The sequence below is a fragment of the Lawsonella clevelandensis genome, assembly GCF_001293125.1.
Lineage (GTDB): Bacteria > Actinomycetota > Actinomycetes > Mycobacteriales > Mycobacteriaceae > Lawsonella > Lawsonella clevelandensis.
This window is the reverse complement of record NZ_CP009312.1, coordinates 344,978-1,267,723: the sequence shown is the minus strand read 5'-3', so window position 1 is coordinate 1,267,723 and position 922,746 is coordinate 344,978. Positions and strand designations below refer to the sequence as shown.

Here is a 922,746-nt window from a genome sequence, read left to right as displayed (position 1 = left end):
TTCACGGAAGGATGAGGGTAGGCCGCGGTCACCGAAGAGCCAGGCCACCTGGTGGGCGGATTCGGGCGAGAGGGTCCAGAAGTCCCAGCGCATGTGGAAGGACTGCAGATCGGTGTCCGAGGTGCGCTTCTGGGAGTGAATGAAGTCGGGGAACTTGATGGCGTCACGGATGAAGAACACCGGGGTGTTGTTGCCGACCATGTCGTAGTTGCCCTCTTCGGTGTAGAACTTGAGGGCGAAACCGCGGGGGTCACGCTGGGTGTCAGCGGCGCCCTTTTCACCGGCGACGGTGGAGAAGCGGGCCAGCACTGGGGTCTTCTTGCCAGGTTGCAGGAAGTCTGCGGCCGTGTAGGCGGAGACGTCTTCGGTGACGTCGAAGATACCGAAGGCACCGGACCCTTTGGCGTGGACGACGCGCTCGGGGGTGCGTTCACGGTCAAAGTGGGCGAGCTTGTCGATGAGGCCGACATCGTGGAGGCCGATGTAGCCCTGTTTACCCTGCTGGAGGGAGAAGTCGTCAGAGGCGACAGGGGCGCCGGCGGCGGTGGTGGTGGCGGAGTTGTGGGGGGCGGGGCGGAGGCCGCGCTCGATCGGGTCCTCGTTCGTCATAATAAGGGTTTGCCTTCCTGGAATCGGATTGCGGGGTGAGAGACGGGGAGGGTGTCTCACGAAGGGGAGCTGAGAAGCTCTGTATCTATAGTGTTCCTTATTAATTGTTGACTGTCAATAGTTTTTTTATATATATAGGTTGTTCCAATAACGCCGGATAGGTTCCTTCACAAATGCACTGCAACTTCACCCCCATAAATGCCAAAAAGAGCCGGAAACCGCAGATACTGCACGGTTCCCGGCTCTTCGTTAAACGCTACAAGCGACGCGCGAATTAGGCGCCGAGACGCTTAGCGACCAGCTCAGCGATCTGAATGGTGTTGAGAGCGGCACCCTTACGGAGGTTGTCACCAGACACGACCAAGTTGAGACCACGATTACCTTCCACGGAGGGATCCTGACGGATACGACCCACCAGGGAAGGATCGATGCCGGCAGCAGCCAGCGGAGTGGGGACATCCACCAGCTCAACGCCGGGGGCGTCAGCCAGTGCAGCCTTGGCCTCTTCGGGGGTAATGGCCTTGGAGAACTGGGCGTTGATCACCATCGTGTGGGCGGTGAGCACCGGCACACGCACGCAGGTGCCAGAAACCTGCAGATCCGGAATGCGGAGGATACGGCGGGACTCGTTGCGGAGCTTCTGCTCCTCGTCGGTCTCGTCGGAACCGTCATCAACAATGTTGCCGGCCAACGGCACCACATCGAAGGCGATGGGGGCAACGTAGGGCCCCAGGTCCTCAGCCTTCATGGCGGAACCATCGTGGGTGAACGTTTCCATGCCGTCGACATTGTCGCGTACCTGCTGGGCGAGGGTACGGACACCAGCCAGACCAGAGCCGGACACTGCCTGATAGGAGGCGACAAACATGCGCTCCAGGCCAGCAACATTGTGGAGAGCCTGCATGACGGGCATGCACGCCATGGTAGTGCAGTTAGGGTTAGCGATGATGCCCTTCTTGAGGTCATCAGCTTCATCTGGGTTGCACTCGGTCACGATCAGTGGCACGTCGATGTCCTTGCGCCACGCAGAGGAGTTGTCGACGACCACAGCGCCAGCAGCGGCGAAGCGGGGAGCCTGTGCCTTAGAGGTGGTGGCGCCGGCAGAGAAGACGGCGATGTCAATACCCTTGAGGTCCTCATCGGAGACGGCGTTGACGTCTTCCACGACAACATCTTCACCACGGAACTGCAGCACCTGGCCGGCAGAACGCTCAGAAGCAAAGAAACGGACCTTGGTGCAGGGGAAGTTGCGCTCTTCGAGAATGGAGCGCATAACGCGGCCCACCTGGCCGGTGGCGCCGACGACGGCGACAGTAAGATTAGTCATTGTGTGTCCTTTGCGGGGTTATAGGGAAGCCACTCCCCGGTGGTCGTTATTCTCACAACCGAGGAGTGGCTGAAAGAAGTTTTTAGCGGCCGGTACCGGCATAGACGGTGGCCTCTTCATCGGTGCCCAGGTTGAAGGCATCGTGGAGGGCACGCACGGCGGCCGAAACGTCCTCGGAGTCGATGAGGACAGAGATGCGGATCTCCGAGGTAGAGATGAGGTCAATGTTGACACCCGCCTCGGCGAGAGCTTCACAGAAGGTGGCGGTGACACCCGGATGGGACTTCATGCCGGCACCGACCAGGGATACCTTTCCCACGTGGTCGTCGAAGAGGACCTGGTCGAAGCCGATCTCGTCCTTCTTGTCGTTAAGGAGGGCGACAGCCTTGGGGGCGTTGGCGCCGGAACAGGTGAAGGTGATGTCGGTCTTACCGTTGTCCACATCAGAGAGGTTCTGCAGAACCATGTCGATGTCGATTTCGGCATCGGCGATGGTGCGGAACACGGAAGCAGCGAAACCGGGCTTATCCGGGATGCCAACGACGGTGATCTTGGACTCGGACACGTCATGGGCGACGCCGGTGAGAATTGCTTCTTCCACGGGAATATCCTCCATTGATCCGGAAACGATGGTTCCGGGCTTGTTGCTGTACGACGAACGCACGTGAATAGGAAGGTTGCCGCTGCGCGCGTATTCCACACAACGCAGCATCAGGATCTTGGAGCCAACAGCGGCCATCTCCAGCATTTCTTCGAAGGAGATCTGGTCCAGCTTGCGGGCGTTGGGAACGATGCGCGGGTCGGCAGTGTAGACGCCGTCCACGTCGGAGTAGATTTCGCAGACATCTGCGTTAAGGGCGACGGCAAGGGCGACGGCGGTGGTGTCAGAACCACCACGGCCGAGGGTGGTGACGTCCTTGGTGTCCTGTGAGACACCTTGGAAGCCAGCGACCAGGACGATCTTGCCTTCCGCGAGGGCAGCTTCCACACGCCCCGGGGTGACGTTAATAATGCGTGCGTTTCCATGCTTAGCAGTGGTGATAACACCAGCCTGCGAACCGGTCATAGAAACGGCCTCCGCACCCAGCGAGGCAATAGCCATAGCCACCAGAGCGTTGGACATACGCTCACCGGCAGTGAGGAGCATATCCATTTCGCGCTCCGGAGGAGCCGGGTTGACAGACGTTGCTAGGTCCACCAGTTCATCAGTGGTGTCACCCATTGCAGAGCACACAACGACAACGTCGTTTCCGGCCTTCTTAGTGGCCACGATCCGTTCCGCGACGCGACGGATGCGCTCGGCCGATTCCAAAGAAGAACCGCCATACTTCTGTACGACGAGTGCCACGGGTAAATACCTCCATGTGCTGTGAACAATTTCACGCGTAATCCTACCTGTAGACCTGCGATATTGCCTAGTAGCAGCCTCAAATACACTATGAGAGGACACCCCCACGTGAGGGTACCCTCTCATAGCTCCGAAACCGGCTAACGCCTGTTAGCTGGGATTCTTTACTCAGATTGTAGGATTTCGGACTACTTTAGTGCAGCAGCCTTGGCATTGCGGTCAACCTTCATGAAGGCAGCATCCTTGGCCAGGAAGTAGTTCGGGCCGACAAAAATCTGGCGCGCAGTCTGATCGTTCTTCACATACATGTTTGCGAAGGCCAGCACGGAAGCTGCGAAAGCAGAGTACTTCCAGTGGTCCATTGCCTGGCCGTGATAGGCACCCTTCACCATTCCGATCCATGCAGGAACCTTGGTGACTTCCTTGTAACGAGCACGAACAGCCGAGTCGAAGCAGATGGTATCCTTCTCACCAGTGACGTAGAAGGTCGGCACCTGGACGTACTTACCCATGACGAAGACGCCAGGGCCCGGCTGCAGTGGCACAGCAGCGACAACCTTGAGACCGGGGAACTGCTTCTCCACGGTGGGGAGGAGCCAGCCAGCACCAGACTCGGTAGAACCGCCACCAGCGGAGTGTCCGGTCAGTACCACCTTGGAAGAGTCAATGTGACCGAAGAGCGGAGACTTAGCATCCTTGGACTCAGTGAGAAGATGTGCAGCACCCAAGACATCGGTGTAGCCGGTCCAGTTAGCGTAGGTGTAAGCTACGGCAACGATGTAGCCATGGGAAGCCCACATCTTATAGTTGTGAATAACCTGACCAGGCTCAGCAGCAACGCCAGGGGTATAGATTATGACCGGCAGCTTGCCCATTTTTGCGATGTTTTTGGGGTACACAAACTGCACGTCAACAGGATTCTTAGTACCATCCGGGAAAGTGCCCCAGCAGGTGTGGTCCATCTTGTTGTTATGCTGGGTCTTCAAGATCCAGTTGTAGACGGAGTAGGCCGGCCCACAAGGCTGGCTTGTCCTAGTGGACGTGGTGGCATACCGACCCAGGTTGGAGTACTGGTTCTGAATGTAGCTGCCCGTCACCACACCCGCACTATCAACCTTGATGGGTTGTGGTGCTGCCTGCGCAGTTCCTGCGGCCAGCCCGAGGGTAAGAACAGACGCCGCCATCGTGGCGGTAAACTTCTTGAGCCGCATAACCGATCCCTTTCGTATGCGAGCAGTTGTATTGGAAGAAAGTGTCCCACAACGGAGAATTGTGTGAAAAAAGGGCATTCTCGGAAGGATCTCAATAGTATTGAGGGGAGAAAAACTCTTATCTTCTCCGATTCTAAGAGCTTCTTCGGAAATTCTCGCTCGCCAATGGCAACAAGAATGAGGCCCCATGACCTATCAGCTTATCGCCGCTGTTCTGGCACTTCTGTCAGCTCTAGTGGTCGCAACTGGTACCGTCATCCGCCACCTCGTTGCCGATGAACAACCCCTCCCCGAAGAGGGTGGCGGCAGCGCCAAAGCCACCCTCACTTCCGCCAAATGGTGGGCCGGCGCCGGCGTCAGCGTCGTCGGCTACCTACTCCAAGCCGCCGCACTCCGCTTCGCCTCCATCCTGCTGGTGCAGCCCATCACCATCCTCTCCCTTTTCTTCGCCCTCCCCCTCTCAGCACGGTTCACCGGCCGACGGGTGCGCCTCCAGGACTGGATCTGGGCTGTCGCACTCACCCTCGGCGTGGGCGTATTGCTCGTCGTGGGACGCCCTACCAACACCCACGCAAAGGCACACCCGGCGCTGTGGGTCGGATCACTCGCCATGGGCATCATTATTGTAGTGCTGCTCATGCGCCTCGCGAAGAAAGGGCTGCGGAAAGACCGCGCTCTCCTCGTCGGTCTCGCCTCCGGTATCACCTATGGGTACATGTCATTCCTCACCAAAGGCGTGGTCATGAACCTCTCCGCCGGCCGCATCCTCACTGTCCTCACACACCCGGCGCTCTACCTGCTCATCATTGCCGCCATCGTGGGTACCTGGCTACAACAAGCCGCATTTAATGCGGGCGCTATCCAACAGTCGCTCCCCGCTATGACAGTCGCCAGCCCGCTCACGTCATCGCTCTTGGGCGTCATCGTGTTCCAAGAACGCTTCACCACCCCCGCATCCCTCTACTGGCTCCTCATCGTGGCAGTTATCGTCACCGTAGTCTCGGTTGTGCAACTCTCCCGCGCCGAAGCACAGGACGACATCGAACAGGATTAGCCCTTCTCTGTCGTACTGGGCTGAAAATCGAAAGTTTGTGGATCGAACGGCTCGTCAAGCGGGCCCAAATCGTCGTAACTCAACGGATCTTCACGCGGCTCCACATGCGTCTGCACATGCAGATCCGGGATGACGAGCATCAGCTGCTCCTCAATATCGTGCACCAGGTCATGGCCCTGCTTGACGGTCCAGTCGCCCGGCACCAGCACATCAAACTCGATAAAGTTCGAGGACCCGCTCGCCCGGTTGCGTACAGCATGGAAACCCACATCCTGGCCACGGTACTTGTCCAGGACCAGCTCCATCGACGCCTGGTACTCCTCGCTCATCGCACCGTCCATCAGGCCGTCGAGGGACTCACGCATCACTTTCCAGCCAGTCCACAAAATGTTGATACCCACCGCAATAGCGATAACCGGGTCCATCCAATACCAGTGGGTGAGCGCAACAATGCCCACTGCCGCCAACACACCCACCGTAGTATAGACGTCGGTCATCAGATGCTTGCCGTCCGCCTTCAGAGTAATAGACCGATGCTTCTTCGCCCCCCGCAGCAGGATCAGCGCCACCCCGCCGTTCACCAGCGTCGCCACCACGGAAATGAGCAACGCAATGCCCACATCCTCCAGCGGCTGCGGGTGCAGGAGACGTTGCGCAGCGGAAACAATAATGACGCCGGCCGCTACGAAAATCATGGCGCCTTCCGTCACCGCCGAAAAATACTCAGCCTTCGTGTGGCCGAACTGGTGCTCCTTGTCTGCCGGACGCGCTGCGACAATCAGCACAATAAGGGCCACCACCGCAGCTACCAGATTGACGATAGATTCAGCAGCATCCGAGAAAAGGCCGACAGAACCGGTGATGCGCCATGCCGTCATCTTCAAAGCAATGGTAATGACGGCCGCAGCAATAGACAGCCAAGCATATTTGGTGAGAGTACGGCGACTAGACTGCTGATCCATCTCCCCGGAATGGGAAGCAACGAGCGAGGATATCATGCCCCAAACTGTACTCGTCACCAGCACAAACGACTATGACAGTGGGCACGGGAGAATAGCGTCGAGCTGTTCTCGACGCGCTAGAACACGCCGATAAGCTGCACGAATCACTGTGAATAGCACAATAGGGGTCGCCGAAAGTGGGCCGAACGGTATAAACTGGCTGTATGCGTTGGGCATTCCTGCTACTTGGTTGCCGCGACGGGGCCCGTTTTTAGAACTGGCTCCCCGCCGCGGGGTTTTGCGCGCCGGTTCACTCCCACCTTTCTCAAGACGTAGCAGTCTCCAGACCACACCGTCTGTGACACAACAGCGTCCCTTCCCCTCACATACGAGTTTTGACACGAGGTTTTTTCACCATGGCCCCCTCTGACACTTTCGTCGCCGCCGCATCCACCATCGTTCCCCCCTCCAAACCGGCCCCCACCGAGCAGCCCAGCTGGAACAAGCAGAAAAACTCTTCTATGCCTTCCTTCCGCTACCGCTCCTACGCAGAAGAAGTGGAAGCCGTTGAGCTGCCAGACCGCACCTGGCCTAACAAGGTCATCGACCGCGCCCCCCTCTGGTGCGCCGTCGACCTGCGCGACGGCAACCAGGCACTGGTTGACCCCATGAGCCCTGCCCGCAAACGCCGCATGTTCGACCTGCTGGTTCGCATGGGCTACAAGGAAATCGAAGTGGGCTTCCCCTCTGCCTCCCAAACCGACTACGACTTCCTCCGTGAAATCATTGATGACGGCGCCATCCCCGACGACGTCACCATCCAGGTGCTGGTACAGTGCCGCGAAGACTTGATCCGCCGCACCTTCGAAGCATGCGCCGGTGCCCCCAACGTTATCGTCCACTTCTACAACTCCACCAGCATCCTGCAGCGCCGCGTCGTCTTCCGTAAGGACAAGCCCGCCATCAAGAAGCTGGCCACCGATGCCGCCGAACTCGTCAGCACGATCGCCAAAGAATACCCGGACACCCACTGGCGCTGGGAATACAGTCCCGAATCCTTCACCGGCACCGAACTCGCCTTCGCCAAAGAAGTCTGCGACGCCGTCACCGAAACCGTTGGCGCCACCCCGGAATACCCCATCATCATCAACCTGCCGGCCACCGTCGAAATGACCACCCCCAATGTTTACGCCGACCAGGTGGAATGGATGAGCCGCAACCTCGCCCACCGCGACGCCACCATCCTCTCTCTCCACCCCCACAACGACCGCGGCACCGGTATCGCCACCGCCGAACTGGGCTACATGGCCGGCGCCGACCGCATCGAAGGCTGCCTCTTCGGCAACGGTGAACGCACCGGCAACGTCGACCTCGTCACCCTGGGCCTCAACATGCTGACCCGCGGCGTCGACCCGCAGATCAACTTCAGCGATATCCGCGAAATTCGCTCCACCGTCGAATACTGTAACCAGATGCCGGTTACCCCGCGCCAGCCCTACGGCGGCGACCTCGTCTTCACCGCCTTCTCTGGTTCCCACCAGGACGCCATCAATAAGGGCTTCGATGACCTCAATGCCGTCGCTGCCCGCGAAGACAAAAACGTCTCCGACGTCACCTGGGAGGTTCCCTATCTGCCCATCGACCCCAAGGACATCGGCCGCAACTACGAGGCCGTCATCCGCGTCAACTCGCAGTCCGGCAAGGGCGGCGTCGCCTACATCATGAAGACCGACCATGGCATGCGCCTGCCCCGCCGCATGCAAATCGAGTTCTCCAAGACCGTCCAGCGCGTCACCGACTCCGAAGGTGGCGAAATGAACTCCAAGCAGCTCTGGGACCTCTTCTCCGAGGAGTACCTGGACCGCATCGAGCCACTGGAACGCATGAGCCAGTCCCTGGAAGCCGCCAGTACCGACGACGGCAACGACCGCATCACCGTCAACGTGTTGTGGCACGGCGAAGAATGCGAAATCTCCGGCGTCGGCAACGGCCCGCTGGCCGCCTTCGTGGACGCCCTACAGCAGCTCGACATTGACGTCAGCATCGTCGACTACCAGGAGCACGCCATCACCGCCGGCTTCGACGCCGACGCCGCCGCCTACGTGGAATGCGAAGTGAACGGCACTCCCGTCCACGGTGCCGGCATCGCCTCCTCCATCAGCGTGGCCTCCCTCCGCGCAGTGGTGAGCGCCGTCAACCGCGCCCTCACCGGACGCTCTCCCGCCGCCAGCTAACTCCCCCTCTCCCAAGGAATTTATGAAATCAACCGCTCTTCCCGCAGTCGCCGCTGCGGCGCTCCTCACCGTGAGTGCCGCAGTAGGCACTGCTCCCAACGCCACTGCTATCAACACCAGCACCGTCGCCCCCAATCTGCCCTACGTCACCAAAGTGATCTCCCATGGAGCACTCTGCACCGGCACCCTCATCTCCCCCTCCTGGGTGCTCACCGCCGCCCATTGCGTCCGCAACGGAAATACGGTGACTGGCACCGTCAGCTTCGGAAATAAAGCCACCAACACTGTCGGCTTCACCGGCGCCTACCAGCACAGTAAATGGGACGTCGCCCTTATACATCTCCATGAACCACAGGTTGGACGTCCCTTCGCGCTCCTGTCCCCCGCCCCCGCCATCGAGAAAACCTTCGGACACACCTACGGATGGGGCAAAGGCCGCTTCCCACTGCGCGAAGGCAATGCCCAAGTAGTGGGCCACTACGACGGAGCGCACGGAAAAATGTTTATCACCTACACCGAACGGGGAAAACAAGAACCGGGCGATTCCGGCGGCCCCTTCATGCAAGGCCCATTCCTTGTAGGCGTACTGTCCTCCATCGGTGGAGCCACTACGAAAACAATCAGAGCGAACTATGTTGAAATCGTGCACCTCTGGCCGTGGATTACCGCCACTCTCGCCCGCTGGAGCCCCCTTTTCTGCAAGTACAGAACGCCCAGCTTCACCAGCTTCGTAGAAAGGACAGCACGATGTACTCTCAACACGCCCACCCCGCACTCGCCACAGCACTTACTCTCGTCCTCACCGGAACCTCCCTCATCAGCCTCCCCACTCCGGCCGATGGCGCACCACTCACCTAGCACTCCCAGAAACTTGGCCGCTCCTGCACCCGCTGGATAAAAGAACCACGCACCCAAACCTGCCGGATCTATAGCCCCAGCATGCGCACCACCCTCACCGTAGATCTCCAGCTACCCCTCCGCCCCACCGCTCCCATCCTGCACGTTTTCGGTGGCATGTGGCAGCACGAGCACCAGGGCATGCTCATGCCCCACGTCGGTGGCCTTGCCCACGCGCTCAGCAGCACCGATGTAGGATTTGTCGCACCTGTCGCCCCCACCAACGGATCTATGTGGACGGACTGGCGCAACCCCACCCTTATCTCCGACAAAAACCTATCAAGTGGGAAACGTTCTTCACCCAAGAACTCCCCAACTACCTGTGGCGCACCTTCGGTATTCCCCCACGTCCCCGTAACGCCATAGCACTCGGCGTCAGTATGGGTGGCGCAGGCGGGGCTAGCATGATGTACCGGCATCCTGAGGTGTACCGCGCTGGCTACTTTCTGAGCGGCTTTTACAATTTCACCTCACCGCTGGGGCGTACTGCCCTCGGGGTAATTAGCGGACTCAGCGGCAACACCGGACACGACATGTGGGCTTACGACGACTACTCCGCGCATTCCCCCACTGAACTTGCAGACCGGACATCCCTCTTCCACACACGTTTCGTCGCCAGCACAGGAGTACTCGACCTCTCGAATGGAGAGATCAACCACAAAGTTGGCGACAACCTGCTGCGCCTCTACGGTGGTACCTGGTTGGAAGCCGGAATGAGTGTCTCCCTGTCACAGTTCCGTATGGTGGTGAAGAAGAAGGACCCGCAGGCGCTGCGCGATGGAAAAGCCACATTCGTTATCTACCCCACCGGAGTGCACTTCTGGAACTTGTGGCGGCGGGACATGTATGACGAGGGCGGCCTGCAGGACATTCTGCGCCGCAGTGGGGTGCGGTTCGTGCCGATAGCCAACCCAGCACAGCTGCAGGACCCTTTCACCCGGTCGACCACGCCGAAGGCGAAAGACACACCCACATCCGTGGAGAAGCCCAACCCCGCGGCTTAGCTAGGCACCCAACCCCATCTTCACCATGAGGATAATAAGCACCTGCGCCACCACAATCTTGACGATCATCGACATCGGGTAGACCGTCGAGTAGCCAGTGTTCGGCAGATCATTATTCGTCTGGTCGTTGGCATAACCCAACGTTGCCGGCTGGGTAAAGAGGCCTGCCGCCACACCCATCGCCGTACCATAGGGCAACTTGAAGCCCTTGTAGACAATGACCAGCGTCAACGACGTCAGCAAGAAGGTAATAACACCACCCACGGCAATCACTGTCAGAGACGCCGGGTTCGTCACCGCTTTGAGGAAGTCGCCACCGGCGTTTGCGCCAATACCTGCCAGGAAGAGGGTAATGCCGAACTGTCGAATGGTGAGGTTAGAGGAGTAGGGAATACGCCACACAATGGGGCCAGTCCGACCCAGGGCACCCAGAATGAGGCCAACGATAAGCGGGCCACCCGCCGAACCCAGCTCCAGGACACCGCCACCGGGAATGGGGACAGGAATCTTGCCCACCAGCAGACCGAGGGTAATACCCACCGCAAAGGTGAGGACGTCGATCTCAGAGAGACTCTTGTAGGAATCGCCGAGGATACGAGCGGCCTGGGTGAGATTCTCTTTGCTGGTGACAACGCGTACACGATCGCCCAGCTCTAGGCGGGAATCATCCGTCGCCACCATGTCGATGTCGCCACGGCGAATACGGGTAATGAGGATGCCGTGCTTACGCTGCAGCCCCAACTTGCCCAGCTTCACACCCACCACATTGGGGTTGGAGACGAAGATGCGGCGCAGACCGGAAGTGACATCGTAGTAGGCCAGGTCCACGTGGGAGTCTTCGCCGAGGAATTCGGTGGCCGCGTCGAGGGCGTCCTGTGTACCGGTGACGCACACAATCATGCCCTTCTCGATAACATCACGCACCGAGGCGATACGCATCTTACCGGCGTCGATGCTTACTTCCTCCGGGTAGCCTTTCTCGTCCAGCAGGTGCGGGTCGATCTCGTAGGCGTCCGGAGTGAGCATGCGAGAGACGATGATGTGGTGGCCAATGCGAGAGTTGAGGTCCGCTATGCGGGTAGCATCATCGCGGGTGACCAGAATATTGCGGGTGAAGATGGGTACGGCCGCCACGCCCGCACGCACCGCTTCCTCCTGGTGGTTAATGTGGAACACCTTCTGGAAAAGGGCAAAGGCGGCAATGGAGGCCAGTACGCCCAGTGGATAGGACAGGGCGTAACCCACGGTGGGGAGGCTTTGTGCCGCATCCACACTGCCTGCGGCCTTCACCGCAGCGGAGTCCGCCAAGCTGGGAAGGGCGTTGGAGACGGCAGCCAGCGCGGGAGTGTTGGTAAGGGCACCCGTGTACATACCGGCGGAGATGATGGGTTCCATCTTGAAGAGCGCCACCATCCCGATGGTGAAGCCGGCACTGCTCAGCACGAGGACGATGATGAGCAGGTTAAGGCCGAGGCCTTTGGTGCGAAGGGCCCGGAAGAAGGCGGAGCCGGAGGCCAGGCCGATAGTGTAGACGAAGAGCGTGAGACCCATTACCCAGACGATGTGAAGCTGCTGGATGGGGTGCCCGTAGTTGGTAAAAATGGCGGAGATGATGAGGCCGACGAAGAGTACTGCGGCGACACCGAGGGAGAACGAACCAATGCGAATGCGGCCAACAAAAAACCCCAGTGCCATAATGATCATGAGCACAAGCAAGGGCTGTTCCGCGAACCACCCGATAACAGCGGACACGTCACGCTCCTAGAGAGTTCTTAGGGTAAATTCCTCACTCCTGTCATCCTACCGAGGCCTCTGTGAAAGGCACGCCCAGTTTCTATAAAGCAGCCGCGCCGCGAAAGAGTTCTACCACTCTTCTCTCGCCCTTTAGAATGAGTGCATGACGAACGCCTCTCTTGGTTTCCGCGGAACTCTCGCCCGCTGGTCGTGCTTCGCAGCACGCTGGGCGTCACGCACATTGGGACGCGGAAATGGCGGCATGATTGGCGGCCTGGTGGCCCTCCAAGTCGACCCCAACATTATGTCTAAACTTGCAGGTGAACGCATGTCTGTGGTGGTGACGGGGACGAACGGAAAGTCCACCACCACCCGCATGGCAGCCACCGCACTGCGCACCCAGTACACAGTGGCCACCAACGATGGTGGTGACAATATGGACGCCGGCATCGTGAGCGCGCTCAACCAGCATCTCGATGCCCAAACCATCTGTCTAGAAGTGGACGAAATGCACGTCCCCCATGTGATGGATGCCATATCCCCCACCGTGCTGGTGTTGCTGAATCTCTCCCGCGACCAGCTGGACCGGGTAGGCGAAATCAACACTATTGAGCGCCGCCTGCGGGCCGCCGTCGCCGCCCACCCCGAGACCATCGTCGTCGCCAACTGTGACGACATGATGATGACCTCCGTCGCCTACGACGCCAAGAATGTCGTGTGGGTCAGCACCGGAGGCAGCTGGTCAAACGATGCCACCACCAGCCCCCGCAACAATTCCGCTATTCTGCATGCGGATGGTGACTGGTGGGCGGCCGAACCTCTGGAGGACGGCCGCGAATTTCGCCGCCCCACCCCGGACTGGTGGGTGGATGACGATGGCTTGCACGGCCCCGACGGACTCTCCCTGCCCATGCATCTGCGGGTACCCGGCCGCGCTAATCGCGGAAATGCCGCCCAGGCGGTTGCGGCTGCCGTCAACATGCTGGTGAGCGCCGAGGATGCGGTGCGTGCCGCGGAGTCGGTGGATGATGTGGCCGGCCGCTACACTACCCTCCAGCTCGACGACCACGAGATCCACCTGTTGTTGGCGAAGAATCCGGCAGGCTGGCAGGAAGCTCTCAATATGGTGGACCGTACCGCCGACTCGCTGGTCATCTCCGTGAACGGGCAGGAGGCGGACGGCATTGATCTCAGCTGGCTGTGGGATGTGCGCTTCGAGAACTTCTCCGATACCGCCGTGTTCTGCTCCGGCGAACGTGGCACCGACCTGTCAGTGCGGTTGACCTATGCAGGTGTGGAGCATGAGCTGATCCACGACCCTTTGGAGGCGATCCGCGCTTGCCCGCCAGGCCGCGTGGAGGTATTGGCAAACTATACGTCGTTCCGCGATCTGTTCCGCGAACTCCGTCACCTAACGGGAGCTGGGGCAGGTACCGCCGACGATCCGACCTCACGGGACCACTAGGAGAACAACAGTGAGTACACTTTCTAACCCCACGCCTGGGCGGGATTCTGTTATTCACATTGGGGCGCTGCTGCCCGACATTATGAGCACCTACGGGGATGACGGCAACGCGCTGGTGCTGCGAGAGCGGTTGCGTCGGCGCGGCTACCAGGCGGAGATTGTTCGCATTACTTTGCAGGATGAGGTGCCGTCTAGCTGCGATATTTACACCATGGGAGGTGGTGAGGACGTCGCCCAGATCCTCGCATCGCAGCATCTACGAACGCACCGTGGGCTTTTTACGGCAGTCGAGGCGGGGCGCCCGCTGCTGGCAATTTGTGCTGGTGTGCAGCTGCTGGGCGAGTGGTTCCAGGTGGCTGACGGGTCCCATGCGGAGGGTGTGGGACTACTAGATGCGACCACTGTTCCACAGGCGACTCGCTCGATCGGCGAGCTGGTGGGTACGCCGGTGGTGGAGGGGCTGACGGAGCCACTCACCGGGTTTGAGAACCATATGGGTGCGACGGTGTTGGGCCCTGATGCGCGCCCGCTGTCCCGCGTGAAGTACGGGGTGGGTAATAGTGTGCCGGCGGGGTCTGCGGTGCCGGATACCGGACTGGTTGATGGCGTGGTGCAGGGCAGCATTGTGGCGACCTACATGCATGGCCCTTGTTTGGCCCGGAACCCCCAGTTGGCGGACTATCTGGTGGCGCAGGTGTTGGGGGTGCCGGCAGCTGAACTGGAGCCGTTGGAGATTCCGGCTATTACGCTGCTCCGTAAAGAGCGGCTGGCGGCGGCTAAGCACCCCTTCAAGCGCACTGCCTAGGGGTACTTTACGTACTCCGAGGGTAGTTAGTGCACGTGTCGTAGGTGCTTAGCGCGCCGCTCTCCTAGTGCGGGCTACGTTCGGATGCCCGCGTTACTGCGTGGCCAGCGTAATGGGTTACCCAGCGTCAGTGGGTGCCCAGCATTATTTTGCGTCGATAGACCGCAGTGCCGGGACCGCTACCAGGCACGGTACCTCGATAACTTTCTTGTCTGCCAGAGTGTTCAGCACGATGGCCCAGACACGCTTGTTGTAGGGCAGGGTGAGGTGGTCGGAGTGGTCCTTGTCGCAGCCGTCTTGCACGGTGATGTTGGTGACGGTGGCACCCGGCACAGCCTTCTGGAAGTTCGGGTTGTGGGTAGAGATGGCGGTGAACTGGTCGTACTTGGTGGATAGGTTCGTGTAGGTGATGCCGGGGAGGGTGTCAGGGTTGGTGATGGAATTGATGATGGGTGAGCCGGTCATCATCTGGGCAGCGGCGATAGTGCCGAATTCCAGAATGTTTCCTACCAGAGCCGGTTCAGCATTCTCGGCGTAGACGGCTCCCACGTCCTGTACACCGAGGGGGTTGATGCCGACATTGATACCGCCCAAAGTGATGATGTTGTCGATAAAGCTGGGGCCGTAGGTATGGGCGATGAGGTTAGCGACAGTACCGCCCTCGGAGTAGCCGATAATGTCGACTGTCTTGGCTCCGGTAGTCTTCATGACTTCGTTGATAAAGGCGGCGGTGAAGGTGGCGGAGGCTTCGATGTCGCCCAGGCCGCCGAAGTCAAGGCCACCGATGTCACGGACAACCTTGGACATGGCACCGTCCCGATCCTTGGCCATGTTTACGGCGTAGACACAGTAACCCCGGTCTTTGAGCACGGGACCGAACCCAGCCCAGGCGGTGTTGGCAGTCATAGACATACCGTGGATGAGAATGACCGGGTTGGGCTTCTTGGGGTTGGGCTTGCAGCTCCAATCATTGACACCCTTAGGCGCAACCGGATCAGTACCGTCTTTGAGGATGGCGTCGGCAATGCTGGTTGCAGGCTGGCTGTGACCTTGGGTGGTGGCACGCACAGTACTGGAGGGTAGTTCGGGCAGCTTCTGGTAGTTGGGAGCTGCTGCGGCAAGGGTGGTGGAGCTCGCCACGATGGCGGCGGAGGCTATGAGGGCAGCGAGCGTTTTGGTGGTCTGGAACACTGCCGATCCTTTCTTCGTTTAATTCCCGAATGCGCCACAAGCGCTGGGAAAGAGGGCGAAATAACGGTAAACAGAGGGAGTCTGCTGGGACTTATTCTTAAGTTTCTGGATACTGACTGCAACGCTCTAAACTGACAGTTTCCAAAGAACATAAGAATTTTGCCCACAATTTTAATTATTTATGTGTTCGAGTGACTTAATCACTGCATCAAAAAAGCCGTCGCCCCCTGTAGGTTCATAACCACAGGGGGCGACGGTAGATAGCTTGGGAAGTTGACAAATCCTGAGAAGATGTAATCCGTTACGCTGCTGCAAACTGACAACAAACCGTTGCTTAGTCCACCTCAACAGCGAGTTGTTACATACCCTTCAGTTCTTCCACGATGGCATCTACAGAGTCCTTCGCATCACCGAAGAGCATGGAGGTCTGCGGCAGGTAGAAGAGCGGGTTATCGATGCCGGCGTAGCCGGAGTTCATGGAACGCTTGGAGACAATCACAGAGTGAGAGTCAGCAACGTTAAGAACCGGCATACCGTAAATCGGGGAGCTCGGATCGTCCTTAGCAGCGGGGTTGGTGACATCGTTAGCGCCAATCACCAGGGCAACGTCGCAGCGGCTGAACTCACCGTTTATCTCGTCCATTTCCTTCATGGCGTCGTAGTCGATACCGGCTTCGGCCAATAGCACGTTCATATGGCCAGGCATACGACCAGCCACAGGGTGGATGGCGTACTTCACCGGAACGCCCTTTTCGGCCAGCAGGGCAGCCATTTCCTTGACGGCGTGCTGAGCCTGAGCGACGGCCATGCCGTAGCCGGGGACGACGATAACTTCATTAGCGTAGGCCATCTGGATGGCAACGTCAGCGGCAGAGGTGGACTTCACCGGGCCACGGTCAGCAGCGCCGCCGGCGACAGCAGCGCTGTCGCCACCGAATCCGCCGGCCACGATGTTGAGGACAGAGCGGTTCATGGCCTTCGCCATGAGGTTGGTGAGGATGGTACCGGACGCGCCGACGATCATACCCGCGACGATCATGGCGGTGTTGTTAATCGCCAGGCCGGCAGCTGCAGCGGAAAGACCCGTCATAGCGTTCAGCAAGGAGATAACCACCGGCATGTCAGCACCACCAATGGGCAGCACGAGCATGAGGCCGAGGGCAGCGGAGACGATAATGATGCCCAGCATCCACCAGACGTTGGCGAAGGTTCCCACGTTGACGCCGATAACAATGGCGAAGGCCACTGCGGCAAGGAACAGCACAGCATTAACAATCTGCTGCGCCTTACCGAGGCCGATCGGGCGACCGGGGATGAGGCCCTGCAGCTTAGCGAAGGCAACGATGGAACCCCAGAAGGAGATGGAACCGATGATGGCGGCGAGGATGGAGCCGACGATGACGGTGGTGGTGAGCACTGCGGAGGAGCTAGCGGCGCCAGCTTCTTCTGCGATGAGCGTGCCGTCGAAGCCGCGGTATTCCATGGCTTCGGTGAGGGCGATGAGGCCCACGGTTCCGCCACCGAGGCCGTTGAACATAGCAACGAGCTGCGGCATTTCGGTCATCTTGGTCTTGCGGGCAACCGGCACTGCAATGGCGGTACCAATGACGAGACCGACCACGATGAGGATCCAGTTGACAGTGTAGTTGCCGTCGTGGGCCATCTCTTTGCCGATGAGCTTGAGGATGGTACCGACGAAGGCTATCACCATACCGACAGCGGCGATCTTGTTACCGCGGACGGCGGTGGACGGTCCGGTGAGGCCGGAGAGACCGTAGATGAAGAGAATGAAGGCAACAATGTAGAGCAGGTTAGCTGCGATAGTCATTAGTCTTGAGCCTCCTCAATCGGCTGACGATCCTTCGGCTTGAACATTTCGAGCATGCGATCGGTAACGACGAAGCCGCCGACGACGTTCAAGGTACCGAAGATGACGGCCACGAAAAGGATGATGCCAAGAGCGACGTTCATGCCGGTGCTGTCAGAGGTAAGGTCCACGGAACCGAGGACCCACATGGCACCCAGCACGACGATGCCGTGGATGGCGTTCGTGCCGGACATGAGGGGGGTGTGTAGGGAATTGGGGACCTTGGAGATCACCGCAAAGCCGACGAAGCCGGCGAGCACGATGAGGGCTACAAGGAGCAACAGGTCATTAGCAGACATGGACTAGGCCTCCTTGTCACGGGTGACGCAGGCACCAGCAAGGATCTCGTCCTCGAAGTCGGGGGCAATAGCACCCTCGTCGTTGAGCATGAGTTCCAGGAGAGCCTGGATGTTCTTGGCGTAGAGCTCCGAGGAATGCTCCGGCATAGTGGCCGGAAGGTTCAGCGGGGAGCAGATGGTGACACTGTTCTTGACAACGGTCTCACCGGGTTCAGTGAGTTCACAGTTGCCCCCAGTCTCACCAGCTAGGTCGACGATGACGGAGCCGGGCTTCATGCGGGAAGCGGCATCTGCCGTGACCAGGATGGGGGCGCGACGGCCAGGGACGAGGGCGGTGGTGATGACCGCATCTGCATCGCCAATGGCAGCAGCTAGACGCTCCTGCTGGAGGGCCTTCTCTTCGTCGGTGAGCTCGCGGGCGTAGCCACCTTCACCAGCAGCTTCAATGCCGAGGTCGAGCCACTTGGCGCCAACGGACTTCACCTGCTCGGCAACCTCTGGGCGAACGTCGTAGCCAATGGTGCGGGCACCAAGGCGACGTGCAGTGGCGAGGGCCTGCAAGCCAGATACACCCACACCAAGCACCATTACGGTGGCCGGTTTCACGGTGCCAGCAGCGGTGGTGAGCATAGGGAAGAAGCGGGTGAGCTGGTCAGCTGCAACGAGCACGGCTTTGTATCCAGCGACGTTGTTCTGGGAGCTCAGTGCGTCCATCACCTGGGCGCGGGAGATACGCGGAATTGCTTCCATGGCGTAGGCTTCGACACCCTTGGCCTTGAGCTCGCCAATCTGGTTCTCCTGGGAACGGGGGTTCAGGAAGCCGATGAGCCGGGTGCCGGCAGCAAGCTTCGCAATTTCCTTACTGCTAGGTTCTGCCACCTTGACGACAACGTCGCAGTCCCAGGGGTTTCCAATAACAGCGCCAGCGGCTTCGAATGCACTATCCGGGAGAAGTGCCGCCTCACCGGCGCCGGACTCGACGACAATGTCCAGTCCCTTTCCAATAAGTTGAGTGATGACCTTGGGAACGAGCGCCACACGACGCTCTCCCGGTACGGTCTCACGGACCACACCGATGCGTGGCCGTTGTGCCGATACCATTCAATCCTCGCTTCCTGTTGTGATTTAGTAGCTAAGGCGTTGTGACAACTATAAGGAATTTTGCCTTGCTCGCGACGATAAAGAAACTGGGATGTCCTGTGAATTTCCAGCGAAATCTTGTGGCCTGCTGAACAGGGATGAGAGAAATTTCACACATCTTCACAAAAGACCTGCGAGACGCGGGTCACATTGCTGTTTTATGAGAGTACTAGACCACATACAGCGCGGCCCAGATGACACAAAAATGGAAACCGAGCCACTCCACTGGAGGGCTCGGCTGCCAGAAAACTGTGTGAAGTTAGGGGGAGAACACCCGGTTATTAGCGGACAACGCGAATTTTCTGGGCGGCAGATTGTGATTTATTCAGGGAGTCTTCCACATCCACACCCGTCGCCACCACGACACCCAAACGCCGGCCCACATGCACCTCCGGCTTACCAAACAGACGCACATCCGTCCCCGGCGTCGCCAATGCCGCATCGACACCCCAGAAGCCCAACCCTTCGCCATCATAGGGCGACTTAATGACGCTACTGGCCGCCGGATACAACAAGGTGGTGTCAATAGGCAGACCCAACACCGCCCGCGCATGCAGCTCAAACTCACTCAATCGCTGCGACCCGAGGGTGACGAGCCCTGTATCGTGCGGACGCGGCGACACCTCCGAGAACAGCACATCGTCACCCTTCACAAAGAGCTCCACACCAAAGACGCCGCGGCCACCCAATGCACTCGTCACCTTCGCGGCAATCTTTCGCGCCGCCGCCAACGCCGTCTCCGTCATCGGCTGCGGCTGCCACGACGCCACATAATCGCCATTCTCCTGATGGTGCCCAATCGGGGCGCAGAAACGGGTAACCGTCTCCCCCGTCTCCGGGTCAATCCCCCGCACCGTCAACAGCGTGATCTCATAGTCGAAGTCCACGAACCCCTCGACAATGACACGCCCCTGATCCACCCGAGAATCCTCGCACGCCCGCTCCCAGGCCACATCCATATCCTCCGCCCGGCGCACCACCGTTTGGCCGTGACCGGAAGAGGACACGATGGGCTTCACCACGCAGGGGAGCCCCAGGCGCACAATGGCATCCTTCATTTCTTCCCGCGAAGACGCGAACTGGTACGGGGAGGTAGGCAGACCTAGCCGCTCCGCCGCCAAGCGACGGATGCCCTCCCTGTTCATGGTGAGCTGTACTGCGAGAGGAGTGGGGATCACCGTCGCGGTACCCTCATCCTGGATGAGGGCCAGCGCATCAGTGGCAAGCGCTTCAATCTCCGGGATGACAAAGTCCGGCCGCTCCACCCGAATAAGGCGCAGCAGCTGGTCCGGGTCCGTCATGTCGATGGTGTAGCTGCGATGCGCCACCTGCTGGGCGGGTGCACCAAAGTACCGATCGACGGCAATCACTTCGACACCAAGCCGTTGGAAAGCAATAGCGACTTCCTTACCAAGCTCGCCAGAACCCAACAGCATCACCCGTGTTGCACCGGGAGTGTGTGCAGTACCGATGCGTCGCAGGACGCGTGGTGTCGTCATGAGGAGTCCCCTTCTCAACTCGTTACTAGCTCTCATGATAGAGCAGGTTTACCTGTTATCCCCACAGCACCAGCTGTGATTCGGTGAGGTTAGCCACTCCAGCAGCACAGACAAACACTGTGTGTTGGAGCGGATCATAGTAGTAGTAGCGGCCAGGCTGACGCCGCGCCTGCTCATACGTCCCCGCCTGAAGAGTGCGACCATTGAGCGTCACCTTCCGCGGATTATCGAAATACACCTGGAAGGCATAGTCGCGGGTCGCAGCCTGTCCACGGAACGAGCCGGTCGTCCGGCCCACCGTCACCGTCGCCACCTTGTCGCGCCCCTGCCGCACTGTCCGCACGGACACTGAGGTACGCGCCACCTTACCCTGCCAGTAGTCCAGCGACTGGCCGTCATCCTGGTAAATGGTGGTGCTATTGCGGGCACCTACCACATTCGCATTCACCTGCAGGCCGACGAGGTTCTTGCGGGACTGCTTCCAGTTCTTACCGTCCCGCATCGACTGTTCCGCCAGGGTAGTGATGATGCCACCCTCCCGCACGAACACCGGCATCGTCATCCAATTCGTCGTGATCGAATGGGTGGCGGGGCCGCGGTACACCTTGCCGGTAAAGTAGTCGCGCCAGGTGCCAGCCGGGAAGTACACCTCAGTAGTGGCGGTACGGCCCGGCTTCGCAACCGGGGCAACCAGCATATCGTCACCCAACAGGTACTGGGTGTTGTGCACGTAGGCCTGTGGGTCCTCCGGGTAGTTGAGGTAGAGAGCCCGTGCCATCGGCACACCCGTCATATGTGCCTCCCACGCCAGGTTGTAGAGGTAGGGCACCAGCTCGTCACGCAACTTGAGGAAGTGCACGCCGGCCTTCTCGGCAGCCGGGCTGTACTCCCAGGGCAGCCGCTTTGCTTGCAGACCATGCGGCCGGTTAATGGGTTGGAACACACCCAACTGCGCCCACCGCACATACATGTCATTGGTGAGGACATTGCCCAGCTTGAAGCCGCCAATATCGTGGGACACATAGGGCAGGCCCATGGCCGCACCCTCGGCGGCGGTGAACTCCGCCTCGAAAGCCATCGTCCCCCACGTGGTGAGGGTATCGCCGGTGAAGTGGACGTTATTACGCCGCTCCCCCAGCTGGCCACGATGGCGGGAGAGCGAGAAACCACGCTTACCTTGTTTCCGCAGACGGTCCGCATACAGGTAGGTTTGCCACTGCTCGGCGTTGAGACCCGGCATAGTGACGCCGTTGACGCCAGTGGAGGGCAGCGGATTCACCCAGCCTTTCTCCACGGCCCAGCCTTCTTCACGGGTTTGGGCAGAGCCGTAGTCGAACCAGAAGAAGTCAGTGCCGGCCTTCTCAAAGTCCTCATGCAGCCAGAGGAACCACTTGGCGTGGTCCGGCCGGCTCATGTCGAAGCCGTAGGAGAGAGAGAAAGGATCCCAGTACTTGGGGCCGTTGGGGGCGAGGGTATTGTGGACAGCCTTCTGCACAATGGCGTACTTGGGGTCATTATCGTTAATACCGTCGTGGGTATTGAAGGCGAGGGTAAGGCCCATACTCTTCAGCCAACGGATTTCGCCCTGCGGGTCGGGCCACAGTTTCTTGTTCCAATTCCACCCGTTCCACCGGTTGGGGGCCTTGTAGTCGGTGTCCACCACCAGCACATCCAGCGGCACCTTGCGGGTGTGGAAGTTCCGCATCAGTGTGGTGTAGTCGTCACGGGTGAAGGCATGGTAGTTGGAGTACCAGTTGCCGAAGGCCCACGCGGGCAGCACCGGGCTGGGTCCAGTGATGGTGGCTAGGTCGCGCAGCCCCTGCTTGTAGTTGTGGCCGTAGCCAAAGAAGTAGCCGTCTTGGTAGAACGTGGGGTCCTTGAGAATCTGGGGGGCACGCGGGACCGGCCAGCTGTCAGGCTTCCACAGGGCGGTGCGGGTATCGTTGACCAGTTGCCAGCCGTCGCGGGACAGGATGCCGGGGTTGAGTTTTACTTTGCCGCCCACGTCGCGGAGGTCACGGCGCCAGCCGCCCAACTGATTGTGGGGGACCACCAGATTGTCCCCTTGGACGTCCCAGCGGGGGTGTGCGGAGGTCGTCTGCCCCGCCACTTTCAACGTCACGCTCACGTTCTGTGGGGTAAAGTGCCCTGACCCCTGCTTGTAGCGGAGAGTGAGCTTGCTGGTCTTGATGTAGCGGTAGCCGTCCTTTGTCCACGTCTCGTAGGGGGTTTTCAGTGGACGGTACTGCACATTGATGGTGGTGCGATTTTCGAACTTCCGATCCTGCGCATATTCCATTCGCACCAGCGTGGGGCTGATGACCTGGAAGCGGGCACCCCCGTCGATAACGGGGCGGAAGGTGGCCGCCTGGGCGGGGCTGCTATTCGCCATACCAAAGGCCAGGGCGGTGACGGTAGCCAGAGAGAGAATACGGAGCGCGGGAGCAATGGAGCGGGGAGTGCGGGGGTGCACTTCTGGGTAGGGTGACGGTGCCAATGCGACCATGGGTCGTCCTCTCAGCTCAATCGACTGGCAGGCTGTGGGCGCCTAGCGGCGAGGCGAGGTGGGTATAGCGAATAGTCGCGGTGGTGGCCGCTGTCGTGGCGGCGGCTCACCCTACGCTACGGGGTCGCTGCACACCTCGTAACGGGCTAGACGGAAACAGGAAGCTAGCCAGGCAGAGGCCGGGTTTGACCTCTACTCTGACCCTAACTGTCTGTGGCCGCTGGTTTGTCGGTTTCCGCCGGGGAATTTTTCACAGGAACCCACACGGAATCTGGAACTGGCTTCGGGAAGAATCCGGGCGTCTCCACAAACACCGGCTCTGTACTACCCGCCTTACGCTGCGCATCGTAGTCACGCAGGCAGCGCACCACATAGCGCATAAGGAGCGCCACCGCCACCATATTGATAATGGTCATGAGTGCCAGCGCCAAGTCCGCCAGAGACCACGCTAACGGTAGGGCTGCAATGGCCCCCAGCCCGGTGGCGGCAATCATGAGGACATGGAGGATGGTGCTGCCGTGCTTCTTCCACCCCAAGTAGTTGACATTAATCTCGGCGAACACTGAATACCCCAGCGTGCTGGAGTAGGCGAAGAAGAAAATGACGATGGACATGAACCAGACGGTCCAGCCGGTGCCATAGTCCAGATGGTGAGTGAGGGCAGCCTGCGCCAGAATGTCATCCTCCAGTTTCTGGCCAGGTACATACACGCTAGGGCCGGCCAGCAGAATCATGAAGCCCGTCATGGAACACACAATGATGGTGTCCACGAACGTGCCCAGTGCCTGGATGAGACCCTGCACCACCGGGTGCGGAACGTCGGCGGTGGCTGCCCCGTTGGGCATGGAGCCCTGACCGGCCTCATTGGAGAAAAGGCCGCGTTTCGCCCCGTTGAATATGGTGGCCCACAGCCCACCACCGATACCAGCAAGGCCAGGGCGCAAACCAAAGGCGCCGGCAAAGATATCGGAGAGGACGCGCGGTAGTTCGGTGATGTTCATGACGATGATGACGAGCGCCACCACCAGGTAGGCGATGGCCATAATGGGGACCAGTCTCTCCGTCACCTTCGCAACACGCCGCAACCCACCCAGCATGATGGGGATGCTGATGGCGACGAGGATGAGCGCCGTCACCCACTTCGGCACCCCCGCAGTGGACCTGAACTGCTGGGCGATGGTGTTGGACTGCACCATCGGGAAAATGAGGCCATAGGAGAACACCAGTAAGCCGGCAAAGATACACCCCCACACGCGGGAGCCCAAACCTCGCTCAATATAGTAGGCGGGGCCGCCGCGGGACAGCCCGTCTTCCCCCTTAATCTTGAAGATTTGTGCCAGCGTACTCTCCATGAAACTGGTGGCCATGCCCAGCAGTGCCACCATCCACATCCAGAAGAGGGCGCCGGGACCGCCAATGATGAGCGCCAGGGAGACACCAGCGATATTGCCGGTGCCCACACGGGAAGCCAGACCCACCGTGAACGCCTGAAAACTGGAGAGCGACGTGCCCTTCTGTTTGCGGGAGTCCAGCATAAGATGCCACATATGGCCGAAGAGGCGGAATTGGACAGCTTTGGTGGCGACGGTAAACGCCACACCGAGGCCGACGAGCACAAAAATGAGGATGTGCGAGGAAATAAATCCCTCAACTTGGGCGACGAGGTCTGTGAGCACGGAAAAGACACTACCATTGAGAGCCCGCTTGACCGCTAAACTATTGCCCATGAAGAATGCCACCGAGCTGCTGGGCAGCATCAACAATACCTACGGCTATGTGCTGATGGCGCTGCTGGCTATCGCCGGTCTCTACTTTTCTATCCGCACCGTGGTGGTGCAGATCCGTCACCTCCCCGACATGATGCGCGCGCTGGTGGAGCAGCCGGAGAAGTCAGCGGACGGGAAGAAAGGCATCAGTGCATTCCGCGCCTTCACCGTGTCCGCGGCGAGCCGCGTGGGCACCGGCAATATTGTGGGGGTGGCGGTCGCCATCGCGTTGGGTGGGCCCGGTGCAATCTTCTGGATGTGGCTACTGGCCATTATTGGTGGGGCGACGGCTTTTGTGGAATCGACGTTGGGCCAACTGTATAAGGTGAGAGATAAAGCGACAGGCGCCTTTCGGGGTGGCCCCGCCTACTATATTGAGCGCGGTTTGGGGAAGCGCTGGCTGGCACTGCTCTTCGTGGTAGCCATAACCTTCACTTACGGCTTCGTCTTTAATATGGTGCAGTCCAACTCGATTACCAAAACCACCTCGCAGGCCCTCGCGCCGCTAGTGGACAACTCGGCCAACATGAAGTGGGTTAACCTGGGGCTGGCGCTGGCGCTGGCGGCTCTAACTGCCGCCGTCATCTTTGGTGGCATCTGGCGCATTAGCGCGGTATCCCAAGTGCTGGTTCCTATTATGGCCCTGGTCTATATTGGGCTGGGCCTCTTCGTGTGCGTAGTGAACTACGACAAGATCCCCGGCGTTATCTCCCTCATCTTCCAGTGCGCATTCGGCGCGAAGCAGGTTGCCGGCGCCGGTATTGGTACCGCCATGCTGATCGGTATCCGTCGCGGGCTCTTTTCCAACGAAGCCGGTATGGGTTCCGTCCCCAATGCATCGGCGACGGCTGCTGTCTCCCACCCGGTGAAGCAGGGCTACGTCCAGACACTGGGCGTCTACTTCGACACGCTTGTTATTTGTTCGGTGACGGCGTTCATCATCCTTCTCAATAACCCCGAGTATGGGCTGAAAGACGGGGCTGTGGCCACTCAGCATTCCCTCGCCCACCAGTTGGGCGACTGGGCTATACCGGTGCTGGCAGTGGTGTTGTTCTTCCTGGCCTACAGCTCCATTATTGGCAACTACTACTACGGGGAGTGCAACATCCAGTTCATTACCGAGTCCAAGAAGGTGCTTATGGCGTTCCGTGTGCTGGTGGTGCTTTGCGTGTTTGCGGGTTCGCTGGCGGCCGTGGAGTTGGTGTGGGGGCTGGCGGACGTCTTTATGGGAATTATGGCGACCATCAACCTGGTGGCGATTATCCCGTTGGGCGGCTTGGCTATTGAGCTGTTGCGGGACTACAACCGGCAGAAAGATGCTGGGGTGGATCCGGTGTTCCACCGGGATTCTCTTCCTCAGGCCCGCAATGTGGAGTGCTGGGATTAGGCGCACAGTTTTGTGTGCTAAGGGCGCACTTTGCCCGCTCTGAGGTCCCTCTCTCCCCTTCCTGACGGCGCACCCGCCTCTCCCACCCTGAAACCGCAGAAGGCCGGCTAGTTCTTACCAGCCGGCCTTCTGTGGCATGAGTGGGGGGTGTGTTGTGTGTGATGTCGGGTGCGAGAACTTAGCAGCCCTTGAGTTCGGCGACGAGGTCATTAATGACGACATTCTCGTCACGGCCGGGGCCGACACCAATGTAGGAGACGCGGGTGCCGCAGAGCTCTTCCAGACGCTTCATGTAGTTCTGGGCGTTCTCGGGCAGCTCGTCGAAAGTGCGGGCGCCGGTGATGTCTTCGGTCCAGCCGGGCAGCATCTCGTAGATTGGCTTGGCGTGGTGGAAGTCACTCTGGCTTTCTGGCATGTGGTCGAAACGCTTGCCGTCAACCTCATAGGCAACACACACCGGGATCTCTTTGATACCGGTGAGGACATCCAGCTTGGTGACGAACATATCGGTGAAGCCGTTGATGCGGGTGGCGTACTCGGCAACCACACCGTCGAACCAGCCGCAGCGGCGCGGACGTTTGGTAACGACACCGTACTCGTGGCCAGTTTCCCGCAGATATTCCCCGGACTCGTCGAAGAGTTCGGTGGGGAACGGGCCGGCACCCACACGGGTGGTGTAGGCCTTGATGATGCCGACGGCATGGCTGATGCGGGTGGGGCCGATACCGGAACCGACGCAGGCGCCACCGGCAGAGGGGTTGGAGGAGGTGACGAAGGGGTAGGTGCCGTGGTCGACGTCCAGCATGGTGGCCTGGCCGCCTTCCATGAGGACAGACTTGCCTTCGTCGAGGGCTTGGTTGAGGAGCAGGCTGGTGTCGCAGACCATGGGGGCGATGCGGTCGCGGTACTGCAGGAAGTAGTCCACCATTTCGTCCACATCGAAGGCAGGACGATTGTAGAGCTTCACCAGCAGTTCGTTCTTGGAGCGCAGGGTGCCTTCCACCTTCTGGCGAAGGATGGACTCGTCGAAGAGGTCCTGGACGCGGATGCCGATGCGGTTGACTTTGTCGGCGTAGCAGGGTCCGATACCGCGGCCGGTGGTGCCGATGGCACGCTTGCCGAGGAAACGTTCGGTGACCTTGTCAATGGTCTGGTGGTAGGGGCCAACGAGGTGGGCGTTGGAGCTGATGCGGAGACGGGAGCAGTCTGCGCCACGTGACTCGAGACCATCAATTTCCTGGAAGAGGGCTTCCAGGTTGACGACGACACCGTTGCCGATCACCGGAGTGACGTTGGGGGTGAGGATACCGGCGGGGAGCAGTTTCAGCTCGTACTTTTCACCGTTGACGACGACGGTGTGACCGGCGTTATTACCGCCATTGGGCTTGCAGACGAAGTCAACGTGGCCGCCCAGAATGTCGGTAGCCTTACCTTTGCCTTCGTCGCCCCACTGGGCTCCGTTGATGACGATCGCTGCCATATTCTCGTTCTTTCTTTCACCGAGTCGGCAGGGGTGGTGCATCGCGCGGCCTATGCTGTCGGCCTTTCCGGACAGTGGTGGCATAGGGGCAATGTGGGCACAAAATGAAAAACCCGGGCCTACCCTGCAGACCCGTTACCTAATTCTACCGCTTAAACGGGCAAGAAAGAAAATATATTTTACAGTTAAGCCGGATGGTGGCCGGTACTGCCAATAGCGGGGATGGACTGCACGGCTTCTTCTCGGCTCATGCCGCACACCTGCAGCAAATCGATGAGGGTGGAGCGGATTTGCGCATGGATGACGGGTCCGTGCATGCCGGAGGGGTCGCTGGGGTCCAGTTGGAAGGCAGTGCGGACTGCCACGGAGATGATGGCGCGGGCGGCTTCCTGTTCAGTGGTGTGGCGGTTATCGCCTTCGGTGAGCATGGAGTAGACGACGCCAGTGGCTTCACTCATGAGGGAGATGGAGTCAAGAATGCGAACGTCGAGGGGTACGTCATCTTCCAGAATGACGACAGCGCGGCGGGCCAGCACACGGGTGTTGCGGACCGCGTTGTCGAGTGGGTCGAGGAGTTTTTCGCACTTTTTCAGGTCTTTGCGGGCATACCACAACAGCGGGGAGACCCGTACCACTTCAGCACCGTTGTAGAGGGTGTCACGGATGTCGTTGAGAGCGGGCTGGGTGGCGCGGATGCGGACCAATGCAGTGGTGACGAGTTCTGGGTTGCGAGTGCGGAAGCCGGAGGCGATTTCGCCGAGGACTTCCCGTTCAATCTGCACGATGGAGGCGAGGCGGCGACGAATATCCCGGATAGGGCTGGCGGGAATGAGCGCCATGATGACGATGCCGATGACGGTGCCGATGATGGCGTGCCAGACGCGTTGGAGGCCCCCCGGCCCGTCGACGGGGATGAGAGTGGCGATGAGGATGGCGGAAGAGGCGGCTTGGACGGAGACGAGCATGCCGGAGCCTAGGAAGAGGGCGATGACCATCGCTAGGAATACGACAAAGCCAATTTGCCAGACGCCGGAGCCGATGCGGGCGATGATGAGTTCACCAATGAGAACGCCGGCGATGGTGCCGGCACCGATCTCGAGGGAACGCTTGATGCGGCGTCCGGGGACGGGAGCAAGGGCAATGATGGCAGAAATGGGGGCGAAGAAGGGTTTCGTCCCAGGGAAGATGAGGGTGGCAGCCCACCAAGCGAGGGAGGCGGCGATGGCCGCCTGTGTGATGGGGATGATGCTGTGGTAAACGCGGTGCAGCCGCCGGTTAATGCTGTCCGTGAAAGTGCGGGCTCGGGCCTTGACCCAATTACGCATACGCCTTTGCGTCCTCCTTATGCGAGAAGTCCAGGAGTTCGGAGCAGACCTGTTCCTTGATGGCGGCGGCTTCGCGGCCCTCGTGGCTTTGTTCCGTCTGGAAGGCGGCGACGAGACGTTTGCGGACGTCGGTATTCTTCTGGTCGGGGGTTCCAGCGAGGATTTGGTCGGCGGCATCTTCCGGATCGATGGATGCGGGGAGATCGCTCTTGCGGGCTTCGATAACGCCCTTTATGGCGGTGAAGATGGCGGGCAGGAGGGACAGGAAGATGACGAAGAGGAAGATCAGTTCGATGTTGTTCTGGACGAAGCTGAAGTTGCCGAGTGCGGCACCGAGGAGAGTGACGCCGCAGCCCCAGAGCAGGCCGCCGAGAATGTCGAAGGGAAGAAAGACGCGGTAGCGGAAACCGGACATGCCGGCAACGACCGGTGCGTAGGTACGCACGATAGGGACGAAACGGCAAATGATGACAGTGACGGCACCATATTTTTCAAAGAAGAGGTGCGCCTGGACGAGATGTTCTTTCTTGAAGACGGCGGTGTCCTTGCGCTTGCGGAGTACTGACCCACCTTTGCGGCCGATCCAGTAGGCGCATTGGTCGCCCAGTACCGCCACAATCCAGACGGAGAGGCAGACGAGCCAGATGGGGGCGAAGCCATTCGGCTGGATGGAGAGGAAGCCGGCGGTGAAGAGGAGGGAGTCGCCGGGGAGCAGTGGGAAGAGCAGACCAGTCTCGATGAAAACGATGAGCAGCATACCCGGCAGCACAAATGCGCCGAAGGGCCCGTTGCTACCCAATAGATAGGTAGGGTCGAGCCATTGCGGGCCGAGGGCGAGGGTGGTGGACACAGTCGCATGGGCTGCTGCCAGGGATGAAGTAGTGATCACTTGGTCAGTATATGTGAGAAATGTCTATTTACGCTTGTCAAAGAGGTGGTGCAGGCAGCTTGTTACTCCCAATGAGGGCTTTTTTCTATGGATATCCTAAATTCTGCCTGTTATAGCAGCATGAATCGGTTCAGAGCACCACTTTTCCACCTTTCATTCTCGTCATAAAGGTGCATAATGGTAGGTGAACCCGTATTAGGTGACGGCTGACACATCTCCAGTAGGAGGCCTACAGTACGTTCCAGTACGCCAGGTGACGTGAAGAAATGGCGCGACCCGCAGACAGTTTTCGCGCCTACGTACTTCGAAAACCCCTATCTCTGCGAAGGAAACCTATATGGCTATTGCGAATCCCGAGTCTTATGCCGAGATGCTGAAGAAGGCGAAGGAAGGCGGCTACGCTTTCCCGGCCATCAACTGCACCTCCACGGAGACCATCAACGCCACCCTCAAGGGCTTTGCTGACGCTGAGTCCGACGGCATTATCCAGTTCACCACCGGCGGTGCTAAGTTCGGCTCCGGCGTGAACGTTCAGAATATGGAAGCCGGCGCTGTGGCCCTGGCGGAGTACGTCACCCGTATGGCCAAGTACTACGGTGTCACCGTCGCCGTCCACACCGACCACTGCCCCAAGAACGCCCTCGATGAGTTCGTCCGCCCGCTACTGGCAGTCTCTGCCGAGCGTGTCAAGCGCGGCGAGGATCCGCTGTTCCAGTCCCACATGTGGGACGGTTCTGCCGTCCCCATGCCCGAGAACATGGAGATCGCCAAGGAGCTCTACGCCCAGACCACCGCTAACCACCAGCTGCTCGAGATTGAGATCGGCGTGGTGGGCGGCGAAGAGGACGGCGTGAAGGCTTCCCACGGCGCCAAGCTCTACACCGACGAAGATGACTTTGCCATGGTCATCGACACTCTCGGTGACGGCTCCGAGTCCCCCTATTTGCTGGCTGCTACCTTCGGCAACGTCCACGGCGTGTACAAGCCGGGCAACGTTGTGCTGAAGCCCGAAGTGCTCGACGCGGGCCAGAAGGTCGCCGCAGAGAAGCTTGGCCTTCCCACCGACAGCAAGTTCTTTAACTTCGTCTTCCACGGTGGCTCCGGTTCCGAAAAGGAAAAGATCGAAGAGGCCCTCGGCTACGGCGTCGTGAAGATGAACGTCGATACCGACACCCAGTACGCCTACACCCGCTGCATTGCAGACCACATGTTCTCCAACTACAGCGGTGTGCTGAAGATCGACGGTGAGGTGGGTAGCAAGGCTGTGTACGATCCCCGCTCCTACCTCAAGAAGGCGGAAGTTGCTATGTCTGAGCGCGTTGTGGAAGCCTGTCAGGACCTCCACTCCGTCGGCAAGAGTATCCTCAAGTAACACCTGATGGTAACGGCCACGGTGGCAGTTTAGCCCTGTGGCCGTTTCTTCTACCCCTGGCGCTTCTCCTGCGCACTAAGACTGTGCACTAAGACTGTGCAGTTGCCCCCGCCCGAAACACTCGGGCGGGGGCAACTGCTATCCTCACACACTGCACACAGGCAGTGTACGGATCTACTAGAGGATCATCGGAATCTTGCAGGACGGGATCTGCCTTACCCCGTTGAGCGAAAGCAGGGTCTGGACCACCATGCGGGGGAGAGAGACGACCGGAGTGGTGAAGTGCGTACCAAGCGGCACCTGCTGGTAGACGGTGTTGGTACCGGCCTTGCAGTAGCGCTGCCACAGGGCCTTATCCTGGTCCGCTTGGAAGAGAATTTCGTCCGTCGTTCCGTGGATGAGGAGGGTGGGTGCCTTCGGTGCCCCTGGATAGTAGAAGGATGAGGAGTCCTTCGCAATCTGCATCATGGTTTTGAAGGTCGTGGACTTGAAAAATCCGTCCTTCACCATGTACTTCAGCAGACCACCGCCACCAGCCACTGTGGAGAACGGCATGCATAAGTTACGGCTAGTCTTTACCACGGTCTTGCCGTAGGGTGTCAGCCAGTGCTCCATGTGTGGAACCATATCCCCGTATTCACGGATAGCGCCGACGATGAAACTCACTAGGAAGCCTGCCCACGGGCTGGGTACCTTCGAGAAGTCTCCATAGAGACCCAGGCTGTGGGCCAGCTTGATAAAGTCAGGGGCACCTTCGTTGACGATGAACTGCTCGATATAAGGGGTCAGTTCAGGGGCGTAGTGGGGTTGTTCGACCGCCGCGTAACCGGTCTGCAGCCCGCCATGGGAAATACCCATAGAGACAAAGTGGGATTGGCGCAGCGGGAAGTCTTTTTGCTTGTGAACCATCCGCATGGAGTCCAGCAGCACATGGGAGGCCAGGCGGTTGATGGCGTAGGAGTTACGAGGCCCTTCGGCATCCGTGAAGAGCACGGGGTGCCCCAGAATGAGTGCGGCGGACATGATCTGGATAGGGCTGTTAACGATGCCCCAGGAGTCCGGCTGGTTGAGCTGCGTAGTAACTTTACACTTAGGGCCAGAAGAGTTGATGAACTGGTTCCACTGCAGAATGTTGGCGTTTTCCTTGGCATGCGGCGGCAGCACCAAGGTGGCGGTGGCCGTCATCGGATAGCCGCGGGAATCGTAGGAGACGAACGCGTATTGGATGGCGCGGGAGCCCGGGAAGTAGGCCTTGGACCATATGGATTCCCGCTTGCGGATGATCTGGCCCTGCTTGTACCCCTTGCGGACGTAGCGCCAGGCGTCGTCCTTCATAAAGGGGTCATCGTCAAGGTCGCTGGCGACCCATTTCGGCATTGCCGGGCGGGGGCCCTTCTTCAGTTTCAGCTTCAGCGGTACCGGGCGAAGCTGATGGGCGATGAATTGGGATTGTTCAATTGTCATTCCGACTTCGGGGTTTCCGAGGTCAAGTGGTTTGTCGGCAACGTCGAAGTTGCTTGCCCCGGCTACCCCGTAGCCAAGTCCGGCGACCATGGTAGCGGTGAGGGACAGCGAGAGAATGATCTTGCTGACCCGCCTACGCGGCTGGGACATATTCGTAACCCTTCTTCCAAAATGTTCCATCACTACATGCGGAGAACATCATTAGTCACACAAGTAACATATGTAACATTAGTAACAATACGCTGCTTTGGGGCGAAAACGTGCAGCGGAATGCCAAGTCTCAGCAAAAAATCCTGGATTTCTCCGCAGAGGCAGGCTTCATCACACAGTCTTATCGCACCGACTAGTATCCGTAGGAACACCCCATACGCACCAAACGAGCAGCCGCCTCCACCGTCATCCACCCGGACAACTGCGTCGACATATCCTGCTCAGCAATAGCCGAGCTCCCAACTGCCCCATCAACTTTAGTCGCACGCCCCGCCTTCTTATCGAGCTGCACGACACGCAACGGCAACTGGGCAAGATCATTCCACTTCGCAGAGAACAACATCCCCTCCGGCAGCCACGCCGCCGTCTCCCACGCCGCCTGCGCGTTCCGCATCACCATCCGCGCCGCAGCCTGCTGGACCTGCTGCAACCGGCCACCCCACAAAGGCACACCCGGCGCAGCCTCCACCTCCGGCATCCGCCGAGCCACGTCCGCCAAGTAGCGCATCAAAATCCCCTTGAAGAGGCCGCCGTCACCGCCCCCACCGGCCAGTACAACTCCTGTAGGAGAGAGCAGCGACCGCTCACACGCCTCTACGATTTCACACACCCGCCGCAGATGCTCCTGCTGCTTCACCCCCTCCGAGCGCAACGCCAACTCCATCTCTGCCCCCATCGCCACCCCCTGGCAATAGGTGTAAATCTTGTCGATGCGCTGCTCTTTGCCCTCAACCAGGCGCAGACCATCCGCATACAGCCCCTGGTAAGGGCCATCTTTCAGTTGCAGCGAATGGTACATCCAGTCACAAATCCGCTCCGCCAGATCCTGCCCCTGTTTATCGCCGCAGCGAGCCAAGAATATTGCCGCCGGACCATTCGCCGGAGTATTCCAGAAGTCCTCCCCCACCCGCCACGGTATGGCGTACTGCGGGTTGTAAACCTTCTCAAACTTCTCCCGCACCCCCTGCAATGCCTTCTCGTAGCCCAGCACATAGCCACGCCGTTCCGCCCGCTGCACCGCCACAGCTACCCAGGCAAGGTCGTCATAGTACGGGTTGTGGCGCCAGCCACGGCCGTTCAACCGATAGTGGGTACGCGCCAACTGCCGCAGCAGCCGCCGGTTCCGCGGAGTCTCCGCCCTGTCCACCGCATCCACCATGCAGCCAATCAGGTGAGCCTGCCACCAGAAATTCCAGCTGCCAGTAAAACGCTCCCGAAAGAGAAATGGCCACGCACTCATGCCGGTGGCAGTAAACGGTAGGAAGAAGGACCGCACCAGGTGGCGACCCAGTACGCTTTGCTCCGCAATGGCAGCACGTTTCTGCCAATCCGAGGTGCGTGCCCAGGAAGGGGCTGTGTGAAGTTCGGAGGTGGCCATCGCGGCGCATCCTTTCAACAGCGATAGTGTTACCAGGCGGCAGCAAGATCTGCGTGCTGTGCTATCCAAGCATGCATCACAATACCCGCCGCAACGCCAACATTGATACTGCGGGTAGATCCAAATTGGGCGATAGAGACGAGTAGGTCAGCCTGCTGCCCCGACGCATCAGAAATACCTGGGCCTTCCTGGCCAAACAAGAGGAGAGCACGCTCCGGGAGAGGGGTAGTTTCTAGTGGGGTGGAGCCGGGCACATTGTCCACAGCTACTACGGTGAGCCCAGCATCGTGTGCCCAACGGATGAGCTCCTCCACCGTATCGTGGTGCTGCAGATGCTGGTAGCGATCCGTCACCATGGCTCCCCGCCGGTTCCAGCGGCGCTTGCCCACAATGTGTACCGTCTCCGCCAAGAAAGCGTTGGCAGTACGCACGACAGTACCAATGTTCGCATCATGCTCGAAGTTTTCGATGGCGACGTGGAACGGGTGGCGGTGGGTATCGAGGTCAGCAATGATGGCATCGCGCCGCCAATAACGGTAGGCATCCACCACATTGCGACGATCCCCTTCTGCCAGCAGGGTGGGATCGTAATGGGGGTCAGTAGGGAGAGGCTCCCCCGGGTGTTCGAGGGCCCAGGGGCCGACACCATGGCGCCCCTCTCCCCACTCGGTAGGGCCAGGGGCGGAATCGGTGCTCGAGGTGAGGGGTGCGCTGGGGTTAGGCGAGTCCGACATCTTCCAGGCTCAGCAGGTAGCGGTACTCCAGGCCTTCAGCGTTGATAGCATCCTCTGCGCCAGTTGCGCGGTCCACAATGGTGGCGACACCAACCACATCGGCACCCAGGTCGCGCAAGACGCGGACGGCAGTCAACGGCGAGTTACCGGTGGTGGTGGTGTCTTCGACGACCAGCACCTTCTTGCCCACCACATCCGGGCCTTCTACCTGCCGCTGCATGCCATGCTTCTTCTTTTCCTTGCGGACGGTGAAGGCGTTAATGTCACGCCCGTCGGCATGCATGATCGCGGTGCCCACGGGGTCGGCCCCCAGGGTGAGGCCTCCGGCAGCAACGTAGTCCCAGTCTGCGGTAAGTTCGCGGAGGAGGGAGCCGATGAGGAAGGAGGCGCGGCTGTGCATGGTGGCGCGACGCAGATCGACGTAGTAGTCGGCTTCTTTACCAGAGGAGAGAATGACGTTCCCGTGGACGACGGCGAGTTCTTTAACGAGTTCAGCAAGTTCGGCTTTTGCCTCGGCGTTAACGGGGTGATCAGCAGGGTTGAACACTGCAACCATGAAGGGCGCCTTTCTGGGGTGTGGGAACTCCCGCAGGTGAAACCCGCGGGAGTTGTGTCCTATGGCTAAGCCTAGTGGCTAGTTGTCGTCGTCAGAAACTTCCGGCTGGGCATGGTGACGCCCAGCGGGGGTATCGGTGTCGGCAGCGGAGGGACCGTTCTCCGGCTGCTCCCCGTCCTCATCGCGCAAGCGGGAGCGGCGGCTGGTTTTGCCCGGCATGAACCAGGAAGGGCGAGCCATGGCGCCGTCCTCGTCGTCTCCGCGGGCGTGGCGGCCGGGCTCACGCGCCCCATCGGGGTTAATGATGGGGAACTGGCCGGTCTGCATGGTGGAGGGTTCTCCGTCCCGGACAGCGTGGGAGCCGGTGGAGACAGATTCTTGCGGCTGCGGGATGGTGACGGCCGGGGTGGGGGTCGTCTGCGCGGGGGGCTTCTGCTCATCCCGCTCCGGGTAGTACGGCTGGGCAGGGTTGACAATAGGCAACGGGCCAGTTTCGGCCGGGGAGGCCGGCTTGACGAAGGAGATCCGTGGACGGATGTCCTCCGGAGAGGCAGCGAGCGGTGGGACGGCGGAGCGCCCACCTAGTCCGTCGGCAGCAGCTACGGCTCCTGCTGCGTCGGCATCGACTCCAACTTCTCGGCTGGGGAAACCGTCAGCGAACGGTTCAGCGGAGAAATCGGTGGGACGTTCCGGCGCGTCAATCGTGTCGTCTCCCTCAGCTGCGTCGCCTGCCTGCTCTACCACTTCTGGTGCGACCGGCTCGTCGAGCTCATCAATGGTGGCGCCAGCCTCGAAGGGGCCTTGCTCAAAGGCGTCTTCGCCGAAGTCCTCGTCGGTGTAGTCAGCGTCGTCGGGACCCTCGTAGGTGTCCTCGTCTGCCTGGTATTCTTCTTCGTCGTCTTCGGTGTCGTCGATGAGGTCTTCTTCAGCGAGCCCTTCTTCGGCGAGTTCTTCACTGGTGAAGTCTTCGGTGGCGACGTCCGCTTCGGTTTCCTCCGGCTCGTCGCCATCGATCGCGGCCAAGGTGGCAGCTTCTTCGTCGGTTTCGGGCACAATATCGAACTCGGCGGTGGTGGGGGTAATCCACTCGTCCGCGGCCGGTACGTCCTCTACCTGGGTTTCGCCCGGGAATTCGTCGACGGTGTCGACGGCTTCTGCCTCCGCGTAGGCGGCGAGGGCGTCCGCTTCGACTTCAATGTCCTCGATGTCGTCGGTGTCTTCAGTACCCACATCGCTGCCGTACAGATCCTCGCCCATCAGGCGGTCTGCTTCGGCAAAGTCTGCTTCGGTGACGAAGGTGTCGTCAGCATTGCGTTCGTCATCTGCGGAGAGGTCGGCGAAGGCGACGTGTTCCTGTGGCTCCCACGAGCCGTTGAGCAGCGCGCTTTCATCAACATGGTTGACGGCAAGTTCGCCAGTGGGTTCCTTGTCGGGGGCCCAGATGGGGGCGGGGGTGTCGTCGTCATCGGCAGGGAGGGTAACGAAGTCGTCTTCGGCCAGCCCTGCAGAGGTGTCGGCATCCAACTCATCGCCGTCGTCGCCGGGCAGGTCTGTGTTCTCGTCGCTGGGTAGGTCGGGGACGACTGTCAATCCGGCCAGGCCACCTGCCACCATGGCTCCGGTGGCAGCACCAGCGGCTGGGGTGAAGGGAATAACATTGTCCGGAAGCTCACTGCCCGGCTGCTGACTGCCCGGCAGGTTGAGCAGGTCGTCGGCGCCGTCAATGCCGTCATCCACCAGGTCGTTACCGTCCAACAGGTCATCGTCGGCGGCGTCGATCGCCACAGATTCATCGGCAGCTACTGCTGCGGCCAGCTCTTCCTCGGTGATGGGTTCATCGATGTCGGCAGCGGCGGCCAGGGCGGCAGACTCGCCCTCATCTGTGGGCTCACTCTTGTCGGCGGACTCATCCTCCTCCCAGATGGGGGCAACCGGCTGATCGCCCACCACGGTGAGAGCGGCAGTGTCGGAAATCACGTCACCCTCGGCTGGCTCGTCGCCAAAACTGCTACCCACGAAGGCGCCAGCGCCAGCAGCACCGACCCCACCGGCTACCAGACCGGCCAGGGAACCGTCAGAAACGGGAACATCACTGGGGAACCCAGGGTCGGCGGGCAACAGGCCAGCTTCTTCTGGCTCAAAGGAATCTGCGTCGATGGGGAGAGAGTCGGCATCAGTGCGGTCGGCGAGCGGGCGGGTGGGGCCCACACCCTGCAAGCTGAGGGACTCTTCCTCGCCTTCTTTGGGGGGTAGCACACGCAGTGCATCGTTGAGATTGGCCAACCAGTTGAGGACGTAAGGGAGCTCCTCGTTGATCTTGTCGTCCGGGTCAATCTCCACGTCCACGCCGTCATCGTCCAGCGGCAGCAGTGCAGCCGACCAGTAACCTTCGGACCAGGCCATGGCCAGGTCGGTGGGATGGTTATCGAGAATCTCCACCAGACGATCATCGGTGGCGCGGATCATGGCGTCCACATCGGAGGAGTACACCTGCAGATCGGTAGCTTTTCCGGACTCGTCCGCATCCTCGTTGGGCTGCGGGTGGATCTCCACCACCACAGAGGAGGCGGTATCGCGTTGTACTGCCACAATCCAGCCGTCATCCTGCACAAAGATCAGGGCGGGATGACCAGCGAACTCGCCGGTGGCCGGGTCTTTCGGCTCGCTCAGCCCACCGTCGGAGGCAGGGCCGTGTTCCCATTGGGAGACGGCGGCGTGCACACCTTCTGCGTCAGGCCGGAATCCCAGCTCATCGCCCCAGCGGGACTGCTCAGGCGCATCGGTTGAGGGCTGCCGACGGGAGCGGATGGCACCCACAATGGTAAGGACAATGCCAATTGTGCCTACCACGGCGGCCACGATCAATAAGATCACGGGAACTGAAAACATAGGTTTCCCCTATCTGCGGGCAGTACTCAGTATTAACGGTACTGTGTTTCTGCCCTGTTTCGGAGCTTTTTCACATGTTCGGCAGCGATTCTCACCGATAGTGAAACGTGCCCACTGCGGGAAAAGTGGGCACGTAGAAAGCTACGGACGGAAGCCTCGGGAGGCCGGACGCTCAGGATCCAAACACCATTGCGACCAACCGCCCTCATACAGCGAAGCACCAGGTAGACCAGCGACTTCCAGGGCAGCAATGGTATGGGTGGCCAGGTTGCCGGAACCACAGTAGACCGCAACTTCCGAGCCGCTGGTGATACCCAGGCCCTCAAAGCGATCAAGCAGGCTTTCGAAATCCAGGAACTTCTGATCGGGACCAAAGTTTCCGTAGGTCGGCAAGTTATGGGCACCCGGGATGTGGCCCAGGCGAGCATCGTTGTATTCGAAATGGCCCTGGTAGCGGCGTTCCGAGCGAGCATCCAGCAGAATGCCGTGCTGTGGCCAGCTCTTTACCTCATCCACGCTGATGGTGGGCATGCAGGGCGTATCGGATACCTCGAAGTTACCGCGCAGCGGAATGATGCCGGGACCCGTCAACGTGGGCATACCGGCGTGCTCCCAGCGCTGTAGGCCACCATCCAGGAAGAAGACATTCTCGACACCGGCGTTGCGGAGAATCCACCACGCGCGAGCCGCCGAGGTCCCGGCCACAGAGTCGTAGACCACTACATAGGATTTCTTGTCGATTCCCCATTTACGGGTGAGCTTCTGCACCTTCTTCTTCGAGGGGAAAGGACGGCGACCATTTCCGGGGTTGTGGACACCCGTGAGGTCCTGCTCGAGGTCCACATAGATGGCATTAGGGATATGGTGCTCCAGATAGTGGTCGTAGCCACCCACCTGATCGCGATACCACCGCACGTCCAGAATCACCGGTGCGTGGTTCGAACTGATACGCGCCTTCAGCCACTGCGGGTTAACGAGGATACTCATGCACCCTATTCTACTGGTCGAGGAGTCTTTATTCATCTCTCTACAAGTGAGCACGCCGGGCGAGCCCAACTTTGTAGGTTGCGGTTCGATTTCAGATTCACTCTTGGAACATCCGTAACAGCATGTATTGTTGTAAATAGCCATTCCCCAGGTGAATGGTTATTTTGTGTCCCTGCACTAGGGAACGCTAATCGCCTAGAGATACGAGAACGGAACGGAGAGCCCATTGAAATTCTCGTCAGCCATGAAAGCGGTCGCTGGAGCCGTGGCCGTCTCTCTCATTATGGTCACCGCTAATCCCGTTCAGGCAGATCCGGTTTCATCTCCCTACACGGAGAGTATTAAAGCGATCGCCGAACAGTCGGGCCCCTACGTGGACGCCCACCACCTGCTCCCCACTGATGCCGCCCGCACCGCGCAAGCTGCCCGCGCCGACGCCACCATCGCTGGCGTCACCGACAGCGGCAACACCCTCGTCCTGGGTAAAGGCCACTTCGTCAAGCGCGGCGACAAGCTCGCCATCGTCGGCGAATCCGGTAACACCGTCGTCACCGCCCCTCTCCAGGCCCTCTTTGGCGACCGCGTCATGGACCTCAACGTCCTTCTCAAGGACGGCGGCCGCAGCGCCACCTTCCTCCCCGCGGAGACCTCCTTCCGCCCTGCTCCTATCACCGTCATGCACGCGCGGGAAGGCTGGATCGGCAACGACACCCGCCTGCGTGAGTTCTACGATGCCTGGGGCAAATACCTCAACCGCGCTGAAGTAGAGAACTTCCCGGCCGTCATTGCCGGCGGTGTGTTCGGAGGCATCGCCGGCGCCGCCACTGGATGGGCCATCGGATTCCTGGCAGGCGCACTGGTGGTCACTGGCATGCTGCTGTTCACCCTGGTTCCGGTGGTCGGCTGGGTGGCCTCCCCCTTCGTCTGGCTGGCGATCATCCCCGTCTTCCTGGCTGTATTCTTCGCAGTGGGTACTTCGGCTTCGGCGGCCGGCACCCCCATCGGTTCCCTCCTAGGCACCATGGTGGTGGGGCTCTTCTCTCCCAACGACTCCACCCGCGAACTAGCATTGAAGGCCATCCGTGCCGGCCTTGCCCTCATCTTCCTTTGGTGGCTGCCGCCCTCGGCGGGGGATAAAGTCTCTACCGCGGCCGGCTCGGGAGTTGGGTCTACCGGCCCTGCCTCCGACAATAAAGGCGGCACCATCAATACCGAGAAGGGTGCCAAAGATGACGGCTCGCAGAACGAGAACACTGCCGCCCCGGCGCTATCACCGTCCCTCAACTCGGCGGGCGCTGTTCTCCGCGTCGCCTAGCCACCCCTGCTCTCCATAACAGTACCGCCCCTGCATACTGCAGGGGCGGTACTGTTATGACCAAGACACCAGCCGGCGCCAAGACGACAGCCGACCATCACTGAGTTATGAGCACTCGGCGCACTGCTTGCTGGCGGTATACTCTTAGCTTTCAGTGCGCTGGCCGGTAATCTGCAGGCTTTCCCCGTCGGCAGCCACCGTCACGTGGACCATGTCGCCGTCGAAGATTTCCCCCCTCAACAGCTCCTTCGCCAGCGCGTCCCCGATGGCCTGTTGGATCAGACGGCGCAGCGGGCGGGCACCGTAGGCGGGGTCGTAGCCACGTTCGGCCAGCCACATGCGGGCGGCATCATCCACATCCAGGGTGAGCCGGCGGGCGGACAGACGCTCGGCCAGCTCGCGCAGCTGAATGTCCACAATGCCCTTCAACTGCTCGGGGTGCAGGGCCGAGAAGACGATAATGTCGTCCAACCGGTTGACGAACTCGGGCTTGAAGTTGTGTTTCACCGCCTGCATGATCTGCTCCTGCGTACCACCCGCACCCAGGTTAGACGTGAGGATAAGGATGGTGTTGCGGAAGTCCACCGTGCGGCCTTGCCCGTCCGTAAGCCGGCCTTCGTCCAGCACCTGCAGCAACACGTCGAACACATCTGGGTGCGCCTTTTCTACCTCGTCAAAGAGGATGACGGAGTAGGGGCGGCGACGGATCGCTTCGGTGAGCTGACCACCGGATTCGTAGCCGACATATCCCGGAGGGGCACCGATGAGGCGGGCGACAGAATGCTTCTCCCCATACTCGGACATGTCGATGCGGATAATCGCATGCTTGTCGTCGAAGAGGAACTGGGCCAACGCCTTCGCCAGCTCCGTCTTACCCACACCGGTGGGGCCGAGGAAGAGGAAGGAGCCCAGCGGCCGGTTGGGGTCTGCCACCCCAGCGCGGGCACGGCGGACCGCATCGGACACTGCCTTCACAGCGTCTTCTTGGCCCACCACATTCTGCGCCAGTTCGTCTTCCATACGGAGCAGCTTCTGCCCTTCGCTTTCCAGCATGCGACCGGCGGGAATGCCGGTCCAGGCTTCGACAACCTCGGCGACGTCATCCGGGCCCACTTCCTCCTTCAGCATCATCTGCGAATACTCGCTGGTGGAGGCTTGGGAGTTTTCGGCTTCGGCGAGTTTCTTTTCCGCCTCGGGAATGCGCCCGTAGCGCAGCTCGGCAGCCTTACCCAGGTCGCCGTCGCGTTCAGCACGCTCGGCCTGCCCGCGCAGATCCTCCAGGGTTTCTTTGAGGTCGCGCACAGCCTCGATGGCGTTCTTCTCGTTCTGCCAGCGAGCCGTCAACTGCGCGAGTTTTTCCCGCTCGTCGGCGAGTTCCTGACGAAGTGCCACGAGGCGTTCGCGGGAGGCAGCGTCTTCTTCCTTGTCGAGGGCGAGTTCCTCCACCTCGAGGCGACGCACAATGCGCTCGGCGGTGTCGATTTCCTCCGGGGAGGAGTCGATTTCCATCCGCATCCGAGAGGCAGCTTCATCCATGAGGTCGATGGCCTTGTCCGGCAGGAAGCGGTTAGTGATGTAGCGATCGGAGAGAGTTGCAGCCGCCACCAGCGCGGAGTCCTTAATGCGAACACCGTGGTGCACTTCGTAGCGTTCCTTGAGGCCACGCAGAATACCGATGGTGTCTTCTACGGTCGGCTCTCCGACGTAGACCTGTTGGAAGCGCCGCTCCAGGGCGGCGTCCTTTTCGATGTACTTGCGGTACTCGTCCAGGGTGGTGGCGCCGACCAGGCGGAGTTCACCACGGGCCAGCATGGGCTTAATGATGTTGCCGGCATCCATGCCGGAGTCACCGGTGGCACCAGCCCCAACGATGGTGTGGATCTCGTCGATGAAGGTGACGATCTCGCCGTCCGCATCCTTGATCTCTTGCAGGACGCTCTTGAGGCGCTCCTCAAATTCGCCGCGGTACTTGGCGCCAGCGATCATGGAACCCAGATCGAGGGCAATGAGGCGCTTGCCGCGCAACGATTCTGGTACATCGCCAGAGACGATGCGGCGGGCCAGGCCTTCCACGATGGCGGTTTTGCCAACGCCGGGTTCGCCGATAAGTACCGGATTGTTCTTGGTACGGCGGCTGAGTACCTGCACCACCCGGCGAATTTCGGCGTCACGCCCGATGACGGGGTCGATCTTGCCTTCGCGGGCGCGTGCGGTGAGATCCGTGGAGTACTTTTCGAGGGCCTGGTAGTTGTCTTCCGGGTTTTCGGTGGTGATGCGTCCGGAGCCACGCACAGAGGTGAAGGCTGCCTTGAGGTTTTCCGGGGTGGCGCCCATGGCCTGCATTGCTGTGGCGACGGCATGCCCACCAGTGGCGAGGCCGACCACGAGATGCTCGGTGGAGGTGTAGTCGTCACCCATGGAGCTGGCGAGTTCCTGGGCAGTGTTGAGGACAGTCAGCCCGTCCCGAGAGAGGTTAGGGTTAGCCATGCCTCCGCCGCTGGCTGCGGGGAGGCCATCGACAAGGGACCGTGCTCGCTGAAGAAGGATGGCAGGGTCGACGCCGGCACTGTGGAGGAGCGGCCCGGCGATTCCGTCGTGCTGCTCGAGGAGTGCGACGAGCAGGTGGGCGGGTTCTACGCTGGGGTTTCCTTTAGCGACGGCGGATTGGAGAGCAGCAGAAATTGCCTCTTGGGATTTTGTGGTGAAGTTCTGGGTAGTCATGGGGTTTTTCCTTTTCTCTATGATGAAGTGTGATGATGGGATGCAGAAGCGTCAGATACGTGATGAACTGCGTCTTTAGCACTTCACTATCACTTAGTTGAGTCATTATGACTCATGTTTAATTACACTCTATCAAAGTTGAGCCACATTAGCTAAAGATTTTTTCATAAAACCGGCAGGTTTTTTCTCACACCAGCAGCTATGATGGGCGCATACAGGCAAAGTGGGCCCCCGGAGCGACTGAGAGGAAATGCGATGAGCCGCCACCGTGACGACGTTGCGACCGCATTCGGCCGCCATTCGCGCGGCACAGAACCTGTCACCACCCCCACCACGTACTACACCGTCCTCGGGCCCGCCATCGAACTTCTCCACGCGCAACCCGAGAGCTTTATGCGTGACTTCTACGCCACCGTCTTCGCGCACGACTTCCAGCTCCGCAAACGCTTCCCCACCTTCACCGACCGCCGCACCGTCCGCTACGCTCGCGGCCTCATCTACTTCCTTGAGACCATCGACCAGGCCACCCCCCACCCAGAGCAGCTCGACGGCGTGATGGAATTTCTCAGCCAACTGGGGCGGGACCAGCGCAAGCACCAATTCACCGATGCCGACTACCACATCATGGCCATCGCCCTGCGCGACACCTTCGCCCGGCTCATGCCCTTCCAGTGGAGCGCCGACCTGGACGCCGCCCTGTTGAGCTCCTTCGAGCACGCCATCGACGTCATGCAGACAGCCGCCTCCGCAGAGACCACTCCCCCGGTCTACCTCGGCAATGTCATGGAAGTGCAGCGGCTCACCCGCGACATCGCCGTCATTCGCCTACAAACCGATCCCCCCATCGACTATTTGCCCGGGCAGTACATGTCCGTGCAAATTCCGCAATGTCCCGGCACCTGGCGGTACCTCTCCGCCACCATCCCCGCCAACCCGGATGGCTATCTGGAATTCCACGTACGCGCGCTCGAGCACGGCTACTTCAGCACCCAGGTGGTACAAACCACCCGCCCCGGCGACCAGTGGATTCTCTCCAACCCGCACGGCAATTTGCAGGTGTCGGGAGAACGCCCCGTTTGCATGATCGCCCGTAACGTGGCCTTGGCCCCCATGCGCTGTATTCTGCTAGACCTAGTCCAGACGGGAAAGAACAACCCCCTCGTGGATGTCTACTATGGCACCCGCTATCCAGGCGAACTTTTCGACGCCGCCACCTTGGCCAATATTCAGGCTGCGAACCCTTGGCTCATCGCCCATATTTGCGCAGAGAAAGATAGCGACCCCTGGTGGCTACGCGATGCTCCCCCGCTGCCCCCGAATTTGCTACTGCGGCGAGGTAATCCGCTGGAGTTGGCAGTTGCCGACGGGTGTGTGCACGACCGCGAGATCCTCGTAGGTGGCGGCCCACAAATAGTCCAGCAGGCGGTGGCGAACCTGCCGCGCCTGGGCATTAACCTGGCCGATATTCACCACGACCCACTGGATTAGAGTTCGTACTGCGATCAGTGACGGCTCTTGCGCCAGTACCTCTCGCTACGTAGCACAGCCAGCTTTTCGGCGCGTAGCGTGGCTGACCTCACGTCGTGTAGCTAGACAGCCTTCTCGACGCAAAACTACGCCGACGTGTGCGCTGGCTTAGCTACGGCGACGCGCTTCAGGACTCCACACCACCACCGCTTGGCTGCGGGGAACGTGGACCAGCGCGCTCCCGGTGCGCTGTTGCTGCCGCACTGCCTCGAGTGCCCCCTCCAACTGGTCGACCTGCTCTTGCAGTTCCTTCACCCGCTGGGAGAGCTTCAAGATCCGCTTAATGCCTGCCAGGTTGATGCCTTCATCCTGGCTGAGGTGTTGAATCTCCCGCAGGAGTTCCACATCCTCATCCGAGTAGCGCCGTCCACCTCCCTGTGCACGGGCGGGGATCACCAGGCCGAGACGATCGTATTGGCGCAGTGTTTGCGCGTGCATGCCGGCACGCTCAGCTGCTACCGAGATGACGAAGAAGCTCTTTTCACGTTTGCTCATACTGCACCTGCCCATCCAGCCCGCGGATCAAACCCGGAGCTTTGTTCTGCTTGCGCATAGCTTTTGAGCGCTTCCCTGCTGGCGGCATCCAGGTGCGTGGGGATCTGCACCTTAAGGGTGGCCAACAGATCCCCGGCGGGTTCCTTGGCGGGGGCGATACCGCGCCCGCGGACTCGCATCACCTGGTCGGCAGCACTACCGGCGGGAATGCGGATAGAGACGGTGCCGTCCAGGGTGGGGACGGTGATGGTAGCACCCAGCGCCAGTTCCGAGAAGGACACGGGGACGTCCACCAGCAGGTTGTTGCCGTCGCGTTGGAAGACCTTGTCGGGGGTGATGTTGATCTTCACGAAGAGATCCCCAGGAGGTGCGCCGCGCAGGCCGGCTTCGCCTTTGCCGTTGAGTCGTACCTTCTGGCCGTCTTTAATGCCCGCGGGGACACGAACATTGAGGGTACGGGTGCGGGTAACGACTCCGCTGCCACCACAGTCGGGGCAGGGGTCGTCAATGATAGTGCCGGTACCGCCGCAGTTGGTGCAGGGTTGCGAGAATTGGAAGGCACCTTGGGTCGAGTGCCGGAAGCCTGACCCGTTGCATTCGGGGCAGGTGCGGGGGGCGGTGCCGGGGCGTGCCCCGGAGCCATGACAGGTGGTGCAGGCTGTCTTGGAAGTGATGCGGATTGGTACGGTGGCACCTTTTGCTGCATCCCGGAAGCTAATGGTGATGGAAGTGGTGATGTTGGCACCACCGTTGGATTGCTGCGATGACTCAGACCGGTGGCCACCACCACGGCGTTGGTTAAAGAGACCACCAAGAATATCGCCTATGCCGCCAGCTCCGCCTGTGGCGTTCTGGGTTGCGCCGCCAAAGATGTCGCCAAGATCGCCGATGTCGAAGCCGTCGGCGCCGTAGGTGTAGCTGTGACCGCCGCCGGGGGTGAATCCGGTGAAGCCACCGGCGCCCTGACCATATCCATTGCCGAATCCCCCGGGTGCGCCGAAACCGCCTTTTCCCCCGAACCCGCCGAATCCTGAGGACAGCATGGCACGGAGTTCGTCGTACTCTTTACGCTCTTTCGGGTCGGAGAGAACGGAGTTAGCTTCGCTGACTCGTTTGAAGCGTTCTTCTGCGGCTTTGTCGCCAGGGTTGGCATCGGGGTGGAGACTGCGGGCGAGTTTTCGATACGCCTTTTTGATCTCGTCTTGGGTAGCGTCTTTGCTGACGCCGAGTTCCTTGTAAAAGTCCTTATCGGCCCATTCTCGCTGCATGGCGTCCCCTCCTCTCTAGGCTAAAACTAGTGCTGTCGATAATATCTAAGCTTGAGTCTATACTACTCAACTTTATCTGTATGCTCATAACTGGGTCTCATGAGCCATGGTGGTCTGAGCTGTTCTCATAGTCGTGAGCTGGACTGTCCTCACATAACGTAGTGGCGACCCCACAGGGGAGGCCGCCACTACGTACGTTATGAGATGAGGTTACTTGTCTGCGCCAGCAGCGTCGGACTGTTCCGCCGCGCTTGTCTCGGTGGACTCGTCACCATCCGAAGCAACAGCTGTGCCCTCGTCACCACGGACAATCACCATGGCTTCGCGGAGTACGCGGTCGCCGAGGTTGAAGCCCTTGCGGAGGACCACGCTCAACACCTTCTCCCCGTCGCCGCCTTCATCTTGGATGGCAGAGTGGCGGTTAGCGTCGAACACATCCCCGACCTCGCCAAACTGAGACACGCCCTGCCCTTCCAGGATGGTCGTGAATTTATCGGTGAAGGCCTTCAGAGGGCTTCCCTCGGTGACATCACCGTGCTGGCGGGCCCGCTCAACATCGTCGGCGAGTGCCAGCATGGCGGTGACGACACCGGCTTTGCCGTTGTCTCGGGCGATGCTGAGGTCACGCTCGACACGCTTGCGGTAGTTGGCGAATTCGGCGGTGACACGCTGCAAGTCCTCGGTGAGTTCTTGCACCTTGGCCAGCAGTTTGTCTTCGACCGTGAGCTCCTCTTCTGCAGTAGCGGCGGCCTGGCCGGCTGCGTTGGAGTCACTCGCGGTGTCGGCACCATCCCCAGTAGCGACGGCAGTATCTGCGGCGTCGGCAGCTGGGTTGGCGTCGGCAGCGGTGGCGGAGGCGTGCAGATCCGAGGTGTCGTCAGCCTGCGGCTGACCCTCGGTGGGATTCTGAGATGCGTCCGTCATGTCTATCAGTCCTTACTTGTTGTCGTCTTCGACAACCTCGGCGTCCACCACGTCATCGTCGCCGCCAGCAGTGGAGGCGGTGGTGTCGGCTGCGCCAGCGTCAGCGGCGGTAGCGCCTTCCGCGGCAGCCTTCTCGTACATAGCCTGGCCCATGGCGGAGGATTCGGTCTTGACCTCGTCCATGGCACTACGTAGAGCGGCAACGTCGCTGCCCTTGAGGGCTTCCTTGGCCTTGTCAAGGGCGGCCTGGACCTTGTCCTTATTCTCGGACGGGACGGTCTCAGCGTTGTCGGCAAGGAACTTCTCGGTCTGGTAGACGAGGGTTTCTGCCTCGTTGCGGAGAGAAACCTCTTCGCGGCGCTTGCGATCTTCCTCGGCGTGCTCTTCCGCATCCTTAATCATGCGGTCGATCTCCTCCTGGGAGAGGCCGGAACCATCCTGGATGGTGACGGTGTTCTCCTTGCCGGTGCCCTTGTCCTTAGCGGTGACGTGGACAATGCCGTTGGCGTCGATGTCGAAGGTGACCTCGATCTGCGGAATACCACGCGGGGCGGGGGCAATGCCGGAAAGTTCGAAGGAGCCGAGCAGCTTGTTCTGCGAAGCCATCTCACGCTCGCCCTGATAGACCTGGATCTGTACGGAGGGCTGATTGTCCTCGGCAGTAGTGAAGGTCTCAGAGCGCTTGGTGGGGATGGTGGTGTTGCGCTCGATGAGCTTGGTCATCACACCACCCTTAGTTTCAATACCGAGAGACAGCGGGGTGACATCGAGGAGCAGCACGTCCTTAACTTCACCGCGCAGCACGCCGGCCTGCAGGGCAGCACCCACGGCGACGACCTCGTCCGGGTTCACGCCCTTGTTGGGCTCGCGGCCACCGGTAAGTTCCTTCACCAGGTCGGTGACGGCGGGCATACGGGTGGATCCACCGACGAGCACTACGTGGTCGATCTCGGAGACGGAGATTCCGGCGTCCTTGATGACCGACTGGAACGGAGTACGGCAGCGGTCGAGGAGGTCCTGGGTGATGCGCTGGAATTCGGCGCGGGACAGGGTCTCGTCGAGGAACAGCGGGTTCTTGTCGGCGTCGACCGTAATGTAAGGAAGGTTAATGGCGGCACTCTGCGAGGCAGACAGCTCAATCTTGGCCTTCTCTGCGGCTTCACGAAGGCGCTGCATGGCCATACGGTCTTTGGACAGGTCCACGCCAGATGCGCTCTTAAACTTGTCAACGAGCCACTCGACGACGCGGTTGTCCCAGTCGTCGCCACCGAGGTGGTTGTCACCGGAAGTGGCGCGAACTTCCACGACACCGTCACCGATCTCCAGCAGGGACACGTCAAAGGTGCCGCCGCCGAGGTCGAAGACAAGAATGGTCTGTTCTTTGTCAGCCTTTTCGAGGCCGTAGGCGAGAGCGGCCGCAGTGGGCTCGTTCACGATGCGGAGCACGTCGAGGCCGGCGATCTGGCCAGCATCCTTGGTGGCCTGGCGCTGGGCGTCATTGAAGTAGGCCGGAACGGTGATGACGGCGTCGGTGATGGACTCACCCAGGTAGGCTTCCGCATCACGCTTCAGCTTCATGAGCACGTGGGCAGAGATCTCCTGGGGGGTGTACTGCTTGCCGTCAATGTCATTGGACTTCCAATCAGAACCCATGTGGCGCTTGACGGAGCGGATGGTGCGGTCAACGTTGGTGACTGCTTGGTTCTTGGCAGGCTGCCCGACGAGGACTTCACCGTTTTTGGCGAAAGCCACGACGGACGGGGTGGTGCGGGATCCCTCTGCGTTGGGGATAACCTTTGCTTCTCCGCCTTCCAGGACGGAGACGCAGGAGTTGGTGGTGCCGAGGTCAATACCTACTGCGCGTCCCATGATGTGTACCTCCATATGTTGTGTTCGTTAGTAAGGTCATTTCACGCTCTATTGAGCGGTACGCACTCAAGTATGACATAAGCATACTGAGTGCGCAATATTTCTTGAGCGCATTTGACTCAACTATTTTTCAGGAAGGTTCACTACCTGTATAAACAACGAAAAAACTCTTGTCATACCCCCTATAGATCACGGGTGAGCAGCGCCACTGACTGCTCCGCCAGCCGCTACTCACCCGTGATCTGCCAACTTCTTCCATCAGTAAACGTCGTTCTCTCTACTCTCACCTTCCTTCTCTTCCACCGGGGACACATCAGCCCCATAGAGAACATCCGCACTCATCCCCAACCGGCCAGCAATAAGCTGCTGATCCTCCCGCGAGGCCGTCTCCTTCACTAACTGCAAATAACTGGCAGTATCGGAGTACACTTCCTGCTTCCACACCTTCTTCCGGTGCATCACAATCCGCCCAAAGTGATAGACCACCAACGCCACATTCGCCAGCAACGCCAGCAACGACATCACAAACAAGGCTGTCGTATTCTCCGACGGACGATGCTCAATCGGCAGCGTCCAGAACGTCGGCCACGTCAATGTAAACGCGCACCACAAATACAAGGTGTACGCCCGGTACTGAATCCACGCCCCGCGTCCCCACTTCATGAACGCCGGAATGGTACATCCCAACAACAAACCGAAGCCGTTATACCAGGCATGCCCCGACATACAGTTATACAAGTAGGCGAAATTCCACAGGTCATAGGCGATAATCCACCACACCGTCAGGTCGCCCCAAATAATGGCCTTACTCTTCTTCCGGGAAATATAGATCCCCATCCAGCCCGAGATCGCCAAAATATTGAGGATCCCCGCAATGCCATTCATGATGTTCCACGGGCCACCCACACACCAGAAACCCTGCGTGGGATCAACACCTGTCATACTGAAACACTGAAAATCCCGGATGACGGCCTCCGTAATGTTGACGGCCAACAGGAGCGGCGGCAACAGCAAGTAGTACTTGTTATGTCGCAGCTTCGGGACATACTGCAACGCCACCAGCGACAAACTCCCCAGCAACGCCGAGTAGAGCTTCACCATCGGGAACCAGCCTGCCGAACTCGTCCCCTCGGTGGAATGCGGCCACCAGAAAATGGACAAGAGCACCGGAATGACGATGAAAAAGGCGATGACGAACCACTTGTAGCGCTGAGCTAACCAGGCAGCGACCGCCAAACACACCACCACCAGCACCAAGCCCGCGTAGTCGTACCACTGGCCAACCTCAAAGAGGAAGAGGGTGGGATAGCCGGGGCCACTCATTGCTCAGCAGCTTTCTTCTTTCCCCAATCCGGCAGATAGGTCTTCTCCTGCTTCTGCCGAATCTGTTCCTCCCACGAGAAAGCAGGCTCTTCCCAATCGACGAAGTACTCCTTGTCCATGATGCTGTCCCAGGGGCTCTCCGGTCCGGTCGGCGGCCAAGTGGAATCCTCGGTGTGCGGTTCCCGAATAGCTCGACAAGCTGGGTCCTGCCGGCCAAAACGCATCCACTGCGTATACGTCTCTTCGAACAGTGGAGTACCATCGTGACGGCCCGCTGGAGTAGCACTCCTGAAGAACCGTCCCCCCAACATGCCGCGCATGAAGCGACCCGTCAACTGTTGCTTCTTACGGAACTCGCACACTCGCTTGAGGTAGATGTTCTGCAGATGCGCCATACAACCCCCTACCAGTTCAATCTGGCACCAATTAATAAACCACGTCCAGAGATTGTCAGGCTCGTAGGCCACCCGCCAATGGTTGAGGAGCCGGCAACGGTTACCGGGCAGCGGAATGAGGTAGTAGCACCAAGCTGCCGCATAGTGGTCCATCCCCGGATAGCGGAAAGCATACGATCCCGGCGCCTTCGGAGGTTCCTTGGTATCTGTCCAATGCACAAGGTACTTGCCAGGAACGACGTCTACCCACTCCATGCTCATGCCGTGGAAGTCGAAGGGCCCGATATCGCCGGCAACAAGGGAATCTGGTTGTTGCCATTCTTCTTGGATCTCGTACTGGTTATAGAACGGCAGACGGGCAAAAATACGCTCCAAGAATTCGGAGCTGTAGGACCCGGCCTTGTTACACCCCAGTTGTTTGATGGTGCGCCAGACAGCGTAGGCCGGGGCATCAATGTCAATGGCATAGGTAGATGAGCGACCATTGCGATAGTTCGCATCAATGAGGTCGTCACCTGGATAAACGAAGGCGTTTTCGGCGCGAGATGCCTTTCCTGTGAATTGGCTAAATACCGTCATGAACGAGAGAATGGCTCCCCCTGCAACGCCGCCAGTTACTCCCAAACCTCCCCAAAATGTGTTCTGGAACATAGAATTACCCTTCATAGTGAGGTGAAATGGGCCACAACCTCTCCCTGGTAGGACCTCATTGTCAGACTCTACTAGGCCGCCCTAAACTAGGAGATCGTTTTATAACACTTCTATTTTTCACACAAAAGTCCACCCGCCATGTCCATAATGTTGTCTAGATGCTGGGAGCAATGACACAGTAGCGCTATTGACGGAAAAGGACGGCTCATGGACTCACTGTTCCTCTGGGAGATCGGATCCCCCCGGGTATATCTCATCTGGCTCTTCGTCTTCCTCACCCAAATGGCGATCGCCGAAATCAACCGCCGCTGGACCTGGACCATCTTCCTCATCTGGACCGTCGGTGGACTCGCCATGATTCCCTACGCCATCAACTACGCCATCCCCATCCTCGGCTGGTTCCCCTTCGGCAAATACTGCCTCATGATCTTCGCCGCCACCGTCAACGGCTGTATCGTCGTCCTCGGCAAATACCGGCCCGACCTCGCCCACCGCTACGTCGTGTGGATCGGCGTCTTCTGCCTCATCTGCCTGGGCGGCAACATCCTCGAAGCCAACATCCGCGACATCGCCATCTTCCGACAGGCCGGCGACTACTACGCCTGCGCCGCTGACTGGCACTGCCTGGCCCAGATCGACCACACGCACTCCAACGTAGATCTCTTAAGTAAACTCCCCGAAGCCAGAGGCATCACCGCTGAACCAAAAACAGACGCCTGGTACATGGCACTCGCTGCCAACTTTGACGCCCGCCATATCGGCATCGACCCCGCCACCGGCTTCCGCACCATTGGAGGCTACTGGAACCTTCTCAGCGCAGCCGCCGGATTCCTCAACATCCTCACCATCACCGGACTCACCCGCATCATCGTTGCCGGCCGCAAAAACTCCAAGGTCAAGAGCATCGTCTGGCTCGACCAAATCTGGCCCTGGATTATCGCCTACGACCTGTGGAACCACGCTTTCCTCTACAACTCCCTGGGCGACTACACCTGGTACTGCACCCTGGCACTGCTCCTCGCCTGCACCATCCCCGCCTTCACCTGGGCTCGCGGCCAATGGATCTGGTTCCGCTGCTACACCCTCATGTACTGGATCGCCTTCTACAACTGGCTCCCCACCATCGCCACCCCACCCAATGCCATGACAAACTTCGCCACCATGGATCCCACCGCCAACAAGGTGTGCTCCTGGATCGCGCTGCTCTTCAACATCGGCGTCTTCCTTTACTGGCTATACCGGTCCATTAAGCTGCGCCGCAACCCCTTCACCGAAGCACTCTTCCTCGAAACCAAGGCCTTCCGCCGCGTCGTCACCGAAACCTGCGACGACAAAGAGAAATACTTCATCACCGACTGTGTGAAAGCCACCCCCACCGAACTCGGCTTCGCACCCGACAAGCCCGTACCTCCCGTTGACGGCTACCTCACCCACTACTTCTGGTGGGGCAAGAAGGACAAACGCTACCCCAAGCTCCGCACACCACTGAGCGCCCAACCAGCACTCGTCAAGAAGGGAATCCAGTCCGACCCACAGTGGGACGTGACGACATCCACCACCGAAAAGGAATAGCCTCCCACTCCCCTCCACCGGGGAGCTCCACCACCCGAGCTCACTTACTTTAGCCAATCTGCGCTGCTGTATATGATGGGAAAGGTGACTAGTGACGACCTGTACGCGCTCGTGAATGCCCCTCTCACGCACGCCAGCGCACCCACCACTCCCTGGGATCTCACCATCCCCATCGGGATCGTCGCCACCCTCATCAGCATCGTCTGCTGGAGCATCTTCATCCACGGCGTCGTCCGCCTCGTCACCATGCTGCAGCTGGCCGAACCCGACCACACCCGCACCAATCACCCCTGGCACCGGCTCTGGAACCTCCTCAAAGAATTCATCGCCCACACACGTCTCATCCGCAAACGCCGCACCGTCTCCATCTCCCACTGGTTCGTCATGGTCGGCTTCCTACTGGGCGCCTTCATCCTTTTCGAGGCCTACATCCAAATGTTCGACCCAGCCAGTGGCTGGCCCTGGTTCCACGAACAACGCTGGTTCCGCGCCCTGGTCGAACTCGTCGGCATCACCACCGTCCTCGGCGGCCTCTACCTCACCCTCACCCGCATAAAAAACAACCCCCACCTGGGCCGCAACAAACGCTCCTCCCGCTTCTACAAGTCCAACATGGGGGCCGCCTACTTCGTTGACGCCGTCGTCATCCTGGAAGGCCTCGGCATGCTCGCTGTCAAGGCCGGCCAACTCGCCACCTTCCCCACCTACGGCGGCGGGGACCCCACCATCGACTGGGTCACCTACTGGGTAGCCCAAACCCTGCCCGCCAACCCCCTTATGGTGAGCCTTTTCGCCGTAGCGAAACTCCTTATTGCGATGCTGTGGCTCCTCCTCGTCGGCCTTAACCTCAAGTGGGGTGTCGCCTGGCACCGCATCGGCGCCTTCTTCAACATTTTTTTCAAGCGTGAATGGGACGGCAGGACCTCCCTCCGCGCTATCCGCCCCATGCGCAGCGGCGACAAAACCCTCACCATGGACAACGTCGACCCCGACAAAGACCTCCTCGGCATTGGCCACATCCAAGACTTCACCTGGAAAGACTGGCTCGACTTCTCCGTCTGCACCGAATGCGGCCGCTGCCAGGACCTCTGCCCCGCCTGGAATACCAGCAAACCCCTCAACCCCAAGCTCATCGTCACCGGGCTGCGCGACGTCGCCCAAGATAGCGCCCCCTACCTCTCGGCTGCCCGTACCGCCGGCTTCGTCGACCCCGACACCGGCCGCGTCGACCACGACGCCTTCCCCCGCCTCCTCGACCTCCTCCCCGCCACATCCGCCGGGAAACGCACCCACCAGCACGCCGAACTTCAACGCCTCTCCCAGCCACTCATCGGCCTCGACCCCCAACACCAGGACGCCCAACAGCACCCCGAACGCATCGGCCTCCTCAACGAAGATGCCCTCTGGGCCTGCACCACCTGTGGCGCCTGCGTCGACCAATGCCCACTCGACCTGGAACTCGTCGACCACGTTGTCAACCTGCGCCGCCACCAGGTACTCGCCGCCAACCAGTACCCGCCAGAACTCGCCAGCCTTTTCAAGAACCTAGAAAGCAAAGGCAACCCCTGGGGGCAATCCCCCACCGCCCGCGAAACCTGGATTGACGAACTCGAACGAGAAACCGGCTGGCGCGTCCCCGTATGGGGCAAAGACGTCCACAACTTTGCTGGCGAAGGCATGGAATACCTCTTCTGGGTGGGCTGTGCCGGCGCCTACGAGGACCGCGCCAAAGAAGCCACCAAAGCCACCGCCCTCCTCCTGCACCTGGGCGGCGTGAAATTCTGTGTGCTAGGAAACCAAGAAACCTGCACCGGCGACTCCGCCCGTCGCGCCGGCAACGAGTTCCTCTTCCAAGAGATGGCAGCCCGCAACACCGAACTCCTGGAATCTGTCTTTGGGGAAAGCCCGAACCGGAAGATCATTGCCACCTGCGCCCACTGCTTCAACACGCTCGGTAACGAGTACCCACAGCCCTATACCGTCATCCACCACTCGGTCGTCCTCAACCAGCTGGTGAACCGCCGCCGCCTCGTCCCCACCACCCCGGTGGAGGGCATTACTACCTACCACGACCCGTGCTACCTGGGCCGTCATAACCACTTCTACAGCCAACCGCGCGAACTGGTGGAATCCTCCGGCACCCAGGTGAAGGAAATGGGACACACACGCGAGCAGGCCTTCTGCTGTGGCGCCGGCGGTGCCCACTTCTGGATGGAAGAAAAGCACGGCACCCGCATCAACCTCATGCGCGTAGACGAGGCGTTACAGACCGGTGCCACCACCATCGCCACCGCCTGCCCCTTCTGCACCGTCATGCTGTCTGACGGTGTGAAGCAGCGAATGACAGAATCCGACAGCCGCCTGGTAGCCGGCCAAGCCAAACGCACCCGCGTCGCCGACATCTCCGTGCTGCTGCTGGAGTCTGTGCGCCGCGGAGACAAACTGCCCCAGGCACTCGTCCCCATTCCGGTGGGCGACCTTGACGTCGAGCAGGAAATGGACGGCCTCGATCTGCCCAACGCCGTGCCCGCCGAAGAAACGGCAACGGTGGACGACTACACCACTACCCTCCACGAGACCGATCGGGAAGCCATTCGAGCTGCTGCCGCCGAGCAAGAAGCAGTCGAAGACGTGCTGGCCGAGCTAGAGGAAGAAGCCGTCATCGACGATGCTTCCCTCCTCGATGCGGGCGTGGTGACGGTCTCCCTGCACACCGTTGGTCTGCCACTTCTGGGCCTTATCGAACGCCCGGATGGTGTCCCCTCCGCCCAGGCCCCTGGCCCCGAACCCGTTGCGGTACTGCCCAGTTCCTTGGCAACCTACCAGGCGGAGGCACAGCAGCTGGAGAAGGAGCGGAAAGCCGAAAAGGAGAAAGCCGCCCGACGAAAGGAACGAGTGGAACGGGCTGGCCAGTCCGCCCCCGTCACCGGTAAACCGCTGGAAGAGGCGAGCGACAGCACCATCTCTGTGAAGGCTGCCGAGGTAGCCAGGGATGGTGCCGACAATGAGCTGAACCTGGATGTGCCAGGGCTGCCATTGGTGGGCATGATCGCCCGCACCAATGGTGTGCCCACGCCACTGCCACCGCTGTTGGCAGTTACTGAGGAGGCGGCTGCTAGGGCCAAACAGGCTATTGTGTATATCGCTCCCGGTGCCCCACTGGTCTACGAGGACGGCGTGGATGCTGGTATTGGTACGGGAACTGCCGTAGCCGCTGATTCTACTGGCGACGGCACTGGCGACGGAGCTGATACGAATGCGGCAGATACTGCTGCCGCGCTAGCTGCCGCCGAAGAAAAGCGGCTGTCCGTACCAGGGTTGCCGCTGCGTCCGGGAGTGGCGGCTCCCGGAGCTATCTCTGCAGTGGTCAGCCCGCGTGCCCTTCCTCCAGAGACAGCTGTCCCCGCTACACCAGTGAATAAAGCACAGCAGGCGGGTGTCAGCATCCGTCCCGGACTTGCTGCTCCACAGGACTTTTCAGCTTCCTCCTAAAAACCCCTCAGGACCCGTCACCCACCAGCACAAACCGGTAATGAGCTCCGAGGCCAACAGGTGTAACCTTGCTTCTGTACCAGTACGCTAAATACTTCACAGAAGAGAGCACAATGAGTCTTCGCCCTCTCTACCAGTCCAAGAAACTGAAAAACGTCGTCTACGACATCCGCGGCCCGGTGCTAGACCGCGCCAATGAACTCGAAGCACAGGGTGCCGAGATCCTGAAGCTCAACATTGGCAACCCCGGTAAGTTCGGCTTTCTGGCCCCCCAGAACATCACCACCTATATGAAGGACAAGCTCGACACTGCCGTCGGCTACTCCGACTCCCGCGGTATCGCCGAAGCCCGTCAGGCCGTCATCAACCGCTACGCCAACACCCCGGGCTTCCCCGAGGTAGACATGAACAGCGTCTACATTGGCAACGGCGCCTCTGAACTCATTACCATGTCCTTGCAGTCCCTCTGCAACCCCGGTGACGAAATCCTCGTCCCCGCTCCGGACTACCCGCTATGGACCGCCTCCACTGCCCTCGCTGGCGGCACCCCCGTCCACTACCTGCTGGACGAGGCCAACGACTGGAACCCCAGCCTCGAGGACATCGAGTCCAAGATCACCGACAAGACCAAAGCCATTGTCGTCATCAACCCCAATAACCCTACCGGCGCTGTCTTCTCCAAGGAGACTTTGGAGGGCATTGTTGACATCGCTCGTCGCCACAGCCTGCTGATCTTTGCCGACGAAATCTACGACCTCATCCTCTACACCGAGGCCCCCCACCACAACCTCGCTGCCCTGGCACCCGACTTGCTGGTATTCACCTTCAACGGTCTCTCCAAGAGCTACCGTGCCTGTGGTTACCGTGCCGGATGGGTTGTTATTACCGGCCCCAAGGACCACGCCCGCGACTTCCTCGCCGGCTTCCACCTGATGGCCTCCATGCGCCTCTGCTCCAACGTTCCCGCCCAGTACGCCATCGTGGCAGCCTTGGAAGGCGAGCAGGACATTCAGATCCAGACCGCTCCCGGCGGCCGCCTCTACGAACAGTGGAAGGCCACCGTGGACACCCTCGACACCATCCCCGGTGTGTCTGTCGTAGTGCCGAAGGGGTCCCTGTACGCCTTCCCGCGTTTCGACCCGGAGGTGTATCCCATCTCGGATGACGAGAAGTTCGCCATGTCCCTGGTGGAGAATGAGCACATCCTCATGACCCACGGCACCGCCTTCAACTACCCCACCACCGACCACCTGCGCATTGTGATGCTGCCGGAGGCAGCGGTGCTGAAGGAAGCCATTGAGCGCCTGGGCAACTTCCTCTCCAGCTACAAGGGTTAGGTCCGAGAACCTAGGCTGACGCACCCACTTACCTCTCACAGAGCACACTAACTCCCTCCCCTCACTTCCACGTAGCGGGGAGGGAGTTAGTGTGTGAGCGGCACCTGTGCTGTGCACAGGTGGGGTAAAAATAGTAAGAAGTGGGCTACCGGGAGACCCGGCAGCCCACTTTGTGAATTATACGGAGCTTTATAGCGTGCTGTTACCAGCGGCTAATTAGGCTTCGCCCTTCTTCTTGCGGGCGCGGTAGACACCGTAACCAATGCCACCTGCTACTGCGAGGCAGAGGATGACGATGCCAGCAATGGCACCGCCAGAAAGGCCGCCGTCATCAGTGGGGGTGTCCTTGTAGGGATCCTCGTCAAGAACTTCCATGCCGGAGGCGTCCGTAGAAGGAGCAGCCTTGGAGGACTCAGTGCCCTTCTTGTCGGCCTTCTTATCGCCGTCCTTCTTGTCGGCCTTCTTGTCATCAGCCTTACCGGAATCGGCGGGGCCACCCACAGCGTTCACAGCGAGGAGGGTACCCGGGCCGGAGAGAGCCTGGCAGTTCAGGCTAATGTGCTGGGTGCCGATGACCTGAGTGTCAACGACGTTGCGCATGGTGACGAAGTTCTGGGGGTTGTTGAACTGGCCTGCGGCACCTTCCACTGCGGGGTGAACGGTACCGATCTTGCCAGCCTTGGAGGCCTTCATCTTCAGGACGATGGTCGGGACAGCCCAGTTGGCGTCCTTGCCTTCGACGGCAACGCCGAAGCCGGAGACCACGAGGGTCTTGCCGCCAACGAGGGAGATCTTCGGGGTGCCCTTAAGCACGGCGCCGGAGCCTTCCAGGCTTGCAGTCACGAAGGAAGAGGGATCATCGATGGTGAGACGCATAACAACATCGTCAGCGCTCTTAATAACGGCGATGGATTCCTTGCCGGGGATCATTTCCGGCTTGTAATTCACCCGGACCTCGTACTCCTCGCCAACCTTCACCTCGTCGGGAGCAGACACGTCGATGACGTCAGTCTTCTCACGAGTCTCGTTGAAGTTCAGCGGAGCACCGTTGGTACGGCAACTGGACTTAATGGTCTTTGAAGCGGTGGCAGCGGAAGCGGTACCGACCATGAGAGGGGACAAACTGAGGCTCAGGCCCGCAGCAGCAGCGAGGGCGAAAACCTTTTTGGTGATCGTTGAAGTTGACATGTGCCCAATTTTACGTAGAAAAAGGCCTCCTGTCCTCAGTATTTCACTTCATATAGCAACAAAAATGAGATCTTGGCCACGTAGTGGGACACTTTGGCCAAAATTCCAAAATAAACGGGCAGAAACTGCCCATTATCAATTCACTCTCTACAATTAATAATAATTTCGTTTTACGGCATTGAGCTGTACAAACTCGTCATATGGTTACAGAATTCCATATTCTGTTACGTCACGATGTTTAGTAATTCGAAGATAGATTTCTATGTCTCTCCAGTTGTCAAGACCTTTGTGAGATGTGCGACATTTCTTGACTTTTTGGGGATTATTGCAACGCGCCGTCACTCCTAGCTCAGAAATATCGGAACACGTGAGATCCTTCGCAACATCCCTAGGCGCTTGTATTATGGAAGTATCCGCGAGCGCGACACCCCTCCACGCTCGCTGCTGACGCCGCAGAGACTGTCCTGCTGCCACGTGGCTCAGTGGAGACGACCATTACGGAAAGGACGCATGCGACATGCCGTTTGAGGTTCTCACCCCCGCTCAAATTGCTGCTGGCCACAAAGCCGACCGCATCCTCAACACCATTAAAGCCAGCCCCGTTGACTGGAACAACATCGAGGATCCGAAAGACAAGGAAGTATGGGACAAGCTCACCGAAAACTTCTGGCTACCAGAGAAGGTACCGCTGTCCAACGACGTCAAGTCTTACAATGACCTCTCCGAGGCGGAAAAGAAGGTCATGCAGAACACCTACGGCATGCTCACTCTGCTGGATACTATCCAGTCCACTGTGGGCGCCACCGCCATGGTGGGCGACGCCCTCACTCCGCATGAAGAAGCCGTTTATTCCAACATCGTGTTCATGGAGTCCGTACACGCCAAGTCCTACTCCTCCATTTTCGCCACCCTCTGCTCGAAGGAAGAAAACGATGCTATCTTCCGCTGGACAGAGAACAACGAGCTGGTGCAGAACCTGGCCCGCATCCAGATGAACTTCTACACCGATATGGACCCGATTAAGCGCAAGATTGCCGGCACCATGCTGGAGGGCTACCTCTTCTACACTGGCTTCTTTACCCCCTTCTACATGGGTTCCCGCAACAAGCTACCTAACACCGCCGACCTGCTGGGCCTCATCTTCCGCGATGAGCGAGTCCACTGCTACTACACTGGCTACAAATACCAGAAGATGCTAGAACCGCTGTCCCCAGAGGAGCAGGAACGCTATAAGGAGATGACATTCGACTACCTCATGGAGCTAACCGCCACTGAAGAAGCCTTCCTCCACGAGCTCTACGATGAAGTCGGATGGTCTGAGCTGGCTATCTCTTACAGTCACTTCAATGCCAACACAACTCTAAAGTACCTAGGTTACGAGCCTCTTTACCCTGCTGACGTATGCCATGTTGATCCAGGTGTAATGGGCTACATCGCCTCCGACAATATGGAGAACCACGACTTCTTCTCCGGCTCCGGTTCCACTTACGTCATTGGCGAGGTAGAAAATACTACTGATGACGACTGGGCCTTCTAGGATTCCTGGGGCTCTCCACGGGGTTAAGGATCTTCTTCCCCTTCACGTGTGATCACGAGCGGCGCAACTCCTGCGGCAGGAGTTGCGCCGCTCGCTCTCTCCACAAAAAGTTGCAGATGCAGTACTAGTGCGAAATAGGACAGGGGAAGGACTCGTGGATAGAACGCGGGGCAAGGCCTTTTGTCCCCTCCGGGAAAGTAGCGTCGAGGGTCGTGTATATGGTGACCCCATAGCCGCAGGATTCCCTATTCGAGAGTTTCACAATGACGGGAACCTCATGCTTCTTCCCTTCTGCGCAGGAAGGCTCACAATCATTGATGACAGCGGTGCCACGGCCGGTGGCAGTGGGGCTCGCCCACTCTCGCCACGACACATTAGTGAGCATAAAAGCACCCGTGGCGCAGCCGAGATAAATATTCTTCGGCCCCCGCGGCCCCTCCGTGTCCACACAGTTCAAGAAACCGGTCGCCTCCACCAACACCAGCGTATCCTGCGGAGTAGCACCTTCCACTGCGTACACCTGGCCACTCTTCGGATCGAAGGTGAGGGTGGCGGTAGTTGTGGACACCTTGTTGGGGGCAAAACGTACCGTCACCGCACCATCTGGAACAACTCCCACAAGACGCTGCGGGACAGGAACCACCGTACTGCCAGCCTCACGTGCGATAACCTGATAAAGGCCATGGTAGAGGGGGCCGTCAAGTCCTGGGATCGTGAGCAGCAGCAACGCCGAGCGAGACGGCTGCACACCAGGGATGGCCTGGGAAAGAACATTTTCTAGACCATTGGGCTCGGTAGGCCATGACGACAATGCCGCCACATTAAGAGTGGCGCCACCTATCTGCACCTGTTGGGTACCACGCTTGGTGTATCCCTTACCTACGCCAAAGAGCGTAGGACTACCGGCTTTCTTCCACTTCGCTTGAGCGGCGGGACTATCGAAACTCAGTTCACCTTGAGACACCTGAGTTTCTACCCTGCTGGCGTCCATAATGATGCGCTGGTTGGTTGTGACATTGTAGATAATGCCGTCATTGTTGAAGTGGCGTACCACTTCACGGCGGTGCAGCAGAAGTGCTGCGTTAGGCAGCTGCTGGACATTGACAGCAGTATGGCGCGCTTCCGCACCGGCGTTACGAAGCAACGTTTGAGCCTCTGCGCGCGGCACGGTAGGAGTGTTGGGAACAACCTGGCCGACCCCGACAAGGACGGCGACAGCAGCGGCAGCAGCAGCGATGCCTCCGAAGAAGGGGCCACGGGAGCGGCGCTGCTTATCACGCTTTTCCCGCTCAGCAGCCATGCTGATGATAATGTGCTGCGAGGTGGTGGCATCGGGGGCGTTAGCTTCATCGTCCAAGACGCGCTGCACTTCGGGCGCTTCCACGGGAGTAGGGGTGGGCGGTTTGGCCACACCGGCCAGATTCCCGGTATCACGCACCATCGCGTAGCTGTCACTACTGCCGAGGGTGAGCACACCATCGTGGACGCTGGTGGGACGGATGGGGGTGACCGCCCTGGGGGTAGTGGCGGTGCCTTCTGCTGCCCAGCTGGTGGGTAGTTCAGCAGAGGTCCGCCCAGCAATAATGTTGTCGAGTAGATCCATGTTGGGCTGCTCGAGGGGCCCATCACCTCCCGCATGACGAAAGACGGAGTCAGCGGCCTGTAGTCGGCGCCAAGCTTCGGGATCCGCTTCACCAAGAGGTTGGAAGCGGAGCGGCGACTTTGGTTTCTCGGGGTGAGACACGATTACTGCTCCTCTACAGTGTGTAGTGCTTCCGCGAACCGGATACGGGCACGATGTAAGCGAACACGGGCGGCAGCAGGCTTCACCTGCAGCGTGGACGCCAACTCTACAGTAGTGAGACCGTCCCACGCGGCCAGCAGAAGAATCTCCCGGTCAGCGTCGGACAGGAGGGCTAGGGCTGCTTTGACCCGAAAACTCTCGACCACCCCCTCGGCCACATCGGTGGAGCTACCACCACCCGCCACGTCGCCGGGATCCATGATGGTTTCATGGTCGCTACGGCGGGTTGACGAACGGAAATACTCGCTCACAACGTTGTGGGCGATTCCGAAAAACCACGGAAGTGGACTTTCCAGAAGATTGGGCGGAATTGTGTCTCGGGTTTGCCAGACTCGCGTCATCACCACGGACAGCACGTCCTCAACATCGTTGCTGGGAATGCGGCGCCGTAGGTATGCCACGACAGGCTGGTAGGACTGCTGATACGCAGCTCTAAACCACTCCTCTTGTAGCGCGTCAGTCATATGTCTAGTTTACGATCGAACCTTGTGGGTTGCGGATACCTTCGCCCCATTCGTGCCTTCCGCTCGGGAATTGTTACACCTTAGGCCGAAATACTCACTGATAGGGTCGCAGCGATGGGGGAGACGGGGAGCTACCGATGACAGTTCCGTACCTACGCAGGGGCCTCCCGGGGGCACAATAGGAACTCGCGGACCGTGCTGAGGTTAGAGGGGGGTGACGGTGCCGTCGCCATCAGTGCGGAAATTCTTCCACGCCTGCGACGGAGTGGGACCCCGCTGCCCCTGATACTTCGAACCCAACACCGACGAGCCGTACGGCTGCGACGTGGGGGAACTCAGCCGGAATACACACAGCTGGCCCACCTTCATCTGCGGATACAACTTGATGGGCAGGTTGGACACATTCGACAGCTCTAAGGTGATGTGTCCCGAAAAACCGGGGTCAATAAACCCTGCGGTGGAGTGCGTCATCAGGCCAAGGCGCCCCAGGGAACTCTTCCCCTCCAGGCGGCCTGCCAGACCATCACTGAGGCTCACTACTTCCAGTGTGGACCCCAGCACAAACTCGCCCGGGTGCAGAATGAACGCCTCCCCCTCCGGAACCTCCACTAAAGTGGTGAGGTCGGGCTGGGGGACAGCGGGGTCGATATGGGTGTAGCGAGTGGAGTTGAAGATACGGAACAACCTGTCCAGGCGCACGTCAATACTGGAAGGCTGCACGAGGGTAGCATCATAAGGCTCCAGAGCGAGATCCCCAGAGGTGATGACAGCACGCAAATCGACATCTGAAAGTAGCACGACCCTAGCCTAACCTGTTTACCGCCCCATCAGAACTATTCCGCCGCGCCATCTCGCCACCCGACTGCCACCGAACCCGTCACCGGGTGAGAAAAAGAACAATACAGCGCAATATGGGCCGTGTGGGTTTAGCGGGAGAAGCTCAGGCTGCTAGTCTGGGAAAGGCGGCACTTCCCGCAACTATGTTTCTCGTCGTGAAACAGCGTGAAACGTGGTGTTGTGGAACCGTAGCCAGCCTCCGCCGATGTAGTTCAATGGCAGAACATCAGCTTCCCAAGCTGAATACGCGGGTTCGATTCCCGTCATCGGCTCCACTCCACGCTTCTGTAGACACCCTCAGCACTCAAAACATCACAGCGACTCCGTACACACAGATGGGACAGGCTGCATGCGGCGCGAAAAATGGCTCGGTCAGAACGGCAAATATGCGGCAGGCACCCTCCCACTCATGCTCATCGCCGCACTCCTCATGGTAGCTCTCCCCGCCAAAGGACAATTCCCCAGCTACCACATCGACTTTGACGTCTACTGGACCGGCGCCCGCTACTTCCTTGACGGAGGCTACCTCTACGGCGAGATCCCCACCCTGCACCAAGGCGCCCACCTCCCCTTCACCTACCCACCCGTCGCCGTCCTTGTCTTCATCCCCTTCGCCCTCCTCCCCTACCAGGCCAGCTCCGTCCTCTTCACCCTGCTCTCCCTGGTAGCCCTTTACGTCGTCGCCCGCTACACCCTCAACGCCCTCCGCACCTACGGCTTTGCCGTCACCGAAAAGCCCTGGCACGAGATCGTCCTCTGGGGCGTCATCATCGCTAGTCTCTTCACCGCCCCCATCGGGGACACCTTCGGGTTCGGGCAGATCAACCTGCTGCTCATGGCACTTATCGTCCTCGACTGCCTCACCCCCCAACGCCGCTGGTGGACCGGCGCACTAGTAGGACTCACCATCGCCATCAAACTCACCCCGATGGTGTTCCTCCTCTACTTCTTCTGGCGCCGCGACTGGAAATCCATGGGCATGACCGTCGGCTCCCTCGTCGCCTACAACCTCATCGCTTTCCTCGTGATGCCCAGCACCGCCAAGCTCTACTGGACCGAGATCATCACCAACGGGGAACGCATCGGCAACTACGACTATGCCGGCAACCAATCCATCAACGGCCTCCTCGCCCGCTTCGGCTTGGAAGACACCACCCTCTCCGTCGCCTGGCTCATCGTCGCCCTCATCGCCGGGCTGGCCGTCGCCGTCATCGTCTGGCAGCTCGTGAAAACACGCCAGCACTTCGCCGCACTCATGGTCAACGGCCTGGCCGCCAACCTCTGCTCCCCCGTCTCCTGGGAACACCACTGGACCTGGGCCATCCCGCTAGTCGCTCTCTTCGCCGTGTGGGCCTGCAAACAAACCCCCGCCCGCTGGGTATGGGGCGTCCTCAGCGGGCTGGGCATCATTATTTTCTACGCCAACCCCTACGCCCACCTACCCAGCGACCAGCACCGGGAACTCGCCTGGTCCCCCTGGCAACACATCGTGGGCGAATCCTATGTGCTGTGGACACTCCTGGTGCTCATTGCACTGCTAGCACTGCGACCATTCTCCCGTGCCAGCGAAATGCGTGATGCGGTAGTGAAAGTCACCGCACTAAAGAAGCCTGTGCCAGAACGCGACTAACCTCACAGTCCAACGAGACTATATCTTTACAGTTTTTGCTACTAGTGAGATATGGCTCGTTTCACAAGATGGTCCCATCACAGGGGTTAGCAGCGTAGCCTCCCTTTTTGACCTCACCGACAAGCGCGGAATCTACGTCCTCGAATTTGATAATGGGGAGCAATATGTCGGGCAAACAGTTAACATCGCCCACCGTTTCACCTCTCACGTCCATGGGTCCAAACACCACAAAGCTTGGCAGGATATTGTCGCGCTCTCCTTCAAGGCCCTCCCCAATGAGGATCTGGACACCGCCGAATACCAGGAGATCCAACGACGACGGGCAAAAGGCATCAAACTCCGCAATAAGATCTTCAACAGTGGTCACACTGAGCCCACCCCACTCGACGAGGTCGTGACAGTCGAACAACAGCGCCATTGGGCCCTCGGAGACGCCGACTACGGCTGGGATAAGGAGCTCTTGGCCATGGCAACACCTCGCTTCAGGCTCTATCAAAATACCTACGCCAAAGGTGACAGAAAACTCTACAACCTAGTTTTGGATGATCTCGCCTACGTGGTGGCAAACGTCATTCCTTCCCCCGCACAAACCGTCGGACGCTTTTGGACTCTTTCGGCTTATCCCTCCACAGCTGGTGGTAGGTTTGCAACGCTCAATGTAGGCACAACAGAACTCGAGTACTTTCCTCGTCATGCCATAGAGACTGACCAGGAAGCAGAACTGTGTAGCTTTCTTAATTTCATGCCGACAACTGAGAAATGGATTGAAGAGAATGAGAATTTCGAGGCTGGACCTTTGGCTTACCTCATTGGCCCCCTTAACTATGCAGTCCCCGCAAGCTCAATGGTTATTCCCATTGGTGAAGTAGAGTACGTTCTCGAAAACAACCCAGACTATCTTCAATCAACCCGCGAATATGCCATTCGCATCATGCGAGAAGGCCGCCCTGGCATGTTCAAGCGTTGGCACAGTCAGGAACTTGTACAAGAGGTAGTGAACCGTATCGCCAAGAATTACGGCTAAATTGAATCGTTTGCTGCGCGATCTCGGCAACTGCTTACCAATTAAGCCCCACGCAATGCGGGGGGAGCGATTGGGGTGAACATCGGTCTCCTTTCACTAGTTGTGTGGAAGGAGACCGATGTTCATGGGAGTGATTTTCTTTCCCCTAACAGTAGAGAAAAACAATCTATATTAATAATTACCTATTTTTAATAGTATTGAAACTTCTTATTTTCACAGTTTTTACACTATAACTATCTCTATTGATGTTATTTTCGAAACTATAGAGGCATAATGTGGTCGCATGACTAGTTGTCATTTTTCTATTTAAAAATAAGGAGCCTACCGAGTTGGCCCGGTAGGCTCCTTGTGAAAAGAACTCGATTCTAGACAGTGAAAATACGGTTTCCGTCACCCACTAGATAGTTATAGACGGTTCCAAAAACTTGACACACTTACCAAAGGCACACGTCTAGCAGCCAAAAACATCCTTTGAACTGCAGCGATGTTACTTCCCTTGGACCTAGAGGCTGTCTCCGAAGTCTGCGCGGTACTTCGCCACCAACGCCTCCTGCCAATCGGAGGTTGGCTCCAGACGACCATAGAAGAAGCGCAGCACTTCCGGCTCTTCCGTGAAGCGCAGACCACCAATAAGATGACGGTTCTCGTACAGCCACACCAGACGGTCCACTGCGTACTTCACCTGGGAAAGGGTGAAGACGCGGCGCGGCAGCGCCAGGCGCAACAGCTCCATATTGGAGAACTCCTCCGACCCATCCGGATTACGCTGCTCGGACATGGTGCCACGCTCCATACCGCGGCAGCCGGACGCCAGATAGAAAGCCACCGCCAGCGCACCTGCCGGGTACTCCTCCTGCGGGATATGGTCGCAGAACCGCATGGCGTCCACGTGGCAGCCCAAACCGCCACCAGGAGTAATCACCGGCACGCCCGCCTTCTTCAGCTCATCCACCATGTAGCCAATGTAGATCGGCCCCTGGTTGATCATCTCCTCATCCATGGTCTCTTCCAGACCCACAGTGAGCGCTTCCATCTCACGTACCGACATACCGCCGTAGGTGAGGAAGCCCTCAAAGAACGGCACCAGCGGACGCATCTGACGGAAGTAGGTTTCGTTCGTGGTACAAATGCCGCCACCGCGGGCAGAACCGAGCTTGCGGGCGGAAAAGTAGATAATGTCGCAGCAGGCGGCAATACGACGGGTAATCTCGCGGATAGAGAGGTACTTGCAGGACTCCTCACGAGTCTTAATGAAGTACAGGTTGTCGGAGAGCAGCGAAGCATCCAGCACCAGCATCCGGCCGTACTCGCGGCAGACATCCCGCACCTGCTCCAGGTTCTCCAGGGAGAACGGTTGGCCACCGATGAGGTTGGTGCCGGCCTCCATACGAACGAACGGAACCCGCTCCGGGTCCTCGGCAATAAAGGAACGCAGCGCGTCAATATCCATATTGCCCTTGAAGAGCAGGTCGGACTCCACCTCCAGGCCCTCTTCACGAATGAGCTCAAGCACCTCTCCACCCATTTCGGTAATGTGCGCCTTCGTAGTGGTGAAGTGATAGTTCATGGGAACCACATGGCCCGGCTTCACATAGGTGCGGGCGATGATATTCTCACAGGCACGGCCCTGGTGAGCAGGCAAAAAGTAGGGGGTTCCGAAAATTTCTTCAACGCGAGCAGAGAGACGCTTGAAGGTTTGGGAGCCAGCGTAGGCGTCGTCAGCCAGCATCATGGCAGCCTGCTGACGGTCGGACATGGCGTTCACACCAGAGTCCGTGAGCATATCGAGGAAGACATGCTCGGTACCCAGAAGGAAGGTGTTATTCCCGGCCTCGGTGATAGCGGTGTGGCGTTGTTCCACATCCGGCAGGTTGAGGCGCTGAATAATGCGCACCTTGTGCATTTCGAGAGGGATTTGTTCGCCAGCGTAGAACTTTACGTTCGCCATAGATACTCCAAAAGGCGTGGCACCAGATCGTATGACTTGAGAATGTAAACCAGGTATACACAGTGCACTAGGCATTTAAAATTGACTGCCCTCATGCTACAAAGCGATCACCTCCCCTATCGACCATTGAGGAAACCTATGGCAACAGCAGTATTTAATCCGTATAATTTCCAGAACAAGCAGATACCAGGCATCGAGGTCAGCCACCCTATAACACTGTTGCCCTATGCACCCATAAATTCTTGACGACATTTGATCTTCCGAACTACATACATAGTCAATCAGGACACTCCCTCTCCTTAACAGGACGCGTCTCAAACTCCCCACTTCCTACACCTCAAGTGAGTTCTCCCCTATGTTCAAAAAAAACATCGCACTGCAGTACTAGCTGTAGCAGTTGCCACTGCCCTTCTGACTTCATCGTCTGTAGTTAACGCTTCCCCCAACCCACGTCATTTCACCACTCGTAACACCTCAGCACTTCCTGTCGTGTACTTGGGTGGAGCTAACGACGCGACCTTCCTTAACAGTGATATTAAAAAGAACATCACCACTGCAGGCATGCAATTTTTCGAGTGGGACCCACTGATGGCCTCCATCAAAGAATCCCCGAAGCTCTACGACCACATGGTCCCCCACGCACAATCCACCAAAGCCCTCACCCTCCTCATGCTTAAGGGCCACACCCTCGCACCCCAAAACAAGTAACTCACAGCTAGTAATACCGGTAATGGCCACTAGCCCCTCAAGCGGGGAAGCGGCCTACATCGGTTGTAGCGAGACTGTACGCCCGCTAGCGCCAACGCCACTCATGAAAACCTTAGGACGGCAGTCGGCTTTCATCGATGCCGGCCCGTAGACTGGTTACAAACTCCTTCACCGGCTCCACCGCATTCTCGCCATGTTCGGCGATCAACCGCACAATAGCCGAGCCCACAATGGCCCCATCGGATGCGTGCGCCATCGCATGCGCCTGCTGCGGCGAACCAATCCCGAAACCAACGGCCACAGGAATGTCCGTCACCTCGCGGATCTTCTCCACAATCGCAGGAATGTCGGTGGTGATCTCGCTGCGCATACCCGTCACACCCAGCGAGGACACCAGGTAGAGGAAACCACGGGCACCCGTCGCCACCCGCTCAATACGCTCATCGGAGGTGGGCGCCAGCATAGAGATGACGTCCACCCCATAGCGGGCCGCCACATCGGCCACCTCGTCGCGCTCCTCGTAAGGGACGTCGGCCACAATAATGCCCGCAACTCCCAACTCCCGGCAGCGAGCGAAGAAGCGGTCCATTCCGTAGTGCAGCACCGGGTTCATGTAGCCCATGAACACCAGCGGGATACTGCAGGTCTCACGCAGCTGCGCCACCATCCCGAAAATGCCATCCAAAGTGGTGCCGCCCTGCAAAGAACGCAGCGATGCTTCCTGGATGACGGGACCTTCCGCGACCGGGTCGGAGAAGGGGATACCTAGCTCAACCAGGTCGCAGCCCGCTTCGGCCATGCCGATAACCAGCTGGCGAGTGGTGTCCAGGGTAGGGTCGCCGACGGTGACGAAGCCGATGAGAGCCTTGCGATCGGCAAAGGCGGAGGCGATGGTCGGCTGTACCGGCTCCACGGCATGTGCAGCAGCGTCGGTCTGGGTGGATGCTGTGGCGGAGGTTGCAGGGTTACTCATGAATATCCACTCCCTTGTAACGAGCAATAGCGGCAACATCCTTATCACCGCGACCCGACAAACAAACAATGATCGACTCATCCGGGCTCAGCGTGGGAGCCAACTTCCGGGCATACGCCACCGCATGGGCGGATTCAATTGCCGGGATAATTCCCTCCACCCGGCTTAGATACTCGAAGGCTGCCACCGCTTCATCATCAGTGATAGGCACATACTGGGCGCGGCCTGCGTCCCGCAGGTAGGCGTGTTCCGGGCCGATACCCGGATAATCCAGGCCCGCCGAAATGGAGTACACCTGGTCAATCTGGCCATCCTGATTCTGGCAGAAGTAGGACTTCATGCCATGAAAGACTCCTATCTCTCCCCTCGCCATCGTTGCCGCATGCTGGTCAGTATCGACACCGCGACCCGCCGCCTCACAACCAATAAGCTGCACGTCGGCGTCCGGAATGAAATGGTAAAACATGCCCATTGCGTTGGAGCCACCGCCCACGCAGGCCAGCACTGCGGCGGGAAGCTGCCCCTCCACCTCGAGAATCTGCCGGCGGGCCTCCTCCGAGATCACCGACTGGAAGTCACGCACCATCATGGGGAACGGGTGGGGACCCATCACCGACCCAAGGCAGTAGTGAGTGTCGTCAATGCGGCTCACCCATTCGCGCATGGCCGCATTCACGGCATCCTTCAGCACCTGGGATCCCTCGGTGACGGCGTGCACCTTCGCCCCTAGCAGCTCCATGCGGTACACGTTCAGAGCCTGGCGGTCGGTGTCCTCCTTACCCATGAACACCTCGCACTCCATGCCAAGAAGTGCGGCGGCGGTGGCGGTGGCCACCCCATGCTGGCCAGCACCCGTCTCGGCGATAAGGCGGGTCTTTCCGCGCTTCTTCGCCAGCAGCGCCTGCCCCAACACATTGTTAATCTTGTGCGAACCTGTGTGGTTCAGGTCCTCTCGCTTCAGATAGACCTTAGCGCCGCCCAAATCCTCCGTCATATGCTCTGCAAAGTAGAGCAGCGACGGGCGGTTCGCATAGTTGAGGAAAAGCTCGGTGAGCTCCCCACGGAACTCTGGGTCGGCCATCAGCTGAAAGTAGGAGGACTCCAGATCATGCAGCTCCTGCATCAGCGTCTCGGTAATGTACTGGCCACCAAACACGCCAAAACGGCCCGGATGCTCAGGGTTGGTGGGATCGCCTTCCGCAACATGGGTGGAGGCAGCAGCCAGGTTACGCAGCGCCCGCACCCGGTCCGGGGACCGCATGAGGGTCTCCCCGATGAGGGCCGCATCCACGCCGACCTGCCGCAGAGTGAACATGTCGGCAGAATCCCGCACCCCGGATTCGCCGACGAACAGCACATCCAGCGGCACCTCCTGGCGCAGCCGGGCCGTAGTCGTCAAGTCCACTTCGAAGGTGCGCAGGTCCCGGTTATTGATGCCGAGGATTCGCGCACCAGCAGCGAGAGCCCGCGCCACCTCTACATTGTCGTGGGCTTCCACCAGTGCGTCCATGCCGAGGCTTTCGGCCAGCGCAATCTTGTGGGCCAGATCCTCCTCCTCCAGGATGGAGACGATCAGCAGCACTGCAGCCGCACCCAGGGTAGCGGCCTCCTCGATCTGCACATCATCAATAATGAACTCCTTACGGAGCACTGGGATGGTGAGGTCAGCGGCAATCTCCTGGAGGTACTGGGGGCTGCCCTGGAAGAAATCCGGTTCGGTGAGGCAACTAATGGCGCGGGCGCCACCCTGCTGGTAGTCGCGTGCGATCTCCAAGTAGGGGAAGTCAGAGCTGATAAGTCCCTTCGAGGGGCTCGCCTTCTTAACCTCCGCAATGATGGACACACCAGGGGCGGCCACAGCCCGGTAGAAGTTGCCGGCGCGGCCGGTAGCCAGGCGCTCCTCAGCGGCCTGCTGGGCGCGCTGGGTGAGGTCGGCAAGGTCTGTCTCCGCCTTGAAGGCGGCGACCCGTTCGCGGGTCTTCGCCACAATGTCGTCCAGGATCGTCATAGGTTACTCTCCTTCTTCCACAGCGTTGGTGGCGGCAATGAACTCCTCCAGCTTGGCCTTGGCCTTGCCGGAGTCGATCATCTCGGCGGCGATTTCCGCTGCCTGCTCCAGGGTGGTGTTCTGCTTTGCCAGGTAGATGCCCGCGGCGGCGTTCATGATGACGGTCTCGCGCTTGGGGCCAGGCTGCCCGTCCAGAATCTGGCGGGTGATGACAGCGTTCTCGGCCGGGTTGCCGCCTACCAGGTCCCGTTTGGTACCACGTTGCAGACCAAACTGTTCCGGGGCGAGAGTGTATTCGGTAAAGACGCCGTTGATACATTCGCAGACGGTGTTGTCGGCGGAGGAGGTGATCTCGTCCAGTCCGTCCTGGGAGTAGACCACCAGGTTGCGGCGCACCCCCAGGTTGTCGAGCACTTCAGAGAGGGGGCGGACGAGGGATTCGTCATACACACCCAGCACCTGCATATTGGCGGCGGCTGGGTTGGTGAGCGGCCCCAGTACGTTGAAGATGGTGCGGATGCCCAGTTCGGAGCGGACGGCAGCCACGTTTTTCATGGCGGAATGGTAGCGCTGCGCGAAGAAGAAGCACATGTTGACGTCGTCGAGTAGTGTGAGGTTGCCCTCCGGGCTGATGTCGAGGCGGGCACCTAGGGCTTCCAGGCAGTCGGCGGCGCCAGACTTGGAGGAGGCGGAGCGGTTGCCGTGCTTGGCGACGGGCACCCCTGCCGCGGCGATGACGAAGCTGGAGGTGGTGGAAATGTTGAAGGAGAAAGCTTTGTCTCCGCCGGTGCCGACGATCTCCAGGAGGTCCCGGTTGTGGTCGATGCGGGTGCCGTGGTTGCGCATGGATTGGGCGGCAGCGGTTATTTCCTCCACGGTCTCGCCTTTGATGGAGAGGGCGGTAAGGGCGGCTGCTTTCATGATGCCGGAGGCTTCCCCGGTCATGATTTCGTCCATCATGTGGCGCATGGTGGGGGCGGAGAGGTTTTCCCCTCGTACTAGTTGGTCGAGTGCATCCTTAATCATGCGAGGCTCCTGTGGAGGAAGTTGTCGATCATGGTCTGCCCTTGGGGGGTGAGAATGGATTCGGGGTGGAATTGCACACCGTAGGTGGGGTGCTCCGTGTGAGTGACGGCCATGATTTCGCCGTCGTCGGCACGAGCGGTGATGCGCAGCTCGTCCGGCATGGTGGCGGGGTCGGCGACGAGGGAGTGGTAGCGGCCCACCACAACGCGCTCCGGCAGCCCCTGGAAGAGTTGGTCGGTGGGGTCGACGGTGATGAGGCTGGCTTTGCCGTGGAGGAGTTCGTCGGCGTAGGTGATGGTAGCGCCGAAGACCTGGCAGAGTGCCTGGTGGCCAAGGCAGACACCGAGGATGGGGTACTCGCCGGTGAGCTCCCGCATGACGGCGGGGCAGATGCCGGAGTTTTCGGGGCGGCCGGGGCCGGGTGAGAGGATGATGGCCTGCGGATGGAGGCGGCGGATGTCGTTCAGGGTGACGGCGTCGTTGCGGACCACCTGCACTGCTGGCTTACCCCCAGCGACACCGGTGGCACTGCCAGCACCGTTGCTGTCACCATTCCCTTCCCGTTCAGCACAGCGCTGCGGCATGTCACAGCGTTGCTGCATGTCCCGGTGCTGGTGCGCGTACTGCTGGAGGGCAGGGGAGCCGGCCACAAAGTGGTAGAGGTTGTAGGTGAAGGAGTCGAAGTTATCGATGAGGAGGATCATGGTTAGCGCTCCTCTTCTGGGCTCGCGACCACCCCAGCTTCGTGGGGGAGCCCTCCGTTAGCGCGTTCCAGCGCCTCCACCACAGCCTTCGCCTTGTTGATGGTTTCTTGGTATTCGGTGGCGGGGACGGAGTCTGCCACAATGCCGGCACCGGAGCGCACCGCCACTACCCCGTTGCGCTTGTAGGCGAAACGGATGGCGATGCACATGTCCATATTGCCGGTGAGGTCAAAGTAGCCCAGGGCACCGCCGTAGACACCGCGGCGCACCCCCTCCAGCTCGTCAATAATGTGGCAGGCGCGAATCTTGGGGGCGCCGGAGAGTGTGCCAGCCGGTAGTACCGAGCCCACTGCGTCGATGACGTTCGCTCCCTCGGCTAGCTTCGCCTCCACCACGGAACCGATATGCATAACGTGCGAGTAGCGGTGGACCTGCGCCAGCTCCGTCACCTTCACCGTCCCAGGGGCGGCAAAGCGCCCCAGGTCATTACGTCCCAGGTCGACGAGCATGTAGTGTTCGGCCAGTTCCTTGGGGTCGTGGAGCACCTCGTATTCCAGGGCGGCGTCCTCTTCCGCAGTGGCGCCGCGCGGGCGGGTACCGGCCAGCGGGAAGGTTTTGGCAACCCCGTCCTGCACCGACACCAAGGTCTCTGGGCTGGCACCCGCGATCTCCCCCATTGGGCTGGTGAAGTAGAACATGTAGGGCGACGGGTTGGTGGTGCGTAGCACCCGGTAGGCGTCAAAGAGGGAGCCGCTGGCGGGGGCCTGCAGTCGGTTCGCGAGCACCACCTGGAAAATGTCGCCCTCGAAGAGGTGGCGTTTGGCGCGCTCCACGATAGCCGAGTACTGCTCGCAGTCCATATCGGGGATAAGGGGTCCGTGCAGCTGCAGCGGTTCTACCGGCTGGGTGGGCTGCTGGAAGACCAGGTTTTCCATTTCGTCCAAAGTGCGGAGGCCCTGCTGGTAGGAGGCGTCGAGGTTCTCGTTGGGAATGTTGGTGATGAGAACGATGTGCTGGGTGAGGTGGTCAAAGCAGATGATGTTCTCGAAGAGCATGAGGTCGAGGTCGTGGAAGCCTTCGTCGTCCGTGCCGTGCAGGTGGAGGGCGGGTTCGTGGACGGCGAAATAGTCGTAGGCGAGGTAGCCGACGAGCCCGCCGGTGAAGGGCGGCAGTTCCGGCAGGTGCGGGCTGTGGTGTTCGTCGATAATGCGGGCGATAACGTCGCGGGGCAGCTCCGTGGTGGTGGTTGCCTGGTCCTCGTGGTCGAAGGGAGTGATGGTGACGGTGCCGGCGTGGGCGGTGACGGTGAGGGAAGGCTGGTAGCCAAGGAAGGTGTAGCGGCCGCGGTGTTGCGGGTCGCTGAGGGACTCCAGTAGGAAAATGTGGGAATAGCGTTCCTTCAAGGCGGCGATGAGGCGCAGCGGGGTGGTGTGGTCGGAGTAGACCGTGCGGGCGAGGGGAACGCGGCGGTAGTCAGAGTGGTCGAGGAGGGAATGGAGGTCGGCCAAGCTGGTGGTGGTCATGGAAGGTGGTGTCCTGTTGCTCGTGCGAGGATGGTGGGCAGAATATAGCCCGGTACAAAGACCGGGGGAGTCCACTGCTGTCTGCCGAGAGCAACGGGAAGACCGTGTGCGGGAGAAGGGGCGCTAGGTGCAGCCGCTGCGTTTAGGCAGAGCAGAAGGTACCGCGCCATCGCCAGGACGACAGGGCGAACCCACAGAGGGATTCGCGGCAAGGTCCACAGGCGTTAGTCATATCGTGACTATAGCAATACGCTACGGGGAGCTGCTAACACGGTGGGTGCGGTCCCAGGAGGGGGAGTAGTGGGTCAGCCCACTGAGTGCGCGGTTGAGGAGCCACGCCAGCGGTACCGTCACCACCACTACAAAAAGTGTCACGAACAGCCAGTTTCCGGTGAACGCGGGGTAGTTGAGGACGCGTATGACTCCCTCCATCACCAGCATGTGCAGCAGGAAGAATTCATAAGAAATTCTCCCTAAGCGGACGGCCGGACCAGCTGTAAACAACGCATGGTAGTTGCGGGTTACCCCATCACCCTCTGGATCACCGAAAATAAGCGGCACCATGAACCCGCAGGCGGTCATCATGCCGAAGAAACCACGGCCCCACGCGTCGGCGACGTCCGCCGGCACCACCGCCGGCTCCCCACCCACATTGATCGCCACGTAACAGAAGAACGCAATAACCCCTGCCAACAGCGACGTGAGGGTAATGGCCGACTGGCGGTAGCGGGGAATGCGCACCGACAGCACCGCCATCATCATGCCGACCACAAACCACACGAGGAAGGCTGGCAGCCAGGTGCGGGAACTCACATCCACCACCCGGTAGGTGCGGGTGACAACATCCCACACCTGGGACACCATTGCCCACACTAACAGGAACAACAAGGTCCCCAACGCGCTAAACCTCCGCCGGTTCACCACATGCACCGCTAGCAGCGCAATGATAGGGAACAGCAGGTAGAAGGAGACAGTCACACACACCGCCCAGGACTGGGTGAAACCAGTGTGATAGTGCCCCAAGCCGTAGATCTGAGTGAAAGTGAGATGGCGGATCACATCCCCCGTAGTCTCCGCATTCCCCGCCAGCGACTCCTGCCCATAGAACACCCCAAACACCAGCGCTACCGCCACCCAATAGGCGGGCACCAGGCGGCGGAAGCGATGCCAGAAGTAGCTGCGCAGCGTAGGGGTGGGCCCCACCTGCCCGTCCTCCTGTCGCTCCACCATGGCACGCACCCAGGGCCGGAAGAGGAAGAATCCGGAGAGCAGGAAGAAAGCGGCCACCCCGAGGGTGCCGATACGGTCAAATACCCCGCCCATGTAGCTGAGGCGGAAATGCCCGGTGGCGAAAGCTGCATGGTTGATGGCGATGAACAGCACCGCGTAGGCGCGCACCCCGGTGAGGGCCGGCATTGGCCCCGACAGGTTCTCCGCATGCCGCACTGGGCGTTGGCGGGCCCGCCGCTCTGCTTTACGGGTGGGCGAGAGGGCCACAGCGGGGCTGGCGGAGAGGGCGTCGGCGGCGGCTCTTTCCTCCCGCTTGCGGGCCTCCTCGGCAGCCTGGATAGCGCGCTGGCGGGCTTCCTCCTCCGCGCGGGTGAGAGTGCGGGAGACGGAGGCAGCATTGTGGCGGGATTCACTGCCACGGTCGAAAGCGGAGTCGTACCGCAGGAAGAGGGTTTCCGCGCCGGGAGTGTCCGGCTCTACCTCGAAGGGGTAAGGGGTGCGGACGGGGGGGCGGCCCTGGGGGTGAGATTCGCTGCGCTCGAAAGCCGGTTCGGAGCCCATCATGAGGAAGGCGGCGGAGCGTTCCGCGTCCAACGGATGCGGGGTGACGGCGGGGATGCCGGCAGCTGGTGTGGGGTGGCCGCTGTCTGCCATAGGTCTCCCCCTTTCTCCAGGCTCGGGTTCATTCTGGGATATCATGCCGGGCTACTTCTGTGGCGGTAGTGCCAGGCTACCAACTTGTGCGTCGTTGAGACAGAACACCATGGCAGGGTCGAACAGCCGTACCGTCATCTGGCCTCCCGCTCCCGCCATGCGGAACCACACAGTGTGGGTGCCGGCCTGCACCGGCACCCGTACCCGTTCACCCCTATCGAAGGTCACCTCAATTGTGCCGGAGATGCTTGCCGTATAGTGCAGCTCCACATCCCACGTGTAGTACACGAGTGGGCTGGTGAAGGGGTGGCTCACTCCGGTGACAGGGGCGGCCAGGCAACTCGGACCGCCCGGCGCACCAACGGACGTACCAGCGGACGTACCACTAGGGATCCCTGCCGCAGGTTGGGCGGGCAACCCTTGTAGATGCGTCACCGGTTGCACTTCTGCCGGCCGCAACACACCCTGTTCATCTAGTAACGCTGGAGTAGTCGTCCAGGTGGAGAATATGGGGTGCTGGGGAAGCACCCCGAACACACGCGAAGTGAGGTTATTCGGGTACTCCACAGAGGAGAGAATATGCTCGGCTAACGGTTGCGGCTGCAGCCTCCCCCCATGCTGGGAGATCGTCCGCACCGCATTCGCAAGATATGGGCCGGTGGGGTTCTGCCGCCACAGGTGGTTGAAGGTGACGGTACTGGCCAACGATCCCGCCACCACAATAGTGCTCAGCAGGGCGACAGCGGTGGGGAGCTTATCGTGCCAGGCGTGGAGAGTCTCCCGGAAGCGGGTGTAGTTTTTGGCCCGACTCGGCTCCACATGGGTGAGCAACGGAAACATCAACATAGTAATGCCGAACAGCACCGCCACCTCCGGCATGTAGCGGAAGGACTGCACCACCTGTGGGGCAGTGTCAGCAGTACTGCGAGCCAGCAGGATCGGCAGCTGTTCTGCGATTACCACCAGCACAAACACTGTCCACAGCAGCCAGCTGCGGCTCCGCCACAAGAGCGTCACCACAATAATGGCGGCCACCACCACCGCCGCCACAATGAGCAGCGCCAGCGGCGGGTGCGCCCACGGCAAGCCCGGCTCGCCCGGCAGTGGCATCTCCCAACGCCACGGGCCACCCACTACCCCCGGCACCACCCCATGCGTCAACGTGCGCCCCAACAGCGATGGCACCTGCGCGAACTCGTGTGCCGGCGGGGTCTCCCGGAGCGTCGAAAAGTAGACGATCATCCACAGGAAGCTAGTCATGACTAAACCAGCCAGCAACGGACGGCCGCGGCGCACCTGCTCGGTAATTTCCGCCACCCACCGCTGGTGGGACGTCGGCAACACCACCCAGCCCATTGCCATCAGCGCCACTACCAGCGCAATCAACACAGCCTTCTCATAGAAGAAGAGCGTGAGCAAATACACCAAGATAATGCGCACCATCAGCAGCTGACGGCGATCCACATCCGTGGACCGGCACAGCACCACCGTATCCGCCGCCGTCCACGCCAACCCTGCCCACAACGGCAGAAACGTGAGGCCCGCCGACCACCACACCGTAGACGGCAGCGCCACCGGAGACAACAGCACCATCCCCAGCGCCGCCAGCGACAGCCAGCGCTTACCGCCTATCACCGTCACCATCCGCAACGTCGCCAACACCGCAATACTATGTAGCAGGCCCAGTTGTAGCGCCGGCAGCCACCACTGCACGGGCGCCATCCTGGTGGCTAGCCCCGACAGAAGAAACGCCCCCGGCATCAAATGCCCATGATGGTTCCAGAACAGGCACATGGAGGAGAGACCACAATGCTGGTAGTGGCCAATAAGAACAAGATCATCGGTAGAGAAGGACCCCTGCGCCACCACCACCGTATGTAGCAGAACAGCGACCGCGACCAGCACCCCCGCCATCACCCAGTAGCGGCGAGATGACAGCGCAGGGCGCGACAACACCGGGAACACACCTTCATCATAGCCAGCACCAGCAGCCTGGGAAGGGACCCCTCACCGTGTGAAATACCGCCAAATGTGGAGTGGCGTCACTACAGTAAAAGTATGCGTTTCGGAAAGACCTCGCTCCGCCTCCTGAGCTGCGTGAGCGCCTGTGCCCTCGCCCTCGCCGGCTGTGCACAACCGGACCAGAACGCCTCCCGCACCCCCTCCCCCGCGGACAGTGTCCCTACCAACGTCAATATCACCTGCGCGCGCTTCACCTCCCTCTCCACCGCAGACCAAAAGACCGCGGCCGACAAACTGCTCCGCAGCTACCACGAAGCCAGTGCCCTTGCCTCCGACCAGGCGAAAGCCCGGCGCGACTTCCACCTGGAAGGAAAACTCTCCGACCGTGTTGAGATGGAATCCCCCTCCTTCCTCAACCTGGCCCGTCACACCTGCGCACTCCCCCGCAACCGGGATGTTCGGCTACTCACCGCCATGGGGTTCAGCTAGCCTCCGCGCTCATCGCTGCCCCGGAAGTTGCCCCACTTCCACGGGAGCACCCCCAACAGTTTCTATACAATCGGGCTAGACACCCGTTGCGCGGCTTTCGCATACGGCCCATCATCCTCCAGAGGAGACCATAATGACTGCCCCCAGTGACCGTGTTGTACTGATTGCCTACGACGGCTCTCGCCAAGCAAAACGCGCTGTGGCTTTCGTCTCCACCTTCATCCGCGATGAACACGTTATCCTCCTCACCGCCTGGCAAGCCGTCCAAATGCAGGCAGCCCGCGCCTCCGGCATCGGCGGACTCGTCCAACCCAACTGGGACTCCGAAAACATGGTCGAAGACCCCGGCCTCTCCGATGCCCGCAACTTCGCCTTCGAAGGCGCCGAACTGGCCAAAGAACACGGTATGGAGAATACTGAAAGCTACCTCGTGGAGTACACCACCAGCGTATGGAACGCCATCACCAAGGTGGCAGAACAGCTCGACGCGGACCTCATTGTGACCGGCACCCACGGCCGCACCGGGTTCCAAGAGCTCATGCACCCATCTGTGGCCGACCGTGTCCTCAAGCACGGACACCGCCCCGTCCTCATCGTCCCCCCCGAGGTATAACACCACCAGCCCACGGGTCAGCCGTCACCCGCGCCTCCCCCCTCTCGGAGACCATCCAAAGGAGACCTGGAACCGACATGAAGATCGTCACCGCTGGCGTTCTCAGCACCATCGTCGGTGCTGCGCTGGCACTCGCCCTCGTCATCCCCTTCACCAACTCCACCTCCGGTTCGAGTCTTCCCCAAGGCATCACTGGAAACGCCGACGATGCCATCTCCGGCCAGGTTGTCTACGGCAGCCGCTAACCGCGGCCCCACCCTCCGCCACCGCCTGCGGCGCTGCCACACCTCCGACGGCACGCTGCGGCACCTTCACCTTCTTCACCGCCTGCGGCGCAACCGCCCCCTGCCCTACCTGCTGAGTTACCTCGGGTTCCTCCTCCTCACCCTCCTCCAGAACCCCGGCCACACCGTCGCCGATACCAAACACGACCTCACCGCCAACCCCCTCGGTTTCCTCGCCCGCGCCACTAGCCTGTGGGACTCCACCGCCCCCATGGGGCAACTCCAGAACCAAGCCTACGGCTACCTCTTCCCCCAAGGCCCCTTCTTCGCCGTCGGGCACCTCCTGCATCTTCCCGGCTGGCTCATCCAACGACTCTGGTGGGCGCTGCTCCTGTGGGTTGGCTTCTGGGGCATCCTGTGGCTTGCCCGCACCCTCCGCATTGGCGGACCACGCAGCCGCACCGCCGGTGCACTGGTGTATGTGCTCTCGCCGCGCATTTTTACCACGTTGGGGGCGATAAGCTCAGAATCCCTCCCCTACATGCTGGCCCCCTGGGTGCTGGTGCCGGTGGTGTGGGCACTTGACGGTAATGGCCTTCCCGGCGACCCCAACCTTCACAGCGACCCCAGCCTTCCCGGCGGCCCCAGCCTTCCCGGCGGCCCCAGAGACTCCGGTAACCCTGGAGATTCTCCCAGCCCACATTCGGCGCAGCTGCGGCATGCTGCCTTCCTCTCTGCCATCGCCGTCGCCTGCATGGGGGCCGTCAACGCCACCGCCACCTTGGCCGCGCTGCTCGTCAGTATCCTCTGGTGGCTCCTCCACCGCCCTTCCGGCCGCTGGGCCAGGTTCACCGGCTGGTGGATACTAGGCGGAGTACTGGCCTGCACCTGGTGGGTGGGGCCACTGCTGCTCCTAGGCCGCTACTCCCCACCCTTCCTCGACTACATCGAATCCGCCCAGGTGACGACCCGCTGGGCAAACCTGGCCGAAACTCTCCGTGGCACCACCTCCTGGACCCCTTACCTTTCCACCGAGCGGGTGGCGGGGGCGCTGCTCGTCACGCAACCTGTCCTTATTGTCGCCACTTCCCTGGTGGCCGCTGCCGGACTGGCGGGACTCACCCTGCGCAGCATGCCGCAACGGGGGCGGCTTACCACCATTGCCTTGGTGGGCATTACTCTTCTCTGCCTAGGCTGGGTAGGGGTGCTGGATGCGCCCTTCGCTGGCCACGTGCGGGCTTTCCTGGATGGGCCCGGCGCGGTCTTCCGCAACGTCCACAAATTCGATCCACTCCTCCGCCTGCCCCTCGCCTTAGGCTTCACCCACCTCCTCAGCCGTGTTCCCGTCCACTCCTGGGCGGACCTGGCCCACCCGGAACGGCAGCCGCGTGTCGCCGCCGGCATAGTGATGGTGACGGCCCTGGCGGTAGCAGTGTCCCCCGCCTGGACACTGCGCCTCGCCCCGCAGGGCACCTACCGGGACGTGCCCGACTACTGGGCGGAGGCCGCCCACTGGCTGGCCGACCACGCTCCGGAACGCCCCCCTAGTGGAGCCGGCAGCAGCCCCCACGAGCCCACCCCAGCTGCCCGCGCCCTAGTGGTACCGGGTGCGAATTTCGCCAGCCAACTGTGGGGCCTCACCCGCGATGAACCCTTGCAGCCCCTCGCCCGCAGCCCCTGGGCAGTACGGGATGCCATCCCCCTGGTGCCCCCGAATACTATCCGCGCCATGGATGCGGTGGAACAGCTGGTGGCCGCTGGACGCCCAGCGGTAGGCTTGGCTCCCACGCTGGCGAGGCAGGGTATTCGTTTTGTAGTGGTGCGCAATGATCTCAACCTAGCAGTGAGCAATGCTGCCAACCCGCTGCTGGTGCATCGGACAGTGTTGGGGTCTCCCGGGTTGCGGCGGGTGGCACAGTTTGGCTCGGCAACCCGTGCCGGAGTGGGGTACCAGGGGGAAGGCGCTACCCAACCAGTGCCGTTCTTCCTACGGAACATGCCACGCCCCTCCTATCCGGCCATCGAAATTTTTGAGGTGGATCTGGACGGTACAAACACCCCGACCTCGTTCCCCTTTGGGGGGCCGTGGCTGGTGAGTACGGATACGGTGCCGCTGGTGGCGGGCGGGCCGGAGGCACTGAGTTCCTTCAACGACACCGCGTTGAGTTTCGGGCAACCTATCCCAACGGTGCGAATGCTGTCCGGGCATGTGACGCGCCTCTACCAGCAGACTGTTAGCCAGCAGGTGGCAGCTGGGCGGGGCGCACTCCGGCAGGACACTTTTCCACCGGGCACACGTCCGCCCAGCGACCCCACCACGCCACGGTGGCTGGGCCTCACCATTACGGATAGCCCCAAAGCCCGCGAAACCGACTTCGGGCGGGTGGACCACCACTCCTCTGGTATCCGTAGCCGCCGCGACACCCGCCACACCGGAAACCGGCAACCCGACTACGCCACCGATGCCGCCCCCCTCATCTACTCCCGCTGGTATGGGGGCCGGGTGACGGTCAGTTCTAGCGCCGAATACGCGGACCAGCTGGGCAAAGTTCGCCCCGGGGCAGATCCCGCCGCCGCCTTCGACGGCAACCCCCATAGCGCCTGGCTGTCCGCCTTCCCTGGTAGCGCAGTGGGGCAATCCCTGACGGTGCACCTAGACCACCCCATTCTGCAGGGGTCGGTGACGGTGACGGTGCCGCGAGGGCTGCCCGGCAGCCCCATCAACCGGCTGGTGCTCCACACCGCTGCTGGCTCCGCTATTGTGTCCACCACGCCCGGGCGGCGCACCGTCATCCCCCTTCCTCCCGGTACCACAACATGGCTGCGGATTTCTGCGGGGTCTACCCAGGATGGGTCGGCCGGTGGCCAGTTTGGCCTGTCCGAGGTGGTGGTGCGGGATACCAGCCGCCCCACCTCCAGTGGGACAGGTACCGTGGTGCAGATTGGCCGCGAAGTGGTGGTGGGCTACCCGGACCATGCGGAGTTTTTGCCGCCGCTGCTGGGCTGGAGCTTGCACCAGGACTATCCGGGGGCGCTGCCCTGTGCGGAGGGCCCCACCGGGGCGACGGTGTGCGACCCCTCTTGGGTGGAGCCGCCGGAGGAGCCGGGGGTGTTTCGCCGCACCATCGCCACCCCGCGGGAGGTGGAGGTGGCGCCGCGGATGCTGGTACGGCTGAACAGTGCCCGCATTGCGCGAGTGTCCACCACGGCCCCGCCGCGCCTGCGGATTAACACGGGCTGTGATGGAGGGCTGGCGTTGGTGGTTACTCCGGGTAGTGCCCGACAGGCCGCCTCCTGGGATACCTCCGAAGGTTCCCCCAGTGTCCCTGTTCCCCAGCGTATTCCACTGCGATTGGAGGGTGATCCGGAGGACATTGCGGCGGCATTACAACGTGGCGAGACGGTGCCGGCGGTGGCGTGCCAACCGTCCACGGTGCTGCTCCCCGCTGGGGAGGTGCGAGTGGAAGGCCAGGCGGGCCACAACCTGGTGGTGGATACCCTGCAGCTAACGACTCCCGCCGGCCAACGTCGTCTCGCTGCTGCGGCACGCCTGAGTACTCGCCACCACTCCGCTCCGCCACGTCTGCTGGAGTGGGGAAAAAGTGTGCGGCGCCTGGAATTTGGGCCGAGTACGGATACCCGCCTACTGGTGGTGCCGGAGAGCGTCAACCCAGGTTGGCAGGCTACCCTCGCCGATGGGCGCATCCTGCAGCCCACCACTGCCAATGGCTGGCAGCAGGCGTGGCTGCTGCCAGCGGAATCGGAAGGAGTAGTGACACTTCGCTTTACCCCCAACACCCCCTACCGCATTGCGTTATGCGTGGGTGGGGTGTTGGTACTGCTGCTTATTGTGCTCACGGTAGTAGACGGGGTGCGGCTGCGGCGACTGGATGGCTCTCGCTTTGGCCGTGCCCTGCAGTGCCGGTGGAGTGCGGTGACGGCCCCCAGCCCCCACCCCCGCACGTCCTTCGGTGACAGCGGCCGCTCCCCGTGGGCCACGCTCCTCACCGCTGCCGGCACGACCCTCAGCGGCGTGCTACTGGCCGCCCATCCATGGACTCTCACCGGCGGCCACAGCTACGCCGGCGACCACTGGCTCACCCAGCTTTGCGCCCTGGTTGCCGTCGTCGCGTTGGCTCTTGCCGCCTGTCCGCTACCCACGAGCTGGCGCCACGCCGCCCGCGCACTGCGCGAACGCTACACCTCTTCCCCTGCTGGCTTCTCCACGTGTGGCTCTAGAGCCGCAGCTACCTCCACCTCTAGCGCCGCAGCTGCACGCCGCCCCTCCCAGGCACGCAATCGCCGGCGCAACGGCTCCTCCACCAGCGCGTAACTAGCAGCACTCAGCGGCACCGTCAGCAACACCGTCACCACCCACACACCCAGCGTGTGGCCACTAAACAGCGGCAACCCCAGAATCTGAAATGCCGCCCGCAGCGCCACCAGATGCCACAGGAAAATTCCATAAGACCAGCGCCCCAACGCCTGCACTACCCCACTGCACAGGACAGGGTGGCAGGCCCTCGCCGGCCCCACCACCAGTGGCGCTACCGAGAAGAAGGCGATTCCCACACCCAGCACCATCCGCCATGCGAACGCCCCCGGGGAAGGCTGCACAAACGCCACCGGCCCCATGAACGGCTGCGCTGCCACCACAAACAACACCGCCACCACCAACGGGTTCAACCACCCCACCTGCACCAGTACCGTCACCTCCCGGTGTTGCCGTAACCCCAGGCAACGATCCGCCCACACTTCCGCCAGCAGCATCCCCACCCCAAACCAGGGGATGAACGCCGGGAACTGCATCTGCCCATTAAGCTCCCCGAGCGGCTCCCACAGCTGACCCAGCGGCACCCACGCCCACCCCAAGAACAACAGCGACACCGCCGCAATAGTGGGGATGCGCCACCGCACCCGCTGCCCCCGCAGCCCCCACAACGCCCATGCCGCCAGCGGCAACAGCAGGTAGAAGCCGCCCTCGACGGACAAACTCCACATTTGGGTAAGACCATCGGTGAGCGAAAGCGGCACATACACCTGGGTCAGGGTGAGGTTCGCCAACACCCCTTCCCAGGAAAGCCGCTGGCCACCTGGGAACAGCAGCAGTACCGTCACCACCACCAGCCAGTAGGCGGGCATAATGCGGACGAAGCGGGCGCGATAGTAGCGACCCACAGCAGGGCGGGCAGCGGGATCCACAGCCGAGTGAACCGCTGCGTTCGCAGTGAAGCGAGCAGCCGAACCAAGAGAGGGCGCCCCCGTACTCTCCTGCCGGGCAGCGAGAGACTGCCGCCGCCACAATAAAAACCCGGAAACCGCAAAAAACACTGCCACCCACAAATCCAGGCGCCCCCACAGCCACTGCCACCCCGCCCCCGTCTGAAACGCCACGTGGCTTGTGAGCACACCCAGCGCCGCTAACGCCCGCACGCCCTCCAAGGCGGGGATAAAAGACCGCGGCTGCTCCATAGTGCAAAAATGTCCTGTGTTAGTATTTTTCCTGATAGGCCCTGTGTAGACGGCAGTGTGACCAACCGCCGCCAGAGGCCGCCGCGCTTCCACGCTATAGCGACAGCCCTCTCCCGAAGCCTGCGCTGTAACACTCGGGTGTCGGCTCGTGGGCCCCACACGAACCTCCGTCACCCCAACTATAAACTCCCCCCAGAACACCCTCTGTCGACCAACGAAGGAGACCCCATGGCAACCCCTTCCGACAGCCCCAAGAAACTCCTCCCCAGCATCCTCGCGGGAGTAGGGGCTTTCCTTCTGGTTGCCGGCATTCTCCTCCCCACCTTCCTGGTGCCGCGCCTCTCCATCGCCCCCCTCGCTGTCGGGCCCGGCAACAGCGGAAACACCCACACCACTACCACCGTTGAAGGCACCGCCTTCGACCCCGTCGCCTACCGGCAGCAGAAACCCACCGCCGGCAACGCGGATCGCCCCGAATGCAAGCAGCCCAACCCTGCCACCTGGCGTCTTCCCATGTTCTGCTTCATCGACACCCGCGTCCCCCTCAGCAGCCGCACCACCGTCTTCGGCGCCGAACCTGCCAACGACAAAGTGAACACCTACCAGGCCGGCTACACCCTCTGGCGAAAAGACCGGAAAACCCTGGAGGATGGCATCATCACGTCCTACGTCGACCGGGTGACCACCAACCGCCGTACCAGTGCCCCCACCGGCGAATCCATCATCTACCCCAACGCCGACCCGGCTAACCCTGGTGCCAACGACCCTATCAAGCCCTTCCAGCGCACCGGCTACCAGTACAAGTTCCCCTACAACACGAGCCTGGACAGCCACTACAGCTATTTCGACCCGTTCGTGCTGCAGTCCATTCCCCTCACTCCCGTTCGGGAAACCGTGGTGGACGGGGTGAAAGCCCTGGAATTCAAGCAGGTTGTGGGGCCCACCAACCTGTACAAGGTGTGGGAGAAAGCGCTGCGCGACGACCACGGCAACCTCTCCTTCATCGACAAACTCACCCTCTCCGCCTTCCGTTTTAACGAGCCGGAAAGCGTGTGGAAAAACGGCGGCAGCGACCAGGTTGTGCCCTACTACGCCTACTACTACAAAGAGCGCGACCTGGTGATCTCCCAGGCCACTGGGCAGATCCTGAAAAAGCACGAGTACTTCCAATGGTTTGCCGCTAAGAATGAGGACGCTGCACGCTCCTACCTCCACGACAACGGCATGAGGTCGGGCCTGGACAACCCCACCGTGACACTCGTGGAGGCAGATACGACTCTGTCCAAGAAGGACACGGAGGACGTTGTGGCGGACGAGAAGTCCACCTATGCCCTGTTGCAGGGTGCCACCGTGGGCGGCTGGGTAATGGGCGGCGTTGGCCTGATTCTGCTGGTGTTGGGCTGGTTTACCGTGGTGAAGCGGACCCGCGAATGGGATCGGATTACCCGTGCCGTGCGGGAGGACCTGCCTCTCGACGGCGATGACGACGGGGCTGGTCATGACAGCGCTGGTGACGACAGCGCTGGTGACGACAATGGTAACGGTACTCGTGCTGGCGACAGTACTGGTGACGGCGAAGGCACAGCCCGCTAGCAGCGTCACCCCGCCACACCGTCTTATCTCGCTACCGGGTGGGAACCGCCTGGCGCCACTCCGTCACACCGACGACCACCAGCGCAATGGCCGCACACCCGACCGCGGTCACCAACAACCCTACCGGCGTGTGGACAACCAGTGCCACAACCACCACCTCGGCCACCAGCAGCGGCCACACCACCAGCGTGACTCTCTCCCCCGCCACCGCAATAGCCCCCACCAACAACACCTGCAGCAGGCTGAACAGCACCCCCAACAGAGCAAACAGCCACAGCATCCCCGTCACTGGCGCAAACCTCTCCCCCAACACCAACGGCACCCAGCGGGCTACTAGCGCGGTACCCGCCACCACCACGGCCCCCACACCCCACAACAACCCCAGCGCCCGGCGCATCGCCCCCTGCCGCACTCGCACATCCGCTAGCTGCGGGTAGAACACCAACGCCACCGCCGCCGGCAACCAGAACGCGATCTTGGTAAAGATAGCGCCCGCCGCATATAGCCCCGCATCGGTATGAGTGAGCACCCACTGCGCCAACACCACATCCAGCTGAGTGAACACCATAATGAGCAGCTGCACCTGGGTAGCCCACCACACAGCGGAGAGCGACACACCCGAGATGGTACCGCCCGGAGTTGTAGCGCCCATGGTAGTAGCGCCCGAGACAGTAGAGCCAGGAGTGGAAGGTGACGATGCCCGCCCCGCCAGTACTCTCGCCACCGCCCAGACCAACGCATATCCCGCCGTCGACGCCACAAACGACCACCCCACCGAATCAGTTCGCCACAGTACCAGCACCGCCGGCACCACCTTGCCGACCCCCGCCAACGCCACCACCGCGGCCAGCCCCGCAAACCGTTGCTCGCCCTGCAGGATGCCCTGCTCTCCTGCCAGCCCCACCAACACCGGCACTGCCAGCAGCGCGGAGAACGTCACCCACCCCGACCAGTGCGCAAAGTATGCCGTAAGAGCGAGTCCTACCAGCAACGCCACCACCGACACCACCCCACCGGTCTGCCACACCAGCCGGTGGATCCCCGCCACTGCCGCTCCCTTTGCCCGTTCCCGCGCCACCACGGTCTGCACCGCCAACGCCGGCACTGCCGCCACCACCTGCACCGCCATCAGCGCCGCAAACTGCCCATACCCTGCCGGGCCCAACAGATTCGTGGCGGCAATATGCAGCAGGTACCCCAAGATGTTGGCGAGCATACTACCTGCCGTCACCCACCCCATACCGCGGACCACCTCCCCCCGGACCGGTCGCCTCACACCCCTCACATCCCTTACGCTCCCCCCTTCACCCGGCTCCCCCGCGGGCGCGGGCGCCGAAGCAGCAGAGCGGGATACACACATGTCTCCATTATGCAGCCGCCCCTCAATATTTCTTTGTGATGCTCGTACAATTCTGGGCCCGTCAGGCACAATAGAAGCATGTCGCGCAGAGCACTCCGTTCCGTCAACGCTGCCCTCGGCTGGGTCACCCTGTGGTGCGTCGTGCTCACTAGCGTCCTGCTGTGGCCCCTCTTCAAACGTGGCTACCTCCTCACCCGCGACACCGTCTCCACCCCCCGCTCCTACATCACCCCCTCTGCCCTCGGCATTGGAGACACCTCCGCCCGCGCCGTCCCCCAAGACGCCTTCCTCGCCATCGTCTCCCAATTCATGGACGGTGGCCTGGCCGTCAAGATCCTCCTCTTCCTCGCCCTCATCCTCGCCGGCCTGGGCGCCGCCGGCCTGGGCTGGTACTTCCTCTTCCCGGGCACCCGCGGGCAAGCACTCGCCCAGGGGCTTGTCGCCGCCACTTTCGCCATCTGGAACCCCTTCGTGGTGGAGCGCCTGTTGCAGGGGCACTGGTCGCTGCTCGTGGGCTACGGGGCACTCCCCTGGATCGGCCTCACTGGCGCCATGGTGATGTCCCCCGGCCGCTACACCCGCCTCACCGCCTGGGCTGCGCTGGCCGCCTCCATGGCAGTGGCCGGCTTCACCCCCACCGGCGCCGTCATGGGCATCATATTCGCCGTCATCTCCGTCGGCCTTCCCAAACGCCCCATCGATGTGGCGGAACTCCGCCTCGCCATCGATCACACCTCTAGCCCCCTCAAATACTGGCAGCGCGTACTGGTGGTGCTGGGGATCGGTCTGCTCGTCACCCTCCCTTGGCTCTACCCCTCCTTCCTCCAGGTCTCCCACAATGGGCCTGCCTCTCTGTCAGACAGCGCCGGCATCTCCGCCTTTGCCGCCCGCGGGGAAGGGCCACTCGGATTCTTGGGGACCTTCTTCTCCCTCATCAGCCTGGGCGGAATTTGGAATGCGGATGTGGTTCCAGCTAGCCGCTCCAGTTTCTTCGTCTTCTTCGCCCTGGCACTTCAGCTGGTGCTGCTGGGCGTTGGTGTGTGGCGGTTCCGCCGCTCCAAGACGCGTCGGCTCGTCTACCTGTGGGCGGGTGCCGCACTCGTCGCTACCGTCGTCATCACCTTCTTCTCCTACCCCTTCGGTACCCATGTGGCGGTGTGGCTGGTGGAGCACATTCCGGGGGCTGGCTTATTCCGCGATACCCAAAAGTGGATGGCGCTGATGATGCCCATCTATGCAGTGTTGATGAGTGCCTGTGCCCGTGCAGTCTATGAGTTCAGCTACCGTCACAAAGTGTTTGGGGCACGAGTGGATGCGCGAGGGGCGATCGCCGTGCTGTGCGTACTCATTATTGTGATGCTCCCGGACGCGCCGCTGGCCACCAGCAAGCACCTGCAGCCGGTCATCTACTCCTCCTCCTGGAACGAGATTATTAAGGCGGTGGAGGGAAGCAACGGCGACATGGCCGTGTTACCCGCCGGGCAGTTACGTGTCTTTGACCGCACCGGGAACCGGCCGGTGCTGGATCCCTCCTCCCGGCTGATGCCGGTGGAGGTGTTGAATGCCGACGACCTGCCGGTGCACATGGTGCGCGCCGTGGACGGCCAGGAAGAGCGAGACACGGTGGTGGTAGCGGGCGAGAATGTGCGCGCCCACCAGGTGGAGTGGGCGCTGCTGCAGGGGGCGCCGGCTGGTGTGCTGGCCTCCCTTGGGGTGCGCTGGGTGCTCATCGAGAATGTGGTGGCGCCGAAGGTACCCGACACCTTGGAGTTCCGCAATACTCTGCGGGGGCTGGAGCCGGTGTTGACGGCGCCTGATCTGACCCTCTACCGGGTGCCGGGGATTGTCAGCCGCGACTACTCTCCCACGCGCTGGGAGTGGGCATTCGCGTTCACCTTCCATATTGTGTGGCTACTCCTGATGGTGGTGGGCTACACCGCCATGACCTGGCTCATCGTTAAAGACCGGAAGCGTGCCGCGGAGGCCTCCCAGGAGAATCCGTAGGCCCGCTGCTGGGCTGCTTCCCCCATCTGAACCCGCAGCCGTGGGTTGTCGATGAGCCGCTGCGTGGCGTCCCGGAAACCATCCAGACTGTCCACCAGGACGCCCGTCACCCCATCCACCACGGAGTCAGTAAGCCCGGCCGAGCTACGGTAGCCAATGGTGGGCACGCAGTGTTGGGCCGCTTCCGTGACAGCCAACCCCCAGCCTTCTTTGCGGGAAGGCATGAGGTGAATGTGCGCTTGGGCGAGAAGCTGGTGTTTGTGGGTGTCGGTGACGTGTCCATGGAAGGTGACGTGCTGGGCGGTGAGGCGGTAGCGGCGGGCATGCTGGCGTAGTTCCGCATCCCACCAGCCGCTACCGATGATGTCCAAATGGAGGTGGGGGTAGCTGGGGAGGAGCGCAGCGAGGGTGCTGAGGGCGTGTTCTAGTTGTTTGTGGGGGACGAGGCGGGAGAGGGTAACGAGCCGGACCTCAGTATCTCCCTCCAGCGGTGTGAGGCGGACTGGCTGATCTGTACCGAGGGGAGTACACCCGTTGGGCACCACCGCAATGCGGTCCGAATTGACGCCTAGGCGCTGCAGTTCCCGCTTCGATGCCTCCGACACGGTGATGTACTGACAGTGGCGGTGCACGTGGGGCGATAGCCAGGACTCCAGCCACCATCCCAGCTGCGCCAAGCCTGGCCCCGCTACTGGCCACTGTTCGTGGTGGCAATGGTGTTCCAGAATGATGACGGGTGCAGGGCTCACAAGGTGGGCGAAGAACGGCACCCCGTTTTGGGTGTCGATGATGACGTCCGGTATTCCCATGTCCGCCAATGGTCCGCGAGCCCAACGGGCGCGCAGGAGTGCCGCCAACGCACGCGGGTAGACGGTGATGCGGTTCCCACCACGGCTGAACCGGATGCCGTTGCGGGTCTCCTGGGCGGGTGCGCCGAGGTAGGCGGCAGTGCAGTAGAACACCCGGTGGCCGGCGTGTGCGAGAGCCTCCCCCATCGTCTCCAGGTAGTGTTCGGAGCCGCCTCCTTGGGGGTGGCCGCTGTCGCGCCAGCACAGCAGTAACACTGTGGACATGGGGCTCCTTCCTGTCCCCTTCAACCTACCCGCCGGCGCAGTGCACTGCACCCAGCGTGCCTGTTTCATTTCGCTCTCCCCTGCGCTCCGCCCGGTAGGCTCACAGTGTGACCTCTACCCCGTCTGCTTTCCGCGCCTTGCGCCGCCGTGCCACGTTGGCTCGCTCGTGGGCATTGCTCACCAGCTTTCCCGATGAGCAGCGCCACCCAGAACGTTTCTACAACGCTCTCTCCAGCGACACCGCGGACCTTATTGAACTGCTGTGGGAGGGGACGACGGGGACCTCATTGACGGGGACGACGGTGCTGGATGTGGGAGGTGGGCCCGGCTATTTCGGCCGCGAGTTTGGGAAGCGGGGGGTGCGATATATTGGCTGTGAGCCGGACCTGCGGGAACTCCAAGCTGCTGGATTGCCACTGGAGCCACAGGTGCGTGGGTTGACGGTGCAGGGGTCCGGCATGGATTTGCCGTTTGCCAGCGATGCGGTGGACGTGGTGTATTCCAGCAATGTGGTAGAACATGTGCCGGAACCGTGGCGGATGTGCGATGAGATGGTGCGGGTTTGCCGGCCGGGCGGGCTTATCGTGGTGAGCTACACCCTGTGGTATGGGCCTTTTGGTGGGCATGAGATGGGGCTCACCCACTATCTGGGTGGGGACAGGGCGCGGCGGTTGTATGAGCGGCGGCACGGGCACTCACCGAAGAATTATTTTGGGCGGTCGCTGTTTGCGGTGGGCTGCCGGGAGGGCATGGAGTGGGCACGCCACCAGCCTGATGCGGAGGTGGCGGGGTTCTTTCCCCGCTACCACCCCGGTTGGGCGTGGTGGATGGTGAACGTGCCGGGGTTCCGGGAGGTGGCGGTGAGCAACCTGGTGGCGGTGCTTCGTAAGCGGGGCGGCCAGTAGCTGCCGTCACACTGCCGCGCGGAATTATTGACGCCCGTAGGTCTGCCGCGCGGGGTGGTGGTAGGCGGGTGAGGTGTGTTAGCGGCGTATCTCCCCGGTCTTCGGTGGGAATCCGTTGGGGAAGAGGAACTTCGAGATTTCTCCTAGGTTGTCCTCTGGCACGTAGGTGTAGGCCAGTTTCTCCATGTGGTGGACGGTGGGCAGCGTCGCCTTGACGGTGGAGACCTGGTAGGGCAGCCACGAGGAGAGGGTGAAGAAGACGGTGCAGCCGCTCTGTTGAGGGAGGAAGTAGGGGCTGTAGACCTTCGCCCGCTGGGTGGGGATGAGCAGGTAACGGTTGGTCCAGTTGATGAGGTCCTTGGAGTAGCGCAGGTAGATGTTGTCGCCGTTGCCGAGTGTGAGCATCATGAAGCGCTTGAGGCGCGGGTTCCACTGGACGGTGAGCTCGGAGATGCGGCCGGGGATGACCGGGACAGCGGCAGCAGGGTCGTCCTTGACCCACTTTTTGCCGTTCCAGTATTCCCAGGCGTGGAGTTTCTCGAAGGAGCGGGCGGGGACGCGGGCCAGGTATCCGTCCCCCATGCGCCCGTTGGGGGTGCCGAATTCGTAGACGTAGCGGCCGTGTTTGACGAACGCGCCCATCTGGAAGTTGGCGAATCCGCCACGGTTGGGGCGGAAGATGTGGGTGGGCTGCCAGGTGTGGCCGTAGTCAATGGAGCGGTAGATGTGGGAGAAGTTGGTGGTCCACATGCCGGGGTCACCCCAGCGGCGAATGGACATGAGATCGATGTATTGGACACCGTGGAGGGACATGGCAGCGGTGGGGATCTTGGAGAGTTCGCGGTTGTCGCCGTGTCCGGAGTCGACGATTTCTTCAGCTTTGTTTTCGTAGCCGGTGAAGAATTGGGTGGTGCGGACGTTGTAGGGGTTGTCGACGTCTGCCCAGGCGAGGGCGGAGCCGCGGAAGCGGCTCATGGGGCCGAAGTGGCCGGGGCCGTAGTTGTCGCCGAAAGCGATAAGGGTGCGGCCATTTCCGGCGTCCCAGGTGATGCCGACGTCGGCGCCCCACACTCCGGCGTCACGGGAGACGTTATTGGCGGAGGCGATACCGACCAGCGGTTTACCCACGATTTCTGCGTTGGCGGCGTCGAGTTTGGTGACGCTGGTGTAGCGGCTGAGACTGAGGACAAGGTTAGCGCGGGCGAAGTTACCGCCCAGCATTTTCGCTGGTTCGGTGATGAGTTCTTGGCCAGCGCGGTCGGGGAGAAAGATGATGTGGAGTGGGTCGAGGGGAGAGAGGTCGCCGCGTCCGATGCTGGCGGGGGAGATGAGGTTGTTGGCACCGATGAGGTCGTGGGGGATGGTGGAGTGGTCGCGGAGGGCGGCGCGGTTGTGTTGTGCGAGTTCGAGTGCGCTGGGGTAGCCGGCACGGGCGGCGCTACGGGTGTCTTGGATGGTGAGGGGGGTGACGGAGCTATCTGCGGCGGTGGCGGGGGTGAGGGTGGTGAGGACAACGGCACCCGTGATGGTGGAAGCTAGCACAGCCGTAAGACTGGTGTTAATGATGCGATTATTGCGCACAGATGTTCTCCTTGTGGCAAATTTGATCACCAGTATTGTAGCAATAGTGCCCCCCACTACCGAGATAGTGGGGGGCACTATTTATGCTTGTGAACTCAGAGGGAGCTCAGCGAGTCCGATTAAGCCTCAGCAATACGTTGCTTGAGGGCTTCGTACTCGTCGTGAACTTCCTGCGGAACCTTCGGGCCAAGCTTCTCGAACCAGGCATCGAGGTCGGGAAGCTCGCGCTCCCAGTCAGCCTTGTTCACAACGAGAGCAGACTTGACGTCGTCCTCGGTGTAGCCTTCGAGGCCGGAGAGGTCGAGGTCCTCAACGCGGGCAGTCTGGCCGACGATGGTCTCGTCAGCTTCGACTCGGCCTTCAAGGCGGTCGACGATCCACTTGAGGACACGGCTGTTGTCGCCGAAGCCGGGCCACAGCCACTTGCCGTCATCGTTCTTGCGGAACCAGTTCACGTAGAACACCTTGGGCATCTTGTCGCCGCCCTTGACGCCCATGTCGACCCAGTGCTGCAGGTAGTCGCCAACGTTGTAGCCAATGAAGGGGATCATAGCCATGGGGTCACGACGGATAGAGCCGACCTGGCCTTCAGCGGCAGCGGTCTGGCCGGAGGACAGGGTGGCGCCGATGTACACGCCGTGGTTCCAGCTATAGGCCTCGGAGACCAGCGGAACGGTATCGGGGCGGCGGCCACCGAAGAGGATGGCGGAAACCGGAACGCCCTTGGGGTCGTTGAACTCTTCAGCGGTAACCGGGCACTGGGTAATCGGCACGGTGTAGCGGGAGTTCGGGTGTGCGGCCGGGGTATCGGACTCGGGGGTCCAGTCATTGCCATGCCAGTCGGTGAGGTGGGCCGGGGCGTCGCCCATTTCCTCCCACCAGACGTCGCCGTCATCGGTGAGGGCAACGTTGGTGAAGATGCAGTTACCGGGCTCCATGGAACGCATGGCGTTCGGGTTGGAGTTGTAGTTGGTGCCGGGGGCAACACCGAAGAAGCCGTTCTCGGGGTTGACGGCGTAGAGGCGGCCGTCTTCGCCGAAGCTCATCCAGGAGATGTCGTCGCCAACAACCTCAGCCTTCCAGCCGGGGATGGTGGGCTGCAGCATGGCGAGGTTGGTCTTGCCACATGCGGACGGGAAGGCGGCACAGATGTAGTAGGCCTTACCTTCGGGGGAGGTGAGCTTCAGGATGAGCATGTGCTCAGCCATCCAGCCTTCGTCGCGGGCCATGACAGAGGCGATACGCAGGGCGTAGCACTTCTTGCCGAGGAGGGCATTGCCGCCGTAGCCGGAGCCGAAGGACCAGATCTCACGATCCTCAGGGAAGTGGGTGATGTACTTGGTCTCGTTGCAGGGCCACGGAACATCTTCCTGGCCTTCAGCGAGGGGGGCGCCAACGGAGTGCACGCCACGGACAAAGTCGCCGTCCTTGCCGATCTTCTCGAGGGCAGCGGCACCCATGCGGGTCATGATGCGCATGGAGACGACAACATAGGCGGAGTCAGAGATTTCAATGCCGAGCTTGGGGTCATCGGCACCGAGGGGACCCATGCAGAAGGGGATGACGTACATGGTACGGCCCTTCATACAGCCCTTGTACTGCTCGAGCATTTCTTCGCGCATGGCCTTGGGCTCGGCCCAGTGGTTGGTGGGGCCGGCGCCGTCTTCGGTCTCAGAGCAGATGAAGGTGCGGGACTCAACACGAGCAACGTCAGCGGGATCGGAAAGGGCGAGGAAGGAGTTCGGCTTCTTCTCGGGGTTCAGCTGGGTGAAGGTGCCACTGTCAACGAGTTCTTGGGTCAGGCGGTCCCATTCTTCCTGGGAACCGTCGCAGAAAACGACCTGGTCGGGGGTCATGACCTCGGCCCACTGGGCGACGAAGTCGATGATCTTTTCATTCTCAGTGGGGATGGTTCCCTCGAAGCCTGGAATGGTCTTTTCAGTCATCTGTCACTCCTACAAGTAATTGATGTCATCCTCCATGTTAATGACCTATGGCAATAAGAGCACATCGAAGTTTGGTGATTTGGGGGTAACTCCCTATAGGAGATGTGACGCAGGACACGCCGTTACTTGCGGCAGGTGAATCACACTAGTTAGGCGTGCCTATGAAACGCATGTCAACCAGGATTTAAAGGGAATCGTCTGAAGACAGACTGGGCGGGTAAGGAAGCTTCCATCGCTTGTTAGTGCCGTCAAAGCAAATGTTCTGCAGATGGTCGACGATCCCGTCCGCATCCTCGTCACTAAAGATCAGCATGCCATCTTCATAACCCAAGGTTGCGCAATGGTTTTCATCAATCTCAATGGCAAAACAAAGTTTCCCAAGTTCCATGTACATTTCACCGGGGCGTATCGCATCGGTATCGCCATGTTCAATTGGGCGCATGATTTCGTCGCCATTGGAGGCGAAGGACGTGACGCCAGTCTCGCCAGTGGGATCGATAATGCCCACCCCCACCAAGTGGGAGGGACCCGTCGTCATCTCGCCGGGATCAAAAAAAGTGATATTCGGCTCATATTCGTTGTCGTAATCCCAGCAGATACCCTCATCGGTGATGCACTCACCAGTTTCGGGGTCTACAGGGGCGTTCATGGGGATAGGCACCCACTGGTTTCCCATGGCGTCAGTCACCACGAAGGCGGACCCGAGCCAGGGATCGAAGGGAATCTCGAAGTCGGACATGGTGTTCTACTTTCTGTGGAAATGTTTGGAGACTGAGGGGTTTGGGGACTGAGGGGGTCACGCGCGTGTCTCCTCAGCGGATGCCATCAGCGTCTCGGCAGTGTCTGAGTTGGTTAACACGCTGGCATCGCTGTCGTGACCCAAGACCAGGGCCACGCGGCGGGGTACGAGATCGGAAATAGTGGTTCCTGTCGCAGTCCACACACAGTCGACGGCGAGAGGACGGTCAGTATCGGAGGTAGCCTCGTCGTCCTCTGCAGACTTCTTGTTCCGCATCGCATCGAAGGGAGCGCCAGAGAAGAACCACTTCGCCATAAGCTCCTCTACGCAGCGATTCATCTCGCTGCGCACCCCAGTGATGAGCAGGCTCTGAATCTTCTCTTCGTGTTGGCGATAACGCAGCATCGCCACGATGCCCATAAACATGAGTCCCACGACGATAGCGGCCAGGATCCACCAGGAGCCGCGCAGGCTCACCCCGGAGTAATCCAGGACAAACACGGCACCGCGGACCACGCCAATGCCGGCAGCGAGGGAGAGAACGGAGGGTGCCACCACATCAAGCGCGATAGTGGGCACCCCACTGGTCAACTCGCTCTGCCGACCGGCCACCTCATCAACGGTGGCGAGAAGGTCCTGCGAGATGGTATCCCGCTGCCGGGGCGCCACCAGGTCGGCAATGGTGAGTTGCAGCAGCGTCATCGACTCATAGGAGCGTTGCCGCCACTGCTCTACCGGGTTCTCTCCGGGCTGCAGGACATCCTGAATCCACCGGTCAATGGCGGTCCGCACCTGGACACGCTGCACGCCCAAGTTTTCATCGCGTTTCTTACGGTAATGCTTTTCGAGATAGGCGCAGGTGTGCACCCAAAGATCACTTGCCACCAAACCTCCGCATCATCAGTTCGAGGGCCTCCGAGTGAAAACCACAGCCGGCTGCCACATTCATCGCCAACTGCACACAGCGCTCGGCAACGAGTTCCTGTGCGCACTGCTCCGCCAGCGTGTGGGCAGCAGCGTCGGGATCGGACCAGTCCACTGGGGCCAACACCAGCGGAACCGGATAACGCTGGGGTAGCGTTGCCGCAACTCCCACTTGCACCACCACATCCGGCCATTCACCCACCCGTTGCAGGGGAGTGAGGTTTTTCCCACCCAACTGCCACAGACCAAATACGCCGGATGCGAAGGTTCCCGCTGGCACGCACTGAAGGGTCAAGGACAACGCCGGTACCATGATGGGGTTCTCCCCCTGGTAGCCGGCCACCACCTCAGTAGGCTGTTGGGATGCCAGAAGAGGAGCAAGGTGCTTCTGCAGGCATTCGGCGACCACCACAACTGGCTCCTGCGTGCGAGGACCATTCGCTGGTGGAGTGACACCAAAACCATCCCCAGTAATCGCAATAAGAGAAGGGCGTGTACATACCGTAAACAACGCGGCCGCCCAACCTGTGGTTCGATCTTCATCGGTAAGGCCGGGCAGCGACTGCAGTGACAGCAACAGCGACCGCGCCAGCGGACGTGCCGGCAAAGGTAGCTGAGCAGCAGATACAGCCTGTTGAGGTGACGGTGCGGGCATGGACCCTCCTTTCGAGTGCTAAGTGTGCCGAACTGTGGTCTGCTTGTGGGGAGCTACATTTCCAGTACTTCTTTAAAAGTGCAGTTCAGAGCCGGAAAATCGGCCTAACAATAAATTAAAAGAGTTTTTTCGACTGTCTTATCGGCGTATCGCCGCCTCTCACGGCCACATCACCCCCACAAAAACTGACATAGCCGCAGCAAAATCTGACATAGCCGCAGCAAAAAGTGACATTTTTGCCCAAACAAGGGACGATAAATAGGTGACTACTAGCGCAGAACCCACCACCTCCACGCGCAACCCGCGCTGGAACGACCCTGCCTACCGTGAGGCCCTCGCCGCAGAAAAGCGCGCTCACAACGCCAAGCGCGACTCTTCCTCTCGCCTCTACCCGCGGGTGACGGCCTTCCGCGCACGCAAAGGCGCCATTTCCGATGCGAAACAGGCAATCTGGGACGAGTACTTCCCCACCCTCGGCAAAGACGCCAGCGACGAGCGTCTCACCCCTGCTGACATCGACACCTGGTTTGGCCGCCCCGCCACCACCATCCTCGAAATTGGCTTCGGCACTGGCACCTCTACTAGTGCCATGGCTAAAGAAGAGCCCGCCACCAATGTTCTCGCCCTTGAGGTCTACAAACCCGGCATGGCACAGCTTCTCGCCCGCATGGTACGCGAAAACATCCCCAACATCCGTCTCCTCCGTGGCGACGCCGTCGACATCATGGACAGCATGCTTCCCAGCGATTATCTGGACGGCGTCCGCGTCTTCTTCCCCGACCCCTGGCCCAAAGCCCGCCACCATAAGCGACGTCTGCTCCAACCCGGCACCTTCGAACTCATCGCCAGCGTGCTCAAGCCCGGCGGTATTCTCCACATCGCTACCGACCATGCCGACTACGCCGAGTTTATTGAAGAAACTGGCGATGCCTGCCCCGCGCTCATCCGTCGTCAAGAAGGACTCGCCACCACCGCACCCATGAGTCTGCAGCGCCCCATGACTAAATTTGAAGGCAAAGGCCTGCGCGAGGGGCGCGTCATCCACGAATTTATTTGGCAGCGCCCCGCCGACAGTACCAGTAGCACTGGCAGCACCAGCAGCGCCGACTCCACTGGCAGCACCGACTCCGCCGGCACTACCGGCAGCGAAGGAGACATGCATGAGCAGTAGCGCCCCCAGCCCGCGCGCCCTCCTTATCTGGGACGCCCCCAACATGGACATGGGGCTCTCTGCCATCGTTGGCGGACGCCCCAACAGCTACCAACGCCCGCGCTTCGACGCCGCCGGCCTCTGGCTCCTCCAGCAAGCCACCCAGCTTGCCACCGACACTGGCCTCGACCCCGACAGCATCATCTGCGAAGCCACCCTCTTCACCAACGTCAACGAAGCCAACGTCGACGGCATCCACTCCTGGATCGACGCCCTCCGCAACATCGGCTTCTCCGTCTTCGCCAAACCCAAAGAAACCGCCGACAGCGACGTCGACGACAACATGCTGGAGCACCTCTCCCTCCGCCTCTCCGAAGGCAACCTCAAACTCGTTGTCGTCGCCTCCGCCGACGGCCGGAACTTCCAAGCCACCCTCGCTGACCTGGCCACCAAAGGTATCCGCGCCATCGTGCTCGGCTTTGCCGAAGAATGCACCTGGGCAATGGAAGACCCCAACCTCACCTTTGTGGATGTAGAAGACGTTAACGGACTCTTCCAACAACCCCTCCCCCGCATTGACCTGGAGCACCTCCCCAGCGGAGGTGCCTGGCTGCAGCCCTTCCGGCCGCTCCGCGCCCTCCTCAACCGCTCCACCGACCGCAGCGACTCGGTAGTATCCGAACGCGACTCCGCAAACACCCGTGCCAGCCGCGCCACCGCCACCGACGACCCGCATGCCAAGGAGACACTGCATGTTTAGCAAATGGGGCGACTTCATTCAGCGCCACCGGAAGCTCGTCCTCGCCGTCATGATCGTGCTGGTCAGTGCTCTCGGCATTGTGGGTCAGCGACTCCCCGACTACCTCAGCCAGTCCGGCTGGTTCGACCCAGGTAGCGACTCCATCAAGGCCGCTGAGATCGAAGAAAGCACCTTCGGCCGCGACAACTCCGCCGACATCGTCGTCATGTACGACGCACCAGCCGGGACGACCGTGGACGACAAAGCCTTCGCCACAAAAGTCCAAAGCCACCTGGACCAGCTGGAAAAGAATAACCCCCACTACATTGACGGCATCGCCAGCTACTGGAATACCAAGCAGGCCATGCTGACCACCAAGGACAAAAAACATGCCATGGCCTCCATCCGGCTCAAAGGCTGGGGCAATGACATCCTCAAGAACTACCGGAAGATCGAAAAGCAGATCCCCATTGAGGGCGTCTCGCAACACCTCGCTGGTCAAACCCCTGTCTCCGGTGCCCTCGACACCGGCATGGCCAAAGACATTAAACGTGCCGAACTGATGGGTCTGCCCATCGTTGGCGTGCTCCTCATTATCGTCTTCGGTGGTGTCCTCGCCGCCCTCCTCCCGCTGCTGGTCGGCGGCCTCTCCATTATTGGCTCCACCGGCATCCTCACCCTCATTGGCATGACGACAGAGGTGAACGCCTTCGCCCAATCCTGCGTCACCCTCATCGGCCTGGGCCTCGCCATCGACTACGCCCTCTTTATCGTCAGCCGCTTCCGCGAAGAGATGGCAGAAGGATTCGACACACACACCGCCGTTACCAGAACAGTAGCGACGGCCGGACGGACAGTCGTCTTTTCCGCCATCATGGTGGGTGTTTCCCTCTCCTCCATGCTCATCTTCCCGCAGGCCTTCCTCAAGTCCGTCGCCTACGGCACCATTTCCGCCGTGGTACAGGCAGCTATCCTTTCCCTCACCATCCTCCCCATCCTGCTCAGCTACCTGGGCAAACGCATTGACGCCCTGCACATTGGGCCCCGCAAGAAGGAACCCATCCCGCTGCAGCTCTACAACGGACTGTGGGGCCGTATCTCGGGCGGTGCCATGAAGCGGCCCGCCGCCACCATCGTCCCGCTGGTCTTCATCATGCTGGTGATGGCGCTGCCGATGGGCAACTTGAAGTTCGGCGGCATCAACGAAACCTACCTGCCACCTAATAATGAAACCCGCCTCGCCCAGGAAGCCTTCGACAAGACCTTCCCGGAGATGCGCACCAACCCCGTGAAGGTGGTCATCACCGGCTCCACCGGCGTCCAAACTGGTGCCATCATGGCGGAGATTAACCAGGTGAAGGGTCTCACCGGCGAATTCCACATCACCAAGCAGACCAAGGTGGACGAGAGCGGCAAAGCCACCACCGTACTGCACTCTGGCGTCGTCGATATGAAGGACAACGCCAAGGTGGTCTCCGACATCCGCGAGAAACTCGACATGCTCTACGCAGGCGGGGGCACCAGTGCATTCGCCGGCACCAACATGGACGGCTCGCACGTCTACGTGGGCGGTAACCCGGCGTTGGAGAAAGACTCCATTGACGCACTGCTGCGCCACCTCCCCGGTATGGCCGTCTACATGCTGGTGGCCATCACCATCCTCATGTTCCTTACCTTCGGATCGCTGGTACTGCCCATCAAAGCCATCCTCATGACCTTGCTGTCGATGGCCTCCACGCTGGGTATTCTCACGCTCATCTTTATTGACGGGGTGGGCGCCAACGCCCTCAACTTCACCCCCGGCCCCATGATGAGTGCGGTGCTGGTGCTCATTGTCGCCATCCTCTTCGGCCTCTCCACCGACTACGAGATCTTCCTGGTCTCTCGCATGGTGGAGGCGCACGCGGCCGGCCATACTACCCAGGAATCCATCCGCTTCGGTACGGCCTCCACGGGCCGCATTATTACGGCGGCGGCTGCCATCATGATTGTGGTGACGGGTGCCTTCGGATTTTCCGAGATTGTCATGATGAAGTACATCGCCTTCGGTATGGTGATCGCCCTCTTGCTGGATGCCACCATTGTCCGCATGCTGCTGGTGCCGGCCGTGATGCGTGTGCTGGATGACGACAACTGGTGGGCCCCGGCCAGCCTGAAGCGCTTGCAACACAAGATCGGGTTAAAGGAATCCGAACTGGACGACCCGACGTTGGCGCTTGTGGACTTCACCACCGGCACTGACCTGCGCGAGCAGCCTGCCTTGGTAAGTACGGGTGTGGGTGCTGCCGATGCCGCTGGCGGAGCAGCTGTTGCCGCTGGAGCCATTGCAGGTAGCGCGGGCGGCACGGCTGGCCATGCCAAGCGCATTTCCGCCGCCGCCCTGGCGGATGCTAGTGATGTGCGCTCCGCCCGCCGGATCGACCCATCACTGCTCCAGCACGTATCCACCGAAGAAGGTTTCAGTGCGCCCCACACCTTCACCGCTACCCGCCCTGCCGATTACGGTGAACAGGTGACGGAGGACGGCTACGCGAAGACGGCAGCCGAGATTGATAGCTACGATGGTGCCTCCGCTGTCTTCAGCCGCGGCTCTCGCCAAGGTGGCGTGCTCGACCAGGCTGACATGCTCGACCAGCCCCAACCGACCTCCCACGCCGCCGAACCGGAAGAGGAGCCACACGGCTTCTTCGCCCGGCGTCGTGCCCGCAAACGGGCCAACCAGCGGAAGGCTGTAGAAGATATTCGCCAGGCCCAGCGGGCCGCCCAGCTGCGGGCCCAGCGTGAAGCACAGGCCGCCGCCCAGGCTGCGGCCCTCGCCAGCGCGGTGGAGGACCCCTACACGTACATTGACGAGACTTCTTACACCGCTCCCACAGCGCAGGTGGGAGACAACTACGATGAGTTGTTCCAGCACACCGACACTCAGCGGCAGTCCTACCAGACAGAGGATTACGAAGCGGTTGATGCTCCCCGCCCAGGCCTGCGCCCTGTATCACGTCGCGCTATGCGCATCAACCGTCTGGAGGACGGCCGCGGTGACGCTGCCCGCCGTGCGCGAAGTCCACATTCCGCCTACGACACTGCCCTTGACCTGGTGGACAAAACCGGTTACAGTAGTGACAGTTGGGCCGACACCCGTAATGACAACACCCCCATCTCGACCGCTGAACTGATGCGCCGTCTACGAGAGGAAGACGAGAGCTGAGCACCTCGGAGCTCCCTGACTTCGACGATCTCAGGGCCCCCTACGTCCCCTCCTTGCGCCCCCGCAAGCAGGGGGCGAGCTCTGGTGCTGCTGACGCTGCTGACACTCCCGCTGAGCTGGCTACCTCCGACACGGCATGCGGTGCAGCGTCCGACACAAACGCAGCGTCCGACACAACGGGCACTGCAGCGCCCAGTACCTCACCCAGTACCTCACCCAGCGCAGCCTCCAGCACCGCCTCCGCCACGGGGCTGCGGCCACGCCGCACGTCCTCGCTGGGGACACCTCCCCCACCCCCACTGATCTTCGACCCGTTTGCCGTCACCTCCGAGCGGGAACCTGAACCCCTCACCCCCGGCACCTTCTATGTGGATACCGCCACCGATGCGGATGGCTCCACCCACGTTACCGGCAGCGCCAGCAAGCAACCCCCCAAGGTGCGCCCCACCACCAAGGTTAAAGGGTTCTTCCACGGCGTCAAGCAAGTGTGGAATGCTATCCCGCGCTGGTTGAGCTCCTTTGTAGTGCTCATCATCGTGGTGGTGGTGCTCTTCGTTCTCTACCACCACACGCCTTTTCTCAAAGAGGCCTTCGCCGCCATCCGCACCGCCAACTATTGGTGGGTGGCCGCCTGTGTGGCAGCCTCACTCGCCTCCATGCTGTCGTTCGCGGCGGTGCAGTGGACCCTTCTGCGAGCTGCGGGTGTCCACTCCCCCTTCTGGAAGAACACCGCAATCGTGTTCGCCTCCAACGCCCTCTCCGGTTCCATCCCCGGCGGCCCCGTGTTGGGCACCGCCCTCACCTACCGGGAGACTCGCAAACTGGGGGCCAGCACTATCGTGGCCACCTGGCAGCTGGTGGTGGCGGGTGTGTTGGCCACGGTGGGCCTCACTATTTTGGGGCTGGGTGGCTTCATTTTTGTGGGCACAACCTCCAACCCCTACCTCTTGACGGCTGCTCTGATTGCCCTGGTGGCGGTACTGTTTGTGCTGCAGTGGGCGATGCGTCACCCACAGCTTATTGAGGGTCGGCTACGCCCTATCGTGCAGTGGGTGCAGCAGAAGCGCCGGAAAGATCCGGAACCAGCCCTAGACAAACTCCACTCCACCATGGAGCAAATGAAGGCAGTGAAGCTTTCCCGCCGAGAACTGCTGAAGTCTTTCGGCTGGTCCCTCTTTAACTGGATAGCGGATGTGGCCTGTATGGGCTGTGCCGCCTATGCGGTGGGGGCACGGCCAAGCGTGGGCGGTATGGCCATTGCGTATGTCTCCGGCAAAATCATTGGTACTGCACCGGTGACGCCGGGCGGTTTCGGTACCGTAGACGGCACCCTCATTTGGGCGTTAACGCTGGGCGGGTTGACGGCTGCGAACTCGCTAGCCACCGTGCTGGTGTATCGCCTCATTAGCTTTGCACTGATGGTGCTGATCGGCTGGCTGCTGGTGCTGGTGCTGTTCCGTGGTTCCGAAAAGACTTCTGCGCTGGTCTCCGGCTATGCCGAGACGGCTGAGGAATTGGGCTACGAGAATACGACCACATTGACGGGGTCTCTGCGGGCTCGCCACCGGATTGTGCAGGAGAAATTCGACAAGCAGCGGCGTGACCAGGCAGCTGCGCAGCAAGCTGCGGCCGAGAACGCTGCCCAGCGGAAAACTACACGCAAAAAGCCAGTGCCTAGGAAAGCTGGTTCGCAGAACGCTGCGGCAGAGCCGGACACGTCACAGCACGTAGAGTCGCAACAGGACTCCGCCCAGTAGTCCGCCCAGTAGTCCGTACAGTAGCCTGCCAGTGCGGCGTACGCGGCGCTACTTCTGTTCTGCGGGAACCACTCCGGTGGCGGCAAACACGCGCAGCTGTAGCATGGTGCCGCCAAACTTATTGGCATCCACACGCTGAGCCTGTACACCGTCAATCTGCGTCTGGGACGAGTACTGCCAGAACGTCCACGTCTTCCACCCGCCTGGCAGCGGCAAAGTGGGGCTTTGTGAGCCGTTATAGTCGGCAATCCACAGGGGGAAGCCGGAGAAGTCCGGGGTGTTGCCCATCTGGTTCATGAGGAACGAACGGTAGCTGTAGATGATGGGTTTGAGGCCGACACGGTTGTAGGTCTCCTGCAGGAAAGCCCGCACCCACACGTTAAGCTGGGCGGCGCTGAGGCCTTTCGCTTCCTCAATGTCCAGTACCGGGGGCAGCGATGTGCCACCTTTCACGCTGATAGTGTCCGCGAACATGGCGGCTTGGGCACGGGCATCTTTGGAGACATCCGCATAGTGGTAGCCGCCCATGAGGACGCCGTTGCCTTGTGCGGCCATGGCGTCATTGACGTAGTACTCGTTCTTGTAGTGGGTGCCTTCGGTAGCTTTGACAAACACGTAGGTGTAGCCGGCGGCCTGGACGCGTTTGAAATCCACGTCTGCGCCGTTGGGGTGCTGCCAGGAAGCGATATCGATACCGTTGGGCATCTCGTCGTAGGGGACTTCGGGCTGCACGGTGACGGCGACCGGGTCCGGCAGGCTGACGGTGCCGGCAGAGGTAGCGGCGGTGCCGTTGGCTCCGGTAGTGGTGGTGGGAATGCCGTCACCGTTTCCAGTGGTGGTGTCGGCGTGGGCAGGAGCGAGGGCGAGGGTGAAGTGTCCCAGGCTGAAGCCGGAGGTGAGGGGTGCTACCAGGAGTGCGGAGGAGAGTCCGAGGGTAGCTAACACGGGGACCAATCGCGTTTTCATAGTTACCAATAGTAACTTTTGTCTCTGCTTTATCACAGTTATTATCCGATACGGTTACCCTGGCTACATGACTATTTCCAGCGACACCCCCCGCTCCGGCCTCACCCTGGAAGGACAAGACCCCTCCATCCGGCCCGCAGACGACCTCTTCCACCACGTCAACGGCAGCTGGCTCACCACCCATGAGATCCCTGCTGACCGCCCCTTGGACGGCGCCTTTGTGCAACTCCGCGAAGACTCCGACGCCCGCGTCCGCAGCATCATCGACGACGCCCCCGCCGACTCCCGCATCGGCGCTCTCTACCAGTCCTTCATGGATACGGAGCGTCTCAACTCACTGGGCCTCACACCGCTGGATGACGACCTTGCTTTCCTACAGGACGTCAACGACCACCACGCCTTGGCCCTCGCAGTGGGCGAGCTGCAGTGCGTCGGCGTTGGCGGCCTGCTCGGCAGCTTTGTCGACCAGGACGCTAAAGACCCCACCCGCTACGTTGTCTACCTTGCCCAATCCGGTCTCTCCCTCCCTGACGAGTCCTACTACCGGGAACCCCAGCATGCTGACACGCTAGCCGCATTCCAACAGCACGTCGCCCGCATGCTGGAGACCACCCAGCTGCTCCGTCGCGTTCCCCTCACTGCTCATCTCTCCCCGGCAGACGCCGCCACCGCCATCGTCGCCTTCGAAACCGCGGTGGCCCACCACCACCTTGATGCAGCCACCAACCGCGAAGCCGAAAAGCGCTACAACCCCACCACTTTTGCAGAAATCGACGCCAACCCGGACTACGCCGGCTATCCCATCACCGAGTGGTTCCGCCTTGTCGCCGCGCCCGCCGCTAGTGATTACGCCGATACGGTCATCGTCCGCCAGCCCGAGTTCCTGGCCGGGGCCAGCACCGTCTGGGCCGACACCGATCTTTCCACGCTGGCCGCCTGGGCCGTGTGGCACCTCCTCAACGCCCGCGCTTCCCTGCTCACGGAGCCCCTCTCTCGCGCCAACTTCGAGTTCTTCGGCACCACTCTCTCCGGCACCGAGCAGCAGCGGGAACGTTGGAAGCGCGGCGTCTCCCTCACCAGCAACCTGCTTGGTGAGGACATTGGCCGCGTCTACGTGGAACGCCATTTTCCGCCCGCCTACAAGCAGTCCATCACCCAGTTGGTGGAGAATCTGCTGGAGGCCTACCGAGTCTCCATTCGCACCCTGGATTGGATGACCCCCGCCACCCGCGAGAAGGCACTGGCCAAACTCGACATGTTCACCATCAAGGTGGGCTACCCGGACAAGTGGCGCGACTACAGCGCTGTCCACCTGGATTCAGGGGATTTGGTGGGAAACTACCGCACCCTGGCCCGCTTCCTCGACGACTACGAGTGGCAGAAGTTGGGGAAGCCCGTCGACCGCACCGAGTGGTTCATGCACCCGCAGACCGTGAACGCCTACTTCAACCCGGTGATGAATGAAATCGTTTTCCCGGCAGCAATTTTGCAACCTCCCTTCTTCGATGCGGAAGCCGACGACGCCGCTAACTACGGTGGCATCGGGGCCGTTATTGGCCACGAGATCGGCCACGGTTTCGACGACCAGGGCTCCAAGTACGACGGGGACGGCCGCCTGGAGAACTGGTGGACCGACGAGGACCGCGCTGCCTTCACCGAACGCACCAAGCTGCTGGTGGAACAGTACGACGCCCTCACCCCTACCGGCCTCGACCCGGCCATCTACCACGTCAACGGCGCCCTCACCTTGGGCGAAAACATTGGCGACCTGGGCGGCCTATCCATCGCTCTTTTGGCCTACGAACTTGCCCTCCAAGCGCAGGGTAGTGCGGACGTCAACGATGCTCCCGTACTAGAGGGAATGACGGGCTTGCAGCGTGTCTTCTACAACTGGGCGACGGTGTGGCGCACCAAGATCCGCAAGGAGCAGGCCATCACCTACCTCTCGGTGGACCCACACTCCCCCGCTGAGTTCCGGTGCAACCAGATCGTGCGCAATATTCCGCAGTTCTACCAGGCCTTCCAGGTAGTGGAAGGTGACGACATGTGGCTGCCGGAGGAGCAGCGCGTCCGCATCTGGCGCTAGCAGCCACTGGGTGACAACCACAGAAGAAGCCCCCGCAACCACACTGGTGCGGGGGCTTCTTCTCCACCTGCCGGCTGGTGCACTCGCTTAACCCGAAGCTTCCCGGCGCACCAGCGGCATAGCTAGTCGGTGGTCATCGGGTCGGGGGTAAGACCGAGGCCAGTTTTTTCGGCTTTGCGGGCTTTCGCTTTTCCCACCGCCTTGGTGATGAGCAGCTCTCGATCTTTCAGCTCACCGAGGCGCACGTAGCGCACCACACCGCTGAGGACGACGGACGCAATCGACATGAGGATCATGGCGATGATGGCCACCCAGAAAGTGCGGTTGAAGATGGCGTCGGTACCCAGGGTGAAGGCGTCGCGGGCGTAGCTCATAGGCGAGAGCGGGTGGATGATGGAGAAGAGCCGCGGGGTGGTACTGAGTGGCCAGATACCACCGAAGGCGAAGAGACCCAGCATGTACACCACCAGGGAGGCAATGCCACCTACCAGGCGTCCGAAGAGCATCCGGTAGAAGGTGTACGCCACGCCCGCCATAATGCCAATGACCACAATCACGCCGGCCATAGCCAGGTCGTGGGCGGGATCCCAGTCGATACCCACCGACACGCCCGCCATAATGCCTATGGCCAGCACGCCGACAGTGCTATTTACTGCCGCGGACTTCAACACCGGTAGGAAGGCGTCCTTGGCACGGCTCTGGTAGCGGCGTCCCATACTGACCGGCAGGAACATAGACAGTACCGCGGTGAGCAGGAACCCGATGACGACGACGAGAGCCAGCGAGGAACCGGGGGCGATGGCCTTCTCGGTAATGTCACCGACCACTTTCTGGGCGGGGTGAATGTTGTGTTCCGCCAGCAGGTAGGGGCTGGCCATTTGAGCGGAGGAGGCTGCCAGGTCCTTGATGAACGGGGCGTCTTCCACACCGTCTGTCACGCCAACATACAGTTCGTTAGTGCCGGCCTTCAGTTCGTTGGTGCCGTTGGCCAGTTCGTGGGCACCGGCGTTCAACTGCAGCATGCCGCTGCGGTAGGGAGCGTTTGGGTCGTTGAGGTTGTAGGACACTTCCCGGGCGCCCGCTTTTAGCGTTTTCAGCTGGTTGACGAGAGCGTTGGTGTCCTTGGCGTTGAGGGTGGCGGCGATCTCCTGCACCTTCTTGCCCTGCACGACAATGTCGGGGATGCCGGACTTCACCAGGACGTCGCCGATGCCGTTCAGGGTAGGGGCGAGTTGGCCTACCTGGGTGAGGAGAGGGACGAGCATGTCAACTAGTTGGTCGACGCCGCCCGAGATCTGCTTCATGCCGGCGCCGAGTTCGTTGGTGCCGGCGAGGAGTTGGTCACTACCGTCTGCCAGCTGGTGGGCACCATCCTGGATTTGGGCGGCGCCGTCATCGAGTTGTTGGGAGCCGTTGCGTACGTCGATGAGGCCATCGCGGATATCGTTGAGGCCCAGGAAGACTTGTTTGGCGTAGTCCTCACCGATGGAGGCGGTGACGGATTGTGAGACGAGGGGGACGAGGCCGCCGGTGAGGAAGGCTCCGGCAGAGCCGTTGTAGTCGTTGTAGGTGATGTTGATGCGGGCCTGTTGGGGCTTGGGATCAATGACTGTGTTGATCTTCTGGGAGAAGTCTTTGGGGATACTGATGGTGAAGAGGTAGCGGTCTTCGCGGAGGCCCTTGCGAGCTTCGTCTGCATCTACCTGGAAGATGTTGAGGTAGGGCTCTTGTTTGAGGCCTTCGACGACGTCTTTGCCGAAGTTGTCTTCTCCGACGCCGGGGTCATCATTGACGATGGCGATGGGGACGTGCTTGAGGTAGACGGTAGGGTCCCACATGGACCACATGTAGACTGCTGAGCCGGCGATGGGGAGAACGATAAGTAGGCTAATGAGGATTTTGGCAAGAATGGATTTGGGCCGCCAGTTGATTAGCTTCCCTAATCGGGTTTTTGTGGTTGGGGAGTCGTTGATGTCACTCACGGTAGGCTCCTTGGGGGGCTTCTTGTTCCTTAATAAGAGCAATCAGTACCAGGGATACTACCGGATATCAGGTTTTCCTTGTGCCTAAATATGAATCGTGCTGAAGTATGCCTCACTAAATCTTTTTATTCTAGTTTTACAGGTATCTGACCTGCGGATTATTCATTAAACGCGAATCACATTCTGTTAATGTTGCCATTAATAATTCTTATAGAGAGCTTATGTTTTATAAAGTTGAAAAACCGTTTATTTGTACAATTTCACAAACTGGACAGATGATTAACTTCCCAACGTCTCAACTAAACCTGCTCACCTGCCACAATTTCACCCACCCTTTGACTACCATTGAGGGAATTCTCCAAAACTCAGGCAAGTACTCCAGTCAGAAAAACAAGTAACAAAAACGTCTCCGCCGACACGCCGCAGCATGCCAACGGAGACGCTAAGTTCCACAGTAACGAGGTGCGGGCGACCCCTCACCAACCGAGAGCAGATTAGTAGGCGCCCGGCGCCCAATCCCCCATACCGTCGTACTTCGACAACGTTCCCTTCGAATTAATAACGCGCACTACGTCACCCCTCCGCCAATTCTCGAACAACCACTTCCCATTCTCCGTCGACACATTCAGGCAGCCATGGGAAGAATCATAGGACCCCTGCGCACCCACCGACCACGGGGCAGCGTGCAAGAAAATACCCGAGTACGTCATCCGCAGCGCATACTCCACATCCGTGCGGTAGCCCTCCGGTGCCGTCACCGGCACCCCATACGTCGAGGAATCCATGACGATATGGCGATGCTTATCGCCAATGTAATAGAAGCCGTTGGGGGTCTCATGCCCAGCCTTACCCATAGACGTCGGCACCCGACGAATGACCTTGCCGTCAGAGTAGACGGTAATCATATGGGTCTTGTCGTCCGCGACAGCCACATGACGCGCGCCCACCTTAAAGGTACGAACACTATCTCCCACCTTCGCCCTCACCGTAGTGTGAGCAGGCCAGAAGCCGGCCGGACGCCATCGCAGCTGCGTCGGGCTCCACCAGCGGAAGAGACCCGGCACGTCATAGCGTTCCTTCTTGGAATTAAAGACCTCCACCTGCACAAACTTCTCGATACGGGCACGGTTCGCCGGGGCCTTATCGAAGGTAATGATAATAGGCTGCCCCACACCCACCGTGCTGTTCTGCACCGGATCAATGGTGGCGGGCTTGAAGTTCGGCTTCTCCACACCTGGCAGCTTAGGCTGCGGAAGGGGGAAATCCCCAGCGTAGGCAGGTGTCAGGGAGCCCATCGCGAGGGCAGCAGCCCCAGCCAGGGCAGCAGCACTGAGACGCTTCTTCGTCGTCAACATACGGTTCATTATCCTTTCGCCCTGCGGTATCGGGTCGCGCCACCACTATGGGGGCGTACCAGCAGGGGACATAGCAGGAGATACGGCACCAGAATACCGGAAATAGCGATCGCCGGTTTCGCTTGGGGGGGGGATGGCGAAACCGGCGATCTTTGGCGTTGGCGTCCACAGAGTCATTATGGGGGGGGGTGCGCGACTCTGCGAACAGCTATCGGCTCAAGCATCAACGTGCGATCCGCAACGCCACGGCTACACTTTAACAGACAAAAGGAAGACACGGGAAAGTTCCCGAAAATTTACGCTAAGAGCGGAAACCCAGGTCAGCCCGTAGATCCTTGATAGGCCCCGTTACTCTCCTCAATTATCCAGGTAGAAAGGCTACGTAAACCCACTACGGTGGACCCCAGCAATTCCCCCGGGGTAGGAAACCTCCGCCACCCACTAATTGGCAACGTACCGTTCACGCACCACCATCAAAGGCACGGGCGACAACCGCAGCAGCGCCCGCGACGTAGAGCCCAACAACATACCGGTAAAACCACCCCGGCCATGCGAGCCCACCACGATCATGCGAGCACCCTTACCGACCTCCGCCAGCGCCATCTCCGGGGACTCCCGCCGGATAACAATCTGCGGAGTAACGCTCTCGTAGCCGTCGTCGTACTTCTCCAGCTCCTCCTGCACCACCTGCGTCTGCTCCGCCTTAGCCTGCTCCCAATCCAGATTGGACAAGTTCAAGCCAGCCAGCGAGGACGCCACCGCACGATCCAGCCAAGCATTCACCGCCACCAACTCCGCCCCATGTGCATCCGCTTCCTGGTAGGCAATCTGCACCGCCAGCTCCGACACCGGAGACCCATCAGCGCCCACCACAATGCAGTTACGCTCCGGAGCAAGGTCCATATCGTCCCGCACCACCACCACCGGACAGTGCGCGTGACCCACCAACGAAGCAGACACCGAGCCAAGCAACGCCCCGGCAACACCGCCTAAACCTCGCGAACCAATGACCACCATGTCCGCTTCCTTGGACAGTTCCAACAGCATAGAAATGGGGCTACCTTCATGAAGCTGCTGCATGAGCTCCACCTCGGTGTTGACCTCGCGGATAGCGGCGGCAGCCTCATCAATAAAACCCTGCGCCTGCTCTTCGAGCTCTTCAAAAATAGCACGCGAGGGAACCATGCCCTCCGCGTAAAGGAATTGGGGAACGATGTAGGCAGCCGCCAACAACACTGGCAGATCGCGGGCCTTGGCTTCCTGCGCTGCCCATTGTGCTGCAAGCCGGGAGGAGGGGGAACCATCCACACCCACCACAATGCCTACGGGTACGTCACTCATCGTGCTGCTCCTTCCGGGATCAGTGTTCAGTTCTTACACCTCCAATTCTAGAAGGAAAGACCACCGAAAAAGCCTGAAAACGAGAATGAACTGCACGCAAATTCTGGATCTCGAACCAGCTCTGCTACACCGGATTTTAGAAACCGAATGAGGTGACGAAAACCACCCCACACACAGGGTAAGCTGCACATATGGGCACTACACTCCACCCCACCCCGCATCGGCCGCTCCCCCTGCGAGACGGCGTAGATCCCGTGTGCTTCCGCCTCCCCCAACACCTCCCCGCCGCATGGGAAGGTCGCCCTGCCGCCAGCATCCTCCTCGAACGCTTCGACCGCTCCCAGGACTTCCTGGCCGCCCAACTCGCCGCCGGCACCATCGTCGACGACGACGGACACCCCATCACCGCCACCACCCCCGCCCGCGGCGGCCTCGCCCTCTGGTCCTACCGCCCTCTCCCCGCTCATGAACCCATCGTCCCCCTCGATATGCCCATCCTCTACCGGGACGACACCCTCCTCGTCATCGACAAACCGCACTTCCTCCCCACCATTCCGCGCGGCCGCTACGTCACCCACACCGCCCTCGTCCAACTCCGCCGCCAGCTCGCCGCCGCCGGAGACACCGCCGCCGCAGCCGCCATCACCCCAGCCCACCGCCTCGACCGACTCACCGCCGGAGTCCTCCTCTTCACCCTCCGCAAAGACGCCCGCGGCCCCTACCAAACCCTCTTCTCCCACGGCCTCACACAGAAGACCTACCTCGCCATCGCCCCCCTCCCCCACCCCACCCGCAGCCCCCGCACCCTCCCCCTGCTCGATGGCCAGGCTGTGGAGATCCGCAGCCGCATAGTCGTCTCCCGCAACCGGCTGGACTGCTACGAAGAACCTGGCAAACCCAACGCCCACACCACCGTCGAACTGGTGGACAGCCGCGGCGACCACGGCCTCTACCGGCTCACCCCACACACCGGTAAAACCCACCAACTGCGGGTCCATATGAACAGCTTGGGAACGAATTTGGTGGGAGATCCGTTGTACCCAGTAGTGGCAGAAGACAGCCCCGACCACCCGGAGGACCCGCAGCGTACCCTGCAGCTCCTCGCCGCGCAGCTCAGCTTCCCCCCGCCACACCAGGCTGACGCCGGCTCCTCCCCTGCTGACGCGTGCCACCCCGCCGCCTTGCACGACTCCGGCACCCGCGTCTATCGCAGCGAACGCACCTTGCGCTGGCCCGACGGCACCCCCGCACCACACCACCGCTACCTCCCACCCATGAAAGGCAGCTGACATGACCACCAGCAGCATCCCCGCCGCCCGCGCCGACAACATCACCAAGGTGTACGGCGCCGGAGAAACCGAAGTGCGTGCTCTCGACGGCGTCACTGTCTCCTTCCCGCGTGGTCATTTCACCGCCATCATGGGCCCCTCCGGCTCCGGCAAATCCACCCTCATGCACTGCCTCGCCGGCCTCGACACCCCCACCAGCGGCACCGTCCACGTCGGCCACATCGACCTCACCCAACTCGGCGACGATCACCTCACCCAGCTGCGCCGCGAACGCATCGGCTTCATCTTCCAATCCTTCAATCTCATCCCCACCCTCACCGCCGGGGAAAACATCTCCCTCCCCACCGACATCGCCGGCAAAACCCTCGACCAAGACTGGGTGGACACTGTGGTGAAGCGCCTCCGCATCGACCACCGGCTCAGCCACAAACCCTCCGAACTCTCCGGCGGGCAACAACAACGCGTCGCCTGCGCCCGTGCCATCGTCTCCCGCCCCGACATCATCTTCGGCGACGAACCCACCGGCAACCTGGACTCCAACTCCTCCGCCGAAGTCCTCTCCATCCTCCGCAGCGCCGTCGACGACTGGCAACAAACCGTCGTCATCGTCACCCACGATGCCAAAGCCGCCGCCTACGCCGACCGCGTCCTCTTCCTGGCCGACGGGAGGATTGTGCACGAACTCCACGCCAGCCACGGTGCCAACGCCCGCATCACCCGCGACGACATCCTCGACGTCATGCGCACCCTGGAGGGCTAACCCATGCCCACCACACAACGCCGCTACCCGCTCGCCCGCGTCACCCTCGCCAACCTGGCCTCCCACAAACTCCGCCTCCTCCTCACCATCGTCTCCGTGGTGCTCGGCACCTCCTTCATCAGCGCCAGCCTGGTATTCACTGCCACCCTGCAAAGCAGCTTCCAGGAGATGTTCAACAGCAGCCTCAGCTCCATCGACCTGCGGGTGAGCAGCTCCAACCAAATCGGCTCTGTGCCCTTCACCGAGCGCGCCAAGATTGCCTCCGTCAAAGGTGTCGCCGGCACCAACCCGGTAGTAGTGGGTGGCCTGGCGATCACCGACCAGGATGGCAAAGCCCAAATTGCCCAACCGGGTGGGGTGACGGCCGTCGGCAACTTCCACAACACCGGTAGCCTCACCAAGGACATCCGTCTGGCAACCGGCCACCTCCCCCAGGCCTACAACCACATTGCCCTCAGCCAGCCTCTCGCGAAGACGATGCAGTACCGCCTGGGCGACACAGTGGAGTGGATGAGCGCCGCCGGCGGTATCGAAAAGGGCATCCTGGTGGGCACCCTCGCCCCTACCAGCACCGACCAGGCGCAAATGCTTTTTACCCCCGAGCACCTCATCAAGTCCTTCACGGATGGGAAGAACGTCAACGCCATCGACGTGGACGTGGACACTTCCCAGCCGGGTATTACTGTGCAGCAGGTGCGGGCGGAGCTACAGAAAATGTACCCCAAGTACAAGGTGCAGACCGGCCAGGAAGTGGCCGACGAGATGAACAAGGAGATTCGCAAAAACCTCACTTTCTTCAACTACTTCCTGGTGGCTTTCGGCGTTATCGCCCTGGTCGTGGGCACCTTCCTCATCTACAACACCTTTGCCATGATCGTCGCCCAGCGCATCCGCGAACTTGCCCTACTGCGGGCCATCGGCGCTACCCGCCGGCAAGTCACCCTCTCCGTCCTGGCAGAGGCACTGGTGGTGGGCCTGCTAGGGGCGGTGCTGGGGGTTGCGGCGGGGGCCGGGCTAGCCTTTGGCTTGGCTGCTCTCATGAGCAAAGTGGGCATGGCTATCTCCAACGGTGGCTTGACGGTGACGGCCACCAGCATCGTTGTCCCGCTAGTGCTGGGCGTACTGGTAACGCTGGTGAGCGCCTGGGTGCCTGCCCGGCGCGCCGGCAACATTCCGCCCGTGCAGGCCATGCACCAGGATTCCAACACCGCTATGGGGTCTGTGAAGGGGCGCACGATTGCGGGGGCGGTATTCCTGGTGGTCGGCATTGTGGTGACTGTGGTGGCGGGTGCTTCCATGGTGGGCAAGCCTGGCTTCATCACCGTTGGGGTGGGGGCGCTGGCAATGATTCTGGGCCTTTTCTTGGCTGGCCCAGCGCTCTCCAAACCGGCCGTTTATGCGCTGGGGTCGCTCATCAAGCCGCTGCCGCCATTCCGGCAGACCGGCACCTTGGCTATGCGGAATGCGCTGCGGAACCCGGTGCGGACAGCCACCACGGCGTTCGCCTTGACCTTGGGTCTGATTCTGGTGTCGATTGTGGGGGTGATGGGATCTTCTACGACAGCCTCCACGAAGCAGGTCATCACTGGTGGTTTATCCTGCGATTTTGTGATTGTGCCGCCGACGAACATGTTGATTCCGCGTCAGTTCACCCCTGGTGTGGAGGACATGGTGGGGGTGGAGGACTCGTCTGCCATCTTCTACGGGTTTACCGATATTGACGGCGAATCCATGATGTTTGCCTCCCCGGACCGGGACGCCTCCCACATGATTAACTATGAGGTTGCCGAGGGTCGCTACGACATGAGCGGCGACACTCTTCTTATCTCCCAAAAGTTTGCGGAGAAGATGCATGTGCACGCCGGCGACACGATGACGGTGGAGACGCTCACGGGGGACCAGAAGGTGCCGGTGAAGGGTATTTTTAAGGACAATGCCGTGATCGGCGACGTGGTGATGAGCTTCCCCCTCTATGAGAGGGTAGTGCCACCGTCGCACCAGTTCGCCTACCTCATTCTGGTGCAGTCCAACGGCATGTATGGTGTTTCCACCATGAAGGCGCAGTTGCAGAACTCGCTGGCAAAGTTGAAGATTCTGCGGGTGCAGACCACCGAGGAGTTCGCCGGCCGGCAGGCGAAACTGCTGGATTCTATGCTGTCGGGTCTGTACGCGCTACTGATGCTCTCCATCATAATCGCGGTGTTGGGTGTGGTGAACACGCTGGCATTGTCGGTGACGGAGCGGCGGCAGGAGATAGGGATGCTGCGGGCTATTGGGATGAGCCGGGCGTCGCTACGGCAAATGTTCTATGTGGAATCTATTGTGCTGAGCGTGTTTGGCACGGTGTTGGGGACGGCAGCAGGCACCCTATTGGGGTGGGCGTTGACGAACACGATGAGCAAGTACGGCATTAGCATCGTCGTCATTCCGTGGCAGATGATTGTGAGCGTACTGATGGGCTCGGTTGTGGTGGGAGTGCTGGCGGCGCTGGGGCCGGCGAAACGGGCTGCGAAGATCAGCCCGCTGCGGGCTATCGCCGACTAGCACTACCGCCGAATGTGTCACTGTGTACGGCAGCCGAGTTCGCTGACGTGCAGTATCACTCGACGCGCCACTGTGTGCAGCAGACGGACGTGCGGATAGGCCGCGCTGGAGGCGTTTTGGCAACTGTCCAGCTTGCTCGCTGTGGATAAACCGAGGGTGACGGCTCGCGCCGCCTGCTGAGTGGAAAAAACCCACTTTTATTAGTAACCCCTCACAATTCAAATAGTTAGGCTATAAACATGACCTCATCCCCCCGTACTTTCCGAAGTGGCCGCCCCACCCCGCGTGCCCTCCGGTCGGCTGCCGCCCTGGCAGCCAGTGCGGCCTGCATCATCACCGTCGCTGCCTGCGGACCCACCGCGGAAACCACCACTCCGTCTCCCTCCCCCAGCACCACCACCAGCACAACCACCACCTCCAGTAGCAGCACCCCCACCCCCACCAGCTCACCACAGGCCGCCCCACCCACCAACCAGTGGAGCCGCAACAATCTCCGCGGTGCCCCCGGCCTGCCCCCCAGCCGCTACTTTGAACCCCCGGTGAGCCCGCAAAGCCTCGCCCCCGCCAACACCCGGTGCCTCAGCTACACACCACCCACCGGGAAGGCCACCGACAACGTCATCACCACCGGCCTCACCTCCTGCGCGGAGGCGAACGAGGTAATCTTCGACTTTATGTTCGGTGCTGGCCGCGAACCCCGCAGCAACGCACGTGTCCGGGACTGGAACTGCCGCCGCAGTTCCCGCACCGACACCCCGGAGGTGCGCTGTACCTCCCACCTGACCACTATCCGCGCTATCCCCCGCCCTGGGGTGGACGAAGCATCCCGCTAAACCAACCCGGCAGAGAGAAAGGCACCATAGTGGTTTTTAGAAGACAACTGCTCAACCCACAACTGCAGAAAGGAGACCCACCGTGGTAGACCGCGTTGAGGTATTCGTTGATACCTCCTACTTACTGGCAAGCTTTTATAACTCATGGACTACCGGCGCCAGGGCCCAATTAGAAATAGATTTACCGGCTGTGATCAGCCATCTTAATACAATTGTTAGCGACAAAATTCATCTCCCAGTCCACCGCCAACTCTGGTACGACGGAATCCCCGACTCCGGCCCCCACCGTTACCAACGCACTCTCCGCCACATCAACGGGGTACAACTACGCTCCGGCCAACTTATTGAATGGGGCGACCGCCGCACCCAAAAAGGCGTCGACACACGGCTGGTAGCCGACATGGTGCTGCGCTCCGTGCGTGGCATCGTCAGCGATATCGTACTTGTCTCCGGCGACGCCGACATGATCCCCGGTGTAGAAACAGCCGTGGAGCACGGGGTGCGTGTCCACCTCATCGGCTTCGGCTGGGACTCCATCTCCAACTCGCTCCGCTCCGCCTGCGACACCGTCACCGTCCTCGACCCACGCGACGACTTCGACGAGTGCATGCACATCGAGGTACTAGAGTCTTTCACCCACCATGAGGAGAACGGTGACGGCGACACAGTAGCACCGGCCAGCATGGGTGCTGGCGCAAGCGCGAGCATACCCACCGCCCCAGACGCGGCAGACACTGCTGCCTCGAGCACTATGGACGAGACAGAGAACGACGGCGTTACCGACACCTTCGACGCTGCCCCCGCTGCCCCACACGGGGTACCCCTCATTCCGCCCGTCCTTTCCCCCGGTAAGTTCGGGCGCCGCAGCACCCGCCACCGCATCCGCACCCACCACGCCACCGCCGACTGCACCGCCGACGACGCAAAGGTGGAAGCCCACGCCACCGCCTGCCACGACAAAGACTCCACCCCTACCAGCCAGGAAACCGCCGGCGATGCCGCGCGTGCGGTAGCTGCCCAAGGTGTTTCCGACGCGGTAGTGGAGGCAGCCAGTGAAGTTGATGCTGGGGCCGTAACGGAGCGTGGTGTAGCTGATGCAACCGTGGCAGCCCCAGCTACCGACGAGGACGCCCCGCAACCTGGCGCCTCCGCCGGCACCCCCGGCTCTGCCCAAGCAGCCGTACAAGAGGACGAACGGGCCGACCTCTCCACCGCGGAGGTTGCCGCCCAAGCAGCCGCTACCCAAGCAGCAGAGGAACAGGCAGACCCAACTGCAGCAGCCCCTGGCACTGCCGACACTAGCGCCCTGGCTGCTGCCGCTCAGACTGCCGACGCCGCCAGTGCCCACACGGACACCCTGGACAGCACCGCCCAGCCCGATGCAGCTCCGGGCACTCCGGTGGCCGCCGAGCCGGTGAGTCAGCCCACTCGGCGGCCGTCACCCGGAATGATGGCGCAGAAGCGGCGTCCCGCCCAACGGTCCCGCTATGTGCCCCTCCCCTACGACGAAGTGTGGGAGAGCGCTGGCAACCAGACACCGTTCGACATTGGCCAGCAGTACGCCATGTGGTGGTACAACAATGCTGCCACGGCGGAGCAGCGCTCCACCGCCCACATCCTGACCGGGGGTGGGCTGCCGGCGGATATCGACCGTCCGCTGCTGCAGTTCGCCTGCCAAACTCTGGACGCGTACACCCTAAGCGACTCGCAGCGTGTCAACTTGCGCGACGGGTTCCACATGGGCATCCGCGGCATCATCATGGGCAAGTAGGCTCTCCCTGGGTACTAACCCCAGCAAGGTTAGTACCCGGGTCACAGTGGTGTTCTCAGCAGACCTGGCCAGCCTAGAACTTCAGCGGCTTCTTCACCGGGTAGAGGGCACTGACGCCTTCCTTGGTGGCCCAAGAGCTACCCCAGTGTTGGCCGGTGCGCGGGTTGGACTTATCGTTGACGAAGAACCAGTCCGCCTGCGCGAAGTTCTTGTTGAACTCCACCACCACATAGCCGTGCTTGGAACACTGGTTCCAGCGCACGTGCTGGTTGGCAAAGCTGATGGCGTCTGACACGGTGGTGAACAGCGGATCATCCTCGGGGAGCTTGAGGCCAACTTCATCGAACACAATGTCGTCTACGTTGGCGGCGGAGATGGACGGTCCCACGAACTCCACGGCCACACGGCGGCCCTTCATATTGCCGTCGAACTTCTCGTAGATGTCGTTGGCGTAGGACATGTGGATGTCGCCGGTCACCGCCACCACATTCTTGATGTTGTACTTGGCGATCATGGAGGTCAGCCGGTAGCGGTCCCACTGGTAGCCATCCCACTGGTCGGAGTTGAAGATGAGGCCGTGCGGCGGGTTACCGGTCTTCTGTGCAATGTAGTTGGCTATTTCCGGGGAGAGTGGCGGGATATGAAGGGCAGCCATCATGACGGGGTTGCCGATGACCTTCCACAGGCAGGGGCTGTTCTTGATGTTGTCGCGCAGCCACTGCATCTGTTTTTCGCCACCGATGGACTGTTTGGGGTTATCCTGCAGCCACCAGCTCTGCTTGGAGCGGTAGGAGCGCAGATCCAGGGCGCTCAGGTCCATGAGCTTGCCCCAGCGGAAGTAGCGGTACAGGTGCTGGCCGTCGGTGAGGGTGTTCACGCGGGTGGGCATGTACTCGAAGTAGGCCTTTTCGGAGGCACGTTTGCGGGTGTGCCAGTTTCCTTCATGTTCGGGGTCATGGTTGACGGCGCCTTCCAGGTAGGCGTTGTCGGCGGACTCGTGGTCGTCCCAGACGGTGATGAACGGGTACATGGCCTGGCAACGCTGTAGGTCCGGATCGGTTTTGGTGTGGGCATGGCGGCGACGGTATTGCTCCAGGGTCATGGTTTCGCCCGGGTACTCGTGCTTGCGGACGCGGCCGTATACGCCGGTGTATTCACCGGTCTTGTACTCGTAGAACCAGTCGCCCAGGTGGACGACGAAGTCGAGGTCGCCGCGGTCTGCGAGGAAGCGGTAGGTGGAATAGTAGCCGGCTTCCCAGTTGGAACAGGAGAGGAACGCAAAGCGTACCCGGGTCGGCATGGAGTTGAGAGCCGGAGCGGTCTTGGTGGCACCGACCGGAGAAACAGCACCGGCGGCGGGACCGTCGAGGACAGTGAAGCGGTAGAGGTAGCGGGTATTGGGTTGCAGGCCGGTGGCGTCTACTTTGACGGTGAAGTCACGGTCCTTGGTGGTGGTGACCACGCCAGAGCGGACGGCGCTACCGAAGCAGCGGGAACGGCCGACCTGGGGGCAGACTTCCCACTTCACACGAACCGGAGTTCCGCGCAGGGAGCCGGGGGTCCAGGTGGGTTTTTGGGTGATACGGGTCCACAGGATGACGGCGTTGGGGAGCGGGTCACCGGAGGTGACGCCGTGTACGAACACGTTGGTGGAGTAGGGGGAGGTGGGGCCTTGCGGGGCGGATCCGAGGGCGGTGGCGGTGCTGGTACCCGAGGTGCGGGCGAGCGGGCTGGCGGCGGCGGTTCCGTTGGCCACCTTGGGCAGCACGGAGGTGGAGGCACCGAGGGCGATACCGGCGGCAGAGGCTTTGAGCACACTGCGGCGTGACACGTTCTTGTCGGAGGCAGGGGTGTCCGACGAATGCTTGTTTTGTGATCCCATAGTGGGGATTCTGGCACGTCAGACCCCATTTTCTTAGCTCAGATGGGGGTTCTCGACAGGTGTTCGGAGAGTGTTCATCGGTTGTCTACCGGCATTCATGGTACCGGAGTGTCGATTTCACTATTTGTTTACTATTTCTGCTCTAAAATGCACTCTGAGCAGCACTCTAATAATTCTTATATATTATAAATGCTCTTTATTTTGGTATATATTGTCAGAGTGTCGAGGATCAACAGTCAGCCGCCGAACTGTCGGCGCTCTCACTCGGAATCATGGCGAGTACGGACCGCACGATGATGGGGCGCACTTCTGCAAGCCTGCCACCCGCTTCGAGCGCACGGAACCCCACCCCCAATTGCGCCATGGTGAGGCTAGTGTAGATGGAACCGTGGCCCGGCGCCAGTTTCTCCCACACATCTGCCAGGTTGGAGTTGGCACGGGCGTGTACATCGTCGACGTCTACCCCGGCGCGAGTGAAGGAATTACGATTGTCGATAGTGGCGTTGACATTAGGGCTTCGTCTACCCGGATTTTCTGCATTGACGACGATGGTACGCATCCACCCGTGGTCAGAGGCGACGGCTTGTTCCAGGTTGACAGTAAGCCAAGCAGTGAGCCATTCGCGCGGATCCTCAATGCCGGCAGTGGCGGCATTGACGGCACCCATCCAGCCGGGCATGTACCGTTCGATAACGAGGCGACGGAGGTCATTAACGGAGGTGACGTAGCGGTAGATGCTGTTGCGGGCAATGCCAGCACGCTTGGCAATGGCAGCAGCAGTGAGTTCAGTACCCGGTTCGTTACGGAGGATTTCTTCAGCTGCGTCGACCAGAGCAGTTTCGATATTCTCACGGTGTTCTTTCACCGTCTTAGCGGCGATACGTGGCATCTTGGTCAACCTCCTGTTTAATCTATTCTAACGGCACCATTGACACTGTCAGCAAGATGACACACAATGTTGGAGACACCATGTCTCTAAGAGTGAGCGGAGGAAAAATGACACTCCCCAAATACCCCAAGCCTGGCGCGGAGGCAGACGGCCCTGCTGACCACCCTGCACCAGCAGACCCTGCACGCGGCACCACCGCATCCAACAGCGACGTCATCTCCGAACCCGGGTGGCGCAAATGGGCAATGCTCGCCGTGCTCGCCCTCGGCCTGTCCCTCATCATCCTTGACGGCACCATCGTCAACGTCTCCCTGCCCACCATCATCAAAGCCCTCAAACTGGACCTTTCCCAAGCTCAGTGGGTGAGCGCCCTCTACACCGTGGTCGTCGCCTCCCTCCTCCTTGGCATCGGTAGCTTCGCAGACCGCATCGGCCGCCGCACCACCTTCGTCATCGGCCTCATCATCTTCATTCTCGGGTCCGTCCTCGCCGGCACCTCCCTCACCGGTAACGCGCTTATCTTCTCCCGTGCCCTGCAGGGCGTCGGTGCCGCCTTCGTCATGCCCTCCACCCTGTCCAACGTCCACGCCAACTTCACCGGCCGAAGCCGCGCCATCGCCTTCAGTATCTGGGGCGCCACCATCTCCGGCATGGCCGCCGTCGGCCCTCTCGTTGGCGGTGCCCTCACCACCTACAGCGACTGGCGCTGGATCTTCTTCATCAACGTTCCCTTCGGCATCCTCTGCCTCATTGGTGCCTTCATCGTCGTCCCCAACACCAAAGCCGCGAAAGAAGACTCCCTCACCGACGCTGCCGAAGCTGTCGCCGCATCCCCTGACGGTGAAGTCACCTTCCTCCCTAAGGCCGGCGCCATCACCCCCAAGACTGGCCATGACATCCTCGGTTTCCTCCTCTCTGTCCTCTCCGTAGGCCTCATCGTCTTCTCCATCATCGAAGGCCCCAAGCTGGGCTGGTGGCACCGCAAGGCCACCCTCAAGGTGTTCAACCAGGACCTGTTCCCCAACGCCGCCCTCAGCTCCGTACCCTTCCTCCTCATCATCGGCATTCTGATTCTCGTGGGATTTGTCGTCTGGGAACTCTACCGAGTGAAACACACCAAGTACGTTCTCTTTGACCCGTACCTCTTCCGCAGCCCCGCCTTCGCCTGGGGCAACCTCACCGCCATGATGGTCGGCATCGGCCAGTTCTCCCTGGTATTCCTGCTGCCCATGTTCATCATCAACAGCATGTGGAAGTCCCCCATGACGGCCGGCTGGGTACTGGCAGCAATGGCTATCGGCGCCATGATCTCCGGTGGCCTCGCCCGCCGCGTCACCGAATCCATCACCCCCACCGGTGTCGTCATTATCGGCCTGGGCCTAGAAGTGGTAGGTGTGGCCATGCTAGCCGGCACACTCAACGTCGAACAAAACCTCTGGTCCATGGCATTCATGCTGGTGATCTACGGTATTGGTCTAGGCTTCGCCTCCGCACAGCTTACCTCCACGGTAATGGGCGACGTACCGGTGGAGCGCTCCGGTATGGGCTCCGCCACCCAATCCACAGTGCGCCAGCTGGGTAGTGCCACCGGTATCGCCCTCGGCGGTTCCATCCTGGCCACCTCGCTCAGCAACCACCTGCCCGGCCTGGTAGCCCAGGTTGGTGCCCCCAAGCAGCTCACCGAGCCGCTGGTGCAGGCCACCATTAACTCCGGTGGCGCCAACCTGCGTTTCATGCAACTGCCCCCGTTCTCCGACATTCTGCGCCTAGGCTACACAGACGCCATATCCACCTCCATGTGGGTGTCGATGGTATTCCTGGTGGTCGGTTTCCTCGCCTCGCTGCGGCTATGGCAGGTGAAGAACCGCCCGTCCAAGGCCATGCTGGCCCGCCAGGCCCGCCGCCACTCCGGCGAAACTGTGGCAGAGCGCAGTGCAGCCGTCGAGCAAGAGCTGAAGGAGAAAGAGCGCAAGGAGGCCATTAAGCGGGCCGCCAACCGTAGCCCGGAAGGCACCTCGGCAGCGGAAGCCATGAAGAACTTCAAGCGCCAACGCCGCTAACCTCTCCTCGCAAAGCCGGCCGGTGCGGTTCACCATCAGAGAAGGTGACTGCACTGGCCGGTTGTCATTTATGCATATGGTGGGTGAGGCTGCCGGGTGGGCTTAGCGGCGAGGTATTGCCAGCTAAGCGTCCCCGGTAGATGTCCGAGGTAGGTGTCCCGGGAGGGGGTAGTGACGGCCCCGGTGGCGTTAGCCCAGGATGAGAAGAGCAGCGAGAACGCCCAGCACCAGACCGCCTAGTATACTTCCCAGCACGTAGAATAGTGCCTGCCAGCCGTGGTGGGTGCGCAGCATCGTCACCACTTCCACACTGAAGGTAGAGAACGTAGTGAGGGAGCCACACAGGCCAACACCCCAGATGGCATAGCCGCTATCACTCATGACACCTAGGCTGAGTGCCACAGTGAACAGCCCGAGCAGGAAACTACCGAAGAGGTTGGCTAGCAGGATGCCGGTGGAGAAGGCGGGGGCGCGCCTCCCTTTGGCGGTGCTGTCGTGCTGCACGCTGAGGAGCGTGCGGTCGAGAATGAAACGCAGCAGGGCGCCGAGTGCGCCACCACCCATGACAAGAAGTGCGGTAGTTCCCATTGCTACTTGTCCTCCTCATTCTCGATGCCACGGGCCGCGGCGAAGCGGGCGGCCAGGTCTGCCACCGTGCCGGCTTGCCCTTCGGGTACAGCCCGCCGGGAGTGACGGCTGGCACCTTCTCCGCCCTCATCGAAGGTAACGATGGGAAACTCTGCGGTGCCAGGGAAAGCGAATGCCTCTGAGTCGAAGTCGAGATCTGGCAGGTAAAGCTCCGGTTCAGGCTGCCCATTTGCCATGAGGGGACGGGGTTTCGCGTGTGAGTGTCGACCGGCGCGCGGTGTGGGTGCGGGCGCGGCAGCAACATCGGTGGCAGCCCCCGGCGCGGCAGCAACGTCAGTAGAAACGTCAACGGCAGGCGCTGGGGAAGCGGCTGGCGGGGCAGTCACATAGCCCGGCACCATCTCTTCATGCTGCGCGGAGGTAGTGGCTCCACCAGCCCGGTAGGTGCGGCGAGATGTCGGCAGGTCAGCAGGAGCGTCATGCTCTGCTGCGGGCACAGCGGCAGCCTTAGCCTGGTAGTCGCGGCTAGCCCGGTAGTCGCGCTTAGGGTGGTTGATGTGGTGGGCACGGTCAACGGCCAGCAGCTCCTCCGCGTCGTTGGACTCGGTGAAGAGCTCGGCGTCGTCATGCTGCGGATCTTTATTAAGGGCATCCTCGGCGGGATGGTGCTCCTCTACCGGCGCCTCCGCGACTTCCGCGATTTCCACAACTTCAGTAGCCTCAACAGGTGGTGCGGCGACGGTCGTTTCGGGTTCCGGCACGTTGGCTGCGACTACGTTGGCTGCGACTACGTCGGCGTGGAGTTCGTCGGATTCCAGCGGCTCAGCGTCGCTGACGTCGGCGCCACTGGCCTCAGCTGCCGGGTCGTCCTCTTCGTCCTCGACACGGTCAACGGCCAGCAGTTCCTCCGCACTCTCCTCCGACTCCACCGAAAGTTCGGTGGACATCCCGCGCTTGGCATCCTGCTTATCCACGGCCAGCGTGGTGCAGAACATGGCCACCACCGCCGCCAACACAGACAGCAGCACATTGAGGAGCACCTGCAGGCTCGCCACCCACGGGTGTCCTTCATAGGCCAACTGCAAGCTCAACACCATCACCGTGGAGAACGTGGTGAAACCACCCAGCAGGCCAGTGCCCAGGAACGCAACCACCATGGGCCGGTGGGGCAGGCGGCAGGCAGCCACCACCGTCACCACCCCTAATAGGGCGGAGCCCACCACGTTAATGAGCAGAACGGACCAGGCGATGGTGCCGGGAGTGCTGGTCCAGCCTGTAGTTAAGGTCCAGCGGAGCAGTGCGCCGAGGGCGCCACCAGCGGCAACTGCCAGGGCCATTCCCAGGTAGCTGCGCAGTTTCTCCAGGGAGAAAGAGGTGCGAGATGTCATGAAACGCTTGATACTTCCCGATTCGTGGCCAACGGCGGAGCAGCGTTCTCCTCCCGGAGGCGGGGACGTAGGTTACTGCATTAACAGTACCTGTTCGCCCCCACTCTCCCAGCGTTGAGACAGTGTAAATTCCCACCGATTTCCCAGAAAATCGAAAAGCCGCAAGCAGCCGGACAAGCGGACGTCCACGGCGGAACTAGCCCTAGGGGCGCGGCTCCACAATCTTCTTGCCCAGAGACTTCAGCCATTCCAGCAGTCCACCGGCATTCGCGGGGGCCGGCTTGCCGGTCCACAGGGTGTAGAGCTTCTGCTTAGCAGTGGAGTCGGTGATGCGGATGACGGTGCCGTGGCGGTTAGCGCGGCGGCTCCCGTTCTTGCGAAGTGTGGCAATCTTGCCGTGCTTGCTCCACTTACCATTGAGACTGCTGGCTCCCGCCACGAGGGTGCCACGGGTGGAGTCCTTCCCCCAGGTGGAGAGCTTGTCGGTGTAGAGGAAGTACTTACCGTTCACCTTGGTGAGAGAGGGGCCTTCTGACCCTTCGACAGCGTTGCGGTTAATGAGTGTCCAACCACCGGTACCCATGTGACTGTTGCGCCAGATTTCGTTGTGGGCACCATCGCGCTTAATGACGATGTAGTAGGACCCGTCATCATCCTGGAAGGCGGAACCATCAATGCGATTATCGGAAGGCAGGGAGAAGTGGATCTCTTGGGCACGGCCGGGGCGGAAAGTGATCTTGGGGAGGCGGGCATTGTATTGGGACGGCCCGTCATAACGCAGTTCGTTGACTTTCACCAGGTAGGGAACCATACGGTCCTGGTAGCGGCGGCCGTGGAAGAGGCCGAAGTAGCCGGCGGAGAACATGATGTAGACCTTGCCGTTGCGGTCCCGGAACCACTCGGGGGCGACAATGTCGGTGCCGTAGCGGGCAGCAGGGCTCAGGCTGATCCCCGGGTACGTGCTGCCACCGAAGTGGAGAGCTTCGGGAAAGGACCAGGTTTTGCCGTCCTTGGAGACGCCGATAGTAGGCCAGAATTTGCCGTCGTGGCGGTTCCAGCCGGAGAGCATCCAGAAGGCGCCGTCATGGTACATGATGCTGGGGTCACCCAGGGTGTGGTGGATCGAGCCGAGGGTGGAGGTGTCGTCGTTGGGGTTGGTGGGGGTGGCGTCCTGGTAGGCGACATTCAGTTCGTCGAACTGTTTGCCGTCGGTGGAGAGGTAGAGGGTGTCGGAGTGGTCGCCGTCGCTGGTGAAAAAAGCGCCCATGAGGACGTCGCGTGACATGAATTCGCTGTAGCTGACGTTCCGGTTATAGGCGGGTGCGGCGTGTGCGGGGAGGGGAGCGATACTGGCGGAGGCCAGAGTGAGGGAGAGGAGGGCAATGGCACCCCGAAGCCGGGTAAGACGGATAGCCATTGTTGGGTTTCTTTCTGGAGTAGTGATGGGGAGAGAGGTGCGTCAGCTGTGAGGTCCGGGATGATGTGTTCCGTCGTGGCCGGAAGACGCGCAGTTGGCGCGGCGGCTTCTAGTCGAAGTCGCGGGCTTTGTTGACGAAGCGGGAGAAGTGGAGCTGAGAGACGACCTCGACGGTACCGGTGGGGCCGCCGCGGTGCTTACCGACGATGATCTCAGCTTCGCCGGCGTGAACATCGTTGGGGTCAAACATTTCTGGGCGGTGGAGCAGAAGGACCATGTCGGCGTCTTGTTCCAGCGAGCCAGATTCACGAAGGTCGGATACTTGGGGGCGCTTGTCGTTGCGCTGTTCGGGGCCACGGTTGAGCTGGGAGACGGCGATAACGGGGACTTCCAGTTCCTTAGCCAGGAGTTTGAGCTGGCGGGAGAACTCGGCGACTTCCTGCTGACGGCTTTCCACTTTTTTGCCGGAGCTCATCAGCTGGAGGTAGTCGACGACGACCAGATCGAGGCCGTGTTGTTGCTTGAGCCGGCGAGTTTTCGCGCGGATTTCCATCATGGTGATGTTGGGTGAGTCGTCGATGTAGAGGGGTTTGTCGGCGATCTCGGACATGCGTTTCACCAGTTTGCCCCAGTCGGTATCGTCCAGGCGGCCACCGCGCATGTCCGCGAGGCGTACTTGGGCTTCGGCGGAAAGGAGACGCATGGTGAGTTCGATGCGCCCCATTTCGAGGGAGAACATGACGGAGGTTTTGTCGTGTTTGAGGGAGCAGTTGCGCATGATGTCGAGCGCGAGGGTGGATTTACCGACACCGGGGCGGGCAGCAATGATGATCATCTGGCCGGCGTGGAGGCCGTTGGTGAGCTCGTCCAGGTGGAAGAAGCCGGTGGGGACGCCGGCGGCTTTGCCGTCGTTGCGGGCGATTTCCTCAATTTCGTCCATGGTGGGTTGGAGGACGTCTTCGAGGGATTTGTAGTCTTCGGTGTGGCGGCGTTCGGTGACGTCATAGATTTCGGCTTGGGCACGGTCCACCATGGCGTCTACGTCCATGCCGTCGGCGGCGGCGTAACCGTAGGAGGTGATGCGCATGCCGGCATCGACGAGGCGGCGTAGCAGTGCTTTTTCGGCGACGATGTGGGCATAGTAGGGGGCGTTGGCGACGGAGGGTACTGCTTCGATAAGAGTGTGCAGGTAAGGGGCGCCACCGATGCGTAGGAGTTCCCCTTCTTTGTCGAGTTGGTCGGCGACGGTGACGGCATCGGCGGGCTCTTCATTGGAGGAGAGCTTCATGATGGCGTCGTAGATGCGTCCGTGGGCGGGCTTGTAGAAGTCGTCGGCGCGGACGATCTGGTGCATCAGCGGGGGGAGGTCTTTAGAGAGCAGCATGGCGCCGAGGACGGCTTGTTCGGCAGCTTGGTCGTTGGGGGGCTGCTTGTCGTGGAGTGCGGCGCTGGGCACTCCGGTGTCGCTGGGGGATCCTGAGTAGGGGTCATCGTAGGGCGGTTCGAAGGGGTCACCGAAGGGCCCAGCGTTACTTGTCATGGTTTGCGCATTCCTACCGTCGGACAGTTGGTTAGTGTGTCTCCTACTTTATGCGTTTAGCGGGTTAAAGTCAGGTCAGCTTTGTGCTGTTGACGGGTGATATTTGGGGGGAGGATGCGTGGGGTGGGAGCTGTCCACATCCGCCTGTGGATAAACCTGTGGATTATTCTGTGGATGAGAAGGGCACTTATACCCAAAGCCCATGTGACATTTGGGGAACAAATGTGGAAAGTTGTGGAATTATGTGGATAACTTTTTCGTAATGCCAGGTCAGAGGACATTTAGAGTTGTGGATAACAGAGCTTTTGGAGGATTTCTCAAATCCTTTCGTCACGCTCTGTCTTCCCCCATAACACCCCCAGCTAGCCCCCATTTACGTAGCTTCCCTTACTTACCACCTAGTTATCCACAGAGCGGAACACTATATCCTCTCATCACCCTCGCGCCGTCACGAACCCGTCACCCCGCTTCATTCACCACATGTGTAGCCCCGGCAAGGGAGCGCCATCCTCTCGTCCTCGCTCGTAACCTCCCCACCCCTCTCACCGGGGATAGATACAACCACCGGCTAAGCTGCCGAGCTTTGTCCAGAAGCGTATTCGGCAGTTAACCGGTGGTTGAAATGCTGTTGTCTGAAGTTATGGGATGGGTGAGTAGGTGTTACTCAGTGGCGACGGCGACAGCGACAGTGGCCTTGACCTTGCTGGAGAGAGCCACAACGATATCGTGGTTTCCAACGGTCTTGATCTGGCCCTTGGCCAGTTCAACGGCGTGCTTGTCGACCTTGGGGCCGCCAGCCTTTTCAATTGCTTCAACGATGTCAGCAGCGGTGACGGAGCCGAAGAGCTTGCCGCTCTCCGCAGACTTCACAGCAACCTTGACATCGGTCAGAGCCTCGAGAGCTTCCTTGACCTCGCGGGCGTGCTCAGCATCGCGGATCACACGATCCTGCTGGGCGCGCTGAATAGCGGCGATCTGCTTCTCGGCGCCACGGGTGGCGACGATAGCCTTGTGGCGGGGAAGCAGGAAGTTCCTTGCGTAACCATCCTTGACCTCGACGATTTCGCCGGGGGCACCAAGGTGGTCAACGGCAGTGGTGAGGATCAGCTTCATTGATCTTCTACTTTCTTCGTTGATAAATCTGTGTGCTGTCTGCCAGATCAGAACGGGGGTTCATCCATGCCACCGCCGAAGTCAGACTGTGGAGCGGAACCCCACGGGTCGTCGGACGGAGCGGACTGGTTGGCAGAGCCACCACCGAAGGAATTATTGGATCCACCGAAGCTGTCGCCGCCGAAGGAGCCACCTCCCCGCGTCGCCTTCGTCACCTTAGCGGTGGCGTAGCGGAGGGAGGGACCAATTTCGTCGACTTCCAGCTCGATAACGCTGCGCTTCTCTCCCTCACGGGTTTCATAGGAGCGCTGACGCAGACGACCTTGCACGATGACGCGAGAGCCACGAGTCAGGGACTCGGCGACATGCTCGGCGGCATCACGCCAGATGCTGCAGCGTAGGAACAGTGCTTCGCCGTCCTCCCACTGGTTAGTTTGGGAGTTGAAGCGACGTGGCGTGGAGGCCACGGTGAAGTTAGCCACGGCGGCACCCGAGGGGGTGAAGCGCAGTTCAGGGTCTGCGGTGAGGTTTCCCACCACCGTGATCGTAGTTTCGCCAGCCATAATTCCTCCTACGATGATGTGCGTTAGTCAGCAGCCGAGGCTTACTGATCAGCGCGCAGCACCTTGGTGCGTAGAACGCTTTCATTCAGGGTGAGCAGTCGGTCAAGCTCCTGAACCGTTGCCGGCTCGCAGTTCAAATCGACTACCGCGTAGATGCCTTCCGAGTTCTTCTTGATCTCGTAGGCAAGACGGCGCTTGCCCCACACATCGACCTTGTCAACCTTGCCGCCTTCTTCACGGACCACGTTCAGCAACGTGTCCAGGGACGGGGCAATGGTGCGCTCGTCGAGAGTGGGATCAAAAATGACCATCATTTCGTATTGACGCACGGACCTCATCACCTCCTATGGACTAGTAAGAATCGGCCACGGCCTTTCCGTGGCAGGAGGGTTCGTTGCGTCTGCAACTGCACCAGTCTAGCAGGAGAAATGGCTCCCCTCCTAACGGAGAAGAGCCATTCTTCCGGGACACGGTGTGTTTTGTTTGGAATTATGCCCACTCTGGGCTAACAGGTGCGTCGAGCCGGCGGCCCGCCGGGGTTGCGGCAGGGGTATCAGGCCGGGCAGCCGGACTGCGGTGCGGCAGCCGTGCACGCGCCTGGGCGGCCCTCCTCACGCTAGCTCATCCGGCGGCGGGTTAGCGCCACAACACTCCTCCGTCGTCCTCCAGATTGTCCTCATTCGGGTGATGCGTGGTGGTGGTGGGCGGTGCGAACGGATTCTCCACGCCTGGCAGACCGGGGATGGTCGGGCGGGTGACGGAGGTGCGGTTCGAGTCGCTAGGCTCGCGGCGCGGCCGCTTCTTCTTCTTGTCCTTCTCGTTCTCGGAGGATTCGGACGGCGTGTAGTAGCTGTAGCCCGGGCGGCCGGCTTGGCCGTCAATGGCACCAGGGGCCGGGAAGTATTTGAACTGTTCGCCTTGCAAGGCGCCGTCCATGGTTCTCTTCCAGATGTCGGAGGGCAGGGTAGAACCCCAGACTGCTGCTCCCCCACTGGTTTCCAGGGCGGTGCCATTTTGGGTGCCCACCCACACGGCAGTGGAGGCCTGTGGGGTGTAGCCCACCATCCAGGCGTCTCGGTTCTTGCCGGTGTTGTCCAGCTGCACGGTTCCCGTCTTGGCGGCGGAGGGGCGTCCTCCAGCTAGGCCGTGGCCGTTGGAGTAGCTGGCGATGGGTTCCAGTGCGGAGGTGACGTTGTCGGCTACGACTTCCTTGACGCGTCGCTCGCCGGACTGCTGGTCGTGCTGGTAGACGGTGCGGCCTTCACCACCGTTGGCGATGGCCTCCTTCACGAAGAACGGTTCGTGGTAGATACCGCGGGCGGCAAAGGTGGCGTAGGCGGAGGCCATGTCGAAGGGGCGGACGGGGTAGGCACCCAGGGTGATGCCGCCTTCCACGTAGCCGTCCTTATTCTGGAGGGTCTTGCCGTATCCGGGGATTTCGCGGGGGATCCCGGCTTTGTAGGACATGGCGCGCACGTCGCGGGGGCCGTTCTTGAGATCCATCATCAGCCGGTAGTAGCTGGTGTTCAGCGACATGACGGTGGCGGAGGCGATAGTGCAGGTTCCACAGCTCGTGCCCTCCGAGTTTTCGATGGTGATGCGTCCCATCTTGTAGGGGGCGGAGGAGTACATCTTGCTGAGCGGAATGTTTTGATCCAGACCGGCGGCCAGGGTGAACACCTTGAAGGAGGAGCCGGTCATCTGCGGGGCGTAGGCGTAGTCAAAGTCGCCGGCTTGGGCGCCACCGTAGTAGGCCAGCACACCACCGGTTTGCGGATCGATGGTGACAGCGGCGGCCCGCATCTGTTTGGGCTGGCCCTTCAAGGTGTCCTGGACGGCCTTGATGACGGCCTCTTGGGCGTCGGGCGAGATAGTGGTGATGATGCGGAGACCTTCGGAGGTGACGGTTTGTTCGTCAAATCCGTGGTCGGCCAGCTCCCGCATAATCTGCGCCTTGAGGATGCCGTTGGGGCCGGAGAGGCGGTTGTCGAGGGTGCGGTTCTTGTTTTCGGGGATGGTCTTGGGGAAGTCCATCTTGGCGACTTCCTCGCGGGTGAGCCAGCCTTCCTGCAGCATGCCTCGCACCACGTACTTCCAGCGATTTTCGGAGGCTACGGGGTTGATGCGGGGGTCTAGGTTGGAGGGCTGTTGAATGAGCCCGGCCAGCATGGCGGACTGAGAGGAGGTGAGTTCCTGGACGGGCTTGCCGAAGTAGGTTTGAGCGGCAGTATCAACACCGTAGGCGCCGCGGCCGAAGTAGATGGTGTTGAGGTAGGCCGTCATGATGTCTTGCTTCGACCACTGGTTAGCCATCTTCATGGAGATGACGAGTTCTTTGAACTTGCGCCAGTAGGAGCGTTCGTTACCAACCAGTGCGTTCTTGACGTACTGCTGGGTGATGGTGGAGCCACCACCGGCGTCGGCGTGGCCAGTGAGTTGGCCGAGCGCGGCACGGCCGAAACCGCTGACGGAGAAGCCCTTGTTCGTCATAAACTCCCGGTCTTCGGCAGCCATGGTGGCGTGGCGGAGGTGTTCGGGAATTTGGGCGGCGTCAACTTCTCGCCGGTTTCCTGCTTCGGGGATGATGTTGCCGAGGACGGTCTTGCCGTCACTGGCGACGAGGGTGACGCGTTGTGCAGTGGGGATGTCTCCGGGGGCGGGGACCCGCACGAAGATGTACATGAGGACGAAGAAGATGACGCTGGCCACGATGGCGGTAAGGAGGAGCAGGCCGATCCATTTGAAGATGCCGGCGACGACGCTCTTGGGGGTGGTCTTCTTCGGGGGGCGGGGGGCTTTGGGGCGGCGGGTCTTCTTGGGGGCTCCACCGCTTGAAGGGGCGCCGCTGCGGCCGGCTGCAGTTGCCCGGCCGGCCACCGTACCCCGAGTTGCTCCGCCACGGGCAGCATTGCCACGGCTGGGTGCGCTGCGGCTGGGTGTGCTGCGGGAAGCGGGTGCGGGACGGGTTCCCTCAGCTTGGAGAGATTCGACAGAGATACGACGGGCGCGCTGTTGCGAGCCTCCGGAGGTTTGGCGGGCAGGTTGGCCGGCGCCTTGCTGTGGGTGGGCGTCGCGTTTGTTTCCGGCTTTGCGGCTCAAGTCCTTGGCAAGCAGGGAGGCTTTACCTTGTGTGGCAGCCCAGGTGTCGCCAACACGATCCCCGAAGCTTCGGGGGGCGCCATGTCGTCCCATGCGGTGTGCCCTCTCTTGCGGCGAAAGTTGTACAACATCCCATCTTATAGGCACTTTCCATTCTGTACGACTATCTCAACCTGCATAGGGGGTGACAAGCCCCACGTGGGGGATGTGGTGGGTGGAGTCGGGGGACGCTGTGGGAGGTGACGGCTGCGGGTGCAGATGGGGGAAAACGTCGCCAAAGTCATTGTCGAGGATATATCGGCTCGATATAGTGGTTGTTAGCTTTGGGGCTATTATTCCCGCTCCTGCTAATGTTCTGGCTAGCAGCAACCACGTCGCCCCCCAGCGACGCCATCACCGCGCACGACCTGTGGAAAGGAGAACACAGTGCTCGACATTGCAGTACTTGGACTCCTCGACATTGAGCCCATGCACGGCTACCAGATCCGCAAAGTGCTCACCGAAATGTCGGGCACTGTCCGCGGCTTCTCCTATGGTTCGCTTTACCCAGTACTGAACAGGCTCGAGACGAATGGCCTTATTAAGTCTCCTCTGGAAGACCCCGTCGTTACGCTGACGCGCCGCAAGGCGAAGAAGGTGTATCGGCTCACAGAGGTTGGCCGCCAGCATTTCCTCGAGCTACTCAGCGACATCACCCCTACCAGTTTTAGCGACGAAGACTTCGGCATACGCCTGGCCTTCTTTCACAAAACCCCCGCAGCGGCACGCCGCCGCCTGCTGGAAGGGCGCCGCCGCCTGCTCGAAGAACGACGCGACCACCTCCTCAGCGTGATACACGGCAGGGTCACTCCACCCATCAACCCCACCAACCCGCTGTCCCCGTACAGCCAGGGGTTGAACGAGCTGGCCCTCGAATCCACGCAACGCGAGATCTCCTGGGTCAACTCACTTATCCAAGCGGAAGACGAAGACGGCGCCTAGCGTTACCACTGCTGCACGAGGCCCAACACCCCCCGCCGCGTGCTTTCCGGCGCACCCTGCCGCCCACCACTGCGGCAGCGCCCGGTTCCCCGGGCACCGTCACCACTCCTCCACTTGGTTTCCATCCACCGTGAAGAGGGGTAGCACCCGCTACCCAACCGCAAGGAGTAAATAGTGACTGACAATAAGATTCGCGTCGCCATCGTCGGTGTTGGCAACTGCGCGTCCTCCCTGGTGCAGGGCGTGGAATTCTACAAAGACGCCAAGCCCACCGACCGCGTCCCCGGCCTCATGCACGTCGTCTTCGGCACGTACCACATCAACGACATTGAGTGGTCCGCCGCCTTCGACATTGACAAGGACAAGGTCGGCCTCGACCTGGCCGACGCCATCTGGGCCGGCCAGAACTGCACCATCAAGTTCTCTGACGTTCCCGAAACCGGCGTGAAGGTCCAGCGTGGCCACACCTACGACGGCTTCGGCAAGTACTACCGCACCGTCACCGAGGAATCCCCTGCAGAACCCGTCGACGTTGTACAGGTTCTCAAGGACACCAAGACCGACGTCCTCATCTCCTACCTGCCGGTGGGCTCCGAAAAAGCCGACAAGTTCTATGCCCAGTGCGCCATCGACGCCGGCGTCGCCTTTGTCAACGCCCTACCCGTCTTTATCGCCTCTGACCCCGAGTGGGCCCAGAAGTTTGCCAACGCTGGCGTGCCGATTGTCGGTGACGACATCAAGTCCCAGGTGGGCGCTACCATTACCCACCGCGTCATAGCCCGCCTCTTCGAGGAGCGCGGCGTGCGCCTGGACCGCACCTCGCAGCTGAACGTGGGCGGCAACATGGACTTCATGAACATGCTGGAACGCGATCGCCTGGAGTCCAAGAAGGTCTCTAAGACCCGCGCCGTCACCTCCATCGTCCCCCACGAGATGGCCGATCGCGACGTCCACATTGGCCCCTCTGACCACGTGGCCTGGCTGGATGACCGCAAGTGGGCATACGTTCGCTGCGAAGGCACCACCTTCGGTGAAGTTCCGCTGAACCTCGAATACAAGCTGGAAGTGTGGGACTCCCCGAACTCCGCTGGCATCATTATCGACGCCCTGCGTGCCGCCAAGATCGCCATGGATCGTGGCATCGGTGGCCCCGTGTGGGCTCCCTCCTCTTACTTCATGAAGTCTCCCCCGCGCCAGCTGCCGGACGACCGCGCCCGCCGCGCCGTCGAGGACTTCATTGAGAAGGGCGAAGAATGGCCTGCCGACCTCACTGAGGCTTCCGTGTGGCGCGCCGGCGAAGATCCGCTGGAGTGGAAGGCCTAACCACCAGCTGTCAGCGCATCAAGCACCAGCTTGTGGAGCCTTCCCCTAGCGGGTAACGCAGTGCGTTTCCGCACATAACGGAAGAAGTCACATAGTGGCGGGTGAGAGAGTTTCTCTCACCCGCCACTGCTTGTTATGGGTTGTTATGGAGTTAGAGGCACACAGGCGTGCTGCTGGGTCTAGTGGGCCAGGCCGAATTTGAGGAGACCCACCTTAGCCTCCCAGCTAGCGTTGGCTTCCACCATGGTCGCCATCTGCTGTTTGAACATGGGCGGCAGAATAGCGAGCGGGGAATCCCCCAGCACATAGTGCACGTGGCGGGCGATGGTATTGCCTTGCGGATCCTTGTCAGCTCCCGGAGGGAAGAGAATGAGCCAGTGGCGCTTGCCAGCCTTCTCCTTCAGCACATGCTCGAAGAAGTACACCTCGAAGCTTCCCACCGGCAGTCTCTTCGCCAGCGTATACTCTCCGCTGCTCAGCACGTTCTTCGTCTTTCCGAACTCGGTGAAGTGGCTGGGTTGGAAGCGAATGGAGAAAACGTCGCCGGCGGTGCTCATCTTCTTGAAATTGGCGCGGGCTTGGGCCTCGGTGATCCCGTCCTTTTTGGCTTTTGCTTGGAAAAGGCGGGTGACCTCCGGGCTGGTGGAGTCGGTGATAAGGTCCATGGACTCCCAGCCCTTAGCACTCATCCACGGTGCCAGGTTTTTGGCATTGATAGCGGCATGGTGGTTTTCCTGCACATCCATGACGAGCAGCTCGTCCAGGATCTGCTGACGCAGTTGGGCGATCTCCGCGGCGGTAAATGCAGGGGCGGTAACGGTGCCGGCCGGTCCTGCAGGTGCAGCGTTAAGCGGCGCAGCAGTGGCCGGGGTGACAGCGATACCCAGAGTGAGGGCGGCCGCCAGCAGGCCAGTGGTGATGCGATGGTGGCGCATAGGTACTCCTTTACAGGGTTAGCGGGGATAGGAGGTGACGGTGCCGAGGATAAGGGCGCTGGTGATGAGTTCAGCGCCGATACATGGTCGGTTCACGGTGTCTTCCTGGTGTAGTTGATCTAGAAGTGCGAGGGTTCTCGCGGACACCGGAGTGAGGCAGAGGAGCGGACGCTTCCATCCAGTAAAACTAAGGCTAGCCTAAGTTATTTCCTCAAGAGAGACAAAATGGTGTTCACACTGAAACTGCTAAATGCAAGAAACAGCCTCCGGATATGGAGGCCGTTTCTGCGGGAGTAGCTTGCGTGCAACTACTTACTTATGTAATTACTACTGTAGCGCATGCGCTTTACATGCGCACCTTTTTCTCAGGTTTCTAGACCGATCTAGAATCTGATACTTACTCGGCTTGCGTTACGAAAATCCAGATTTTTTTACCACTGGAAATAGTGAACCCTGCAATTCCAATCTTTGACATAGCACGTTGGAAAAGTGAATCACCTGCATTAATATCGCGAAAAGTGGCCAGTGGACCTTTCCAGGATGGAGCGATTGCCACATATTGCCGGTATTTTTTACCAGTGATTGTGGCGCTTGCCACATTTACTCCAAGTGGTAAACGAGAGAACTCATACACCCCCCGTTCAGGGGTAGTACTGTTTTCTTTGAGGTACTGTTCAAGGAAAAAATGAAGAGTATTAGCAAGCATCTGCTCCTCCGAACCACCCCGCACCGTCACCGGAATACCGTGATACGTATACGCCGCCTGTAGTGCAGTCACCCGCCACGGCACCAACAGTTGGTTCTCAACACCCTTGGAAAACAATCGACCGCTATTCCGCTTCGCGTCAATGCCCTCCAAACCGCTCTCAGAATTACTGTTCGGAGAACCCGACCCCTCCACCTTCGCGGAGCGACGTCCCAAGTCCCACTTCTCGTAACTCGCCCAACGGTCCCCCACCGACAGGAACGTACTGCGCACCACAAACACTAAATACTGGCGACCCAACCCAGCCAACTCACCACCGGACACCCCCACCTCCGAGGACGTGGAATCGTAGAGGATTTCCCCCAACGACACCCCCTTAAGAGCAGCATCGACATTCGCATAACGCGGAGCATCCACCACAAAAGTCCAGTAGCACTTCTCTCGGTGGCCCAAGAGCGCTACCCCATGATCCCGCTTCACACACGTATTGGTGATGCGGTTAATCCACGGGTACAGCGCATACCGAGATACCGCATAGCGAGTGTGGTCCTTGATCGCTGCGGCAGCCACATCTGCAATATCCTGGGCTTGCCGGTTAAACACCACGGGGTGCAACCCAACCCGGGCACGCCGCTGATTGAGCGCCTCAATGCGGGGAACACGCACTGCCAGATTGTGGTGCGCCACCTCCTGTACTTCGGACACATCCACACCCTGGTAGACGTCCTGCCGCTCACGCAGTGCGGCAATAGTATGCCGCAGTTGCGCAGGGGAAGCGACGTAGCTATCCACCCCGGCCACGTTAAGGTCACCCTTGTCCTCACCGGGAGATTCCTCCGGTGACGGTGAGGTGGGCGGCACCGGCGGATCCTGCGGGTCGTTCACCACAGAGAAGGGCACACTCGGTGCAGGCACAGCCTCATTCGACACAGGCGCGGCCTGGGATGACACGCTTGCCGGCCCCAACAACAGACCAGCCCCGAGGGCGAGGGACGACACACCTGCCGTCACCTTCCGTAGAAAAACACGGGTGGGGGATACGGATACGGGCAGTGATGTTGTCATAGTGTCTCCCTCACTGACTCGGGGCTGCGCTGAGACAGCAAGGTACTTATTTAGTGAACAGGCTGAACTGCGAAGGGCGCTTCGGAATGTTACGGAGGTTGGAGCGAGCCATCGACATGACCTCGCCAAAACCACCATTGAGCACCTGCTTCGACATGGCGGTAGCGAAGCCCTGCATCTGCTCCAGAGTGATCTTCGGCGGCATGGACAGCGCGTTCGGGTCCGTCACCACGTCAATAACGCAGGGGCCGGGGCGCTCCATCTCCGCAGCAAACACGCTCTCCAGCTGGGCTGGATCCTCCACTCGCACGGAGCGAATACCAAGAGCCTCGCCCACGGCGGCGTAGTTCACGGACTCGGCGTCGGTGGCGAAGTCTGGCAGGCCAGCCACCAACATCTCCAGCTTCACCATGCCCAAGGAGGAGTTATTGAAGACAACGACCTTCACCGGCAGGTTGTAGTTCTTGATGGTGATGAGGTCACCCATCAGCATGGACAGGCCACCGTCACCACACATGGCAATAACCGGACGGTCCGGACGGTACGTACCCACCCCAATCGCGTGCGGCAGTGCATTCGCCATCGACCCGTGCAGGAAGGAGCCGATCACGCGACGCTTCCCATTGGGAGTGATGTAGCGGGCAGCCCACACGTTGCACATGCCAGTGTCGACAGTAAAGACCGCATCCTCGGGAGCCGCCTCGTCCAATTTCACCGCAGCATACTCAGGGTGAATGGGCTTCGCCTTGGTGACGTCGCGGGTATAGGCACCCACCACCTTGCTCATGCGGTGCTCCTGACGCTTCAGCATATCGTCCAGGAAGCCGCGGTCAGTCTTGTTGTTGACCAGCGGGTTGAGTAGCTTGAGGGTTTCACTAACATCGCCGTGTACGGCAATATCCAGGCGGGTGCGGCGACCCAAGCGGGCGGCGTCAATCTCGATCTGGGCAGTCCGCACATTGGCAGGCAGGAACTGCTGGTAGGGGAAGTCGGTACCAATAAGAATGAGCAGGTCGGCGTCTTCCATGGCGTCCTGGCAGGCACCATAGCCGAGCAGGCCGGACATACCCACGTCGTAGGGGTTATCCCACTGAATAACTTCCTTGCCGCGCAGGGAGTGGCCCACCGGCGCCTTCGCCAGCTCAGCGAGTTCCATGACGGCGTCGTGGGCGCCACGGGCGCCTGCACCCACGAAGAGGGTGACCTTGCGAGCATCGTTGATGGCGTCGGCCAGGGACCGCACATCCTCGATGGCCGGCACAATGTGGGCCGGGTTAGGGCTAGTGATGGTGTCGGGCAGGTTGCCTTCGACTTCGGTGTCGGCGACGTCACCGGGCAAGGTCAGCACGGCGACACCCGGGCCGGAGAGGGACTGCTGAATAGCGGAGCGAGTGACACGCGGCACCTGTTCGCTGGTGGACAGCATCTCGGAGAACACCGAGCACTCGTCGAAAATGCGATCCGGGTGGGTCTCCTGGAAGAACTGGGTACCAATCTGGGAGGAGGGGATGTGGGAGGCGATAGCCAGCACCGGCAGGTGGGAGCGGTTGGCATCGAAGAGGCCGTTGATGAGGTGCAGGTTGCCCGGGCCACAGGAACCGGCACAGACAGCAAGCTTACCGGTGATTTCTGCTTCGGCAGCGGCGGCGAAGGCGGCGGTTTCTTCGTGCCGGACGTGAATCCAACTGATGTGCTTGGAGCGTCGAACAGCATCGACGACGGGGTTGAGGGAGTCGCCTACGATGCCGTAGATGTGGCGGACGCCAGCTTCTTCGAGCTGATGCACCAAATGTTCTGCAACTGTAGCCATTGTTCTTCTTTCTGTGCCTCGGTGGAGGCCGGTAAGCGGGCAGAGGCGTTCTGTATTGTGTGTGCCGTTCACTGTGCGGGGGGTGTGCACAGGACTGGCATGTACTCCTCTCAACCGAAACCCGTTACGGAAATATTCCCCGTCCCCGCCCCGCATGCGTCCCAATGTGGTATTTGGCAACCGGGCGACGGTAAAAAACGGGGGCGCGGCAACTACCACGCCCCTGTTTCAACAGGTCAGTTCACTGCTATGTGACTTTTCGGTACCAGATTGCCAAGGCGATGAACACCACCGCGGCAACAAGAAAAATTATCGCGGCGCCCGTCAACGCCGCCCCTGTCCCCTGTACCAGCGCCATCACCAGGGTGAGCAGTGCCAGGATGGTGATGGTGCCGACAATGCCCATAGCCAGTTCCAGCCGCTGCATGGTACCGCGCTGCCGGCGGCCGGGGTCGGAGACGCGCCCGCGGCGCGCGTAGCCCGCCATACTGATCCTCCTATGCCTTCACGCCACCGGAGGTGAGGCCGGCAATGATCTTCCGCTGGAAGATCAGCACCATAATGACCAAGGGGACGGTCACAATAGCGCCCGCCGCCATCACCGTGGCGTAGGGGTAGTCGAAGGCGTTGCCGCCTGTGAACCGGGCGATGGCCACTGTCACCGGCTCCGTGTGCAGAGTAGACAGCTGCTGAGCCAACAGGAACTCGTTCCACGCCATAATAAAGGCCAGGATGGCGGTGGTGAAGATCGCCGGGGCGGCCAACGGCAACATAATCGTGCGGAAGGCCTTGCCGCGGGAGCAGCCGTCCACCCGGGCAGCCTCCTCTAACTCCCACGGCAGCTCATCGACGAAGCTGGTGAGAGTGAAGATGGTGAGCGGCAGCGCAAAGGAAATATTGGGGATGATGAGTGCCCAGTAGGAGCCACGCAGCCCAATGTCGGTGAACAGCTGGAAGAGCGGCGTCACCAGCGCGATGCTGGGGAACATGGAGGCACCCATAATGACGCCCAACACCACATACTTGCCGCGGAAGTCATAGCGCGACAACGCGTAGGCGGCGAACACACCCACCGCTACCGCAATGAGCGTGGTGACGGCGGAGATGATGAGGCTGTTGCCGATGGCGCGCAGGAAGTTGTTACCGAAGTCGGTGGAGAGGGCTTCCTTGAAGTTGTCGAGGGTGAGGTGGGTGGGCCAGGGGGTGGTGGAGAAGGTGTAGTCCTTCTCCCGGAAGGCCGTCACCAGCATCCAGTAGAAGGGCAGCAGACCCCACAGCATGATGATGACCGCCAACACATAGATGCCGATGGAGCCGGCGTGGGGGCGGCGGTTGCGTTTCGCCGGGCGAGGTGCCGGCTCGCGGGCCGGCTGGGTGGCGAGCTGTACCGGTGGGCGCTGCGAGAGCGGCTTCACCGATAGGTCGTTGCGGTAAGCATCGGTAGCCATCAGTTAGTCCTCCTCTGCGACGACAGAATCCGGCTGTTTGTTGAGTCTGGCCCCCAGCACCTTTACGAAGAAGAGGGCGATGAGGAAGATGAGCAGGAAGATCAGTGTGGACAGCGCGGAGGCGGCGTTCACTTGGTCTTGCCGGATAGCGGCCACCACCAGCTGAGACACGGTGGCGGTGGGGGAATCTGGGTTGGGGCCCACCATGATGTAGGGCAGGTCGTACATGCGGAGGGCGTCCAGCATGCGGAAGAGGACCGCCACCACGATGCTACCTTTGGCGAGCGGCAGAGTGATGCGGGTAAAGCGTTGCCAGGCGTTGGCGCCGTCCACGCGGGCCGCCTCGTAGAGTTCCTTGGGGATCATTTGTAGCCCAGCGAGGATGAGGAGCGCCATAAAGGGGGTGGTTTTCCACACGTCTGCCAGGATGATGGAGAATCTGGCCGCCCATGGGTCAGTCTGCCAGGCGATAGTGGTGTGGAAGAGGGAGTTGATGATGCCCTGTTCCGCGAAGAGGAATGCCCACAGTTTGGCGGTGATGGCGGTGGGAATGGCCCAGGGGACGAGCACGGCAGCGCGCAGCAAACCGCGACCCCGGAAGTTCTGCGCCATGACGAGCGCCATGCCGATGCCGATGATGGTCTCTAGCAGCACCGTCACGATGGTGAAGAAGAGGGTGTTGCCGAGGGCAGGCCAGAAGTCGTTGGCGAGGGTGCCAGGCGGGCAGCCGACGGTAGCGCTGCCCGTGGAGCAGCTGTGGGTGAGCCAGTAGCCGTAGTTCTGGAGGCCGATAAAGCCACCCGGGTAGAAGAAGCCATCGTGCCGGTTGAGGACAGGGTCCGATTTGAAGGAGAGGACGACACCGCTGAGCAGCGGGTAGAGGATGATGACACCGATGAGGACGAGGGCGGGGGTGAGGAGGGCGGCAACCTTTCCGCGGGCGGAGGGGCGCTTGTGGTGCGTCTGGCCGTCGGCGGTAAGCTGCTGGTCCCTCCGGCGCTCGGTGGTGCTGTTTTTCGTCTTGACCGCGCTCATCAGTGTTCCGCCACTTCGATTGCACTGGTCATGTCTTCGCTGGCTTGGACGACGGTTTTACGTCCGAAGAGGGCTGCGTAGACATTGTCCTGGATGGCTTTGGAGATGGCCGGGTAGAAGGGGCTAACCGGGCGGGGTACCGCGTTTTCCAGGGCTGTTTTGAGGACCGGCAGGTAGGGGTAGTTCTTGATGAGGGACTTGTCGTCGTAGATGGAAGTAAGGACTGGAGGGAAGGAGTTCTGGGCGAAGCTCAGCTGGTTCTCCCGGTTTTCGATGAAGGCAATGAAGTCCCGGGCGGTGGCTTTGTGTTCCGAGTAGACGTTGATGGCGTTGTTGTAACCGCCCAGGGTGGAGGCACCCACCCCGTCTTTGCCCACCAACGGGGCTACCGCGAACTTACCTTTGACTTTGGAGTCGTCCGAGGTGCGGGCATTCTCGTACATGTAGGGCCAGTTGATGGCAAAGAGGGCTTCCCCGTTGACGAAGGCCAGGTTGGTTTGCTCTTCGGTGAAGGAGACGGCGCGTTTGGCGATGACGCCGCTCTGGTAGGCGTCGACGAGAGTTTGGATGCCGGCGCGGGAGGAGTCGGAGGTGACGGTGGGGGTGAATCCGTCGGCCCCGACGATCTGCCCGCCCCACCCGTTAATGAAGATGGAGGTGTTAACAGTGAGTCCTTCGTACTGCTTCAGCTGGGTGACGAGGCAGTCCAGCTTGTGCTTTTTGGCAATGGAGCAGTCCTGGGTGAGTTCGTCCCAGGTGGAGGGTGGGTTTTTGATGAGGTCGCTGCGGTAGAAGAGCAGTTGGCCATTGGTGTTTTGGGGGGCGGCATAGACGGTACCGGAATAGGTGGCGGATTCCACCGTGGCCGGTAGTAGTTTCGTCATGTCAATGGCCATTGTGCCTTCCAGGGGCTGAAGCCATTGGTGAGCGGCAAAGCTGGCGGTGTCGATGACGTCGAGGGCCATGACATCGAATTCTCCGGAGTGGGCTTGCAGGGATTGCACGAGGGTGTCACGCTGCGAGTCGGCTTCGCCGGCGAGTTCATGGAGGTTGACGCGTTCGGTGGGATGGGCGGCATTCCAGCGTTGCACGACGGGGCGCAAGTTGGCGATGTCGTTTTTGCCCATGGCGAAGGTGATGGGTCCGCGCTCGTCGAGGTTTTTTTGGGCGGCGCGAGTGGCGTCATTGAAGGAGTTGCTGGAGCATCCGGTGACGGCGAGAATGGCGGCAGCACCGAGTGCGGCAAGCTGTAGGGGCCGGTAGCGGTGCTGGTGGGGGTGGTGACAGTGGAGGTGGCTCATGCGTCTGCCTCCTCAGTGGACGTCGGTGCAGCCTCCGGAGCGGTGGACTCCGCCGCATCTGCTGTGGTGTCTACGGTGACGTCGGGGACGCTGTCGGCAGGGGTAGCTGCGGTTACGGGGGCGGTGGCGGCGATGTCGTCCCAGAGCGTCACCCCAGACTCGTCATCGGCAAAGAAGTAGAGGTCCTCCGGGGTAATGGTGATGCGCACCAGGTCTCCGCGGGCGGGCAAGTTCTGCCAGTCCACGGCGGCGGTGATGCGCTGCTCAGATACCTGCTCGCCTGCCGCATTAGCCAGGTGGCCGTGGCCGATGGCCTGGGATCCCAGTTCTTCGACCAGATCCACCCGCATGTAGAGGGTGCAGCCGTCGGCGGCCTCCACAACACCGTCACCGGCAACAACACCCTCCACCCGCTCGGGGCGGAAACCCACCAATACGGACGTTGTGGGCACCCCCGCCGGGATACGATCCGGCAGCGGAATGGGCGTCTCCCCCACCCACGCAGACGCACCCCGCACCGGGGCAGTGAGAATGTTCATCGACGGAGACCCAATGAAGCCCGCCACAAAAGCATTGGCCGGATGGTCGAAGAGGTTGCGGGGCGTATCCACCTGCTGCAGCTGCCCGGCGCAGAGTACTGCCACCCGGTCGCCCATCGTCATGGCCTCCACCTGGTCGTGGGTGACGTAAACGGTGGTGGTGCCGAGGCGCTGCTGCAGTTCGGCGATCTGGGCACGGGTGTGAACGCGCAAGCGGGCGTCCAAGTTGGAGAGCGGCTCGTCCATAAGAAAAACACGCGGGGAGCGCACAATAGCCCGCCCCATGGCAACACGCTGCCGTTGGCCACCGGACAGCGCCTTAGGCTTACGGTCGAGGTAGTCAGTGAGATCCAGCAGACGGGCGGCTTCCTCCACGCGCTGGCGAATCTCCTTTTTATCTACCTTGGCGAGCTTCAACGCGAAGCCCATATTCTCGGCCACCGTCATGTGCGGGTAGAGAGCATAGTTTTGAAAAACCATGGCGATGTCGCGGTCTTTCGGATCGGCTAGGGTGACATCATCGTCACCAATCCAAACCTTTCCAGAGTCTACAAACTCCAAACCGGCCAGCATGCGCAGAGTGGTCGATTTGCCGCAGCCGGAAGGGCCGACGAGTACCAGGAATTCACCGTCACGAATATCCAGGCAAAGATTGTCAACGCTAGGCTTAGCGGCTCCGGGATAGATACAAGTGGCGTGATCGAAGGTCACAGATGCCATGTGTCATTGTCCTCTCTTGGCAGTCACACACGTGCCGTAAGGCACGCACGGAGCCCAGAATCGTTCCTCTTATTATCCCCGTTGTACGAACCATTCACGTTATTTGGGTGGCAATGAGTAGGCTAAAGGAGCCATGCGCAGCGCACAATCACCTTTTATCCGACAACCCGTCAAGGACATCATCAATCAGTCCGGGACAGGGACGAACCGCAATGACGACGGTTCTGGGCCGACCCTACGCAAAAGCATCTCCACCTTCGAGCTAGCCATGATGGGCGTAGGATGCACCGTCGGCACCGGTATTTTCTATGTCTTCTCCATTGCCGTACCCGAGGCAGGCCCCGCCGTCATCCTGGCCTTCCTCGTTGCCGCCGCCACAGCTGGCCTCACCGCACTCTGCTATGCAGAGTTGGCTTCTTCCATCCCCACCTCCGGCTCCTCCTACACCTACACCTACGCCACCCTCGGTGAACTGGTGGGCTACCTGGTGGGATGGTGTTTGTTGCTGGAGTATGCGGTCTCCGGGGCAGCAGTGGCCGTCGGCTGGTCCGAATACCTTAATGACTTCCTGCAACGTGTCTTCGGATGGCACCTGCCGGACTACCTCTCCGTCGCCCCCTGGGACGGCGGCAGCTTCCACAGCTTCTCCATTAACCTGCCGGCGGTGGTGCTGGTGACGATCTGCTGTTTCCTCCTCATGGCTGGCACCCGTGAGTCTGCGCGCGCGAATGCAGTGATGGTCCTCCTTAAGTTGGGCGTGCTGCTCATGTTCTCAGTGGTGGCATTCACCGGTTTCCAGTCTGGTAACTACCACCCCTTCGCCCCCATGGGTGTGGCGGGCGTGGGTGCCGCCGCCGGCTCCGTGTTCTTCAGCTTCATCGGCCTGGACGTTATTTCCACCGCCTCGGAAGAAGTGAAGGACCCGCACCGCACTATCCCCCGCGCCCTTGTTATCGCACTGGTGGTAGTGACGGGAATTTACATGCTGGTCGCGGTAGCCGCGGTAGGCGCTCAAGAGCAGAGTCTTTTCCAGCACCAGAAGGCAGGCCTGTCACAGATTCTGGAACATGTGACCGGGTCCGGCACATTCTCCATCATTCTGTCGGCAGCCGCCGTCATCTCCATTTTCTCTATTACCTTGGTGACGATTTTCGGCCAGACGCGCGTGCTATTCGCCATGTCCCGCGATGGCATGATTCCCAAGGGCTTCGCCTACATTTCCCCACGCACCCGTACCCCGGTGATTAACACCGCCATTACCTGCTTGGTGGTGGGTCTGCTGGCGGGATTCCTGCCGCTGGACTACCTCTCCGACATGGTGTCTATTGGTACATTGACGGCATTTGCGGTGGTGAGTTTGGGTGTGATCATTCTGCGCCGCCGCAACCCCACCATGCAGCGCGGTTTCCGGGTACCTCTCTACCCGGCCACCCCTATCATTTCTATCATCGCCTGCCTGTACCTCATCAGCCAGCTGCACCCCATCACCTGGGCGACACTGGCGGTGTGGATGCTGATCGCCTGCCTGACCTATGTGGGCTATGGCTACCGGCATTCCAGCCTGCGAATGCGTCTCCTGGCAGCGGAAGCTGCCGGGGTTGAGGTGGATGTGAATGGCTCCAGCGCCATCCCGGCGGAGTCTGCATCCGCACAGAGTGTCCCGGCGGCGCAGAGCAGCCAACCGAGTGAGCCGGCTGGTCTCCAGGCGGATACTTCTTTACCCGCGAATGACCGCGTCGAGTAGCGCATCCGGGGTATCAACCACGATAAGGCTGTCCAGCAGCGTCGGGGACAGAATGTCCACCTGCGCGTAGGACGCCAGCGCCGCCAACAAACTATCCCAGTAGCCGTCCGTGTTGTAGAGCACCACCGGCTTCTGGTGGATGCCCAACTGCCGGTGCGCCCACACCTCGAAAAATTCCTCCAGCGTGCCCACGCCGCCAGGGAGCGCCACGAAACAATCCGCCAACTGTGCCATGCGGTTCTTACGAGTAGACATGTCGTCCACCACCTCCAGGCAGGTGAGGCTTGTATGGGAAACCTCATGCCCATCAAAGTGGTGCGGTATGACACCGTAGACGGAGCCACCCTGGCTGAGTGCGGCGTCTGCGATAACCCCCATCAGGCCGCAGTTGCCTCCCCCATACACAATGCCGTGCCCAGCCCGCGCGATGCCCTCCCCTAGCCGGTGGGCGGCCTCCCGCAACCCAGGTTGAGTGCCGAAGCGGGAGGCGGTGTAGCAGGCGAACGTCCAGTAGGGGCTGTGGGTGACGACCACGCTGGCCTCCCGCAGTGCGCGCAGGGCAGCATCCCCAGTATCCACACTGACGGGGGCGGAGAGGTCAGCAAAGACAGTGGTGGCGAAACCTTCCCGCTGCGCATCCAGGGCGGTGGCGCAGACGCAGTGTGAGAGAGCGAGACCCACGACGTCCACTTCGGTTGTGCCGTAGCGGCGCAGGAGATCGGCCAGCGCTAGCCCCTGCGCAAAGGTGTCGTCGGTGGTTGCAGAGTCGGTGATGCCGTCAAATCCAGAGTAGCTAGCCGCATACTGGCCTTTCCGCACTGCCTCCTGGGGCAGGTCGGGGTGGCTGGTGCGCAATGCTTCCAGTGCGGCATGGAGGCGCGGGTGGAGTTCGGCGTTGGGGGTTCCGGCCTGACCGTGAGGCGGCCAAGTGTCCACATAGTCGGGAGTGTTACTGAAGTGGTTGCCCGGGTTGATGTGCCAATCCTGGGTGGTGACGATGAGCCCGTAGCGGTCGGCGTGGGCGCGCAAGAAGTCGGCGATGCGGTCGGCAATGTCGTGGCCGCCCGGGACGGGAAGCTCGCCACCTTCGCAGAAGGTGGGCTGCATGTCGACGATAAGCAAGGCGCGCATTCACGGGCTCCTTGGGGAGAGGGGTGGTCAGCTTGGTTCCAGGATAAGGGAGGAGTGCGGTGGCGAGGAAGTGTCGTCACCACCCCGCCTGGGTATAGTTGCCTGGGTGTAGTTTCCGAGGCGGTACCTGCCTGGGGCGTTACCGTCATCACTCCCGCGCAGCCCTGGTGCACATAGCAGCAACCACCCGAATGCCGCCGGAGACACGGCACGCGGCGGGTGGTTGCTGGAACGTCGGAAGTGGGGAGGCTTACTTCTTGCCGAGCTTGCCCTTAACGGAGTCGAGCAGGCCCTTGCCCTTGCCCTTGCCCTTGAGGTCTTCCTTCTGCTTGTCGTCAAGCTTGTTGTAGGCGTCGGTGGCCTTGTTTTTGAGCTCTTCGGCCTTGCCTTTGAGGTTGTTTGCGTCGACCATTGTGGTGTCCTTTCGGAAGTTTTCGCTCTGTTAGTTCCCCTCCTAAGAGCGCTTTAGTGCACGTGCCACAGATTTCCGCGGATTTATCTGTCAGCGAACGTCAGCCAGCCCGCCCTGGCCACCGGTGTGGATGGGGGCGGACAGCGGACACTACGACCTGAGGGGATTCTGAGGGGGCGGCACTGAGAGTGACGGTAGCGCTGAGGTGGCGGCGGCACCGGTGCTAAGGGTGGCGGTGGTGGCCCGGCAGCGGGAACCCATTGCTAGGCTGGGAACATGCGCGATTTCTACCGTTTCCAGGTCTGTTGGCACCCCCGCACCAGCGGCGACGAAGCTCTCCAGCTGGCTTGCTCACTGGCCGCCATTGGCCAAACTACGGTCCAGGTCGTCGCCCCCATCTACCCCTCCGATGCGCCGACCGGTACGCAGCGGTTCCTGCGCAGCCTCTCTCACAAGTTGGGTACCGCCACGCCGGAGCCAGGCGATACGGCGGCGGCAGTCCGCGCCTTGGGCACCACCGGTTTGGGCTCCAACCATTTCGCTACCCTGCCGGCGTTTTCGGTGGAGGCGGCCGACCTGTTGCATGCGGTGGTGGAGGGGGTGACGGATCCGCAGGCGTTGCCCACCACCATGGTGGTGTTGGGGCCAGAGGCTCACGGCCCGCAGACTGGCATCGACCCAGACGGCTTTGCCGTACAGGTGGTCCGCGCGCTACAGCTGCCGGTGGCGATTGCGCCGCAGGGTTACCCTGGATCCCCTTCTGGGATTCGCCGCGTGACCTGTACCTTTGATGGTTCCGATGCGTCTCAGGAGGCGCTGCGGATGGCGACTGTGCTGGCGCAGGCACTGGATGCGGAAGTGCGGGTGGCCACGACCACACCCCCACCGCTCACGGAGGAGGAGACCATTACCCGCCGTGAACCGTTGACGAACCCGCTGCTGGAGACAGGGTGTGCGCTGGTGACGGAGTGGAGTGGGGCGGATACTATTTCCACCCCGGAGCCGGATTGGGCGATGCAGAACGAGGAGTCGTCTGCGGAGGCGCGGTGGCTGCCGGAGGAGCTGGTGGTGTTGGGACACGTTCCGAGTGCTGCCGATAATGCGACATGGGCGCGGGTGTGCACTGCCTTTGGGGTGCCAATGGTGTTGGTGCCCGCAGTAGTGGGCTAACGAGTGGGTGACGAGTCCCGCCCGTACCGGTTGGTAACTCCCTATGCTGGTGGCATGCGCACCTTCACGAAAACGGACTCTGCCCGCCCCTACGCCATCACAATTGAAGCGCTTGGCCTGCGCTGGCTAGCCGAGGCAATGCCCCACGGCGGCACCCCGATTGTTCCGGTTGTGGAGTGTGAGCCGGGGCGGATGACGCTGGTGGAGGTGCCAAATGGGCGGCCTACCCGCCAGGCGGCTTACCAGTTTGGGCAAACCCTGGCGGTGACGCACGCAGCCGGCGCACCCGCCTTTGGGTGCCCACCCCCCGGCTGGGAGGGCGATGGGGTGATTGGTCGGATGGAGTTGCCCCTCCGACAGCCTCCAGCCGGGACGGTCTACCAGACGGATACTCCGGATTCTTCCGCTGCGGAACCGTCATTCACTGGAGGTGTGGACGTTGCAGGACGCAGTTGGGGTGAATTTTTCGCCATTGACCGGATTCTTCCCTGTTTGCCGGCGGCGTTGCGGAATGGTTCGCTGACCCGGAGTGATGCGGCTGTTGTGGAGGAGGTGTGTGAGCGGCTGCAAGCGGGCGTGTGGGATGCCCCGCAGCCGCGGCTGGTGCGGGGGCCGGTGGCGCGCATCCACGGGGATTTGTGGAGTGGGAATGTGCTGTGGGCCCGGCGCGAGGATATTGATTGGGCGGAGCCGTTGCCGCAGAAGGTTTCTGATGGGGTGGTGGGGGTGCTTATTGATCCGGCTGCGCAGGGTGGCCATGCGGAGACGGATTTGGCGTTCCTAGAGGTGTTTGGGCAGTCCTTCGTGGGCGATATTTACGACGGCTACAACTCGGTGTCGCCGCTGGCGGAGGGGTGGGAGCAGCGCCGCCGGGTGCATCAGCTGTATTTGCTGGCGTTGCATGCCGCGATCTTCGGTGGCTCCTACGGACCGGAGACTGTGCAGACGGCCCGGCAGTGTTTGCGCTTGTAGTCCTACCCCTCCGCGGTGGTGTGGGGTGTCGTTATTCGAATTGTGCTGGCCCCACGTAGGTGGCAGTGGCGGGGTTTACTCCCAGGAAGGAGATGCCTACGCCGGTGGAGGTGGTCCAGCCGACGACGCCTTTGTCCTTGGCGCCCTTCAGGTAGGCAGCCTCGCCGATTTCCTTCATGCTGGTGGATTTGGGTGGGAGGGCCTTGGCGACCACGGAGGCTACCGGGGTGTTTTCGGTGGCTTCGATGATTTCGTCGGACATTTGACGGGTCCAGAAAGCGGAGACGGAGCCACAGTTTCCGGAGAGGACACCCCAGAAGCTCACGCCGTAGGCGGCATAGTCATCCACATGGTTGGGGGCGGGTTTGTTGAACTTGTCGGTGACGGTGCATTCGGCGCCGGAGGCGGTGACGATGGTGTCGCCGGGTTTGATCTCCACGAGGTGTTTCGCGGAGGTAGTGGGGTGGGTCGCCGGCGCGGTGGGAGCAGCGTAGGCGGCTCCCAGCCCGGTACTAAGGCCGACGCCGAGGCTGAGGGCCAGGGCGGTGGTGTTGATTCCGATGGTTCGTGCAAGGGTTGAGAGGACAGAACTCCTCTTGGAGTGTGTCAACATTGTTTACTCCTTTCGTCGCTCATACCAGAAGATATGGGTCGTTGCACACTAGCTTTAAGGTGCGCATATAAGCACTCTATGATATTTCACACCGTGAAACGGAGCATCGAGATAGTTTTCTGTGTCTCCCCATCACCCAACCGAACCCGTCACCCAACCGGACCCGTCACCCAACCGGACCCACCACCCCACTCATCCACCGAACCCGTCACCAAAAGTTCGTCTCTAACTCCACCCTACCCCAGCACTCCCAGAGCCATAATGAAGATGCTCGCCCCTACTCGTGTGGGGCACCGGGAATACATCTGCCTGCCCCAACGTTGAACGAGTTAGACACGCCCTCAAAGGGAAAGGAAATACAGATATGGCTCAGACCAAATTTGATGGCACCGTTGTAAACACCGTTGGCGAACTGCCCGAGGTTGGCGCTTCCGCCCCCGAATTCACCCTCGTCGGCTCCGATCTTTCCGACGTGACTCTCGCCGACTTCGCCGGCCGCAAGCTCATCCTCAACATCTTCCCCTCCCTCGACACCGACGTGTGCGCCGCCTCCGTGCGCAAGTTCAACGAAGAGGCCACCAAGCTGGACAACACTAGCGTCCTCTGCGTCTCCGCCGACCTTCCCTTCGCCCAGGAACGCTTCTGCGTCTCCAACGGCATTGACAACGTCAAGAACGGCTCCTCCTTCCGCTCCACCTTTGGCAACGACTACGGTGTGAAGCTCGCCGACGGTCCCCTCGCCGGCCTCCTCACCCGCGCCGTCGTGGTTGTGTGCCCCGAAGGCAAGGTTCACTACGTCCAGCTCGTCGACGAAATCACCACCGAGCCCGACTACGACGCCGCCATCGAGGCCGTTAAGGCTATCTAACTATCCCCAAACGTTGACACCTCGATAGTGCTATCCCCCCGATAGCCTGTTGAGTGCGACTCAACGAGAAACCCCGCACGCCAGGACTGCAGCGTTCGGGGTTTCTTTATGCTGTTTGGTGACGAGTCTGCGGCGAACTCGGTAGTAGCGAACAACGGAGGCCAGTACACGGACCCTGCAACAAGCGGGACAGCACTAGCCGCGAGCGTCCCACAGCCGGAAGTGCCTCCACTAATCGGACTGGTGCTCCTCGGTGAGCTCCGCAATGAACTCCCGCAGCTCCCCCTCCCCCACAAACAGATGCGCCCGCAAGCCTGCAATGGCGGCACCATCACAGTTCTCCTGCGTGTCATCAATGAAGGTCAATTCCTCCACCTGCACACCCATCTGCTCGGCAGCATGCTCGAATGTCCGCGCGTCCGGCTTCGCCGCACCCAGATCGCACGACCAGGTAATGGAATCGAAATGCCGCAGCCACGGCTTAGTACGGAAAATCTCCGCCAACTCCACCGGAATATTGGACAGCAACCCCAGCGGGTAGCCGGCCGCAGAAAGCTCCGCCAGGTAGCCCAGCATGGACTCGTCAACCCGCCGCCAGGAATAGAGATCCTCGGCGATCAGCGCATCCACCTGCTCCGGGGTGAAGGTGGTGTCGAGCTGTTGGGAAACTGCCTTCCAGTAGTCGGGACCCAACCATTCGCCTGCATCGTAGAGTTTGCGCACACCCCGATACACCTCGGCAAAACGCTCAAACGTGAAGGGAAGCTCCACCTCGGTGTTCTCGGCAAGAGGTACGGCCGCACCCAAGGCCAGCTGGTAGAGGCGCTGCTCACTCTCCGGGTCCTGCAAGCAAGCGAAAACGCCGAAGCAGTCGAAAAGGAGCGGGGGCAGCGTCGCGTCGGAAGTGGTGGCGGTGCGTGCGTCAGTCATAGCCCCAGTGTACCGACGCAGCTGACCCCGCCGCCGTGATTACTGCACTGTGCGCAAGCGCGGTAGGTCGATCCGGCAGGCAATGGGGGCGTTGCGGTTGCCCAGGAAGTTTTCCACCAGCTGAATGAACACAAAGTCTGACGTGATGGTCTGGTGAGAGGCGTTGTCTTGCGGGCAGATGTCCTGCAGCAGGATGTTGGTGACGTTCGGCGCGCTGGGAAGGAACTGGGACTCCACCGGGGTGACCACGGTGTCGGCGGCGGTGGCGAGTACCTGGTATTTCACCGTGGGCAGGATGGGGCTGGGGCTGTTGACCTGCTTCACAAAGTCGGAGTTTTGCATAAGGTCCCACACGGCGGGCTGGGCGGTGTCGGCCAGGCCGTTGACGACAAGCGGGGAGGTGTGGGGCAGCATCGTGGTGAGCCCGTTGACGTCAGTGCCGTTAGTGGCGGGGGCGACGGCGAAGAACTTGGAAACTTTCTCTCCACCGCCCAGTTTGTTGAGGTACCAGCGGGTCATGACGCCGCCGGCGGAGTGACCCACAATGTCCACTTTAGTGGCGCCGCTGCGGGCGAGAACCGTGTCGACGAAGGTGGCGAGGTCGTGAGCGGCGTCGCGCAGGGAGCCGTAGCCGTAGAAGGGCTGGGGTTCTTCTCCGCCCCAGTTAAGGGCGTAGACGCAGTAGCCGGTAGCTTTAAGGACGGGGGCGAGTAGCGGGTAAGTGGTGCTGGCGCTAGCTCCGTAGCCGTGGACGAGGACGACGGGGTTGGGGTGGCTGTTGCTGGGCTTGCAGTCCCATTCGTTGGCACCCCAGGGGATGACAGAGCCGTCAGCATCACGGCGGATGAGGTCCTTCAGTTCGAGGGCGCTGGAGTTGCTAGTGTCCGGTGCCGGGGCGGCCTGGGCCGGGGCGGTAGGGCTGAGCAGGCTACCGACCAGGATGGTAGTGCTTACTGCAGCAAGTACTGCTGCGCGGGAGAAGATAGTCATGTTGTGTCCTTGAGTGTCGTAGAGCAGAAACGAGAGTGAGGATTTCTCCCGTGTGGGGAGATTCGCGTGTGGTTCATTCTCATCTGATAATTTGCCAGGAAGGAAGTACCTTGCGCAATCTCTGACGGTGACGTCTATTATTGGCACTGGTCAGAACATATTTAATAACAGTTTTTTGGATTTCCCATTAACTAAGAATTATTTAATTTCAGCTTCTTGTTACATCCCCGTCACACACAACACACACAACACCCACACAACACCCACACACAACACCGCCCCGCTCCTCACATAGAGGGCGGGGCGGCCTGATGGGGTCAAACGTGGTTACTTCAAAGGCAGCGTAATAGTGCTTTCAGAGCAACCCGTCGCCACGGAGGAGCCACTGAAGATGCCCACAACTTCCTTGAGCATCTGGTCAAAGACCAGGAAGTTGGGCAGCATGTGGGTGAACATGGGGGCGAGACCCATGGCGGTATAGGGGACGCTGTAGAAGTGCACGCTGGCGCCAGCATCACACCAGGTCTTTACACCCCGCTTCACCGTGTCGTAGGGCACCACGGAGTCGTGCGGGTTGGCATAGAGCACCACGCGGGCCTTGGGGGTGTGGGTGGAAGCCGCCAGCTGGTCGTTAAAGACCTTCATCACGCTGGGGTAGCGCTTGAGAAAGTCCACCAGCGGCTTGCCGTTCTTGGTCCAGTCCCCGGTGTTCTGGTAGGCGTAGCCAAGGAGAGTGTCAGCAACGCAGCTGTTGGCGATCTTCCCCAAGTTCTTGTGGCCTTCCGCGTTGGCATTCTCGTCAACAACCTTCTTCACTTCAGGGAACCGGTCGGCAAAGCCATTCACACCGTAGCCGATGAGTCCCGACAGAGCGCCGCCTTCCACTTTCTGGAGTGCGGGGAGGAGGTCGATGGGCGGCGCACCCGCATAGGAAACTTTCAGGTTGACATCGGGTGCGTAGCTGGGTTGCAATGCGGCACCTACATAGGCGGCGCCACCACCCTGGCTGAAGCCCCAGATACCGACGGGAACATTCTTGTTGAGACCTTCGAGGGAGCGGACGGCGCGGGCCCCGTCGAGCATGGCGCGGCCGGCTTCCACGTTGTTCATGTAGGACTGGACGTCGGTACCGTCAGCCATGCCGTTGTAGTCCACGACGAACACAGTGAAGCCTTTGCCGAGGAGTTTCATGACGTTGAGGTTCTCGTAGTTGGAGACCATGGAGACGGGGTTATTGGGCTGTCCTTGGCGCGAATCCAGACCGGTGGTGACAGCCAGGAAGCCGCCCGGGGTCTTGGAGAAGGCACATTGTTTACCTTGTCCGGAGGTACTGGTGCCGTAGACAAGGATGGGCCGTTCACCCCGGCCGGCCCAAGGGGAGGTGGGTTCCATGAGGGCACCGGTGGTGATGTACACCTTCCCAGTGGAGAGGGTGGTGGTGTACATGATGCGCTTGCCCCGGATGGGATACTTGGTGGCAGGGCTTTCGGTGGGGTAGAAGAACGACCGGAAGTCCTGGGTTTTGACGACGCGTCCAGGGGTGCCGGGAATGGTCTTGGGCACGCTGTAGAAGCCGTCAAAGTTGTTGAGATAGTTGAGAGTCGCCGACGTGGTGTCGAGAGGGACCGCCTGGGCGGGAGTTGCAGCGTGGCTGGCGAAGGCAGCAGTGACGAGTGCTGCGGCGGACAGAGCAGCGGTTGCTCTGGTAATTCCTTGAGGGAGAGTAAACACGGACACAACCTCCAATAGAGTGCTTCTGCTCCTCACCGTAGTGAGATTCACTCTCCCTTAAGGCTTTATTAAGAATGATCTATATCACCTATGCGGCATATTGATGAAGCGGTACCGGAGTGGTATCGCTGGCCGAGCACACAATCGGCGTCGTCTTGCCCGCCAGGAAATCCTGCACGACTTGCAAGAACACAATATTGAGGGTGATGCTCACATGGTCTGCCTTGACATTCGGGCAGAGGTCTTGCAGCAGGTAGTTCTGCACGTTAGGGCCAGCCGGGAGGAACTGGCTTTGCCAGGGGGTGACGGTAGTGTCGCCGTTGGTTACAAGCACCGCATACTGTACGTCGGGGCGAGTAAGGCTGGGAGTGGACACCTCACGGATGAAATCCGAGTCCGGCAGGAGGTCCTTGATGCCGGGGTGGCCGCTCTTGACGACAGCGTCAACGGCGAAGCGTCCACGGGCAGTCTTTTGGTTGAATTTGCCGCCCATGTCGGTGCCGCGGGTGGCGGGAGCGAGAGCGAAGAACTTACCGACATACTGGTCTCCACCCATCTTATTGATATACCAGTAGGGCATGAGGCCGCCGGCGGAATGGCCGACGATGTCGACCTTTTCGGCACCGGTGGCAGCGCGGACTTTGCCAACGACGGCAGCTAGTTCCTTGGCTCCTTCCCGCAGGTCAGTGTAGCCGTATCCGGGGGTGAGGGGTACGGCACCCCAGTTGAGGGAAAACACACAGAATCCGGCGGCTTTGAGGCTGGGAGCGAGTTCTCCGTAATTGTAGAAGTTTCCGCCACTGAATCCGTGCAGGAGGATAACGGGGTTGGGGTGGGTGGTGCTAGGTTTACAGTCCCAATGGTTGGCCCCCCAGGGGATGAAATCTCCGTGGCTGTCCATGCGGCCGACGTCGGCGGCAGAGAGGTCCCCGGCATGGTAGGTATCCAGTGCAGGGAAGGTGGTGGAGACAGTGTTGGCGAGGGAGCTGGATGTCCCTGGTGCGGGGGCGGGTGCCGCGCTGGCCAGTCCAGCGCTGGTGATGAACAGGCTGGCGGTAGCGAAGAGGCCAAGTGTCGTGCGGAACAGTGTGTTGCGCGTCATGGACAGACAGCTTTCGTCATGAGTAGGTGTGATTCCATCACCATTATAGTATGTAAGTGTCTACTAGTATTACTCCATTCATATTCTGTAAATTGACAGTATTTTTTGCCTCTGATCCCATCTGTATCGACGCATACTAGGAGGAAACTACAAAGTGAACCGCAGGGCAGCGCATCTCCCCTAAGATGACGCCGCCCTGCGGCCCGTTTTCACTACTTCACTGTTGAGTTGTTGTACCGATCAACTTCTCTAGTTGCCCCCTTTCGGGGACGTTTTCACCCAACTTCTCCTACCCAAGGATTGTGCGAACCAGGGGCAGCAGTGGTGGGGCGTCTTTTAACGCAGCGGATCGTCCGCTTCGTAACGTGCACGCAGGGACACAGGGCCATCCTGCAGCTTGCACGGGTTCAGAATGCCAGCCGGGTCGTAGAACTTCTTGGCGTAGCGGAGGAACTCAATCCACATATCGCCATTCTCGACCAGCAGGCCGGGAGCGTGATCCTGGCCCACACCATGGTGGTGAGTACAGGTACCGGCGTACTTCTCCATGGCGTTGGTGGCGGCGTCCTTGACGTCGGCCCACTGCTGAAGCTCTTCGCCCTTCTTCTCCTTCATAAAGTAGGTGAAGTAGAGGGAGCAGCCGGATTGGTACAGGTGGGACACGTGGCAGAAGAGGTACAGCGGGGTGCCGTGCTTCTCTCCAGCGGCTTCCATGTCTTCCACGATGTGATCATGGAGGTTCATGGCGTTATCCCAGGTGGTGCAGGTTTCCAGGGTGTCGACGGCGATGTCGGAGGTCATCATGACGTCACGCAGGTAGGGGCTGGTGAAGCGTTCCTTAATCCACATCATGCCGGCGGTCGGGCCGAGGCGCACGCCACCCTTACCAGTGAGCTTCATAGCGAAAGCTTCACGGTCGGAGCGGGCCTTCAGCTTATTGCCGCCGAAGGCGAACACTGCCATACAGGGGGTGGACTGGCCACGCAGGGACAGGTAGCGGCTGAGGGTCTTGCCCAGGTTGCCGCCGCCCAGCTGCTTGATGCCGAAGTCGGTTTCCTTCTCGTTGGAGAGGCGAGCGAGGTGCGGCATGTCGCCGTTCTGCTCGAGTTCACGGAAGACCTCGATGCCTTCGGCGAAGGACGGGAAGAAGTAGCTGTCGAAGACCATGGTCTCGGGCTTCTTGTGGATCTGCACGGTGACCTCGGTGATGATGCCGAAGACGCCTTCGGAGCCGAGGAAGAGCTGGCGCGGGTCGGGGCCGGCAGCAGTGGAGGGCACGGTGCGGATGTCCATGGGGCCGCGCGGGGTGACGACGCGGAGACCGACAATGTTCTTGTCGATGCGGCCGTAGCCGGAGGATTCCTGGCCGGCGGAGCGGCAGGAGGCCCAGCCACCGATGGTCGAGAATTCGAAGGACTGCGGGAAGTGGCCGACGGTGACGCCCCACTTGCCGAGTTCAGCTTCCAGATCCGGACCAAAAACACCGGGTTGGACGGTCACGGTCATGGCCTTGGTGTCGATCTCCACGATCTTGTTGAAGCGGAGCATGGAGATGGAAATAGCCTTCTCGAACTTGCCGCGCATGGCTTCCACGCCACCGGCAACGGAGGTGCCGCCACCGAAGGGGATGACGGCGATGCCGCGCTCCGCGCAGACCTCGAAGAGCTTTGCGATGTCGTCTTCAGAGCCGGGGTAGACGATGGCGTCCGGGGCACCTTCACACTTGCCGAGGCGCAGGCGGAGGAGGTCCGGGTAGCTGCGGCCGTAGGTGTGCATGACGCGGGTGTAGTGGTCATCCTTGAAGAACTCGTCACCCACGACTGCCTTGAGGGCAGCGATGTCGTCGGCATCGAGCTTGGAGGGATTAACCTTCACATCCTCCAGATTAATGGGGGGATTGTGGACGTCTTCCATGCCGCAGACGTTCTTCAGAATTTCCGTGGCGCCCGGCTTGATGGGCTTGTCGTGTCCGTCGACGCCCCAGCCCCACCAGCGCATACGGGGCTTGATGTCTTCCTGAATACCCATGGAAGAGGGTCCTTTCAGTAGAGGTGTGGATGCTTTTGTTGAGAGAAACGAAGGCGTTACACTTTTAGATGATCTGTAACTAGTTTTCAGTGTAGCGTGCAAACGCAAAAATGCCTAGACAAAAGTGACACTTTTTTAAGATGTGTTAAAAACAGCAGCTCAGAACACAAAAATAGTGCAGACCACTTGCCACACCGACCCACAACCGCCAGCCCAAAACACACCAACACACCACCCCCAACCCACCCCACACACAAAGAACCCCCCAGCGCGCCACCCCCAACAAGGGCACACACTAAGGGGCTCTTCAAACAAACCTAACAGCTAGTCCCGCGGACAGTGCCGGCTCATCCCTCCGGACCATCCTGCGGCTAGTCCTGCGGGATTAACTTCCCCGGGTTCATAATGCCGGCCGGGTCCAGCGCATCCTTCACGGACTGCAGTACGGTCACGCCCAGGTCGCCGATCTCCCAGCGCATGCCGGACAGGTGGTCAGTGCCCACTGCGTGGTGGTGCGACACCGTGCCACCCACCTCTTCAATGGCATCCAGCAGACCCTGCTTAGCATCGAAGTACTGGGCCACCGGATCCTCATCCTGCTTCGCCACAAAGGTGAAGTAGAGGCTGGCGCCAGCGTGGCACACGTGCGAAATGTGGCACATGACGAGGGCTGGCTTGCCGCCCTTGGTCAGGCGCGCCACCATCTTCTCCGTCACCTTGGCCTTCAAATTGATGAGGTTCGACCAGTCGGTGGCGGTCTCGCAGGTGTCGGAGAGAATCTCGTTGACAATCAGCGAGTCGCGCAGACTGGGGGCGTTGAAACGGTTCTTCTCCCACTCCTCCGCCGGGCCGGCACCCAGGGAGGTGGCTCCGTTCGCCAGCATAATGTTGCGGGTTTCCTCATGGGCGAGGCGGGCGTGTTCCTCGGTGCCCTCGTACATAGTGATAGCCAGGCAGCCACCCACCTTCTCGTCGGAACCGAGGTCGTCGACGGTGGCCAGGTTCATGGCGGATTCAATCTCGTCAGACAGACGCAGCACCGTCACCCCAGTACCAGCCTGGGTGACCTTACGGAGGGCTTCCGCACCGGTAGCGAAGTCCGGAAAGACGAAGGCTTCGTGGCGGACAGTTTCCCGCACCGGGTGGATGTTGACGGTGACTTCACTGATGATGCCGAAGGTGCCCTCCGAGCCGATGATGAGCTGGCGCAGATCCGGGCCGGCAGCGGAGAAGGGAGCTTTGGAAGATTCCCAAATGCCCTGCGGGGTGACCATGCGGATGTGGCGCACCATCTGGTCGAATGGGCCGTAGCCGGCGGAGCTTTGGCCGGAGGAGCGGGTGGCGGCGTAACCACCGAGTACCGCGTAGGGGAAGGACTGGGGCAGGTGTCCGATCTGGTAGCCCTTCTCGTGAAGCAGTTTTTCAGCCTCTGGGCCGGGGATTCCGGCACCGAAGGTGGCGGTCATGGACTGCTCGTCGATGCTGATGAGCTGGTTGATGCGGGCCATGTCGACGCTGATGACGGAGCTAAACTTTCCGCGCAGCGGTCGGAGGCCGCCCACAACGCTGGTGCCGCCAGAGAAGGGCACCACAGCGATGCCTTCCTGGGAACAGTACTGCAGGATGGCTAGCAGTTCGTCCTCGTTGGCAGGGGCGACCACGGCGTCGGGTGCGGGGACAGTCTTGCCGCTGGCGAAAAAGAGTTGGTCAGCGGAGGACTTACCAGCAGCACGGCGGAGGCGCTGCTCGTGCTCGGTGCTGACGTACTCCTCACCAACAATCTTGGCGAGGCCAGCCCGGTGTTCCGCGGAGATGCGGGACTCTTCCAGCTTCACCTGGGAGCTGTCGAGGTTGGGAGTGACGTCGCCGCTGATGCCGAAAACACTCATGAGGAGTTTCTTTATGTCCTCGCTGAGGGGCTTGGCTTCTTCAGGAACTCCCCACAGGTTGTAGTACATGGGGGGAAGGGGGACTTTGGACATGTTTTCTGTAGCAGTCATATCTTCAGGCTAGTAGCGGAGCCTGAAGGTTGGGAGAAAACGAGGGGAAAACTAGTCGTCTTCCGGCAGCTGGTGGTAGAGAGACTGCTCGATGGTGCGGTACTGGAAGAAGAACCCGTGGTTGGGCAGATCTTGCAGCTTGCGCGGTTGGGCACGCTGGTCGGACATGGCCAGCTGGCGGGCTCCCTGGTGCCCCACCATGGTGGAGGCGATGGCGGGGATGATGAGTCCCGTGGGTCGGTCCAGCACTATGCCCAGCGCCTTGGTGAAGTGCGAGTTGGTACAGGGCTCTGGGCTAGTGGCATTGATGGGTCCCTCGATTTTGTCGCAGGTGAGCATCATGGCGTAGATGCGGGTGAGGTCATCAATGTCGATCCAGGACATCCACCGCTTCCCCATACCGATGAGGCCACCGCCACCCCAGTTGAAGATATCGACGAGGAGTGGCAACACACCGCCGTCACGGGACAGCACAATGCCGGTGCGCACGTTGACGACGCGCTTCCCGGCGGCGCGGGCCGGCTGGCAGGCGCCTTCCCACTTTTGGACGACGTCGGCGAAGAACCCATCACCTGGGGCAGAGACTTCGGTGAGGACTTCAGCGCCGCGACTATCGCCGTAGATGCTGATGGCGCTGGCACAGATGAAAGTGTGGACGGTCTCGGACTGGGCGACGAGTTCCGCTAGCTTGCGGGTGGGGATGACGCGCGAGTCGCGGATACGACGCTTCTTGTCCTGGGTCCAAATACCTTCTGTACTTTCGCCGGCAAGGTGGATGAGGGCGTCGACGCCGTTGAGGATGCCAGGGTTGGGGTTGGTGGGGTTCCAGGTGCGGTCGTCGAGGCCACGGGCACCCTCGCGGAGCAGGCGGATGACGTGATAGCCCTCTTTGCGGAGCTCTTCGCAGAGGGCCTTGCCGACGAGGCCAGTGGAGCCGGTGACGGCTACCGTGTGGACTTTGGCGGCGCTGCAGGAATTCGCGCCGCTAGCGTGTGCGGAGGCGTTGGCGTGAATAGTGGTGTCTGCGGGTTCCATGCTTCTAAGGCTACCCGTATTGAACGCGGGTGGCTCGTGGTTTTTCGGTATTCACTGAGGCTTTACACATTTGCCAAACATTCGCCCACTGCCGCCAAAAGGGGTAGTGTTGGGCGATTTCTCGGCTGCTAAGAAAAATGCAGGCGGGACTGATCGAAGAACATCACCTCGTGTAATGTCCCTATGCAAAACTCGCCCACAGCTACGGCAACTTCCTCCGGCGTTGCTTGCGACAGCGCCTCCTCGACCAGTGCGATAGCCTGTGTACACGGCTCCACAAACCCGTCACCAGAGTAGAGCATGATCCATTCCTCATAGGGGTGTTGTTCCCCCGGGTGGTCTGCCGTCCACGCCCGGTAGGCGGGCAGCAACCGCAGCGCCACCTCCGGGTAGGTCCAGAAGCAGGGCAGCATGGCGGTAGCACCGACGGCGTAGGGCTGAGTAGCGCACGCGTCGCGCAGAAATGCCTGGTATGCGAGGTTGCTGGGGGACGGGGAGCCCTGTTCTTCGACGGCGTTGCCACCCTCCAGTTCGCTGTTGTGGGAGTCCACTTCGCCTTCGGAGAGGGCGGCGGCGTCGTTCCAGAACGCGGCGGTGGTGGCGTCGGGGGCGCTGCGCCCAAGCGAGCGGAGACCGTTGATGTAGGTCTCCAGATAGTGGTTATCCTGCTGCAGGTAGTAGTGGTATTCGGGGGCTGCGAGGGTGCCGTCACCCAACTGCGTGACGAACGGGGTAGCCATAATGTCCCGGAAGAACGGCAGGGCGGCCTCCCACAGCTGTTGGGTGTGTGGGCCGGCGACGGCGACCAGTGGCTGGTCAGTCTGCTGAGGTGGGTAGTCGGTGGGGGTGGCGGGTAGCTGGAACATGCGGTCCTCCAAAGATGAGTGAGGTTAGTGCGCTCTGCTGTGGGGCTGCTGTCTCATGCTGGCAGTTTAGCCGAAGTCGTAGCGGGCTTTCAGCGCTTCAAACTCAGCGTCCCATCCGGGTCGGTCGTAGCTGAGGGTGCGGCCGTCCGGCAATTCTTGGCGGGCCCCTTCCGCGCGAGCTTGTTGGAGTCGGTAGGAGCCCACGCCTTTACACTGCAGCAACTCCACAATGGCGGGAAGATCAGTGATGGCAACAGAGTCCGGGTGGAGGGTAGTGCGGGCCTGTACCTCGATGCCGGCGTCCAGCAGCATGTCGAGGGATTCCATGGCGTGGCGGGAACCGACCGTGCCAATGCTGCTCCGCACATCGGTGGCAATGATGCTGCCATAGTGGGTGGGAGCGGCTTTGATATCGAAGCCCACCCAATCGATAAGGGGGAGCAGGGGCCGCAGCAGGGTGGGGTAGGCGCCCATAGTGTGGAGTCCCACCTGGAAGCCCAGGGTGTGGGCGCGTTCCATAGCGTCCATGAGGCCACGCTGGCGGGTGGGTTCGCCTCCGGTGAAGACGACGCCGTCGAGGAGCCCTTGGCGGCGCTGTAGGAAAGTTTCCACATCTGCCCAGGCCATAATGCCGGAGGTGCGGCAGTCGATGAGGTCTGGGTTGTGGCAATAGATGCAGTTCCAGGGGCAGCCCTGCAGGAAGATAGTGGAGACCATGCGGCCGGGCCAGTCCACGGTGGAGAGGCGGACGAGGCCGGCGACGGTGAGGCTGTCGGCGGAGGCGAGTTGGCGGCGGGTGAGGTACACACGGGTGGGGGTGGTGGCTGTGGCCATCGGATGCCTCCTTCGTGGTGCTGGGCTAGGTGTTTAGCTTAGCGCTGCAAAGGTGCTCGGAGTGGGGAATGTAGTGGAATAGTTAAATGATACCTACTACATATTGTGGTGTTATGGGCGTTTAGGGAGGTCGCCTATTCCCTCGTGCATAGCTCTTGTGGTGAGCTAACTCACAGAATCTCGTAGTGGCGTGGGCGTGTTACTGCGCGCCACTCCCCGACCCCTCGGCCTCACCCCTTGCCTGCCCTCACCCTTACCCTTCGCCTACACTCCCCGCCCTTATATAGACTCCCCCACTCCCTACATACACGTTGTGAAACAACCTTCAAGAATCGTCACCCCACCATTAAAATTCCAAAGTTGCCATATTTAATACTCGCTAAGAGTGAATAGAGAGGTTTGTATCCTGCACTTTTTCCTTGATTACCTCGAATTTAAAATTTCGTAAGAAACCTAACCATTTCTGTGAACTAGGCCACTAACGTCAATAGCTGTGATGCACGGTACGCACCGCTCATCCCAAAGCAACAGGTCAAGCGTTACACGTGAATCGTCCGCTAGGTTTCACACCGCTGACCCTTTCCCTATCTTTTCAAGGAATGGTTCGACAATGGTCTCATCCCTCATCAAGAAAATTGGCAACACCCTATCCCTCAACAAGGGAACCAAGATCTCCGGACAAACCGTCCTTATCACCGGTGGCACCAGCGGTATGGGCCTCATCATGGCCAAAGAATGTGCAAAACGCGGCGCCAGCGCCATCATCATCTGGGACATCGCCCGCCTAGACGAAACCGTCGCCACCCTTGAAGGGCTCGGCATCAAAGCCGGCGGCTACAAAGTCAACGTCGCCGACGTCGAGAACGTCAACGCCCAAGCCGAACAAACCCTCAAGGACTTCGGCAAAGTCGACATCCTCATCCAATGCGCCGGCGTGGTCTCCGGCAAGAGCCTCCTCGAACTCACCGACGAACAAATCGACCGCTCCCTCGACATTAACCTTCGCGGCGTGTTCAGCGTCACCCGCGCCTTCCTCGGCCAGATGAAGTCCCGCAACCACGGACACATCGCCGTCATCTCCTCCGCCGCCGGCACCGTCGGCCCCGCCAACATGACCGACTACTGCGCCACCAAGTGGGGCGTCCGCGGCATGCTGGAATCCCTCCGCAACGAGCTCGCCAAGGAACACTCCGCCGTCCAAATCCTCACCATCTACCCGTTCTACGTCAACACCGGCATGTTCGAAGGTGCCAAGACCAAGGTCCCGCTGCTCTTCCCCATCCTGGACCAGTACAAGGTATCCATGAAGATCCTGGACGCCATCGAAGCTGGCCAGCCGGAACTCTTCATCCCGAAGCTCGTGCAGTACGCCACCAGCCTGGTGCGCGTCCTGCCGACCCACTGGTATGACATCGTCAGCACCTGGCTGGGCATCAACGCCTCCATGGATGACTTCGTCGGCCGCCAGAGCCAAAAGAAGTAAGCCTGGCGCTACTATTACGCGGCTTATCAAGCTGCTCTCAAGATGTCTCGCCCGGCGGCATGTGGAACCTCGGCCACACTGTCGCCGGGCGAGTGCGTCTCTGCGTCTGTGTGTACTGCGTTAATGTGTGCTGCGGTTTCAACGCACCGCTTCTTAGGTGTACTGCGTCTTAGATGTGCCGCGCGCGGCTAGCTTTCGTTGTGCGGCAGCAGCATCGTCACCGTAAGGATCGAATCCTCGTGTGCCTCCACGGAATGCCGCAGCATCGGCGTGAGATGGATGATGCGCCCCGGCACCAATTCCACATCCTCCCCCTTCACATGGAAGGTGACGCGTCCCTTCAACACCTGAATGAGGACGGGGTGACGGGCAGCGTGTTCCTGGAGGGTTTGGCCAGCGGCAAAGGCAAATCCCACGACCTTGCCGCTACTGGTGTTAAGCACCTTGAAGGTGCGGGGCCGGGTGGGGAAAGGCTGCACGTCGGGCTGGAATTGCTCGCCAAGGGTATAGGTGCCGTTATCGGAGCCCGCATCGGGGTGGTCGGCGTCGAGCGGGGTGACGCCTTCGGGGAACTTTTGGGGAGCGTTGCCTGCGGCACTATTGACTGCAGCGTTGCTGGAGGATGCTGCGGTGCCAGGGGTGTCGTCGGCGGGAGCGAGGTTGGCGGGGGTGAGGTTGGCGGGGGTGAGGTGAGGTGTCGTCATATCCAGTGCAACATGGGAGAATCCGTCACCTTTCCCAGAAATGAGATTTTGTGGTGAAGGTCTCATTTGTACTGGTCTGCGCCCAATATAATTCGTCAGTTTAGTTAGGTTAGGCTAACCTAATTAGTACCGGTTGGAGAAAGACCCACGAGCTCCCCTTCCCCCGCGAAGCACCGCCCGCTGGACGCTCTGCCGACATCACCCCCAACCCACAAGGAAGCCCCATGAGCACCCTAAACGACATCCTCACCGAGGGTGGCATCACCAACCCGAAAGTCCACGAATTCGTTGAAGAGTGGGCCGCTATCACCACGCCCGCCAAGGTAGAAGTCATCTCCGCCGCAGACGACGACCGCCTTCTCGCCGAGGCCCTCGCCGACGGCGAAATCTTCGATGCCGGCAAAGACCTCTACTACTCGCGCAGCTACTACAAGGACACCGCCCGCTCCGAAGAACGCACCGTCGTCGCCACCCACAACGAAACAGATAAGGGCGCCTACAACAACTGGCGGGACGCCGCCGAGATCACCGAACGCCAGAAGAAGTACATGGCCGGAGCCTCCGCAGGCAAGACCATGTACGTGGTGCCCTACCTCATGTCCCCCGCCGGCAACCCCCTGGAAGCCTGGGCACGCGGCGTCGAACTCACTGACTCCCGCACCGTCGCCATCCACATGATTCGCATGGCTCGCGTCGACGCCGACTACGTCAACGACCTCGACGACGACAACCAGTTCGTCCACGCCGTGCATGTCACCGGCGACCTCCCCAACCTAGGCCAAGGTACCGAGGACGACGAGCGCCTCTTTGCCACCGTCGCCGACGAACGCACCATCCTCCACTACGGCTCCTCCTACGGCGGCAACGCCCTCCTCGGCAAGATCGCCCACGGCCTCCGCTTGGCCTGCTACGACGGCTGGGCCTCCGGCAAATTCCTGGCCGAACAGTTCATGCTCATCGGCATCCGCGACAAGGAAACCGGCCGCACCTACCACATCTGCGGCGGCTTCCCCTCCGCCTCCGGCAAGACCAACCTGGCCATGATGCTCGCCCCCGACGCCCTGGGCGACCGCTTCACCGTCGACTTCTACGGTGACGACATTGTCTGGCTGTGGGTCAACCCAGAGGACGGCAAACTCTACGGCATGAACCCCGAGTACGGCGCCTTCGGTGTCGCCAAGGACACCAACCAGACCACCAACCCCACCGCCGTCGCCGCCATCGCCGAGGGCACCAAGACCCTCTTCACCAACGTCGCCTACAACCCCATGACCAAGGACGTCTGGTTCGAGGGCAAGACTCCCGACTACCCGGAGGACGTCACCGGCTGGCTCGACTGGAAGGGCAACCCCATCGCCGACCGCCCGGTGGAACACCAGCGCTCCGGCAAGCCCGGCGACGAATGGGCCCACCCCAACAGCCGCTTCACCACCACCCTGGCGAACGTCCCCAATGTTGCCGGCGACTTTGAAGACCCGGCCGGTGTGCCCATCGACGCCATCATCTTCGGTGGCCGCTGCCGCGACCGCGAGCCGCTCATTCGCGCCTTCACTGACCTGGCCGAGGGAGTCTACGACGGCCTCACCCTTGGTGCGGAAGCTACCTTCGCCGCAGAGGGCAAGGAGGGCCAGCTGCGCTACGACCCCATGTCCATGCGCCCCTTCATGGCCTACCCCGAGGGCGACTACGCCCAACACTGGCTGAACATCCTGGGCGAGGTACAGGATATGCCGATCTTCGCCCACGTCAACTGGTTCCAGCGGGATAAGGAAGACGGCCACTACCTGTGGCCGGGCTACCGAGACAACCTGCGCGCTCTGTTGTGGCTGATGGACCTGAAGGACGGCCGTGTAGAGGGTGTGGAGTCCCCCGTCGGCACCATTCCCGCCAAGGATGAGCTGCTGCTGGACGGCCTCGACATCGCCGAAAAGGATCTGGATACCGTGCTCTCTATTGACCTGCCGCGCTGGCAGCAGGAGATGGAGCTGCGCAAGGAACACCTAGAGTCCCTGCCGAATATGCCGCAGGAAATTTGGGATGCTCACAATGCGGTGGCAGCCCGCATCGATGACGCTGCCAAGTAAAGACGCCCCCAGTGGCAGGCTCTGCCCTGCCAGCGGCGGACCCGATGTCACCCGCCGTGGCTCATCTGTCCCCTACAAGTAACACCTGTGGTAAGGGAACAGCACCATCCCACGTTGGTCTGTTCCCCCACCGCGAGTGAGATTGGACAGAAGAAGACCCGCCTCCGAGTTGTTCATTCGGGGCGGGTCTTCTTTTATGGTCACTCCGGGAGATTCTCCAACGATCTCTCTCCGGTGTGTTCACCAAGGAAGTGCGACTACCGATGCCGGGGTGTGTGGGACAGGAACGTTCCCACACTAGAGCGGAACCCACACGCTGGGACACCCGCGGGGAAGGGACCACAGTGGGGTGCCCTCAGCGTTATGAAGGTGGCATCGACGACGTGGCGCTCGCGAGTTGCCGTGTGCTAGGCAGCCAGGCCGTAATCGCTCGGTCGTGCTGGGCTGGCGGCTAGTGACATGGCTGCCTGAGCACGGAGTGCTACAGGAGCACCCTTCTTTCCTTTCTTGGCGTTCTTCTTCGCGTGGGAAGAAGCTTGTGCGGACGTGTTGGCAGCCTTCTTGCCAGCGGCTTTCTTTGTACTCTTGGTACTCTTGGCACCCTTGGCGTTCTTGTTGGCAGCCTTCTTGCCCTTGTTCTTGTTTTTACCCTTGGCCTTGGACTTGTCCTGACCTGCGGCTGCGGCTTCTTCCTTCTGCTTCTTTGTCTGGTTGACGGCTTCGTACTGCGGTCCGCGGTTGGTGTTACCGGAGACGGCGTAGATGAACATTCCGAAGAGGAACACAGCCAGCGCTGCCAGCATCCACGGCAGAGTTGCCAGCGGGATGGTGATAAGGGCGATGGGTCCGATGATAGCCAGGCTGATGATGAAGGCGAAGAGCCAGATTGCAGCAGTGAGGAGGAACAGGCCGGCGATGAACAGCCACGGAGCAAGGATCATCATGAGGCCGAAGAACACACCCACCAACAGGAGCCCGGAGGCCATCAGCACGATGATGCCGAAGACCACGAGGGCAACACCCAGGAGGCGGGCCACCACGGCGAGGGCGGCGAGCACAATCGGGGTGAAGTTGAGGGGGATGGGGATGATCGGCAGGGTAAACACGAAGGACAACCCTGCGAACAGATCGACCACACCGGCGGCGAGCAGGGCGCCGAAGACGATCATGGAGATACCTGCGCCCACTGCCAACAGCCAGGTTGTGCCGGACAGGATGACCAGCGCAATGCCGTTAAGGAAGGCGACGGGTAGGGCCACGATGCCGAAGAATACTGCTCCGGTGAGCAGCAGTGCGGTGACCGGCAGGACTAGAGAAAAGGCGATAAAGACAGCAGCTGCCAGACCGGTGATGGGTCCGAGGACGAGGCCGGTAAGGGCGACGAAGATGGAGGTGGTCCGGAGGATGCGGTAGTAATCGTTCTTCCAGTAGCGGCTGTGACGCATGCCTTCGATGATGTCGTAGACCATTTCACCCAGGACGGGGACGCGGGATGCGGATTCTGCGACGACCGCCCACATTCCGTCAATGTCCTCGCCGAGGTTCTTGATGAACTCGGGTGCGCTGGTGAGAGGAGTGTTGTCCTCTTTTGCCTGGGCAGCACGCTTGGTGGTGCGCTTCTTGCTCTTGGTGTTCTTGTCCTTGTCGTTGTCCTTGCGAGTGTAGACGAGGCCGGTAAGGGCGTCGAGCTGTCCGTGTAGAGCAGTTGAGACAGCGGTGGTGATGCTGCCCTGGGCTCCGTGGGCGAGGACGTCCCGGCCGACGAGAAGCAGGCTGGACTGAAGGAAGGAGAGGGTGTCTTGGCTGGAGGGTACACGACTGGCGGGCTGAGCCGGGGTATCGAGCTGCACGCGTGCATCCCGTCCGAGGCTGGATGCAAGCGCGCTGCCGAGGTTGTTCGGTGCAGTCACCTGTACGTCACTGGTGGCGACGATGTCGTGTGCACTGCTGGAGAGAGACGGGGTAGGTGCGTCAGCCGCTTGGGCGGCTCCTACTCCCAGTCCACAGGCCAGTGCCAAGAAACTGGCCGCAACTCCCAAAGCATGTTTCAACATATCATTGCAATTCTGACTAGTTGACTTATGTTTAGTGGTCACACCACATGTTCTGGTGGTGCTAGAAAAGACAGTACGAGGACACTTGTCCAAAAGCTAGTTGATTTCCTAAATTTTTTTAAGGTTAAGAGAGATATTTTTGGTCTCCGTACTCTGTCCAGCATGTTTTTTATTTTCGCAGTCATTAAAAAGCACTCTGTAGAGGGGTTTTTGTTGCCATTATTTATTTTTATCTCCGCTTCGACTTGCACTCATTCATTTATTAGGTTTATACTGGTTTTGCACAAGACAAAGGGCGCTTTCCTGCTGCGGGAAAGCGCCCTTTCACTATTTCATGGAAAGTGTGATGGGTATCTCACCATACAAATTGTAGGGATTCCCTAGTGTCTACAGTGTAGACAGCCTTTTTTGAGGACAATATACACAATTTATTTAGAGATATATACAAAAACGCCCCGGTAATAGTACCGGGGCGTTAGTTCTTCATACAGCTCACAGAGGCGCTCTGGACACCTCACCCCTAACCACGCGGATCAAGCAACCCCGACCCCTCAGGCACACTAGCCGGATCGCAGCCCTCCTCCAGAATCTGGTTCTTCTCATCCACAAAAATCACCTTCGGCTGGTAACTCCGCGCTTCCGCCTCCTCCATCAACCCATAACCAATAAGGATCACCATGTCCCCCGGGTGAATAAGGTGGGCGGCGGCACCATTAATGGAGATCATGCCGGAACCCCGCTCTCCCGCAATGCAGTAGGTGGAGAGGCGGTTGCCGTTAGTGACATCAACGATATCCACCTTTTCGCCTTCCCACAGGTCAGCGGCCTCCAGGAGGGCAACGTCAATCGTGCAGGAACCCACATAGTGCAGGTCCGCTTGAGTGACGGTGGCGCGGTGAATCTTCGATTTCAGCATGGTTCGGAACACAGTAGGCACATCCTTAGTAGTCCCAGGGTTGGAGCATCAGTCCCATGTTGTCGATCAGTCGGGTAGCGCCGATGCGGGCAGCCAACAGCAGGCGGGCCGCCACCGTGGCGTCGGCACAGCCGCCCAGTGGTTGCAGGCCGACGTCGCGAACCTCAACGTAGTCGACATCGATCTGCGGATACTGGGCAAGATAGGCGAGGGTGGCGCCCACCACCTCACGGGGCGAGGCTCCGTTATCGGCGGCGGAAACACCGGCGCGCAGGCTGGCGAAGAGCTGCTGGGCCAGCAGGTGTTCCTCGGCGGAAAGGTAGCGGTTGCGGGAGCTAAGGGCAAGGCCACTCTCCTCCCGGCGGATAGGGACGGGGTGCAGGGTAATTGGCAGGTTGAGGTCCTCCACCATCTGCTTGAGGAGGACGAGCTGCTGATAGTCCTTCTCCCCGAAGAACGCGTGGTGAGCACGGGAGATACCGAAGAGTTTGGCGCACACGGTGAGGGCACCGGCGAAGTGGCCGGGGCGGGTGGCGCCTTCTAGTTCGGCGGCGAGAGGGCCAGGGGTGACGGTGCTGCGGTACCCGTGCGGGTACATGTCGTGGGCGGTGGGGGCGAAGGCGACGTCTACGCCTTCGGCGGCGAGGAGGTCGAGGTCCGCAGAGAGAGTGCGGGGGTAGGAGTCGAGGTCTTCGGTAGGCCCAAATTGGAGGGGGTTGACAAAGATACTGACGATGACGGTAGCGTTGGGAACCTTTTTGGCAGCACGGACGAGCTGCATGTGTCCATCGTGGAGGGCACCCATGGTAGGGACAAGCGCGATGGATCGGCCGGCGGCGCGGAGCTGGTCGGCAAGGGTACTAAGGTCGCTAGGCGCGGTACATACTTGCAGGGACGTGTTGTCACTAGTCACCCCTTAATTATGGGCTTACCTTTGCGGAAAACCAATTGGTGAAGTATGCCCAGCCTGCCATCTTGGCCGGCTCGGCCGACGCTTTCCGTACAACAGGACAGTAGCGTGCCGGTGCCGGTTTGGGGCACGCCGGAGGGGAGTTGGGAATACGCCGGAGGCCGGTTTAGGGTACGCCGGTAGCGGGTTTAGGGCGGGCAGGAGGGGCGCCCAGCGTAGGGCAGGCGCTCCCTTAGGGCTCTTGCGTAGCGAGGAGAGTGCTCAGCTGGTCGAGGATGCGCATGGCGACGCCGCGTTTGGACATGCGGGGAATGCGTGTTTCGGCGCCTTCACGCCCCAACAGCCAGCCGGCGTTGGTGGGCTGGCCGAAGGTGGTGTCGAACCCCACTTCGTTGACCATGAGCAGGTGGCAGCCTTTGCGAGCGAATTTCTCACGACCCAGTTGGAGCACCGTATGGTCGGAGTCGCCGGTTTCGGCAGCAAAGCCGACGGTGGTGAGGTGGGGGTAGCGAGTAACAATGTCCGCCAGGATGTCGGGGTTGCGGGTGAGTGCGATGCTGCTGGGTTCGCTGCTGGTGCCCTTTTTGAGTTTGGTGTCTGCGGTGGTGGTGGGGCGGAAGTCGGCTACGGCAGCAGCCATGATGACGGCATCGACGGGGTGGGTGTCGAGGAGCGCGGTGAGGGTGTGGTGGAGGTGGAGGGCACTGGTGACGGGTTCTACGTGCACGCCGGCGGGAAGGTAGGGGAGGTCGTGAGCACCAAGGAGGAGAGTGACGTGGGCGCCGCGTTGGGCGGCGCAGGCGGCGAGGGCAGCGCCTTGTTGGCCGGAGGAGTTGTTGCCCAGGTAGCGGACTGGGTCGAGGGCTTCGCGGGTACCGCCGGCAGTCACGATGATGTAGCGTCCGGTGAGGTCGCGGGGCATCGCGGTTGCAGGTACAGACCGGGCGGTGGCCAGCTCCTGTTCTTCGAGGAGGGCGAGGGCCATGTCGGCAATCTCGTGAGGTTCGGGCAGGCGCCCGGCGCCGGAGTCGGGGCCCGTCAACCTACCCACTGCTGGCTCCATCACCGTGTAGCCATGGTCGCGGAGGGTGGCGACATTGCGCTGGACTAGGCTGTTTTCCCACATTTGGGTGTGCATAGCAGGAGCGAGCAGCACCGGGCAGGTGGCCATGAGGAGGGTGGTGGTGAGCATGTCGTTGGCGGCCCCAGCGGCGATGCGGGAGAGGAGGTCCGCGGTGGTGGGGGCGACAACCACTAGATCTGCGGCGGAGCCGACAGAGACGTGCCGCACCTGGGGGATGCCGGTGAAAACACTGGAGGTTGCGGGCTGGCCGGTGAGGGCTTCCAGGGTGGCGGTGCCGATGAAGCTTTCGGCTGCGGCGGTGGGGATGGCGGTGACGGTGTGCCCAGCTTTGGTGAACTCACGAATGACCATGCAGGCTTTGTAGGCCGCGATACCGCCGCCAACGCCCACCACAATGTTCTTCCCTGCTTGTGCCATAACGCTATTCTAGGCTGCTTACTACCCGGCTCCTGGGTTGTTGCGTATTTGTGGCGTCTCAGCTGGCCTTTTTGAGGGGAAGTGGCACACTTATAGGCATGCACACACGCGTTTTGGACCTTGCCCAATGGAAGCAGGATGGCCACAAGTGGGCCATGTTGACTGCCTACGACTACTCCACTGCCCGCGCTTTTGCGGCCGCCGACATTCCGGTGTTGTTGGTGGGGGATTCTGCCGCGAATGTGGTGTATGGCTACGACACCACCACCCGGGTGACGCTGGACGAGATGATTTTCTTGGCTCGCGGCGTGGTGCGGGGTGCCCCGCAGGCGCTGGTGGTGGCGGATTTGCCATTCGGCACCTATGAGGCGTCGGATGAGCAGGCTATTGCGTCTTCGGTGCAGATGATGCGCCAGTCGGGGGCGCAGATGGTGAAGATTGAGGGCGGCTTGCGGATGGCGGGCCGGATCCGCGCGCTGGTGAACGCGGGTATTCCGGTGATGGCCCATATTGGGTTTACGCCGCAGTCCGTGCATGCCCTGGGTGGGTTTAAGGTGCAGGGGCGGGGTGACGCTGCCGCACAGTTGTTGGCGGATGCGCATGCCGTGCAGGAGGCGGGGGCCAGCGCGGTGGTGTTGGAGATGGTGCCGGCGGAGGTGGCGAAGGAAGCCACGGAGACGTTGGCTATTCCGACAGTGGGAATTGGGGCTGGCCCGGATACGGACGCACAGGTGCTGGTGTGGCATGACGCTATGGCGGTGCCGCAGGGTGGCCGCCGCCCACGTTTTGTGAAGGTGTTTGCCGAGGTGGGGGCAGAGATGACGGCGGCTGCTCGCGCCTACCGGGAAGAGGTGGAGGCGGGCACGTTCCCGGCGGCGGAGCACTGCTTCGAGCGTTAAACAGCGTCAGAGTTCGACGCTCTGTTTGCGCGTCGATCGTGCCGATAGTTGCAATAGTTAAGCGGCCCAGCCCTGGTAGAAACCGGGACTGGGCCGCTTTGCTGTATGGGCTAGCGCGGGCGCTAGTTAGACGCGATCGTTGGCGGTGGCCATGCGGTCGCCGCTGAGGGAGGCGACAGCACGGGGTGCGGCCACTGCCGACTGGAGAGCGACGCCTTCCCGGAAGCTCTTGCGTTCCTTCTGCTCGGACTGCTTGCCCTTATTAAAGGACTTGACAGGACGGAAGTAGCCCATGACGCGGGTCCACACTTCGCATTCCACCGGCTCCCATTCGGCTTCCAGCTGCTCAGCGGTCTTCTTGACAGGCTTGCCGGCGGCTTCAGCGGCGCGGGCGGCGGCTACTTCGGAGTCGTGGTCGGCTTGGCACTTGGGGCAGTATTGGTGTTCGCCGGAGATGTAGCCGTACTTGGGGCTGATGGAGAAGGTGGGGGTGATGGTGATGTAGGGGATATGGAAGGCCGTCAAGCTGCGGCGGACGAGTTCGCGGCAGGTCTTGGCGTCGCTCACGCGTTCGCCCATGTAGAGGTGGAGGACGGTGCCGCCGGTGTACATGGATTGGAGGTCTTCTTGCTGTTCGAGAGCTTCGAAGGGGTCGTCGGTGTAGCCCACGGGGAGCATGGAGGAGTTGGTGTAGTAGGGGGCGTCTTCGAAGCCGGCTTGCAGGATGTCGGGGAAGCGTTTCTTGTCTTCGCGGGCGAAGCGGTAGCAGGCGCCTTCGGCGGGGGTGGCTTCGAGGTTGTAAAGGTGGCCAGTTTCTTCTTGGAATTCGACGAGGCGGGCGCGCACGTGGTCGAGGAGGAGGACGGCCATTTCGTGGCCAGCGGTGGTGGCGATGTCTTCTTTGTCCTCGGTGAAGTTTCGCACCATTTCGTTGATGCCGTTGACGCCGATGGTGGAGAAGTGGTTGTCGAGGCTGGCGAGGTAGCGCTTGGTGTAGGGGTAGAGGCCCCGGTCGATAAGTTCGTCGACTTTGACGCGTTTCTTTTCGAGGGTGTCTTTACCGAGGTCCATGAGTTCGTCGACGTGGGCGAGGAGGCCTTTCCAGTCACCCTTGTGCTGGTAGCCCAGGCGGGCGCAGTTGAGGGTGACGACGCCGATGGAGCCGGTTTGTTCGGCGGAGCCGAAGAGGCCGTTGCCGCGCTTGAGCAGTTCGCGGAGGTCAAGTTGGAGGCGGCAGCACATGGAGCGGATCATGCCGGGGTCGAGGTCGGAATTGATGAAGTTTTGGAAGTAGGGCAGGCCGTATTTGGCTGTCATCTCAAACAGCGGCTCCATGATGGGGGCTTCCCAGTCGAAGTCTTTGCCTATGTTGTAGGTGGGGATGGGGAAGGTGAAGACGCGGCCGTCAGCGTCACCTTCTGTCATGACCTCGATGAAGGCTTTGTTGATGAGGGTCATTTCCTCGTGGAGGTCGCCATAGGTGAAGTCGACGGGTTCGCCGCCGATGAAGGGAACCTGCTTGGCGAGGTCTTCGGGGCACTGGAGGTCGAAGGTGAGGTTGGTGAAGGGGGTTTGGGTGCCCCAGCGGCTGGGAACGTTGAGGTTGAAGATGAGTTCCTGCATCTGCTGCTTGACCTCGTCGAAGGAGAGGTTGTCGAGGCGGACGAAGGGGGCCATGTAGGTGTCGAAAGAGCTGAAGGCCTGCGCACCGGCCCACTCATTTTGGAGGGTTCCCAGGAAGTTGACGATTTGCCCGCAGGCGGTGGAGAAGTGCTTGGGAGGGAGGGAGGCGACGGTGCCGGGGACGCCGTTGAAACCTTCTTCGAGGAGCTGCCGGAGGGACCATCCGGCGCAGTAGCCGGCGAGCATGTCGAGGTCGTGGATGTGGATGGAGCCGTCGCGGTGGGCGGTGCCGGCTTCGGGGCTGAAGACGTTGCTGAGCCAGTAGTTGGCGACGACTTTACCGGAGGTGTTGAGCATCATGCCTCCCAGGGAGTAGTCCTGGTTGGCGTTGGCGTTGACGCGCCAGTCGCTGCGGTCGAGGTATTCGTCGATGGTGGAGGTGACGTCGACGATGGGCCTGGTGGTGGAGTCGGTGTTCGCCATGGTGGTGTCCTTTTGTGTCCTGCGGTGTGTCATCTTCTGTAGTCCCATACGGAAAGGTAATTAGGCTGCCCTTACCTTCCCTGGTGGGTGCGCATGTCTAAAGCTACTCGGAAGGTGTGACACGTTTGTGCAGCATCTTGGGGCACATAAAATTCATAGCCACTATATGTAGTTGCTATCTAGCGAGATTTGCAGGTTGTTCGGAATTATCAAGGACACTCATTGTGGTGAGATAAATCACAATCTCATTTTTCTTGTGGGCGTGTCGTATGACCATTTCGTGCCTCTTCTTCGATAAGGAAACTGTCGATCTCGCATCACTGAATCCTGCCGCCCAAGCTCCACTCGTAGCCGTTCAGTGGTCAGCCCAGCGTATTCACGTACTATCTTCTAAGAACATTTACGAAGACTCTCATCTAGACGAATGCCGTACTAGTACACTCGCAGCAATCGCTTACCCATCACCTCCTTACGGGTTAACTGCGTGCTCTCTCCCACACCTTCCCCTTCTGCGGCTCGCCGCGCCAGCATCATAGGAATAGTACTAGTGCTAGGCGCAACCATCAGCACCCCCGTATCCTGGGGTGAAACCCCGGAAGAACGCTGTAAGCGGGAGACGGAAGCCTACAATCGCCTGTGGCAAGAAGACTGGATAAGAAACCACCCTAAAGAGACCGGCATCGCAGTAGGCCTACGACACGATGACGACACCCCGCCATCATCGCCGACTGTGTCACCAAAGCCAGACGTGCCACCTACATCCCAGGAGCCGCTCAGCACCCCACTAACACTCCCCCAGCCAACAACAACACCCACGGCAATGATCTCGTCTTCTTCAAAGGCCCCCACCCTCTCCTTTCACAGTTAAGTGCTCCAACTGAAATACCCATCACCTACCGAAAAAATGGCAGTATGGACACCATGAACAGCTTTCCGAGTACTTCTCTGCTCCGCCGCACTATTCTACTAGCGTCCGCCACCGCACTCCTCCTCGGCACTGCCGGTTCCTACGCACCCTCCGCTTCAGCGACTCCCCTCCCCATCTGGGACACTACCCCTACCCCCGCCTTCTACCACACCACCCAAGCCCAACAGGGCATGAAGCACGGCACCCTCATCCGCTCCCAGCGTGTCTACGGCAACCCCGTACTGGGCAGCCACCGCGCCTACCGCACCGTGTTCGCCTCCCGTAACACCTTCAACAGTCCCATCACTGGCTCTGCCGCCGTCGTCCTCCCCCAGCAAGTGAAGGCCGGCACCCCCATCGTCGTCATCAACGACATGATTAACTCTCTCGGCCGCTCCTGCCAACCCAGCTTCGCCCTTGACGCAAAACGTGGCAGCGTCTACATTCAGCAAAACAAGCGCGCCTACAAGGAAGCCCTCGGCTACCTGAAGCGCGGTTGGGCCGTCATCCTCCCCGACTTTCTCGGCATGAACAGCGAATACGGCGCAAACATTATGAGCGGGCGCGTCATCCTGGATGCTGTTGAAGCAGCCACCAACTCCACCATCTTCGGCCTCCACACCTCCAAGGCTGTCCTCACAGGCTACTCCGGCGGCGGCATGGCAACCATGTACGCGGCCGCCCAGCAGCCCTTCTACTCCCCCCGCAGCCACATCATTGCGGCGGCAGCCGGCGGTGCCCCCGTCGACCTGCCCTGGATGGTTGGACTCTTCCAGAAGCTTGGCAACATCCCCAACCCGGCCTTCGGATATGCCACCGGCGTGCTTATCGGCATGGAGCGCGAATACGGTTCCCACCGTATGAACGTCTACGGGCGCATGACACCCCTCGGGAAGAACATTGTTCGCAAGTCCCGTTCCCTCTGCCATGACCAGATGCTGAAACTGTCCGAAAATCAAACCCCCAAAACCATGTTCGGTATGACGGACCTACTCTCGATGAAGGATATGGTGGCAGTTGGCCGGGAGAATTCCCTCACCTATTACAAGCCGATCCCCACGATGCCGCTGTTCATTTACGGAGCCTACACCGACATTGGTGTGCCCCTCAGCCTGATGCAGCGGGTCGTCATCCGCTACAAGAAGGAACGCCCCCAGCTTCCCATCGTGTTCGCGCCCCAGATTGGCCCCAATCATATGGACGCTTTCCGCCAAGCTCAGCCGTTGGTCCGGCAGTGGATGGCCGATCGTTTCGCTGGGAAACCCGCCCCCAACACGGCCATCGCCTTCTAACAGGGTGACGGTATCTGTACCGTAGGTGACTATAGTTGACGTGGTTCGTGGGTGGGCTGCTTACCGAGGTACGCTAAGCAGGGTTTGGCCGCTTTCCTTTAGGATATCCATTTGGGAAGAAAGGACGATCAGTATGCTTCGCAAGGCTTCTAGTCTCGCCCTCGGTTCTCTGCTGGCGGTGGGCCTCACAGTGGCTGTTTCGCCAGCAGGTTTTGCCGACTCTGCTCCCGCTGCCGCCCCCTCAGTTTCACAACCGGCAGTGCCTACTGCCCTGCTTACTGCTGCACACCAGCGTCCTGCTGCTGATGATGCGCAGGCTCCGGATCGTCATGCGTTGGATATTGACTTCGATGCTTTGACGAAGCCGCTTGATGAGCCGAACTATGTGGCTATTGGGGATTCGTACTCCATCGCATCCTTTGCCCCCACCACCATTTGGGAGCCGTGTTTCCGTAACTGGCTGGATTACCCGCATCTCACTTCCGCTCAGACGGGGTTACCGCTGGTGGAGCCGGCCTGTATTGGCGGTAGTGGTACCGGCTACTGGTATTCGTCGAAGATGAAGGGTACCGATATGGCGGTGAAGGTGCCGTATCGGGAGCTGCTGAATAAGCAGACCAAGCTGGTGACCATCAACCTAGGCTTGAATGACATCATGCTGGCGTACAACAAGAAGTTGGTGCGCGAGTGCATGGATGCGGCCTACGACAACAAAGACCCAGACCATAGTGCGTGCGCGGCGAAGGTGGAGAAACAGTTCCGTCCTCTCATTAAGATTTTGCCGAAGGTGCTGGAGGGCATTTACAAGGACGCCAAGAAGCGCATTGCGAAGGACGGCATGGTGGTGGCCGTCGGCTATGTGGAGATGTTTGACGGCGACAAGACGTGCTGGGATAACGGTTTTATTGGCCCGGCTGACCGCGCCTACATCAACTCGGTGTTTAAGCGGGTAAACCGGGCGGTGCGTATTGCTGCCCGTAAAGCCCGTGTGGACCAGTACATTCCGGGCGACCATCAGACGGCGGTGACGTCGACGTGCGGTGTACCTTTCCTGCGTTGGTCCAGCTTTACCGGTTTGCCAGAGTTGGCGTACCCCATGCATCCGACTTTTGCGGGCGCCGTCATGACATCCCGTGCGCTGAGCTCCATGTATTTGGCGAAGCATCCATACAACGTTCGTCCCACCACAGTTGAGCCTGCTTCCGAGGAGGGTGACGAGTCCGTCGCACCGACCACCCAGGCGACACCTAAGGCTGCACCATCAACCAAGACTGAACCATCGGCCAAGGTGACGTCCTCACCGAAGTCCACTACCGCACCGAAGACCACCGACACACCTTCTACCCCAGCTGCGGAACCAGCCGCCTAATGTGCGTCAGCCGGCAGCACCCAGTACAGCTACCGGCCCCAAAAATTGCAGAGAAAGTAGTCTGCGGTGCAAGCCGCAGACTCCTTCATCTATGTCAGCCCCTCCCACCACGTAGAATTGGTAGATAACACTCTGTAATGCCGCTCTCTGCGGTTCCTTGTGAACCCTGCTGCCAGCGCATTAAGCCACCTAGAAAGGATGCCTCAGATGAAGCCTTCGCGACTTATCGCCGGCCTGACCACTAGTACCATCCTCGTCGGTAGCCTCACTCTCGCACCGCACGCTCTCGCCGAACCCACCACTCCCACCCCCGAACCCACCCAGGTTCCCGCCAGCCCTTACAGCTACGCAGCCATCGGAGACTCCGCCACCGTCGGCGGATCCTGGTTCGCCCCCTTGGGGGATCTATGCGGCCGTAACCGTGTGGACTACCCCAACGTCCTCGCCAACAACACCGGACTGCAGCTTAATGAAACTGCCTGCTACGGCGCCACCACCAGCAACTACCAGTGGACGCGCCCCGCCGGCATCCTCAACTCCCCCAACCCGCCGCAAGTTAAGGCCATCGACAAGAACACCCGTATGGTCACCATCCAGCTGGGCTTGCGTGACATTGTGGGAGACGGTACGAACTCGCTGCTCACCAAATGCGTCAGTGCGTGGGGCAAAGAGTACACCAGCATGCTCAGCGGCCAACCTACTGAACTCACCGGCAGCCCCTGCCGCGACACCTACGGCAAGGCCACCCTGAAAAAGTTTGATGGCCTGCAAGCCCGCCTGGCTGCCATCTATGCCAACGCCAAGACCCGCACTACCAGCGACACCCTGGTGGTCGCGGTCGGCTACGCCCCACTGTTTAATGGCGCCAAGAATTGTTGGGAGGGGCAGCTGATTCCGGCTCGCGACCGCCAGTTCTATAACGACATTTACCGTAAGCTCAACCACACTATCCGCCAGGCAGCCCGCCAAGCTGGAGTTCCGTCCTTTGTCCCCTCTAAGGACTTGGGTATCCGCTCTAGCTGCGGCGTTCCCGGTTTGCGCTTCACCAGCCTCACCGGCTTGCCGGAGGCCTCATATCCGATGGGCCCCACTGTTGCTGGCCAGGCACACATCGCTCTCACCCTTGAGCAGATGTGGAAGGGCTGGAAGAGCACCCACTCGTCGCTTAAGTAGCGGTAAGGGAGGGGTGACGGCGGAGTGCTCACCAGCGTGCAGCACCGTCACCCTCCCCCACCAGCACTAACAACACAACCGCCACCAGCACCAGCACCAGCGCCACAACACCGCCACCGCCATATCCGCCCACCGCCATATCCGCCCACCACCATCACCCACCTAAGGACCCTGGCCACCATGGACCCCTCCACCCCCTCCACCGGCTCCACCGGCTCCACCGCTTCCTCGGCCACCCGTCCCCGACGGCTCCCCCGCACCCTTATCGCCGGCGCCAGCGCACTCCTTCTGGCGGGCAGCCTAGCCACCCTCACCGCTTGCGGTGGTGGAGACGACACCACCCCGCCCGGCGTCATTCGCGTCTACGGGTCCGAACCCCAACACCCCCTCATCCCCACCAACACCAACGAGACCGGCGGCGGCGACATCCTCCGCTACCTCTTCACCGGCCTTACCCAGTACGACAACGACGGCACGATGGAAATGGCCCACGCCAAATCCATCACTGCCAACAGCAACTCCACCCAATTCACCATCACCCTCAAACCCGGCTGGATCTTCAGCAACGGCGAACCCGTCACCGCGCAAAGCTACGTCGACGCCTGGAACTATGGGGCCTGCGGCAAAAACCTCCAACTCAACCAAAGCTTCTTTAGCACTATCGAGGGCTACAAAGACGTCATCCCCGCCGACAACACCAACTGCCACATGCGGGGCCTCACCGTCACCAGCCCACTCAGCTTCACCGTCACCCTCAACCAGCCCGAAGCTGGCTTCCCCCTCCGCCTGGGCCACACCCCCTATATGCCGCTTCCCCGCGTCGCCTACCAGGACATGAAAGCCTTCGGCGAACACCCCATCGGCAATGGCCCCTACAAACTCATCGATGGCCAAGCATGGCTGCACAACGACCGGGTCATGACGGAAGTCAATCCCACCTTCAAAGGCGACCCCAAAGCCCGCAATGAAGGCATCTGGTGGATCTTCTACACCAATCCCGACACCGCCTACGCAGACCTCCTCGGAGGCATGCTCGACACCGTCGGCAGCACCGTCGGCCCCACCGCCCTCCCCAACTTCCAAACCGATTTCCCCCACAGCAACAGCAACAAACCCACCGCCAGCTCCACCGCCTTCGTCGTCCCAGAGTGGCTCCCCCACTTCAAAGGCGAAGAAGGACGCCTCCGCCGCGCCGCCCTCTCCATGTCCATCAACCGGCCGCTCATCACGGAGAAAATCTTCTTCGGCACCCGCACCCCTGCCAAAGAATTTACCTCCCCCACTCTGGGCGACGTGGACCTCAATGTCCCCGGCGCCAGCGTCCTCACCTACAACCCCACAAAAGCCCGCCAATTGTGGAAACAGGCCAACACAATCAGCCACTGGAGCGGCACCTTCCAGATTGGTTACAACGCTGACGGCGGCCACCAGCAGTGGGTCGACGCCGTCTGCAATAACCTCCACCAAACCCTCGGCATCACCGCCCACGGCAAGGCCTACCCCACCTTCAAACAATTACGCGACGAAATCACCCAACGTACCATCACAGTAGCCTTCCGCTCCGGCTGGATGGGCGACTATCCCTCCGTCTATAACTTCCTTGAACCCCTCTACGTAACAGGCGCCTCCGCCAACGATGGCAATTACTCCTCCCCCGAATTCGACCGGCTCATCTCCCAGGCCGCCGCCTCCTCCTCCATCGCCGAATCGAAGAAGTACTACCGCAAAGCTCAAGCCATCCTCATGCGGGATCTCCCCGCCATCCCCCTGTGGTACCCCAACGCCTCCACCTCCTGGAACCCGGAGTTGCGGAACGTCCACATCATGTGGAACGGCTACCCCAACTACACGCTCATCCAGAAGCCCACACCTGCCAAGGAGAAGTAACACATGGGCTGGTACATCATTAAACGGATAGGGCAAATGGTCCCTGTCTTCTTCGGCGCCACCTTCCTCATCTACGCCATGGTGTTCCTCACCCCCGGCGACCCGGTGGCAGCCCTCGCAGGTGACAAACCCCTCACCCCCGAACTCGTCACCGCCCTCCGCGACCAATACCACCTCAATGACCCCTTTATCGTCCAATACGGGCTCTACCTCAAAGGTATCTTCACCGGAGACTTCGGCACCACCTTCAGTGGCCGCCCCGTCATCGACGAAATTTCCCGCGCCTTCCCCATCACGGTGAAACTCGCCATCATGGCACTCGTCATCGAAACCGTCTTCGGCATTGGCTTCGGCGTCGTTGCCGGCCTGAAGAAGGGCGGCTGGTTCGACTCCACCCTGCTGGTAGTCTCGCTGGTCATCATTGCCGTCCCCACCTTCGTCCTCGGCTTCGTCGCCCGCTTCCTCTTCGGCATCAAGTGGGGCATCGTCCCGCCCACCGTCGGCGGCGACCCCAGCTTCGTCAACCTCCTGCTACCCGCCTTCGTACTGGGGTTGGTGTCCTTCGCCTACGTCCTCCGCCTTACCCGCTCCAGCATTTCTGAAGTAATGGAAGCCGACTATGTGCGCACCGCCACCGCTAAAGGCCTCAGCCGGCCCGTCGTGGTGGTCCGCCACATCCTGCGCAACTCACTGATCCCCGTCGTCACCTTCATTGGCACCGACCTGGCCGGCCTGATGGGAGGCGCCATCGTCACCGAAGGCATCTTTAACGTGCCCGGTATCGGTGGCCTGGTCTACCGGGCCGTCATGCTCGGCGAGGCCCCCACCGTGGTATCTATCGTCACCCTACTCGTCATAATCTACATGCTGGCTAACCTGCTGATTGACCTCCTCTACGCTGCCCTCGACCCGAGGATCCGCTATGCCTAAACACCCTGAAAACCCCACCGCCCAGCCCACAGACACCGCCAAACACCACACCGGTGCCCACCCGGCTACACAGCCTGCCACCACTGCCAGCCAGCCAGCCGGTAACCCCATTGAGCTCAGCGCCAACAACCCGCAGGAAATCTCTGCGGATACGTTCGTGGCAGAAGTCGACCAGCTGGAACCCGATACTCCACCCGCCGGCATGTGGATGGAAGCCTGGCGTCGCCTGCGCGTCCGCCCCCTCTTCTGGATCTCCGTCACCATCATCGTTCTGGTCCTCCTCATCGCCGCCTTCCCCGGCCTCTTTACCCACATCGACCCCACCGAAGGCAACCTCCTCAACTCCCTAGAAAACGCCAAGCCCGGCCACCCCTTTGGCTTCACCCAACAGGGCTACGACGTGTACGCCCGCGTCATCTACGGTGCCCGCGCCTCCGTCGTCGTCGGCATCTCCGTCACCCTCTTCGTCACCCTTATCGGCGTCCTCATGGGAGCCCTCGCCGGCTACTACGGCGGCTTCCTCGACTCGCTGCTCAGCCGCATCACCGACATCTTCTTCGCTATCCCCCTGCTGCTGGCCGGCATCGTCCTCATGCAGCTCTTCCCGCAACGCACCATCGGCACCGTCATCCTCGTCCTCTCCGTCTTTGGCTGGGCACAGATGGCCCGCGTGGTGCGCGGCGCCGTCATCACCGCAAAGAATAACGACTACGTGCTGGCCGCCCGGGCAGTCGGCAAGTCTCGCCTCTCTATCCTTTTCACCCACGTCCTCCCCAACTGCCTGGCCCCCATCATCGTCATGGCCACCACCTCCCTGGGCGTCTTCATCGTCGCGGAAGCTACTCTGTCCTTCCTCGGTATCGGCCTGCCCTCCACTACCATCAGCTGGGGCAACGACATCTCCGTCGCCCAGCAGACACTCCGCCAAGCCCCCCTCACCCTCTTCTGGCCCTCCCTCGCCCTCGCCCTCACCGTGCTCGGCTTCATCCTGCTCGGTGACGCACTGAAGGACGCCCTGGACCCGAAGGAACAACGCCGCGGACGGAAGGGATAACGACATGACAGACCGCACCCCCCTCCTTGAGGTGAAAAACCTCAACATTGCCTTCGGTTCCGTCAAGGACCCCAAACCCACTGTCCACGACGTCAACTTCCAGATCTACCCCGGCGAAACCGTCGCCATTGTCGGCGAATCCGGCTCTGGCAAGTCCACCACTGCCCACGCCATCATCGACCTCCTCCCCGGCAGCGGCCACGTCACCAGCGGCTCCATCACCTTCACAGGTGACGAACTGGTCGGCGCCAGCAGTACCAAGATGACGTCCCTACGCGGCAGCCAAATCGGCTTGGTCCCCCAAGACCCCATGACCAACCTCAACCCAGTGTGGACCATCGGCCGGCAGATCACCGAAGCGCTCGCCGCCAACAACGTCGCCAAAGGCGCCGCCGCCAAAAAACGCGCCTGCGAACTCCTGGCCGAAGCCGGTATGCCCAACCCGGAAACCCACCTCAAGCAGTACCCGCATGAGTTCTCCGGCGGCATGTGCCAGCGCGCCCTCATCGCCATCGGCCTGCATGCCCGCCCCGCCCTCCTCATCGCCGACGAGCCCACCTCCGCCCTCGACGTCACCGTCCAGAAACAGATCCTTGACCACCTGCAGGGCCTCATCGAGACCCTCGGCACCGCCGTCCTCCTCATCACCCACGACCTCGGCCTCGCCGCCGAACGCGCCAGCCGCGTCATCGTCATGCAGCACGGCCGTATCGTCGAACAAGGCCCCTCCCGGGAGATCCTCACTAACCCGCAGCACCCCTACACCAAGCAGCTCATCGCCGCCGCCCCCAGCCTGGCCGCCCGCCGCTCCGAAACCCGCCACCAGCGAGCCATCGACGGCGGCCTCACCCTCCTTGAGGTGAAAGGCGCCACCAAGCGCTTCCTGCTGCCCGACTCCCGCCCCTGGAAAAAGAACTACTTCACCGCCGTCGACAAGGTAGATCTAGCCATCCGCCAAATGCACACCACCGCCATTGTCGGCGAATCCGGCTCCGGCAAATCCACCCTCGCCAAAATGATGCTGGGTCTGCTGGAACCCACCGAAGGTGAGGTAACTTACGAGGGCAAATCCATCCGCAAGATGCACCGTGACGACGAGCTGAGCTTCCGCAAACGTGTCCAGCCCGTCTTCCAAAACCCCTACGGCACCCTCGACCCCATGTGGTCGGTCTTCAACATCATCGAAGAGCCCCTCAAAGTACACCACCTGGGCGACAAGAAAACCCGCACCCGGCGCGTCAGCGAAATCCTCGACCGGGTAGCCCTCCCCCAGTCCATGCTGCGCCGCTACCCCATGGAACTCTCCGGTGGCCAACAGCAGCGCGTCGCCATCGCCCGCGCCCTCGTGTTGGAGCCGGAACTCATCATCTGTGACGAGGCTGTCTCCGCCCTGGATGTACTGGTGCAGGCGCAGATCCTGGAGCTGCTCAACGAGCTCCAGCGGGACCTCGGTCTCACCTACGTGTTCATCACCCACGATTTGGCGGTGGTGAAGCAGATCGCCGACGACGTGGTCGTGATGCGCGATGGCGCCATTGTGGAGCGCGGGGAGACGGACGAACTGTTCGCCCACCCGCAGCAGGAATACACGCAACGGCTGTTGGACGCTATCCCCGGCGCAAAGATCCTCGGCTAGGCGGCGATTGCCGTTCTGCTGGCGGAGATTTCACTTGTCTCCGCTGGTAGTCCGGCTGGCTGCGGCGAGACGTGCGGGGTAACGTCACAAGTATGAAGAATCGTCGCTTTGCAGCTGCCGGCCTCGTTGCCGTGGCCGCCGCTGCCATTCTTACCGCTTGCCAATCCTCCACCTCAACCAACGCCTCCAGCACCAGCTCCAGCGCCACCTCTACCACCACCACAACCACCACGCACATTCCGCTACCTGCCTCCGCCATGGAGAACGGCGTCACCCACAACTGTGGTGCCGTCGAGGGGCACGGCACGCTGTTCATCAAGGAAAGCACCATTCCCTGCATGGAGGCCAAGGGCATTATCAACATCTACTTGAACGACCCCAGCGTGCAGCACGAGGGTAACGCCAGTGTCGCCAAACTGGGCGACTGGACGTGTTCCACCAGCACCGCCGCCATTGCCGCCACTAACGGCTACGCGCTCTCCTGCAGGCGGGAAGCCGACCCAGAGATCATCGTCATCCCCGAGAAGCCCATCGAGGCCCCCGCGCAGTAGCCGCAGCGTCGCTGTGCAGCAACCGCAGCGTAGTGGCACAGAAGCAGCAGCGTAGCTGTGGTGACGCACTGGCTCGCCTCACTGATCCCAGGGCTATACGCACAACTATAAGAACAGAGGCGCCCCTCTACCCAGGGAGCGCCTCTGTTGGCTTATGACGTTAGGGCCAGACGGCCGGGTCAGCTGGCGCGGACCGGCAGCCGACAAGTCGAATTCAGCTAGAACGCGCCACGGTTGGTGCGCTCGTCGCGGATGTGGTCCACAATGCCCGGATCCACCAAGGTGGACAGGTCACCCAGTGGCTTGTCCGTATCCAACGCCCGCACCACTCGGCGCATAATCTTGCCAGAACGGGTGCGCGGCAGGTCGCCTACAAAGTAGACGCGGGCCGGCTTAGCAATGGGAGAAATCTGCTGGGAGACACTCTCCCGCAGGTCGGCGGCCAGTTTCTCGGCAGCCTCCTGGTCCTCCAACAGATGGTGGGAACGGCCACGCACCACCACGTAGGCCACCACAATCTCGCCCTTGCTCTCGTCGGGCACCCCAATGACGGCGGTTTCCGCCACATCGTAGGCGCTACCGATCACAGACTCGATCTCGGCGGTGGACAGCCGGTGCCCGGCTACGTTAATGACGTCGTCGGCGCGGCCCAGAATCCAAATGTCCCCGTCCTCGTCTCGCTTCGCGCGGTCACCGGTAACGTAGTAGCCCTTGTGGGCGAACTGCTTGAAGTAGGCACGGTAGAAGCGGCCTTCGTCTCCCCACACGCCGCGCAGCATACTGGGCCACGGGTGGGTGATGACGAGGAATCCTTCTTCCCCGTTGGGTACTTCTTCGCCCTGCTCGTCGACAATGGCGACGGCGATGCCGCTGACGGGTTGCTGGGCAGAGCCGGCTTTCAGCGGCTTATAGCGCCAGCGGGGGCGGATGGCGTGGGAGCCGGTTTCGGTTTGCCACCAGGTGTCCACGACGGGAGTAGTGCCGTCACCAATGTGGTCACGGAACCAGTGCCAGGCTTTTTCGCCGATGGGTTCACCGACGGTGCCCAGCAGGCGGAGGTTGGACAGGTCGTGCGATTCGGGGATCTGGTGGCCTTGGCCGGCGAGGGATCGGACCAGAGTAGGTGAGGTGTAGTACACCGTCACCCCATATTTTTCGATGATCTCGAAGTGCCGGTGGAAGGTGGGATAGTTGTAGACGCCCTCGTACATGACGGAGGTGGTACCGGTCAGCAGGGGTCCGTAGACAGCGTAGGTGTGGCCGGTAATCCAGCCGATGTCGGCGGTGCACCAGTAGATGTCTTTAGTAAGGTTGACGCGTCGGTCAGCGGTGACGAAGTCGAAGCTGGAGAGCATGGTGGATAGTGCTCCCACCAGGTAGCCGCCGGTGGAGTGGATGACGCCCTTGGGTTTGCCGGTGGTGCCGCTGGTGTAGAGCAGGAACAGCGGGTTTTCGGCGGGCATGGGCCGGTAGCGGTGGGTGGTGGACTGAGGGTCGACGACGTCGTGCCACCAGAAGTCGCGGCCCTCCTTCATGGGGGTGTCTTGGCCGGTGCGTTTTACCACCAGCACGGATTCCACGTGTAGCTCACCGTCTTCATCCTCGGCGGGGGTGCTGAGCGCGTCGTCGACGATGGTTTTGAGGGCGAGGGCTTTGCCGCTACGGAATTGGCCGTCGGAGGTGATGACGATGCGGGCGCCGGAGTCGATGAGGCGTTGACGCAGTGCTGGTGCGCTGAAGCCGCCGAAGACGACGGTGTGGATGATGCCGAGGCGGGCGCAGGCCAACATGGTGATGACGGCTTCGGGGATGCCGGGGAGGTAGATGGCGGCGCGGTCGCCAGTGCGGAGGCCGAGGGTGGTCAGATAGTTGGCGGCTTTGCACACCTCATCGAGGAGTTCGCGGTAGGTGATGTCGCGGGTGTCGTTGGGGTCTTCGCCGATCCAGTGGTAGGCGATGACCTCTCCGCGGCCCGCGTCGACGTGGCGGTCGAGGCAGTTGGCTGCGGCGTTGAGAGTGCCGCCGTCGAACCAGCGGGCGCGAGGGGTGTCGCTCCAGTCGAGGACGGTGGTCCAGGGGGTGTCCCAGTCAAGGTCTCGGGCGGCAGTTTCCCAGTATTCGACGATGTCGTCATCAATGGTGATGGCGCCTTGGTCGAGGCGGGTGACGGGGGCGGCAGGGTCTAGGAGCTGTTCACCGGGGTTGTGGGGAGTAGCTGCCTGTTCTGTGGTGGACATTCTCTGTCACCTCCTGTGTGTGTGGCTCTGTATATGGGGTGGAACAGCGGGCCGCACCGGGTTATTCCGTATTTCCGGTTTTCTGTGGAGTTTCGGTGGAGGTGGTGACGGGTCGCTCGCCGTCTGCTGAGGTGGAGCCCTGCCGGTACTTGCCACTAGCGTGGTGTGCTACCGCAGCATGCGGACGGAATTTTTGTGGTTGTATACAGCAAGGTGGTCTGCTGTGCGGGTGCACTGCAGACCACCTTGTGGTGCGCGATGACGCAGGTGATGGTGCCCTTGTTCCAGGTTGGGATTCCCGGAGGGGGGTTGCTACCTTGTGCGGTTAGTGGGCAACCATCTCGAGGCCGGCTTTTTCGGCGAGGGTGTTTGCGGCGACGTGGCCGAACACCAGGGCTGCACCGATGGAGGTGCCACCAGCGGTGTAGGTGTGGCCGACGATGGACTTGGTGGTATTACCGGCGGCGTAGAGACCTTCGATAACGGAACCGTCTTCACGAGTTACTTCTGCCTTGGTGTTGATGACGAGGCCGCCGGAGGTTCCGATATCACCGGGGTAGACCTGGGTGGCGTAGAAGGGGCCCTTCTCCACGGTGCCCAGGGACGGGTTGGGCTTGTGGTAGCGGTCTCCGTAGAACCAGTCGTGTTCGTTTTCACCACGGTGGAAGTCTTCGTCGATGCCGGTCTTGGCGTAGCTGTTGAAGGTGTTGACAGTTTTCTTCAGCTGGTCGATCGGCACGTTGATCTTGCTGGCCAGTTCTTCCAGGGTAGCGGCCTTGATCATGGCGCCGGATGTGAAGAATTCCTTCGGCAGCGGGATGCGTGGCATATAGCCGTAGGCGAAGGCGTACTTGTTGCGGCATTGGGTGTCGAAGATCAGCCAGGCGGGCATGTTGTCGGCCGGGCCGTCACCCTTGCCGAACTTGCCGCCATAGAGGCCTTGGCCGGCGGTGCAGTACGGCAGGGCTTCGTTCATGAAGCGGTTGCCGTCGCTGTTGACGATGAGGGTGTGGGGGACGGAGCGGTCAGGGACGATGAAGCGTTCTTCGTCGTCGACGACGATGGCGGTCCACATCTTGGCCTTGGGCAGCTGGATGACGGGAGACCAGATGGCGTCGGCCATGTTGTCTATGGCGGCGCCATACTTCAGTCCGATGTTGATGCCGTCACCGGTGTTGCCTTCGGCGCCTACGGTCCAGGTGCCGTTGATGGGGTGCCGCTGGTATTTCTTGCGCATTTCATCGTTGCGCTCGAAGCCGCCGCAGCCCAGGATGACACCGTGCTTGGCGTTGACGGTGATCTCCTTGCCGTTCTGTTCGAAGATGGCGCCGGTGACTTTGTTGCCGGTCATGACGATGTCCTTGAGGGCGGTTTCCATGTGGACGTCGACGCCGGCGCGCAGGCAGGAGTGCATGATGGAGGCGGTGAGGCCAGCACCCATGGTGCGGGGAGTCTTGCCGAAGACGATGTTGGGGATGTTGCGGAGGGCCAGTTTGGCGAGGCGCAAGTAGGGCTTCCAATGCGACATGAAGAGCAGGATGTCGGCGGAGTCGAAGGAGTTGAGGTCCATTGGGATGGCCGGCTTGAAGTAGGCTCCGACCTGGTTATCCTTCCACTTGCCCAGGAGGTTGGCGTCGAAGGGACCGGCTTCTACGCCACGGCCGGTGGGTTGTGCGCCAGGGGCATCAAGCCAGTAGTCGGGGTAGCCGTCCATGCGGCGCCAGATGAGGCCGGGGCAGTTGGCGGAGAGGAAGTCCATGGCTTTCTCACCGTTGTCCAGGAAGGAATCAATCATTTCGTCGGAAGTGCAGTCGCCGACGCAGGCCTTCATATATTGGCGTCCGAGTTCCTTGTTGTCATTGCCGCCCACACGTTGGAGCTGCTTGTTACCGGGAACCCACACCATGCCTGCAGATTTAGCGGTGGAGCCGCCCCACTTGTCGGATTTTTCAGCAAGGAGGACTTTAAATCCGCGCTTGGCTGCGGTGAGCGCTGCGCTGAGGCCTGCTGCACCGGATCCAACTACGACGACGTCATAATCTTTATCCATGCGATATCACAACCTTTGTGTGAGAGTAGGGGAAAAGCCTGCTCGGTTAATGAGCCACTAACGGAAACTATACGGGCAGCTGAGACGCCTTGAATGGGAAACCGGCATTGTTTTTAGACACACTAGTTTTTTCGCGTAGTTTTTAGTGTTGTCTTGTCTCTTTCTTAGTTTGTGAGCGTTCGTTTCACTGTGAAGCAGCGGTCAGCGAGGAGACCGACGCTGTGCTCGCCGTATTTTTCGTAGCCGCTCTTGTAGCGGTTGAAAGCAGTTTGAGCGAGGGCGGTGGCGGTAGCGGTGCGGTGGAATGTGACGGTGTAGCCGCCTTCATAGAAGTCTAGAATGGCATACCCGCCTGGATAGGGGCCTGCTGCGCCGAGCTGGGCGAACTGTGGGCCGCCTGGGAGATCAGGGGCATCGCGGTGGGCGCGGTGAGTGTGCCCTGCTGCCATGAAAAATACACCTGGAGCCTTCTGGAAGAGCTGTTGAAGCTGGAGGGCGTCTTTTGCATTCACAATATTGGGGCGCATATCGGAGCGAGCGGCTGCTTCGGTAACGGGGTGGTGCGCCATGACGATGGTGGGGCGGTAGGGATCTGCTGCGAGCAGTTTTTCAATCTGGGTGAACTGCTGGCTGGTGATGTGTCCGCCGGTAAGCCCTGGGTAGGAAGTGTCGATACCGAGAACACGGAACCCGTGGTCGCGTACTATCCAGGCGTGTTGCGGGGCAAGATGGGGGAAGACTGCCGCAATGGGGTCTTTATCCTGCGAGTAGTTGAGGGGATCGGTGAGAGCAGCATAACCGTCGTGATTTCCACGGGTAAGGAAGTAGTTTTTGTGGTACTGACCAAAGGTGTCCAAGAGTTCTTTGAGGCGTCTGGCTTCAGCAAGGCTACCGTTGTCGCAGAGGTCTCCGTTGATATAGATGCGGTCGATGCCGCGACGTTTAACATCGGAGAGCATCCCCATGATCATCGCTTCGGGCCAAGGTTCTGTGGTGACGGAGTGACCTTTTTTACCGAGATGAATGTCGTTGGAGATAGCCATGGAATGTAGGTAGCGTCCACCAGGGCGGGACAAGGTGTGAACCTTGCCTTGGGTTTCTGGCTCTTTGTTGCGGATGGTGAACCAGAGCCCGGGGGTAGCCACCCTACCGAGGGAACGACACTCAAACCGGTAGGTGGTGTTCGGGCGAAGCCCAGTGATGGTAACGAAGTGTAGACCGGTTCGCGAGTAGGACTGGTGCACGCGGGTGAGCGGTCCGGTGGTTTTGTCAGAGAGCCACACTTCGGCGTCGGAAGCACGCCGTTCATTGGGGAAAAGATGTGGGGTGTGGGGGGTGCGGTAGACGCTCCAAGAAAAGGTGATGGAGGTGGGGGTGACCGTTGGTATTTCGAGATCGGTGACGGTGTAGGCTTCGTCAGGTGCTGTCGTGCTCGCCACAGGAGGGTTCGCATGCGCGACAGGTGCGGGTGGCAGAGCAGCGTCGTTAATGGTGGTGGCGGAGGCTGGAGTCTCTCCGAAAGCGGGAAGTGCAGCGGAAAGAAGAGTTGCTCCGGCACCGGTGAGGAAATGCCTGCGGGTATAAGAAGTCACGTTTTGGACACTAAGGTAACTGTCTCTTTCTGCCAAGCTACTGAGAAAACTTTTTGTAGGTGTATTCCCCTTGTCATACTTTTTATTCAGCAGCCCAATGCTTCTCACGTAGCTACGAACCGACGCGGAAGCGGCGGAGTGGGTATGTTTATGGAGTTTTTATTATGAGGGGTGTTGAGCGGTGGAGGCTCTGAAGTTTTTCGTGTTGAGAGGATCCTTCTGGTAGTCCTCGGTGGGCAGGATACCCAGAAACCGCCCTCCTGACGGGTAGGGGAGGGCGGTTTGGGCGTCAGCGTACGTACTTCCAGGGTGTGGCAACCCTAAGATTTTCGCTAGTTCTTGGCGGGTTGTGCCTGGGGATTATCGAAGATGCGGGGACGTTGAGGGACGTCCTTGTCGTGTTTCTTCCACTTTTCCTCGCGTTTGAGGGGGCGAGGAATAGTCCATCCGACGACGGGTACCTGGAAGTACATGTCGGCAGGAAGGGTATAGGTGCCGCGTTGTTCAGCGAGGTTGGCATCCTCTTCGATCATGTCAGGGCTGCGACGCCACTTGGTGGGCTTGCCAGCATCCCGGGTGAGGCAGAGGGAGCGGGTGACTCCATGAACCACCGGGTGGATGTAATCGGGGTAGAAGAAGAGTAGCGGGACAACGTTGGGGACGAGGTTGAGCTCCCATTCGGGGCCACCGATGATGCTGTAGATTATGCCGCAGATGGTGGTAATGGGGCTGAACTGCTTCTCCACGATGGTGCTGACGAGTTTGTCAGCGATGAAGCTGCCGACGATGGGAACGACAGAACCGCCCACCGCACCGGCGACTTTACCGGCGACTGCACCGGCGACTTTACCGGGAATTTGGGTGGGGTAGCAGGCGATGTCCTTGAAGGCGGGTACGACCAGCTGTACAGCGGCAGTGATAGTTTTGTCGCCCAGGCCTTGTACAAGGAGTTTCCACATGATGGAGGTGATTTTCTCGGCGATGTCGGCGGTGAGCGTGTAGATGTTCATGCCGTTTTCGACTGTGAGGTTACCGGCGGGCATCCACTGCCAGGCTCGCCCGTCGAAGGGGGAGGTGGCGACGGTGAAGACATAGGTAACGGTGGGATCGTCGATGAGTTCGATTATGCCGCCAACCTGGTCGGATCGCATGGGGATGGTGCCCTTGTTGACCTTGATGGTGTTGAGTTGGTCGAGGTAGACCTTGGTGGCGAGGCTGAAGAGGCCCTGGAATTCGGGGCGTACTTGCTTGCCCATGCCGTCGATGACCTCGGTGGAGATTTCGCGGAGGGTGTATTCGCTGAGCGGCCGGCAGGTTTCGCTGGCTACGCTGAGGCCGTCAACAATCTTTTGGATGTCGGTGGCTTGCTTTCCGGGGAACGTGTTGGGGTTCTTGATGGGCTTGGGGTTGTGGTTGTAGACGTGCGGGGTGGAACCGGAGGGCTTGGTGTTGATGCACCGGTTCTGGAGTTGTTCCTGTACGAATCCGCCGATTTTTTGAATGGCTGTGGGGGCGTACTTGGCGGTGAGTTTGGGGATGGTGAGTGGGGAGACGCTGAAGATGTGGAGGAAGCTGACGGTGAGGACGTCGGGCATGACCTTTCCCCATAGTTCGACGGGGATGCCGCCGAAGTAGAGGAGGGTGAGGACGCTTTCGATGGCTTCGTTGAGGGTGATGTTCTTCAGCTGGATGGTGTCATTCCACCCGTTGTTGTGGCCCTTCATGATGGTGCTGACGACGAGGTTGACGACGTGGTCGTCTACCTCGCGGGAGGGTCCACCGATTTGGGAGGAGGGAGTGTTGACGAGGAGTCGATTGATCTCCACGTTACCGAGCTTGGCACCGTATGTGCGGGCGTTGTCCTCGAACTTTTGTTGTTGTTCAGGGTTGCCAGCAAAGGTGCCGGAGAGGGCGTCGACGGTGAGGTTAAATATTCCGCCGAGGGTGAGGTCGTCGGATGTTTCGCAGTAGGCATTCTGCGCAGCGGCGCTGGATTGGAGTGCGGGTGCGGTAGTGGCTGCGGCGGGAGCCGGGGCAGTTACTGCAGGGGCTGCGAGTGCTACTGCTGTCACCAAAGACACGATTGTCGTGGCGCAGCGGGACACGGGCGCTTTCCTTTCGGGAGAGGTGGGGAGCGTTAAGGGGTGTATACACCAGAGATATACGTTGCAAGTGTAGATCTAGGGGACTTTTTCGTTAAAGGTTTGCGACAGTATTTTTTGTGTTGTTCATCTGTTTATAACCTTCTGAACTGCATTTTTATAAGGTCAACCGTCCAATATAACTGTTCAAAATGGGTGTTCAGAAGTTCTCGGAACGCCGTCACTGTAGTAATACTTTGTAGATAGACTACTGCCCCGATTCTGACGAACCGGGGCAGTAGTGACGTTATGCGGTTAGCGCATCGGGGGCAGGTCCGCCACCAGAGGAGAAGGCGACGGGTCCCGTCGGCGGGTTTAGAGGTGGCGATTCACCCAGTTGATGACGTAGTCGATCACCTGGTCGCGCACTACTTCGTTCATGGTTTCGTGCATGAGGCCTGCCCAGAACACGAATTCCTTGTCCTTGGAACCAATGGCGTTAGCCCAGTTGACGGACAGCGCGGAGGGCACGAGGCCATCCTTCTGGCCGTGCATGATGAGGGTGGGGCGGGTGTAGGCCTTGGCGTTGTAGGTGGCATAGATGATGCCGTCGATCATCTGTACGGCGGTGGAGGCGCTGAAGCTCTTGGCGTTCAGTGGGTCCTTCTGGTAGTCCTCGGTGACCTTGGGGTCGGAGCAGACGCCGGAGGCGAGGCTGTTCGGGATCTCAATCTTGGCGAGAGCATCCGGGCTAGCAGATTCGGCCTTACGGGTCTGCTCCTCGGTTAGCACGGAAGGCAGCACACCCTTGAAGCCGAGGATGCTGGAGAGGGGGAGCTTTTCGGAGATGGTGGGATCCAGCTTAGTGTTCGCTGCCGGCAAACCCTTGGGGGTAATGACTTTGGGCTGCAAAGTGTTCTTACCGTAGGGGTTCCAACCGATGCCACCACCGTTAGTGATGGTGCCGTCCATATCGTTAGGGTACTTAGTTTCTAGCATCTGGGTGGCGAAGGCACCCATGGAATGGCCGAGAACGAAGACCTTCTTGCCCTTATTCTGGGCCTTGGCGGTCATGAGAACATGGTGGATGTCGTCAATGAGGTAGTCGAAGGAGTTGACATTGCCCTTTTGGGTCTTGGTGTAGGGTTCGGCAGACTTACCGTGGCCGCGATGGTCCATGCGATAGACGGAGAAACCAGCAAGGTTAAGGCGGTAGGTGAGATAGTCGTAGCGCCCGGAGTGTTCTGCCAGACCGTGGACAACGACGATGGCGGCCTTGGGCTTCGCCACGGTGTTGTACTTGTAGTAGATCTTGGGGTGCGTGGAGCTGGCGGAGGTGAAGTAGCCGTCCGTCACCTTGGCGTTGGACGCCACCATACCGTGAAGCTGATGCGGGTACGGGGTGTATGAGGGTGCGGCGGCGGCAGTGCTGACGGTACCAAAGCTGATGGCAGCTACGGACACCATGGCAAGTGCGCCGGAGAGAATGCGATTCCGCATGGGAGTAGTCCTATCTCTGTGAATAGTGGGAAAGCGGCATCACCGCGTGCTGCGTTAACAAGAGCACAGGTTTAGGGAGATGTGCTTTATTAGCTCATATTAATCTTTTGTCCAGAATGTGTTATGGAGGTTACCGTCAGTTGCATTCACCCCCTCAGCCAGGGATAGCGGCTGAGGGGGTGAAGAATATTTGTTACGAACGAGGTTTCAACTCTTAGTGGCCCTTTTTAGCGTTACGCTTTGCCATGGCACGGGTGAGGGCGCGCGGCGCAGCGTTGGGCAGGAAGTGTTGGTGGCTGAGGGCGCGGGCCTGTTTGCCAACGGCCCAGTGGAGACGCGAACTCTTCTGCTTCTCTGGGCGAGTGGCGGTCCATACGACGTCGGTAACGTCGCTGACGGTGAGCTTGAGGCCGAGGGTTTTGAGGATGGGGATGGTGTAGCCCTTTTCGAGTTCCTTCTCCACCATGTCGGTCTTGACGAAGAGCGGGTTCACATCGATGATGCGGATGCCATACTTCATGAATTCAATATCGAGGGCTTCGGTGAGGCCACGGATGGCGAACTTGGCGGCGGAGTAGACGGCCAGGTCCGGAGTGCCGACGAAGGAGGCGGCGGAGGAGATGTTGACGATCTGGGCACCGGGGGTGTTCTTGAGGTAGGGCAGGGCGGCGTGGATGCCGTTGATGTAGCCCATAACGTTGACGTCGAAGAGGCGCTTTTCGTCTTCGAACTTCTGGGTTTCAAATTCACCGATGACGGCGACGCCGGCATTATTGATGAGAATGTCGAGGCGGCCATCGGTGTGCTTCATGAAGTCTTCAATGGCGCGCTTGTAGTCCTCAGGATCTGAGGAGTCCATTTTGCCTTGCACAACGTTGGGATCATTCTGGCCCCACTCGAAATGTCCCGAGCGGGTGTAGGCACCGACAAGGTAGCCTTCCTTGGCGAATCGCTCAGCGATGTCGCGGCCGATGCCACGTCCGGCACCAGAAACAAATACGGTTTTTTGTGTCATACCCTCTTTATCGGTTCCGCTCTGCAATGCGTTACTCCCCTTCTTTTCTCTGTAGATTTCGCTAACGCTGTAGTTGTTGCTGTCGTTAGCGCTGGCGCTGTCGTTGGTGTTAGCGCTGTCGTTGGTGTTAGCGCTGTCGTTGGTGTTAGCGCTGTCGTTGTCGCTGTCGACGATTTCCGCGGGACTCGTCCCCCTATCTCTGCTAGTGAAAGCTCTACCACTAGTTATAAGTTTAGCCTTACATTGCTTGTAAAAAGATAAGGGAAAGGGTTGTATAGGGGTATGACCAAAGCTAACTCTGAATTCCACAAGCTGCTGCAAGAGCAGATCGAACACGAACTGGCCTCTTCCAACCAGTACCTGGCCATGTTCATCCACTATGATAACCTCGACATGCCCCAAATGGCCGGCGTCTTCAAAACCCACGCCGACGAGGAATACGACCACGCCATGCAGATGATCCAGTATCTGCAAGACGCCAACATCAAGCCCGACGTTCCCGCCGTCCCAGCCGTCCGCAACGACTTCGACGGCATCGTCGAGCCGGTCCGCGAAGCCCTCAAGCAGGAACAGTTCGTCACCGCCAAGATCGACAAGCTCGCCCGCGTCGCCCGCGACTCCTACGACTTCCCCGGCGAATCCTTCATTAAGAAGTTCGTTGACGAGCAGCTCGAAGAAGAGGCCTACTTCAACCGTCTCCTCACCATCGTCGAATCCAAAGGTGCCACCGTCTTCGAGGTGGAAAACTGGGTCGCCCGCGAAATCGCCGGCAGCGCCACCAACTAACCCCTACCCGCGCTTATCACCACCGGCACGGCAGCCTACCGCTCGTGGCCTCTAGCCCGCCACGGCGCCCCACCACACCGCACACCGGTATGCCACACCACTGTGACATTCACCAGCTGCGCCATCGTCCTCACGGAATACACGAAAGCTCTTCCATCTGCCCGGAAGAGCTTTCGTGTATCCGCAGGCCACCGGTAGGATGAGCGCTATGCAACCAGCCACGCCCCTATTCGCGCCCGGCGCACGCCGCCCTGCCCTCCCCTCCCTCACGGGCGCCCGCTGGTATGCCGCGCTGGCAGTGTTCATTCTGCACTGCGTCATCTTCCTCCCCGTCTACCCCTTCCAGCGGACGGAAGCCTTCGTTACCCTCCACAAAGCCATCCCCATGCAGTTGGGATCGCTGGGCGTCACCTTCTTCTTCCTGCTGTCCGGGTTCATCATCTACTACTCCTCCCGCAGCGACGACACCCCCCTCCTCTTCTACCGCCGCCGCATCCTCAAAATCTTCCCCACCCACTGGCTCTCCACCCTCATACTGATGACACTGGTGGCGGTGCCATTCAGCCGGCTCATCACCTGGCTGCCGGAGGTACTGCTGGTCCACACCTGGAACCCGCAGTGGACGTATCTGGGTGCACTGAATGTGCCGGCGTGGTCGCTGTGCTCAGAGATGCTCTTCTACTTCTCCTTCCCCTTACTGAAACCGCTGGTGGAGAAGCTACGGACGAATAAACAACTACTCATTGCCTTCGCCAGCATCCTGGTAGCACTGGTGGTGATGCACGTCTGCTTCTACCTCTTTACGGATGGTCCGAAGGGTATCCACAACGCTTTCTCGGTGCGTATTCTGGACACCACCACCAGCCCCTTCTACCCTGCCAACTCGGACCCCAGCTGGTTCCAGCGCGAGCACATCGCCTACTACCCCAGCTACTGGCTGAGCTACTACTTCCCGCTGGCCCGCTTTGGCGAGTTCTGGCTGGGTGTGCTGGCCTGCAAGCTAGTGCTGTCCGGCTGGTGGCGCAATACCAGGATCTGGTGGCCGGCCTTGCTGCTGGCTGCGTCCTACGCCGCCACCTGGTTTGTGCCCATCAACTTCAAGATGTCGGTACTGTTCCTGCTGCCTACCGCCTTGTGCATTGCTACATTGGCGCGCCGGGACGTGGAGGGCAGGACTGTCTTCCTAGGCAGCAAGGCGAATGTGTGGCTGGGTAATGTGTCTTTCGCCTTCTATATGGTGCAGTATCCGGTGATGGTGTGGGTGACACACACCTTCATTGGTGGCAAGAGCTACGGTTGGGCCGGGTGGCTGGGCTTTAGTGCACTGGCGTTTGTGGTGTCCGTGGTGGTGTCTGGACTCATCTACACCTATGTGGATAAGCCGATCATGAAGAATTGGGCACGGCCCAAAGTACGGGGGTAGGCCCAGTCACCAGCGCATGCACAGGTGTACTCGGGGACGCGTGTGGAGACACAGCAGCAGATGCAGACGAGGCCCAGGCAACACCCGTAGCCCCATCACCATGGCCCACGCCACCCTCCACCCCAGCGCAGAAATGGACATCCCCTGGAACCCCAGCTACAACGCACTCGTCTACGTGCTGTCCGGCCATGGCAGCATTGGCCCCGCAGGGGCTGACGGCACCGCCCAACCCATCTATAAGGGCCAGCTGGCGGTACTTGGTACCGGCGACCGCATCGTGGCCCGCACCGATGAACTGCAGGACGGCCACTCCCCCAATCTGGAGCTACTACTGCTGGGCGGCCAGCCCATCGGCGAGCCAGTCGCCCAGTGGGGCCCGTTCGTGATGAACTCCCGCGCCGAGTTGGCGCAGGCCATTGAGGATTTCCAGGCCGGCCGGATGGGCCAGGTACCGGCGGACGGACTGCGGGTGTACCGCGGCAAGGAACCCCAAGGGGTATAACACAAGTGAACGTGTGGGTGGGGCGGCGGCGCGCTCTCTCAGTAGCGCAGCGCGGCGGGCTTAGTATCCGACGACGGGGCCGTCTTCATTACCAGGCACCAGCACCGGACCATCGGAGGTGCTAGTGGGGGCCGGCTTCTGGCTAGTCTTGGTGGCTTTCGTACTGGTGGGGGCCGAAGTGGAAGACGATGTGCGAACCACTACGTTCTTTTCCTCAACCTTGCCGTCCTTGTCCTTCTTCACCTCGGTCTTCTTCTCCACCGTGCTGGTAACGGTGAGGGTCGTGGAGGTGGTCTGTGTGCTAGTAACGGCAGCGTCATCGTTGTTGCTGCATCCTGCCAGGCAGGTGGCACCCAGGGCGATAGCCAGCAGAGCGGCACTCACGGACGTCGTCTTCATTGGTACTCCTCAGTGTCTATGGGCATTCCCGCGGCGACGGGAGCTAGAGACAGGAACACCCCAGCATAGCAAGCCGGGGGTGCCCCGAATAGCAAGAATATAGGTGACGGTAGCCGGCTAGCCCTTCACCACCAGGTTCACCATGCGGCCGGGGACAGCAATAACCTTCACAGGCTCCTGGCCACCCAACAGCTCCACCACCTTCTCATCAGCGAGAGCAAGGGACTGCAGGGTGTTGCGGTCGGCATCCACCGGCACCTGGATATGGGCGCGGACCTTGCCGTTCACCTGCACCGGAATCTCCACGGAGTCGTCCACCAACCACTTCTCATCGAAGGTGGGGAAGGCGGCATGGGCCAAGGACTCATCATGTCCCAGGCGCTCCCACAGTTCTTCGCAGATGTGCGGGGCGACGGGGGCGAGCATAAGCACCAGCGGCTCCACAGCAGCCTGCGGAACGCCGTCCAGCCCCTTGGCGCCACCGTACCTCTTGGTGAGGAAGTTGGTGTATTCGATGAGCTTGGCAATAGCGGTATTGTCGCGCAGGTTGCTGTACTCCTCGCGAACGGCGGCTACGGTGCGATGCAGCTGCTTGGTGGCCTCATCGTCCAACTCCACCGAGGTGGTGGTAAGCTCGCCGGTGTCCTCGTTGACGGCCAGACGCCAGACGCGCTGCAGGAAGCGGTGGGCACCAACAACGTCTTTGGTGGCCCAGGGGCGGGACTGGTCGAGCGGGCCCATGCTCATCTCGTAGACGCGCAGGGTATCGGCACCGTAGGCGTCGCAGATTTCGTCGGGGCTGACGGCATTCTTGAGGGACTTGCCCATCTTGCCGTATTCGCGGTTGACCTCCAGCTCCTCGCCCACGGCCACGCCGCAGTTTTGGGCGATCAGCTGGGACGCTTCGGTGGGGGTCCAAATGTAGCGGCCGTCGCGTTCCTCCACTTCGGCGGCGGGCACGTAGGTGCCGCGCTCGTCGGTGTAGGCGAAGGCCTGGATGTAGCCCTGGTTGAAGAGCTTACGGTACGGTTCGGCAGAGCTCAGGTAGCCCAGGTCGAAGAGAACTTTGTGCCAGAAGCGGCTGTAGAGTAGGTGCAGCACGGCGTGTTCTACGCCACCCACGTAGAGATCAACGCCGCCCAGGTCCTGGTCGCCATACTGTTCTTTACGGGGGCCCACCCAGTATTCTTCGTTGCGGATGTCGCAGAAGAGATCCTCGTTGATGGGGTCGATATAGCGCAGCTGGTACCAAGACGAGCCGGCCCACTGGGGCATGACGTTGGTGTCGCGGGTGTAGGTTTTGAGGCCATCACCCAGGTCGAGTTCGACGGTAACCCACTCGGTGGCTTTGGCGAGCGGCGGGCTGGGAACGGAGTCGGCATCGTCGGGGGCGAAGCTGACGGGTTTGTAGTCCTCCACTTCGGGCAGCTCGATGGGGAGCATGCTTTCCGGGAGAGCGTGGGCCAAGCCGTCTTCGTCATAGACAATGGGGAACGGTTCGCCCCAGTAGCGTTGGCGGGCGAAGAGCCAGTCACGCAGTTTGTATTGGATGGTGCCGGCACCGGATCCGGTTTCCTCCAAGTAGGCGATGGTGGCGGCTTTGGCGTCAGCGATGGTGAGGCCGTTGATGTCCAGGCCACCTTCGCGGCTGGAGTTGATGAGGGTGCCGTCACCGATGTAGGCCTCGGTGAGGACGCCGTTCTCGTCGTGTTCGCCGCCGTCCACCACGTCGATGATGGAAATGCCGAACTTGCTGGCGAATTCGAAGTCGCGGGTGTCGTGGGCGGGTACGGCCATGATGGCGCCGGTGCCGTAACCGGTGAGCACATAGTCGGCGATGAAGATGGGGATGTGCTTGTTGTTGAGGGGGTTGACGGCGTAGGCGCCGGTAAAGACGCCGGTCTTTTCCTTGTTTTCCTGGCGTTCCAGATCGGACTTGGCAGCAATGGCCAGGCGGTAGTTGCGGACGGCGTCGGCGGGGCTTTCGCAAGGGTTGCCACTGCCATCGTCACCCTTCCAGGAGTCGGGGATGTCCTCACCAGTGGTGAGGGCGGCTGGCCAAGAGGGGGCAAGAATGAGGTCGACCAGGCTGTGCTCGGGGGCGAGCACCATGTAGGTGGCGCCGAAAAGGGTGTCGGGGCGGGTGGTGAAAACGGTGATGGGGTTGCCCTGCTGCCGTTCAGTGGAGATGGTGAAGTCCACATATGCGCCCTGGGAGCGGCCAATCCAGTTGCGCTGCATAGCTTTGACCTTGTCTGGCCAGTCGAGGGCCGCAAGGTCGTCGATAAGGCGGTCAGAGTAAGCGGTAATGCGCATCATCCACTGGCTGAGGTTTTTGCGGAACACGGGGAAGTTACCGCGCTCGGACTTACCCTCGGCGGTCACTTCTTCGTTAGCCAGTACGGTGCCCAGGCCGGGACACCAGTTGACGGCGCTGTTGCTGCGGTACACCAGGCGCTGCGAGTCGATAACGTCGGCGCGCTCCGTCTCATCCAGGTCGGCCCAGGTGCGTCCCTCATACTTGCCGTCGCATACGCCGGCCAGGGGACGGGTGCCGTCTTCGTAGGCGGCGATGAGTTCGGCTATGGGGCGGGCTTTGCCTTGGCTACCGGTGGCGTTGGTGGCTTCGGTGTCATACCAGGAGTTGTAGACCTGCAGGAAGATCCATTGGGTCCAGCGGTAGTAATCCACGTTGGTGGTGGCAAAGGCGCGGCGCTTGTCATGGCCGAGGCCCAGACGGCCGAGCTGCCGTTCCATGTTCTGGATGTTGGCTTCAGTGGTAGTGCGCGGGTGGGTGCCAGTTTGGACAGCGTACTGTTCGGCGGGAAGGCCGAAGGCGTCGTAGCCGAGGGTGTGGAGGACGTTGTGTCCCAGCATACGGTTGTAGCGGGCGAAGACGTCGGTGGCGATGTAGCCCAGCGGGTGGCCGACGTGCAGACCAGCGCCGGAGGGGTAGGGGAACATGTCCTGCACGAAGAGTTTGTCGGCGGGAACGTCGGAGCTGTTGGCGGGGGCGAGATCCCCTACTGGGTTGGGGGCTTCAAAGCTGTGGCGTTTTTGCCATTCTTTTTGCCAGCGGGGTTCAATCTGGGCGGCCAGCTTGGCGCCGTAGCGGTAGGCGGGGCCGATTTCGATGTTCTCCGACACGATGTGCTTCTCCTGGGGTGAGGCTACAGGTGAAAGGTGCGCACGCAGCGAAGTGCGGAAGTGGGGACGCAGGTTGGCGTGGAGCGCAGATTTCGCTGCATAGTGTTGCTTCCAGGATAGGCGCTGTGGGGGAAAAGATGCACATCGAGGCCGGTGAGCGGCATGCAGCGGGTGGAGTGGGGCCGGTGGAGGTAGCTACTACGACTAGCAAAGCGCTCCGTGGCATCATCTACCACAACCTCACCATCCGCATGCTCAAGGGTCTACCTCTTACCGCACTGCTCAAAAATAAGTAGTAGTCAACGTTGTGTCGGCCATATTCTTTATTCTTTTTGGGTATAGCCGACACAACATAGTCACTTAAAGGTTGACCATCACAAGTGGTTTTTACTCCAGCCGCTGTGACTGCTGTGCGATCAGGCGGTTTTCACCATCGTAGTGGCTAATTCAAGCATGTGTATCGCGGTGTTCTGATACTCAAAGAACAGGTCATAGATGGCATCTTCAGAGAGGATTCCGCATGGCACGTCTGGCGGGATTTTCCCCGCATCGTAAGCCTCAACGTCCTCTCTTTGAAGAGGACCACAGTAATACTCCTTTATTTTTTCATAGGAGGGTACGGCACCCTCAACCTTAGTGAGAAGACCGTCAGCTTCGCTCAGTAGTGTCGTAAGGCGGTTAAGAATCGATTCCATTTCTTCTATACGGGCAAGCAGCTTTTTATCGTCCATAATCCTTATCTTTCGCTAAAGTACAGAGCTACAGGCAAGAGGCCCGCACCTCCACGGACTACACCAGTTAAACCTCATACTAGAATGAAAACCAGCTGCCCTCTCCACCATGATTGGTGTTTTTCTCCCGTATCTTCTTGTTTCTCTTCCCCATGTGTGTGGAGTAACACTATGTGTGGAGCAACAGAAATAGGGGTAGCTGCCACCAATAAGAAAGGCAGCCTCTCCTTAGTGTTGGCGGACGGTCATAGTGGGGACGATGCCGGGGTAGTAGCCGGCCTTCTCCACATAGGTCTTCCAGTAGGCGGGTGTGCCGCCGTAGGTGGGTGCGGTCTGTCCGCCGCCCACCGGGACCGTCAGCCATGTGCGCATGATCTGTACTTTCCCGCCGGTGGGGACGTGCGCGTATACCTCCACGTTGGTGTTGACGAGGCGCAGTGCCAGCCGGTGGCCCTTGCGGAGGGTCCAGTCGGTGGGGAAGGTGCGGAAGGTTGTTTGTTTTTGGCCGGCGGTGACGGGGGTGGCGCCGCGGGTGATGAGCATGGCTTTACCGTTGGGGGCAATGTCGTAGAGGTCCGCGATGACGTTCAGCCCCTTATCCAGGGTGGAGAGCATGATGCGGAGGTCCATACGGCCTTCGATGCGGAGGTCTTGCCGCTGGGCGGGGTAGACGCTCCAGATGCCGTTCTTCATGTTGGCGCGGGCGGCGACGTTGGCGGGCAGTGCCCCGCCGCCGGTGGTGGTGGCGGCGCCGACGGCTAGGCCGTCATCGGTGATGAGGCCGCGGGGGCCGTCCAGCTGTAGTTGGCGTACCTGCTGGGGCCAGGCGGCTTGGGAGCGCCAGCCGGTGTTGGTGTGGATGATGAAGTTGGGGTGTCCCTTGGAGGGGGTGCCCTTCACGTAGTGGTCGTAGAAGTCCATCACCTCGGTGAAGAAGCCGTGCCGGCCGATCTTGGGGGTGCCGTTCTCGTCCGTGTCGTTGCCGCGGATGTGGTTCCACATGCCGAGCCACCCGCGGGTGGGGGCTTTCCGGTTCTGGAGGAGGGTTTGTAGCCCGTCGGGGCGGGTGTTGTCTTCGATGAAGCCTTGGGTGATGAAGAGGGGGACGGGGCTCTTGTTGGCCTTGGCAACGATTGTGCGCTGTGACCAGTAGGGGCCGTTGGGGTCGGGGCTGTATTGGTTGCGGGAGTTATCGATGACGCAGTGCGGGTGGGCAAACTCGTAGAGGCTGTTGCGCAGGTAGTAGGGGGTGTCGTTGAAGGGGCGGCCGGGGGTGGCGGCGATCTGCCCGTACCAGGTGCCCATGAAGAGGGCGTTATAGTAGGGCACTCGGTTGTGGAAGATGTAGGTGTAGGGGTCGAAGATGGGTTCTTGGGAGACGACGGCGGCGAGGCCTTTGGGTGCGTTGGCGGCGCCGGCGAGGCCGGTTCCGCCGTCATAGGACTTGCCGTAGAGGCCGACTTTGCCGGTGGACCAGGGTTGGGCGGCGGCCCAGCGGACGGCGGCGGAGACGTCTTGTTGTTCGCCCGGTCCGCCGTAGTCGAGGCAGCCGGTGGAGCCGCCGGTGCCGCGGGTGTCGACCTGCACGAAGGCGTAGCCGCGCTCCAGCAGGTGGGCGCCGTCGATGAGGTCCTGGAAGCGGGGGGAGGGTTGGGTGGGGCGGCCGAATTCCGGCGTGGTGCCGTTGAGGGTTCCCAGGTATCCCTGGTCGGTGAGGTGGTTGGTGTAGGGGCTGACGGTCATGATGACCGGGATGCGGGCGCCTTTGGGGAGGTTTTTGGGGCGGAGGATGTCGGCGTGCAGGATGGTGCCGTCTGGGGTGCGGAAGTACGCTTCGATCCATTCGGCTGTGCTGTTCCAGGGGACGGTGCGGGGTTTTTCGGTGCGCACGGTGGGGGGTGTGCTGGTGACGGCGGCGGGGCCAGTGACAGCGCGGGTAGCGGCGCGGGAGGCGCCGGGCGTAGTGGCGGGAGCGGCCCCGGCGGCAGAGGGGGCTGCCCCGGCGGTGGCGGGTAGCAGCCCGACCGCGAGGGTGAGGGCGGCGGCGCTGGCAAGGGTGGCGGTAGTGAAGGTTTGAGGTGTTGCACGCATGGCTCCTATTTTAGGGAAGCCTTCTGCCCTATGCGACGTGTCGTTCGACTATTTTGAGTCACGAAAGCGCTGGTCAGTTTAAGTAGTCGAAAACACTACATGGCATTACACTGGAAAAATGGGTAACACCAGCAACAACAATGATGGGATGCTCACCGCTTCCGGCGCTACTTGCCTCACCACACACGCCACCATCCCCCAGGGGCCCGTCACCCCCCAACGTATCTCTGTACGCACACACCGCCGCACCTGCCCCAGCGGTACCACCACCCACGGCAGCACCACACATGGCAGCACCAGGGGCGGCCGCAACGCTCGCAGCTACCTGCACAACACCAGCAGCAAAGCCGCCAAACTTGGCCTCGCCGGCGCCGCCCTCTCCCTCGTCGCCACCAGCATTGCCTCCGTCAGCCCCGCCTACGCCATTGACCTCACTCCCAAAGGCATCGACGTCGCCAGCCACCAACACCCCTTCGGGGAGCGCATCAACTGGCTCAAAGTTCGCTTCGGCGGCTACAGCTTCGCCATCATCAAAGCCACCGAAGGCACCGGCTACGTCAACCCCTTCTTCGAGCAGAACCGCGACGAGGCCCACCTGGCCGGCATGATCGTGGGCAGCTACCACTACGCGCGCCCCAACCAAGACCCCATCAAGCAGGCCCTCCATTACGCCGACACCATCAAGTGCCAAAAGCGTTTTCTGGAAATGCCGCCCGTCCTCGACCTTGAAGAAACTGGTGGCCTACACCCAATCCTCCTGCAAGGCTGGACTGCCGTCTTCATGACCACCCTTAACCTGCGTTGTGCCACCAACACCATGGTGTACACCTACCCTTACTTTTGGCGCACCGCCATGCGTAACACGCCATTGTTCAGCTTTGCTCCCCTGTGGATCGCCGACTACAACGGCGGCACCGAACCCACCCAGCCCCTTCCCGGCGGCTGGCGTAACTGGAACATCTGGCAGTACTCCAGTTGGGGGCGGGTACCGGGCGTCAACACTGCAGTTGACCTGAACAGATTCAACGGCGGCTACGTTAGCCTGGCCGCGTTCAGCCTGCGCCAAAAGACTGTGCCCACCGTGCCCACCATTTCTGTTCACGGAAAGTGGCAGGTAGACCCCGATTACCTCGAGAAGGCACTCCGTCAGGCGAAAGCCGGACGCCCAGCTGCACCGCTCTACCAAGCGCCCACCGGCGTGGACCCGGTCGAGCTCTACCAGTATTCGGTGCGCCCTGAGCCGCTACCTTCGTTGCCGAGCACGTAGCCTGGCACGGTCGCACGCTTTGCGAGTGTGCGGGTGCTGGAGTTGTCACTTTTCGTGATGCTTAAAACCCGTTGCCGAGCCGCATCCAGTAGGTGGAGGCGGTGAGGTCGTCGAGGGGCCGGAATATTTCCTGCGGGTTCAGCACCGGCGCGGGTGCGGTAGCGCTGTCACTGGATACGCTGTCGCCATCGCCGCTGTCGCGCCGGTTGTCGTATTCTACGGCGTTGGCGCCGAGCTGGCCGCCGTCACCATACCGGTGTTCAACACTGGTGCGCTGCGGCAGAGCCGCGTAGTGGCCACCGGCGTTATCGGGTAGGGCGAACATTTCGGGGATGACGAGTTCCGGCTGGTAGATGGGGGTGGCGGGCCATTCTAGTACGGCATCTTGGCAGCCGGTAGGGCAGAGGGTGCGGATGGGCATGGGGGCGCCGCAGTCTCCCAGGGAGGTGGCCTCCAGGCCAGGGTTGTAGATGTCGGTGAGGATGGCGTCGGCCTGTTGCGTGTACCCATGTGGTGCGATTCGTCCTGCGGCGCCGAGCGCGGGTAGGGCTTCGTCGAGACGCTGCTGCATGGCGGCATCTGCGAGGGCGGTGCGGGCGCGCAGGCAGGTGCTGGCGAAGTGGCTGAGCCGGAGCGCAACCTGCTCGGCATGGTGCGCTAGCAGGGCGAGTGAGTCTGCCCAGCGGTGCATGTGGAGGCCGAGGGTGAAGGTGTAGGTGCCGGGGATATCAGCCAGGCGCACACCGGTGGCAGCCATGTGGATACCGTAGGCGAGGGTGCCCAGGGTGGCGGCGCTGCCTTGCCAGGTGCGGATGTGGGGGCAGAAGGTGTGGCGGTCGAGGTCGAGGAAGGCGGCGGCGACGTCGCGGAGGGGCCGGCCGAGCACTTCGGGTGTGGGGGAGGGGTGGCCGCCTTGGGTGCATCCGGCGAAGGTGGGGAAGTAGCGGGCGTCGTTGGTGTAGATGCCGCCACCGATTCCTGTTTCGGAGACGTGGATGGGTAGGTGGTGGTCGTTTTCGCGGGCGTAGTAGTGGTAGGTGCGGGTGAGGACGTCGCGGATGTCGTCTTCGGTGTGGCAGATGGCGGTGCTGGTGTGGTCGAGGGCCATCATGAGGCAGTGGGTTTCGCGCAGGTGCCAGTCGGCCAGTGCGGTGAGGCCGACGGGGGAGCTGCCGAGGTGGTCGAGCTGCCGGGCGAGGGTGTGCAGGCTGGGGAGGTGGCTGCTGGTGGCGGGGAGGGTGTCGGTGAGGGGTCCATTGTCTGGGCCGCCGGGGAGGGTGTCGAGGTGGAAGGTGCGGTAGGCGTGGCACAGCTGGTGGGAGCTGTGGCGGAGGTGGTGGAGGTCGATGGTCACGTCGCGTTTCTCCGAAATGTTCGCAGAGTGGCGGCAGTGTGGGGCAAGGGTGGATATCGTCATTTCCTCCGGCGGGGACGTGTGCCGGGTGGCCCTTGCGGGGTTGTCTATCGTCCGGGGCTATTTAAGCATTGTTTATCTGTCGTTTTAAAGCTGGGGGGTGACGGGTTCATCTGCTGATGGAATGCTGGTTGACAAGAAATATGGGCTGTACTGTAGTTTTCTCCATAAAAGTAAGGGTAGCCTTACTTAAGTAAGGCATACTATCAGGCTTTTCTTAGTTGGCTAGACCATAACTTAATGTGATCTTTATCACACTCGGCGTGTCTTTTCTTGATTGCTTCTGCTCGTGACCTTGGAAAAGAGGAGTCAGTACGCCCTCCCCCACGACAAACTCACTGAGCTGCCCTAGAAAGACTATTTAAATACTCGCGATGACCTGCATAACTTCGCCTATTATTGGTAACTAGCCAGGAACACTGTGATTGGATATTGGGAGTATATTCACATAACACTCACGGGCAGCGCCTACATGTAACACTGGGGCCTGAGCCTGGTCTGTAGTTCGTTCGGCTACAGATGTCATTTCCCTCTTGGCTCACAAGCCAGAGGCACCTGTTAGGAAAGTAGTGTGAAGACACGTATTGCAGCCGGTCTGGTGTGCCTCGCTGCTGCTCTAGGCCTGGGTGCCGGCGCCGCTAACGCCGCCGAAGCCCCCGCCGAGCAGTCGCCCTCCATTGCCGGAATCACCCTTGATATGCCTACGGTCGATCTCCAAACTCCGGAAGCACCTGCCAGCCCCCTCCTCCCGTCCACCCAGGACGTGCTGAAGTTCATGGCTGATAGCCTCGCCCTCGTGGGTCGCGACGTTCTGCAGCCTGCCAGTGCGCAGAGCATTCACCTTCCCTCCGTTGTTGGCTCCCTCACCGAAAAGGGTGACGACGCCAACAAGAAGTCCGATAAGTCCGACCTCAATGGCATTGGCGACCAATTCGACGGCTTCTGGAAGGGAATCCAGGACACCCTGGGAGGAATTCCAGGTATTGGCAAAGCTATTTCAACCCCCGTCAGCGCATTGCGCGGCAGTGACCCGTGGACCAACGACATTACCCGCGTCCTCCTCACCGTAGGAATTTTCCTCGCCCCGCTTAGCCCGCTCGCCGGCGTAGCTCTCGGCCTGGCTGCTGGTGTCGTTGTCGCCGTCATCGCGTTCGTAGTTACCGCTGTCCCAGTTCTCGGTATCGGCCTCTTCGGTGGCCTCGCCGCCGGCTTCTTCGCCTTCGGCGCTGGTCTACTCTCTGGTGGCGGCACCGCCCTCCTCGCCCTCATCTTTGCCATGCTCTTCCTTGGTGGCGGCATTGCCCTCATCGTGCTCGGTGCCATGGCGACACCAGTCGGTATCCCCATGGTCGTGATCGGTGGCATTCTCGTTCTCCTGTCCCCGTTCGTATTGCTCGGTATGGGCCCCGGCATTGGCCTCATCGTTGGTGGCTTTGTGGGTGCAGTCCTACTCACCATCGCCGGTGTTGTCGTCATGATCATCCCCGCGGTCATTGCCGGCCTCATCGCCGGTGCAGTGGCTGGTGGACTCACCTTCATCGTCGCCACTCCGGTTCTCATGGTGGTTGCGCTGATCGCTGGTATCGCCATGATTCCGGCCGCCTTCATCGTCTGGGCCATCCAGGGTCCCACCCGCCCAGCCAACGAAAAGAAGCCCGGAAACGAAGCCAAGCCTGCTGACAAGGACAAGAAGGCTGCCGACAAGGGCCCCAAGCCCGCCCCGGCTCCGGCTCCTGCTCCTGCTCCCGAAGCCAAGAAGGCTGACGAGAAGAAGGCCGCCCCGGCTAACCCCTGGGCTGCTGCCGCTCAGTCGGACTTCTCCCTCGCGGCCTAGCAGTTACGCACTGCGCATACCCCTTCGCACGTTAAATTCATAACCTCACTCCGTGTGGCCCTGGTACCTCCAGTACCGGGGCCACACGTCTATAACAGGGTGCTACCCCGGAAGATCGGCCCGCGCTACCGTGCGACGCCCTCTTCTCCGAAAGAATCTGGGGCTACCGGCAAATGCTCACTAACTTACGCGCCGCGCTGAGGTAGCCGGGAAAAAGAGCATTCGTCCAATTGGGGGGTGTTTTTTTGCCTCTAGGTGACGGCAGTGGGGGAACTCTATGGCAAAACATCGCGATAATTTTGTGATCTGGATCATAAAATTAGTGATTTTTTCCGTTCGTAATTTATCGGCATCTTAGCTGATTATCCGAGATTAATAGGTTTCCAAGATCACAGAAAAATAACGAAATGCCATCTGAAAAGGAGTTTTGGACACATCACCAAAATAAAGGTCCATTTCTCTCCCCCCACCGACGCAAATGGCGGGCAAACACGACGTGATAAACACGTGAATGAGCGCGCAGCATTTACCGAAGCGGTACGATCACCGGGTTACGATTATTGGTTCTGACCTGTAAAGTTATTGTTGAAAATCTGCACTTAATTGATCAGGATGGCTTGCCCATGAAAGCTCGGATCACAGCGGCAGCGGTTGCCGTGTTTGCCGCGCTCGGCCTCGGAGCTGGCGCAGCAAATGCCACGGAAGCACCCGCATCGACCCCCGAATCCGCAAGCACCACCGCACCCGTCATGCAGGTGGTTGACTCTGCGCTGCACTCCATCGATCTCGGCCAGGACTCCACCCGCACACCGGCGTCCCCAGCCAGCGATGTTCTGAAATTCCTCCAAGACGGCATCACCCTTGCTGGTCGCGACGTACTACTGGGCGAACTCCGCAAGGACGACACCCCCAAGCCGAACCCCGAGGACAACGGCTTCGTCTACGACAACCCGGCCCCGCCCTTCGAGCTCCCCAACCTAGGACAAAAGCCCGACGAGAAGGGGCCCGCCCCCGTCATCTTTGAATGGGCAGGCAAAGCCGCAGACGGACTCCTTGGCCTCTTCAGCTTTATCCCCTTCGTCAAAGACTTCCGCGGCAGCCCCGCCTGGCAGAGTGACTACCTGCGCATCGGACTCGGCCTCAGCCTCATCGCCGCACCCTTCGCGCTGGTAACCGTACCCGCCGGCATCATCGGCGGCCTAGCCACCTCCTTCGTGCTCGCCACCATCGCCGCCTCCCCAGGGCTCTTCCTCGGCTTCGCCCTCGGTTTCCCCTGGGGAGTTCTACCAGGCTTCCTGATCGCGCTAGTCGGCGGTATCTTCCTGCTGCTCAGTGGCATCCTCATGCCGTTCTGGCTACTGGGTGGCATCGCAATGATTTCCATTGGCGCGGTTGCTCTCGCGCTGGAAGCTGGAGTCATTACGGGTACTGGTGGTGCTGCAACCGCTATTTTAGCGCTTGCTGGCCCCCCCGCCATTGCGCTGATCGTCTTCGGTGTGGTCGCCGTCATCTTCGGACTCATGCCGCTGCTGCCAGTGCTCATCTCACTGGGCATCATCGGCCTCGGCTTCACCGTCTTCATTATCCCGATCCTTATCGGCCTGGCCATTACCTCACCGCTGTGGCTCCCCATCTTCGCTGTCGTATTCTTCGGCTCTGCCCTCATCACCGTGCCGGTCGGCTTCCTCCTCGGCCTCCTCGCCGTCGCCATCTTCCCGATCGCGACCTACCTGGTCTGGCTGTGGCGCGGACCCACCCACCCGGTCAAGGGCATGCCCGAACCCGGAAAGCGTGACCTCGACGCCGAGGATAAGGCCCTGCAGGAAAACGGCAAGGCCGACTCCGCCCTCGAACGCCAGAAGGACCTTGCCAAGAAGGCCGAAAAGAGCGAGGAGGAGCGCAAAGCCGCTGCTGACAAGCTCGCCCTCATGAACCTTCGCGACAACGTTGCCCCCAAGAACCCCCTCAACGTCATTGGCGACTACATGGACTGGTTCTGGGACAGCATGCAGTGGTACCTCGGCCAGCTTCCCTTCATCGGTCCCTCCCTGCAGCGCGGGATCAACGGCATGCGCGCCAGCAAGATGTGGAAGAGTGACCTCTTCCGTATCGGTGTCACCGTCTCCCTCTTCACCGTGGTCGTCATTCCGGTAGTCGCAGTAGTCGCCTCCCTCGGCTTCTCCGCCCTGGCTGGCATCGCCACCGCGGTCATTACCGACCTCGTGCTCGCCCTGCCGCTCCTCGGCCTCGGACTGCTCCTCGGTGGAATCGTGCTTGCTATCGGAGCAATCTTCGTACCGTTGCTGTTCCTCGCAGGTATAGCCGCCATTGTCATTGGTATCATTCTCATGATCAGCGGAATCACACTCTCCCTTACTGGAGCTTTAGTAGCTGGAGTACCAGTCGCGCTCCTTGGTGCACTGATTATCCTGGCAGGCCTGCTGGGTATGGGCATTGCGATCATCCCGCTGATCTGGATTCCGTTCTTTGCCCTCTTCGCCGTCCTGGCAGTGGTAGTCATCGTGCTGCTCTACGCAGTCGGCATGGTGCTCGCCGCACCGGTCGCCATCGGCCTCGGCCTGGCAGTCGCCGCAGTGCTCGCTGTTGTCCTCACCCCCATCGTCCCGATCATCTCCATCCCGGTCGGCCTGGTCGTGTTGGGCATCGCCGTCATCTTCGGCCTGGTCCTCCCCACCCGCCCCAAGGGCGAGAAGGCACCACGCGTCACTAAGGAAAACGACCCCGACTACCTCCCCAAGGACGAACGTCCCGCCCCCTCCGACACCAAGGAAGACGACAACATCCCCGGCGTCGACCTGTGGAACGAAGAGGACGCCAAGGCAAACGCCACCAAGGACGCCAAGAAGGCCACCAACAAGGCCAAGAAAGACACCAAGAAAGCCGCTAACAAGAAGCTTCCCGGTGTCGGCCTCGGAACCCAATCCGACTACGGCCTCGCCAGCTAACACCCGGCACAACGTCCATCCCACAACCCCGAACACATAAAAGAAAGCCCCCGGACAACCCGGGGGCTTTCTTTTATGTCTATTGATCAGTTTCGGCTGGCCACTCAATACAGTCGACCGCCCTCGACCGCCCAGTGCAGTGAAACGCTCAGTAGGCGAAGTACTCTACACGGCTAGGTACACTACGCAGACTAATGCCATACGGCAGCCGCTGACGTGCAGTCCGCTACTTAGCGGCCTCGCTGGCCAGCTCGGCGCCAGAAGCAGCGTCAGCCCACACCGTCAGCATGTCCTTACCGGTGGCCTTGTTGTCGTACTCAAGCTCCCACACCAGGGTGCCGTCACGATTCTCCAGCTCGACAGAATCAATCACGCCGCCCTTAGGAGTATTGTCAGCAATCACATCGCCCAGATCCGGCAGTTCAATGTCCGCCAGCAAGCGAATAATCTGCTGCTCGTCGCTGTCGGGAGCTTCCACCTCAGCCTTAGCGTTGGTCACCTTGCCGGTGTAATCCACATCCACCTCAACCAGCTGGTTAGCCGGGTTAAGGATAGTGACCTCCCACCGCTGGTCTTTGTCGCTGCGCTCCAGGCCGATCACCTTGCCGTTCGGGTGAGCCTTCTGAGCGGCGGTGATAGCGTTCTTCGCAGACTCCAGAGTAGCCTTCGACACCACAGTCTTCGTGGTGCCGTCGGAGGCGGTAACGGTACTGGTGGTGGCATCCTTGTTGTTATCGTCGCCGCAGCCAGCCAGCCCGAGAGCCAGGAGGGCAGCTACCGGTAGTGCGGCGATCTTCGTCATCTTGTTCAAGAAACACTCCTTTGAGGTTGCCGGGCGCGGTCAGCGGCCGGTTGGTAACGGGAGGTGATCCCGCCACACGGACACTGTGTCATTCTCAGCTTAACGGTCTTCAGAAACCTCCACGAGAAAACACCTCTATTCCTGCAGGATACATCTAGAGTGACGAGTCCACAGCAGTTGGTCATCCCGTCAACTACCCAGCAGACGGAATTTTTTCTAGGCTAGTGGTAAAGAGTGCCCACTTTCGGGGAGCTGTAAGTATGAACAAGCCCCGCCCCTACAAATGGGTGTCTCCCCCAATAGCCCAATCGCTTGACTGGACTATCCACAACCTCAATACGGTACAGCCGCACTGCCTCGCGAAGAGACACGCTCATCATGCAAGCGCCCGGACCGGGGCCACCACCCACCCCCAGGGTGTCCACCCCACCGAAGCCTTGCCCTCCCGGTAGCACAGTGCACCACTGCCGTAAATGCCGGTCTCCAGGAGTACTCATGCCTGACTATCAGCAGATCGAAACGCCACTGATCGCACACGGAATCTCCGTCGTAGGAGAAGAGGGCCCCGTCTACGGCCCCCTCGACCTTGAGATCCCCGACAAGAAACTTGTGTTTCTCTCCGGTCGTGGCGGCTCCGGCCGCACCGCCCTCGCCCTTACCCTCTCGGGGCGCATGCGCCCCACCGCGGGCACCCTGGAGGTGTTTGGCCACACCACAGTGAAGCACATCCGCCAATCCGTCGCCATCGCCGGCGTGGATTCCATCGACGCACTGGACCGCAACATAAAAGTCCGCGACGTGCTCAACGAGCACCGCGCCTGGAGCCACGGCTGGGTAAAATGGGTCGCCCGGGTAGACGACAACTACCGGGACCGCATCCTCGGCCCGGTCTACGGTGAACGCTCCCTGCCTGACCTTGACCTCTACGTCAGCCAAATCCCTACACTAGATCGCCTCCTTATCCGCATCGCCCTGTCCCTGCACCCCGCCCACCGCGGGCACATTCAGATGCTGGTACTGGACGACCTGGAGCAGGTGCGCGAACTCGCAGACCGGATTGTTCTCATCGATACGCTGCAGCGGCTGTCCCAAAACATGCTGGTGATCGTCAACTCTGTCAACCCTCCGCCGGAGGAAATCTTCGACAACGCCATGGTCATCCCGCTGTTTACCGACCGGGCCCACGCCACCCCACAACGCTCGGGGTTGCGGGAAACCCGCCTGGGGCGCATCAGCCGCAAGTGGGTGGTGTCGAAGGCACAGAACGTCCAACATGAACTCAACATAGGAACGGACGATGCACCGGATGAGCACGTCCCGCCCACCTCAACCAATAGCCACGGCGCCACCTATACCGACGCCAGCAGAGTGCCTGTTCCCCCCAACGCCCACGGCACCGGGAACACCAGATCCGCAGTGAACATCGCCAATGCGACCGCCGCCGCGGTAGAAGCAGAGCCGGATGCCGCGGAGGCTGCAGAAACCCAGGCACTGGACGCTGAAGTCGAATCCGAAGCCGCCACAAACACGGGGGAAAAGGAACAGTAATATGTTTGCTTCATTGAACTTAGGAACGGAGCTCCGGCGTTTCCGGCGCTCTCGCCTCGGCAAACTCGCCATCATCGCTATCTGCGTCATCCCCCTCCTCTACTCCACCCTCTACCTGTGGAGCTTCTGGGATCCGTTCGGCAAACTCAACCGCGTCCCCGTCGCCTTCGTCAACGAGGACCAAGGCATGGTGGTGGCCGGGCAACCATTCAATGCCGGCGACCAGATCGAAGATAAGATCCGCCAAAACGACCAGTTGGACTGGGTGCCCACGAACGAAGAGGATGCTGTTGACGGGGTGCGCAACGGCAAGTATTACTTTGCGGTGATGCTGCCCAAGAACTTCTCCGAGGAGGTCGCCTCTCCCACCAGCGACCACCCGCAGAAAGCCACCGTCTTCACCCACTACAATGACTCAAACGGCTGGCTGACCAGCCTCATCGGCCAGAATGCCATGCGTGTGTTTTTGGAAACAGTAAGCTCTGAGATTGGTCAACAGGCGGTCGATAAAGTCCTTGTGGGAGTGCAGGAGGCCGGCAAAGGCCTCCACAAAGCCACCGTTGGCGCTCAACAGTTAGCGGACGGGGCGGTGCAGTTGAACGATGGTACCGGCCGACTCCAGGACGCCTCCTTACAGTTGGATGACGGTGCCCACCGTCTCTCGGAAGGCTCCGATAAGCTGGCCGCCGGCACCCAGCAACTGCACGACCAGCTCTTTGCCTTCCTCAAGAAGTTGACGGGCTTTACCCAGCAGATCCACGACTACCACGACCAGGCCCAGAAGATTTCCAGTGTGCAAGGAGCAACCTCGGATGAGCTGGCGGCTGTAGCCGCAACTCTACGAACCAGCAGCGACCCGTCTGTGTGGGCGGCTGCCGACCAGCTAGACCACATGGCACACCGGCTCAAGACGGAAGGTGCTGGCCCCAGCTCCCAGCTGATGGCGGACCTCAACAAACTAGACACCGCCGCAACTGACCTAGACAATGGCCAGCTGCCCGGTAAGTTAGGCCAGCTGACGGATGGCGTGAACCAGCTGAACAATGGTGCCCATGAACTGTCCACGGGCCTCCATACGCTGCACAATGGCACCGGCCAGTTAGTGACGGGTGTGAACCAGCTGCACGATGGCTCCTCCCGTCTGTCAGCGGGTGCGAACGAGCTGTACACGAAGCTGGGGGAGGGCGCGAAAGCTGTCCCCAAGTGGTCGGAAGGGCACCGGAAGAAAGTGGCGGCGACGCTGGCCCAGCCAGTGAAGTTAGCCGATAACACAGCCGGACATGAGCGTACCTTCGGGGGTGGTTTGGCCCCGTTCTTCTTCTGCTTGGCTCTCTACATTGGTGGCATTATCGTCTTCCTGCTGCTGCGTCCGCTGCAGGCTCGTGCGGTGGCCAGCGGGGTGAATCCGCTGCGGGCCGCCATGGACGGGTTCGCCCCGGCGGCCCTCATTGCCCTCATTCAGGCGCTAGTGATTGTGCTGGTGACGGATGCGACTGTGCCTCTGAACCCGGCGACAATGTTCGGCCTTATTGTGTTCACAATGCTGGTGGGCTTAGTGTTCATGGCGATGAACCAGATGCTCATTGTCTTACTAGGCCCAGGGCCTGGCCGTGTGGCCACTATGGCGTTACTCATGATTCAGATTTTGGCGTCGGGTGGTCTTTATCCGGTGGAGACCGAGCCCATTGTCTGGAAGTGGTTGCATCCGATCTTGCCGATGAGCTACGCCGTCAACGGGTTCAGACAAACCTTGTATGGCAATTTCGACGGGCGTCTGGTCGAGGCGATCGTCGTGCTCTTTGTCTTCCTAGCACTCTTCTTGGGTATGACGGCAGTGGGTGCTCACAAAGACAGAATGTGGGATATGGAGAAGCTGCACCCGTCGATCTCCATCTAGGGGATAGCGGCAAGGTGACGGTTCCACTCCAAGCCCGTTAGAAAGCATAAAAACCGGAGGCCATCGTTGTGATGGCCTCCGGTGCGGCTTATTGTGTTGTTAGTGAAGCCACTGTGGTGGGCGAAGGGGGACTTGAACCCCCACGACCTTGCGGTCACTGGCACCTGAAGCCAGCGCGTCTGCCTATTCCGCCACTCGCCCGGAGTAACCAGTAGAGAGTAACACACGGCCTAACGGAATGAAAAATCCTCACGAATGATCGGATGTACACCTAAGGAGCGCAGGTCGCGACTGTAGCGGCGCATCATGGTCTTGGGGCCGCAAATTACCGCGGACACTCCGTCCAGGTGGTCAATGTCGAGGCCGGGGGTTTCGGCAATGATCTCTGCTGCGGACTGGCGCTCGCTTTCGGTGGTGTCGCGAATGTGCACTTCCAACCAGGAGAAGCGATCCTCCCAGTAGTAGAGCTCTTCGGCATAGGCGGGCTCGCCGTGGTGGAAGAACCACACGTCTACTGTGTCCAGGCCCAGCTGGTCGATGACTTCTTGGGAGGCCACTTTGCGGATCTTGGAGGAGCTGACGCCAGAGCGGCGAATCTTTTCGTTAATGAGTTCGTCGATGGCGCGCAGCCAGGCAACGAAGGGGGTGATGCCGATGCCGGCGGCAATCCACACTTGGCGGGGGGTGGCCCGGCGCAGATCAAGGTCTCCGTAGGGGCCTCGGACTTTCACTTCCATGCCGACGCCCACTTTTTCGCGCAGGACACGGGTGTCGATCCCGGAGACCTTGATGGCTACTTGCATGACGTCGCGGCCAGGGGCGGACACTTCGGTGAAGGGGTGGGGTCCGTTGACGACACCCGGTGCGGAGAGGGCTACGTATTGGCCGGGGCGGCCTTTGTGGAGGGGTTTGTCGTCGCTGGGCTCCATAGTGATTTCGACGGTCTTAGAGGCGAGGGAGCGGACGCCGGTAACAACCATCCGCTGGCCTTTAAAGACGAAGCGCTGCAGGAAGGAGGCGTAGATCCAGCAGCACACCCCGAATACGACGAGCAGGCTGAAGACGGTGGCGAGGAGTGGATCCTGGCGGAGCGGGGGGCAGGCCAGGTAGGCGTGGGCGAAGAGGAGGGTGACCCAGACGCCGAGGAGGTCTTGGAAGACGCGCCACACATCGTAGGGTGGGTTGACGAACCAGGAGAGGGGGAAGGGGACTGTGCGGAGGACCGGCCAAATGGGCACCAGTTGTGTGAAGAGGGTGATGAGGACGGTGAGGCCGATGAGGACGAGGGCGACAATAGCGACGACGTTCATGGCGCGGGGGCCGGCGAGGGTGCTGCCGCTGAGGCTGGGGCTAAGGAGGGCGAAGATGAAGCCGACGAGGCCGAGCCACTTGTGGATGTTGTGGCGGTGGTGCATGCCGCCCCAGCGGGCGTCGATGCCGGCGGAGTCGATGTTGAGGTAGAAGCCCAGGGAGAAGAGGTAGAGGGCGGTGAGGCCGAGGAACCCTCCGAAGCTGGTGGAGGCGGTTTCCCAGCTGGTGCGGGAGAACCAGAAGACGGCAAGAAGGATCCATACGGCGCCGGCGACGATGGGGCCGATGAGGGTGGAGCGGATCGGGGCAGACAGTACCCGGGACTCTGGGCTCGTCATTGTGGGTCTCCTCACAGTTCAGACTCTGTTCTACATACTAGCGGCGTTCGTGTAACCCCGGCCACGAGTTAGACAGATGGTTTCGTGCGGGCGCTACCTGACCACTCGCCCGCTACATCCGTCGCCCGCGCGTAGTCGGTTGGCATTGCAGCTGCTCCTTACTGCGCATTGAGCTGCAAAATGGCTACAATAACAACTGTTAAGAAACAATTATCTCACTGACACCATGAACAGTTGAGGACGGGGTGGTGACGGGCCCCTCCCGCACTACTCGAACTGTCAGCAGAGCGTCACTGTGCCGACGTTATCGCGCCGACGACCACGCCGCACCTGTATGCACGCTCTGCTAGGCCAACGCGACCGGATGGAAAGGACACTCCATGGGCTTCATGCAACGCTTCGAGCGTTCGCTGGAAACCTCTACCGCCGACGCTTTCGCACGTGTCTTCGGCGGCGCCCTCACCCCCCTCGAAGTGGAGAATGCCCTGCGCCGTGAAGCTGGCGATAAGCTGCAGGAACTCCCCGACGGCCAGCTGCTTTCCCCCAATCACTTCCTTGTCTCCCTGTCCCCCAGCGACTTCCAGCGCTTCGCCGAGGACGAAGCCACCTCGCCTCGCGTGGTCAGCCGCCACCTGGACTCCTACCTGTACGACCAGGACTGGGGTGTGGTGGGCGACGTTGTGGTGGAATTCGCCGAATCCGACGACCTGCGCGCCGGCCAATACCGGCTGATGAGCGAGTGCAACGACAAGGTAGATGCCCGGCAGCTGCCCCGCTCCATCGGCAAGAACGCCAACTCTGGGCCCGCCAGCAACATTGCCCCCGGCTCGGCGGCTGCCGCAGAGCCCAGCGAGGCAGATGCGGACGAGGATAAGCTCCGGACCGCCATCCTGCTAGACAAGGTGACAGAGATGCGTCTGTGCGTGCTGAACCCCGGCACTACCCTGGTGGGCCGCGGGGACGACGTGGACTTCCGGGTTCCCGACACAGGAGTGTCCCGTCACCATGCGAAAATCGAGTGGAATGGGGCAGTAGCCACCCTCACCGACCTCAACTCCACCAACGGCACCGCCGTCAACGGCATCCGTATTTCCCAGTGGCAGTTGGCTCATGGGGATGAGATCATCATGGGCCACTCGCACTTCATTATCGACATCCACTAAGCCAACCGCCGCGCTACTACCGAGATTGCCACCGTGGGCTCACCACCATCCTGTGCCTGGCCACCCCAGTACGCCACCACTGCTGAACACCACTGTTACGCACCACTGTTGGGCCGTCCTCGTCCACTTCCAACCCCGCCGACCACCCTGTCCGTTGCCGTTACTTCCCCCATACCGCCCCGCTTAGCGCCTCCACAGCTACTCCCGCATGAATAATCTCTCCTGCTAGTGGCCGTAGTTGCGTCCGAAACCGTAGAATAATAGGAAGTATCGGTTTTAGCCCTCGCATAGTTCAGGAAGGAGCAGCACATGCAGGCACTCGTCCTCCAACTCGGGCGCTTCGGATTCCTCCTCCTGTTGTGGTTTTTCATCTGGCTCATCCTTCACTCGTTGAAGAACGACACGCTAGCTGCCTCCTTTGATTTGGCAGCTACCAACCGGAAGCCACGAAAAGGGAAAAACCGCAGCTTGAAGAGTGTGTTGAGACGTCCCCGGAAAGGCTCGATCAGCAAACTCGCCCGCTACCTCATCGTCACCCAAGGACCCCTCGCCGGGGCCCGTATCACCCTCGGGAATCAACCCATTCTGCTGGGCCGCGCGGACGACTCCACCCTAGTTCTCAACGATGACTACGCCTCCGGCCACCATGCCCGCTTCCTCCCCCGTGGGGAAGACTGGTATCTGGAGGACCTCGGTTCCACCAACGGAACGTTCCTTGACCACGATCGCGTCACCACTGCCGTGAAAGTCCCGCTCGGAACCCCCATCCGGGTGGGCAAAACCGTAATCGAGCTACGCCCGTGACCTTTATTCTCAAGTATGCCGCCCGCTCCGACATGGGGCTTGTGCGAGGAAACAACGAAGACTCGGTCTATGCCGGGCCTCGCCTTTTGGCGCTCGCAGACGGCATGGGAGGGCACGCAGCCGGCGAAGTTGCCTCGCAACTCGTCATCTCTGCCATCTCCCCGCTGGACAACGACCAGCCGGGGCACGACCTCCTCGACGAGATGCGCCACCGTATCGACAGCGGCAACGACCTCATCCGCGACGCCATCTACGAGAACCCCAACCTCGACGGCATGGGCACCACCCTGGTCGCCATGCTCTTCGACGGCCCCAAAATGGGGATGGCCTCCGTCGGCGACTCCCGCGCCTACCTACTACGCGATGGGGAACTCCACCAGATCACCCGCGACGACTCCTTCGTGCAAGACCTCGTCGACGAGGGACGCATCACCCCCGAAGAAGCCTCCGTCCACCCCAAACGCAGCCTCATCACCAACGCCCTCATGGGCGGAGAATGCCGGCCACACCTCACCATCCGCGAAGTGGCGGTAGGGGACCGCTACCTCATCTGCTCTGACGGCCTCTCCGACCCCGTCAGCTTCAGCACCATCGCCACCACCATGGCGCAGGGCACCCCACAGGAATGCGCCGACCGCCTCATCGACCTGGCTCTCCGCTCCGGCGGCCCCGATAACGTCACCCTCATCGTGGCCGATGTGGTGGAAGACGACTTCGGCCCCACCAACCCCGTCCTCGGTGGTGCCGCCGCAAAAGGCGTCGATACCCCCGCCAACGGCATCCGCACCGACTCCGCCGCCGTGCGCGCCGCCAACCTGGCAGCCGCCCAGCGCGCCACCCCCACCCGTATCGGGGGAGACCCGGCTGGTGACGGATCCAGCGGCGACACCACCGGTAGCTCCGGCAGCAAGCGGAAAGGGAAGCGCCGCGGCATGAGCCGCAGTGCCATAAAACTCATCGCCATCATCGTCAGCATGGTGCTGCTATGCGTCGGCATTGTAGCCGGAGTAGTCGGCTATACCTACAACAACACCTACTATGTGGGGCTCAACGACAAGGGCGAAGTGCTCATCTACAAAGGCCTTAACAACGCCTGGATCACCCCGCTGAGCGGCCAACCCGACTCTGTGCTGTGTGAATCCGCCATCTACGACGCGGACTCTGTCCCCGCCGACTGCCAGCACCTCACCCTGGATGACTTCACCCAGGCCCTCCGCACCGAACTGGTATCCGACAAGGTCTTCCACTCACAGGAAGAGGCCCGCAACTACCTGACGCGGGCCATCGCCTCCGGACTTATCCCCGTGTGCGACCCCAAACCCATCATCATTTATGACGCCACCGGACAACCTGTGGGACAGAAGGACCACCCGGTGCCCTGCAGAAAGGCGAAGTAAATGGCACTTTTATCGAAGTCCAGCAAACCCAACCGCCGCAAACTGCGCGGCGCCAGCGCCTCCGTCACCGCCGACTCTCCGGCGGTCGTCAACGCGCCCGGCTCCGGCGTACAAGACTCCGCTGTTACCGCCGAAGAAGCCGTCGCCATCCTGGAAAAGACCGCCCGGAAACGCCGCCGCATGGAACTCGTCCTCATGCTGCTCTCCGCCACCCTAGTCATTGTCGCCATGGGCATCATCCAGTACACGGTACGCGGCCACCTCTCGTGGGACATCCTTATCAGCGGCCTGTCCTTCATTGCCATTTGCATCATCCTCAACATCGCGATGCGCCTGCTCGCCCCGCAGGCCGACCCCTTCCTGCTGCCCCTCGTCACCATGCTCAACGGCATCGGGCTGATCCTCATCAACCGGCTGGACCTCACCGACTCCGGCAGCACCACCGCCGGGATGACGGAAGGCACCCGACAAATCATTTGGACCTTCATCGCTGTCGTCCTCTTCGTGCTCGCTCTCTGGGTTGTGCGCGACCATCGCGTCCTCAGCCGCTACAGCTACACGCTGGGCCTCGTCGGCCTTATTCTGCTAGCCATCCCCGCAATTCTGCCCGCCAGTATGTCCGAGGTGAACGGCTCCAAGATCTGGATCCGCACCCCGTTCCTCTCCATCCAACCCGGCGAATTCTCCAAGATCGTCCTCATCATCTCTATCGCCGCCATTCTGGTGTCGAAGCGGGAACTGTTCGCCACCACAGGCCGGCAAGTCTTCGGCATTGAATTGCCGCGCGCCCGCGACCTCGCCCCTATCCTCGTCGTGTGGGTTGTCGCCGTTCTCATCCTGGTGTTAGAGAAAGACCTCGGTACCTCCCTCCTCATATTCGCCACTGTCCTCACCATGATCTACATCGCCACCAACCGGGTCAGCTGGTTGGTGATTGGTGTCGTTAGTTTCGCAACGGCAGCACTCATCGCCTACTTTGCGTTCAGCCACGTGCAGGTGCGCTTCGCCACCTGGTGGGACCCCATCAAATACTTCGACACCAACGGCTACCAACTGTCCCAGGCGCTCTTCGGCCTGGCCACCGGTGGTGTGGCTGGCTCCGGCCTGGGCCACGGCCGCCCCGACCTGGTGCCCTACGCTTCCACCGACTTCATCATCTCCACTGTCGGCGAGGAACTCGGCTTCATCGGCTTGGCAGCCGTACTAGTGTGCTATGCCATCATCGTGCAGCGCTGTTTCCGCACCAGCCTCCTGGTGCGTGACTCCTTCGGCAAGTTGATGGTCTCCGGCCTCGCCTTCACCATAGCTTTCCAGGTGTTCGTAGTGGCCGGCGGTGTTACCCGCGTAATCCCACTAACCGGCCTTACCACTCCCTTCCTCTCTTACGGTGGTTCCTCCCTGCTGGCGAACTACCTGCTGGTGGCGCTGGTGTTGCGAGTTTCCGATGCGGCAGCCCGTCCGCTTTCCCTCCCGGCCGGCACCAAGCTGCCCCCTGCCGGAAGCAAGGTTCTCACCCGCGCTAACCGCGTCAAACTTTCCAAACAGGAGAAGGCTGACGTGTCCACCCCCACCGCACAGGAACCACCCGCCGTCTTTAACGTGGTGGAGGAATTGCCCGTCTACCAGCCCGCCAAGGATGCCGACAGCCCCGCTACCGACGTAGCGACCACCACTGAGCCCACAGCTGAGCCCATCAAGGAGCCCACCAAAGAATCCACAGCTGAGTCCACCAAGGAGTCCACCAAGGAGCCCACAGCTGAGTCCACCAAGGAGGAGGGAAACAATGAATAAGACCATCCGCCGAGTCGTCGTCTTCGCCGGCGTACTCCTCGTTGTCCTCCTCCTCAACCTCACCTGGGTACAAGTCATCCACGCCCCCGAACTACGCAACCACCCGCGCAACTTCGCCCGCACCCAACTCACCCAATTCGGCAGCCAACGCGGGCAAATCACCGCCGACGGCGTCGTCCTCGCCTCCAGCCGCTACGACGAAGCCACCAAGAAATTCCACCGCGTCTACGGCAAAAACGCCGAAATGTGGTCCCCCATCACCGGCTACTTCAGCCTCTACTCACGCTCCGGCATCGAATACTCCGAAGACACCATCCTCTCTGGCCAAGACGACAAACTCCTCGGAGACCGCGTCATCGACCTTTTCACCGGCCGCGACCCCCGCGGCGGCAATGTCGCTCTCACCATCAACCCCGACATGCAGGAAGCCGCATGGAACGCCCTGCAAACCGGTGTGGGAGCAGGCCCTCTCGTGGGCGGTGTGGTCGCCATCCAACCCTCCACCGGCGCGATCCTCGCCCTCGCCTCCAGCCCCAGCTACGACCCCACCCCCCTCGCCAGCTTCAGCAACACCGCTGTCAACAACTACGACGAGCAACTGCGCACCATGAAGCCCTCCCCGCTCATCAACCGCGCCACCGCTGAACCCCTGCCGCCCGGATCCACCTTCAAGGTCGTCACCACCGCCGCGCTGCTCCGCAAAGGCGTCAACGCCAACACTTACGTCAGCAACGCCCCCCGCACCATCCTCCCCGACACCGTCACCCCGCTGGAAAACTACGGCGGCGAATACTGCGGCGGCAGCACCTTCGGAATGGCCTTCGCCTACTCCTGCAACGTCCCCTTCGCCGACCTCTCCCGCAAACTCACCGTGCGGGAATTTCAACACACCGCCGAATCCTTCGGCATCGGCGAAACCTACAACATCGGCGTCACCGAAATGGCCAGTACCATTGGTGACATCCCCGACGCTGCCGCCCTCGCCCAATCCTCCATCGGGCAGCGCAACGTCTCCCTCACCCCCCTCCAGAACGCCATCATTGCCGCCACCATCGCCAACAACGGTGTCCGCATGAAGCCCTACCTGGTGAAAGCCGAAACCGCCCAGGATCTCTCCGTCCTCTACGAAGCGAAGCCCAAAGAACTCAACCGGGCCGTCTCCGAGAAGGTCGCCAAGCAGCTCACTAAGCTCATGATCACCGCCGAACAATACGCCGGCGGCGCCAACAAGCTGAATGTCCCGGTCGCCTCCAAGACCGGTACCGCCGAGCACGGTACCGACTCCAAGAACTCCATCCCCTACACCTGGTACATCGCCTTCGTCCCCGGACATGACGTTGCCGTCGCCGTCATGATCGAAGATGGGGCCGGCGTTAACCGCGGCTCCGTGGGTGCCACCATCGCTGGCCCCGTCGGCCGCGCCGTCCTCAAGGCCGCCCTCGGCCAGCCCACCCCGAAGTCCGTCACCCCCAGTTACCAGCGCTCCTTCAACTACCAGCCCACTGCCACCGCCACGTACTCCACCACCGTCACCCAGAATAATCAGGGCAACAACCAGGGCAACGGCGGCACTGGCACTACTGGCAGCGGTAACGGCGGCACCAACACGGAAGGCGATGACGGAGAATGATCATCAAACCCGACACCATCATCGGCGGCCGGTACACTATTGAATCCCTCATCGCCACCGGCGGTATGGGCCAGGTGTGGATGGCCAACGACACCGTCCTCGACCGCAAAGTCGCCATCAAAATCCTCAAAGCCGAGTTTTCAGCCGACCGGAACTTCCTCACCCGCTTCCGTGAAGAGGCCCGCACCACCGCCCGCCTCAACCACCCCAACATCGTCTCCGTCTACGACTACGGCGAATTCCACGACACCGACGGCGGCGACCCCATCGCCTACCTGGTGATGGAACTCGTCCACGCTGAATCCCTCAGCCATGCCCTCGGACGCCTCACCACCCTCACCGTCGCCCAAGCCCTGGACATGCTCTCGCAAACCGCCCAGGGCCTCAGCGCTGCTCACGAAGAAGGCATCATCCACCGGGACGTCAAACCCGGCAACATTCTCATCACCCCCCGCGGGCGCGTCAAAATCAGTGACTTCGGCATCGCCAAAGCCGTCGATTCGGTACCCATCACCCGCACCGGCACCGTCATGGGCACCGCCCAATACATCAGCCCCGAACAGGCCGTCGGCAAAGACGCCACCAGTGCCTCCGACATTTACAGCCTCGGCATCGTCGGCTACGAAGCCCTCTGCGGCAAACGCCCCTTCGACGGGGAAGGCTCTGTCTCCGCTGCCATGGCACACGTGACAGCCAGCCCCAACCCCCTACCCAACAGCATCCCCGCCAATGTGCGGGATCTCATCGCCATTGCCCTGCGCAAAGACCCTGCCGCCCGCTACAAAGACGGTGCCGAATTTGCCCGCGCTGTTTCCCAAGTACAGGCTGGCAACCCCGCCCCGCTACCCGAATCCGTTCTCGACAACGGCCCCGTGGGCGCCAGCACCGCCGGCGGTGAACTGGGCCTCCCCACCAGCATGCAGCCCACCGAACGGATCGCCGGAACAAGTGGAGCAGGCCGCGCCGCCGGGATGGGTGCTGCCGCAGCCGCCGGAGCTGCCCTAGCCGCAGGTGCCGGTGCCGCACAGTTGAGCAACGCCCCCACCGAAATGATGGGACACACTGGCGGGGGGCTGGTGACAGGCTCCAACGGGCAACCCGACGGCCACTACGTCGTCCCCTCCTCCGCCCTTCCCTACCAAACCGGCTACCAGAACATGCCTAGCGGCCAACCCGGCCAACCCGGTCAACCCGGCCTCGCCACCGGCGGCGTACCTGTACAAGGCGGCCCCTACCCCTCCAATGCCCCCCGCAAAAACTCCACCAAGGAAGAACAGCGCGGCCTTGGAGCCGGCCAAGTCATTCTCATTGTGCTGGGGGTGCTGCTCGTCATCGCCCTCATCGCCTACGGTGCCTACATGTTCCTGGGCAGGACAGACCTTCCCACCAACCAGCCCAGCGAGCAACCTACCGTCACCCTCACCCAAACCCTCACCAACTCTCCGGACAGCAGCGAGTCCGAAGAACCTTCCACTTCCGACACACCCACCGTCGACATTACGGAGGAAGAGGATCCCTCACCCTCCGCCACCAAGAGCAAAACCAAGACCACCAAGACGAAACCGACCAAGACCAGCCACAGCTCCACGGAGCCCACCAGCAGCTCACCGTCGAGCAGTTCGTCCGGTAGCAGCTCGTCCACTTCGGCTAGCTCCACGGAGCCCACCAGCACCACCGAGGCCTCCACCACGGTGAAGCCCATCTCCACCACCACAGAGCACCCGCAGGAACCTTAGGACATTTACGTGATTACCGGACGACTTAACGGACGCTACGAACTGGGTGAAGCGCTCGGCTACGGCGGCATGAGCGAAGTGCGCGCCGCCCGCGACACCCTGCTCAATCGCGATGTCGCGATCAAGATCCTGCGAAAAGACTTGGCCCGCGACCACAACTTTCTGGAACGCTTCCGCCGCGAAGCCCGCAACAGCGCACGCCTCAACCACCCCAACATCGTCGCCATCTACGACACCGGCGAATCCGTCACCGAAGACGGCACTCTCGCCTACATCGTCATGGAACGCCTGGGTGGCCGCACCCTCCGCGAACTTGTTGGCACCGAAGGCGCCCTGCCCATGAAGCAGGCGTTGAAGCTCGTCGCGCAGGTCGCTAATGCCCTCGACTACAGCCACCAGATGGGCATCGTGCACCGGGACATCAAACCCGCCAACATTATGCTCACTGTCACCGGCACGCCCAAGGTGATGGACTTCGGCATCAGCCGCGCCGCGGACGACATGCAGTCCCTCACCCAAACCGCCACCGTGTTCGGCACCGCCCAATACATCAGCCCCGAACACGCCATGGGCCATAACATCGACTACCGCGCCGACATTTATGCCCTCGGCTGCGTTCTCTACGAGTGCCTCACCGGCCAGCCCCCCTTCCAGGCGGAAACCGCGGTGGCGGTGGCGTGCAAGCACGTACAGGACGCCCCCGTGCCGCCCAGCCAACTGCGCCCAGAGATCAGCCCGGAGCTGGATGCGGTGGTTCTGAAGGCGCTGGAGAAGCGGCCCGAAGATCGTTTCGCCAATGCCGGCGAGTTCCAGGCCGCCCTGGAGAACATTCTGGGCGAGCAGGTGGCCTCCCGGGTGCAACTGCCTGACTACCAGAAGATGGGCGCCACCCTGGCCGCCGACACTGCCCCCACTGAGTCTTTCGCTACCGCCACCTCTATCCTTCCTATCCAGGTTCGCCCCTTGGATAAGCTGGATTCGGAGGATGACGAGGGTGACGGCAACGGGTCCTTGGCAGGCCTAGCTGCCCCCGGTAGGTCGGATAACCCCTATAATGCTCCCGCTACCGCCCAGCTAGGCGCGGCAGGTGCAGCTGGCGCTGTTGGCGCTGTTGGCGCCGCCGGTGCGGCTGGGGCGGCTGCCTGGGATGCTGCGCACGGCGGCTACAACGACAGCTACCCTGACGCCTACCCGGCGCAGGCAGGCTACCCCGGCTACGGCCCGGCAGGGGCAGGCGGCTGGGGAGGCGCCGGTACAGCCGGCGTTGCCAGCTTCGACTACGGTGACGGGCCACGTCGTTCCGATGGAGCCCAGGCCGGTTCCCGTAGCAACGTGGAGGAACGCTCCGGCAGTACGTCGGGGGGGAAGAAGCGCGGCCGTACCGCCCTTATTGCGGTGGCGTCAGTACTGGGTCTGCTGTTGGCCGGTACCGGTGTTTACTACGGTGTCGTCACCAACCCCAACGTCAACATGGCCGCCTACAGCAACCTGCAGGACTACCAAGGTCGGGACGCCCGTCCTATCTACGATTCTCTGGTGAAGGACGGCTACACCGTCAACGTTGTCACTAACTACATGCGTACCCAAACCAACGGCACCATTATCCGCACGAACCCACCGGCCGGATCGAAGGTGAATAAGGAGACCCCCATCACCATCTATGTGGCCACCGGTGGTGAACCCATTGAGGTTCCCGACGTTGCCGGCAAGAGTGTAGATGAGGCTCGAACCGCCCTTCTTCTCCTTGGCATCCCGGTAGAATCCGCCACCAAGGTGAGGCCTTCGGAGCGCAGCAAAAAGGGTAACGTCATTGGCACTAGTACTCCTGCCGGGGAGAACATTCCTCCGAACAAGAGCATCCAGATTTATGTGGGCAGTGGCCGTCCGGCCGTCCGCATGCCATCTGTGATCGGGGACAAGGTCAATGTTGCTAAGGAGAAGGTCACCAAGGCGAAGCTGAAGGTGCGAGTACAGATGACGAAATCGTCAAAACCGCGCGGTACTGTCGTGTCGCTGAAGAATGCCAACCAGGACCTATCTGAGGGAGACACCGTCACCCTGGTGGTGTCTGACGGCTCCCTCATCGTCATGCCGAACCTGGTGGGTGAGACCGTGACTTCCGCCCGCAGGATGCTGGAGGAGGCGGGCTGGGATGGCCAGCTCAACCGCTCCCACGCCAGCACTCTTAACATTGCACGTATCGGCCGGGTTGCACAGCAATACCCGGCGGCGGGGGCTGAGGTGGATAAGGATTCCGCCGTCAGCATCACCGTGTACGAATTGAATCTGCCGTAAGGAGGCCACCCAACAATGGAAGGACTGCTTTCCAATCGCTACGAGCTGGGGGACATTCTCGGATATGGCGGGATGAGCGAAGTTCGCATGGCTGTAGACACTGTGCTGCAACGCGAGGTCGCTATTAAGATCCTGCGTCCGGACCTGGCTCGGGACCCATCCTTCCTGGAACGCTTCCGGCAGGAGGCCCAGAACAGCGCCAAGCTCAACCACCCCAACATTGTCGCCATCTACGACACTGCGGAGGCCGACACCGATGAGGGAGTGTGCCCCTACATTGTGATGGAGCTGATCCGCGGCCAGACACTGCGCGACATGGTGCACGAGGATGGTGCTCTCTATCCGCAGCGTGCCATGCACATTGTCTCCGACCTGTGCGAAGCGTTGGATTACAGCCACAAGATGGGCGTGGTGCACCGCGATGTGAAGCCGGGCAACGTCATGATCACCAGCACCGGCAAGGTGAAGGTGATGGACTTCGGCATTTCCCGCGTGGTGGACGCCCCCAGTGCCATGACGACAACTTCCCAGGTGATCGGTACCGCCTCGTACCTGTCTCCGGAGCAAGCGCGTGGCCAGAACGTGGATATTCGCTCCGATATTTATGCTGCCGGCTGTGTGCTGTACGAGGCCATTACCGGCCAGCCGCCATTCGAGGGGGAGTCTGCCCTGTCGGTGGCCTACCAGCATGTGCAGGAAGACCCTATTCCGCCCAGCCATCTCAATGAGTTGGTGTCTGCGGGCCTGGATGCGGTGGTCTTGAAGGCTATGGCGAAGGATCCGGGGGATCGCTACCAGTCCGCTGCCGATATGAAAGCGGATTTGGTGACGGTGCTGCACGGGCAGCGCCCCATGGCTATGAAGAGTGACGCTACCCTGGTGCAACCAGTGTTGACCGATGAGGATATTGCTCGCATGGCGGCGGAACGCCAGGCGGCAGGTGCGGTGGCGGGTGCCGGCCTGTTGGGTGTCGGTGCTGCCGGTGCTACTGGCGTTGCTACTGCTGGTGCTGGCGCAGATGCGGGAAGTAGTGCCGGTGACGGTGCAGCCTCCTCGGGAACCGGCCAACCCGCCAACATTGGCGAGATGATGGCGGCTGCCGCGGCGGCCGGCCAAGCTAACTCGCGCCAAGCCAGCGAGGACGCCAAGTACACTACCGCCGACCAGCGTAAACCCATTAACGAAAAGGGCGTGCGCTTCGGTGCGATGCGCGACGACGACGAGCACCCCGGCCTCAAGAGCGGTGCCGCCGGCGCTGGCGCTGCTGCTGCCGCTGGTACTACCGGTGGGGCGGAGGGTGACCGTGCTCCCGCAGCCGGGGACGGAGCCGCCGCTACCTCCGATGGGGCAGACGCAACCGCACACACCGCTGCCGGTGCCAACGCTGGTGCCTGGAATGGCGCGGCTGACGGCACCAATAACCTCAGCCAGCCGAAACCCCTGGAGGCTCCCGTCTCCAAGAAGCAGTCGAAGCGTAAGCGCGTCCGTCACCACTTCAAGAAACTCGGCATTGCGCTGCTCGTCCTCATTGGTCTGTCCATGACGGGCATTGTCATTACCGAAGCCGTCACCGGTGTCAGCATCTTCTCCAACCAGCTGGCTGTCCCCGACGTCACCAACTTGAAAGCCAACGACGCCACCGATCGCCTGCGCCAGCAGGGCCTGCGCGTGGATCTGCAAACGGAAGCCTCTAACACGGTTCCGCGCGGCATGGCCATCCGTACTGACCCGGCCGCCAGCACCATGGTGGCCCGCGGTGGACGCGTCACCCTCATTGTGTCCTCCGGTAAGGGACCCATTGTGGTGCCGGATGTGCAAGGCATGAGCGAAGAAGCCGCCCGCGAGAAGCTCACCATGGCCGGCCTGAAGGTGGCCACCGAGGTACGCCGCGTGCCCTCCGACGCGGACATGGCGAACAAGGTGGTGAAACTGTCTGTGCCGCTGGGCTCCACTGTGTCCCCGTCGCAGGAAGTGACCATCCTGCTGGGTACCGGTAACTCTGCCACCTTCATCCCCTCCACGGTGGGTATGACGGAGGCGCAGGCCCGCAGCAACCTGGAGGATGCTGGCTTCTCCGTGAAGGTAAAGAAGGTTCACTCCAGCAAGCCGAAGGGCACGGTGGTGAGTACCAGTCCAAAGGAGAAGGCTAACAAGGGCGACACCGTCACCATCATGGTGTCTGACGGTACTAGCCTCGCCATGCCGAACGTGCGTGGCCTCAGCCAAGAAGAAGCGGAACGCCAGCTGCGTGCCGCCGGCTGGGACGGCACCCTCACCGTGAAGAAGGTGCGCAGCACCAACTTCTCGAAGGCCGGCCAGGTGAAGGACCAGAGCCCCGAGCCAGGGTCCGACATTACCGAAAATGCCACCATTGTCCTACAGGTCTACGACGTCAGCCTCTTCTAATGACACTTTCTCCCACCCGTATTCTCTCCACCCTCGGGGCAGCACTCACCGGTGCTGCCCTGGTGGGTGGGCTGCTCACTCCCGCCGCCACTGCTAGCCCGGCCCCACTGGATGCCGAACACACAATCACTGGCGCTCACCCGGCCCCACTGGATGCCGCCTACGCGGTGGCAGGCACTGGCCTGCCGGCACAAGGCATTGCCGCCCAGGCACCCGCCCCGCAATGGATCGGCGACCCCTGGCCGGACACCCCCGGCTTCCCCCTGCCCTACACCCCGCCAGACGGGGCCGGCACCCTTGACTTCGGTATCCGCGACACCACCCCCGCCCCCTTTACCCTGCTGAACTACGGCGGTATTCCCCTGAAGGGCCCCAACTTCGTCAACATCGGGGACTCCTACACCACCACCACGTTCTACGGCACCACACTGGTGGAACCCTGCTTCCGCAATGCTGTGGGGTTCGCCCCAGCAGTGGCGGCACAGGTGAAACTGCCTCCCCGTGATGCTGCCTGCCCGGGTGCCGGCATCGAGCACTACTGGCACACCATGAAATCCTTCCAGTTCCCCGTCCCTAAGATGCCGCAACGCCTGGCCATTAACAAGGACACACAACTGGTGGTGGTGAGCTTGGGAGGCAACGACGCCTACACCGAATCTATGGTGTCCCTTGCCCTCAAGTGTGTTGCCTCCTGGACCAGCCCGGTGGAGCGGCTCTCCAGCAACCCGTGCGAGCGGCGCGTCGGCACCCGTCTTTTCAGCCGGGCGAAAGCTATGGAACGAGCCCTCACCTATGTGCTGAAGGATGCGAAGAAGCGCGCCAGTAAGGATGCCGTAGTTATCGCCATGGGCTACTTCAACCCCTTCCCGTCTGCGGCCGGGTACTGCTGGGAGCGCGCCCTTGCCCCAGTGGGGGATCTGAAATTCGTCCACAACCTTTTCGTGACACTGAACGAGTCGGTGCGGCAGGCCGCAAAGAATGCGGGCGTGCTGTACTACAACCCGTCTGCGGAGGAGGCTTTTGCCCGCTCCAGCTGTGGGTTACCGCTCTACCGGCTGATCTCCATTACGGGCTTGCCGGAGTTTGGGGTACCGTTCCACCCCACGTTGACGGGTCACTGGAATATGTCGAAGCACGTTGCCTCTCTTTATGAGCAGGAAATGCAGGCGCGGCGGCATGGCCGGAGTATTGCTCGGCAGACGTGGCAGGTTGGCCCTGGCAGCAAAGATGCCATTATGTTGTAGCGAAAGTCACGTTTCTTCCTATCACTAAACGTAAACTGGAGGGTGCACTGTAACCTGTGGCCGGTCACTCCTATCGGTCCAATCGCTCTCTACTGTGTCACCATTAAAAGCCCCAGCCGTGTGCTGGGTACACGTTTCAGTACCGGCTGTCGCCCAGCGGCAGCCAGCGATTGGAGGAAATCCATGGGACGCTACCACAAGGCGTGTGTTGCGATCGCAGCCACCATCAGCCTGCTCGCAGGCTCCGTGTGGGGCACTGGCACCGGTTTCGCTAAAGAAATTGACCCCAACGACCCCGAATACAACACCCCCGGATTCCCGCTCCCCACTGTGGAAGACAATGAGAACGACAGCCCCCTCACCGGCGGTCGCATAGACTGGGGAATCACTGACGATACCCCCGCCCCCTTCACCGTGTTGAACTATGGTGGCCTACCCCTGCCCATCGACAACTTCGTCAACATCGGCGACTCGTACACCACAACCGCCTTCTACGCCACCACCCTGGGAGAACCCTGTTTCCACAACGCCATCGGCTTCTCCGCCGCGGTAGGTGCGCAGACGGGCCTTGCTATCCGTGACGCCGCCTGTGCCGGTGCGGGCATTCCCCACTACTGGCACACCATGAAGTCCTTCCAGTTCCCTATTGCGAAGGCACCCCAACGTCTGGCTATCGACAAGCACACCAAACTGGTGGTGGCGTCGCTGGGCGGCAACGACACTTACACCAGCTCCATGATCTCGGTACTGGCGGGATGCCTGGCTAGCTGGTCCATTCCCAAGTACTACAACCAGGGCAATCCGTGTGCCCGCAAGATGGCTCCCGAGATGATGCCGCGGGCCAAGGCACTGGTGCCTGCCCTCACCTACATGTACAAGGATGCGAAGAAGCGGGCAGCGAAGGATGCGGTCGTCATCGCTATGGGTTACTTCAACCCTTTGCCGAAGAACACAGAGAAGTGCCTCATTGATGGCCCCGCCCCCAAGGGCGACCTGAAGTTCATCAATGAGATCTTCAGCGTCATCAACCATTCCATTCGCACTGCCGCCAAGAAGGCAGGGGTGCTTTATTACAATCCCTCCGCGGAGGAGGACTACGCGCAGTCCAGCTGCGGTGCCCCGTTCGCCCGCATGATTTCTATTACCGGCCTGCCGGAGTACTCGGTGCCGTTCCATCCCACGCTCACCGGCCACTACAATGCGGCGGAGCATGTGGTGAAGCTGTACAACCAGGAGTTGACGGCTCGCCGGCGCGGTAAGACCATTGCCCCGCAGACCTGGAAGGCCCCCTACCATCCAGTGAACTAGTTGCCGGACGTGCGCCCTGGGAGTGTGCCAGGGTGCACGTGTCAATGACTGTGCCGGGCTTGGGCTGCCGAGCGTAAGGGGGTGCTAGTGTCTCTCCAGTAAACGGTTTCTTGCATAGCAGTAAATAATCATTGTCTAGCAGGTGAACAATCGTCTAAAATCGTGCCAGCTTGTTCTTTTTTCAAGGAGTATCACTATGCACAAACGTCTAACGCACTCCCTCACCGCCAGTCTTTCTGCTGCCCTATTGCTGGTCGGAAGCTTGGGGCAGACTGCCGCCTGGGCTTCATCCGAGCCGAACCCCGAACCTACTCCCGGGTTTCCACTTGCCGGTAAGTATGGTTACCCAGATGATAAATCCGATATTAGTGATTCCACTCCTACCCCCTACACTGTCATCAATTACGGCGGTATCCCCACCAAGGGACCGAACTTTGTGAACATTGGTGACAGCCACACCGTCACCGCCTGGGTCCCCACCACCATCCCCGAACCCTGCCTCCACAATGCGTTGGGCTTTGCACAGGTTGTGGGCCAGAAAACCGGCCTGGATGTACGGGATGCCTCTTGCGCTGGCGCCGGCATTGAACACTACTGGCACACCAAAAACACCTACCTGGGTGGCATCCCGAAAGCCGCCCAACGGCTTGCCGTCAACCAGAACACCAAGCTGGTGGTGGCGTCGCTCGGAGGCAACGATACTTACGACGATCCCATGGCTGTGGTAATCGCTAAGTGCTCCGATTTTTGGGCCAAGAAAAAGCCATGTGCCGACTACCTCGCCCCGCAAATGATGACCCGGTCGAGGGCACTGTCCCCCGCCATGTACTACATGCTCATGGACATTAAGGCGCGGGCTGCAAAAGATGCGGTGGTAATTGGTATGGGGTACTACGCCCCGATGCCGCGGAACTATAAGGGCTGCTGGGCGGATGGTCTCCTACCCGACGGTGATCTGAAGCTCATTCACGACTATGTGGTGGAGCTGAATCATCAGATGCAGATGGCCGCTAAAAAAGCTGGCGTGATCTTCTACAATCCGTCGCAGTACATCACCTTCAAGACTTCTGGTTGCGGCACGCCCCAGGAACGTCTAATTACTCTGACGGGCCTCCCCGAGGCGAATATGCCTATTCACCCGACGCTGCGGGGCCAGTGGCTGTCCGCTGACACGGTAGTGAAGCTCTACAACCAAGAGCTGACGGCACGGAAGGCTGGTACGTCTATTGCACCGGCTACGTGGACGGTTTCCTACGACACCAAGGGCTAGTTATGCAGCACCTTTAGGGGTGTTTAGGGGCGTTTGGGGGCGCTTAGGGGTGTGTGTCGACTAACAGAATAATGAGCACGGCAGGTGCCCTCTTTGTGGGGTACCTGCCGTGTATGTATGTTTGCTGAAAACTTTTAGGGGATGAAGTGTTCTTAAGTGTCTACACTCTGACACTCGTGACAAATTTATTCTAGTTGTTGCAGTACTCTAGAAAACACAAGACCTGCCACCCACAAACTAAGAGAATCCACTATATTTGCATCTTAAAGCATATTAAGTTATGACACTCCGCGTTTCCTATGTCTCACAATATGAGCATTATGAACACGATCACATTTATTAAATCATGGGTGGATGATTATTATATCATTCGGTTGTATGCATACAACACTACTTATTTATAACAAGGAGAACCCATGCAGCACTCCACTCCCCATGCCGTAATTGCCGGCATCGCTGCCAGTCTGCTGCTCGTCACCAGCACCGGCCATGGCCTCGCCTGGGCGGACGACAATGACGACGCCGCTCCCGGAACCGTCATCAACGAGCCCGGAGCCGAAACCAACCCCATGCCCACCCCCGGCTTTCCCCTGGGCGGCAAATACAACTACCCCGCCAAAGGATCCGACTTCAACGACTCCACCCCCGCGCCCTACACCGTCATCAACTACGGCGGCATCCCCCACAAGGGCCCCAACTTCGTCAACATCGGAGACAGCCACACCGTCACCGCCTGGCTCCCCAGCACTGTCCCCGGCGACCCCTGCATGCACAACGAATTCGGATTCGCACAGGTAGTAGGACAAAAGGCCGGCCTGCCCGTGCGTGACGCCTCCTGCGCCGGCACCGCCATCGAAGAATACTGGCATACTGGCTCCACCTTCGTCGGTAAAATCCCGAAGGCCGCCCAGCGCCTCGCCATCAACAAGAACACCACGCTCGTTGTCGCCTCTCTCGGCGGCAACGACACCTACCTGGATACCGCCGCCGAACTCATGACTAAGTGCGCCAAGCGCTGGAAGAAGGGCGACGCCTGTTCACCCTACCTAGCCCCATCTATGATGGGACGCGCCCGGGTCCTATCCCCCGCTATCTACTACATGCTCAAGGACATTAAGGCCCGCGCCGCCAGCGACGCCATCATCATCGCCATGGGCTACTACTCGCCGTTCCCCAAGAACTTCGACGGATGCCCGGCCGAGAAGATTGTTCCCAAGCGTGACATAGTGTTTTTCCGCGAGTTCGTGGAGGAGCTCAACCACCAGATGCAGCTGGCTGCGAGGAAAGCCGGCGTCATCTTCTACAATCCCTCCCAGTACATCGACTTCAACACCTCCTCCTGCGGTGCTCCTTTCCAGCGGTACATCGTGACGGCCGGTGCGCCCGAGATCAACATGCCAATTCACCCCACCCTCTTCGGCCACTGGAAGTCCGCAGACACCGTAGTGAACCTCTATAACCAAGAACTGCAGGCCCGCAAGGCCGGAAAGTCCATCGCCCCCGCCACCTGGACCATCCCCTACGGCGTGCGCGGATAACTCACCCCGCTGCCGCGCACAGCTCACTGGCACGCCTTCCTGGCTTGCCCCTGAGCGTGCACGCTACACCCCTCCTACCAGAAAGGGATTCTTTTCTTTAGATAAACCCATACAACACAGCAGTGCGGCAGCCTCTTGCGGACGGCTACCGCACTGGTTGTGTAGTGAGTTGGGGTAAAGAGCTTGGGTAGCGAGCTCGTTTGAGGGGCTCATGCAGATGGCGACGTTAGGCCAGGGCGCCCATCGGGTCCCAGGCGGGCAGCACAATGGGTGCCTCGCCAGCGTCCACCACCGCCCGCAGGTCGGCAGGCAGGCGGTCCTTGTGGACAGCGATCTCAAAGACGTACTCGTCGAACCAGGAGGCGTTCATAGTGAAGAAGCCCTTGTCGGCAATGTCCTCGCCCCAGCTGTTTTCCACGCGGAAGCGGCGGGCGTTGCCGTCATCGTCCACATCCACACCCACGAACACCATGGCGTGGGTCATCAGGCTGTCGCCGTAGATCAGGCGATTAGCCTTATCGAGGGTGAGGTCTAGGCTGTAGGCGCCTTCGTAGTCGTAGAGGTGAGCGTCCCAAATGCCCAGGTCACGGCTGGACTGCTTGTTGGTATCGCAACCAAACCACACCGGGTCGCCATCAACAATGGTCTCCTTGACGGCCGTCTTCAGCACCTCAATGGGGGCGTTGAGGTAGGTGACGGGAGTGCCGCCTACCACGTTGCCCAGCCGGTCCACCGTGTAGGTTTTGCCGTATTCGCTGGTGGGGCGCGGGTCGTTGACGACGCATACGTAGTCGTCCAGATCCACGGTGATGTATTTGTCAGCGAACTCCAGCGGGGTCATACGCCCGGCGCGGGTGAAGGTCTTGTCCTTGTCTTGCCACTCCCACTCGAAGTCGGTGGGCGGAGTGCCCAGGTGGATGGCAAGCACACGGTAGATGGTGCTGAGGATGTCCTGCTTGGCAGCGTCCACCTTGTGCGGGTCGGCGTCTGCTTTTCCGCCCTCCACGGCGATAAGCTCGCGCAGATCGTGGGCGCCTTGGCGGAGGAGGGTTTCCAGGGCCTCGTTGAGGGAGGCGGTGCAGCTGGAGGATTCGGTTTCGGGCATGGCGCTCTTCGGCACGACACCGTACTTCTTGACGAGAGCAACGAACATGTTCCACTGGCCGCCGTCACCGATCGGGTCGGAGAGCAGGTGGTGGACGGTGCGGTCGTCGGCGTCGGCGTCGGCCAGGTCGATCATGGATTCTAGGAAGTAGTTGGATTTCTCCAGCTTGTCCCAGAAGAGCATCCAGTTCTGGGAGAACTCGAAGTCTTTGACGTTGAGTTGGGTGGCGGCGGCGTAGCGCAGGGAGTTGAGGCCGGAGAATAGCCAACAGCGGCCGGACTTCTTTTGGTTGGTCACCTTCCAGTCATCAAGGCGGTGGCTGACGGTCTTGTCGATGCCGACGGCGATGGTGCGGTCCATCGCGACTTTCTTGATGGGGGATTCGGTGACGGCGTTCTGCATCAGCCGGTTGATGGGGCTGGCGGCGAAGTCGTCCTGGTAGCTGGCCAGGTTGTCCGCGGAGATCATTCCGTGTCCTGTCCTTTCTCTGCGCTCTCGGGGTGTGTGTTTTGACGTATTCCAGCCTACTCGCCTGGTCAATTGCGGTGCTGGGGTTGGTGGATGGTATGTGAAGTACCGCCTGGCCTACGGGGCGGTCGGCGCCGATTCCGCTGATGGCAACTATGCTGACAGTTTTTCACGGGCCAAGGTTGGTTTAGGGGTGCCAGCTACGCGTTTGTGGGTGTAAATAGGCACTCTTCTTAGCTGGGAGTTTGCTCACTGAGAGTGAATTAACTTAACACTTTTGGTAAAAATGAAACTTTTGAGTCTTTTTCGGAATCGATTAATGGCCTTTGAAGTTGCTATTACTTCAGCTTGGAATTTCGTACAGGCCGGTGTTCATGGAAACACTCTGATGTGAGCGAAAAACAGATGTTACTATCCGAACTATGAACACTCAAACCCCCTTCGCTAAGCGAATCGTCGCACTCGGCGCTGCCGCTGGCCTCGGATTCTGCCTCGCTCCCCTCACCGCAGCTAGCGCTGAGGCTGCCGAAGTAACCAAGCCTATTGCACAGGACTGCCACTCCAATGGCGTTCCCCTCGACTTCAACGCTGACATGGTCCGTGATGGCGACCACGTCACCATCACTACCCCCGACAACGTCAAGGTTGGAGACGAGTACACCATTACCGTCGACTACCGTCCTGACACCATTATTGGAAAGCAGCAGGGCGCCGATGTTCTCGAAATGCAGAACATCGCCGTTCGCTGGGCCATCAACGATCCGAGCGCCTTCGTCACCGCCAAGATGCTCAACAACGGCAAGTCCCTAACCGGCCCCGCCAAGATGAGCCTGGTTGGTGGCAACCGCCTCGTCTTCTCCAATATGAACGTTTCCGTCAACGGCAAGGATACCGTCTGGTACCCGCCGACCTTCCAGGTCACCTTCAAGGCCACTAAGGCTGGCGAACTCCCCACCCTGCACCAGGTCATCGAAGGCCCCGCCGGCCAGCGCAATAATCCGGAAAACTGGATTGTCATGGACAACCATGTCAAGCACCCCCTCCTTGGCGAAGCGACCTTCCACATGAACTGCATGGCCGCTGCTAAGGGCGGCGGAAACCTTGAAGCCACCCTCGCAACCGTGAAGGCTGCCCCTGGCGCTAACGGAGCCACCGTTGCCGACAACAAGGCTGGCGAGAACAAGTCCAACAAGGGCTCTGAAGTGAAGGGCACTGACGGCAAGGCCTCCAAGAGCAACTCTGCTGGCAGCACCGTCGGATCCGACGGCCTCATCCGTGAAGATACGGACTCCAGTGTTGATGCCAGCACCACCAACACCGACGAAGGCATGCCCGGCTGGGGCGTCGCCCTCATCGTGATTGTCTGCCTTGCTGCGGTCGGCGGCATTGGCTACGGCATCTACCGTGCACAGCAGAAGAAGAAGGGCAACGCCTAAGAGCTGCGCCTCGCGGATCTGCTTCCAGCGCCATTAGCACTGGACGGTAGCGCCCCGCATCTCTTCCTCAGACCAAAAGGAAATACAGACTGGGTGGGCTGCACAAGCAGTCCACCCAGTTTTTTATGCGTTCCTATGATGCGTTGTTGGTCTAGTTCTGGTGACGCACCTGGCGATGTGTCTGGTTATGCGTCTGGTTATGCGCCTGGTGATGCGCCTGGTTATGCGCCTGGTGACGTTTCCTCGCGCAGCTGGTGCTGTTCAGCGCGGGCGGCAGTTCCCGGCCACATCGCAGTAGCTCAGTATGCCACCAGCCGGCCGCTACCTTTACTGCGTATCGTCCCGCTGCGGGATTGCATCCTCGTGCAGCTGGTGCGGGTCGTCTCCCTTGCCGTCATCGTTCGCATCCTCCACACCGAACTCACCGCCACGCGGCGCATCGTGCGCAGCAGGCTTGCCGGCCTGCTCCGTCGGCGCATTACGGCCCGTATTGAACAGCAAGTTGAGGATAATCGCAGCCACCGCACCAATACAGATGCCGGAGGAAAGGAACGTTTGCAGGGCAGCCGGCATGGTGGAGAACAGGGTGGGGGAGACGGCGGGCAGCAGCGCCAGGGCAGTGGGCACCGCCACCACCCAAATGTTGGTGTTGGTGAAGGTCACCTTGGACAAGGTGCGTACACCGCTCGCGGCGACCGTACCGAAAAGGGCGATGCCGGCACCACCCAGCACGGGGGCCGGGATGGCAGCAATGAACTCCGCTGCTTTAGGGAGCAGGCCCAGCACGATGAGGATGCCGCCGGCCGAGGCCGTCACATAGCGGCTTTTCACCCCGGTGATGGAGAGTACGCCGATGTTCTGGGCGAAGGCCGTGTACTGGAAGGTGTTCATGAACCCACCCAGCACGGTGGCGAATCCGTCGGCGCGGAGGGCGTCGGCTATGCGCCGTTTAGTGATGGGGGTTTGGGTGGCTTCGCCGATGGCCAGTACGTCGCCGGTGGCTTCCACCATAGTGACTAGGGAGACGATACACATGGCGATGATAGCGGCTGGCTGGAATTCCAGGCCAAAGACCAGTGGGCGGGTGACACCTACCCAGTTAGCTTTCTCGATGCCGTCAAAGTTCACCATGCCCAGGGGGATGCAGACGAGGAAACCTGCGATCATGCCGACGAGGACGGAGACGCGGGCCAGCCAGCCTGGGCCGAAGCGTTCGATGATGAGGATGAACATGAGCACGCCCACCGCGATACCGATATTGAGGCCAGAGCCGAAGCTGCCGTTGGCTTTTGCGGCGCAGGAGCCACCTACCCAGTCCGCCGCCACCGGCATAAGCGTGAGACCGATGATGAGGAGGACGGTACCCGTCACCAGGGGAGGGAAGAAGTGCAGCAGTCGGGAGAACAGCGGCGCGAAGAGGATGATGAAGAGCCCGGAGCAGATGACGGCACCGTAGATGGCGCCCAGCCCATATTGGCTGCCGATGGTGACCATAGGGATGGCGGCGGAGAAGGTGCAGCCTTGGATGAGGGGGAGGCGGACGCCGAAGCGCCAGACGCCGATGGATTGCACGATGGTGGCGATGCCGGCGACGAGGAGGTCCGCGGTGATGAGGTGCGGGATGTAGCTGGGGTCCATTTTTCCGGCCTGGACCAGTGCAGATCCCACGAAGAGGGGGACGGCGACGGCTCCCGCATAGCAGGCCAGGACGTGTTGGAAGCCCAGGATGAGAAGCTGCCAGAACCCCGGGTTGGCGTTGACGTCGGGGTGCATGGCAGTGTTGTCTGCGGGGTCGGTGCTGACAACGCCGGGTTGGCCGGAGGCGGGAGAGGGTGCTGGCTCAGTGCTCATAGGTGTTAGTTTAGGGGCAGGGTGGGGCTGTTGTGTAAGCGAAATGTGCCCTTTTAGCTGTGCGTTGGTAGATTAGGAGAGTAATCCACCGCAAAGTGCGGTGGCAGTGAGAGGACATTATGCCTAAGTCGAAAGTGACGAAGACTGACCTTTCTGAGGGTGTGAGCCGTACTCCGGTTAAGGTGAAGCAAGCGACCACGCCGATCGTGTGGCTCGTTATTATGGGTATCTGCCTGGTGCTGGGCCTCGTCTGGATCGTTGTGTATTATCTGGTGGCCGGCCGTGGCATTATCCCGTTTGTGGATACTCTGGGTGCCTGGAACTACGCGATTGCCTTTGGTTTGATGGTGATCGGTCTTCTGATGACGTTGCGGTGGCGCTAACCTGCTGCCGTGCGCTTGTGGCAGTTCGATAGCGTCGATAGCTGCTAGAGCGGTTTTTAGCGTGAAAATCCCCGATGCTGCTGTGGCGTCGGGGATTTTTTGTGCATCGGGGAATTTTGTGTGGGTACAGGTGGGACTGGGGCCAGTCCAGCCGTACGCCGCTTTAGGGGTTATCCACAGATTCCACAGGCTGTGGATAAAAAGAGGTGTGGATGACTCAATCTATTTTCCTCTCAGATTGGTATTATGATTGCTGGTACAACAACTAAGAAAAGTTGCTCTGTGAATAACAACCCTGTAATTCATCCACAATGTGGATAACCCTGTGGAGAAGTGTGTGTTGATGCCGTCCGATACTCCCATCCGGTATGAATGGTCGCCGAACATTGCCTGGCGCATCGCGGGCATCGTCGTGGGCGCTTTCCTCTTCGCCCTCTCCTTCATGCCCAACGTCAGCACCGGCGGAAAGATTCTTCTGATCCTCGCCGCCTTCACCGTCGTCTGGAACGGACTAGCCGGCCTCATCCGCCGTCCCCGCCTCGTCATCACCGACACCAACCTGCACGTGCGCCGCACCTTCCGCGACCACGTCTACCCCCTCTACTCCATCCACGGCTTCCGCATTGACCGACCCAGCGGCATCATCCAACGTTTCCCCATGCTCACCTTCGACATCGCCCGCGTCGAGGACTGGGCCGACCTCCGCACCGAGTTCGAGCGCCAACACACTCTCCCCCTGCCCCTCCCCGCCATGGAGAACCGCCAGCGCGACACCCTAGAAGTCCTCACCTGGGGCGACATCGGCGTCAACCCCCTGGGGATTGCCACCGACCTCGAAGAAGCCGGCATCCGCAACCTCAACAACTAACATTTCAGCGCCACTGTCGCTTTCCACCTCACTACGTGTCCTAATGAGTTGACTGCGGTGACAGTGAGTTATGTCCAGCAAGCGGCGATGCCACACGGCTTCTCTAAGGAGAAATTACGTGTAACGTCAACGATCTTCTGTTCTATCGCTTTTCCGATCGCCTAAAAATGTCACACCCTCTCGATACCATGTAGCTGGCAGAAAAAATCTACTTAAGGAATCTTTCGTAGATAGTGAGCTTCTTCAGATGGGCAGCAAGAGGGCACTATGGTTACGAAGCATTTTTACCTCCAATTTGCTGAAGATGAAAATGATTGGGTGCAATCATGCAGCCCACAAGCTCGTGCAATTTGGGCAAAAACAGGTGAAGAAGGAGCATGGCTTAATCTCCCCCAACATCTTCTGGATGCAGCCTGTGTAGCAGCATATTTGTGGGAGAAATGGGTTGCCCCATCGATAAAAAAGAAACTCTCCGAGCTATTAAGCCTTAATGAGGATGATTGTCGAGCCCTCTATATATTTCTATCGGGCGTTCACGATGTCGGGAAAGCAACCATTACTTTTGTACGCCAGATAGAAGACAGGGTTGATTATCAACACTTATTCACCACCATGTCGAAACATGGTCTTCGTTTAGAGAATTCTGCCGAGACTCTGTTTATTTCTATCCACGACCGTCTTCCACACTCTGTCGCATCGGGACGCATTGTCTCACAATGGTTGCAAGAGCGTGGGGTTAAAAAGAGGCTTGCTAATTCTCTCTCATATGTTGTAGATGCGCATCATGGTATGACGTCAAACTCTGGACTGCGTAAGGATGCAGAAAGCATTTTCTCTTCTTACCCGGAGGAATGGGCAGCCATTCATCATGAACTCATCGAGGGGATGGCTGATATAAGCGGCATTGGCCCGCTCCTGGAGACTTTTTCTTCTTCGCGGATTCGTCTGATGGCGGATAGTGAAGAGCTTTTAACTGGTCTTATTGTTATGGCTGACTGGATCGCCTCAAACCAGGACTATTTCCCTCTTCATGAAGAAGGTACTCAGTTAGAGCGTCTGCGTAGAGCAGTGAAATGTGTTGATCTCACTGGATCGTGGCAGTTACAAAAGCTTCCTACTGAAGTAGATCAACTTTTCCGTCAATCATTCGGCTGGCCAACTACTATGTGTCCTCGACCAGTACAAATAGCTGCAGTAAACATGGCCCGCAGCAGTGGGAGTCCGTTCCTTATGCTTATTGAAGCTGCCACAGGGGAAGGGAAGACGGAGGCTGGTCTTGCGGCCGCTTCTATTGCCGGTGTACAGCAGGGCTCTCAAGGTATCTTCTTTGCGGCACCTACAATGTCGACGGCTAATGGTCTCTTCCAACGTACTGTGGACTGGACTCGCTATTCCACTGTTAGTAACAGTGTGACATCTTTATATCTCGCACATTCTCGCAATAAATTGTCGTCTCTTTATAGAAGTTTGCGACACGGCTACACCTCTATTGGCATTGATGAGGCTGAGGGCGGCTCCGTCATCGCTTCACAATGGATGTCTGGAAATAAGAAGGGCATTCTGTCCAATATTGTTGTGGGAACCATAGATCAAGTTCTTGCTCTGTCGTTGCAGATGCGCCACTCGATGCTTCGCCATATTGGTTTAGCGGGAAAAATCATCATCATTGATGAGGTCCACTCCTATGACGCCTATATGTCGTCGTACTTAGCGACGACTGTGCAATGGCTCGCTAGGTATGGGACAAGCATCATCATGATGTCTGCTACTCTCCCGCCAGAGCAGAAGAAGGCACTGGTTGAGGCTTATGCGGAAGAGGGTTGTCGCGAGCCTTTGAGATCAGATGAATACACAATGCTGGACAACGAAGCTTATCCTCTGATCACAATAGTGAACGAGGAGGGAGTTCGCATTCAAGAGGTTCCTTCACGCCGTACTGACATGGAGGCACAGCTCACTCTCATTGATGATGCACTTGAGACCGTAGCGGATCTTCTCGAAGACTCACTTTCCGACGGGGGTATAGCGCTCGTCATTTGTAATACTATCCGCCGAGCTCAGGATCTTTTCCGTAAGCTCACTTCAGCGTTCCCGGAGGAAGTTGAGTTACATCACTCAGCATTCACCGCTACAGCTCGGTCAGCAAAAGAAGATCGACTGCGGGATATCCTTGGACCACATCAACACCGTGGTACTGGACGTCCAGATCGCCTTGTCATCGTTTCTACGCAGGTGGCAGAACAGAGCCTAGATATAGACGCTGATGTTCTCATTACTGATATTGCCCCGATGGATCTTCTTATTCAGCGTGCTGGAAGGCTTTTCCGCCATCAACGTCCTATGAGTGATCGCCCTCTGAAACTACAGTCACCCACGATATACATCCGAGGAATTAAGGAAGAGAAACCTGTACCTCTTTTTGATACCGGTACAGAAGCTGTCTATGACAAGAAGCTCCTCATGACTACCTACCTTCACATTCCGCAAGTGTTCCATCGCCCTGATGATATTTCTCTACTGGTAAGAAGTGTCTATAAAGAAGAACAGGATATGCCTGAGGAATGGCAGGAAGCATGGGAAAAATCTCGGGCTTCAAGCGATGCACAGCGAGACCGTGCGGAGTCTCGGGCGAGCACTTTTCGTATACCAAGACCACGGGAATCATCTCACCTTCCCTCTCTATTCGGGCAGTTAATATCCCCCAACAATGCTCGACGTTCTGAAGAAGAAGGGTACGCCCAGGTAAGAGATGCTGAACCAGCTATCGAAGCTATTGCTATTCAACAGAATAGAAATGGTGGCTATGGTCCGATGGATGAGCCATGGATCGAAGAAATTTTTGATACGTCGGAGCTTTCCTTTCGGCAAGCACTACAGCTAGCTGGTGTGACTTTACGTCTGCCGGCCTGGATGACGCGACGTGATGCAGATTTTGAGGAAGTGATTACCGACTTAGAAAACATGACGCCGACTAGTTGGGCTCAACAACCATTGTTAAAGGGCAAGGTTGCTCTACGTTTCAATGAAGAGCGTACAGCCCGCGTCGGCCAGTTTGATGTGATCTATTCTTCGGATTTGGGTCTCGAGGTTAAGAGAGTAATGAAATGAACTACTCATTGTTGAGTGAGCCTTGGGTAAAGGGAGAGGATTCTGCCGGAAACCCAGTAACATCAGGAATACGTGACATTTTCACTGGGGAAAGCACTATGGTGCGTTTGCAGGGGGATTCTCCTGCCCAAGATTATGCGATTCTTCGATTACTATTGGCTATCTTTTGGCGTGCTCATCATCCGGAAACACATGTCTCCCACGGAGATACTTTTGATTTCGGGATGTGGTTTGAAGAGACGTGGCTTCGTCTTAAAGAGGAGAAAGCAGACCGCTGTGTAGTGGAGTATTTAGCTCAATTCGAGGAACGCTTTGATCTTCTCCACCCCACTATGCCTTTCATGCAAGTGGCAGATCTGCATACTACAAATGATGATAGTAAGCCGGTTGGTCTCCTGATGCCGGAGATTAACAGTGATTACTTCACCATGCGGGCTGGCGAACGAAAGCACTACCTGACGTTAGACGAAGCGGCCCGGTGGCTCGTTTATACTCAGGCTTTTGATTTCTCTGGTATTAAATCGGGAGCTGTCGGAGATTCACGTGTTAAGGGCGGAAGAGGCTATCCCATAGGGCAAGGGTGGTCTGGCCTCACTGGAGGGACTGTTGTTGTTGGAGTGGATTTGTTTGAAACTTTCCTCTTGAACACAACAGCTAGTGCCCTTTATGGGAATGACGATCACCCTGTATGGGAAAGAATACCGGATGGTCCTGGGGTTCGAGCTGAACACTCTCCTACACACATGTGGCCTGTATCCCCTGCGGATCCTCAAGGACCTGCTGATTTAGCAACATGGCAAAGCCGACGCATTCGTCTTTTCCTCGATGAAGATGATCGTGTTTCACGTGTTCTCATCTCTAATGGGGATCGAATTCCTGATGCTGGGGCTAACATTCGCGCTGACCCTATGACGCCATACCGTTTTTCTACTAATAAATCGAAAAAGGGTTATAACGTTTCTTACCCACGCCCCTATGACTCTGAAAGAACTGTATGGAGGTCATTGGACGCGTTGCTTATAGCAGAGGGCGACACTTTTGAGGGGAGAGGTAAACCTCCACAGCAACCACAGATTCTCACGTCTTTAGCCGAGCTATCAAGTGAACTTGATGAAATACCTCACGTTCTTGACGTAAAGCTGGTATCGCTGGCCTATGATCCACGAGTTACGTCAGTGACTAACACCATTAGCACAAGTATGGGAATTCCGACCGCCCTTTTGACCAACAACTCAGCAGAGTCTAGAAATGCCGTCCGCCGTTCTGCATTGGCAACCAAAGACGCGGCTGACGCTCTTGGTAGTTATGCAGGCATGCTGCATGTTGCAGCAGGGGGAAAGTATTCCGTCCAGAGCTCTCCTACAGATTGCGTTCTCGCCATCCTTGAGCCACTTTTCACTGAGTGGTTAAGGAATCTCCACGCCAATAGCTTTGATGAGGTCATTGAAGCCACTGCTCACTGGGAGAAGATTGTTCGGCATCATTTAGAAGATCAAGCAAAAATCTTGCTGCGGGGAGCTGGCCCTAAAGCATTTGTTGGGGTCGTTGATGCCACTACAGGAAGCATCACCTCTGCAGGAACGTGTTACCGGCAGCTTGCGGGAAGACTTAATAAAATTCTTCCCTCCACTGCACCTGAAAAGAAACCCCATGTTCACACTTCAGATAGAAAGGATGGCATTTCGTGATGTCGGATGACTACGCTTCCGCATACCGCACCGCACCACTGAGAGTTGCTGTTGATGCTACTTGTACTCATCTCCAAAAAGATTATCTAGACAACACTGGCGATGCTCGTATGCACTCCAGCAGAGCGATATTGGCATCGTTACGTAGGGTATCCACTCTCGAACCGTCGAAATATCCTTTGGAATTTGAGAACGTACTCATGACATTAAACCCTCGTCTTGAGGAAAAAGCTCTTGGTAAAGGAGATGCGCCATCTCCTAGTGAGAGAGCAGCCTTTGCAGCAATGACTCTTTTTTCGGTTCACATGGAGTCCGCAACGAGCCCTATGCATAATCCGCGGGTGTCATTTGCAACAGCGTGTGGAATGCTAATTGGTCTCAATGAATCAGCCTCGATCAAACCGAGGGTTGATGCCATGCTATTGGCTGGAAATGAGAATTCCAGAATGATTCATATGCGTTCTCTCATTAATCTTCTGCGCAGAAGAGAGATCCCTTGTGATTATGGCTCTTTGGCGGAAGATCTGCGTCGCCTTTCGTACACAAAATCCCGCCCTGGTGTGCAACTCCGCTGGGGAAGAGATATTGCCACTGGCGTCTACCGCGCCAGTCAAACCAATTCGACTCATCAATAATTCTGAAGAAAGAGGAAGATCATGACTCTCATTGTTGATATTCACGCTTTGCATACCGTTCCCCCAAGCCTCATCAACCGCGATGATACAGGAGCTCCTAAAACTGCCGTTTTCGGAGGTGTCCCACGCCAACGTGTATCGTCCCAGTCTTGGAAACGCGCTATCCGACAATATATGGAACAAAACATTGATTCTTCACTTGTAGGATTTCGCTCCAAAAAACTTCCTGGGAAAATTGCTGAATTGGTGCAGGAACAAAATCCAGACTGGCCTGTAGAACAGGTCATTCAAGGAGTTGAAAACCTTTTTAAAGCTGTAGGCCCTAAAGGCATCAAGCTGGAGAAACCTAAGAAGAGCGCCTCTACAGAGGAAGATTGTAGTAGGGGAGAATCCTACCCAGAGACCGGATTTCTTCTTTTTTTGAGTCCTCATCAAATAACACGCGCAGCCGAAATAATTTCACAAAACCACGGTGGAAAAATTGCTAAGAAAGACGCCAAATCCATTCTGGATACCGAGCACTCAGTAGATGTCGCCATGTTTGGCAGGATGCTTGCCGATGCTTCTTCTTACAATGTCGACGCCGCTGTGCAGGTAGCTCATGCAATCAGTGTTCATGAGACAGAGCCTGAATTCGATTATTTCACTGCCGTTGATGACATTGTGGAGGATGCAGAAGAATCCGGAGCTGGAATGATCGGCACGGTGCAGATGATGTCCTCCACCTTGTACCGCTATGCAACTATCAATGTTGATGGTTTAGCTCATAATCTGGGGTCGAAGGATGCTGCTAGCGAAGCAGTTGGATATTTTCTTCAGGCTTTTACGGAGTCACTCCCCACGGGGAAGATCAACACGTTTGCGAATCAGACTCTTCCCGAGCTTGTCTACGTTGCTATTCGAGATACCCGTCCGGTTTCTCTCGTGAATGCTTTTGAAGAGGCTGTCACATCAGATGAGCGAGAAGGCAAGACTAGGCGGGAAGTAGCGGCGGAGAAAATGGCACAAGAGGAAAAACACGTGGAAGAAACCTACGGATTTGTGCCGAAAGCTTCCTTCGTCGTTGCGCTAGGTACGCTTGGTTCTTCTTTCGCAGAGCTTTCTACCTCCACAACTATGACTACACTCTCTGCTCAGGTGCAGGAAGCTCTCCGGGCGGAGTAAAGATATGTCATCCTTTTCACTGTTACTCCTGTTAAGGGGTCCTATGCAGTCTTGGGGTGATGAGTCAAGGTACACTACTCGAGCTACAGCCGCGACTCCCAGTAAATCTGGTGTTATTGGATTGCTTGCAGCAGCCGAGGGTAGACGGCGAAGTGACCCTATTGAGGATCTCACTAAATTGAAACTTGCTGTCAGAGTTGATCAATCAGGTACTTTGTTACGTGATTATCAAACTGCGCAACCCTGGCAGATTAACCCACAGGCTAATGCCACCCTTGTCACTCGGTATTTTCTTTCTGACGCATCCTTCCTTGTTGCTATTGAATCCCCTCACCGGGAGATTCTCGAAGGATTGGCTCATGCGTTGAACCATCCTGCTTTTCCTCTTTTCTTAGGGAGGCGATCATGCCCAGTATCAGCAGACCTAGTACAAGGAATTGTTGATGAACCTGCCGTACAAGCTCTTCATAATCATGAAAAGTGGCATGCTTCCACGGCGTATAAGAAATCTCGTTCTCGTCACGTAAAACTCCCTATCTACCGTGATGCGGATCCTGGCGAGATCGGGGACTTGCGTCACGACGTTCCGCTGAGTTTTTCCTCCGAACATCGGCAATATGGATGGCGCACTGTTATCGAGGATGCACCAAAGATTGTGGTGAATGAACTTGGTACGGAACATGATCCTTTTTTTGAGGCGGTGATTTCTGTATGACGACTTTTACTCGTGTTCTTCTCAATGAACGTAGGAGAGGCGGCCGTCATCTACTCCTCAACCCTGAAGCTATGCACGCTGCTATATCAGCTGCTTTCCCACCGGATACTAGTAAAGAGCATGGCCGTATCTTGTGGCGTGTGGACCATCACAAGGCTAGGCACGAACATATTCTCTATATTGTTGGACCGGAGAAACCTACGGTTGAACATATTGTTGAACAGGCCGGATGGGATACGCGACCAGGACAAATCGCTGACTATGACCGGTTTATTCATGCCATTCAGAATGGGCAGCAGTGGCATTTTGAACTAGTTGCGAACCCGACAAAGAGCGTTCCACAATCGCGAGGAACACGTGGAAAAGTTGTTCCTTTAACGACGGTGAACACTCAACTTAACTGGCTTCTGGAGAATGCTCCGAGGCATGGCTTCAGTGTCTCTTCTGATGACATTGTCACTGCAAGGGTGATTGAATCTCACCTTTTGTCCTTTCAACGCAACTCTCACCAGTCACGCAATATGGTTCGTATTACCACTGCACGCTTTGAAGGAGAGTTAACTGTTGTGGATGCAGCTGCGCTTCGCCATGCTCTAATGTACGGCATAGGTCGGGCACGTGGTTATGGTTGCGGGTTGCTCACTCTTGCACAAAGAGATTCTTGATGGTGAAGACTCCAAGTCAGACACCTATAGAGCGGCAAGCTCTTGGGCGAATGGAGAATAGAATCTCCTTCCTTTATATCGAGCGGGCAGTGGTTAATCGTTCAGGGAACGCTCTTACTATCACTGATGAGCGTGGAACGGCGCATGTGCCAGCAACGCAGATTTCCGTTGTTCTTCTTGGTCCTGGAACGAAAATTACACATGCGGCAATAGCTTTACTGGGTGATTCGGGAACATCCACAGTGTGGGTAGGTGTAAACGGTGTCCGCTACTATGCACATGGTCGTTCCCCTGCTCGATCCTCCACCATGGCCGAAGCCCAAGTAAAGGTTTGGAGTAATCAACGTGCCAGGCTCCGATGCGCCCGCAGAATGTACGAAATGCGGTTTCCCAATGAAGATGTTTCCCGCCTGACGATGCAGCAGCTGCGTGGTCGTGAAGGCTATCGAGTGAAGAATATTTATGTTCGCGAGGCTGCTCGAACAGGGATTCCTTGGGACAAAAGATCCTATGATCCTCATGACTTTGACACAGGGGATGATATAAATAAGGCTCTCAGTGAGGGGGCAGCGGCGTTATATGGTGTCGCATACGCTGTCATCACCGGTTTAGGCTTCATACCTTCTCTTGGGATCGTTCATACGGGAACAGACAGTTCTTTTGTCTACGATATCGCTGACCTATACAAGGCTGAGATTTCCATCCCTGCAGCTTTTGAAGCTACTGCCCAAACCTGGGCAGGAGAGCCTGTTTCTGTCAGACATGTTATTCGCGACAAAATAGTGTCCACTCGACTAATCCCAAGAATGATTCATGACCTGCAGGAACTTATGAATATCCCTGAAGAATTGAGCACAGATTGTGGAGACCTGTTTTTATGGGATGAACTTCAAGCTGTTCCAGCTGGCGTAAATTATGAGGAACAGACAGCATCATGATGGTACTTGTCATAACCGCGTGTCCCGCTGGGTTACGAGGTGACCTCACAAAATGGGTACTGGAAATAGCCCCTGGTGTTTTCGTAGGAAATCCTGGTGGAAGAATTCGGGATTTACTCTGGGAACGAACCACTCAACTGTGTCGAGATGGAAGGGCATTGTTGGTCTTTTCCACGAATAATGAGCAGCACATGGAATTCCGCACTCACAATCATGATTGGATCCCTACTGATTTTGATGGCATTACTCTCATGATGCGGCCCGATAATAGGACTACCAATAACAGGCCTCGCAATGGATGGGCTACTGCTCGGCGTCTTCGCAAGTACCGGTAAGTAACATAAGAATATCCGTGTCGCTTATTCTGAGTTAAATGTAAAATGAGCACTGTCTTGCTGTAAATGCAGATCATCAAGTATGTGCCCCGCGCCAGCGGGGATGAGCCGCATAGTCGCGGGCCTCCCACTCAGCAGCAGAAATGTGCCCCGCGCCAGCGGGGATGAGCCGCCCGTGGGATGGGTATTCCGCTATGGCGAATGATGTGCCCCGCGCCAGCGGGGATGAGCCGCCTTGCGCGTGCCCCATAGTCCTACTCTTTCCATGTGCCCCGCGCCAGCGGGGATGAGCCCACCATCTACCTAGAAGCACGGCAACCGCACTGATGTGCCCCGCGCCAGCGGGGATGAGCCCGAAGTTTTTCTTGTACATGGTCCATGCACCAGATGTGCCCCGCGCCAGCGGGGATGAGCCCGCGTGGGCTGAGATTACCGGTAAGCCTGCTGAATGTGCCCCGCGCCAGCGGGGATGAGCCGCAGAGTTCATCACAGAGAAAGAAGCGAAAATAATGTGCCCCGCGCCAGCGGGGATGAGCCGCGGCATATCCCGCATAGTCGCGTGTTCCAGGCATGTGCCCCGCGCCAGCGGGGATGAGCCGCCACCGTCACGCCCACCATTGATTTCATTGAGATGTGCCCCGCGCCAGCGGGGATGATCCGAAACAGAAGCCGCTGAGCCAGAGGAAACAGAAATGTGCCCCGCGCCAGCGGGGATGAGCCCTCGGCGGCGGTATCCTCTGTCATATCCAGGGCATGTGCCCCGCGCCAGCGGGGATGAGCCCACCGCCCCTACCGGGCACCATCGTCGCCACAGATGTGCCCCGCGCCAGCGGGGATGAGCCGGTTCCCCGAAAGTCGGAGGAACTGGCAGAAGAATGTGCCCCGCGCCAGCGGGGATGAGCCCCCTTACCTGCTCTTCGGTTACGTCAAACGCATATGTGCCCCGCGCCAGCGGGGATGAGCCGACTCCAGTGCGCCGTCCTCCTCCTCACTCCTCATGTGCCCCGCGCCAGCGGGGATGAGCCGGTTCCCCGAAAGTCGGAGGAACTGGCAGAAGAATGTGCCCCGCGCCAGCGGGGATGAGCCGGAATACATCATGACCATCAAATTCGGCCAGATATGTGCCCCGCGCCAGCGGGGATGAGCCGATTGGGCGCATCGTGTTTCGCTCGAAGAGTACATGTGCCCCGCGCCAGCGGGGATGAGCCCCAACTGCTCGGCCAAGAACAGTATCGGGGTTCATGTGCCCCGCGCCAGCGGGGATGAACCCCAGCTTTAGACGTGCCCTCACCAATCCAGGTGATGTGCCCCGCGCCAGCGGGGATGAGCCGGATAAAGTATGGGCGCGTACCCTGGTCTACGCCGCCAATGGCCTCCCCTGCTACGTCACGCAGGACTACATCAACAAAAGCCGGCACGCCTGCCGCCACAGCCACATCCGCATGTGCGCATGGAACCCGCAGGAATGTACTCTCGCAGCATTTGCTCACAACATCCCTGCCGCCATCCGCCCCGCGCTCATGGAAGCCCTCTACAAACAATGTGACTTCGACAACATTGCCCGAGTTCTAGCCCCAGAAAACTAGAAGATCGTGAATACCCCGCCACCATGCGGGGTATTCCCTTACCGAGAAGAGCCGATATGAATATAAATGCAGAATTTCGCGCACTAAAACAGCTTAGCGGGCTAACATCGCAGCACATCGCGGATAAATTCGACGTCGGACTACGCACTGCACAGCGCTATGAAACTGAATACACGCCCCGCTCCGAAATTATGGAGTATCTGCGGAGCATCGTGGAGGACGACACCCAGTACGTCGAAGAGGTACTAGACGGCATCGAGGCAGATATCCATGAAGCGAACGAGCAGCTAGGTGAGGTGCGAAATCCTGGTGCAGTACGTCTCCTCAGGTACCTCAACAGCCACTACTACTACCAAGCAAATGGCGTTGAGGCTATTCCCTATGAGAGGTATACGGCGCGCCTAGGCCGTATTATTTCTGCACTGATACTGGATGGATACGAGATCGAGTACGAGTACTACACTACCGAAGAGGGGTAGTACCCCGAATGGGGGTAGTATGTGCCCCGCGCCAGCGGAGATGAGCCTTCAGCAGGTAGAAGCACCTTGTCATTGGCTGTATGTGCCCTGCGCCAGCGGGGATGAGCCACTCACCCAACATTGGAAGATGGGTTAACGTCAAGTTGTTTCATCTAATGATGAGCTCCTGCATGTTCTCCACCCCGAACACCAGCGCGATAATCACCAGCACCGCCACTACCGCAGTGGCCCCCCATCCCCACGCATTCACCTGCTTCTCCGTCACATAGACGGGCATCTCCTCCCCCGTCTCCGGGTGCAGCATCACGCCGCCGGCCTTATTGCGCCGCTGCCGCGACTTCGCCACCCACATCGGCACAAAAATGAACGCCCCCGCCACCAGGAAGCCCACCACGAAGCCGCCCAGGTGCGCCTGGATGGAGATGCTCGGCTGGGTAATGCCAATAACCACATTCAGCATAATGACGGTGATGATGCCGGACAGTTTCGCCTTCAACGCCAACACCACCACCAGCTCCGCACCCAGCAGGCCAAAAATGGCGCCAGACGCGCCAGCGGTAGCAGACTCGGGACTGGAGAACCACACAACAGTGGCGGAGCCCGCCAGCAGCGACAGCAGGTAGACGGCAGAGAAGCGGAGCGACCCCAGCGCTCCTTCCACGTCCCGCCCCAGCACCCACAGGGCGTACATGTTAAAGACAATGTGCAGCAGGCCAAAGTGCATGAACCCGCTGGTCAGAAGCCGCCAATACTGGCCGAACCCCAACGTGTAGGGCACCAGCACGGTGTCGTTGAGGAGCGGGGAGCTGACGGCGGTGTTAAGAATAGTGCCGCCCTGGGCGGAGACCACCAGGTAGAGGGCGACGTTGACGATAATAAGCAGCCACGTAGCGGGCGACTTCGTGAAGGTGGTGGCGAAATCGACCCGCCGCGTGGCTGCCATGTGTATATCCCTTGAGTGGAGTTTGTGGTTAGAGTTCGACGACGTCGATGGACTCGATGACGACATCCTCCAGCGGACGGTCCCGCATGTCGGTGGCAACCTTGGCCAGGGCATCCACTACGGCCTGGGAGTCAGCATCAACAACCTCACCGAAGATGGTGTGGTGCATGTTCAGCCACGGGGTGGGGGCGACGGTGATGAAGAACTGGGAGCCGTTGGTGCCGGGGCCGGCGTTGGCCATAGCCAACAGGTAGGGGCGGTCGAAGGTGAGTTCGGTGGTGAACTCGTCCTCGAAGCGGTAGCCGGGGCCGCCGGTGCCGGTGCCGGTGGGGTCGCCACCCTGGATCATGAAGCCGTCAATGATGCGGTGGAAGATGGCGCCGTCGTAGAACGGGCCTTCCTTGGCACCCTTAGCGTTGGGAGTGGAGTAGGGGGCGGAACCATCAGCCAGGCCGATGAAGTTCTTCACGGTCTTGGGGGCATGGTTGCCGAACAGGTCGATAACGATGTCACCTTTGTTAGTGTGCAGGGTCGCTTGTGCGGTTGCTTTGCTCATGTCTCCATCGTGCCAGGTTTGTGGAGATCTCACCATCTGTCAGTGAATTTTCGCAGATTGGTGGTGCAAAGCGGGGGCTGGTATGGCACTCTAAAACTATGAAACTCAAGCAAGTTGTTAATACTTTCAAAAAGATTGCGCCGCTGGTGCCTGTTTTTGGTGGCTGGAAGGCTGCCACCGCGGTGTTTGCGCTCGTCCAGTTCGGTGCCCCCATGCTGCTGAGGTTCCTCACCAACAAGAAGCGCGAAATGGAAGCCAATAAGGCTGCCTAGAGTGGTGACGGGGCGCTGCCTGGCGCTTCGATGTTCCGACGCTCCCGCGTCCCCCCCAACCCCAGTAGCCCGTCTAGTGGGGCTCATGCGAATCCCTGGTTTTTACTGGCCAGGGATTTTTCTATCGACTGTGACAATAACTCCACTCCGAGGTGAGTTTTTACGGCATAAATGAAACCCATAGATGGCTTTATGTCACAAGTGTTTGCTAGTTTTCATTGCCGCAGCTTTGCATCGGTAGTACGCTCCCAGTTGGTATGACCGGTTCCGCTCCCCATTTCGGTGGGGAGTCCAGGGCCGGTCTTTGTTTTACGTCAACGGGGGATGCTTGTGCACCAGACCAAGCCATTCACAACCTACACTGAACAGATTGAGCTTCTTCGTAACCGTGGAATGATTATCCCCGATGCTGATAAAGCTCAGAAGTTTCTTGAACGGCGGAACTACTACCGTTTATCAGGTTACTGGTATCCGATGCGTGTTTTCCCTGACAGTACAGATAGGAATGTCAAGCCACTGGATGAGTTTATTGAGGGAGCATCATTCGACCTAGTCATTGAACTCTATGACTTTGATGCTCGACTGCGCCACAGTGTGTTTAGTGAGTTAGATCATGTCGAGACCGCTTATTCGAGCAATCCTCGGATATGAGCTTGGGCAAGTGGATCCACTGATCTATCTGGATTCTGACAAACTCGATTCCCACGCCAGACAGACTTCAAAGCGGAGTAGGTCTGAGACCAATCATCAAGTGTGGATGAATACCTACGACAAAGTCCTATCACGTGCTTCAAAAAATAAAGGGTATGCAATGCTGGATTTCGTCCAGCATCATAAGAAGAACTATGGCAACCAACTACCCATTTGGGTTGCTGTCGAAATCATGGATTGGGGGATGCTTCGGAGCTTGTACACAATGTCACCAATGTACGTCCAAAGTAGAATTTCAGAACGCTGTAACTTAGAACCTCCCCAACTCAGTTCATGGCTCGGCGCACTAAACCATGTTCGTAACTTTGCAGACCATCATGCGCGGATGTACAACCGCAACTATAGTTTCCGACCCAAACTTCCTAACGATCCAAGATTGACCCCATCAACGATGCGCCTGGATATGAACCGAGCTTTCGGGCAGTTTACGTTGATTCAATACATGCTCAAGACACTGTGTCTTTCACCAGCAATACAGATCCCTCGTGTTTTCGAAACCTACCCAGATAATCCCATAATTCCTATAGAACGCACGGGGGCACCAGAGAATTGGAGGGACCATCCTCTCTGGGTGCATGATTAGTTTACGTACATGGGAATTATGAACCCGGTTAACGGTCAGTGTGGTGTGCTGTTGCGGGGGAGCCAGAGGGTGCCGGTGTTGCCGGCGTGGTGCTAACCCCGTCGGAGAACTATCAGCGAGGATAGAAGCATGGCTACCCAGCGTCTTGATCTTTCCTCCATCAAATACAATCTTGCGAACTTCCGCCTGCATTGGCTGGACGAGCTTGAAGAGTGGAAAGAGGCTCATCTTACTGGGGAAGAGCAGAAGGCAGCCCAGCGGTTTTGGATCGACATGATGGGCTGTTTTGGTATTACCGCTGCCCGCATGAATCTGTTTGAGCGTGACGCGCGGCGCGGGAGTACCGGGGGGCGTGGCCGCATTGACTTGTTTTGGCCTGGTGTGGTGATTGGGGAGGCAAAACGGCCTGGGGTTGATCTTGCTATCGCGCAGGAGCAAGCATTCGACTATTTGAACGGGGGGAGCGTCCGCCCGCATGAGTTCCCCAAGTATGTGCTGTGCTCGAACTTTGAGCGTTTCCGCCTGCAGCGTTTGGGGGCACCGGAGGAGCGGTGGGAGGTGGAGTTTTCCCTCGATGAGATCTGCGACTATGTAGACCAGCTGAAGTTCTTGGCCGGCTACGACACTGTGAGTAGGGAGGAGGAAGAGGAAGCCTCCATCCAGGCCTCGCAGCTGATGGCGGAGCTTTTTACCGCTATGGCTGGTGAGGAGGTGGACGTCACCATTGGTGATGACGCCCCCACTAATGCGGCGGATGAGGATGAGCGCACGCAGCGTACCTCCATGTACCTGACCAGGCTGCTTTTCTTGTTGTTTGGTGACGATGCTGGCCTGTGGGAGCAGGACCTTTTCTATAGGTTTGTCCTTGACCACACCACCCCAGACGACCTGGGAACCCAGCTCAACGAACTGTTCTCGGTGCTGAACACCCCAGAATCGAAGCGTAATTCCCGGCTGCCCAGCCACTTCACTAACTTCCCCTATGTGAACGGCGCACTGTTTAAGGATGCTCTTCCTACTGAGTGGTTTAACCCGCGGATGCGCGATGCCCTCCTGGATGCCTGCCGGTTCCTGTGGACCCGCATTAGCCCCGCTGTGTTCGGGTCAATGTTCCAGCTGGTGAAGTCGAAGGAAGCGCGCCGCAGCAACGGCGAGCACTACACGTCCGAAACCAATATCCTCAAGACTTTGGAGCCACTGTTCTTAGATGAGCTGCGGGAGAAGGTCGCCTCCAAACTCGCTCTCGCTGATACCGCCCGCAACCTCACAGAACTGCGGAAGATGCGGGACGAACTGGCCACCTATACGTTCCTCGACCCTGCCTGTGGCAGTGGAAACTTCCTCCTTGTGGCATATCGGGAGCTCCGCAGGCTAGAGACAGCACTCATCGTGGATATTCGCCGCCGTGAGGGGCAAACCGGCATGGCTCTTGACGTGTCGTGGGAGCAGAAACTCTCCATCAACCAGTTCCATGGCATTGAATTGAACTGGTGGCCGGCCAAGATCGCAGAGACTGCTATGTTCCTGGTGGATCACCAGGCCAACCGGGAACTTGCCGACCGGATCGGCATTGCCCCCGAGCGCCTTCCTATCACTGTCACCGCGCATATTCACCACGGCAATGCTTTGACATTTGATTGGAATGACCTCATCGGGGAGACGACGGGGCCGGTGTACATCTTCGGGAACCCGCCATTCTCTGGACACAAAGAAAAGAGTAGAGAGCAAGCGCGAGATCTTCGCCAAGTTTGGAACACGAATACAATCAGCCACCTTGATTATGTGACCGGTTGGTTCGTCAAAAGCTTGGATTTTTTTGAAAACCGAGCCGGTCGGTTCGCATTTGTTTCTACTAATTCGATCACTCAAGGTGAAGGCGTCTACCAACTTTTTACCCGTATTTTTGATGCAGGTTGGCATTTACAGTTCGCACACCGTCCTTTCAACTGGGTTTCAGAAGCACAGGGTCCGGCTGCGGTTCACTGTGTGATTACTGGATTCAGTCGAGATTCCGTACAGCGCTGCAAGCTATACTGGACAGACAAATCTGAGCCTGAGTTAGTTGAAGCAATTAGTCCGAATCTGTACCCTGGCCCACCTGTTATTGCAGTGAAACCGTTAAGGAACAAAATCCTTAGCTCATGTCTCCCAGAACTCAGAGCAGGTTCAACACCAATTGATTGGGGAAATCTCGTTGTTACTGAAGATCAATATGAGGAAGTAGCAGCAGACCCGATTGCGAAAAAGTACCTTCGTGAATATGTCGGTGGAGACGAGTTAATTAACTCACTCCATCGATGGTGCTTATGGATGGCAGATGACGATTTTGATAGCACCGATTTACGAAAATCGGATGTGCTGCGCGAACGCGTGTCAAAAGTCAGAGAGAAACGTCTTTCCCGAAGTAGAGCGGCAACTAGGCGAGCCGCCGAGACCCCCTACTTGTTCGGTGAAATACGTCAGCCAAAGACAGATTACCTTGCCCTTCCGCAGAGCTTCTCGAATGAACGACTTTACGCAACTGCCGGCCACTTAAGTCGACACGTTATTGCATCAACCAAGCTGTTCACGGTTGAAGACAAAGACGGCTTCCTGTTCGGCCTTATTTCGTCCAGCATGTTTATTACTTGGCAAAAGACTGTAGGAGGCCGTATTAAGTCGGATCCGAGTGTCTCTACCTCTATGGTCTGGAACACGTTCCCTGTCCCCAATTTGGATGAAAAAATAAAGCAGTACATTATTGATGCTGGCCACGATGTGCTTGCGGCTCGTGCTCTACACCCTGATAGATCTCTAGCCGAACACTATGATCCCTTAGCCATGACTTCGGAGCTGGTGAAGGCGCATAACGAACTTGATCGAGTAGTCGATAAAGCATTCGGCGCTCCCCGTAAACTCACCACGGAGAAGCAGCGCCAGGAGCTTCTTTTCGAGAACTATGTGAAGCTCACTGGAGAATAATCCCCCACACGGAATTACCGGCATAAAAACCCCTGGTCATTTGCGACCAGGGGTTTTGTATTTTGTGGAGCATAGGGGAATCGAACCCCTGACCTCCGCCTTGCAAAGGCGGCGCTCTACCAATTGAGCTAATGCCCCAAGTCCAAAAAACAAAGAAATAAAAATGGTGGGCCTAGCAAGAATCGAACTTGCGACCTCTTCGTTATCAGCGAAGCGCTCTAACCGACTGAGCTATAGGCCCGTAACTCCGTAAACTTTAACCGACCTCCCCACCAATTTGCAAAACGTCTGGTAACAGGCGGAAACAAGGAGGTTTCAGAAGCAATAAATGGGGTTGTGGTGGACAGAGGTTGGGGGAATGTAGGGGCCGTGGACGACGACAAAGGGGCGCGCCCGGACTCACCGGGCGCGCCCCTTTGCGCTAGTGCCGTGGCCGCCACGCCGTTATGTTCGCTGGCCGTTTGTCGTCGGCGGACTCTCGCGGCCCGCTGACACTAGCGGCCACAGCACTCATTACTTTTCTTCGGGTTCCTGGTCGGCGTTGCGGGCGATGGCCAGCAGTGAGTCCCCGTCGGAGAGGTTCATCAGGCGCACACCCTTGGTCTGGCGGCCAGCCTTGCGAACCTCCTTAGCAGCGGTGCGGATGATGCCGCCGCCCGTGGTGATGGCGAAGATTTCGTCATCCAGCGACACCACTTCAGCACCCACCAGGTTGCCGCGGCGACGATCGTATTGGATAGTCAGAACACCCTTGCCGCCACGTCCTTGGACGGGGTAGTCGTCCATGGCGGTGCGTTTCGCGTAGCCGCCGGAGGTGGCGACCAGCAGGAACTCGTTTTCCTTCACCACGTTCATGCTGAGTAGGCTGTCGTCGCCGTTAAAGCGCATGCCGTAGACGCCGGAGGTGGCGCGGCCCATGGGGCGGAGCACATCGTCGGTGGCGTGGAAGCGGATGGACTGGCCGTACTCGGAGACGAGAATGAGGTCGTCGTCTTCGGAGCAGAGGGAGGCACCCACCAGTTCGTCGTCACCCTTCAAGTTGATGGCGACAAGTCCGCCGGTGCGGTTGGAGTCGTAGTCCTCCAGGCGGGACTTCTTCATCAGGCCGTTGCGGGTGGCCAGCACCAAATAGGGGGCATCCTGGTAGCTCTTCAGCTGGATGACCTGGGCAATGCGTTCTCCCGGCTGGAAGGCGAGGAGGTTGGCGACGTGCTGGCCGCGCGCGGTGCGGTTGGCTTCGGGCAGGTCGTAGGCCTTGAGGCGGTAGACGCGGCCCTTGGTGGTGAAGAAGAGGATGAGGTCGTGGGTGGAGCACACGAAGAAGTGCTTGACGATCTCGTCCTGCTTCAAGGTGGCACCCTTCACACCCTTGCCGCCACGTTTCTGGGAGCGGTAGAGGTCGGTCTTGGTGCGCTTGGCGTAGCCAGTTTCGGTGATGGTGACGACGACGTCCTCTTCGGGGATGAGGTCTTCGTCGGAGATTTCGCCGTCGGCGGGGATGATGCGGGTGCGGCGTTCGTCCCCAAACTTGCGGACGATGTCGGTGAGTTCGTCCTTGACGATGGCGCGCTGCCGTTCGGGCTTGGCCAGCACATCCTTCAAATCGGCAATGTCGATTTCGATCTGGGCCAATTCGTCCAGGATTTTTTGCAGTTCGAGGGCAGCCAGGCGGCGCAGCTGCATCTCCAGGATGGCGTTGGCCTGGGCCTCGTCGATTTCGAGGAGGTCCATCAACCCGACACGGGCTTCATCGGCGCTGGGGGAGCGGCGGATGAGGGCGATGGTTTCGTCCAGCATGTCGATGGCTTTTTTGAGGCCGCGCAGAATGTGGGCACGTTCTTCCTTCTTGCGAAGGCGGAACCTGGTGCGGCGGATAATAACTTCCAGCTGGTGGCGCACGTAGATGCGGACAAGCTGGTCGATGCGGAGGGTGCGGGGCACGCCGTCAACAATGGAGAGCATGTTGGCGCCGAAGTTCGTTTGCAACGCCGAGTGCTTGTAGAGGTTGTTGAGAACGACCTTGGCGATGGCGTCGCGCTTCAAGGTGATGACGATGCGCATGCCGACACGGGAGGAGGATTGGTCCTCGATGTTGGCGATGCCACTGATGCGCCCGTCGGAAACCTGCTGGGCGATGGAGGACACCAGATTGTCGGGGTTCACCTGGTAGGGCAGTTCGGTGATGACGATGATAGTGCGCTTGCCCTCTTCCTCGATGGAGGTTTTGCCGCGCATGCGGATGGAGCCGCGCCCGGTGGTGTAGGCGTCCTTGATGCCCTGGTCGCCAACGATGAGGCCGGCGGTGGGGAAGTCGGGGCCTTTGATGCGCTCCATGACGGCCTCTAGGGTGGAGGCTTCGTCGGCATCGGGGTTGTCGAGGCACCAGTAAATGGCTTCCGCGATTTCGCCCAGGTTGTGGGGCGGAATGTTGGTGGCCATACCGACGGCGATGCCGCTGGAACCGTTCATGAGCAGCTGCGGCACGCGGGAGGGGAGGACGACGGGTTCGTTGGTTTTGCCGTCGTAGTTGGGTTGGAAGTCGACGACGTCTTCACGGATGTCGCGAAGCATTTCCTCGGCGAGGCTGGTGAGCCGGGCTTCGGTGTAGCGCATGGCGGCGGCGGGGTCGTTACCGGCGGAGCCGAAGTTGCCTTGGCCGTCGACGAGTGGGTAGCGCATGGTCCAGGGTTGGGCCATGCGGACCAAGGTGTCGTAGATGGCGGAGTCGCCGTGGGGGTGGTAGTGGCCCATGGTTTCGGCGACAGAGCGGGCGGACTTGACGTAACTGCGGTTGTGCAGGAAGCCGCTGTCGAACATGGCGTACAGGATGCGGCGCTGCACGGGTTTCATGCCGTCGCGGGCTTCGGGGAGGGCGCGGCCGACGATAACGCTCATGGCGTAGTCGATGTAGGAGTTTTGCATCTCCTGGTTGAGGTCGATCGGTGTGACGCGATCGTAGGTTGCCTCGTCGGGCGGCAAGGTAGTGTTGTCGGACATTATTCCTCTTTACGTGTGCTGCTAGATATCCAGGAAGCGCACGTCTTTGGCGTTCCGGGTGATGAAGTTGCGGCGGGCGGTGACGTCTTCACCCATGAGGATGGAGAAGGTTTCGTCGGCTGCGGCGGCGTCGTCGAGGGTGACTTGGCGGAGCGTGCGGGTGGACGGGTCCATGGTGGTCTCCCACAGCTCCTGATCGTTCATTTCGCCGAGGCCTTTGTAGCGTTGGATGCCGTCATCAGTGTTGATCTTGCGGCCGGCGTCGAGGCCTGCTGTGAGGAGGGCGTCGCGTTCGCGGTCGGAGTAGGCGTATCCGGGTTCGCCCTTGCCCCACTTGAGTTTGTAGAGGGGTGGTTGGGCCAGGTAGACGTGGCCTTCTTCCACGAGAGGCCGCATGAAGCGGAAGAGGAGGGTGAGCAGCAGGGTGGCGATGTGCTGGCCGTCAACGTCGGCGTCGGCCATGATGACGATCTTGTTGTAGCGCAGTTTGCTGATGTCGAATTCGTCGTGGATGCCGGTGCCGAGGGCGGTGATGATGGCCTGCACTTCGGCGTTTTTGAGGACGCGGTCGATGCGGGCTTTTTCGACGTTGAGGATCTTGCCACGGAGCGGCAGGATGGCCTGGTTGTAGTTGTCGCGGCCAGACTTGGCGGAGCCACCGGCGGAGTCACCCTCGACGATGTAGATTTCGCACTCGGCGGGGTCTTTGGAGCGGCAGTCGGCGAGCTTACCGGGGAGGCCACCGAGGTCGGTGGCGGACTTGCGGCGGACCAGTTCGCGGGCTTTGCGGGCGGCGAGGCGGGCGTGGGCGGAGGAGGCGGCTTTGTTGACGATGGTCTTCGCCTCGGTGGGGTTGGCTTCCAACCAGTGGCCCAGGTGTTCGTTGCATTCGCGCTGAACGAAGGAGCGAACTTCTGTATTGCCCAGTTTGGTCTTGGTTTGGCCTTCGAATTGAGGGTTGGAGACGCGCACCGAGATGACGGCGGCGAGGCCTTCTCGGATGTCGTCACCGGTAAGGTTGGGGTCTTTGTCTTTAATGAGCTTCTTGTCGCGCGCGTACTTGTTCACCAGCGAGGTGAGGGCGGAGCGGAAGCCTTCTTCGTGGGTGCCACCTTCGATGGTGTTAATGGTGTTGGCGAAGGTGTGAACGGATTCGCTATAGCCGTTGTTCCACTGCATGGCGATTTCCACTTCGTGGCCTTCGCCTTTTGCGTCGAACGCGATGATGCTGGGGTGGAGGGCTTGCTTGGTCTTGTTGATGGATTCAACGTAGTCCCGCAAACCGTTGGGGTAGTGGTACTTTCGGCGGCGGACGGCCTTCTGGGTGGCGGCTGCCTTTTCGGCTTCGGCGCTCTTGGCGGCGACGGCGAGTTCGGGGTCGCCGGATTCCGCCTCGGCGTCGAGTTCGGCTTCTTCGCGGGTGACGCGCTGGTCCTCCAGGGTGATGGTGAGGCCTTTGTTGAGGAAGGCCATTTCCTGGAGGCGGCGAGCGATGATGTCGAACTTGTATTCGGTAGTTTCAAAGATGTTGCGGTCGGCCCAGAAGCGGACGGTGGTGCCTCGTCCTTCGGCGTGGCCGTCATCCACGAGGTCTTCGGGAATGGCGTCGTTGAAGTTCTGGATCCAGTGGTGTCCGTCGCGCCAAATTTCGGCTTCGACGCGGGTGGAGAGGGCGTTAACGACGGAGATACCGACGCCGTGCAGACCGCCGGAGACGGCGTAGGTGTCGGAGTCGAATTTACCGCCGGCGTGCAGTTGGGTCATGACGACCTGCACGGTGGGGGCGCCGGAAGCGTGCATTTCGACAGGGATGCCACGGCCGTTGTCGCGTACTTCGATGCCGCCGTCTTTCATGATGGTGACGTTGACTTCGTCGCAGTAGCCCGCCATGGCTTCATCGACGGCGTTGTCGACAACTTCCCAGACGAGGTGGTGGAGGCCGCGCTCACCGGTGGAGCCAATGTACATGCCGGGGCGCAGGCGGACGGCTTCGAGTCCTTCGAGGATGGTGATGGAATCTGCGCCATACTCGTTTTTTTTCTTTTTCTGAGAGGGAGCCACAGGGCGTCGCACTCCTTTTTCACTGGTGTGAACGTTTCGATGTGTTCATCGGCGGCTGCGTGGGAGAGTGGTGTCGCACACGGCGATGGCAGCTCTTTTTGCAGACGTAATATGACAAATGAACATACTTTCTGGTCTATTCTACCCCCTCATCGCCAAAATGCCGCTTTCGACCCCCGTTTACGTGTAGGAGCCCAAAGAGAAAAAAGGTTTCCGCAAATCGCGTTTAAAACGTTTTTGGGTGATGACAGCGGCACACACTGATCCGTTGGTGTCGCACGGGCGATGTCGTAGGGATCATGTGCCGGCGGCGGGCACGCGGCGATAGTCCCCGTAGCGCGCTTATCCGTAGGTGTCGCGCGGCCCGCGGCCTTTTACATGTTTGGGGCCTTTGCGCCAGCTTGGCCGGTTGGGGCCCAGAATACGCAGCATCCGCACCGTGGAACCATAGCGTTTGCCAAGTTCAGCAAGGATTTGTGGTTGGAGGAGGCGCAGCTGCGTGGCCCATGCGGTGGTGTCGGTGCGGATGTGCAGGGTGCCCTCGTCGTCGAGTTTTTCTACATGGGAGTGGGAGGCAATTTCTTCGCCCATAATGTCTGGCCAGTTGTTGATGATGCGGCCGCCGGTGACTTCCGCCTGCCAGCCGTGTTTTTTCACCGTGTCGGCGATGAGGGAGGTGAGGAGTTGTGGATCCCATTCGTCGGGGCCGGAGCTGGTCCAACTGTAGCGGCGGTAGCGTCCGGTGCTGGCGGAGCCGGCACCGCGTTGTCCGCGCGAAGCGCGGTCGCGACTGGGCGAAATGTCGGATGATTGGCCGGTTCCAGCGTGGGGGTCGGCAGGGTTGGCGCCGGCAGAGCGGGGGCGGCTGGCGCGTCCGCGGCCGACGTTGCGGCCGCTGGCCTGGGCGGCGTCGAGGGCTGCGGCGAGGGTGCGGTGGGCGGCGTCGGAGGTGAAGTTCTCGTTCGGGCTCATTGGCCGTCCACTTCCTCTGGCTGCTCAACCTGCGCTGGGTGGGTCTGCGCTGCGTTTGTCTGCGTCGGCCGAGCCTGCGCTGGGTCGGCCTGCTCAGCGCTGCCCGGCACAACAGTACCCCGTTTAACACTGCGCGACTCGGCACTCCCCGCTTCAACACTCCCCGCTTCAACACTGCCCGGCACAGCAGGTTGTGGCTCCGCACTGCCCGACTCGGCAAGGTCAGGCTCGTTGAGCGTGGGATCGTCGGTGAGGATGCCGTCCAGAAGAGAAATGCGGTGGCTGGCCTCCCCCACGGTGCTGACGGTGTGGGTGGCGGCAACGTGAAGTTCCGTGGGGAGGTCTTCCCCAACTGCCGCGGTGATAAGGGTTTGTTCTGCTTTGGCGGCTACAGCTGCCAGGGCTTCCCGACGGTAGCGGTCCAGTTCGGCGAACACGTCGTCCAACAGCAGGATGGGTTCGGTGCCGTCTGCCGTCAACAGATCGTAGGCGGCGAGCCGTAGGGCGAGGGCGAGGCTCCAGGATTCCCCGTGGCTGGCAAAACCTTTCGCAGGTTGCACACCGAGCAACACAGTGAGGTCGTCGCGGTGGGGGCCGGCGAGGGTAATGCCACGCTCGATTTCGCGGTCGCGTTTTTCCGCCAGGCCAGCGAGCAGGGCGGCTTCCAGGTAGTCCATATCCAGGGGCAGTCCGGCTTCGCAATCCTCGACGGTGATCTGTGGAATGGAGGTGTAGCTGAGGTGTACCGGCCGGGAGTGAGGGGCTAGCTCGGCATAGTTGCGGGCGACCAGCGGGGCGATGGTGCGGAGGAGGTGCAGGCGGGCGGCAACGAGTTGGGCGCCGACGCGGGCTAGTTGGGCATCCCAAGCATCCAAGGTGGCTAGCGCGCTGGCGCCGGCGGAGGTGCGGTAGCCGTGGCGGAGTGCCATACTAGCGCTTTTCAGTAGTGCGTTGCGTTGCCGCAGGATTTTGTCGTAGTCGTTGGTAACACCGCGTAATCGGGGGCGGCGTTGGATGAGGAGGTCGTCCAGGTAGGCGCGCCGGCCGGCGGGGTCGCCACGAACCAGGCTGAGGTCTTCGGGGGCGAAAAGAACAGTGCTGATAACGCCTAAGATGTCGCGGGGTCGGCAAGGGGAAGTGTTGATGGTGGCTTGGTTGGTTTTGCCGGTGTGGATGTCGAGGGCGACGGTGAGTTCGCGCCGGTTGTGGACGGCGGTGGCGGCGAGCTGGGCGGAGTCTGCCCCTTCGTGGATGAGGGGGCCATCACCGGAGACTCGGTGGGAGCGGAGGGTGGCCAGGTAGTTGATGCCTTCCAGGAAATTGGTTTTCCCTTGGCCGTTGGCGCCCACGAAGACGGTGATGCCGGGCTGCAGATCCAGGGAGAGATGGTCCCAGGAGCGGAAGTTGTGTAGTTCGCAGTGGCGAAGGAACACGGTATGCTTTCTGCCGGCTATCCGGGTAGACGGACGGGCATCAACAGGTAGATGTAGTCAGTGTCGGGTGCCGGGTATTCGCCTGTGTCGTTGGCTTCGGGTTCGTTATCGATGCCAGGGATGATGACAGCGGGCCGGTTGGGGGTGGTGAATCCGAAGCTGGCGGTGGTGCCGTCCAGCACGGAGAGGCCGTCTAACAGGTAGGAGGGGTTAAAGGCGATGGTCATCGGCTCGCCCCAGTATTTCACCGGGAGGGTTTCTTCGGCTTCGCCGGAGTCGTCGCCGCCGGCGGTGAGTGTGACGCTTTCGGGGGTGAAGGCGAGGCGTACTTGTGCGCCGCGGTCGGACATCAGGGAGACGCGCTTGATGGAGTCCACCAGGCTGGCGATGTCGACGGTGGCAATGGCGTTGTGGGCCTTCGGCAGGAGGGTACGGAAGGGTGGGAATTGGGCGTCCAAGAGGCGGGTGGTAATACGACGGTTTTCGCCAACGATGCCAAGGAGGCCTTCTCCGCCGAGGGTGTCATTGGCGCCGCCGAGGGCGAGTTCCACGGGTGCGGTGGAGGTGGCGGCGAAAGTTTTGGCAGTTTCCGAAAGCATCTTGTTGGGGATGAGGACGGCGGCGTCGCTGAAGGAGGCGAAGGGGTCCCACTCGAATTTGCGGACCGCCAGGCGGAAGCGGTCGGTGGCGGCGAAGGTGACGGTGATGTCGTCAATTTCCATGCGAATGCCGGTGAGCATGGGGATGGAGTCGTCGCGGCCGGCGGCGACGGCGACTTGTTTGACCGCATCGACGAAGATGTCAGCGGGGATACTGCCGGTTTGGGTGGGGAGAGCAGGGAGGGCGGGGTAGTCCTCGACCGGCATGGTGGGCAGAGTGAATTTGGCGTTTCCGCAGTTGATATGGAGTTTCGCGCCGTCAACGCTGACGGTGGCGGTGGTTTTGGGGAGGGCGCGGGTGATGTCGGAAAGGAGTTTTCCAGAGACGACGACGCGGCCTTCTTCCACCACTTCGGCGGGGATGGTGATTTCGGTGGAGATTTCGTAGTCGAAGCCATTGATGGTGAGTCCGTTGTCGTCGGCGGTGAGGAGAACGCCGGCAAGGACGGGCATGGCGGGGCGTTGGGGGATGCTGCGGGCGACCCAGGTTACAGCGTCAGCAAAATCACTGTGGTCGACACGGAAGTTCATATCGGTGAGTTCCATGAGCGTACGGGTCTCCTTCTCATCACAACTTTCTGTTGTTTAGGTTAGCTGGTTCGGCAGTCTTTCTCATCCGGGAACGACGCTGAGGTTCCGAGAGGCGAGGGTTTGGGTTGTGTTGTCCCCACCTCCTATTTCTATATTTCTTTTCTTTAAATATGTAGTTCTAGTAATAGGGGTTGTGGAAGATGTGGATGATGGTGGTTCTGCGCAGCTGGGAGTGTATTTCTTCATGTGAATTTTTCCAGGGAAATTGTGGATGAATTGTTGATAACTTTGAATGCTTGTGGATAACTTTGCGCGGGATTCACAAGAGCTGGAGACTTATCCACCCTTCACCCCCAGATTTGTGGGGAGTTATCCACAGGTACGAGCTGCTCGTTGTGGAAAAATATTTTTCCAGTTCAATCCCTATTTTTGGCAATAAAAATATTCACGTGGCGAATACCACAGCAACAACTGTGGCAATGACAGAGACACGTCACCCCCACTTCTTGAAAGAGGCGTTACACATCTAGCTAGGGTGTGAATAAACTTCTGGAATTTATTCTGTGCGAAAACTGGCATGGAGAGGCGAAGATCCACCGGCTGGAGAGTCAGAAGGCCCACCGGTTGAGGAGCCAGAAGGAATGACAAAAGGGCAAACCGGAGTTCTCGTTCCACCGGCCGTACCCTGTGGCACTTCTGCCACATGGCAGGAGCAAAGGCGAGCGGCAGCGAGCCAGAGAACGGTACGCGTGTTGCGAGGGGATTACCCCTACTGGTCTAACTCAGCGCGTTTCTTGATATTCGAGGTGAGCTGCTGCACCTGCGTGAACACCGTGCGGTCATCCTTAATCTGCTTCGAGATCTTCCGCTCCGCATACATGACGGTGGTGTGGTCGCGTCCACCAAACGTGGAGCCAATCTTCGGCAGTGACATCTCCGTCAACTCCCGGCACAGGTACATGGCGATCTGTCGGGCAGTGGCTAACGGGCGTGTCTTCGATGGGCCACATAACTCATCCACACTGGTCGAGTAGGCCTCCGCCACCACGGTCATAATGGTGGCGGCCGTTACCTGCACTTGCTTATCGGCAGGCACCAGATCCCGCAGCACCACTTGCGCCAACTCGGGGGTGAGCGGCTGCTTGTTAAGGGACGCAAACGCCGTCACTCGAATTAGCGCGCCTTCCAGCTCACGAATATTGCGGTCGATGCGCGAGGCGATCAACTCCAGCACCTCATTGGGCACCTGCAGCTTCTCTACCTGAGCTTTCTTGCGCAAAATAGCGGTACGGGTCTCCAAGTCCGGGGCCTGAATATCGGTAATGAGACCCCACTCGAAACGGGTCCGCAGGCGATCTTCCAGCGTGGACAGCAAAGCTGGCGGCCGGTCGGAGCTGATAACGATCTGCTTATTGGAGTTGTGGAGTGCCTCGAAGGTGTAGAAGAACTCCTCTTGGATGCCCTCTTTGCCTTCGATGAACTGAATGTCGTCTACCAGCAGCAGGTCACAGTCGCGGTAGCGCTTCTTGAACTTCTCCTTACGGTCATCACGCAGCGAGTTAATGAAGTCGTTGGTGAATTCCTCGGTGGAGACGTAACGCACTTTAAGCCGGGGGAACAGTTGGTGCGTGTAGTGGCCGATGGCGTGCAGCAGGTGTGTTTTGCCCAGGCCGGAGCCGCCCCAAATGAACAGCGGGTTATAGGCGTGGGCGGGGGCCTCCGAAATAGCCCAGGCGGCGGCGGCGGCGAAGCGGTTGGAATCCCCCACCACATAGTTGTCGAAGGTGTACCGCGGGTTCAAGGTGGGTGTTGGGGTTGCTTCGGCGGGTGCGGTGGCGGTAGGTGGCGGTGGTTTCTGCGTCACGTCCTGCTGGGGTCGGTCGGCGTCAAGGTCGGTGGTTGCCTCCGACTGCGTATGCGTAGGCTCCGTGCTAGTGGGGGGCGTAGGGGTGAACTGTGTCGCGGCGCGTTGTGCATCCGTGGCAACGGTGCTGGCCGGGGGAGTGCTCGCCGTGTCCGGGGTAGCGGGGGCGTCACCTTGTGGGAACTGCGGCCGGGTGATAGGCGTGGCGATGTTCTCGGGGCGGTAGGTAGGGATGTCCTCGGGCAGGATGCGGTCTTGTGCCACCACTGGCGGGCGCGGCCAAGGTCCCGTCACCGGGTTGGCGTTGAGGGCTTCGCGGAGGAGGACATGCGAGTCGTTGGGGTCTGCGCTGGTGGCGGGGGTCTTCTCGATAACCTTGACAGCCAGGGTGACTTCTTCCCCCAGGAACTTTTCCAGTGCGCAGGTGATGGGTTCGTGGAGGGTGCGCTCAATGGCTTCTTTTGCGAAGGTGTTGGGCGCGGAGAGGAGGGCGAACCCGTTGGTGTATTGGATGGGTTCGACGAGTTTGAGCCAAGCGCGTTGTTGAGGAGAAAGGCTGGGGCTAGTGGAGTAGGGGTTGGCAGACGCGGTTTCAAGTTCATCGAGGACTTGTCCCCAAATGTGGTGGAGGTCTTGGGTTTGCGTCACCATTTCCTCCTATCACAAGACTTTCCCGGGCGATGGTGGTCATCGTCCTCGTTATGGGGCGCTGCGGTGTGGTCTAGCTGTGCCTATGGGTGGGGCGCGGGCAGATCAGTCGCCTGTGTGCGCTGGTTGATGAGCGCAGTTGGTTATTTGTTTGTTCCTTGGCGGGCCTACGACTACCGGTGGGTGATCGAGGCACAACAAAGTTATCCACACGTGTTATCCACAAGTGTAGATAGTCCTCTGGCAGGTTTCATGGAGAAACCGTAGAGGAAGTTTTCCGGTGTGGTTTCTGTGGTGACGGTGCCTGGGCGGTGAGGCGGTGGTGGTGTCGATTCTGCCTATGAGAACTTTTCGGTCGCTCGTCCTGATGATGTGCTACCAGATTGTTTTATCACAGTTAGTTTATCGATAGACGTGGAGTTGCGGGGAATTAATTCCCTAACTTCTCGTCGCGACGGCTCGGTGTGGGCCGGGGCACGAATTGGAACCTTAGCTGGCATGAAGCCTTTCGCGCAATGTTAGGCGCGGTGGGATCGTTAGCTTCCGGAGAAGCCGCTGGTCTCGTCCTGGCAAACCCTTTCCATTTTTCTTCCACAATGTGGGAAAAACGAATTACAGGCTTGTAACCTGGGCTTTTCTTTCCGGGAAGTCTCAGCCTCAACTTTAAACATCCACTTTTTCCCCTCGCCCCCTAGCCTCCCGTTAACAGCTCCGCTAGGCTTAATCCTTTTTGATTTGTCCTGCGTGAACTAGTAGTCTTGTAAAGTCATTCCGCTTACGCGCACACTCGGTGCGGCCAAGCAATGTACTCCACCTTTTCACTTGCCCTCGGGACAGGTGTGGTGGTCAGTACCATCCGGAATCGTCAAGTGGAATCTTTAGCCGAAACCCGCACTGAACCCCAGTGCATGACTACTAGAGGAGTGGTGACCGTGGCCAAGGGCAAGCGGACCTTCCAACCGAACAACCGTCGTCGCGCTCGTGTGCACGGCTTCCGCGCGCGCATGCGGACCCGCGCCGGACGTACTCTCATTTCTCGCCGTCGCGCTAAGGGCCGCGCCTCCCTGTCCGCTTAAATCCGAGCGACGCGGCACTAATGCTTTCGCAGGAGAACCGTCTCCATCGGAGCTCTGACTTCCGCCGAGTAGTTCGCACCGGAGTAAAGGTGAACTACGGACGCGTGGTTGTCTACGCCGCACGACAGGACAGCGATAAGGAACGTGCAGCACACGTTGCCCGCTCCGCCCCCCATACGCAGACGTCGGGAAATCCCCCGCGAGTCGGACTGATCGTAAGCAAAGCCGTCGGGAATGCAGTTGTGAGACACCAACTCTCCCGGCGGCTCCGGCATACCTGCCGGGAACTCATCCCTAGTATGCCTAGCGGAGTCGATATCGTCATTCGCGCGCTGCCCGGTGCCCAACTCGTTCCCTCCCGGTGCCTGGAAAATTGGCTCGCAGAATGCCTCCACTGTATCGCCGCTAAACCTGCCCTGCACGCGCTCCCCGCTTCCGCAGCCTCACATTAAGGAGACCGCATGCGAAACGAGGAAAAGGCTTACCCGGACGATGTGCCCAACCACAACTATGAGCACAATGGCAGCGACGGCGATACGACCCAGGACTTCAACGGCCACTGCGGGCGCGGCGGACATGGCGGGCGCGGCGGACATGACCACGACGTTGCCGCAGCCACACCCCCCGGACGGCGGCTCGGCTCCGTCGAAAGCAACTACGAGTTCCGTCATCGTTCCTGGAAAAACCCGCGGGACTGGACTAGCCTGCTGCTCATCGAGGCAGTGTATTTTTATCGCGTCGCTATCAGCCCCCTGAAGCCGGTGCCCACCTGCCGGTTCCAGCCCACTTGCTCGGCATATGCCCTGGAAGCGCTGCAAGTTCATGGACTGTTCCGTGGACTTTGGTTGTCAACTATTCGTATTCTTAAATGTGCGCCCTGGCACCCTGGCGGTTACGACCCCGTACCCCCTCCCCGCCACCATAACAAGCCCCGCCAAGCCGCATCTCAACCCCCAACTGAGGAGAATTAGCCACAGTGTTGGACTTTATCTACTACCCCATCTCCTGGATTCTGTGGGCATGGCACAAAGCCTTCTCCTGGCTACTCGGTGCCGTCGGCCTGCCCGTCGATAGCAGCCCCAACCTCTCCGGCCTTGCCTGGGCCCTCGCCATCATGTTCCTCACGGTGACGGTCCGCCTCATTCTCCTCTACCCAATGGTGAAGCAGATCCGCACCACCCAGAAGATGTCGGAACTCCAACCGCAGATCAAGGCCATTCAGAAGAAGTACGCCAACGACCGCCAGCGGATGTCCATGGAGATGTCCAAGCTGCAAAAGGAAAACGGCGTCAACATGGCCATGGGCTGCCTCCCCATGCTGGTGCAGATCCCCGTGTTCATCGGCCTCTTCCACGTGCTCCGCATGTTCAACAAGATGGGTGAGGGTGCTGGCGGCATGGGTTTTACCGCCGAACAAACTCGTAATTCCGGCAACTATTTCTTTAAGCCGAATGAGGTGCAGTCCTTCCTGGACGCCCGCCTCTTTGGTGCCCCGCTGTCCGGCTACATCTCCCAGCCGAAAGATCAGTACGCTGCCTTCTACCCGCTGGGGGGCTATCACCCCGAGGATGCCCATAGCCTGTTTGTCGCTATTCTCTGCGTCACGATTCCTATGCTGCTGATTTCCGCAGTGGCCACCCACTTCAACGCCCGCATGTCGATTAACCGGCAGACCGCTGCCGCCGCCGCCAACCCGCAGGCGAACGTTATGAACAAGATGATGCTGTGGTTCTTCCCCATCATGATCCTGGGCACTGGCGTCATGTGGCACGTCGGACTCCTTACCTACATGCTGACGAATAACATTTGGACCTTCTGCCAGCAGTACTTCCTCTACAAGAAGATGGACAAGGAAAAGCTGGAAGCTAAGGAGAAGCTGGAGGAGGCTCGTGCCGCCAATGCGCCGCGCCCCGGTGTGAAGCCCAAGCGCGATAAGCACGGCAAGGTGATCGTTGTGGAGCAACCCAAGGCTGCGGAGACTGCGGTAGCCGAGAAGAAGCCCAGTGCTTTCTCTGCGCTGTTCAAGACGAAGGGTGACGGTGCCGCTGCCACCGGTGCCTCCGATTCTGCTGAAGCTGCTGCTGGTTCTGTTGGTGACAGTAACGGTGCCGCGGATGGTTCCGCCGCGAGTGATAATGCCAGCGGTGCTGCCGGTAAGGGTGCTGCTGGTAAGGCTGCTGCCAGTTCTGCCGGTGCTGGTGTCGGGGCGAAAAGCTCGGCCGCTGGTTCTGCTGAGAGTGTTGATGCTGACGCGAAGGCACAACGCCAGGCTGCCCAGCGCGCCCGACAGTATGCCAACAAGAACCGCAAGGGCAAGAAAAAGAAGAAGCGCTAGTCGTTCGTTTCTTCATTCCAGACCTAACAACACCCAGCCCATTGCTGGATGACCGCAAAGGACAACACATGAGTAAGCAACAGAAGCTTATTGATGAGGGCGAAATCGCTGCCGATTACTTGGAGCAGTTCCTCGATATTCTGGACTTCGACGGCGACATCGATCTCGACGTGGAAGGTGACCGCGCCTCTGTCAGCATTGACGGCGGCGACAATCTGGATATGCTGGTCGGCCGTGACGGCCAGGTGCTCGAAGCTATCCAGACCCTTACCCGCCTCGCGGTGCAGGAAGTCTCCGGCGACCGCTCCCGCCTCATGCTTGACATTGCCCGCTGGCGTGCAGACCGTCGTGACACCCTTCGTGCCCTCGCTCAGGAAGGTGCCCGTCGGGTGGAGGAGACCGGTACTCCGGTGGAGCTCGAACCGATGAGCCCCTTCGAGCGGAAGGTCGTACATGACGCTATCGCCCAGATTGAGGGCGTCGTCACTGAATCCACGGGTGAGGGTAAGAACCGGCACGTGGTTCTTTTGCCCGAGGACGAGTACGAGGATGACGAGGACTAAAGGTTCTCTATCACGCTGTTAGAGCTGTTGAGTGTGGGCCGAGTGTAATGCTCGGCCCACACTTTTATGTGTACTGGTGTGGTGTTAGTAGTGAATAACAGTTGTGTGGTTCGTTTTATTTTGTCACTGAGTTAGTTGAGTGGCTTTAGTTATTGATGCTGGCAGTGTTACGTACACAGAGTTATCCACATTGTGAATAACATCTGTGTAATTCTATTTTTCCTGGTCAGGAGAGGTTGTTTCACGTGAAACGGCTTGTTTTTTATTGTTTGTGGGGAACGTGTGGATAAGGCTGTGGATAACTATTTTGCATGTGTACAAAGCAGTGGGAGAGGTCTTATTCGCGTTGTTTGGGAAGGTGTCTCCGAGTACCGTGAAAGGCGGATCCATGACAGCTCCTTCGTAGCTGTTTCGTCAGTCCCCCTCTTGAGGAGCACCCAGTGACTACTCCATCTTCTGTTATCGTAGAAATGTTTGGTGAGCGTGCATCGCTTGCCGAGGCGTATGCCGACCTTTTGTGCACTGCTGGTATTGAGCGTGGGCTCATCGGCCCGCGTGAAGCTGATCGGATCTGGAACCGCCATATTCTCAATTCGGCCTTGCTCGCGGATATTCTCCCCGAAGGGGTATCTGTTGCGGATATTGGGTCAGGGGCCGGGTTGCCCGGCATTCCCGTTGCTATTGCTCGTCCTGACCTTTCTGTCACTCTCATCGAGCCGCTGCTACGGCGCGTGAACTTTCTTCATGAGGTTGTTTCCGAATTAGGGCTTGAGAATGTCTCAGTCGTGCGTGGCCGCGCTGAAGAGAATAAAGTCCAACAAGAAATAGGGACGGTGGACTATGTGACCTCCCGAGCGGTGGCACCCCTCGCTAAGCTCGCTAAGTGGTCTGCTCCCTTCGCACATTCGGGCTCCAACTTGGTTGCGTTGAAGGGCGCGACGGCCGCTGAAGAAATTGAGCGGGACGCTCTGCTGGTGGGGAAAGCTGGTTGGCGGCAGGAAGAAGTCGTTCAGCTTCACCGCGATGGGGGAGTGGAGGACACCTACGTCATCCGCGCCATTCACATCTGACAGTGAGCTAGTTGACGATTCGTGGCATTGAGAGAGTCCAATAGCTTTGCCGGTGGGAGCGTTCATGGCCTGTGGTGGGTATAGACACCAGTACCGCAGTGTGTACCTCAGTGAACTAACGGGAATTGGTTGTCTTTAGTCTCCAGTTGGTTCGAGTTCAACAATTGGTGAGACGCTCGTCTTCGTGCTGCGACAGTGTGCTTGCAGGTGGTGGCTGAGGGCGACGGCTGAATGTGGTCGCTCGCTACTCCGGTTTAGGGATCTGAGAACAAGGTAAGCCTTGCGAAGTGGACTTTGATGGATGCAGGACGGTCACTCGGTTCCAGCGACCGTAGTGGGTTTTCGGAGTAGTGGGTTATTGGAGTACGAGAATTTCGCTCCACTCAGCGACCTTTGTGCTGAGCTGTCAGTGCACAGTAGGGTGTGACCCGAGCTGTGTTGAACCTTGCAGTGACTGCACTGAGGAGGCTTGTAAAACAAGTAGATTTCGATCTAGCAGTGACTACACCCGTTAGTTAGTGATCTCCATGGGGCTCGAATGCGTACTCCGCGCCTTGGTTCGTAGGAATTGTTTCCCGTGGAACAATGCGACTCCCGTTAAGAACGTAATACAACAACTTCATAAGAACGATGCTCCCACTTTCCGTTAATAAGTTTCACGTGAAACGAACGTTGAGGGAGCAGCTCGAAACTGATGTCCCGAAGAACGGATAATCGTGAGAGAATACAAACAGACAGTTTCACGTGAAACACACCAGAGGACTATTGAAAAGATGAGCAGCTACTCCGATACTCCTATCGCGGAAGCAGCTGAGCGCGCGTCTCGAATCATTCACCGAATGGATCTCGACGATCTTCCGCGCCCTGCATTCCGTAGAATGTTTTCCGTCGCTAACCAAAAGGGTGGCGTCGGAAAGACCACCTCAGCGGTGAACATTGCGGCAGCGCTTGGTCTGTACGGTATGCGCGTACTCGTAGTTGATCTCGACCCGCAGGGTAATGCCTCTACCGCACTGGGAGCAGAGCATCGCTCAGGCACACCATCGAGCTACGAACTTCTACTGGGGGACTGCAAGCTCGAAGAATGCATACAGAAATCTACCGCGGGCGACAACGTCTTTGTTGTGCCTGCAACTATTGATCTTGCAGGTTCTGAAATTGAACTCGTCGGAATGGTGGCACGGGAAAACCGTCTGAAGGACGCCCTCGACGATGAGTATCTCGACGAACTCGATATCGATTTCGTCTTTATCGACTGCCCTCCGTCACTCGGCCTCCTGACCATTAACTCAATGGTGGCCGCTGATGAGATCCTGCTCCCCATCCAGTGTGAGTACTACGCACTCGAAGGCGTGGGACAGCTCCTCAAAAACATCAACCTCATCCAGATGCACCTTAATAAGAATCTGCATCTCTCCACGATTCTGCTGACCATGTTTGATGGTCGCACCAAGCTAGCCGATCAGGTGGCCTCCGAAGTGCGCAACCACTTTGGCAATATCGTTCTTGACACCATCATTCCGCGCTCTGTGAAGGTATCTGAAGCCCCTGGTTTTGGCCAAACAGTCATCCAATATGATCCGGGTTCTACCGGTGCAAAGACCTACCTGGAGGCAGCCCGCGAAATCATCTTGCGTGGCGCTAATGACGAAGGAGATTATCGTGAAGAAGGCGGCGAAGAATAATGGCAAAGCAGCGTAGTGGAGGGCTCGGACGCGGACTAGCTGCCCTCATCCCCACAGATGATCGCACCACCGGCCCCCGCCTCGGTGATGCTGCCGCAGATATCATCATGGGGTCTGGCACCCAGGAGAGTGCCGCAGGAACCCGCCAAGCACCGAAAAAGTCCGGCGATACAAGCCGCACGGCAGCAGCAACAGCTGCCAAGAAAGCAAAGACCCGCCCCGTGGGAGCCGTGTATCGTGACATTCCCATCGGCTCCATCCGCCCCAACGAGAAGCAGCCACGCACAGTATTCGACGAAGATGCACTGAATGAGCTAGTCCACTCCGTCAAAGAATTCGGTCTTTTGCAGCCCATCGTGGTGCGGGAGATCGCACCCAAGGCCTACGAAATCATTATGGGTGAACGGCGTTGGCGTGCCAGCCAGAAAGCTGGCCTGGAGACCATTCCGGCCATTGTTCGCCAAACTGACGATTCAGATATGCTGCGTGACGCGCTCCTCGAGAACATTCACCGCGTGCAGTTGAACCCATTGGAAGAAGCGGCAGCCTACCAACAGCTGCTGGAAGAGTTCAACGTGACCCACGAACAGCTGGCTGACAAGATCGGACGTTCGCGGCCAGTTGTCACCAACATGATCCGCCTTCTGAAACTATCGGTGCCGGTACAGCGCCGGGTGGCAGCGGGCGTTCTCTCCGCAGGACATGCGCGAGCGCTGCTCGGTGTAAAGACTGGGAGTAGCGACCAAGAAGCACTTGCTGCCCGAATTGTCGCGGAAGGCCTTTCTGTACGGCAGACTGAAGAAGCAGTCACACTCCTCAACAATGGGGGACAAACGGCTGCACCGAAGAAAACTGCGGCGAAGGTGGAGATTCCCGCCGGTATTCAAGCCGGGGCGACCCGTCTCTCCGATGCGCTCGATACGACAGTAAAGGTAGCGATGGGCCGAAAGAAGGGCCGAATCGTTATCGACTTTGGTGATGCCGAAGATGCACAACGCATCATCGATCTGCTCAACAGCCTTGGGGAAAAATAGCGCAAAAAGCCAAATAACAGCAAAAATACAAACATGTAACTACCCAAGGTTTTTTCGTCACTGTGACAGTGACAAAAATGGGGCCAGACAGACCGGGAAAGGAGGCTGCAGTGGCAGATTTACGCATCGTGCCGCTCGAACTTTCTATGGTCGAGGATCTCCCCCACCATTCCCGCGTCTGCGCCTTTTGGGAAACCGACCGCGAGCCCGGGCACATCGAACGCGGCTACGATGACTCCTTCGAAAAAGAAGCATGGCTCTCCGCTGTCCTCCTCGAATGGGGGGTCTGCGGGCAAGTACTCGTTGCTGACGAACGTGCCGTCGGGCTCGTCCTCTACGCGCCCCCGAACTACATCCCCCGCCACAAGCTCCTCCCCAGTGGACCCGTCAACCCCGACGCCATGGTGGTAAGCCACGTCTATATCACCGACAAATATCGCTCCATCATGGCTTACGTGAAACTCATCAATGCGGCCGTGGCTGATCTGCGAGACCGCGGTGTACGCGCCGTGGAGGCTTTCGGTAGGGAAGGGAACGCAGGCTCCTATGCGGGGGATGCGGACCCCAAGTCCGCCCTCGACCACGTCTGTATTCCCACGCGAGATGTGTTGTCGGCGTGTGGTTTCAAAGAGATCGTGCCGCATCCGCGGGTGTCCCGCTGGCGCATGGACGTCGATAAACGCAACCTGTGGCAGCAGTCCGTGAAAGCAGCGCTAGACCAACGCTATGTTGACCGGATGATTGAACTCATCGCCTACGAAACCGAGCGCGTCCCCGCGGGAGCCGGGGCAGAGGCGAGTACAGAAAGCGACACCGCGGCCAGTACTTAGCGGAGGCTGTTGCGCTCTACCTCAAGAAGTTCGGCAAAGGTGAAAGAACCAGTCGACAGCGTATCGTCGTTCATCAGATAGAGTCGCTTCACCGCCACCACAATGCCTTCGGCGATCGCGTCGCGACCCTCCGCAGACAACAGCAGCTCACGGTCATGCTGGTTCGTAATATAGCCCAACGACACACAAATCGACGGCATGCGGGTCAACCGCAGCACATCCCACGTGCGACCATGCGAGCGACAATCCGTCAGCCCCGTACGGGCCACCACCTCACGCTGCACAAACTGGGCCAGCAGCTTACCTACTGCGCTTACCTTGCCGTGGCTATTGCGGAAGAAAAATGTAGCCACACCATTGGCCAGTTCGTTAGGGTAGACGTCGCACTCCATGGTAATCATCAGGTCGCCATCAACCTGGTTCGCCATCTGAGCAGCATCGTCAGGAGAAATATCGCCACCGCGCGGATGAGTGATGAATGTTTCCACACCCAACGCCATCATGCGGCCCTCAATACGATTGGCAATATCCCACACCACTTCGTCGTGCAGATCCCCAATCTCCTCCGGCAACAGCTCCCCATACTGGCCGGTGCCATTGTAGACATGCGGATTCAGAATGATGCGCTTACCGGACAAGCTCGGACCAGACGAGCGAACGATCTCCTGCTCCACAATGTTGGAGGGAGAGCCGCCGGTAACACGCCGACCCAGCCGGCCAAGGGACTGAAGGGTGGCGGGGCCACAAATGCCGTCGGAGGAAAGGCCAAACTCCCGCTGATAGTTCAGCAGGGCCACATGGGTGTTGGGGCCAAAAACGCCGTCGATGCGGCTGGTGTAAAAGCCCAGCTCTTGGAGGGAATCCTGAAGGGTAGCAACGTCGTCACCGAACATTAGGTTGGTCGGCATGAAGTTGAGGACGCGGCAGCCCAGTTTATGGCTGGCCTCAGAGAGGGCGCGGCGGGTCATCGGGCCCACATAGCCGTCGACGACAAGCCCGCGCTGCTGCTGGAATGCGCAGATAGCGGTAGTGAGGTCGTCGTCGGGGTTCACAACAAAACCCAGCTCAATGAGCTGTTGGCGCACGTCTCCGTGGGCGGAGGGGTTCGTGCGGGGGTCTGTCATGATGGGTCTCCTTGGGCACCAGACACAAGAATGGCTTAGTTCAATCTTAAAAGGTTAGGCCAAATAGCACACAACTAAGCGGCACGGGTCGCATAACCCGTGCCGCTTAGTTGGCCCGTCATGGACTCGTCACCAACCCGGAGGGGATGGAAACAGCGGGCGGAGGTTTACAGCTCGTCCTTGATGGCAGCCATGATGGCAGCCTTGGGGCGGGCACCGGTGAGAGTCTTGACGACCTTGCCGCCCTTGAAGAGGAGCATGGTGGGGATGGACATGATGCCGAACATTTGGGCGAGGGCCTGCTGCTCGTCGACGTTGACCTTGCACACCACTAGCTTGTCCTTGTTTTCGGCGGCGATGTCGTCGACAACGGGGCCGACGGCCTGGCAGGGGCCGCACCAGGCTGCCCAGAAATCCACTAGGACAGGGAGTTCGGATTCGGCGACGACGGAACGGAAGTTGTCGGCGGTGACGGTGATGGTGTTAGCGGACATCGGGGTTCTCCTTTAGTGCTCTCGGAAAGGTGTGGAGTAGGACGTCGTAGGGGCTAGAAGGTGTAGTGATGAGGGGTGCTACAAAAGTTGCGGTTGCCAGGTGGTGTGTCGGCTAGGAGGCGTGGTTCATCAGCCAGGCTTGGGCATCCAAGGCAGCGACACAGCCGGAACCGGCGGCGGTAACGGCCTGCTGATAGTGGTCGTCGATGAGGTCGCCGCAGGCAAAGACTCCGTCGATGTTGGTGCGGGAACTGCGGCCATCCACCTTCACGTAGCCCTTGGCATCAACCTCAACCTGGCCCCGGACTAGCTGGGACTGTGGGTCGTGGCCGATGGCGACGAAGAGGCCTTCGACGGGGAGGTCGCTGAGGTCGCCGGTGACGGTGTTCTTGATGCGCAGGTTGTTGAGGGTGGTGTCGCCCTGGACCTCGTCAATGACAGAGTTCATGAGGAAGCGGATTTTGGGATCGGCTTCGGCGCGTTCGGCCATGATGGGACTGGCGCGAAACTCATCGCGGCGGTGGATGAGGGTAACGGACTTGGCGAAGCGGGTAAGGTAGGTAGCTTCTTCCATGGCGGAGTCGCCACCGCCCACGACGGCAATGTCTTTGTCTTTGAAGAAGAAGCCGTCGCAGGTGGCGCAGGCGCTGACACCGCGAGCTTTGAATTCTTCTTCGCCGGGGACGTTGAGGTAGCGGGGGGTGGAGCCCATGGCCAGAATGATGGTCTTGGCTCCGTAAGTAACCCCAAGGGATTCAACGGTTTTGATCTCTCCGGTGAGGTCGATCTTCTCGACTTCTTCCATACGGAGGTCGGCCCCGAAATGTTCAGCTTGGCCGCGCATTTCTTCCATAAGTTTGGGGCCTTCGATGCCCTCGTGGAAGCCGGGGAAGTTTTCGATGACCGTGGTGTTCATGAGGAGGCCACCGGCGGCGAAACCTTCAAAGACGATGGGTTTCAGTTCTGCGCGGGCAGCGTAGATGGCGGCGGTGTAGCCGGCTGGGCCGGAGCCAACGATGATAACGTCGGCGACAGTGTCGGGAGTGTTCTCAGCCACGGGTGTCCTTCTGTGAGATCGATGTGCTGTTCTCATTTTAGTGAAACGGACACCCCTGCGCATTTATTCCCCCTGGGGTATAGGGGAAAACTTCCAGGCGGTGAGCCGTTCATGGAGAAGGATGACCGCTAGGCGCTCCGGGGGAGGATGGCCTCCTGGGCGGCGGACTGGACTAGGCGGGCACGGGCGCGGTTGCGGCGGCTCTTCACGGTGCCGAGAGGGGCGCCCACCAGCTCGGCGGTTTCCTGCAAGGTGAAGCCAACCACGTCCACAAGGAAGATGGCTTCGCGCTGGTCGGAAGGAAGTTCTTTGAGCATCTGCTCGACGCTGTAGTTGTAGCCGTCCACTAGCGGCCAGTCGGTGCTGTCGCAGAGAGGCCGGTCGAAGCCTTCGCAGAGCTCGGAGGTGGGGTGGCTGTGGAGGCGGCGTTGGTGGTCGATTGCGGCGTTGGTGACAACGCGGGCGACCCACTGCACCAGATTAGAGCCGCGTCGGGGGAGTGTGCGGGAGAGCAGGTTTACGCAGGAGTCTTGCAACGCATCTTCAGCGTCGTCGCGGTTACGGCAAATGCTGTAGGCAATGGTGCGGTAGAGGCCGGTGTTGGCGTCGAAGGTGTCGAACAGGTCGCGGTGGGTCGCGAGCATCTCGTTAGGCAGGTAACGCGCTTCGACAGAGCTAAGCATGGTGTGTCCTGAAAGAATTACGCCGCACGGTGGAGAAGCCGTGTCGAGTGGTGGAGCACCCTTGTTGCGCACTACTTTAGGAACACCCGTCCAACTGTGGGGGAGCTACATGTGCGGTGACGAGTCCCTTGAGGCGGGAAATGGTGGTGTTATCGCAGGTAAAAGCAGATATTTGTGTGCGAAAAAAGTCCCAAGAAACATACTTTAGGGCGAAAATAAGCTGTAGCTAGGGTAGAAAGGCTCTCAGCTAGGAGGGAGTGTGGGAAGTGCCCTGGGGGAGGGGTTGGGTCTGCGTTTGGGTAGTGCTGCGGTGGAGGTTCTCGATACCGGCTAGTGGGTTGTGGAGGGCGGCGAAAAGGCCGGCCCCAATGCCGGTGGCCAGGGCGATACTGACCAATGAGGCCACCAAGAAGCGCAGCGGGGAGGTGTGGTGGACATTGTGGGGGGTGGTTTCCTTCACCACATTGATGGTCTCCAAGGAACTGCTGCCGGCTGTGTAAGTGGCAGAAGAGACAGCTGCGGCATTGACGGCGGGGGCAGCAGCGGAATCAGTAGCGGAAGCGGCGGTGTCAGCGGTGTCAGCGGTGTCAGCGGATGCTCCACCACCTGCGCCGACGGCAGCGGTGGAGCTAATGCCCGCTCCAGCAGCGGAAAGGCTAGCGGCGGTCACTTCGACAACGTTAGTGGCAATGTTATGGGAGGCGGCACCAACGCCGGTATCCAAGCTGGCACCGTCACTGAACTCGGCACCGTCACCACTGCTGGTGAAGGCACCTTCCTCGGCACGAGCCTGCGCCTCAGCCTGCTCTGCCACCGGAACCTCTGCGGCAGCAATGAGTGCCGTCTCCACCGGCTGGGGAACGCGAATAACCTTGTCGGCCGCCGTCACCAACATGACCCGCTTGCCGGGCTGCTGGCTGTCGGTCGCTAGCCACGTCACCTCCCCCTTCGCGTTCTTACCCTGGTAGGACAGCAGCCGGTAGCGACCCTCGCACACGTAGGCGCCGGGCAGTAAGTAGCCAGCCACCGGGGCCAACTTCGGAAGAGAAATACGGGTAGTGAGAGGGCTGTTACCGCCCGCGGTCAGCTCCAGGGCCTCGTTGAGCTGGTCAGGGACATGCTCATCAATAGCCACCCCCGAGGCTGCACCAGCGACACCGGAGCGGGAAGAGGCCCGCCGGCCAAAGTAGCGGCCACCCGGCCCAGGCAAGCGTGCCAGCAGCCGCTCCAACGTCCCCACCTCCTGCAGGGGGCTGAGTGAGAGGATAAGCACAGTAATGCCCACCAGCAGCAGCCCGGCAATAACCACCCGAATGATCATGCCGCCGGAGCCCAACTGGTCGGACAGCTGGCGAATAAACGGAATATGGTCCACCCCACACGCCACCGCAACCGCCACCAGGGACGCCCCCAGTACCCACACGCAGGTGTACAGCACCTCCCGCGAATTAAGCGTCCCGATACTGCGTTTCAGCAGGTAGGCACCGATGCTGGCGCCAGCAATAAAAGCGCAGCCGTTGGCCACACCCAGCAGAATCACCACTGACTCCGTATTGGGGGCCATAGTGATTGCCAAGCTGGACAGAATGATCTTCGTGGCGGTGATGGCAATAATGATGAAAGTAGGCGTCCAAGCTTGCTCGCGAGCGTAAAAAACGCGCAAGTGCAGCAGCACAATGCTGTAGGGGATCAGTGTGAACGCGGACAGCGCCACCGTCAACCCAATAGCGGTAGCCGCCGACACCGAGAACCGCCCGTAGGCATACAATGCCACGCCAATCTCCGGGCCGAACACCAGCATGAACACCACCACGGGCAGAATGCCGATCATAGTGAGTTTGGTGGCGACGGTAAGATCCCGAACCACGCCCTTCGTGTTGTTGTCGGCAGCATTGCGGGACAGCCGCGGCATGATGGCCGTCAACAGCGTCACCCCAATAATGCCGTAGGGCATCTGCAGCAGCAGCCACGCCTGCGAATACACACCCGGTGCCGCGTTGTCAGCCATAGACGCGATACGGTTAGTGACGAAGTAACCAGCCTGGCTGATGGCCACATACACCACAATGGCGATGCCCATCCCGGCGAACTGCTTAATGCGGCTATCGATACCCCACTCGGGGCGCAGGTCAATGCCGATTTTGCGGAGCGGCGGAATGAGGACGATCGCCTGCACCACCACACCCAGAGTGGCGCCCAAGCCCAGAATGAGCATGTGAACGTTGGTAAAGGAGCCGTTGTCGTTGGGAGCCAGCCCGCCGGGGACCACCCAGTAGAGAGTGACAAAGAAGAGGACAACAATGTTGTTCCACACCGGCGCCCACGCCCCCGGCTTGAACACACCCTTCGTGTTGAGGATGGCCATGAGCAAGGCGGATATGCCGTAGAAGAAAATCTGCGGCAACACCAGATAGGCGAAGTTGGTGGCCTGATAGACGTTCACTTTGCCGCTGGGATCCAGGCTGAGGCGGGTGAGCAGCGGCGCAGCAGCCACACACACCACCGTCACCACAATGAGCAGCACACTGGACACCGTGATGAGCCGGCGAATGAAGGAGGCACCGTGGTCCGGATCCTCCTTTTCGGCGCGCACCAGCACCGGCACCACCAGGCTGGTGAGGACGGCACCCAGCACAATCTCGGTGACGAGGTTGGGCAGCTGATTGGCGGAGTTGAAGGAGGAGAACACGGCGGCGCCAAGGCTAGCGCCCAGCAGGGTGGCTTTGATGAAGCCGGTGATGCGGCTCAGCAGGGTGGCGATAGCCATAGTGCCGGTGGAGCGCAGGACGTCGCTGTCGCTTTCTTGGCTGGCGGTGCCGGTAGTTTCGAGCTGCTGGGCACGCCGGATGGCGCGGTCGGTTTCTCTACTCATGGGAGCGTCCTTGTCCGTTGCTCCGCCGGATGAGGGGGAGTACGCGCTTCAGGATAAGGAATGCCAGGACGGCCACTGCGGCAAAGAGGAAAAAGCCGAGGAGGGGGGTGAGCCGGCTGACGCGGACGGTCATGTTGACGGTGGTACCAAGTTCTTGCCCGTCGGCGCTCAGAAGGGAGACGCTCACGGGCACGGATTGGCCGGAGGGCAGGTGGACCGGAATGTTGACGTTGAGGGAAGCCTGGGCGGGGATGGTGATGGTGCGGGCGGGGGCGAGTTCTTGGCCGGTACGGGCGCCGTTCCCGTCACCGTTGCGCTGCAGGGTGTGGACAGTGACGGTGACGTCTGCTGGAAGTTCGTTGCGGGCGACGAGGACGAGGTCGGAGTCGGTGGAGGCGAGGGTGTAGATGCTGGCAGGTTTGATGAGGGTGACGGAGCTACGCATGGCCTGGCCAGCGAGTGCAATGCTGCGGGCGTAGGCGGAGGGGTGGCCGAGCATTGGGGGGGTGGCTAGAACGATACCGGGGCTATCTTGGTGCTTATTGGGGCGGTGGTTATGGGTAGTGGGGACGTTGCCGACCAGGGTGGGGGAGATGCCCCAGTAGCGGGTGGTAGTGGCGCGGTAGATGTTGTAGCGAGCGCGTTTGTAGAAGTTGTTGTCGCCTTTGTCGGCGAAGAGGTTGTGGTAGCGGTTGATGGTGGTGACGGCGCGGGTGACGGTGGCGAGGGGTACGTCTGGCAGCGGCATGCTGGTGAGTTGCTCGGTGTTGAGGGTGCCGCGGCGGGGCATTTGCTTGGACTGGGCGAGGGCGTCGGTGAGGGATTGGGTGGTGATGAGGTTGCGGCGGGCTAGGTAGCGGAGGGTGTCGGTGAAGGTTTTGAGTTCGCTGTCGGTGACGGACCAGTGTTGCGGTGGGGCGATGATGAGAGGGGCGTCGGGGTAGCTGTTGGTGGCGAGGTTTTCGCGGCGTAGGTTGGCGCTGGTTTTCCAGAGAAGGGTGGCGACGGCGTCTTGCATGCGGGCGGTGGCGCTGTCGGCGGTGAGGAGGTAGCGGCTGTCGCTGGGGCCAAAAAGTGTGTTGCTGGGGTTGTGGCCGGTGGCGGCGAGGGCGGTGGCGAGGGTGCTGTCGAAGGGGGTGACGGTGTAGGTGGTGCCGTCTGAGCGGAACCATTGGCCGTAGCCGCTGTTGGCGACGTCGCGCAGGGGGGCTTTGGGGTTGCGCTGGTAGAGGGCGCGAGCGTGGTGGGCGTCGCGGGTGTAGGGGCTGGGGCCGGTGAGGGCGTTGGAGGAGAGGAGGAGTTCGGGGTGGTCGGCGGCGGGGAGGTCGGCGGCGGCGACCATGCCGACGTTGGGCCAAATTACGTGGCTGGAGAGGCGGGTGCGGAGGATGTAGGCGGTGACGGTGCGGCTGTCGGCCATAAGTTGGTGAGGGAGGGCGCCGCCGAGGCTGTGGGTGGTGGCGGCGAGGCTGGCGCCGGCCCAGGGGAGGGCGATGACGCAGCTGTTGGTGGCGAGGCTGCGGAGGTGGTCGAGCCAGGCTTGGGCGGCGCTGCTGTGTTTGCCTTTGTGGACGCCGTCGTGTCGGTTGGTGGGGTTGTTGAGGACCCGGTAGGGGCGGGTCATACGGTTGACGGTGCGGAGGAGGTCGGGGTCGACGGCGAGGCAGACGGAGTTGCCGAGGGTGCGGTCGTCGAGGAGGGTGGCGCCGGTGTCGAGGAGGGTGCGGAGGCGGCCGTTTTTGCCGAGGGAGATGCCGAGGTTGTCGTCGCGAAGGACGGTAACGGAGCTGAAGCTGTAGTAGCTGGCTTCTTGGGGGGTGATGGCGAGGGGCCAGAGGAGGGTGATGGGGCGGGGGGCGGTTTCAGCGGGGTCGTGGTTGGTGGTGTGGGGGAGGGAGAGGACGGGGAGGAGGGTGCGGGCGTCGTGGAGGCGGGCGCTGTCAGAGTTGTTGACGCGTCCGTTGGCGTTGATGAGGAGGGGGTAGACGCCGGGGGCGTGGATGTTGAGGGTGTCGCCGGTGCCGCCGGTGATACGGGCTTTGAGCGTGAAAGTGGTGGTGGCGCCGGGCTGGAGGGTGGCGTCGAGGCTGTGGAAGGGCAGCGCGGTGGGGTAGTTGATTTGGTCTTCGGCGAGGGTGTGGCGGAGGGCGTTGCTGTAGGGGGCGTAGTCGCCGCGTTGGAGGCGGAGTTCGATGTCGCTGATGGGGAGTTTGCCGACGTTGGTGAGGGTGCCGTTGATGGTGACGTGGTTGCTGGTGGCCCCGTCGATAATGTTGGGGGTGATGCTGGTGAGGGAGATGTGGAGGGCGTCGGGGGTGGCGTCGGGGACGGGGCTGAGGTCGCTGGTGAGGGTGCGGAGGGCAGCGTTGGTGTGGCCGCTCATGGCGGCGAGGAGGACGGAGTCTGGGCTGGTGTAGTCGGCGAAGTAGGCGGAGGGGTGCGTGGGGGGAGTGTCGCCGTAGTTGGGGGTGACGTCGAGGGCGCTGAGGTAGCTGGTGGTGGCGGCGGTGGCCGTGGCGCCGGCGAGGGCGGCGGGGGCGAGGAGGGTGCAGCAGGCGAGGCTGAGGCCGGCGATGCGGTGGCGTAGCGGTGTCGTCATTGTCCCTCCTATTGTGTGTTGTGGTGACGAGTCCAAATTACTCGTGAGCTGGTGTGTTAGGTAGCGAGTGGGGGTTACCTGGGGGTGGTGTGCCGGTGTTGGGGGTGAGCGGGGTGGTGCGGGGGGTGTGATTCCCAGTGTTTGCAGTGGTGGTGTTTGTGGTGGTGGCGTTGGAGCGGCGGCCGCGCCGCCGGCCACGACGGTTCCGACGCTGGCCACTGTTCCGGCCGCTATTACGGGGGTGCTGGCTATTACCAGCCCGACTGCCCTGTGCGCGGTCCCCAGTGCTGCGGTCGCCCTCAGCTCGGTCGCCCTGCGTCCCGTCGCCGTGCTGTTGGTTACCGTGCTGTTGGTTACCGTGTGCTGGCTGGCCATCACTAGTGTGCTTCCCGCCGTGGGTAGGTTCTAGCAGGTCGGCCGCGTCCAGGTCGTCACCCAGAATGTCATCATCCGGAAACTCGCCCTCAATCTGAATTGTCTCGTCGGTGCCGTCACCGGACCCATACTCGCTACGAATCCACGCCGCCACCACGCCCGTCGCCCGGCGAGCCAGCTTCCGCTCATCGGCGTAGCTCAAGTGGGCGGGTAGATCCTTCAAGGACACCCACTTCACCTCGGAAATCTCGGCGTCCGCGTTGGAGAGTTCTCCACCCACAAAGCGCAGCAGATAGTGGTGGACAGTCTTGTGGATGCGCTTGCCGTCGGACAGGAACCAGTAGTCGATGGTGCCAAGGTGCTTAATGACCTCGCCCTCAATGCCCGTCTCCTCGCGCACTTCGCGGACGGCGGTCATGGGGACGGTTTCGTAGTCCTCAATGTGGCCCTTGGGCAGGGACCAGAGGAGTCGGCCGCGGCGGTCGGTACGGCCGATGAGCGCCACCTTCACAGCCGATAGGTAAACGCGGTTGGTGCGAGGGTTGTAGGCGCGGCGCATGTTGCGCAGCACCAGGCCGCCGGCGGACGTTTCCGGGTAGCTGCGGCCGCGGTTGCGTTTGACCTGGCTCTTGGTAAGGGAGCGGGTGACGGGCCGCCGCCCATTATTTTGCGTGGAACTGCGGGTATAGCGTTTGGGTGCCTTGCCGGCGACGCCGTTGGGGTCGAGGACGATAGCGCCGTTGCGGGGGGTGTTGGTGGGGCGGGGTTTCGCTGGGCGGGGAGTGGCCGCCGGGGTCCGGGGAGGTGTGGCTGGGGTGCGGGCTGGGGTGATTGCACGCGGTGTGGCAGTGGGACGCGGTGTGGCAGCGGAGTGTGGCGTGGCAGCAGTGGCACGCGGGGTGACGGTGGCACGCGGGGTGACGGTGGCACGCGGAGAGGGCTGTGTGGGCGTAGCCGAAGAGGCCGGGGCACGATTCGCCGCGGAGGCTGGTGCGCCGGCCGGGCGGGAACTACGCCGACGCGGAGGCCGGCAATCCCCGCCGGATTGGGTCTTGCGTTCACTGTCCACTATCCCTCAATCCTACTTGTCTGCAGTTATAAGGTCTAAGTTCTTGGCCGAGCAGCTGGCAATGTTAGTAAACTTGCACACGATGATGCATCCCACGAACCAGCAGCAACCCACCCCTGCGGCAGACACCACCAGCACCCCGTCCGCCGCCGCCCCAGCTAGCACCGTCGCCGGCACCTCCCCCACGGCGGAGCCCGACCGCACCCTCCGTATGCTGGCTGCCGCCCAAGTCCAACTCCATACCCTCGCCCCCACCCTCACACCGCTGGCCGCCGCCTTCGAAGCAGCCGGCCACGACCTCTACCTGGTGGGCGGCTCCGTGCGGGATGCCCTCCTCGGCCAACTCGGCATCGACCTCGACTTCACCACCGACGCCCGCCCCGACGCCGTCACCACCATCCTCCGCAACTGCACAGACAACGTGTGGGACACCGGAATTGAGTACGGCACCGTGTCCGCCAGCAAAGGCGGCTGGCAAATCGAGATCACCACTTTCCGCAGCGACCAGTACGACGGCGTCTCACGCAACCCCATCGTCCACTTCGGCGACACCCTGGAAGGGGACCTCATCCGCCGCGACTTCACCGTCAACGCCATGGCCCTGCGCCTGCACGGCGACGGCACCCAAGAATTCTGCGACCCCCTCGGCGGCATCAATGACCTCGCCGCCGGAGTGCTCGACACCCCGCAAGCCCCCGAGGTGAGCTTCCACGACGACCCATTGCGCATGATCCGCGCCTGCCGCTTCGTCTCCAAACTCGGCTTCACCCTCGCCCCCCGCGTCACCGCCGCCATCCAGGACATGTCCGGGGAAATCACCCGCATCACCGCCGAACGTATCCAGGCGGAACTCGACAAACTCATGCTGGGTACCTACCCGTGGGACGGCATCGACCTGCTCTGCCGGACCAGCCTAGCCGACCATGTGTTCCCCGAAATCCCGGCCATGTCCATGCCGCCGGACCCCTCACTCCCTCACAAGGACGTCTACACCCACAGCCTCACCGTATTGAAGCAGGCCTGCGAGCTGGAACCCGGCGACCCCGACCTGGTACTGCGCTGGGCGGCCCTCCTCCACGACGTCGGCAAAGTGCCAACTCGCGCCGCGAAACCCGGCGGCGGCGTCACCTTCTACCAGCATGAGATCGTGGGCGCCCGGATGGTGCGGAAGCGCTTCAAAGCCCTCAAATACTCCCGGCAGATGATCAACGACGTCAGCCAACTCGTGTACCTCCATCTGCGGATTCATGGGTACGGGGACGGCGAATGGACCGACTCGGCGGTGCGCCGCTACGTGACGGACGCCGGCCCGCTGCTGGACCGCCTCAACCTCCTAGTGCGCGCCGACTGCACCACCGCCCGCGACTGGAAACGCAAAAAACTCCACGCCCTGGTGGACAGCCTGGAAGAGCGCATCGCAGAACTGCGGGAAAAGGAGGATCTGGAGGCCATCCGCCCCGACTTGGACGGCAACGAGATCATGCAGATCCTGGGGCTGCAACCCGGTCCGGAGGTGGGCCAGGCGTGGGCATTCCTCAAGAACCTGCGCATGGAGAACGGGCCGATGGAGCATGACCAGGCCGTCGCCGCCCTGCACGAATGGTGGGCGGCGCAGTGAGCGACTTCCAGATGAACCCCTACGGGAACCTCAGCCAATTCGGCGCCTTCGCCGACCGCATCTTCCTGGCCATGGACCAGCGCGACCCCTACAAAGGCTGCCTGCTGGTGTCCGCCCCGGACATGCGCGACGAGGTGTTCTCCCGCAGCGTCATCTGCCTCTTCGAACACGACGACACCCAGGGCACCTTCGGCATCATCCTCAACCAACAGTCCGAGGTGTCCGTCCACAGTGTGCTGCCCCTCTTCGCCCCTTACTGCTCCAAGCCCGCCAGCTTTTTCATTGGTGGACCGGTGGAAACGGAGCGGGTGACGGGTCTGCTGCGGTTGAAGCCGGATTGCCCGGTGGACCTCTCCCTCATGCACCCGGTGCGCGGACGCACGTTCCTCATGGACCCCACCGCCCACACCATCTACCGCACCCAGGACATCCGCGAATCCTACCGCCTGTACATGGGCTACTGTGCCTGGCGGCCCGGCCAGCTGGCGGAGGAGATTGCCGCCGGCGACTGGTATGTGTGCGACGCCCTCGACAAGGATTTCGCCACCGACCACCACACCGACCTGTACGCGCAGGTGGTGCGCCGGCAACCCTGGCCGCTCAGCCTCTACGCCTCCCGCCCCGTCGACCCCCGGCTGAACTAGCCCACCGCCAGCCCCCTGCTGCACGAGCCACCCGTCAGCCCCCGGCTGAACTGACCCCCAACTACCCCACCTTTGCACCCGATTGTAGGTGGTGACGGTGACGAAACTGCTGGCAACCTACGGCGCTGCCGCAGGGTTGTGGCTACCCTCAAAGGTGAAACCGCCCTGCTATTCCCCGCCCCTATCGGAGGTCGCCATGCTTCACCACACCAAGGCTGCTGCCGCCGTCCTCGCCATTGGTTTGGCCGCCGCTGGGATCGCCGGCTGCCACAACGACGACAACGCCCCCGCAACCACCACCAACACCACCAACCCGGATGGACGCGTCACCGTCACCAAGACAGTGCACCCCACCGACGTTGCCCGCAGTAACCTCAACAAGGCCACCGACAAAGCCAAGAAGGATGTGGACGATCTGCGGAAGGATGCCAACGACACGCTCAAGGACGTGCGGGACAACTTCCGGGAGACCGTCACCGTCACAGAAACCCCCGCCCCCTAGCCGCACTCCTCCCGCGGCGCACTTTCCCCGCAGGTAGTGCCCTGGAGATGCCCCGGGGGATGCCCCACTGCTGCAGCAGCTACGGGCAGCTGCAGGCAGCTGCGCCACGTTCGGGTATGCCCCACCCCAGCAACGAAAAGAGCACTATGCAGATCGATTGGAATAAAGTCCAGGATTACGGCAAAGCCCTCGGCTCCGAGCTGCTGGGCGATAAGTACAAGGATATGCCCTCCACCCCGGAGGCTGCCCGCCGCAAGCCCACGCACACGAAGCGCGAATACTTCGACGCCGCGGTGAGTCTATTGAAGGGAAAGCGCAAGTAGCCGCCACCCGGAGGTTATCCGGAAGGTGGCTACAACATCGGCCCAGATGTCGGCCCAGACGTCGGCCCATACATTGGCTATGACGGCGACGGATAAGGAGCAGTGGGCGGCATTAGACGGCGAGGCTAGACGGTGAGGCGAGACGGCGCAGTTAGCGGTTGGGCCGCCGGCCGGCACCACATGCTCAAGAGTTAGCCACATGCTCAACAACCAGCCATACGCCAGTCACCAGGAACCACCCCACATTCATGACGGTGGAGCCGGCACCCCATCCGGGTGCGCCCGCTCCCACTGGCGCCCATAGCGCCCCGCCAACACCGCACAGATCAGCAACTGGAACAGGTGAAAGAGCATCAGTGGCAGCATCAACATGCCGGCACTCAACCCATTGCCCACCCCCGCAAACAACACCGCCCCCATCGCAATACCGCTAGACAGGGACTTCTTCGACCCGCAGAACTGGGCAGCGATCCGGTCGCCCCGGTCGAAGCCCAACGCCCGCGCCAGCAGCCAGGACAGCGTCAGCACCAAGCTCACCACCGCAATACAGATTCCGATGAGCTCCAGCAGATGCAGCATCGTCACCCGCACCCACACGCCTTGCACCACAGCCTCCGAAAACGCGGTATAGACGTTCACCCAAATAGTGCCGCGGTCGATGGTCTTGGTGAGGATGGGGTGACGGTGCAGCACCGGGCCCAGACGCTTATGCAACAACTGGCCGATGATGAACGGCAGCAGAATCTGCAAAAAAATGTCGAGGATGCTGCGGCCAGTGATGTGAACATCGCCCGTGGTAGCCATGGTGAGCATCACCAGCAGCGGGGTGAGGAAGACGCCCAGCACATTGGACAGGCTGGAGGAGACGATGGCACCCGCCACATTACCGTGTGCCACCGAGGTGAAGGCGATGGAGGACTGGACGGTGCCAGGCACCAGGGTGAGGTAGAGGAGGCCCAGGGCGAGGCCTTGCCCTAGCCAGCCGATGGTGGCGTATTTGAGGCCGATGCCGATGATGGGGAACACCACGAAGGTGAAGCAGGTGATAACCACGTGGAGGCGCCAATTGCGGAGGCCCATAAGGGTTTCGCGTGGTGCGAGTTTGGCGCCATAGAAGAAGAAGAGGAGGAAGAGGAACACCTTGGACACGTAGTGCATGCCGATGGCGAAGTCCTCTTTGGCAGGGAAAGCGGTGGCCAGCAGGATGCAGGCGAGGAGGCCGACGATAAGCCAATCGATGTGCTTATTAATACGCTGCAGCGTGAGCCGAAACCGGCTGGGGGAGGAGCTGCGAGGTGTGGCCATACGCCTAGCTTAACGCCCCGGCCTGCAAAGATGCGATCAGGCTGTGAGCGCCGTCACAAAATAGCAGAGGAGGGGAAAGTGAGGGGCAATGAGGGGCTAATGTAGGACTGTTTATCAACAGTTGTAAATAATAAGAAAAAAATTTCATTCCTGCATGTGGGGGCGATATTTCCTAGATAATAGGGGCTATGACTCGAAACTTCTCTAAGCGACTCCTTGCACTCGCCGCCGTAGTGGGCGTGGGCGTCAGCCTCGCACCGTTTACCGCCGCGAATGCCTCTGCAGCAACCGTAACTAAGACCATCCTCAGCAACTGCCGTAGTAACGGTGCCCCCGCTGGCCAGGATGAAACCTTCGCCGGTGACCCCGACAAGATGACCATTACTGTTCCCGACCAGGTTAAGGTTGGCGACGAATTCAAGATGGTGTTCGACTACGTCCCCGCCCCCGTTAAGGGCGTCGACCACGGCCTCACCATCAAGAACTACTCCAATGCCACCTACCGCTTTACCATTGATGACCCGAGCTCCTTCGTTACCGCTCGCTTCATTGGTTCCGGCCACGCCACCACCGGCCAGCCCACTATCAGCCTGGTTGGCGGCAACCGCCTCGTTATCGGCAACATCAACGTTGACGTGAACGGCAAAGACATCCAGCGTTGGGGACCCCCGCAGGTTGAGGTGACCTTCAAGGCCACTAAGCCAGGCAAGCTCCCCACCCTGCACGCCGCCAATGAGGGTGCAGCTGCCGAATTCAACAACCCGGAGAACTTCTTCACCGTGAAGAACGCTGTGAGCGCCCCGGTTCTCGGCGACTTCGACCTGCAGGTTCGTTGCCACTCCACTATGAGCAAGGACACCTTGGCGTCCGTTGACGCTGTGGGCTCCGCCGCCGATGTGAAGGCTGACGACAAGAAGGCCGGCGACAAGAAAGCTAACGAGAAGAGCTCCGCCACCAACGGCGACAAGAGCGCTTCCTCCAGCTCTGCTGCCAGCAATGGCCAGCTTCAGATCACCGACACTGACGTCGCTGCCGATCAGGACACCGGTGGCTCCGGCACTCCCGGCTGGCTGACCGCTCTGATCGTCATCATCGTCCTCGCCATTGTTGGTGGCGGCGGCTACGGCATCTACAAGGCTGTTCAGAAGAAGAAGAACAACCCCAACGCCTAGTAGAGCTAGCCTCTCCACATAAGCTCAGCGCGGGTTGCCTGGATTCCTCAGGCAACCCGCGCCTTACTATTATGGGTCGCGGACGGTGACGGGTGGATGCTGCCGGGTAGCGTGTGTGTGCCGGGTAGCGTGTGTGTGGTTGTCAGAGGTCAGTCGCTTGCATTAGCGGTCTGCGCAAGCGGTTACAGCCAGGGTGTTTCCTGGTGGTGTGTGTTGGTGGTGGCGTTAGTGGCCGGTGTTGTAGAGGGGGTCGTTGGGGTGGCGGATGGGGCCGTGGGGGAGGTTGCCGGGTTGGGGGAGGATGCGTTCGGTGTTGTGTGCTGAGCGGCGGGGGCGGCGGGGTGTGGTCTTGCTGGTGGTGTTGTGGCTTGTTCCTGTTCCGGGGGTTCCGGGGATGCCGGAYGTGCYGGGGCGGCCTGTGCTGGTGGTGGGGGTGTTGGGGYYGGTGCCGGMTTTAGCTGGGGAGCCTGAACCGGCAGGGGCTTTCGTGCTGGAACTGGTGGGGGTGTTGGGGTTGGTGCCGGCGGTGCCTGGGGTTTGACCCGCACCGGGTATGGCCCTGAGCGCACCACCTTTGGGCACAACTCGATCCGAAGAGCCTGTACTAAGACCAGTGCCGAAAGCTCCGGCGCCGACAACAAGATTCGTGTGTGGTCGGGATTCGCGGTTTTYGTGGGGGCTTTGGTGAGGGTTGTTCCAGTGGCTGGGGTASCCGCCTAGGTATCYGGCACTGGGGTGTCCTGCAGATCCAGYGGCACCGGCGGTGGTGGTCCCTGCTGGGGTCGCGGGGGRAGGAGTGGTACCTGAGGCCATACTGGTGGGGCCACTAACTGAACCGACACCGCTCCCTTGGCTGGGGGGCAACGGATGGGCTGCATTCGGTGTGGTCTCCGCTGGAGGCATGCCCTTTCCAAGGGTGGCCTTGGGAATGTCTGTAGTGTCCGGGGGCGGGACTACCGGCTGGGCAAGAACAGACTTCGCAACAACCGGATTCGCCTCAATCTTCGGTGGAGTGAGAGCTCCCTTCGGGGTTACCGGAATAGGCTTGGGGGGTTCGGGAAGGCGCGTTGTGTCGTCGGGGTGGAATGCGCGGATCGGTACCGGAATTTCTATATTTTTTGTGTCTGCGCGGGCGAGTTCGGGGTTGTAGTGCTCCCGTAGCACCGTATTCGCCTTTTCGGTATAGACCGCAGGACTGTAAGGGTGTTCTTCGGTCGCGTTGCGTTTCGCCCAATCCGACTCATCAGCCACCGTATTCACCTCAGCGCGAGCATGGTCATAGTTTTTGGCAAACGTGTCGATGTGTTTGCTGACCGTGTTAGCTTGTTTGCCGAGTTGGCGTAGTGACATTGCCCAGCGGCGTATGCCGCTACCTGCCTCATAGGTATACGCATCTTTGGAACCTGCACCTTGCACATCATTAGCAATTTTCTGGATGTCATCAGCAAGATTGACAAGGGTTTCGCCGGCTGATGTCCAAGCATCTGCGCAGTCAGCAAACACAGAAGAATCGAATTTTGCGAACGCTACAGCCAAGCGATCGACATCTTGCCCTAACGGCTCTTCTGTTAGGGGGATGCCGCGGCTTGAGAAGCTCCGCACTAAACGACCGTCAGGGAGTTCCACCCCATGCCCAAGACCACCCATATCCGGCGGGAGGCAGGTCTTGTGCATGCGCTTCGACGAAAGAGTGTCGTAGGTCCCATTGAGATCCCCTTGCGTGGATGTGTCCGTTAAACAGATCGCGCGACATTGATTCTGCAATGCGGTACAGACACACAAGCCCTCTTCAATGTGCCAATCAAGCAGGGTTCTCAGACCATGGTCGCCTGTAACTAGTTCGTTGATTTGGTTAAACATACTTTGAACTGACACAAGTTCAGAATTAAGACCTGTAAATGAGCACTGGTTAATTGAGCCGACTTCAGTGTCATGTACGACTTTGTCGAGCTTTGTGCATAGCCTGCGTAGCTCTTTGTTGTCTACTCTCATTGCTGATGTCTTTGCCTTTGTCGGTAAAACTAATTGCGGGGTGAAACCATGTCGATGAGCTCGTTACAGGCCTCATCGTGAGTTTTCGGTTCTTTACCGGTGAATGCTGCCATGTAGGCTTGCCCATTTCGTTCGTAGGTGACACTGCAGGAGTATTGATTGACCGTAGTTCCTTCACCGAGAAACTGAATATCGCCCATGTAGTACGTTTCCTTGCCGCGGTTTACTGTGGTGGAGTAGCGAAACTTGGGGTTAGCTTTAATACGTTCGGCTGAATCTGTTGTCCCGAAGAAAAACTGCAGCTCATCTTTGTTTCTCGACCAGTAACAATTGGTTTTATGCGTTCCACCACGCCGATTCTCTAGGTCCTTTTGCGGGTCAAACCCCACCTTCCGCAGCGCCGACACATTCACCTGGTTACAAATCGCCAGCCAATCAGGGGTTTGCTTTACACCCCACTTCTTTGAAAGTGCCTTGTAGTCGTCATACTCTTGTGCAGATTTAAATCCACCGAGGCCACCATCCGGGTCTGCTCCCTCGGTATGGTTCGCATAAATGTGGTCAGGGTTTCGTTGACTACTGCTCGACCAGCTAGCGCTCGTGTTGTCGTTAAGAACTGACTGGTTGTCACATCCCGCTAGTCCACCAAGAACAGTGCAGACAAAAGCAACAGCTGTGAGCTTCTTCCCTGGAGAAGTCAGTGAGAACGAGGACATCATCGGAGAGAACCTTTCAACAGTGAGGGCTACGCGCAGCATTAAACCACGCACAGCACTGTCGTAGGGGCGCTACTTTCGGAGGTACTTCTTCTTCTCTGCGGGGACAGCATCCCTAGGGTAGAGACCTGGAAGACTCTTCGAATCCTTCACAACGGCTGCACAGTCCTTTTCGGTTTTATAGGACACGCTATAGCGGTTGGGTTGACCAGGATAGCCGCGAATACGGACGTTCCTTTGTGTTCCAAACGGGGAAAAATTATGGGATGGGTGGAAGTCCGGCACAATCCCGTAAGGCTGGGCATAGACGTTTGCTTGGACTGGCGGCTGGTGTTGTGCGGGCGCCCGACTATCGGGGCTGTGGGTGGCAGGATTACCGGCTGGGCAGGTGCTTCGCTGCCCAGCTGGTTTAGCCGCGGACTTGGTGGGCCAGGCGGCGGGGGCGATGCTTGGCTGGCCCACTGGTTTAGCCGCGGACTCGGCGGGCTACGTGGCGGGCTACGTGGCTGGCTAGGCGGGGGCTACGTGGCGGGGGCGGTGCCGAAGGTGGCGAGGCAGCTGTAGAAGGGGGGTTGGTGTGGGGGCGCCAGCTGGAGGGTGTCGAAGCCGTTGCGGGTGAAGACGTCCCGTAGTTCGGCTTTGGTGTAGGTGTGCATGCCGCCGATGAGCTTCTCCCAGGGCTTCATCATGATGGGGTTGCTGCCGTCAACCCACACCATGAAGATGCCGCCGGGGCGGAGGATGCGCCGCATTTCTTGGAGGGCAGCGTCAATGTCCGGCCAGAAGTAGATGGTTTCGCAGGCGGTGACGATGTCGACGGAGTTGTCGTCCAGGAGGGTGGTGTCGGCGGTGGCTTGATAGGCGGTGAGTTTGTCGGAGGCTACTAGATGGGCGTTGGTGTCGAGGGTGGCTTGGATGGCGGCGGGGGAGTGGTCGATGCCGATGAGGGTGGCGTCGGGCCAGGCGATGTTAAGGTCGGCGAGGAATTGGCCGCCGCCGCAGCCGACGTCGAGGATGGTGTTGGTGGTGAAACCGCGGCGGGCGTCGACGATGCTTTGGAGGGTTTTGAGAGCCCAGAGGTTGCTCTTGCGATGGTTTTTGTTCATGGAGGCAAGGGTTTTCTTGCCGGTGGGGTCGTCCGCGGGGAGGCGGAAATTGGCGAAAAGGCTCTTCACACTACTCATGCACTTAGGGTATCCAAACTAAACATGTAAAGAAAAGAGGGGGATAAAGACTTCTCACAATAGGTGTAGGCCTCCACCAGTGGCAACGGTGTTCACTCATAACTGCATGGAAACTTTCCTCAGGTCGCCCCTGGCCCCTTTCCCTTCCTTAGGCTGAAGGTATGACTACTCCTACCGCAGCATCCGAAAACCGCACCGCACGCGCTACTCGTGCAGCGGTTGACACCCCGGCATCACGCCATGGCGGCATCCTGGAACCATTCCCCGGCGTCCCCTCGGCAGCATGCCTCGGTCGCACCCGCCGCACCGGCTGGGCCCGCCGTGGCCTGGCAGTTGTGGCAGCTCTTCCGCTCGCCCTCACCTTGGCCGGCACACCCCAGGCCGCCCCGCAGGCCGCCGCTTCCCCGCTTTCCGCCTCCGTCGTCGATACGGGGCGGGCTACCGTCACCGTCCCCCTCCAGACGACGTTGTTGTTTACACGCAGTGATATGGCGCCGTTTACGCTTCGCCTGTCAGAGTTCGGTGACACTGATGTGCCGCTGAAGCAGAACAACAAGCGCCCGCGGGGTGTGTGGGCGCAGTTCCAGTGGGTGCGGATGTCTACCTCCTCGGATGGATCGGGCCGGTGGGAGGATAGCCCGCAGCGGGACGTGGAGAAGGGGGACCACAATGGGGTGGGACGCGACCAGGCCCCAGGCGACCCGAATGGGGCGGGACGCGACCAGGCCGGCAGCCGTCACCGTACCGGAAACAGCAAATATGATGGGGTGGAGCGGCAGTCGCAGTTACCGCGCTATCGGGTGACGCCGGTGAACCTGGACCCCTCGGATGGGCCGCTGCCCGGCTACCAGTTCCCGTTGTATGAGTCGGGCTCACCGTACAGCCCGGATGGAGTGGTGTACACGGCGGCGATCCAGCCGGGGCTGGTGATTGTGATGGAGCATCTGAGCTTGAGCGGCTACAACCCGACGGCGACGCTGACACTGGCCCAGTATGCGGAGCATGCGCCCTGCCGGCTGGACAAGTTCGAGTTTAAACGCCACACGCGGGTGGACTTGACGCTTGGCCCGGTGGGGCCGACGCAGGTGGATGTGCACCAGGCGCGTGGCAAGATGACGCTGCGTGGCTCGCATAGGCGGGGTGGCCCGCTGGGGCTGGATGTGTTCATCGAGGAGAAGGTGAACGGCCGCGAGTGCGAGGCGGGGTTCAATCCGACGCTGGTGAAGGGCGATTACGCGTATATCAATAGGGTGGGCCGGATTCGCGTGGAACAGATTAAGGACTATCCCCCGTCGGACCCGAACCTGGTGGGCGCCCCGGTGGGGCAGGCGAAGCTTACGCTGAAGACCTGGTAGAGCTTGCACTGAGCTTGTACTGGTGCTTGTGCTGTGCGTGCACGGGGGGGGTGACGGGTCCCAGCGGCGCGCCGGCTACGGCCATGTGCTGTTCTGTGCTGTGGCCGTGCGTTGTGGCTGCACTGTGCTGTGGCTGCACTGTGCTGTGGCTGAGGTGCCGGGCCGTCACCTGGGTAGCCCCGGTGCGCTGCGCACCCGCGCCGAGCTGTAGCGCAGCTGCGATCCGAAGTGCATAAATAGAGTTTAGGCTACCCTAAAAAAGGATATAGGGTGGAGTCATGAGAACGACTTCCACCACGACGCCACGGGAACCGAAGAAACCGTCCCCCGCCAGCGTCGTCCTCCACCCTATCCGCCACGAAATGGCGGGCATTGTCACCCTCGCTGCACTTGGCGGTGTCGCCGAAATCGGCATGTACATCGCCCTCGTCGAGGCCGCCCGCTACATCGTCACCAACCATGGCCTCACCAGCGCCGGCGACCCCCACTTCTGGTGGATCCTGGCCGCCGCACTGGTCTGCGTCCTTCTCCGCTACTTCCTCATCATGGGAGCCACCGGCTACGCCCACGTCGTGGAAGCCAAGTTCCGCGCCACCACCCGCCGCCGCATCCTCGCCAAGCTGGACAAACTCCCGCTCGGATGGTTCGACGAGCAAACCTCCGGCCGGGTACGCGCCACCATCAACGACGCCGTCACCAATATCCACACCGTCGTTGCTCACTCGGCGGCCGACCTGCCGAACTCACTCACCACCGTCATTATTGGCTTCATCTACCTCTTCGTGTGCGACTGGCGGATGACGCTGGTGGTACTGGCCTACCTGGTGCTGGTGGTGCTGGTGTCGGTGCTGGGCTTTGTGCTGTCGGACGGCAACATCATGGTGGAGTACACGGAGGCACAGAAACAGCTCTCTGAGTCTGCCGTGGAAATCGCCGATGGCATTGCCGAGGTGAAGAACTTCGGGCTGACGGGTCAAGAATTTAAGCGCTTCGAAGACGCCTCCGCCCGCTACCAGAAGAGCCTGGACGACTACATGTCCGGGTTCGGAAAGCCACAAGGGGCGACCACCGGCCTGATGATCCCCGGAGCCATGCTCATTCCGCTGATGGTGGCAGGGGCGCTGATGGCGTGGAAGGGCATCGTACAGCCCGTCGATCTGATGCCCTTCCTACTGCTCGGCTTGGGCATGCCGGAAGCCATCGGCCGGCTCTACAATCTGACCTCCTACATTTTCCACGGGGTGAGCAGCATCAGCGAAATCGGAACGCTGCTGCTGGAGCCGGACATTGAGGAGACGGACAACCCGCAGCCTCTCACCGGCAACACCATCGAGCTGAAAGGCGTGAGCTTCAGCTACGCCGCCAAGCCCAACGAGGAGTCTGCGGACGAAGCAGATGCAGCCCTCGCAGTAGACACCACGGCCACAGCCGATTCCAGCGCCACTGCCTCGGCCCGCACCGAGGTGCTGCACGACATTTCCCTCACTATGCAGCCCGGCACCGTCACCGCCCTGGTCGGCCCCTCTGGCTCCGGCAAAACCACCATCACCCGCCTCATTGCCCGCTTCTGGGAACCCGACAGCGGCACGGTGGAGATTGACGGCGTGAACATCTGTGACGTGTCCACCCAGGAGCTCATGCACAACATGGCCATCGTGTTCCAGGACATCAGTCTGTTGTCGGACACCGTCACCAACAACATTCGCATCGCCCGCCCCGACGCCACTCAGCAGGAGGTCATCGCCGCCGCAAAGGCCGCCCGTATCCACGATCGGATCATGGATCTGCCGCAGGGGTACGACACCATCGTCGGCTCGGACTCCGCCTACCTGTCTGGCGGGGAACAGCAGCGCCTCACCATTGCCCGCGCATTCCTGCAGGATGCACCCATTGTGCTGTTGGATGAGGCGACCGCCTACGCGGACCCCCACTCTGAGCGCGCCATCCAGGAGGCGCTGGCGGACCTGCGTGGCACCCGAACCGTGGTAGTCATCGCACACCGCCTGCACACTATCCAGGATGTGGACCAGATTGTGGTGCTCAACCATGGCCGTATTGAGGCCACCGGCACTCACAGTGAGCTACTGGACACGTCACCCACCTACTGCGGCATGTGGACCGCGCAGCAAGACGCCTAGGAGACCACCATGTTTAAGGAAATGTCCCGTATCTTGGGGATCCAGAAGGGCCTGACGCGTATCATCGTCGGTTTTGTCCTCTCCGGCGTGTTCCAGGCGGCCGCGTTCATTATGCTGGTGCCGCTGCTCCGCCACCTGTTCGCCCAGGACTGGAACGGCATGTGGCCGTGGCTGGGCGGTGTGGTGGCGGCCGGTGTGCTGGCGTGCATCGCCAACATCAGCACCACGATCTTCTCCTACAACCTGTCCACCTTCGACATTTGTGGCCAGTCCGTGGAGCGAGTAGGCAACAAGATCTTCACCCTGCCGCTGGGCTGGTTCGACGACCGAGCGCGGGGACGTATCTCCCATGCGCTGAGCTACCACGTGAATAACCTCAGCCACTATCCGTCGGTGGCGCTACCGGCCATCTGCAACACCCTCAGTATGGCGGGGGTGATGCTGTTGGCGGGGCTGGTGGTGAACTGGCAGGCCACGCTGCCGTTCCTGCTGGCGCTGCCGTTCTGTGTGTGGGCGTTCCGGCACATGTTGACGGATGTGGATGAGGAAGTGAACCACCACAGTGACATGGATCGGGCACTGACTGCCCGGTCGCTGGAGTATGCGCAGGCCCAGCCGCTGCTGCGGGCGTCGCACCGAAAGCAGTGGAAGCCGCTGGAGGACGCCATCGATACGGACTCCCAGGCGATTCTGGAGGAGTTGACGGCCACCAGTAATGTGGCGAAGGTGTACCAGCTGCCGCTGATCCTGGCGTGTGTGGTGTCTCTGCTGGTGTTGGGCTGGCAGCTGGCCAGCGGCTACCACGGGCTGGGGGTGCAGCCGGTGGATGTCGCCCTATTCCTGGCTATTGCGGTGCTCATCGTCCGCATGTTCATTCCGCTCATGCAGGTGGTATTGAACGTGGCCGCTATTACTATCAGCCGGGAGGCGTTGCTGGGCTTGGCGAGCATTCTGGATGCGCCGGGCTTGCCGGAGCCGGATCCGAACCAGCGGATGCGTATTCCGGGTGTGGATGTGCAGTTGGATGACGTGTCCTTCGGGTACCGGGAGGATACGCCGGTGCTGCGGGATGTGAACCTGTATATGCCAGCGCGGACGATGACGGCGCTAGTGGGGCCGTCGGGTGGCGGTAAGTCCACTATTCAGCGGCTGATCGCTCGCTTCTGGGATGTGAATAAGGGTGCGGTGCGCATTGGTGGCATTGATGTGCGTGACGTGTCCACTGAGGAGCTGATGCAGAACCTCTCCATTGTGTTCCAAGAGACGTACCTGTTTAACGGGACTATTCTGGAGAATGTGCGGGTGGGCCGGCCGGATGCGTCCGATGAGGATGTGAAGGAGGCTGCCCGGGCGGCGTGTTTGGACACAGTGATTGAGTCCCTGCCGGAGGGCTGGGATGCGATGGTGGGTGAGGGCGGTTCGCGGCTGTCTGGCGGCGAACGGCAACGAGTTGCTATTGCGCGGGCGCTGCTGAAGAAATCGCCCATCGTCCTACTAGATGAGATTACTTCCAGTTTGGACGGCGAAAACGAAGCCGCCATCGTGGAAACCCTCCACCGCCTCGCCCACAACACCACCGTAATCGTTATCGCACACCGTCTTTCGACTATTAAGGCGGCAGACCAGATTGCGGTTGTGGCCAATGGTGGTGTTGAGGCACTAGGCACACACGAGGAGCTTTTGGCCGCCGGCGGCACCTATGCACAGTTCTGGGAGGACCAAGAATTCTCCCAGCGTTGGAAACTCGTCGACTGATGTTGTATGCTGTCTGCGGGGATTGGGTAGCCTGGGAATCACCGCCCGAGCGCTAGGAAAACCAATCCCTCCAGCACACAGACGGGGCTAGCTGCTCGTAGAGCCTAGCCCCGTCGTCTTATTTGTGTGCACTAACAGGGGGATGACGAGGGGCAACCACGCCAGGATGCGACCCCTGTCGCCGGGGAAGCACAGTTCACGCACAATGCCCAGCGGGTTATCCCGCGCACAATGGCACAATGTGGGTAGCACGCGCGCAATGTGGGGTAGCACGACACGCAGGGCGTACAGAAGGTGAACGCGGCAGGTGAACGCGAGCGTGCAGGGGGAGAAGCACGAGCGCGCAAGCGTGGGGTGTGAGGTTTCTTAATGGGCGTTGGCCTTCAGGCGATGCGCCACCATCTGCCCCAACTGGTAGGCAGCCGCCAACTGCGCCTCATGCGCCTCTGCATAGTAGGCCGGATCCACTAAACCGGGGTCCTTGGCTAGCGGAGCCGTAGCCAGCGATACTCCAGCGACCTCTACCACAGCCAGCAGCCCCGCGGCCGCCTCTGCTGTAGCCATTTCTGCCGCAGCCATTTCTGCCGACTCCTCCGCCCACGACAGCTGCGGGATGGTGACGGTGTGCTCCTCCGCATTCCGCTCCCGCCCATCCGGGGAAAGAATCTCCGCCCGCAACGTCAGCTCCACCCCACGAGTCTGCGCATGTACCTGCGCGGTGGCCTCCGCCCCAATGGGCAGTTCGCAGCCGGCGTGCAAGGTGCGCAGCAGCGCCCGCTCGGCGGTGGCGGCCAGCAGCGTCGGCTGGTGATTGATGGCTAGTAACGCCTGGCGGAGTGGCGCGGGCGTCGTATCCATGCGCACTTCCAGCGCCAAAGCGCTCTGCGCGGGCGACGGCAGGAAGGGTAGCCGTTGGCATCGTTTGCGGTGTGCGCGGCACAAAGCTGAACTCTCAGAATAAAACGGCAACTGTGGGTGTCATGACGGATTGAGAAGCTGTTTGTGAACGAATTTTACGAATTAATCCGAGGTGTACTCTACAGTGAATTGTGCTCTGGGAGTGTACTTTTAATGCTGATAGCAGAGGTTAAATCCCTTTTTTACTCTTTGTTTCTTTAAATAAGTTGTTATGCAACTGATTAGAAGATAATTATTGTGATAATGCCTGCTCGGTGCCCTATTTAAGCCTTTTTGGGTAGGGTATGAGCCTTGTTGTGTCCTACGAGATCTGGGGCGACGGTGCTTTACGTGCGGAGGTGGCGGGAAAGCGACACCTATGCTAATTAAAGGTGTCCAGATCATGAAAAAATATCCCTCTATAATATGAGAAAGTTAGTCTTTTCGACTCAGATTCAAAATAGTTAACACTAATAAAACTAGTTCCGAATATCACAAAAATGGAACTTTTCGCTGGTAGAAGTTGAATTAGCGTTTTAAGGGAGTAAGGTCGTAAAGGCACCAAGAAAAGACCTGGTCGCTCGTTTAACAGAGCCCAAAGTGAACACCAGGCAGAATCTCGAAGGAGGTGTGCAAATGAATAGCACGAAAGAAGAGAAGGTAATGGCTTTCCCGGGATCCCGCGCATGGAATGCGGTCCGTGCATCCCTTTGCTGGCCTCGTGATACCCTCCTTCCTCTTGAAGTAATCCGTCAGGCTGAAGACGCTTCCGAGAACGAAGCCGCCTAACACGGCCAGTCCGGGTGCCATGAAGACAAAAGCACCCCAAACACCATTCGAGCCCCGTCCGCTGCGCACCACGCGCCGGACGGGGCTCTGTGCTTACCACACCCCCTTTTCTGTACACACTGTGTGCGCGGACGGCGGGTGCCAGCCCGCAGCCGACGTGCTGGTGGTGCAGCGGTAGTACCTGAGGCGCTGAGCCACCATGCACCGCTCCCTCGCGCACAACCAGTGCCATTGCGGTCCATTGCTAGCACGCGTGCGTCCGCTTGCGGCAGTTTCTTGGTGATAGGGAGTGTGTGGGGAGTGACACCAGGGTAACCTCGGGGGTACATATTCGTTGCTGCCCTTGAGCCGAGAGAGGTTATTGTGTCCCGCAAACTTATCGATCTGGTCCCTGGCGGCCATGTGGAGTTCCTGTTGGCGAGTGCCCGCGATGATTGGGATGCGGCCGTCAACCACCGTTTTGTTGACGAGCTGTTTGATGGCTCGTTGGATGATGGCGTGCTGGCCGGCTACCTGGTGCAGGATTACCAGTTCTTCGACGCGTTCTTGTCCATGTTGGGGGGTTGCGTGGCGTATGCGGACCGGGTGGACTCGAAGCTGACCTTCGCCGCCCAACTGGGCATGTTGGCTGATGACGAGGATGGCTACTTCCAGAAGGCGTTCGCGGAGTTGGGGGTGTCGGAGGCCGACCAGCAGGACCCGCCGTTGACTGAGGTGACGAAGGCTTTCCGGGCGATGATGTATGACGCGGCGAATAGCCAGTCCTACCAGGATCTGCTGGTGATGCTGGTGGTGGCCGAGTGGCTCTACTTGGATTGGGGCGAGCGTGGCTCCACGGATAACGACCCAGCGCCGCTGCCGGAGCGCTATGTGCATGCGGGCTGGGTGGAGTTGCACCGCGGCCGCGAGTTCCAAAAGTGGTGCCAGTTTTTGGTCAACGAGCTGGAGCGGGTTTTCCCGGAGGATGATGAGTCCCTCGCGGATGCGTTGACTTTGCGCTTCCAGAAGGCGGTGGCCTTGGAACGCGGGTTCTTCGACGTCGCCTACAACTAGCGGCTCGCTGAGCCCAGCACGGAAAGCTTTGAGCCCCGCCCTGATGCGTCATGGGCGGGGCTCAATTGTGCCTAAGCAGTTAGCTGTTCAGCTGGGCCTGCTTAGAGCAGCTTTGCGCTTCTAGCATGGGTGCTGGTTGCTGGGTTAGGCTTCGTCGATTTCCTTCAGTGTGCGGAGCAGCGTAAGGAACGTACCGTTCTTCACCCACTCGGCCAGCGTACCCATGTAGTAATCCTCGTTAGTGACCAGCCAGGAGAGCGTGAGGTTAACGCGATCCTCATCGAGGTTGCCCAGCCACTCCTCGGTACAGAAATCCTCCGGGCGCATGCCCTTGGTACGGTCGGCCACCGTCTTCATGAAGTGTTCTTTAGACCAGTTGTTAAGGGGCTTCCACAAGAGCGGGTTGTACTCGTAGTGGGTGCCGCGCACAATGCCCGACGGCATGAGGCGGCGCTTCTGCTGAATGTACTCGTGGACAATCGGAATGAGTTGATCCTCGTCCAAAGCGGCGATTTCATCGATGTACTGAGTCACGTTTTCATACATAACCCCAGTTTAGTGGGGCATGTGACATTAGATGCCACGATGACGTAACAATTCCTCGGAGTCCAACCAGGCATATAGCGTCAGCTGCCATCCGGAGTTTGGCCTATACGTCGAAGTAGTAGATAAAGCTGATCTAGTACCTGTTGAGATAGAAGAGCGGATAAGCGTGTTGTCCCCGCCGCGCTGCTCCGCACAGCTCCGGCCAACACCGCCGTCACCCACGTTCACATCCCACCTATCGCGCAGTCCCGCGCAGCACAGGGCACACCCCGTTACCCATAGAAATAAGGTGGCACCGAAATAACGGAAGAGACCTGCGCATACCGTAGGGTGAAGGGGTGAAAAAGACGCACCTGCACGTACTCCTTGTGGCCGCCGTAGTCCTCTTCGCACTCAACATGCGTGCCGGCGTCACCAGCATTGCCCCTGTTCTCCAAGAAATCCAGGGCGGCCTGCACATGTCGGACTCGCTAGCCGGCTTCCTCACCAGCCTCCCCACCCTCATCTTCGCCCTCGTCGGACTCATCACCCCCCTGGCCTCCCGCACTATCGGCCTCCACACCACCATGCTGGTCGCCATGGTCGCGCTCAGTCTGGGGCTTATCGTCCGCGTCTTTATGGGGGGCAGTGCAGGGTTCCTCGTCTTCTCTATCGTCGCCCTGGCTGGCATCGCCATCACCAACGTCCTCATGCCGGCGTTCATCAAAACGCATTTCCCTGCCCAAATCCCCACCTACACTGCCGTGTACTCCACGGCACTCACCGCCATGGCGTTCCTCTCCTCTGTGGTGGTTGCGCCCATGAGCCACAGTATGAGCACCGGCTGGCGTGGCGCTCTCGGCTTTTGGGGGGTGTTGGCCGTGCTGGCGGTTGTCCCGGCCGGAATCCTCGTCGTCCTGCAGAAGAAACACCATCTTGCGGTGGGTGATGGTGTTGCGGTTGGCGCCGAAGCGGGCGTTGCCGCTGACACGGACGCAAACGGCGTAGCACACACGGGTGCAGGCGCAGCGAACAACACAGTAGCGGCTGGGATAGCCGCAGACGCGGACGCAGCAGATACGACAGATACAGCAGATACGACAGATGCGGCGGATGCGGCAGCCGGAGCCGAGCCCGTCCAACTGTGGGTGATGTTCCGCTCCAAGAAGGCCCGCGCCCTCGCCCTCTTTTTCGGCATCCAATCCCTCCATGCCTTCGTTCAAATGGGTTGGCTCGCCCAAATTTTCCGCGACTACGGCGTCTCCCAAAACTATGCTGGTATGCTCGCTGGCCTCATGCAGCTGCTCTCCATTCCTGGCGCTATGCTCGCCCCCGCACTCCTAGGAAAAGTGAGAAACCCGCGGCTCCTCGTTGCTGGCACTGCCGCCATCGCCGCCCCCGCCTACCTGGGGATGCTCCTCGCCCCCGCCAGCGTTCCGTGGTTGTGGGTCATCCTCTTCGCCCTGGCCAACACCACCTTCCCCATGGCCCTCACTCTGATTGGCTGGAGCGGACGCAGCGGCGACACCACCGCCCTCCTCTCTTCCTTTGTCCAGTCCTTTGGCTTCCTCATCGCCAGCTTGGGCCCCCTACTGGTGGGCATCCTGTTGCAGGCCACCACCGGCTGGACCGTCCCCCTCCTCTTCTGTCTGGTGCTCGTGATTCCTTTCGCTATTGCCGGCTACATGTCGGCCGCTCCCGGCTACGTGGATGACCAGCTGACGCGCACCCCCGCCGAAGCGTAGCGGGGCGGCGCATAGCCGGTGCCCGGCTGCTCACTCACCACATACAACTCCTGGTTCAGTCGTATTTCCTCCCCCCCCCCCAACTCATCATGAGAAAAATGCGCCACGCACCTCCACACTGTCTATCCGCAGCAGCAACGATGCCTGCACAGGGCCGATACAGCGGGTGATCGGATGGCCCTCACCATAGGGCGTAGTGGTAACAACCAGGGACTCTCCCAAAGCAACGCGAACCAGTTATGAAAGATTGTGGAACGGTGACGGGCCCCACAGAACCCCACGCCGGAACCCATCACCCAAAAGTAGCGCCCCCACGGACAACCGAAAGTAGCGCCTCCACGGACACCCAAAGCGTGGTCTAATGGCGCAGAACCTTCCCCATACACCAAGAAACGGCGGCGAAGAGCACCCCCATGCACACCGACGACGAGCAACTCCGCAGCGCATACCAGCAGCTCAACGATGCCATCGAGCAGGCGCCGCAGCTCTTCACCGACCCCACCTCCTACACCCTGCCCGCCAGCAGCCTTACCTCCGCACAGTCCTTTGCCGCACAACTCAGCACCCTGGTGGAACATCCGTACGGCGCCCAAGCCATAATGAGTTGGTACTTCACCGCAACCGCCTGCCTTGCCCGCTTCCTCGGAAACCTCTGCGGGGCCATACACGACCCCAACTTCGACACCAGCCAAGGGCTGGCAGCAACCTACCACCAGCTCGTCCCCCTACGGCACCACTCCGCCAGCACCCTCACCCTCCCCTCACTCCACGACGAACCCATCGGCCAAGACACCCCCACCCTGGCTAGCCACTTCGCAGAACTCGACGATGCTGCCATCGCTGCTACTGCCACCACCTGGTGCAACGCCGCAGCCGCCCTTCACGACTACGCCGCCCGCCTCCACAATGCTGCCAGCTCCGTCGCCCACGCCGGCACCCACGCCGGCAACCCCGCCCTCACCCACAGCGCCGATACCTTTGCCGCCAGCCTCGCCATCCACGAATGGGCCGAAGGACTAGAAGAATTCGCCCGCCGCAGCGAAACAATCGCCCAACGCATCGACAGCTTCAGAGCCACCTACGCCACCACCCGCACCCAACTAGCCGACATTGCCGCCCGCCGGCAAGAAGCCCTCGAACAGCCTGCCTTCCAGACCTACACCTTCCCCGAAGCCGCCTTCACCAGCCGCGCCAACCAACTCCTCCGCGGCACCTACAACCCCGGCATCCAGCAGGCCACCCTGGCCGGCATCAGCTTCCCGCTGCCACAAACAACCCACCGCAAAGTGAAGCCCGGCCTCACCCCCCATGACTACGGCTACCAACCCAACACCAACCCGGCTGCCAACCCGGCTGCCAACCCAGCCGTCTGGCCCACCCCCCGCACACAAAGCAGAGACCCCTACTCGCCAGACCTCCACAACCCCGTCTACGACCCCAAAATCCGGGAAGCCTACCACAACCTCTTCTCCGAAAACCGCGCCCCGGACCCCCTCGCCACCGACGGCCGCAACTGCGCCTTCCGCCGCCGCAACCCCGAAGACGTCCCCACCTTCCGCCGCCGCGAACCCAGCAGCAACCGCATCCTTCCTAAACCCGGCGGCATTCGCGGCCCCATCCGCCACCCCGACGACCCCCTCTACGGCACCGGACGGTAGAAAAACCGCTAACACCAGACGTTAGAGCAGCAGCCGTTAGAGCGCCGGCCACTAGAGCCCACCGGTAGCGCAGCCCACCACCGAGACCCGTCACCCTGGCGGCGAGAAAACCCACCATCCCACGGCACAGATCACCTATCCCCCGGTATCCTGCTTGTAATGTCCTTGTGAACTCTCCCCGCCCAAGGAAGGTGGACAACTCATGGGAATCATCGACAGCGGAAAAAACAGCCGAGCCAACCACCAACGCGCCCAAATCGAAGAACGCCTCACCAAAAACCGTGAACGCGTCCAAGAAGAACGCATCGCCACTCTCAACGACGACAACACCACCTTCCACCGCGAAAAAGCCCTCGACGATGCCTTCGACCGGCAGGTCAGCGAAGGCCGCCAACGCCTTGCCCGCCCCCGCCCCCAACAATTCATCACCGGTGTCATGGGCGGCATGGAAATCAGCCTCGGCATCCTCATCGGCATGCGTGTCACTGATCTCACCGGCAGTCAACTCCTCGGCGGCGTCGCCTTCAGCCTCGGTTTCATCACCCTCCTCCTCGCCCATTCCGAACTCTTCACCGAAGGCTTCCTCGTCCCCACCTTTGCCGTCGTCGCCCGCCGTGCCCGCATCCTCCAACTCATCAGGTTCTGGTTCTACACCTTCCTTGGCAACCTCGTCGGCGGCCTCGTTGTCATGTGGGCCACCACCACCGCCTTCCCTGACTCCAACCATGTCCTCATCCACCACGGGGAACACTTCGCCTCCCTCACCCCAGACCTCAAAACCGTGCTCATGGCCATCATTGCCGGCACCGCCATTACCCTCATGACCCGTATGCAGATGGGCACCAGCGAAGTCGTCGGCAAAATCGTGGCCGCCCTCTTCGGTGGCATCCTCCTCTTCGGCTTCGGCATGCTCCACAGTGTCCTCGACACGCTCATCATGCTGGGCGCCTGGTGTGCCGGCTCCAGTGTCACCCCCCTGGACATCCTTGGCTTCCTCTGGTGGATCATCCCCCTCAACATGTTCGGCGGTATTGTTTGCGTCGCCATGCCCCGCGCCCTCCAAGCTCGCGACCGCGTCCGCATGGAACGTATCCGCGTCGCCCTCGAAATGCATAACGGGGACGAGCTGGCCAACGACGCCCGCGGCCTCCTCATCTCCGGCCACGACCTGCGGGAAGAGCTCCAAAAGGAACTGGAAGAAACCTCCGGTGAAACCGTGCCCGACGGCCCTTGGCAGGACTTGGGCAACCGCATCACTGCCCGCTTCACCCGGCTGGGCAACCGCCTGGGTAGCCCCGATGAGCAGCGCCAGCAGTCCCGCCGCCGGCAGGCCGAGATGGATCGCCGCGCCAAGCTGACCGAGCAAACCATGGCGACCCGTAGCCGTGAACGGCAGGAAACCCAGGCCCGCGCCGACACCGCCAACGGGAACGCCACCAGCAGTGGAAGTGTTAGCGGTAGGGGTGACGGGTCCAGCCGGAAAGGTGATCAGTCCTCTACCACTCTCGCTGAACGCGGCAGTCACCACCACAGTAAAGGCGGTAGCTCCAGCCATAACAGCAGTAGCCCCGACAGTGGAGGGCGCATCGACCCGCCGCTCCCGCGCTAAGCTGTAACCACACCGAGAAGCCGTAGAAGGAGACCGCACCCGCAATGAGCACCGACCCCACCCAGCACCTCCCTAACCAGCCAGGAGTCCCCAACCTCACCCCCTGCATGACCGCCGAGCAGGTTGTCCAGCTTCTCCACAACCGCTACACCGCCAAAAAATACAACCCCACCATGCGGGTCAGCGAAGAGGACTTCGCCGCCATTATCGAAGCTGGCCGCATGAGCCCCAGCAGTATGGGCTTCGAACCCTGGCATTTCGTCCGCATCAACAACCGCAACCTCATCAACGACATGCTCCCCCACATGTGGGGAGCCGTCGGTAAACTCGAAGACGCCAGCCACTTCGTTGCTCTCCTCGGCCGCAACGTCGACCAGATGAAGCCCTACAGTAGCTATCTCACCCACATACACGAGGATGTCCAGAAGTATCCGCATGAGGGACTTGACGCCCGCATGGACCGCTACGTCACCTTCATCAACGAGGACCAAGACTTCCAGACAGATCGCGAAAAGAACCTCTGGGTTGATAAGCAGGTGTACATGGCGCTGGGCAACATGCTTACCATGTCCGCCGCCATGGGCATCGACTCCACCCCCATCGAAGGGTTCCAGAAGCGCCCTCTGGAGGAGCTCCTCACCGACCGTGGCGTCTACGATCCGGAGGAGTTCCACCTCACTGTGTTCGTGTGCTTCGGCTATTCCGACGCCGAGCACCGCATGAAGACCCGCCGCCCCACCAGCGAAGTCCTCACCGTCATTGACTAACCCCGTCGACTAGGCCCATCGACTTACCCCCAGCGGCTAGCCCCGGCCGGCGGCTAGCCTCCGCCATCGAGCAACCGGCACCAGCACCCATGCGCATTCTGCTACCACCCTCCGAAGGGAAAACCCCCGCCAGCCCAGACCGCGCCCCCATCCGCCTCGACAGCCTGGTCTACCCCCACCTGGCCGACCAACGCCTGGCCGTCGGTGACGCTCTCCAAGCCGCCAGCAACCACCCCGACGCCCTCACCATCCTGGGTGCCGGCCAACGCGTTGCCGGAGACGTCTACCGCAACCGCACCCTCTGGCAGCAACCCGCCGCCCCCGCCCGCGATATTTACACCGGTGTCCTCTACGCCGGCGCGCAACTGAGCGGTGGCCGCCCCCGCCACCTGGCTTGGGCCGACAAGCACATCCTTATCGCCTCCGGGTTGTGGGGGTGGGTTCGCCCCGGCGACCGCATCCCCGCCTACCGCTGCGCCATGAACGTCGATCTCCCCGGCATCGGCCCCCTCGGCCCCTACTGGCGGCGCGCTCTCAAAAACACCTTCACTCAGCAGATGGAAGGGGAACTGGTTGTCGACTGCCGCTCTGGCGCCTACCAGAAAGCGTGGATGCCGAACGCGCGGGTGTGCCAGGAGTACGCCATCGACGTGGTGCAGGTAAAGGTTGTGCGGCTCACCAACGGTTACGAAAAAGTGGTGTCCCACAACGCGAAACACTGGCGTGGGTTGTTGACGCAGGCGCTGGTGAAAGCGGGGGGTGACGGGCTCACCATCAACGACCCGGGTGAACTCGTGGAGGCACAGCCGCAGCTCTTTGCCACCATCCGCGGCAGCTTGGGCAGTGACCACCTGAGCGGTGCCCGTTTGGAGGGTGGCGACGGCTGCTGGACCCTCACCCTCATCACCGCCTAGCGCCCCGGTGCGCGTGAGGCACTAAGTGTGGCCACAGGCTCAAGGCTGCCCGATGTGGTGGGCTGCCGAATGGGCAAGGTGAAGGCGTACAACGAGACGCCGGAAAAAGCCAAGAAGGCGCTGCCGGGGAAAACGCCAGGAAAAACGCCGGGGAAGGCGTCGTTAGAACAGCGTGTCCTGCGTTCCAGCGGCAGAACTGGGGGTGGACGTGGGTGCGGAATTCTGAGCAGCGTTGGGCGTAGGGCTAGGCGCGCCATGGCGCGGGCTGCTCTGTGGGGTAGTGACGGCAGCGCCACCTCTGACTGCACTACTACCGGCACCACTGCCGCTGCCATTGCCCGCGCTGGTGCTGCCCGCGCCGGGGAAGCCCGGCCCCTCCGGAATCGGCTGGTGGTGCTGGTAGGCGGTAGCTACCGCGCGGGCCGCTGAATCTGCCGCTTCGTTCAACGGGTGCCCCGCATGCCCCTTCACCCAGGTGAAGCGCACAGGCCGTCCTCGCAACTCCGTATCCAACTGGCGCATCAGATCCGTGTTCAGTACCGGCTTGCCGTCCCCCTTCTTCCAGCCGCGCTTCTTCCATCCCGGCATCCACTTCGTCAACGAATTGATGACGTACTGGGAATCGCACAGAATGTGCAACTCCTCCTCAGCGCGGTGCCTGGTGGACAGTAGCAGATCCAGCACGGCCATCAGCTCGCCCTGGTTATTGGTGCCCTGCGGCCAGCCACCCGCATGCCAGCAGGTCTCGTCGATGAACCATGCCCAGCCGGCGGGACCGGGGTTACCCAAAGAGGAGCCGTCTGCGGCCGCGATAATAGTCATGTCTCCATCTTGTCACACCCCGCTGCCGCCAGCCGCGTGCTATCACCCAGCCATCACCCAGCCATTACCCAGCCGTCACCCGGCCAGTACACACACCGCCACCACCCTCAGTTAAAACTCAAGGGATGCATGAAGACTGGTGAATATTCAGGCGGCCGGGTTGCCCCTAAAGACAATACGAGTAAAGTTAGCCATGCCTAACTTTTTCACTTTGAGAAACTTCGTTTAAGGATGCCCGTGACCACCACAAACACCCCAAAGAGCACCCCGAAACCGGTCTGGGCGGCCGTCTTCGTTGGCCTCTCCACCATCATCATGACGCTCGACAACACCATTGTGAACGTCGCGCTATCCTCTATCGCCAACTACTTCAATGCTCCCCTCTCCAGCGCCCAATGGGTAATTAACGCCTACACCCTCGCCTTCGCCTCCCTCCTCCTCGGCGTCGGTGCCATTTCCGACTTCTGGGGCCGACGGCCGCTCTTCCTCATTGGCCACGCCTTCTTTATGCTCTCCAGCCTCGCTTGCGCCTTCGCCCCCACCGCAGACAGTCTCGTCGTCTTCCGTGGCATCCAAGGCTTCGGCGCCGCCATGGTTTTCGGCACCTGCATCCCTCTCATCGCAGACGCCTACGCTAAAGAAGACTCTGCCCGCCGCAACCGTGCTATTGGTCTCTCCATGACCGTCTCCGTTGCCGCCATGGCCTTCGGCCCCCTGGTTGGCGGCATCATCCTCCAAACCGCCGGGGACTTCCTTGGTCGCGGCGCCTGGCCCTGGCTCTTCCTTATCAATGTGCCCCTCGGCCTCATCTGCATCCTTGGTACCCTCGCCGCCGTACCCAACACCTACAAGACGCTCCGCGCCGAAGGCACCACTGCCCAAGGCAAAGCCGACTACCTCACCATCGTCTACACTGTCATCAGCCTCTTTGCCATCAACTATGCCATCCTCTACGGACCGCAACGTGGCTGGGGCAGCTGGCGGACCATCCTCCCCTTCATCCTCGGTATTATCGTCATGGGTATCATGATCTGGCGGCAATCGCGCAAGGGTGACGACGCCCTGCTGAACCTCAACATGTTCAAGATTCCCAGCTACAGCACCGTCATTGTGCTCGGCTTCGTCTCCAAACTCATGAGCTTCGGACTGTTCAGCTACTGCATCTACTGGATGTTCGGCGTCGGACAGCGCACGCCTATCCAAATCGGCGCTATCATCATGCTCGTTGCCGTTCCCATGATCGCCGTTGCTGGCATGGTCGGCCCCCTCGGGAAAAAGATCGGTGCCAATAACGTCGTCGCCATCGGCATGGCCATCAACGCCATCGGCCTCCTCACCGGCCTTTCCATCAACTACACCACCAACTGGGTAGCGATCGTCCCCGTTTTCCTCCTTATGGGCATTGGCGGCGGTTTCGTCACCCCGTTCATGATGGATATTGCCGTCTCCGTCGTACCTCCGCAGAAAGCTGGTGTCGCCACCGGCATGGCCAACGCCGCCATGCCGCTGGGTACCGCCGCAGGTGTCGCCATCAACGGCGCTATCCTAGCCAGTCACATCAACAACGGCCTGGACAAGAACTCTATCTTCACCTCTCTGCCTGCAGACACCGCCAGTACCGTCCGGGACATGGTGAGTACCGGTGCCGCCGACAAGGTGGGCGCCAAAGTAGCCGGGTTGCTGTCTGCCGAACAGGCCACCGCCCTTAACGACCTGGCCATCAAGCTCTCCAGCCAAGGAACCGCCATTATCTTCGTAGCGTGCGGTGTGGCCACCCTGCTGACGGTCTTCTTGGCCAAGTGGGGCATCCGCGACTCCGACCGCTGGCACGGTGACGACACTGATGGTGTTGCCGACGCACCCGGTGACGCCATGCCCGGTGACGCTGCCGCCGATAAGACGGCCTCGGCTGAAGTAGCTGCGGAAGAAAGCGCCAACACCCCCTAACTCTCGCGCCCGCTGACCCACAACCAGTACGCCGTCCCCCACCACACACCGCCCCGTTGCTCGCTGCCCAGAAGCTCGCTGTCGGTTTACTACAACGCTGCCCCCAGCCATGAACAGTTTCAACATTCTCCAGATAGTGCTCTCTCCTCGATTCACTTTGACGAATCAGAATCCAGGAACTCTTCTGGGGGTGCGTTGTGGGTTTTGTTAAAGTCTCCCTTCTTCCTTGACATCGTGGAAGAACTAGCAGTGGCAGATACCCAGTGCCGATGAGGAGGCTGGCGGCTAGCACCATGCTGGCAAGTGCTGCAAGGGGGAGTGGAGACTGCCTTTCTTGTAGGTGGCGGCTGCTCCTATGGCAGCTACTGCGCATAAGCATGTGGTGAGGAGGAGGCAGAAGCGGTCAGTGGCGTAGCCGGTGGTGAGTGCTATTCCCCAGTAGAGGAAGGCGACTCCTAGCCAGGTGATGAGAAGATACTGTACATAAACAGGGATAAACTCGCGGGCTGTGACGCGGGTGTTAGTTGGGCGGTCCAAAGAAACTCCCCTCATAGAGATGAACGTAAGCAAAAAGCATTCCTTCTAACAGTGCATTAATTACGAAACCTATAGCGAAGAACGCAATATAGGGGGCTGCTTTGGGGAAAACCTCCGAGACAACACCAACAGGATCAGCAGAAAAACCATCCCATAAAGCTGAACCGTAACAAGCCCAACAGCCTCAGGAGCAGATGGGCCAGGAAAGTGTGGGAGTAGTGTATTGAAAGTATCATGCACACTCCAGAAGTAATCCGCTGTGCAGAATCCAAGGATTGTGAGGAGGATGTAGGCTGCCCAGTGTCCCCAGGTGTGGAGGGTGGTTTTGTGCAGGGGCTTGCTCATTTTCTGCCTCGAGACATTCGGATAACCGACCGCGTTGCGCCGCGCCGACAGGTGTGAGCTGCCGTTCCCATGGCAGGAGGCCTACTCACCCCATGGATTTAAGCCCCCGCCGCGGCCTACGCGCCGGTGGTGCGGCATCGGCGGCGGAAACACACCGGGCAGCCAGAACCCTTGGTGCGGTTGGCAACCACTGCCTGCCACTCGTGCCCATGCTCGCAGACCCACCACACTTTTGCGTTAGACCCATCCGTGACCATGTCTGGGGTCACGTCACCGTTCTTTGTCGGATGCCACTGCGCGACAAGATGGTCAGGCAACGGCTTCGCTGCTATAGCATCGAACTCAAAAGCCCACTATCAGTGGCACGAACTCGAAGGTGAACATCGCACCGCGTGGCCCTTAACGGCACGTCCACACGTTGACATCGTTGGCGCAAAGTCCGTGCAAGGGCACGCCCTTGACCCCTCCAGGCGCTCCAACGCGAGCGTCCTGCTCACTGCCGCCCCAGCGGCGAAAATCCAACCAGGGACAAAACCACCCTAGGCCGGGGGCTGTCGTTACAGCATCATCATGGCACTGGCTAGGTTGAAGGCTGCTATCAACCAGTGACAGTCTTTTTGAAGGGGACATGCCATGTCTACAAACCCACCCGACCCAGCTATCTACGGGATGCCGTGGAAGATAACGCAAGGTCACCCACCCACACAGGTGACCTACCTGCGCACATTCGTCGCACCCGAAGACGCAGCGCGCGTCGCCCACATCATGCACGCAGGCGATGGCAGCGGCTTCGCCGCCGATTCGTCGTGGCTGCGCGAACAACTGCCCGGACTCTACGACATTGCCGAGTACCTGTACGGACCCGCCCAGGTCGGCGACGACGGCGAGGTACACAGCCGGTTTGTCGAGCTGTCGGAGACGGTGCCTGGCAACCAGGCACGCATTGACACCGTCGGCGTGGTCAACCTCGACCGCCGCGACACGGTGCTTGACGATGCCGGTGTTGTCGTCACCTGCTGTCTGTGCGATGTCGGCGGAATCCACTGTGCCACCGTCACGACCGGCCTTCTTGTCGACCAGCAAGCCGCGGCCACTGGCTACCCGCGACCAAGATGGATAACATGTTCGTCTCTGCTCGAACCTGTCGTCCTCGTCGAACCGAGAGCACTCCGCGACGTGGCGAGCACACAGCGAGTCCACCAGGCGCGCAACTTCCTAGCGAGAACCTGGTGGTCTATGGGAGCCGACGAGCGCGTGGTCAGCGTCAACGCCCTGCGAGCCAGGACACTTGCCGCCAGCCACATCCTCGCCGCCTCACGAGCGAAAACCTGCCTGCCACCTGCACCGACAAGCGACGAGCCACGCTGGCCGAACGCAACGTTTTGGGCAAGCAACAGCCCGGCCTGGGGCAACATGTTCCACCACAGCTGGCAACTCGAACACGACCTGGTCATGCTGTCGACAACGCAGTGGACTCGGCTGGAGCTCGCATGACCACCCCTCGCGGGGACATGGTGATTCTCGACCTCGAACTCGCTGCCGCCGACGACATCGCACGCTTCGCCTTCGACCCGTGGGCACTGCACTTGATGCTGCACACGCACGGTTACACCGCTGCCATGAGCGTGCTGAATAAAGCCAGCCCGCGCGGCCAGGTACACGTCGCGGTGGCACTTGTCGAGGTCGACCACATTGCCACGCCCACGCTGCGGCTCCACGTCTCCTGGTGCGGGCACGACATGGCCGTGTGCCTGTTCGGGCTGCGCGGCAGCCTGCGCGTCGACTACCTCGACTGGGCTATCGGCACCATCGACACGCCGAGCACGCAGCCTGGCCGCGTCCTCGACCTGGTAACGCGTGCTGGCGGCGGCCAAGGCACCATGGTGGTCGAGTAGGCCGCGAGTGCCCGGCGAGGGACGTGGCGAGTGCGAGGGGCTGGGGTTACTGACACCGAGCGTGAGCATCCACCTGCACGGAAAACTACATTTATCCTGCACATGGGCAGAGAGGGCGGAATCACATCACTATGATGGGTCGCATTTTTAGGCGTGGTATAACTCGAACTGCTAAAATATCCTACGATGGAATCAAACTTTGAGCACGGCTAAAACGAGGAGGTGACCATGGCAAGCATATTTGATGTTGCCGAATTTATTTTGTCCCGCCGCGGCGAAATGACCACTATGAAGCTACAAAAATTGTGCTACTACAGCCAGGCCTGGAACCTCGTTTGGGACGAAAAAGAGCTGTTTCCTCAACGCTTCGAGGCGTGGGCTAATGGTCCCGTGTCGCCTGAATTGTATGGTCGCCACCGCGGTGAGTTCCGCGTTCGCGCTGGACACTTCCCCGGCGACCCAGAGGCACTTACCGAATCCGAGCGACAGACCGTTGAGTCTGTGATCGCGCACTATGGGCCAAAATCTGCTGTCGAACTAAGCGAAATGACACACCGCGAGCGCCCATGGCTCGACGCGCGTGGAGACTCCCCCAGCGGCGAGCCGTCGACGGAGCTTATACCTATCGCCTCCATTGCCGAATACTACGGTTCTTTGGTCTAGCCGTATGGGGAAGAAGAAAGGTACTTTTCCCAGTACGCAGGACACCACGCCGTCAACGGCACCACGAACTCCCGTCGACTCTCCAAGCAGCGTTTCCAGTGAGAAACTGTCTTTCCGATTTTCTCGGATGGATAAAGGAGGGCAGTGGTCGTTCAAGAAAACGGTCAAAGGTCAGCACGCACAGCTGATTTTCAAGACGCTGGCAAAATTTGAGGGATACACGCTTGAACAGGCCCGCCAAAGTGGAATGGCCGAGTACAACATGTCCCAATGTCCCAACCAGCAAGCTACGACACGACTAGCCAACCAATATCAGGGTCAAGACTCGTTATGCCGATTCGAGGTTTCGGGAAACGGAAAGAGCCAAAAATTATTTGGTATCCGTGACGGGTCGACAATCTCACTGATCTGGTATGACACCAACCACACAGTGTGGCCCTCCGGTTCTTAGACAGTTACGCAGGCAGGACATCGGTGCATCTTCCCACCGTCGGATTAAGCACGCCCCGTGACTGGATTTGAGGATTCTGCAAGCGAACTGCGACACCCCGGCCACACAGCGCTGTCGGGGGAGGCAGCGGGGCCAGGGTGTCTGAAGGAGAGAGTATCAACGCGCGGGGACATGCGCTCGTCGGGTTACGGGAAATTCCGCTTGTTTTAAGCTGATGTTTCCCCATCGTGTGAATCAGCGTCCCCGATCACATTCCGATCCACCCTGTGCAGGGGGCAAAAAGTAACACACCCTGCAAAAAGTTAAGCACTAGTGGATCTGTCTGGATACGATATGGCCCATGACGTACCTTTACGGCCTTGACCACTCGAATAAGGATTTTACAAAGTCCAAATCCTTCGGCAAGAACACTTTTACAAACGCATGGCCACTGGCCGTGGCACAGTACCTGTCGGGTGTGCGAGAGCTCGATATTCCCGTCGTGGCTGCCGAGAAGAATCTGAAAGGCAAATCACCCAAAACCCGTATCGAGTACCGTGCATGGGAAGACATCATCGGGACATCCCATGACAATGCGCGTTTTGTCTTTGAAACAGCGTTTACCCCGTATATGGCGTACACAAATCTCCCAGAAATCAATCCAAGCGACGTTGTTGTCTTCGATAACTCAACAGGTGAGCCACTACACCCCCTAGAGCTTAAACTTATTGTCGTCCCCAACTCGGGGTCCGCACGCCGACCCCGTGAGAAACAAACAGGAGAACTAGTTTCTCGGCCTCCCTCAATCGAGCAAATTGCCTACTCCATTGCGTATGGCTTCACCCAAACTCGCCGCTTTGAACTGCAAACGATTATCTCGGATGCTCTCGGCGCACCAAACGACTTTAACTGGCGCGACATCCGCTCGATGGTCAAGGCGTTGCCAAAGTTTGTAGCTGCTCTAGATGACATTATCCGTGCAGGTGTCGATGTCCAGCGACCACTGATTATGACCTCTATCTGGCGTTCACAAGGCCAGCGTCCCTTGCTCGACGACCATGCTTTTGACGTGTTCGTCTTTACCGAACTTGCCTTTATGACGCTCTATACCGATTCAGTACGCAAGACCTACCTAGACGAGAATGGCAACATCCGCGAAGACGCTCCTGTCACAGACATGACGCGCGCTGCGCGTACCGTTGTTTGGCTAGTTCGCAGCCTGTGGGATTACTCCACCCAGCGCATCCTTGACTTCCCGCGAGTAGTCGGCGACGCAGGGTATGGGAAACAGACAGACAAAGCAGGTGCATTTACCGATCCGATACGCGACATCCTGGACTCCCCAGAGTTTTTGAACCCGCGAGTACGCGCTAATGAGGTTGATTCAATCCTCGATCCGCGCGCACGCGAGTTTCTGCTGCCAGAACGTCGCCTCGACGCGTCGCTATCGTTGCGGTTCACGCTCGAAAAGCTGCGCTCGGGAGAAGCCTGGGAAGCATAGTGGATGTCTCATTTTGGCGCGGATGCGGGTCAGTTTGCGACCCCGTGCTAATGTGGGGACATGCCTTCAATCAAACCTGCGCCAGACCCCGCAACGGGACTGTTTGATGTCAAAAGACTTGCCGCTCTTCTAGGGGTCTCGGCAGCGACCATCCGCACGCGACGCAAGCGTGGACAACTGCCCCCAGCAACATCAGAAGACATCAATGGCGGTGCCGTCTGGGCCAGCAACCTCATTGACGAGTTCCTTGCGCGCGAAAAGCAGGGCTTAACCTCGACGACGAAACCCAACCCAGACCTTCCTCCAGTCGTTGACCTTTTCTCTGGATGTGGGGGTCTGTCCCTCGGTTTCCAATTTGCAGGTTTCCACCTTCTCGCAGGCTACGACAACTGGCAATCTGCCATTGACACATATAACACGAACGACCTCGGACACGAAGCCCATGTCCTTGACCTCGGGGATGTAGATGCCGTTATTGCGGAACTGGAGCGTCACCGACTCAATGATGGCTCGTTTCCTGCGATTATCGGAGGACCGCCGTGTCAGGACTTTTCCTCGGCAGGCAAGCGTGTTGAAGGTGCGCGAGCAGACTTGACCGAAAAGTACGCGGCTATTGTTTCCCACTTCCGGCCTCCGTTCTTCATCATGGAAAATGTTGCTCGTGCCGAACATGCAGCAGCGTACAAATCCGCGTTGCAAACCATGGAAGATGCAGGATACGAGATTGTTAAAAAAGTTCTCGATGCCTCTTACCGCGGCGTTCCACAGACTCGCAAGCGTTTGGTCGCTTTTGGCTCACTAACACCGGGACATGCCGAAAAAGTGCTCCAGTATTGGGAAGAAGTCGTTGACGAAAAGCCAATGACGATCCGCGAGTGGTTCGGTGACAATATCGACATTAATGTCTATTACCGGCACCCTCGCAGTTACGCTCGCCGTGGAATTTTCTCCGTCGACGAGCCAAGCCCAACCATTCGAGGGGTTAATCGTCCAATCCCCAAGGGCTATCCTGGACACCCGGGCGACGCTGGTAGCGTGGACGATGCCCGTCCGCTGACGATGCGCGAGCGAGCGAAAATTCAGACATTCCCGGACGGATTCAGTTTCGTTGGTTCTAAGACGGCATGTGAGCAGATGATAGGCAATGCTGTTCCTGTTCAACTGGGCAAGTACATTGGCGACTCGGTTGCGTTTGCACATGGCATTGTCGCAGACAAGGACTAACTGCTCTCTAAAAGTCTAGAAACCGCGGCACACGATGTTGTATGTGCCGGGGTTTCACTGTTTCGTCCCGGTTTGGTATCGGCCTATTCGCCGGTCTCCCGTGGTTCCAGCGCGTCGGTCGGCCACAACTGTATGCCCAGTCGGGTTTCGAGCTCGGCCACGCGCAGCGCTGTCGGCCAGGACGCGCCGGAGAGTAGAGCGCGCAGCGCGGAGGTGTTGATGTCCAAGTCCACTGCCGCGGCGTTGATGGAGGGATACCTCGTGCACACGGCGTTGTCGAGTGCGGCAATCACGTACCGGACGCGCGCATGGGCCGGACCGGTGACAAAGCAGTGCGACGTTAGGAGCCGGACTGCGAGCGCGCGAAATCGTGAATCTGACGACCGACGACCTCGAATACACACCGGGTGGGATCGCGCTCGTCCATCTTTCAGACCGCAGCGTTCCCGTCGACCCGCGATGGAACCCGTTTCTACGTCCGCCCGAATCCGATTGCGTGTGCTTTCCCCGCACAGACGGAGAAACACGGCAAGTCTGCCCGACGTGCTCAAACAGCTATACAAGCACCACCCCATTGGGCTGCGCCCACAAATCTCGCTGCTGCGCGCCACCTGGTTGAAGTCGCTGGTGTGCTCGGGCATTGTCCCGCGCTACGCCGCCTGGCTCGCCGGATACGGCAACCACAAACTGTTCCACAATGTGTTCGGCCAAGACTCCTACGACGACTACCGCCGCTGGCTCAACCTCGGCAAGCCCAACTAAACCCGCCACGTCCCGAAGATAATCCCACAAGCCACCACAAGGAGGTGAGACCATGCCCCGCGCCATGCGAACCCACACCGCTGCCATGACACCGTTTACCGTGGACAAGGCACGAGACATGGATCGCCTTATCGACTCGGCGGGGATTATGGACTTAATCGACAAGTGGGTTGCCGAGGACAAGCCCCAACAGTCCGCACCTGGCGGTAGGCCACGCATTATCTCGCTGCGTGCCGGACTTATCCTGTGGCTGTACCTCGCAACGACAGGCAGGCCTCAACACATCACCCAAGCCACGTACACGCTGTGCCACGAAGCCACCGATAAGACACTCGACTTCCTGGGACTTCCCAGCCGTGACAAGGCAAAAGCAGTCTTCGACAGCTACGACCGACAGCAGGCACGTTGGTACGATCGGCTGTGGTTTACGCTGCACACCATCATTGCCACCATTGATCCTTACCCGGAGGTGACCTATCGTCACCGTCTGTCTAAGCAGGACTACGCAGCGCTTGTTTCTGGTCGAGACTAGAAGTTCATGGACGAACGCATGGCCCGTGGTCAAGAATTTGCAGGCCGACTGCTCTGGGCAACATTCCAACGCCTACCCGAGAAATACCGCGACCAATGGAATGGCGGCGTTGCCGTCGACGGAACCACAGTTATTGCTGCCCAGACTGGAACATCCAAGCGCTCTAGCCGGTGTTCTAGCGAACCAGATGCCTACTGGTACATCAAAGAAGGCGACCACCGCTATACCGAGGATAAAAAGCACGATGACTCGCCAGTGTGGGGCTATGAATTTACTCTGGCTGCCGCAGCTATGGAGGAACCAGGAAACTACGGAATCCCCAGCCTTATTGTCGGCGCTGCGATGGACAAGCCCGGCCACAGCCCAGGTCGTCACGCTGTGGATGCAGTTCAGTATCTCACCTCACTACCGGATACTCCACGCGGTTACATGGTCGGCGACCGCGCCTACTTCCCAGGAGCCAAACCGGAGAATATTCACCGCCCTATGCGCGAACGTGGCTACAAGCTGGTTGGCGATTATCGCAAAGACAATTTTGTTCCTAAGCACACTGCCAGCGGGGCCGTTCTTGTCGATGGGCAACTGTATTGCCCGGCTATGGCCGAAAAACTGATTAACGCCTCGAAAATGCTCTCCGACGATGAGATTACTAGAGACGAACACATCAAACTTGTCGAGCAACGCAAGCCCTTTGCCCTGCGTGTCAAAGGTGCAACGGCATCGGGTAAAGCCACGATATTACAGTGTCCGGCCAAGGCGAACAGTCCGTCGGTGGTCTGTCCTTTGGCGGAGAAAATCAAGAACCCGGATAAGGCAGGACACATCAACTTAGGCCTGCCCAAGGTAAAGCGCCCAGCCATCAATACCATGCTGAAAACCATGCCGGATGGTGCTCGCCCTGCGGTGTGCTTCAGCAAGAACTCGGTGACCATCCCAAACACCGAACTCGACAAGTACCGCCAGGACGGCCCGGCCTACGGCACTGCCGAATGGCGCACGGTCTTTGGCAAGTATCGCAACATTATTGAGTCTCGCAATGACTTGTTTAAGCACTCGCGGGGCTCGGGCTTTGGCGATAAGACATCCCGGCTCATGCGAGGTTTTGCGGCACACTTTTTCAACGGAATAGCCGCGGCAGCATCGGTGAATCTCGCGCTCATTAGAAGGTTTGTAGACCGAGTCGAATCAGGCACTCCTTGTGCGCCGAAACCACCAACGCCACCGCAGGACACGCTTTATACAAGCCAAGAGGACTTAGACCAGAACCTGTCACATGCTCCGCCGGTTTCGGCCTAGCCAAAAGAACAACCAAAAATCAAACACGGCGACCTGCTTGAGGATTTTCGACATGTCCCTTGCAGGATTTTGGTATGTCTTAAACCAGCACTAGGCCACGGCTGGGCCACTATCACGGCTTACAGGCAAGGAAAAAGCCCACGGAATGGTACAAAACCAGCCCGTGGGCTTTAAGAAAAAGAGTTTTCCGAACAATTCAGCAAAGATGTCCGAAAGTCTCGCCTCTTTTTGTGCGGTGGGGGCCTTCGAAGAAGACGAGATCATTGCCGTGGGTGTTGTTGTTGGCTGGGGGGATGTTAGTGGGGTGCTGAGCGGCTCTGGGGATGTAGGTGGCACGTCTGGCTTTGGTGACACAGTCGGCGATGATGGCGGGAGTGTCGTCATCATGGCGCAAGCCTACTGCGATGCCGGTTTCGTTATTCCATTCATCCATCCGGCGAGACGCCCTCGCATAAGTAGGGTTTGTGCTGGCTTGGTCACTATCTTCATGGGCCCGGGCCATGTCTCTGGCGAAGGATTCATCACCCCAGGCGGTCATCATTCCCATCCAGATGCAGTGTCTGGCGGCGTCTCTTTTATCATCCGCCCCCGTATAGCCTTTACTGCTAGGGAAGTACTTCTCCGACTCCGACCACGCCAATTTATCCCCCCACGTTGTTGTGCATTTGCACATTGAACGGGATGTAATACGAAGCATGCACGACGTTCTTCTCCCGTCATGTCATTAATGGTTTTTATCTTGGCGGATTCTTTAAGGTTGGGTATTGGGTTCCTTCCTGTCGGTTGTTTCCCAGTTGGGCTGGATCATTCCCAGGGTTAGGATCATGCGCGTCAAGCTGTTGGTGGGTTTCTAGGGTTTCTACCCGCTGGGGGTAGTGGGTGAGCTTTTTCCACCAGCGTTGTAGGGGGTTGTCGTTGTGTGCTGGTGAGGTTTATCCATTGACACGGTGATGCGATGCCCGCACTGTAAACCCCATCCGTCCCCTGCCCCGTCACCTACACTGAACACATGCGTACACCACTGAACTCCACCCGTCTGGCCGCCCCTGTGGCCAGCGCACTCTCCACCACTGTGGCCAGCGCCGCCGCCTTGGCGCTGCTGGTCGGCACGCTTCCCGCTGCTGCACCCGCCCAGGCCGCCCCCGGCATGAGCCCCGCCCCCGCAACGAGCAGCGCCGATACCCCCAGCAAGACTGGCCTCACCTTCGCCCCGGCCAGCCTGCACAACCCGCGCAGCGTTTACTGGAATAAACACGCCAGCTGGACGGAGCACTACTTCACCACTCCCGACGGCACTACCATCCACGCGGATGTGTTGCGCCCCAAGGGTATTCCGGATAGTGTCCGGACACCGGTCATCATGTCGGTAGGCCCCTACTTCAACCACCTGGCAGACCTCGGCATCACCGGCATCGTCTCCCCGCCAGAACGCGGCCTTACCCTCCTCAACCCCACCATCCCCAACCACCCCAACCCGCGCTTCAAGGACTTCATCAATGAGGCCCACGTCATGGAAGCCGGCTACACCTGGATTCAGGTGGACCTGCGCGGCACCGGCGCCTCCACTGGCTGCCTGGACTGGAATGGCCCCGGCGAGCAGCAGGATGTGATGACGGCAGTTGAGTGGGCGGCCTCCCAACCCTGGACCAATGGGCGCGTGGGCCTCTTCGGGAAGTCCTATGACGGGTCCACCGGCCTCATCGCCGCCGCTCACCAGCCCCGCGGCCTGGCGGCAGTAGTGTCGCAGGAGCCCGCCATGGAGGGCTACACGTACATGTACAACAACGAGGTGCCCTACTACAACGCGGTGGGAACCAGCATCGCCTACGACGAGATCGCGGTGAGCCCCGGCCGCGTATTCCACGACACCGAGCGCTACCTGAAGAACAGTGTGTACGAGCTGGCCAACCCGCACTGCCTCTCCGATAACCTCCGCAACAGCATCGACCCCATCCGCAGCCACAAGTACTGGCGGGATCGCGAGTTCACCGCAAAGGCTAACACGTCCTCGGTACCCATCTTCATCTCCGCTGGCCTCATCGAGGACAACACCCAGCCGGATGGACTGGTGGAGCTACTGAAGAACCGCAAAGCCCCCACCCGCGGCTGGTTAGGCATGTGGGACCATGTGCGCGGCAACGAAAAGGACAAGGAGGGCAACCTGAAGGTGGGCCGTTCGGGCTTCTTCACGGAGGTCATGGACTTTTACGCCAAGTACCTGAAGGGTGCCACCACCCGTACCTACCCGAACTTTATTGTGCAGGACAATACTGGCCGGTGGCGCAGCCAGGCGTCTTGGCCCCTGCCGAACCGTACCGTTACCTTCGAGGGTCCGCGCGGCACCGTCAAGTTTGGCTCTGCGGTAGCTGCTCGCACTGGCGGTGGTGGCATGGCTACCTCGCAGGCAGACGCGAAAGCCCGCAATGTCGAGAAGGGAATTTGGGCGTATCTCCCCCGCCAGGACCGGGATCTGCATCTTTCCGGCAACGTGAAGGTGCGGGCGAAAGTGCGCTACGACGGCGAAACCGGCAAGTACGGACAGGTGGCCGGGAAGGCGACGGTGGTGCAGCGCATGCAGGCACTGCTGTGGGAGGGCGCCAGCATGAACGCTAACATTTACGACATCGCCCCCAACGGCAAGACCCTGCTCATTACCCGTGGTGCGGCACTGGTGCGGAAGGGCACGAGCGACCTCACGTTCCAGGCGCTGCCGAATGATTGGGTGCTGCGTAAGGGGCACCGGTTGGCGATTCGCCTGGTCTCCACCAACACGGAGCACTTCTTTACGATGCGGCCGAATAAGCCCATTGAGGTGCTATCGAGCTCTGTCACCATGGATATCGACGATGCCCGCCACCAGGACACCTATGGTGGGAAGCCCTTGTACTGGCAGGTCTATATGAATGAGGCCGGCTGCTACCCGGGTGCCCAGTATGTGTGCACATGGCATGGCCCGAAGACAACGGATGTCCCCACGCCCTAGTTGGGCCAGAGGATGACGGTGCCGTGCCGTGGTGACTAACGCGGCTGGGCTCAAGCCCACCACCCTTTACCGGCTGGCTAGTTGAGTTCTAGCTCGTCGGAGATGAGGCCCTCGCTTGCGAGTTCGTGCAGGCGGGGGCCTACTTTATCGCGCAGTGACCAGGGGTCGATGGTGTTGAGGTAAATGCCGGTGGCGCCTTCGAAGCCGGCGAGGGTGTTGATGCGCCACTTGAGGACGATGTGCCAGGGGATGGTGGCGTCGGTGGGGCTGACGTCGCGGGGGCGGGTGTACCACTCTTCGTTGACGGGGATGGCGGAGCCGGTGGCGGCGTGGCAGGCGTGTAGTACGTCGCTGACGCCGCGCAGTTGGTCTGCGTCCATGTCCCACGGTTGGAGGTCGGGGTGTTTGCTGTAGATTTCCAGGCTGGGGTAGCGGTGGCCGTAGCTGGCGTAGGCAATGGCGTGCTCGTTTTCCATGAGCACCAGGTGCTGGTTGTGGGCGTAGCGGGGGCCGTAGTGGAGGTACAGCTCGGGGTTGTGGGCGAGTCGGAGGAGTTCTCGCTCGGTTTTGGCGGGGAGTTCGTCGATGGCGACGAGTTGTTTGTGGAGGTGGTCGAAGCTGGCGCCGGCGGGGCGGAGCCAGTTGTGGAAGACGGAGACGTATTGTGCGCAGTTGTTTTCGGCGTAGAGCTGTTCTTGGGCGAGCACGCTGAGGGTGAGGAAGTCGGCGTGCTCGGCGGGGGTGAGGTTGCCGGAGGCGCAGAGTTGGTCGCTGCTGGTGGCGCCGTCGATGTAGTGGCGGCGGGCGATGACGACGTCGTGGCAGCCGCCGAAGAAGGGTTCGGAGGCTTCGCGGAGTTGGGCGTCGGTGAAGTCGGGGACGTCGCTGGGGGTGCAGCGGTGGTGGGCTTGCCAGACGGTGTTGACGAGTTGGTGGATGTGGTGGCGGCCTTCGGGGTCGGCGAGGTAGCGCTCTTGGTGGGCGCGGGCGCGGGGGGATATCTGGTAGCCGTAGTTGGTTTTCCAGTAGTCGAGGGAGACAATTTCGAAGAGGTTGCCGATGAGGCGGAAGTCGGCGGGGCGTTGGGTGGCTTCGTGGGGGAGGAGTTCTTTCTGCAGGTGCCCGTCGACGAGCCGCATTTTTTCGGGGGTGGTGCGGATGTAGTTGTCGCTGCAGAAGTCACAGGTGTTGGTGTGGGCGTCGGAGACGAGGTGTTGTGGTGCGGGGAGGGCGTGGGGGAGGGGTCGGTTGGCGCGGCCGGGGACAGTCCACACTTCTGTGCCGGTGAAGGGGTTGACCTGTTTGACGGTGCCGTCGGCAAGCCGTTGGAGCGGTTCGGGGTTGGTGGGGTCGGCCGGGCTGGTGTGTTCTGCGGTGGTAGTCACCTTGTTAATGTATCGCCTGGGCTGGTGGTGTGGGGGGTGGTTGCCGCGGGGTAGGCTGGGTGGTGAAAGGTACTGGTGTGGTGATGGTGCTGTCTGTGTGGGGTGGGGTCGTCACCGCTGCTGGTGGTGTTGGTTGTGCGCTGGCGTGTGGTGCTGGCGGGGAGTTGAGGTGTTGTTGTGGTTGACGTGGTGATTCGGGATGAGATGATTCGTCTGGGCCAGTTTGTGAAGTTGGCGGGGGCGGTGGAGTCTGGTGCGATGGCGAAGGAGGCTATTGCGGAGGGCTTGGTGGAGGTGAATGGGGAGGTCTGTTGCCAGCGGGGTCGCCAGTTGCATGTGGGGGATGTTGTGGCTGTTGACGGGCAGTTTTCTGTATCGGGAAAGAAGGAAGTATTCCGAGTTTCCCACTAATGTATGGCAATTAGTTTCTAGTGTTTTCCCAGGTAAGCTAGTCCAAAATTAGCTGAGTGTGATTTTCCTAGCAATGACCCACATCTGTGTGATGCTCGTTACACAATATAGGGCACAGGAACGAACCAGGCGACTCCCTGGCTAGCACAACGGAACTATTGTGGGCTTCAGGCTTTCCCCGGCGGACGGTCTTCCCCCCGGAAGACTGTCCACCCCAGAGGATTGGCTTCCCCGGAGAACCATCCTCTCAGGAGGATCCTCTCCCGCCCGCAGCAGTTTCCCCGCAGCGCTATTTCTTCGGCTGGTTCCGCTCCGAGAAACCCGTCCAACTACTCGTAAAGGACTGTTACTCATGCCCGGACGCCCACTTTCCTCTGTCTTCCGCGAACTGGAAACCCTCGTTGCCATCCCTGACTATCAAAAGGATCACAACTGCCGCGAGACCGCAGAGATCACCGAGAACTTTACTGGTGACGTTATTGGTCATATGCCGTGTGCTACCGAAGAAGACACACTGGCTGCCGTCGAACGCGCCCGCAAAGCTCAAAAGGCGTGGGCGCAGGTTCCCGTGAAGGAACGCGCCAAGATCTTCCGCCGCTACCACCAGCTCATTTTGGGGGGACGTGAAGAGTCCGCTGACATTATCCAGTGTGAAACCGGCAAAGCTCGTGCCGCTGCATTAGAAGAGATCATGGACGTCTCCATCAATGCTCGCTACTACAGCAACCATGGCCCTGCCATGTTAAAGCCGAAGCGAGTACCTGGGATGCTCCCTGTCGTCACCAAGACTGTTGTCTACCGCAAGCCAAAAGGCGTGGTAGGCGTTGTTGCCCCCTGGAACTACCCCTTCAACCTCGCTATTTCCGATGCTATACCCGCCATGATTGCTGGTAACACCATCGTTTTGAAACCAGATTCACAAACTCCCTATTCAGCGCTTCGCTGCGCTAAGCTCCTTTACCAGGCTGGTGTTCCTCGCGATGTTTTCCAGGTTGTCACTGGTCGCGGCTCCGTCGTTGGTAACGTTCTGGCCAATAATTGCGACTACCTCATGTTTACCGGTTCCACCAAGACCGGCAAGCTGCTGGGCGAGCAGACTGGCCGTCGCCTGGTGAACTACTCCGCCGAGCTCGGCGGCAAGAACGCCATGATCGTCCAGAAGGGTGCCGACCTGAAGAACTGCGCTGAGGTCTCCATGCGCGGCATGTTCTCCAACTCCGGCCAGCTCTGCATCTCCATTGAGCGCGTCTACGTGGAGCGTGACATCTACCAGGACTTCCTCAAAGCCCTCAAGGAGCGTCTGGACAAGCTGGTCATCGCCGCGAACTACGACTACGCCACCGAATACGGCTCCATTATCTCCCAGCAGCAGATGGACACCATTGAAGGCCACATCAAGGATGCGGTAGACAAGGGCGCCACGATCTTCTGGGGCGGCAAGCGCCTGCCCGAGGTGGGCCCGCTCTACATCCAGCCCACCATCCTCATTGATGTACCGGAGGATGCCCTCTGCCGCACCAAGGAAACCTTCGGCCCGCTGGTCTCGGTGTACCCGGTGGACTCCATTGAGGAAGCCATCGAGCGCGCCAACGACACCAACTACGGCCTGAACTCTTCCGTCTGGGGCAAGACCTACCACGACGGTGAGGAGATCGCCCGCCAGCTCAATACCGGCACCGTGTCGGTGAACGAGGGCTACGGCCCCGGCTGGGCTTCCGTACACGCCCCGATGGGTGGCTACAAGGAGTCCGGTGTGGGACGCCGCCACAGCAAGGACGGCATCCTCAAGTACACCGAGAGCACCACAGTTGCCACGCAGCGCCTGGTCTCCATGGGTGGCCCCGGTTTCATCCCCTTCAAGATCTGGAACGGCAAGATCCTCCCGATCGTCGCCCACATCATCAACACCTAAAGTCCCCACCCCTTCCTCGGAGGGGCACCGCGCCAACCTCCGGGGAATCTGGTTGGTTGACGTGTCCACTACGTACAGGAGTGGACACGTCGCCTCATAGACGCCCATGGGTTATCAGCAGCTGCTGGTAAGGGAGTGCCAGTTGTTGGCTGTCATGGGTTTTGATAGTCCGGGATGAACTATCAAACACAAGTGAAGAGCCGCCCGGTTGACCTGTTCCCGGGCGGCTCTTCCACTGTTGTCAGCGGGTTGCTAGTCGCGGCCCTTAAGGTAGGTCGCGGCCAGACCAACAGCGGTGTAGACGATGGGGAGGAGGCTCGGCGCCAGGGTGGTACCCACCTTGGCAGCCTTGTTGGAGTGGCCCTTCAGCTGCTTCAGCAGCGACGTGGACGCTTTGCTGTTCTTCCCCTTCTTGGTGTCCTTCAGCGCCTTCTTGTCGGCCTTCTTTTGCGCCTTGGCGAGTTTCTTTTCTGCCTTCTTCTGGAGCTTGGCCTGCAGCTTGTCGGCCTGCTTAGCAGCCTTGTCGGCCTGCTTAGCGGCCTTTTCTTCGGGGGATTTCTTACCAAACATAGTGTTTTACCTTCCTCTTTCTCTGCACGCAGGATGGAGCCACCTGCGCTTTAGAGATGAGATGCAGTTACTGTGCAGTCTACTTTCAGTGCGGAAAACCTGCAGTTAATCGGGACGCTATCGGTGCCGAATACGCGAATTCTCTCTCATAGCAAAAACTCTCCAGTGCACTATCCACCGGTGCGACCGCATTGTTTAGACTAAAAGCAGCATTATGTGTTCTCTGGGGAGCGCCCTTGTCACAAGGCCGGAGAGGAAAGGACGTGGCATGGACAGCAACCCCATCGCAGCAGACCCCATTGCGGCCGACGATCTCTTCGGCTGCGACCACCGCTTCTTGCTCGACCGTCTCGGCTCCTCCACCCCTATCCTGCCGGAGCCTACGAGACCCATTGGGGTAGAGCATCGTGAGCGGGCTAGCCGAAACCGCATGGAACACATCTATCTGCGCCTTGCGGAGGACTTCGGTGCCGCACTCCTACCCACTGACGAGTCCGCGGCGTGGGAGGCCACGCAGAAGGCTATTGCCCAGCACACCCCCGTGATCTGCGGCGCCTATTTGCCGGATGACCCGCAGACCGGTCGGGCGGGCGTCAGCTGCATCCTTATGCTCGGGGCTGACGGGGAACTGTACACGCCGGTCATCACGGTCAACCACAAAACCTATGATGTGCGTGCGTCGACCGCACCACGCCCACCCCACATTCCGGTGGAAAATCTCTCCCGCCCTTCGCTCATCCCCCACGCATCCGGTTTGGACGGTTGGGACCCCCAGCCACGGCCGGAGTTGCGGCTCCGTCACCATACACGGGACCAGCTGCGGCTCACTCACCTGTGGCTGCTCATGCAGGCGCATGGTATTCCCTCCACGGGGCAGGGTGGGGTTATTGATATGCGCGGCCAGTGTGCCATTGTGCACTGGTTGGAGGAGTCCCTCCCGAACTACACCGCCCAGTTTGAGCTGCGGGAAGAGCTGATGGAGGAGCTGGATGACGAACTGGCGGACGAAGATGTGGAGTCGCTGACGGCACGGGAGACGCTGCGCCAGTTGCCCACTCGTTCCCGACGTCGTTCCGAATGCCACAATTGTGGCTGGTGGGATACGTTGTGCCGGCGGGACCTCACGGTCCGTGATGACGTGAGCCTAGTGGTCTCGGCGGCGCAGGCGGAGGCGTTGGCTGCGGAGAATATTCACACCGTTGCGCAGTTAGCTGCCCCGGATGTGGTGCAGCCGGAGCATTGGCCAGGGGGCTCTTTCGAGACGGCGGTGGCGTTGGCGCGTGCCAGCTTGGGGGGGTTCGCGGTGGTCCGCAAGGAAGACATGGTGGAGGTGCCACGCGCCGATGTGGAGATCGACATTGATATGGAGAGTGTGTTGGATGACGGCGCCTACCTGTGGGGCGCACTGTTGACGTATACCAGCGAGGAGGCGGCGCAGGCGATGGCGGTGGAGGGGGATGCTGCCGTGCCGGGCTACCGGCCGTATGTGACGTGGCGCAAGCTACCGAACCGGAGTACCGCTGAGTGTTTTGTGCGGATGTGGCAGTGGGTGTCGCGGCTGCGGCGGCGGGCGACGGAGGAGGGACTCTCCTGCCTGGTGTACTGCTATGCGCAGGCGGGGGAGCGGCAGTGGATGCTGTCGAATGTGCGGACGTTTGCCGACTACACGGCGATGCCACCGGAGGCGGAGGTGCGGGAACTGCTGGATGGCCCCCACTGGGTAGATGTGTTTCGGCTGGTGGAGCGACAGTTCGTGGGAGTGCACGGGCTGGGGTTGAAGAAGGTGGCACCGGTAGCGGGGTTCCAGTGGCGGGATGAGGAGCCGAGTGGGGAAGCGTCTATTGCCTGGCATGCGCAGGCGGTGCGGCCGGGTGCCCGGCAGGGGAGTGCGGAGGTGAAAGCGATGGCGCAGCAGGCGCGGGCTCGCATTCTGGCCTATAACGAGGATGATGTGCGGGCGACGTTGGCGGTGCGCGAGTGGCTGAGTGCGGGGGAGTGGCGAGAGGATTTGCCGTCAGTGGAGGATCTGTTGGCAAATCCGCCGGAGACACGTCACCCCATCTAGGGAGACCCGGGATGGGCTCGCCCAGATGGGGTGATGCGAAAACCGTTAGGGGGGAAGAGGTTTAGCCGGGATTGCGGGAAAGTCGCGGCGGCACCTCGCGGGCTAGTCAGGCAGCCCAGTGCTTGGCAGTGCCAGCGAAACGCTTCTGCACTTCTTCCCAGTTGATGACGTTCCAGAAGGCCTTCACGTAGTCAGCCTTAACGTTCTTGTACTGGAGGTAGAAGGCGTGCTCCCACATGTCGAGGAGAAGCAGCGGGATGAGGGTGAGAGCGTGGTTGTCCTGGTGGCCGTTGGTGACCTGCAGGATCACCAGGCGTTGGGAGAGCATATCCCAGGCGAGGACGGCCCAGCCGGAACCCTGGATGCTGGTGGCGGAAGCGCCGAATTCCTTCTGGAACTGCTCGAAGGAGCCGAACTCCTCATCTATAGCGGCGGCTAGCTCGCCTTCGGGGCGGGCATCCTGTTGAGGGGCCAGGTTCTTCCAGAAAAGGGAGTGGTTGATGTGTCCACCGAGGTTGAAGGCGAGGTTTTTGGAGATCGTGGCGACCTTGTCCTCCGCGGTGCCGGCCTTGCGGGCTTCGTCAAGAGCCTCGAGGGCGGCGTTGGCGCCGGAAACATAGCCAGCGTGGTGCTTAGCGTGGTGGAGCTCCATGATTTCGCCGGAGATGAACGGCTCCAGGGCGCTGTACTCGTAGTCAAGTTCGGGCAGAACGTACTTCTGTGCCATGGGATAACCTCTCGTGTTATTGATGTGTGCACTTGTGCATCTATGGGTATCAACACAAATGCTGACTCTCCTATTCCAACAGCTTTTGTGAAAAATAGCAGCAGATTAAAAGAAATACCGCTATAACAGGTGGCAAACAGCGTCGAGGTAGAAGGGCGGAGTACGGCGGCTGCTACAGCCCCAGGATGCGATCGAACACGGATTTCTTCACACCAGTGTCGGCCCCGGCTGCATCATCGTCGGCGTGGGTGTCGCCTTCGCGGGCGGCGAGGACGGCGGAGGCGATTTCCTTCAGCTTTCGCCATGCTGAGGCGGTTGATGCTGGAGTCGCTCATAGGGGGTCCTGGAGAGTGAAGGGAGTGGGCACAATGAGAGAGGTTAGGCGAGGGAGAGGAAGAGTTTTTCGAGCTCGGCGACGGTGAGGCAGGGTTGTTGGGAGGCGGTGACGGTGGCGCTGGAACTATCACTGAGGCCACTGTTGGGGCCGTCACTATCTGTACTGGTAGCCGCTGCTGCGGATTCGGCGCTGGCACAGGCTTTCAGACCGCTGGCAATGAGGGCGAAGCCGGCCCGGTCGATGGCTTTAGAGACGGCGGCCAGCTGGGTGACGACATCACGGCAAGCCCGTTCTTCTTCCAGCATGCGGATGATACCGCCCATCTGTCCTTGGGCGCGCTTGAGGCGCTTAATGATGAGGGCTTTATCGACTGGGTCGAGGGAGGCCATCCTGCTCCTTGGGGTGGGGGTCAGTGGGGCTGACGCGAGCTAGCGGCATTTTCTGACATTAAGAATACCCCGCCGGATGTGGGGGCCCAGCGGGGTATTCGGAAGTTTTCAGCAGAAGGTGTGGGGGGACGTCATCACTCGATGAGTGGCACCACCAGTTCGCACTTCACCTGGTAGTTCGCCGGGCGATCTTTCATCAGGTTAACGGATACCTGGTAGGCGTTCGGGTTGTAGGTGAAGGCAATGTGATCTGAGTAGTCATTGGCGCAAATATCTTGCATAACAACGTGCTTCACCTTCGGATTCGTGATGATTCCGGAGGTGTAAGGGGTAATGATCCCATCATACTTGGTCATCACCACGATGTACTGAGTGTCGCCGAAGTCAATATTGTTGGCGTCCAGCTGCTCGACGAAAGCATTGCCGTTGAACTGCATGGTCCAACCCTGCATGTTCTTCTTTTTGAGGAGTGGGTCCACCTTTTCCCCCAGACCAGTCTGGTAGTAACCCCCTCCGCTAGTGCCGTGGTTACCGGGACACAGGCCAATGAGCTTGTTCATGTACTTATTGCCGTCGAACCACTTGATGTAGGCCAGCGGCAGCATGCCAGCACCCTGCGAGTGGCCAATGACGTCCACCTTCTTGGCGCCGGTAGCCTTCAGAACCATCTGTACATACGTGGCGAAGGCCTCCGCGGAACCGATGATGTCCCCGGTGAAGACCTGCGACTCCACACCCTCTGCATTGTTGAGGTTAGGGGTGAAGACGCAATAGCCTAGAGCCTTGAACTTGGGAGCCCATTCACCCCACACTTTGTAGGCGTCCTCGCCGGTGCCGGTGAGGAGGATGAGGGGCAGCTGGCCGGGCTTCGGTGTGCAGGAGAAGTCGTTGGCGCCCTGCGGGTTCGTCCCCGGGTTGAAGATGGAGTAGAAGTTGGCGTGGGGGAAGAAACTGGTGGCGGGGCCGTCACCGTTGCGGGGGATACCGTCCTTGTTGGCGGGGCCCGTCTTGGCGGGGGTGTAGTCCGGGATGGGGGTTTGGGGTGCGGCGACGGCCAGGTTGGTGCCGCAGAGACCCAGGGTGGCAGCCGCAACGATGGCAACCAGAGAAGTAGTGAAACGTCGCATGGCAGTCCCTTCGTGGGATTTTTTCGGGGATTCTGCTGTGCTTAGTCTATTAGACATTTCCCGGCTACCTACGGGAATACGGGTTAACTTTTCCGTTGGTTGAACATTTAGAGAACGGCGTCACATTCGGCAACACGGCCGCATTGCCCCCACTAGATTAGGGCGTGAGGCTCGTGCACTGTTCACGCGCTGCCGTAAGCGTGGGGTGGCAGTGTGCACCTCGAAATTTAGGGACACTCGTCATCAGGAAGATCCTGCCCATGTCAGCTTGTTTGAACGATATTCGCTCCGCCCTCGACGCCCTTGTCACCGAAATTGACGAGGCTGTTGCGCAACGCCAGGACGATATCACCGCTGTCCACGACAGTTACCGCAGCGGAGCCGAAAACCTAGTGGCCTACCTGGCACTCCGCTCCACCGACCGACGCGACCTCCAACGTGAGCTCACCGCCCTGGGCGCCCCCTCCCTACAGTTCCCTGAACTGGATGTGCGCGCCAAGATCACGGCCGCCCGTAGCCTCGTCTCCGCCCTTATTGGTGACGAGTCCCAGGACGCCATCTTGGAGCGGATGGCAGCAGTGGAAGAAGCACTGAACGCGGCAGAAAAGCGGTTGTCCGTCAACTCCGACGACATGATGGGGGTACCCTGTGGGCCCCGGTCCACCCGCATCATGGTGTCCGTCCCCCGTAAGGCCGCCGACGATCCTGAGGTGATGGAGAACCTGCTGGGGGCGGGCGCTGAAATAGCCCGCATTAACCTCGTGTACGACAACGCGCAAATGTGGGAGCAGATGGCGGTCAATATCCGCGAGACCGCCCTGCATCTGCACCGCACCATCCCTATTGCAGTGGATCTACCGGGCCCCAAGATTCTGACCGGACCGGTGGCGGATGGTCCCCGCGTAGGCTCCTCCACAGTAGTGCGCTATGACGACGGCGAAATGCGCTATCCGTCCCGCCTCTGGGTGGTGCCCGAATACCTGGAGGGGAACCTGCCGGAGCCGCCGGAGCTGGAGGGTACGCGCCCACTACGCATGATGGTGGAAAACGACTGGTTCGATCACCTTGAACTGGGTATGAAAGTTCGCACCGCCGACAACCGCGGAGTGCAGCGTACCTTCCTGGTGATGATGAAGCATTATGACGGTGCCCTGCTACAGGGTGACCGCTCCACCTGGATCCGTAACCACGCCATGCTGGAGGCCAATTTCGAGCGTACCCGCGTGCGCGGTATTCCCCCGCTGCGCCGTGGCGTGCACCTAGAACGGGGCGACGAGCTGTTACTGACCGCCGATCTCACCCCGGTCGATCCGCCACGCAAGGGGGAAGTAGCCCAAATTGGGTGCACCGAACCCAGCATCTTCGAGGCACTCAAAGTGGGGGACCCGGTGCTGTTCAATGACGGCGCGCTCTACTCGACGGTGCAGGAGCTGGGGCAGGGGGAGGCGCTGCTGCGCATCACCCAGGCGAAGGATGGCGGCCAAACCATCTACGAGAACTGCGGTATTAACCTTCCTGACACGCAATTGAACTTGCCGGCGGTGACGGAAGAGGATGAACAGGTGCTGCTGGCCACGGCCGACTTTGCCTCTATTGTGGAGGTCAGTTTTGTGCGCACCGTGCAGGATGTGCAGGATGCGCTGGCGATGGTGTGCCGGGTGGAGGAGCATTCAGGCCGCGCGCTGGGCATCGTGCTGAAGCTGGAAACTCTAGAGGCTATGCAGAATCTTCCGGAGATTCTGCTGGAGCTTATGAAGCATGAGCGGGTGGGAGTGATGGTTGCCCGCGGAGATATGGCTGCGGAGTTGGGCATTATGCAGATGGTGGAGGCACCCCGCTATGTGGTGAACCTTTGTGAGGCCGCGCAAATCCCCGTCATTATTGGTTCCGACATTCTGGATACGTTGACGAACTGGGGCCAGCCGACCCGCGCCGAAGTAACAGACGCCGCGTGGGCACAGCGGGCAGAGTGCGTCATGCTGGACCAGGGTAAGCACATGGTGGAGACGGTGCAGGCACTGAGTGGCCTACTCTCCACCATGGATGAGGTGCAGCGGAAGAACCAGTCCCTGCTCTCCCCGCTACGCGACTGGAAGAGCTAGTCGAATAGGCGCCGCGACTTCTTCGGGGTGCTCTTTGCCCCCATGAAGTGGGCGAGGGCTTTCGTCACCGCCTGGTATGCTTCTGGGTTGCGCCACGGCAGCAGCACATCATTGTGCTTCGCCCCCTGCAACGTCAGGTAGGTGACGGCATTCCCATAGCGGCTGGCGGCCGCCCCGTAGCGCGTCACCTGCCCCTGCGGGATGACGTAGTCGCGCGTCCCCTGCACCAGCAGCATCTTCTTATTGGCCGGTATATGGCGAATGGGGTTCGCGGCCGCATAATTGCCGGGAACCTCCGCCGGAGTGCCTCCCAGGAACATCCGAATGTTGGAGAACTTGGAACGCTTCGCCGAATCCACCACATCCAGCACGCCATTCAGGGACACAAAACCTCGAATAGGGATACGGGGGCCCTCCGGGGCGACGGTAGCACGGCCGGCAGAATTACCAGTCCCCACCAGCTCGTGCTGGACGGTGTCCTTGTTGCCTCCCTTGAGAGAAATATCACCGCGCAGATCGGCCAACTGTAGCGACTCTGTGGTGAGGCGCAGCAGCGGGGTGTTCATGAGGAGACCCATCGCATCAATCTTGCGGGGGGATTGGCCCATTGCCAGCGCACCCAACTGTGCACCAGCCGAATGACCCACAATATAGACCCGATCAAGGTCCAGCTTGGGGGCGACAGAAAGCTTTAACGCAATCAGATGGTCGATAGCATCGCACACATCCGCGTAGGTGGTGGGCCAGCCGCCGCCCGACCCTAACGCCCGATACTCAATATTCCAACAGGCAACACCGTACTGGCAGAGGAACTCAGAAAGGAACCGCATTGAAGCGGGGCCACCCTCCGACTCCCAGGCGCCGCCATGGATAAGAATAGCCACCGGCACCGCAGAGCTGGTCGAGCTGGGAGTCTCTAACCAACCATAGCGGTGGGCATTCGAGGCAGGATTAATAGAGTAGTGGTACTTGCGACGGCTCGACGGCATAGCGTGAGCGGTGGGAGTATCGTCAAAAACACTGGGGGCTAATGCCATTGCTGCTACGGCAACGCCGCCCAAAAGAACATGTCGGCGAGTAACCTTAGGCTGCTCACTCACAGGTAGTGCTCCCTTTCTCACACAGGCAGGTCAAATCTCCTACAGGAATCCTACCCATTCTTCTTATGGGGAGGAAGTAGCAAATCGTTACACCATCCCACCCCGAACCACCGCCCAAATGCCACCCCACACCATGACAACTGCCGTCACCACCCAGTAAGTTAAGGAACATGGCTAAGAAGAACAAGAACACCGCCGATCTGCCCGCTGGAATGAGTCGCCGCCAGGCCAAACTCGCCGCCCGCGCCGCCGCCCGCGCCGCCCTCGCCGTCGATCCGCGCCCCTTCCACACCACCGGAGTTGAGTGCGACCTCATCGCCATGCGGGAGTTCGTCGCTTCAGCCGCCTTCGACATCACCATCGACGGTGAAACTGTCCGCATCTGCACCATCCTCCCCGGCGCCGTCGCCGCTCACCGCCTCGAAGAACAATTCGGCGGGCTCCGCATGGTAGGTGTCCAATCTGCCCAACCCTCCAACTACCCCGCCAGCGACATCGCCGCCGCCATCCAATGGGTCCTTCAGGCGCAACCCGGCGACGTCCTCCGCACCGCCGGCGGCACCGACACCACCCCTTCCCTTGGCACCTACCTGCCTGCCGATCTCCACCCCCAGATCGACGTCTACGACGACTTCAACTGGTGGGTACCCGACACCAGCACCCTCGACCCACAAACTGCACAGAGCATCCGCGCCGCCAACGACACCATGATGATCTCCCGCCGCCTCGACACCGCCACCGGTGCCGCCTGGTGGGTCGATACCCGCGAAAAAGGCCACGTGCGCTGGGTTCGCCCCGAAAACGAAGACGACATGTTCACCGCCCTTGCCCGTCTCCACGCCGCCCACCAACTCACTCTTGGTGAAGGATCCCGCTACGCCGGTATGTTCCGCGCCTATGGTCTCCTCGTCCCCGTCTTCGATGTCGACCGCACCCAACCTGCTGACCACTGGCAGGCCGCCCTCGATACCCTTGGTGACACCATGGAGAAAGCGCTCGCCGCCACCGACCCTCTCACCGCCGCAGAACGCAACTCTCGCAACCTCCTCAACTCTCGCCAAGTCACCATCCGCTAGGTGTAATCCCCCTTCCACATGCATCTCACTCCTTAACACGCACCGCCCCGCAGACCACACGGTCCAGCGGGGCGGTGCGTGCTCGTTGCTCAGTAAGCGGTGCCTACTTCAGCTGCTTCGCTAATTGCTCAAGAGAAAGTCGGGAATATCGGTGCCCTGGGCGATGTGTCCCCAGAATTGGGTGGTGTCGTCGTTCCATAGCACCACGGCGCCTGCCTCGTTCGTCACCATGTCACCGATGGGGATGGTGGTCATGATGTGGTCGCGGAACAGGTTGAAGAGTAGCCATGCCAGGTTGATGACGTAGGTCTTTTTGTCGATAGTGAGGGAGCTACCGGCCGCCTTCATCAGGGGGTAGAAGTCGAAGGGGTTGAGTATGGTGGCAGGGCCGGCGGCCTTCTTGACGAAGCTCTCCAGGAATTCCCGTTGGTGGGTGACGCGGTCCAGGTCGCCGCGCGGGGTTTGGCGGGAACGGACGTAGCCCAGGGCCACCTTGCCATCGGCTACCTGGCAGCCGGCTTTAATGTAGAGGCCGGCGTAGGGGTCGTTGATGGGGTACTTGGGGCAGATTTTCACACCTTCAATGGCGTCGGTCATGTCGGCAAAGCCGCCGAGGCCGATCTCCATGTAGTGGTTTATGTGTACGCCAGCAGCCTGCTCGATGGTTTTCACCAGCAGTTGCGGCCCGCCGAGGGCGAAGGAGGAGTTGATCTTACCCATGCCGTAGCCGGGGATGTTGACGTAGGAGTCGCGCGGGATAGACACCAGTATGCGCTGCCCACCACCGTAGGGGATGTGCATGAGCATGATGGTGTCGGTGCGTTGCGAGCCCAGGTCGCCGCCAGTGTCGAGCTTCTTCTGTTTGCTGGTGGACAGGCCGGCACGGGAGTCGGAGCCGACGAGTAGCCAGTTGATGCCGCTGGTGCGGCCGATCATGTGTTCGCTGAGTGCGTCGATGCGGGTGACGTTAGTGCTGAACGTGATGGCTCCGGCGGTTCCGCTGCCGAGGGCGAGGATGATGAGGGCGATGAGGATCCACTTGACGGTCTTGCCGATTTTTCGGAGAGTGGTGAGGATGCCGGGCCGCCCTGCTTCGGCATTGTCGTCAGTGTCGTAGGGGGGGACGGGTCCGTAGGGTGGGTAGCCGCCAGCGACGTAGGGGCTGCCGGGTGGGTAGGGGTCGCCGGTAGGGGTGCTGGGGGTGACGTTGAAGTTGCTGCGGTAGGCGGCGCCGATGGAGTCGTCCGCGGTGGAGGGTCGCCAGTCGGCGTCTGGGCGCGGGCCTTGGTAGGGCTGGGCGTCGGCAGCTTTGGTGGGGTTAATGCGCCGGGCGCGGCGTTGGGCAGGGCCGCTGGGGCGACTGTTTTTGGGCTTCGGGGCGTGGTTCACCCACCGTCCAGCAGCGGCGTCCCAGTATTCGGGTTGCTGCGGCGCTGCGTACGTGTTCTCCGAGGCGTTTTTCTTACCCCGGCGAGATCGGCGGGAAGACCGACCCTTGGGAGTGGCATCCATGCCTTATAGATTAGCGAAAGGTAGAGTTTTTCACGTGCCCACGCATAACGATCATCCAGGTAATGCTGTCAAAGTGAGTGTTCGTACCGTTCTCTTGTCCCTTGTGGGAGTGGTGCTTTTCGGTCTCGGTGTGGCGATGCTCGCTGTTCCGAAGTTGTTGCCGTTCGGGGGCCATTCTGCGGATGGCACCACGATTCGTAACGTGTTGTACGGTATTTTCCTTGTTGTTGCAGGGCTTTTGCTGTTTGTGTATGGAGTGTTGTCGCATCGTCGGAAGGTGCGGGCGGTGCAGGAGGCTGTTGCTGTGGGGGGTGACGGCGGTGCTGCGGTGCAGGGGGTTGTGGAGTCAGAGGTGACCTCAGATGACGACAAAGATGTGACCATCGTCACAGGCCCTGCGGAGCGTACAGTGGCGCAAGCGGTGGCCGATGCCGCCGAAATAGGCGGAGTTGTGGTGGACGGCACCCGCATCATTCAGGTTGCCCGTACCACCCTTGACAAGAACCTCCGCAGCTCCTTCGACGAAGGATGCACCTGGCTCGACGTAGACGAGATGTCAGAGTCCACCCTGCCTATCGCCCTCCTCATCCCCACCCGTGGGGAACTCTTCGGCTACCTGTCGGGCCACTTCCCCGCCCAAACAGTGATGATGAGCGACCACCTGGCGAAGGGCTCGGGCCTACCCTACTTCATTAACGGGGGTGTCCATCTGCACTGTGCAATGGTGAAAAACCGCAAGGATCTGAGCCGCATGCTCTCCACCTACAACCCGAAGTATCCGCTAGCATGCGCACTGGTATCGGGGGCAATGAACCTGGATTCCCGGGCAAGTGAAGCCGCACAAATGCGAACCATCCGTGAGTCCGTCATTGGCCTGGTGTGCTGGCATGCGGAACGTGGCGAATTTATTCTGGTGTGCGGAGAAGCCTCTATCGACGCCTAGCGGGCAGAACTGTTGGGTAAGCTGGGAACGTGACCAGCATTTCATTCCTCGGCCCTGTCGGCACGTTCAGCGAGGCAGCGCTGCGACAAATTATTGCCGATAAGCCACTACCCGTCCTGCAGGAGGTCGAGCAGGCAATCCCGGCAGCTACTCCGCAGGAAGCACTACAGATGGTGCGGGATGGTGCCGCCGACTTTGCCCTGGTACCCACCGAAAACTTTGTTGATGGGCCCGTCACCACCACTCTGGATAGTCTAGCCCGTGGAGACCGCCTCCAGATTTTTGCAGAAACCGAAGTGCCCGTGGTGTTTTCCCTTCTGGTAAGGGAGGGTACGGAGCTTCACGACATTCACACCGTCGGATCCCACCCGGTGGCCCTCGCACAAGTACGCCAGTGGTCGGAACACTACCTACCAGGTGTGGGCACTGTCATCACCAACTCCACGGCCGCCGCCGCCGAAGATGTCGTACGGGGACGCCTTGACGCCGCCGTCGCCCCCGCCCGTGCCGGGGAAATCCTGGGTCTGGTCAGTCTGGCTGCCGGCATCGCCGATGTGCAGGGCGCCTACACCCGGTTCATTCTGGTGGGGAAGCCGGCCGCCCCCACCCCGCGTACCGGCGCAGACCGCACTTCCGTGGTGTTCCGCCTTCCCAACAAGCCAGGCACACTGGTCAATGCCATGAACGAGTTTGGTTTACGCGGTGTGGATCTGTCCCGCATCGAGTCCCGCCCTACCCGCGAAAAGTTTGGCACCTATAACTTCTACATTGATTGCGTCGGCCACATCGATGATGCTGCCGTGGCGGAAACCCTGCAGGCCCTCTACCGGCGCGCCGAATGGGTCCGCTACCTGGGTTCCTGGCCCGCCTACCGGGATGGTGGCTCGATGCCCCCAGACTTCCAGCCCTCTCTGGAGTGGGTAGAGCAGTTGCGCCGCGGCGACAACGCCTAACTGTCATTCGCCCCCACAACCGCCCCGAAGCAAGGAAAGTTTATGATCCCCCACCTAGTGTTGCTCCGCCACGGCCAAACCGAAGCGAATGTCCAGGGCATCCTCGACACCGACCTCCCCGGCACCTCCCTGACCCCCGCGGGTATGCAGCAGGCACTAGAGTGGGGGCGCGCCACCGACCCCCGCAGTCTGGCAGTGGTGGCCACCTCGGAGGCGCTGCGGGCTCGCCAAACCGGCCGGCTGGTTCTCCAGGGCATGCATGAGGCCAACCCGAACCTGTCGGATGAAGAGTTTCCGGAGCTGCGGATTGTGCCCGGCATCTTCGAGACGCAGGTGGGGGACTGGGAGAACGCCACCATCAAGGACAACCCGAACATTATGAAGCAGTGGCTGCGCACCTACTACAGCTGGCTGCAGGGGGACGTGGACACTGCCACGCCGGGCCCGTTGGGGGAGTCCGCCCGCCAGATTTTCGCCCGCTACGCCCCGACAGCGTTGGGTCTCTACCGTGAGTTTGCGCTCCCGCAGCTCCATCGGGCCGGGGCTGGGATTGGGGCAGGCCGCGAAACCGGAGCAAAAACTGAGATCAAAGCTGGTTTCACAGCCGAGGCCACAGCAACAGTGGAGAACGCTGACGCAGTGGAAGACGCTAATGCCCCCAGTTGGAGCCCGAAAAATGTGCTGCTAGTGAGCCATGGTGCCGTCATCCGCATCTTTACTACCATGCTGGTACCAGACGTGGACAAGCGCTACGCCTACTGGAACTTCCTCACCAACACACAAACGGTCGAGTTGGTCCCAGCGCGCCGCACCACGGATATGCCTACTAGTGGAGACGATGATGGTGCCGCCCCATCCTGGGACGACATGCTGCGGTGGGAGTGGCAGGTGCTGAGCTGGGGCGACGACGAGCCACCCTTTGTGTGCACCGTGCCGGAGGAATACGACGACCCCGACTACCACGATCCGCTCCAGTCCGCGGCCTTGGGGAAAGCGAACAACACGCCGGGCGTCAACCCTACCTTCGATAACGCCCGCTAGAGCAAGCGTGCCGTCTGCACATCAGGGCTGCTGAGGAGGCCGCGTGCGATGAGCACCGAAGCTGACTGAGCGGGCATACCCAGAGGGGAGCGGGCCGAGAAGGGTGCCGAGGACGCTGCTTAGAGACCGGGGACAGAGTTCTCGAGCAACGGGTCATTGCTCATATCGGGCAGCTGCTGGTTACCACGCGGTGGCAGCTTGCTGGGCTTCCGTGGTTTATTCCCATCAATAGTGAAGGCGCCCTTCGCGGAACCTTCCAGGGTAGCGAACCCATTCTTCCCCGACTTCGCCAGGGAACACGTCACCTTGCGAGACCCAGCATTCCAGCCAGCGAGGGATACACGGGACCACAACACCGTCAACGTCGTATTGCGTAGCTGGTTGGGGCCACCCATGTAGCTGGTCGCCAGCGCTACGCACTGTTTCTCCGAATACGCGTTTTGGGCCTTCTTGCTGGGCAGGCGGTCGCCGAACGTGGCGGCGAGATCCACGGTGCCCACAATCTCCATCATGTGCGGGTTGCGGCAGTCCACCTCCTGGACGTCGTAGCGGCGCTCCGGGTTCACATAGACGCACGCGCCGTTAGCCCAGCTGACAGACTGGTCCTGTTTACCCACTTTGCCGGAGAACTCGGGGCTGGCCGTGTTGGTGGCCTCGATGCCACACACCAGGGTGCGGTCGCCGTTTTTCCAGGCGCCCACGTCGGGGTGGAGCAGGCCGACGCGGAACCGCCCGGCGGGGTCGAGGCCTTGCGGCAGGTAGGAGTCGACGAGGGGGCGGCACACCCCAAGGCGGAGGCTTTCCACCTGTTCGGCGCTGAGCGGGTCGGCGTTTTCCCCGAACCGCTGGGAGGGGTACATGGTGAGGTCGATGATGCCCGCCACCTCAAAGCGGTGGTTGTCCTCGCAGGGGACTTCTTCCAGGGAGCTGATCTGGTCACCGGGGTTTTTGTCGTTCCAGTTGAGGCAGGAGCCCATGCTGGCATGTGCGAATTCTGGGCCCGCCTGTACAGCCCCCGCCACAGACAGTTTGTTGGGGTGTCTGGTGGTTTTGTCCACGGTGAGGTTGATGAGGAGGGCGACGAGGATGGCGCCCACTACCACGGCGGCTACGGTGATGAGCCAGCGGCGGCGGCTCCAGCGGGCGGGGGCGGCAGTGCCGTCACCCTGCTGGTCTGCGAACATGCCAGCGGTTTCGGCAGCGGACAGCAGCTTCCTGGGGCTGCGGGTGCGCTGCCGGTTCTTGTGCTTATCGGCGCGGGCGCCGTTCTTGTGTGAGCGTGCCATTACCCCCATTGTGCACGCTTTTCATGCCGAGGGGTAGTTGTTGGGGGCTTTTCTGCCAGGTGGGTGGGGTACCGGGTACGCGCCAGCAAGCTGGGATAAGCGCGGAAACGTACTAGTATGAGGAGCGTGATCGATCTTAAATTCTTGCGTGAAAACCCTGATGCCGTCCGCACCTCGCAGCGTACCCGTGGGGAGAACCCTGCGCTGGTGGACGATCTGTTGGTAGCTGACGAATCGCGGCGTGCCGCTATCCAGTCCGCGGACGCCCTCCGCAACGAGCAAAAGACCTTCGGCAAGAAGATCGGCGCATCCTCTCAGGAGGACCGTCCCGCCCTGCTGGCGGAAGCGAAGGGGCTGGCCGCCAAGGTGAAAGAGGCGGAGGTAGCGCAGCGCGAGGCCGAAGCTAAGGTGGAGGAGCTGCAGCGCCTGCTTCCCAATATGGTGGAGGACGGTGCCCCGGCTGGCGGCGAGGATGACTTCGTGGTGCTGGAGGAAGTGGGCACGGTTCCCGAGTTTTCCTTCCCGGTACGCGACCACTTGGAGCTGGCCGAGATGTGCGACATCCTGGACATGCAGCGTGGCGTGAAGGTGTCTGGCTCCCGCTTCTACTTCTTGAAGGGTGCGGGTGCGCTGCTGGAGATGGCGCTCACCCAGTTGGCGGTAAAGAAGGCGGTGGAGCATGGCTTCACCATGATGATTCCGCCTGTGCTGGTACTCCCGGAGATCATGCAGGGCACGGGCTTTAACGTGCAGCATGACGACGAGATCTACCATCTGGGGACGGATGACCTGTACTTGGTGGGGACCAGTGAGGTAGCACTGGCCGGCTACCACAAGGATGAGATCATTGATCTGTCCGAGGGTCCGCTGCGCTACTCCGGCTACTCCAGCTGCTTCCGCCGTGAGGCCGGCTCCTACGGTAAGGACACCCGCGGCATTATTCGCGTCCACCAATTCAATAAGGTGGAGATGTTTAGCTACTGCCGGCCGGAGGATGCGCACGAGGAGCATCAGCGTCTGCTGGGCTGGGAGCGTGAAATGCTGGGCTTGGTCGAGGTACCGTACCGGGTTATTGATATTGCCGGTGGGGACTTGGGTATGTCCGCGGCCCGTAAGTTCGACTGTGAGGGCTGGGTGCCTAGCCAGAACTGCTACCGCGAGTTGACCTCCACGTCGAACTGCACGACCTTCCAGGCTCGCCGCCTGAATGTGCGTTACCGCGATGAGAATGGTAAGCCCCAGGTTGCTGCTACCCTCAATGGCACTTTGGCGACGACGCGCTGGCTGGTGGCCATTATGGAGAATCATCAGCAGGAGGATGGGGCCATTGTGGTGCCGGAGGCGCTGCGCCCCTACATTGGCCTCGAGATTATCGAACCCCGCTAACCTGTTGTCTCGGTAACGCGTTTTTCGTTAACCCGTTTTTACTCTCGTTGTTCCTCACCTACGTGGATGGCCTGGTATAGCTCACCACGTAGGTGAGGGCGTTTCGAGATTATTGTGGTTAGGGGTGCTCATTGCCAGCTTTCTTGGAATGATGGAAGGATACGGTGCCGCTAGTTCGGTGGCGGCCTATCAAAGGAGTTGACTACATGACCTCCCCGCAGGATTCTTTCTTCCCAGATGCACCGCAGGATGCACCTGTTAAGCGTTCGGACCATCGTCTCCACCCCAATATTGCGCTGGAGACCTTCCGCTTCGGGCATATCGTTGTTCTCTTTGTGTTCGGCGTGCTGCTGGCCCAGCTGGGTCCGCTGGCTGCTCAGGAGTCCAATGCTCTCCAGCAGGGTGTAGACATTAACGGCAAGTTCATTGCCTTCGTGGTGCTGCTGGCGCTGCTTCTGCCGTTCGCCATTTACTCCACTGCTTACCTGCGCCGTGGTGCGGCGCAGGACCGTATTCTCAGTTCTGTTCTGCTGCTCATGGCGACCGTCATCTCCATTGGGGCGGCGGTGTATGTGGTACCGGCGTTCTACTCTGTCACTACGATTTTCTTGTTTGTGGTGCTTGCCTTGGAGTGGGTTGGTCCACTGGCTGTCTATTGGCGTGGCGAGGCTGTTGATTTCTCCGAGATGAAGTCCGCCATGGGTGCTATGAAGGCAAAGCGCGCTGCCCGTCAGCAGTCGCAGCCTCCGTTTGGTGCTCCCTACGGTCAGCCCGGCCCGGGTGCTCCGTATGGTGCCCCCTATGGTGCTCCCTACGGTCAGCCTGGTCAGCCTGGTCAATCTGGCCCGGGTGCTCCGTATGGTGCCCCCTATGGTGCTCCGTATGGTGCTCCGTATGGTGCTCCGTATGGTCAGCCTGGCCCGGGTGCCCCGTTCGGTCAGCCTGGTCAGCCTGGACCTGGTGCTCCCTTTGGTGCTCCGTATGGTCAGCCGATGCCGCCGATGGCGGGTGGCCCCATAGGCGCACCCTATGGCCGTCCGAGTGGTGCGGAGGCAGTGGGTCCGCAGGGCCCTGAGTCCCAGTTTGGGCAGGGTCGTCCGGCTCCGGCTCCGCATGAGACTGCTCCGTTTGCACAGCCAGATGCGGCTGAGAAGCGTGCGGGTGATGAGTTCCGCGAGGCTAAGCCGGAGTAGCAATAGGGGGTTGTGCCCCCTTGTTATTCATCAAGTAATTCCATAGTGATGGTGCTCCGAGTGGGTGATGGTAGTTGCGGCCGCCGTCACCCACTCGTCGTATTTCCCAACGGAATAAGTTCCACTTTTATAAAAATTCCCGAAGATTGAGATGCAGAAAAGTGCATATATGTGATGTGGAAAGAATATGGATGTTTGACCTATAACTCCATGTCAACGCTGCAAAATCGGAGCACAGTAGAAATTTTTGCAGATGTATTCGCATGTGCGAAATAGTTCATAAAAGCCTGTTCGCATAAGGTTTTTAAGGGTTTCTATGATAGCTCTATAGGGATATTTTCAGGCGAACTGAATAGGTATTGTCTCACTCTGTCCCTCGGTCTATATTAGGTGAGGCTAACCTACAACAATTAATAGAGAGGGTTTATTAATCGTGTCTAACCTCGGTGACAACTCTGCCCAGCTATACGCGTCCAACCCCCTGGTCTCCCCCCTCTGGGAGAAAACCCAACAGACCCCCAACGACATAGCACTCCGCTTCATCACCGGCACCACCCCGGACGACGTTGATGAGTGGACCTGGGCAGAATTCCTCCACGGAATCTCCACCGCGCAAGCAGACCTCCGCGCTGCCGGCATCACCGCCGGCGACCGCGTCATGATGATCCTCCCCGCCAGCGCAGACTACCTCCTCACCTTCTGGGCCCTCATCACCATCGGTGCCCAACCCGTCTCCGTCCCCGTCACCCCCGAAGCCCCGCTCGCCGCCGGCATCCCCACCCTCCGGCACATCGCCGCCAACTGCGGCCCGGCTGCACTCCTCACCACCCCCGCCAAACAGCAGGAACTCGTCACCCACCAACAGAGCGACACCACCCTGCTCCCCGGCCTCACCGTCCTCACCCCCCACTACCAGCGGCCCACCCACCCCCACCTGCCCGCCAGCCTGGACGACCTCGCCCCCCACCCTGTCGGCCCCGACACCGTCGTCTACGTGCAGTACTCCTCCGGCTCCACCGGCAAACCCAAGGGCGTCCTCGACACCTACCGCTGCATCCTCTGGCAGCTCGACGTCATGCGCATCACCTGGAACAGCGACACCCCGCCCGTCTCCATCTCCTGGCTCCCCCTCCACCACGACATGGGCATCGTCTGGGGCATCTTCGACATCCTCTGCCTCGGCGGCTGCGCCGGCTACATCCCCACCGCCCTCTTCGCCAAAAACCCCACCATCTGGGTCAACGCCATGAGCACCTACAAGTGCGGGATGACGGCCGCCCCCGACACCATGTGGCGCACTATCTGCGGCCTCTACCAGGACCCCGCCCGCCGCGCCGGACTGGACTTCTCCAGCCTCCGCCTGGCCGTTGACGGTTCCGAACCCGTCAACACCACCACCCAACCCCTCCTCGCCGCCACCTTCGGGGAATGCGGATGGACCTCCACCACCCTCACCCCCATGTACGGTCTGGCCGAAGGTGGCCTCGCCATGTCCGGCCACCCGGGCCCGCGGGAAGCCGTCTGCGTCCACTTCGACGCCCCCACCGCCGCCCGCGGCCAGATCGTCCCCGCCGACCTGAACCCGAACGACCCCGCCCAACGCACCCTCTACTCGGTGGGAGACAACTTCTTCGGTGGCGACATGCGCATCGTCAACCCCGACACCTGCCAGGTGCTGGGCGATTGCCAGGTGGGCGAAGTGTGGTTCCGCGGCGATGTGGCCGCCGGCTACCTGGGCAACCCTGCCCTTACCGACGCCACCTTCCACGCTCGCACCGCCGACGATGACGGCCCCTACCTGCGCACCGGCGACTACGGCTTCCTCTGCGACGGCAACCTCTACATCTCCGGGCGCCTCTCCAACACCATTATTGTGGGCGGCGAAAACTACTTCCCCAGCGACATCGAAGAGCTGGTAGCCACCGCCAACCTGGGCTTCACCACCGCACAATGCTGCGCCACCCAGCCCGACATCGACGGTCCCTGGTACCTGGTGATGGGAGAAGCCGCCGACATCGACACTCTTGACCGCACCGCCTACTCGGGCCTCCTGTCCCGCGCCATCGCCCGCTCCATCGGCAAACAACCCGCCACAGTGCTGTGGACCGACAATGCCCTTCCGCGTACGAGCTCCGGCAAGATCGCCCGCGGCGAGGTGGCACAGTTGGCATTGCAGATTCTGGCTAAGCAGCAGGGAGACAGCTCCACCGCGCACTACGCCAATGCGGGCGGGCGCGGCACTAGCGGCGCGAGCAATGGCAGCGATGACGGTGCCGAGGGTGCCGACAGTGAGGACCCTGACGGGGAAGCCGGCAGTAGGAACAGCGCCGCCGCAGCAGCAACCGACCTCACCCAGCATCCGGTAGTGGTGCAACTGGCCGACCAGCTGAGCTGCCCGCCGGACGCCGTCGACCTGCGTGCTGATGTCTCCGAGTTGGGCCTCACTTCGCTGGCCGTCAACGAATTTCTCAGCTGGGCTGGCCATACTGGGCACACCCTAGACCCGGTAGAAGTGTGGGAGAACCCTACTGTCGGCGCCTGGATGGACCTCTACGACCTGGCCGCCGCAGCCACCGCACAGCAAGGTGATGCCGCGGACGGCACCCAGGGTGGTGACGCTGCGAACACCAGTGCGGGCACCGCTACCACCAGCATCACCCGTCCCGATGGTGCCGCCAACGCAGCCCCTGACGCAGCCATCAGCACCCCCACAGACCTGCAAAAGTCCTACCTGGTAGGGGCAGACCCCAGCCAACCCTGGGGTGGCATCGACTGCCTGGCCTACGCCGAATTCCAGCCCAACCTGGGCACTCTCACCCCCGCAGACTTCTACGCCGCCCTCCGTGAGGCCGTCACCCTTGTCGACCAAGAACCGGCCCTTCACACCGCCCTCCCCACCACTGAGACCACCTGCTACGCTGACCGCCCAGCTCCCGACGTCGCCGTCATTGACCTCACCGGTGTGGCCGCCGACCAGCTAGCCGCCGCCCGGGAAGAACTTCGCCACGTCTACCTGCACCGCCACTTCGACACCCCGCAGGGGGAAAACTGGGCGCTGGCCGTCAGCACCCTCCCCGATGGCACCACCACCGTGCACGTCGCCCTCTCGCTTATCGCGGCCGACATTGTGGGCGTAGGCGAGATTCTCGCGCGCCTCGATGCCGCCCTCCAGGGGGACACCGAGCGCGCCTTCCCGCCGCACGCCCACCACACCGCTACCGGCCGGGCAGCCGCCGAACGCGCCGGAACCCATCACCCTGCCGGCAGCATCACTTCAGACGCCGCTGGCACCACCCCCAACCCCGCCGCCGCCCCCATCCCAGCCCGCGGCCTCCCGTTGCCCCCCGACGTCCCCACCCTCGACACCGGCAGCACCCACCCCAACCCGCAGGTCACCCGCTTTACCCACGCGTTCACCACCCCTCAGTGGCAGGCCCTCAGCGCCACCGCCCGTACCCTCGGCACCACCCCCGCCGGGATCACCCTCGCCTGCTATGACGCCATCCTGCGCCGCTGGTCCAGCCGGGACGACTTCCTCGTCACCCTCACCACCATTAATGCTCCGCAGCCCGGGCATGTGGCCGAACGCACCATCGCTGTCGCCCACCGCGCCCACTGCACCCTCGGCGGCCCCTGGGCAGACACCCTCGTCGCCGTCCGCACAGACCTCCGCGCCGGAATCGCTAACCCCACCCCACTGGGGGTCGAACTGCGCCACGCCCTCGCCTCCCCCGCCGGACACACCGGCCTGTCGCCCTTCATCTTCACCTACTCGGCGGACCGCCCGCTCCTGGCCGAACCCCTCAGCGTGCTGGGCGCCCCCACCGAACTGCGCTCCACCACCCCCCAGGTGCTCATCGACTGCCAGGTGGTGAACGTGTCTGGGCACGTAACGCTCTCCTGCGACATCCGCACCGACGGTATCCGCGCCGACGTCGCCGCCCAAATGTTCCAGGCGCTGGTGGACCTCATCACCCTGCAGTGCGCCGGCCACCCCCAGCAGCTAGCCCAACGCCCCCTCATCGACCTGATACCGCTCCCCGCCGCCACCCGCACCCAGCGGGAGGCAGCCAACAGCAGTGCCCCCGTCACCACCAGCAGCCTCCTCTACACCCCCTTCCGGGAGAACGTGCAGAAGCAGCCCAAGGCGGTGGCCGTAGTGTGGGCGCCAGAGGACCAGCCCGCCGACAAAACCGCCGGCGACCCCCTGGGCTATAACCGCCGCGGCTACCTCACCTACCAGGAGCTGGACTGTATGGCCCGCCGCCTGGCCGCCAAGCTGATCCCGCTCACCCGCCCCAACCAGGTCATCGGCATCCAGCTGCCGAAGGGCCCCTGCCAGGTGATCGCTACCCTAGGTGTGCTGTATGCCGGCTGCACCTACCTACCCATTGGCCTGCACCAGCCGGAGGAACGCTTGCGCGCTATCGCGAACTCCGCGGGGATGGAGATTGTGCTGCGCCGGGAGGATATGGCGGAGTTGATCTCCGACGAGCTGGGTGGACGTCCCCGCCCCACCTGCCACCAGGCTATTCCGCGGGTGGTGGAGGCGAACGAGCTGGCCTACATCATCTACACGTCGGGCTCTACCGGCACCCCGAAGGGGGTGGCGATTCGCCACTACAGTGCACTCAACACTTGCCTGGACGTCAATGCCCGCAACCAGGTGACTGCCAAGGACAACTGTTTGGCCATCTCCGCTCTGGAATTTGACCTGTCCGTCTACGACATTTTCGGTATGCTCGCCGCCGGCGGCACCATTGTGTGCATTGGTGACGAATCCCGCCGTGATGCCTTCCGCTGGGCCGACCTGGTGAAGCGTTTCCGCGTCACCATCTGGAATACCGTGCCGGGGCTGGGCGAAATGCTCTATGCAGCTGCCCTGGGCAGCCAGCTACCGAGCCTGCGCCGCTTCTACTTCTCCGGCGATTGGATCGCCATGGATCTGCCGAAACGCCTGGCCACCATCAGCCCGGACGCCACCTGCATTTCGATGGGTGGGGCGACGGAGGGGTCCATCTGGTCCAACGAGTATGTGGTGACGGATGTGGACTTCCCCGCAGACTGGACGTCCATTCCCTACGGTGGCCCACTGACCGGCCAAAAGTACCGGGTGGTGAACCCGAATGTGCCCGGTTTCCCCGACCAGCCGGACTATGTGCCGGGTGAGCTGTGGATTGGTGGCGCCGGGGTAGCCGCAGGCTACTTTGGCCAGCCGGAGTTGACCGCGGAACGCTACCCGATGGATGAGCAGGGCGAGCACTGGTACCGTACCGGAGATCTGGGCGAGTACCACACGGATGGGTTGATCTTCTTTGTGGGCCGCATGGATACCCAGGTGAAGATTCGTGGCCACCGGGTGGAGTGCGGCGAGGTGGAGCACGCCTGCCGCGCCTTGACCGGGGTGGAAACCGCTATTGTGGTGCCAATCCGGAAGAATTCCGCCTTGGGTGCGGTGTTGGTGACGGGTGCGACTGGCGCTAAGCCTGGCTCCGAGCCTGGCTCTGCGGATGGGGCTGCTGCGGTGGCTGCAGAGGTGCAGTTGGCGGACCCGGCCCATTTACGGGCGCAGCTGGCAACCAAACTGCCGGACTATATGGTGCCGGCGGTGGTGATGCCGCGGGAGAGCCTGCCACATACCCCGAATGGGAAGATTGACCGGCGCCTGTTGGCGACCGAGTTGGAAAGCTACCAGCATGAGCAGGCTACCGGCCATAAGGGTGCCGCGGCAGCTACGGAGACCCCGATCGCCGGCGCCACAAGTGCCCCGACCGTTGGCACTGCTGGCGCCACTGTTAGCGCTACCGCTGCCCGCGCGGACGGTAGTACCATCGCCGCGGAAAACACGCCCGGTGTAGTGGGCGTCCCGCAGCTGGACAGTTTCGAGCAGCAGGTTGTCAATGCGTGGGCGGCTGTCCTGGGAGAGGAACCGGAAGTGCTTGCCACCCAGTTGGCAGCCGAACGAGCCGGTACCCAGCCGGTGAACTTCTTCGCCTTGGGCGGAGATTCGTTGGCCGCCACCACTGTTGCCACTTCGCTTGTGCAGGCAGGCTGCCAGGTGACGGTGGCGGACCTGTTCGCCGCACCCACGCTAGAAGCCTTCATTGTGCGGGCCCGCGGTAAGCTCACCGCCACCCCAACTGCCACCCAAGATGCAGCCCCGGCAGCCGCCTCGGCCGTCGCCCCAGCTGCCCCGACTACCGTGGCGCCTACCGCCGTCTCGGAACCGGCGGCCCCCACAGCCACCCCGCTGAGTGGCACTAGTTTCCCCCTCACCAGTCTCCAACAGGCCTACGCCCTCGGTGCCGATGGAGTCCGCGGCATCACCTGCACCACCCCCGCAGTGGGCGTCATCATCTCCAGTGGTGACGGCTCCGCCCTGGACCCGCAGCGCTTCGCCACTCTCATCGCCGAGCTCACCGCCGCCTGGGAACCGCTGCGCTGCGTCCGCTCCGGCGATAACGAACAAGCTGTTGTGGATGCGGCCACTGTTCCGGCTGCCGCGCCGGTGCTCACCCTCCGCGCCCCCACTGGCGCGGACCTCACCACCGACAGTGGGGTGGAGGCCGCCCTGGCCGCCCTCCGTGCGGAACTTTCCGGCCAGCGCATCCCCCTCGATGCGGTGCCGATGGTGCAGGTGGTTGCGGTAGAGGGCCTCACCACCCACGTGGGCCTCTCCATGAACTACCTGGGGCTGGATGCCCGTTCGATTGGCGTTCTCTTCAACACCATCCTGGATCGCTACGAGGGAGCGGCCGACACATTCCCGGTGGACCCGTCAGCTCAACCCTTCTACGAGTATGTGCAGCGGGAGCTAGCCGCCGGGACAGTCGGCTACTCTGCCGATCACGCCACCGGCTACTCTGCAGACGCCCGCCCCCAGCAGCTGCCGCCCGCCCCCAGCCTCCCCGTCACCACCAAAAAGTGGACCGCTACCAGCGACGCCCGCTTCTCCTCCCTGCACACCCAGCTGTCCGTGGCAGACACCCGCGCCCTGCAGACCGCCGCCGCCCACGCCGGCGTCACCGTCTCCGCCGTGGTCCTCCAGGCCTACGGTGCCGTCATCGCCGCCTCCAGTGGCCTCGACGTGTGCGGTATCAGCGTGCCGATCTCGCAGCGGCCCAGCACCAACACCGCCCAGCAAGGCAGCCGGGAGGTCCTCGGCAACTTCACCGAACTTGCCCTCTGTACCTTGGGTACGGAAAGCTCCGTCACCGACGTCCACCGCACCTTGGGGCATATCGGCGACGGCACCCTCCCCAACAGCAGGGACATTGCCCGCGCCGGGCGCGCCGCCTACCCGGTGGTCTTTACCTCCACTACCGGTGTGGCCGCCCTCCACCGCAGTGGTACCCTCACCCCCAGTTGGGTCCTCACCCGTACCCCCGGTGTGCAACTGGACTGCCAGGTTAGCATGGTGGGCGACCAGCTGGAACTGCGCTGGGACTACCCGGTGGAGTATGTGCACGCGCAGCGCCTCCACCACCTCTTCACCCGCTTTGTGGACCAGGTAACGGCGTTCAGCGCCGACCCTGCCCCCAACGAGCTCGACACCGAGCTGGCCGACCTCGCCCAGCAGCTCGCCACCAGCCAGCCCCCCAGCCCGCAGCAGATTATGGCTGCGGCCCTAGAACACCTGGATACGCATACGGAGGGCATCCAGCACACGCCGTCCCGCACCCCGCTGCCGCAGTATGTGCCGTTGGTGGAACTGTGGCGCAACCGGGTGCAGGATGTGGACGTAGCGCAGGCGCCTCTCACCGCCGATGCCCGCCGGACCGGCACCTGGCTGGCCGACGCGCTCTGTGGTGGTTTCGACGCCACGGACATCATTGGCCACCCGGTACTGAGCCCGCAGGCGCTGCTGGTGCACGACCCGGCGGCCGCCAGCATCGTCACCGATATTGCCCACCTGCTGGCCCAGAAAGCCGAGCAGCTGGGGAGGCCCGTGTCCGTTGTCGAGTTGGGGTCCGGTACGGGGCTGGTCCGCACACTCATCGAGCGGGAGTTGACCCCCACGGGTGCCGCCGGGGCGAGTGTTGACGTGTCCTGGCAGTCCGTGGAGCGGGATGCGCACTGGCGGAAATCCGCCACCACCCACAATGAAATGCCCCTGGAGGCCCTCTCCGATATTCCCGCAGACGTGGTGCTGGCGGTGGGGTCCCTCCACCGCGACCCGCGCCTGGTGCGGGATGTGGCGCAGGTGCCCACCCTGCGGGAGGCGGAAGTTGTGGTGGTGGAGACCACCGAGCTGTCCGATGCTGCCCTGGTGAGTGCCGCCGTCATCGACCCGACGCTGCTGGAATCTGCCGCCACGGTACTGCAGAATGCGGGCCAGTGGTGGATGAACCTGACCACCGCCGGCTGGCAGCCCTACGCCATGTCTACCCCCGCCAGCTACATTTGTGTGCTGCAGGGGAAGCGAGAGGAGGCGACCGCCGCGGAGCTGTGCCCGCTCCACGCGGATACTGCGGCAGGCAGTGGCCTGCCGGAACCGGAGCTGTCGCCGGAGGAACTGGCAGCCGCCCGCACGGTGCTGGAGGCGTGGCACAGTGTGCTACCCGATGCCGCCAGCCTGCAGGTGGAAAACCCGGCAAACCTTTCCGCGGACTTCTTCGCCCTAGGTGGGGATTCGTTAGCGGCCACCCGAGTGCTACAGCAGTTGAAGCAGGCCGGCTACCAGACGTTGCGTCTGGTGGATCTCTTCAATACGCCGGAACTTAGTGAGCTGGCAGTGCTCCTGTCCAAGATGGAGAGGGTGACGGTGGATACGGATGGTGACGGTGCCGCCGACGACTCTCACCCGGCCACGCACCCCCTAACCGGTGTGCAGCAGGCCTACCTAGCCGGCCGGTCCGACGCCCACATTCTGGGCGGCGTGGCCTCCCACTGCTACTACGAGTTCACCACCACCAGCCTCGACCGCACGGCGTTCGCCCAGGCCATCACCACCGTGGTGGATGCGCACGACGAGCTCCGCGCCCTCATTGTGGACGGCCAGGCCACCATCCAACCGGCCACCCCCGCCCACATCCTCACCACCGTGGAGGACCCGCGGGCAGCCACCGAGGCAGAAACCCCCGACCCCACCCAGCAGGTGGGCATGGTGGTGCGCCTGAGCCCCGCCGACGTGCCGGGACCCGTCACCATTTCCATCGGCATGGATAACCTCATCCTGGACGGCGCCAGCATGATGCTGGTGCTGCAGGAAATCGACGCCACCTACCGGGAACTGGCTGCCGGCCAGCCGGCCAGCCTCCCGCAGGAAAGCCTCTCCTTCGGTGCCTATTTGGCTACCCACCAGGAGGCCCTGGATCCCGCCGACATCACCGACCCGGCTGCCGCTCACCGGGTAGCCGAGGCACGCGCCTATTGGAGTAGCGAAGTAGCAACCCTGCCAGCCGCCCCACAGATCGCCGAGCGCGCCCAGGTGGTGGCCATCCGGGAGCCGAAGATCGATCGTGTATCCGCCGATGTGCCGGCCGAACTGTGGGCCGCCGCCCAGCAGGCCGCGAAGCAGTCCCGGGTTACCGCCGCCAGCCTGGTGTTGGCCGCCTACGCAGTGGAGTTGGGGCAGTGGTCGGGAAGCAGTGACTTCACCGTCAACGTCACTCTCTTTGACCGGGATATGTCGGTGCCGGGTGTGAACCGGGTGGTGGGGGACTTCACCTCGCTGACCCCGGTTGCCTGCCGGGTGCTGCCGGGCGACAGTCTCGCAAAGGTGGCGCGTGCCATCCAGCAGACCCTGGCGAGTGTGCGAGACTATGATGCCGCCGGCGCCCTGTGGGTGCAGCGTGAACTCTTGCAGCTGACAGGCGACCCGTATGCCTCCATGCTGCCGGTGGTATTCACCTGCGGCCTGGGTTTGGTGGCGGACGGTGTGTCCACCACCGACTTCAGTTTTGGCACGCTGGGCCGCGTCCGTTCGCAGACTCCACAGACCCTGTTGGACTTGCAGGTGCATGAAGATGTGAAGGGCCTCCACCTGACGGCCGATTACGTTACCCAAGCACTGGACGCGCAGCGGGTGCAGGATGCTATTAGTGCAGTGGCACAGCGTATCTGTGACTGTGCGGAACGTGTGCATGGTGCACAGGCTGCCGCTGATGGTGTTGGTGACGGAGCTGCTGCTGCAGGCGGTGTTGCTGGTGCCGCCGCCTCGATAACCGCCTCCGCCGACCAGCTGGCGACGTCCCCCGCCGCCAACCCGGCGACAGTCCTAGCTGACCAGCCCACCGCGGATACCACCCCTGTCACAGCTGCCTCCGCCGCCGACCTCACCGGCCCGGCCGCAGACCTCTACGCGCAGATCGCCCCCCTCTGGGAGGCCGCCCTGGAGGGTGTCGCTGTCACCCTCGACAGCAACTTCTTTAAAGAGGGTGGGGACTCCCTGCGCGCCACCATGGTGACCCGCCAAGTGCAGGACACCACCGGGCGCGAAGTGGACCTTCGTATCCTCCTCACTAACCCAACGTTGCGTGACTACCTGCAGGCCGTGTCCGCCATGCCGGCCGCAACCGCCACGGAGGTGGGCGAACTGGACGACTACCCCAACTCGCCCGGCTCCCCAGATCGGGCCGGTGCCGGCGTTGTTGTGGGCACCCTGCCACATGGCGGCGACCAGGCCGACTCTTCCCTTGCTGATGCCGACCTTGAAGAAGGAACTCTGTGAACATCCCCGAACTCCTCGACGAGCTCGCCGCTCGCCGCATTGAACTCTGGACAGACAACGGAGCCCTCAAATTCCGTGCCCCCGCTGGTGCCTTCACCGCCGCACTGAAGCAGGCCGTCAGCGCTAATAAACCGGCCATCATCGAGGCGTTGCAGCGTGGCACCATCATCCGCGATGATGCCAACGCCACCGCACCCTTCCCGCTGACAGACGTCCAAGCCAGCTACCTGGTGGGCCGTACCAACGCCTTCGAGCACGGTGGGGTGGGCTGCCACGGCTACACCGAATTTACAGTGGAGGGTGGCTACACGCCCGCGCAGCTCACTGCCGCTTGGGATGCGGTAGTGGCCGCCCACCCGATGATGAAGTGCGAAGTGCATCCGGACGGGTGGCAGCGCTCCAACCCGGCGCTACAGGTGCCGCTGCAGGTGTTTGACCTACGCGAGGAGAGGGACGGGTCCGCCGTTGCCGCCCAGCGTGCCAGCATTGCCGCCACCTACCGTAATAAGGTGTACGACATTACCGCCGGCCAGCCTCTTATCGATGCCGTGGTTACTGTCGGCCCCGCCGACACGGTACTGCATGTGTCTGTGGACCTTCTGCTCACCGATTTCCTCGGTCTGTCCGTCATCTTCGCGGACATGGAGCAGGCGCTCCGCCACCCGGATACCCCGCCGCCAGCACCAAGCCTAACGTTCCGCGACTACCTCCAGTCGGAGAAGTTGGCGATGGAGTCCCCGGCTGGGAAGCGTCGCCGCGAGCGGGACCGGCAGTGGTGGACGGACCGCCTGGATAGTCTGCCCCCGGCCTTTGCGCTGTCGGCGGAAGCCCGCCCGGAGGTGCTGCGCAGCTCCACCATCACGCTGGATGGGCAGGAAATTCCTCACTACTCGCGCCACTCCACCTCGCTCAGCCCGGCGGAGTGGGCGGCCTTCACTGCGCGCGCTCAGCAGCGTGGCCTTACCCCGTCGGCGGTACTGATGGCGGCGCTAGGCCGGGTACTTCGCCGCTACACGGGCTTGGATGCGGGGCTTGTCACCTTGACGGTGTTGGCCCGCCAGCCGTTCGCCCCGGATGTGAACCGCATTGTGGGCGACTTCACCTCCACCGCCCTGTTGCCGCTGGGTAATGACCGTCACCAGAGTTTCGCCGCGAATGCGCAGCAGGTGCAGGTGGACCTCTTCGAGTCGCTGGACCACACAGCGGTTCCGGGTACTGAGGTGGCCCGCATGATTGGCCGCCATACTGGCCAGGACAATTTCTTTACGCCCATTGTTATTACCTCCACGGTGGGGGCTGCCGCGGATACGGAGTCGGAGGTGCTCATTCCGCGTGTGGGGTCTGGTATTTCGCAGACCCCGCAGGTGTTGATGGATGTGCAGCTTTCCCCGCAGGGGGCGGGCATCAGTATCGACTGGGATACCCGCGATGGTGCGTTCTCTGCCAGTGTGCTGGATGCCGCCTACTCCGACTACATTGCCCTGGTGCGGGCGCTGTTGAGCGACGATGCTGCGGTGGCAGAGGCCGCGTGGGAGGGTGACGGGTTAGCTCGGCGCACGATCCCCGCTATTGCGCGGGTGGCTTCGAGCCAGCCTACGACAGGCGTGTTGGGGACGTTGCATGGGCCCATTGTGGAGCAGGCGTTGGCGCACCCGGATGCGGTGGCTGTGGTCGATCCCGCGCTGGTCGATCCGGGGTTGGCGGATTCGGTGCTGGTCGGGTCCATGGCGCAGGAGGGTGACGAGTCCCGGCTGGCGGGGGCCAGCGCGCGGGGAGAGGTAACCTACCGCCAGCTCCTTAACCTTGCCCTGGCCATTGGTGCTACGTTGCGCCCCTTGCAGTCGGGGGAGCCGGTGGCGCTGGCGTTGCCGGCAGGCCGCGACCAGGTGGCCGCCCAGTTGGCGGTTCTCATGGCCGGTGGTGCCTATGTGCCATTGGATACTGCCTGGCCGGAGGCGCGCCGGGCGGGCATTGTGGAGCAGCTGGCCACTCAGGCTGCCGCTGCCGGGATGGACACCCCGCTGGTACTGGATGAGGCGGCTGTGGCTGCGGCCTACCAGCAGGCTGTGGCGTCCTTGCCCGCAGCTGACAGTGCAGATGTGCCTGCTGGTGCGATTGCACCCTCTGGTCTGGCCGCCGTCACCGCACAGGACCTTCCCGCCGACCTCCTCGCTCAGGTGGCCGCAACCGCCGGGGATCCCAGCGAGGTGGCGTACATCATCTTCACCTCCGGCTCTACCGGCACTCCGAAGGGTGTGGTGATCGCCCACGAGCAGGCCCGCACCACCATCGATGCCATTAACGACAATCTGGGCGTTAACGCCCAGGACGCTGTGCTGGCTGTGTCTCGCTACTCCTTCGACCTCGCGGTCTACAACGTCTTCGGCCTGCTGGGTCGGGGTGGGCGCGTGGTGTTCCCCTCCTGTGGCACGTTGGCGGATCCGCTGGCCTGGGTACGGGACATTCGTCTGCACGGCATCACTATCTGGAACTCGGTTCCGGCCCAGTTGCAGCTGGTCACGGACCTGCTGGCGGAAACTCGGGAGCCGCTGGGGTTGTCTGCGAAGCAGAACCCTAATGCTCTGCCCTTGCGTGCAGCGCTGCTCTCCGGTGACTGGATCCCTGTCACCCAGCCGTTGGACATCCAGACTGATGCCCCCGGCCTGCGCTTCTTCGCCATGGGTGGCGCCACCGAAGGGTCCATCTGGTCCAACCTCCACGAGGTGATGGTGGGCGACGAGATCGAGGCCTCTGTGCCCTACGGTCGCGGTCTGCGTAACCAGGGCATGTGGATTCTCAACGCCGACCAGGAGGACTGTGTCCCCGGCCAGATTGGGGAGATCACCATTGGTGGTGACGGGGTGGCCGTCGGCTACTTCGGCGACTCGGACCGTACCGCCGCCGCTTTCTTTACCGAGCCGGATCATGGCGAGCGTGCCTACCGTACCGGCGACCACGGCCGTTACCTCCCCAATGGGGAGATTGAGTTCCTGGGGCGGGTGGATGGCCAGGTGAAGATTCGTGGCCACCGCATCGAGTTAGGGGAGATTGACGCTGCGTTGCGCGGCCAGGAGCAGGTGGATCAGGCGTTCTCGCTGGTGCACCAGGATGTACACTCGGGTGCCTACCAGGTGGCGGCAGTCGTCACCCCCGCCCACGACCCGGAGCTGGCCGCTCAGCGGGAGGCGGTGTTCGCGCAGCAGTGCGCGGAGATGACGGCGACAGCTGATGAGTTCCGGGCGACGGTGGAGGAGAGGGCACTGCGCAGCCTCTCCGCTACCCTGGACATGATTGCGTTGCGGGCGATGGCCGGCGAGGTGGAGTTGGCGTTGCAGACTCAGTCTGTGTCGGAGCTCCAGCAGGATGACCGGCTGGATCGCTGGTATCGGACGTTGGTGGAGCGCGGCTGGCAGCCCACCGGTGCCGCCACCACACCGGCTCCGGCCGCCAGCGTATCGGCAGCCGTCACCACCCCCGAACCGGCCATTACCCTGGCCGACGCCTCCCCGCTGGGAGACCCTGCCGTCACCACCGAGGAACTCTGGCGGCACGTGGATGAGTTGGAGGAGCGCACCCACTATGGTGCCGGCATGCTGCAGTTTGTTCGTACCTGCACCGACAACATTCACCGACTGTGCACCGGGGAGCTAGACGCCAAGGCTGTTCTGTTCCCGGAGGGCAATATGGATGTGGCCCGCGCGGTGTACGCCGAGAATCTTTCCAGCCGCTACCTCAATACGGTGCTGGTGGCGGGGGTGAAGGCCCGCGTCCGGCAGGTTGTGGAGAACCCGGAGCTGCGCCCGCTGCGCATTATGGAAGCGGGAGCCGGCGTGGGTGCGTCCACTGCCTCCATTGTGGAGTGGCTACGGTCCGTGGACGCGTTTACCCCGGACGAGAATGGTGTTCCCACGGTGGAGTACATTTTCTCGGATCTCACCACGTTCTTCCTCGATACGGCTCGTGAGCTGTGGCCGGAGTTGCAGTATCAGATCTTTGACATCAACCGCCCGCATACGGAACAGGGCATTGCGGATGCGTCCATCGACCTGCTTATTGGGGTCAACGTGTTCCACAACTGCCCGAATATGGTGCAGTTGTTGACGAACCTGCACGGCATGTTGGCGCCGGGCGGGCAGTTGGCGGCGACGGAGTCCACGGTGCCTAGCCCGGTGTTGATGTCCACGGTGGAGTTCCAGGAAGGCTTGTCTTCCAGTGCTTTTACGGATGTGCGTGGGGAGACGAAGACGGCGTTTATGACGTTGGTGCAGTGGCAGGAGGCCATCGCCAACTCGCCGTTCCACACCGTGAAACATTGGCCGGCGCGGGGTGACATCATGGAACTCGGCAACAACCACGTTCTGTGGATGCGCCGCACCGACACCCTCGACACCCGTCACCTCACTGCCGAGCCGCTCATCGACGCCTGCCGGGAACTCCTCCCCAGCTACATGGTGCCCGCCACCATCGTCATCACCGACAGCATCCCCCTCACCGATAACGGCAAAGTCGACCGCAAGGCACTGGCCGCACTCTGCACCAGCTATGTGCACCAGCAGCATAGTGGTGACGTCGGGGTGGCCGCTGAGCTCAACCCCACGGAGGAGGCCATCGCCGCCGTTTGGCACGACGTACTGTCCCTCGACCCGGACATGCACCTCAGCCCCGCCAATGACTTCTTCTCCTTGGGCGGTGACTCGCTACTGTTGGCCCGCTGCGTGGGCCGCATGCGCAGTGAGGTGCCCGGCGGTGATGCGATCAGCTGGGATGACCTGCTCCGTGAAGTGGTGGCCGACCCCACCATTGGTGCAGTAGCCACCGTCATCACCACCGCCAACGCGGGTGATGAGTCCGCTACGGCAGAGGCGGCTACTGTGGGTTCGCATGGCGCTGCTACCGACCCAGCTGTGGCCGGTTCGCGGAGCGCTGCTGGCACTCGCGCTGTTAGCGGCTCTGCTGGTGGCGCCGCGGTTGACTCCCGTGCCGGTACCGGCACCCCTGCCGGTGCACCACCGGCCGTCACCCCCGATGGGCACGGTTTCCTCTCCGTACGGGACCTCCCCGAACCCAAGGGCAACTGCTGGAGTGTGGTCATGGAGGGCACCGGCAACTACGCCGGCACCGACCCCTCCGAGGAGGCCATCCTCTTCGTTCACGACGGCACCGGCAATCTCACCCCTTACGAGACGCTCTTCGCCCAGCTGGCCAAGCAGCCGAACCGCCCCCCGGTTATCGGTATCCAGCGGCAACCCAACGACTCCTATCTACAGGTGGCCCCGCAGCAGCTCTTTGCGCTGCTCGCCCACCGCTACACTCGCAACCTGCTGGACACTCTGCGCCCCACCAAGCTACATGTGGTGGGCTACTGCATGGGTGGGCTGATCTGCGCCACCATGGTGCCGGAGTTGGCGATGGCGGGCGTGGAGATTGCCCACTATGCGGCCATCTCCGCCTACCGGATGCCATTCATGGTGACAGACCCAATTCTGTTGGACTTCTCCCTGGCCCGCATTCTAGGTATCGACCCGCGGGATATGGGCCTCTGCTTCGATGAGGCCTCCTTGGGGGAGGCATTGCGCACCGTCCGCGCCACCTATGGCCGCACCCTTCCCGAGGGCTGCATCTATGAGGCCGGCGACACGTCCGTGAAGCAAGCCTGGGATAACGCCCCGGCTACCCACACCGAGCGCATCCAGTTGCTCTCCGATAAGCACCCGGAGCGGGGTGGCGTGGAGCTTATTGAGCAGGTGTCGGAGGTGTTCCACCACAGTTTGCAGGCGGTGGGCGCCTGGGAGGGCTTGCCCTACCTAGGGGATGTGCACTTCCTGCGAAACACCGGCGATATTGATTTCCTCCCCACGCTGGGCGACGACATGGAGAGTTTCTGGGAGGAGTACTGCCTGGGCAACCTGCGCGTGACCTCCATTCCGGGCACCCACTTCACCTGCATGGAAGGCGAAAACGCCCCCGGCGTCGCCGACCTGCTCGCTGAAATGTATGACCCGCAGGTGGCTGCCCGCCTGGCCGCTGAACGCGCCGCCGCGGCCGACGAGGCTGCTCCCGCCGCCGCCCGCACCGCTCGCGCCACCGCGGAAGGAGACGCCCAGTAATGTCTCCCGTTATTGCCTGGAACGGCTCCACCGGCACTGTGGGTCGCACCGCCCTCCGCTATTTTCTCCGTCGGTGGGATGACGAGTCTCCGGCAGGTACTGCGCAGACAGTGTCGCTGGAACTGCGTCTCACCGGCCGCTCTACAGAGCGCCTGGAGGCTGTGGCCGCCGAAGTCAGTGCCGCCTACCCACAGCACAAAGTGCGGGTGTGTGCCGGCTGTGATGCTGAACAGGACCCTGCCGACTGGCCGGGCGCGCCGTTGACGGGGGCGGACCTGCTGGTGAACACGGCTGGGCCAGGCTATGTGGTGACGCCCCGTTTGGCCCGCTACTGCCTCACCCACAATATTGCCTACGCGGACCCCTCAGGTGACCACAGCATGGTCGCCGAGATTATGGCCACCTCTGACCTGCCCGCAACCTATCCGCACTCCGGGCAGGCGTCAGTACCCGTGGGGGAGACCCCAACTGCGCCCGCCGGCCAGCCCGCCGACGTCCCCGCCGTCACTGTCCCCCTCATCCTTGGTGCCGGCATCCAACCTGGTCTGTCCGGTATTCTGGTGCGCCTGCTGGCGCGCGCTGCCGGCCCCGGCGCCACGGTGGAGCTCTACTCGGGTGGTGCCCAACCCACCACCGAAGCGGCCCTCCACGAGTTTGTGGACTCGGTAAATTCCGGCATGTTGTGGGCGGGCAAAGAGTGGGTGGATGGCCAGCTTCGCGCCTCCTGCCTCCCCGAAAGTTACCTGGCGCAGGTGGCTGCCACGTTCTCCCCCACGGCGGTGGCCCACGCCCACTGCGACCGGGAGGTGGCGGCTGCTGCGGCTGCCGCGCAGGCCCATAGTGTGCGCTGGCATAACGTCAGCGATGCCCCTAAGACCACGCTGGAAATCCAGAAGATGATCGCCGGCGACGCCACGGTGGAACAGGTGATGGAGGCCGCCCGCATGGACGACTTCGGCCGCCGCCACTACTTCCGAATGGAAGGGACCGCCGTTTCCGCAGGACTGTCTGATGCCCCTTTGAGGGAGTTCCACACCCCGCTGGGAGAGTCCATGGCGGACACGATGAACAGCTCGGATCCCGTGAACAGCTCGGACCCAGTGAACAGGGCAGACCCGTCGGAGATGTGGCATGCCACCTTAGAATGCGTGGATTCGTTCTTGGTGACGGCCTCGGTGACGGCCATTGCCGCCCTGTATGCGCTGCGTCGGGCATGCCCCAGTGTGGGTGCCGCGCAGCCATCCTTGAACTCGGGTGTCGGGGGTTGCCCTGCCACGGATCGCAATACGGCAGGCGCCCCCGACCCCGTTTCCCCTCACGGCGCCGGCACTCCCACCACTGCCGCCACCCCCGTCGTTCCCGCCGGCGTGTGTCTACCGGTGGACCTTCCCGATACCGACTACTGGTGGGAGGACATCATGAAGGACCCCGCCACCGTCACCACCTCCCTCCGACAGGGTGACACCGCCCTCGACGACGAAGAAGGAGAGCTTTAATGACCACCTCCCCCCGCCCCCACCGCCCCCGCGCACTGGTCGTCGGCAGCACCTTCGGCCTGCACTACTCCCGCGGTCTTGCTCACCCCGACAGTCCCGTCGAGTTGGCCGGCATTGTGGCCCGCGGCTCGGACCGCTCCCGCGCCCTGGCGGACAGGTTCGGCGTCCCCTTCTACCCGCTACCGGATCTCACGGAGCCCGTCACCTCCCTGTCTGCGGCGGGCCTGCCGGAGGTGGAGCTGGCCTGTGTGGTGGTCCGTTCTGCGGTAACCGGTGGACCTGGCGACGACATCACCCGCTTCTTCCTGCAGTCCGGCACATCGGTGCTGCAGGAGCACCCTGTGCACCCCAGCTCCATTGTGCAACACCTTCATACCGCCCGTGCTGCCACCCCCAGCCAGGTGGTGGCAGCCACGGGTGTAGCACACCCTGTCTATGCGGTGAACCCGTTTTACCCCACCCTGCCGACGGTGCAGAACCTGGTGCGGTGTGTGTCCACGCTACGCAAGCAGTCCCGCATTATGGCAGTAGAAGTACGCGGATCCATCCACATTTTCTATGCCATCCTGGCGATTCTGGCGGATATGCTGCCGGGCTTGCCACGGCTCATTCTGCAGCGGGAAAACATTGCCCAGCAGGGTGTGAATAAGCAGGTCTATAACCTCACTCTGGATTGGGACGGCACCCCAGTGGACATTCGCCTCTACAACCGGATGGCGCCTCTGGACCCCGATAACCATTCCCAGCCGCTCTTCGGGTGTGTGGTGGAGTGCGAGGATGGGGAGTTGATCTTCGACCATATGCATGGCCCAGTGCGGTGGATGCCCCGCAGCCACTACGCCAATGGCACGTTCACTCATTCGGCCGATGTGTCTGCCAGCATGTTGGTGGGAGATGACGAGTTCACGGATGCGGGCGCGGGTCCGTTCCGGGAGTTTACTGGCCGGGAGCTGTTGGAGGAGTTGTGGCCGCGCGGTGTGATGAACCGGGTGGGTGCGGTGGCTGCGGCAACCTGCCAGCAGGAGGTGTTTGGACAGCGGGATCTGGCGTTGACGAAGCTGTGGCAGGAGGTGGCGGCGGAGATACCGCGCCCGGTGACGATTGATTCGGTACCGCCTCGGCAGATTGTATGGTGATGGGTCCGATGGCTGGAGCGCTCTCTGAACTCTTCACCCCCGCTGTTGGCTCGGTCGCTGACTCGGCGGCTGGAGTGCCGACCTTTGTTTTTCCGCATGCTGGCGGCAGCCCCCGCTTTTTCCACATGTGGGGCAGCCACTGGCAGTGGGGCCCGGTGTGGGGTGTCACCTACCCAGGCCGGGATGCGCGGCTCACCGAGCCGATGCCCGCCCATGTGCAGGCCCTCGCCGCGCAGGTCGGTGAAGAGTTGGCTGTGCATTTGCGCCGTCATCCTCTTCCCACCGTCCGCTTTTTCGGCCATTCGTTGGGTGCCGTGGTGGCCTATGAGACCGCTATCTGGTTGCTGGCTCACCGCCTGCAGTGGGATCCGGCCCGCACGACCGTTATTCAGCTGGTGGTGAGTGGGCATAATGCCCCCCACATTTCCTACCCGCCGGACTATGTGCAGGTACATAACAAGCCGACGGAAAAGCTGGTGGAGGAGATGGTGCGGGTGGATCCGCGCAATGCGGAGATTTTTGCCATTCCGGAGCTGGCGGCGTTGCTCATTCCGGCTATTCGGGAGGATTACCGGCTGGCGGAGACGTACCGGTCGTCGCAGACGAGTTTGTTTGTGGATGAAATCGTGGTGGTAGCAGGGGAGGAGGACCCGGATTGCTTCCTGGAGGGGTTGGAGGGGTGGAAGTCTTACTGTCGGAAGTGGGGTGGTGTGCATCTTCAGCCGGGTGGGCATTTCTATTTGGCGGAGTATCCGGAGTCAGTGCCAGGGCTTTTGGCGCGGTTGACGGGTGGCCAGGGGCGAGGAGTACACTGAACTCAGTTTAGGTATACCTAAGTATGGTTATTTTTGCATACATTCGGTTGGACGTGAGGCTCCCCGAGAAGCCGCCTCCACCCCGTATAGAGGCTCACAAACTACATGAACGAAAAAACCAAGGCTCCCACCGGTAGTTCACTCACGAGGCTGCTCCGCCCCGTGTCTGCACATACCGCCATAGCACTTGTCTTTGAAGTGATCGGCGCCGCCGCGTCCGTCCTCCCCTTTATCGCCCTCACTCAGATCGCCCACGAACTCGTCGACGCCTACCAACACGGCGTCGCCCCCAACACCGACGCCACCTGGGACGGCGTATTCCTCCTTCTCATCGGCATTGGCATCCAACTGGGCTTCACCTCCCTCGCCCTCCTCATCACCCACTTCGCCGATGTTCGCCTACAGGCACACCTCCGCCTCACCCTCGCCGACAAGATGGGCCGCCTGCCCCTCGGCTGGTTCGACAACAATAGCTCCGGCCGCGTGCGCCACCTCATCGCCAACGACGTTGACGCCCTCCACCAGCTGGTCGCCCACTCCGTCGTCGAAACTGTCAGCGCCGTCATCACCCCGCTGGTCGGTCTCATCTACTGCTTCTACCTGGACTGGCGCCTCGGCCTCATTGCCCTCGTTCCCATCCTCGCCTACTTCGTCACCTACAGCGTGCTCACCATCAAGTGCGAGCGGGACATGATGGACCAGATCGCCGCCGGCCTCGCCGTCATCTCCGCCGCTATCGTCGACTACGTCAACGGCGTGTCGGTGCTGAAGATCTTCAACCAAACCGGCACCGGCTTCTCCCGCTTCAAGGAGGCCTCCGAAGCCTTCACCAAGCGCTTCCGGGAACTCGTCAACCCAGCCATGCGCGCCCAGTCCATCGCCGTCAGCTTCATGCTGCTGCCCACCTCCGCCCTCATCACTCTGGGCTTCGGCGTGTGGTTTGTGCAGGAAGGCTGGACCACCCCCATTAACCTCCTCGTCGTCACCATTATTGCGATGACGATCCCCAGCACCGTCTACACCGTGGCCATCTCCAATACCGCGATGAAGGACGCCGTCGCCGCCGCCGGACGTATCACCGACCTCCTCGACGAGCCCGAACTCCCCGAACCAGAGCCGGCCACCGCCCAGGTGCCCACCCGCAAGGATGTGGAGTTCGACCATGTGACCTTCAGCTACCGGGAAGGCAAGGACGTCATTAACGACGTCAGCTTCACCCTTCCCGCCGGCTCCATCACCGCCCTGGTGGGCCCCTCGGGGGCCGGTAAGTCCACCCTCGGCACGCTACTGCCGCGGTTCCGCGACGTCACCGGCGGTGCCATCCGCATCGGTGGCGTGGACCTGCGTAACATGACCACCGACACCCTCTACCACACCGTCGGCATCGTCTTGCAGGATGTGCAGATGCTGAAGATCAGCGTCCGCGACAACATCCGGCTGGCCTGCCCCGCCGCCACCGACGAGCAGGTGATTGACGCCGCCAAGGTGGCCCGCATCCACAGCCGCATCATGGAGTTTGAGGACGGCTACGACACCATTGTGGGTGTTGACGCTCTCCTCTCTGGTGGCGAAGCCCAGCGCATCTCTATCGCTCGCACCCTCCTATCCAATACCCCCATCCTGGTCCTCGACGAGGCCACTTCTGCCACCGACCCCGAGTCGGAGGCAGAAATTCAGCAAGCGCTCAGCCGCCTGGTGGCCGGCCGCACCGTCCTCGTCATCGCCCACCGCCTCTCTACCATTGCCCAAGTCGACAACATCATCGTGCTCGACCACGGCAGCATCGTGGAAAGCGGCACACATGACGAGCTCCGCGCCCAGGGCGGCATGTACGCCCATATGTGGGACACCCTCCACAGTGCCGAAAGCGACACCCTGCTCGCACAGGACACCAGCACCCCGCACGCTGCCACCACCATGCAGCACACTACGCAGGAGGCACAGGCATGATCCGCGAACTCATCGATATTGGCGGCACCAGCTCAGCAGACAAAGACTTCGCCCGCCCCTTCCATATCTTCCTCGCCCTCGCCATCCTCAACGGCGTCTGCCAAGGCGCCGCCCTTGGCACCATGGTGCCCGTCCTCATGAGCGTGCTGCAGGGAGATATGCACCAGGCCCATATCTGGCTCTGTGTTTTTGCCGCCGCCACCCTGGTATCCATTATCGTCAGTGTGGTGGCCAACGGCCGCGCCTTCGACAGCAGCATGATCATCATCGAGTCCATGCACCGGCGCCTTGGCCAGAAACTTATCAACCTCCCCCTCGGCTGGTTCAACGCCGATGCCACCGGCCGTGCCTCCCACCTGGCTGTCAAAGGAACCATGTTTGTGGCCTCCGCCGCCATGGACGTCCTCGTCCCCTACATCGGCAATATCGTCAGCCCCCTCACCCTCATCATCGTCAGCCTCATCTTCGACTGGCGGCTGGGGCTCTGTCTGCTGGTCGGTGCGCCCCTCATCTACGGGTCCGCCAAGCTGGCTATGTGGCTCAACAACAGAGCGGACGTGCATGTGCACTCCGCCCAGATCAACACCGACACCCGCCTGCTGGAATTTGGCCGTGCCCAGGTGTCCTTGCGGGCTGCCGGCCTCACCGGCTCCGACTACCAGCCCCTCGCCGAGGCCATTGAGCGCCAACGCAAGGCTGGCCGTGGCGCCCTGTGGGCCTCCGTTATCTCCATGATCTTGCAAAACATTGTGGTGCAGCTCCTCTTCGCCGCCGTCGTCTCTCTGGCCGTCTACCTGGCCATGGGGGGAACGGACCCGGTACTCATGCTGGCCCTCATTGGCCTCCTCACCCAGTTCGTAAAGCCGCTGCAGGTTATCGCCGAAGTCGGCACAACCCTCCGCACCACCGACCATGAGCTCGAGGACATCACCGAGATCCTCAACCTGGATCCCATGCCGGAGCCTGACCCCGAGGCTGCCACAGCCCTGCCGGCCGCCCCCGCCGACTACGACATTGCCGTCCAGGATGTGCATTTCCGCTACCGCCCGGACCTACCCGAGATCCTCCGCGGCGCCTCCTTCCAGCTGCCTGCCGGTTCCATGACCGCCCTGGTCGGCGCCTCCGGCTCAGGAAAAACCACCATCACCCGCCTCATCGCCCGCTTCTGGGACGTCACCTCCGGCTCCATCACCATCGATGGGAAGGACATCCGCAGCTACACCACCGCGGATCTCATGAGCATGCTGTCCCTGGTCTTCCAGGACATCTACCTCTTTGACGACACCCTGGAGGCTAACATCGCCTACGGCAACCCGCAGGCCAGTGCCGCCGATATTCGTGCTGCCGCGGAGCGTGCCGGGGTCACTGAGATCGCCCAGCGTCTCCCCGACGGTTGGGAATCCCGGGTGGGTGAAGGCGGCCGCCTGCTGTCCGGTGGTGAACGTCAGCGTGTCAGTATTGCCCGGGCTCTCCTCAAGCAGGCCCCCATCGTCCTGTTCGACGAAGCAACTGCATCCCTGGATGCCAGCATGGAAAAAACCGTGCAGGAGTCCATCGCCGAACTGGCGCAAACGTCCACCGTTCTGGTCATTGCGCACCAGCTGAGCACCGTACAGAACGCCGACAACATTGTTGTGCTGGATGACGGTGTGGTGGCCGAACAAGGCACCCACAGCCAGTTGATAGCGCTGGGTGGCCGCTATTCGGAATTCTGGCGGCGTCGCGATGCCGCCCACGGCTGGGTGCTCACCACCTCTTCCGTAACCGGTTTCGACGCATCCGCAGAACGGTCCGCGTCGTTAACTACCTAACTGTCCCACCAACTATGCCCGTAAGGATACTAAGTAAGGAGTTCCTATGTCTCTCATAACCCGTTCCCGCGCAGCTACTGCAGCCGTTGCTGCTGCTACTGTGCTGTCCCTCGCTGTTGCTCCCGCAGCGAGCGCTGCTCCCTTCATGGTGAAGGGTAATAATCCTTCACTGGCGGATTGGACTGCACAGATGAAGTACCTGCTGAACCCGAAGACTCCGGATTCAGCGTTGGCCATCAACCTCGAGTCCGGTAAAGATGGTGTCCCTGCCGCTAAGTTTTTCCGCGCTATGGGCAATCGCAATGCTAACTGGAAGTGGGAGTTCCAAGGCCCCACGAAGACTACTGGCAATATCTCTACTGCCATGTTCCACCAGGGCGCACCTGGTTACCCTACCGTTACCAAGCCCGCTAAGTGGAAGAAGATCAACGGCAATTGGCGTATCTCCAACGAAACGTTGTGCCACTACATTGGTGCCTACAACATTGGTAAGAACACCATGTTCTGCAACTAACATCCGGACATAATATTTCCGCAAGGTTCCCCACGGCATGATTAAGCTTGTACATCTCAGTAAGCGATACACCACCACATCGAAGGATAAGGATAATTCTCAAAGAGTTGCCCTGCAGTCGATAAACACTGAGTTTAAAGATGGGGAGGTGTCCTACCTCTTGGGGCCCAATGGAGCCGGAAAGTCCACTCTTATCCGGCTCATTGCGGGGTTGTCTGCTCCTTCTGAAGGAGCTGTTTATATTGATGGCCTTGCTCCGGGGAGTACGGCCAACCCTCTCACGTCATTGGGTGTCATGGTGGATGCGCAGGCTTTCTATCCGCATCACACAGCCCGCCAGCACCTCCAGTGGGTGGCTTGGGCTGGTGGTATCTCGAAGAAACGAGTACCGGAGGTTCTTGACCTTGTTGGTCTCGATTCTGTGGCAGATCGCCGCATCAGCAGTTTTAGTCTCGGCATGCGGCAACGTCTCTCGATTGGAACGACACTTTTGGGAGACCCCCAGAATATCGTGCTAGACGAACCACTTAATGGCTTGGATGTGGATGGCATCATTTGGGCGCGGAAACTGTTTCGCGGTTTCGCCGCCGAAGGTCGCTGTGTCGTAGTGTCAACCCACCTACTCCCAGAGGTGGCTCGTACCGCCGACCACGTCATTGTGATGGGTCGTGGGGAAGTCTTTGCGGATACTACTCTTCATGGTCTCATCGATGATGTTGATCCGGCAGTCGCAAGCGATGACGCTGGCCGTCTAGAGGCCCGTTTCGTCGAATTGACCTCTGCCGCAGTTGAATTCACCTCGGGAGGTGGAGTTCATGCGTAAGGACGTAGTAATGGACAAGAATACTGCCCCAGATGCTAGCCAGCCGACTGCCTCTCGCAAAACGGTTGTGGGGACTTGCCTCAGCACATACTTCACACTGCTTGGCCGGGCTATCACCACCGAGTACGCGAAGCTGCGCTACCTTGCCTCCACCTATATTGTGGTGGCCTGCGCACTTATCTTCCCTATCATCATCACCTGCGTTGTTTCTTTTTTGCAGAATATAGCTAGCGCGTTGGGTGTGATGGAACAGCCAGTGGAAAGCATTCTCTATTGGACCCGAGTGCTCGGCATTACCGTCTTCATGGTGTGGGGTATTAACCACGTCACCGCCGACGTAAAGTATGGCACTTTCGACACCACATACCTGGCAGTACCTCGCTGGTCGGTGGTGCTACTAGCCAAGTGGATCAGCGTCGGTTCGATAGCTGGTTTGGGTACTCTCCTGGTGCAACCCCTGTTGCTGTGGAGTCAGAAGATGATCTTCCCCGCCATCACCCAGAACTGGGAGTTCAGCGATCACACCACCATCACCTTCTTGTGGGCCCAGCCGGTACTAGCGTTCTTGTCGGTAGGTGTGTCTGTAGGCCTAGGCGCACTGTTCCGTTCCGCCGCTCCTGCCATCAGTTTGCTGCTGGTGTGGGAGTTTGTGGGCGAGGCGGTAGTGTCTGCTACCCCGAAGAGCGCGCTCGCCTACCCGGCTATGCCGTTCTATAACGCCGCCCTCTTTGTAGGCCAGGAGCAGCAGGTGCCGCCGCTGTGGAGCCCCGGCTGGAGTGGCGTCTACTGGCTGGTGTTGGCCATTGTGCTGGTGGCGTTGGGCGTGTGGCGCCTGCGTGCCCGTCAACGCACGATCTAACGTCACGCGAATAACCGGTAAATTCCCTTGAAAAGAGGGCCCTGAACTGCGCGGGGCCCTCTTTTCGGCATTACGATACATAGTGTCTAACTAGATCGTTTCTGAGGTATACGACTATGGCTATTCGCCCCTTTAAGCGCGTTGCCGTCACTGCAGCCACCGCACTCAGCATGACCGCGTTGCTGGCTGGCACCGCACAGGCAGTTCCTGTTGTTCAACAGCCTGAATTTGTCACCTATATTGTCAAGCAAGATGGCACAACAGTGAAGACTGCCAACCCGCGTGCCGCCTACACCCAGCCTGCACAGGAACTCTCCGGTCCCGCTAAGGGCGTGGTGATGATGGCAGGCAAACAGACCAAGCCTGCTGATCCCAAGCTGTTCAAGAAACTGGCCGGCTATAACCCCTTCCAGGTTCTGCCGGTGGAGGGTGACGGCCCCGATGCAGACGAACTCGACTACTCGCAGGGTTACAGTGCCGATAAGCTGTTCACCCTCTACCATTCGGATATCCCCCAGAACATCAGCTACACGGACGTCATTTCCGGCTATGATGCCTTCATGGCGAAACCGGCTGTGAAGAAAGCCAATGACGAGCTCGTCATTGCCACTAACAATAATGCCAGCCTGGTGCAGATTCGCCGCGCTATTGAGGACTCCGATGACGAGAATCTGGCCACCATGTCAGATGCGCTGGGCAGTAACCTGGGGAAGATCTACCGCGACCTCTACAACGAGGGTAAGTTGGTGAAGCTCCAGCAGCTGGTGGGCGGTAATATGTCTCGCGCTTTCAACTTCTCTAATGCCACCGCATTGGAGAAGGTGGCCTACCGTAATCCGCGTCCCTTCGCTGTCTACCCGGAGCGCATCAAGTACTACTACGAGGATAAGGACGACGCGAAAACGGACGACGGCTATAAAGGCCTCATATGGTCGTACCCGTCCGGCCACACTAACCGGGCCTACATCAAGGCTATTGTGTTGTCTGCCGTGTTTCCCGAGTTCGCCGCTCAATTGCTCTCGCGTGGTTCCGAGGTGGGTTATAACCGGTTGGTGATGGGTGTGCATTACCCGCTGGATACGGTGGCTGGCCGTATGACTGCTTCCGCCTCCATGGCATGGCACTTCTCCGATGAGCGTTTCTTCCCGCTCATCATGGAGGCTGCTCGCGATACCCGTTCCCGTGTGGAAAAGGCCTGTGGTACCACCATTATGAAGTGCTGGGCGAAGGGCACCCCGTATCTGTCCGAGGCGGAGTCCATCCGTGTTTATACCGTCCGTATGAATTACAACCTGCCACGTGTGGGTAAGAAGGGTCTCCCGATGGAGATTCCGTCTACCGCAAGTTCTCTGCTGCGTGTGAAGTTCCCCCAGTTGACGAAGGCGCAGCGTGATCGTATCCTGTTGCTCTCCGCCATGGATTCCGGCTACCCGCTGGATTTGGGTGGTAAGGCTGGCTACTGGCAGCGTGTCAACCTGGCTGAGGCTATGTCTGCTCATGTGAAGATGCTGGGTAATGGTGCTATCCAAGTGAGTTTCCTCGCCTAAGTGCGTGCGCCGCGGACGCTGCCACCAGCGCCGCGTACTCACTCCAGAGAAACCATAGAAAACCATAGACATGTGGGGCGCCCCAACCGGGGCGCCCCACATGTACTGTCTGGAGTTGTTATGTTGTGGCCCTTGCGGGTGGGGAGTGAGTGGTTATTCTTCCCATCCGTAGGTGCGTTCGACGGCCTTGTTCCATTCAGAGAAGAGGCGGTCGCGTTCGGCGGACTCCATATCGGGATCCCAGCGCTTGTCCTCGTTCCAGTTGGCTTTCAGTTCGTCGACGTTCTCCCAGTAACCGACGTGCAGGCCGGCGGCGTAGGCGGCACCCAGGGCGGTGGTTTCAGCCACCTGTGGGCGGATGACGGGGACGTCTAGCAGGTCTGCCTGGAACTGCATGAGGGGCTTGGACTTCACCATGCCGCCGTCGACCTTGAGTTCGGTGAGTTTAACACCGGAGTCAGCAACCATGGCGTCCACCAGTTCACGAGTCTGGTAGGCGGTGGCTTCCAGGACGGAGCGAGCGATGTGGCCACGGTTGGCGTAGCGGGTGAGGCCGACGATGACTCCGCGGGCATCGTCGCGCCAGCGGGGTGCGAGTAGGCCGGAGAAGGCGGGGACGAAGTAGACGCCGCCGTTGTCCGCAACGGTTTCGGCTAGCCTGTCGCAGGAGGCGGCGTTGGGGATCATCTTTAGGTTGTCGCGCAGCCACTGGACTAGGGAGCCTCCCATGGCGACCGAACCTTCCAGGGCGTATACGGGCTTGTCGTCACCAATCTGGTAGCAGACGGTGGTGATGAGTCCATGCTCGGAAAACTTGGGTTCAGTACCGGTGTTCATGAGGAGGAACAGGCCGGTGCCGTAGGTGTTTTTGGCTTCGCCGGGTTGGAAGCAGAGCTGGCCAAAGGTGGCTGCCTGCTGGTCACCGAGGATGCCGGTGATGGGGACGTCTGCCAGGTTGGAGCGTCCGCGTACTTTGCCGAAGTCGCCGGATGAGGGGCGAATTTCGGGGAGCATGGACATGGGGATGCCCATGGCGTCGCAGAGTTCCTCGTCCCATTGCATGGTGGTGATGTCCATGAGGAGGGTGCGGGAGGCGTTGGTGACGTCGGTGGCGTGAACGGTGGCGTCGTCACCTTCGGGGTTGGCACCACCGGTGAGGTGCCATAGCAGCCAGGTATCGGGGGTACCGAAGAGGAGGTCACCGTTTTCGGCTTTTTCACGGGCGCCGTCAACGTTATCGAGGATCCACTTGATCTTGGGCCCGGAGGAGTAGGAGCTCAGCGGCAGGCCAGTCTTTTTCTGATACTTGTAGATGCCGTCATCGCCGGCGAGCTGGCGGCAGATGCCGGCGGTGCGGGTGTCTTGCCAGACGATGCCGTTGTAGACGGGTTCACCAGTGTTCTTGTCCCACACGATGGTGGTTTCACGCTGGTTGGTGATGCCGAGGGCGACGAGGTCGGAGGGGGCGAGGTCGGCATCGGCGAGGGCTTCACCGATGACGCGTCGGACGCAGTCCCAGATCTCTATGGGGTTGTGTTCCACCCAGCCTTTTTGGGGGAAGATCTGCTCGAATTCCATCTGGCCAACGGACACGATCTCGCCGTCATGGTCGAAGATGATGCAGCGGGCGGAGGTGGTGCCTTCGTCGATGGCTGCGATGTACTTCTTGTCAGTCACGGGACTTCTCCTAGAGAGAGTTGATAGTTCGGTAGTGCTTAGTCGGAGAGGACCGAACTTAGGCTATGGCGAGGTACACGCCGGCGGCCAAAGCGGCACCGATCAGCGGTCCAACAGTGGGGTGGATGGCGTTGATCCATTCGCCCTTGCCTTTGCCCTTGATGGGAAGGACGAAAGCATACATGAAGCGGGGGCCGAGGTCACGAGCCGGGTTCAGTGAGTAACCAGTGGGGCTACCGAGACTCATACCAATAGAGACAATGATACTTGCCACGGCGGCGTAAGTGAGGGTACCAAGGTTGACCGCATCGTTGTTCCAGAGTGCGACGAGGATGAAGAGCATCAGAACGAAGGTGGCGATGATTTCGGTGACATGGTTCCACAGCATGCTGTGGACGGCAGGCCGGGTGTGGAAGACGTTGCCGATGGTGGCGTTGGCGCCGGATTCAGTGCCGTCCTCGTTGTAGGCGTTAGCGTCGAACTGCTTTTTAAAGGCAGCCCAAGCGAGTAGGGCACCGATCATGCCGCCGAGGAGCTGGCCGAGGATATAGAAGATGAAGGCGCCCCATGGAGTCTTGCCCGCGATGCAGAGGCCAAGAGTGACGGCGGGGTTGATATGTCCACCGGTGGGGTGAGCGATGGAAGCGCCGGCGAAGACAGCAAGACCCCATCCAAAGGTAATGAGGAGCCAGCCGGAGTTTTTAGCAGCGGAGGTACGGAGACTGTTCGCGGCGCAGACGCCGTTACCAAGCAGCAGCAGCACCATGGTGCCGAGGAATTCCCAGCCAAAAATAGCCATGCCGCTGAGTTCTGTTCCGTTGATCATGTACATATAGCTTGGTCCTTGTCAGGAGAGCGAGGGGGAGAATCTGCGCACTCGGAATAGTGCAACGACAGATCTTGTCTTAATCGTATTTTGTTATGTGTAGTGGAGCAGGTTTGTTGCCTCAGACTGTACGTTTGTTGCAGGTATTTCACCGTGATCTGGGCTACATTTCAGGTCCTGGTCATATGGGGTCTCACCTGCTCATGAGGGCAAAAAGGCGCCTCCCCGGGGAGAGCGGGGAGGCGCCTTTTTCATCAGGAAGTCACATGTGTGAAGTAAGTGATTCCGGGTGATGGTGTTACTTCTTGTCGACGTCGTCAACGTAGGCCGGGCGGGCTTCCTCGGCCTGGTTGCGGAGGGCGTCGGCTTCTTCGTCGGTAATGGCCTTCTGGGAGTTGAGCTCGGCGACGACGCGGTCGCGGTAGAGCTCAACTTCCTTCTCCTTGGTGGCATCGTCCCAGCCGAGGACGGGGGCGATGAGGTCGGCGATCTCCTGGGCGGAATCCATGCCGCGATCATCGTATTCGATGGAGATGCGGGTACGGCGGGTGATGACGTCCTCGAGGTGCAGGGCACCTTCCACCGCAGCGGCGTAGACAGCCTCGACGCGGAGGTAGCCTTCGGCGTTGGTGATGGGCTTCTTGAGGGACGCATCGTTCTTGGCGTAGGAGAGCACGTCGAAGATGAGGGAGCCGTAGCGGTTGAGGAGGTGCTCAACCTGATCCTCGGTGATGCCGTACTTGGCGGCGAGGGCGTCGAGCTGGTTGGTCAGGGCCCAGTAGCCGTCAGCACCTATGATGGGGGTTTCTTCGGTGGTGGACTTGGCGACCTGTCCAGGAACGTCCTTGATGGCAGCTTCGACGGCATCCTTGCCGATGACACGGTAGGTGGTGTACTTACCGCCGGCGACGGAGACGAGGCCGGGGCACAGGCGTGCAACTTCATGGTTGCGGGCGAGCTTCTCGGTGTTCTCCTGGCCAGCCTGGGCGACGAGCGGGCGGAGACCGGCGTACACACCGACGATGTCGGCGTAGGTGACGGGTTCCTGGAGGCGCGAGTTGAGCTCTTCCAGGACGTAGTCGATGTCGGTCTTGGTGGCGGCCGGGTGGGCCAGGTCCAGCTTCCAGGAGGTGTCGGTGGTGCCGACAATCCAGTAGTTGCCCCACGGAATCACGAACAGTACGGACTTCTCAGTGACGAAGCACAGGGCGGAGTCGGACTTGATGCGATCCTTGGGGACCACGATGTGGATGCCCTTGGACTGGTGGACGTGGAACTTGGCCTTGGCGCCGGCGAGGTTCTGCATTTCGTCGGTCCACACGCCGGTGGCGTTGATGACGGCAGAGGCCTTCACATTCTGAGTGCGGCCGTCTTCGGTGTCCTTGATGGTGACGCCGACCACGCGGTCGCCTTCCTTGAGGAAGTCGACGACTTGGGTGGAGGTACGGATGACAGCACCGTACTTAGCGGCGGTACGGGTCACCATCATGGTGTGGCGGGCGTCATCTACGAGGGTGTCGTAGTACTGCACACCACCGCAGGTGGCATTGGGCTTGAGAGAAGGGATCTTCTTAAGGATTTTCTTGCGGCTGAAGTGCTTCTGCATCGGAACGGTCTTGGCGCCACCCATACGGTCGTAGAGGGTGAAGCCACAGAACATCATGATGCGCTCGAAGAACGGCGTGGTGAGGGGGTAGATGAACTTCAGCGGTTTAACGAGGTGCGGTGCCAGGGTGTGCATGGAAAGCTCGCGCTCGTGCAGAGATTCAGCAACCAGGCCGAACTGCGGGATCGGGTTCGGCTGCAGGTAGCGCAGGCCACCGTGGAACATCTTAGATGAACGGCTAGAGGAACCGCAGGCGAGGTCGCGAGCCTCGACCATGGCAACCTTCAGGCCACGGGTGGCGGCGTCGAGAGCGGCGCCTGCACCGACGGAACCGCCGCCGATGATGAGAATGTCGAATTGTTCGGAGCCGAGGCGATCCCAGTTGGATTCGCGAAGCTCAAGAGTGAGTTCGGACGGTGCAGACAAGTGAGTCCTCCTGTAGAAAACCTTATGTCCCCGGGAGTCAGGGAGTGGGTACTGCTTTACCGTACATCCTACGCTAGGGGCTGTAAATCAGCGTTTAAGCAGCTTAACTGGTAAATGTGGGCCGCGTTACACAATTTTGTAATCGAACTGCGAAAAAAGGTTTTTCTTAAAGTGGTTTTAGTCACAGTTCTGATTCTGCTTGTCGAAAAGCACCAGTTTTAGGAGGAAGGGTTGTTTGCTAGTTTTCCGCTCATTTTCGCACTACAGTGGGGTAATGGCCTTCGAACCTCTCTACTCCTTCTTCTTCCGGGTGGGACGAATTTTGTCGTCGGTGCTCCGCCACAACATCATCGTCACCGGGCAAGAAAACATCCCCAAAAAGGGTGGCGCGCTGCTGTGTATTAACCACACCGGCTACGTGGACTTTTACTTTTCGGCAATGCCGCTGCTCCGTGCTAAGCGCTATCCGCGCTATATGGCGAAGCAGGAGATTTTCGAAAATTCAGTCGCAGGCCCCCTCATGCGCAGGCTCGGCCACATTCCGGTGGACCGCATTGCCGGCCGCGAGTCCATGGACACTGCCGTCGACCAGCTGAAGAAGGGCGAGCTGGTGGCCATCTTCCCCGAAGGCACCATGTCCAACTCCTTCGAAATTAAAGACATGAAGACGGGTGCCGTGCGCATGGCGCAGGGTGCTGGCGTCAAAATCTATCCCACTATTGTGTGGGGCTCCCACCGTGTCTACCGCCGCGACATCAAGCCCAACCTGGAGCGCGGCATCCCCATCATGATCCACTTCTGCGAACCAATGGACGTAGCCGGTGGGGATCCAGAGGAGCTCACCAAGCAGCTGCGTAGTATCATGCAAAAAAACTTGGAAGAGGTGCAGCAGCGCTACATAGAGCAGTTCGGCCCCTTTGAAGAGAATCTGCCATGGCTGCCCGCTCGTCTGGGAGGCAGTGCCCCCACTCTGGAGGAGGCCCAGGCTGCCGATGACAAGATAGATGAGGACCGCGAGCGCGCCAACGCCATGATGCGTCACTCCTACAAGGCGGCGAAGGAAGTCCACACCGTCATCCTCCACACCTCCGACGCCACCGTCGACGAGGCCGCCCCGGAGGCGAAACTCTCCCGTCTCACCAGCATGCGGGCCGCCGCTGAGAAGCTCAATCGAGCTGCCGAGGAGCTGGTGGAGGCGGCGAAGGTGCCGGATGGCGAGGTCGCGAAGCGTAAGGCTGGAGCTGGTTCCCTCCGCAATATGACGGAGACGGTAGCCTCTGCGGCGGTGGAGCTGGAGCGAGCGACGGTGTTGTCGAGCCGCAAGGCGTCACGTCGGCTGGGGGCTAGTTCGGATTCGGTGACGGAGTTCGCCACCGGTTTCCGTCACCGCACCGCAAAGTCGCTGCATGCTGGCGCAGAGTACCTATCGCAGAAGGCACAGTCCCTGCTGGCTTACCTGTCGGACGCCGAGGAGGCAGCCCGGAAGGCGGGAGAGGAGCGCCAGATCCGCCACGCAATCGCCCGGGAGGCGCGTGTGGAGCAGGCGGCGGCCGATGAGGTTCGCAAGGCCAATAAGAAGATGGAGGCTGCTATCAAGCACAAGGAGAGGGAAGCTTCCCGCGCCTTAGAGGATGCCGCCCGTGCCACCGAGGAAGCGGTGCACGCGCTGGAACAGACGGTAGCTCTTGAGGACGATGCTGATGCCCGCTGACGCTGAATTTGGTGTTGGCGTATCCCCCCTTGCTCTTGGAGGTTTGGGGCTGGTAGCCACCGACTTGGACGGCACCCTGCTGGATTCCTATAAGCGGGTGAGCCCGTGTACCCAGGCGGCCATCGCACAGCTGGATGAGCGCCATATTCCGTTAGTGATTGCCACTGGTCGGCCGTTGCGCTGGCTACCCCCGGTGTGGGAGCAGCTACCGCTGCGCCCCCTGTGCATCTGCATGAACGGTGCGGTTATTTACGATTCCTTCCACCACCAGGTGTTGCGCCGGGCTGTGCTGAAGCCGACAGTGCTGCGGGACATTGTGCAGAGTGTGCACGAGGCGCTACCGGAGGCGTGTTTTGCGGTGGAGCGGATTACCTCAGAGATGACGCCGTCCACGGGTGAAGGTCCGGTGGAGGAGTTTTTGATCGCCGAGGATAACGAGCACATCTGGTATGAACAGAATGCTCCCCGCACGTCTTTGGCGGCGTTGGCGGAGGAGCCAGCGGCGAAGCTGCTGGTGCGTGCTGTGGGTATGTCCAGTGCAGAGATCGCTGAAGTGGTGTGCCCGCTGGTGGAACCGGTGGCGAATACGACCTATTCGGTGGATGGGGGATTGGTGGAGATTTCTCACCCAGTGGCCACGAAGGGGGAGGCGTTGGTGCGCATTCTCGATTACTGGGATCTGTCGGAGGAGACGCTGTTAGCGTTCGGTGATATGCCGAACGATATGGACATGTTGGAGCTGGCGGCGTGGGGTGTGGCAGTGGAGAACGCGCACCCGGCGGTGCGGGCTGCGGCGGATGAAGTAACGATGTCGAATGATGAGGATGGTGTGGCTGTGGTGCTAGAGCGTTTCCTGAGCGCCTGAGTACTATACGCCTGTCACAGTTGCGTCACGTGCCTGTTTGCGCGCGTGCTCTGTCTATTCTGTTTCCATCGCGAATACGCAAGAGAGAGGGTGGGAAGCCTAATTAGGCTTCCCACCCTCTCCTTCTATTGAGAGTGTATAGAGGGCCGTGCGGACTGTGCCGTGCAGACCCGGGTTGTGTGTTGGCGACCTCGCACCCCTGCGCTAGTGCGAGTGCACGGGAGCGCAGACCTGCACCGGTGCGCCAAGCAGCCGGTTAGTTCTTGGGCGGCTGCAGCTGGCCAAGAGGCAGGATGTTGTATTCGCGGCCCTCGCAGAATTCGTTGGGTGCAGGGGTACCGGCGAAGCGTGCCTGGGCCCAGGCGGCGGCACTTGGTAGGCCCATGAAACCGACTAGCAGATGCTCGGAGAGGTCCATGGTGGCCAGAGTGACCTTAGTGCCGGTGCTGCAGTAGCGGCGGGCGAGCTTCTTGACCTTGGCGACGGGGACGGCGATGTCTTGGTTACCGTGGTAGAGGTAGAGCGGCATCTTGGGGGACAGCGGGTAGTAGAGGGGGCTGTTCTCGCGGACGACTTCCAGTTCGCGCTTCTGCTTGCGGATGTCGACGTCATTGAAGACACTGCGCATGGACTGACCGGCGAAGGAGCCGATCATGGTGGAGACGCAGGAGTCTTTGAGGCCCTTGCGGAGGCGGTCCTGCCATTCGGGCTTCATGCGGGCGAACACGTTCATGCGGTTGGGGTACTCGCGCTCCAGGCCAAGCATGGTGCCGGCGACGATGCCGAAGCCAGGGTTGGTGTTGTTACCCAAGGCTAGGCCCATCCAGGCCATATCGGCGGGAGTGCCACCGGCTATGGCACCTACGAAGCGTGGGGCCGGGGCATACTTGGGGGCCATGGAGGCGGCGATGAGGGTGCTCATGGCGCCGCCGGAGTAGCCGCCCAGGATGACCTTGGAGTGGCGGGAGTTGAACTTACGGGACGTCACCAGGGCGGTGGTGGCGTCGAGGATGATGTGTCCTGCCAGGATGTTGGCACCGTAGGCGCCTTGCATGCCTTCGAAGTCGGGGAGGAGGATGTTCCAGCCCTGGGACAGTGCGGCATTCAGGCCGAGGGAGATTTCACCGGCGACGGTGAGGGACTCGGGGTTGTTGAACTGGTTGATGGGAGTGGTCAGCGAGAAGGTGGGCTGGCACTCGGTGCCGAGGGAGTTGATGAAGTGGTTGTACACCATCAGCGGCACGTTGGGGATGGCGAAGGACTGCGGTTGGCGGAGCAGCAGGGCGGTGGCGAAGATCTTTTCGCCGTGGGAGTTCGTGGAGACGAACACGAGTTGCTCGGCAACAGCGGAAGGGAACTGCAGGAGCTTCATGGAGCGGCTCTTGATGAGGCGTCCATGGGGCAGGTTCTTGTACTTGGAGGCGGGAACCCGGAACCAGGGGTCTTTCACCTTGGAGGGGTAGATGGGAGCGGCGGAGGCGTCGGGGCTGACGGCGACCGCGGTGCCGGCGGCGAGTGCTACGGCGCACAGGGCGGACATAAGTTTCGTCCGGAAGCTTCGACGTGCTGTCATCAGCTTTCTCTCTTTCTCTCAATAGATGGCAGGCTACACTTTACCGATTTGTCACCTAGCCTCGTAGTTCTACTCTGCCACGTAGCGTTCGGGGGGGCGCCTTGCAGAGCGGTTTTCGGGGGAAAATTCCACTGGTCACGCAAGGGTGAGGTCGGTATGGGCAATGGTGTGTGTGCCCAATTTAGTTGGGGTATGTGGTGCTCTGGCGGTAGTTGTTCCGACAGAGCGGGTGGTTCTGTATGGAGTTGTAGGTTTGTGGGGGCGGGCCGTGGGGGGGTGATGGCGGCCGCCCGGTCGGGCTGGGTTAGCACTCGGTGTTGTGTGGGGGTAGTCCGGCGAAGCGGCTGAGGACCCAGGGGAAGGCGAACCAGGATCCGACGGCTGCGTTGGTGACGTGGTTGGAGACGTAGGTGTCGAGGATCTGGATCTTGAGGTTGCGGTTGGTGTGGCACCAGCGGTTGGTGACCTTCTTGATGAGGCGCAGGGGGACGAGGTCGTCGCGGCTGCTGGACCAGATGAAGACGGGCACGCGGGGGACGGGCTTGTAGTTGATGAGGCTGTTTTCAGCGAAGACAGCGAATTCGTTGTGCTGCTCGCGCAGTTTCACGTTGTTAAACATAGTGGTGGCGGATTCGTTTGCCAAGGCATCAAGCATGCGCGGGGTGCAGGCGTCGCGGTTGGCGTCAACGAGGCGTTTACCGTGCTTGGAGAGGCGGTCGTAGACGTTCATGCGCTTGGGGTATTCACGTTCCATACCGATCATGGTGCCCATAGCGATGCCGAAGCCGGCGTTGCGGTTGTTACCCAGAGCCTTGCCCATCCACACCATGTCGACGGGCATACCGCCGGCGGCAAGGCCCACGATGTTGAGGTTGGGGGCATACTTGGGGGCCATAGAGGCGGCGTAGCCGGCAACCATCGCCCCGCCGGAGTAGCCGGAGAGGATGATCTTGGGGTTGGGGATGTTGAGGGCTTTGATCTGGCGGGCGGCCTTGGTGGCGTCCAGCATAATGTGTCCACCGAGTAGGTTAGCTCCGTAGGCGGATTGGAGGCCGAGGAAGTCGGGGAAGATGGTGATGATGCCCCAGAGGGCAGCGAGGGCGCCAATGCCGTAAAGGGACCCGTTACGCGCCATGATTTCGGCTTTGCGGTTGGCGTTGGGGGTGCGGCCGCCGGTGGTGAGCCAGTCGGCGGTGGCATTGAAGGAGAAGGAGGGCTGGCACTGTACACCGAGGGAGTTAATAAAGTCGTTGTAGACCAGTACGTTGGCGTTGGGGCGAGCGATGACGGGCCGCATGACGGCGGAGCTGGCGAGGACGGCTTTGCCGTGGGAGTTGGTGGTCTTGAAGACGTATTGGAAAACCTGGGTGCCTTGGACGACGAAGTTGGAGACGGGCCGGACACGGATGAGGGTGCCGTTGGGGACGGAGTTGAGTTTGGCCTGGCTGACCTTGAAGAAGGATCCGAGGGGGGTGTTGTCGTAGAGGGGGGTGGCGTCGGCGGGAGTGGCAGCTACGACGGAGCCGGCTACCACGGCTGCGGTGACCGTGGCGGCGGTGATGCTTTTGAGGCGGGTGGTCCGTGTCGTCATGTGGGGGGTCTCTTCCTTCGCGTGGGGTGCTGCGGTTAACGGGGGATGCGGCGGCAGTCGTTACGCATTTTTCCACCGTTACTCATCTGGAAGAGCCACTGTGCGGCTGCGGGGATGTTGTGGAAGGCGGTGGAGACGTGGTTGGGGTCGTTTACTTCGATATATTGGACGCGGGATCCGGTGGCGCAGTAGCGGCGTATGGTGGCACGGAGGGGACGGATGGGGGCGCCAATGTCGGTGCGGGAGCCGAAGACGTAGAGTTTGGTGCCGCGGGTGGGGTGGCGCTGGTCGTAGTAGAGGCTGTTTTCGCGGAGGACCCGGAAAGCGGAGCGTTCTTGCGCGGGGTTGAGGCTGACACCATTGAAGATGGTGTTGACGGATTCGCCCTTGAGGGATTGCAGGAGGCGCGGTGAGCAGGCATTTTTGAGGACGCGCATCTTGTTTTTGCCGTGTTTGGAGAGGCGGGGAGTGACGCGCATGCTCTTGGGGTATTCGCGTTCGAGGCCGACGAGGGAGGCGAAGGCGAGGCCGAAGGCGTCGTTGGGGCGGTTGCCGAAGCGGACGCCGTAGTACTGGAGGTCGGTGGGAGTGCCGCCGATGGCGATGGCGCTGAAGTGGACGTCGGGGGCGTATTCGGCGCGGAGGTTGGCGGCCCACAGGCTGACCATGGAGCCGCCGGAGTAGCCGAGCATGCCGGTCCAGCTGCGTTGCATGCCGAAGTCGGGGGTGTTTTTCATGGCGCGGACGGCGTCGAGGACGATGTGTCCGGCGAGGATGTTGGCGGTGTAGGCGGCTTTCATACCCTCGTGGTCGGGGATGAGGAGGGCGTATCCGTAGCGGGCGGCAATAGCGGAGTACCACATGGCGATGAAGCTACGAGTGTTCCATTCGGGGTTGAGGCTGGAGTAGGAGAAGCTGGGTTGGCAGCCGATGCCGAGGGAGTTGATGAAGTCGTTGAAGACAACGACTTTGCCGTTTTTGGGGAAGTTGGCGGGTTTGACGAGGACGGCGGTGGCGTAGGTGGGGCGGTTGAAGGTGTCGCGGGTGGAGAAGACCATTTGGGTGGCGTTGCCGCCGGGGACGAGGAAAGCGGGGAGTTTGCGACTGCGGAGGAGTTTGCCGTGGGGTTTGTGGACGTACTGGGCTGCGGGGACGTTGAAGAAGGGGTCCAGAATGGGGGTAGGCATGGTGGCTGCGGCTTGGGCTGCTTCAGGGTTGATGAGTCCTACCGTGAGCGTGAGTGCCCCTGCTGCGGCGAGAAGCCGAGTAGTCAAACGCTTCATAGTTCTGTTCTTGTCCCTTTGTACGTGTAGAGCGATGGCCTAGGTCGCGGTGGAGTAGACAAGTCCTCTCGACGCCATACTAACTGTCAAAATCACACTTGTAACACTTTTAACAATAGTAACAATAATCGCGAAGGTTTTGTTAGCTGTCTAGTGGCACACTCACCGATTTCTCCCGGGATTTTTCTCACATCCGCGAGACCTCGGAAAAACTCCAGCTCACAACCAGTGGGAGCGTTTTTCGTCGAAGTAACTCCCGGAAATAAATCCAGGGGGGTGACGATTCCCGTCCAGTTCTCAATTTGGCTACTCGCCGCTGCCGTTCGCCGTCGCACCGAGGAGTACCGCAAAATACCCCAAGGAAAAGTGCCTGTATATGTATATGTGTGGTGAGACACCAAATGTTACATAAATTACGTGGGAGAATGCCATTAATTGCGGATTTCCGTGGATACCACCTCCGCATTAACGCCGGTCATCGTGTGGATGGCATCTTAGTATTAGCTGCCCATGAACATCCGTTCTAGGCACAACATTCGCTAGGCTTAAGGGGAGTCACCGCCCGGTAGCGCACAGGTGTTTTTCCGGGCGGAACACCTCCCCCCATCTAGGGTGCACCGCGTCCCCTAGTGAGTACGAGAAAAGGCGTTCAAGTAATGAGCACTCAGTCATACGATCTCATCGTGGTCGGATCCGGTTTCTTCGGACTTACCGTCGCCGAGCGTGCTGCCAGCCAACTCGGCAAGCGCGTCCTCATCATCGAGAAGCGTTCCCACATTGGCGGCAATGCGTTCTCCCAGCCCGAACCGGAAACCGGCATTGAGGTCCACCAGTATGGCGCCCACCTCTTCCACACCTCCAACGAGCGCGTGTGGGACTACGTCACCAAGTTCACCACATTTACGGACTACCAGCACCGCGTATTCGCTATGCACGACGGCAAGGCCTACCAGTTCCCCATGGGGCTTGGCCTTATTTGCGAGTTCTTCGGCAAGTACTACAGCCCGGATGAAGCCCGCACCCTTATTAAGGAACAGGCCTCCGAGGTGAAGACGGAAGAGGCCACCAATCTGGAGGAGAAGGCCATCTCGCTGATCGGCCGCCCGCTCTACGAGGCCTTCGTGCGCGACTACACTGCCAAGCAGTGGCAGACCGACCCGAAGGAACTCCCCGCCGCCAACATTACCCGCCTGCCGGTGCGCTACACCTTCAACAACCGCTACTTCAACGACACCTACGAGGGTCTGCCGGTGCATGGCTACGCCGCTTGGCTGCGCGCCATGATCAACCACGACCTTATTGATGTGCGTTTGAACACCGACTGGTTCGATGTGTGCGAGGACGTACGCGCCGCCAATCCGGATGCCCCCGTCGTCTACACCGGCCCGCTGGACCGTTACTTCGACTACTCTGCGGGCCGCCTGGGCTGGCGCACCCTGGACTTCGATGTGGAAGTTCTCCCCATTGGGGACTTCCAGGGAACGGCCGTCATGAACTACAACGACGCTGACGTCCCCTACACCCGCATTCACGAGTTCCGTCACTTCCACCCGGAGCGGGCCGACCGCTACCCCAAGGACAAGACGGTCATCATGAAGGAGTACAGCCGCTTCGCAGAGGAAGACGACGAGCCGTACTACCCCATTAACACCCCGGAGGATCGCGAGATTCTGGCTGCCTACCGCGAGCTAGCCGCTGCCGAAACCGCCAACCAGAAGGTGCTCTTCGGCGGCCGCCTGGGTACCTACCAGTACCTAGATATGCACATGGCCATCGCCTCCGCCCTCACCATGTTCGACAACCAGCTGGCTCCCTACTGGACTGATGGTGCTGCCCTGAAAGGAAAGGGACAGCGCTAATGCCCACTGCTTCAACGTCCGCACAGTTTTCTTCTTTTGTGGGGGAGCGGCTTTCCCGCATCATCACCCCGCGCCCCGGTGAGCCTCTTGACGTGCGCAGCCTTTACTTGGTGGAAGCCTCCACCAATCCGCGTCGCTGCCATGCCCCGAGTCGCACCTCCTTGCGGATTCCGGCAGACTCGGAAGTGTCGTTCGAGACGTATTTCAATGGTCTGCCCGCCTCCTATTGGCGGCGTTGGAGCACTCTCACTTCGGTGGTGTTGCGCTTGCATCTCACCGGCTCGGGCCGGGTAGATACCTACCGGTCCAAGATTGATGGGTCCCGCATCGGTATCACCGGCGTGTCCTTCTGTGGTCCGGAAGGTGACGGCGCTACTGCCGCCACTACTGCACCGCACACTCTGGACCCACAGGTCACCCAGTGTGCGGACGGTTCCAGCATTGTGGAGCTCACGCTTGGCCTGGAGCCTTTCGAGGATGGCGGTTGGCTGTGGTTCGACATCACCGCCGACACCCCGGTGGAGCTGCTGGAGGGTGGCTGGTATGCCCCCGTTGCCGCCCCCACCACTGTCACCTATACGGATCAGCAGACCGGCCTTACCCACGAGGTCGATAACGCCAACAAGGTGGTTATTGGTATCCCCACCTTCAACCGTCCTAATGACGCAGTGGCGGCCCTGCAGGCGCTGGCCTCCGACCCGGATGTAGACGCCATTATCGAGGCCGTGTTGATGCCCGACCAGGGCACCAAGAAGGTTATTGACCACCCCGACTTTGCATCTGCCGCAGCCCATTTCGGCATTGGTGGGGGAGTGGATGGCGCCACTGATGCAGCCGGCCAGCCGCTTTCCGTCACCCCTGACGGCCGTTTCTTCCGCTTTGAGCAGGGCAACCTGGGTGGGTCCGGTGGGTACAGCCGCATCATGTATGAGGCCCGTCAGCACACCACTGCCCCCTTCATCCTCTACATGGATGACGACATCGCCATCGAACCCGACAGCATCCTCCGCGCCGTCGCCTTTGCCCGCTTCGCCAAGCAGCCCATGCTGGTGGGCGGCCAGATGCTCAATCTGCAGGAGCGCAGCCACCTCCATTCCATGGGCGAGGTTATCAACCGCGCCGACTTCATGTGGACCTCCGCCCCGCACGTCCACTACGACCACGACTTCAGCCAATACCCGCTGTCGGCGGCCCGCGACCACCGCGGCGCCCAGCACACCGGCCTGGCCGACCCTCGCTGGCAGGAAACCGCAGACCTGCACCGCCGTATCGATGTGGACTACAACGGTTGGTGGATGTGCCTCATCCCGCGACTCGTTGCGGATACCATCGGCCAGCCTCTGCCCCTCTTCATCAAGTGGGACGATGCCGAGTTCGGACTGCGCGCCGGTGCTCACGGCTTCCCCACCGTCACCATGCCCGGTATCGCCATTTGGCATATGGCCTGGTCGGATAAGGATGACGCGATCGACTGGCAGGCCTACTTCCACCTGCGTAACCGCCTGGTGGTGGCCGCCCTTACCCAGCCGGAGGGTGCCTCCATTAACGGCATGTTGGCCTCTATGGCGAAAGCCGTGGTGAAGCACACGCTGTGCCTGGAGTACAGCACTGTCGCCATCCAGATTGAGGCCATTAAGGACTTCCTGCGCGGCCCCGATGCCCTCTTCGACTTGCTGCCCACTGCCCTCCCAAAGGTCGCTGCTCTGCGCCGTGAGTTCCCAGATGCGGTGGTGCTCCGTTCCGCCAGCGATCTGCCTGCCCCCTCCGGTGGGCCCGGTGGGGTGACGGAGGAGCCGCGCGGTATACGCCGGAAGGTGACGGCGTTGGCGAAGGGGCTGCTGCATTCAGTACGCCCGGCGAACCCCGCCCACCATTCCACCCCGCAGATGAATCTGCCGCCCATTGATGCCCGCTGGTATTCCCTCAGCCGGCTGGATGGGGCCACTGTCACCACTGCTGATGGGCGTGGTGTGGTGTACCGGCAGCGCGACCTGGACAAAGCGAAACAGCTGGTGAAGGACTCCTTTGCCATGCACAAGCAGCTGCGCGAGAAGTGGGCGGAGATGCAGCGCCAGTATCGGGCGGCACATCCGCGCTTGACCAGCCTGGAGGCATGGTCCGAGATTTTCGGGCCCGACACGCTGGGCTGATGCCGAGCTGCGGCTGGGCTGGCGCTGGGCTGTGGCCTTGTGCTGAGGCTTTGGGCGCAGCACGTGCCGAGCCATCCATGAATAACAACTATCGATCCACCCAACAAGCACGGAGAACACTGCCATGGCGAACGCTTCCAGCGAGCCTGAATCCCACGAGTCCGCTGCCCACGAGGTAGCCGCACACCACGGTGGCCACGACGCTCCCGCAGCTGACCATACTGTCCCCGTGGATGCTCACACGGGCGCCACCGCACACCACGATGGCCACGGCGGCGTACCCCACGACCTGCACTATGTCGACGCCCATACCGGCGCCTCCCAAATTCACCCCGAACTGGGCTCTGCCGCCGGCTACCGCAAACGCAGCGTCTTTGACGTCACCTGGGAGGAATGGAAACGCGCCCAGTGGTTCGGCCGTGGCAAAGTCCCCGCAGACGTCCCCGATGCCTTCTCCGGTGCCTCCCGCTACTTCTCCGAAGAAGAACACCTCCTTGTTAACCTACAGCGCTGGTGCCGCCCCTACCCGTGGACGGTAAAGGCTGCGCAGGGCCTCTCCCACTTCGGCGAACACTCCCTGGGCTGGCTGGCCCTCTCCGGCGTATGCGCCCTCTCCTTCCCTAACCAGCGGAAACAATGGGGGTGGGCAGCCCTCTCCGCCTTCGGCTCGCACGCCCTGTCCGTCATCATTAAGCGGATTGTGCGCCGCCACCGCCCCAGCAACCCGGCTATTGACGTCAACGTCACCACCCCCAGCGAGCTCAGTTTCCCCAGCTCGCACGCCACCAGCACCACCAGCTGGGCCACCAGCGCCACCATGATCACCCATAATCCACTGCCGCTGGTGCTCAGCCCCATTATGATGGCCTCCCGCATGCTGGCCGGCGTCCACTACCCCACGGATGTGGTGGCGGGCGCTGCGCTGGGTGCCGCCACCAGCCTGGCGACCCACAAATGGGGCCCCGTCGTGTTGCAGCGGCTTATTGGTCAGAAAAATAGTTAGTATGGCGTCGTAGGCATCCACAAGGAGCAGCTATGACGAATCCCCCTCGCCCCCCGCGCCCGGACCAGCCGGGTCAACAGGGTCGCCCCACCGGCCCTTCCCGCCCCTCCCCCTCCAGCCGCCCTGCAGCGGCAGGCCGGCCCGGCCGCGCCCCTGCACAGCGTATCGGCGGCACTGCTGGTGCAGCCGGGCGGGGTGACAGCACAGTCAGGCGAGGTGATGGCCCTACCCAACGCCCCTCTCGTCCCGTCCGCCCCACCGCTAGCCGCGGGGGAGCTGCCGGACGCGCCGGGCAAGGTACCGCTGCTGGTGCCGCACGCGGTACGGGCAGTAACGCCGGCCGCGGCCGTGGTGCTGCCTGGGGCAAAATCGGTGGCGCCGGTGCTGCCAAGCGTGGTGGTGCTGGCCAGCGCGGTGCAGCCCAGCGTATGTCTGGACTCCGTGGGCAGGCTCAGCGCGGCAATGTCCAGCGCGGCAGTTCCCAGCGGAGCGCTGCACGGTCTGCCAACGCGCAGCCCACCGACGCACGGGGTGGCAAGCGCACAGGCCTCGCCGCTTTCTTCGGTACGGATGCCCTCGCTAACAAGCGCACCTACCTCATCATTGGCGCCATCGTGCTGGTGTTCATCATCGTCATCGCCGCCATCGCTAGCCAGCGCAGCTCCTCCACTAACGCCGCCGCCACCGTCACCGCCATCACCAGCTCCACGGTGGCTGGGGAGAACCGCACCTCCGCCCCGGATGCCGAGGCACCCGCCGGCGATAAGGCCGTCACCCCCGACCTGTCTGGCCTTGCTATGGACCCGAACTCAGACCCGAACGCGAAAGCCTACTTCCGCGCAGTGAAGAAGGGCGGCATCCCGGTGAAGGATGGCATGGAGACGGCTCTCCTCGGCATGGGCTACACGCACTGCCAGGCGAAAATGTCGAACGACAAGAAGACTGACGAGATCCAGGACGTCATGATGGACACCCTTGTGCAGATGACCCCCGGCGTGAATAAAGCTAAGGCAAAGAAGGTTATTTACGCGTCCTCCGACAAATACCTCTGCCCGTCACTCCAGAAGCGACAGTAGCGTCAGCTACGCCACCGGCGCAGCCATGTTCACCACATCGCTGGCGCCAGTAACACCGTCGACACGCGGGCAGCACGCATAGCACGCAGAATCCCCCGCACACGCCCTACGAAGATTCCTCTCAGTAATTATCGCAGGGCGTGTGTAACGTTTTTCCGGCTCTTTCCGATAAACCCCGTGATAACGCGAAATCCCAGAACCCCTAAGGAAGGTTACGCATGTCCTTTGAGGTAGAGCCGCTCTTCCGTGGCACCACTATCGACACCTCTGTCCTGACTACTTTCCCGGCTATCGCCGAGCAACGCGTCGCCCAGATCCTGGCTGGAGAGGCGGAAGATTACCCCATCTACCGGTTCTTCGATTACCTCCGCGACCCAAACCCCACCCCGGACGTTCTCACCTGGATTTCCTTCACCACCCGCGCCAAGGCCATCGCCGCCCGCCTTCAGCAGGTCTGCGAGCGCGGCGACCGCGTCGTCGTCATGATGGCCCAGAACCTGGACTACATCACCGGCTTCTTCGCCCCCTTCTTCGGTGGCCAGATCTCCATCCCCGCCTTCAGCCCCACCGAGCCCGCCCATGCTGGCTACCTGGAGGCTATCCTCACCGACGCCGAGCCTAAGGTCATCCTCACCGATGCCAAGGTTGCCGGCTCCGTCCGCCAGTTCCTGAAGAACGTCCACGTGGAGAACAAGCCCCGCATCATCGCCATCGAGGGCATTGAGGACGAGATGGCCGCCTCCTGGGTTGACCCCGAGCTCGACCCCGAGGACATCGCCTACCTGCAGTACTCCTCCGGCTCCACCCGTCGCCCCACCGCCGCCAAGATCAGCCACCGTGCAGCCCTGGTCAGCGTGCTGCAGATTATGCGCACCATTGGCATGAAGCCACGCACCCGTGGCGTCAACTGGATTCCGATCTTCCACTCCATGTCCCTCATCTACCTGTTTGCAGCCCCGCTGTCTTACACCTACATCGACATCATGGAGCCCGCCGCCTTCCTGCAGCAGCCCTCCCGCTGGGTGAACGCCCTGCAGTCCATTGACGGCGAGGACGTCTTCTCCTCCGGCCCCGACTTCGCCTTCGGCCTGGCCGCCGCCCGCGGTAAGCCGGAAGAGGGCCAGTCTCTTGACCTGTCCAAGGTTGTTGCCCTCATGAACGGCTCCGAGTCCGTCACCCAGGGCACCGTCGACTTCTTCAACGCCACCTTCAAGCCCTACGGCCTGCACGACAACGCCATGCGCGCCTCTTACGGCATGTCGGAGACCACCTCCGGCGCCGCCACCCCTGAGCCCGAGGTGCCCACCTTCATCGCTAAGGTTGATGGCTACGAGCTAGCTGAAGGCAAGTTCGTCGAGGTTGCGCCGGGCGAGGAGGATAAGGGTCTGTCCCAGGTGGGTGTGGGTGGCCCGCTCCTCAACGAGTACGCCGTCATTGTCCGCACCGAGTTCGACGAGAACGAGGAGTACCTGGGCCGCGGCTCCGAGGTTCCCGATGGCACCATCGGTGAGATCTGGATTGCTGGCCCGAACCTGGCCTCCGGCTACTGGAACCGCCCCGAGGAAACCGCCGAGACCTTCGACAACGAACTGGTAGAGACCCTCGACGACGACCTCACCCACACCATCCGCTTTGGCCAGAAGGTCGACAGGGACACCAAGTGGCTGCGGACCGGCGATTGCGGTGCCTACTACAACGGCCAGCTGTTCATCACCGGCCGTGTGAAGGACCTCGTCATTGTGGATGGCCGTAACCACGTTGCCACCGACATTGAAGAGACTGTGATGATGGCGGGTGCCGGCAAGTTCCTGCCCAATACCATCGCCGCCTTTTCCGTCAACGCTTCTGAGCTACTGGACTCCGCGTCCCACCGCACCGGCCGTGTGATTGCCCCCGATACGAAGGGTGAGCAGCTGGTGGTTGTGGCCGAGGTTAACCCGGATAACGAAGTGGAGGACTTCGAGGAAACGCTTAACGCGGTGCGTACCCTGGTGGCTCGCCGCCACGGTGTGCAGCTGGCAGACTTCCGTGTGGTGGAGCAGGGTGCTATTCCGCGTACCCCCACCCAGAAGATTAAGCGTCTGGAGTGCCGTAATGCGTACGAGAGCGACTCTCTGAACGCCCGCTTCTAGGCTGTGACGGTCAGTAGGCTGGTTGCCGGTATGACTGTGACCTAATGCTCTGTGCGGCAGTGCGCCTGGGCCCCGGTGAGGGGTTCCGGGGCACTGCCGCTTCAGGCGTTTTTGGTGCTGCTGCTTGTGCAGGCACCCTCCATAATTGACTAGCGTTTTGGTGTTGTGTAGTGGACAGTGCGACGTGCCCCGAAGTTAGTTTGTGGCTCGCGTACTGTCCAGTAGAATTAACAAGACTGTGGGTATTGTCGATTGTGCCCATATGGACACCAGTTACTAACACTTCGTGCGAAATACTCCACTGAAATGGCTCGACCACCGGTCGGGGGCCATTGGAGAAAATATCAAGACAGTTTATTTCCATGGAATGGCAAGAGTTCCAGGGATTCTGCAGCGTAGCCCAACTACCCAGTGAGCGAACAATAGAGAATCGAGATTGATTGTGAAGTCTGACCTTACGGTTGTTGAACTCATTGCCTGGATGCGGGAATGGATTGCAAACGACGTAAGCATTACCGTTTCGGAAGTGAATCCGGACCAGCCCTTCGAAGAATTCGGTCTGTCCTCCCGAAGCATTCTGGAACTCGCCGGCCAGCTGGAAAACCTCACCGGTAAATCCATCAATGCCGCCGTGGTGTACCAGAACCCCACAGTGAACAAACTGGCAGTCTTCCTCCTCGACGACTCCGACCCCGCCGCCGAAACCCACCAGAAGGTACGCGACCGCTCCACCGTAGAAGGAGCCGACATCGCCATTATCGGTGTCGCCACCCGCTTCCCTGGCGACGCCAACACCCCGGAACAGTACTGGACGCTCCTTCACGACGGCGTCGATGCCGTCACCGACCTCCCCGCTGACCGCTACCAGGAATTCCTGGAGGACAAGGAAGTTGACGCCAGGGTCACGGCAGCCCCTACTCGTGGCGGCTTCATCACGTCCGAATACATCCGTTACTTCGACCCCGAATTCTTCTCTATCTCCCCCCGCGAAGCTGAGCAGGTTGACCCGCAGCAGCGTATGCTCCTGGAACTTACCTACGAGGTGTTCGAGGACGCTCACCTTCCCATCTCTGAGCAGCGCGGCCACAAGGTTGGCGTATTCATTGGCGCCTCCAACCAGGACTACGCCCGCATCCTGGAAAGCGACTACTCTGCCTTCCACCCCTACTCCCTGACCGGTCTGTCCCCCTCAATCCTGGCCAACCGCGTCTCCTACACCTTTGACTTCCGCGGCCCCTCCATCTCCATGGACACCGCCTGCTCCTCGTCCTTGGTGGCCGTCCACCAAGCTGTGCAGGCTCTCCGCCGGGGCGAAAGCTCCCTGGCCGTGGCCGGCGGTATCAACCTCATTCTTGCCCCCGGCACCCAGCTGGCCTTCGCCGACCTGGAGACGGTGCTCTCCCCGGACGGCTACATTAAGGCCTTCTCCAACGACGCCGATGGAATTTCCCGCTCTGACGGCGCCGGCCTAGTGCTGCTGAAGCGCCTCCAGGATGCTGAGGCTGATGGCGACCATATCTACGCCGTCATCAAGGGTTCGGCTGTCAACCAGGACGGCCGCTCCAACGGCATTACCGCCCCCAACCCGGATGCGCAGATGGAGGTGTTGGTGGATGCCTACCACGACGCCAACATCGTCCCGCAGGACGTGGACTATGTAGAGGCCCACGGCACCGGCACCATCCTGGGTGACCCCATCGAGGCGCTCGCCCTGGGCAAAGTGCTGGGCTACGGCCGCGACGAAGAAAAGCCGCTGTTGCTGGGCTCGTGCAAGACCAACTTTGGCCACATGGAGTCCGCCGCCGGCTCCGCCTCCCTCATCAAGCTGGCGCTGGCTATGGAAAAGGGTGTCATCCCGCCCATGCTGCACTTCGCCGGGCCCAACCCGTACATCAACTTCGAGGGCGACCACCTGGAGCCCGTTACCGAGAACCGCGAGTGGCCGCGCTACTCCGGTAAGGCAGTGGCTGGTGTCTCCGGCTTCGGCTTCGGCGGCACCAACGCCCACATTGTGGTGGAGGAGTACACTGGCCCGGCCTCTCCCGCCGCTGTGGAGAGTGACGAGTCCGCTGCCGCCGACGCTGCTGACACTGACGCGCCTGCTGCTGCCGACTTGCCCGCGCTGAGCGACGCTGAGCGCGCCCAGCTGGAGGCTGAAAACGCCATGTTCGAGGAGCTGGAAGAACCCCGCACCTATGTGCTGCCTGTCTCCGGCACCCTCGCCACCCGCGCCCGCCAAACCGCCAAGCATGTGGCGGACTGGCTGGAGGATAACCGTGACGTCGACCTCGCTGCCGTCGCCCACACCCTCTCCACCCGCTCCATCGGCCGCTTCCGCAAGGAGGTCGTCTCCACCGACGTAGACTCCGCCATCGCCGGTCTGCTGGCCATTGCCGAAGGAACCGAATCCTCGGACGTCTACTCCGGCCACCACGTCGCCCTGGAAGGCCCGGTATGGGTGTACTCCGGCTTCGGCGGCCAGCACCGGAAGATGGGCAAGCGCCTCTACCTGGCCGACAAGTTCCGGGGAGACTTCGGCGGCATCTTCGCAGCCTCCTTCGATAACGTCGCCGCCCTCATCAAGGAGGAGTCCGGCCACGACATTCGGGAGATCATGCTCACCGATGCCCTCAACTGGGACACTGAGACCGCCCAGGACGGCATCTTCGCCATCCAGGTAGCCCTCACCGACACCCTCACATATTTCGGCTGCCAGCCCGCCGCCGTCATCGGCCACTCCATGGGTGAAGTCGCTGCTGCCTACGCTGCCGGTGGCCTCAGCCTGGACGACGCTGTTCGCGTCATCTGCGTCCGCTCCCGCCTGCTGGGCGAGGGTGAAGCCACCCTCTCGGAGGATGAGCAGGGTGGTATGGCACTGGTCGAATACTCTGCCGAGGAGATCGCCCAGCTCGTCGCCGACAACCCTGGCACGTTCGACACGGTGGAGCCTGCCGTCTACGCCGCCCCCACCCAGATCACTGTCGGCGGCAAGAAGCCCGACGTGCAAGCCTTCGTGGACTACGCCACCGAAAACGGCAAGTTTGCCCGTATGCTGAACGTCAATGGTGCCGGTCACACTTCCATGGTGGCTCCGCTGATCGGCGAGCTCATCGGCGAAATTGCCGATATCGAACCGCTCCCGCTGCACTGCACCCTCTTCTCCTCCATCGACAAGGAAGCCGTGTACCAGGTGGGCGACACCCCCACTACCTACAAGTACTTCGCTAAAGGCATGCGCCACTCCGTTTGGTTCACCCAGGCGGTCAGTCAGGCCTGCCAGGCCGGCCACACCTGCTTCATGGAGGTGTCCGCCCACCCGGTGGCTATCCTCTCTGTGGCAGCCGCCACCTACGCTGCCAACATCCCCAATGCAAAGCTGTTCTACACGCTGCGCCGCAAGGAATACGAGCCCAACACCCTGGTGCGGGCCATCGCCCAGTTGGCTGCCGCCGGCCACCACGCTAACCTCCGCAACCTGGCCCTCACCCAGGAGTATGCGGATGTGCCGCGCACCGCCTTCCAGCGCAAGTACTGCTGGACCAGCGCCCGCCTGTCCGGCGCCAACGATTCCCACCTGCCCGGTGCACACGTCCTGCTGCCCACCGGCCAGCATGTGTGGAAAGCCCAGCATAAGGCGGTGAAGCAGCTGGAGATGCTAGCCCAGTCCGCCGCCGAATACTGCTTCGGTGAGGAGGGGGTCGTCACCTCCTGGCAGTTGGACGGCGAGGATGTGCCGGACGCCCGCTACATCACCATGCTCAACCCACAGGAGGGGGGCGCCACGGTCGAAATCTTCACCCAGCTGCATGGTGAGTCCCGCCCGCTGGCCTCCGCCACCATTACCGTGGGGGACCCGAATGCGGTGTCCGCCATCGTCATTGCGAAACCGGATGCGGACGAGTTCGGTCCCGAGGACCCGCTGGCGGAAAACAACACCGACAATGAGTTCTACGACCCCACCACCGGCGAAACTGTGGTGGAGCGCCTCACTAAGATTGTCGCCACCAACCTGGCATACAACCCGGAGGACCTCACCAGCGAATTGCCGCTGATGGAGCTGGGCCTCGACTCCCTCATGGCCATCCGCATCAAGAACCGCATCCAGTACGAGTTCCAGATCCCTGAACTGGACCTCATGGTGGTGCGTTCCTCCACTATTGGTGACGTCGCCGAGTACATCTCCAATGTGCGCGACGCCCAGTCGCAGGGTCTCTCGGGTGAGGAAGCCTCTAAGGTCTCCGCCCAGAAGCTGGCTGAGAAGAAGGCCGACGAAAACGCCGCCGGCACCCCCGGCGACGGTGCAGGTGCGGACGTGCCTCCGCGCGATGCCTCCGAGCGACTTGCCTTCTCCACCTGGGCCACCGTCACTGGCGAGTCTGCCGGCGACGTGATGCGACCTCTCCCGCCGATCAGTGACGACACCCGCGTGAAGCTGGCGGAGCGTCTGGCCGAGCGTACCGGCTCCGATATTGACCCGGTGCTGCTGCAGGATGTGAAGAACATTGAGCAGCTCGCCAACATTATTCGCCCCTTCCTGGAGAAGGAAGTGGAAGGCCTGGTGCGTACCCTGCGGGACTTCCCGGAGGGGCAGCAGTCCAAGGCACTCTTCCTCTTCCACCCGGCCGGTGGCACCACCGCACAGTACTCTGCGCTGGTGGATGACCTGCCCGCCGATATTCCGGTGTTTGGCCTGGAGCGGGTGGAAGGTCCGCTGGAGGAGCGTGCCGCTGAATATCTGCCGGCCATCAAGGAGGTGCAGCCGGAAGGCCCCTACACACTGGGTGGCTGGTCGCTGGGTGGCGCCCTCGCCTACGAGGTGGCCAAGCAGCTCATCGCCGCAGGTGACGAGGTAGCCGCCATTCTCCTCATCGACACGGTGCAGCCCTCGGAACCGGACCCCGGTACCCGCGAGGAACTGCATGCCCGCTGGGACCGCTACGCCTCCTTCATCCAGAAGACTTACGGTGTGAACTTCCAGGTGCCCCACGACATTCTGGACGCCCAGGGCGAAGACGGCATGATGAAGCTGTTTGCCCAGATGGCAGCCACCGCAGATCTATCCAACACGGGTGTGTCGGCGGCGGTGCTGGAGCACCAGCGTGCCTCCTTCGTCGATAACCGTATGCTCGCCAACCTGGATATGGAGACATGGGCGTCTGTGCAGGTGCCTGTCACCTTGTACCGGGCGGAGCGGATGCACGACGGTGCTATCGAGCTGGAGCCACGCTACGCCACCATTGACCCGGATGGCGGCTGGGGCAAGATTGTGAAGGATCTCACTGTGGTGCCGTTGAAGGGCGACCACCTGTCGGTGATCGATGAGCCGGAAGTGGGCAAGATCGCCCGCAACATTACCGAGCGTCGCGAGAGCCTCGGTCTGTAGCCATGTGGCTGTCGGTGGGGAGCCTACTGGGTAGATTTCCCACCGTTAGTCTTTCCCTCGGAAAGGACACAAACGATGGCGGATCGTGCTAACCCGTCCCCCCATGCGGCGGATGCCAATAGCGATACTGCTGACGATGTGATGTTTGAGGAAACAACGTCGGCAGCGGAGATGGAGAAAGAAGGCCGGAAGCTGCGGCCGCCGAAGAACCTGGCGGAGGCCATGTGGAAGGCGCTTCGCCCGCGCCAGTGGGTGAAGAATGTGCTGGTGCTGATGGTGCCCATCTCTGCCGGTACGGCGGTGGTGACGGATCCGCAGGTGCTTCTGCAGGTTCTCTACGCATTCATCACGTTCTGCCTGGCGTCCTCCTCCATCTATCTCATTAACGATGCGCAGGATGTGGAGGCAGACCGGGCGCACCCGGTGAAACGCTTCCGCCCCATTGCTTCGGGGGTGCTACCGCTGGGTGTTGCCTACGCTATGGGCATTGTCCTCATGCTGGCGGCAGTGCTGCTGGGCTTCTTTCTCTCCGGAGGGCCGCTGGCCATCGTTATTGCCGTCTACATTGTGTTGCAGCTAGGCTACTGCTTCGGCCTGAAACACCAGATGGTGCTGGATATTGTGCTGGTGTCCTCCGGCTTCCTGTTGCGTGCGGTGGCCGGTGGGGTGGCGGCGGATGTGCCGCTCTCTCAGTGGTTCCTGCTGGTGATGGCGTTTGGCTCTATCTTTATGGCCAGCGGTAAGCGCTATGCGGAGAAAATGTTGGCAGAGCAGGAGGGCCGGCAGATCCGTAAGGTGCTGCACTCCTACACCGCCACCTACCTGCGTTTTGTGTGGACGATGTCTGCTACGGCACTGGTTCTCTGCTACTCCCTGTGGGCGTTTCAGCAGGGGCAGATGCCGTCGGCGCATCCGGGTGCGAGCTTGTGGTACGAGATTTCGATGGTGCCGTGGGCGATTGCAGTAATGCGCTATGCGGTGGATGTGGACCGTGGTGACGCCGGTGCCCCGGAGGACATTGCGTTGAAGGACCATGTTCTCCAGGTCATTGCGCTGCTGTGGCTGGTATGTATTGTGCTGGCCGTGTATGTGTTCGGCGGGTAGTGCTGGGGCGGGTCTGCCGCTCTGGAGTTTGTCGTAAGAACGTTATTGAGGTGACGGGTGCCGTGGTACCCGTCACCTTTTTATCAACTGACCAAATATAAAATAATCAGCGCATATGTTTCCTATCATGAGGGTGGGTGGCCGGTACAGAAGCTGAGTAAGGGCGCTGGTTACGATGACTATTTCACGACGGGATTTTATTCGTAGAGGCACGTATGCGGTGGGGGGTGTTTTATGTGGCGTTGGCTATGGGGGTGGTGTTGTTTGCGGTGGTAGCTGTGGCGGAGGAGAAGCGTATTCGCACGTTGGCGAAGTGAGGTCTGGTGGGGACGGCTAGTAGTGCCGCAGCGCCGGGTGCCTTTGGTGGGAAGGGCCGGCGCTGTGGCGTAGTTGGGAGCGGTGCCCGTTACCAGGTGATGGGTGTGTACTGCTGGCAGCAGGGTAAGCACTGCCTCCGGTGGGCTGTTGAGTGATTGCTATGTGACGGGGGTGGCGGCAACTTTGCCGAGGTGGGTGCGGATGCTCATGGGGGATGGTTCCTTTTGTGTAAGGGCGGGACGGCGCACTAGCTCGTTTGGAGTAAGGTTAGCCAACGCTATCTATAGAATCTGGCACACATGTGTCAGTTAATTCTAGAAATGCCGTGGGGGAGCGGAGCTTTGCGGGGGAGATTCCTCATATGTATAGAGATGTGCGAGTTTCCGCTCGGTTTCCAAAAATTGGAAAAAATAATGATGGGACTAGTGTGACTAAAGTGATTTAGTTTTGTATAGTCAAAAGAGTGGCAGACCTGTCCGCCGAGTATCTTTTCAGCTGTATTCGGCCCACCGAGGTTTCCTGTGAGCACCCAACCGGTGCTCACAGCTGGCTAAGCTGGGTAACAGCGGCTTTCCGCATGCCGATAAACAGAGTATGAGCACTAGGAACAGAAGTATGACCGTGAACAAGCGAAATAAGTGGGTGGCCTCTACCGGTGCAACACTCCTCGCTATTTCCTTGGTTGCCGGAATGGGTGTCGATCTCCCCACTGCGAACGCCGACAATCGTGCTTCGCTCCGCCGCGACAACTCCGCTAACCGTCGCTGTGAATGGGATCCCGTCAAGCACTGGGTTCAGCAGTGTGAAGTGTGGTCCAAAGCTATGCACCGCAAGATCCGGGTGCAGATCCAGCCCGCCAAGTACGGCGGAAACCACGCCCTCTTCCTCCTCGACGGTATGCGCGCCCGCAACGACTGGAACGGATGGTCCCGTGACGGTCGCGCGCCCCGCATCTTCGTCAACTCCAACGTTACCCTGGTGATGCCGGTAGGCGGCGAAACCTCCTTCTACACGAACTGGAAGCGCAAGTCCTCTACCAACGGCCAGAAGTACACCTACAAGTGGGAAACCTTTCTTACCAAGGAACTCCCCGGCTACCTGAACCGCCGCTTCGGTGTGGCCTACTCCGGTAACGCCATCGGTGGTCTTTCCATGTCTGGCTCCGCCGCCTTTACACTGGCCATCTACCACAAGCCCTACTTCAAGCAGGCGCTCAGCTTCTCCGGCTACATGAATGTCTCCGACCCTATCATGCAGCAGGCTCTCCAGTACGCCGCCAACGATGCCGGCAATTACAACCTGCAGGACATGTGGGGTCCCTACAGCGACCCCACCTGGCGCCGCAACGACCCGTACGTCAATGCTGCTAAGCTGCGTGGCTTGAAGCTCTTCATGTCCTCCGCCACCGGCCTGCCGGGCCGCTACGACAACCCACGTAATGGCCAGGAGGCCTTCAACACCAGCGTCGGTTTCCTCCTGGAAGGTGTTGCCCGCCAGCAGCACATCCTCATGAAGAACCAGCTGGAACAGCTCGGCATTCCGTGCCGTCACATCTTTATGGCCAATGGCATTCACAACTGGGGCTACTGGCGCGATCAGCTGCGCATGGCCTACCCGTATGTGAAGGCTGTCATCGGCTAACAAGGCTGGCCACCCGCGGGAGTTGATTAACGGCCATGATCACTCGCGGGTGGCACCACATACTGCTCCACCAGCACGCCGTGCCCCACAGTTCACGCTGCGCGGCACCACACACCACAACATACTGGTTATCAATCCGAGGGAGGGGAACCCGCGGAGGGACAGCTAGGACACATAGGTACTGGGCACGCCACGCGTCTCCTGTGCCTACTGCCCCTATCGTCACCTGTGAGGTTTTCTGATGCTTCGTCCTCTCCGCTCCGTGCGCACCACCAGCGCGCTCATCGCGGCATCACTACTCATCGCCACCCCCGCCGTGGTTATCCCCACCCTGGGGGCCACCAGCCATGTTGGCCCCATGGCGGGCATCTTCGCACAGGCTGCGGGGGAACCCACCATCACCAAAACTAAGTGGCTCTCCCCCCGGCACGTTGCTCTCTGGATCTACAGCCCCGCCATGCAGTGCGTGCGGCAAGTCCAACTGCTGCTCCCGCGTAGCTTCAAAGCCAACCCGAACCTCTCCTACCCGGCCCTCTATCTGTTGGACGGCATGCGCGCTTCCACCTCCTACAGTGGCTGGACGAAATACACGAACATCGTGAAGACGGTCGAGAGCACCGAACTCATGGTAGTTCTCCCCATTGGTGGCGCCGCCTCCTTCTTCACCAACTGGCAGAAGTCCCCCGAAGCAAAGAACACTATGCAGTGGGAAAAATTCCTGGCGACGGAACTGCCCAATGTGCTGCGGGACCACTGGCGTGTCAACAACAGCGCCGGGGTGGCGGGCTTATCTATGGGGGGCACGGCGGCCGTCAACCTGGCAGAGCGCCACCCCAGCTTGTACCGTTTCGTTGGCTCCTACTCCGGCTACCTGGACACCTCCTCCGATGGCATGGGGGAGGCCATCAACCAGGCTATTCAGGAAGTGAAGCCCAAGTACAGTGCCACCCAAATGTGGGGAACCTACCAGTCCGCGAACTGGCAGGCCCACGATCCGAAGCTGCATGTGCAGCGGCTGGCCGGTAAGAGCATCTACGTGTCTGCTGGCTCCGGTAACACCGGCCCCTACGATAAGCCCTCCCAGGTGGACGGTATTCCGCAGGACCATGCTGCCTATGCGCTGGAAATTCTGGCGCAGCTGACCTCCAAGACGTTCGTCAGTTCCGCGCAGGAGGCGGGTGTGCCGGTCACCGCGAAGTTCCGCCCCTCCGGTACTCACTCGTGGCCGTATTGGCAGTTCGAGTTCAGCCAGTCCTTGCCACAGATTCTGAAAGCGTTGGGCCGCCCCACCCCCGGAAAAGTGGCGGGCAACTTGTGGTACAGCGATTCGCTGGCCAGTTTCGCGAAGAGTGCGGACGCCACTGTCAACCCGAAGCCTAAGCAGAAGCGGAAGCAGAGTAAGGCTGGAAGCCGAGTGCTTCCTCCTTCTGCAGAGGTGACGGCGGAACTCAACAAGCGGGATCCCAAGAAACCGATCCCCTATAAGGTTCCCCAGAACGACCCCAAGTGCCAGACGAAGGGCGATATTCGGAAGTACCTGGACGGGCACCCGAATAGTGCGAAGGCTGCCGGTCATTGCCTGACCGGTGAGTATCCGGTTCCGGGCGGGCGTGCGCAAAACTTCGAGCACGGCCGTGTGTTCTGGTCTCCGGAGACGGGAGCTGTGCTGGTGAAGGGCAAGCTGAATGAGGCCTACCAGAAGATGGGGTCTTCGGGTTCCGTACTGGGCCTCCCCCTGGACGAGGAGCATCCCACTCACGATAAGCGTGGCTTCTACCAGGATTTCCAGGGTGGTCGCTTGTACTGGTCGTTCCAGACGGGTGCGCACTGGGTACGTGGCACCATTCTCCAGAAGTACAAGGAGTTGGGCTATAGTTCCGGCAAACTCGGCTGGCCCACCTCGGATGAGCAGCGTACCAAGACGGGCGCCGTTTCCCAGTTTGAGCATGGCCGCATTGAGTGGACTGCGAAGAACAACACCGCCACCTACCACAAGAAGTAAGGACTTCATCATGCGAGAGAATAACCGTCGTCCTCTCCTCCGTAGCGGTGCACTCACCGCGGCTCTCCTGCTGGGGCTGACGGGCATCACCGCTTGCGGTAATTCGGAAGTGTCCGGCACCGGTGACGCACTGTTGACGGATAACTCCCGCCAGACATCCTCCAGTAGTTCTCCCTCGAGCAGCACCAATCCGGCGCGGCCCAGCGAGCTGCCAGAGGATTATCCCGAACCCTCCACTATTATGCGCACTGCCCAGGACAAGGAGTACCTGCAGGATCTGAAATCCCAGGGCATTGTGGTTGACGGTGTGGAGGATTCGTTGATAGGTACCGGCAAGTCTCTGTGCCAGGGGAAGGCGGAGACCGGCCGGCTCAACCCCGTGCTGGCGCGGGCTGTTGCAGGGCAGCTCGCGCAGCAGGGGAAAGCCTCCCAGGATACGCAGCAGACCACCGATATTTTGACCCGTACGGCAATCCGGCATTATTGCCGGTAGAGTGAAGGCCTACTTTAATTCTGATCGTCGATTCTGAGAGGACTCACTATGTGGGGGAAGACTGCTAGCCCGCGTCCTAAGAAGAAACGCACCATCATCATTGGCGTACTCGCACTAGTAGTGGTGCTGGTGGTTATTGCAGCCTTGCTGTGGAATGTGGTGGGTAACCGGCCCGGTATAGAGAAGGAGGCGGTGAACCCCCCGGGGTGCCCGCAGGTGGAGGTGTTGGCAGTGCCCGGCACGTACGAGTCCGCTGCGGATGACGACCCCATCCACCCGCATTTCCGCCGGAATGCCATGCTGTTGAACGTCACCAACCCACTGCAGCAGCGCTATAGTGCTGCCCAAGTGCGTGTCTACACCGTCCCCTATGTGGCCCAGTTCCGTAACCCCGGAGCGATTCAGGAGGCCAGCTACAACGATTCTCGCGACCAGGGGCAGTCTCGCCTGGTGGCGGAGATGAACCGGATGCACAAGAAGTGCCCGGCCACCCAGTTCTTGCTGACGGGTTTCTCGCAGGGTGCTGTTATTGCTGGTGACGTTGCCTCCGAGATTGGCAATGACCGCGGCCCAGTGCCGGCCAAGAATGTGCTGGGTGTGGCGCTGCTGGCGGATGGCCGCCGCGTGAACGACCAGGGCATTAACCCGGGTGAGCCGCTGCAGGGCAAGGGCCTGGAGGCGGCGCTGGGTCTGGTGGGCACGGGTTTGGGTTTCTTGTCCGGGTCTGATGCCACCATGAAGGGCCGGCGGGATGACGGGTTCGGTTCCTTGAACGATCGCACTTACCAGTTGTGTTCGGTGAAAGACATTATTTGTAACGCCACTATGAATCCGTTGATGCTAGTGCGGAAGGGTACGAACTTCTTCTCTCAGAACCCTGTGCATGGGGAGTACAACACGAATCCGAATGTGGTACGGGGGATGACGGCGACACAGTGGATTGTGCAGTGGATGGAGAAGCTCATAAATAAGGCATTGGCCTAACAGAGTTGGACTGACAGAGTTGGACTGGCCACATTGGCCCCACCACGTTAATCTAACCGCCTTTGCGTGCGGTGCTGCTGCGGTAGCCTTGCCTTAACTATTGGGATAGTCCCAGGTGGACTAGAATAGTTATGCACTCAGAAAGGACAGCAACTGTGAGCATGACCACTGCTGAAAAGCTGGCTGATCTCCGGGTCAAGATGGCGCAGTCGGAGGACCCTGGTAGCGAGCGCTCGAAGGCGAAGCGTACCGCCCTGGGGCGTACCACTCCGCGCCAGCGTATCGATTCCCTCCTGGATAAAGGCTCCTTTGTGGAGATGGGGCGTTTGGCGAAGATGCCGGGTAACCCCATGAACCCGTATGGTGACGGCGTGGTCACTGGCCACGGCACCATCGATGGTCGTCCAGTAGTGGTGTACGCCCATGACAACACCGTATTCGGTGGTTCCGTGGGCGAGGCCTTCGGTAAGAAGGTCTGTGCTGCAATGGACTTGGCCATCAAGATTGGCTGCCCCGTCATTGGTATTAATGACTCCGGTGGTGCCCGCGTGCAGGATGCCGTCACCTCCCTGGCTATGTACTCCGAAATTGGTCGCCGCCAGTACCCGCTGTCGGGCCTGTCGCCGCAGATCTCCATCATGCTAGGTAAGTGCGCGGGCGGTGCTGTCTATGCCCCCGTCACCACCGACTTCGTGGTGGCCACCAAAGACTCCTACATGTTCGTTACCGGCCCGGACGTGATCCGCTCCGTCACCGGCGAGGACATCACCATTGAGGAACTGGGTTCTGCCGAGAAGCAGATGGAGTACGGCAACGTGAACTACGTGGCCGAGGACGAGTACGAGGCGTTCTCCTATGTGCGCCGGTTGCTGTCCTTCCTGCCCACTTCTTCCAACGATCCCGCCCCGCTGGGCCGTACCGGCCTGGAACCAGAGGTGACGGACTCGGATCTGTCCCTCAATACCATCATCCCGGACTCCGATAACGCCTCCTACGACGTGATGGATGTGCTGGTGAAGATTTTTGACGATGGTGACGTGCTGGAGGTGACCCCCGGCTACGGCGCTAACGTGGTGACGGCTTTCGCCCGCGTGGATGGCCGCCCGGTGGGTGTGATCGCCAACCAGCCGAAGGTGCTGTCGGGTTGCCTGGACGCGCGCGCTGCCGAGAAGGCGGCCCGCCACGTGGCCCTGTGCAACGCCTACAACATTCCCATTGTGTTCGTGGTGGATGTGCCGGGCTTCCTCCCCGGTTTCGAGGAGGAGAAGAACGGTGTTATTCACCGTGGCGCCAAGTTCCTGGCTGCTATCGTAGGCGCCGATGTGCCGAAGGTGACGGTGGTGCTGCGCAAGGCCTACGGCGGTGGTTACGCCGTGATGGGCTCCAAGAACTTGGGCACGGATATTAACTTTGCGTGGCCCACAGCCCGCATTGCGGTGATGGGTGCGGAGGGTGCGGTGGATTTGCTGAAGCGCCGCGAGATTGAGGCGGCCGGCCCGGAAGAGGGTGCGAAGATCCGCCAGCAGTTCATCGACATGTACAACACCTTTATGGCTACCCCGTACATTGCGGCGGAGCGCGGCTACATTGATGCTGTTATCGAGCCGGCTGATACGCGCCTGATGTTGCGGAAAGCCTTTGCGCAGCTGCGGGATAAGGAACTGCTTACTCCGCACCGCAAGCATGAGGTGCCGCTGCTCTAGCCGATGTTCATTTTACCGGGGTTCCAGAGGCCGGAGCGTTTTTCTGTGCCGTACTGGATCTCGGCGCGCTTGGGCAGGCCGGGCTGACGGGTGCCGTAGGGCTCCAGGTGTTCCAGGCTGCCCCACTCGCGGCCCCAGTCGTCCTTCAAATAGGTGGGCACTTCTTCGGAGTCGGTGAGGCCTTCAGTAATGCCCAGCGAGCCGCCGAATTCGGTGGCTTCCCACGTGTTCGTGTTGTTGACGGTGGAGGCGCGATCCGGGGTGATGCGCCACTTGGGCCGCTCAGTTACACCCGCATAGTGGGTGTAGGGGCGGATGCAGGGGAACTGTAGGGCAATTTCCCAGTCCAGCAGGGTGGGATCGGTGGAGCCCACGTAGTGCTGCAGAGTGACGAGGTGTGGCAGGCGTGGCGGGGTGACGGCGACCCAGTGGTCGGGGTCGAGGTTGGTGTCCTCTCCCACTAGGCGGACAGCGTTGGCTTCGGCCGGGATCACGTTGCGGGGGATGCGCATGTTGCGCCAGGCGGGGATGGGGCCGACGTCGTAAGGGAGGACTTGGCCGAGCATCTTCACGGATCCGTCCGGCTGGGTGACACCGTATTGCAGGTAGACGGGCTGCCCGTAGCGTTCGATGCCGTTGACGTTGAGGTACTTGAGGCGCCCGGCGGCGGTGAACACGATAACGGGATGCTCCGGGTCTGCCTTGGGCAGACTGTACCAGGCGGTGTGGAGTTTGGCGGAGTGTTGGGCGCCGTATTGGAAGGAGCCCAACACGGGGGTGGTCTTGGGGTTGAGGCCGAAGGGCAGTTTGGCGCGGGAGCCGTTGATACCCAGGTTGGGGTCGAGGCCACCCTCGGTGCCTCCGGGCTGGCCACTTTGTTTGGTGGGGGGTACTTCGGGTTTGTAGTTGGTGCCGGCGGTGCCTTGTTGGACAAAGACGGGGTCGGCTTGGACGCGGCCGGGCACGCCCCACGCTTCGAAGTTGTAGGTGCCGGGTCCGGCCAGTGGGCCGCGGGCAGCGGAGTTGCCGTCTTCGGGGGTGCGTTCCCACTGCTGGCGGGGGAGGGGTTTGAGCATGCCCTTGTTGGGGTCGGGTTCGACGAGGACGTCGTCGGCCATCATGCAGCTGTGGCCGGCCAGCACTCCCAGGTTGCCTTTGGCGATGGAGTAGGCGGGGTATTGGGAGACGGCGGCTTTACCGAAGCTGAGCAGGTAGAAGACGACGGTGAGCCAGGCGACGACGGTGACGGGTGCGGCGGCGAGGGTGCGGAGGCGTTCGCGGCCTTTGGCGGTGGAGGGCTCCTTCATCTCGGTGAAGTCTTGGGTGACGTGCTGCCAGCCTGCTACGAGGAAGGCGATGACGGCGACGACCATAACGATCTTGAAGAATTCCACCCCGTGGATCTGGGGGACTTTGTCGAACCACGGGATGTGGTACTGGCTGATGAACCACCAGTCGTTGACGGTGGCAAGGGAGAAGGCCAGGACAAAGCCCATGGCGCCCAGTACGAGGCTGCGGTTGCGGCGGGAGTGCAGGGCGGTGTTGCCGATGGCGAGGGCGGCCAGGGCGGCGAGGACGGGAGCGATGCCAGCGTAGGCGCCGAAGTGGTGGGTCCACTTGGTGGGGCTGAACATCATGAGGATGAGGGTGCCGTAGGTGATGCCGAGGGCGCGCCAGCTGGGGCCAGGGAGGGCACCGCGAATTTCGCGGTTGCGGAGCAGCACGACCGTCACCACGATGAGGCAGAACAGCATGGTGAAGACGGCGAGGCGGCGGGACATGGACCCATCAACGGTTTGGATGGAGAGCCACAAGTAGCGGAGGACTTCGCGGTGCCACGGCATGTTGGGGCCAATGTCGCCGCGGACGCGGGTGGCTTCTAGTACTGCGCCAATGTTGTGGTCGCCGAAGACACAGGTGAGGACGGCGAAGCCAGAGGCACCAATGGGGCCGAGCTGGGCGGCGAGGCCAACCTGGGGGCGGCGTTCGCGGATAATGTGGAGGAGGGGCCGGGTGGAGACGGCGAGGGCGGCGACTGCCATGAGGCCGGTGGGGTTGCCGGAGAGGGCGAGGGCGGCGGTGACGACGGCGGCGGTGGCCGGCAGCATCCGGTGGGTGGTGATGCTTTTTTCCAGTAGTGCCCAGGTGAGGATGGCCATCATGGCGACGAACGGTTCGGGCCGCATGCCGTTGTTGAAGGCCATGTGGAATATGAGGAAGACACCGGCCGCGGTCCAGGTGGTGATCTTGCGGGTATGGAGGCCTTCGCCGAGGCGGGGGATGATGGCCTTGGAGATGAGCATCCAGGTGATGATGGCGCAGATGAGGGCGGGGAGCCGCACGAAGGGGCTGGTGGGGTTAGCGCCGGCGAAGCCTTGCAGGATGTCATAGTAGGGAGAGCCGAAGGGGGATTCGGTGACGCCGTACCAGCGGTAGTAGTTGGCCATGTAGCCGGCGTTTTGGTTGGCTACCCGCACCATGGTGTGGATGTAGCCATCGTCGGAGGTATTGGCGCCGATGAAGTGCCAGATGAGGAGGACAGCGTAGACGACGGCGTCGAGGGCAGTGAAGCTGCGCCAGTGGCTGCGGATGGTGCCGTCAGCGCGGGTGTAGCCGGTGGTGGCGAAGGGGGTGGGTTGGATGATCTTGTCGATGCGGGCCAGGGCGATCCAGCTGAGGATCATGCAGAGGACGCCGAAGATCATGGCGAGGAGTTTCACCAGGGTGGGCTCGGTGGTGAAGCGGGTGTCGATGTGGACGGTGATCGTCATGCCCTGGATGGCTGCCTGCGGGGTGTCCAGAGGAAGGTCGGAGAAGATACCCATGGTGATGGGGCGGAGGTGCGCATCATCGGAGGTGAAGGTGACGGGTTCGTTGAGGCCGGTGACGGTGGCGCGGGCGCCGTTCTTGTCAACGTCGATGTGGATGTTGCCGTTGCGGGCAGCTTCGACGTCGGCGCGGCGGAGGGTGAGGAGGGGGGTGTCGCGGGAGAGGACGTCTACAGTGCGTTCGGAGACACGGACGAAGAGGGCGCGTTGGGTGGCTTGGGTGGATTGTCCAGGGAGGGTGCTGGCGATGATGCCGTCTTTTTGGCCTTTCATGGCGCGCACTGCGGAGAACGGCACATCCAAGGTGATGCTGTGGGGGCTGTGCGCGATGAGTGGCGCCTCTACGCTTGTGACGCTCTTGTCCTGCGGCCAGGTGAGGGTGGCGGTGGTCTGGTTGACGGGCAGGAAGGGGGCGAGGATGAAGAGCACCATGCCGAGGAAGCCGGTGATCGCGGCGGTGAGCCGTGCGGTAGTGAGGTTCCACAAGGCAGGCACGGTGTGACGTTTCTTGCCGTCTGCGGCGGATTGCGCGGGATGTGCCGACGCGGTGGTGGCGCCGGTGGTGTCAGCATGGTGTGGCGTGTGAGGTGCAGGCTCAGACATGACCACAATTCTACCCATCGAGCTGCGATTTCCGAATATATCGACGAGTGTGGGGGACAGCCGGGTGGCGTGCCCTGCAGTGGCGTCAGCTTGTGCTTTTCGCGAGAAGCATAGTCCTTAGTCAAGAACATTCGAGTGTGCTGAGCTGAGTGGGTGTGTGCTGTTGTCCTGTTGATACCCGAGGAGTGCATCTACAGTGCATCTACTAGGGTCACGGAGTGGACTGTTCCGCTACTCGTCTTTAGTTTCGGCGCGCTGAGATGCGCTTAGGTGCGCTTGGGGGCGGGTGGGGTGTCGCGCATGGTGCCGGGTGTGTAGAAGCCGTTGCCCTCGGTGTGGGTGACGGTGACGGTGACGGGTACTGCGGTAGGGTCGCGCGGGATGAAGCGTTGGAGGGTTCCCCAGTCTTGTAGCCAGTCGTGGTTGAGGTAGGTGGGGACGTTTTCTGCATAGTAGAGCAGGTCCGTCCAGCCGAGGGGGCCGCCGCCGAAGCGGTCTTCCCAGGCGTTGGCGGATTCCACGTTGGGAGCGTTGGGGAGGATACGCCACTTGGGTTGTTCGGCGATGCCGTTGCGGTGGTTGAAGGGGCGCTGGCAGGGGAAGGCGAGGCCGACGGACCAGTCGATAAGGACGGCGTCGGTGGTACCGACAACCTGGTTGAGGGTGTGGAGTTGAGGGACGCGTGGCGGGGTGACGGCGATCCACTTGTCGGTAGCGAGGGAGGTGTCGTGGACGACTAGGCGGACGGCGGTGGCGTTGGCGGGGAGGTCGTGGGGGCGGCGGACGCGGAGGTTGCGCCAGCTGGGGGTGGGGCCGGGGTCCATGGGTGTGAGGCTGCCGGCGACCTTATAGCTGTTGCCACCAGTAGTGCTGGTGTTTGCGGCTGTGCTGGGGGTAGGAAGTGGATCCGTCGTCCATTCCAGCTGTACAGCGTCGGCGGGGAGGCTGCCAGCGATGGTCAGCACTAGCAGCGGGCTGTCGTCGCGCTGGGAGGGGAGCCGGTACCAGTCGGAGACGAGGTGCGCGGAGACTTGGTTGTCGGCCCGGTAGGTGCCCAGTATAGGGACGTCCCTGGGTAGCCCGAAGGGGGGCACGTCGTGGTTTTGCCGGTCGGGGGTTTTTACGGCGTCGCCGGTGTTGAGTTCGGTTTGGTTGTCGTCAATGGTGTCGGGCAGTCCGTTGGCTCGGAAGCCGTCGCGGAGAGTCCCGGCGAGGGCTTCGGTAGGGTTGCTGCCGTCAACGGGCTGTAGGATCCAGCGCCCTGGGTTGGGTTCTACCAGTACTTGGTCGGCGAGTGAGCAGGGGTGGGATTTGATGGCGGCGAGGTTGGCGGAGCCGACGGTGTAGGCGGGGTAGCGCTGGATGAAGGCGCCGAGGAGTGAGACCAGGCTGAACACCACGACGAAAGTGCTGAGGACGGCCAGCATGAGGGGTTGCCGGGCAAGCCAGGAGGTGGTGTTGCGGATGGCGGTGTTGCTGGTGGTGGTGGCTGTGCGGTCGATGCTGGGGAAGAAGTGCAGCAGGGCGGCGATGAGGAGGAAGAGGAGGGCCAGCGCCAGGAACCAGGTGGAGAAGGCTTTGCCGAGGAAGGTGGGGAAGTCTTGGCCACCGTGTTTGGTGTGTATGCCGAATTGGCTGACGTACCACCAGTCGTTGTTGGCGGTGAAGGAGAGGGCGGTGACGGCGGTGACGGCGGCGGCGGCGAGCCAGCGGTTGCGGGCGATGCCGATGCCGCGGTTGGTCATGAGGACGGCGCCAACTGCCCCAACGACGGCGACGATGCCGATGAAGGTGCCGAAGTGGTGGGTCCACTTGGTGGGGGTGAGGGCAAGGAGGAGGACGGAGCCGATGCTGATGCCGGCGACGCGGGTGAGGACGGGGGTGGAGAGGCCGGGGATGGGGGTGCGGCGGGCAATAGTGTAGATCATGATGCCGAGGATGAGCAGCATGATGAAAATGGGGAAGCGGCGGGTGACGGAGCCGTCGGGGGAGATGCCGAAGAGGGCGATCCAGCGGGCTTTGTCTTCGAACCAGCCGAGGTTGGGGCCGATTTCGGTGCGGACGCGGATGGCTTCGCGCATGGCGCCGAGGGTTTGGTCGGCAAAGACGGTGTAGAGGATGAGGAAGCCGGTGGCGAGGATGGGGGCGAAAACGCCCGTGGCGGCCAGGCCTTTGGGGGTGCCGGCGGAGCGCAGGGTGTAGATGCCCATGCGGATGTTTTGCCAGTAGCTGCGGAACCCGGCGAAGAGGATGGCCAGGCACATGATGCCGGTGGGGCCGGCGCCGAGAGCGAAGGTGGCGGCGAGGATGGCGAGGGCGCCGGGAAGGAGGCTGCCGCGGGTGATGGCGCGTTCGACGAGGGCCCAGCAGGCAATGAAGAGGACGGCTTCGATGGGTTCGGGGCGGAGGCCGTTGTTGAGGGGCATCCAGCAGGCGAGGAAGAGCATGCCGGCGGTCCAGTAGGCGACGGCGTTGGTGCGGATGGCGGCGCCGAGGCGGGGAAGGATGCTGTGGGAGATGATGAACCAGCTGGCAATGCCGGCGAGGAGGGTGGGGATGCGGATGAAGGGGCTGGCGGTGCTGATGGTGGTGAGCCCTTGGAGGATGCTGTAGTACCAGCCGATGGGGGATTCGGGGGAGCCGAGCCAGCGGTAGTAGTTGGAGATGTAGCCGGCGTGGTCGGCGACGCGGGCCATGTTGAGGAGGTAGCCGTCATCGGAGGTGTTGGCGCCGAAGATGTGCCAGATGATGAGGAGGAGGGTGACGGTAGCGTCGGTGATCCACACACCGGTGCGGCCATGGTTGTGGGCATGAGTCCGGCCGCCTTTGCCGGCACGCTTGCGCCGGGCTGTGCGCTGGGTTGTGCACTGGGTGGAGTCGCCAGCGTCCGCGGCTGCGGCGTCTGCACTGGCAGCGCGGGAGGTGACAGCGGCAGTTGAGGTGGAGTCAATGATCTCGCCCACGGTGTTGGTGTCGGTGAGGTCGGCGGGGTCTTCGCCGGCGTCTTCGCGGAGGGCGAGGGCGTCGCGGCGGTAGCGGCGGCTCATCCGGTCAATGCGCCAGAGCAGGAGGAGGCTGGCCAGGCTGGTGAGGACGCCGATGGCCATGAGGGCGGTTTTGAGGGGTGTGGGGCTGGTGGAGAAGCGGGTGTCGACGACCATGTGGGCGGTGAGGCCGGGGATGCGGGTGTCGCGGGGGAGGGTGGTGAAGAAGCCGACGACTTGTGGCCGGGTGGTGGAGTCGGTGGCGAGTTCGCCGCTGACGGGGCTGTTGTTCTCGGTGCCGTCATTGTTGCTGCCGGGCATGGGGAAGGTGTTGCCGGTGACGTCGACGACTACGGAGGGGTCGGAGGGGCCGGCGTCGGCGCGGACGGTGGTGGTGATGCGGCAGTCGGCGGGTTGGTTGGTGAGGGCGGTGACGGCGATGGAGGCGAGGAGGTGGCTTTTGGAGGTGATGATGAGGGAGTCGGTGCCGGCTGCGTCGGGGGTGCGGCGGATCTGGAGGCCTTCGCTGCCGGCGTTGGCGGAGTTGGCGGGGATGGTGGAGAAGAGGAGGGTGTTAGTGGGGGCGTCCGCGACGCTGCCGCAGGGGAGGGTGACCACGAGGTTTTGCGGTAGGTAGGAGACGAGGGGGGAGACGACGCTGGTGGGTTGCTGGGTTTGCTGCCAGTCGATGGTGGCGACGGCTTGCCGGACGGGGAGAACGGCGGAGGCGATGGCAAGGAGGAATCCGAGGATGCCAGTGATGGTGGCGGCGATGGCGACGCGGCGGCGGGTGCGGCGGGTGCGGCGGGGTGCGGTGCTGGTGCCGTCATCGGTGGTGCTGGCGGCTTGGGTGGCCGGGGTGGCGTCGTGGGGCGTGGGGGTGCTGGTGGTCACGCTCTTAGCCTAGTCGGTGCGCCCCTTCGGAGAGGTCAAGGTTCCCTGTGGTGGAGGAAGTTCCTACTAGAGGAAGGCTTTGATGGTGAACTCGGTGGAGTTTTTCTGCATGAGTTCGGCTTCTTGGCGGGTGACGGGCCCGGTAAGGCTGATGCCTCGGGCGGTGGTGCCGGGTTGGCAGCGTGCGATGCCGGCGCCGCTGTTGTGGGCGGGGATGGCGAAGCTGGCGTTGACGGGTTTGGCGGTGGGGATGCCGTTGGCGTCTTTGGTGGTGCAGGTGGTGCTGACGGCGGCGAAGAAGGGGGTGTCGGTGTTGTTGATGCAGTTGGCGCTGGCTTCATTATTGGCCAGGCGGATGGTGCATTGGGGGCGTTTGCCCTCTTTCATTTCGCGGCGGATTTGGCTGCCGGTGGGGATGTCTTTGTTACCCCAGCTGAGGTCTTTGGCGTCTTTGGCGAAGGGGTTGTGGGGGCCGAGGGGGCCTTCAGGGGTGCTGTCGGCGGTGGCGAGCGCGCTGCTGCCGGTGAGGATGATGAGGGCGGTGGTAGCGGCGGCGAGGATGCGGTTCTGGGTCATCATGGCTTTAGCGTACTAGGCATTGGCCATTTCTTGGGGGGTTTGGCAGGTGCGGGTGACGACGGCGAGGGGGCCGATTTCTTTGACGAGGAAGCAGTGGGAGTGGAAGATGTTGGCGGCGAAGGAGACGGTGTAGTCGTGGACGTTGGGTTGGTTGGGGTAGACGTCTTCGCTGAGGAGGAGGGAGTAGTTGTCGCCGTCGCGGCGGAAGACGAAGGCGTTGGGGGTGGGGAAGGGGCTGGCTTGGAGTTTGCGGAGGAGGTCGTGGGGGCTGGTGGAGAGGGCCCAGTCCTCGATGAGCTCGTTGCGTTTTTCATAAAGGCCTAGGGGGTTGGCGTAGTGGGGGCTGATGGCTTGGAAAGACCAGTAGGGGTAGTAGGCCAGGAGGGCTTCTTCGGTGGTGAGGATGATGATGTCGCGTGCTTGGGCGGGGTAGCCTTGGCGGGCGGAAGCGCCTTCTAGGAGGGCTTGGTTGACTTGTGGGTAGTAGGAGGAGATACCGGCGGGGAAGCGGTCTGCACGGACGCCATAGCCGTCGGTGTCGGTGTAGGCCATTTGGATTTCGTCGGTGAGGGAGGTGGGGATGTCTTGGGCGAATCCTATTCCGACGAGGAAGGTGATGGTGGCGATGACGGCTTGGATGGTGCGGGCGGTGCGGCGGACGTGGATAGGTTGGTTGGGGCCACTGTAGGAGCGACGGATGTCGGGGTCGATGGAGGTGAAGAGGGAGGGGCCGGGCAGGCGGTCGTCGGGGAGGACGAGGGCGGGGGTGTTGGGGTCGGCGTCGGTGGTGCCGGCGTAGCGGGGGGTTTGTCCGGCGAGGACGAGGGGGGTGGCGTCATTGTCGAGGGTGGTGGTGGCGTCGATGACGACGTGACGGACGGCGACGGAGATGATGCGGTGGGTGGCGTCGAAGATGCCGCAGACTCCCGCGATGGCGAAGGTGAGGGTGAGGGGGAGGGCGACGCGGAAGCCGAGGAGGGTGACGCCAAAGAGGACGGAGCTCATGGAGGCGAGAGTCCATAGGTACATGGCGATGATGCCGATGGTGAGGGCTTGGGAGATGCGGCTGGTGCGGATGGCGACGATGAGCCAGATGAGGCCGATGAGGCAGAGGAGGCCGACGGTGTCGCTCTTGAACATGGGCAGGAGTACGGTGGCGGAGTCGCTGGGGAGGTAGTGGAGGGCACTGCCACTGCGGCTGTGGGGTTGTCCGAGGCCGCTGATGAGGTAGTACCCCCAGTGGATGAGGGAGATGGCAATGGAGATGAGGCCGATGACGACGAGGCGGATGATGGGCTGCCAGATGTGGCGGCGAAGTTTACGAAGTTTGACGGGGTCGGGGGTTATACCGGTGTTGTCGGGGGTTTTCACTTTTTTGCCGGCGAGTTGGCGGAGTTCTCGGCGGTCGACCCAGAGGCGGTGGATGGTGACGATGAGCGCCATGAGGATGAGAGTGACGGCGCCGAGGGCGGTGAAGAGGGTATAGGTGCAGGCGCCGACGCCGAGGATGGCGGCGACTCCGCCGGTGGCGTAGCGGCCTTTGGTGAGTGCGCCGCGGTAGGGGCGGATGGCATGCCAGCTGAGGACGAAGGTGAGGGGAAGTGCCATGGCGACGATGGCGGCATAGGGTTCGGTGCTGCCGTAGGTGGTGGTGACAAGGGCCGTCACCATGCCGATGATGATGCCGAGTTCGGGGCGGATGATGATGCACCAGATGGCGGTGAAGAGGCTGCACATGAGGGCCAGGGAGATGATGGCCCAGGGTTTGAAGGCTTCCCAGCCGGGGATGCCGAGGAGGTTGGCGAAGCGCCCGCCGAACCAGAACCAGGCGCTGGGGTAGTAGGGGGCCATGTTGGGATAGGCCATGTCGTAGGGGGCGGGGCTGTCGGTGAGGCGGGTGAGGTATTCGGTGCGGAAGGCTTGGTCTCCGCTGATGCCATGGAGGTAGAGCTTGGTGGCGGCGAGGGGGAGGCCAAGGGAGACGGTGACGAAACCACTGACGGAGAGGGAGGAGAGGAGGCCGGGCCCGAAGTGGGTGGACCAGTAGTGGGGGTTGTCTCCGCGTTGGGTGTGGAGGCGGCTGGAGTATGCCCAGATGGCGCCGGCGACGGTAGTGAGGCAGAAGAAGACTTGGGCAACGGTGGTGAGGGAGCGGATGAAGTTGCTGTTGCCGAAGGCGGGGAAGTTGGTGAAGGTGAGTACCCAGAGGATGAGGAGTGGCAAGAGGAAGCCGCCCAGGAGGGAGAGGAGGACGAGGAGGCTGATGGCCAGAATGTTTTGGCGGGTGCGCTGGGCGGTAGCGGGTGTGCTCATGCTGCTCCTTGGGTGGGGGTGCGGCCATTATAAAGCCTACTGGGGCGGAGGCTGGTGGGATACACGTTATTGGGGAGAAAGGCTATGGGCTCTGTCTCATAGTTTCTATTTTTTATATTTTAAATCACAGCACTATTGAGCGGGTTGTAAGTCCCTGTTCATCTGTCCATTACCCAGTGGAACAGGGGATTTGAAGAATGTTAGTGTGGTACACATTTCTAAGATGTAGTGCTAATATTGGTGCCGACATACGCACGAGCGCGTATGATTTTTCTCTAGGAGTTCTCGTGAAGAAATTCATGATTCCCGGCGCAGCTGCTGTCGCGACAGCTGCACTGTCACTCCTCCTCGGCGGTGGAGTGGCAAATGCACAGGAGGTTGCGGAAGTTCCCGCTCCTGTGCAGGTTCCGGCAATTCACGCGGTAGACGCTCTCGGTAGCGCCATCAAGGACGCCCCGCAATCCCCGGCTGTCCCCGCAAGCGACGTACTGTCCTTCCTGTCCGACTCCATTAATCTGCTGGGTCGTGACATCCTGTCCGCTAAGGGTCTCTCCGCCAAGGGCCTTTCTGCTCTGGTGACGACCGAGAATCCCCCAGTAGACCCGCAAGACCCCAACGCCCAGTCCGAGGATGAAGGGGTGATGGTCGTCATCGGGCAAGTTGCTCCCTACTCTCTGGCCCTGCTGGGTATTCCGGCTTTGGCCATTCCTGGCGGTGTCGTGGGTGCCGTAGCTGGCGCTGTTGTTGGTGCTGGCGTAGCAATCTTCGCTGGCATTGCTGCCGCTGTTATTGTTGCCTCCCCGGCTCTTATCGCGGGTCTCGGTACCGCACTGGTACCTGCTTTGGCTATTGCCGCAGTAGGTGTGGTCATCGGCCTCATTCCGGCCCTTGTTCTACTGGTAGCCGGCGTTGTAGCGATCGTTAGCGCCATTGTGGTGGGCCTGATGGTGATCACCTGGCCGCTGTGGGTTCCTGCGGGCATTGTTCTGGTTCTTTGCGGCGCTGGTATCATTCCGGTCACTATTGGCGGAACTCTTTTGAGTGGTGGTGCCCTCACCCCGTTCCTTATCGCCGGTGCAGTGATTCTCGGTCTCGGCCTGTTGCCGGGTATCGCCCTGGTTGTTGCTGGCCTGCTCTTCGGTGTTGCCGCTGTCGTGGCCCTGCTGACCCTCCCACTGGTGGGTCTCGCTGGCCTCATCCTTAGCGTTGCCGCCTTCGTCTTCCTCGGTGTGATGGCTCTCATCGGCTCCCTCGGCCTGCTGCCCGCCATCGTCGCCTTCGTAGTATTCGGCCTCATTGCTGCTGTTGTCACCATCCCGGTCGGTGCCGTGATTGGCCTCGCCGCTGGTGGCGTCATCGGTGCCGTCGCTGGTGCCGTGGGCGCCCTCATCTACGTCTTCGTCATTGCCCCCCGCAAGAAGAAGGACGAAGAGGCTCCCGCAGACGACGCTAACGCCCCCAAGGAAAAGAAGATGGCTGTCCAGGCCGACTACGCCCTGGCTGCCTAAAAATCCGCCGCAGTGCTGTTACCAGCCCCGCTCATGTAACGGTCCGGCTGTAACACCACAGGCGACGGAATCCTAGAAATCCTGGTCAAGGTAACTGCTACCCCGACCAGCTAGGACGAAAAGACAAATGCAGGTGCCGCCCCTTCACCCGAAGGGGCGGCACTCTACAATTTCCCGCACACTCACCCCCGTCTCCCCACACGCCAGCAGCACCCACACCGCCCTACACAAAGCATCGCCCTACACAAAGCATCGCCCTACACAACAAAGCGGCTGGCCCACCCGCAGGTAGACCAGCCGCTCGAAAGCCGGAAACGCGAAACTAGATCGGCAGCAGCCGGAACAGCGGCGCCGGAATATGCTTCAAAACCACCATCACCAGGCGGAACAGTGGTGGAGCCCAGATCAGCGTCTTACGCTTATCCACCGCCGTCACCGCCATCTGCGCCACATCTTCCTTATTCACCGTCAGCGGAGCTTCCTTCACATCCGCAGACATGCGAGTCCGCACCTGGCCGGGGCGAATCACCAGCACGCGCACACCATTCTTCGCCAAAGCCTCACCTAGGTTCTGGTAGAACCCGTCCAGGCCAGCCTTAGTGGAGCCGTACACAAAGTTGCTGCGGCGCACCCGCTCACCCGCCACCGAACTCATGGCAATAATCTGGCCGTGGCCCTGCGCCTTCATATGCTGGCCCAGCAGCACACCCACGCTCACCGCGCCGGTGTAGTTAATCTGGCAAGCCTGCACAGCCTTCGCCTGGTTCTGCCACAGTTCCTCGTTATCGCCCAACACGCCAAAGGCCACAATAGCGACGTCCACGTCGCCACCCTCGAAAGCCTTATCCAACACCGCCGGATGCGTGTCGAAGGCGGTCGCGTCAAACTCCAGGGTGGTCACCTTCTTAGCGCCAGCCTCTTCCATCTGGGTTACGGCATCAGCCAACGCCGGGTCGCCGGGGATAGCGGCCAACACAATCTCGGCCGGTCCACGGTGCAGGTACTCGGCGCAGATCGCCAAACCGATCTCCGACGTGCCGCCGAGCAGTAGAATCTTCTGGGGAACACCAACAGCATTCAGCATGGGTTAAGTCTCCTTAGTTACTGGCGCAACACCAGCTGGAAAACGACGTGAGGGTAAAGGGGAACTAGTTCAATTCCAGGCGGCGCGCCATGTCAGACATGAACACACCATCGGGGTCGATACGACGGCGGGTGACAATCCACTCCTCCATCTGCGGGTACATGCCGTGGAATATCTCCGCACTGGTGCGGGACTCCTTCGCCAGGTACAGGCGGCCGCCGAACTCGGCAACACGGGCATCCAGGTCGTCCAGGAAATCCCCCAGGCCAGCCTTGATGGGGAAGTCAACGCACACATTCCAGCCCGGCATCGGGTAGGACAGCGGTGCCCGGTTACCGTCACCAAACAGCTTGAATACGTTCAGTGCCGAGTAGTGGCCAGACTTCTGGATGTCGTAGATGATCTCCTTGAACGGGTCCACTGCCTCGCGCGGCACCACAAACTGGTACTGCAGGAAGCCGTTGGAGCCGTAGCCGCGGTTCCACTCGCCGATGAGGTCCAGCGGCTGGTAGAACTGCGTCAGGTTCTTGATCTTGTTGCGGTAAGTGCCACCCATGGCGCTGTAGGCCTTGCCGATGGCAATCATCATGTACTTGTTCATCCACCAGTTGGGGAACACGTCGGGGACGGTCAGCAGCTGGGGGGCATTGAATTTCAGCGGATCCTTCGCCAGCTTGGGGGCATACTCCTCCAGCTGGGCTAGGGTGGCCAGGGAGCCACGAGAAATGGTGGCTTGGCCGAGGGCGGGCGGGGCGCTGATAGCGTCGAACCAGGCGGAGGAGTAGGTGTAGTTCACCTCGGAGCCGTCAGAGTGGAACTCGATGGTCTCATCCAGGGTGTGGGTGACGTCGCCGTCCGCAATAAAGTAGGCGGTCTCCGTATGGGTCATCTCGATGGTGGCGCGCAGAATGATGCCGGTGAGGCCCATGCCGCCCACGGTCGCCCAGAAGAGACTGCCTTCGGGGTCGTCGGCGGAACCCTCCGGCTCCAGGTGCAGCACGCGGCCGTCAGCAACCAGCAGTTCCATACTGCGCACATGGTTGCCGAAGGAGCCGGCGCTATGGTGGTTCTTGCCGTGGATGTCGGGGCCGATGGCGCCACCAATGGTGACCTGGCGGGTGCCGGGGAGGACAGGAACCCAGAGGCCGTAAGGCAGTGCTGCTTTCATCAGCTGGTCGAGGGTAACACCAGCATCTACATCGGCCATGCCGGTATCCGGGTCGATGCTGTGGATGGTATTGAGGGGGCTCATATCGATGACGAGGCCACCGGCGTTAGCGGCGGGGTCACCGTAGGAGCGGCCGCGGCCGCGGGCGATGACGCCGCGCTTCAGATAGCTGGGCTTGGTCTCGTTATCTTCAGCGACCATACTGACGGCACGGATGATCTCTTCCGGGTTGCTGGCAGAGAGCACCTGGGCAGTGGAGGGCTGGGTACGTCCCCAGCCGGTCAGGGTTTTTGCCTCGGTGTGCAGGTCATATGGGGGGTGTGACAGACTGCTCACTGTTGTCCTCCATGAGTTCATAGTTTCGTTACGAGTCTACTCGCATCACAGTCCCGCCCGTAGGGACAACACTGTGACCTAGAACGCTAAGATGGAGGCATGTCGAACAGCTCTCAGCAGGAATCCTCCCTGGTTGAGCAAGGGCGTAAGCAGGGCAGACAGCCTCGCCCTACCCCCGCCACCGGTCGTCTCTCTGCACTGCTGCACCCCTACGCTCCCGCGCTGCGCCGACTGGGAGTTGCCGTTCTTGTTGCTGCTGTCGGCATAGTTGCCCTGGTCTTTGCCCTGAGCCCCACCAACACCGTCATCTCCTACCGGCTCTGGGGGCTCGTCACCTCCATCTCCGCCGGCAGTGCTCTCGTGGTCCTCGTGGTGCTGGATGCCACCCACCGGGCCACTCCCCGCAGCCGCAGCTGGGTCTACGCTGTTTTCCTGCTGGTCTCCGCCGTCGGATCCATGCTTTGGGGGGTCGTGGTACGCGCCCAGATGGCCTGCCCACTGGTCTCCCAGGAATGCGGCGCCAACATGGAAACAGCAGTAGTAGAGCGCGCCGGCCGGCTCCTCCTCCACACCGGTTCCCCGTACCTCGACATTATCCACCTACCCCACCCACAGGTCGCGGACTACAACCCCTACTCGCCGCTCATGGCCGTCTTTGGGGTCCCCGCCGGCTGGTGGGGAACGTACTGGTGGACCGATGCCCGCCTGTACATTCTGCTGGTGACGGTGCTGGTGCTGGTGGGCACGTGGCTGCTGGCAGGCCGCCCCCGCATCCCGGAGGGGACACTACTGGTCTTGGTGGCCATTCCCCCCGTCACCATGAACCTGGTGGCAGCCGGCCTGGACATGGTGCTGGTGATGTTGCTATTGCTGTGCGTGGTGGCCGCATTCCGGGGGCATCCGGTGCTCGCGGCACTGGCAGGTGCGGTGGCGCTCGGCATGAAGATGACGGCGCTGCCAGTGGTAGTGGTGGTAGCTATTGCCCTGGGCTACCGCAGTCGGCAAGGCCGGGTAGCGCGCCAGGATACGCAGCCGGCTGCGCAGGCGCACACCACAGGTGCAGCTACGCACGCGGCAGCCACCTCCGGCACTGCACCCGCAGCTGCACAGGCTGGCGCCGTGCCGGTGGCAGGACAAGCCAACGCCACAACGTCGCCGGGGCAGTTCACCGCTTTCCTCGCCGTCCTGGTGCTCGCTACCCTGGCCGCCTATCTGCCGTTCTATGCGGCTAGCCCGGATGCCATGGTGGAGAACATTATTCGCTACACCACGGGTTCCTCCGTGGTGAAGTCCTCCGCGCAGGGGGCCACCCCGGGGCAGCTTATCGCGTCCACCGGCCCGGTGGGGGTGTGGGTAGCGCGGGGTCTTCTGCTGCTCGCCGGGGTGGCCCTACTGGTGTGGATGGTGAAGCGCCCGCCGGCCACCATGGCACGCACCTTCTGGGTGTGTGCGGTGGGCCTCACAGCAGCCATGCTGCTCATGCCGGCGAGCCGCTTCGGTTACCTTATCTACCCTGCGTTCTTGCTGGCAGGGGCGCTGGTGGCAGACTCAGCGGCCAGAACAGCTTCCTTGGAGCCCTCCCATACTGGGGCGGACATTGCCTTCACCTCGTCGTAGACGCTCAGGCCTGCGTAAATATCGTTGGTGTAGGGGTTCATCTTCTTCTTCCACACGCGGTAGAGCATGAAGACGAAGACGGCGATGTTGATGATCAGTGCGGCGAAGCCCCACACCCACATCACCGTCGGGTTGTAGGTGGAGTGCACCGCGAACTCGCCCTCGTCAATAAAGGCGGGGAAGGTCTGTGCAAACATGCACCACAGGGCCAGCGTGTGGGCGCGGTGCTGCAGCCAAGCGCCCTTGCCCACCGTGAAGGCGCACAGGGTGGGTGCCAGCAGCAGGGCGAAACCACAGTACCAGGCGTGGTGCGGCAGGCAGTTGTAGGTGTACGTAAAGTTCCAGACGTCGTAGGCGATAATCCAGAACCACAGCATGTCCGGCCATAGCATGTCGCGGCTGGTGTCCTTCTTAGACCACTTGCGCAGGCAGATACCGAAGAAGCCGGTGATGGTGAGGATGTTGAGGATGCCTGCGGCGGCGTTCATGTAGTTCCAGGAGCCGCCCAGTACGTAGGCCATATTTTCGTCGGCGAGGAAGCCACCACCGGTGTACTTCATGCCTACTTCAATGTCGCGGACCACGGCCTCACAAATGTTGATGGCCAGAATGAGCGGCGGGAAGAGAAGAGCCCACTTGTATTCGGAGAGGTGCCAGCGGGTGCCGTCCTTCCGGGTGCCGTGTACAAAACGAATGCACCAGAAGCCAATACAGCCGGCGGTGGAGGAGTAGACCTTCGCCAGGTGGAACCAGTCCAAGTAGGTTTGGTCGCGGAGGACGGTAAACCATAGCGTAGAGAGGACGATGGGGAGGACGACGAAGGCAAGGAAGCCGCCTACTTTGGAACGTCGGGTTAACTCGTTGAGGACGAAGAGAGCGGCGAACACGCCGATCCACACGAGCCACACTTTCCACGCGGAAGCGCCCGCGCCGTAGTTGAAGGTAAACATGGAGTTGTCCTATGTCGGAGGGTGTGATGTGGGGAGTCACGCGCCTGGACGCAGTGGTGGTAGTGCCGGAGAGATGACCCACCGCGTTAAGCTAGCCCTCAGGTTACCGATGAACTGTCACCCGTGAACACCGTTAGGGAATGACTTTAATCACGTTTCAAAGCAAACTCGACCCGTCCCCCACACACCTAAAATGAACTGCAGAAATACCGCCTTCCATTGCAGTTGGAAGCCGGTTTCCTCTGTAGAACGGACCATTATGAAAAGCGTGTTTTTCACGGGAGCTGCCGGCGGACTCGGAAGCAGCACCATCACCCTCCTGGCGAAAAGCGGCAAGTGGCACATCTATGCCGCCGACTGCGACGTCGAGGGAGTGAAAGCCCTTGCCGCCAACCTCCCCAACGTCACCCCTATCCAGGTCGACCTCGCTAGCACGGACAGTGTAAAAGCCGCCCGCAAGGAGGTCGAGAAGTACACCGACCGGCTCGACGCTATTGTCAACATGGCTGGGCTTTCCGCTTTCGCATCCCTCATCGAAGGCACCCCCATCGAGGATTGTGAACGCATTCTGCAGGTCAACTGCCTGGGCATGGTGCGCGTCAACGCCACCTTCTTTGACATGGTGGAAAAGACTAAGGGCCTCATCGTCAACACGTCTTCCTCCACCGGCTGGATGACGGCACAGCCCTTCGCCGGCGCCTACACCATGTCTAAGCGTGCGGTAGAAGGGTATAACGACTCGCTCCGCCGCGAGGCCATGTACAGTGGCGTGCGCGTGGTGAAAGTTGAGCCCGGTTCCTACGCCACCAAGCTCACCGAGGCTCTCACTGAGGACTTCAAGCGTGTCTTTAGCTCCACTACCCGCTATAAGAAGGCCCTCTCCACCATGCGTCCCATGATGGACTCCACTCTGGAAAACTCGGGCGACCCTCGAGAACTCGCCGAGCTGGTGGTGAAGATTCTGAACTCGAAGTGTCTGCGCTTGCGCTACCGCAAGAACTCTGGGGCGGCCCTGCTCGCTCTGGAGATCTTCCCTGAGAAGATGGTGGACTTGATCTACCGGTTGCTGCCGCTGATGGCGCGGGACTGACCTTTGGGTCGGGGGCCCACCTTTGTGCTGGGCGGGCCCCCGTGGGTACCAGTGGCTGACCTTCGGATCAGTAGTGGCCCACTGGCTGGTGGTGGCTAGCTCTTCTGCCGGTCTTTCTTTTTCTTTATACCGTAGTAGATTCCGTATCCGATGCCGCCTACCGCTGCGAGGCAGACAATAACAATCACGGCCACCAGCCAACCGGGGGTGCCGCCACCGTTAAATTCTTCGGCATAAATGTCCTGGTCTACCCGTTGTAGGCCATTCGCATCGGTGCTGACAGTGGGGGTGCTGCTGGTGTTCTTGGTAGTGCCGTCGGGTTTGGTGGTACCGCTACTGGGGGCCACGGTGGAGGCGGAAGGGGCTGTTCCCACCACGGGGATGCTGCTGAAAGTGTCTGGCCCGGAGAGTGCCTGGCAGTTAAGCTGGATGGTCAATTCTCCCAGGATGCTGTCGGTGACGGTTTTCATCGTCATGGCATTGGCGGGGTTATTGAACTCCCCGGAGGCCCCTTCTACGGCTAAGTGGACGGTATTGAGAACCTTGCCGTCTTTAGGGGCTTTCATAGTGATGTCGAGGGCGGGCGGTTCCCAGGCGGTGTCTTTGCCGTTCACTGCGGCGTTCATTCCGGACATCACCAGCATGTTGCCGCCCACTAGGCTGATGGTGGCGGGGTTCATCATGAATTTACCGGGGCCGACGGCCTTGGCGGTCACGAAGGCGTCAGGGGAGTCCAGCGTAAAGCGGAGGACGATGTCCTTCAGCTGTTTCATGGTGGCGATGGATTCTTTACCGGGGGTCATTTCCGGAACGTATCGTACGCGGACCACGGTGTTCTCTCCGGCTTTAACGTTGTCAGGGGCGGTGATGACGAGATCAGCTGTCATGGAGCGGGTGACGTTGTATTGCATCGGGGCGCCGTTGGTGCGGCACGACAATTTCACCGCTTTAGTGGTGGTCGCAGCGTGGGCTGTGGTGGTGCCGAGTGTCGCGAAACTTGTCGCGAGGCTAGCCACGAGCGTTGCTGTGGCTAGTTTGGTGAGCAGGTGTTTTCTGAGCATACCCTCATTGTAGGACGGTTGAATAGCCCTGTAATGCGAATATTTACCTGTTTATGGATAGTTTTTGAGTGGTGGTGAAGGGTGCCCGTAACGCACCTTATACGACGGGAGTGTCACACTGGGCGGGTGCAACGCTCCACATGTTGACGTCGCATAGTGTTATGGCGGCACGTCCCATGGTTAGTCGTCGTCGCGGTCGCGGTAGTTCTGGTAGAGCTTGAAGGCTACGGCGGCGACGGCAGCCACGGCCAACACGCTAATGAGGGTGGTCAGCCAAGTAGGGGCTTTGTTGCTGACAGGTGTGGTGTCTTTGGCGTAGACGTCGCTGTCCAAGCGTTGCAGGCTGTCATCCGCAACGGTAGTGCCGTTATCGGTAGTGCGCGTGGTGTCGGAGGCAGCGCCGGTATCGTTGCCGCTCGGGCCGGTGTCTTTACCGGTGCCATCATCCTTGTCGGTGCTGCCATCAATAGTGGCGGAGGTAGGGGTAGTAGGGGAGGTTTCACCGTCTTTTACGCCGGTAACCGGGATGGTGAGGACACTGGTGGCGTCGGAGAGGGCCCGACAGTTCATCTGTACGTTGGTTTCGCCCAGCTGGCTGCGGGTACGGGCGCGCATGGTCATGGCGTTAGCGGGGTTGTTAAATTCGCCGGCGGCACCTTCGGTGGCCAGATGTAGCGTTTTCAACGGGTCACCGTCGGTGGGTGCGGTAAAGGTGAGTTCCAAGGAAGGTGGGGCCCAGTGAGTGTCCTTGCCGTTGACGTTGACGGACATGCCGGAGAGAACCAGGGTGTTACCGCCCACCAGGCTGATCTGTGGTTGCTTGGTGAGGTTCTGACCGGCGTTCACAGCGCGGGCGGTGACGAAGCTGCGGGGATCGTTGAGAGTGAAGCGGACAACGATGTCGTGCAGAGTTTCCATGGTGGCGATGGACTCGGTGCCGGGGGCGACATCGGGCAGGTATTGCACGCGAACAACGGTGTTGTGTCCGGCTTTGACGTGGTCGGGGCCGCTCACGACGAGGCGTGCGTGCATGTCGCGGGTGACGTTGTATCCCATCGGGGCACCGTTGGTGCGGCAGGCGAGGGGTGCCGTCTTGGTGGCGGTGGCGGCGAGGGCCTGCGGGGCTCCGATGCTCGCGAAGCTTGTTCCGAGGACGATGGTGGCAGCGCCCGCAAACAGTTTCTTGAGAAAATACTGACCTGACATGGTCCTCATCTTATGTTACCTAGGTCACAATGGGTAGCCGCTCAAAGATTGTTGCAGCTAGGAGCTAATTTTAGCGGATCTGTCAATTTCCCTATATATAAGAGGTCTCTAAGAGGGTGATGAGTCCTGTGGGAGGGGGTGAGAATACCCTCTCATGCCGGGCGGGGCAGAGTGTTCGCAGGGGGTAGCTACACTACATTTCACCATCATCTGTAACGAGTTTTTAATGCCTAAAGAGTGTTTAGAAAAGGTAATCAAATAGCCGTGGAGGCCAAAGGGGGTGTTGCCATTAAGTGGTGTGACATTAATTAATCGAAAATCTGACCAAATTCGATCGTAATCCTCTTATAATGGCGCAATTCCGTCTCAACTATAGTTAGGTGACCCTTAATAGTGCTGGTAGGAAGGGTCAAGAATGACGGAAGAAACTGTGGATAAGCCCAAAAATGCCCCTCACGGTCGTTAAACGTGGGCAGAGGCCAGGTAAAAACGACATGACAGGAGATGTCAGCAATGGAAAGTTATGGCATTTCCACATTGTAATTTCGGTCACAAAAACTCCGAAAACTGGCCTCAGCCACTTTATGTTTTCGCCGCTCACAGCGTTTTCGCCGGGGACGTTCGTCAATAGTTGCGTAAACCTAGCCAAAAGAATTGGTGTAAACCTAGACTAGATAACGACATGGCCGTTACACCCCACAACTAGGAGAAGTCCTAAATGGCTCAGAACAAGAAAACGAAAGTTTTTCTTACTGGTGGCTTCGGTAACTGGGGGCGCTTCGCTCTCCGGTCACTGGCTGAAGTGGCAAACAAGGTAGACGTTGTTGCCCTCATTCTCCCCACCGACTACGAAAACAACCCCGATCTCCGCAAGGAATTCGAGGCCCAGGACAACCTGGAAATCGTTATTGGTGACCTCACTGACTACGAGGCCGTCAAGCGCTGCGTCGACGGTGCTGACTACGTGATCCACCTCGGTGGCATGGTCTCCCCCGTTGCTGACGCTAACCACGCCCTTACTCACAAGGTCAACGTTGGTTCCGTTCGTAACATCATCAAGGCTGTCAAGGCTCAGCCGAACCCGGATGAGATCGGCGTCGTAGGCGTTGGTTCTGTTGCCCAGACCGGCGACCGTAACCCTCCGCATCACTGGGGCCGTGTTGGTGACCCGCTGTGGCCGTCCAAGTTCGAAGAGTACGCACAGTCCAAGATCATCGCCGAGAAGATGCTCATTCATTCCGGTCTGAAGAAGTGGGCCTGGCTCCGCTCCTCCGGCATCTTCCACCCGGGCGTTGTGCTCATTCAGGACCCGATCATGACCCACACCGCCATGAACGGTGTGCTCGAATGGATCCTCGTTGAGGACGCAGCTCGCCTGGTGCGTCAGATCGTCACCGACGACAATGTCAACCCCAAGTTCTGGCGTGGCGTGTACAACCTCGGTTCCGGCGAACCCTGGCGCTTCACCAACTACGAGATCTACTCCCGCATGGTTGCCGCCTTCGGTGCCGACATGCGCAAGTGGTACGACTACAACTGGTACGCCAACCGCAACTTCCACGGTCAGTGGTACGCAGACTCCGATTACCTGGAAGAACTCGTTCCTTACCGCTGCGGTGCCGACCCGCAGAAGGCCATTGATCGTATGGTCAATGCGGCTCCGGGAACCTTCAAGCTTGCTGGCTACGTTCCCGGCCCCATCATCAAGAACTTCGTGATGAAGCCAATCCTCAATGAAGACCGCGGTATGCTGCGCTTCATCAAGAACAAGGATCCTAAGGGCTTGTCCGCTTACTTCGGTGGCTACGACGAGTGGAAGAAGATCGGTGGCTGGGACACCTTCGTTCCGCCGAGCCCCTCGAAGGAAGTTACCTACCTCGATCACGGCTACGACGAGAGCAAGGAAGTCAAGGACCTCACCGTCAAGGAACTGCAGGAAGCTGCCAAGTTCCGCGGCGGCAAGCTGCTCTCCAAGAAGTACAGCGGCGATCCTTACGAGGCTCTTCGTTGGGAAGGCGCCATGGGCTACGAATTCGACGCCAGCCCCTTCGCCGTCCTCAAGGCCGGCCACTGGTGCCCGAAGGAAGTCCGCAACGTTTGGGAATACGACGTCATCGCCGAGCGCAGCCCGTTCCTGGCCCAGCTCGAACTCTGATCTTTTCCCTCTATCGCTCTCCGCTTGATAGGCGGAGAGCCCTCAGATCCCTATAAAAGTAATTAGGAGGAAATAAGTTGTCTTCTAAGAAGAAACTCATCCCCGATGATTCCTTCGACGTAGTCGTCGTTGGTTTCGGTGGCGCTGGTGCCGCTGCAGCTATCGAGGCTGCGGACAATGGCGCTCGCGTCCTCGCTCTCGACCTCTCCATTGGCGGTGGCGCAACCCGTCTCTCCGGCGGCATCGTCTACGCCGGCGGCGGCACCTCTGTTCAGAAGGGTGCTGGCGTCGAGGACACCGTCGAGAACATGTTCAACTACATCAAGCAGGAAGCTCAGGGCGTTGTTTCCGACGACACCCTCCGCGATTTCTGCGAACAGTCCCCCGGTATGATCGAGTGGCTGAAGGAAAACGGCGTGGGCTTCGACTCTTCGCTGTGCCCCTACAAGGCTTCTTACCCCACCGACAAGCATTACCTGTACTTCTCTGGTAACGAGAAGGCCTACCCCTACAACGAGCACGCCTTCCCGGCTCCCCGTGGCCACCGTGCCAAGGCCTCCGGCCTGAAGTCCGGCAAGGTGCTGTACAACAGCCTCAAGGACTCCGCTCTGAAGAAGGGCGTCACCTTCCTCCCCGTAGCCCGCGTTTCCGATCTGGTTATCGAAAACGGCAAGGTTGTCGGCGTAAAGTTCTCCGCTCTTAACAGCGAGAAGCTTATGAAGCTGCACTGGGTTGTCACCAAACTGACCGCCAAGCTTGGCAACTTCTTCCCCGATCAGATCGGCCGCCCGGCTGACAAGCTCACCGACGCCATCTGGAAGGCTGGCAAGGAAGACTACACCGTCCATTGCGACGCTGTGATCCTCTCCGCTGGTGGCTTCGCCTACAACACCCCGTGGATGGAGAAGTACACCGGTCCTTACGCCAAGATCACCCCGCTGGGAACTGGCGGCGATAGCGGCAAGGGCATCATGCTAGGCCAGAGCGCCGGTGGCGCCATCGCTCAGATGGACAAGGCTACCTCTTGGCGCTTCATCTCCCCGCCGGAGGCCTTCATCGAGGGCGTTTCTGTTGGTACCAACGGCCACCGTGTTACCAACGAAGACCTCTACGGTGCAACCCACTCCAACGTTATGGTTCGTGAGTATGGCGCTAACTGCCGCCTCATCCTCGACCACAACCAGTGGATTAAGGCTATGAAGCAGGTTCCTTCCCAGTCTCAGATCTTCCACTGGGCCATGGCACTGTACCTGTTCTCCATCGGCCATAAGAAGGCGAACACCATCGAGGAGCTTGCCAAGAAGACCGGTGTGGATCCCGCAGGCCTGCGCAAGACCATTGACGAGTACAACGAGGGTATTGCCGCTGGCACTGGCGATCCTTACCACAAGGCTGCGAACCTTACCAGCCCTGTCCTCAAGGCCCCGTTCTACGCCATTGACATCTCCAACATTCCGAACAACATTCTGAATGGCATGATGTACCCGGCACCCGGCCTCACCCTTGGTGGCCTCCAGGTCAACGAGAAGACCGGCAACGTCGTGAATGAGAAGGGCGAGGACATCCCGGGCCTGTACGCCGCTGGCCGTAACGCCGTCGGTGTCTGCTCCAACTCCTACGTCTCTGGTCTGTCCATTGCGGACTGCTTCTTCTCCGGTCGTCGCGCTGGCCGCAACGCCGCCGCTGCCACCAAGGAAGCATCCAAGAAGTAATTCCGTTGACTCATCTCAACTAATTACTGAGGTACATACCTAAGGTTGTCGCTCCAAGCCGCCCGGCTTGGAGCGACACCTCATTTATAGGCTAATGTGAGGGGGTAATCCCCCCCCCCTTTGCTGCATCGGGAAGGTGCCAAGGCAATGCTGCTACAGCGCACTCTCTTCACCGGGCCTCGTGCCTGGGTGAACCAAGACCTCTACGCTCGAAACTGCTCCGGCAGCGCGCTCCGCGCCCGCCACCACGTCACTATTGACGGCGGAGCAGCACTCTCTACCAACACCTACTTCGGCCGCTTCGCCGCCTCCTACTGGCAGCGCTGGACTCGCGTCACCGCCATCGAGGTCACCGGCACTATCGTTGCCGACCCTAACGTCCACACCACTATCCTCGCCCGTGCCTCTGACATCGGGGGACACGAACGCACTATCCGCGAAGCCACCCTCGAAGGCTCTGACACCTTCTCTCTCACCGTCCCCCTCAACAGCTTCCACGACGGCGGCTCCCTCTGGCTGGAATTCTCCGCCCGCGAAGGCAAATCCCGCATTAGCGACGTCGAATGGCACTCCCTCACCCTCGCCCCCGCCACCGGTATCAACGCTGAAGTGGCCGCCGGGGCCACCGGGGACGAAAACTCCGAAGACGCTGTCGCCGACAGCACCTACACCGGCCGCCGTTTCGCCATCGCCGTCTGCACTTATAACAGACCAGTCGACTGCGCTGCTACCGTCGCCGCCCTCGCTCACGACAGCCTCGTCCGCACCCTCATCGACGAACTATACGTCACCGACCAAGGTACCCAACACGTCAGCGAGCAGGCCGAATTCCAAGAGGCCGCCCGAACCTTCGGCAGTACCCTCCACTACATCCAACAACCCAACCTGGGTGGTGCCGGCGGCTTCACCCGCGGCATCTTCGAAGCCACCGAACAGGCCACCCCCGTCGACGTCCTCCTCATGGATGACGACGTACGCGTTGAACCCGAAACCGTCGTTCGCATGCGCTCCTTCGCTGCGCTCACCCGCACTCCTACCATCGTCGGTGCGCAAATGATGTTCCTGTTCAACCCGGACTTCCTTCTCGCTTCCGCCGAAGGCGTCGACCTGCGCTGTCTGCGCCGCGGCACCCTCACCGATCCGCATGGCATCACTAACACCAGCATGGTGGACGGGGAGCTACCGGAACGCCGACTCGACGCCGAATACAATGGCTGGTGGTCCTGCCTCATCCCTTCCGAAGCTGTCGACCGCATGGGACTGCCTATCCCCTTTTTCTTCCAGTGGGATGACGTCGAATACTCGCTGCGCGGTCGCCGCCACAACATTCCCACAGTCACGCTCCCTGGTGCCGCTGTTTGGCACGCCGATTTCTATTGGAAGGACGTGGACGGGTTTGGGCATTTCTTCTCCATGCGCAACGGCCTCATCACTGCCGCCCTGGAACCTGGCTTTGATCCTAGAAGTCTCGCCATTAACACTTTGGCGGACATCCGCCATGAAATCCTCGGTATGCAGTACGGTCTGGCCTACACCCACATGGCGGCCGTCCGCGGTTTCCTGCGCGGGCCTGAAGGGCTTCACGACGGCGGCCAGGATGCTGTCGCCCGCATCAACAAGGAACGCGCAGAGTTTCCGGAAACTCGCCCCACCAACCTGGACGATGTGCCCCCGGTAGCCCGCGTGGGCCGTGCCGCCCCACCTCCGGCAGCCCGCTGGGAGAAGGCCGTTATGCTGAAGCGCAAGCTAAAGGCGCTGCTCAATAAGCGTATCCCTGGCCCCACCATCGTCCCCTACGAGGACGCCGCCTGGTGGAACACCTCGCTCTACCAGGATGTGTATGTGACGGATGCCTCCCAGGCAGTCGTGCGCCGCCGCATCTTCAACCGGGATCTGCACCGTCAGCAGGTCCGCGAGCTTAATGCGCTGATCCGTCGCTTCAGACGGGAAGCGAATGATGTTGCCAAGCAATACCAGGATGCGTTTGGGGAACTGACCTCTCGTGCAAACTGGGAGCGCCTCTACGGCAAAAAGTAGGGCAGGCCTGCCCCTCGTTCACCTCCTGCCAGCGTCATAGCGCCGGCAGGAGGGCCAACCCTAGTGACCAACCCTAGTGAGCAAGTCTAGGGGCACGTCTTAGGGGGTAGACCTGGCGTTGCTGCTGCTTAGGGGCAACGGCCCGCGGGCACACTCCGCAGCTGATGCATCATCCACTGCGCTATCCGAGTGAGCAGCACCTGCGCCGATTCCTTCTTTCCGTCCTTCGCGCGCGCCGTTACCGACAGCGCCACGAAGCCGGGCCCGCCCACATCCAGGATCACCATCTGTCGCACGGTGGTAGCACCCTGCACTGTCACCCAACCGTTGCTTATTTGGGCCTGGTCGTAATTCGCAAAACCGAACTGTTGGTCCGGGTTTGCGGCGGCCATCGCGGAGCGGATGTACTCTGCCGCCGGCAGACACGCCAAACCGGCCGCAAACCGCACCTGGTTGGCGGGTAGCCACTCGCTGCGCAGCGGCTCAGTCTTCCGTACCTTCGTCGCAGAGTCCCCTGCCTGTCGCAGTGCCTGCATCGTCGCCTTCGCCGCCTGCTCGTCGGTACCTAAGGACGTCCACAGGCGGGCTGTCGCCCTCGCATCGTTGGCGTTCAGGGCGGTAATCAGGTCCCCACCCACGTCGCCGTTACCTCCCGACTTCTGAACTGCTGCAAGGGCAATGGGTACACGCAGTGTTTCCGCACCAGCCAAGTGGGGGGCAAAACCGAGCTCTAGGGGAGCAGTGCCATGCCGGGCGCCCACCGGCAGTAACGTCATACTGAGGCTGGCATCTGGATACTGGGAAATGAGGCGCTGCCACTGCTGCTGCAAAGCATTGGCCTGCTGGTCGCTAATAGTAGCGGGGCCTTGCCCCTTCGGAACTCCAGGTTTGGGGGGGTGGATGGCGGAGCTACTAGCCGTGCCTTCCGGCCCGGATGCACGCTCCTCCGCAGTGGGAATAGTACAGCCGGCTAACAGTGCTGCGGTGCACCCCAGGCTGAGGAGGGTACCGCTGATCCGGCTGGCGGTACGGCGGTGGGTGACGGGTTCACAGCGGCGCATAGTGGTCCTCGCTCTCCTAGGGACGCTAGGGTTCTTTCTATTTTAGGTCTAGAACTGGGCTTTTGTGCAGCGGGCCGAGTGGCGTGGGTGCATGTTTGGGTTTACTCTAGGGAACGTGCAGCAGTTTGAGCAGGATAATGGCCCCCTGGGTGCCGAGGATTTCATCGCCGAAGCCGATGAAGCCATGATGGCCGCAACGAACGTGACGGCTGTCCCGATGGAAGGGGCGGCCCGCGGCATCAGCCTAAAAACGCAGATCATCCGCTTTTTCATCACCGGATGTTTGTCGGCCGTGGTGGACTTTGGCCTGCTACTCCTACTCTCTCAGCTGGGCATGGATCCCACCATGGCGAAGGCTATCTCCTTCATCTGCGGCACCACCACCGCCTATATGATTAATCGCCGCTGGACCTTCCAAGCGGCCCACTCGAATAAGCGACTGTTGGCGGTGTGCCTGCTCTACGCCGTCACTTTCGGCTTGAACGTCGGTATTTTCCACGTGGTGTATGAGGCAGCACTGCCGCTGGGACACTTGTGGGCAAAGACGATCGGTTTCGTTATCGGCCAGGCGGTGGCGACCATTGTGAACTTCGTGGTGCAGCGCACGGTCATCTTCCGGGTTCGCTAACCTTGTTGCCTGCCGGCTAGCACCCGCGCCACCTTCACCTCCCGACCTGTCTGCCGGCGCACCCACTGTCGCATGTTCGACTGTCTCCCGCAGGGTAACAGCTTGGTTGCAATCCGCTGTGCTGCCGGGGGTTTCCACTGCACTCCAGGGCCGAGTTGGCTAGCCTGGAAGGGTGAGTGTTTCGTCCGTCCTCCGGCACCATCCCCGCCGCACTTGGCAGGCGGAGCGCCCTCGTATCTTTTACCTGGTTTCTCCCGCCGGCGTCCCTAACTGGGGTGACGAACTCATCGTCGCCACCTGGCTGCGCTACCTCGCCCGTACCCACCCCGATGCCACTGTCGTGGTGGACTGCCATAGCCCCGGCAAAGCGGCCGTGCTGCTGCGTGGCCTCCATCCCAACCTGGTGGTCACCAACACTCTGTGGGATCTGGTGGAGCGGGCCGGGCGGGAGGTTTTCCCGCAGGGGGACACCGCCGTCACCACAGATGAGGTCAACATTGACCAGTTGGCAAAACTGTGCGAGCTCACCAGCTCCTGGGTGCTGGATGGTGGGGCGCAGGCGGACCTAGCCTCCAACCTGGACCTGGTGGGCAATGCAGATGTGCTGCACGTGGTGGGTGGTGGCTACCTGAACGACATGTGGCCACACCATGCAGCGATTATCGCGGCAGTGGCGGCGGTGGCGGAGCGTGAGCGACCGGAAGGGGAGCCGCGGCCACTGTTTGTAGCCACCGGTGCTGGCCTGATGCCGCAGCGGCAGGGGACCATCTTGCCCTATGTGCTGCAGGCGGATGCGGTAACGGTACGCGATGCGGCAAGTGCGGCCGTGTTGCAGCGTGCGGTGGATAGTGTGGTGAAACTGGAGGCGGAGGGCACGCGCCGTTCCTACCAGCCGTTGCCGAGAGCGGAGTTCTCCCAGGTGGGGGACGATACATGGGTGGCTGTGGCCTTGGGGATTGTGGAGGAGGCCGAGCAGCGTCTGGAGGAGGCGCAGACTGCGGCGGCGCGTCGTCCGGTGTGGAAGCGGTGGTCAGAGAAACTGCAGTATGCGGGAAAGCTGGGGGTATCGGGCCATCCGGGGACGTCGGCTATACCGGGCCAAACGGGAGCGCTGGGTGAGCTAGCACAGCCGGGTGACCCAGCGCCAGGCGCCGTTATCACTTCGGACCTGCCGCTGCTGGAGTGGGGGTTTCAGCACCTGTCCTGTGCGGATACGCATGGCCGCTTCCCGTACCATCCGGTGCCGCATGGCCGGTCTACGGTGCTGTGTGTGCAGTCGGATTTGGTGGGGGATAAAGAGGCGCTGTGGGACTGGGTGCGAGAGACGCTGACGGAGTGGCAGGTGACGGGTCCAGAGCTGCTGGTGGTGGAGTGTATTCCCTATGGGGATTACGTCATTTGGCAGCAGGTAGTGCAGGAGTATTTTCCGGGGGCGGAGTTTGTGCCGTTTGCGCGGTTGTGGCGTGAGGGTCTGCCGGTGGGGGAGCAGGTGCGGTGGCTGTCCACCCGGTTCCACCCGCATTTGTTGGCAGCGGCTGCCGGCTGTGAGGGGGTGGCGGTGGATGCGCATGGGCTGGGCTACTATTCGGTGAAGCATGAGAGCGTGCAGGCGGCTGGGTCGTTGTGGCCAGTGGTGCATCCGGTGGGGTTACCGGTGCGTCCGCCCCACCACAGCTGCGACGTTTCACGCCGTGAAACAAGTGTTCGGCAGGCGTTGGAGCTTGCCGAAGCCATTTATCGTTAACACACCGGGCAGGCGTTACACCCTGTTCGCTGGGCACAGATCAGTGCCGTCACCAGCCCACTAATGCGCAGAACAAGGACCCAGGGGACTACCCTAAACACTATGACCTCTCCGCGCCCCACCGACGCCAACCCCATCGACGCCAGTTCCACCACCGAGCTCCGCCGTATGGCCGCACCGCGCAGACCGGAAGCCCACACCAGTGCCAGGCAGAAAATCGGCTACTTCGTCTCCGCTACCATCAAAGTGTTGAAGGCGAACTCCGGCATGCTCCTCTCGTGTGTGGCCGCTCTGCTGCTGGCGCTGCTGGCCTACGGCGACCAACTGGGCGAGGTGGAATTGCAGGCCGTCTACGACTTCCCTGCAGTGGTGCTGCAGATAGTGGGCCTGTGGTTGATGGTGACGGGTATTGGGGCGCTGGATGCGCTGCCGCGCGTCAATAAGTCCTTTAATGGCGCGGAGGGAATGCTGCGTTGGAATAAGATCGCCACGGTGCTGGGCCTGGCGGTGGAATGGTTGGCGTATGTGATACGTCGAGCTGCCTTGGGAAGCACCCATAATACAGTGGATAAGCATGTGTCGGACACGGTACTGCTAGTGGTGTTGGTACTGGTGACAGTGCTGGCACTACTGCGGTATGTGGGGCCGAATATGCGCCATGCGCCGCGGCGGGGGCCGGGGGCGTGGATTGCTCGTATCCCATTTGACGTAATCTACCCGGTGTTTAATGCTGCGACGGTGGCGCTGTGGGCCGTGTTGGCCTGGCAGATGTGGGAAACCTCGGTGCTCAACCAGTCTATGCCAGATAACAATGGAACGGGGGCTGCGGGAGCGGGGCTAGCCGGTACAAACAGTGTTCCCAGTGTGGCCGATGTGGCCGGTGCCGTGGGGCTGCCGTGTCTGTTGTCGGCCTACTGCCTGGTGATTATCGCCGCCGCGCTAGTAGTGCTGCGCGTCATGATCATCCAGCAGTTCCGCACGGATCGTCGGTACCCAGGCACAGTGGTGAAGCTAATGTACCCCAACCCGGATACCGTCATCGTCACTGTGGAGTTAGAGTCGCGTCTGCAGCGGGGCCGCCCGGTGGGCTACTGGTATACGGCCGGGCAGTATTCCTATCTGGGTGTACCAGGGCAGAAGGGTGGCCCGCACCCCTTCACTATGACGTCTATCCCCAATGTGGTGGGCCGTACTGGCCCTACTCAGCATGTGGGGGTGGGGTCGCGTATGCGGACGCAGGGTATGGCCTGGGATCGCCAGGTGGAGTACTGCATTAAGGCTGGCGGGAAGGGGTCTCGTTGGCTGGTGGATAACGTGTATGAGGGGATGCCGGTGACGGTGTCCACGCCACGTGGGGGCGCACACCCTGCCCATGGTGGGGTGCGGCAGTTGTGGGTGGCCGGCGGTATTGGCATTACCCCGTTTGTGGCATGGCTGCGGGATTTGAATCTGGCGGTAGGGGAGGAGTTCCCCGGCCATGTGACGTTGGTGTGGTCGTATCGGCCGTCAGAGAAGCCGGCGTATGTGAACCTGGTGCGCGAGTGCGCACAGGAGTGGGGATGGCTTACCTTGGTGGAGGTGGATACGGAGAGTGGGGAGCGGTTGACACCGCAGCAGGCTCACCGTATTGCGTTCCCCTTGGAGGGTGACGAGTCTCAGCCGCTGTTGGCGGGGATGCCGACGGCTGGGGCAGTGGCGTTGTCGGGTACGGAGGCGGTAGCCGGGGAGGCTGCCCCGCTGTATGGCGAGGACATCACTATCCACATGTGTGGGCCAACGGATTTGTGCGCCGACTACCACACGTATTTCTTGGAGCAGGGTGTGAGCCCGGATCGTATGCATGTGGATGCGTTCCACATGCGCTAGCGGGCGCTAGGCTGGCGGCTGCACTGCACACCCTTCCCTTGGTGGGCCGTCTTACGGCATGCGGTAGAGCTTTTCGGCTCGGCCGAGTTTGCGCAGCCGTCGCCACTCCCGGAAGCCGGCAAGGTCTCGCTGCTGCACTAGGAAGAACCAGGTGAAGCGGGCGTATTCCTGGAGGAGCAGGCTCCGTTTGCCGGGCATGGCCATGAGGAAGCCGCGGTTGCGGTAGGTGTAGTAGCGCTTGGCGGGGCTGTCCGGGTATTGGGCGTGCATCCGTCCACCCAGAATGGGTTTGAACTCGTCAGCCCCATTGGGGTGTAGGTAGGCGGTGGCCAGGCAGGTGCCGAATTTCAGGCCGCTGCGTTCCAGCCGCCGGTGCAGTTCCACTTCGTCACCACGCATGAAGAGCCGCAGGTCGGGGACACCAATGGTGTCCAGGCAGTGGGCACTGAAGAGGGCACCGTTCATGAGGGAGGCGATGCCAGGCAGCAGCATGTTCTGGTGCTGGGGGTCATCGTCGTCAAAGAGTTCATCACGGGTGCGCCGCCAGACGAGGCCGCGGCGCAAAGGAAAGGCGAGGGTGTCGGGGGCGTCAATGGTGCAGACGACGGGCGACACCTGGTCCAAGTGGTAGCGTTTAACGCAGTCGAGGAGGGTGCGGAGGACATCGGGTCCGTCGGGGTGGCCATCGTCGTCAGCGCACCAGACCCAGTCGGCGCCGAGGGCGAGGGCGTGCAGCATACCGAGGGCGAAACCGCCGGCTCCGCCGAGATTGTGCTGGGAGGGCAGGTAGGTGACGGCCATGCCGGCGCCGTTGTTGGCGGTAGCGCCGGCGTTCTCCAGCAGTGTTGCGACGGCTGGGTCGTTGCCGTTGTCGACGACGATGAGGTGGTCGAGGGGGCGGCTTTGGTGGGCGAGGATGTCCAGGGAGCGGCCGAGGACGTCCGTCCGGTTGTAGGTGACGACGACGCCGACAACCTGCATGCTATGCTCCTTCGCCCGGTTCGCCAGCGGCACCTGCATCAGTGCCAGCCGCCGCACTGTCATCATCACCCGGCTGCTCAATACCGTGTGGCACAATCAGTCGGCGCGAGTCGATACCGCGTTCCCGGTCCTCCCGCTCCATCTGGGCAATAATGTTGGCAACATGGTCGCCCGCCTCATTGCCTTCATAGGCGCGTACCACTTCCTCGACAGACCCTGCTAGCACAGCTTCGCCGTGGTCAATCCAGATGGCTTTATCGCACAGCTGCGCCAGGAATTCATTGGAGTGGCTGGCGAACACCAGTAGGCCGGAGCGCTGCACCATGTCCTTCAGGCGGTGGCGGGCTTTCCTCATAAACGCCGCGTCCACCGCGCCGAGACCTTCGTCCAGCAGCAGAATCTCGGGGTCGATGGAGGTGACGACACCTAGGGCGAGGCGGATGCGCATACCGCTGGAGTAGGTGCGTAGCGGCATGTCTAAGTATTCGCCCAGTTCGGTGAACTCGGCGATCTCTTCCATCTTTTCTTTCATCTGCTGGCGGGTCTGCCCGAGGAAGAGGCCGCGAATGATGATGTTTTCGTAGCCAGAGATTTCCGGATCCATGCCGATGCCCAGGTCGAAGACGGGGGCGACGCGTCCGTGGACTTCGGCGGAGCCGCGGGTGGGCTCGTAGATGCCGGAGAGGAGGCGCAGTAGCGTGGATTTTCCGGCGCCGTTGTGGCCAACTAGGCCTACCCGGTCGCCTTCCCGCAGGTGCAGGTTGATGTTTTTGAGGGCTTCTACGACAACGACGTTGCTGCTATTACGGCCGATGGCGCCGCCGGCGGCACCCAGGAAGGTTTGTTTGAGGGAGCGGGTGCGGGCGTCGAAGATAGGGAAGTCGACGCAGGCATCGTAGGTGTCGATAGAGACGTCGGTGGTGCGGGGGGCGGGCCGATGAAGACGGTCGGAGAGGCTGACGCGGGCGGCACGACGGGCGGCACGTTCGGCGGCGCGGGCGGCGGCTGCTTCGGCGCGGTTTTCTTTGTGGCTCATGGTGGTGCTGTCCCCTCTCTTATACCCAGTAGGACACGCGGCCGCGTGCCTTTTTCATGACGAGGAGCATCAGGCCCCAGCCTATGACGGTGAAGCCAATGACGATATACCAGTGGTAGGGGGCGACGTCGAGGCCCATCAGCGGGGAGCGCATGATCTCCATGTAGTGGTACAGCGGGTTAAGCTCGGCCAGCCGGGCGCGCTCCGACATGGTGTTGTTGGAGTAGAGAGTGCGGGTGGTCCACACGATGGGGGTCATGTAGAAGCACAGTTGCACGAGGGAGTCCACCAGCGGGGCGACGTCGCGGAAGCGGGTGGAGATGATGCCGAAGAACATGGCCACCCACACGCCATTGAGGAGGAAAAGGAGGAGTGCGGGGAGGAAAAGGAGCGCGTCCCAGCCCAGATGAGGGCGGAAGACGACCAACAAGATGAGGTAGATAATCATGTTGTGGGCCAGGAAGAGGGTTTGCCGCCAGACCAGCCGGTAGACGTGCACGCTGAGCGGTGCAGGTAGCTGCTTAATGAGGCCTTCGTTGGCAATGAAGACTTGGGCACCTTCCTGAATGCACCCGGCGATGAAGCCCCACAGGATGAGGCCGAGGGTGACGTGGGGGAGGAAATAGGAAAGTTCCTCTTTGAAGAGCAGGGAGTAGAGGAGGCCCAAGGCAACAGCCATCACGCCGGTGGCAATGGTGATCCAGAGGGGGCCGAGGGTGGAGCGACGGTAGCGTTGCTTGATGTCCTGCCAGCCCAGTTGGAGCCACAGTTGATCGGATTTCCAGCCGTCCTTCAGGTCGCCAAAGGCGCGTTTGAACGTGAAGGAGTCCGACTTGGGCGGTTCGCCTTCAAAGGTTTTCGCGAGAATACCGAGGCCGGTGTGGTCGTGATCGGGGATCACACCAGCAGTTCGTTCTACTTTGTGCACTCTTTGAGCCTACCTTCCTAGCAGGAAAAGTTAGGTACTGGACGCGTCACCAAACCACCTCGGGGGTGGGGAAATGGGGCGACGGTGTGGCTAGCGGCCTACACGCAGGACCGACTTCCCCAGGGTAGTGCGGTTTTGCACGTCGGTGAGGACGTCATGGGCGGAGCGGATGGGAACGCGGCGCTGGATGACGGGCCCAATGAGGCCTGTGGCGATGAGTGGCCACACATGCTGGGTGACATGCCGGATGACCTCTGCTTTGGAGCCGGGGCCGGTGGCGGGGCGGCTACGCATACTGGTGGTGATGATGGCGCCGCGTTTCCCCATGAGTTGTGGCATGAGGACACCCATATCCACCGGGTTGTCTAATTTTCCTTGCAGGGAGACTGTAACAATTCTGCCCCCGGGCGCAATGCACTCAATGTGTTGGGCCAAATGCGATGCGCCCATCAGGTCGAAGATGACGTTGGCGCCGCCGAGTGTGCGGAGCGACATGACGGGGTCTTCGTCACGATAGTTGAGGGCAACATCTGCACCCAAGTCCCAGCACAGGTTAACCCCTTGGTCGGTGCCGGCCATCGCGACCACTCCCGCGCCGAGGGCTTTGGCTAACTGAATAGCGAAGGATCCCATACCACCAGATCCGCCTTCAATGAGGACGGTGTTGCCGGGAGCCAGGCGGCCTTCCATGACGAGGGTGGACCAGGCGACGCAGGCAGCCTCCGGGAGTGCGGCAGCATCGACCAGGGCTATCCCCTGTGGGATGGGGAGAAGTTGCAGTGTGGGTGCGACCGCCAACTCGGCGTAGCCACCCCCGTTGAGGAGGGCACAGCATTCATCCCCCACCTGCCAGGGTGAGCCTTCTGGTTGGTCTGGCCCCAGGGCGACAATCCTGCCGGAGCATTCGATGCCGGGGTAGGGTGCGACGCCGGCGGGCGGCTGGTAGCGGCCTTGGGTCTGGGCGAGGTCCATGCGGTTGACAGCGACAGCTGCCACTTGCAGGAGGACTTCGCCGGGGCCGGGAACTGGGTCGGGGACGTGCCTCCAGGTGAGTGACCGGGGGCCGCGGCAGACGGGTAAGGCGTGCGCATACATGGTTCTTAATGTAGCCAACACGCTGCGTTTTCGGTGCTGCCCGAGCAGGGGTTTCCTTCTTTTGTCATACTGACCACGAACTCAACAGAATTGCGAGTACCACCATGCACAACAAGCTCTTCCGTTTCACGCGACGCACGGTCGTCGCGGGCGCCCTGGTGCTGACGGCCGCCCTCGGTCTGGGCACCATCGGCACCCTCACGGGTGTCTTTTCGGAAGACGACGGCATCGCCACCGCCCAGGCTGCCCTGCCGAATGTTGTTGTGCCCCCCGAATCCGTCACTCTCACCCCCAAGCACACGCCGGATGGTTCCGGCTCCACCTCCACCGGCGCCGGGCGTAGCCACGGTGGTACGTCCCGGGACTCGTCACCCTCCCCGCAGGACGGCAGCAGCGTACACCTATGGGATGCCCGCCAAGGGATGAACTTCGCCACCGGCACCAACGCTGCCAAGAAGAAGCCCAACCGCTACCGCTTCGGCTACCCAATGGTGGCGTTCGGGGATTCCACCATGGCGCTGGCCCCCACGGAGCGCCGCACCAACCCGTTCGGCTCCTGCAGCCACTACACCGGAACCTGGCCGCTGCAGGTGTCCGAGTCCCTGCACTTGCCGCTGGCGGACCTGTCCTGCTCCGGCGCCAAGACGGGGGCGTACTGGCAGAAGCAGCTGGATAAGTACCTGGGGCCGCGCACCCAACTGGTGGTGGTGAGCTACGGCTCGAATGACCTGCGGGTGGTATTCCAGCTGATCAGCGACAACGCACTACCCGGCACCGGCCCCCGTTTTGAGGGGAAGACCCGGCAAGAGGTGGAAGGGTCCCTGGTGAAAATCCTGCGGGATGTGCGTAAGCGTGCCCCCAACGCCATGATTCTGACCGTCGGTTACCTGCCGCTGGTGCAGGAGGCACAGTGCAAGAACCTGCCCAATATGACACGGTTGGAGACGGCGCGAGTGCGTCATCTGCGGGAGAACGCCGACATTGCGTTGACGAATTCCACCAACCGAGTGGCGACGTTAAGTAAACAAAAATGGGTAAACCAGGGCCTCCAGGTGGTGTCGCCGGGTATCTACAATGTGCCGTTCCGTAAAGTGTCTGGGCATGACTTGTGTGCCAAGACCTCGCAGCGTTTCATCCTCAATAAGGAAAAGAAGGGTGTACGCTACCACTACACCACCAAGGGTTTGAGCTACATTGCGGACCGAGTGTTGCGGAAGTACTGGTCGGAACAGCGGGTATGGCAGCGTCAGGTGCGTAATTTCGCCCACTAGGTTTTCAGGTGGCCGGGCCTTGCCGGTAACATGGAAAAGACGCCAGTGATGGCGCAAGGAAGTGTGGCAGAGCGGCCGAATGCACTCGCCTTGAAAGCGAGCGTCCGTTAGCGCGGACCAGGGGTTCAAATCCCTTCACTTCCGCCTTCGGGACACCCCAGGTGAGGCCGGATTCCGGATCGAGTCTGGGGTTTCCTTTTTACCTGCGCACCAGCCAGTGGCCAGTGTGCGGGGCGGAACAGAGTGCGAAGTTTGTTGTTCAAGAAGTTGGTGAGTTCCATGCAGCGTAAAGACCTATCTCGTACGCAGCGCGTGGGCATTGTGGCGGGAACCCTAGCCGCCACCGTCATCCTGGCTGTATCCCAGCTGGCGACGGGCGGACTATTTACTTCCCATGAGGAAGCAATTATCGCCTCCACCGAAAATCCGCAGGTCGCTACCCACAAGCCGTCACCCACCACACACAACAACAAGGAGCGTACCCCCGCCACCTCCATGGCGAAGAAGCAGCCCAAGAAGGTGGCAAAAACGAAGATCGCCACCCCCAGCAGCGAAATCGAACTGCCCATCCCCAACCCCTACCCGGACGGCTACCCAATGGTGGTGTTCGGGGACTCCACCATGTCCCTGGCACCCACCAAGAAGCAAGCAGAAAACCCGTTAAGCAAGTGCAAGCACTACGAGGGCGCCTGGCCACAACGCGTCTCTGCCAAACTGGGACTGCCCATGGCGGACCTCTCCTGTGCAGGCGCACGCTCTGGCCTCTACTGGAAACTCAACGCCAAAAAGTATGTGGGCCCCACCACCCGGCTGGTGCTGTTGAGCTACGGCTCCAACGACCTACATGTGCAGAACCAGCTGATCAGCGACAACGCCTTCCCCGGCACTGGCCCCTACCTGCCGCATGCAGAACAGAGCGCGGTGGAGCAGGACCTGGTTGACGTGCTGCAGGACATTCGTGCCCTGGCCCCCAAGGCCATGATCGTCACCGTCGGCTACCTGCCACTAGTGGAAGGTGTGGGTTGCAAGAACCTGCCCAACATGACGCCTCTGGAGATGGCACGAGTGGAGAATCTGCGGCGGGGAGCGGACGAATCCCTCTCCAACGCCACCACCCGGGCGGCCGACTACAGCACCGCAGTGATGCGCGACCGCGGCTTGGAGGTTGCCAGCAGTGGCGTGTTCAACGTGCCGTTCCGCGACGTCACCGGCCACACCCTCTGCGCCGCCGACCCCGAGCGGTTCATTCTCAACCACGAAGAGGTGGGTGCCCGCTACCACTACACCGTTCCTGGCCTGCAGTATGTGACCCAGGCGGTGGTGGAGCGCTACCAGTCGGAGGTTTCGCTGTGGGAGATGCAGTCCCGCAAACTGTAGCGGCCCCCGAAGGTTGCGGATTTCCCCATCGGTTGCAGCCCACGCATAGGTTGCCACCCTCCCATCGGTTGTAGCCCGCGCACACCTAGTTTCGTTTTCTTTCCCCGCAGGTGGGGGCGTATCTATGGCATTTGTGCGGGAATGTAGCTCCCCGTGTGCAGGTGGGCCATGCGGTAATTTCCTGGTACTTACCACAGCACCACAATGCGGTTCCTACCGCATCACCGAAGGACAGCACCCATGACTATGACTACCCGCAGTACTGCATCCCGCTATCTTGAACGCGTCATCTACGTGGTGGTATTCGCCGGCCTCATCCTCTGCCTGGTCGGATGCGATGGGCAGTCGGTGGGCTCAGAAAGAATCAGCTTGAGTTCTGCCGCAGCGGATCCTCCCGCACAGAGTTCATTCGCTTCAGCAGGCTTGTGATGAGCTTATCGAGATGGTGCCTCCGCGAAAGTAGCGCCCCTACGACAGTGCTGTGCGTGGTTTAATGCTGGGCGTAGTGCTCACTGTTGAAAGGTTCTCTCCGATGATGTCCTCGTTCTCACTGACTTCTCCAGGGAAGAAGCTCACAGCTGTTGCTTTTGTCTGCACTGTTCTTGGTGGACTAGCGGGATGTGACAACCAGTCAGTTCTTAACGACAACACGAGCGCCAGTTGGTCGAGCAGTAGTCAACGAAACCCTGACCACATTTATGCGAACCATACCGAGGGAGTTGAGCCGGATCAATCCTGGGATTCAGTAAAAACCGGTGAAGATGTTGATAGGAATCTGGCGATTTATCGGAAGTGGGGTTTGAAGCAAACCTCTGATTGGTTGGCGATTTGTAATCAGGTGAATGTGTCGGCGCTGCGGAAGGTGGGGTTTGACCCGCAGAAAGATCTACTCAATCGAGACGGGGGAGTGGGGAAGTACTCGTGTTATTGGTCGCACAACAAAGGGCAGATTCAGTTCTTCTTCAGCCAAGAAAAGTCACTGGATGAGGCGAATCATCGGGACGGATTTGAACTGCGGGGTGTAGTGAAACGTGACGGGCGGAGCTACTACATGGGGCATATCAAGTTCGTCGGTGAAGGAACATCATTACAGGGATTTGAGTGTTCTTTGAATTATGAGCATGACGGTGTGGCATATGCGGCAGCGATCACCGGCAAAGACCCCAAAAGCCACGACGAAGCCTGCAACGAGCTAATGAGTATCGTGACGAAAGTAGAGTAGGGGAAGTTCAGTGTTTGAGATGAATATAAGGGTCGATGATCTTCAATTGGCCTCAAAGAAGTTACAAAAGCTTGTTTCAGACATTGACATTACGAGTTACAACAAATGCTCGTTCCATGGCTTAAGCTCCCAACTTGTTTCTCTTCAGAGTATCTTCAATCAGATAAATGCTCTTGCTGACTCCAATCATGGACTGTTGAAAGTGATGACATGGCATGCCTCTGAGGGAGACTGTGTTTGGCAAGCACTCGCTAAACAATGTGAAACTCTGAACTATGTTGATGATGATTTCGGCGAGATTCTGGACCTTGTCTATGACAATATCTCGGGAAATCTGAAGCATGAACCGCACTATCAAAAGGGTATGCAAGACCTTGGTAAGGGTTTCGAGCTCAAGAATGGCGAGCATTATTTGACCTACGCTAGCCATGGGATCGAGATCGTAGAAGAGCCACTTGAGCAGGATGTTTCAGCACTTGCAGTTGGTTTTTCTAAATATGATCCATCGACGTTTTATGAGTGTGCAACGGCTTGGGTTGATGCCAGCAAGAATCTTTCTCATCTCGCCGATGGTATTAAGAAAATTGCTTCTGAAGTTGAGAATTCTGGATCGCAAGGCACGTTTACGAGTGCAGCAGGGGAAGGCATTCGCCGTTGGTCAGTCTCAATAGATCAGCTTTCACGAAGGACGCACGAAATCGGTAGTCGCCTAGATGCGTTTACGAGAAGCTACGCTGAGACCCGTACTCACCTAAATGCTATTGCCGATGAATCGGAACGTGCACAGACTAAAGCTGCAGCTGAACAGAAACCGTTTGATGGCTCTCGTTATAGTGAGGAAGCGAACGCTGTTCTGCGAAATCACTATAATCCTCAGCTGCATGAAGTAGATACGAGCAAGGTCGAGTTTCCAGTTCCACTTCGGGCGTTTAAGAGCGATTACGATCCGTCCACACCACCTCAACGATCTTTCATTCCCGCGAATTCTAATGGAGTAGTGGATGCTCCTTTCATCGCGGCCAGCCCGGCTGGTGCGAAGTCTGTTCTTGCCCAGCCGGTAGTCCCGCCCCCGGACACTACAGACATCCCCAAGGCCACCCCTGGAAAGGGCATGCCTCCAGCGGAGACCACACCGAATGCAGCCCATCCGTTGCCCCCCAGCCAAGGGAGCGGTGTCGGTTCAGTTAGTGGCCCCACCAGTATGGCCTCAGGTACCACTCCTYCCCCCGCGACCCCAGCAGGGACCACCACCGCCGGTGCCRCTGGATCTGCAGGACACCCCAGTGCCRGATACCTAGGCGGSTACCCCAGCCACTGGAACAACCCTCACCAAAGCCCCCACRAAAACCGCGAATCCCGACCACACACGAATCTTGTTGTCGGCGCCGGAGCTTTCGGCACTGGTCTTAGTACAGGCTCTTCGGATCGAGTTGTGCCCAAAGGTGGTGCGCTCAGGGCCATACCCGGTGCGGGTCAAACCCCAGGCACCGCCGGCACCAACCCCAACACCCCCACCAGTTCCAGCACGAAAGCCCCTGCCGGTTCAGGCTCCCCAGCTAAAKCCGGCACCRRCCCCAACACCCCCACCACCAGCACAGGCCGCCCCRGCACRTCCGGCATCCCCGGAACCCCCGGAACAGGAACAAGCCACAACACCACCAGCAAGACCACACCCCGCCGCCCCCGCCGCTCAGCACACAACACCGAACGCATCCTCCCCCAACCCGGCAACCTCCCCCACGGCCCCATCCGCCACCCCAACGACCCCCTCTACAACACCGGCCACTAACGACACCACCAACACACACCACTAACACACGCCACCAGGAAACACTGCTCACTTGAGCCGGTGCTGCCGGTAGCTTATTGTCATCGCTAGTTTCGGCTGCAAGCGCTAGCGTACTCGGCGGCTAACTCAAGCGTGCCTGCCTCGTATAGCTGCCCGAAGGGCGCGTAGTTCAGTTTTGTCGCCAGCACTGATCCGCCGGGACTCAATGCTTTTCTGTATCGCCTTCAGCCGAGCCTCCACGCTCAACGGCACCCCGGCAGCCTCCGGGTCCCGCAGGACAGGCCAGATGGCGTCGGGTTGGGTGACCAGAGCGGTCGCCAGGTACCAGCCTTGCAGCATATGGCTGTAGTAGTCCTGGCTGGGGATGCGGGCGACCCACTGCAGATGTTCGGGTCGGAAAAGGTCGCGCAGGTAGTTGGACATCAGCAGTACCCCACCCACCCGGGACGTATAGGTGTGGGAGTCGGCCAGCCAGGTACGCAGGTATGGTTCAAGCCGTTGGAGTTCCTCCGTGGGGAGTTTCGGCCCGGCTGCATCGCTCACCATCCAGTTGGTGATGTGCGGCAGGAAGGGTTCGAGCGCAGTAGCGTACTCGTCAGCATCCCGCAGCTGGTTGAGTAGCAGCATGTGCAGCAGGTTCTCTTCCAGATACCGGTGAGGCAGGTCGGATAGGAAGGCGCCGGCCAGGGGACGGTTGTGCCGCCACAGGTCTTTGGCGATCTGTCGCAGGGTGGGAATGCGGATGCCGAGGAGCGCTTCGTCGGATTCGGTAGGGACGAGTCGTGCGTTGAAGCTCCGCAGGGGTGGTTCGCCTAATTCTTCCAGCTGTGTGCGGAGCTCATTCGCACTGCTGGCCTGGGTGTTGATGTGCTCGCACATGCCGCTTCTCCTTTGTGCTGTGTAGTGACAGCTGGGTGACGGTCCTTACGTTAGTTCCCTGCGAGTGGGTTGTGCGCTGGCAGATGCGGACGATTTTAGCTTATGGTGAGCTCGTGGTTGTAGTGTTTCCCCGGCACCGCATTCACCTCACCGCCCCACCGGAAACCTCCACGTCTCAACAAGAAAACTCACCACAGTAATAACCACTCACTAACTATGCCTGTTCTCAATTACACGACAGGCGACGAGACCTCTTATCCGCATGAAGCGCCCACCCAACCACACCAACTCACGTACCCTGGTGGAGTTACCCACTTGTGGGCATGCGACACCACCACATATAAATCGCTCGGATGGAGCCACTTCTGAATGTTTTATGTGGTGGCGAATTTCTAGGTACGCCGGAAATTCACCCCTTAAAGTGCTCCAATATCGCGGTGAGGAAAATTGGAGTCTGACAGTTCACGCACAGCCTGTCGCGTAGGCGTTGAAGCTTTATCTTGTGCTTCCCTATTTCGTGTTTTATGAGCGGGTTTGATTGTTATGTGGTCTGTGGGCGCTGGTTGCACTTCTTGGTGCTAGATTTTTAGGAGTAATACTTCTTCGACTCATCAAAAACCCTCTTGAAGAAGGCTCCTCATGCTCCCTATTGCTACTCCCAGCTTCCGGTCACATCGTCTCCACAAGGGAGCAGCAAGTATCGTGGCGTGCAGTCTTTGCCTATCATGTGGTCTCCCTGCCGCACATGCGTGGGAGCCGGGTATTGACGGTAGTCGCGCGGATGTTATCCGATCAGGTAAAACCATTGATGGGTGGACTGTCACCGCGAAAAAACAAGGGGAGAGATTCCGCATCGTTGCTCCACTTGCAGGGGACGCATCCTCGCATGAGGGTTTTATTTCCTTGCAAGGCATAGGAGAAATCACCGGTCATGGCGTCTCAAAGATTCTGCAGGGTACTGTTGACGTCGGCTATATGGTGGGTTGTGGTGTTGATACCTCCGATGGATTCACTATCGGGCAATCCTATTCTGCTTCTCTTACCCCCAGCGTTGGCCTCTCCACAGACAAAGGGGTCTCATCCCAGACCACCGGACACGGCTCTGTTACCCCCAGCGGTTCTCTCACTGGTAATGGTTCCCTCACCCCCACAGTGACCCTCGGTTTTCCCATCTCTAATGTTGGTGGCTCAGCAACAGTAGGAGCATCCGCTACAGGCGGCGCTTCTGCCACGGTAGGTGCTTCCGATACTCTCGGAGGACACGCCAACATCGGAAAACATGCTGACCTCACTACCACTCTCGCTCACACCAGTAGCTTCTCAGCCCACGTCAAACCCGGCTACATCACCACTGTCTGGCTTTTGAACGCTAAGCTCCGCTCTATGCGCGGCGGCGTCTCGATTATCGGGGCGAACCTTGCAGTAACCGGATGCGGAACCACCGTCAAAATCCGCAGCGTCGTGCGTTTTCTCGTCGAAACTGAGCAAGGAACCGCCATGGTCATCGCCTACGGCCGCCCGTTTAGAATCTAAACCCACTTACACTTTCCGGAAGCTGACCTTATGAAACCTCGCATCACCAACTACCTCCTCGGACTAGTGGGCTTCACTGCGCTCCTCGTCTGTTGCGCACTACTGCCCCTCATCTCCACTTGGGCAACCCACTACGCTCCAGTCTTGGTCTACACTGCTTTCTTCCTCATCATGATGCTTGTCGGAGCATTCCTTAACAAAGGTGTCACACAGCTAAGCCACGACTGGACAGATTGGCGCCACACAAAATCCACCATCCCCGCAGACACCACCGATGACTAACCTCCACCGCACTCTTCCTACCCTTGTCGCCACCTTAGGGCTCGTTCTCCTTCCCCAAGGCGCCCTTCATGCACACGCTGAAGAAACCCCTGAGGAACGTTGCCAGAGAGAAACCCAAGCTTACAACGACGCCTGGAAACGACAATGGTCACAAAACCACCCAGACGCCATCGCCACAGGACAAACCCCGCCACCCCCACCAGTCCCTTACCGGTGCGTCGGCACCCCCAGCATCACCCCCACATCTGTCCCCACACCACCGGCTGGAGGAACCAACGGAGCCAGCGGGTCTGTCGGCGGAGGAACACCCATCCCCGGACACATCGACCCCATCACAGGACTGCCGTCCAACACCCCACCACTTAACCAACCCGTCACACCCGGCAGCAGTGGCTACCACGCAGGAAACCCACCCCACAACACACCCGGCCAACTCGACTACAACCCCACCAACCCTTGGATCGACGGGAGACGAACCGGCACCCCATCCACCCCACCACTCAACCACCCAACCCCAACCAACAACCCACACCATAAACAGGGAATCGACCGCCCCAACCTAGGCGACTGGCACCCCACACCCCCAGAAACCCACCCCCTCAACCACCACGAAAAAAGTAGTGGGATAAAAAATAACAAACACTCAGAGGCCACTCATTTCTGGCAGCGGTTGGTCGATAACTTGGCCCCCCACCGCCACATGCCACCTGTACAGGAAAATTATGGCTCGGCGCCCGTACCTTCTGTTGATGACACATCCCCTGTGCGCTCTGCCACCTCCACAGATGGAAAACGCCTGCCAGCGGAAAATAACACTGCCACCGACCCACTAACACTTCTCCTCATGACAGCAGGACTCCTCAGCGGGCTCAGAAATAGGAGCAAAATTAAACACTCATCCTCTAGGCCTGGTTCTTTTCAGCAATACTCTCGGAATGAAACTAGTACCGTCCGAAAACCCAAATATCCTGCTGATGTTCCAGGTAAAAAACTTCCTTTACCCGATGGGAGCACAACAGTAGCACGTCAACCCATGACAGTCTCTACGCTGACACCTATCGAAGAGCCACCTCTACCTGATGTTGTTTCTATAGATTCAACTGCACCTGGGAACACAACAGAGTGGAGTAAACAACAGCCTTTATACGAACCTGATTCTCAGTCAAACGACCGTCCAATAGATGCAAAAATCAGCTACCGCACTCGAGTAATAGGAGCACGCAAAATTGGAGAAAGCGTTGTTACTGTTAACGGAAAGAAATACCGGAAAACGCAATACCAATATCGCCTTCAATATCAAAGCATAGTAATTGTGTATCAGACTAATGAAACATCACAAGGCGCACCTATCAATCCCTTCGGCACGAAGGGAGAGTGGCAAGACCTAGATGATGATACTTACCGGAAATTCCTTAAAAACGACGTTCCACTAGCACGATATTAATAACGAATAATGAGTAGTCTACGGTCAAGAACCATCTCGCACGCAGCTATCTGCCTACTTCTTTGCGTCCTGCTGATAGGAAGCAGTCATTACATCGCAGCCATTAACCCTACCATCAGCAATGCTGACAGAGTCTCCTGCACCACAATCCTCACAAGAATCAGCACCTACCGCATAGACGATAAATCCGCGAAGCTAACTAGTCCTGATCCCAACATCGACAATTCCCAACAAGATCTAGCACTATACGACGACTACCAACACTATCTACAAGCAACCTATATAGCTCCCGGCACATCACCAACACTACGAAACAAATTCCACCGCTACATAACCTCCATCAACAATTACCGAAATTACGTTTTAAACCAGACACCAGCCGACACAATAGAAGAAGCGATAGCCATCCAGCTAGAACTACCAAAAGAAACCACTTACGCTTACCGCGGACTAAAAGACCACTGCCAGAGATAAAAATAGCTCAGCCAACATCCCCCACAAACACCACTACCGCCATCTACCCAGGGAAAATAAACCCGCAACCTTACCATTAAGTGTTCTTGCATGAAGCACAACACAAAGATATAGAAAGGAGCCCTTCTATACCGGGAATGTTTGAGCTCATGCTTTCTGTAGTGCTGTCTCTACTCTGTATCTTCGTGGTATTTCGCTCCCACCTGTTCAGTGGACATAGCCATTATCTCGCATTTTGTTTTCTGTAGCGGTGGCGCTTGTCTTTTTGCCGTATTGCGTTGCTTGTGTGTCTCTACTAGGAGAAGCATTTAAAGCACGGAATAGCCCCAGTTCAGTTACTATTTTCGCGGTCACCATCATTGGAATAACACTTATTTTGTTCGGTATTTCCATACGGCCATCCAGCTGGAAAGGATGGATAAAACTCGTGTTCCTTGTCCTCGCGGTCTGCTGTATAGGAGCATGGGGTTGGATGATGGCAATGATGTTCTACATGGGCTCCTATGACCCGCTAGAACTCGCCAAATACATAGGACCAACATAACCCGCACAAAATGTTCTCCTCACACAACAGACGAGGAGGACGAAACTATACGCAGTACACAACTACAAATTTCAGCCACCAACAATCAAAACTGTATGCGCGGTGACATGACAAGCCGGTGCTTCTTGCGGAGAGAAAAAGAAAATAAAGCCCGCCCTCTTAGAACCAAATGCATGTAGCCGTACAAGCCTAATAATTCGACGGTGACCTAGCTGATGGTTATATCCCCACCGTATCTAAAGTTCGACACTCACCCCGACCACATTGCCGAAATGGGTGACCTAGCCGCCCGCGTCGGTGGAATACCCCAGACGATTACGTATCCTAAAGAACAACTACCCCAACTAAAGAATTATGCCTCCACCATNCAGANGGTGGAGGCATAATTCTTTAGAGTCTTTAGGCAGCCGCCCATACACCAACATCTGATAAGTCAGTTTTACGACGTGCAGTCCTTAGATCATAAAGAGACTGCAGCCTTATCCATACAACAGGATCCATAGAGAAAAACTTCCCCAGACGTAAAGCCAAGTCGGCAGTGATACGAGCTTCACCGCGAACCACCTTAGAGATACGCGATTCACTCACCCCAACTTCTTTCGCCAACCGATACTGGCTAATCCCCATGGGATCTAAAAATTCTTCTTTAAGCACCTCACCCGGACACGTCTCTAACTGGGAACTCTCCCCACTAGACATCCCATAAGTATCGTCATCACAGTAACTAGTGGTAGTCAACGACATCAACATTGTCAGCCCCTTCATCAGTCCAACGAAAAATGATCCGGTACTTACTGTTAACACGAATAGAATAGAACCCCTCAAGGTCCCCTTTAAGCCTCTCCAAGTGATTAGAAGGAGGAACCCGAAGAGCATCTAAAGAGGTAGCAGCTTCCAAATAGGTGAGTTTCCGATGCACAATCTTACGAAGCTCCGCAGGCACTGATTTCGCATGTACCCCATTCTCATAAAACTGCTGAATACTTCTCTTCTGGAACCTCACAGAAAATACTACACCTTTAGGGAAGTACTGTCAATAATGGAAAGCACAGGGGAAAATGAAGAAAAGCGAATCCCACAATTACGGAACCAGCACGTAGCCGTACAAGCCTAAAGAAACTCGACAATGACCTAGCCGATGGTTACATCCCCACCGATATAACCATCACACCACTAATACACACGTGTGTACTTTTCTTTTTCATATAGTCATGGCGACTTACTCTGCTTCCTGCAAAGCACGGTAGATAGTTTGTCGGGAGACATGAAAACTTCGAGCTACAGCCGACACCGTCTCCCCTCCCCGCACCAAAGCGCGTACCTGCTTCTTCTGCTCCACACTCAACTTCGGCTTAGGACCCGCAACCCTCCCCTGCGCCCTAGCATGCGCCACCCCTTCACGAGTACGCTGCACCAACAAATCCCGCTCCCACTCAGCAAGAGACGCCATCACATTCACCACCACCTTATCCGCAGGACGCGAAGTATCGAGCGCAGGATCAAGCACCTGAACATTGATCTCACGCTCAGCAAGATCAGCAATAGTAGTCACCGTCTCATAAAGATTACGACCAAGACGGTCAAGACGAGTCACAACAAGAGTATCGCCAGGACGCATGTAACCAAGAGCATCAGTAAGGCCAGGACGCTGCCACTTCGCACCAGAGATAGTGTCCGAATACAGATGCCGAGGATCACACCCAGCATCAATAAGCGCCTCACGCTGAGTGTCAAGCGACTGCCCCTGACGAGCAGTTGAGACCCGTGCGTAACCAATTTTCACCAAGAACCACCTCCACTGCAGACACACCAAGCATGACCCCCTAAGGAAAACTTCAACCCTGGTTCCTGCAAGCACATCTCACAATCCATCATCACTGTCTTGCAGTTCCAGTCAGATTTCCTAGTGTCCAATATCGGTCCAACACGGACACCACACCAAAACAAACACCAAGACAAACATCCACACCCTTCAAGATGTTCCACAATCGGTGTCCAATATAGTGACTGTACCAAGATAACATCATTAACGATATTGGACGAGACAATGAACGGCGAAACAGAGCTCTAGACCTACAGTGACCGAAGTCAAATTTCTAGACATGGAAACTAGAGATCAAATAACGACAACTTAAAAGCCGTTTTCCTCCGTTTATCAACTCTCTAACCCATAGTCTCGGGGCAGGCTGAAAGATCTCTTCTCCGGCATGGGATACGCTGTTGTGGAGTAGGGCTCGATGTGTGTCAGCGGGGCTGGTTCTAGAGGCGAGACTCTTTTTTCGCCACCCGTACAGTAGAGCCCTTGTGACGTTCCTTGGAGGTGCTGCTCCCTCATTAGTTTGTACACTTCTACCGATGTTTTGCCCCTCAAGAGTTCTCTTTCTCTTACATCATCAAGCGGTTCACACCCAGCTACTCCACGAGATAATGCATGTGCGAGATAGCGTCTATCCTGAAAGAAGGCGGCAAGATAACGGGCGGCATGTACTTCTTCTGGGATGATGTGAGTCGCCTTGATCTCTGCCCCCCACTCTCTGCTGAGAATTGTGCAGGGTGTGTACCCTGCCAACATCGACATAGAAGATCAGGGGATGCGTCTTCGCTACACCAAGGCTCCTGTTATGGAGTCCCCTAGTTGGGAACTACCTTCTTAAGCTTCTTCCCTCTGCTCAAAGAGATGTTCTCTAGGGATGAGTGGTGGGTAGATGCGAGGGTCGTCACTGTTGTGGTGCTCTGCCGAGTGGTTAGTATTAGGTGTTGTTGCTCATGCTGTTGGTGAAGGGTTCTGTTTGTGGTGAAGCGTTCTGTTTGTGGTGTTCTTTCAGGTGTTCTCGCGGTGGGGTTGGGCGCGGGTGTTGCTCATGCGGATGTGATTATTGCTGATCCGCCATCAACCCCGGCGAAGATTACTGTGAAGAATCCGGCTGAGCCGTATCCTCTTGCACAGCCGCCGGTGGAGTGGACCGTTTATGCACAGCCGTATGGTTTGGTTCCGCGAGGAAAAGCGCAGTCTAACTACACTTTTTCGGGAGCATTTCAGAATGCGCCGATTAAAGGGACGTTTGGACAGCCGCTTAGATATAGCCGGTTTTATAAGACGGCCCATGAGTGCAACGCAGCTTTAGACCCTGCCGGACATACTTACGCGCCGCTGAACATTATTGTTCCGCAGCATTATGTGTGGATGGCCAAGAATGACTGGACAGAGAACTTAAATTTTAAGTGTTATCAGATTTTTAACGGTATGTGGGTTCACGAATACCGTAATTACTTTGAGATTCCTGGTATAAAGAATCCGCAGAAATTGCCGGGTCGTTACCCGTCTCGTGTTCCTATGGATCAGAAGAAATATTTGCGGAAGTAATTATCTTTGTGGGCAGACGCTCGGGTTCCATAGTCCTCGGTTGTGGTCTCGGGCATCTTTTTCTGCCGCTTTAAACTCTGTCTGGTAGCGGTAGGGACCTGCGTAGGTGGCTTCATGTGCGTAGCCATAGTGAATGAGCTCCAGGTTGTGGAGGGTATGTCCTAACCATACGTAGGCGAGCATTCTTCCATAACGGTCGGGGCTTCCCAGCTTCGACCACCCCACCACAATGACAAGTCGCGTTAAAGGGGTGGCCGTCCGCTCAAAGCGGGCGGCCACCCCCACCCCACAAGAAGAAAACCCACTGCAGCCATAACCCTCGACCTAAACCACCATTAATACTTTTGTCTACCTTCTATAAGAGCAATAGAAGGTATGAAGGAACAAGACTACACAGTCTGAGGGCTAGGAATTATCTTCAACATCTCCTACCAACGAGCCGCCAAATTAGCCTGCTAAAAGCTCCCTCCTTCTTTGGTTTCTCTCCTTCACTAACAGCTAACACTCTTATTCCCCTGTTTTATCTAACTAAAACTAATCGCTATAGCGATCTTGCGTTGTGCGCTATAGTGCTATAGCATATAGTTATGGTGAAAGAACAAAAGTACCGGACGGTTACTAGTTTTCTTCAAGAAAACGGATGGAAGCTTCTCCGGCAAGGAAAGGGTAGCCATGAAATATGGTGGCACCCGGGTTCCGGAGACCGGGTTATTGTTCCGCATCATAAAAATATTTCGGCAGGCGTTTTACAAGGAATTGGAAAGCATATTCCTCTTCCGAAAGAATGGAGGTAGCTGCTCATGTCCACTCACTATGATGTTGTAGCTGAACCAGAAGGACGCTGGTGGATTGTCCGTGTTCCCTCTTTAGAGATCACAGGGCAGGCACGTAATCTTGCCGAAGTAGACGACGTTGCGGCAGAGATTATTGGCTTATGGCTAGACTGCCCCACTAGTGAAATTACAACGACCGTCACTCTTAAAATCCCAGACTCTATCCAGAAAATTCTTGATAAAGCATCCACACAAGAAAAAGAAGCAGAACAACTTGCACGCGATGCGCGCACAACAAGAAGCGCCGCTCTTCACCAACTCGTGGACGGAGGACTCACCATCACCGACACCGCGAAGCTTGTAAAACTTTCGAGACAACGAGTAAGCCAGCTCATCACTGCATAACAACTAGTTGAGCAATAGCACGAGGGCCCCTCTGTATGGGAACCAAAAACGGTGTCGACATCGTCAACCAACACAGCAGCGCAGAAGACAAACACGACTACCATGCTGACTGGCAAACAGACACCCGAAACTCTGAAGACATGGCTATTTTTGTTCATGTCTACTACCCAGGGGAGCCACGGAAGTGAATGACATGTCTTCTTATGTTCATAGGTTTCGTAGGCTAGCCGCCATCACACTCAGCCTCACACTAGTAACAGGAATCGCAACAGTAATCCCCCAAAGCCGCGCAGTACTCGTCAACCGCCCCTACTGCGAAACTCGCTTCTATGGATACCTCCCCCCTGGAGAAGAACCTTTCCGCAATACCGCGGCGCTTAATGGACTGTGGGAGACACTTTCTGAAACCAGCTACCTCGTCACAGAACACTACGATCCCCGCATCGCAGCCCTACAGGAAGCTTCATTCCTCACCTACTACATTCCTGTACCTGATATTGATTACTACTTCAAAAGTTTCTACACCATATGGGATGGATTCTGCCGTATGCAGTACCCCGTCTTCTGGTACGACTACATACAAGGTCCCCTCCACTACTCATCATGACACCACCCACTAAACGCGCCACTCTTGTTCTCTGCCTCTGCTTGGGGCTTATTTTTGGTATCACTATCCCGCTGAGTGTGGAAAACACGCGTCTTACCGACCGCGACTTCTGCCAGGCTCTTCCCACCCGGCTTCCTCTCGATACCACGCCTTCAACCCCCGCCGATGCCGTTAGCACCATGGCGTCCCTGCGCAGCGACTTTAAGCTCAGCAACAAAGTCCAGTTGTTCACCTCCTTCTACATGATCTTCGCCATCAACCACCACAACATCTACAACGAGTACCCCCACCACACCCACTACCTCACCCGTGCGGAAAAAACAGCCCTCCACGACATCTACCAGCACTGCGGACTACCACAATGAGTGCACACACCTCCCTGCAACACCTCAAAACACTCCCCCTCGCAGCACTTGCCAGCATAGTGTTCGCCACCAGCCTCCTAGTAGGTACCGGCCTCGGCTTCGGTTTCCGCGCCGCCCACCACACCCTCGCCGACGCGCACAGTTGCCTCACCATACACGACAACCTCTGGGACACCTACCGCAACCACCCAGATACTCTCACCCGACAACTCGCGCTCGAAGAAACCTACCAACTCCACGACATCCGCGCCGCCAAACACGTCTCCCCCACCATCCGCCAACTCACCACTACCATCCTCAGCCTCGACGCCATCTACATCGACTCCACCAACCCCGACTACACCACACCCCCACTGACACCCACCCAATACACCCACTACACCCACCTTCTCGCAAAAAACCGCACCGCAATCCGCCACCTCTGCTACAAATAAAAACTAGTCAGCAGACCACTCCCCACTCTCAGCACCGTAGCTCCCCGATCAAGAAAGCACCCCGCCCGCCTAGGGACGCGACCCAACCACACAGCAACCCCCACGAATCCCCAATAGAAGAACACACCACGGAAAAGGAGCCCACAATCCCGCCTCTTACTGTCTCTAGCAGCAGCGCTTATTGTTCTGCCGGGCAGCATCCTGGTGTCGACAGCATTAGAACAGGGTTTTAAACTGCGCAACAGACCACAGGCCATCCTCATCTTCGCTGCCGTCATTATCGTCGTGGCAGTTATTCTACTTTTTATCTCCATACGGCCATCCACCTGGAAAGGATGGACAAAACTCGTACTCGTCGCCCTCGCAGTCTGTTGTATAGGAACATACTGCTGGCTACAAATGATGGTCATCTACATGGGCTCCTATAACCCACTAGAACTCGCCAAATACATAGGCCCAACATAACAACTCCTCTCTAACAACACCCCGCCTACTTAAGGATGCGGCACCCACCACTAGCCGAAAATTACAACCTCACCAATTCAGGGTTTGGTTACCGTACACCGGCCGAAGTTGAAGCAGGATTGTGGAAGAACAACCCAGCCCAAGAATTGATAGAAACCAAGACAAATGCTGAGGAACAACACCCGGGGCAGTTCACGTGATGTCACTACGTGTGCACGTCTACCAGAAGAAAGCTGGCAAGGAGATCAACACCACTACTGCCACGAAGAAACCCAGTGCTAGCAGTACACCGCGCGGGTTGCCCCAGTTGATATCTAGACCAACGCCTGCCCGTCGATCCACGAACATCGCCGGATCATTCTTGTTCACGTAAAACAGGCCCAACCGGTAGAACTCATCTTGGTTACGGCCATCCGCATCATCCGGGTCCACCGGTACAGATCGGGCTACCCTCACCATGTGTGCCAGCATTGCTGCAATAGGTGCCAGGAGTAGCGCCATACCAACAAACGTTACCGCATTCGTCGCATCCGCAAACGGTGGCATCACTGACAACGTCAGCGCACTCAGCCCGAGGGAGTAGCACACCGTCACCCACCCCAAATCCTGCTGCAGTGCCTCAAATAACAATCCCGCGCGTAGCCGTGCGGATGGTGAGGTGGCGGTGCGGAATCGCCCAGGGTTAAACGCCACAACTACTGCCGCCAGCAGCAGTACGGTTACTAGCCCGAGAGTAAAAAAGACGGGACCAAACACAGTGCTCACACTTTTCGCCACCACAGCACCAGCGGTACCATCTGGGTCTGGTATCGAAGCCGGAATCGCATCCCACCGCAGCCACAACACCAGTGCGGTAAGGGCCGTCACCGCATACGCTCCTACATAGAGCGGCCACGGCACCGGCACTCGCGGCATCGCATTGGCAGGTGTGCCGGGTGTCAACGACCCCGCAACCTCCACGCGGGCATCTTCAAACCAGTTCTTTTTCGCCTTCTCCCGGCGAATCACTTGGCCAGCCCACCACCAGATAGGCACCAAAGATAGTACCTGTACCATCACTAGAACAGACAACACCACAACAGCCTGATGCTCCGGTAGAACAAGCCCGCACACTACAACAACCGCAGCCAGCACTACGGCCACCACAGCGTTTGTCGTATGGAAGCGGCGCCAGCCAACACCAACAACGGGATCATCTCGGTGTGCTACCGGCACGCTCACACCTAGCGGACTGTTGTGAGGGACTAGTGCTGGCAAACTGAGCCATAGCAGCGGAATAATCGCAAATAGTAGCGCAGACAATACAGTGGACATGGCTATACGCCCTTCTCTTCCGTCATCGTAGGAAATGATTCCAAGACCCTGTTGACCTGTGTGCTTATGTCGGCAGCACCAACACCTTGGCAGTGAGCCTTCGCCAATAAGGTCGTTAACTCCTTTTGGAACTGTGCAACATGATCTGGGTGCGGAGTGGTATTCCCCACCACTACGCTTCCTTCCCGCATTGATGTGGTGATAATGCCTTCTGCTTTCAGCAGGTCATAGGACTTCTTTACCGTCGCGGGGTTGATCCCGAAATCCATAGCTAGTGACCGCACTGGAGTCAGCTGTTCGCCGGGGCGGATAGTGCCCTGGGCAATTGCCTCCACAATGCGGTCGTGAATCTGCTGGAAAATGGGTATCGCAGAATGTGGGTTGATGGTGATGATCATGATGTATCCTTACGCAAGGTCAAGCTTGTACCTCTTGTATTAGTAATAGTAGTACAAAGAGAGGTGTTGTACACAAAAATAAACCGAGTAATCAACATCACCTCAAAAAGATGGAACATTTCCGGATGCTCGTCCGTTTTACACAATGACAACATCACCAATCGGGGAAGAAACACCATGAACACCATGCTTCTTGCTGCAAACGAGCTCGAGTACGGATTCACCGTCACAGCTTTCATCCTGGGCGGACTTTTCGGAATCCTCGGCCTCGCCATCTTCATCTGGGCCGTCGTCCGCGTCATCCAACTCCGCTACGTCGACGTCGCCGGCCTTCCATGGGTAGCCTGGCTGCTCATCGTCCTCCTCACCGGAAACATCGGACAAATCGTCTACATCGTGCTGTCCTACACCCACGAGAAGAAACAAAAAGAAGCCGCCGCCAACGGCCTCTACTACGACGGACACAAGTACTACGCACCCATCAACCCCACCGGCGACAACCCCGCCGGAACCCCCAACGGTGCAGCACCGTTCAGCAACCCCGTCTACCCGCACAACCCCGGCCCGTCCTTCAATAACACCTTCCCCTACCCTGGCCCGTACTTCGCCGCCCCCACCGACGGTCCCACAGGCCCAGCACACCCTGCAGAACCCGACGACCACACCAAGAAAGACGGCCCCATCGAACCCCCCACCTCCTCCGACAAATAAACGCTTTCTCCGAGAACTCCACACTGCACCCCACACACACTCGGCGTGGGGTGCAGCCTATTTAGCTATGTAGCCCAAAAATTTTCCCACCAAAAAACAACGTACCTAAAACCAACAAAACTCCAGTTCAAACGTAAAAAAGGAACACACAACCCCACAGAAACACAAAAGTAGGTCCCCACCGCATCCACGCCCCAACTACACTGCTGCGCGACCCATTCAAACACACCGTTGGAATTGAGCGCATGAAGAAAACTCACTCGCTCCCTGTAGCCCTCGCACTCACCGCCACCCTTGGCCTCGGGCTAGCCCACGCCGACGTCGACACCACCCCCCAGTTCGGCCCCGACAAAGCTCCCTCCGAAAGCCACAACCAGAACCCCAACCAGGGAACTGGCAACACCTACAACCAGCCCCCAGAGTATTACCCCGTATACCCCACCTACCCCGCCGCACCCGCACCCAAACCCAGTAAACCGGCGCCGAAACCCTACAAGGGCCTCTACCTCGTCAGCAAAGGGGAGACATTCAAAGCCACCCTCGCCGACAAGAAAGCCCTTAAAGCGGCAGCGAAGAGTGGTGCAGAACACGCCGTCAACGGCTTCACCGCACCCACTTACCTTCCGCGGATCCCCGCGATCCTGCTCCGCGACCCACAGGCACTGAAAAATGATCCCCAGATTCTCAAGAAAACAGCTGCTGCCATAGCATTCCCGGCCGCCGGTGCCATACTCGTTGGCGTACCGGCCGCCGCCGCCGGAGCTGTCGTGGGGGGCGCAGCTGGAACACTCATCGGCGCATCCACCCTGCCCATCGCCACCGTGATCGGTGGCGCAGTACTCGGTCTCACCGCAGGTACTGCCCTCACCGTTGCGCTCACAGTCGCTGGAGCAATTAGCGGCACAGCCCTCCTTGGCGGAGCCGGATTCGTTGGCGGCGGAGTCGGTGGTGCAGCTGCCGGTGCACTCGTCGGCCTTGCCGTTGTTGGCACGGTGGGTGCAGCCGGAGTCGGCGGTGCCGCAGGTGCCGCAGCAGGAGGAATCTGTGCAGCTGTCGGCGCTGCTCTTGCCGGAGTTGGCGCCGTCATCGGTATTCCCTGTGCAGCTGTCGTGGCCGGTGTTGGCGCAGTCGTCGGAGGTGCCGTCGGTATCGGGGGCGGATCGGCCGTCGGTGCCGTACTTGGCTCAGCAGGTGCCGTACTTGTTATCCCCGGCGCCGCCCTTGGTTTCGTCGGCGGCGCACTAGCTGGTGCAGCCACAGGCGTCGCCATCACCGTGGCAGGAACTGCTGCACTCACCGGCCTTGGCCTCGGCGCCGGCCTACTACTGGGAGCACCCGTCGGACTGGCAACCGGGGCACTCGCCGGAGGAACTCTCGCCGGAACCGCCGGAGCACTTTTCGGTGCGACAGTCGTTGGCGGCGTAGCCCACGCAGCTGTCTCCGGAGTGACGGCGGCCGTCGTCTCCCTGGAGAACTCTGCCCGCGCACGGGACAACTATGTCCCCGTCGATGCCGACCGTTACCCGCTGGACTACTCCAGCATGCCGGAGAACGTGAAGGCCACTTTCCAGGACATCAAGGAGATCCTCACCCTGATCAAGCAGCGTGCTAATAAGGCCGGGCTGAAGCGCGACAAGACCGGCAAGCTCGGAAAGTCCGGAAAGCTGGACAAAGTAGGGAAGCTCGGCAAAGTCGGAAAGGTCGACAAAGTCAGCAAGAAGGCTGGCAAAGCTGGCCAGGTAGGGAAGCTCCCCACCGACAAACCGATGAAGAAGCCAAACAAGAGTGACCTTAACAAGGACGCCAAGCAGTTCCAGAAGAAGCTCGACAAGGCCTTCCGCACTCCCAAAAAGGACAACAAGTAGTGCTTTTTGATAGCGACTGGCGGGACTGGCTCAGCCAGTGGGACGCCAACGAAGCGACCACAGGAAACCGCCACACCGGGTTCCCCAACCGCCCAACCACCACCGAGACAACCGCCGCCATCCTGTCCTCGACGGGCCCGGCAGCGCCCGTCCCGCCAGCCGCACCCTCCACCCCCGTGGAGAATCCCATCTCCATCTTCACCCCACCCAATGCCATCCCCGCCGCGGCCAAACCCTACACCACCCCCAGCGCCCCCAACCCGCGCTACGCCACCACCACTGGCCCACTCCTCAGCCTCGACGACGCCCTCGCCGCCACCCCGGCCAGCGCCGTCACCTCCACAAAACCCTCCAAAGCCCCCAAAACGCCCGAGGTCCAGGAAAAACCCAAGGCACCCAAGAAACAAAAAGAACCCAAAAAGCCTGTAATCCGCACCGGCACACCCAAACGCACCAAAAAACACCTCATCTACGCAGCAGCACTCCTCGCTCCCACGCTCATTCTCGCCCTCGGCGTAGGGCTCGGGCTCACTCACAACCACAACACCAAGGCCACCCAGGTAGCCCCCACCACCACAACCGTCGCCCCCGTCGTCAAACAATGGTGCACCCCCCAGCCCGCCAACCCCTACATCTCCAACGCCGGCGGCAACATCACAACCCCCGAAGGGCTCCTCGCCACTATGGAGCAACAATACTTCGGTACCCGCTCCGCCCCCGCTGTCATGGCCCTCATCAGCGGCGGTTGGGCAGACGCCGAGGCCGTCGCCAGCACCATCGACTCACTCCCCAAACAGCCACTTGAATGGTGCACCACCATCCGCACCGCTGAACCAGGCTGGTACACCGTCATCGTCGACTGGCGGACCAAAGGCGACGAACACCACAACACAACCTGGGTAGGGGACTACCACATCGAAAACCTCCCCGGTGTCGGCCTCCGCATCACCGGCATACGCCCCAACCTCACAATCGTCCAGGAACTCCGCAAAAAAGAAGAAGCCGAAAAAGCTGCCAAAGAAGCCTCAGCAAAAGCCGCAGCCGAATAAGCCGACAAGAACCCCGGCACTCCGCCCAACAAGACATCCGCCTCACAGCCCACACCCTCATCCGCCCGAAACTAGGTAACACATGGCCATCCCACTCGTCCACCTCGTCGGCACCTACCCCGGCTGCGGCGCTACCACCCTCGCCCACCTGTGGGGAGATAGCGCAGACGAACGCCCCCTTGACTCACCCCTGCCCGCCAAAGGCAGCCCCTGGGTCGTCCCCGTCATCAAGGACGTCTACCACCCCATGCAGCAGAGCATCAGCATCGTCCAGTACCTCGCCGGCATCCCCCGCCTCCGCATCGCCGGCATCCTCATCCGCCCCGGTAGCGCCGAACCCACCCTGGACCTCGACGAAGCCATCGCCCACCTTCGCGGAATCGTCGGCAACGCCCCCATCCAGCTCCTCGACTACCACGAAGATCTCCCCACCAAAGACATTGACGGCCTCCCCCAATGGGACTTCCGCCGTCCCACCCCCAAACGCTTCGGCCGGGCCCCCTGGTTCCGCACCTTCAGCCAATTCGCCGACATAATCGACTATGTCGTCCGCACCGAACGCAGCAATCCCAGCTAAGCGTCTACAGCAACCCCGCTAGGCGTCCAACATCGGAATCCCCGGTTCCCCCGGCCGGTGCAGCTCCCGCACTGGCCGACACGGTGTACCCACCGCCAGCACATTCGCCGGAATATCACGCGTCACCACACTGCCCGCCCCAATCACACTATTCTCCTCAATCGTCACCCCCGCGCACACCGTCACCCCCGCCGCAATCCACACATTGTCCCCCACCACAATCGGCGCAGACCGCTCCCACCCAGCAGCCCGCATCTCCACATCATCAACCGGGTGAATCGGCGTCACAAATTGCACTCGGGACCCCACCTGTACACCATCCCCCAACGTCACTGTATTCGTATCCAAGAACAGCACATCAAAATTCACAAAACAGCCCCGCCCCACACGGATATTGAACCCGAACTCGCACACCAGTGGCTGCCGCACAACCGACCCCTCCCCGAACTCCCCCCACAAGCCACGCAGAATCTCCGCCCGCAGCGCATCCTCCTCCACCCCCGTGGCGTTGAACCGTGCCAGCTCCCGCTGACACTCCATATACGCGTCCGCCAAATCTGGATCCTTGGCGGGGTTGTACCACTCACCGGCCAACATACGCTCTAAATGCAAACCCATACCCTCATTCTGCCCAAAGCCTCCCCATCCTGCAGGCAACCTGCTCCGTCCAAAACTGCCTCGGCCACACCCACACCTGCCACGCCCAAAACTGCCCCTGCTGCACCCACACCTGCTTCCTCGTGCAGGTAGACACCAGCGGCGCGGTAGGTAGACACCAGCGGCGCGGTAGGCAGACACCAGCGGCGCGGTAGGCAGCAACCTATCCGCGCCGCAGACTGCCTCATTTAGGGAGGTCCGGCTACCCGCTGTTACTGGGCTAGTGCTGCCTCAATGTCGGAGGCGATCTTGGAAGGATCGGTGGTGGGGGAGTAGCGCTTCAAGACGGTGCCGTCGCGGCCAATGAGGAACTTGGTGAAATTCCACTTGATCTTGCTGGCCAGTACCCCCTTCTTCTCAGACTTCAGGTAGGTGTAGACGGGAGATTCGTTGTCTCCGTTCACATCTACTTTGGCCATCATGGGGAAGCTAACGCCGTAGTTGAGGCGGCAGAATTCGCTAATTTCCTGGTTGGTGCCCGGGTCCTGCTGGGCAAATTGGTTGCAGGGGAAGCCAATAATGTAGAAGCCGCGGTCCTTGTATTCCTGGTAGAGGCGCTCCAGCCCATCAAATTGTGGGGTAAATCCACATTTGGAGGCCGTGTTGACCACCAGTAGCACTTTCCCGGAGAAATCGTCGAGGTTGACGGTGCCGCCGGCAGTGGTGTGAACCTGGAAATTCTGGCTGTAGAAGCTGCTCACAGTAACTCCTTGTGTAGTGCGGTATGCGTTTAGTGATAACTATCTGTTGTAGTTATCTTTGCGTGAACAGTGCTGGCTGGCAATTCTGGCCCGGTCGCCCGGTCGCCCGGCAGTCGCACGCGTGAAAAATATCGATCTGATAATAAAAACAATTCCGTTTGATGAATATTCCCAGATCGATACAGCAGCGTACTCGTCTGCCGGTAGCCTGAGGGGAGAGAACGTATTCGGCCACCCCTGCCTAGGAGAACCCATGCAGCCCCGTAGCCTTGCAACCCGCCTTATCGCACCGGCGGCTGCCGTCCTTCTGGCCTTTACTGTGGCCGGCTGCGGTTCGGAAGTGGAGGGCACCGCCACCAGTCAATCCGCCACTAGTTCCAGCGTCGAGGGCACTGGGCCGCAAGAGTCCACACAGCAGAGTGACGGATCCGGTAGCTCCGGCAGTTCGACAGCTACTACGGCGAAGAGCCGTGCCCCACTGGAGGTGACGGAGGACCTGGGATCGAATCGCCGCCTGGGTGCGCCGGAGCGGCGACTGTCTCGCTGCAATGCCCCTGCTAAGCAGTCGTTGCCACGAGGGAAGGCTGCGGCGGTGTTTAGGAGTTCCCGAGGTGGCCTGCTCGTGAAGTATGTGCTGGCGGGCGAGCTGGAGTCGTCTAAGCTGTCGCTTTTTACCTTCGCTACGAACCAGGGGAAGAATCAGCGTCTGGTAGGGGTACGGAATGGGGTGATCGCCCGTAACTCGGCGGTGGTGGGGCAGTCCTCCACTCCGAAGTTACGGGGTGAGTACCAGTACCGTGGGTGGACGCGCATGGAGCCGATGACGGATGGGATGATCCTGTGGGTGGAGATTCCGCCGGATATTTCCCCGGCATTTCAGACGAATATGTGGACGGCGTCGCTGACGGTTGATGGCATAATCGTCTCGTCCTGCACCGTCGGTTAGGGCAGTTGGCTAGCTGACGGCTAGTCGCGTGAGGGCGTGGTCCCGTCGCCGGCCAGGGCTGCGCTGGTGCCCGTCGAGCTCGCGCCTGCCGAGCTGGCTTCCAGCTGGTCCAGTTTGTCGGCAACTTCGCTGGCATCTATCTGTCCGGCCAGTGGTTCCGCACCGTCACCGCCGCGCTTGCGCCGCACAATATAGGCCGCGAGCGCGATGAGCAGCAGCACCAGGACCACCAGAAGCACAATCAGGTCGGTGGAGGAGTTGCCCACGTGGGTCGCCCACAGTTCCGCATTGAATTGGCTGTCCCATCCGGCGATGCCGCTCAGCCCGGCGGTGCCATCGGTCCCCAGGAAAAGTCCGCCGATCAGGATGAACAGCACCCCGGACACAATAGAGGTGGTGTTGGTGGTGATGGGTCCCCACGTCAGTTCTTTGCCGCGCAGCCATTTCTTGTGGGACAGGTCGAAACGTTCCCACAGGATGGCCAGGATGAACAGGGGGATGGCCATGCCGAGGGCGTAGATGGCCATCAGTACCATGCCGTAGAGGGCGCTGCCGCCGGCTACCGCCACGGTGAGGATGCTGCCGAGGATAGGGCCGGAGCAGAAGCTGGCTAGGCCGTAGACGCATCCCAGCAGCAGGACGCTGACGGCGTTGGTGCCGGAGAGTTTACCAACGGCGTCTTGGGCGGGTTGGAAGGCGAAGCCTTTTCCGAACACCGTCATGATGCCAAAGATGATGATGAGGATGCCGGCGAACAGCATGATGCTGGGTCGGATGGAGTCGAAGAGGGAGCCGACTTTGCCCAGGCCGGCGCCTAGCGGCACGAGGGTGATGCAGAGGCCGAGGTAGAAGAGGCCGGTGCGGGTGATGAGTTTACCGAAGCCGTCGAAGGCGTAGGCGAAGAAAGCGGGGAGAAGCAGTGCGGAGCAGGGGCTGATGAGGGTGAGGATGCCGCCTAGGAAGGCTCCCAGGATACCGATAGTGCTCACTCGTCGTCCTTTACGTTCGTTGGGGTGGGGGTGCGGTCGCCAGCCGGTCACACCCGGCGGTATAGCAGGCCAGCCGCCGGAGCTATCAGCCGCCGGGGCCGTCAGCCGTGAGAGCCGCAGGCGCTGCCCGAGCTGTCTACTTGTCGAGGGCTAGCAGCGCGGATTCGATGATGTCAATGTAGGTTTGTGTGTCGCGGGCCCCCAGCACCGGGTAGCCGTTGATGAGAAATGCCGGCACAGACTGGAAGCCCATAGAGTGTGCCTCCTGCTTGCCTTCCGCAATCTGCGCATCGAACTTGGTGGATTGGGCGTCCTTCATGAAGTGGTCGATGTCTTTCAGCTGCAGTTCTTCCGCCCACTTCCGCACCAGCGGCACGGTGATCTCCCCGTGGCCTTTGTGGGGCATGGTGGAGTAGATCTTCTGCATCAGCGCGTAGCCTTTGCCTTGTTGTGCGGCAGCTATGACGGCACGCGCACCCAGCAGGGATGGCTGGTCGAACAGCACCATATTGCGGAATTCGATGCGGAGTTTTCCGGTGCGCACGTATTTGTCCACCAGTTCGGGTTCTACCTGTTCCATCCACTTAGCGCAGTAGGGGCAGCGGAGGTCGCCGTAGTCGATCAGGACGACGGGGGCGTCGAGGTCGCCGATGGACAGGCCGTCGTTGCGGCGGTGGGCGAGCCCGTAGGAGTCGCTGGAGAAGCGGCCGGGGTCGATCTGCGCCTCGGGGGAGGAGAGGTTGTTCTTGTTGCTGTTGGTGGTAACGATGAGGGTGACGATGACGGCGACGATGGCCACCACAATGGTGATGAGCACCCAGGGTTCCCAGCTGCGCCAGTTGAGCCCTCCGGCTTTGCGTTGACGTTGTGCGGCGCGGCGTCGGGCGGCGCGCCGCTTCCGCTCGTCGGCGGGCTTATCGGTCATAGTGTCCTATCCTTCATCATCGTGGGGGGGGGGTCCTCACCAGCTAGCCTATCGAGCTTCGCGTTAAATTGCCGGGTAGCCTGCGATAGCGTCCAGGAACTGGTCGTTTTCGGCGCGGGTGGAGATTGTGACGCGTACACCGTCACCCACGAATCCGCGCACCAGCACTTTTTGCTCGGTCAGGTAGTCGGTCAGCTGCTGGGCGTCGGTGCGGGGCAGCCACACAAAGTTGGCCTCCGAATTGTGCACCTCAAAGCCTATAGTGCGGAGTGCCTGGGTGACGCGCTGCCGTTCCTCCACGATGGTGTCGGTGCGGGCCAGCAGCTGGTCGCGGAGGGTGAGGGCAGCCACGGCGGCAGCTTGTGCGGCCAGGCCGGTAGCGAAGGGAATCACTACTTTGCTTAGTTCCCGGCAGGTCTCCTCGGAACCCACCAGATAGCCCACGCGCAGGCCAGCCAGCCCGTACGCCTTGGAGAAGGTGCGCAACACCACCAGGTTGGGGTAGGCGGAGAGCAGTTCCATACTGTGGGGGAAGGTGCCCAGCCGGTTGTAGTGGTAGTAGGCCTCGTCGAGTGCCACCAGGACGGTACTGGGGACTTTTTGTAGGAATTCCACCAGGTCAGTGTGGCTAAAGGTTTCCCCGGTGGGGTTGTTGGGGTTGCACAGCAGCACAATGCCAGTGTTGGGGTCTTGGGCGGCTTCTGCCATGGTGTCCAGGTCATGCTTGCCGTTAGGCAGGTTGGGGACCTGTACCAGGTTAGCCTGGGCGACATGTCCCATGATGGGATAGGCCTCGAAGCTACGCCACGCCATTACCACGTTGGCGCCGGCCGGGCAGGTGGCTTGGATGAGGTGTTGGAGCAGGGAGACGGAGCCGTTGCCCACCACGATCTGGGTGGGGGCTATGTGACTGTCGGTGCTCATGTTCTGCGCTTGTAGGTCCCGGTTGAGGGCATTGGCGATGGCAGCTCGCAGTTCCGTAGAGGAGGTGTCCGGGTAGCGGTTACAGCCGCCCACGGCCGCCATCACCGCATCGAGGACGACCTTGTCGGGGCCGTCAGTTACTTCGTTGCTAGCGATCTTGATGGCGCCGGGGATGGTGCGCCCTGGAACATAGGCGGGGATGGAGGAGAGATCTTCACGGAATAACGAGGTCATGTCTTCCATCGTAGAGGGAACGTGGGGTGGAGAGTAGACTGTTGTTCAGAGCGCGTATCTTAACAGTGCACTTTCTGCCCGCCCCGCAGAACTTGTTCCCCTGCCCGCGGACCACATACGAAAGAGTCTTTCATGAAGCACGCTCCACGCCGCTCTCAGCGTTTCCTGGCTGCTGCCGCAGCCGCCGCGCTCCTCGCTGCCCCTCTTCTTTCGGGCTGCAATTCCTCCACGTCTTCTTCTGCTGGTGATGGCATCGGTGTCGTCGCTACCACCACCCAAATCTGCGACTATGTGAAGCAGATCGCCTCCGGCAGCAAGGACATCAACCTCACCTGCTTGCTGGCCCCCAACGCCTCCGCCCACGACCACGAGATGACTCCGAAGGAGATGAACGCGCTCTCCAACGCGAAGCTCTTCCTGGTGAACGGGGTGGATCTGGAGCACTTCTTGGACTCTGCGGTGGAGGCCTCCGGTTTCAAGGGCACCATGGTAGTGACGACCGGTATCCTCACCGCCAATGAGGTAAAGGACCCGTCCGCCGCCGCCCAGAATGACAAGGGTAAACCTTACAAGGTGGACCGCGGCGACCAGAAGGTGAACGTGGCCCCCTGGCCATTCGCCCCCGAACCGGGTGAGAAGGCCGAGTTCGAGTACGACCCGCACGTGTGGACCTCCCCTAAGAACGCCAAGGTGCAGGTACACAACATTGGCGAGGCTCTGAAGAAGGCAGACCCGGCCAACGCTCAGCAGTTCGGCACGATGGTGGCCAGCTACGAGAAGAATCTGGATGCCCTCGATAAGTGGGTGATGGAGGCGATGAACTCGGTGCCGGCTGGCCAGCGGGTGCTGTTCACCTCCCATGACGCATTCGGCTACTTCTCCCGCGACTACGATGTGAAGTTCATTGGGGCGGCCCTCTCAGATTTCAACGCCCAGTCGGATGCCACTGCTGCCCACATTAAGGCCTCTGCGGAAGAGGTGAAGAAGTCGGGTGCTGTGGCGCTCTTCGCCGAGAACTCCAACAACTCCAAGTCCATTGAAGCTATCGCCCGGGCTGCTGGGGTGAAGGCTGTTATTGGTGGCGATGCCCTCTATGGGGATTCCCTCGGCCCGGACGGGTCGGCCGGCGAGACCTACATTAAATCCATTGTTCACAACGTCACCACCCTCACCGAGGAGTGGGACGGCACTGTTCCGGCTCTTCCGGAAGAGCTGAAGTAACTGCAGAGTACGGCTGGTGACGTCCCACGCCTCGGTAAGGGGCTGGGGTGCCACTCTGCTCTCTGCCACCCCTAGGCTAATCACCCACAAGGACCCCTATGAGCACCGCCGCCTACCCTTCGTCCCCCACCGCGGTTCCCCCCGCCCCCGCACTGGAATTTCGCGACGCCGCCTTCTCCTATGGCGGCCCACCCGTGCTCACCGGCGTCACCGGCAGCCTCTACCCCGGTGAAGCCCTAGCCCTCATCGGCCCCAATGGTTCCGGCAAAACCACCCTCCTCTACGGCATCCTCCGCACCGTCACCGTCACCGGAGACATGGAAGTCCTTGGTGGACCCGTCAGCAAAGTCCGCAAAGGCGCCATCGGTTACGTGCCGCAGGTGGCCGACCTCGACCCTACCTTCCCCGTCACCGTCCGGCAGGTTGTTGAAATGGGTCTTTACGGTGAAGTCGGCTGGCTGGGGCGTATCACCAAAGAACGCCGCACCCGCGTCGACCAGGCGCTGGAACGGGTCGACATGCTGGGACGCGCCGGGCGTCGCTTCGGGGGCCTCTCCGGCGGCCAAAAGCAGCGTGTCCTGCTGGCCCGCTCCATCGTTGCTCGCCCGGAACTCATCCTCCTGGATGAGCCGTTCAACGGGCTGGATGAGCCGAACCGAGTGAAACTCCTGGACCTCATCCACTCCGTGAAGGCGGAGGGGGTGGCCGTAGTGGTCTCCACCCACGACATTGTGCTGGCAAAGGAAACCTGCGAGAAGGTGCTGCTGCTGGCCAATCGGCAGGTGGGCTTCGGCCCGAAGGAAGAGGTGCTGGTACCCGAGTTGGTGGCGGAGGCCTACGGCGGGCACCTACCGGAGGAGTACCACGCTGCTACCCCCACCATTCCTACCCCTCAGGAGCCGGACAACAATGGATAGCGTCGTCGCGGCGGTCATGTCGGCCCTCGAACATCTCCGCCTCGCTCTGCAGGGTGTGCCGGGGCTAGCGGCCGTCACCTCCGCTCCCTATATGTTCCGCCCCTTCATCATGCTGATGTTCCTCGGCATTGCTGCTGGCCTGGTGGGGGTTATCGTCAACTTACGCTGCCTGGAATTCAACGCAGAAGCCATGGTGCACTCTGTGTTTCCTGGCATTGTTGCGGGCGCCCTCTATTGGGGTATCGACAATATCGTGCCGGGTGCCGCCGTAGTGGCGGTTATCGTTGCGGTCGCCCTCACCTGGCTGGGGCGTTCCCGCCGCATCAACGAAGCCGGCACCGCCATAGTCCTCACCAGCTTCTTCGGCTTCGGCGTGGTGCTCTCCCTCTACAAAGGGGACATGTCTGGCCAGCTGGAGGCTCTCATGTTCGGCCGCCTCCTGGAGGTCTCCGACGCCCGCTTGGTGCAGTCCATCCTCGTTTGCCTCATCGCTCTGGTAGCCATTGGGGTGTCGTGGCGTGCCCAAGTGTTCCGCGCCTTCGACCGGGACGGGGCCATGGCCTCCGGTATGAGTGCTACGGCTGTGGATTTCCTGGCCAATGCCGCTATTGCCGCGGTGGTGGTGGCATCTAGTTCGGCGGTGGGAGTGCTGCTGGTGATCGGCTACCTGGTGGTGCCGGGGGCGGCTGCCCGCCTGGTGACGCACCGCATTTCCACTATGGTACCGGTGGCCATTCTGGTGGGTGTGGTTGGCGGTTGGTTCGGTATGTGGTTGATGACGGTGGACTCCCCACACCCCATTTCCCCGCAGGCTGCTGTCGCCTTGTCGGTGTTGGCACTGTATGCCCTGTTGCTGCCGGTGGGCTATGTGATGCGGAAGCGGGGTACCGGGGCATGAGTTTCCTTACCCTTGCTGCCGCTGGCAGCTCCGCTGCTGCCGTTAGTACGTCTACTGTCACCGCCAGTATCTCCGCTGCTGCCGTAGATGTAGCCAGCGTGTCCGGCTGGCAGATTCTCCGCCTGCCCCTCCTGGAGGCCATCCTGGTGGGGGCACTTGGTGGACTGGTAGGCTGCTTGGCCGTCCTCCACCAGCGCATTTTCTTTACCGAGTCCGTCACTCACGCTACTTTCCCCGGCGCTGTACTGGGTGTGGTGTGCGCGGTGCCGCTGGCTGCCGGTTTGTCCACTATGCAACGCCATATGGTGCTGTCCTTGTGCCTCTTCGCCGGGGCGGCCCTCATGTGTATACCGATGGCCTGGCTTATGCACCGGCTGGCGCGCATTCCCGGCCAATCCTCGCAGGCGGCCGCAGGAATTGTGCTCACCCTAGGTTTTGCGCTGGGCTACTTCCTGCTGAAGTGGTTCCAGCCGCTGCCGTTGCGCATCGAAAGTTTCCTTACCGGCTCCATTGTGAGTGTGCGGCCGGCGGATGTGGTGGCTGCTGCGGTTGTGCTCCTGGTGGCGGTTGTGGTGGTGCTGGCGGTGGGGAACAAGCTGGTGTTTTATGCCTTTGATGGGTCTGGGTTCCGGGCGGCGGGGCTGTCTGGGGCACGTGCCGAGGGCATTATTTTGATGCTTATTGTGGCGACCATTGTGGTGCTCATTCCCGCGGTGGGAACTATTCTGCCGGTGGCGTTGGTGGCGGCTCCGGCTGCCGGATTGACACCTCTGGTGAAGTCCTGGCGGACTCTGTTTGTGGTGGCGCCGCTGGCGGGTGTGGGCATTGCGCTGCTGGGTGTGGTGGTGAGTGTGCTCTTTGAGTTGTCGGCGGGCGGCATGATTGCTGTTATGGCGGGGCTCTTCTACCTTGTCATGATGCTTGTGCAGCGGTTGGTGTGCCGGGTGCGTGGCTAAATGCCTAGGCTGTGTTGCTTTTTTCACCCGTGGCCTAATAAACTTGCAGCCAGTGTTCACGTGGTTCGCCACGGTTCACATAACTTCACCTGGAGGCGTGCCAGAGCGGCCGAATGGGGCTCCCTGCTAAGGAGTTGACCCCTTGCGGGGTCCGGAGGTTCAAATCCTCTCGCCTCCGCAGTTATGACGGACCCCCGATTGCATCAGCAGTCGGGGGTCCGTCGTTTTCTCATTATTCACGCGGCACAGGCAGTCCACGCCGCGCAGGCAGTCTGCCGGGGCTGCTCTGCCGGGCTGTCTAGTGGCCCAGCAGGTTGGTCAGCGGGTTGGTCAACACCAGCTCGGTATTGCCATCACGCACCGTCCCAATCAGCGACTTCCAGTCATTCTCGAAGTCGTTCAGTGCCAGCTCCCGGTAGAGGGAGGCCAACCGGTCCTGCACATTAGTGGCCGCATCGGGGTTGTGTGGAATGTCTGGCTCGAAGAGGGTGGTGAAGAGGGAGAGTGTGCCGTCATGGTTATCGGCCAGCTCGATCATGCGTCCCATGTGGGGCCAGTCCACGAAACTCGGCGTATTGATCTCCCAGAAGCTGCGTAGCGGGTTGCTGTGCTTGTGGGGGGTGATGCAGCTGGCGTGCGTGTGTCCGTTCACCCACGCCACCACGCTGGGGAAGCGTTGCAGGAGGGTGATGATCTCTGTGGCGCTGTGGCTGGAGAGACAATCCTCACCGTCCCGCGGAGTGGCTTTGCCACGACTGTCGATGTTGGTGGAGGGGTGGTGGCTGAAGAGAAACACCAGCTTGTCTTTGACACCGGTGCGGTGGAGGGTGCCATCGGCATCAAAGTAGCGGGAGTTGAGACGCTTCAACTGCTGCTCCAGCCAGGCCATTTGTCGGCCACCCAGCCACCCGTCCGGCCCGCCGTCGGGTTTGTTGGTGTCTAGCACGATACCGGCCACGCCGGGCACCATTTCGAACAGGTAGTAGGGGCGGGTGTTGGTGCCGGTAAACCCGTGGCCGCGGGGGCCGGGGCCCAGGTTTTCGGGTTTGAAGTGTTCGTTGACGAAGTCGGTGATGCTGAAGGGGGTGCGTCGTTTGTCGGGGGTGACGGTGGTGAGAAATTCCTTCTTACCGGTGATGATGTCCACCAGCGGGTTGGTGTCCTTGTCGAGCTCTGGGTAGGTGTTGCCGAGTATGTCGTCGAGGTCGAGGTTCATGAGTTTCTTGTTGCCCACGTAGAACTGGTCCACGATGGGGCTGTCGGGGAAGGCCCCGATGAAGCAATTGTCATGGTTTCCGTAGACGCTGTACCAGGGCACTGTGAGACCCGGGCAGTGGACGGGAGTGCGGAGCAGGGTGTGCCAGAAGTCGCGGATGGTGGGGAAGCCGCGGTTCTTGTAGATGTCGGCGACGGAGCTGCTGGGCTGCCAGTAGTAGGGGTCGCCGGTGGCCCCTACTCCTTCCCACTTGTGGGGGTTGCCGGTGTTGGCGATGAAGGAGCCGCCGTTGAGCATCCGCATCACCCAGTCCAGTTCGACCTTTTCGTGGTTGTCGGTGGCGTCACCGCCCATCACCACAAAGTCCAGGTGGCGGCCGGTGATGGGTCCGTAGGGGTAGCGGTTGATACGTTTGACGGCGGCGTTGATGCCGAAGGGGATGAGGGGTTCGTGGGGGCGGTAGGCGGAGCGGATGCGGGCGTGGGCGAACTCCATGCGGGAGGGGGATTGTGCGTCGGTGACGTGGAGGTCGGTGATTTGTGCGAAGGCCAGCAGGGGGTGGGTGGGGCGGAGACTGCGGCGCTTGGCCAGGTCGGTGCGGGTGACCAGGGGGAAGGGTGTGCCGGCGATGGCGGGGGACCAGGTTTTGCCCACTTTGCGCTGGATGGTGATGAATTCGAGGGCGGTGGCCTGGATGCGCACGTTTTTGAGGTAGGGGCGCGTGGGTGGGGTGGCGGGGGCTGCCCAGGCGGTGGGGCTGGCGATGCTGAGGTGCGAGGTGGCGAGGGCTCCGGCAGCGAGTGCGCTGTAGCCGAGGAATGTGCGACGGGACATGCCTTCTGACATGACTTCTCCTTCACATGTGTAGAGAGGGTGGTGCCGGAGGGGAGACGTCGAGAGGTGAGCTGGGTAACGTTCCGGTAGGTTAAATGCAATTGTCACGGGGGCGAATTCCAGTCTAAAGAGAGTGCTCGCTTGTGGGAAAGGTTGGACAATTTTGTTTCCGCCACAAAAACGCATATACTTCTTTTTGCTGAACTTAACAGTGGGCGCTCGTAGCTCAACGGATAGAGCATCTGACTACGGATCAGAAGGTTGGGGGTTCGAATCCCTTCGAGCGCACGGCTAGAGCCCTAGTGTATAAGCTTTTAAGCTTTCCACTAGGGCTTTTTCGTATTTTCCTCGCGCCGCTCTGGCCTGCATAAACGCTATCTAGGCGTTTATCTGTGTCCCCACTATGTCACCAGAAATGGGGGCTGCACGCTGCTGTTATATCGTCGTCAGCACATTGCCTAGCATTGCTAGGTCAACGCCAGGTCAACGGGCGTGTCGGACTCTCAACACCAGCCCCTAGGGGCCGAATCGCAGTCCCATGCCACCGGCCACATCGAGGATTGCCCCGGTGATGTAGGAGGCCCGCTCGCTCGCCAGGAAAGCCACGGCGGCAGCGAGCTCCTCCGGTTTACCAAAACGGCCCAGCGGAATGTCTTCGGCAGCGGTGCGGTCGAGGAATTCTTGGGTGCTGAGCTCTGGGCTCCGCTTCTGGTGGATGTTGTCCCACTGGGGGGTATGGATACATCCAATGTTGATGGAGTTCACCAGGATATTGTCCTTGGCTAGCTCGGCCGCCCAGGCTTGGGTGAGGTTGGCCCCCGCGGCGCGGTGCACACTGGTAGAGAAGAACCGGTAGTCGGGGCTGTGCTGGTAGACCGACCCAATGGTGATGATCCGTGCCTGGTCGCTCTGTCGCAGGTAGGGAAGGGTGCGGCGGATGATGCGTTGCCAGGAGAGCACCTTGGTGTTGTAGTCGGCCAGTAGGGCGTCGTCGTCTAGGGTTTCGCCACTGCCGGGGTGGGCTCCGCCGGCATTGTTGACGACGATGTCGATGCCGCCCAGTTTTTGCACGGCAAAGTCGATGAACTGGTCGAGTTCGCCGGCGTCGCGGACGTCCACGCTGGTGCCGTCAACTTGACCGTATTCGGAGAGGCGCTGGATGGCGTCTTCGACTTCCTGGGCGTTGCGGGCGCAGATGACAACGCTGGCTCCTTCTTTGAGGAGTTCCTGCGCGGGGCGGTGGCCATGGTGGGCCCTTCTGTGCTCTGGGTGGGATGTTAATGCTGGGGGGGCAGGCTCGTCAGTCCTGGGGCTGTTCTTTAGCCCTGGGGGACTGGTTCTGTAGTCCGGGGGACTGGTTCTGTAGTCCGGGGGACTGGTTCTTTAGTCCGGGGGACTGGTTCTGTAGTCCGGGGGACGACGGCAAACACGCGGGCGGGGAAGCCGGTGCCGTCCTTGGGCTTGGCCCAGGTGGCGACGATCAGCGCGCCCGTCTCCGGTACCTCGGCCAGGTTGTCCAGCAGTTCAATCTGCCAGCGGTCCTGCTGCAGCCACCACAGTTCGCTGCCGAAGTCGCCGTCGTCAATGCTGCGGCCGGAGTCTGTGTCGGTGGTTTCGTGTCCGATGGCCAGCACGTCGCGCTCTTCGCGCAGGAAGCGGATGGCGTCCACGGTCCAGCCGGGGTAGTGGCGTTTGCCGTCCGCGTCGAAGTTCTCCAGGGTGTTGTTGTCCCAGCGCTGCGACCAGTCGGTGCGTAGCGCCACGAAGGATTCGGGGGGAATGCGACCGTTGCGTTTCTCCCACTCCAGAATATGGTCGACGCTCACCTGCAGGTCAGGGTTTTGGGCGGCTTCGTTGTGTAGGTCGAGCACTGCCAGGGGGAGGATAGATTCGCTGACGGGAATGTTGTCTAGGGTGCGGGCGCCTTCGACGAAGTGGATGGGCGGGTCCACGTGGGTGCCCCACTGGCCGACGAGGCTGTAGCGATCCACGTGGAAGCCGGTGCCGGCGACGGTGAAGACGGTCTCTCGTTCCTCGTCGGGAAGGAGGTGGAATTTGGGTTGGCCGGGGAAGAAAGTGTGGGTGAGATCTACCCACGTGTAGTCGCGGCGGAGGGTGGCTGCCAATGCCCAGAGGCTGTGGTGGGCGGTGTTGGGGGAGTCGTTTTTGCGGTCGTCGTAGGCGTGCGTGCCGGCGGCGTGGCTATCGGCAGTGTGGAGGTCAGCCGTAGGGCTGTCGTTAGGGTACGTGTTGCTAATGGTCGTGGTGGTGGCGTTGGTGGCGTCGGTGGTGATGGTGCTCATGGCGGTTCTCCTAAGTTTTGTTGGTGTGTTTGTGTGTTGGTGTGTTGGTGTCGACAGTAACGGGGGTGGCGTTGGCCCAACAGAGTTTTCCTAATGGTGGTTTTTAATCTGGCTTTGCCGGTAGGTTGAGTCCTATGAGTATCTCCAACCTGGATGGCAAGCAGGCCAGCGCTACTTTCGATAGCCACACGAACACCGTCACCCTGACGCATGAGGACCCCCGCAAAAACCAGGGTCAGCCGGTGGAGATTCCGGTGGGCGCATTGCGGAGTGTGGCGTGGCAGCGTGCCCCACAGGAAGGTAAGGAGAAGCCTGGCACGGTGGTGTTCACGTTCCGTAACGTGCCGCAGGATCTACCGAAGCAGATGCAGGTTGGCCGGGTAGAGGCGGCCACCACGCGCACCAATGTGGAGTTTGTGCAGGAGCTGCAGGAAGCCATTGCGCACACGCGGCCGGACGAGATGTGGCAGCAGCCGGTGGATATGAAGACGTTTGCGCAGCTGCAGCAGCGGCGGGTGTGGGGGAAGACGCTGCTGACGGTGCTGCTGGTGGCGGTGGTGACGGCTGCGCTTGCGTTGGGAGTGCGGGCGTGGCGGGATAACCATGGGGGTGCTAGTAACCAGGCGGGGGATGCTTTGGCGTCGATGTCCGAAGAGCAGAAGGCACCGTTGTTCCACAATTATCTTGTGACGGTGGGGATTAAGGGGACTCAGGCGGATGAAGTGGCGGCGGCAAAGTCGGTGTGCCGGCAGTTTGATAAAGGTTATTCTTTCGATCAAATCGCTATGGCACTGCTGCTTGTTGACAATGGGATGACGGCTGAGCAGAAGGGCCAGTTTATTGGGGTGTCGGTGAGCTGGTGGTGTCCACAGCACCAGGTCGCACTGCATGCGGGAGTGTCTGAAAAATAGGGGGCTTGAGACAAGGGTGGGTACTCCCTGTCGGGGTGGTGATGAGTCCCGTAAACAGGCAATAAGGAAAAAAAGTTGCCAAAGTTTCCGGCTATGTTCTACGCAAATTGGGCAATTGATTGGGTATCTGTCCAACCGCATTTTTCGCGTAACATAGGTTTGTCCACAGTGGATAACAGATTACAAATAACAAATTTCTTTCCGAAAGATGATTATTTCATAGTCTAAAAAATATGATTTAACAGCAGTTAATCGAGAAAGTAAGAAAGTTATTTTCACAATTTACAGGTTTACAGTGTTTTTCCACATTAAATTGCTAGTGGACACCGTGGAAAGTTATCTCAGAGTGATTTCGCGCATGTGTAAATAGAAACTTGGTCATCTGGCTAGTCAATCATGGGCGAGGTATGTACACTGAAGGCGGGACAAAAACGAATAGTGTTGATAGTCCTCAAAGACTGCCGCCTTTTGAGCGATTGAGGCGGCGAAGTGACTGTGGCGTTGCCTGACGGATGGGAGACCGTTAGTGCAAGAGAGAGAGCGCCGGTATTGTGTGCAGTCACTTACTTGAAGAGGCCGAGAAACGATATACATGGGAGCAATTAGTAGTCGTTTCTCGGCCTCTTTCTTTATGCCCTCATTCCCCTCTCGTGTGCCCTGTACGACCTACAGGTGTACGATCATCCGACTCGCGAACGGTATCTCCCACACCTAGCGTGCAGATAGTTACCGCATTGTCAGCACCTATCTTCCACGATTCGGTATGTGCCGGTATGAGATGCCTACAATTTGTATTCATTCCGAATACAAATTTATAGTGGAGTGCGTGAGCGAAACCCCAGAGAACCGTCAACCTATCGCGAATCTCGCCGCCGAGATCGCTCGGCTGAACCGTACCTACCGGCGCGTCGCCATCGCCATCGGCTCCTCATCAGGCCTCAGCCACACCGAATTTGGCATCCTCTGGCACCTCAAACTTGAAGAGGACTTCTACACCCGCGCCCAAGAAAAAGGCACCATCGCCGGGCCCCACAGCGAAGACTGCCCCAACGGCCACCCCATCGGCACAAAAGGCGGGATCCGCATCAACGACATCGCCACCATCCTCCACCTCAGCCAGTCCGTCATCTCCCGGCAAGTGGCCAGCATGGAAGAACGCGGCCTCACCTCCCGCACTCCCGACCCCCAAGACGCCCGCGCCACCTTCATCACCCTGAGCGATAAAGGCCGAACCACCCTCAAAGAGGTCATCGAACAACACTCCGTGTTCACCAAAGAAGCCCTCGAGACCTGGTCCGACGACGATATCGAACACGTCACCCACATACTCGAACGCCTCAGCGCAGACATGCGGAAAAAACTCCGAGACAACCCCTAACCCCACCACCCGACGCCACCCCCAGCCCGCAGGCCAGATTCCCCATAGGACAGGGCGTCACCACACCCCGTCTCCTCGCACCCCGTCGCCCCGCACCACCCGGCCCACAGGCCACACGTCACCCGGCCCCACATGAGCCACATACACCATAAACGCACGAAAAACGACGAAAAGAAACAAAGGACAGCAGTGAACGACAAGCAAGGAAAGAAGGCGCGCCGGCGCGAAGTGCTTCAAGCACTAGCCGGCGTGATGGTTGGGATGTTCGTCGCTATGACGTCGCTGACCATCGTGGGCACCTCTCTGCCCACCATGATTAAGGAACTGCATGGCTCTCAAACCTCCTACACCTGGGTGGTGACGGCCAGCATGTTGTCCTCCACGATTGCCACTATCATTGCCGGAAAACTTGCCGACCAATTCCACAAGAAACACCTGCTGATGGCCGGCTTCGTTATCTTCGCCATCGGTTCGTTGCTGTCAGGTTTCGCGTGGAATACCAGTGCCCTCATCGGCTTCCGTATTGTTCAGGGCCTCGGCCTCGGCCTGCAGATGTCCCTCTCACAGGCTGTCTTCGCCACCGTCACCAGTCCCCGTGAACGCGGCCAATACAACGGCTACCTCGGTGCCGTCATTGCCGTTGCCACCGTCGCTGGACCTGTCCTCGGCGGCTTCATCGTAGACCTCATGGGCTGGCGCTGGTGCTTCTGGATCGGCGTCCCCTTCACCGTCATCGCCATGATCGTCGTCCAGCTCAAACTGACCGTCCCAGCTGCCCCCAAGCGGAAGCCAAGAGTCGACTACCTGGGCGCCATCCTCGTCACCCTCAGCGTTACCGTTTTCATGCTGTGGATGTCCGAAGCCTCCAAGAAGGTATCCCCCGCCACCTGGCAGTTCTGGGTACCGCTCATTGTTTCCATCGCCATCGGCGTGGGCTTCATCTTCTGGGAACACAAGGCTGCCGAACCGATCATCCCCTTCGACGTGCTCAACAGCCGCGTTACAAAACTCGCCGTTGCCGTCTCCATCGTCCTGGGCATCTCCCAGAACTCCGTCGGCGTCTTCATGGGTCAGTACTTCCAGATGGGCCGTGGATACACACCCACCCACTCTGGCCTCGCCCTACTTCCCATTGTTCTCGGCTCCCTCGTTGCCTCCACCGTCTCCGGCTTCATCGTGTCCGCCCGCGGAAAATGGAAGCCCTCCGTCACCTTCGGTATCGGCATCATGATGCTCGGCACCATCATGATGAGCTTCTGCGACGCCAACACCCCCTTCTGGTTCATTGCCATCGGCCTCATCCTTATCGGTAGTGGTCAAGGTGCCTCCATGCAGAATCTCGTGCTCGCCGTCCAGAACACTGTCGCCTACAAGGACATCGGCGCCTCCACTGCCGTCGTCACTTTCTCCCGTTCCATGGGCGGCACCATCGGACTGCAGGTACTGGGTGCCTTCTTCAACCGCAACCTCACTGACAATGTCACTGCCGGAGCTCATACCCTCGTCAAACAAGGTGTCAACGCGAAACAGCTCACCGAACTCACCCACGTGGGAGACCTGTCGGTACTGTCCTCCGGCGATAGAGTCGCGAAGATGGTGATGAACGCCTACGGCGACTCGATTAACATCATCTTCATCTGCATCGGAATCGTGTCCATCCTCGCCTTCATCGGTGTGCTTTGTATGCGTTCCACCGTGCTGCGCGACTCTATCGACCTGGAACCTTCCGAATACGACTCCAAGAACACTGCCGCCGGTGCCGCTGCCGCCGGTGCCGCTGCCCGCCAAAGCAAAAGCAAGAGCGAAGGCCAGAGCAAAGGGAAGAATGTCGCTGGGGTGGCCGACACCGCCGAGCGCGGAGTTCCTCTGCCGCGTACCGCCGACCGCGACGACCTCCAACCCATGGACCTGGGCGAAGTGTGGGACCTGGGCGACAACGTCCGCCTGCAGCGTGTGTACAGTCCCGGCACCGGCCCCAAGCACGCCACCGCCGAGCACACTCTCGGACCGGTCGACGCCTAACCCCTGGGTGGCCGCCCACTCCGTCTAGCAGAACCAAGTGAAGCCGGAGACTAAAGTCACCCGTGTCCCACCCGCCCACTAACCGCAGCGGCAGCCTACCCGGTTTAGCGGCCTAACTCCTTCATCATGGTGCGATAACTCTGGTGCGCGGCATACCCTGCCTCCACCAGAATTTCGCATGTCCCCTGCTGGGACAGCTCATCGTAGCTCTGCTGCAGCAGTGCAATTGTCTTCGCCAACACCGGCAGCACCGCCTCGCGGTTCCCCTCACACATGGCCCGCACCAGCGCCGGGGCCGACCCCGCCACACGCGTCCCATCGCGGAATGACCCTGCCGACAAGCACAATGCAGTATCGCCGCCCCCCACCTGCTCTGTTACTGCCGCCACTGAGAGCGCCTCCGCCACCAAGTGCGGCACATGCGAAATACAGGCCACCGCGCCGTCATGCGACAACGGGTCCGTCTCCACCACCACACTGCCGGCCGTTTCCGCAATCTCTCGGACGCGGGCGGTGACGGACTCCGCGCCACCCGTCATCACCACCCAGGTGGCGTTCTCAAAGAGCGAAGGATCCGTCGCAGCCCAGCCCGAATTCTCCGTCCCCGCCATCGGATGTGAGCCCACATAGGTGGCAGCCAACCCCGCCTCCTGCACCGCCCGCAGCACCTCCACTTTCACCGACACCACGTCGGTCAGCGGGCACTGGGGGGCATATTCGGCAATCTGCACCAGCAGCTCCCGCAGTGCAAACAGCGGCACTGCCACCACCAGTAGCGCATCCTCCCGGGCGGCCCGCTGCAGTGTCGCCGGCAGGTCCCCAGACACATCCATTCCGTCCAGTGACGCTTGCTCTACGGTTGCGATACTACGGTTCCACCCGAACGCCGGATAGCCGCACGCTGTCACCCTCCGTAGCAGGGAACCGCCGATGAGGCCCAGACCCAGCACACAAACAGACTGTGATGGAGACTTCTTCAGAGGGGACTGACAATTCGAGTTCATATCGCTACCGTATGTCATATGGCAAAGAATTACCCGCAGAACAACCGTTTACAGAACGATTATGAGGACTTGCGGAACGTGCGACCCACCGGGGCAAACCCGCCGGAGAACACCACTGCAGCACCATCGTACGGTCTAGCAGTGGCCCGCCCAGATAACATCTGGCGCGTCACCCGTCTGTCTGCCGACGCTTTCGACAATTACCGACTCTTTGAAGACGCAGTGCGCAGTATCCGTGCCGAGGGTGTGAACTTTGGCATCCTCAACCGCGCCTGCGAATACTTCATCATCGTCCGGCCTGGACCCAACGGCACCAAGCTCTTCGTTAGCGACCTCGACGCCGCCCTTGACGACGACTTCGTCATCGACGCCTTGGAGGACCGCGGTTACGAGACAGAAATTGACGAAGACTGGGAAGGCTCCTGGGGCATCGGCGACTTTAACATACTGGAGGACCTAGGTTTGGTGGAATCCGTCCTCAGCGTCATTGTGGACGATGACGAGAGCTGGGCTGACGACCAGATTATGGAGATCGCAGAGACGCTCGGATTTGACGAGGAACTGGAGCAGGCGGTCGAGATTTAGTGGCCCTCATCGGTAGGGGTCTGCCCCAACCCTCCCCAGCGGCTTCTGATGAGGCATTGGTGCGCCGGGCGTTAGCACTGCTCGTTGACGATGCTGGCCACGATGTGCGGCCCGCCGACTGCCAGGCCGACGTACCGGTGGCTGCCCTGGTGGTGGATCCGCAGGGGAGGGTAGTAGCAGAGGCCGTCAACCGGCGGGAAGCCGACGGGGACCCCACGGCACATGCGGAAGTGCTGGCGCTGCGGGCGGCCGCTAAATCGGTGGGGGACGGGTGGCGCCTGGAAGGGTGCACCCTGGTAGTGACGTTGGAGCCCTGCCCGATGTGTGCGGGGGCTGCAGTGGGAGCGCGGGTGCAGCGGATTGTCTTCGGGGCGTGGGAGCCCAAGACGGGTGGGTGTGGTTCGTTGATTGATATTCCGCGGGTGCCGGGTGCGGCGTTTGTGCCAGAAGTGGTGGGGGGTGTGTGTGAGGCGCCCTGCGCGGCGGTACTGGAGAGGTTTTTCCGTGCTAAGCGCTAGGGGTGGGGTGGATGGCCTGGCACGTCCACTTTCCTCTTTTCGCACAATTCACGTATAGTTTTCCCCGGTGGCGTGTCTGAGCGGCCGAAGGTGCTCGCCTCGAAAGCGAGTGTTGGTTAACCCCAACCGCGGGTTCAAATCCCGCCGCCACCGCGGTGAATAGTTCAGCCCCGCATATGGGAAATCCGTTGCGGGGCTGAACTTTATATTCTATTTGTCGGGTTGCTGTGACGGCAGCGTTACAGCGCAGTGTAACAGGACAGTGTTGCAGGACAGTGTTGCACAGGCGAGCTGTGTGCGCAGTGCTAGTGCTTCTCGGGGTGGGTGTTGCGGTTGCTGAACACCATGGTGTTGGTGGAGAGGACACCTTTGGTTCCGGCCAGGTAGAGGGAGAGGTGTTGTTCTCCGCCCGGGAGGGTGACGACCTTGTATCCGTTGGGGCGGCTAAAGAGTGCGGTGAAGGCCTGCTGGGTGGCCTGCCCTTGGGAGCAGTAGCGGCTGGTGGTGGCAATAGGTCCGAAGGTGAGGACGTTGCCAGCAGGAGAGCGGGTAATGGTGTAGTTGCCGAACACCAAATTGCAGGAGTCGCTTCCAGATACCTTGCCGTTCTCAAGTTTTAGGTGGCCGCCGTCGGGGCTGAGGTAGTGCCAGTTGATGCCTTCGATGATGGGTGTGGGCTGGGGGAGACAGGCGGAGGCGATACCGGTGGAGAGCGCGGTACTGGCGATGAGGGCGAGGGCGCCGGCGAGGGGGGCGCGCAGGGTGCGGATGGGGAAGCGTTTCATATCATCCTCCTCAACAAGAAAATGAAACTTAAGTTACGAATGTGATGCGTGATGCAGTGAAGTAGGTCAATCGTCTAAAACGTTGAGCTTCTCTGATTATAACAACCTGATGACCGTGTTTCTCCCCATAAAATAACCCTTACCAGGTCAAAGGGTAAATAATTAGTTGTGGACTCGTCGTTGTAGCTGTGTAGACTAGGTGGGTATTTCCTCACTATCACCATATATAGGAAAGAGAAGCGTATGCGTCGACATTTCGCTAAGACACTGGTCGCAGCGACCACCGCCCTCGCGGTAGGTTTCGGACTTAACGCCGCTCCTGCAGAGGCAGCCCCCACGGGAAAGCTTGTGAGCAAGCGCTGGATCGGAAACCAGCTCATGGAAGTCAAGGTGTACAGCCCCTCCATGAAGCGCACCATTACCAACCAAGTGATGACCCCTCCGAATATGGGGCGGGCTCCCGTCTTCTACCTCCTCTCTGGCATGTTCGGCGGCAATGGCGACCAGTGGTCCCACCCTGCCTCCGGGGCCCGCAAGTTCTTCCGTAATAAGAACGTCTACGTGGTCAACCCCCTCGGTGCTCCGTCCACCTACTACACGGACTGGTATCGTGAGGACCGCACCCTGGGCTACAAGCCGATGTGGGAAACCTACCTCACCCAGGAACTTCCCCCTGCCATTGCGCGCGCTTTCAAGACCACCGGTCGTAACGCCATCGCCGGCTACTCCATGTCCGCCGGCACCGCCCTGGCCCTGCTGGCCCACCACGGTAAGCTCTACGACGCTGGCGCCTCCTACTCCGGCTGCCCCGTCTCCGCGAACCCGCTCAGCCAGCTTGTCATCATGAACTCCATGGTTATCAACACCCCCGGCGTGAACCCGCTGAACGCCTACGCTGGCTTCATCTCCCCCGCCTGGTACCACTACGACCCGGCCCTGCACCTGGACAAGCTGCGCGGTAAGCCGATCTTCCTGTCGGCCTCCCTCGGCAAGCCCCATATGCCACCGGACGACCACGACATGAGCAAGCAGCCCGACAAGTCCATGGTCGAATTCGGTGCCTACCTGTGCACTGGCCTCTTCCGCGGCATGGCTAACGCTGCTGGCGTCAAGTACGAGTACTTCAACCAGCCCTACGGTGCCCACAGCTTCGGCCAGTTCGGTCAGGCCATGCGCAAGAGCTGGCCGATGATCGCCCGCGCGCTGCACACCCGCTAAGCCACCCGGCGATTACTCGTCACAACTCAACAACACCACACCACCGCTCCGTGCTTACCGGCCGTGCCCACTGACTGTGTTCACTGCACAAGGCCACAAAGCCGGGGTGGTGGTGTCTCTTATATACAATGTCTGCATGACAGTCGATCAGCAGCCGCGTACCCCCTTCACCCTGGGTGCCTACCTCAGCGAACCCACCAGCGGTGAACCCATCACCCGCCGCCACACAGGGGAACCACTCGGCCGCACCGGCACCATCCACACCCCACACGGGGACATCCACACCCCCGCCTTCATTCCCGTCGGCACCCGCGCCACCGTCAAAACCCTCACCCCAGAGCAGATCCGCTCCACCGGAGCACAGGCTGTCCTCGGCAACGCCTACCACCTCTACCTACAGCCCGGCCCCGACATTGTGGACGAGGCCGGTGGCATTGCCACCTTCATGAACTGGGACGGCCCCACCTACACCGACTCCGGCGGCTTCCAGGTACTCTCCCTCGGCTCCGGTTTCAAGAAAGTGCTGGCCGCCGAATTTGCCGGCACCGACCGCGACGGCGAAGTCCGCAAGGGCAAAGAACGCATGGCCAATGTGGACGACGACGGCGTCACCTTCCGCTCCCACCTCGACGGCTCCCTGCATCGCTTCACCCCCGAAGTCTCCATGCAGATCCAGCACCACCTGGGGGCAGACATCATCTTCGCCTTCGATGAGCTGACGACTCTCCTTAACTCCCGCGGGTACCAGGAAGAAGCCCTGGAACGCACCCGCCTGTGGGCAGAACGCTGCTTGGCGGAACACAGCCGGTTGACGGCAGAACGCACCCACTGCCCCCCGCAGGCCCTCTGGGGTGTCATCCAAGGCGCCCAATATGAAGACCTGCGCCGGAAAGCTTGCCGCGACCTCCAACAACTCTCCTTGGAGTCGGAGGAACGTGGTGGAGTGGGCTTCGGTGGCTTCGGCATTGGTGGTGCCCTCCAGAAAGAAAACCTGGGCACCATCGTGGGCTGGTGCAACCAAGAACTCCCCGAGGACAAGCCGCGCCACCTACTGGGCATTTCCGAACCGGACGATATTTTTACTGCCGTGGAAAACGGTGCCGACACCTTCGACTGCGTAGCACCCAGCCGGCTGGGCCGCCACGGTGGCGTCTACACCAAGGATGGCCGCATGAACCTGGTGGCCGCCAAGTATAAACGGGACTTCCGCCCCATTGACCCGGAATTAGCGTCCTACACCTCGCAGAATTACAGCCGCGCCTACCTGCGCCACCTGCTGAAATCGGGGGAGAAGCTGGGTCAGACCCTCTGCACCATCCACAACCTGTTCTTTATTGTGCAGCTGGTGGACGGTATTCGGGAGGCCATGGACAACGGCACCTACTGGGAGTACAAGGCGGAGGTGCTGGGCCGCTACTACGGCGGCACCCGCTAGCGTGGCCGCCATCGAGCAGGCGCGGGCACGGGGCGGTCGTCTGAAACGCTGAAGAACGTTCCCCCCGATAACGGGCGCGGGCACAGGCACGGGGCGGTCACCGCTGCCACCATGCGCGAGTGCCCGCTAGCTGGGCACCCCTTCGAGGGTGGCCTGGTAGCTGGGCTCGCGGCGCTTAATCCACTTCACCACCAGGTAGGTGAGCGGCATAACGACAATCTCCGCGCAGGTCTTCCATAGGTACCCCACCACCACATAGTTAAAAAAGTCTGCGCCGCTGGCAATGCCGATAGCGGAGGCAGCGATCGTGCAGAAAATAAGGGTGTCCGCCAGTTCCCCCACCATAGTGGAGCCAAGCAAACGCGCCCACAAGCTCTTCTCCCCGGTGCGTTCCTTGATCTTCACCAGCACCCACGAGTTGAGGATCTCGCCCACCAGGTAGCCGGCTAGGCTGGCGCCCAGGATCTGCGGCACCACACCCGCCACCGCCACAAAGGCGTCCTGGTGAGTGTAGAAGCTGGCGGCCGGCAGCTCGATGGTTATCCACATGCAGAGGCTCATGAGGATAAGTGCGCTGAAACCCACCCACACCACGCGTCGCATAGTACGGAACCCGTAAACTTCGCTCATCACATCGCCCAACACATAGGCCAGTGGAAACAGATAGAACGCCCCATCGGTATTGAGGGGGCCAAGCTGAACCCCCTTCGTGCCCGTCAGTGTCGAGATCATCATGACCGCCACAAAAAATACCGCCAGCGGCATCACATAGCTAGCAGTGGTCTGGGCGAACACGGCTTTGGATGACGGTGGCTCGGAAGACGAGGCATTCTCCGGCAAGGATGCCCGCAGCTCCGGTCCCGCTGCCTGCTCGGAAGCCGAGCCTGGCTCGGGAGACGATGGCGAAGAAAATGGTGTCACCCTGCCATTATCGCCTGCCATGCCAGCTTTAGGGAAAGACACGGCACCGGAATCCCCTCCCGCCGCCAATACCATCTCACCGAAAGCCGCAGGAACACCGTCATCAAAACCCGGAAGGAACACCGTCACCAGCAGTAACGTAACAACTGAACATGCGACTTGTTGGGAGACACATCATGGTGACGTATCAGCTCCACCGCCGGTTCCTGGTCTGCTTCGCTGCCGCCAGCCTCACCCTGCCGTTGCTCACCTCCGCGCCCGCAGCCGCACACGTCGCCACCACCCCACCACAACAACCCTCGGTGGTGGACGGCAACGCCCGCTTTCAAGTCCTCAGCCCCACCCTCATCCGCGTCGAATACGCCGACGGGCAGCGCTTCGAAGACGACACCACCATCAATGTCCAGCACCGACCCCGCACCACCCCCTACACCACCTGGGTGGCCAACGGCATCCGGTACCTCAAAACCGGCCGCATGCTGCTCACCTACCAACAAAAGAGTGGCCAGTTCACACCCCACAACCTCAGCCTCACCCTCACCACCGGCGGCCGCCGCACCGTCGCCCACCCCTCCTGGCACCTCACCGGCGACAACCTCGTCGTTCCCCACCACCAGCTGGGTGGATGGCAGCGGGACCTGCGCGCCAACATGGGCCCCATACCCCTCAAACCGGGGCTCCTCAGCCGTGACGGCTGGCAGCTTGTCGTCGACACCGACACCGCCCTGTGGACACCCGGCAGCTGGCCGCGCGCCCGCAAACACTTCGCCAAACAGAGCACCGCCGTGGAAGCCGGCAACCCACGCGCTTTCACCGAAGCACAAGCCACCCGCCAACTGCCCCGCCGCTACTCCTACCAGGATGGATACCTCTTCGGATACGGGCTCAACTACAAGCAAGGCCTCCGCGACCTCGCCACCCTCACCGGACCCAGCCCCGTGCTCCCCGAATGGGCCTTCGGTAACTGGTACTCCAACTACTCCGCGTTCACCCGGCAAGACTACCGCCGCATCCTCGGCACCTACCGCCGCTATGGGGTGCCCCTCAGCGTCCTCATCGTCGACACCGACTTCAAATCCCCCAGCCACTGGAACGGCTGGAACTGGAACAAGGAACTCTGGCCCCACCCCGCCCAGGAAGTCTCCTGGCTCCATAGCCTGGGAGTGAAACTCGGCTTCAACATCCACGACGGCATCAACCACGACGACCCGAAACTCCCCGGCGTCCAACAACGCCTCCACAACAGGCTCATCCCCAACGGGCGCGGACACTGGTGGGATCCCCTCGGCTTCACCTGGGCCATGGACGTCTCCAAACCCAGCCATGTGCGGGAATTCTTCAACCTCCACAAAGATTTTGAAGCCGCCGGTATGGACTTCTTCTGGCTCGACTACGGCTGCGGCATCCCCCTCGAAGAAGGCCTCCCCACCGAGAAAGGCTACGAGAACACCCTGCCCTCAACCGGCGTCAACGGGGTGACCATCCCCGGCCTCAACGCGGAACAGTGGCAGAGCTCCCTGTATGCACAGCGCCTCCGCGACAAAGGCAAACGCGGCTTCATGCTGGCCCGCCAGCGCGGCCAGTGGGCGGAGCGGCGCAACAATGTTCACTTCACCGGGGACACATGGGCCTCCTGGACCACCCTCCGTTTCGAGTCCGAGTTCACCGCCGCCGAAGCGGCCGCCCTGGGCCTGCCCTACGTGTCGCACGATATTGGCGGCCACAAAGGGAAGGTGCTGCCCGATGACCTCTATGTGCGGTGGACCCAGTTCGGGGTGTTCCAGCCCATCAACCGCCCCCACGGCGACCATGCGGCCCGCCTTCCCTGGGAGTATTCTCCCCAGGCGCGCCAGGCCGGGGTGGCATTCCTAAAACTTCGGGAAGAGTTGGTGCCCTACCTGTATGACCTGGCCTGGGAGGCGCGCCTGACGGGCATTCCCATGGTGCGGCCGCTCTACCTGGAGTTCCCGCAGGACCCTGCCGCCTACACGCACCCGAGCCAGTATCTTCTGGGGGAGGACGTGCTGGTGGCCCCGGTGACTGTCCCAGGGGAGAGGGCCACGCAGCAGGTGTACTTCCCGGCGGGCCGGTGGGTGGACTACTTCACCGGCGCCACCTACCAGGGTCCGGGGGCGCACTGGGTGACGACTACCTGGGATACTATGCCGGTGTTCCTGCGGGAGGGCGGCATGCTGCGAACCTTGGGCGGCCAGGCTTCCCAGGGTGGGAAGAATTGGCTGCGGTCCGATAAGAGCATTGTGGGTGTGCGGGTGAATGCTTCCGCCCCGGGTGTGAACCGGGAGGTGGTGCACTATCAGGATGACGGGCAGTCTTTGGCGTATACCCGCGGCCAGGTTCTGCGTACTCCGCTGCGGGTGGTGACTGTGCGGAATGCGCAGGCTCCTTCTGGCGTGTCTGCCGAGTTTCGCATTGGTGCGGCTAGTGGCGGCTACCAGGGGATGCCGAGTCGGTTCATGTACCGGGTGGAGCTGCAGGTACCGAAGGCCAGCTCGGTGCGGGTGAATGGGCGTGTGCTGCGCCGTGGTTCGCCGCAGCAGTATCAGCAGGACCCGGCCCACTACTATTGGTATGACGCGCTGCAGGGTGTGGTGCATGTGCAGGTGCCGGTGACGGGTCCCGGCGGTGGTCTGGTACAGGTGTCGTAGAGTCTGCCCGACAGTGTCGTAGCGCCTGCCGCATAGTGTGGAGAAACGCGGGAGAAGCAGTTGAGACTACATTTTGGCGAAGAGACAACCTTTAGGTAAACTTCTACCCGGAGGATTCGCCTAGTGGCCTATGGCGCTCGCCTGGAACGCGGGTTGGGGTTTATAGCCCCTCGCGGGTTCAAATCCCGCATCCTCCGCCATGAAACAAGAAACCCCTGGTTGTCTCACGAGTAGACGGCTGGGGGTTGTTCTTACTGTGCCTTCCGGCCGCATGTTTTTGGTTCCCTCGCATTTCCTTGGCAAGCGCTACGAGTTCAGCGATGATCTCTGCGGTGGTCAGCGAACGATTCGTGTAGCGTTTGACGGCCTCGGTGGGTATCTCGGAGAACTTGCGTGACTGGACGGTTCGTTCGTTGTAGAGTACGGATCTGGTCGTTGTAGGCGCCGTAGCAGTCCGATTTGTAGGTTGGGTTTCCCATTCTTCCCGATGGAATCCAAAAACTCATCGGATAGCAGGGTCAGTTCTGGACGTTCCATTCCTGCGAACTGGCAGATATCAACAACTTGATCAGCTGTGACCGATTCGTTGACCAACTGTGCGAGCACAGAATCAATGTTCCCGGTTCCGACCCGGCCCTTACCAGCATCAGGGTTGAGGATCTTCAGCACGGCTGCCCGCACGTCGGTGAACAGTCGGACGTCATCACGGATCGCTTCTGCTTCTGGTCGGGATGCCACAAGTGCATAGGCTTTGGCCAAGGCGAGTAGACGGCCAGCGCGGTTTGTAGTGACTGGAACAGCCCAATGTAGTCAACGATCAGCCCGCCTGGTTTATCTTTAAAGCGGCGGTTGACTCGTGCAATGGCCTGCATCAAGCCTGCGCCTTGCATTGGCTTGTCCACGTACATGGTGTGCAGGGATGGTGCGTCGAAACCGGTTAGCCACATGTCACGTACGATCACGATTTCTAGCTCATCGTCTGGGTTTTTTGCTCGTAGTTTGAGATCGCGGCGTTCGTCTTTCGAGTGAATATGGGGCTGGAAGTTGGCTGGGTCAGCAGCCGATCCTGTCATGACGACTTTGATCTTGCCCTTGTCTAAATCATCGCTATGCCACTCGGGACGCAGCGTGACGATCTTTTTCATACAGTTTGACCACGATGCGACGGCTCATGGTGACGATCATGGTCTTGCCGCGCATCGCCGCGCGGCGCTGAATGTCGGTGCAAAGCCAGTGTGGTAGCCGATCTCGGCCAACTAATCCAACGCCGCCTGTTCTACTGTGGATTCATTAAACCTGGCCATTGTCATGCCCTTCGATAGCCCGCTGACCAGCAGCATTGAAAGCATCAAAATCTGAAACGTAGATAGCGTCTTGGGTTACCCGGAATTTTGTGTATTCTTCGACGGCATTCCGCGCCTCTCGGACGCGAATCCGGCCCGACATCAGTTCAGGAAGGAGGGTGTCGCGCTACGTTTCTTCTACGCGCACCAGGTTGGGGAAGTACGGCCGGAGTTGCCGGTCCACATGGAACAGCAGGGTGCGGCCAATCGCCGGGCAGTCCCGGCAGGCCCCACCCATCGTAATGCGCACCACCCCATCCTGTACGCTGGCCAGCCGCATACTGCCACCGTGTGAGGCGGCGAAATCGCCGGCAGCCCCGCCCAACAGTTCCTCCACCGCGTTCCGTAGCTCCGCGTCGGTACTGCCGCCCAGGGTGGGAACGTCTAGGGTGCCGGTGGGCCAGCCCAGTTCACCTTTGTCGTTGGGGGTGGAGAGGAGGGTGAAGAGGTCACGGCGGAGTCGTGTCGCCAGCGTCTCACCCTGCTTGTTGGGGGAGCTGTCCGTAAGAGCATCTTGCCCGGTGGTGCGCGTCTGCCAGGATCCCTCACCTGGGAGCACTGTGGTGATGCGTCCCGGTGTGAGGCTCAGCCGGGCCAGCTCACCACGTTCCAGATAGCCCAGTATGGTGTCCGGCATTGCCCCGTGGGCAGCCAGTTCGCGACCCTCCGTCACCCCGCCAGACCAACTGAACCGCACCAGGCCAGGGCCCACCACCCACTCGAGGACGAGTGGGTCGGGAGTAGTGCGCGGGTAGAACAGTAGCGGTGCGCTCACAGTGGGGCCAATCGGTGCGGCTATATGGCCATGATGCCGATGGTCGCCCATCTAGCGATGAATGCCAGCACCCAGGCCAACACCAGCATGTACACCAGCGCAATTATCGGCCACTTCCATGAGTTTGTTTCCGATCTGATGGCACCCACGGTGGACATGCATTGCAGGGCGTAGGCGAAGAACACGAGGAGGGCCACAATGGTGGGTGTGGTGAACACCTTCTCGCCCTCATGTGGGCCTTCGGTGAAGGTCATTTTCTCCAGCGCATCGGTGGGGTTGTCGGGGTCGGCGGCTGCCGCGGTCTGCCCCATGGTGGCCACGAAAACTTCACGGGCGGCGAGGGAACCAATCAGGCCGATGGTGATGCGCCAGTCGAAGCCGAGCGGGCTGAAGACGGGTTCCACTGCTTTACCGACGGTAGCAGCTGCGGAGTGGTCGATGGTGTATTGTACCGCCTGCGTTTCGTCCATATGCTGTTCATCAATAGTCTGCTGTTGGGGGGGTATGTTCATGAGGGCCCAGATGACGATGGTAGCCACCAGGATGATGCGCCCAACTTTGCGAAGGAACATGCTGGTGGATTTCCACATGTCGGAGAGCACAGTTTTGCCGGTGGGGATGCGGTAGGGTGGCATCTCCATGTAGAAGGGCAGCAGTGTGCTTTTCAGGCTGGTGCGTTTGAACGCCCAGGCGGCGAACATGGCACTCGCCCCACCTAGCACGTAGAGGCCGAAGAGGGCGATGCCTTGGACGGAGAAGGGGCCGACTCGCTGGCCGGGGTCCACCAGCATACCCACCAGCAGCAGGTAGACGGGGAGGCGGGCGGAGCAGGTCATGAGGGGTGCGGCCATGATGGTGGCGATGCGGTCCTTGGAGGACGGCATGGTGCGGGTGGCCATAATGCCGGGGACGGCGCAGGCCACGCTGGAGAGCAGGGCGACGAACGCGCGTCCTTCCAGGCCGGCGCTAGCCATGACGCGGTCCATTAAGTAGGCGGCGCGGGACATGTATCCCACGTTTTCCATGAGGCTGATGAGGAGGAAGAGCAGCAGAATCTGCGGCACGAACACGAGGACGCCACCAACGCCGCCAATGAGGGCGGTGTTGACGAAGCTGGAGAGCAGCGGGTTGGAGATGTGGGCGGCGCTGAGTTCCCCTAACCAGCCGAAGAAGTCCTCAATCCACCCTTGGAAGGGGGCGGCGACGGTGAAGATCACCTGGAAGAAGAGGAACATGATGAGGAAGAAGAACAGGGTGCCGAACACGGGGTGGAGCAGCACCTTGTCTACTTTGCTGGTAGTGACGTTTTCCTGCGGGGCCACATAGTGGGCGAGGGTGAGCATGGAGTGCGTCCAGGATTCGCGTTCCGGGCCGGGTTCGGCGGGTGGGGCGACGACAGGGACGGGCCAGCCGGTGGGGTTTTCGACGAGAGCGCGGAGTTCCGCGAACCCTTTTTTGCGGTTGCCGACGACGCCGACTACGGGGACGCCGAGGCCTTGGGAGAGTGCGGTGAGGTCGAGGTCGCCGCCGAGTTTTTCGAGTTCGTCGGTCATGGTGAGGACGACGGCGGAGGGGAGGCCGAGGGAGAGGGCTTGAGCGACGAGGTTGAGGGAGCGGTGCAGGGTGGTGGAGTCGACGACGATGAGGAGGGCTTGGGGGGAGGGGATGCCGTCGAGTTGTCCGGCGAGGACGTCGGTGACGACTTTTTCGTCGGGGCTGATGGGGTCGAGGGAGTATGTGCCGGGGAGGTCTTCGAGGATGACGGTGGGGGTGACGTGTCCCTCGGTGTGGCTGACGGTGATGCCGGGGTAGTTGCCAGTTTTGGAGTTGAGGCCGGTGAGTTTGTTGAAGACAGAGGTTTTGCCGGCGTTGGGGGAGCCGATGAGAGCGATGCGGGTGATGGGGGTGGTGTCGGCTAGGACTGTAGCAGCACCTGTCCCTTTCTTCCCGTGTGGTGTCTTAGGGGTGTTTGTGTCAGGGTTGTGGCAGTCGGCCATGGTTCCTCGTCTTTTGTACAGTTGTGCCGTCAACAACGTGTGTGTGACCCGGTGGTCGAGTAAGTCGTGTGTGGGGTGTGGGCGGTGTGGTTGTCGCGCGGTGTGGTTGTCGCGCGGTGTGGTTGTCGCGCGGTGTGGTTGTCGCGCGGTTGCGCAGTAGGGGCAGTAGGGTTAGCGTGCCCCGGGGGTGACGTAGAGCTGTTTGGCTTCACTCTTGCGGAGGCAAATGTTGTAGTCGCGTAGGCGGAACATACTGGGGTCGCCCATGGGGGCACGGCGTGTCATGGTGATAGGAGTGCCGGGGGCGAAACCAAGGTCGCTGAGGCGGCGTCGGGTGCTGTCGGGGGTGTCGCTGGAGATAGACACGATGGTGGCGCTATCGCCGGGTTTTAGGTCGGAGAGCAGGCAGGGAGAATCAGGCATGGCAGTTCCTTTCGCGGGGATGCGATGGTGCCGCGCTGGGGGCGGGGCAGAACTTAGACCGAAACGTACAAAGATAGCATAGCCTACCCGCACTAATTGGCTGACGTTGGATAATTGTTCGTTCTGTCACAGACGAGGGACCCGTACACGGCGTGGCCCTCGTTGTCAGTATTCCTAGTGGGACACCTCGAGATTTCTGTGTGATACCTCGAGCGTTGCGCACGTTACGTCAGCCGCTCTAACGGGCAAGTGAGGACGCCAGGTAGCATGAGCCGTAGAGATAGAGTGGGCTGCCACTGCCGAGGTGCACGCCCAGGGAAGGCTCCAATGACTGACGACAATCTCACTCCCCGCCCCGTTGATGACGACGCCCAGCAGGCTGCTGAACCGTCAGCTGCAGAGACACTCGACCTCACTGGGATGGAACAGGCTCCTCAGACTCCGGAAGAGATCGCAGCGATTGAGGCCGCCGAGAAGCAGCGCGCCCGCAACATCAACAAGATTTTCGCGGCAATGATGACCACGCTGGTGCTCATTTTCGTGCTGTTCTTGGCTATTTACATCCCTTGGCGGAAGGATCAGAACACTCTTCCGGGGCCTACCACTAGCACCGTCGAGGTGGTTACACCGTCCTCGTCGGCGCCTGTACAGTAGTTCGTCAACCGCGAAATCCACCGTTGCTACCAGCGGAAACGAATAATGCAACCGCTGGTTGCGAAAGTTCAAGGTGTGCTTGGTGGAGTGCAACTGAGCTCCCCTGGAGAATTGAGTCGTAAGAGCTCCACAATTCCGTGACCGCTCTGCTCCTATTCCCACACTTGAGGAAGATTGACTCCCATGATTCTGGCCGACAAGATCATCGAGCTCCGCAAACAGAACGGCTGGTCCCAGGAAGAACTAGCCGAGAGAGTTGGCGTCAGCCGCCAAGCCATCTCCAAGTGGGAGGCTGCACAAAGCACTCCCGAACTCGACCGCATCCTTACCCTCAGCGAACTCTTCGGTGTCTCCACCGACTACCTCATTCGCGACGACTACGACGTACCCACACTCGCGGATGCCGGTACCTTCCAGGACAGCCCTCTCCGCAAGATCAGCATGGAGGAAGCAAGCCGGTACCTCGCTGCCAAGTTCGCTTCGGCGCGACTCGCTGCCGTGGGCGCTATGCTCTGCATTCTGGCGCTGGCCCTCCTCATCGTCATCTCCGACTGGCCGGGTCTCGCCGTCAACGTGCGTGGTCCGCTGGGCTTTGCCGTCGCCGCCGTGGTGGTTGCCGGGGCTGTCGCCATCTTCATCATCAACGACAATCGCACTAAGCAGTGGAAGTGGATGGAGAAGGAGTCTTTCGAAAGCGCCTACGGGGTGGAAGGTATGGCGAAGGAGCGTTTGGGGGCCTTCTAGCCTGCCTACACCACGAACCTCGTCAGTGGGGTAGTGCTCTCTATCGTTACGCTCATTCTCTTCGTCGTGTCCGATCTGCTGGCGAGCGCCACCGGCACCACCGACTCTGCCGGCACCACCAACTAACTCCAGTCCCGCCCCGCGGTAGACTCAACTCCATGGGAGCTGGCCGTTTCGCCCCCACACCTTCGGGGGACCTTCACCTAGGAAATCTGCGCACTGCACTGCTGGCCTATAACGCTGCCCGCAGTACAGGGCGCAGTTTCCGCATGCGTGTGGAGGATCTGGACCAGCAGCGCTGCTCTGTTGAGGTGGCGGAGCGGCAGCTCGCCGACCTTGCCGCTCTCGGCATCGAGTGGGAGGGTGAGACACTGTGGCAGTCGCAGCGCCACGCCGCCTACCAGGCCGCCGTCGACCAACTGGCAGCCCAGGGGCTAGTGTACGAGTGCTACTGTTCCCGCCGGGAAATCTTGGAGGCCCCCCGGGCACCCCATTCGCCACCTGGTTCCTACCCCGGCACCTGCCGGGACTTAACGGAGGGGCAGCGGGCCGCGAAACGTGCTCAGCTGGCGACCTCCGATAATTTCCGCCAGCCAGCATTACGGCTGCGGGCGCAGGTGCCAGAGTGGACGGTGTGGGAAGAGTGTGCGGTGGATGGTGCCCGACCCGGCCATCCCCAGCCCTATACCGGGGTGGTGGATGATGTGGTGTTGCGCCGGGGCGATGGCGTGTGGGCCTACAACTTGGCGGTGGTGGTGGATGATGCCGCCCAGGGAGTGGACCAGGTGGTGCGCGGGGTGGACTTGCTGTCCTCGGCCCCTCGGCAGGCGTATCTGGCACACCTATTGGGTGTGGAACCCGTCATCTACCGGCATGTGCCGCTGATGCAGGATGCCCACGGGGAGCGGTTGGCGAAACGCGCCGGGGGTGGTGGCATGACGCTCCGCACCGAAATGGCGCGGGGGAAAAGTGTGGACGAGGTGCGGGAGTGGCTGTTGTCAACGATGAAATGATGCGGGGTGACGGTGGGGTGACGGCTGTCGGTGCAACGCGTGCGCAGAGAGAACTGTAATTTTTTGAGGAAAAGCGTAAACTGTAGTCACACGCAGAGAAACGGCCCCTGGTGGTGTGAGTGATCACCCTCCGGGGGCCGTCTCAGATTTTAAATTCCCATGAATGGGAAAGAACCGCTAGACTATAGGTGGGCACCGCGCGGCGTCCATCCTGTGAATCCCCCCAGGGCCGGAAGGCAGCAAGGGTCAGCGGGCTCTGGCGGGTGCGCGGGGCCCGCTTTTTTTGTGCCCATTTTCAGAAAGGCCTCTCATGTCACTGTCGACCATGAGCCGCGAAGAGCTGGAAGCTCTTTCCCAAGAGATCAACGCCCGCTACGAAGAATTCAAGGGCAAGAACCTCGCACTGGATCTCACGCGCGGTAAGCCTTCCGTCCAGCAGCTCGACCTCTCCAACGGTCTCCTCACGCTGCCCGGTGAAGGCTCCACCAAGGATGAAGACGGTACCGACATTCGTAACTACGGGAACCTGGCTGGTCTGAAGTCCATTCGTGCCATCTGGGCCGAGCTCCTCGGAGTTCCCGTCGAGGAGATCATCTCCGAAAACAATGCCAGCCTGGAGATCATGCACTACGTGCTGTCTTTCGCCATGCTGCACGGCCTCCCCACCAGCCCCCAGCCGTGGGTTAAGGAAGAGACCCTTAAGTGGATCTGCCCCGTCCCCGGCTACGACCGCCACTTCGCCATCACCGAGACCCTGGGCTTCGAAATGATCCAGGTCCCCATGAACGAAGATGGCCCCGACGCCGACGCTATCGCTGAACTCGTTGCCAACGACCCCGCCATCAAGGGCATGTGGCTTGTTCCCGTGTTCGCCAACCCGGATGGTGCCGTCACCTCCCGCGAGGTGGCCCAGAAGCTGGTCTCCATGAAGACCGCCGCCCCCGACTTCACCATCATGTGGGACAACGCATACTGCATCCACACCCTCACCGACGAATTCCCGGAGATTCTGCCAATCGTGCAGATGGCTGCGGACGCCGGCAACGAAGGCCGCGTCTTCCAGCTCACGTCCTCCTCCAAGGTCACCTTCGCAGGTGCCGGTGTGAGCTTCCTCAACACCTCCCCCGCCAACCTGGCCTGGTACCAGAAGTACCTGGGTATCGCCACCATCGGACCGAACAAGGTCAACCAGCTCGCCCACGCTTGTTTCTTCGGTGACGCTGCCGCCGTCAAGGCCCACATGCTGAAGCACAAGGACATCCTCGCCCCCAAGTTTGATGCGGTGGAGAAGATCCTCGCCGATCGACTGGGCGGCTACGAGGTGGCCTCCTGGACTGAGCCGAAGGGTGGATATTTCATCTCCCTCGACGTGGTGCCCGGTACCGCCAAGCGCGTCGTTGCCCTCGCCGCAGAAGCTGGCATCAAGCTCACCGGTGCCGGCTCCGCCTACCCGAAGGGTGAGGACCCGAACGAGACCAACATTCGTCTCGCCCCCTCCCTGCCTCCGCTGGAGGAGGTCACCGTCGCCATGGATGGTGTCGCCACCTGCGTGCTGAAGGCCGCCCTCGAGAAGGCTCTCGCTGCCTAACTCAGCCCATGGCAGCCCCCACAGATACATAAAGAAATAGCAGAAAGCCCCGGTCGTACTCTCCAATATGACCGGGGCTTTCCTCACATCACCAAGGGCCAACCTAAGGGTGCATGGTAGTGGCTGGTCCCTCCGGGTGATGCTTCTCCCGCCGGTTCACACTGGACGGGACGAGAGTTTGTGAAAATCCGTCCGCCACGGAAGCGGCAAGCTCAATGAAGGCGCGGTGGGCGCCCTTACTCATCTGGTCAATATCCACTTCAGCGCCCTCCGCCAGATGCTCATCGAAGGGAATCAGGTGGACGGCGGCGCACCGCTGGTTAAATGTTGCCCGCAGCTGGTCCATATCAACGCTGGCGGAGCCGGCCCGGCTGGAGCAGATCGCCACGACAGTGCGCTCCACCAAATGCTGGTAGCCGTGGGCGTCCAACCAGTTCAGGGTGGCCCAGGCGCTTCGTGCACCGTCAATAGCGGGTGACGACACTAGCACCAGGGAATCCGCCAGGTCGAGTACACCGCGCATAGCGTCATGCATCAGTCCGGTACCGCAGTCGGTGAGAATGATGTTGTAGAAGGACTGCAGAATGTCGATGGTGCGGCGGTAGTCACGCTCCGAGAATGCTTCACTAATAGCCGGATCGGATTCTGACGCCAGCACTTCCAAGCGGGAACGAGCCTGCGAGGTGTGGGCGCGCACATCCGAGTAGCGGTGGATGGATGGGTCTTCTAACAGGTCTCGTACCGTCGAGTTGGTCTGCTGGGGGACACGTTGGGCGAGGGTGCCCAAGTCGGGGTTGGCGTCGATAGCGATAATGCGGTCGCCGCGCAGGGATGCGAAGGTGGATCCCAGGCCAATGGTGGTGGTAGTTTTGCCGACGCCGCCTTTTAGGGACAAGCAAGCAATGCGGTAGTCGCCGCGGACGGGTTGGCGGACACGCTCTTCCAACGTCTCCAGCTCTTTCTCATCCAAGGAGGGGCCGGGGTTGATGGCGCCGCCAGTGGCCTTGTAGACGAATTTGCGCCAGCCCGAGCGGGGCGTGGCTTTCTTCTGCTGTAGCAGCTGCAGGTTGTTGATGGTGCCGTTAGCCGCCCCGGTGGTGGGGGAGAGTGGATCCATTCCACCCAGCGGGGTGGAGCCGGGCATGCCGCCGCCTAACGCACTGGTGGAACCTCCCATGCCGCTCATGCCGGCTATGCCACCCATGCCGGCCATGTTGCCCGCAGAGAAGTCTCCTATGTCGCGGGCGCCGGCTCCGCCGGGGAAGCTGTCGCTACCCGGGTAGGAGGCGTAGGGGGTGGCGAAGGGCGGGGGTGGGGTGCTTTTGTGGGCGGGAGGGAAGGCGTGCTCGAATGAGTTGGGGAAAGGGGCCGGTACGTCAACATCATCGGAGAGAAGAAAGGGACGTTCGGCGGGTTCAGGATTAACTGAGGGAGCTGCGGGGGAGCTGTCGGGGGCAGACGGGTAGGCGGAGAGGGGAGAGGTCTCGCCGCTGGGTGGTATGGGCTGGGCATTCTGTTGCTCGCCACCGAATCCTGAATAAACCATGCTTTTACTCCTGGGTGGTGGGCCACTGTGGTGGTCGTCCGCTACTCCACATTGGGGGTAGCCACTCTGTTGTGCTGTCGGCTGCCGCATGTCACAGAGCTCCATGCGTTGTTGTTGGTCTAGAGGTGGTTGTAGAGGTTGTTCTAGAGGCGCGCACAGTATGAGGGATCTGTGTGGCGCATGGGGGAGCCACTTTTCCTCACAAGGACCTGTCACCTCCTAAAAACCCTATTCCACCTGTGGAAACAGTGCTTTCAAAGGTCTTCGAAAAAACTTTAAAAAAAATTTTTGGCGGGTGACGGTGGCCACTAAAGCCCAGGTGGCGAGGTCGGCAACCCTAATAATCCGCGTTTGTCGCACCGGCCGGGTAGGCTCTTAAGCGTGGCGCTTTACCATAAGTACCGTCCCGCGACCTTCGCGGAAGTCGTCGGACAAGAGCATGTAACCGAACCGCTGATGCAGGCCCTGGACAGTGGCCACATTAACCATGCCTACTTGTTCTCCGGCCCCCGTGGTACCGGTAAAACCTCCTCTGCCCGCATCCTCGCCCGCTCCCTCAACTGCGCTGAAGGTCCCACCAGTACCCCCTGCGGGACGTGCCCCTCCTGCCTGGCGTTGGCGCCGGGCGGCCCCGGCAATCTGGACGTTACGGAACTGGATGCTGCGTCTCACGGTGGCGTGGATGATGCTCGCGACCTGCGCGACCGTGCCTTCTATGCCCCCGCCGAGTCCCGCTACCGCGTCTTCATCATTGACGAGGCACACATGGTCACCTCCGCTGGCTTCAACGCCCTGCTGAAGATTGTGGAGGAGCCGCCGGAGCATCTCATCTTTATCTTCGCCACCACGGAGCCGGAGAAGGTCCTCCCCACCATTAAGTCCCGTACCCACCACTATCCATTCCGCTTGCTCGCCCCCAACGCCATGCGTGGACTGTTGGAGCGTATCTGTGAGCAGGAAGAGGTGAAGGTGGATCCGGCGGTTTACCCGCTAGTCATTCGTGCCGGCGGTGGCTCCCCACGTGACGCACTGTCGGTGCTGGACCAACTGTTAGCCGGGTCTGGATCCGAGGGCATTACCTACCACAATGCGCTGGCACTCCTGGGAGCCACCGACATTGCCCTTATAGATGATGCAGTGGAGGCTTTGGCGGCGGCGGACCGGCCGGGCATGTTTAGCACCATCGAGCGTGTTATTTCCGCCGGCCATGACCCTCGCCGTTTCACCAGCGATCTGCTGGACCGCTTCCGTGACCTCATCATGCTGCAATCCGTGCAGGATGCGGCCGATTCCGGGTTGGTTGATGCCCCCGCCGACCAGATGGAGCGAATGCTCGCCCAGGCGAAGGACCTCGGCCCCGCCACCGCCACCCGCTTCGCCGATGTGTTGAGCACTGGTCTCAATGACATGCGCGGCGCTACCTCCCCGCGGCTGCTGCTGGAGATTATGGCTGCCCGGATGCTGCTGCCTGCCGTCGACGACTCCTATGAGGCGCTACTGCAGCGGGTGGAACAGCTGGAACGTGGTGTGGGATCCCGGATTTCCCTCAACTCTGCGGCACCGCATTCTGCTGCTGGTGCTTCTCGGCAGAGTGACGGCACTGCCGCCGCGATGGCAACAGGAGATCCCGGCGATATGCCAGGTGACGGAGGAGCCGAACCAGTGGGCTTCGCCGCCGCGGAGGAGGAGCCGCCCGCACCCCGGGTGTCCCGCGCCGAGGCCGCCCATAGTGCCGCCGAAGGTGCCGCCCGTGCCCGTGCCCTGATGGCGAAGCGCCAAGCTAAGAAGAAGGCTGCCTTCCAACAGGAGAGCAAAGCTGCTGCCCCGCAGCAGGCACCCGTCACCCCCGAATCAGCTGACGAACCCATAGAAGACATACCCGAGGCTGACACACCGGCACCCGTGGCTGCCTCGCCGGCTCCTGCGGCTGCAGTACCAGCTCCCGCGCCCAGTACACCGGAAGAACAAGCGGCCCCGGTTGCCGCTGCCACCGCCGATGTCACTGCAGAAGACTTCTCCTCCCAGTGGGTCGCCATTCGCAACGCTGTCCGGCCCGCCTCCCGCACCCTCGACGTCATGCTGGCCACTGCCCGTGTCATCGACTACCAGCCCGATAGTGCCCAACTGTCCATCAGCCACACCTCTGGACCACTGGTCAGCCGCATCAACGAACCCCGCCACCTCGCTATCCTCACCGAGGCCATTGTCCAAACAATGGGTGTGCAGGTGCACGTTCGTTGCCTCACCGGCCAAGATGCCGCCCGCGGAGCTGCCAATTCCTCCACACCCCAGGAGGGGGGCGGGACAGCGGGAAAAGCCCGTAAGTTCACCGTGCCGAAGATCCCTCGGCGCCCCGACAAGGCTGCCCCCGCCGCCGATACCCCAGCAGCCGGTATCTCGTCCCCGCACCGGACATCTCCCACAAAGCCAGCTCCGAGCAGCCCCGCCCCCCGCGACCTGCGACCTAACGATCCGTCCCCCAGCGGGCCGTCACCGACCGGGCCGCTGGGAGATGCCCCCAGCGACGAGGACGTCCTGGCCGAAATGCTGGCCGACGCCGCCGACCCCACCCAACAGAATCTCGACCACCGCAGCGCCACCGATATTGCCATCGAACGCCTGCAAGAAACTCTGGGCGCCACGCTCTTGGAGGAAAAATAGTGTACGAAGGACCCGTCCAAAACCTCATCGACGAGCTCGGACGTCTCCCCGGAGTCGGGCCCAAAGGAGCCCAACGCATCGCCTTCCACCTCCTCAACCAAGAGCCCGACACCATCGACCGCCTCGCTAACGCCGTCGCCGCCCTCCGCGACGGCGTCACCTACTGCCACATCTGCGGCAACGTCTCCGAAACCGACACCTGCAGCATCTGCGCCGACCCCAAACGAGACCTCGACGTCATCTGTGTTGTCGAAGAATCCAAAGACGTGCAAGCCATCGAACGCACCCGCGAATTCCACGGCCGTTACCACGTCCTCGGCGGCGCACTCGACCCCCTCAAAGGCATCGGCCCCGATCAACTCAACATCCGCAACCTCCTCACCCGCATCGGACAGCCTGTCGAAGACCACAACGGGGACCTCACCAGCATCCACATCAGCGAAGTCATCCTGGCCACCAACCCCAATACCGTCGGCGAAGCCACCGCCAGCTATGTGGCCCGCATTCTCAAAGACTTCCCTAACCTCACCATCACCCGCCTGGCCACCGGTCTGTCCATGGGTGGGGACATCGAGTTCGCCGACGAACTCACCCTCGGCCGCGCCCTCCAAGGCCGCCGCAGCATCCTCTAACCGGCCGAGCAGCACGCTCACCGTGCCACCGCGAGGCTATATTAATCCGGTTGCAGGCCGGAACCGTCTCCACAGCTGGGCCCTCCACAGCTGGGTCTTCTGCAGCTGGGCCCTCCGCACTTCACGACAAACGACCCTGGCAGCATGCGCCACCAGGGTCGTTGTGTTATGAAGCTATAAGGACGGGTAGCCGCAGAACGGGATGTCCGCTAGAGGAGGGGCTAGGGGATGTTGGGGCCATCCAGCAACAGGCCACTGCGAACCTCGGCCGCCTTCTCCACCGAGACAACCTCAGCCAGAATAGACAGCGCGAACTCCAGTGCCCAGCCGGGGCCATGGCCGGTGATAACCTTGCCATCCACCACCGCGGGAGCATCCAGAATGACTGCGCCCTCGCAGTACTTCTCGAAACCTGGGTAGCAGGTAGCGTTCTTGCCCTTCAGCAGGCCCAATCCGCCCAACACCATGGGGGCAGCGCAGATCGCGGCCACATACTTGTCGGCATCCGCACGGGCCACAACTTCCTTCTTCAGGCCGTCGTGCTCGTCAAATGCGGTGGTGCCTCCAGGGATGATGAGCACGTCCGCGCCCTGTACATCCACGTCGGCGAACATTGCGTCCGCCTGCACTGGAATGTTGTGGCCACCCGTCACCACCTGCGAATCGGTGAGGGAAGCGGTGGTGACGTCCACCCCGCCGCGCCGCAGAATATCCACGGTGGCCAGAGCTTCAATCTCCTCGAAACCATCAATAAGAACAACAACAGCAGTAGTCATATCTCGCTCCTTCACTGATGAGAGATGTCTGGTGGAAATGCTGTTAGCGTGTGCCCCTGCCGTTGCGGATGGCCTGGGCTTCGTCCTCAATATTCATGTCGTGAGCGGCTTCAACCATGTCCTCCCACTCCACGATCTTCTTCCGCTCGCGGCCTTCTTCCGCACCACGCTTTTTCTCGTGGGCATCCAGGCGGTACCAGCCGGACCAGTCGGTCACCTTCTTCGGCAGGCTATCCAGCCAGGCTGCGGCCTCTTCCGGAGTCGGATGGGCCGGCTCGTTCAGCTTGCCGTTGGCCCAGTCGTCTAGCAGATTCTGCACCGTCTCGTTAGCGTCGGACTTGGTGTTGCCGATGAGGCCCACCGGACCACGCTTCACCCAGCCAGTGGTGTACAGCGGGGCAATGTGTTCGCCGGTCTGGTCGATGACGCGGCCCGCCACATTGTCGATGGTGCCCAAGGTGTGGTTGAACGGGATGCCGGGGAGGGCGGAGGACAGGTAGCCGACAGCGCGGTAAACCTGGCCGACCTTCCAGTCCGTCATCTTGCCGGTGCCGGTAACGCCGCCCTGTCCGTTGAGCTCCATACGTTCGGTGCGGATGCCAACCACCTTGCCATCTTCACCGAGAATCTCGACGGGCGATTCGAAGAGGTGAATGTAGATCTTACGGATGTCCGGGTTGGGGTCCTCGTCACGCATGGCATAGTTTTCCAGGGTGGTGCACACCATGTCGGTTGCCTTGGTGGTACGGCGGGCTTCCTCGGAGGCTTCGTCGTAGTCGATGTCCTCGGGGTCGACGAGTACCTGAACATTCGGGGAGTGATCGAGTTCGCGCAGTTCGACTGGGGTGTACTTGGCCTGGGCAGGGCCGCGGCGGCCGAAGACGTGAACTTCCTTCACCTTGGATTCTTTGAGACCGGCGTAGACGTTGTCGGGGATCTCGGTGACGAGGAGTTCGTCGGCGGTTTTGCCAAGGATGCGGGAGACGTCAAGGGAGACGTTGCCGACGCCCACTACGGCGACCTTTTCAGCGTTGAGGGGCCACTCGCGGGGGAATTCCGGCTGGCCGTCGTACCAGGCGACAAATTCGGCTGCGCCGAAGGATCCGTCCAGGTCAATGCCGGGGATGTCGAGGGCGCGGTCTGCTTTGGCGCCGGTTGCGAAGATGACGCCGTCATAGTACTGGAAAAGGTCGTCCAGGGTGGCGTCAGTGCCGAACTCCACGTTGCCGAAGAAGCGCACCTGCGGTTTGTTGAGAACCTGGTGCAGGGAGGTGACGATGCCCTTAATGCGCGGGTGGTCGGGGGCTACACCGTAGCGGATGAGGCCGAAGGGGGCGGGCATACGTTCGAGGATGTCAATACTCACGCCGGGATCCTGGGCGGCGGCGGATTTCATGAGGCAGTCCGAAGCGTAGATGCCGGCAGGGCCAGAACCAATGATGGCGACGCGAATAGGTCGGGTCATAATCACTTCTTCTACATTCGAGGTCAGTTGTGGTTTCTATTCTACAGAAGAGGGCAAGAAAACTATTTTTAAAAAAGTTTGGCAGAGGACTTGCGCTCGTAGGTTAGCCTACCCTAATATAAGTACTGCGAGATGGAGTAAGGGCAGATACTCCTCCTCGTTCGTCACAAGATATCAGCGACCCCCACACACGCGCTCCGGTGGGGGTCGCTGGTAATTTACCCCTCATTTTCGGGGTAAAATTACCGCTAGCAGCGAACGGAACCCACGAAAAGTCCGCTTCCACCTTTCTCAGCAGTAAAGTAGGCACCGTGGATCATGATGGCGATGGAATGTGCATTGGCTCCCAAAACGAACACCGCTGGGGCATTTTCGGTGCGGCCGGGCTTCTACTCCGTGCCCCCGCTGAAGACGGCACCCCCCTCATCCTCATGCAGCACCGCGCCGAATGGACGAATGCTGGCGGCACCTGGGGCCTCCCCGGTGGCGCCATAGACTCCCACGAAAGCCCAGTATCCGGTGCTCTCCGCGAAGTCTACGAAGAAACCCACATCACCGTTGACCCGGCCCGTGCCCGCTGGTACGGCCCCACCGCTGGCATGTACTACAGCAAGCGGCTCACCCGTGACTTCAACCCCTTCGGGGACCGTGTTGCTCGCAATGGTGAACGCTACTTCGAGAGAGTCAACGGAGAGCGCGGCCTGTGGACCTACACCACCGTCGTTGCTGACCTCAACGCCCCTGTAGCGTACGAAGCGGACGAAGAATCCCAAGAACTCGCCTGGCTATCCGAAGACGACATCTCCCAGCTCGAACTCATCCCAGGTTTCGCACACGCCTGGACTGGGCTGCAAACTATCGAGGCAGACCTCATTGTGGATGGTGAGTCCGTCTACGCTAGTCGCACCACCCACATGTGGCAGAGTCGTCGTAGCAAAGCTGACCGCATGTTGGGTGAAATCGCGAAGAGCCGCCCCTGGGTATGGTGCCGCCGCCACAACATGGACTTCATTGACGAAGACGGCTACGCCAATATCGTGGACGAACCTGGCTTCTATTGGACCGCACACTGCACTGTGGTGCTCGGCGGCAAAATTGTGGGCGCGCAGGAAGATCGGGCACTGCCGTACGCCGCGCAAAGCTACTTCCACACCCTCGACGCAGAAAACGATTCAGCGTCCTTTGTGAAGAAAATGGTGCTGGAGAACGTGGCACAACGGCGGGACACCATCGTCGTCACCGACAATGAGGACCTCATCAATGAGCTCCCGCAGAACTTCACCCACGTATGGGATAACTCCTGCCTCTTCCGCTAGTCCTTGACCTTGTCGGAGTCCTTTACACTCAGCGGATTGTCCGTGTGGCCCACCAATGCACCCACCGAATCAATAATGCGGCTGGGGCGGTAAGGCCAGCGGTCCGCTTCCTTCACACCCGAGATACCGGAGAGTACTAGGAAAGTGTGCATGCCAGCTTCCAGACCAGACTTCACATCTGTGTCCATCCGGTCACCAATCATGATGGTCTCTTCGGAGTGTGCGCCCATCGCCCGGAGCGCGGAGCGCATCATCATCGGATTCGGCTTACCGATGTAGTAAGGCTCTTTACCAGTGGACGCCATAATAAGGGACGCCACCGAACCGGTAGCCGGCAGCACGCCCTCCGGGGCGGGGCCAGTGTTGTCGGGGTTGGTGCAGATGAACTTGGCGCCCTTCAAAATGAGGTTGATAGCCTTGGTGATGGCCTCAAAGCTGTAGGTACGGGTTTCTCCCAACACCACATAGTCGGGGTTGGTGTCCGTCAGGATGTAGCCTGCCTCGTGGACGGCGGTGGTCAGGCCAGTTTCGCCCACCACATATGCTGTACCATTGGGGTTTTGCTCATCCAAGAAGGCGGCGGTGGCCATCGCGGAGGTCCAGATACGTTCCGCGGGGATGTCGATGCCGCTGAGGGCGAGCCGGGCAGACAGATCGCGCGGCGTAAAAATCGAGTTGTTCGTCAACACCATGTAGTTGATGTCGTTGCCCTGCAACTCTTCAAGGAACTTTTCAGCGCCATCAACCGGCTTATCCTCTTTAACAAGAACGCCGTCCATGTCAGTCAGAAAGTTCCACTTCACAGACGATGGTGCGTCCTTTTTCTCCTCTTTGTCGTCCTGCTGCCTCTTCACTGCGGAGACCTCCTCCATATTTTCTGCAGAACGTGCACTCACTTGTGCCGTCTTAGATTTGGTTGTCATACGTCCATTGTCCCAGGTCGTGGCGAAAAAGCTAGCATCTGGTAGAGATCACCAGGGTAGAGCCGACGACAAGGGGCATAAACAGGACCACCGACCGGGCCCACCGCGGGCGACTATTGTGCGCCAAGAGAATTCGTCTAGAGCTAATTTTGCTCAGTAGAATAAGCGCTAAGGCCACGACCCGGGATCCACAAGACACCCGGGCTATCGCTGATTTACGACTACGATAGTGTCGCTACCACGACAACTCCGCACAACTCATAAAACGCAAGGAATCGGTGACTTCTATGGAGCGGAACCAATCCCCCTTCTATGTCATGGCATCGGCAGCCAATGCCGGCACCTCCATCATTACCGCAGCTCTCATCTACGGGCTGAAAGACGCGGGGTACACTGTCGGCATTTTCCGCCCAGTGAACTCCATTCTTCCCGCCAGCGTCATCCCCTCCGAGCAAGGGGACCCCATGCTGCAGGCCCTCACCGAGCTCAGCAACGCCGACCTCGCCTACGAGGACTGCACCGGGGTCAATTACCTCGACCTACTCGAAGACCGCAATACGGCACTGTCCACCATCATTTCTCGCTTTGATGCCATCCAAGACAAGTGCGACATCGTCGTTGTCCTCGGCAGCGACTACTCCACTGGCATGGCCGACGAGTTCGATCTGAACGGCCAGATTGCCATGAACCTGGGTGCACGCCTTCTCCTCGTCGAAAGCCTCCGCGACCGCGACGTCACCACCTTCCGCTCCATCTGTTTCGCCGCCGTCCAACACCTCCGCAAGAACCACCAGAATCCGGCTGCTCTCATCGTCAACCGGATTCCCGCAGACAACGACAACTACCAGGAGATCGCTGCCGAAATTCGGGAATCCTTCGGGGAAGCCTTAAACCTCCCCGTCCTCACCACCCCCGAAATTCCACTGCTGCACGCCCCCACCGTCTCCGAACTCCAACGTGCCGTCCACGCTACCCTCATTAACGACGTCGACTCTGAGCTGCTCAACAATGAGGCCCTCGCTGTCACCGTCGCCGGCGTCACCTCTCAGCGTATTCTCGACCACATCTCGGAAAGCTCCATCGTCGTCGTCCCCGCCGACCGAGAAAACACCCTCGCCACCCTGCTGGCCAACCAAGATAACCCAGAAACCGCTAATATCGTCGGCATCATCTGGACCGCCAACGTAGAACCCACCGCTGAACAGCTCGAGATGGCCAAGACGAACGTCCAGGTACCCATCCTTAGTACTTCACTAGGTACTTACGTCACCGCCACCACCATCGACAACACCCGAGGTGTCCTGCGCACCAGTGCCACCCACAAATTGGCAAAAGCGCAAGAATTCGCCGCCGAGTGGTTCGATGCTACCCCGCTTGACGATCTCCTCTCCACGCCTGCACCCACCTCAGTTACCCCCCAAATGTTCCAGTACCAACTGTTACAGCGGGCAAAAGCGGAGAAGAAGCATATCGTGCTGCCGGAAGGAGACGACGACCGTATCCTCGAAGCCGCCGACATCATCCTCCATGAAGGCTTTGCCGATCTCACCATCCTGGGGGACCCGGACTCCATCCTCACCCGCGCGAAGCAGCTTGGCCTGGATATATCCGCTGCCGCCCTCCTCGACCCTGATCACTACGACGGGCTGGATGAGTTTGCCGAAACCTACTTCGAACTGCGCAAACATAAGGGCATCAGTATTGATGACGCGCGCGAAAAGATGAAGGATATCAGCTACTTTGCCACCATGATGGTCCACCTTGGGAAAGCTGACGGCATGGTCTCCGGCGCGGCCCACACTACCGCCCACACCATCCGCCCCAGCTTCGAAATCATCAAGACCAAGCCAGGCGTCGCCACCGTTTCCTCCATTTTCCTCATGTGCCTGGACGACCACGTGCTGGCCTTCGGTGATTGCGCCGTTAATATCGACCCCACCCCTGCCCAACTGGCCGACATTGCCGTTTCCTCCGCCGACACTGCACGCCAGTTCGGAGTGGAACCTCGTGTAGCCCTTCTCTCCTACTCCACCGGCACCTCCGGTTCCGGCGCGGACGTTGACAAAGTGCGCGAAGCTGTCGCTATCGTTAACGATAGCGACATGCCCTACCCGGTGGACGGCCCCATACAGTTCGACGCTGCGGTGGACGCCACCGTGGGCGCCTCCAAAGCCCCCGACTCACCCGTTGCTGGCCGTGCCACCGTGTTGGTCTTCCCCGACCTCAACACTGGTAACAACACCTATAAGGCAGTGCAGCGTACCGCCGGTGCAGTCGCCGTCGGCCCTATCCTGCAGGGTCTCAAGAAACCCATCAACGACCTTTCCCGCGGCGCCCTCGTAGAGGACATTGTTAACACTGTCGCGGTCACCGCTACCCAAGCTCAGAGCATCTAGGAGCCACACTTGAGCACTGTATTCGTTATTAATTCTGGTTCGTCCTCCATCAAGTACCAGCTCATCAACCCTGCTCTGGAGGGTACAGATGCTGTCGTCGCCTCCGGCATGGTGGACCAAATCGGTCTCCCGCAAGGCAAGTACTCCATTAAGCATGATGGGGAAAAGATCGAGCACATTGCGGCGATCCCCGACCACTCTGTTGGTATGCAACTCGTCATTGACCTCTTTAGCGAAGTAGGGCTCGACCTTGACACACAAGATGTCGTGGCAGTCGGCCACCGCGTCGTGCAAGGGGGCAACATCTTCCACGAACCCGTCAAGATCGACGACACCGTTGTGGAACAGATCGAAAGTCTCTCCCCGCTGGCGCCCCTCCATAACCCCGCACACGTGCTCGGCATGAAGGTGGCCCGTAAACTCCTCCCCAGCGTCCCCCACGTGGCCGTCTTCGACACCGCGTTCTTCTCCGACTTGCCGGATGCCTCCCGCATCTACCCTATCCCCCAAAATGTGGCGGAAAAGTACTCTGTGCGTCGTTACGGCGCCCACGGCACCAGCCACCAATACGTCTCCCAGCAGGTGCCGGAGCTGCTCGACCGTGACCCTGCCACGCTGCGTCAGATCATCCTCCACCTGGGCAATGGTGCCTCCGCTTCCGCTGTGAAGGGCGGCAAGCCCATCGACACCTCCATGGGGCTCACCCCGCTGGAAGGCCTCGTCATGGGCACCCGCTGCGGTGACATTGACGCCTCCGTTGTCTTCCACCTCATGCGGCAGGGTGGCTACACGGTGGACGAAATGGACACCATGTTCAACCGCCAGTCTGGGGTGAAAGCCATGATCGGCTCCTCCGATATGCGCGACCTGGATGATTTGATGGCTGCGCACGATGCCGTCGGACAGCGGTGCTGGAATGTCTACATCAACCGTCTGAAGCGCTACATTGGTGCCTACATGGTGGAGCTAGGCGGCGTGGACGTCATCGTCTTTACCGCCGGCATTGGCGAGAATTCCCCCGAGATCCGCGAAGACTGTCTGGCCGGCCTGGAGGAACTGGGCATTGAGATCGATAAGGACAGCAACAACCATCACTTCCGTAAGCCAAGCATCATCTCTACGCCGGAGTCAAAGGTGACGGTGATGGTGGTGCCCACTAACGAGGAGTTGGCAATCTCCCGCCAGGCCATCCAGTTCGCAGAGTAGCCTACACACCTCTACAACACCGCGCGTGCCGGTCCCCTCGATAGTTACGAAAAACTAGAACAGGGTGACCGGCCGCAGTGTATTTGCCATATCCACCAGACGGTAGCGGTGCACCCGGGTGGGGGCGTTGCGGGCCATAATGCGTAGACTCCGCTCCAGCCCGCCACGGACACCATTGCGCGAAAAATGCAGGTGGAAAATGGTCTTGTGGTTTTCGGCATAGCGCAGCTTGTTGTAGCGCAGCCACCGCAGGGCTGCTTCCAACACAACGATCCGTATCTGCCGAATACGGGGTTCAGTCTCCGGCAACGTCATTAGCATGTCCGCTGCCTTCACTAGTGCATCCTCCGTCAGCTCGGCGGGTGGGCGACGTACCATCATCAGCACAGCCGTCAGCACAGCCGTCGGGTAGTGGCGGTTGTTGGACAGTAGTTCGGAGAGTGTGTTTACGGCCCGGTCGACTTCTCCAAGCTGGTTGAGCTGGCGGGCAAGGCCGAAGCCGGCCGACACGGTGGTGTGGTCGCAGCGCCAGCAGGTGCGGTAGTAGCTGCGGGCTATGGCCTGCCACTCCTCCTTCTCGGCCAGGGACATATCGAGTTCGTCTTGCACGATGAGTTCAGAGGTGGAGGCGAGGGCTAGTTTGGGGCCGGTTTCGCCGGGAAGGCTGTCGAGAACTCTATCGAAGTGCTGGTAGGCGGAGCGGTAGTGGTGCTTGAGTAGGCTAGTGATGCCCTGGAACCACTCGTAGCGCCAGTCCAGGATGTGGGGGTGCATCTGCGTGAGGATGTCTTTGGCCATCCGGGGGTCGCCCAGGTCAATGTAGGAGCGCACGATGGCGAGGGGCACTTCGGTGGAGTGACGGGCGGGGGAGTCGGGGTTTTGCAGGGCGGCCATCAGTTGGTCGATACGTTCCTGCGGGGTGGAGTAGCTGGTGGCGTTGACGAGTTGGACGCCGGGATCGTCCGGGCCGGAGAGTGGGAGGGGGAGCGCCTCTGCGAGTGACTCCGGGTTGAGGAGGAAGTCGTGCATCTGGCCATCGCGGAGGAAGTCGGTGCGGGCTACCTCTTTGGTGATGCCGAAGGTGTTGCGCTGGGGCGAGAACTGGGTGGAGAGGAAGGGGTATTCGCGGCCTTCCCGTTCGGAGAGAATCTCCCGCAGTACGCCCATGAGCTGTACGGACATGTCGTCGGCGGAAACGAAGCGCCGCTTTGGGTTGGGGTCGGTGGCGCGGCGGAGGAGCCGGTAGAGGTTGTCATGTTTGTACATGAGTGGTTCGTCGCTGGGGGACGGGATGCCGGGCTTGTAGACGCCGTCTTTGTGAGGAAGCCGCATGATGAGGGCGGCCAGGGTGCGGCCGACGGTGTAGATATCGGAGGCGACGGAGGGGCCACTGGTGGCAATTTCGGGAGCTTGGAAACCGGGAGTGCCGTAGATGTAGCCGAATTTGCCGATGGGGGTGACGGCTCCCATGTCGATGAGCTTCACCTGGTCCTCGGTGAGCATGATGTTTTCGGGTTTGAGGTCGTTGTAGGTGAGTCCGAGGGAGTGGAGGTGGTAGAGGGCAGGGAGGATTTCCAGGATGTAGCCGATGGCGAGGGTGACGTCAAGAACGTGCCCGGGGTTGGAGTTGCGGACGGTGCGCAGGGAGGGGCCGCCCACGTATTCCATGACGATGTAGTTGGCATCGTCGGGTTGGGTTCTGCTGTGGTGGGCAGGGTTGTGGTCGATGACGAAGTTGTAGATGTTGACGATACCGGGGTGGGTGACCTGTGCAAGGAATTCTTTTTCGGCGCGGGCGACTTCGAGGGATTCTTCCCGGTTGGTGTCGAGGAGGCCCTTAAAGACGACCCAGCGTTCCGAGACGTTGTGGTCGCGGCCGATGTAGATCCATCCCATACCGCCGTAAGCGATGACGCCTTGGATTTCGTATTGGTCGCCTACCCAGGCGCCAGGTTTTAAGCGGGGGAGGGGGACGCCTTTTTGTTTGGCGACTTTAGCGACTTTTTCGCGGCTCAACAGAGCGTCGCGGGGATCATAGGGGGTGATGAACGGGATGGTGACGAGTCCATCGGCGACGCGGCGACCGGGCCGCTGTTGAACTTCGAATTCGGTGGTGAGGCGGTCAGCGGTGTCGGTGCGGTGGAATTGTTCGCCGCCGTTGGGGCCGTGCACGACGGGGACTTTGACGACGCCGACGGTACTGACGTCGTCAGTGTCGGGGGTGTTGATGGCAGCGGTGGGTGTGTCGCTGGGGTTGCCGTTGGGGTTGCCGTTGGGGGCGCCGTTGGGGGCGCCGTTGGGGGCGCCGTTGGGGGCACCGTGCGGAGGGGAGGCGGAGGTAGACGCAGCGTCGGGCAGGGTGGGTTCGCCCAGGGCGAGGAGTTCAGAGAGCGAATACTCGTCCTCGTCATCGTCGTCGTCCAGGTTGAAGGGGACAGCGGCGGTCATGGCGGTCATGGCGGTCATGGCAGTTGCGGGTTCGCTGACGGGCCCGGTTGGCCCAGTCGGCCCGGTTGGCCCAGTCGGCCCCGTTGCGCGGGTCGGCCCGGTCGGTTCGGTGGTCGGTTCGGTGGTGTCTTCGCTCATTACTCGTACTCCCGGTAGCGGGGGAGGAACCCGGCAACTACACAGACGGACTCCAGCACCAGCAGGATGACGAGTCCCACGCCGGTGGCAAAGATCGTGCTGTGGGCGAGGTTGGCACTATCGCGAACTTGACCACGGGCGGCGCTGATACAGCGTTGTAGAAGTGCATCGACCTCGTTGAACTGTCCGCCGCCGGCACTGCGGGCCATGCTGGTGGCGATGGCAGTAGCTTCCCTGCGGTTTCCGTCAGCCAGCTGGTCCACCATCTCCTGGTGGGTATCCCGCCACGCGTGGAGAGCAGTAGTGGTCTGCTCGGAGAGCTTTACTGTTTCTGCTGAGTTGGTGCGTTCTGCGAAAGTGTCGACAGCCTCCGTCACCTTATCCATGTTCTTGAGGAACGGTGCAGAGTCGATGGTCGACCCGGCGTTGGCCTGGGAGAGTTCCACCATCTCGTGGGAGCGCATCTGCTGGGCGGTAATGCGGGCGTCGGTGAGGATCTCGGAAATGGAGTGGTTGTCGGGGACGCTGCTGTCGGCGGTGGCGAAGGAGATACCGGAGGAGACCAACACCCACAAGAGGGAGACGATTGCCAGCACGGTGGCGGCCAGGAGCCCCAGGTTAAAACGGCGGCGGGTGACGTGAGTGAGCCACAGTTGTGCGGCTACCAGCGCGCCAATAAGCAGGATCAGGCAGAAACCGGCGGCGTAGAGGGGGCGCGCCCAGGCTTTCTGCGCCACGTTGATGGAGGCGTAGCGGTTTTTGTAGAGCTGTTCGGCGTCAGGGAGCAGCTGCTCTTCCATGATGGAGCGGGCATCGGCCTGGTGCATGATGGTGAGCGGGTTGTTCATACTCTGCTCGGCGACAGCCTGGCCAATACGGGCCGTGTAGACAGGAATGTTGGCGTTAATCTGCACGAGCAACGTTCGGTCGGCTTTGTCGTAGGTGGAGGCACCGGAGCGGGAACCGATTGCGTTGGTGGAAGCGTTAATGATGGCGCGTTCGTATTGACGCGTTACCTGGTCGTTCTCCTCAGTGGTCATGAACTGTGTGGTGGCGGCAGTGTCGGCGAGGGAGAGGGAACTGTAGAGCTGTTGGGAGGCGTGGGCGAGAGGTTCCGACTCGCGCAGCATGGTGTCGAGCTGCTGCTGCCGGTCGAAGGTGAGGGAGGCGGAGGCGCCGCCCAGGATGATGCAGCACAACAACAGCAGGGTGGTGACGATGGAGAATTTTCCGGGGGTGGTGGAGAGGAAGCCGCGGAGGAAGGAGAGTCGCTCCCGCACACTGAACTCGTGATTGTTGACAGGGTTGTCGGAGGTTTCGTCGTAGTCGAAGCTGGCGTTGAGAGCTTTGTCGATGGCGCGGTTTTGGACGGCGTTACGTAGTTCCGTGAGGGGCCGTTCGGGGAGGAGGCGTTGACGCGGAGTGAGGCGCATCGGTGAACAACCTCCTCAAGCGATTCATCTGACACAGCTTGTACAGCTGGCACAGCCGGTGCAGCTGATACATCTGGTGCAGCCCGCAAAACACAGCGGGCAGCGGCTAGTCCTACCTATAGTGTCGATTCTGCCAGTTTTTGTGTTACTTGTCTGGTTGCTCGTGAGGTGGATACGCCTTCGCCTATTCGCCAGTGGCACAGGCGCGAAGATCACGGGCCGCGGCGACGGGATCGGGGGCGTCGGTGAGGGCACGCACCACCACCAGCCGGTTCGCCCCGGCTGCCACCACTTCGGGGGCGTTGTCGGTGTTGACGCCTCCAATAGCGAACCAAGGTTTGACCGCCTGCTGGCGGGCTTTGGCTTGTTGGCGGGCGGCATAATCCACCAACTCCAGGCCGACGCCGGGGCGGCCGGGCTTGGTGGGGGTGGCCCAGATAGGGCCAGTGCAGAAGTAGTCGATGAAGGGGTTGGCCAGAGCGGAGTCCACATCGGCGGGGGAGTGGCAGCTGAGGCCCAGCACCGTGTCGTCACCGAGAATCTGGCGGGCCACCTCGGTGGGAATGTCGTCTTGTCCGACGTGAGCGACGTCGGCTCCGGCAGCGACTGCCACATCCATGCGGTCGTTGACGGCCAGCAGTGCCCCGTGTGCGTGCACCACCTCAGCAAGTACCCGCAGTGCCTCCAGTTGTTCGAGGATCGTCATCTTTCCCAGTTCGTGTTCCCCCACGGAGTTTTTGTCGCGTAACTGGATGATGTCACAGCCGCCTTCACAGACCTGCTCGGCGAGTTCCCGCAGGGCGGTGAAGCGGGGGCGGTCTCCGTCTAGGTGGCGCCGGGCGTCTACGCACAGGTAGAGGTGGGCATCCTGGAGTCGTTCGCGGGGGGCGACGGTGCTCTGGCTGCGAGCTGCGGCGGAACGGGAGGTGGGTTCGGACGGCATAAGTTTCACATCTCCTAGCGTGCCACATTTCAACGAGTAGGGTAGATAAGTAGATAAAGAAGAGATTTATTTCCCGGGAGCCTCCGGGTCTGTCCGGTCTGTGGCAGGCTGTCAACTACCGACGGATCCTCCGCTGGTGAGGTGTGATGTCGTCACTGAGCGGAGAGGCTGAGAGGGACTCGTGGAGTCCGACCGGTTGAACCTGCTCCGGATAATTCCGGCGAAGGGAGCGCGCTTTTATGTTTGACCTCAGCTCACGTATTACTGCGACTGATTCCAGTGGTAAAGCGTTAGGGACAAACATCGCCGTGGTCGGTGGATCTGTTATCGGCCTCGCTACCGCACTCAAAGCGGCCTCGGCAGGCTTCACCGTCACTGTCTATGACCCTTCCCTCGCCTGGGGGAACTCGGCTGGGTGGTGTGCTGGCGGCATGCTCGGCGGCATCACTGAAGCGTGGCCGGGGGAGGATGAACAGCTGCGCTTGGGGGCTGCCTCGCTGCGCCATTGGCCGGGTTTCGGCGGAAAACTGAACGCCGACCACCCCAACGTTTTCACCTCCACGGTCGGCACCTTGAACGTGGGTGTGGACGAGGGTGACGTGGAGGATCTTGAGAAGATCTACCAGTACGTCACTGAGCGGGAGGATCTGTGGGCCCGTGGTGGCACCATCGACGGGGTGGCGCCCTTCTTAGCCCCCGGTTCGGATAATCCGGTGGATGCGCGGATGCGTAAGATCACCCGCCGCGAGCTGCGTGCGCTGGAGCCGTCGCTGAGCCGGGCTGCTCGAGCGGCTCTCCTCACCGAGGGGGAGCGTTCTGTCGATAACCGCGAATTGTTGGCGGCGCTGCGTGAGCAGTGCGAGGGAACCTATGGCGTCACCCTCTGTGAACGCCAGATTGATGACTTGAACGACCTGGTGAACGGCAAGGTGGGTAATTACGACCAGGTGGTACTGGCAGCTGGTAGTGGTTCCCAGGCCCTTGCGGCCACCGTGGGGCTTAACCTACCTATTCGCCCCATTAAGGGGGAGGTGCTGCGCCTCCACTTCCGCCCCGGTGTGCCAGAGCCGCCCAAGCGCACAATCCGCGGCCGTGTGCATGGCCGCCCCATCTATTTGGTGCCGCGTCCGTGGGGTCTGCTCATCGGTGCCACCGAATACGAGCATGGGGAGGACCGTCAGGTGACGGTGGGCGGTGTCCTTCAGCTACTGGAGGACACGGAGATTCTCTTCCCCGGCGTCACTGACTACGAACTCTACGAGTGCATCGCCGGCCTCCGCCCGGGCAGTATCGACAACCTGCCCTATCTGGGCCGGGTCGAGGAGGCCTTGGATGGTCGCCTGGTGGTGGCCACCGGGCATGGCCGCAACGGTATTCTCCATACGCCGCTCTCCGCAGTGGCAGCGGTAGCTGCTCTGGTAGGCCAGGAATTGCCGGAGGCAAAGTCTTGCGATCCGCACCGCATCCCGAACTTCATTCTTTAGTGTGCCTCTTTACCCCCGTCACTCTGCAGAGGGCGGTTGCCCTTTCCGACAACAGGAGGAAACCATGATCATTACCGTGAATGGTGAAACGACCACCATCGCTGACAACGCCACTGTCGCCGACCTTATGGCCGAGCGCCAGCTCACCAGTGCGGGTACCGCGGTTGCAGTTGACGCCGCTGTCGTCCCCGCATCCCAGTGGGCCACCAGCACCCTCGCGGAGGGTGCTGAGGTGGACATTCTTACCGCCGTCCAGGGAGGCTAACCAATGCGTGATGAGAACCAGGCAGAGGAGCTCACCCAGCGTCTCGCTGCCAGCGACCATGCTGATGCTGGTGAGGATCTGCTCACTATTGCCGGCCGTTCCTTCCGCTCGCGTCTCATCATGGGTACCGGCGGTGCGGCTAACCAACAGGTGCTGAAGGAGGCACTCGATGCCTCCGGCACCGAGCTAACCACCGTCTCCATCCGCCGGGTGGATGCCCGCTTGGGCCATGGTACGGGTGCCGCCAGCACCCTGGAGCTCTTGCAGGATCTCAATATTGATCCGCTCCCCAACACGGCCGGCTGCCGTACTGCCCGTGAGGCAGTGCTGACTGCCCAGCTGGCACGGGAGGCACTGGACACGAACTGGATCAAGCTGGAAGTAATTGCCGACGACCGCACCTTGCTCCCCGATGTTGTTGCCCTACTGGACGCAGCCGAGCAACTTATCGATGACGGTTTTAAGGTGCTGCCCTACACCACCGACGACCCGATCATTGCCCGTTATCTGGAGGAGGTGGGCTGTTCGGCAGTGATGCCGCTGGCCGCCCCCATTGGTACCGGCTTGGGTATTCGCAACCCGCACAACCTGGAGATGATTATTGCTCAGGCGAATGTACCGGTGGTGTGCGATGCCGGTATTGGTACCGCCTCGGATGCTGCCCTGGCTATGGAAATGGGCTGTGACGCCGTTCTGATGGCCTCCGCTATTACCCGGGCGACAGAGCCGGTGATGATGGCGCGGGCAATGCGCCATGCGGTAGCGGCGGGTCGCGCTGCCTACCGAGCCGGCCGTATGTCGAAGCGGTTCTGGGGTAAGGCGTCCTCCCCGGCCGGCCACTTCGACCTTTCCGACGAGGACGACTAGCCGCAAAGTTTTAACCACACAGCAGTGTGTTCACAGGAAGCCTCCAGGTTTCTGGTGAATGCTGGTTCTCATGATTGAGATTTCAGGGCTCACTAAGCGGTTTGGGAAGAAGACCGCTGTAGACGACCTCACCTTCACCGTCGAACCAGGACACATCACTGGCTTCCTTGGTCCGAACGGCGCAGGCAAGTCCACCACCATGCGCATGATTGTCGGCTTGGAAACCCCTGACACCGGTACTGCACTCATTGGCGGCGTGTCCTACCGTTCGCTCACCAACCCACTGTGTACAGTCGGTGCCCTGCTGGACACCCGCTGTATGCACCCCAAGCGCTCCGGACGTAACCACTTGCGCTACATGGCCGCCTCCAACGGCATCTCCAGGGAACGCGTCGACGAATGCCTTGACCTGGTGGGTCTTACGGAGGCCGCGAACAACCCCACCCGCTCCTACTCCATGGGTATGCGCCAGCGCCTTGGCATGGCTGAAGCTATGCTCGGAAACCCCAGCTGCCTGCTCTTCGATGAACCCATCAACGGCCTGGATCCCGAAGGTATCGCCTGGTTCCGCCACTTCGCCAAGAGCCTTGCCGCGGAGGGGCGTGCCATTCTCGTCTCCTCTCACCTGCTCTCTGAGATATCCCTGACCGCTGACCGCCTGGTTGTCCTCGGCCAGGGCAGGCTCCTCGCTGACACCACCGTGACGGAGTTTGCCAAGCAGGCTCCCACCCAGGTCCGGGCCCGCACCAAGTTCGCCCCGCAGCTGGTGCAGGTGCTCACCGAGGCTGGCTTGTCCGCCGCCATCGACCCCACCGACCTCAGCATCGACCCGTCGCTGGGGGCAGCCGTCCTGGTGGATGTGGAGAGCACCTCCGCTGTTGCTGACCTGGCTGCGGAGAACAACATTCCGCTCTACGAGCTAGTGACGGTAGGTGCCACTGTTGAAGACGTCTACCTGCAGATGACGCAGGAGTGGGAGCAGTATCGCAGTGGCAGCATGTCTGGTACCGCCCCGGTTGTGCCAGCTTCTAGCGGAAAGGAGGCTAAGTAGTATGAAGACGTTCTATCACGCTATGCGCGCCGAGTGGATCAAGATGTGGTCCGTCCGGTCTGCCCTTGTCTCCACCATCATTATTGGCGTTTTCGGTATCGCTAGCTCCGCGTTTGTCGCCTGGCTCTACCGCAGCCTGCTGCACGGACCAGGCGTCGTCGTTTCCTTCGCTTATCAGCCGGAAGAACTCCTCATGGGTGTGACGGGTATCGGTTTTCTCGTGGTGCTCATCTTCTCTGTCACCATGGTGACCACCGAGTACAGTACCCTCACCATTGAATCCACGTTCCGTGGAACCCCGCGCCGCCCCCTTGTTTTCCTGGCAAAGCTGGTGGTGGGTGGCCTCTACATGGCGCTGGTGGGTCTTGTCACCACCTTCCTTGCCGGTCTGGCAGCGAAGCTTGTCACGATCAATGTCGGTGACGTGGAGATCTTCTCCTCTACCTGGGCCAACTACTACTGGCGTATCCCGGTAGCATTCTTCTTGGTGGCGCTTTTGTCGATGGGAATCGGCATGATCATCCGCAATACTGCTGGTGCCATTGCACTGCTAGTGGTGTGGATGACGGCTATTGAAACCATACTTCTGGTGTTCTCCGCCAAGGTGAACTTTGGTTCGTTCCTGCCGTTCCAGAACATCTACTATTTCATTAACGGCTCTGCGACCACGCCAGTATTTACCTTTAAGTGGAACCAGTACGGAGCCGGTGCCTACTTCTTCGGCATTGCGGCGCTGCTTTTCCTCATCGGGCTCTTCGTGGCCGATCCGGCACTGCGAACGTTCAAGAGTGCTCCGAAGCCGGTTGCGGTCAATACGACTGCAGATGCCCCGGCTGCGGGGTCTACGCTACCGTCCGCTCCTGTGGCCCCGACTACCGCTGTTGCTCCGGCTGTCCCTGGCACTCCAGCTGCTCCGGTATCCCGACTACAGCAGGTTCCTATGGCTAACCGGGCTAGTACCGGCTCGACAGTTCCGCCCCAAGCTGGTGGAGCAGAGTTGCCGCTAGAGGCAATGCCGCCCAGCGACGCTGTGGAACCCCGTGATCCCAATAAGGGTGCCCACGAGCTGTAACTCGCTGCCACTGAGGAAGACTGAGCAACGCTGAGCAACGCTGAATCAGCGGCTTACTCCTCGGGAATGTTGGCTCGTACACTGCGCTTATGTGAGTGTCGCGCAGTAGCGTGAAACTATAGAACAAAGCCGGGACAGTCTCGTACTGTCCCGGCTTCGTTATCTCCAATTAGTGTTGCGGAGACCTTCTCTGTTGGAGGGCCCTTTCTTGAGGGCCTGTTCTACAGGGTGTTGGTCGCCTGCAACTCCTCGACAGGCACGTAGACTTCGCCGCCTACGGCCTCAAATTGGGCAGCTTTCTCCGCCATACCGGCCGCGATAGCTTCCTCGCTGTCCAGTCCGTGCTCGCGGGCGTAGTCCTGCACATCCTTTGAAATGCGCATCGAGCAGAACTTCGGGCCACACATGGAGCAGAAATGGGCGTGCTTGGCGGGCTCGGCTGGCAGTGTCTCGTCGTGGTAGTCCTGTGCGGTATCCGGGTCCAACGCCAGCGCGAACTGGTCGCGCCAACGGAACTCGAAGCGGGCCCTGGACATCGCATCGTCACGAGCTTGCGCATTCGGCAGCCCCTTTGCTAAGTCGGCGGCATGGGCAGCAATCTTGTATGTTACGCACCCCACCTTCACGTCGTCCCGGTTGGGTAGGCCCAGATGCTCCTTGGGGGTGACGTAGCAGAGCATAGCGGTACCGGCCTGGGCGATAATCGCCGCGCCAATAGCCGAGGTGATGTGGTCGTAGGCGGGGGCAATGTCGGTGGCCAACGGCCCCAGTGTGTAGAAGGGGGCCTCGTGGCACCAGTCCTCTTCCAGGGTGACGTTTTCCACGATCTTGTGCATTGGTACGTGTCCGGGGCCTTCGATCATCACCTGGGCACCGTGCTCCCAGGCGATCTTCGTCAGCTCACCCAGGGTGTGTAGCTCGGCGAGCTGTGCCTTGTCATTGGCGTCGGCGATGGAGCCAGGGCGCAGGCCGTCACCCAGTGAGAAGGTCACATCGTAGCTGGCCAGGATGTCGCACAGTTCGGCGAAGTTCTCGTACAGGAAGGACTGCTTATGGTAGGCCAGGCACCAGGCGGCCATAATGGAACCGCCGCGGGACACAATACCGGTCACGCGGTTGGCGGTGAGCGGCACATACTGAAGCAGCACGCCGGCGTGGATGGTCATGTAGTCTACGCCCTGCTCACACTGCTCAATGACAGTGTCCTTGTAGATCTCCCAGGTGAGTTTGGTGGGGTCGCCCTTCACCTTTTCCAACGCCTGGTACATGGGGACGGTACCCAGCGGGGTGGGGCAGTTACGGAGGATCCACTCGCGGGTTTCGTGGATGTCCTTGCCTGTGGACAGGTCCATGATGGTGTCGGCTCCCCAGCGGGTGGCCCACACCATCTTCTCCACTTCTTCTGCAATGGAGGAGGTGACGGCGCTATTGCCAATATTGGAGTTGATCTTGGTAGCGAAGCGTTTGCCGATGATGCACGGTTCCGCCTCCGGGTGGTTATGGTTGCAACAAATGACGGCGCGTCCGGCGGCGACTTCTTCCCGCACTAGTTCGGCTGGCATGTTTTCGCGGGCGGCGATGAACGCCATCTGTGGGGTGATGATGCCATTGCGTGCCCACGCCAGTTGGGTGCGCACTAGTTTCTGCCCCTCGGGGGTGTCGCTGGTGGGGTCGGCAGGGACGGCGGCGAACTGGGGCCAGCTTTCGTGGAGGCGTTCTAGGCCGGCTTCGAGGTCCGGCTGGAAGGGGTAGCTGCCATCTTCTGTGGGGGCGTACTGGGTTTCCGTGTAGATACCGGAGGTGTCGTAGACGTCGCAATGCTCACCGTTGGTGAGGTTGATGCGGCGGACGGGGACGCGGAGAGTGCAGGTGGTGGGTGAGCCTGCAAGGAGGGTTGCTCCGGGGGCGGATTCCGCTGCGTCGTAGGGCACGTCGAGGTAGTGCTTCTCGCTGCGGTAGATGGGTCCCGTGGTGATCGTAGAAATGGAGCTACGGGCAGAATTGTTCATTATTACTCCCTCTTCGGCATTATCCGATCAGGTCATGGCGGTCATGCACACGCCTATGCATTCTCAGCCCCAGGGTCGGTGGAGCACCCGCAATTTTGTTGTTGCATCCTTGAGCGTAGCGGATAGAGATTTTTTTGCACCCTGTTGGCAAGCGTTTTGGTGTTTCTGCTGTTGGTGATGGGTGTGGGTTAATTGCCTTGTTTCCACAGGTTTCCACTTTTGTGTTAAGTGTAAAACTATTTTTCTATGCTGAAGGCACTGCGGAACACACACAGTTCCGTCTCCCCTCTCCTAAGGAGCACCACCATGCACCGCTGCCCACGTACCATGCCGTCTACAGCATCCGCAGTACTTGTCTCCGCCGCCCTCTTCTTTACTGGAGCAGGTGTCGCCCAGGCTGCCCCCGATACCCCTCAGCCGCAGATTGACCGCACCTCCACCCCTGCCGAGTGCGTACCCTTCATTGGTGATCCAGTCAAGGGCTACGGCCAATATCCGTTGGGCCTACGTGCCCCAGACTACGGCACAGATGGTTACGACATGCTTCCCCTCGCCCGGGGGAAAAATCTCCCCACCAGGGTGGACCTGCGCGACAATACCCAAGGTTTCAACCAGCGCATCGAGGTCGCGCTGCGTGATGGTACTATCTTCGTCCGCTTCCGCGGTGGCGCTAAACCCTGGCGAGAAATGCCCACCCCCAGCTGCCTGCGCGGCAAGATTGTGGGCATCTCCATTAACGAAGGCGCCATGGTAGCCCTCGACCGCGGCGGCTGGATCTACACCATAAGCCAGCTGCTCTCCTCTCCCTCCAAGTGGGGCTGGATCCGTGCCTGGGGTGGCCCGGTGTGGTTCGGCAAGGGCGAGCAATCCCCCAACATCGACAACGGCAAGTGGTCCTTCAGTCTCATCGGTAACCACACTGATAAGACCTACCAGGACCCTTCCGGTAAGCAGCAGCCCATTTCCCTGGCCAAGTGCACCCAGGTGATCGCCCTCTCCCAGGATGGCAGCCGCATCTACTCGATGGACCCGTGGCTGGCCACCGACTACTCTTACGAGGTCGGCACCCCGCTGAACTCGCGGTTCCTCGTGCACACCATGTCCGCTTCCGGCTCAGTCGTCTTCATCACCAACAAGTACGGCGACATGTACGTGCGCCAGTCGGACTTCGACATCAACGGCTCCGACCCGGCCCAATTCCGCTACACCTGGCATGAGGACAACCGGCCGGTGGCCAAGGATGCGCTACAGCACCGCCTCGACCCCCGCACCGCTGCCATTAAGCTGCCCCCGCAGGACTGGCAGCACCAGCCGAAGATTCCCGGCACCATCACCGACCGCATCTCCATCCACTCCACCGCCCCCGGCTCCCAGAACCGTGAGCTGCGCGTGGAAGGCATCAAGGGCGGCGTGACCGGATTCTGGCACAAGATGGTGGACGGCAAGAAGTGGGCCTTTACCCCCACCAGCCAGCCGCTCAAGGGCAAGGTGCTGCAGAATCCGGCACAGGATCGCTCCCGTGACACTCTGCGCGCCCCGTCCCCCTACAACTTCCGTGGCACCCTAGTGCCAGGTGTGCAGTTGGACGTTCATGAGTTCGCCTACGCCTCGGTGACCCGCCCGGTACGCCTTACCATCAAGGGCAAGGCCTATAAAGTGCTACTGCACAGTGTGGATGGGCGCCTGGGTACCCCGCTGACCATGCGTATGCAGCCGTTCGAGGGCGAGTTCGGCCCCCGCCCGGCCGGCTTGGTTGCCACGGTGAAGCGTAATTACGTGGCGGCCTTCGCGATTCCACAAAATCTGTGGGCCACGGCCAAGAGCGACCCGGCACTGGCTGCCTTTATCAAGACCTACATGGCAGGTGAGCGTGTCCACGAAATCTATCTACGGGTGACGAGCAACCAGATGGAGGTCATCAACTCCCCGGTAGACGGTGTGGCAATGCCGCTGGTGAGCACCGTCTCCACCTTGCGCAGCTACTAGGAGGTGGGGAGACGGGAGCGTCCCGTGTCCCTTCGCCACCCCTCATCGGGTTACTGCCTTCCCTGATCGGAGCACGGTGGTTTTCATCTGGTCGCGGTATCTCTCATCCAGTCACAACAAACCATCACCCGGTAGTTCTCCATGAGCGGTGGCTATACCGGGCAGACTGCTAGGTACGTGTCGGGTGAGCGGAGACAGACGGTCTCACTCCAGGTGGGCGAGCTTTTGGGCTTTCTTACCACGCTGGTTCTCTGGCAGAGTGTCCCTGCCGCGCTGCACCACTTTGGAATCGGGGTTGAACACCACCTGGGTGTCCTTGTCCTCATAGTCGAACTTGTTGAGGAAGTAGCGCAGGGCGTTGATGCGGGCGCGCTTCTTGTCGTTGGACTTGATGACGGTCCAGGGGGCCCAGTTGCTGTCGGTACGGCGGAACATCTCTTCTTTGGCGTCCGTGTACTTCTCCCATTTATCCAGGGACTCTAGATCCATAGGGGAGAGTTTCCAACGGCGTACCGGGTCCAGTTGGCGGATAGCGAAGCGGGTGCGCTGCTCCTGCTGGCTTACCGAGAACCAGAACTTGGTAAGGGAGATGCCGTCCTCGATGAGCATCTTCTCGAACTTGGGGGCCTGGTGCATGAAGAGTTCGTACTCGTCTTGTGTGCAGAAACCCATCACCCGCTCCACATTGGCGCGGTTGTACCAGGAGCGGTCGAACATGACGATCTCGCCGGCAGAGGGCAAGTGTTCACTGTAGCGCTGGAAGTACCACTGATTCTTTTCTCGTTCGGTGGGCTTGGAGAGTGCCACCACACGGGCGTGCCGGACGTTGATGTATTCGTTGAAGCGCTTGATGGTACCGCCCTTACCGGCAGCATCGCGACCCTCGAAGATGATGAGGTGGCGCAGTTTGTTGTCCACTGACCAGTTCTGGAATTTCAGCAGCTCAATCTGCAGCAGGTACTTCTCCACCTCGTAGCTGTTGCGGTGCATACGGTGGTGGTAGGGATAGTTTTCCCGCCAGGTATCGACGGCCTTTCCGTTGATGTCGATAAGGTCGGGGTCTTCACCGTGGTCGTCACGAACGGTGTATCCCTCGGCGCGGAGGCGGTCGATGTAGTCTCGAAGTTCGCGATTTTCCATTCCTACCCTTTTTTGTCCGGTTAAATACCAAGTTTAGCGGGGGATTCCACAGAAGTCTGACAAGCGACCAAAAGTTCCTTGGGGATCCCATATCCGTTGTGGCAGAACCACAACGTGCCAACACAATAGATGCTATTTGGTGTTTGGGCCGGTAAAGAGAGGTGGAAGGGGCTCCGTACCAGTGGGGCAGCTCACCGAGGACAGTACATTGTCCTGCGACGGCGGGATGGTGACGTCACGGCTGAGGAACTTCACGCGCTCTGGATTGTCCAGGCTGGCACACTGCACCACAAGCTTGCCCGTGTAGGTCTTGTCAGTGGGATTGGTGCACGTGACACCAGCCTCCTGGCCAGTGGTGTAGGTATTGCAGTGCGGGTGTTCTGCCGCATGTGCGACAACAGGCACTACGGCAACCGAGGTAAGGAGAGTAGAGGTCAAAGCGACCGATAGGGCAGTGAGGCGTGTCATACCTTCATGGTAGGTCGCTGAGAGAGAAATTTAAAGGTGTAAACACCACTTAGCGAAAAGTTCATCTTCGCAGCTAGGTGGCAATTTTAGAGCAGCGTCAAAGAAGCCTGGACGCCAGCTGGGAAGGTTGACGGCAGGAACCTAGTCGGTCACCTCAAGAAGCACCGGAACATGATCACTGGCCCCTTGGCCCTTCCGCTCCTCACGGTCAATGGACACCCCCGTCACCCGATCCGCCAGAGCCGGGCTCAGGTAGGCAAAGTCGATGCGCATACCGTAGTCCTTAGGGAAGCTCAGCCGCGTGTAATCCCAATAGGTGTAGGTATGCGGCTCGGGAAGAAACTCCCGGGTAATTTCTCGGAAGCCCGTCTCACCCAGCGCCGCGAACGCCTCCCGCTCCGGTGCGGAAAGATGCGTCTTCCCCACAAAAAACTCGGGGTCCCACACGTCCGTATCCAGCGGGGCCACATTCCAGTCGCCTGCCAGCATCATCTGCACCTCCGGATCCTCCGCCAGCCACCCGGCCGCCGCATCCCGCAGCTTGCGCAGCCACTCCAACTTGTAGGTGTAGTGGCGGTCAGTGAGCTCACGACCATTGGGGATGTAAAGGCTCCATAGGGTGGTGGGTCCACTGGGTTCCAGTGCGCCCACCACGGCCGACACTGCCCGCGCTTCCATCACTTGTTCCGCCTCCGGGTCCTTTGCGAAACCGGGTTGGCCAGGGAAATGCTCTTCAACGTCCTCGATCCCGATCCGGGACACAATGGCGACGCCGTTCCACTGGTTGTAGCCCACGTGGGCCACCTCGTAGCCCATCTCCTCGAAACGCTCGAAGGGGAACTGTTCATCCTTACACTTGGTCTCCTGGATACAGAGGGCATCCACGTCATTGGCCAGAAGCCAGTCGGTCACACGGTCGACGCGTGCGCGGATAGAGTTCACATTCCAGGTAGCCAAACGCATGGTTGCAGTTTACCGCCCCGTCCCCACAGCGGAGACGGGGCGACGGAGTCAGTGCTCATTACCTGCCGCGAGGGTGCGCATAACGTGCCGAGACGACTGCATCAGACGGGGAAACTCTGATAGTGTGACCCGAAAACAGGGTGGCCTAGGAGAAGGGATCCGGGTCCACCCCCGGCATCCACGACCGCCCCGGCTGATCCCACTTCCGGTTCTTAAACAGGCGCTTCACCTTCGGGCGGGCAAACACTGGCACAAACTCCGTATAAAGATGCCCATCCAGGTGCCCCACCTCGTGCTGTAGGCACTTCGCAAAGAAACCGTAGCCCGACAACATGATGGGCTTCCCGTGCGCATCGGTACCCGTCACCTGCGCCCAGTCGTAGCGGTCCAACGCGAAATGGGCACCGGGAACAGACAAGCACCCTTCCCCCTCCCGCAACAGGACCGGCTCCCCATTGGGCGGATTATCCACCGTAAGAACAGGATTAATAACGCAGGCGATCCGGTTCATACCATTTTTGCTCCAACCCGGGCGGCCCGCCCGCTCCCGAATCATGTCGGGCGTCATCTCCTCGCCCAACGGGAGATCCGTATCCGGGCAGTCGATCACAAAAATCCGTTTACCCACCCCAATCTGGTTGGCAGACAACCCCACTCCGCCACTCGCAGCGAGCGTGTCATACATGTCCTTAATGAGCGTCTGCAGCGCTTTCGTCACCCCACCACTGAGGTCAACTACCTCAGTGGGATGGTGCAGGACGGGGTCACCGGCAATGACAATAGGGCGTACGGTCATGCCTTCAGCTTACCCGCTGGTGAGGGTACCCTGCGTGTTCTTAACCCGCTGTTCGTGACCTGCGCAAAGCTCAGTTAGAATAGACACGTGCGCTATCTATCTACTCGCGACCACGACCAGACCACCACCAGCTTCTGCGACATCCTGCTGGAAGGCCTCGCCCCCGACGGCGGTCTCTACCTGCCGGAGCAGTACCCCACCATCGGTGCTGCCGACCTCGATCGCTGGCGGAACCTCCTCAACGAGCGGGGCTACGCAGCCCTTGCCGCCGACGTTCTCACCCTCTTCATCGACGATATCCCCGCCGAGGACCTCAAGGACATCTGCGCCCGCGCCTACTGCACTCCCAAGTTCTCCGAAGACGACATCGTCACCGTCAAGCACCTGGAAGACGACATCTACATCGGCGGCCTCTCCTACGGCCCCACCGCCGCCTTCAAAGACATGGCCATGCAGCTGCTCGGTGAACTCTTCGAGTACGAACTGAAACGCCGCAACCAAGTCCTTAATATCCTCGGCGCCACCTCTGGTGACACCGGCTCCTCCGCCGAATACGCCATGCGCCGCCGCGACGGTATCAGCGTCTTCATGCTCACCCCGCGGGGCCGCATGACCGCCTTCCAACAGGCCCAAATGTTCTCCATTGCGGACCCCAATGTCGTCAACATGGCAGTAGACGGTGTCTTTGACGACTGCCAGGACATCGTCAAAGACGTCAGTCGGGACCTCCAGTTCAAGCGCACTTGGAGCATCGGCGCCGTTAACTCCATCAACTGGGCGCGTCTCATGGCACAGATCGTCTACTACATCTGCTGCTGGATCCGCCTCACCGAACAGGTCGACCCCTCCCAGCGGAACACCACCGCCGTCAGCTTCGCCGTGCCCACCGGCAACTTCGGCGACGTCTGCGCCGGGCACGTCGCCCGCACTATGGGTGTGCCCATCGACCGCCTCATCGTCGTCACCAACGAAAACGACGTGCTCAACGAGTTCTTCACCACCGGTGTCTACCGGGTGCGCTCCGCCGAGCAGACGCTGGCTACCTCCAGCCCCTCCATGGATATCTCCAAGGCCTCCAACTTTGAGCGCTTCATCGCCGACCTGTTGGGGCGCGACGCCGCACGCATCGACGACCTCTTCGGCAACCAGCTGACAGTGGAAGGCTACTTCGACCTCTCCGCCGACCCTGCCTTCGCCACCGTCGAAAGCGAGTACGGATTCCTCTCCGGCCGCTCCACCCACCAGGACCGTCTTGCCACCATCCGCACCTCCTGGGAAAACAGTGGCATCATGGTCGACCCGCACACCGCAGACGGTGTCAAGGTTGCCCGGGAGCTCACCGCCGACGGTACCGTCACCACCCCTATCATCTGCTTGGAAACCGCCCTTCCGGTGAAGTTTGCCGACACCATCAAGGAAGCTACCGGCCGTCTCCCCGACACCCCGGAACGTTTCCAGGGCATCGAAGACCTCCCCCGCCATGTGGTGGACGTCCCCAACGACACCCAGTCGGTGAAGGACATCATCGCCAACACCCTCACCCCCCAGGAGTAGACCAGGGTGTTGACGGACGACGAGCGCGCGCTGCTGGCCTTTGAACGCCAATGGTGGCGCTACGCAGCCAGCAAGGAAGACGCTATCCGGGTGCAGTTCGACATGAACGCCACCCGCTACTACCAAAAGCTCAACACTCTGCTCGACAAACCCGACGCGATGGCAGAGGATCCGGCTTTGGTCCGACGGCTCCAGCGAGTGGCAGACTCCCGCTCAAGGGCCCGTCACCAGCGCGGAAAAAGGGTGTAACCGCCGGTATCCGCACTAATTTTGAGATCGAAACGCGCCGTCAGCGTACGGCCTCCCCTAATAACCGCTAAACTAGCAGCGTGGCTGATATGAACAAGAGCACCCAAGACAACATTGAGCGCGACTCCGCCGGCTTCCCGTACCGGGCACTCGCCATGGTACTGATTGCCGCCGCACTGGTCTGCGCCATCGTCGGCATCTTCATGCTGGTCGACAATGGTCGCCACCAGGTACATGTCCGCACCAATCCCACCACCTCCAGCTCCTCCGTCTCCCAGAACGAAGCTGCCTCCAAGGAACAACAGAAGAAGGATGAGCCGGTGAAGGTCGACAAGGCTGCCGTGCGCGTCATCGTCCTCAACAACACTACCCGCGAAGGTTATGCTGGCCGCACCAGCGATGAACTCCGCGATGCCGGCTGGGCCAACCAGACCGCCGCCGCCAACTGCCCGCAAGGCGCCTGCGGATCCCTCAGCGCCTCCACCGTCTTCTACAAAGACAACCCGCAGTCGAAGGCCGCCGCGGAAAGTATCGCCAAACAGCTTAAGTTCACCACTGCCGTCCGTCCCGAGTGGCTCAACAAGCACTCCGAGGACGTCGTTGTGGTTCTTGCGAACGACTAACATGTAGCGGCCGCCCCGCCTCCTCCCCACACGGCCTCCTCCCGGTGGAGGCGGGGTGCTCCGCCATCCGCATGCCCTTTTCTCCTACTCCACGTCAGCCAAGAGAGAAAAAGAGACAGCCTGTCGCTAAATAGGCTGTCACTTTCCTCCCCACCCCGTACCGTAAAGGTATGGATAAACGCGTCATCGCAGCCTGGATCACCATCGGCGCCACCCTCGCCGCAGCCTTCGTCGTCCTCGGCGTCCTCCCCCTCATCGCCATGGCACAGTGCGGCATTATCGTCTCCCTCGGCGTCCTCCTCGACACCTTCCTCGTCCGCACCCTCCTCATCCCCGCCATCTTCACCACCACCGGAGACTCATCTGGTGGCCCAACACACTAGCCCACCGCAGTGCACACACCCCAGAACTAGCCTCCCACCAGAGCTAGCGCATTATCGGTGCTCACACAGTCCGGCAGCTAACCGGCCGACACCACACAACAACTACACACCACAAACAAGGTCCGCAGCCGCCCCACAAAGAACGCGTGCGGGCCTTGCCCACACAAACGACAAGCGCCGCCTAGCGAAAACTCGCCAGGCGGCGCTTGCTAAGTCTTAGCGAACTTTCGCTAAGACTGCGCTTGTGGGTTCTTAGCGATAATTCGCTAAGACTGTGCTTGTGGGTTCTTAGCGATAATTCGCCAAGAACAGTGCCTCCGCAGTGGCGATGGCGGTGATTTCGGTGGGGTCGACGGACTCGTTGGGGCCGTGGATACCGCAGAGAGGTTCTTCGACGCCGAAAAGCACCAGCTGAGTGTTGGGGTGGGCGGTCTTCAGCGCCGCGCACAGCGGGATGGACCCGCCATCCGCACTCAGCTCCACCTTATCCACAGACACGCCATAGGCTGCTGCCAACGCCTGTTGCATTCCCACATGGGCACTGCCAGAGGTATCCGCCAGATACGGCTCACCTGTCCCCAGCGGCTCACACTCCACCTGGGCATTCCACGGGCGATGGTTCTGCAGATGGGCGATCAGCTTTTCCTCTGCCTCCCGCACATCCATCTTCGGGGGTACCCGCAGGTTCAGCATTGCCGATGCCTCCGCAGGCACCGCATTAATCGCGTGAGCCGTGCTCGCCGCATCAACACCCGTTACGGTCAGTGTCGGGCGAGCCCACGCCAACTCGGAAGGTGTACCGGCCGTGGACAGCTCCACTCCCTCCAGCACACCTGCATCCGCCGCAAACTCTGCGGGCGAATACTGCACGCCTTCCCAGGTTTGGCTGGCATCGAGTCCATCAATGGTCAACCCACCATCGGCGTCCCGCAGGCTCGCCAACATGTGGATCAGGGCATAAAGGGCATCCGGAGCCGGGCCACCATACTGGCCCGAGTGAATGGGGGAGCGCAGCGTCTTCACCGTCACCTTCAGTGACACCACGCCGCGCAGTGAAATATTGATCGTAGGAACACCAACAGCCACATTGCCGGTGTCCGCAATAAGAATCGCATCCGCCGCAAACAGCTCGGGTTGCTCCGCGACGAGCATCTCCAAACCTTCGCCGCCGGCCTCTTCGGAACCCTCCACAACCAGCCGGACGCCAATGCCACCATAAGTGTGCTCGGGGTGGTCGGACTGGGGAGCCCATTCCCGCAACGCTCGCAGGGCAGCTAAGTGCGCCACCATATTGCCCTTGTCGTCGGCGGTGCCGCGCCCATACCAGCGCCCCTCCTTCTCCGTCAGCTCCCACGGGTTGGAGTTCCAGCCAGGCTGGTCGTCAGCCGGCTGCACATCGTGGTGGCAGTACAGCAGCACCGTGGGGCAGCCGTCCGCGGGGGCAGTGAAACCGAAAAGCGGGAAGGATCCGTCAACGGTCTCCACCGAGTGCACGTCGGCAATGCCAACTTCCGTGAACGACTGCTGAACCCAGGCGGCGCTTGCCGCGCAAGAGCCATTGTTGGTGCCGAAGACAGAATCGAAGCTGACAGCTGTGGTGAGGTCGGCTTTGACCTGGTCGCCTTGGCTGGCGATGTGGGTGCGGAGCTGGTCTGCTCCAACCAGGGGTGAGGACTCAGTCATGGGTGGTGGACTCCTCTAGTCGGTGGGTAGTGATGTCTCCCAGCTTACCCTTCCCCCACGAGCCTTCGGTGAGCCTTCCGCGAGGATAGGGTGAAAGGTGCGCGGGCTGTACGAGGGGTGTCCGAGCGCTGCGCAATGGTTGTGCCGCTGGTCGATAGTTAGGCGGCACGGCGTTCTTTGGTGTCGTCCAGGCTGCCCGTGTAGGTGATGCCGGTGGAGGCGCTGGTGCGGAGGGTGGTCTGGTGCTGGCGGTACTGGTTGGCGGCCGCAATGAGGGCGGAGAGGCTGGCTTCTTCGCTGGTGGTGCCGTAGCCGATGGACCAGTGGGTGAAGTAGCGGTTCTCGATCTCCAGGAAGGTGGCGTACTGGTGGTGGGGGTTGTCCGGCATCTTGCGCTGGCGGAACGTCTTAATGTCCAGGCGGATGTCGAAGCTGTCCAGTATGTAGCAGAGGGCCTGGATGGGGCCAGTGGCTTCGGCGGTGGTGCAGCACATGGTGCCGTCGATGGTGAGGGTAGCGATGTACTGGGAGCGGCCGCGGCTGGTGGGCTGGCTGCCGAAGGCGCCGAGCATGATGCTGCCGGGGGTACGGAAGGTGCGGTCGAATTTGTCCTCGGACATACCGGCAGCGAAGGGGCACAATTCGATGGGGAGGGGGTAACGGGTCCGCTCGGTAAAGGGGTTGTTGTCCCGCAGGTTGGGGGTGGCCGCCGGCGCTATGGGGGAGTTGGGGCGGGAGGCGGTTGTGGTGGTGTGGGAGGTAGGGGAGGAGAAGCGGTGAGTAGACATTGGAGAGGAGCTTTCTGTGCAGGGTGGTCCGTGGGTGTGTGGACCAGCACTTCTCTCCACCGCAGTAAGGGGGCTAGTCCGTGATGACCCCACTGCGGCTGTGAGCTACTACTAGGTGCTTCGTGTTCATGGTTAAGAGGGTAGGGGAGGTCTCCCCCGCTGTCAATGAAAATGGAAAAAACTTTTCACATAATGAAAATATACTGTGAAGGAGCCGGGCTAGCTGGTGTAGGGCAGCGCCAGCGCTTGCTCCTCAACCTTAGCCAGTGTCTCCTGCATGCCGGCAGCCATTTCCTGTGCAAAAGCCTCGTCCCCACCCAGGAAGAACTTCACGAATACGGAATTAATAAGGCTCGGGCGGGCATCTGCAAGGAGGCGCTCCAAGGTGACGGTGGTGCCGCCATTCTCCGCTGGCTCCAGGCGGTAGGTCCACAGGTAGTGGTTGGCGGGAATAAGGAAGGATAGCTCCTTCTTGGGCTCCACCGTGAGGAAACGAGCGGTGGTGATCCAGAAGGTGTACTTGCCGCGGCGGTTGATGTTAACGGTGACGCCATCGGGGTGTACCGGGTCGGAGCTGGGTGGGAATCCGATCATCTTTTTGCATTGGGGACTGCGTGAGCCCATGCTGCTGATATCGCTGACGACCTGCCAGACAGCGGACAGAGAAGCGGGAATGGTACGGGAAACGCGAATCAGTTTGGAATCCATATGTTTATTCTAAGCTGCTGGAATCGTTCTTGCACTCGACTAGTTCGAGTGCTAGAAAAGACTTAGCACTCAATCATTGGGAGTGCCAAAGCTGGCGAGTAAGACCGGGTACCATCCCGTACAAGACACACCGGTCGTCCGTCGCGGGAACTGTGCCAGCTTGGCAGTGTCGGCCACCAGTCACCCCCATCAACAGAGGAAGACATAAACAACACATGTCCAAGATGATTGCATTTGACGAAGAGGCCCGTCGTGGCCTGGAGCGGGGTCTCGATACCCTCGCTGATACCGTCAAGGTGACGCTCGGCCCCAAGGGTCGCAACGTCGTCCTGGAAAAGAAGTGGGGCGCCCCCACCATCACCAACGATGGCGTCTCCATCGCAAAGGAAATCGAACTCGAAGAGCCCTACGAGAAGATCGGCGCCGAGCTGGTCAAGGAAGTCGCCAAGAAGACGGATGACGTCGCCGGCGACGGCACCACCACTGCTACCGTGCTCGCCCAGGCTCTCGTCCACGAAGGTCTTCGCAACGTTGCTGCTGGTTCCAACCCCATGGGTCTGCGCCGCGGTATCGAGAAGTCCGTGGACGTCGTCACCAAGGCTCTCCTCAACTTCGCCAAGGAAGTTGAAACCAAGGACGAAATTGCCGCCACCGCTGGTATCTCCGCTGGCGACCCTGAGATCGGTAACCTCATTGCCGAGGCTATGGATAAGGTTGGCAAGGAAGGCGTTATCACTGTGGAAGAGGCCAACACCTTTGGCCTCGACCTGGAACTGACCGAAGGTATGCGCTTCGATAAGGGCTTCATCTCCGGTTACTTCGCCACCGACCTGGAACGCCAGGAAGCCGTCCTCGAGGATCCCTACATCCTCATCAACCAGGGTAAGGTCTCCAACATTAAGGACCTGCTGCCGCTGCTCGAAAAGGTTATGCAGTCCGGCAAGCCCCTCCTCATCATTGCCGAAGACGTGGAAGGCGAAGCCCTCTCCACCCTCGTGGTCAACAAGATCCGCGGCACCTTCAAGTCCGTCGCCGTCAAGGCCCCGGGCTTCGGCGATCGCCGCAAGGCCATGATGCAGGATATGGCCATTCTTACCGGTGGCCAGGTTATCTCTGAAGAGGTTGGCCTGTCCCTCGAGACTGCCGACATCACCATGCTGGGCCGTGCCCGCAAGGTTGTCGTCACCAAGGAAGAGACCACCATTGTTGACGGTGCCGGCTCCACCGAGACCATCGAAGGCCGCGTCAACCAGATCAAGGCAGAGATTGCTTCCACCGACTCTGACTACGACCGCGAAAAGCTGCAGGAGCGCCTCGCTAAGCTGGCCGGCGGCGTTGCCGTCATCAAAGCCGGTGCCGCTACTGAGGTCGAGCTGAAGGAACGCAAGCACCGCATTGAGGACGCTGTCCGCAACGCTAAGGCTGCCGTCGAAGAAGGAATCGTTGCTGGTGGCGGTGTTGCACTCGTGCAGTGCGAGTCCGCCATCGAGGATCTCGATCTAGAAGGCGACGAGCTGACCGGTGCCAAGATCGTCCAGTCCGCCCTTTCCGCTCCGCTGAAGCAGATCGCCTTCAACGCTGGCCTGGAGCCTGGTGTCGTGGCCGAGAAGGTCCGCAACCTTCCCAGTGGTCACGGCCTCAACGCCGCCACTGGTGTCTACGAGGACCTGCTCGAAGCTGGCATCAACGATCCGGTGAAGGTTACCCGCTCTGCTCTGCAGAACGCTGCCTCCATCGCTGCACTGTTCCTCACCACCGAAGCTGTGGTTGCCGACAAGCCGGAACCCCCGGCTCCGGCCGCCCCCGCTGGTGACGACATGGGTGGCATGTACTAAACCATCGCCACGTATATCCACTGCCACGTGTTGGCGTAGGCTAGCACGGTGAAGACGGTGGTGTTTCCACGATGGTAGGTTACAATCGTGCAACGCTCACCACGTTGTGAAACATTGCTAATGTGGCAGAATAACCCCATATTTGACAGCCAGCCCTGTGCGAAAATATGCACAGGGCTGGCTGTTTGTGTAGATGCGTGAACACGGTGTCGATAATGTGTCCGCGTCTGTGGAGTACTCGCGGGTAGTACTTTACTCAACCGTTACTGTTCGCTCATGGTGAAAATACCCTGGTCAAGGCCCACTTATATGTGTAGTGTTAGCTACGTCACATCGACCAACGAGTCATCATGAAAACGTTCTGAAGTCTCTCGCAGTTGCAGTATCTGCGGCTGTCGCTATCGTAACGCTACCCGCCATCGCGTCAGCCACCCCGGCTGAGACCGCTCCGGCTCCCTTGTCCCAAGCTCAAATCCAGAAGATGGGCCAACAGTTCCGTTTTGGTAGCCTCTCCCAGGACGCCAATACTCTCTCCGTCGAGAAGGGCACAGTTCGCCTGGCGGATAACAACCGTGGACTGGAGCTTGTCGGCCACAATGGCAGCGTCCTCATGACTCTTCCGCTGCTGGGCTTCGATGCTTCCAAGCAAGGCATCTACACCCTCACCGCACACGTTGCGAAGGATGGCACGTCCGTCACCTTCCAGCGTCCGGCAGACACCACGTACCGTCCGCTGAGTGCAGTCGAAAAGACGCGCGAGGCTAAGCTCGCCTCCGCCTACACGTCCGAAATTGGTAAAGTTGGCGACGGTGCCGTCGTTGATTACATCAATCTCGCTAAAGTCTCCACCGACAAAGATCCGCTTTACTTCTACCTCGGCGGTGTCCTTGGCTGCGGTGCTGGTGCAGTCCTTTCCGTACCCTTCACCTGTGCTGCCGGCTGGTTTGTCGGCTCCGCTGCACTTCCTCTTGCCTCCGACAATCCCCAGGTTAATGGCACCGTTAAGCGATTCTGGAACAACCTCTTCCACCTCAACTGGTTCTAACCGCTATACCCAGGTGTGACAGAACAATCCCCAGCTTGCACGAGCTGGGGATTGTTCTTTTTCTCTATAGGGAGCCTCGTAAGTCGAGTCTCGCTCAGCATGGTGCTGAGCCGAAGTAGCGCAAGTGTAGTACTACTTAGCGTACGCGGGCGACATCGCCGCCGGTGAAGTAGGCCTTAGTGCCGCGGAGCAGGCGGTTAGCCTTCTTGTGGGCGACTGGATCCTTGGCCAGCTTGGAGGACAGCACGGCTGGCATGTTGAGCGTGGAGATGATGACAACGGTGACGCCGGTGAACACAAAGGTGAATTCCAGCAGGTAGTTCACCGGAATACCAATGATGGTGAGGGCAAGGACGAGACGCAGCGGGTAGCTGACGAGTTCGAGGGCGAGGTAGGTAATGAAGCCGCCGACGATACCGGTGATGACACCGAGCGCGGTGCCGCCCACAAAGTTCAGGGTGTCGTGCTGCAGTGCGTAGTCAGCGTAGTCGCGGTAGAGGTGGAACCATGCTTTGGTATTGCTTTCGAAGCGGTTCTTCTTGGCGAGCTGGTCCTTGGTGGCCTTGGCCTCAAACTGCCCCTTGGTGAGGGTGATGGTCTTGGCATTGCTGCTGAGGGAAGCGCGGAGGGTGTAGATGGAGTCTCCGAAGATGCCCTTCAGCGGGACGGAGATGACGGGCTTGCCTTGGCCGTCAACGATCTCGAGCTTGTCGCCCTCTTTGGTGACCTTGAAGGTGCCGTCCTTGAGGGTGATGCCGTTGCCGTCCTCATTGGTGGTCAAACCTTCCAAGGTGTGGACGGCGTGCTCGAGCTGCTCCTGTGCGGCCTGTTGCGTGGCGGGAGCCGTGTCGGGGGTATCGGTGGGGGCTGCGTTGGCGATGGCGGGAGCACCGGTGAGGGTGATCGCTGACACCACCGCGAGCGCAGTTGAGCGAAGCCAGGATTTCATGGGAGCATCCTTATTCTGTGGTGGTTGGAAAACTGAAGGGGAGAAGGTGTTTATCCAACCGTGATTGTTGTTACGCCACAACTGTAGAACGACATGCCGCGATTGCAAAGAGGGGAGAGATGATCTGCCGACGTTAGCGACATCCGTCGCATAATAAAAAAGCTCTCAACTGGTCTTTTATTTCGTTTAGACCGAAATAATTACTCTGAGAAAAATCTAGAAAGTTGTCCCGAGCCATGTTTTTCCCTTATGGCCATAAGACCAATACGCTGTCAAAAAATAGCAATAATGCTGTGTTTTTACAGATAGGAAAAAAGTGTTCAATGGTGAAGCGGCCGGGGCTCTGCCAGTGATGTGTCTCTCTCTGCTAAGGGAGCCACAGTGCGATAACTACCAGCGCAGTAAAGACAATCTCGGTAATACCGATCGCCTTGGCGCTCCACTTTTTACCCTGGAAGCGCATCGTCAAGGGGAAGTAGGCTGAACGGGCCAGCAGGGCGACAAACACCGCGAAGAGTACCCAGCCGGTCCATCCCAACACTGCGCTCACCAGGGCAAAGATTGCAGCCACGGCATGGAAGACAATAGAAAACACCAGGTGGGGAGTGCTGCGGCGTTCCCGGATGACGGTTTTGACCACGGGGACAGTTCCGAAGAAATAGAACAGGAGGATGAGGGAAACTAGCCACATCCAATTCCAGCCCGTCACCGAGCTCGACCAGTTGTGTCCGGCAAGGGCCGCCATATGGGTATCGACAGGGACAGGGAGGAGCGAGAAACTCGACCGCTGGAAGCCGGTACCCAGGTCGTAGGCCACTGCACCAACCAGGACACCTGCAGCAACAGTGATGCCGCGCGCCCCCATGGTGCGTTCTTTTCGCTCCTTAATGAGGACGACGGTGGTGATGATGAGAATGACAAACCAGGGTGCCCACAGGAGTAGTTTGGGGGCGCTCCAAAGGGTGAGGATGCCCAGCACCGCAGAGATACACACGTACGCTTTGACGGGAGTGACGTAGATGGAGCTGCGACGTGCTACAAACCACTTCGTGAGGGCGAAGAAACAGAAGTAGCCCACCACCCACAGAAGGTAGAGAGGGATCTGCGCGGGGACAAAGCCGCCAATGATGATGCCTAAGGTGATGGGAACAAACACCATTGCCCAGGCGCCGTGGTAGTCAGGGACCCAACCGCGTGCCGACAGTGAGCGTTTCTTGCCAGGCTTTCCAGCGTTCTTCGTGGGTGTCTTTGGGCCGGCCATGCGGACGTCCTTTCGCGGTGCGGAGGTGGGGGCTGGTTGACGGGTTCCGGTCTACCCTGAGGGACGTCTGATAGTGTAGTCTGCCCTAACTTTAGTGACTAGATTTAGCTGCTTTTAGCGACTTCGTTCCACTTATCTTTGGCCATCTTGCAGGAGTCCAGACCCCTGTCTTCGGCCACCCATACGGTAAGGCCAAAAGCAGGGTGGGCTTGCGGTGAGCCGGTGGCGATGCACCCCTTGGTCTGTCCATTGCGGCGCTTTTCGATGCGCGGTTTACCAACGGTATCCCGGTCCGCTTCGCCAATGAGGACGGAGAACTTGTGCCCTTTTTCACCGGTGAACTTGCAGCCCCAGCCGTAGCGGCCCCAGGTAGTTTGTGCGGCTTCGCGCTGCCCATACTTTTCTGAGCACGGGTTGACCAGTGGCAGCATCGCTGCCAGCGAGGAGGACACAGAGGAAGAGGACGAGCTGACCGAATTGAGCTTCTGCAGAGCGTCGTCGGCACTCCGTGCGACGGTGCTTGAGCCTTCGGAGTAGCCACGCTGGTAGCCTTCCGCGTGGCCGGCGCGGCTACCCAAAATGTAACTGCCGAAGCCAACGATGATGAGCACGAGAATCGTCACCAGAGTGACGCCAATGACGCCAGCTGCGCCAAGCTTACGGGAGGATCGCTTCTTCTTGGTGTCCTTGTCGTCAACCCCATAGGTGGGGTCTGGAACAGGGGCTGCGTTGTAATCGCGTGCTTCAACACTGCTAGCGGCAGACGGACTGTTGTCTGCCGGGAAGTTTGCCCAGTTCTCGGCAGGGCTATACACCTGCTGGATGGCCGCAGCATTCTGGCTGGCAGCTGGTTGTCCGGTTCGCATACGCTGTGCCCCTGCGGCAGTGGCAGCTCCGACGGAACCTGCGGTCCCGACTGCACCATCTCCTCGCATACCATTATCGGGGCCCGCAGGAGAGAAGGTGGGCTGACGGAAAGCGGTGGTGGTAGTGGTGCTGGTTCGCTGAGACTGGTCTCCCTGGGACTGCGCTCCCTGGGGAATGTGTAGGGTTCCTCCCGCAGGTTGAGAGGGGGGCTGTGCGGAGGTGATGATACGAGTGCTGTCCTCGGTACCCGAGGCCCCTAGCTGTGTGGTGCGCGGTTGGTTGGGGTGGGCAGATGAGGGAGTGACCTGAGAGCGGGGTTGCCCCGACTGCGAAGGGATGCGTTTGGCTGTTCCACGACCGGGAACCTGGTAGCCCTGGGCGGGGCGCATCTGCGGGTAGCCAGTTCGCTGCGGTTTAGGAGTGCCTTCGGGGCGGCGCGGAGCGGACGGTTCTTCGGTCATTCTCCCCATTCCTCTGGTCAGGTGATAGTGAACCCGGCTTGGGAAACTCTATCGTCAGTGTCCCTTACAGAGTAGCGATTTTTCCCTGCTTCTGTTTACTATAGCCGCCGCTCATTGCACTAATTGCAATGAGCACGTTCACACTTCAGCAGAATACCGCACCGCCGCCCCACCCCCGTGGTCGAAAGGCTCCAAGGTGCACAGAGCGGTGCCGTTGAACGCTCGCATAGCGGTGCCGCCCCCACTAGTATCAGAACCATGAATGAGCCCACGGATACTTCCCGCATGCCCGCTTCCTCCGCCTCTGCTTCGGCTTCCCCTGCCGACCGCCACACCGAACTGCTCGTCCTGGGTGCCGGACCGGGCGGCTATGTGGCTGCCATCCGGGCCGCCCAACTGGGGCTCCAGGTCACCATTGTGGAGGAGAAATACTGGGGTGGAGTGTGCCTCAACGTGGGGTGTATCCCCTCAAAGTCGCTGCTGAAGAATGCCGAAGTGGCTAACATCATGCTGCACCATGCGGCGGAATTCGGCGTACTGGCAGACAACATCAGTATGGATTTCGGAGTGGCGCATGCACGGAGCCGGAAAGTGTCCGCCAACATTGTGAAAGGCGTCCACTACCTCATGCGGAAAAACAAGATCACGGAGATGAACGGCCGCGGTTCCTTCCGCGACGCCCATACCATCGAGGTCGCCACCGCTGAGGGACCCGTCACCATCAGCTTCGACAACTGCATTATCGCCACCGGTGCCCATGTGGCACAGTTGCCCGGTGTGGAGATGGGCGGCCCTGTCGTTTCCTTTGAGGAGCAGATTCTCAACCCGGCACTGCCACACAGCATCGTTATTGTCGGTGCGGGCGCTATCGGCATGGAGTTCGCGTATGTGTTGGCGAACTATGGGGTGCAGGTGACCATTGTGGAATACCTAGACCGAGTGCTCCCCAACGAGGACAAAGACGTCTCCAAGGAGATCTCCAAGCAGTACCAGAAGCTGGGCATTACGCTACGCACTGGCCACAAAACCACCTCCGTCGAGCGGACGGGTGACGGAGTGGCAGTCGCTATTGAACCGGTCGCGTTGCCCGATGGAACCCTCCCAGCAAACGGTCATTCGGAGACTATCTATGCGGAACGCTGCCTTATCTCCACCGGGTTCCGCCCCAACGTGGAGGGCTATGGCCTGGAGAACACGGGGGTGGAGCTGACGGAGCGTGGTGCTATTGCTGTCGACGACTCCATGCAGACCTCTGTACCCCATATTTTCGCCATTGGTGACGTAACAGCGAAGCTGCAGCTGGCTCATGTAGCGGAAGCACAAGGGGTGGTTGCTGCGGAAACGATTGCGGGGGAGAAGACGGTGCCGCTGGGCGACTATCGGATGATGCCGCGTGCGACTTTCTGTAACCCGCAGGTCGCCAGCTTTGGCCTCACTGAGGAGCAGGCACGTACTGCGGCGGCGGACGATCCGGAGATGGATGTGCGTGTGTCCACCTTCCCCTTCAGTGCGAACGGTAAGGCACAGGGCCTGGCGGAGGCGCAGGGCTTTGTGAAGATTGTCGCTGACGGCCGCTACGGGGAGCTACTGGGCGCCCACATGGTGGGGCCGCAGGTGTCCGAGTTGCTACCGGAGTTGGTGTTGGCACAGAAGTGGGAGCTCACCACAGAGGAGGTTGCCCGGACGGTACACGTGCACCCCACATTAGCGGAGGCCCTGAAGGAGTCCGTCGAGGGTGTACTGGGGGAAATGATTAACCTCTAGCAGTGCTCCGCTGCCACGGTTACACACCTGTGGCAGCGGTGACGGGTGTGCAGCGACTGCTATCTATCGGCTCCGCCGGTTACATCCCCGTGTAACTGAGGCGTGCCAACACTGCGCGATGGTCGGTTCCATCCACCTCTGCTACCGTGGAGTCGGCCGTATGCCAGCGGGATTCCGACACGAAAATATGGTCAATTGGCACACCCAGCGGCTTTGGAAGGTAGGTGGGCCAGGTTCCCACGGAACCACTCTTCTTTTCCGCCAGGGCATCTACACAGGCGCCCATATCGGCGAGGCCACCGTGCCAGGGCGTGGCGTTGAAATCCCCACCCACAATGAGGTTGCCGGCCAGCGGGCTGTGGCACATGTCCACCATCTGCTTCATCTCATGGCGCCAGCGGCCAGTGTGCAGCAGGTTCGGGGGGTAAACGTGCCCCGCAACCAGCGTGGGCAGGTAGAGGAAGTTGGCGTCGCGGCTTTGCGGGGTAACAGCAACGGCCCCCAGCGAAGTCTGGGGGGTGATCTTCTCATCCACCTGGTAGGTGCCGAAGTAGACGGACACCAATAGCACCGTCTGGTTGATCTTGTCGCTACCTCGCCGAGTGCTGGGTACAGACTGAAACATCTGCATGGGGCTGCCGGCTTCTTCCATCAGCTGGGCAACCAGTTTAGCGGTGCCTTCTGTGGTTTCGGTGAGCATCACAATATCCGCGCCCACGGCATTGGCGAGTTTTGCGATGGTGACAGGCCGGGCGCCATTGTCGTAGCCGTTGAGGGACATCACCGTGATGTCGGTGCCGAAGTAGCCCTTGTTGGGGGTAGCCACCGTGTGCAGGGGGTCGACGCGCAAACCACTGCCCCAGCCGACACTCACATGGGCGAAGGTCGCCACAAGCGTAATCGCCATAAAGAGGGCGGAGACTCGGCGTGGCAGGTCGCGATGCCAGCGCACTCCGAAGACCACCACACTGGCCAACAGGGCGAGGAAGGAGATGAGAATCCAGAATCCGCGCGGGGCGAAGATCTGGGCGAAAACTGGCTGCATACTCAGCCATTTTCCGGGGTAGACAGAGAGCCCAAGCACCACTGCGGTGATGATGAGGGCGGCCAACCAGCGGCGGGGGATGGCCCGCTGCATGTCCTTTTGGACGAATGGAGGCGTCGGGTTCTGCTCGGTCTCCGTCATACCTTCTAACCTACCGTGTAGTGCCTCAAAAGGCAGATCGCGGGCAAAGGGAATGTTTCTCTCAGTATGCTAGAAACATGACGTGGAATCTCGATAATCAAGCCCACATGCCATCTTCCAACAACCCCGTTGCCTCTCCGGAAGCAGCAGCAGGCGGCGAGAAGGATCCACGCGAAACGCTCCGCTGGCAGGACTGTCGGGGGGTACTGCTGGATCTGGACGGCGTCATCACCCCTACTCTCGATATCCACAAACGGGCGTGGTTTAACCTTTTCGCCCCCTACATTGAGCAGCGGGCTGCTGAGCTCGGAGAAGAGCTCGCTCCCTACACCATGGAGGACTACTACACCTACGTGGATGGGCGCCACCGCCTAGACGGTGTGCGTGACGTTCTCCGCTCCCGCCACCTCCCTGAAGCTGAGGACCCGGGGACGGTCGAGCGGCTGGGGCTGCAGAAGAACAACGAGTTCATGGAGACGCTGCAGCGGGACGGCATCCGCGCCTACCCCGGCACTGTTGCCCTCATTGAGGTAGCTCGTCTCCTCGGCATCCCCTATGCGGTGGTGTCCTCCTCCCGCAATACCCGTCCGGTGCTGCAGGCAGCGAACCTCCTCGACCGTTTTGAGGTGATCGTGGACGGTAATACCGCCGACGAGAAACACCTCCCCGGCAAACCCGCCCCCGACACCTACTTGTATGCGGCTGAGCGGTTGGGCGTGCCCGCCCGCCAGTGTGCGGTCTTCGAGGATGCCACTGCGGGTGTGGCTGCAGGCCGGGCCGGTGACTTTGGCCTGGTGGTCGGTGTCAACCGTGGCAGCGGTGCAGCCTCTCTGCAGGCCGCTGGAGCAGACCTTGTCGTCGATGATTTAGGAGAGACCCTGGTATGACCGAGAGGAACTCCATCACAGACACCGCCCTACACACCACAGAGACCATCACTCTCTCCCCGGATGCCACCCCAGACACTGCCCCGATGGCGGAAGGGCAGGAACTCTACGATGAGCAGGTGACAGCTAGCGGCCCCCATCGCGACCGCTTCAACCTGCGCAGCTACTTTGCAGAACCGGAAATTGACCGTTCCATCCACCCCGTCGACCCCTGGCGGTGGGTAGAGACAGCACCCTCCACATCGGATCTGGGTGTGGCCGAGTCGCTCTTCACCGTGGGCAACGGCTACCTGGGGGTGCGCGGTAACCCGGAGGAGGGCCGCGATTCGGCCCTCAACGGCACCTATGTGAACGGGCTCCACGAAACCTGGGATATTCAGCACGCCGAGGATGCCTATGGCCTGGCGCGGGTGGGGCAATCCATCATCAACGCGCCGGATGCTAAGACTATTCGTATTTATGTGGATGACGAACCGTTGCGCGTGTCTGTGGCGGATCTCTTCTACTATGAACGTTCTCTTGACTTCCGCGACGGTGTGCTGCGTCGCTCCCTGGAGTGGCGGACCCCGGCCGGTAAACGTGTCCTCATCGATTTCACCCGCATGGTCTCCCTCACCGACCGTCACCTGGGCATCGAAGAGGTGAGTATTGTGCTGCCGGAGGATGCCGCTCCGGTGGTGCTCTCCTCGCAGATTCTCAACCGCCAGGATGGGCAGGATGAGTTCGGTTCGGCCTCCGACCCGGATCGTTTTGTGGCGACGGAAGGCGCTCCCCAGGGGTCGGTGAACACTGGCTCCGATCCGCGCCGGGCGGATCACTTCCGGTCTCGTGTGCTGCTGCCACTGTTGCAGGTGGATGAGGGAGAGAAGATCAAGCTGGGGTACCGGGTGGCAAACTCCGGGATGACGCTGGCGGTGGGTGCGGACCACGATTTTTCCACTACTAACGACTTCTATATTTCCTCGGTGGCACAGACGGATATGGCGAAGGTGCAGTATCACGTGGATGCTCGCCCGGGGCAAAAGATCGTCCTCACCAAGTACTTCTCCTACCACGACTCACGGCGGGCTTCCGTCAATGAGCTGATGGACCGAGTAGATCGGACGTTGCGCCGGGCGCGTAAGCGTGGGGCCGGAGATTACCTGGAGGCGCAGCAGGCGTGGCTGGCGGAGTTCTGGGAGCGTGCCGATGTGGAGATTCCGGATCAGCCGGAGTTGCAGCAGGCGGTGCGGTGGAACATGTTCCAGCTCATTCAGTCATCGGCGCGTGCGGAGGACTTGGGTATTTCTGCGAAGGGCGTGACGGGTTCTGGTTATGCGGGACATTACTTCTGGGACACCGAAATTTATGTGATGCCCTTCCTTACCTACACCATGCCGCAGGTGGCACGGAATGCATTGCGGTTCCGCTATCAGATGCTGCCGAAGGCGCGGGACCGGGCGTCCGAGCTGGATCAGTGCGGTGCCTTGTATCCGTGGCGCACTATCAATGGGGAAGAGGCCAGTGCCTACTATGCGGCGGGCACGGCTCAGTACCACATTGATGCTGATATCACGTATGCCACAGTGCAGTACGCGCGTGCCAGTGGCGATGCGGATTTCCTCTTCCGGGAGGCCATCGACATTTTGGTGGAGACAGCGCGCCTGTGGGAGGATTTGGGATTCTTTGGGGTGGACGGTCAGTTCCATATTCATGGGGTGACGGGTCCCGACGAGTACACCACGGTGGTGAACGATAACCTCTTTACCAACGTGATGGCCCGCTACAACATGCGGGTGGCCGCCGAGTGGGTGGAGCGCCTGCGGGAGGTGGAGAAGAGCTATTTCGAGGAGATGGTGCATCGCCTGAATCTGCGGCCGGAGGAACCGGCTGAGTGGCGCACGGCTGCCGACGCGATGTGTATTCCCTTTGATGGGGAGCGTGGTATTCACCCGCAGGACGCGCACTTCTTGGAGCGGGAAATTTGGAATAAGGATCGGGGACAGCCGAAGCGGCCGCTGCTGCTGCACTATCATCCGTTGACGATTTACCGCTATCAGGTTATTAAGCAGGCGGATGTGGTGTTGGCTCTCTTCCTGCGTGGGTCTGAGTTCAGTGAGAAGCTGAAGCGGGCGGATTTTGACTACTACGATCCGTTGACGACGGGCGACTCGTCTTTGTCTGCGGTGGTGCAGTGCATTTTGGCCGCCGAGTTGGGTTATGACTCGCATGCTCAGGCACTGTTCCGCCATGCCGTTTATGTGGATCTGTGTAATCTGCATGGTAATTCGGCGGATGGTCTTCACATCGCCTCGTGTGGTGGCGTGTGGTCGGCCTTGGTCTTTGGCTTTGGTGGTTTGCGTGACTATGACGGCCGGTGGACTATCAATCCGGTGCTGCCGGAGGGGTGGGGAAGTATGCGGTATCGCGTGCAGCTGTGGGGGTCTCGTCTGCAAGTGGAGGTACGTGCGGATGAGGTGGAGCTGGAGTGGGATTCGCCAGTTGCGGTGGGCTTGGAAGTGTGGGGCCAGTCGGTGACGGTGCAGGAGGGTGAGAAGTTGGTGGTTAAACGGCCACAGTAGCCATACCGCAGGTGATATTTCACCCACTTGGAAAATTGAGAGTGATGTTCGCCACAATTTGAAAAGAACTCGGCAGTAGCTTTTGTGTGAGCTGGCTTACCTCGGAATTTAGTGAGCTTAGTGCAGCCTCAGTGTCTTAAAAGCTATTGCCGAGTTGCCATTTTGGGTCTGGTATACGGCAAAAAACGCAGTTATTTCGCAAACAAACAGGTCGCGGAGCTTTTGAAGTGACATGTTCTGCATGGGATTCGTTCACAATTTTTTACGAAATAAAAGTATGACTTAAATAAGGTGACAAGGAGGGTGAATAAAGGGTGTGAGATGGGTCTCTCAAAACCTAGCTAAGGGTGCCCTAACCTGCGAAAAGGTCGAAAATGACAAGTCTAAGAAGCGCTCCGAAAGACGATAGAGTGAAGTCAGGTAAACCCGAACAATAGGGAGGTTCCATGGCCGGAAATAGTACCGCCGTCGCAGAGCGCACCACGGCGAAGACCGGCACTACCAATCGCGCTCACCTCCGCAAGAAGCCGTTCTACCCCAGCTGGGTTGCGAAGTTCATCATGGCCATTACTGGCTGGATCTTCTCACTCTTCTTGCTTGTCCACATGATCGGCAACCTGAAGATGTTCAGGGGCACATACACGATCACGCAGTATGACCTCGCCAAGGGCTACTCGCCGGACCAGATCGGTCAGCAGGCTCAGGCAATGAACGACTACGCACACTGGCTGCGTACCCTACTCGCCGGCCTCTTCGGCTACGAAGGTGTGCTGTGGGTCTTCCGCATCGTGCTACTCGTCTGCATCATCCTGCATTTCGCCTCCGGCATTCTGCTGGCCGTCCGCGGCAAGCAGGCCCACGGTAACAGTGCCCGCAAGGTCAGTACCGCCCGTGGTGTCTTTGCCAAGTTCATGATCGTGTCCGGTCTGATCCTGGCATGCTTCATTGTCTTCCACATCCTCGACCTGACTACCGGTGATACCGGAGCCGAGTTCCAGCATGGCGATGCGTACAACAATATGATCGCCTCGTTCGACCGGCCCGCCGTCGCTGCGTTCTACGCCATCACCATGCTGCTGCTGCTCATACACATCGAGCATGGCATTGCCACCACCGCCAATGACTTTGGCGCCACCGGAAAGCGCCTGCGCGCTGTCTTCTCCATGATTGGTGGCATCCTCTCTGGCGTTATCGTCCTCGGCAACCTCGCCATCGTGATCTGCGTTGCTACTGGCGTCATCCAGCCCGTCGACCTCGCTGTCCCCAACCAGGCGTACGACGGAACTGCTCACGCCGCCATGGCCGCACTGAGCGTCATCGGCTAGTACACCCCCATAAGTTTCCGGTACCGCCCCGCGCGTACCACCGAAGCTTTCCAAGCTAAAGAAGATAAGGAGACGCAGGCAGTGACTATTACCGATTCTGCCTCGGCTGCACAGGACTTTGTGGCACCCGCCTCCATCGTCCCTGGCGTCACCCTGGGTGATGTGCTTGACGGCCATGTGCCGGCAGGCCCCACTCCGGTGGCCTGGGATGAAGCGATGGCACACTTCAACCTCGTCAGCCCCCTCAACCGTCGTAAGTTCACCATCATCGTTGTGGGTACCGGTCTGGCCGGCTCCGGTGCTGCCGCCGCCCTCGGTGAACTCGGCTACGACGTGCAAGCCTTCACCTACCACGACGCACCCCGTCGTGCCCACTCCATTGCTGCCCAGGGTGGCGTCAACTCCCCCCGCGGCCGCAAGGTCGACAATGACTCTCTCTACCGCTTCGTCAAAGACACAGTGAAGGGCGGTGACTACCGCTGCCGCGAAGCCGACGCCTACCGCCTTGGCCAAGAAGGTATCCGCGTCATTGACCATATGGACGCCATTGGTGCCCCCTTCGCCCGCGAATACGGCGGCACCCTCGCCACCCGTTCCTTCGGTGGCGTGCAGGTATCCCGCACCTACTACACCCGTGGTCAGACAGGACAGCAGCTCCAGCTGGCCGGCGCCCAGGCTCTGCAGCGGCAGATCAACCGTGGCACCGTCACGCTACACACCCGCTCCGAGGTCCTCGACTTCATCGTCAAGGACGACCGCTGCCAGGGCGTGGTGGTCCGCAACCTGGTGACCGGTGAGGTCACCGCCCACACCGCCCACGCAGTCATCCTCGCCACCGGCGGCTACGGCAACGTCTACTTTGACTCCACGCTGGCCAAGAACTCCAACGCCTCGGCGTCCTGGCGTGCCCACCAGCGCGGTGCCTACTTCGCCTCCCCATCCTTCGTGCAGTTCCACCCGACAGGTCTGCCGAAGAACTCCTACTGGCAGTCCAAGACCATCCTCATGTCGGAGTCCCTCCGTAACGATGGCCGCATCTGGGTGCCTATGAAGGAAGGCGACGACCGCCCCGCCAACGAGATTCCGGAGAACGAGCGCGACTACTTCCTGGAGCGCAAGTACCCCGCCTTTGGAAACCTGGTTCCCCGCGACGTGGCCTCCCGTGCCCTGTCTCGTGAAATCAACGCCGGTCGCGGTGTCGGCCCGCTGCACAACGCCGTGTATCTGGACTTCCGCGACGCCATCGAACGCCTCGGCAAGGACACCATCGCCGAGCGGTACGGCAACCTCTTCCACATGTACACCGATGCGACCAACGAGAACCCCTACGAGGTTCCCATGCGTATCGCCCCCACCGTCCACTTCACCATGGGTGGTCTGTGGAGCGACTACAACATGATGACCTCCATCCCGGGTCTCTTCGTCGGTGGCGAATGTGGCTGGGGCTACCACGGCGCCAACCGCCTGGGTGCTAACTCCCTGCTGTCCGCCTGCGTGGACGGCTGGTTCACCCTCCCCTACACCGTGCCGAACTACCTGGCCAAGCTGCTCAACACTCCCACCCTGGAGCAGAGCGACCCGGCCGTGCAGGAAGCCCTCACCCGGACCCAGGCCCGTATCGACGCCCTCATGTCGATCAACGGCAACCACGGCCCCGAGTACTTCCACCGCAAGCTCGGCAAGATCATGTACAAGGGTGTTGGCGTGTTCCGTACCGTGCCCGACCTTATGCAGGCCATCGAGGACATCCGTGCCCTCCGTGCGGAGTTCTGGTCCGATCTCAACATCACCGGTCAGGAAGGCGACCTCAACCAGGTGCTGGAGCGCGCTGGACGCGTTGCCGACTACCTGGAGCTCGCCGAGCTGATGGCTGTGGACGCGGCAGACCGTGACGAGTCCTGCGGTGCCCATGTCCGCGATGATCACCAGACCAAAGAAGGCGAAGCTGAGCGTGACGACTCTGCCTGGTGCTTCGTTTCCGCTTGGGAGTCTGCCGGTAGCGAGAAGGGCGGCGCACTCTCCTTCATCCGCCACGCCGAACCTCTGACCTTCGACAAGGTCCCGCTGATGACAAGGAACTACAAAGAATGAAGTTGCATCTGAAGGTATGGCGTCAGGCTGGCCCCGACGCCGCGGGCGCGTTCAGTGAATACGACGTTGACGACGCCTACGAGGCCATGACCCTCCTCGAGCTGCTCGACCGCCTCAACGATCGCCTTATCGAAGCCGGCGAAGAGCCCATTGCTTTCGAGTCCGACTGCCGTGAAGGCATCTGCGGTTGCTGTGGCATGAACGTCAACGGCCGTCCGCACGGCCCGAAGAAGAACACCCCGTCCTGCCACCAACATCTGTCCTCCTTCAAGGACGGCGACACCATCACCCTGGAGCCCATGCGCTCTGCGGTGTACCCAGTGGTCAAGGACCTCATCATTGACCGCGGCAAGCTTGACCGTGTGCTTGAAGCCGGTGGCTGGGTCTCCATCGACGCCGGTACGGCCCCCGATGCTGACGCTGTCAACAGCACCCATGAGCAGGCCGAGCGTTCCCTCGACTACGCTGCCTGCATCGGTTGTGGCGCCTGTGTCGCAGCCTGCCCGAATGGTGCCGCCCACCTGTTCACCGGTGCCAAGCTCATGCATCTGGGCCTCCAGCCCCTGGCTGCCATGGAGCGTGGCCGCCGCGCTAAGAACATGGTGAACGTCCTCGAACAGGACTTCGGCTCCTGCTCCTACTACGGCGAATGCGCCGAGGTGTGCCCGGCTAACATCCCGATCACCGCGGTAGCCGCCATCAACAAGGAGCGACTGCGCCGCATGTTCCGTGGCAAGGACGACTAAAGAATAAAACCACCTCCCTATAGCTGTGGCGGCCGGCCCCGCGACAGTTCGGTGGCTGGGGCGTACCCTCCGGGGTGCGCCCCAGTTTTCTTTATCCTCAACCGGAATTTGTCGTAGATTTCCCAGACAGCCGGCCGCCGCCTCGCAAGGTCGGTAGGCTGGAGAAGTACTACCGTCTCATTAAAGAAGGTTTTCATGACCAACCCCACCGATATCCCCACCAACTGGCAGGGCGGCACCGAAGGCATGGCAGAAGCGCAGGAACAAGACGAGATTAAGAATGCGCTGTCCGTCCTCGAACAAAACTACGCCGAAATCAAGGCCGCCTTCGAGAGTGGAGAAATCGACCAGGAAACCTACGACCAACTCTCCCAGGCCGTCGCCACCATGCGGGAACAAATGGAGCATGGCGAAATGCCGGAACTCCCCTTCGACCCCAATGAACCCGTCCCCGCCATCCTCGGTATGGTAGCCGCCCACATGGTGAGCGTCTATACCCCCATGGGCGCCAGCCTGTGGACCGTCGACGAGCCGGAACGACTCATTGACATCATGGGCCGCAACGCCATCCCCCGTACTCTCACCCCCACCTCCGGCCTCCGTGAAGTTGCCCTCCTTACCCTCGGCGACGGAACCCTCCTAGTGGCGGAGCGGGTCTCCCAGGAAATTGTCGACGACCCCAGCAAGGCCCCTTGGGCAGACAGCCCCAACGTCACCGACCCCATCCAGGGCGACAAGGGGCCCGACGGCGAAGACATCTACGTCCGCACCCACACCTTCCACCTGAGCGAACCGGCCGAAACCGACGCCAACCCTTGGCTAGACGTCGAAGCTTTCCTCCGCCGCCTCGCCACCGACAACCCGGAGCGCGGCGAATACGCCATCGTGGAAAAGGCCAGCGACCTCGACCAGCTGCCGGAAGGCCAGGAACACCCCAACCACTATGCACTGTTCGGTGTGTTCCCCGCTCCGGAAGGTGAGGGTGACCAGGCCATTATCGAAACCTTCCCGCATCCGGAAGAGGCCCAGTTCTGGGATAACGTCGACAAGCCCGTTGCCGGCCCCACCATTGTGGCTGCCGCCGCGAACACCGAGCTGGCCGACCAAGGCTCTATCGCCACCGTCGCCGCCGCCTCCTGGGGCACTAACCCCTGGGACCTAGTGGTGTCCTACGCTCCGGTACCGCCCCGCCCGGGCACTCCGGAAGCGGAACAGTGGGAGCAGGCCATGCAGGCTGCAGAAGCCGCCCGCCTTGCTGCAGAGCAGGGTGAGCAGCAGGCCTAACACAGCAAAACTCCACTCCCATGCAGTCTCTGCACGCGCAGCGCCCCGGTGAACGTCGTTGGATGTCTGCCAGGGCGCTGCTGCTCTCGCTCCTCCTCTCGGGTTCCCTCCTCACCGCTTGTGGGGGTGCGGAGTCACGTTTTCAGTCCATTCCCGTCAAAGATTTTCTGGTGACGGAAAAGGAACTACCGCAGGGCTTCTCCGCCTCACCTATTGTGGCTGAGGAACTTGCCCGGTCCACTGAAGGCACCCAACAGCCGTCGCTCACCGAGTGCCTGGAACCCTCGAAAGCCTGGATAGCCGACGTCCCCGCAGAACGCCGCGCCGGCGAATACCTGGAATATCCGGCCGACAATGTCGTCATCGCACTCATGGTGTTGCGCCCCGCTGGCTCCCTCCCCCGCATTGACGGGTACTTGAAAAACTGCCAGCGTTTCACCCGCACAGGCAGTGGACTTACACTGCACGTCACCGTCACCCCCTATGAAGTACCAGACCGTGCCGTCACCGCTATAGCGGGCACCGATAATGCCAACTATCACAAGCCGGTGACGGGGAAGGCACTAGGAGTGCGCGGCTACCAGGAGCGTCTCGCACTGCGGCAGGGCTCCCCGGTGTCCTCCACCTACCTGTACGCGGATGTGCGCGGTGTGGGCGTGATCGCCATCCTGCGGTCTCGCAACACCACCCCCACTCGCCAACAGACAGCTAGTCTGAACGCCATTTTTACCGGCCAAGTGGAGAAAATAGCCCGATCTCACAGCTAACACTGACTCCGTTGCGGCAGTATAGACGGTGTCCTATTATGCGCGTTACTTCTCAGCGAGCTGCCAAAATACGGATTTTGGGGCAGAATCGAAGAGTGACTGCTCCAGCAAATATCAGCCCCGTGAAGAAAGAGCCCCTCCCGCTCCCCGACATTGAACCCGAACAGGCGCGCATTAAACGTGCCGAACTGCGGAAGATGCGTATCATTGCCACCTCCATGCTGATCGTGGCGGCCATTATCTTCATTACTTGCCATATTCTGCAGCGTTACTACGACTGGGTGTGGTTGGGCTTCTTGCGGGCAGCCGCCGAAGCCGGCATGGTTGGTGGCCTGGCTGACTGGTTCGCGGTGACAGCCCTCTTCCGCCACCCGCTAAAAATCCCCATCCCCCACACCGCCATCATTCGTGAGCAGAAGGACAAACTGGGGACCAGCATGGCCACCTTCGTAGCGGACAACTTCTTGAACCCCGAGCTGGTGGGGGAAAAGATCGAATCCGCCCAGCTGCCGAAACGCGTGGGACAGTGGCTGCAGGAACCGGAGAATGCGGCCAAGGTTTCTGGGGAGCTCGGCACGGCCGTCAAAGGCATTATGGATGTTGTTGACGACAAGGAAATGTTGGAGCTCATTGATCGCACCATCGACCACCAGATTGGTGACCGGGTGCTTGCGCCAGAACTGGGCGAGTACGTGCAAAAGCTGCTGGATTCTGAGAAGGAAGAGCCGGCTATCCAGTTCCTCTCTGAGAAAGCGTTCCAGTGGGCAGTGAATGCGGGGCCGACAGTCGACCGCATTGTGAACCGCGATAGCCCCGCCTGGGCGCCGCAGATCCTGCAGGATCTGGTGGGGGCTCGTATTCACCGCGAGCTGGTGGATTGGACGTCCAAGGTGTCGCGGCAGCCGAATCATGAGGCGCGTCTCGCTGCGAAGCGGTGGCTGTACGAGATGGCGAATGATCTGCAGAATGATCCCAAGACCATAGAGAAGGTGGAGGAGATCAAACAGAACATTCTGGCTAAGGAAGCGACCTCGTCGATGACGGAGAAGACGTGGGAGAACGCTAAGGAGTTTCTGCTCCACACCAGTGCTGACCCGAATAGTCTGCTGCGCCGCAAGGCCCACCAGATGGTTATGACGATGGGCCACTCTATGGCGACTAGTGAGAAGGTACAGGAGGTCATTACTGAGCGGGTGGTGGCAGCAGCAAAGCATGTGGCCTCGAACTACGCCCCGGAGATCACCGGCATTATTTCTGACACGGTGGAACGCTGGGATGCAGCGGAGGCCTCCGATAAAATCGAGGTGTTGGTTGGTAAAGACCTGCAGTTCATCCGGATGAACGGCACGATTGTGGGCGCTTTGGCCGGCCTACTAATTTACACCATCGCTTTCTTTGTTTTGGGAGTGTAAGCCATGCCGACGTTTACCCACTACGTCTTGTCTGTTCCTGTGGAAATGTTGGCGGTAGCGGTGTTGGCGCTTATCGGCGGCGTCTACGCTATCCGCTCGGTGGTACATGCGGCACGAATGCGGTCGGATGCCTTTGAGCTGACGGGCCGAGTGTCTAAGACTGGGTGGGTGGCCATGCTGGTGGTGTCCGCGATGGTGATGTTCTGGAACGTCTTTTCGCTGGGCTACAGCATGGTGACACTGGTGATTATCGGCTGGGTGATCGTTGGCGTGTATTGGGGGTCGAAGCGTACCGAGATGGATGATCTGCTGGGCTTTTCCCAGGACGGCTACGGCGAGAACTGGGCCCGCTAGGACAGACTGCTAGGACCCGAAGATGACGGTGCGGTGGTTGTGGACCTGCACCCGGTCTTCCAGGAACCAGCGCAGTCCGCGGGCAAGCACGAGCTGCTCAATATCGCGGCCTTTCCGCACCATATCCTTTTCTGTGTCGGCGTGGCTGACACGCTGCACATCCTGTTCGATGATGGGCCCATTATCGAGGTCACTGGTGACGAAGTGGCAAGTGGCACCTACGAGTTTCACACCACGCTTGTAGGCCTGGGCGTAGGGGCGAGCACCCATAAAGGACGGTAGGAAGCTGTGGTGGATATTGATGCAGCGGCCGTCCCACCGCTCACACAGGTCAGGGGGGAGAATCTGCATGAAGCGGGCGAGCACAATAACGTCCGGTTCTTCCGCATCGACAATTGTGGCGATCTTGTCGAAGGCTTCGCGCTTGCCCTGTTCACCGGGGGCGAAGGGAACGTAGTGGTAGGGGATCCCATAGTAGTCGGCAACGGGCTGCATGTCGGGGTGGTTGGAGACGATGCAGGCAACATCCATGGGGTAGTCGCCGTGGTGAATGCGGCCCATGAGGTCATGTAGACAGTGGCCCTGCTTGGAGACGAGGATGACACCGCGCTTCAGGCGAGCGGTGTCGGTAACCTGTGCGTTGGCGTCGGGGCCGAGGTGGGTAGCCATGTCACGCCAGCGTTCCTGGAGTTCCTCGAAGCTCATGTCGACGGAGCTGGCGAGGACAGCTTGGCGGGTGTGGAACCAGCCGGAGATGGGGTCAGCGTGGTAGGCGGCTTCCAGAATCCATCCACCCATATCTGCCAGGAACTTGGAGATTTCGGCGACGATGCCGACGCGGTCGGGGCAGTCTAGGGTGAGAACATAGCGGTGTTCGTTGCCGGAGACGGCAGGCTTCTGGTCGTTCACAATCATGTGCCACATTCTAGCGGGTAGCCTGGAACTATGACATTTGCCAATGCCAATGCTGACTTGCCTGCCAATCGCCACGAGTTGGCGGCGTTTATTGATCTGATGGTGACGACCTCCGAGGTTACTGTTGCGCAGGTGACAGAGCTGGTGGAGCAGGCAGGGGAGTGGGGGTTGAATGCCTGCTATGTGCTGTCGGGGAGGTTGCCGCAGGCGCAAGCACAGCTGCCGATGGGTGCCCTGGTGAGCTACCCGCTGGGGGCGGATGACAGCTTGTCTAAAGCGTTCTCGGCACGCTTAGCGGTAGACCAGGGAGCTACTGAAGTGTGCGTGGTGGCAGATCTGGGAGCCATCGTAGCGGGGGAATGGAATGCGCTGATGGCGGATCTGGTGACGGTGCGGGAGGCGGCGCCTGCCCCCGTCACCCTGCAGATCGTGGTGGAGACGCCCTATCTGTTGACGTTGCCGGATGGGCTGGACCGGATTGCCCGCTGCTGCCAGATTGCGCTGGCGGTGGGTGCAGATATGGTTGTGACGGGTACTGGCCTGCACCCGGCGGGTGGTGGCACGTCCGTGCAGGCGGTGCGTGCTATGGCGGAGAGTATCGGTGGCCAGTTGGGAATTAAGGCGATGGGTGGAGTGTCGACGGCCGCGCAGGCGTTGGAGTTGATGGCGGCGGGGGCAACCCAGTTGGGGTGTTCTCAGGAGGAAGCTGCAGCGCTGCTAGCCGGTATGCCCAACGAGCAGCCGTTTGCTCCTCTGCCACGCTAGCGGCTGGAACGCTGCGTTTGGCCTGCCTGCGCCAGATCCTGGGAGGTGAAGTTGGTGCCCTTCAGTTCCACGTCAATGGACTCCCCGTGCACCGTCACTGATTCTGCCGTGAATCCGGGGGGAAGCAGGTCAAGGTATGTGCTGGAGAGTTCGGGGATGATGGTGCGCAGACCATTGAGTAGTGCTTGGTGGCGGAAGCCGACCACGGAGGCGTCTTTCAGTTCGAACACGAATTGGCCATCACGCACCTTGGGGGCGATGGTGAGGTCCGCCAGGCCATTGTTGAGCTGGAGCCCAATGGTGCTGGAATCTGGGTGGTAGGTGACTTTGGTGACCTTGAGGGCCCCAGCGAGTGCTCCACCCTGCTGTTTCATCTCGTCAGTGATGATGTTGTGGAGTGCCTGTGAGGGGATGGCGAGGGTGGCGTGGGCGCTGCCGAAGTGCAGGTTGTTGGAGTCGGAGTAGTCGATGTCCTTGGCATCGAATTCCACCACTGTGCCCACACGGAGGTCGGCGGGGGGCAGGGGCCCAATGCGTACGTTAATCTGCGGGAGGGTCTTGGAGGAGAGACCGAAGAGGATGGGGGTGGAGCCGAAAGAGGTGCGGACGGGAACTCCCACAGTGGTACAGCTTTGTTCGTCGCGGGGGTTCTCCGTGCAGTTTTTGTTGACTTCGGCGGAGATAGAGTCCGCGACCTGGTTGCCGATGCTGTGGCGTGTGTAGAGTTCGATGCCCAGGCAGATCAGCAGGATAGTGAAGAGAAAAATGATGATGAGGGGGATGGCGGCCCGGCGGCGGCTTGGTAGCTGTCCTTGGGTGGTTCCAGGTGCGGTCATGCGTTCATTGTTCCAGGTGTAGGGGCATCCGCGCCACTGCTTTAGTGCGATACCTCGGGAGCGGAGAATTCCGCGGGCGGGAACACATTCTGCGGGTGCAACACCTATGAGGGAGCAACGGCGTCCCACGGAACGGTGAGGAGGCAATCGTAGAGTTTGCGGCGTTGCCGGTCGACAGGCCAGCCGTCTGTGCGGAGCATTTCCTTGGCGCGGCGCCAGCGGTCGAGGGGGCCGAAGGTTGCGTAGCCGGCGGTGGCTGCCCAAGCGTTGTCAGCAGCTTGGAGTAGGTCGTAGATTTTCTCGCCGGGTACGTTGCGGTGAATGAGAGCTTTGGGGAGCCGTTCTGCTACTTCGGAGGGGGTGGTGACGGCGTGGGGGGACCAGGCGAGGGTGAGGCTGAGGGGGCGCTCTTGGTCGAGGAGCACCCAGGCGGCGCGTTGTCCCACTTCATTGCAGGTGCCTTCCACAATGACGCCGTCAGGGGCGAGGCGGGATTGCATGATGCGCCAGGCGTTGCCGACTTCTTCTTCGGTGTATTGGCGGAGCACGTTGAAGGCGCGGACGAGCTGTGGGCGGTAGTGGGAGAGTTCGAAGCCGCCTTCTTCGAAGCGGACTCCGTGTTGGGCGGGGAAGATGCGGGCAGGATCAATCTCGAGGCCAACAACCTCCAACCGGGGGGTGACGTGGGTGCGGAGGCGGGTGGCCATTTCAACGGTGGTCCAGGGGGCGGCACCGTAGCCGAGGTCGATGGCGAGTGGTTGGGGAGTGCTGTGGAGGGCGGCACGGATGGTCGGGTGGTGGCTCATCCAGCGGTCGCATTTGCGGAGTCGGTTGACGCCGGTTGTGCCCCGGGTGATGGTGCCCAGGGCATGATTGGGTGGGGTGCGGGGGATTGTGGTGGGAATTCCGGCAACCCGTGCGTCGGCTGCTCGCATACTAGAGAGCCTACCGGGATTCGCCTCGTGAGCGGGTATCCTGAGGGCATGAACAGCGATCACACTACGTTGCCGGGTCACGCCAGCGAGTTGGCGTCTTGTGGGGCTGCTGCCTCTGCTGCTGTTTCTGCTGCCGCACTCGCCGGGTTCTGGGAGTCAGCACGGTCGGCAGGGGTGCAGGTGTCGCTGCAGGCCCGGTTTGCGGACTACACTACGTCCCAGCTGGGTGCGCCAGCACGGGGGATGGTGACGTGTTCCTCTGCTGCGCAGGTGAGTGCGGTGGTGCGTGCCGCGCTGCGTTGGGATGTGCCACTGTTTGTGGTGGGTGGGGGATCGAATCTTGTGGTGGGTGACGAGTCCACCGGGGTGCTACGCCATGAGGTGGTGTTGCTGCGCCAGACGGTGGGGGAGGGGGACCATCTGCAGGTGGTGCGGGAGTCGGAGAGTTCGGTGACGGTGCAGGTGCCGGCGGGGCTCAACTGGGATGAGTGTGTGGCGGAGACGGTGGCCCGGGGGTGGGGCGGCGTGGAGTGCCTGTCGGGTATTCCGGGCCAGGTGGGGGCGACGCCGGTGCAGAATGTGGGGGCCTATGGGGTAGAGATGGAGTCGGTGCTGCAGCGTGTGCAGTTGGTGGACCGGGTGACGGGGGAGATTACCTGGGAGACGGCGGATCAGCTGGGGTTGGCGTACCGGTATTCGAATTTGAAGTTTACGCATCGTGCGGTGGTGACGGCGGTGGAGTTGCGGCTGCGGCGGGATGGGTTGTCGGCGCCGATACGCTACCGGGAGTTGGCTCGCTGTTTGGGCTGTCAGCCATTGGATCGCGTGCCGGTGGAACAGGCGCGGGAGAAGGTGCTGGACCTACGTCGGGGTAAGGGCATGGTCGTGTGCGGTTCTGGGGTGCGGGCGACGGGTTTTGGGGAACCGTCCGCGTCTGGGGTGTGGGTGGAGTCGCCAGCTGGGCACTTTGTACCCGATCCGGATACCTTCTCCACGGGCTCGTTTTTTACCAACCCTGTCATTTGCGAAAGCATGTTTTCCGGTGTTCTAGAACAGATTTCAGCGGCCGGTATGGATACGGATGTGATGCCCAAGTTCCCTGGGCAGGGTGGGGTGAAGCTGTCCGCCGCTTGGCTTATCGACCAAGCCGGGTTCTCGAAGGGGTTTCCCGGGGAGGGTCATCCAGCGTCGTTGAGTACTCGCCACACCCTGGCTCTCACCAACCGTGGTTCTGCGTCGACGGCGGAGCTTCTGGAGGTGGCGCGGAGGGTCCGTGATGGGGTGTGGGAGCGCTGTGGGGTGGAGTTGGTGCCAGAGCCTATTTTGGTGGGCTGCAGCATCCCGCCCCTGGACTAACGAGGTTCGATGAGCGAGGTCGAGAGTAGGGCTTCTGCTACCCGGTCAGCGAGGTTGTTCCGCTATCGTTTCCGTCTCCACAACACCGTGATGTCGCTACCCAGTGGTTGCAATGCGGTCGTCACCGCCACTAGCGGCGGCGTAGCACGTGGTCGTTGTCGTACTGGTCGCGGGCGCGAATGAGGATAGTATCCAGGTTAACGTGCGAGGGCTGTGCCGCTACGAAGGAAATGGTGCGGGCAATATCGTCTGCCTGCAGCGGCGTCATCCCCTGGTAGACAGCATCAGCGGCCGCTTGATCGCCGCCGAAACGTACCAGTGAGAACTCGGTTTCCACCAGCCCAGGCTGAATCTCTGTCAGGCGCACCGGCTCGCCTAGCAGTTCCTTGCGGAGCGTCATCGCCAGGGCGGACTCGGCATGTTTGGCGGAGGTGTAGCCGGAGCCACCTTCGTAGGTTTCAAAAGCGGCCACCGAGGTGATGGTGACGATGAGGCCGTCACCGGAGGCGATGAGGGCCGGTATCAGCGCTCGGCACACCCGCATGGTGCCCAGGACGTTGGTTTCCCACATGGTGCGCCATTGGCCTTCATCAGACTCCAACACAGTGGTTTTGCCGTGGGCGCCGCCCGCATTGTTCACCAGTACGTGGATGGTGGGGAACTGGGCGGCCAGGGCGTCGACGTCAGCCTGGTTGGTGATGTCGCACGGTACGGCCACCCCGTCAATCTCGGCGGCGAGGTCCCGGAGGCGGTCGAGTCGGCGGGCCGCCAGCACTACCTGGTAGCCGTCAGCAGCGAGGCGGCGCGCAGTGGCGGCACCGATACCGGAGGAAGCACCGGTGACCACCGCGATCTTGCGGGGAGCGTCAGACATTGTCCTACTGTGTCCTACTTCAGATCTTCTGTTTCGCGGAGTTCTTTAGCCGGAACGATGGGGGTGGGGTGCTCATCAATGAAGGCCTGCACCAGCTTGGAGGCTTCCTTGCGGAGCACTTTGCCCATGACGTTCTTGGGGATTTCTTCCATCGCGACGATGCGCTTCGGCACCTTGTAGCGGGTGAGGGATTCGCGGCAGTGGTCGCGCAGTGCCTCTTCGTTGAGGCGGGCACCGTGTTCCAGCACCACTGCGGCGGCCACCATTTCGCCACCGCGTCGGTTACGGACGCCCACTACGGTGCATTCGGCCACGGAGGGGTGCTCCGCGAGAGCTTCTTCCACCTCGGAGGGGTAGACGTTGAAGCCGCCGGTGATGATCATTTCCTTGAGGCGGTCGACGATGGTGATGTAGCCGTTCTTATCCATGACGGCGACGTCACCAGTGTGGAACCAGCCGCCCCGCATTGCTTCGGCGGTGGCTTCGGGCATGTGGTAGTAGCCGGAGAACACCTGCGGTCCCCGCACCACTAGCTCACCCGGTTGGTTGAAGCCAAGCTCGGTTACCCCGTCCTCGATGTCGACAATGCGGATCTCGGTTTCGGGGAAGGGAACGCCGACAGAGCCGGGTTGGCGGAGCGTGCGGCTCATCGGGTTACCGGCAATAACGGGGGAGGTTTCCGTGAGACCATAGCCTTCGGAGATGACGCCGCCGGTGGCGGCTTCCCACTGTTCCACCAGTTCGGCGGGGAGTGTCATGGCGCCGGAAAAGGCTAGGCGGACACCGTGAATAGAGATGCCGCGCTTCTTCGACTCTTCCAGAATGCGCTGGTAGAGCGGTGGGACGGCGGGAACGAAGGTGGGGACCTCTTTCTTGAATTGCTTCATGATAAGGTCGATGTCCGGGCGGGGGAGGAGCACGAGCTTCGCGCCGATACCCACACCCAAGATGTTGCTGGCGAGCATGCCGTAGGCGTGGAAGAGCGGTAGCGAGACTAGCACGATTTCTTTGCCGGGGATGGCGTTATTTATCCAGGCGCGAGCCATTTCAAACTCGGAAGAGAGGTTGAAATGGGTCAGTACGGCACCCTTTGGGGCGCCGGTGGTACCGGAGGTGTAGAGCATGAGCGCCGGATCGTCCATGCCGGGGCGTGGGTGCTCGACGGAGATACGCGGATGGTCCAGCAGGCGCTCCCACGGGAAGGTGTGGCGGGCAGGGCTGGACAGGGAATCCCGTAATTCCTGAGTCCTCTTCAGAGGGAGACGAAGAATGAACTGGAGTTTCTTGGGTAGAGATTTGGTGATGTCGACGGAGACGACATTTTCTAGATCACTCGTTCGACGCAGTTTCACAATCTTCGGGGCGATCTTGTCCCAGCAGATGGCGACACGTGCACCGTGGTCGTAGAACGGTTGGGCTAGTTCGTGTTCGGTATATAGGGGGTTGTGCTCGACGACAACGGCGCCAAGACGCAGGATGCCATAGAAGGCAATGATGGCCTGCGGACAGTTCGGGAGCAAAACAGCTACGCGGTCACCCTTGCTGACACCCATACGGCGAAGGCCCTCAGCGCACCGTTCAACGTATTCTGACAATTCTGCGTACGTGGTCTTTTCGCCGAAGAATTCCAGAGCATCGTTAGCAGCCCAGTGCCACACGCTGGATTCGAACATGTCGACCATGGTGCGGGTGGCTACCTCTAGGCGTGCAGGAACGCCGTCTTCGTAGTTACCGCACCAGACCTTTTGACGATCGGTGGGTTCCCCGTTAGGCGGTAGTGGTGAACTCATGGTTAATAGGGTAATCCACCTCTATTCAAATAGCCCAAGTATTACCACCTGCGAAAACGAGTTACTTCCTAGTAAATGCGCGTGACCCCTGGTTACGGCATTTTTTCCTTGTTGCCGTAATTTTTCGCTGGGAATCATCCCGGGAGCGTCGCGAGAGCATGGACGGCTTCTCCCATCAGGTGTTGAATATGAGTATGTCCTCTGCCCCCTCCAGCGTTCGCAGCCCCCTGCTACGCCGTGTGGCCCTCCTCTCCATGCACACCTCTCCCCTCGCGCAGCCGGGAACCGGTGATGCCGGAGGCATGAACGTTTTCGTCCTGCAGACCGCCCGTCAGCTCGCCCGCCGCGGTATCGAGGTGGAGATATTCACTCGCGCCACCGAATCCTCCCGCGACCCTATGGAGGAAGAAGAGCCGGGCGTTCGGGTGCGCCATGTGTTAGCCGGGCCGCTGGAAGGCCTCGATAAATACGACCTTCCCCACGAGCTGTGCTCCTTCGCCCATGGGGTGATGCAGGTGGAAGCCCGCCACGAGCGCGGCTACTTTGACCTCATCCATTCCCATTACTGGCTGTCTGGCCAGGTCGGCATGATGGCCTCGCGCCGCTGGCAGGTGCCACTAGTCCACACCTTCCATACGGTGGCGGCGGTCAAGAATATCAGTTTGGCGGCGGGGGATACCCCGGAGCCACAGAACAGGTTAGACGCCGAACACGCTATCGCCGCCAACGCGACCCGCCTTACCGCTAATACGCCGGCGGAAAAGGAGGAGCTGGCGCAGCTGTTGGGGGCGCGAGCTCAGCGTATTGATGTAATTCCGCCGGGGGCGGACCTCAGTTTGTTTTCGCCGGGCGGTCCCGGGGCGACGGAGGCGGCGCGCCGCCAGTTGGGGCTGCCGCAGGAGGACCAGATTATTGCTTTCGTGGGGCGTATCCAAAAGTTGAAAGCCCCCGATGTGCTCATCGATGCCGCAGCGGAGCTGTTGCGGCGCCGCCCCGACCGTCACCTCACCATTGTTATTGTGGGTGGCCCCTCCGGTTCCGGGTTGGATGCTCCCACGGTGCTGCAGGAACAGGTGGCACGGTTGGGTATTGCCGCCCATGTGAAGTTCTTCCGACCGATGCCCCCAGAGAAGCTCGTGCAGGTGTTTCGGTCGGCAGATGTGGTGGCGGTTCCCAGCTATAACGAGTCCTTTGGGCTGGTGGCGTTGGAGTCGCAGGCCTGCGGTACGGCGGTGGTGGCCACCAATGTGGGCGGTTTGCCGCTGGCGGTTGATGACGGCGTGAGTGGTCTGCTGGTGGACGGTCATGATCCGCTGCGATGGGCTGATGTGCTGGGGAAGGTGCTGGATGACGATGCCCTGCGCATTGGTCTGGCTATTTCTGCGCCCCGGCATGCCGCCAATTTCTCCTGGTCGCGGACGGCCTCGAAGCTCGTCGACTGCTACCGACGGGCGCGCGATAACTATTACTCGCCGTCCTAGCGAGGGATGTGGCGGGGCAGCGGAGGAGTGTGACAATGCGACGGGTTGGATGATTGTTTACCCACTCTTATCCAGTGCGCTTTTCCCACTAGGGCAGACAGCTCCATCTTTTACAATAGGGCGTTTACAAGGCAGAATAAGGGTATGGCTGAAAATACACCTGGAACCCTGATCCTGCTTCGTCACGGCCAGTCCGAGTGGAACGCCTCCAACCAGTTCACTGGTTGGGTGGATGTTCGTCTTACTGAAAAGGGCGAAGCTGAAGCAAAGCGCGGCGGCGAGCTTCTCGTTGAGAAGAACGTGCTGCCGGACGTCCTCTACACCTCCCTCCTGCGTCGTGCTATCCAGACCGCACAGATTGCGCTGGATGCCGCTGACCGCCACTGGATTCCCGTCGTGCGCGACTGGCGTCTGAACGAGCGTCATTACGGTAAGCTGCAGGGCCTCAACAAGGCAGAGATCAAGAAGGAATTCGGCGACGAGCAGTTCATGCTGTGGCGTCGTTCCTACGACACCCCGCCGCCGGCTATTGATCCCGACAACGAATACTCCCAGACTGGTGACCCCCGCTACGCCGACCTCGACGAGGTTCCCCTCACCGAGTGCCTGCTGGACGTCGTTAACCGCCTGGTTCCCTACTACCACGAGAGCATCGAGCAGGACCTCAAGGCCGGCAAGACCGTCCTGGTTGCCGCCCACGGTAACTCCCTGCGCGCCATGGTGAAGTACCTCGACACTATCTCTGACGAGGACATCGCCGAGCTCAACATCCCCACCGGTATTCCGCTGGTGTACAACTTCGAGCTGGTTGACGGCGAATTGAAGGTCACCAACCCCGGCGGCGATTACCTCGATCCTGAGGCTGCTGCTGCTGGTGCTGCCGCTGTGGCCGCCCAGGGCAACAAGTAAGAGCTTTTCAGCACTTCTCAAAAACGGGAGACGCCCACCTTTCGGTGAGGTGTCTCCCGTTTTTCGTCAGCTCTGAACCTTCTCCTCCCCATCCAAAGATGTTTACAGCAAGGTGAATTATTAGCGACGGCATGCTGAAATACCCCGAAAAACATGGATTTTGGGCGAAATCCGCGGGTGATCGGTTCGGCCAGGGTCTCCACCATTCCGTACCATAGGAGGGGTGAAGGCCGAGTATCTGCCCTTAGTCGCCCTGGTGACATTCATCCTGGGCGTTCTGCTTGGCGCCTTCTGCCACCGACTGGGTACCCATCTTCTCGAGCGCCCCGCCCAAGCCGACCACCATGATGACACCGGCATCAGCGAGCTCGAAGCGCTCCGTCGTATCTCTGCCTCCGCGCCCTTCGGCGTAGCCCTCGTGGATCGTATGCAAGACGTCGTCCTCATGAACGAGCAGGCGCACCTTCTCGGCATCGTGGCGGACCGGCATATTCACGAGAAACTCTGGTCTACGGTGGAGCAGGTGTTCTCCAGCCGGGAACCCGTCACCTTCCACCTGCAGCCAAAAACCTTCTACCGCATTGCCAAACCAGTCGAGTCGCTTCTCATCATCATGAAGCCGCTGGTGGAGGAGGACTCCCAGTTTGTGGTGATCTACTGCATTGACGCCACTGAGGAAGCCCGCTTGGAGAAGACCCGTCGGGATTTCGTCGCCAACGTCTCCCATGAATTGAAAACTCCGGTGGGGGCCATTTCCCTCCTTGCCGAGGCTTTGCTCACCGATGTGTCTGACCCTGCCCAGGTGGACTATTTCGCCACCAAGCTGCACACCGAGTCGATGCGGTTGTCCCAGCTCATCTCGGAGCTCATGGAGCTGTCACGCCTCCAGGGCGCTGAGAAGCTTCCTGATCCGGAGGTCATCGAGCTGGATGCGGTCGTGGCGGAGGCGCTCTCCCGCTCCCGCCATTCGCAGGACAAGTACGATGTGACCGTGCGTCTGGACACGCATGAAGGCTTGCTGGTGTGGGGGGACCGCACATTGCTGGTGATGGCGCTGCACAACCTTATTGAGAACGCCATCCTCTACTCCGATGGGGGCAAACAAGTGGTGGTTTCCCGAGAGCGCATGCTGGTGGAGACACTGCGGGAACGTATGTCCAGCCCGAACGCCTATATGGCCCTCAACCATGCCCTGCGGGACGAGCAAGAACTCTATGTGGTGCAGGTGACGGATAAGGGCGTGGGTATTTCCCCCAAGCACATTAATCGCATTTTTGAACGTTTCTACCGTGTCGACAAGGCCCGTTCTCGCGGGCGTGGTGGTACCGGATTGGGTCTTGCCATCGTCAAGCAGATTGCCCTCAATATGGGCGGTGCGGTGACGGTGTGGTCCAAGCCGGGTGTCGGGTCGACGTTTACGTTGGGGTTCCTGCCTGCAGAGACCCACGAGCTGTCCGCCGTTATTTCAACAGAGGAGAACGCATAAATGAGCCGCATCATGATCGTGGAAGATGAGATGTCGTTGGCTGAGCCACTGGGTTTCTTGCTGCAGCGGGAGGGCTTCGATGTCGACATCGTGGGCGATGGTGTGACTGCCCTCAATAAGTTTGCGCGTGTCCAGCCGGACCTCGTGCTACTCGACCTCATGCTGCCCGGTAAGTCGGGTACGGATGTCTGCAAGGAACTGCGGGCAATCTCGGATGTTCCCATCATTATGGTAACGGCGCGCGACGCCGAAATCGACAAAGTGGTGGGCCTGGAGATTGGTGCCGACGACTACGTCACCAAGCCGTACTCATCCCGTGAGCTGATCGCACGCATTAACGCGGTGCTGCGCCGCCAGCGTGCCGCTGATACTCCAGTGCCGGAGGAGACGACCATTAGCGCCGGCCCGGTGGTGATGGAAGTGGATGCGCATCGGGTGCTGGTGCGTGGGAAGGAAGTACAGTTGCCGCTCAAGGAATTCCACTTGCTGGAGTACCTCATGCGGAATGCGGGCCGGGTGTTGGCGCGTGGGCAGCTCATTGATCGGGTGTGGGGCTCCGACTATGTGGGCGATACCAAAACGCTTGACGTTCATATCAAGCGTTTGCGTTCCAAAGTAGAAGAGGATCCGTCCTCTCCCGTGCATCTTGTGACTGTACGTGGCCTTGGCTATAAATTCGAGAATTAGTCTTTGGCTATTCTCCCTTAGTAGGTAGGCTGGTAGATATTCGACCAGTTCTGAAGAGGGGATTATGGCGCAATCGTTTGATGACCAGTCACCCCCCGCCTCCGGGGGGCACGACGATGGGTCTGTGACGGTTGCCGAATTGCTGGAGCGGATGTCCCGTCAGGCTCCAGAAACTAGTGGTTATACTGGTGAAACTCGGTCTGCTCGGCGGGCGCGTCAGGCTACCTTGGAGGAGCCTGTGAGCACCGCTGCAACGGGGGACGCCGGGACGGTTATGCCGCCCCGACGCGCCCAGCCGCAACGTGTTGATCACTCTCCGTCCCGCACCAGTATGTCCACTGGATCGTCTCGTTCGGCGGCGGGGCGTAATTTTGGTGGCAACAATTCCTCACGCCATGGCTCTACTGACTATGGGGTGACGGATTATAGGCAGTCTGCTGACTATCGGTCACGGGCGGGCGTGTACTCGCAGCCGCTCGACACGGTGAGTGCTGCCGACCTGGCGGCTGCGGATGAACTGATGTCGTGGCCGGATGTCTCCCGTATGCCTAGGGGCACACGGGGAGACAGTACAGGGCGCGAAACTGTGGGATCACCTGGCGGGCGGGTGAGCGAGCCTTGTGACGAGGCTACCGGCACGATGCCGTTGACCGCCTCGTCTCGTCCTCGGCGGAGCTGGATTCTCAATGATGACGATACCCAGGGGTTCGATCGCCCCACACTAGAGGATCCGCCTGCTAGCAACGTGGAGCAGCAGTATTTCATTACGGCGGGGATGGACTCGTTGGGCCCTGCCGCTGCCGAAGAACTTGAGCGGGAGATTGAAGAAAGCCGCCGGCGCTATTCCCGTACGGCTGCGGAGCCTGCTCCGACGGAACATTCCACAGAGTGGAACTTGGATGATGAGTGGGAGGCGCGGATGAGCGCTTCTCACCACAGCGTTGAGCGACCCACGACAGCTGAACACCAACAGCTCCATGGCACAGTCGATCATGCCAGTCATTTTGGCTGGGCTGACCGTGTTAGCCATACCGGTCACGCTAATGATGCTGGTCATGTTGGCGATGCTGGTCATACCGATCGCGCTAGCCATGCGGGTGGCCGCCGTGTCTCCCGTGCTGACAGGTCTGGGACGACAGTCAACCAGCCGGCCGCTGCATCCGCGCAGGGCACGGTGCGGCAGCAGGGGGCGAAGAATCGTCTGCGTGCAGCCTTCCATAACCTCACGAAGCGGGATGTCGATAAGGAACAGATCACACCGGCGGATCGTATCCTGCAGATCGGGCAGGTCGTCATTACGGCAGTGGCGGGTGGTTTCCTGTTCTGGCTTTTCGGCATTCTGTGGGGTCGCCCCTCCCTTCATATTCTTACCTTTGGTCTTGCCTTGGCAGTACAGGTGGTGATGGTGGTTGCGGCGCGTCTGCTGCGTCGGCGGGAGGAATTTTGGGTGCTTATTTTTACCTGGGCGGTGGCATTCTTCGTCACTATTGGCCCCATTGCACTGGTTCCTCGTTAACCTTCTGAGTGCCGGAGCGAGCTCATTGTTCCTGGCTACGGACTCGTGGCATTAGGGCTCGTGTTATGGCACTGTTAGAGGTATGACTCGGATTGCTGTAATTGGCGGCGGCCAGATGGGTGAAGCCCTCGTCGCTGGAATGATCAACGGTGGTTTGGCGGCCCGCAACATTATTGTGTGTGAAAACAATGCGGAGCGTGCCAGCGAACTTAGCGAGCGCTACGACATTCTCACGACGGATGTTGAGGATGCGGTGGAGAGCTCGGACTACGTCTTTGTGGCGGTAAAGCCGAAGGATGTGAAGACGGTGCTGGCGGTGCTGGCGGATGCGACTGCCACCCTGGAGAACGAGATTGTCGTGGTGTCTATCGCCGCCGGCATTCCTACGGTGTACTACGAGAATCAGCTATCTGCGGGCTCGCCGGTCATCCGAGTGATGCCGAATACCCCAATGTTGGTGGGGAAGGGTGTGTGTGCGGTGTCTGCTGGCCGCTATGCCCGTCCAGAGCATGTGGAGGAGGTGTGCGGACTGCTTGGTTCTGTGGGAACCGTCTTGGAAGTGCCTGAGGCTGATATGGATATGGTGACGGCTATTTCTGGCTCTGGTCCGGCGTACTTCTTCCTTATGGTGGAGGCCATGATTGATGCCGGTGTAGCGATGGGCTTAACGCGCCCAGTGGCTGCTGAGCTCACTATTGGCACTATTTCTGGTTCTGCAAAGATGTTGCAGGAGAGCGGAAAGACCCCAGCCCAGTTGCGTGAGACGGTCACCTCTCCGGGCGGTACGACAGCGGCGGGGCTGCGTGCTTTTGAGGATGGTGGATTCCGGTCCACAATTTACGAGGTGCTGGATGCCGTCGCCGAGAAGTCTAAAGAGATGCGCCCGAAAATGTAGTGCGCGGCAACAAAAATGCGGCCTACCCCCGATTGGGGGTAGGCTTTTCTCGTTCCAGGTCAGGTTTCCAGGACCTTTGCAGCCTTTTTCCAGAACTACACGAGGGGACTTTCATCGAATTGGCCACTCGTGTCGCATTTTTCACACAAGACACGTTAGGCTACTTACTGCACGTGTGTGACTAGTCCACGAGTGGGGAAGCTCGTGGCACAGCTCGTGCTGGAGGTGTATGTAATGGCATCGAAAGGTGCTAATGAAGCGCTCACCGCACAAGGTGGAGAAGCTCCCAAGTTTCTTACTGTCGCCGAAGTTGCGGAAATTATGCGCGTGTCCAAAATGACCGTCTACCGTATGGTCCATAGCGGAGAACTGCCGGCAGCTCGCTTCGGCCGTTCCTTCCGAGTCGATTCTCAGGTCGTCGAAGACTACCTGAAGTCCTCTTTCTACGAGGTCGGCTAACAACGAAATTTCGCATGACGTGCTGGTAGGGGTAAGCTTTACTAGTCCACGGGAGTATGAACTCCTCGAAAACTACGGTTTTCAGGGTGAACGCTGCGAGGATTCTCACCGCACCCCGTACGCCATAAGCACAAAGACCATACAGAACAGTGAGGGATCTCCATGGGATCAGTGATTAAGAAGCGCCGCAAGCGCATGTCGAAGAAGAAGCACCGCAAGCTGCTTCGTCGTACGCGCGTTCAGCGTCGTAAGCTCGGCAAGTAATCACGCCTCGACTTATTTGCGAAAATCAGCCACCTCACCATGCGAGAGGTGGCTGTATTTTCATTTTCCAGAATCTTTCCCCCACCCAACAACCGCAGCACCATAAATAAGATAGGTCAGTATCGCCCAGAAAAGAGGAGGCCCAATGCGCACCGCTAAGGCCATATCTGCTGCCGCCCTCGCCCTCACGATTATCGCAGCACCCATTACCGCCCACGCCGTCCCCACACCCATCACCATCATGCCCGGGGACACCATCAACACAGACTATGTAGTCGCTACCGGGATGTGCACCGCAGCTGCTCCCGCCCGCGACTCCCACGGTAACCGATACCTCCTCACCGCCGGCCACTGTGTCAACGGCAAACTGGGCGAGCTCATCGGCCAGCCCATCTATTTTAAGAAGAAGCTCATCGGCCACGTATGGAATTCTCAGTTCCAGGTAGCGGACTACGCCGTCATCAAACTTCTGCCGAATGTCATCATTGGACAGAACGACGTCCCCCACGTCGCCTATCTCGGACAGGTAGACCCCGGTTCGAAGGTCTGCTTCCACGGCACCAAGTCTGGTGTCCGCTGCGGCAAGGTCTCCCAGATCAACCAGTTGGCCTTCATGCGCGGCGCCATCATCCCCGGCTTTGTCCGAGGCAGCTCGGCAACGCTGCGCTCTATCTCCGGAGACTCCGGTTCCGCCGTCTACAACACTAAGGGCGTTATCGGCATTCTCTCAGGTGGTGGAGACGGACTCACCATGTATGTTCCTATCAAAGCCATTTACGACCGCGCAGCGGCGGCTATCCCTGGATTCCACATCGCGAACTAGACCGTAGCTAAGCTGACTGCTCGTACTCAGCCCTAGGTTCTTCAGAAGAACCTAGGGCTGAGTACGTTTTCGAGCTATTGTCGTCCCGTACGGTCGTGGCAGCCAGACACGACGAACCAGTACAGCTTTATTCCCTAGCTGCCAACATAGGGGGGAGATTAATAGCCCTGAGAGTCTCCATATTTTTTGGCAACTGTGCAGCTTATCGCCCGCAATTCACGGAAATGCCGTTGACAGTTGGACGTCAACAGACAACCCTAAAAGTATGGAAACGCAACAGCTTGCAGAGCTCCGTCAGGAGATAGTGGACATTGCCCACCAGCTTGCCGAACGCGGCCTTGTAGAAGGCTCCGCCGGCAATATTTCGTGTCGATACGGGGATAATTTCCTCGTTACCGCCACCGGGGCCCGCTTCTACAACATCACCGTCGACCAGGTTCCCCTTGTCGACGCCAATGGATTAGTACTCGACGGCAATGTGAAACCCACCTCGGAGATGCAGATGCACCTTGGCATCTACGAATCAGACCCCAAGGCGCAAGCTGTTGTCCATACCCACTCTCCCTACGCGACTGCGCTCAGCCTTGTGCTCGATGAGGTTCCCCTCGTCCACTACACGCAGCTCACACTGGGTGGCTCCATTAAAGTCGCTCCTTACGCCACCTTCGGAACCAAGAAACTTGCCGATACCGTTAAGAAGAAGATTCTGGGGCAGAAGGGCATCATTCTCAAAGCGCATGGCACCATTTGCTCCGGCAAGACTCTCGAATCGGCTGCAGAGAACGCCGAGCTCCTCGAATGGGTATGCAAGGTTTATCACATCGCATCTGTCCACGGAGAGCCGCGAGAAATGAAACCATGTGAAGTGGTGGGTGTCGCCGCGGCAGCAAAACTTAAGAGTTACGGTACCGTCCAAAAAACCAAGTAAAAGGAGTTCCCCATGGCTATGAAGGCCCTCGCAATTGGTACCAGTGTTCTGGACATCCTCGTCCAGCCGGTGGAGAGCATTCCGCCGGGACAGGGCGCCGCACTCGTGGATAACATCCACATCACCCCGGCCGGAACTGCCGGCGGCACTGCCCTCACCCTCAAGAAACTGGGCTTCGACACCTACGTCTCCTCCGCTTGCGGCAATGACGTACGCGGTCGCATTCTGCGCCAGCTCATGAACGAGCGCGGTATCAATACCGACCACTTCCAAATCATTGAGGGCACCCCCACCACTGGCTCCGTCATCCCGATCCGTAAAGATGGCTCCCGTCCTGCCCTCCACCTGGTCGGTACTGAAATTCTCTATGACGTCGAAAAAGCCCCGTGGGATCTCATCGCCCAGGCCGACGTCGTCCACTACGGTGCCCCCGAATTTCAGGGTGGCAAGGCTGTCGCCAAGGTATTGCGTGCTGCTAAAGACGGTGGAGCTATCACCTCCGCAGACCTCCTTGCGGGTGGCTCCAAGGCTGTCGTTACCTGGATCCAGGACGCCTTGCCTTACATTGACTTCCTGCTCCCCAACGATGAGCAGATTATGGGCTACACCGGCGAAACCGACCTGGTGGCCGCCTGCCGCAAGATGATCGACTACGGTGTTGGTTGCGTTGCCGCCACTGCCGGTAAAGACGGTGCTATTGTCGTCACCCGCGACACTGTCACCAAGGTTCCCGCCATGAAGGCAAAGGTCATCGCCACCGATGGTGCCGGAGATTCCTTCTCCGCCGGCTTCCTCAAGGGCATTTCCGAAGGCTACAGCCCGGCTGAGGCCGGTGTGTGGGGCGTCGCTACCGCCTCCCTCACCGTGGTGGGCGTCGGCTCTGACGCCGGCGACTTCACCGACGAGGATGTGCGTAAGAAGGTCGAAAAGTACCTCGCCAGCGTCAAGAAGTAAGAGACGCAACAGCTCGCTCCGCAGTGCTCTGCGTAGCTTGACAGTATGAATTCTGCGTGGCCACCCTGGTTGTTTTTCAATGACCAGGGTGGCCACAGTTCTTTCTACGAAAAGGAGCTCCCCCCACGGCACACCATGATGGTGTGCCGTCACTGCCCTGTCACAACCTGTCACGCCAATTCACGACACCGCGAATACCTCACCACAATGCCGCGCGTGGTGCGCGCCTCGGCCGCCATGTGGATCACTCGTCTAAACCCCCGCAAGAGCAGGACGAGGCGGCATAGTGCTCCTGACCGGGCAGCATTCCCCTTATTCCGATAATCTGAGGCTATGGAAAAACTGCGCCGCCCGTACTGTGTCGACACTGCCCTCCTCCTCTGGATCGGAGTGCTGGCACTCTCCGCGCTGCACATCCTCTCCGAGATCGTGGTGAGTATCCTCTACTCACAGACCCTCACAGCCGTCATCGCCGAGGACCTTTCTACCCGCCTCACCACACTGCAGGAACAAGGCTCCACCCCGGGCCTGCACTACAGCGCTAACGAAGTACACCTCATGTCGGCTGCCGTTCCCTTCGCAGGGATCTTCATGGAGTTTCTCCTGGCGCTACTGCTAGCACTCGTCATCTGGCGGATGAGCCTGGGGCGCAAGTGGGCCTGCTTCGCCCTCATCTTCTTCGCCTGCTACATGGGCTTCCAGACACTCTCCGGCATCATTATGTCCACCCAAGGGCTCTCTGGAAGTTTCAGCCCCATCGCCTACTACCTCTCCCAAGCAGACGGGGTCACAGGTTCCCGTGTCTTCTCCTTCTTTGTCCTCTGCGTGGTCATCCTGCAGGGAATCGTGGCCATGGCTGCCCTCTTTCAAATGCGCAAACTGGAAGCGGACCAGTGGTTCAACGAGATGACAGCACAGCGTCGTCCGCCCATGCCGCCGCTGCCGCCTGTTCCCCCGAACGGCCCACAGCGCCCCCGCTAAATCTTCACCAGTTCTCAGCGCAGCCAGTTGGCAATCTCAGGCGCCCAGTATGTGAGGGCAATATCCGCACCGGCACGCACAATGCCCGTCACCGACTCCAGCACCACTCGTTGGCGATCCAACCACCCCCGCTGCCCCCGGTTGAGGATGCCATCCTCTGCCCAGGCCTGTGATCCGCACTCATCTTTATCCTCCTCGCGGGGCACACCGAACAGATCGATACCTCCGATCCCCGCTTCGGCACATTCCACCGCCAGCCGGCGCAGCGAGTCCAGCGTGTGCTGATACTGGCCGGGGAGAGAGGAGATGGCGACGGGTCTACTGATCCCGTCACGAACAAAAGCGGGATAGATGAGCTGTTTGGGGAGATACGAGTCTCTTGGGCGAGATCACGCAGCGCGGCAGTGGAGCATAGGCGGCGCGGGCGTTACACAGGATACACAGTGAGAGCCTCTAGAAAGACTGGGCGGGGGAAGCGGAGACAGTACTCTCCTCCAGCGGGAACGCCTGCTCAACCGCCTCCAGGACACCGGTCGGGTCGGCGGTTTTGGCTACCCGGCTCACCTTTAGGCCCACTTTCTTGGCGGTGGCGGCAGTTGTGTCGCCAATACACACCACGGTGCCTTTACCACACAGGTCGGAAAGAACGCGGGCAGCGGACGGGGCCGTCACCACCGCGCATGCAAATACGCCGTGCCGCCAGTCGTCAATGGTGCCGGCGGGGAGTTCTTCCGCTTCCAACGGCAGCATGGTGTAGACGGGCAAACAGGTAACGTCCCAGCCGGCCTCATGCAGCATTACGGCGGAATCCCAGCGGGAGAGGGCCGAGCCGATGCACAGCAGGGTGGGGACGGGGGGCTTCTTCTTGGTGGGCTTTGCCGGCGGGTAGTCCACCTTCTCGCGAAGCGCCTTGCCTAGCTGCTGGCCGGTGGCGGCAGAGGCGGGCATCTCTAGGTCGGGCTCGAGGCCGAGGCGGCGCAGGGCGGCACCAGTGGCAGGGCCGACGACGGCGAACTTGGTGCCGGCTTTGGCAGCGTCGGCGAGGGCATCGGGAAGAAGTTTGTTGAGGACTTCAACTCCGCGGCGGGAGGCAAAGACCACCCACATGACGTGGCCGGCGCGGAGGGGTTCTTCCCAGGCACAGACAGCGGAAAGGCCGGGACCGTGGGGGTCACCGGCGGTGCAGCAGTGGTTGAAAGGGGTGGAGACCACGTGGTATCCAGCCTGTTCGAGGGCCTTGCTGAAGGGGTCACCGGCGGGGCGGCTCACCAGCAGACGTGGCGTCTGGGCAGCGTCGTCTGTCTGAGGCTGATGAGAGTCGACCATGGTCATCTCCTGATGCATGCTAAGAAAGGCGAGACGAAGGGCTTTTCCGTTAAGGTAGCTAGTGTGAAGACAATCCGTCCGGCAAGTGTGTCCTTCGCCTATTATCTATCTCTCGTTGCCACCTTACTAGGAGTTGCTGGTGGCTTCATCATGCTACGTACTATCAGCACGTATGCAGAGTCGGATTTCCAGGTGACGGAGGCTCGAACTGCTGCCATTATTTGTATCGTCAGCGGATTAGCAGTGGGGGCGCTGGCAGGTGCGACACATCAGAAGTCTACGCTGGGCTGGAAGATCCAGGTCGGGGTCACGGCAGTGTCTGTGATTGCGCTGGCGATCGTCGCGATTGTGGGGCGGGGTGGGATGCCTTTGCTGCATCTCTTCGTCGTGCTGGCGGTGTTGGTGCTGTTGGTGTGGCCCACTACGGTTCGCTGGTTCTACCCCGATGTGACGTTTCTCACTCCTGGCCGTCGGCCGAAGCCGGAATAGTCACCTCAGTTCCCACGTTGTGCCGACTAGGAGCCGCTATACCCGGATAGTCGGATGGCTGCCTGCATATCCACGTTGGCCTTTTGATCTGTAAGGAGTATCCTCATGGCTAGCACCACCGTAAAAGTTGACGGCATGACCTGCGGACACTGCGTCCAGCGCGTCACCGATGAAGTCTCCAAGGTCCCCGGTGTCTCCAACGTCGTTGTCGATCTCGCCTCCGGCAACGTGACCTTTGATGCGGAAGGTGACGTGTCCCGTGACGCCCTCGCCGCAGCCGTCGAAGAGGCTGGTTTCACCCTTGTCTAACGCTCGCCTTCTCGGTCGTGCGGCATGTACCGCCGCAGCGATCGAGACCAGAAGTTTCCCCGCCTGTCTGGCGCCACCCATCGGCATCAGACAGGTCCTCTCTATCTCACAAGGAGTCGCCCATGCCTTCCTCTACACCTCGCTCATCCTCGGCTGAAGACAGTTGCCCGGCGCCTGCCGCCTCCGCGGTGCAGACTGCGCCGGCGTCCACCGCACATGTGCCGGCGTCCACCGCGGACTATCGCCATGTTGAACTCGCACTGCTGGGCTTGTCCTGTGCTAATTGTGCCAACCATGTGCAGCGCACCCTCAACAAACTTGAGGGGGTGGAGTGCATGGTCAACTTCGCCACCGAAAGCGCCTCCCTGGAAGCAGCCGACAGCTACAGTGCCCAGGATCTCATCGAGGCGGTGAAGGGGGCCGGCTACGACGCCCGGCTTCTCTCTGACGGCAATAGCATCTCCGCCGTCGATGCGGACCAGCAGATCGTAGAGGCGGAGGAGAAAGCTAGCCGCGATCTCGTCACCCGCCTCATCGTCGCAGCGGTTCTCACCCTGCCCGTCATGGTTATCTCGATGGTGCCGTCCGCTCAGTTCCCGGGCTGGCAGTGGCTGTGTCTGGTTCTCACCACCATTGTGGTGTTCTACCCTGGCTGGGTATTCCACCGCGCCACCATCGCTAATGCCAAACACCACACCGTCAGCATGGACACCCTGCTGAGCCTCGGCACGCTCTCCGCCTACTTCTGGAGCCTGGGAGCCATGCTGTTTGGAACGGCGGGCCACATCGGAATGCACCACAGTATGCAGCTGTGGAACCCGAATGTGGACCCCAGTGGGCAGGTTTATTTTGAGTCCGCTGCCGGCGTCATCGTCTTTCTCCTGCTGGGTCGCTATCTGGAGCACCGTGCGAAGCGCTCGGCCCGCGCCGGGCTTACCGCACTCATGGATGTGGGGGCGAAGGATGCTCTCTTCGTCGATGCTCAGGGGGTAGAACACCGTATCCCAGTGAGTTCGTTGTCGAAGGATGATCTCTTCCGCGTGCTGCCGGGCGACAAGATCGCTACTGATGGTGTGGTTGTCGAAGGTGTGAGCTCTGTTAACGCCTCTGCCATGACAGGAGAGTCTATGCCGCAGCCCGTCGCGCCGGGCGATGAGGTTATTGGCGGATGCGTGAATACCACCGGCACTCTGCTGGTGCGCGCAACAGCCGTGGGGGCGGACACGCAGCTGGCTGCTATTACGGAGGCGGTGAAGCGAGCGCAGGAGAGCAAATCGAATGCGCAGCGCCTGGCCGACCGTATTTCCAGTGTCTTTGTTCCCATTGTGATTCTGCTGGCGTTCGTTGCTCTGGGTGGTCATTTGGTGGCGGGCGAGTCGGTGGCGGCGGCCTTTACCGCCGGTGTGGCTGTTCTCATCATCGCCTGTCCTTGTGCGCTTGGGTTGGCGACACCGCTGGCGTTCATGGTGGGTACCGGCCGAGCTGCTCAACGCGGCATTATCGTGCGCTCCCAGGAAACCCTGGAGAAGGTGCGGGACATCGATACCGTCGTATTCGATAAGACAGGCACCATTACTACCGGCGAAATGTCGGTGGTGGACGTGGTACCGGTGAGTGGCTTCTCCTCCGCCCAGGTTGTGCAGTGGGCGGCGGCTGTGGAGCGGGGTTCTGAGCACCCCCTTGGCGCGGCCATTGTGCGGGCAACCAGCAGCGAGACTGTAGAGATGGCCGACGGCATTACTGCCGTGCCGGGGGAAGGTGTGGTTGGTGACGTGTCCGGCGCCCGGGTGTTTGTGGGCAAGCCGCGGGATAAGGTGGGTGCTGAGGCACTGCGCCTATCTACTGCTGAGCTCAGCCTGGCTGCCTCGCAGGTGGCGGTCTACCGGGATGACGAGTTTATCGGCAGCATTGTTGTTGCCGACACCGTGAAACCCACCTCTGCAGCGGCCATTAGTGCCTTGCACGAGCAGGGCTGCCACACTGTCCTGGTGACGGGCGACAATGCACAAGCTGCCCAGCATATTGCGGACGAAGTGGGCATCCCGGCGAAGAATGTTATCTCCGGTGTGCTCCCTACCCAGAAGGCCGACAAGATTGCGGAACTGCAGCAGCAGGGAAAGACTGTGGCAATGGTCGGTGACGGCATTAACGATGCTGCCGCACTGGCACTGGCCCACCTAGGGATCGCCATGGGGACAGGTACCGATGCGGCAATGCAGGCCGCCGATCTTACCCTAGTACGCGGCGACCTGGAGGTTGTCCCCGAGGCACTGCAATTGGCGCGCCGTATGAGCCGTATCGTGCGAGGAAACCTGTTCTGGGCGTTTATCTACAACGTCGCCATGATTCCGCTGGCCATGTTTGGCTACCTTAATCCAATGATGGCCGGGTTTGCGATGGTGTGTTCCGACCTGTTTGTGGTAGGTAATTCCTTGCGCCTGCGCCGGGGCTAACACCTCGCTCTTGCTACTGTTTCGGTAGACTGCAGAGAGTACAAACATCCGTGTGCAGCTTGCTGCACAGTTGCCGCCTGGCTGGTGGTGGCTGTGGGGTAGCTCGTTAAGGAGTCTCTTCGATGACTGAGTCCACGTACCCGTCACCCTTGCCTGGAGAAGACCAGGAATGGCAGTATCCGCCGGGAGCGTCGGGGACCATTACCAAGGTGCACTTTGTGCGTCACGGCGAGGTCGACAACCCTTCCGGCCGCCTGTATGGCCGCCAACGTGGATTTAAACTCACGGAGCGTGGTGAGCAACATGCCATCAATGTGGCAAAATCCTTGCACAATAACGATATTACGGGTGTCTATGCGTCGCCGCTGAAGCGTGCCCAGCAGACCGCCTATCCGATTGCCCAGGATTTCGGCCTGGATATTGTCACTAGCCCGCTGCTCATTGAGGCAGGCTCGTATCTGGAGAATGAACTCCTTACCCCCAAGGGGATTCTTACCACTCCCCGTATCTGGAAACACTTGGGGAGCTTGCGGACTCCCTCCTGGGGCGAGCACTACACCAAGATGGTGGAGCGCATGCTGGCAATAGCCCACCAGGCTGTCTGGGAAAACCGTGGACACGAGGCCGTGTGTGTCTGCCACCAGTGCGTCATTTGGGTACTGCGGCTTTTCGCCGAGGAGAAGAGCCTAGGGCACCATCCCGGCAAGCGCATGTGCTCCCTTGGTTCCATTACCACCCTGGTGTTTGATGGCGACATCATTATTGCTATTGAGTACCAGGAACCCTCCGGTATGTCGGATCCTGCTAGCCTGAAGTCCGACTTCAAACGGGGTTTGCAGGCTTAACACCACACGTCGTACTGGCCTTGTGATAGCCATACTGGTGTAAGCGGCACTATTCATAACAGAATGCATAACAGAAGGGGAGCATCCGGTGGGATGCTCCCCTTCTGGTGTTGTCAGTAACCGAGCGTTAGCTCTGTTTGACGGTTGCCATCCGAATCTGCGGATAGGCTGCCATCAGGTTGTGCTTCAGCTGCTGGTAGCCAGGAGCCTTGTTCTCCTTCCACGGGATGGAACCCAGCCAGTTGCCGATGACACCAAGCTGGATGGTTTCCGGGCCGTAGCCGGTACCCTCTGCCGTCACCGCGATAGCAATTTCGTTCTTGCCGTTGCGGTTAAGGAAACCGGCAGGGATGGTGAAGGACTCTTGCGGGCCCACATTGCCCACCCAGGTTCCCACATTCCAGCCGTTCACGAACATGACGGTGCGTGCCTTGTCCTTGCGATTCGGGTGGAAACGCTTGGACTTGACGTTCAGCCGCAGCATGACGTCCTGGTTGGCGGGGAAGTTGAGGGTGAAGTCGGAGCGGTACCAGGTGACACCCGGCTTGCTGGCGTGCATGGTGGCAGCCGGCTTCCAAGTGTTGTCGGGGAAGCCCGGCAGGTGCCAGCCAGCACGCTCGCCGTAGAGACCACCGTTGTTGTAGATTCCACGAACATTATCAACCGGGTGGATGCCGCCGCGGGCACCCTGGATCTTCCACGTCACCTTGCCCTGGTTACCCAGGCGGGCATCCAGCACACCCATCGCATGCAGGTTGTTGCCGGTGCCTTCCCAGTCCACACGCTGGCCGTTGTTACGCAGCAGGATTGAGAGGACAACCTTCTGTCCCTTCTTCACAGTGCCACGTGGCACTGTGAAGCTGATGGACTTGGGGCTTTCCGATAGGTTGGCGGTCGGGTCCTTGGAGGACTCGTTGTCCAGGCCGGTGTCTGCTACGCTACCCTTCACGGCAGCGGAGGCACCCACGTACTTGCCATTCATCCACACCAGGAAGTTGGAGCCCGGGGCGCCGAAGGCCTTCACCCAGATAGCGGGGTCGTCAGTGGCGGCGGTGTAGTGGGCGCGGTACCAAATGTCACCTTCATGGAAGTTGTAGGCGTTGGCATCCAGGACAACATCCTGGAAGAAGCCTGGGCCCTGCCGGAAGTTCTTCGGATGTTTGATGTTGGCGACGCGCCACCGGGAATCGTCGAAGTTCGGGTTGGCTTCGTAGCCTTCCTCGTGCTTCACCCACTTCAGCCTCGGAACGGAGACAGCGGCGGGTCCGGGGAGGGCAGCGCGGTAGTGGGTTCCAGCCTTTTCCAACGGCAGGGCTTGGCCATTCCAGGTGGCATTGGTGATGCCCTGGGGGAGCCAGATCTTGATGTTCTGCGGCTTGGTGGTAGAGCCCACCAGGTGCGCGGTAGTGCCCTCGTAGCGGACGGAGCGGACGAGGTCCGCGTTCTCCACGAGGATGCCCTGTATCTTGCCGTTCAGCCAGTTCTGCGGGGACCAGGAGCGGATGAGGCTGTGACGGTCCGCGATGCGGAGGGTCAGCGGGGCCTTACCTTTCATGGATACCTTGATGTCGTAGGGGAAGCCCCAGTCGTAGTTGATGCGCAGCTGCTTCTTGGTCTTGTCCCAGGTGTAGGTGACGGACTTGTTGCCGCTCTTCACCACTGGCTTCGTGGGGGCGTGCAGCACAATTTCGCCACGGTCGCCAGCGGTGCCGGTCAGCACGGCTAGCGGGCGGCCTTTCATGGAGGAATTGAAGAACAGCAGGCCGGTGGAGTAGTAGGCTCCCCAATCGCCGATCGTGAAGTCCACCGGCATCTGCAGGGCGTCGCGGCCGTGCAGAATGAGTTGGCCTTCCTGCGGCACCCGGTTGAAGGTGACTTTCTGTCCGTTCGGGGCGTAGGTGGTCAGGCTGGTGGTGAACTTGGTGAGGGTGGTGTCATTGGAGCTGGCCAGTCGGAATGCCATGTACTGCGAGCCCTTGCCGGACATGGACAGGTTACGCATACCAGCGGAGGTTCGCAGGTAGCTCTTCACCTTGGCGCCGTACACATTGTTGACGGCCGGGTCGGAGGTGGCATCCATAACCACCAGCTGCGGGAAGGCGCGGTGGAAGTAGCCGTTTTCCTTCTGCACGGACAGTTTGTCGCGCAGGTTGCGGTCCTCGGTAATGGAGGCGCCGTAGTCGTAGGAGGTAAAGCCGGAGTGGGCGGAGCCGGTCCAGCCCCAGTTCGTGCCGCCGAAGATCATGTAGTAGTTGAAGGCGGTAACACCGGCGCCGTTGTTCAGAGCCGCCCACTGGCGGTAGAAGTTGGCATCCACAAACTTCTCGCAGGCGGAGGCGTTAAAGGAGGCACCCCACGGGGTGAAGGCGCCGCCCTGGGCTTCTGCGATGAAGTGCGGGGAATTGTTGGCTGCCTTGAACGCCGGGTCAATGTGCCAGTTGTGGTCACTGAGTTCCTGGCGTTCGGCGGAGCAGTCGAAGCGGATGGGGTAGTCGTCGTAGGAGTAGACATCTAGCCCGGTGTCCTTGGTGTTAAAGGCCCAGTTGCTCAAGGGGGCGTAGTCGTTGTGGAAGATGGGGACGTTGATGCCGTCTTCCTTGGCTGCCTTGATGATTTTCTTTACGTAGTCGGCGTAGGGGCCGAGGGAGAATAGTTCTTCGTTCTCCGCCTGGTACATGAGGACGGAGCCGCCGCCATTGGTTACCTGGTGGCGGGCCAGGATGCGGTTGATGGCGCGCAGCCAGGCACGCTGCTCTTTCCAGTTGGTCTTATCCCAGGCGGTACGGAGCGGCAGAGCACTGTTGGTCTGCCAGGCGGGCATACCACCCATGGAGATTTCGGCGTTGATGTAGGGGCCGGGGCGGGCGATAACGTAGAGGCCTTCCTCTGCAGCCATGCGGAGCAGCAGGTCCATATCGCGGACGCCGGAGAAGTCGAAGGGGGCATCAGGGGCGCTCTGGTGGTAGCCCCAGAAGAAGTAGAAGGAGACGGCGTTGAAGCCGGCGGCCTTCATCTTCTGGAGGACGTCACGCCATTGGTTGGGGGAGGGAAGCCGCCAGTAGTGGACTTCGCCGGACCAGATGTTGAGGCGCTGGCCGTCGACTTTGTAGGAGTACTTATCCCAGGTGACTTTGTGGCGTTTGCCATCGTTTCCTGGGTACTTATAGTTGGTTGACTTGATCCATTGGGAAGACGGCGCAGCCTGAGGTGCGGCGGAGGCTGGTGCCATGGAGGACATGGGAACCAGGGTGGCCAAACTCAGAGCTACAGCGCTTGCCAAGGAAACCACCCGAGACATCGGGTGCTTGGTGGCAAATGCCATGTTTTGCTCCTCACGCAGAGTTGTGGTGCCGTGGCGAGAACACGGTGTCTCCTTCACCTTATCGAAAAGTAGAACCCTGCTTTTCGTACTCTGACGTGCACAGATGGCAAGTGTATATCGCACTTCAGAAAGGGCGTGTCACAGTTTCTTAATCGATCTTTGCCGTGACCTGCTGAGTTTCGGAAAAGCGAAAAAATACTTACGAATGGGAGACGAGATTTTCGCCATGCCGCAGCGACGGCAACCATTGCCGTAACCCTGTAGAAAGTTGACCGGCGTACCCAGGGATGGTGGGTTGTCGCTACTGCTGAACAGTCACCTCCGATAGACGTGGAGAGGGAGGGGGTGGAGAGGGAGGGGAGCGTAGTGGCCAGGCCGAGAGTGCGCGCACTTGCCAGCGTGAGGTGCCGATGGGATAGACGACGATACTGTACCGTCGTGATTGTCGCTCCTTGCATCACGTGGTGATCCGGTGAGGGTGCTCTCACTGCCGCGAGAGAAGTAGAAGCTAGCAGGAGTTTTGGACGTTAGAGTTTGTTCAAAAAATCTGGGTCATCGTCGGGGCCGAGAGGGCGTTTTCCGGAGTTGTCGGAGTTGCCATCGTCACCGTCGTCCGTGGAGTGATACCAGTAGGAGCCTCCCCGCCCGTTCCAACCCTGTGGATAATTGACAGAGGGGTCACAGGGGGGAGTAGTGTCGGCAGCCTGCCCGCGCCCGAAGAGCCCTCGGGGAGAGCTGCCGGAGGATCGGCGTTGGGGTCCAAAGGCGAACCACAGCAGTACCGCTACTGCAATAAGGGCAATAACGATGATGAGACGACCCATTGAGATCACTCCTCCAGTCGGACAGCTGCCGGGTGGCCGTATAGGGGCCACATAGGGGCCGCAGGGCGTCGGAGAACTCCTACCTCCCCACTTTAACCAATTGCCACGCCCAGGCTGATGGTTCCCAGTGCTAGTCCCACGCCCAGGAGCAGGGACCAGACGAGCATAGCTTTGCCAGTTTGTTTCAGCGACACCACCAGGCCGTGCCCCACCTGTCCGGTACGGACTGGGGTATAGGCATTCCACGCGAGGGGGAGGGCGAGCAGCGAGAGGAGGGTCCATACAGAACTCAATGCCAGGACGCAGCTGAGGATGAATGGTCCGAACACTAGGAATGCGTCCAGAATGCGAGTGCGCTTGTCGCCGAGGCGTACCGCCAGGGTGATCTTGCCGGAGGCACTATCGGAGGGAATATCGCGCAGGTTATTCACCAGGTTGTTGGCGCAGGAGAAGGCACCGACGGCAACGGCAGCCACGGCGCCTTCCCAGCTGATGTGGCCCAGCTGGGTGAGCTGAGTGCCCATGACGGCGACTAACCCGAAGAAGATGAAAACCATCACCTCTCCCAGGCCACGGTAGCCGTAGGGGTGCTTTCCGCCGGTGTAGAACCAGGCAGCGAGGACACAGCAGATACCCACAAGGATGAGCCACCAGAAGCCAGAGATGAGGCAGAGGGCGATGCCGGCCACACCGGCGAGGCCGAAGAAGCCAAACGCGGCTGCTTTCACATGAGAGGGTTTGGCTAGCCCAGAGCCGGTGAGGCGTTGCGGGCCGACGCGGTCGTCATCGGTGCCGCGGATGCCATCGGAATAGTCGTTGGCGAAGTTCACTCCCACGATGAGTGCCCAGGACACCACCATAGCGAGGAGGGCACGCACCCAGATGAGATCCTGTAGCCAGTGCGCACCCATGATACGGATGGCAGCAGCGGTGCCGACGAGGACCGGGGCGATAGCGTTGGGCCAGGTGTGGGTGCGGGCACCGATGAGCCAGTCGTGGAAGGTGGCGGCGTAGTGCGGGGTGTCCGGGCTGGGGGTGGTGGGAGGGGTGGCGTTGTTCACGGGTCTATTGTTGCACTTTCCGTACGGGTGCTCCTATGAGCGGCGGGAACGCAAAGCTCGCGCCGGTGCGGCTGTTTCCCTCAGACTGTCCTGGAGGGCCCGCCGGTCGACTTTGCCGATGCCTTTCAGGGGGAGGCTGGTGCGGACGATGAGTTCGCGGGGAGCGGCAGTCGCGGGGAGCCCGGCATTCATCACCCAGGTGCGGAGTTCTGCCAGGGTGGGGGGAGGGGAGGACGTTGCCTGTGGAGTGGTGGCTGGCACGATGACGGCTGCTACGTGTTCACCGAGGCGCTCGTCGGGCCGGCCGAGGACGACGACCTGTGCAATAGCCGGATGGGTGGCGAGGGCGTTTTCTACGGCATCCGGGAAAATGGTGAGCCCGCCGCTGGAGATGGCGTCGTCCAGACGGCCGTCTATATGGAGGCGTGGTGGGGTGTGGGTGGTATCCCAGTGGCCGTGGTCGTCGGTGCGGAACCAGCCAGGACGCTGCCAGGCAACGTGGTGGGGTTTGTTGAGGTAGCCGGTGGCGATAGTGTCTCCACCGAGCCAGATACGCCCGGTTCCGGCATCAATTTCTACTCGTGCACCTGGTAAGGGAACGCCGTCGTAGACGCATCCACCGGCGGTTTCGGAGGCCCCGTAGGTGTGGACAAGGCGGACACCAGCGTCGGTTGCTTGGCGCTGCAGCTCAGGTGAGAGGGCGGCGCCACCCACGAGTATGGCGTCGAAGCTGGTGAGTGCCTGGAGGGCTGCCCGTCCGGCAGGTTCGCCGTGGGTGGAGGCGGTGAGGATCTTGTGGAGTTGGGTGGGGACGATGCTGGTGTAGTGCCGGGAGTCTGGGGTACGTTCCAGGAGCTGGTGGGTGATGGCAGCGAAGTTGTCCAGGGAAAAGCCGCCGCGCGTGTCTTGGAGAGCGGGTTCATACCCGGCGGCCAGACTGCGGAGGAGTACTTGTATCCCGGCGATGTGGTGGGGAGGAAGGGGAAGAAGCCAGACACCAGGGCCGCCGAGTACCTGGTGGGTGGCAGTGGCAGAGGCGCGGAGCTGGGCTGCTCCCAGTTGCGCATATTTGGGGTCTCCGGTGGTACCAGAGGTAGCGACGACGAGGGTGGCACGTGCCGTGAGCTGGGGGAGGTAGGGGGTGAGTTGGGTGAGGGCGGTGGTTCCGGCCGCGGTGGTGGGGGCGGGTAAATAGGCGGCAGCGGCGTCATCCTGCAACATGTTCGCTAAGCAGGGTTCTGCTTGGCGGTAGCTATCTCGCGTGGGGGCGAGGGTGAGTACCTGGAGTCGCATGGGAAGACGCCGCTTCCTGTTGAAGAGTTATGTGGTTATTGGTGTAGCGGGTGGTTATCCCTTGCCGCCATTCTGGAAGATATCGAGTCCGAAGGTGGTGTAGATGAAGTGCTGGGAGACCCACAGCACGCCCACCACAATGAGGACGATGACGAGTGCAAAAAGCAGGTAGGAAAGGATCCGCATGGGGAGAGCCGGAGGCTTCACTTCCATCATTTCGCCGTCTACTTCTTCAGTCTTGCCGGAACCGGCGGCCATGGCGAAGGCAAAGAGGACAGGTAGCCCGGCGCCGAAGAGGAGACCAGCGAGGAGAACGGCGGGCAGGTTACGAAGAGTTTCCATCAACATTAGCGGTGACCTCCCTGCTGCTGCGGAGTGTTAAGAGGTTCGGCGACCACCTCGGCCACGGAGGCGTTGGGGCCCGGGTCAGTGGACGCTGTTGCGGCGGGGTCTGTGCCTGTTGCCGGGTCGGCAGAAACAGCGTCCTGCTTGGTGGCTGTGCCGAGTTTGCGAGACCTACGAGTTTTGAAGCTCGTAGGGTCCTTGCCCTCTGCGCTGCTGAGCTGGCCTGGGTTGCTGTGCTCGTCCCAGTCGTCGTTAACGTTGTTGGCGTTGATGGGGGCTTTGCGGCTGTGATGGTAGATATAGCCGGCGGCAGCAACGAGCACAGCGAAGACGACGATAACGCCGAGCATCTCGTTGTGAAGCCCCACATAGTGGCCGAGCAACCAGGTCAGGGCGCCAACGATGGCAGCGGCGGGAAGGGTAATGACCCAGGCGATGACCATACGGCCGGCCACGCCCCAGCGTACTTCTGCACCCTTGCGGCCAAGGCCAGTACCGAGGATAGAGCCGGTGGCGACGTGGGTGGTGGAGAGGGCAAGGCCAAAGTGGGAGGAGGCGAGAATGACCGAGGCGGTGGCCATATCAGCTGCCATACCTTGTGGAGATTCAACTTCTACCAGGCCCTTACCGAGGGTTCGGATAACGCGCCAACCACCAATGTAGGTGCCGAGAGCGATGGCAAAGGCGCAGCACACCTTGACCCAGGCAGGAATGCCGTCATCTGGGTTGACTTTGCCATAGGCGATTAAGGCTAGGAAAATAACACCCATTGTCTTCTGGGCGTCATTGGTGCCGTGGGAGAGGGAAATGAGTGACGCGGAAAGGATTTGGCCCCAGCGGAAGCCGCGGATCTGCTTCTCATGTTCGACGTTGCGGGTAATGAGGTAGACCAGTGCGGTAGCGACAGCAGAAATAATACCGGCGACGACGGGAGCGAGGACGGCTGGGATGATGATCTTGCCGACGACACCGCCCCACACAACGCCACTCGTCCCCAAGGAGACTAGTGCGGCGCCGATGAGGCCACCGAAGAGGGCGTGGGAGGAGCTGGAGGGAAGGCCGAAAAGCCAGGTTAGGAGGTTCCAGAGGATGCCGCCCACAAGACCGCAAAAGACGATGAGGAGCAACATGTGGTTTTTACCGTCTGCTGGGTCAACGCTCACTTTGTCGAGATTGACGATGCCTTTGGCGACGGTGGCGGCGACTTCGACGGAGAGGAATGCGCCGACGAGGTTCAATGCTGCGGATAGGGAGACGGCAACTTTGGGTTTCAGTGCGCCGGTGGCAATGGAGGTAGCCATTGCGTTGCCTGTGTCGTGGAATCCGTTGGTGAAGTCGAAAGCCAGAGCGGTAACGACCACGATGCACAGAATGATTAATTCAGGACTCACGGAGATGATTATCGTCTAACTTTGGACGATTCACAACGCAGTTCACCCCTCGTTTATCCTGGTCTTCCGTGTAAGACGTCTAAAAGATAAGGAGGACAAGTAATTCAATTGTTTAGGATGGTTGATCTGCAACTTGGAAAGATAGTTAAACAGGATGTGGCACAATAAATCTAAAGAAATCTTTATGCATAAAGGAAACAGGTAAATAGGGATTTACCAGCATCAAAAAATCACAGATTTGCCGAGTGAACACCAGATGAATAAATCACACCTACGACATTAGTAATAGAACGGGAACTGCTCCCATTCCGGGGTCCTCTTCTCCAAAAATGCCTCCCGGCCCTCCATCGCCTCATCTGTCATATAGGCCAGACGAGTAGCCTCACCAGCAAAGACCTGCTGGCCCACCAAACCATCATCAGCCAAGTTGAAAGCAAACTTCAACATCCGCTGGGCCGTCGGAGACTTTTTATTAATAACCCTTGCCCATTCAATTGCCACTGTCTCTAGATCAGCGTGATCGACAACCTCATTGACAGCACCCATCGCATACATCTGCGCGGCAGTATACGAACGGCCCAAGAAGAAAATTTCCCGCGCTCGCTTCTGTCCTACCTGCTTTGCCAGGTAGGCACTACCGAAACCGGCATCAAACGACCCCACATCGGCATCAGTTTGCTTAAAGCGAGCGCACTCCCGGCTCGCCAGAGTGAGATCACATACCACATGCAACGAGTGCCCGCCGCCGGCAGCCCAACCATTCACCAGACACATCACCACCTTTGGCATTGTCCGAATAAGCCGCTGCACCTCAAGGATATGGAGCCGGCCACCCTCTGCCTTCGCCCGTGCGGCATCAACAGTGGACACATCTTCCCCCACCGGGGCGCCGTCCGCATCAGTCTGCGCATACTGGTACCCCGACTTTCCGCGGATACGCTGGTCGCCCCCAGTACAGAAGGCCCAACCACCGTTCTTCGGAGACGGCCCGTTGCCGGTGAGCAGCACTACACCCACGTCGGGAGTGCAGCGTGCATGGTCCAGCACCCGCAACAGCTCATCCACCGTGTGGGGGCGAAAGGCGTTGTAGACCTCCGGTCGGGCAAAAGCCACCCGAACGATGCCATACTCGCGCCCTTCACCCACATGCCGATGATAGGTGACGTCCGTCAGGCCCTCGAAGCCAGGGACTGTACGCCACTGTGCCGGGTCGAAAGGATTGGTGGTGAGCCGAGGCTGCGGCTCTACCGGGTGAAGAGCATCCGCACCAGAGCGTTTGATGTTGGCCGAAGGATCCATGTACTCCAGCCTACTGCACTGCCTTACTGTTATGTACGCAGCCAAAGAACCAGAAAGAGACCAGTAGAGTGGGACTATGCCCGCCGATACACCCACCTCCGCCACATTCTCCGTCACCCCCTTACCCACCCTCGCCGACTTGCAGGAGCGGGCCTTCGTGGTGAGCCTGCCCATGCGGGTCACCTTCCGGGGTGTCAACCACCGCGAAATGCTGCTCTTCGCGGGACCCGCCGGGTGGGGAGAGTTCGGAGCCTTTCCCGAATACGGGGATGAGGAGGCTGCCCACTGGTTAGCCAGCGGCCTCGAGATGGCATGGCTTGGCCCACCCCCCGCAGTCCGCACCCAGATCCCTGTCAACGGCACTATCCCGGCGCTCGACGTCGTCACTCAACAGAACACTATTCGGCGCCTCGTGCAGCAGGACTTTGCCGGGGTACGCACCTTCAAAATCAAAGTTGCCGAACGTGGGCAGAGCTGGGCGGATGATGTTGCCCGGGTGGCCCTCGTCCACCACTATGCACCCAGCGCACGGCTGCGTGTCGACGCCAATATGGGGTGGACAGTTGCGGAGGCCCGCAGCATCCTCCCCCGCATTGTGGAGGCGGCCGGCGGCAGCGATTTCTTCGACTATGCCGAACAACCCTGCCGCACCGTCCCCGAGCTTGTGGAACTCCACGACACATTAGCCGGCAGCATCCCACTAGCCGCTGACGAGTCAATCCGCCGCGCTACCGACCCGCTCCGCGTTATCGCCGCTGGGGCAGTGGATCGCGTGGTCGTGAAAGCGGCCCCGCTGGGAGGTCCACGGGCGCTGCTGCGCCTTGCCTCACACATTCCGTACCCTCTTACAGTGTCCAGTGCTCTCGACTCGGCGGTCGGAATGAACGCGGGCCTGGCCGCTGCCGCCGCCCTCCCGGTGGTGGCGGATTGTGGGCTGGGCACGGGCAGTTTCTTCACTGCGGACGTCTGTGAACCGCATCAGCTGGTTGATGGCCACTTGCCCTATCGGATAGCAGCCCCTGCCCCTGCCCGACTGGAGGAGCTGCGTGCTCCTGTGGGGCGTGAACAGTGGTGGAGGGAGAGGTTGGAGCGCTGCTACCCGCTCGCAACTCATCTCGCGAACGTCGTCACCTCCCCCTGCTAGCCACGTAGACTGAGCACTGAAGAATGCACACCACCCGGTGCGCATGGTGGGTGGGCAGGTGCCCTCCCGTATTCCCCGAGACGAAGGTAGAAACGTATGTTGGGACCGCTTATCGCGCTGGTGCTGTCCCTTATTGCGCCAATTCTCCTGTTGCCCTTCCTCGGGGGCCAAGGCCTGGTGGATATGCCGGGAAATCGCCGCGCACACTCTATTCCCACGGTGCGCGGCGGCGGTATAGGTATTTCCCTCGCCATCCTGTTCGGAATTATGGTGCATGTCATCGACCTTATTGTGGAGGGGTGGGAACAAATTCCGCCGCTCTTCATGCTGGTGGGCATCGTGGTGGCGTGGTTCACCGCAGTGGGTATCTTCGACGACATTTATGGCCTCAATACGACTGCCGGTGTGGTGCTGTTGGCCTTGGGCGGGGTGGCAATGTCCGGAACCACCATCTATCTCATGGTGACGGGTCCCATCGAGTACAGCATGGCCTCCATGGTGACGACAGCCATCCTCATCGTGCCGTTTACGGTGTGGGTAACGAATGCCGCCAACTTCATGGACGGTATTAATGGCATCACGTCGCTTTACGTCATCATCTGTGGTGTGTGGACACTCTATTTGTGCCGCGATTGTACCGATAAGACACTGCAGATTCTCACTCTCATCTTCATTGCCGGCTTTCTGGGATTCCTGCCGTGGAACCTTCCGCGGGCCCGCATTTTCCCAGGGGAGAGCGGCGCCTATGTAGCCGGTGCGGCCACCTTGGTGATGTGCGTGGTACTGATGGTGCGGGGGGTGTCCATTCCGGCCACTATTGCCCCACTTGCCGTCTACTGGACGGATGTGCTCTTTACCTTTATTTATCGAATGTTCTATCGGCTCAACCCGATGCTTATTCACCGCGAGCATAACTACCAGAAGCTGCAACGGTATTTTGGGTCGCACCGTAAAACCGTGGGGATCGTAGGGCTGGTGCAGCTGGTGTCGGTGGGAATTGCCTATGCCTGTGGTGGGGCGGATGCACCCTTGTGGGCGATTGTGCCGGTAATGGTGCCTGCTTGTATTTTCTCGGCCTGGCCTATCCCAGACCCGCCTGCGAACCATACTGCACCGGATCCCTCCGGCGAAGCGGATGCGGAGCAGGGTGTTGTGGAGGCTGGCCACTCCCCAGGGACAAGTGTTTCTGGGTAATCTGAGACCACACGGGTTACTTGACCGCGGCCGCAAGGCCGCAGAATGAGGATGAAGACCATGGCATCTCTAGTGTGTGGCAGTCGCAGTGTGCTGGCCTGGCATATGCAGGTGCAAGCCGCCCACGTGGGGCGCACGCTAGAGGTGGTGGATCCGTTGGAGTTCCTCCCCACTATTCCCACCGACGATGACATCGATGTGATCGTCGATGACGGCGAGGAGGTGGCTGATGACGGCGATGACTTCTTTTCCGATAGTGCTGATGACGGAACCCCCTTGGCCAGTGAGGAAGAACTTGCCGCTGCCGGCAGCGAGGCACTCGCACCCGTTGTCGACACCCCCGCCATCACCAGCGCCGATGAGCCGAACGGGGCAGAGGCGGACACAGTAGCCACAGATGAAGTGCTGAGTGAGCCGGCGGTACCGCTGGGCGCAGCTGAGCCACAGCAGCTTCCTCCCTTCCACTACGACAGCCTTATCTACCTTGCGGATGCGCGCCTGTGGTCCCCACCGGATCCCACCCACGCCCCCACTGATGAAGAGCTCGCCCAGGAGATTCGCACCGCCACCGACACCGTGGTGGAGATTCTGGAAACCCTTCCTACTATGCCCGAAACTATCGTGTTGGCCAGTTCCATCAGCGCCGGCAATACGACGGAGGTGGGCCAGGCATTGGCGGAAGCTGGGGTGTTGGTAGAGCAAGCCACCAGCGGTTACGCCGCCCGCTACATGGAACTGCAGTTCCCCCAGATTTTTGGGGAAGGTTTCCCCTCCCTCAAAGGGGCACTGATCTCCCAGCTCTGTGCAGCAGTCGCCACCGGTAAACACCCGCGAGTGTCCCAAGACCGCCCCATGACCATCATGTACGCGCAGGAAGCAGCGCGAATTCTCACCAGCGAAATGCCTGATTTCGCCATGTCCATGGCGGAAAGCTCGAAGGAACCGACGGGAGAACTCGCGATCATCCTCAACGAGATCGGCCAGATGGCAGTCGACGGGCGTATTCCCGACCACATCGACTCCTCCCGCTATGAGTTACTCTTCCAGCTCTACTCCACGTTGCGGGCAGCACAACTTCGTGCCCTGTCCGCCGGCCGGCATGTGCTTCCTCAATTGCCTACAGCCACTGTCGTGACGGAGCTCCCACAGGTAACCAGCCGGGTGCATCTGGTGGCGCCGGGGGAGACACTGGAACTGGTGGGTGTCCTGGAGGGCTTGCACCGAGTGGCGGTACTGTCCGGCACAGCAGAGCTCACCCTTCCCAGTTTCCCGGAGGTCGTACTAGTGGCGGCTACCGGTGAATTACCGGAGAAGGACCAGCCGAGCATCGCCCAAGAGCTTGCCGAAGAACTCACCGAAGAGCCCCTTCACAAAGACCCGCAGGGGATGCCCTTCCTGGACATGCCACATGGATACACGCTGCAACTGGCCGCAGTGGGGGACAGCTCGGTGGTTGTGGCAGAGTGGGTGAGCGAACCGTGACGTTAGACCTGTCCCCTGCGACACTGCACGCCCGCGTGGTGGTGGATGAGCTCATCCGCAACGGGATGCAGGAGGCCGTGCTCTGCCCGGGGTCGCGCTCCACGCCCCTAGCCTTTGCGTTAGCCGCAGCCGAGGCTGCCGGCCGGCTTACCCTCCATGTGCGAGTGGATGAGCGCAGCGCAGGTTTTCTGGCACTGGGATTGACAGCGGCTAGCGGTACCCCAGTGGCGGTGGTGTGCACTTCTGGGTCAGCGGTGGCCAATCTCCATCCCGCCGCCGTAGAGGCCCGTTTCAACCACCGGCAGGTGGTCTTTTTAACAGCTAACCGCCCACCCGAAATGGAGGGTGTGGGGGCGCAGCAAACGATTGTGCAGCGCGGTATCTTCGCCCACGATATTGTCGACGAACTGGTACTCCCTGCAGCCGGCTCCGACGTCGTAGCAGAGGCGGATGCACACGGATGGAACGCGCATTGGCGGGCTGCTCTCTGCCGAACCATGGCGCGTGCAGCGGCGAGTGCCGGCCCAGTCCATATTGATGTGCCTTTTCGAGAGCCCCTAGTATCACCGATAGATAGTGCAGTACCACCGGTAAGTACAGCACTACCACCAGTGGATGAGACACCTCTTCCCCCCTGCTGGCAGGGCCGCTCTGCGCAGCGTCCTTGGACAGAAGTTCGTGACACCGCCACTGTGGATCTCTCACTTCGGACATTGGTGATCGCGGGACAGGGGAGTTGGGAGCTACCCGCTTTAACTGGTGTTCCCACCCTCTGTGAACCAGGTGGTCGAGCATCTGGCGTTCTGCTCAACCCACTTTGTGTCTCAGCACTGCTGGCCGACCCCGCCCACGCCCCGCAGCAGCTTGTGGTGGTAGGCAAACCCACCCTGCACCGCTCCGTCACCCGGCTGCTTGCGGACCCTGCGCTTCCGCAGATCGTCGTTACCGCTCCCACTGCCCCCACAGAGTGGGCTGATGTTGCCGGGCAGGCGCAAACGGCCTGTACTCACCTCACCACCGTTGGAGAGAGCCCGCAGCACTGGTTGGCTACCTGTGCGGAAGCTGACGGGGCTGCCCATGCCCATGTACTGGATGTTGTGGCCAGATTGCGCGCCGGGCAACGAGAGGACAACCCGGGTCGGCTACCCAGTGGCCTGGAGGTGGCGTATGCGGTAGGGGAGGCGGTCGCCGCGGACCCTGCGCTGCTCCTTTTCGTGGGCTCCTCCAATCCAGTACGGGATCTCGCCGTCACCCACCCAGACCTTGGCCCTCGCTGCTGGGTAAACCGGGGCGCCTCCGGCATTGATGGCAATATCTCCACTGCCATGGGTTTAGCCTTCCACCACCCGGGCCCGATCGTGGCGTTCCTCGGCGACTTGGCTGCTCTGCATGACAGTGGAGGGCTTCTTGTGCCCACCTTGGAAAATGCCCCCAAGAACCTCACGATTCTGGTGGCCAACGATACTGGCGGCGGTATTTTCGCCACCTTGGAGCAGGGTGCGCCCGCGTATGAAGCCCAGTTTGAGCGGCTCTTCGGAGTGCCGCACACTGCCGACTTTGCGGCGTTGGCAGCTGGTTGGGGAGTGGCCTACCAGCAGTGCACTCTGGCGGAACTACCGGGTGTCCTGACCGGGTATGCGGAACCGGCTGGCGTGCGGCTGGTGGAGGTGCGCACACAGCGTCGTCACCGCTACGCACTGGCGGCTACTTTGGAGGGGAGGTAGCGATGTCTGCAGCATCTAGACCGGCTCCTCGTCAACACCGGATCGCGGCCTGGTTTACCAAGCTAGGGAAGACTATTCGCCTTCTGCCACAGGAACTTCGGCCGGACGACTACGAGATGTCTTATCTCCGCCTTCGTCTCCGTAAAGGGTTGCGCTACACTCAAATTATACTTATTGCACTGGCCTGTTTCGCGCTCCTTATGGCAGTCAGCATGGTGGTGGGTTGTGCCATCAGCGATCTCCATATCAATAGCCACCTCGCCAGCACCTACGCCCGCGTGGAATCCACTGAACGCTCCACTCGCTATGTCAGCTTCGTTGACCGTGATGGCAACGTCCAGAACCCCCGCAACGGTGTCCTCTACCCCACCGGAGTGCGGGAGGGACAACTAGTTCGCGTCGACTACGACTACACCAACCCCAACTATGCGCGGATCTCCGGGCGCAGCTGGACACTGTCTATTGTGCCGGCAGTGTCCCTGCTGGTGTGTGTTCTCCCCTGGATCGCGCTGGCCTATTGTGTGATTGGCCGCTACCGCATTCGGGCGGGTGGCATCATTCGACGCACTCACTTTGGGGGGACCATCGCCGGGATCCACGTCAACCAGTCCCGCACGATATTGCGGATGCGTGCAGCTACTGCTCTGCCCACAAAACGGGTAACCTGAGCGTTGTGTCACGAGCAAGCCTAGAGAAGAAACCACAGGATGTCGCCAGCATGTTCGACGGCGTCGCCAAACGCTACGACATCACCAACACGGTGCTGTCCTTCGGCCAAGACAAACTGTGGCGTCGCCACACCCGCCAACTCCTCAACTTACAGCCGGGGGAGCGCGTCCTCGACCTGGCCGCGGGAACCTCCGTCTCCACCGTAGAACTGGCCAAGTCCGGTGCTTGGTGTGTCGCCACGGACTTCTCCATCGGCATGCTGGAAGCAGGCAAGAGCCGCACTGTTCCCAAGGTTGCCGGGGACGGCATGCACCTGCCCTTCGCGGATAGCTCCTTTGATGCTGTCACCATCTCCTTCGGCCTGCGCAATATCTCTGACTTCCGTGCAGGTCTGCGCGAGATGGCGCGGGTGACGAAACCGGGTGGACGGCTCGTCGTCTGCGAATTTTCCACCCCCACCTGGAAGCCCTTCCGGGTGGTGTACATGGAGTACCTCATGAAGGCGCTGCCGTGGGTCGCCACTAAGGTGTCCTCCAACCCGGAGGCTTATGTGTACTTGGCGGAATCCATCCGCGCCTGGCCGAACCAGGAGCAGCTTTTAGTGGAGTTGCAGGATGCGGGCTGGGGTGATGGTGCTACCTACCAGAACGAAACGGGTGGCATTGTGGCGTTGCATTATGGCCGTCGTCCCTTGTAGCGAAACCGCTAACTACCGGTAGGATTTATCCCAAGACTGCGCATCACCAATTAGGCTGGTGGTGTTGCCCTCCACCGATGGCCCCGGATGCTCCCGCGGGTATCGCAGACCTCTCAAAGGAAGTAATACGCATGGCAGAAGACACTCAGGTCTCTGGTATCGACCTCGGTGATGCTGCGCTAGCCGCCCGTACCACTCGTGGTATGCAGCAGGTTGAGGACCTGATGTACAGCAGCCTTGATAACGGCCACGCCATGCCCACCCTCACCGCCTCCTATCTTGCCCAGGCTGGGGGGAAGCGCTTCCGTCCCCTCATGGTGCTGTTGGCCGCACAGGTCGCCATCGCCGAAAATTCTCCCGCAAGCGTTACAGAAGAGTTCACCGCCAACGTTATTCGCTCCGGTGCGGTGATTGAGATGATCCACCTGGCCTCCCTCTATCACGACGATGTGATGGATGAGGCCCCGCAGCGGCGCGGTACGGACTCCGCCAATAACCGGTGGGGAAACTCTGTCGCCATTCTGGCGGGGGACTACCTCTTCGCCGCCGCCAGCGCCATCATGTCCGATATGGGCACGCAGGCAGTTCGCTGGATTTCCGAAACATTCGCTGAGCTCGTCAACGGACAGATGGAAGAAACTGTTCACGCCGGCTCGATGGAATCCGCGGAAGCCTATCTGCGGGTGATTCACGGGAAGACTGCCTCGCTGATCGCCACCGCTGGCCACTTCGGCGCCCATTATGCAGGTGCCTCCGAGGAGCAGGTTGCCGCCTTGCAGAAGGCTGCTCACGCTACCGGGATGGCCTTCCAGATTGTTGACGACGTGATCGACATTGCCTCCGAGTCCACCCAATCCGGCAAAACCCCCGGCACAGACCTCCGCGAAGGCGTGTTCACCTTGCCGGTGCTCTATGCGCTAGATGAGGAAGGCCCGGTGGGGGATCGGCTCCGTGAGATTCTCACTGGGCCTGTGACGGACGAAAATCTGGTGGAAGAAGCCCTGACTTTGCTACGTGGCTCCGCAGGAATGCGGCAAGCCCGTGAGACGGTGTACGCCTACCGTGGTGAAGCCAAAGACGCGCTGAGCATCTTCCAGGATTCCCCCGCCAAGGAAGCCTTCTTTCGGCTGGTGGACTTTACTGTCGCTCGCGTCGGGTAGGTTAACGACACTGCTTAGCGGTAATTGGTGTACTGCAGCGCCACGTCCAGATCTGCTGCTTTCACCAGTGCGATGGTGTCCTGTAGATCATCCCGCTTCTTGGAGCTCACCCGCAGTTCGTCACCCTGAATCTGTACTTTCACACCCTTCGGGCCTTCGTCACGAATGAGTTGAGAAATCTTCTTGGCGGTGGGCTGGTCGATGCCCTGCTTCAGGGTGATGGTCATTTTTACCAGTTTGCCGGAGGTAGCCGGTTCGCTTGCCGCAATGGCCTTCAAGGAAACTCCTCGGCAGATCAGCTTGGACTGGAATACATCAAAAGCAGCCCGTACGCGATCCTCTGAAGTCGCCTGCACCACGATGGCGTCACCAGACCAGGCGATTCCGGCATCCACATTGCGGAAGTCATAGCGGGTGGAGATTTCCTTGGCAGCCTGGTTGAGGGCGTTATCGACTTCCTGGCGATCAATCTCGCTGACGATGTCGAAAGAGGAGCCTGCGGCCATGGTGTATCCTTCCGTGCGGGTGGTTGATGGCAGGGTGTATGTCCCGTAGCCGACCCTACTTTAGTTGGTTTTAGCTGCCGGTTTGGCATATTGCTGGGAGAGTCGCTAAAGTCTTGTGAGCACCTGTTCTACAGTGCACGCCAGGTTGCCCGAGCGGCCAAAGGGAGCGGACTGTAAATCCGTCGGCATTGCCTACCAAGGTTCGAATCCTTGACCTGGCACTCTCACACCCCCGCCACAAGCGGGGGTTGAGTTTTATATATGAATAGCAAGAAATTACCGCTAAGCAGGCGATTTGTCATGTACGCAACTGTCCGGTAATCTTCTAGAAGCTTGGTGAGAGAGTGAACCTCTCCCAACAAGATTGCCCCCTTAGCTCAGTCGGCAGAGCGTTTCCATGGTAAGGAAAAGGTCGACAGTTCGATTCTGTCAGGGGGCTCTCTTTTTGTTCTGAAAGCGCTTCGCTACGGAGCTGCGACTGACAACTAGACTTGGCGATGTAGCTCAGACGGTTAGAGCGCACGACTCATAATCGTGAGGTCGAGGGTTCGATCCCCTCCATCGCTACTACAGAAAAGCCCTGGTTAACAGTGTTAACCAGGGCTTTTCGGATTTCTCTGAAGGTATCTTACGCTATATTCTCGCATCGACACTAGTCGCGGAGAAGGGGGCGGCAGTGCACTGTTATTTCCCGTAAGTGAGGATGCGGTTTACCAGGCGTGCAATGACGTTGGGGGACACCTGTTCGGAGAGGTAGAACGCGGTGCACTGTTTGCCGACGGGGTGGTGGACGGTGGGAAGCTTGGTAGTGATGCCGGTGGCCACCTCCCAGATACGCTTAGCGACGTCCTTGGGCTCCAGCCGGATACCCATACGGCGGGTACCGGGGGTAGAGACGCCGTCGAGCATCTTGCTGTTGACGTAGAGGGGCATCATGTCGACGACGCGAATGTCGTATTGGTCCCATTCCACATTGAGAGCTTCGGTGAGGCCGCGGACTGCGAACTTGGTGGCCGAGTAGACGGCCATGTCGGGGGTACCGACGATGCCGGAGGCGGAACACATGCTGATGACCTGCGAGTGGGGAGTGACGAGCAGGTAGGGGAACGCAGCGTGGCAGCCTTTATAGACGCCCTTCACATTGACGTCCACCATGAGGTCTTCGCGTTTGCGGTCATCTTCATTGAAGGGACCGTCGACGAGCAGGCCGGCATTATTGAGCAGGATGTCGAGGGTGCCACCGGTGTGGGAGGTGAAGCTGGCGAGAGCGCGATCCCAGTCTTCTTGACTGGTGACGTCGAGGTGGCCGGCAATGACGGTGGGCATGTTGTCGGCCCAGTCGACGGGGGAGATGTCGTACGCGCCCACGAGGTAGCCGTTACGGGCGAACAGCTCAGCGGTTTCGCGGCCAATTCCGCGGGCGGCACCGGAAATGAAGATAGATTTTCTGGTCATAACTCTATGGTGACACATGTCACAGGCGGAAGCACGGGTTCTTACAGACGAGCCAAACTCTCCGTTTTTCGGCACAATGAGGAAGGAGCTGCCAGCGCGGCGTTTGTCAGCAGCGCTAGTCCTCGCGTATCATCGCAGGAGGCGTAGTTCCGTGTGTCGCCAACCCGGCACGCAGACGCCACCTTGTTGACTCGCAGCAGGGATTCGTTGCCACTATTATGGCTGGTAGCGAGGTGCTCTGATGACAGTGAATAGAGGGGTGTGGCTCAATTGGTAGAGCAGCGGTCTCCAAAACCGCAGGTTGCAGGTTCGAGTCCTGTCACCCCTGCCAGGACCCTGTTGGATTGCAGGACATCCGTTGAAGACATGGAGGACAACGAGTGAGCGACGAGAAGAGCACACCGGACGACAACATTGTCGACCCGGTCGTGTCCGCAGCCGACGCTGCTGACACTGACGCCCAGTCGGTGCAGCCGACCGGTAAGCGTCGCCGCAAGGGTGCCCCCGAGCGTCCGGTTGTTGAAGCTCCTGTGGAAACCGAGGAGAAGGACACCAAGGACGGTTTCTTCTCTCGCGCAGGTCGAGCCATCAAGGCCTTCTTCATCCGCTTCGGACACTTCTTCAAGAGCGTCTGGGACCAGATGAGCAAGGTCGTTTGGCCCACCAAGAAGCAGATGCTGATGTCGGTTCTCGCAGTCTTCATCTTCCTGGTCATCACGGTTGCTCTGGTATTCGGTGTGGATACTGGGGCAGGTGAGCTGGTCCGGGTAATCTTCCAGAATCCCAATGGTGGTGCCGATATGGTTCCACCCGGAATGCCTGGAATGCCTGGAATGTAAATCTCCGCTGAAAGCCCTCTCCGGAGGGCCTTCATTGTTTTTGCAGAACTTATAGACTTAGTACGGGTGGACGAGTGACCAAGCCTCCTCGATCACCTGCACAACACAACGTTTGCTACGACCGAGCCACGCCTAGCTGCGGGCCGTACTGCCTGAAGGGAAGAGAACAGTGAGCAACACCGACGACAACGCTCTGGTTGAGGAGCAGACGCCGGACACTGCCGCCGTAGAACTGCCAGTGGGAGATTCTGCTGAGCAGCCGCTGGCCGTTGAGGCCGCTCCTGCCCCCGCAGTCGATCCGGTTACGGAGTTCAAGAAGGAACTCCGCCGCCTCCCCGGTAAGTGGTACGTTATTCACTCCTACGCTGGCTACGAGAACAAGGTAAAGACTAACCTGGAGACCCGTATCCAGACCCTTGACGTGGGTGACTACATCTTCCAAGTGGAAGTTCCGCAGGAAGAGGTCATCGAGCTGAAGAACGGGCAGAAGAAATCCGTCAAGCGCAAGATCCTCCCCGGCTATGTGCTGGTGCGTATGGAACTCAATGACGAGTCCTGGGGTGCGGTACGTAACACCCCCGGTGTAACCGGTTTCGTGGGTGCCACCAGTAACCCCACTCCGCTGTCGCTGCGCGAAGTTGTCAAGTTCCTCATGCCAAAGGACACTACTTCGGCAACTCCGGAAGCTACCGAAGAGGAAGCTGCCCCCGTCATCAAGGTGGATTACGAGGTCGGCGAGTCCGTCACCGTTATGGATGGCCCCTTCGCCACCCTCCCTGCCACAATTAGCGAAGTTGATCTCAATACCCAGAAACTGCAGGTATTGGTCTCTATCTTCGGTCGCGAGACCCCCGTGGAACTCGGTTTCGACCAGGTGGAGAAGATCTCCTAAGCCCCCCTTTACCCCGGAAGCCCCGCCTCGATGTGGGGTTTTCCGTGCGTATCGGGTAGTGTCTCCTAGTCACCTATCTGTTTGGCAGGAATTTATTTTCTGCTGGTCAGCACTATATGTGATGAGGTTACAAGTAGCGGCGTAGCGCGACATGCGAAAAGCCGCTAACAGTCAACACAAGTAAGGAAGCACGGATGCCCCCGAAGAAGAAAGTCACCGGGCTCATCAAGCTGCAGATCCAGGCTGGACAGGCCAACCCTGCTCCGCCGGTGGGCCCTGCTCTTGGTGCCCATGGTGTCAACATCATGGAATTCTGCAAGGCATACAACGCTGCCACTGAAAATCAGCGCGGCGACGTTGTTCCTGTGGAAATTACTGTTTACGAAGACCGTTCCTTCAGCTTCGTTCTGAAGACCCCTCCGGCCGCCAAGCTCCTCCTCAAGGCTGCTGGCATCGCCAAGGGTTCGGCCACTCCGCACACCAACAAGGTCGGTTCTGTGACCATGGATCAGTGCCGTGAGATCGCCAAGACCAAGGAACCGGATCTCAACGCCAACGATATCGAGGCTGGCGCCAAGATCATCGCTGGTACCGCCCGCTCGATGGGTATCACCGTCGAGGGTGAATAACAACCCCTGTGGAAGAGCCCGCTTCGGCTCGAACCACCCCCAACCGTCACAGCAGTGACAGGAATGGAAACAAATGAGCAAGAACTCTAAGGCTTATAAGGCCGCTGCGGAGAAGGTCGACCGTTCCCTTCTCTACACCCCCTTGCAGGCTGCCAAGCTCGCCAAGGAAACCTCCTCCGCCAAGATGGATGCCACCGTCGATGTGGCTATGCGCCTGGGCGTCGACCCCCGCAAAGCTGACCAGATGGTGCGCGGCACCGTCAACCTCCCGCACGGCACCGGTAAGACCGCCCGTGTGATCGTCTTCGCTGTGGCAGACAAGGCCGCTGAGGCTGAAGCTGCTGGTGCCGACGAGGTTGGTTCCGACGAACTCATCGCCAAGATCCAGGGCGGCTGGCTCGACTTCGATGCCGCCATCGCCACCCCGGATCAGATGGCCAAGGTCGGCCGCATCGCCCGCATCCTCGGTCCCCGTGGCCTCATGCCGAATCCCAAGACCGGCACCGTGACCACCGACGTGACCAAGGCTGTTAAGGACATTAAGGGCGGTAAGGTTACCTTCCGCGTCGACAAGGCCGCCAACCTGCACCTCATCATCGGCAAGGCTTCCTTCGATGTTAAGCAGCTGGTGGAGAACTACGCAGCGGTGTACGAAGAGGTTCTGCGTCTCAAGCCGTCCTCCTCCAAGGGACGCTACGTCAAGAAGATTACGATGTCCACCACCACCGGACCGGGCATCCCGGTGGACCCCAGCGTCACTCGTCACTACCTTGGTGAGGCAGAAGCCTAATCTCTTCCCGTGAACCGGTGCTTCGCACTAATCTCACGTGTTATACCATCGACCCCCACCCGCCAAGAGGGCGGGATGGGGGTCGATTTGGTACTGAGCAGAATCAATCGCTACACTCAATAAAGAAGTTTGACCCGATCAAGTTTCACCCAAGACCGTTGGTCACTGTTAACAGGCGTTAGCAGTTGAAGGTCCGAAATAATTCGGCGGCCCACGCAGGTAGAACTCAGTCGAGGATGACGGCAAATAGTTGTGTTTGCCCGTGATTCACGCCTTGCGTCTCCTGCGCAAGGCGTTCGTTTATTTCGGGCGAACGACAAGAGGAAGGAGGCAAAGCATGGTCCAGTCTACGAAGGTCACCGCAGTAGCCGCGATCAAGGAGCAGTTCGAGAATTCCACTGCCGCCATCATCACCGAATACCGTGGTCTGTCCGTTCCGGCCATGACCGAGCTGCGCCGCGCTCTCGGAGAGAGTGCAACTTACTCCGTCGCCAAGAACACCCTGGTCAAGCGCGCTGCTGCTGAAGTTGGCGTGGAAGGCCTCGAGGATCTTTTGGTTGGCCCCACCGCCATCGCATTCATCGACGGCGAACCCGTCGAAGCCGCCAAGGCTTTCCGTGCATTCGGTAAGGACCACAAGGAACTCGTCATCAAGGGCGGTTACATGGATGGCCAGGCGCTGTCCGTGGACCAGGTCGAGAAGCTCGCAGACCTCGAGTCTCGCGAAGTTCTCCTCGCCAAGCTCGCCGGTGCGATGAAGGGCAACCTGGCGAAGGCTGCTGGACTCTTCAATGCTCCCGCATCCCAGGTGGCTCGCCTCGCAGCCGCCCTGCAGGAAAAGAAGTCCGCAGAGTAGTTCATCTATCCGCCGCCTAGCGCGGATACCGCCTGGGGTTGCCCGGGCACTTACCATCACAAACGTAAGAGTCCATAACCAAGGACCAAAGGAAAGGAAGCCACCATGGCTAAGCTCACCACCGAAGAGCTCCTCGATGCTTTCAAGGAAATGACCCTCATCGAGCTCTCTGAGTTCGTCAAGGCCTTCGAAGACACCTTCGAGGTTACCGCTGCTGCCCCCGTCGCCGTTGCCGCTGCTGGCGCACCCGCCGCGGCTGCCGAGGCTGAGGAAGAGAAGGACGAGTTCGATGTCGTCATCGAGGCCGTCGGCGACAAGAAGATCCAGGTTATTAAGGTCGTCCGTGAGATCGTCTCCGGCCTCGGTCTGAAGGAAGCCAAGGACCTCGTTGAGGCTGCCCCCAAGGCTGTCCTCGAAGGTGCCAGCAAGGATGACGCTGAGGCTGCCAAGGCCAAGCTCGAAGAAGCCGGCGCCACCGTCGTCCTCAAGTAAGTTTTTCGACTTACCGCTAATGCCCCTCACCGCAACCGCGGGAGGGGCATTGCCCTATTTTCCGACAGAAACTGGAAAAGATACTAGTTTCGCCCTCTGCGAGCACACCTCCCGCCCCCCGGACAGTGCACTAAAAAGCAGTTACCAGCACTTTCTTTAGGTGAATTGTTCCCTTGTTTCCGTGCATATCCTTGACAATTCTCTCTATGCAAGTGACCATGGGTGTGACCACATGACGTGGCACATAAATTCAGGAGGGATGTTCCCTTCCATCGTGGGGTTCTCACGGGTGCAGATGGAAGGCAGTACGCGAGCACCGGTGTCTCCGCCGGTGGACATGAGTCGGATTTCGTTATACTATTGATCTTTGCGTTGGCCGAATTGTACCCAAGACTGGGCTTACTGATCAGAAAGTGACTTTCGGGACTTCCCAAAACCCCTTTTGAACAGGCAAAATGTACGCTTTGTTCGGTAGTGGAAGGCTTTAGTTGGAGAAGCTGGAAACTGCTGTACTAAAGAGTGCAGAGGCTGACAACGGAACCACTGTAGATTACGTCGTGGAAACATTCCTGGCGGCTCGAGTCCTGGGTCGCTGCGTATGCTTCTGCGCATGAGGTCCTGGAAGGACGCACCTTGGCAGTCTCTCGCCAGACCAGTTCGAAGGCCCAGATCCCTGGAGCCCCCAAGCGGCCGTCGTTTGCTACCATTCGCGAACCACTTGAGGTTCCCGATCTGCTGAGCATTCAGACTGACTCATTTGCTTGGCTAGTCGGAACGAAGAAGTACACCCAGTCCGATGCAGACGAGGTCACCGGTGAGCAGCGCGTCACCGGCGGTCTTGAAGACATTCTTGACGAAATTTCCCCCATTGAGGACTTCGCCGGGTCAATGTCGTTGTCGTTCTCGGATCCGCGATTCGATGAGGTAAAGGCCTCCATCGCGGAATGTCGAGAAAAGGACATGACCTACTCCGCCCCGCTGTTCGTCACGGCTGAGTTCGTGAACAACACCACCGGCGAAATCAAGAGTCAAACCGTCTTCATGGGTGACTTCCCCATGATGACCGATAAGGGCACCTTCATCATTAACGGCACCGAGCGTGTCGTAGTGTCCCAGCTCGTCCGTTCTCCTGGTGTCTACTTCGATGAGTCCATCGACAAGACCACGGAGAAGGAACTTCACGCTGTGAAGATCATCCCCTCCCGTGGTGCATGGCTCGAGTTTGACGTCGACAAGCGCGACACTGTCGGTGTCCGCATCGACCGCAAGCGCCGCCAGCCCGTCACCCTCCTCCTCAAAGCACTCGGCTGGACCAATGAATCCATCACCGAGCGCTTCGGCTTCTCCGAAGTCATGATGTCCACCCTTGAAAAGGACACCGCTGACACCCCGGATGAGGCCCTGCTGGAGATCTACCGCAAGCTGCGCCCCGGCGAACCGCCGACCAAGGAAGGCGCCCAGAACCTCCTCGCCAACCTGTTCTTCAAGGAAAAGCGCTACGACCTTGCGCGCGTTGGTCGCTACAAGATCAACCGTAAGCTGGGCCTGCCCAAGGACGACAACGACGCCCTCACCCTCACCGAGCAGGACATTGCCACCACCATCGAATACCTGGTGCGCCTGCATGCCGGTGAAACCACCATGACTGCCCCTGACGGCATGGAGATCCCGGTGGAAACCGACGACATTGACCACTTTGGCAACCGTCGTCTCCGCACCGTCGGCGAACTCATCCAGAACCAGGTGCGCGTCGGCCTCTCCCGTATGGAACGCGTCGTGCGCGAGCGCATGACCACCCAGGACGTGGAAGCCATCACCCCGCAGTCCCTCATCAATATCCGCCCCGTGGTGGCAGCCATTAAGGAGTTCTTCGGAACTTCCCAGCTGTCCCAGTTCATGGATCAGAACAACCCGCTGTCGGGCCTCACCCACAAGCGTCGTCTGTCTGCCCTGGGCCCGGGCGGCCTCACTCGTGACCGTGCCGGCCTCGAAGTCCGCGACGTTCACAACTCTCACTACGGTCGTATGTGCCCCATTGAGACCCCGGAAGGCCCGAACATTGGCCTCATCGGTTCTCTTTCTGTGTACGCCCGCGTGAACCCCTTTGGCTTCATCGAAACCCCGTATCGTCGTGTCGTCGACGGCCGCGCTACCGACCAGGTCGACTACCTCACCGCAGATGAGGAAGATCGGCACGTTGTGGCCCAGGCCAACTCGCCGATGGATGCGGACGGCAAGTTCCTCGACGAGCGTCTGCTGGTCCGTAAGAAGGGCGGTGACGTCGAATACGTTACCCCCGACGAAGTGGACTACATGGACGTGTCCCCGCGCCAGATGGTCTCCGTAGCAACCGCTATGATCCCCTTCCTCGAGCACGATGATGCCAACCGTGCTCTCATGGGTGCCAACATGCAGCGTCAGGCAGTGCCCCTGCTGAAGACCGACTCTCCGCTGGTCGGTACTGGTATGGAAATGCGCGCCGCCTACGATGCCGCCGACATCATCATTAGTGAGAAAGCCGGCATCATCGAAGAAGTCTGCGCTGACTTCATCACCGTCATGGCTGATGACGGCACCCGTGCTACCTACCAGCTGCAAAAGTTCGTCCGCTCCAACCCTGGCACGTGCTACAACCAGGTTCCGATTGTGGCCGCCGGGCAGCGTGTGGAAGCCGGCGAAGTTATTGCCGACGGCCCCTCCACCGACAAGGGCGAAATGGCCCTCGGCAAGAACATGCTGGTCGCCATTATGCCGTGGGAAGGCTACAACTACGAGGACGCCATCATCCTCTCGCAGCGCGTCGTGGAAGAGGACGAACTGACCTCCATCCACATCGAAGAGCACGAAATTGACGCCCGCGATACCAAGCTCGGTGCCGAGGAAATCACCCGCGACATCCCTAACGTGTCTGACGAAGTGCTTGCCGACCTGGACGAGCGTGGCATCGTCCGGATCGGTGCTACCGTCCGCGACGGTGACATCCTGGTCGGTAAGGTCACGCCTAAGGGTGAAACCGAGTTGACTCCGGAAGAGCGTCTGCTGCGCGCCATCTTCGGCGAAAAGGCCCGCGAAGTCCGCGACACCTCTCTCAAGGTACCCCACGGCGAAACCGGCAAGGTGACCGGTGTGCGCGTCTTCTCCCGCGAAGATGACGATGAGCTGCCCCCTGGCGTGAACGAACTGGTGCGTGTCTACGTCGCCCAGAAGCGTCGTATTCAGCCCGGTGACAAGCTCTCCGGCCGCCACGGCAACAAGGGTGTTATCGGCAAGATTCTGCCGGTCGAAGACATGCCCTTCCTCGCAGACGGCACCCCCATCGACGTTGTCCTCAATACCCACGGCGTGCCCCGTCGTATGAACATCGGCCAGATTATGGAAATCCACCTAGGCTGGCTGGCCAAGTACGGCTGGACGATCGAGGGTGACCCGGAGTGGGCCAAGATGCTCCCTGCGGAAATGCTTGATGTGGCGCCGAATACCAAGACCGCTACCCCCGTGTTCGACGGTGCTGAGCCCGACGAGATTGAAGGCCTGCTGGGCTGCGTCCGTCCCAACGCCGACGGCGAGAATATGATGGGTTCCGACGGCAAGGTCACGCTGTTCGACGGTCGCTCCGGTGAGCCTTACCCCTACCCGGTCTCGGTCGGCTACATGTACATGCTGAAGCTGCACCACTTGGTAGACGAGAAGATTCACGCTCGCTCCACCGGCCCCTACTCCATGATTACCCAGCAGCCGCTCGGCGGTAAGGCCCAGTTCGGTGGCCAGCGCTTCGGTGAAATGGAATGTTGGGCCATGCAGGCGTACGGCGCTGCCTACACCCTGCAGGAGCTCCTCACCATCAAGTCTGACGACGTGGTGGGGCGTGTGAAGGCCTATGAAGCCATCGTGAAGGGTGAGAACATCCCTGCCCCGGGTATCCCCGAGTCCTTCAAGGTGTTGCTCAAGGAACTCCAGGCACTCTGTCTCAACGTGGAAGTCCTCTCCGCAGACGGTGACGTTGTCAGCCTGTCTGACGACGATGACGACCTTGAGCGGGCCGCCTCCAACCTGGGCATCAACCTCTCACACGATGAGAACGCATCCGTGGAAGATCTCGCCTAAGAGTCTTCGGCTCCCTGTAGCCACCTGAACCAAAGAGACATTCACCTCGGTTACCCGCCCGGGTAGCCACAATCCCACTGGGGAAAGGAAGTTACGTGCGCGACGTCAACTTCTTCGATTCACTCCGAATCAGCCTCGCCACCGCCGACGACATCCGTCGCTGGTCCTACGGTGAGGTCAAAAAGCCGGAGACCATTAACTACCGTACGCTGAAGCCAGAGAAGGACGGCCTCTTCTGCGAGCGTATCTTCGGTCCCACCCGGGACTGGGAATGCGCCTGTGGCAAGTACAAGCGCGTCCGCTTCAAGGGCATCGTCTGTGAACGATGCGGCGTGGAAGTCACCCGTGCCAAGGTGCGTCGTGAGCGCATGGGCCACATTGAGCTCGCCGCCCCCGTCACCCACATCTGGTACTTCAAGGGTGTGCCCTCTCGTCTGGGTTACCTGCTTGACCTGGCGCCCAAGGATCTAGAAAAGATCATCTACTTCGCTTCCTACGTCGTCACCAGCGTCGACGAAGAAGCCCGCCACAACGACCTCTCCACCCTCGAAGCGGAAATCACCGCCGAGAAGAAGGAGATCGAGGACGGCCGCGATGTCGACCTCGAGGAGCGCGCCCAGAAGCTGGAAGCTGACCTGGCCGAGCTCGAAGCCGAAGGCGCTAAGGCTGACACAAAGCGCAAGGTCAAGGACGCTGCTGAGCGCGAGATGAAGCACATCCGTGAGGACGCTAACCGCGAACTCGACCGCCTCGACATCCTCTGGGATACCTTCACCAAGCTGGAGCCCAAGGACCTCATCCTTGACGAAAACGTCTACAACGAACTCGATGACCGCTTCGGCGAATACTTCGAGGCCGGTATGGGCGCTGAAGCCATCCAGAAACTCATCGAGGGCTTTGATCTGGAAGCCGAAGCAGAAGTGCTGCGCGAGATCATCCGCACCGGTAGGGGCCAGAAGAAACTCCGTGCTTTGAAGCGTCTCAAGGTAGTTGCCGCCTTTATCCAGTCCGGTAACAACCCGGCCGGCATGGTGCTCGACTGCATTCCGGTCATTCCGCCGGAACTGCGCCCCATGGTGCAGCTCGACGGTGGCCGCTTCGCCACCTCCGACCTCAACGACCTCTACCGTCGTGTCATCAATCGCAACAACCGTCTGAAGCGCCTCATTGACCTCGGTGCCCCCGAGATCATCATTAACAACGAAAAGCGCATGCTGCAGGAATCGGTGGATGCCCTCTTCGATAACGGACGTCGTGGTCGCCCCGTCGCGGGTCCCGGCAACCGGCCGCTGAAGTCGCTGTCTGACCTCCTCAAGGGCAAGCAGGGCCGCTTCCGTCAGAACCTGCTCGGTAAGCGCGTCGACTACTCCGGTCGTTCCGTTATTATCGTGGGTCCGCAGCTTAAGCTGCACCAGTGCGGTCTGCCGAAGCTCATGGCTCTGGAGCTCTTCAAACCCTTCGTCATGAAGCGCCTGGTTGACCTCAACTACGCCCAGAACATCAAGTCCGCCAAGCGCATGGTGGAACGTCAGCGCCCGCAGGTGTGGGACGTGCTGGAAGAGGTTATCGCCGAGCACCCGGTGCTCCTCAACCGTGCACCTACCCTGCACCGTCTGGGTATCCAGGCCTTCGAACCGGTGCTCGTCGAAGGCAAGGCCATCATGCTCCACCCGCTGGTGTGTGAAGCCTTCAACGCTGACTTCGACGGTGACCAGATGGCAGTCCACCTGCCGCTGTCCGCCGAGGCACAGGCAGAAGCCCGCATCCTCATGCTGTCCTCTAACAATATCCTCTCCCCGGCATCCGGCCGCCCGTTGGCCATGCCGCGACTGGATATGGTGACGGGTCTCTACTACCTGACTACCGAGGATCCCGACGCGCCGGGTTCCTACCGCGAGGACCTGCACAAGGAATGCCCCACCAACGGCTACTACTCCTCCGTTGCGGAAGCCATTATGGCCCGCGACGCAGGTGCCTTGTCTATCCAGTCGCCCATCGTGGTTCGGCTCACCCACCAGCGTCCCCCTAAAGAGATCGAGGCGGAGCAGTTCCCGAACGGCTGGCAGCCCGGTGACGTGTGGGTCTGCAAGACCACCCTCGGCCGCATCATGTTCAATGACCTGCTGCCCGGTGACTACCCCTACGTCAACGACCAGATGGCGAAGAAGAAGCAGGCCGTCATCATCAACGACATGGCTGAGCGCTACCCGATGATCGTGGTTGCCCAGACCGTTGACCGTTTGAAGGATGCTGGTTTCTTCTGGGCCACCCGTTCCGGTGTTACCGTCGCCATCTCCGATGTGCAGGTTCCGCCGGCTAAGAAGGAAATTCTGGCCGCCTACGACAAGCGTGCCAACAAGGTGGAGAAGCAGTACCAGCGCGGTGCCCTTTCCCACGATGAGCGCAACGCTGCTCTCGTGAAGATTTGGTCCGAGGCCACCGAAGAGGTCGGCCAGGCGATGGAAGACAACTACCCTGCCACCAACCCGATCCCCGTGATCGTGAAGTCTGGTGCTGCCGGTAACATGACCCAGATGCGGTCGCTGTCTGGTATGAAAGGCCTGGTGACAGATCCGAAGGGTAATTTCATCCCGCAGCCCATCAAGTCCTCCTTCCGTGAAGGTCTGACCGTGCTGGAGTACTTCATTAACTCCCACGGCGCGCGTAAGGGTCTGGCTGATACCGCCCTCCGTACCGCAGACTCTGGCTATCTCACCCGGCGTCTGGTGGACGTGGCCCAGGACGTCATCGTCCGCGAAGAAGACTGCGGTACCACCCGCGGAATTGTTGTGCCGATCGCCGAGGTTCTGCCCGATGGCACCCTCATCCGCGACCCGCACATCGAAACCAGCGTGTTTGCCCGTACTCTCGCTGAGGATGCCAAGGACAAAGACGGCAACGTCATTGTCGCTGGCGGCACCGATATCGGTGACCCGGAGATCGACGCTCTCTTGGCTGCCGGCGTCACTGAGGTGAAGGTGCGCTCCGTGCTCACCTGTAACTCCAAGAACGGTGTCTGTGCCAAGTGCTACGGTCGCTCCATGGCCACCGGCAAGCTCGTCGACGTTGGCGAGGCTGTTGGTATTGTGGCTGCCCAGTCCATTGGTGAGCCCGGTACCCAGCTGACCATGCGTACCTTCCACCAGGGCGGTGTCGGTGACGACATCACCGGTGGTCTGCCGCGGGTGCAGGAGCTCTTCGAAGCTCGTGTACCCAAGGGCAAGGCCCCTATTGCCGAGGTGTCCGGTACCGTCAAGCTGGAAGAGGGCGAGAAGTTCTGGACCATCACCATTACCCCGGATGATGGCTCCGACGACGTTGTCTACGATAAGCTTTCGAAGCGTCAGCGCCTGCACGTCCTGAAGAAGGCGGATGGCACTGAAGGCGTTATCGACACTGGTGACCACATCACCATCGGTGAGCAGTTGCTGGAAGGCGCTGCCGATCCCCACGATGTGCTGCGTGTGATGGGCCCCCGCCAGGTGCAGATCCACCTCGTCAACGAGGTTCAGGGTGTGTACCGCTCGCAGGGTGTGTCTATCCACGACAAGCACATCGAAGTGATCGTGCGTCAGATGCTACGTCGCGTCACCATCATCGACTCCGGCTCCACTGAGTTCCTCCCCGGTTCTCTGGTCGAGCGCCCCGAGTTTGAGGCAACCAACCGTGCCATTGTGCGCGAAGGCGGCATCCCCGCCGCGGGTCGTCCCGTCCTCATGGGTATCACCAAGGCCTCCCTGGCTACCGACTCCTGGCTGTCTGCGGCCTCCTTCCAGGAGACCACTCGCGTCCTCACCGACGCTGCCATCAACAGTCGAGTCGATAACCTTATCGGCCTCAAGGAAAACGTCATCATCGGTAAGCTCATCCCAGCTGGTACCGGCATTACTCGCTATCGCGACATCCAGGTGCATCCCACCGAGGAAGCGCGTGCAGCTGCCTACGCTATCCCGACGGGCTTCGATGACGGTTTCTACGGACCCGACGATGCCTTCATCGATGAGACCGGTGCGGCCGTTCCGCTGGACGACTTCGACTTCGGCGAATAGTTCCGCTTAGACAAGGCTGTGGGTGGTGTTCCAACGGGAACACCACCCACAGCCTTTCTGTCTGTAGTTTTGCGAGAAAGACAGGAAGTGGAAGCTTAGCGCTTCACCCACCAACGCTGTATGACAAGCTGGGCGAACTCGGTGTTGTCCAAGTAACGACCCCGCATGAGGTCCTGCTGGTTAGCCAGGTTGAAAACAGTGCGGGAGCCCGCACCGCGGACGAAGAACGGCACCAGTTGGTTGGTGTGCTGTTTGGAGAGCCATTCCATCTCGATAGCGCCGGAGGTGTCCTTGCTGAGCGGGCGGAAGTCCATCTTCGACGGGCTGTTTACAAAACCGGTTTCGTGGTCGGCAGTGACGATGAGAAGGGTCTCGTCCCAGCTGGAGTACTTTTCGGCCCAAGCGGCAACGTCATTGACGGCCTTCACGAACTCGGTGGTCCCTTCAATAATGCGAGCGGTCTCATTGGCGTGGCCAGACCAGTCAATGGCGCCTCCCACAACCATAAGGAATGTTCCGCGCGGGTTATCGTCAAGAACATTCAACGCGCCCAGTGTTCAGAGCCATCCAGTCTGACTCTGAGATGTAGGTGTATTTGGGGCGGGACTGGCGTTTGTGGTTATCGTCGAATAGTGGGTGACCAGGTGCAATCACAACATCCAGCTGGCTCTTGAGTATCTGGTTGGTGATGTTGTGGTAGCTGGAGCGCTGCGGTTCATGGGCCACATAGGTAGCGGGGGTGGCGTGGGAGTAGGGCACGCTGGATACGACACCCGCCGATTTGCCGAGTTTCTTGGCGCGCTCGGTAAGGTTTTCTACGGGGCGCTGGAGAATATCCATGCCCACCACGCCTTGGAAAGTCTTGTGGCCGGAAGCCATAGCGGTTCCCGCTGCAGCCGAGTCCGTAGGAACGCGGTTAGCCCCAACAACTGAAGACCAGTTCACCTGGGTGTTGTAGGCGCCAATGGCGGCATAAGTGGATTGGGCTACGTATGGCCAGCGCTGGAAACCAGGCTGGGGCTTGTTGTGTGCTTTTATTCCGCCGCGGGACACCTAGTAACCGGTGCTGTTCCGGTAGTGCAGGTTGTACAGGTCGAGAGTGTTAAAGCCCATGCCGTCACCGATCATGACGATGACGTTTTTGGGGACCCCGGTGGGGTTCTCCAGCCCGGGCATAGCGTGTGCGACGGGGGAGAAGGGGGCCAGTGCGAGGGCCGAGACGCTGGCGGCAGCCAGGGCGTGCTTGGTGAAACGCCACGGGCTTGCCGGGGTATGGGTGCGGAGGGCCCGCGGTGTGGTAAAAGTCATCGGAGCTCCTTGTGTCAACGATGTCTCCTCGACACTATCTGTCCTGTTCAAACAGCATCCCATCAACGGGTAACAAAGAGTTGAAACTTCCGGATCTGTACAGCACTAGTGGGGCAGTCTTCTGGCATAAGGCACGGTAGTGTTCCACTTCAGCAACGTGACGAGTCCATCGGCTCGATGCGGGTGGAACTGACAGAATCCCGGAAAACTATGTCTCCCGATCTGGTGATGGAGTGGGGAGATCGCTGAATTTATCATGATTCTTATGGGCACTGACCCCGTATCGCTGTGACGGAAACGGGGTTCCCTTGGTGTCAAAGCGGGTGCATACGGACACTCTGGAATGGACGTATAGAGGCATCGATGATGGTGTCCGTAAATTCTTTGAGTTTGGTTTCCAGGGTTTTTCACACTAGCATTGATAACCGTGCCCACAACACGTGGGCGGGTTATTGTCCCAGGTAAGCCAGCGAGAGCGGCCGACGTGCTCTTTCTTACACAAAAAACGGCTCTGATCTGGACATTGTGCCCCATTAGCTTTTATTGCGCATGGGGGAGACCCCCAGACGCCCCTTCCCGTTGCCACAAGGTGCGGGTTACTAACACATTGAGGAAAGTCGGTTCATGCCAACTATTCAGCAGCTGGTCCGCAAGGGCCGCCAGGATAAGACCGCAGTCACCAAGACTGCAGCTTTGAAGGGCAGCCCGCAGCGCCGTGGCGTGTGCACTCGTGTGTACACCACTACCCCTAAGAAGCCGAACTCTGCCCTTCGTAAGGTTGCCCGTGTGCGCCTCTCGTCCGGCATTGAGGTATCCGCTTACATCCCCGGTGAAGGACACAACCTCCAGGAGCACTCCATGGTGCTTGTCCGTGGCGGTCGTGTGAAGGACCTCCCGGGTGTTCGTTACAAGATTGTCCGTGGCGCTCTGGATACCCAGGGCGTGAAGGGTCGCAAGCAGGCTCGTTCCCGCTACGGTGCCAAGAAGGAGAAGTAAACATGCCTCGTAAAGGTCCCGCCCCGAAGCGGCCTCTCGTCAACGATCCTGTTTACGGTTCCCCGCTGGTCACCCAGCTCGTGAACAAGATTCTCGTCGACGGTAAGAAGTCCACCGCCGAGCGCATCGTCTACGGCGCTCTGGAAATGTGCCGTGAGAAGACTGGCACCGACCCCGTCAACACCCTCAAGAAGGCTCTCGACAACGTTCGTCCGTCCCTCGAGGTTCGTTCTCGCCGCGTCGGTGGCGCCACCTACCAGGTGCCCGTTGAGGTGCGTCCTGGCCGTGCCACTACTCTGGCTCTGCGCTGGATCGTCGCTTTCTCCCGTCAGCGTCGCGAGAAGACCATGGCTGAGCGTCTCGCCAACGAGCTGCTCGATGCCTCCAACGGTCTTGGCGCCTCTGTGAAGCGTCGTGAAGACACTCACAAGATGGCAGAAGCCAACAAGGCCTTCGCTCACTACCGCTGGTGACGCTACGGCAGTGCCTCACTACACTAGGAGATGCACTGTCCAGAACGTTCAGCTTTAGCGGCGTTCGCGCAACTGACCTATGTCAAAAGAGGATCCCCCGCGGATCCATGATCGAACGGAGAGTTCGAAGTGGCACTTGAAGTGCTTAAGGACCTGAGTAAGGTTCGCAACATCGGCATCATGGCTCACATCGATGCTGGTAAGACCACTGCTACCGAGCGCATCCTGTTCTACACCGGTATCAACTACAAGATCGGTGAGACTCACGATGGCGCTTCCACCATGGACTGGATGGAGCAGGAAAAGGAACGCGGTATTACCATTACCTCCGCGGCCACCACCTGCTACTGGAAGGGCGCCCAGCTCAACATCATCGACACCCCCGGCCACGTGGACTTCACCGTTGAGGTGGAGCGCTCCCTCCGTGTGCTTGACGGTGCTGTCGCCGTTTTCGACGGCAAGGAAGGCGTCGAACCGCAGTCCGAACAGGTGTGGCGTCAGGCCTCCAAGTACGACGTCCCCCGCATCTGCTTCATCAACAAGATGGACAAGATGGGTGCGGACTTTTACTTCTCTGTCAAGACCATTGAAGATCGCCTCGGTGCTAAGCCACTGGTTCTGCAGCTCCCCATCGGCGCTGAAGACGCCTTCGACGGCGTTGTTGACCTGCTCACCATGAAGGCCCTCATGTGGCCGGGCAAGGTGGAGCCGGGCCAGGAGCCGAGCGTCGAAGAGATCCCCGCGGATCTCGCCGACCGTGCTGCTGAATACCGTGAGAAGCTCATCGAGACCGTTGCTGAGTCCGATGAAGAACTCATGGAAAAGTACTTCGCAGGTGAAGAACTTACCCTCGATGAAATCAAGGGTGCTATCCGCAAGCTCACTATCAACTCCGAGGCCTACCCCGTCATCTGCGGTACCGCTTTCAAGAACAAGGGTGTGCAGCCTCTCCTTGACGCCATCACCGACTACCTTCCCTGCCCGCTGGACGTTCCCAGCATCGCCGGCCACGCTGTCAATGATGAGTCCGTTGAGCTTGACCGCAAGCCCTCCATGTCCGAGCCGTTCTCGGCACTCGCCTTCAAGGTTGCTGCGCACCCGTTCTTCGGCAAGCTCACCTATGTGCGTGTGTACTCCGGGCATGTGAAGTCTGGCGACACCATCGTCAACTCCACCAAGGACAAGAAGGAGCGCGTCGGAAAGCTCTTCCAGATGCACTCCAACAAGGAGAACCCGGTTGATGAGGCCTTTGCTGGCCACATCTACGCCTTCATCGGCCTCAAGGACACCACCACTGGTGACACCCTGTGTGACCCCAGTAACCCGGTCGTCCTCGAGTCTATGACCTTCCCGGATCCCGTTATTCAGGTGGCCATCGAACCCAAGACCAAGTCCGACCAGGAGAAGCTGGGTGTCGCCATCCAGAAACTCTCCGAAGAGGACCCGACCTTCACCGTGCAGAACGATGAGCAGACCGGCCAGACCGTTATCGGCGGCATGGGCGAGCTCCACCTGGACGTGCTGGTTGACCGTATGCGCCGCGAGTTCAAGGTCGAGGCTAACGTTGGTAAGCCGCAGGTTGCTTACCGTGAGACCATCCGTAAGGTGGTCGACAAGTACGAGTACACGCACAAGAAGCAGACCGGTGGTTCTGGTCAGTTTGCGCGTGTCATCATCAAGCTTGCTCCTCTCACCGAGATTGGCGAAGACGGCGAACACTACAAGTTCGTCAACTCCGTCACCGGCGGCCGTGTTCCGAAGGAATACATCCCCTCCGTCGACGCTGGTGTGCAAGACGCCATGCAGTACGGTGTGCTGGCCGGCTTCCCGCTGGTCGACATCGAGTGCGAGCTCCTTGACGGTGCCTACCACGAAGTTGACTCTTCGGAAATGGCCTTCAAGGTTGCCGGCTCTATGGCGCTGAAAGAAGCTGCAAAGAAGGCTTCACCGGTCCTCCTCGAGCCCATTATGGACGTGGAGGTTGTTACCCCTGAGGAGTACATGGGTGACGTAATCGGTGACCTCAACTCCCGCCGTGGTCAGGTTAAGGCCATGGAAGAGCGCAGTGGCGCACGTGTGGTGAAAGCCGACGTCCCGCTGTCTGAAATGTTCGGCTATGTTGGAGACCTTCGGTCGAAGACCCAGGGCCGAGCCAACTACACGATGGTCTTCGGATCCTATGCTGAGGTTCCTCAGAATGTGGGGAAGGAAATCATCGCGAAGGCTAACGGAGAGTAATCTTCGTGGCCCTGACCCTGCTGACTGCCTAGTCGCGGGAAACTTGTGACTAGGCAATTGGCAGAAATGCCAGCTACACTTAACCAAGTAGCATCTGACCAAAGATCTGAACCAAACAAGAATTACTAGCGCCCGCTGGTAATTCATGATCGTCCAGGAGGACAACAAAGTGGCGAAGGCTAAGTTCGAGCGGACCAAGCCGCACGTAAACATTGGCACCATCGGTCACGTCGACCATGGCAAGACCACCCTGACCGCAGCTATCACCAAGGCGCTCGCGGAGAAGTACCCCGATCTCAACGCTTCCTTCGCGTTCGATGAGATCGACAAGGCCCCTGAAGAGAAGGCCCGTGGTATTACCATCAACATCTCCCACGTGGAGTACCAGACCGAGAAGCGTCACTACGCACACGTCGACGCCCCCGGCCACGCTGACTACATCAAGAACATGATCACCGGTGCTGCTCAGATGGACGGTGCCATCCTCGTGGTCGCCGCCACCGACGGCCCGATGCCGCAGACCCGTGAGCACGTGCTCCTTGCCCGCCAGGTGGGCGTCCCCTACATCGTCGTCGCTCTCAACAAGTGCGACATGGTTGACGATGAGGAAATCCTCGAGCTCGTCGAGATGGAAGTTCGCGAACTGCTCGCTTCCCAGGAGTACGACGAGGACGCCCCGATTGTCCGCGTTTCCGCGTACCAGGCCCTCCAAGGCGACGAGAAGTGGATGGAATCCATCATCGAGCTCATGGATGCCGTTGACGAGTCCGTTCCGGATCCGGTTCGTGAAACCGACAAGCCCTTCCTCATGCCCATCGAGGATGTCTTCACCATTACCGGTCGTGGCACCGTTGTCACCGGTCGTATCGAGCGTGGCGTGATCCACCTCAACGAAGACGTCGAGCTCATCGGTATCCGCGATAAGGCCACCTCCACCACCGTTACCGGTATCGAAATGTTCCGCAAGATGCTCGATGACGGCGAAGCTGGCGACAACGTCGGCCTTCTCCTCCGTGGTGTCAAGCGCGAAGACGTCGAGCGTGGCCAGTGTGTCTGTGCCCCCGGTGCCTACACCCCGCACACCAGCTTCGAGGGTTCCGTCTACGTCCTGTCCAAGGATGAGGGCGGCCGCCACACCCCGTTCTTCAACGACTACCGTCCGCAGTTCTACTTCCGTACCACTGACGTGACCGGTGTCGTGAAGCTCGCCGAAGGCACCGAGATGGTTATGCCTGGCGACAACTGCGAGATGAGCGTCGAGCTCATCCAGCCTGTCGCCATGGACGAAGGCCTCCGCTTCGCTATCCGCGAAGGTGGCCGTACCGTCGGCGCCGGCCGTGTTACCAAGATCATCAAGTAAGTGATCTGCTCCGTCAGGGGTAACACACCGAGCACAGATTAAGCTCACACGAATCCCGCCTCCACGGTGAGGCGGGATTCGTGCTATCTGCACCCGTTACTTTCTTTGCAGACAAATTCAGCCCCCATACTCTGTAGGGGGCTGAAAAGTGTCCGGGCGGTAACGCTGACGGATCGCCGTTACTCTACGGTCGACGTGGACTTCTTACCAGGCTCGAGGTCGTGCGGAATATCCGTGTGGACTTCCTGAGTTCCCCGGTAGCGGGCAGAAGATGTGGTCCCATCGGGTCGACGGACCTTATCAAGTTGCAAGAACACTCGGGTTGTCGGGCCACAATAGCTTACTGCGGCAGGGACGTCAGCAGAGACTTGTTCCGCAATCTTGATAAGGGTGGTGATCGGGACATCAGCAGGCGATTGCAGGTCAATGTCCAGCGTTGGAACACCCCGATCGTTGATGGCACGTGAAGAGGCGGACCGCACAGCGGGAAGCGTCTCCAGATCCCGAGCCAATGCCCGACCGACGTCAGAAAGCTCAATGCGGATGGCTCCACCTGGCTGGTTGGCGTCCAACACGAGAGTGTCGGCGTTACGTCGCTTCGTCAGCAGGGTAATACTGCGGAGACAGAGCAGGACGATGAGGATAGCTGCCACGACGAGAGCGGGGAACCACCAGTTGGCGTTCTCGGCGCCGTCGAAGTGGTCTGTCGGCCAGCTATCGTTGAGCCATCCAGTAAGTGGTTCCACTCCGGCGTACCACAGGATACAGACCACGCCGAGTCCGGTGAGGACGAGACCAACAAAGAACGTGATAAAGCGTACGTAGGCTTCAGCACCACGGGTCATTACTGCTCGCCTCCTTTGTTCACAGGTCGGATAGTGAGGGTGAGGGTGCGATCGACGTGTTCCAGCTCAGCGGTGACGGCTTCGCGTACGCGCTCGACGACATCCGCGGAGGCGGGTCCGGCGGTGTAGATGGACACCATCACTCTTTTGTCGTTGGTTGTAGTGCTCGCACGGGTTACGCCGTAGACTTCCTGGGCGGCATGGGTGCACAGGCGGCATACGTCTACTGGGCGCATCCAGACCGCAGCTTCACTGTGAATAGGGAAGTAGCGCACCCGGGCGGGAAGTAGTGACCGAACCACGGTGATGAGGCCGACCAAGGCAAGAATGATACCTGCCGGCAGAACCCATTGGCCGTACTGCATGTGGCCGATGGTGTGGGAGGCGGTTCCTAACCACGACGGGCCACTGATGTGTCCACGGGCGACTGCTGCATCGTGGATAGCGATGGCGGCGACGAGGAGGAACACCACAGTAAGGAACCACACGAATCCGGAGGCCCCGGGTCGAGACTTCGGCAGACGGGGTTCTTTGGTGAGGTCATAGTTTTCAGCGGATTGGCTCATTGTCTGTTCCTTCCTCCACATCGCAGGGGGCGACAACATGCTGAACGTGCGGGCTGCTGTCGAACGCTGCGAGGTCCTCGAAGGTTACTCGCGGGGGGCGATTTTTCGAACCGGGTTGTGGGTCTGTGGTAATGACGTCCACAAACACGGCAACCTCCGTCACCTGTGCATCCATAAAGGCCTCCAGGTGAGTGCGCACTGTTTCGCGCACACTCCGGGCGACTTGCGCTACTGGGGCAGGCCAGCTGACGGCAATGTGCACTTCGGCGGCGATGTAGGGGCCATCGGTGGTGATGTCGGACTGGGGGAGAGGTTTGCCAAAGAGGCGCCCTACTCCTGCAGCCTTTTCCACGCATCCGGGAACCGACAACGCCGCTTGCCGGATAATCCGGTTGGTGACGGCCTGATCGATGCGGAGGGAGCCAGTGGCTACGGAAGCGGTGGACTCCATTTAGCCACGTCCGCGATTCGTAAAGATAGCCCGCACGTCGATCTTGCCTTCAAACTGGGCGCCGACAAGACCGCCGATTGCACCCAGGATAAGGGCGGCAAGGAAGAAGGAAAATCCTCCGGCTGCCCAGGCAATCGTCAGCAACAGGCCGACAATGATGCCGTAATACGTAATTGACATGGATTCCTCCTAGGTATGTGATTCGGCAGCGGGAACCACCAGATCATTGATGTACACATCGATGGGGACGGGGACTCCACGGTACAGGGCACGGCGAACCGCTTGAGCTACCTTTATGAGGTTATGAGGCCACCGTACCGCGATCGCCACGCGGATACGACGGGTATCGGCATCATATGAGATACCTTTGACGATGCCTGTGGGCGTATAGGTCGAGGTTTCCCCGAAGCGTCCACCATCGAGGTGGTCAACACCGGGAACCTGGGACACCGCTGCAGCGAGTTGTGCCGCCAGGTCGTCGGTGAGAGTAAAAGGGACAGTTGTCATGGGGTGTGCCACCATTCGTTTTGTCAGAGCGGAATCGTCTGAGTAGACGAAAGGGAGGAGGGGCAGGCGCTCTTAGTTGACGCGGGACGCCTGCTTTTCCTCTTCCTTCTTGTCCTCTTCGGGAAGGTGGATATCGAGGACGGAAACGTTCACTTCGTTGACCTTAAGACCGGTCATGCCCTCGACAGCGGAGATGATGTTCTTGCGGATGGCGCCAGCCAGCTGGTGGATAGCAACACCGTACTCCGCCACAATGTCGACGTCCACAGCCGCTTCGGTTTCGCCAACCTCGACAGAGATGCCCTGCTGGACATCGGTGTTGGAGCCGGGGATGCGTTCACGGAGGGAGCCGGCAAAGCGGGCGGCACCGGTACCTAGGTCGTAGACGCCGGGAACTTCGCGGGCAGCGATGCCGGCGACCTTACCAACCACGACGTCGGCGATGACGGTCTGGCCGCGGTCGGCAGGTTCGACGGCCTGGGGGGTGGGAGTGTTTTTGTTTTCAGACATCAGCATTCCTTTGTGGTGTTAGACCAGCTGTTGCGGAAGTCCGCTCCGGAAAAGCGAAACCCCGTGAACAGCGCAGCGATGGGGGTAATAATTGCGTGTTTTATTTCCGGAGTAAGGAAGCGAGTTACTCTGCGGTTATCCGAGAGAGTGTCACTTAATGTGCCAGTGAGGACGGCCCTGCTCCCTTACTTCCAAGATACTGAAGGAACCTCACAAAAGCACTGATTTTGCCTTTTTGCTGAGATTAATGCATACTATTCAGGTTGCTTTAACAGGGCAGATGCCCGCGCCTCATCTCACGACGGTCGGCGGAGCGCTGGTAAAGCGAGCACGCATGAGATGTGTTCCTAGCACTGAGAATACCCACGAGTTCGCTCCCCGGGGATCTCGGATGAACACATCGTTAAAGGTGATCGGGCGACACGCCCGAGCGCGTGGAACGACGGCGTGACAGATGAACAGCGGATTCGGAAACCCCTCGCGGCTCTTCCGGGGGACGGTGTCATCGGTCGAAGCCGACGATCACCCGAGGAAAGGTGCGATACCAGTGATCGCACAGAGTAAGACAGACCCACCTGGTGGGTGAAGGAAGAGGACAAGCGTGGCGGGACAAAAGATCCGCATCCGGCTGAAGGCCTATGACCACGAAGCAATTGATGCTTCTGCGCGCAAGATCGTCGAAACGGTTACCCGTACCGGCGCCAGCGTGGTCGGCCCAGTGCCGCTGCCTACCGAGAAGAACGTGTACTGCGTCATCCGCTCGCCCCATAAGTACAAGGACTCACGCGAGCACTTCGAGATGCGCACCCACAAGCGCCTCATCGATATTCTCGACCCGACGCCGAAGACTGTTGATGCCCTTATGCGTATCGACCTTCCGGCTAGCGTCGACGTCAACATTCAGTGAGCTTGGACAACGGCATCGGAGCAGAGAAACCAATGAGTGAAACCGAGATCAAGGGCATCCTGGGCAACAAGCTCGGCATGACCCAGGTCTTCGACGAGCAGAACCGGGTTATCCCCGTGACTGTCGTCAAGGCTGGGCCTTGTGTCGTGACCCAGGTTCGCACCGAAGAGACCGACGGCTACAACGCCGTCCAGATCGCATTCGGCGCCATCGACCCGCGTAAGGTGACCAAGCCGGTGGCTGGCCACTTCGCGAAGGCCGGTGTTACGCCGCGTCGCCACATCGCCGAGATCCGCTTTGCGGATGCCGATGCGGCAGCTAACTACGAGGTGGGTCAGGAACTCACCGCCGATATCTTCGAAGCTGGTGCTTTCGTCGACGTTACCGGTACCTCCAAGGGTAAGGGTTACGCCGGTACCATGAAGCGCCACGGCTTCGCCGGACAGGGTGCCGCCCACGGTACCCAGGCCGTGCACCGTCGCCCCGGTTCTATCGGCGCTTGCGCCACCCCGGGCCGCGTCTTCAAGGGCATGCGTATGTCTGGTCGTATGGGCGGCGAGCGTGTCACCACCCAGAACCTGAAAGTCCAGAAGGTCGATGCAGAAGCCGGCCTCATCCTCATCAAGGGTGCCATCCCCGGTCCTAAGGGATGCCTCGTGATGGTGAAGTCCGCTGTGAAGGGTGGTGCGTAATAATGGCTCTTACACTTGACGTCCGCACCCCGGCTGGCAAGACCGCCGGTACTGTTGATCTTCCTGCCGAAATCTTCGACAAGGAACCCAACATCGCCCTCATGCACCAGGTCGTAGTGGCCCAGCAAGCTGCTGCTCGCCAGGGTACCCACGCCACCAAGACGCGTGGCATGGTGTCCGGTGGTGGCAAGAAGCCGTTCCGTCAGAAGGGAACCGGCCGTGCCCGTCAGGGCTCGACCCGCGCTCCCCAATTCACCGGTGGTGGAACCGTTTTTGGTCCGCAGCCCCGTGACTACACCAAGCGCGTCCCCAAGAAGATGAAGGCTGCCGCCCTGGCTGGTGCCCTCACCGACCGCGTGCGCAATGATCGCATCTTCGTGATCAGCGAGCTCGTCGAAGGCCAGACCCCCTCCACCAAGGCCGCCCAGGACTTCCTGGCTGCCCTGACCGAGCGCACCAAGTTCCTCGTCGTCCTCGGACGCGAAGACCTGGCCGCCTGGAAGTCTATCGCCAACCTCGACTACGTCCACCCGATCGCCGCCGATCAGCTCAACACCTACGATGTGTTGAACGCTGATGACGTGGTCTTCACGGTGGAAGCTCTCAACACCTTCGTGTCCGCAAAGCAGCCTAAGGAGGAGACCAAGTGAGCACCATCGCAGATCCCCGCGACATCATCTTGGCCCCAGTAGTCTCCGAGAAGGCTTATGGCCTCATGGAACAGAACGTCTACACGTTCTACGTTGCTCCCGACGCCAATAAGACTCAGATCAAGATTGCCGTCGAGCAGATCTTCGGAGTTAAGGTCGCCAGCGTGAACACCGCCAATCGTCAGGGCAAGCGCAAGCGCTCCCGCACCGGCTACGGCCAGCGCAAGAGCACCAAGCGCGCCATCGTCACCCTCGTGGAGGGTAGCGAGCCCATCGAAATCTTCGGAGGAGCGGCTTCCTAATGGCTATTCGTAAGTACAAGCCGACGACCCCCGGTCGTCGCGGTTCGAGCGTCTCGGATTTCGCCGAGATCACCCGCTCGTATCCTGAAAAGTCTCTGGTTCGTCCCCTCTCCAAGACCGGTGGCCGTAACGTCCATGGACGTATCACCACCCGTCACAAGGGCGGCGGACACAAGCGCCAGTACCGTCTCATCGACTTCAAGCGTGTGGACAAGGACGGCGTGCCGGCTAAGGTTGCTCACATCGAGTACGACCCCAACCGCACCGCCAACATTGCGCTGCTGCACTACGTCGATGGCGAAAAGCGCTACATCGTGGCCCCTAAGGGCCTCAAGCAGGGCGCTATGGTCGAGTCCGGCCCAAACGCCGACATCAAGCCCGGCAACAACCTGCCGTTGCGCAACATCCCCGTAGGCACCACCCTTAACTGTGTGGAGCTGAAGCCGGGCGGTGGCGCTAAGCTCGCTCGTTCCGCCGGCGCTGGCATTCAGCTGCTCGGCCGTGAAGGTGCCTACGCTTCCCTGCGTATGCCTTCTGGCGAAATCCGTCGCGTCGATGTGCGCTGCCGCGCTTCCATCGGCGAGGTGGGCAACGCTGAGTGGTCCAACATCAACTGGGGCAAGGCCGGCCGTATGCGGTGGAAGGGCGTTCGCCCGACCGTCCGTGGTGTCGTTATGAACCCGGTTGACCACCCGCACGGTGGTGGTGAAGGTAAGACCTCCGGTGGTCGTCACCCGGTCAGCCCGTGGGGTCAGCCCGAGGGTCGCACCCGTAAGCCCAACCGTCCCAGCGACGCTCTTATTACGCGTCGTCGTCGCTCTGGTAAGAACCGTTAAGGAGGGAATGAAGTATGCCTCGCAGCCTTAAGAAAGGCCCGTTCGTAGACGAGCACCTCCTTGCTAAGGTGGACGCCCAGAACGAAAAGGGCACCCAGCAGGTTATTAAGACCTGGAGCCGTCGCTCCACCATCCTGCCGGATTTCATCGGCCACACTTTCGCTGTGCACGATGGCCGCAAGCACGTCCCCGTCTTCGTCACCGACTCCATGGTTGGTCACAAGCTGGGCGAGTTTGCTCCCACCCGCACTTTCAAGGGTCACATTAAGGATGACCGGAAGGGCAAGCGTCGATGAGCACTGAAAATATGACTGAGCGTACTAGCGCTCGCGCAACTGCCAAGTTCGTTCGCGTGGCTCCGTTCAAGGCCCGCCGCGTGATCGACCTTATCCGCGGTAAGTCCGTCGACGAAGCTGCTTCCATCCTGCGGTTCGCCCCGCAGGCTGCATCTGAGCCGGTGGCGAAGGTTCTCGCTTCTGCAGTCGCAAACGCTGAGAACAACTTCAACCTGGATCCCGCTGATCTCGTTGTCTCCGCCGCCTACGCGGACGAAGGCCCGACCATGCGTCGCTTCCAGCCGCGTGCCCAGGGTCGTGCTTTCCACATCCGGAAACGCACGAGCCACATCACCGTCGAGGTCGCACTGCGCTCCGCTGTTGCCGGCCGCAAGAACCAGAAGGGAAGTGCTCGCTAGTGGGTCAGAAAATTAACCCCGTGGGCTTCCGCCTGGGCATTACCGCCGATTGGAAGTCGCACTGGTACGCCGACAAACAGTACGCCGAGTACGTTGCTGAAGATATCAAGATCCGCAAGTTCCTGCGCGAAAACCTGGAACGTGCCGGTGTGTCCTCCATCAACATCGAGCGCACCCGTGATCGCGTGCGTGTGGACATCCACACCGCCCGTCCGGGCATCATCATCGGTCGTCGTGGCGCCGAAGCTGAGCGCATCCGCGGAGAGCTGGAAAAGCTCACCTCGAAGCAGGTTCAGCTCAATATCCTCGAAGTGAAGAGCATCGATGCCGACGCACAGTTGGTTGCCCAGTCTGTCGCCGAGCAGCTCTCCAATCGTGTCGCTTTCCGTCGCGCCATGCGCAAGGCTATTCAGTCTGCCATGCGTCAGCCGCAGGTCAAGGGCATCAAGATTGTGTGCTCCGGCCGCCTGGGTGGCGCCGAAATGTCGCGCTCCGAGCGTTACCACGAAGGCCGTGTGCCGCTGCACACCCTTCGTGCTGAGATCGACTACGGCACCTTTGAAGCCCGGACTACCTTCGGCCGCATTGGCGTGAAGGTCTGGATCTACAAGGGTGACGTCGTTGGTGGCCGTCGCGAATCCGCCCTCGCTGTGCAGGAAGCAGAGCGTGGCCGTCGCGGAGGACGCCCCCGTCGTGGTGGCCGTCCCTCCAACCGCCGCAACTCCCGCGCTGGCGCAGCTGACCAGAAGAAGGAGGCATAACACATGCTTATCCCTCGTCGCGTCAAGCACCGCAAGCAGCACCACCCCGGCCGCTCCGGCATGTCCAAGGGTGGCAACAAGATCAACTTCGGTGAGTACGGTATCCAGGCTCTCGAGCCCACCTACTTGACCAATCGTCAGATCGAAGCTGCTCGTATTGCTATTAACCGCCACATCAAGCGTGGTGGCAAGGTCTGGATTAACGTCTTCCCGGACCGCCCGCTGACCAAGAAGCCCGCTGAAGTCCGTATGGGTTCCGGTAAGGGTTCCGTGGAATGGTGGGTTGCCAACATCAAGCCCGGCCGAATTCTCTTCGAGATTTCCTACCCGGATGAGGCTATTGCTCGCGAGGCCCTGCGCCGCGCTCAGCACAAGCTTCCGATTAAGACCCGTATCGTCGCTAGGGAGGAGCAGTTCTAATGGCACTCGGAACTTCCGCCGCTGAGCTGCGTGAGCTCAGCAATGCCGACCTCGAAGCTAAGCTTCGTGAGTCCAAGGAGGAGCTGTTCAACCTCCGTTTCCAGCTTGCCACTGGCCAGCTCGATAACAACCGTCGACTCGGTGTCGTCCGCAAGGATATCGCCCGCATCTACACCGTGCTTCGCGAGCGTGAGCTCGGTCTGAGCGCCGTTCCGGGTGGTGACGAGTAATGAAGGAAAATACCGTGGCTAACGACACCCAAGAGCGTGGAAGTCGCAAGGTCCGCATCGGCTACGTCGTGTCCGACAAGATGGACAAGACTATCGTTGTGGAACTGGAAGATCGCGTTAAGCACCCGCTGTACGACAAGATCATCCGCCGCACCTCCCGCGTGAAGGCTCACGACGAGAACAACACCGCTGGTATCGGCGACCGCGTGCGGATCATGGAGACCCGCCCGCTCTCTGCTACCAAGCACTGGCGTCTCGTGGAGATCCTCGAAAAGGCCAAGTAACCTTTGTCCTTTTGAGGCCTCACTACCGTGAGACTGAAGAGCTCATAGAAACTACCCCACACCGCAGCGGTGTGGGGTGGTTTTGTCTATTCCCCCAACACTATGCATTACAAGTTTTCAAAAGTGGTCAACTTGTAACGGTGTTTCCACAGGTCGCACTACATGGTATGGAAACTGCCATGCCGTCTCCAAGAATAATCTGGCTCATGAACCTAGAGTAAGAGCTACATCAGTACCTCCCTCCTGAAGGGCTATAAATGAGCAAAGACTATTTGGCCGTTATTGACATCGGCACGCAGAGCAGCCGCGTCATCGTTTTCGATACACATGGAAACGTCATCTCCAAGGCAAGCCGTACAGCGAAGCCGTATTACTCCAAGCAACCCGGTTGGGCCGAGCTCCCCTCCGACCAGGTGTGGAACGACTGCCAGGTGATCCTCAAGGAAGTCACCGACGACATGGGCGAAGAAAAGAACAACATTCGCTCTCTCGCCATTACAGCAAACCGCGACAACATCATGCCGTTGGATGAAAACCTGAAGCCCATGCGTGACTGGATCATCTGGCTCGATAAGCGCCAGACCCCCGAGGCCGTCTACGATATTCACCACAAGGCCACCATGAAGACCCGCGTCGTCTCCGGCGTCGCTCGTAGCCTTATGGAATACGTCGCCTCCAACTCCAAGTTCAATTGGCTGAAGTACAACGAGCCAGAGACCCACCAGCAGGCTGCCTACTACTGCACCCTGTCCGGTTACCTCACCCTTAAGCTCACCGGAAAGACTGCCGATGCCACTGGCATGCAGTGCGGCTTCCTCCCCTTCGACAATGCCTCCGAAGACTGGTTCAAGTACGACTTTATCTATGAAATCTTCGGCGTCCGCCGTGATCAGATGTTTGACCTCGTCAAGCAGGGTGGTATCCTCGGCAACATCACCGCCGAAGCCGCCCAGATCACTGGTTTGCCCGAAGGTCTCCCCGTTGTCGCCACCGCCGGTGACAAGCAGGTCGAATCCCTCGGCGCAGGTGCCTTCACCCCCGAAGAAGCCGTCATCTCCTACGGCACCATGGCGTCCCTGTCCGTCATGATGGACAAGGCCGTCAGCGACAGCAAGTTCAAGTTCAACACTTTCCCCAGCGCCCTGGAGAAGAAGTGGAACGCTGAATTTAACATCTACCGTGGCTACTGGCTCATCACCTGGTTCTGCCGTCAGTACACCGGACGCGACGACAACCACGGTGAGTTCCTCCGCGAGATGGACGAAGCAGCTGAGTATGTGCCTGCTGGCTCCAACGGGCTCTTCCTCTTCCCGTTCTTCACCCCTCACGAGGGCTTCTACCCACGTGGTAAGGGCGCCATTTTCGGCCTCACCGACGCACACCACCGGGCAGATATCTTCCGGTGCTTCCTCGAAGGCATTGCGTTCGCCATGCGTCAAGGCCTTGACGTCATCGAGAAGGCCTCTAAGCAGCAGCCGAAGCGCGTGGTTGTGTGCGGTGGCGGATCTCGCTCCGACGTGGGCATGCAGATCACGGCAGACATCCTCAACCGTCCGACCGTGCGCCTCGACACCGTTGAAGTGTGTGCCATCGGTGCCGCCATCCTCGGTGGCATGGCAGTGGGAGTCTTCAAGAGCGCAGAAGAGGGCGTCAAGTCCATGCGTGAAGAAGTGAAGGTATTCACCCCGAACCCTGAGAATGTCAAGATCTACGAAGATCTGTACAACAATGTCTACCTGCCGTACTACAACAAGAACAAGGATGCCTTCAAGGTTCTTGATAAGTACAGCCACCTGCAGGAAAAGGCTCCTGAAGCAGACCGCTAAAGACAGCAATTCCTCCAAGCACGAATGCTCACCTAGTCTCAGGGGAGGCCCGTCACCGGCCACGATGATGGGTCTCCCCTGTGGTATGTCGGGAGTGTAAAGGAGTGCACAAGAAAACAGCGGGTCTCTCTTGTTCTCTCCCCCAAGGTGGAGTAAACCCAGTATTGTCACACTCACTATCTCTCGCTGGTGTACTCCCCACCATCCAATCGCTCAGTCCCCATCCACACCTCTTCATAGTCGAGATAAGTAGATACTGCGCAATGAAGTCCCGCGCCGCCCGCATCCTTTCCCCCTGGATCACCTTTCACGCCACTGTTTCACACCGTCGTCAGCGCCTAGTTCGGCGTATGTGCTCGGCCACGAGTGCTCTTTCTTTGCTGAGCTCGCTGGCCGGGGGAGCGGTGGCTACGGCTGCCCCGATCCACTCCGAATTCCCTGGACCAACCCTCGTCACTGCACCCACCGGAGAAACAGTCGACGAGTTCAATGTCGTCCACCAAACTGATCCGCTCGTACATATCGCCAGCATACAAACGGATGGTCTACACATTACTGAGTGCATGGCAGGATACCTCTTTCAACGCGACGGAGTGTTCTACGGCATCACCACCACTGCCTGCGGCTCCACCGGCACCGTCGTCTCTAAACTGGGACAGCGCGGCCAAACACAGCGGGTGGGAGAGATTGTCGCTCACGACAAGGCCGACTCCTTTCTCGCTGTCATCCGCTTCGACAAGCATGTCCGGCAGGGCCACAGTTACCCGAACCTGCCCCGCGGAAAGCACCCACGTCCGTTCATCAACCGGCTGGACTACTTCGGGCGTGGCGCACACAGCCTTGACAATCCACTTGTACTCAGCTACCCCAGTGACGATGCTGATGGAGTCTCCACCTTCGCATTCAGCTGTGAACCCCGTTTTGCCATCCCCGGCAGCCCGCTGGTCATCAATCGCAATACCACCGTGGGGCTCTACACCTCAATGCTCTCGACTTCGTTGGACACCATCGGGATCTGCTTCGGCGTAACGACGGCCTATCTGGAGGATTTCGCGCAGCAGGGGACCTGGCTGCAGTAACCGTAAATTTGGTCATTTACCTGCGGGATTCTATACTTGAAAAGTTGCTGTCTGTACAGGGCACAGCTGTGCCCATCGCCGCTTTTGTCGGTGTGCGGATCGGATCGCCTTACCCAAGGTGAATTAGCTTGTGCCAGTTGGATAGCAACACATTTCACTAGACCGCGTATATGTAGGTCGGAAATCTCATATACGTACAAGATTTCCTGGTCAGGAGTAACAATGATTCAGCAAGAGTCGCGGCTTAAGGTCGCCGACAACACTGGTGCACGCGAGCTGCTGTGCATCCGTGTTCTCGGTGGTTCCGGCCGCCACTACGCCGGGATCGGCGACGTCATCGTCGCCTCTGTTAAGGAAGCCATTCCCGGCGGCAATGTTAAGAAGGGCGATGTCGTCAAGGCCGTCATCGTTCGCGCTAAGAAGGAAACCCGTCGTCCCGACGGCTCCTACATTCGTTTCGACGAGAACGCTGCTGTCATCATCAAGAATGACAACGAGCCTCGCGGCACCCGTATCTTCGGACCCGTCGCTCGTGAGTTGCGCGACCGTCGCTTCATGAAGATCATTTCTCTCGCTCCGGAGGTGCTGTAATGAAGGTACGCAAGGGCGATAAGGTTCTCGTCATCTCCGGTAAGGACAAGGGCGTCGAGGGCAAGGTCATCGAGGCCTATCCGAAGACCAACAAGGTCCTCGTTGAAGGCGTTAACCGCATTAAGAAGCACACCGCTAACTCTGCCAACGAAGTCGGCGCACAGTCCGGTGGAATTGTCACTCAGGAAGCCCCCATCCACGTGTCTAACGTCATGGTTCTTGACGCCGACGGCACCCCGACCCGGGTGGGTTATCGCAAGGACGAGAACGGCAAGAATGTCCGTATCTCTCGCCGGAGTGGGAAGGATCTCTAATCATGACCGATGCCCTTACCCCCCGTCTGAAGACCCGCTACCAGACCGAGATTAAGGACGCTCTCCAGAAGGAATTCACCTACGAGAACGTCATGCAGATCCCGGGTCTCACGAAGGTTGTCGTCAACATGGGTGTTGGCGCCGCCGCCCATGATGCCAAGCGCATCAACGGTGCTGTGGAAGACCTCACCGCCATCACCGGCCAGAAGCCGGAAATCCGTCGTGCCCGCAAGTCCATCGCTAACTTCAAACTGCGCGAAGGCCAGGCTATTGGCGCTCGCGTCACCCTGCGTGGCGACCGCATGTGGGAATTTCTCGACCGCTTGCTGACCACCGCTCTGCCGCGTATTCGCGACTTCCGCGGTCTGTCTGACCAGCAGTTCGATGGCCACGGCAACTACACCTTCGGTCTCACCGAACAGTCTATGTTCCACGAGCTGGACATTGACAAGATTGACTTCCCGCGCGGCATGGACATCACTGTCGTGACCACCGCGGTGAACGATGATGAGGGACGTGCTCTCCTCCGTGAGCTGGGCTTCCCCTTCAAGAAGAACAACAAATAAGTTGAGGCGCTGTGAGGCTGGGAGCAGCACACGCTGACCCAGCCACGCAGAACCTGCCGGACTGGATAACCAGTTCGGTTCCCAAATTACTTCGCAGAAGGCCCACGATGAGGCGGGAATCCGCCGCATGTTGCATGGGAACCACGGCGAGAAAGGTAGAAGATCGCTCATGTCGATGACCGATCCGATCGCAGATATGCTTACGCGCGTTCGTAACGCGAGCTCTGCATTCCACAGCGAGGTCGCAATGCCGGCCTCCAAACTCAAGATCAACATTGCGGAGATCTTGAAGAACGAGGGCTACATCGCCAACTACACCGTCGAAGACGCCAAGGTTGGCAAGACCCTCACCCTCGAGCTTAAGTACAGCTCTTCCCGTGAGCCGGGAATTCTTGGACTACGTCGTATCTCCAAGCCGGGTCTCCGCGTGTACGCCAAGTCCGATAACCTGCCGACCGTACTGGGCGGCCTGGGTGTGGCCATCATCTCCACCTCCCAGGGTCTGCTGACCGACCGTCAGGCAACCGAGAAGGGTGTAGGTGGGGAAGTCCTCGCCTACGTCTGGTAAGGAGGACTGGCACAATGTCACGTATTGGTAAGAATCCCATTGTCGTTCCGGCCAATGTGGAAGTGGAAATCGATGGCCAGGACGTCGAGGTGAAGGGTCCCAAGGGCACTCTCTCTCTGACTGTTTCTGAGCCCATGAAGGTGTCTCGTAACGAAGACGGTGCCATTGTCGTTGAGCGTCCTAATGACGAGCGCGAAAACCGTGCCCTGCACGGCCTTTCCCGCACCCTCATCAACAACATGGTGATCGGTGTTACCGAGGGCTACACCAAGAAGATGGAAATCTACGGCGTTGGTTACCGTGTGCTGCAGAAGGGCAAGGACCTCGAGTTCTCCCTCGGCTACAGCCACACTGTGCCCGTCGAGGCTCCAGAAGGCATCACCTTCACCACCGATGGCGCCACCAAGTTCGCCGTGAGCGGCATTGATAAGCAGCTCGTCGGCCAGGTTGCCGCCAATATCCGTCGTCTGCGGAAGACCGACCCCTACAAGGGCAAGGGCATCCGTTACGAAGGCGAGCAGATTCGCCGCAAGGTCGGAAAGGCTGGTAAGTAAGCATGGCTGAAGACAAGCGTCAGAATATTGGTAAGGACGAGTCCACCAAGCGTCGTGCCTCCCGTGCCCGCCGCCACGCCCGTCTGCGCAAGAAGGTTGCTGGTACCGCCGCACGCCCCCGTATGGTCGTGAACCGCTCTACCCGCAACATCCACGTTCAGATCATCGACGATCTGGCTGGACACACCCTCGCCGCAGCTTCCTCCATCGAAGCTGATGTGCGTGCCCTGGAAGGCGACAAGAAGGCCAAGGCCGCTAAGGTTGGCGAGCTCATTGCCGCCCGCGCCAAGGCCGCAGGTATCGAAAGCGTCGTGTTCGACCGTGGTGGTAACAAGTACCACGGCCGCATCGCCGCCCTCGCCGATGCCGCTCGTGAAGGAGGTCTGGAGTTCTAATGGCAGAACGTCAGCGTCGTGAAGGCGGAGAGAATTCCGCCAACAGCCGCGAGCAGCGTCGCGGTCGTCGTGATGAGCGCAACAACGCTCGGAACGAGGAAAAGGAAAACAACTACATCGAGCGCGTTGTCACCATCAACCGCGTTGCCAAGGTCGTGAAGGGTGGTCGTCGCTTCAGCTTCACCGCTCTCGTCGTCGTTGGCGACGGCAAGGGCATGGTCGGTGTGGGCTACGGCAAGGCCAAGGAAGTTCCTGCCGCCATCTCCAAAGGCGTTGAAGAAGCTCGCAAGAACTTCTTCCGCGTGCCGATCATCGGTACCACCATTCCCCACCCGGTCCAGGGTGAGGATTCCGCTGGTGTCGTAATGATGCGTCCCGCCTCCGAAGGTACTGGTGTGATTGCTGGTGGCGCTGCCCGTGCAGTGCTCGAAGCCGCCGGTATCTCCGACATTCTCTGCAAGTCGCTGGGTAGTGACAACTCCATCAACGTTGTGCACGCAACTGTAGATGCCCTCAAGCAACTCCAGCGTCCTGAAGCTGTTGCTGCCCGTCGTGGCAAGGCTGTGGACGAGGTTGCTCCGGCCGGTATGCTGCGTAAGCGCGCCGCAGGACAGGAGGCATAGTCATGGCACTTAAGGTGACTCAGGTGCGCGGCACCGTGGGCAGCAAGGCAAACCAGAAGGCTTCCCTGCGTACCCTCGGTCTGCGTAAAATCCATCAGTCCGTGGTTCGCGAGGACACCCCGCAGGTCCGTGGTCTGATCAACGCTGTTCGCCACCTCGTCGAGGTCGAAGAAGTAGCGGGAGAGTAAAACATGACCATTAAACTGCATGATCTGAAGCCTGCAGAAGGCTCCACCAAGGCTAAGACTCGCGTCGGTCGTGGTGAAGGCTCCAAGGGTAAGACCGCTGGACGCGGTACCAAGGGTACGAAGGCCCGCAAGAATGTCTCCCCGGCATTCGAAGGTGGCCAGATGCCTATTCACATGCGTCTGCCGAAGCTCAAGGGATTCAAGAACCCGGCTCGCAAGGAATACGCCGTTGTCAACGTTACCGACCTGGCACGCCTGTTCCCCAAGGGCGGCGAGGTATCCCTCGACGATCTCCAGGCAGTTGGCCTCGTGAAGAAGAACGAGCTCGTCAAGGTGCTCGCCCAGGGCGACATCGACGTAGCCGTCCAGGTAAGCGCCCACAAGTTCTCCGGTGCTGCCAAGGAAAAGATTGAGGCTGCTGGCGGTTCTGTGACCGTCGTCGAAGCCTAGTCTTCGCCCAGAGACAGTAGTGGTGACCACGTGGTCGCATTTCCACTGGAAGGCGACCCGTGGTCACCCTTTCTCTATAATCCTGATATTCTCGAATAGTCGCTGCGGTTCCCCCGTAGCCGCAGTCCTAGTCGACGGAGACACTCCGTCACACACATGTCACAGCTGCAGCTCTATCAGGGCTGCTCTGGCAGGAGGATAAGTGTCATCACGCATTGCTGCCACCTGGAAGAATAAGGAACTTCGTCGGAAGATCCTGTTCACCCTCGGCATTATTATTCTGTACCGCATTGGCGCCCAGATTCCGTCTCCTGGCGTGAATTACACCGCGGTGAAAGCCGCCCTCGACAATATGCAGTCGAGCGATGGCTCCAACGGCGTCTACCAGCTCATTAACCTGTTCTCTGGTGGCGCGCTGCTGCAGCTATCCATCTTTGCCCTCGGCATCATGCCGTACATTACGGCGTCGATTATCGTCCAGCTGTTGACTGTGGTTATCCCTCGCTTCGAAGAGCTGAAGAAGGAAGGTCAGTCCGGCCAGACAAAGATGACGCAGTACACGCGTTACCTCACCGTCGCCCTTGCCCTCCTGCAGTCTGCCGGTGTGGTGGCCATGGCAGCCTCTCCGAACAGCCAGTTCCTTCCCGGTGTACAGGTCTTTGATGCCGGTGAAGGCGATGGTATCCAGATTCTTGAAATGGTCACGGCTATTTTGGTCATGACCGCCGGTGCTATCCTCCTGATGTGGCTGGGTGAGCTCGTCTCCGAGCGCGGTATCGGTAACGGTATGTCGCTCCTCATCTTTGCTGGTATCGCGTCCCGTATGCCGGTGGAGGGTTCCGCTATTCTCCGCCAGTCGGGTGGCTTCCGTTTCGCGGCTGTCGTTATTGCTGCGCTTTTCATCATCATTGCCGTTACCTTCGTGGAACAGGGGCAGCGTCGTATCCCGGTCCAGTACGCCAAGCGTATGGTCGGCCGTCGCATGTATGGTGGTGCCTCTACCTACCTGCCGCTGAAGGTGTGCCAGGCCGGTGTTATCCCCGTCATCTTCGCGTCCTCCCTTATCTACGTCCCGGTGCTCATTACTACCATCGTGCAGCAAGCTCAGGGAACTGGAGAGCAGGCTTCTTGGTGGGATAAGCATGTGATGACTTGGCTGACACAGCCTTCTACCTGGCAGTACACTCTCCTGTACTTCATCCTCATCATCTTCTTCTCATACTTCTATGTGTCGGTGCAGTTCGATCCCACCGAGCAGGCTGACAACATGAAAAAATACGGCGGCTTCATCCCCGGCATTCGCCCCGGCCGCCCCACTGCCGAGTACCTCGGCTTCGTTATGAACCGACTCCTCCTCGTTGGTTCCCTCTACCTCGCTGTTATCGCTATTCTGCCGAACCTCTTGATCAGCATCGGGTCCGGTGGCTCCGGCCACAACTTCCCGTTCGGTGGTACCGCAGTGCTGATTCTTGTCAGTGTTGGCCTCGACACGATTAAACAGCTGGAAAGCCAGCAGATGCAACGCAACTACGAAGGATTCCTCAAGTGAGACTCGTACTCGTCGGCCCTCCTGGGGCAGGTAAAGGCACCCAAGCCACTCTCCTCGCTGAAAAGCTTGGTATTCCCCACGTCTCTACCGGTGACCTCTTCCGTGCCAACATCGGCGAAGGCACCGAGCTAGGTCTGGAAGCCAAGAGCTACATGGACTCCGGAAACCTCGTGCCCGCCGAACTCACCAACCGTATGGTAGATGCACGCCTCGACGAAGCTGACGCTCAGAATGGCTTCCTACTGGATGGCTTCCCCCGCTCCGTTGAGCAGGCCGATGCCCTCAAGGAAATGCTGGATGGGCGCGGCGTTACCCTTGATGCGGTGGTGGAGTTCCAGGTCGATGAAGATACCGTTGTCGAGCGTATGCTGGCTCGCGGACGCGCAGACGACACCGAAGACGTCATCCGCAACCGTATGGCTGTCTACCGCTCCGAGACTGAACCCCTCATCGACTATTACAAAGATGTGATCATCCCGATCAACGCTGTGGGCACCGTGGAAGATATTCACGAGCGCACCATGGCAGCTCTCCAGAAGTAGGAGCCCGCCCAACGCATGGGTATTTTCAAAAAGCATACTGTTCCCACCCGGACCCCCGGTGAACTTGACGCTATGGAAGCTGCTGGCCGCATCGTCGGCCAGGCTCTCCTGGCAGTTCAAGCCGCGGCGGCTCCGGGTGTGAACACATTAGAGCTCGATGCACTCGCCGAAAGCGTGATTCGTGACGCCGGTGCCGTTCCCTCCTTCAAGGGCTATCATGGTTTTCCCGGCTCCATTTGTACATCCCCCAATGAAGTCGTTGTCCATGGCATCCCCCGACGTAGCACCATCCTCAAAGAGGGGGATCTCCTCTCTATCGACTGCGGAGCAATTCTCGATGGATGGCACGGAGACTCCGCCCTCACTGTAGAGATCGGCACTGTTGACGCAGATGTTGCTGCCCTCAACCGCGCGACTCATGACGTTCTCGCGGCAGGTATCGCCCAAATGGTGCCGGGGAACCGATTAGGGGATATCTCCCACGCCATTGAAGTCGCGGCCAACGAGGCCTCCCGTCGCTATGGCTATACGTTCGCCATCGTGAAAGAGTTCGGTGGACACGGTATTGGCCGAGAAATGCACATGGATCCCTACCTTCCCAACGAGGGTAAACCCCACCGCGGCCCCTTCCTCGAAGAAGGTTCGGTACTGGCAATTGAGCCCATGTTGACGTTGGGAAGCCCCTGGACGGTGGAGCTCTCAGACAACTGGACCACCATCACCGACGATGACTCTTTCTCGGCACACTGGGAACACACCGTTGCCGCAACGGCTGAAGGACCCCGGATTCTCACTATCCGTGAGGATTCCTAAACCCCATTTGTGCAGGATTTGCGGCATTTAGCTGCGAATGGCTAGACTTGTTTGTCGGTACCTTTCTATAAGTGTGCCCACAAACGGATCAGTAGCGCCTCATGCGCATCGCTTGCGGTTCTCCCAAGAGTCTCGAAAGCGCTTGTGTTATAGGTGATCCACCAGATAATTGTCAACGAGAAAGACCGTCTACCGGTCTGGATAGTAGAGGATATGGCCAAGAAAGAGGGAGCCATCGAGGTTGAGGGCCGCGTTGTCGAGCCTCTGCCGAATGCAATGTTTCGCATCGAGCTAGAGAACGGACACAAGGTGCTCGCCCACATTAGCGGAAAGATGCGTCAGCACTACATCCGTATTCTCCCCGAGGACCGTGTCGTCGTCGAGCTGTCCCCGTACGACCTGACTCGCGGGCGAATCGTCTACCGCTACAAGTAAGAAATTTTCGCCTCCCACTGCCTTGCGGGCAGTCCCAGACTCTCCGCAATACCCTCGGCTGTGACGGCTGAGGCCTCGCCCACGCAAGAGACAATGCGTGGTCAACAGGGATGGAATGGGAGAAAACCGTCACTGTACTGGAAGGAAATGCCTCTATGGCACGCCTTGCTGGTGTCGACCTCCCCCGCGAAAAGCGGATGGAGATCGCACTGACCTACATCTATGGCATTGGCCGGAAGACCGCCAAGGACATCCTTGACGCCACCGGCATTAGCCCGGACCTTCGTTCCAAGGACCTGACCGATGATGATGTCGCCAAGCTACGCGACCACATCGAAAATAACTACAAGGTTGAGGGTGACCTCCGCCGCGAAGTTCAGGCCGACATCCGTCGCAAGATGGAAATCGGCTGTTACCAGGGTCTGCGCCACCGTCGTGGCCTGCCCGTTCACGGTCAGCGCACCAAGACCAACGCCCGCACTCGTAAGGGCCCGAAGAAGACCATCGCCGGGAAGAAGAAGTAATGCCTCCTAAGACTCGTTCCGTTAAGGGCGGTCGTCGTCGCGAGAAGAAGAACGTTCAGCACGGCGTCGCTCACATCAAGTCCACCTTCAACAACACCATTGTGTCCATCACGGATCCCTCCGGTGCTGTCATCTCTTGGGCCTCCTCTGGCCACGTGGGATTCAAGGGCTCCCGTAAGTCCACCCCGTTCGCCGCTCAGCTGGCTGCCGAGAATGCTGCCCGCAAGGCCATGGATCAGGGCATGAAGAAGGTCGACGTTCTTGTTAAGGGTCCCGGCTCCGGCCGTGAGACCGCCATCCGCTCCCTCCAGGCTGCCGGTCTTGAGGTTGGCACGATTTCCGACGTGACTCCGCAGCCACACAACGGCTGCCGTCCGCCGAAGCGTCGCCGGGTCTAGGAAAGGGAGATAGATAAATCATGGCTCGTTACACTGGACCTATCACTAAGAAGTCCCGCCGCCTCAAGGTTGACCTTGTCGGTGGAGACGTAGCGTTCGAGCGCCGCCCGTACGCCCCGGGTCAGCATGGCCGCAACCGTGTCAAGGAATCTGAATATCTCGTTCAGCTCCAGGAAAAGCAGAAGGCCCGCTACACCTACGGCGTTCTCGAGCGTCAATTCCGTCGCTACTACGAAGAAGCTAACCGTCGTCCTGGCAAGACCGGTGAGAACCTCCTGCAGATTCTCGAGTCTCGCCTTGACAACGTTGTGTACCGTGCTGGTCTGGCTCGCACCCGCCGCCAGGCCCGCCAGCTAGTTAGCCACGGTCACTTCCTGGTCAACGACCAGAAGGTGACCATCCCGAGCTACCGTGTGTCCCAGTACGACATCATCGACGTGCGCCCCAAGTCGCTGGAGATGCTGCCGTTCCAGGATGCCATGGATAACCTTGGCGACCGTCCCGTTCCGGGCTGGCTGCAGGTTGTTCCGTCGAACCTCCGCGTCCTCGTGCACCAGCTGCCCGAGCGCGCCCAGATCGACGTTCCTGTTCAGGAACAGCTCATCGTCGAGCTCTACTCGAAGTAATCCGATCGCATTAGTGATCATCCCTCAATGGGCGTCATATAGCGGTCGCCCGTAAGGAGAAAACCCCCATGCTGATCTCTCAGCGCCCCACCCTCCACGAGGAGTTCGTCACCGAAAGCCGCTCGCGCTTCACCATCGAACCCCTTGAGCCTGGTTTCGGCTACACCATTGGTAACTCGCTGCGCCGTGCCCTGCTGTCCTCTATTCCGGGTGCAGCTGTCACGTCCGTTCGCATCGATGGTGTCCTCCACGAGTTCTCCACCATTAATGGTGTGACAGAAGACGTTACGGAAATCATCCTGAATCTGAAGCACCTCGTTGTGTCTTCCGAGGATGACGAGCCCGTCACCATGTACCTGCGCAAGCAGGGGCCGGGTGAGGTTACCGGTGCGGACATCGTTCCGTCCGCCGGCGTCACCATCCACAACCCTGACCTCCATATCGCCACCCTGTCTGAAAAAGGCAAGCTGGACATGGAGTTGGTCGTTGAGCGCGGTCGCGGCTACGTGCCTGCTCCCGACACCAAGGTGCAGGGTGTCGAGATTGGTCGCATCCCCATGGACGCTATCTACTCTCCGGTGCTGAAGGTGTCCTACAAGGTTGAGGCCACCCGCGTTGAGCAGCGTACCGACTTCGACAAGCTGGTTATCGACGTGGAGACCAAGAACTCCATCGCCGCCCGCGATGCACTTGCTTCCGCCGGTACCACCCTGGTTGAACTCTTCGGCTTGTGCCGTGAGCTCAACACCGAAGCCGAAGGTATCGAGCTTGGGCCTTCCCCCGTTGAACACGATCACATTGCGGCGTACTCCATGCCGATCGACGATCTCGATCTCACCGTCCGTTCCTACAACTGCCTGAAGCGCGAAGGCATCCACACCGTTGGTGAACTGGTTGCCCGCACGGAATCCGACCTGCTGGATATCCGTAACTTCGGTCAGAAGTCCATCGTGGAAGTTCAGCTCAAGCTTGCTGAGCTGGGGCTCACCCTCAAGGATGCCGACCCCAACTTCGATACCACGATGCTGGATGGCTACGACCAGGACGACAACGGCTGGGGTGCTGACGCTTACTCCGAGACCGAACAGCTTTAGTCTCGCCAACCCCTTAACAGGAGAAAATCATGCCAAAACCCAAGAAGGGTAACCGACTCGGCGGCTCGGCCTCCCACCAGGAAAAGATCCTGGCCAACATGGCCTCCCAGCTGTTCGAGCATGGTGTAATCACCACCACTGAGACGAAGGCCAAGAACCTTCGCCCCTACGCCGAAAAGCTCATCACCAAGGCCAAGGACGGTTCCCTTGCCGCCCGCCGCAACGCCGCCAAGATCATCCGTAACAAGGACGTTCTGGCTACGCTTTTCGAAGAAATCGGCCCCATGTTTGCTGAGCGTAACGGTGGTTACACCCGCATTATCAAGCTCGAGAACCGCAAGGGTGACAATGCCCCCATGGCGCAGATCTCCCTCGTAACCGAGTCCACCGCTGCTGCAGAAGCCTCTCGCGCCACCCGCGTCGCCGCCTCCAAGAAGGCGGATGAGGAAAAGGCTGCGAAGCAGAACGCAGACCAGGCCGCTGCCGAGGAGAAGACCGCTGAGGCTGCTCCCGCTGCTGACGCTGCTGAGACCGAGCTCCCCGCCGGTGCCCACGCACCGCTTGAGGATCCGAACGAGGCTCCGGAAGGCTTCCCCATCAAGGGCAACGCCAACTCCAAGAAGTACCACGTTCCGGGCTCTAGCTTCTACGACCGCACCATTGCTGAAATTTGGTTCGCTACTGAAGAAGATGCAGAGGCTGCCGGCTACGAGAAGCCCAAGTCCCAGCAGAAGTAGTAGTACTAAAGCTTCCGCTGTTGCGCGGGGTATCTCTACCTCGACATCATCATGAAAAGTGCCCCTGTTCTATAGAGCAGGGGCACTTTTTTGCCTTTGTCATCACGTTTCCCCACTGCCCCACAAACCGGATGGAAAACTCGGCCGAACATAGCTCCCACGAAGGCGATTTTGAGTAGTATTCCTAGTGAAACTCGGTGAAATCGGAAGGATAAACATTATGGCTAAGAGCACGTTCAGCACGGTCGGCCTGGTCGCTCTGCTGATGGGCATCGGCTCCCTCCTCGTCAAGGAATATGTGAAGCCGGAAAGCCCCGTGATGGATTACCGCGGTTTCGGCCAGTCGCCCACCAAACCCCTCCTGGCAGATGAGCCCGGCGCCTACCGCACTAGCCTTTAGCTAGACACTCCAATCCCGCCACCCCCGTCGCTGCGCAGTACGGGGGTGGATTACTATCGTTACCATATGTGTGCGCAAACTATCTAGGTGTGCAGACCAGATGCGGGTGATAGACCATCAGTGCGCGCCACCCATCCGCAACTCGATCGACAGGAGGAGTATGGATAACATCATGCGGCTGCGTCTCGACATCGCCTATGACGGTACCGACTTCTCCGGATGGGCCATCCAACCAGATCAGCGCACCGTCTGTGGAGAAATCACCCAAGCTCTGGAACTGGTGCTGCAAAGCCCCCTCCACCTCACCGTGGCAGGGCGGACCGACGCCGGCGTCCACGCCACCGGTCAGGTAGCCCACGTCGACATCCCGCGGGATCGCCTGGCTACCCGCTCACTTGCTGGCGATCCGCAGCGGCTAGTACGACGCGTCGCCCGCCTGCTTCCCCCAGACGTCACCATCAGCAGTGTGGTCGAAACCCCCGCTGAATTCGATGCCCGCTTCTCTGCCCTCCGCCGGCACTACGTGTATAGAGTCGCCAACCAGCCTTTCGGCGCAAACCCACTGCGAGCACGCGATACCGCCTCCTGGCATCGCCCGCTTGACCGCGCGCGGATGCAAGAGGCAAGTCAACGCCTGCTCGGGCTTAACGACTTTTCTGCCTTCTGCCGCTATCGCGAAGGCTCCACGACCATTCGGGACCTGCAACGATTCGACTGGGAGTGGCGCGACGAAACTCTCGGCCCAGTACTCGAGGCCTATGTGACTGCCGATGCGTTCTGTTGGTCCATGGTGCGAAGCTTGGTGGGGGCACTGTTTCTGGTAGGCGACGGGCGGAAACCCGTCGATTGGCCTGCCTCCTTATTGGGGCCCGGATCACGCAACTCACAGGTTCCGGTAGCGGATGCACACGGTCTCTGCCTGTACCAAGTCGACTATCCCGCCGATAGTGAGTTGGCGGCGCGGCAGCGGCAAACTCGTGGCATGAGAGAGGCCTGCGAGTGCGATTAAACCCATAAACTTGGGCTATGGGAAACTTTCTGCGTGTAACTTTCTGGCGTAAAGCCATGTCTTTGACGAGTGCCCTGGCACTGCTAACGGGACTCATCACCACTAGCTCCGTGACGGCACATGCCGCCCCGGCCACCGATACCACCGCTACCGCAGCGGTAGGAACCACAGTCCACCGAGCCACTCGCAAGACCTCGTGTCTCGATCGTGCCACTCAGCTCACCACTTTCACCTCTATCCCCGAGGTACAGCGCTACACTCCACGCATCGGTAGCCTCCCGTTCTACGCCACGGAAAAGTCCCGTATTGTGCTCGCACCAGGGACCCCTCACGTAGTGCTGCGAGATGCCCAGCTGGTGGCCCAGGAGCTTCCCCTCGTCTACGGGTGGAAGGGCGTGAAACGCCTCCCCGTCGTTTTCAGTACTCACTATCGACGCGGTGACATCGTGTTGCGGCAGATGCCAGCCCTGGGGATTACCGGCGTACGTGCAGCTGAAGGGTACCGCATACAGTTAGGTGTGTGGGCAGAGATCCAAGCCCCCACGACACAAGGATTGTTCTACGGTACCCGGACGCTGCTACAGAGCCTTGCTGCACAAGGGAGCGCCCCGGCTGGTGTGGTTGTTGACTGGCCGTCCAAACCGCACCGTATTTTCCATGTGGATGCCGGACGGAAGTATTTCTCCCCGGAATGGTTCAAAGAACAAATCCGGCGGATGAGCTACGTCAAACTTAATGAGCTCCAGTACCACTTCTCTGAAAATGAGGGGTTCCGGCTCGAATCCACCCAGTATCCGCAGCTCATGTCGAAGCAGTACATCACTAAAGCGCAGCTGCGGGATATCATTGCGTACGCACAGCGTTACCATGTTGAGATTGTGCCGGCATTCGACGTGCCGGGACATATGAAAGCGATCCTCAGCCACTTCCCGCAGTACCGTGCGTCGCAAACCCCCGAAGGGCAGAAGATCCTCAACTATGCCGATCCCAAGGCGATGGCCTTCATCAAGAGCCTAATCTCGGAATACGCCGTCTTATTCCCCTCCACAACCTGGCATCTGGGCGGCGACGAAGTCTTCAACCTGGACAACACCCTCAACCAAATGGGGCAGAACTTCCCCCAGCTACTGGCCTACGCACGGCAGTACGCCAAGGCCGGTACCTCCGCAACCATCTTGGATGGATACACCTACTTTCTCAATCAGATCAACAACTATCTGCGCTCGCTAGGGAAGACAGATATCCGTGCCTGGAATGACGCCCTCTACTGGGACGGCACTACCGAGTATCTCGACCCGCGCATGACCATCACGTACTGGTCCGTGTGGTTCAAAACCTGGCAGTCGGTGGCAGAGATCCGCCGCCACGGCCACAAAATCATCAATTTTAATGGCGACTACCTCTACTACACGCTGACTACCCCCGGTCAGGGCTATTATCTGAAGCCGTCCGTCAGCAAGATCTACTCTTGGACGCCAGGTGTGTTCCCGCAGCGTATCGGAACAACCATCTTCCACAGTCAGGAGAAGCGGCAATACTGGCCGGAACCCAGTCCCAGTTGGATCACTGGCGGCGCCTTCTCCGTCTGGTGCGATAAACCAGATGTTGCCACCCAGGAGAGTGTCTCGCAGGGGATTAATGAACGGCTGCGCGCCTTTGCCGCCAAGATGTGGAAAACCCAGCCGACAACCTCCGTGGTCACGTTCCGCCTGGAGCATCGTCAGATTGGTGAACCGCCTAACCCCAGCCAGTACCTTGCCGCCTGGAGGTAGAGAAAGAACAACAGGTAGCCGATGGGGTAGATCTACAGTTGCGGGCTAGGGCTGCGAAAGTGTGGAACCCGGTAACGCCGGTGCCGTCTGTGCCGCTGGTGGTGTTTCGATAACAACACGACCTCATTGGGATGCCCTCTATAGCCGGGTTCCCTGGCGGTCTCTCCCGCCGCCAGGGTTAGTGACTCTCGCTGCAGGCTCGCTTTCTACTGTGGACGGTCAGCGACACAGCGGATATGGCGTTTGTCGCCGTGGCGATGCAGCACCCCGGTGTATCGCTCCACATGGTGTTGGGGGGTATCCGGCCACAGACACTCGACCACGTAGGTTGGGAAGAGAGTTGCGCACTGCGCTATGGATTCGAGACGCGTCCACACCACCGTACCGACAGAGGAATAGCGATTCATCACATCGTAGGTGGGCGGTTCTGGGTAGTCCCAGAAGAGGAGCTGGCGGGGATACTGGTCCTCGTGGGCGTCTTCCAGGAACGTGAGCTGTTGGCGCCCCACATAGGTACGCAGTTTGATCCACGGTTCGGGGTTGTGTGTGGCGACGTAGGCGCGGAGACCGGCGGCGGCAGCCCGTAGACACGTGTTGAAGAGCAACGGGTGCCAGGTGGCGCTGGCTTCATCGTAGGCGTGCACCATCGCCATGCGGTTACCAAACTGAAGGTTGACGGCTGTGGGGGTGCTTCCGTCATCGACACCGATGAGGATGCTGCTGAGAGGAGTGGGGAGGATCCAGTGTCGGCACGGGCAATGGTTGCGAATGAGCTGATGGGACATCTCCAGTGGGCCATTCTCGTAGTCGGGTGCCACGCTGAAGTCGTGGTAGGAGCATTCTGTCACCATGAAGCATTGGGATACATCATCCCACCAGACGCGGTTGGCAATGCGGAGTTTAGGGGACTCAGTGGTGGTGGGGGCGTAAGAGCCTAGCTGGTAGGTGTTGGTGCGGAGTGTTGGGGGGTGGTGGAAGGTTCCCACGTTTTCCCATTCACGAGCGGTTTGCAGAGTTTTTTCCCAGGGCAGGGAGGAGGCGTGCCAGTGTGTATGGTGGGCCCAGGTGAAAACCGCTTTACGGTGGTCCCGCATGGTGTGTTGGAGGTCGTCGAGAGCGGTGGAATGGGTGAGCAGATCTGTGGGGGAGGGATGCCGGTAGCTGATGGAGATCTGGACGTCTTGGTCTTCCCAGGTGAGCTGGGAACTGCTGTTGTTGCCGCCATAGAGGGTGCGATTGTAAAGGGTGAGGACGGTGAGGAGGGCGTTGGGGTGATGGCGCAGAATGTGCTGGATTTCGAGGGAGACGGACTCGCGGTAGCAGTGTTCCGACGTGGGTTGGAGGCGCAGTGCCCAGCCCAGACAATGCTCACCATTTGCAAGACGTGTTGCGACCTCATTCTGCTCGCTATTTGCCGAGGACACAGAAATATTTGTAGTGCTTGTGGTGATCATATCTACCCTTCTGCGCGCAAAGTAGCATTCCCCAAGGGACGGAACGATCTGTATGGTACTGGTCGATCGCTAACCGTGGGAGAGCTACTTTATGGGCCAGGAACAATCTCGGGCACGTATTAACGCCTACAGCTTCATCATCAAGCACCTGCAAGCAGGGATGCCGGACCAGTCGTGGAGATGGGATGAGGATGTCCCGTCGCGCAGGTCAAAGTCTCTTATTGCGGGTGTCATCCTGATGGTTTTGGTGCTTGTAGTAGTGGGTGTTGTCGCCCTGATTTCACCGTCGCGAGGCGTGGCTGGAAACGATCTTGTTCTCAGTAAAAATTCTGGGCAGATGTATCTCATAAAGGACGGTCGTCTGCATCCCGTCTCGGGTATTGCGGCGGCTCGTCTGGTGTTAGGGAAAGCCGTCAACCCCACGATGGTCACCGATAAAGACATTTCCAAGGTGCCGCAGGGTGTTCCGTTGGGCATCGGGCAGGGGCCACGTGCGCTCCCCGACGACGCCGGCCGGGTGGGGGACAACGGCCAAACATGGGCGATGTGTGACTACGCGGAGCCCACCACGGACAGGTTCTTCAAAGTGCGGTCGACCATGCTGATGGGAGCGGTGACGGACTCAGCGCTGGACAAGCTTCGCCCCGTATCCATGCTGGCGGTGCACGATGAGGATGTGTGGCTGCTGGAGCAGGGGTACCGGCGGGAGGTGAGGGGGATGACGCGGAGCGATGCTGTGCGGAAGGGTGCCCGTATTGTGTCGGGTGCTCTCCTGAACTCTCTGGTAGAAATGCCCAGTATTAAGCCCAGTAAGTTGCCGACAGATATAGGGGAGACGTCTCTGTGTGCCGTGTGGCGTGTGAAGTCGGGAGAAGCAGAGCCGCGTCTTTCGCTGCGCGCGGGTGATCTCAATAAGGAGTGGAAGCAAGCCACTGATTTGGTGCAGCAGGATAATGATGGCGACCGAGTTGATGCTTTCCTGCTGGTGGGTCGGCGGACGGTGGTGGGTTTTGCGGCACCTTTGGTGGGTGGTGGTGCTGTGCAGTCAGCATTGGACGAGTCGGAGGAGGCAGCCCAACGACAGGCAGACGTGTGGGTTGTGGGGGATGATGGTATTCGGTTCGGTACCCAGCGGGAGACCCTGGAGACGTTGGGTTTGGGGGCGGAAGCTATGCCGCTGCCTTGGGCAATGATTTCCCAGCTGAGCACCGGTCCTTATTTAGCTAAGTCTGGTTCGAGCGGTAACGTTGCCGCCACCGGCTAATTCCGAAGAGCAGGCCGGCTGCTGCAAAGCTTCCCAGGATGGCAGAGAATACAGTGTGGTGAACGGCTGTTGTGCGTTCCCGGAAGGGCAGCCCTTGGCTGCTGCCTTGCGCCACTGTGCTGGTGATTGAGACTGCTGCAATAGGGTCAACAATGCCGTACCCCAGCTGTGTGTTCCGCCCACCAGCGACGGGACGGGCTGTGCGCTTAACGTGCTCCATCACGGTGTAGGCGTTCCAGTCGGGGTGTTGGGACCGCACAAGTGCCACGACACCGCTGACGAAGGGAGTTGCGAAGCTCGTTCCCCGTAGTTCGTTGATCTGCCCGTCTTCGGTGCGCACGGCATCGACGAGGCCGTGTGTGCTAACAGAGACGATTTCCTCCCCAGGGGCGGCAATGTCTACCCATGGGCCGGCGATAGAGAATTCGGAGGGACGTCCGTCTTGCGCAACTGAACCGACAGTGAGGACGAGATCGTCGAAGCGGGCGGGGGAGACGACGGTAACAACATCCGACTGTGGGACGGCAGCGGAGGTGACGGTGTGGATGACGTTCTGGGCACGGCAGGTCTGGGTGAGGTTGCCGGCTGCGGTGACAACGACAGTGTCCCGTACCTGTACCGCATACTGGAGGGCGGCGCCTAGGGGCCCGTCACCGAGGTCCATGCCGAAGGGGCGGCAGGCTGCCTGGGAGATGTTGATGACGGTGGCGCCCGCGTCGGCTGCCATTCGGACGGCTTTCGCCAGGGTAACGACGTTGCCCGGGCTATCTTCGGGGCGCTCTTGGTAGTGTTGACGCAGCTGAGGTGGCATGTTTCGGGGCGGGTCGGGGAAGACCCCGTAGTGCCCGGAGGTTTGCCGGATGGAGAGGATACGCACGCCAGGTGCGATACCGGCGAAACCGTCGTCGGCGGGTTGGGCGGCTAGTACACCAGCCACAAAAGTGCCGTGTTCATCGCAGTCGTGGAGGCCGTTTTGGTGGGTGTCGAAGTCTCCGAGGCCTTGGAGGTTGTGGAGCCGCCCGTTGGGGTTGATACCGGTGTCGATAATGGCGACAGTTTGTCCCTCGCCTTTGGTGAGGGGCCAGATTGGCCGCGCATTGACCAACGGATGGAACTGTTGGGTGCGCATGTGGCCTGCCAGATTAGGAGAGGCGATAGGGGTGACGCAGGGGGACGTTTGGGCTACCCGCACGTGGAGGGATCCACTGGGTAACAGGGAGCTATCGACCACGGGGGCATGGTAATTCTCGGCGTGGGAGGGGGCAGCAATGCCGCTGCTAAGGATGAGGCTGGTCGCGAGCAGAGCGGCTGGGGTGAGTCGGGAAGGGGACATTCTCTCGCATTCTGACGGGTGGGGCAGTCGGAGACTCCACGGCGTATAACGGGGAAGAGAGGGGAGGGGGCCAGTGGGTTGCCTCTTGAGGTGAACTACCGGCTCCCGCGGCTAGCTAGAGGGTGAGGAGGAGAGACACTAGGCCGGTTGCCACGATGCCAATGGGGAAGATGATGGCGAGAAGTACCGATTCGATGACTTCAAGAATCTTTTGGGCAATGGGGGTGAGGTTCCATTGGGCCGCCCAGAGCCACAGCGAACTGACGATAAGCAAACAGACGACCACAAGGACGAGCCCGACGAGGGGGAGCGTCATGGCGGCGACTAGGACGGCTACCAGGGCAGTGATGGCCAGCAGCGTTCCCAAAATCCACCCCACCTGGGTGCGGTAGACGGTGTGGAGTGCGGCGCTGAGCAGGCTTACCACAAGCAGGACAAGGAGAATCCACTGCCAGGGGTTAGGCGGATCATAAGGGGCGGACCAAGGCCAACCCAACAGGGGAACAGTGCAGACGACACTTAAGAACGCCCCGGTGAGGGTGAGGACCGCTTGCAGCCAGCGTGCACGTTGAATCTTCTTGTCGAGGGCTGCATCAATGGCTGCCTGGGGAAGGAGCGGTAGATCCACATCGATGAGTGCCGTCAGCGGAATCTTCACCCGGGCCATCCAGAGTGCTAGACGTGGGGCAGCAAGCAGCAGAATAGCGGCCAGAATCATTCCCCCGGCAGCGATGCTGTGTGCCGGTATTCGCGCATATTCGACCAGGGTGAGACCCACCATAAGGAGGACGAGAACGGCCAGTAAGGCTGCGAAAGGCTCTTGTTTGAGCGAAGTGGTGCCGATGAGGTGACAGAACAACAAGGTGACGACGATACAGCTGACGGCGATGAGGATACGAGTGGGCCAACTGAGGTCAAAGCTGGCGCCGGGCAGGGCCATGCCTCCTGCCCCCGCCATGGTGAGTGCAGACCATCCTAGGAGGGGGGCGTCGTCCCGTCCCCGTCGGAAGATGACGAGCATAGTGAAGGCGAAGAGGAGTGCGAGGCTACTGAACACGCCGCCAAAGCTCCACCAGCTGGGGAAAGCCGCAGCAATGATGCATCCGAGTACCCACAGAGCGACGGTACCGAGGCTTATGTAGCGACTTGTTTGTTGCAGTTCGTTGAGCCGTTCTTTGTTGGTAAGTGACTGTGGACCGCTGGTGATTGCGGAGGTGGTAACGGGTTCTGGGGTGAGGTCTCGTTCGAAGAGGAGGACGTCGCCGTCACGGATCCCATTGTCGGAGAGACTTCGGTCTTCTCGCAGTACCCCGTTGGTGAGGTGGGCCAGCTGCCAGGGGGAGGAGCTCACGACATCAACGTAGTGGGGAGAGTCGGTGCCAACTGGGTCCAAGCTGTGGTGCTGCTGGAGAAGAAATTGCACAAAGAAGGTGGCTTCTGAAGGATAGAGGGTCGAGGGGATAGAGAGAGCTACCCGCTCATAGGGGGTGTGCACGATAACGCGGAGCGCGACCACGATGGTCTCCTTATCGTCCCGGACGATGGTGGTGGGTGCCGGGGAGCGACCCCAGGCATACTGTTAGCTCCCTATCAATAGCTGTTAGTGCCCCGTAGCGGATGCGTTACTTTCTCTTTAACAAACTTTTTTCGCACTATTTCTGCAGATAGACGTCGGTTTTTCGTCTTAGAAAAAAGGTTTTGATAAATGTAGCAGTCCCACGTGGGGAGGTAAGTTCCTACCATCGGGCCGTTAGAAGTTTTCACACACGGACATATAAGGGAACTTTCGACTCGTGCCTGAGATGTCTTCACCTGCGCAGCTCCCCGATTCGGCCACAGCCGTTCGGGAACATGCTGCTGCCTCCCCTGCTACTTTCGCTCCTTCCGGAGCCGACGGATCCGCGAACAAGAAACCGCGGGGTGTGCACGGGCTCGTTGGCTTCCGCGCTGGAGCAACCCGCTTTTTCCATAGTCGTGAACTGCCGGAACGCACCAGCGACGAGGTTCTCTCAGTTGACGTTGAACTTGCGCCGGAGATCCCCACCTCGGGATCGCAGCCATTGCTGCCGAAGCTTATGCCGCTTGTCATGGTGGTGGGCGTGTTGGGTTCCGTTATTTGGATGGCGAAGTCCGGTGGCCGGATGAGCCCGATGATGCTGATGTTCCCCGTCATGATGCTGGCTTCCGCCGGCACCATGATCTCCACCAGCTTGGGTGGCGGCAATGCGATGCAAGAAATTGCCCGCCGGCGGCAGGAGTATCTGCGCTATTTGGCGGATTTGGATGAGGATCGGGAGGAATTCCACGGCCTGATTCGCAATGAGGAGACGCTGCGCTTCCCTCCCCCAGAGCGCTATCGTGCCTACCTTAACGAGCACTACCTGTGGAATGTGCGGCAGGATGATGACTCCTTCCTCTGCTTCCGGGTTGGAAGTGGTTCCGTCTCCACCGACGATCATTTTGTTTTTCCGGAGTTGCCGCGGGAGGAAGATCTGGAACCGGTCTCAGTGAGTGCGCTGCGACTGTTCTCCCGTACTGCTAACACCATCGACGACATGCCCATTGTGGTGAGTGTGCGCGGATTTAGCCGCTGTGTGGTGAGTGGGGAGAAAGGCAAAGCCGACAGCCTCTTTCGCGCCATGTTGATGACGTTCTTCCTTACCCACCATCCCGAGGACTGTCATGTCATATTGGCCTGCCGGGATCCCCAATGGCCAGAACTGTTGAAGTGGTTACCTCACACCGTCCGCCGCTCAGACTGTGAACTCTACCCCTTTAACCTTCTCCACCAGCCTTTTGACCTGCGTGAAGACGTTCCCCAGCAGGGGACGACGCTCCTTATTGCTGATAACATCGAGTTCGTCAACGCCTACGGTTCTTACTTTCCTCATATCCTCGCCATTCTCCCGGAGACGGAACATACCGAGACGGGTCTTCACTTGGAGGTTGATGATGAGGGTGTCGTGCATGTGTGGTTCCATGGAGAATCCTGTCCTCTCGGTACTGCTGACCAACTGACTCCCTCCGTAGCGGCGGCCATTGCGTGGCGGCTCGCTGGGTATACCACTGCGGGGAGTGCCGCCGAGGACGGTGGGGATGACGTCGATGGGGATAAGCCGGCTGCTGATCTTTTTGAACTGTTGGGAATGGGATCGGTAGAGAACTTCCTGCCAGAACGAGACTGGGCCTTGAAAGTGGGTCGAGATCGGCTCCGTGTTCCCATCGGTCTGAATGACGACGGACGTTCGGTCTACCTTGACCTCAAAGAATCGGCACAGGGCGGTATGGGGCCGCATGGCCTCTGTATTGGCGCGACGGGCTCCGGTAAATCGGAACTGCTGCGCACCCTGGTAGTCGGCCTCATCGGGTCACATAGCCCCGAACAAGTTAACGTGGTTCTTGTCGATTTTAAAGGTGGCGCAACTTTCTCCGGCATTTCTGGAGCGCCTCACGTAGCAGCACTCATCACCAACCTGTCAGATGACACCCTGGCAGTTGAGCGTATGTACGCTGCGTTAGAAGGCGAACTACGACGTCGCCAGGAGATCCTCCACGCCGCCGGCGGCTTCGCGAACATTGACGAGTATGTCAAGGCTCGCTCGCGTGGACAGGTGGATACGGATCGTTTTCCGCATCTCCCCGCTCTCCTGATCATTGTGGATGAATTCTCTGAACTGTTGGCGGAGCGCCCTGAGTTCGCGGAGCTCTTTGTTCAGATCGGCCGTCTGGGTCGTTCGCTGCACGTACATCTGCTGCTCGCATCACAGCGTATTGATGCCGGCAAACTGCGTGGTCTGGAATCCCACTTGTCCTATCGCATCGCCCTGAAGACCTTCTCAGTGGTCGAGTCCCGTTCCGTTATCGGTACTCCGGATGCCTTCAACCTGCCGCAGCAGCCAGGTGCCGGATATCTCCTGGATGGCACCGACACGCTGCAGAAATTCCGGGCTTTCTACGTTTCAGGCACTCTCAAGAGGCGGTCGCAACGACGGGTACGCACCACGCAAGAGATCCTTACCGAAGCAGATAACTACCTCCAGATTTATGGATCAAAACCATTGGTGGGAAATCCTTTTGGGTGGTCTATTGAAACGCGTCAGCCGGTGCCGATGGCTGTTGAAGGAGAGGAAGACGACGAACCTGCCCAGCTCACCGACAGTGACGGGGAAGAACGCACTATTTTCCATGTGCTGCTCAACAGCTTCCCCTCTAATGTGCCACGAGCCCACCAGGTGTGGCTGCCGCCGCTACCTCTGTACGCGAGTGCCGCCGAATGTGCAGAGTTGGCGATCGGTGCCGCTGTGGGAACAACCATGGACGAACTGTCCCACCGAGGCATTGTCGGTCTCGTTGATGTACCAGCAGAGCAGATACGCACGTCTATGCGTGTTTCGCTTCCCACGCTCAACCACGCTCTCATCGTCGGGACCACACAGACTGGAAAGTCGCAGGCACTCGTTACCATTGCGAGCGCTCTCGCCCAGGAGAACTCTCCGGCGACACTCAAGATGTACGCTGTTGACGCTGGTGGTGGAGTGCTTGCACGGCTGCGGATACTCCCGCAGTGTGCCTCTGTCTGCTCAACGCAAAATGACGAAATCATGGAGCGTACCTTCGCAGAGATCAGGCAAGAACTGCGAAATCGGATGGCCGGTGCCCCCATCGATCAACATATTGTGTTGTTCATTGACGGTTGGGCAGCTCTCGTCGAGAACACTATGGAGATCGAGGAGAAGGTGCGGCAGCTGGTACGGGAAGGCCTCTCGTACAATATTCACCTCGTTCTCGCCGCATCTCGCTGGGCAGATGTCCGTGCCGCTCTGCGTGACTCCCTTACCACCCGGTGGGAGCTGCGCTTGGGCGATCCCGCAGACTCTGTCCTAGGCCGCAAGAATGCAGAAAAAGTTCCGGCGCTGCCAGGCCGCGGTATGACCCCAGATGGTCTCCATTTCCTCTTCGCACTACAAGATGAGAAAGGCCTGCGTGCTATCGCCACACAGTGGTCGCAGGACGCTCCGGTAACCCCATTGGCACTCCTACCACGAATAGTCTCCGCCGGGGAACTGGGACCCGTCACCGCCTCTGGCAAGCACGGCTACCGCATCCCACTGGGTATTGAGGGCGACAGCTTAGGTGAATTTGTTATCGATACGGGGCAGGAGGAGAACATCCTTGTGGTGGGTGACTCCTCCGGCAAATCAACGTTGCTCCGTATCATCGTTCACCGTATCGCGGAGAATATCCCCGCCACCGAAGCGAAGATGCTGGTGGTCGATTACCGTCGCCAGCTGCTCGGTGAGTGCCCATCCAGCCATCTGGCCGGTTACGCCTCCACTAAGCAGGATGTGCAGGACTTCATCGCGCAGCTGACGCCACTGCTGGAATCCCGCATGCCGGCTGGTGTGAACGACCCGCAGACGCTGCGTGACCGTAGCTGGTGGGAGGGTCCGGACATTTTCCTCATTGTGGATGATTATGATCTGGTGGCTACCAGTTCTGGTAACCCTCTGCTGGGGCTTCTCGAACTTCTGCCGTACGGGCGAGACATTGGCCTGCACATGGTGGTTGCACGCCGCTGCACTGGTTTCTCCCGTACCTCCTTCGAACCCATCATGTCGCGTATCCGCGAATTGCATCCCACCGTTTTCGTGATGAACGGTACTTCTGAGGAAGGCACCATTGCCGGTGGTCGCAAGGCCCGTGCACTGCCTGAGGGTCGTACAGACGTGATTAATAGCCAGGGTAAGCACCAGGTGGTGCAGTTGGCCTACCTCCCGGTAGAGGAGAATGCTGAATGACGACTTTTACAGGTATTTGGGGTAATACAGTTGTTCGCAACAACCAGTTCCTCACCCTCACTGCAGATGAGATGAACGATGCCATCAACATCGACCACGGGTACTCGCCCCTTGACGAGTATTTCCCTGGTCCTATTGACGAGGACCATCTGGTGGTTGCTCCCAGTACATGGGGGATACCACGACGGCGCGCCTTGGCCCGTCTGTGCCAGCAAGAGACGCTTGTCTACCCGGCCTGGCAGATAGCCACCGAGTGGGTCAAGATTGATGCCGCCGAGTGCCTCCCACGATTCCTGCTCGTTATCGAGTGCACGCAGCTGAACGCTACGTTCACACTGGTAAGGACCCGCGATGCACGGCGGTTCTCCACCACTCTCTACCCCGGTATGGGGTTCGCCCCTGTGGTGCAGGAGAACGAACCGGACCAACAAGGGCAAGCTATTGAGTGGGCGCAGGCCATTGCCTCCACCGCACGTCTAATGGTGCACGATCTGCGCCGTGACTGTGACGTCCTGGTGCTAACCGGTCCTCCCAGTCTCGAAACTCATGCGTGCGAGCTGGCGTGTGAAACCCTTCGTGCCGCGGGTGTCGTCTCCTACCGCCTCAGTCCCACCGATATGTGGGTGATCTTCAAAGAGCGGAAGTGGCGCGCCAATGCAGAACACCAGCGAGATGTACTGCTCGCCCGCAAAGCAGCATTGCGGAAGAAGCGTTTCCGGAAACCAACTCGCACCGATTACGCAGTGATCATTATGACGGTAATAGCAATGCTATCGATGGTGCTGGCGGGGGCGTTTGGTACCGAAAAACGTCCTGAGGATGCGTATGGGCGGCAGGGTATTCGCTCCGTGGATCCGGCGCAGGTGATTACTTTCCCCGGAGGCATGTTGGCGCTGCCGGGGGCATGGATGGTGTCGCACGATTCCCCGCCGGTCGTGGATCTCAATACCCATGAGCAATGGCGGACGATTATTTCCCCGGTGAATGAACCGGATCTACGGATGTTGTTGACGTTGAAACAGGATCCTGATCATCACCTGCGGGATTCTCTGCAACGCCATCTGTCTGATCCGACGGCCGCCATAAAGCCGTGGGTAAGTACCTACCAGTGGCCCACTAATGGGTGGGTGCCGTCGGTGGCGCTGAGCTACCGGGAAATTACTGGTGACGTGTCCTGGGCGGATTGGGTGGTCTTCTATACGGAACGCTATGCGTACTCACTGGCCTGCCAGTATCGGGTGCGTGAGGACATGACGGAGCAGAAGGCCCATAAGCTCTGCCAGGAAATTCTCAATGGAATTCGAGTTTCTTAAAGTTTTGTCGAACCGATGGAACCCTGCTGCCCTTAGCGGCGTCATATTAAACGACAATATAGCCGCAGCCGTTGAGGGTGTGGCTAGGACACCACTTTCTAATAGTTGAAGGAGTGAACATGGTTGCTCTTAATACGCAGACTGACACTATGGCGACTGCGGCCAATCATGTTGTTGATATCGCACAGCACGTTCAGCAGGAGATGAATGGCCTGCAGATGCGTCTGGGGTCCCTGGATGCAGCCTGGCAGGGTTCCGCCAAGATGGCGTTCGACCAGCTTATGGTTCGTTGGCAGGATGCAGGCCGGCACCTCAACGAGTCCCTTAACAGCATCGCCGAGACCATCCGTGCCAACAGCGTTGCTTACCAGGCTTCCCAGGATGACCACCTGGCTCAGCTCAACACCCTTAACATCTAAAGGAGATGCAAGTGGATACCATTCGTTACGACTTCGCTTCCATCGAGGTCAGCCGCATGGACATCGCCCAGGCTGCTTCTCGCCTCAACACTGCCCTGGGTGACCTCAAAGCTTATCTTGCTCCCATGGTGTCGACCTGGGAAGGTGAAGCAGCTGATGCTTACCAGGCCCAGCAGCAGAAGTGGGATCGCGCACAGGAAGAACTCAACCAGGTTCTCGACCGCATCGGTGTGATCGTCGGCCAGGGTAACGATGCCATGAACGACACCAACCGTCGCGCTGCCGCCTCCTGGATGTAATAACATCGCAGCTAAACTCTACTTTCATGGAGGCTCTGCTTCAGCCATTACCGCTGGTCGGCAGAGCCTCCCTTAATTTTTGTCTACCACTATGAGCTGGTAGTATTGACCACCGGTGTTTCTTCACGTCGCCCGCCCCGCAAAGGCAGGGGACAAGTATCCTGACAGGTCTCAACCGGCCGCTGTCAACGATCTGAAAAACACTCTGTGGCCGGCAGTTTCGAAGAGACGAGGAAGTCGCTTTGTCTACTTATGCACCTAAGGCTGGTGACGTCGACCGCAAGTGGTACGTCATTGATGCCACCGATGTGGTGCTGGGCCGCCTGGCTGTCCAGACCGCAAACCTGCTCCGTGGGAAGAACAAGCCCACCTATGCCCCCAACTTTGATGGCGGCGACTTTGTCGTCATCATCAACGCTGAAAAGGTCGCTGTTTCCGCTAACAAGCGCGAACAGGTCAAGCTGTACCGCCACTCCGGCTACCCGGGTGGTCTCCGCGCTGACGCCCTGGGCGACATGCTGGACACCAACCCCGCATACGTCATCGAGAAGGCTGTGAAGGGCATGCTCCCCCACAACTCTCTCGGACGTCAGATGGTGAAGAAGCTCAAGGTCTATGCTGGCCCCGAGCATCCCCACACCGCCCAGCAGCCCGTTCCCTACGAGATTAAGCAGGTGGCACAGTAATGGCCGAAGAGAACATCAACAACGAAGTCGTTGCAGAAGACGCCGTGATTGACGCTGCTTCCCAGGAAGTTGCGGAAGAGCTCACCGCCGACATCGCCGTCGACAGCATCGAGGTAGAGGTTACCCCTGCCGCCGTTTCCAACCCGGTCCAGACGGTTGGTCGCCGCAAGGAAGCCGTCGTGCGTGTTCGCATGGTTCCCGGCACCGGCCAGTTCGTGCTGAACGGCCGCACCCTGGAAAACTACTTCCCCAACAAGGTTCACCAGCAGCTCGTGAAGTCCCCGCTGGTTCTCGTTGAGCGCGAAGAGCAGTTCGACATTCAGGCTAACCTCAGGGGTGGTGGCCCTTCCGGCCAGGCCGGCGCACTACGTCTTGCTATCGCCCGTGCCCTGAACGTCGCTAACCCGGATGATCGTCCTGCCCTCAAGAAGGCTGGATTCCTCACCCGCGACTCCCGTGCTGTCGAGCGTAAGAAGGCCGGTCTGCACAAGGCTCGCCGTGCCCCGCAGTACTCCAAGCGTTAATCAACAACAGCTTGTATGGAATGCCCCGGCCCAGGTCGGGGCATTCCCCATTTCGGAGAGTCGCACACCTTTCTGGCAAACGCCGGAATGCTCAGTCGGCATGCCCCCTGTCCTGCTGGCAGGGGCATGCAGATAACCAGGCTGCTCCCGTCGAAAGCCCTCGACGGAGTAGAATGGGCAGTTACTGGGAAGAGACAGCCTCCCCACTGAAGAACTGTCCCTTTTCGCTGGTCAGCATTTTTCCCCAGTAGTGACCCGTCACCCACACCTATAAGGAACGTACACACTATGGCACGACTTTTCGGTACCGACGGCGTTCGTGGTCTCGCGAACGACACCCTCACCCCGCATCTCGCTCTCCAACTGGGAGCGGCAGCTGCGGAAGTGCTCGCCGCCCATGCGGTGAATGGTACTGGACACCCCCGTGTCGTGTTAGGGCGCGATCCGCGCATCTCGGGAGAAATGCTGGAGGCTGCATTGGCGGCGGGTATCTCTAGCCGCGGTGTCGACGTCGACCTCCTAGGGGTGTTACCAACCCCCGCTGTAGCTTTCGAAACAGCTCAACGCGATGCCGCTTTTGGGGTCATGATCTCGGCCTCGCATAACCCTATGCCGGATAATGGCATCAAATTTTTTGCCGCGGGCGGCCACAAACTCGATGATGCGCTAGAAGACGAGATCGAGGCGCGTCTCGGCTCCACACACAAGACGTCCCCGACTGGGGGTGACATTGGGCGCATCAACCAGGCACAAACAGAAGCGCACGAAGCCTACCTAGAGCACCTTCTCTCCACTCGTACCCACCATTTGAGTGGTCTGACGGTTGTTGTTGATGCTGCCAATGGGGCTGCCTCATATGCCGCTCCGGAAGCTTATGAGCGAGCTGGCGCAACCGTCATCGCACTTCACAATGAGCCCAATGGCCTCAATATCAACGACAATTGCGGCTCCACTCACATGGAGAGCCTACGCGACGCAGTGCTGTCTCACGGCGCGGACCTCGGGTTGGCCCACGATGGAGACGCTGACCGCTGCCTAGCCATTGATGCAGAGGGCAACCTGGTAGACGGCGATCAGATTATGGCAATCATGGCCATCGCGATGAAAGAGCGCGGTGAACTTGCCGACGACACTCTAGTGGCTACCGTAATGTCCAATCTTGGGCTCCATCTGGCGATGAAAGAAGAAGGTATTAACCTGCGGTGCACAGCGGTGGGAGACCGGTATGTGCTGGAAGATCTGCGTGCTGGAGACTACAGTCTGGGCGGCGAACAGTCTGGGCATATTGTGCTACCCGCCTATGCGACCACTGGTGACGGCGTGCTGACTGGCCTGCAGTTGATGGACCGGATGGCGGCAACCGGGCAGAGTTTGGCAGAGCTCGCCAGCGTGGTGACGGTGCTGCCGCAGGTACTCATCAATGTGGCTGTCTCAGATCGTGATGCGGTGGCGTCGGATCCCGCAGTGGTTGCAGCGACACTCGCAGCCGAGCATGACCTGGGGGAGACCGGGCGGGTGCTGTTGCGGGCCTCCGGAACAGAACAGCTGGTACGTGTCATGGTGGAGGCTGCCACGGAAGAACAGGCTCAACAGGTGGCAGGTCGCCTCGCCGAGATTGTGGGGTCTGTGTAGACCTTCAGTAGAGAAAGGTGACGATGCTGCAGAGCATCGTCACCTTTTGCTATTTCTGGACTTTTTCCCGGTGTGATGGAACCCCACTGCGCCTCGCAGCGTCATATGTATAAACGCACAACTTCGTGCTCCGTACCTACAACGAACTGGGAAGCCATGCCTGACGAAGTCACACTTGATGCAATCGACTTAAGGGCTATTGCAGATCGTCTCACTGATGCTGCTCTTCGATGCGATTCTGAGATGCAGTCTCATCAGCTCCTTATTGATTCCACCATGTTTGGCCCTCATCGAAAGAACCTCACGGGTGTTCTCGGCGACTGGGCTGCTGGTGAAACCGATAAAGATACGTCGTTAGATAAGAATATTCGTGTAAAAGCCGATCATATCGTTGCTGATATTGCAGCATTTTCAGGTCAAGATGCAGAGCATCGTGCCGCTCTCGGTAAGGCTGGTATGTAACCATGAGCAATGGACAAGGCATCTATAACGGGTATATTGCTAAGACTAAAGAAGCCTATATCCTGGCGAGTTCAGAGCACTATATCCGTTTCGCCTGGGAGACTATGAATTTCATTCCGGGCATGTTGTACCGAGGGCGATTGCTCCCCGCTGTCCCTAGTCTAAACCAACCTGACTTTACCGTTCTTGAGCTAGACATTACGAAGATTGAGACGCTGATTGCTGCATATCAGAATCGCCTACTTGCGTGGAAAACAGCTGGCGAAACCGTCGATGTCAGTATCAAGGAATCAAAAGATGTATGGTCGGGTGCGGCTGCAGATGAGGCACGTTCTTCACTTAGGAGGACGGTCAAACAGACTGATCAACGGCAAAGCATCTATGAGGTAGCAGACCATAACTTCTCTGCGGCACTTAACGCGTCACAGCAATTGATGGCATTTGTGTCTGACCAAGCGATGACAATCGCAGTCACGAAGAAGCCTGTTGCAATTGATAACATCCTTGGAATGTTGTGCGACGGAGTTCTCGCTGTAGGGAAGCAGGGGCTCACTGCAGTTGGTGATATTGCATCGACAGTCGTCAGTGGAGGAACGGGTCTAGGGGCAAAAACTGCGGGTAAAGCTGCAGGTAGTGCCCTAAAAGCTGGAGCTAAGGCGGTGAAGGCTGAGAAAGGCTCAAAACTTGCATTTTTAGTCAACCCAGCCAGTGTTCTCTTAGATACGTTGGTGGACGCGACGCTGGGAATTGCACGCGGGTGTAATGCAGCTAAGAGCGAGGGTGCCAAAGCGCTTCATGATATGCAGGCATCCCACTCAATTGCACGTGAGGCAGTTGAGGCAATTAAGAAGCTTATTGATGATGCAGGTAACGAACTTAATCGGATCTGGGAGATTACTGTTCAGTGCCTAGTCCGTGGTGAAAAAGTTCCTGCTAACCTTGGGCACCAACTAAAACCTGTAAAGCTGCGCTCCCTTCGTGATGAAAAGCCTAAGGCACAACAACCTCCGGTATTAAAAAAGCAAGAGTCACAGTCGAAGCACAGGAAACAAAGCACGATGTGCACTGCACTTCCGGATGAACACTCTAGTGAGAAGAAGGGTTCTCAAGAATCTGGTCTTCAAACTGAGAAACGGTACAACCATAAGGAGTCGATGGGAGATCACAGCTCTACGGGTAACGCTAAGCGTCAGAGCTACTCAGCTAAAGGTAATGCCCATGTGGAAGTCCAAGCTGGTGAGGTAGGTGCACACCATAGCCAAGCTGGTATGAAAAAGGTTGAGCATGACTATCGTACTTCCTCAAATGACCATCATTACGAGTATGGAAGCGGGCATACTACCCAACCTGTTCAACAGGAGATGACTTTTCCCAACCATCAGAATGTCTATGGATACTCAGATGATGGTCGTCACGCAAATACTCAGACTGGTGTTGAACAGCAAGACCAGTACTCCCAGTCTGGTAACCAACAGGTAGATGCCTATCACACGGCTAAACAACCAGCAGGAAACTATCTGCAAACCGGGCTACAACGAGCTCAGATGGTCCATAGTCAGCTTTGGCAAGCTTTCCTTGGAGAACATCCAGGAATGAGTGGAGTAGGAGCTGGCGCTCAGTTTGGAGTGGGCACATCGTATGCTCAGCCGACTCCTCAAGGGTTCTACGGCGATCTGGCAAGTCCCCCACCGATTCCTTACGGGCATCAGACAATGCCTGGATCTCCCTATGACTTAAGTTATGCCTATTCGGGATCACATGAGCACTCGTTCGATGCAGGGATGAGTGGAGCGTATGAGCACAACATGGGCACAGATGGCGAAGGACGTTCGGACAACGAAACTCCAGACCAACCTGATTCTCAGGAACATCATGATACAAAGCCGAGTTGGACTCTCCGCATAGAAAGTGAGGTTAGTATCGACATTTCCAGTGATGGACATGCTGATATCACCGTTGGTTCTGGTGACGATGAATACGTGACGACAGAACACTCGGATAATGCCCAACTCCATCAGGGTGGAAACAATGCCTCGGACAATCACACGAGCGATTCTGAAGGAGATTCCTCTTGTCACGACGAGGCTCACACTTCCGATACTAAAGGTGCGGAATCCAAGGGGAACGGAGCGTCGCAGCACCCTGCTAAGGACCTCAACAGCGAAGCGACTACTCAAGGAAACGATAACTCGAGCGTTGAGGAGAAAGTTCCATCTCCCGATGCAGATGAGGACAGCCCTGGCGTCAAAGCTAAGCTATCGAGGACAGCAACTGCAGCTGTCGAGACTACCTCGGCTGAAGCTGTCGCAGCTCCGCAATCTGTCTCGCCAGAGAGCATGTTTACTCACTCAGATGTTTCTCATGCGGGAAGGTGGTAGCGATGTCGCTCTTCGATCAACCCCAGCGGAAAGTTCATCAAAATATTAGCGAAGACGATGTAGAAAGCTGTTTTCGGCCAATCAGCGAGGATGAACCCTTTGAATTCTCTGAAGAAGAAACCGAAGAAATCATCGAGTGCCTTCATAACTTCAAGGAACTTGCAAAAGCCGGCTACATCGAGCTCGAACCGGAGACCCTGAAGATGCTAGATCAGCTCTAGCCCCAAGACGGTTGCTTTCCACCTCTCTCCCAACATGTGCCCTCAATCGGGAGAGGGGAGGCTCCCAAAAAAGTGGTGGCCCCAACCGGGGCCACCACTTATGTCTTGAGCTCAGAAAAAGAAACTAACGAACCAACCGGGCGAACGGACGCTTCGACCGCTTCGGAGCAGCGTCATCATTCTCCTGCTGCTCCGTCAGCACCACTTCAGTCCCAGCGATGTCAGAATCCAGAGCCGCAAAACCCTTGAAATCCTTCTCGCCCGTCAACTGGTACCACAGGTAGCCGGTCATCAGCGCCGTCTGCGCGCGCAAAGGCTTCTTGTCATTCGTCTCCGAAAGACCAAAACGCTCCAGCAAGCTATTCCCCGTCATACCCATACGAGTACAACCCGGAACCTTCCGCATCACCACAGACGCGCCCCAGGAATGAGCAAAATCCTCCGACACATCAACCGACAACAGCGGCGGGAACTCCGGAGTAATCACCAAAGCAGGAACTGTGGCACGAACCGTGTACTCCAGCGGAGACGGTGACGCCTCAGTTGGATAGGCGGCAACCACAGCCTTCAACGGCACACCCTTAGCAGCAGTTTCTGCCACCACAGCACCACCCAGACCATGGCCCAACAATGCTACCTTGTCGCCATCCAACTGCGCTGTGCCATTACCCAACTGCACACCTCGCAAGGTCTGCACCAACGCCGCCACTTGCTCAGTCATATCAGCAGCATCATTCAGCCCATTGTTCTTCAACTTGGGCACCACACAGGCCATACCCCACGAAGCAAGATGGCGTGCCAACTCGTGGTACGCGCCCACCGGGGTTAACCAGTCAGGAATAACAATGACAGTAGGCACCGAAGTACGTCCCGTCGGAGCGAAAACGACACCCTCGAGATGGGCATCGGACAGGTCGCCGCGCATCACGCGCTTCGGACCAATGTAAGAGAGATCAGAAACTAGTTTCTTCAATTTCGTAGCCACGTCCCTAAGCCTAGTCAATAACACCCCCAAGAAACGTAGAGATTGAGGGAAACATGCCACAGAATCTCCCGAAATCCACAGCAGTGGTAAAAAAGAGCGGGCAACAGGTCAGCTCAAGGCGACTCTAGGGACTCCGACCAAGTAGGGTGTAGGTATGTGTGGAATCGTTGGATACGTAGGCACCCCCGGCCAGTCTAAGCCCGCCCTCGGTGTTGTCATCGACGCGCTGCGCCGCATGGAGTATCGCGGCTACGACTCTGCCGGCATCGCCCTCCTCGACGGCGCCGGTGGCATTGCCGTCGAAAAGAAAGCCGGCAAACTTGACAACCTCGTTGCCGCAGTAGATGCCGCCAACCTGGACAAATACCCTGCTACCACCGGCATCGGCCACACCCGCTGGGCCACCCACGGACGCCCCACCGATAGCAACGCCCACCCCCACGTCGACCACCAGGAGAAGATCGCCGTCGTCCACAACGGCATCATCGAAAACTTCGCCCCGCTACGTGCCGAACTGGAGGCCAACGGAGTCGAATTCTCCTCCGAGACCGACAGCGAAACCGTCACTCACCTGCTACACGCCGAATACTATGGCGAAGGTCCCAACGCCGGAGACTTCCACGCCTCCGTAATGGCCGTCATCAACAAACTCGAAGGTGCCTTCACCCTCGTCATCGCCCACGCCGATCATCCCGGAACCCTCATAGCCTGCCGCCGGAGCACTCCGCTCGTCGTCGGCGTTGGTGACCACCAAATGTTCCTCGGCTCCGACGTCGCTGCCTTCATCGAACACACCCGAGAAGCCGTCGAACTCGGCCACGACAACGTCGTCACCATCACCGCCGATGGCTACCAGATCACCGACTTCGCCGGAAACCCTGTCGAAGGCCATCCCTTTACCATCGACTGGGACCTCGACGCAGCCGAAAAAGGTGGCTACGACTACTTCATGCTGAAGGAAATTGCCGAACAGCCGCAAGCACTCGCCGACACTCTCCGCGGCCACTTCATTGGCGGACACATCGTCCTCGATGAGCAGCGGCTCTCCGACGACGACCTCCGCCAGATCGAGAAGATCTTCGTCGTCGCCTGCGGCTCCGCCTACCATTCAGGGCTCCTCGCCAAATATGCCATCGAGCACTGGACACGCGTCCCCGTAGAAATCGAACTCGCCTCCGAATTCCGCTACCGCGACCCTGTCCTCGGCCCAGATACCCTCGTGCTGGCCATCTCCCAGTCCGGCGAAACTGCGGACACCCTGGAAGCCGTCCGCCACGCTCGTAGCCAAAAAGCCCGAGTGCTGGCAGTGTGCAATACCAATGGAGCGCAAATCCCGCGTGAATCCGATGCGGTTCTCTACACCCACGCCGGGCCCGAAATTGCGGTAGCCTCCACCAAAGCCTTCCTCGCACAGGTCATCGCCAACTACCTGGTGGGCCTAGCCCTTGCCCAGGCCCGTGGTACCAAATATCCCGATGAGGTAGCCGCCACCTACCGCGAGCTGGAAGAAATGGCCAGCAAAGTGGAGAAGGTTCTCGAACAGACCGACCACATCCGTACCATTGGCCGGCAGTTCGCTGGCAGCAACACCATCCTCTTCATCGGACGCAATGTCGGCTACCCGGTGGCGCTCGAAGGTGCCCTCAAACTCAAAGAACTTGCCTACATCCATGCGGAAGGTTTCGCCGCTGGTGAACTCAAGCATGGCCCCATCGCCCTCATCGACGAAGGAATGCCCATCGTCGTCATCATGCCGTCCCCCAAGGGCAGGGCAGTGCTGCACTCCAAGATGATTTCCAACGTCAAGGAAGTGCAGGCACGTGGCGCCACCACTATCGTCATCGCAGAAGAGGGTGACGATGCAGTGGTGCCCTTCGCTGATCACATCATCCGCGTTCCGGAATGCTCAAGCCTACTGCAGCCGCTGGTCTCCACCGTGCCGCTCCAGATGATGGCCGCCGAGATCGCCACCCAGCGCGGATACGATGTGGACAAGCCACGCAACCTAGCCAAATCCGTCACCGTCGAATAGGAGCTGAAGCCATGCGTCGTTGGATCGCAGGGCTGGACACCCGCGCCGCCCTCCCCATCGCCGTCGTGTGCAACATCTTGGTCCTCCTCCTGGGGGCCGCAATCGCCACCGTGGTAGTTGCGCGCGCCCAAGAACCGACAAATGGCGGTGCCGGAATGATCCCCGCAGCCGCCGCAGTGTGCTTCGTCGCCATTGTGGTGGTGCTGTGGTACCTCGCTCGGGGTCACATCTGGGCCCGTATTACCACAAGCGTGCTCAGCCTCGTCACTTTGGTCGCAAGCGTCCTCGCGCAAGCCATACCGATGGGAGGCGAAGCCACCATCATCCGACTGGGTGGTTGGGTGGTGATCTTCGCCGCGCTGGGTTTCGCGTTCCTTTGGGTACCTCTGCCAGAGAGAGAACACTGATGAACGTCTATACCGCCGACAGTATCCGCGCAGCCGAAGCGCCCCTACTGGCTTCCCTCCCGGAGGGAGACCTCATGCGGCGTGCCTCCTACGGCCTCTACATTCACGTCCTAGACGAAATCCGCCGTCGCTGCGGAACCGTCTACGGCAGTCACATTCTGCTCATCGTCGGTGCCGGCGACAACGGTGGAGATACCCTCTGGGCCGGCACCTACCTACGCGGGAAAGGAGCTGCCGTCACCGCGGTCCTCCTCAACCCCGACCACACCCATGCCGCTGGTCTCGCCGCCCTTCGGGCGGTCCATGGACACGTCATCCCCCTGCCCCCAGAAGAGACAGACCTCTCTGCAAACACTGCTCTCACTGCCGCCATCCACACCACCGACCTCGCGTTAGATGGCATTGTTGGGATCGGTGGACGGGGCCCTCTCCGCGAACCCGCCAGTACCGTCATCGGCCTCCTCGACGACGCCCACGTACCCATCGTCTCCGTTGATATCCCCTCCGGTATCGACCCCGATACGGGGGTACGGCATGCCCCCCACGTCCACCCCGTTGCCACCGTCACCTTCGGGGCCCTAAAACCGTGCCACGTCCTCGCTGGCCCATCCTGCGGCCGCATTTCGCTCGTCGACATTGGCCTCGACCTCAGCGGTGAAACCCCCGTCATGCAGGTGCTCTCCGACGCCGACGTTGCCGCTCAGTGGCCCATCCCTGGTGTCAGCGACAACAAATACACCACCGGCGTTGTCGGTGTGTGCGCCGGTTCTGCCGCCTATCCGGGAGCAGCCCTCCTGACCGTCTCAGGAGCAGCCCACGCCAGCTCCGCCATGGTGCGCTACACCGGCTCCGTCTCCGACCTCGTCCTCTCCCACCGGCCCGATACCGTCTGCACCGGCTCACCCAAACAAGCAGGCCGTGTGAACGCGTGGATCGCAGGGCCCGGCATGGGGACCGATGAAGGCGCCTACGACCGCCTCAGCTGGATTCTCAAACAAGAAGTACCGATAGTGCTGGACGCCGACGCCATCACCCTCATCTCGAACACCCCAGAGCTGATGGACAAACGCCCCCGCGACGCCGTAACCCTCCTCACCCCGCATACCGGTGAATTCCTCCGCCTCTGCACGTCCTACCCGGAGACCCCACACTACCCCCTGCCCACCTCCGTCGCAGATATTGAGCGTATGGGACGCCCTGCCGCCGTTACCGCCTGCCAGAAAGCGTGGGAAAACCAAGGCATCACCATAAGCATCCTTCTCAAAGGCCGCACCACCTACATTGCGGGACCAGGAGGAGTCTTTGCCGAAGACACTGGATCCTCCTGGGCTGCAACACCCGGTAGTGGCGATGTGTTGACGGGCCTCATCGGCGCCATAGTGGCACACGGTATGGTGGTAGGCCGATCCGTCGAAGAATCGGCAGCGATGGCCGTCCGAGTTCACTCACGTGCAGCACTCCTCGCCGCCATGGGCGGACAAACCTGGCACACGCTGGATTATTTGGTTGACGAAGGAGCACAGTTGCCCCATGGGGCACCCGTTACTGCCTCTGAGATTTCCCTCTCGATATCAGCGGCAATCCGTGACGTGCAGGCCGGGGGAGAGGACACTCTCCAGTAGAATTCTCAGTATGTCTGAGAACTTTACGTCCCCTGCCGAAGTTGCCCGTAACGCTGCTCAGGAGGCAGAGCTCGCCCGCCTCCGTGCAGAAGCTGCAGCTGCCAAGCTAGCTGCCGCCGAAGCTGCGGTGAAGGCCGCCGAACTACAGGCGAAACTCGCTTCCACCACAGACCAGACAGAAGCAGAAGTGCTACGCAAAGAGGCAGCTGCCGCAGACTCAACCGCGGTCACTAAAACCGACGAGGCCGCAGCTAAAGAAGCGGAAGGTGCCGCTGTAGAAGTTAATGCAGCGCTGGGCGCGGCTTCACCAGACGCGGTAGCTCCCCCTGCGGCCCCCGCCGCTGCATCGGACGACACTGCTGAGAAAGCAGCGGAAACCACAGAGCCGGCCGTCACGCCCTCCACACATGAGCCCCCGGCAGACCCCCGCGCTGGCACTATCGCCGCCGGATACTCCTTCGACACTCCCACCATGCCACTCGGTTGTGCCCTCATTGACGGCCACAACTACCCGGATATCACTATCTCACTGCCGCTCCGCATGATGAACCGGCATGGTTTGGTTGCGGGAGCCACCGGTACCGGTAAAACCCGCACTCTGCAACTTATGGCAGAGGGCCTCTCCGCTGCCGGCGTCCCCGTCTTTATCACTGATGTGAAAGGCGATCTCTCCGGACTCATGTCCCCCGGGGCGCCCTCTGAGAAGCTCCAGGCGCGTACCACCGCTCAAGGGCAAAGCAGTTGGCAGCCCACCGGGTACCCCACCGAGTTCCTCACACTAGGGGTATCCAGTGAGAGCGCCCCCGGCGCACCCGTCCGCACCACCGTCCAGAATTTTGGGGCGCTCCTGCTCTCCCGCGCACTCGGCCTCAACGCCACCCAAACTGAGGCACTCCAACTCATCTTCGAGTATTGCGAACAACGCACTATGGCCCTCGACGATCTCAAAGACCTCCAAGAAGTCGTCACCTTCCTTACCTCCACTGACGAAGGCAAAACCGAGCTGAACAGCATTGGTGGGGTTAGTCGTCCCACTGCCGGGGTCATCCTCCGCTCTGTCGCCGCCCTCGCCGCCCAGGGCGGAGACGTATTCTTCGGCCTTCCCGCCTTCGACACCGCTCACTTCCTCCGCACTGCAGCGGATGGACGTGGTGTCATCAGCCTCCTGCGGATGACGAATATGTCCGAGAAACCCGCCCTCGTCTCCGCCTTCATCATGTGGCTTCTCAACGACCTCTTCCGCACTCTGCCGGAAGTTGGAGATGCAGACAAGCCGAAACTGGTGTTCTTCTTTGACGAAGCGCACCTGCTCTTCGAAGGCGCTTCCAAAGAATTCCTGGCACAGGTGGAACAAGTAGTGAAACTCATCCGCTCCAAAGGCGTAGGTATCTACTTCCTCACCCAAACTCCCACTGACATCCCCGAAGAGGTACTGGGCCAGTTGGGCTCGCGGGTCCAGCATGCGCTTCGTGCTTTCACCCCGAAGGACGCCAAAGCGCTGCGTGCCACTGTCTCCACTTTTCCCGTCTCCGACTTCGACCTCGAAGAACTCCTCACTTCGCTAGGTGTGGGTGAAGCCATCGTCACGATCCTCGACGAGAAAGGCCGCCCCAGCCCAGTTGCCCCCACCAAATTGTGGGCACCCCAGTCGGTGATGGGGCCTGTCGATAATGCACAGGTCAAGAAAGCCGTAGAAGCCTCCGCATTAGCCGTCAAATACATGACGCCGGAAGACCGAGAGTCCGCCTTTGAGAAGCTTCGTGCTGAAGCGCAGAAGCGGCAAGAGGAAGCAGAGGCCGCCGCGGCCGCAGCAGCCAAGGCGGAAGCGGAAGAAAAAGCCCGCAAAGAGGCCGAAAAGCAGGCCAAGGAAGAAGAGAAGCGGCGTCGCGAAGAAGAGCGCCGCCGGCGGGAAGAAGAGCGGGACGCGGAGCGTCGGGCCCGTACCGGATTCCGGGGTGCTGCCTCCAAAGCCGCCAATTCCTTCGCCCGATCCCTGGGTACCCAACTGTCGCGTGAGTTGGTGAAAGACAATGGTGGAAAGAAGATCCTTGGGACAGTGCTTAAGGGTTTCTTTAAGTAAGAGACTAAGATGAGGCCGTGACCTTATACACCGGTGAGACCATTCTCACCCCCTCCACCCAGCTTTTCGCCACCGTCAACCTGGACGCCATCGCCCACAATATCGGCGTCATGCAACGGTTCGCCGGTGATACCCAAATCATGGCGGTGGTGAAGGCGGATGCCTACGGTCACGGTGCTATTGAGGTATCGAAGACTGCCCTAGCCGCTGGCGCCGTGGAGCTTGGCTGTGCCACCTACGAAGAGGCCATGCAGCTACGCAACGCCGGTATCGTCGACGCCCCCATCCTCTTCTGGATGTGGGGGCCCTCCACACCCGTGGAAGAAGCCCTCCGCGCCAACCTCATGATTGCCGTCGCTGCAGAATGGCAATTGGATGCTGTTCTCGCCGCCGTCAAAAACACCGGTATCAGCGCCTCCCTCACCATCAAACTCGACACCGGTATGGGCCGCTCCGGTTTTACCAGCCACCAATGGAACACACTATTGCCTCGCCTCTGTGAGGCGGAAGCCAGCGGAATGGTACATATTCGTGGGCTGATGGCCCACTTCTCCAGTGCCGATGAACTCGGCAACCCGGTAACCGATCGGCAGGCAGAGGGACTCCGAGTCGCTATCGATCACGGGCGTCGCGCCGGGCTCCGTCTTGACCACAACCACCACGCCAACACTGCCGCACTTCTCACCCATGGGGGGATGGGCTTTGAGCTTGCACGCCCTGGGTTGGGCATCTATGGTATCTCACCCATGCCGGAGCTGGGCGACCTCGATCTTGTTCCAGCACTGACCTGGTCAGCGGCCGTCACCCTCACCAAACCCTTCCCAGCGGGCGCCGGAGTGTCCTATAACCACGACTGGCATGCCCCCGCCGATACCGTGACCGCTATTGTCCCATGCGGGTACGCCGATGGTATTGACCGTCGCCTTACCAACCAGTTGGAGGTCACCATCAATGGGAAGCGTTTCCCGGAGGTAGGGCGTATCTCCATGGACCAGATTGTCGTCAATTTGGGAGATGATGGCGGGGGAGTGTCCCAGGGCGATGAAGCGTTCCTCTTCGGTGACGGTAGCCGTGGTGAACTGACTGCGCTGGACTGGGCCAACCTTATTGGCACCATTCCCTACGAGGTTATTTGTGCCGTGGGCGGCCGCACCACACGCCGCTACGAACACCGACCGGTCACTCCCACCCGTGCCTCTAGTAGTGCTGAAGCACATCCCGCTGGCCCCGCAGGTCTGCGTAAACTGTCCACCGTGGAAGACACTCTCCAGTTGGGGCGAGAGCTTGCTGCCCAGCTGCGTGCCGGCGATGTGGTGGTGCTAGATGGTGCTTTGGGTGCTGGCAAGACAGTGCTGGCGCGCGGTATCTCCGAAGGACTGGGCGTACAGGGGCGCGTCACCTCGCCCACGTTTGTGATTGCTCGGAGCCATCGGCCGGGCACCCCGGGTGGAGTTGGCATGGTGCATGTGGATGCCTACCGGCTGCTCGACGGGATGGAGGATGACCCCAACGCGGGGGAAGCCCTCCTCGATGAACTTGATGCCCTGGACCTCGATACTGAACTGACCGATTCGGTTGTGGTCGTGGAGTGGGGCGGCGGTGTAGTGGAACGCCTGGTTGAGCGTAGCCTGGTCGTTACCCTGGCACGCTCACCCGGTTCCGATAAACGGCACGCTACCTGGCGGTGGGTTGATGACCCGTACCGCGAACTTCCCTAGAAAGGATGCCCCCGTATGCTGGTCTTTGCCCTGGATACGTCCACCCCTGCCGTGACTGCGGGTCTGGTGTCCCTGGAAGAGGAAGCATTCCCTACCACGCTGGCGCGGCGCGTCACTATTAATCCTAAGGCGCACTGCGAGCTCCTCACCCCGCATGTGCTGGAGTGTTGTGCAGATGCCGGGGTTGACCTAGCTGATGTTGACGCCATTGTGGCGGGTACCGGGCCAGGGCCGTTTACTGGTCTGCGGGTAGGGTTGGCCACCGCCACCGCACTAGGCGATGCCCTGCATATTCCGGTCTATGGGGTGTGCAGTTTGGACGCTATTGCTGTTGACACGTGGGATGAGATTCGCCGGGCGGAACTGGCGGCCCGTACGAACCAGGATGAGAGGGTGCTCGCCGCCCAGAAACTCCTGGTGGTGACGGATGCGCGTCGCCGGGAAGTGTATTGGGCAACCTATTCTTTGCAGGGCATTCTGGCTGACGAGGTGCTGGAGACAGCCGATTCCGGCCCACAGGGGGATACTGCACAATTGCTGGCCTGGGCAGTGCCTGCGCGTCTGGATGGCCCAGCCGTCAATAAGCCTGATGATATTTCCGTCACTCGTGTTGCGTGTGTAGCCGGTACTCGCAAGTACCGCAGCAGTTTTCAATGTCCCCATGTGGATGTGGAGTATCCCGACCCTGCAGCGTTGGTGATGGTGGCGCGGGAGCAATTGCTGAGTAGTGCCGCTGCTGCCCCTCTCCAGCCGCTCTACCTTCGTCGCCCCGATGCGGTGCCGCCACGACCCCGCCCCGTATCTGCCGCCATAACCGGTTTGGGGGAAAGAAGTTAGCACGATGACAACCCGTGAATGTCTCTGCCGTATCGGACCGCTCTACTTGGCGGATGCGCCCGCTTGCGCCGAGCTAGAAGCGAATGTTTTTGCCGCAGAAAGTCCGTGGAGTGAGCAGTCTTTCCGAGAAGAGATCAACCAGCCTGCCACTCGCTATCTGGCACTGCGGGTGGCTTCCGCAGAGGATCTGGCGGAGGCGCAGATTGAAGTGGAGCCGTCGCTCGAACCAGGCCAGTTGGTGGGCTTTGCTGGTTGCGGCCAACGGGGCGCCCCAGGGGATTTTCCGGAATATGAGGTACTCACGATTGCGGTAAGTCCGAAGGTGCAAAGCTGCGGCTGGGGCCGTGCGTTGTTCTCGGCATTGTTGGAGGGGACGGAGCAGGGGACAGTCTTTTTGGAGGTTCGCGCGGACAATGAGCGGGCGATTAACTTGTACAAGTCGTGCGGTTTCGAAGTGGTCGGTATCCGCCCGAATTACTACCAGCCGATTGGGACGGATGCTGTCGTCATGCGCCGTCCACCGCTTGTTTCCGAAAGATAGCCCGGCGGCCTTGTGAACCTGCACTACACGCCAGCGGTAACGACTTCTCCAAAGGAGCAGAAAGTGATGAACGACGCGATGACTTCCGCGGCCCGTGACGCAGCTTCGCCACGTGAGGTGATGTCCAGCATTGACCGCACCCAGTGGGCCTCGGGTGATTCGTTTACGGTGTTGGGTCTGGAAAGCTCCTGCGATGAGACCGGTGTTGGTATCGCCCGCGTGACATTACGTGAGGGTGAACCCCTGTTGGTTGAGCTTATCGCTGATCAGGTGGCGTCTTCGATGGAGGAACACCGCCGTTTTGGGGGTGTGGTGCCGGAGATTGCCTCCCGTGCACATTTGGAGGCGCTGGTGCCGACGATGCATGCGGCGTTGGCGGAGGCTGGTATTGAGAAGCCCGATATGGTGGCGGCGACGGTGGGACCTGGTTTGGCGGGTGCATTGTTGGTGGGGGCAGCCGCTGCCAAGGCCTATGCTGCCGGGTGGGGTGTGCCCTTCTATGGGGTGAACCATTTGGCGGGCCATGTGGCAGTGGATGCGTTCCAACATGGGGCGGCGACGAATGCGATTGCTTTGCTGGTGTCCGGCGGCCATACCCAGTTGTTGCGGGTACGGAGCCTCTATGAGCCGATGGAGGAGATGGGCACGACGGTGGATGATGCTGCTGGCGAAGCCTACGACAAGGTGGCACGTTTGCTGGGGCTGGGCTACCCGGGTGGTCCGCTTATTGATGCTTTGGCGAAAGAAGGTAATCCGCAGGCGATTGCATTCCCACGTGGCATGATGCGGCAGCAGGATGACCGCTATAACTTCTCGTTCTCTGGTGTGAAGACGGCGGTGGCGCGGCATGTGGAGACGGTTGAAGCGGCGGGGGAGACGGTGGACGCGGCCGACTTGTGTGCGAGCTTCCAGGAGGCAGTTGCGGATGTGTTGACCGCGAAGGCGCTGCGTGCTTGCCAGGACACTGGGGCGGATACGTTGATTGTGGGTGGGGGTGTGGCTGCCAACTCGCGGCTTCGAGAGCTGGCAGCGGAGCGCTGTGCGAAAGCGGGTATTACATTGCGCGTTCCTAGCCCGCACTATTGCACTGACAATGGGGCCATGATTGCAGCTGCCGCGAGTTATTTGATCGCAAATGGGGCAAACCCGACCCCGCTGACGTGTGCAGCGGACCCGGGTCTACCTGTTGAAGTGTCGTTAGTGCAAGGCTAGTGATAGCCGGAGGGCTGTTTTAGACCTGCAGGAGCGGCATAAGTGCCATGGCGTAGCTTCCGCCTGTGCCGCTTGCTTCGTCCATCAAAGCGGCGAAACTGCCAAAAACGCCAAGAAGGATAAGGGTGAGGGCCAGTACTAGGATGCCGAGGAAGACATAGCTGATGACGAGGGCTGCAATTGCCAGTCCACGCCCGCTACTACCATATTGTTTAATCTGACCGAGCGCGATGTGGCCGCAGATGATGGCAGGGATCACTGTGATGACGGTGAAGAACTGCATCATCGCCAGGACAAAGGCCGCAATTGCAAGGCTGTTTGTGGTTTGGGGGCCAGGCAGATAGGGGTAGCCGCCATTGAGGCTGGGGCCCTGGGGGTAGGTCGGGTAGGGGCCATTCCCATAGTTCCCGTTGGCGTATGGATCGTTGTAGTACACGATGCTCCTCGAATTTAGACGGCAAGTCCGGCTAGTAGAAACACTATGACAGCAATAGTAGCGAGAATGACGGCGAGTGCGATGAAGGCAAGGGGAAGGTAGCCCAGGACGAGACCGGTGACGGCGAGAGAACGTCCTTCCTGGTGCGGTTCGTGGCTGATCTGTTTGAGTGCTAGATGTCCGCATACCACGGCGGCGATAATACTTACTGGCATGAGAATAGGGATGACCCAGCTGACAATTCCCAGGACGAAAGCTGCGATCGCCAGGGTATTAACCGCCGAGGGAGCACGTCCGTACTGTGTAGGAGCGAGTGCAGAGCTATCTGCGGGAATAGGTGGGGAGGGATAGCTTTCCGCAGCAAGCGGATAAATATGTGCCATTGTTGCCCCGTCAGCACTCAGCGGGGGTAATGGCATGGTGGGTGCTGTTGGGTAAGAGCTCTCAGGGGTGCTGTATTTCTCGCCCATCATCATCTCCTTAATGCGGTCTGTCTTCATTAATCAGAACGCTGCGCATGCCCAAATAGTTCCCATGGGGTTAGTTTGTGCTCATAAATCTGCCGAGTTCTTGCCCTGAGAGATGTTGAAGGCTGGCACTCATGAATGTAGAGTGCTAATTAGCACTGAGCGTGCTAGCTACCCGCGACGGTTAGCGTGCTCCTAGCGCATAACGTTGAACTACTGATTGATCTTATGGAGGGTCATCGTGGCGAAAATTAAGCCGCTCGAGGACAAGATTCTCGTTCAAGCCATCGAGGCTGAGACCACCACCGCTTCCGGTCTGGTGATTCCGGATTCCGCTAAGGAAAAGCCGCTCGAGGCAACCGTCGTGGCAGTCGGCCCCGGCCGCTGGGATGAAGACGGCGAACGCCGCATTCCGCTCGACGTCAAGGAAGGCGACATCGTCCTGTACAGCAAGTACGGCGGAACTGAAATCAAGTACGACGGTGAGGAATACCTCATTCTGTCCGCTCGTGATCTGCTTGCTGTCGTCACCAAGTAACGTCAGCCCCATCACCACATAAACCACAGTTTCCGCAGGACACTCACCATGCTGGCGATCCAGTTGTGAGTGCCTGCGGAACTATATCGTGAGGAAGTCATTCAGTGCCTAAGCTCATTGCTTTCCACCAGGACGCCCGCACCAGCCTCCTCCACGGTGTCGACCAGCTCGCCGATACTGTCAAAGTGACGCTGGGGCCGCGCGGTCGTCACGTGGTGCTGCAAAAGCCCATTGGACTGCCGCAGATCGTCAACGACGGCGTCACCATCGCCCGCGAAATCGATCTACCCGATCCCTTCGAGAATCTCGGGGCACAGCTGGTGAAAGCTGTTGCCACCAAGACTAACGATATTGCCGGTGACGGCACCACTACCGCCACCGTCATCGCCCAGCACCTCATACATGAAGGGCTGCGTAACGTCGTTGCCGGTGCCAATCCCATGGAGCTGTCCAAGGGCATCAAACTGGCTGCCGACAAGACCGAAGAGCTTCTCGGCCAGGTTGCCACTCCGGTGGAAACCGACGACGAGATTCGCAATGTCGCCACCGTGTCCTCCCGCGACGAGGAAATCGGTGCCATGGTCGCCCGCGGCATGGAGATCGTTGGCCGCGATGGCGTGATCAGCGTTGATGAAAGCCAGACCACCGAGACGGAAATAGTGCTCACCGAAGGCCTGGAATTCGACAAAGGCTACATTTCTCCCAGCTTCATCACCGACTATGAAGCAGCCCGTGCGGAACTTGAGGACCCCTACATCCTCATCCACCGCAACAAGCTCAGTTCCCTCCCCAACTTGCTGCCACTCCTGGAGAAGGTACTGGCCAGCAAGCGTCCACTGCTCATCATCGCAGAAGACGTGGAAGGGGAAGCTCTCACTGCTCTCGCCATGAACGCCCTCCGCAAGACCCTCAAGGTTGTTGCTGTGAAGGCCCCCTACTTCGGCGACCGCCGCGTGGGCTTCATGCACGATATGGCCGCTGTCACCGGTGCCACCGTTGTCGACCCCGACACCGGTGTGAACTTGGCAGACTCTGGACTGGAAATCCTAGGCAGTGCAAAGCGCGTCACCGTCACCAAGAAGAGCACTCTTATCGTTGATGGTGCCGGCACTCCCGAGGCTGTCGAAGAGCGTCGCCGCCAGCTCCGCACTGAGATCGAGAATTACTCGTCTGAGTGGGACAAGAACAAGATGAAGGAACGTCTCACCAAGATGTCTGGTGGCGTTGCTCTTATCAAGGTGGGTGGCTCTACGGAAGCAGAAGTGACGGAACGCATGATGCGTGTTGATGACGCTATCCATGCCGCCCAAGCTGCTGTCAAGGAAGGCATCATTGCCGGTGGTGGCTCCATTCTCACCCAATTGGCTCCGCAGGTGGAAGAGTTTGCAGAGACTCTCGACGGTGACGTGGCACTGGGTGCCCGTATTCTCGCTAAGTCGCTGAACTCGCCGCTCTACTGGATTGCCAAGAATGCTGGTGAAGACGGTGCCGTAGTTCTCAGCAAGGTACAGGAGATGCAGTCGGGTGAAGGCTATAACGCTGCCACCCGCACTTTTGGAAACCTGCTGGATGCCGGTGTTATCGATCCGGTGATGGTGACGCGTTCTGCCGTCACGAGCGCTGCCTCGGTCGGTCGTATGGTGCTCACCACCGAAATTTCGGTCGTGGATAAGCCGAAGGTGGCTGGTGAAGGGCATGGTGCACACGCCGGACACCATCACCACTAGGTCAGTATCCCCACTCTTTACACCGTAAATATTGTTGCTACCCTCAACCCCGTTGGTTGTTTGTCGGCCGGCTGCCGCATAGTTGCAGCCCGAGTACGGACAACACAGCGGGGTTGAGAAATTCTCCAGCCGCCACCGTAAAGCGGGTAGCCTGAGAACCAACAGAGTTAGTTGGTCCAGAGATCGGCTACCCATAAGGAGGAAGAATGCCCTCGCAGAGTTCACAGCTCACCAAACCGACCTGGCAGTGCGCACAACGCTGGTGGAATGCCGTGGAAGTAGCCGGATTAGGCTACTACGGGGCAGCGACCGAACAACTGTCCTCCGTCATGGAAGACTGCCAGAACCTTCCCTCCCCAGATGGATATCTGCTGGCCTCCCTTTGCCTCTCTTCCCAAGCATCGTGGCAGCGACAGATGGGAAACCACGCCACTGCTGCCACGCTGGACGAGAAAGCTATCGAACTGCTGGCCCAAGATCTCCCCTGCGAGAAGGGCTGCATGCAGGTAGAAACAGCAGCTTACCTACGGCTTTTGGCGCTCGCCGATGCCACCTCCGGACGGGCGGCAGATAGTCTGGGCCTGGACGTCTCCGGCAACGCCCGAACCTTTGTTGACAAGGGGGATGAGGTACTTGTTGCCCTTCACGAGATGAGTTTCCCACCCGAGCTTGAGACTGCCGTTGGTGAAGACCCCACGAATTCCATGTGGGGTTACTGCGGGCTTAATACTCCGCGGGTAGTGATTCGCCACGCGTGGGTGAGTACCGAAGTGGCTATTGCAGAAGACCGTTGGGAACATGCGCAGGCCTGCGCATTGCAAGGGGCTGAACTGTCAGGGGAGTGGTTCTCCGCACGCCATCATGTGAAGTCGTTACTCATTGACGCAGCCGCTTGGTCGGGAACCGACACTGCAGCAGCAGTGAAGAAAGCCGAACGTGCTTACCAGGAAGCGAAAAATGAAGGCTTCGTGCCGCTTCAATGGGCAGCCTCTCTGCTGCTCCGTGATCTTGCCGAGGATGGCAGCGAAGAGGCAACACGCTGGAATGGTACCTGCGAGGAGCTAGAAAAAGAGCTGGTCGAACGCGGGGCAGCCGCTTCTCTCCACTAAACTCCATTATTGTGACAGTATGGGAGCAATAGTTTAGGGTGCTCTCGTAAGCTTGTGCTGGGCCAACTACGCGCCTAGCCCCTAATGTGTGGAGGACAGACAATGGCCGCAGCTGCCGACGATCGCCTGGCTCCCTTGGTGGTTGCCGCGCGCGAAGGTGATGCTGCCGCCACAAATGAGTTGCTACGGGAGATTTTCCCGGCCATTGTGTCCTACTGCCGTGCGCGCATTACATGGGCCACACCGGGATATGCAGCAGCTGATGACGTTGCCCAAGAGATCTGTTTGGCAGTGGTCACTGGGCTTCCCAAGTACCAGGAGCAGGGCTATCCTTTTATGGCCTTCGTTTACGGAATTGCTGCCCATAAAGTTGCGGATGCAAAACGTAACGCTTTCCGTCATCCCAACGATGTTCTAGATGACAGCGCCGACATCCTTGATGAAGGCGAAGGACCGGAAACTCTAGCGCTGCACAACGAGAGTTCTGCCGAGGTGGAGGATCTCCTCAACACGCTTTCTCCATCAGCGCGTGAGATTATCCGTTTGCGTGTCATTGTCGGTATGTCCGCGGCTGAAACAGCGGCAGTGCTGCAGTCCACCCCGGGCGCCGTCCGTGTCGCACAGTACCGGGCCCTCGCCAAGCTCCGGAAGGAGTACGACCGTCGGCGTCGTGTCGCACAGGACGCTGAAGAGGCAGCAATCGCAGCTGCTGCCCCGGCAGTCGAAACCACCACACCGGAGAGCTCTACCGCCTCTAAGAGCGCTCCCCATAGAAGGAAAGGAGGAGAGTAATGGAGCACGATCGCACCACCCCACAGCCGGAATTGACGACGGCACCGGCGCAGCCCACAACGACGGGCGACGACGATTTGTTGGCCCTCCGGGCAGCGGATCGTTACTTCGACTTCCTTGCAGCAGGGCAAACCCCTACTGGTCGCGATGACGTAGCACCAGAGCTCACCTTGCTTTTCACGGACTGGCGCGGCACTATCGGAGCCGCTCCGATTCCTCCCACCCCCACGCTCGATTCTCTGCTGGGTCTCTCGGACGATGTCCCCGCCCCGCAGCCAGCTGCCCACAACGGAGGCGCCGTTGCCGATGCTACAGACAGTACCGTGGTGGATATTCGGAAGCACCCCCGTTTTTCCTCGTGGCGCCGGGAAGCCGTGCGGGCCGTCTCGGGTGCAGCCGCCTTCCTTATCCTGGCGGCGGGTGGCCTTACCATTGCTATTCAGTCGGCCGGTCTTAACGACCCACTGTGGTCGGTTAACCGTGCGCTCTTTACTAGCAACGCAAATGACATTGAACTGGCGACATACCTGAATCAGGACATTGACCGCGCCCGCTCCCTGGCAGATTCAGGCCAGGATCAGGAAGCGCTCCGAGTTCTTGACCGGGTACAAACCAAGATAGACGGTATTGGGGCAGAATCCCGCCGCGTCGATGTGCAGAAGCGGCTGGATGCCACTCGCAAGGAGGTCAGCGGAGCCGACGATCAGTCTCAGGTGAACGGAACCAAGAAGACCCCTAACGGCATAACGTCTCCGGAGAGCACGTCCAGCATCTCTGTGGAGAGGAAGGACCGAGATGAGGCATCCGCGTCAGAAAGTACAAAGGTGTCCGATGTGGAGTCTGCGGAGCACGATTCGTCGGTGGCAGAGAAGCCATCGTCCGTGACGGATAACCTCACCGGTTCCCCCTCGAGCGAGAAGAGTTCCTCTGGTAGTGCACACTCTTCGCAGGTGCAGCCTCAGCGTTCCCCCACAGTGTCATCTCTGGATGAACCTCTCTCGCCGCTTGTGCCACTGCGCTAGCGAGTAGGGTTTTCCCCGTTTTCCCCGCTTTTCCTGCTGCGACTGGGTTAGCACATGCGGAAGGGGTTAGGGGTCTGAAAACGCACGTGGTCACAATACCCTCGGCAGTAATCCCAGGTGACGTATTCGGTGGGATCTGCGTTGAGGAGCGGTTCGTGTGGTTGGCTCGAGCCTTCTGTGAGAAGTTGCTCGTAGATAGCTAGCAGGATCTCCCAGTCGAAGTAGTGAATATCCTGGCAATCGTTGCAGGATTCGGCAATGCCGCGGATGCCGTGGGGGGCCAAAATTGCTTGGAAGAGACGGATATCTTCGAGCTCTTCACACACCTCAGCACTTTCGGTGGGGGTGAGGGCCGCGTGGTGCTCGTGGGGGAGAGCCGGAACGAGCACAGTAGCAGGATCATCGGGCCCGAGGAACGGGTCCGGCGGTAGCTCCAATGGTGCAGGCGGTGTGCCCATAACCTCACGTTAGTTCGCTTTTCTCTGCCCCGCTGGAGAACCATCAGCTTTCACTTCGTAGTTCACCACCTGGGCGGGTATTCTTAGGGGCTAGAACGCTTGATGAGAGTTTCCAGGAGGTACCATGGCGCTTTTTCGGAACACGGTAACTACGGGTGGGGACAATCCCGATAAGGTCGCGATGGTCGGTTTGACCTTCGACGATGTTTTGCTGCTCCCCGCAGAATCGAATGTTATTCCCTCTGGTGTGGACACGTCTACCCAGCTCACCCGCGAAATTCGGCTCCATGTTCCGATTCTTTCCGCTGCCATGGACACGGTGACGGAATCCCGTATGGCTATCGCCATGGCTCGCAATGGTGGTCTCGGTATCCTCCACCGCAACCTTTCCGTCGAGTCGCAGGCCGCCCAGGTTGAGACCGTGAAGCGCTCCGAAGCTGGAATGGTCACCGATCCTGTCACCTGTACTGCCGACATGACCATCAAAGAAGTTGATGATCTGTGTGCCCGTTTCCGTATCTCCGGCCTCCCCGTTGTTGATGACGACGGCAAGCTCGTTGGTATCTGTACCAATCGCGACATGCGCTTCGAAGTTGACCTCAACACCAAGGTGGGGGACATCATGACCCCCATGCCGTTGGTTGTGGCACAAGAGGGCGTCACTGGTGAAGCCGCCCTCAACCTGCTGCGCCGCAATAAGATCGAAAAGCTGCCCATCGTTGACAGCACCAATAAGCTCACTGGCCTCATCACGGTCAAGGACTTCGTCAAGACGGAGCAGTACCCCAATGCCACGAAGGACAACGACGGCCGACTCCGCGTCGGTGCCGGTATCGGTACCAATGAGGATTCCTGGTACCGTGCTCACGCCCTCGTCGATGCTGGCGTGGACGTGCTGGTGGTTGACACCGCTCACGCCCACAATAACCGCGCCCTCGAGATGGTGTCTCGTGTAAAGCAGGAGTTCGGGGATCGCGTACAGGTAATCGGCGGTAACCTCGCCACCCGTGCGGCTGCCCAGGCCATGATTGATGCCGGCGCAGACGCCATCAAGGTCGGTATTGGCCCCGGCTCCATCTGCACCACCCGTGTGGTAGCTGGTGTGGGTGCCCCGCAGATTACCGCCATCATGGAAGCTTCTGCGGCCGCACATAAGGCGGGCGTGCCAATTATCGCCGACGGCGGTATGCAGTACTCGGGTGACATCGCCAAGGCTATTGCAGCCGGTGCCAATGCCGTCATGCTTGGTTCGATGCTGGCCGGTACGCCGGAAGCCCCGGGCGAAATCATGCTCATCAACGGCAAGCAGTTCAAGACCTACCGCGGTATGGGCTCCCTGGGAGCAATGCAAGGCCGTGGTCTCACCGGTGAGAAGCGTTCCTACTCCAAGGACCGCTACTTCCAGGATGACGTACTGGCAGAAGAGAAGCTGGTGCCGGAAGGCATCGAAGGCCGAATTCCGCTGCAAGGCCCGCTGGAGAGTGTCCTCCACCAGATGGTGGGTGGCCTGCGTGCTGCCATGGGCTACACCGGTTCCCACAGCATCGCGGATCTTCACGATGCACAATTCGTTCAGATCACTGCCGCTGGTCTCCGGGAAAGCCACCCGCATGACATTCAGCAGACTGTGGCTGCTCCCAACTATCAGATTCGTTAAGAAGGAGACGACAAAGCTATGCGTGACGTCGTAGAAATCGGAATTGGTCGCGAGGCCGTTCGCACTTATGAACTCGAAGACATTAGCCTGGTGCCCTCGCGCCCTCTCTGCAGCCACCGTGAGGTGTCCCTGGATTGGCGGATGGACGCCTACCAGTTTGACGTTCCCTTTGTCGCCGACGCTTCGGACGCCCTTGCCTCCCCCGAGTTCGTTATCGAAATGGGCAAGAACGGTGGCCTCGGTGTCTTTAACGCAGAAGGCTTGTGGGCCCGCTGGGAGAATGCCGAGGAAAAGATCGCTGAGGTCCGCAAGGCTGCTCTCGAATCTGATGACCCCTCCACCGCAGTGGCTCTGCTGCAGGAGCTCAGCCGCGAACCCATCAAGGAAGAACTCCTCGTCGCCGCAGTGAAAAAGATTCACGATGCTGGCGTGGTGACGGCCGTCCGCGTCTCTCCTCAGCATGCCCGCGAACTCGGTCCGCTGCTGGTACAGGCCGGCATGGATATTCTCTTCGTGCAGGGCACCATGGTGTCTGCCCAGTACGTGTGGGAAGGCGAGGAATTGCCCCTCGACATTAAAGAGCTGGTGCGCGGCACCGATATTCCGGTGGTCGTCGGCGGCTGCGTCAACTACCACACTGCTATGCACCTGATGCGCACCGGCGCGGCCGGTATCGTTGTGGGCTACGGTGCCACTGACGCTATCACCACCACCGGCGAGGTGCTGGGTATCAACGTTGCGATGGCGACCGCTATCGCCGATGCTGCAGCTGCCCGCCGCGACTACATGGAAGAATCCGGCGGCCGCTACGTGCACGTTATCGCCAACGGCGACGTGAACTCCTCCGGTGATATCGCCAAGGCGATTGCCTGCGGTGCTGACGCCGTTATGGCCGGCCCGCTGCTTGCCCAGGCTCAGGAAGCCGCGGGTAAGGGTGTGTACTGGCCGATCGTGGCCGGCCATCCTGCCAACCCGCGTGGTGCCATCGTCCCACTGATGGTCGACTACGAAGCAGATGGCGAAGACTATGAAGGCCCCTCCCTGGAGGTTGTGCTGCACGGTCCGTCCTCTGAGCCATTCGGTACCTGCGACCTGGCCGGTGGCCTGCGTCGCTCAATGGCCAAGTGTGGTTTCACGTCGCTGAAGGAATTCCAGCGCGTCGAACTGACCGTCCACTAACGAGTTCCGCGACCACCAGAAAAGAGACGTACGTTGAACACTCCGCAGCCTGTCCTCGTTGTCGACTTTGGCGCGCAATACTCTCAGCTGATCGCCCGTCGCATCCGCGAGGCCAAGATTTACTCTGAGGTCATTCCGCACACCGCCACCTTGGCGGAGTTCCAGGCCAAGAACCCGGCTGCCATTGTACTGTCCGGTGGCCCTGCATCCGTCTATGCAGACGGTGCCCCCACTATGGATCCGGCCGTGCTAGAGATGGGGGTCCCCGTCTTTGGTATCTGCTACGGCTTCCAGTTCCTCGCCAAGAACCTCGGCGGAGTGGTGTCCAACACCGGCGACCGTGAGTATGGCCGCACCGAGATGAGCCTACAGGGCACTCCCGCAGGCCTGGGGGGCATCCTCCACAGTGGTTTGGAAGCGGAGCACAAGGTGTGGATGAGCCACGGTGATGCCGTGCTGGAGGCACCGGCCGGCTGCACCGTCACTGCCTCTACACCGGGGGCTCCGGTCGCAGCTTTTGAAGACACAGAACGCCGTATCGCCGGTGTGCAGTATCACCCCGAAGTTATGCACTCCCCGCATGGTCAGGAAGTGCTCGTTAACTTCCTCACCAAGGTGGCGGGTCTTTCCCCGGACTGGACCACGGAAAACATTGTGGACCAGCTGGTAGCCCAGGTAAAGGAACAGATTGGTGACACTAGCCGAGCCATCTGTGGCCTCTCTGGCGGCGTGGATTCTGCGGTGGCTGCTGCGCTCGTGCAGCGCGCCATTGGCGATCGCTTGACCTGCGTGTTCGTGGACCATGGTCTGTTGCGGGCAGGTGAAAAGGAACAGGTGCAGCAGGACTTTGTGGCTGCTACTGGTGCTCGACTCGTCACCATTAATGCTGTCGATAAGTTCCTTGCTGAGCTCGATGGCGTCACCGATCCAGAAGCGAAGCGCAAGACCATCGGTCGGCTTTTCATCCGTTCCTTCGAAGATGCCGTCAGTGAGGTTCTCGGCGAGAGTGCCGTGGAAGGCGCCACTGTCGACTTCCTGGTACAAGGCACGCTCTACCCGGATGTAGTGGAATCCGGTGGTGGTGCTGGTACTGCCAACATCAAGTCCCACCATAACGTGGGCGGTCTGCCAGAAGACCTCGAATTTACTCTATGCGAGCCGCTCCGCCTGCTCTTCAAGGATGAAGTGCGTGCAGTGGGCCGCGAGCTGGGGCTACCGGAGGTCATTGTGGGCCGCCAGCCGTTCCCCGGCCCCGGTTTGGGTATTCGTATCGTCGGCGCCATCACCCGTGAGCGACTGGAGATTCTCCGGGCAGCAGACGAGATTGCCCGCACCGAACTTACCAACGCTGGGCTCGACAACGAGATCTGGCAGTGCCCGGTGGTACTGCTAGCCGATGTTCGTTCAGTGGGCGTGCAGGGAGATGGCCGTACCTACGGCCATCCCATTGTGCTACGCCCGGTGAGCTCCGAGGACGCGATGACTGCTGATTGGACGCGCATTCCCTACGATGTGCTTGAGCGTATCTCTACCCGCATCACCAATGAGGTACCGGAGATTAACCGCGTGGTGTTGGACTGCACGTCCAAGCCGCCGGGAACTATCGAGTGGGAGTAGTGGCGAGCGCGTCTCCACTCTCTCTTTAGACCACCGTCACCCCATCTGGCCCTGAGTTCCATCACTCGGCTAGATGGGGTGACGTGTATGTGGCGGCTCTGCTGGTGGCGCGGGCGCGTGCAGCATTGCGTCAGGCGGGGGTTTGATCAGCCGTCGCGGCCACAATATTTTGTGACTGAGTTGGGTGCAGGCTATCGGCGTGTTCTTGAGGTTGAGATGTTGTGTGCAGCTGAGGGGGGGCGGTTTCTGTGAGGTGGTAAAGGTGTTCTTAGTGTGGTGGAGCCGCACTGGCGGAGTTGCTGTGTTACTGTGCGGAGTGCTTCGACGGGGTGGAACGCTAGGCGATACGTGCAGTCAGTACTGCAAAGTAACCTTCTCCCAAACCTTCTCGTACCTCTTGCTGGTCGAGAGGATTGCTGAGGTCGTCTGCCCAACTAAAGACGGTCTGGCGTGTGTCTTCCACGGTGAATCAGGCAGTCTGTAGAGCTGCCACCATATCTGCGGAGCTGCGGAAGGAGATGCCGGCGAAGTATGGGCTGTCTGCGTGGCTGGCGCGGCGTTCTGCGCCTACTGGGGTATTCCAATCGAGCATGCCTACCACCAGTGTGCCGTCGGGGGTGAGAACGCGCTTGGCTTCTGCCAGAGCGGCGGGAAGGTCGACGTACCCGCCCACGGTAATGAAGAAGACGGCATCAAAAATGTTGTCGCCATAGGGGAGGTCCTCGGCGCTCGCCTGTTCTACGCGGATACCATGGTCACGGGCGCGCTCGAGCATCTTTGTGGAAGGGTCAACGCCGTTCTGAATTTCCAGCTCGGTTGCGAAAAGCCAGTGCCGACACCTACCTCGAGGGCATTGTCGAAATTGGGGAGGACTTGGCGTAGGGCGTGGAATTCTGATGCCACAATGGCGGCGTTATCAACGAACCAGTGATCGTAGTCGGAAACAAGGTTGTCATATTGTGTAGTCGGTGTGGGGGTGCTCATAAAGTCACGCTTCCTCAGTTCGAACTAGGTTCTCCATATGGGTCAACATCTCGCGTACCACCGTTATCCCAGTTGAGTTAGCTGAGTCACATTATTTGTTTCTACCGATTTTTACCGATACAGGTAGGGTATAAGAAGCATTCCTACATTATTAGTACAACTGCAAGGAGCGATGATGAGGTCATCCGGGCGCCGTCCCCTCACCATTGTCTTTGTGACAGACATGTTTGACGTTGAGAAGAACGGTATTGTCACGTCAGCACGGCGGATGTGTGCGCAGCTTCGCTCTCAGGGACACACTGTCCGTGTTGTTTCCGCAGGTACTAAGAACATAGCAGCGTCGGGGGATGAAGATTCCACGAAGGCGCACGTGCGACAACTGGGGGATGACGTTGATGACGATCTAGAGGATCGTTATGTTGTTCGCGAGCTCCATATTCCGGTGGTAAATCGATTCGCGAAGAAGCAAAGCTTTGTGTTCGGCACTCCCAAGATCTCGACCTTGCGTGAGGCTTTTGAAGATGCCGACGTAGTGCATTTCTTCATGCCGATGATGCTGGAGCAAGTGGGTGTGCGCGTTGCTAAACGGATGGGGCTTCCCGTTACTGCCGCGTTCCATATCCAGCCGGAAAACATTACCTACAACATCAGCCCGCGTCTGCAGGGGGTGGACTGGGCTGCTAACCGTGTATACAAAGTTCTGTACGAGATTTTCTACGACTCGTTCCCCTTTATCCACTGTCCCACCGAATTCATTAAGGAACAGCTGGTCGCCAATGGGTACGACAAGCACGCTGAACTTGTCGTCATTTCTAACGGGGTGGGAGACCGGTTCCATCCGCCGGTTCCAGATCGTCGTGTCTTCCCTCTTTATAAGGGCACATTCGACATTTTGATGGTGGGACGGCTGTCTCCTGAAAAGAACCAGAAGGTTCTTATTCGTGCGGTGCAGCTCTCTCGCTACGCGGAGTACATTCGCATCTTCTTCGCTGGGGGCGGAGCGGATCGGAAGATGCTGCAGAGCATGGGAAGTGTGCTGCCCCACCCTCCCAGTATTCACTACTATTCGCAAGATGAGCTGCTCAAACTGATGCACTCGTGCGATTTGTATGTGCATACCGCTTCGGTGGAGATTGAAGCCATTTCCTGTTTGGAGGCTGTTGCAACGGGTTTAGTCCCTCTCATCGCAAATTCTCCGAAGTCTGCGACTCGGCAATTTGCGCTCGATGAGCGTAGCCTCTTTATCAATAATGATCCGCGCGACTTGGCGCGCCAGATCGACTACTGGATTGAGCACCCGGTGCAGCGTATCCAGATGTCGAAGGTTTATGCAGAATCGGCGAATGACTATCGGATGGCTGAGTGTGGCCGGAAGATGGAGGAAATGTTGTATGCGGCTGTGGAGCAGCATCAAAGATAATATTTTCCGCTTTGCTTTTGGGCCTGCGACGGTGGGGGTTCTCCGACTGCTGACGCGTGTGCGGCTTATCGGGCGTTCTAACGCGATGCGTTTTCGTGGATTGACGAAACATCGCGGTGGAATCGTGGTCTGCAACCACACGCACTACCTCGACTCTGCGTTCGCCGTGTGGGCACTGTGGCCGCGTCGTCTCTGGTTTACTTCACAAGCGCAGAACTTTTCCCTGCCGGTAGCGGGCCGCATTCTCTCTTTCTGGGATGTGGTGGGTGTTGTCAGCGGGGAGGGCGGCAAAGAGCTGTTTAATGCCCAGGTGGGAGTGTTGCTCCATGAGGGGAAATCGGTGGTGATTTACCCGGAGGGTAATCTCCGTTCCTTCGAGAAAGAGCTGCAGCCTTTCCATAAGGGTGCATTCCATGTGGCGATCACGGAGCAGGTCCCCATTCTTCCTATTGTGGCGGTTCCCGAAACCCGCAAAATGTGGTGGGGGGATCTGCGGCGTGGCATGCGCGTGGAAGTGTTGCCGCCGGTCTATCCTCCGTCCTATCCTGCCGAAGATGAGTATGTGGCGGCAGTAACAGCGTTGCGGGACCAAGTTTTTCAAATGATGTCAACCCGAATGGCTGCCGAGAATTAATTTCCCTCCCCCTTCTCTCCTTACTCCTTGACCGCCTCTCTTTTCGAAAGTATGTTCTACTATGAGGGGAGTGAAAAGGTCTGGAGAGAAGGGGTGGAGAATGTGCATGCTATAACATCGTCGCAGGTTGAGACGACAATGCGGAACGCTGTAGAGGGAATGTCGCAGGCAGAGACAATTGCGTTTTTGCGGCAACGAATGACGGTGATGGAAAGTGCATCGCGGCACCGTTTCACGGTGGCAGAGGGGGCCGGTTCTTCTGTTGGCACTCTCGCGATGGGGCACTCTTCAGTGTCTGCTGTGGCGGACACCTCGTCTTCTTTAGGAGTGGTGACGGGACGCTCGTACGATCCTGCCGATAACACGCTCAGGCTGGCAGCCCCGTGGTCGGAGATGCTCGGACCGCAGGGGATTCCCCGCGGGGCGGTGTCTTGCCTGAGTGGCTCACGGCAGGGGTTACTGGGGGTGGTGGCGGCTGCCAGCGTGAACCACAGTGTGGCCCTTGTGGGTTTTCCCGCAGTGGGGTGGTCTGCAGCTGTGGAAATGGGAGCGTGTAGCTCCAACCTCATCTGGGTACCGCATCCCGGCAGTGATGTAGCTGGCCCCTGCATGATCCTCGCAGCCGGTTTCGATCTTGTGGTTGCCGACTTTGCCGATTTCTCTCCTACTCCCCGGAGATGCCGCACCTATGAGAGTTCTCTACGGCATTCTGTGGGCACCCTCATAGCAGTGGACTGTGTGTGGCCGCAGACAGCCTTGGCTATTCATACCAGCCAAGTGTCGGCAGCCGGGTTACAGCACGGGTATGGCCGTATCGCCACTGTCACGTTAGATGTGGCAGTCTCGCGAAGGTACCAGCAAACACGGCGCTACCAGTGGAGCATTGGACGGAACCATTACGGTGCTCACCAACCAGTACAGAGGCTTCACTCAGCGGGTGGGGAGCTGACGGAGTGTCAGCATGTCAGTTAAATCACAGCGCGTTATTGCCTGTCTTTTTCCCGATTGGCCGGCCACCGCACTGTTGCTCGACACAGAGAGGGACCTCTCTACCCCTGTTGTCATTGTCGATAATTATCAGGTGACGGCGGTGAACGTGCGCGCACGGCAGTACGGCATCCAGGTGGGCATGCGCCAGCGGGATGCGCATTCTCGTTGCTCAGAAGTGCTTCTCGCTACACATGATGATGACCGTGACGCCCGCTGGTTTGAACCGGTCATACAGCGCTGCAATACCGTCACCCCCCATATGGAAGTGCTACGCCCCGGGCTCATTGTGGTTTCTGCACAGAGTGTGGCGTCTTTTTACGGGGGAGAGGAAGCAGCCTGTGAGGTGTTAGCCACGGAGATGGAGCAGGCTGGGGTGGAGTGTCTGGTGGGCAGCGCAGACAGTATGGAGGCCGCGGTATGGGCAGCTGCCCGGAGTGTACTGGTGCCAGTAGGACAGACTCCACATTTCCTACATAACCTGCCAATACGTGTGTTGGCAGAAGAAAGTGCTCTGCCGTTCTTTTCGCAACGGTGCCATATGGCGGCGATGTTGGCGCGTATGGGAGTGCAGACAATGGGGCAATTTGCTCACTTGCCAAGACCAGATGTTGTGCAGCGCTTCGGAAATGATGCACGAGACATTCATTCCATGGCTTGCGGTGAGCCGCTCCGTGCAGTCCTTCCGCACCCCGCAGAAGTGAGCTCCACCGTACAACACACCTGCGAGCCGCCCCTCTGTCGTATCGACGAGGCAGCCTTCCTCGCACGTCGCCTCGCAGTTGAGCTACATGAACAACTCGTCGCCCAAGACCTCTGCTGCCACACAGTAGAGGTGGGAGCCTGTACTACGGACGGAGTAGAACTGGTACGCACCTGGCGGTGTAGTGAACCACTCAGCTCCACCGCCATGGCCGACCGGATGCGATGGCAGCTGGAAGGGTGGCTAACCGCCGGCACTCTCACTGCAGGGCTACAACAGGTGTGGATGCGTCCCCTCGATGTGATGGGGGCAGGGCACCAACAGTCAGATCTGTGGAGTGGAGTCAGCGATCGAGAGATGACACGCCGCCGGTGCCTCACTCGTGTCCAAGGGATGCTGGGAGAAAACGATGTGCTCAGTGCTGTTCCCAGTGGAGGATGGGGGCCCAACGACGCAGTCTCGTGGGTGCCGTATGGGGATGCCCCCGCCGTCCGCCAGCAGCAACGCGCTGCTGCCCCGTGGGAAGGCAGGATGCTATGCCCCCTCCCTGCCACTATTGCGCAGCGACCCGTCACCCTCCTGGATAGCTCCCGTCACAGTGTCGGGGTGACGGGACGAGGTGTGATGACGGCTGCGCCTGCCTATCTGGAGGATCAAGGACGCCCCTCTTCCATTACGAATTGGGCGGGTCCGTGGACTTTTGACGATAAATGGTGGGAGGATAACCCTGTTCGCTGTGCGCGTATTCAGGTTCAGACCAGTAGAAATGAACTTTTTCTGCTCGTGATTCGAGAAAAGAGGTGGTACATCGAAGGGGAGTACTGAGAAACTACAAAGGAGAAAAGTTCTCTCCCCGTCAGTGTGTAGCGGGAAGGAACGCTAAAAGGAGGTCTGATGGCAGATTCTGCCCCGAATTTTTTCGGCCGCCTCGACCCGCCGGTAATTCCCGCTATGGAACAGTGTGCGACAACTACGGATGCTCCTCTCACTGGCGCCCTGGTGCGCTGCTCCAGCCGTGCTGATGAGCCTCTCCCCGGAACCGCCCCCTATGTTGCACATGGGTGGATTCTCATTGAGCACACGGGTGCGTGGAGTCACGATATTTTCGATGGCGAAACAGTTCTGCCCGAGGTTAGTGCAGCATTGAAAGACTATGCCGACACCTACGGCATGCGGATTGCCTTCATTCGTCGGCATGGCCGCCAAGGACACTGTGCCATTGAGCGACGGCGTATCTACATCTCCCCCTCCCTCGATGGACTGCCTGAACTGTGGACGGGAAGTATTGTCCACCTGCGAGATATCCTGCGGTGGGACCCCCTGTCCCCAGCTCTCTTTGGGTGTACCCGCTGTGCACCTATCTCCGTCGTGTGTACACATGGCAAGCGAGACCGGTGTTGCGCTATTAATGGGCGGCCTGTGGCCGATGCCCTCGATAAATACAGTCGCGAAAACTGGGGAGAGGAGCCGGCGATATGGGAAATCTCCCATATCGCTGGGCATCGCTTCGCCCCGGCATTCATGACACTGCCGGGAAACTACATGTACGGCCGACTTACCCCAGAAGAAGCCATCGCAGTCGCTAGTGCAGCCCGTCACGGTTACGTTGACCTCACAAAACTACGGGGACGGACGTCCCTTGATGCTCCCGCGCAGGCGGCCGAATTGGTGGTTGCGCAAATTCTTGCGCGAGAAGCCCAGCTGCTCACCCCCGGTTTGTTGAAGGCTACGACACTGGTAAAGAGGACATTGCCGCGTGGGGGAGATGAGGCGGAAGTGCGCGTCATCCATCCTGAGGGAAGGGTGTGGAACGTGGTACTGCGAACTATCCAGTTACCTTCCCGTCCACAAAGTTGTGGGGCCCGCCCCAAGCCGTGCTGGAGTTGGCAGCTGTACTCACTGAACGAAGTGTCAGAGTAGCGCGCTAGCGCTGGGTTCCTTCCATTGAAATGTGGTGCACCTTCGACATACTATTCGAACATAGTTTCGATTATGGTATGGGAAGTGACATATGGATCCGCAGCCTTCGGCACAGCGTCCCACCACGCTTTATGCCGAGCTACATGCACACAGCTCCTTTACCTTCTCCCATAGTGCCGCCACTCCCCAACATATGGTAGAGACCGCGTGGAAAGCAGGGCTCAGCACCATCGCTCTCCTAGAACGTGACGGCCTCTACTCCGCCGTCCAAGTGGCAGAAACTGTGCGTGACCTCACCGAGGACATGCAGGCAGGTCTTCTCCCTCACCGCTCTCCTCTTGGCACCGCCTTCGGGGCAGAACTCACCCTCAGCAGTACTCACCAGCGAGACGATCCCACTGCCGAAATTGTTCCCATCCTCGTACGCAATGTCGATGGCTACCGTGCTCTCTCACACCTCATCGGGGAAGCATATTTGCGGGCTGGCGATAAAGACCATGTGCACTACGACCAGTCGGAACTTCTCGACTTTGTGCGTGCAGGGCACTGCTGGGTCCTTACCGGTGGGCCCGGCAGTCTCCTACGACAGGCCCTCGACAGCTCCGGCATTACCGACGCAGCAGCAGAACTCACCCGCTGCATAACGCGTTATGGAGCAGATAACGTCGTGGTAGAACTTGTGTATAGCGGGCGAATGGGAGAATGCGAGCGCAATGATGCACTCGTTGAAATCTGCGAGAGCCACCAGCCACCCGTGGCCTATATTGCCACGTCTTGCCCTGCGATGGGAACACCCCGCGAGGGGAGAACTGCTGCCGCCGTACAAGCCTTGGGCGCCTACCGTACAGTGGAAGAGAATGCTGGATACATTCATCCGGGTGGAGCTGCGTTCCTTCATACCCCCCAGGAGATGTCCACTCTAGCGGGGCCGCATCAGCGGGCCCTTACTGCTGCTGCTCGTATTGGTACAGAATGTGCTTTTAACCTGCATCTTGTCTCGCCGGGGTTACCGCCTTTCCCAGTTCCCCCTGGTGAGGATGAAAATAGCTACCTGCGCGCTCTCACCCTAGCGGGAGCACGGCGGCGTTATCGCGGAAAAGACAGTGAAGAGGCGGCTCTACAGCAGATCACGTATGAGCTCGAGATTATTCGTCAACTCGACTTCCCCGGTTACTTCCTCATCGTCAACGATATTGTCCAGTTCTGTCGGGACCACCATATTCTCTGCCAAGGCCGCGGCTCCGCCGCCAACTCTGCTGTCTGCTACTGTCTCGGCATCACAGCTGTCGACCCCATTGCCAACCAACTCCTTTTTGAGCGTTTTCTTTCACCGGAGCGAGATGGACCACCAGATATTGACGTGGATATCGAGTCGCAGCGGCGGGAAGACATCATCCAGTACGTTTACCGGCGCTACGGACGCCGTAACGCCGCACAAGTCGCTAACGTCATCACTTACCGCCAGCGATCCGCAGTACGTGATGCTGCCCGCGCCCTCGGATATCCTCCGGGGCAACAGGACGCCTGGAGTAAAAAAGTAAGCCGCCTGTACTCCATCCCCCACGCCACCGAACAGGACCCCGATCCCTGTGCTGGTATCCCACCACTGGTGCAGAGCCTAGCCGCAGGCTTCCACCGCATACCGCAACACATGAGCATTCATTCCGGCGGCATGGTGATCTGCGATAGACCCGTCACCGATGTTGTTCCTGTCGAGTGGGGGAGAAGGCCAGGCCGCAGTGTCGTGCAATGGGATAAAGACGACTGCGCAGCAGTGGGACTCGTCAAGTTTGACCTCCTCGGGCTCGGTATCCTCACAGCTCTTCGACACTGCCTAGACCTCCTCAAAGAAGAAAAAGAGGACGATAAGGAACTCACCGACATTCCCATGGACGACCCTGCCGTGTATCGCATGCTGCAACAAGCAGATACCGTGGGCGTCTTCCAAGTGGAATCGCGAGCACAAATGAACACACTGCCGCGGCTGCGTCCCCGCAACTTCTTCGATCTTGTCGTCGAAGTGGCACTTGTACGCCCGGGGCCCATCCAAGGCAATTCCGTTCACCCCTACATTCGTCGCCGTAACGGGAGCGAACCCGTCACCTTCGACCATCCCTGTCTTGAAGCAGCCCTTGGGAAAACCCTCGGCATTCCACTTTTCCAAGAACAACTCATGGAAATTGCACAAGCCGCAGCAGGATTTAACGGGGGAGAAGCAGACCAGCTACGACGCGCCATTGGTTCCAAACGATCCGCAGAAAAAATGGAACGCATAAAGGCGCGCTTTTTCGCGGGGATGCGGGAACGGCATGGCATCGGAGCCGCCCCTGGTGAGGCGCCTGGGCCGTTAGCAGAACCGGACTGGCAACCGTGCCCGCGCGAGATCGGAGAACGCCTCTGGGAGAAAATGAAAGCATTCTCTGCCTACGGTTTTCCCGAAAGTCATGCGCAATCATTCGCCTCTCTCGTCTACTACTCCGCCTGGTTCAAATGCCACTATCCCGCCATCTACTGCGCTGCCCTCCTCCGCAGCCAACCTATGGGTTTCTACTCCCCCCAATCGCTAGTGCAGGATGCCCAACGGCACGGTGTTCGCGTCCACCCCGTCGACATCCACCACAGCGATGTCGAGGCCACCTGTGAACAACACGGTGAGGAACTACGGCTAGGGCTCACCTCCGTACGTGGATTCGGGAAAGACCCTGCCAGCCGTTTAGTTACTGCTCGGCAGGAAGATGGGCCCTTCAGCTCCATCGCAGATCTGGTCCTGCGCGCCGGGCTCACCACCGAACAGGTGGAATCCCTGGCGCTTGCGGGAGCTTTAGACTGTCTCACCCAACAACAGGGGGGTGCAGGACGACACGAGGCGCTGTGGCGTGCCGGGGTGGAAGCACAAACACACCCTGCCTACTTACCCGGCATTACCGTCACCACCGCACCGCATCTACCCGGAATGAGTGCATGGGAAATTGCCATGGCGGACTATGTCAGTACCGGCATCTCCACCTACCCCACAGTATTCCTGCGGAAAAGCCTCACGGAGCAGGGAGTGACCTGTGCGCGGGATCTATTTGCGCAACCCAATGGGCAGCGAGTCCGCATTGCCGGAGTGGTCACCCACCGCCAACGCCCCCCTTCAGCAGGGGGAGTGACGTTCCTTAGCATGGAGGATGAAACAGGGCTCATGAACGTTATCTGTTCTGCGGGATTGTGGAAACGATACCGGGCTATTCTCACGCAATCGACAGCACTGGTGGTGCGTGGTCTTGTCGATAGCGCGGAGGGAGCGGTGAGTATCGTGGCTGACAAGATTGAACCGCTCGATGTTGGATGGGTAGTACCATCCCGTGACTTCCGGTAGAGCAGTTGTGCTGCACATTACCGGTGACAAACGAAAACCCCCAGGTGAAGGCAGTGAATGCTTTCCACCCGGGGGTTTCTGTGCGTGCCCCCATAGGGACTCGAACCCTAGACCTGCGGATTAAAAGTCCGTAGCTCTACCAACTGAGCTATAGGGGCTTGCAGCTAATAATCTAGTCGAAACATCGCCAATGACGAAACTCAGTATGAATACTGCCGCAATAACATCTAAATGCAACGGATTTACCAGTGGTTTTGCAGAAACCGGTAGTTATCCTTTAGGCTTAGTCTCGCTCTGGTAATAGAGAGATGCCCCCATCGTCTAGCGGCCTAGGACACTGCCCTTTCACGGCAGCGGCACGGGTTCGAATCCCGTTGGGGGTACCAAGGCCCTGTGGCGCAGTTGGTTAGCGCGCCGCCCTGTCACGGCGGAGGTCGCGGGTTCAAGTCCCGTCAGGGTCGCCAGACGTCATCGTCTTACTAAGGCCAGGTAGCTCAGTCGGTACGAGCGTCCGCCTGAAAAGCGGAAGGTCGCCGGTTCGATCCCGGCCCTGGCCACTGCTGCATTAGCAGCTTTTTTCATATGGCCCTGTGGCGCAGTTGGTTAGCGCGCCGCCCTGTCACGGCGGAGGTCGCGGGTTCAAGTCCCGTCAGGGTCGCCAGCATGTGAAACCCCCTACTGCAGGTAGGGGGTTTCTTTTATGCCTAATGTCGGACGATGGCTCCTTCCGCTGCTCCACTCGCTCCCCTATACAGGTGCGGTACCCTGTGCATAGCACTGCAACACCGTCCCCCGCGTGGAGAGGAGAGCCCGTGGATATTCCTAGCACGAATGCTTCTACCAGTGCTTCCGCTACCTCACCGCGGGTACCGGTGTTTGTTCTTGCTGGCTTTCTGGGGTCTGGAAAGACCACCCTTCTTAACCACCTTCTGCAGGATGACCACGGTATTAAACTCGCTGTGATCGTCAACGATTTCGGCACAATTCCAGTTGACGCGATGCTGGTCGCGGGGCAAGTAGATTCTCTCGTTTCGATGGCTAATGGTTGCCTCTGTTGTGAGTCCTCCGATGAGGAGCTGGATGCGGCACTCGACCAGCTGGCCCACACTCCCGGAGTGGAAGGCATCATCATTGAGGCATCCGGTCTTGCCGAGCCGCAAGTGCTGATGTCCATGGTGGCGACGGCTACAACTGTCACCGAGGTGGCCGTCGGCGGACTTATCGAGGTTATCGATGCGGGGGAAGTGCTAGATACTGTGCGGCAGCATCCCGCGGTGGTGAAGCGCCTCCATAATGCGGATCTGATCGTTCTGAATAAGGCTGATCGTGTAGAGCCGGCGGAGCTCCAGCAGGTGCGTCAGCTTTTAGCGGAGGCAGCGCCCGCAGTGATGACGGTGACGACTGCCTATGGGCGGGTAGATGCGCGCGTGCTATTTGACCGCCCGCAGGCGGCCCCGCAGAATTTTGCTGAGCTGGTGGCAGAGCACCGGGATCAGTACGCCGAACACAGCCATCACGAACACGATCATCACGCGGATCACGCTCACAGTGGTCACGGCGACTATGAGCACTGTCATGATGATGGCCACGACCATCACGAGAGCTGCGACTGTTCCGAGCATCACCATGGCCACGACCATCATGACCATCACCATCTGCATGACAGCTACCGCACGGTCTCGCTGTCCTTGCACGCACCGCTGCACCCAGCTCGGTTTATGGACTTCGTCAGAAATGGTGCTGGCGGTGCTTACCGGGTGAAAGGTTTCCTGCAGTTGGCTGGACCGCGGGAGCCAGAGTCTTTTGTTTTTGAAAAGACGGGACAGCATATTGCGCTGCAGCGTTGGTTCCCCCAGGGTAGTGCGAACATGACACCGGCCACTGCTGCACCAACTGGTACTGCACCTGCGGATAGTGCACCGGCCGATGTGATGCTGGCAGATCCCATGTCAGCTGATACGGCGTTGTCGGGAAGCGAGGAATCGGCACAGTCTGGTCTCGTCTTCATTGGGGTGGAGCTTGATGAGTCAGCTATTGCCGAGGTGTGTGCGGCATGCGTGTGGGAGGGGACTGAGGCGGACCCAGTAAGCGAGGGCGAGTTGTGGGCGTTTTACCCTTATCTGGAGGACGTCGCGGCGGATCCGGAGGATTACTGGTGGGAAGACTGGGAAGGAGAGTCCGCTGCCGGAGAGGTCTACTTGGTGGAGCCAGAGGACGATCCGACGTTCTTACCGTAGTTTCCTGCCCATAGTTTCCAGCTGTAGTCTCCCGCTGTAGCGGAGAAATAGGGCAAATTATTGCCGTTGTCTGCGCCCAAAATGGGAAGTCGGCGGGATATGTGACCAGCGTGACATGTGAGATACTAGTCTAGACGTGGCACCCCTTTTTGGGGGGTGATGAGGGACTTCGCTTCTGCTCACTCCAGCGAGGAGGTCGTGCGTGACCAGCCCAGAAGATTTCTTAGCTCAACAAGAACATGATCTTATTTCCGCCGCTGTTCACACCTTTCACCAGCAGTCAGGTGTGTCAGTGGCACTCGGCGCACAGGTCATACCCCCAAACGAGATCCGCATCATTGAGGGATGCGGTTTGCGCACGGATGCCATGCGTAATCTCCGAATCGACTCCGGCAGCGGTGTCGGTGGCCGAGTTTTTTCTACCCAGCGCGTTATGGGTGTGACGGACTATCTGCGGTCGCAGTCTATCAGCCATGAACTTGATGCGTATATCCAGGAAGAGGGGATCCGTTCGTTGGCTGCTGCCCCGGTGGTAGTGCAGCGGAAGGTGCGTGCTGTGCTCTACGCAGGTGTGCATGCCGCGGTGCGTCTGTCGGATCGGATCCTGGAAGAGTTGACGCACGCTGCACGCAGTCTGGAGCAGGATATCGCAGTGATGGATGCGACGATTGTCCTTCCGGAAGACCGTGAGCATACCCGGGTTGATGAGATCGTCTCCGCGTCAGAAATGTTGGGGGGTATGGCCGGCACAGATTCGGTCCGGTCAGGTCCGGAGTGGGAACAGATTCGGCAAGCTCATACCCGCCTACGGGTGCTGGCAACGCGGGTAAATGACCGGGAGGTTCAGCGGGAGATTGAAGCGATTTCCGATCTTCTCATTACGTCCCCTCGGATGATGCATATTCACCTCTCGACGCGCGAGATTGACGTGCTGTCTTGTGTGGCTATGGGGCTGACGAATATTGAGGCTGCGACGGAAATGGGAGTGGGTGCTGAGACGGTGAAGTCCTACTTGCGCAATTGCATGCGCAAGCTGGATGCCCATAACCGTTATGAGGCAGTCAGTTCCGCTCGTTCGTTGGGTGTTATTCCGTAGCTTTTGTGGGGTGACAGAGCTGCTATGGTCGGCCGCTAGCACAGTGTTCGCGCTGTATGTAGTGCCCTTTGTTGGGCTGCCGTGGTGGAGGCTCTGCGTTACTCTAGAGGGCGAACAGTAGGGCGTGAAGAAAGTGGACCCTGTCGTGAACGATAGTTTTCTCGTAACCGGTGGAACCCGTCTTTCGGGCGAAGTGGCTGTCTCGGGTGCGAAGAACAGCGTGCTGAAATTGATGGCAGCAGCGCTCTTGGCAGAGGGAACCACGGTTCTTGACAACTGTCCACGTATTCAGGATGTGCCTCTCATGATTGAGGTGTTGCGCGGCTTGGGATGTGAGGTGACCTGGGAAGAGGACCAGGGTCGCATCACCATCACCACCCCGGCACAGCCGAGTTCCGAGGCGAATTTTGAGGCAGTTCGGCAGTTCCGTGCCTCTGTCTGTGTGTTGGGTCCGCTAGTGTCGCGGACGGGAAAAGCTATCGTGGCTCTTCCGGGGGGTGATGCTATTGGTTCTCGTCCGCTGGATATGCACCAGTCGGGATTGGAGGCGCTGGGGGCAGAGACCTCGATTTCCCATGGGTGTTTGGTAGCACAGGCGGGTGACTTACACGGGGCGCATATTAAGTTGGCTTTCCCGTCTGTGGGGGCGACGGAGAACATTGTGACGGCGGCAGTGTTGGCGCAGGGGACGACTGTGCTGGAGAATGCTGCGTGCGAACCAGAGGTGGTTGACCTGTGCACCATACTGCAGCAGATGGGTGCCCAGATTGAGGGTGTGGGGGAGAGCACCGTTACCGTGCATGGGGTGGAGTCGATGCACCCGGCACACCATCGTGTGGTAGGGGATCGTATTGTGGCAGCTACGTGGGCGTTTGCTGCATCGATGACGCGTGGGGATATTCGGGTGACGGGGATTAATCCGGACTACCTCAATGTCGTGCTTATGAAGTTGCAGGCGGCGGGGGCAGAGATTACCCGTGAGGACGATGGCTTCCGGGTGGTACAGCGGGATCGTCCTAACGCGGTGAATTTTCAAACGTTGCCGTACCCAGGTTTTCCGACCGACTTGCAGCCTATGGCCATTGGGTTGGCTGCGGTTGCAGAAGGGGACTCGTTGGTGACGGAGAATGTGTTTGAAGCGCGGTTCCGTTTTGTTGATGAGATGGTGCGGTTAGGCGCTGATGCCTACATTGATGGACATCATGCGGTTATTCGTGGGGTGGAGCGGTTGTCTTCTGCGCCTGTGTGGTCATCGGATATTCGGGCAGGCGCTGCGTTGGTGCTGGCTGCGCTGGTGGCTGATGGCGCGACGGAGATCCACGATGTCTACCATATCGACCGCGGCTACCCCGATATGGTGGCCCAATTACAGGAACTGGGTGGGCAAATTGAGCGCGTTTCCATTGCGGAGGAGCCCACAAGGTAAACAACCGGGGTTGCTTTTCAACTGTTGTTGGCCTCTTTCGGAAAGTACTTGCAGGCGCTGTGGAGGGAGGTTTCTACACCTTCTAAACTTTCACTGATGCAATTAAGGAAATCGCTTTGACCAGGGGATTTGACTTCATTCGGCGGAGTGGGTAACTTATTCCAAGTCAGCGAAACTGGCCGGCCGCGAAAGCGACTAAGGAAGCCTCCAAAGACTTCTCGTCAGTTTCAGGCCGACTCCCAGTCACCAAGACAGAGTTTCCGCCGATTTTGACGGAGACAACATCAGATGGTAAGCTGGAGAAGTTGCACTCAGAGAAGAGAAAATGATCTTTTNTGNTCGNTGAGTGGATATGTTGTTTGAGAACTCAACAGTGTACTGATTTTATTGAATGCCAATTTTTTGTCTGCGCTCAACCCCCGTTGGGTGTGGATGTTTGTTTTCGAGTTTTTTGCTTGGATCTTTCTTTTTTGTTCTGATTGCGGCCTTTGTGGTTGTGATTGTGATCTTTTATGGAGAGTTTGATTCTGGCTCAGGACGAACGCTGGCGGCGTGCTTAACACATGCAAGTCGAACGGAAAGGCTCCAGCTTGCTGGAGTACTCGAGTGGCGAACGGGTGAGTAACACGTGGGCAATCTGCCCTGCACTCTGGGATAAGCCTGGGAAACTGGGTCTAATACTGGATAGGACCTTTCTCCTCATGGGGTTTGGTGGAAAGTTTTTCGGTGCAGGATGAGCCCGCGGCCTATCAGCTTGTTGGTGGGGTAATGGCCTACCAAGGCGACGACGGGTAGCCGGCCTGAGAGGGTGATCGGCCACATTGGGACTGAGATACGGCCCAGACTCCTACGGGAGGCAGCAGTGGGGAATATTGCACAATGGGCGGAAGCCTGATGCAGCGACGCCGCGTGAGGGATGACGGCCTTCGGGTTGTAAACCTCTTTCAGTAGGGACGAAGCGTAAGTGACGGTACCTGCAGAAGAAGCACCGGCTAACTACGTGCCAGCAGCCGCGGTAATACGTAGGGTGCGAGCGTTGTCCGGAATTACTGGGCGTAAAGAGCTCGTAGGCGGTTTGTCACGTCGTCTGTGAAATCCTAGGGCTTAACCCTGGACGTGCAGGCGATACGGGCTGACTTGAGTACTACAGGGGAGACTGGAATTTCTGGTGTAGCGGTGGAATGCACAGATATCAGGAAGAACACCGATGGCGAAGGCAGGTCTCTGGGTAGTAACTGACGCTGAGGAGCGAAAGCATGGGTAGCGAACAGGATTAGATACCCTGGTAGTCCATGCCGTAAACGGTGGGCGCTAGGTGTGGGGTTCATTCCACGGACTCCGTGCCGTAGCTAACGCATTAAGCGCCCCGCCTGGGGAGTACGGCCGCAAGGCTAAAACTCAAAGAAATTGACGGGGGCCCGCACAAGCGGCGGAGCATGTGGATTAATTCGATGCAACGCGAAGAACCTTACCTGGGCTTGACATATAGAGGATCGCTGCAGAGATGTGGTTTCCCTTGTGGCTTCTATACAGGTGGTGCATGGTTGTCGTCAGCTCGTGTCGTGAGATGTTGGGTTAAGTCCCGCAACGAGCGCAACCCTTGTCTTATGTTGCCAGCACGTTATGGTGGGGACTCGTGAGAGACTGCCGGGGTCAACTCGGAGGAAGGTGGGGATGACGTCAAATCATCATGCCCCTTATGTCCAGGGCTTCACACATGCTACAATGGCCGGTACAGAGGGCTGCGATGCTGTAAAGCGGAGCGAATCTCTTAAAGCCGGTCTCAGTTCGGATTGGGGTCTGCAACTCGACCCCATGAAGTCGGAGTCGCTAGTAATCGCAGATCAGCAATGCTGCGGTGAATACGTTCCCGGGCCTTGTACACACCGCCCGTCACGTCATGAAAGTCGGTAACACCCGAAGCCGGTGGCCTAACCTTTTTGGAGGGAGCCGTCGAAGGTGGGATTGGCGATTGGGACGAAGTCGTAACAAGGTAGCCGTACCGGAAGGTGCGGCTGGATCACCTCCTTTCTAAGGATTTGTTTTTTGAAGGCCTCACGCCGAGTGTGTGTGGGTGTCTTTTGGGTGGATCATTCGATAGCGCACCGTTTGTTTGGTGTGATCATTCCCCGGGGTGGGGGTGATGGTTGGTACATTGTTGGGTGTCTGAGGCAATGTGTCCTCTTTGGCGCTGGTGGTGTCGATGCCTGTTTGTGGGTGTTGGTGCTGCTGGGGCGTGTTGTTTGAGAACTATACAGTGGACGCGAGCATCTTATTCTTTGTTCTTTGTGAACATTTTCGAATTCATGCTTTTTTGTTAAGTGTGTAAGAGCACACGGTGGATGCCTTGGCATCAAGAGCCGATGAAGGACGTGGGAGACTGCGTTAAGCCTAGGGGAGTTGTCAACCGAGCGGTGATCCTAGGATGTCCGAATGGGGAAACCTAGCCACAGTGATGTGTGGTTACCTGCGCCTGAATATATAGGGCGTGTGGAGGGAACGCGGGGAAGTGAAACATCTCAGTACCCGTAGGAAGAGAAAACAACCGTGATTCCGTGAGTAGTGGCGAGCGAAAGCGGATGAGGCTAAACCATATGCGTGTCAAGCCGGCAGGCGTTGCGTGTGTGGTGTTGTGGGAGCAAGTGTGTGTGGCTGCCGTCGCACGCTGTTGATGTTGTCGTTAGCGGAAGTCGTTTGGAACGGCGCACCGTAGTGGGTGAGAGTCCCGTACGTGAAAGTGGCAATTATTGATGGTTCTTGTTTCCCGAGTAGCACCGGGCCCGTGAAATCTGGTGTGAATCTGTCGGGACCACCCGATAAGCCTAAATACTTCTTGATGACCGATAGCGGACCAGTACCGTGAGGGAAAGGTGAAAAGTACCCCGGGAGGGGAGTGAAATAGTACCTGAAACCGTGTGCTTACAATCCGTCAGAGGCTTTCGGGCTGATGGCGTGCCTTTTGAAGAATGAGCCTGCGAGTTAGTGGTATGTCGCGAGGTTAACCCGTGTGGGGTAGCCGGAGCGAAAGCGAGTCCGAAGAGGGCGTTGAGTGGCATGCTCTAGACCCGAAGCGGGGTGATCTACCCATGGCCAGTGTGAAGCGACGGTAAGACGTCGTGGAGGCGCGAACCCACTTAGGTTGAAAACTGAGGGGATGAGCTGTGGGTAGGGGTGAAAGGCCAATCAAACTCCGTGATAGCTGGTTCTCCCCGAAATGCATTTAGGTGCAGCGTCGTGTGTTTCATCTTGGAGGTAGAGCTACTGGATGGTCGAGGGGGCTTATCCGCTTACCGACATCAGCCAAACTCCAAATGCCAGGATGTGAGAGCACGGCAGTGAGACTGTGGGGGATAAGCTTCATAGTCGAGAGGGAAACAGCCCAGATCGCCGGCTAAGGCCCCTAAGCGTGTACTAAGTGGAAAAGGATGTGGGATCGCTTAGACAACCAGGAGGTTGGCTCAGAAGCAGCCACCCTTGAAAGAGTGCGTAATAGCTCACTGGTCAAGTGGTCCTGCGCCGACAATGTAGTGGGGCTCAAGTACACCGCCGAAGCCGCGGCATTCCAGTTTTTGGGATGGGTAGGGGAGCGTCGTGTATCCGTTGAAGCTGCAGAGTGATCTAGTGGTGGAGGGTATGCGAGTGAGAATGCAGGCATGAGTAGCGAATGACATGTGAGAAACATGTCCTCCGGATGACCAAGGGTTCCTGGGCTAGGCTAATCCTCCCAGGGTGAGTCGGGTCCTAAGGCGAGGCCGACAGGCGTAGTCGATGGATAACGGGTTGATATTCCCGTACCCGTATAAGCGCGCCCATGGTGAATCAGTGATACTAACTGTCCAGAAGCTGCTGCTTCCTCTTTTTGGGGTGGTGGTGGTGGATGCACGGGACCTGATCTGGTAGTAGCCAAGCGATGGGGTGACGCAGGAAGGTAGCTGTGCCAGGTAGTGGATTGCCTGGTGTAAGCGTGTAGGGTGACAGGTTGGCAAATCCGCCTGTTGTGTACCTGAGACGTGATGCGTAGCCATTGTGGTGAAGTCAGTGATCCTATGCTGCCGAGAAAAGCCTCTAGTGAGTTCTTATACGGCCCGTACCCCAAACCGACACAGGTGGTCAGGTAGAGAATACTAAGGAGTTCGAGAGAACTGTGGTTAAGGAATTCGGCAAAATGCCCCCGTAACTTTGGAAGAAGGGGGACCGGTGTTGGTGATCACTTTTTCGGTGTGAGCTGATGTCGGTCGCAGAGACCAGAGAGAAGCGACTGTTTACCAAAAACACAGGTCCGTGCGAAGACGTAAGTCGATGTATACGGACTGACGCCTGCCCGGTGCTGGAAGGTTAAGAGGACTGGTTAGTGGCCTTTGTGGCTGCGAAGCTGAGAATTTAAGCCCCAGTAAACGGCGGTGGTAACTATAACCATCCTAAGGTAGCGAAATTCCTTGTCGGGTAAGTTCCGACCTGCACGAATGGCGTAACGACTTCTCTACTGTCTCAACCACAGACTCGGCGAAATTGCATTACGAGTAAAGATGCTCGTTACGCGCGGCAGGACGAAAAGACCCCGGGACCTTCACTATAGCTTGGCATTGGTGTTCGGTTTTGTTTGTGTAGGATAGGTGGGAGACTGTGAAGCTCAGACGCCAGTTTGGGCGGAGTCGTTGTTGAAATACCACTCTGATGAAATTGGACCTCTAACCTCGGACCATGATCTGGTTTAGGGACAGTGCCTGGTGGGTAGTTTAACTGGGGCGGTTGCCTCCCAAAGAGTAACGGAGGCGCCCAAAGGTTCCCTCAGCCTGGTTGGCAATCAGGTGTTGAGTGTAAGTGCACAAGGGAGCTTGACTGTGAGACTGACAGGTCGAGCAGGGACGAAAGTCGGGACTAGTGATCCGGCACCGGCTTGTGGAAGCGGTGTCGCTCAACGGATAAAAGGTACCCCGGGGATAACAGGCTGATCTTCCCCAAGAGTCCATATCGACGGGATGGTTTGGCACCTCGATGTCGGCTCGTCGCATCCTGGGGCTGGAGTCGGTCCCAAGGGTTGGGCTGTTCGCCCATTAAAGCGGCACGCGAGCTGGGTTCAGAACGTCGTGAGACAGTTCGGTCTCTATCCGCCGTGCGCGTAAGAAACTTGTGGAAGGCTGCCCCTAGTACGAGAGGACCGGGGTGGACGAACCTCTGGTGTGCCAGTTGTTCCGCCAGGAGCATGGCTGGTTGGCTACGTTCGGAAGGAATAACCGCTGAAAGCATCTAAGCGGGAAGTCTGTTCCAAGATGAGGTTTCTCACCACCTTTGCGTGGGTAAGGCCCCCAATAGACGATTGGGTTGATAGGCCGGATCTGGAAGCACAGTAATGTGTGGAGGTGACCGGTACTAATGGGCCGAGGGCTTAACATTTTAAGTTTGTGTTTCGCGTTCACTGTATGGTGTCTGAGATGGCACGCTGATTCCCTGTTTTGGGGGTTTGCCGTCTGAATAGTGTTTCGGTGGTCATAGCTATGAGGAGATGCCCGGTCCCATTCCGAACCCGGAAGCTAAGCTCATACGCGCCGATGGTACTGCACTCGGGAGGGTGTGGGAGAGTAGGTCGCCGCCGAACTTAACATAGAGAAGCCCCGAGGGTTGAGAACAATCTCCCCTCGGGGCTTTCACCATTTCCAAACACAAGCAGATTTAATCGCCGTTGCTTAGCACCCTACACCTCCACACACCTACTGCACGGTAATATACACGGGATTGATGAAGTACTTCCCACATTAATTAGTCTCTGCCGCATACATACCGGACCCGCGTCCCATAGCCAAGCGTACCGTTCAAGGTTTTCCCCTGCCTAGGCCCAGGACCCCGTACATAAAATATCTCTCGTACATCTCCCGTACACACCTTATTCCCCGTTCATAACTGTCAGTCAGTACGCTTTGTTATACGGTGCTGCGGCCACAGCAAGTCTGCACACATCATCAGCTACACTTCCATGCAGAAATCTACGGTTCCTTTCCCTGCTCCGCATCGCCTACTCGGGTGGTTCGCCGGGGTTTCTATCGCTATTTAACTGAGGCGTCTATAGCATTTAAGGGCAACATAAAAGCGGCCAAGCCCGAGACTATGTCGAACCTTGCCGCTTTATGCACTGTGGTATGTGGACGTACAGCACATGTCACCTTCGTGCTTAGACCATGAGATCCTTCTCCTCCAGCAGCAGCACATCGTTACGCTGCTCCCGTACCTCCTTTAACCGTGTGCGTAGCTTGCCTAACGTATCCCATTCGATGGTAGGAATAGTCCGTCGGGCCTCAGCAATCACCGTTCGATCCGTCGTACCCCAGGCAATCGGCATGGGAGTAGCCAAATCCCAATAGTCGTGGCCGCCCCCCAGCTTTTCCGAGCCCGTCACTGCCACACACGGCACCTTTTGGCCAATCACCTTACGCAGTCCAGGAATGTCGTGTACATCGCGGGCAACCAACGCCCACTTCGTGGACTCATCAGGCTTTTTCGACAAATCGACTAAGGCCAATAACGTCATCCCGCTCTCCCGTGTATCCGCAACGATGGCAGGAACCAACGGTGACTTTTTAAAAGTTTTATCAATCGACCCGATAGCAGTTGGAATCCACACCATCACGACGCCAGACACCGCGGCTAGGACACACAATACCGACACCCAAAACACGCTTGCGCCCTTTACATACGCAAAATACGCAGCGACACCGAGAATGATCGTCAAGATAAGAGACGATACCTGCAGGCGACGGCGATCACCCACCAACTCGTTGTGTTTCTTGGCGTGTTCCTTATCGATGGGGAATTCAAAGATTCGCACTGGCATCGCAAACCTTCTACTTTCTCTCAAACATTATGGCTAATTTCTCAACAGTAACGTTCTGCTGGTTAGCCCAAACTATCCAGCTCGTTCGCATTCACAATGCGATATCCATAGCCCTGCTCCGCCAAAAAACGCTGGCGGTACGCGGCATAGGTCGCATCGATCGTGTCACGGGCAACAACAGTATAGAAGTGAGCCTCCTGACCACCGCTCTTTGGGCGAAGCAGTCGGCCCAATCGTTGGGCCTCTTCCTGCCGGCTCCGGTACGTTCCAGACACCTGGATTGCAACCGATGCTTCCGGTAGATCAATGGAGAAGTTCGCAACCTTACTCACTACCAGGGTACTGATTTCACCTCGTCGAAACGCATCGAAAAGACGTTCCCTTTCGGCGGTACGGGTTGTTCCCTGTACTAGTGGAGCATCAAGTTTGGTCGACAATCGCTCTAATTGATCCAGGTAGGCACCAATAACCAGGGTAGGTTCAGAGTGGTGACGGGTGACCAAATCAGCCACTACTCTATCCTTAGAAATTGCCGTGCAACAGCGACGGTACATCTCCTCGCGCTCTGCCGTCGCGTAGGCCATACGTTCTTCTTCCGTCAACGTCACCCGCACTTCAGTACATTCAGCTGTAGCGATCCAACCCTGGGATTCCAGATCCTTCCACGGCATATCAAAACGCTTTGGGCCGATGAGGGTAAAAACATCCTCTTCGCGGCCATCCTCACGGATCAAGGTGGCCGTCAAGCCCAACCGTCGACGGGATTGAAGATCAGCAGTCAGGCGGAACACCGGTGCGGGCAACAGGTGGACTTCGTCGTAAATAATGAGCCCCCAGTCCCGTGAGTCGAACAACTCCATTGACCGGTAAACCCCCTTCGTCTTCCGCGTCACCACCTGGTAGGTGGCGATAGTGACTGGGCGGATTTCTTTCCGCTCCCCCGAGTACTCGCCAATCTCATCCACAGTAAGGGTTGTACGCTGCAGCAGTTCCCGCTTCCATTGCCGGCCTGCCACCGTCGAGTTCACCAGAATAAGAGTGGTCTTTTGGGCGCGCACCATGGTTTCGATACCCACCACAGTTTTCCCGGCGCCACAAGGTAGTACGACTACCCCGGAACCACCCGCCCAAGCAGCCTCTGCCGCCCAGCGCTGGTAGTCGCGGGCCTCCCAGGTGACGTGTTCTTGACTGCGTGCGATGGGATGTGCTTCACCGTCGACATAACCCGCAACATCCTCTGCCGGCCACCCCACTTTAATGAGCTCTTGCTTCAGGCGGCCTCGTTCAGAAGGGTGAACTATCACCGTATCGGGACCTACCGACTGCCCCAAAAGAGGACGAATCTTCCTGTGACGTATCACTTCTGCCAGTACAGCAGGATCGGTAGAGACAAGCACAAGTCCGTGGGCAGGGTCGTTGACAAGGTGGAGGCGGCCATAGCGCTCCATCGTCTCCGCAATGGCGATGAGAAGAGGTTGCGGCACTGGATAGCGGGAATACCGCACTAAGGAGTCCACAACCTGCTCTGCATCATGTCCAGCTGCCCGTGCGTTCCACAGTGCGAGCGGAGTGATGCGGTAGGTATGAATATGCTCGGGGGCTCGTTCAAGCTCAGCGAAGGGGGCAATAGCCTGGCGCACCTCGTCAGCTAGCGGGTGATCGACTTCTAACAACATGGTGTTGTCGGACTGGACGATCAGCGGACCATCGGACATTCAAACTCCTTGGCAGTATCTGCTGTCACTTGTCTGTGACGATGCGGACCGAACGGATCTTGTGCAATGCGAAACGGTAGGGTTGGCGGGTGGTGATATCTATGGCATCCAACCTGCCTCCTGACATTCCCTGGGGGAGTATGCGGATCTGCGCTTCTATCCCGGTTCCCTTGATGAACCCCAGGATCACTTCCCGGTGGCTGACAATAGCCTCCTGTAGAGCCGGAATGATGCTCTCGCCCGTCACCATTGGTCCACTGTTCCGATTATTGTCCTCTGCGGCCTGCAAGCGGCTCGCAATCTCCTGAACCTGGTTTGGGGAAAGCTGGGAGTGCAAGGAGCGGGTAGTAAGGGGAGTATTAGTAGGAACTGGGTTGCAATAGGGATTATCTGCTGAAGGGCGTGGCCGATGGTGGCGGAGCGCCAGTACCCCACCATGGTGATCTTCCAGAATAGGGCTGAAACCAGCCTGTTGCAGCGCTGAGTGAAGTTCACGCGGTGTGACATCGGCAACTGCCACCGTGGGAGCAAGAGAGCGTAGCCCGCAATGGCGCATCGACGGTGCGGCCATGACGGCACGGATGAGTGTGGGATCGTCAGAATGCACCACGGATACGGCAGGAGCTACCCGTAGGGCTCCATGGCGGCGGGCGGCATCGTCGATGAGATAACCCAGCGCCTGTGGTACTGCATTCACGGACAGATCATGAAGGAATGTGTGAATGTCAGTGGCGGTAAGGCCGGTGTCCAAGGCGTGCCGGATGCTGTCTTCAGTGATGCGGTAGAGGGTCGCCATTCCGGGGGATTCCACTCGTGCGATGCGCCTCAGTGTGTCCGTGTGAGTGGGGGCGAGAAAACCTTGGACAAGCACGGTGTAGTCGTCCTGCACCAGGATAGACGTGGTTTCCGGAGGGATGTGGGAAGTGATAGCTTCCGCCAGCTTACCTGTGAAGAGGGAGCGGCCCACCTGGGTGAGGGTGGTGGAATGTAGCAGGCCAAGGACGTCTGCCACCTGTAGCGTATCCGTGAAAGCATCACCTCCGGTGAGAGTGGAAATGAGTGGGTAGTTCCAGTGTGTGAGTGCGGCGACGTCACGAGCTTCCGCTGTATGAAGAGAGGCCGGCCAGAGGGTGAGACTCTCCAACAGCTGGTGGCGAATGGCTACGAGACGGCTATCCGCGGCATGCGGATTGAGTGCTAATGCACGTTCGTGGGGTGTTCCGCTCCATGACCGTGGACTGTGCCACCAGGTACGGATGAGGAGTTCCCATTGTTCGGCGGGGGAAGCCGTCACGAATACGTCAGCGGTGATGGTGGTGGTCCACGCACCGTCCTCGAGAAGAGCTTCCTCGATAATGCCGAGAGCAGCGAGCGCCTCTAGACCGATGGTGATCTGGTCGGTAGCGAGGCCGGTACTGGTGGCGAGCCGGCGTAGCTCGCGTTGCCCAATACCCCCATCAGCGAGGGCGTGCAGTGGTTGGTTATCGATAGCCGTGATGAGCTCACGTAGCGTGTGCAGGAACAATGCGAAATGGTCTAACCCTGTCGCAGGGGAACCGGCGGTAGTGCCTCCCAACAAATGGGCGATTGCTGTGGGGGAGCTCCGTTGCGTGGGGGTAGGGCAGGCTAGCGGCTCCTCATGGGCTGCGGCGACGGAGTGATGCAGTGCGGAGTAGACATCTTCGGGGAGAACTATGGTGTCCGCTGTGTGCTTGTCGAGGGTCAGCAGCTCCGCAGCGAGCAGCTGTTGTAAGGGATGGTCGTGTGGAGCCTGTGCGATGGCAGTGGCATGGCCTTTCCGACCGGATTCTGCGAGTGTTTCCAGTACCTGACGTTGCTTTGGAGGGAGGAGGGCGATGCGTGCGCGTAACTCAGTACAGTCCCGCAACGGAGGGTTGTCCAGCAGATCGAGGGGGAGCTGGGAAAAGACGTCAGAGAGCCCAGGGGGCAGTGAATAGCCGCCATCGTCACCAGGATAGAGTAGTGCGTAATTTTGTAGAGAGGTGACGAGATCCCTAGTACCACCCGGAAGGGAATCCGCTGCGCCGGGCAGTGTGGGGGTGAGTTCTGCGTGATCGTCAGTATTCGCCCGTAGGGTTCCGGCCGCTACTGCTGCGAGAAAGGCGAGCTGTGGGCGGTTGAGGCTACTCAATGCGCGCCGGTAGGAGCGTTGCTGAGTGAGCCGAGTAGAGAGGACGACGAGGCTAGTAGGTGGGGGAACGGCGACATCAGGACGCAGGTGGAGGAGGGTGGCGAGGCTTTCTGTGGGGAGTGAGCCGAGCCACGCATCCCAGCTGGTGTGCGTTCGCAAGTCCATCCTTCCAGCTTACCGCGAAGAGGATAACGGCGAGTGTGGTGGATAAAGAGGGGAGGCTGTTGACATAGCAGTGTGGCCAGCTAACGAACTAGCTGGCCACACTGTGATGGTGATGCCGGGAGCTGTTGTAGCTCGCGCGAGAGGAGGGTGTCCTTTAGTCGTAAAGGACAGAAAGCGGAAGGATCGTGAGGAGGCTATCCTTCTTATCCTTCTTATTTTTCTCGCCTTTCTTGGCGTTCTGCGAATTGGTTTTTTTCTCTACCTTCTTCTCTGTCTGCAGCGGTAGAGTCTTGGTGGACTTGGTGCCCGTCGCGGAGACCTTAGCGGAGCCCGTGGAGGCGGTCTTTGCCGTATTGGCGCCAACTACCGGGGTGGCGCCATCGGTTACCGCATTGAGTTTACTGGAGGGAGCGTAGAGCTTCTCTTCCACGCCACCGTCGCCTTCAACGACCTTTGCGGCGGAGCGGTTTACCTTGGTATAGGTGGAGTCAACTTTCTGCAGAGCAGCGCTGTCGGACTCTTTGCTGGCTTTGCGGGCCGGCTTGACGACTTTATTGGTGAAGCCCTTATTGGCCTTATCGATGGCCTTGTCGGCCTTCTTTTCATCCACGGGGAGGCCGAGGTTAGCGGCAGTCTCTACGACAACACCAGCAGTTTCGGTGGTCTTGTACTGGATGAAGTTGTTTTCGCGTTCACGGCGTTGCGCTTCGCGACGCTTCTGCTCGGCGAGGCGCTTCTTCTTAGCGAGTTCGCCGGGGGTTACGGTATTACGGGGGGTGGGTCCACTGCTCAGCCCGAGAGAGGAGGAGCAGGCTGGCCAGGCGCCCCAGCCTTGAGTAGCGAGCACGTGCTCTGCTACTGCGATTTGCTGATCCCGGGTTGCCAGATCTGCGCTGGGGGCGTAGTTGGTGCCGCCATGGGCAGCCCAGGTGCCTTGGCTGAACTGGAGGCCACCGTAGTAGCCATTACCAGTATTGATGTGCCAGTTGCCGCCGGATTCGCACTGTGCGAGCCGGTCCCAATCGGAGTTGGGGGCGGCAGAGGCGAGGGGGGATGAGATGACACCCACTGCGAGGGCGGCAGCGCCGGACAGGGCGATGGAGGAGACCGCTTTCTTTACGTCGGCAATTCCAAACTGACGTCCTTGTGCAGAATGTGCACCCATGAGGTTCCTTTTCCAAACAAATGCGCCGTTCATCGGTGTTCTTGCGGGGTAGTGGAAGAAACGTGGGCCTTTATGTAGGCCGTTATGATGACCGTTCCCATCCTTGTTCGCTGTTCAAGGGGCAGCGCTCTCGATGGTCAGGGGATGGGATATGCATCCTGACAATCGGAGTAGTTGAAGCAACTATGGATATAAGAATACAGTTCCGTATCCGAATCGTCACCTAAACGAAATAAAGATGAAGGGCTTTCTGTGGTGGGAATGCTGCACTTTTCTCCAAAGTCCCTGCGTATAGCCCTGTCTTAAAGGTCAAGAAATCATTACAAAATCCCATAATGTGGGAGGAATAAGGAGAGCATGGTGACGAAATCGCCCTTGTCTTATTGCTTTATATACGTGACTGGGAATCGGTACACTGTAGGGACTGTATTGAGTACAAACCCGTGTACATACCAGGAAAGGAGATGCACGGATTATGCCCCACGGCAAAGTGAAGTGGTACGACCCGGAGAAGGGGTTCGGCTTCATTACCCAAGAAGAGGGGGAAGACGTCTACGTTCGTGCTTCTGTTCTTCCTGAAGGCGTGACCGAGCTAAAACCAGGTCAGCGTGTCGATATGGATATTGTTGCCGGGCGCCGCGGTCCCCAAGCACTTCGTTTGGAAGTCCTTGCACCAGCCCCCTCCGTATCCGCTAACCAACGGAAGCAACGTCGACAGAGCGCACACCGGCACACCCCGGACGAACTACACGGCATGATCGAAGACATGATCACGCTCATGGAATCCGCCGTGCAGCCGGAGCTTCGGAAGGGACGCTACCCCGACCGTAAAACCGCACAGCACATCTCGGAAATTGTCCGCGCGGTAGCGCGCGAGCTCGACCATTAGGCCGGGTCTTCTCCCCACCGGCATGTCGCCTCTGGCGCCACACCAGGGGCTGTGACATTCCCCAACATGAAAAGTGGCACAATAGAACTGTGAGTGACGACATCGCAAAGACACCTCCCTCTGCCAACCCCACGCCGTTGGGGAGTTCTGCTGCGGAGGCGCTGGCCAGGCAGGCTGTCGCTGACCTACACTCCGGCGGGGCTGGCGAGCTACTTGGGGCTCAAACGGAAGACAATGGTTCCACAACTTACCGCTTTTCCTCCGATCTACCCGGTTACCGCGGATGGGAATGGCAAGTGGTTCTCTCCGGCGAGGACAGCCATCCCACACTAGACGAACTGGCATTAATGCCGGGCAACGATGCGCTGCTTGCCCCAGCTTGGGTTCCGTGGGAAGACCGTTTGCAGCCGGGAGATCTCTCCGATGGTGATATTTTGCCGGTCGCGGAGGACGATCCCCGGCTCGTTCCCGGCTATGTGGACTCTGGAGACGATGAACTCGATGATGCAGCTATGCCAATTGGCTACGGACGCGAGCGAGTACTGAGCCCTGAAGGACGCGACGAAGCAGCTACTCGCTGGGCAAAGGGAGAGTACGGCCCCCACAGCACCCGGGCTAAGAAAGCCCCGGCCCGGTGTGAAACCTGTGGTTTCTACCTACCACTAGCAGGAGCACTGAAAGCAAGCTTCGGCGTGTGCGCTAATCGTCTCTCGGCCGATGGTCATGTGGTCCACGTCCGTTATGGGTGTGGTGCCCATTCCAGCATTCAAGAAGACCATTCTGCGGCCCGGCCAGCAGACATGTATTTCGATGATGCAGAATTTGAACTCGTCGCTAAACCTGTTGGGGCAACCATTCCAGCCGACAAGACGTCAGGAAATGTGTAACAGACCGTTACTGCTGGTGCGGAATTTCGACAATCACGCGGTCGACAGCTTTGTCCCCCTCGCGCTGCACGTCGGGCAGTGAAGTCTGCGCAGTGGCAGCCCCACGGCGAACCGCACTCCTTTGCCAGGCAAAAATGGCGTAAATACCGACGCCGACACCAACACCGCACACCGCAACCCACATAGCTGTGGCGTGTACTCCCGCAACAAGCAGCGTCACCAGCGACACCAGCCATGCCGCAGTTCCTGCTGCGATCACCGGCCGGGGGTCAATAAGGCGAGCCGGTAGAGCGGGGATAGAGCGTTTCTTCATGTTTTCTCGGTACCGCCTTGTCATCGTTACTATCGTCAACAGTACCGAAAACAATTCAGTTTGCCGCCTAACTAGACTGTAAAACACACCACGTTCCCAGGGAGAACACCCAGTATGGTTCACATGATCCCCATCGCCGACCCCCTCGACTCCCGTATCGATGGCTTCCGGAATCTCAACCATGCCGAGAAACGACGTGATCATGCTGGATCAGACGGTGTCGTCATCGGAGAAGGCTCACTGGTGACCGACCGCATGCTCGCATCATGGTGCCCGCCCACCCAATTTCTGGGAACAGAAGCAGGGCTAGCACGCCTCACTGCGATGCCGGATTATGGCGAACTAGCCGCATCCACCCCCTTCTATCTTGCAACGGAAGATGTCATCTCCGAATGCGTGGGCTTCCACTTCAATCGCCATATTTTTGCGCTGGCACCGCGCCCCGCTCCCCGTGCGGTCGAGGATGTCCTTGCGCACAGTCCGCGCACTTTGGCTGTATTGGAAGGACTGAACGACCACGCCAACATCGGAAGTATCTTCCGCAATGCAGCTGCGTTAGGAGTAGGCGGGGTACTTACTGGTGCCGGGTGTGCAGATCCGCTGTATCGGCGATCAGTACGCGTGTCGATGGGACATGTCCTTCGCATTCCCTTTGCTCCCTGCACCGGTGGCCCGAACGATTGGCAAGAACCCACCTTTGCACAGTTGCGCGCGGCCGGATACCGCATCCTCGCCCTCACCCCAGCCCACGATGCACAGGTGCTTGCGGATGTTGCGGAGGGCGGCAAAGTTGCCTTTATCGTAGGTGCGGAAGGCCCCGGATTACGTCGGAAAACAATGCGATTAGCCGACGCAAGAGTACAAATACCCATGCAGATTGGGGTGGACTCGCTCAACGTCGCTACTTCAGCAGCGGTGGCCTTCTACGAGCGCGCCCGCACCCATCACTAACACTTGTCGGTGTAGTCCTCACCATAAGCCGCAGTATAGGCCTGGTAGTTGCCAGCATCGCTGTATCCGTCACCCACTGCATCTTCGGCAGAGTACCCGTCACCCGTCGCGGTATCAGGGGCATAGTCGGCGTAGGGGGAAAAATCCTCGTCACTAGTAGCGAGAGCATCCTCCTCGACAGGATCGCCATTCCACCACCGCTTAAAGCGAGTCCATAGACCATCCTTGTGCGCTTTGTCCTCTTTGCCCGCTAATGCATTCGCGCGTCGACCACCGCGCTTGCGGCCTTCGCTAGCATCGTCCTTGGCCGCATTTGCCACTTCGCCAGTTGCTTCTTCCAGCTCGGCTGCAGCGAGTTCATCAGCAGAGACACCCGTACCCATCTCCGGAAACCGAAGTAGCGCATCGTCATCAGGGACGTTGCGATCCATGGGTCGAGCTTCAGGCCGGCCGTCAAGGGCAAATCCATTCACCAAAATATTGAGGTGGTGGGCGCGCGGTTCAAAGCCTAGCCATGCCGTGTAGAGCGTGAGCAGCATATCTCCCGGCAGGAAGGGGAGTGGAATAGCGAAGTCGGATCCGAGGTCGATCTCCTTAGGTACCGGATACTGCCCAGCCCAGTAAGGACCTTCCACGCCAAGAGGAAGCCCCTTGTCTTCAAGGATCTCACAGGCTGTCGCACTAAATGCGCGTTCCAGTTTGCCCTGGCGCCAATGGGCAAAGCCGGCAAAGGTTCCCGACGGCCCCTGTGCAAAGGCATAAATATCATCCGCCGCATCTGGTTGTACCCACTCGGGTACCAAGTCGAGCATGCGGTTGAGTGGAATGGCTGCAGTTTGCAGCACAGTGGCACCTGGGTAGGTGCCTACGTACACTTCTGTGTGTCCAGCAGGAGCGGAGCGGGTGAGGGGGAACGTTCCCAGGGGAGTGACGGGTTTCTCAGGGAAGAGACCGGCGACGAGCTGTAGCCCGTACTCGGCATCGGGCTGCGGGTTGGAGGCCAGCAGTGCGTGGGCATCAGGAGCGGAGACAAACCACAGCGTTACAACAGCGTGCTCTGCAGAATTAGTCATTTTGTTGACCTCGAACACCTAGTAGGACATCTTCCCAAGAGGGCATTGTAGGGTGCTTCTGCTTCTTCCGCGCAGCACGACGTGAATGATCATCATCCGCGCTGTGTGCGGAAGGAGAAGCGGAGAGAGGCTTCACTGGAGGAATGAATTTTGCAATGGGGGGAGTAGTCCCCTCGTCTTCCTCCGGTTGAGATGAGGCCGATGGGGTACTCTTGTCGGCACTGGAGTCCGGTATGTCGGCGGCAGTGCCGCTCTTGTATGCGGCAAACTGCCGAATGTTGTCCAGACTTAGCTGCTCGGTCGGGGGAGTCGAGGTGGTGTTCTTGGTACTCTTGCTGGCGCGGCTTTTCGCGGTGCTCCTTGTGGTCTCTGCTGGGGCAGGACTAGCAGCCGTGGCGGGTGGGGAAGCCTCCACGGATTCGAGGGAACGGACGGGGCCAGGAGTGGTGGGGTTGGTGAGGTCATCCATGCTTACCGTCACCGACTTCACATATCCGGGTGTGCGGCGGCGCACACTTCCCGGGCGGGAACCATCCGGCAGACCGGCTGCGTCGCGTTGCGCCGCCACAGCCAGTTGGTGGCGCGTTTCTTGGCTTGTACGGGAATTACGCAGGCGTGCGGCCCCCAGGTTGGAGATGGAGGTAACGCTCGTCGGCCGGCTGGGGACGAAGGAGGGATCGGTCAGCTCGCTAGCTGTCTCGTCGATGGGGCTGGTGATGGCGTAGGAGCGATCCTGCTGAAAACGCCAGTGCGCGGTGTTGTCCGCATGGCCTTCTTCCCAGCGAAGCTCAATGATCCAGTGGCCATCCGCAGTCTTCCACGAGTCCCAGCTTCCATCGTGGTAGTCGATGCCTCGTGTACTGAGCCCCGTGTGTGCGGCCATAGCGAGGGTAATGTCGGAGGGGCCATCGGCCAGAAGCGGATGAGATTCCTGGGCGCGGCGCACCATGTTGGCCCTCTCCATGAGGATCGGGCGGGCTAGATTGTCGAGGCGGGAACGTTGCATGCCGGCGCGGTCGGCCAGTTCATCGGTGGATGCCCCAGCCCGGATGAGTTCTTGGATCTCGGAGGGACGCATGGTGTTAGATTTTTCTACCCGAACCTGGCGCAGTCCCGGTACGTCACCTCGTGCGGCAGCACGTAGCTGCTCATCAGCGATGACGGAGAACTCTTCTTCAGTCGTCGGATCGCGCAGGATGATGCTATTTTCGTCCGCATTGTAACCAGCTACGTGTAGCTCTCGCATAGACGACACCTCCGCTGGTTGTGAGTTCTTTACAACAACTTTAGCGGAAGACACTTGCGTTATTGGGAAAGGACAGTACAAAAAACCGTGGAAGATCCACAGTTTGGTGGATCTTCCACGGTTTGTGAAAGTTCACAGTCCGAGGACCGGGCTAGCGAATGTGCTTAGAGATGGTCGACAACGTAGTCGATGCACTTGGTGAGCTGGCTGACGTCCTCGGGGTCGATAGCCGGGAACATACCGATGCGCAGCTGGTTACGGCCAAGCTTGCGGTAGGGCTCAGTGTCGAGCACACCGTTGGCGCGCAGTGCCTTGGCGACAGCTGCAGCGTCGACCTCGTCGTTGAAGTCGATGGTGCCCACTACCAGTGAACGGAGTGCCGGATCCGTCACGAACGGGGTGGCGAATTCGCTTTTCTCGGCCCACTCGTAGAGACGGCTGGAGGAGTCGGTGGTACGACCAACGGTGAAGTCCAGTCCACCGTTCTCATTCATCCATTCAACCTGGTTCGCCAGCATAAGGAGGGTGGCGACGGCCGGGGTGTTGTAGGTCTGGTTCTTACGGGAGTTGTCCAGCGCAGTCTTGAGATCGAGGAAGCCCGGGATGAAGCGGCCGCTGGTGGAGATTTCTTCAATTCGGTCGATGGCGGCGGGGCTCATCACTGCCAACCACAGCCCACCGTCAGAGGCGTAGCACTTCTGAGGGGAGAAGTAGTAGCAGTCCGCATCTGCAATGTTGACGGGCAGCCCACCGGAGCCGGAGGTGGCATCGATAGCAATGAGGGCGCCGTCGGAGCCTTCCGGACGCTCGACACCCAGCATGACACCGGTGGAGGTCTCGTTGTGTGCCCAGCCGATCAGGTCGCAGCTATCGTCGGTGACGGGGGTGGGAGCAGAACCGGGTTCGGCTGCGACAATGACCGGGTCCTGCAGCCACGGAGCCTTCTTCGAGGCAGTGGCGAACTTGGAGGAGAACTCACCAAAGGTCAGGTTCAAAGAACGTTCCCGAATGAGACCGAACGTTGCGGCATCCCAGAAAGCGGTAGCGCCGCCGATGCCCAGCACAACTTCGTATCCTTCGGGGGCTTGGAAGAGGTCAAGCAGTCCTTCTTGGATGCGTTTGACGACATTCTTCACAGCAGGCTGGCGGTGGCTGGTGCCCATGATGGAAGCACCCGGATTGAGCAGCGAATCGAGTTGTGCTGCACGGACCTTGGAGGGTCCGCAGCCAAAGCGGCCATCAGCGGGAAGAAGATCAGCAGGGATCGTGATCATAGCGTCGGTCATTATTGTCCTTCGTGACTCTATATGGAGATTGTCTTGGCTGGCAGTCTGGCACAACTACCAGGGGCAGACTCTTACGATTCTAGTCTGCTCTCATGGGGTAAGGGAATTGGGCTCCGTGCTTAGCGAATCTCCTTCTTGTCGCTGTCACCATGCCGTCACCAGTGCATCATCAACTCCTCGTAGCGGATTTCCTAGACTTGCCTCATAGCTCGCTACAAGTGGCTATTCTTAGGGACAATAGAGCGTGTGGCGGACTGAATCTCCCAGATGTTCCCGACCTCTTTACCACCCGTAACTGTCGAGGAGAAGAGCTGATGGACGAGAGTTTTGAAGACAAGATCGCGCTAGAAATCGAAGCTCAACTGGTTTCTGGGCGCACTATTGCGCTGGAGTCTGGCCCTTATCGGGCACTGATTGATCGACAGGGTGCGGCTGTGCAAGGTCTCTGGTGGACCCCATCTGAAGGGGCGACGGAAGTTCCGCTAGCGGAACCCTACGGTGCGGAATCCCCCTTTACCTGTGGCCAAACTCTCATCCCATGGCCTAACCGCATCGCGGATGCGCGGTTCCTTTTCCAGGAGACGCCGGTGGCGTTGGAGATGAGCGAGCCGGCGCTCCATAATGCCATTCATGGGCTCGCGACAGCGGCGCTGTGGGATGTGTCTGAGAAAGCTTCCGATGGGAGTTTCGTGACCTTGAGCTTTCGCTCGGGGCCAGCGCTGGGCAATGGATGGCCCTGGGAGTTTTCCGTAGTGGTGCGTTATGAAGTCTCGGCAGCTGGCTTGACGGTTGCAGTGTCAGTAAAAAATGAGTCCCGCCAAGCGATGCCGTGGGGGTATGGTGCACATCCCTATATCACCGCGGGTGGGGCGGCCTTGAATGCATGCACGCTGCAGGCGAGTGTTGACGAGTGGTGGGTGACGGATGACCGTAACCTGCCGACCGGCGAGCACCTTCCAATTGGGGAAGGAGTGCCGGTACTTCGCCAGCCGACTAGTATGGAGGATGTCTGGTTTGATACTCCGTTCACGGTTGCACAAGACACGCCGGTCGATGTTGGTTGGCGGGAACTCGCGCGGCTGACTGGCCCGGTAGCAGAGGATCAGAACGTCAGCGTGGTGATGGATGCAGATTCTGGTTTTACTTGGTTGCAGATTTTCACTACTGGCGAGAAAACGGTGATGTTCCCCGGCAAGGACACCGAGGAAGGGCGTGCACTGGCGGTAGAACCCATGACATGTCCGCCTAATGCTATGGTGACCGGCCAAGATGTCATCGTGCTCGAGCCATTCGCTGAGTGGTCGGGGCAGTGGCGCGTGCACGGGGAGGTTTCTGACCACCTCTAGTCGTCTACAAAATTGTCGAGCAAGCACAAGCTGCGGGTTATTTTTAAAATAGCGAGAAGGTATTCTTAGGTTCACGACTGTATGAGATCTCTCTCAACAGTGGGAGCCGGACTCCCGAGCCGCAGAACGAAAGGAAAGCGTGTGAGTCAGGAGCAGAACCCCAACGATATGGCCAAGTTGATCCTCCCGGACGGCGATATCGACCTGCCTATTGTGCACGCAACCGAGGGTTACGACGGCGTCCAATTAGGAGCTCTTCTCAACAAGACGGGGATGATCACCCTCGACAACGGTTATGTCAATACCGGTTCGTGCGAGTCGCGTATCACCTACATCGACGGTGACAAGGGCATCCTCCGATACCGTGGTTACCCCATCGAGGAGCTAGCAGAGAAGGCCACCTTCATGGAAGTGGCTTACCTACTTATTCATGGCCATCTCCCAGATTTTGCGGAACTTGAAGACTTTCGCATGAGCATCAAGTACAACACGGAACTCGATTGGGACTTCCGTAAGCTCTATGAGGCAATTCCGCGGTGGGGTCATCCGATGCCGTCCATGTCCGCTGCCGTCAACCTGCTGTCCTGCTACAACCAGGATTGTTTGGATCCCCACGATCCGGAGCAGGTGGAGAAGGCCACTCGCGTCCTCATGGGGCAGGTGCCGATGCTCACGGCGGACATCTACCGTCACCTGCATGGCATGGCTCCGATGTACCCTCGCCACGAGTACACTCTTGTCGAGAACTTCCTGCGGATGATGTTCGGATCTCCCTCCCAGGAATACGAGCTGGATCCCGAGCTGGTTCACACCATGGAAGTGCTCCTCATCCTGCACGCAGACCACGAGCAGAATTGCTCGACGTCGACAGTGCGTATGGTGGGGTCCTCGCAGGCGAACCTCTTTGTCTCCATTGCTGCTGGTATTAATGCGCTGTACGGCCCGCTGCACGGTGGCGCCAACCAGGCTGTGCTGGAGATGCTGGAGAAGATTCGCGATGACGGCGGCGACGCGCATGATTACATGGAGCGGGTGAAGAACAAGGAAGACGGCGTTCGTCTAATGGGCTTCGGCCACCGTGTCTACAAGAACTACGATCCGCGGGCAGCCATTGTGAAGAAGCACGCTCACCGTGTGATCGATATGTTGGGTGGCGATGAGCTCCTCGATATTGCCCTGGCATTGGAAGAGAAGGCGCTAGCGGATGATTACTTTGTCGAGCGTCGCCTCTACCCGAATGTCGACTTCTACACTGGTTTGATCTATCGGGCGATGGGATTTCCGACCCAGATGTTCACGCCGCTCTTCGCCTTTGGTCGCTTGCCTGGGTGGATTGCCCAGTGGCGCGAGCAGAATAGCGATCCCCGCAACAAGATTGGTCGTCCGCGCCAAGTGTACAAGGGCGAGACGGAACGCGCGTTCGTTCCGCTGGAAGACCGCCAGTAAGGCTACTTGTGCAGAAGCTGCCGTATGGCATGTCAGGTGTCCCCTCGGTAGGGGCCCGTTTGTCCTGTTAGATAACACTGAAGAGAGAAGAGGTCGGCGCTTGGACTGACCTCTTCTGTTTACCTTTTCTTACTGGTTGACTTCCACTCTGCACGAAGTAGCATAAATAAATGCGCACATAACAATATGTTGCGTAAGGGCAAACAAAGGACAAGAACATGGCTGATTGCGGCTGCAGCCCCGATTGCACCTGCACCGATACCTGCACCTGCTGCGCAGAAGGACACTGTGGTAAGAACGAGTGCGGCCCCGATTGCACCTGCGACTGCCACAAGTAGGGCGTTATAACTCCATGGCGTAGTGAGTGAACTCATCGCCACATGAACAAGACAGTGCGAGGCGAACCAGGAAGGTTCTCCTCGCACTGTTGTGGTGTCTTGTCCGTTGAGAGGGGAGAAAACGGTCTCTACCCCGATATACCGAAGAAGGTGCTATCTAGAGGATAGAAGTGTGCCTGAGGCGGCTACTTCTTCTCGTCTGGCTTCACCACCAAATTGTCGACAGTTGCATACGGAAGGGACGTCCGCGTTACCACCGGATCTTTGAGGTAATAGTCATTGACCAGTTTCCACGCGGCAGGGTTGTGGCGCACATACACACCATGGTCGCCACCCTCCGTCTTCACGAAGTAGGCGTTCATGGCATCGGCCATCTTCACACCACCCGGGTAAGGAGTCTGCGTGTCGTACACCGACTGCAGCACTACTGGGCGAATCTTGAGATACGCTCCCGTCACCTGGACGGGCTTGGTGGTCGGGACAATACCCGGGCACATTACCCCAGATGTGACGATGAGATTCTTCAGCGTGAAGAAGTCCGCACCCGTGAAGTAGGCAGCGGCAGTTGCCGGCAAGTTCACCGGGCTCGGGGCAACCGCATTCTCATTGCAGGTGACTGCGGTGAACACATTAGCAGAGATAATTTGCTCTTCCTTCTCCGCCTTGGTCAGCGGCTTCGGGCGAGGCCTCTGCATGTAGGAAGCCACTTTGGGCCAGGCAGAGCGGCCCGTGAAGGCACTACCAGTGAGCTCCCACAGATTGTGTTCCTGCTCGGTACTGGGAACCTGCCAGGCGTGGATAGCGCGCTCAATACGGTCGGCAATGGGGCGTGCCAGATTGTAGCCTTCCAGGTAGAGCTGGATGTTGTGGCTGAACTCCGGGGGCACGTCGCCAATTTGTGCGGGAGGCGCACTGAGACGCGGAGTGCCGGGTCCATGCGTCTCTTTTTCAACGATGCGGTACCACTTGGTGTAGACCTTCAGCGGGGTGTCTCCCAGATGGTAAAGGTCATCATGGGCGGCAATGAAGTCAAACATTTCGTACATACGGCGCCGCTGCATGTCACCCTGGTTACCGAAGTTATTGGTCCAAATCTCGGAGGGGTCGACAGCAGAGTCGAGGACGAAGCGCCCCGTGTGCTCCGGGAAAATAGTCGCGTACACTGCACCGAGCCACGTGCCGTAGGACGCACCGTAAAAATTGATCTTCTGTTCGCCCAAGTACTGGCGTGCCATATCAAAGTCACGTGCCGTGTTTTCCGTAGTGACCTGATCAAAGAGAGCGCCATAGTCCTTTACGCAGCGCTTATACTCAGCCTGGGCTTTTTCCTTAGCTTTGCTGGCAGAGTCCTTTGGGTCAACATCACCGACGAGCCGTTGCAACTCTGATACGGTCTTGGTCACCTTTTCCTTAGCACCCGCAAGATTCTTCGGCAGGTCCCGTTCTTCGTCCTTCTCCGGGGAATCAATCTCCGGTACGGTTGGGTCGACACAGGGCTTTAGTGGAGTTGCATGCTGCAAACCACGAGGTTGCACAGAGATGAGATCGAAATGCTTGTGGAGTGGGCCAGCGCCAGCGGAGACCATCCAGTTCCACAAGTTGAGACCAGAACCGCCTGGTCCACCCGGATTGTTGAGGATGATGCCGCGAGAATGGCCGGTGGCCTTGATACGAGACATCGTGATGGTGATCTTCTTGCCGTGAGGTTTGCGGTAGTCCAACGGCACCTTAAAGGTGGTGCACTGCATGTGGTAAGCAGGATTGCTGAGGACGTCCTTCGGACAGGGGCCCCAATGTAGAGTATCGCCAGGTTGTTCAGCAGCTTGTGCTACTGCAGCGTAGGGAGAAGCCAGCAGACCTGCTGTTAGTGCGGTACCCGTCACCAGACTTAGAACTTTGTGGTTTGCACGTGGAAAAGCCATGCAATGCACCTTTCTGTGAAAGTAACAGTGTTTCCACGATGCGCCGTCGAAAACACGGAGGGAGATAGCGGAATCAGCATCAGCTAGTGAGCTGCTCGCATACTCACCACAATGTCTCCCTGCGGAACTGTTAGCAGGGTATGATCTAGCTCCACTCTACCCGCATGGAGAGAGATTAGGCTCGTAGAGTCCGTCTGACCTGGGGCAAGAGGAATCTTCACCGGATGCCCAGACCAATTTGCCACAAATAGGAGGCCATTGCGCATTAGCGCGACGATCCCCGGTTGGAACCAGACGATGCGTGCGGGAGCCAACACCGGGATATCCGAGGTGTGGTTCTGGCGCGGCTGAAGGGTGCCATTCATAGCCCGATAGCGCCATTCCACCATGGTGCGATAAGCAGCATCACGCTGAACACAGAGGAACTGCCCCACCCGTGGCCGCAAGAGGTGGGGAGTGCAATGAGGAGTGTCGACGAGTCCTGCGGGTGTCGAAGGTGCGGGCTGGTCGCGGGAATCGAATGCATAGCCGCTGTAAAGGAAGGGGCTACCGTGCTGAGTAGCCAGCATCAGGAGAGTAGCGAAATGGTAGACCCAGCCATCCCGGTAGGTGAGGAGGTTAACGTCACGCTCAAAATCGTGGTTAGTGACGATAGGTACCGCTTGGGAGAGGGGAAGCAACCCCCGCTCAGCCCCGGTCGAAAACAAGCCGAAAAGGTCCCCATACTGGAGAGCGTCTTTCACTACTCCAGCGAAGGCGAAGTCGAAAACACGGCCATTCTGGAAATACTCCTGCGGGTGGATAGGCTCGTGCAGACCAATGATGACTTCCTGCACCACAAACTTGTCAGCGGGTACGACCGAAAGAATGCCCGCAACATCTGCAGCAGAAATATGTTTAGCTGCGTCAATCCGGAATCCATCAACCCCTACGCTGAGCAGGTCGCGGAGGTAGGCGTGAAGAACCTTCTGGACATGGGGAGAACCGGTGTCGAGGTCCGGTAATCCGAGGGCGTCACACTGCTGAACTTGCCCACGATCGAAATAGGTGTGAAGTACCCCGTCGGGGGTTAAATGGCAATGGTGAAAGTCCGCCGAAGAGTAGATGCCCGGATAGGAGTAGCGATGGAACGTGCTGCCGGCGATACCACGGAAGGGTGGGATGGCCGGCGCCATGTGGTTCATAACGGCGTCAGCGATAATGTCCACCCCATGCGCATGGCAGGTTTCCACCATCCGGCGGAGTTCGTCCCTGGTTCCTAGTTTGGAGTCTAGCCGGTAGCTGATGGGTGCGTAGGAACTCGTCCAGGTGGGGATATTGAGGTTCTCATGCGGGGGACTAATAAGAACGCGGCGAATACCCATCGTGCCGAGCGAGGAGCGGCATTCCTCAGCAATGGCGTTCCACGGCCACTGAAACATTTGTAGCCCAACATCACGAAAAGCGCGCTCGCGGGGAGTGGTCGTGGTGTGTTGACGGGCCGCTACACTCTGCCGTACCAGACCCCCTGGTGGCGTCTGTTCGCTGTGCGCGAACGAAATGATCAAAGAAGCGATTATCGCTCCTACCGCCACCACGGAAGTGACTATAAATGCCAGGCTTAACCAGCTAGAACGGGGTGCCCGCGTGGACGTCAACTGCATGTTTCTAGAATACGTAAAATGAGTTTCTTTTCGAGAGTAAAGGCACTGAGAGCGCTAGGATTTAGCTATGTCTCCTCATCACTCTGCTCCAGTCCCTCAGGTCATTCTCAATGACCAAACCAGCATTCCCCAGCTTGGCTTTGGTGTCTACAAAGTTCCCGAAGACGATGCCTACCGAGTCGTGTCGGAAGCTCTCGAAGTTGGTTATAGACTCATTGACACTGCTGCTCTCTACGGCAATGAAGAGGGTGTCGGCCGGGCAATTCGTGAGTCCGGGATTCCCCGTGACGAAATCTTCGTGACCACCAAACTCTGGAATACCGACCACGGCAAAAAGGAGACTGTGGACGCCTTCCACGCCTCCCTCGATCGCTTGGGGCTTGCGTATGTCGATCTATACCTCATCCACTGGCCCCAGCCAGCTGTCGATAAATACGTCGAAACGTGGGAAGAGATGATTGCCCTCCGTGACACCGACGAACTCCGTAGTATCGGAGTCTCCAACTTCACGGCGCCAACACTGAAACGCATCATTTCTGAGACGGGGGTTGTACCGGTCCTTAACCAGATCGAACTCCACCCAGGTTTCTCCCAGCCAGACATGCGGAAGTTCAACAGCTACTTCAGCGTTCGGACCCAAGCGTGGAGTCCTCTGGCACGTGGTGAAGGCCTTGATGCCAATGCTATTACCGCGCTTGCCGAGAAATATGGCAAGACACCGGCACAGATTGTGCTGCGCTGGCACATGCAGCTGGGAACTCTCGTCATTCCGAAGACCACTCACCGGGAGCGTATGGAGGAGAACTTCGACGTGCTGGACTTCTGGATGGGAGAAGAAGAGCTCGCGTCTATAACGAATATGGATCGAGCTGACGGCAGAATGAGTAAGGACCCAGACGAGTTTAACGGGGATCTGTAAACTGAAGTAAAGACAACATGGCACTGTATCCCGCCCCGGAGTTCAGCCTCTTTCCCAGCGACTGAGCCCAGTGAGTGGGACGAAGAGAGGTATCTCACTCGTGGACACTACAGTTGAGTTCCGCATCGACGGCGAAGTCGTGAACCCCGATGCTGAAAACCGACCTATTCTGGTCGAGATCTTTAGCAATGCCCGCATCGCCAAGATGACCTTGCGTAACCCCGAACGGCGTAACGCGCTCAATGCAGAACTGTGCCGCGGTATTCAGCTGGCCGTTGAGCGAGTCGAGCACGAAGGCTGCCGCAGCCTTGTGATCACGGGTACGGGCGAAGTGTTCTGCGCCGGCGCGGACCTCACTGGCGGTGTGTTCTCCTCCGGATTCGCCAATCAGAACGTCGCCATGCTGCGTACGATTGAGCGCTCGAAACTTATCATCATTGCTTATGTGAATGGCGCGGCCATCGGTGCCGGTGCACAGCTTGCCATGGCTTGTGACCTGCGTGTCGCTGGTGATGAGGCATTCTTCGCGCTGCCTGTGGCCAAGATGGGCTTTGCACTTGATAACTGGACTGTCCGTCGGTTGGAGTCCCTGGTGGGTGGCGGTTTTGCCCGTACCATCCTCTACACCGGCGACCCCTTCCATGTGAAGGAGTCCGCCGCACACGGTCTGGTAAACAAGGTGGGCAATATCGATGATGCCCTCGCCTGGGCACAGGAGATCGCCACCTACGCACCGCTCACCTTGCACCACCTCAAGCTTGTTTTTAATAATGACCTCGCCCAGCAGCAGCCCACCCCGATGCAAGCGGCCGCTGCTAAGACTGCATGGATTAGCGAAGACTTGAAGGAAGCACGCCGTGCTTTCGCGGAAGGACGGCGTCCCCGCTTCCGCGGCATCTAGGATGCTCTCCGGCGTGCCCGGGTGTCTGCGCGTCCGTCACTCTATCGTCAGTGCCTGTCCACACTGACGTACCTCTTCTGTGCAGTATGGCTGTGTAAGCAAAAGGAGCCACCTGAATAGGTGGCTCCTTTCTTTATCGGCGCACTTGTGCCGTTCTCTCACACGCAACTGGCGAGAGAACAGTGATAGAAAAGAGTGGGCAGGGCGACTGGTCGGAGAAGAGCGCTAATCCTGGAATTTTGATACTGCGTGCTGAGTCGGGCCAGTCTTTTCCCGCTCGATACGGTGCGCATCGTGGCGGGCAGCTTCCCGAATGGCCTTCTTGGCGGCGCGGCGGGCGGCCTGTACACCCAGGATGGCCCGTTGCGTGCGTCCGATGAGGTGACGGCGGTGGAATCGCGGGTGACGACGGTCGTACAACCACTCGGGGTCCGTCACCATACGAGCGACAGCAAGTCCCGCGCCAATAGCAATAACCACCAAGCCGGCATCCAACAGATTGCGGGCTGCCAGGCCGAGGTCACCGATGTTGAGGAAGTAGATGAACCGGTACATGGACGCACCCGGAATCATGATGACGGCACTGGGGACGGACATCGTAATACGTGGAATTCGCATAGTAGGGGCGATGATCGCGGCAACCAGACCAATGAAGAGAGCAGCGATGAAGGCACCCGTCTGGGTGGGTAGATGAAGACCCACGATACTGTGGTCGATAAGGATGAACTTCAGTAGGTTAGCGGTAGCGCCTGTCGCCGAGGAGAGCAGTGCCATTCGGCGAGAGCAGTTGAAGAGTACGGCGAAGCCGGCAATACCGATGAAGGAAGCGACCCACACGTAGAGCGGCCACCACTCGGCACCAAAGCGAACCTGGTAGGGGTTACCAATCTGGGGGAGCGGCTGCAGACCGGTTGCCAGGGTAACAATCCACACCGAACTGGTAGCGGCAGCCAGTAGCGTCAGCATGTAGGTGAAACGCTGGATACCGGAGTTGAAATCGAGTTTCGCCAGGTCCAGGAGACTGGTGAACATAGGGAAGCCGGGAATAAGGAAGAGCACTGAGGCCACGAACCCGGCACTCACCGGGGCATAACCAGCGTTAGCGGAGTTGTAGATAAAGCCGGGAACAATCTCGGCAGTTATAGAGACGCATAGGAGGTAGATGACGGAGGCGACTACGCCAGCCAGAGCAGCGACACCCATTTGGTTCCAGCCACGGTGTCCCAGGACGCGGCGCGTCATCTGGCCTAAGGTTGCGCCCAACAGGACAAAGAGCAACGCTTCCGGCGGGAACTTGTTGAGGACCGCGAATGCTGCGCACGCGAAACCTGAGGCGAGGCCGTTGACCCACAACCCGTAGCGAGGCTTCACCCACTTAACAACATGGTCAATGCGAGCATTCAGATCTGCGTTGCTGATGCCGTGAGAGATGTCTCGAGAGATACTCTCGAGAGCCTCGATTCGGGAGGCGTTTACGCCGATGGCGGGGGCTTCACTGACCAATGTCCGGTAGTCGTCTTTGATGTAGGCGGTCGCCGTAATATTGGTGAGCGTCACCGATGCGTCGAAACGATCGATGCCCAAAGCAAAAGCGGCTCGCTGCATTGCGCGCTTGACGCGGTATCCGCCGGTGCCTGCCGCGAGCAGGAGAGAACCGAGGCGAATAACAGTAGTGGTGCGTTCAGCCAGAGTAGAGGGGTCGTCGATCTCTTGCCGTTCTTTTACCGGATCGGTGACGGTCTCCGCTACGGCATCTTCAACAGCATTGTGCACTGTTTCAGCGATAACAGCGGACGTCTCGGGGAGGTCTTCGGGAGTCTTGTTCTGCGCAGAATCATCACTAGTCACTAAGCCATTATGACTGTTAGGACGCTAAAAGTGAATTATGGGGACCCGTCATCATCTGTGGAAATCAATTAGGCTGAGAACATTAGTGAATCGCTGAGACAAACCCTCCCATGCAGAGCTCCCCGCATAGCTGGGAAGGAAGGAGCCCCGCGTGGCTGAAGAGAAGCTTCCCGCTGCTGCCCTCTCCACTGTCCTTGATGAGGCTGACTACACACCCGCAGAAGGATTAACGGAGGACCAGGTCAGCGAAATCCGGGCAGCTGGCAACGGTAACGACCACCGGGTCCGCGCCGGGCGGAGCGTGGGCGAAATTATTCGCGCCAACGTCTTTACTCGTATCAATGCCATGTTGGGTGTGCTGCTCATTATCGTGTTGAGTACCGGTTCCATTATTAATGCGGCGTTTGGTCTGCTCATCATTGCTAACTCGGGTATCGGTATTATCCAGGAGATTCGTGCTAAGAGGATGCTGGACAAGCTCTCCATCGTGGGGCAAGCGAAGCCCATGGTACGGAGGCAGAAGGAGAGTGGCTCACAGGATTTCGAGATTCCTGCTACGGAGCTGGTGCAGGGAGATCTCATCGTGTTATCGGCTGGGGAGCAGATTCTCGTTGACGGTGAAGTGATTTCAGCGCAGGCACTCGACGTTAATGAGTCCCTCCTGACGGGAGAGAATGACCCTGTCCATAAGGAGCCTGGTGATGTGGTCCTTTCTGGCAGTTTTGTGGTGGCTGGAAGCGGCGTGTATCAGGCGACAAAAGTGGGAACGGAGGCCTATGCCGCTAAGTTAGCCACCGAGGCATCCCAGTTCACTTTGACAAATTCCCAGTTGATGACGGGTATTAATAAGATTCTGCGGGTCATTACGTGGTTGCTGGTGCCCACCGGCATCGCCACGATCTACACACAGCTTTTCCAAACGGGAAAGCCGTGGAATGAGGCCGTTCTTTCGATGGCGGCGGCACTCGTTCCGATGGTGCCGGAGGGCCTGGTGTTGATGGCCTCAATTGCCTTCTTCGTGGGTGTCATTCGGTTGGGGCAGAAGCAGTGTTTGGTGCAGGAGCTTCCTGCCATTGAAGGGCTTGCTCGGGTTGATGTGGTGTGTACGGACAAGACCGGCACGTTGACCAATAACTCTATGGAGTTGAAAGAGGTAACTCCGCTAGGGGAGGCCGCCGAGGATGAGACTTTGGCACAGGCGGCACAGCAGGCGCTGGCAGCCATGGCGATCTATGATGACCACCCCAATGATTCTATGAAGGCCATTGCAGAGTGGGCGACTTCGGGCCACGACGATGCCTATGCCGGCGAGCAGGATTGGGAGCAAACCGCTGTTGTCCCCTTCTCTTCCGACAAAAAGTGGTCGGCGATGGGCTTTGGGAAGCATGGGGAGTGGATGCTCGGGGCGCCGGATGTGCTAGCAGCCCCGGATTCTTCTGCCGCCGCTACCGCAGATGAGGTCGGGTCGACTGGCTTGCGTGTGTTGCTGCTGGCACGGTCGGACACTCCGGTGGACGAGTTGGCGCACACTCCGGCCGAGGAGTTTGTGGAAGCGGGAACTGTAACGCCAGTGGCACTGGTCGTGCTGCAGCAGTCAGTACGACCGGATGCTGCCGATACTCTGGAGTATTTCCACGGCGAAGGGGTGGACGTAAAGGTGGTGTCTGGGGACAATGCTACCTCGGTGGGAGCAGTCGCCAGTGAGCTCACTATGGTGGGGGCAGACGCGCCGCTCGATGCCCGGAAGCTACCGAAGCTTTCCGAGGATGCGTTTGCACAGCGTTCTCGGCGCCAGGAGAGTACCGTGTCGACTGCGGCAGCGGAGTTTGCCGACGACGTGGAGAACCATACGGTGTTTGGCCGGGTAACTCCGGAGCAGAAGCGTTTCATGGTGGGAGCGTTGCAGCATAACGGCCACACGGTCGCGATGACGGGTGACGGAGTGAATGATGTTTTGGCCTTGAAGCGTGCCGATATTGGGGTAGCGATGGGTTCGGGATCGTCTGCTGCCCGATCTGTGGCCCAGATTGTCCTGTTGGATAACCGTTTTGCTACGTTGCCGTCGGTAGTGGGAGAGGGCCGTCGGGTGATCGGCAACATTGAACGCGTTGCTAATCTCTTCCTTACAAAGACGGTCTATTCCGTGCTGCTGGCGCTGCTTGTGGTGTTTGCCCAGGTGCCGTTCCCCTTCCAGCCGATCCACGTGACTATTACGGGCTGGTTCACTATCGGTATCCCGGCGTTCTTGTTGTCGTTGGCCCCGAATACTGCGCGTGCCAAAGACCATTTTGTGCAACGGGTTCTCCGACTTGCTGTTCCCTCTGGCGTCATTATTAGTGCGGTGTCGTTCGTGACGTATATGGTGCTTCGGCATGTCTATGGCGAGGGCGGGGCTAGCATTTCCGATACCCTGCAGACGCAGATCTCCACAGCGACGCTCGCGACGTTGATTGTGACAGCCACGTGGGTGTTGTGTGTCGTAGCGCGGCCGTTGCGCTGGTGGAAGATTCTGCTGGTGGTACTGTCGGCTGCCATGTATCCGGTGATCTTCTTGTGGCCGTTCACGGCGAAGGTGTTCTTCCTTGATGCCACCAATGGTGTTCTCATGGAGTGGGGCTTGTTGGCAGGCCTCTGCGGTGCGGTTCTGGTAGAGATCCTGTGGTGGGTGACGGGAGCTGTGAAGGGGGAGCAACATTTCGTGTGGGCGCGTACCCGGGAGCGCTTCGAAGTAGAGCAGCAGGACGCCAAAATGGCGGAGGCGGCACGGAAACGGTCAGCTAGTTAACCTTCGGCTCGTCGATACCAGACTTCTTGCATCGTCTACTAAAGTAGGTATCAACTGAGCCCCAGTAGCTCAGGGGATAGAGCACTTCTCTCCTAAAGAAGGTGTCGTAGGTTCGAATCCTATCTGGGGCACGCACACGTCCCGTACCGGCGCGCCAGGACGAGAGGTAAAAGGTTTGGAGCCAGCAGTCATCGCTCATATGGAAGAGCGGCTGGGCCGTATTCGCGGTTCCGTGCCGGGATCTCGCCATGCGCATTGGACTGTCGTGTTCTCGGAAGTTCCTGCGCGGTTGGCGTCCCGGATGCCAGTGGCGTTCAAAGCGCAGCGTCTTTCTGCGGTGTGGTCTGTGGGGTTGAGTTTTGTTCCACTCGTGTCCCCACAAACTCGCCATAAACTGCGGTTGGAGCTTTTTACCTTGTGTGATCCGCAGGATCGGTTTGAGGCTGAGCGGGTAATAGGAGCCGTGGCGGAGGCTATTGACACCACCAACACTCCGATCTTACGGGGACAAGTGATTGGGCCTTTGCCGCCTGATGCGGGAGTTCATGCTGTGTATGCATCGCTGCCGCGGATGTTCGATGGCGAGTTTCCCACCTGCCAGACAGAGTACGGCCCGGTGGCGGTGGTGTGGCTTTTCCCCATTGGTCCGAGCGAGGAAAAGTTCATTATGGCGGAGGGGTGGCAGGAGTTCGAGAAGAAGCTGTTCCGGCGTTTCGATATTGATCCCGCGGACTGGGGTCGCCTGTCGTGCTGTTAAGGCGCTGCGAGTACCGTTGTCACCGCAGCAGGGGGCATATGCTAACGAAAGAATTCTGTCCCGGTTACACGAGCGATCGTAGCGTAACCGGGACAGTGGTGCGGAGTGTGGAGCGTCTTGAGAACGGACTTCCCACCCCGTCCGGGTAAGGAACTAGCGTTCGCTCATCCGGAAGAGCTTATTGGGGTAGAAGGGGTAGGACTGACCAATGAGCTGGTAGTTGACGTAGTTTCCGCTTTTGGTGCGGCCGAGTGTGACGACAAAGGGGCGGATGTAGGCGGGGCCGATACAACCCGAGCCCTGGAGGTTCATATTGGTCACTCGCACGGTGTTCCAGCCGGGGCTGTAGCGGAGGAAGTAGAACGGTACCACACTGGTCTGACCAGGATAGACGCTGGCAGAGAAGGTAGGGACAATCTTTGGCTTAGCAGAAACTCCCATTTCGGAGGTACCGGTGTTCGTAATGATGCGTGCCAGCTCGAGGGTGGCAAAGACTTCACGCGGTACTTCTGTGGCCAAGAACTTCGCCATCTCTGCACAGCCCGGCCCCTCGCTTGCACCACATTCTGCGCCGGCGATGGCGCCCTTAACGGCGGTACGGGCCGATTGTTGTAGGAACTGGGTGATGGGGTAGGTGGTGGCGTGGGTTTTCCACTTGCCGTTCACACTAATGGTGGTGTTGGTGTCAATGGAGGTTTCCACCTTGGGGTCACCCACACCACCGAAGCAGCCGTACTGTACACCCGCATAGAAGTAGGCGACGCGATAGGACGGATCCACTCGGGTACGTACTTCGAGCGTGACGTCACCATTTCGGTCGAGGTCGAAGAGAGCCGAGGAATTGGTGAGTCCACTCCGGCGGATCACGGTTTGGACCTTGCCTTTTTCGGGGTTGACGTAGGTGCGCTGCTCAGTAGCAAAGCTGATGTGGCGTTGCAGGAAGGTGGGGAGAAGCGGTTCGAGGTCAGGGGTGCTGGCGCTGCGGGCAGTCAGGGCTCCTGTGGTGGGGGCGATTGGTGCAGCAGCGGCGACCGGTACCGTCGTGAGGACAACGCCAATGGTGGTTGCAAGTGCCGTGACACTGCGGGCGGTGTGCCGCATGGTGTGTCGCGGGTGAGATGAGAGGGTCATAGCAGGCCTTTAGGGGACGGAATGCCGAGGGGGATGAAGATGCTGGCAAGGGTGTTGACGAAGCGCTTGGCGTACTCCTGGACGGGTTCCCACATCTCACGCACCACTTTTTCGCGATTGCGGGCATCGGTGGCAAGATCCGTTTGTGGCAGGATGGTCGACATCCAGCGCACTGCACCATGAATCGTAAATTTCAGGCCTTCCACGGTGTCCGGATTCTGCTTCCCATAGGGGCGGTCCAACGATGCTCCAGAGGGGTTACCGACCTCTGCCATCTTGCGGGTGAGATCGCGGTACGCCTCCTGTTGGGCCTTTTCCCGAGGGGTAAGGGCAACTGGGTACTTATCCTTGAAGCCGCGCTTACTCTTCTTCTTGGGAAGGCTGACGGACTGGTCGGGATTGAGACGCGGCAGACGAATTTTGCTCTGCTTGACCTGTTTCAGTGAGTCAGTTTGCTGAGCGAAACGGGCCCTCTTAGGCTTTTTCATTTTTTTGGAATTAAGCAGCTTCGCGCTGTTTTTCGTTTCGGAGCTGGGAGTTGGGAAGTGTCGTGGGCTAATAGCACCGTCGAGATACTCCACGTAGGAGCGGAGGGAGACGTTGCCGGGGCAGCCGTCAATGAACATATGGACATCACGCAGATCCGCCCAACTCGTGCGATTTCCGCGGAAAGAGAAGCTCGCCAGTGGAACCTTCGCGATGCGTCCAGGCTTGACGTTGACGTTGTACGAAATCTCGTCAGAAAGGGTAACACCTGCCACATAGCCAAACCACAGTTGGGGGCGCAGTAGAGTAACGCCTAGAGATTTCCGGTTCTGCTCGAAATCCGGTGCACTAAAGTCGCCTTCAGTGCCGATCCGCGGGGACGGTAGCTGGATTTGCATAGGGAAAGAGACCTCAAGTTTGGCTGGCTCAGAGGCATCGATCTGGCAGCCCATGAGATATCCCACGGTGAGCGTATGGATAGAACGTTGAGAAGAACCCGCCACCTTGGCAAGCCCTTGCAGGCTTACACGGGCTTCGTGGGTGAGGAGGTTCCGGTTAAGGGGGGCGGTGCGGTAGATATGCTCGTTATTCTTGGCGAGAGTGACCTTTTCGCCATCTTCGGTGATGATAGTGCGCTCCACGTCGGGGACGGAGTAGCTGGTGCGGGACTCCGTCAGAGCGGTGTCTACTTTTTGGCGGAGGGTGGTACCAGGATCGTGTGCAGCAGGGGCGGCGAAGGCGAAAGGAGTAGTGGCCACGCTAGCGCTGAGGAGACTGGCAGCGAGGAGCAAAGAAATGGAGGAGCGTTGCAGCATGGTCGTCCAATCAAGCGAGGGGGATGCGGAAACGGCCAGCTGTTCTCTCCTTAACGGGACACTGATAGGGAGAGAACGGAGCAACTGAGCTGGCCGTATCCGCTGGCTTTTAGAAGCGGGTGACCTTACCCCACGTGGTGATCTTGGAATCCTCGATGGGAGCCTTGGTCCACAGGGTGATGAAGGATCGCACGGAGGCGAAGCCTAGGCAGCCGTCAACGTTGATGGGCTCACCGACATAGCGGAGCGCACCCTTGCTGCCCTTGACGTCCTTCTCTGCCACCAGGAAGGTGATGATCTGGCCGGGCTTGAGGGTGAACTTAACGTCCGGGCCGAGCGGCACTTCGAGGCCTGCCTTCGGGGTGAGCGTGGTGGTGGCGCCAACACCACTGATTTCAGCTCCGCCGCCGTCTGCGCTGCCTTCGCCCTTAATGGAGGGCATTCCATTAAGGGCCTGCTTAAGTTCAACACCAGTGGTGAGCTTGGGAGCACCGAATTCGAAGGTGGCGCCGTCGGAGACGTCAATCATGCAGCCGAGCTGGTAGCCAATCATGATGTGCGCATCAAGGGCCTTGCCGGTGGCACCCTTGATAGTGGCTACGCCCTTGGTATCAAGGAAGGTCTGGTGAGAGAAGATCGACAGATTGTCGGGAAGCTGCAGTTCAAACTGTTCGTGGGAGCGCGTTACGTTGAGGGTGAGACCGTCTTCGGTAGTGGTGGTGTAGTTGGATCCAGTCTTGTGGATCGGGATGGCGTTAGCTGTGGAGAAGGATGCGCCGAAAAAGGTCATGGTGGCCAGTGTGGAGGCCGTCAAACGGCGAAGCTTCATGGATACTCCTTGGGGAGAAGAGTAGGGGAGCGAATGTTTGGTTCTTAGTAAACACTCATCTTTGTTGATTGCAAAATGGGAATAAGGCTGTCGCAATTAGAATAAAAAAACTTATGTGATGATGTCTGTTTCCATTAGATTCAGTCGATAAAAACCTTGCAATGCAGGAGTATTGGTCATTCATTCAATATTTACCAAATAGTCATCATCCGACTTTTTGTTCTGCGGAGCATTTCTGCTGCATGATGATTTCAACCTGACATAACTCTGGAATTTAAGAATTATTGAGAAACTTACCGAAATGGAATAGCTGACATTAGATACCGATGCTTATCAAGAGAAGTGAGTCATGTGAGTGTGGGTAATTCCCGTGTATGTGCAAAATCTCGTCATCCGTGTGTGAACAATTTCCTGAAAACGAGTTTGTGACAATTAACACACTAACTTTTCCTTGACGGAACTGCCTCGATTACTCACAAAGTGTGTATCACGTGAGTGTAATCGGCATTGGAACTGGTGGAGCAGAGGACATTACTCTCTCGGCTACCAGTGAAATGCAGCAATTAGACACTGTTGTTTTTCTAGATAAGGGTTCTGCTACAACAGATATGCGCGAATTTCGACGTTCTGTTTTACGCTGTCACGCGGTTGCCGCCACCGTTCTCGAGCTTCACGATCCCCCACGCGACCGCCATCCGGTGGACTATCAAGCAGAGGTTAAACGGTGGCACCAAGCACGCGCAGACCTTATCAGCGAAGCACTCCACCAGGCTCTCCCCGAAGGTGGCAGAGTGGGCTTTCTGGTGTGGGGGGACCCCAGTCTATACGACTCGACACTACGCATCGTGCGTGCCATAGGCGATGAAACGACTATCAGAGTGATTCCCGGAGTTTCTGCAGTCCACGCGCTTACCGCCGCATTTGGTCTGTTGGCCAACGATATCGATGGAACCATCACTATTACCACTGGGAGGAAGCTTTCCTCGCTCACACCGACGCAGCGTGAGAACGTTTTTGTCATGCTGGTCGGTCGTGACGCATATCTGGAGGTTGCAACGCCTGATACCTACATTTACTGGGGTGCGTATCTGCGTGCGGAGAACGAAGTTCTGCGGGAAGGCTATGTCGCAGACGTGGGAGTGGAGATCGCTGCACTGAAAAAAAGAGCTGCATGACCGCAACGGTTGGGTCATGGACACCTACTTACTGAGGGAAATCCGGTCGAAGGTGAGGAATCGGTAACGAACTCCACTGGTGGAACGCTCCCATTGCGTAGTAGCAATCTCCTGCCAAATCTCAGGGTCGAGCCGTGGAGCGGCAGCGTCCGCCCCCGCCACGGTGATATCGAGTTCAGTCACTTCGCAGCGGTGAGCAATCGGCATAAACTCGCGGTAGATATGCGACCCCCCAATAACCCAAAAGTCGCCCTCACTAGCTAACTCTTCCGCAGTTTCCAGTGCTTCAAGCGGGGAGTGCACTACCTGGGCGCCGGGGGCGCTCCACTCTGTGTCACGCGTCAACACGATGTTAGGGCGGCCAGGAAGCGGGCGGAAGCGGGGGTTGAGAGAATCCCAGGTTACTCGCCCCATGACAACGGGATCCGCATTGGTGATGTGTTTAAAATGCGCTAAATCTTCCGGAACGTGCCAGGGCATCGTTCCGTCACGGCCAATCCACCCGTCAATGGACTGTGCCCAGATAAGTCCAATCATGCCTACACCGCCACCGGGGCTTTAATTGCAGGATGGTGCTGGTAGCCGACAATCTGGATGTCCTCGTACCGGTAGTCGAAAATACTATCAGCTTGACGCAGCTCTAGCGTGGGGTAAGGGAGGGGATCGCGGGAGAGTTGTTCCGTTACCTGCTCCACATGGTTGTTGTAGATGTGGCAGTCCCCGCCTGTCCAGATGAAGTCTCCCACACCCAGACCTGCCTGTTGCGCCATCATGTGGGTGAGCAGAGAGTAACTAGCGATGTTAAATGGCACACCCAAAAAGAGGTCAGCAGAGCGCTGGTAAAGCTGGCAGCTGAGCTTATTGTCTGCGACATAGAACTGGAAGAGCGTGTGACAGGGGTAGAGGGCCATCTTCGGTAACTCTGAGACGTTCCACGCGGACACAATATTGCGGCGCGAATCCGGGTCGGTACGCAGCAGCTCAAGTGCAGCGCTAATCTGGTCAAGAGTCTCTCCGGTGGGGGTGGGCCAGGAACGCCACTGAGCACCATAGACTGGTCCCAGGTCGCCGTTCTCGTCCGCCCACTCATCCCAGATGGAGACGCCATGCTCTTGCAGCCAGCGGACATTCGTGTTGCCCTGCAGGAACCACAACAACTCGTAGACAATGGATTTCACATGAACGCGCTTGGTGGTAATAAGCGGGAAGCCATCGTCTAAGTGGTAGCGCAATTGCGCCCCGAAGACACTCCGCGTACCGGTGCCAGTACGGTCCGCTTTTGGCGTGCCGTGGGTGAGCACCTCACGGAGGAGGTCTTCATAGGGCGCATTGATCATTTGTTCTTAGCCTCGAATTCAGTGACAGCTTTAAGAATGTCTCCCGCGATCTCCTTACGGCAGATCAAGAGATCCGGAAGGTAAGTATCTTCCTGGTTGTAGACCAGCGGAGAGCCATCGAGACGGGAGCAGTGCAGGCCAGCAGCAAGTGCCACGCCCACCGGAGCGCAGGAATCCCATTCGTACTGTCCGCCGGAGTGAATGTAGGCATCTGCGTCGCCAAGGAGCACGGACATGCCTTTGGCACCTGCCGAACCCATTGGGTGCAGTTCGCGGCCAACAGCTTCTGCCACGTACTCTGCGCAGGCCGGCGGACGGGTGCGGGAAATGACAATCTTGTTGGAGTAGGGGCCGGTTACTGCCTGCACGTTAGCGGTGTGCCAGACGCGGTTAAGGTCGGGCATTGCGACGGCAGCTACCACTGGAAGGCCATTTTCAACCAGGGAGATGTGTACTGCCCAGTCCAGGCGGCCAGTGGAAAACTCGCGAGTGCCATCGAGCGGGTCAATGATCCACACTCGGTCCTTAGACAGACGCTCTTCGACCTCATCGGGAGCCTCCTCTGAAAGCATGCCGTCATCGGGACGGTGGTTGGCTAGCACGGAAGCGATCCAGCGTTGGGCGAGTTCATCGCCTGCTGCCCCAAGGTCATGTCCACGCAGCAGGCCACCGGAGCGGATGCCCTTGAGAATGGCTCCGGCACCAGCGGCGATGCGCTGGGCGAGAGTTACGTCGTCAAGTTTGAGACTCATTGCTAATTCCTTCAGTAGCTTGGTTCCCAGTGTAGTGAGAATAGTGGGTGGACGAGGTTACTTCGGTGCGTCAGCACGGAGCGTACGGTAGCGGGAGATGAGAGTGGCAGTGGAGGAGTCAACACCGGCGGGGCTGGTGCCAGCGTCGGCGAGCACCTCGCTGGGGAGGGCAGCATCACCGGTGAGGAAAGGCAGCAGATCTCCAGCCTGCTTCTTGCCGAGTTCAACACCCCACTGGTCATAAGGATTGACGGCGTAGATCATGCCCTGGACGAAGACGATGTGTTCGTAGAGAGCGATGAGGGAGCCGACGACCTCGGGGGTAAGGCGTGCAGCGAGGATAGAGGTGGAGGGGCGGTTACCCGGCATGACCTTGTGGTTGACGAGCTCTTCCGGCGTTCCTTCTGCAACGATCTCGGCAGCGGTCTTTCCAAAGGCAAGGACCTTCGTCTGGGCGAAGAAGTTGCTCATGAGCAGGTCATGCATTGAACCGGTGCCATCTGCAGTGGTCAGATCGTCCAGCGGCTGGGCGACAGCGATGAAGTCGGTGGGGACGAGCCGGGTGCCTTGGTGGAGCAGCTGGTAGAACGCATGCTGGCCATTGGTGCCGGGTTCACCCCAGTAGATTTCGCCGGTGGATGTGGTGACAGGACTGCCGTCTGTGCGGACAGACTTGCCGTTCGATTCCATGGTGAGCTGCTGCAGGTAAGCGGGGAAGCGGCTGAGGTCCTGTACGTAGGGGAGGACGGCCTTTGAATCAGCGTTAAAGAGCTGAGAGTCGGAGTACCAGACACCCAGGAGACCCATCAGCACGGGGACGTTTTCGGCCAGTGGAGCAGTACGGAAGTGCTCGTCCATGGTGTGGAAGCCGTCGAGGAAGCGGAGGAAATTGTCATAGCCGACAACAGTCATGACGGACAGGCCAATGGCGGAATCGACGGAGTACCGGCCGCCAACCCAATCCCAAAATCCGAACATGTTGGCGGTATCAATGCCGAAGTCTGCGACCTTTTCAGCGTTGGTGGAGACAGCCACGAAGTGCTTAGCGATGGCGTCGTCCCCCACCTCGCTGCCGGTGATCTCCTGCAGACCCGAGACAAGCCAGCGGCGAGCAGCGGCAGCGTTAGTCATGGTCTCCTGGGTGGTGAAGGTCTTGGAGGCGACGATGAAGAGGGTCTCTGCGGGGTTGAGGTCAGAGGTCTTGGCGACCAGGTCGGCCGGGTCGACGTTGGAGACGTAGCGGGCGGAGATACCGGCATCCTGGTAATGGCGCAGTGCTAGGTCGACCATGACGGGGCCGAGGTCCGAGCCGCCAATGCCAATGTTGACGACGGTGGTGATGTTTTTGCCGGTGTAGCCCTTCCATTCCTTGCTGCGGAGGGAATCGGTGAAGCTATGCATGCGGTCGAGAACATTGTGGACGTCAGCGACGATGTTGTGGCCGTCGACGATGAGCTCCGCATCGCGGGGGAGGCGCAGCGCGGTGTGTAGGACAGCGCGATCTTCGGTGCAGTTGATGTGCTCGCCGGAGAACATTGCTTCGCGCTTGGCGGGAATGTTGGCGGCTTCGGCAACGGCGATGAGTTTATCGAGAGTCTCGCGGGTAATGCGGTTCTTCGAGAGGTCGAAGGTGAGGTCACCGACCTGATAGGTCAGTTCAGTACCACGCTGTGGATCAGCTTGGAAGATGTCGCGTAGGTGGAGGTCTTTCACAGTGGCGAAATGCCCGAGCAGGTCATTCCACGCGGGAGTGGTAGTGATGTCGACAGGGGTTGCACCAGTCATTGCTTATCTCTCCATTACGTGCTGAACGTTTGCTGATGAGGTTAGATACTTAATCGAAAAAGATTGTGGTGACAGGGATAAATGTAACTATCCCAGAGGGCCGCGTCCAAGGCGGAGCAGCAACAGTGCTAACTGATGACCTTCTTTCCCCAGCGCGCTGAAACGCTCGATAACTTTAAGTTCGCGATTGTGCACTAGCCTGGGACCGCCACTCTTCTTTCGAGTCTGACCGATCATCTTAGAAATCTCAGTACGACGTTGAATGGACTCAAGAATAGTGCGATCCAGCTGGTCGATTTCTTTCCGCAGCTCATTGATCTCAGTAGCACTCAACTCATCGCTAGCGCCAGTGGGATCTCCATGAAGACATTCGTCTGTTGACTCATCAACAGGAGAGGCCAGGTCGTGCGGTTCATGAGTGGAATCTGCCATAGCTCCATTATTCCACGGAAAGGGCAAAGGGCCCGTGTCACAGCAGCAAGCTACATTCCAGTAGATTGGAGGACAATATGAGTGACATGACTGCAGATCCTTTTTCCCCCGACCGGACTACTCCCACCTCCCCGGCACAGACAGAAGTAAGCTCCGAGCCTACAGCAGATGCGCCGTTGGGGCTTTTTAGCCTGCCCACTGACGGCATCCCTGTCTCCGACACCGCTACCTCCATACCAGTATCTGGGAAAGCAAGCACTTCACGTACCGCCCGTGCGGGCTGGCATCGCCGGCGGGATCCGCATGCAGCCGAACAACTACTCGAGGGGCTCAACCCCCAACAGCAGCAAGCTGTCCAGCATACTGGCACTCCGCTCCTCATCGTGGCCGGAGCTGGTTCCGGTAAAACGACTGTTCTCACCCGGCGTATCGCCTATGTGCTCGAAACGCAGCCGGTGCGCGCTTCTCAGATTCTGGCGATTACCTTTACGAACAAAGCCGCTGCCGAGATGCGGGAGCGTGTTCAACACATTGTTGGGACAGAAGCAACCTACATGTGGGTTTCCACATTCCACTCCATGTGCGTCCGTATTCTGCGCGCCCAGGCGGCACAGCTCGAGGTCGTCAACAGCAACTTCACCATTTACGATGCTGATGACGCCAAGCGACTCCTCACCATGATCGTCAAGGACCTCAACCTCGACCCCAAGAAATACGCTCCTAAGGCCTTGGCAAACCGTATTTCGAACTGGAAAAACGAGCTTATTGATGCGGAAACGGCGGCTGCCGACGCGCATGAAGGACACTTCGACAAAGTTGCCTCCGAGGTGTACGGCATCTACCAAGCTCGTCTGCGGGCAGCCAATGCCTTCGATTTCGATGACCTCATTGGGGAAACCGTCGCCCTCCTGGAATCCCATCCCGCGATCGCGCAGTACTACCAGCGTCGCTTCCGACATGTGCTGGTTGACGAGTACCAAGATACGAACCATGCCCAATACATGCTGGTGCGGGCACTGGTGGGAGATGGCTCCAACGGGGTGGAACCCGCCGAACTGTGTGTAGTGGGCGATGCCGACCAATCCATTTACGCCTTCCGTGGAGCGACTATCCGCAACATCGTGGAATTTGAGCGGGATTTCACCAACGCCACCACCATTTTGCTCGAACAAAACTACCGTTCGACACAGAACATTTTGTCAGCCGCTAATGCCGTCATTGACAACAATGCAGGACGTCGAAAAAAGAACCTCTGGACTGCCGCAGGTGATGGCCCCCTCATCGACCTCTATGTGGCAGATAACGAGCATGATGAAGCCCGCTTCATTGGTAGTGAAATCGACAAGCTCCACGATGAGGGGATGTCCTACAGCGATATGGCGGTGTTCTACCGAACTAACAACGGATCGCGTCCCCTGGAAGATGCCTTCATTCGCACCGGGTTACCGTACAAGGTAGTGGGAGGTACCCGCTTCTACGAGCGGATGGAAGTCCGCGACATCGTCGCCTACCTGAAGGTGGTGGAGAACCCCGCGGATGCGGTAAGCCTCCGCCGTATCATCAACACTCCGCGACGGGGTATTGGCGACCGCGCGATGAGCTGCCTGGCGATGTTTGCCGAACAGCAGGGTGTGTCCCTCTGGGAGGCGTGCTGCCGTGCACAGAACGGTACCGTCCCTTTCCTTAACTCACGTGCGGAGAATGCCATTGCGGCGTTTGTCTCCCTCATCACTGGTATCCAAAACCATAGTGCTGGCGCAGAACATACCGCAGGTGCCGGCTCGCTTCCCGACCTGGGAGAACTTGTGGAGTTGGTGATTGATCGGTCAGGGTACCGGGCAAGTTTGGAAGGTTCTAACGACCCCCAAGACCAAGCTCGTCTCGACAACCTCAACGAACTAGTGTCTGTGGCACACGAGTTTTCCGCCGATGCCGCGTCGTTGCGAGCGCTGGAAGAATCTTTCGCGCAGGATGACACCAACGGCATTAGTGCGGAGACGGTGGCGGAGGGCACGGAGGGACTGGCCGCCCCAGGATCGCTTGCTGCGTTCTTGGAACGCGTTTCGCTCACCTCGGATACGGATCAGATTCCTGATGAAGACGACGGCATGATCACCCTCATGACACTGCACTCGGCCAAGGGCCTGGAATTCCCGGTCGTCTTCGTCACCGGGTGGGAGGACGGCATGTTCCCGCATATGCGGGCGCTCGCCGACGAGAATGAGCTGTCTGAGGAACGTCGTCTGGCCTATGTCGGAATTACCCGCGCCAAGAGGAAGCTCTACGTGACCCGTGCTGTTGTCCGTTCCAGTTGGGGGCAGCCGCAGTCTAATCCACAGTCGCGTTTCCTGGACGAGATTCCTGCGCATCTGCTCAACGTGCTGAGGGAAGCTCCCGAGTTCGATGATGATGACTGGAGCTACGGCTCGTCCGGTCACTCGTGGGGAACTGGAGGTGGTTCCCCGTGGGGTGCGGGTAGCCGCAGTGGGGGCACCGGTAGCCGCGAAGGAAAGTCCTCGGCGCATCACGTTGGGCGGAGTGGTATCTCTCGCAGCGGGCGTTACGGCGATGTCCACAAGCGCTGGGGTAACCCAGTGGAGACCCGTCGTATGGCGCCACAGATTGCGAACCCCCGTCATAGCTCCGCCATCAGTGTAGAGAAGGGAGATCGCGTTGTGCACGACAAGTATGGCTTGGGAAAAGTCCTGGAAGTGACTGGCGTTGGGGCCAGCGCCACTGCATTGGTGGATTTCGGCTCGTCTGGTGTGGTGCGCCTTATGTTGATTGCCGCACCGATTGAAAAGCTATAACCACGGGATAGCAACAGCCCCGCAGCGCTATGCTGCGGGGCTGAACTTTAGGGGAAAAGATTTAGAAGTGGAGGCCGAAGCGGGCGAGCCACGGGATAGGGTCGACCTTGCGCTTGCCGTCGGGCCAAATCTCGAAGTGGAGGTGGGTACCGGTGGAAAAACCGGCGGAACCCATTCCGGCGATCTTCTGTCCTGCTTTCACCTTCTGACCTTTGGAAACGTAGAGGTCGTACATGTGGCCGTAGACGGAGATAGCACCGTTGTTGTGGCGAACACGAATCCAGTTACCGTAACCAGCGGCAGGGCCAGCATCGATGATAACACCGTCGGCGATGGCGTGGATGGGAGTGCCAACAGCATTGGCAATATCAACGCCGCCATGGAAGGAGCCCCAACGCGGACCGAATCCGGAGGTGATAATGCCGATGGCGGGAAGCACCACAGTGGGGCGACGGGAGGCTAGCTCTGCCGCCATACGACGATTCTGTGCAGCACCAGCTACCTGTAGCTGGCTTGCGAAGCCAGAGAGAGCGTCAGTGTCGGTGGTGTTCTCGATAACGGGGGTGAGGGAGGAATCCTGGCCAATAACATTGCCGGCGAGTTCGATGGATTCACTACGAATGCTGGTGTGGCCAGAGGCGAGTGCGGAAGTGACACCAGCGGTCGTCATAGCGCCCGCAGCGAGAGCAATAGCAACAGTGCCGCCAGAAATAGGCTTCACCGAAGCGCGATGGCGGGGAAGCCTCGTTGCTTCTACACCTTCACTCTTTCGCTGTCCGCTCACGAGCGTCCTTCCTTTGGGCATTACGTCCGGCAACCAGCAGACGTGACCGCTTCGTTACCTAATGGTTATTAGACTAGATGATAACGAAACTTGTTACAAGAGTATTTCCGACGGGTTGTGACGGGATAGGGCAAATGTGGGGACAGATAAGACGTATTAGGATGACCTAATCCGTTGAAAAAGTTATATAAGTGCAGGTAAAAAGGCTTTTTTGAATTTTTTATAAGAAAGAATTGTTAAATAAAAAGTTTTAAAATACCCCTATTTGGGGGTGATTTAAAAGGGCAACCTGCATAAAACCTATTAGTGACCATTGTTACTAATGTGACACAGTGGTCGCCGTTGGAGATTTTCTCCGGTTATTAAAACTAAGAATGTAACTGAGAGATTCTTAATTATAAAGATTCTTAGCGCTTTTCCCCTGGTCGCTGCAGCCTGCTCGAGGATGCCTCGCCAAAGCATGCTGCTATTCGCTCAGATTCCTCGTAGACTTCTAGACAAGCGCCTTGCAACGGCTGCGATCACTAAGGTACGGACTAGTTGCCGCATCGGCCTGGCCTACCTTCGAGCGAGAAGCGATGGACGGATGGACCTTTACGAGCATCAAGCCAAAGAACTCTTTGACCGATACGGAGTTCCTACTCTCCGCGGCACCGTAGTAACCACCCCCGAAGAAGCCGCTGCAGCGGCCGAATCTATGGACCTCCCGGTTGTCGTCAAAGCCCAAGTGAAAGTCGGTGGGCGCGGCAAAGCTGGGGGTGTGAAGCTCGCCCGAACAAAAGAGGACGTCGTTGCCCATGCAGAAGCGATCCTCGGCATGGATATTAAAGGACACACCGTCCACAAAGTACTTATCGATCCCGGCGTCGATATCGCGGAGGAATACTACATGTCCTTCCTCATCGACCGCTCCAACCGCTCCTACCTCGCCATGTGCTCTGTAGCAGGCGGTATGGATATAGAAACTGTTGCAAAAGAACAGCCAGAGGCACTTGCCAAGATAGCGATCGACCCGGATGAAGGTGTCGACCTCGCGCATGCCCGTGAAATTGCCGCACAAGGCCACCTCCCCGCCGACATTCTCGACGCCGCTGCTGCCACCATTGAAAAGCTCTACCGGGTCTTCGACGGCGCAGACGCTAGCTTAGTAGAAGTGAACCCCATGGTACGGACAGGTGACGGACGGGTCCTCGCCATCGACGGAAAAGTCACCCTCGATGACAACTCTGAAGGCCGCCAGCAAGATCTCTTCGCTGAATACCGGGACAACTCCACTGCAGATCCCCATGAACTAGCCGCCAAAGAGGTGGGACTTAACTACGTCAAACTCGACGGAACCGTCGGCATTATCGGTAATGGAGCCGGCCTCGTTATGTCGACCCTAGACGTCGTCGCATATGCAGGCGAAGCCTACGACAATGTGCGACCTGCGAACTTCCTCGACATTGGGGGTGGTGCATCCGCTGCCGTGATGGAGGCGGGACTTCGTATCATCATGGAAGACCCCCAGGTAGAAGCCGTCTTCGTCAACGTCTTTGGTGGTATCACCTCCTGCATCGAAGTCGCCAACGGTATCCTCCAGGCGCTGGGACAATTGGGAGACAGCCTCACTAAACCTCTGGTTGTGCGACTCGACGGCAACGACGTCGCACCCGCTCGCGAGATCCTCGACAATGCCCAGCACCCTCTCATTACCACGGCTGGAGACATGGATGAAGGTGCCGCCACTGTAGCGCGCATTACCGCCAGCCGCCTCGGCCAACTCGACGCAAAGAAGTAGGGGAGAAGAGCCACAATGTCTATCTTCGTCAACAAAGACAGCCGCATCGTCGTCCAGGGTATGACTGGGCGGGAAGGTATGAAGCACACTACCCGTATGCTGGCTGCCGGCACCAACATTGTCGCCGGCGTCAACCCCCGCAAAGCCGGAACTAGCGTCCACTTCGACAATGTCGACAAAGATGTGCCTGTGTTTGGCACAGTGAGAGAAGCAATGGAGGCGACGGGTGCCAACGTGTCCGTCATCTTCGTGCCAGCCCTCTACGCCAAGGGCGCGATGGTGGAAGCCATCGATGCAGAGATCCCCGTTCTCGTCACCATCACGGAAGGGATTCCTGTCCACGACGCTGCTGCAGCCTGGGCACACAATGTTGACCACGGCCAGAAGACCCACATGATCGGCCCCAACTGCCCCGGCATTGTTACCCCCGGAGAGACCAACATTGGTATTACCCCAGATGGTATTACCAACCCAGGCTCCATCGGCCTAGTGTCGAAGTCGGGCACATTGACCTACCAACTGATGGCGGAAGTAGCGGAAATCGGTATTTCTACCGCTTTGGGAATTGGTGGCGATCCCATCCCCGGAACGACTCACATTGACGCCTTGCAAGCATTCCAAGACGATCCCGACACAGAACTCATCGTGATGATCGGTGAGATCGGCGGTGACGCTGAAGAGAAGGCTGCCGAGTACATCAAAGAACACATTACGAAGCCGGTTATCGGCTACGTGGCTGGCTTCACCGCCCCCGAAGGAAAGACCATGGGCCACGCCGGAGCTATTGTGTCCGGCTCCTCCGGTACAGCGCAGGCTAAGAAGGATGCTCTCGAAGCTGCTGGCGTACAAGTTGGTAAAACTCCCTCAGAGACCGCCCGTCTGGCACGCGAAGCTTACGCAAACCTGCATAATGGGTAGGTGACTTTAACCGCGTATTGGGGAGGAGACGTCTGTGGCCAGTAAGAAGTCTGGCGTCGTCAGGCGTCTCCGCCAGGTGCGCGCGCCGGTGCTCCCCGGTACACGTAAAGGCGCCGTTCTCCCCGCCGTTCTCCCCCCGGTGGCGCTCTTTGGCACCCTGATGGTGGTCTGCGGGGTCGTAGTCGCTCTCGCAAATATGGATGCAGTACACTGGTGGCCCCTCACCTTTTCCCTGTGGATGACGGTCTTTCATGTCCCCTTTACGGGTATTGGGCCCACGGGCTTCGTCACGGTGCTTGGGTTTCTCCCATTAGTGCCCACTCTGCTCTACATCGCCGCCTTAGCGTGGACCGCACGGCACTTCACTACTGACGATTCCCCCGCCGATGTACAGCTTTTCAGCGTTGTCTCGATCGCTACCCCACTAGTGATGTCTGGCATCGGGTGGGGGAGCATGTGGGGATTGCGCCACCTGGTGTTTATTCAGCCTCCCCATCCTGCAGTGATGGTTGCCCTCGTCCTTCTCACCACACTGGTTGGTCTGGTCGTGGGATTGCGGGAACGCGTCCTCCATCTCATCCCGTATGCCACCGACTCTTTCCCCACCTGGGGCACAGCTGGTTTTCAGGTAGCCGGACAGTTCCTCCTCACCATGCTCACCACCGGTGCGGTCGCCGGTGTAATTGCATTGCTGGCACACTGGAAGCTCATTGGCCAAGTACTGCTCTATGGGAACTCTGCTGCAGGAATCCTCGGGTTCGGGCTCTTCAGCCTCCTGTATCTGCCGAATATGATGATTGCGGCAGCTATCATCGTGGCGGGTGGGGGAATCCAGATTGGGGGATCGCAGACCAGCCTCTACGCAACTCACCTAGAGCAGCTTCCGGCATTCCCCCTTTTTGCAGCATTACCCCAACATGAGGCACAACCATGGTGGCTTATCTTTCTCGTTGTCCCGATCATTGCGACAGTAGCGGTGGCCCGTCGTACTCCTGGACGTACGGTAGGGGATAGGCTCCGTGCCATCGCCTTCGCCGTTCCCACCACTGCGGCTTTTTCCGCAGTCGGTGCATGGTTCGCGGGCGGGCAGATTGGTGTGATGGGTTCAGTACGCATGTCGGAAGCTCTGACCGGCCTAGTACTTGCAGCCTGGTTAGGCATCCTTGGTGCGGTGACGGTATTCCTGCAGCGTGGGGAAGGGATGGCGAGTGTGACAGCTGCCCGAGCGGAACGCCGGGCGGCACGCGCCGCACAGGCTGCTGCTGCCGAGGACACCGCAGTGGAGGAAAAAACTGACGCTGCGGTAGAAGACGCAACAATGGAAGATGCTGCAGCGGATCATGATGGTACAGCAGAATCGGAAGGCTTGGCAGCATCTGATGCCGATGGTACTGCGGACAATACCGAGGATAACGCAGGTACGGAAGATACCTACGACAGCATCGAGAACAGCGTCCCCGTCACCCCAGATTTGCAGACCGATGCGGACACCAACGCGACAGAAGACCCAGTTGCCACAGCAGAGCCAGAAAAAACTGCATCTGAGAACGATGACGCAGCTCAGTAACCGTCTCAGGTAGGGAAAACAGAGGGCAACGGGCTACACTACAGGTATTGCACTTAGTGAGCGTTTTGGAGTGTCTGCCGTGGATCCAGCATCCTCTCCCCACAAACTTCGTCTAGTCGTTCTCGTCTCGGGCGTAGGTTCCCTCATGAACTCGGTGGTGGAGGCTACCCACAACCCAGCATATCCAGCAGAAATCGTGGCAGTAGGGGCGGATCGTCCCTGTGCAGGGCTGGAGCGCGCGGCAGCAGTAGGGCTGGACACCTTCCTCGTCAATTTCGCGGACTATGACAATCGTGACGACTGGGATGCCGCACTTGCTAACGCCATCAGAGCCTACCGGCCTGATCTCGTTATCTCCGCCGGCTTTATGCGCATCACCGGAAAGAACGTGTTGAGTGCATTTGGGGGACGTTTCATCAATACCCATCCCGCTCTCTTGCCTGCGTTTAAAGGTGCACACGCAGTGGAAGACGCGCTCGCCTACGGTGTGAAATACACCGGTTCCTCTATTCACCTTGTTGACGAAGGTGTCGATACCGGCCCGCTGCTTGCCCAAGAGCCGGTTCCCGTTCTGCCCGACGACACCGTCGAGGCTCTCCACGACCGCATCAAAATTGTGGAACGGCGACTGCTCTGTGACGTCATCGCAGATATCGCCACCAATGGCCCATCAGCCCGCGTGACCCGCACACAATAATCACAGTAGAAGAGGGAAATCAGTGTCTGATTCTCGTAAGCCCATCAAGCGCGCTCTGGTCAGCGTCTACGACAAGACCGGACTCGAAGAACTTGCCAAGGGACTGCATGAGGCCGGTGTAGAGATTGTCTCTACCGGCTCCACCGCAAGCCGCATCGCTGACGCTGGTGTACCCGTCACCCCCGTCGACGAACTGACTGGCTTCCCTGAGTGCCTCGAAGGCCGCGTTAAGACCCTCCACCCCCGTGTCCACGCCGGCATCCTGGCAGACACGCGTAAAGACGACCACATGGCACAGCTCGCCGAACTCGGCGTTGAAGCATTCCAGCTGGTCATCGTTAACCTCTACCCCTTCGAGGCCACGGTGGCATCCGGTGCCCTCTTCGACGCCTGCGTCGAGCAGATCGACATCGGTGGCCCCTCTATGGTGCGTGCTGCCGCTAAGAACCATCCGTCCGTTGCCGTCGTCGTTGATCCGGCTCGCTATGGTGACATCCTCACCGCGGTGAAGGAAGGCGGATTCACCCTCGCACAGCGCACCGAGCTGGCTGCCGACGCCTTCCGCCACACCGCCTCCTACGATGTCGCCGTAGCCTCCTGGTTCGGCCAGCAGCTTGGAGAGAAGGCCGCTGCCGCTGCCGAAACCGAGGATGAAAAGCGTGAAGCTGAATTCCCTGTCTGGGAAGGCGCCACCTTCGTACGCGGCGATGTGCTCCGCTATGGTGAGAACCCTCACCAGTCTGCTGCACTGTACCTGGATAACGCCCACTCGGGAATTGCCCAGGCAAAGCAGCTGCATGGTAAAGCCATGAGCTACAACAACTACATGGATGCCGACGCCGCCTGGCGCTCCGCCCATGACCATGAGGGTATCTGCGTCGCCGTCATCAAACATGCCAACCCCTGCGGTATTGCCATCTCCACCGAGTCCGTTGCAGACGCCTACCGTAAGGCCCACGCCTGCGACCCGGTGTCAGCCTTTGGCGGCATCATCGCCTCCAACACTGAGGTGTCCTGCGAGATGGCTAAGGACGTCGTTAACGTCTTCACCGAAGCCATCCTGGCACCATCTTACGAAGATGGCGCCGTCGAGATCCTGTCCCAGAAGAAGAATCTGCGCATTATGCAGGTCCCTGAGTGCGAGGCTCCCTTCTACGACTTCCGCCAGGTGACCGGTGGTGTGCTCCTCATGGAACGCGACCGTGTCGATGTTGACGGTGACTATGCCAAGAACTGGGAGTTGGCCGCCGGTGAACCCGCCGATGAAGCCACTCTGCAGGATCTCGAATTCGCCTGGCGTACCTGCCGTTCCGTCAAGTCCAATGCCATTCTGGTGGCGAAGGATGGAGCTACAGTCGGTGTTGGTATGGGGCAGGTGAACCGCGTTGATGCTGCCAAACTAGCCGTAGAGCGCGCAGGTGAGCGTGTGGTTGGTTCCGTGGCTGCTTCCGACGCTTTCTTCCCCTTCGCTGACGGTTTCGAGGTATTGGCCGAAGCTGGCGTTAAGGCCGTTGTTCAGCCGGGCGGTTCCATCCGCGACAACGAGGTCATTGAAGCCGCAAAGGCTGCTGGTGTCACCATGTACTTGACTGGCTGCCGCCACTTCGCGCACTAGGCCCAACGGGTCCACAGAGACCTATTGAGCACACCATCAAACGCTCCCCACCGTGATATAACACGGTGGGGAGCGTACTTTTTGTCAGAAAACTGGCATGCTATACCGGCAGTAGTAGCGCAGAGATCACCAGAATCGCTGGGATCGCCAAAAGTGTTGAGATGAAGCCGGCGTCTCGGGCAAGATAGCGGGCGGTGTTATAACGTGACGCGAAAATATACACGTTGACGGCGGTGGGGAGGGCGGCACAGACCGTGACTGCGAACAGTGTCTTCGAGTCAAGACCTAGTGCACAATGGCCGAACGTCCAGGCAATTAATGGCATCACAGCGGTTTTCAGTACCACGGCCAAAGCGACATCACGGCGTGGCGTAGTCCCCTTCTCCATCACCTTCACTCCGTAGAAGGAATGGCCGAATCCGAGCAGGCCACAGGGGACAGCAGCTTGACCAATGAGGTGAAGAGGCTCACTGATAATAGTGGGAGGAGACCAGTGCCCCAGTGCAAAGATGAGGCCCGCGAAACCGAAAATGACCATTGGGTTCTTGAGCGGCTGGAGAATCCTCTGCCAGGTGGACTGCTTGGAATGATCGAGCACTAAATGGTCGAGCAGAGCTAGCGCAACGGGGCAGAGCAGGATGGTCTGGAAAAGGAGGATCGGCACAAATGCGGTGGGGTCGTGGATGACGTACAGTGCAATAGGAATACCCAAGTTTGCAGAGTTGACGTAGCCGGCGGACAGACCACCGATAACGAGTTCTGCCGGCTTCCGCTTCAGCCAGAGCCGTGCGATCACAATGAAGATGAGGGATGCCGCAACATTGGCAAAGACAGCCACGCTGAGGTGTGCAGAAAACACCACTTTCAAATCGGCTTTGATGATGGTGTCGAAGAGTAGTGCTGGTGTGGCAATCCAGAAACAGGTGTTGTTAAGACCTTGCGCCATTTCTTCGGAGAGGATACCGAGCCGCGCTAGTAGATAGCCGATAAAGATGATGATGGCGATAACGCCGAAGCCGTGGAAGACAGCAAGCATAGGCGTTTTCTCCTTTTGACAGGGAAGCGGTTTCGCAAGGTTCGGGGGAGTGCCGTCACCGGCATTGTGCTGCGGGGGCTCCCTTTGAGTCTAGGCAACAGGGGAGCAAAGAAAAAATGAGTCCGGTTTAGCGGACACTGGAGGATAAAAGAAAGTGGCCGTACCTTGGTGGTACGGCCACTTTCTGCTGTTCGAACGTATCAGTTCACGCCGGTTTAGCGGCTGGTGAACGGAAGAAGAGCCATTTCGCGGGCGTTCTTCACGGCGACAGCAACTTCGCGCTGCTGCTGCGGGGTGAGACCGGTGACGCGACGGCTACGGATCTTGCCGCGATCAGAGATGAACTGACGAAGCAGGTTGACATCCTTGTAGTCAACGTGCTCAACACCTGCGGCGACGAGAGGGTTCTTCTTAGGACGACGGCCCTGCTCAGCGCGGTGCTTCTTGTTGTAGTTGCGCTTCATAGCCATGGGTTACCTCACCAACTCGACTTGCTGATACCAGGCAGCTCACCATCGTGAGCCATCTTGCGGAGACGGACACGGGATACGCCAAACTTACGCAGGTAGCCACGGGGGCGACCGTCAGCGGCGTCGCGGTTACGAACGCGGATCGGGCTGGCATCACGCGGCATCTTGTTGAGCTTGGACTGGGCCTCCATGCGCTCTTCATCAGAACTGTTCGGGGAGGAAATGATGCGCTTCAGTTCCTGACGGCGTTCCGCGTAGCGGGCAACCATAGCTTTGCGCTGCTCGTTCTTAGCGATCTTGGACTTCTTAGCCATTCTTATCGCTCCTCGCGGAAATCAACGTGCTTACGGACAACCGGATCGTACTTTTTCATGACAAGACGATCCGGATCGTTACGGCGGTTCTTGCGGGTCACGTAGGTGTAACCAGTACCAGCCGTGGACTTCAGTTTGATAATGGGGCGAATTTCGTTACGTGCCATTAGATACGTTCTCCCTGTGCGCGCAGTCGAGCCACAACAGCCTCAATTCCATCGCGATCGATGGTCTTAATGCCCTTAGTGGAGACCGAGAGGGTGACGTACCGGTCCTCCGAAGGGAGGTAGTAACGACGCCGTTGAATGTTCGGGTTCCACCGACGGTTAGTGCGCCGGTGCGAGTGCGAAACGGACTTGCCGAAACTCGGCTTCCGTCCCGTTACTTGGCAATGCGCCGACATTGGCGTTCTTTCTCCTTCCGCCCATCCTTATTCGGCATCCGATTGGACGGTCGGAAGAACCGGGGTGGGCGCTGACATACGTATAGACAACAGCAGACGTCTACGTTACCCGGAAAACCTCCGTTTTGGCAATTTGACCTTGCTTACACCGTGACGTTTTGCCTATGTCTGCTGTAGTGGTGTCGCCGGTCGTCTTCGGTTGGAGAAAGCTGCAGGCCACCGTTATACTTGTAGAGTTGCTGAAGAAGACCAATGCTGCTGGTCACCACAGCTATAAGCTTCCCGGGAAGGCTCTCTAGGGGTGACTGCTATGCCAGCTGGATTTCTTTCCTGCGCCTTTCACTAGTAGTATTGGGCAGTCGCACGTTCTGCGGATTTCTCCGTGGAAATGCAAATACGCCGCGGGGCACTCGCAACGCTTGAGTTGTAGAAGCCGCCCGCCGAGCCGCTGCACCAGCTCCCCACTGTGTGGACAGTGAGGCTGGAGCTAGGTTCGCAGCACAACTAGACCACAAACACCATCTACAAGGGACGATCAATGAAGAAGGATATTCACCCCGACTACCACCCGGTGGTTTTCCAGGATGCGAGCACCGGTACCAAGTTCATCACCCGCTCCACTGCGACCTCCGACCGCACCATTGAGTGGGAGGACGGCAATACCTACCCGTTGCTCGTCGTCGATGTGACCTCTGAGTCTCACCCGTTCTGGACCGGCGCACAGCGAGTCATGGACACCGCCGGCCGCGTGGAGAAGTTCCAGCGTCGCTACGGCAAGCGTATCCCCAAGTCGTCTAAGAAGTAGTTCGCGCTTCTTTACCAAGATTAAGGACCTGAACAATGGCAACTCCTAAGTTCCGTAAGTCTCGCGCGAACACCCACTCGCGCCGTTCCCAGTGGAAGGCCGACAACGCCGCCCTGGACAATGTCAAGATCGATGGCCAGGCCACCGCTGTTCCGCGTCGTCTGGTGAAGGCTGCCAAGCTCGGCCTGGTTGACCTCGACTGATAGTGATTCACCGCCCCTTGAGCGGTGATTGCACTCAGCGATAGCGACAACCTGATAGCTTGATTCGATCCCTGAGACAGAGGGCCACAGTTTTCTACTGTGGCCCTCTGTTGTGGTATTTATCTGCCACGGCTTTGTGTGGGGTGAGGTGTGGCCGTCTCTGCTCGCGGAAATGAGCTGTGTGCCAACACGGTGAGTTTTATTGCCACGAAAATGCCAGGCAATGCGACACCCTCTTCAACTGCTCTGCTCTCTGAATAGAAGATGTGGAATGATGTGAAGCAAGAGTGCTTTTCGATAGAGAGTATTAATTTATGAAGATCCTAGTTGTTGATGACGATGAGGCGGTGCGGGAATCACTGCGTCGTTCGCTCACATTTAATGGCTATACAGTAGTTCTCGCAGAAAACGGGGAGCAAGCTCTCGATCTTATTAGCCACCAGCATCTTGACGGCATGATTCTCGACGTCATGATGCCGCAGATGGATGGGCTGCAAGTATGCCGTGAGCTACGTAACCGCGGTGACGATATGCCCATCTTGGTGCTAACCGCCCGCGACGCTATTTCCGAGCGCGTTGCTGGTCTTGATGCCGGCGCCGATGATTACCTTCCTAAGCCGTTTGCTCTTGAAGAGCTCCTTGCTCGCCTCCGCGCTCTCTTGCGTCGCACGGGGCGTGACGGAGGAGCGGAAGAAGCTGAGAGCTTGGTGTTCGCTGATCTTTCGCTGAACTCTGTCACGCGTGAGGTGTATCGAGGGGATCGTCCCATCTCCCTCACTCGTACCGAGTTTGCGCTGCTCGAACTACTTATTTCCAATCCCCGGCGGGTGCTGAGCCGCAACCGTATTCTCGAGGAGGTGTGGGGGTACTCCTTCCCAACATCGGGTAACGCCCTGGAGGTTTACATCGGTTACCTACGGCGGAAGACGGAGTCAGAAGGCGAAGAGCGTCTCATTCACACAGTGCGTGGGGTTGGTTACGTCATGCGTGACCACAAAGGTTAAGACGACAGCGGAATAGCCGGGGAGACCCGGCTATTCCTTTCACGTCGTTGAAAGTGCCAAACTATGTCCAGTAAAGAGCGCTCCACCTGGAGAAAGAGGCAGATCGATAGGGCGGTTTCCGCACAGCGGACGAAGGGGGATAAACCGCCGCTTGTCTTTCGTATCAAGATGAGCTGGATTATCGCTCTGCTTTCTGCCGCGATGGTATTTGTCGCCATCGTTGGAACGTCCTTTATGGGGTATTGGGTGGCCTCCAGCTCTCTTCTTCGCAGTGCGGAATTGACCCTGGAGGACCAGGCGACAGAACTGCTCGCTGAGCAAAGCTTCATCGAGAGCCTCGAACACGATGGAGCATCGGGAGACCTCAATACGTCCCGACTCCGCAATCCAGGACTGTACTTCATGGTGGTGCGACCGCAGACGGACAAGAATGAGCACGATGCTCTGGAGATTCGGCGCGGTTCCGACCATATTGCTCTCGCACAATCAGACCTCGATGTCGTCTCTGGGAAAGCCACATTTTCCCAGAGAGAGGAGCATAACCGCCTCATCCTCACCACGGATACCGGCATCAATAATTGGACACTCGTGTTGGTGCAGGATCTTTCCGCGCTCCGAACGATGACAAACCATATGGCGTCCGTCTTTGCGATTATGGCCAGTGTGGGGACTTTGCTTGCTATGTTGTCTGGGTGGGCTGTGTCGCGGACAAGTCTTGTGCCTGTGCAGCTGCTTATTGATGGTACGGAGCGTATTGCCCGCACGGACAACCTTACCCCGTTGCCGGTCTACGGTTCTGACGAACTGGCACGCCTCACTGAGTCTTTCAACAAGATGCTGAAATCCCTGCAGGAATCGCGGATTCGGCAAAGCCAATTGGTTGCGGATGCCGGCCACGAGCTAAAGACTCCCTTGACGAGTATGCGCACCAATATGGAGTTGCTCATGATGGCGTCAAAGAATCCCGCAGGCACCATCAGCCAAGAGGACATCGCAGACCTTGAGCATGATGTCATGAGCCAGCTGGAAGAGCTCACTAACTTGGTCACAGACCTGGTGGATTTGGCACGCGAGGACTCCCACTACTCAGTGGTCGAGCCCATCGATTTGTGTGAGCTGCTAGATGGTGTCATCGATCGGGTGCAACGACGGCGTTTGGATATTAACTTCAGGTTTCACCTCATCGACTGGTATCTCAGGGGGGATCAGCGCGGCCTCTCCCGAGCGTTTCTCAATGTTCTTGATAATGCGGCAAAGTGGAGTCCGCAAGGGGGAACCGTCACCATGGTGATGCAGCAGGTGGATGATGAACTGGTTGAGGTGACGGTGGATGACGAGGGTCCTGGTATCCCTCCAGAAGAGCGGGAACTCGTGTTCGAACGGTTCTACCGGGCGGTGGAGTCCCGGGCGATGCCGGGTTCTGGTCTCGGTTTGGCCATCGTGAAACAGGTCATGGAGTTGCATGGAGGAAGTGTGCGGGCAGAAGCGTCACCAAGCGGCGGTACGCGTATGGTGCTGGAGCTGCCAGGTGGTCCGCGTCTGCATGCTGGCCTGGATCAGACCGACGAGCTGTAGCGAGATGTTGTCGCTCTGTGCGCCGCACAGCACCTACGGGTGCTTTCACAGCAAGTTTCAAGCCGCCCAAATACGGTTTTCCAGGATTACGGTAGATAGTTAGGGCATGAGTTATTCAATGCCGCCCTCCTCAACTCCATACCAGGGTTACCCGATGGTCCCTCCAGAGCCTGAAAAGAAGAAAAAGTCCCGTCTTTTACTGCTCATCGTCCTCTTCGCAGTAATCGCTCTTGTCGCGGGCGCCTTGGGCGGTGTCCTCGGCTCCAACCTTGCACATAACAAGAGCACCTCACTGGGCTATGTACCCAGCGACAATGTGCTGGAAGAACCTATTGACAAAGATGTGAAGGCGCCATCTGCCCCGGAAGGCTCAGTGCAGGCCGTGGCGGAGAAAGTGCTTCCCTCCGTGGTTTCCATTCAGGTCGCCTTCACCTCGAATGCGGGCGGGTCCGGATCGGGTGTGGTGCTGTCTAAGGATGGACTCATCCTCACCAGCGCGCACGTGGTGAATAACGCCCGTGAGATGGCTGTCGTCACGAATAACAACCGGATGTATGCCGCAAAGCTCGTCGGTATTGATGTCCTCTCCGATATTGCTGTTATCAAGACTGAGGGCGTGCGTGACATGCAGCCGATTGAGATGGGAAACTCAAAGAATTTGGTGGTGGGTCAGGAGGTTGTCGCCGTCGGTGCCCCGCTCGGACTCACCGGTACTGTGACTTCCGGCATTATTTCGGCATTAAATCGCCCCGTTCATACCAGTACCCGTGATCGTTCCCCAGGTGGTCAAGATACCGTCATGAATGCTATTCAGACGGATGCCGCTATTAACCCGGGTAATTCGGGTGGTGCGCTGGTGGACATGGCAGGCCGCCTTATTGGTGTGAACTCTGCCATTGCCTCACTGGGTGGGGAGAACCCCTACACGGGTGAGGTGAGTGGCGGGAATATTGGACTTGGCTTCGCCATTCCGGTTAACCAAGCCCGTCGCATCGCTTCGGAACTTGTGAAGGCCGGCAAGGCTAGCCACTCTGTCATCGGTGTAAAGGTCACGCCTTCAACTAATCCACTTGGGTCTCTGATCGCTGATGTTACCGCGGGCAGCCCCGCTGATCGTGCTGGCCTACGAACGGGCGAAGTGATCACGAAGGTTGATGGTCGCCCGCTTGACCCAGTTGACGGTCTGGTTGCGTATGTGCGGTCGAAGGCCCCGGGGGATGTCATCAAGGTGACTGTCGAGAAACAAGGCGGCGGCGACACGCGTACAGTAGAAGTCACTGTAGGATCTCTGAATTAAGCGGTCAGCTAGTAAAGGATAAAGAAAAGTGGACGTAAACCCTGGTGCGGCCGGACGCGCACTGGCAGTCATCACTGCCGACCACGCCAATGAGGAATCTCGCGCACTTGCCAAGATTGTGACCGAATTGCTCGAAGAAGATGGTTTCTACGTTGACGGCGTAGTAGTGGTTCCCAACGACGAGGACGAGATCCGAAAAGCCATTGAAACGGGCGTAGTAGGTGGTGTCGATCTCCTCCTGACCGTCGGTGGAGTCGGGCTGAGCCCCCGTCACCACACTCCGGAAGCAACTCTTCCCCTCATCGACCGAGCACTTCCCGGCATTGCTGAGGCCTTGCGCTCTTCTGGACAATCCGCGGGGGCACAGGACGCCTGTGTATCCCGTGGTGTGGTGGGAATCTCCGGATCCACCTTGGTGGCTAATTTGTCCAATTCTCGTGCGGCAGTGCGTGATGGTATGGCGACCTTACTTCCGCTGGCCCGGTACGTCATTAACGAGATTTCCTCGCTGGACATTTTCTAATGTCGGAGGATACTGGTTCGCCGGTGGACAACGCTGATTCTGACAATCCCGCATCACGGGCAGCCGACAGCGGCCGTCGGCGTCGGCTCTCTCGGGACACGTTGAATCGCATCTTTGGTGAGTCAGTGTCCACATTGAGCCGTGATGAGTGCGGTGATCGGGCGGAAGGCCGAGCTGACCGGAGAGAGTGGGAAAGATGGCTCCACGATCAGAAACCACCCCACTACGACTACTAGATAACTGAGTTTTAGCGCAGCAAGAGCGTGACCACTGCGTCCGTATCGAGCTGCGCTAACTCGTAGGCTTTCTCTTCCGGAAGCGCCACGATGACGCTAGTGGAGTGGCCGGCCCCCGGACTGTTTGATGCAGTAGTGTCATGGATGACGGCATCGTGACATAAGACCCAGCTGCTGTCTTCGGTTGAAGCGACGACGTCCACATGCTGTCCAGTGCGCCAGGAGGTTGCACCGCTGATGGGAAGGCCGAGGGCGCGCCATCCGGTAGGGAGTTGTGGGGTGCTGAGACGTGCCGTGGTCAGGAGCTCGCCGCGTTCTACATCTCCCACCACGCGGCGTCCCGTGAACTGGTCCGCTGAAGTGATGGGATGCTCAGGGATGAGTGCCGCAGGGACGTGCACCCATTCGATGTCTGCAGAAGTGACTTCCTGTCCGCTCGGTAGGGAGTGGTTGAGCTGGGCCACAGTGAGAGCGGGAGCACCGTGGGGAATAAGTAACGCGACAATCGTACCGAGGAGGATGGCACAAGCGAGCGTGAGAATGACGCGCTGGGGGCGGGTGGTCTTGCGAGACAAGCGAGACCAGAGTGCACGGAGTGCCTTGCGCGGGTTGGCGGGCGGAGAAACGGTAGCGGAATCGTCTGCTGTGACGTCAGGTGAGGTTACCTTTGTCGTGGCGGGCCAGGGGTCACGCCAGGCAGTGCCAAACTGATCTTCCCACCGCTGGGGAGGAGCGGGTGACGGTGGTGGAGACGTAGCTGTCGCGACATACTCCCACCCTAGGGCGGTGGATCTTCTCGGCATTGCGTCAACCTTTCTTCGTCAGCAGGGAGATACTTGAACAGTAATCTCAGCTGGGGCTGGGGAAGGTGGGTGAGCTTGCCAGGAGAGAAGCTATCCACAGGAGGAAAAAATGTGGAGGGGAAGACGGCGACAGCGGGAGAGTGCGGGGCGTCGTTTTCACAGGCCTCATCGAGTACGACAGTAAAGGCCATGGCATCAGGCAGCTCAGGCACCCTTGCGGTACGTTGGCGTATCCCGCATGCCCCCTGGTGGTGTTTAGTTAGCACCTTATTGATGGCAGGTGCGATGGTCTTCAACCTCGCCGTCATCGATCCAACAAAGAAACCTATTGGACTCTGGAGTAATTTTTGTAGATCTGCGCGTCTATTGGCTAGCCGGACGTTTGCTTGACGCCGGGCTTCTTCTTTATCGTGCTGGCGATCCAGCGGCGCTGGAAAACATTAGCGACGTCTGTACTGGCCTTTGAACGACAATCGCCTGTGGTTTCTGGGTATTGCCGGCGGACTCGCGCACATACTGGCTGCACTTGATGCTGCATAACAATCGTGTGGGGAGTTATCTTAACCGGGCGGACCAGTCTCTCCAGGCGATTGTTTATCGTATGGCGGGTGGCCAACACCATGGTGGATTGCCGTCGAGCTAGTGGGTCTGATCCTTATCGTGGCGACCTTGTGGTATGCCGCTTACCTGCGTAATAACACGCTGATGATGGCGTTGGGTGGGCTGGGTGCCTGCCTTCTCTCGCCGTTTAGCTGGCACCATCACTATGTGTGGATTTTTCCGCTCCTCCTCGTCATGGTCGATGCGTTAGTTAACCATTGGGGTCAGCACTCGGGCTGGGAACGAGCGTGGATTGTGTGTGCCTTTGCAGGTGTGGTGGGGACTACCGCAACATGGATGGCGGAGATCGTGCCACACAAAATGGGCCCCCTTGTAGGGGTCCCTTTGGTGACGATGTATTCCTATCCTTATCTCTTTTGGCAGGGCATCTACGTTTTTATGACGCTGGCTGTGTTTGTGGGTGTGCTGGTGTTAAGCCGCGAGCGTTACATCAGCCAGCAGGCTATTTCTTATTGAGGTTTGAGCTGCGAGAGTCGGTGCGGTAGAAGCCGCTGCCTTTAAAGGTCACGCCAACAGTGTTGTACACCTTTTTGAGTGGGCCGCCGCATTGCGGGCACACGGTCAAGGGGTCATCGCTAAAGCTCTGGCGGATATCAAAGGCGTATCCGCACTCTTTGCACGCGTATGAGTAGGTGGGCATGTTCCCAATTATGCGCTAGGAGTAGCACAATTGTGCAATTCAGTGGGGGTGACGGCCCAGTCGACGTGCGCATCATGCGGCTCTGTTGGGACGGTGTTGCGAAGCTCGTGGCTATAGACGACAGCGGCAAGAACAGGAGAGGCAGCCAGTGCGCCGGAGGTAACAGCGGCTGTTATGGCGGCTAGTGCGCGGTCATAGTAACCGGCACCACGCCCCATCCGGGTTCCATCTCGTCCCACACTGGTAGCAGGCAGAAAGATGAGGTCTACGCCGGGAGCAGTGGTGAGAAGATGTGGGATAACTGTGCGTGGTTGGGAAATGTGGAACCGTCCCTCTACTAGCTCTTCCCAGGTAGTAAAGGGTCCCCAGGTGAGTTCCCCTGTTGCTTCACTGCGGGGGAGGTAGAGCTCGTGGGTATGTGCTGCCAATGTTTCTACCCAGTCCCGGTTTCCGGGTTCGTCTCCAAGGGGAATATAGGCGCAGATTCGTTGGGCCTGGGTTAGCGAGAGGAGCCGGCAGCAGGTGTTGGTGAGGTCGGCATTGATTGCCGCCTGCTCGGATGGTGACCACTGGGAGTACACGGTGGCGCGGGCGGTGCGGGCGGCGCTGCGGAAGCTCGCTTTTGACACGATTGCTTCTCCTCCTTGGTGGTGGGGTGGGGCAGTTGGTTAGTTACCCGGCTAAGAGAAACCTACTGGTTGAGGAAGACTTGCAGGCGCCACTTTTGCGGCAGACCTCAGCAAATCCCAGTGTTTTTACGGTTCTTCTCACTTTATGCCACTAGGCTAGAGCTATGTCTACTAATGAAACGCGTGGTGGCGTGTTCTCCACGGCTGTAATCCCTGCCGCTGGTTTGGGCACCCGATTCCTTCCCGTCACGAAGACGGTGCCGAAAGAACTACTCCCAGTCGTCTCCACCCCCAGTATCGAACTCATTGCGGAAGAGGCTTCCGATGCTGGCGCTGATCGTCTCGTCATTATCACCTCGGACCGCAAGACGGGCGTGATGACGTACTTCAACACTGATTCCATGCTGGAGGATGAGCTGAAGAAGAAGGGCAAGAATGTCATGCTGCACAAGGTGCGGCGTGCCCCTGGTCTCATTGAGGTGGAGTCTGCGCTGCAGGAAAAGCCGCTGGGTTTGGGCCATGCAGTGAGCCTGGCGGAAACACACTTGTATGAAGACGAGGAGTGTATTGCGGTTCTGCTGCCCGATGATCTGGTAACCCCAACCGGTGTTCTGGAACAGATGGCGGAAGTGCGTGAGCGTTTCGGCGGCACTGTGCTGTGCGCCTATGAGGTGCCGGGTGACGACATATCCAACTACGGCGTTTTCGATGTCGAGCCGACTGGTGACGAGTCCGATGAGGGACGCGTCATGCGTGTTAAAGGGATGGTAGAGAAGCCGGCTCCCGAGGATGCTCCCTCCCACTATGCGGCAGTCGGCCGGTATATCCTGGACCGTTCCATCTTTGATACGTTGCACACCATTACGCCGGGTGCTGGTGGAGAATTGCAGCTGACAGATGCTATTGCCCAATGCGTTGCAGAGGGGCTGCCGACGCACATTGTGGTGCATCGCGGTACCCGCCATGATCTGGGTAATCCGGGCGGTTACATCCGTGCTTCCGTGGACTTCGCGTTGCGGGATGAGAATTACGGTCCTGATCTCCGTGGGTGGTTGGAGGAGCGTCTCCAAGAGAAGGACGACTAGTCCTTCGCTGGGTGTCTCCCCGCCCTTCCCCGTCCCTGTCATCACTTTCTGTTTTCGGGAGGACATGAATGCGTTCCGTAGAGGAGCAGCAAGCGCTGGTCACTGCGTCTGCGGTTGCCCCTAATCCAGTTCGGGTGTCCATTCAGGATGCTCTTGGCTTGATGTGTGCCGAGGAAGTTGAAACCACGATGCCTTTGCCGGGTTTTGACCAGGCGGCGATCGATGGTTTTGCAGTGCGTGCGGTGGATGTGAAGTGTGCTCCGGCGGCGGGGGATCCACAGGGCTCCAGCGTTGTGCTTCCGGTGGTGGGTGACGTGACAGCAGGGTCGCGTTTGCATACCCGCCTCCAACCGGACCAAACCGTCCGTGTATTTACGGGTGCTGCTATGCCCGCCTTGGCAGATGCGGTGGTGCCGTTAGCGTGGACGGATAACGGAGAAACCCGGGTCGCCATTAATCGACGAGTGAATCCGGGGGATTTCGTTCGGCGGGTAGGCGATGATGTGACCCCTGGCGACATTGCTGTCCATGCTGGCACAATTGTGGGCCCCGCCCAGGTGGGTCTATTGGCTGCAGTGGGTCGGGATAAGGTGCTTGTGCATCCGCGCCCTCGAGTGGCCATCATCAGCGTCGGTAATGAGCTGGTGGATCTGGATCGTACGCCTGGACAGGGACAGGTGTACGACGTTGCTTCTTATGCGTTGACGGCTGCTGCCCTGGACGCTGGTGCGGAGGTGCACCGGGTGGGCATCGTCTCTACTGAGCCGCGGGCGTTCCGCGAGTTGGTTGAGACGCAGCTGTTGCGTTCAGAGATTGTCATTATTGCTGGTGCTGTGGGCGGTATTGCCTCGGAGCATGTTCGCAATGTGTTGACTGATTTGGGCGAAGTGGAAGTTGAGCGGGTGGCGATGCATCCGGGCTCTGTGCAGGGTTTCGGGTTGCTCGGTGCAGACCAAATCCCGACCTTCCTTGTGCCGTCTAATGCGGTGTCAGCATTGTTGGTGTTTGAGCTGATGGTGCGCCCCATGATTCGTATTGCTCTGGGTAAACGGCACCCACTCCGCCGTATTATCCGAGCTCGTACTATTACTCCGGTAACCTCGATGAAGGGGCGCGCTGGGTACTTGCGTGCCCAGCTCATGCGCGATGAGGCGACGGGCGAGTATTTGGTGCAGGCGTTGGCTGGCGCGAACCCGTCAACCTCCCATCTGCTGGCATCTCTCTCCGAGGCCAATGCGCTCATTGTTGTCCCTCCGGATGTCACAGAGGTTCGAACTGGTGAAGAAGTGGACGTGCTGTTCCTGGCGCAACGCCGCTAGTTTGTGGAGTGTTAAGGAAGAAGAGCTCCTTACTGAACGTATTCGCGTCTCTGCGGGGGACGTGTATTTGCGGTTGCCGCGGTGGTCTGATGGAACTGCGGTGATGTCGTCGCGTGCCCGTTCGCAGCGGGAGATTGCTGAGTGGGAACCGGATCCTGAAGACCCGCTCTATTGGAAGGAACGGCCTCCGGCGCAGCAGTGGCGGGATACCTATCGGTGGTTCATGGAGGGGCGTCGCATGGGGGTGATGGTCCCTTTCGTCATCGTACTTAACGGCCAGATTGCGGGGCAGGTGTTGCTCAATAATGTGGAGTATGGGGCGGTGCGCGGTGTAACTGTGGGCTATTGGGTGGACAGTCAAATGACGGGTGGTGGGGTGGCCACGGCGGCTGCGGCTTTGGCTGTGGACTATGCCTTTGAGGTAATGCGGCTTCATCGCGTGCAGGCAACGGTGCATCCTAGTAATGCGGCGAGCCGTTGTGTGTTGGAAAAGGTGGGGATGCACCAGGAGGGGGTGCTGCAGCGCTATTTACGCATTAAAGGGAGGTATTTAACGCATGAACTGTGGGCGGTGACGGTGGAGGAGTTGCCGCAGGGGGCAGTTGGTCGTCTTGTGGGGGCGGGGAAAGCGCAGCGCCTCTAGCATTGTGGGGTTTTGTATGGGAGATGTTGGCTCAGGGTTGTTAGCCCCAATGACGTAACAGAAGGTGCCAGAGAAGCCGATGTTACTAGTGGGAACTAAGTCAATTAGTGAAACGTTGTGCTAATGATGGGCTCTCCGGTGTGTCGTAAATGAATGCGCAAAAATGCTGGTTAGCCTAGAAATACAGTGAATTTTCGCGGTACCCAGCAGAAGACCATCGTCTTCTGATGGGGAACACCTCCAACGTCAAGACACATGTGGAGTAGGTGACGAAACAGTGGCCAGCTCACTTCTTATTATTCTGCTGGTAGTCGTATGGCTCTTGGTACTGCTCCCGATGGTGGTCAATACCAAGGAGCCGATTCGTCGCACCTCCGCTGCCTTCTCCGCAACTCGTGTCCTCCACCGCGGTGACGATCGACAGCTCAAACCTCGTCGGCGCATTACCCCCCGCCCGATAGACGATGAGGAGACTGCCGCAGCACAGACTCTCGGACCCGTGGAAAAAACACGTCGACGCAGTGCCCGGAAGCACGCTAAGCGGCTAACGGTCGACCCTGCCGTAATCTCTGCCGATTCCACCCCAACCAACGACCCTGTGGAGTCCTCCGAAAGGACCAGCACGATGGCAGCTAAGACCTCCCCTGAGGTAATCCAAGCAACACTGCCCTTTGCCGACGATATCTTTGGCCCGGACGCGCACGCTGTCGTATCGGACGCGCCTACCGAGGAAATCGTCATCACCCCGGAGCTTCTGCAGGAAAGCCTCGACAACTATGAAGCGGAGATCGATACGACCACCGTGATGGACGCCGAAATTGTCCCCGATGCTGCGGCAACAAAGATTGTGGAGACGGAGAACTCAGACACGGAGAAAACTGACCTCGCTGCGAATACCAACGCCGATAGCGATACTTCTGTTGACGCTGAAGAGGACGAGACCCAGTCTGAAGCCGCAGTGGCCACTGATCCTGTTGACGGCGATGCAGAAGAGGATGAGAACGCTGCGGACAGCACAGCTACCGAGGAAACTGCAGCCATCAAGGAGATTGCGGACACCGAGGACGGTGTAGACGATGTGGTCGACGACTACACAGACGAGCGTGAGGACGACCTCGACGCCGACATTGCCGAAACGGAATTTGCAGACGACAACAGTGATGACGTCGACTCTGCTGCGAGCGGCACATCTCCCGTCTCGTGTCTCAGCGGCACTCTCGCCGCCAAGATTTCCGGCTTCACTAAGAAGGACCGCAATATCCCTGAGCCTGCCCCACAGCTTACCCTGACAGCCGACGACATCGCGGAGGTAGAACACCGGCGCGGCCGTGGCGGATATGACCCCGTAGCAGCGGAAGCTGCAGCGCAAAAACGCTACAAGCGACGCCGAGTTATCTTCCTTGTGCTCGCCGTTCTCCTTATCCCGATGATTGCGGCAGCAGCGGTACTGGGAGGCCTGGTATGGATCGCCCCGGCAGCCTGGTGCGGTGTTATTGCGTTCTACCTGGCCGCCCTCCGTAGCCAAGTCCGGCTGGAGAAGGAACTCCGGCAGCGGCGCCTTACCCAGATGCGCCGGGCGCGAGCACAGCGGGCCGAATATGGCTACCGGGAGGAAGAAGAAACCCCCGCACTAAGTTTCCACGGCCAGTACTCGCTGGTTGATGTGGATGATGGAGACCCCCTCTTTGACAATCTTGAGACCCGTCCGTTCATGAAGGAGTACATGGCGGCCCACGCGGCAGAGTTCTCCTACGATGATGGCGGCTACCTGCGGGATCGCTTCGGCCGAGTGCGTATTAATGCCTCCCGTTACCCCGACGCCGCTGTCCGCCGCGAACCGGACTATGCGTACGACGAGGCAGAGGCCGCCTACCAGTATGACGACCCCTACGCCGTGGGCGACTACACCGGTGGCCGCAGCGTGGACTACTGGAATGCGTGTGAGGCAGCAGACAATGTTGTTCGCTTTGACCTCTCTCGCCGCGGTGGCTACCGGGATGTCGGCTAGTGATTTCTAACCTTCCCTCCCTCGCTGGTACAGTGGGGGAGGTCTGGGGCTATAGCGCAGTTGGTAGCGCGTCTCGTTCGCATCGAGAAGGTCAGGGGTTCGATTCCCCTTAGCTCCACAAGAGAAAACCCCTGGTCATATGTGACCAGGGGGTCTTTCTTTATTACCGCTGTTCAAAGCGTATTTTTGAAGCGAACGTCTTCGAAAATGTCGAGTGGATGTAGCTGTTGTAGAGCCATAATTCTGGCACGGAACATACAATGCGGCACGATTTTGGCACAATTTTGGCACGAATTGGGCTGCAATTGGGATCAAGCTAGGTGTCAGTCCGGTATGCGTGTAGGTCGACGGGGAAAGCGGGTAGCCACCCTACGTTCTGTGTCTGAGTGAGCTAGGTAGGAGGCCAGGGGATGACGCGGTTGACGTGTTGGGCGTAGTCGAGGTAACGCTGTCCGTAGTGGCGAGTGAGCCACCGTTCCTCCGTGTATTTCATCAACACACTCAACGAAATCCAGTAGACAAATGGAAGGATAAGCAGCCAGTAGTTCCCCAGTGTGAGGAGAATACCTGTATTGATGAAGAGGAACGCTGCATACACAGGGTGTCGCACCCAGGCGTAGATGCCGTCTGTCATCAACTGGTTGTTTTTTATTTTTTCTACCGACCGGGCGCCGATCACGGCTAGGCACCATATCGTGATTCCTGCAATGGCAGTCAGCACTCCGGCGGTGATGAATACGATCCGCAACCAACGTGGGGTGACGGCTGCCTTCGCTATCCACCCAAGGTAGGTGGCAAGTCCCGCCAGAATCGTGAGGGTGAAAATCCCTGCTACATAAGCTGGTCCGACGCCGAACACCGGCAGAGTAGAAGGTTCACTATCAGTGTTCATAGCAGTGATTATCCCACACGAAGAGTGCCTACGGAGATACTTCGGTTATTCCCTAAAACTTTTGGTGTACAGGATAGATACGTGATTAACGGGGATTATCAATTTTTGTGTTCTTACCTCTGTGAAGTGGGAGCGAGGAGGTGGGGCAGTGGGAGTGTCCGTACAATTGACAAATTGTTTAGGTAATACTAACTTCAATAACGAACGATGGTTCGCTATTGAGAAGGTTGTTATGGTTCAGGTCTTGAAACCGGAGATTCGTGATCGCATGCTTGTTGCTGCCATGCACGTCTTTTATGATAAGGGTTTTCGCGAGGCGCGGATGGCTGATATTGCCGCCCAAGCAGAGGTATCAACCAGCTTGTTATATTCGTATTTCAAGAATAAGAGCGAGCTGTTTGATGCAGTGATCGCTGACGTTCCAACTGACTTTGAGCAGATTGCGATAGCGGAGGAACAGGCAGATGCAGCTGACCCTCTGGGGCGTTATTTGGCAGTGACACACGGTTATCTACAGGTTTTATTGACCCATCACCGGGCTTTCGTCATCTTGATGGACAAGAGTCAAGGCAGCATCCATGAAGGGGCTAAAAGCAAGCTGATTTCCGCTGTTGAGGCGCATATTGGTCGGTCGATGGCTAGGTGCGCTGCTGAGAATTTGCCCGCACTTTTGCCCCATGTGTTGGCCAACAACTTTGTTGAAGGCTTGTTGGAAGTGGCCCGTCATTTTGAGAACGAGGCTCAAGCCATGAAACTCCTTGACCTCATTATGCAGTGCTACTACGAAGGGGTGAACTCTCTATGAGAGAGTGGTCGACACGTAGCGTTTATTTTTTACATTCAAAATCGAATGATAATTCTGTTTTATTGGCGGTTGAGTAGTGAACACGCAAAAAGAGTTAGTTAAGCAGACGAAGCGTTCAAGCCGCTTGGCGAACATAATGAACGTGATGTCGGTCTCCTTAGATTTGCTGGTGCCGATAGTGGTGATTCATCTAGTGGCGCGGTATTTCGTCGATGATTTGACCGCCCGGATGGTGTGGGTGTGGACGACTGTGCTGCTGGTGGTCTTGCTAGTTAAATCTGGCTGCGTATTCTGTGCAACCTGGTTGGCGCATCGGGCTGCCTACGGCAGCCTAGCTGACTTGCGATTACACATCCTTAAGCACTTGAAGGCGTTGCCGCTGGGATTCTTCCACGTTCGCCGTACCGGTGATCTCGTTAGCGTGATGAAAAATGATGTGGAACAAGTAGAGGTATTTTTGGCTCACGGGTTGCCAGAGACGATGTCAGCCACAGGGCTACCACTAGTGGTATTCGTAGTGATGCTTGCAGTGGATTGGCGGTTGGCTTTAGTGATGGTGATCGGTTTGCCACTGATGTGGGTGGTGCGCAGACTAGCGAGCCCGAAGTGGGTTACCGGGTTTGCTACCGTCGCTCGTTATATGACTGCCATGCAAGAACGTCTCGTTGAGTACGTGGCCAATATTGCTGTGATAAAGGCTTTTGGAAAGAGCGAAGACAAAACTGCTAAGGCCATTGATGCCTCAGAGGAGTATGTGCGATGGGTTTCTACGTCGATGAACGATATCGCCGTACCGATGGGGTTGATCACTCTCTTCATGGAATCAGGCATGGTGGGCACAGTGATTGTAGGTTTGCTGCTACTGCAAGACGGCCAAATAAGCGTGGAAAGACTGATCCTTGCCATGGTTTTGTCTGGGACGTTTAGCGCTGCGGTGGCAAAGATTGCGACTTTAAAGCATTACCGATTCATGTTTAACCAGGCCATGACGGGGATTAGCTCTATCCTAGGGCAGCCCGCACCCGCTCAGCGAGACGCTACTGAATTGTCGGTTGAGGGTGATCTCGTTCTAGACAGCGTTTCGTTCACTTACCCCAATAAACAGGTGCCTGCATTGAAAGACGTAAACCTGACCTTTAAACGCGGCAGCGTCAACGCTCTGGTTGGTTCTTCTGGTTGTGGAAAAACGACGTTAGCGCACCTGCTGATGGGTTTTTGGACACCCGACCGGGGGAGAATCACTGTGGGTGGGCGCAGTCTTGCCGATGTGTCAGAGCATGACTGGAGGCGAAGCTTTGGTCTGGTCGCACAGGACGTGTTCTTATTCAACTTGACGTTAGAGGACAACATTAAGGTGGGAAACCCCAATGCTAGCCATTCGCAAGTGGTCGATGCGGCTAAGCGTGCTCAGATCCACCAGTTCATTGAGGCTTTACCGCTGGGCTATCAAACGATGGCTGGAGAGGTTGGGGTGAAGTTTTCGGGAGGGGAAAAACAGCGAATATCCATTGCCAGGGCAATGCTGAAAAATGCTGAGATCGTCGTGTTGGGAAGCAACCAGCGCCCTTGATTCTGGGAATGAGGAGCTGGTTCAGACAGCTATTGATGAACTGACCAAAGATAAGACGGTCATTACTATTGCCCATCACTTGGACACGATCGTCAGCGCCGATCAGATTATCGTGCTAGATGAAGGCAGCGTCGTTGATGCTGGAACGCACCAACAGTTACTGTCGCGCTGTGAAACCTATCAACGCCTGGTGCGTGCTCAGCACCTGGTAGACAGCTGGGATATCAAGGCAGGTCAAACAGCATGATTCGCTCGATTCTTTGGGTACTTACCCCGCGCGGTCGGCGCCTGTTGGTTGGTGCGGTAATAGGCTTCGTTGTCTACGCGCTGTGCGGTACGGCTATGATGCTGATCGCCATAACAACCGTTGAAGCAGTAATGAACCACCAGGCCAACCTGTTGCAGACTGGCGTCGTCTTGGTTGCGCTGCTGGTCGTCAAGGCACTCAGTGGCATCCTGGCGGACAAACAAAAACATTTGGCTGGCTTCGACTTAATCCACCAGCTGCGTGCCAGAGTCATTAGACGCCTTCGTGCCTTGTCCCTCGGCTACTACACCAAGGAACGGTTAGGCGAAATCTCGGAAATCATCCATAACGATGTGGACGCTATGGAGATGGTTGTCGCACACCTGTGGACCAGGATGATCGCTGACTTTATAGTTTCACTCACTTTGTTTATCGCCCTAGTGGTCTATGACTGGCGGATGGCCTTGTTGATGATGTCAACACTTCCATTCGCGATCGCTTGGCTAACCATCGGGGTGAAGAAGGCCAACCATCTGGAAAAACAAGCCGGAGACCGGGCGGCAGACATGACAGCATTATTCGTCGAATTCATCCGCGGTATGCCGGTACTTAAAGCTTTCACTGCTAGCGACAAGCTGGAAACTAGGCTGGGTCTTGCGATCACGGCCTTTCAGGCAGCGTCCACCGTAGCAACCAAAAACAAGGCATTCACCCTCACCATCTACTCATTCCTGGTCGACTTAGCGTTTTGGGTGGTAGTAAGTGTCGGTCTTTTCATGACGCTTGGTGGCTGGTTGCCTGTGTTGTCCTACCTGATCTTCGTGGTGATCGGGCGCGAGTTCTACAAACCATTCACCGCGCTAGAAACGCACTGGATGAACTATGTGAAAGTCAGCGATTCCTATATGCGTATCCAAAAGGTGATGCAAGCTCCCGCCGTGCCACAACCACGTCATCCTGCTATCAGCCATGGCAGTAGCATTTGCTTTGAGCAAGTTACTTTCGCATACGAACCGGGACGAAATGCCCTAAACAAGGTAAGTTTCACCGTCCCAGAGGGCACGCTAACAGCCCTGGTAGGTGAGTCCGGATCAGGGAAAACGACCATCACGAACCTGCTGCTACGTTTCTGGGACACTGATGAGGGCAGTATCACCGTAGGTGGCGTCGACGTGCGCGACATGGATTACGACGATCTGCTGTCCCGCATATCTATTGTGATGCAAAACGTTCAACTGTTCGCCGACACCATTGAAGGCAATATTCGAATCGGAAACACTAAGGCTAGCCGTGCAGAAGTTATAGCTGCTGCCAAACTCGCCCGCATCCACGACTTCATTACCACCTTGCCAGACGGCTATGGCACTATGGTCGGCGAAAACGGTGTCGGACTGTCAGGCGGTCAACGCCAACGTATCGCTGTAGCCAGAGCATTCCTCAAAGATGCACCCATCCTCATCATGGATGAAGTCACCGCCAACGTTGACCCCGTCAACGAAACCAAAATGCAGCAGGCCATCACAGAACTTGCCCGCAACCGCACTGTCCTGGTTGTCGCACACCATCTGACGACTGTGCGTTCAGCTGACCAAATTTTGGTGCTACAGAACGGGCACATTGCAGAACGCGGCACACATGACGAATTGCTCAAACATAGCGGCATCTACCAGCATCTGTGGGTGAAGCAACCGGCCTCGGCCACCAACTCCGTCTCTCAGCAGGGGAGTATTTAACAGCAACATTACACATCAGGCCTGAAAAAACATCCGTCTTTAGGGACTTTACCCACGGCGCTGCCGATGTGGGGAGGGTGCATGGACGAACCAGGGAGATATTCTGCTTTCCTGCTGGAGCCTAGGTCTTACAACCGCCTGCTACATCTTGTTTGAATATAACCGGTCTGCTCTGGTGGAGAGAAGGTGACGGCGGGCGTGGAAGCGTTATGTTCCGTGCTGCCGCCACTACAATTGTCTTCATGCTTGACCGCCCGTGGCTGCACGATTTTGTGCTTCTTCTCCTTAGGCTCACTCTCACCCTGGTCGTCGGTGCACAGGGCTACCAAATCTTCTTCGGGCATGGAGTGAAGGAAAGCTCCCGCGTGCTCGCAAAGTGGGGGATGCCGAATGCGTATCCGTTCACGGTGGTCTTGGGGCTCGCGTTAGTGCTCTGTGCGGTCGGTATTCTGCTGGGGTTCCTTACCCCACTTTTCGCCATTATTGGAGCGGTCGCGGAAGCCGGCTACGGCTACTTCCTGATGACGGGCGGTCACTACGGCTTCACCACCTCAAGTGCGCAAATGACGTGTTTGGTGGTGGTGTCGTTGCTGGCATTAATGGTGTTGGGGGCGGGCCGGGTGTCCACTGACGCTGTTCTCAATACGCATGCGGAATAGGACGTCGCCCAGTACTAATGGAGCCACCGGGCTACCAGGTTGGTAGCCAGTGCTGGAGCCTCCACAGATCGGGGCTGATGGGTACACCGTACAGAATGGGCAGAATCCACACGTAGTTAGCGATGACGAGTCCCATGAAGACACACACGATCACACGGCCAAGCAGGACGCTTTGTCCCCAGGCAGCCCACTTGTGACGCCAGGGTTGTGCCTCTGGCGAGGGGGTTTCTGGTACCCATCCGTCGAGCTCTGACAGCATGAGAGCGAGCCCCAAGCAGATAAAGGGGAGCAGCGATGAGGCATAGAAGAAATACATCTGCCGGTCCCAGTTCAGCAGCCAAGGGATCCAAGCCGCCAAATAGCCGCAGAGGACGACGACATAGCGCGGGTCATGCCGGGTGATGACACGATAGAGTGCCCAGAGCAGCATAATAATTCCCACCCACCAGATGAGGGAGGTGCCCAGCAGAAGGACCGCCTGGACGCAGCCTTCTGGGTCGCAACTATGCGGGCCGTTAGTCGGCTCGACACCTGACTCGTAGTAGTAGAGCAGGGGGCGAATACTGGCGATCCACTGCCATGGTTTGGATTCCCATGGGTGGTGATAGCCGTGGGAATTCGTGAGGCTCGAGTGAAAATCGAACATCTGCTGGTGGTAGTACCAGAGTGATTGCAACGAGCGGGGGACGAAAGTGGACCACCAGGCATCCGAGATGCCGGCATGGCGGTAGACCGCATTCTCGGCGCGGAGCCACCCCCACCAGCTGGCGATGTAGAGGCCGACGGGGAGTAGTGCGAGGGAAGCAATAGCAGGGAAAGTGTCGCGGCGAAGTGTTCCCACCCAGGGGCGGGAGACATGGTAGCGGCGCCGTAGGGCGACATCCCACATGACACTCAGGACGCCGAAGACAGCCACAAAGTAGAGGCCGGACCACTTGACCGCCATGGTGAGGCCAAGAAAGACGCCTGCGGTGAAGCGCCACCAGCGGAATCCCCAGCGGGGGCCGAACTCACTGGTAAAAGTTGTTCCCGCCCGTAAGGTTGCCCACATTCGGTCTTCCATCTGATCTCGATCGAGCAGCAGGCAGAGCAGTGCGGCCAGGACAAACATGATGAGGAAAACGTCGAGTAGCCCGGTTCGCGAAACAACGGTGAACATGCCATCACAGATCAGCAGCGTGCCTGCCAGGGCACCCACATAGGTGGAGCCAGAGAGCCGTCGCCCAATACGCACAATGAGGATGACGCAGATGACGCCCGCGATAGCGCTGCTGACGCGCCAACCCCACGGGTTGTATCCGAGCACTGCTTCGGAAAGGGCAATGAGCTGTTTGCCGAGTGGCGGGTGGACGACGAGCCCGTAGCCAGGGTTGAACTCCATGGCGTGGTTGTGCAGCATCTGCCAGGCTTGCGGCACATAATGCTTCTCATCGAAGAGAGGGGTGCCCTTGTCGGATAATGCGCCCAAGCCCATAAAACGAGTGAGTGCCGCGATGACAGCAAGCACAGCAGTCACGATCCACCCGCGGAGAGTGTCGGTGGCGCGCACTGGGGTAGGCCAGAGTGTGCGGGGGGCGGTGGCACCGGCCGGGGGAGTGGCGCGTGGCGTCCGCATACCTACTTGATGGCGTGCGTAGTAGACACGCGTGGAGGAAGCCTCACTTGGGAGACGTTTCGTTGCGGAGGTAGCCACGGTTCGATCCTACCGAACCTCTCCTATTCCTGACGGCAAGCAGTGCCCATACCCGGTGACGTCTCGTTGCCGCGTTACACTGAGAAGGTAAGCACCGCGGCGGCACACCGCACGCAGTACTAACACGACTGAACGGCCACATCGATGACAACTCCACCTAGTGAGAATACTTTTTCCCCTGTCGCGCCCACCGGCACGCTTATTCTGGGGGCCACCCCACTAGGAAACCTGGGGGACGCCACTCCGCGACTAAGAGCGGCGTTGGCGACAGCCGATGTGGTGGCAGCGGAAGATACGCGCCGCACGTACCAGCTGGCGCGTGACCTCGATGTGACGATCAGCGGACGGGTGCTCTCCCACTATGACCACAATGAGAGGGATCGAGCTCCCCAACTCATTGAGTTTCTCCAACAGGGGTTGACAGTGTTGGTGGTGTCCGATGCGGGTATGCCTACCGTGTCTGACCCCGGCTATCGGGTGGTGTCACTGGCCGTTGCGGAGGGTATCCCCGTGACGTGCCTGCCGGGGGCGAGTGCCCCACTGACTGCCCTGGCGCTCTCCGGTATCGGGACCGATAGATTCGCTTTTGACGGATTCCTCCCCCGCAAAGCTGGCCCCCAGCGTGCGTGGTGGGAGAGCCTGAAAACGGAACCGCGCACCGTCATCTTCTTTGAATCCCCCCATCGTCTTGCCGATACCCTTGCTTTGGGGGCGGAGGTACTGGGAGATCGGCCGGCAGCAGTATGCCGAGAACTCACGAAAACCTATGAGGAATGCCGTCGCGGTACCCTCATGGAATTGGCGGACTGGGCACGCGCGGGAGTGAGAGGGGAAATAACGGTGGTGGTGGCACCGGGTAGCCCAGCCGGCGATGACACCAGCAATGCCACCCTCATCCGGCAGGTGGAGGAACTTGTCGCGGAGGGAATTCGCCTCAACGACGCCTGCGGCGCCGTGGCGAAGAGCCACGGGCGGCGTAAGCGGGACCTCTACCAGGCGGTTGTGGCTGCTCGTGAGGAAGCCTAAGAGGGTACGAACTCCCCGGGCTAACTAGGCTTTAGCCCCGCTCACTGCCTAGAATGGGACTTATGACTACGCCTGTTCTTACCGCTGTTGCCTGGCCGTACGCCAACGGACCGCGCCATATTGGTCACGTTTCCGGATTCGGCGTCCCCTCAGACGTCTTTTCCCGCTACCAGCGCATGGTCGGAAACGATGTGTTGATGGTCTCCGGCACCGACGAACACGGCACCCCGCTGCTGGTGCAGGCGGATAAAGAGGGCATGAACGTCCACGACCTTGCCGACCGCTACAACCGTGTCATCGTTAACGACCTGGCCGGTTTGGGGCTCTCCTACGACCTGTTTACGCGGACCACAACCCGAAACCACTACGCCGTCGTACAGGAGATGTTCCGCAACGTGGCGAAGAACGGCTACTTGGTGACGAAGAAAACCACCGGCGCAATTAGCCCCTCCACCGGGCGTACTCTGCCCGACCGCTACATTGAGGGCACCTGCCCCATTTGCGGTTACGACGGGGCCCGCGGCGACCAGTGTGACAACTGCGGTAATCAGCTCGACCCGGCAGACCTCATTAACCCGGTGTCGAAGATCAATGGTGAGACTCCGAAGTTCGTGGAAACGGAGCATTGGTTCCTCGACCTTCCCGCACTTGCCGACACGCTGGGGGATTGGCTGCGTGAACGCAAAGACTGGCGTCCCAATGTGTTAAAGTTCTCCCTCAATCTGCTTGATGACATCAAACCGCGGGCCATGAGCCGCGACATCGACTGGGGTATTCCCATCCCTATCGAGGGGTGGCAGGAACGCAACGATAAGCGCCTCTATGTGTGGTTCGACGCCGTGGTGGGTTATCTGTCTGCCTCCATCGAATGGGCCTACCGGATTGGGGACCCGGATGCTTGGCGCAAGTGGTGGAATAACCCGGAGGCGCTCAGCTACTACTTCATGGGGAAAGACAACATCACCTTCCATAGCCAAATTTGGCCAGCTGAGCTACTCGCCTACAACGGGCAGGGTAGCAAGGGTGGCGACCGTGGGATGCTGGGTGAGCTTAATCTCCCCACCGAGGTTGTCTCCTCTGAGTACCTGACGATGTCTGGATCGAAGTTCTCCTCGTCACGCGGCGTGGTGATCTACGTCAAGGACTTCCTCAAGGAATTCGGCCCGGATGCTTTGCGCTACTTCATTGCAGTGGCCGGCCCCGAAAACCAGGACACCGACTTCACGTGGGATGAGTATGTGCGTCGTACCAATAGCGAGCTTGCTAACGAGTGGGGAAATTTGGTGAACCGTACGGTCTCCATGGCGTATAAGAACTTTGGGCAGATCCCCACCCCGGGCACGCTGACTGAGGCGGATATGGAGCTACACAGGCGTGCTGACGAGGCATTCCAGGTGGTGGGCGCCAATCTGGCACGCTCCCACTTCAAGGCTGGTATCACGGAAGCGATGCGCTATGTTGCAGATGCTAACCGTTACATTGCGGCACAGGAACCGTGGAAGATTGCTAAAGAAGTGAAGGCTGGAGGGGCGGCTGCCCCGGAAGCGGAGGACCGTCTCGCTACTGTTCTCCATACGGCTCTACAAGCAGTGCAGGATGCCAATACGCTCATGACCCCCTTCATACCGAATGCTTCGCAGAAGATCTTTGAGCAGCTGGGTGGTGACGGCGTGTGGGCTGCCCAGCCGGTTATTCATGAGGTTGTGGACGACATGCCAGTGGCACCGGTGGGTGCCGGTGTACCTGCAGCGGGCCGCGAATACCCGGTCATTATGGGCGACTACGCCAGCGAACTGGCGTCCTGGGAACGCCATGACATTACCCCTGGTACGCCGTTGTCCAAGCCGCAGCCGATCTTCCACAAGCTTGATCCGGAATTGGGCGAGACAGGCCCGGAGTGGGCCCCAGTCCAGCACTAGGAGTTCGTATGGGTAAGAAACGTCGTGAGCCGGTTCCTGCGGATCCTCTTTTTCCCCTCATCGACGGCCATACTCACCTGGATTCGTGCGGCGGGACTGATCCGGATGGTGTCCATGCCGTAATGGATCGGGCGGAGGCAGTGGGGGTAGCTGCAGTGGTGACGGTGGGTTGTCATGTCTGCACGCTTGATGCCGCTGTGATGGCGGCAGAGACAGACAACCGGGTGTGGGCTGCCGTGGCACAGCACCCGATGGATGCACACGAAATTGATGATGCGGGCCGAGAACGGCTAGCGGACTTGGTGCGGCATCCGCGGGTCGTAGCAGTGGGGGAGTGTGGCCTCGACTATTACTGGCTTCAGCACGACCCGGAGAATACGGCGACGCAGGAGCAACAGGAGGAGCTGTTCCGGTGGCATATTGAGCTCGCGAAAGAGGTCGACAAGCCGCTGATGATTCATACTCGCGACGCCGATGAGGACCTCATCCGCATTATTGATGAGGCGGGTGCTCCCGAAAAGACTATTATTCACTGTTTCTCCAGTGGCCTGGACATGGCACATCAGTGCATCGACCGTGGATTTTATGCCACGTTCGGCGGTGCCACCACGTTCAAGGCAAATGAGGAACTACGGGAGGTAGTGCGCATCTTCCCACGTAATCGCATAATGGTGGAAACTGATGCCCCGTACCTCACCCCAGAACCGTTCCGGGGCTCCAAAAATGAGCCGCAGTTTGTGGCATACACTGCCTACCGGCTGGCTGAGGTGACAGGTCTTTCGGCCGCGGAGTTTGCGGAGTTGACGACGCGCAACGCGTGCCGTGTCTATGGGATTCCTTTCCCGGAGAAGTAGTATCTGACCTCGCAATACTGGTAACGTTACATTATCGTTATCAAGTGGGGTGACGGTACCCTTTCACACTCCGGACATAGTGCAGAACGTGGAGACCAGCAACCCGCTACCACAGCCGAGACAACCAGTGCGACTACCACAGCGCTGACACCTGCGAGGAGACCCGCCCGTGGCTGAAGAAGCTCAGCAGAAGACAGATACGCACCGCCGCATCCATCCGGCCTGGCGTATTCTGCTCGCCGTTGCGCTGGTGGCAGTCACCGTCATGGCCAGCATCAGCATGGTGTATCACCGCACGGTCACCCTTGTCGTCGATGGTGAGAAAAAGCAGGTCGGTACTTACAGCCAAACAGTGGGAGAGGCCCTCGAATCCCTCGGCTACAAGGCGGCTACAGGCGACCGTGTCGAGCCCTCCCTAGAAACTCAGCTGGGTGCCAACACCACCATTACCTACCAACAGAAACGCCCATTTACGGTGGAAATCCACTCCGGTTATGGAAAACGTGCCAAAGTCGAGCGCGTCTCCATCATCACCACCGCCTACACCGTCGAAGAGGCGCTCAAAGAGGTAAAAGCAGTACGCCCCAGCTACGGCATCAACGTGGCACCGGATAAACGCATCCCCACGAATGGTCTCAGTATTGAAGCGATCGTACCCCGCACCATCTGGCTGACCGATTTCGGCAAGAAACCAGTCAGGATTCGCGTTGGCGCCTTCACCGTGCGGGATGCTCTCGCAAAGTTGGGAACTCCCCTCCGGTCGACCGATGACGTCACCCCCGATCCGGATGCGGATCTTCTTCCCAATATGAAGATCAAGGTTGTGCGACATGGCGATATGATGAAAGACCGTGTTATCACGCTCAAACCATTCGAGAAGATCCTCAAAGACCCCAGCCAGTTGGCCGGCATCCGTACCATTGTGAAACGTGGGAAGCCTGGGCAGGCCGTACTTACGGAGCGTCTGGTCTTCGATAAGAAAGGCCGGATCGTCAAGCGTATCCTCATCAAGCGTGTGGTGACGGTTAAACCTGGCCGCTCTACAGTCAAAGTGGGGTCCCAGCCGGTGGATGCTGTGTGGGATCGTCTTGCGCAGTGTGAAGCGGGCGGTAACTGGGCAATTAACACTGGTAATGGCTTCTTCGGTGGTCTCCAGTTCACGCAGGGAACCTGGGAAGCTCATGGCGGCCGTGCCTATGCTCCCCGCGCGGACCTGGCGACTCGTGAAGAGCAGATCACCGTCGCGAAACGTGTACAGGCCTCGCAGGGGTGGGGCGCCTGGCCTGCCTGTACCTCCAGCATGGGACTGCGTTAGGAGATACTCTCCATGGCTGCATCTACCTCCACCGTCAGCCTCCTGACGGCTCCAGAAATCCGCGCTCTCGCCGATGAACTCGGTATCCGTCCCACCAAGACACTGGGGCAGAACTTTGTCATCGACCCCAATACTGTGCGGCGTATCGTCGCCGCAGCCCATTTGGCGCCAGGGGATACGGTTCTTGAGATCGGACCGGGGCTGGGATCGTTGACTTTAGCCCTGGCCGAGGCCGGTGCGCAGGTGACAGCTGTTGAAATTGACCCCACTCTCGCGGTGAAGCTGCCCACCACCTTTGCTACGCATGCCCCGGATTCCTCGCTCCGCGTCATCACGAAAGATGCCATGCAGGTGACAGCGGAGGAGATTCTGGCCGCTGGGCATCCAGCCCCCACCGCACTGGTGGCAAACCTGCCCTACAATGTCGCCGTCCCCGTTCTCCTCCACATGTTGGAGATTCTGCCTTCCCTGCGGACCACCTTGGTGATGGTACAGGCGGAAGTTGCCGACCGGCTGGCCGCTGAACCCGGTAGTCGCATCTATGGGGTACCTAGTGTGAAGGCTAGCTTCTATGGGGAGGTGGCCCGCGCGGGTGCTATTGGTCGTACCGTGTTCTGGCCTGCTCCTAATGTTGATTCTGGGCTTGTGCGCATCAGCGCCTTTACACCCGAGAACGCACCCTGGGATCCCTATGACGAGTCCCTCCACGATGCAGTGTGGGCGGTTACTGATGCTGCATTCGCGCAACGCCGCAAAACTCTCCGAGCTGCGCTGAAGAAGTGGGCAGGCAGCGGGGAAGCTGCTACTGCCGCGCTTGCGGCAGCCGGAATCGATCCGACTCTGAGGGGAGAGCGCCTCACGACAGCAGACTATGTTCACCTTGCACAGCATGCGGGACTGCAGTAGAACCTCTATTTTCACCAGCCCGCGTAGTAGTCTAAGGGTGTGCTCACCGTTGTAAAGCCCCCTGTCGCCGCCTCGGCCCCCGGTAAAGTCAACCTGCACCTAGGGGTTGCTGACTTGCGGGACGATGGATATCACGAGCTCACCACGGTCTTTTGTGCACTTTCCCTCCGAGATACGGTCACTGTTTCCACCGCCGACCATCTGCAGGTGACGGTATCGGGTGAAGGCGCAGACCGCGTCCCCACCGACCACACCAACCTGGTGTGGAAAGCTGCAGAGTTGGTCGCTGAAGCGTGTGGAGCGTACCCGGCTGTTTCACTGCACATCGACAAGAACATTCCCGTCGCCGGCGGGATGGCAGGCGGCTCCGCTGACGGTGCCGCCGCTCTCATCGCTTGTAACGAGTACTTCCATGCGGGGCTGGAACGGCAAACCCTGCTCGATATGGCCTTGGAGTTAGGCTCCGACGTACCCTTTTGCGTGATGGGAGGGAGTGCTATCGGTACAGGACGAGGTGAACAGCTCCTGCCGGTTCTGCACCGCACCACCCTCCACTGGGTGCTAGCGATCGCCAAAGAGGGACTATCCACACCTGCGGTATTTCGTGAATACGACCGACTGGTTGCGCGCAATCGCGCGGAGGGAATCTCTACCTCCATTGGTTCACCTGATGCCCTCCTCCAAGCATTGGCGGGGGGAGATCTCCACGCCATCGCCAACCATCTAGGGAATGACCTACAGGCTGCAGCCCTTAGCCTCTACCCCGAATTGCGGTATACGCTGCGTGCGGGGAAAGACGCTGGTGCACTGGCTGGCCTGGTATCCGGCTCTGGCCCCACCTGTGCTTTTCTCTGTGAAGATGCCGATAGTGCGCTGGCAGTTTCCGCTGAACTCGCTGGCGGAGGGGTCTGCCGAGCTGTCCGTACCGCATCCGGGCCCGTCCCCGGAGTTACCGTAGAAGAACAGGCAAACTAACGTGCCCACTGTCCCCCTCAACCTCATTAACTGTGAGGATGTGTCCCTCAGCTATGGCCTAAAATCGCTCCTGGACCACGTATCACTAGGTATTAGCGAAACCGACCGCATCGGCATCGTCGGCCTCAATGGGGGAGGAAAAACGACACTACTTGAAGTGCTCACCGGCCTCCAACAACCCGATAGCGGGCGTGTCTCCCGGCGCAGCGATCTGCGCTTTGCTGTTGTCACGCAACGGTCACCGTTGCCCCCCGGAGCGACAGTGGGGGAGTCCATCCTGGCAGGAATGGGCTTGGATTCCTACGAGTGGGCCTCCGATGCGCGTATTCGCAGCACGATGGCAGGTCTCGGTATTGGCAACCTCGGATTGAATACGTCGGTCGATAACCTGTCCGGTGGAGAAAAACGCCGGGTGGCGCTGGCCGCTGCCCTCGTTCAGGAACTCGATCTCATTATTCTGGATGAGCCGACCAACCACCTTGATGTAGAAGGTGTGCAATGGTTAGCCGACCATCTTCTCTCGCGCCGCTGCGCGGTTGTGGTTGTCACCCACGACCGCTGGTTCTTAGACACCATCGCCACCCGTACCTGGGAAGTTCATGACGGACAGGTCGACATGTATGACGGTGGTTATAACGACTGGGTTTTCGCACGTGCCGAACGAGCTCGCCAGGCCGCTGCCGCAGAACAGCGGCGCCAAAACCTCATGCGGAAAGAACTGGCATGGCTACGCCGCGGTGCCCCCGCCCGCACGTCCAAACCGCGCTATCGTATTGAAGCCGCGGAAGCGCTCATCGCCGATGTACCCGAACCTCGGAATAGTGCTGAACTATTGAAATTCTCCTCCAAACGCCTCGGGAAGACGGTTATCGACTTCTTCGATGGTCAGCTTGTGAGTGTGGCGGGGGATGTCCTTATTGAACACCTCAACTGGATGCTGGCACCGGGTGAACGCATTGGCCTGGTGGGAGTCAATGGTTCTGGGAAGACAACGCTGCTTCGTGCGCTTGCTGGTGACTACCCACTGGCCGGTGGAAAGAGGGTTCAGGGGCCTACCGTACACATCGGATGGCTCAAGCAGGAACTAGACGATCTCCCCACCGACCGCACTGTTCTCCAGGCAGTCGAGGATGTGGCGGGGCGTGTCACCATCGGTAAAAACGAGCTCACTGCCTCCCAACTGCTCGAACGGCTTGGGTTCCGGCCCGCCCGACACCGCACCCCCGTCAAGGATCTGTCGGGTGGGGAGCGGCGCCGTCTCCAGCTCACCCGCATTCTCATGGATGAGCCGAACGTTCTGCTGCTTGACGAGCCCACAAATGACCTCGACATTGACACGCTGCAACAATTGGAGGACCTGCTCGACCAGTGGGCGGGAACCCTTGTCGTCGTCTCGCACGACCGCTACCTTATTGAGCGGATCTGTGACTCCACCTGGGCGCTGTTCGGGGATGAAAAACTCACGAACCTCCCCCGCGGTATTGAACAGTATTTGGAGACGAGAGCAGCCCTCGCGAAGGACGCCACCCATCAGCAGGCGGCACAGCTTGGCGCAGAAGCTGCGGATGCCAGTACCGCACAGACCGCACAGCTTACTGCCGGAGGTTTGGTACGTGGTTCTGCAGAGGAACGAGTTGTGAAAAAGGAGCTCGTTCGCTTAGAGCGCACACTGCAGAAATTGCGTAATAACGAGAAAACATTGCACGATAAGTTGGCGGCAGCAGCAAGTGCTACGCCTGTGGATACCCAACACCTGGCCGAGCTTGATCGCACCCTCAAAGCCGTGCTCGAGGAGATTAGCGAAGTGGAGATAGAGTGGCTGGAGAAAGCGGAAACTCTCGAATGATAGAACCGACCAGGGCAGACGCGACGAACTCTCAGCACACTCGTCCGGGGGAGAAATCTGCCGGTCTGTTCAGCGGACATTTCAAATGGCTCGTCCCGGGACTCGTACTGTACATGGTGGCAGCCGGGTTCGAAGTGGTCGCTGTAGTGGTTGTTATGCCAACTGTGGCCCACGAGCTGAACGCTATGAGTTCCTACTCCTCCGCTATTGCCATTACCGTCGCCTGCGCCATTGTTGGCATCTTGCTGGCGGGACCGTGGGCAGACCAGAAAGGCCCTCGCGGCCCCATAATTGTGGGTGCCCTCTCCATGGTGACGGGCCTCCTCATTGCGGGTTTTGCACACACGATGGTGCTGTTCCTGCTGGGGCGAGCCATTCAGGGGCTCGGCGTGGGCCTCGTCAATGTGAGTGCCTATGTGATTATCGGCCGGGAACTGCCTCAGCATCTCCACGCCCGCATGTTCTCCCTGAACGCAGTGGCGTGGATTCTGCCAGCTTTGCTAGGGCCAGCAGTAGCTGGTCTGCTCGTCGACTCGGTGGGTTGGCGCTGGGCCTTCTGGGGAGTTGCCCCCATTTTCCTCATCGCCACTATCATCACACTCATCGGGATGCGTTCCCGTGGGGGAGCCGCAGAGCAGAACCTCACCGCTAGTGAATGGCGAGGAAGGGTCATCCGGGCCCTCATTATTGCCGTCTGTATCGGTGCCCTCCAGCCGGCGGGAGAGCTAGTGCAAGAGGGCAAACTAGTCCTCGTTGTCATCGGTGTCATCGCTATTATGGCGGTGCTTGTGGTGGCGGCCCGCCGGCTGGTACCGCCGCGCACTCTCACGCTGGGAGAAGGACTTCCCGCAGTGATAGCCTCCCGCCTTTTCTTGGCCGGATGCTACTTCGCGATGGAATCCTACATTCCTCTGATGGGGCAATCTTTCCGCGGGCTGAGCCCCACCCAATCTGGTCTCCTCGTGGCGTCGGGATCCGTCACCTGGGGTATCGCCTCCTTCCTGCAGGCGCGGCTCCCCGACAATCTCAACCGCACCAAGGTGCTGACTTTTGGGATGGCCTGCGGCACAGTAGGTATCCTCGCCACCCTGACACTCACCTCTGCCAGTATTCCCCTTGCTATTGCGGTTATCGGCTGGGGTATCGCCGGTTTCGGTATTGGCATTGCTTACCCACTGGCCGGGGTGATGGTGCTGGCGCTGTCTCAACCTGGGGAGATCGGGAACAATTCTTCCTCCCTTTCCATGGCGGAACAGCTCGGCACATCCACCTCACTGGCCTTGGGAGGCGTACTCTTCGGAGCACTGGTGGGCAGTAGTATGCTGCATGCCATCTTGGCTTTCACGACGGTTCCTTTTCTCTACAGTGTGCTCGGTATCGTTGCAGCAGCCCGCACAAATGTGGGCGAGTTGACTACGCGAGCGTCGGCGATCAGTGCGGTTTCCGGCAACTCCACGGAGTAAACTGCTAACAAGAACTTCTGCGCCAGCTCTCGGCGCATCCACAACGGTGTAAAGGACGAGGATGACCGCAGCTCAGGACGGACATTCCACGGAACAGCCAGTCGATCAACCTGACCCACGGCTGATCGCTACACTCACGGGCCGCTGCCTGCACCTACAGCTCAATAACACCACCACCCTCAATGCTTTCGATGAGTCCCTCTCCCGTGCCATGCGCTACCATCTGCGCCAGGCTGCCACCGATGAGACCGTCGACTATGTGCTCGTCACCTCACTGAGCGAGAAATCGTTCTGTTCCGGGGGCAATGTTCGTCAGTTGGCTCAGTTCTACGCGGCCGGAGATACCGCTCGTGCGGAAGAATTTTTTGCCGTCGAATACGATCTCTGTGCACTCATCTCTGAATTCCCCAAACCCTACATCACCCTAGTAAACGGGTACTGCATTGGGGGAGGCCTGGGTATCAGTGCCAATGGTCGCTATATGGTCGTCAGCGAAAAAGCCCTCATGTCCATGCCAGAAGCCGGCCTCGGATTTTGCACGGATGCCGGCATGAGCTGGGTGCTTCCACGTCTCTGGGGTGATGGCGGACAAGCTGACAAAGCCCTCGGGATGTACCTGGCTCTCACTGGACGCTGGCTCAGTGCCGCCGATGCGATATGGTGCGGTTTGGCCGGCTACTACCTGCCCTCCAGCGAGTTCCCCGCTCTCGCCGAAGGACTCCTCACCCTCTCGTATGAACCCGGCTGTGCTCGTACTGCCATCACAACGTATCTCTCTCAGTACACCCAGCTCCCCACCGAGGAATCCAGCCTGGCAGAGATTATTTTGCAGGTTGACGAAGTGTTCTCGGCACCTTCAGTGTCGGAGATGATGACTCGTCTGCAGCTGGGGCTGGATACTCGTCGTTACGGAATGTGGGCAAAAGAAGCCCTCTCCGCGTTGCGTGGGTGTAGCCCCACCGCTCTGCAAGGAACCTTCCTGGCCATCGAATGGGGCAACAACTGCCCCGATGTCCGCACCGCAGTTCAGCACGAACACCGTCTGGGGGCACAGTACCTGTGCCATCGTCCCGATTTTCAGAATGGTGTGCGAGCCAAGCTTATTGACAAGAAACCCTACAAAAACTGGGAACCCCCCACTTTGGACGAAGTGGACATGGAGACCCTTCGCACCCGCTAGGAGAACACAGTGACCGCCAACCCCATCCGCGTCGCCGTCAACGGCTACGGTAACCTCGGCCGTGGCGTGGAAAAATCCATCCTCGCCGCCCCGGATATGGAACTCGTCGCCATCTTTACCCGCCGCGATCCCGCCAGCCTCGACACCCTCTCTGGGAAAGCCGTCTCCATCGACGACATGGCGGACTATCAGGGCAAAGTTGACGTCTGCGTGAACTGTGGCGGTTCCGCCACCGACCTTATCGAACAAGGCCCAGCCGTCACCCAGTACTTCAACACTGTGGACTCCTTCGACACCCACGCCAAGATTCCTGAGCACTACGCCACTATGGATAGTGTCGCCAAGGACAATGACCACATTGCCGTCATCTCCTCCGGCTGGGATCCAGGTCTCTTCTCCATCAATCGCGTTATTGCCGAAGCTGTTCTTCCCGAAGGCAGCACCTACACCTTCTGGGGCCGCGGGGTTTCCCAGGGGCACTCCGATGCCATCCGGCGCATTCCCGGAGTGAAGGACGCCAAGCAGTACACCGTGCCAGTCCAAGAGGTGGTGGATCGCATCCAGGCTGGTGAGCGTCCCGAACTTACCACCCGCGACAAGCACCTCCGCGAATGCTACGTCGTGGCAGAAGAGGGCGCCGACAAGGCAGCGATTGAAGAAGCCATCGTCACCATGGAAAACTACTTCGCCGACTACGACACCACCGTCACTTTCATTAGCGAAGAAGAGCTCCTCCGCGACCACTCAGCCATGCCGCACGGTGGTCAGGTGATTCGTGCCGGCGAAACCAGCGCCAACACCAACCAGGTGTACGGTTTTACGCTAGCCCTCGACTCTAACCCCGAATTCACCGGTTCCATGCTGGTCGCAACCGCCCGTGCGGCTGCCCGCCTAGCCGCCGCCGGTGAACGCGGCTGCCGCACCGTACTCGATATCGCCCCGGCTCTCTACGTGCCGATCGACGCCGACGAACTGCGCGCCCATTTCCTCTAACCCGCTACTAGGTTTTCCATATGTCCGCTGATTCCCACTCCCACACATCGTCGTCTGCAGATCGCTCCGCACCCACACCGGTGACGGCAGCAGACGCCTCTGCCACGACCAGTGTGGATCCCAACGATGCAGCCGTATCTCCGACGGCCGGTCGATGGCGTCCCCGTACCTTCTTTGGCCACCCACTAGGTTTGGCCAATCTCTTCGGGGTGGAGATGTGGGAGCGCTTCAGCTTCTACGGCATGCAGGCCGTCCTCACCTTCTACATCTACTATTCGGTGACGGCTGGTGGCCTGGGCTGTTCTAAGGAGATCGCCTACTCCATCGTCGGTGCCTATGGTGGCATGGTGTACCTTGCGTCCATTATTGGCTCGTGGATTTCGGACCGGTGGTTTGGGCCCGCGCGTAGCTTGATCGGTGCTGGGTTCATCATTGTACTGGGGCACCTCTCCCTGGCGGTCCTTCCTGGTTTGGTGGGGCTCATCGTTGGCCTGGTGTTTATTGCGTTCGGTGCAGGTACCTTGAAGGCGTCCTCGTTGACGGTGCTGGGTGATCTCTACGACGAGAATGATGTGCGGCAAGACGCCGGTTTCTCCGTCTACTACATGGGCATTAACATCGGTGCCTTCATCGGCCCCATTTTGACGGGCTTTGTACAGCGTGCGGGTGGCTTCCACTGGGCGTTCGCGCTGGCTGCCATCGGCATGTTCATTGGTCTCATGCAGTATCTCATCCTCGCCAAGAGCACTATTGGCACTGCTGGGCGTGCAGTTCCTAACCCCCTGCCCAGTAAGCAGAAGTGGATGTCTCTCGGCGGTGTGGTAGCGATTGTGCTGGTGGTATGGGGAGTTTTCGCCCTCGGCTGGGTAAACCTCGACAATCTCTCCACTGTGGTGGTTATCCTTACCTCCATCTGTGCAGTGGGGCTCTTCGCCGTCATGCTCACCAGCAAAAAGGTCACTTCGGTGGAGCGTTCTCGAGTGATCGCCTTCATTCCTCTCTTCTTGGCGTCTGCTCTCTTCTGGTCCCTCTACCAGCAGCAGTTCACCATTCTGCCGGCCTTCGCGGATCGGCGGTTGGATCTCACTGTCATGGGCCACGAAATGCCGCCGAGCGTGGTGCAGTCCGTCAACCCCATTTTCATCATTGTGCTTGCCCCGGTGTTTGCCGCTCTGTGGCAGCGCATGGGGGAGCGGCAGCCGCATAGTTCCACCAAATTCGCACTGGGTGTGTTTTTCTGTGGTCTCTCCTTCCTCTTGTTTGTTCCCTTCGCCCGTATGGAGGAAGCACCCTTCGTGTCCGTGGTCATCTTGCTGCTGGTGGCAACGGTAGGCGAACTTTTCCTCTCGCCTATCGGTAACGCCTTGGCGACCCGTCTAGCCCCCCAGGCTTTCCACACCCAGATGGTGGCGCTCTTTCTGCTTTCGGTCGCTATCGGCTCGGCAGCGTCCGGCTCGTTGGCGCAGCTGGCAGTTGTGGATGATCCGGGCTCTACTGGCCCTTACTTCCTCATTCTGGGGATCGCCACGATGGTCTTGAGCTTGGTGTTTTTTCTGTTGCGTCGCTGGATCGACAAGAAGATGGTGGGAATCCACTAATTCTGCTCGGATGACCTTCCTACGCCAACCGCCGCATCCCTCACTGGGATGCGGCGGTTGGCAAAGGGGAGGGATTAGTCAGCGATGAGGGTGTCTAACGTCAGGTCGGGTAGCTCTTTTTGCAGATAGTTGAGGCGCCACTTGTCGCTAATAAGGGCAATGAGTTCGCCATCCTGGCGCGTGAAGATCTCCACCCCGCGTTGGCGTCCTAGTTCTGGGGAGGAAGCAGCATCAGTGCGTCGGGCCACCGTATAGGGGATGTTCTCTACCACTGTCTCTACGTTATACTCGGCGCGCATACGGGCCTGGACAACCTCAAACTGCAGTACGCCGACGGCGGCCATAACCGGGTTGGACTCGCCGCGCAGATCGTTGGTGAGGATCTGGACGACGCCTTCTGCGCCAAGCTCGTCAACCGCCTTACGGAACTGCTTGTATTTAGAAAGGGATGAGGCCCGCAAGGTGGCGAAGTGCTCTGGGGCGAAGGCGGGGATAGGTGGGTACTGTGCTTTCTTTCCCTTGTAAAGGGTATCTCCGGGCGCCAACCCGAGGGCGTTGACGAGACCCACCACATCGCCGGGGTAGGCAGTCTCTACAGTTTCACGATCGCGGCCAAAGACAGTTAGGGCGTATTTCGTGGCGAAGGGCTTGTTGGTCTGTGCGTGGGTGACGACCATGCCCCGCTCGAATTCTCCACTGACGACGCGCATGAAGGCGAGACGGTCACGGTGCGCCGAGTCCATGCCGGCCTGGACTTTAAAGATGACGGCGGAAAAGTCGTCCTCAAGGTCGTGGTAGGTGCCGGAAACATCGTCGCGGCCGGCCGGGTGTGGAGCAAGGCCCACAATGCTGTCGAGGATCTGGTGCACGCCAAAGTTAAGTTTGGCCGACGCGAAGATGACGGGGGAGGTTTCCCCTGCTAAGAAAAGTTCTTCATCGTGGACTTGCCCCATTTCAGCCAGCAAAGTGGATTCTTCTACGGCGGTAGTCCAGTCCTCCCCCCGGTGCGCTGCGGCGTCAGCCGGGCTGAAGTGCTCTTCCGGAGCAATGGTGGAACCACCGGCGGTACGCGTGAACTCAATGTATGTGCTGGGGTTTCCAGTGGCGTCGAGGCGGGCGAGCCCGTGGAAATCTCCGGCGATACCGACTGGCCAGAAGATCGGGGTAGGGGTGAGGTCGATTTCTGCCGCGATTTCGTCTAGCAGTTCGAGCGGGCTTTTTCCGGGGCGGTCCCACTTGTTGACGACGGTGATGATGGGAATGTTGCGCGATTTACACACGCGGAAGAGCTTGAGAGTTTGCGGTTCCAAACCTTTCGCAGCGTCAATGAGCATGAGAGCACCATCGACTGCGGTGAGGACGCGGTAGGTATCTTCTGAAAAGTCAGAGTGGCCGGGAGTGTCAACGAGGTTGATGACGTAGGGCTGGCCATCTCCCGTAGCTCCTTGTGACCCTGCAGGGAGATATTCGAATTGGAGAGCGGTGGAGGAGACAGAGATACCGCGGGCCTGTTCCATCTCCATCCAGTCTGACACCGTCGCTTTGCGGCCGGCTTTACCGTGGACAGCGCCGGCTTCACTGATGACGTGTGCGTGCAGAGCGAGTGCTTCCGTCAGCGTCGATTTACCAGCATCTGGGTGCGAAATGATGGCGAAGGTGCGGCGACGGCGTGCTTCGACGGCGGGGGAAAGAGCATTCACGAGGTGGTCCTTGAGGTGTGGTGTCAGAGTGGCGGTGTCTCAGTAGCAGTGACAGCTGGAGGTGGCGCCGATGTCAGGTTAGTGGCGGGCGTGTACCTGGTTTTGGGTGGCGGCTACGCCATCCCGAAGGAGGAGTTCGACGGCGTCGGCGGCTTCCTGAACGGTCACTCCTACCTCTTCACAGTCGCGAGCGGAAAGCTGCTTCAGTACGTAAGTAGCCGGGTCCATGCGTCCAGGGGGACGTCCAATGCCAATACGGACGCGCACATAGTCTTTTGTGCCTAGATGTTGGGTCATGGATTTGAGCCCGTTGTGACCGCCTTCGCCACCTCCACGCTTCACGCGCAGGATGTTCTCGGCGAGGTCCAGATCATCGTGGAGGACGATGATGTTAGTGGCAGGGATGTTGTAGAACTTTGCGGTGGCAGCCACAGCTCGTCCGGAGTCATTCATGAAGGTCCCAGATTTCATGAGGATGACGGGTGTGCCATTGAGAGTACCGCGTCCCACTAAGGCGTTGGTGCGCTTATTAGGGGAGAGGGACACCGGGAAGCTGGTGCGTGCGCATAGTTCGTCAAGTGCCATATAGCCTACGTTGTGGCGAGTGAGCTCATACTGTGCACCGGGGTTTCCGAGGCCTACCAGAAGTATGGGGCCGGGAACAGTGTTGATGTCGGGAATTTGTGGGCTGGGACTCATAGTGCCTCTATTCTCGCACGTTCCCGGCAGCTAGAGCTATTTGTGGTGCGGTTTCAGGAAGGAGACAGAACGGAAGCCCCAGCTGGCATGAGCCAGTGGGGCTTCCGGAAAGGTCAGGGAGGGGGAAGGAGTGTTTACTCTTCTGCGGCAGCCTCGCCGTCAGCTTCTTCAGCAGCGGTGGACTCGGTGTCCGATTCTTCTTCGAAGGTGACGCTGACGAGGAGCAGTTCAGGGTCGTCGACGAGTTCGACGTCTTCGGGCAGCTTCACGTCGGCAGCGGTGATGGTGCTACCGGCCTCCAGGCCCTCCACGGAGATGACGAGATCTTCCGGAATGTTGAGGGCGTCGGCGTTGACCTTAAGGACGTCGATTCCCACCAAGAGGGTGGCACCGGGGGCAACTTCGCCTTCCACGAGCAGCGGAACCTCGACCTCAACCTTTTCACCCTTCTTGACGATAAGGAAGTCGATGTGCTCGATTTCGCGGGTGAGGGGGTTCTGGGTGATGGACTTCACCAGTGCGGTGGTCTTTTTGCCATCGATGTCGAGAGCGATAACAGCGTTGACGCCCTCTTCACGCACGATGGAGAGGAAGTTCAGGTTGTCGACGGCTACATGGATGGGGTCAGCGCCGTGGCCGTACACAACGGCGGGAATGTTGCCGGCGCGACGGGTACGACGAGCGGCACCCTTGCCGAATTCGGTGCGGGTGGGGGCGGCGAGAGTCTTCTGCACCATAGTAATGTTCTCCTCTAGCTGTGGTGTTATAGGTGCGCGCGGAAAGCGCTGCACTAAGTTCTTTCATCGCGGCAAGGCACCCAACACGGCCGCGGGATCGGAGAACCCGAGACAATCGCGCCGATAACGGCTATTTTAGCCCTCGCCGAGATAACGAAATAAGTGTACCGGACAAGCGTAGCTGCCCCCAACTCGCGAGGACGAAGGACAGCTGCCACGATGGCCAGGAACCGGGTAGGATTTTGGCAATGTCTGCGAAGAGAAAGTGGAAAAGCACATGACGATGGGTTGGATGATTGCCCTTCTGGTGGTCTTTGCCATAGCGGGTATCGCACTGGGGACGGTGTGGGTGTGGACTGGTCATCGGAAGCCTGGCGATATTGCTATCGCCTGCATTCTTGCCTTAGCAGTGTGGCTGTTACTCACCACGATTCTGATGTTTGCCACAGGGGATATTAAGGGAGGTCTGTGATGGTAGTCGGTCCGGGAATCGTTATCCCACTCATCGCAATTGTGCTGGGTATCGTTGCTGGCGTCCTTATTATGCGGGAGTATCCATTGGGCCAAGGTCGTTTTGCAGAGGTTGCAGCAGGCATTTTTATCGCTGTGGTGGTGTTCGGCATGGTGTTGCTCACCAGCGCCTACATCGCACTACTAGTAGGGAAATAGACTCCGCCGCCAGAACACTACCGCGGGTACGGCGGCTCCACATCCGTCACGCGCAGAAAAAGAAGTGGCTATCGACCTGTCGATAGCCACTTCTGTGAGAGAGTTCGGGGAGAAAGCCTTAAGCTCCTCCAAAGAGGGCAGTAACTGAACCATTGTTGAAGATCTCGCTGATGGTAGCAGCTAGCAGCGGGGCCATCGACAGCACCGTGAGGTTATCGAACTGGTGCTCCTCCGGGATGGGCAGCGTGTTCGTGGTGATGACTTCCTTAGCGCCACAGTTAGCAAGGCGCTCCGCAGCCGGGTCGGAAAAAACGCCGTGCGTGCAGGCAATAATAACGTCGCCCGCGCCTGCTTCTTTGAGGATCTTCACGGCGCCAGCAATGGTGCCACCGGTGTCAATCATGTCGTCGATGAGGACACAGGTGCGGCCTTTCACGTCACCGATGACGCGGTGAGCAACGATCTGGTTGGCGACACGTGGATCGCGCGTCTTGTGGACGAAGGCCAGCGGTGCACCATCGAGAATATTGGCCCACTTTTCGGCAGCCTTCACACGGCCAGCATCGGGGGACACGACCACCATGTTTTTAGTGCCGTAGTTGTCCTTCACATACTGGGCGAGTTGCCCCATGGCATGCATGTGGTCGACCGGACCGTCGAAGAAGCCTTGGATCTGGTCGGTGTGTAGGTCGACTGACACAATGCGGTCGGCACCGGCAGTCTTCAGAAGGTCAGCAATAAGGCGAGCAGACACGGGTTCACGACCCAGATGCTTCTTATCCTGACGAGCGTAGGGGTAGAAGGGCAGAATCGCGGTGATGTGGTTAGCGGAACCGCGCTTCAAAGCATCAATCATGATGAGCAGTTCCACCAGCCACTCATTGAGTGGAGCCGGGAAACTCTGGATGACGAACGCATCCGTACCACGTACGGACTCTTCATAGCGGACGAAGAGTTCCCCATTGGCGAAGCTTCGCATCGTGGTCTTCGTGAGGGTGACACCAAGCTCTTGTGCTACTTCTTCGGCGAGCTCCGGGTGTGCACGCCCGGAGATGAGAATAAGGTTCTTTTCCTGAGGGCTGCATTTACTGGACAAAGGGAATCGCTATCCTCAATTGTGGTATCGGTGGGTAGTTTCAACGTTAGTGGATGAGAGGCCTTCTCGATAAATTTTCTCCACCGGAAGCCTCTTCCCAGAAGCTACTGTGCAGAGTCCTCGACAGAGTCGTTGCCGGGCTCCGCGGCTGTGGCTTCTGCCTGAGCTTGTGAGGCAGCAGTGGCCGCCGCGGTGCCAGCACGGTGGTTGAGCACCCAGTTTTCGACGATGCGTTGGGGAGCATCACTGTAGGTGAGAGCTCCGGGTGGAACATCGCGGCGAATGATAGTGCCAGCCCCGGAGTAGACGCCGTCACCCACTGTCACGGGGGCAACATACATAGTGTCGGACCCCATCCGTACATGAGAACCGATAGTGGTGTGGTGTTTGTGTACTCCGTCGTAGTTAACAAAGACGCTGGCTGCCCCAATATTGGAGTACTCGCCCACAGTGGCATCGCCCACATAGCTGAGGTGCGGCACTTTGGTACCGCGACCAATGGTGGCGTTCTTCATCTCTGTGAAAGTACCCATCTTCGATTCGGGGCCCAGATTGGTACCAGGACGCAGGTACGCCCAGGGGCCCACTGTGGCGCCGTCACCGATCACCGCATCGGATCCATGGGCGCGGACCACTTCAGCGTCTCGTCCCACTGTGATATTGGTGAGAGAACAGTCGGGGCCAATGGTGGCGGCTTCAGCTACTGTTGTGGTGCCATGAAGCTGGCAGCCAGGCAAGATCGTGACGTCGCGGGAAAGTTCCACATCCACGTCGATCCAGGTGTTAAGAGGATCAACAATAGTGACGCCCTCCGTCATCCAATGGGTGAGAATACGGCGGTTCATTTCCGCGGCGACTTCCGCCATCTGCACACGGTTGTTGACGCCGGCGACAACGAAGGCGTCGTCAAGACGGTGTGCACGCACCGGACGGTCGGCCTGGCGAGCGATAGAAATAACATCGGTGAGATAGAGTTCGCCCTGCTCATTATTTGTATCTAGGAGTTCCAGGGAGCGCCGCAGCTGGGTTGCGTCAAAAGCGTACACGCCCGAGTTCACCTCGTTGATGACCTTCTCATCCTCGCTGGCATCCGCCTGCTCGACGATGGAAAGGACCTCGCCGTTAGAGTTACGGACGATACGACCATAGCCAGTGGGGTCGGGGACGGTGGCCGTCAATACTGTGACTGCCGGGCGCGGGTGCTGGTCGTGGACATCCAGCAGGTCATGCAAAGTGGCGGAGTCCAACATTGGCACATCGGAGGTTGTCACCAGAATGGTCCCGGTGAAATCCTCCGGCAGAGCGGATAAACCGCACATCACAGCATGGCCGGTGCCATTCTGTTCTTCCTGCACGGCAGTGAGAACAGGGCGGTTGAGCTCCTCCGCAATGCCTGCCACCGCCTGCTGCACACGTTCCCGCTGGTGACCCGTCACCACCACAATATGGTCCGGAGATACGCCAGCGGCCGCATGGACCGCATGCGAGAGCATGGAACGGCCACACAGTTCATGGAGCATCTTGGGGGTGGAGGATTTCATTCGCGTGCCCAGACCAGCCGCCAGAACGATAACGGCAATGGGCGATGCAGCAGTTTTAGACATAAATCCCTCTGCGCTCGGAAAGATGATCTCTTCCATCTTACGTTCTTTTCATCATGGTGAACGAAACTCGTCATGCTCGCATTCAACCGAGCAGTATGGAAATATCAGAACCAACGGTCTGCCCGTTGGAGCGTTAATGAGCACTACAAAAGAGGAGCCCCTCATGGCTATTTACAACGACGTCACCGAAACCATCGGCAACACTCCGCTCGTGCGGCTCAACCGGCTGACCGCCAACGCTGGCGCCACCGTGCTCGCTAAACTCGAGTACTTCAACCCCGCCAACTCTGTAAAAGACCGGATTGGGCGCGCCATTATTGACGCTGCCGAGAAGTCCGGCGAGCTGAAGGCTGGCGGCACCATCGTGGAAGGCACTTCCGGAAACACCGGCATCGCCCTCGCTATGGTCGGTGCAGCCCGCGGCTACAAGGTTATTCTCACCATGCCGGAGACCATGTCGAAAGAGCGGCAGGTGATGCTCAAGGCTTTCGGTGCCGAAATTGAACTCACACCGGGAGCCGACGGAATGCAAGGTGCGGTTGATCGGGCCAAGGAAATTGTGTCCTCCACCCCCAACTCCATCTTGGCTAGCCAGTTTGCTAACCCCGCTAACCCCGAAATCCACCGCCAGACCACCGCGCAGGAAATCCTCCGCGACACTGACGGCAAGGTGGATATTTTTGTGGCCGGTGTTGGTACCGGTGGCACCCTGACCGGTGTCGGCCAGGAACTCAAGAAGGCCAATCCGGCTGTGCAGATTGTGCTGGTTGAGCCGGCTGGTTCCCCGCTTCTCTCCGAAGGGCACGCCGGCCCGCACAAGATTCAGGGTTTGGGCGCTAACTTCGTCCCCGACGTGTTGGATCGCGAGGTCTACAGCGAAGTTATCGACGTCACGGACGAGGACGCGGTGGCGACAGCCCGCAAAGCGGGGCGTGACGAAGGCATCCTTGGTGGTATCTCGGCAGGTGCTGCTCTCTATGCTGCCCTGCAAGTAGCTGAACGGCCGGAGAATGAGGGCAAGAACATCGTTGTCATCGTCCCGGACTTTGGTGAGCGCTATGTTTCCACCATCCTCTTCGACGACATTCGCGACTAGTCGTTTCCTTTCTTTCCCCTCATCGAAAACGATAGGATCAGAGAAGTTCCGCGCGTTCGCGCGGGACTTCTCTGATGTTTATAAGAGGAACTTGACGTGAATATTCTCGCGCTCATCCGCGAAGATCTGCAGAATGCGCGTGCGCATGACCCCGCCTCCCGCGGAGATCTCGAAAATGCTTTGGTGTACTCCGGTCTCCATGCCATCTGGGCGTACCGTGTTTTCCATGCCATGTGGCAGATTCAACCTCTTCGGCCGTTCGCCCGGCTGGGTTCCCAAATCGTCCGTTCCTTCACCGGTATCGAGATTCATCCCGGTGCCACTATTGGGCGTCGGTTCTTCATTGACCACGGCATGGGCGTCGTCATTGGTGAGACAGCCGAGGTAGGAGACGATGTCATGCTTTACCACGGTGTCACTCTCGGCGGGCGTTCCCTCGCCACCGGCAAGCGCCACCCCACTGTGGGAAATCGTGTCCAGGTGGGCTGCGGCGCCAAAGTACTTGGCCCGGTCGTCATCGGAGATGACTGTGCCATTGGTGCCAATGCGGTAGTCGTCCATGACGCCCCGCCGCACTCGATCCTTATTGGCATCCCCGCAGAGGTGCGCCAGCGTGGGGCAGACCAGACGGAGCTCTTGGTGGATCCCGCTGAATACATTGATCCGGCGATCTATATCTAAGGACCACGTTTTCCCACAACCATCCCACACATTAACTATGCCCCACCTGCCATTCTGCAAGTGGGGCGTAGTTATGGTGACTGTTGCGGTACCCGTAGGGCGGATACCGGACGGAGGAAAAGTAGCTCTCCCGCCAGGACTCGAACCTAGAATGACTGGACCAAAACCAGTAGTGTTGCCGATTACACCACGGGAGATCGTCTGCACAGTTGTGCGGCGAACATCAGAGGCAGGCCTCCGAAGCTTTCTTAGTGTAACCCATCGAGCAGGGCTAATAGGTAATCGCCATAGCCAGATGAGGTGTGTCGGGCTGCCGCGGACCGTAATTGGGCGTTATCAATCAGCCCTAGACGCCACGCCACCTCTTCGGGAGCACCGATCTTCTGCCCCTGGCGTTGCTCGACTGCGCGCACATAGTCGCCTGCACTCATCAGGTCATCAACAGTGCCCGTGTCCATCCAACAGGTACCGCGGGGAAGTACCTCGACGTGCAGTTTTCCTGCATCCAAATAGTGGCGGTTGACGTCAGTGATCTCGTATTCGCCGCGGGGGGACTTCTTTAGAGTCCGCGCTACCTCAATCACCGAATTGTCGTAGAAGTACAGACCGGGGATAGCGAAGGGCGAGCGAGGATGTGCAGGTTTCTCTTCAATCGACAAGGCGGTGCCGGTGGCATCAAAATCCACCACACCATAGGCTTGCGGCTCACGCACTTGGTACGCAAAGATCGCCCCACCATCAACGTCGGAGAAACGTCGCAGCTGGGTACCGAGCCGCGGGCCGTAGAAAATATTGTCGCCCAAAATCAGGGCAACTCGTTCCTCCCCAATGAAATCTGCACCCAACACAAAGGCTTGCGCGAGCCCCTCAGGAGCATCTTGTGACAAGTACTGGAGCCGCACACCCAGATGGCTACCGTCACCTAATAAACGCTCGAATTGCGGTCGATCTACGGGGGTGGTGATGATGAGGATGTCCTCTATACCCGCCAGCATGAGGGTGGAGAGCGGGTAGTAGATCATGGGCTTGTCATAGACGGGGAGCAACTGCTTGCTGACTGCCGTCGTCATTGGAAAAAGACGCGACCCCGTGCCGCCCGCCAAAATTATGCCACGCATACTTCTAGTTTACGCTAGAAGCGTGACCAACCCTTCTGTTCCGACCCTGCAAGGTACACATTGCGACATCCCCCCGGGCCAGGCTCCGCTTGCTCTGGCCCTCCCGAACCCTGCTATACAGGAGTTACTCGCGGATGCGTCAGGCACAACACACTCTCTTACCATCAACAGCAGCGATGCAGCTCGGCCGCTTCTACTCTCCGCACTTGCCACCCGCACCCCCCTCCTCGTGGTGACGGCCACCGGCCACGAAGGGGAGGAACTGACAGCGGAACTCGCCACTTATCTGGGCGATGACGTCGCGTTCTTCCCCAGTTGGGAGACCCTTCCGCATGAACGTCTTTCTCCCTCCATCGATACGGTGGGGCGGCGTCTGGAAGTGTTACATCGGCTCCACCTTGCGGCTCATCCTGATCCACATAGTCCGGTAGCGCCACTTCGTGTGGTGGTTGCTGCCACCCGCTCGCTGATCCAACCCATCCAAGCTTCGCTGGCCCAGACACCACCACTGATCCTGCACGTCGATCAAGAAATAGAGTTTTCTGAGGTGCCGACTCTGCTCGCTCAGCTCGCCTACGAGCGTGTGGATTTGGTGTCTCGCCGTGGTGACTTCGCGGTCCGAGGCGGAATCATTGACATTTTCCCCGCCACCGCTGAACACCCCGTGCGTATTGAATTCTGGGGAGATGAAATCTCCGATATTCGTACCTTCTCAGTGGCAGACCAGCGCACTATTCCGGACGCCGACCTTACCTGGGTCGCCATGTACCCCTGCTCGGAACTCCTCATGACAGCACAGGTGGAGTATCGGGCTGCCGAGCTCTACCAAGAGCTAGCCGGTCATGCGGCCATTGCTGACATGCTCGACAAACTCGCCCAAGGGGTGCCGGTAGCGGGGCGTGAGGCCTTTATCCCGGCGCTAGCGTCCGAAGAACTCTGCCTGCTGCCCAGCTTTCTCCCCACACGAGCCCTTACGGTGGTGTGTGACCAGGAGAAAATCCGGACGCGTACCGCAGACCTCACCCGCACCTGCGCGGAATTCCTTGCAGCCTCGTGGGAGAGTGCAGCCGAGGGCGGACAGGCCCCCATTGACCTTCTCCGCCTAGGACAAGGTGCCTACCGTACCCTCCGGGACGTCCAGCGGGAAACACTCGAGAAGGACGGCCGCTGGTGGGTCCTCAACCCGCCGGGCATGTTAAACGTCGAAGCGGATGCAGATACTCCCACCCGGGATATCCCGTGGTCAGCGGCACCAGCGCCGCGCGGCGACCTAGCAGCGGTTGAAGAACTAGTTGAGGGGCTGCAGCATCGTCTGGGGAAAGACGGCACGCCAGTGTTCGTTATTGGTCCCGCTACCACCTACCGGCGCCTACACCAGCAGTTCCGTGACCGCAACGTGGTGATGCACCAGCTTGCGCCGGGCGCATCTCCGCAAGCGGGGGCTCTCAACTTTCTGGCAGGACAGTGTCGAAACGGCATTGCACTTCCGGAACTCCTCATCCTGTCCGAACCTGATCTGACGGGCTCGCGAGTGGGAACAGTGAGCAACCGCCGCTCCCGCACGGCGAAGCGCCGGAACGCCGTTGACCCGTTGGCACTTAAGGCAGGTGACCTGGTGGTGCACGACCAGCATGGGATTGGCCGTTTTGTGGAGATGACGGAGCGGACTATTAAAACGGGGGAGGGCACGAGCCGGCGTGAATATCTGGTGATTGAATACGCCGCCTCTAAACGGGGTCAGAGTGGGGACCGCCTCTATGTCCCTATGGAACAGCTGGACCAGCTTAGCCGTTATGTGGGTGGGGAACAGCCGGCTCTCAGTAAGATGGGCGGCTCCGACTGGAAAAACACTAAACGTAAAGCACGGAAAGCGGTCCGGGAGATTGCCGGCGAGCTGGTGCAACTGTATGCGGCGCGGCAGGCAGCACCAGGCCATCCTTTCGCCCCGGACACGCCCTGGCAGCAGGAGATGGAAGACACTTTCCCCTATGTGGAGACGGAAGACCAGCTGCGTGCCATCGATGAGGTGAAGGAGGATATGGAAAAGCCTGTCCCCATGGACCGAGTAGTCGTGGGTGACGTGGGCTACGGCAAGACCGAAGTGGCAATGCGGGCGGCTTTCAAGGCTGTCCAAGATGGTAAGCAGGTGGTGGTATTGGTGCCAACGACGTTGTTGGCGCAACAGCATCTGGAGACGTTTAGTGAGCGCATGGCAGGGTTCCCCGTTACCGTGAAGGGGCTCTCCCGCTTTACCTCCCACGCAGAGTCTCGGGAGATCCTCGCCGGGCTCCGTGACGGTACCGTCGACATCGTGATTGGCACTCACCGGCTGCTGCAGGCGGGCGTGCAGTGGAAGAACCTGGGGCTCGTTATCGTCGATGAGGAACAGCGCTTTGGGGTGGAGCACAAGGAGCATATCAAGGCTCTGCGGACGCACGTGGATGTGTTGACGCTCTCCGCCACGCCTATTCCGCGCACCTTGGAGATGAGCTTGGCGGGTATCCGGGAGATGTCCACGATCCTCACCCCACCGGAAGACCGGCAGCCTATTCTCACCTATGTGGGAGCCTATGATCCCAAACAGGTTGCCGCGGCTATTCGCCGTGAGCTGTTGCGCGATGGACAGGTATTTTTCGTCCATAACAAGGTGTCCGACATTGATGCGGTCGCGACACAATTGGGTGAGCTGGTGCCAGAAGCGCGTATTGCGGTGGCGCACGGGCAGATGTCCGAGCAGCTGTTGGAGCAAACAGTTGACGGCTTCTGGAACCACGAATGGGATGTGCTTGTCTGTACCACCATTGTGGAGACGGGCCTGGATATCTCTAATGCCAATACTTTGATCGTGGACCACGCGGATCGTTTGGGGCTTTCCCAGATGCACCAGTTGCGTGGTCGGGTGGGGCGCTCCCGCGAACGTGGCTACGCCTATTTCCTTTATCCGGCGGGTAAGCCGCTCACTACTGTCGCGTATGACCGGCTCAAGACCATTGCTCAGAATAATGAACTAGGTGCTGGCATGGCGGTGGCGATGAAGGACCTGGAGTTGCGTGGTGCCGGCAATGTGCTGGGAGCGGAACAATCTGGTCATATCGCTGGCGTGGGCTTCGATCTCTATGTACGTCTGGTGGGGGAAGCAGTGGAGGCCTTCCGGGCAGCTGCCGATGGAAAGCCGCTGGAGCAGCCCGTGACGCGCGAGGTGCGAGTGGAGCTGCCGGTGGATGCACATATCCCGGCTAGTTACATCGAGGGGGAGCGGCTCCGTCTGGAGGCGTATCGCAAGATCGCACAGGCCGGGGATCGTAGCCGTTTGGCGGCGGTGACGGCGGAGTTGGAGGATCGCTATGGCGAGATTCCGGAAGTGACGCGCCGGCTGTTCTCGGTGGCATTGCTTCGCCAGCTGGCACAGCAGCATGGCATCGCGGATATTGGGCTTACTGGGACAACACTTCGTATCTCTCCCTTCCCATTGCCCGACTCCCAGCAGGTGCGGTTGCGACGGCTCTATCCGCAGGCTCGTTATCGGGCGGCAGTGCAGCAGATTGCAGTGCCGTTACCGCAGGTGGGTGGAAAGAATTTGGCGGCGGAGAGAATTCGGGACGATGACCTTCTACAGTGGGTAGCAGATCTTATTACCGGTGTGAAGGGGCTTCCGCGGATTTCCCTCGATGCTCCGCGCCCAGAGGACTCTCCTCAGGGCACTTTGGCGCAGGAGCCCGCTTCTCTGCCTACTTCTTCCGCTACCCCGCGTCGAAAGGGGCGTTCCCGTGGCTGAGATTGTTACTGTTTGGCAGCTCGATAGTCGTTTTCCCACGTTGTTGACGGCAGAGTTGGTTCCTGCCCTGCAATCATCCCGTGGGTGTGTGGTGACGTCCGAGATCGCGGAGCATTATCCGACTCTGCAGTCGTGGGGGGAGCTGAAGCGGACTGATGAGGAGTGGACTCCCGAGACGGCGCCGCATGTTCCAGCCGATACCCGCTACATTCTTACTTCTCTGGGGCGGGCGGACTGGGATGCCGCTTACCCGCAGTGTGATGGTGACGTCGACGAGTGGGTTTGGCGACGGATTGAGCTGCCGGCCGGGATGAGCATGGTGGAAGCGGCTCAGGTGATGACGGAGGTGCGCCAGCAGGGGCCCTGGGAGAGTGAGCAGACGCACGAGAGTTTGGTGCCATATCTGCTGGAAGAGACCTATGAGCTGGTGGATGCCATTCGTGATGCATCTGCGGGGACTACTGAGATTGTTTCGGAGTTAGGTGACGTGTTCTTGGAGGTACTTTTCCACGCTGCAGTGGGGGAGAGCTCATCGGGGGAGGCACACTTTACCTACGATGATGTGGCGGATTCGTTGCTGAACAAGCTGAAAAGGAGGATGCCGTACGCTTTTAATGGCGGGCGGTTTCCTGCTACGGCGGCTGAGCAAGATGAGTTCTGGCAGGCGTCGAAGCGTCGCGAAAATCGTTCTCCGTTGGACGGTATTGTCCGCTCGCAGCCGGCTCTCTCCCTTGCCGCACAGGTGGTACACCGAGCGCGTCGCGCCGGGGTGGCAGACTCTGATATCCCGCCCATTCTTCGCAGAGTTGCGGATGCTGCCGAAGACGGTAAGGGGTCGGCGGAGGAGAAACTGAGAAAGGTTTCGCTCGACTTCCTTAGTCGGGTGCGCGGCAAGTAGGCACGTTTGTTTTTATTGGTTACCCTGTAGGCACTGTGTCTCGTCAACTGCCGTCATCCCGCCGTTGGCTGGTGTCGCGGATGTCCGTTTGATTTCCTACTCTTTGCAAAGGCTCGTTGCGTGAAAATTGTGCGTCGGCTTGTTGTGGCCTTGCTCGTTCTCATGTGTGCGGTGGGAGTGGGCTTTGCGGCCTGGGTGTTCCAGGATTGGGATACCACGAAGTACATGGATGAGCAGGTGCCGGGAGAGTTCGCGCCAGCACCAGGAGTGGCGACGAATGCCCCTGGGCAGACATCGGACCAGCTCATGGAGTGGTCGCAGCGGTGGGCGCCGCAGTTGGGTTTTTCGGCACGTGCTTTACGGGCTTATGGAAATGCTGAGCAGACGTTGAAGCAGACAATGCCGGCATGCCATTTGCGGTGGACGACGCTGGCGGGCATCGCTTTTATTGAGAGTCAGCATGGGACGTATGGGGGTGCGGAGGTTTTTGCTGACGGTACGACCTCACAGAAGATTCGTGGGGTGCAGTTGGATGGGACGAATAATACGCAGCGCATCCAGGATACTGATCGGGGTGTGCTGGATGGGAATAGTCATTATGACGTGGCGATGGGGCCGTTCCAGTTCATTCCGGAGACATGGCGACATTTTGGGGTGGACGCGAATGGCGACGGGCGGGTGAGCCCGGACAATATCGATGATGCAGCGGTGGCCGCGGGGCGCTATTTGTGCTTTAACGGAAGGGATTTGTTGGTTCCGCGGGAGTGGCAGCGGGCTATTCTGAGCTATAACCGGGCGATGACGTATGTGAAGGCGGTATACCGGTCCGCCTATGCCTATGGGGAGGGGCGGCAGCCGCGTTGGGATTATCTGGCGGCGCAGTTTTAGCTGTGGGGGCGTGTCGGTGCTGACGTAGGTGCGGCAGCAGCCCAAACATAGAGTGATATAGATTACACAAGGGGCAGGTTTTCCCTCATCATTCATTTTCCGGGTAGCGTAATATTCGCCTGTTCATGAAAGAATGGGCAATGATGCCCGCACAACGCAGAAGAACATTCACAGAAGTCCAGCGGGCTGACCAAGACATAACCCAAAGGAGGGCCTCCGTAATGGCGGCTATTGTTGAAGTAATTGCTCGCGAGATTCTCGACTCCCGTGGTAACCCCACCGTTGAAGCTGAAGTCGTTCTTGAAGACGGCGCCTTCGGCCGCGCCGGTGTTCCTTCCGGTGCCTCCACCGGTGAGCACGAAGCTGTGGAGCTGCGTGACGGTGGCGAACGCTACAACGGCGCCGGTGTCCAGAAGGCTTGCGACGCTGTGAACTCTGAGCTGGCTCCGGCTGTCCTCTCCCTGGATGCCTCTGACCAGCGTGCCGTTGACGCTGCTATGATCGAGCTTGATGGCACCCCCAACAAGGGTCGCGTTGGTGCCAACGCCATCCTCGGTGTGTCCTTGGCTGTTGCCAAGGCTGCTGCCCAGTCTGCTGACCTGGAACTCTTCCAGTACATTGGTGGCCCCACCGCTAACCTGCTGCCCGTCCCGATGATGAACATCCTCAACGGTGGCGCCCACGCCGATACTGGCGTTGACGTCCAGGAATTCATGATCGCCCCGATCGGCGCTGCCACCTTCAAGGAATCCCTCCAGTGGGGTGCCGAGGTGTACCACGCCCTCAAGGCCACCATTAAGGCCCAGGGCCTGTCCACCGGTCTCGGCGATGAGGGTGGCTTCGCCCCCGACTGCGCTTCCACCAAGGCTGCTCTTGACCTCATCGTCTCCGCGATCGAGAAGGCCGGATTCACCGTGGGCAAGGACATCGCCCTCGCCATGGACGTTGCCTCCTCCGAGTTCTGCGAAGATGATGGCTACCACTTCGAGGGTGGCGTACACACCGCCGCCGAGATGACCAAGGTCTACGCTGACCTCATCGCCAACTACCCGATCGTCTCCATCGAGGATCCGCTGGATGAGAACGACTGGGATAACTGGGCCGAGCTCACCGCTGAACTCGGTGACAAGGTGCAGTTCGTGGGTGACGACCTCTTCGTCACCAACCCGGCTCGCCTGGCCCAGGGCATCGAGAAGAACGTTGCCAACGCCCTCCTCGTGAAGGTGAACCAGATTGGCTCCCTCACCGAGACCATCGACGCTGTGCAGATGGCCCACCACGCCAAGTACGCCTCCATGATGTCCCACCGCTCCGGTGAGACTGAGGACACCACCATCGCTGACCTCGCCGTCGCACTGTCCTGCGGCCAGATCAAGAGCGGTGCTCCGGCTCGCTCCGAGCGCGTTGCTAAGTACAACCAGCTCCTCCGTATCGAAGAGCGCCTGGGCGCCTCCGCCAAGTACGCTGGCGCTGCTGCCTTCCCCCGCTTCCAGGCCTAATCTCCCGGTAGTGATACGCTTCGCAAGGAGCTAGCGAAGCGCGGAAGACAAGACAAGAGACGCGGGCATCACCTAAGCGTAGGTGATGCCCGCGTACTATATAGGGAGACGCTCAACCGAAGGGAGGACCCGTGGTGCGTGAATCCCATACCAGCCCCACTGGTGGCTCTCGCCGTCCCCGCCCAGTGACCGGCAGCAATGCCCGGTACGATGCCTATCTTCAGAAATGGCGCAATTCTCGTCTGAACCCAGCACGCAGCATCGTCGTCATCGTTGTGGCGATCGTGCTAGCGATTTCCCTGGCGACACCGTTGCGCACCTACTACCAACAACGCACGGAAAAAGAGGCGCTACAAGCGGAGAACGCGCAGCTCGTCAAAGAGATCAAACGCAAAGAAGAACAGCTTGCGGTACAAAACGATCCAAAAATGATTGAGGAGCAAGCGCGTCAACGGCTTCTCCTTATTCCCCGTGGAGAAACCGGCTTCCGAGTCATTCTGCCGGGTAAAAAGCAGGATGACAATGTCCAACAACACGTCGACAATGTGCCGAGTCTCAGCCTCAACGGTGGTGGACCTTGGTACCGTGACCTGTGGCGCAGCATATCCGTCCCCGACCCCAACCAAAAGACCACACAGTAAGGCAGACCGTGACGAACCTTCCCCAACCGCCGAGTGAGGCGGAGCTGCAGCGCGTAGCTGAACAGTTAGGCCGCGCTCCGCGCGGCGTCGTCGCCATTTCTTATCACACCCCGGACGGAGAACCGGGTGTGGTGATGACCGCTCCTCGCCTGCCCGACGGGACTCCATTCCCCACCCTCTACTACCTCACGGAACCTCGCCTGGTAGCGGAAGCGTCGCGTATGGAAGCGACTCACGTCATGAAAGAAATGACGGAACGGTTGCAGGTTAGCCCAGAATTGCAAGCGAATTATCAGGCAGCGCATCTGCATTACTTGCAGAAGCGCAATAGCATGGAAGACCTAGGCACAGATTTTTCCGGTGGTGGCATGCCAGACCGAGTGAAGTGCCTGCACGTATTGATGGCATATGCGCTCTCTGAAGGACCTGGCGTGGTGCGTCTCGGCGATGAAGCTGTGGCCCGTGCCGCGGATGACGGTGGCCTACGGGGGATAGCCATTCCGGCGTCCTGGCCGACCCTCGCCGAGCTGGGTGTGGCGCCTGCAGAAAGGAACTCATGATGTCTGTGGTAGCTGCTGTAGACTGCGGTACCAACGCTATTCGTCTCCTCATCGTGAAGCGTGACGAGGAGAACACTATTCATGAAATAACCAGGCGGATGGAAATTGTACGACTGGGTGAAGGCGTCGACGACACCGGAAACTTCACCCCGGCGGCAATCGAGCGGACACAGCACGTATTGTCCGAGTACGTCGATACCATGGTTGAGCATGGAGTGAAGCGTGTTCGGATGGTCGCCACTTCAGCAACTCGTGACGCCGGCAACCAAGAGGACTTCTTCGCCATGGCACGGCAGGAATTGGGCCGTGCTGTCCCCGGTGCACAAGCCGAGGTTATTACTGGCCAGGAAGAGGCTCGCCTGTCCTTCGGGGGATCGGTGGCAGATCTCCTTGGTGCCGATGCTCCCTTCCTTGTTATTGATCTCGGTGGTGGCTCCACGGAATTTGCTCTCGGCGAGCAGAATGCCGCCGACGGTGCGGTATCCCGCGTGAATGGTGCCATCTCTCTCAATATTGGATGTGTGCGCCTTACCGAACGCTATCTGCATACTCAGCCGCCTACGACGGAGGAAATCGTGGCAGCACGCAGCTATGTACGGGAACAACTCGACATTGCGTTCCATAATCTGGCGATTGACACGGTTCGTACCTGGGTGGGCCTTGCCGGTACCTTTACCACTATTGCTGCATTGGCCTTGGGCCTGGAGGACTACGACGCAGTGAAGATTCACCAATCGCGTATTTCTCTTGACCAGCTTCAGCAGGTGACCGATGACCTCATCGCTATGGCTCCTGGGCAGAGGATGGAACTCGGCCCGATGCACCCTGGTCGTGCCGATGTCATCGGTGGTGGTGCTATTGTGGTGCAGGAACTGGCATCACGCCTACACGACGAGTGTGGGGTGACCGAGGTTGTGGTGAGCGAACACGACATCCTGGACGGTCTTGTGCACGATCTGCTGCACCGTAACGCCTAGTTGCGGGGGAGTGAACCATGAGTGGTTGCTCCCTCTCGCCCCCATAGCCCAATAGGCAGAGGCAGCCGGCTTAAAACCGGCCCAGTGTGGGTTCGAGTCCCACTGGGGGCACTCATTTTTCTGCTCAAAAAGCGCGTTTGATCTGCTTCTTTAATCTTGTGGGAACTATTTTGAGAGCCTCGCACGTTATAGTAAATAACGAGTACATGGACGCCTAGAAAGGACTCCAGACGATGGCTTTCCGCAGTAGCAATCCAGTACTGGGTGCGCTCAACCGCCAAGGTAATACTGCTGGAGGTTACCAGCAGCACTACGGCCAACAACAGTACGAACAGCAGCAGGGACAGAATCCCTACGCACAATTCGGACAGGCTCAGGCAGGTTTTGCCCAGGGCGCTAGCTACTTTGGCCAACAGCAAGTCCAGCAGGAATTCCAGCAGTATGCGCAGGCGCCCGGCCAGATGCCATTGCAGACTACTGTGCGTGCCATCACCATCGACGATGTCGTCACGAAGACTGGCATCACCTTGGGTGTCATTATTGTGTCCGCGATTATTAGCTTTATCGTGGCCCTGCGTAGTCCTGTCGCTGGAATGGGGCTCCTCCTCGTCGGCGCAATTGCGTCCCTCATTATCGTGCTCATCGCAACCTTCGGCAAGAAGATGCAGTCGGCCCCGATCACCATCTCCTATGCCGTTTTCGAAGGCCTGTGGGTGGGTGCATTTTCCCAGATCGTGGCAGGCGTTGATGTCGCCGGTTCACCCGCTATGGGCATCATCTTCGGTGCGTTAGCAGGTACCATTGGTGTCTTCGTCGGCATGTTGGTGGTCTACCGTACAGGCGCTATCCGGGTAACTCCCAAATTCACCCGCATCCTCATTGGCTGCATCTTTGGCATTCTTGCAGTGGTCGTCGTCAATCTTCTGGCCAGCCTGATTGCAGGTCGCCCCGACTTTTTTGGCCTCTATAGCGGTGGCCCGATCGCTATCGTCTTCTCCCTCGTCTGCATTGTGCTAGCAGCACTGTCCTTCCTGAGTGACTTCGACTCGGTGGATCATGCTGTTCGTGCCGGTGTACCCGCCGGCTACGCTTGGGGTCTGGCACTTGGCCTGGCCGTGACGCTGGTGTGGCTTTACACCGAGATTCTGCGCCTTCTGTCCTATTTCCGCGATTAGAACTGCGGAGAAGCACACTGCGGGGCTGGAACACCGACGGTAGAAACCGGCCACACGACTATCTCTAGCACTGTTTAGGCACTCGTCCACATACTATGAGACGTGGGGGCGGCACTCACCCGAGTGCCGCCCCCATCGTTGTGTGCTGTGAGAGTAGTGGAGACTACGGCACTGTGCAGTGCTGTGTGCAGCGTTGTGTGGTGCAGCCGGCATTGTGCAGCGTTGTGTCACATGCCTGTTAGTGTGTGAGATTCGTTGTGCTGCGCACCTGTCCTTGCGCACATCCTACGGTCCTGTGTCTTCGTTACATCCGTGAGCCGTGCTCAACCCAGCGCTGCAGTGCGTCCTGGATGGCCTGTGCATAGAGGCGGCCACCTTCTTGACCGGGGTGAATACCGTCTGCCCGCACCACAGTTGGGTTCTTTGTGACAGCCTGGAACCAGCGTGCCAGATAAATATTGTCGTACTTTTTCACCGCAGCATAGATCTGCTCGCGAGATTTTTCCATCCACGGTCGATCCCCATAGGGACTGACGAGAATGATGACGTGGTTCGGGCCAATTTCCTGAATAACATCGTCGATTTCACCAGGAGCCGCGTTACCGTTGGTTCCCAACCCCAGCACGACAAAGTGGTCGAGTGTGCCATCGCGTTTCATTTGTGCAATATGGTCAGGAGCCCAGGCCCAGGCGCGGGACACATCAGCATTCACGTAGATCCCCGGGAAGGCCTGTTGCAGGCCCGGCAGACTTGCCAGCATGACCGAGTCGCCCAGCGCAGTAATGTCATCACCGGTGGGCGTTGTGCGCTTCTCTTTCTCTAACTGCGGCTCCCACAGTCGAGCCAGGCCCGGTCGCAATTCAGTACCCGCAGCACGCATAGCCTCCAGATCTCGTTGAATCTCCGACTCTTTCGGTGCCGTTATCCCGGACACCACAGCCATCGCCGCAATGCCCACAATGGTTAGAAAGGCAGTGAGATGCTGGGGAATCTTTCGGCTAGCCTTGCGAGGGTGGCGCATGGGGTAGAAGAACGTGCGGAAGGTAGCGCCCACCCCGTGGCGACGGAACGGGGTTTCGATGTAGCGGTACCAGAAGGCCGAAAGAGGCACAGTGATTGCGAGTGCGATGAACCCGGCGATTAGGGAATGCTTTTGCCCGTGTGCCCGGAAGGGCTCCGAAATAATGACGATCAGCGGCCAATGCCAGAGGTACAGACTGAACGACCGCTCTCCCAGCCATCGCAGGATGCGACTGTTGAAGAGCCAACTGACCGGACCGATCTCCTGGACAATGACATACAGGACAATGCCACTAAGCACAGAGGCCAGCGCGATACCTCCGCGGTAGGTCCAGGTACCAGTATCGGGGAGCACAACAAAGAGAGCACAGAGCCCGATGAGCGCTACGACCGAGTTAAAGCCCACCACTTTGGGGAAACGCGCAAAGGTCTGATACTTCGGCCAAGAATCTGCCAACAGTGAGGCATTCCGTGACGACATCCAGAAGGCCATGAATGCGCCCACAAGAAGCCCAAAGGCATGCGTATCCGTACCGTAATACACCCGGGTGGGGTCGACCCCAGGCTGGTAGAGCACACCCATGAGCACAGCTGAGGTGATACCGAGGAAACTCGTCACCACCAACCAATGCTTCCGACGCAAGCCCAAGGCACACAGCACCACAAACAGTAGCGGCCAAATGACATAGAACTGCTCTTCTACGGACAGCGACCAATAGTGAGAAAACACCTGCGGAACGGTGTCCGCGAAATAGCTGTGCGATTGCGCGATCTGCACCCAGTTATTGGAGAAGGTGAGGATGCTCAGCATCTGCCAGCCCATACCCACCTGGGAGTCTCCAGCAATGACTAGGGTGATAGCGGCTACTGTCGCCATGACGGTGAAGGCAGCCGGCAAAATACGGCGGATTCGTCGCGTCCAGAAGTACTTCAGGGAGATGCGTCCCGTGCTGGCGCGTTCACGAATAAGCAGCGACGTAATGAGGAAACCAGACAGGACGAAGAATACATCCACGCCCAGAAAACCGCCGTGAAAAGCGGGTTTAAAGAAGTGGTAGAGGACCACAGCTATCACAGCAAGACCACGCAGCCCGTCGATACCGGGTACGCGGCGCAGTCGCGCTGACTGTGGTCGGTTTGCCATGAGGTCAATAGTAACGCGATAGCGGGGAAAGCCGTCATATGGCCTTCCCCGCTATCGCGGATTATTGAGTATTCTTCAGTCTCATTACGAGACTCTTCTGTGGTGTAGAAAGCTCGAACTAGTCCTCGTGGTAGGGCTCGGCAGAGACCAGAGTGACCTCTGCAGTCTTCCCATTGGGCAGGTCGTAGCTGCGAGTCTCGCCAACTTTGGCGCCCAGCAGTGCTTTGCCGAGGGGAGACTCGGGGGAGTAGGTCTCCAGGTTGGGATCTCGACCGCCTTCTTCGCGGGTAGCGATCAGGAAGGTCTCATCGTCGTCCTCATCCCCGTCGTAGTACACCTTGACGACGGAGCCGAGGCTAGCTACGCCTGATTCGGCCGGGGCTTCGCCAATGGTGACATTAGCGAGGAGTTCTTGGAGCTGACGAATACGCGCCTCTTCTTGGCCCTGTTGTTCGCGAGCAGCATGGTAGCCCCCGTTTTCCTTCAGGTCGCCTTCTTCGCGCCGTTCATTGATCTCGGTAGCAAGAACGGGGCGATTCTCAATCAAACTATCGAGCTCACTCTTCAGGCGGTCGTAGGCCTTCTGCGTCAGCCAGGTTTCTTGGGGTTCCGTCATAATCGGTCCTCCATCTCCAAAAAATACGCAAGCACGGCCCTAACAGAGGCCGCGCATCGGTCTGAGTCTACCACGCAAGCAGCAGTTTTTCTCTGGTAGATGCAAAATAGGCAATTCTTCCGCTTACGATTTAGTGTGGACTTATTAACAGTGAAGGAGGACTCAATGGCAAAGTATCGGCTTCTCGCCGTACATGCACACCCTGACGATGAAGCGTCTAAAGGGGCAGCTACCCTCGCTCGTTATGCCGATGAAGGACATGACGTGATGGTCGCTACCCTCACCGGTGGCGAACGAGGAGACGTGCTCAATCCGACCATTAAAGATCCTGCAATTTTCGAGAATCTTCACGAAGTGCGTATCGCAGAGATGGCGACCTCCGCCGCCGTACTAGGTGTCCAGCACCGCTGGATGGGATTTGTGGACTCGGGTCTCCCTCAGGGAGATCCCCTGCCCGAGCTCCCCGAAGGCTCCTTCGCGACTCTTGACCCCTACAAGGCAGCTGAACCGCTGGTGCGACTCATTCGCGAATTCCGGCCCCACGTCATCATTACCTATGACGAAAACGGCGGATACCCGCATCCCGATCACATCCAGACTCACCTGGTGTCCATGATTGCCTGGCGGGAGGCGGCAAACCCAGCGGCATTTCCCCAATCCGGGACGGCCTGGGCCCCCTTTAAGATCTACTACGATCGCAACCTCACGAGAGAACGCTTCATCGCCATCAATGATGAATATGAACGCCGTGGCCTCCCCAGCCCGTACGCAGCATTGCTCGAAGGCTGGGGCAAGGATAAGGGTAAAGGGTTCGACCGGGTGACCACTCGAGTGGCGTGCGGACACTATTTTGGGCACCGCGAAAAAGCTCTCCAAGCGCACGCCACCCAGATTGATCCCGCCAGCGTGTTTTTCTTTGCTCCGCTCGATATTCAACGGGCAGCCTGGCCGTGGGAGCATTTTGAATTGGCAGGTACTCGTGTCTCCGTCACCCTCCCAGAAGAAGGCCTTTTTGGCCAACTCCCCGACAACCCCGACGTCGACGCGAGTGTCGTGGCAGAACCATGAGAAGCGGGTGCTCTTTCTCACTAACCGAACTCAGAGTTTCCGCTCCGCAGAGGGGGACGGCAGGCCGGAAGTTGGTTAACCTGGAGAGGTGAGAACCAAAGCCTTTCGGCGTTGGTTACGGCACCCTCTTGCCAACACGGCACGGGCGGTGTTGTACCCCCTGTACGAGCAGCGTTTGCTCTGCACGATCGCGCCTTTGCCGAAACCCGCCCACATCGCGGTGATGTGTGACGGCAATCGCCGCTGGGCACGGGAAGCTGGATTTACCGATGTGGCCAGCGGGCACCGAGCGGGTGCTCTCAAAATCGTGGAGATGCTGGAATGGTGCAGCGAGATTGATGGTATCTACTGCGTCACCCTCTACCTGCTCTCTGCAGAGAATCTGGGGAGAGCCGCTGACGAACTCAACGAGCTCCTCGCTATTATTCGCGATGTTGTCGAGGAGATTGCTGCACCGGGCCACGACTGGCGCATCCACCTGATGGGCCATATCGACCTACTCCCCGACTCCATCGCGGCGGCGCTGTGCGGAGCTGAGGCGAATACCGCACACCGCACAGGTATCACCGTCAACGTGGCAGTCGGCTATGGCGGACGGCAAGAAATTTGTGATGCGGTGCAGGAGCTCCTTACCGATGAGATCGCCCGCGGTGTACCGGCCGGCGAGTTGGTCGAATCGGTGACGGTGGACGCTATCGGTCAGCACCTCTACACTTCGGGCCAACCGGATCCCGATCTTGTTATCCGTACCTCGGGGGAGCAGCGACTCTCGGGCTTTCTGCTCTGGCAGACGGCCTACTCGGAAATCTGGTTCACCGATGCCTATTGGCCGGAGTTTCGACGCGTCGACTTTTTGCGTGCATTGCGAGACTTCGCGTCCCGTCACCGCCGCTACGGCAAATAACACTGGCGTAACGAGGCGAGCACTGGTGTTACCGCACTACCGACCATACAACTTTGGTGTGGGCGCAGCCGTCATCTGCGGGGTAGCACCGAACGCTTACCTGGACGTCCGCAGGGTCAGATTTTTCGCAGCATGACCTGCTGGATCTTGTGGTTGACGTCCTTACGCAGGATAAGGTCGGCACGTAGTTTGGTCGGAAGAATATTCTCTTCGAGATTCTTCTGATTTGTGCTTTGCCAAACCCCGTGTGCGAAAGCATAGAGCTCCGCATCCGACATGCGGATAAACTGGTTGTAATAGCTCGTAGGATCTTGGAAGGCGGTGTCCCGCAGCATGAAAATGCGGTTGAGGAACCACTTTTCAATGTCTTCCGTGTCTGCATCCACATAAATCGAAAAATCGAAGAAATCGGACACCATCATGGACGGGCCAGTTTGGAGAACGTTCAGCCCTTCAATGATGAGGATGTCCGGTTGGCGCACTTCCTGCATTTCTCCCGGAATGATGTCATAAATTCCGTGGTCGTACACCGGTGCGCAGGCGACTTCTTCGCCGTTCTTCACAGCGGAGAGGAAATCCAACAGGGCACGGCGATCGTAGGATTCTGGGAAGCCTTTGCGCTCCATAATGCCGCGTTCTTCCAATACCGCAGTGGGGTAGAGGAACCCGTCCGTCGTCACCAGGTCCACACGGGGGTGTGTTTCCCAGCGAGACAGGAGGATCTGTAGCACACGGGCGGTTGTGGACTTTCCTACCGCGACTGAGCCGGCAATTGCGATAACAAAAGGAGACTCCTTTTGCTCGTAGATGCCGCCAAAGAACTCCTGCGAGGTGTTGTACAGGAGGCTCTTATTTCGCATCTGGAAGTAGAGCAAACGCGAGAGCGGGAGATAGATCTTGGCGATCTCCTCAAGGTCCACTTGGTCGCCTAAGCCGCGGATGGACTCGAGCTCATCTTCAGTGAGAACCATCGGCCAGGACTTGCGAAGTTTGTGCCAGTCTTCTCGGGGGAAGCAATGGAAGGGACTGGGTACCTGATCTTGAAGCATCGTTATTAACTATAGACCGGTGAACGCACTAAACTAGGGAACTGAGATGTGCAAAGAATGAGACTGCACCTGAACCACCTTTTTGGAGTGTGAACCACCGAATGAGTGACCAGAATCTTGAGGGCAAGGACCTGCGCTACCTCTCTCTGGGTGAGCTGGACCCAGAGCTGTTGGAGGCTGTGGAAGGCGAACTATCCCGCCAGCGTGACACCTTGGAAATGATCGCCTCAGAGAACTTCGTCCCGCGTGCCGTACTGCAACTGCAGGGTTCCGTTCTCACCAACAAGTACGCTGAAGGCTACCCCGGTCGCCGCTACTACGGTGGTTGCGAAAACGTCGATATCATCGAGGATCTGGCCCGGGAACGTGCCAAGTCTCTCTTTGGCGCCGAATTCGCCAATGTGCAGCCCCACTCCGGTGCTCAAGCTAACGCCGCTGTGCTCTCTACCCTTATGCAGCCGGGCGAGCGGCTTCTCGGCCTCAACCTTGCGCACGGTGGTCACCTCACCCACGGTATGAAGCTCAACTTCTCCGGCAAGCTCTATGAGGTGCACGCCTATGGTGTCGAAGAGGACACCATGACGATCGACATGGACAAGGTGCGGGAGAAAGCACTTGAGTGCCAGCCGCAGGTTATTGTGGCTGGCTGGTCTGCTTACCCGCGTCATGAGGACTTTGCCGCCTTCCGCTCCATCGCTGACGAGGTTGGCGCCAAGCTGTGGGTTGATATGGCACACTTCGCCGGTCTGGTCGCAGCCGGGCTGCACCCGTCCCCGGTTCCGCACGCCGATGTAGTCTCAACCACTGTGCATAAGACCCTGGCGGGTCCCCGCTCCGGTATGATTCTTGCCAAGCAAGAGTACGCCAAGCGGATCAACTCCAACGTGTTCCCCGGTCAGCAAGGTGGCCCGCTGATGCACGCCGTCGCTGCCAAGGCCGCTGCCCTCAAGATCGCTGCGTCGGCGCAGTTTAAGGAACGCCAGGAGCGCACCCTCCGCGGCGCTAAGATCCTCGCTGAGCGTCTGCTCTCCGACGATGTTCAGAAGAATGGCGTTACCGTACTGACCGGCGGGACCGATGTCCACTTGGTGCTGGTGGATCTGCGGAATTCCGACATGGACGGACAGGTCGCTGAAGACCTGCTGCACGAGGCAGGTATTACCGTTAACCGTAATGCCGTGCCGTTCGATCCCCGTCCGCCGATGGTCACCTCCGGTCTGCGTATCGGCACCCCTGCTCTGGCGACTCGCGGTTTCGACGATGCCGAATTCGAAGAGGTGGCTGACATCATTGGTACTGCTCTGGCACAGGGTAAGGATGCCGATGTGGAGGCTCTGCGTGCCCGTGTCGCCAAGCTGTGCGAACAGGTTCCGCTGTACGACGGCCTGGAAGATTGGAAGATGCTTGACTGATGTGGAACTGACCGGCGCTGGGGAGACCGCTACAGAGGCTCTCCCCACCGTCGTCACCACGCTGACAGAAGCGCCGGCGGAAGCTGAGGTTTCCCCGGCGCTTCTGCGCATTGGTTGTGTTATGGGGGTACAGCCGGACAAATGGCAACGTCGCTGGCAGGAAAATCGACCCGACGTGCCGACGTCCTGGGAGTTCGTAGATTCTGCCGTGCAATGGGAAGGATTACGGACAGGACGCTGGTCCATTGTACTCGTGCGGACAAACGTAGATCGCAGTACGGATGGCGCCGAAGATGCGGAGGTGCCGTTACCCCTGGAACTCCTCTCGTACGGGGCAGCAGATCTACGTTTCCCAGCTGACCTGGTGGAGCGTACCCATGTGGTGGAGCTCTACCCAGAACGCTGGGCTGTGTTGGGGAGAAAGAAACACGACATTGGGCTGGTCTCCGAGGTTACTCTTGCCGACCTAGCAGACTTGCCGGATAAGCGTATCGGCAGAGGCGAGCTGGTTATTCCCGTGGGGGAGCCACAATTGGCCTTAACCTATGCGGCGTCGGGCACGGGCATTGCGATTCTCCCGGAAACGCTCGCCAAGGTAGCGGGCCACTTTGAGGGCACCATACGCCCGTTGGTAATGGATGCAGCAACCAGGGTGTGTGCCGTGTGGCTCAAAGATCGTCCAGCTGACTGCCCAGAAGAGCTCATCCAGGAGTTTATCGGTATGTTGCGGGGGCGCCGGGCGCAGTCCTCACGTACCGGTGGGACTTCTGCTGATGCGGCAGCGGCTGCTCGTAAACAAGTACGCAGGGAGAAGATCAAGTCCAATCGTGTACATAGCCAGGAGCAGCGTCGTCAACGCATTGCGGCCCGCCATGCCGCCAAACGAGCTGCACAAAAACGGGGGAAGCGCCGTTAAAGATACGTCCCCCGCTTCTGCGAGTAGTGGTGATGGGGCTTTAGAGGGAACCGATCTGGGGGAGACCGCGTGCATACTCGTTAGAGAGTGCCTGTAGCTTCTCCAGACGATGGAAGCCTTCAATAAATCGGATAGTTCCTGAGGTGCCACGCATCACGAGAGAGCGAGTGTAGGCGCCATGGGAACGGAAGGATACGCCGCCCACCATGTCGCCGTTGGTGACACCGGTGGTGCAGAAGAAACAATCGTCCGTGGAGCAGAGGTCGTTGGTGTGCAGAACCTTGTCGGTGTCGTATTGTCCGGACTCGGCTCGGGCGATTTCTTCGTCGGTCTTGGGCCAAAGGCGGCCTTGAATGGCGCCTCCCATGCAGCGCATGGCCGCAGCGGTGATGATGCCTTCGGGGGTGCCACCAATACCCATCATCAAATCGACGGAGTTTCCGTGCTTGGCGGCGGCGACAGCGCCGGCCACGTCACCGTCGGCGATGAGGCGTACCTTGGCGCCGGCTTCCCGAATGGCGGCTTGGAGGTCGTCGTGGCGGGGGCGATCGAGGACGACGACGGTGATGTCGCGGACACTCTTGTTCTTTGCTTTGGCGACGTTCTTAATGTTCTCCTCGACAGACGCGTCGACGTCAATAGCATCGGCTGCTTCCGGGCCGGTAGAGATTTTCTTCATATAGTAGAAGGCGCTGGGGTCGTACATGCTTCCTGCTGCGGCAATTGCCATAACGGAAATGGCATTGGGGCGGCCTTCTGCGCAGAGGCGGGTGCCATCGACTGGATCGACGGCAACATCGACTTCGGGTCCCCACCCATTACCGACTTTTTCGCCGTTGGCCAGCATCGGGGCTTCGTCCTTCTCCCCTTCGCCGATGATGACAGTACCGCGGAGATTAACGGTGTTAAGGGTGTCCCGCATGGCGCGAACGGCAGCTCCGTCAACTCCGATCTTGTCGCCGCGGCCGGCCCAGAGGCCGCCGGCGAGGGCGGCAGATTCGGTGACGCGGACGAGTTCCATTCCGAGATTCCGGTCGAGGGAATTTGCATCGAACATGGATGGGGAGGTCATGAGACTCTCTTTCTTCGTGTGAAGGCTCGTTCGTGGAATCAACGACTGTGGAGATCTCCAGGGAGCGAAACGAGCGAAAACTATGTGTACAGCTATTGTTTCACTCTGGCCACTAAAAAACGAGAATTGGTTGAGAATATAAAGAATATTATTAAAATAATAACGATAAAGAACGGGTTTTTGATGAGAAAATATCATCATTGTTCTCGTTATTTGAGATTTCTGGTCCTGAGCTAATTCAGCTTCATAGCTTGTCTTTTCGGCAACATCCTGGGAGTTTTGTCGTGTTAAGAATCCAGATAAAATAATGAAGCGATATAAGCTAGAGTCCGAGACATCTGAACGAGAGCAAAAGGAATAGTAATGGTGAGTATGGCTGTGGGAGTGTGTCCCACATCTGTCCAACCGTTGTGCTATTTCCGGTGGGAAGCCGAGGAACCCCGTGGTGTTATTCAGATCGTCCACGGTTTGGGAGACCATGCTCAGCGTTACAGCACACTAGCAACCAAACTCGCAGAAGCGGGATACAGTGTTTACGCTCCCGACCATATCGGCCATGGTGTGACAGGAAAAATGCATGGGGACTTCGGAAGGTTCCCCACTAATGCCCATGACAAGGTGATTCAGAGCGTTGAAGCAATGAGGCGCCTCATCCAACAGCGGCACCCCGGTCTGCCCCTCATCATTATCGGTCATTCCTGGGGTAGCTTCCTTGCCCAGCAGTATTGTCTCCGCGCCAACGGTACAGTCCAAGGCCTTGTATTGACCGGAACGAGTTTCCTCCCTATCGAAGTGCCACCGGATTTCTTCGACTTCAACCGTAAATGGCGGAATAACCCGGACTGCGAATCCAATGAATGGCTCACGCGTGACCCGGACGTCCGTAAAGCTGCGCGGGACGACCCCTACATGGTCGACATCTTGCAGAACTTCATGTACGAGCGGCCAGAGGAAGCCTTCAAACTCTTCACCCCCCTTCCCAACCCCATCGAGTATCCCTTCTCTCTGCTCATTCAGAGTGGGGAGGACGACCCCATGTCTTTCGGTATCTGCGCAGTAGAAATTCTGGCAGAGGGCTACCGCTCCATTGCAGAGCTGGCAGATGTGACGTTGATTCGGTATCCCGGGGCACGGCACGAGGTCTATAACGAGATCAACAAAGATGAAGTGATAGGCGACCTCATCAACTGGTTACACGAACGCTTCTAAAAACATGGGAGGGTTCCCTCTAGACAGCCGTATGCTCCGTCACAGGGGCAGTACACTGGCTTAGTTACGTACTAGCACTCTTATCAGCGCTGCCCGCCGCGTCATCATCGTCATCGCTTGTCGCACGTGCAGCCAGCGCATCCGCAATGCGTTTGTGCGCACCGGCCAGTAATTCCTCGCAGCGCTGCCCCAGCTCTTCCCCACGTTCCCATAACGCCAGGGAATCATCCAGGCTGAGACCTCCCTGCTCGAGTTGCCGGACAGTACTCACTAACTCCTCCCGCGCCTCTTCATAGCTGAGCTCTGCAACAGGCTGGGGGCCGTCATTCTTCTGAGCCATCACTGGCCTCCTTTACTGTGGATAAACGGGGGCTGGCCTGCGTTCCCAATACCGCAGCAGACACCACACCGTCACTGGCGCGAACTCGCAACTGCGCGCCGGGGGGAGCATCATCAATCGAGCGCAACACAGCAGTCTCGCCGGTGGGTCGCTGTACCTGCACAATGGAATAGCCACGGGCCAAAGTATGAAGGGGCCCCAAAGCAGTCAACTGAGTTGTGGCGGTGGCGATGCGGTTCTCCTCGTTAGCGAGAATAAGCGTCATCTGTCTCTGTAACTCCTGTCGTGCTCGCTCACTTTCCTGGAGACGAGGCTCGATGAGAGTTGCGGGAAGGGCTATTACCGGGCGCGAGGTCAGACTATCGACCAACGCACGTTCCCTCCTCACCCACTGGCGGAGGGCCTGGGCATTCCGAGCCTGTAATTCCCGTACCAGAGCACGCTCAGTTACCACATCGGGAACCACCTTTTTCGCAGCATCAGTGGGGGTCGCGGCTCGCAGGTCAGCCACATAGTCAAGAAGCGGAACATCTGGTTCATGGCCGATAGCGGACACCACCGGTGTCGTAGCGCACGAAACTGCCCGCACGAGTGTTTCATCGGAGAAGGGAAGAAGATCCTCTATCGAACCGCCGCCACGCGCAATGATGATGACATCTACAGCGGGATCCGCATCAAGGAGACGCAATTGTTCCACTACTTCTGGCACACAGCGGGCACCTTGTACCGTCGCATAGCGTACCGCAAACTGAACCTCGGGCCAGCGGGTGTGTGCGACGGACAGGACATCTCGTTCAGCTGCAGAATTCCGGCCGGTGATGAGTCCAATTGTCCGGGGGAGATAGGGCAGAGGGCGTTTGAGCTCGTTGGAAAATAGCCCCTCTGCGGCGAGCTGTTGCCGGAGACGCTCTAGACGCGCTAACAGCTCTCCCATGCCTGCTTGCCGTAGGCCCTTTGCCATAAGGGAGAGAGAACCATTCCCTTTGTAGAGAGTGAAACTTCCGTGCACAATAACACGGCTGCCTTCTCCAATGAGGCCATCAGTAAGTAGACGAGACGGGCAGGTCACCTGCAGAGAGATTGTCTCTGCCAGATCCCTTAGCGAAAAGTAGGAGTAGTAGGACTGACGGCGAAGTTTCAACTGCGTAATTTCGCCTTCCACCCAGGCGTCGCCCAGTCGATCAATCCAGGATGCGACGAGCGAGGACACCTCGCGCACCGGGTATGGGTGATCTGCGGACATCGCTGGCGTACGGCCGCTGGAGGCGGACGTGGCCGCGTGCTGCGCGGTGGAACTCTGTTCGGTAAAGCTCCGTTCAGTGGAGCTATGCGCGGTGAAGCGTGGATTCATCCGTCACCTCCGTAGGGTCCTCGTAGTGCGCGCTCTGTAAAAGCGGATTTCTTCGTGGTCTCCTCTCGATTGTAGAGAGCAGACGTGCCAAAGCGGGGGATCAACCCGTAGGCTAGAAGAATGCGTAAGGTTCTGCTTGCTTCACCCCGTGGCTACTGCGCCGGTGTTGACCGCGCTGTTCAAACCGTTGAACTTTCCCTGGAACACTATGGAGCGCCCGTTTATGTTCGTAAAGAGATCGTGCACAATCGGCACGTTGTCGATACGTTGACGGAGGCTGGAGCCATCTTCGTCAATGAGGTGGATGAGGTTCCCGAAGGGTCTGTGCTGGTGTTTTCTGCGCACGGTATCGCACCCTCTGTGATGGAAGAAGCGAAGACACGCAATCTCACTACGATTAATGCCACTTGCCCGCTGGTGAAGAAAGTCCATGGCGAGGCCCGTCGGTTTGCCAAGCACGGTAAGGAGATCATCCTCATCGGTCACCGTGGCCATGAAGAGGTAGAGGGCACGGCTGGTGAAGCACCGGAGCAAACGTATGTAGTGGAAGGGCCGGAGGATGTGGCTGCACTCCAGGTGAAGGATCCCAGTAGCCTAGTGTGGCTCTCGCAGACCACGCTGAGTGTGGACGAGACGAAAGACACGGTGAAGGTTCTTCATGATCGTTTCCCTGAAATTAGCGATCCTCCGTCCGACGATATTTGTTACGCCACACAGAACCGTCAAGGTGCGGTGAAAGCGATGGCGGAGCAATGCGATGTCGTCATTGTGGTGGGTTCCCGGAACTCCTCTAATTCAGTGCGTCTGCGGGAAGTCGCAGAGCAAGCTGGGGTAAAGAAGTCCTATCTGGTGGATTATGCCCATGAAATCGATGATGCTTGGCTGGAAGATGCGGAGACAGTCGGAGTCACCTCGGGTGCATCTGTACCCGAGGTGCTCGTTGAAGAAGTGGTCGCCTACCTTTCTGGGCAGGGCTTCGACCATGTTGAAGAAGTTGAGACGGTGCGGGAAGACATGAGTTTCCAGCTTCCCCCGGAAATCCGCAAAGCCGCTGGCTGCTGACGGCCTGATCCGAAACGAGACGAGCTGGGCAGAAAACGCCTAGTCGACTTGTGCTAGCCCGCGTTCAGAGAGTCCGACAAACGTCTAACAGGAATGGAACAGGCGCGATAAGAAAGGGCGCTAGCGGGTGGAACGCCCACGCGTTGTGTCGCCGTGCTGGCGTGGATCTCCGTAAGGACGGTAGGGGCCACCAGCTGCGCTCCGCTCGTAGCCACTGGCATTCCCGTACGGTGTCCGTTGCGTGCCATCCATACGAGGATCGGGGTAGGGGCGGTCGGCAGTGCGTCGTGCCCGGCCTTGTGGGGCGTAACCACGTCCATCAGCCGTTGCTCCGGTGGGCCCGTAGGGGGGTCGTCCAGCGACAGAGCCGGGGCCGGGGCGACGCCGTAGCATGCGTGGGTCGTCTGCTTCAACACTTCCGTTTCCTACATATGGGGGACGGTTTCCACGTTGTGGGTAGGGCCAGGCACCTGCGCGCTCATCACGAGAAGTGCCGTTTTCCGGCCGGTAAGGGCGCCGGGGGCCCGGAACACCGTCCGCAGCATTGCGGAAGGCGGCACGCCGGCGAGCCATCTCCTGTTGGACACGGGGATCACGAGGGTCGAGGCCCTGCCGGCGTGCCGCCACAATGGCGGCGAGGCGTTGGCGCTCTTCCGGGGTAAGGGGGCCACGACGGCGGCGCTGTGGGCCACCATTTGAGCCGGGGTAGTTGTGGAACTGCCGAGTGCCGGAAGCCTCCCCCGCAGGATGAGCAATTCGCGGAATGGTTGCTCCCTGAGAATGGGCCATTGGGCGGGGCCGGGGTGTATTGGTACGTCGTTCGGAGGACGCTGAGACGGAGGACACCGATGCTCCGGATGCTGCCAGCGGGCGCCGCTGGGTGCCTGAGGTAGAACGTTGGGTGCTTTCTACGTCCCGTACGCGGCTTTCGTTTGTCCTCTTTGCCGCGGAGCCATTGGCGGGGGTATGGCCAGCGCGGGAGGGTGAGGTGTCGGACTGTGTGCGCTTGGGTTTATCAGTGCCAGTCGCGCCGGAAGCGTCCTGGTGGGATGTCCTAGTGGACTCCTTCTTCATGAAGAGGGAGACAATCCAGAGAGAGCTCCATCCGTGGTTGACCACCATGAAGGCGATCCGGACGATAGCAACGGCCGCGGCAAGGCCCAGTGCGGTGAGCATGACTGGGACATCGGTTACGAACGGGATACCGATTTTGATGATGGCTACTTTGGAGCCTTTTTGACCGGACGCCACCATGCTCAGGAAATAGAACAGTGGGTAGGCGATGGTATAGCCCAACACCGGCATGACTGTGGCGGTAAAGAGGGCGTCGAATTCTGCAAAGACTGTGCAGGCTACCGCACAGATCACGAAAACGACGGCGAAAGGAACGCCCAAGTCTTTGGTGAAAAGGCTGAGCAGCATTCCCACGATGATAGCGACAGCATAGATTGCCAAGACTCCCCACCACGGGACACCACGAATCGGCCGGATAAGGGAGCGTTTCCTCTCCGGCGTGGAAGCATCCGCGCGGTAGTTGATGAGCACAGATCAACTTTACCGGGAAGATACCTACTTATCGGAAACTGCACGCGGGCAAGCGTCGATTTCTCTTGGACTTGTAACGGTATGTGAACCGGAAATTCCGTACCCTTCCAGCTTTCGAGCTGTGACAATCAGACGAGATTCTGCTGACCCCACAGCAGAGTTATAGGAGTCTACTGCTTTGCCCAATTGCATACCCAGGGCGTTGAGATGCTGGGTGACGGCTCCGATACGTTGATACAGCTCATGGCCTAGTTTTTGGATTTCGTGAGCTTCCTTAGTGATGGTCTCATGCTGCCACGTCAGTGCAACTGTACGGAGCAGTGCGATGAGCGTGGTGGGGGTACTGAGCAGCACATTGCGCGAGAACGCGTAGTCCAAGAGGGTGGGATCCTCCTGGAGAACTGTGTCCAGAAAAGGTTCGCTGGGGAGAAACATCACCACAAATTCTGGAGAAGAGAGGAATGCCTCCCAATAGCTCTTCTTTGCCAGCGCATCGATGTGGGAACGGACGGCGCGTACACACGCTTGGCGGGCATTCTGCTGGGTGGTGAGGTCAGTGGCGTTGACGGCAGTGAGATAAGAATCGAAGGGAACCTTTGCATCGACGATGATGCTGCGTTGACCAGAGAGGTGAACGACGAGGTCTGGACGTTGTGCGCCATTCTCACCGTGCACCTGATGTTGTGTGGAGAAGTCACAGTGCTTTGCCATGCCAGAAAGCTCAACGACTCGTTCAAGCTGGATCTCCCCCCAGCGACCACGAACATTAGGGGAGCGGAGGGCGGAGGAGAGCCGGGTGGTCTCTTCGGTAAGTGCCCGTGAACTTCGTTGCATTGCGAGGACGGACTCGGTGAGCTGAGAATACTCGTGTATGCGCTGTCGCTCGAGTTGTTCCATATGTTGGTTAAAACCGTTGAGGGACTGCTCAAGGGGGGCGATGACGGGAAGCACGATGTCAGAGACAGAATCTGACTGCTGTTGCAGTAGCTCTTGGGAGAGCACAGCCTGCTGGGTGATATCACGGCGATTCGCCCAGGAATTTCCGCGGGCTAACCAACCAATGATGATCCCGAGGAGTAAACCGGCAGCCACAAGCGCGACGATGGCAAAAACGTTCATGGTGCCGTTGTACCAAAAGGGTGTAACAAAAAGCCTGGCTGACAGTAGATGTCAGCCAGGCTTTAGCGGCTGAGGAGGGCATGCGCGGTGAAGTGACCGCAGTACCGTTCTCCAGTGTGGGCTCAGACAGGGCTAGTCGTCCTTCTTCTCCCCATCGTCTTTATCGGTGTCGACAATGCCGGTTTGCAGCGGAGGCTTGCGGGTACTGATGTGCCCCACGATTTCGCCGGTAGCGTCATCCTGCATCATCGTGTCGATGAGGTCGTCGTCACTGGTGTGAGCTGTGCCATTTGCTGTCTCTGTGGCAGTACGCACCAGGGCACCTGCTTCAAAAGTAGCGGCAGTGGAGCCATCCCCTGCCGGGGAGGTGGTACGTCCATCCTGCACAAAGTTACGGAGACTGCCGGAGCGCTGACGCAGCCAGCGAGCCATCTTTGTTTCGGGTTGCGTAGCAGGCTGTTTCTTCACCACGATCTTCGCCCGTTCATCCCACGACTCCACGATGTAGCGAATGATAACGGCGATAATGGCGGCACAGGGCACAGCCAGGAAAGCACCGATAATACCGTAGAGGGTGCCACCAGCGGAGACCACGAGGAGCACAATCACGGGGTGAAGGTTCATCGCGTTGGACTGCAGGATAGGGGAGAGGACGTTACCTTCCAGTTGCTGCACAACCAGAATGATGACAAGCATAATAATGCCAGCCTTGAGGGATACACCCACCGAGGCTACGACGACCGCCAAAAAGCCGGAGACGAAGGCGCCAACGATGGGGATAAAACCGCCCATGAAGGTGATGAGTGCCAATGGTCCAGCGAGTGGCACACCCAATACCACCATGCCAATTCCGATGAACGTGGCGTCGATAGCAGACACAATGCCCTGGGTGCGGATAAAGCCGCCGAGGGTGCTCCAGCAGCGGAGGGAGAGCTCTTCGATATGAGCGGAGGCAGGCATACCAACGACTCGTTTCACCCACGGCAGAACCTTCGATCCATCCTTCAGGAAGAAGAAGCACAGCATCAATGTGATGACCAAAGTCACGAGGACGGTGGAGGCGGCAGACACTCCATTAATGGCGGCAGAGGCGATCTGGCTAGCGGAGGACTGAATCTTCTCTGTCACGGTCGCCACAACTCGGTCGAGTTGTGCCTGGTTGACGTTGAAGGGCGGACCGAGTAACCATTCCTGCAGGCTGCGGACACCTTTTACGGTTTTTTGTGATAGCGGTCCTACCTGGGAAGCGACGCTCGGGGCAATGGCGGAAAGAATACCGGTGACGATACCGAGTACGACTAGAAGTGCTCCGAGGGATGCCAGCCAGCTGGGGACTTTATGGTTAATAAGCCAGCGGACGGGCGGCCAGAGAGCGGAGCAAATGATGAGTGCGAGGATGGTGGGCAGCAGACCTACCCACACAAACTGGCATAGTTTGTAGAGGATGTAGCCGGCCGCGACGACCAGGATAAACCGTAGGCACCACATGGCCAAGGAACGGAGGTCCTGTCCGATGACAGCGGAACGGCTGGTGGCATGCATGCGCCTTGACGAGGGATGCTCACGCTCGTCCTTTTTTTCTTTTTTCTCGGTTTTTCTGTCAGCAGAGGACGAGTCCGTCTTCTTGCCGTCGTCAGTGGCGAAAACAGAGATGGCCTTCTCCGCCAGTTCTGGTTTGCTGGATTTATCAGACATTCGGGACTCTCTAGTGAGACCCACTACCGTCGGCCTCCGATAAGAGAGACTGATCAGTAGTGGGTACTGTGGACAATCTTTTCTATTGTACGTGTGATCTATTCGTCATTGTCAGCCGTAGTGTCTGGATGGCGGACCAAATGGATGCTGCTAGCGAGCAAACCGCCCCAAATGATGACGAGGAACAATACCATCATGACGATGGATCCTGCGCTCATTTCTTTTCCTCCTCAATGTCAGCAGCGGCTGCGGGAGCAACATTCAGTTGCTCGGGGTGATGCTTTGCTAGCCATTGCCGGTAGTAGGGATGCTGATATTCAGTGGTCAATTCGGGAGTAAAGAGTGGCCCATCCAGATGCACCACCCGGTCATTCCACTTGAAAGCGGTCAGGACAACGGCAAACACCAGTGCGAAGAGAATACTGCCCCAGCCGAAAACAGCGAGGAACCAGGTGGGGTAATTGTCGTAGCCGTGCCGGATGATGTTGGAGAACTCGACGAAGAGCATCCAGGCCAGTGCAACCGGCGTGATGATGGAGATGCACACATTCCACCATTTACCAACTGGCAGGGAGGACACCGAGATGAGGTGTTTGTGGAGCTCTTCGACGCGCCGGTAGACCCAGGCAATAAGAATCAAGGTAACGAGTGCGTTGAGAGCAATGCCGTTGTTAATGAACTTGTCCACCACCGAAAGAACGTTGACGCCTGAAGTGGTGGCAAAGAGGACAACGGAAATAATGGTCATGGGGATACCAGTGATGAGAACCGCCGGAACACGTCGCAGGCCGAACTTGTCCTGGAAGGCAGCGGCAACCACTTCCACAAGACTGATGGAGGAGGTAAGTCCAGCCAGCACCAGGCTAAGGAAGAAGAGAACACCGAAGATCGGGCCACCCGGCATTTGGGAGATGACCGAGGGGAAGGCGATGAACGCCAGGCCGATACCGTTGGCTGCCACGTTGTCTACGCTCGTGCCTTGCTGATGAGCGAGGAAGCCAAGTGCGGCAAAAACGCAGATGCCAGCGAGAACCTGGAAGGACGTGGTAGCGAAAGCAACAACCAAGCTAGAGCCCGCAAGGTCGGTGCGCCGCTTCAGGTAGGAGCTGTAGGTGATCATGATGCCGTAGCCCACGGAGAGTGAGAAGAAGATCTGGCTGTAGGCGGCGATCCACACTTTGCCGTCCGTCAGCAAGTTCCAGTTTGCGTGGAAGAACACCTCCAGGCCGTCAGCAGCACCTGCCAGGAAGAGAGAGCGGACGACCAGGATGAGGAAGAGTACAGCGAGCAACGGGACGAAGAACTTGGACATATTGCCCACGCCGTTCTGCACACCGAAGGCGAGAGTTCCGACGGTAATGACCCAGACGATGATGAGGGGGATCAGGACGGCCGGGACAAAATCTACGCTCAGAGAGCTTTGAGCTTGGAGGAAATCCTGGTTAAAGAAGGTAGCGGGGTCGCTTCCCCATGCTTCCTTCACGGAGTACACCATGTAGGCGCAGGACCACGCAATGATAACGGAGTAGTAGCAGGCGATGACAAAACAGATGCCGACCTGGAACCATCCTAATGCTTCAGTTCGTTTGGTGAAGCGGCGGAAGGTAAGGGGTGCGCCACCGCGGTAACGATGCCCCAATGCGTAGTCTAAGAAGAGCATAGGGATACCTGCGGTGAGCAACGCTACCAGGAAGGGGATGAGGAAAGCGCCGCCCCCGTTTTGGTACGCAACGTAGGGGAAACGCCAAATACTACCAAGGCCAATGGCCGAGCCGATGGCCGCCAGAATGAAGACTGAGCGCTTGGAGAAAGTCTCGCGCTGGGCTGGTGCTTTACTACTCATGCATATCCTGACGGGTCGGGAGAACACGGGGTTCGTCACGAGTGCGTTCTCTCAACGTATGGTGGCGGACAAAAGACCTTTACACGAGCAGGGGAGCCTAAGTGGGTTAGGCAGGCCGCTCCTGTAAAAGAGGAAAACCCCGCTCTATCTTATGCCGGGGGATCCTGGGTGACAGCATTTCCTTCATCGTGAGTTTCACTGTGGCGTCTCTGTGCGCAGTCCTCTTCGGGTCGGCGAACCGCACCTTTGTCTACTTCAGCGGCAGCTGGCCAGGGGAGAAGCGGCAGGAGGAGGGCGATGATGAAGAAACACAGAATGGGCAGCCAACCGAAGGCGAGCAGTGCCCACTGGTGGTAGTTCCCATATCCCTCTGTGACGATGGAGTGGACTTCAGTAGCCAGAATGATGAGCAAAACGGCGGGGGTGAGTAGCGAAACGCAGAACCGCCATGGCCACCCTACGTGACGGGAAGAGAGGGCATTGAGGTGCGTTTGCAGGATGGGGAGGTGGTGGAGTCCCCAACTGATGGTGAGCATAGCGACAATGGCGGCACTGACAATACCGATGGAGCACACGAACTTGTCGAAGATATCGAGCGTACTGGAACCAGTGGTGGTGGGGAAGAGAAGGATTGAGGCAATGAGGAGGGGCAGAATGACGGCGGTAGTGGCAGCCCAGCGGGCCAAGCCGAATTTATCCCGAATGGCGGCAATGCACACCTCCACCACAGAGATTTGCGAGGTCAGACCAGCGATGGCGAGGCATCCGAAGAACACCACGCCAAACACGGTGCCGCCGGGCATTTGCGAAATGATGGTGGGGAAGGCGATGAAGGCTAGACCGATGCCGCCTTCCGCGACGTCACCCACCTGCTGCCCAGAACTCACTGCGAGGAAGCCCAGGGTAGCGAAGACACCGATACCCGCCAACGCCTCGAAGGACGAGTTGGCGAAAGCCACCACGTACCCTGTGCCCACCAGGTTCGTTTTGCGCTTGAGGTAGGAACTGTAGGTAATCATGACAGCGAAGCCGACGTTCAACGAGAAGAAAATCTGTCCGTAGGCGGCAATCCATACTGTTGGATGTAGGAGAGACTCCCATTTCGGGGTGAAAAACACATTGAGGCCTTCAGCTGCGCCGGGCAGGAAGAGCGCGCGAATAACGAGGGAAGCGAAAAGGATAACGAGGACAGGCACGAATACGCGGTTAAGGCGGCCGATGCCGTTCTCTACCCCGAGAGCCATGACGATGACGATGACAGCCCACACCAGCAGGAGGGGAATGAGGAGGTTCGGCACCATGTGGAGTCCAAAGCCGTCTGCTGCTTTATGGAGGAAGGATTCGTTGAAGAAGCGTGCCGGGTCGTTACCCCATTCTTGGCGGAAGCTGTAGCCCATATAGCGGACTGCCCAGGCGATGATGATTGGGTAGTAAAGGGCAATGAGAAAAGCAATAAATACCTGGAACCAGCCGGCGAATTCACCCCATTTGCTGATACGACGGAAAGCTAGCGGTCCGGAGCCACGGTAGCGATGCCCCAAGGAGTATTCCAGGATGAGCAGCGGGATGCCGGCAGTGAGCAGTGCGCACAGATAGGGGATGAGGAAGGCACCGCCTCCGTTTTGGTATGCGACGTAGGGGAAGCGCCAGATGTTGCCAAGGCCTACGGCAGATCCAATAGCCGCCATAATGAACACTGAACGACGGGAGAACGTCTCGCGGGAAGCAGGCGTTGAGTGGTCTGTGTTTACTGCAGTCACTCTTGTAACAATAGCGGTAGAGGCGATTGCGTGGGTACCAGGTAAAGTGAAGAATCGTGAGCCTTACTCTTGGAATTGTCGGTCTGCCCAACGTAGGCAAGTCGACCCTTTTTAATGCCTTAACCAAAAACGATGTGCTGGCTGCGAACTACCCCTTCGCCACTATCGAACCCAATGTCGGTGTGGTGGAGTTGCCGGATGCTCGTCTTCCCAAACTGCAGGAGATGTTTAACGCTAAGCGCATCGTGCCGGCCACGGTGTCCTTCGTCGACATTGCCGGCATTGTGAAGGGCGCCTCGGAGGGCGAAGGCCTGGGCAATAGGTTCCTTGCTAATATCCGCGATTCGGATGCCATCTGCCAGGTGGTGCGCGTTTTCGGTGACCCCGACGTGGTGCACGTGGCAGGCAAGGTAGACCCGCTTGATGATATTCAGGTGATTGAAACCGAGCTCATCATTGCGGATCTGCAGACCATCGAGAAGGCGCTGCCGCGTCTCGCCAAGCAGGCAAAGCAGGACAAGTCCCTGAAGAAGCAGGTAGCGGAAGTGGAGAAGGCGCAGGCGATCCTGGAAAACGGGGACACGATCTTTTCCCGTGCAGATGAGGTTGAGGGGGATCTCCTCTACGAACTGCACCTGCTAACCACCAAACCCTTCCTTTATGTTTTCAATGCGGACGAGTCCATCCTCACGGACGAGGCTCGTAAGCAGGAACTGCGCGAGCAGGTAGCGCCGGCAGAGGCCATTTTCCTGGACGCCAAAGTGGAGGCGGAGCTGGTGGAGCTGGATGACGAGGATGCCCTTGAACTCTTGGAGTCCATTGGCCAGGATGAACCCGGTTTGGCACAGCTGGCGCGGGCTGGCTTCCACACGCTCGGTCTCCAGACCTATCTCACTGCCGGGGAGAAGGAAGTCCGAGCGTGGACGATTCACCAGGGCGATACTGCTCCGAAGGCGGCTGGCGTCATCCATAGTGACTTCGAGAAGGGCTTCATTAAAGCCGAAATTGTCTCCTACGACGACCTCATTGAGCATGGCTCCATCAATGACTGCCGGGCTGCCGGCAAGGTTCGCATGGAAGGTAAGGACTACGTCATGCAGGAAGGCGACGTCGTCGAGTTCCGTTTCAATGTGTAGCAGCTGCACGGCCTAGCGCACGGCGAACAGTTATAGAAAGCAGCTGGGGTGCTGCCACGCGTGAAGTGGCAGCACCCCAGCTGTGCGTACGGCAGACAATGTTTGCGAGGGAGTTATGCCTCAGGGGGGATGAGCGGGTGGGAGATCCACTTCGGCATAATTAATCCTCTCCGGGCTTGACGAGGATGCGGATGGGATTACCGCGGTGGTTCTTCAGGTCGTCGATACCTTGCTTAATGTCAGTCAGTGGAATGACCTTAGTGACCGACTCAGTAAGATCCAGCCGTCCATAGGACAGCATCTCTGCGAGCATGGCGATGTCCTGGCTCTTGTAACCGAGGTGGCCACGGATCTGCTTGCGGTGCAGGTTAAAGTCGAGGAAGGGGCCACCGTCAATTTCTTGGGCGGAGAGGCCAACCGAGACTGCGCGTCCGTCAACATCGAGAGACGCCACGCAGGCGCGCAGGGTAGGAGTGATGCCAACGGCGTCAAAGGCGACATCGATCATGCGTCCATCGGTAATATCCTCGATCTTCTGCATCAGGTCAGGATCATCGCTGCGGAGGGTGTAGTCCGCGCCGAGCCGCTTTGCACGTTCCAGGACAGTGTCGTTGAGGTCGATGGCGATAACAGGCACACCACCGGCCAGCTTGGAGAGTTGGACGAGGTGTGCGCCGACACCACCAACGCCCCAGACTGCCACTGAATTACCCATGTGGACATGGCCGGTACGCACTACTGCTGCGTAGGGGGTAGATACGGCATCTGCGAGGAGAGCAGCCTGATCCATGGGAACATTGTCGGGTATCTTTGTTAGGCCCGCAGACTGGGCCACGTGGTACTCTGCCCAGGCTCCGTCGTAGGCAAAAGACATGAGGTGGAGGTCGAGGCAGTCGGTGTAGGCTCCACGGCGGCACTTGCGGCATTTACCGCAGGGGCGGCCGGCAGAGGGAATAACTCGGTCTCCTTCCTTCCATCCAGTGACACCAGGGCCAAGTTCGACAATGGTGCCGGAGGCTTCGTGGCCTTGTGTGACGACAGGGACTCTAGCGGGGAATGCACCGCTAATAAGGCTGAGGTCGGAGTGGCAGATACCGCAGTACGCAACTTTGATGAGTACTTCGCCGGGGCCGGGGTGCGGGATCGGGATTTCCTCAAGGGAGATCGAGCGATCCGCTGCGTGAAAACGCTCTGCGAGCATAGTTTCGGTCATCATGGATCCCTTGTTTGTGCGTCGGTTTCTGTATCGACGCTCCTAAATATGAGCATAATCACATATGCGCATAGATATGTCTAGAATCATGATCGGAATCTGTGCTAGCGCACGAAATACGTGCCTGAAAGCCCTACCTCTGTGGAGTGAACTCCGTCGATGACACATGGTTGAACCTGTAATAGCAGGTCAGCCCATTCTTTGTGAAAACTATCCGAAAACTCTAAGGCAACTTCTCGCATGGAAACTTGCCGAAATGCACAGTGGAAAATAGCAATTTTTCCCTGAATAGCTAGATAATGACGAAGCTCGTCGCCCCTCACCTCGATACACCAGTTATTCCACTCGTCAGATACTGGCGTGCAGGAATAGCGGAGAAGAGGCCGGTCGGTGCCACTGTCGTCACGATAATTCCATCCTTCATGGGGGAGAGGGTAAGCATCCCAGAACCAGAGGAATGGCATGAGAACATTCACTTGGGGTTCCTTACATCCGGGGGATGCGCCCATGCTGGCAAACAGCTCGGGGATAGAGGTCGACTTCGATGCATTGTCGGTGACCCCACATTGCCGGGACCGTACTCGCCCCGCACCCAAGCTCAGGTCGTATACCGTCACCCATTCGGAAGGAGCAGGGTCGATAGACGACAGCTCCTCAACTGGCCATAGCTCAGTGGGGAAGGAAGAGGGACATGGCCACAAGGTGGCGGCAGTTTCAGTCATAGCGCTAGCCTACGCGGCAGCTTTCCGCGCGGCGAGGAGGAGGGGGAGGGCTTCGCTGGCACTCATCCGGAGGCTGACATCGCAGAGAGAGGATTCTGGCGTGCGAGCAGGGTTGATCTCGATGACGGGTTTTTCTGCGTGGGCGGCGATGCGAGGAAGTGTTGCGGCTGGCTGGACTACCGCTGATGTTCCTACTGTGAGGTACACATCACAATGTTCTGCGGCAGCGACGCTGCGTTCCCAAGGAATGTGGGGGAGCATTTCTCCAAACCACACAATGTCCGGGCGGATGGGTGCACCGCAGTAGGGGCAGACAGGTGGTTCTGCGCGTAGCACTTCCTCGCTGGGAATATCGACGGGGTGGGGGTAGTCGGATCGACATTCCGAGCAGATGAAATGGAAAAGTGTGCCGTGGACGTGCTCAACTTGCGTAGACCCTGCTCGTTCGTGGAGGTCATCTACATTCTGGGTGCAGATACGGACGTCGGCATAGTGTTCCCAGCGGGCAAGGGCCTGGTGGGCGGCGTTAGGTTGGACGTCGCGGACAAGCGAGTTTCGCCACAGGTACCAGGCCCACACCATCTGGTGGTCCTGTGCCCATGCCTCTGGGGTGGCAAGAGTTTGTGGGTCGAACTGTTCCCAGAGGCCACTTTGGGAGGTGCGATATGTGGGAATCCCTGATTCGGCGGATATTCCTGCACCAGAAAGGATGGCGACGTGAGCGGCATCAGCGCAGAGGCGCTGTGCTTCTTGGAGGAGAACTTGCTGGTCAGTCATAGTTCTCATGCTAGAACAGAAATCTTCGCTGGGGGCGAAAATATATACTTGAGTCTATTCGTATCAAGAGTTATAGTCATTACTGTCATAGTTGATCTTGATCGGCTCAACTTAGATCACGAAAACAACGAACGCCTCTACTGACACCACCACAAAGGAGGTGGCCACTATGGCTACTGCAACATTCGATCCGTTCCGCGAGTTTGAGCGTCTCTTTACCGGCGTCTCCACCCCGCAGAGTTCCAACCTCTCGATGGACCTTTACAAGAAGGGTGACGTGTTCGTCGCAGAGATCGATATGCCGGGCGTTGACCCTGCTTCGATTGATATTGATATTGACGACCGTACCCTTACTGTGCGTGCCGAGCGTTCTTCGGTGTCCGGAGAGGACATTGAGTGGCTCACCCGCGAACGACGTAACGGCACGTTTGCGCGTCAGCTCACGCTGGGGCGCGGTCTTGCCACCGACCGTATTGAGGCAGCCTACGAAGACGGTGTCTTGAAGCTCACCTTGCCAGTGGCAGAGGAAGCCAAGCCTCGGAAGATTACCGTCAACCATGTCATTAAGAGCGATACGGCAGAGCGTAAAGAAGTAGATGGCGCAGCTCATCAATAGAACCCGCCCGCTACATTCACTTGCGGATTAGTACAACTGGTGGGCCCCAAGAGGGGCCCACCAGTTGTACCTTTACCTGGCAGTCTGATCGGCTCATAATCTGCTTTATGTGTGCGTCCCGCAACAATCGTTACTCTAGGATACGAACACTACGTCCCGTGCGCTGACCACAACGCATGCTCGTGCCGGTTACGGAAAGTGCCTTGTCGGTCACTGTGGACTCACGGTGACGACCTCATCGGATCTGGGAACCACATCTGGTGTTCTTCGTCTTTGACAGCCTTGAATGTCCGGTGTCTGGTAAACGAGCGCTTACAGCGGAATCGGGTGCACTGTCGTTGTGTAACTGCCACTGACGTGGATGTAGTGGGAGCAGTCTAGCGAGTGTCTGCCGTGCATCTTGTGAGTTTCGGCCAGTGGGAGGGGTTCGTGTATCAATAGATGCGCTATGGGGGGGAGGTTGTGACATTCGCGATGGAGGGCGTAGAAGTGCTGGCCAAGGAAACAGGTGACCGCACTGCGACTGCGTCCCGGGAGCAGCAAAGGGGGATCCAACCGTCTTTTGGAGAAAATTCTCATGTAGTGGACAATGTCAGTTCTCCAAAATTGTGATATTCGTCACCTCAAAAATGAAAAATCTCAGTTTGCGGGCCTCTTTTTTAGCTAATTACCGCTAGACGGATAGCGCTATTCGAAACGCGGAAAATTCGCCAAAACCTCACGTTGACCAGTAATTATTCGAGTAATAGGCGACTTTCCCGAATTTCACTTAACCGATAAACTGAGTCACGCCTAAATAACACCCTTTTTGGCAGCATTTTCTGAGTGACTAACCGCCACTCACCACAGTTTTCAGCTTGAGGTATCACAACATGACGACGACCACCCCTGTGCTCACCGAATCCCAGCAGGACGCTTGGCACGGTTTCGAACCCGGCAACTGGTCTGATGAAATCGACCTCCGCGATTTCATTCAGCACAACTACACCCCTTACGAGGGAGACGCCTCCTTCCTCGCCGGTGCCACCGAACGCACCACCCACATCTGGAACACCCTCCTCAAGATGTTCCCCGAAGAACGTGAAAAGGGTGTGTACGACGTCTCCTGGGATACCCCCTCAAGCATCACTTCCCACGCACCTGGCTACATCGACAAGGACAACGAACTCATCGTTGGTCTGCAGACCGACGCCCCCCTCAAGCGTGCCATCATGCCCTACGGTGGTTGGCGTATGGTCGTCAAGTCGCTCAAGACTTACGGCTACCCCGTTGATGAAAACCTACAGAACGTCTTCTCCAAGTACCGCAAGACCCACAACGATGGTGTCTTCGACGTGTACCCCGCATCCGTCCGCGCCGCCCGTCACAGCCACATCATCACCGGTCTTCCCGACGCCTACGGCCGCGGCCGCATCATCGGCGACTACCGCCGTGTTGCCCTCTATGGTGTGGATGCCCTCATCGAAGCGAAGAAACGCGACCGCATGTCCCTCGACATGGAATGGGCCAGCGAAGACGTCATCCGCGATCGCGAAGAAAACGCTGAACAGATCCGTGCCCTTATGGAGCTCAAGGAAATGGCCGCCTCCTACGGCTACGACATTTCCCAGCCTGCCCGCAATGCACGCGAAGCTATCCAGTGGCTCTACTTCGCCTACCTCGGTGCCGTCAAGGAACAGAACGGTGCCGCTATGTCCATCGGCCGCAATGCCACCTTCCTGGACATTTACATTGAGCGTGACCTCGCCGAAGGTACCCTCACCGAATCCGAAGCCCAGGAGCTCATCGACGACCTCGTCATTAAGCTCCGCATCGTCCGCTTCCTGCGTACCCCCGAATACGATGAACTGTTCTCTGGCGACCCCACCTGGGTCACCGAATCCATCGCCGGCATCGGTGAAGATGGCCGTCCGCTAGTCACCAAGAACTCCTTCCGCTACCTGCAGACCCTCTACAACATTGGGCCTGCCCCCGAGCCAAACCTCACCGTTCTCTGGTCCCACCAGCTGCCGGAAGGCTTCAAGCGCTTCTGCGCTCAGGTCTCCATCGACACCTCCGCAATCCAATACGAATCCGACGAACTTATCCGCAATAACTGCGGTGACGACGGCGCCATCGCCTGCTGCGTGTCCCCCATGACAGTAGGCAAGCAAATGCAGTTCTTCGGTGCCCGTGTGAACGTCGCCAAGGCGCTCCTCTACGCCATCAACGGCGGCCGCGACGAAATGTCCGGGCACCAGGTTGGCCCCGAAAGTCCCTCTCTCGACGGCGAATACCTTGACTTCGACGAGACTTGGGAGGCCTACAAGCACTTCCTCGGTTGGCTCGCCCAGACCTACGTTGAAGCTCTCAACTGCATCCACTTCATGCACGACAAGTACGCCTATGAGCGACTCGAAATGGCTCTCCACGACTCCGTGGTGAAGCGCACTATGGCCTGCGGTATTGCCGGCCTGTCTGTCGCCGCAGACTCCCTCTCCGCCATCAAGTTTGCCAAGGTTCGCCCGCTCCGCGACGAAACCGGTCTCGCCTACGACTACGAAGTAGAAGGGGAGTTCCCGACCTTTGGTAACGACGACGACCGCGTTGACGCCATCGCCTCCATGATTGTCGAAACCTTCATGGGCATGGTTCGCCAGCACCCCACCTACCGCAACTCCATCCACACCCAGTCCGTTCTTACCATCACCTCAAACGTGGTGTACGGCAAGCACACCGGTAATACCCCCGATGGCCGCCGCAAGGGCGCACCGTTCGCACCGGGCGCTAACCCCATGAACGGCCGCGACACCCACGGTATGCTGGCGTCCGCACTCTCCGTCGCCAAGCTCCCCTTCGAGGAAGCACAGGATGGCATCTCACTCACCAACACCGTCGTCCCCGCTGGCCTCGGTCGTACTAAGGACGAACAGGTCACTAACCTTGTTGGTCTGCTAGACGCCTACAACCTGTCCGATGGCTACCATGTCAACATCAACGTGTTGAACCGCGACACTCTGGAAGACGCCATGGAGCACCCGGAAAACTACCCCCAGCTCACCATCCGTGTTTCCGGCTACGCTGTGAACTTCGTCCGACTGACGCGTGAACAGCAGCTCGACGTCATCAGCCGCACCTTCCACCAGGGAGTCTAAGACCATGGCAGATGGTGTCTCCGGAGCAGTAGTTGTCCAACCCCAGGTAGGGGTAAGCCGGCGGCGGGGAACCGCTGCTGGCGTGGGCACTGCTATCCCCCTGATGGTGCAGGGAAGCTCCTGCCCCACCGCAGACGCCTCCGAGATCACCACCGCACAACGTCGACAGTTGGCCGACCGCCGCGCCGGTTTCCTCGGATCCGTTCATTCGTGGGAACTGGTCACAGCAGTCGACGGACCAGGCACACGCATGACACTCTTCCTCAATGGGTGCCCGCTACGCTGCCAGTACTGCCACAACCCCGATACTCTCAAAATTAAAGACGGCCAATGGCAGACTGTCGACGCAGTGGTCGAACGGCTCAACCGGTATCGGAAGGTCTTCCAGGCAACTGGTGGAGGAATCACCATCTCCGGTGGTGAACCCCTCTTCCAGCCGGAGTTTACCCGCCGTGTGCTCCGCGCCGCCAAAGAACTCGGCATCCACACCTGCATTGACACTTCCGGCTTTCTCGGAGCTAAGTGCGACGACGACATGTTGAACGACATCGACCTCGTCCTCCTGGATGTGAAGAGCGGATTGCCCGATATCTACCAACAGGTCACCGAGCGGAAGCTCACTCCGACCATCGAATTTGGCGATCGCCTGGCTATCGCCCTGAAGCCCGTTTGGGTCCGCTTCGTCCTCGTTCCCGGTCTCACCGACTCCGTGGAGAACGTTGACGCGGTTGCCCAACTGGTCTCTGGCTGGCCCAACGTCCAGCGGGTAGAGGTGCTGCCTTTCCACAATATGGGTGCCGACAAGTGGAACGAACTCGGCCTTGAGTACAAACTCGCAGCAACCCAACCGCCCAGCCCGGAGCTGGTGGAACGGGTCCGCGAACAGTTCCGCTCCTACGGAATGGACGTCTATTAAGGCTCTGTCTGGTCACCAGCGTTCCTCGCAAAAAAAGGAAGTAACCCCCCTGTGAGAGCGATTCTCGCGGGGGGTTACTTCTGCCTGATAATGGTAAGTGCCAGGGCACGACCGAACATTTCTACAGCCCAGGGCGCTTGCCAATGGTCAGCGTGCACTCTTGGGTGTGGGCGAAGAAGTCATTGCCCTTGTCATCGACCACAATGAAGGCGGGAAAGTCTTCTACCTCGATCTTCCACACGGCCTCCATACCGAGTTCGGGGTATTCCAGTACTTCCACCTTCTTGATGCAGTCCTTTGCCAATACAGCGGCGGGGCCACCGATGGAGCCAAGGTAAAAGCCGCCGTACTGCCGGCATGCATCGGTTACCTGTTTGGAGCGGTTGCCCTTGGCAACCATCACCATCGAGCCGCCTTGTGCTTGGAATGGTCCAACGTAGGGATCCATACGTCCGGCGGTGGTGGGGCCGAAGGAACCAGAGGCCATTCCATCAGGGGTCTTGGCTGGGCCGGCGTAGTAGACCGGGTGGTTCTTCATGTAGTCGGGCATCGGTTCGCCAGCTTCAATACGCTCCCGGATCTTGGCGTGTGCGATGTCGCGGGCCACGATCATGGTACCGGTCATCGAGACGCGGGTCTTGATGGGGTACTGGGAGAGGGTCTCCAGGATCTTTTCCATCGGCTGGGCGAGGTCGATCTTTACGGCTGTCTCGTCGCCGCCCTCATGGTCGATGTCAGCATCGGACAGTTCGGGAAGGTACTGGCTGGGGTTGGTCTCGAGCTTTTCCAGGAACACGCCTTCGGGGGTGATCTTCGCCTTGGCCTGGCGGTCTGCCGAGCAGGAGACAGCAATGGCGACGGGCAGCGAGGCACCGTGGCGGGGGAGTCTGATGACGCGGACGTCATGGCAGAAGTACTTGCCGCCGAACTGGGCGCCAATGTCAAGGTGGCGCGTCATATCGAGAACCTTTTCTTCCATCTCGAGGTCGCGGAAGCCGTGGCCGGTTTCGTCGCCGTGAGTGGGGAGAGTGTCGAGGTAACGGGCGCTTGCGTACTTGGCGGTCTTGAGTGCGTATTCGGCAGAGGTGCCACCGATGACGATGCCCAGGTGGTAGGGCGGGCAGGCGGCGGTGCCGAGGCTGCGGATCTTGCCCTCCAGGAAGTGCATCATGGAATCGGGATTGAGGATGGCTTTAGTCTCTTGGTAGAGGTAGCTCTTGTTTGCGGAGCCGCCACCCTTTGCCATGAAAAGGAAGTGGTAGTTGCGGTCGGATTCTGGTGTGGTATCGGCGTACAGTTCGATCTGGGCGGGGAGGTTGCAGCCGGTGTTCTTCTCCTCGTACATAGAGAGCGGCGCATTCTGGGAGTAGCGCAGATTGTCCTGTGTGTAGGCGTTGTAGACGCCGAGGGAGAGGGCGCGCTCATCAGTGCCGTTGGTCAGGACGTACTGGCCGCGTTCACCCTTGATAATGGCGGTGCCGGTGTCCTGGCACATGGGGAGGGTGCCTTCGGCGGCGATGACGGCATTCTGCAGCAGGTTGTAGGCCACGAACTTGTCGTTGTCGCTGGCTTCCGGGTCGTCGTAGATCTTCCGGAGTTGGGCAAGGTGGCTGGCGCGCAGGTAGTGGGCAATGTCGTGCATTGCGGTTTCCGACAGTAAGGCGAGGGCTTCGTCGCTCACCTTGAGGAAGGTCGAGCCGTCCGGTCCTTCTACTGTCTCCACTCCCTCGGAGGTGAGGAGGCGGTATTCGGTGGGATCGGATTGCAGGGGCAGCATGTCTTCATAGAAGAATTCCGGCATCATCATTCCTTGGGCAGAGTGGGGTGATACTCATTTTTAGCCTAAGGTTCTTTTCAGATATCGTCTGCCAAGGTAAGCCTAAGCTATATTAAGAAAATGCCACTTCAACTGCAGTGTTAGGCGCTGTAGACATGTTTATGTGTCAAAAATTACATGCCGCCACCCTGCTGTATCACAGCTCTCAGTGCTGCCACACGCCAGCTCTTCCAGCACACAACAACTGGGTTCCCGTCAAAGAAAGAACCTCCAACGGGAACCCGGTGAGGGGAGTCTGCTGTTAGCTCCGCGGATGCGTCATGGCTGCTACATTGAGCGCTTCTGCCAGCTTTTCTTCGGTGATCTCACCTCGCTCCACGTAGCCAAGTTCCAAAGTGGCTTCGCGGATGGTGAGGTTCTTTTTTACCGCATACTTAGCGATCTTCGCTGCTGCTTCGTAGCCGATCACCCGGTTGAGCGGGGTGACGATCGACGGGCTGGATTCAGCAAGCTGTAGGCAGCGTTCCTCGTTGGCGACAAGCCCGTCAACGCACCGTTCGGCAAGGACACGTGACACGTTGCCGAGGATGGTGATGGAGGTGAGGAGGTTGGCGGCCATGACCGGCAGCATGACCAGCAGGTCGAAATTGCCTTGGGCGCCGGCGAAGGCAATGGCGGCATCGTTACCGATAACTTGGGCTGCTACTTGGACGGTGGCTTCCGGGAGTACTGGATTGACCTTGCCTGGCATGATGGAGGAGCCGGGCTGTAGGTCGGGGAGGGCAATCTCGCCAATGCCGGTACGCGGGCCAGATCCCATCCAGCGAAGGTCATTGGCAATTTTCACTTCGCTGACGGCAATGGTGCGCAGCATTCCCGACATCTCCACTAGGGAGTCCTGTGCGGCCTGTGCTTCGAAGTGGTTGGGGGCTTCCGCGAGTGGCAGCTGTGTGTTTTCGGCGATGAGCTCGATGACACGTTGTGAGAATCCGGCGGGGGTGTTGATACCGGTGCCTACTGCGGTACCGCCTAAGGGAAGTTCGCAGAGGCGCCCAAAGGAGGCATCAATGCGGGCAAGGCCATTGCGGATTTGCTGTGCGTAGCCGGAGAATTCCTGCCCTAGCATGATGGGGGTGGCATCCATCAGGTGGGTACGGCCAGACTTCACCACGTCTGTGAATTCTTCTGCCTTCTTTTCCAACGATAAGGCGAGGGTTTCGAGACCGGGTTTCAGGACGGTGGTGACGGCCTCTACGGCAGCGATGTGAATGGAGGAGGGGAACACGTCATTGGAGGATTGGGATGCATTGACGTGGTCGTTGGGGTGGACGGGGGTGAAGTCTGCGGGGTCTTTCCCGGCGGCATCCCAGGCGGCTTTCTTGTAGCGGGTGGCAAGTGTGGCGACGACCTCATTGGTATTCATGTTGGAGGAGGTACCGGAGCCAGTTTGGAAGATATCGATGGGGAATTCGTTGTTGTGGTGTCCGGCGATGACCTCGTCGGCAGCGGCGACGATGGAGGCGCTAGTGGCCTCGTCGATGACGCCGAGTTCGAGATTAGCGAGGGCGGCTGCTCGTTTGATCTGCCCGAGTGCGGCGATGTGGTGTGGAGTGATGGTTATGCCACTGATAGGGAAGTTCTCTACAGCCCGTTGGGTTTGCGCGGCGTAGAGGGCGTTTTTCGGTACCTTGACCTCGCCCATGGTGTCATGTTCGATGCGGTAGTCCTGGGTATCAGTAGACATTCTCTTCTCCATTGTGTGAGTGCGTGTTCCGGGGCCGGGGTGACGCGTGGTGAGCGGGGCGGCAGCCTAGGTGTGAGAGGCAGGAAGGGTATCGTGACCCGTCCTTATTAGTATAGGCTTACCTCACAGAGCAATGGTGAGGGGGGTGGCTGTCTACTGTCGAGACCCTTCAACTGCCTTCTCAAATTCCTCCATGACCTGCAGTGACGGAGGTTTGGTGAGATAGCTCACGATAATGGCGACCAGCAGATTCGCGAAGAACCCCGGGACGATCTCGTAGAGCATTGACGACAAAGCCGGGGTGAAACCCCACACTGCGACAACCACAGCACCCGTCACCAAACCGGCAATGGCTCCCTTCGCGGTTAGACGCTTCCACCACAGAGAAAGCACCACAATTGGCCCAAAGGCGGCACCAAAACCGGCCCACGCAAAAGCAACGAGCTCCAGGATGGTGTTATAGCGGGGAATGGCCAGAAGTGCTGCGATGATAGCGACCATCAGAACTGCAAAGCGTGACAGCAGAACCAATTTCCGCTGCGACACACCCTTTTTGAAAATGCCACGGTAAAGGTCCTCCACAAGTACAGAGGACGTCACTAAAAGCTGCGACGAAATCGTCGACATGATTGCCGCTAGTACCGCTGCTAACACCACGCCGGCAAGGAACGGGTGGAAGAGCATCTTTCCCATCACAAGAAAGACGGTCTCCGCCGCTTGCTTCGAACTCGTCAGCTCGTGCCCGTTGGCTTGCAAATAGGCAACACCCACCAACCCCGTAGCGACCGCACCCAGAATAGACAGTGCCATCCAGCTGATCCCTACGCGACGCCCATAGGTGGCTTCCCGCGCGGACCGCAGCGCCATAAAACGCACAATGATATGCGGTTGGCCCACATATCCCAGGCCCCACGCAAGTGCCGAGATGATCGCCACCGGAGCGACCCCCTCAACCATGTTGAGATGCTGCGGATCCGCCGCCTCAATGATGTGCATGGTCTCAGGAATCCCACCTAGCGACACCACCGCCGCAATGGGTACGGCAATAAGAGCCGTCATCATCAGAAGCCCCTGGACCACGTCGGTATAGGAAACCGCGAGGAACCCACCCACAAAGGTATAGAGCACCACCACACCAGACACAACAAGCATGCCAGTGAGATAGGAGGTGCCAAATGTCGCCTGAAAGAACGTTCCACCGGCCACCATGCCCGAGGAGACATAGAAAGTGAAGAAGAAAAGGATGACCAACCCGGAGCAGATCCGCAGCACATGCGAAGAATCATGCAGACGGTTTTCCAAGAACGTTGGGAGAGTAATGGAGTCCTGCGCCAGCACGGAATAGGAGCGCAGCCGAGGTGCGACAATCTTCCAGTTAAACCACGCACCAACTGTCAGTCCCACGGCAATCCATGCTTCGCAGAGGCCGGAAATATAGATCGCGCCGGGTAGCCCCATGAGAAGCCAGCCTGACATATCGGAGGCCCCTGCAGAGAGCGCTGCGGTAAAGGGGTGTAGCTGGCGATCAGCCAGCATGTACCCTTCGTGGCTAGTGGTCCGCCGGAAAGCATAGAGACCAATGGCGATCATCGCAACGAAGTACACAACGAGGGCGAGAATAGTCCAGAGGGTGGAAGACACGTACGAATCCTTGAGGTTGGTGGCGCAAGCTTCGGCACTAACGGCCGATTCTGTGGGTGTACAACACCCAAGGGCTTACTCTACCGGTGATGGCGCGGAGGAAAGATTTTCGGGGGACGTCGTTTGCAGGAGAGGTACAGCATAAGACCCCCACGGCCTAGAGTCTCGACTAACAGTTTTCAAACTGTGCCGTGTAAAGTTGCCACAGGGGTCGCCGCTTACAGAGTCGTCGGCCCTGTGCTTTTTACAGCTCACACCACCACAGCCTTCCCTTATCAGGCTGGATGTGACGACCCTCTGCTAGGAGCTCTCTTGTCGCAGAAGCATGAATTCCGCAATGTAGCCATCATCGCCCACGTTGACCATGGGAAAACCACCCTGGTCGATGCGATGCTGGAACAATCCGGTGTCTTCTCCGCGCACCAAGAAGTCACCGAACGAGTGATGGACTCCGGGGACCTTGAGCGAGAGAAAGGCATCACCATTCTCGCCAAGAACACCGCTGTGCACCGCCCGGGGCAGGCGAAAGATGGGGGAGACCTGGTTCTTAACATCATCGATACCCCAGGACACGCCGACTTCGGTGGCGAAGTTGAGCGCGGCCTCAGCATGGTGGATGGTGTGATTCTGCTAGTGGATGCCTCCGAAGGCCCCCTCCCACAAACCCGCTTCGTGCTACGAAAAGCACTTGAAGCCTGCCTGCCTGTCATCATCGTCGTCAACAAAACTGACCGGCCTGACGCCCGCATTGCTGAAGTTGTCGACGAATGCCAGGACCTCCTCCTTGACCTGGCGTCTGACCTGTCCGACGAAAGGGCCATTGCCGCCGCGGAAGCGCTCCTCGATACCCCCACTGTCTTCGCATCCGGTCGTGCCGGCGTCGCCTCCCTGGAAATGCCGGAAAATGGTGCTCTCCCCAACTCCGACAATCTCGAGTGCCTCTTTGACCTCATCACCAAGATCATCCCAGAGCCCACGGGTGACGCTGACGCGCCACTGCAAGCACATGTGACCAACCTGGATGCCTCCAGCTTCTTGGGCCGTATTGGTCTCGTCCGCATCTACAACGGCACTCTGCGGAAAGGCCAGCAGGTCGCCTGGATTCACACCACTCCCGAGGGTGAGCAGATCACCAAGACTGCCAAAATTACCGAACTGTTGAAGACCTTCGGTGTAGAGCGGGAACCCGCCGCCGAAGCCGTGGCCGGCGACATTGTCGCTATCGCCGGCATCCCCGAGGTCATGATTGGTGACACTCTCGCAGACCTCGACAACCCTGAACCGCTCCCGACGATCATTGTCGACGAGCCGGCAATCTCTATGACTCTCGGCGTCAATACCTCGCCGATGGCTGGCCGCAATGGAGGAACCAAGCTCACCGCCCGTATGGTGAAGGACCGTCTGGACCGCGAGCTGGTGGGCAACGTCTCTCTGCGTGTCTTCCCCACGGGACGCCCCGATGAGTGGGAAGTGCATGGGCGTGGCGAAATGGCGCTCTCAGTACTCGTGGAAACAATGCGTCGTGAAGGGTTTGAGCTCACCGTGGGTAAACCCAATGTGGTGACGAAGAAAGTAGATGGCAAAATCTACGAACCCTTCGAAAACACCACCATCGACGTGCCGGAAGAACACCTTGGTGCGATCACCCAGCTGATGGCGGCACGCAAAGGCCAAATGGACAAAATGAGCAACCATGGCACCGGCTGGGTGCGCATGGAATTCACAGTTCCCGCCCGTGGCCTCATCGGATTCCGCACGGCCTTCCTCACCGAAACCCGCGGAACCGGCATCGCTAACTCCGTTTCCGCAGGCTACGCACCCTGGGCGGGGGAAATTCGCGCTCGTCACTCCGGTTCCCTGGTGGCAGACCGGGCTGGTCAGGTGACGGCCTACGCACTGCTGCAGTTAGCAGACCGCGGTGATTTCTTCGTCACCCCTGGCGATGCTGTCTACGAAGGTGTCGTCGTAGGGGAGAATCCCCGCCCGGAGGATATGGATGTCAACATCACCAAGGAAAAGAAGTTGACGAATATGCGCTCTTCCACCGCAGATCAGACCGAAACTCTCGCCAAGGCACGTACGCTTAGCTTAGAAGAAGCAATGGAGTTCTGCGCTAACGACGAGTGCGTGGAAGTAGCCCCGAATGCCATTCGCGTCCGCAAGGTTCTTCTTTCCGCGGCTGCTCGCGGACGTGCCCGCGGGCATCTGAAACACACCATGTAACACCAGGAGGAACAGTGCGACGGCGCCTTACCCAAGCAGCTGTCCTGTGCAGCACGCTGACTCTTCTCGCCGGCTGTATGGCCAAAGCACCGAATGCACAAATTGGGCAACCCGCCCCGAGTGTCAAACCGGGCGGTAACGATGTTCTGGGACTCGTCACCGACCAGTTAGAAGCGGGTTTTAATCCACATTCCGCGGGAGACCGCACCCTCACAACAGATATCGTAGCGAGTCTTACTCTCCCCAGTGTGTTCCTCCCACGTCCAACCGAGGGAACCACCAGCCAGACTACGGATCTCGATTCCACCACCTGGATTCTTAACAAGGCCCTAGTACGCTCTGCAAAGGTCACCAGTAAGGAACCTTTCCAGGTCACCTACCAGATTCAGCCAGGCGCACAGTGGGGTGGAAGCCCCCCGGTTCCAGTAGAGGCCCGCGACTTTAGCTACCTCTGGCGAGTCATGATGAACGCCCCGGAGATCGATACCACGGCCGGCTATGACCTCATCACCTCGGTGGAGGGAAAGAGAGGCGGAAAAACTGTCGTCGTCACCTTCACACGCCCCTATGCCCAGTGGCGCACGCTTTTTCAGCATTTGCTTCCCTCCCAATTCCTGAACGACATTCCCGGGCTATCCCAGCTCCAGCAGACCATTCCGTACTCGGCAGGTGCTGCCACCGTTCGCTCGGTGGACCTGGAACGGGGCCAAATTACCCTCATGCCGAATGACAAGTTCGTGACGGGTGCCCGCATGGCCTCGGACTCTATCCGGATCCAACGCCAAAACACCTCGGACCAGATCGCTGAGGGGCTGCGCTCAGAAATCGTTCAAGCAGGCTACGTCCAGGGCGACTCCCTTACCCCCACCCGGCTAAATGCTGTTCCCGGCGTCAGCGCCACCTATGTATGGCGGCCCCGTCAGCTAGTTGTCTCAGTTAACGCAGCGTCCTCCCTGGTAGGGGGACAACCCGCCGTCTCTCGCGCACTCCTCAGCCTCATTGATGTGCCACTGGTGGCACAACTGGCCTCAAATCGGCTCAGGAGTGTTGTTAGCGGTGATGTTCCGGCGGTCGCAGTTCCCCATGTCATCACAGTCCCGCCCCAACGCACCGGCGTCTACTCTGTGTCGCCCAACGAACGAGAACCTGGAGACCATGGAATAGAGGTTCTACGCGATGCAGGGTGGATTCGGCACGAACGGCGCATTACCACTCCGCAAGGGCACAATCGTGCCCTTGTTATCGGCACTGTGCGAGGCGATGTAGAAGCGTTGGCTGCCGCCACCGCTATTGCTGATCAATTAAGCCAGGCTGGTTTCCCCGCCATTGTGCAGGACACTACGGCTGCCGACCTTTACGGATTCTGGTTACCGCGTGGCAAAGTCGACCTGGTGTTGGGGTGGCACACCACCGATCAGTCGGTTATTGCCAGCGTGTCGAGTCGTTTCCACTGCGCCACCGGGGACACAGTACGTTCGGCTCCGGCCCGCATTCAGTCCGCGCAACTCGATCCACTTGCCTCTTCTGCAATGGGAAACGACTATCGCCGCGAAGAGATCTCTGCACAGATATCCGCGGCCAAAGACCACCAAGGGTCCGATCCACAGACCGGCAAAACCCTGCAGGTGCTACGAGCTGAATATGATGCTGCCCCAACAAAAGAGGCTGGAAAGCATGCAGACCAGCCGCGCACTCAGCATGTCCAACAGGGCAGTCGTGGAGCCAACGCGTCGGGTACCTGCGATCCGGAGCTGCAAGCGCTCGTTCGGGATATGCGACGAGCGACCGACCCGCAGCCGCCAGCTGCACAGGTCGCGCTAGCTAAGCCATTCCTGCACAAAATTGAGCAGCGGCTTTGGGAACTCGGGCTTATCCTCCCCATTTGGCAGGAAACACTGTTGGAAGCACGCGGTGCGCGCATCTCTAACCCCACCCCCGAGCCGCTGGAAACGCCGTCGTTGGGATTCTTCTACAACGTCTCCCAGTGGACCGTCACCCCCACTGAACAAGAGAAAGCAGTCCAATAATGCCCGCATCATCCTCCTTGACAGCAAACGTGGGGGAGGAGCCGCTGCGTATCCTTGCTATCCACGCCCATCCTGATGACGAAACCCTCTACACCGGGGGGACTCTTGCCGCCTACCGTGCAGCCGGTGCCGAGACAGCAGTACTGACGTGCACGCTAGGTGAAGAAGGCGAAGTTATCGGGCCGACCTATGCACAGTTAGTTGTCGCGGCAGGCGGAGCTGACCAATTAGGTGGTTACCGCATCCATGAACTGACTGGGGCGCTCCAGGCGCTGGGCGCCGGCACTCCACATTTCCTGGGGGGAGCAGGCCACTTTCGCGATTCTGGAATGTTAGGCACTCCCGCTAATGACCACCCGCGGGCATTCCTCGGTGCAGACCCGGAGTACGTCGCAGAGTTGATGGCCTGTTGGATCCGGTGGATGAGGCCGCACATTGTGCTGGTCTATGACGATGCGGGTACTTACGGACACCCCGACCATATTCGTGCTCACCAATGCGGCGTTCGTGCCGTGGACAAAGCCGCCCAGCAGGGTGACACCAGCGTGGCTCAGCTGAGCGAGGCAGGTCTGCTAGCGGACCCACAGTGGTGTGCGGACTACCAGACGCATCATCACATAGTTCTCGCTCCTGGTGAGTTACTGGATGTAGGGGATGATGCGCTGTCAGCGGCCTGGGATGTTCCACTGGTCTACTGGATGATGCAGTCTGAACAGCGGGTGACTGTAGGCTTGGCAGACATTGCCGGCGCTATTCCCGCACAGTGGACGCTGCCTGCTGCCCGCGATATTTTTGCTACTGACGATGCTGCTGCCACACATAACGTCACCCTGGATAGTGCGGCCTATGCCGCCAAAATAGCTGCCTTGCAGGCACATGCAACACAGGTGACGGTTTATCAAGCACCCCAGGGGCCAGTGTCCTTCGCCATGTCGAATAACATTGCACAGCCTCTGCTACAGACAGAAGAGTTCCGGCTGGTGCGGCAATCTCGCCATGTTGACGTCGCCGACTCCACCGATATTGCAGCTGGGCTAGCAGCTATTAAACTGGATACCGACTCTGCCGAGTGGCAGCCTTGTGACGAATCGGGTGTTTCACTACGCCCACCCCAAACACGCTAGCCCTAGCGTACTGATCCGGAAAGGAAAGACATCGTGGCATACGTTATCGCGCAACCTTGTGTTGATGTTCTCGACCGCGGTTGTGTGGAAGAGTGCCCGGTGGACTGCATCTACGAAGGTGACCGCATGCTCTACATCCACCCCGATGAGTGCGTTGACTGCGGTGCCTGCGAGCCCGCCTGCCCTGTGGAAGCCATCTTCTATGAGGATGACGTTCCGGACGAATGGTCTGAGTACACCCAGACTAACATCGACTTCTTCGAGGAATTGGGTTCCCCGGGTGGAGCTGCCAGTGTTGGCCGCACCGGTACCGACACCGACTTCGTTTCCTCTCTGCCCCCACAAAACGAAGGCGAGTAACGTCTATGCCCAACGTACCCCGCACACGGACCCCTGTCGCTGCGGGTCTCCCCGTCTTTCCCTGGGACACGCTAGCCGAGGTGCGTGACCTCGCGGACCATCATCCAGATGGAATCATCGATCTCTCGGTTGGTACCCCGGTCGACAATGTCGATCCCCTTATCCAGAGTGCTCTAGAAGAGTCCGCAGAGGTCGCCGGCTACCCACAGACTATCGGTACTGAAGATGTTCGTCAGGCCTGTGCAGATGCGCTGACCCGCCGTTACGGCACAATCGACCTCGATCCAGCTACCCAGGTGCTTCCCGTCATTGGGACGAAGGAACTTATTGCCTGGCTGCCCACCCTCTTGGGTTTGGGGGAGAAGCACACTGTGGTGATCCCGGAGATCGCCTACCCAACGTATGAAGTTGGTGCGCTTTTGGCGGGCTGTTCCGTCGTGCGAGCTGACGGGACTGCACAGGTGGGGCCGCTGACCCCAACCCTGATGTACCTCAATTCCCCCTCAAACCCCACCGGTAAGGTGCTTCCCGTCGAACATTTGCGGAAGGTGGTTGATTGGGCGCGTGAACGCGGCGTGATTATTGCTTCAGATGAGTGCTACCTGGGTCTTTGCTGGGAGGGGACAGCTCCCTCCATCCTCGATCCGGAAGTATGCGGTGGCGACACCCGTAATCTGCTTGCTATTCACTCGCTGTCGAAGACCTCCAATATGGCAAGCTATCGATCCGGATTTGTGGTGGGTGACCCTGAACTTGTCGGCGAGCTCCTCGCAGTGCGGAAGCATGCCGGACTGATGATGCCGACGGTGGTACAGCACGCCAGTGCCGCAGCGCTCCGAGATGACCGCCACGCTGCTGAGCAGTATGACCGGTACCGACACCGCCGCGACATGCTGAAGACGGCACTCGAATCGGCCGGTATACAGATTGATGAGTCCGCTGCGGGGCTTTACCTGTGGGCCACAAATGGCACTCCTTGTCGGGAGCTGACCCACTGGTTTGCAGAGCGCGGTATCTTGGTAGCCCCCGGTGAGTTTTATGGTCCGCGTGGTGGTGAGCATGTGCGTATTGCTCTCACCGCCTCTGATGAGCGTATTGCCGCAGCCTGTAGCCGCCTGCGTGCCGAGACGGTCTAGTAGTGCGGGACGGTCGCCACATCGCTCGAACTGAGCCGAATCGCTCGAACTGAGCCGAACTGAGTACACGCCTGCCGCATGGTGTATTGCGTGCAGACTCTTGCAGACGACACCACAGAAAAGGCCGGCTTACCCCCATAAGCAGGGTAAGCCGGCCTTTAGTCTACCTGTCTTAGAGATTGTTTAGCGGCCTAGGAGGTCGTTTTATTGATTGATGCGCTAGGGACTGAAGGGACTTCCACTGGGTGTCGCTTCCGCCAAGCATGGTTAATTGCCCCGAGCACCGTCAGCAAAATGACGACGACAATGGTGGCGAAGAGCTGATTGCGAGTGGTCTCATCTGTGAACATGAGGACGGTGAGACCAGCCATCAAAGCGAGAGCAAGCCAAGTGAGGTAAGGGTAGGCCCACATTCTGACGCTTAGAGAACCCTCCTTTTCGAGCTCAGGCCGCAGCTTCAGCTCGGAGATGGCAATGGAGGCCCATACCACCAGGAGGATTGCGCCCACAGAATTGAGGAGGAAGACGAGCAGCCCGGGTAGTTCAAGATAGTTCAATCCCACCGAAACGAATCCGAAGAAGACGCTGATGAGCAGCGCATTGATGGGAACACCGGTACGTGAGATCTTGGTGAGAGCCTGCGGTCCGTGACCACGCTTGGCAAGGGAGAACATCATCCGGGAGCTGGCGTAGATTTGGGCGTTAAATGCACTCAGCAACGAGAGCACGATGATCGCTTCCATGAATATAACGACTCCCGGCAGGTTGGCCTGCTGGAGCACTGCCGTGAAGGGGCTCTCTGCGGCGTTTTCCGCACCCTGCAGTTGATCCCAGGGTAGCAGGAAGGTGATGACGAGGACTGAGCCTAGGTAGAACACGGAGATGCGGAAGATGACGGAGCGCACTGCCTTCGCAATGGAGAGGCTGGGGTTGTCACACTCAGCAGCAGCAATTGTGACAATTTCGATACCGCCAAAGGCAAAGGCGACAGCTAGCAGACCGGCGGCGATACCGCTCCAGCCCTTCGGCATGAAACCACCGCGGCCAAGGAAGTTGGTGAATCCCACGGGTTCGGTTCCTGGTAGCAGACCGAATATCAGCAGTACACCAATGATGAGGAAGAGCACGATGACGGTGACTTTGATGGCCGCAAACCAGAACTCAAATTCGCCAAAGCCCCGCACCTGCGCAAGATTCACGATGGTAAAGAAGATCATGCAGACGAGTGCGGGAATCCAAGGCGAGCAGTGGAACCACTGCCCTATAATGCTTGCTGCCCCCGTCATTTCCGCACCCAGTACGAGAATGAGCATGAACCAGTAGAGCCAGCCAGTGACGAAGCCCCCGGTCCGTCCGAATGCCATCTCCACATAGGTGGAGAAGGAGCCACTGGCGGGGCGAGCGGCGCTGAGTTCACCCAGCATCTGCATGGTGAGCACCACGATGATGCCTGCTGCGACATAGGAGATGAGAATAGCGGGGCCTGCGGCATGGATGCCTTGGCCGGTACCTAAAAAGAGACCAGCGCCAATGGCGGAACCCAACCCCATCATGGTGAGGTGTCGAACCCGGAGACCTTGCTGTAGTCCAGTTCCACTCGCAGAAGTGCTGGATGCTGCTGCCTGCGACGCAGAAGTGGAGTTGTGGGGAGACACAGGGGTGGACTCAGCCATGAGACCTTCTTAGGGGCTAGTTGCTATGGAGGCTGTCGTTCAGCTCGCTCCCAACTTTGCCATATTTCACGGCTTCAATGGCACCCGTGAGTGAATTTCGACGGAACAGGACATTGTTGCGTCCGGCCAATTCTACCCCTTTGACCTCGATAGGTTCGCCATCGAGGTGGCTCACAACTTTGGCACCGGCAGTGATGTAGAGGCCGGCTTCCACCACGCAGTCGTTACCGAGCGGGATACCTAGGCCGGAGTTGGCGCCTAGCAGACACCGTTCGCCGATGGTGATGTGCTGGGTGCCGCCACCGGACAGCGTGCCCATAATGCTGGCGCCACCGCCGATATCTGAGCCGTCACCAACTGTGACGCCCTGAGAGATGCGGCCTTCCACCATAGAAACACCGAGAGTGCCGGCGTTGAAGTTGACGAAGCCTTCGTGCATCACCGTGGTACCTTCGGATAGGTAGGCGCCCAGGCGGACACGGTCGGCATCAGCAATACGAACGCCGGAGGGGATGACGTAATCGACCATGCGGGGGAAGCGGTCGACGCTGTAGACGGTGACGGGGCCACGCTGGGCGAGTTTCAAGCGGGTGATGTCGAAGTCATCTACTGTGCAAGGGCCAAAGTTGGTCCACACCACATTCTGTAGAACCCGGTAGAGAGTTTTGAGGTTGATGGTATTGGGTTTTACCAGGCGATGGGAGAGGAGGTGCAGCCGGAGGTAAGCGTCATAGGCGTCGATCGGCGCGGCGGAGAGGTCGCTGATGACTGTTTCCACGGCGATGCGCTCTACGTTGCGGGCTGAGTCGTAACCCAGTAGATGTTCCCAGCTGGGGTTGAGGTCGTCGGGAGTGAGCTTGTGGGTGTAGCCTTCGCCGCCGGTGGACTCTTGCAGAACCGGGTCGATGTACCAGGTATCCAAAACTATTCCGTCGGTGGTGACGGTCGCGATTCCGCGCGCAAACGCTCCGTGTGTGGTCATAGAATTTAGCCTACTGTACTGGTGAAATGTGTGCTAGTCCACAAGTTACGGCGTCGTTAACGATAAAGTGAACACTCGCCGGACACTCCTTAAACACTCTTGGTGGCCGTAGACTGAGAGAGTGACAATGGAAATCCCCATGATGCTTGACCCCCGCCGCGACCCGATCTCCCTGACACAGGACTTCGTCGATATTCCCTCCGAGTCCCAGGATGAGGCTGCTATTGCTGATGCGGTTGAGCGAGGTCTCCGCACTATTGTGCAGACCGAGCACCCTACGGTGACTGTCGATCGTATTGGCAATTGTGTAGTCGCCCGAACGCACCGGGGACTCCCCACCCGCGTAGTGCTCGCCGGACACCTGGATACGGTACCGATCGCCGAGAACGTCCCCAGCCGGCGCGCGCCAGGAGACCAAGGACCAGACTGTATCCACGGGTGCGGCAGCGTCGACATGAAGTCGGGCGATGCTGTTTTCTATCACCTCTTCTATGCGCTAGCCGACGACCCAGCGTTGCAACAGGACATGACTCTCGTCTACTACGACTGTGAGGAAATCGCCGCCCGCTTTAATGGGTTGGGAACCCTCCAACGCGAGTACCCAGAGCTCATTAAAGGAGATATGTCTATCCTCGGAGAGCCGTCCGGTGGGTGGATTGAAGCAGGCTGCCAAGGAACTATGCGTATCCGCATCGAAGGACACGGGGTTCGAGCGCACTCTGCCCGTGCCTGGAGGGGAGAGAACGCTATTCATGCCCTTAGTCCCGTACTTGCCAAACTTGCCGCCTATGAAATGCGGGAAGTCGAGATCGACGGATGCGTCTACCGGGAGGGACTCAATACCGTGCGGATGGCTGGCGGCGTTGCCGGAAACGTCATTCCCGATGAAGCCTGGGTGGAAGTCAACTTCCGTTTCGCCCCCGACCGCAATGAACACGAGGCCTTAGCCTACGTGTGTGATACTCTCGGGCTGTCTCTAGACGGTATTACCGACACTACAGCAGGAACTCGCCAAGACACCGTCACCAACGCTCTTACCTGGGAAATCCTTGATATGTCGGGTGGTGCCCTGCCTGGTCTGTCAGCACCCGCAGTAGCCCCGCTCGTTGCGGCAGCAGGTGGTAAGGTTCGTGCCAAATTCGGGTGGACGGACGTTTTTCGCTTCGCTGCGATGGGGATGCCATCAGTGAATCTGGGGCCGGGGGACCCCTCCTTAGCACACAAACGTGACGAACATTGCCCGGTGGAGCACATTACCGAGGTCACCGAGATTATGCGGACCTACCTCACCACCCCTCCAGAAAAGGAATAACCGTGAAAAGCACGAACTCCAACCACAACGCCATGTACCAGTCTGCTGCCTCCTACATGCGAGGTCCAGTGTTGCGGCGGCGTACTCAGGTGCAACAGGGTGGGTCGACTACCGACTCGCGATTGCTGCAGCCCCAACCTGACGTGGATTGGCTGCACACCGACCCCTGGCGTGTCATGCGTATCCAGTCGGAGTTCGTGGATGGCTTCGGTGCCCTCGCGGAGATGCCCCCCGCCGTCAGTGTGTTCGGATCCGCCCGGACGACGGAAGAAAGCAAGTGGTACCAGGCCGCTCATGCGGTGTCAGGCGAACTGTCAAAGGCAGGCTATGCTGTCATCACCGGTGGAGGCCCGGGGGAGATGGAAGCGGCAAATAAAGGTGCGGTGGAAGCAAAGGGCTTCTCCGTCGGTCTGGGTATTGAACTACCGTTTGAGCAGAAGCTCAACCACTGGGTCGACCTCGGCATGAACTTCCGCTACTTCTTCATTCGGAAGACGATGTTCGTCAAGTATTCGCAGGCCTTCGTCTGCATGCCTGGAGGCTTCGGTACCCTCGATGAGCTTTTCGAAGCCCTCACTCTGGTGCAGACCAAGAAGATCTGGCGCTTCCCCATCGTGTTGTTTGGAACAGAGTTCTGGGGACCGCTGATGGACTGGATTACCTCCACGCTGCTGGAGGAGGGCATGATTTCTGCGGGTGACGAGAATCTGCTGTACCTGACTGACTCTCCCGAGGACGCGGTTCGGCATATCATTGAGGTTCACCAGCACCAGGTTGATGACTTCGAAAACACTTTGGCGTATGAGGATGACGGCGTGTTAGAAGCTACGCTGGAAAAAGAACGCGCTGAAGAAGCAGAATCGGAATGACAGAAACTTCTCACTCCATCTCTCCAACTGTAGGTAGTGACAGTACCGGCGTGCGCTTGTGGCATGACCGTACCGTTATGCGTCCTACCTGGACATTAGAGGAGCTAATAGCGACTAAAGGGGAGCATTGCGTTTCCGTAGTGATCCCCACTCTCAATGAGGGAGCCCACATCGGTGCCGTCGTGGAGTCGGTTGTTCCCTACGTAGGTGGTCTCGTGGATGAGATCATCGTCATCGACTCAGCTTCTACTGACGATACGGTGGAGCAAGCGTGTACCGCGGGGGCGACGGTTCGGCAACTCGCCGAGATACTTCCCGAGGTGCCTGTGCGGCTGGGGAAGGGAGAATCGCTGTGGCGAGGTGTGGCAGCCTGTCGTGGCGACATCATCGTCTTCCTCGATGGTGATTTGCGACGCCCCGATCCGTGCTATGTGCCGTGGTTGGTGGCTCCCTTGTTGCTTGATGGAGCTGCGTTGCCACCCGGTGATACGGCTCTCTACGGTACCGGAGTCACACCCCGCATCGACATGGTGAAAGGTTTCTATCGCCGCCCGTTGGGAGACACTCGGGATGGGGGAGGACGGGTCACCGAATTGGTTGCCCGTCCCCTGCTGGCGTCCCTCTGCCCTGAAGCACGCTTTCTTATTCAGCCGCTGGGGGGTGAATACGCGCTGCGACGACATGTGGCGGAACGTCTACCGTTTGCGGCCGGCTACGGCGTGGAGATCGGACTCATTATGGATGTGGTGGCCCTGTGGGGTGCCGACCGCATCTGCCAGGTGAATTTGGGGGTGCGAGAGCACCGTAACCGTCCCCTTCACCAACTTGGCCGCATGTCGCGAGAGGTCGCCGATACAGTCCTCCGCAAGGCTGGGATGACGCCTGAAGACGCACCCTTGGTACAGTTCGCTGCCGCGGGACAGGATTCCATCAGCTATACCACGTACCAGCCAGTGGAGATTGCGGTGCTAGAAGAGGACCGTCCCCCGCTGGTGACGGTACCCTCGTATGTAGTGGCTCAACAGTCCGTTGCGGCTGGCGAGGGAATTCAGAGGAGGAGCTTGTGGGCGTAGGTGCGTGGGTGGCGATCTGTATTGTCGTCGGTGTAGTTGGTGCCGTGGCGACGTTTCTCTTGACCACGTGGGGCTTCCTTCCCAAACAGCGGAGTTTGCCGGAGCTGCCCCCCACCGCAGAGACATTTCTTCCCGCCCGCGATATTCGTTCCGTGGATGTGGAGAACCTTCGGTTCCACACGGAAAAGCGGGGTTACGATCGCCGTGAAGTGGACTGGGCACTGGCCCGCGTTGCCGCAGAGTTTGCCCGTCTCGAAAGCCGAAGCACGCCCTCTGACAAGCAAGAATAGCTCAACAACATTGGCATTTCCCCTTGAAATGAGAGACAATAAAGGCCGAGCATATTTCGAAAATAGGAGGAAGCACGGCATGGCGGCAATGAAACCTCGCACTGGCGATGGGCCCATGGAAGCTGTCAAGGAAGGCCGCATGATCATTATGCGTGTCCCCCTGCAGGGAGGTGGCCGTCTCGTTGTCGAGCTGACCCCTGATGAGGCAGCTGAACTTGGCCAGGAGCTGTGCAACGTCGAGGCCTAACACAGACTTGTCACAATGTCCGTCGGAAATCCGGCGGACATTGTCGTTTCTGAAGAGGCATATCGAGAAGGAATCGCATGCTAAACGATGTCGTCACCTATTTAGCTGATCCGTTGACGGGAGAACCACTGTCCTGGAGCAGCGACGACCAGCGTACACTTACCACCCCTTCTGGACGCTGCTATGACGTCGCTAAACAGGGGTTCGTCACCCTCTTCGGCAGTGGACGTAGTTTCCCAGGGGATACTGCTCAGATGGTTATGAACCGCGCTGCGTTCCTTGCCAGTGGTCTCTACGAGCCACTGGCAAAAAGAATAGCCTCGGTGGCCGCCACGCAGCTTACCGATACTACTGGGCAGCCAGTGCTCGTCGATATGGGGGCAGGGACGGGCTATTACACACAGGCGATACAGAAGGCGTTGCCGGAAGGAGCCGCTACTATCGCTGCTGATATTTCCACCCCGGCAGCGAAGCGGCTGGCCAAACTGCCCGGAAAAACAGGAGCCCTTGTGGCTGACGTGTGGCAGCGTTGGCCGTTGCAGGATGCGTGTGCAGACCTGGTTTCCCATATTTTCGCGCCACGACATCCTGCCGAAGCAGCACGTGTCCTACAACCAGATGGGGTACTTCTCATCGCTACCCCCACCCAGGAACACCTGCAGGAACTCGTTGCCGCAGGGATCGCTGTCCACGTTGATGAGCAGAAAATAGCCCGTTTGCAGCGGGGGCTAGCAACAGATTTTGTGGAGACGGCATGTGAGCGGTGCGAGTGGGTGCTGACACCAACATCCCAACAGATTGAGCAGATCATTACGATGGGACCATCGAGCTACCACAATGACGCCGCACACCTGGCATCGATGGCAGTGGACCTGGCAAGCATCGCTCACCAGGTCCACTGCTCAGTAGAGATTCGTTGCTATCGGCGCAAGGATTCGTAAAGATCGCACGTTTGCTTGGCGATAGCCCGCCAGGAGAAGTCATTGACGGCCCGCAAACGGCCAGCTGTACCCATACTGGTAGCTAGCGTCGCATCAGACACCACCGCGTTCACGGCCGCAGCAAGATCATGTTGGAACGTAAGCGGATCCATCTCATCGTAGTGGACCAAGGTGCCGGTGGAACCATCCACCACCACCTCCGGGATACCGCCCACATCGGAGGCAACGACAGCGGTATTGCAAGCCATTGCTTCCAGGTTGACGATACCGAGCGGCTCGTACACAGAGGGGCACACGAACACAGACGCGGCACTGAGGACCTCCACCACCTGGTGGTGGGGCAGCATATCTTGAGCCCAGAAGATGCCGGGGCGGGATTCCTGCAGCTCCTGGACAGCAGCTTCTGTCTCGGCTTTGATCTCCGGAGTGTCAGGGGCGCCCGCGCAGAGGACGAGCTGTACGTCGGGGGCAAAGTCGTGGGCTGCGGCAAGCAAATGTTTTACGCCCTTTTGCCGGGTGATACGGCCCACGAACGCGACAATCGGAAGGTCTGGGTTTACTCCGAGCGCGGTGAGTAGTGAGTCCTCCCCAGCTTCCTCAAAGGTGGGGGAAGGCTGCCAGGCTTCGGTATCAATGCCGTTCAGGATGACGTGCACTTTGTCGGGATCAACTCGCGGATAGGTACGGAGGATTTCCTCCCGCATCTTGGAACTGACACCGATGATCGCATCGGCGTATTCGATGGCGTTCCTCTCCGACCACGAGGAGATACGGTAGCCGCCGCCGAGCTGTTCTGCCTTCCAAGGGCGGGAGGGCTCCAAGGAGTGCGCCGTCACCACATGGGGAATACCGTTCAGCTGGGCGGTAAGATGGCCAGCAAAGCCGGTGTACCACGTGTGGGTGTGGACAACCGCAGGGTCGGTGTTGCCTGCCTGGTGAGCCATACGCAGCTGCGTTGACAGCATAGAGATAGAGGCGTTGGCGTCTGCCAACTCGGGATCGGGACCATACACGTAGGCGTCCTCACGGGGTGCGCCCATACAGTGCACGTCAACATCACAGAAACTACGGAGGTTTTTGGCTAGCTCGGTGACGTGTACGCCTGCACCGCCATAAACCTCGGGGGGATACTCTCGGGTCATCAATGACACTCGCATAGCTCAAACGGTACTCGACTAGCTGCGGTGCAGCGACCACTTTTGTCCATTTTGAAAACTCTTTCTTTGTCGTCGCAGAGTTTTTCACAAGCAGAGCAGCTGCCCAATCTATAGGGCATCCGGTGCACCAACAGAACCCGAGCGAGAAAGCAACTAATGTTGTCTATAGGCTAAATTCCTGGCAACCAGAGAAAAAGGGGGTTCCTTCTGCGGATAAGTACAGTAATTTTGAAAATGTGATTGAGCAGCCCCATGTCCTTTGTATTGTCCTAGCCGGTGGCGAAGGTAAGCGGCTCTACCCGCTTACTGCTGACCGGGCGAAGCCTGCAGTTCCATTTGGTGGTAACTACCGATTGGTGGACTTCGTGCTATCTAACCTCGTGAATGCGGGATACAATCGTATCTGCGTTTTGACACAGTACAAGTCACATTCACTTGACCGTCACATTGCGCAAACATGGCGTATGACTGGTATTACGGGTGGATACATTGCTCCGGTGCCTGCCCAGCAGCGCCTCGGACCCCGCTGGTACACCGGTTCGGCTGATGCCATCGCTCAATCGTTGAACCTCGTCTACGACGAAGAGCCCGACTACATCATCGTGTTCGGTGCTGACCACGTGTACCGCATGGACCCACAGCAGATGGTCGAGCAGCACATCAAATCCGGTGCTGGAGTGACAGTGGCCGGTATCCGCGTTCCGCGCAAAGATGCGACAGCGTTCGGCTGCATTGAGGCTGATGAGAATAACCGCATTACGGAATTCCTTGAAAAGCCGGATGAACCGCCCTGCACCCCGGATGACCCCGATGCTACCTTTGCTTCGATGGGCAACTATGTCTTCAGTACCAAGGTACTGCTCGACGCCATTAAGGAAGACAACGTCAACGAAGACTCTAACCACGATATGGGCGGCGACATCATCCCCGCCCTAGTGGAAAAGCAGCAAGCATACGTCTACGACTTCAGCAACAACTACGTGCCGGGCGAGACGAAACGTGACAAAGGCTACTGGCGAGACGTTGGTACCATCGACGCCTTTTATGAGGCCCATATGGATCTCGTCTCCGTGTACCCCGTCTTTAACCTCTACAACGAGCGCTGGCCTATCCGTTGTGGGCGCGAGAGCCTGGCCCCCGCCAAGTTTGTCAACGGCGGTATCGCGCAGGAGTCCATTGTCGGAGCAGGGTCGATCATCTCGCAAGCCACCGTACGTAACTCGGTGATCTCTACCAACGTCCGTGTTGATGAAGGTGCCCTGGTGGAAGGCGCGGTCCTACTTCCCGGCGTCCATGTAGGCAAGGGGGCAGTGGTGAAGCACTGCATTCTGGACAAGAATGTGCAGGTTGCGCCGGGCGAGGTTATTGGTATGGATAGCGAAAGCGACAAAGCGCGCTTTAATGTTTCCGCCGGCGGAGTGGTTATCGTCGGTAAGAATGAAACGATCGGCACCTTAGGAGATTAGCCAATCCGTCGGCCAACGAACCCCCGATCATAGCAGAGGGTAGTTAGCACACTAATGCTCCCCACCCCCCGTCAGTCTTCTCTATGATATGTCCGCGCCTCGTACCAGCTGATGGATACAACGCTTGGTTCGTTTGGGTGCACTATGCGTTTATTTCCGGCGAGCCACCGTCATGCCCGCATCGAGCGGGATGCGGAAGGCATCAAAGTCCTCTGTTTCGGCCAACATATCAGCCAAGGTGGCGGCTGCAACCGCCGCATCGTCGTCGGCGTTCGTTGCCTCTGCTGGGTCCATCGATTCCAGGAAGCGACCACCTGCCAGTGAATTAGGCAGGAGCAGAATTCCGCCAGAGCGGAGGAGTCGGGCTGAGGTCTCGACAAAAAGACCGAGTTGATCGGCGACATCTTCGACGAAAACGAGATCGTATGCGCCATCGGCAAGACGGCTCATCACATCGAGAGGAAGCCCGGTGATGGGACGCAGCAGGACTCCCGCAGGCTTTTCCTCCCCATAGCGTTGCCGTGCGTGTTCGACGAGTTCAGGTTGTGGATTGACGAGCGTGACTACGCCACCACCGGGCATACCGTGGGCGATGCTGAGAGCTGCTACCGCTCCCGAGTAGGAGACCACGGCGGCCGTTTTTACACCAGTTAGTAAGGTCACCATTGTGACCGCTTCGGAAGCAATAGGAGAGAGCGGTGTCAGTGCCATCTCCAGGCAGTCATGCCGTGCTTCGCTAAGAGTGGGAGTTTCAATAATGCTGGACACAATGGAATCTACGAGCTCAGTCACGTTTTCAGCTTAACGAGATTACTTCTACAGGGGAGGGTAAAACACCCAGCACGCTCTAGTTTGTGCAAATAAATACAGTGTGACGAGCGGTTTTAGAACTCACAGAGAAAACACAGACTAATTCCAGTGCTCTCGCAAGGCTCATCCCGATACTCATAGTGTCCGCTTCGATCCCGTTGGGGTCCGAGCGAGGACACCGGAAAGGACACATAACGATGATCACGATGCCCAAGCGATCCGCGGTAAAAACCCGCGCTCTGGCATCGACGAGTGCAGAGGATAAGCGACGGACTGCCACCGCCTCTGCTCCCCCCATCGCCAACGCTTCTGCCAGCTCTGCTGCTCCTTCCTTGGAACGGTGGGATGACATTGTGCGCACATACGCCGATTCTGTTTACCGGCTTGCGTACCGGCTGAGTGGCAACGTTCAGGACGCGGAGGATCTCACCCAAGAAACGTTCATCCGAGTGTTCCGCTCGCTGGACCGCTACCGTCCCGGCACCTTCGAAGGCTGGCTGCACCGCATCACCACTAATCTCTTCCTGGACCAGGTTCGGCACCGTTCCGTAGTCCGCATGGAGGCGCTGCCGGAGGACACCGAGCGGGTTGGCTCCAATTCTGTCGGACCCGCAGCTCTCATGGATGACAAACTGCTTCATCCCGACCTACAGCGGGCGCTCGACACCCTCTCCCCGGATTACCGTGTTGCTGTCGTCCTTTGTGATATCGAAGGGCTCCGCTACGAAGAGATAGCTGACCTTCTTGGGGTCAAGATTGGCACAGTGCGTTCCCGCATCCACCGTGGACGTGCACAGTTGCGCGCACAATTAGGGAATGTTCGCCCCGTACTCGGCTAAGAATTCTGGAAGACGCCTTCGCTGCTAGCTTGCGTCAAGCTCCGTATACTCGACATGTACGCACAAAATCTCCCCGAGGATCTTCTCGAGGCTGCTGGCGAAAGGTGGGTTTGGGGCCATATGACCGCATCATTCGGTTCCACCGAGCATCTTTCTGAAGAAGCTATCACCGCCTATGTCGATGATGCCATGCCTAGCTATGTTCGTATTAGGACAGAGCGTCACCTGTGTGAGTGCTCAGAATGCCGAGCACTTGTCGAAGAGCAGCGGCAAGCGCGTGAACAGCTCCGGCACGCCAACGAACCATTGGGTACTCCGGGAACACTGCTGCGTAAACTCAATGCCATCCCCGCTAACGATGCTGTTCTCCGCAATATTGCTGCTACTCAGGGTTATGCTGCCGCTACCCAGTATGCCGTTGAGAACGATATGGTGAGCTCCCTACACACAATCGCTCAACAGGGAGAGATCCGTGCAGAATGGCGGGCGTTAGGCGCGTATATTCGTGTGCATATTCGCAATGTCACCCACTGTCTTTCAGCGAAGTGGCAGCGCGGCTTTAGGAATGAGTGAGAGCGGTAGAAGAGCGTTATGTTTAGCAATGTTGGGTGGGGTGAAATTCTTGTCATCCTGGTTGTGGCAGTGGTTATTTTGGGGCCGGACCGGCTGCCGGAAGCGACCCGTCACCTTGCCAAAGGACTTCGTAAACTGCGCGACTGGGCAAATAACGCACAAGGCCAGCTCAAAGAGAATGTTGATGAAGATTTTGGAGACCTTAAAGACCTCCAAAAACCCGTCAAGGAGATCGCACGTATCAAAGCGATGGGTCCCAAAGCAGCTGCAGTTCACTACCTTCTCGACGATGATGACTCCATTTTGGATGTTGATCTCGGAGTTAAAGACCTCACGTTCGATTTGAAAGAACTGACGGGTCTTAATGAACTCGACGAGTCTCCCTTCCAAGCCGCGCCCGAGCAGCCGGTACGCGGCCCCCACGAGTCTGCTATTGATGCCTCCTCAGGGGCGACGACGCACGTTCATGCCGACCCTGCTTCCGCACCGACAGCAGGCTGGAGCGGGCCGGTATCGACTCCACAGCAGGCTGCGTTTAGCTCAGACAGCCTAGCGCACTATCGTCCACAGCAGAGCACGAGTGGAACTGTTGCGCCGGGAGTACCGTTGACCGTCGGCGATAGCTGGGAGGAAGCAGGCGCCGACGAGGTGGAAATCTCTTTCGACGACGAAGACTAACGGGGTAGCAGAGAAGGTCTCTCTGCTACCCCGTCGCGGTGTATCTAAAGTTCTAATTCGGATTGATCCCGAGGGACTGGCCTACCAGGCTCTGCCGCTGCTGTAGGAGCTGGTCTACGATGGAAGTGAAAGTCTGGGCCACGGTACTCTCTGGATGGGTGAGGACGATAGGCGTGCCCTCATCGCCGCCCTCCCGCAGGCGGACGTCCATGGGTACCTGGCCCAAGACATTGACCCGGTATCCGAGGATGCGAGTGAGATCCATGGCGACAGTCATGCCGCCGCCGCTGCCAAACATTTCCACTTTCGAGCCGTCGGGCAGTTCCATCCAGGACATATTCTCGATAACGCCAGCAACGTTCTGACGAGTCTGCTTGGCCATCATGCCTGAGCGCTCAGCGACTTCTGCGGCAGCAGTTTGCGGCGTGGTCACAATAAGCAGCTGTGAATTTGGCAGTAGGGACGGGATGGAGAGTGCAATATCGCCAGTTCCGGGAGGAAGATCGAGGAGAAGGAAGTCGAGGTCTCCCCAGTACACATCGGTAAGGAATTGCTGGAGCGCACGGTGCAGCATTGGGCCTCGCCATACTACGGGAGCGTTGCCAGCTGTGAACTGGGCAATGGAGATGCACTTTACGCCATGTGCTTCTGGCGGCATCATCATGTCATCAACTTTGGTGGGGGACTGTGTCGAGCCCAGCATAGGGGGGACGGAGTGACCGTAGATATCGGCATCGAGAATGCCCACCTTGAAACCGCGCTGTGCTAGGGTGACGGCCAGATTGACGGTTGTGGAGGATTTTCCGACGCCACCTTTGCCCGAGGTGACAGCATAGATGGTGGTACGGTTGCCCGGCTTATTGAAGGGGATCTCTTTTTGCGCGCCGGGGCCTTGGAGCTTGTGCCGCATCTCTCGTCGCTGTTCGTCTGTCATCACCCCGATAGTGACGTCTACTCCGGTCACGCCTGCAACGTGTGACACTGCGGTGGTGACGCCTTCGCGGATGGCAGACTGCATGGGACAGCCTGCAATAGTGAGAAGGATTTTTACGGAGACGCGCCCGTTGTCGGCAATGTCAACATTGTCGACCATGCCCAAATCGGTAATGGGGCGGTGAATCTCCGGATCGTGAACAGTGGCAAGGGCAGCTTGTACTGCGTCGAGAGTTACAGCGGTCATAGGCTCTAGTGTAGCGAGCCGAGGGAAGAGTTATCGAGTGGGCTCGCTGTGGGCGTTAGTGGCGTCAGCAGGGGGATGCAGACGGTCTGGGGTGCTGTCCGTGAGCTGGGTTGCATCCGCAGTTTCCGGCCCTGTAATGGCGGTTGCGGGCGTTGCCGTCACTTGTGTAGCAGCAATTTTCTCCAAACGAGAACTCATCTGCTCCAACATTTCTCGCATCTCATCAAGTTCGTGGCGCATATAGTCGCGAGTCGCTGTCTCGCCGACGGCAATACGGACGCCAGCCAACTCGCGAGCCAGAAACTCGGTATCAGCCTTCGTCTGGGCGGTACGTTCGCGGTCTTCTTGCAGACTTACCCGGTCCCGGTTCTCCTGGCGGTTTTGTGCCAACAGAATGAGCGGTGCGGCATAGGCTGCTTGAGTGGAGAAAGCGAGGTTGAGGAGGATGAAAGGATAGGGGTCAAAGGCGTGGCGGGCAAGCACAATGTTGAGAACAATCCATCCCACTACGAAAACGGTTTGATAGGCCAGATATTTGCCGGTGCCCAGAAACCGGGCGACCACCTCGGCACCACGGCCCACGGCCTCTGTGTCGAAGATCCGTCGACGGCGTCCACTGAGCTGGGGGATGTCGAGGCGGGTGCGGTTATCGGCCATCATTGACCTCCCTTACTGCCATCTCCTCTTCGCGCCAGTCTTCGGGAAGAAGGTGGTCCAAGAGATCGTCCACGCTAACGGCACCGAGCAGATGTCCGGTGTTGTCAATAACCGGGCCGCAGACCAGGTTGTACGTAGCGAGGTAACGGGCGACGGCTTCTGTGGAAGCGTCCGGGGTGAGGGCGGTGAGGTTGGTGTCAACGTAGTCGCCGATGAGTGTGGACGGGGGTTCGCGGAGAAGCCGCTGCGTATGTACAACACCCAAATATTTGCCGGTTGGTGTTTGCGTAGGGGGACGCACGACGTACACCAATGAGGATAGGGCAGGTGAGAGTTCCGGGTTGCGCACATGGGCGAGGGCTTCTGCCACGGTGGTTTGTGCGTTCAGGATGATGGGTTCCGGGGTCATGATGCCACCGGCGGTATCAGGGCTGAAGGTGAGGAGTCGGCGTACCGTGCCGGCGTCCTGTTTGTTCATGAGGTTAAGTAGCCGTTCTGCTTCCTGGTCTGGCATTTCGCCAAGTACGTCGGCCGCGTCATCTGGGTCCATGGCTTCCAGAACGTCCGCGGCGCGGGGCAGAGGGAGGGCGGTGAGGAGGTCGGTCTGGTCATCGTCGGGGAGTTCCTGCACGATGTCGGCAAGGCGCTCATCATCGAGGACGGTGGCGAGTTCGAGACGCCGCTTCTGCGGCAGATTGAGGATGGCGGAGGCCGCATCGGCCGGACGCATGTCTTCGTAGCGATGTGCGAGGACAGTGGCGTCTTGCCTATTATTGAGGACGCTGGCATTGGAAAAACCGCGGATGAACTCCCATTCGACCAGGTAAACGGCACCGCGGCGAGAGAAGGGGCCGGTTCTGCGGCGCACCGCCAGTCGTGACACTACCCAGTCGCGACTGCGAGTCTGCTCGATTTCCACATCCGTCACGACAGCTTGTTTTCCGTCGAGTTCTTCGATTTCGGGGTCTCGCACCTGTACGAGTGAATCGACCATTTCGCCCAGTACTTGAATTTCGGTGGGCTGTTGTTTGAACGAGCGTACCGTGACATTACCGGTGACAAGCGTGACGGCAGAGCCGGAGAAACTGGCTACACGCAACATGGGGAGGAAGATACGGCGGCGGTTGAGGAGCTGGATGACGAGTCCGACAGCGCGGGGGAAGGAGGTGGGGTCTTGCAGGGTAAGGACGACGTCTCGGACACGACCGACGGATTCACCATCTGGGCCAAGCACGACAAGATTGTCTAGCCGTCCCACGAAAACACGGTTGGGTGAGCTCATGACTTTAGTCTAGTACGTCCGAAAGAGTGGGTGACGCTCCGGTTGTGAGAATCAACGGGATTATACACGGGCAGGGGCACTATACTGTACAGACGCACTGTTGCACGTCTGTGAGGAGAGGGGTGCCATGACGAATACGCCGCCGTCTGCCCGTCGGGAGCGTAGGGAGAGCCGTTGGCTTTCTCGACGCGGCTTTTTGAGCCTGGCCGGAGTGGCTGGGCTGCTTGGTGTAGGGTCCACAGCAGGGTGCAGCTTTGAGGAGAATCCACAGAAGACGGTGCTGCGGGGAACTACTATGGGGACTTACTACGCCATCACCTATTTGGCGACAGCTAAGACGCCTCCGCAGGCAGAGGTGCGGGATAAGGTGGAAGCTCGTTTCGCCGCCATCAACCACCAAATGTCGACGTTCATCCCCGAATCGGAGCTTTCTCGCTTTAACCAATTCCGCAAAGTCGATACTCCTTTCCCGGTGTCCCCGGAAGTCATCACTGTTATGCGTGAAGCGGTGCGGTTGAACAAGGTTGCCGAGGGCAAACTGGATGTCACCGTGGGGCCGTTGGTGAACCTGTGGGGGTTTGGGCCAGAGGGCCGTCCCAATAAGATCCCCAATGATGCGCAGATTGACGAGACTAAAGCGAAGTGCGGTATTGAGCACCTCGAAGTACTGGATAACGCACTTGTGAAGAAGATTCCCGAGCTTTATGTCGATCTGTCGTCGATTGCCAAAGGGTATGGGGTGGACTCTATTGCTTGGGAGTTGGAGGCGCTAGGGGTAGAGCGCTACCTCATCGATGTCGGTGGGGAAGTACGTGGACAGGGAGCCGGAACACGAGGAGGTCCGTGGCGGGTGGCGGTAGAACGTCCGGTTCCCCATGGTGATGCCTCTCTGGATCGAGTAATCCACCTGGTCAATACTTCAGTGGCTACCTCTGGCGACTATCGCAACTACTTTGAGGAAAACGGCCACCGCTTCTCGCACACTATCGACCCGCAGACGGGGCGACCGATTACGCACAATCTTGCGTCTGTCACCGTCATGGATGCATCGTGTATGACAGCTGACGGGTTGGCGACTGGTCTGGATGTGTTGGGCCCGGAGGAAGGCATGAAGCAGGCGACAAAGCTTAATCTGGCTTGCATCATGATTGTGAAAGAAGACGGCGCTTTCCGGGAGATCACCTCTCCGGCGTGGCGCCGCCAAATGCAGTAGTGGCTAAAGCCATTTCTTTCGTCTGAATACGATGTACATGGTGATGGCCCAGATTGCCATGAGAGCAAGTATTGCGTAGTAGGCTCCATCAAATTGCAGAAGCGGCATGAAGTTGAAGTTCATGCCGTAGATACTGGCGATGAGCGTAGGGACAGCAATAATTGCGGCCCAGGCGGATAGTGCACGGCTGATAATGTTTTGTTGCACGCCGACCTTCGCTGCTGCAGCGTCAACGAGGGAGCTGAGAACTTCGTCGAACCCGTGTACATCGGAGATAGCACGTAGCAGGTGGTCTTCGACGTCGCGGAAGTAACTGCGGATGTCTTCGTTGACGTAGATCTGATCGCTATTGCAGAGTTCGTGTAATGGCGTGCGAAGGGGCGAGATCAAGTGTTTGATCTCTAGGACTTCTCGTTTAACCGCATAGATTTCATCAATGTCGATATCTGTGGAAGGGTCGAAGACTTCCTCTTCTAGGTCGTCGATGTCGTTGTCCATGAGTGCAGCAACTTTGAGATAGGAGTCGACGACATGGTCGACGGCTCTATAGAAGCACATCATGGGGCCTTGGGCGAGGTCTTCTGGGTTATGAGAGAGGCGTTTGTGGACGTGGTCGAGGCTGTGGCCTTTCCCATGTTGGATAGAAATGAAGTAATTCTTCCCGGCAACAAGGACGACTTCGCCAGTCTCAACAGCGTCGGCAGGATTGTCGATCACTTCATGGTCGACATAGCGGAGAGTACGTGCGACGAGGGTGAGGCAGTCATCGAAGGCTTCTAGCTTGGGGCGTTGATGGTCGGTAGAGCAGTCTTCGACGAGTAGTTCGTGTAAGTCGTAGACACGTCCTACATGTACCATTTGGCGACGATTGGGGTCGCGGAGTTGGAGCCAGACGAAATGGTCAGGGTGTTCTTCTACCCAGTGAAAGCCGCTTCGGTAGTCGAATGCGCGATCAATGTGTTGCCCGTTTTCGTCGTAGACATCGCACCCGATGGTGGCTTGGGCGGTGGGGATATGAACGTTATCGTCGCGCTCTTCTTGAGTAGATTTTTTGGGGTTAAATAGTTTGTCCCAGAAGGAGGTAAAACCCATTGCGCGCTCCTTTTGACGAAGTGGGAGAGGCTAACGAGTGGAGTTTTCAGACGAAGTGTGGCGCAGGCCGTGGTAGAAGGCGACACATTCATCGTAGCGGGGAAGGAGTCCGGATTCTTGTGCAGCTGCCAGCGTGGGGGCATTTTTATCTTTAGGGGAGAGAATGAGCGCGTCTGGCTCCCCCAGGTGATACGTTGCGCACCAGTCGTGGAAAGGTAATCCCAGGGCGGGGTCGAGAGGGTTAATGCCGTGTTCTGCCGGTGGGTTGTAGGCCTCCGAACAGAGATAGCTCAATGCAGCGTCATCTGTGAAGCCAATCACAAGATGGCCCATTCCCTCTGGTAGGAAGACTGCGGTCCCGCTTTCTGGGGACAATTCGATGGCAACATACTGGGAAAATGTGGGGGATCCCACTCTGAGGTCGACGAGTACATCCAATAAACGACCGTGAGCTGCGTAAATATATTTTGCTTGGCCGGGTGGAACATCTGCGAAGTGAATTCCGCGAACCGCTCCGCGGCGGGTGGGGCTGAGATTCGTTTGGCGAACCGAGAGCTGGTAGCCCACGTTATCGATAAAGGTAGGGGCGTGAAATGGGGCGGAAAAGAAGCCCCGATCATCTGGAAAAGTAGGTGCCTCGAAGGCATAGCAGTAAGGGAGTGGAAGTTGTAATACCCGCATGGAATGGAAGTTTACCGGTCGCTAGGATGAGACGCGTGGGAGTTTTGTCTCCTGCATCACTAGTTAGAAATAATGTGACCTGAAGGGGACGCAGTTGACCCAGACTATTGATCCGCGCGATGGCGTGGAGAACGTTAATGACGAACTGTTTACCGCCGCAGTTAACGAAGACGTGGTGACAGAAGAAGAGGTTCTTCAGTATCACATCAACGGCAAACTCGACGTCGCCCTGCACTCGCCCCTCGATTCGCAGCACGATCTCTCTGTTGCTTACACTCCCGGTGTTGCACTTGCCTGCAACGATATTTATGACAAGCCAGAAGATGCCAAGCTCTACACCTGGGCTGGCCGCCTCGTAGCGGTGGTCAGTGATGGAACTGCCGTGCTCGGACTCGGGAATATCGGACCGTCCGCAGCGCTTCCGGTAATGGAAGGCAAGTGTGCCCTCTTTAAGCAGTTCTCCGGCCTCAACGCCATTCCGATTGTGCTCGACACCACGGATCCGGACGAGATTGTCGAGACCTGCATCCGTCTGCAGCCAAGCTTTGGCGCCATCAACCTCGAAGATATTTCCGCTCCCCGTTGCTTCGAAATCGAAGATCGGTTAAAGGAAGCTCTTGATATTCCGGTGATGCACGACGATCAGCACGGTACCGCAGTAGTGGTACTGGCCGGCATGATCAACGCCTGCCGACTCACTGGCCGTAAGCCCGAGGACCTCAAGGTCGTCGTGTCAGGCGCCGGTGCTGCCGGTGTTGCCTGCACCAAGATTATTCTTAACGCTGGTGTCAAGAACGTCATCGTGCTTGACTCCCAAGGTATTGTGTCCCGCGGCAGAGAAGGTCTGAACCCTGTTAAGGAAGCTCTGGCAGAGATCACCAACCCCGACAATATTGTGGGTGGCCAGGCAGAAGCCTTCGAAGGCGCGGACGTCTTCGTGGGTGTCTCCGCTGGACATGTGGCGGAAGACATTGTAGCGGAGATGGCACCTGATGCCATGATCTTCTCCCTCTCCAACCCGGATCCCGAAATCCCTGTTGATGTTGCACACCGCCATGCCTCTATCGTGGCGACTGGCCGCTCGGACTACCCGAACCAGCTCAACAATGTACTGGCTTTCCCCGGTATTTTCCGCGGCGCGCTCGATGCCCGCTCTACCGCGATTACAGATGAGATGCTGCAGGCCGCAGCAGAGGCCATCGCCGACGTTATCGACTCGAAGGATCTGTCTCCCGACTACATCATTCCGTCGCCACTCGATCCACGCGTCTGCCCGGCAGTTACCGCCGCAGTCAAGGCGGTTGCTGAAGCCAACAAGTAGCATTGTTGGCATGCGAGGTCATCGGAAATTAAGCGCACTAGCGTGTGCCCTGCTCCTAGTGGCGACGGGATGTGGGCGTACAGACAAAGCTCTAGTCCCAGATCCCGTCGCACCTATTGTGCGAGTGGGTTATTCCGCTATGGCCCCCGACTATGTCCTCGCCAAACTCTACGTCGCTGCCCTGCAGTTGAGGGGTGTCCCGGCCCGTCTTGACCGTATTGAAAGTCGGCGAGCCGCAGACGGTGTGCGTAATGTTGGCCCTGGCGTTACCCAAACCTCCTCTATTGGGCATCGGGCAAAACTTCACGCCATTAGTACCGGGTTGGTAGATGCCGTCCCCGAGTACACCAGCCAGCTGTTGTTTGCGATAAACCCGGATGCTCCCATTCTGCGTGCGACAGTCCGACGTGATTCCGCCAACCCCGATGCAGAGTTCGACCCGGTTTTTGCCGAGATGACACGCTCCCTTCCACAGGAGACCCGCTCATTACGACCCTCCCGTGCCGAGCGCACAATGGTGATAGCAGTCCGAAATAAGGATCCGCACATAGACGGTATTCGTACCTACTCACAGCTGGCCGACCGTTGTGAACGATTCTCTATCCTTATTCACGCATATCCGGCCGATGTTCTAGAAATGGAGCACTGGGCAGAACTCGTCAATCGCCACTATCGCTGTACTCCGAAATCCCTCCTCACAGAGACGACTGTGACGTCTGGTGACGATGTGGTTCTTACGTTTGCATCAGACCCATTGCTGCTCAGCGGGGACTGGCGTTTGCTCACGGATGATCTCCATTCCGTAGCCGCCGCCTATATTTTCCCGTTAGTCGCGAAAAGCGCTGTAGACCGCCCCCGTCAGCTCATCTTCGATGAGCTGAGTGAGAAACTCACGACGACGGATGTGGCTGAACTTCTACGCGTGGAGTACCGTACTCCGGATCAGCTGGACCAGTTCATTACTAACTGGCTACGTGCCAAGGGCTTCTCGGGGCGCGAGAAATAGACTTTTGTGCACGCTGCACAGAACCTCGCGCATGTCTAGCCCCATCAGAAAAGGTATGGATATACTTAGTTCACTGTTCCGCAGTACCCCACAGAGATATACCTCTACCACGAGATGGTAGAGAGTCGGCGACAGCGGTAGTTAGGCACACGTCGCCCTGTATAGCCTGCAGGAGCTGCCTGTACGGAACGGACGAGGAAATTGGTGGGCAAACGCTTGCCGGGATAACTCGCCTTTGTGACAGAGGCGACGCATCACCACTCTTCTTAGAAAAGAAAGCACCTCTTTCTGGATGCTCAGGAAGAGCTGGAGGTGTTGTGGCATGGTGCTCGTAATCCAAAGGTGAATGTTGACGTTCATTTATTGGAGACACCCATGTCTATTTTTTCTGCAACCGTATTAGGTACCCCACGTATCGGCCCCCAGCGTGAGCTGAAGTTTGCCATCGAACGCTATTGGAGAGGCGAGCACAGCGAAGCTGAGCTGCGTTCTGTTGCCACAGAGCTACGTGCCCACACGTGGGCACAGCTGGTGGACGCTGGCCTGGATTCCATCCCCACCAATGTTTTCTCTCTCTACGACCAAATGCTCGACACCACCGTGCTGGTCGGGGCACTCCCGCAACGTTATCTCGCGGCAGCGGAGACAGACCTCGACCGGTATTTCGCGGCGGCACGCGGTACCGCAGCCGTCCCCCCGCTGGAGATGACGAAGTGGTTCGATACCAACTACCATTACCTGGTTCCCGAGTTCTCCGCAGAGACTCACTTCACTCTCCATCCCGAGGCGCTACTGGAGGATCTTCACGCCGCACAGGCGGCTGGTATTCCTGCCCGCCCGGTTATCATTGGTCCCTTTACTTATCTGCGGTTGGCAAAGGAAGCGGACCGTGCTGCTACCCCAGGTCTGGGCGGCGCACTCAGTCGGCTTCACGACCTCCTTCCGGTGTACGAAGAACTGCTACAGCTGCTTGCTGCAGAAGGCGTGGAGTGGGTACAACTCGATGAACCGAGCGCGGTCACCACTCTCAGCTCTGCTGAGCTCGAGCTGTTGGGGAAGGTGTACGACCGCCTCGGCGGGCTCGCACAACGCCCCCAGATTCTCGTTGCCACCTACTTTGGTGACACCAAAGACGCACTACCGGTGCTCGCCGGCACGCCCATTGACGGGCTCGCCCTCGACTTCGTCGCCGGTGACCTGCCTCCGCAGGATATTCCGGGGCTATCGGAGAAGCTTCTGGTAGCAGGTGTTGTCGATGGTCGAAACGTATGGGCAACAGCGATCGATGGTGCAGTAGAACAACTTGTCCGTGCGTCTGAGCGGGCTGCCCACGTCGCCGTCTCTACCTCGTGTTCTCTGCTACACGTACCCTATACGCTCGCCGGAGAAGATCTCCCCACTATCGAAGAGCGAGCTGCCTCTGGCACCGATGGATTGTGTCGAGAGTGGCTAGCTTTTGGCACGGAAAAGGTCGCGGAGATCTCCCTGCTGGCACAAATCCAGCGTGGCGAGAAAGACCCCAATGCCCCTGAGGCTCAGACCGCTCGTGACATTACGGCGCACCGGCGGGGAAGTGCTGTCACTAACAACCCGACACTGCGGAAACGTATCGCGGCACTCACCTATGCCGACTACCACCGCCCGGACTACGCTGAACGGGCTGTTCTCCAGCGTGATGAACTTAACCTCCCGCTGCTGCCGACTACCACCATCGGATCCTTCCCGCAGACTGCCGAAATTCGTTCTGCCCGTCAGCGCTTTGTGCGTGGTGAGCTGACGGAAGAGCAGTACGACGAGGCAATGCGACGGGAAATCCAGGACGTCATCAAACTTCAGGAAGACCTGGATATTGATGTGCTGGTTCATGGTGAGCCGGAACGCAACGACATGGTGCAGTACTTCGCTGAGCAGCTCGAGGGCTACTGGGCGTCCCGCAACGGCTGGGTGCAGTCCTATGGCACTCGCTGCGTGCGCCCACCGGTGGTCTATGGTGATGTGCAGCGGCCTTCCGCCATGTCCGTCACATGGTCGGCCTACGCAGCGAGCCTTACCGACCGTCCGATGAAAGGTATGCTGACCGGCCCCATCACGATGCTATCGTGGTCGTTCGTCCGCGATGACCAGGCGTTGGAGGCTACCGCGGTACAAGTGGCGTTGGCGATTCGTGACGAGTGCGTGGATCTGGAAAATGCCGGTATTCGCATTATTCAGGTGGACGAGCCGGCACTGCGTGAGCTGCTGCCGCTGCGTGACGAGGATAAAGCGCACTACGCTGAGTGGGCAGCTGCTGCCTTCCGGCTGGCGACAGCCGGGGTAGCTCCCGCGACGCAGATTCACACCCACATGTGCTACTCCGAGTTTGGCGAAATGGTGGGGGTAATTGGTGAATTGGATGCCGACGTCACTTCCGTCGAGTCAGCCCGCTCCCAGATGGAAATCGTGTCTGATTTGGAAGAGCACGGGTACCGTCAGGCTATTGGACCAGGTGTGTACGACATTCACTCACCGCGTGTGCCGCACGTTGAAGAGATCTCTGCTGCCCTGCAGCTTGCCCTGAAAGCTGTTCCAGCAGAGCGTCTTTGGGTTAATCCAGACTGTGGCCTAAAAACCCGTCGCGCAGAAGAATGCGTTCCCTCACTGGAAGCCATGGTGACGGCGACGAAGAACCTCCGCGCACAACTTGCTCAGTAACGCGCTGTCGCAAGAGTACCCGCACATGATGTCGGGTGTCTCTCGCCTGCTACTTCTCCACAGGTAAAAGCCCGCTCCCGATGAGCATCGGGGGCGGGCTTTTGCGTGGCGATGACAGCAGACCGGTCATCCGGTGGAATCTTCCGCTGTCCGGGTTGTAACCTGCCTTATTCGGGCAGAGTGGAGTTAAAGACAGTATCCATAAGCAGTGTCTGCTCCGCCCGGTTCACACTGGAGACGCCGGTTGCCGGGGCAGACATACTCCGGCGCGAGAAACGGTCGAATGGAGGTAGGTTACCGACCACGGTAGGCAGCTTGACCTTGAGGAATGGCCAAGCTCCCTGGTTCGACGGTTCTTCCTGCACCCACATGATTCTCTCCACCTGGGGGTAGCGGGCAACAAGTTCGTAGATCCGGCGGAACGGCACCGGGTAGATCTGCTCCAACCGAGCAATAGCCAGGTCGAACCGTTCCTCCTTGTCGCGCCGCCGTGCCAGCTCGTAATACACCTTCCCAGAGCACAGCAGCAGCGTCTTTACTGATGATGGGTCGTGCAACTGCTCATGATCGTAGAAATAGGGATCATCAATGACCGAGCGGAACTTTCGCTGGGTGAAGTCTTCCAACGGGCTGGTTGCCGCCTTCATCCGCAACATTGACTTCGGCGTCGCCACAATGAGCGGCCGCACAATGCTGGAGAGAGTATGCCGGCGAATCAGGTGGAAGTAGTTCGCCGGGGTAGACGGTTGGGCTATCGTCATGTTGGACTCTGCACACAACTGGAGGTAACGCTCGATACGGGCAGAAGAATGGTCAGGCCCCGCACCCTCCTGCCCATGGGGGAGAAGCATGACGAGCCCCGAACGCTGGCTCCACTTCGCTTCAGCCGAGGAAATGTACTCATCAACAATGGTCTGCCCACCGTTAGCAAAGTCGCCGAATTGAGCCTCCCAACACACCAGTGCATCCGGGTGAGTCACACTGTAGCCGTACTCCACACCCAAACCTGCGAACTCGGAGAGGGAGGAGTTAAAGATGTCGAAGTGCCCGCCGTGGGTGTTCGCAATGGCGCGCAGCGGGCTGTACTCGTTGCTGTTCTCGCGGTCCACTACGATGGCGTGACGTTGGGTAAATGTTCCGCGGCAGCTGTCCTCACCGGCAATGCGCACATCTCGTCCTTCTTGGACCAGTGAACCCCACGCCAACAGTTCAGCCATCGCCCAGTCCACGTGCCCTTCATGGGTCATGCGGTGGCGAGCCTCGAGAATAGGCTTGACACGCTTGTGGACAGAGAAGTTGTCCGGAACATTCGCGAAAGCATCGCCGATCTCTTCCAACCGTTCGGCCGAGATAGCGGTCTGCAGGTTGTAGGGAACGCGCTGCTTCGTAGCCACCGATTGTGACGGGGGAGTGGAAGCTTTCTCTGCATCCTTCACCTGTTTGAAGACGCTTTCGAGTTCACCCTGGTAGTCCTGCAAGGCGGTTTCTGCTTCTTGCGGAGTGATATCGCCGCGTCCCACCAACGTCTCCAGATAGGACTGCCGCACGGAACGCTTATTGTCGATGATGTCGTACATGGCAGGCTGGGTCATGGACGGATCATCCGCCTCATTGTGGCCCCGCCGACGGTAGGAGACAAGGTCAATAACAACGTCTTTAGCGAACTTCTGGTTGAACTCGACGGCAGCGTGGGCCACACGAACACACGCTTCCGGGTCGTCCCCATTAACGTGGAAGACCGGTACCCCAAAGGCCTTAGCGACGTCAGTACAGTATTCGCTGGAGCGTCCTTGTGAGGGCGCGGTAGTGAAACCGATCTGGTTATTAACGACGATATGAACGGTACCGCCGACGTTGTAACCCTCGAGTAGCGCCATATTGAGTGTCTCGTAGACTACTCCTTGACCCGAGAAAGCGGCATCGCCGTGCAGCATGAGCGGAATAACCGGGTAGCGCGGTTGAGTCTCCTGGTGCGGCTGTTCGGCATTACGAGCAAGTAGGTCCTGCTTAGCCTTGACGATACCGATAAGGACGGGGTCGACGGCTTCCAGATGGGAGGGGTTGGCAGTGAGCGTCACCTTAATCTCGTTGTCGCCATACATCTGATAGTGCGTACCCTCGGCACCGAGGTGGTACTTCACGTCACCAGAACCTTGTTGCTCATTGGCACGCATGTTGCCTTCGAACTCGTTGAAGATCTGGTTGTAGGGTTTGCCGACGATATTGGCAAGCACATTGAGACGCCCACGGTGGGGCATGCCAATGACGACCTCCTGGACATGGTGATCGGCTGCCACATCGATGACACGGTCCATCATGGGAATAAGGGACTCTGAGCCCTCCAAGGAGAAGCGTTTCTGCCCCACATACTTTGTTTGTAGGAAGGACTCGAATGCTTCGGCCGCGATAAGTGTGGTGAGAGTGAGTTTTTGGTCCTTGGTGGAGAGCGGAGCGCCTTTGCTCTCCACATAATGGCGGATCCATTCGCGCTGCTCATTGTCGAGAATGTAGGTGTACTCGACGCTGATCTTCTCGCAGTAGGCATTGCGCAGCACCGCCATAATATCGCGCAGCTTCATGCGCTCCTGGCCGGCAAGGCCGCCCACGGCGAACTCCCTATCCAGGTCCCAAATGGTGAGCCCGTAATGCGCAATGTCGAGGTCCGGGTAGGTTTCCCGCTTCCTGCCGGGTTCAATGAAGTTAAGAGGGTTCGTGTCGGCGATGAGATGACCACGGTCGCGGTATGCCTCGATAAGTTGGAGCACACGCGCATCTTTATTTACCCCCTGTGAAGCGACATCGCGGCGCCAGCGCCAGGGTTCGAAGGGAAGCTTGAGCCCGGTAAAGATCTCATCGTAGAATTCGTCGGACAAGAGCAGTTTGTGGATCGTACCGAGCCATTCGCCGGACTCCGCACCCTGGATGATCCGGTGGTCGTAAGTGGAGGTGATAGTCATCGCCTTGCCAACACCGAGATCCGCCAGCGCTTCATCGCTCATCCCGGTGTATTCTGCCGGATATTGGAGTGCACCAACACCCAAAATGCAACCTTGACCAGGCATAAGACGCGGCACCGAGTGAATTGTGCCAATGCCACCAGGATTAGTGAGGGAGATGGTGACACCGGCAAAGTCGGCGGTGGTCAGCTTGCCGTTGCGGGCGCGGGTGACAATATCTTCATAAGCGGCGACGAACTGGGGGAAGTTCATCGATTCCGTCTCTTTAATTGCGGCGACCACCAGGGAGCGGCTGCCGTCTTTGCCCCGCAGGTCGACAGCCAGGCCCAAGTTAATGTGGTCAGGTTGAATACGAGTGAAGAGGCCGTCCTTCTCCTCTAGCCGGCAGTTCATGACTGGGTAGGCTTTCACTGCCTGAATCATGGCGTAGCCAATGAGATGTGTGAAGGAGACTTTCCCACCACGCGTCTTCGCGAGGTAGCTGTTGATGAGGGCACGGTTCTCAAACATCAACTTCACCGGAATGGAGCGCACCGAGGTCGCCATGGGGATATCGCGGGAGGCGTTCATGTTGCGTGCAATTGCCCGGGCAGTACCTCGTAGTGAGGTTTTCTCTTCCTCCGTCAGCTCGGGGTAGTTGGGGCCCGTCATCGTCTCAACCGTGTACATGGTGGTGAGGGCATCTTTAGCGGCAGAGCGCACACGTTCGGTGGAGGCACGTTGCACATGCACTGGGTCTGCAGCGGTCTCAGAGTAGTTGTAATCGGTGAGGAAAGCAGTGGGATTAGTGGGGCCGAAAGGTTCGGACACCACTTGTCCGCTATCCGTGCTGGGGGAGGCGGCAGGGGAGGGGATCAGCTTCTGATCGGTGAAGTAGGCCCGCCAAGCATCATCCACACTGTGGGGATTGTCGCGGAACTTCCGATACATTTCGTCAACCAGCCACTGGTTCTGTCCGAAAGAATCTGGATGCGTCGTCACTGATAACCCTCATTCTGGTCCGGTTGGTTGTGTACCTCTAATGGTACTCAGAAAGGGGGTGTGGTGATCTGTGTTACACGAATGCTTAAAAGAAGAAGAGAATTATTTGTGTGCGATGAGTATTCTACAGGTCATCGTGATTAGGATGGTCTTTAAATACAATTGCTCCCCTCCGCGTCAATCGCTATATCTCTTGGAAAGCCCAACAACAATGCGTATGAATAGAGAAGACCGCCGGGCACACCTCATAAAAGCTGCCATGGTCGTCGCTCGGCGAGAAGGTTTTGCACAAGTGACCACTCGCGCCGTAGCCCAAGAAGCTGATATCTCCCTCGGTGTAGTGCACTACTGCTTTAACGACAAAGAAGAGCTGCTCTATGAAATGGCTGCTCACACTGTCGATGAAGTCATTCACACTATTACGAAGAGCGTGCTTGCCACCGTCTCCCTCTCTAACAAGACCGGAATCGCTGGACTAGAAGAGTCAATGTTTCAGGACGCTGTGACTGTCCTCAACGAGACCTTCGCACAAGCCGAAAACTCGCCACTGATATATGAGGTCATTTCGTATGCGTTCCATACCTCTGACTTCCGGTTCCAACAACTCATCACCACGTATTACGACGCCCTGGCGCACCTTGCCTACAGTTACCTCGACTCTGCGGCACGCCGATACGGCGTTACATGGTCCATGGATCTCAACCAACTGGTCCCCGTCATCCTCGACCTGGTGCATGGGTGCCTATTGCGCCACTTGAGCCTCCGCACCCCACAAAACCCTGCGCTGGCCAGCAACGCCGACGGAATGAAGATTGTGATGGAGTCCCTGGAGATGGTTGTTCGAACCATAGTGCGGAACGTCGAAGAGGAAACTGCAGCATAATCACGCCTTTATGGCATGGCCGGAGAAGATGTTCTTCCCCGGCCATGCCATAGTTCGGACAGTCTTTCTCGGAGTGAGCATAACCCCCGGTCAACGAGCTAGAGAGGCGATTCTGTAGAGCCGAGTGTCTAGACTAGTAACCATGACAAGCACTAGCGCAGATCTTTCCCGCCCCACCCGCGAATGGAACGACTGGGATGCCCTCGGCCAGGAAGCAGTGGCCTTCACCCAGGACCTCATCCGTATCCCTTCCGTCAACACCGGAAAACCCGACGTAGGAGATGGAGAAGACCAGTGCATCCACTACATCGCACGCAAACTCGCCGATGTTGGCATTGAGGGAGACTACCTGGCATCTCGCCCCGGCCGCGGAAACTACCGCATCATCATTCCCGGGGACGACCCCCATGCTCTCCTGATTCACAGCCACGTCGACGTCGTCCCGGTTAACGCTGACGACTGGGACTATCCACCCTTCAGTGGTGACATTATTGACGGATGGATCTGGGGCCGTGGTGCCGTCGACATGAAAGACTTTGCCGGCATGATGCTCGCCGTCGCACGCCATTACGCACTCACCGGAGTGCGCCCAGCCCGCAGTCTCATGATGGTGTGGTTCTCCGACGAAGAACACGATGGTGTGTGGGGCTCCCACTGGCTCGTTGACCACCATCCTGAGTGGTTCGCCGGCGTAACCCAGGCACTCAGCGAAGTAGGCGGCTTCTCCGTCACCCTCCCCGACCACCCCGATACACGAATCTATCCCTTAGCAGTAGCCGAAAAAGGCGTTGCGTGGGCACGTTTCAGCGTGAAAGGGCGCGCCGGGCACGGTTCACGCCCCTCCGGAACGAATGCAGTGTCCGTCATCGCCCGTGCTGTCGCAGCGATCGCCCGCCACGATTTTCCCATCATCCATACCCCCGCGCTGGACGCCTTCCTGGACACCATAGCCGAGGTAACAGGCAAACGGTACCAAGACGACGAACTTGATGCTGCCACCCACAAGTGGGGCTTTCTCGGGCCAGTAGTCCGTGCTGGCCTCCGCAATACGGCAGCTCCCACCCAGCTTCACGCCGGCTATGCGGTGAACGTTATCCCCGCCGACGCCAGTGCCACTATCGATTGCCGCGTGCTTCCGGGCCACGAAACAGAATTTTTCGACACGGTGGAGGAACTGCTGAGAGACGAGCTGGGTGAGGACTACGACGCCCTCACCATCGACTGGGAGGAGCCCAATGCAGTCTCCAGCGACCCGCAGTCTCCCTTGGTCGACACCGTCCGCGATGCCCTCGCTACCATCGACCCTGCGGGAGTCGTAGCGCCCTATCTTCTCCCGGCCGGTACCGACAATAAGTTTCTCCAGCGGCTGGATATCGAATGCTTTGGCTTCGTGCCGCTGCAACTCCCCAGCACCTATGACTGCTTCGGGCATTTCCACGCAAAAAATGAGCGAGTTCCTGTCAGTGCAGTCCATAGCGGGGCACAGGTACTGGCTCACCTCACCCAAAATGCGTAGGCTGAGCCTATGGCGAGCTCAACACAGGAACCTCGAGAACCCCTACCTCGGGGTATCTGGATTCTGGTGGGGGCCGCCTTTCTCATAGCGATCGGCTACGGACTCATCACCCCGGTCCTTCCGCAATATGCCCACAGTTTTAACGTAAGTGTGATGGCGGCAGCCGCCATTGTTAGCGTTTTCGGCATGACGCGCCTCGTGTTTGCGCCAGCCTCCGGAAAACTCATCAATTTACTGGGTGAACGTCCGATGTACGTGGCAGGGCTCTTCATCGTCGCTCTCTCCACCCTGGCCACCACCTTCGCCCAGGGATACTGGGAACTCCTCGTCTACCGCGGATTAGGCGGAATCGGCTCGACCCTCTTCACTGTGTCCGCAACCGCCATGATCGTGAGAATGGCACCTGGCTACATGCGTGGACGTGCAGCCTCCGCCTATGGTGGGGCATTCCTCATTGGAAACATCGCCGGCCCAGTGGCAGGGGGAATGCTGGGGCATATCGACATCCGGCTTCCGTTCTACGTGTACACGGTCTCCCTCATCCTGGCGATTATCGTAGTATGGTGGATGCTCCCGGCACGGCTCCTTACCCCCTCAACTACCGCCCTTGCCAACGCGGAAACGGGGAGTTTAGCCGTCAACACCGGCACTATCTCCGAAACGGAACCCGATACGCCTGCTGCTTCATCGGACCTGGACACGGAACAATCGGTACAAGCTCCCGAGCTGAAATTGCGCGACGTCATGAAAGACAGTGCGTTCTGGGCCTGCCTCGCCACCAACTTCTCCAACGGATGGGGCAACTTCGGGGTCCGTGTCGCCCTGCTGCCTCTTTTCGTCTCCGCGTTGCTTCGTACAAACGGAGCAGCCCAGGCGGGAATCGCAATGGCGATCTTTGCCATCGGTAATGCAATTGCCCTGTACGTCACCCGGCATTGGTCCGATCGCTGGGGTCGTCGTCCCCTCATCATTGGGGGACTCCTGCTTTGTGGAGCCATGACGGCGTTACTGGGTCAAGGGACAAGCGTGGGGATGGTCTACGTTCTGTCACTCTTTGCTGGTCTCGGCGGTGGTGTCATCAACCCAGCACAGCAGGCAGCCATCGGAGATGTGGTGGCCGGCTACCGGGGAGGAACGGTCTTGGCTTCGGTGCAAATGGCTGCTGACTTCGGTTCAATCGTCGGAACGCTGGCAGCCGGGGCCATTGTGGATGCCTTGGGTTACAGTTGGGCCTTTGGAATCACAGGCATCATCTTGGCGGTAAGTTCGTTGGCATGGGTGCCGGCCCGAGAAACTCTTCCATCTGCCGCCCGCAGCCGACCAGCACCTTCCTCCCTTTAGGTTTCCCCAGGTAGTAGCGGGTAGTATAAGACGCGATGACTACTGTCGAAACATTTTCTGACTTCGACCTGCCCGTTCCGATTCTGCAAGCAATCAGTGACCTAGGTTTCGAGTCCCCCAGCCAGATTCAGGCTGCTACTATCCCCCTGCTGCTCTCCGGGAAAGACGTTGTGGGCATGGCCCAAACCGGTACCGGTAAGACTGCAGCGTTCGGCCTCCCCATGGTGGCCGCCATTGACCCCGAGCTGAAAGCTCCGCAAGCCTTGGTGCTTGCCCCTACTCGTGAACTAGCCCTGCAGGTCGCCGATGCCGTATCGAGCTTCGCGCGGCATCTTCCAGGGGTGAAAGTGCTCCCCATCTACGGTGGACAGTCCTATGGTGTCCAAATTGCGGGTTTGAAGCGCGGTGCCCAGATCATTGTCGGTACCCCTGGACGCATCATCGACCACCTTTCCAAAGGTAAGCTCGATCTTTCCGAACTGCGCTACCTGGTTCTTGACGAAGCCGATGAAATGCTGAAGATGGGCTTCCAAGAAGACGTCGAGGAGATCCTTTCCAAAGCTCCTGAGCACCGTCAGGCAGCACTTTTCTCCGCCACCATCCCGCCGGCGATCCGCCGTATCTCTGAGAACTATCTGTCTGATCCGCAGCAGATCGAAATCGAAACCCCCACCACCACGAATGCCAATATTGAGCAGCGATATGTGGTCGTTAACCAGCGATCTAAGATTGATGCCCTCACCCGCATCCTGGAAGTGGATACCTTTGAAGCAATGATCCTTTTCGTCCGCACCAAGCAGCAGACAGAGGAGATGGCTGATAAGCTCCGTGCACGTGGCTACGGTGCGGCTGCAATTAACGGTGACATGGTGCAAGCCCAACGTGAACGTACCATTAATCAGCTCAAAGAGGGCACCCTCGATATCCTTGTCGCAACCGACGTGGCGGCGCGTGGCCTAGACGTCGACCGCATCAGCTATGTCCTCAACTACGACATGCCCCACGACCCGGAGTCCTACGTGCACCGAATCGGTCGCACCGGGCGCGCTGGGCGGACCGGACAGGCACTCCTGTTCGTGACGCCGCGAGAACGCCGCATGATTAAGCAGATTGAGCGTGTCACCGGCCAGCCCCTCAAAGAGGTCAAGCTGCCCAGCGTGGACGATGTTAACGACACTCGCGTTCGCCGCTTCAACGAATCCATCACCGAAGCTCTGGAAGATGAGCACCTCGACCTTTTCCGTGGATTCGTGCAGCTCTACGCGGCAGATACGGGAGTGGATATAGTCGATATTGCAGCTGCGCTAGCAGTCCGCACTGTCGATGAGACCGAAGGCTTCCTGTTGACCGAGGAACTTGAGGTAGATGATTATCGCGGCCACCAGCGTTCCTTCTCTCATGGCGGGGAGCGCAAAGAAGGGCGGCAGCAATCCCGGAGCGGCAAAGATTTGGTCTCCTACCGTATTGCCGTCGGAAAGCGTCACAAGGCCACGCCGTCGAGCATCGTGGGAGCTATTGCGAATGAAGGCGGAATCAGTAGCGCTGATATTGGCCATATCTCCATTCGCGGGGACTACTCCCTCATCGATATGCCCGCTGACCTTCCCCAAGAGGTTTTCGACAATCTGGAGAAGACGCGGATCTCCGGCCAACTGATCCACCTTGAAGTGGATCCGGGCCCACCGGCTAACCGTCCAGGGGCTCTCAAACAGGCCAAGTGGGAGAAAAAACAGCAGAGCAGCTATATGCGCTCTGACAAGCACTCCCGTAAGTACCGCAACGACCGCACCGAGTGGAACGACCGGAAGAGCCGCAAGGAGTGGAAGAACTCTGCGGACCACGGTCGCGGTGCGTGGAACGAGCGTTCCTCTTCCGACCGGTCCACCAAGAATGACCATTTTGAACGTAAAGATCGTCCTGCTTGGAAGACCCGTTCCCGGAAGAGCTACCAACCTGCTGTAAAGGGCTATTCGAAGAACCGCGGTTTTTCCAACCACAAGCAGAGCAAAAATTACTAAGCCGAACGCCGTGGGCAGAGTCTGCTCGCCGCGGAGAGTGCCCGCCAATCGGCTTGGCTGATGGACAAGTCGTAGTGGACCGCAACGGTAAGGTAGCGGGCCGCGTACCAGCAGCGGCTACCTTTCCATGGTGGAAGCCACTCGCTGGGGGTGCTGTCTGCTTTTTCAATATTGATGTCTCCCGCAACCACCACCAGGTTGCGGGAGATGTCATTAGCGAAGCTCACTCGCTTTCGTTGAGGCCACTGTGCAGCACCCATATCCCATGCCGCGGCAAGTGGGAAGAGGTGGTCGATATGACGTTGCTGCCGCTGGTTGGGAAGGTGACGCCCGGTGTAGGGATCAATACTGGTAGAGAGGAGGCGCAGCATCTCCGAACGAGTATCGATACCGTTGTGGCTGCCAGGGGCATCCGAGTCATCAGTCCATGCAGTGCCGAAACTGCAGCTGGATGAGCCGGTGCAGGCACGTTCGTAACCCAGAATATGTTGGCGTCGGGGGATGATGTGCACACGGTTGAGCAGTGCACGTATCTCCGCGCGGCTCGGACTGCCTGGCCACTGGTGCGTAGGTGGAATCCATTGGGCTGCCGTGACGACGAGAGCCACCAGGGTGGGGAACACCACCCATCCTCCCCAGAGTAGCCATCGACGTCCCCGGAGGCTCCAGAGGTGGACCGGTGTAGTGGAGAAGGCGTGCTGGGTCGTACCGGACTGGAGAGCAGAGTTGTTGGCTTGCACCGGGCTGGTGGTGTCGGTGCACGCGTGGGCGGCGGGAACTGCAGTGTGATGATGTGGTAGCGGCATAGTGGGGACTTCAGTGGTGAGGGGGACTTGGCAGTTAATCACATATGCAAGCGGGACGGGTGAGCTACTTGACGTGCGCCGCGCGAGGACGAGCAGATGAGTGCGTATGTGTGCAGCAGTAAGCAGGCCTGTGAAGGAGTGAAGGGGGTGCTGCTGGTAGCGAAAGCTCCACTATTTTGCCGCCGGCGGCAATGCCGCATCAGAAATTGTCACAGGAGACTGGTTGGATAGAAGTATGACGAGTCCCAGCACATCCTCCTATGAACTCCATGGCCGGTGGATACCGGATCGTGGGTTGATGCTGTGGATTCGAGATTGTGCCGGGGGAGAAGCCCCCGGACGGGTCGCAGACCTGCCTGCGGGTGCCTTCCCGTCCATTATTAGTGACCTTATCCAGCGGGTCCCGGTGTTCCGTTACACCCTGCCTTTCACTGTCATTGGTGAGGGTGGCTATCCTCGTTCTCGGATTGTTCCGTGCCTTGTCATTAGTGCAGGGGCTGCTTTTACTTTTCTGGCCGACTGTGCAGCGTCTGCGACCCCTATCCCCGGCCTCGGGGAAGACTTGCGCTTCCTCGCACATGCCGTAGCAGGGGTTACACGGTGGGTAGAGGCTGGTCGAGTAACACCTCGCCTTTATCGGCATGGCCCCACCTGGTATGCCCACTGGCAGCTTTTGGGTGGTGGCGCGCAACGGGTATGGCTCACCGAGCTCCTTCACACGTTACCGCCAGTGCTTGCCCATAACGGTGGTTTCTCCGCGGTGGAGAGTTTTGTCGATGCTATGACAGCTGAACTATGCCGACAACGCCTGCGGGATCTCCCCCACCGTCCGCGGCAGGCTTTCGTAGAATCACTGATCACTGGAGAGCCTTTTATCGAGGGGACACTCGGGTTTGCAGAACGGCTCCGCGAATGGCAAAACGGAGCAGCAGACACCGATACCGAAGTGGTGCTTCGTCTCCACGAACCACTACCCGACACCCCGGAATGGTGGGGTCTGGAAGTTTCCGTACGTGTCTTGGGCAGTGCCCCGCAACCTCTCATTCCCAGTGTCCTCGACGCTGCCTCATACACTACCGCTACCACGTTGTGGTCGCGGGCGACGGAAGCCTACCCAGCTCTGCTCGACAGCGTGGCAGCAGGGTATGGGGAAGATCGTCTCCTGACGACCGCACAGGCCACCAACTTTGTCACCCAAGGGGTGAACGTCGTGCGGGCACAAGGCATCGTTGTCATGCTTCCCCGGGCCTGGGCTGCTGCCCCGGTGTCCATGCGGTTGCATGTGACTCCGGGGGAAGGCGAACAAGCAGCGCGTTCAGCCGCTACTGGGGCGAAAGTAGGGCTCGACGCCATCTTGGACTACCAATGGCAAGTGGCGTTGGGAGACGTTGTCCTGACACCTGCAGAGCTCTTCGACATTGTGCAAGAACAGTCTGGGTTAGTTCACCTTCGTGATGGGTGGGTGCAGGCAGACCCCATACTGTTGCGCCGGGCAGCAGAATTCATTGCTGCAAAAGGTGGGAAACAGCGTCGGAAAGCGCTGTCTCAAGCCGATCTCGCCGCTACCCAAGAGGGAACTGCGGGGGATGTACTGCAGGAACTTATTAGTGCTGACGCACCAGTACCGGTGACGGGTGCTGCTGGGTCAACTCTGGTGGATGACTTACTAGCGCATCGCGCCGAACCGGTGCATGTCCCCACTGACGATCTTGTCGCCGCCCAGCTGCGCCCCTATCAGCAGCGCGGTGTGGACTGGATAGCCAGTCTCGATGCACTTGGGCAGGGTGGTCTTCTGGCTGATGATATGGGTCTGGGGAAGACTCTCCAGGTGCTCACCGTCCTGGCCCATGACAAAGCGCGTGGAGCAGTGCCCGCAGACTCGGCAGTGCTCGTCGTCTGCCCTATGTCCTTGGCAGCCAACTGGTACCACGAAGCGCAGAAGTTTGCTCCACAATTATCTGTCGCCATTCATCATGGTGCAGATCGGCCAAGTGGGGCAGCATTCCAGGATGTGGTTGTACAGCACGATGTCATCATTACCACCTACAACCTGCTGCATCGAGACCGGGCTGAGCTCACCACAGTGACCTGGTGGCGAGTCGTCTTCGATGAAGCACAGCACTTAAAAAACGTTGCAACGCAGCAATCTCGGGCAGCACGGGCGATCTCCGCAACACATCGCCTAGCACTCACCGGAACCCCCATGGAAAACAACCTGGAGGAGTTTCGCGCTCTTATGGACCTGGTAAACCCAGGCTACCTCGGAACGCAGCACGGCTTCCGTCACCACTACGCGCTTCCCATTGAACGTGACCATGACGACACCATGGCCGCGCAACTGCGCACCTTGACAGCCCCATTCTTGCTCCGCCGACTAAAAAGCGACCCTGCTGTTATCCGCGATCTGCCTGAGAAGAATGAGATGGTCGTCCACGCCACCTTGACAACAGAACAAGCCGGCCTCTACCAAGCCGTGGTCGATGACATGCTTGAGAAGATCAACCAGGCAAAAGGCCTGCAGCGGAAAGGTTCCGTGCTTGCTGCGCTCACTAAGCTCAAACAAGTCTGCAACCACCCTGCTCACTACTTCGGGGATGACTCAGCTGTCCTCCGACATGGACGGCATCGTTCCGGAAAAGTGGCGTTACTGGAAGAACTCCTTTTGACCATCCTCGCCGAAGGAGAAAAGGCGCTCATCTTTACTCAATACAAAGAATTTGGGGACTACCTGGCGAACTACCTACACCAACGGTTTAACGTAGTGGTACCGTTCCTCCACGGATCACTGCGGCGTGAAGAACGCGATGCCATGGTGGAGAGCTTCCAGTCTGCTGGGGGAGCCCCACTCATGGTGTTGTCCCTTAAAGCCGGTGGAACTGGGCTCACACTCACCGCTGCAAACCATGTCATTCATTGTGACCGTTGGTGGAATCCGGCGGTCGAAAACCAAGCCACCGACCGCGCCTATCGAATTGGCCAGACGAAGGACGTACAAGTACGCAAACTCGTCTGTGACGGCACCATCGAAGAGCGTATTGATGACATTATTGCCCACAAATCGACGATGTCGGATCTAGTTGTGGGCACAGGGGAAACCTGGCTCACCGAGCTGGAAGATGACCAGCTACGGGAACTCTTCCGTTTGGAGGTGAAGTAAATGCGAGGACTTGTTGCTCAGAAAAAAACCGGACATTTCGGGCGCACCTGGTGGGGGAAACAGGTGGAACGGGCGTTAGAAGAACCTTATCGGGGACAGGACGGAGTGGTTCGACACCCCCATGTTGCACGTGCGAAGGCACTGGCGCGCAATGGTGCCATCCTCGCAATGGAACATCACGGCACCACCGTTGCGGGCGAAGTACAGGGAAGCCAGCTCGATCCCTTCGCACCCACTATTTCGGGCACGCCGGCTAGCACCGACACCATCGCAGAAGTGCGCGCTGCTATCGCCCGTCATCCCGGCTCTGCAGAACAGATTATTGCGGGATCTCTTCCCACGTTCCTCGAAGATCTTCTCCCGCTCCACGCACATGATCTCCGGTGTGCGTGCACTTGTCCTGTATCTACAGGACACTGCTCACATACCTTGGCACTGGGATATCTGCTAGTAGAACGCATGGATCGAGATAGCGAGTGGTATCTCCAGCTCCGTGGTATCTCTCTTGCAGATGTCTTGGTTTCGGCTGATCCCCTCGACGAGGCAGCAGCATCAGACTCCACCGACGAGCCTGATACATCTACCACCGCACTTCGGGAGAGAAGAGACACAGAATCCGGTAGTGCATCCGTGCGCGGGCAGGTTCCACAGGGGGCGGCAGCGCACCTCATCACCCGACCCACCCTGGAACCAGCTCAAGCGCAGGCCCCTGATTCCCCCATTGCGCTTGACCCTCAGCGCTACTGGGCACTTTCCGGAGAGCTACCAGACCTCCCAAACCCTCTCCCCAACCCGGCTTACCACGACCTCGACCCCGTGCAGTGGATGGCCGCAGCGAGCACCTACACTTCTGACCCAGTCAATAAACTCACTCTCGAATCCGATCTACACGACGCGTGGGACTATCTTGTCGAACGCGACATCTCCCCAACCGTCACCAAGGAGTACTCCGATGAGTAACCCAATGCGCCTCCTCCATAGCAGCGACTGGCACATCGGGATGACGCGCCGTCACCTGTCAGAAAGTAAACAGGCAGTCTTTCGTGACGCACGCCTGCAGGCCATCGAGCAACTCTGCAACCACGCCGCAGAACTGGACGTCGCTAGCGTCGTTGTCGCAGGCGACGTCTTCGATGGGAACCAACTTGATAGCAATACCATCATCTCCCTCCTAGAAATGGTGGGTGAACTGACCTGCCCGGTAGTGCTCCAACCCGGTAACCATGACTCCTACCGGCGAGACAGCGTCTACCAGTCACCTGCCTTCCGCACCCATCAACCAGACAATGTCCTCGTCCCCAATACACCCGGAGTACTACGAGACATCCCAGGACTCGAGCTCATCGTCGGTCCCTATACTGATCGGTACCCCACTGAAAACCCACTCTTTACTGCTCTGCGGCAGTGCGCGCACACTCCCAAAGAACCTGGCACATACCGAGTAGGACTAGCGCACACAGGTGTTGACGCCTTCGCCCCACGCATGGACGATGCCACCGGAGCAGAAATTGTCCCCGTCGCTGCACTCGAGGAGGCCTGCCGCAGCTATCAGCTCGACTACCTCGCCCTCGGAGACAGACACTCACAAACACAGGTGGGGGAGAGCGGCCGGATCTGGTACTCCGGAAGCCCCGAAGTAACTGATTTCGATGACGTCGAAAAAAACTCAGGCCAGGCGCTTCTCGTCACACTGCACGACGACACCTGTACAACTGAACCACTCACCTGCGGGAAATGGTCCTTCCGAACCTTTCGACGTGACATCCACAGCACCGCTGATATCGCACAGCTCTCCCACGAATTTGCGGAAATACCCAACAAACGACGCACTGCCGTTCGGCTTGGGCTCAACGCCACCCTCACCGTCGAAGACATGGCCGCATTAGATACTGCCCAAGCGCAATGGGAAGGAATATTCGCAGGATTCCGCCTATGGGAACGGAATAGCTCACGGCACCTTCTCCCATCCCTCACTGGACTACAAGCGCGACTGGCCGGGTATGTAGCAGAGGCGGCTGAGGAACTCTCACAGCTAGCCGACACCGGTGACGAGACCGCACAAGATGCCCTCACTCTGCTCTACCGACTTACCGTGGAAGGAGAACACCAGTAATGCGACTCCACTCCATCACCCTGCAGGACTACCGCGGTATTGCGGAACGCCACATCGACTTCGACGACCACGGCATAACCGTGATCGCCGGGCCCAACCAATCCGGAAAATCGAGCGTTATTGAAGCCATTAACCTCGTTCTCACCGAGAAAGCGACCTCTACCAAAAGCGCAGTGACCGCCATTCGGCGCAGTGGCGTCGATCGCCCCGCCATCGTCGAGCTTGATGCCACCATCGGCGGTGAACGCTTCACTCTGCGCAAAGAGTTCGGACGTGGGCGGCAAGCAGGCACCACCCTCATCTTCGCCACCGGGCATAAGGCAGCACTACGCGGCGACCCCGCCCATAACTATGTACAAGATCTCCTCCGCGACCATGAGGACATGGCACTTTTTGCCGCCCTGAGCTTCCTCCAAGGAAAGGACCTGTCGAGCTTCGAACTCACAGATGGACAGTCCGCCCTCCAAGCAGCTCTTGATGCGGCCGCGAGTGGAAACAACGACACACTCTCGGGAGACCACCTGCTGGAGGCGGCGCAGGCGGAATTCAGCCAGTACTTCACCACAACAGGACGCCTCACCAAAGAACGAGCGAACGAGCTCAAACGCGAAAAGATGCTTGCCCAAGAGGTAGCTGAACTTGCCGAACACGTCGCCGAAACGGAACGGACTGCCCAAGAACTCGATGGCCTCGAACAGCAACGAGAACACCTCGCACACCAGCGGACCGAAACAGAAGCCCGGCTGCAGAGCCTCACCGCACACGCAACTGCCCATGCCGAGCAACAACGCCAGCAGGCTGCCCTCGCCGCACAGCTGAGGACAACCGAGGCGCAGCGCGCAGCGGCTGCCTCACGCGTGCAAGCAGATGAAGACCTCGCCCAGCAACACGCGGCTATTAGCGAACGCATGACCCGCATCGAACAACAACAGGCTGAGCTCACGCAGCTAGATGACGCCGCGCTACACCAGCTCATCGACCAGCGTGACCAGCTGGCAGTAGCCGTCGCACACTACACCCAGGCTGCGGAGATTATGGACTTTCTCCGCAGGGAAAGCCTCCACCACGAAGAGGAAGCACAAGCAAAACGTCTCGCACAGGCTGCGAAACAGGCCTCCGAACACCTGCACACCATCCCGCACGACGCCGACGTTTATCGGCACGCCGAGCAACTAAAGGCCGATATTGAGGGCCTCCAACGCGTTCTCTCGGTAAGCTCCGGAACCATCACCGTAACGCCCCACCCCGGAAGTGACGTACTGTGTAACGGCAGCCTGCTCACCAGTGCCCACACCGAGAATATTTCCCGGCCACTCTCTATCGAAGTGCCAGGACACGTCACCATCACTCTGCAACCCGCTGCAGAAGCAGCCGACCGCGACGCACAGCTCAGCCGGCTCATCGTCGACTATCAGGCGGCCCTCGACACCTTGCACGTCTCAGACTGGACACAGGCATGCACGCAGGCAGACGCATGGGAGGAAGCCAATCGCGTCCACCATGACGCCGCTGCGGAATACCGCGCCTTTACGACTCTCCACCCCGAATCGCGCCGGCTGGAAGAAGCACACCAGCTCACCCAAGAATGTGCCGGCTACCCCAGCGGCCTTCTCGACCAAGGACGGGCGGGAACATTAGATGTCCTCCCTGCAGCTGACGTGGACGAACTACAGAGTGCCCTTAGCGAAGCAAAGCAACGGGCAGAAGTAGCACAACGTGACTATGAGGTGTTTGCCAGCAAACGTGACATACTTGCGCAAGAGCTAGCCGCAGCACAACAGGACTACGCACAGCTTGACCCACTTGACCAAGCGGCGAGAACCGCACACCAGGAGAAACTAACCAGTCTCACCACCGCCGCAGCGACACAGCAAGCAGAACTTACACAGTGCGAGAAGCGTACCGCCGCATTCGCCGACACCACCGAAGCAGTTGCGGACAACACCCGCATACTGGAGTCTCTCCGCTCCTCCTACGATGACGCCGACAGCAAGTACCACCGGCTCCAAGGCGTGCTCGACACCCACATGTCCGCCGGATACCATGCCGCACTAGTCGAGAAACGCGCCCAACACCACGATCTTCACGAACACATCCAGCGGACCACAGCCGCCGCAGATGCCGCACGGTTACTCCGCGACACGCTAGCTGCCGCCCGCCAGCGCGCCGCCGCCCGCTACCAAACCCCCTATGTGAAGACACTCACGCACCTTGGCCAACGCGTATGGGGTGACCACTTCTCCGTCACCGTCGCCGACAACCTCACGATTGTTAGTGCGGTCACCCGGCCCAACGGCATCCCTATCGCCTATAGCGATCTCTCCACCGGTACCAGAGAACAACTGGCAGTGCTCTCTCGCCTCGCCTGTTACCAGCTTGTGGAGCAAGGGCATGTCCCCGTCATTCTCGATGACATCCTGGGATACTCTGACCCCACTCGTCGAGAAGATATGGCGGCTGCCATCGAGACGGCGACCAGTCTCGCCACCAGCGATCCCGCAATGGCCGGACAACTCATCATCTTTACCTGCGATAGCAGCCGTTTTGCGAGCGTCCCTGGCAAGCACTACACCTGGGAACAACCGCTTGACTAGCCCCCACAAAGGTGTTCTGCACTCCCAGAACAGCACATTCTACCTGGTAAAATAAATGTAACAAGGCCCGCCTTAACGGCGGGCCTTGGCGTTAGTGCCCCCGACACGAATCGAACGTGCGACCTTTGGTACCGGAAACCAATGCTCTATCCCCTGAGCTACGGAGGCGTAACGAAATAAGAGTGTACCAGCCAGTCCGCTCTACTACTAAAGCGTTCAACCTGGACGGGTAACACTTTAGCGCCTTTACCACGTAGAATATTCAATCGTGACGCCTGCAGAACTAGGAAAAGTCGTCCTCGCTGCCCTGCAGCAGGTCGCTGAAGAACAGAACCTTGACTCCACCCTCCTCCCCGCAGAGGTGGCAGTGGAGCGCCCCCGCAACCCGGAGAACGGCGACTACGCCACCACTATTGCTCTGCAAAGCGCCAAGAAACTCAGCACCAACCCGCGTCTGCTCGCTACTCAGCTAGCCGCCCAGCTGGCCACCTCCACTGCCATCGCGGAAGCGACGGTGGCGGGCCCCGGTTTCGTCAACATTCGCCTCGCTGCCGATGCTCAGGGTGAACTCGTCAACACCATTCTTGCTGCTGGAGCAGACTTCGGTAGGGGAGACAGTTTCGCCGGGAAACGCATCAACCTCGAATTTGTGTCCGCCAACCCAACCGGCCCCATTCACCTCGGTGGAACCCGTTGGGCTGCCGTCGGCGATGCGCTCGGGCGCGTCATGGAGGCGGAAGGGGCACGAGTCACCCGCGAGTACTACTTCAATGACCACGGCACGCAGATCGATCGCTTCGCCCGCTCTCTCGTCGCGGCCGCACTGCACCAGCCCACCCCCGAAGACGGTTATGCAGGCGCCTATATTGACGACATTGCCGGCATGATCGTTGCCAACAACCCCGGTGTCTGTGGCCTCCCCACGGAGGAACGCCAGGAGGTCTTCCGCAGCCAAGGTGTGGAGATGATGTTTGCGCATATCAAGCGCACCCTCCACGAGTTCGGCACCGACTTCGACGTGTACTTCCACGAAAACTCGCTTTTCGAGGACGGCGCCGTCGATGCCGCAATCGGCATCCTCAAAGAGTCTGGCAACCTCTACTTTGCTGATGGAGCCTGGTGGCTACGCTCCTCCGACTTCGGTGACGATAAGGACCGCGTCGTCATCAAATCTGACGGGAATGCCGCCTACATTGCCGGCGATATCGCCTACGTGAAGAACAAGTTCGACCGTGGTCACGACCTCTGCATCTACATGCTGGGGGCAGACCACCACGGCTATATCGCCCGTCTGAAGGCAGCCGCTCAGGCACTCGGCTACAACCCCGACGGAGTAGAGGTCCTCATTGGACAGATGGTCAATCTGGTGCGTGACGGTAAATCCGTCAAAATGTCAAAGCGCGCCGGCACCGTCATCACCCTCGACGACCTAGTCGAAGCGATCGGTGTAGACGCCGCCCGCTACTCCATGATCCGCTCTTCGGTGGACTCCAGCTTGGATATTGACCTGGAACTCTGGGCTTCCAAGTCCAATGACAACCCGGTCTTCTACGTGCAGTACGCACACGCTCGCCTATGCTCTCTGCAGCGTAAAGCAGACGAACTTGGCATCACCCGCGACGCCGCCGACCTCGCACTCCTCACCCACGAGCGCGAAGGCGACCTTATTCGTACCCTCGGCGAATTCCCCACAGTCGTCGCAAGTGCTGCGGAACTGCGGGAACCCCACCGAGTTGCCCGTTACCTGGAAGGCCTCGCCGCCTCCTACCACCGGTTCTACGATTCGTGCCAGGTTCTCCCCAAAGCAGATAGCGTCGACAACGATGAAGACGCAGCTCTTCACTCAGCCCGCCTAGCCCTGTGTGCTGCAACCCGCCAAACTCTCGACAACGGCCTGCAGCTCCTCGGCGTTACCGCACCGGAGCGCATGTGACCGTCAACCCCGCAGGATCCCGCCACGAAACTCACGAAGTCGCAGATCTTATGGGAGTGCGTAAGCCTCCCGCAGATATGAATGATTTGCCAGCCATCGTCTGGCCCAAGACGACCGATCGCAATGCTGACGGTGTCGTCACCATTGGGGGCGTCGCCATCACCGACCTGGTAGCCGAATACGGCACTCCTCTCTTCGTCTTGGACGAAGAGGACTTCCGCACCCGCGTCGCCACCATGGCAGAATCCTTCGGTGGTGCCCACAACGTGCACTACGCTGCCAAGGCTTTCCTCTGCGGAGAAGTTGCCCGCTGGATTAATGAGGCAGGTCTCTGCATGGATGTCGCCTCTGGTTATGAGATGGGTGTTGCCCTCGCCGCTGGATTCCCAGCCAGCCGCATGACGCTGCACGGCAATAACAAGTCCGTCGCGGAGCTCCGTCGAGCTGTTGAGATTGGCGTTGAGCACGTTGTAGTGGACTCCCTCTACGAGATCGATCGGCTCAACGCAGTGGCCGGAGAGCTGGGGAAACGCCAAAACGTTTTTGTCCGCGTCACCTGTGGAGTGGAAGCGCACACGCATGACTTCATTGCCACCGCCCACGAGGATCAGAAGTTCGGTTTCTCTCTCGTCAGCGGCCAGGCTGCGGAAGCCGTGCGACGTGTCATTGAAGCTGACAATCTCATCCTCAACGGTCTCCACAGCCATATTGGCTCCCAGATCTTCGATGTTGCCGGCTTCGACATGGCGGCGCACCGTATCATTAAGTTCTTCGCAGCCATTGTCGACGAGTATGGTCCAGAAGCAACAGAGGGCTTCTCCATTGTTGACCTTGGTGGTGGATTCGGCATTGCCTATCTTGAGTCTGATGATCCGCCCACTATCCCCGAGATTGCCGCGGATCTGCGCGCTATTGTGGAAAAGGAAGCTGCCGCTGCTGGTATCCCCACCCCCCAGCTGATGGTGGAGCCGGGACGGTCTATCGCCGGCCCCTCCATGGTGACTCTCTACACCGTTGGTACTTTGAAAGACGTGGTGCTGCCCTCTGGTGTCACCCGCCATTATGTGGCAGTGGACGGAGGTATGAGTGACAATATTCGTACCGCCCTCTACGATGCTGAATACGATTGTCGGCTCATCAACCGCATCACCGACGCAGAACCCGCACTTTGCCGAGTTGTGGGCAAGCATTGCGAAAGCGGCGATGTTGTCGTCCGTGACACGTGGCAGCCCGCAGATGTCCACCCAGACGATATCCTGGGTGTAGCGGCCACCGGCGCATACTGCTACGCCATGGCTAGCCGCTACAACATGCTGACCCGACCCGCCGTCGTCGCGGTACGTGAGGGCAAAGCCCGACTCATCCTTCGTCGAGAAACGCTCGACGATCTGCTTAGCCTGGAGGTTTCATGACCCGCGAAGCTCACACCGAACTCTGTCAGTCCGAGGTTGGCGTTGCCATTCTCGGTATGGGAACGGTGGGCACTGAAGTAGTTCGTCTTCTCAACGAGCACGGTGATTCCTTCACTCACCGCATTGGGGCTCCCGTCGTCATTCGCGGTATCGCCGTCCGTGACACCTCTCGCGATCGCGGTGTGGATCCCAGTCTCATTACCGATGACGCCCAAGCTCTCGTTGACCGTCCCGACGTTGACGTTGTTGTCGAGGTTATCGGCGGCATCGAGGGATCCCGCCAGCTCTTGCTCTCGGCTCTTAAGCAGGGAAAGTCCGTCGTTACCGCCAATAAGGCACTGGTTGCTGCCCACGCTGCAGAACTTGCCGCCGCAGCCGATGAGTCCCAGGTGGACCTTTACTTCGAAGCTGCCGTCGCCGGGGCGATCCCGATCATTGGCCCCCTTAAGCGGTCGATGGCGGGTGACGAGATTCAGCGCGTCATGGGTATCGTCAACGGCACCACAAACTTCATCCTCTCCGCAATGGACGAAACCGGCGCCGACTATGCTGAGACCCTCGCGGAAGCCGGTCGACTGGGCTATGCCGAAGCCGACCCGACTGCTGACGTGGAAGGCTTCGACGCTGCCTCGAAGGCAGCTATTCTCTCCACTCTGGCGTTCCACTCTCGTGTGACGGCCAACGATGTGTACCGCGAAGGCATCACCAAGATTACCCAGCAGGACATCAAGTCTGCCCGCAAGCTCAACTGCACGATCAAACTGCTGGCAGTGTGCGAGCGCATCATTTCTGAGGACGGTTCACAGTCCGTTTCCGCCCGCGTTTACCCGGCTCTCGTTCCGCTCACCCACCAGCTGGCCACCGTTAATGGTGCCTTCAATGCGGTGTTCCTGGAAGCCGAATCCGCCGGACAGATCATGTTCTATGGACCCGGTGCAGGCGGAGCTCCCACCGCTTCCGCGGTGCTGGGCGACCTGGTTGCCGCTTCCCGTAACGTTGTGCATGGGGGACGTGCTCCGGGAGATAACACCTACGCCAACCTGCCCATCGCTGAATTCGGCGACGTGCAGACCCGCTACCTCGTCAACATGCATGTGGTGGACGAAAAAGGCACCCTTTCCAAGGTCGCTGAAGTGTTCGCCAACCATGACATCTCCATCGCCACCGTCCACCAAGATGATGTAGTGGAGAATGAAGACGGCACTAACATTGATCCCGATGGTAAGTTTGCTCGCCTGGCAGTGGTCACCCACCGCGCTAGCGAAGCTAACCTCGCCGCATGTGTGGAATCCCTTGGTAACTCTGAAAGTGTTGTCAAGGTGACCTCGGTGCTCCGTATGGAAGGCCAGGACAACTAGGCCGCTCGCCACGGGACGGCAGGACGACCACTCATTAAAGGAGACTCATCGTGAAAGATGGGATGGCCGAAGCACGCATGCTTCCGGTTGGCGCAAAGGCCGCTATTCGTGTACCCGCCTCTAGTGCGAATCTTGGCCCCGGCTTTGACACCCTCGGTTTGGCACTGGGAATTTGGGATGACGTCTCCTGCGAAGTCATCGACTCTGGCCTTGTTATTGAGGTCACTGGTGAGGGCGCGGGGGAGGTGCCTCTCGACGAAGGGCACCTCGTTTACCGTGCATTCCGTGCTGGCATGGAAGCTAACGGGTACGATGTGCCGGGGTTGCGGCTGGTCTGCCACAACCGTGTTCCGGAATCACGCGGATTGGGTTCCTCAGCAGCTGCTGCAGTCGGTGGCGTTGCACTGGCCGACGCACTCTGCGATCGTCCTTTCGAACTGAAACGGATGGTACAGATCTCCTCGGAGTTTGAAGGCCACCCTGATAATTCCTCCGCGGCGGTGCTTGGCGGCATGGTGGTCTCCTGGGCAGATCAACCGGGCTTTGCCAACACGTCCTACCACGCTATTCGGCTCGATGTGCACCCGGATATTCGGGCCACCGTCCTCGTGCCATACTCCCGCTCATCCACGGAGGAAACCCGTGCAGTTCTGCCCTCCATGGTGCCGCATCAGGATGCCATTTTTAATGTCTCGCGTGCAGCAATGATGATGCTGGCTATGACGAAGTGTCCCGATCTGCTTTTTGATGCCTCAGATGACCGTCTCCATCAACGCCAGCGGGCAGCCGCACTGCCCGTCACCACCCGGTGGATTCGCCGACTGCGTGATCGTGGATTGGCTGCCATGGTGTCTGGTGCCGGTCCAACCGCCTTGTGTCTCCATGTAGGTGGCTTCCCGGCAGACTTGCAGGCGGAAGCTGAGGAAGACGGATTGCGTGTTCTGCACCTCGATATCTGCGAGGGTGTCCAGCGGGTTTATTAACCGCATGGTCATGTCTTTCTTGCTTAGCTGCTGTTTGTGCAGCTATTCTAGAAGTGTCCCACCACCAGTTAGGGCGTGTAACGCAGGCATGACGTAGCCATCTGCTAATCGCAGAACGTTACTGACAGTCATTGCCTCTGTGTGGAATCTGAAGGACATTCCCCGTTTCTGAACAGCTCTCGTGCTCCTCTCAGAAGTACATGCTGTGAGGGAGAATCATATGAAGCCCCCTATGCTCTCCTGCGTAGGGATGAAAGGACATCCGTGACTAGTACGGACACTATGGATAATGCTGCATTGGCAGAACCCACCCGCTCCCGCCGCGGTAAAGGCGAAGGACTCTCCTCGATGGTCATCCCCGAACTCCGGAAAATGGCTGCCGAAATGGGCATTAAACGCACCTCTGGAATGCGCAAAGGCGACCTCATCGAAGCTATCCAAGCTCAGCAGCGCGGTGGCAATCACAAATCTCAGGGAAACAAAGACTCTCAGCCTGCACCGCAGAGTGGTGCAGCCACGTCTGCTGGCAATGCCGTAGAAAAGGCGAAGGCTGCAGACGACAGTGGAAAGAAGTCTGGCGCCTCCGAACAGAAGAACGACCAGCTGGGACAAGCCAAGAAGGACACCGCCGATAACGACGGTAACGATAACCGTCCTCGGCGCCGGCGCAACCGCAGTAATAACAACGGTAACTCTGGCGGAAACACTAACAGCGGTAGCAATGGTAATGCCGGAAACGCATCCGCTAAAGCCAATGTGGGGGGAAACTCGAACGGTAATTTCGCAAAGAATAGCGGCGCCAATAGTACAAAGGGTAGTAACGCTGGCGCGAAGGGCGGCAATAGCACTGCCGATGGTGGTAATGCTGCTGCTCATGGCGTGAAAGATAACGCAAACGAGAAGAGCGACGGTAACCAAGACGGTAACAACAATCGCAACCGCAATCGTCGGGACCGCAACAATCGTCGGGACCGCAACAATCGCAATAACAGCCGCAACCGGGATGACCGCGATACTGAGATTCGAGAAGGCGATGTGCTGCAACCTGTCGCGGGCATTCTCGACATTCTCGAGAATTACGCGTTCGTCCGTACCTCCGGCTATTCCGCTGGCCCGCATGATGTTTACGTGTCGATGAATATGGTGCGCAAGGCTGGTCTGCGCCGCGGTGACGCCATCGTGGGGGCGGTGCGGATGCCGCGCGAAGGCAGCAAACAGAACCACAATAATCGGCAGAAGTTTAACCCCCTCGTGCGGATCGACTCCGTCAATGGATTGACCCCGGAGCTAGCCGCCCAGCGCCCCGAGTTTTCTAAGCTCACCCCGCTGTACCCCAACCAGCGGCTGCGCCTGGAAACTACCAAGGAGAACATCACCACCCGGCTTATCGACCTCATCATGCCGATCGGTAAAGGTCAGCGGGCCCTCATCGTGTCGCCCCCGAAAGCCGGTAAAACCACCGTGCTGCAGGCGATCGCCAACGCCATCACCACCAACTACCCCGAATGTCATCTGATGGTGGTGCTGGTTGATGAGCGCCCGGAAGAAGTGACGGACATGCAGCGTAGCGTGAAGGGCGAAGTTATCGCCTCCACCTTCGACTGCCCGCCCTCCAACCACACCACCGTGTCCGAACTCGCCATCGAGCGGGCCAAGCGACTAGTGGAACAAGGTATGGATGTTGTTGTGCTGCTGGACTCCATTACCCGTTTGGGTCGTGCATACAACAACAGTTCCCCCGCATCGGGTCGCATCTTGTCCGGCGGTGTGGACTCCACCGCGCTCTACCCGCCGAAACGCTTCCTCGGTGCCGCCCGCAACATCGAAAATGGTGGTTCGCTCACCATTATCGCTACTGCCATGGTGGAGACTGGTTCCGCTGGCGATACTGTCATCTTTGAGGAGTTCAAGGGTACGGGTAACGCGGAGCTGAAGCTTGATCGCCGTATCGCAGAGCGGCGTGTCTTCCCCGCTATCGATCTCAACCCCTCCGGTACTCGCAAGGATGAGCTGCTGCTGGGTGCTGAGGAATACCAGATTGTCCACAAGTTCCGCCGGGTGCTCTCCGGTCTCGAGCCGATTCCGGCCATTGAGCTTGTCATCAAGCAACTCAAGAAGACCAAAAACAACCGCGAATTCCTCATGCAGATCGCAAAGACGACCCCCAATATGGACGAGGAGGCCTAAGACCTGTGGCTACCGCAGTTTCTGCAGTAGATGACGTCCTATCGGAATATGCCGGGCTTGAGGCCCAGCTCGCCGACCCGGAGTTGCATAACGATCAGGCCGCTGCCCGTCGTGTCGCTAAGCGTTTCGCTGAGCTCGGCCCGGTGGTCAAGTGCTACCGCGAGCTCCAGCAGGCACAAGACGATCTGGAAGCTGCACGTGAACTGGCTGATGAAGACGCTTCTTTCAAGGAAGAGGCGGCCCGGTTGGAGCTGGTTGTTGCCAGCCTGGAAGAACAGCTCACGGATCTGCTGGCGCCCCGCGACCCGCATGATGGTGACGATATCGTGCTGGAAGTGAAGTCTGGCGAGGGGGGGGAAGAGTCTGCACTCTTTGCGGCTGACCTCGCGCGTATGTACACCAAGTATTTCGACAAGCTTGGTTGGCGGGTAGAAGTGCTCGATGCCACCGAATCCGATATGGGCGGATACAAGGATATCTCTATGTCGGTAAAGACCCGTGAGCCCAGCCGTGATGGGGTCTGGTCCAAGATGAAGTTTGAAGGTGGCGTCCACCGTGTGCAGCGTGTGCCTGTCACTGAATCGCAGGGACGTATTCATACCTCTGCAGCCGGTGTCTTCGTCTTTCCCGAGCCGGAGGAAGTGGAAGAAATTGAGATCGATGAGAAGGATATTCGCATCGACGTCTACCGTTCTTCCGGCAAGGGCGGCCAGGGCGTTAATACCACCGACTCGGCAGTGCGTATCACCTACCTGCCCACAGGTCTTATCGTCACCTGTCAGAATGAGCGTTCCCAGCTGCAGAACAAGATCCGTGCAATGCAGGTGTTGAAGGCGCGTTTGCAGGCTATTCGGGAAGAGGAAGCGGCTGCCGAATCTGCCTCCGGACGTACCGATCAGGTTCGTACCGTGGACCGCTCGGAACGCATCCGTACCTACAATTTCCCGGAAAACCGTATTACGGACCACCGTATTGGGTATAAGGCCCACAACCTTGACCAGGTGCTCGATGGGGATATGGGAGAGCTCATTGATGCGTTGGTAGAAGCAGATCGTAAAGCCCGCATTGAAGCGGAGTAATACCCGGTGAATAACCCATTGCAACTTGTGCTCCCCCCTGACCTGTCAGTGCGCACCCTGTTGCGGTGGGGTTCTGACTGTCTCTCGGCGGCTGGGGTGGCATCACCCACCGCGGAGGCGCGTCTGCTGGTGGCGGCTGTGATTCCCTGTGAACCATCCGAGCTCATCCTGCACAGTGGCACTTCTGTAAACGATATACAGGGGGAGACGCTACGTACTTGGGTAGTGCGCCGTATGTCCCGTGAACCTCTTCAACACATCCTCGGAGAGGCTCCGTTCTGCGATTTTTCGGTTGTAGTAGGGGAGGGTGTGTTCATTCCCCGCCCGGAAACCGAACTGTTGGCGCAATGGGCCATCGATACGTTGCGTAGTGTGCAGCAGTCCCAAGGTAAGACCGTGACGGGAGAGATACAGGGCGGGGAGCTTCGGTCGTTACACATCCTCGACGTGTGTGCAGGGTCCGGAGTGCTTGCTCTCGCCTTGGCACGTGCATTCCCCACTGCCGAGGTGTGGGCAGTGGAGTATTCCATGCGGGCGCTGCAGTACCTCCATCGCAATGTGGAGAAGCTTGCCCCACAGGTGAGGGTTGTGGAAGGAGATGCTGCATTGCCCTATGACACGTGGGGTATCCCCAGTGGAAGCGTCGATCTTGTGGTGTGCAATCCACCCTATGTGCCTACCGGGAGTGTTGTTGACCAGGAGACCGCAGAGAGTGATCCTGCCGATGCGGTGTTCTCCGGGGAGGATGGGCTGGTGCTGAGTCGTCTGATTCTTCGCCATCTTCCGTTTCTCCTTTCACCCGGTGCGGTGGTGGGAATGGAGCATGATGATGTGACGGGGGAGGCGCTCTGCCAAGAGGCGTCACTAGCTGGTTATAGTGACTGTAGAGATCATTATGATTTGGCAGGCCGTCCGCGTTTTATGACGGCCCACTGGTGCCCGGATGGGCATCGCCCCGGAAGGACAGCCGGATGACGACCTACACCTGTACTCCTGGCCATGACCGCACTGCCGCACTCGCGGCAGCGGCGGCTGCGCTTGCTGCAGGCCAGTTGGTTGTTACTCCGACCGATACTGTGTATGGGGTTGCCTGCGATGCGTTTTCTCCGGCTGCAGTAGCTGCCCTGTTAGCAGCTAAACACCGGGGTCCCGATATGCCAGTGCCAGTTCTAGTTGGCTCATGGCAGGCTGCGGAAGACATCGCAGGGGAGTTACCTACAGTGGCACTCGCGCTGATGAAGGCGTATTGGCCGGGAGGCTTAAGTGTAGTGGTCCCGCAGGCCCAGTCTGTCGAGTGGGATTTGGGGGAGACAACACAGTCCGTCATGCTTCGGATGCCGTTGAATGCGGTAGCAGTGGACTTGCTGCGGCGCACCGGCCCCTTGGGGGTGTCGTCGGCTAATATCACTGGGCATCCACCAGCCACAGCTATTGAGCAGGCTGAGGAGCAGCTTGGGGAAAGTGTTGCCATCTACCTGGATGGTGGACCTGCCGATATTGGTACGGCGTCCACTATTGTTGACGTTACATGTGACCCTCCGCGCATTATCCGGGAGGGTGCCATTACTGCTGACGATATCGCCCGGGTCGTGGGTGTGCCCACGACCGTGCTGCTGCGCCCTGCGATGTAACGCTGAGAGAAAGAGAGAGCATCATTTCCGCTCCACTGGTACGAACGCTAGCTGACGCTTCTATGTTTGGCGTCGCTGGTGGCCTAGGTGTGCCGTGGCGAGAGTTAGGGCTGGTGCTGCTATCGTCGCTCATCGTTGCTTTTCTCATTACTGGTCTGGTCCGTAAGATTGCGATCCGTGGTGGGGCGATGGCTATTCCTCGTCAACGTGATGTCCATGTGATTCCGATTCCACGGTGGGGTGGTGTGGGCATCTTCCTGGCGGTTATCACCGGCTATATCATCGCTTCCAACCTCCCGGCGCTTCAGAACGGTTTTCAGTTTGTGCCTGATCTGAAGGCTGTGATGGTGGGGTCGTGCCTCATCGTCTTGCTGGGCATCGTCGATGACCGGTGGGGCCTTGATGCTGTTACCAAGTTGCTGGGGCAAATCGTGGTGGCGAGCATCATGGTGGTGATGGGTCTCTCCTGGACTCAGATTTATATTCCCTTCGGGGGAATTAATAACCTCGTCCTGGATCCGTGGCAGGCTGGCTTTTTCACCGTGTTGTTGGTGGTGACCATCATTAATGCGGTGAACTTCGTGGATGGTCTGGACGGATTAGCGGCAGGGCTGGGGACAATCGCCTCCCTCGCCATTATGGTGCTGTCGGTGCACCTGTTGTCGGAGCAAGAGGGGGCAGTATCTGCTTATCCACCAGCGATTATTTCCGTTGTCTTGGCAGGTGCGTGCCTCGGATTTTTGCCGCATAACTTCCAGCCCGCGCGTCTCTTTATGGGGGATTCTGGGTCGATGCTCATCGGCCTCAACTTGGCTGCCGCGTCGACCTCCGCCTCGGGGCGCATCTCACTCTCCGCCTATGGGGTAGGGGACTTGGTCGTTTTGCTTTCGCCACTACTGGTGGTGATAGCAGCCATGTTCATCCCGCTACTGGACCTCATCATGGCGGTGATTCGCCGGACGCGTGCCGGGGTAAGCCCATTTACCCCGGACAAGATGCATTTGCATCATCGTCTCCTGCGGGTGGGACATTCGCAGCGCCGTTCAGTTCTGATCATCTACCTCTGGGTGGGGTGGCTCACCACGGCCGCGGTCACGCCCATGCTGGTGCCGTGGCAGGTCTACTTTCCGCTCATTATCTTGCTGGCGCTTATCGTCGCAATCTTGACGTATCTGCCGCGCGTTCAACAGCGCTGGGTTGGCCTACGCGTGCGGCAACAGGTATCTTCCACGTCATCCCGGCGCTCTGCGACGGTTCGGCAGCAGCCGGCGGTCCGCCAATCTCGGGCGCCCCGTTTACCGTGCCGTGTTCGTACACGGAATGACCATCACATTCTGCGAGAGGAACCGACCAATGAGTAACGCCCCCGCTGACGCAGCACCAGCTGCTGGTCAACCGGATCCGCAGCAGTCGGAAGCGGTACAGTCCACAGCTGCACAGTCATCCCAGTATCGAGAGGAGAAACCGCTCCCGCTACTTAATGCTTTGCGCAATGGAGCTATCGGGTTGGCGGTGGTGCTGCTGCTGAGTATGGTCGTCGGCTGGTTTGTGGCCGGTGCCGCTGGTATTTGGGGGGCTGTGATGGGGGGTCTCATAGCAGGTGTGTTTGAACTCATCACTGTGGTGATGGTGTTGCTCACTCGAAATCTTCCGCCGGCGACGACGATGGCCATCATTATGGGTAGTTGGCTGCTGAAGATTCTCATTGCGCTAGTTGTCGTTGCTGCTATTAAAGGATTGGCGTTCTATGATCGCGGCACATTTGTTGCGGTGATGGCAGTGGCATTGGTGGTTGTTTTGGCAGCTGAGACCGTGGGTGTGAAAAAGACGCAAGCCGCTTACGTTACGCCATTCTCAAAAGAGGACTAGTATTTCTGTTAGTGCGTATCGGCGAGTAACCGAGAACCTAAAGGGCAACAGGTTGTCTCGTAGATCACATTTTGTGCTGTTTTCTAGTAAAAAAGAGAGCAGTGCAGTGACACAAGATCATGTGTAATCGCTCGCAGTGAACCGTGCCATAGTCGTCTCTTGCAGATAGGCCTTTTCTGCCGTGCCTGTTAGGGGTGTCTTGTCGTGTTTACTGGCGCCACACATGTGTATGCGGTTCCATTCCATGAGGGGAGAGACCACTGATCAGCTCAGATGTAGCGGCCATGAAGGGTGAATTCCACGCCCCATCTCTTGGGGATTTCTTCCCTGATCCGATCTGGCTTCATGATGTGGCTGGTGGGTGGTTCACCATCGACCGACTCATGGTGGTGCGCCTCTTCGTGATTCTGCTAGTGGCGATCTTCTTCGGTGTCGCCTTCCACAACCCCAAGCTTGTTCCGGGAAAGCTTCAAAACGCCGCAGAAATGGTGCTTGATTTTGTCCGCACCGGCATTGCTGAGGACATCCTCGGTAAGAAAGAAGGAAAGCGTTTCCTTCCGCTTATCACCACCACCTTCGTTATTGTTTTCTTCCTCAACTTGCCCTCGGTTATTCCGTTCCTGAACATCTCGCCGAACGCGCGTATTGGTATGCCGTTGGTGATGGCCATTGTCGGCTACATCGCCTTCATCTACGCGGGATCTCGGAAGTACGGCTTCTTCAAATTCATGAAGTCCTCGGTGGTTATTCCGAACATGCCCCCGGTGATGCACCTCATCGTGGTTCCGATCGAGTTCATCTCAACGTTCATCCTGCGGCCGGTTACCCTGACCATCCGTCTCATGGCTAATATGCTTTCGGGGCACCTCATTTTGGCACTCATCTTTGGTGCCACCAACTTCTTCTTCTGGCAGCTCAATGGTTGGACCGCACTGTCTGCAGTGACGCTGGTCGCCGCCATCCTCTTTACCCTCTTCGAGCTGTTGGTCATCTTCCTGCAGGCATACATCTTTGCTCTGCTGGTCGCTGTGTATATCGATCTTTCGCTACACGCCAGTGAGCACTAGTCGCCAGAAACGCTACTAAGCTCACACCTCACAACTTCATATGCACATCATTTGAGCTTCCCCCCACGATGGGTGGGGAGGACTAAGAAGGGAAAAATAATGGATCTGATGACGCTTGCCGCCAACGCAGAAACCACCATCCGGGGTCTCGGTACCGTCGGTTACGGTATCTCTACCCTCGGCCCCGGCCTGGGCATCGGTATCGTCGCCGGCAAGACCGTTGAGGCTATGGCCCGCCAGCCCGAAATGGCCGGTCAGCTCCGTACCACCATGTTCCTTGGCATTGCTTTTACCGAAGCCCTCGCCCTGATCGCCCTCGTGGCCGGCTTCCTCTTCTAAACGTTGGGACTACCCGAAATGATGACCTCACTTATCCTTGCCTCCGGAGGAGGAGACTCCACCGAGAACATGCCTCTCGGCGGCAGTCTCGGCCCCCTCTTCCCGGCTAACTATGACGTGGTGTGGTCACTGGTCTGTTTCATCGTCATCATGCTGTTGATGTGGAAATTCGTCCTCCCGCGCTATGGAAAGGTCTTCCAGGAACGACGGGATCGTATTGAAGGCGGCATGGCCAAGGCTGAAGAGCTGCAGGCCAAGGCGCAGCAAACGTTGGATGAATACAACCAACAGCTGGCACAAGCTCACGATGACGCAACCCAGATTCGCGAGGAAGCTCGTGAACAGGGACGACAGATCGTGGCTGAGATGAAGGACAAGGCCATGGCCGAGTCCAGTCGCATTATTGCCAGCGGACAGCAGTCCCTAGATGCGCAGCGGCAGAAGGTTTACACCGATCTGAAGAATGACATTGGTGTTCAAGCGACGAACCTGGCAGAACTCATCCTTCGCGACGAACTGGATGATGACGCCAAGCGAGCTGACACCATTGATGCTTTCCTCGCCAGCCTCGGTGACAATGACACTGCGGGAGTGGCCCGTCAATGAGTGTCATGTATGCCGCCAGCCGCGATGCTCTCGCTACTATCCGTTCCCTCGCAGAACAACTCATTCGCGAGAGTGAACAGCCCGTAGTAGTGGGGCAGCAGGTGGGTGCTGAACTGTTCACGATCGTTGAACTAGTTGAAGCAGACCGTCCGACCCGCGTTGCACTAGCAGACGTGTCTGTCAGTCCGGAACAGCGCAACGCACTGATGACGCGCCTCATCGAGGGCAAAGTATTGCCCGAGACATTGCGTGTGTGTCAGGAAGCTACCGCGCTTGATTGGTCTAATCCGGCCGATCTCCGTGACGGACTCGTTCGCACCGCCCGCTCTGCACTTCTCCAGGCAGCTGAACTTTCGAACTCGCTGCCGCAGGTAGAAGAGGAACTCTTCCGCCTGAGCCGGACGATCAAGGCCCATCCTGGATTGGAACAGGCCTTGGGCGATCGGCAGGCGTCTGCAGATGAGCGACGCGCCCTGCTGGCACAGTTGTTGTACGGAAAAGTCTCTGCGATTTCCGAGATCCTCGCTTCACAGGCGGTCGCTCGCCCACAAGAAGGACTCGTCGCTGATGACCTCGATATTCTTTCGCGTCAGGCGGCGCATGAAACTGGTCGGCGTGTTGCCGACGTGACTACTCCTGTAGCACTCACCGATGCTCAGCGTGAAGGCCTTCGTGCGAAGCTTCACGACATCTATGGCATCGAGGTGTCCATCCACGAGGTGATTGACCGCAACATCATTGGCGGCGTCATCATCAAGGTGGGCAACGAAATTATCAATGGAAGCCTCGCTAGCAAGCTTGAATCGCTCCGGCGCAGCTTGGTCTAGACAAAAACAATTAGGAAGAGCAGGGAAAAGATGGCGGAGTTGAAGATCTCCTCCGAAGAAATTCGGGATGCCCTTGCACAGTTCCGGGACTCCTACGACCCCAGCGCTACCCGCAGCGAAATTGGTGCCGTAGTTGAAGCCGCCGACGGTATCGCCCGCGTCAGCGGACTGCCCTCGGCAATGGCTAACGAGCTGGTGGAATTCCCGGGTGGTGTACTTGGTGTCGCCCAGAACCTGGACGAGCGCGAAATCGGCGCTGTGGTGCTGGGTAGCTTCGAAGAAATCAAGGAGGGTGACGAAGTTCGCCGCACTGGAGAGGTACTCTCCATTCCCGTCGGCGATGCCTTCCTCGGCCGCGTGATCAACCCGCTCGGCCAGCCCATCGATGGCAAAGGGCCGATCGAGGCCGAGACCGAACGTCCTCTCGAACTGCAGGCACCCACCGTACTACAGCGCAAGCCGGTACACGAGCCGATGCAGACCGGTCTCAAGGCTATTGACGCTATGACCCCCATTGGTCGGGGCCAGCGTCAGCTTGTCATTGGCGACCGCAAGACCGGTAAGACCTCTATCTGCACCGACACCATCATTAACCAGAAGGCGAACTGGGAATCCGGTGATCCTTCCAAACAGGTTCGCTGCATCTATGTCGCCATCGGCCAAAAGGGTTCCACCATTGCAGGTGTTCAGGCTGCTCTGGAAGAGTACGGCGCCATGGAATACACCACCATTGTGGCGGCCCCCGCATCCGACTCCGCCGGCTTCAAGTGGCTCGCACCCTTCTCGGGCTCCGCTTTGGGGCAGCACTGGATGTACCAGGGCAAGCACGTCCTCATTGTCTTCGACGACCTGTCCAAGCAAGCTGAAGCATACCGTGCAATCTCCCTGCTGCTGCGCCGTCCGCCGGGACGTGAAGCCTACCCCGGTGATGTCTTCTATCTGCACTCCCGCCTTCTCGAACGGTGTGCGAAGCTCTCCGACGATATGGGAGGCGGTTCCATGACCGGCCTGCCGATTGTCGAGACTAAGGCTAACGACGTCTCTGCCTACATTCCGACCAACGTCATTTCCATTACCGACGGCCAGGTGTTCCTCGAGTCCAACCTCTTCAACAGTGGCGTGCGTCCCGCCGTTAACGTGGGTATTTCCGTGTCCCGCGTGGGTGGCGCTGCCCAGACAAAGGGCATGAAGAAGGTTTCCGGTCGTGTTCGTCTGGATCTTGCCTCCTACCGCGAACTGGAAGGCTTCGCCGCATTCGCATCTGACCTCGATGATGCGTCGAAGCGTCAGCTGGCCCGCGGTTCTCGCCTAGTGGAAGTCCTGAAACAAGGCGAGCATCACCCATGGTCGGTAGAGGACCAGATCGTCACCATCTACCTGGCTAGTAACGGCTACTACGATGAGGTGCCGGTGGAGGAAGTCCGACGCTTCGAAGAGCAGCTCATGAGCGAGCTACACCGCAATTCCTCCGGCATCTTCGACGCCATCGACGGGGGCGCCCCGTTGACGGATGAGGTTATCACCACCCTGGTCGACGCTACCGAGGCATTCAAGAAGATCTTCCGTCTCTCCGATGGCTCCTCGCTGCAGGCTGAGGCTATGGAAGAAGATGCTGTCACTCAAGAAACCCTGCAGGTGAAGCGCACTGCTTCCCGGAAGGGCTAAAGCATGACGATGACAACTTCTACCAGCCAGAAAGGAGGGGAGTAAGTAATGGCAGATCTGAAAGCGCTGAAAGGTCGAATCGCTGCGACCAAGTCGAATGCGAAGATTTTCCACGCACAGGAGCTCATTGCGACCTCGCGCATTACCCGTGCACAGGCACGTACTACTGCACAAGCACCGTATACGCAAGAACTCGTCAATGTGTTGTCTGCAGTAGCAGGCGCGACTAACATGACGCATCCCCTGCTTGCTGACCGGGCTAACCCAAAACGTGCTGCCGTGCTCATCATCACCAGCGACCGAGGCATGTGTGGTGGCTATAACCACAACGTCTTGAAAGCTGCGGATGAGTTGTGCGAAATGCTCCAGCAGCATGGTACTGAGCCAGTGCTCTACGTGATGGGTGCCAAAGGTATTGCGCACCACTCTTTCCACAACCACCCACTTGCTGGCCAGTGGTCGGGATTCTCCATGAATCCCGAGTACAACGACCTCAAGGTTCCGGTAGAGCATCTGCTTGATAGCTACCTACAAGGATCTGACGGAACTTTGCCAGCCCCTGATGGAACGGAAATTCACGGGTGTGATGCTATCTACCTGGTCTACACCACGTTCCGCTCTATGCTGTCGCAGGTTCCCACCGTGCGTCGCATGATTCCTATCGAGGCAGTGTACGACGACGATCCGATTACCCTCGGCGAGGACATGTTGTCCGACCCTGCCGGATCTGACTCGCTGCCCCCTGAATACGAGTTCGAGCCCAATGCCGAAGAGCTCCTCGACGAGTTGCTCCCACGCTACATCACGACGCGTGTGTTTGCTGCCTCGCTTGAGTCGGCGGCGTCTGAATGCGCTGCGCGGCGCACCGCTATGAAAGCGGCAACCGACAACGCTAATGAACTCATTAAAGACCTCAGCCGTCTTGCTAATACGGCTCGTCAGGCCCAAATTACCCAAGAAATTACCGAGATCGTTGGTGGAGCTGGCGCTCTCTCGGAGAGTGCAGGAAGAGATTAAAAGATGACCTCAGCCCTGACTGATCAGAAGAATATAGCGGATACCGCACTTGAAGGCCGCGTCGTGCGCGTCATCGGCGCCGTGGTGGATGTGGAGTTCCCCCGGGGTGCTATCCCAGAGATCAACAATGCCCTCCACGTTGAGGTGACGCTGAGCGGTGAAACCCGGCTCGTCACCCTCGAAGTTGCTCAGCACCTGGGCGACAATGTGGTTCGCACCATCGCCATGCAGCCCACCGACGGCCTCGTCCGTGGTGTGAAGGTAGTCGACACCGGTAGCTCTATCTCCGTCCCAGTTGGTGACGTAGTGAAGGGACACATCTTCAATGCACTCGGTGAGTGCCTTGACGAGCCCGGTCTCGGCCGTGATGGTCTGCAGTGGTCGATTCACCGTGAGCCGCCGAGCTACGACCAGCTCGAAGGTAAGACCGAAATTCTGGAGACTGGTATTAAGGTCATCGACCTTCTTACCCCTTACGTAAAGGGCGGTAAGATCGGTCTCTTCGGTGGTGCCGGTGTGGGTAAGACCGTTCTTATCCAGGAAATGATTACCCGTATCGCCCGTGAATTCTCCGGTACGTCCGTCTTCGCAGGTGTTGGTGAACGTACTCGTGAGGGTACCGACCTCATTCTGGAAATGGGCGAGATGGGTGTTCTCCCCGATACTGCTCTCGTGTTCGGCCAGATGGATGAACCGCCGGGAGTCCGTATGCGTGTCGCGCTCTCTGCACTGACCATGGCAGAGTACTTCCGCGATGTGCAGGGCCAAGACGTACTCCTCTTCATTGACAACATCTTCCGTTTCACCCAGGCGGGTTCTGAGGTCTCCACGCTGCTCGGCCGTATGCCGTCTGCCGTGGGGTACCAGCCCACTCTGGCAGATGAGATGGGCCAGCTGCAGGAACGTATTACTTCGGTGA

At 59.6% G+C, this 922,746-nt stretch carries 745 protein-coding genes, 23 tRNA genes, 3 rRNA genes, 1 other RNA gene, 7 pseudogenes and 1 CRISPR repeat array (2 of these 780 only partly in view); of the genes and pseudogenes, 473 read left to right on the top strand and 306 right to left on the bottom strand.

Annotated features, from left to right (window positions below):
• The 4 genes from IY73_RS05335 to IY73_RS05320 form a co-directional block, all read right to left on the bottom strand.
• A protein-coding gene (locus tag IY73_RS05335) for a catalase (RefSeq protein ID WP_053962186.1) crosses the window boundary here: on the bottom strand, nt 1-609 show its start. 891 nt of this gene lie to the left of the window's left edge; only the first 609 of its 1,500 coding nucleotides appear in the window; it begins with the start codon at nt 607-609; the stop codon falls past the left edge of the window.
• 274 nt (nt 610-883) lie between these two features.
• Complete coding sequence (locus IY73_RS05330) at nt 884-1,936, bottom strand: aspartate-semialdehyde dehydrogenase (RefSeq protein ID WP_053962185.1); 1,053 nt, start codon at nt 1,934-1,936, stop codon at nt 884-886.
• Between the two features lie 82 nt (nt 1,937-2,018).
• Complete coding sequence (locus tag IY73_RS05325) at nt 2,019-3,284, bottom strand: aspartate kinase (protein ID WP_053962184.1); 1,266 nt, start codon at nt 3,282-3,284, stop codon at nt 2,019-2,021.
• Nucleotides 3,285-3,472: 188 nt separating this feature from the next.
• Nucleotides 3,473-4,495 (bottom strand): poly(ethylene terephthalate) hydrolase family protein, encoded by a 1,023-nt coding sequence (locus tag IY73_RS05320; protein ID WP_053962183.1) that lies wholly within the window; start codon nt 4,493-4,495, stop codon nt 3,473-3,475.
• Nucleotides 4,496-4,682: 187 nt separating this feature from the next.
• Between IY73_RS05320 and IY73_RS05315 the strand changes: the two genes are divergently transcribed.
• Nucleotides 4,683-5,549, top strand: a complete 867-nt coding sequence (locus IY73_RS05315; RefSeq protein ID WP_053979028.1) for a DMT family transporter — start codon at nt 4,683-4,685, stop codon at nt 5,547-5,549.
• Here the strand turns inward: IY73_RS05315 and IY73_RS05310 are convergent.
• A complete protein-coding gene (locus tag IY73_RS05310; RefSeq protein ID WP_449279961.1) occupies nt 5,546-6,547 on the bottom strand; it encodes a cation diffusion facilitator family transporter in 1,002 nt (333 codons plus the stop codon). The two genes, IY73_RS05315 and IY73_RS05310, sit on opposite strands and share 4 nt — an antisense overlap.
• A 359-nt stretch (nt 6,548-6,906) precedes the next feature.
• On the opposite strand from IY73_RS05310, the gene leuA reads away from it, so the two are divergent.
• From leuA to IY73_RS05295, 4 genes are read left to right on the top strand one after another with little or no spacing between them, the layout of a single operon-like run.
• Entirely contained in the window at nt 6,907-8,724 is a 1,818-nt protein-coding gene (gene leuA / locus IY73_RS05305) for a 2-isopropylmalate synthase (protein WP_053962181.1), read from the top strand.
• Nucleotides 8,725-8,746: 22 nt separating this feature from the next.
• On the top strand, nt 8,747-9,622 hold the full coding sequence (locus IY73_RS05300; RefSeq protein WP_053979027.1) for a trypsin-like serine protease: 876 nt from the start codon (nt 8,747-8,749) through the stop codon (nt 9,620-9,622).
• Between the two features lie 41 nt (nt 9,623-9,663).
• Nucleotides 9,664-9,987 carry a hypothetical protein gene (locus IY73_RS08650; RefSeq protein ID WP_237025156.1) on the top strand — a complete coding sequence of 108 codons (324 nt, stop codon included), beginning with the start codon at nt 9,664-9,666 and terminating at the stop codon, nt 9,985-9,987.
• The gene (locus IY73_RS05295; protein ID WP_237025149.1) at nt 9,900-10,625 is read left to right on the top strand and encodes an alpha/beta hydrolase-fold protein; all 726 of its coding nucleotides are present in this window, start codon (nt 9,900-9,902) and stop codon (nt 10,623-10,625) included. The genes IY73_RS08650 and IY73_RS05295 overlap by 88 nt, the downstream gene beginning before the upstream one ends.
• Here the strand turns inward: IY73_RS05295 and IY73_RS05290 are convergent, their stop codons facing one another.
• Complete coding sequence (locus IY73_RS05290; RefSeq protein WP_053979025.1) at nt 10,626-12,377, bottom strand: aspartate:alanine exchanger family transporter; 1,752 nt, start codon at nt 12,375-12,377, stop codon at nt 10,626-10,628.
• Between the two features lie 145 nt (nt 12,378-12,522).
• Between IY73_RS05290 and IY73_RS05285 the strand changes: the two genes are divergently transcribed.
• Nucleotides 12,523-13,824, top strand: a complete 1,302-nt coding sequence (locus tag IY73_RS05285; protein ID WP_053962177.1) for a Mur ligase family protein — start codon at nt 12,523-12,525, stop codon at nt 13,822-13,824.
• Nucleotides 13,825-13,834: 10 nt separating this feature from the next.
• A complete protein-coding gene (locus IY73_RS05280; protein ID WP_257720269.1) occupies nt 13,835-14,629 on the top strand; it encodes a type 1 glutamine amidotransferase in 795 nt (264 codons plus the stop codon).
• 144 nt (nt 14,630-14,773) lie between these two features.
• Here IY73_RS05280 and IY73_RS05275 read toward each other — a convergent pair whose 3' ends face one another.
• From IY73_RS05275 to IY73_RS05245, 7 genes are all read right to left on the bottom strand, one after another.
• Nucleotides 14,774-15,820: an esterase/lipase family protein gene (locus IY73_RS05275; protein WP_053979024.1), complete on the bottom strand. Its 1,047-nt coding sequence runs from the start codon at nt 15,818-15,820 to the stop codon at nt 14,774-14,776.
• Nucleotides 15,821-16,178: 358 nt separating this feature from the next.
• The gene (locus IY73_RS05270; protein WP_053979023.1) at nt 16,179-17,648 is read right to left on the bottom strand and encodes an NAD(P)(+) transhydrogenase (Re/Si-specific) subunit beta; all 1,470 of its coding nucleotides are present in this window, start codon (nt 17,646-17,648) and stop codon (nt 16,179-16,181) included.
• A complete protein-coding gene (locus IY73_RS05265; protein WP_053962174.1) occupies nt 17,648-17,986 on the bottom strand; it encodes an NAD(P) transhydrogenase subunit alpha in 339 nt (112 codons plus the stop codon). The genes IY73_RS05270 and IY73_RS05265 overlap by 1 nt, the downstream gene beginning before the upstream one ends.
• Nucleotides 17,987-17,989: 3 nt before the next feature.
• Entirely contained in the window at nt 17,990-19,087 is a 1,098-nt protein-coding gene (locus IY73_RS05260) for a Re/Si-specific NAD(P)(+) transhydrogenase subunit alpha (protein WP_053962173.1), read from the bottom strand.
• 320 nt (nt 19,088-19,407) lie between these two features.
• Nucleotides 19,408-20,625, bottom strand: a complete 1,218-nt coding sequence (purT, locus tag IY73_RS05255; protein ID WP_053962172.1) for a formate-dependent phosphoribosylglycinamide formyltransferase — start codon at nt 20,623-20,625, stop codon at nt 19,408-19,410.
• Nucleotides 20,626-20,680: 55 nt separating this feature from the next.
• Nucleotides 20,681-23,131: a glycoside hydrolase family 31 protein gene (locus IY73_RS05250; RefSeq protein ID WP_053979022.1), complete on the bottom strand. Its 2,451-nt coding sequence runs from the start codon at nt 23,129-23,131 to the stop codon at nt 20,681-20,683.
• 203 nt (nt 23,132-23,334) lie between these two features.
• Nucleotides 23,335-24,888 (bottom strand): alanine/glycine:cation symporter family protein, encoded by a 1,554-nt coding sequence (locus IY73_RS05245; protein ID WP_082345454.1) that lies wholly within the window; start codon nt 24,886-24,888, stop codon nt 23,335-23,337.
• Between IY73_RS05245 and IY73_RS05240 the strand changes: the two genes are divergently transcribed.
• Nucleotides 24,857-26,284 (top strand): alanine/glycine:cation symporter family protein, encoded by a 1,428-nt coding sequence (locus IY73_RS05240; protein WP_053962169.1) that lies wholly within the window; start codon nt 24,857-24,859, stop codon nt 26,282-26,284. The two genes, IY73_RS05245 and IY73_RS05240, sit on opposite strands and share 32 nt — an antisense overlap.
• A gap of 178 nt (nt 26,285-26,462) precedes the next feature.
• Here the strand turns inward: IY73_RS05240 and IY73_RS05235 are convergent, their stop codons facing one another.
• From IY73_RS05235 to IY73_RS05225, 3 genes are all read right to left on the bottom strand, one after another.
• Nucleotides 26,463-27,764 carry an adenylosuccinate synthase gene (locus tag IY73_RS05235; RefSeq protein ID WP_053962168.1) on the bottom strand — a complete coding sequence of 434 codons (1,302 nt, stop codon included), beginning with the start codon at nt 27,762-27,764 and terminating at the stop codon, nt 26,463-26,465.
• 185 nt (nt 27,765-27,949) lie between these two features.
• A complete protein-coding gene (locus IY73_RS05230) occupies nt 27,950-29,089 on the bottom strand; it encodes an FUSC family protein (protein ID WP_053962167.1) in 1,140 nt (379 codons plus the stop codon).
• Complete coding sequence (locus tag IY73_RS05225; RefSeq protein ID WP_063665768.1) at nt 29,082-29,978, bottom strand: DedA family protein; 897 nt, start codon at nt 29,976-29,978, stop codon at nt 29,082-29,084. The genes IY73_RS05230 and IY73_RS05225 overlap by 8 nt, the downstream gene beginning before the upstream one ends.
• Before the next feature lie 337 nt (nt 29,979-30,315).
• On the opposite strand from IY73_RS05225, the gene fbaA reads away from it, so the two are divergent.
• On the top strand, nt 30,316-31,350 hold the full coding sequence (gene fbaA, locus IY73_RS05220; RefSeq protein ID WP_053962166.1) for a class II fructose-bisphosphate aldolase: 1,035 nt from the start codon (nt 30,316-30,318) through the stop codon (nt 31,348-31,350).
• Nucleotides 31,351-31,527: 177 nt separating this feature from the next.
• Here fbaA and IY73_RS05215 read toward each other — a convergent pair whose 3' ends face one another.
• The 6 genes from IY73_RS05215 to IY73_RS05190 all read right to left on the bottom strand — a co-directional run bounded on the left by IY73_RS05215 (nt 31,528) and on the right by IY73_RS05190 (nt 39,568).
• Nucleotides 31,528-32,964 carry a lipase family protein gene (locus tag IY73_RS05215; protein WP_053962165.1) on the bottom strand — a complete coding sequence of 479 codons (1,437 nt, stop codon included), beginning with the start codon at nt 32,962-32,964 and terminating at the stop codon, nt 31,528-31,530.
• Between the two features lie 193 nt (nt 32,965-33,157).
• A complete protein-coding gene (locus IY73_RS05210) occupies nt 33,158-34,402 on the bottom strand; it encodes a glycoside hydrolase family 76 protein (protein WP_053962164.1) in 1,245 nt (414 codons plus the stop codon).
• A gap of 29 nt (nt 34,403-34,431) precedes the next feature.
• Nucleotides 34,432-35,136, bottom strand: coding sequence for a TrmH family RNA methyltransferase (locus IY73_RS05205; RefSeq protein ID WP_053962163.1), 705 nt, complete (start codon nt 35,134-35,136; stop codon nt 34,432-34,434).
• Nucleotides 35,120-35,692 (bottom strand): orotate phosphoribosyltransferase, encoded by a 573-nt coding sequence (pyrE, locus tag IY73_RS05200; protein ID WP_053962162.1) that lies wholly within the window; start codon nt 35,690-35,692, stop codon nt 35,120-35,122. The genes IY73_RS05205 and pyrE overlap by 17 nt, the downstream gene beginning before the upstream one ends.
• 78 nt (nt 35,693-35,770) lie before the next feature.
• Nucleotides 35,771-38,581 (bottom strand): type III secretion system chaperone family protein, encoded by a 2,811-nt coding sequence (locus IY73_RS05195; RefSeq protein WP_053979021.1) that lies wholly within the window; start codon nt 38,579-38,581, stop codon nt 35,771-35,773.
• 141 nt (nt 38,582-38,722) lie between these two features.
• The gene (locus IY73_RS05190; protein WP_053979020.1) at nt 38,723-39,568 is read right to left on the bottom strand and encodes a sulfurtransferase; all 846 of its coding nucleotides are present in this window, start codon (nt 39,566-39,568) and stop codon (nt 38,723-38,725) included.
• Nucleotides 39,569-39,794: 226 nt separating this feature from the next.
• On the opposite strand from IY73_RS05190, the gene IY73_RS05185 reads away from it, so the two are divergent.
• Nucleotides 39,795-40,883 (top strand): hypothetical protein, encoded by a 1,089-nt coding sequence (locus tag IY73_RS05185; RefSeq protein WP_148565059.1) that lies wholly within the window; start codon nt 39,795-39,797, stop codon nt 40,881-40,883.
• Nucleotides 40,884-41,027: 144 nt separating this feature from the next.
• On the opposite strand, the gene clpB is transcribed toward IY73_RS05185, so the two are convergent.
• The gene (gene clpB, locus IY73_RS05180; RefSeq protein ID WP_053962158.1) at nt 41,028-43,604 is read right to left on the bottom strand and encodes an ATP-dependent chaperone ClpB; all 2,577 of its coding nucleotides are present in this window, start codon (nt 43,602-43,604) and stop codon (nt 41,028-41,030) included.
• A 255-nt stretch (nt 43,605-43,859) separates the two neighbouring features.
• Here clpB and IY73_RS05175 point away from each other — a divergent pair, with 255 nt between their 5' ends.
• A complete protein-coding gene (locus tag IY73_RS05175) occupies nt 43,860-45,092 on the top strand; it encodes an FAD-binding oxidoreductase (protein ID WP_053962157.1) in 1,233 nt (410 codons plus the stop codon).
• Nucleotides 45,093-45,239: 147 nt separating this feature from the next.
• Here IY73_RS05175 and IY73_RS05170 read toward each other — a convergent pair whose 3' ends face one another.
• From IY73_RS05170 to IY73_RS05145, 6 genes are all read right to left on the bottom strand, one after another.
• Nucleotides 45,240-45,626, bottom strand: coding sequence for a heat shock protein transcriptional repressor HspR (locus IY73_RS05170; protein ID WP_053962156.1), 387 nt, complete (start codon nt 45,624-45,626; stop codon nt 45,240-45,242).
• Nucleotides 45,623-46,894, bottom strand: coding sequence for a molecular chaperone DnaJ (gene dnaJ / locus IY73_RS05165; RefSeq protein WP_053962155.1), 1,272 nt, complete (start codon nt 46,892-46,894; stop codon nt 45,623-45,625). The genes IY73_RS05170 and dnaJ overlap by 4 nt, the downstream gene beginning before the upstream one ends.
• 210 nt (nt 46,895-47,104) lie before the next feature.
• The gene (gene grpE / locus IY73_RS05160) at nt 47,105-47,818 is read right to left on the bottom strand and encodes a nucleotide exchange factor GrpE (protein ID WP_053962154.1); all 714 of its coding nucleotides are present in this window, start codon (nt 47,816-47,818) and stop codon (nt 47,105-47,107) included.
• A 12-nt stretch (nt 47,819-47,830) separates the two neighbouring features.
• Nucleotides 47,831-49,687, bottom strand: coding sequence for a molecular chaperone DnaK (dnaK, locus tag IY73_RS05155; RefSeq protein WP_053962711.1), 1,857 nt, complete (start codon nt 49,685-49,687; stop codon nt 47,831-47,833).
• Nucleotides 49,688-49,945: 258 nt separating this feature from the next.
• Complete coding sequence (locus tag IY73_RS05150; protein WP_053979018.1) at nt 49,946-51,010, bottom strand: DUF5692 family protein; 1,065 nt, start codon at nt 51,008-51,010, stop codon at nt 49,946-49,948.
• Entirely contained in the window at nt 51,007-52,056 is a 1,050-nt protein-coding gene (locus IY73_RS05145; protein ID WP_053979017.1) for a hypothetical protein, read from the bottom strand. The genes IY73_RS05150 and IY73_RS05145 overlap by 4 nt, the downstream gene beginning before the upstream one ends.
• 207 nt (nt 52,057-52,263) lie before the next feature.
• Here IY73_RS05145 and IY73_RS05140 point away from each other — a divergent pair, with 207 nt between their 5' ends.
• The 3 genes from IY73_RS05140 to IY73_RS05130 all read left to right on the top strand — a co-directional run bounded on the left by IY73_RS05140 (nt 52,264) and on the right by IY73_RS05130 (nt 58,457).
• Nucleotides 52,264-53,628: a DUF5692 family protein gene (locus IY73_RS05140; protein WP_053962151.1), complete on the top strand. Its 1,365-nt coding sequence runs from the start codon at nt 52,264-52,266 to the stop codon at nt 53,626-53,628.
• A gap of 84 nt (nt 53,629-53,712) precedes the next feature.
• Nucleotides 53,713-57,120, top strand: coding sequence for a (Fe-S)-binding protein (locus IY73_RS05135; RefSeq protein ID WP_053979016.1), 3,408 nt, complete (start codon nt 53,713-53,715; stop codon nt 57,118-57,120).
• A gap of 113 nt (nt 57,121-57,233) precedes the next feature.
• Entirely contained in the window at nt 57,234-58,457 is a 1,224-nt protein-coding gene (locus IY73_RS05130) for a pyridoxal phosphate-dependent aminotransferase (protein ID WP_053962149.1), read from the top strand.
• Between the two features lie 216 nt (nt 58,458-58,673).
• On the opposite strand, the gene IY73_RS05125 is transcribed toward IY73_RS05130, so the two are convergent.
• Nucleotides 58,674-59,645, bottom strand: coding sequence for a hypothetical protein (locus IY73_RS05125; protein ID WP_053979015.1), 972 nt, complete (start codon nt 59,643-59,645; stop codon nt 58,674-58,676).
• Nucleotides 59,646-60,162: 517 nt separating this feature from the next.
• On the opposite strand from IY73_RS05125, the gene nrdF reads away from it, so the two are divergent.
• Nucleotides 60,163-61,182 carry a class 1b ribonucleoside-diphosphate reductase subunit beta gene (gene nrdF / locus IY73_RS05120; RefSeq protein ID WP_053962147.1) on the top strand — a complete coding sequence of 340 codons (1,020 nt, stop codon included), beginning with the start codon at nt 60,163-60,165 and terminating at the stop codon, nt 61,180-61,182.
• 124 nt (nt 61,183-61,306) lie between these two features.
• On the opposite strand, the gene IY73_RS05115 is transcribed toward nrdF, so the two are convergent.
• The 3 genes from IY73_RS05115 to dcd form a co-directional block, all read right to left on the bottom strand.
• Nucleotides 61,307-62,926: a hypothetical protein gene (locus IY73_RS05115; protein ID WP_053962146.1), complete on the bottom strand. Its 1,620-nt coding sequence runs from the start codon at nt 62,924-62,926 to the stop codon at nt 61,307-61,309.
• 2 nt (nt 62,927-62,928) lie between these two features.
• The gene (locus tag IY73_RS05110; protein WP_053962145.1) at nt 62,929-63,450 is read right to left on the bottom strand and encodes an RNA polymerase sigma factor; all 522 of its coding nucleotides are present in this window, start codon (nt 63,448-63,450) and stop codon (nt 62,929-62,931) included.
• 204 nt (nt 63,451-63,654) lie between these two features.
• Nucleotides 63,655-64,248, bottom strand: coding sequence for a dCTP deaminase (gene dcd, locus IY73_RS05105; protein ID WP_053962144.1), 594 nt, complete (start codon nt 64,246-64,248; stop codon nt 63,655-63,657).
• Nucleotides 64,249-64,488: 240 nt separating this feature from the next.
• Here dcd and IY73_RS05100 point away from each other — a divergent pair.
• From IY73_RS05100 to IY73_RS08640, 4 genes and pseudogenes are all read left to right on the top strand, one after another.
• A tRNA-Gly gene (locus tag IY73_RS05100) sits at nt 64,489-64,562 on the top strand.
• Nucleotides 64,563-64,636: 74 nt separating this feature from the next.
• Nucleotides 64,637-65,917 carry a glycosyltransferase 87 family protein gene (locus tag IY73_RS05095; protein ID WP_053979014.1) on the top strand — a complete coding sequence of 427 codons (1,281 nt, stop codon included), beginning with the start codon at nt 64,637-64,639 and terminating at the stop codon, nt 65,915-65,917.
• Nucleotides 65,898-66,176 (top strand): annotated as a pseudogene (locus IY73_RS08820) (GIY-YIG nuclease family protein); the annotation flags it as partial. The gene IY73_RS05095 and the pseudogene IY73_RS08820, both read left to right, overlap by 20 nt.
• Before the next feature lie 207 nt (nt 66,177-66,383).
• A complete protein-coding gene (locus IY73_RS08640) occupies nt 66,384-66,941 on the top strand; it encodes a hypothetical protein (protein ID WP_053979012.1) in 558 nt (185 codons plus the stop codon).
• A 502-nt stretch (nt 66,942-67,443) separates the two neighbouring features.
• Here IY73_RS08640 and IY73_RS05080 read toward each other — a convergent pair.
• Nucleotides 67,444-68,889, bottom strand: coding sequence for a tryptophanase (locus tag IY73_RS05080; protein WP_053979011.1), 1,446 nt, complete (start codon nt 68,887-68,889; stop codon nt 67,444-67,446).
• 561 nt (nt 68,890-69,450) lie between these two features.
• On the opposite strand from IY73_RS05080, the gene IY73_RS08440 reads away from it, so the two are divergent.
• Nucleotides 69,451-69,597: a hypothetical protein gene (locus IY73_RS08440; RefSeq protein ID WP_158408649.1), complete on the top strand. Its 147-nt coding sequence runs from the start codon at nt 69,451-69,453 to the stop codon at nt 69,595-69,597.
• Nucleotides 69,598-69,709: 112 nt separating this feature from the next.
• On the opposite strand, the gene trpA is transcribed toward IY73_RS08440, so the two are convergent.
• The 7 genes from trpA to IY73_RS05040 form a co-directional block, all read right to left on the bottom strand.
• Nucleotides 69,710-70,570: a tryptophan synthase subunit alpha gene (trpA, locus tag IY73_RS05070; protein WP_082346588.1), complete on the bottom strand. Its 861-nt coding sequence runs from the start codon at nt 70,568-70,570 to the stop codon at nt 69,710-69,712.
• A complete protein-coding gene (trpB, locus tag IY73_RS08735) occupies nt 70,563-72,578 on the bottom strand; it encodes a tryptophan synthase subunit beta (RefSeq protein WP_082346587.1) in 2,016 nt (671 codons plus the stop codon). Before trpB ends, trpA begins: the two co-directional genes overlap by 8 nt.
• 3 nt (nt 72,579-72,581) lie before the next feature.
• A complete protein-coding gene (trpD, locus tag IY73_RS05060; protein ID WP_053962138.1) occupies nt 72,582-73,604 on the bottom strand; it encodes an anthranilate phosphoribosyltransferase in 1,023 nt (340 codons plus the stop codon).
• Complete coding sequence (locus tag IY73_RS05055) at nt 73,601-74,308, bottom strand: anthranilate synthase component II (RefSeq protein ID WP_053962137.1); 708 nt, start codon at nt 74,306-74,308, stop codon at nt 73,601-73,603. The genes trpD and IY73_RS05055 overlap by 4 nt, the downstream gene beginning before the upstream one ends.
• Nucleotides 74,309-74,310: 2 nt before the next feature.
• On the bottom strand, nt 74,311-75,831 hold the full coding sequence (locus tag IY73_RS05050; protein WP_053979010.1) for an anthranilate synthase component I family protein: 1,521 nt from the start codon (nt 75,829-75,831) through the stop codon (nt 74,311-74,313).
• Between the two features lie 252 nt (nt 75,832-76,083).
• Entirely contained in the window at nt 76,084-77,715 is a 1,632-nt protein-coding gene (locus IY73_RS05045; RefSeq protein WP_053979009.1) for an acyltransferase family protein, read from the bottom strand.
• Nucleotides 77,716-77,766: 51 nt separating this feature from the next.
• Complete coding sequence (locus tag IY73_RS05040) at nt 77,767-79,671, bottom strand: hypothetical protein (protein WP_053979008.1); 1,905 nt, start codon at nt 79,669-79,671, stop codon at nt 77,767-77,769.
• Nucleotides 79,672-79,773: 102 nt separating this feature from the next.
• Here IY73_RS05040 and IY73_RS05035 point away from each other — a divergent pair, with 102 nt between their 5' ends.
• The 4 genes from IY73_RS05035 to IY73_RS08260 all read left to right on the top strand — a co-directional run bounded on the left by IY73_RS05035 (nt 79,774) and on the right by IY73_RS08260 (nt 85,336).
• On the top strand, nt 79,774-80,166 hold the full coding sequence (locus IY73_RS05035; RefSeq protein ID WP_053962133.1) for a hypothetical protein: 393 nt from the start codon (nt 79,774-79,776) through the stop codon (nt 80,164-80,166).
• Between the two features lie 133 nt (nt 80,167-80,299).
• Nucleotides 80,300-80,779, top strand: coding sequence for a universal stress protein (locus IY73_RS05030; RefSeq protein WP_053962132.1), 480 nt, complete (start codon nt 80,300-80,302; stop codon nt 80,777-80,779).
• Between the two features lie 77 nt (nt 80,780-80,856).
• Nucleotides 80,857-81,024: a DUF2613 family protein gene (locus IY73_RS08180; protein WP_082345441.1), complete on the top strand. Its 168-nt coding sequence runs from the start codon at nt 80,857-80,859 to the stop codon at nt 81,022-81,024.
• On the top strand, nt 80,987-85,336 hold the full coding sequence (locus IY73_RS08260) for a DUF3367 domain-containing protein (RefSeq protein WP_096334769.1): 4,350 nt from the start codon (nt 80,987-80,989) through the stop codon (nt 85,334-85,336). The genes IY73_RS08180 and IY73_RS08260 overlap by 38 nt, the downstream gene beginning before the upstream one ends.
• A 62-nt stretch (nt 85,337-85,398) precedes the next feature.
• On the opposite strand, the pseudogene IY73_RS08625 reads toward IY73_RS08260, so the two are convergent.
• A pseudogene (locus IY73_RS08625) lies at nt 85,399-86,475 on the bottom strand (acyltransferase family protein); the annotation flags it as partial.
• Nucleotides 86,476-86,703: 228 nt separating this feature from the next.
• Between IY73_RS08625 and IY73_RS05020 the strand changes: the two are divergent.
• The gene (locus IY73_RS05020; RefSeq protein WP_053979006.1) at nt 86,704-88,068 is read left to right on the top strand and encodes a porin PorA family protein; all 1,365 of its coding nucleotides are present in this window, start codon (nt 86,704-86,706) and stop codon (nt 88,066-88,068) included.
• Nucleotides 88,069-88,099: 31 nt separating this feature from the next.
• Here IY73_RS05020 and IY73_RS05015 read toward each other — a convergent pair whose 3' ends face one another.
• Complete coding sequence (locus tag IY73_RS05015; protein ID WP_158408648.1) at nt 88,100-89,344, bottom strand: lipopolysaccharide biosynthesis protein; 1,245 nt, start codon at nt 89,342-89,344, stop codon at nt 88,100-88,102.
• A 162-nt stretch (nt 89,345-89,506) separates the two neighbouring features.
• On the opposite strand from IY73_RS05015, the gene IY73_RS08730 reads away from it, so the two are divergent.
• Nucleotides 89,507-91,432: a hypothetical protein gene (locus IY73_RS08730; RefSeq protein ID WP_053979005.1), complete on the top strand. Its 1,926-nt coding sequence runs from the start codon at nt 89,507-89,509 to the stop codon at nt 91,430-91,432.
• Here IY73_RS08730 and IY73_RS05005 read toward each other — a convergent pair.
• Nucleotides 91,360-92,505: a glycosyltransferase family 4 protein gene (locus tag IY73_RS05005; RefSeq protein WP_053979004.1), complete on the bottom strand. Its 1,146-nt coding sequence runs from the start codon at nt 92,503-92,505 to the stop codon at nt 91,360-91,362. The two genes, IY73_RS08730 and IY73_RS05005, sit on opposite strands and share 73 nt — an antisense overlap.
• A 107-nt stretch (nt 92,506-92,612) precedes the next feature.
• On the opposite strand from IY73_RS05005, the gene IY73_RS05000 reads away from it, so the two are divergent.
• Nucleotides 92,613-93,410, top strand: coding sequence for a class I SAM-dependent methyltransferase (locus IY73_RS05000; RefSeq protein WP_237023722.1), 798 nt, complete (start codon nt 92,613-92,615; stop codon nt 93,408-93,410).
• 78 nt (nt 93,411-93,488) lie between these two features.
• On the opposite strand, the gene IY73_RS04995 is transcribed toward IY73_RS05000, so the two are convergent.
• The 5 genes from IY73_RS04995 to IY73_RS04975 all read right to left on the bottom strand — a co-directional run bounded on the left by IY73_RS04995 (nt 93,489) and on the right by IY73_RS04975 (nt 99,255).
• Entirely contained in the window at nt 93,489-94,991 is a 1,503-nt protein-coding gene (locus IY73_RS04995; RefSeq protein WP_053979003.1) for a DUF4185 domain-containing protein, read from the bottom strand.
• 119 nt (nt 94,992-95,110) lie between these two features.
• Nucleotides 95,111-96,937: a phosphoenolpyruvate carboxykinase (GTP) gene (locus tag IY73_RS04990; protein WP_053979002.1), complete on the bottom strand. Its 1,827-nt coding sequence runs from the start codon at nt 96,935-96,937 to the stop codon at nt 95,111-95,113.
• 184 nt (nt 96,938-97,121) lie between these two features.
• Nucleotides 97,122-97,676: a hypothetical protein gene (locus tag IY73_RS04985; protein WP_053979001.1), complete on the bottom strand. Its 555-nt coding sequence runs from the start codon at nt 97,674-97,676 to the stop codon at nt 97,122-97,124.
• A 57-nt stretch (nt 97,677-97,733) separates the two neighbouring features.
• Complete coding sequence (locus IY73_RS04980) at nt 97,734-98,561, bottom strand: hypothetical protein (protein ID WP_053979000.1); 828 nt, start codon at nt 98,559-98,561, stop codon at nt 97,734-97,736.
• The gene (locus tag IY73_RS04975; RefSeq protein WP_148417696.1) at nt 98,551-99,255 is read right to left on the bottom strand and encodes a hypothetical protein; all 705 of its coding nucleotides are present in this window, start codon (nt 99,253-99,255) and stop codon (nt 98,551-98,553) included. The genes IY73_RS04980 and IY73_RS04975 overlap by 11 nt, the downstream gene beginning before the upstream one ends.
• 262 nt (nt 99,256-99,517) lie before the next feature.
• Here IY73_RS04975 and trmB point away from each other — a divergent pair, with 262 nt between their 5' ends.
• From trmB to IY73_RS04955, 4 genes are read left to right on the top strand one after another with little or no spacing between them, the layout of a single operon-like run.
• On the top strand, nt 99,518-100,426 hold the full coding sequence (trmB, locus tag IY73_RS04970) for a tRNA (guanosine(46)-N7)-methyltransferase TrmB (RefSeq protein ID WP_063665765.1): 909 nt from the start codon (nt 99,518-99,520) through the stop codon (nt 100,424-100,426).
• On the top strand, nt 100,416-101,165 hold the full coding sequence (locus IY73_RS04965; protein WP_063665764.1) for an NYN domain-containing protein: 750 nt from the start codon (nt 100,416-100,418) through the stop codon (nt 101,163-101,165). Before trmB ends, IY73_RS04965 begins: the two co-directional genes overlap by 11 nt.
• The gene (locus IY73_RS04960; RefSeq protein WP_053978999.1) at nt 101,158-104,349 is read left to right on the top strand and encodes an MMPL family transporter; all 3,192 of its coding nucleotides are present in this window, start codon (nt 101,158-101,160) and stop codon (nt 104,347-104,349) included. Before IY73_RS04965 ends, IY73_RS04960 begins: the two co-directional genes overlap by 8 nt.
• A gap of 53 nt (nt 104,350-104,402) precedes the next feature.
• Entirely contained in the window at nt 104,403-106,106 is a 1,704-nt protein-coding gene (locus IY73_RS04955) for a TIGR00374 family protein (protein ID WP_053978998.1), read from the top strand.
• Nucleotides 106,107-106,154: 48 nt separating this feature from the next.
• On the opposite strand, the gene IY73_RS04950 is transcribed toward IY73_RS04955, so the two are convergent.
• On the bottom strand, nt 106,155-107,072 hold the full coding sequence (locus tag IY73_RS04950) for a glycoside hydrolase family 25 protein (RefSeq protein ID WP_082346581.1): 918 nt from the start codon (nt 107,070-107,072) through the stop codon (nt 106,155-106,157).
• Nucleotides 107,073-107,139: 67 nt separating this feature from the next.
• Here IY73_RS04950 and IY73_RS04945 point away from each other — a divergent pair, with 67 nt between their 5' ends.
• Nucleotides 107,140-109,158, top strand: a complete 2,019-nt coding sequence (locus IY73_RS04945; protein WP_053978996.1) for a M13 family metallopeptidase — start codon at nt 107,140-107,142, stop codon at nt 109,156-109,158.
• Between the two features lie 122 nt (nt 109,159-109,280).
• On the opposite strand, the gene IY73_RS04940 is transcribed toward IY73_RS04945, so the two are convergent.
• The 3 genes from IY73_RS04940 to IY73_RS04930 form a co-directional block, all read right to left on the bottom strand.
• Nucleotides 109,281-111,140 (bottom strand): YhgE/Pip family protein, encoded by a 1,860-nt coding sequence (locus IY73_RS04940; protein ID WP_053978995.1) that lies wholly within the window; start codon nt 111,138-111,140, stop codon nt 109,281-109,283.
• Between the two features lie 494 nt (nt 111,141-111,634).
• Nucleotides 111,635-112,495 carry a L,D-transpeptidase gene (locus IY73_RS04935; RefSeq protein ID WP_053978994.1) on the bottom strand — a complete coding sequence of 287 codons (861 nt, stop codon included), beginning with the start codon at nt 112,493-112,495 and terminating at the stop codon, nt 111,635-111,637.
• A 441-nt stretch (nt 112,496-112,936) separates the two neighbouring features.
• Complete coding sequence (locus tag IY73_RS04930; protein ID WP_053962115.1) at nt 112,937-113,836, bottom strand: universal stress protein; 900 nt, start codon at nt 113,834-113,836, stop codon at nt 112,937-112,939.
• Nucleotides 113,837-114,027: 191 nt separating this feature from the next.
• Here IY73_RS04930 and IY73_RS04925 point away from each other — a divergent pair, with 191 nt between their 5' ends.
• From IY73_RS04925 to IY73_RS04905, 5 genes are all read left to right on the top strand, one after another.
• The gene (locus tag IY73_RS04925) at nt 114,028-115,125 is read left to right on the top strand and encodes a pseudouridine synthase (protein ID WP_082346579.1); all 1,098 of its coding nucleotides are present in this window, start codon (nt 114,028-114,030) and stop codon (nt 115,123-115,125) included.
• 1 nt (nt 115,126) lies between these two features.
• Nucleotides 115,127-115,885: an ABC transporter ATP-binding protein gene (locus tag IY73_RS04920; RefSeq protein ID WP_053978993.1), complete on the top strand. Its 759-nt coding sequence runs from the start codon at nt 115,127-115,129 to the stop codon at nt 115,883-115,885.
• Between the two features lie 3 nt (nt 115,886-115,888).
• Nucleotides 115,889-118,429 carry an ABC transporter permease gene (locus IY73_RS04915; protein ID WP_053978992.1) on the top strand — a complete coding sequence of 847 codons (2,541 nt, stop codon included), beginning with the start codon at nt 115,889-115,891 and terminating at the stop codon, nt 118,427-118,429.
• A gap of 239 nt (nt 118,430-118,668) precedes the next feature.
• Nucleotides 118,669-119,262 (top strand): hypothetical protein, encoded by a 594-nt coding sequence (locus IY73_RS04910; protein WP_053962112.1) that lies wholly within the window; start codon nt 118,669-118,671, stop codon nt 119,260-119,262.
• An 82-nt stretch (nt 119,263-119,344) separates the two neighbouring features.
• On the top strand, nt 119,345-121,033 hold the full coding sequence (locus IY73_RS04905) for an NYN domain-containing protein (RefSeq protein ID WP_082346578.1): 1,689 nt from the start codon (nt 119,345-119,347) through the stop codon (nt 121,031-121,033).
• Nucleotides 121,034-121,106: 73 nt separating this feature from the next.
• On the opposite strand, the gene IY73_RS04900 is transcribed toward IY73_RS04905, so the two are convergent.
• Together IY73_RS04900 and IY73_RS04895 are read right to left on the bottom strand one after the other, a co-directional pair.
• Nucleotides 121,107-122,915 carry an alkaline phosphatase D family protein gene (locus tag IY73_RS04900; RefSeq protein WP_053978990.1) on the bottom strand — a complete coding sequence of 603 codons (1,809 nt, stop codon included), beginning with the start codon at nt 122,913-122,915 and terminating at the stop codon, nt 121,107-121,109.
• A 229-nt stretch (nt 122,916-123,144) separates the two neighbouring features.
• Nucleotides 123,145-123,804 carry a TetR/AcrR family transcriptional regulator gene (locus tag IY73_RS04895; protein ID WP_053962110.1) on the bottom strand — a complete coding sequence of 220 codons (660 nt, stop codon included), beginning with the start codon at nt 123,802-123,804 and terminating at the stop codon, nt 123,145-123,147.
• Between the two features lie 107 nt (nt 123,805-123,911).
• On the opposite strand from IY73_RS04895, the gene IY73_RS04890 reads away from it, so the two are divergent.
• On the top strand, nt 123,912-125,864 hold the full coding sequence (locus tag IY73_RS04890; protein ID WP_053978989.1) for an MFS transporter: 1,953 nt from the start codon (nt 123,912-123,914) through the stop codon (nt 125,862-125,864).
• Between the two features lie 189 nt (nt 125,865-126,053).
• Here IY73_RS04890 and IY73_RS04885 read toward each other — a convergent pair whose 3' ends face one another.
• From IY73_RS04885 to IY73_RS04850, 8 genes are all read right to left on the bottom strand, one after another.
• Nucleotides 126,054-126,452, bottom strand: a complete 399-nt coding sequence (locus IY73_RS04885; RefSeq protein WP_053978988.1) for a fluoride efflux transporter FluC — start codon at nt 126,450-126,452, stop codon at nt 126,054-126,056.
• Nucleotides 126,453-126,454: 2 nt separating this feature from the next.
• On the bottom strand, nt 126,455-127,840 hold the full coding sequence (locus tag IY73_RS04880; protein ID WP_053978987.1) for a fluoride efflux transporter FluC: 1,386 nt from the start codon (nt 127,838-127,840) through the stop codon (nt 126,455-126,457).
• A 202-nt stretch (nt 127,841-128,042) separates the two neighbouring features.
• The gene (locus tag IY73_RS04875; RefSeq protein WP_053978986.1) at nt 128,043-129,257 is read right to left on the bottom strand and encodes a glycoside hydrolase family protein; all 1,215 of its coding nucleotides are present in this window, start codon (nt 129,255-129,257) and stop codon (nt 128,043-128,045) included.
• Nucleotides 129,258-129,366: 109 nt separating this feature from the next.
• Nucleotides 129,367-130,797 (bottom strand): replicative DNA helicase, encoded by a 1,431-nt coding sequence (gene dnaB / locus IY73_RS04870; RefSeq protein ID WP_082345433.1) that lies wholly within the window; start codon nt 130,795-130,797, stop codon nt 129,367-129,369.
• A 660-nt stretch (nt 130,798-131,457) separates the two neighbouring features.
• Nucleotides 131,458-131,910 carry a 50S ribosomal protein L9 gene (gene rplI / locus IY73_RS04865; protein ID WP_053962105.1) on the bottom strand — a complete coding sequence of 151 codons (453 nt, stop codon included), beginning with the start codon at nt 131,908-131,910 and terminating at the stop codon, nt 131,458-131,460.
• 47 nt (nt 131,911-131,957) lie between these two features.
• Nucleotides 131,958-132,473 (bottom strand): single-stranded DNA-binding protein, encoded by a 516-nt coding sequence (locus IY73_RS04860; protein ID WP_053962104.1) that lies wholly within the window; start codon nt 132,471-132,473, stop codon nt 131,958-131,960.
• Nucleotides 132,474-132,514: 41 nt separating this feature from the next.
• Entirely contained in the window at nt 132,515-132,802 is a 288-nt protein-coding gene (gene rpsF, locus IY73_RS04855; protein ID WP_053962706.1) for a 30S ribosomal protein S6, read from the bottom strand.
• A 307-nt stretch (nt 132,803-133,109) separates the two neighbouring features.
• A complete protein-coding gene (locus IY73_RS04850; RefSeq protein ID WP_053962103.1) occupies nt 133,110-135,665 on the bottom strand; it encodes a transglycosylase domain-containing protein in 2,556 nt (851 codons plus the stop codon).
• Nucleotides 135,666-135,998: 333 nt separating this feature from the next.
• On the opposite strand from IY73_RS04850, the gene IY73_RS04845 reads away from it, so the two are divergent.
• Both IY73_RS04845 and IY73_RS04840 read left to right on the top strand, forming a co-directional pair.
• Nucleotides 135,999-136,553 carry a PadR family transcriptional regulator gene (locus IY73_RS04845; protein ID WP_053962102.1) on the top strand — a complete coding sequence of 185 codons (555 nt, stop codon included), beginning with the start codon at nt 135,999-136,001 and terminating at the stop codon, nt 136,551-136,553.
• Nucleotides 136,554-136,727: 174 nt separating this feature from the next.
• Nucleotides 136,728-137,792, top strand: a pseudogene (locus IY73_RS04840) (inositol-3-phosphate synthase); the annotation flags it as partial.
• Nucleotides 137,793-138,055: 263 nt separating this feature from the next.
• Here IY73_RS04840 and IY73_RS04835 read toward each other — a convergent pair.
• The 8 genes from IY73_RS04835 to IY73_RS04800 form a co-directional block, all read right to left on the bottom strand.
• Complete coding sequence (locus tag IY73_RS04835; protein ID WP_053962101.1) at nt 138,056-138,811, bottom strand: hypothetical protein; 756 nt, start codon at nt 138,809-138,811, stop codon at nt 138,056-138,058.
• A 397-nt stretch (nt 138,812-139,208) separates the two neighbouring features.
• The gene (locus IY73_RS04830; protein ID WP_148565058.1) at nt 139,209-140,582 is read right to left on the bottom strand and encodes a hypothetical protein; all 1,374 of its coding nucleotides are present in this window, start codon (nt 140,580-140,582) and stop codon (nt 139,209-139,211) included.
• 46 nt (nt 140,583-140,628) lie between these two features.
• Nucleotides 140,629-142,392, bottom strand: a complete 1,764-nt coding sequence (locus tag IY73_RS04825) for a pyruvate dehydrogenase (RefSeq protein ID WP_053978984.1) — start codon at nt 142,390-142,392, stop codon at nt 140,629-140,631.
• Nucleotides 142,393-142,639: 247 nt separating this feature from the next.
• A complete protein-coding gene (locus IY73_RS04820) occupies nt 142,640-142,879 on the bottom strand; it encodes a hypothetical protein (RefSeq protein WP_053978983.1) in 240 nt (79 codons plus the stop codon).
• A gap of 10 nt (nt 142,880-142,889) precedes the next feature.
• Entirely contained in the window at nt 142,890-143,672 is a 783-nt protein-coding gene (locus IY73_RS04815; RefSeq protein ID WP_053962705.1) for a carbohydrate ABC transporter permease, read from the bottom strand.
• Between the two features lie 171 nt (nt 143,673-143,843).
• Nucleotides 143,844-144,875, bottom strand: a complete 1,032-nt coding sequence (locus tag IY73_RS04810; RefSeq protein WP_053962097.1) for a carbohydrate ABC transporter permease — start codon at nt 144,873-144,875, stop codon at nt 143,844-143,846.
• Nucleotides 144,875-146,176, bottom strand: a complete 1,302-nt coding sequence (locus IY73_RS04805) for an ABC transporter substrate-binding protein (RefSeq protein WP_053962096.1) — start codon at nt 146,174-146,176, stop codon at nt 144,875-144,877. Before IY73_RS04805 ends, IY73_RS04810 begins: the two co-directional genes overlap by 1 nt.
• Nucleotides 146,173-147,435, bottom strand: coding sequence for an ABC transporter ATP-binding protein (locus tag IY73_RS04800; protein ID WP_082346577.1), 1,263 nt, complete (start codon nt 147,433-147,435; stop codon nt 146,173-146,175). The genes IY73_RS04805 and IY73_RS04800 overlap by 4 nt, the downstream gene beginning before the upstream one ends.
• A gap of 133 nt (nt 147,436-147,568) precedes the next feature.
• Between IY73_RS04800 and IY73_RS04795 the strand changes: the two genes are divergently transcribed.
• Nucleotides 147,569-149,179 (top strand): amino acid permease, encoded by a 1,611-nt coding sequence (locus IY73_RS04795; protein ID WP_082346576.1) that lies wholly within the window; start codon nt 147,569-147,571, stop codon nt 149,177-149,179.
• On the opposite strand, the gene IY73_RS08770 is transcribed toward IY73_RS04795, so the two are convergent.
• Both IY73_RS08770 and IY73_RS08425 read right to left on the bottom strand, forming a co-directional pair.
• Nucleotides 149,153-150,310: a TIGR00730 family Rossman fold protein gene (locus IY73_RS08770; protein ID WP_158408678.1), complete on the bottom strand. Its 1,158-nt coding sequence runs from the start codon at nt 150,308-150,310 to the stop codon at nt 149,153-149,155. The two genes, IY73_RS04795 and IY73_RS08770, sit on opposite strands and share 27 nt — an antisense overlap.
• A gap of 250 nt (nt 150,311-150,560) precedes the next feature.
• Nucleotides 150,561-150,722, bottom strand: a complete 162-nt coding sequence (locus tag IY73_RS08425) for a hypothetical protein (protein ID WP_158408677.1) — start codon at nt 150,720-150,722, stop codon at nt 150,561-150,563.
• Between the two features lie 276 nt (nt 150,723-150,998).
• Here IY73_RS08425 and IY73_RS04785 point away from each other — a divergent pair, with 276 nt between their 5' ends.
• Nucleotides 150,999-151,892 (top strand): universal stress protein, encoded by an 894-nt coding sequence (locus IY73_RS04785; RefSeq protein WP_053962095.1) that lies wholly within the window; start codon nt 150,999-151,001, stop codon nt 151,890-151,892.
• Between the two features lie 54 nt (nt 151,893-151,946).
• On the top strand, nt 151,947-152,864 hold the full coding sequence (locus IY73_RS04780) for a fructosamine kinase family protein (protein ID WP_053978982.1): 918 nt from the start codon (nt 151,947-151,949) through the stop codon (nt 152,862-152,864).
• Nucleotides 152,865-152,895: 31 nt separating this feature from the next.
• Here IY73_RS04780 and IY73_RS04775 read toward each other — a convergent pair whose 3' ends face one another.
• Nucleotides 152,896-153,477: a hypothetical protein gene (locus IY73_RS04775; RefSeq protein WP_053962093.1), complete on the bottom strand. Its 582-nt coding sequence runs from the start codon at nt 153,475-153,477 to the stop codon at nt 152,896-152,898.
• A 364-nt stretch (nt 153,478-153,841) separates the two neighbouring features.
• Here IY73_RS04775 and tpx point away from each other — a divergent pair, with 364 nt between their 5' ends.
• A complete protein-coding gene (gene tpx / locus IY73_RS04770) occupies nt 153,842-154,345 on the top strand; it encodes a thiol peroxidase (RefSeq protein ID WP_053978981.1) in 504 nt (167 codons plus the stop codon).
• A 231-nt stretch (nt 154,346-154,576) separates the two neighbouring features.
• On the opposite strand, the gene IY73_RS04765 is transcribed toward tpx, so the two are convergent.
• From IY73_RS04765 to IY73_RS04725, 9 genes are all read right to left on the bottom strand, one after another.
• Nucleotides 154,577-155,275 (bottom strand): HAD family hydrolase, encoded by a 699-nt coding sequence (locus tag IY73_RS04765; protein WP_053978980.1) that lies wholly within the window; start codon nt 155,273-155,275, stop codon nt 154,577-154,579.
• 39 nt (nt 155,276-155,314) lie between these two features.
• Nucleotides 155,315-156,265, bottom strand: a complete 951-nt coding sequence (locus IY73_RS04760) for a lipase family alpha/beta hydrolase (protein WP_053978979.1) — start codon at nt 156,263-156,265, stop codon at nt 155,315-155,317.
• Between the two features lie 327 nt (nt 156,266-156,592).
• Complete coding sequence (locus tag IY73_RS04755; protein ID WP_148417685.1) at nt 156,593-157,996, bottom strand: lipase family protein; 1,404 nt, start codon at nt 157,994-157,996, stop codon at nt 156,593-156,595.
• An 88-nt stretch (nt 157,997-158,084) separates the two neighbouring features.
• On the bottom strand, nt 158,085-159,098 hold the full coding sequence (locus IY73_RS04750) for an esterase/lipase family protein (RefSeq protein WP_053978977.1): 1,014 nt from the start codon (nt 159,096-159,098) through the stop codon (nt 158,085-158,087).
• A gap of 336 nt (nt 159,099-159,434) precedes the next feature.
• On the bottom strand, nt 159,435-161,126 hold the full coding sequence (locus IY73_RS04745; protein ID WP_053978976.1) for an FAD-binding oxidoreductase: 1,692 nt from the start codon (nt 161,124-161,126) through the stop codon (nt 159,435-159,437).
• A 371-nt stretch (nt 161,127-161,497) separates the two neighbouring features.
• Nucleotides 161,498-163,126 carry an FAD-binding oxidoreductase gene (locus tag IY73_RS04740; RefSeq protein ID WP_053962086.1) on the bottom strand — a complete coding sequence of 543 codons (1,629 nt, stop codon included), beginning with the start codon at nt 163,124-163,126 and terminating at the stop codon, nt 161,498-161,500.
• A gap of 51 nt (nt 163,127-163,177) precedes the next feature.
• Nucleotides 163,178-164,161 (bottom strand): TIGR01777 family oxidoreductase, encoded by a 984-nt coding sequence (locus IY73_RS04735; protein WP_053962085.1) that lies wholly within the window; start codon nt 164,159-164,161, stop codon nt 163,178-163,180.
• Nucleotides 164,162-164,289: 128 nt separating this feature from the next.
• Nucleotides 164,290-165,027 carry a TenA family protein gene (locus IY73_RS04730; RefSeq protein ID WP_053962084.1) on the bottom strand — a complete coding sequence of 246 codons (738 nt, stop codon included), beginning with the start codon at nt 165,025-165,027 and terminating at the stop codon, nt 164,290-164,292.
• 66 nt (nt 165,028-165,093) lie between these two features.
• On the bottom strand, nt 165,094-165,861 hold the full coding sequence (locus IY73_RS04725; protein ID WP_053962083.1) for an anaerobic ribonucleoside-triphosphate reductase activating protein: 768 nt from the start codon (nt 165,859-165,861) through the stop codon (nt 165,094-165,096).
• A 610-nt stretch (nt 165,862-166,471) separates the two neighbouring features.
• On the opposite strand from IY73_RS04725, the gene IY73_RS04720 reads away from it, so the two are divergent.
• Entirely contained in the window at nt 166,472-167,344 is an 873-nt protein-coding gene (locus tag IY73_RS04720; RefSeq protein ID WP_053978975.1) for an SDR family oxidoreductase, read from the top strand.
• 188 nt (nt 167,345-167,532) lie between these two features.
• On the opposite strand, the gene IY73_RS08165 is transcribed toward IY73_RS04720, so the two are convergent.
• A complete protein-coding gene (locus IY73_RS08165; protein WP_197736925.1) occupies nt 167,533-168,114 on the bottom strand; it encodes a cupin domain-containing protein in 582 nt (193 codons plus the stop codon).
• Between the two features lie 158 nt (nt 168,115-168,272).
• On the opposite strand from IY73_RS08165, the gene IY73_RS04710 reads away from it, so the two are divergent.
• Nucleotides 168,273-170,132 carry a phosphoenolpyruvate carboxykinase (GTP) gene (locus tag IY73_RS04710; RefSeq protein WP_053978974.1) on the top strand — a complete coding sequence of 620 codons (1,860 nt, stop codon included), beginning with the start codon at nt 168,273-168,275 and terminating at the stop codon, nt 170,130-170,132.
• Nucleotides 170,133-170,539: 407 nt separating this feature from the next.
• Here IY73_RS04710 and IY73_RS04705 read toward each other — a convergent pair whose 3' ends face one another.
• From IY73_RS04705 to coaBC, 4 genes are all read right to left on the bottom strand, one after another.
• Nucleotides 170,540-172,186, bottom strand: coding sequence for a hypothetical protein (locus tag IY73_RS04705; RefSeq protein WP_053978973.1), 1,647 nt, complete (start codon nt 172,184-172,186; stop codon nt 170,540-170,542).
• 520 nt (nt 172,187-172,706) lie between these two features.
• The gene (gene panD, locus IY73_RS04700) at nt 172,707-173,114 is read right to left on the bottom strand and encodes an aspartate 1-decarboxylase (protein ID WP_053978972.1); all 408 of its coding nucleotides are present in this window, start codon (nt 173,112-173,114) and stop codon (nt 172,707-172,709) included.
• A 13-nt stretch (nt 173,115-173,127) separates the two neighbouring features.
• Nucleotides 173,128-174,015, bottom strand: coding sequence for a pantoate--beta-alanine ligase (gene panC / locus IY73_RS04695; RefSeq protein WP_053978971.1), 888 nt, complete (start codon nt 174,013-174,015; stop codon nt 173,128-173,130).
• A gap of 229 nt (nt 174,016-174,244) precedes the next feature.
• On the bottom strand, nt 174,245-175,513 hold the full coding sequence (coaBC, locus tag IY73_RS04690) for a bifunctional phosphopantothenoylcysteine decarboxylase/phosphopantothenate--cysteine ligase CoaBC (protein WP_053978970.1): 1,269 nt from the start codon (nt 175,511-175,513) through the stop codon (nt 174,245-174,247).
• Nucleotides 175,514-175,611: 98 nt separating this feature from the next.
• On the opposite strand from coaBC, the gene panB reads away from it, so the two are divergent.
• A complete protein-coding gene (gene panB / locus IY73_RS04685; RefSeq protein WP_053962075.1) occupies nt 175,612-176,412 on the top strand; it encodes a 3-methyl-2-oxobutanoate hydroxymethyltransferase in 801 nt (266 codons plus the stop codon).
• Between the two features lie 126 nt (nt 176,413-176,538).
• Here the strand turns inward: panB and IY73_RS04680 are convergent, their stop codons facing one another.
• A complete protein-coding gene (locus tag IY73_RS04680) occupies nt 176,539-178,518 on the bottom strand; it encodes a ribonucleoside triphosphate reductase (protein ID WP_197736924.1) in 1,980 nt (659 codons plus the stop codon).
• Between the two features lie 912 nt (nt 178,519-179,430).
• Here IY73_RS04680 and IY73_RS04675 point away from each other — a divergent pair.
• From IY73_RS04675 to IY73_RS04640, 8 genes are all read left to right on the top strand, one after another.
• A complete protein-coding gene (locus IY73_RS04675; protein WP_053978969.1) occupies nt 179,431-180,717 on the top strand; it encodes a lipase family protein in 1,287 nt (428 codons plus the stop codon).
• A gap of 133 nt (nt 180,718-180,850) precedes the next feature.
• Nucleotides 180,851-182,086, top strand: coding sequence for a GDSL-type esterase/lipase family protein (locus IY73_RS04670; protein WP_053978968.1), 1,236 nt, complete (start codon nt 180,851-180,853; stop codon nt 182,084-182,086).
• Between the two features lie 207 nt (nt 182,087-182,293).
• The gene (locus IY73_RS04665; RefSeq protein WP_053978967.1) at nt 182,294-183,259 is read left to right on the top strand and encodes a GDSL-type esterase/lipase family protein; all 966 of its coding nucleotides are present in this window, start codon (nt 182,294-182,296) and stop codon (nt 183,257-183,259) included.
• Nucleotides 183,260-183,439: 180 nt separating this feature from the next.
• Nucleotides 183,440-185,146, top strand: a complete 1,707-nt coding sequence (locus IY73_RS04660; protein ID WP_082346572.1) for a peptide ABC transporter substrate-binding protein — start codon at nt 183,440-183,442, stop codon at nt 185,144-185,146.
• A 3-nt stretch (nt 185,147-185,149) separates the two neighbouring features.
• Nucleotides 185,150-186,076: an ABC transporter permease gene (locus IY73_RS04655; RefSeq protein ID WP_053978966.1), complete on the top strand. Its 927-nt coding sequence runs from the start codon at nt 185,150-185,152 to the stop codon at nt 186,074-186,076.
• The gene (locus IY73_RS04650; RefSeq protein ID WP_082346571.1) at nt 186,069-187,130 is read left to right on the top strand and encodes an ABC transporter permease; all 1,062 of its coding nucleotides are present in this window, start codon (nt 186,069-186,071) and stop codon (nt 187,128-187,130) included. The genes IY73_RS04655 and IY73_RS04650 overlap by 8 nt, the downstream gene beginning before the upstream one ends.
• Nucleotides 187,131-187,134: 4 nt before the next feature.
• Complete coding sequence (locus IY73_RS04645) at nt 187,135-188,766, top strand: dipeptide ABC transporter ATP-binding protein (RefSeq protein ID WP_053962068.1); 1,632 nt, start codon at nt 187,135-187,137, stop codon at nt 188,764-188,766.
• A 92-nt stretch (nt 188,767-188,858) separates the two neighbouring features.
• The gene (locus IY73_RS04640; protein WP_053978965.1) at nt 188,859-189,317 is read left to right on the top strand and encodes a hypothetical protein; all 459 of its coding nucleotides are present in this window, start codon (nt 188,859-188,861) and stop codon (nt 189,315-189,317) included.
• A gap of 218 nt (nt 189,318-189,535) precedes the next feature.
• On the opposite strand, the gene acs is transcribed toward IY73_RS04640, so the two are convergent.
• From acs to IY73_RS04610, 6 genes are all read right to left on the bottom strand, one after another.
• The gene (acs, locus tag IY73_RS04635) at nt 189,536-191,554 is read right to left on the bottom strand and encodes an acetate--CoA ligase (RefSeq protein WP_053978964.1); all 2,019 of its coding nucleotides are present in this window, start codon (nt 191,552-191,554) and stop codon (nt 189,536-189,538) included.
• 325 nt (nt 191,555-191,879) lie between these two features.
• Nucleotides 191,880-193,604 (bottom strand): FAD-dependent oxidoreductase, encoded by a 1,725-nt coding sequence (locus IY73_RS04630; RefSeq protein WP_053978963.1) that lies wholly within the window; start codon nt 193,602-193,604, stop codon nt 191,880-191,882.
• A 164-nt stretch (nt 193,605-193,768) separates the two neighbouring features.
• Nucleotides 193,769-195,196, bottom strand: coding sequence for a metallophosphoesterase (locus IY73_RS04625; protein ID WP_053962064.1), 1,428 nt, complete (start codon nt 195,194-195,196; stop codon nt 193,769-193,771).
• Nucleotides 195,197-195,528: 332 nt separating this feature from the next.
• Entirely contained in the window at nt 195,529-197,301 is a 1,773-nt protein-coding gene (locus tag IY73_RS04620; protein ID WP_053978962.1) for a hypothetical protein, read from the bottom strand.
• A 351-nt stretch (nt 197,302-197,652) separates the two neighbouring features.
• Nucleotides 197,653-198,777 carry an alpha/beta hydrolase gene (locus tag IY73_RS04615; protein ID WP_053978961.1) on the bottom strand — a complete coding sequence of 375 codons (1,125 nt, stop codon included), beginning with the start codon at nt 198,775-198,777 and terminating at the stop codon, nt 197,653-197,655.
• 214 nt (nt 198,778-198,991) lie between these two features.
• Nucleotides 198,992-199,792, bottom strand: coding sequence for an SDR family oxidoreductase (locus IY73_RS04610; RefSeq protein ID WP_053978960.1), 801 nt, complete (start codon nt 199,790-199,792; stop codon nt 198,992-198,994).
• 282 nt (nt 199,793-200,074) lie between these two features.
• Here IY73_RS04610 and IY73_RS04605 point away from each other — a divergent pair, with 282 nt between their 5' ends.
• The 3 genes from IY73_RS04605 to IY73_RS04595 all read left to right on the top strand — a co-directional run bounded on the left by IY73_RS04605 (nt 200,075) and on the right by IY73_RS04595 (nt 202,503).
• Nucleotides 200,075-200,578: a ferritin gene (locus tag IY73_RS04605; protein ID WP_053978959.1), complete on the top strand. Its 504-nt coding sequence runs from the start codon at nt 200,075-200,077 to the stop codon at nt 200,576-200,578.
• Between the two features lie 208 nt (nt 200,579-200,786).
• The gene (locus IY73_RS04600; protein ID WP_096334766.1) at nt 200,787-202,001 is read left to right on the top strand and encodes an acyltransferase family protein; all 1,215 of its coding nucleotides are present in this window, start codon (nt 200,787-200,789) and stop codon (nt 201,999-202,001) included.
• Nucleotides 202,002-202,101: 100 nt separating this feature from the next.
• Nucleotides 202,102-202,503 carry a pirin-like C-terminal cupin domain-containing protein gene (locus tag IY73_RS04595; protein ID WP_053978958.1) on the top strand — a complete coding sequence of 134 codons (402 nt, stop codon included), beginning with the start codon at nt 202,102-202,104 and terminating at the stop codon, nt 202,501-202,503.
• Between the two features lie 60 nt (nt 202,504-202,563).
• Here IY73_RS04595 and IY73_RS04590 read toward each other — a convergent pair whose 3' ends face one another.
• Nucleotides 202,564-202,902 (bottom strand): hypothetical protein, encoded by a 339-nt coding sequence (locus IY73_RS04590; protein ID WP_053978957.1) that lies wholly within the window; start codon nt 202,900-202,902, stop codon nt 202,564-202,566.
• 117 nt (nt 202,903-203,019) lie between these two features.
• Nucleotides 203,020-206,049 carry a leucine--tRNA ligase gene (locus IY73_RS04585; protein WP_053978956.1) on the bottom strand — a complete coding sequence of 1,010 codons (3,030 nt, stop codon included), beginning with the start codon at nt 206,047-206,049 and terminating at the stop codon, nt 203,020-203,022.
• A 125-nt stretch (nt 206,050-206,174) separates the two neighbouring features.
• Between IY73_RS04585 and IY73_RS08420 the strand changes: the two genes are divergently transcribed.
• A complete protein-coding gene (locus tag IY73_RS08420; RefSeq protein WP_158408646.1) occupies nt 206,175-206,345 on the top strand; it encodes a hypothetical protein in 171 nt (56 codons plus the stop codon).
• Between the two features lie 120 nt (nt 206,346-206,465).
• On the opposite strand, the gene IY73_RS04580 is transcribed toward IY73_RS08420, so the two are convergent.
• Both IY73_RS04580 and IY73_RS04575 read right to left on the bottom strand, forming a co-directional pair.
• Complete coding sequence (locus IY73_RS04580; RefSeq protein ID WP_053978955.1) at nt 206,466-206,780, bottom strand: DUF4298 domain-containing protein; 315 nt, start codon at nt 206,778-206,780, stop codon at nt 206,466-206,468.
• A gap of 228 nt (nt 206,781-207,008) precedes the next feature.
• Entirely contained in the window at nt 207,009-208,871 is a 1,863-nt protein-coding gene (locus IY73_RS04575) for a CocE/NonD family hydrolase (protein ID WP_053978954.1), read from the bottom strand.
• A gap of 118 nt (nt 208,872-208,989) precedes the next feature.
• On the opposite strand from IY73_RS04575, the gene IY73_RS04570 reads away from it, so the two are divergent.
• Nucleotides 208,990-210,138: a glycoside hydrolase family 25 protein gene (locus tag IY73_RS04570; protein WP_053962053.1), complete on the top strand. Its 1,149-nt coding sequence runs from the start codon at nt 208,990-208,992 to the stop codon at nt 210,136-210,138.
• Nucleotides 210,139-210,199: 61 nt separating this feature from the next.
• Here the strand turns inward: IY73_RS04570 and IY73_RS04565 are convergent, their stop codons facing one another.
• Nucleotides 210,200-211,555 carry a hypothetical protein gene (locus tag IY73_RS04565; RefSeq protein WP_148565057.1) on the bottom strand — a complete coding sequence of 452 codons (1,356 nt, stop codon included), beginning with the start codon at nt 211,553-211,555 and terminating at the stop codon, nt 210,200-210,202.
• 568 nt (nt 211,556-212,123) lie between these two features.
• Here IY73_RS04565 and IY73_RS04560 point away from each other — a divergent pair.
• Complete coding sequence (locus IY73_RS04560; RefSeq protein WP_053978952.1) at nt 212,124-213,386, top strand: hypothetical protein; 1,263 nt, start codon at nt 212,124-212,126, stop codon at nt 213,384-213,386.
• Nucleotides 213,387-214,009: 623 nt separating this feature from the next.
• A complete protein-coding gene (locus tag IY73_RS04555; RefSeq protein ID WP_053978951.1) occupies nt 214,010-216,352 on the top strand; it encodes a V-type ATP synthase subunit I domain-containing protein in 2,343 nt (780 codons plus the stop codon).
• A gap of 226 nt (nt 216,353-216,578) precedes the next feature.
• Here the strand turns inward: IY73_RS04555 and IY73_RS04550 are convergent, their stop codons facing one another.
• Nucleotides 216,579-217,154: a PepSY domain-containing protein gene (locus tag IY73_RS04550; protein ID WP_053978950.1), complete on the bottom strand. Its 576-nt coding sequence runs from the start codon at nt 217,152-217,154 to the stop codon at nt 216,579-216,581.
• A 495-nt stretch (nt 217,155-217,649) separates the two neighbouring features.
• On the opposite strand from IY73_RS04550, the gene IY73_RS04545 reads away from it, so the two are divergent.
• A complete protein-coding gene (locus IY73_RS04545; RefSeq protein ID WP_053978949.1) occupies nt 217,650-218,702 on the top strand; it encodes an ATP-binding cassette domain-containing protein in 1,053 nt (350 codons plus the stop codon).
• A 1-nt stretch (nt 218,703) separates the two neighbouring features.
• Complete coding sequence (locus IY73_RS04540) at nt 218,704-220,599, top strand: YhgE/Pip domain-containing protein (protein WP_053978948.1); 1,896 nt, start codon at nt 218,704-218,706, stop codon at nt 220,597-220,599.
• A gap of 114 nt (nt 220,600-220,713) precedes the next feature.
• On the opposite strand, the gene IY73_RS04535 is transcribed toward IY73_RS04540, so the two are convergent.
• Both IY73_RS04535 and IY73_RS04530 read right to left on the bottom strand, forming a co-directional pair.
• Nucleotides 220,714-220,800 (bottom strand) — tRNA-Leu (locus IY73_RS04535).
• A 29-nt stretch (nt 220,801-220,829) separates the two neighbouring features.
• The gene (locus tag IY73_RS04530) at nt 220,830-222,248 is read right to left on the bottom strand and encodes a ferredoxin reductase family protein (protein WP_053978947.1); all 1,419 of its coding nucleotides are present in this window, start codon (nt 222,246-222,248) and stop codon (nt 220,830-220,832) included.
• A 380-nt stretch (nt 222,249-222,628) separates the two neighbouring features.
• Between IY73_RS04530 and IY73_RS04525 the strand changes: the two genes are divergently transcribed.
• From IY73_RS04525 to IY73_RS04470, 12 genes are all read left to right on the top strand, one after another.
• Nucleotides 222,629-223,411 carry an FhaA domain-containing protein gene (locus IY73_RS04525; RefSeq protein ID WP_053962044.1) on the top strand — a complete coding sequence of 261 codons (783 nt, stop codon included), beginning with the start codon at nt 222,629-222,631 and terminating at the stop codon, nt 223,409-223,411.
• Nucleotides 223,412-223,720: 309 nt separating this feature from the next.
• Complete coding sequence (locus tag IY73_RS04520) at nt 223,721-224,215, top strand: FHA domain-containing protein FhaB/FipA (protein WP_053978946.1); 495 nt, start codon at nt 223,721-223,723, stop codon at nt 224,213-224,215.
• A complete protein-coding gene (locus tag IY73_RS04515) occupies nt 224,212-225,612 on the top strand; it encodes a PP2C family protein-serine/threonine phosphatase (protein ID WP_053978945.1) in 1,401 nt (466 codons plus the stop codon). Before IY73_RS04520 ends, IY73_RS04515 begins: the two co-directional genes overlap by 4 nt.
• Entirely contained in the window at nt 225,613-227,403 is a 1,791-nt protein-coding gene (locus IY73_RS04510) for an FtsW/RodA/SpoVE family cell cycle protein (protein WP_082346569.1), read from the top strand.
• A complete protein-coding gene (locus IY73_RS04505) occupies nt 227,396-229,033 on the top strand; it encodes a penicillin-binding transpeptidase domain-containing protein (RefSeq protein ID WP_082346568.1) in 1,638 nt (545 codons plus the stop codon). The genes IY73_RS04510 and IY73_RS04505 overlap by 8 nt, the downstream gene beginning before the upstream one ends.
• On the top strand, nt 229,030-230,769 hold the full coding sequence (locus IY73_RS04500; RefSeq protein ID WP_053962041.1) for a serine/threonine-protein kinase: 1,740 nt from the start codon (nt 229,030-229,032) through the stop codon (nt 230,767-230,769). Before IY73_RS04505 ends, IY73_RS04500 begins: the two co-directional genes overlap by 4 nt.
• Before the next feature lie 9 nt (nt 230,770-230,778).
• Complete coding sequence (locus IY73_RS08415; protein WP_053962040.1) at nt 230,779-233,064, top strand: Stk1 family PASTA domain-containing Ser/Thr kinase; 2,286 nt, start codon at nt 230,779-230,781, stop codon at nt 233,062-233,064.
• Between the two features lie 15 nt (nt 233,065-233,079).
• Entirely contained in the window at nt 233,080-235,470 is a 2,391-nt protein-coding gene (locus tag IY73_RS08600) for a Stk1 family PASTA domain-containing Ser/Thr kinase (protein WP_053962039.1), read from the top strand.
• On the top strand, nt 235,470-236,714 hold the full coding sequence (locus IY73_RS04485) for a GDSL-type esterase/lipase family protein (protein ID WP_053978944.1): 1,245 nt from the start codon (nt 235,470-235,472) through the stop codon (nt 236,712-236,714). The genes IY73_RS08600 and IY73_RS04485 overlap by 1 nt, the downstream gene beginning before the upstream one ends.
• 183 nt (nt 236,715-236,897) lie before the next feature.
• Nucleotides 236,898-238,022 carry a GDSL-type esterase/lipase family protein gene (locus IY73_RS04480; protein WP_053978943.1) on the top strand — a complete coding sequence of 375 codons (1,125 nt, stop codon included), beginning with the start codon at nt 236,898-236,900 and terminating at the stop codon, nt 238,020-238,022.
• Nucleotides 238,023-238,218: 196 nt separating this feature from the next.
• Nucleotides 238,219-239,292 (top strand): GDSL-type esterase/lipase family protein, encoded by a 1,074-nt coding sequence (locus tag IY73_RS04475; protein ID WP_053978942.1) that lies wholly within the window; start codon nt 238,219-238,221, stop codon nt 239,290-239,292.
• Between the two features lie 416 nt (nt 239,293-239,708).
• The gene (locus IY73_RS04470) at nt 239,709-240,830 is read left to right on the top strand and encodes an SGNH/GDSL hydrolase family protein (RefSeq protein WP_053978941.1); all 1,122 of its coding nucleotides are present in this window, start codon (nt 239,709-239,711) and stop codon (nt 240,828-240,830) included.
• Between the two features lie 226 nt (nt 240,831-241,056).
• Here the strand turns inward: IY73_RS04470 and IY73_RS04465 are convergent, their stop codons facing one another.
• On the bottom strand, nt 241,057-242,403 hold the full coding sequence (locus IY73_RS04465; RefSeq protein ID WP_053978940.1) for a C1 family peptidase: 1,347 nt from the start codon (nt 242,401-242,403) through the stop codon (nt 241,057-241,059).
• A gap of 422 nt (nt 242,404-242,825) precedes the next feature.
• Here IY73_RS04465 and IY73_RS04460 point away from each other — a divergent pair, with 422 nt between their 5' ends.
• The gene (locus IY73_RS04460; RefSeq protein WP_053978939.1) at nt 242,826-243,839 is read left to right on the top strand and encodes a hypothetical protein; all 1,014 of its coding nucleotides are present in this window, start codon (nt 242,826-242,828) and stop codon (nt 243,837-243,839) included.
• 327 nt (nt 243,840-244,166) lie between these two features.
• Here IY73_RS04460 and IY73_RS04455 read toward each other — a convergent pair whose 3' ends face one another.
• Complete coding sequence (locus tag IY73_RS04455; protein ID WP_237025117.1) at nt 244,167-245,690, bottom strand: nucleobase:cation symporter-2 family protein; 1,524 nt, start codon at nt 245,688-245,690, stop codon at nt 244,167-244,169.
• 119 nt (nt 245,691-245,809) lie between these two features.
• Between IY73_RS04455 and crgA the strand changes: the two genes are divergently transcribed.
• The 12 genes from crgA to IY73_RS04410 all read left to right on the top strand — a co-directional run bounded on the left by crgA (nt 245,810) and on the right by IY73_RS04410 (nt 258,254).
• A complete protein-coding gene (crgA, locus tag IY73_RS04450; protein WP_053962032.1) occupies nt 245,810-246,073 on the top strand; it encodes a cell division protein CrgA in 264 nt (87 codons plus the stop codon).
• A 343-nt stretch (nt 246,074-246,416) separates the two neighbouring features.
• Nucleotides 246,417-246,941 carry a PH domain-containing protein gene (locus IY73_RS04445; RefSeq protein WP_053978938.1) on the top strand — a complete coding sequence of 175 codons (525 nt, stop codon included), beginning with the start codon at nt 246,417-246,419 and terminating at the stop codon, nt 246,939-246,941.
• Nucleotides 246,942-247,208: 267 nt separating this feature from the next.
• Nucleotides 247,209-250,049, top strand: a complete 2,841-nt coding sequence (locus IY73_RS04440; RefSeq protein WP_082346567.1) for a CRISPR-associated helicase/endonuclease Cas3 — start codon at nt 247,209-247,211, stop codon at nt 250,047-250,049.
• Nucleotides 250,046-251,737 carry a type I-E CRISPR-associated protein Cse1/CasA gene (gene casA / locus IY73_RS08160; RefSeq protein ID WP_082346566.1) on the top strand — a complete coding sequence of 564 codons (1,692 nt, stop codon included), beginning with the start codon at nt 250,046-250,048 and terminating at the stop codon, nt 251,735-251,737. Before IY73_RS04440 ends, casA begins: the two co-directional genes overlap by 4 nt.
• Nucleotides 251,737-252,372: a type I-E CRISPR-associated protein Cse2/CasB gene (gene casB / locus IY73_RS08155; RefSeq protein ID WP_082346565.1), complete on the top strand. Its 636-nt coding sequence runs from the start codon at nt 251,737-251,739 to the stop codon at nt 252,370-252,372. The genes casA and casB overlap by 1 nt, the downstream gene beginning before the upstream one ends.
• 21 nt (nt 252,373-252,393) lie before the next feature.
• Nucleotides 252,394-253,536, top strand: coding sequence for a type I-E CRISPR-associated protein Cas7/Cse4/CasC (gene cas7e / locus IY73_RS04430; RefSeq protein WP_053978936.1), 1,143 nt, complete (start codon nt 252,394-252,396; stop codon nt 253,534-253,536).
• A gap of 4 nt (nt 253,537-253,540) precedes the next feature.
• Nucleotides 253,541-254,251: a type I-E CRISPR-associated protein Cas5/CasD gene (cas5e, locus tag IY73_RS08150; RefSeq protein ID WP_082346564.1), complete on the top strand. Its 711-nt coding sequence runs from the start codon at nt 253,541-253,543 to the stop codon at nt 254,249-254,251.
• Nucleotides 254,248-254,916, top strand: a complete 669-nt coding sequence (gene cas6e / locus IY73_RS08145) for a type I-E CRISPR-associated protein Cas6/Cse3/CasE (RefSeq protein ID WP_082346563.1) — start codon at nt 254,248-254,250, stop codon at nt 254,914-254,916. The genes cas5e and cas6e overlap by 4 nt, the downstream gene beginning before the upstream one ends.
• Nucleotides 254,916-255,854: a type I-E CRISPR-associated endonuclease Cas1e gene (gene cas1e / locus IY73_RS04415; protein ID WP_199397485.1), complete on the top strand. Its 939-nt coding sequence runs from the start codon at nt 254,916-254,918 to the stop codon at nt 255,852-255,854. Before cas6e ends, cas1e begins: the two co-directional genes overlap by 1 nt.
• Entirely contained in the window at nt 255,851-256,189 is a 339-nt protein-coding gene (gene cas2e, locus IY73_RS08140; protein ID WP_082346562.1) for a type I-E CRISPR-associated endoribonuclease Cas2e, read from the top strand. Before cas1e ends, cas2e begins: the two co-directional genes overlap by 4 nt.
• An 82-nt stretch (nt 256,190-256,271) precedes the next feature.
• A CRISPR array of direct repeats spans nt 256,272-257,519; the repeat unit is 28 nt; unit sequence ATGTGCCCCGCGCCAGCGGGGATGAGCC.
• A gap of 112 nt (nt 257,520-257,631) precedes the next feature.
• A complete protein-coding gene (locus IY73_RS08410) occupies nt 257,632-257,775 on the top strand; it encodes a hypothetical protein (protein WP_158408645.1) in 144 nt (47 codons plus the stop codon).
• Between the two features lie 56 nt (nt 257,776-257,831).
• The gene (locus IY73_RS04410) at nt 257,832-258,254 is read left to right on the top strand and encodes a hypothetical protein (RefSeq protein ID WP_053962026.1); all 423 of its coding nucleotides are present in this window, start codon (nt 257,832-257,834) and stop codon (nt 258,252-258,254) included.
• A 148-nt stretch (nt 258,255-258,402) separates the two neighbouring features.
• Here the strand turns inward: IY73_RS04410 and IY73_RS04405 are convergent, their stop codons facing one another.
• The gene (locus tag IY73_RS04405; protein WP_053962025.1) at nt 258,403-259,197 is read right to left on the bottom strand and encodes a rhomboid family intramembrane serine protease; all 795 of its coding nucleotides are present in this window, start codon (nt 259,195-259,197) and stop codon (nt 258,403-258,405) included.
• 28 nt (nt 259,198-259,225) lie between these two features.
• Nucleotides 259,226-259,753, bottom strand: a complete 528-nt coding sequence (locus IY73_RS04400) for a peptidylprolyl isomerase (RefSeq protein ID WP_053962024.1) — start codon at nt 259,751-259,753, stop codon at nt 259,226-259,228.
• A gap of 98 nt (nt 259,754-259,851) precedes the next feature.
• On the opposite strand from IY73_RS04400, the gene IY73_RS08405 reads away from it, so the two are divergent.
• The 4 genes from IY73_RS08405 (at nt 259,852) to IY73_RS04390 (ending at nt 264,280) form a co-directional block, all read left to right on the top strand.
• The gene (locus IY73_RS08405) at nt 259,852-260,025 is read left to right on the top strand and encodes a hypothetical protein (protein WP_158408644.1); all 174 of its coding nucleotides are present in this window, start codon (nt 259,852-259,854) and stop codon (nt 260,023-260,025) included.
• A 330-nt stretch (nt 260,026-260,355) separates the two neighbouring features.
• A complete protein-coding gene (locus IY73_RS08595) occupies nt 260,356-260,676 on the top strand; it encodes an Abi family protein (protein WP_237025116.1) in 321 nt (106 codons plus the stop codon).
• A complete protein-coding gene (locus IY73_RS04395) occupies nt 260,639-261,319 on the top strand; it encodes an Abi family protein (protein ID WP_237025115.1) in 681 nt (226 codons plus the stop codon). The genes IY73_RS08595 and IY73_RS04395 overlap by 38 nt, the downstream gene beginning before the upstream one ends.
• 129 nt (nt 261,320-261,448) lie before the next feature.
• Nucleotides 261,449-264,280: a DNA methyltransferase gene (locus tag IY73_RS04390; RefSeq protein ID WP_053978933.1), complete on the top strand. Its 2,832-nt coding sequence runs from the start codon at nt 261,449-261,451 to the stop codon at nt 264,278-264,280.
• 65 nt (nt 264,281-264,345) lie between these two features.
• Here the strand turns inward: IY73_RS04390 and IY73_RS04385 are convergent.
• The 8 genes and pseudogenes from IY73_RS04385 to dnaA all read right to left on the bottom strand — a co-directional run bounded on the left by IY73_RS04385 (nt 264,346) and on the right by dnaA (nt 275,448).
• Nucleotides 264,346-264,418: transfer RNA gene (locus tag IY73_RS04385), tRNA-Ala, on the bottom strand.
• Between the two features lie 26 nt (nt 264,419-264,444).
• A tRNA-Ile gene (locus tag IY73_RS04380) sits at nt 264,445-264,521 on the bottom strand.
• A gap of 272 nt (nt 264,522-264,793) precedes the next feature.
• A complete protein-coding gene (gene gyrA / locus IY73_RS04375) occupies nt 264,794-267,277 on the bottom strand; it encodes a DNA gyrase subunit A (protein WP_053978932.1) in 2,484 nt (827 codons plus the stop codon).
• A 21-nt stretch (nt 267,278-267,298) separates the two neighbouring features.
• Nucleotides 267,299-269,338: a DNA topoisomerase (ATP-hydrolyzing) subunit B gene (gene gyrB, locus IY73_RS04370; protein ID WP_053978931.1), complete on the bottom strand. Its 2,040-nt coding sequence runs from the start codon at nt 269,336-269,338 to the stop codon at nt 267,299-267,301.
• Between the two features lie 342 nt (nt 269,339-269,680).
• Nucleotides 269,681-270,310: a DUF721 domain-containing protein gene (locus tag IY73_RS04365; protein ID WP_053978930.1), complete on the bottom strand. Its 630-nt coding sequence runs from the start codon at nt 270,308-270,310 to the stop codon at nt 269,681-269,683.
• 236 nt (nt 270,311-270,546) lie between these two features.
• Nucleotides 270,547-271,743: pseudogene (gene recF, locus IY73_RS04360) on the bottom strand (DNA replication/repair protein RecF); the annotation flags it as partial.
• A gap of 17 nt (nt 271,744-271,760) precedes the next feature.
• Nucleotides 271,761-272,948: a DNA polymerase III subunit beta gene (gene dnaN / locus IY73_RS04355; RefSeq protein WP_053978929.1), complete on the bottom strand. Its 1,188-nt coding sequence runs from the start codon at nt 272,946-272,948 to the stop codon at nt 271,761-271,763.
• Nucleotides 272,949-273,702: 754 nt separating this feature from the next.
• Entirely contained in the window at nt 273,703-275,448 is a 1,746-nt protein-coding gene (dnaA, locus tag IY73_RS04350; protein WP_053978928.1) for a chromosomal replication initiator protein DnaA, read from the bottom strand.
• Nucleotides 275,449-276,377: 929 nt separating this feature from the next.
• Between dnaA and rpmH the strand changes: the two genes are divergently transcribed.
• The 9 genes from rpmH to IY73_RS04305 all read left to right on the top strand — a co-directional run bounded on the left by rpmH (nt 276,378) and on the right by IY73_RS04305 (nt 284,038).
• Nucleotides 276,378-276,521, top strand: a complete 144-nt coding sequence (gene rpmH / locus IY73_RS04345) for a 50S ribosomal protein L34 (protein ID WP_053962697.1) — start codon at nt 276,378-276,380, stop codon at nt 276,519-276,521.
• A gap of 20 nt (nt 276,522-276,541) precedes the next feature.
• A complete protein-coding gene (gene rnpA, locus IY73_RS08135; protein WP_082346560.1) occupies nt 276,542-276,973 on the top strand; it encodes a ribonuclease P protein component in 432 nt (143 codons plus the stop codon).
• A 9-nt stretch (nt 276,974-276,982) separates the two neighbouring features.
• Nucleotides 276,983-277,492, top strand: a complete 510-nt coding sequence (yidD, locus tag IY73_RS08130) for a membrane protein insertion efficiency factor YidD (protein ID WP_082346559.1) — start codon at nt 276,983-276,985, stop codon at nt 277,490-277,492.
• A gap of 5 nt (nt 277,493-277,497) precedes the next feature.
• Entirely contained in the window at nt 277,498-278,856 is a 1,359-nt protein-coding gene (gene yidC, locus IY73_RS04330) for a membrane protein insertase YidC (protein ID WP_053978926.1), read from the top strand.
• A 68-nt stretch (nt 278,857-278,924) separates the two neighbouring features.
• Entirely contained in the window at nt 278,925-279,419 is a 495-nt protein-coding gene (locus IY73_RS04325) for a Jag family protein (RefSeq protein WP_053962016.1), read from the top strand.
• A gap of 440 nt (nt 279,420-279,859) precedes the next feature.
• Entirely contained in the window at nt 279,860-280,489 is a 630-nt protein-coding gene (gene rsmG / locus IY73_RS04320; RefSeq protein ID WP_390175710.1) for a 16S rRNA (guanine(527)-N(7))-methyltransferase RsmG, read from the top strand.
• A gap of 773 nt (nt 280,490-281,262) precedes the next feature.
• On the top strand, nt 281,263-282,174 hold the full coding sequence (locus IY73_RS04315; RefSeq protein ID WP_053978925.1) for a ParA family protein: 912 nt from the start codon (nt 281,263-281,265) through the stop codon (nt 282,172-282,174).
• The gene (locus IY73_RS04310) at nt 282,174-283,208 is read left to right on the top strand and encodes a ParB/RepB/Spo0J family partition protein (RefSeq protein ID WP_053962013.1); all 1,035 of its coding nucleotides are present in this window, start codon (nt 282,174-282,176) and stop codon (nt 283,206-283,208) included. The genes IY73_RS04315 and IY73_RS04310 overlap by 1 nt, the downstream gene beginning before the upstream one ends.
• Nucleotides 283,209-283,318: 110 nt before the next feature.
• Nucleotides 283,319-284,038, top strand: coding sequence for a hypothetical protein (locus IY73_RS04305; RefSeq protein WP_053978924.1), 720 nt, complete (start codon nt 283,319-283,321; stop codon nt 284,036-284,038).
• On the opposite strand, the gene IY73_RS04300 is transcribed toward IY73_RS04305, so the two are convergent.
• The 7 genes from IY73_RS04300 to IY73_RS08590 form a co-directional block, all read right to left on the bottom strand.
• The gene (locus tag IY73_RS04300) at nt 284,035-285,162 is read right to left on the bottom strand and encodes an N-acetylmuramoyl-L-alanine amidase (protein ID WP_053962011.1); all 1,128 of its coding nucleotides are present in this window, start codon (nt 285,160-285,162) and stop codon (nt 284,035-284,037) included. The two genes, IY73_RS04305 and IY73_RS04300, sit on opposite strands and share 4 nt — an antisense overlap.
• Nucleotides 285,163-285,329: 167 nt before the next feature.
• Nucleotides 285,330-285,656, bottom strand: a complete 327-nt coding sequence (trxA, locus tag IY73_RS04295) for a thioredoxin (protein ID WP_053962010.1) — start codon at nt 285,654-285,656, stop codon at nt 285,330-285,332.
• Between the two features lie 112 nt (nt 285,657-285,768).
• Complete coding sequence (gene trxB, locus IY73_RS04290) at nt 285,769-286,749, bottom strand: thioredoxin-disulfide reductase (protein WP_053962696.1); 981 nt, start codon at nt 286,747-286,749, stop codon at nt 285,769-285,771.
• A gap of 92 nt (nt 286,750-286,841) precedes the next feature.
• Complete coding sequence (locus tag IY73_RS04285; RefSeq protein ID WP_053962009.1) at nt 286,842-287,396, bottom strand: RNA polymerase sigma factor; 555 nt, start codon at nt 287,394-287,396, stop codon at nt 286,842-286,844.
• A 247-nt stretch (nt 287,397-287,643) separates the two neighbouring features.
• A complete protein-coding gene (gene murJ / locus IY73_RS04280) occupies nt 287,644-290,268 on the bottom strand; it encodes a murein biosynthesis integral membrane protein MurJ (protein WP_053978923.1) in 2,625 nt (874 codons plus the stop codon).
• Nucleotides 290,261-292,867, bottom strand: coding sequence for a DUF6049 family protein (locus tag IY73_RS04275; protein WP_053978922.1), 2,607 nt, complete (start codon nt 292,865-292,867; stop codon nt 290,261-290,263). The genes murJ and IY73_RS04275 overlap by 8 nt, the downstream gene beginning before the upstream one ends.
• Nucleotides 292,868-292,904: 37 nt before the next feature.
• Nucleotides 292,905-294,311, bottom strand: coding sequence for an NUDIX hydrolase (locus IY73_RS08590; RefSeq protein WP_053978921.1), 1,407 nt, complete (start codon nt 294,309-294,311; stop codon nt 292,905-292,907).
• Between the two features lie 61 nt (nt 294,312-294,372).
• Here IY73_RS08590 and IY73_RS04265 point away from each other — a divergent pair, with 61 nt between their 5' ends.
• The 4 genes from IY73_RS04265 to IY73_RS04250 all read left to right on the top strand — a co-directional run bounded on the left by IY73_RS04265 (nt 294,373) and on the right by IY73_RS04250 (nt 297,398).
• Nucleotides 294,373-295,929, top strand: coding sequence for a CCA tRNA nucleotidyltransferase (locus IY73_RS04265; RefSeq protein WP_390175709.1), 1,557 nt, complete (start codon nt 294,373-294,375; stop codon nt 295,927-295,929).
• Nucleotides 295,926-296,573, top strand: a complete 648-nt coding sequence (locus IY73_RS04260) for a YqgE/AlgH family protein (protein WP_158408676.1) — start codon at nt 295,926-295,928, stop codon at nt 296,571-296,573. The genes IY73_RS04265 and IY73_RS04260 overlap by 4 nt, the downstream gene beginning before the upstream one ends.
• A 97-nt stretch (nt 296,574-296,670) precedes the next feature.
• Nucleotides 296,671-297,075 (top strand): hypothetical protein, encoded by a 405-nt coding sequence (locus IY73_RS04255; RefSeq protein WP_053978919.1) that lies wholly within the window; start codon nt 296,671-296,673, stop codon nt 297,073-297,075.
• Nucleotides 297,076-297,134: 59 nt separating this feature from the next.
• Entirely contained in the window at nt 297,135-297,398 is a 264-nt protein-coding gene (locus IY73_RS04250) for a hypothetical protein (protein ID WP_053962003.1), read from the top strand.
• A gap of 246 nt (nt 297,399-297,644) precedes the next feature.
• Here the strand turns inward: IY73_RS04250 and IY73_RS04245 are convergent, their stop codons facing one another.
• A complete protein-coding gene (locus IY73_RS04245) occupies nt 297,645-298,703 on the bottom strand; it encodes a bile acid:sodium symporter family protein (protein ID WP_063665753.1) in 1,059 nt (352 codons plus the stop codon).
• 188 nt (nt 298,704-298,891) lie between these two features.
• On the opposite strand from IY73_RS04245, the gene IY73_RS04240 reads away from it, so the two are divergent.
• Entirely contained in the window at nt 298,892-299,875 is a 984-nt protein-coding gene (locus IY73_RS04240; protein ID WP_053978918.1) for a hypothetical protein, read from the top strand.
• Nucleotides 299,876-300,100: 225 nt separating this feature from the next.
• Here the strand turns inward: IY73_RS04240 and IY73_RS08400 are convergent, their stop codons facing one another.
• From IY73_RS08400 to IY73_RS04225, 4 genes are all read right to left on the bottom strand, one after another.
• On the bottom strand, nt 300,101-301,549 hold the full coding sequence (locus tag IY73_RS08400) for a hypothetical protein (protein ID WP_158408675.1): 1,449 nt from the start codon (nt 301,547-301,549) through the stop codon (nt 300,101-300,103).
• A gap of 347 nt (nt 301,550-301,896) precedes the next feature.
• Complete coding sequence (locus tag IY73_RS04230) at nt 301,897-302,637, bottom strand: hypothetical protein (protein ID WP_158408674.1); 741 nt, start codon at nt 302,635-302,637, stop codon at nt 301,897-301,899.
• Nucleotides 302,638-302,655: 18 nt separating this feature from the next.
• The gene (locus tag IY73_RS08325; RefSeq protein WP_148565053.1) at nt 302,656-303,045 is read right to left on the bottom strand and encodes a hypothetical protein; all 390 of its coding nucleotides are present in this window, start codon (nt 303,043-303,045) and stop codon (nt 302,656-302,658) included.
• 59 nt (nt 303,046-303,104) lie between these two features.
• Nucleotides 303,105-303,767 carry a class I SAM-dependent methyltransferase gene (locus IY73_RS04225; protein WP_053978915.1) on the bottom strand — a complete coding sequence of 221 codons (663 nt, stop codon included), beginning with the start codon at nt 303,765-303,767 and terminating at the stop codon, nt 303,105-303,107.
• Nucleotides 303,768-303,928: 161 nt separating this feature from the next.
• On the opposite strand from IY73_RS04225, the gene IY73_RS04220 reads away from it, so the two are divergent.
• The 3 genes from IY73_RS04220 (at nt 303,929) to IY73_RS04205 (ending at nt 309,015) form a co-directional block, all read left to right on the top strand.
• On the top strand, nt 303,929-305,122 hold the full coding sequence (locus IY73_RS04220) for a hypothetical protein (RefSeq protein WP_148565052.1): 1,194 nt from the start codon (nt 303,929-303,931) through the stop codon (nt 305,120-305,122).
• A 278-nt stretch (nt 305,123-305,400) separates the two neighbouring features.
• Nucleotides 305,401-307,260, top strand: coding sequence for an ABC transporter ATP-binding protein (locus IY73_RS04210; protein ID WP_053978912.1), 1,860 nt, complete (start codon nt 305,401-305,403; stop codon nt 307,258-307,260).
• Nucleotides 307,261-307,269: 9 nt separating this feature from the next.
• On the top strand, nt 307,270-309,015 hold the full coding sequence (locus IY73_RS04205; RefSeq protein WP_053978911.1) for an ABC transporter ATP-binding protein: 1,746 nt from the start codon (nt 307,270-307,272) through the stop codon (nt 309,013-309,015).
• A gap of 366 nt (nt 309,016-309,381) precedes the next feature.
• On the opposite strand, the gene IY73_RS04200 is transcribed toward IY73_RS04205, so the two are convergent.
• Complete coding sequence (locus IY73_RS04200; RefSeq protein ID WP_053978910.1) at nt 309,382-309,873, bottom strand: hypothetical protein; 492 nt, start codon at nt 309,871-309,873, stop codon at nt 309,382-309,384.
• A gap of 675 nt (nt 309,874-310,548) precedes the next feature.
• Between IY73_RS04200 and IY73_RS08395 the strand changes: the two genes are divergently transcribed.
• Together IY73_RS08395 and IY73_RS04195 are read left to right on the top strand one after the other, a co-directional pair.
• Nucleotides 310,549-310,701 (top strand): hypothetical protein, encoded by a 153-nt coding sequence (locus IY73_RS08395; protein ID WP_158408640.1) that lies wholly within the window; start codon nt 310,549-310,551, stop codon nt 310,699-310,701.
• A 363-nt stretch (nt 310,702-311,064) separates the two neighbouring features.
• The gene (locus IY73_RS04195; protein WP_053978909.1) at nt 311,065-311,754 is read left to right on the top strand and encodes a TenA family protein; all 690 of its coding nucleotides are present in this window, start codon (nt 311,065-311,067) and stop codon (nt 311,752-311,754) included.
• A gap of 144 nt (nt 311,755-311,898) precedes the next feature.
• Here IY73_RS04195 and IY73_RS04190 read toward each other — a convergent pair whose 3' ends face one another.
• Nucleotides 311,899-312,300: a hypothetical protein gene (locus IY73_RS04190; RefSeq protein ID WP_053978908.1), complete on the bottom strand. Its 402-nt coding sequence runs from the start codon at nt 312,298-312,300 to the stop codon at nt 311,899-311,901.
• 338 nt (nt 312,301-312,638) lie between these two features.
• Here IY73_RS04190 and IY73_RS04185 point away from each other — a divergent pair, with 338 nt between their 5' ends.
• The 5 genes from IY73_RS04185 to IY73_RS04165 all read left to right on the top strand — a co-directional run bounded on the left by IY73_RS04185 (nt 312,639) and on the right by IY73_RS04165 (nt 318,972).
• Nucleotides 312,639-314,024, top strand: coding sequence for an MFS transporter (locus tag IY73_RS04185; protein ID WP_053978907.1), 1,386 nt, complete (start codon nt 312,639-312,641; stop codon nt 314,022-314,024).
• Between the two features lie 413 nt (nt 314,025-314,437).
• Entirely contained in the window at nt 314,438-315,682 is a 1,245-nt protein-coding gene (locus IY73_RS04180; protein ID WP_053978906.1) for a hypothetical protein, read from the top strand.
• A 202-nt stretch (nt 315,683-315,884) separates the two neighbouring features.
• The gene (locus tag IY73_RS04175; protein ID WP_053978905.1) at nt 315,885-317,291 is read left to right on the top strand and encodes a formate/nitrite transporter family protein; all 1,407 of its coding nucleotides are present in this window, start codon (nt 315,885-315,887) and stop codon (nt 317,289-317,291) included.
• Nucleotides 317,292-317,335: 44 nt separating this feature from the next.
• Nucleotides 317,336-318,058 (top strand): NAD(P)H-dependent oxidoreductase, encoded by a 723-nt coding sequence (locus tag IY73_RS04170; protein ID WP_053961984.1) that lies wholly within the window; start codon nt 317,336-317,338, stop codon nt 318,056-318,058.
• Between the two features lie 89 nt (nt 318,059-318,147).
• Complete coding sequence (locus IY73_RS04165; protein WP_053978904.1) at nt 318,148-318,972, top strand: YaaA family protein; 825 nt, start codon at nt 318,148-318,150, stop codon at nt 318,970-318,972.
• 162 nt (nt 318,973-319,134) lie between these two features.
• Here the strand turns inward: IY73_RS04165 and IY73_RS04160 are convergent, their stop codons facing one another.
• A complete protein-coding gene (locus IY73_RS04160) occupies nt 319,135-319,794 on the bottom strand; it encodes a ribonuclease H family protein (protein WP_082345405.1) in 660 nt (219 codons plus the stop codon).
• Nucleotides 319,795-320,031: 237 nt separating this feature from the next.
• On the opposite strand from IY73_RS04160, the gene IY73_RS04155 reads away from it, so the two are divergent.
• Nucleotides 320,032-321,741, top strand: coding sequence for an MFS transporter (locus tag IY73_RS04155; protein ID WP_053978903.1), 1,710 nt, complete (start codon nt 320,032-320,034; stop codon nt 321,739-321,741).
• A gap of 285 nt (nt 321,742-322,026) precedes the next feature.
• Here the strand turns inward: IY73_RS04155 and IY73_RS04150 are convergent, their stop codons facing one another.
• Together IY73_RS04150 and IY73_RS08815 are read right to left on the bottom strand one after the other, a co-directional pair.
• The gene (locus tag IY73_RS04150; RefSeq protein ID WP_148565051.1) at nt 322,027-322,278 is read right to left on the bottom strand and encodes a hypothetical protein; all 252 of its coding nucleotides are present in this window, start codon (nt 322,276-322,278) and stop codon (nt 322,027-322,029) included.
• A 461-nt stretch (nt 322,279-322,739) separates the two neighbouring features.
• Entirely contained in the window at nt 322,740-322,940 is a 201-nt protein-coding gene (locus IY73_RS08815; RefSeq protein WP_390175708.1) for a zinc-ribbon domain-containing protein, read from the bottom strand.
• Nucleotides 322,941-323,256: 316 nt separating this feature from the next.
• Here IY73_RS08815 and IY73_RS04145 point away from each other — a divergent pair, with 316 nt between their 5' ends.
• From IY73_RS04145 to dcm, 5 genes are all read left to right on the top strand, one after another.
• Entirely contained in the window at nt 323,257-324,117 is an 861-nt protein-coding gene (locus IY73_RS04145) for a hypothetical protein (protein ID WP_053978901.1), read from the top strand.
• Nucleotides 324,114-324,518 (top strand): hypothetical protein, encoded by a 405-nt coding sequence (locus IY73_RS04140; protein ID WP_053978900.1) that lies wholly within the window; start codon nt 324,114-324,116, stop codon nt 324,516-324,518. The genes IY73_RS04145 and IY73_RS04140 overlap by 4 nt, the downstream gene beginning before the upstream one ends.
• A gap of 228 nt (nt 324,519-324,746) precedes the next feature.
• A complete protein-coding gene (locus tag IY73_RS04135) occupies nt 324,747-325,181 on the top strand; it encodes a Panacea domain-containing protein (RefSeq protein WP_053978899.1) in 435 nt (144 codons plus the stop codon).
• 791 nt (nt 325,182-325,972) lie between these two features.
• Nucleotides 325,973-327,112, top strand: coding sequence for a HindVP family restriction endonuclease (locus IY73_RS04125; protein WP_053978897.1), 1,140 nt, complete (start codon nt 325,973-325,975; stop codon nt 327,110-327,112).
• A 60-nt stretch (nt 327,113-327,172) separates the two neighbouring features.
• Nucleotides 327,173-328,336 (top strand): helix-turn-helix domain-containing protein, encoded by a 1,164-nt coding sequence (gene dcm, locus IY73_RS04120; protein ID WP_053978896.1) that lies wholly within the window; start codon nt 327,173-327,175, stop codon nt 328,334-328,336.
• 83 nt (nt 328,337-328,419) lie between these two features.
• Here dcm and IY73_RS08320 read toward each other — a convergent pair whose 3' ends face one another.
• Nucleotides 328,420-328,605 (bottom strand): hypothetical protein, encoded by a 186-nt coding sequence (locus IY73_RS08320; protein ID WP_148565049.1) that lies wholly within the window; start codon nt 328,603-328,605, stop codon nt 328,420-328,422.
• Between the two features lie 274 nt (nt 328,606-328,879).
• On the opposite strand from IY73_RS08320, the gene IY73_RS04115 reads away from it, so the two are divergent.
• Genes IY73_RS04115 through IY73_RS04105 form a run of 3 tightly spaced genes read left to right on the top strand, consistent with a single transcriptional unit; the run spans nt 328,880 to nt 330,926 of the window.
• Nucleotides 328,880-329,098, top strand: a complete 219-nt coding sequence (locus IY73_RS04115) for a hypothetical protein (RefSeq protein WP_053978895.1) — start codon at nt 328,880-328,882, stop codon at nt 329,096-329,098.
• A gap of 52 nt (nt 329,099-329,150) precedes the next feature.
• Nucleotides 329,151-329,630, top strand: coding sequence for a hypothetical protein (locus tag IY73_RS04110; RefSeq protein WP_053978894.1), 480 nt, complete (start codon nt 329,151-329,153; stop codon nt 329,628-329,630).
• A 6-nt stretch (nt 329,631-329,636) separates the two neighbouring features.
• Nucleotides 329,637-330,926 (top strand): hypothetical protein, encoded by a 1,290-nt coding sequence (locus tag IY73_RS04105; protein WP_053978893.1) that lies wholly within the window; start codon nt 329,637-329,639, stop codon nt 330,924-330,926.
• A gap of 196 nt (nt 330,927-331,122) precedes the next feature.
• Here the strand turns inward: IY73_RS04105 and IY73_RS04100 are convergent, their stop codons facing one another.
• Entirely contained in the window at nt 331,123-331,599 is a 477-nt protein-coding gene (locus tag IY73_RS04100; protein ID WP_390175768.1) for a DUF6973 domain-containing protein, read from the bottom strand.
• Nucleotides 331,600-331,935: 336 nt separating this feature from the next.
• Between IY73_RS04100 and IY73_RS04095 the strand changes: the two genes are divergently transcribed.
• A complete protein-coding gene (locus tag IY73_RS04095; protein WP_053978891.1) occupies nt 331,936-333,909 on the top strand; it encodes a CocE/NonD family hydrolase in 1,974 nt (657 codons plus the stop codon).
• Between the two features lie 77 nt (nt 333,910-333,986).
• Here the strand turns inward: IY73_RS04095 and IY73_RS04090 are convergent, their stop codons facing one another.
• A complete protein-coding gene (locus IY73_RS04090) occupies nt 333,987-335,294 on the bottom strand; it encodes a DUF4921 family protein (protein WP_053961980.1) in 1,308 nt (435 codons plus the stop codon).
• A 177-nt stretch (nt 335,295-335,471) separates the two neighbouring features.
• Between IY73_RS04090 and IY73_RS04085 the strand changes: the two genes are divergently transcribed.
• A complete protein-coding gene (locus tag IY73_RS04085) occupies nt 335,472-335,705 on the top strand; it encodes an RNA-binding S4 domain-containing protein (RefSeq protein ID WP_257720247.1) in 234 nt (77 codons plus the stop codon).
• Between the two features lie 352 nt (nt 335,706-336,057).
• Nucleotides 336,058-337,617, top strand: a complete 1,560-nt coding sequence (locus IY73_RS04080; protein ID WP_053978890.1) for a succinic semialdehyde dehydrogenase — start codon at nt 336,058-336,060, stop codon at nt 337,615-337,617.
• 252 nt (nt 337,618-337,869) lie between these two features.
• On the opposite strand, the gene IY73_RS04075 is transcribed toward IY73_RS04080, so the two are convergent.
• Nucleotides 337,870-338,187, bottom strand: coding sequence for a DUF6474 family protein (locus IY73_RS04075; RefSeq protein WP_053978889.1), 318 nt, complete (start codon nt 338,185-338,187; stop codon nt 337,870-337,872).
• Nucleotides 338,188-338,455: 268 nt separating this feature from the next.
• Between IY73_RS04075 and IY73_RS04070 the strand changes: the two genes are divergently transcribed.
• Entirely contained in the window at nt 338,456-340,252 is a 1,797-nt protein-coding gene (locus IY73_RS04070) for a TM0106 family RecB-like putative nuclease (RefSeq protein ID WP_053961977.1), read from the top strand.
• 106 nt (nt 340,253-340,358) lie between these two features.
• Here the strand turns inward: IY73_RS04070 and IY73_RS04065 are convergent, their stop codons facing one another.
• The 3 genes from IY73_RS04065 to IY73_RS08760 form a co-directional block, all read right to left on the bottom strand.
• Nucleotides 340,359-340,979, bottom strand: a complete 621-nt coding sequence (locus IY73_RS04065) for a superoxide dismutase (protein WP_053978888.1) — start codon at nt 340,977-340,979, stop codon at nt 340,359-340,361.
• Nucleotides 340,980-341,357: 378 nt separating this feature from the next.
• Nucleotides 341,358-341,705, bottom strand: coding sequence for a metal-sensitive transcriptional regulator (locus IY73_RS08765; RefSeq protein WP_063665752.1), 348 nt, complete (start codon nt 341,703-341,705; stop codon nt 341,358-341,360).
• Between the two features lie 134 nt (nt 341,706-341,839).
• Nucleotides 341,840-342,832, bottom strand: coding sequence for an esterase/lipase family protein (locus tag IY73_RS08760; RefSeq protein WP_053978887.1), 993 nt, complete (start codon nt 342,830-342,832; stop codon nt 341,840-341,842).
• 260 nt (nt 342,833-343,092) lie between these two features.
• On the opposite strand from IY73_RS08760, the gene IY73_RS04050 reads away from it, so the two are divergent.
• Nucleotides 343,093-344,934, top strand: coding sequence for a pyruvate kinase (locus IY73_RS04050; protein WP_053978886.1), 1,842 nt, complete (start codon nt 343,093-343,095; stop codon nt 344,932-344,934).
• On the opposite strand, the gene IY73_RS04045 is transcribed toward IY73_RS04050, so the two are convergent.
• A complete protein-coding gene (locus IY73_RS04045) occupies nt 344,931-346,034 on the bottom strand; it encodes an alpha/beta hydrolase family protein (RefSeq protein ID WP_053978885.1) in 1,104 nt (367 codons plus the stop codon). The genes IY73_RS04050 and IY73_RS04045 overlap by 4 nt on opposite strands.
• Nucleotides 346,035-346,204: 170 nt before the next feature.
• Between IY73_RS04045 and IY73_RS08255 the strand changes: the two genes are divergently transcribed.
• Nucleotides 346,205-347,110, top strand: a complete 906-nt coding sequence (locus IY73_RS08255) for a DUF5926 family protein (RefSeq protein ID WP_053978884.1) — start codon at nt 346,205-346,207, stop codon at nt 347,108-347,110.
• Nucleotides 347,111-347,230: 120 nt separating this feature from the next.
• On the opposite strand, the gene IY73_RS08575 is transcribed toward IY73_RS08255, so the two are convergent.
• Nucleotides 347,231-348,622, bottom strand: a complete 1,392-nt coding sequence (locus tag IY73_RS08575) for an LCP family protein (protein ID WP_053978883.1) — start codon at nt 348,620-348,622, stop codon at nt 347,231-347,233.
• Nucleotides 348,623-348,656: 34 nt separating this feature from the next.
• Between IY73_RS08575 and IY73_RS04030 the strand changes: the two genes are divergently transcribed.
• From IY73_RS04030 to IY73_RS04020, 3 genes are read left to right on the top strand one after another with little or no spacing between them, the layout of a single operon-like run.
• Nucleotides 348,657-349,565: a hypothetical protein gene (locus IY73_RS04030; protein ID WP_053978882.1), complete on the top strand. Its 909-nt coding sequence runs from the start codon at nt 348,657-348,659 to the stop codon at nt 349,563-349,565.
• Nucleotides 349,566-349,594: 29 nt separating this feature from the next.
• The gene (gene pheA, locus IY73_RS04025) at nt 349,595-350,518 is read left to right on the top strand and encodes a prephenate dehydratase (protein WP_053961969.1); all 924 of its coding nucleotides are present in this window, start codon (nt 349,595-349,597) and stop codon (nt 350,516-350,518) included.
• A gap of 42 nt (nt 350,519-350,560) precedes the next feature.
• Nucleotides 350,561-351,559 (top strand): histidine phosphatase family protein, encoded by a 999-nt coding sequence (locus IY73_RS04020; protein ID WP_053961968.1) that lies wholly within the window; start codon nt 350,561-350,563, stop codon nt 351,557-351,559.
• A 119-nt stretch (nt 351,560-351,678) separates the two neighbouring features.
• On the opposite strand, the gene IY73_RS04015 is transcribed toward IY73_RS04020, so the two are convergent.
• Nucleotides 351,679-352,845 carry a septum formation family protein gene (locus IY73_RS04015; RefSeq protein ID WP_053961967.1) on the bottom strand — a complete coding sequence of 389 codons (1,167 nt, stop codon included), beginning with the start codon at nt 352,843-352,845 and terminating at the stop codon, nt 351,679-351,681.
• A 126-nt stretch (nt 352,846-352,971) separates the two neighbouring features.
• Between IY73_RS04015 and serS the strand changes: the two genes are divergently transcribed.
• From serS to IY73_RS03950, 13 genes are all read left to right on the top strand, one after another.
• The gene (gene serS, locus IY73_RS04010; protein WP_053978881.1) at nt 352,972-354,231 is read left to right on the top strand and encodes a serine--tRNA ligase; all 1,260 of its coding nucleotides are present in this window, start codon (nt 352,972-352,974) and stop codon (nt 354,229-354,231) included.
• A 206-nt stretch (nt 354,232-354,437) separates the two neighbouring features.
• Nucleotides 354,438-355,424 carry a hypothetical protein gene (locus IY73_RS04005; protein WP_053978880.1) on the top strand — a complete coding sequence of 329 codons (987 nt, stop codon included), beginning with the start codon at nt 354,438-354,440 and terminating at the stop codon, nt 355,422-355,424.
• A 433-nt stretch (nt 355,425-355,857) separates the two neighbouring features.
• Nucleotides 355,858-366,096 (top strand): non-ribosomal peptide synthetase, encoded by a 10,239-nt coding sequence (locus IY73_RS04000; RefSeq protein WP_053978879.1) that lies wholly within the window; start codon nt 355,858-355,860, stop codon nt 366,094-366,096.
• Entirely contained in the window at nt 366,093-372,203 is a 6,111-nt protein-coding gene (locus tag IY73_RS03995) for a non-ribosomal peptide synthetase (protein ID WP_053978878.1), read from the top strand. The genes IY73_RS04000 and IY73_RS03995 overlap by 4 nt, the downstream gene beginning before the upstream one ends.
• Nucleotides 372,203-373,699 (top strand): hypothetical protein, encoded by a 1,497-nt coding sequence (locus IY73_RS08245; RefSeq protein ID WP_053978877.1) that lies wholly within the window; start codon nt 372,203-372,205, stop codon nt 373,697-373,699. Before IY73_RS03995 ends, IY73_RS08245 begins: the two co-directional genes overlap by 1 nt.
• The gene (locus IY73_RS03985; RefSeq protein ID WP_053978876.1) at nt 373,699-374,835 is read left to right on the top strand and encodes a Gfo/Idh/MocA family oxidoreductase; all 1,137 of its coding nucleotides are present in this window, start codon (nt 373,699-373,701) and stop codon (nt 374,833-374,835) included. Before IY73_RS08245 ends, IY73_RS03985 begins: the two co-directional genes overlap by 1 nt.
• An 8-nt stretch (nt 374,836-374,843) precedes the next feature.
• Nucleotides 374,844-375,650 carry a thioesterase II family protein gene (locus IY73_RS03980; RefSeq protein ID WP_053978875.1) on the top strand — a complete coding sequence of 269 codons (807 nt, stop codon included), beginning with the start codon at nt 374,844-374,846 and terminating at the stop codon, nt 375,648-375,650.
• 105 nt (nt 375,651-375,755) lie between these two features.
• Nucleotides 375,756-377,600 carry an ABC transporter ATP-binding protein gene (locus tag IY73_RS03975; protein WP_053978874.1) on the top strand — a complete coding sequence of 615 codons (1,845 nt, stop codon included), beginning with the start codon at nt 375,756-375,758 and terminating at the stop codon, nt 377,598-377,600.
• Nucleotides 377,597-379,411 (top strand): ABC transporter ATP-binding protein, encoded by a 1,815-nt coding sequence (locus IY73_RS03970; protein ID WP_053978873.1) that lies wholly within the window; start codon nt 377,597-377,599, stop codon nt 379,409-379,411. Before IY73_RS03975 ends, IY73_RS03970 begins: the two co-directional genes overlap by 4 nt.
• Nucleotides 379,412-379,457: 46 nt before the next feature.
• Nucleotides 379,458-379,925, top strand: a complete 468-nt coding sequence (locus tag IY73_RS03965) for a hypothetical protein (protein ID WP_053961957.1) — start codon at nt 379,458-379,460, stop codon at nt 379,923-379,925.
• A gap of 37 nt (nt 379,926-379,962) precedes the next feature.
• A complete protein-coding gene (locus tag IY73_RS03960) occupies nt 379,963-380,748 on the top strand; it encodes an ABC transporter ATP-binding protein (RefSeq protein WP_063665750.1) in 786 nt (261 codons plus the stop codon).
• Nucleotides 380,749-380,758: 10 nt separating this feature from the next.
• Nucleotides 380,759-381,607: an ABC transporter permease gene (locus IY73_RS03955; RefSeq protein ID WP_053961955.1), complete on the top strand. Its 849-nt coding sequence runs from the start codon at nt 380,759-380,761 to the stop codon at nt 381,605-381,607.
• Between the two features lie 116 nt (nt 381,608-381,723).
• Nucleotides 381,724-383,154, top strand: coding sequence for a phosphatase PAP2 family protein (locus IY73_RS03950; protein WP_053978872.1), 1,431 nt, complete (start codon nt 381,724-381,726; stop codon nt 383,152-383,154).
• 153 nt (nt 383,155-383,307) lie between these two features.
• Here the strand turns inward: IY73_RS03950 and glpK are convergent, their stop codons facing one another.
• The 3 genes from glpK to IY73_RS03935 form a co-directional block, all read right to left on the bottom strand.
• Nucleotides 383,308-384,831, bottom strand: coding sequence for a glycerol kinase GlpK (glpK, locus tag IY73_RS03945; RefSeq protein ID WP_053961953.1), 1,524 nt, complete (start codon nt 384,829-384,831; stop codon nt 383,308-383,310).
• Nucleotides 384,832-384,889: 58 nt separating this feature from the next.
• The gene (locus IY73_RS03940; RefSeq protein ID WP_237025136.1) at nt 384,890-385,663 is read right to left on the bottom strand and encodes an MIP/aquaporin family protein; all 774 of its coding nucleotides are present in this window, start codon (nt 385,661-385,663) and stop codon (nt 384,890-384,892) included.
• 292 nt (nt 385,664-385,955) lie between these two features.
• Nucleotides 385,956-387,689: a glycerol-3-phosphate dehydrogenase/oxidase gene (locus tag IY73_RS03935; RefSeq protein WP_053978871.1), complete on the bottom strand. Its 1,734-nt coding sequence runs from the start codon at nt 387,687-387,689 to the stop codon at nt 385,956-385,958.
• A gap of 274 nt (nt 387,690-387,963) precedes the next feature.
• Between IY73_RS03935 and IY73_RS03930 the strand changes: the two genes are divergently transcribed.
• Together IY73_RS03930 and IY73_RS03925 are read left to right on the top strand one after the other, a co-directional pair.
• Entirely contained in the window at nt 387,964-389,400 is a 1,437-nt protein-coding gene (locus IY73_RS03930) for a lysophospholipid acyltransferase family protein (protein WP_053961950.1), read from the top strand.
• Complete coding sequence (locus tag IY73_RS03925; RefSeq protein ID WP_053961949.1) at nt 389,390-390,265, top strand: HAD family hydrolase; 876 nt, start codon at nt 389,390-389,392, stop codon at nt 390,263-390,265. The genes IY73_RS03930 and IY73_RS03925 overlap by 11 nt, the downstream gene beginning before the upstream one ends.
• Before the next feature lie 256 nt (nt 390,266-390,521).
• Here the strand turns inward: IY73_RS03925 and IY73_RS03920 are convergent, their stop codons facing one another.
• The 3 genes from IY73_RS03920 to IY73_RS03910 form a co-directional block, all read right to left on the bottom strand.
• On the bottom strand, nt 390,522-391,838 hold the full coding sequence (locus IY73_RS03920) for a lipase family protein (protein WP_053978870.1): 1,317 nt from the start codon (nt 391,836-391,838) through the stop codon (nt 390,522-390,524).
• Between the two features lie 304 nt (nt 391,839-392,142).
• Nucleotides 392,143-393,429 (bottom strand): lipase family protein, encoded by a 1,287-nt coding sequence (locus IY73_RS03915; RefSeq protein ID WP_053961947.1) that lies wholly within the window; start codon nt 393,427-393,429, stop codon nt 392,143-392,145.
• A gap of 35 nt (nt 393,430-393,464) precedes the next feature.
• A complete protein-coding gene (locus IY73_RS03910) occupies nt 393,465-394,712 on the bottom strand; it encodes a lipase family protein (RefSeq protein WP_053961946.1) in 1,248 nt (415 codons plus the stop codon).
• A 656-nt stretch (nt 394,713-395,368) separates the two neighbouring features.
• On the opposite strand from IY73_RS03910, the gene glf reads away from it, so the two are divergent.
• From glf to IY73_RS03850, 12 genes are all read left to right on the top strand, one after another.
• Nucleotides 395,369-396,571: a UDP-galactopyranose mutase gene (glf, locus tag IY73_RS03905; protein ID WP_053961945.1), complete on the top strand. Its 1,203-nt coding sequence runs from the start codon at nt 395,369-395,371 to the stop codon at nt 396,569-396,571.
• Nucleotides 396,571-398,721, top strand: a complete 2,151-nt coding sequence (locus tag IY73_RS03900) for a glycosyltransferase (RefSeq protein ID WP_053978869.1) — start codon at nt 396,571-396,573, stop codon at nt 398,719-398,721. Before glf ends, IY73_RS03900 begins: the two co-directional genes overlap by 1 nt.
• A 124-nt stretch (nt 398,722-398,845) precedes the next feature.
• Nucleotides 398,846-399,724 (top strand): phosphatase PAP2 family protein, encoded by an 879-nt coding sequence (locus IY73_RS08090; protein WP_082345394.1) that lies wholly within the window; start codon nt 398,846-398,848, stop codon nt 399,722-399,724.
• A gap of 32 nt (nt 399,725-399,756) precedes the next feature.
• A complete protein-coding gene (locus IY73_RS03890; RefSeq protein ID WP_053978868.1) occupies nt 399,757-400,800 on the top strand; it encodes a hypothetical protein in 1,044 nt (347 codons plus the stop codon).
• A 218-nt stretch (nt 400,801-401,018) separates the two neighbouring features.
• Nucleotides 401,019-402,932, top strand: coding sequence for an AMP-binding protein (locus IY73_RS03885; RefSeq protein ID WP_053961942.1), 1,914 nt, complete (start codon nt 401,019-401,021; stop codon nt 402,930-402,932).
• A 442-nt stretch (nt 402,933-403,374) separates the two neighbouring features.
• Nucleotides 403,375-408,315 carry a type I polyketide synthase gene (locus IY73_RS03880; protein WP_237025147.1) on the top strand — a complete coding sequence of 1,647 codons (4,941 nt, stop codon included), beginning with the start codon at nt 403,375-403,377 and terminating at the stop codon, nt 408,313-408,315.
• Between the two features lie 141 nt (nt 408,316-408,456).
• Entirely contained in the window at nt 408,457-409,419 is a 963-nt protein-coding gene (locus IY73_RS03875) for a decaprenyl-phosphate phosphoribosyltransferase (protein ID WP_053979198.1), read from the top strand.
• Between the two features lie 933 nt (nt 409,420-410,352).
• A complete protein-coding gene (locus tag IY73_RS03870; protein WP_053978866.1) occupies nt 410,353-411,378 on the top strand; it encodes an alpha/beta hydrolase in 1,026 nt (341 codons plus the stop codon).
• A 241-nt stretch (nt 411,379-411,619) separates the two neighbouring features.
• Nucleotides 411,620-413,380, top strand: coding sequence for an alpha/beta hydrolase-fold protein (locus IY73_RS03865; RefSeq protein WP_053961938.1), 1,761 nt, complete (start codon nt 411,620-411,622; stop codon nt 413,378-413,380).
• Nucleotides 413,381-413,390: 10 nt separating this feature from the next.
• Nucleotides 413,391-413,873 (top strand): DUF732 domain-containing protein, encoded by a 483-nt coding sequence (locus tag IY73_RS03860; RefSeq protein WP_053961937.1) that lies wholly within the window; start codon nt 413,391-413,393, stop codon nt 413,871-413,873.
• A gap of 48 nt (nt 413,874-413,921) precedes the next feature.
• Nucleotides 413,922-414,857, top strand: a complete 936-nt coding sequence (locus IY73_RS03855; protein ID WP_053978865.1) for a cutinase family protein — start codon at nt 413,922-413,924, stop codon at nt 414,855-414,857.
• Between the two features lie 155 nt (nt 414,858-415,012).
• A complete protein-coding gene (locus IY73_RS03850; protein WP_053961935.1) occupies nt 415,013-416,560 on the top strand; it encodes an acyl-CoA carboxylase subunit beta in 1,548 nt (515 codons plus the stop codon).
• Here the strand turns inward: IY73_RS03850 and IY73_RS03845 are convergent.
• From IY73_RS03845 to IY73_RS03830, 4 genes are all read right to left on the bottom strand, one after another.
• Nucleotides 416,557-419,991: an arabinosyltransferase domain-containing protein gene (locus tag IY73_RS03845; RefSeq protein WP_053978864.1), complete on the bottom strand. Its 3,435-nt coding sequence runs from the start codon at nt 419,989-419,991 to the stop codon at nt 416,557-416,559. The genes IY73_RS03850 and IY73_RS03845 overlap by 4 nt on opposite strands.
• A gap of 266 nt (nt 419,992-420,257) precedes the next feature.
• Nucleotides 420,258-423,869 (bottom strand): arabinosyltransferase domain-containing protein, encoded by a 3,612-nt coding sequence (locus IY73_RS03840; protein WP_053978863.1) that lies wholly within the window; start codon nt 423,867-423,869, stop codon nt 420,258-420,260.
• Nucleotides 423,870-423,935: 66 nt separating this feature from the next.
• Nucleotides 423,936-424,448 carry a hypothetical protein gene (locus IY73_RS03835; RefSeq protein WP_053978862.1) on the bottom strand — a complete coding sequence of 171 codons (513 nt, stop codon included), beginning with the start codon at nt 424,446-424,448 and terminating at the stop codon, nt 423,936-423,938.
• Between the two features lie 12 nt (nt 424,449-424,460).
• Nucleotides 424,461-426,761, bottom strand: coding sequence for an arabinofuranosyltransferase (locus IY73_RS03830; RefSeq protein ID WP_053978861.1), 2,301 nt, complete (start codon nt 426,759-426,761; stop codon nt 424,461-424,463).
• Nucleotides 426,762-427,048: 287 nt separating this feature from the next.
• On the opposite strand from IY73_RS03830, the gene IY73_RS03825 reads away from it, so the two are divergent.
• The gene (locus IY73_RS03825; protein WP_053978860.1) at nt 427,049-428,269 is read left to right on the top strand and encodes a hypothetical protein; all 1,221 of its coding nucleotides are present in this window, start codon (nt 427,049-427,051) and stop codon (nt 428,267-428,269) included.
• Between the two features lie 322 nt (nt 428,270-428,591).
• Here the strand turns inward: IY73_RS03825 and IY73_RS03820 are convergent, their stop codons facing one another.
• Both IY73_RS03820 and IY73_RS03815 read right to left on the bottom strand, forming a co-directional pair.
• Nucleotides 428,592-429,353: a decaprenylphospho-beta-D-erythro-pentofuranosid-2-ulose 2-reductase gene (locus IY73_RS03820; RefSeq protein WP_053978859.1), complete on the bottom strand. Its 762-nt coding sequence runs from the start codon at nt 429,351-429,353 to the stop codon at nt 428,592-428,594.
• Nucleotides 429,354-429,417: 64 nt separating this feature from the next.
• Nucleotides 429,418-430,857, bottom strand: a complete 1,440-nt coding sequence (locus IY73_RS03815) for an FAD-binding oxidoreductase (RefSeq protein WP_269464927.1) — start codon at nt 430,855-430,857, stop codon at nt 429,418-429,420.
• Between the two features lie 99 nt (nt 430,858-430,956).
• Between IY73_RS03815 and IY73_RS08310 the strand changes: the two genes are divergently transcribed.
• Entirely contained in the window at nt 430,957-432,474 is a 1,518-nt protein-coding gene (locus tag IY73_RS08310; protein ID WP_148565044.1) for a hypothetical protein, read from the top strand.
• On the opposite strand, the gene IY73_RS03800 is transcribed toward IY73_RS08310, so the two are convergent.
• Complete coding sequence (locus tag IY73_RS03800; protein WP_197736916.1) at nt 432,366-433,424, bottom strand: DUF5692 family protein; 1,059 nt, start codon at nt 433,422-433,424, stop codon at nt 432,366-432,368. The two genes, IY73_RS08310 and IY73_RS03800, sit on opposite strands and share 109 nt — an antisense overlap.
• Nucleotides 433,425-433,683: 259 nt before the next feature.
• Between IY73_RS03800 and IY73_RS03795 the strand changes: the two genes are divergently transcribed.
• A complete protein-coding gene (locus IY73_RS03795; RefSeq protein WP_053961901.1) occupies nt 433,684-434,514 on the top strand; it encodes an SDR family NAD(P)-dependent oxidoreductase in 831 nt (276 codons plus the stop codon).
• Between the two features lie 95 nt (nt 434,515-434,609).
• On the opposite strand, the gene IY73_RS03790 is transcribed toward IY73_RS03795, so the two are convergent.
• The gene (locus IY73_RS03790; protein WP_053978857.1) at nt 434,610-435,575 is read right to left on the bottom strand and encodes a hypothetical protein; all 966 of its coding nucleotides are present in this window, start codon (nt 435,573-435,575) and stop codon (nt 434,610-434,612) included.
• Nucleotides 435,576-435,755: 180 nt separating this feature from the next.
• Nucleotides 435,756-436,781, bottom strand: a complete 1,026-nt coding sequence (locus tag IY73_RS03785; RefSeq protein ID WP_053978856.1) for a hypothetical protein — start codon at nt 436,779-436,781, stop codon at nt 435,756-435,758.
• Between the two features lie 718 nt (nt 436,782-437,499).
• Here IY73_RS03785 and IY73_RS03780 point away from each other — a divergent pair.
• The 3 genes from IY73_RS03780 (at nt 437,500) to IY73_RS03770 (ending at nt 442,685) form a co-directional block, all read left to right on the top strand.
• Nucleotides 437,500-438,936: an NAD-dependent epimerase/dehydratase family protein gene (locus IY73_RS03780; protein WP_053961897.1), complete on the top strand. Its 1,437-nt coding sequence runs from the start codon at nt 437,500-437,502 to the stop codon at nt 438,934-438,936.
• A gap of 77 nt (nt 438,937-439,013) precedes the next feature.
• Complete coding sequence (locus tag IY73_RS03775; RefSeq protein WP_237023761.1) at nt 439,014-440,648, top strand: FAD-binding protein; 1,635 nt, start codon at nt 439,014-439,016, stop codon at nt 440,646-440,648.
• A gap of 147 nt (nt 440,649-440,795) precedes the next feature.
• Nucleotides 440,796-442,685, top strand: a complete 1,890-nt coding sequence (locus IY73_RS03770) for a glycosyltransferase (RefSeq protein WP_082345385.1) — start codon at nt 440,796-440,798, stop codon at nt 442,683-442,685.
• A gap of 128 nt (nt 442,686-442,813) precedes the next feature.
• On the opposite strand, the gene IY73_RS03765 is transcribed toward IY73_RS03770, so the two are convergent.
• Entirely contained in the window at nt 442,814-443,746 is a 933-nt protein-coding gene (locus IY73_RS03765) for a hypothetical protein (RefSeq protein ID WP_053961895.1), read from the bottom strand.
• Nucleotides 443,747-443,861: 115 nt separating this feature from the next.
• On the opposite strand from IY73_RS03765, the gene IY73_RS03760 reads away from it, so the two are divergent.
• The 3 genes from IY73_RS03760 (at nt 443,862) to IY73_RS03750 (ending at nt 447,984) form a co-directional block, all read left to right on the top strand.
• Complete coding sequence (locus tag IY73_RS03760; protein WP_237023760.1) at nt 443,862-444,374, top strand: GtrA family protein; 513 nt, start codon at nt 443,862-443,864, stop codon at nt 444,372-444,374.
• Nucleotides 444,375-444,546: 172 nt separating this feature from the next.
• Nucleotides 444,547-446,118 (top strand): polysaccharide pyruvyl transferase family protein, encoded by a 1,572-nt coding sequence (locus IY73_RS08745; RefSeq protein ID WP_053961894.1) that lies wholly within the window; start codon nt 444,547-444,549, stop codon nt 446,116-446,118.
• A gap of 102 nt (nt 446,119-446,220) precedes the next feature.
• Nucleotides 446,221-447,984 carry a ferredoxin reductase domain-containing protein gene (locus tag IY73_RS03750; protein ID WP_053961893.1) on the top strand — a complete coding sequence of 588 codons (1,764 nt, stop codon included), beginning with the start codon at nt 446,221-446,223 and terminating at the stop codon, nt 447,982-447,984.
• A gap of 51 nt (nt 447,985-448,035) precedes the next feature.
• On the opposite strand, the gene glfT1 is transcribed toward IY73_RS03750, so the two are convergent.
• From glfT1 to IY73_RS03730, 4 genes are all read right to left on the bottom strand, one after another.
• Nucleotides 448,036-448,965 (bottom strand): galactofuranosyltransferase GlfT1, encoded by a 930-nt coding sequence (gene glfT1 / locus IY73_RS03745; RefSeq protein WP_053961892.1) that lies wholly within the window; start codon nt 448,963-448,965, stop codon nt 448,036-448,038.
• A 1-nt stretch (nt 448,966) separates the two neighbouring features.
• Nucleotides 448,967-449,872, bottom strand: a complete 906-nt coding sequence (wzt, locus tag IY73_RS03740) for a galactan export ABC transporter ATP-binding subunit Wzt/RfbE (protein ID WP_237025145.1) — start codon at nt 449,870-449,872, stop codon at nt 448,967-448,969.
• A 148-nt stretch (nt 449,873-450,020) separates the two neighbouring features.
• Nucleotides 450,021-450,899 (bottom strand): galactan export ABC transporter permease subunit Wzm/RfbD, encoded by an 879-nt coding sequence (wzm, locus tag IY73_RS03735; RefSeq protein ID WP_237025144.1) that lies wholly within the window; start codon nt 450,897-450,899, stop codon nt 450,021-450,023.
• A 120-nt stretch (nt 450,900-451,019) separates the two neighbouring features.
• On the bottom strand, nt 451,020-452,024 hold the full coding sequence (locus tag IY73_RS03730; protein ID WP_053961891.1) for an NAD(P)H-quinone oxidoreductase: 1,005 nt from the start codon (nt 452,022-452,024) through the stop codon (nt 451,020-451,022).
• A gap of 104 nt (nt 452,025-452,128) precedes the next feature.
• Here IY73_RS03730 and IY73_RS03725 point away from each other — a divergent pair, with 104 nt between their 5' ends.
• From IY73_RS03725 to IY73_RS03690, 6 genes are all read left to right on the top strand, one after another.
• Nucleotides 452,129-453,295: a GDSL-type esterase/lipase family protein gene (locus IY73_RS03725; RefSeq protein ID WP_053961890.1), complete on the top strand. Its 1,167-nt coding sequence runs from the start codon at nt 452,129-452,131 to the stop codon at nt 453,293-453,295.
• Between the two features lie 57 nt (nt 453,296-453,352).
• Nucleotides 453,353-453,439 (top strand) — tRNA-Ser (locus tag IY73_RS03720).
• 135 nt (nt 453,440-453,574) lie between these two features.
• Nucleotides 453,575-454,672, top strand: a complete 1,098-nt coding sequence (locus IY73_RS03715) for a GDSL-type esterase/lipase family protein (RefSeq protein WP_053961889.1) — start codon at nt 453,575-453,577, stop codon at nt 454,670-454,672.
• Between the two features lie 240 nt (nt 454,673-454,912).
• A complete protein-coding gene (locus tag IY73_RS03710) occupies nt 454,913-455,101 on the top strand; it encodes a hypothetical protein (protein ID WP_053978855.1) in 189 nt (62 codons plus the stop codon).
• A gap of 76 nt (nt 455,102-455,177) precedes the next feature.
• Entirely contained in the window at nt 455,178-455,894 is a 717-nt protein-coding gene (locus tag IY73_RS03705) for a hypothetical protein (protein WP_148565043.1), read from the top strand.
• 997 nt (nt 455,895-456,891) lie between these two features.
• A complete protein-coding gene (locus tag IY73_RS03690) occupies nt 456,892-457,683 on the top strand; it encodes a hypothetical protein (RefSeq protein ID WP_053978853.1) in 792 nt (263 codons plus the stop codon).
• Between the two features lie 126 nt (nt 457,684-457,809).
• On the opposite strand, the gene IY73_RS03685 is transcribed toward IY73_RS03690, so the two are convergent.
• Nucleotides 457,810-458,562: a DNA alkylation repair protein gene (locus IY73_RS03685; protein ID WP_053978852.1), complete on the bottom strand. Its 753-nt coding sequence runs from the start codon at nt 458,560-458,562 to the stop codon at nt 457,810-457,812.
• 639 nt (nt 458,563-459,201) lie between these two features.
• Between IY73_RS03685 and IY73_RS03680 the strand changes: the two genes are divergently transcribed.
• The 3 genes from IY73_RS03680 to IY73_RS08305 all read left to right on the top strand — a co-directional run bounded on the left by IY73_RS03680 (nt 459,202) and on the right by IY73_RS08305 (nt 461,821).
• Nucleotides 459,202-460,095: an MspA family porin gene (locus tag IY73_RS03680; RefSeq protein ID WP_053978851.1), complete on the top strand. Its 894-nt coding sequence runs from the start codon at nt 459,202-459,204 to the stop codon at nt 460,093-460,095.
• A 30-nt stretch (nt 460,096-460,125) separates the two neighbouring features.
• Nucleotides 460,126-460,377: a hypothetical protein gene (locus IY73_RS03675; RefSeq protein ID WP_053961878.1), complete on the top strand. Its 252-nt coding sequence runs from the start codon at nt 460,126-460,128 to the stop codon at nt 460,375-460,377.
• Nucleotides 460,378-461,221: 844 nt separating this feature from the next.
• Nucleotides 461,222-461,821, top strand: coding sequence for a hypothetical protein (locus tag IY73_RS08305; protein WP_148565042.1), 600 nt, complete (start codon nt 461,222-461,224; stop codon nt 461,819-461,821).
• A gap of 1,417 nt (nt 461,822-463,238) precedes the next feature.
• Here the strand turns inward: IY73_RS08305 and IY73_RS03670 are convergent.
• From IY73_RS03670 to IY73_RS03665, 3 genes are all read right to left on the bottom strand, one after another.
• Nucleotides 463,239-463,589, bottom strand: a complete 351-nt coding sequence (locus tag IY73_RS03670) for a HigA family addiction module antitoxin (RefSeq protein ID WP_199397494.1) — start codon at nt 463,587-463,589, stop codon at nt 463,239-463,241.
• Nucleotides 463,564-463,782 (bottom strand): type II toxin-antitoxin system RelE/ParE family toxin, encoded by a 219-nt coding sequence (locus tag IY73_RS08085; protein WP_237025143.1) that lies wholly within the window; start codon nt 463,780-463,782, stop codon nt 463,564-463,566. Before IY73_RS08085 ends, IY73_RS03670 begins: the two co-directional genes overlap by 26 nt.
• Before the next feature lie 276 nt (nt 463,783-464,058).
• The gene (locus tag IY73_RS03665; RefSeq protein ID WP_082346630.1) at nt 464,059-464,622 is read right to left on the bottom strand and encodes a recombinase family protein; all 564 of its coding nucleotides are present in this window, start codon (nt 464,620-464,622) and stop codon (nt 464,059-464,061) included.
• A 1,008-nt stretch (nt 464,623-465,630) separates the two neighbouring features.
• Between IY73_RS03665 and IY73_RS03660 the strand changes: the two genes are divergently transcribed.
• The gene (locus tag IY73_RS03660) at nt 465,631-466,203 is read left to right on the top strand and encodes a hypothetical protein (protein WP_148565041.1); all 573 of its coding nucleotides are present in this window, start codon (nt 465,631-465,633) and stop codon (nt 466,201-466,203) included.
• Here the strand turns inward: IY73_RS03660 and IY73_RS03655 are convergent, their stop codons facing one another.
• On the bottom strand, nt 466,204-466,428 hold the full coding sequence (locus tag IY73_RS03655) for a thermonuclease family protein (RefSeq protein WP_257720274.1): 225 nt from the start codon (nt 466,426-466,428) through the stop codon (nt 466,204-466,206).
• Between the two features lie 362 nt (nt 466,429-466,790).
• On the opposite strand from IY73_RS03655, the gene IY73_RS08810 reads away from it, so the two are divergent.
• The 7 genes from IY73_RS08810 (at nt 466,791) to IY73_RS08300 (ending at nt 469,252) form a co-directional block, all read left to right on the top strand.
• The gene (locus tag IY73_RS08810; protein ID WP_082345381.1) at nt 466,791-466,997 is read left to right on the top strand and encodes a type II toxin-antitoxin system HicA family toxin; all 207 of its coding nucleotides are present in this window, start codon (nt 466,791-466,793) and stop codon (nt 466,995-466,997) included.
• Nucleotides 466,998-467,003: 6 nt separating this feature from the next.
• Nucleotides 467,004-467,381, top strand: coding sequence for a hypothetical protein (locus tag IY73_RS03650; RefSeq protein ID WP_053961880.1), 378 nt, complete (start codon nt 467,004-467,006; stop codon nt 467,379-467,381).
• Between the two features lie 35 nt (nt 467,382-467,416).
• Entirely contained in the window at nt 467,417-467,569 is a 153-nt protein-coding gene (locus IY73_RS08390; protein ID WP_158408673.1) for a hypothetical protein, read from the top strand.
• 5 nt (nt 467,570-467,574) lie between these two features.
• The gene (locus tag IY73_RS03645; protein ID WP_148565040.1) at nt 467,575-467,988 is read left to right on the top strand and encodes a hypothetical protein; all 414 of its coding nucleotides are present in this window, start codon (nt 467,575-467,577) and stop codon (nt 467,986-467,988) included.
• Nucleotides 467,985-468,353, top strand: a complete 369-nt coding sequence (locus IY73_RS03640) for a hypothetical protein (protein ID WP_053978847.1) — start codon at nt 467,985-467,987, stop codon at nt 468,351-468,353. The genes IY73_RS03645 and IY73_RS03640 overlap by 4 nt, the downstream gene beginning before the upstream one ends.
• Nucleotides 468,350-468,787, top strand: a complete 438-nt coding sequence (locus IY73_RS03635; protein WP_053978846.1) for a hypothetical protein — start codon at nt 468,350-468,352, stop codon at nt 468,785-468,787. Before IY73_RS03640 ends, IY73_RS03635 begins: the two co-directional genes overlap by 4 nt.
• A gap of 204 nt (nt 468,788-468,991) precedes the next feature.
• A complete protein-coding gene (locus tag IY73_RS08300; protein ID WP_148417544.1) occupies nt 468,992-469,252 on the top strand; it encodes a hypothetical protein in 261 nt (86 codons plus the stop codon).
• Nucleotides 469,253-469,471: 219 nt separating this feature from the next.
• Here the strand turns inward: IY73_RS08300 and IY73_RS03625 are convergent, their stop codons facing one another.
• Entirely contained in the window at nt 469,472-470,566 is a 1,095-nt protein-coding gene (locus IY73_RS03625) for a DUF5808 domain-containing protein (protein ID WP_053961872.1), read from the bottom strand.
• Nucleotides 470,567-470,568: 2 nt separating this feature from the next.
• A complete protein-coding gene (locus tag IY73_RS03620) occupies nt 470,569-470,964 on the bottom strand; it encodes a GntR family transcriptional regulator (protein ID WP_053961871.1) in 396 nt (131 codons plus the stop codon).
• A 177-nt stretch (nt 470,965-471,141) separates the two neighbouring features.
• Here IY73_RS03620 and IY73_RS03610 point away from each other — a divergent pair, with 177 nt between their 5' ends.
• From IY73_RS03610 to IY73_RS03595, 4 genes are all read left to right on the top strand, one after another.
• Nucleotides 471,142-471,675 (top strand): hypothetical protein, encoded by a 534-nt coding sequence (locus tag IY73_RS03610; protein ID WP_053978843.1) that lies wholly within the window; start codon nt 471,142-471,144, stop codon nt 471,673-471,675.
• Between the two features lie 245 nt (nt 471,676-471,920).
• A complete protein-coding gene (locus tag IY73_RS03605) occupies nt 471,921-473,540 on the top strand; it encodes a hypothetical protein (RefSeq protein WP_053978842.1) in 1,620 nt (539 codons plus the stop codon).
• Complete coding sequence (locus tag IY73_RS03600; RefSeq protein ID WP_053978841.1) at nt 473,540-474,589, top strand: hypothetical protein; 1,050 nt, start codon at nt 473,540-473,542, stop codon at nt 474,587-474,589. Before IY73_RS03605 ends, IY73_RS03600 begins: the two co-directional genes overlap by 1 nt.
• Before the next feature lie 82 nt (nt 474,590-474,671).
• Complete coding sequence (locus IY73_RS03595; RefSeq protein ID WP_053978840.1) at nt 474,672-475,166, top strand: hypothetical protein; 495 nt, start codon at nt 474,672-474,674, stop codon at nt 475,164-475,166.
• An 18-nt stretch (nt 475,167-475,184) separates the two neighbouring features.
• On the opposite strand, the gene IY73_RS03590 is transcribed toward IY73_RS03595, so the two are convergent.
• Together IY73_RS03590 and IY73_RS03585 are read right to left on the bottom strand one after the other, a co-directional pair.
• Nucleotides 475,185-475,784, bottom strand: a complete 600-nt coding sequence (locus tag IY73_RS03590; RefSeq protein WP_053961866.1) for a sugar O-acetyltransferase — start codon at nt 475,782-475,784, stop codon at nt 475,185-475,187.
• A 251-nt stretch (nt 475,785-476,035) separates the two neighbouring features.
• Nucleotides 476,036-476,524, bottom strand: coding sequence for a glutathione peroxidase (locus IY73_RS03585; protein ID WP_053978839.1), 489 nt, complete (start codon nt 476,522-476,524; stop codon nt 476,036-476,038).
• Nucleotides 476,525-476,777: 253 nt separating this feature from the next.
• Between IY73_RS03585 and IY73_RS03580 the strand changes: the two genes are divergently transcribed.
• Nucleotides 476,778-477,470: a hypothetical protein gene (locus IY73_RS03580; protein ID WP_053978838.1), complete on the top strand. Its 693-nt coding sequence runs from the start codon at nt 476,778-476,780 to the stop codon at nt 477,468-477,470.
• 20 nt (nt 477,471-477,490) lie between these two features.
• Here IY73_RS03580 and IY73_RS03575 read toward each other — a convergent pair whose 3' ends face one another.
• The 3 genes from IY73_RS03575 to hisC form a co-directional block, all read right to left on the bottom strand.
• The gene (locus IY73_RS03575; protein ID WP_082346547.1) at nt 477,491-478,459 is read right to left on the bottom strand and encodes a cytochrome c biogenesis CcdA family protein; all 969 of its coding nucleotides are present in this window, start codon (nt 478,457-478,459) and stop codon (nt 477,491-477,493) included.
• A 136-nt stretch (nt 478,460-478,595) separates the two neighbouring features.
• Nucleotides 478,596-479,384 (bottom strand): DsbA family protein, encoded by a 789-nt coding sequence (locus IY73_RS03570; RefSeq protein WP_053961863.1) that lies wholly within the window; start codon nt 479,382-479,384, stop codon nt 478,596-478,598.
• A gap of 63 nt (nt 479,385-479,447) precedes the next feature.
• Nucleotides 479,448-480,542, bottom strand: coding sequence for a histidinol-phosphate transaminase (hisC, locus tag IY73_RS03565; RefSeq protein WP_053961862.1), 1,095 nt, complete (start codon nt 480,540-480,542; stop codon nt 479,448-479,450).
• 132 nt (nt 480,543-480,674) lie between these two features.
• Here hisC and IY73_RS03560 point away from each other — a divergent pair, with 132 nt between their 5' ends.
• From IY73_RS03560 to IY73_RS03540, 5 genes are all read left to right on the top strand, one after another.
• A complete protein-coding gene (locus IY73_RS03560) occupies nt 480,675-481,763 on the top strand; it encodes a metal ABC transporter substrate-binding protein (RefSeq protein ID WP_053961861.1) in 1,089 nt (362 codons plus the stop codon).
• Between the two features lie 98 nt (nt 481,764-481,861).
• A complete protein-coding gene (locus tag IY73_RS03555) occupies nt 481,862-482,680 on the top strand; it encodes a metal ABC transporter ATP-binding protein (RefSeq protein ID WP_063665748.1) in 819 nt (272 codons plus the stop codon).
• Nucleotides 482,681-482,771: 91 nt separating this feature from the next.
• Nucleotides 482,772-483,578, top strand: coding sequence for a metal ABC transporter permease (locus IY73_RS03550; protein ID WP_237025142.1), 807 nt, complete (start codon nt 482,772-482,774; stop codon nt 483,576-483,578).
• Entirely contained in the window at nt 483,575-484,534 is a 960-nt protein-coding gene (locus IY73_RS03545) for a metal ABC transporter permease (protein WP_082345377.1), read from the top strand. Before IY73_RS03550 ends, IY73_RS03545 begins: the two co-directional genes overlap by 4 nt.
• Nucleotides 484,535-484,625: 91 nt before the next feature.
• A tRNA-Ser gene (locus IY73_RS03540) sits at nt 484,626-484,712 on the top strand.
• A 120-nt stretch (nt 484,713-484,832) separates the two neighbouring features.
• Here IY73_RS03540 and IY73_RS03535 read toward each other — a convergent pair.
• On the bottom strand, nt 484,833-486,596 hold the full coding sequence (locus IY73_RS03535; protein ID WP_053961860.1) for a TIGR03767 family metallophosphoesterase: 1,764 nt from the start codon (nt 486,594-486,596) through the stop codon (nt 484,833-484,835).
• Nucleotides 486,597-486,799: 203 nt separating this feature from the next.
• On the opposite strand from IY73_RS03535, the gene IY73_RS03530 reads away from it, so the two are divergent.
• Nucleotides 486,800-486,872 (top strand) — tRNA-Arg (locus IY73_RS03530).
• Nucleotides 486,873-487,100: 228 nt separating this feature from the next.
• Here the strand turns inward: IY73_RS03530 and IY73_RS03525 are convergent.
• Entirely contained in the window at nt 487,101-487,781 is a 681-nt protein-coding gene (locus tag IY73_RS03525) for an SDR family oxidoreductase (protein ID WP_237025141.1), read from the bottom strand.
• Between IY73_RS03525 and IY73_RS08560 the strand changes: the two genes are divergently transcribed.
• Nucleotides 487,719-487,865: a hypothetical protein gene (locus tag IY73_RS08560; protein WP_237025135.1), complete on the top strand. Its 147-nt coding sequence runs from the start codon at nt 487,719-487,721 to the stop codon at nt 487,863-487,865. The genes IY73_RS03525 and IY73_RS08560 overlap by 63 nt on opposite strands.
• Before the next feature lie 38 nt (nt 487,866-487,903).
• Here the strand turns inward: IY73_RS08560 and IY73_RS03520 are convergent, their stop codons facing one another.
• Complete coding sequence (locus tag IY73_RS03520) at nt 487,904-488,887, bottom strand: cyclase family protein (protein WP_082346545.1); 984 nt, start codon at nt 488,885-488,887, stop codon at nt 487,904-487,906.
• Between the two features lie 134 nt (nt 488,888-489,021).
• Here IY73_RS03520 and IY73_RS03515 point away from each other — a divergent pair, with 134 nt between their 5' ends.
• The 3 genes from IY73_RS03515 to IY73_RS03505 all read left to right on the top strand — a co-directional run bounded on the left by IY73_RS03515 (nt 489,022) and on the right by IY73_RS03505 (nt 493,198).
• A complete protein-coding gene (locus IY73_RS03515; protein WP_053978836.1) occupies nt 489,022-489,798 on the top strand; it encodes a DUF732 domain-containing protein in 777 nt (258 codons plus the stop codon).
• A gap of 826 nt (nt 489,799-490,624) precedes the next feature.
• Nucleotides 490,625-491,176: a MarR family winged helix-turn-helix transcriptional regulator gene (locus IY73_RS03510; RefSeq protein ID WP_053961856.1), complete on the top strand. Its 552-nt coding sequence runs from the start codon at nt 490,625-490,627 to the stop codon at nt 491,174-491,176.
• 189 nt (nt 491,177-491,365) lie between these two features.
• Nucleotides 491,366-493,198 carry an MDR family MFS transporter gene (locus IY73_RS03505; protein ID WP_053961855.1) on the top strand — a complete coding sequence of 611 codons (1,833 nt, stop codon included), beginning with the start codon at nt 491,366-491,368 and terminating at the stop codon, nt 493,196-493,198.
• Between the two features lie 104 nt (nt 493,199-493,302).
• Here the strand turns inward: IY73_RS03505 and IY73_RS03500 are convergent, their stop codons facing one another.
• Nucleotides 493,303-494,220, bottom strand: a complete 918-nt coding sequence (locus IY73_RS03500) for a prephenate dehydrogenase (protein WP_082346543.1) — start codon at nt 494,218-494,220, stop codon at nt 493,303-493,305.
• Between IY73_RS03500 and IY73_RS03495 the strand changes: the two genes are divergently transcribed.
• From IY73_RS03495 to IY73_RS03485, 3 genes are all read left to right on the top strand, one after another.
• On the top strand, nt 494,221-494,787 hold the full coding sequence (locus IY73_RS03495) for a tRNA adenosine deaminase-associated protein (protein WP_082345369.1): 567 nt from the start codon (nt 494,221-494,223) through the stop codon (nt 494,785-494,787).
• Nucleotides 494,787-495,305, top strand: coding sequence for a nucleoside deaminase (locus IY73_RS03490; protein ID WP_096334765.1), 519 nt, complete (start codon nt 494,787-494,789; stop codon nt 495,303-495,305). Before IY73_RS03495 ends, IY73_RS03490 begins: the two co-directional genes overlap by 1 nt.
• Nucleotides 495,306-495,371: 66 nt before the next feature.
• Nucleotides 495,372-495,458 (top strand) — tRNA-Ser (locus IY73_RS03485).
• 152 nt (nt 495,459-495,610) lie between these two features.
• Here the strand turns inward: IY73_RS03485 and IY73_RS03480 are convergent.
• Complete coding sequence (locus IY73_RS03480; protein WP_053961852.1) at nt 495,611-496,090, bottom strand: META domain-containing protein; 480 nt, start codon at nt 496,088-496,090, stop codon at nt 495,611-495,613.
• A gap of 243 nt (nt 496,091-496,333) precedes the next feature.
• On the opposite strand from IY73_RS03480, the gene IY73_RS03475 reads away from it, so the two are divergent.
• On the top strand, nt 496,334-497,308 hold the full coding sequence (locus IY73_RS03475; protein WP_053961851.1) for an alpha/beta hydrolase: 975 nt from the start codon (nt 496,334-496,336) through the stop codon (nt 497,306-497,308).
• Between the two features lie 136 nt (nt 497,309-497,444).
• Nucleotides 497,445-498,743: a tRNA guanosine(34) transglycosylase Tgt gene (gene tgt, locus IY73_RS03470; protein WP_082346542.1), complete on the top strand. Its 1,299-nt coding sequence runs from the start codon at nt 497,445-497,447 to the stop codon at nt 498,741-498,743.
• A gap of 126 nt (nt 498,744-498,869) precedes the next feature.
• Here the strand turns inward: tgt and IY73_RS03465 are convergent, their stop codons facing one another.
• Nucleotides 498,870-499,685, bottom strand: coding sequence for a queuosine precursor transporter (locus IY73_RS03465; protein ID WP_082346629.1), 816 nt, complete (start codon nt 499,683-499,685; stop codon nt 498,870-498,872).
• A gap of 155 nt (nt 499,686-499,840) precedes the next feature.
• On the opposite strand from IY73_RS03465, the gene IY73_RS03460 reads away from it, so the two are divergent.
• Together IY73_RS03460 and IY73_RS03455 are read left to right on the top strand one after the other, a co-directional pair.
• On the top strand, nt 499,841-502,330 hold the full coding sequence (locus IY73_RS03460) for a glycoside hydrolase family 31 protein (protein WP_053978834.1): 2,490 nt from the start codon (nt 499,841-499,843) through the stop codon (nt 502,328-502,330).
• A gap of 109 nt (nt 502,331-502,439) precedes the next feature.
• Nucleotides 502,440-502,530, top strand: a tRNA-Ser gene (locus IY73_RS03455).
• Nucleotides 502,531-502,604: 74 nt separating this feature from the next.
• Here IY73_RS03455 and IY73_RS08855 read toward each other — a convergent pair.
• The 5 genes and pseudogenes from IY73_RS08855 to IY73_RS03435 all read right to left on the bottom strand — a co-directional run.
• Nucleotides 502,605-503,331 (bottom strand): annotated as a pseudogene (locus tag IY73_RS08855) (type I restriction enzyme endonuclease domain-containing protein); the annotation flags it as partial.
• Between the two features lie 289 nt (nt 503,332-503,620).
• Complete coding sequence (locus IY73_RS08385) at nt 503,621-503,776, bottom strand: hypothetical protein (RefSeq protein ID WP_158408638.1); 156 nt, start codon at nt 503,774-503,776, stop codon at nt 503,621-503,623.
• 24 nt (nt 503,777-503,800) lie between these two features.
• Nucleotides 503,801-504,448: a NifU family protein gene (locus IY73_RS03445; RefSeq protein WP_053961847.1), complete on the bottom strand. Its 648-nt coding sequence runs from the start codon at nt 504,446-504,448 to the stop codon at nt 503,801-503,803.
• Nucleotides 504,449-504,468: 20 nt separating this feature from the next.
• A complete protein-coding gene (gene feoB / locus IY73_RS03440) occupies nt 504,469-506,445 on the bottom strand; it encodes a ferrous iron transporter B (RefSeq protein ID WP_082345365.1) in 1,977 nt (658 codons plus the stop codon).
• A gap of 171 nt (nt 506,446-506,616) precedes the next feature.
• A complete protein-coding gene (locus tag IY73_RS03435; RefSeq protein WP_053961846.1) occupies nt 506,617-506,868 on the bottom strand; it encodes a FeoA family protein in 252 nt (83 codons plus the stop codon).
• Between the two features lie 327 nt (nt 506,869-507,195).
• Here IY73_RS03435 and IY73_RS03430 point away from each other — a divergent pair, with 327 nt between their 5' ends.
• The 5 genes from IY73_RS03430 to IY73_RS03415 all read left to right on the top strand — a co-directional run bounded on the left by IY73_RS03430 (nt 507,196) and on the right by IY73_RS03415 (nt 510,867).
• Nucleotides 507,196-507,522, top strand: coding sequence for a hypothetical protein (locus IY73_RS03430; RefSeq protein ID WP_053978833.1), 327 nt, complete (start codon nt 507,196-507,198; stop codon nt 507,520-507,522).
• A 183-nt stretch (nt 507,523-507,705) separates the two neighbouring features.
• Nucleotides 507,706-508,266, top strand: coding sequence for a helix-turn-helix transcriptional regulator (locus IY73_RS03425; protein ID WP_053961844.1), 561 nt, complete (start codon nt 507,706-507,708; stop codon nt 508,264-508,266).
• A 158-nt stretch (nt 508,267-508,424) separates the two neighbouring features.
• Complete coding sequence (gene gluQRS, locus IY73_RS03420; protein WP_063665747.1) at nt 508,425-509,279, top strand: tRNA glutamyl-Q(34) synthetase GluQRS; 855 nt, start codon at nt 508,425-508,427, stop codon at nt 509,277-509,279.
• 186 nt (nt 509,280-509,465) lie between these two features.
• Nucleotides 509,466-509,562, top strand: an RNA gene (gene ffs / locus IY73_RS08070) — signal recognition particle sRNA small type.
• A 27-nt stretch (nt 509,563-509,589) separates the two neighbouring features.
• On the top strand, nt 509,590-510,867 hold the full coding sequence (locus IY73_RS03415; protein ID WP_053978832.1) for a PLP-dependent aminotransferase family protein: 1,278 nt from the start codon (nt 509,590-509,592) through the stop codon (nt 510,865-510,867).
• A gap of 103 nt (nt 510,868-510,970) precedes the next feature.
• On the opposite strand, the gene IY73_RS08850 is transcribed toward IY73_RS03415, so the two are convergent.
• Complete coding sequence (locus IY73_RS08850; RefSeq protein WP_053978831.1) at nt 510,971-512,413, bottom strand: MinD/ParA family ATP-binding protein; 1,443 nt, start codon at nt 512,411-512,413, stop codon at nt 510,971-510,973.
• A gap of 381 nt (nt 512,414-512,794) precedes the next feature.
• On the opposite strand from IY73_RS08850, the gene IY73_RS03405 reads away from it, so the two are divergent.
• The gene (locus IY73_RS03405) at nt 512,795-515,074 is read left to right on the top strand and encodes a DNA polymerase III subunit gamma and tau (RefSeq protein ID WP_053978830.1); all 2,280 of its coding nucleotides are present in this window, start codon (nt 512,795-512,797) and stop codon (nt 515,072-515,074) included.
• Nucleotides 515,074-515,706: a recombination mediator RecR gene (gene recR / locus IY73_RS03400; RefSeq protein ID WP_053961840.1), complete on the top strand. Its 633-nt coding sequence runs from the start codon at nt 515,074-515,076 to the stop codon at nt 515,704-515,706. The genes IY73_RS03405 and recR overlap by 1 nt, the downstream gene beginning before the upstream one ends.
• A 221-nt stretch (nt 515,707-515,927) precedes the next feature.
• Here the strand turns inward: recR and IY73_RS03395 are convergent, their stop codons facing one another.
• Nucleotides 515,928-516,482 carry a DJ-1 family glyoxalase III gene (locus IY73_RS03395; protein WP_053961839.1) on the bottom strand — a complete coding sequence of 185 codons (555 nt, stop codon included), beginning with the start codon at nt 516,480-516,482 and terminating at the stop codon, nt 515,928-515,930.
• A 43-nt stretch (nt 516,483-516,525) separates the two neighbouring features.
• Nucleotides 516,526-517,947, bottom strand: a complete 1,422-nt coding sequence (locus IY73_RS03390; RefSeq protein ID WP_053961838.1) for an FAD-dependent oxidoreductase — start codon at nt 517,945-517,947, stop codon at nt 516,526-516,528.
• 311 nt (nt 517,948-518,258) lie between these two features.
• Here IY73_RS03390 and IY73_RS03385 point away from each other — a divergent pair, with 311 nt between their 5' ends.
• Entirely contained in the window at nt 518,259-519,263 is a 1,005-nt protein-coding gene (locus tag IY73_RS03385; RefSeq protein ID WP_053978829.1) for an NUDIX domain-containing protein, read from the top strand.
• Here IY73_RS03385 and IY73_RS03380 read toward each other — a convergent pair.
• On the bottom strand, nt 519,260-520,042 hold the full coding sequence (locus IY73_RS03380) for an HAD-IIA family hydrolase (protein WP_237023770.1): 783 nt from the start codon (nt 520,040-520,042) through the stop codon (nt 519,260-519,262). The two genes, IY73_RS03385 and IY73_RS03380, sit on opposite strands and share 4 nt — an antisense overlap.
• Before the next feature lie 431 nt (nt 520,043-520,473).
• Between IY73_RS03380 and pta the strand changes: the two genes are divergently transcribed.
• Together pta and IY73_RS03370 are read left to right on the top strand one after the other, a co-directional pair.
• Entirely contained in the window at nt 520,474-522,582 is a 2,109-nt protein-coding gene (gene pta / locus IY73_RS03375) for a phosphate acetyltransferase (RefSeq protein WP_053961836.1), read from the top strand.
• A 9-nt stretch (nt 522,583-522,591) separates the two neighbouring features.
• Nucleotides 522,592-523,788, top strand: a complete 1,197-nt coding sequence (locus IY73_RS03370) for an acetate/propionate family kinase (protein ID WP_053961835.1) — start codon at nt 522,592-522,594, stop codon at nt 523,786-523,788.
• Nucleotides 523,789-523,842: 54 nt separating this feature from the next.
• Here IY73_RS03370 and IY73_RS03365 read toward each other — a convergent pair whose 3' ends face one another.
• From IY73_RS03365 to thiE, 3 genes are all read right to left on the bottom strand, one after another.
• Nucleotides 523,843-526,374: a tetratricopeptide repeat protein gene (locus IY73_RS03365; protein WP_053978828.1), complete on the bottom strand. Its 2,532-nt coding sequence runs from the start codon at nt 526,372-526,374 to the stop codon at nt 523,843-523,845.
• Nucleotides 526,374-527,807, bottom strand: a complete 1,434-nt coding sequence (locus IY73_RS03360) for a hypothetical protein (protein WP_053961833.1) — start codon at nt 527,805-527,807, stop codon at nt 526,374-526,376. The genes IY73_RS03365 and IY73_RS03360 overlap by 1 nt, the downstream gene beginning before the upstream one ends.
• 184 nt (nt 527,808-527,991) lie before the next feature.
• A complete protein-coding gene (gene thiE / locus IY73_RS03355) occupies nt 527,992-528,750 on the bottom strand; it encodes a thiamine phosphate synthase (RefSeq protein ID WP_053961832.1) in 759 nt (252 codons plus the stop codon).
• A 239-nt stretch (nt 528,751-528,989) separates the two neighbouring features.
• Here thiE and IY73_RS03350 point away from each other — a divergent pair, with 239 nt between their 5' ends.
• The 5 genes from IY73_RS03350 to IY73_RS03330 all read left to right on the top strand — a co-directional run bounded on the left by IY73_RS03350 (nt 528,990) and on the right by IY73_RS03330 (nt 533,489).
• Nucleotides 528,990-530,234, top strand: a complete 1,245-nt coding sequence (locus tag IY73_RS03350) for an FAD-dependent oxidoreductase (protein ID WP_053978827.1) — start codon at nt 528,990-528,992, stop codon at nt 530,232-530,234.
• Nucleotides 530,235-530,298: 64 nt separating this feature from the next.
• The gene (thiS, locus tag IY73_RS03345; RefSeq protein WP_053961830.1) at nt 530,299-530,499 is read left to right on the top strand and encodes a sulfur carrier protein ThiS; all 201 of its coding nucleotides are present in this window, start codon (nt 530,299-530,301) and stop codon (nt 530,497-530,499) included.
• Between the two features lie 3 nt (nt 530,500-530,502).
• Nucleotides 530,503-531,366, top strand: coding sequence for a thiazole synthase (gene thiG / locus IY73_RS03340; RefSeq protein ID WP_082345362.1), 864 nt, complete (start codon nt 530,503-530,505; stop codon nt 531,364-531,366).
• Nucleotides 531,367-531,436: 70 nt separating this feature from the next.
• Entirely contained in the window at nt 531,437-532,417 is a 981-nt protein-coding gene (locus IY73_RS03335; protein ID WP_053979191.1) for an ATP-binding cassette domain-containing protein, read from the top strand.
• Between the two features lies 1 nt (nt 532,418).
• Complete coding sequence (locus tag IY73_RS03330; protein ID WP_053961829.1) at nt 532,419-533,489, top strand: ABC transporter permease; 1,071 nt, start codon at nt 532,419-532,421, stop codon at nt 533,487-533,489.
• Nucleotides 533,490-533,710: 221 nt separating this feature from the next.
• Here IY73_RS03330 and thiC read toward each other — a convergent pair whose 3' ends face one another.
• Entirely contained in the window at nt 533,711-535,498 is a 1,788-nt protein-coding gene (gene thiC, locus IY73_RS03325; protein WP_053961828.1) for a phosphomethylpyrimidine synthase ThiC, read from the bottom strand.
• Between the two features lie 306 nt (nt 535,499-535,804).
• On the opposite strand from thiC, the gene IY73_RS03320 reads away from it, so the two are divergent.
• Complete coding sequence (locus IY73_RS03320; protein ID WP_096334763.1) at nt 535,805-537,484, top strand: hypothetical protein; 1,680 nt, start codon at nt 535,805-535,807, stop codon at nt 537,482-537,484.
• 204 nt (nt 537,485-537,688) lie between these two features.
• On the opposite strand, the gene ppk2 is transcribed toward IY73_RS03320, so the two are convergent.
• The 4 genes from ppk2 to IY73_RS03300 form a co-directional block, all read right to left on the bottom strand.
• Entirely contained in the window at nt 537,689-538,624 is a 936-nt protein-coding gene (gene ppk2 / locus IY73_RS03315) for a polyphosphate kinase 2 (protein WP_053961826.1), read from the bottom strand.
• Nucleotides 538,625-538,756: 132 nt separating this feature from the next.
• Complete coding sequence (locus tag IY73_RS03310; RefSeq protein WP_053961825.1) at nt 538,757-539,092, bottom strand: hypothetical protein; 336 nt, start codon at nt 539,090-539,092, stop codon at nt 538,757-538,759.
• Nucleotides 539,093-539,233: 141 nt separating this feature from the next.
• Nucleotides 539,234-540,055, bottom strand: a complete 822-nt coding sequence (locus tag IY73_RS03305) for an exodeoxyribonuclease III (protein ID WP_053961824.1) — start codon at nt 540,053-540,055, stop codon at nt 539,234-539,236.
• 145 nt (nt 540,056-540,200) lie between these two features.
• Entirely contained in the window at nt 540,201-540,851 is a 651-nt protein-coding gene (locus tag IY73_RS03300; RefSeq protein ID WP_053961823.1) for a peptide deformylase, read from the bottom strand.
• An 87-nt stretch (nt 540,852-540,938) separates the two neighbouring features.
• On the opposite strand from IY73_RS03300, the gene thrC reads away from it, so the two are divergent.
• The 4 genes and pseudogenes from thrC to IY73_RS03280 all read left to right on the top strand — a co-directional run.
• Nucleotides 540,939-542,405: a threonine synthase gene (gene thrC / locus IY73_RS03295; RefSeq protein ID WP_053961822.1), complete on the top strand. Its 1,467-nt coding sequence runs from the start codon at nt 540,939-540,941 to the stop codon at nt 542,403-542,405.
• A gap of 6 nt (nt 542,406-542,411) precedes the next feature.
• Nucleotides 542,412-542,654 (top strand): DUF3263 domain-containing protein, encoded by a 243-nt coding sequence (locus IY73_RS03290; protein ID WP_053961821.1) that lies wholly within the window; start codon nt 542,412-542,414, stop codon nt 542,652-542,654.
• Nucleotides 542,655-542,743: 89 nt separating this feature from the next.
• A complete protein-coding gene (locus IY73_RS03285) occupies nt 542,744-543,277 on the top strand; it encodes a LytR C-terminal domain-containing protein (protein WP_053961820.1) in 534 nt (177 codons plus the stop codon).
• 206 nt (nt 543,278-543,483) lie between these two features.
• Nucleotides 543,484-543,707 (top strand): annotated as a pseudogene (locus IY73_RS03280) (MMPL family transporter); the annotation flags it as partial.
• Nucleotides 543,708-543,948: 241 nt separating this feature from the next.
• On the opposite strand, the gene IY73_RS03275 reads toward IY73_RS03280, so the two are convergent.
• The 3 genes from IY73_RS03275 to IY73_RS03265 form a co-directional block, all read right to left on the bottom strand.
• Nucleotides 543,949-545,343: a M20/M25/M40 family metallo-hydrolase gene (locus IY73_RS03275; RefSeq protein WP_063665746.1), complete on the bottom strand. Its 1,395-nt coding sequence runs from the start codon at nt 545,341-545,343 to the stop codon at nt 543,949-543,951.
• A 158-nt stretch (nt 545,344-545,501) separates the two neighbouring features.
• The gene (locus IY73_RS03270) at nt 545,502-546,131 is read right to left on the bottom strand and encodes a hypothetical protein (RefSeq protein WP_053961818.1); all 630 of its coding nucleotides are present in this window, start codon (nt 546,129-546,131) and stop codon (nt 545,502-545,504) included.
• A 219-nt stretch (nt 546,132-546,350) separates the two neighbouring features.
• Entirely contained in the window at nt 546,351-546,839 is a 489-nt protein-coding gene (locus tag IY73_RS03265; RefSeq protein WP_053961817.1) for an SRPBCC family protein, read from the bottom strand.
• A gap of 215 nt (nt 546,840-547,054) precedes the next feature.
• Between IY73_RS03265 and groL (IY73_RS03260) the strand changes: the two genes are divergently transcribed.
• Together groL (IY73_RS03260) and IY73_RS03255 are read left to right on the top strand one after the other, a co-directional pair.
• A complete protein-coding gene (gene groL, locus IY73_RS03260; protein WP_053961816.1) occupies nt 547,055-548,674 on the top strand; it encodes a chaperonin GroEL in 1,620 nt (539 codons plus the stop codon).
• A gap of 316 nt (nt 548,675-548,990) precedes the next feature.
• On the top strand, nt 548,991-549,719 hold the full coding sequence (locus IY73_RS03255; protein ID WP_148565039.1) for a hypothetical protein: 729 nt from the start codon (nt 548,991-548,993) through the stop codon (nt 549,717-549,719).
• A 136-nt stretch (nt 549,720-549,855) separates the two neighbouring features.
• Here the strand turns inward: IY73_RS03255 and IY73_RS03250 are convergent, their stop codons facing one another.
• The 3 genes from IY73_RS03250 to IY73_RS03240 all read right to left on the bottom strand — a co-directional run bounded on the left by IY73_RS03250 (nt 549,856) and on the right by IY73_RS03240 (nt 553,257).
• Entirely contained in the window at nt 549,856-550,668 is an 813-nt protein-coding gene (locus tag IY73_RS03250; RefSeq protein WP_053978824.1) for a hypothetical protein, read from the bottom strand.
• A gap of 367 nt (nt 550,669-551,035) precedes the next feature.
• Nucleotides 551,036-551,929 (bottom strand): YwiC-like family protein, encoded by an 894-nt coding sequence (locus tag IY73_RS03245; RefSeq protein ID WP_053978823.1) that lies wholly within the window; start codon nt 551,927-551,929, stop codon nt 551,036-551,038.
• A 104-nt stretch (nt 551,930-552,033) separates the two neighbouring features.
• Nucleotides 552,034-553,257: a hypothetical protein gene (locus IY73_RS03240; RefSeq protein WP_053978822.1), complete on the bottom strand. Its 1,224-nt coding sequence runs from the start codon at nt 553,255-553,257 to the stop codon at nt 552,034-552,036.
• A 285-nt stretch (nt 553,258-553,542) separates the two neighbouring features.
• Between IY73_RS03240 and lpdA the strand changes: the two genes are divergently transcribed.
• Entirely contained in the window at nt 553,543-555,021 is a 1,479-nt protein-coding gene (gene lpdA / locus IY73_RS03235) for a dihydrolipoyl dehydrogenase (protein WP_053962677.1), read from the top strand.
• A 79-nt stretch (nt 555,022-555,100) separates the two neighbouring features.
• Here lpdA and IY73_RS03230 read toward each other — a convergent pair whose 3' ends face one another.
• Complete coding sequence (locus IY73_RS03230) at nt 555,101-556,207, bottom strand: endonuclease/exonuclease/phosphatase family protein (protein ID WP_053978821.1); 1,107 nt, start codon at nt 556,205-556,207, stop codon at nt 555,101-555,103.
• A 77-nt stretch (nt 556,208-556,284) separates the two neighbouring features.
• Here IY73_RS03230 and IY73_RS03225 point away from each other — a divergent pair, with 77 nt between their 5' ends.
• From IY73_RS03225 to IY73_RS03185, 9 genes are all read left to right on the top strand, one after another.
• Entirely contained in the window at nt 556,285-557,094 is an 810-nt protein-coding gene (locus IY73_RS03225) for an HAD family hydrolase (RefSeq protein ID WP_237023759.1), read from the top strand.
• Complete coding sequence (locus IY73_RS03220; protein ID WP_053961810.1) at nt 557,091-559,655, top strand: glycoside hydrolase family 65 protein; 2,565 nt, start codon at nt 557,091-557,093, stop codon at nt 559,653-559,655. Before IY73_RS03225 ends, IY73_RS03220 begins: the two co-directional genes overlap by 4 nt.
• Before the next feature lie 446 nt (nt 559,656-560,101).
• Complete coding sequence (locus IY73_RS03215) at nt 560,102-560,980, top strand: succinate dehydrogenase cytochrome b subunit (protein ID WP_053978820.1); 879 nt, start codon at nt 560,102-560,104, stop codon at nt 560,978-560,980.
• A gap of 81 nt (nt 560,981-561,061) precedes the next feature.
• Complete coding sequence (locus IY73_RS03210; RefSeq protein WP_053978819.1) at nt 561,062-563,071, top strand: fumarate reductase/succinate dehydrogenase flavoprotein subunit; 2,010 nt, start codon at nt 561,062-561,064, stop codon at nt 563,069-563,071.
• Nucleotides 563,068-563,817: a succinate dehydrogenase/fumarate reductase iron-sulfur subunit gene (locus IY73_RS03205; RefSeq protein ID WP_053961807.1), complete on the top strand. Its 750-nt coding sequence runs from the start codon at nt 563,068-563,070 to the stop codon at nt 563,815-563,817. The genes IY73_RS03210 and IY73_RS03205 overlap by 4 nt, the downstream gene beginning before the upstream one ends.
• Nucleotides 563,818-564,012: 195 nt before the next feature.
• On the top strand, nt 564,013-565,101 hold the full coding sequence (locus IY73_RS03200) for a hypothetical protein (protein WP_053978818.1): 1,089 nt from the start codon (nt 564,013-564,015) through the stop codon (nt 565,099-565,101).
• Between the two features lie 20 nt (nt 565,102-565,121).
• Nucleotides 565,122-565,868: a hypothetical protein gene (locus tag IY73_RS03195; protein WP_148565038.1), complete on the top strand. Its 747-nt coding sequence runs from the start codon at nt 565,122-565,124 to the stop codon at nt 565,866-565,868.
• A gap of 95 nt (nt 565,869-565,963) precedes the next feature.
• A complete protein-coding gene (locus IY73_RS03190) occupies nt 565,964-567,280 on the top strand; it encodes a DUF445 domain-containing protein (RefSeq protein ID WP_053978816.1) in 1,317 nt (438 codons plus the stop codon).
• A 3-nt stretch (nt 567,281-567,283) separates the two neighbouring features.
• A complete protein-coding gene (locus IY73_RS03185) occupies nt 567,284-567,634 on the top strand; it encodes a DUF2516 family protein (RefSeq protein ID WP_053961803.1) in 351 nt (116 codons plus the stop codon).
• 9 nt (nt 567,635-567,643) lie between these two features.
• On the opposite strand, the gene purU is transcribed toward IY73_RS03185, so the two are convergent.
• Nucleotides 567,644-568,549, bottom strand: a complete 906-nt coding sequence (purU, locus tag IY73_RS03180; RefSeq protein WP_053961802.1) for a formyltetrahydrofolate deformylase — start codon at nt 568,547-568,549, stop codon at nt 567,644-567,646.
• 30 nt (nt 568,550-568,579) lie between these two features.
• Between purU and deoC the strand changes: the two genes are divergently transcribed.
• Nucleotides 568,580-569,314 carry a 2-deoxyribose-5-phosphate aldolase gene (deoC, locus tag IY73_RS03175; RefSeq protein WP_053961801.1) on the top strand — a complete coding sequence of 245 codons (735 nt, stop codon included), beginning with the start codon at nt 568,580-568,582 and terminating at the stop codon, nt 569,312-569,314.
• On the opposite strand, the gene IY73_RS03170 is transcribed toward deoC, so the two are convergent.
• On the bottom strand, nt 569,311-570,150 hold the full coding sequence (locus IY73_RS03170) for a hypothetical protein (RefSeq protein ID WP_053961800.1): 840 nt from the start codon (nt 570,148-570,150) through the stop codon (nt 569,311-569,313). The two genes, deoC and IY73_RS03170, sit on opposite strands and share 4 nt — an antisense overlap.
• 104 nt (nt 570,151-570,254) lie before the next feature.
• Nucleotides 570,255-571,085, bottom strand: coding sequence for a class I SAM-dependent methyltransferase (locus tag IY73_RS03165; RefSeq protein ID WP_237023758.1), 831 nt, complete (start codon nt 571,083-571,085; stop codon nt 570,255-570,257).
• A 48-nt stretch (nt 571,086-571,133) separates the two neighbouring features.
• Here IY73_RS03165 and IY73_RS03160 point away from each other — a divergent pair, with 48 nt between their 5' ends.
• Nucleotides 571,134-572,441 (top strand): UDP-N-acetylmuramate dehydrogenase, encoded by a 1,308-nt coding sequence (locus tag IY73_RS03160; RefSeq protein WP_082345358.1) that lies wholly within the window; start codon nt 571,134-571,136, stop codon nt 572,439-572,441.
• Between the two features lie 130 nt (nt 572,442-572,571).
• Here IY73_RS03160 and IY73_RS03155 read toward each other — a convergent pair whose 3' ends face one another.
• Nucleotides 572,572-573,315 carry an SDR family oxidoreductase gene (locus tag IY73_RS03155; RefSeq protein ID WP_053961799.1) on the bottom strand — a complete coding sequence of 248 codons (744 nt, stop codon included), beginning with the start codon at nt 573,313-573,315 and terminating at the stop codon, nt 572,572-572,574.
• A gap of 14 nt (nt 573,316-573,329) precedes the next feature.
• On the bottom strand, nt 573,330-575,105 hold the full coding sequence (locus tag IY73_RS03150; RefSeq protein WP_063665745.1) for a long-chain-fatty-acid--CoA ligase: 1,776 nt from the start codon (nt 575,103-575,105) through the stop codon (nt 573,330-573,332).
• A gap of 188 nt (nt 575,106-575,293) precedes the next feature.
• Here IY73_RS03150 and mshA point away from each other — a divergent pair, with 188 nt between their 5' ends.
• The 12 genes from mshA to IY73_RS03095 all read left to right on the top strand — a co-directional run bounded on the left by mshA (nt 575,294) and on the right by IY73_RS03095 (nt 586,488).
• The gene (mshA, locus tag IY73_RS03145) at nt 575,294-576,586 is read left to right on the top strand and encodes a D-inositol-3-phosphate glycosyltransferase (RefSeq protein WP_237025134.1); all 1,293 of its coding nucleotides are present in this window, start codon (nt 575,294-575,296) and stop codon (nt 576,584-576,586) included.
• 144 nt (nt 576,587-576,730) lie between these two features.
• Nucleotides 576,731-577,495, top strand: a complete 765-nt coding sequence (locus IY73_RS03140) for a phosphoglyceromutase (protein ID WP_053961797.1) — start codon at nt 576,731-576,733, stop codon at nt 577,493-577,495.
• Between the two features lie 223 nt (nt 577,496-577,718).
• Nucleotides 577,719-578,981 carry a sensor histidine kinase gene (locus IY73_RS03135; RefSeq protein ID WP_053961796.1) on the top strand — a complete coding sequence of 421 codons (1,263 nt, stop codon included), beginning with the start codon at nt 577,719-577,721 and terminating at the stop codon, nt 578,979-578,981.
• Nucleotides 578,982-579,668, top strand: coding sequence for a response regulator transcription factor (locus IY73_RS03130; protein WP_053961795.1), 687 nt, complete (start codon nt 578,982-578,984; stop codon nt 579,666-579,668).
• A gap of 64 nt (nt 579,669-579,732) precedes the next feature.
• Complete coding sequence (locus IY73_RS08295; RefSeq protein WP_148417510.1) at nt 579,733-581,184, top strand: hypothetical protein; 1,452 nt, start codon at nt 579,733-579,735, stop codon at nt 581,182-581,184.
• A gap of 82 nt (nt 581,185-581,266) precedes the next feature.
• The gene (gene proC / locus IY73_RS03120) at nt 581,267-582,079 is read left to right on the top strand and encodes a pyrroline-5-carboxylate reductase (RefSeq protein ID WP_053961793.1); all 813 of its coding nucleotides are present in this window, start codon (nt 581,267-581,269) and stop codon (nt 582,077-582,079) included.
• Nucleotides 582,080-582,313: 234 nt separating this feature from the next.
• On the top strand, nt 582,314-582,538 hold the full coding sequence (locus tag IY73_RS03115; RefSeq protein WP_053962673.1) for a helix-turn-helix domain-containing protein: 225 nt from the start codon (nt 582,314-582,316) through the stop codon (nt 582,536-582,538).
• Between the two features lie 162 nt (nt 582,539-582,700).
• Nucleotides 582,701-582,802, top strand: a complete 102-nt coding sequence (locus IY73_RS08060) for a 30S ribosomal protein bS22 (RefSeq protein WP_003402602.1) — start codon at nt 582,701-582,703, stop codon at nt 582,800-582,802.
• 145 nt (nt 582,803-582,947) lie between these two features.
• Nucleotides 582,948-583,625: a S1 family peptidase gene (locus IY73_RS03110; RefSeq protein ID WP_053961792.1), complete on the top strand. Its 678-nt coding sequence runs from the start codon at nt 582,948-582,950 to the stop codon at nt 583,623-583,625.
• 265 nt (nt 583,626-583,890) lie between these two features.
• On the top strand, nt 583,891-584,553 hold the full coding sequence (locus IY73_RS03105) for a class II aldolase/adducin family protein (protein ID WP_053961791.1): 663 nt from the start codon (nt 583,891-583,893) through the stop codon (nt 584,551-584,553).
• Between the two features lie 12 nt (nt 584,554-584,565).
• A complete protein-coding gene (locus IY73_RS03100; RefSeq protein WP_053961790.1) occupies nt 584,566-585,507 on the top strand; it encodes a carbohydrate kinase family protein in 942 nt (313 codons plus the stop codon).
• Nucleotides 585,508-585,840: 333 nt separating this feature from the next.
• On the top strand, nt 585,841-586,488 hold the full coding sequence (locus IY73_RS03095) for a hypothetical protein (protein ID WP_053961789.1): 648 nt from the start codon (nt 585,841-585,843) through the stop codon (nt 586,486-586,488).
• Between the two features lie 14 nt (nt 586,489-586,502).
• Here the strand turns inward: IY73_RS03095 and IY73_RS08800 are convergent, their stop codons facing one another.
• Both IY73_RS08800 and IY73_RS03085 read right to left on the bottom strand, forming a co-directional pair.
• The gene (locus tag IY73_RS08800) at nt 586,503-586,796 is read right to left on the bottom strand and encodes a hypothetical protein (RefSeq protein WP_390175767.1); all 294 of its coding nucleotides are present in this window, start codon (nt 586,794-586,796) and stop codon (nt 586,503-586,505) included.
• A 145-nt stretch (nt 586,797-586,941) separates the two neighbouring features.
• Entirely contained in the window at nt 586,942-587,814 is an 873-nt protein-coding gene (locus IY73_RS03085; RefSeq protein WP_053961787.1) for a uroporphyrinogen-III synthase, read from the bottom strand.
• 12 nt (nt 587,815-587,826) lie between these two features.
• Between IY73_RS03085 and IY73_RS03080 the strand changes: the two genes are divergently transcribed.
• The 4 genes from IY73_RS03080 to IY73_RS03065 all read left to right on the top strand — a co-directional run bounded on the left by IY73_RS03080 (nt 587,827) and on the right by IY73_RS03065 (nt 591,910).
• Entirely contained in the window at nt 587,827-588,303 is a 477-nt protein-coding gene (locus tag IY73_RS03080; RefSeq protein WP_082345355.1) for a hypothetical protein, read from the top strand.
• Nucleotides 588,304-588,408: 105 nt separating this feature from the next.
• Nucleotides 588,409-588,612 carry a heavy-metal-associated domain-containing protein gene (locus tag IY73_RS03075; protein WP_053978815.1) on the top strand — a complete coding sequence of 68 codons (204 nt, stop codon included), beginning with the start codon at nt 588,409-588,411 and terminating at the stop codon, nt 588,610-588,612.
• Between the two features lie 122 nt (nt 588,613-588,734).
• Entirely contained in the window at nt 588,735-591,065 is a 2,331-nt protein-coding gene (locus IY73_RS03070; protein WP_082345353.1) for a heavy metal translocating P-type ATPase, read from the top strand.
• Between the two features lie 122 nt (nt 591,066-591,187).
• Nucleotides 591,188-591,910, top strand: a complete 723-nt coding sequence (locus IY73_RS03065; protein WP_082345352.1) for a histidine phosphatase family protein — start codon at nt 591,188-591,190, stop codon at nt 591,908-591,910.
• Between the two features lie 127 nt (nt 591,911-592,037).
• Here IY73_RS03065 and IY73_RS03060 read toward each other — a convergent pair whose 3' ends face one another.
• The 7 genes from IY73_RS03060 to IY73_RS03030 form a co-directional block, all read right to left on the bottom strand.
• Nucleotides 592,038-595,232 (bottom strand): beta-galactosidase, encoded by a 3,195-nt coding sequence (locus tag IY73_RS03060; RefSeq protein WP_053978814.1) that lies wholly within the window; start codon nt 595,230-595,232, stop codon nt 592,038-592,040.
• Nucleotides 595,233-595,759: 527 nt separating this feature from the next.
• Nucleotides 595,760-596,056: a hypothetical protein gene (locus IY73_RS03055; RefSeq protein WP_053961783.1), complete on the bottom strand. Its 297-nt coding sequence runs from the start codon at nt 596,054-596,056 to the stop codon at nt 595,760-595,762.
• Nucleotides 596,057-596,148: 92 nt separating this feature from the next.
• Nucleotides 596,149-597,117 (bottom strand): 1,4-dihydroxy-2-naphthoate polyprenyltransferase, encoded by a 969-nt coding sequence (locus tag IY73_RS03050; RefSeq protein ID WP_053978813.1) that lies wholly within the window; start codon nt 597,115-597,117, stop codon nt 596,149-596,151.
• Nucleotides 597,118-597,150: 33 nt separating this feature from the next.
• Nucleotides 597,151-598,410, bottom strand: a complete 1,260-nt coding sequence (gene menE / locus IY73_RS03045; protein ID WP_053961781.1) for an o-succinylbenzoate--CoA ligase — start codon at nt 598,408-598,410, stop codon at nt 597,151-597,153.
• A 54-nt stretch (nt 598,411-598,464) separates the two neighbouring features.
• Entirely contained in the window at nt 598,465-598,758 is a 294-nt protein-coding gene (locus tag IY73_RS03040) for a hypothetical protein (RefSeq protein ID WP_053978812.1), read from the bottom strand.
• Nucleotides 598,758-600,146: an inorganic phosphate transporter gene (locus tag IY73_RS03035; RefSeq protein ID WP_053978811.1), complete on the bottom strand. Its 1,389-nt coding sequence runs from the start codon at nt 600,144-600,146 to the stop codon at nt 598,758-598,760. Before IY73_RS03035 ends, IY73_RS03040 begins: the two co-directional genes overlap by 1 nt.
• Nucleotides 600,147-600,425: 279 nt before the next feature.
• Nucleotides 600,426-601,445 carry a 1,4-dihydroxy-2-naphthoyl-CoA synthase gene (locus tag IY73_RS03030; RefSeq protein WP_082346537.1) on the bottom strand — a complete coding sequence of 340 codons (1,020 nt, stop codon included), beginning with the start codon at nt 601,443-601,445 and terminating at the stop codon, nt 600,426-600,428.
• Nucleotides 601,446-601,521: 76 nt separating this feature from the next.
• Here IY73_RS03030 and IY73_RS03025 point away from each other — a divergent pair, with 76 nt between their 5' ends.
• From IY73_RS03025 to IY73_RS02995, 7 genes are all read left to right on the top strand, one after another.
• Nucleotides 601,522-602,589, top strand: a complete 1,068-nt coding sequence (locus IY73_RS03025) for an o-succinylbenzoate synthase (protein WP_053978810.1) — start codon at nt 601,522-601,524, stop codon at nt 602,587-602,589.
• Nucleotides 602,590-602,685: 96 nt separating this feature from the next.
• Complete coding sequence (locus IY73_RS03020; RefSeq protein WP_053961777.1) at nt 602,686-603,783, top strand: MraY family glycosyltransferase; 1,098 nt, start codon at nt 602,686-602,688, stop codon at nt 603,781-603,783.
• A gap of 60 nt (nt 603,784-603,843) precedes the next feature.
• Nucleotides 603,844-605,265: a Rossmann-fold NAD(P)-binding domain-containing protein gene (locus IY73_RS03015; protein WP_053978809.1), complete on the top strand. Its 1,422-nt coding sequence runs from the start codon at nt 603,844-603,846 to the stop codon at nt 605,263-605,265.
• Nucleotides 605,247-606,989: a 2-succinyl-5-enolpyruvyl-6-hydroxy-3-cyclohexene-1-carboxylic-acid synthase gene (gene menD, locus IY73_RS03010; protein WP_053978808.1), complete on the top strand. Its 1,743-nt coding sequence runs from the start codon at nt 605,247-605,249 to the stop codon at nt 606,987-606,989. Before IY73_RS03015 ends, menD begins: the two co-directional genes overlap by 19 nt.
• Before the next feature lie 2 nt (nt 606,990-606,991).
• Nucleotides 606,992-607,657 (top strand): DUF3592 domain-containing protein, encoded by a 666-nt coding sequence (locus IY73_RS08050; RefSeq protein WP_082346536.1) that lies wholly within the window; start codon nt 606,992-606,994, stop codon nt 607,655-607,657.
• A 5-nt stretch (nt 607,658-607,662) separates the two neighbouring features.
• Nucleotides 607,663-608,355 carry a demethylmenaquinone methyltransferase gene (locus IY73_RS03000; protein WP_082345348.1) on the top strand — a complete coding sequence of 231 codons (693 nt, stop codon included), beginning with the start codon at nt 607,663-607,665 and terminating at the stop codon, nt 608,353-608,355.
• Between the two features lie 131 nt (nt 608,356-608,486).
• Nucleotides 608,487-609,515 (top strand): polyprenyl synthetase family protein, encoded by a 1,029-nt coding sequence (locus IY73_RS02995; RefSeq protein WP_053961775.1) that lies wholly within the window; start codon nt 608,487-608,489, stop codon nt 609,513-609,515.
• A 14-nt stretch (nt 609,516-609,529) separates the two neighbouring features.
• Here the strand turns inward: IY73_RS02995 and IY73_RS02990 are convergent, their stop codons facing one another.
• Complete coding sequence (locus tag IY73_RS02990) at nt 609,530-610,021, bottom strand: YajQ family cyclic di-GMP-binding protein (protein WP_053961774.1); 492 nt, start codon at nt 610,019-610,021, stop codon at nt 609,530-609,532.
• A gap of 139 nt (nt 610,022-610,160) precedes the next feature.
• Here IY73_RS02990 and IY73_RS02985 point away from each other — a divergent pair.
• The 3 genes from IY73_RS02985 (at nt 610,161) to IY73_RS02975 (ending at nt 610,588) form a co-directional block, all read left to right on the top strand.
• Nucleotides 610,161-610,242, top strand: a tRNA-Tyr gene (locus tag IY73_RS02985).
• A gap of 145 nt (nt 610,243-610,387) precedes the next feature.
• Nucleotides 610,388-610,460, top strand: a tRNA-Thr gene (locus IY73_RS02980).
• Between the two features lie 54 nt (nt 610,461-610,514).
• A tRNA-Met gene (locus IY73_RS02975) sits at nt 610,515-610,588 on the top strand.
• Between the two features lie 117 nt (nt 610,589-610,705).
• On the opposite strand, the gene IY73_RS02970 is transcribed toward IY73_RS02975, so the two are convergent.
• A complete protein-coding gene (locus tag IY73_RS02970) occupies nt 610,706-611,476 on the bottom strand; it encodes an SDR family oxidoreductase (protein ID WP_053978806.1) in 771 nt (256 codons plus the stop codon).
• Between the two features lie 255 nt (nt 611,477-611,731).
• Between IY73_RS02970 and IY73_RS02965 the strand changes: the two genes are divergently transcribed.
• The 9 genes from IY73_RS02965 to IY73_RS02925 all read left to right on the top strand — a co-directional run bounded on the left by IY73_RS02965 (nt 611,732) and on the right by IY73_RS02925 (nt 624,127).
• Nucleotides 611,732-611,807 (top strand) — tRNA-Trp (locus IY73_RS02965).
• A 49-nt stretch (nt 611,808-611,856) separates the two neighbouring features.
• Nucleotides 611,857-612,315, top strand: coding sequence for a preprotein translocase subunit SecE (secE, locus tag IY73_RS02960; protein WP_053978805.1), 459 nt, complete (start codon nt 611,857-611,859; stop codon nt 612,313-612,315).
• A gap of 136 nt (nt 612,316-612,451) precedes the next feature.
• Nucleotides 612,452-613,207 carry a transcription termination/antitermination protein NusG gene (gene nusG / locus IY73_RS02955; protein WP_053961771.1) on the top strand — a complete coding sequence of 252 codons (756 nt, stop codon included), beginning with the start codon at nt 612,452-612,454 and terminating at the stop codon, nt 613,205-613,207.
• Nucleotides 613,208-613,401: 194 nt separating this feature from the next.
• The gene (gene rplK / locus IY73_RS02950; RefSeq protein ID WP_053961770.1) at nt 613,402-613,836 is read left to right on the top strand and encodes a 50S ribosomal protein L11; all 435 of its coding nucleotides are present in this window, start codon (nt 613,402-613,404) and stop codon (nt 613,834-613,836) included.
• 73 nt (nt 613,837-613,909) lie between these two features.
• A complete protein-coding gene (gene rplA / locus IY73_RS02945; RefSeq protein ID WP_053961769.1) occupies nt 613,910-614,626 on the top strand; it encodes a 50S ribosomal protein L1 in 717 nt (238 codons plus the stop codon).
• 337 nt (nt 614,627-614,963) lie between these two features.
• Nucleotides 614,964-615,482 carry a 50S ribosomal protein L10 gene (gene rplJ, locus IY73_RS02940; protein ID WP_053961768.1) on the top strand — a complete coding sequence of 173 codons (519 nt, stop codon included), beginning with the start codon at nt 614,964-614,966 and terminating at the stop codon, nt 615,480-615,482.
• A gap of 105 nt (nt 615,483-615,587) precedes the next feature.
• Nucleotides 615,588-615,974, top strand: a complete 387-nt coding sequence (gene rplL / locus IY73_RS02935; protein WP_053961767.1) for a 50S ribosomal protein L7/L12 — start codon at nt 615,588-615,590, stop codon at nt 615,972-615,974.
• Nucleotides 615,975-616,607: 633 nt separating this feature from the next.
• Nucleotides 616,608-620,078 (top strand): DNA-directed RNA polymerase subunit beta, encoded by a 3,471-nt coding sequence (gene rpoB / locus IY73_RS02930; RefSeq protein ID WP_053961766.1) that lies wholly within the window; start codon nt 616,608-616,610, stop codon nt 620,076-620,078.
• A 95-nt stretch (nt 620,079-620,173) separates the two neighbouring features.
• Nucleotides 620,174-624,127 carry a DNA-directed RNA polymerase subunit beta' gene (locus tag IY73_RS02925; protein ID WP_053978804.1) on the top strand — a complete coding sequence of 1,318 codons (3,954 nt, stop codon included), beginning with the start codon at nt 620,174-620,176 and terminating at the stop codon, nt 624,125-624,127.
• A gap of 95 nt (nt 624,128-624,222) precedes the next feature.
• Here IY73_RS02925 and IY73_RS02920 read toward each other — a convergent pair whose 3' ends face one another.
• From IY73_RS02920 to IY73_RS02910, 3 genes are read right to left on the bottom strand one after another with little or no spacing between them, the layout of a single operon-like run.
• Entirely contained in the window at nt 624,223-624,672 is a 450-nt protein-coding gene (locus tag IY73_RS02920; protein ID WP_148562319.1) for an alkaline phosphatase, read from the bottom strand.
• Nucleotides 624,659-625,180 carry an alkaline phosphatase gene (locus IY73_RS02915; protein WP_053961763.1) on the bottom strand — a complete coding sequence of 174 codons (522 nt, stop codon included), beginning with the start codon at nt 625,178-625,180 and terminating at the stop codon, nt 624,659-624,661. Before IY73_RS02915 ends, IY73_RS02920 begins: the two co-directional genes overlap by 14 nt.
• A complete protein-coding gene (locus tag IY73_RS02910) occupies nt 625,181-625,435 on the bottom strand; it encodes a hypothetical protein (RefSeq protein ID WP_053961762.1) in 255 nt (84 codons plus the stop codon). It abuts the gene before it with no gap.
• A gap of 624 nt (nt 625,436-626,059) precedes the next feature.
• Here IY73_RS02910 and rpsL point away from each other — a divergent pair.
• From rpsL to tuf, 4 genes are all read left to right on the top strand, one after another.
• Entirely contained in the window at nt 626,060-626,431 is a 372-nt protein-coding gene (gene rpsL, locus IY73_RS02905; protein ID WP_053961761.1) for a 30S ribosomal protein S12, read from the top strand.
• A 2-nt stretch (nt 626,432-626,433) separates the two neighbouring features.
• Entirely contained in the window at nt 626,434-626,904 is a 471-nt protein-coding gene (gene rpsG / locus IY73_RS02900) for a 30S ribosomal protein S7 (protein ID WP_053961760.1), read from the top strand.
• A gap of 129 nt (nt 626,905-627,033) precedes the next feature.
• Nucleotides 627,034-629,142 (top strand): elongation factor G, encoded by a 2,109-nt coding sequence (gene fusA, locus IY73_RS02895; RefSeq protein ID WP_053961759.1) that lies wholly within the window; start codon nt 627,034-627,036, stop codon nt 629,140-629,142.
• 169 nt (nt 629,143-629,311) lie between these two features.
• On the top strand, nt 629,312-630,502 hold the full coding sequence (gene tuf / locus IY73_RS02890; protein WP_053962667.1) for an elongation factor Tu: 1,191 nt from the start codon (nt 629,312-629,314) through the stop codon (nt 630,500-630,502).
• Between the two features lie 179 nt (nt 630,503-630,681).
• On the opposite strand, the gene IY73_RS02885 is transcribed toward tuf, so the two are convergent.
• From IY73_RS02885 to IY73_RS02860, 6 genes are all read right to left on the bottom strand, one after another.
• Nucleotides 630,682-631,347: an Asp23/Gls24 family envelope stress response protein gene (locus IY73_RS02885; RefSeq protein WP_053961758.1), complete on the bottom strand. Its 666-nt coding sequence runs from the start codon at nt 631,345-631,347 to the stop codon at nt 630,682-630,684.
• Nucleotides 631,347-631,913, bottom strand: a complete 567-nt coding sequence (locus tag IY73_RS02880; protein WP_053961757.1) for a DUF6286 domain-containing protein — start codon at nt 631,911-631,913, stop codon at nt 631,347-631,349. The genes IY73_RS02885 and IY73_RS02880 overlap by 1 nt, the downstream gene beginning before the upstream one ends.
• Nucleotides 631,897-632,364 carry an Asp23/Gls24 family envelope stress response protein gene (locus IY73_RS02875; protein WP_053961756.1) on the bottom strand — a complete coding sequence of 156 codons (468 nt, stop codon included), beginning with the start codon at nt 632,362-632,364 and terminating at the stop codon, nt 631,897-631,899. Before IY73_RS02875 ends, IY73_RS02880 begins: the two co-directional genes overlap by 17 nt.
• Nucleotides 632,365-632,544 (bottom strand): hypothetical protein, encoded by a 180-nt coding sequence (locus IY73_RS02870; protein WP_053961755.1) that lies wholly within the window; start codon nt 632,542-632,544, stop codon nt 632,365-632,367.
• Nucleotides 632,545-632,553: 9 nt separating this feature from the next.
• Nucleotides 632,554-632,871 carry a hypothetical protein gene (locus IY73_RS02865; RefSeq protein WP_053961754.1) on the bottom strand — a complete coding sequence of 106 codons (318 nt, stop codon included), beginning with the start codon at nt 632,869-632,871 and terminating at the stop codon, nt 632,554-632,556.
• Between the two features lie 72 nt (nt 632,872-632,943).
• Entirely contained in the window at nt 632,944-633,381 is a 438-nt protein-coding gene (locus IY73_RS02860; RefSeq protein WP_053978803.1) for an Asp23/Gls24 family envelope stress response protein, read from the bottom strand.
• Nucleotides 633,382-633,982: 601 nt separating this feature from the next.
• Between IY73_RS02860 and rpsJ the strand changes: the two genes are divergently transcribed.
• The 34 genes from rpsJ (at nt 633,983) to IY73_RS02690 (ending at nt 656,210) form a co-directional block, all read left to right on the top strand.
• Nucleotides 633,983-634,288: a 30S ribosomal protein S10 gene (rpsJ, locus tag IY73_RS02855; RefSeq protein WP_003883485.1), complete on the top strand. Its 306-nt coding sequence runs from the start codon at nt 633,983-633,985 to the stop codon at nt 634,286-634,288.
• Nucleotides 634,289-634,320: 32 nt separating this feature from the next.
• Nucleotides 634,321-634,980 carry a 50S ribosomal protein L3 gene (gene rplC, locus IY73_RS02850; protein WP_053961752.1) on the top strand — a complete coding sequence of 220 codons (660 nt, stop codon included), beginning with the start codon at nt 634,321-634,323 and terminating at the stop codon, nt 634,978-634,980.
• A gap of 2 nt (nt 634,981-634,982) precedes the next feature.
• On the top strand, nt 634,983-635,630 hold the full coding sequence (gene rplD, locus IY73_RS02845; RefSeq protein ID WP_053961751.1) for a 50S ribosomal protein L4: 648 nt from the start codon (nt 634,983-634,985) through the stop codon (nt 635,628-635,630).
• Nucleotides 635,627-635,932, top strand: a complete 306-nt coding sequence (gene rplW, locus IY73_RS02840) for a 50S ribosomal protein L23 (RefSeq protein ID WP_053961750.1) — start codon at nt 635,627-635,629, stop codon at nt 635,930-635,932. Before rplD ends, rplW begins: the two co-directional genes overlap by 4 nt.
• Nucleotides 635,932-636,768: a 50S ribosomal protein L2 gene (gene rplB / locus IY73_RS02835; RefSeq protein ID WP_053961749.1), complete on the top strand. Its 837-nt coding sequence runs from the start codon at nt 635,932-635,934 to the stop codon at nt 636,766-636,768. Before rplW ends, rplB begins: the two co-directional genes overlap by 1 nt.
• Before the next feature lie 14 nt (nt 636,769-636,782).
• On the top strand, nt 636,783-637,064 hold the full coding sequence (gene rpsS, locus IY73_RS02830) for a 30S ribosomal protein S19 (protein ID WP_053961748.1): 282 nt from the start codon (nt 636,783-636,785) through the stop codon (nt 637,062-637,064).
• A gap of 11 nt (nt 637,065-637,075) precedes the next feature.
• Entirely contained in the window at nt 637,076-637,462 is a 387-nt protein-coding gene (gene rplV / locus IY73_RS02825) for a 50S ribosomal protein L22 (RefSeq protein ID WP_053962666.1), read from the top strand.
• Nucleotides 637,462-638,223: a 30S ribosomal protein S3 gene (rpsC, locus tag IY73_RS02820; protein ID WP_053961747.1), complete on the top strand. Its 762-nt coding sequence runs from the start codon at nt 637,462-637,464 to the stop codon at nt 638,221-638,223. The genes rplV and rpsC overlap by 1 nt, the downstream gene beginning before the upstream one ends.
• Nucleotides 638,224-638,226: 3 nt before the next feature.
• Nucleotides 638,227-638,643 (top strand): 50S ribosomal protein L16, encoded by a 417-nt coding sequence (gene rplP, locus IY73_RS02815; protein ID WP_053961746.1) that lies wholly within the window; start codon nt 638,227-638,229, stop codon nt 638,641-638,643.
• The gene (rpmC, locus tag IY73_RS02810) at nt 638,643-638,873 is read left to right on the top strand and encodes a 50S ribosomal protein L29 (RefSeq protein ID WP_053961745.1); all 231 of its coding nucleotides are present in this window, start codon (nt 638,643-638,645) and stop codon (nt 638,871-638,873) included. Before rplP ends, rpmC begins: the two co-directional genes overlap by 1 nt.
• Nucleotides 638,873-639,157 carry a 30S ribosomal protein S17 gene (rpsQ, locus tag IY73_RS02805; protein WP_053961744.1) on the top strand — a complete coding sequence of 95 codons (285 nt, stop codon included), beginning with the start codon at nt 638,873-638,875 and terminating at the stop codon, nt 639,155-639,157. Before rpmC ends, rpsQ begins: the two co-directional genes overlap by 1 nt.
• Before the next feature lie 257 nt (nt 639,158-639,414).
• Nucleotides 639,415-640,983: an FGGY-family carbohydrate kinase gene (locus tag IY73_RS02800; RefSeq protein ID WP_053961743.1), complete on the top strand. Its 1,569-nt coding sequence runs from the start codon at nt 639,415-639,417 to the stop codon at nt 640,981-640,983.
• 263 nt (nt 640,984-641,246) lie between these two features.
• Nucleotides 641,247-642,062 carry a hypothetical protein gene (locus IY73_RS02795; protein ID WP_053978802.1) on the top strand — a complete coding sequence of 272 codons (816 nt, stop codon included), beginning with the start codon at nt 641,247-641,249 and terminating at the stop codon, nt 642,060-642,062.
• 222 nt (nt 642,063-642,284) lie between these two features.
• Nucleotides 642,285-642,653 (top strand): 50S ribosomal protein L14, encoded by a 369-nt coding sequence (gene rplN / locus IY73_RS02790; protein WP_053961741.1) that lies wholly within the window; start codon nt 642,285-642,287, stop codon nt 642,651-642,653.
• Nucleotides 642,653-642,967, top strand: coding sequence for a 50S ribosomal protein L24 (gene rplX / locus IY73_RS02785; RefSeq protein ID WP_053961740.1), 315 nt, complete (start codon nt 642,653-642,655; stop codon nt 642,965-642,967). Before rplN ends, rplX begins: the two co-directional genes overlap by 1 nt.
• A 2-nt stretch (nt 642,968-642,969) precedes the next feature.
• Nucleotides 642,970-643,533, top strand: coding sequence for a 50S ribosomal protein L5 (rplE, locus tag IY73_RS02780; protein WP_053961739.1), 564 nt, complete (start codon nt 642,970-642,972; stop codon nt 643,531-643,533).
• Nucleotides 643,534-643,702: 169 nt separating this feature from the next.
• Entirely contained in the window at nt 643,703-644,101 is a 399-nt protein-coding gene (rpsH, locus tag IY73_RS02775; RefSeq protein WP_053961738.1) for a 30S ribosomal protein S8, read from the top strand.
• Between the two features lie 14 nt (nt 644,102-644,115).
• Nucleotides 644,116-644,655: a 50S ribosomal protein L6 gene (gene rplF / locus IY73_RS02770; protein ID WP_053961737.1), complete on the top strand. Its 540-nt coding sequence runs from the start codon at nt 644,116-644,118 to the stop codon at nt 644,653-644,655.
• A gap of 2 nt (nt 644,656-644,657) precedes the next feature.
• Entirely contained in the window at nt 644,658-645,050 is a 393-nt protein-coding gene (rplR, locus tag IY73_RS02765) for a 50S ribosomal protein L18 (protein ID WP_053961736.1), read from the top strand.
• Nucleotides 645,050-645,673: a 30S ribosomal protein S5 gene (gene rpsE / locus IY73_RS02760; protein WP_053961735.1), complete on the top strand. Its 624-nt coding sequence runs from the start codon at nt 645,050-645,052 to the stop codon at nt 645,671-645,673. Before rplR ends, rpsE begins: the two co-directional genes overlap by 1 nt.
• Nucleotides 645,674-645,675: 2 nt before the next feature.
• On the top strand, nt 645,676-645,861 hold the full coding sequence (rpmD, locus tag IY73_RS02755) for a 50S ribosomal protein L30 (RefSeq protein WP_053961734.1): 186 nt from the start codon (nt 645,676-645,678) through the stop codon (nt 645,859-645,861).
• Between the two features lie 3 nt (nt 645,862-645,864).
• Nucleotides 645,865-646,311 carry a 50S ribosomal protein L15 gene (gene rplO / locus IY73_RS02750; protein WP_053961733.1) on the top strand — a complete coding sequence of 149 codons (447 nt, stop codon included), beginning with the start codon at nt 645,865-645,867 and terminating at the stop codon, nt 646,309-646,311.
• A gap of 202 nt (nt 646,312-646,513) precedes the next feature.
• Nucleotides 646,514-647,860, top strand: coding sequence for a preprotein translocase subunit SecY (secY, locus tag IY73_RS02745; RefSeq protein WP_053961732.1), 1,347 nt, complete (start codon nt 646,514-646,516; stop codon nt 647,858-647,860).
• The gene (locus IY73_RS02740) at nt 647,857-648,402 is read left to right on the top strand and encodes an adenylate kinase (RefSeq protein WP_053961731.1); all 546 of its coding nucleotides are present in this window, start codon (nt 647,857-647,859) and stop codon (nt 648,400-648,402) included. The genes secY and IY73_RS02740 overlap by 4 nt, the downstream gene beginning before the upstream one ends.
• 15 nt (nt 648,403-648,417) lie before the next feature.
• Nucleotides 648,418-649,215, top strand: a complete 798-nt coding sequence (map, locus tag IY73_RS02735; RefSeq protein WP_053961730.1) for a type I methionyl aminopeptidase — start codon at nt 648,418-648,420, stop codon at nt 649,213-649,215.
• 213 nt (nt 649,216-649,428) lie between these two features.
• Entirely contained in the window at nt 649,429-649,650 is a 222-nt protein-coding gene (infA, locus tag IY73_RS02730; protein WP_053961729.1) for a translation initiation factor IF-1, read from the top strand.
• Between the two features lie 155 nt (nt 649,651-649,805).
• On the top strand, nt 649,806-650,174 hold the full coding sequence (rpsM, locus tag IY73_RS02725) for a 30S ribosomal protein S13 (protein WP_053962665.1): 369 nt from the start codon (nt 649,806-649,808) through the stop codon (nt 650,172-650,174).
• Nucleotides 650,174-650,572, top strand: a complete 399-nt coding sequence (gene rpsK, locus IY73_RS02720; protein WP_053961728.1) for a 30S ribosomal protein S11 — start codon at nt 650,174-650,176, stop codon at nt 650,570-650,572. The genes rpsM and rpsK overlap by 1 nt, the downstream gene beginning before the upstream one ends.
• A 20-nt stretch (nt 650,573-650,592) precedes the next feature.
• Nucleotides 650,593-651,198, top strand: a complete 606-nt coding sequence (gene rpsD / locus IY73_RS02715) for a 30S ribosomal protein S4 (protein WP_053961727.1) — start codon at nt 650,593-650,595, stop codon at nt 651,196-651,198.
• Between the two features lie 68 nt (nt 651,199-651,266).
• Entirely contained in the window at nt 651,267-652,292 is a 1,026-nt protein-coding gene (locus IY73_RS02710) for a DNA-directed RNA polymerase subunit alpha (protein ID WP_053961726.1), read from the top strand.
• A 29-nt stretch (nt 652,293-652,321) separates the two neighbouring features.
• The gene (gene rplQ, locus IY73_RS02705) at nt 652,322-653,029 is read left to right on the top strand and encodes a 50S ribosomal protein L17, sunset domain variant (RefSeq protein WP_053961725.1); all 708 of its coding nucleotides are present in this window, start codon (nt 652,322-652,324) and stop codon (nt 653,027-653,029) included.
• A 220-nt stretch (nt 653,030-653,249) separates the two neighbouring features.
• Nucleotides 653,250-653,429 carry a hypothetical protein gene (locus IY73_RS02700; RefSeq protein ID WP_053961724.1) on the top strand — a complete coding sequence of 60 codons (180 nt, stop codon included), beginning with the start codon at nt 653,250-653,252 and terminating at the stop codon, nt 653,427-653,429.
• 160 nt (nt 653,430-653,589) lie between these two features.
• On the top strand, nt 653,590-654,438 hold the full coding sequence (gene truA / locus IY73_RS02695; RefSeq protein WP_237023757.1) for a tRNA pseudouridine(38-40) synthase TruA: 849 nt from the start codon (nt 653,590-653,592) through the stop codon (nt 654,436-654,438).
• Between the two features lie 17 nt (nt 654,439-654,455).
• Nucleotides 654,456-656,210 (top strand): beta-N-acetylhexosaminidase, encoded by a 1,755-nt coding sequence (locus IY73_RS02690; RefSeq protein WP_053978801.1) that lies wholly within the window; start codon nt 654,456-654,458, stop codon nt 656,208-656,210.
• A gap of 206 nt (nt 656,211-656,416) precedes the next feature.
• Here the strand turns inward: IY73_RS02690 and IY73_RS02685 are convergent, their stop codons facing one another.
• Complete coding sequence (locus tag IY73_RS02685) at nt 656,417-657,664, bottom strand: hypothetical protein (protein ID WP_053978800.1); 1,248 nt, start codon at nt 657,662-657,664, stop codon at nt 656,417-656,419.
• Between the two features lie 91 nt (nt 657,665-657,755).
• Here IY73_RS02685 and IY73_RS02680 point away from each other — a divergent pair, with 91 nt between their 5' ends.
• Nucleotides 657,756-658,928: a type VII secretion protein EccB gene (locus IY73_RS02680; RefSeq protein ID WP_053978799.1), complete on the top strand. Its 1,173-nt coding sequence runs from the start codon at nt 657,756-657,758 to the stop codon at nt 658,926-658,928.
• Here IY73_RS02680 and mycP read toward each other — a convergent pair.
• Nucleotides 658,888-660,261 carry a type VII secretion-associated serine protease mycosin gene (mycP, locus tag IY73_RS02675; RefSeq protein WP_053978798.1) on the bottom strand — a complete coding sequence of 458 codons (1,374 nt, stop codon included), beginning with the start codon at nt 660,259-660,261 and terminating at the stop codon, nt 658,888-658,890. The genes IY73_RS02680 and mycP overlap by 41 nt on opposite strands.
• 115 nt (nt 660,262-660,376) lie before the next feature.
• The gene (locus IY73_RS02670; RefSeq protein WP_053978797.1) at nt 660,377-661,777 is read right to left on the bottom strand and encodes a DUF4231 domain-containing protein; all 1,401 of its coding nucleotides are present in this window, start codon (nt 661,775-661,777) and stop codon (nt 660,377-660,379) included.
• 286 nt (nt 661,778-662,063) lie between these two features.
• Between IY73_RS02670 and eccCa the strand changes: the two genes are divergently transcribed.
• From eccCa to IY73_RS02620, 10 genes are all read left to right on the top strand, one after another.
• Nucleotides 662,064-666,059, top strand: a complete 3,996-nt coding sequence (gene eccCa / locus IY73_RS02665; protein WP_237025137.1) for a type VII secretion protein EccCa — start codon at nt 662,064-662,066, stop codon at nt 666,057-666,059.
• Nucleotides 666,056-667,372 carry a hypothetical protein gene (locus tag IY73_RS02660; RefSeq protein ID WP_053978795.1) on the top strand — a complete coding sequence of 439 codons (1,317 nt, stop codon included), beginning with the start codon at nt 666,056-666,058 and terminating at the stop codon, nt 667,370-667,372. Before eccCa ends, IY73_RS02660 begins: the two co-directional genes overlap by 4 nt.
• A gap of 119 nt (nt 667,373-667,491) precedes the next feature.
• On the top strand, nt 667,492-667,791 hold the full coding sequence (locus tag IY73_RS02655; protein WP_053978794.1) for a WXG100 family type VII secretion target: 300 nt from the start codon (nt 667,492-667,494) through the stop codon (nt 667,789-667,791).
• Nucleotides 667,792-667,802: 11 nt separating this feature from the next.
• A complete protein-coding gene (locus IY73_RS02650; RefSeq protein WP_096334786.1) occupies nt 667,803-668,090 on the top strand; it encodes a WXG100 family type VII secretion target in 288 nt (95 codons plus the stop codon).
• A gap of 242 nt (nt 668,091-668,332) precedes the next feature.
• Complete coding sequence (rplM, locus tag IY73_RS02645) at nt 668,333-668,776, top strand: 50S ribosomal protein L13 (protein WP_053978792.1); 444 nt, start codon at nt 668,333-668,335, stop codon at nt 668,774-668,776.
• On the top strand, nt 668,776-669,300 hold the full coding sequence (rpsI, locus tag IY73_RS02640) for a 30S ribosomal protein S9 (protein ID WP_053978791.1): 525 nt from the start codon (nt 668,776-668,778) through the stop codon (nt 669,298-669,300). Before rplM ends, rpsI begins: the two co-directional genes overlap by 1 nt.
• Before the next feature lie 288 nt (nt 669,301-669,588).
• Nucleotides 669,589-670,932, top strand: coding sequence for a phosphoglucosamine mutase (gene glmM, locus IY73_RS02635; RefSeq protein ID WP_053978790.1), 1,344 nt, complete (start codon nt 669,589-669,591; stop codon nt 670,930-670,932).
• Between the two features lie 156 nt (nt 670,933-671,088).
• Entirely contained in the window at nt 671,089-671,394 is a 306-nt protein-coding gene (locus tag IY73_RS02630; protein WP_053978789.1) for a hypothetical protein, read from the top strand.
• 2 nt (nt 671,395-671,396) lie between these two features.
• A complete protein-coding gene (locus IY73_RS02625) occupies nt 671,397-673,772 on the top strand; it encodes a hypothetical protein (protein ID WP_053978788.1) in 2,376 nt (791 codons plus the stop codon).
• Nucleotides 673,773-673,774: 2 nt separating this feature from the next.
• A complete protein-coding gene (locus IY73_RS02620) occupies nt 673,775-673,993 on the top strand; it encodes a hypothetical protein (protein WP_053978787.1) in 219 nt (72 codons plus the stop codon).
• Between the two features lie 124 nt (nt 673,994-674,117).
• Here the strand turns inward: IY73_RS02620 and IY73_RS02615 are convergent, their stop codons facing one another.
• The gene (locus tag IY73_RS02615; RefSeq protein WP_053978786.1) at nt 674,118-674,978 is read right to left on the bottom strand and encodes a dienelactone hydrolase family protein; all 861 of its coding nucleotides are present in this window, start codon (nt 674,976-674,978) and stop codon (nt 674,118-674,120) included.
• A 154-nt stretch (nt 674,979-675,132) separates the two neighbouring features.
• Here IY73_RS02615 and glmS point away from each other — a divergent pair, with 154 nt between their 5' ends.
• The 8 genes from glmS (at nt 675,133) to tsaD (ending at nt 685,427) form a co-directional block, all read left to right on the top strand.
• A complete protein-coding gene (gene glmS / locus IY73_RS02610) occupies nt 675,133-677,010 on the top strand; it encodes a glutamine--fructose-6-phosphate transaminase (isomerizing) (RefSeq protein WP_053978785.1) in 1,878 nt (625 codons plus the stop codon).
• An 11-nt stretch (nt 677,011-677,021) separates the two neighbouring features.
• Nucleotides 677,022-677,417 carry a hypothetical protein gene (locus IY73_RS02605; protein ID WP_053978784.1) on the top strand — a complete coding sequence of 132 codons (396 nt, stop codon included), beginning with the start codon at nt 677,022-677,024 and terminating at the stop codon, nt 677,415-677,417.
• Complete coding sequence (locus IY73_RS02600) at nt 677,417-679,039, top strand: bifunctional ADP-dependent NAD(P)H-hydrate dehydratase/NAD(P)H-hydrate epimerase (RefSeq protein WP_053978783.1); 1,623 nt, start codon at nt 677,417-677,419, stop codon at nt 679,037-679,039. The genes IY73_RS02605 and IY73_RS02600 overlap by 1 nt, the downstream gene beginning before the upstream one ends.
• A gap of 10 nt (nt 679,040-679,049) precedes the next feature.
• Nucleotides 679,050-681,119, top strand: coding sequence for a helicase HerA-like domain-containing protein (locus IY73_RS02595; protein WP_053978782.1), 2,070 nt, complete (start codon nt 679,050-679,052; stop codon nt 681,117-681,119).
• Between the two features lie 17 nt (nt 681,120-681,136).
• A complete protein-coding gene (alr, locus tag IY73_RS02590; protein WP_082345339.1) occupies nt 681,137-682,837 on the top strand; it encodes an alanine racemase in 1,701 nt (566 codons plus the stop codon).
• A 15-nt stretch (nt 682,838-682,852) separates the two neighbouring features.
• On the top strand, nt 682,853-683,674 hold the full coding sequence (gene tsaB, locus IY73_RS02585; protein WP_053961682.1) for a tRNA (adenosine(37)-N6)-threonylcarbamoyltransferase complex dimerization subunit type 1 TsaB: 822 nt from the start codon (nt 682,853-682,855) through the stop codon (nt 683,672-683,674).
• 4 nt (nt 683,675-683,678) lie between these two features.
• Nucleotides 683,679-684,215, top strand: a complete 537-nt coding sequence (locus IY73_RS02580) for a GNAT family N-acetyltransferase (RefSeq protein WP_053978781.1) — start codon at nt 683,679-683,681, stop codon at nt 684,213-684,215.
• A 120-nt stretch (nt 684,216-684,335) separates the two neighbouring features.
• A complete protein-coding gene (gene tsaD, locus IY73_RS02575; RefSeq protein ID WP_053962661.1) occupies nt 684,336-685,427 on the top strand; it encodes a tRNA (adenosine(37)-N6)-threonylcarbamoyltransferase complex transferase subunit TsaD in 1,092 nt (363 codons plus the stop codon).
• A 19-nt stretch (nt 685,428-685,446) separates the two neighbouring features.
• Here tsaD and IY73_RS02570 read toward each other — a convergent pair whose 3' ends face one another.
• Together IY73_RS02570 and IY73_RS02565 are read right to left on the bottom strand one after the other, a co-directional pair.
• Nucleotides 685,447-685,863, bottom strand: a complete 417-nt coding sequence (locus IY73_RS02570; protein WP_053961680.1) for a DUF4190 domain-containing protein — start codon at nt 685,861-685,863, stop codon at nt 685,447-685,449.
• Nucleotides 685,864-685,877: 14 nt separating this feature from the next.
• Nucleotides 685,878-686,363, bottom strand: coding sequence for a DUF4190 domain-containing protein (locus IY73_RS02565; protein ID WP_082346534.1), 486 nt, complete (start codon nt 686,361-686,363; stop codon nt 685,878-685,880).
• A gap of 205 nt (nt 686,364-686,568) precedes the next feature.
• Between IY73_RS02565 and groES the strand changes: the two genes are divergently transcribed.
• The 5 genes from groES (at nt 686,569) to IY73_RS02540 (ending at nt 691,518) form a co-directional block, all read left to right on the top strand.
• Nucleotides 686,569-686,868, top strand: a complete 300-nt coding sequence (gene groES, locus IY73_RS02560; RefSeq protein WP_053962660.1) for a co-chaperone GroES — start codon at nt 686,569-686,571, stop codon at nt 686,866-686,868.
• A 104-nt stretch (nt 686,869-686,972) separates the two neighbouring features.
• Nucleotides 686,973-688,595, top strand: coding sequence for a chaperonin GroEL (gene groL, locus IY73_RS02555; RefSeq protein WP_053961678.1), 1,623 nt, complete (start codon nt 686,973-686,975; stop codon nt 688,593-688,595).
• Nucleotides 688,596-688,801: 206 nt separating this feature from the next.
• Nucleotides 688,802-689,704, top strand: a complete 903-nt coding sequence (locus tag IY73_RS02550; protein WP_053978779.1) for a hypothetical protein — start codon at nt 688,802-688,804, stop codon at nt 689,702-689,704.
• 102 nt (nt 689,705-689,806) lie between these two features.
• Nucleotides 689,807-690,496: an RNA polymerase sigma factor ShbA gene (shbA, locus tag IY73_RS02545; RefSeq protein WP_063665742.1), complete on the top strand. Its 690-nt coding sequence runs from the start codon at nt 689,807-689,809 to the stop codon at nt 690,494-690,496.
• Nucleotides 690,496-691,518 carry a hypothetical protein gene (locus IY73_RS02540; protein WP_053978778.1) on the top strand — a complete coding sequence of 341 codons (1,023 nt, stop codon included), beginning with the start codon at nt 690,496-690,498 and terminating at the stop codon, nt 691,516-691,518. The genes shbA and IY73_RS02540 overlap by 1 nt, the downstream gene beginning before the upstream one ends.
• 47 nt (nt 691,519-691,565) lie before the next feature.
• Here the strand turns inward: IY73_RS02540 and IY73_RS02535 are convergent, their stop codons facing one another.
• Nucleotides 691,566-691,976, bottom strand: a complete 411-nt coding sequence (locus tag IY73_RS02535) for a DUF5319 family protein (protein WP_053961675.1) — start codon at nt 691,974-691,976, stop codon at nt 691,566-691,568.
• A gap of 124 nt (nt 691,977-692,100) precedes the next feature.
• Here IY73_RS02535 and guaB point away from each other — a divergent pair, with 124 nt between their 5' ends.
• From guaB to guaA, 3 genes are read left to right on the top strand one after another with little or no spacing between them, the layout of a single operon-like run.
• Nucleotides 692,101-693,633 (top strand): IMP dehydrogenase, encoded by a 1,533-nt coding sequence (gene guaB, locus IY73_RS02530; protein ID WP_053961674.1) that lies wholly within the window; start codon nt 692,101-692,103, stop codon nt 693,631-693,633.
• An 18-nt stretch (nt 693,634-693,651) separates the two neighbouring features.
• On the top strand, nt 693,652-694,812 hold the full coding sequence (locus IY73_RS02525; protein WP_053961673.1) for a GuaB3 family IMP dehydrogenase-related protein: 1,161 nt from the start codon (nt 693,652-693,654) through the stop codon (nt 694,810-694,812).
• Nucleotides 694,813-694,845: 33 nt separating this feature from the next.
• Nucleotides 694,846-696,429 carry a glutamine-hydrolyzing GMP synthase gene (guaA, locus tag IY73_RS02520; RefSeq protein ID WP_053961672.1) on the top strand — a complete coding sequence of 528 codons (1,584 nt, stop codon included), beginning with the start codon at nt 694,846-694,848 and terminating at the stop codon, nt 696,427-696,429.
• 337 nt (nt 696,430-696,766) lie between these two features.
• Here guaA and IY73_RS08725 read toward each other — a convergent pair whose 3' ends face one another.
• Both IY73_RS08725 and IY73_RS02515 read right to left on the bottom strand, forming a co-directional pair.
• Complete coding sequence (locus IY73_RS08725; RefSeq protein ID WP_257720272.1) at nt 696,767-696,892, bottom strand: hypothetical protein; 126 nt, start codon at nt 696,890-696,892, stop codon at nt 696,767-696,769.
• 6 nt (nt 696,893-696,898) lie between these two features.
• A complete protein-coding gene (locus IY73_RS02515) occupies nt 696,899-697,234 on the bottom strand; it encodes a class I SAM-dependent methyltransferase (protein WP_257720273.1) in 336 nt (111 codons plus the stop codon).
• A gap of 351 nt (nt 697,235-697,585) precedes the next feature.
• On the opposite strand from IY73_RS02515, the gene IY73_RS02510 reads away from it, so the two are divergent.
• The 6 genes from IY73_RS02510 to IY73_RS02485 all read left to right on the top strand — a co-directional run bounded on the left by IY73_RS02510 (nt 697,586) and on the right by IY73_RS02485 (nt 706,438).
• Nucleotides 697,586-698,833, top strand: coding sequence for a glycosyltransferase (locus IY73_RS02510; protein WP_063665741.1), 1,248 nt, complete (start codon nt 697,586-697,588; stop codon nt 698,831-698,833).
• Entirely contained in the window at nt 698,805-699,467 is a 663-nt protein-coding gene (locus IY73_RS02505; RefSeq protein ID WP_053978776.1) for a lysophospholipid acyltransferase family protein, read from the top strand. Before IY73_RS02510 ends, IY73_RS02505 begins: the two co-directional genes overlap by 29 nt.
• A gap of 138 nt (nt 699,468-699,605) precedes the next feature.
• Complete coding sequence (locus IY73_RS08290) at nt 699,606-700,439, top strand: hypothetical protein (protein ID WP_148417494.1); 834 nt, start codon at nt 699,606-699,608, stop codon at nt 700,437-700,439.
• The gene (locus IY73_RS02495) at nt 700,429-701,982 is read left to right on the top strand and encodes a DNA polymerase Y family protein (RefSeq protein WP_053961662.1); all 1,554 of its coding nucleotides are present in this window, start codon (nt 700,429-700,431) and stop codon (nt 701,980-701,982) included. Before IY73_RS08290 ends, IY73_RS02495 begins: the two co-directional genes overlap by 11 nt.
• A gap of 69 nt (nt 701,983-702,051) precedes the next feature.
• On the top strand, nt 702,052-703,077 hold the full coding sequence (locus IY73_RS02490) for a sucrase ferredoxin (RefSeq protein WP_053978775.1): 1,026 nt from the start codon (nt 702,052-702,054) through the stop codon (nt 703,075-703,077).
• Nucleotides 703,078-703,168: 91 nt separating this feature from the next.
• Nucleotides 703,169-706,438 carry an error-prone DNA polymerase gene (locus IY73_RS02485; protein ID WP_053978774.1) on the top strand — a complete coding sequence of 1,090 codons (3,270 nt, stop codon included), beginning with the start codon at nt 703,169-703,171 and terminating at the stop codon, nt 706,436-706,438.
• Nucleotides 706,439-706,523: 85 nt separating this feature from the next.
• Here the strand turns inward: IY73_RS02485 and IY73_RS02480 are convergent.
• A tRNA-Lys gene (locus IY73_RS02480) sits at nt 706,524-706,596 on the bottom strand.
• A 152-nt stretch (nt 706,597-706,748) separates the two neighbouring features.
• On the opposite strand from IY73_RS02480, the gene IY73_RS02475 reads away from it, so the two are divergent.
• From IY73_RS02475 to rrf, 10 genes are all read left to right on the top strand, one after another.
• Nucleotides 706,749-706,824 (top strand) — tRNA-Glu (locus IY73_RS02475).
• A 1-nt stretch (nt 706,825) separates the two neighbouring features.
• Nucleotides 706,826-706,902, top strand: a tRNA-Asp gene (locus IY73_RS02470).
• A gap of 19 nt (nt 706,903-706,921) precedes the next feature.
• Nucleotides 706,922-706,995 (top strand) — tRNA-Phe (locus IY73_RS02465).
• Nucleotides 706,996-707,022: 27 nt separating this feature from the next.
• A tRNA-Asp gene (locus IY73_RS02460) sits at nt 707,023-707,099 on the top strand.
• A 151-nt stretch (nt 707,100-707,250) separates the two neighbouring features.
• Nucleotides 707,251-708,675: a CobW family GTP-binding protein gene (locus tag IY73_RS02455; protein WP_053961659.1), complete on the top strand. Its 1,425-nt coding sequence runs from the start codon at nt 707,251-707,253 to the stop codon at nt 708,673-708,675.
• A gap of 202 nt (nt 708,676-708,877) precedes the next feature.
• Entirely contained in the window at nt 708,878-709,771 is an 894-nt protein-coding gene (locus IY73_RS02450) for a LuxR C-terminal-related transcriptional regulator (protein ID WP_053961658.1), read from the top strand.
• Between the two features lie 145 nt (nt 709,772-709,916).
• A complete protein-coding gene (murA, locus tag IY73_RS02445; protein WP_053962659.1) occupies nt 709,917-711,197 on the top strand; it encodes a UDP-N-acetylglucosamine 1-carboxyvinyltransferase in 1,281 nt (426 codons plus the stop codon).
• Nucleotides 711,198-711,706: 509 nt separating this feature from the next.
• Nucleotides 711,707-713,228, top strand: a 16S ribosomal RNA gene (locus IY73_RS02440).
• A gap of 284 nt (nt 713,229-713,512) precedes the next feature.
• Nucleotides 713,513-716,591 (top strand): 23S ribosomal RNA (locus IY73_RS02435).
• An 85-nt stretch (nt 716,592-716,676) separates the two neighbouring features.
• Nucleotides 716,677-716,793: ribosomal RNA gene (rrf, locus tag IY73_RS02430) — 5S ribosomal RNA — on the top strand.
• The 16S, 23S and 5S rRNA genes sit together here, the layout of an rRNA operon.
• Before the next feature lie 570 nt (nt 716,794-717,363).
• Here the strand turns inward: rrf and IY73_RS02425 are convergent.
• From IY73_RS02425 to IY73_RS08545, 4 genes and pseudogenes are all read right to left on the bottom strand, one after another.
• Nucleotides 717,364-718,023, bottom strand: coding sequence for a DUF3239 domain-containing protein (locus IY73_RS02425; RefSeq protein ID WP_053961657.1), 660 nt, complete (start codon nt 718,021-718,023; stop codon nt 717,364-717,366).
• A gap of 62 nt (nt 718,024-718,085) precedes the next feature.
• Entirely contained in the window at nt 718,086-719,738 is a 1,653-nt protein-coding gene (locus IY73_RS02420; RefSeq protein WP_053961656.1) for a DNA repair helicase XPB, read from the bottom strand.
• 25 nt (nt 719,739-719,763) lie between these two features.
• Nucleotides 719,764-722,049, bottom strand: a complete 2,286-nt coding sequence (locus IY73_RS02415; protein WP_158408671.1) for a helicase-associated domain-containing protein — start codon at nt 722,047-722,049, stop codon at nt 719,764-719,766.
• Between the two features lie 768 nt (nt 722,050-722,817).
• Nucleotides 722,818-723,220 (bottom strand): annotated as a pseudogene (locus IY73_RS08545) (transglycosylase family protein); the annotation flags it as partial.
• 475 nt (nt 723,221-723,695) lie between these two features.
• On the opposite strand from IY73_RS08545, the gene IY73_RS08755 reads away from it, so the two are divergent.
• Nucleotides 723,696-724,109 (top strand): cold-shock protein, encoded by a 414-nt coding sequence (locus IY73_RS08755; protein WP_053961654.1) that lies wholly within the window; start codon nt 723,696-723,698, stop codon nt 724,107-724,109.
• An 89-nt stretch (nt 724,110-724,198) separates the two neighbouring features.
• Entirely contained in the window at nt 724,199-724,996 is a 798-nt protein-coding gene (locus tag IY73_RS02400) for a DUF3027 domain-containing protein (protein WP_053961653.1), read from the top strand.
• 7 nt (nt 724,997-725,003) lie between these two features.
• Here IY73_RS02400 and IY73_RS02395 read toward each other — a convergent pair whose 3' ends face one another.
• Nucleotides 725,004-725,309, bottom strand: a complete 306-nt coding sequence (locus tag IY73_RS02395) for a DUF2530 domain-containing protein (protein WP_063665740.1) — start codon at nt 725,307-725,309, stop codon at nt 725,004-725,006.
• A 114-nt stretch (nt 725,310-725,423) separates the two neighbouring features.
• On the opposite strand from IY73_RS02395, the gene IY73_RS02390 reads away from it, so the two are divergent.
• Nucleotides 725,424-726,260, top strand: a complete 837-nt coding sequence (locus IY73_RS02390) for a TrmH family RNA methyltransferase (RefSeq protein WP_053961652.1) — start codon at nt 725,424-725,426, stop codon at nt 726,258-726,260.
• On the opposite strand, the gene IY73_RS02385 is transcribed toward IY73_RS02390, so the two are convergent.
• The 3 genes from IY73_RS02385 to serC all read right to left on the bottom strand — a co-directional run bounded on the left by IY73_RS02385 (nt 726,257) and on the right by serC (nt 729,865).
• Complete coding sequence (locus tag IY73_RS02385; protein ID WP_053978772.1) at nt 726,257-727,333, bottom strand: DUF6928 family protein; 1,077 nt, start codon at nt 727,331-727,333, stop codon at nt 726,257-726,259. The two genes, IY73_RS02390 and IY73_RS02385, sit on opposite strands and share 4 nt — an antisense overlap.
• A complete protein-coding gene (gene sepH, locus IY73_RS02380) occupies nt 727,326-728,579 on the bottom strand; it encodes a septation protein SepH (protein WP_053978771.1) in 1,254 nt (417 codons plus the stop codon). The genes IY73_RS02385 and sepH overlap by 8 nt, the downstream gene beginning before the upstream one ends.
• Nucleotides 728,580-728,743: 164 nt before the next feature.
• The gene (gene serC, locus IY73_RS02375) at nt 728,744-729,865 is read right to left on the bottom strand and encodes a phosphoserine transaminase (protein ID WP_053961649.1); all 1,122 of its coding nucleotides are present in this window, start codon (nt 729,863-729,865) and stop codon (nt 728,744-728,746) included.
• 314 nt (nt 729,866-730,179) lie between these two features.
• Between serC and IY73_RS02370 the strand changes: the two genes are divergently transcribed.
• Nucleotides 730,180-731,211, top strand: coding sequence for an aldose epimerase family protein (locus IY73_RS02370; RefSeq protein ID WP_053978770.1), 1,032 nt, complete (start codon nt 730,180-730,182; stop codon nt 731,209-731,211).
• 168 nt (nt 731,212-731,379) lie between these two features.
• On the top strand, nt 731,380-732,657 hold the full coding sequence (locus IY73_RS02365) for a citrate synthase (RefSeq protein WP_053979189.1): 1,278 nt from the start codon (nt 731,380-731,382) through the stop codon (nt 732,655-732,657).
• A 523-nt stretch (nt 732,658-733,180) separates the two neighbouring features.
• Here IY73_RS02365 and IY73_RS02360 read toward each other — a convergent pair.
• The gene (locus IY73_RS02360; RefSeq protein ID WP_053978769.1) at nt 733,181-734,917 is read right to left on the bottom strand and encodes an alpha/beta fold hydrolase; all 1,737 of its coding nucleotides are present in this window, start codon (nt 734,915-734,917) and stop codon (nt 733,181-733,183) included.
• 83 nt (nt 734,918-735,000) lie between these two features.
• Nucleotides 735,001-736,338, bottom strand: a complete 1,338-nt coding sequence (locus tag IY73_RS02355) for an alpha-amylase family glycosyl hydrolase (RefSeq protein ID WP_158408670.1) — start codon at nt 736,336-736,338, stop codon at nt 735,001-735,003.
• A gap of 289 nt (nt 736,339-736,627) precedes the next feature.
• On the opposite strand from IY73_RS02355, the gene IY73_RS02350 reads away from it, so the two are divergent.
• Together IY73_RS02350 and IY73_RS02345 are read left to right on the top strand one after the other, a co-directional pair.
• Entirely contained in the window at nt 736,628-737,479 is an 852-nt protein-coding gene (locus IY73_RS02350) for an aldo/keto reductase (protein ID WP_053961645.1), read from the top strand.
• 100 nt (nt 737,480-737,579) lie between these two features.
• Nucleotides 737,580-738,380 carry an enoyl-CoA hydratase gene (locus IY73_RS02345; RefSeq protein WP_237025133.1) on the top strand — a complete coding sequence of 267 codons (801 nt, stop codon included), beginning with the start codon at nt 737,580-737,582 and terminating at the stop codon, nt 738,378-738,380.
• Between the two features lie 225 nt (nt 738,381-738,605).
• On the opposite strand, the gene IY73_RS02340 is transcribed toward IY73_RS02345, so the two are convergent.
• Complete coding sequence (locus IY73_RS02340; protein ID WP_053961644.1) at nt 738,606-740,228, bottom strand: threonine/serine exporter family protein; 1,623 nt, start codon at nt 740,226-740,228, stop codon at nt 738,606-738,608.
• A 151-nt stretch (nt 740,229-740,379) separates the two neighbouring features.
• On the opposite strand from IY73_RS02340, the gene IY73_RS02335 reads away from it, so the two are divergent.
• The 3 genes from IY73_RS02335 to IY73_RS08040 all read left to right on the top strand — a co-directional run bounded on the left by IY73_RS02335 (nt 740,380) and on the right by IY73_RS08040 (nt 743,770).
• A complete protein-coding gene (locus tag IY73_RS02335) occupies nt 740,380-743,013 on the top strand; it encodes an HAD-IC family P-type ATPase (protein WP_082346528.1) in 2,634 nt (877 codons plus the stop codon).
• A gap of 58 nt (nt 743,014-743,071) precedes the next feature.
• Nucleotides 743,072-743,144, top strand: a tRNA-Arg gene (locus tag IY73_RS02330).
• Nucleotides 743,145-743,188: 44 nt separating this feature from the next.
• Entirely contained in the window at nt 743,189-743,770 is a 582-nt protein-coding gene (locus IY73_RS08040) for a suppressor of fused domain protein (protein ID WP_148417486.1), read from the top strand.
• A gap of 153 nt (nt 743,771-743,923) precedes the next feature.
• Here IY73_RS08040 and IY73_RS02320 read toward each other — a convergent pair whose 3' ends face one another.
• From IY73_RS02320 to IY73_RS02310, 3 genes are all read right to left on the bottom strand, one after another.
• Nucleotides 743,924-744,901, bottom strand: a complete 978-nt coding sequence (locus IY73_RS02320) for an MspA family porin (protein ID WP_053961642.1) — start codon at nt 744,899-744,901, stop codon at nt 743,924-743,926.
• Entirely contained in the window at nt 744,898-746,202 is a 1,305-nt protein-coding gene (locus IY73_RS02315; RefSeq protein ID WP_053961641.1) for an MspA family porin, read from the bottom strand. The genes IY73_RS02320 and IY73_RS02315 overlap by 4 nt, the downstream gene beginning before the upstream one ends.
• 109 nt (nt 746,203-746,311) lie before the next feature.
• The gene (locus tag IY73_RS02310) at nt 746,312-747,031 is read right to left on the bottom strand and encodes an MspA family porin (RefSeq protein ID WP_053978766.1); all 720 of its coding nucleotides are present in this window, start codon (nt 747,029-747,031) and stop codon (nt 746,312-746,314) included.
• A gap of 482 nt (nt 747,032-747,513) precedes the next feature.
• On the opposite strand from IY73_RS02310, the gene cobF reads away from it, so the two are divergent.
• On the top strand, nt 747,514-748,206 hold the full coding sequence (cobF, locus tag IY73_RS02305) for a precorrin-6A synthase (deacetylating) (RefSeq protein ID WP_315861666.1): 693 nt from the start codon (nt 747,514-747,516) through the stop codon (nt 748,204-748,206).
• A gap of 24 nt (nt 748,207-748,230) precedes the next feature.
• Here cobF and IY73_RS02300 read toward each other — a convergent pair whose 3' ends face one another.
• The 5 genes from IY73_RS02300 to IY73_RS02280 all read right to left on the bottom strand — a co-directional run bounded on the left by IY73_RS02300 (nt 748,231) and on the right by IY73_RS02280 (nt 752,512).
• On the bottom strand, nt 748,231-748,743 hold the full coding sequence (locus IY73_RS02300) for a dihydrofolate reductase (protein WP_053961639.1): 513 nt from the start codon (nt 748,741-748,743) through the stop codon (nt 748,231-748,233).
• A 2-nt stretch (nt 748,744-748,745) separates the two neighbouring features.
• Nucleotides 748,746-749,543, bottom strand: a complete 798-nt coding sequence (locus IY73_RS02295; RefSeq protein WP_053978765.1) for a thymidylate synthase — start codon at nt 749,541-749,543, stop codon at nt 748,746-748,748.
• Nucleotides 749,540-750,295: a 3'(2'),5'-bisphosphate nucleotidase CysQ gene (locus IY73_RS02290; protein WP_053961637.1), complete on the bottom strand. Its 756-nt coding sequence runs from the start codon at nt 750,293-750,295 to the stop codon at nt 749,540-749,542. Before IY73_RS02290 ends, IY73_RS02295 begins: the two co-directional genes overlap by 4 nt.
• A 57-nt stretch (nt 750,296-750,352) precedes the next feature.
• A complete protein-coding gene (gene pgi, locus IY73_RS02285) occupies nt 750,353-752,080 on the bottom strand; it encodes a glucose-6-phosphate isomerase (protein WP_053978764.1) in 1,728 nt (575 codons plus the stop codon).
• Nucleotides 752,081-752,167: 87 nt separating this feature from the next.
• Nucleotides 752,168-752,512 carry a chorismate mutase gene (locus IY73_RS02280; protein ID WP_082345321.1) on the bottom strand — a complete coding sequence of 115 codons (345 nt, stop codon included), beginning with the start codon at nt 752,510-752,512 and terminating at the stop codon, nt 752,168-752,170.
• Nucleotides 752,513-752,589: 77 nt separating this feature from the next.
• Between IY73_RS02280 and IY73_RS02275 the strand changes: the two genes are divergently transcribed.
• Entirely contained in the window at nt 752,590-755,322 is a 2,733-nt protein-coding gene (locus IY73_RS02275) for an ATP-dependent helicase (RefSeq protein ID WP_237025132.1), read from the top strand.
• Nucleotides 755,323-755,383: 61 nt separating this feature from the next.
• On the opposite strand, the gene IY73_RS02270 is transcribed toward IY73_RS02275, so the two are convergent.
• Nucleotides 755,384-756,106 carry a M23 family metallopeptidase gene (locus tag IY73_RS02270; RefSeq protein WP_053961635.1) on the bottom strand — a complete coding sequence of 241 codons (723 nt, stop codon included), beginning with the start codon at nt 756,104-756,106 and terminating at the stop codon, nt 755,384-755,386.
• A gap of 445 nt (nt 756,107-756,551) precedes the next feature.
• Here IY73_RS02270 and sucC point away from each other — a divergent pair, with 445 nt between their 5' ends.
• The 5 genes from sucC (at nt 756,552) to purH (ending at nt 762,683) form a co-directional block, all read left to right on the top strand.
• Nucleotides 756,552-757,886, top strand: a complete 1,335-nt coding sequence (sucC, locus tag IY73_RS02265; protein WP_315861665.1) for an ADP-forming succinate--CoA ligase subunit beta — start codon at nt 756,552-756,554, stop codon at nt 757,884-757,886.
• 15 nt (nt 757,887-757,901) lie between these two features.
• Nucleotides 757,902-758,804 (top strand): succinate--CoA ligase subunit alpha, encoded by a 903-nt coding sequence (gene sucD / locus IY73_RS02260; protein ID WP_053961633.1) that lies wholly within the window; start codon nt 757,902-757,904, stop codon nt 758,802-758,804.
• 34 nt (nt 758,805-758,838) lie between these two features.
• Complete coding sequence (locus IY73_RS02255) at nt 758,839-760,371, top strand: cell division protein PerM (protein WP_053978762.1); 1,533 nt, start codon at nt 758,839-758,841, stop codon at nt 760,369-760,371.
• 79 nt (nt 760,372-760,450) lie between these two features.
• A complete protein-coding gene (purN, locus tag IY73_RS02250) occupies nt 760,451-761,068 on the top strand; it encodes a phosphoribosylglycinamide formyltransferase (protein ID WP_237023751.1) in 618 nt (205 codons plus the stop codon).
• 22 nt (nt 761,069-761,090) lie between these two features.
• Nucleotides 761,091-762,683 carry a bifunctional phosphoribosylaminoimidazolecarboxamide formyltransferase/IMP cyclohydrolase gene (gene purH, locus IY73_RS02245; RefSeq protein WP_053978761.1) on the top strand — a complete coding sequence of 531 codons (1,593 nt, stop codon included), beginning with the start codon at nt 761,091-761,093 and terminating at the stop codon, nt 762,681-762,683.
• A gap of 100 nt (nt 762,684-762,783) precedes the next feature.
• Here the strand turns inward: purH and IY73_RS02240 are convergent, their stop codons facing one another.
• The 5 genes from IY73_RS02240 to rpmB form a co-directional block, all read right to left on the bottom strand.
• Nucleotides 762,784-763,719, bottom strand: coding sequence for an AEC family transporter (locus tag IY73_RS02240; RefSeq protein ID WP_053961629.1), 936 nt, complete (start codon nt 763,717-763,719; stop codon nt 762,784-762,786).
• A 215-nt stretch (nt 763,720-763,934) separates the two neighbouring features.
• Nucleotides 763,935-764,189, bottom strand: coding sequence for a 30S ribosomal protein S18 (gene rpsR / locus IY73_RS02235; protein ID WP_053961628.1), 255 nt, complete (start codon nt 764,187-764,189; stop codon nt 763,935-763,937).
• An 8-nt stretch (nt 764,190-764,197) separates the two neighbouring features.
• On the bottom strand, nt 764,198-764,503 hold the full coding sequence (gene rpsN, locus IY73_RS02230) for a 30S ribosomal protein S14 (protein WP_053961627.1): 306 nt from the start codon (nt 764,501-764,503) through the stop codon (nt 764,198-764,200).
• A 2-nt stretch (nt 764,504-764,505) separates the two neighbouring features.
• Nucleotides 764,506-764,670, bottom strand: a complete 165-nt coding sequence (gene rpmG / locus IY73_RS02225) for a 50S ribosomal protein L33 (protein ID WP_053961626.1) — start codon at nt 764,668-764,670, stop codon at nt 764,506-764,508.
• Nucleotides 764,670-764,906: a 50S ribosomal protein L28 gene (gene rpmB / locus IY73_RS02220; protein ID WP_053961625.1), complete on the bottom strand. Its 237-nt coding sequence runs from the start codon at nt 764,904-764,906 to the stop codon at nt 764,670-764,672. Before rpmB ends, rpmG begins: the two co-directional genes overlap by 1 nt.
• A 158-nt stretch (nt 764,907-765,064) precedes the next feature.
• Here rpmB and IY73_RS08380 point away from each other — a divergent pair, with 158 nt between their 5' ends.
• From IY73_RS08380 to IY73_RS02190, 7 genes are all read left to right on the top strand, one after another.
• A complete protein-coding gene (locus IY73_RS08380) occupies nt 765,065-765,205 on the top strand; it encodes a hypothetical protein (RefSeq protein ID WP_158408669.1) in 141 nt (46 codons plus the stop codon).
• A 239-nt stretch (nt 765,206-765,444) separates the two neighbouring features.
• Nucleotides 765,445-765,711, top strand: a complete 267-nt coding sequence (locus IY73_RS02215) for a type B 50S ribosomal protein L31 (RefSeq protein ID WP_053961624.1) — start codon at nt 765,445-765,447, stop codon at nt 765,709-765,711.
• Between the two features lie 35 nt (nt 765,712-765,746).
• Nucleotides 765,747-765,914: a 50S ribosomal protein L32 gene (gene rpmF, locus IY73_RS02210; RefSeq protein WP_053961623.1), complete on the top strand. Its 168-nt coding sequence runs from the start codon at nt 765,747-765,749 to the stop codon at nt 765,912-765,914.
• 314 nt (nt 765,915-766,228) lie between these two features.
• Entirely contained in the window at nt 766,229-766,918 is a 690-nt protein-coding gene (locus tag IY73_RS02205; RefSeq protein ID WP_053978760.1) for a response regulator transcription factor, read from the top strand.
• 63 nt (nt 766,919-766,981) lie between these two features.
• Entirely contained in the window at nt 766,982-768,493 is a 1,512-nt protein-coding gene (locus IY73_RS02200) for a sensor histidine kinase (RefSeq protein ID WP_082346527.1), read from the top strand.
• 106 nt (nt 768,494-768,599) lie between these two features.
• Nucleotides 768,600-769,790, top strand: a complete 1,191-nt coding sequence (locus tag IY73_RS02195; protein WP_096334760.1) for a S1C family serine protease — start codon at nt 768,600-768,602, stop codon at nt 769,788-769,790.
• A gap of 28 nt (nt 769,791-769,818) precedes the next feature.
• The gene (locus IY73_RS02190; RefSeq protein WP_053961620.1) at nt 769,819-770,313 is read left to right on the top strand and encodes a MogA/MoaB family molybdenum cofactor biosynthesis protein; all 495 of its coding nucleotides are present in this window, start codon (nt 769,819-769,821) and stop codon (nt 770,311-770,313) included.
• A 247-nt stretch (nt 770,314-770,560) separates the two neighbouring features.
• Here the strand turns inward: IY73_RS02190 and IY73_RS02185 are convergent, their stop codons facing one another.
• Nucleotides 770,561-771,352, bottom strand: a complete 792-nt coding sequence (locus IY73_RS02185; RefSeq protein WP_053978758.1) for an SAF domain-containing protein — start codon at nt 771,350-771,352, stop codon at nt 770,561-770,563.
• A gap of 642 nt (nt 771,353-771,994) precedes the next feature.
• Between IY73_RS02185 and IY73_RS02175 the strand changes: the two genes are divergently transcribed.
• Entirely contained in the window at nt 771,995-772,429 is a 435-nt protein-coding gene (locus IY73_RS02175) for a hypothetical protein (protein WP_053978757.1), read from the top strand.
• On the opposite strand, the gene IY73_RS08035 is transcribed toward IY73_RS02175, so the two are convergent.
• Together IY73_RS08035 and IY73_RS02170 are read right to left on the bottom strand one after the other, a co-directional pair.
• The gene (locus IY73_RS08035; protein WP_082345313.1) at nt 772,416-772,613 is read right to left on the bottom strand and encodes an FmdB family zinc ribbon protein; all 198 of its coding nucleotides are present in this window, start codon (nt 772,611-772,613) and stop codon (nt 772,416-772,418) included. The two genes, IY73_RS02175 and IY73_RS08035, sit on opposite strands and share 14 nt — an antisense overlap.
• 8 nt (nt 772,614-772,621) lie before the next feature.
• Nucleotides 772,622-773,242: a 5-formyltetrahydrofolate cyclo-ligase gene (locus IY73_RS02170; protein ID WP_053978756.1), complete on the bottom strand. Its 621-nt coding sequence runs from the start codon at nt 773,240-773,242 to the stop codon at nt 772,622-772,624.
• 164 nt (nt 773,243-773,406) lie between these two features.
• Between IY73_RS02170 and IY73_RS02165 the strand changes: the two genes are divergently transcribed.
• From IY73_RS02165 to IY73_RS02145, 5 genes are all read left to right on the top strand, one after another.
• The gene (locus IY73_RS02165) at nt 773,407-774,327 is read left to right on the top strand and encodes a UTP--glucose-1-phosphate uridylyltransferase (RefSeq protein WP_053961615.1); all 921 of its coding nucleotides are present in this window, start codon (nt 773,407-773,409) and stop codon (nt 774,325-774,327) included.
• Nucleotides 774,328-774,395: 68 nt separating this feature from the next.
• On the top strand, nt 774,396-775,646 hold the full coding sequence (gene glp, locus IY73_RS02160; RefSeq protein ID WP_053961614.1) for a molybdotransferase-like divisome protein Glp: 1,251 nt from the start codon (nt 774,396-774,398) through the stop codon (nt 775,644-775,646).
• Nucleotides 775,606-776,289 (top strand): GNAT family N-acetyltransferase, encoded by a 684-nt coding sequence (locus IY73_RS02155; protein ID WP_158408668.1) that lies wholly within the window; start codon nt 775,606-775,608, stop codon nt 776,287-776,289. Before glp ends, IY73_RS02155 begins: the two co-directional genes overlap by 41 nt.
• Nucleotides 776,290-776,566: 277 nt before the next feature.
• Nucleotides 776,567-778,297, top strand: coding sequence for a divisome protein SepX/GlpR (gene sepX / locus IY73_RS02150; RefSeq protein WP_053978754.1), 1,731 nt, complete (start codon nt 776,567-776,569; stop codon nt 778,295-778,297).
• A 45-nt stretch (nt 778,298-778,342) separates the two neighbouring features.
• Nucleotides 778,343-778,415, top strand: a tRNA-Ala gene (locus IY73_RS02145).
• Between the two features lie 273 nt (nt 778,416-778,688).
• On the opposite strand, the gene IY73_RS02140 is transcribed toward IY73_RS02145, so the two are convergent.
• Nucleotides 778,689-779,189 carry a methyltransferase family protein gene (locus IY73_RS02140; protein ID WP_172621828.1) on the bottom strand — a complete coding sequence of 167 codons (501 nt, stop codon included), beginning with the start codon at nt 779,187-779,189 and terminating at the stop codon, nt 778,689-778,691.
• A 148-nt stretch (nt 779,190-779,337) separates the two neighbouring features.
• Between IY73_RS02140 and IY73_RS02135 the strand changes: the two genes are divergently transcribed.
• From IY73_RS02135 to IY73_RS02120, 5 genes are all read left to right on the top strand, one after another.
• Nucleotides 779,338-779,994: a TetR/AcrR family transcriptional regulator gene (locus IY73_RS02135; protein WP_197736902.1), complete on the top strand. Its 657-nt coding sequence runs from the start codon at nt 779,338-779,340 to the stop codon at nt 779,992-779,994.
• 76 nt (nt 779,995-780,070) lie between these two features.
• On the top strand, nt 780,071-781,564 hold the full coding sequence (locus IY73_RS02130) for an ABC transporter ATP-binding protein (RefSeq protein ID WP_199397493.1): 1,494 nt from the start codon (nt 780,071-780,073) through the stop codon (nt 781,562-781,564).
• Entirely contained in the window at nt 781,524-781,811 is a 288-nt protein-coding gene (locus tag IY73_RS08450; protein ID WP_199397492.1) for a hypothetical protein, read from the top strand. The genes IY73_RS02130 and IY73_RS08450 overlap by 41 nt, the downstream gene beginning before the upstream one ends.
• A complete protein-coding gene (locus tag IY73_RS02125) occupies nt 781,808-783,544 on the top strand; it encodes an ABC transporter ATP-binding protein (protein ID WP_053978753.1) in 1,737 nt (578 codons plus the stop codon). Before IY73_RS08450 ends, IY73_RS02125 begins: the two co-directional genes overlap by 4 nt.
• A 242-nt stretch (nt 783,545-783,786) precedes the next feature.
• The gene (locus IY73_RS02120) at nt 783,787-784,203 is read left to right on the top strand and encodes a DoxX family protein (protein ID WP_158408667.1); all 417 of its coding nucleotides are present in this window, start codon (nt 783,787-783,789) and stop codon (nt 784,201-784,203) included.
• A gap of 31 nt (nt 784,204-784,234) precedes the next feature.
• On the opposite strand, the gene IY73_RS02115 is transcribed toward IY73_RS02120, so the two are convergent.
• The gene (locus tag IY73_RS02115) at nt 784,235-785,818 is read right to left on the bottom strand and encodes a dolichyl-phosphate-mannose--protein mannosyltransferase (protein ID WP_082346624.1); all 1,584 of its coding nucleotides are present in this window, start codon (nt 785,816-785,818) and stop codon (nt 784,235-784,237) included.
• Nucleotides 785,819-786,040: 222 nt separating this feature from the next.
• On the opposite strand from IY73_RS02115, the gene rsmI reads away from it, so the two are divergent.
• The 11 genes from rsmI (at nt 786,041) to IY73_RS02060 (ending at nt 799,971) form a co-directional block, all read left to right on the top strand.
• A complete protein-coding gene (gene rsmI / locus IY73_RS02110; protein ID WP_053961607.1) occupies nt 786,041-786,922 on the top strand; it encodes a 16S rRNA (cytidine(1402)-2'-O)-methyltransferase in 882 nt (293 codons plus the stop codon).
• A gap of 62 nt (nt 786,923-786,984) precedes the next feature.
• Entirely contained in the window at nt 786,985-788,841 is a 1,857-nt protein-coding gene (gene metG / locus IY73_RS02105; protein WP_053961606.1) for a methionine--tRNA ligase, read from the top strand.
• An 8-nt stretch (nt 788,842-788,849) separates the two neighbouring features.
• Entirely contained in the window at nt 788,850-789,695 is an 846-nt protein-coding gene (locus IY73_RS02100; protein ID WP_053961605.1) for a TatD family hydrolase, read from the top strand.
• A 169-nt stretch (nt 789,696-789,864) separates the two neighbouring features.
• Nucleotides 789,865-791,010, top strand: coding sequence for a resuscitation-promoting factor (locus tag IY73_RS08535; protein ID WP_053978751.1), 1,146 nt, complete (start codon nt 789,865-789,867; stop codon nt 791,008-791,010).
• A gap of 12 nt (nt 791,011-791,022) precedes the next feature.
• A complete protein-coding gene (rsmA, locus tag IY73_RS02090; protein WP_053961603.1) occupies nt 791,023-791,916 on the top strand; it encodes a 16S rRNA (adenine(1518)-N(6)/adenine(1519)-N(6))-dimethyltransferase RsmA in 894 nt (297 codons plus the stop codon).
• Nucleotides 791,917-791,955: 39 nt separating this feature from the next.
• Entirely contained in the window at nt 791,956-792,891 is a 936-nt protein-coding gene (locus IY73_RS02085) for a 4-(cytidine 5'-diphospho)-2-C-methyl-D-erythritol kinase (protein WP_053961602.1), read from the top strand.
• A 1-nt stretch (nt 792,892) separates the two neighbouring features.
• Nucleotides 792,893-794,737 (top strand): ABC-F family ATP-binding cassette domain-containing protein, encoded by a 1,845-nt coding sequence (locus tag IY73_RS02080; RefSeq protein ID WP_053978750.1) that lies wholly within the window; start codon nt 792,893-792,895, stop codon nt 794,735-794,737.
• Nucleotides 794,734-796,200: an MFS transporter gene (locus tag IY73_RS02075; RefSeq protein WP_053978749.1), complete on the top strand. Its 1,467-nt coding sequence runs from the start codon at nt 794,734-794,736 to the stop codon at nt 796,198-796,200. The genes IY73_RS02080 and IY73_RS02075 overlap by 4 nt, the downstream gene beginning before the upstream one ends.
• 61 nt (nt 796,201-796,261) lie before the next feature.
• On the top strand, nt 796,262-797,380 hold the full coding sequence (locus IY73_RS02070; protein WP_053961599.1) for an enoyl-CoA hydratase/isomerase family protein: 1,119 nt from the start codon (nt 796,262-796,264) through the stop codon (nt 797,378-797,380).
• A 9-nt stretch (nt 797,381-797,389) separates the two neighbouring features.
• Entirely contained in the window at nt 797,390-798,373 is a 984-nt protein-coding gene (locus IY73_RS02065) for a diaminopimelate dehydrogenase (protein WP_197736900.1), read from the top strand.
• 20 nt (nt 798,374-798,393) lie between these two features.
• Nucleotides 798,394-799,971, top strand: a complete 1,578-nt coding sequence (locus IY73_RS02060; protein ID WP_082346523.1) for a peptide MFS transporter — start codon at nt 798,394-798,396, stop codon at nt 799,969-799,971.
• A gap of 74 nt (nt 799,972-800,045) precedes the next feature.
• Here the strand turns inward: IY73_RS02060 and IY73_RS02055 are convergent, their stop codons facing one another.
• The 3 genes from IY73_RS02055 to IY73_RS02045 form a co-directional block, all read right to left on the bottom strand.
• Nucleotides 800,046-801,671, bottom strand: a complete 1,626-nt coding sequence (locus tag IY73_RS02055; protein ID WP_053978748.1) for a peptide chain release factor 3 — start codon at nt 801,669-801,671, stop codon at nt 800,046-800,048.
• A gap of 78 nt (nt 801,672-801,749) precedes the next feature.
• Entirely contained in the window at nt 801,750-802,370 is a 621-nt protein-coding gene (gene pth, locus IY73_RS02050) for an aminoacyl-tRNA hydrolase (RefSeq protein ID WP_053961597.1), read from the bottom strand.
• Between the two features lie 134 nt (nt 802,371-802,504).
• Nucleotides 802,505-803,107, bottom strand: coding sequence for a 50S ribosomal protein L25/general stress protein Ctc (locus tag IY73_RS02045; protein WP_053961596.1), 603 nt, complete (start codon nt 803,105-803,107; stop codon nt 802,505-802,507).
• A gap of 277 nt (nt 803,108-803,384) precedes the next feature.
• Here IY73_RS02045 and IY73_RS02040 point away from each other — a divergent pair, with 277 nt between their 5' ends.
• Both IY73_RS02040 and IY73_RS02035 read left to right on the top strand, forming a co-directional pair.
• Nucleotides 803,385-803,579 carry a hypothetical protein gene (locus tag IY73_RS02040; protein ID WP_053961595.1) on the top strand — a complete coding sequence of 65 codons (195 nt, stop codon included), beginning with the start codon at nt 803,385-803,387 and terminating at the stop codon, nt 803,577-803,579.
• Entirely contained in the window at nt 803,579-803,776 is a 198-nt protein-coding gene (locus tag IY73_RS02035; RefSeq protein WP_053961594.1) for a hypothetical protein, read from the top strand. Before IY73_RS02040 ends, IY73_RS02035 begins: the two co-directional genes overlap by 1 nt.
• 118 nt (nt 803,777-803,894) lie before the next feature.
• Here IY73_RS02035 and IY73_RS02030 read toward each other — a convergent pair whose 3' ends face one another.
• Both IY73_RS02030 and glmU read right to left on the bottom strand, forming a co-directional pair.
• Nucleotides 803,895-804,872 carry a ribose-phosphate diphosphokinase gene (locus IY73_RS02030; protein ID WP_053961593.1) on the bottom strand — a complete coding sequence of 326 codons (978 nt, stop codon included), beginning with the start codon at nt 804,870-804,872 and terminating at the stop codon, nt 803,895-803,897.
• A gap of 104 nt (nt 804,873-804,976) precedes the next feature.
• Entirely contained in the window at nt 804,977-806,476 is a 1,500-nt protein-coding gene (gene glmU, locus IY73_RS02025; RefSeq protein WP_053979183.1) for a bifunctional UDP-N-acetylglucosamine diphosphorylase/glucosamine-1-phosphate N-acetyltransferase GlmU, read from the bottom strand.
• A gap of 163 nt (nt 806,477-806,639) precedes the next feature.
• On the opposite strand from glmU, the gene cysK reads away from it, so the two are divergent.
• Both cysK and epsC read left to right on the top strand, forming a co-directional pair.
• Nucleotides 806,640-807,572 (top strand): cysteine synthase A, encoded by a 933-nt coding sequence (gene cysK / locus IY73_RS02020; RefSeq protein ID WP_053978747.1) that lies wholly within the window; start codon nt 806,640-806,642, stop codon nt 807,570-807,572.
• 96 nt (nt 807,573-807,668) lie between these two features.
• Nucleotides 807,669-808,253, top strand: coding sequence for a serine O-acetyltransferase EpsC (epsC, locus tag IY73_RS02015; RefSeq protein ID WP_053961591.1), 585 nt, complete (start codon nt 807,669-807,671; stop codon nt 808,251-808,253).
• A gap of 125 nt (nt 808,254-808,378) precedes the next feature.
• Here the strand turns inward: epsC and IY73_RS02010 are convergent.
• Together IY73_RS02010 and rfbA are read right to left on the bottom strand one after the other, a co-directional pair.
• A tRNA-Gln gene (locus IY73_RS02010) sits at nt 808,379-808,450 on the bottom strand.
• A 51-nt stretch (nt 808,451-808,501) separates the two neighbouring features.
• Nucleotides 808,502-809,371 (bottom strand): glucose-1-phosphate thymidylyltransferase RfbA, encoded by an 870-nt coding sequence (gene rfbA / locus IY73_RS02005; RefSeq protein WP_053961590.1) that lies wholly within the window; start codon nt 809,369-809,371, stop codon nt 808,502-808,504.
• Nucleotides 809,372-809,438: 67 nt separating this feature from the next.
• Between rfbA and mfd the strand changes: the two genes are divergently transcribed.
• The 9 genes from mfd (at nt 809,439) to IY73_RS01960 (ending at nt 819,784) form a co-directional block, all read left to right on the top strand.
• The gene (gene mfd / locus IY73_RS02000; RefSeq protein WP_390175778.1) at nt 809,439-813,146 is read left to right on the top strand and encodes a transcription-repair coupling factor; all 3,708 of its coding nucleotides are present in this window, start codon (nt 809,439-809,441) and stop codon (nt 813,144-813,146) included.
• On the top strand, nt 813,139-814,044 hold the full coding sequence (locus tag IY73_RS01995; RefSeq protein WP_053961589.1) for a MazG nucleotide pyrophosphohydrolase domain-containing protein: 906 nt from the start codon (nt 813,139-813,141) through the stop codon (nt 814,042-814,044). Before mfd ends, IY73_RS01995 begins: the two co-directional genes overlap by 8 nt.
• 120 nt (nt 814,045-814,164) lie before the next feature.
• A complete protein-coding gene (locus IY73_RS01990) occupies nt 814,165-814,932 on the top strand; it encodes a lytic transglycosylase domain-containing protein (protein ID WP_053961588.1) in 768 nt (255 codons plus the stop codon).
• Nucleotides 814,933-815,153: 221 nt separating this feature from the next.
• Entirely contained in the window at nt 815,154-816,431 is a 1,278-nt protein-coding gene (eno, locus tag IY73_RS01985; protein WP_053978746.1) for a phosphopyruvate hydratase, read from the top strand.
• 131 nt (nt 816,432-816,562) lie between these two features.
• Nucleotides 816,563-817,072 (top strand): FtsB family cell division protein, encoded by a 510-nt coding sequence (locus tag IY73_RS01980; protein WP_053978745.1) that lies wholly within the window; start codon nt 816,563-816,565, stop codon nt 817,070-817,072.
• Nucleotides 817,073-817,080: 8 nt separating this feature from the next.
• A complete protein-coding gene (locus tag IY73_RS01975) occupies nt 817,081-817,632 on the top strand; it encodes a DUF501 domain-containing protein (protein ID WP_053961585.1) in 552 nt (183 codons plus the stop codon).
• A complete protein-coding gene (locus IY73_RS01970; RefSeq protein ID WP_053961584.1) occupies nt 817,632-818,609 on the top strand; it encodes a Ppx/GppA phosphatase family protein in 978 nt (325 codons plus the stop codon). The genes IY73_RS01975 and IY73_RS01970 overlap by 1 nt, the downstream gene beginning before the upstream one ends.
• A 37-nt stretch (nt 818,610-818,646) precedes the next feature.
• Nucleotides 818,647-818,720, top strand: a tRNA-Leu gene (locus IY73_RS01965).
• 122 nt (nt 818,721-818,842) lie between these two features.
• Nucleotides 818,843-819,784 carry a Bax inhibitor-1/YccA family protein gene (locus tag IY73_RS01960; protein ID WP_053961583.1) on the top strand — a complete coding sequence of 314 codons (942 nt, stop codon included), beginning with the start codon at nt 818,843-818,845 and terminating at the stop codon, nt 819,782-819,784.
• 304 nt (nt 819,785-820,088) lie between these two features.
• On the opposite strand, the gene IY73_RS01955 is transcribed toward IY73_RS01960, so the two are convergent.
• Nucleotides 820,089-821,948, bottom strand: coding sequence for an acyltransferase family protein (locus IY73_RS01955; protein WP_053978744.1), 1,860 nt, complete (start codon nt 821,946-821,948; stop codon nt 820,089-820,091).
• Between the two features lie 118 nt (nt 821,949-822,066).
• Nucleotides 822,067-822,564, bottom strand: coding sequence for a transcription elongation factor GreA (gene greA / locus IY73_RS01950; protein ID WP_053961581.1), 498 nt, complete (start codon nt 822,562-822,564; stop codon nt 822,067-822,069).
• A 165-nt stretch (nt 822,565-822,729) separates the two neighbouring features.
• Between greA and mca the strand changes: the two genes are divergently transcribed.
• Both mca and IY73_RS01940 read left to right on the top strand, forming a co-directional pair.
• Complete coding sequence (mca, locus tag IY73_RS01945) at nt 822,730-823,632, top strand: mycothiol conjugate amidase Mca (RefSeq protein ID WP_053961580.1); 903 nt, start codon at nt 822,730-822,732, stop codon at nt 823,630-823,632.
• A gap of 88 nt (nt 823,633-823,720) precedes the next feature.
• Nucleotides 823,721-824,536, top strand: coding sequence for an isoprenyl transferase (locus IY73_RS01940; protein ID WP_053961579.1), 816 nt, complete (start codon nt 823,721-823,723; stop codon nt 824,534-824,536).
• A 116-nt stretch (nt 824,537-824,652) separates the two neighbouring features.
• On the opposite strand, the gene coaA is transcribed toward IY73_RS01940, so the two are convergent.
• A complete protein-coding gene (coaA, locus tag IY73_RS01935; protein WP_053961578.1) occupies nt 824,653-825,585 on the bottom strand; it encodes a type I pantothenate kinase in 933 nt (310 codons plus the stop codon).
• Between the two features lie 101 nt (nt 825,586-825,686).
• On the opposite strand from coaA, the gene glyA reads away from it, so the two are divergent.
• Both glyA and IY73_RS01925 read left to right on the top strand, forming a co-directional pair.
• Nucleotides 825,687-826,997, top strand: coding sequence for a serine hydroxymethyltransferase (gene glyA / locus IY73_RS01930; protein WP_053961577.1), 1,311 nt, complete (start codon nt 825,687-825,689; stop codon nt 826,995-826,997).
• Complete coding sequence (locus IY73_RS01925) at nt 826,990-827,913, top strand: LysR family transcriptional regulator substrate-binding protein (RefSeq protein ID WP_148417474.1); 924 nt, start codon at nt 826,990-826,992, stop codon at nt 827,911-827,913. The genes glyA and IY73_RS01925 overlap by 8 nt, the downstream gene beginning before the upstream one ends.
• A gap of 40 nt (nt 827,914-827,953) precedes the next feature.
• On the opposite strand, the gene glpX is transcribed toward IY73_RS01925, so the two are convergent.
• Nucleotides 827,954-828,985, bottom strand: a complete 1,032-nt coding sequence (gene glpX / locus IY73_RS01920; protein WP_237025130.1) for a class II fructose-bisphosphatase — start codon at nt 828,983-828,985, stop codon at nt 827,954-827,956.
• Between the two features lie 363 nt (nt 828,986-829,348).
• On the opposite strand from glpX, the gene IY73_RS01915 reads away from it, so the two are divergent.
• A complete protein-coding gene (locus IY73_RS01915; protein ID WP_053961575.1) occupies nt 829,349-830,194 on the top strand; it encodes an alpha/beta fold hydrolase in 846 nt (281 codons plus the stop codon).
• A 64-nt stretch (nt 830,195-830,258) separates the two neighbouring features.
• Here IY73_RS01915 and IY73_RS01910 read toward each other — a convergent pair whose 3' ends face one another.
• Nucleotides 830,259-830,534: an exodeoxyribonuclease VII small subunit gene (locus IY73_RS01910; RefSeq protein WP_053961574.1), complete on the bottom strand. Its 276-nt coding sequence runs from the start codon at nt 830,532-830,534 to the stop codon at nt 830,259-830,261.
• Nucleotides 830,518-831,777, bottom strand: coding sequence for an exodeoxyribonuclease VII large subunit (gene xseA / locus IY73_RS01905; RefSeq protein WP_053962647.1), 1,260 nt, complete (start codon nt 831,775-831,777; stop codon nt 830,518-830,520). Before xseA ends, IY73_RS01910 begins: the two co-directional genes overlap by 17 nt.
• A 228-nt stretch (nt 831,778-832,005) precedes the next feature.
• On the opposite strand from xseA, the gene IY73_RS01900 reads away from it, so the two are divergent.
• Complete coding sequence (locus tag IY73_RS01900; protein ID WP_053961573.1) at nt 832,006-832,947, top strand: 4-hydroxy-3-methylbut-2-enyl diphosphate reductase; 942 nt, start codon at nt 832,006-832,008, stop codon at nt 832,945-832,947.
• Nucleotides 832,948-833,067: 120 nt separating this feature from the next.
• On the opposite strand, the gene IY73_RS01895 is transcribed toward IY73_RS01900, so the two are convergent.
• From IY73_RS01895 to IY73_RS01875, 6 genes are all read right to left on the bottom strand, one after another.
• On the bottom strand, nt 833,068-834,492 hold the full coding sequence (locus IY73_RS01895; RefSeq protein WP_053961572.1) for a DUF6542 domain-containing protein: 1,425 nt from the start codon (nt 834,490-834,492) through the stop codon (nt 833,068-833,070).
• Nucleotides 834,493-834,516: 24 nt separating this feature from the next.
• Entirely contained in the window at nt 834,517-835,611 is a 1,095-nt protein-coding gene (locus IY73_RS01890) for a DNA recombination protein RmuC (protein WP_053961571.1), read from the bottom strand.
• A 132-nt stretch (nt 835,612-835,743) separates the two neighbouring features.
• Nucleotides 835,744-837,306, bottom strand: coding sequence for an AI-2E family transporter (locus tag IY73_RS01885; protein ID WP_053961570.1), 1,563 nt, complete (start codon nt 837,304-837,306; stop codon nt 835,744-835,746).
• A 98-nt stretch (nt 837,307-837,404) separates the two neighbouring features.
• Nucleotides 837,405-837,524 carry a methionine/alanine import family NSS transporter small subunit gene (locus IY73_RS08030; protein WP_082345304.1) on the bottom strand — a complete coding sequence of 40 codons (120 nt, stop codon included), beginning with the start codon at nt 837,522-837,524 and terminating at the stop codon, nt 837,405-837,407.
• Nucleotides 837,521-839,149 carry a sodium-dependent transporter gene (locus IY73_RS01880; RefSeq protein ID WP_053961569.1) on the bottom strand — a complete coding sequence of 543 codons (1,629 nt, stop codon included), beginning with the start codon at nt 839,147-839,149 and terminating at the stop codon, nt 837,521-837,523. Before IY73_RS01880 ends, IY73_RS08030 begins: the two co-directional genes overlap by 4 nt.
• A gap of 149 nt (nt 839,150-839,298) precedes the next feature.
• Nucleotides 839,299-840,909: a sodium-dependent transporter gene (locus tag IY73_RS01875; protein WP_197736899.1), complete on the bottom strand. Its 1,611-nt coding sequence runs from the start codon at nt 840,907-840,909 to the stop codon at nt 839,299-839,301.
• Nucleotides 840,910-840,965: 56 nt separating this feature from the next.
• Between IY73_RS01875 and ychF the strand changes: the two genes are divergently transcribed.
• Nucleotides 840,966-842,045: a redox-regulated ATPase YchF gene (gene ychF / locus IY73_RS01870; RefSeq protein ID WP_053961568.1), complete on the top strand. Its 1,080-nt coding sequence runs from the start codon at nt 840,966-840,968 to the stop codon at nt 842,043-842,045.
• Between the two features lie 160 nt (nt 842,046-842,205).
• On the opposite strand, the gene IY73_RS01865 is transcribed toward ychF, so the two are convergent.
• The 3 genes from IY73_RS01865 to IY73_RS01855 all read right to left on the bottom strand — a co-directional run bounded on the left by IY73_RS01865 (nt 842,206) and on the right by IY73_RS01855 (nt 844,757).
• Nucleotides 842,206-843,258: a zinc-binding dehydrogenase gene (locus IY73_RS01865; RefSeq protein ID WP_053961567.1), complete on the bottom strand. Its 1,053-nt coding sequence runs from the start codon at nt 843,256-843,258 to the stop codon at nt 842,206-842,208.
• A gap of 104 nt (nt 843,259-843,362) precedes the next feature.
• Nucleotides 843,363-843,980 (bottom strand): hypothetical protein, encoded by a 618-nt coding sequence (locus IY73_RS08285; protein WP_148417473.1) that lies wholly within the window; start codon nt 843,978-843,980, stop codon nt 843,363-843,365.
• 9 nt (nt 843,981-843,989) lie between these two features.
• Nucleotides 843,990-844,757, bottom strand: coding sequence for an SIR2 family NAD-dependent protein deacylase (locus tag IY73_RS01855; RefSeq protein WP_053961565.1), 768 nt, complete (start codon nt 844,755-844,757; stop codon nt 843,990-843,992).
• Nucleotides 844,758-844,926: 169 nt separating this feature from the next.
• On the opposite strand from IY73_RS01855, the gene IY73_RS01850 reads away from it, so the two are divergent.
• From IY73_RS01850 to pflA, 3 genes are all read left to right on the top strand, one after another.
• Nucleotides 844,927-845,373: an Hsp20/alpha crystallin family protein gene (locus tag IY73_RS01850; protein WP_053961564.1), complete on the top strand. Its 447-nt coding sequence runs from the start codon at nt 844,927-844,929 to the stop codon at nt 845,371-845,373.
• An 872-nt stretch (nt 845,374-846,245) separates the two neighbouring features.
• The gene (gene pflB / locus IY73_RS01845) at nt 846,246-848,507 is read left to right on the top strand and encodes a formate C-acetyltransferase (protein ID WP_053961563.1); all 2,262 of its coding nucleotides are present in this window, start codon (nt 846,246-846,248) and stop codon (nt 848,505-848,507) included.
• A gap of 4 nt (nt 848,508-848,511) precedes the next feature.
• Nucleotides 848,512-849,423, top strand: coding sequence for a pyruvate formate-lyase-activating protein (gene pflA / locus IY73_RS01840; protein ID WP_053961562.1), 912 nt, complete (start codon nt 848,512-848,514; stop codon nt 849,421-849,423).
• A gap of 121 nt (nt 849,424-849,544) precedes the next feature.
• On the opposite strand, the gene IY73_RS01835 is transcribed toward pflA, so the two are convergent.
• The 3 genes from IY73_RS01835 to putP all read right to left on the bottom strand — a co-directional run bounded on the left by IY73_RS01835 (nt 849,545) and on the right by putP (nt 854,585).
• Entirely contained in the window at nt 849,545-851,224 is a 1,680-nt protein-coding gene (locus IY73_RS01835) for a fumarate hydratase (protein WP_053961561.1), read from the bottom strand.
• Between the two features lie 277 nt (nt 851,225-851,501).
• Nucleotides 851,502-852,944: a class II fumarate hydratase gene (locus tag IY73_RS01830; protein WP_053961560.1), complete on the bottom strand. Its 1,443-nt coding sequence runs from the start codon at nt 852,942-852,944 to the stop codon at nt 851,502-851,504.
• Between the two features lie 153 nt (nt 852,945-853,097).
• The gene (gene putP, locus IY73_RS01825; RefSeq protein ID WP_053961559.1) at nt 853,098-854,585 is read right to left on the bottom strand and encodes a sodium/proline symporter PutP; all 1,488 of its coding nucleotides are present in this window, start codon (nt 854,583-854,585) and stop codon (nt 853,098-853,100) included.
• 312 nt (nt 854,586-854,897) lie between these two features.
• On the opposite strand from putP, the gene typA reads away from it, so the two are divergent.
• Genes typA through dapC form a run of 5 tightly spaced genes read left to right on the top strand, consistent with a single transcriptional unit; the run spans nt 854,898 to nt 861,455 of the window.
• The gene (gene typA / locus IY73_RS01820) at nt 854,898-856,808 is read left to right on the top strand and encodes a translational GTPase TypA (RefSeq protein ID WP_053961558.1); all 1,911 of its coding nucleotides are present in this window, start codon (nt 854,898-854,900) and stop codon (nt 856,806-856,808) included.
• Between the two features lie 14 nt (nt 856,809-856,822).
• Nucleotides 856,823-858,835: an ABC transporter substrate-binding protein gene (locus IY73_RS01815; protein ID WP_053961557.1), complete on the top strand. Its 2,013-nt coding sequence runs from the start codon at nt 856,823-856,825 to the stop codon at nt 858,833-858,835.
• Nucleotides 858,835-859,959 (top strand): PIG-L family deacetylase, encoded by a 1,125-nt coding sequence (locus tag IY73_RS08525; protein WP_053961556.1) that lies wholly within the window; start codon nt 858,835-858,837, stop codon nt 859,957-859,959. Before IY73_RS01815 ends, IY73_RS08525 begins: the two co-directional genes overlap by 1 nt.
• 33 nt (nt 859,960-859,992) lie before the next feature.
• A complete protein-coding gene (gene fdxA, locus IY73_RS01805; RefSeq protein WP_053961555.1) occupies nt 859,993-860,319 on the top strand; it encodes a ferredoxin in 327 nt (108 codons plus the stop codon).
• A 5-nt stretch (nt 860,320-860,324) separates the two neighbouring features.
• Nucleotides 860,325-861,455, top strand: coding sequence for a succinyldiaminopimelate transaminase (gene dapC / locus IY73_RS01800; RefSeq protein ID WP_053961554.1), 1,131 nt, complete (start codon nt 860,325-860,327; stop codon nt 861,453-861,455).
• Nucleotides 861,456-861,646: 191 nt separating this feature from the next.
• On the opposite strand, the gene IY73_RS01795 is transcribed toward dapC, so the two are convergent.
• Both IY73_RS01795 and dapD read right to left on the bottom strand, forming a co-directional pair.
• A complete protein-coding gene (locus IY73_RS01795) occupies nt 861,647-863,008 on the bottom strand; it encodes an amino acid permease (protein ID WP_053962646.1) in 1,362 nt (453 codons plus the stop codon).
• Nucleotides 863,009-863,144: 136 nt separating this feature from the next.
• On the bottom strand, nt 863,145-864,110 hold the full coding sequence (gene dapD, locus IY73_RS01790) for a 2,3,4,5-tetrahydropyridine-2,6-dicarboxylate N-succinyltransferase (protein WP_053961553.1): 966 nt from the start codon (nt 864,108-864,110) through the stop codon (nt 863,145-863,147).
• A 127-nt stretch (nt 864,111-864,237) separates the two neighbouring features.
• Between dapD and dapE the strand changes: the two genes are divergently transcribed.
• From dapE to IY73_RS01765, 6 genes are all read left to right on the top strand, one after another.
• The gene (gene dapE / locus IY73_RS01785) at nt 864,238-865,422 is read left to right on the top strand and encodes a succinyl-diaminopimelate desuccinylase (RefSeq protein ID WP_053961552.1); all 1,185 of its coding nucleotides are present in this window, start codon (nt 864,238-864,240) and stop codon (nt 865,420-865,422) included.
• Between the two features lie 32 nt (nt 865,423-865,454).
• The gene (locus tag IY73_RS01780; protein ID WP_053962645.1) at nt 865,455-866,291 is read left to right on the top strand and encodes an LOG family protein; all 837 of its coding nucleotides are present in this window, start codon (nt 865,455-865,457) and stop codon (nt 866,289-866,291) included.
• Nucleotides 866,288-867,364 carry a glucosyl-3-phosphoglycerate synthase gene (locus IY73_RS01775; RefSeq protein ID WP_082345301.1) on the top strand — a complete coding sequence of 359 codons (1,077 nt, stop codon included), beginning with the start codon at nt 866,288-866,290 and terminating at the stop codon, nt 867,362-867,364. Before IY73_RS01780 ends, IY73_RS01775 begins: the two co-directional genes overlap by 4 nt.
• Complete coding sequence (locus tag IY73_RS01770; RefSeq protein WP_053961551.1) at nt 867,355-867,654, top strand: DivIVA domain-containing protein; 300 nt, start codon at nt 867,355-867,357, stop codon at nt 867,652-867,654. Before IY73_RS01775 ends, IY73_RS01770 begins: the two co-directional genes overlap by 10 nt.
• A gap of 79 nt (nt 867,655-867,733) precedes the next feature.
• A complete protein-coding gene (locus IY73_RS08025) occupies nt 867,734-867,901 on the top strand; it encodes a DUF3117 domain-containing protein (RefSeq protein ID WP_064503641.1) in 168 nt (55 codons plus the stop codon).
• Between the two features lie 77 nt (nt 867,902-867,978).
• A complete protein-coding gene (locus IY73_RS01765) occupies nt 867,979-868,842 on the top strand; it encodes a methyltransferase domain-containing protein (protein ID WP_053978743.1) in 864 nt (287 codons plus the stop codon).
• On the opposite strand, the gene glgA is transcribed toward IY73_RS01765, so the two are convergent.
• The gene (gene glgA, locus IY73_RS01760) at nt 868,821-869,999 is read right to left on the bottom strand and encodes a glycogen synthase (protein WP_053961549.1); all 1,179 of its coding nucleotides are present in this window, start codon (nt 869,997-869,999) and stop codon (nt 868,821-868,823) included. The genes IY73_RS01765 and glgA overlap by 22 nt on opposite strands.
• A 236-nt stretch (nt 870,000-870,235) precedes the next feature.
• Here glgA and glgC point away from each other — a divergent pair, with 236 nt between their 5' ends.
• Nucleotides 870,236-871,465, top strand: a complete 1,230-nt coding sequence (gene glgC / locus IY73_RS01755) for a glucose-1-phosphate adenylyltransferase (RefSeq protein ID WP_053961548.1) — start codon at nt 870,236-870,238, stop codon at nt 871,463-871,465.
• A 150-nt stretch (nt 871,466-871,615) separates the two neighbouring features.
• Here the strand turns inward: glgC and IY73_RS01750 are convergent, their stop codons facing one another.
• Nucleotides 871,616-872,257, bottom strand: a complete 642-nt coding sequence (locus IY73_RS01750; protein ID WP_053961547.1) for an O-methyltransferase — start codon at nt 872,255-872,257, stop codon at nt 871,616-871,618.
• Nucleotides 872,258-872,481: 224 nt separating this feature from the next.
• Here IY73_RS01750 and sigE point away from each other — a divergent pair, with 224 nt between their 5' ends.
• The 3 genes from sigE (at nt 872,482) to tatB (ending at nt 874,365) form a co-directional block, all read left to right on the top strand.
• Nucleotides 872,482-873,114, top strand: a complete 633-nt coding sequence (gene sigE / locus IY73_RS01745; protein WP_390175777.1) for an RNA polymerase sigma factor SigE — start codon at nt 872,482-872,484, stop codon at nt 873,112-873,114.
• 120 nt (nt 873,115-873,234) lie between these two features.
• A complete protein-coding gene (locus tag IY73_RS01740) occupies nt 873,235-873,687 on the top strand; it encodes an anti-sigma factor family protein (RefSeq protein WP_053978742.1) in 453 nt (150 codons plus the stop codon).
• Nucleotides 873,688-873,705: 18 nt separating this feature from the next.
• The gene (tatB, locus tag IY73_RS01735; protein WP_053961545.1) at nt 873,706-874,365 is read left to right on the top strand and encodes a Sec-independent protein translocase protein TatB; all 660 of its coding nucleotides are present in this window, start codon (nt 873,706-873,708) and stop codon (nt 874,363-874,365) included.
• Between the two features lie 52 nt (nt 874,366-874,417).
• Here the strand turns inward: tatB and IY73_RS01730 are convergent, their stop codons facing one another.
• Genes IY73_RS01730 through IY73_RS01720 form a run of 3 tightly spaced genes read right to left on the bottom strand, consistent with a single transcriptional unit; the run spans nt 874,418 to nt 877,484 of the window.
• Nucleotides 874,418-875,545 (bottom strand): Mrp/NBP35 family ATP-binding protein, encoded by a 1,128-nt coding sequence (locus IY73_RS01730; protein ID WP_053961544.1) that lies wholly within the window; start codon nt 875,543-875,545, stop codon nt 874,418-874,420.
• 30 nt (nt 875,546-875,575) lie between these two features.
• The gene (locus IY73_RS01725; RefSeq protein ID WP_390175766.1) at nt 875,576-876,205 is read right to left on the bottom strand and encodes a DUF1003 domain-containing protein; all 630 of its coding nucleotides are present in this window, start codon (nt 876,203-876,205) and stop codon (nt 875,576-875,578) included.
• Nucleotides 876,192-877,484, bottom strand: a complete 1,293-nt coding sequence (locus IY73_RS01720; protein ID WP_053978741.1) for a magnesium transporter MgtE N-terminal domain-containing protein — start codon at nt 877,482-877,484, stop codon at nt 876,192-876,194. The genes IY73_RS01725 and IY73_RS01720 overlap by 14 nt, the downstream gene beginning before the upstream one ends.
• A gap of 127 nt (nt 877,485-877,611) precedes the next feature.
• Between IY73_RS01720 and IY73_RS01715 the strand changes: the two genes are divergently transcribed.
• A complete protein-coding gene (locus tag IY73_RS01715) occupies nt 877,612-878,697 on the top strand; it encodes an FAD:protein FMN transferase (protein WP_082346521.1) in 1,086 nt (361 codons plus the stop codon).
• Nucleotides 878,698-878,700: 3 nt separating this feature from the next.
• On the opposite strand, the gene IY73_RS01710 is transcribed toward IY73_RS01715, so the two are convergent.
• Both IY73_RS01710 and IY73_RS01705 read right to left on the bottom strand, forming a co-directional pair.
• Entirely contained in the window at nt 878,701-879,789 is a 1,089-nt protein-coding gene (locus IY73_RS01710; RefSeq protein WP_053961542.1) for a magnesium and cobalt transport protein CorA, read from the bottom strand.
• Nucleotides 879,790-879,819: 30 nt separating this feature from the next.
• The gene (locus tag IY73_RS01705) at nt 879,820-880,470 is read right to left on the bottom strand and encodes a dTDP-4-dehydrorhamnose 3,5-epimerase family protein (RefSeq protein ID WP_053961541.1); all 651 of its coding nucleotides are present in this window, start codon (nt 880,468-880,470) and stop codon (nt 879,820-879,822) included.
• A gap of 175 nt (nt 880,471-880,645) precedes the next feature.
• On the opposite strand from IY73_RS01705, the gene IY73_RS01700 reads away from it, so the two are divergent.
• The 3 genes from IY73_RS01700 (at nt 880,646) to metE (ending at nt 885,488) form a co-directional block, all read left to right on the top strand.
• Nucleotides 880,646-881,791, top strand: a complete 1,146-nt coding sequence (locus tag IY73_RS01700; RefSeq protein WP_082345572.1) for an NAD(P)-dependent malic enzyme — start codon at nt 880,646-880,648, stop codon at nt 881,789-881,791.
• A gap of 124 nt (nt 881,792-881,915) precedes the next feature.
• Entirely contained in the window at nt 881,916-882,797 is an 882-nt protein-coding gene (locus tag IY73_RS01695) for a glycine betaine ABC transporter substrate-binding protein (protein WP_158408666.1), read from the top strand.
• 375 nt (nt 882,798-883,172) lie between these two features.
• Nucleotides 883,173-885,488, top strand: a complete 2,316-nt coding sequence (gene metE, locus IY73_RS01690) for a 5-methyltetrahydropteroyltriglutamate--homocysteine S-methyltransferase (protein WP_053961539.1) — start codon at nt 883,173-883,175, stop codon at nt 885,486-885,488.
• 167 nt (nt 885,489-885,655) lie between these two features.
• Here the strand turns inward: metE and IY73_RS01685 are convergent, their stop codons facing one another.
• Complete coding sequence (locus IY73_RS01685) at nt 885,656-889,426, bottom strand: multifunctional oxoglutarate decarboxylase/oxoglutarate dehydrogenase thiamine pyrophosphate-binding subunit/dihydrolipoyllysine-residue succinyltransferase subunit (protein ID WP_082346520.1); 3,771 nt, start codon at nt 889,424-889,426, stop codon at nt 885,656-885,658.
• Between the two features lie 217 nt (nt 889,427-889,643).
• Between IY73_RS01685 and IY73_RS01680 the strand changes: the two genes are divergently transcribed.
• The 4 genes from IY73_RS01680 to IY73_RS01665 all read left to right on the top strand — a co-directional run bounded on the left by IY73_RS01680 (nt 889,644) and on the right by IY73_RS01665 (nt 895,184).
• On the top strand, nt 889,644-890,309 hold the full coding sequence (locus IY73_RS01680; protein ID WP_158408627.1) for a TetR/AcrR family transcriptional regulator: 666 nt from the start codon (nt 889,644-889,646) through the stop codon (nt 890,307-890,309).
• A gap of 142 nt (nt 890,310-890,451) precedes the next feature.
• The gene (locus IY73_RS01675; protein ID WP_053978739.1) at nt 890,452-891,825 is read left to right on the top strand and encodes a M20/M25/M40 family metallo-hydrolase; all 1,374 of its coding nucleotides are present in this window, start codon (nt 890,452-890,454) and stop codon (nt 891,823-891,825) included.
• A 9-nt stretch (nt 891,826-891,834) separates the two neighbouring features.
• The gene (locus IY73_RS01670) at nt 891,835-893,166 is read left to right on the top strand and encodes an MFS transporter (protein WP_082346518.1); all 1,332 of its coding nucleotides are present in this window, start codon (nt 891,835-891,837) and stop codon (nt 893,164-893,166) included.
• Between the two features lie 35 nt (nt 893,167-893,201).
• On the top strand, nt 893,202-895,184 hold the full coding sequence (locus tag IY73_RS01665; RefSeq protein WP_082346517.1) for a DEAD/DEAH box helicase: 1,983 nt from the start codon (nt 893,202-893,204) through the stop codon (nt 895,182-895,184).
• Here IY73_RS01665 and IY73_RS01660 read toward each other — a convergent pair.
• Nucleotides 895,181-896,032, bottom strand: a complete 852-nt coding sequence (locus IY73_RS01660; RefSeq protein ID WP_053978737.1) for an HNH endonuclease family protein — start codon at nt 896,030-896,032, stop codon at nt 895,181-895,183. The two genes, IY73_RS01665 and IY73_RS01660, sit on opposite strands and share 4 nt — an antisense overlap.
• Nucleotides 896,033-896,225: 193 nt before the next feature.
• Between IY73_RS01660 and IY73_RS01655 the strand changes: the two genes are divergently transcribed.
• The 4 genes from IY73_RS01655 to IY73_RS01640 are packed head-to-tail and all read left to right on the top strand — an operon-like array spanning nt 896,226 to nt 903,854.
• Nucleotides 896,226-899,147 (top strand): DEAD/DEAH box helicase, encoded by a 2,922-nt coding sequence (locus IY73_RS01655; RefSeq protein ID WP_053978736.1) that lies wholly within the window; start codon nt 896,226-896,228, stop codon nt 899,145-899,147.
• Entirely contained in the window at nt 899,148-900,107 is a 960-nt protein-coding gene (locus IY73_RS08375; protein ID WP_053978735.1) for an SWIM zinc finger family protein, read from the top strand.
• The gene (locus IY73_RS01645) at nt 900,100-901,260 is read left to right on the top strand and encodes a metallophosphoesterase family protein (protein ID WP_053978734.1); all 1,161 of its coding nucleotides are present in this window, start codon (nt 900,100-900,102) and stop codon (nt 901,258-901,260) included. Before IY73_RS08375 ends, IY73_RS01645 begins: the two co-directional genes overlap by 8 nt.
• Nucleotides 901,260-903,854, top strand: coding sequence for an AAA family ATPase (locus IY73_RS01640; protein WP_053978733.1), 2,595 nt, complete (start codon nt 901,260-901,262; stop codon nt 903,852-903,854). Before IY73_RS01645 ends, IY73_RS01640 begins: the two co-directional genes overlap by 1 nt.
• A gap of 95 nt (nt 903,855-903,949) precedes the next feature.
• Here the strand turns inward: IY73_RS01640 and IY73_RS01635 are convergent.
• Nucleotides 903,950-904,022 (bottom strand) — tRNA-Arg (locus IY73_RS01635).
• Between the two features lie 100 nt (nt 904,023-904,122).
• On the opposite strand from IY73_RS01635, the gene argS reads away from it, so the two are divergent.
• From argS to atpD, 17 genes are all read left to right on the top strand, one after another.
• Nucleotides 904,123-905,787: an arginine--tRNA ligase gene (argS, locus tag IY73_RS01630; RefSeq protein ID WP_053978732.1), complete on the top strand. Its 1,665-nt coding sequence runs from the start codon at nt 904,123-904,125 to the stop codon at nt 905,785-905,787.
• Nucleotides 905,784-907,199: a diaminopimelate decarboxylase gene (gene lysA / locus IY73_RS01625; protein WP_172621824.1), complete on the top strand. Its 1,416-nt coding sequence runs from the start codon at nt 905,784-905,786 to the stop codon at nt 907,197-907,199. The genes argS and lysA overlap by 4 nt, the downstream gene beginning before the upstream one ends.
• Nucleotides 907,196-908,557, top strand: a complete 1,362-nt coding sequence (locus tag IY73_RS01620; RefSeq protein WP_053961529.1) for a homoserine dehydrogenase — start codon at nt 907,196-907,198, stop codon at nt 908,555-908,557. Before lysA ends, IY73_RS01620 begins: the two co-directional genes overlap by 4 nt.
• A 62-nt stretch (nt 908,558-908,619) precedes the next feature.
• Nucleotides 908,620-909,540: a homoserine kinase gene (gene thrB / locus IY73_RS01615; protein WP_172621877.1), complete on the top strand. Its 921-nt coding sequence runs from the start codon at nt 908,620-908,622 to the stop codon at nt 909,538-909,540.
• Between the two features lie 282 nt (nt 909,541-909,822).
• Nucleotides 909,823-911,727, top strand: a complete 1,905-nt coding sequence (gene rho, locus IY73_RS01610) for a transcription termination factor Rho (protein WP_053961528.1) — start codon at nt 909,823-909,825, stop codon at nt 911,725-911,727.
• A gap of 5 nt (nt 911,728-911,732) precedes the next feature.
• A complete protein-coding gene (gene prfA, locus IY73_RS01605) occupies nt 911,733-912,806 on the top strand; it encodes a peptide chain release factor 1 (RefSeq protein WP_053978731.1) in 1,074 nt (357 codons plus the stop codon).
• Between the two features lie 6 nt (nt 912,807-912,812).
• Nucleotides 912,813-913,781 (top strand): peptide chain release factor N(5)-glutamine methyltransferase, encoded by a 969-nt coding sequence (prmC, locus tag IY73_RS01600; RefSeq protein ID WP_053978730.1) that lies wholly within the window; start codon nt 912,813-912,815, stop codon nt 913,779-913,781.
• The gene (locus IY73_RS01595; protein ID WP_053961525.1) at nt 913,778-914,437 is read left to right on the top strand and encodes an L-threonylcarbamoyladenylate synthase; all 660 of its coding nucleotides are present in this window, start codon (nt 913,778-913,780) and stop codon (nt 914,435-914,437) included. The genes prmC and IY73_RS01595 overlap by 4 nt, the downstream gene beginning before the upstream one ends.
• A 62-nt stretch (nt 914,438-914,499) precedes the next feature.
• Nucleotides 914,500-915,798 (top strand): glycosyltransferase family 4 protein, encoded by a 1,299-nt coding sequence (locus tag IY73_RS01590; RefSeq protein ID WP_082346514.1) that lies wholly within the window; start codon nt 914,500-914,502, stop codon nt 915,796-915,798.
• Nucleotides 915,791-916,306 (top strand): hypothetical protein, encoded by a 516-nt coding sequence (locus IY73_RS01585; protein WP_053978729.1) that lies wholly within the window; start codon nt 915,791-915,793, stop codon nt 916,304-916,306. The genes IY73_RS01590 and IY73_RS01585 overlap by 8 nt, the downstream gene beginning before the upstream one ends.
• 284 nt (nt 916,307-916,590) lie before the next feature.
• A complete protein-coding gene (atpB, locus tag IY73_RS01580; protein ID WP_053961523.1) occupies nt 916,591-917,373 on the top strand; it encodes a F0F1 ATP synthase subunit A in 783 nt (260 codons plus the stop codon).
• 99 nt (nt 917,374-917,472) lie between these two features.
• Nucleotides 917,473-917,712 (top strand): ATP synthase F0 subunit C, encoded by a 240-nt coding sequence (locus tag IY73_RS01575; RefSeq protein WP_053961522.1) that lies wholly within the window; start codon nt 917,473-917,475, stop codon nt 917,710-917,712.
• Between the two features lie 21 nt (nt 917,713-917,733).
• On the top strand, nt 917,734-918,318 hold the full coding sequence (locus IY73_RS01570) for a F0F1 ATP synthase subunit B (RefSeq protein WP_053962638.1): 585 nt from the start codon (nt 917,734-917,736) through the stop codon (nt 918,316-918,318).
• Nucleotides 918,315-919,145 (top strand): F0F1 ATP synthase subunit delta, encoded by an 831-nt coding sequence (locus IY73_RS01565; protein ID WP_053961521.1) that lies wholly within the window; start codon nt 918,315-918,317, stop codon nt 919,143-919,145. The genes IY73_RS01570 and IY73_RS01565 overlap by 4 nt, the downstream gene beginning before the upstream one ends.
• A gap of 30 nt (nt 919,146-919,175) precedes the next feature.
• Nucleotides 919,176-920,810, top strand: coding sequence for a F0F1 ATP synthase subunit alpha (gene atpA, locus IY73_RS01560; RefSeq protein ID WP_053961520.1), 1,635 nt, complete (start codon nt 919,176-919,178; stop codon nt 920,808-920,810).
• 48 nt (nt 920,811-920,858) lie between these two features.
• Entirely contained in the window at nt 920,859-921,827 is a 969-nt protein-coding gene (locus IY73_RS01555; protein ID WP_053961519.1) for a F0F1 ATP synthase subunit gamma, read from the top strand.
• Nucleotides 921,828-921,830: 3 nt separating this feature from the next.
• On the top strand, nt 921,831-922,746 hold the 5' portion of the coding sequence (gene atpD, locus IY73_RS01550) for a F0F1 ATP synthase subunit beta (RefSeq protein WP_053961518.1). The gene runs 533 nt beyond the window's last position; only the first 916 of its 1,449 coding nucleotides appear in the window; its start codon is at nt 921,831-921,833; its stop codon lies beyond the right edge, outside the window.

What these genes read in the sequence shown, in the direction of transcription:
- IY73_RS05330 (WP_053962185.1), bottom strand. Translation starts at nt 1,936, where the DNA reads ATGACTAATCTTACTGTCGCCGTCGTCGGCGCCACCGGCCAGGTGGGC.
- IY73_RS05320 (WP_053962183.1), bottom strand. Translation starts at nt 4,495, where the DNA reads ATGCGGCTCAAGAAGTTTACCGCCACGATGGCGGCGTCTGTTCTTACC.
- IY73_RS05315 (WP_053979028.1), top strand. Translation starts at nt 4,683, where the DNA reads ATGACCTATCAGCTTATCGCCGCTGTTCTGGCACTTCTGTCAGCTCTA.
- IY73_RS05310 (WP_449279961.1), bottom strand. Translation starts at nt 6,547, where the DNA reads ATGATATCCTCGCTCGTTGCTTCCCATTCCGGGGAGATGGATCAGCAG.
- leuA (WP_053962181.1), top strand. Translation starts at nt 6,907, where the DNA reads ATGGCCCCCTCTGACACTTTCGTCGCCGCCGCATCCACCATCGTTCCC.
- IY73_RS05300 (WP_053979027.1), top strand. Translation starts at nt 8,747, where the DNA reads ATGAAATCAACCGCTCTTCCCGCAGTCGCCGCTGCGGCGCTCCTCACC.
- IY73_RS08650 (WP_237025156.1), top strand. Translation starts at nt 9,664, where the DNA reads ATGCGCACCACCCTCACCGTAGATCTCCAGCTACCCCTCCGCCCCACC.
- IY73_RS05285 (WP_053962177.1), top strand. Translation starts at nt 12,523, where the DNA reads ATGACGAACGCCTCTCTTGGTTTCCGCGGAACTCTCGCCCGCTGGTCG.
- IY73_RS05270 (WP_053979023.1), bottom strand. Translation starts at nt 17,648, where the DNA reads ATGACTATCGCAGCTAACCTGCTCTACATTGTTGCCTTCATTCTCTTC.
- IY73_RS05265 (WP_053962174.1), bottom strand. Translation starts at nt 17,986, where the DNA reads ATGTCTGCTAATGACCTGTTGCTCCTTGTAGCCCTCATCGTGCTCGCC.
- IY73_RS05260 (WP_053962173.1), bottom strand. Translation starts at nt 19,087, where the DNA reads ATGGTATCGGCACAACGGCCACGCATCGGTGTGGTCCGTGAGACCGTA.
- purT (WP_053962172.1), bottom strand. Translation starts at nt 20,625, where the DNA reads ATGACGACACCACGCGTCCTGCGACGCATCGGTACTGCACACACTCCC.
- IY73_RS05250 (WP_053979022.1), bottom strand. Translation starts at nt 23,131, where the DNA reads ATGGTCGCATTGGCACCGTCACCCTACCCAGAAGTGCACCCCCGCACT.
- IY73_RS05240 (WP_053962169.1), top strand. Translation starts at nt 24,857, where the DNA reads ATGAAGAATGCCACCGAGCTGCTGGGCAGCATCAACAATACCTACGGC.
- IY73_RS05245 (WP_082345454.1), bottom strand. Translation starts at nt 24,888, where the DNA reads ATGCTGCCCAGCAGCTCGGTGGCATTCTTCATGGGCAATAGTTTAGCG.
- IY73_RS05235 (WP_053962168.1), bottom strand. Translation starts at nt 27,764, where the DNA reads ATGGCAGCGATCGTCATCAACGGAGCCCAGTGGGGCGACGAAGGCAAA.
- IY73_RS05230 (WP_053962167.1), bottom strand. Translation starts at nt 29,089, where the DNA reads ATGCGTAATTGGGTCAAGGCCCGAGCCCGCACTTTCACGGACAGCATT.
- fbaA (WP_053962166.1), top strand. Translation starts at nt 30,316, where the DNA reads ATGGCTATTGCGAATCCCGAGTCTTATGCCGAGATGCTGAAGAAGGCG.
- IY73_RS05215 (WP_053962165.1), bottom strand. Translation starts at nt 32,964, where the DNA reads ATGTCCCAGCCGCGTAGGCGGGTCAGCAAGATCATTCTCTCGCTGTCC.
- IY73_RS05210 (WP_053962164.1), bottom strand. Translation starts at nt 34,402, where the DNA reads ATGGCCACCTCCGAACTTCACACAGCCCCTTCCTGGGCACGCACCTCG.
- IY73_RS05205 (WP_053962163.1), bottom strand. Translation starts at nt 35,136, where the DNA reads ATGTCGGACTCGCCTAACCCCAGCGCACCCCTCACCTCGAGCACCGAT.
- pyrE (WP_053962162.1), bottom strand. Translation starts at nt 35,692, where the DNA reads ATGGTTGCAGTGTTCAACCCTGCTGATCACCCCGTTAACGCCGAGGCA.
- IY73_RS05195 (WP_053979021.1), bottom strand. Translation starts at nt 38,581, where the DNA reads ATGTTTTCAGTTCCCGTGATCTTATTGATCGTGGCCGCCGTGGTAGGC.
- IY73_RS05190 (WP_053979020.1), bottom strand. Translation starts at nt 39,568, where the DNA reads ATGAGTATCCTCGTTAACCCGCAGTGGCTGAAGGCGCGTATCAGTTCG.
- clpB (WP_053962158.1), bottom strand. Translation starts at nt 43,604, where the DNA reads ATGACTACCCAGAACTTCACCACAAAATCCCAAGAGGCAATTTCTGCT.
- IY73_RS05175 (WP_053962157.1), top strand. Translation starts at nt 43,860, where the DNA reads ATGAGCCGCCACCGTGACGACGTTGCGACCGCATTCGGCCGCCATTCG.
- IY73_RS05170 (WP_053962156.1), bottom strand. Translation starts at nt 45,626, where the DNA reads ATGAGCAAACGTGAAAAGAGCTTCTTCGTCATCTCGGTAGCAGCTGAG.
- dnaJ (WP_053962155.1), bottom strand. Translation starts at nt 46,894, where the DNA reads ATGCAGCGAGAATGGGCCGATAAGGACTTTTACAAGGAACTCGGCGTC.
- grpE (WP_053962154.1), bottom strand. Translation starts at nt 47,818, where the DNA reads ATGACGGACGCATCTCAGAATCCCACCGAGGGTCAGCCGCAGGCTGAC.
- dnaK (WP_053962711.1), bottom strand. Translation starts at nt 49,687, where the DNA reads ATGGGACGCGCAGTAGGTATTGACCTCGGCACCACCAACTCCTGCGTC.
- IY73_RS05150 (WP_053979018.1), bottom strand. Translation starts at nt 51,010, where the DNA reads ATGAGTGGCCCCGGCTATCCCACCCTCTTCCTCTTTGAGGTTGGCCAG.
- IY73_RS05145 (WP_053979017.1), bottom strand. Translation starts at nt 52,056, where the DNA reads ATGTTCCAGAACACATTTTGGGGAGGTTTGGGAGTAACTGGCGGCGTT.
- IY73_RS05140 (WP_053962151.1), top strand. Translation starts at nt 52,264, where the DNA reads ATGGACTCACTGTTCCTCTGGGAGATCGGATCCCCCCGGGTATATCTC.
- IY73_RS05130 (WP_053962149.1), top strand. Translation starts at nt 57,234, where the DNA reads ATGAGTCTTCGCCCTCTCTACCAGTCCAAGAAACTGAAAAACGTCGTC.
- IY73_RS05125 (WP_053979015.1), bottom strand. Translation starts at nt 59,645, where the DNA reads ATGTCAACTTCAACGATCACCAAAAAGGTTTTCGCCCTCGCTGCTGCT.
- nrdF (WP_053962147.1), top strand. Translation starts at nt 60,163, where the DNA reads ATGCCGTTTGAGGTTCTCACCCCCGCTCAAATTGCTGCTGGCCACAAA.
- IY73_RS05110 (WP_053962145.1), bottom strand. Translation starts at nt 63,450, where the DNA reads ATGACTGACGCGCTACAAGAGGAGTGGTTTAGAGCTGCGTATCAGCAG.
- IY73_RS05095 (WP_053979014.1), top strand. Translation starts at nt 64,637, where the DNA reads ATGCGGCGCGAAAAATGGCTCGGTCAGAACGGCAAATATGCGGCAGGC.
- IY73_RS08640 (WP_053979012.1), top strand. Translation starts at nt 66,384, where the DNA reads ATGGCAACACCTCGCTTCAGGCTCTATCAAAATACCTACGCCAAAGGT.
- IY73_RS05080 (WP_053979011.1), bottom strand. Translation starts at nt 68,889, where the DNA reads ATGGCGAACGTAAAGTTCTACGCTGGCGAACAAATCCCTCTCGAAATG.
- IY73_RS08440 (WP_158408649.1), top strand. Translation starts at nt 69,451, where the DNA reads ATGCAATTTTTCGAGTGGGACCCACTGATGGCCTCCATCAAAGAATCC.
- trpA (WP_082346588.1), bottom strand. Translation starts at nt 70,570, where the DNA reads ATGAGTAACCCTGCAACCTCCGCCACAGCATCCACCCAGACCGACGCT.
- trpB (WP_082346587.1), bottom strand. Translation starts at nt 72,578, where the DNA reads ATGACGATCCTGGACGACATTGTGGCGAAGACCCGCGAACGGGTCGCC.
- trpD (WP_053962138.1), bottom strand. Translation starts at nt 73,604, where the DNA reads ATGATTAAGGATGCACTCGACCAACTAGTACGAGGGGAAAACCTCTCC.
- IY73_RS05055 (WP_053962137.1), bottom strand. Translation starts at nt 74,308, where the DNA reads ATGATCCTCCTCATCGATAACTTCGACTCCTTCACCTACAACCTCTAC.
- IY73_RS05050 (WP_053979010.1), bottom strand. Translation starts at nt 75,831, where the DNA reads ATGACCACCACCAGCTTGGCCGACCTCCATTCCCTCCTCGACCACTCT.
- IY73_RS05045 (WP_053979009.1), bottom strand. Translation starts at nt 77,715, where the DNA reads ATGGCAGACAGCGGCCACCCCACACCAGCTGCCGGCATCCCCGCCGTC.
- IY73_RS05035 (WP_053962133.1), top strand. Translation starts at nt 79,774, where the DNA reads ATGCGTTTCGGAAAGACCTCGCTCCGCCTCCTGAGCTGCGTGAGCGCC.
- IY73_RS05030 (WP_053962132.1), top strand. Translation starts at nt 80,300, where the DNA reads ATGACTGCCCCCAGTGACCGTGTTGTACTGATTGCCTACGACGGCTCT.
- IY73_RS08180 (WP_082345441.1), top strand. Translation starts at nt 80,857, where the DNA reads ATGAAGATCGTCACCGCTGGCGTTCTCAGCACCATCGTCGGTGCTGCG.
- IY73_RS08260 (WP_096334769.1), top strand. Translation starts at nt 80,987, where the DNA reads ATGCCATCTCCGGCCAGGTTGTCTACGGCAGCCGCTAACCGCGGCCCC.
- IY73_RS05020 (WP_053979006.1), top strand. Translation starts at nt 86,704, where the DNA reads ATGGCAACCCCTTCCGACAGCCCCAAGAAACTCCTCCCCAGCATCCTC.
- IY73_RS08730 (WP_053979005.1), top strand. Translation starts at nt 89,507, where the DNA reads ATGTCGCGCAGAGCACTCCGTTCCGTCAACGCTGCCCTCGGCTGGGTC.
- IY73_RS05005 (WP_053979004.1), bottom strand. Translation starts at nt 92,505, where the DNA reads ATGTCCACAGTGTTACTGCTGTGCTGGCGCGACAGCGGCCACCCCCAA.
- IY73_RS04990 (WP_053979002.1), bottom strand. Translation starts at nt 96,937, where the DNA reads ATGACTGAAAAGACCATTCCAGGCTTCGAGGGAACCATCCCCACTGAG.
- IY73_RS04985 (WP_053979001.1), bottom strand. Translation starts at nt 97,676, where the DNA reads ATGTCCGACTTCGAGATTCCCTTCGATCCCTGGCTCGGGTCCGCCTTC.
- IY73_RS04975 (WP_148417696.1), bottom strand. Translation starts at nt 99,255, where the DNA reads ATGCCCGCACCGTCACCTCAACAGGCTGTATCTGCTGCTCAGCTACCT.
- IY73_RS04965 (WP_063665764.1), top strand. Translation starts at nt 100,416, where the DNA reads ATGAGCAGTAGCGCCCCCAGCCCGCGCGCCCTCCTTATCTGGGACGCC.
- IY73_RS04960 (WP_053978999.1), top strand. Translation starts at nt 101,158, where the DNA reads ATGTTTAGCAAATGGGGCGACTTCATTCAGCGCCACCGGAAGCTCGTC.
- IY73_RS04950 (WP_082346581.1), bottom strand. Translation starts at nt 107,072, where the DNA reads ATGAAAACGCGATTGGTCCCCGTGTTAGCTACCCTCGGACTCTCCTCC.
- IY73_RS04945 (WP_053978996.1), top strand. Translation starts at nt 107,140, where the DNA reads ATGACTATTTCCAGCGACACCCCCCGCTCCGGCCTCACCCTGGAAGGA.
- IY73_RS04935 (WP_053978994.1), bottom strand. Translation starts at nt 112,495, where the DNA reads ATGTTGACGACGAAGAAGCGTCTCAGTGCTGCTGCCCTGGCTGGGGCT.
- IY73_RS04930 (WP_053962115.1), bottom strand. Translation starts at nt 113,836, where the DNA reads ATGAGTGACGTACCCGTAGGCATTGTGGTGGGTGTGGATGGTTCCCCC.
- IY73_RS04925 (WP_082346579.1), top strand. Translation starts at nt 114,028, where the DNA reads ATGGGCACTACACTCCACCCCACCCCGCATCGGCCGCTCCCCCTGCGA.
- IY73_RS04920 (WP_053978993.1), top strand. Translation starts at nt 115,127, where the DNA reads ATGACCACCAGCAGCATCCCCGCCGCCCGCGCCGACAACATCACCAAG.
- IY73_RS04915 (WP_053978992.1), top strand. Translation starts at nt 115,889, where the DNA reads ATGCCCACCACACAACGCCGCTACCCGCTCGCCCGCGTCACCCTCGCC.
- IY73_RS04910 (WP_053962112.1), top strand. Translation starts at nt 118,669, where the DNA reads ATGACCTCATCCCCCCGTACTTTCCGAAGTGGCCGCCCCACCCCGCGT.
- IY73_RS04900 (WP_053978990.1), bottom strand. Translation starts at nt 122,915, where the DNA reads ATGGGATCACAAAACAAGCATTCGTCGGACACCCCTGCCTCCGACAAG.
- IY73_RS04895 (WP_053962110.1), bottom strand. Translation starts at nt 123,804, where the DNA reads ATGCCACGTATCGCCGCTAAGACGGTGAAAGAACACCGTGAGAATATC.
- IY73_RS04890 (WP_053978989.1), top strand. Translation starts at nt 123,912, where the DNA reads ATGACACTCCCCAAATACCCCAAGCCTGGCGCGGAGGCAGACGGCCCT.
- IY73_RS04885 (WP_053978988.1), bottom strand. Translation starts at nt 126,452, where the DNA reads ATGGGAACTACCGCACTTCTTGTCATGGGTGGTGGCGCACTCGGCGCC.
- IY73_RS04880 (WP_053978987.1), bottom strand. Translation starts at nt 127,840, where the DNA reads ATGACATCTCGCACCTCTTTCTCCCTGGAGAAACTGCGCAGCTACCTG.
- IY73_RS04875 (WP_053978986.1), bottom strand. Translation starts at nt 129,257, where the DNA reads ATGGCTATCCGTCTTACCCGGCTTCGGGGTGCCATTGCCCTCCTCTCC.
- dnaB (WP_082345433.1), bottom strand. Translation starts at nt 130,797, where the DNA reads ATGACAAGTAACGCTGGGCCCTTCGGTGACCCCTTCGAACCGCCCTAC.
- rplI (WP_053962105.1), bottom strand. Translation starts at nt 131,910, where the DNA reads ATGAAGCTGATCCTCACCACTGCCGTTGACCACCTTGGTGCCCCCGGC.
- IY73_RS04860 (WP_053962104.1), bottom strand. Translation starts at nt 132,473, where the DNA reads ATGGCTGGCGAAACTACGATCACGGTGGTGGGAAACCTCACCGCAGAC.
- IY73_RS04850 (WP_053962103.1), bottom strand. Translation starts at nt 135,665, where the DNA reads ATGGGACGACATGGCGCCCCCCGAAGCTTCGGGGATCGTGTTGGCGAC.
- IY73_RS04835 (WP_053962101.1), bottom strand. Translation starts at nt 138,811, where the DNA reads ATGCGCCACCATCGCATCACCACTGGCCTGCTGGCGGCCGCCCTCACT.
- IY73_RS04830 (WP_148565058.1), bottom strand. Translation starts at nt 140,582, where the DNA reads ATGACAACATCACTGCCCGTATCCGTATCCCCCACCCGTGTTTTTCTA.
- IY73_RS04825 (WP_053978984.1), bottom strand. Translation starts at nt 142,392, where the DNA reads ATGGCTACAGTTGCAGAACATTTGGTGCATCAGCTCGAAGAAGCTGGC.
- IY73_RS04820 (WP_053978983.1), bottom strand. Translation starts at nt 142,879, where the DNA reads ATGGCGGGCTACGCGCGCCGCGGGCGCGTCTCCGACCCCGGCCGCCGG.
- IY73_RS04815 (WP_053962705.1), bottom strand. Translation starts at nt 143,672, where the DNA reads ATGCTGTGGGGTCTGCTGCCCTTCTACTGGATGCTGGTGACGGCCTTC.
- IY73_RS04810 (WP_053962097.1), bottom strand. Translation starts at nt 144,875, where the DNA reads ATGAGCGCGGTCAAGACGAAAAACAGCACCACCGAGCGCCGGAGGGAC.
- IY73_RS04805 (WP_053962096.1), bottom strand. Translation starts at nt 146,176, where the DNA reads ATGAGCCACCTCCACTGTCACCACCCCCACCAGCACCGCTACCGGCCC.
- IY73_RS04800 (WP_082346577.1), bottom strand. Translation starts at nt 147,435, where the DNA reads ATGGCATCTGTGACCTTCGATCACGCCACTTGTATCTATCCCGGAGCC.
- IY73_RS04795 (WP_082346576.1), top strand. Translation starts at nt 147,569, where the DNA reads ATGCGCAGCGCACAATCACCTTTTATCCGACAACCCGTCAAGGACATC.
- IY73_RS08770 (WP_158408678.1), bottom strand. Translation starts at nt 150,310, where the DNA reads ATGCGCGCCTTGCTTATCGTCGACATGCAGCCCACCTTCTGCGAAGGT.
- IY73_RS08425 (WP_158408677.1), bottom strand. Translation starts at nt 150,722, where the DNA reads ATGGTCGACGCAAACAACCTCAAAGGCAAGGCCGAAGAGCTCAAAAAC.
- IY73_RS04785 (WP_053962095.1), top strand. Translation starts at nt 150,999, where the DNA reads ATGCGCGATTTCTACCGTTTCCAGGTCTGTTGGCACCCCCGCACCAGC.
- IY73_RS04780 (WP_053978982.1), top strand. Translation starts at nt 151,947, where the DNA reads ATGCGCACCTTCACGAAAACGGACTCTGCCCGCCCCTACGCCATCACA.
- IY73_RS04775 (WP_053962093.1), bottom strand. Translation starts at nt 153,477, where the DNA reads ATGTTGACACACTCCAAGAGGAGTTCTGTCCTCTCAACCCTTGCACGA.
- tpx (WP_053978981.1), top strand. Translation starts at nt 153,842, where the DNA reads ATGGCTCAGACCAAATTTGATGGCACCGTTGTAAACACCGTTGGCGAA.
- IY73_RS04765 (WP_053978980.1), bottom strand. Translation starts at nt 155,275, where the DNA reads ATGACTGACGCACGCACCGCCACCACTTCCGACGCGACGCTGCCCCCG.
- IY73_RS04760 (WP_053978979.1), bottom strand. Translation starts at nt 156,265, where the DNA reads ATGACTATCTTCTCCCGCGCAGCAGTACTTGCTGCAGTAAGCACTACC.
- IY73_RS04750 (WP_053978977.1), bottom strand. Translation starts at nt 159,098, where the DNA reads ATGACGCGCAACACACTGTTCCGCACGACACTTGGCCTCTTCGCTACC.
- IY73_RS04745 (WP_053978976.1), bottom strand. Translation starts at nt 161,126, where the DNA reads ATGGGTATTCAGGAAGACATCAAGCCCCGTATGCGCTGGTGGGGCTGG.
- IY73_RS04740 (WP_053962086.1), bottom strand. Translation starts at nt 163,126, where the DNA reads ATGACTGCTACAGAAAACATGTCCAAAGTCCCCCTTCCCCCCATGTAC.
- IY73_RS04735 (WP_053962085.1), bottom strand. Translation starts at nt 164,161, where the DNA reads ATGGAACCCGCAGACACCACTATTCACGCCAACGCCTCCGCACACGCT.
- IY73_RS04730 (WP_053962084.1), bottom strand. Translation starts at nt 165,027, where the DNA reads ATGTTCCAGCTACCCGCCACCCCCACCGACTACCCACCTCAGCAGACT.
- IY73_RS04725 (WP_053962083.1), bottom strand. Translation starts at nt 165,861, where the DNA reads ATGGCCACAGCCACCACCCCCACCCGTGTGTACCTCACCCGCCGCCAA.
- IY73_RS04720 (WP_053978975.1), top strand. Translation starts at nt 166,472, where the DNA reads ATGGTCTCATCCCTCATCAAGAAAATTGGCAACACCCTATCCCTCAAC.
- IY73_RS08165 (WP_197736925.1), bottom strand. Translation starts at nt 168,114, where the DNA reads ATGAGACCTTCACCACAAAATCTCATTTCTGGGAAAGGTGACGGATTC.
- IY73_RS04710 (WP_053978974.1), top strand. Translation starts at nt 168,273, where the DNA reads ATGAGCACCCTAAACGACATCCTCACCGAGGGTGGCATCACCAACCCG.
- IY73_RS04705 (WP_053978973.1), bottom strand. Translation starts at nt 172,186, where the DNA reads ATGTTGAAACATGCTTTGGGAGTTGCGGCCAGTTTCTTGGCACTGGCC.
- coaBC (WP_053978970.1), bottom strand. Translation starts at nt 175,513, where the DNA reads ATGGCACAAGCAGGGAAGAACATTGTGGTGGGCGTTGGCGGCGGTATC.
- panB (WP_053962075.1), top strand. Translation starts at nt 175,612, where the DNA reads ATGCACACACGCGTTTTGGACCTTGCCCAATGGAAGCAGGATGGCCAC.
- IY73_RS04680 (WP_197736924.1), bottom strand. Translation starts at nt 178,518, where the DNA reads ATGGCGAACACCGACTCCACCACCAGGCCCATCGTCGACGTCACCTCC.
- IY73_RS04675 (WP_053978969.1), top strand. Translation starts at nt 179,431, where the DNA reads ATGGACACCATGAACAGCTTTCCGAGTACTTCTCTGCTCCGCCGCACT.
- IY73_RS04670 (WP_053978968.1), top strand. Translation starts at nt 180,851, where the DNA reads ATGCTTCGCAAGGCTTCTAGTCTCGCCCTCGGTTCTCTGCTGGCGGTG.
- IY73_RS04665 (WP_053978967.1), top strand. Translation starts at nt 182,294, where the DNA reads ATGAAGCCTTCGCGACTTATCGCCGGCCTGACCACTAGTACCATCCTC.
- IY73_RS04660 (WP_082346572.1), top strand. Translation starts at nt 183,440, where the DNA reads ATGGACCCCTCCACCCCCTCCACCGGCTCCACCGGCTCCACCGCTTCC.
- IY73_RS04655 (WP_053978966.1), top strand. Translation starts at nt 185,150, where the DNA reads ATGGGCTGGTACATCATTAAACGGATAGGGCAAATGGTCCCTGTCTTC.
- IY73_RS04650 (WP_082346571.1), top strand. Translation starts at nt 186,069, where the DNA reads ATGCCTAAACACCCTGAAAACCCCACCGCCCAGCCCACAGACACCGCC.
- IY73_RS04645 (WP_053962068.1), top strand. Translation starts at nt 187,135, where the DNA reads ATGACAGACCGCACCCCCCTCCTTGAGGTGAAAAACCTCAACATTGCC.
- IY73_RS04640 (WP_053978965.1), top strand. Translation starts at nt 188,859, where the DNA reads ATGAAGAATCGTCGCTTTGCAGCTGCCGGCCTCGTTGCCGTGGCCGCC.
- acs (WP_053978964.1), bottom strand. Translation starts at nt 191,554, where the DNA reads ATGTCCACCACAGAACAGGCAGCTACTCCCCACAACCCCGGTGAACAG.
- IY73_RS04630 (WP_053978963.1), bottom strand. Translation starts at nt 193,604, where the DNA reads ATGGATAAAGATTATGACGTCGTCGTAGTTGGATCCGGTGCAGCAGGC.
- IY73_RS04615 (WP_053978961.1), bottom strand. Translation starts at nt 198,777, where the DNA reads ATGCGGAATCGCATTCTCTCCGGCGCACTTGCCATGGTGTCCGTAGCT.
- IY73_RS04610 (WP_053978960.1), bottom strand. Translation starts at nt 199,792, where the DNA reads ATGACACAAAAAACCGTATTTGTTTCTGGTGCCGGACGTGGCATCGGC.
- IY73_RS04605 (WP_053978959.1), top strand. Translation starts at nt 200,075, where the DNA reads ATGACCAAAGCTAACTCTGAATTCCACAAGCTGCTGCAAGAGCAGATC.
- IY73_RS04600 (WP_096334766.1), top strand. Translation starts at nt 200,787, where the DNA reads ATGCAACCAGCCACGCCCCTATTCGCGCCCGGCGCACGCCGCCCTGCC.
- IY73_RS04595 (WP_053978958.1), top strand. Translation starts at nt 202,102, where the DNA reads ATGGCCCACGCCACCCTCCACCCCAGCGCAGAAATGGACATCCCCTGG.
- IY73_RS04590 (WP_053978957.1), bottom strand. Translation starts at nt 202,902, where the DNA reads ATGAAGACGACGTCCGTGAGTGCCGCTCTGCTGGCTATCGCCCTGGGT.
- IY73_RS04580 (WP_053978955.1), bottom strand. Translation starts at nt 206,780, where the DNA reads ATGGACGATAAAAAGCTGCTTGCCCGTATAGAAGAAATGGAATCGATT.
- IY73_RS04575 (WP_053978954.1), bottom strand. Translation starts at nt 208,871, where the DNA reads ATGCGTGCAACACCTCAAACCTTCACTACCGCCACCCTTGCCAGCGCC.
- IY73_RS04570 (WP_053962053.1), top strand. Translation starts at nt 208,990, where the DNA reads ATGGGTAACACCAGCAACAACAATGATGGGATGCTCACCGCTTCCGGC.
- IY73_RS04565 (WP_148565057.1), bottom strand. Translation starts at nt 211,555, where the DNA reads ATGACGATATCCACCCTTGCCCCACACTGCCGCCACTCTGCGAACATT.
- IY73_RS04555 (WP_053978951.1), top strand. Translation starts at nt 214,010, where the DNA reads ATGAAAGCTCGGATCACAGCGGCAGCGGTTGCCGTGTTTGCCGCGCTC.
- IY73_RS04550 (WP_053978950.1), bottom strand. Translation starts at nt 217,154, where the DNA reads ATGACGAAGATCGCCGCACTACCGGTAGCTGCCCTCCTGGCTCTCGGG.
- IY73_RS04545 (WP_053978949.1), top strand. Translation starts at nt 217,650, where the DNA reads ATGCCTGACTATCAGCAGATCGAAACGCCACTGATCGCACACGGAATC.
- IY73_RS04540 (WP_053978948.1), top strand. Translation starts at nt 218,704, where the DNA reads ATGTTTGCTTCATTGAACTTAGGAACGGAGCTCCGGCGTTTCCGGCGC.
- IY73_RS04530 (WP_053978947.1), bottom strand. Translation starts at nt 222,248, where the DNA reads ATGACGAGCCCAGAGTCCCGGGTACTGTCTGCCCCGATCCGCTCCACC.
- IY73_RS04525 (WP_053962044.1), top strand. Translation starts at nt 222,629, where the DNA reads ATGGGCTTCATGCAACGCTTCGAGCGTTCGCTGGAAACCTCTACCGCC.
- IY73_RS04520 (WP_053978946.1), top strand. Translation starts at nt 223,721, where the DNA reads ATGCAGGCACTCGTCCTCCAACTCGGGCGCTTCGGATTCCTCCTCCTG.
- IY73_RS04510 (WP_082346569.1), top strand. Translation starts at nt 225,613, where the DNA reads ATGGCACTTTTATCGAAGTCCAGCAAACCCAACCGCCGCAAACTGCGC.
- IY73_RS04505 (WP_082346568.1), top strand. Translation starts at nt 227,396, where the DNA reads ATGAATAAGACCATCCGCCGAGTCGTCGTCTTCGCCGGCGTACTCCTC.
- IY73_RS04500 (WP_053962041.1), top strand. Translation starts at nt 229,030, where the DNA reads ATGATCATCAAACCCGACACCATCATCGGCGGCCGGTACACTATTGAA.
- IY73_RS08600 (WP_053962039.1), top strand. Translation starts at nt 233,080, where the DNA reads ATGGAAGGACTGCTTTCCAATCGCTACGAGCTGGGGGACATTCTCGGA.
- IY73_RS04485 (WP_053978944.1), top strand. Translation starts at nt 235,470, where the DNA reads ATGACACTTTCTCCCACCCGTATTCTCTCCACCCTCGGGGCAGCACTC.
- IY73_RS04480 (WP_053978943.1), top strand. Translation starts at nt 236,898, where the DNA reads ATGGGACGCTACCACAAGGCGTGTGTTGCGATCGCAGCCACCATCAGC.
- IY73_RS04475 (WP_053978942.1), top strand. Translation starts at nt 238,219, where the DNA reads ATGCACAAACGTCTAACGCACTCCCTCACCGCCAGTCTTTCTGCTGCC.
- IY73_RS04470 (WP_053978941.1), top strand. Translation starts at nt 239,709, where the DNA reads ATGCAGCACTCCACTCCCCATGCCGTAATTGCCGGCATCGCTGCCAGT.
- IY73_RS04465 (WP_053978940.1), bottom strand. Translation starts at nt 242,403, where the DNA reads ATGATCTCCGCGGACAACCTGGCCAGCTACCAGGACGACTTCGCCGCC.
- IY73_RS04460 (WP_053978939.1), top strand. Translation starts at nt 242,826, where the DNA reads ATGAACACTCAAACCCCCTTCGCTAAGCGAATCGTCGCACTCGGCGCT.
- IY73_RS04455 (WP_237025117.1), bottom strand. Translation starts at nt 245,690, where the DNA reads ATGAGCACTGAGCCAGCACCCTCTCCCGCCTCCGGCCAACCCGGCGTT.
- crgA (WP_053962032.1), top strand. Translation starts at nt 245,810, where the DNA reads ATGCCTAAGTCGAAAGTGACGAAGACTGACCTTTCTGAGGGTGTGAGC.
- IY73_RS04445 (WP_053978938.1), top strand. Translation starts at nt 246,417, where the DNA reads ATGCCGTCCGATACTCCCATCCGGTATGAATGGTCGCCGAACATTGCC.
- IY73_RS04440 (WP_082346567.1), top strand. Translation starts at nt 247,209, where the DNA reads ATGGTTACGAAGCATTTTTACCTCCAATTTGCTGAAGATGAAAATGAT.
- casA (WP_082346566.1), top strand. Translation starts at nt 250,046, where the DNA reads ATGAACTACTCATTGTTGAGTGAGCCTTGGGTAAAGGGAGAGGATTCT.
- casB (WP_082346565.1), top strand. Translation starts at nt 251,737, where the DNA reads ATGTCGGATGACTACGCTTCCGCATACCGCACCGCACCACTGAGAGTT.
- cas7e (WP_053978936.1), top strand. Translation starts at nt 252,394, where the DNA reads ATGACTCTCATTGTTGATATTCACGCTTTGCATACCGTTCCCCCAAGC.
- cas5e (WP_082346564.1), top strand. Translation starts at nt 253,541, where the DNA reads ATGTCATCCTTTTCACTGTTACTCCTGTTAAGGGGTCCTATGCAGTCT.
- cas6e (WP_082346563.1), top strand. Translation starts at nt 254,248, where the DNA reads ATGACGACTTTTACTCGTGTTCTTCTCAATGAACGTAGGAGAGGCGGC.
- cas1e (WP_199397485.1), top strand. Translation starts at nt 254,916, where the DNA reads ATGGTGAAGACTCCAAGTCAGACACCTATAGAGCGGCAAGCTCTTGGG.
- cas2e (WP_082346562.1), top strand. Translation starts at nt 255,851, where the DNA reads ATGATGGTACTTGTCATAACCGCGTGTCCCGCTGGGTTACGAGGTGAC.
- IY73_RS08410 (WP_158408645.1), top strand. Translation starts at nt 257,632, where the DNA reads ATGTGCGCATGGAACCCGCAGGAATGTACTCTCGCAGCATTTGCTCAC.
- IY73_RS04410 (WP_053962026.1), top strand. Translation starts at nt 257,832, where the DNA reads ATGAATATAAATGCAGAATTTCGCGCACTAAAACAGCTTAGCGGGCTA.
- IY73_RS04405 (WP_053962025.1), bottom strand. Translation starts at nt 259,197, where the DNA reads ATGGCAGCCACGCGGCGGGTCGATTTCGCCACCACCTTCACGAAGTCG.
- IY73_RS04400 (WP_053962024.1), bottom strand. Translation starts at nt 259,753, where the DNA reads ATGAGCAAAGCAACCGCACAAGCGACCCTGCACACTAACAAAGGTGAC.
- IY73_RS08405 (WP_158408644.1), top strand. Translation starts at nt 259,852, where the DNA reads ATGAAACTCAAGCAAGTTGTTAATACTTTCAAAAAGATTGCGCCGCTG.
- IY73_RS04395 (WP_237025115.1), top strand. Translation starts at nt 260,639, where the DNA reads ATGTCGAGACCGCTTATTCGAGCAATCCTCGGATATGAGCTTGGGCAA.
- IY73_RS04390 (WP_053978933.1), top strand. Translation starts at nt 261,449, where the DNA reads ATGGCTACCCAGCGTCTTGATCTTTCCTCCATCAAATACAATCTTGCG.
- gyrA (WP_053978932.1), bottom strand. Translation starts at nt 267,277, where the DNA reads ATGTCCGACAACACTACCTTGCCGCCCGACGAGGCAACCTACGATCGC.
- IY73_RS04365 (WP_053978930.1), bottom strand. Translation starts at nt 270,310, where the DNA reads ATGAGCCCGAACGAGAACTTCACCTCCGACGCCGCCCACCGCACCCTC.
- dnaN (WP_053978929.1), bottom strand. Translation starts at nt 272,948, where the DNA reads ATGGAACTCACCGATATGAACTTCCGTGTCGACCACAGTGATTTTGCT.
- dnaA (WP_053978928.1), bottom strand. Translation starts at nt 275,448, where the DNA reads ATGGTGACGCAAACCCAAGACCTCCACCACATTTGGGGACAAGTCCTC.
- rnpA (WP_082346560.1), top strand. Translation starts at nt 276,542, where the DNA reads ATGCTTTCGCAGGAGAACCGTCTCCATCGGAGCTCTGACTTCCGCCGA.
- yidD (WP_082346559.1), top strand. Translation starts at nt 276,983, where the DNA reads ATGCGAAACGAGGAAAAGGCTTACCCGGACGATGTGCCCAACCACAAC.
- IY73_RS04325 (WP_053962016.1), top strand. Translation starts at nt 278,925, where the DNA reads ATGAGTAAGCAACAGAAGCTTATTGATGAGGGCGAAATCGCTGCCGAT.
- IY73_RS04315 (WP_053978925.1), top strand. Translation starts at nt 281,263, where the DNA reads ATGAGCAGCTACTCCGATACTCCTATCGCGGAAGCAGCTGAGCGCGCG.
- IY73_RS04310 (WP_053962013.1), top strand. Translation starts at nt 282,174, where the DNA reads ATGGCAAAGCAGCGTAGTGGAGGGCTCGGACGCGGACTAGCTGCCCTC.
- IY73_RS04300 (WP_053962011.1), bottom strand. Translation starts at nt 285,162, where the DNA reads ATGACAGACCCCCGCACGAACCCCTCCGCCCACGGAGACGTGCGCCAA.
- trxA (WP_053962010.1), bottom strand. Translation starts at nt 285,656, where the DNA reads ATGTCCGCTAACACCATCACCGTCACCGCCGACAACTTCCGTTCCGTC.
- trxB (WP_053962696.1), bottom strand. Translation starts at nt 286,749, where the DNA reads ATGAGAACAGCACATCGATCTCACAGAAGGACACCCGTGGCTGAGAAC.
- IY73_RS04285 (WP_053962009.1), bottom strand. Translation starts at nt 287,396, where the DNA reads ATGCTTAGCTCTGTCGAAGCGCGTTACCTGCCTAACGAGATGCTCGCG.
- murJ (WP_053978923.1), bottom strand. Translation starts at nt 290,268, where the DNA reads ATGAGTAGAGAAACCGACCGCGCCATCCGGCGTGCCCAGCAGCTCGAA.
- IY73_RS04275 (WP_053978922.1), bottom strand. Translation starts at nt 292,867, where the DNA reads ATGACGACACCGCTACGCCACCGCATCGCCGGCCTCAGCCTCGCCTGC.
- IY73_RS04265 (WP_390175709.1), top strand. Translation starts at nt 294,373, where the DNA reads ATGTTAGTAAACTTGCACACGATGATGCATCCCACGAACCAGCAGCAA.
- IY73_RS04250 (WP_053962003.1), top strand. Translation starts at nt 297,135, where the DNA reads ATGCCCCACTGCTGCAGCAGCTACGGGCAGCTGCAGGCAGCTGCGCCA.
- IY73_RS04245 (WP_063665753.1), bottom strand. Translation starts at nt 298,703, where the DNA reads ATGGCCACACCTCGCAGCTCCTCCCCCAGCCGGTTTCGGCTCACGCTG.
- IY73_RS04240 (WP_053978918.1), top strand. Translation starts at nt 298,892, where the DNA reads ATGACTCGAAACTTCTCTAAGCGACTCCTTGCACTCGCCGCCGTAGTG.
- IY73_RS04225 (WP_053978915.1), bottom strand. Translation starts at nt 303,767, where the DNA reads ATGAGTAGTGTGAAGAGCCTTTTCGCCAATTTCCGCCTCCCCGCGGAC.
- IY73_RS04220 (WP_148565052.1), top strand. Translation starts at nt 303,929, where the DNA reads ATGACTACTCCTACCGCAGCATCCGAAAACCGCACCGCACGCGCTACT.
- IY73_RS04210 (WP_053978912.1), top strand. Translation starts at nt 305,401, where the DNA reads ATGAGAACGACTTCCACCACGACGCCACGGGAACCGAAGAAACCGTCC.
- IY73_RS04205 (WP_053978911.1), top strand. Translation starts at nt 307,270, where the DNA reads ATGTTTAAGGAAATGTCCCGTATCTTGGGGATCCAGAAGGGCCTGACG.
- IY73_RS04200 (WP_053978910.1), bottom strand. Translation starts at nt 309,873, where the DNA reads ATGGATACGACGCCCGCGCCACTCCGCCAGGCGTTACTAGCCATCAAT.
- IY73_RS08395 (WP_158408640.1), top strand. Translation starts at nt 310,549, where the DNA reads ATGAATAGCACGAAAGAAGAGAAGGTAATGGCTTTCCCGGGATCCCGC.
- IY73_RS04190 (WP_053978908.1), bottom strand. Translation starts at nt 312,300, where the DNA reads ATGTATGAAAACGTGACTCAGTACATCGATGAAATCGCCGCTTTGGAC.
- IY73_RS04180 (WP_053978906.1), top strand. Translation starts at nt 314,438, where the DNA reads ATGCACACCGACGACGAGCAACTCCGCAGCGCATACCAGCAGCTCAAC.
- IY73_RS04175 (WP_053978905.1), top strand. Translation starts at nt 315,885, where the DNA reads ATGGGAATCATCGACAGCGGAAAAAACAGCCGAGCCAACCACCAACGC.
- IY73_RS04170 (WP_053961984.1), top strand. Translation starts at nt 317,336, where the DNA reads ATGAGCACCGACCCCACCCAGCACCTCCCTAACCAGCCAGGAGTCCCC.
- IY73_RS04165 (WP_053978904.1), top strand. Translation starts at nt 318,148, where the DNA reads ATGCGCATTCTGCTACCACCCTCCGAAGGGAAAACCCCCGCCAGCCCA.
- IY73_RS04160 (WP_082345405.1), bottom strand. Translation starts at nt 319,794, where the DNA reads ATGACTATTATCGCGGCCGCAGACGGCTCCTCTTTGGGTAACCCCGGT.
- IY73_RS04145 (WP_053978901.1), top strand. Translation starts at nt 323,257, where the DNA reads ATGTCTACAAACCCACCCGACCCAGCTATCTACGGGATGCCGTGGAAG.
- IY73_RS04140 (WP_053978900.1), top strand. Translation starts at nt 324,114, where the DNA reads ATGACCACCCCTCGCGGGGACATGGTGATTCTCGACCTCGAACTCGCT.
- IY73_RS04135 (WP_053978899.1), top strand. Translation starts at nt 324,747, where the DNA reads ATGGCAAGCATATTTGATGTTGCCGAATTTATTTTGTCCCGCCGCGGC.
- IY73_RS04125 (WP_053978897.1), top strand. Translation starts at nt 325,973, where the DNA reads ATGACGTACCTTTACGGCCTTGACCACTCGAATAAGGATTTTACAAAG.
- dcm (WP_053978896.1), top strand. Translation starts at nt 327,173, where the DNA reads ATGCCTTCAATCAAACCTGCGCCAGACCCCGCAACGGGACTGTTTGAT.
- IY73_RS04110 (WP_053978894.1), top strand. Translation starts at nt 329,151, where the DNA reads ATGCCCCGCGCCATGCGAACCCACACCGCTGCCATGACACCGTTTACC.
- IY73_RS04105 (WP_053978893.1), top strand. Translation starts at nt 329,637, where the DNA reads ATGGACGAACGCATGGCCCGTGGTCAAGAATTTGCAGGCCGACTGCTC.
- IY73_RS04100 (WP_390175768.1), bottom strand. Translation starts at nt 331,599, where the DNA reads ATGTGCAAATGCACAACAACGTGGGGGGATAAATTGGCGTGGTCGGAG.
- IY73_RS04095 (WP_053978891.1), top strand. Translation starts at nt 331,936, where the DNA reads ATGCGTACACCACTGAACTCCACCCGTCTGGCCGCCCCTGTGGCCAGC.
- IY73_RS04080 (WP_053978890.1), top strand. Translation starts at nt 336,058, where the DNA reads ATGCCCGGACGCCCACTTTCCTCTGTCTTCCGCGAACTGGAAACCCTC.
- IY73_RS04075 (WP_053978889.1), bottom strand. Translation starts at nt 338,187, where the DNA reads ATGTTTGGTAAGAAATCCCCCGAAGAAAAGGCCGCTAAGCAGGCCGAC.
- IY73_RS04070 (WP_053961977.1), top strand. Translation starts at nt 338,456, where the DNA reads ATGGACAGCAACCCCATCGCAGCAGACCCCATTGCGGCCGACGATCTC.
- IY73_RS04065 (WP_053978888.1), bottom strand. Translation starts at nt 340,979, where the DNA reads ATGGCACAGAAGTACGTTCTGCCCGAACTTGACTACGAGTACAGCGCC.
- IY73_RS08765 (WP_063665752.1), bottom strand. Translation starts at nt 341,705, where the DNA reads ATGGCCTCCCTCGACCCAGTCGATAAAGCCCTCATCATTAAGCGCCTC.
- IY73_RS08760 (WP_053978887.1), bottom strand. Translation starts at nt 342,832, where the DNA reads ATGCGACGTTTCACTACTTCTCTGGTTGCCATCGTTGCGGCTGCCACC.
- IY73_RS04050 (WP_053978886.1), top strand. Translation starts at nt 343,093, where the DNA reads ATGTCAGCTTGTTTGAACGATATTCGCTCCGCCCTCGACGCCCTTGTC.
- IY73_RS08255 (WP_053978884.1), top strand. Translation starts at nt 346,205, where the DNA reads ATGGCTAAGAAGAACAAGAACACCGCCGATCTGCCCGCTGGAATGAGT.
- IY73_RS08575 (WP_053978883.1), bottom strand. Translation starts at nt 348,622, where the DNA reads ATGGATGCCACTCCCAAGGGTCGGTCTTCCCGCCGATCTCGCCGGGGT.
- IY73_RS04020 (WP_053961968.1), top strand. Translation starts at nt 350,561, where the DNA reads ATGATCCCCCACCTAGTGTTGCTCCGCCACGGCCAAACCGAAGCGAAT.
- IY73_RS04015 (WP_053961967.1), bottom strand. Translation starts at nt 352,845, where the DNA reads ATGGCACGCTCACACAAGAACGGCGCCCGCGCCGATAAGCACAAGAAC.
- IY73_RS04005 (WP_053978880.1), top strand. Translation starts at nt 354,438, where the DNA reads ATGACCTCCCCGCAGGATTCTTTCTTCCCAGATGCACCGCAGGATGCA.
- IY73_RS08245 (WP_053978877.1), top strand. Translation starts at nt 372,203, where the DNA reads ATGTCTCCCGTTATTGCCTGGAACGGCTCCACCGGCACTGTGGGTCGC.
- IY73_RS03985 (WP_053978876.1), top strand. Translation starts at nt 373,699, where the DNA reads ATGACCACCTCCCCCCGCCCCCACCGCCCCCGCGCACTGGTCGTCGGC.
- IY73_RS03980 (WP_053978875.1), top strand. Translation starts at nt 374,844, where the DNA reads ATGGCTGGAGCGCTCTCTGAACTCTTCACCCCCGCTGTTGGCTCGGTC.
- IY73_RS03975 (WP_053978874.1), top strand. Translation starts at nt 375,756, where the DNA reads ATGAACGAAAAAACCAAGGCTCCCACCGGTAGTTCACTCACGAGGCTG.
- IY73_RS03970 (WP_053978873.1), top strand. Translation starts at nt 377,597, where the DNA reads ATGATCCGCGAACTCATCGATATTGGCGGCACCAGCTCAGCAGACAAA.
- IY73_RS03965 (WP_053961957.1), top strand. Translation starts at nt 379,458, where the DNA reads ATGTCTCTCATAACCCGTTCCCGCGCAGCTACTGCAGCCGTTGCTGCT.
- IY73_RS03960 (WP_063665750.1), top strand. Translation starts at nt 379,963, where the DNA reads ATGATTAAGCTTGTACATCTCAGTAAGCGATACACCACCACATCGAAG.
- IY73_RS03955 (WP_053961955.1), top strand. Translation starts at nt 380,759, where the DNA reads ATGGACAAGAATACTGCCCCAGATGCTAGCCAGCCGACTGCCTCTCGC.
- IY73_RS03950 (WP_053978872.1), top strand. Translation starts at nt 381,724, where the DNA reads ATGGCTATTCGCCCCTTTAAGCGCGTTGCCGTCACTGCAGCCACCGCA.
- IY73_RS03940 (WP_237025136.1), bottom strand. Translation starts at nt 385,663, where the DNA reads ATGTACATGATCAACGGAACAGAACTCAGCGGCATGGCTATTTTTGGC.
- IY73_RS03930 (WP_053961950.1), top strand. Translation starts at nt 387,964, where the DNA reads ATGGCCTTCGAACCTCTCTACTCCTTCTTCTTCCGGGTGGGACGAATT.
- IY73_RS03925 (WP_053961949.1), top strand. Translation starts at nt 389,390, where the DNA reads ATGCCCGCTGACGCTGAATTTGGTGTTGGCGTATCCCCCCTTGCTCTT.
- IY73_RS03920 (WP_053978870.1), bottom strand. Translation starts at nt 391,838, where the DNA reads ATGACAGCACGTCGAAGCTTCCGGACGAAACTTATGTCCGCCCTGTGC.
- IY73_RS03915 (WP_053961947.1), bottom strand. Translation starts at nt 393,429, where the DNA reads ATGACGACACGGACCACCCGCCTCAAAAGCATCACCGCCGCCACGGTC.
- IY73_RS03910 (WP_053961946.1), bottom strand. Translation starts at nt 394,712, where the DNA reads ATGAAGCGTTTGACTACTCGGCTTCTCGCCGCAGCAGGGGCACTCACG.
- glf (WP_053961945.1), top strand. Translation starts at nt 395,369, where the DNA reads ATGAGCACTCAGTCATACGATCTCATCGTGGTCGGATCCGGTTTCTTC.
- IY73_RS03900 (WP_053978869.1), top strand. Translation starts at nt 396,571, where the DNA reads ATGCCCACTGCTTCAACGTCCGCACAGTTTTCTTCTTTTGTGGGGGAG.
- IY73_RS08090 (WP_082345394.1), top strand. Translation starts at nt 398,846, where the DNA reads ATGGCGAACGCTTCCAGCGAGCCTGAATCCCACGAGTCCGCTGCCCAC.
- IY73_RS03890 (WP_053978868.1), top strand. Translation starts at nt 399,757, where the DNA reads ATGACGAATCCCCCTCGCCCCCCGCGCCCGGACCAGCCGGGTCAACAG.
- IY73_RS03885 (WP_053961942.1), top strand. Translation starts at nt 401,019, where the DNA reads ATGTCCTTTGAGGTAGAGCCGCTCTTCCGTGGCACCACTATCGACACC.
- IY73_RS03875 (WP_053979198.1), top strand. Translation starts at nt 408,457, where the DNA reads ATGTTTGAGGAAACAACGTCGGCAGCGGAGATGGAGAAAGAAGGCCGG.
- IY73_RS03870 (WP_053978866.1), top strand. Translation starts at nt 410,353, where the DNA reads ATGACCGTGAACAAGCGAAATAAGTGGGTGGCCTCTACCGGTGCAACA.
- IY73_RS03865 (WP_053961938.1), top strand. Translation starts at nt 411,620, where the DNA reads ATGCTTCGTCCTCTCCGCTCCGTGCGCACCACCAGCGCGCTCATCGCG.
- IY73_RS03860 (WP_053961937.1), top strand. Translation starts at nt 413,391, where the DNA reads ATGCGAGAGAATAACCGTCGTCCTCTCCTCCGTAGCGGTGCACTCACC.
- IY73_RS03855 (WP_053978865.1), top strand. Translation starts at nt 413,922, where the DNA reads ATGTGGGGGAAGACTGCTAGCCCGCGTCCTAAGAAGAAACGCACCATC.
- IY73_RS03845 (WP_053978864.1), bottom strand. Translation starts at nt 419,991, where the DNA reads ATGTCTGAGCCTGCACCTCACACGCCACACCATGCTGACACCACCGGC.
- IY73_RS03835 (WP_053978862.1), bottom strand. Translation starts at nt 424,448, where the DNA reads ATGATGACCCAGAACCGCATCCTCGCCGCCGCTACCACCGCCCTCATC.
- IY73_RS03830 (WP_053978861.1), bottom strand. Translation starts at nt 426,761, where the DNA reads ATGAGCACACCCGCTACCGCCCAGCGCACCCGCCAAAACATTCTGGCC.
- IY73_RS03820 (WP_053978859.1), bottom strand. Translation starts at nt 429,353, where the DNA reads ATGCTGAATGCTGTTGGTGTTCCCCAGAAGATTCTACTGCTCGGCGGC.
- IY73_RS08310 (WP_148565044.1), top strand. Translation starts at nt 430,957, where the DNA reads ATGTCGAACAGCTCTCAGCAGGAATCCTCCCTGGTTGAGCAAGGGCGT.
- IY73_RS03800 (WP_197736916.1), bottom strand. Translation starts at nt 433,424, where the DNA reads ATGTTTACCTTCAACTACGGCGCGGGCGCTTCCGCGTGGAAAGTGTGG.
- IY73_RS03795 (WP_053961901.1), top strand. Translation starts at nt 433,684, where the DNA reads ATGAAAAGCGTGTTTTTCACGGGAGCTGCCGGCGGACTCGGAAGCAGC.
- IY73_RS03790 (WP_053978857.1), bottom strand. Translation starts at nt 435,575, where the DNA reads ATGCTCAGAAAACACCTGCTCACCAAACTAGCCACAGCAACGCTCGTG.
- IY73_RS03785 (WP_053978856.1), bottom strand. Translation starts at nt 436,781, where the DNA reads ATGTCAGGTCAGTATTTTCTCAAGAAACTGTTTGCGGGCGCTGCCACC.
- IY73_RS03780 (WP_053961897.1), top strand. Translation starts at nt 437,500, where the DNA reads ATGGCTCAGAACAAGAAAACGAAAGTTTTTCTTACTGGTGGCTTCGGT.
- IY73_RS03770 (WP_082345385.1), top strand. Translation starts at nt 440,796, where the DNA reads ATGCTGCTACAGCGCACTCTCTTCACCGGGCCTCGTGCCTGGGTGAAC.
- IY73_RS03765 (WP_053961895.1), bottom strand. Translation starts at nt 443,746, where the DNA reads ATGCGCCGCTGTGAACCCGTCACCCACCGCCGTACCGCCAGCCGGATC.
- IY73_RS03750 (WP_053961893.1), top strand. Translation starts at nt 446,221, where the DNA reads ATGACCTCTCCGCGCCCCACCGACGCCAACCCCATCGACGCCAGTTCC.
- glfT1 (WP_053961892.1), bottom strand. Translation starts at nt 448,965, where the DNA reads ATGCAGGTTGTCGGCGTCGTCGTCACCTACAACCGGACGGACGTCCTC.
- IY73_RS03730 (WP_053961891.1), bottom strand. Translation starts at nt 452,024, where the DNA reads ATGTATGCGCACGCCTTACCCGTCTGCCGCGGCCCCCGGTCACTCACC.
- IY73_RS03725 (WP_053961890.1), top strand. Translation starts at nt 452,129, where the DNA reads ATGCACAACAAGCTCTTCCGTTTCACGCGACGCACGGTCGTCGCGGGC.
- IY73_RS03715 (WP_053961889.1), top strand. Translation starts at nt 453,575, where the DNA reads ATGCAGCGTAAAGACCTATCTCGTACGCAGCGCGTGGGCATTGTGGCG.
- IY73_RS03710 (WP_053978855.1), top strand. Translation starts at nt 454,913, where the DNA reads ATGACTATGACTACCCGCAGTACTGCATCCCGCTATCTTGAACGCGTC.
- IY73_RS03685 (WP_053978852.1), bottom strand. Translation starts at nt 458,562, where the DNA reads ATGTGCGAGCACATCAACACCCAGGCCAGCAGTGCGAATGAGCTCCGC.
- IY73_RS03680 (WP_053978851.1), top strand. Translation starts at nt 459,202, where the DNA reads ATGCTCCCTATTGCTACTCCCAGCTTCCGGTCACATCGTCTCCACAAG.
- IY73_RS03675 (WP_053961878.1), top strand. Translation starts at nt 460,126, where the DNA reads ATGAAACCTCGCATCACCAACTACCTCCTCGGACTAGTGGGCTTCACT.
- IY73_RS08305 (WP_148565042.1), top strand. Translation starts at nt 461,222, where the DNA reads ATGACAGCAGGACTCCTCAGCGGGCTCAGAAATAGGAGCAAAATTAAA.
- IY73_RS03670 (WP_199397494.1), bottom strand. Translation starts at nt 463,589, where the DNA reads ATGTTGATGTCGTTGACTACCACTAGTTACTGTGATGACGATACTTAT.
- IY73_RS08810 (WP_082345381.1), top strand. Translation starts at nt 466,791, where the DNA reads ATGGTGAAAGAACAAAAGTACCGGACGGTTACTAGTTTTCTTCAAGAA.
- IY73_RS03650 (WP_053961880.1), top strand. Translation starts at nt 467,004, where the DNA reads ATGTCCACTCACTATGATGTTGTAGCTGAACCAGAAGGACGCTGGTGG.
- IY73_RS08390 (WP_158408673.1), top strand. Translation starts at nt 467,417, where the DNA reads ATGGGAACCAAAAACGGTGTCGACATCGTCAACCAACACAGCAGCGCA.
- IY73_RS03645 (WP_148565040.1), top strand. Translation starts at nt 467,575, where the DNA reads ATGTCTTCTTATGTTCATAGGTTTCGTAGGCTAGCCGCCATCACACTC.
- IY73_RS03640 (WP_053978847.1), top strand. Translation starts at nt 467,985, where the DNA reads ATGACACCACCCACTAAACGCGCCACTCTTGTTCTCTGCCTCTGCTTG.
- IY73_RS03635 (WP_053978846.1), top strand. Translation starts at nt 468,350, where the DNA reads ATGAGTGCACACACCTCCCTGCAACACCTCAAAACACTCCCCCTCGCA.
- IY73_RS03625 (WP_053961872.1), bottom strand. Translation starts at nt 470,566, where the DNA reads ATGTCCACTGTATTGTCTGCGCTACTATTTGCGATTATTCCGCTGCTA.
- IY73_RS03620 (WP_053961871.1), bottom strand. Translation starts at nt 470,964, where the DNA reads ATGATCATCACCATCAACCCACATTCTGCGATACCCATTTTCCAGCAG.
- IY73_RS03610 (WP_053978843.1), top strand. Translation starts at nt 471,142, where the DNA reads ATGAACACCATGCTTCTTGCTGCAAACGAGCTCGAGTACGGATTCACC.
- IY73_RS03605 (WP_053978842.1), top strand. Translation starts at nt 471,921, where the DNA reads ATGAAGAAAACTCACTCGCTCCCTGTAGCCCTCGCACTCACCGCCACC.
- IY73_RS03595 (WP_053978840.1), top strand. Translation starts at nt 474,672, where the DNA reads ATGGCCATCCCACTCGTCCACCTCGTCGGCACCTACCCCGGCTGCGGC.
- IY73_RS03590 (WP_053961866.1), bottom strand. Translation starts at nt 475,784, where the DNA reads ATGGGTTTGCATTTAGAGCGTATGTTGGCCGGTGAGTGGTACAACCCC.
- IY73_RS03580 (WP_053978838.1), top strand. Translation starts at nt 476,778, where the DNA reads ATGCAGCCCCGTAGCCTTGCAACCCGCCTTATCGCACCGGCGGCTGCC.
- IY73_RS03570 (WP_053961863.1), bottom strand. Translation starts at nt 479,384, where the DNA reads ATGACCGATAAGCCCGCCGACGAGCGGAAGCGGCGCGCCGCCCGACGC.
- hisC (WP_053961862.1), bottom strand. Translation starts at nt 480,542, where the DNA reads ATGACCTCGTTATTCCGTGAAGATCTCTCCTCCATCCCCGCCTATGTT.
- IY73_RS03560 (WP_053961861.1), top strand. Translation starts at nt 480,675, where the DNA reads ATGAAGCACGCTCCACGCCGCTCTCAGCGTTTCCTGGCTGCTGCCGCA.
- IY73_RS03555 (WP_063665748.1), top strand. Translation starts at nt 481,862, where the DNA reads ATGAGCACCGCCGCCTACCCTTCGTCCCCCACCGCGGTTCCCCCCGCC.
- IY73_RS03550 (WP_237025142.1), top strand. Translation starts at nt 482,772, where the DNA reads ATGTTCCGCCCCTTCATCATGCTGATGTTCCTCGGCATTGCTGCTGGC.
- IY73_RS03545 (WP_082345377.1), top strand. Translation starts at nt 483,575, where the DNA reads ATGAGTTTCCTTACCCTTGCTGCCGCTGGCAGCTCCGCTGCTGCCGTT.
- IY73_RS03535 (WP_053961860.1), bottom strand. Translation starts at nt 486,596, where the DNA reads ATGTCAGAAGGCATGTCCCGTCGCACATTCCTCGGCTACAGCGCACTC.
- IY73_RS03520 (WP_082346545.1), bottom strand. Translation starts at nt 488,887, where the DNA reads ATGAGCACCATCACCACCGACGCCACCAACGCCACCACCACGACCATT.
- IY73_RS03515 (WP_053978836.1), top strand. Translation starts at nt 489,022, where the DNA reads ATGAGTATCTCCAACCTGGATGGCAAGCAGGCCAGCGCTACTTTCGAT.
- IY73_RS03500 (WP_082346543.1), bottom strand. Translation starts at nt 494,220, where the DNA reads ATGACATACGGTAGCGATATGAACTCGAATTGTCAGTCCCCTCTGAAG.
- IY73_RS03495 (WP_082345369.1), top strand. Translation starts at nt 494,221, where the DNA reads ATGGCAAAGAATTACCCGCAGAACAACCGTTTACAGAACGATTATGAG.
- IY73_RS03480 (WP_053961852.1), bottom strand. Translation starts at nt 496,090, where the DNA reads ATGAAACGCTTCCCCATCCGCACCCTGCGCGCCCCCCTCGCCGGCGCC.
- IY73_RS03475 (WP_053961851.1), top strand. Translation starts at nt 496,334, where the DNA reads ATGCGTCGACATTTCGCTAAGACACTGGTCGCAGCGACCACCGCCCTC.
- tgt (WP_082346542.1), top strand. Translation starts at nt 497,445, where the DNA reads ATGACAGTCGATCAGCAGCCGCGTACCCCCTTCACCCTGGGTGCCTAC.
- IY73_RS03465 (WP_082346629.1), bottom strand. Translation starts at nt 499,685, where the DNA reads ATGGCAGGCGATAATGGCAGGGTGACACCATTTTCTTCGCCATCGTCT.
- IY73_RS03460 (WP_053978834.1), top strand. Translation starts at nt 499,841, where the DNA reads ATGGTGACGTATCAGCTCCACCGCCGGTTCCTGGTCTGCTTCGCTGCC.
- IY73_RS08385 (WP_158408638.1), bottom strand. Translation starts at nt 503,776, where the DNA reads ATGTCGGGCCGGATTCGCGTCCGAGAGGCGCGGAATGCCGTCGAAGAA.
- feoB (WP_082345365.1), bottom strand. Translation starts at nt 506,445, where the DNA reads ATGGCCGACTGCCACAACCCTGACACAAACACCCCTAAGACACCACAC.
- IY73_RS03435 (WP_053961846.1), bottom strand. Translation starts at nt 506,868, where the DNA reads ATGCCTGATTCTCCCTGCCTGCTCTCCGACCTAAAACCCGGCGATAGC.
- IY73_RS03430 (WP_053978833.1), top strand. Translation starts at nt 507,196, where the DNA reads ATGACTGACGACAATCTCACTCCCCGCCCCGTTGATGACGACGCCCAG.
- IY73_RS03425 (WP_053961844.1), top strand. Translation starts at nt 507,706, where the DNA reads ATGATTCTGGCCGACAAGATCATCGAGCTCCGCAAACAGAACGGCTGG.
- gluQRS (WP_063665747.1), top strand. Translation starts at nt 508,425, where the DNA reads ATGGGAGCTGGCCGTTTCGCCCCCACACCTTCGGGGGACCTTCACCTA.
- IY73_RS03415 (WP_053978832.1), top strand. Translation starts at nt 509,590, where the DNA reads ATGTCACTGTCGACCATGAGCCGCGAAGAGCTGGAAGCTCTTTCCCAA.
- IY73_RS08850 (WP_053978831.1), bottom strand. Translation starts at nt 512,413, where the DNA reads ATGGTTTATTCAGGATTCGGTGGCGAGCAACAGAATGCCCAGCCCATA.
- IY73_RS03395 (WP_053961839.1), bottom strand. Translation starts at nt 516,482, where the DNA reads ATGACTACTGCTGTTGTTGTTCTTATTGATGGTTTCGAGGAGATTGAA.
- IY73_RS03390 (WP_053961838.1), bottom strand. Translation starts at nt 517,947, where the DNA reads ATGACCCGACCTATTCGCGTCGCCATCATTGGTTCTGGCCCTGCCGGC.
- IY73_RS03380 (WP_237023770.1), bottom strand. Translation starts at nt 520,042, where the DNA reads ATGGACGGCGTTCTTGTTAAAGAGGATAAGCCGGTTGATGGCGCTGAA.
- pta (WP_053961836.1), top strand. Translation starts at nt 520,474, where the DNA reads ATGGAGCGGAACCAATCCCCCTTCTATGTCATGGCATCGGCAGCCAAT.
- IY73_RS03365 (WP_053978828.1), bottom strand. Translation starts at nt 526,374, where the DNA reads ATGAGCGAAGACACCACCGAACCGACCACCGAACCGACCGGGCCGACC.
- IY73_RS03360 (WP_053961833.1), bottom strand. Translation starts at nt 527,807, where the DNA reads ATGCGCCTCACTCCGCGTCAACGCCTCCTCCCCGAACGGCCCCTCACG.
- thiE (WP_053961832.1), bottom strand. Translation starts at nt 528,750, where the DNA reads ATGCCGTCCGAACCCACCTCCCGTTCCGCCGCAGCTCGCAGCCAGAGC.
- IY73_RS03350 (WP_053978827.1), top strand. Translation starts at nt 528,990, where the DNA reads ATGTTTGACCTCAGCTCACGTATTACTGCGACTGATTCCAGTGGTAAA.
- thiS (WP_053961830.1), top strand. Translation starts at nt 530,299, where the DNA reads ATGATCATTACCGTGAATGGTGAAACGACCACCATCGCTGACAACGCC.
- thiG (WP_082345362.1), top strand. Translation starts at nt 530,503, where the DNA reads ATGCGTGATGAGAACCAGGCAGAGGAGCTCACCCAGCGTCTCGCTGCC.
- IY73_RS03335 (WP_053979191.1), top strand. Translation starts at nt 531,437, where the DNA reads ATGATTGAGATTTCAGGGCTCACTAAGCGGTTTGGGAAGAAGACCGCT.
- IY73_RS03330 (WP_053961829.1), top strand. Translation starts at nt 532,419, where the DNA reads ATGAAGACGTTCTATCACGCTATGCGCGCCGAGTGGATCAAGATGTGG.
- thiC (WP_053961828.1), bottom strand. Translation starts at nt 535,498, where the DNA reads ATGAACAATTCTGCCCGTAGCTCCATTTCTACGATCACCACGGGACCC.
- IY73_RS03320 (WP_096334763.1), top strand. Translation starts at nt 535,805, where the DNA reads ATGCACCGCTGCCCACGTACCATGCCGTCTACAGCATCCGCAGTACTT.
- ppk2 (WP_053961826.1), bottom strand. Translation starts at nt 538,624, where the DNA reads ATGGAAAATCGCGAACTTCGAGACTACATCGACCGCCTCCGCGCCGAG.
- IY73_RS03310 (WP_053961825.1), bottom strand. Translation starts at nt 539,092, where the DNA reads ATGACACGCCTCACTGCCCTATCGGTCGCTTTGACCTCTACTCTCCTT.
- IY73_RS03305 (WP_053961824.1), bottom strand. Translation starts at nt 540,055, where the DNA reads ATGCGTTTGGCTACCTGGAATGTGAACTCTATCCGCGCACGCGTCGAC.
- IY73_RS03300 (WP_053961823.1), bottom strand. Translation starts at nt 540,851, where the DNA reads ATGACCGTACGCCCTATTGTCATTGCCGGTGACCCCGTCCTGCACCAT.
- IY73_RS03285 (WP_053961820.1), top strand. Translation starts at nt 542,744, where the DNA reads ATGAACAAGAGCACCCAAGACAACATTGAGCGCGACTCCGCCGGCTTC.
- IY73_RS03275 (WP_063665746.1), bottom strand. Translation starts at nt 545,343, where the DNA reads ATGACTGAGTCCTCACCCCTGGTTGGAGCAGACCAGCTCCGCACCCAC.
- IY73_RS03270 (WP_053961818.1), bottom strand. Translation starts at nt 546,131, where the DNA reads ATGTCTACTCACCGCTTCTCCTCCCCTACCTCCCACACCACCACAACC.
- IY73_RS03265 (WP_053961817.1), bottom strand. Translation starts at nt 546,839, where the DNA reads ATGGATTCCAAACTGATTCGCGTTTCCCGTACCATTCCCGCTTCTCTG.
- groL (WP_053961816.1), top strand. Translation starts at nt 547,055, where the DNA reads ATGTCCAAGATGATTGCATTTGACGAAGAGGCCCGTCGTGGCCTGGAG.
- IY73_RS03250 (WP_053978824.1), bottom strand. Translation starts at nt 550,668, where the DNA reads ATGAAATCCTGGCTTCGCTCAACTGCGCTCGCGGTGGTGTCAGCGATC.
- IY73_RS03245 (WP_053978823.1), bottom strand. Translation starts at nt 551,929, where the DNA reads ATGGCCGGCCCAAAGACACCCACGAAGAACGCTGGAAAGCCTGGCAAG.
- IY73_RS03240 (WP_053978822.1), bottom strand. Translation starts at nt 553,257, where the DNA reads ATGACCGAAGAACCGTCCGCTCCGCGCCGCCCCGAAGGCACTCCTAAA.
- lpdA (WP_053962677.1), top strand. Translation starts at nt 553,543, where the DNA reads ATGCCCGCTTCCTCCGCCTCTGCTTCGGCTTCCCCTGCCGACCGCCAC.
- IY73_RS03230 (WP_053978821.1), bottom strand. Translation starts at nt 556,207, where the DNA reads ATGACGGAGACCGAGCAGAACCCGACGCCTCCATTCGTCCAAAAGGAC.
- IY73_RS03225 (WP_237023759.1), top strand. Translation starts at nt 556,285, where the DNA reads ATGACGTGGAATCTCGATAATCAAGCCCACATGCCATCTTCCAACAAC.
- IY73_RS03220 (WP_053961810.1), top strand. Translation starts at nt 557,091, where the DNA reads ATGACCGAGAGGAACTCCATCACAGACACCGCCCTACACACCACAGAG.
- IY73_RS03215 (WP_053978820.1), top strand. Translation starts at nt 560,102, where the DNA reads ATGGCCGGAAATAGTACCGCCGTCGCAGAGCGCACCACGGCGAAGACC.
- IY73_RS03205 (WP_053961807.1), top strand. Translation starts at nt 563,068, where the DNA reads ATGAAGTTGCATCTGAAGGTATGGCGTCAGGCTGGCCCCGACGCCGCG.
- IY73_RS03200 (WP_053978818.1), top strand. Translation starts at nt 564,013, where the DNA reads ATGACCAACCCCACCGATATCCCCACCAACTGGCAGGGCGGCACCGAA.
- IY73_RS03195 (WP_148565038.1), top strand. Translation starts at nt 565,122, where the DNA reads ATGCAGTCTCTGCACGCGCAGCGCCCCGGTGAACGTCGTTGGATGTCT.
- IY73_RS03185 (WP_053961803.1), top strand. Translation starts at nt 567,284, where the DNA reads ATGCCGACGTTTACCCACTACGTCTTGTCTGTTCCTGTGGAAATGTTG.
- purU (WP_053961802.1), bottom strand. Translation starts at nt 568,549, where the DNA reads ATGATTGTGAACGACCAGAAGCCTGCCGTCTCCGGCAACGAACACCGC.
- deoC (WP_053961801.1), top strand. Translation starts at nt 568,580, where the DNA reads ATGACATTTGCCAATGCCAATGCTGACTTGCCTGCCAATCGCCACGAG.
- IY73_RS03170 (WP_053961800.1), bottom strand. Translation starts at nt 570,150, where the DNA reads ATGACCGCACCTGGAACCACCCAAGGACAGCTACCAAGCCGCCGCCGG.
- IY73_RS03165 (WP_237023758.1), bottom strand. Translation starts at nt 571,085, where the DNA reads ATGCGAGCAGCCGACGCACGGGTTGCCGGAATTCCCACCACAATCCCC.
- IY73_RS03160 (WP_082345358.1), top strand. Translation starts at nt 571,134, where the DNA reads ATGAACAGCGATCACACTACGTTGCCGGGTCACGCCAGCGAGTTGGCG.
- IY73_RS03155 (WP_053961799.1), bottom strand. Translation starts at nt 573,315, where the DNA reads ATGTCTGACGCTCCCCGCAAGATCGCGGTGGTCACCGGTGCTTCCTCC.
- IY73_RS03150 (WP_063665745.1), bottom strand. Translation starts at nt 575,105, where the DNA reads ATGAGTTCACCACTACCGCCTAACGGGGAACCCACCGATCGTCAAAAG.
- mshA (WP_237025134.1), top strand. Translation starts at nt 575,294, where the DNA reads ATGAGTATGTCCTCTGCCCCCTCCAGCGTTCGCAGCCCCCTGCTACGC.
- IY73_RS03140 (WP_053961797.1), top strand. Translation starts at nt 576,731, where the DNA reads ATGGCTGAAAATACACCTGGAACCCTGATCCTGCTTCGTCACGGCCAG.
- IY73_RS03130 (WP_053961795.1), top strand. Translation starts at nt 578,982, where the DNA reads ATGAGCCGCATCATGATCGTGGAAGATGAGATGTCGTTGGCTGAGCCA.
- IY73_RS08295 (WP_148417510.1), top strand. Translation starts at nt 579,733, where the DNA reads ATGGCGCAATCGTTTGATGACCAGTCACCCCCCGCCTCCGGGGGGCAC.
- proC (WP_053961793.1), top strand. Translation starts at nt 581,267, where the DNA reads ATGACTCGGATTGCTGTAATTGGCGGCGGCCAGATGGGTGAAGCCCTC.
- IY73_RS03115 (WP_053962673.1), top strand. Translation starts at nt 582,314, where the DNA reads ATGGCATCGAAAGGTGCTAATGAAGCGCTCACCGCACAAGGTGGAGAA.
- IY73_RS08060 (WP_003402602.1), top strand. Translation starts at nt 582,701, where the DNA reads ATGGGATCAGTGATTAAGAAGCGCCGCAAGCGCATGTCGAAGAAGAAG.
- IY73_RS03110 (WP_053961792.1), top strand. Translation starts at nt 582,948, where the DNA reads ATGCGCACCGCTAAGGCCATATCTGCTGCCGCCCTCGCCCTCACGATT.
- IY73_RS03105 (WP_053961791.1), top strand. Translation starts at nt 583,891, where the DNA reads ATGGAAACGCAACAGCTTGCAGAGCTCCGTCAGGAGATAGTGGACATT.
- IY73_RS03100 (WP_053961790.1), top strand. Translation starts at nt 584,566, where the DNA reads ATGGCTATGAAGGCCCTCGCAATTGGTACCAGTGTTCTGGACATCCTC.
- IY73_RS03095 (WP_053961789.1), top strand. Translation starts at nt 585,841, where the DNA reads ATGGAAAAACTGCGCCGCCCGTACTGTGTCGACACTGCCCTCCTCCTC.
- IY73_RS03085 (WP_053961787.1), bottom strand. Translation starts at nt 587,814, where the DNA reads ATGGTCGACTCTCATCAGCCTCAGACAGACGACGCTGCCCAGACGCCA.
- IY73_RS03080 (WP_082345355.1), top strand. Translation starts at nt 587,827, where the DNA reads ATGCATGCTAAGAAAGGCGAGACGAAGGGCTTTTCCGTTAAGGTAGCT.
- IY73_RS03075 (WP_053978815.1), top strand. Translation starts at nt 588,409, where the DNA reads ATGGCTAGCACCACCGTAAAAGTTGACGGCATGACCTGCGGACACTGC.
- IY73_RS03070 (WP_082345353.1), top strand. Translation starts at nt 588,735, where the DNA reads ATGCCTTCCTCTACACCTCGCTCATCCTCGGCTGAAGACAGTTGCCCG.
- IY73_RS03065 (WP_082345352.1), top strand. Translation starts at nt 591,188, where the DNA reads ATGACTGAGTCCACGTACCCGTCACCCTTGCCTGGAGAAGACCAGGAA.
- IY73_RS03060 (WP_053978814.1), bottom strand. Translation starts at nt 595,232, where the DNA reads ATGGCATTTGCCACCAAGCACCCGATGTCTCGGGTGGTTTCCTTGGCA.
- IY73_RS03055 (WP_053961783.1), bottom strand. Translation starts at nt 596,056, where the DNA reads ATGGGTCGTCTCATCATCGTTATTGCCCTTATTGCAGTAGCGGTACTG.
- menE (WP_053961781.1), bottom strand. Translation starts at nt 598,410, where the DNA reads ATGCGACTCCAGGTACTCACCCTCGCCCCCACGCGAGATAGCTACCGC.
- IY73_RS03040 (WP_053978812.1), bottom strand. Translation starts at nt 598,758, where the DNA reads ATGTTGATGGAAACTCTTCGTAACCTGCCCGCCGTTCTCCTCGCTGGT.
- IY73_RS03030 (WP_082346537.1), bottom strand. Translation starts at nt 601,445, where the DNA reads ATGGATCCTTCGGCCAACATCAAACGCTCTGGTGCGGATGCTCTTCAC.
- IY73_RS03025 (WP_053978810.1), top strand. Translation starts at nt 601,522, where the DNA reads ATGCCCGCCGATACACCCACCTCCGCCACATTCTCCGTCACCCCCTTA.
- IY73_RS03020 (WP_053961777.1), top strand. Translation starts at nt 602,686, where the DNA reads ATGTTGGGACCGCTTATCGCGCTGGTGCTGTCCCTTATTGCGCCAATT.
- IY73_RS03015 (WP_053978809.1), top strand. Translation starts at nt 603,844, where the DNA reads ATGGCATCTCTAGTGTGTGGCAGTCGCAGTGTGCTGGCCTGGCATATG.
- IY73_RS08050 (WP_082346536.1), top strand. Translation starts at nt 606,992, where the DNA reads ATGTCTGCAGCATCTAGACCGGCTCCTCGTCAACACCGGATCGCGGCC.
- IY73_RS02995 (WP_053961775.1), top strand. Translation starts at nt 608,487, where the DNA reads ATGGCAGAAGACACTCAGGTCTCTGGTATCGACCTCGGTGATGCTGCG.
- IY73_RS02990 (WP_053961774.1), bottom strand. Translation starts at nt 610,021, where the DNA reads ATGGCCGCAGGCTCCTCTTTCGACATCGTCAGCGAGATTGATCGCCAG.
- IY73_RS02970 (WP_053978806.1), bottom strand. Translation starts at nt 611,476, where the DNA reads ATGACCAGAAAATCTATCTTCATTTCCGGTGCCGCCCGCGGAATTGGC.
- rplK (WP_053961770.1), top strand. Translation starts at nt 613,402, where the DNA reads ATGCCCCCGAAGAAGAAAGTCACCGGGCTCATCAAGCTGCAGATCCAG.
- rplA (WP_053961769.1), top strand. Translation starts at nt 613,910, where the DNA reads ATGAGCAAGAACTCTAAGGCTTATAAGGCCGCTGCGGAGAAGGTCGAC.
- rplJ (WP_053961768.1), top strand. Translation starts at nt 614,964, where the DNA reads ATGGTCCAGTCTACGAAGGTCACCGCAGTAGCCGCGATCAAGGAGCAG.
- rplL (WP_053961767.1), top strand. Translation starts at nt 615,588, where the DNA reads ATGGCTAAGCTCACCACCGAAGAGCTCCTCGATGCTTTCAAGGAAATG.
- IY73_RS02910 (WP_053961762.1), bottom strand. Translation starts at nt 625,435, where the DNA reads ATGACTTTTACCACACCGCGGGCCCTCCGCACCCATACCCCGGCAAGC.
- rpsL (WP_053961761.1), top strand. Translation starts at nt 626,060, where the DNA reads ATGCCAACTATTCAGCAGCTGGTCCGCAAGGGCCGCCAGGATAAGACC.
- rpsG (WP_053961760.1), top strand. Translation starts at nt 626,434, where the DNA reads ATGCCTCGTAAAGGTCCCGCCCCGAAGCGGCCTCTCGTCAACGATCCT.
- IY73_RS02885 (WP_053961758.1), bottom strand. Translation starts at nt 631,347, where the DNA reads ATGACCCGTGGTGCTGAAGCCTACGTACGCTTTATCACGTTCTTTGTT.
- IY73_RS02880 (WP_053961757.1), bottom strand. Translation starts at nt 631,913, where the DNA reads ATGAGCCAATCCGCTGAAAACTATGACCTCACCAAAGAACCCCGTCTG.
- IY73_RS02875 (WP_053961756.1), bottom strand. Translation starts at nt 632,364, where the DNA reads ATGGAGTCCACCGCTTCCGTAGCCACTGGCTCCCTCCGCATCGATCAG.
- IY73_RS02870 (WP_053961755.1), bottom strand. Translation starts at nt 632,544, where the DNA reads ATGTCAATTACGTATTACGGCATCATTGTCGGCCTGTTGCTGACGATT.
- IY73_RS02865 (WP_053961754.1), bottom strand. Translation starts at nt 632,871, where the DNA reads ATGACAACTGTCCCTTTTACTCTCACCGACGACCTGGCGGCACAACTC.
- IY73_RS02860 (WP_053978803.1), bottom strand. Translation starts at nt 633,381, where the DNA reads ATGTCTGAAAACAAAAACACTCCCACCCCCCAGGCCGTCGAACCTGCC.
- rplC (WP_053961752.1), top strand. Translation starts at nt 634,321, where the DNA reads ATGAGTGAAACCGAGATCAAGGGCATCCTGGGCAACAAGCTCGGCATG.
- rplD (WP_053961751.1), top strand. Translation starts at nt 634,983, where the DNA reads ATGGCTCTTACACTTGACGTCCGCACCCCGGCTGGCAAGACCGCCGGT.
- rplB (WP_053961749.1), top strand. Translation starts at nt 635,932, where the DNA reads ATGGCTATTCGTAAGTACAAGCCGACGACCCCCGGTCGTCGCGGTTCG.
- rpsS (WP_053961748.1), top strand. Translation starts at nt 636,783, where the DNA reads ATGCCTCGCAGCCTTAAGAAAGGCCCGTTCGTAGACGAGCACCTCCTT.
- rplV (WP_053962666.1), top strand. Translation starts at nt 637,076, where the DNA reads ATGACTGAGCGTACTAGCGCTCGCGCAACTGCCAAGTTCGTTCGCGTG.
- rplP (WP_053961746.1), top strand. Translation starts at nt 638,227, where the DNA reads ATGCTTATCCCTCGTCGCGTCAAGCACCGCAAGCAGCACCACCCCGGC.
- rpmC (WP_053961745.1), top strand. Translation starts at nt 638,643, where the DNA reads ATGGCACTCGGAACTTCCGCCGCTGAGCTGCGTGAGCTCAGCAATGCC.
- rpsQ (WP_053961744.1), top strand. Translation starts at nt 638,873, where the DNA reads ATGAAGGAAAATACCGTGGCTAACGACACCCAAGAGCGTGGAAGTCGC.
- IY73_RS02800 (WP_053961743.1), top strand. Translation starts at nt 639,415, where the DNA reads ATGAGCAAAGACTATTTGGCCGTTATTGACATCGGCACGCAGAGCAGC.
- IY73_RS02795 (WP_053978802.1), top strand. Translation starts at nt 641,247, where the DNA reads ATGAAGTCCCGCGCCGCCCGCATCCTTTCCCCCTGGATCACCTTTCAC.
- rplN (WP_053961741.1), top strand. Translation starts at nt 642,285, where the DNA reads ATGATTCAGCAAGAGTCGCGGCTTAAGGTCGCCGACAACACTGGTGCA.
- rplX (WP_053961740.1), top strand. Translation starts at nt 642,653, where the DNA reads ATGAAGGTACGCAAGGGCGATAAGGTTCTCGTCATCTCCGGTAAGGAC.
- rplE (WP_053961739.1), top strand. Translation starts at nt 642,970, where the DNA reads ATGACCGATGCCCTTACCCCCCGTCTGAAGACCCGCTACCAGACCGAG.
- rpsH (WP_053961738.1), top strand. Translation starts at nt 643,703, where the DNA reads ATGTCGATGACCGATCCGATCGCAGATATGCTTACGCGCGTTCGTAAC.
- rplF (WP_053961737.1), top strand. Translation starts at nt 644,116, where the DNA reads ATGTCACGTATTGGTAAGAATCCCATTGTCGTTCCGGCCAATGTGGAA.
- rplR (WP_053961736.1), top strand. Translation starts at nt 644,658, where the DNA reads ATGGCTGAAGACAAGCGTCAGAATATTGGTAAGGACGAGTCCACCAAG.
- rpsE (WP_053961735.1), top strand. Translation starts at nt 645,050, where the DNA reads ATGGCAGAACGTCAGCGTCGTGAAGGCGGAGAGAATTCCGCCAACAGC.
- rpmD (WP_053961734.1), top strand. Translation starts at nt 645,676, where the DNA reads ATGGCACTTAAGGTGACTCAGGTGCGCGGCACCGTGGGCAGCAAGGCA.
- rplO (WP_053961733.1), top strand. Translation starts at nt 645,865, where the DNA reads ATGACCATTAAACTGCATGATCTGAAGCCTGCAGAAGGCTCCACCAAG.
- map (WP_053961730.1), top strand. Translation starts at nt 648,418, where the DNA reads ATGGGTATTTTCAAAAAGCATACTGTTCCCACCCGGACCCCCGGTGAA.
- infA (WP_053961729.1), top strand. Translation starts at nt 649,429, where the DNA reads ATGGCCAAGAAAGAGGGAGCCATCGAGGTTGAGGGCCGCGTTGTCGAG.
- rpsM (WP_053962665.1), top strand. Translation starts at nt 649,806, where the DNA reads ATGGCACGCCTTGCTGGTGTCGACCTCCCCCGCGAAAAGCGGATGGAG.
- rpsK (WP_053961728.1), top strand. Translation starts at nt 650,174, where the DNA reads ATGCCTCCTAAGACTCGTTCCGTTAAGGGCGGTCGTCGTCGCGAGAAG.
- rpsD (WP_053961727.1), top strand. Translation starts at nt 650,593, where the DNA reads ATGGCTCGTTACACTGGACCTATCACTAAGAAGTCCCGCCGCCTCAAG.
- IY73_RS02710 (WP_053961726.1), top strand. Translation starts at nt 651,267, where the DNA reads ATGCTGATCTCTCAGCGCCCCACCCTCCACGAGGAGTTCGTCACCGAA.
- rplQ (WP_053961725.1), top strand. Translation starts at nt 652,322, where the DNA reads ATGCCAAAACCCAAGAAGGGTAACCGACTCGGCGGCTCGGCCTCCCAC.
- IY73_RS02700 (WP_053961724.1), top strand. Translation starts at nt 653,250, where the DNA reads ATGGCTAAGAGCACGTTCAGCACGGTCGGCCTGGTCGCTCTGCTGATG.
- truA (WP_237023757.1), top strand. Translation starts at nt 653,590, where the DNA reads ATGGATAACATCATGCGGCTGCGTCTCGACATCGCCTATGACGGTACC.
- IY73_RS02690 (WP_053978801.1), top strand. Translation starts at nt 654,456, where the DNA reads ATGGGAAACTTTCTGCGTGTAACTTTCTGGCGTAAAGCCATGTCTTTG.
- IY73_RS02685 (WP_053978800.1), bottom strand. Translation starts at nt 657,664, where the DNA reads ATGATCACCACAAGCACTACAAATATTTCTGTGTCCTCGGCAAATAGC.
- IY73_RS02680 (WP_053978799.1), top strand. Translation starts at nt 657,756, where the DNA reads ATGGGCCAGGAACAATCTCGGGCACGTATTAACGCCTACAGCTTCATC.
- mycP (WP_053978798.1), bottom strand. Translation starts at nt 660,261, where the DNA reads ATGTCCCCTTCCCGACTCACCCCAGCCGCTCTGCTCGCGACCAGCCTC.
- eccCa (WP_237025137.1), top strand. Translation starts at nt 662,064, where the DNA reads ATGTCTTCACCTGCGCAGCTCCCCGATTCGGCCACAGCCGTTCGGGAA.
- IY73_RS02660 (WP_053978795.1), top strand. Translation starts at nt 666,056, where the DNA reads ATGACGACTTTTACAGGTATTTGGGGTAATACAGTTGTTCGCAACAAC.
- IY73_RS02655 (WP_053978794.1), top strand. Translation starts at nt 667,492, where the DNA reads ATGGTTGCTCTTAATACGCAGACTGACACTATGGCGACTGCGGCCAAT.
- rpsI (WP_053978791.1), top strand. Translation starts at nt 668,776, where the DNA reads ATGGCCGAAGAGAACATCAACAACGAAGTCGTTGCAGAAGACGCCGTG.
- glmM (WP_053978790.1), top strand. Translation starts at nt 669,589, where the DNA reads ATGGCACGACTTTTCGGTACCGACGGCGTTCGTGGTCTCGCGAACGAC.
- IY73_RS02630 (WP_053978789.1), top strand. Translation starts at nt 671,089, where the DNA reads ATGCCTGACGAAGTCACACTTGATGCAATCGACTTAAGGGCTATTGCA.
- IY73_RS02625 (WP_053978788.1), top strand. Translation starts at nt 671,397, where the DNA reads ATGAGCAATGGACAAGGCATCTATAACGGGTATATTGCTAAGACTAAA.
- IY73_RS02620 (WP_053978787.1), top strand. Translation starts at nt 673,775, where the DNA reads ATGTCGCTCTTCGATCAACCCCAGCGGAAAGTTCATCAAAATATTAGC.
- glmS (WP_053978785.1), top strand. Translation starts at nt 675,133, where the DNA reads ATGTGTGGAATCGTTGGATACGTAGGCACCCCCGGCCAGTCTAAGCCC.
- IY73_RS02605 (WP_053978784.1), top strand. Translation starts at nt 677,022, where the DNA reads ATGCGTCGTTGGATCGCAGGGCTGGACACCCGCGCCGCCCTCCCCATC.
- IY73_RS02600 (WP_053978783.1), top strand. Translation starts at nt 677,417, where the DNA reads ATGAACGTCTATACCGCCGACAGTATCCGCGCAGCCGAAGCGCCCCTA.
- IY73_RS02595 (WP_053978782.1), top strand. Translation starts at nt 679,050, where the DNA reads ATGTCTGAGAACTTTACGTCCCCTGCCGAAGTTGCCCGTAACGCTGCT.
- tsaB (WP_053961682.1), top strand. Translation starts at nt 682,853, where the DNA reads ATGCTGGTCTTTGCCCTGGATACGTCCACCCCTGCCGTGACTGCGGGT.
- IY73_RS02580 (WP_053978781.1), top strand. Translation starts at nt 683,679, where the DNA reads ATGACAACCCGTGAATGTCTCTGCCGTATCGGACCGCTCTACTTGGCG.
- tsaD (WP_053962661.1), top strand. Translation starts at nt 684,336, where the DNA reads ATGTCCAGCATTGACCGCACCCAGTGGGCCTCGGGTGATTCGTTTACG.
- IY73_RS02565 (WP_082346534.1), bottom strand. Translation starts at nt 686,363, where the DNA reads ATGAAGACAGACCGCATTAAGGAGATGATGATGGGCGAGAAATACAGC.
- IY73_RS02550 (WP_053978779.1), top strand. Translation starts at nt 688,802, where the DNA reads ATGCCCTCGCAGAGTTCACAGCTCACCAAACCGACCTGGCAGTGCGCA.
- shbA (WP_063665742.1), top strand. Translation starts at nt 689,807, where the DNA reads ATGGCCGCAGCTGCCGACGATCGCCTGGCTCCCTTGGTGGTTGCCGCG.
- IY73_RS02540 (WP_053978778.1), top strand. Translation starts at nt 690,496, where the DNA reads ATGGAGCACGATCGCACCACCCCACAGCCGGAATTGACGACGGCACCG.
- IY73_RS02535 (WP_053961675.1), bottom strand. Translation starts at nt 691,976, where the DNA reads ATGGGCACACCGCCTGCACCATTGGAGCTACCGCCGGACCCGTTCCTC.
- guaB (WP_053961674.1), top strand. Translation starts at nt 692,101, where the DNA reads ATGGCGCTTTTTCGGAACACGGTAACTACGGGTGGGGACAATCCCGAT.
- IY73_RS02525 (WP_053961673.1), top strand. Translation starts at nt 693,652, where the DNA reads ATGCGTGACGTCGTAGAAATCGGAATTGGTCGCGAGGCCGTTCGCACT.
- IY73_RS02510 (WP_063665741.1), top strand. Translation starts at nt 697,586, where the DNA reads ATGATGAGGTCATCCGGGCGCCGTCCCCTCACCATTGTCTTTGTGACA.
- IY73_RS02505 (WP_053978776.1), top strand. Translation starts at nt 698,805, where the DNA reads ATGCGGCTGTGGAGCAGCATCAAAGATAATATTTTCCGCTTTGCTTTT.
- IY73_RS08290 (WP_148417494.1), top strand. Translation starts at nt 699,606, where the DNA reads ATGCGGAACGCTGTAGAGGGAATGTCGCAGGCAGAGACAATTGCGTTT.
- IY73_RS02495 (WP_053961662.1), top strand. Translation starts at nt 700,429, where the DNA reads ATGTCAGTTAAATCACAGCGCGTTATTGCCTGTCTTTTTCCCGATTGG.
- IY73_RS02490 (WP_053978775.1), top strand. Translation starts at nt 702,052, where the DNA reads ATGGCAGATTCTGCCCCGAATTTTTTCGGCCGCCTCGACCCGCCGGTA.
- IY73_RS02485 (WP_053978774.1), top strand. Translation starts at nt 703,169, where the DNA reads ATGGATCCGCAGCCTTCGGCACAGCGTCCCACCACGCTTTATGCCGAG.
- IY73_RS02425 (WP_053961657.1), bottom strand. Translation starts at nt 718,023, where the DNA reads ATGCCAGTGCGAATCTTTGAATTCCCCATCGATAAGGAACACGCCAAG.
- IY73_RS02420 (WP_053961656.1), bottom strand. Translation starts at nt 719,738, where the DNA reads ATGTCCGATGGTCCGCTGATCGTCCAGTCCGACAACACCATGTTGTTA.
- IY73_RS08755 (WP_053961654.1), top strand. Translation starts at nt 723,696, where the DNA reads ATGCCCCACGGCAAAGTGAAGTGGTACGACCCGGAGAAGGGGTTCGGC.
- IY73_RS02395 (WP_063665740.1), bottom strand. Translation starts at nt 725,309, where the DNA reads ATGAAGAAACGCTCTATCCCCGCTCTACCGGCTCGCCTTATTGACCCC.
- IY73_RS02390 (WP_053961652.1), top strand. Translation starts at nt 725,424, where the DNA reads ATGGTTCACATGATCCCCATCGCCGACCCCCTCGACTCCCGTATCGAT.
- IY73_RS02385 (WP_053978772.1), bottom strand. Translation starts at nt 727,333, where the DNA reads ATGACTAATTCTGCAGAGCACGCTGTTGTAACGCTGTGGTTTGTCTCC.
- sepH (WP_053978771.1), bottom strand. Translation starts at nt 728,579, where the DNA reads ATGCGAGAGCTACACGTAGCTGGTTACAATGCGGACGAAAATAGCATC.
- serC (WP_053961649.1), bottom strand. Translation starts at nt 729,865, where the DNA reads ATGACCGACGCTATGATCACGATCCCTGCTGATCTTCTTCCCGCTGAT.
- IY73_RS02370 (WP_053978770.1), top strand. Translation starts at nt 730,180, where the DNA reads ATGGACGAGAGTTTTGAAGACAAGATCGCGCTAGAAATCGAAGCTCAA.
- IY73_RS02365 (WP_053979189.1), top strand. Translation starts at nt 731,380, where the DNA reads ATGGCCAAGTTGATCCTCCCGGACGGCGATATCGACCTGCCTATTGTG.
- IY73_RS02360 (WP_053978769.1), bottom strand. Translation starts at nt 734,917, where the DNA reads ATGGCTTTTCCACGTGCAAACCACAAAGTTCTAAGTCTGGTGACGGGT.
- IY73_RS02355 (WP_158408670.1), bottom strand. Translation starts at nt 736,338, where the DNA reads ATGTTTCAGTGGCCGTGGAACGCCATTGCTGAGGAATGCCGCTCCTCG.
- IY73_RS02350 (WP_053961645.1), top strand. Translation starts at nt 736,628, where the DNA reads ATGTCTCCTCATCACTCTGCTCCAGTCCCTCAGGTCATTCTCAATGAC.
- IY73_RS02320 (WP_053961642.1), bottom strand. Translation starts at nt 744,901, where the DNA reads ATGACCCTCTCATCTCACCCGCGACACACCATGCGGCACACCGCCCGC.
- IY73_RS02315 (WP_053961641.1), bottom strand. Translation starts at nt 746,202, where the DNA reads ATGCTGCAACGCTCCTCCATTTCTTTGCTCCTCGCTGCCAGTCTCCTC.
- IY73_RS02310 (WP_053978766.1), bottom strand. Translation starts at nt 747,031, where the DNA reads ATGAAGCTTCGCCGTTTGACGGCCTCCACACTGGCCACCATGACCTTT.
- IY73_RS02300 (WP_053961639.1), bottom strand. Translation starts at nt 748,743, where the DNA reads ATGATTGGACTTATCTGGGCACAGTCCATTGACGGGTGGATTGGCCGT.
- IY73_RS02295 (WP_053978765.1), bottom strand. Translation starts at nt 749,543, where the DNA reads ATGATCAATGCGCCCTATGAAGACCTCCTCCGTGAGGTGCTCACCCAC.
- IY73_RS02290 (WP_053961637.1), bottom strand. Translation starts at nt 750,295, where the DNA reads ATGAGTCTCAAACTTGACGACGTAACTCTCGCCCAGCGCATCGCCGCT.
- pgi (WP_053978764.1), bottom strand. Translation starts at nt 752,080, where the DNA reads ATGACTGGTGCAACCCCTGTCGACATCACTACCACTCCCGCGTGGAAT.
- IY73_RS02280 (WP_082345321.1), bottom strand. Translation starts at nt 752,512, where the DNA reads ATGGCAGATTCCACTCATGAACCGCACGACCTGGCCTCTCCTGTTGAT.
- IY73_RS02275 (WP_237025132.1), top strand. Translation starts at nt 752,590, where the DNA reads ATGAGTGACATGACTGCAGATCCTTTTTCCCCCGACCGGACTACTCCC.
- sucC (WP_315861665.1), top strand. Translation starts at nt 756,552, where the DNA reads ATGCCTCGCCAAAGCATGCTGCTATTCGCTCAGATTCCTCGTAGACTT.
- sucD (WP_053961633.1), top strand. Translation starts at nt 757,902, where the DNA reads ATGTCTATCTTCGTCAACAAAGACAGCCGCATCGTCGTCCAGGGTATG.
- IY73_RS02240 (WP_053961629.1), bottom strand. Translation starts at nt 763,719, where the DNA reads ATGCTTGCTGTCTTCCACGGCTTCGGCGTTATCGCCATCATCATCTTT.
- rpsR (WP_053961628.1), bottom strand. Translation starts at nt 764,189, where the DNA reads ATGGCTATGAAGCGCAACTACAACAAGAAGCACCGCGCTGAGCAGGGC.
- rpsN (WP_053961627.1), bottom strand. Translation starts at nt 764,503, where the DNA reads ATGGCTAAGAAGTCCAAGATCGCTAAGAACGAGCAGCGCAAAGCTATG.
- rpmG (WP_053961626.1), bottom strand. Translation starts at nt 764,670, where the DNA reads ATGGCACGTAACGAAATTCGCCCCATTATCAAACTGAAGTCCACGGCT.
- rpmB (WP_053961625.1), bottom strand. Translation starts at nt 764,906, where the DNA reads ATGTCGGCGCATTGCCAAGTAACGGGACGGAAGCCGAGTTTCGGCAAG.
- IY73_RS02215 (WP_053961624.1), top strand. Translation starts at nt 765,445, where the DNA reads ATGAAGAAGGATATTCACCCCGACTACCACCCGGTGGTTTTCCAGGAT.
- rpmF (WP_053961623.1), top strand. Translation starts at nt 765,747, where the DNA reads ATGGCAACTCCTAAGTTCCGTAAGTCTCGCGCGAACACCCACTCGCGC.
- IY73_RS02205 (WP_053978760.1), top strand. Translation starts at nt 766,229, where the DNA reads ATGAAGATCCTAGTTGTTGATGACGATGAGGCGGTGCGGGAATCACTG.
- IY73_RS02200 (WP_082346527.1), top strand. Translation starts at nt 766,982, where the DNA reads ATGTCCAGTAAAGAGCGCTCCACCTGGAGAAAGAGGCAGATCGATAGG.
- IY73_RS02195 (WP_096334760.1), top strand. Translation starts at nt 768,600, where the DNA reads ATGAGTTATTCAATGCCGCCCTCCTCAACTCCATACCAGGGTTACCCG.
- IY73_RS02185 (WP_053978758.1), bottom strand. Translation starts at nt 771,352, where the DNA reads ATGCCGAGAAGATCCACCGCCCTAGGGTGGGAGTATGTCGCGACAGCT.
- IY73_RS08035 (WP_082345313.1), bottom strand. Translation starts at nt 772,613, where the DNA reads ATGCCCACCTACTCATACGCGTGCAAAGAGTGCGGATACGCCTTTGAT.
- IY73_RS02165 (WP_053961615.1), top strand. Translation starts at nt 773,407, where the DNA reads ATGTCTACTAATGAAACGCGTGGTGGCGTGTTCTCCACGGCTGTAATC.
- glp (WP_053961614.1), top strand. Translation starts at nt 774,396, where the DNA reads ATGCGTTCCGTAGAGGAGCAGCAAGCGCTGGTCACTGCGTCTGCGGTT.
- IY73_RS02140 (WP_172621828.1), bottom strand. Translation starts at nt 779,189, where the DNA reads ATGAACACTGATAGTGAACCTTCTACTCTGCCGGTGTTCGGCGTCGGA.
- IY73_RS08450 (WP_199397492.1), top strand. Translation starts at nt 781,524, where the DNA reads ATGCTGAGATCGTCGTGTTGGGAAGCAACCAGCGCCCTTGATTCTGGG.
- IY73_RS02125 (WP_053978753.1), top strand. Translation starts at nt 781,808, where the DNA reads ATGATTCGCTCGATTCTTTGGGTACTTACCCCGCGCGGTCGGCGCCTG.
- IY73_RS02120 (WP_158408667.1), top strand. Translation starts at nt 783,787, where the DNA reads ATGCTTGACCGCCCGTGGCTGCACGATTTTGTGCTTCTTCTCCTTAGG.
- IY73_RS02115 (WP_082346624.1), bottom strand. Translation starts at nt 785,818, where the DNA reads ATGCGGACGCCACGCGCCACTCCCCCGGCCGGTGCCACCGCCCCCCGC.
- rsmI (WP_053961607.1), top strand. Translation starts at nt 786,041, where the DNA reads ATGACAACTCCACCTAGTGAGAATACTTTTTCCCCTGTCGCGCCCACC.
- metG (WP_053961606.1), top strand. Translation starts at nt 786,985, where the DNA reads ATGACTACGCCTGTTCTTACCGCTGTTGCCTGGCCGTACGCCAACGGA.
- IY73_RS02100 (WP_053961605.1), top strand. Translation starts at nt 788,850, where the DNA reads ATGGGTAAGAAACGTCGTGAGCCGGTTCCTGCGGATCCTCTTTTTCCC.
- rsmA (WP_053961603.1), top strand. Translation starts at nt 791,023, where the DNA reads ATGGCTGCATCTACCTCCACCGTCAGCCTCCTGACGGCTCCAGAAATC.
- IY73_RS02075 (WP_053978749.1), top strand. Translation starts at nt 794,734, where the DNA reads ATGATAGAACCGACCAGGGCAGACGCGACGAACTCTCAGCACACTCGT.
- IY73_RS02070 (WP_053961599.1), top strand. Translation starts at nt 796,262, where the DNA reads ATGACCGCAGCTCAGGACGGACATTCCACGGAACAGCCAGTCGATCAA.
- IY73_RS02060 (WP_082346523.1), top strand. Translation starts at nt 798,394, where the DNA reads ATGTCCGCTGATTCCCACTCCCACACATCGTCGTCTGCAGATCGCTCC.
- pth (WP_053961597.1), bottom strand. Translation starts at nt 802,370, where the DNA reads ATGAGTCCCAGCCCACAAATTCCCGACATCAACACTGTTCCCGGCCCC.
- IY73_RS02045 (WP_053961596.1), bottom strand. Translation starts at nt 803,107, where the DNA reads ATGGTGCAGAAGACTCTCGCCGCCCCCACCCGCACCGAATTCGGCAAG.
- IY73_RS02040 (WP_053961595.1), top strand. Translation starts at nt 803,385, where the DNA reads ATGACGATGGGTTGGATGATTGCCCTTCTGGTGGTCTTTGCCATAGCG.
- IY73_RS02035 (WP_053961594.1), top strand. Translation starts at nt 803,579, where the DNA reads ATGGTAGTCGGTCCGGGAATCGTTATCCCACTCATCGCAATTGTGCTG.
- glmU (WP_053979183.1), bottom strand. Translation starts at nt 806,476, where the DNA reads ATGTCTAAAACTGCTGCATCGCCCATTGCCGTTATCGTTCTGGCGGCT.
- cysK (WP_053978747.1), top strand. Translation starts at nt 806,640, where the DNA reads ATGGCTATTTACAACGACGTCACCGAAACCATCGGCAACACTCCGCTC.
- rfbA (WP_053961590.1), bottom strand. Translation starts at nt 809,371, where the DNA reads ATGCGTGGCATAATTTTGGCGGGCGGCACGGGGTCGCGTCTTTTTCCA.
- eno (WP_053978746.1), top strand. Translation starts at nt 815,154, where the DNA reads ATGGCGGCTATTGTTGAAGTAATTGCTCGCGAGATTCTCGACTCCCGT.
- IY73_RS01970 (WP_053961584.1), top strand. Translation starts at nt 817,632, where the DNA reads ATGTCTGTGGTAGCTGCTGTAGACTGCGGTACCAACGCTATTCGTCTC.
- IY73_RS01960 (WP_053961583.1), top strand. Translation starts at nt 818,843, where the DNA reads ATGGCTTTCCGCAGTAGCAATCCAGTACTGGGTGCGCTCAACCGCCAA.
- IY73_RS01955 (WP_053978744.1), bottom strand. Translation starts at nt 821,948, where the DNA reads ATGGCAAACCGACCACAGTCAGCGCGACTGCGCCGCGTACCCGGTATC.
- greA (WP_053961581.1), bottom strand. Translation starts at nt 822,564, where the DNA reads ATGACGGAACCCCAAGAAACCTGGCTGACGCAGAAGGCCTACGACCGC.
- mca (WP_053961580.1), top strand. Translation starts at nt 822,730, where the DNA reads ATGGCAAAGTATCGGCTTCTCGCCGTACATGCACACCCTGACGATGAA.
- coaA (WP_053961578.1), bottom strand. Translation starts at nt 825,585, where the DNA reads ATGCTTCAAGATCAGGTACCCAGTCCCTTCCATTGCTTCCCCCGAGAA.
- glyA (WP_053961577.1), top strand. Translation starts at nt 825,687, where the DNA reads ATGAGTGACCAGAATCTTGAGGGCAAGGACCTGCGCTACCTCTCTCTG.
- glpX (WP_237025130.1), bottom strand. Translation starts at nt 828,985, where the DNA reads ATGACCTCCCCATCCATGTTCGATGCAAATTCCCTCGACCGGAATCTC.
- IY73_RS01915 (WP_053961575.1), top strand. Translation starts at nt 829,349, where the DNA reads ATGGTGAGTATGGCTGTGGGAGTGTGTCCCACATCTGTCCAACCGTTG.
- IY73_RS01910 (WP_053961574.1), bottom strand. Translation starts at nt 830,534, where the DNA reads ATGGCTCAGAAGAATGACGGCCCCCAGCCTGTTGCAGAGCTCAGCTAT.
- xseA (WP_053962647.1), bottom strand. Translation starts at nt 831,777, where the DNA reads ATGTCCGCAGATCACCCATACCCGGTGCGCGAGGTGTCCTCGCTCGTC.
- IY73_RS01900 (WP_053961573.1), top strand. Translation starts at nt 832,006, where the DNA reads ATGCGTAAGGTTCTGCTTGCTTCACCCCGTGGCTACTGCGCCGGTGTT.
- IY73_RS01890 (WP_053961571.1), bottom strand. Translation starts at nt 835,611, where the DNA reads ATGAACGTTTTTGCCATCGTCGCGCTTGTGGCTGCCGGTTTACTCCTC.
- IY73_RS01885 (WP_053961570.1), bottom strand. Translation starts at nt 837,306, where the DNA reads ATGTCTGATAAATCCAGCAAACCAGAACTGGCGGAGAAGGCCATCTCT.
- IY73_RS08030 (WP_082345304.1), bottom strand. Translation starts at nt 837,524, where the DNA reads ATGAGCGCAGGATCCATCGTCATGATGGTATTGTTCCTCGTCATCATT.
- IY73_RS01880 (WP_053961569.1), bottom strand. Translation starts at nt 839,149, where the DNA reads ATGAGTAGTAAAGCACCAGCCCAGCGCGAGACTTTCTCCAAGCGCTCA.
- IY73_RS01865 (WP_053961567.1), bottom strand. Translation starts at nt 843,258, where the DNA reads ATGACCGAAACTATGCTCGCAGAGCGTTTTCACGCAGCGGATCGCTCG.
- IY73_RS08285 (WP_148417473.1), bottom strand. Translation starts at nt 843,980, where the DNA reads ATGACTGAAACTGCCGCCACCTTGTGGCCATGTCCCTCTTCCTTCCCC.
- IY73_RS01855 (WP_053961565.1), bottom strand. Translation starts at nt 844,757, where the DNA reads ATGACTGACCAGCAAGTTCTCCTCCAAGAAGCACAGCGCCTCTGCGCT.
- IY73_RS01850 (WP_053961564.1), top strand. Translation starts at nt 844,927, where the DNA reads ATGGCTACTGCAACATTCGATCCGTTCCGCGAGTTTGAGCGTCTCTTT.
- pflB (WP_053961563.1), top strand. Translation starts at nt 846,246, where the DNA reads ATGACGACGACCACCCCTGTGCTCACCGAATCCCAGCAGGACGCTTGG.
- pflA (WP_053961562.1), top strand. Translation starts at nt 848,512, where the DNA reads ATGGCAGATGGTGTCTCCGGAGCAGTAGTTGTCCAACCCCAGGTAGGG.
- IY73_RS01835 (WP_053961561.1), bottom strand. Translation starts at nt 851,224, where the DNA reads ATGCCGGAATTCTTCTATGAAGACATGCTGCCCCTGCAATCCGATCCC.
- IY73_RS01830 (WP_053961560.1), bottom strand. Translation starts at nt 852,944, where the DNA reads ATGTCTACTGATACCCAGGACTACCGCATCGAACATGACACCATGGGC.
- IY73_RS08525 (WP_053961556.1), top strand. Translation starts at nt 858,835, where the DNA reads ATGCCCGCATCATCCTCCTTGACAGCAAACGTGGGGGAGGAGCCGCTG.
- dapC (WP_053961554.1), top strand. Translation starts at nt 860,325, where the DNA reads ATGCCCAACGTACCCCGCACACGGACCCCTGTCGCTGCGGGTCTCCCC.
- IY73_RS01795 (WP_053962646.1), bottom strand. Translation starts at nt 863,008, where the DNA reads ATGATGGGGTTGGGTTCCGCCATTGGCGCTGGTCTCTTTTTAGGTACC.
- dapD (WP_053961553.1), bottom strand. Translation starts at nt 864,110, where the DNA reads ATGACCACACACGGAGCGTTTGCGCGCGGAATCGCGACCGTCACCACC.
- dapE (WP_053961552.1), top strand. Translation starts at nt 864,238, where the DNA reads ATGGAAATCCCCATGATGCTTGACCCCCGCCGCGACCCGATCTCCCTG.
- IY73_RS01780 (WP_053962645.1), top strand. Translation starts at nt 865,455, where the DNA reads ATGTACCAGTCTGCTGCCTCCTACATGCGAGGTCCAGTGTTGCGGCGG.
- IY73_RS01775 (WP_082345301.1), top strand. Translation starts at nt 866,288, where the DNA reads ATGACAGAAACTTCTCACTCCATCTCTCCAACTGTAGGTAGTGACAGT.
- IY73_RS08025 (WP_064503641.1), top strand. Translation starts at nt 867,734, where the DNA reads ATGGCGGCAATGAAACCTCGCACTGGCGATGGGCCCATGGAAGCTGTC.
- IY73_RS01765 (WP_053978743.1), top strand. Translation starts at nt 867,979, where the DNA reads ATGCTAAACGATGTCGTCACCTATTTAGCTGATCCGTTGACGGGAGAA.
- glgA (WP_053961549.1), bottom strand. Translation starts at nt 869,999, where the DNA reads ATGCGAGTGTCATTGATGACCCGAGAGTATCCCCCCGAGGTTTATGGC.
- sigE (WP_390175777.1), top strand. Translation starts at nt 872,482, where the DNA reads ATGCCCAAGCGATCCGCGGTAAAAACCCGCGCTCTGGCATCGACGAGT.
- IY73_RS01740 (WP_053978742.1), top strand. Translation starts at nt 873,235, where the DNA reads ATGACCGCATCATTCGGTTCCACCGAGCATCTTTCTGAAGAAGCTATC.
- tatB (WP_053961545.1), top strand. Translation starts at nt 873,706, where the DNA reads ATGTTTAGCAATGTTGGGTGGGGTGAAATTCTTGTCATCCTGGTTGTG.
- IY73_RS01730 (WP_053961544.1), bottom strand. Translation starts at nt 875,545, where the DNA reads ATGACCGCTGTAACTCTCGACGCAGTACAAGCTGCCCTTGCCACTGTT.
- IY73_RS01725 (WP_390175766.1), bottom strand. Translation starts at nt 876,205, where the DNA reads ATGATGGCCGATAACCGCACCCGCCTCGACATCCCCCAGCTCAGTGGA.
- IY73_RS01720 (WP_053978741.1), bottom strand. Translation starts at nt 877,484, where the DNA reads ATGAGCTCACCCAACCGTGTTTTCGTGGGACGGCTAGACAATCTTGTC.
- IY73_RS01715 (WP_082346521.1), top strand. Translation starts at nt 877,612, where the DNA reads ATGACGAATACGCCGCCGTCTGCCCGTCGGGAGCGTAGGGAGAGCCGT.
- IY73_RS01710 (WP_053961542.1), bottom strand. Translation starts at nt 879,789, where the DNA reads ATGGGTTTTACCTCCTTCTGGGACAAACTATTTAACCCCAAAAAATCT.
- IY73_RS01705 (WP_053961541.1), bottom strand. Translation starts at nt 880,470, where the DNA reads ATGCGGGTATTACAACTTCCACTCCCTTACTGCTATGCCTTCGAGGCA.
- metE (WP_053961539.1), top strand. Translation starts at nt 883,173, where the DNA reads ATGTCTATTTTTTCTGCAACCGTATTAGGTACCCCACGTATCGGCCCC.
- IY73_RS01680 (WP_158408627.1), top strand. Translation starts at nt 889,644, where the DNA reads ATGAATAGAGAAGACCGCCGGGCACACCTCATAAAAGCTGCCATGGTC.
- IY73_RS01675 (WP_053978739.1), top strand. Translation starts at nt 890,452, where the DNA reads ATGACAAGCACTAGCGCAGATCTTTCCCGCCCCACCCGCGAATGGAAC.
- IY73_RS01670 (WP_082346518.1), top strand. Translation starts at nt 891,835, where the DNA reads ATGGCGAGCTCAACACAGGAACCTCGAGAACCCCTACCTCGGGGTATC.
- IY73_RS01665 (WP_082346517.1), top strand. Translation starts at nt 893,202, where the DNA reads ATGACTACTGTCGAAACATTTTCTGACTTCGACCTGCCCGTTCCGATT.
- IY73_RS01655 (WP_053978736.1), top strand. Translation starts at nt 896,226, where the DNA reads ATGACGAGTCCCAGCACATCCTCCTATGAACTCCATGGCCGGTGGATA.
- IY73_RS08375 (WP_053978735.1), top strand. Translation starts at nt 899,148, where the DNA reads ATGCGAGGACTTGTTGCTCAGAAAAAAACCGGACATTTCGGGCGCACC.
- IY73_RS01645 (WP_053978734.1), top strand. Translation starts at nt 900,100, where the DNA reads ATGAGTAACCCAATGCGCCTCCTCCATAGCAGCGACTGGCACATCGGG.
- IY73_RS01640 (WP_053978733.1), top strand. Translation starts at nt 901,260, where the DNA reads ATGCGACTCCACTCCATCACCCTGCAGGACTACCGCGGTATTGCGGAA.
- IY73_RS01620 (WP_053961529.1), top strand. Translation starts at nt 907,196, where the DNA reads ATGACCCGCGAAGCTCACACCGAACTCTGTCAGTCCGAGGTTGGCGTT.
- thrB (WP_172621877.1), top strand. Translation starts at nt 908,620, where the DNA reads ATGGCCGAAGCACGCATGCTTCCGGTTGGCGCAAAGGCCGCTATTCGT.
- rho (WP_053961528.1), top strand. Translation starts at nt 909,823, where the DNA reads ATGGATAATGCTGCATTGGCAGAACCCACCCGCTCCCGCCGCGGTAAA.
- IY73_RS01595 (WP_053961525.1), top strand. Translation starts at nt 913,778, where the DNA reads ATGACGACCTACACCTGTACTCCTGGCCATGACCGCACTGCCGCACTC.
- IY73_RS01590 (WP_082346514.1), top strand. Translation starts at nt 914,500, where the DNA reads ATGTTTGGCGTCGCTGGTGGCCTAGGTGTGCCGTGGCGAGAGTTAGGG.
- IY73_RS01585 (WP_053978729.1), top strand. Translation starts at nt 915,791, where the DNA reads ATGAGTAACGCCCCCGCTGACGCAGCACCAGCTGCTGGTCAACCGGAT.
- atpB (WP_053961523.1), top strand. Translation starts at nt 916,591, where the DNA reads ATGAAGGGTGAATTCCACGCCCCATCTCTTGGGGATTTCTTCCCTGAT.
- IY73_RS01575 (WP_053961522.1), top strand. Translation starts at nt 917,473, where the DNA reads ATGGATCTGATGACGCTTGCCGCCAACGCAGAAACCACCATCCGGGGT.
- IY73_RS01570 (WP_053962638.1), top strand. Translation starts at nt 917,734, where the DNA reads ATGACCTCACTTATCCTTGCCTCCGGAGGAGGAGACTCCACCGAGAAC.
- IY73_RS01565 (WP_053961521.1), top strand. Translation starts at nt 918,315, where the DNA reads ATGAGTGTCATGTATGCCGCCAGCCGCGATGCTCTCGCTACTATCCGT.
- atpA (WP_053961520.1), top strand. Translation starts at nt 919,176, where the DNA reads ATGGCGGAGTTGAAGATCTCCTCCGAAGAAATTCGGGATGCCCTTGCA.
- IY73_RS01555 (WP_053961519.1), top strand. Translation starts at nt 920,859, where the DNA reads ATGGCAGATCTGAAAGCGCTGAAAGGTCGAATCGCTGCGACCAAGTCG.